The 922,746-nt window shown below is 53.6% G+C and carries 854 protein-coding genes, 21 tRNA genes, 13 rRNA genes, 1 other RNA gene, 17 pseudogenes, 2 riboswitches and 1 other annotated feature (2 of these 909 cut by a window edge); of the genes and pseudogenes, 467 read left to right on the top strand and 439 right to left on the bottom strand.

All coding sequences use genetic code 11. The annotated features are described in order from the left end of the window. A protein-coding gene (yigI, locus tag HV318_RS14665) for an acyl-CoA thioesterase YigI (protein ID WP_182273324.1) crosses the window boundary here: on the top strand, positions 1–442 show its 3' portion. The gene continues 26 nt to the left of window position 1, outside the view; 442 of the gene's 468 nt are visible here — the last part of the coding sequence; its start codon lies off the left edge, out of view; the stop codon is at positions 440–442. A gap of 51 nt (positions 443–493) precedes the next feature. Then, positions 494–1,390, top strand: coding sequence for an EamA family transporter RarD (gene rarD / locus HV318_RS14660; RefSeq protein ID WP_182273323.1), 897 nt, complete (start codon positions 494–496; stop codon positions 1,388–1,390). Positions 1,391–1,433: 43 nt separating this feature from the next. On the opposite strand, the gene corA is transcribed toward rarD, so the two are convergent. From corA to lptM, 8 genes are all read right to left on the bottom strand, one after another. Beyond that, positions 1,434–2,384: a magnesium/cobalt transporter CorA gene (gene corA / locus HV318_RS14655; RefSeq protein ID WP_008501540.1), complete on the bottom strand. Its 951-nt coding sequence runs from the start codon at positions 2,382–2,384 to the stop codon at positions 1,434–1,436. A gap of 151 nt (positions 2,385–2,535) precedes the next feature. After that, the gene (gene ysgD / locus HV318_RS24105) at positions 2,536–2,592 is read right to left on the bottom strand and encodes a YsgD/CorL family protein (protein WP_212743980.1); all 57 of its coding nucleotides are present in this window, start codon (positions 2,590–2,592) and stop codon (positions 2,536–2,538) included. A 149-nt stretch (positions 2,593–2,741) separates the two neighbouring features. Continuing rightward, complete coding sequence (uvrD, locus tag HV318_RS14650; protein WP_182273322.1) at positions 2,742–4,904, bottom strand: DNA helicase II; 2,163 nt, start codon at positions 4,902–4,904, stop codon at positions 2,742–2,744. A gap of 79 nt (positions 4,905–4,983) precedes the next feature. Then, positions 4,984–5,700 carry a 5-amino-6-(5-phospho-D-ribitylamino)uracil phosphatase YigB gene (gene yigB / locus HV318_RS14645; RefSeq protein ID WP_182273321.1) on the bottom strand — a complete coding sequence of 239 codons (717 nt, stop codon included), beginning with the start codon at positions 5,698–5,700 and terminating at the stop codon, positions 4,984–4,986. Continuing rightward, a complete protein-coding gene (xerC, locus tag HV318_RS14640) occupies positions 5,700–6,602 on the bottom strand; it encodes a tyrosine recombinase XerC (protein ID WP_182273320.1) in 903 nt (300 codons plus the stop codon). The genes yigB and xerC overlap by 1 nt, the downstream gene beginning before the upstream one ends. Beyond that, the gene (locus tag HV318_RS14635; RefSeq protein ID WP_182273319.1) at positions 6,599–7,306 is read right to left on the bottom strand and encodes a DUF484 domain-containing protein; all 708 of its coding nucleotides are present in this window, start codon (positions 7,304–7,306) and stop codon (positions 6,599–6,601) included. Before HV318_RS14635 ends, xerC begins: the two co-directional genes overlap by 4 nt. Continuing rightward, positions 7,303–8,127, bottom strand: coding sequence for a diaminopimelate epimerase (dapF, locus tag HV318_RS14630; RefSeq protein ID WP_182274606.1), 825 nt, complete (start codon positions 8,125–8,127; stop codon positions 7,303–7,305). The genes HV318_RS14635 and dapF overlap by 4 nt, the downstream gene beginning before the upstream one ends. A 35-nt stretch (positions 8,128–8,162) precedes the next feature. Next, positions 8,163–8,366 carry an LPS translocon maturation chaperone LptM gene (gene lptM, locus HV318_RS14625; protein ID WP_182273318.1) on the bottom strand — a complete coding sequence of 68 codons (204 nt, stop codon included), beginning with the start codon at positions 8,364–8,366 and terminating at the stop codon, positions 8,163–8,165. A gap of 136 nt (positions 8,367–8,502) precedes the next feature. Between lptM and cyaY the strand changes: the two genes are divergently transcribed. Next, on the top strand, positions 8,503–8,823 hold the full coding sequence (gene cyaY, locus HV318_RS14620; protein WP_182273317.1) for an iron donor protein CyaY: 321 nt from the start codon (positions 8,503–8,505) through the stop codon (positions 8,821–8,823). Positions 8,824–8,862: 39 nt separating this feature from the next. Here cyaY and cyaA read toward each other — a convergent pair whose 3' ends face one another. Then, positions 8,863–11,409, bottom strand: a complete 2,547-nt coding sequence (gene cyaA, locus HV318_RS14615; RefSeq protein WP_182273316.1) for a class I adenylate cyclase — start codon at positions 11,407–11,409, stop codon at positions 8,863–8,865. Positions 11,410–11,757: 348 nt separating this feature from the next. On the opposite strand from cyaA, the gene hemC reads away from it, so the two are divergent. Genes hemC through hemY form a run of 4 tightly spaced genes read left to right on the top strand, consistent with a single transcriptional unit; the run spans position 11,758 to position 15,871 of the window. Beyond that, positions 11,758–12,699 carry a hydroxymethylbilane synthase gene (gene hemC, locus HV318_RS14610; protein ID WP_182273315.1) on the top strand — a complete coding sequence of 314 codons (942 nt, stop codon included), beginning with the start codon at positions 11,758–11,760 and terminating at the stop codon, positions 12,697–12,699. Further along, on the top strand, positions 12,696–13,436 hold the full coding sequence (gene hemD, locus HV318_RS14605) for a uroporphyrinogen-III synthase (RefSeq protein WP_182273314.1): 741 nt from the start codon (positions 12,696–12,698) through the stop codon (positions 13,434–13,436). The genes hemC and hemD overlap by 4 nt, the downstream gene beginning before the upstream one ends. A gap of 21 nt (positions 13,437–13,457) precedes the next feature. Next, positions 13,458–14,669, top strand: a complete 1,212-nt coding sequence (hemX, locus tag HV318_RS14600; RefSeq protein ID WP_182273313.1) for a uroporphyrinogen-III C-methyltransferase — start codon at positions 13,458–13,460, stop codon at positions 14,667–14,669. Between the two features lie 2 nt (positions 14,670–14,671). Then, positions 14,672–15,871, top strand: a complete 1,200-nt coding sequence (gene hemY / locus HV318_RS14595) for a protoheme IX biogenesis protein HemY (protein ID WP_182273312.1) — start codon at positions 14,672–14,674, stop codon at positions 15,869–15,871. A gap of 654 nt (positions 15,872–16,525) precedes the next feature. Here hemY and HV318_RS14590 read toward each other — a convergent pair. The 17 genes from HV318_RS14590 to trxA form a co-directional block, all read right to left on the bottom strand. Further along, positions 16,526–16,602, bottom strand: a tRNA-Pro gene (locus HV318_RS14590). 46 nt (positions 16,603–16,648) lie between these two features. Beyond that, positions 16,649–16,734: transfer RNA gene (locus HV318_RS14585), tRNA-Leu, on the bottom strand. Positions 16,735–16,756: 22 nt separating this feature from the next. After that, a tRNA-His gene (locus HV318_RS14580) sits at positions 16,757–16,832 on the bottom strand. A gap of 67 nt (positions 16,833–16,899) precedes the next feature. Then, a tRNA-Arg gene (locus HV318_RS14575) sits at positions 16,900–16,976 on the bottom strand. Positions 16,977–17,078: 102 nt separating this feature from the next. After that, positions 17,079–18,464, bottom strand: a complete 1,386-nt coding sequence (thrP, locus tag HV318_RS14570) for a bifunctional threonine/serine APC transporter ThrP (RefSeq protein WP_182273311.1) — start codon at positions 18,462–18,464, stop codon at positions 17,079–17,081. A gap of 196 nt (positions 18,465–18,660) precedes the next feature. Next, positions 18,661–19,401: a lipopolysaccharide N-acetylmannosaminouronosyltransferase gene (gene wecG, locus HV318_RS14565; protein WP_182273310.1), complete on the bottom strand. Its 741-nt coding sequence runs from the start codon at positions 19,399–19,401 to the stop codon at positions 18,661–18,663. A gap of 12 nt (positions 19,402–19,413) precedes the next feature. Further along, entirely contained in the window at positions 19,414–20,766 is a 1,353-nt protein-coding gene (gene wzyE, locus HV318_RS14560) for an ECA oligosaccharide polymerase (RefSeq protein WP_182273309.1), read from the bottom strand. Beyond that, positions 20,763–21,842 (bottom strand): TDP-N-acetylfucosamine:lipid II N-acetylfucosaminyltransferase, encoded by a 1,080-nt coding sequence (locus HV318_RS14555; RefSeq protein ID WP_182273308.1) that lies wholly within the window; start codon positions 21,840–21,842, stop codon positions 20,763–20,765. The genes wzyE and HV318_RS14555 overlap by 4 nt, the downstream gene beginning before the upstream one ends. After that, positions 21,839–23,089, bottom strand: a complete 1,251-nt coding sequence (gene wzxE, locus HV318_RS14550) for a lipid III flippase WzxE (RefSeq protein ID WP_182273307.1) — start codon at positions 23,087–23,089, stop codon at positions 21,839–21,841. The genes HV318_RS14555 and wzxE overlap by 4 nt, the downstream gene beginning before the upstream one ends. 1 nt (position 23,090) lies before the next feature. Further along, positions 23,091–24,221: a dTDP-4-amino-4,6-dideoxygalactose transaminase gene (gene rffA, locus HV318_RS14545; protein ID WP_182273306.1), complete on the bottom strand. Its 1,131-nt coding sequence runs from the start codon at positions 24,219–24,221 to the stop codon at positions 23,091–23,093. A 4-nt stretch (positions 24,222–24,225) separates the two neighbouring features. After that, on the bottom strand, positions 24,226–24,903 hold the full coding sequence (gene rffC, locus HV318_RS14540) for a dTDP-4-amino-4,6-dideoxy-D-galactose acyltransferase (protein WP_182273305.1): 678 nt from the start codon (positions 24,901–24,903) through the stop codon (positions 24,226–24,228). Then, positions 24,900–26,162, bottom strand: a complete 1,263-nt coding sequence (wecC, locus tag HV318_RS14535; RefSeq protein ID WP_182273304.1) for a UDP-N-acetyl-D-mannosamine dehydrogenase — start codon at positions 26,160–26,162, stop codon at positions 24,900–24,902. Before wecC ends, rffC begins: the two co-directional genes overlap by 4 nt. Beyond that, the gene (wecB, locus tag HV318_RS14530) at positions 26,159–27,289 is read right to left on the bottom strand and encodes a non-hydrolyzing UDP-N-acetylglucosamine 2-epimerase (RefSeq protein WP_182273303.1); all 1,131 of its coding nucleotides are present in this window, start codon (positions 27,287–27,289) and stop codon (positions 26,159–26,161) included. The genes wecC and wecB overlap by 4 nt, the downstream gene beginning before the upstream one ends. A gap of 56 nt (positions 27,290–27,345) precedes the next feature. Further along, entirely contained in the window at positions 27,346–28,392 is a 1,047-nt protein-coding gene (wzzE, locus tag HV318_RS14525; RefSeq protein WP_182274605.1) for an ECA polysaccharide chain length modulation protein, read from the bottom strand. A gap of 13 nt (positions 28,393–28,405) precedes the next feature. Beyond that, positions 28,406–29,509: a UDP-N-acetylglucosamine--undecaprenyl-phosphate N-acetylglucosaminephosphotransferase gene (gene wecA / locus HV318_RS14520; protein ID WP_182273302.1), complete on the bottom strand. Its 1,104-nt coding sequence runs from the start codon at positions 29,507–29,509 to the stop codon at positions 28,406–28,408. Between the two features lie 242 nt (positions 29,510–29,751). Continuing rightward, the gene (gene rho, locus HV318_RS14515) at positions 29,752–31,011 is read right to left on the bottom strand and encodes a transcription termination factor Rho (RefSeq protein ID WP_001054528.1); all 1,260 of its coding nucleotides are present in this window, start codon (positions 31,009–31,011) and stop codon (positions 29,752–29,754) included. Positions 31,012–31,352: 341 nt separating this feature from the next. After that, positions 31,353–31,682 carry a thioredoxin TrxA gene (trxA, locus tag HV318_RS14510; protein ID WP_006179218.1) on the bottom strand — a complete coding sequence of 110 codons (330 nt, stop codon included), beginning with the start codon at positions 31,680–31,682 and terminating at the stop codon, positions 31,353–31,355. Between the two features lie 144 nt (positions 31,683–31,826). On the opposite strand from trxA, the gene rhlB reads away from it, so the two are divergent. Together rhlB and gppA are read left to right on the top strand one after the other, a co-directional pair. Then, positions 31,827–33,092 (top strand): ATP-dependent RNA helicase RhlB, encoded by a 1,266-nt coding sequence (rhlB, locus tag HV318_RS14505; protein ID WP_182273301.1) that lies wholly within the window; start codon positions 31,827–31,829, stop codon positions 33,090–33,092. 11 nt (positions 33,093–33,103) lie between these two features. Continuing rightward, positions 33,104–34,588: pseudogene (gene gppA / locus HV318_RS14500) on the top strand (guanosine-5'-triphosphate,3'-diphosphate diphosphatase). 48 nt (positions 34,589–34,636) lie between these two features. Here the strand turns inward: gppA and rep are convergent. Continuing rightward, on the bottom strand, positions 34,637–36,661 hold the full coding sequence (gene rep / locus HV318_RS14495) for a DNA helicase Rep (RefSeq protein WP_182273300.1): 2,025 nt from the start codon (positions 36,659–36,661) through the stop codon (positions 34,637–34,639). Positions 36,662–36,773: 112 nt separating this feature from the next. Between rep and ppiC (HV318_RS14490) the strand changes: the two genes are divergently transcribed. Both ppiC (HV318_RS14490) and ppiC (HV318_RS14485) read left to right on the top strand, forming a co-directional pair. Beyond that, positions 36,774–37,055 carry a peptidylprolyl isomerase PpiC gene (gene ppiC / locus HV318_RS14490; protein WP_046886622.1) on the top strand — a complete coding sequence of 94 codons (282 nt, stop codon included), beginning with the start codon at positions 36,774–36,776 and terminating at the stop codon, positions 37,053–37,055. A gap of 50 nt (positions 37,056–37,105) precedes the next feature. Beyond that, entirely contained in the window at positions 37,106–37,387 is a 282-nt protein-coding gene (gene ppiC / locus HV318_RS14485) for a peptidylprolyl isomerase PpiC (RefSeq protein ID WP_023309650.1), read from the top strand. Positions 37,388–37,473: 86 nt separating this feature from the next. Here the strand turns inward: ppiC (HV318_RS14485) and ilvC are convergent, their stop codons facing one another. After that, entirely contained in the window at positions 37,474–38,949 is a 1,476-nt protein-coding gene (gene ilvC, locus HV318_RS14480; protein ID WP_182273299.1) for a ketol-acid reductoisomerase, read from the bottom strand. A 155-nt stretch (positions 38,950–39,104) separates the two neighbouring features. Here ilvC and ilvY point away from each other — a divergent pair, with 155 nt between their 5' ends. Next, complete coding sequence (ilvY, locus tag HV318_RS14475; RefSeq protein WP_182273298.1) at positions 39,105–39,995, top strand: HTH-type transcriptional activator IlvY; 891 nt, start codon at positions 39,105–39,107, stop codon at positions 39,993–39,995. Here the strand turns inward: ilvY and ilvA are convergent. The 7 genes from ilvA to ilvL all read right to left on the bottom strand — a co-directional run bounded on the left by ilvA (position 39,992) and on the right by ilvL (position 46,543). Beyond that, positions 39,992–41,536: a threonine ammonia-lyase, biosynthetic gene (ilvA, locus tag HV318_RS14470; protein ID WP_182274604.1), complete on the bottom strand. Its 1,545-nt coding sequence runs from the start codon at positions 41,534–41,536 to the stop codon at positions 39,992–39,994. The genes ilvY and ilvA overlap by 4 nt on opposite strands. Positions 41,537–41,538: 2 nt before the next feature. Next, positions 41,539–43,389, bottom strand: coding sequence for a dihydroxy-acid dehydratase (gene ilvD, locus HV318_RS14465; RefSeq protein ID WP_182273297.1), 1,851 nt, complete (start codon positions 43,387–43,389; stop codon positions 41,539–41,541). 61 nt (positions 43,390–43,450) lie between these two features. Then, entirely contained in the window at positions 43,451–44,380 is a 930-nt protein-coding gene (gene ilvE, locus HV318_RS14460; protein WP_182273296.1) for a branched-chain-amino-acid transaminase, read from the bottom strand. A gap of 18 nt (positions 44,381–44,398) precedes the next feature. After that, positions 44,399–44,662, bottom strand: coding sequence for an acetolactate synthase 2 small subunit (ilvM, locus tag HV318_RS14455; RefSeq protein ID WP_182273295.1), 264 nt, complete (start codon positions 44,660–44,662; stop codon positions 44,399–44,401). Beyond that, complete coding sequence (gene ilvG / locus HV318_RS14450; RefSeq protein WP_182273294.1) at positions 44,659–46,305, bottom strand: acetolactate synthase 2 catalytic subunit; 1,647 nt, start codon at positions 46,303–46,305, stop codon at positions 44,659–44,661. Before ilvG ends, ilvM begins: the two co-directional genes overlap by 4 nt. A 2-nt stretch (positions 46,306–46,307) precedes the next feature. Further along, positions 46,308–46,358: a peptide IlvX gene (gene ilvX, locus HV318_RS24530; protein ID WP_201405605.1), complete on the bottom strand. Its 51-nt coding sequence runs from the start codon at positions 46,356–46,358 to the stop codon at positions 46,308–46,310. An 86-nt stretch (positions 46,359–46,444) separates the two neighbouring features. Then, positions 46,445–46,543 (bottom strand): ilv operon leader peptide, encoded by a 99-nt coding sequence (ilvL, locus tag HV318_RS14445; RefSeq protein WP_001311244.1) that lies wholly within the window; start codon positions 46,541–46,543, stop codon positions 46,445–46,447. 342 nt (positions 46,544–46,885) lie between these two features. Here ilvL and HV318_RS14440 point away from each other — a divergent pair, with 342 nt between their 5' ends. Further along, positions 46,886–48,406 (top strand): YifB family Mg chelatase-like AAA ATPase, encoded by a 1,521-nt coding sequence (locus HV318_RS14440; protein WP_182273293.1) that lies wholly within the window; start codon positions 46,886–46,888, stop codon positions 48,404–48,406. A 31-nt stretch (positions 48,407–48,437) separates the two neighbouring features. Here the strand turns inward: HV318_RS14440 and maoP are convergent, their stop codons facing one another. Then, positions 48,438–48,776 (bottom strand): MaoP family protein, encoded by a 339-nt coding sequence (gene maoP / locus HV318_RS14435; protein ID WP_182273292.1) that lies wholly within the window; start codon positions 48,774–48,776, stop codon positions 48,438–48,440. Between the two features lie 118 nt (positions 48,777–48,894). On the opposite strand from maoP, the gene hdfR reads away from it, so the two are divergent. Next, positions 48,895–49,716: an HTH-type transcriptional regulator HdfR gene (gene hdfR / locus HV318_RS14430; protein WP_182273291.1), complete on the top strand. Its 822-nt coding sequence runs from the start codon at positions 48,895–48,897 to the stop codon at positions 49,714–49,716. A gap of 98 nt (positions 49,717–49,814) precedes the next feature. Here the strand turns inward: hdfR and HV318_RS14425 are convergent. From HV318_RS14425 to btuB, 9 genes are all read right to left on the bottom strand, one after another. Continuing rightward, positions 49,815–49,890: transfer RNA gene (locus HV318_RS14425), tRNA-Trp, on the bottom strand. A gap of 54 nt (positions 49,891–49,944) precedes the next feature. Further along, positions 49,945–50,021: transfer RNA gene (locus HV318_RS14420), tRNA-Asp, on the bottom strand. 55 nt (positions 50,022–50,076) lie between these two features. Next, positions 50,077–50,192 (bottom strand): 5S ribosomal RNA (gene rrf / locus HV318_RS14415). 69 nt (positions 50,193–50,261) lie between these two features. Beyond that, positions 50,262–53,167: ribosomal RNA gene (locus HV318_RS14410) — 23S ribosomal RNA — on the bottom strand. Between the two features lie 181 nt (positions 53,168–53,348). Beyond that, a tRNA-Ala gene (locus HV318_RS14405) sits at positions 53,349–53,424 on the bottom strand. 108 nt (positions 53,425–53,532) lie between these two features. Beyond that, positions 53,533–53,609, bottom strand: a tRNA-Ile gene (locus tag HV318_RS14400). Between the two features lie 69 nt (positions 53,610–53,678). Next, positions 53,679–55,218: ribosomal RNA gene (locus tag HV318_RS14395) — 16S ribosomal RNA — on the bottom strand. A 386-nt stretch (positions 55,219–55,604) separates the two neighbouring features. After that, a complete protein-coding gene (gene murI / locus HV318_RS14390; protein ID WP_182273290.1) occupies positions 55,605–56,456 on the bottom strand; it encodes a glutamate racemase in 852 nt (283 codons plus the stop codon). Beyond that, entirely contained in the window at positions 56,401–58,254 is a 1,854-nt protein-coding gene (gene btuB, locus HV318_RS14385; protein WP_182273289.1) for a TonB-dependent vitamin B12 receptor BtuB, read from the bottom strand. Before btuB ends, murI begins: the two co-directional genes overlap by 56 nt. 66 nt (positions 58,255–58,320) lie before the next feature. Continuing rightward, positions 58,321–58,551, bottom strand: a riboswitch (cobalamin riboswitch). 104 nt (positions 58,552–58,655) lie between these two features. Between btuB and trmA the strand changes: the two genes are divergently transcribed. Further along, positions 58,656–59,756, top strand: a complete 1,101-nt coding sequence (gene trmA / locus HV318_RS14380) for a tRNA (uridine(54)-C5)-methyltransferase TrmA (RefSeq protein WP_182273288.1) — start codon at positions 58,656–58,658, stop codon at positions 59,754–59,756. Positions 59,757–59,813: 57 nt separating this feature from the next. On the opposite strand, the gene HV318_RS14375 is transcribed toward trmA, so the two are convergent. Both HV318_RS14375 and fabR read right to left on the bottom strand, forming a co-directional pair. After that, positions 59,814–60,173 carry a YijD family membrane protein gene (locus tag HV318_RS14375; RefSeq protein WP_182273287.1) on the bottom strand — a complete coding sequence of 120 codons (360 nt, stop codon included), beginning with the start codon at positions 60,171–60,173 and terminating at the stop codon, positions 59,814–59,816. A 9-nt stretch (positions 60,174–60,182) separates the two neighbouring features. Then, positions 60,183–60,821, bottom strand: coding sequence for an HTH-type transcriptional repressor FabR (gene fabR / locus HV318_RS14370; protein WP_014072319.1), 639 nt, complete (start codon positions 60,819–60,821; stop codon positions 60,183–60,185). Positions 60,822–61,017: 196 nt separating this feature from the next. Between fabR and sthA the strand changes: the two genes are divergently transcribed. Further along, on the top strand, positions 61,018–62,418 hold the full coding sequence (sthA, locus tag HV318_RS14365) for a Si-specific NAD(P)(+) transhydrogenase (protein ID WP_182273286.1): 1,401 nt from the start codon (positions 61,018–61,020) through the stop codon (positions 62,416–62,418). On the opposite strand, the gene oxyR is transcribed toward sthA, so the two are convergent. From oxyR to argC, 4 genes are all read right to left on the bottom strand, one after another. Continuing rightward, the gene (oxyR, locus tag HV318_RS14360; protein WP_182273285.1) at positions 62,392–63,318 is read right to left on the bottom strand and encodes a DNA-binding transcriptional regulator OxyR; all 927 of its coding nucleotides are present in this window, start codon (positions 63,316–63,318) and stop codon (positions 62,392–62,394) included. The two genes, sthA and oxyR, sit on opposite strands and share 27 nt — an antisense overlap. A gap of 332 nt (positions 63,319–63,650) precedes the next feature. Continuing rightward, positions 63,651–65,024, bottom strand: a complete 1,374-nt coding sequence (argH, locus tag HV318_RS14355) for an argininosuccinate lyase (RefSeq protein ID WP_182273284.1) — start codon at positions 65,022–65,024, stop codon at positions 63,651–63,653. A 74-nt stretch (positions 65,025–65,098) separates the two neighbouring features. Beyond that, positions 65,099–65,875: an acetylglutamate kinase gene (argB, locus tag HV318_RS14350; RefSeq protein ID WP_098946274.1), complete on the bottom strand. Its 777-nt coding sequence runs from the start codon at positions 65,873–65,875 to the stop codon at positions 65,099–65,101. 6 nt (positions 65,876–65,881) lie between these two features. After that, positions 65,882–66,886, bottom strand: coding sequence for an N-acetyl-gamma-glutamyl-phosphate reductase (gene argC, locus HV318_RS14345; protein WP_182273283.1), 1,005 nt, complete (start codon positions 66,884–66,886; stop codon positions 65,882–65,884). An 88-nt stretch (positions 66,887–66,974) separates the two neighbouring features. Here argC and argE point away from each other — a divergent pair, with 88 nt between their 5' ends. From argE to gldA, 5 genes are all read left to right on the top strand, one after another. Beyond that, the gene (gene argE / locus HV318_RS14340; RefSeq protein WP_182273282.1) at positions 66,975–68,126 is read left to right on the top strand and encodes an acetylornithine deacetylase; all 1,152 of its coding nucleotides are present in this window, start codon (positions 66,975–66,977) and stop codon (positions 68,124–68,126) included. Positions 68,127–68,372: 246 nt separating this feature from the next. Then, entirely contained in the window at positions 68,373–71,024 is a 2,652-nt protein-coding gene (gene ppc, locus HV318_RS14335) for a phosphoenolpyruvate carboxylase (RefSeq protein WP_182273281.1), read from the top strand. 52 nt (positions 71,025–71,076) lie between these two features. Continuing rightward, positions 71,077–71,841, top strand: coding sequence for a helix-turn-helix transcriptional regulator (locus HV318_RS14330; RefSeq protein WP_182273280.1), 765 nt, complete (start codon positions 71,077–71,079; stop codon positions 71,839–71,841). A 128-nt stretch (positions 71,842–71,969) separates the two neighbouring features. Beyond that, complete coding sequence (gene fsa, locus HV318_RS14325; protein WP_182273279.1) at positions 71,970–72,632, top strand: fructose-6-phosphate aldolase; 663 nt, start codon at positions 71,970–71,972, stop codon at positions 72,630–72,632. Positions 72,633–72,644: 12 nt separating this feature from the next. Then, positions 72,645–73,748, top strand: a complete 1,104-nt coding sequence (gldA, locus tag HV318_RS14320; protein ID WP_182273278.1) for a bifunctional L-1,2-propanediol dehydrogenase/glycerol dehydrogenase — start codon at positions 72,645–72,647, stop codon at positions 73,746–73,748. Between the two features lie 64 nt (positions 73,749–73,812). On the opposite strand, the gene katG is transcribed toward gldA, so the two are convergent. From katG to metB, 4 genes are all read right to left on the bottom strand, one after another. Then, complete coding sequence (gene katG, locus HV318_RS14315; RefSeq protein ID WP_182273277.1) at positions 73,813–75,993, bottom strand: catalase/peroxidase HPI; 2,181 nt, start codon at positions 75,991–75,993, stop codon at positions 73,813–73,815. Between the two features lie 210 nt (positions 75,994–76,203). Next, the gene (gene metF / locus HV318_RS14310; protein ID WP_182273276.1) at positions 76,204–77,094 is read right to left on the bottom strand and encodes a methylenetetrahydrofolate reductase; all 891 of its coding nucleotides are present in this window, start codon (positions 77,092–77,094) and stop codon (positions 76,204–76,206) included. Between the two features lie 203 nt (positions 77,095–77,297). Further along, entirely contained in the window at positions 77,298–79,730 is a 2,433-nt protein-coding gene (gene metL / locus HV318_RS14305; RefSeq protein WP_182273275.1) for a bifunctional aspartate kinase/homoserine dehydrogenase II, read from the bottom strand. 2 nt (positions 79,731–79,732) lie between these two features. Further along, positions 79,733–80,893, bottom strand: a complete 1,161-nt coding sequence (gene metB, locus HV318_RS14300) for a cystathionine gamma-synthase (RefSeq protein ID WP_182273274.1) — start codon at positions 80,891–80,893, stop codon at positions 79,733–79,735. Between the two features lie 276 nt (positions 80,894–81,169). Between metB and metJ the strand changes: the two genes are divergently transcribed. Continuing rightward, entirely contained in the window at positions 81,170–81,487 is a 318-nt protein-coding gene (gene metJ, locus HV318_RS14295) for a met regulon transcriptional regulator MetJ (protein ID WP_006179183.1), read from the top strand. Positions 81,488–81,535: 48 nt separating this feature from the next. On the opposite strand, the gene rpmE is transcribed toward metJ, so the two are convergent. Then, entirely contained in the window at positions 81,536–81,748 is a 213-nt protein-coding gene (gene rpmE / locus HV318_RS14290) for a 50S ribosomal protein L31 (protein ID WP_003862040.1), read from the bottom strand. Between the two features lie 205 nt (positions 81,749–81,953). Here rpmE and priA point away from each other — a divergent pair, with 205 nt between their 5' ends. The 7 genes from priA to rraA all read left to right on the top strand — a co-directional run bounded on the left by priA (position 81,954) and on the right by rraA (position 89,917). Next, positions 81,954–84,149, top strand: a complete 2,196-nt coding sequence (priA, locus tag HV318_RS14285) for a primosomal protein N' (RefSeq protein WP_182273273.1) — start codon at positions 81,954–81,956, stop codon at positions 84,147–84,149. Positions 84,150–84,269: 120 nt separating this feature from the next. Continuing rightward, a complete protein-coding gene (gene cytR, locus HV318_RS14280; protein WP_182273272.1) occupies positions 84,270–85,295 on the top strand; it encodes a DNA-binding transcriptional regulator CytR in 1,026 nt (341 codons plus the stop codon). A 93-nt stretch (positions 85,296–85,388) separates the two neighbouring features. Further along, on the top strand, positions 85,389–86,384 hold the full coding sequence (gene ftsN, locus HV318_RS14275) for a cell division protein FtsN (RefSeq protein WP_182273271.1): 996 nt from the start codon (positions 85,389–85,391) through the stop codon (positions 86,382–86,384). Between the two features lie 94 nt (positions 86,385–86,478). Next, positions 86,479–87,009, top strand: a complete 531-nt coding sequence (hslV, locus tag HV318_RS14270) for an ATP-dependent protease subunit HslV (protein ID WP_182273270.1) — start codon at positions 86,479–86,481, stop codon at positions 87,007–87,009. A 9-nt stretch (positions 87,010–87,018) separates the two neighbouring features. Next, positions 87,019–88,350: an ATP-dependent protease ATPase subunit HslU gene (gene hslU, locus HV318_RS14265; protein WP_182273269.1), complete on the top strand. Its 1,332-nt coding sequence runs from the start codon at positions 87,019–87,021 to the stop codon at positions 88,348–88,350. A gap of 62 nt (positions 88,351–88,412) precedes the next feature. Then, positions 88,413–89,339: a 1,4-dihydroxy-2-naphthoate polyprenyltransferase gene (menA, locus tag HV318_RS14260; RefSeq protein WP_182274603.1), complete on the top strand. Its 927-nt coding sequence runs from the start codon at positions 88,413–88,415 to the stop codon at positions 89,337–89,339. A 92-nt stretch (positions 89,340–89,431) separates the two neighbouring features. Continuing rightward, complete coding sequence (gene rraA, locus HV318_RS14255; protein ID WP_182273268.1) at positions 89,432–89,917, top strand: ribonuclease E activity regulator RraA; 486 nt, start codon at positions 89,432–89,434, stop codon at positions 89,915–89,917. 97 nt (positions 89,918–90,014) lie between these two features. Here the strand turns inward: rraA and zapB are convergent, their stop codons facing one another. Beyond that, positions 90,015–90,254 (bottom strand): septal ring assembly protein ZapB, encoded by a 240-nt coding sequence (zapB, locus tag HV318_RS14250; protein ID WP_182273267.1) that lies wholly within the window; start codon positions 90,252–90,254, stop codon positions 90,015–90,017. Positions 90,255–90,652: 398 nt separating this feature from the next. Here zapB and HV318_RS14245 point away from each other — a divergent pair, with 398 nt between their 5' ends. From HV318_RS14245 to fpr, 4 genes are all read left to right on the top strand, one after another. Next, on the top strand, positions 90,653–91,498 hold the full coding sequence (locus tag HV318_RS14245) for an MIP/aquaporin family protein (RefSeq protein WP_182273266.1): 846 nt from the start codon (positions 90,653–90,655) through the stop codon (positions 91,496–91,498). Positions 91,499–91,519: 21 nt separating this feature from the next. Beyond that, complete coding sequence (gene glpK / locus HV318_RS14240; RefSeq protein WP_182273265.1) at positions 91,520–93,028, top strand: glycerol kinase GlpK; 1,509 nt, start codon at positions 91,520–91,522, stop codon at positions 93,026–93,028. Between the two features lie 109 nt (positions 93,029–93,137). Beyond that, positions 93,138–94,148, top strand: coding sequence for a class II fructose-bisphosphatase (gene glpX, locus HV318_RS14235; protein WP_182273264.1), 1,011 nt, complete (start codon positions 93,138–93,140; stop codon positions 94,146–94,148). Positions 94,149–94,244: 96 nt separating this feature from the next. Continuing rightward, positions 94,245–94,991 carry a ferredoxin--NADP(+) reductase gene (gene fpr / locus HV318_RS14230; RefSeq protein ID WP_182273263.1) on the top strand — a complete coding sequence of 249 codons (747 nt, stop codon included), beginning with the start codon at positions 94,245–94,247 and terminating at the stop codon, positions 94,989–94,991. Here the strand turns inward: fpr and HV318_RS14225 are convergent, their stop codons facing one another. Next, the gene (locus HV318_RS14225) at positions 94,992–95,411 is read right to left on the bottom strand and encodes a DUF805 domain-containing protein (RefSeq protein WP_182273262.1); all 420 of its coding nucleotides are present in this window, start codon (positions 95,409–95,411) and stop codon (positions 94,992–94,994) included. A 112-nt stretch (positions 95,412–95,523) separates the two neighbouring features. On the opposite strand from HV318_RS14225, the gene HV318_RS14220 reads away from it, so the two are divergent. Together HV318_RS14220 and tpiA are read left to right on the top strand one after the other, a co-directional pair. Next, entirely contained in the window at positions 95,524–96,120 is a 597-nt protein-coding gene (locus tag HV318_RS14220; RefSeq protein WP_182273261.1) for a DUF1454 family protein, read from the top strand. Positions 96,121–96,231: 111 nt separating this feature from the next. Beyond that, complete coding sequence (gene tpiA / locus HV318_RS14215; RefSeq protein ID WP_010436926.1) at positions 96,232–96,999, top strand: triose-phosphate isomerase; 768 nt, start codon at positions 96,232–96,234, stop codon at positions 96,997–96,999. 82 nt (positions 97,000–97,081) lie between these two features. Here the strand turns inward: tpiA and HV318_RS14210 are convergent, their stop codons facing one another. The 6 genes from HV318_RS14210 to cpxP all read right to left on the bottom strand — a co-directional run bounded on the left by HV318_RS14210 (position 97,082) and on the right by cpxP (position 103,125). Next, on the bottom strand, positions 97,082–98,386 hold the full coding sequence (locus HV318_RS14210) for an SLC13 family permease (RefSeq protein ID WP_182273260.1): 1,305 nt from the start codon (positions 98,384–98,386) through the stop codon (positions 97,082–97,084). Between the two features lie 73 nt (positions 98,387–98,459). Continuing rightward, positions 98,460–99,203: a CDP-diacylglycerol diphosphatase gene (locus HV318_RS14205; RefSeq protein WP_182273259.1), complete on the bottom strand. Its 744-nt coding sequence runs from the start codon at positions 99,201–99,203 to the stop codon at positions 98,460–98,462. 111 nt (positions 99,204–99,314) lie between these two features. After that, a complete protein-coding gene (locus HV318_RS14200; RefSeq protein ID WP_182273258.1) occupies positions 99,315–100,304 on the bottom strand; it encodes a sulfate ABC transporter substrate-binding protein in 990 nt (329 codons plus the stop codon). Positions 100,305–100,438: 134 nt separating this feature from the next. Beyond that, positions 100,439–101,401, bottom strand: coding sequence for a 6-phosphofructokinase (gene pfkA / locus HV318_RS14195; RefSeq protein ID WP_182273257.1), 963 nt, complete (start codon positions 101,399–101,401; stop codon positions 100,439–100,441). 174 nt (positions 101,402–101,575) lie between these two features. Then, on the bottom strand, positions 101,576–102,469 hold the full coding sequence (gene fieF, locus HV318_RS14190; protein ID WP_182273256.1) for a CDF family cation-efflux transporter FieF: 894 nt from the start codon (positions 102,467–102,469) through the stop codon (positions 101,576–101,578). Between the two features lie 149 nt (positions 102,470–102,618). Further along, positions 102,619–103,125 (bottom strand): cell-envelope stress modulator CpxP, encoded by a 507-nt coding sequence (gene cpxP, locus HV318_RS14185; RefSeq protein WP_182273255.1) that lies wholly within the window; start codon positions 103,123–103,125, stop codon positions 102,619–102,621. A gap of 149 nt (positions 103,126–103,274) precedes the next feature. On the opposite strand from cpxP, the gene cpxR reads away from it, so the two are divergent. Beyond that, entirely contained in the window at positions 103,275–103,973 is a 699-nt protein-coding gene (cpxR, locus tag HV318_RS14180) for an envelope stress response regulator transcription factor CpxR (protein ID WP_003862004.1), read from the top strand. Continuing rightward, positions 103,970–105,343 (top strand): envelope stress sensor histidine kinase CpxA, encoded by a 1,374-nt coding sequence (gene cpxA, locus HV318_RS14175; protein ID WP_182273254.1) that lies wholly within the window; start codon positions 103,970–103,972, stop codon positions 105,341–105,343. The genes cpxR and cpxA overlap by 4 nt, the downstream gene beginning before the upstream one ends. A 44-nt stretch (positions 105,344–105,387) precedes the next feature. On the opposite strand, the gene HV318_RS14170 is transcribed toward cpxA, so the two are convergent. The 6 genes from HV318_RS14170 to HV318_RS14145 form a co-directional block, all read right to left on the bottom strand. Then, positions 105,388–106,638, bottom strand: coding sequence for an MFS transporter (locus HV318_RS14170; protein WP_182274602.1), 1,251 nt, complete (start codon positions 106,636–106,638; stop codon positions 105,388–105,390). 115 nt (positions 106,639–106,753) lie between these two features. Continuing rightward, positions 106,754–107,719, bottom strand: coding sequence for a sugar phosphate isomerase/epimerase family protein (locus tag HV318_RS14165; protein ID WP_182273253.1), 966 nt, complete (start codon positions 107,717–107,719; stop codon positions 106,754–106,756). Between the two features lie 8 nt (positions 107,720–107,727). Then, positions 107,728–108,432: a UTRA domain-containing protein gene (locus tag HV318_RS14160; protein WP_182273252.1), complete on the bottom strand. Its 705-nt coding sequence runs from the start codon at positions 108,430–108,432 to the stop codon at positions 107,728–107,730. Between the two features lie 181 nt (positions 108,433–108,613). Continuing rightward, positions 108,614–109,291, bottom strand: a complete 678-nt coding sequence (yiiM, locus tag HV318_RS14155) for a 6-hydroxyaminopurine reductase (RefSeq protein WP_182273251.1) — start codon at positions 109,289–109,291, stop codon at positions 108,614–108,616. A 195-nt stretch (positions 109,292–109,486) separates the two neighbouring features. Continuing rightward, a complete protein-coding gene (gene sodA, locus HV318_RS14150) occupies positions 109,487–110,107 on the bottom strand; it encodes a superoxide dismutase [Mn] (RefSeq protein ID WP_182273250.1) in 621 nt (206 codons plus the stop codon). 177 nt (positions 110,108–110,284) lie between these two features. Next, a complete protein-coding gene (locus tag HV318_RS14145; protein ID WP_182273249.1) occupies positions 110,285–110,833 on the bottom strand; it encodes a helix-turn-helix domain-containing protein in 549 nt (182 codons plus the stop codon). 102 nt (positions 110,834–110,935) lie between these two features. Between HV318_RS14145 and HV318_RS14140 the strand changes: the two genes are divergently transcribed. Both HV318_RS14140 and HV318_RS14135 read left to right on the top strand, forming a co-directional pair. Continuing rightward, on the top strand, positions 110,936–111,595 hold the full coding sequence (locus HV318_RS14140; RefSeq protein ID WP_182273248.1) for an AzlC family ABC transporter permease: 660 nt from the start codon (positions 110,936–110,938) through the stop codon (positions 111,593–111,595). Next, complete coding sequence (locus HV318_RS14135; protein WP_182273247.1) at positions 111,595–111,918, top strand: branched-chain amino acid transport AzlD family protein; 324 nt, start codon at positions 111,595–111,597, stop codon at positions 111,916–111,918. The genes HV318_RS14140 and HV318_RS14135 overlap by 1 nt, the downstream gene beginning before the upstream one ends. 39 nt (positions 111,919–111,957) lie before the next feature. Here the strand turns inward: HV318_RS14135 and HV318_RS14130 are convergent, their stop codons facing one another. Together HV318_RS14130 and fdhD are read right to left on the bottom strand one after the other, a co-directional pair. Further along, positions 111,958–112,170, bottom strand: coding sequence for a YdgH/BhsA/McbA family protein (locus HV318_RS14130; RefSeq protein ID WP_182273246.1), 213 nt, complete (start codon positions 112,168–112,170; stop codon positions 111,958–111,960). A gap of 114 nt (positions 112,171–112,284) precedes the next feature. Further along, entirely contained in the window at positions 112,285–113,121 is an 837-nt protein-coding gene (gene fdhD, locus HV318_RS14125) for a formate dehydrogenase accessory sulfurtransferase FdhD (RefSeq protein WP_182273245.1), read from the bottom strand. 383 nt (positions 113,122–113,504) lie between these two features. Here fdhD and fdnG point away from each other — a divergent pair, with 383 nt between their 5' ends. From fdnG to fdhE, 4 genes are read left to right on the top strand one after another with little or no spacing between them, the layout of a single operon-like run. Beyond that, the gene (gene fdnG, locus HV318_RS14120; RefSeq protein ID WP_182273244.1) at positions 113,505–116,555 is read left to right on the top strand and encodes a formate dehydrogenase-N subunit alpha; all 3,051 of its coding nucleotides are present in this window, start codon (positions 113,505–113,507) and stop codon (positions 116,553–116,555) included. A 12-nt stretch (positions 116,556–116,567) separates the two neighbouring features. Next, positions 116,568–117,470: a formate dehydrogenase subunit beta gene (gene fdxH / locus HV318_RS14115; RefSeq protein ID WP_182273243.1), complete on the top strand. Its 903-nt coding sequence runs from the start codon at positions 116,568–116,570 to the stop codon at positions 117,468–117,470. Continuing rightward, complete coding sequence (gene fdoI, locus HV318_RS14110; protein ID WP_182273242.1) at positions 117,467–118,102, top strand: formate dehydrogenase cytochrome b556 subunit; 636 nt, start codon at positions 117,467–117,469, stop codon at positions 118,100–118,102. The genes fdxH and fdoI overlap by 4 nt, the downstream gene beginning before the upstream one ends. Beyond that, positions 118,099–119,028 (top strand): formate dehydrogenase accessory protein FdhE, encoded by a 930-nt coding sequence (fdhE, locus tag HV318_RS14105; protein WP_182273241.1) that lies wholly within the window; start codon positions 118,099–118,101, stop codon positions 119,026–119,028. The genes fdoI and fdhE overlap by 4 nt, the downstream gene beginning before the upstream one ends. A gap of 39 nt (positions 119,029–119,067) precedes the next feature. Here the strand turns inward: fdhE and HV318_RS14100 are convergent. Further along, positions 119,068–119,308, bottom strand: a pseudogene (locus HV318_RS14100) (PIN domain-containing protein); the annotation flags it as partial. Between the two features lie 149 nt (positions 119,309–119,457). Between HV318_RS14100 and HV318_RS14095 the strand changes: the two are divergent. Next, positions 119,458–120,375, top strand: a complete 918-nt coding sequence (locus tag HV318_RS14095) for an alpha/beta hydrolase (protein WP_182273240.1) — start codon at positions 119,458–119,460, stop codon at positions 120,373–120,375. A 13-nt stretch (positions 120,376–120,388) separates the two neighbouring features. Here HV318_RS14095 and fabY read toward each other — a convergent pair whose 3' ends face one another. The 5 genes from fabY to typA form a co-directional block, all read right to left on the bottom strand. Beyond that, positions 120,389–121,330 carry a fatty acid biosynthesis protein FabY gene (gene fabY, locus HV318_RS14090; RefSeq protein WP_182273239.1) on the bottom strand — a complete coding sequence of 314 codons (942 nt, stop codon included), beginning with the start codon at positions 121,328–121,330 and terminating at the stop codon, positions 120,389–120,391. 44 nt (positions 121,331–121,374) lie between these two features. After that, positions 121,375–121,812 (bottom strand): D-aminoacyl-tRNA deacylase, encoded by a 438-nt coding sequence (gene dtd / locus HV318_RS14085; RefSeq protein ID WP_182273238.1) that lies wholly within the window; start codon positions 121,810–121,812, stop codon positions 121,375–121,377. Then, the gene (locus tag HV318_RS14080) at positions 121,809–122,690 is read right to left on the bottom strand and encodes a virulence factor BrkB family protein (protein WP_182273237.1); all 882 of its coding nucleotides are present in this window, start codon (positions 122,688–122,690) and stop codon (positions 121,809–121,811) included. The genes dtd and HV318_RS14080 overlap by 4 nt, the downstream gene beginning before the upstream one ends. Next, on the bottom strand, positions 122,684–123,283 hold the full coding sequence (gene yihX, locus HV318_RS14075; protein WP_182273236.1) for a glucose-1-phosphatase: 600 nt from the start codon (positions 123,281–123,283) through the stop codon (positions 122,684–122,686). The genes HV318_RS14080 and yihX overlap by 7 nt, the downstream gene beginning before the upstream one ends. A 133-nt stretch (positions 123,284–123,416) precedes the next feature. Further along, positions 123,417–125,240: a ribosome-dependent GTPase TypA gene (gene typA / locus HV318_RS14070; protein WP_182273235.1), complete on the bottom strand. Its 1,824-nt coding sequence runs from the start codon at positions 125,238–125,240 to the stop codon at positions 123,417–123,419. A gap of 378 nt (positions 125,241–125,618) precedes the next feature. Here typA and glnA point away from each other — a divergent pair, with 378 nt between their 5' ends. The 4 genes from glnA to HV318_RS14050 all read left to right on the top strand — a co-directional run bounded on the left by glnA (position 125,619) and on the right by HV318_RS14050 (position 130,008). After that, positions 125,619–127,028: a glutamate--ammonia ligase gene (glnA, locus tag HV318_RS14065; RefSeq protein WP_182273234.1), complete on the top strand. Its 1,410-nt coding sequence runs from the start codon at positions 125,619–125,621 to the stop codon at positions 127,026–127,028. Between the two features lie 286 nt (positions 127,029–127,314). Then, on the top strand, positions 127,315–128,364 hold the full coding sequence (gene glnL, locus HV318_RS14060) for a nitrogen regulation protein NR(II) (RefSeq protein ID WP_182273233.1): 1,050 nt from the start codon (positions 127,315–127,317) through the stop codon (positions 128,362–128,364). An 11-nt stretch (positions 128,365–128,375) separates the two neighbouring features. Then, positions 128,376–129,788, top strand: a complete 1,413-nt coding sequence (gene glnG / locus HV318_RS14055) for a nitrogen regulation protein NR(I) (protein WP_182273232.1) — start codon at positions 128,376–128,378, stop codon at positions 129,786–129,788. A 109-nt stretch (positions 129,789–129,897) separates the two neighbouring features. After that, a complete protein-coding gene (locus HV318_RS14050; RefSeq protein ID WP_148422545.1) occupies positions 129,898–130,008 on the top strand; it encodes a YshB family small membrane protein in 111 nt (36 codons plus the stop codon). A 99-nt stretch (positions 130,009–130,107) separates the two neighbouring features. On the opposite strand, the gene hemN is transcribed toward HV318_RS14050, so the two are convergent. Together hemN and yihI are read right to left on the bottom strand one after the other, a co-directional pair. Next, complete coding sequence (gene hemN, locus HV318_RS14045) at positions 130,108–131,481, bottom strand: oxygen-independent coproporphyrinogen III oxidase (RefSeq protein ID WP_182273231.1); 1,374 nt, start codon at positions 131,479–131,481, stop codon at positions 130,108–130,110. A gap of 188 nt (positions 131,482–131,669) precedes the next feature. Further along, positions 131,670–132,185 carry a Der GTPase-activating protein YihI gene (gene yihI, locus HV318_RS14040; RefSeq protein WP_182273230.1) on the bottom strand — a complete coding sequence of 172 codons (516 nt, stop codon included), beginning with the start codon at positions 132,183–132,185 and terminating at the stop codon, positions 131,670–131,672. A 580-nt stretch (positions 132,186–132,765) separates the two neighbouring features. Here yihI and yihA point away from each other — a divergent pair. Beyond that, the gene (gene yihA, locus HV318_RS14035) at positions 132,766–133,395 is read left to right on the top strand and encodes a ribosome biogenesis GTP-binding protein YihA/YsxC (protein WP_182273229.1); all 630 of its coding nucleotides are present in this window, start codon (positions 132,766–132,768) and stop codon (positions 133,393–133,395) included. Between the two features lie 98 nt (positions 133,396–133,493). Here the strand turns inward: yihA and spfP are convergent, their stop codons facing one another. Then, complete coding sequence (gene spfP / locus HV318_RS24525; RefSeq protein ID WP_465254595.1) at positions 133,494–133,541, bottom strand: small protein SpfP; 48 nt, start codon at positions 133,539–133,541, stop codon at positions 133,494–133,496. Positions 133,542–133,707: 166 nt separating this feature from the next. After that, entirely contained in the window at positions 133,708–136,500 is a 2,793-nt protein-coding gene (polA, locus tag HV318_RS14030) for a DNA polymerase I (protein ID WP_182273228.1), read from the bottom strand. Positions 136,501–136,938: 438 nt separating this feature from the next. Between polA and yihG the strand changes: the two genes are divergently transcribed. Beyond that, positions 136,939–137,847, top strand: a complete 909-nt coding sequence (yihG, locus tag HV318_RS14025) for a 1-acylglycerol-3-phosphate O-acyltransferase, YihG family (RefSeq protein WP_182273227.1) — start codon at positions 136,939–136,941, stop codon at positions 137,845–137,847. 23 nt (positions 137,848–137,870) lie between these two features. Here the strand turns inward: yihG and dsbA are convergent, their stop codons facing one another. From dsbA to HV318_RS14010, 3 genes are all read right to left on the bottom strand, one after another. Further along, the gene (dsbA, locus tag HV318_RS14020) at positions 137,871–138,494 is read right to left on the bottom strand and encodes a thiol:disulfide interchange protein DsbA (RefSeq protein ID WP_182273226.1); all 624 of its coding nucleotides are present in this window, start codon (positions 138,492–138,494) and stop codon (positions 137,871–137,873) included. 27 nt (positions 138,495–138,521) lie between these two features. Then, complete coding sequence (locus HV318_RS14015) at positions 138,522–139,508, bottom strand: serine/threonine protein kinase (RefSeq protein ID WP_182273225.1); 987 nt, start codon at positions 139,506–139,508, stop codon at positions 138,522–138,524. A 75-nt stretch (positions 139,509–139,583) separates the two neighbouring features. Further along, positions 139,584–139,853: a YihD family protein gene (locus HV318_RS14010; protein WP_010436801.1), complete on the bottom strand. Its 270-nt coding sequence runs from the start codon at positions 139,851–139,853 to the stop codon at positions 139,584–139,586. Between the two features lie 68 nt (positions 139,854–139,921). Between HV318_RS14010 and mobA the strand changes: the two genes are divergently transcribed. Both mobA and mobB read left to right on the top strand, forming a co-directional pair. Continuing rightward, the gene (gene mobA, locus HV318_RS14005) at positions 139,922–140,506 is read left to right on the top strand and encodes a molybdenum cofactor guanylyltransferase MobA (protein WP_182273224.1); all 585 of its coding nucleotides are present in this window, start codon (positions 139,922–139,924) and stop codon (positions 140,504–140,506) included. Beyond that, positions 140,503–141,006: a molybdopterin-guanine dinucleotide biosynthesis protein MobB gene (gene mobB, locus HV318_RS14000; protein WP_182273223.1), complete on the top strand. Its 504-nt coding sequence runs from the start codon at positions 140,503–140,505 to the stop codon at positions 141,004–141,006. The genes mobA and mobB overlap by 4 nt, the downstream gene beginning before the upstream one ends. Positions 141,007–141,100: 94 nt before the next feature. On the opposite strand, the gene rrf (HV318_RS13995) is transcribed toward mobB, so the two are convergent. The 4 genes from rrf (HV318_RS13995) to HV318_RS13980 form a co-directional block, all read right to left on the bottom strand. Further along, a 5S ribosomal RNA gene (rrf, locus tag HV318_RS13995) occupies positions 141,101–141,216 on the bottom strand. A gap of 69 nt (positions 141,217–141,285) precedes the next feature. Further along, a 23S ribosomal RNA gene (locus HV318_RS13990) occupies positions 141,286–144,191 on the bottom strand. A gap of 193 nt (positions 144,192–144,384) precedes the next feature. Then, positions 144,385–144,460: transfer RNA gene (locus tag HV318_RS13985), tRNA-Glu, on the bottom strand. Positions 144,461–144,545: 85 nt separating this feature from the next. Continuing rightward, positions 144,546–146,085 (bottom strand): 16S ribosomal RNA (locus HV318_RS13980). Positions 146,086–146,564: 479 nt separating this feature from the next. On the opposite strand from HV318_RS13980, the gene HV318_RS13975 reads away from it, so the two are divergent. Next, positions 146,565–147,272 carry a FadR/GntR family transcriptional regulator gene (locus tag HV318_RS13975; protein ID WP_182273222.1) on the top strand — a complete coding sequence of 236 codons (708 nt, stop codon included), beginning with the start codon at positions 146,565–146,567 and terminating at the stop codon, positions 147,270–147,272. Then, the gene (locus tag HV318_RS13970) at positions 147,269–148,702 is read left to right on the top strand and encodes a multidrug transporter subunit MdtD (RefSeq protein ID WP_182273221.1); all 1,434 of its coding nucleotides are present in this window, start codon (positions 147,269–147,271) and stop codon (positions 148,700–148,702) included. Before HV318_RS13975 ends, HV318_RS13970 begins: the two co-directional genes overlap by 4 nt. Here the strand turns inward: HV318_RS13970 and rbsR are convergent. The 7 genes and pseudogenes from rbsR to kup all read right to left on the bottom strand — a co-directional run bounded on the left by rbsR (position 148,668) and on the right by kup (position 156,618). Next, positions 148,668–149,660 (bottom strand): ribose operon transcriptional repressor RbsR, encoded by a 993-nt coding sequence (gene rbsR, locus HV318_RS13965; RefSeq protein WP_182273220.1) that lies wholly within the window; start codon positions 149,658–149,660, stop codon positions 148,668–148,670. The two genes, HV318_RS13970 and rbsR, sit on opposite strands and share 35 nt — an antisense overlap. A 3-nt stretch (positions 149,661–149,663) precedes the next feature. Beyond that, positions 149,664–150,593 carry a ribokinase gene (rbsK, locus tag HV318_RS13960; RefSeq protein ID WP_182274601.1) on the bottom strand — a complete coding sequence of 310 codons (930 nt, stop codon included), beginning with the start codon at positions 150,591–150,593 and terminating at the stop codon, positions 149,664–149,666. 108 nt (positions 150,594–150,701) lie between these two features. After that, on the bottom strand, positions 150,702–151,592 hold the full coding sequence (gene rbsB / locus HV318_RS13955; protein WP_182273219.1) for a ribose ABC transporter substrate-binding protein RbsB: 891 nt from the start codon (positions 151,590–151,592) through the stop codon (positions 150,702–150,704). 27 nt (positions 151,593–151,619) lie between these two features. Continuing rightward, positions 151,620–152,585 carry a ribose ABC transporter permease gene (gene rbsC, locus HV318_RS13950; RefSeq protein WP_182273218.1) on the bottom strand — a complete coding sequence of 322 codons (966 nt, stop codon included), beginning with the start codon at positions 152,583–152,585 and terminating at the stop codon, positions 151,620–151,622. 4 nt (positions 152,586–152,589) lie between these two features. Further along, positions 152,590–154,095, bottom strand: a pseudogene (gene rbsA / locus HV318_RS13945) (ribose ABC transporter ATP-binding protein RbsA). Between the two features lie 7 nt (positions 154,096–154,102). Then, positions 154,103–154,522 (bottom strand): D-ribose pyranase, encoded by a 420-nt coding sequence (gene rbsD / locus HV318_RS13940; RefSeq protein ID WP_182273217.1) that lies wholly within the window; start codon positions 154,520–154,522, stop codon positions 154,103–154,105. A gap of 227 nt (positions 154,523–154,749) precedes the next feature. Next, entirely contained in the window at positions 154,750–156,618 is a 1,869-nt protein-coding gene (gene kup / locus HV318_RS13935) for a low affinity potassium transporter Kup (protein WP_182273216.1), read from the bottom strand. A 222-nt stretch (positions 156,619–156,840) separates the two neighbouring features. On the opposite strand from kup, the gene ravA reads away from it, so the two are divergent. After that, positions 156,841–158,337, top strand: a complete 1,497-nt coding sequence (gene ravA / locus HV318_RS13930; RefSeq protein WP_182273215.1) for an ATPase RavA — start codon at positions 156,841–156,843, stop codon at positions 158,335–158,337. Continuing rightward, the gene (gene viaA / locus HV318_RS13925; RefSeq protein ID WP_182273214.1) at positions 158,331–159,782 is read left to right on the top strand and encodes an ATPase RavA stimulator ViaA; all 1,452 of its coding nucleotides are present in this window, start codon (positions 158,331–158,333) and stop codon (positions 159,780–159,782) included. Before ravA ends, viaA begins: the two co-directional genes overlap by 7 nt. On the opposite strand, the gene asnA is transcribed toward viaA, so the two are convergent. Further along, entirely contained in the window at positions 159,783–160,775 is a 993-nt protein-coding gene (gene asnA, locus HV318_RS13920; protein WP_182273213.1) for an aspartate--ammonia ligase, read from the bottom strand. It abuts the gene before it with no gap. 151 nt (positions 160,776–160,926) lie between these two features. Here asnA and asnC point away from each other — a divergent pair, with 151 nt between their 5' ends. The 20 genes from asnC (at position 160,927) to phoU (ending at position 181,039) form a co-directional block, all read left to right on the top strand. Next, the gene (asnC, locus tag HV318_RS13915) at positions 160,927–161,385 is read left to right on the top strand and encodes a transcriptional regulator AsnC (protein ID WP_182273212.1); all 459 of its coding nucleotides are present in this window, start codon (positions 160,927–160,929) and stop codon (positions 161,383–161,385) included. 90 nt (positions 161,386–161,475) lie between these two features. Further along, positions 161,476–161,925, top strand: coding sequence for an FMN-binding protein MioC (mioC, locus tag HV318_RS13910; RefSeq protein ID WP_182273211.1), 450 nt, complete (start codon positions 161,476–161,478; stop codon positions 161,923–161,925). A 374-nt stretch (positions 161,926–162,299) separates the two neighbouring features. Beyond that, positions 162,300–164,189 (top strand): tRNA uridine-5-carboxymethylaminomethyl(34) synthesis enzyme MnmG, encoded by a 1,890-nt coding sequence (gene mnmG, locus HV318_RS13905; protein WP_023333918.1) that lies wholly within the window; start codon positions 162,300–162,302, stop codon positions 164,187–164,189. Positions 164,190–164,297: 108 nt separating this feature from the next. After that, on the top strand, positions 164,298–164,921 hold the full coding sequence (rsmG, locus tag HV318_RS13900; RefSeq protein ID WP_182273210.1) for a 16S rRNA (guanine(527)-N(7))-methyltransferase RsmG: 624 nt from the start codon (positions 164,298–164,300) through the stop codon (positions 164,919–164,921). 605 nt (positions 164,922–165,526) lie between these two features. Continuing rightward, positions 165,527–165,907 carry a F0F1 ATP synthase subunit I gene (atpI, locus tag HV318_RS13895; RefSeq protein ID WP_182273209.1) on the top strand — a complete coding sequence of 127 codons (381 nt, stop codon included), beginning with the start codon at positions 165,527–165,529 and terminating at the stop codon, positions 165,905–165,907. Positions 165,908–165,915: 8 nt separating this feature from the next. Next, positions 165,916–166,731 (top strand): F0F1 ATP synthase subunit A, encoded by an 816-nt coding sequence (gene atpB / locus HV318_RS13890; protein WP_182273208.1) that lies wholly within the window; start codon positions 165,916–165,918, stop codon positions 166,729–166,731. A 49-nt stretch (positions 166,732–166,780) separates the two neighbouring features. Next, a complete protein-coding gene (gene atpE, locus HV318_RS13885; RefSeq protein ID WP_000429386.1) occupies positions 166,781–167,020 on the top strand; it encodes a F0F1 ATP synthase subunit C in 240 nt (79 codons plus the stop codon). A 48-nt stretch (positions 167,021–167,068) separates the two neighbouring features. Beyond that, positions 167,069–167,539 (top strand): F0F1 ATP synthase subunit B, encoded by a 471-nt coding sequence (gene atpF, locus HV318_RS13880; protein ID WP_182273207.1) that lies wholly within the window; start codon positions 167,069–167,071, stop codon positions 167,537–167,539. Between the two features lie 14 nt (positions 167,540–167,553). Next, positions 167,554–168,087 carry a F0F1 ATP synthase subunit delta gene (atpH, locus tag HV318_RS13875; RefSeq protein ID WP_182273206.1) on the top strand — a complete coding sequence of 178 codons (534 nt, stop codon included), beginning with the start codon at positions 167,554–167,556 and terminating at the stop codon, positions 168,085–168,087. A gap of 12 nt (positions 168,088–168,099) precedes the next feature. Beyond that, positions 168,100–169,641: a F0F1 ATP synthase subunit alpha gene (atpA, locus tag HV318_RS13870; RefSeq protein WP_006808751.1), complete on the top strand. Its 1,542-nt coding sequence runs from the start codon at positions 168,100–168,102 to the stop codon at positions 169,639–169,641. Positions 169,642–169,692: 51 nt separating this feature from the next. After that, positions 169,693–170,556: a F0F1 ATP synthase subunit gamma gene (atpG, locus tag HV318_RS13865; protein WP_182273205.1), complete on the top strand. Its 864-nt coding sequence runs from the start codon at positions 169,693–169,695 to the stop codon at positions 170,554–170,556. Positions 170,557–170,587: 31 nt separating this feature from the next. Next, entirely contained in the window at positions 170,588–171,970 is a 1,383-nt protein-coding gene (atpD, locus tag HV318_RS13860; RefSeq protein WP_014072438.1) for a F0F1 ATP synthase subunit beta, read from the top strand. 20 nt (positions 171,971–171,990) lie between these two features. After that, a complete protein-coding gene (locus HV318_RS13855) occupies positions 171,991–172,410 on the top strand; it encodes a F0F1 ATP synthase subunit epsilon (RefSeq protein WP_182273204.1) in 420 nt (139 codons plus the stop codon). Between the two features lie 290 nt (positions 172,411–172,700). Continuing rightward, positions 172,701–174,071, top strand: coding sequence for a bifunctional UDP-N-acetylglucosamine diphosphorylase/glucosamine-1-phosphate N-acetyltransferase GlmU (gene glmU / locus HV318_RS13850; RefSeq protein WP_182273203.1), 1,371 nt, complete (start codon positions 172,701–172,703; stop codon positions 174,069–174,071). Positions 174,072–174,308: 237 nt separating this feature from the next. After that, entirely contained in the window at positions 174,309–176,138 is a 1,830-nt protein-coding gene (glmS, locus tag HV318_RS13845) for a glutamine--fructose-6-phosphate transaminase (isomerizing) (protein WP_182273202.1), read from the top strand. A 321-nt stretch (positions 176,139–176,459) separates the two neighbouring features. Then, positions 176,460–177,500, top strand: coding sequence for a phosphate ABC transporter substrate-binding protein PstS (pstS, locus tag HV318_RS13840; RefSeq protein WP_182273201.1), 1,041 nt, complete (start codon positions 176,460–176,462; stop codon positions 177,498–177,500). A gap of 128 nt (positions 177,501–177,628) precedes the next feature. Next, on the top strand, positions 177,629–178,588 hold the full coding sequence (gene pstC, locus HV318_RS13835) for a phosphate ABC transporter permease PstC (RefSeq protein WP_182273200.1): 960 nt from the start codon (positions 177,629–177,631) through the stop codon (positions 178,586–178,588). After that, the gene (gene pstA, locus HV318_RS13830) at positions 178,588–179,478 is read left to right on the top strand and encodes a phosphate ABC transporter permease PstA (RefSeq protein ID WP_182273199.1); all 891 of its coding nucleotides are present in this window, start codon (positions 178,588–178,590) and stop codon (positions 179,476–179,478) included. Before pstC ends, pstA begins: the two co-directional genes overlap by 1 nt. Before the next feature lie 47 nt (positions 179,479–179,525). Next, positions 179,526–180,299, top strand: coding sequence for a phosphate ABC transporter ATP-binding protein PstB (gene pstB, locus HV318_RS13825; RefSeq protein WP_182273198.1), 774 nt, complete (start codon positions 179,526–179,528; stop codon positions 180,297–180,299). A 14-nt stretch (positions 180,300–180,313) separates the two neighbouring features. After that, positions 180,314–181,039 (top strand): phosphate signaling complex protein PhoU, encoded by a 726-nt coding sequence (gene phoU, locus HV318_RS13820; protein WP_182273197.1) that lies wholly within the window; start codon positions 180,314–180,316, stop codon positions 181,037–181,039. An 87-nt stretch (positions 181,040–181,126) separates the two neighbouring features. Here phoU and yieH read toward each other — a convergent pair whose 3' ends face one another. Continuing rightward, positions 181,127–181,792, bottom strand: a complete 666-nt coding sequence (yieH, locus tag HV318_RS13815) for a 6-phosphogluconate phosphatase (RefSeq protein WP_182273196.1) — start codon at positions 181,790–181,792, stop codon at positions 181,127–181,129. 166 nt (positions 181,793–181,958) lie between these two features. On the opposite strand from yieH, the gene adeP reads away from it, so the two are divergent. Then, the gene (gene adeP, locus HV318_RS13810; RefSeq protein WP_182274600.1) at positions 181,959–183,296 is read left to right on the top strand and encodes an adenine permease AdeP; all 1,338 of its coding nucleotides are present in this window, start codon (positions 181,959–181,961) and stop codon (positions 183,294–183,296) included. 91 nt (positions 183,297–183,387) lie between these two features. Here the strand turns inward: adeP and HV318_RS13805 are convergent, their stop codons facing one another. The 9 genes from HV318_RS13805 to rpmH form a co-directional block, all read right to left on the bottom strand. Beyond that, complete coding sequence (locus HV318_RS13805) at positions 183,388–183,954, bottom strand: NADPH-dependent FMN reductase (protein ID WP_182273195.1); 567 nt, start codon at positions 183,952–183,954, stop codon at positions 183,388–183,390. Between the two features lie 36 nt (positions 183,955–183,990). Next, complete coding sequence (locus HV318_RS13800; RefSeq protein ID WP_182273194.1) at positions 183,991–184,737, bottom strand: 4'-phosphopantetheinyl transferase family protein; 747 nt, start codon at positions 184,735–184,737, stop codon at positions 183,991–183,993. 142 nt (positions 184,738–184,879) lie between these two features. Then, a complete protein-coding gene (gene yidZ / locus HV318_RS13795) occupies positions 184,880–185,842 on the bottom strand; it encodes an HTH-type transcriptional regulator YidZ (protein ID WP_182273193.1) in 963 nt (320 codons plus the stop codon). Continuing rightward, entirely contained in the window at positions 185,811–186,986 is a 1,176-nt protein-coding gene (locus tag HV318_RS13790; protein ID WP_182273192.1) for an MFS transporter, read from the bottom strand. Before HV318_RS13790 ends, yidZ begins: the two co-directional genes overlap by 32 nt. A gap of 111 nt (positions 186,987–187,097) precedes the next feature. Then, the gene (gene mnmE / locus HV318_RS13785) at positions 187,098–188,462 is read right to left on the bottom strand and encodes a tRNA uridine-5-carboxymethylaminomethyl(34) synthesis GTPase MnmE (protein WP_182273191.1); all 1,365 of its coding nucleotides are present in this window, start codon (positions 188,460–188,462) and stop codon (positions 187,098–187,100) included. A 74-nt stretch (positions 188,463–188,536) separates the two neighbouring features. Then, positions 188,537–190,180: a membrane protein insertase YidC gene (gene yidC, locus HV318_RS13780; RefSeq protein ID WP_182273190.1), complete on the bottom strand. Its 1,644-nt coding sequence runs from the start codon at positions 190,178–190,180 to the stop codon at positions 188,537–188,539. Positions 190,181–190,182: 2 nt separating this feature from the next. Continuing rightward, entirely contained in the window at positions 190,183–190,440 is a 258-nt protein-coding gene (gene yidD, locus HV318_RS13775; RefSeq protein ID WP_182273189.1) for a membrane protein insertion efficiency factor YidD, read from the bottom strand. Beyond that, positions 190,404–190,763 (bottom strand): ribonuclease P protein component, encoded by a 360-nt coding sequence (rnpA, locus tag HV318_RS13770; protein WP_182273188.1) that lies wholly within the window; start codon positions 190,761–190,763, stop codon positions 190,404–190,406. Before rnpA ends, yidD begins: the two co-directional genes overlap by 37 nt. A gap of 16 nt (positions 190,764–190,779) precedes the next feature. Next, entirely contained in the window at positions 190,780–190,920 is a 141-nt protein-coding gene (rpmH, locus tag HV318_RS13765; RefSeq protein ID WP_000831330.1) for a 50S ribosomal protein L34, read from the bottom strand. 601 nt (positions 190,921–191,521) lie between these two features. Between rpmH and dnaA the strand changes: the two genes are divergently transcribed. The 6 genes from dnaA to HV318_RS13735 all read left to right on the top strand — a co-directional run bounded on the left by dnaA (position 191,522) and on the right by HV318_RS13735 (position 199,973). Then, positions 191,522–192,919 (top strand): chromosomal replication initiator protein DnaA, encoded by a 1,398-nt coding sequence (gene dnaA, locus HV318_RS13760; RefSeq protein WP_182273187.1) that lies wholly within the window; start codon positions 191,522–191,524, stop codon positions 192,917–192,919. A 4-nt stretch (positions 192,920–192,923) separates the two neighbouring features. Next, the gene (gene dnaN, locus HV318_RS13755) at positions 192,924–194,024 is read left to right on the top strand and encodes a DNA polymerase III subunit beta (RefSeq protein ID WP_182273186.1); all 1,101 of its coding nucleotides are present in this window, start codon (positions 192,924–192,926) and stop codon (positions 194,022–194,024) included. Positions 194,025–194,171: 147 nt separating this feature from the next. After that, positions 194,172–195,245: a DNA replication/repair protein RecF gene (gene recF / locus HV318_RS13750; protein ID WP_182273185.1), complete on the top strand. Its 1,074-nt coding sequence runs from the start codon at positions 194,172–194,174 to the stop codon at positions 195,243–195,245. 28 nt (positions 195,246–195,273) lie between these two features. Beyond that, positions 195,274–197,685: a DNA topoisomerase (ATP-hydrolyzing) subunit B gene (gyrB, locus tag HV318_RS13745; RefSeq protein WP_182273184.1), complete on the top strand. Its 2,412-nt coding sequence runs from the start codon at positions 195,274–195,276 to the stop codon at positions 197,683–197,685. A gap of 195 nt (positions 197,686–197,880) precedes the next feature. After that, positions 197,881–198,693 carry a sugar-phosphatase gene (gene yidA, locus HV318_RS13740; protein WP_182273183.1) on the top strand — a complete coding sequence of 271 codons (813 nt, stop codon included), beginning with the start codon at positions 197,881–197,883 and terminating at the stop codon, positions 198,691–198,693. Between the two features lie 50 nt (positions 198,694–198,743). Next, the gene (locus HV318_RS13735) at positions 198,744–199,973 is read left to right on the top strand and encodes a YidR family protein (RefSeq protein ID WP_182273182.1); all 1,230 of its coding nucleotides are present in this window, start codon (positions 198,744–198,746) and stop codon (positions 199,971–199,973) included. On the opposite strand, the gene HV318_RS13730 is transcribed toward HV318_RS13735, so the two are convergent. Further along, complete coding sequence (locus HV318_RS13730; protein ID WP_182273181.1) at positions 199,970–200,302, bottom strand: YceK/YidQ family lipoprotein; 333 nt, start codon at positions 200,300–200,302, stop codon at positions 199,970–199,972. The genes HV318_RS13735 and HV318_RS13730 overlap by 4 nt on opposite strands. 248 nt (positions 200,303–200,550) lie before the next feature. Then, positions 200,551–200,623 (top strand) — a sequence feature (ROSE (Repression Of Heat Shock gene Expression) occurs in the 5'-region of heat shock genes and acts as an RNA thermometer to modulate expression.). Between HV318_RS13730 and ibpA the strand changes: the two genes are divergently transcribed. The 3 genes from ibpA (at position 200,617) to HV318_RS13715 (ending at position 203,443) form a co-directional block, all read left to right on the top strand. Continuing rightward, positions 200,617–201,027 carry a small heat shock chaperone IbpA gene (gene ibpA / locus HV318_RS13725; RefSeq protein WP_182273180.1) on the top strand — a complete coding sequence of 137 codons (411 nt, stop codon included), beginning with the start codon at positions 200,617–200,619 and terminating at the stop codon, positions 201,025–201,027. Its footprint overlaps the feature before it by 7 nt. Positions 201,028–201,162: 135 nt before the next feature. Continuing rightward, entirely contained in the window at positions 201,163–201,591 is a 429-nt protein-coding gene (gene ibpB, locus HV318_RS13720; RefSeq protein WP_182273179.1) for a small heat shock chaperone IbpB, read from the top strand. A 190-nt stretch (positions 201,592–201,781) separates the two neighbouring features. After that, a complete protein-coding gene (locus tag HV318_RS13715) occupies positions 201,782–203,443 on the top strand; it encodes a putative transporter (RefSeq protein ID WP_182273178.1) in 1,662 nt (553 codons plus the stop codon). Here HV318_RS13715 and HV318_RS13710 read toward each other — a convergent pair. After that, complete coding sequence (locus tag HV318_RS13710) at positions 203,411–204,157, bottom strand: GntR family transcriptional regulator (protein ID WP_182273177.1); 747 nt, start codon at positions 204,155–204,157, stop codon at positions 203,411–203,413. The two genes, HV318_RS13715 and HV318_RS13710, sit on opposite strands and share 33 nt — an antisense overlap. 222 nt (positions 204,158–204,379) lie before the next feature. Here HV318_RS13710 and HV318_RS13705 point away from each other — a divergent pair, with 222 nt between their 5' ends. The 4 genes from HV318_RS13705 to HV318_RS13690 all read left to right on the top strand — a co-directional run bounded on the left by HV318_RS13705 (position 204,380) and on the right by HV318_RS13690 (position 208,097). Continuing rightward, positions 204,380–206,002, top strand: a complete 1,623-nt coding sequence (locus tag HV318_RS13705; RefSeq protein WP_182273176.1) for an alpha-glucoside-specific PTS transporter subunit IIBC — start codon at positions 204,380–204,382, stop codon at positions 206,000–206,002. Continuing rightward, positions 205,999–207,321: a 6-phospho-alpha-glucosidase gene (locus HV318_RS13700; protein WP_182273175.1), complete on the top strand. Its 1,323-nt coding sequence runs from the start codon at positions 205,999–206,001 to the stop codon at positions 207,319–207,321. The genes HV318_RS13705 and HV318_RS13700 overlap by 4 nt, the downstream gene beginning before the upstream one ends. 91 nt (positions 207,322–207,412) lie before the next feature. After that, entirely contained in the window at positions 207,413–207,757 is a 345-nt protein-coding gene (locus HV318_RS13695) for a YidH family protein (protein WP_182273174.1), read from the top strand. After that, a complete protein-coding gene (locus tag HV318_RS13690) occupies positions 207,750–208,097 on the top strand; it encodes a DUF202 domain-containing protein (RefSeq protein WP_182273173.1) in 348 nt (115 codons plus the stop codon). Before HV318_RS13695 ends, HV318_RS13690 begins: the two co-directional genes overlap by 8 nt. 25 nt (positions 208,098–208,122) lie before the next feature. On the opposite strand, the gene dsdA is transcribed toward HV318_RS13690, so the two are convergent. Continuing rightward, entirely contained in the window at positions 208,123–209,412 is a 1,290-nt protein-coding gene (gene dsdA, locus HV318_RS13685) for a D-serine ammonia-lyase (RefSeq protein ID WP_182273172.1), read from the bottom strand. Positions 209,413–209,429: 17 nt separating this feature from the next. Next, the gene (dsdX, locus tag HV318_RS13680; protein ID WP_182273171.1) at positions 209,430–210,770 is read right to left on the bottom strand and encodes a D-serine transporter DsdX; all 1,341 of its coding nucleotides are present in this window, start codon (positions 210,768–210,770) and stop codon (positions 209,430–209,432) included. 204 nt (positions 210,771–210,974) lie between these two features. On the opposite strand from dsdX, the gene dsdC reads away from it, so the two are divergent. Continuing rightward, positions 210,975–211,901 carry a DNA-binding transcriptional regulator DsdC gene (gene dsdC / locus HV318_RS13675; protein ID WP_182273170.1) on the top strand — a complete coding sequence of 309 codons (927 nt, stop codon included), beginning with the start codon at positions 210,975–210,977 and terminating at the stop codon, positions 211,899–211,901. 86 nt (positions 211,902–211,987) lie between these two features. Next, positions 211,988–213,076 (top strand): cellulase family glycosylhydrolase, encoded by a 1,089-nt coding sequence (locus tag HV318_RS13670; RefSeq protein ID WP_182273169.1) that lies wholly within the window; start codon positions 211,988–211,990, stop codon positions 213,074–213,076. On the opposite strand, the gene emrD is transcribed toward HV318_RS13670, so the two are convergent. Together emrD and tisB are read right to left on the bottom strand one after the other, a co-directional pair. Further along, a complete protein-coding gene (gene emrD, locus HV318_RS13665) occupies positions 212,979–214,163 on the bottom strand; it encodes a multidrug efflux MFS transporter EmrD (protein WP_182273168.1) in 1,185 nt (394 codons plus the stop codon). The two genes, HV318_RS13670 and emrD, sit on opposite strands and share 98 nt — an antisense overlap. Positions 214,164–214,418: 255 nt before the next feature. Continuing rightward, positions 214,419–214,508, bottom strand: a complete 90-nt coding sequence (tisB, locus tag HV318_RS13660; RefSeq protein ID WP_182273167.1) for a type I toxin-antitoxin system toxin TisB — start codon at positions 214,506–214,508, stop codon at positions 214,419–214,421. A 522-nt stretch (positions 214,509–215,030) separates the two neighbouring features. On the opposite strand from tisB, the gene ivbL reads away from it, so the two are divergent. The 7 genes from ivbL (at position 215,031) to uhpT (ending at position 222,246) form a co-directional block, all read left to right on the top strand. Then, positions 215,031–215,129, top strand: a complete 99-nt coding sequence (gene ivbL, locus HV318_RS13655; RefSeq protein WP_182273166.1) for an ilvB operon leader peptide IvbL — start codon at positions 215,031–215,033, stop codon at positions 215,127–215,129. A gap of 105 nt (positions 215,130–215,234) precedes the next feature. Then, positions 215,235–216,923 (top strand): acetolactate synthase large subunit, encoded by a 1,689-nt coding sequence (gene ilvB, locus HV318_RS13650; protein ID WP_182273165.1) that lies wholly within the window; start codon positions 215,235–215,237, stop codon positions 216,921–216,923. A 3-nt stretch (positions 216,924–216,926) separates the two neighbouring features. Then, a complete protein-coding gene (ilvN, locus tag HV318_RS13645; protein WP_182273164.1) occupies positions 216,927–217,214 on the top strand; it encodes an acetolactate synthase small subunit in 288 nt (95 codons plus the stop codon). A gap of 73 nt (positions 217,215–217,287) precedes the next feature. Next, positions 217,288–217,881 (top strand): response regulator transcription factor UhpA, encoded by a 594-nt coding sequence (gene uhpA / locus HV318_RS13640; RefSeq protein ID WP_182273163.1) that lies wholly within the window; start codon positions 217,288–217,290, stop codon positions 217,879–217,881. Continuing rightward, positions 217,878–219,377 carry a signal transduction histidine-protein kinase/phosphatase UhpB gene (gene uhpB / locus HV318_RS13635; protein WP_182273162.1) on the top strand — a complete coding sequence of 500 codons (1,500 nt, stop codon included), beginning with the start codon at positions 217,878–217,880 and terminating at the stop codon, positions 219,375–219,377. Before uhpA ends, uhpB begins: the two co-directional genes overlap by 4 nt. 9 nt (positions 219,378–219,386) lie before the next feature. Further along, positions 219,387–220,706 (top strand): MFS transporter, encoded by a 1,320-nt coding sequence (locus HV318_RS13630; protein WP_182273161.1) that lies wholly within the window; start codon positions 219,387–219,389, stop codon positions 220,704–220,706. A 142-nt stretch (positions 220,707–220,848) separates the two neighbouring features. After that, positions 220,849–222,246 carry a hexose-6-phosphate:phosphate antiporter UhpT gene (uhpT, locus tag HV318_RS13625; RefSeq protein ID WP_182273160.1) on the top strand — a complete coding sequence of 466 codons (1,398 nt, stop codon included), beginning with the start codon at positions 220,849–220,851 and terminating at the stop codon, positions 222,244–222,246. A gap of 63 nt (positions 222,247–222,309) precedes the next feature. Here uhpT and HV318_RS13620 read toward each other — a convergent pair whose 3' ends face one another. After that, positions 222,310–223,110: an MBL fold metallo-hydrolase gene (locus tag HV318_RS13620; protein WP_182273159.1), complete on the bottom strand. Its 801-nt coding sequence runs from the start codon at positions 223,108–223,110 to the stop codon at positions 222,310–222,312. A gap of 149 nt (positions 223,111–223,259) precedes the next feature. Further along, positions 223,260–224,162, bottom strand: a complete 903-nt coding sequence (locus HV318_RS13615; RefSeq protein ID WP_182273158.1) for a LysR family transcriptional regulator — start codon at positions 224,160–224,162, stop codon at positions 223,260–223,262. A gap of 99 nt (positions 224,163–224,261) precedes the next feature. On the opposite strand from HV318_RS13615, the gene HV318_RS13610 reads away from it, so the two are divergent. From HV318_RS13610 to HV318_RS13590, 5 genes are all read left to right on the top strand, one after another. Then, positions 224,262–224,714, top strand: coding sequence for a DUF1198 domain-containing protein (locus HV318_RS13610; RefSeq protein ID WP_182273157.1), 453 nt, complete (start codon positions 224,262–224,264; stop codon positions 224,712–224,714). Between the two features lie 97 nt (positions 224,715–224,811). Next, on the top strand, positions 224,812–225,339 hold the full coding sequence (locus HV318_RS13605) for an SRPBCC family protein (protein ID WP_182273156.1): 528 nt from the start codon (positions 224,812–224,814) through the stop codon (positions 225,337–225,339). Between the two features lie 65 nt (positions 225,340–225,404). Then, the gene (gene nepI, locus HV318_RS13600; protein WP_182273155.1) at positions 225,405–226,595 is read left to right on the top strand and encodes a purine ribonucleoside efflux pump NepI; all 1,191 of its coding nucleotides are present in this window, start codon (positions 225,405–225,407) and stop codon (positions 226,593–226,595) included. 80 nt (positions 226,596–226,675) lie between these two features. Next, a complete protein-coding gene (locus HV318_RS13595) occupies positions 226,676–226,948 on the top strand; it encodes a type II toxin-antitoxin system Phd/YefM family antitoxin (protein WP_182273154.1) in 273 nt (90 codons plus the stop codon). Continuing rightward, positions 226,923–227,189 (top strand): Txe/YoeB family addiction module toxin, encoded by a 267-nt coding sequence (locus tag HV318_RS13590; RefSeq protein WP_020686436.1) that lies wholly within the window; start codon positions 226,923–226,925, stop codon positions 227,187–227,189. The genes HV318_RS13595 and HV318_RS13590 overlap by 26 nt, the downstream gene beginning before the upstream one ends. Here HV318_RS13590 and HV318_RS13585 read toward each other — a convergent pair whose 3' ends face one another. Next, positions 227,190–228,095 (bottom strand): DMT family transporter, encoded by a 906-nt coding sequence (locus tag HV318_RS13585; protein ID WP_182273153.1) that lies wholly within the window; start codon positions 228,093–228,095, stop codon positions 227,190–227,192. Positions 228,096–228,202: 107 nt separating this feature from the next. Continuing rightward, complete coding sequence (locus HV318_RS13580) at positions 228,203–228,499, bottom strand: YicS family protein (RefSeq protein ID WP_182273152.1); 297 nt, start codon at positions 228,497–228,499, stop codon at positions 228,203–228,205. Between the two features lie 183 nt (positions 228,500–228,682). Here HV318_RS13580 and HV318_RS13575 point away from each other — a divergent pair, with 183 nt between their 5' ends. The 4 genes from HV318_RS13575 (at position 228,683) to HV318_RS13560 (ending at position 231,915) form a co-directional block, all read left to right on the top strand. Continuing rightward, complete coding sequence (locus HV318_RS13575) at positions 228,683–229,102, top strand: GNAT family N-acetyltransferase (protein WP_182273151.1); 420 nt, start codon at positions 228,683–228,685, stop codon at positions 229,100–229,102. A gap of 128 nt (positions 229,103–229,230) precedes the next feature. After that, on the top strand, positions 229,231–230,031 hold the full coding sequence (nlpA, locus tag HV318_RS13570) for a lipoprotein NlpA (protein WP_524537206.1): 801 nt from the start codon (positions 229,231–229,233) through the stop codon (positions 230,029–230,031). 124 nt (positions 230,032–230,155) lie between these two features. Beyond that, positions 230,156–230,935, top strand: coding sequence for an MBL fold metallo-hydrolase (locus HV318_RS13565; protein WP_182273150.1), 780 nt, complete (start codon positions 230,156–230,158; stop codon positions 230,933–230,935). A 26-nt stretch (positions 230,936–230,961) separates the two neighbouring features. Then, positions 230,962–231,915, top strand: a complete 954-nt coding sequence (locus HV318_RS13560; RefSeq protein WP_182273149.1) for a GlxA family transcriptional regulator — start codon at positions 230,962–230,964, stop codon at positions 231,913–231,915. Between the two features lie 28 nt (positions 231,916–231,943). On the opposite strand, the gene HV318_RS13555 is transcribed toward HV318_RS13560, so the two are convergent. Continuing rightward, positions 231,944–233,032: an AAA family ATPase gene (locus HV318_RS13555; RefSeq protein WP_182273148.1), complete on the bottom strand. Its 1,089-nt coding sequence runs from the start codon at positions 233,030–233,032 to the stop codon at positions 231,944–231,946. 35 nt (positions 233,033–233,067) lie between these two features. Further along, positions 233,068–234,051: a LysR family transcriptional regulator gene (locus HV318_RS13550; protein ID WP_182273147.1), complete on the bottom strand. Its 984-nt coding sequence runs from the start codon at positions 234,049–234,051 to the stop codon at positions 233,068–233,070. 115 nt (positions 234,052–234,166) lie between these two features. Here HV318_RS13550 and HV318_RS13545 point away from each other — a divergent pair, with 115 nt between their 5' ends. Both HV318_RS13545 and HV318_RS13540 read left to right on the top strand, forming a co-directional pair. Further along, positions 234,167–234,481 carry a DUF1330 domain-containing protein gene (locus HV318_RS13545; RefSeq protein WP_182273146.1) on the top strand — a complete coding sequence of 105 codons (315 nt, stop codon included), beginning with the start codon at positions 234,167–234,169 and terminating at the stop codon, positions 234,479–234,481. An 11-nt stretch (positions 234,482–234,492) separates the two neighbouring features. Continuing rightward, positions 234,493–235,020: an NAD(P)H-dependent oxidoreductase gene (locus tag HV318_RS13540; RefSeq protein ID WP_182273145.1), complete on the top strand. Its 528-nt coding sequence runs from the start codon at positions 234,493–234,495 to the stop codon at positions 235,018–235,020. Between the two features lie 55 nt (positions 235,021–235,075). On the opposite strand, the gene HV318_RS13535 is transcribed toward HV318_RS13540, so the two are convergent. Beyond that, positions 235,076–236,035, bottom strand: coding sequence for a YbgA family protein (locus HV318_RS13535; RefSeq protein WP_182273144.1), 960 nt, complete (start codon positions 236,033–236,035; stop codon positions 235,076–235,078). A gap of 161 nt (positions 236,036–236,196) precedes the next feature. Here HV318_RS13535 and HV318_RS13530 point away from each other — a divergent pair, with 161 nt between their 5' ends. Further along, entirely contained in the window at positions 236,197–237,195 is a 999-nt protein-coding gene (locus HV318_RS13530) for a class I SAM-dependent methyltransferase (RefSeq protein ID WP_182273143.1), read from the top strand. Positions 237,196–237,288: 93 nt separating this feature from the next. Here the strand turns inward: HV318_RS13530 and HV318_RS13525 are convergent, their stop codons facing one another. Then, positions 237,289–238,431 (bottom strand): IS481 family transposase, encoded by a 1,143-nt coding sequence (locus HV318_RS13525; protein ID WP_419195714.1) that lies wholly within the window; start codon positions 238,429–238,431, stop codon positions 237,289–237,291. Between the two features lie 170 nt (positions 238,432–238,601). On the opposite strand from HV318_RS13525, the gene HV318_RS13520 reads away from it, so the two are divergent. After that, on the top strand, positions 238,602–239,057 hold the full coding sequence (locus HV318_RS13520; RefSeq protein ID WP_182273142.1) for a GNAT family N-acetyltransferase: 456 nt from the start codon (positions 238,602–238,604) through the stop codon (positions 239,055–239,057). Here HV318_RS13520 and HV318_RS13515 read toward each other — a convergent pair. Then, positions 239,047–240,075, bottom strand: a complete 1,029-nt coding sequence (locus HV318_RS13515; protein ID WP_182273141.1) for a virulence RhuM family protein — start codon at positions 240,073–240,075, stop codon at positions 239,047–239,049. The two genes, HV318_RS13520 and HV318_RS13515, sit on opposite strands and share 11 nt — an antisense overlap. A 58-nt stretch (positions 240,076–240,133) precedes the next feature. Beyond that, positions 240,134–240,475 carry a SymE family type I addiction module toxin gene (locus HV318_RS13510; protein ID WP_182273140.1) on the bottom strand — a complete coding sequence of 114 codons (342 nt, stop codon included), beginning with the start codon at positions 240,473–240,475 and terminating at the stop codon, positions 240,134–240,136. A gap of 128 nt (positions 240,476–240,603) precedes the next feature. On the opposite strand from HV318_RS13510, the gene HV318_RS13505 reads away from it, so the two are divergent. After that, the gene (locus tag HV318_RS13505) at positions 240,604–240,777 is read left to right on the top strand and encodes a YlcI/YnfO family protein (protein WP_182273139.1); all 174 of its coding nucleotides are present in this window, start codon (positions 240,604–240,606) and stop codon (positions 240,775–240,777) included. Positions 240,778–240,814: 37 nt separating this feature from the next. On the opposite strand, the gene HV318_RS13500 is transcribed toward HV318_RS13505, so the two are convergent. After that, a complete protein-coding gene (locus HV318_RS13500) occupies positions 240,815–241,702 on the bottom strand; it encodes a hypothetical protein (RefSeq protein ID WP_182273138.1) in 888 nt (295 codons plus the stop codon). A 75-nt stretch (positions 241,703–241,777) separates the two neighbouring features. Between HV318_RS13500 and HV318_RS13495 the strand changes: the two genes are divergently transcribed. Next, a complete protein-coding gene (locus HV318_RS13495) occupies positions 241,778–242,809 on the top strand; it encodes an IS630-like element ISEc33 family transposase (RefSeq protein ID WP_001395480.1) in 1,032 nt (343 codons plus the stop codon). A gap of 15 nt (positions 242,810–242,824) precedes the next feature. Here HV318_RS13495 and HV318_RS13490 read toward each other — a convergent pair whose 3' ends face one another. From HV318_RS13490 to HV318_RS13425, 14 genes are all read right to left on the bottom strand, one after another. Further along, positions 242,825–243,262, bottom strand: a complete 438-nt coding sequence (locus tag HV318_RS13490; protein WP_182273137.1) for a hypothetical protein — start codon at positions 243,260–243,262, stop codon at positions 242,825–242,827. Positions 243,263–243,701: 439 nt separating this feature from the next. Further along, complete coding sequence (locus tag HV318_RS13485; protein WP_099530882.1) at positions 243,702–244,535, bottom strand: DUF4942 domain-containing protein; 834 nt, start codon at positions 244,533–244,535, stop codon at positions 243,702–243,704. Positions 244,536–244,648: 113 nt separating this feature from the next. Continuing rightward, a complete protein-coding gene (locus HV318_RS13480) occupies positions 244,649–244,990 on the bottom strand; it encodes a TA system toxin CbtA family protein (protein ID WP_108168483.1) in 342 nt (113 codons plus the stop codon). Between the two features lie 20 nt (positions 244,991–245,010). Beyond that, the gene (locus HV318_RS13475) at positions 245,011–245,331 is read right to left on the bottom strand and encodes a type IV toxin-antitoxin system YeeU family antitoxin (RefSeq protein WP_108168484.1); all 321 of its coding nucleotides are present in this window, start codon (positions 245,329–245,331) and stop codon (positions 245,011–245,013) included. A gap of 18 nt (positions 245,332–245,349) precedes the next feature. Further along, positions 245,350–245,571 (bottom strand): DUF987 domain-containing protein, encoded by a 222-nt coding sequence (locus tag HV318_RS13470; protein ID WP_108168485.1) that lies wholly within the window; start codon positions 245,569–245,571, stop codon positions 245,350–245,352. 9 nt (positions 245,572–245,580) lie between these two features. Continuing rightward, on the bottom strand, positions 245,581–246,057 hold the full coding sequence (locus HV318_RS13465; RefSeq protein WP_108168486.1) for a JAB domain-containing protein: 477 nt from the start codon (positions 246,055–246,057) through the stop codon (positions 245,581–245,583). Between the two features lie 15 nt (positions 246,058–246,072). Next, positions 246,073–246,531, bottom strand: coding sequence for an antirestriction protein (locus HV318_RS13460; RefSeq protein ID WP_108168487.1), 459 nt, complete (start codon positions 246,529–246,531; stop codon positions 246,073–246,075). A gap of 80 nt (positions 246,532–246,611) precedes the next feature. Beyond that, positions 246,612–246,848, bottom strand: a complete 237-nt coding sequence (locus HV318_RS13455) for a DUF905 domain-containing protein (protein ID WP_108168488.1) — start codon at positions 246,846–246,848, stop codon at positions 246,612–246,614. 77 nt (positions 246,849–246,925) lie between these two features. Further along, positions 246,926–247,336, bottom strand: coding sequence for a hypothetical protein (locus tag HV318_RS13450; protein ID WP_043082399.1), 411 nt, complete (start codon positions 247,334–247,336; stop codon positions 246,926–246,928). 85 nt (positions 247,337–247,421) lie between these two features. Beyond that, on the bottom strand, positions 247,422–248,036 hold the full coding sequence (locus tag HV318_RS13445) for a hypothetical protein (protein ID WP_108168489.1): 615 nt from the start codon (positions 248,034–248,036) through the stop codon (positions 247,422–247,424). Further along, on the bottom strand, positions 248,033–248,737 hold the full coding sequence (locus HV318_RS13440; RefSeq protein ID WP_108168490.1) for a WYL domain-containing protein: 705 nt from the start codon (positions 248,735–248,737) through the stop codon (positions 248,033–248,035). The genes HV318_RS13445 and HV318_RS13440 overlap by 4 nt, the downstream gene beginning before the upstream one ends. A gap of 200 nt (positions 248,738–248,937) precedes the next feature. After that, complete coding sequence (locus tag HV318_RS13435) at positions 248,938–249,771, bottom strand: DUF932 domain-containing protein (RefSeq protein WP_108168491.1); 834 nt, start codon at positions 249,769–249,771, stop codon at positions 248,938–248,940. A 94-nt stretch (positions 249,772–249,865) separates the two neighbouring features. Further along, positions 249,866–250,729 carry a GTPase family protein gene (locus tag HV318_RS13430; protein ID WP_108168492.1) on the bottom strand — a complete coding sequence of 288 codons (864 nt, stop codon included), beginning with the start codon at positions 250,727–250,729 and terminating at the stop codon, positions 249,866–249,868. 99 nt (positions 250,730–250,828) lie between these two features. Further along, positions 250,829–251,758, bottom strand: a complete 930-nt coding sequence (locus tag HV318_RS13425) for a hypothetical protein (protein ID WP_073528237.1) — start codon at positions 251,756–251,758, stop codon at positions 250,829–250,831. A 580-nt stretch (positions 251,759–252,338) separates the two neighbouring features. Between HV318_RS13425 and HV318_RS13420 the strand changes: the two genes are divergently transcribed. From HV318_RS13420 to brxL, 15 genes and pseudogenes are all read left to right on the top strand, one after another. Continuing rightward, positions 252,339–252,920 carry a rolling circle replication-associated protein gene (locus tag HV318_RS13420; RefSeq protein ID WP_039026316.1) on the top strand — a complete coding sequence of 194 codons (582 nt, stop codon included), beginning with the start codon at positions 252,339–252,341 and terminating at the stop codon, positions 252,918–252,920. An 89-nt stretch (positions 252,921–253,009) separates the two neighbouring features. Then, entirely contained in the window at positions 253,010–253,216 is a 207-nt protein-coding gene (locus HV318_RS13415) for a helix-turn-helix transcriptional regulator (RefSeq protein ID WP_108168494.1), read from the top strand. Positions 253,217–253,319: 103 nt separating this feature from the next. Beyond that, a complete protein-coding gene (locus tag HV318_RS13410; protein ID WP_038879447.1) occupies positions 253,320–253,919 on the top strand; it encodes a hypothetical protein in 600 nt (199 codons plus the stop codon). Positions 253,920–254,135: 216 nt separating this feature from the next. Then, a complete protein-coding gene (locus tag HV318_RS13405) occupies positions 254,136–254,708 on the top strand; it encodes an inovirus-type Gp2 protein (protein WP_038879444.1) in 573 nt (190 codons plus the stop codon). A 148-nt stretch (positions 254,709–254,856) separates the two neighbouring features. Beyond that, positions 254,857–254,940, top strand: a pseudogene (locus HV318_RS24520) (putative zinc ribbon protein); the annotation flags it as partial. Between the two features lie 157 nt (positions 254,941–255,097). Next, a complete protein-coding gene (locus HV318_RS13400; protein ID WP_108168496.1) occupies positions 255,098–255,697 on the top strand; it encodes a DUF1819 family protein in 600 nt (199 codons plus the stop codon). Further along, on the top strand, positions 255,694–256,308 hold the full coding sequence (locus HV318_RS13395; protein WP_001201808.1) for a DUF1788 domain-containing protein: 615 nt from the start codon (positions 255,694–255,696) through the stop codon (positions 256,306–256,308). Before HV318_RS13400 ends, HV318_RS13395 begins: the two co-directional genes overlap by 4 nt. A 101-nt stretch (positions 256,309–256,409) precedes the next feature. Further along, a complete protein-coding gene (brxC, locus tag HV318_RS13390; protein WP_223374968.1) occupies positions 256,410–260,132 on the top strand; it encodes a BREX system P-loop protein BrxC in 3,723 nt (1,240 codons plus the stop codon). Between the two features lie 101 nt (positions 260,133–260,233). Continuing rightward, positions 260,234–261,988, top strand: a complete 1,755-nt coding sequence (locus tag HV318_RS13385; protein ID WP_079805578.1) for a DUF262 domain-containing protein — start codon at positions 260,234–260,236, stop codon at positions 261,986–261,988. 86 nt (positions 261,989–262,074) lie between these two features. Then, complete coding sequence (gene pglX / locus HV318_RS13380) at positions 262,075–264,009, top strand: BREX-1 system adenine-specific DNA-methyltransferase PglX (protein ID WP_023280806.1); 1,935 nt, start codon at positions 262,075–262,077, stop codon at positions 264,007–264,009. A gap of 22 nt (positions 264,010–264,031) precedes the next feature. Next, positions 264,032–264,496: a hypothetical protein gene (locus HV318_RS13375; protein WP_137675670.1), complete on the top strand. Its 465-nt coding sequence runs from the start codon at positions 264,032–264,034 to the stop codon at positions 264,494–264,496. A gap of 16 nt (positions 264,497–264,512) precedes the next feature. Further along, positions 264,513–267,515 (top strand): reverse transcriptase domain-containing protein, encoded by a 3,003-nt coding sequence (locus HV318_RS13370; protein WP_099433764.1) that lies wholly within the window; start codon positions 264,513–264,515, stop codon positions 267,513–267,515. Continuing rightward, positions 267,515–269,299: a BREX-1 system adenine-specific DNA-methyltransferase PglX gene (gene pglX, locus HV318_RS13365; RefSeq protein WP_099433765.1), complete on the top strand. Its 1,785-nt coding sequence runs from the start codon at positions 267,515–267,517 to the stop codon at positions 269,297–269,299. The genes HV318_RS13370 and pglX (HV318_RS13365) overlap by 1 nt, the downstream gene beginning before the upstream one ends. A 217-nt stretch (positions 269,300–269,516) precedes the next feature. Further along, entirely contained in the window at positions 269,517–272,120 is a 2,604-nt protein-coding gene (gene pglZ / locus HV318_RS13360; protein ID WP_080892562.1) for a BREX-1 system phosphatase PglZ type A, read from the top strand. Positions 272,121–272,377: 257 nt separating this feature from the next. Beyond that, positions 272,378–274,438 carry a protease Lon-related BREX system protein BrxL gene (gene brxL / locus HV318_RS13355; protein ID WP_108168775.1) on the top strand — a complete coding sequence of 687 codons (2,061 nt, stop codon included), beginning with the start codon at positions 272,378–272,380 and terminating at the stop codon, positions 274,436–274,438. A gap of 334 nt (positions 274,439–274,772) precedes the next feature. On the opposite strand, the gene HV318_RS13350 is transcribed toward brxL, so the two are convergent. The 4 genes from HV318_RS13350 to HV318_RS13335 form a co-directional block, all read right to left on the bottom strand. Then, positions 274,773–275,138 carry a hypothetical protein gene (locus HV318_RS13350; protein ID WP_232051961.1) on the bottom strand — a complete coding sequence of 122 codons (366 nt, stop codon included), beginning with the start codon at positions 275,136–275,138 and terminating at the stop codon, positions 274,773–274,775. After that, positions 275,119–275,658 (bottom strand): recombinase family protein, encoded by a 540-nt coding sequence (locus tag HV318_RS13345; RefSeq protein ID WP_131380329.1) that lies wholly within the window; start codon positions 275,656–275,658, stop codon positions 275,119–275,121. The genes HV318_RS13350 and HV318_RS13345 overlap by 20 nt, the downstream gene beginning before the upstream one ends. Positions 275,659–275,872: 214 nt before the next feature. Beyond that, entirely contained in the window at positions 275,873–276,373 is a 501-nt protein-coding gene (locus HV318_RS13340) for a hypothetical protein (RefSeq protein ID WP_182273136.1), read from the bottom strand. Positions 276,374–277,697: 1,324 nt separating this feature from the next. Then, positions 277,698–278,309, bottom strand: coding sequence for a hypothetical protein (locus tag HV318_RS13335; protein ID WP_182273135.1), 612 nt, complete (start codon positions 278,307–278,309; stop codon positions 277,698–277,700). A 101-nt stretch (positions 278,310–278,410) separates the two neighbouring features. Between HV318_RS13335 and HV318_RS13330 the strand changes: the two genes are divergently transcribed. Beyond that, positions 278,411–278,716: an NIPSNAP family protein gene (locus HV318_RS13330; protein WP_071934064.1), complete on the top strand. Its 306-nt coding sequence runs from the start codon at positions 278,411–278,413 to the stop codon at positions 278,714–278,716. Positions 278,717–278,787: 71 nt separating this feature from the next. Further along, on the top strand, positions 278,788–279,450 hold the full coding sequence (locus HV318_RS13325) for a restriction endonuclease subunit S (protein ID WP_108168504.1): 663 nt from the start codon (positions 278,788–278,790) through the stop codon (positions 279,448–279,450). Here the strand turns inward: HV318_RS13325 and HV318_RS13320 are convergent. Continuing rightward, complete coding sequence (locus HV318_RS13320; RefSeq protein WP_223374964.1) at positions 279,398–279,907, bottom strand: SIR2 family protein; 510 nt, start codon at positions 279,905–279,907, stop codon at positions 279,398–279,400. The genes HV318_RS13325 and HV318_RS13320 overlap by 53 nt on opposite strands. A gap of 220 nt (positions 279,908–280,127) precedes the next feature. Here HV318_RS13320 and HV318_RS13315 point away from each other — a divergent pair, with 220 nt between their 5' ends. Further along, a complete protein-coding gene (locus HV318_RS13315) occupies positions 280,128–281,093 on the top strand; it encodes a 5'-nucleotidase (RefSeq protein WP_108168505.1) in 966 nt (321 codons plus the stop codon). A 48-nt stretch (positions 281,094–281,141) separates the two neighbouring features. Here HV318_RS13315 and HV318_RS13310 read toward each other — a convergent pair whose 3' ends face one another. Together HV318_RS13310 and HV318_RS13305 are read right to left on the bottom strand one after the other, a co-directional pair. Next, positions 281,142–282,356 carry a tyrosine-type recombinase/integrase gene (locus tag HV318_RS13310; protein ID WP_039026320.1) on the bottom strand — a complete coding sequence of 405 codons (1,215 nt, stop codon included), beginning with the start codon at positions 282,354–282,356 and terminating at the stop codon, positions 281,142–281,144. 295 nt (positions 282,357–282,651) lie between these two features. Then, positions 282,652–282,746: transfer RNA gene (locus HV318_RS13305), tRNA-Sec, on the bottom strand. Between the two features lie 288 nt (positions 282,747–283,034). Between HV318_RS13305 and HV318_RS13300 the strand changes: the two genes are divergently transcribed. Both HV318_RS13300 and yicI read left to right on the top strand, forming a co-directional pair. Beyond that, complete coding sequence (locus HV318_RS13300; protein ID WP_182273134.1) at positions 283,035–284,426, top strand: glycoside-pentoside-hexuronide family transporter; 1,392 nt, start codon at positions 283,035–283,037, stop codon at positions 284,424–284,426. 12 nt (positions 284,427–284,438) lie between these two features. Next, positions 284,439–286,757, top strand: a complete 2,319-nt coding sequence (yicI, locus tag HV318_RS13295; protein WP_182273133.1) for an alpha-xylosidase — start codon at positions 284,439–284,441, stop codon at positions 286,755–286,757. A 54-nt stretch (positions 286,758–286,811) separates the two neighbouring features. Here the strand turns inward: yicI and HV318_RS13290 are convergent, their stop codons facing one another. Further along, positions 286,812–288,527, bottom strand: a complete 1,716-nt coding sequence (locus tag HV318_RS13290; RefSeq protein ID WP_182273132.1) for an AsmA family protein — start codon at positions 288,525–288,527, stop codon at positions 286,812–286,814. A gap of 119 nt (positions 288,528–288,646) precedes the next feature. Next, the gene (gene xanP, locus HV318_RS13285) at positions 288,647–290,038 is read right to left on the bottom strand and encodes a xanthine/proton symporter XanP (RefSeq protein ID WP_182273131.1); all 1,392 of its coding nucleotides are present in this window, start codon (positions 290,036–290,038) and stop codon (positions 288,647–288,649) included. A 224-nt stretch (positions 290,039–290,262) separates the two neighbouring features. On the opposite strand from xanP, the pseudogene gltS reads away from it, so the two are divergent. Further along, positions 290,263–291,464 (top strand): annotated as a pseudogene (gene gltS / locus HV318_RS13280) (sodium/glutamate symporter). Between the two features lie 2 nt (positions 291,465–291,466). Here the strand turns inward: gltS and recG are convergent. The 5 genes from recG to gmk are packed head-to-tail and all read right to left on the bottom strand — an operon-like array spanning position 291,467 to position 297,333. Then, positions 291,467–293,548 carry an ATP-dependent DNA helicase RecG gene (recG, locus tag HV318_RS13275; RefSeq protein WP_182273130.1) on the bottom strand — a complete coding sequence of 694 codons (2,082 nt, stop codon included), beginning with the start codon at positions 293,546–293,548 and terminating at the stop codon, positions 291,467–291,469. Positions 293,549–293,551: 3 nt separating this feature from the next. After that, complete coding sequence (gene trmH / locus HV318_RS13270; RefSeq protein WP_182273129.1) at positions 293,552–294,241, bottom strand: tRNA (guanosine(18)-2'-O)-methyltransferase TrmH; 690 nt, start codon at positions 294,239–294,241, stop codon at positions 293,552–293,554. Between the two features lie 4 nt (positions 294,242–294,245). Continuing rightward, positions 294,246–296,360, bottom strand: a complete 2,115-nt coding sequence (gene spoT, locus HV318_RS13265) for a bifunctional GTP diphosphokinase/guanosine-3',5'-bis pyrophosphate 3'-pyrophosphohydrolase (protein WP_182273128.1) — start codon at positions 296,358–296,360, stop codon at positions 294,246–294,248. 19 nt (positions 296,361–296,379) lie between these two features. After that, positions 296,380–296,655 (bottom strand): DNA-directed RNA polymerase subunit omega, encoded by a 276-nt coding sequence (gene rpoZ, locus HV318_RS13260; protein ID WP_000135058.1) that lies wholly within the window; start codon positions 296,653–296,655, stop codon positions 296,380–296,382. A 54-nt stretch (positions 296,656–296,709) separates the two neighbouring features. Beyond that, positions 296,710–297,333: a guanylate kinase gene (gene gmk, locus HV318_RS13255; protein WP_182273127.1), complete on the bottom strand. Its 624-nt coding sequence runs from the start codon at positions 297,331–297,333 to the stop codon at positions 296,710–296,712. A 251-nt stretch (positions 297,334–297,584) separates the two neighbouring features. Here gmk and ligB point away from each other — a divergent pair, with 251 nt between their 5' ends. Further along, positions 297,585–299,255, top strand: coding sequence for an NAD-dependent DNA ligase LigB (gene ligB / locus HV318_RS13250; protein ID WP_182273126.1), 1,671 nt, complete (start codon positions 297,585–297,587; stop codon positions 299,253–299,255). A 2-nt stretch (positions 299,256–299,257) separates the two neighbouring features. Here ligB and HV318_RS13245 read toward each other — a convergent pair whose 3' ends face one another. Both HV318_RS13245 and HV318_RS13240 read right to left on the bottom strand, forming a co-directional pair. Further along, positions 299,258–299,875 (bottom strand): trimeric intracellular cation channel family protein, encoded by a 618-nt coding sequence (locus HV318_RS13245; RefSeq protein ID WP_182273125.1) that lies wholly within the window; start codon positions 299,873–299,875, stop codon positions 299,258–299,260. 204 nt (positions 299,876–300,079) lie between these two features. After that, entirely contained in the window at positions 300,080–300,988 is a 909-nt protein-coding gene (locus HV318_RS13240; protein WP_182273124.1) for a LysR family transcriptional regulator, read from the bottom strand. Between the two features lie 102 nt (positions 300,989–301,090). On the opposite strand from HV318_RS13240, the gene HV318_RS13235 reads away from it, so the two are divergent. Then, positions 301,091–302,095 (top strand): zinc-dependent alcohol dehydrogenase family protein, encoded by a 1,005-nt coding sequence (locus tag HV318_RS13235; protein WP_249421805.1) that lies wholly within the window; start codon positions 301,091–301,093, stop codon positions 302,093–302,095. 145 nt (positions 302,096–302,240) lie between these two features. Here HV318_RS13235 and dinD read toward each other — a convergent pair whose 3' ends face one another. Further along, positions 302,241–303,065, bottom strand: a complete 825-nt coding sequence (gene dinD, locus HV318_RS13230) for a DNA damage-inducible protein D (protein WP_047721498.1) — start codon at positions 303,063–303,065, stop codon at positions 302,241–302,243. Between the two features lie 134 nt (positions 303,066–303,199). On the opposite strand from dinD, the gene HV318_RS13225 reads away from it, so the two are divergent. After that, entirely contained in the window at positions 303,200–303,559 is a 360-nt protein-coding gene (locus tag HV318_RS13225) for a hypothetical protein (RefSeq protein ID WP_182273123.1), read from the top strand. Here the strand turns inward: HV318_RS13225 and HV318_RS13220 are convergent. The 16 genes from HV318_RS13220 to HV318_RS13150 all read right to left on the bottom strand — a co-directional run bounded on the left by HV318_RS13220 (position 303,552) and on the right by HV318_RS13150 (position 315,961). Beyond that, a complete protein-coding gene (locus HV318_RS13220) occupies positions 303,552–304,094 on the bottom strand; it encodes a plasmid pRiA4b ORF-3 family protein (protein WP_182273122.1) in 543 nt (180 codons plus the stop codon). The two genes, HV318_RS13225 and HV318_RS13220, sit on opposite strands and share 8 nt — an antisense overlap. Before the next feature lie 120 nt (positions 304,095–304,214). After that, positions 304,215–304,400 carry a hypothetical protein gene (locus HV318_RS24205; RefSeq protein WP_072059368.1) on the bottom strand — a complete coding sequence of 62 codons (186 nt, stop codon included), beginning with the start codon at positions 304,398–304,400 and terminating at the stop codon, positions 304,215–304,217. Positions 304,401–304,631: 231 nt separating this feature from the next. After that, a complete protein-coding gene (locus tag HV318_RS13215) occupies positions 304,632–305,243 on the bottom strand; it encodes a hypothetical protein (RefSeq protein ID WP_047721952.1) in 612 nt (203 codons plus the stop codon). A 748-nt stretch (positions 305,244–305,991) separates the two neighbouring features. Continuing rightward, positions 305,992–306,315, bottom strand: a complete 324-nt coding sequence (locus HV318_RS13210) for a hypothetical protein (protein WP_182273121.1) — start codon at positions 306,313–306,315, stop codon at positions 305,992–305,994. Next, positions 306,315–306,482 carry a hypothetical protein gene (locus HV318_RS13205; RefSeq protein WP_182273120.1) on the bottom strand — a complete coding sequence of 56 codons (168 nt, stop codon included), beginning with the start codon at positions 306,480–306,482 and terminating at the stop codon, positions 306,315–306,317. Before HV318_RS13205 ends, HV318_RS13210 begins: the two co-directional genes overlap by 1 nt. Positions 306,483–306,651: 169 nt before the next feature. Next, the gene (locus tag HV318_RS13200) at positions 306,652–309,411 is read right to left on the bottom strand and encodes a TOPRIM and DUF927 domain-containing protein (protein WP_182273119.1); all 2,760 of its coding nucleotides are present in this window, start codon (positions 309,409–309,411) and stop codon (positions 306,652–306,654) included. After that, the gene (locus tag HV318_RS13195) at positions 309,404–309,751 is read right to left on the bottom strand and encodes a hypothetical protein (protein ID WP_182273118.1); all 348 of its coding nucleotides are present in this window, start codon (positions 309,749–309,751) and stop codon (positions 309,404–309,406) included. Before HV318_RS13195 ends, HV318_RS13200 begins: the two co-directional genes overlap by 8 nt. 9 nt (positions 309,752–309,760) lie before the next feature. Next, a complete protein-coding gene (locus tag HV318_RS13190; RefSeq protein WP_155020673.1) occupies positions 309,761–310,378 on the bottom strand; it encodes a hypothetical protein in 618 nt (205 codons plus the stop codon). Beyond that, positions 310,375–310,587: a hypothetical protein gene (locus HV318_RS13185; RefSeq protein ID WP_155020672.1), complete on the bottom strand. Its 213-nt coding sequence runs from the start codon at positions 310,585–310,587 to the stop codon at positions 310,375–310,377. Before HV318_RS13185 ends, HV318_RS13190 begins: the two co-directional genes overlap by 4 nt. Continuing rightward, a complete protein-coding gene (locus HV318_RS13180; protein WP_249421804.1) occupies positions 310,584–311,336 on the bottom strand; it encodes a host cell division inhibitor Icd-like protein in 753 nt (250 codons plus the stop codon). The genes HV318_RS13185 and HV318_RS13180 overlap by 4 nt, the downstream gene beginning before the upstream one ends. Further along, positions 311,297–311,884 carry a BRO-N domain-containing protein gene (locus HV318_RS13175; RefSeq protein ID WP_182273117.1) on the bottom strand — a complete coding sequence of 196 codons (588 nt, stop codon included), beginning with the start codon at positions 311,882–311,884 and terminating at the stop codon, positions 311,297–311,299. Before HV318_RS13175 ends, HV318_RS13180 begins: the two co-directional genes overlap by 40 nt. Positions 311,885–311,897: 13 nt before the next feature. Beyond that, on the bottom strand, positions 311,898–312,332 hold the full coding sequence (locus HV318_RS13170) for a PM1773 family protein (protein ID WP_045620578.1): 435 nt from the start codon (positions 312,330–312,332) through the stop codon (positions 311,898–311,900). After that, complete coding sequence (locus HV318_RS13165; RefSeq protein WP_047026876.1) at positions 312,332–312,550, bottom strand: helix-turn-helix transcriptional regulator; 219 nt, start codon at positions 312,548–312,550, stop codon at positions 312,332–312,334. Before HV318_RS13165 ends, HV318_RS13170 begins: the two co-directional genes overlap by 1 nt. Positions 312,551–312,651: 101 nt before the next feature. Beyond that, a complete protein-coding gene (locus tag HV318_RS13160) occupies positions 312,652–313,548 on the bottom strand; it encodes a hypothetical protein (RefSeq protein ID WP_182273116.1) in 897 nt (298 codons plus the stop codon). 91 nt (positions 313,549–313,639) lie between these two features. Further along, positions 313,640–314,908 carry a tyrosine-type recombinase/integrase gene (locus HV318_RS13155; protein WP_079796044.1) on the bottom strand — a complete coding sequence of 423 codons (1,269 nt, stop codon included), beginning with the start codon at positions 314,906–314,908 and terminating at the stop codon, positions 313,640–313,642. Positions 314,909–315,097: 189 nt separating this feature from the next. Beyond that, positions 315,098–315,961: a YicC/YloC family endoribonuclease gene (locus HV318_RS13150; protein ID WP_182273115.1), complete on the bottom strand. Its 864-nt coding sequence runs from the start codon at positions 315,959–315,961 to the stop codon at positions 315,098–315,100. A gap of 125 nt (positions 315,962–316,086) precedes the next feature. On the opposite strand from HV318_RS13150, the gene rph reads away from it, so the two are divergent. Both rph and pyrE read left to right on the top strand, forming a co-directional pair. Further along, the gene (gene rph / locus HV318_RS13145) at positions 316,087–316,803 is read left to right on the top strand and encodes a ribonuclease PH (RefSeq protein ID WP_182273114.1); all 717 of its coding nucleotides are present in this window, start codon (positions 316,087–316,089) and stop codon (positions 316,801–316,803) included. Positions 316,804–316,871: 68 nt separating this feature from the next. Further along, on the top strand, positions 316,872–317,513 hold the full coding sequence (gene pyrE / locus HV318_RS13140) for an orotate phosphoribosyltransferase (RefSeq protein WP_152082717.1): 642 nt from the start codon (positions 316,872–316,874) through the stop codon (positions 317,511–317,513). 81 nt (positions 317,514–317,594) lie between these two features. On the opposite strand, the gene slmA is transcribed toward pyrE, so the two are convergent. The 3 genes from slmA to coaBC form a co-directional block, all read right to left on the bottom strand. Beyond that, positions 317,595–318,191, bottom strand: a complete 597-nt coding sequence (gene slmA / locus HV318_RS13135) for a nucleoid occlusion factor SlmA (protein ID WP_182273113.1) — start codon at positions 318,189–318,191, stop codon at positions 317,595–317,597. 119 nt (positions 318,192–318,310) lie between these two features. Next, positions 318,311–318,769, bottom strand: a complete 459-nt coding sequence (gene dut / locus HV318_RS13130) for a dUTP diphosphatase (RefSeq protein WP_182273112.1) — start codon at positions 318,767–318,769, stop codon at positions 318,311–318,313. Continuing rightward, positions 318,747–319,958 carry a bifunctional phosphopantothenoylcysteine decarboxylase/phosphopantothenate--cysteine ligase CoaBC gene (gene coaBC, locus HV318_RS13125; RefSeq protein WP_182274596.1) on the bottom strand — a complete coding sequence of 404 codons (1,212 nt, stop codon included), beginning with the start codon at positions 319,956–319,958 and terminating at the stop codon, positions 318,747–318,749. The genes dut and coaBC overlap by 23 nt, the downstream gene beginning before the upstream one ends. Before the next feature lie 173 nt (positions 319,959–320,131). Here coaBC and radC point away from each other — a divergent pair, with 173 nt between their 5' ends. From radC to mutM, 4 genes are all read left to right on the top strand, one after another. Further along, on the top strand, positions 320,132–320,797 hold the full coding sequence (gene radC / locus HV318_RS13120) for a RadC family protein (RefSeq protein WP_182273111.1): 666 nt from the start codon (positions 320,132–320,134) through the stop codon (positions 320,795–320,797). 218 nt (positions 320,798–321,015) lie between these two features. After that, entirely contained in the window at positions 321,016–321,252 is a 237-nt protein-coding gene (gene rpmB / locus HV318_RS13115; protein ID WP_002436699.1) for a 50S ribosomal protein L28, read from the top strand. Between the two features lie 22 nt (positions 321,253–321,274). Beyond that, entirely contained in the window at positions 321,275–321,442 is a 168-nt protein-coding gene (gene rpmG / locus HV318_RS13110) for a 50S ribosomal protein L33 (RefSeq protein ID WP_003024094.1), read from the top strand. 74 nt (positions 321,443–321,516) lie between these two features. Continuing rightward, entirely contained in the window at positions 321,517–322,326 is an 810-nt protein-coding gene (mutM, locus tag HV318_RS13105) for a bifunctional DNA-formamidopyrimidine glycosylase/DNA-(apurinic or apyrimidinic site) lyase (protein WP_182273110.1), read from the top strand. A 40-nt stretch (positions 322,327–322,366) separates the two neighbouring features. On the opposite strand, the gene coaD is transcribed toward mutM, so the two are convergent. The 4 genes from coaD to HV318_RS13085 all read right to left on the bottom strand — a co-directional run bounded on the left by coaD (position 322,367) and on the right by HV318_RS13085 (position 325,945). Further along, complete coding sequence (coaD, locus tag HV318_RS13100) at positions 322,367–322,846, bottom strand: pantetheine-phosphate adenylyltransferase (RefSeq protein ID WP_182273109.1); 480 nt, start codon at positions 322,844–322,846, stop codon at positions 322,367–322,369. Positions 322,847–322,849: 3 nt separating this feature from the next. Continuing rightward, positions 322,850–323,620, bottom strand: a complete 771-nt coding sequence (locus HV318_RS13095) for a glycosyltransferase family 2 protein (protein ID WP_182273108.1) — start codon at positions 323,618–323,620, stop codon at positions 322,850–322,852. Then, complete coding sequence (gene waaA / locus HV318_RS13090) at positions 323,620–324,894, bottom strand: lipid IV(A) 3-deoxy-D-manno-octulosonic acid transferase (protein WP_182273107.1); 1,275 nt, start codon at positions 324,892–324,894, stop codon at positions 323,620–323,622. The genes HV318_RS13095 and waaA overlap by 1 nt, the downstream gene beginning before the upstream one ends. 67 nt (positions 324,895–324,961) lie before the next feature. Beyond that, positions 324,962–325,945 carry a glycosyltransferase gene (locus tag HV318_RS13085; RefSeq protein ID WP_182273106.1) on the bottom strand — a complete coding sequence of 328 codons (984 nt, stop codon included), beginning with the start codon at positions 325,943–325,945 and terminating at the stop codon, positions 324,962–324,964. 157 nt (positions 325,946–326,102) lie between these two features. On the opposite strand from HV318_RS13085, the gene HV318_RS13080 reads away from it, so the two are divergent. Beyond that, positions 326,103–327,206: a glycosyltransferase family 4 protein gene (locus HV318_RS13080; RefSeq protein ID WP_182273105.1), complete on the top strand. Its 1,104-nt coding sequence runs from the start codon at positions 326,103–326,105 to the stop codon at positions 327,204–327,206. Here the strand turns inward: HV318_RS13080 and HV318_RS13075 are convergent. From HV318_RS13075 to rfaD, 5 genes are read right to left on the bottom strand one after another with little or no spacing between them, the layout of a single operon-like run. Then, positions 327,185–328,294: a glycosyltransferase family 4 protein gene (locus HV318_RS13075; protein WP_182273104.1), complete on the bottom strand. Its 1,110-nt coding sequence runs from the start codon at positions 328,292–328,294 to the stop codon at positions 327,185–327,187. The two genes, HV318_RS13080 and HV318_RS13075, sit on opposite strands and share 22 nt — an antisense overlap. Next, positions 328,291–329,394: a putative lipopolysaccharide heptosyltransferase III gene (gene rfaQ / locus HV318_RS13070; RefSeq protein ID WP_182273103.1), complete on the bottom strand. Its 1,104-nt coding sequence runs from the start codon at positions 329,392–329,394 to the stop codon at positions 328,291–328,293. Before rfaQ ends, HV318_RS13075 begins: the two co-directional genes overlap by 4 nt. Continuing rightward, positions 329,387–330,373, bottom strand: a complete 987-nt coding sequence (gene rfaC / locus HV318_RS13065) for a lipopolysaccharide heptosyltransferase RfaC (RefSeq protein WP_182273102.1) — start codon at positions 330,371–330,373, stop codon at positions 329,387–329,389. The genes rfaQ and rfaC overlap by 8 nt, the downstream gene beginning before the upstream one ends. A 3-nt stretch (positions 330,374–330,376) precedes the next feature. Continuing rightward, positions 330,377–331,423, bottom strand: coding sequence for an ADP-heptose--LPS heptosyltransferase RfaF (gene rfaF / locus HV318_RS13060; protein ID WP_182273101.1), 1,047 nt, complete (start codon positions 331,421–331,423; stop codon positions 330,377–330,379). A gap of 12 nt (positions 331,424–331,435) precedes the next feature. Beyond that, entirely contained in the window at positions 331,436–332,368 is a 933-nt protein-coding gene (gene rfaD / locus HV318_RS13055; RefSeq protein WP_182273100.1) for an ADP-glyceromanno-heptose 6-epimerase, read from the bottom strand. 340 nt (positions 332,369–332,708) lie between these two features. Between rfaD and kbl the strand changes: the two genes are divergently transcribed. The 6 genes from kbl (at position 332,709) to HV318_RS13025 (ending at position 339,877) form a co-directional block, all read left to right on the top strand. Continuing rightward, positions 332,709–333,905, top strand: a complete 1,197-nt coding sequence (kbl, locus tag HV318_RS13050) for a glycine C-acetyltransferase (RefSeq protein ID WP_182273099.1) — start codon at positions 332,709–332,711, stop codon at positions 333,903–333,905. A 9-nt stretch (positions 333,906–333,914) separates the two neighbouring features. Then, entirely contained in the window at positions 333,915–334,940 is a 1,026-nt protein-coding gene (tdh, locus tag HV318_RS13045) for an L-threonine 3-dehydrogenase, zinc-binding type (protein WP_182273098.1), read from the top strand. Between the two features lie 178 nt (positions 334,941–335,118). Then, positions 335,119–336,699 carry a phosphoethanolamine transferase gene (locus HV318_RS13040; RefSeq protein ID WP_182273097.1) on the top strand — a complete coding sequence of 527 codons (1,581 nt, stop codon included), beginning with the start codon at positions 335,119–335,121 and terminating at the stop codon, positions 336,697–336,699. A gap of 65 nt (positions 336,700–336,764) precedes the next feature. After that, a complete protein-coding gene (locus HV318_RS13035; RefSeq protein WP_346010706.1) occupies positions 336,765–338,027 on the top strand; it encodes an O-antigen ligase family protein in 1,263 nt (420 codons plus the stop codon). Positions 338,028–338,098: 71 nt separating this feature from the next. Continuing rightward, positions 338,099–338,947, top strand: a complete 849-nt coding sequence (locus tag HV318_RS13030; RefSeq protein ID WP_182273096.1) for a glycosyltransferase — start codon at positions 338,099–338,101, stop codon at positions 338,945–338,947. Positions 338,948–338,962: 15 nt separating this feature from the next. Then, the gene (locus tag HV318_RS13025) at positions 338,963–339,877 is read left to right on the top strand and encodes a capsular polysaccharide synthesis protein (RefSeq protein ID WP_230857836.1); all 915 of its coding nucleotides are present in this window, start codon (positions 338,963–338,965) and stop codon (positions 339,875–339,877) included. A gap of 33 nt (positions 339,878–339,910) precedes the next feature. Here the strand turns inward: HV318_RS13025 and HV318_RS13020 are convergent, their stop codons facing one another. Genes HV318_RS13020 through gpmM form a run of 3 tightly spaced genes read right to left on the bottom strand, consistent with a single transcriptional unit; the run spans position 339,911 to position 343,684 of the window. Beyond that, complete coding sequence (locus HV318_RS13020; RefSeq protein WP_182273095.1) at positions 339,911–340,843, bottom strand: divergent polysaccharide deacetylase family protein; 933 nt, start codon at positions 340,841–340,843, stop codon at positions 339,911–339,913. A 3-nt stretch (positions 340,844–340,846) separates the two neighbouring features. Further along, on the bottom strand, positions 340,847–342,106 hold the full coding sequence (envC, locus tag HV318_RS13015; RefSeq protein WP_230857881.1) for a murein hydrolase activator EnvC: 1,260 nt from the start codon (positions 342,104–342,106) through the stop codon (positions 340,847–340,849). Between the two features lie 33 nt (positions 342,107–342,139). Further along, complete coding sequence (gene gpmM / locus HV318_RS13010; protein WP_182273093.1) at positions 342,140–343,684, bottom strand: 2,3-bisphosphoglycerate-independent phosphoglycerate mutase; 1,545 nt, start codon at positions 343,682–343,684, stop codon at positions 342,140–342,142. 248 nt (positions 343,685–343,932) lie between these two features. On the opposite strand from gpmM, the gene HV318_RS13005 reads away from it, so the two are divergent. The 5 genes from HV318_RS13005 (at position 343,933) to cysE (ending at position 347,046) form a co-directional block, all read left to right on the top strand. After that, positions 343,933–344,364, top strand: coding sequence for a rhodanese-like domain-containing protein (locus HV318_RS13005; RefSeq protein ID WP_182273092.1), 432 nt, complete (start codon positions 343,933–343,935; stop codon positions 344,362–344,364). Positions 344,365–344,375: 11 nt separating this feature from the next. Continuing rightward, the gene (gene grxC, locus HV318_RS13000; protein ID WP_014068373.1) at positions 344,376–344,627 is read left to right on the top strand and encodes a glutaredoxin 3; all 252 of its coding nucleotides are present in this window, start codon (positions 344,376–344,378) and stop codon (positions 344,625–344,627) included. Positions 344,628–344,659: 32 nt separating this feature from the next. Then, positions 344,660–345,127, top strand: coding sequence for a protein-export chaperone SecB (gene secB, locus HV318_RS12995; RefSeq protein ID WP_003860835.1), 468 nt, complete (start codon positions 344,660–344,662; stop codon positions 345,125–345,127). Then, a complete protein-coding gene (gpsA, locus tag HV318_RS12990; RefSeq protein WP_182273091.1) occupies positions 345,127–346,146 on the top strand; it encodes an NAD(P)H-dependent glycerol-3-phosphate dehydrogenase in 1,020 nt (339 codons plus the stop codon). Before secB ends, gpsA begins: the two co-directional genes overlap by 1 nt. Positions 346,147–346,224: 78 nt before the next feature. Beyond that, positions 346,225–347,046 carry a serine O-acetyltransferase gene (gene cysE / locus HV318_RS12985; RefSeq protein ID WP_182273090.1) on the top strand — a complete coding sequence of 274 codons (822 nt, stop codon included), beginning with the start codon at positions 346,225–346,227 and terminating at the stop codon, positions 347,044–347,046. Positions 347,047–347,100: 54 nt separating this feature from the next. Here cysE and trmL read toward each other — a convergent pair whose 3' ends face one another. The 8 genes and pseudogenes from trmL to HV318_RS12945 form a co-directional block, all read right to left on the bottom strand. Then, positions 347,101–347,574 (bottom strand): tRNA (uridine(34)/cytosine(34)/5-carboxymethylaminomethyluridine(34)-2'-O)-methyltransferase TrmL, encoded by a 474-nt coding sequence (trmL, locus tag HV318_RS12980; protein ID WP_182273089.1) that lies wholly within the window; start codon positions 347,572–347,574, stop codon positions 347,101–347,103. Between the two features lie 38 nt (positions 347,575–347,612). Beyond that, positions 347,613–348,800, bottom strand: coding sequence for an FMN-dependent L-lactate dehydrogenase LldD (gene lldD / locus HV318_RS12975; protein WP_182273088.1), 1,188 nt, complete (start codon positions 348,798–348,800; stop codon positions 347,613–347,615). Continuing rightward, entirely contained in the window at positions 348,797–349,570 is a 774-nt protein-coding gene (gene lldR / locus HV318_RS12970; protein ID WP_182273087.1) for a transcriptional regulator LldR, read from the bottom strand. The genes lldD and lldR overlap by 4 nt, the downstream gene beginning before the upstream one ends. Beyond that, positions 349,567–351,221: pseudogene (lldP, locus tag HV318_RS12965) on the bottom strand (L-lactate permease). Before lldP ends, lldR begins: the two are co-directional and overlap by 4 nt. A 313-nt stretch (positions 351,222–351,534) precedes the next feature. After that, on the bottom strand, positions 351,535–351,897 hold the full coding sequence (locus HV318_RS12960; protein WP_182273086.1) for a YibL family ribosome-associated protein: 363 nt from the start codon (positions 351,895–351,897) through the stop codon (positions 351,535–351,537). Positions 351,898–351,955: 58 nt separating this feature from the next. Beyond that, the gene (gene mtlR / locus HV318_RS12955) at positions 351,956–352,546 is read right to left on the bottom strand and encodes a mannitol operon repressor MtlR (protein WP_182273085.1); all 591 of its coding nucleotides are present in this window, start codon (positions 352,544–352,546) and stop codon (positions 351,956–351,958) included. Then, positions 352,543–353,691 (bottom strand): mannitol-1-phosphate 5-dehydrogenase, encoded by a 1,149-nt coding sequence (mtlD, locus tag HV318_RS12950; RefSeq protein WP_524537205.1) that lies wholly within the window; start codon positions 353,689–353,691, stop codon positions 352,543–352,545. Before mtlD ends, mtlR begins: the two co-directional genes overlap by 4 nt. A gap of 97 nt (positions 353,692–353,788) precedes the next feature. Continuing rightward, entirely contained in the window at positions 353,789–355,696 is a 1,908-nt protein-coding gene (locus tag HV318_RS12945) for a PTS mannitol transporter subunit IICBA (RefSeq protein WP_182273083.1), read from the bottom strand. Positions 355,697–356,356: 660 nt separating this feature from the next. Between HV318_RS12945 and HV318_RS12940 the strand changes: the two genes are divergently transcribed. After that, on the top strand, positions 356,357–356,713 hold the full coding sequence (locus HV318_RS12940) for a DUF3302 domain-containing protein (protein ID WP_182273082.1): 357 nt from the start codon (positions 356,357–356,359) through the stop codon (positions 356,711–356,713). Between the two features lie 2 nt (positions 356,714–356,715). Next, positions 356,716–356,865, top strand: a pseudogene (locus HV318_RS12935) (hypothetical protein); the annotation flags it as partial. Between the two features lie 15 nt (positions 356,866–356,880). On the opposite strand, the gene HV318_RS12930 reads toward HV318_RS12935, so the two are convergent. Further along, a protein-coding gene (locus HV318_RS12930; protein ID WP_095033700.1) for an IS1-like element IS1B family transposase occupies positions 356,881–357,578 on the bottom strand; the annotation gives its coding sequence in 2 pieces (ribosomal slippage) (positions 356,881–357,329 and positions 357,329–357,578; 699 coding nt in all). Between the two features lie 49 nt (positions 357,579–357,627). On the opposite strand from HV318_RS12930, the pseudogene HV318_RS12925 reads away from it, so the two are divergent. The 6 genes and pseudogenes from HV318_RS12925 to aldB form a co-directional block, all read left to right on the top strand. Continuing rightward, positions 357,628–358,629 (top strand): annotated as a pseudogene (locus HV318_RS12925) (HlyD family secretion protein); the annotation flags it as partial. Positions 358,630–358,719: 90 nt separating this feature from the next. After that, positions 358,720–359,328 (top strand): glutathione S-transferase, encoded by a 609-nt coding sequence (locus tag HV318_RS12920; protein ID WP_182273081.1) that lies wholly within the window; start codon positions 358,720–358,722, stop codon positions 359,326–359,328. Between the two features lie 103 nt (positions 359,329–359,431). Continuing rightward, a complete protein-coding gene (gene selA, locus HV318_RS12915; protein ID WP_182273080.1) occupies positions 359,432–360,817 on the top strand; it encodes an L-seryl-tRNA(Sec) selenium transferase in 1,386 nt (461 codons plus the stop codon). Then, positions 360,814–362,670, top strand: a complete 1,857-nt coding sequence (gene selB / locus HV318_RS12910) for a selenocysteine-specific translation elongation factor (RefSeq protein ID WP_182273079.1) — start codon at positions 360,814–360,816, stop codon at positions 362,668–362,670. Before selA ends, selB begins: the two co-directional genes overlap by 4 nt. A gap of 167 nt (positions 362,671–362,837) precedes the next feature. Next, entirely contained in the window at positions 362,838–363,989 is a 1,152-nt protein-coding gene (gene yiaY / locus HV318_RS12905; RefSeq protein ID WP_182273078.1) for an L-threonine dehydrogenase, read from the top strand. Positions 363,990–364,074: 85 nt separating this feature from the next. Beyond that, positions 364,075–365,613 carry an aldehyde dehydrogenase AldB gene (aldB, locus tag HV318_RS12900; protein WP_182273077.1) on the top strand — a complete coding sequence of 513 codons (1,539 nt, stop codon included), beginning with the start codon at positions 364,075–364,077 and terminating at the stop codon, positions 365,611–365,613. Here the strand turns inward: aldB and HV318_RS12895 are convergent. Continuing rightward, positions 365,610–366,575 (bottom strand): LysR family transcriptional regulator, encoded by a 966-nt coding sequence (locus HV318_RS12895; protein ID WP_182273076.1) that lies wholly within the window; start codon positions 366,573–366,575, stop codon positions 365,610–365,612. The genes aldB and HV318_RS12895 overlap by 4 nt on opposite strands. 121 nt (positions 366,576–366,696) lie before the next feature. On the opposite strand from HV318_RS12895, the gene HV318_RS12890 reads away from it, so the two are divergent. Beyond that, positions 366,697–367,437, top strand: a complete 741-nt coding sequence (locus tag HV318_RS12890; RefSeq protein ID WP_182273075.1) for a MipA/OmpV family protein — start codon at positions 366,697–366,699, stop codon at positions 367,435–367,437. A gap of 136 nt (positions 367,438–367,573) precedes the next feature. Here the strand turns inward: HV318_RS12890 and HV318_RS12885 are convergent, their stop codons facing one another. Both HV318_RS12885 and HV318_RS12880 read right to left on the bottom strand, forming a co-directional pair. Then, a complete protein-coding gene (locus HV318_RS12885) occupies positions 367,574–369,520 on the bottom strand; it encodes a glycoside hydrolase family 127 protein (protein ID WP_182273074.1) in 1,947 nt (648 codons plus the stop codon). A 19-nt stretch (positions 369,521–369,539) separates the two neighbouring features. Continuing rightward, positions 369,540–370,940 (bottom strand): MFS transporter, encoded by a 1,401-nt coding sequence (locus HV318_RS12880; protein WP_182273073.1) that lies wholly within the window; start codon positions 370,938–370,940, stop codon positions 369,540–369,542. Between the two features lie 224 nt (positions 370,941–371,164). Here HV318_RS12880 and HV318_RS12875 point away from each other — a divergent pair, with 224 nt between their 5' ends. Then, complete coding sequence (locus HV318_RS12875) at positions 371,165–371,983, top strand: helix-turn-helix domain-containing protein (protein WP_182273072.1); 819 nt, start codon at positions 371,165–371,167, stop codon at positions 371,981–371,983. Here HV318_RS12875 and araD read toward each other — a convergent pair whose 3' ends face one another. From araD to yiaK, 8 genes and pseudogenes are all read right to left on the bottom strand, one after another. Further along, entirely contained in the window at positions 371,984–372,679 is a 696-nt protein-coding gene (araD, locus tag HV318_RS12870; RefSeq protein ID WP_182273071.1) for an L-ribulose-5-phosphate 4-epimerase, read from the bottom strand. Then, positions 372,673–373,533: an L-ribulose-5-phosphate 3-epimerase gene (locus HV318_RS12865; RefSeq protein ID WP_182273070.1), complete on the bottom strand. Its 861-nt coding sequence runs from the start codon at positions 373,531–373,533 to the stop codon at positions 372,673–372,675. Before HV318_RS12865 ends, araD begins: the two co-directional genes overlap by 7 nt. A 2-nt stretch (positions 373,534–373,535) precedes the next feature. Beyond that, positions 373,536–374,189 carry a 3-keto-L-gulonate-6-phosphate decarboxylase UlaD gene (ulaD, locus tag HV318_RS12860; protein ID WP_182273069.1) on the bottom strand — a complete coding sequence of 218 codons (654 nt, stop codon included), beginning with the start codon at positions 374,187–374,189 and terminating at the stop codon, positions 373,536–373,538. After that, a complete protein-coding gene (locus HV318_RS12855) occupies positions 374,186–375,691 on the bottom strand; it encodes an FGGY-family carbohydrate kinase (protein WP_182273068.1) in 1,506 nt (501 codons plus the stop codon). Before HV318_RS12855 ends, ulaD begins: the two co-directional genes overlap by 4 nt. A gap of 56 nt (positions 375,692–375,747) precedes the next feature. Beyond that, positions 375,748–377,067 carry an MFS transporter gene (locus HV318_RS12850; RefSeq protein ID WP_182273067.1) on the bottom strand — a complete coding sequence of 440 codons (1,320 nt, stop codon included), beginning with the start codon at positions 377,065–377,067 and terminating at the stop codon, positions 375,748–375,750. Between the two features lie 47 nt (positions 377,068–377,114). Beyond that, the gene (locus HV318_RS12845) at positions 377,115–378,041 is read right to left on the bottom strand and encodes a DUF4862 family protein (protein WP_182273066.1); all 927 of its coding nucleotides are present in this window, start codon (positions 378,039–378,041) and stop codon (positions 377,115–377,117) included. A gap of 26 nt (positions 378,042–378,067) precedes the next feature. Next, positions 378,068–378,534, bottom strand: a pseudogene (locus tag HV318_RS12840) (YhcH/YjgK/YiaL family protein). A 10-nt stretch (positions 378,535–378,544) separates the two neighbouring features. Continuing rightward, positions 378,545–379,543: a 3-dehydro-L-gulonate 2-dehydrogenase gene (yiaK, locus tag HV318_RS12835; protein WP_182273065.1), complete on the bottom strand. Its 999-nt coding sequence runs from the start codon at positions 379,541–379,543 to the stop codon at positions 378,545–378,547. Positions 379,544–379,768: 225 nt separating this feature from the next. Here yiaK and yiaJ point away from each other — a divergent pair, with 225 nt between their 5' ends. Both yiaJ and HV318_RS12825 read left to right on the top strand, forming a co-directional pair. After that, the gene (yiaJ, locus tag HV318_RS12830) at positions 379,769–380,587 is read left to right on the top strand and encodes an IclR family transcriptional regulator YiaJ (RefSeq protein WP_182273064.1); all 819 of its coding nucleotides are present in this window, start codon (positions 379,769–379,771) and stop codon (positions 380,585–380,587) included. Between the two features lie 3 nt (positions 380,588–380,590). Further along, complete coding sequence (locus tag HV318_RS12825) at positions 380,591–381,046, top strand: 4Fe-4S dicluster domain-containing protein (RefSeq protein WP_182273063.1); 456 nt, start codon at positions 380,591–380,593, stop codon at positions 381,044–381,046. 4 nt (positions 381,047–381,050) lie between these two features. Here HV318_RS12825 and avtA read toward each other — a convergent pair whose 3' ends face one another. Further along, on the bottom strand, positions 381,051–382,307 hold the full coding sequence (avtA, locus tag HV318_RS12820; protein ID WP_182273062.1) for a valine--pyruvate transaminase: 1,257 nt from the start codon (positions 382,305–382,307) through the stop codon (positions 381,051–381,053). A gap of 230 nt (positions 382,308–382,537) precedes the next feature. Continuing rightward, positions 382,538–384,568, bottom strand: a complete 2,031-nt coding sequence (locus HV318_RS12815) for an alpha-amylase (protein WP_182273061.1) — start codon at positions 384,566–384,568, stop codon at positions 382,538–382,540. Between the two features lie 315 nt (positions 384,569–384,883). Between HV318_RS12815 and HV318_RS12810 the strand changes: the two genes are divergently transcribed. Further along, complete coding sequence (locus tag HV318_RS12810; RefSeq protein WP_182273060.1) at positions 384,884–385,708, top strand: protein bax; 825 nt, start codon at positions 384,884–384,886, stop codon at positions 385,706–385,708. 39 nt (positions 385,709–385,747) lie between these two features. Here HV318_RS12810 and xylR read toward each other — a convergent pair whose 3' ends face one another. The 4 genes from xylR to xylF all read right to left on the bottom strand — a co-directional run bounded on the left by xylR (position 385,748) and on the right by xylF (position 390,724). Continuing rightward, complete coding sequence (gene xylR / locus HV318_RS12805) at positions 385,748–386,926, bottom strand: D-xylose utilization transcriptional activator XylR (protein ID WP_182273059.1); 1,179 nt, start codon at positions 386,924–386,926, stop codon at positions 385,748–385,750. A gap of 32 nt (positions 386,927–386,958) precedes the next feature. Next, entirely contained in the window at positions 386,959–388,140 is a 1,182-nt protein-coding gene (xylH, locus tag HV318_RS12800; protein ID WP_182273058.1) for a xylose ABC transporter permease XylH, read from the bottom strand. Continuing rightward, positions 388,118–389,659, bottom strand: coding sequence for a xylose ABC transporter ATP-binding protein (locus HV318_RS12795; RefSeq protein WP_182273057.1), 1,542 nt, complete (start codon positions 389,657–389,659; stop codon positions 388,118–388,120). Before HV318_RS12795 ends, xylH begins: the two co-directional genes overlap by 23 nt. Before the next feature lie 72 nt (positions 389,660–389,731). Continuing rightward, positions 389,732–390,724, bottom strand: a complete 993-nt coding sequence (gene xylF, locus HV318_RS12790) for a D-xylose ABC transporter substrate-binding protein (RefSeq protein WP_182273056.1) — start codon at positions 390,722–390,724, stop codon at positions 389,732–389,734. A 371-nt stretch (positions 390,725–391,095) separates the two neighbouring features. Between xylF and xylA the strand changes: the two genes are divergently transcribed. Both xylA and xylB read left to right on the top strand, forming a co-directional pair. Next, on the top strand, positions 391,096–392,418 hold the full coding sequence (xylA, locus tag HV318_RS12785) for a xylose isomerase (protein ID WP_182273055.1): 1,323 nt from the start codon (positions 391,096–391,098) through the stop codon (positions 392,416–392,418). Between the two features lie 72 nt (positions 392,419–392,490). Then, positions 392,491–393,945, top strand: coding sequence for a xylulokinase (gene xylB, locus HV318_RS12780; RefSeq protein WP_182273054.1), 1,455 nt, complete (start codon positions 392,491–392,493; stop codon positions 393,943–393,945). Positions 393,946–393,992: 47 nt separating this feature from the next. Here the strand turns inward: xylB and HV318_RS12775 are convergent, their stop codons facing one another. Beyond that, complete coding sequence (locus tag HV318_RS12775; protein ID WP_182273053.1) at positions 393,993–394,988, bottom strand: acyltransferase; 996 nt, start codon at positions 394,986–394,988, stop codon at positions 393,993–393,995. A gap of 182 nt (positions 394,989–395,170) precedes the next feature. On the opposite strand from HV318_RS12775, the gene HV318_RS12770 reads away from it, so the two are divergent. The 3 genes from HV318_RS12770 to glyS all read left to right on the top strand — a co-directional run bounded on the left by HV318_RS12770 (position 395,171) and on the right by glyS (position 398,628). Beyond that, entirely contained in the window at positions 395,171–395,476 is a 306-nt protein-coding gene (locus HV318_RS12770) for a YsaB family lipoprotein (RefSeq protein ID WP_182273052.1), read from the top strand. A gap of 161 nt (positions 395,477–395,637) precedes the next feature. Further along, positions 395,638–396,549, top strand: a complete 912-nt coding sequence (gene glyQ, locus HV318_RS12765; RefSeq protein ID WP_003860141.1) for a glycine--tRNA ligase subunit alpha — start codon at positions 395,638–395,640, stop codon at positions 396,547–396,549. A gap of 9 nt (positions 396,550–396,558) precedes the next feature. Continuing rightward, positions 396,559–398,628, top strand: coding sequence for a glycine--tRNA ligase subunit beta (gene glyS / locus HV318_RS12760; protein ID WP_182273051.1), 2,070 nt, complete (start codon positions 396,559–396,561; stop codon positions 398,626–398,628). 93 nt (positions 398,629–398,721) lie between these two features. Here the strand turns inward: glyS and HV318_RS12755 are convergent, their stop codons facing one another. Further along, positions 398,722–399,159 (bottom strand): hypothetical protein, encoded by a 438-nt coding sequence (locus HV318_RS12755; RefSeq protein ID WP_182273050.1) that lies wholly within the window; start codon positions 399,157–399,159, stop codon positions 398,722–398,724. Positions 399,160–400,069: 910 nt separating this feature from the next. Here HV318_RS12755 and HV318_RS12750 point away from each other — a divergent pair. Beyond that, complete coding sequence (locus HV318_RS12750) at positions 400,070–401,689, top strand: ABC-F family ATP-binding cassette domain-containing protein (protein WP_182273049.1); 1,620 nt, start codon at positions 400,070–400,072, stop codon at positions 401,687–401,689. A 42-nt stretch (positions 401,690–401,731) separates the two neighbouring features. Here the strand turns inward: HV318_RS12750 and HV318_RS12745 are convergent, their stop codons facing one another. Then, positions 401,732–402,019 carry an HTH-type transcriptional regulator gene (locus HV318_RS12745; RefSeq protein WP_182273048.1) on the bottom strand — a complete coding sequence of 96 codons (288 nt, stop codon included), beginning with the start codon at positions 402,017–402,019 and terminating at the stop codon, positions 401,732–401,734. A gap of 330 nt (positions 402,020–402,349) precedes the next feature. Here HV318_RS12745 and HV318_RS12740 point away from each other — a divergent pair, with 330 nt between their 5' ends. After that, a complete protein-coding gene (locus HV318_RS12740; protein ID WP_182273047.1) occupies positions 402,350–403,060 on the top strand; it encodes a DUF3053 domain-containing protein in 711 nt (236 codons plus the stop codon). Between the two features lie 246 nt (positions 403,061–403,306). Further along, positions 403,307–403,519: a transcription antiterminator/RNA stability regulator CspE gene (gene cspE, locus HV318_RS12735; protein ID WP_003860775.1), complete on the top strand. Its 213-nt coding sequence runs from the start codon at positions 403,307–403,309 to the stop codon at positions 403,517–403,519. Positions 403,520–403,578: 59 nt separating this feature from the next. On the opposite strand, the gene ghrB is transcribed toward cspE, so the two are convergent. The 6 genes from ghrB to HV318_RS12705 form a co-directional block, all read right to left on the bottom strand. Next, entirely contained in the window at positions 403,579–404,556 is a 978-nt protein-coding gene (gene ghrB, locus HV318_RS12730) for a glyoxylate/hydroxypyruvate reductase GhrB (RefSeq protein ID WP_182273046.1), read from the bottom strand. A gap of 26 nt (positions 404,557–404,582) precedes the next feature. Next, on the bottom strand, positions 404,583–405,863 hold the full coding sequence (locus tag HV318_RS12725) for an MFS transporter (RefSeq protein ID WP_182273045.1): 1,281 nt from the start codon (positions 405,861–405,863) through the stop codon (positions 404,583–404,585). A 119-nt stretch (positions 405,864–405,982) separates the two neighbouring features. Then, the gene (locus tag HV318_RS12720; RefSeq protein ID WP_182273044.1) at positions 405,983–406,921 is read right to left on the bottom strand and encodes a sugar kinase; all 939 of its coding nucleotides are present in this window, start codon (positions 406,919–406,921) and stop codon (positions 405,983–405,985) included. A 3-nt stretch (positions 406,922–406,924) separates the two neighbouring features. Continuing rightward, the gene (locus tag HV318_RS12715) at positions 406,925–407,671 is read right to left on the bottom strand and encodes a sugar phosphate isomerase/epimerase family protein (RefSeq protein WP_182273043.1); all 747 of its coding nucleotides are present in this window, start codon (positions 407,669–407,671) and stop codon (positions 406,925–406,927) included. 104 nt (positions 407,672–407,775) lie between these two features. Continuing rightward, positions 407,776–408,792 carry a LacI family DNA-binding transcriptional regulator gene (locus HV318_RS12710; protein ID WP_182273042.1) on the bottom strand — a complete coding sequence of 339 codons (1,017 nt, stop codon included), beginning with the start codon at positions 408,790–408,792 and terminating at the stop codon, positions 407,776–407,778. 163 nt (positions 408,793–408,955) lie between these two features. Beyond that, positions 408,956–409,618: an OmpA family lipoprotein gene (locus tag HV318_RS12705; protein ID WP_182273041.1), complete on the bottom strand. Its 663-nt coding sequence runs from the start codon at positions 409,616–409,618 to the stop codon at positions 408,956–408,958. A gap of 165 nt (positions 409,619–409,783) precedes the next feature. Here HV318_RS12705 and HV318_RS12700 point away from each other — a divergent pair, with 165 nt between their 5' ends. After that, positions 409,784–412,111, top strand: coding sequence for a molybdopterin guanine dinucleotide-containing S/N-oxide reductase (locus HV318_RS12700; RefSeq protein WP_182273040.1), 2,328 nt, complete (start codon positions 409,784–409,786; stop codon positions 412,109–412,111). Here HV318_RS12700 and HV318_RS12695 read toward each other — a convergent pair. Next, positions 412,074–412,520 carry an N-acetyltransferase gene (locus HV318_RS12695; RefSeq protein ID WP_182273039.1) on the bottom strand — a complete coding sequence of 149 codons (447 nt, stop codon included), beginning with the start codon at positions 412,518–412,520 and terminating at the stop codon, positions 412,074–412,076. The two genes, HV318_RS12700 and HV318_RS12695, sit on opposite strands and share 38 nt — an antisense overlap. Then, positions 412,498–413,079: a DNA-3-methyladenine glycosylase I gene (tag, locus tag HV318_RS12690; RefSeq protein ID WP_182273038.1), complete on the bottom strand. Its 582-nt coding sequence runs from the start codon at positions 413,077–413,079 to the stop codon at positions 412,498–412,500. Before tag ends, HV318_RS12695 begins: the two co-directional genes overlap by 23 nt. Positions 413,080–413,239: 160 nt before the next feature. On the opposite strand from tag, the gene HV318_RS12685 reads away from it, so the two are divergent. The 9 genes from HV318_RS12685 (at position 413,240) to dppF (ending at position 423,866) form a co-directional block, all read left to right on the top strand. Then, positions 413,240–413,938 carry an autotransporter domain-containing protein gene (locus HV318_RS12685; RefSeq protein WP_182273037.1) on the top strand — a complete coding sequence of 233 codons (699 nt, stop codon included), beginning with the start codon at positions 413,240–413,242 and terminating at the stop codon, positions 413,936–413,938. A 238-nt stretch (positions 413,939–414,176) separates the two neighbouring features. Continuing rightward, positions 414,177–415,379 carry an L-lactate MFS transporter gene (locus HV318_RS12680; protein ID WP_182273036.1) on the top strand — a complete coding sequence of 401 codons (1,203 nt, stop codon included), beginning with the start codon at positions 414,177–414,179 and terminating at the stop codon, positions 415,377–415,379. 264 nt (positions 415,380–415,643) lie between these two features. Then, on the top strand, positions 415,644–417,335 hold the full coding sequence (eptB, locus tag HV318_RS12675; protein WP_182273035.1) for a kdo(2)-lipid A phosphoethanolamine 7''-transferase: 1,692 nt from the start codon (positions 415,644–415,646) through the stop codon (positions 417,333–417,335). A 91-nt stretch (positions 417,336–417,426) separates the two neighbouring features. Continuing rightward, positions 417,427–417,503 (top strand) — tRNA-Pro (locus tag HV318_RS12670). 655 nt (positions 417,504–418,158) lie between these two features. Further along, on the top strand, positions 418,159–419,766 hold the full coding sequence (gene dppA, locus HV318_RS12665) for a dipeptide ABC transporter periplasmic-binding protein DppA (RefSeq protein WP_182273034.1): 1,608 nt from the start codon (positions 418,159–418,161) through the stop codon (positions 419,764–419,766). Between the two features lie 164 nt (positions 419,767–419,930). Continuing rightward, positions 419,931–420,950 (top strand): dipeptide ABC transporter permease DppB, encoded by a 1,020-nt coding sequence (gene dppB, locus HV318_RS12660; protein ID WP_182273033.1) that lies wholly within the window; start codon positions 419,931–419,933, stop codon positions 420,948–420,950. Positions 420,951–420,959: 9 nt separating this feature from the next. Beyond that, positions 420,960–421,862: a dipeptide ABC transporter permease DppC gene (gene dppC / locus HV318_RS12655; protein WP_182273032.1), complete on the top strand. Its 903-nt coding sequence runs from the start codon at positions 420,960–420,962 to the stop codon at positions 421,860–421,862. Between the two features lie 10 nt (positions 421,863–421,872). After that, entirely contained in the window at positions 421,873–422,856 is a 984-nt protein-coding gene (dppD, locus tag HV318_RS12650; protein ID WP_182273031.1) for a dipeptide ABC transporter ATP-binding protein, read from the top strand. After that, positions 422,853–423,866, top strand: coding sequence for a dipeptide ABC transporter ATP-binding subunit DppF (gene dppF, locus HV318_RS12645; RefSeq protein WP_182273030.1), 1,014 nt, complete (start codon positions 422,853–422,855; stop codon positions 423,864–423,866). Before dppD ends, dppF begins: the two co-directional genes overlap by 4 nt. Positions 423,867–423,911: 45 nt before the next feature. Here the strand turns inward: dppF and coaA are convergent, their stop codons facing one another. Then, positions 423,912–424,862, bottom strand: a complete 951-nt coding sequence (gene coaA, locus HV318_RS12640) for a type I pantothenate kinase (RefSeq protein WP_220471157.1) — start codon at positions 424,860–424,862, stop codon at positions 423,912–423,914. A 317-nt stretch (positions 424,863–425,179) separates the two neighbouring features. Between coaA and HV318_RS12635 the strand changes: the two genes are divergently transcribed. From HV318_RS12635 to rpoC, 13 genes are all read left to right on the top strand, one after another. Further along, positions 425,180–425,255, top strand: a tRNA-Thr gene (locus tag HV318_RS12635). A gap of 8 nt (positions 425,256–425,263) precedes the next feature. Beyond that, a tRNA-Tyr gene (locus HV318_RS12630) sits at positions 425,264–425,348 on the top strand. 117 nt (positions 425,349–425,465) lie between these two features. Further along, positions 425,466–425,540: transfer RNA gene (locus HV318_RS12625), tRNA-Gly, on the top strand. Positions 425,541–425,546: 6 nt separating this feature from the next. Next, positions 425,547–425,622, top strand: a tRNA-Thr gene (locus tag HV318_RS12620). A 118-nt stretch (positions 425,623–425,740) separates the two neighbouring features. After that, positions 425,741–426,925, top strand: coding sequence for an elongation factor Tu (tuf, locus tag HV318_RS12615; protein WP_023326212.1), 1,185 nt, complete (start codon positions 425,741–425,743; stop codon positions 426,923–426,925). A gap of 229 nt (positions 426,926–427,154) precedes the next feature. Continuing rightward, the gene (gene secE / locus HV318_RS12610; protein WP_032644497.1) at positions 427,155–427,538 is read left to right on the top strand and encodes a preprotein translocase subunit SecE; all 384 of its coding nucleotides are present in this window, start codon (positions 427,155–427,157) and stop codon (positions 427,536–427,538) included. Between the two features lies 1 nt (position 427,539). Then, positions 427,540–428,085, top strand: a complete 546-nt coding sequence (gene nusG / locus HV318_RS12605) for a transcription termination/antitermination protein NusG (RefSeq protein WP_003862341.1) — start codon at positions 427,540–427,542, stop codon at positions 428,083–428,085. 155 nt (positions 428,086–428,240) lie between these two features. Next, on the top strand, positions 428,241–428,669 hold the full coding sequence (gene rplK / locus HV318_RS12600; protein WP_008503452.1) for a 50S ribosomal protein L11: 429 nt from the start codon (positions 428,241–428,243) through the stop codon (positions 428,667–428,669). Positions 428,670–428,672: 3 nt separating this feature from the next. Next, positions 428,673–429,377, top strand: coding sequence for a 50S ribosomal protein L1 (rplA, locus tag HV318_RS12595; RefSeq protein WP_182273028.1), 705 nt, complete (start codon positions 428,673–428,675; stop codon positions 429,375–429,377). 291 nt (positions 429,378–429,668) lie between these two features. Then, positions 429,669–430,166, top strand: a complete 498-nt coding sequence (rplJ, locus tag HV318_RS12590) for a 50S ribosomal protein L10 (protein WP_182273027.1) — start codon at positions 429,669–429,671, stop codon at positions 430,164–430,166. A gap of 66 nt (positions 430,167–430,232) precedes the next feature. After that, positions 430,233–430,601 (top strand): 50S ribosomal protein L7/L12, encoded by a 369-nt coding sequence (gene rplL / locus HV318_RS12585; protein ID WP_014882064.1) that lies wholly within the window; start codon positions 430,233–430,235, stop codon positions 430,599–430,601. Between the two features lie 319 nt (positions 430,602–430,920). Next, complete coding sequence (rpoB, locus tag HV318_RS12580; protein ID WP_182273026.1) at positions 430,921–434,949, top strand: DNA-directed RNA polymerase subunit beta; 4,029 nt, start codon at positions 430,921–430,923, stop codon at positions 434,947–434,949. Positions 434,950–435,025: 76 nt separating this feature from the next. Next, a complete protein-coding gene (rpoC, locus tag HV318_RS12575) occupies positions 435,026–439,249 on the top strand; it encodes a DNA-directed RNA polymerase subunit beta' (RefSeq protein ID WP_182273025.1) in 4,224 nt (1,407 codons plus the stop codon). A gap of 84 nt (positions 439,250–439,333) precedes the next feature. Here the strand turns inward: rpoC and HV318_RS12570 are convergent, their stop codons facing one another. The 9 genes from HV318_RS12570 to rsd all read right to left on the bottom strand — a co-directional run bounded on the left by HV318_RS12570 (position 439,334) and on the right by rsd (position 446,469). Further along, positions 439,334–439,651, bottom strand: a complete 318-nt coding sequence (locus HV318_RS12570; RefSeq protein ID WP_182273024.1) for a PTS lactose/cellobiose transporter subunit IIA — start codon at positions 439,649–439,651, stop codon at positions 439,334–439,336. A gap of 3 nt (positions 439,652–439,654) precedes the next feature. Beyond that, positions 439,655–439,960: a PTS sugar transporter subunit IIB gene (locus HV318_RS12565; RefSeq protein ID WP_182273023.1), complete on the bottom strand. Its 306-nt coding sequence runs from the start codon at positions 439,958–439,960 to the stop codon at positions 439,655–439,657. 405 nt (positions 439,961–440,365) lie between these two features. After that, the gene (thiH, locus tag HV318_RS12560; RefSeq protein ID WP_182273022.1) at positions 440,366–441,499 is read right to left on the bottom strand and encodes a 2-iminoacetate synthase ThiH; all 1,134 of its coding nucleotides are present in this window, start codon (positions 441,497–441,499) and stop codon (positions 440,366–440,368) included. Then, on the bottom strand, positions 441,496–442,266 hold the full coding sequence (gene thiG / locus HV318_RS12555; protein ID WP_182273021.1) for a thiazole synthase: 771 nt from the start codon (positions 442,264–442,266) through the stop codon (positions 441,496–441,498). The genes thiH and thiG overlap by 4 nt, the downstream gene beginning before the upstream one ends. A gap of 1 nt (position 442,267) precedes the next feature. Further along, positions 442,268–442,468, bottom strand: a complete 201-nt coding sequence (gene thiS / locus HV318_RS12550; protein ID WP_182273020.1) for a sulfur carrier protein ThiS — start codon at positions 442,466–442,468, stop codon at positions 442,268–442,270. Beyond that, complete coding sequence (locus tag HV318_RS12545; RefSeq protein WP_182273019.1) at positions 442,452–443,207, bottom strand: HesA/MoeB/ThiF family protein; 756 nt, start codon at positions 443,205–443,207, stop codon at positions 442,452–442,454. The genes thiS and HV318_RS12545 overlap by 17 nt, the downstream gene beginning before the upstream one ends. Next, positions 443,200–443,835 carry a thiamine phosphate synthase gene (gene thiE, locus HV318_RS12540; protein WP_182273018.1) on the bottom strand — a complete coding sequence of 212 codons (636 nt, stop codon included), beginning with the start codon at positions 443,833–443,835 and terminating at the stop codon, positions 443,200–443,202. Before thiE ends, HV318_RS12545 begins: the two co-directional genes overlap by 8 nt. Next, the gene (thiC, locus tag HV318_RS12535) at positions 443,835–445,730 is read right to left on the bottom strand and encodes a phosphomethylpyrimidine synthase ThiC (RefSeq protein ID WP_182273017.1); all 1,896 of its coding nucleotides are present in this window, start codon (positions 445,728–445,730) and stop codon (positions 443,835–443,837) included. The genes thiE and thiC overlap by 1 nt, the downstream gene beginning before the upstream one ends. A 78-nt stretch (positions 445,731–445,808) precedes the next feature. Beyond that, positions 445,809–445,917: riboswitch (TPP riboswitch) on the bottom strand. A gap of 54 nt (positions 445,918–445,971) precedes the next feature. Then, positions 445,972–446,469 (bottom strand): sigma D regulator, encoded by a 498-nt coding sequence (rsd, locus tag HV318_RS12530; RefSeq protein WP_182273016.1) that lies wholly within the window; start codon positions 446,467–446,469, stop codon positions 445,972–445,974. 95 nt (positions 446,470–446,564) lie between these two features. On the opposite strand from rsd, the gene nudC reads away from it, so the two are divergent. From nudC to HV318_RS12500, 6 genes are all read left to right on the top strand, one after another. Beyond that, positions 446,565–447,338: an NAD(+) diphosphatase gene (gene nudC / locus HV318_RS12525; RefSeq protein WP_182273015.1), complete on the top strand. Its 774-nt coding sequence runs from the start codon at positions 446,565–446,567 to the stop codon at positions 447,336–447,338. A 40-nt stretch (positions 447,339–447,378) separates the two neighbouring features. After that, positions 447,379–448,443, top strand: coding sequence for a uroporphyrinogen decarboxylase (gene hemE / locus HV318_RS12520; protein WP_182273014.1), 1,065 nt, complete (start codon positions 447,379–447,381; stop codon positions 448,441–448,443). 9 nt (positions 448,444–448,452) lie between these two features. Next, complete coding sequence (gene nfi, locus HV318_RS12515; protein ID WP_182273013.1) at positions 448,453–449,124, top strand: deoxyribonuclease V; 672 nt, start codon at positions 448,453–448,455, stop codon at positions 449,122–449,124. Between the two features lie 41 nt (positions 449,125–449,165). Further along, positions 449,166–449,756: a YjaG family protein gene (locus HV318_RS12510; protein ID WP_182273012.1), complete on the top strand. Its 591-nt coding sequence runs from the start codon at positions 449,166–449,168 to the stop codon at positions 449,754–449,756. Between the two features lie 186 nt (positions 449,757–449,942). Next, entirely contained in the window at positions 449,943–450,215 is a 273-nt protein-coding gene (gene hupA, locus HV318_RS12505; protein WP_002445246.1) for a nucleoid-associated protein HU-alpha, read from the top strand. Between the two features lie 11 nt (positions 450,216–450,226). Then, positions 450,227–450,919, top strand: a complete 693-nt coding sequence (locus HV318_RS12500; RefSeq protein WP_182273011.1) for a DUF1481 domain-containing protein — start codon at positions 450,227–450,229, stop codon at positions 450,917–450,919. Between the two features lie 60 nt (positions 450,920–450,979). Here the strand turns inward: HV318_RS12500 and purD are convergent, their stop codons facing one another. Both purD and purH read right to left on the bottom strand, forming a co-directional pair. Further along, positions 450,980–452,272, bottom strand: a complete 1,293-nt coding sequence (gene purD, locus HV318_RS12495) for a phosphoribosylamine--glycine ligase (RefSeq protein ID WP_182273010.1) — start codon at positions 452,270–452,272, stop codon at positions 450,980–450,982. Between the two features lie 15 nt (positions 452,273–452,287). Then, the gene (gene purH, locus HV318_RS12490; protein ID WP_182273009.1) at positions 452,288–453,877 is read right to left on the bottom strand and encodes a bifunctional phosphoribosylaminoimidazolecarboxamide formyltransferase/IMP cyclohydrolase; all 1,590 of its coding nucleotides are present in this window, start codon (positions 453,875–453,877) and stop codon (positions 452,288–452,290) included. A 564-nt stretch (positions 453,878–454,441) separates the two neighbouring features. Between purH and HV318_RS12485 the strand changes: the two genes are divergently transcribed. The 7 genes from HV318_RS12485 to HV318_RS12455 all read left to right on the top strand — a co-directional run bounded on the left by HV318_RS12485 (position 454,442) and on the right by HV318_RS12455 (position 462,594). Then, positions 454,442–455,981: ribosomal RNA gene (locus HV318_RS12485) — 16S ribosomal RNA — on the top strand. An 85-nt stretch (positions 455,982–456,066) separates the two neighbouring features. Beyond that, positions 456,067–456,142: transfer RNA gene (locus tag HV318_RS12480), tRNA-Glu, on the top strand. A gap of 193 nt (positions 456,143–456,335) precedes the next feature. Next, positions 456,336–459,241: ribosomal RNA gene (locus tag HV318_RS12475) — 23S ribosomal RNA — on the top strand. A gap of 69 nt (positions 459,242–459,310) precedes the next feature. Further along, a 5S ribosomal RNA gene (gene rrf / locus HV318_RS12470) occupies positions 459,311–459,426 on the top strand. Between the two features lie 174 nt (positions 459,427–459,600). After that, on the top strand, positions 459,601–460,629 hold the full coding sequence (gene murB / locus HV318_RS12465; protein ID WP_182273008.1) for a UDP-N-acetylmuramate dehydrogenase: 1,029 nt from the start codon (positions 459,601–459,603) through the stop codon (positions 460,627–460,629). Beyond that, positions 460,626–461,585, top strand: coding sequence for a bifunctional biotin--[acetyl-CoA-carboxylase] ligase/biotin operon repressor BirA (gene birA / locus HV318_RS12460; protein ID WP_182273007.1), 960 nt, complete (start codon positions 460,626–460,628; stop codon positions 461,583–461,585). The genes murB and birA overlap by 4 nt, the downstream gene beginning before the upstream one ends. Before the next feature lie 16 nt (positions 461,586–461,601). Beyond that, positions 461,602–462,594, top strand: a complete 993-nt coding sequence (locus HV318_RS12455; protein ID WP_182273006.1) for a family 8 glycosyl hydrolase — start codon at positions 461,602–461,604, stop codon at positions 462,592–462,594. A 47-nt stretch (positions 462,595–462,641) separates the two neighbouring features. On the opposite strand, the gene bcsG is transcribed toward HV318_RS12455, so the two are convergent. From bcsG to bcsE, 3 genes are read right to left on the bottom strand one after another with little or no spacing between them, the layout of a single operon-like run. After that, a complete protein-coding gene (bcsG, locus tag HV318_RS12450; protein WP_182273005.1) occupies positions 462,642–464,321 on the bottom strand; it encodes a cellulose biosynthesis protein BcsG in 1,680 nt (559 codons plus the stop codon). Further along, on the bottom strand, positions 464,314–464,508 hold the full coding sequence (bcsF, locus tag HV318_RS12445) for a cellulose biosynthesis protein BcsF (protein WP_182273004.1): 195 nt from the start codon (positions 464,506–464,508) through the stop codon (positions 464,314–464,316). Before bcsF ends, bcsG begins: the two co-directional genes overlap by 8 nt. Continuing rightward, entirely contained in the window at positions 464,505–466,067 is a 1,563-nt protein-coding gene (gene bcsE / locus HV318_RS12440; RefSeq protein WP_182273003.1) for a cellulose biosynthesis c-di-GMP-binding protein BcsE, read from the bottom strand. The genes bcsF and bcsE overlap by 4 nt, the downstream gene beginning before the upstream one ends. Positions 466,068–466,240: 173 nt before the next feature. Between bcsE and bcsR the strand changes: the two genes are divergently transcribed. The 9 genes from bcsR (at position 466,241) to HV318_RS12395 (ending at position 482,090) form a co-directional block, all read left to right on the top strand. Beyond that, entirely contained in the window at positions 466,241–466,429 is a 189-nt protein-coding gene (bcsR, locus tag HV318_RS12435) for a cellulose biosynthesis protein BcsR (protein WP_182273002.1), read from the top strand. A gap of 11 nt (positions 466,430–466,440) precedes the next feature. Then, positions 466,441–467,193, top strand: coding sequence for a cellulose biosynthesis protein BcsQ (gene bcsQ, locus HV318_RS12430; protein ID WP_182273001.1), 753 nt, complete (start codon positions 466,441–466,443; stop codon positions 467,191–467,193). Continuing rightward, complete coding sequence (bcsA, locus tag HV318_RS12425; RefSeq protein WP_182273000.1) at positions 467,190–469,805, top strand: UDP-forming cellulose synthase catalytic subunit; 2,616 nt, start codon at positions 467,190–467,192, stop codon at positions 469,803–469,805. Before bcsQ ends, bcsA begins: the two co-directional genes overlap by 4 nt. 10 nt (positions 469,806–469,815) lie before the next feature. After that, positions 469,816–472,221, top strand: a complete 2,406-nt coding sequence (gene bcsB, locus HV318_RS12420; RefSeq protein ID WP_182272999.1) for a cellulose biosynthesis cyclic di-GMP-binding regulatory protein BcsB — start codon at positions 469,816–469,818, stop codon at positions 472,219–472,221. Positions 472,222–472,227: 6 nt separating this feature from the next. After that, positions 472,228–473,334: a cellulose synthase complex periplasmic endoglucanase BcsZ gene (gene bcsZ, locus HV318_RS12415; RefSeq protein ID WP_182274592.1), complete on the top strand. Its 1,107-nt coding sequence runs from the start codon at positions 472,228–472,230 to the stop codon at positions 473,332–473,334. Further along, positions 473,316–476,798 carry a cellulose synthase complex outer membrane protein BcsC gene (gene bcsC / locus HV318_RS12410; protein WP_182272998.1) on the top strand — a complete coding sequence of 1,161 codons (3,483 nt, stop codon included), beginning with the start codon at positions 473,316–473,318 and terminating at the stop codon, positions 476,796–476,798. The genes bcsZ and bcsC overlap by 19 nt, the downstream gene beginning before the upstream one ends. A 119-nt stretch (positions 476,799–476,917) precedes the next feature. Further along, the gene (hmsP, locus tag HV318_RS12405) at positions 476,918–478,924 is read left to right on the top strand and encodes a biofilm formation regulator HmsP (RefSeq protein ID WP_220471156.1); all 2,007 of its coding nucleotides are present in this window, start codon (positions 476,918–476,920) and stop codon (positions 478,922–478,924) included. A 159-nt stretch (positions 478,925–479,083) separates the two neighbouring features. After that, positions 479,084–480,370 (top strand): dicarboxylate/amino acid:cation symporter, encoded by a 1,287-nt coding sequence (locus HV318_RS12400; RefSeq protein ID WP_182272997.1) that lies wholly within the window; start codon positions 479,084–479,086, stop codon positions 480,368–480,370. Between the two features lie 226 nt (positions 480,371–480,596). After that, entirely contained in the window at positions 480,597–482,090 is a 1,494-nt protein-coding gene (locus tag HV318_RS12395) for a M16 family metallopeptidase (protein ID WP_182272996.1), read from the top strand. Positions 482,091–482,152: 62 nt separating this feature from the next. Here HV318_RS12395 and kdgK read toward each other — a convergent pair whose 3' ends face one another. Then, entirely contained in the window at positions 482,153–483,082 is a 930-nt protein-coding gene (gene kdgK, locus HV318_RS12390) for a 2-dehydro-3-deoxygluconokinase (RefSeq protein ID WP_182272995.1), read from the bottom strand. A gap of 229 nt (positions 483,083–483,311) precedes the next feature. On the opposite strand from kdgK, the gene pdeH reads away from it, so the two are divergent. Continuing rightward, entirely contained in the window at positions 483,312–484,085 is a 774-nt protein-coding gene (gene pdeH / locus HV318_RS12385; protein ID WP_182272994.1) for a cyclic-guanylate-specific phosphodiesterase, read from the top strand. Positions 484,086–484,211: 126 nt separating this feature from the next. Here the strand turns inward: pdeH and HV318_RS12380 are convergent, their stop codons facing one another. From HV318_RS12380 to HV318_RS12370, 3 genes are all read right to left on the bottom strand, one after another. Then, positions 484,212–485,534 carry an MFS transporter gene (locus HV318_RS12380; RefSeq protein WP_182272993.1) on the bottom strand — a complete coding sequence of 441 codons (1,323 nt, stop codon included), beginning with the start codon at positions 485,532–485,534 and terminating at the stop codon, positions 484,212–484,214. A gap of 261 nt (positions 485,535–485,795) precedes the next feature. Continuing rightward, on the bottom strand, positions 485,796–486,773 hold the full coding sequence (gene yhjD / locus HV318_RS12375; RefSeq protein ID WP_269475511.1) for an inner membrane protein YhjD: 978 nt from the start codon (positions 486,771–486,773) through the stop codon (positions 485,796–485,798). A gap of 51 nt (positions 486,774–486,824) precedes the next feature. Beyond that, complete coding sequence (locus tag HV318_RS12370; protein WP_182272991.1) at positions 486,825–487,724, bottom strand: LysR family transcriptional regulator; 900 nt, start codon at positions 487,722–487,724, stop codon at positions 486,825–486,827. Positions 487,725–487,843: 119 nt separating this feature from the next. Here HV318_RS12370 and HV318_RS12365 point away from each other — a divergent pair, with 119 nt between their 5' ends. Both HV318_RS12365 and HV318_RS12360 read left to right on the top strand, forming a co-directional pair. Then, positions 487,844–488,602, top strand: coding sequence for an SDR family NAD(P)-dependent oxidoreductase (locus HV318_RS12365; protein WP_182272990.1), 759 nt, complete (start codon positions 487,844–487,846; stop codon positions 488,600–488,602). Between the two features lie 169 nt (positions 488,603–488,771). Then, positions 488,772–489,377, top strand: a complete 606-nt coding sequence (locus HV318_RS12360) for a response regulator transcription factor (protein ID WP_182272989.1) — start codon at positions 488,772–488,774, stop codon at positions 489,375–489,377. Here the strand turns inward: HV318_RS12360 and HV318_RS12355 are convergent. Together HV318_RS12355 and HV318_RS12350 are read right to left on the bottom strand one after the other, a co-directional pair. Then, complete coding sequence (locus HV318_RS12355) at positions 489,356–489,694, bottom strand: lysozyme (RefSeq protein WP_182272988.1); 339 nt, start codon at positions 489,692–489,694, stop codon at positions 489,356–489,358. The genes HV318_RS12360 and HV318_RS12355 overlap by 22 nt on opposite strands. Positions 489,695–489,765: 71 nt before the next feature. Continuing rightward, complete coding sequence (locus HV318_RS12350) at positions 489,766–490,305, bottom strand: GNAT family N-acetyltransferase (RefSeq protein ID WP_182272987.1); 540 nt, start codon at positions 490,303–490,305, stop codon at positions 489,766–489,768. A gap of 147 nt (positions 490,306–490,452) precedes the next feature. Between HV318_RS12350 and HV318_RS12345 the strand changes: the two genes are divergently transcribed. Then, on the top strand, positions 490,453–492,045 hold the full coding sequence (locus HV318_RS12345) for an STY4199 family HEPN domain-containing protein (RefSeq protein ID WP_182272986.1): 1,593 nt from the start codon (positions 490,453–490,455) through the stop codon (positions 492,043–492,045). Between the two features lie 44 nt (positions 492,046–492,089). Here the strand turns inward: HV318_RS12345 and treF are convergent, their stop codons facing one another. The 4 genes from treF to HV318_RS12325 form a co-directional block, all read right to left on the bottom strand. Then, complete coding sequence (gene treF / locus HV318_RS12340; RefSeq protein ID WP_182274590.1) at positions 492,090–493,739, bottom strand: alpha,alpha-trehalase; 1,650 nt, start codon at positions 493,737–493,739, stop codon at positions 492,090–492,092. Between the two features lie 279 nt (positions 493,740–494,018). Next, positions 494,019–495,200, bottom strand: a complete 1,182-nt coding sequence (locus HV318_RS12335) for a glycoside hydrolase family 5 protein (protein ID WP_182272985.1) — start codon at positions 495,198–495,200, stop codon at positions 494,019–494,021. A 140-nt stretch (positions 495,201–495,340) separates the two neighbouring features. After that, positions 495,341–496,693: a glutathione-disulfide reductase gene (gene gorA / locus HV318_RS12330; protein WP_182272984.1), complete on the bottom strand. Its 1,353-nt coding sequence runs from the start codon at positions 496,691–496,693 to the stop codon at positions 495,341–495,343. A 71-nt stretch (positions 496,694–496,764) separates the two neighbouring features. Further along, complete coding sequence (locus tag HV318_RS12325; protein WP_182272983.1) at positions 496,765–497,607, bottom strand: 23S rRNA (adenine(2030)-N(6))-methyltransferase RlmJ; 843 nt, start codon at positions 497,605–497,607, stop codon at positions 496,765–496,767. A 207-nt stretch (positions 497,608–497,814) separates the two neighbouring features. Between HV318_RS12325 and prlC the strand changes: the two genes are divergently transcribed. Next, positions 497,815–499,857: an oligopeptidase A gene (prlC, locus tag HV318_RS12320; RefSeq protein ID WP_182272982.1), complete on the top strand. Its 2,043-nt coding sequence runs from the start codon at positions 497,815–497,817 to the stop codon at positions 499,855–499,857. A gap of 7 nt (positions 499,858–499,864) precedes the next feature. Then, positions 499,865–500,617, top strand: a complete 753-nt coding sequence (rsmJ, locus tag HV318_RS12315) for a 16S rRNA (guanine(1516)-N(2))-methyltransferase RsmJ (RefSeq protein WP_182272981.1) — start codon at positions 499,865–499,867, stop codon at positions 500,615–500,617. A gap of 80 nt (positions 500,618–500,697) precedes the next feature. Here rsmJ and uspA read toward each other — a convergent pair whose 3' ends face one another. Continuing rightward, complete coding sequence (gene uspA, locus HV318_RS12310) at positions 500,698–501,135, bottom strand: universal stress protein UspA (RefSeq protein ID WP_003861223.1); 438 nt, start codon at positions 501,133–501,135, stop codon at positions 500,698–500,700. A 282-nt stretch (positions 501,136–501,417) separates the two neighbouring features. Between uspA and uspB the strand changes: the two genes are divergently transcribed. Beyond that, positions 501,418–501,753 (top strand): universal stress protein UspB, encoded by a 336-nt coding sequence (uspB, locus tag HV318_RS12305; protein WP_003861224.1) that lies wholly within the window; start codon positions 501,418–501,420, stop codon positions 501,751–501,753. A gap of 56 nt (positions 501,754–501,809) precedes the next feature. Here the strand turns inward: uspB and pitA are convergent, their stop codons facing one another. Further along, positions 501,810–503,309, bottom strand: a complete 1,500-nt coding sequence (pitA, locus tag HV318_RS12300) for an inorganic phosphate transporter PitA (RefSeq protein ID WP_182272980.1) — start codon at positions 503,307–503,309, stop codon at positions 501,810–501,812. Positions 503,310–503,538: 229 nt separating this feature from the next. Here pitA and HV318_RS12295 point away from each other — a divergent pair, with 229 nt between their 5' ends. The 3 genes from HV318_RS12295 to HV318_RS12285 all read left to right on the top strand — a co-directional run bounded on the left by HV318_RS12295 (position 503,539) and on the right by HV318_RS12285 (position 506,449). Beyond that, a complete protein-coding gene (locus HV318_RS12295) occupies positions 503,539–504,732 on the top strand; it encodes a BaiN/RdsA family NAD(P)/FAD-dependent oxidoreductase (protein WP_182272979.1) in 1,194 nt (397 codons plus the stop codon). A 125-nt stretch (positions 504,733–504,857) separates the two neighbouring features. Then, positions 504,858–505,256 carry a potassium channel family protein gene (locus HV318_RS12290; RefSeq protein WP_182272978.1) on the top strand — a complete coding sequence of 133 codons (399 nt, stop codon included), beginning with the start codon at positions 504,858–504,860 and terminating at the stop codon, positions 505,254–505,256. Between the two features lie 167 nt (positions 505,257–505,423). Continuing rightward, positions 505,424–506,449: a TerC/Alx family metal homeostasis membrane protein gene (locus tag HV318_RS12285; RefSeq protein WP_182272977.1), complete on the top strand. Its 1,026-nt coding sequence runs from the start codon at positions 505,424–505,426 to the stop codon at positions 506,447–506,449. 47 nt (positions 506,450–506,496) lie between these two features. Here the strand turns inward: HV318_RS12285 and HV318_RS12280 are convergent, their stop codons facing one another. Then, positions 506,497–507,159, bottom strand: coding sequence for an HAD family hydrolase (locus HV318_RS12280; protein ID WP_182272976.1), 663 nt, complete (start codon positions 507,157–507,159; stop codon positions 506,497–506,499). A 237-nt stretch (positions 507,160–507,396) separates the two neighbouring features. Here HV318_RS12280 and HV318_RS12275 point away from each other — a divergent pair, with 237 nt between their 5' ends. The 9 genes and pseudogenes from HV318_RS12275 (at position 507,397) to arnF (ending at position 515,859) form a co-directional block, all read left to right on the top strand. Next, a complete protein-coding gene (locus HV318_RS12275; protein WP_182272975.1) occupies positions 507,397–507,924 on the top strand; it encodes an NlpC/P60 family protein in 528 nt (175 codons plus the stop codon). Continuing rightward, positions 507,924–508,055, top strand: a pseudogene (locus HV318_RS12270) (phenolic acid decarboxylase); the annotation flags it as partial. The gene HV318_RS12275 and the pseudogene HV318_RS12270, both read left to right, overlap by 1 nt. Positions 508,056–508,477: 422 nt before the next feature. Then, complete coding sequence (arnB, locus tag HV318_RS12265) at positions 508,478–509,617, top strand: UDP-4-amino-4-deoxy-L-arabinose aminotransferase (RefSeq protein ID WP_182272974.1); 1,140 nt, start codon at positions 508,478–508,480, stop codon at positions 509,615–509,617. Between the two features lies 1 nt (position 509,618). Beyond that, positions 509,619–510,602: an undecaprenyl-phosphate 4-deoxy-4-formamido-L-arabinose transferase gene (arnC, locus tag HV318_RS12260; protein WP_182274588.1), complete on the top strand. Its 984-nt coding sequence runs from the start codon at positions 509,619–509,621 to the stop codon at positions 510,600–510,602. Then, the gene (arnA, locus tag HV318_RS12255) at positions 510,599–512,581 is read left to right on the top strand and encodes a bifunctional UDP-4-amino-4-deoxy-L-arabinose formyltransferase/UDP-glucuronic acid oxidase ArnA (RefSeq protein WP_182272973.1); all 1,983 of its coding nucleotides are present in this window, start codon (positions 510,599–510,601) and stop codon (positions 512,579–512,581) included. Before arnC ends, arnA begins: the two co-directional genes overlap by 4 nt. Next, positions 512,578–513,480 carry a 4-deoxy-4-formamido-L-arabinose-phosphoundecaprenol deformylase gene (gene arnD / locus HV318_RS12250; protein ID WP_182272972.1) on the top strand — a complete coding sequence of 301 codons (903 nt, stop codon included), beginning with the start codon at positions 512,578–512,580 and terminating at the stop codon, positions 513,478–513,480. The genes arnA and arnD overlap by 4 nt, the downstream gene beginning before the upstream one ends. Beyond that, positions 513,477–515,135 carry a lipid IV(A) 4-amino-4-deoxy-L-arabinosyltransferase gene (gene arnT, locus HV318_RS12245; RefSeq protein ID WP_182272971.1) on the top strand — a complete coding sequence of 553 codons (1,659 nt, stop codon included), beginning with the start codon at positions 513,477–513,479 and terminating at the stop codon, positions 515,133–515,135. Before arnD ends, arnT begins: the two co-directional genes overlap by 4 nt. After that, a complete protein-coding gene (gene arnE / locus HV318_RS12240; RefSeq protein ID WP_182272970.1) occupies positions 515,135–515,470 on the top strand; it encodes a 4-amino-4-deoxy-L-arabinose-phosphoundecaprenol flippase subunit ArnE in 336 nt (111 codons plus the stop codon). Before arnT ends, arnE begins: the two co-directional genes overlap by 1 nt. Then, complete coding sequence (gene arnF / locus HV318_RS12235; RefSeq protein WP_182272969.1) at positions 515,467–515,859, top strand: 4-amino-4-deoxy-L-arabinose-phosphoundecaprenol flippase subunit ArnF; 393 nt, start codon at positions 515,467–515,469, stop codon at positions 515,857–515,859. The genes arnE and arnF overlap by 4 nt, the downstream gene beginning before the upstream one ends. Here the strand turns inward: arnF and acpT are convergent. The 21 genes and pseudogenes from acpT to HV318_RS12130 all read right to left on the bottom strand — a co-directional run bounded on the left by acpT (position 515,828) and on the right by HV318_RS12130 (position 533,212). Beyond that, entirely contained in the window at positions 515,828–516,421 is a 594-nt protein-coding gene (acpT, locus tag HV318_RS12230) for a 4'-phosphopantetheinyl transferase AcpT (protein ID WP_182272968.1), read from the bottom strand. The two genes, arnF and acpT, sit on opposite strands and share 32 nt — an antisense overlap. A 2-nt stretch (positions 516,422–516,423) precedes the next feature. Continuing rightward, positions 516,424–517,653, bottom strand: coding sequence for a beta-ketoacyl-ACP synthase (locus HV318_RS12225; RefSeq protein WP_182272967.1), 1,230 nt, complete (start codon positions 517,651–517,653; stop codon positions 516,424–516,426). Beyond that, on the bottom strand, positions 517,650–518,381 hold the full coding sequence (locus tag HV318_RS12220; RefSeq protein ID WP_182272966.1) for a 3-ketoacyl-ACP reductase FabG2: 732 nt from the start codon (positions 518,379–518,381) through the stop codon (positions 517,650–517,652). Before HV318_RS12220 ends, HV318_RS12225 begins: the two co-directional genes overlap by 4 nt. After that, positions 518,378–518,851 (bottom strand): hotdog family protein, encoded by a 474-nt coding sequence (locus HV318_RS12215; RefSeq protein WP_182272965.1) that lies wholly within the window; start codon positions 518,849–518,851, stop codon positions 518,378–518,380. The genes HV318_RS12220 and HV318_RS12215 overlap by 4 nt, the downstream gene beginning before the upstream one ends. Continuing rightward, the gene (locus tag HV318_RS12210) at positions 518,848–520,017 is read right to left on the bottom strand and encodes a beta-ketoacyl-[acyl-carrier-protein] synthase family protein (protein WP_182272964.1); all 1,170 of its coding nucleotides are present in this window, start codon (positions 520,015–520,017) and stop codon (positions 518,848–518,850) included. Before HV318_RS12210 ends, HV318_RS12215 begins: the two co-directional genes overlap by 4 nt. Position 520,018: 1 nt before the next feature. Continuing rightward, positions 520,019–520,597 carry an ApeN family LolB-like membrane protein gene (gene apeN, locus HV318_RS12205; protein ID WP_182272963.1) on the bottom strand — a complete coding sequence of 193 codons (579 nt, stop codon included), beginning with the start codon at positions 520,595–520,597 and terminating at the stop codon, positions 520,019–520,021. After that, entirely contained in the window at positions 520,594–522,918 is a 2,325-nt protein-coding gene (gene apeM / locus HV318_RS12200; RefSeq protein ID WP_182272962.1) for an ApeM family transporter, read from the bottom strand. Before apeM ends, apeN begins: the two co-directional genes overlap by 4 nt. After that, positions 522,887–523,492: an ApeL family LolA-like protein gene (gene apeL / locus HV318_RS12195; protein WP_182272961.1), complete on the bottom strand. Its 606-nt coding sequence runs from the start codon at positions 523,490–523,492 to the stop codon at positions 522,887–522,889. The genes apeM and apeL overlap by 32 nt, the downstream gene beginning before the upstream one ends. Beyond that, positions 523,489–523,911 (bottom strand): acyl-CoA thioesterase, encoded by a 423-nt coding sequence (locus HV318_RS12190; protein WP_182272960.1) that lies wholly within the window; start codon positions 523,909–523,911, stop codon positions 523,489–523,491. Before HV318_RS12190 ends, apeL begins: the two co-directional genes overlap by 4 nt. 3 nt (positions 523,912–523,914) lie before the next feature. After that, on the bottom strand, positions 523,915–525,606 hold the full coding sequence (locus tag HV318_RS12185; RefSeq protein WP_182272959.1) for a glycosyltransferase family 2 protein: 1,692 nt from the start codon (positions 525,604–525,606) through the stop codon (positions 523,915–523,917). Then, the gene (locus HV318_RS12180; protein ID WP_182272958.1) at positions 525,597–525,950 is read right to left on the bottom strand and encodes an ApeI family dehydratase; all 354 of its coding nucleotides are present in this window, start codon (positions 525,948–525,950) and stop codon (positions 525,597–525,599) included. Before HV318_RS12180 ends, HV318_RS12185 begins: the two co-directional genes overlap by 10 nt. Next, positions 525,937–527,287: pseudogene (locus HV318_RS12175) on the bottom strand (class I adenylate-forming enzyme family protein). Before HV318_RS12175 ends, HV318_RS12180 begins: the two are co-directional and overlap by 14 nt. Then, the gene (locus HV318_RS12170; protein WP_395122199.1) at positions 527,284–527,820 is read right to left on the bottom strand and encodes a COG4648 family protein; all 537 of its coding nucleotides are present in this window, start codon (positions 527,818–527,820) and stop codon (positions 527,284–527,286) included. The pseudogene HV318_RS12175 and the gene HV318_RS12170 overlap by 4 nt, the downstream one beginning before the upstream one ends. Before the next feature lie 54 nt (positions 527,821–527,874). Continuing rightward, the gene (locus tag HV318_RS12165; protein WP_182272956.1) at positions 527,875–528,126 is read right to left on the bottom strand and encodes an acyl carrier protein; all 252 of its coding nucleotides are present in this window, start codon (positions 528,124–528,126) and stop codon (positions 527,875–527,877) included. Positions 528,127–528,139: 13 nt separating this feature from the next. Beyond that, positions 528,140–528,397: an ApeE family acyl carrier protein gene (gene apeE, locus HV318_RS12160; RefSeq protein WP_182274587.1), complete on the bottom strand. Its 258-nt coding sequence runs from the start codon at positions 528,395–528,397 to the stop codon at positions 528,140–528,142. Next, positions 528,378–529,193, bottom strand: a complete 816-nt coding sequence (locus HV318_RS12155; protein WP_182272955.1) for a lysophospholipid acyltransferase family protein — start codon at positions 529,191–529,193, stop codon at positions 528,378–528,380. The genes apeE and HV318_RS12155 overlap by 20 nt, the downstream gene beginning before the upstream one ends. Next, positions 529,190–529,912: a beta-ketoacyl synthase chain length factor gene (locus HV318_RS12150; protein WP_182272954.1), complete on the bottom strand. Its 723-nt coding sequence runs from the start codon at positions 529,910–529,912 to the stop codon at positions 529,190–529,192. The genes HV318_RS12155 and HV318_RS12150 overlap by 4 nt, the downstream gene beginning before the upstream one ends. A gap of 62 nt (positions 529,913–529,974) precedes the next feature. Further along, positions 529,975–531,039, bottom strand: coding sequence for a class I SAM-dependent methyltransferase (locus tag HV318_RS12145; protein WP_182272953.1), 1,065 nt, complete (start codon positions 531,037–531,039; stop codon positions 529,975–529,977). Positions 531,040–531,109: 70 nt separating this feature from the next. Next, positions 531,110–531,499 (bottom strand): ApeA family protein, encoded by a 390-nt coding sequence (gene apeA / locus HV318_RS12140; RefSeq protein WP_182272952.1) that lies wholly within the window; start codon positions 531,497–531,499, stop codon positions 531,110–531,112. 417 nt (positions 531,500–531,916) lie between these two features. Further along, complete coding sequence (locus HV318_RS12135; RefSeq protein ID WP_182272951.1) at positions 531,917–532,474, bottom strand: DcrB family lipoprotein; 558 nt, start codon at positions 532,472–532,474, stop codon at positions 531,917–531,919. 72 nt (positions 532,475–532,546) lie between these two features. Further along, complete coding sequence (locus HV318_RS12130) at positions 532,547–533,212, bottom strand: 7-cyano-7-deazaguanine/7-aminomethyl-7-deazaguanine transporter (RefSeq protein ID WP_182272950.1); 666 nt, start codon at positions 533,210–533,212, stop codon at positions 532,547–532,549. 169 nt (positions 533,213–533,381) lie between these two features. On the opposite strand from HV318_RS12130, the gene tusA reads away from it, so the two are divergent. Next, positions 533,382–533,627 (top strand): sulfurtransferase TusA, encoded by a 246-nt coding sequence (gene tusA / locus HV318_RS12125; protein ID WP_182272949.1) that lies wholly within the window; start codon positions 533,382–533,384, stop codon positions 533,625–533,627. Positions 533,628–533,713: 86 nt separating this feature from the next. Here tusA and HV318_RS12120 read toward each other — a convergent pair whose 3' ends face one another. The 3 genes from HV318_RS12120 to HV318_RS12110 all read right to left on the bottom strand — a co-directional run bounded on the left by HV318_RS12120 (position 533,714) and on the right by HV318_RS12110 (position 537,890). Further along, positions 533,714–534,856: an IS481 family transposase gene (locus tag HV318_RS12120; protein WP_419195714.1), complete on the bottom strand. Its 1,143-nt coding sequence runs from the start codon at positions 534,854–534,856 to the stop codon at positions 533,714–533,716. Between the two features lie 144 nt (positions 534,857–535,000). Beyond that, positions 535,001–537,187, bottom strand: coding sequence for a Zn(II)/Cd(II)/Pb(II) translocating P-type ATPase ZntA (zntA, locus tag HV318_RS12115; RefSeq protein WP_182272948.1), 2,187 nt, complete (start codon positions 537,185–537,187; stop codon positions 535,001–535,003). 76 nt (positions 537,188–537,263) lie between these two features. Then, positions 537,264–537,890: a lysoplasmalogenase gene (locus HV318_RS12110; RefSeq protein WP_182272947.1), complete on the bottom strand. Its 627-nt coding sequence runs from the start codon at positions 537,888–537,890 to the stop codon at positions 537,264–537,266. Positions 537,891–538,019: 129 nt separating this feature from the next. Here HV318_RS12110 and HV318_RS12105 point away from each other — a divergent pair, with 129 nt between their 5' ends. Further along, positions 538,020–538,379: a DUF2500 domain-containing protein gene (locus tag HV318_RS12105; protein ID WP_182272946.1), complete on the top strand. Its 360-nt coding sequence runs from the start codon at positions 538,020–538,022 to the stop codon at positions 538,377–538,379. 76 nt (positions 538,380–538,455) lie between these two features. On the opposite strand, the gene HV318_RS12100 is transcribed toward HV318_RS12105, so the two are convergent. The 3 genes from HV318_RS12100 to rsmD all read right to left on the bottom strand — a co-directional run bounded on the left by HV318_RS12100 (position 538,456) and on the right by rsmD (position 540,584). Continuing rightward, on the bottom strand, positions 538,456–539,598 hold the full coding sequence (locus tag HV318_RS12100; protein ID WP_419195714.1) for an IS481 family transposase: 1,143 nt from the start codon (positions 539,596–539,598) through the stop codon (positions 538,456–538,458). Between the two features lie 118 nt (positions 539,599–539,716). Further along, positions 539,717–539,998 carry a DUF1145 family protein gene (locus HV318_RS12095; protein WP_182272945.1) on the bottom strand — a complete coding sequence of 94 codons (282 nt, stop codon included), beginning with the start codon at positions 539,996–539,998 and terminating at the stop codon, positions 539,717–539,719. Beyond that, positions 539,982–540,584 carry a 16S rRNA (guanine(966)-N(2))-methyltransferase gene (rsmD, locus tag HV318_RS12090; RefSeq protein ID WP_182272944.1) on the bottom strand — a complete coding sequence of 201 codons (603 nt, stop codon included), beginning with the start codon at positions 540,582–540,584 and terminating at the stop codon, positions 539,982–539,984. The genes HV318_RS12095 and rsmD overlap by 17 nt, the downstream gene beginning before the upstream one ends. 127 nt (positions 540,585–540,711) lie before the next feature. Between rsmD and ftsY the strand changes: the two genes are divergently transcribed. The 6 genes from ftsY to livJ all read left to right on the top strand — a co-directional run bounded on the left by ftsY (position 540,712) and on the right by livJ (position 547,693). Beyond that, positions 540,712–542,166: a signal recognition particle-docking protein FtsY gene (gene ftsY, locus HV318_RS12085; RefSeq protein ID WP_182272943.1), complete on the top strand. Its 1,455-nt coding sequence runs from the start codon at positions 540,712–540,714 to the stop codon at positions 542,164–542,166. A gap of 2 nt (positions 542,167–542,168) precedes the next feature. Next, entirely contained in the window at positions 542,169–542,834 is a 666-nt protein-coding gene (ftsE, locus tag HV318_RS12080; protein WP_182272942.1) for a cell division ATP-binding protein FtsE, read from the top strand. Further along, complete coding sequence (gene ftsX / locus HV318_RS12075; RefSeq protein ID WP_182272941.1) at positions 542,827–543,882, top strand: permease-like cell division protein FtsX; 1,056 nt, start codon at positions 542,827–542,829, stop codon at positions 543,880–543,882. Before ftsE ends, ftsX begins: the two co-directional genes overlap by 8 nt. Before the next feature lie 254 nt (positions 543,883–544,136). Next, positions 544,137–544,994: an RNA polymerase sigma factor RpoH gene (rpoH, locus tag HV318_RS12070; protein WP_182272940.1), complete on the top strand. Its 858-nt coding sequence runs from the start codon at positions 544,137–544,139 to the stop codon at positions 544,992–544,994. Positions 544,995–545,129: 135 nt separating this feature from the next. Next, complete coding sequence (locus HV318_RS12065) at positions 545,130–546,395, top strand: 4-aminobutyrate--2-oxoglutarate transaminase (RefSeq protein WP_182272939.1); 1,266 nt, start codon at positions 545,130–545,132, stop codon at positions 546,393–546,395. A gap of 197 nt (positions 546,396–546,592) precedes the next feature. Next, the gene (livJ, locus tag HV318_RS12060; protein ID WP_182272938.1) at positions 546,593–547,693 is read left to right on the top strand and encodes a branched chain amino acid ABC transporter substrate-binding protein LivJ; all 1,101 of its coding nucleotides are present in this window, start codon (positions 546,593–546,595) and stop codon (positions 547,691–547,693) included. A gap of 96 nt (positions 547,694–547,789) precedes the next feature. Here livJ and panM read toward each other — a convergent pair whose 3' ends face one another. Then, a complete protein-coding gene (gene panM / locus HV318_RS12055) occupies positions 547,790–548,173 on the bottom strand; it encodes an aspartate 1-decarboxylase autocleavage activator PanM (RefSeq protein WP_182272937.1) in 384 nt (127 codons plus the stop codon). 424 nt (positions 548,174–548,597) lie between these two features. Between panM and livK the strand changes: the two genes are divergently transcribed. The 11 genes from livK (at position 548,598) to ugpQ (ending at position 560,026) form a co-directional block, all read left to right on the top strand. Further along, the gene (gene livK / locus HV318_RS12050; protein WP_182272936.1) at positions 548,598–549,707 is read left to right on the top strand and encodes a high-affinity branched-chain amino acid ABC transporter substrate-binding protein LivK; all 1,110 of its coding nucleotides are present in this window, start codon (positions 548,598–548,600) and stop codon (positions 549,705–549,707) included. Positions 549,708–549,753: 46 nt separating this feature from the next. Next, complete coding sequence (gene livH / locus HV318_RS12045) at positions 549,754–550,680, top strand: high-affinity branched-chain amino acid ABC transporter permease LivH (protein WP_182272935.1); 927 nt, start codon at positions 549,754–549,756, stop codon at positions 550,678–550,680. Further along, positions 550,677–551,954, top strand: coding sequence for a branched chain amino acid ABC transporter permease LivM (gene livM, locus HV318_RS12040; protein ID WP_182272934.1), 1,278 nt, complete (start codon positions 550,677–550,679; stop codon positions 551,952–551,954). The genes livH and livM overlap by 4 nt, the downstream gene beginning before the upstream one ends. Beyond that, positions 551,951–552,718 carry a high-affinity branched-chain amino acid ABC transporter ATP-binding protein LivG gene (livG, locus tag HV318_RS12035; protein ID WP_182272933.1) on the top strand — a complete coding sequence of 256 codons (768 nt, stop codon included), beginning with the start codon at positions 551,951–551,953 and terminating at the stop codon, positions 552,716–552,718. The genes livM and livG overlap by 4 nt, the downstream gene beginning before the upstream one ends. A gap of 1 nt (position 552,719) precedes the next feature. Continuing rightward, on the top strand, positions 552,720–553,433 hold the full coding sequence (gene livF / locus HV318_RS12030; protein WP_182272932.1) for a high-affinity branched-chain amino acid ABC transporter ATP-binding protein LivF: 714 nt from the start codon (positions 552,720–552,722) through the stop codon (positions 553,431–553,433). 242 nt (positions 553,434–553,675) lie between these two features. Beyond that, positions 553,676–554,818, top strand: coding sequence for an IS481 family transposase (locus tag HV318_RS12025; RefSeq protein ID WP_419195714.1), 1,143 nt, complete (start codon positions 553,676–553,678; stop codon positions 554,816–554,818). A gap of 241 nt (positions 554,819–555,059) precedes the next feature. Next, complete coding sequence (ugpB, locus tag HV318_RS12020) at positions 555,060–556,376, top strand: sn-glycerol-3-phosphate ABC transporter substrate-binding protein UgpB (RefSeq protein WP_182272931.1); 1,317 nt, start codon at positions 555,060–555,062, stop codon at positions 556,374–556,376. Between the two features lie 105 nt (positions 556,377–556,481). Continuing rightward, the gene (gene ugpA / locus HV318_RS12015) at positions 556,482–557,369 is read left to right on the top strand and encodes a sn-glycerol-3-phosphate ABC transporter permease UgpA (protein WP_182272930.1); all 888 of its coding nucleotides are present in this window, start codon (positions 556,482–556,484) and stop codon (positions 557,367–557,369) included. Next, positions 557,366–558,211, top strand: coding sequence for a sn-glycerol-3-phosphate ABC transporter permease UgpE (ugpE, locus tag HV318_RS12010; RefSeq protein ID WP_182272929.1), 846 nt, complete (start codon positions 557,366–557,368; stop codon positions 558,209–558,211). The genes ugpA and ugpE overlap by 4 nt, the downstream gene beginning before the upstream one ends. A gap of 1 nt (position 558,212) precedes the next feature. Beyond that, positions 558,213–559,283 (top strand): sn-glycerol-3-phosphate import ATP-binding protein UgpC, encoded by a 1,071-nt coding sequence (locus HV318_RS12005; protein ID WP_182272928.1) that lies wholly within the window; start codon positions 558,213–558,215, stop codon positions 559,281–559,283. Further along, positions 559,280–560,026 carry a glycerophosphodiester phosphodiesterase gene (gene ugpQ, locus HV318_RS12000; RefSeq protein ID WP_182272927.1) on the top strand — a complete coding sequence of 249 codons (747 nt, stop codon included), beginning with the start codon at positions 559,280–559,282 and terminating at the stop codon, positions 560,024–560,026. Before HV318_RS12005 ends, ugpQ begins: the two co-directional genes overlap by 4 nt. On the opposite strand, the gene HV318_RS11995 is transcribed toward ugpQ, so the two are convergent. Continuing rightward, a complete protein-coding gene (locus tag HV318_RS11995; protein ID WP_182272926.1) occupies positions 560,010–560,387 on the bottom strand; it encodes a DUF2756 family protein in 378 nt (125 codons plus the stop codon). The two genes, ugpQ and HV318_RS11995, sit on opposite strands and share 17 nt — an antisense overlap. A gap of 123 nt (positions 560,388–560,510) precedes the next feature. On the opposite strand from HV318_RS11995, the gene ggt reads away from it, so the two are divergent. Further along, complete coding sequence (gene ggt, locus HV318_RS11990) at positions 560,511–562,256, top strand: gamma-glutamyltransferase (protein WP_182272925.1); 1,746 nt, start codon at positions 560,511–560,513, stop codon at positions 562,254–562,256. A gap of 37 nt (positions 562,257–562,293) precedes the next feature. On the opposite strand, the gene yhhY is transcribed toward ggt, so the two are convergent. Beyond that, positions 562,294–562,782 carry an N-acetyltransferase gene (gene yhhY / locus HV318_RS11985; RefSeq protein ID WP_182272924.1) on the bottom strand — a complete coding sequence of 163 codons (489 nt, stop codon included), beginning with the start codon at positions 562,780–562,782 and terminating at the stop codon, positions 562,294–562,296. Between the two features lie 309 nt (positions 562,783–563,091). Between yhhY and HV318_RS11980 the strand changes: the two genes are divergently transcribed. The 5 genes from HV318_RS11980 to gntU all read left to right on the top strand — a co-directional run bounded on the left by HV318_RS11980 (position 563,092) and on the right by gntU (position 568,032). Beyond that, a complete protein-coding gene (locus HV318_RS11980) occupies positions 563,092–564,129 on the top strand; it encodes an oxidoreductase (protein WP_182272923.1) in 1,038 nt (345 codons plus the stop codon). Positions 564,130–564,252: 123 nt separating this feature from the next. Then, positions 564,253–564,948, top strand: a complete 696-nt coding sequence (locus HV318_RS11975) for a pirin family protein (RefSeq protein WP_182272922.1) — start codon at positions 564,253–564,255, stop codon at positions 564,946–564,948. Between the two features lie 90 nt (positions 564,949–565,038). Then, a complete protein-coding gene (gene gntR, locus HV318_RS11970; RefSeq protein ID WP_152082572.1) occupies positions 565,039–566,034 on the top strand; it encodes a gluconate operon transcriptional repressor GntR in 996 nt (331 codons plus the stop codon). Between the two features lie 126 nt (positions 566,035–566,160). Then, the gene (gene gntK, locus HV318_RS11965) at positions 566,161–566,688 is read left to right on the top strand and encodes a gluconokinase (RefSeq protein WP_182272921.1); all 528 of its coding nucleotides are present in this window, start codon (positions 566,161–566,163) and stop codon (positions 566,686–566,688) included. A 3-nt stretch (positions 566,689–566,691) separates the two neighbouring features. After that, complete coding sequence (gene gntU, locus HV318_RS11960; RefSeq protein WP_182272920.1) at positions 566,692–568,032, top strand: gluconate transporter; 1,341 nt, start codon at positions 566,692–566,694, stop codon at positions 568,030–568,032. 110 nt (positions 568,033–568,142) lie between these two features. Here the strand turns inward: gntU and HV318_RS11955 are convergent, their stop codons facing one another. Both HV318_RS11955 and yhgN read right to left on the bottom strand, forming a co-directional pair. Beyond that, positions 568,143–568,589 carry a hypothetical protein gene (locus tag HV318_RS11955; protein WP_182272919.1) on the bottom strand — a complete coding sequence of 149 codons (447 nt, stop codon included), beginning with the start codon at positions 568,587–568,589 and terminating at the stop codon, positions 568,143–568,145. 401 nt (positions 568,590–568,990) lie between these two features. Next, on the bottom strand, positions 568,991–569,584 hold the full coding sequence (gene yhgN, locus HV318_RS11950) for an NAAT family transporter YhgN (protein WP_014833576.1): 594 nt from the start codon (positions 569,582–569,584) through the stop codon (positions 568,991–568,993). A 177-nt stretch (positions 569,585–569,761) separates the two neighbouring features. Here yhgN and asd point away from each other — a divergent pair, with 177 nt between their 5' ends. The 6 genes from asd (at position 569,762) to glgP (ending at position 580,470) form a co-directional block, all read left to right on the top strand. Then, complete coding sequence (gene asd, locus HV318_RS11945; RefSeq protein ID WP_182272918.1) at positions 569,762–570,865, top strand: aspartate-semialdehyde dehydrogenase; 1,104 nt, start codon at positions 569,762–569,764, stop codon at positions 570,863–570,865. A 236-nt stretch (positions 570,866–571,101) separates the two neighbouring features. Next, positions 571,102–573,288 carry a 1,4-alpha-glucan branching enzyme gene (gene glgB, locus HV318_RS11940; protein ID WP_182272917.1) on the top strand — a complete coding sequence of 729 codons (2,187 nt, stop codon included), beginning with the start codon at positions 571,102–571,104 and terminating at the stop codon, positions 573,286–573,288. Then, the gene (gene glgX, locus HV318_RS11935; protein ID WP_182272916.1) at positions 573,285–575,258 is read left to right on the top strand and encodes a glycogen debranching protein GlgX; all 1,974 of its coding nucleotides are present in this window, start codon (positions 573,285–573,287) and stop codon (positions 575,256–575,258) included. Before glgB ends, glgX begins: the two co-directional genes overlap by 4 nt. Before the next feature lie 17 nt (positions 575,259–575,275). Continuing rightward, positions 575,276–576,571, top strand: a complete 1,296-nt coding sequence (glgC, locus tag HV318_RS11930) for a glucose-1-phosphate adenylyltransferase (RefSeq protein ID WP_182272915.1) — start codon at positions 575,276–575,278, stop codon at positions 576,569–576,571. Continuing rightward, positions 576,571–578,004, top strand: coding sequence for a glycogen synthase GlgA (glgA, locus tag HV318_RS11925; RefSeq protein WP_182272914.1), 1,434 nt, complete (start codon positions 576,571–576,573; stop codon positions 578,002–578,004). The genes glgC and glgA overlap by 1 nt, the downstream gene beginning before the upstream one ends. A gap of 18 nt (positions 578,005–578,022) precedes the next feature. Beyond that, a complete protein-coding gene (glgP, locus tag HV318_RS11920; protein WP_182272913.1) occupies positions 578,023–580,470 on the top strand; it encodes a glycogen phosphorylase in 2,448 nt (815 codons plus the stop codon). 795 nt (positions 580,471–581,265) lie between these two features. Here the strand turns inward: glgP and glpD are convergent. Then, entirely contained in the window at positions 581,266–582,774 is a 1,509-nt protein-coding gene (gene glpD / locus HV318_RS11915) for a glycerol-3-phosphate dehydrogenase (RefSeq protein WP_182272912.1), read from the bottom strand. A gap of 188 nt (positions 582,775–582,962) precedes the next feature. On the opposite strand from glpD, the gene glpE reads away from it, so the two are divergent. The 4 genes from glpE (at position 582,963) to HV318_RS11895 (ending at position 586,212) form a co-directional block, all read left to right on the top strand. Next, the gene (gene glpE, locus HV318_RS11910; protein ID WP_182272911.1) at positions 582,963–583,295 is read left to right on the top strand and encodes a thiosulfate sulfurtransferase GlpE; all 333 of its coding nucleotides are present in this window, start codon (positions 582,963–582,965) and stop codon (positions 583,293–583,295) included. Positions 583,296–583,348: 53 nt separating this feature from the next. Continuing rightward, positions 583,349–584,179, top strand: coding sequence for a rhomboid family intramembrane serine protease GlpG (gene glpG / locus HV318_RS11905; protein ID WP_182272910.1), 831 nt, complete (start codon positions 583,349–583,351; stop codon positions 584,177–584,179). 16 nt (positions 584,180–584,195) lie between these two features. Continuing rightward, the gene (locus HV318_RS11900) at positions 584,196–584,954 is read left to right on the top strand and encodes a DeoR/GlpR family transcriptional regulator (RefSeq protein ID WP_182272909.1); all 759 of its coding nucleotides are present in this window, start codon (positions 584,196–584,198) and stop codon (positions 584,952–584,954) included. Positions 584,955–585,069: 115 nt separating this feature from the next. Continuing rightward, entirely contained in the window at positions 585,070–586,212 is a 1,143-nt protein-coding gene (locus HV318_RS11895; protein WP_419195714.1) for an IS481 family transposase, read from the top strand. A gap of 94 nt (positions 586,213–586,306) precedes the next feature. Here the strand turns inward: HV318_RS11895 and malT are convergent, their stop codons facing one another. Then, the gene (malT, locus tag HV318_RS11890) at positions 586,307–589,012 is read right to left on the bottom strand and encodes an HTH-type transcriptional regulator MalT (RefSeq protein WP_182272908.1); all 2,706 of its coding nucleotides are present in this window, start codon (positions 589,010–589,012) and stop codon (positions 586,307–586,309) included. Positions 589,013–589,596: 584 nt separating this feature from the next. On the opposite strand from malT, the gene malP reads away from it, so the two are divergent. Together malP and malQ are read left to right on the top strand one after the other, a co-directional pair. Then, positions 589,597–591,990, top strand: a complete 2,394-nt coding sequence (gene malP / locus HV318_RS11885) for a maltodextrin phosphorylase (protein WP_182272907.1) — start codon at positions 589,597–589,599, stop codon at positions 591,988–591,990. A 9-nt stretch (positions 591,991–591,999) separates the two neighbouring features. Beyond that, complete coding sequence (gene malQ, locus HV318_RS11880) at positions 592,000–594,081, top strand: 4-alpha-glucanotransferase (protein WP_182272906.1); 2,082 nt, start codon at positions 592,000–592,002, stop codon at positions 594,079–594,081. Between the two features lie 36 nt (positions 594,082–594,117). On the opposite strand, the gene gntT is transcribed toward malQ, so the two are convergent. From gntT to gntX, 3 genes are all read right to left on the bottom strand, one after another. Then, positions 594,118–595,434: a gluconate transporter gene (gene gntT, locus HV318_RS11875; RefSeq protein ID WP_182272905.1), complete on the bottom strand. Its 1,317-nt coding sequence runs from the start codon at positions 595,432–595,434 to the stop codon at positions 594,118–594,120. A gap of 361 nt (positions 595,435–595,795) precedes the next feature. Continuing rightward, the gene (gene nfuA, locus HV318_RS11870) at positions 595,796–596,371 is read right to left on the bottom strand and encodes a Fe-S biogenesis protein NfuA (protein WP_014072124.1); all 576 of its coding nucleotides are present in this window, start codon (positions 596,369–596,371) and stop codon (positions 595,796–595,798) included. Between the two features lie 61 nt (positions 596,372–596,432). Beyond that, positions 596,433–597,116, bottom strand: a complete 684-nt coding sequence (gntX, locus tag HV318_RS11865; protein ID WP_182272904.1) for a DNA utilization protein GntX — start codon at positions 597,114–597,116, stop codon at positions 596,433–596,435. Between the two features lie 36 nt (positions 597,117–597,152). Between gntX and bioH the strand changes: the two genes are divergently transcribed. Together bioH and HV318_RS11855 are read left to right on the top strand one after the other, a co-directional pair. Further along, positions 597,153–597,926, top strand: a complete 774-nt coding sequence (gene bioH, locus HV318_RS11860) for a pimeloyl-ACP methyl ester esterase BioH (protein ID WP_182272903.1) — start codon at positions 597,153–597,155, stop codon at positions 597,924–597,926. Between the two features lie 111 nt (positions 597,927–598,037). Then, positions 598,038–598,307, top strand: a complete 270-nt coding sequence (locus tag HV318_RS11855) for a YdgH/BhsA/McbA-like domain containing protein (RefSeq protein ID WP_182272902.1) — start codon at positions 598,038–598,040, stop codon at positions 598,305–598,307. Positions 598,308–598,340: 33 nt separating this feature from the next. Here the strand turns inward: HV318_RS11855 and feoC are convergent, their stop codons facing one another. From feoC to greB, 5 genes are all read right to left on the bottom strand, one after another. Beyond that, positions 598,341–598,577, bottom strand: a complete 237-nt coding sequence (gene feoC, locus HV318_RS11850) for a [Fe-S]-dependent transcriptional repressor FeoC (protein ID WP_182272901.1) — start codon at positions 598,575–598,577, stop codon at positions 598,341–598,343. Positions 598,578–598,588: 11 nt separating this feature from the next. Next, positions 598,589–600,907 (bottom strand): Fe(2+) transporter permease subunit FeoB, encoded by a 2,319-nt coding sequence (gene feoB / locus HV318_RS11845; protein WP_182272900.1) that lies wholly within the window; start codon positions 600,905–600,907, stop codon positions 598,589–598,591. A 30-nt stretch (positions 600,908–600,937) separates the two neighbouring features. Continuing rightward, positions 600,938–601,165: a ferrous iron transporter A gene (gene feoA, locus HV318_RS11840; RefSeq protein ID WP_008503050.1), complete on the bottom strand. Its 228-nt coding sequence runs from the start codon at positions 601,163–601,165 to the stop codon at positions 600,938–600,940. Positions 601,166–601,459: 294 nt separating this feature from the next. Next, positions 601,460–603,790, bottom strand: coding sequence for a Tex family protein (locus HV318_RS11835; protein WP_182272899.1), 2,331 nt, complete (start codon positions 603,788–603,790; stop codon positions 601,460–601,462). Positions 603,791–603,877: 87 nt separating this feature from the next. Then, positions 603,878–604,351 carry a transcription elongation factor GreB gene (gene greB / locus HV318_RS11830; protein ID WP_182272898.1) on the bottom strand — a complete coding sequence of 158 codons (474 nt, stop codon included), beginning with the start codon at positions 604,349–604,351 and terminating at the stop codon, positions 603,878–603,880. 232 nt (positions 604,352–604,583) lie between these two features. On the opposite strand from greB, the gene ompR reads away from it, so the two are divergent. Both ompR and envZ read left to right on the top strand, forming a co-directional pair. Then, positions 604,584–605,303, top strand: a complete 720-nt coding sequence (ompR, locus tag HV318_RS11825; protein ID WP_001157751.1) for an osmolarity response regulator transcription factor OmpR — start codon at positions 604,584–604,586, stop codon at positions 605,301–605,303. After that, positions 605,300–606,646: a two-component system sensor histidine kinase EnvZ gene (gene envZ / locus HV318_RS11820; protein WP_182272897.1), complete on the top strand. Its 1,347-nt coding sequence runs from the start codon at positions 605,300–605,302 to the stop codon at positions 606,644–606,646. Before ompR ends, envZ begins: the two co-directional genes overlap by 4 nt. A 95-nt stretch (positions 606,647–606,741) precedes the next feature. Here the strand turns inward: envZ and pckA are convergent, their stop codons facing one another. The 5 genes from pckA to HV318_RS11795 all read right to left on the bottom strand — a co-directional run bounded on the left by pckA (position 606,742) and on the right by HV318_RS11795 (position 612,906). After that, on the bottom strand, positions 606,742–608,358 hold the full coding sequence (pckA, locus tag HV318_RS11815; RefSeq protein WP_182272896.1) for a phosphoenolpyruvate carboxykinase (ATP): 1,617 nt from the start codon (positions 608,356–608,358) through the stop codon (positions 606,742–606,744). Positions 608,359–608,716: 358 nt separating this feature from the next. After that, positions 608,717–609,595, bottom strand: a complete 879-nt coding sequence (gene hslO, locus HV318_RS11810) for an Hsp33 family molecular chaperone HslO (protein WP_023309492.1) — start codon at positions 609,593–609,595, stop codon at positions 608,717–608,719. A gap of 25 nt (positions 609,596–609,620) precedes the next feature. Further along, positions 609,621–610,022 carry a ribosome-associated heat shock protein Hsp15 gene (gene hslR, locus HV318_RS11805; RefSeq protein WP_182272895.1) on the bottom strand — a complete coding sequence of 134 codons (402 nt, stop codon included), beginning with the start codon at positions 610,020–610,022 and terminating at the stop codon, positions 609,621–609,623. Continuing rightward, positions 610,019–610,702: a GMP/IMP nucleotidase gene (gene yrfG, locus HV318_RS11800; protein ID WP_182272894.1), complete on the bottom strand. Its 684-nt coding sequence runs from the start codon at positions 610,700–610,702 to the stop codon at positions 610,019–610,021. The genes hslR and yrfG overlap by 4 nt, the downstream gene beginning before the upstream one ends. 65 nt (positions 610,703–610,767) lie before the next feature. Then, positions 610,768–612,906: an intracellular growth attenuator family protein gene (locus tag HV318_RS11795; protein ID WP_182272893.1), complete on the bottom strand. Its 2,139-nt coding sequence runs from the start codon at positions 612,904–612,906 to the stop codon at positions 610,768–610,770. A gap of 517 nt (positions 612,907–613,423) precedes the next feature. Here HV318_RS11795 and nudE point away from each other — a divergent pair. Next, positions 613,424–613,984 carry an ADP compounds hydrolase NudE gene (nudE, locus tag HV318_RS11790; protein WP_182272892.1) on the top strand — a complete coding sequence of 187 codons (561 nt, stop codon included), beginning with the start codon at positions 613,424–613,426 and terminating at the stop codon, positions 613,982–613,984. On the opposite strand, the gene HV318_RS11785 is transcribed toward nudE, so the two are convergent. The 4 genes from HV318_RS11785 to mrcA all read right to left on the bottom strand — a co-directional run bounded on the left by HV318_RS11785 (position 613,914) and on the right by mrcA (position 618,113). After that, a complete protein-coding gene (locus HV318_RS11785) occupies positions 613,914–614,399 on the bottom strand; it encodes a hypothetical protein (RefSeq protein ID WP_182272891.1) in 486 nt (161 codons plus the stop codon). The two genes, nudE and HV318_RS11785, sit on opposite strands and share 71 nt — an antisense overlap. Before the next feature lie 54 nt (positions 614,400–614,453). Next, positions 614,454–614,774, bottom strand: coding sequence for a hypothetical protein (locus HV318_RS11780; protein ID WP_249421802.1), 321 nt, complete (start codon positions 614,772–614,774; stop codon positions 614,454–614,456). A gap of 12 nt (positions 614,775–614,786) precedes the next feature. Next, complete coding sequence (locus HV318_RS11775; protein ID WP_182272890.1) at positions 614,787–615,431, bottom strand: hypothetical protein; 645 nt, start codon at positions 615,429–615,431, stop codon at positions 614,787–614,789. A 129-nt stretch (positions 615,432–615,560) separates the two neighbouring features. After that, on the bottom strand, positions 615,561–618,113 hold the full coding sequence (gene mrcA, locus HV318_RS11770; protein WP_182272889.1) for a peptidoglycan glycosyltransferase/peptidoglycan DD-transpeptidase MrcA: 2,553 nt from the start codon (positions 618,111–618,113) through the stop codon (positions 615,561–615,563). Between the two features lie 120 nt (positions 618,114–618,233). Between mrcA and HV318_RS11765 the strand changes: the two genes are divergently transcribed. The 12 genes and pseudogenes from HV318_RS11765 to trpS all read left to right on the top strand — a co-directional run bounded on the left by HV318_RS11765 (position 618,234) and on the right by trpS (position 628,214). Further along, positions 618,234–619,010, top strand: a complete 777-nt coding sequence (locus HV318_RS11765; protein WP_182272888.1) for a type IV pilus biogenesis protein PilM — start codon at positions 618,234–618,236, stop codon at positions 619,008–619,010. Next, a complete protein-coding gene (locus tag HV318_RS11760) occupies positions 619,007–619,501 on the top strand; it encodes a PilN domain-containing protein (RefSeq protein ID WP_182272887.1) in 495 nt (164 codons plus the stop codon). Before HV318_RS11765 ends, HV318_RS11760 begins: the two co-directional genes overlap by 4 nt. Positions 619,502–619,504: 3 nt before the next feature. Then, the gene (locus HV318_RS11755) at positions 619,505–619,966 is read left to right on the top strand and encodes a HofO family protein (RefSeq protein ID WP_182272886.1); all 462 of its coding nucleotides are present in this window, start codon (positions 619,505–619,507) and stop codon (positions 619,964–619,966) included. Beyond that, entirely contained in the window at positions 619,956–620,312 is a 357-nt protein-coding gene (locus tag HV318_RS11750; RefSeq protein WP_182272885.1) for a HofP DNA utilization family protein, read from the top strand. The genes HV318_RS11755 and HV318_RS11750 overlap by 11 nt, the downstream gene beginning before the upstream one ends. Next, positions 620,272–621,506 (top strand): annotated as a pseudogene (hofQ, locus tag HV318_RS11745) (DNA uptake porin HofQ). Before HV318_RS11750 ends, hofQ begins: the two are co-directional and overlap by 41 nt. A 287-nt stretch (positions 621,507–621,793) precedes the next feature. Further along, positions 621,794–622,315, top strand: a complete 522-nt coding sequence (gene aroK, locus HV318_RS11740; RefSeq protein ID WP_010436374.1) for a shikimate kinase AroK — start codon at positions 621,794–621,796, stop codon at positions 622,313–622,315. A gap of 57 nt (positions 622,316–622,372) precedes the next feature. Then, positions 622,373–623,461, top strand: coding sequence for a 3-dehydroquinate synthase (aroB, locus tag HV318_RS11735; RefSeq protein WP_182272884.1), 1,089 nt, complete (start codon positions 622,373–622,375; stop codon positions 623,459–623,461). A gap of 92 nt (positions 623,462–623,553) precedes the next feature. After that, positions 623,554–624,864: a cell division protein DamX gene (gene damX / locus HV318_RS11730; protein ID WP_182272883.1), complete on the top strand. Its 1,311-nt coding sequence runs from the start codon at positions 623,554–623,556 to the stop codon at positions 624,862–624,864. A gap of 67 nt (positions 624,865–624,931) precedes the next feature. Further along, the gene (gene dam, locus HV318_RS11725) at positions 624,932–625,744 is read left to right on the top strand and encodes an adenine-specific DNA-methyltransferase (protein ID WP_182272882.1); all 813 of its coding nucleotides are present in this window, start codon (positions 624,932–624,934) and stop codon (positions 625,742–625,744) included. Between the two features lie 41 nt (positions 625,745–625,785). After that, complete coding sequence (gene rpe / locus HV318_RS11720) at positions 625,786–626,463, top strand: ribulose-phosphate 3-epimerase (protein ID WP_003861634.1); 678 nt, start codon at positions 625,786–625,788, stop codon at positions 626,461–626,463. Continuing rightward, positions 626,456–627,217 carry a phosphoglycolate phosphatase gene (gene gph, locus HV318_RS11715; RefSeq protein ID WP_182272881.1) on the top strand — a complete coding sequence of 254 codons (762 nt, stop codon included), beginning with the start codon at positions 626,456–626,458 and terminating at the stop codon, positions 627,215–627,217. The genes rpe and gph overlap by 8 nt, the downstream gene beginning before the upstream one ends. Beyond that, positions 627,210–628,214, top strand: a complete 1,005-nt coding sequence (gene trpS / locus HV318_RS11710; protein ID WP_182272880.1) for a tryptophan--tRNA ligase — start codon at positions 627,210–627,212, stop codon at positions 628,212–628,214. The genes gph and trpS overlap by 8 nt, the downstream gene beginning before the upstream one ends. A gap of 113 nt (positions 628,215–628,327) precedes the next feature. On the opposite strand, the gene HV318_RS11705 is transcribed toward trpS, so the two are convergent. The 5 genes from HV318_RS11705 to nirB all read right to left on the bottom strand — a co-directional run bounded on the left by HV318_RS11705 (position 628,328) and on the right by nirB (position 633,774). Then, complete coding sequence (locus HV318_RS11705) at positions 628,328–628,498, bottom strand: YhfL family protein (RefSeq protein ID WP_182272879.1); 171 nt, start codon at positions 628,496–628,498, stop codon at positions 628,328–628,330. A gap of 145 nt (positions 628,499–628,643) precedes the next feature. Continuing rightward, complete coding sequence (gene cysG / locus HV318_RS11700) at positions 628,644–630,017, bottom strand: siroheme synthase CysG (RefSeq protein ID WP_182272878.1); 1,374 nt, start codon at positions 630,015–630,017, stop codon at positions 628,644–628,646. 11 nt (positions 630,018–630,028) lie between these two features. Further along, on the bottom strand, positions 630,029–630,838 hold the full coding sequence (nirC, locus tag HV318_RS11695; RefSeq protein WP_182272877.1) for a nitrite transporter NirC: 810 nt from the start codon (positions 630,836–630,838) through the stop codon (positions 630,029–630,031). 69 nt (positions 630,839–630,907) lie between these two features. After that, entirely contained in the window at positions 630,908–631,234 is a 327-nt protein-coding gene (gene nirD, locus HV318_RS11690) for a nitrite reductase small subunit NirD (RefSeq protein WP_182272876.1), read from the bottom strand. After that, positions 631,231–633,774 (bottom strand): nitrite reductase large subunit NirB, encoded by a 2,544-nt coding sequence (gene nirB, locus HV318_RS11685; RefSeq protein ID WP_182272875.1) that lies wholly within the window; start codon positions 633,772–633,774, stop codon positions 631,231–631,233. Before nirB ends, nirD begins: the two co-directional genes overlap by 4 nt. 240 nt (positions 633,775–634,014) lie before the next feature. On the opposite strand from nirB, the gene HV318_RS11680 reads away from it, so the two are divergent. After that, complete coding sequence (locus tag HV318_RS11680; RefSeq protein ID WP_182272874.1) at positions 634,015–635,340, top strand: cytosine deaminase; 1,326 nt, start codon at positions 634,015–634,017, stop codon at positions 635,338–635,340. Here the strand turns inward: HV318_RS11680 and tsgA are convergent. Then, entirely contained in the window at positions 635,337–636,521 is a 1,185-nt protein-coding gene (gene tsgA / locus HV318_RS11675; RefSeq protein ID WP_182272873.1) for an MFS transporter TsgA, read from the bottom strand. The two genes, HV318_RS11680 and tsgA, sit on opposite strands and share 4 nt — an antisense overlap. Before the next feature lie 278 nt (positions 636,522–636,799). Between tsgA and ppiA the strand changes: the two genes are divergently transcribed. From ppiA to argD, 4 genes are all read left to right on the top strand, one after another. Continuing rightward, positions 636,800–637,372 carry a peptidylprolyl isomerase A gene (ppiA, locus tag HV318_RS11670; RefSeq protein ID WP_023309471.1) on the top strand — a complete coding sequence of 191 codons (573 nt, stop codon included), beginning with the start codon at positions 636,800–636,802 and terminating at the stop codon, positions 637,370–637,372. 107 nt (positions 637,373–637,479) lie between these two features. Beyond that, on the top strand, positions 637,480–638,064 hold the full coding sequence (locus HV318_RS11665) for a putative adenosine monophosphate-protein transferase Fic (protein WP_182272872.1): 585 nt from the start codon (positions 637,480–637,482) through the stop codon (positions 638,062–638,064). Positions 638,065–638,095: 31 nt separating this feature from the next. Continuing rightward, a complete protein-coding gene (gene pabA, locus HV318_RS11660; RefSeq protein WP_182272871.1) occupies positions 638,096–638,659 on the top strand; it encodes an aminodeoxychorismate synthase component 2 in 564 nt (187 codons plus the stop codon). 86 nt (positions 638,660–638,745) lie between these two features. Beyond that, positions 638,746–639,966, top strand: coding sequence for a bifunctional acetylornithine/succinyldiaminopimelate transaminase (argD, locus tag HV318_RS11655; RefSeq protein ID WP_182272870.1), 1,221 nt, complete (start codon positions 638,746–638,748; stop codon positions 639,964–639,966). An 18-nt stretch (positions 639,967–639,984) separates the two neighbouring features. Here argD and HV318_RS11650 read toward each other — a convergent pair whose 3' ends face one another. After that, on the bottom strand, positions 639,985–642,072 hold the full coding sequence (locus tag HV318_RS11650) for a YccS/YhfK family putative transporter (RefSeq protein ID WP_182274586.1): 2,088 nt from the start codon (positions 642,070–642,072) through the stop codon (positions 639,985–639,987). 58 nt (positions 642,073–642,130) lie between these two features. Beyond that, positions 642,131–642,763 carry a cAMP-activated global transcriptional regulator CRP gene (gene crp, locus HV318_RS11645; protein ID WP_000242758.1) on the bottom strand — a complete coding sequence of 211 codons (633 nt, stop codon included), beginning with the start codon at positions 642,761–642,763 and terminating at the stop codon, positions 642,131–642,133. 312 nt (positions 642,764–643,075) lie between these two features. Between crp and HV318_RS11640 the strand changes: the two genes are divergently transcribed. Beyond that, positions 643,076–643,480, top strand: a complete 405-nt coding sequence (locus HV318_RS11640; RefSeq protein WP_182272869.1) for an OsmC family protein — start codon at positions 643,076–643,078, stop codon at positions 643,478–643,480. A 501-nt stretch (positions 643,481–643,981) separates the two neighbouring features. Here HV318_RS11640 and HV318_RS11635 read toward each other — a convergent pair. From HV318_RS11635 to HV318_RS11620, 4 genes are read right to left on the bottom strand one after another with little or no spacing between them, the layout of a single operon-like run. Next, on the bottom strand, positions 643,982–644,851 hold the full coding sequence (locus tag HV318_RS11635; RefSeq protein WP_182272868.1) for a phosphoribulokinase: 870 nt from the start codon (positions 644,849–644,851) through the stop codon (positions 643,982–643,984). Between the two features lie 30 nt (positions 644,852–644,881). After that, a complete protein-coding gene (locus HV318_RS11630) occupies positions 644,882–645,100 on the bottom strand; it encodes a YheU family protein (protein WP_006177849.1) in 219 nt (72 codons plus the stop codon). Then, positions 645,097–646,119 (bottom strand): hydrolase, encoded by a 1,023-nt coding sequence (locus tag HV318_RS11625; RefSeq protein ID WP_182272867.1) that lies wholly within the window; start codon positions 646,117–646,119, stop codon positions 645,097–645,099. The genes HV318_RS11630 and HV318_RS11625 overlap by 4 nt, the downstream gene beginning before the upstream one ends. 22 nt (positions 646,120–646,141) lie before the next feature. After that, a complete protein-coding gene (locus tag HV318_RS11620; RefSeq protein ID WP_182272866.1) occupies positions 646,142–648,046 on the bottom strand; it encodes an ABC transporter ATP-binding protein in 1,905 nt (634 codons plus the stop codon). A gap of 138 nt (positions 648,047–648,184) precedes the next feature. Between HV318_RS11620 and kefG the strand changes: the two genes are divergently transcribed. The 4 genes from kefG (at position 648,185) to slyD (ending at position 651,440) form a co-directional block, all read left to right on the top strand. Beyond that, entirely contained in the window at positions 648,185–648,736 is a 552-nt protein-coding gene (gene kefG, locus HV318_RS11615) for a glutathione-regulated potassium-efflux system ancillary protein KefG (protein ID WP_182272865.1), read from the top strand. Next, positions 648,736–650,541: a glutathione-regulated potassium-efflux system protein KefB gene (kefB, locus tag HV318_RS11610; protein WP_182272864.1), complete on the top strand. Its 1,806-nt coding sequence runs from the start codon at positions 648,736–648,738 to the stop codon at positions 650,539–650,541. Before kefG ends, kefB begins: the two co-directional genes overlap by 1 nt. A 13-nt stretch (positions 650,542–650,554) precedes the next feature. Beyond that, positions 650,555–650,755 carry a YheV family putative zinc ribbon protein gene (locus tag HV318_RS11605; protein ID WP_010436300.1) on the top strand — a complete coding sequence of 67 codons (201 nt, stop codon included), beginning with the start codon at positions 650,555–650,557 and terminating at the stop codon, positions 650,753–650,755. Positions 650,756–650,849: 94 nt separating this feature from the next. Next, positions 650,850–651,440, top strand: a complete 591-nt coding sequence (gene slyD / locus HV318_RS11600; protein WP_182272863.1) for a peptidylprolyl isomerase — start codon at positions 650,850–650,852, stop codon at positions 651,438–651,440. Positions 651,441–651,632: 192 nt separating this feature from the next. Here slyD and HV318_RS11595 read toward each other — a convergent pair whose 3' ends face one another. Next, on the bottom strand, positions 651,633–651,851 hold the full coding sequence (locus HV318_RS11595; protein ID WP_182274585.1) for a protein SlyX: 219 nt from the start codon (positions 651,849–651,851) through the stop codon (positions 651,633–651,635). Between the two features lie 238 nt (positions 651,852–652,089). On the opposite strand from HV318_RS11595, the gene fkpA reads away from it, so the two are divergent. From fkpA to bfr, 11 genes are all read left to right on the top strand, one after another. Next, positions 652,090–652,911 carry an FKBP-type peptidyl-prolyl cis-trans isomerase gene (gene fkpA, locus HV318_RS11590; protein WP_182272862.1) on the top strand — a complete coding sequence of 274 codons (822 nt, stop codon included), beginning with the start codon at positions 652,090–652,092 and terminating at the stop codon, positions 652,909–652,911. A gap of 166 nt (positions 652,912–653,077) precedes the next feature. After that, positions 653,078–653,800, top strand: coding sequence for a helix-turn-helix transcriptional regulator (locus tag HV318_RS11585; protein WP_182272861.1), 723 nt, complete (start codon positions 653,078–653,080; stop codon positions 653,798–653,800). Further along, a complete protein-coding gene (tusD, locus tag HV318_RS11580) occupies positions 653,800–654,186 on the top strand; it encodes a sulfurtransferase complex subunit TusD (protein WP_182272860.1) in 387 nt (128 codons plus the stop codon). Before HV318_RS11585 ends, tusD begins: the two co-directional genes overlap by 1 nt. Continuing rightward, positions 654,186–654,545 carry a sulfurtransferase complex subunit TusC gene (gene tusC, locus HV318_RS11575; RefSeq protein ID WP_182272859.1) on the top strand — a complete coding sequence of 120 codons (360 nt, stop codon included), beginning with the start codon at positions 654,186–654,188 and terminating at the stop codon, positions 654,543–654,545. The genes tusD and tusC overlap by 1 nt, the downstream gene beginning before the upstream one ends. A gap of 7 nt (positions 654,546–654,552) precedes the next feature. Further along, on the top strand, positions 654,553–654,840 hold the full coding sequence (gene tusB, locus HV318_RS11570; RefSeq protein ID WP_182272858.1) for a sulfurtransferase complex subunit TusB: 288 nt from the start codon (positions 654,553–654,555) through the stop codon (positions 654,838–654,840). Between the two features lie 124 nt (positions 654,841–654,964). Beyond that, a complete protein-coding gene (gene rpsL / locus HV318_RS11565; RefSeq protein WP_000246815.1) occupies positions 654,965–655,339 on the top strand; it encodes a 30S ribosomal protein S12 in 375 nt (124 codons plus the stop codon). 96 nt (positions 655,340–655,435) lie between these two features. Beyond that, positions 655,436–655,906 (top strand): 30S ribosomal protein S7, encoded by a 471-nt coding sequence (gene rpsG / locus HV318_RS11560; protein WP_004106370.1) that lies wholly within the window; start codon positions 655,436–655,438, stop codon positions 655,904–655,906. A gap of 96 nt (positions 655,907–656,002) precedes the next feature. Continuing rightward, entirely contained in the window at positions 656,003–658,117 is a 2,115-nt protein-coding gene (gene fusA / locus HV318_RS11555; protein ID WP_182272857.1) for an elongation factor G, read from the top strand. Between the two features lie 69 nt (positions 658,118–658,186). Beyond that, a complete protein-coding gene (gene tuf, locus HV318_RS11550; protein ID WP_023326212.1) occupies positions 658,187–659,371 on the top strand; it encodes an elongation factor Tu in 1,185 nt (394 codons plus the stop codon). Positions 659,372–659,548: 177 nt separating this feature from the next. Continuing rightward, complete coding sequence (bfd, locus tag HV318_RS11545) at positions 659,549–659,743, top strand: bacterioferritin-associated ferredoxin (protein WP_003863268.1); 195 nt, start codon at positions 659,549–659,551, stop codon at positions 659,741–659,743. Between the two features lie 72 nt (positions 659,744–659,815). Continuing rightward, positions 659,816–660,292, top strand: a complete 477-nt coding sequence (gene bfr / locus HV318_RS11540) for a bacterioferritin (protein WP_182272856.1) — start codon at positions 659,816–659,818, stop codon at positions 660,290–660,292. Here bfr and HV318_RS11535 read toward each other — a convergent pair. Next, a complete protein-coding gene (locus HV318_RS11535) occupies positions 660,276–660,749 on the bottom strand; it encodes a prepilin peptidase (RefSeq protein ID WP_182272855.1) in 474 nt (157 codons plus the stop codon). The two genes, bfr and HV318_RS11535, sit on opposite strands and share 17 nt — an antisense overlap. A gap of 382 nt (positions 660,750–661,131) precedes the next feature. Here HV318_RS11535 and rpsJ point away from each other — a divergent pair, with 382 nt between their 5' ends. The 31 genes from rpsJ to HV318_RS11380 all read left to right on the top strand — a co-directional run bounded on the left by rpsJ (position 661,132) and on the right by HV318_RS11380 (position 675,959). Continuing rightward, the gene (gene rpsJ / locus HV318_RS11530; RefSeq protein WP_001181005.1) at positions 661,132–661,443 is read left to right on the top strand and encodes a 30S ribosomal protein S10; all 312 of its coding nucleotides are present in this window, start codon (positions 661,132–661,134) and stop codon (positions 661,441–661,443) included. 32 nt (positions 661,444–661,475) lie between these two features. Continuing rightward, the gene (gene rplC, locus HV318_RS11525) at positions 661,476–662,105 is read left to right on the top strand and encodes a 50S ribosomal protein L3 (protein ID WP_006178923.1); all 630 of its coding nucleotides are present in this window, start codon (positions 661,476–661,478) and stop codon (positions 662,103–662,105) included. A gap of 10 nt (positions 662,106–662,115) precedes the next feature. Next, a complete protein-coding gene (gene rplD / locus HV318_RS11520) occupies positions 662,116–662,721 on the top strand; it encodes a 50S ribosomal protein L4 (RefSeq protein ID WP_000424395.1) in 606 nt (201 codons plus the stop codon). Continuing rightward, positions 662,718–663,020: a 50S ribosomal protein L23 gene (rplW, locus tag HV318_RS11515; protein ID WP_000617546.1), complete on the top strand. Its 303-nt coding sequence runs from the start codon at positions 662,718–662,720 to the stop codon at positions 663,018–663,020. The genes rplD and rplW overlap by 4 nt, the downstream gene beginning before the upstream one ends. A 17-nt stretch (positions 663,021–663,037) precedes the next feature. Then, positions 663,038–663,859: a 50S ribosomal protein L2 gene (rplB, locus tag HV318_RS11510; protein WP_000301859.1), complete on the top strand. Its 822-nt coding sequence runs from the start codon at positions 663,038–663,040 to the stop codon at positions 663,857–663,859. Positions 663,860–663,875: 16 nt separating this feature from the next. Further along, a complete protein-coding gene (gene rpsS / locus HV318_RS11505; RefSeq protein ID WP_001138117.1) occupies positions 663,876–664,154 on the top strand; it encodes a 30S ribosomal protein S19 in 279 nt (92 codons plus the stop codon). Positions 664,155–664,168: 14 nt separating this feature from the next. Then, positions 664,169–664,501, top strand: coding sequence for a 50S ribosomal protein L22 (gene rplV / locus HV318_RS11500; protein WP_002919773.1), 333 nt, complete (start codon positions 664,169–664,171; stop codon positions 664,499–664,501). A 17-nt stretch (positions 664,502–664,518) separates the two neighbouring features. Continuing rightward, positions 664,519–665,217: a 30S ribosomal protein S3 gene (rpsC, locus tag HV318_RS11495; RefSeq protein WP_006817277.1), complete on the top strand. Its 699-nt coding sequence runs from the start codon at positions 664,519–664,521 to the stop codon at positions 665,215–665,217. Positions 665,218–665,229: 12 nt separating this feature from the next. Beyond that, positions 665,230–665,640, top strand: a complete 411-nt coding sequence (gene rplP, locus HV318_RS11490; RefSeq protein ID WP_002919759.1) for a 50S ribosomal protein L16 — start codon at positions 665,230–665,232, stop codon at positions 665,638–665,640. After that, positions 665,640–665,831, top strand: coding sequence for a 50S ribosomal protein L29 (gene rpmC, locus HV318_RS11485; protein WP_003863282.1), 192 nt, complete (start codon positions 665,640–665,642; stop codon positions 665,829–665,831). The genes rplP and rpmC overlap by 1 nt, the downstream gene beginning before the upstream one ends. Next, positions 665,831–666,085, top strand: a complete 255-nt coding sequence (gene rpsQ, locus HV318_RS11480; protein ID WP_008503489.1) for a 30S ribosomal protein S17 — start codon at positions 665,831–665,833, stop codon at positions 666,083–666,085. Before rpmC ends, rpsQ begins: the two co-directional genes overlap by 1 nt. A gap of 166 nt (positions 666,086–666,251) precedes the next feature. Next, positions 666,252–666,623, top strand: a complete 372-nt coding sequence (gene rplN / locus HV318_RS11475; protein WP_000613954.1) for a 50S ribosomal protein L14 — start codon at positions 666,252–666,254, stop codon at positions 666,621–666,623. A gap of 10 nt (positions 666,624–666,633) precedes the next feature. Beyond that, entirely contained in the window at positions 666,634–666,948 is a 315-nt protein-coding gene (rplX, locus tag HV318_RS11470; protein WP_003863287.1) for a 50S ribosomal protein L24, read from the top strand. 14 nt (positions 666,949–666,962) lie between these two features. Continuing rightward, the gene (gene rplE, locus HV318_RS11465) at positions 666,963–667,502 is read left to right on the top strand and encodes a 50S ribosomal protein L5 (protein WP_001096206.1); all 540 of its coding nucleotides are present in this window, start codon (positions 666,963–666,965) and stop codon (positions 667,500–667,502) included. A gap of 14 nt (positions 667,503–667,516) precedes the next feature. After that, positions 667,517–667,822 carry a 30S ribosomal protein S14 gene (gene rpsN, locus HV318_RS11460; protein WP_003863291.1) on the top strand — a complete coding sequence of 102 codons (306 nt, stop codon included), beginning with the start codon at positions 667,517–667,519 and terminating at the stop codon, positions 667,820–667,822. Between the two features lie 30 nt (positions 667,823–667,852). Further along, the gene (gene rpsH / locus HV318_RS11455) at positions 667,853–668,245 is read left to right on the top strand and encodes a 30S ribosomal protein S8 (protein ID WP_006178918.1); all 393 of its coding nucleotides are present in this window, start codon (positions 667,853–667,855) and stop codon (positions 668,243–668,245) included. A gap of 12 nt (positions 668,246–668,257) precedes the next feature. Next, entirely contained in the window at positions 668,258–668,791 is a 534-nt protein-coding gene (gene rplF / locus HV318_RS11450) for a 50S ribosomal protein L6 (protein WP_006178917.1), read from the top strand. A gap of 9 nt (positions 668,792–668,800) precedes the next feature. Beyond that, the gene (rplR, locus tag HV318_RS11445) at positions 668,801–669,154 is read left to right on the top strand and encodes a 50S ribosomal protein L18 (protein WP_013099023.1); all 354 of its coding nucleotides are present in this window, start codon (positions 668,801–668,803) and stop codon (positions 669,152–669,154) included. 14 nt (positions 669,155–669,168) lie between these two features. Further along, positions 669,169–669,669, top strand: coding sequence for a 30S ribosomal protein S5 (gene rpsE, locus HV318_RS11440; protein ID WP_003863299.1), 501 nt, complete (start codon positions 669,169–669,171; stop codon positions 669,667–669,669). A gap of 6 nt (positions 669,670–669,675) precedes the next feature. Continuing rightward, the gene (gene rpmD / locus HV318_RS11435; RefSeq protein WP_003863301.1) at positions 669,676–669,855 is read left to right on the top strand and encodes a 50S ribosomal protein L30; all 180 of its coding nucleotides are present in this window, start codon (positions 669,676–669,678) and stop codon (positions 669,853–669,855) included. Between the two features lie 3 nt (positions 669,856–669,858). Further along, positions 669,859–670,293 (top strand): 50S ribosomal protein L15, encoded by a 435-nt coding sequence (gene rplO, locus HV318_RS11430; RefSeq protein WP_003863304.1) that lies wholly within the window; start codon positions 669,859–669,861, stop codon positions 670,291–670,293. A 7-nt stretch (positions 670,294–670,300) separates the two neighbouring features. Next, positions 670,301–671,632 (top strand): preprotein translocase subunit SecY, encoded by a 1,332-nt coding sequence (secY, locus tag HV318_RS11425; protein WP_014171896.1) that lies wholly within the window; start codon positions 670,301–670,303, stop codon positions 671,630–671,632. Positions 671,633–671,663: 31 nt separating this feature from the next. Continuing rightward, positions 671,664–671,780, top strand: coding sequence for a 50S ribosomal protein L36 (rpmJ, locus tag HV318_RS11420; protein ID WP_000868187.1), 117 nt, complete (start codon positions 671,664–671,666; stop codon positions 671,778–671,780). Between the two features lie 146 nt (positions 671,781–671,926). Next, complete coding sequence (rpsM, locus tag HV318_RS11415) at positions 671,927–672,283, top strand: 30S ribosomal protein S13 (RefSeq protein ID WP_003863308.1); 357 nt, start codon at positions 671,927–671,929, stop codon at positions 672,281–672,283. Between the two features lie 16 nt (positions 672,284–672,299). Then, positions 672,300–672,689 carry a 30S ribosomal protein S11 gene (gene rpsK, locus HV318_RS11410; protein WP_003863312.1) on the top strand — a complete coding sequence of 130 codons (390 nt, stop codon included), beginning with the start codon at positions 672,300–672,302 and terminating at the stop codon, positions 672,687–672,689. 33 nt (positions 672,690–672,722) lie between these two features. Further along, entirely contained in the window at positions 672,723–673,343 is a 621-nt protein-coding gene (gene rpsD, locus HV318_RS11405) for a 30S ribosomal protein S4 (RefSeq protein WP_004868345.1), read from the top strand. A gap of 25 nt (positions 673,344–673,368) precedes the next feature. Then, positions 673,369–674,358, top strand: a complete 990-nt coding sequence (locus HV318_RS11400; RefSeq protein WP_002919219.1) for a DNA-directed RNA polymerase subunit alpha — start codon at positions 673,369–673,371, stop codon at positions 674,356–674,358. A gap of 40 nt (positions 674,359–674,398) precedes the next feature. After that, positions 674,399–674,782: a 50S ribosomal protein L17 gene (rplQ, locus tag HV318_RS11395; protein WP_001216368.1), complete on the top strand. Its 384-nt coding sequence runs from the start codon at positions 674,399–674,401 to the stop codon at positions 674,780–674,782. A 107-nt stretch (positions 674,783–674,889) separates the two neighbouring features. Then, positions 674,890–675,258, top strand: a complete 369-nt coding sequence (locus HV318_RS11390; RefSeq protein ID WP_182274584.1) for a DnaJ family domain-containing protein — start codon at positions 674,890–674,892, stop codon at positions 675,256–675,258. Positions 675,259–675,260: 2 nt separating this feature from the next. After that, on the top strand, positions 675,261–675,686 hold the full coding sequence (gene zntR / locus HV318_RS11385) for a Zn(2+)-responsive transcriptional regulator (protein WP_182272854.1): 426 nt from the start codon (positions 675,261–675,263) through the stop codon (positions 675,684–675,686). Positions 675,687–675,743: 57 nt separating this feature from the next. Beyond that, positions 675,744–675,959, top strand: a complete 216-nt coding sequence (locus HV318_RS11380) for an alternative ribosome-rescue factor A (RefSeq protein WP_182274583.1) — start codon at positions 675,744–675,746, stop codon at positions 675,957–675,959. On the opposite strand, the gene mscL is transcribed toward HV318_RS11380, so the two are convergent. The 5 genes from mscL to def all read right to left on the bottom strand — a co-directional run bounded on the left by mscL (position 675,960) and on the right by def (position 680,731). Continuing rightward, positions 675,960–676,370, bottom strand: coding sequence for a large-conductance mechanosensitive channel protein MscL (mscL, locus tag HV318_RS11375; protein WP_182272853.1), 411 nt, complete (start codon positions 676,368–676,370; stop codon positions 675,960–675,962). 146 nt (positions 676,371–676,516) lie between these two features. Beyond that, on the bottom strand, positions 676,517–677,893 hold the full coding sequence (trkA, locus tag HV318_RS11370) for a Trk system potassium transporter TrkA (RefSeq protein WP_089600737.1): 1,377 nt from the start codon (positions 677,891–677,893) through the stop codon (positions 676,517–676,519). Positions 677,894–677,915: 22 nt separating this feature from the next. Then, a complete protein-coding gene (gene rsmB / locus HV318_RS11365) occupies positions 677,916–679,202 on the bottom strand; it encodes a 16S rRNA (cytosine(967)-C(5))-methyltransferase RsmB (RefSeq protein WP_182272852.1) in 1,287 nt (428 codons plus the stop codon). Positions 679,203–679,248: 46 nt separating this feature from the next. Continuing rightward, positions 679,249–680,196: a methionyl-tRNA formyltransferase gene (gene fmt / locus HV318_RS11360; protein WP_182272851.1), complete on the bottom strand. Its 948-nt coding sequence runs from the start codon at positions 680,194–680,196 to the stop codon at positions 679,249–679,251. 25 nt (positions 680,197–680,221) lie between these two features. Beyond that, positions 680,222–680,731, bottom strand: a complete 510-nt coding sequence (gene def, locus HV318_RS11355) for a peptide deformylase (protein WP_182272850.1) — start codon at positions 680,729–680,731, stop codon at positions 680,222–680,224. 127 nt (positions 680,732–680,858) lie between these two features. Here def and dprA point away from each other — a divergent pair, with 127 nt between their 5' ends. Genes dprA through HV318_RS11325 form a run of 6 tightly spaced genes read left to right on the top strand, consistent with a single transcriptional unit; the run spans position 680,859 to position 684,642 of the window. Beyond that, on the top strand, positions 680,859–681,983 hold the full coding sequence (gene dprA, locus HV318_RS11350; protein ID WP_182272849.1) for a DNA-protecting protein DprA: 1,125 nt from the start codon (positions 680,859–680,861) through the stop codon (positions 681,981–681,983). After that, complete coding sequence (gene smg / locus HV318_RS11345) at positions 681,955–682,428, top strand: DUF494 family protein Smg (protein WP_014072048.1); 474 nt, start codon at positions 681,955–681,957, stop codon at positions 682,426–682,428. The genes dprA and smg overlap by 29 nt, the downstream gene beginning before the upstream one ends. Before the next feature lie 26 nt (positions 682,429–682,454). After that, complete coding sequence (locus HV318_RS11340) at positions 682,455–683,009, top strand: DNA topoisomerase family protein (RefSeq protein ID WP_182272848.1); 555 nt, start codon at positions 682,455–682,457, stop codon at positions 683,007–683,009. Beyond that, positions 683,002–683,574 (top strand): L-threonylcarbamoyladenylate synthase type 1 TsaC, encoded by a 573-nt coding sequence (gene tsaC, locus HV318_RS11335; protein ID WP_182272847.1) that lies wholly within the window; start codon positions 683,002–683,004, stop codon positions 683,572–683,574. Before HV318_RS11340 ends, tsaC begins: the two co-directional genes overlap by 8 nt. Positions 683,575–683,578: 4 nt before the next feature. After that, positions 683,579–684,397 (top strand): shikimate dehydrogenase, encoded by an 819-nt coding sequence (aroE, locus tag HV318_RS11330; protein WP_182274582.1) that lies wholly within the window; start codon positions 683,579–683,581, stop codon positions 684,395–684,397. Continuing rightward, the gene (locus HV318_RS11325; RefSeq protein ID WP_182272846.1) at positions 684,394–684,642 is read left to right on the top strand and encodes a DUF1488 family protein; all 249 of its coding nucleotides are present in this window, start codon (positions 684,394–684,396) and stop codon (positions 684,640–684,642) included. The genes aroE and HV318_RS11325 overlap by 4 nt, the downstream gene beginning before the upstream one ends. Here HV318_RS11325 and HV318_RS11320 read toward each other — a convergent pair. After that, the gene (locus HV318_RS11320) at positions 684,618–685,172 is read right to left on the bottom strand and encodes a gamma carbonic anhydrase family protein (protein ID WP_182272845.1); all 555 of its coding nucleotides are present in this window, start codon (positions 685,170–685,172) and stop codon (positions 684,618–684,620) included. The two genes, HV318_RS11325 and HV318_RS11320, sit on opposite strands and share 25 nt — an antisense overlap. A 476-nt stretch (positions 685,173–685,648) precedes the next feature. Between HV318_RS11320 and HV318_RS11315 the strand changes: the two genes are divergently transcribed. The 6 genes from HV318_RS11315 to rrf (HV318_RS11290) all read left to right on the top strand — a co-directional run bounded on the left by HV318_RS11315 (position 685,649) and on the right by rrf (HV318_RS11290) (position 690,881). Beyond that, positions 685,649–687,188, top strand: a 16S ribosomal RNA gene (locus tag HV318_RS11315). A gap of 85 nt (positions 687,189–687,273) precedes the next feature. Next, positions 687,274–687,349, top strand: a tRNA-Glu gene (locus tag HV318_RS11310). A gap of 193 nt (positions 687,350–687,542) precedes the next feature. After that, positions 687,543–690,448 (top strand): 23S ribosomal RNA (locus HV318_RS11305). A gap of 68 nt (positions 690,449–690,516) precedes the next feature. After that, positions 690,517–690,632: ribosomal RNA gene (gene rrf, locus HV318_RS11300) — 5S ribosomal RNA — on the top strand. 14 nt (positions 690,633–690,646) lie between these two features. Next, positions 690,647–690,722 (top strand) — tRNA-Thr (locus HV318_RS11295). Positions 690,723–690,765: 43 nt separating this feature from the next. Continuing rightward, a 5S ribosomal RNA gene (gene rrf, locus HV318_RS11290) occupies positions 690,766–690,881 on the top strand. 104 nt (positions 690,882–690,985) lie between these two features. Here the strand turns inward: rrf (HV318_RS11290) and HV318_RS11285 are convergent. From HV318_RS11285 to HV318_RS11255, 7 genes are all read right to left on the bottom strand, one after another. Next, the gene (locus HV318_RS11285) at positions 690,986–691,744 is read right to left on the bottom strand and encodes an amino acid ABC transporter ATP-binding protein (RefSeq protein WP_014072042.1); all 759 of its coding nucleotides are present in this window, start codon (positions 691,742–691,744) and stop codon (positions 690,986–690,988) included. Between the two features lie 7 nt (positions 691,745–691,751). Further along, positions 691,752–692,855 (bottom strand): amino acid ABC transporter permease, encoded by a 1,104-nt coding sequence (locus tag HV318_RS11280; RefSeq protein WP_182272844.1) that lies wholly within the window; start codon positions 692,853–692,855, stop codon positions 691,752–691,754. A gap of 9 nt (positions 692,856–692,864) precedes the next feature. Next, positions 692,865–694,046: an amino acid ABC transporter permease gene (locus tag HV318_RS11275; protein WP_182272843.1), complete on the bottom strand. Its 1,182-nt coding sequence runs from the start codon at positions 694,044–694,046 to the stop codon at positions 692,865–692,867. A gap of 67 nt (positions 694,047–694,113) precedes the next feature. Next, entirely contained in the window at positions 694,114–695,139 is a 1,026-nt protein-coding gene (locus HV318_RS11270) for an amino acid ABC transporter substrate-binding protein (RefSeq protein ID WP_182272842.1), read from the bottom strand. Positions 695,140–695,626: 487 nt separating this feature from the next. Next, the gene (locus HV318_RS11265; protein ID WP_008502867.1) at positions 695,627–695,848 is read right to left on the bottom strand and encodes a lipoprotein; all 222 of its coding nucleotides are present in this window, start codon (positions 695,846–695,848) and stop codon (positions 695,627–695,629) included. A 293-nt stretch (positions 695,849–696,141) separates the two neighbouring features. Continuing rightward, positions 696,142–699,255 carry an efflux RND transporter permease subunit gene (locus tag HV318_RS11260; RefSeq protein ID WP_182272841.1) on the bottom strand — a complete coding sequence of 1,038 codons (3,114 nt, stop codon included), beginning with the start codon at positions 699,253–699,255 and terminating at the stop codon, positions 696,142–696,144. Between the two features lie 11 nt (positions 699,256–699,266). After that, positions 699,267–700,406, bottom strand: coding sequence for an efflux RND transporter periplasmic adaptor subunit (locus tag HV318_RS11255; RefSeq protein WP_182272840.1), 1,140 nt, complete (start codon positions 700,404–700,406; stop codon positions 699,267–699,269). Between the two features lie 400 nt (positions 700,407–700,806). Between HV318_RS11255 and envR the strand changes: the two genes are divergently transcribed. Beyond that, entirely contained in the window at positions 700,807–701,526 is a 720-nt protein-coding gene (envR, locus tag HV318_RS11250) for an acrEF/envCD operon transcriptional regulator (RefSeq protein ID WP_182272839.1), read from the top strand. Here the strand turns inward: envR and HV318_RS11245 are convergent. From HV318_RS11245 to acuI, 14 genes and pseudogenes are all read right to left on the bottom strand, one after another. Continuing rightward, positions 701,442–703,523 (bottom strand): putative bifunctional diguanylate cyclase/phosphodiesterase, encoded by a 2,082-nt coding sequence (locus HV318_RS11245; protein ID WP_182272838.1) that lies wholly within the window; start codon positions 703,521–703,523, stop codon positions 701,442–701,444. The two genes, envR and HV318_RS11245, sit on opposite strands and share 85 nt — an antisense overlap. A gap of 141 nt (positions 703,524–703,664) precedes the next feature. Beyond that, entirely contained in the window at positions 703,665–703,829 is a 165-nt protein-coding gene (locus HV318_RS11240; RefSeq protein ID WP_114978886.1) for a DUF2556 family protein, read from the bottom strand. 179 nt (positions 703,830–704,008) lie between these two features. Continuing rightward, the gene (fis, locus tag HV318_RS11235) at positions 704,009–704,305 is read right to left on the bottom strand and encodes a DNA-binding transcriptional regulator Fis (RefSeq protein ID WP_000462905.1); all 297 of its coding nucleotides are present in this window, start codon (positions 704,303–704,305) and stop codon (positions 704,009–704,011) included. Positions 704,306–704,328: 23 nt separating this feature from the next. Next, complete coding sequence (dusB, locus tag HV318_RS11230) at positions 704,329–705,294, bottom strand: tRNA dihydrouridine synthase DusB (protein ID WP_182272837.1); 966 nt, start codon at positions 705,292–705,294, stop codon at positions 704,329–704,331. A gap of 330 nt (positions 705,295–705,624) precedes the next feature. Continuing rightward, positions 705,625–705,780 (bottom strand): annotated as a pseudogene (locus HV318_RS24200) (carbonic anhydrase); the annotation flags it as partial. Positions 705,781–705,785: 5 nt separating this feature from the next. Continuing rightward, a complete protein-coding gene (gene prmA / locus HV318_RS11225; RefSeq protein ID WP_182272836.1) occupies positions 705,786–706,667 on the bottom strand; it encodes a 50S ribosomal protein L11 methyltransferase in 882 nt (293 codons plus the stop codon). An 11-nt stretch (positions 706,668–706,678) separates the two neighbouring features. Beyond that, positions 706,679–708,130, bottom strand: a complete 1,452-nt coding sequence (gene panF / locus HV318_RS11220) for a sodium/pantothenate symporter (protein ID WP_182274581.1) — start codon at positions 708,128–708,130, stop codon at positions 706,679–706,681. After that, on the bottom strand, positions 708,120–708,362 hold the full coding sequence (locus tag HV318_RS11215; RefSeq protein ID WP_182272835.1) for a YhdT family protein: 243 nt from the start codon (positions 708,360–708,362) through the stop codon (positions 708,120–708,122). Before HV318_RS11215 ends, panF begins: the two co-directional genes overlap by 11 nt. A 108-nt stretch (positions 708,363–708,470) precedes the next feature. Next, positions 708,471–709,820 (bottom strand): acetyl-CoA carboxylase biotin carboxylase subunit, encoded by a 1,350-nt coding sequence (gene accC / locus HV318_RS11210; RefSeq protein ID WP_182272834.1) that lies wholly within the window; start codon positions 709,818–709,820, stop codon positions 708,471–708,473. Between the two features lie 10 nt (positions 709,821–709,830). Beyond that, positions 709,831–710,292, bottom strand: coding sequence for an acetyl-CoA carboxylase biotin carboxyl carrier protein (gene accB / locus HV318_RS11205; protein WP_182272833.1), 462 nt, complete (start codon positions 710,290–710,292; stop codon positions 709,831–709,833). Between the two features lie 21 nt (positions 710,293–710,313). Further along, entirely contained in the window at positions 710,314–710,766 is a 453-nt protein-coding gene (aroQ, locus tag HV318_RS11200; RefSeq protein ID WP_025756653.1) for a type II 3-dehydroquinate dehydratase, read from the bottom strand. Between the two features lie 234 nt (positions 710,767–711,000). After that, positions 711,001–711,600 (bottom strand): protein-methionine-sulfoxide reductase heme-binding subunit MsrQ, encoded by a 600-nt coding sequence (gene msrQ, locus HV318_RS11195; protein WP_182272832.1) that lies wholly within the window; start codon positions 711,598–711,600, stop codon positions 711,001–711,003. After that, the gene (gene msrP, locus HV318_RS11190) at positions 711,601–712,602 is read right to left on the bottom strand and encodes a protein-methionine-sulfoxide reductase catalytic subunit MsrP (RefSeq protein WP_182272831.1); all 1,002 of its coding nucleotides are present in this window, start codon (positions 712,600–712,602) and stop codon (positions 711,601–711,603) included. Between the two features lie 77 nt (positions 712,603–712,679). Further along, on the bottom strand, positions 712,680–713,654 hold the full coding sequence (gene acuI / locus HV318_RS11185) for an acrylyl-CoA reductase (NADPH) (RefSeq protein WP_182272830.1): 975 nt from the start codon (positions 713,652–713,654) through the stop codon (positions 712,680–712,682). 181 nt (positions 713,655–713,835) lie between these two features. Here acuI and csrD point away from each other — a divergent pair, with 181 nt between their 5' ends. The 8 genes and pseudogenes from csrD (at position 713,836) to tldD (ending at position 726,101) form a co-directional block, all read left to right on the top strand. Further along, a complete protein-coding gene (gene csrD / locus HV318_RS11180; protein WP_182272829.1) occupies positions 713,836–715,776 on the top strand; it encodes an RNase E specificity factor CsrD in 1,941 nt (646 codons plus the stop codon). Positions 715,777–716,055: 279 nt separating this feature from the next. Next, on the top strand, positions 716,056–717,099 hold the full coding sequence (mreB, locus tag HV318_RS11175; protein WP_000913396.1) for a rod shape-determining protein MreB: 1,044 nt from the start codon (positions 716,056–716,058) through the stop codon (positions 717,097–717,099). A gap of 61 nt (positions 717,100–717,160) precedes the next feature. Continuing rightward, positions 717,161–718,177 carry a rod shape-determining protein MreC gene (mreC, locus tag HV318_RS11170; protein WP_182272828.1) on the top strand — a complete coding sequence of 339 codons (1,017 nt, stop codon included), beginning with the start codon at positions 717,161–717,163 and terminating at the stop codon, positions 718,175–718,177. Next, positions 718,177–718,665: a rod shape-determining protein MreD gene (gene mreD / locus HV318_RS11165; protein WP_182272827.1), complete on the top strand. Its 489-nt coding sequence runs from the start codon at positions 718,177–718,179 to the stop codon at positions 718,663–718,665. The genes mreC and mreD overlap by 1 nt, the downstream gene beginning before the upstream one ends. A gap of 9 nt (positions 718,666–718,674) precedes the next feature. After that, complete coding sequence (locus HV318_RS11160; RefSeq protein ID WP_182272826.1) at positions 718,675–719,268, top strand: Maf family protein; 594 nt, start codon at positions 718,675–718,677, stop codon at positions 719,266–719,268. Then, positions 719,258–720,727, top strand: a complete 1,470-nt coding sequence (gene rng / locus HV318_RS11155; RefSeq protein WP_112013115.1) for a ribonuclease G — start codon at positions 719,258–719,260, stop codon at positions 720,725–720,727. Before HV318_RS11160 ends, rng begins: the two co-directional genes overlap by 11 nt. Positions 720,728–720,770: 43 nt before the next feature. After that, positions 720,771–724,571, top strand: a pseudogene (gene yhdP, locus HV318_RS11150) (AsmA2 domain-containing protein YhdP). An 84-nt stretch (positions 724,572–724,655) separates the two neighbouring features. Further along, a complete protein-coding gene (tldD, locus tag HV318_RS11145) occupies positions 724,656–726,101 on the top strand; it encodes a metalloprotease TldD (RefSeq protein WP_182272825.1) in 1,446 nt (481 codons plus the stop codon). A 50-nt stretch (positions 726,102–726,151) separates the two neighbouring features. On the opposite strand, the gene HV318_RS11140 is transcribed toward tldD, so the two are convergent. Next, positions 726,152–726,766, bottom strand: coding sequence for a YagU family protein (locus HV318_RS11140; protein ID WP_182272824.1), 615 nt, complete (start codon positions 726,764–726,766; stop codon positions 726,152–726,154). Positions 726,767–726,985: 219 nt separating this feature from the next. Next, complete coding sequence (gene aaeR / locus HV318_RS11135; RefSeq protein WP_182272823.1) at positions 726,986–727,912, bottom strand: HTH-type transcriptional activator AaeR; 927 nt, start codon at positions 727,910–727,912, stop codon at positions 726,986–726,988. A gap of 179 nt (positions 727,913–728,091) precedes the next feature. On the opposite strand from aaeR, the gene aaeX reads away from it, so the two are divergent. From aaeX to HV318_RS11110, 5 genes are all read left to right on the top strand, one after another. Then, positions 728,092–728,295, top strand: a complete 204-nt coding sequence (aaeX, locus tag HV318_RS11130; RefSeq protein WP_000051841.1) for a p-hydroxybenzoic acid efflux pump operon protein AaeX — start codon at positions 728,092–728,094, stop codon at positions 728,293–728,295. Between the two features lie 7 nt (positions 728,296–728,302). Further along, the gene (aaeA, locus tag HV318_RS11125) at positions 728,303–729,235 is read left to right on the top strand and encodes a p-hydroxybenzoic acid efflux pump subunit AaeA (RefSeq protein ID WP_182272822.1); all 933 of its coding nucleotides are present in this window, start codon (positions 728,303–728,305) and stop codon (positions 729,233–729,235) included. Between the two features lie 5 nt (positions 729,236–729,240). After that, positions 729,241–731,208 carry a p-hydroxybenzoic acid efflux pump subunit AaeB gene (aaeB, locus tag HV318_RS11120; protein WP_182272821.1) on the top strand — a complete coding sequence of 656 codons (1,968 nt, stop codon included), beginning with the start codon at positions 729,241–729,243 and terminating at the stop codon, positions 731,206–731,208. Positions 731,209–731,295: 87 nt separating this feature from the next. Further along, positions 731,296–732,750: an NAD-dependent succinate-semialdehyde dehydrogenase gene (locus tag HV318_RS11115; RefSeq protein ID WP_182272820.1), complete on the top strand. Its 1,455-nt coding sequence runs from the start codon at positions 731,296–731,298 to the stop codon at positions 732,748–732,750. Between the two features lie 45 nt (positions 732,751–732,795). Next, a complete protein-coding gene (locus tag HV318_RS11110; protein WP_182272819.1) occupies positions 732,796–733,068 on the top strand; it encodes a barstar family protein in 273 nt (90 codons plus the stop codon). Between the two features lie 69 nt (positions 733,069–733,137). Here HV318_RS11110 and yhcN (HV318_RS11105) read toward each other — a convergent pair whose 3' ends face one another. From yhcN (HV318_RS11105) to argR, 3 genes are all read right to left on the bottom strand, one after another. Then, the gene (yhcN, locus tag HV318_RS11105; RefSeq protein ID WP_182272818.1) at positions 733,138–733,404 is read right to left on the bottom strand and encodes a peroxide/acid stress response protein YhcN; all 267 of its coding nucleotides are present in this window, start codon (positions 733,402–733,404) and stop codon (positions 733,138–733,140) included. A gap of 108 nt (positions 733,405–733,512) precedes the next feature. Beyond that, entirely contained in the window at positions 733,513–733,776 is a 264-nt protein-coding gene (yhcN, locus tag HV318_RS11100) for a peroxide/acid stress response protein YhcN (protein WP_182272817.1), read from the bottom strand. 376 nt (positions 733,777–734,152) lie between these two features. Beyond that, complete coding sequence (gene argR, locus HV318_RS11095; protein ID WP_182272816.1) at positions 734,153–734,623, bottom strand: transcriptional regulator ArgR; 471 nt, start codon at positions 734,621–734,623, stop codon at positions 734,153–734,155. A 397-nt stretch (positions 734,624–735,020) separates the two neighbouring features. Here argR and mdh point away from each other — a divergent pair, with 397 nt between their 5' ends. After that, entirely contained in the window at positions 735,021–735,959 is a 939-nt protein-coding gene (gene mdh / locus HV318_RS11090; protein WP_182272815.1) for a malate dehydrogenase, read from the top strand. 85 nt (positions 735,960–736,044) lie between these two features. Here mdh and degS read toward each other — a convergent pair whose 3' ends face one another. The 3 genes from degS to zapG form a co-directional block, all read right to left on the bottom strand. Beyond that, positions 736,045–737,112 carry an outer membrane-stress sensor serine endopeptidase DegS gene (gene degS, locus HV318_RS11085; protein WP_182272814.1) on the bottom strand — a complete coding sequence of 356 codons (1,068 nt, stop codon included), beginning with the start codon at positions 737,110–737,112 and terminating at the stop codon, positions 736,045–736,047. Between the two features lie 91 nt (positions 737,113–737,203). Then, entirely contained in the window at positions 737,204–738,571 is a 1,368-nt protein-coding gene (gene degQ, locus HV318_RS11080) for a serine endoprotease DegQ (protein WP_182272813.1), read from the bottom strand. Positions 738,572–738,742: 171 nt separating this feature from the next. Further along, positions 738,743–739,141 (bottom strand): Z-ring associated protein ZapG, encoded by a 399-nt coding sequence (gene zapG / locus HV318_RS11075; RefSeq protein WP_006178827.1) that lies wholly within the window; start codon positions 739,139–739,141, stop codon positions 738,743–738,745. 189 nt (positions 739,142–739,330) lie between these two features. Between zapG and zapE the strand changes: the two genes are divergently transcribed. From zapE to HV318_RS11045, 6 genes are all read left to right on the top strand, one after another. Further along, the gene (gene zapE, locus HV318_RS11070) at positions 739,331–740,455 is read left to right on the top strand and encodes a cell division protein ZapE (RefSeq protein WP_182272812.1); all 1,125 of its coding nucleotides are present in this window, start codon (positions 739,331–739,333) and stop codon (positions 740,453–740,455) included. 293 nt (positions 740,456–740,748) lie between these two features. After that, a complete protein-coding gene (gene rplM, locus HV318_RS11065) occupies positions 740,749–741,177 on the top strand; it encodes a 50S ribosomal protein L13 (RefSeq protein WP_131635278.1) in 429 nt (142 codons plus the stop codon). Between the two features lie 15 nt (positions 741,178–741,192). Then, a complete protein-coding gene (gene rpsI, locus HV318_RS11060; RefSeq protein WP_000829818.1) occupies positions 741,193–741,585 on the top strand; it encodes a 30S ribosomal protein S9 in 393 nt (130 codons plus the stop codon). Between the two features lie 310 nt (positions 741,586–741,895). After that, positions 741,896–742,534 (top strand): stringent starvation protein SspA, encoded by a 639-nt coding sequence (gene sspA / locus HV318_RS11055; RefSeq protein ID WP_003860438.1) that lies wholly within the window; start codon positions 741,896–741,898, stop codon positions 742,532–742,534. 5 nt (positions 742,535–742,539) lie between these two features. Beyond that, positions 742,540–743,031: a ClpXP protease specificity-enhancing factor gene (gene sspB / locus HV318_RS11050; RefSeq protein ID WP_182272811.1), complete on the top strand. Its 492-nt coding sequence runs from the start codon at positions 742,540–742,542 to the stop codon at positions 743,029–743,031. A gap of 582 nt (positions 743,032–743,613) precedes the next feature. Continuing rightward, positions 743,614–748,356, top strand: coding sequence for an autotransporter outer membrane beta-barrel domain-containing protein (locus HV318_RS11045; protein WP_182272810.1), 4,743 nt, complete (start codon positions 743,614–743,616; stop codon positions 748,354–748,356). A 157-nt stretch (positions 748,357–748,513) separates the two neighbouring features. Here the strand turns inward: HV318_RS11045 and gltD are convergent, their stop codons facing one another. Beyond that, positions 748,514–749,932 (bottom strand): glutamate synthase subunit GltD, encoded by a 1,419-nt coding sequence (gene gltD, locus HV318_RS11040; protein ID WP_182272809.1) that lies wholly within the window; start codon positions 749,930–749,932, stop codon positions 748,514–748,516. 9 nt (positions 749,933–749,941) lie between these two features. Beyond that, positions 749,942–754,402 (bottom strand): glutamate synthase large subunit, encoded by a 4,461-nt coding sequence (gene gltB / locus HV318_RS11035; RefSeq protein ID WP_182274580.1) that lies wholly within the window; start codon positions 754,400–754,402, stop codon positions 749,942–749,944. 682 nt (positions 754,403–755,084) lie between these two features. Between gltB and mnmL the strand changes: the two genes are divergently transcribed. Continuing rightward, positions 755,085–756,026, top strand: coding sequence for a tRNA modification radical SAM protein MnmL/YtqA (mnmL, locus tag HV318_RS11030; protein WP_182274579.1), 942 nt, complete (start codon positions 755,085–755,087; stop codon positions 756,024–756,026). Here the strand turns inward: mnmL and HV318_RS11025 are convergent. Beyond that, positions 756,006–757,508, bottom strand: coding sequence for a helicase HerA-like C-terminal domain-containing protein (locus HV318_RS11025; RefSeq protein WP_182272808.1), 1,503 nt, complete (start codon positions 757,506–757,508; stop codon positions 756,006–756,008). The two genes, mnmL and HV318_RS11025, sit on opposite strands and share 21 nt — an antisense overlap. A 137-nt stretch (positions 757,509–757,645) precedes the next feature. Here HV318_RS11025 and HV318_RS11020 point away from each other — a divergent pair, with 137 nt between their 5' ends. Continuing rightward, complete coding sequence (locus HV318_RS11020) at positions 757,646–759,292, top strand: dihydroxyacetone kinase subunit DhaK (RefSeq protein ID WP_182272807.1); 1,647 nt, start codon at positions 757,646–757,648, stop codon at positions 759,290–759,292. 151 nt (positions 759,293–759,443) lie between these two features. Here the strand turns inward: HV318_RS11020 and HV318_RS11015 are convergent, their stop codons facing one another. From HV318_RS11015 to HV318_RS11005, 3 genes are all read right to left on the bottom strand, one after another. After that, positions 759,444–760,586, bottom strand: a complete 1,143-nt coding sequence (locus HV318_RS11015) for an IS481 family transposase (protein WP_419195714.1) — start codon at positions 760,584–760,586, stop codon at positions 759,444–759,446. Between the two features lie 524 nt (positions 760,587–761,110). After that, positions 761,111–762,130: an NADPH-dependent aldehyde reductase Ahr gene (ahr, locus tag HV318_RS11010; protein ID WP_182272806.1), complete on the bottom strand. Its 1,020-nt coding sequence runs from the start codon at positions 762,128–762,130 to the stop codon at positions 761,111–761,113. A gap of 84 nt (positions 762,131–762,214) precedes the next feature. Next, positions 762,215–762,715, bottom strand: coding sequence for a GNAT family N-acetyltransferase (locus HV318_RS11005; RefSeq protein WP_182272805.1), 501 nt, complete (start codon positions 762,713–762,715; stop codon positions 762,215–762,217). A gap of 222 nt (positions 762,716–762,937) precedes the next feature. Here HV318_RS11005 and HV318_RS11000 point away from each other — a divergent pair, with 222 nt between their 5' ends. Both HV318_RS11000 and HV318_RS10995 read left to right on the top strand, forming a co-directional pair. Next, the gene (locus HV318_RS11000) at positions 762,938–763,765 is read left to right on the top strand and encodes a DUF3289 family protein (protein WP_249421801.1); all 828 of its coding nucleotides are present in this window, start codon (positions 762,938–762,940) and stop codon (positions 763,763–763,765) included. After that, positions 763,762–764,280 carry a DUF943 family protein gene (locus tag HV318_RS10995; protein WP_182272803.1) on the top strand — a complete coding sequence of 173 codons (519 nt, stop codon included), beginning with the start codon at positions 763,762–763,764 and terminating at the stop codon, positions 764,278–764,280. Before HV318_RS11000 ends, HV318_RS10995 begins: the two co-directional genes overlap by 4 nt. Positions 764,281–764,319: 39 nt before the next feature. On the opposite strand, the gene HV318_RS10990 is transcribed toward HV318_RS10995, so the two are convergent. The 3 genes from HV318_RS10990 to pepA form a co-directional block, all read right to left on the bottom strand. Then, positions 764,320–767,175, bottom strand: coding sequence for a valine--tRNA ligase (locus tag HV318_RS10990; RefSeq protein WP_182272802.1), 2,856 nt, complete (start codon positions 767,173–767,175; stop codon positions 764,320–764,322). Continuing rightward, on the bottom strand, positions 767,175–767,618 hold the full coding sequence (gene holC / locus HV318_RS10985; protein WP_182272801.1) for a DNA polymerase III subunit chi: 444 nt from the start codon (positions 767,616–767,618) through the stop codon (positions 767,175–767,177). The genes HV318_RS10990 and holC overlap by 1 nt, the downstream gene beginning before the upstream one ends. 73 nt (positions 767,619–767,691) lie before the next feature. Further along, positions 767,692–769,203, bottom strand: coding sequence for a leucyl aminopeptidase (gene pepA, locus HV318_RS10980; protein ID WP_182272800.1), 1,512 nt, complete (start codon positions 769,201–769,203; stop codon positions 767,692–767,694). A gap of 266 nt (positions 769,204–769,469) precedes the next feature. Here pepA and lptF point away from each other — a divergent pair, with 266 nt between their 5' ends. The 5 genes from lptF (at position 769,470) to mtgA (ending at position 775,733) form a co-directional block, all read left to right on the top strand. Next, complete coding sequence (gene lptF / locus HV318_RS10975) at positions 769,470–770,570, top strand: LPS export ABC transporter permease LptF (protein ID WP_182272799.1); 1,101 nt, start codon at positions 769,470–769,472, stop codon at positions 770,568–770,570. After that, the gene (gene lptG / locus HV318_RS10970) at positions 770,570–771,652 is read left to right on the top strand and encodes an LPS export ABC transporter permease LptG (RefSeq protein ID WP_182272798.1); all 1,083 of its coding nucleotides are present in this window, start codon (positions 770,570–770,572) and stop codon (positions 771,650–771,652) included. The genes lptF and lptG overlap by 1 nt, the downstream gene beginning before the upstream one ends. A 135-nt stretch (positions 771,653–771,787) precedes the next feature. Continuing rightward, positions 771,788–774,121, top strand: coding sequence for an aerobic respiration two-component sensor histidine kinase ArcB (gene arcB, locus HV318_RS10965; protein WP_182272797.1), 2,334 nt, complete (start codon positions 771,788–771,790; stop codon positions 774,119–774,121). Between the two features lie 236 nt (positions 774,122–774,357). Continuing rightward, complete coding sequence (gene elbB / locus HV318_RS10960) at positions 774,358–775,011, top strand: isoprenoid biosynthesis glyoxalase ElbB (RefSeq protein WP_182274578.1); 654 nt, start codon at positions 774,358–774,360, stop codon at positions 775,009–775,011. Beyond that, positions 775,008–775,733, top strand: a complete 726-nt coding sequence (gene mtgA, locus HV318_RS10955) for a monofunctional biosynthetic peptidoglycan transglycosylase (RefSeq protein WP_182272796.1) — start codon at positions 775,008–775,010, stop codon at positions 775,731–775,733. The genes elbB and mtgA overlap by 4 nt, the downstream gene beginning before the upstream one ends. Before the next feature lie 39 nt (positions 775,734–775,772). On the opposite strand, the gene npr is transcribed toward mtgA, so the two are convergent. From npr to HV318_RS10900, 11 genes are all read right to left on the bottom strand, one after another. Then, positions 775,773–776,045 carry a PTS phosphocarrier protein NPr gene (gene npr, locus HV318_RS10950; RefSeq protein ID WP_182272795.1) on the bottom strand — a complete coding sequence of 91 codons (273 nt, stop codon included), beginning with the start codon at positions 776,043–776,045 and terminating at the stop codon, positions 775,773–775,775. Further along, entirely contained in the window at positions 776,042–776,896 is an 855-nt protein-coding gene (rapZ, locus tag HV318_RS10945; RefSeq protein ID WP_182272794.1) for an RNase adapter RapZ, read from the bottom strand. Before rapZ ends, npr begins: the two co-directional genes overlap by 4 nt. A gap of 45 nt (positions 776,897–776,941) precedes the next feature. Then, positions 776,942–777,433 (bottom strand): PTS IIA-like nitrogen regulatory protein PtsN, encoded by a 492-nt coding sequence (gene ptsN, locus HV318_RS10940; protein WP_182272793.1) that lies wholly within the window; start codon positions 777,431–777,433, stop codon positions 776,942–776,944. Between the two features lie 82 nt (positions 777,434–777,515). Then, complete coding sequence (gene hpf / locus HV318_RS10935; RefSeq protein WP_014071954.1) at positions 777,516–777,803, bottom strand: ribosome hibernation promoting factor; 288 nt, start codon at positions 777,801–777,803, stop codon at positions 777,516–777,518. 22 nt (positions 777,804–777,825) lie between these two features. Beyond that, on the bottom strand, positions 777,826–779,259 hold the full coding sequence (gene rpoN / locus HV318_RS10930; protein ID WP_182272792.1) for an RNA polymerase factor sigma-54: 1,434 nt from the start codon (positions 779,257–779,259) through the stop codon (positions 777,826–777,828). Between the two features lie 47 nt (positions 779,260–779,306). Next, positions 779,307–780,032 (bottom strand): LPS export ABC transporter ATP-binding protein, encoded by a 726-nt coding sequence (gene lptB, locus HV318_RS10925; protein ID WP_182272791.1) that lies wholly within the window; start codon positions 780,030–780,032, stop codon positions 779,307–779,309. Positions 780,033–780,038: 6 nt separating this feature from the next. After that, positions 780,039–780,593: a lipopolysaccharide ABC transporter substrate-binding protein LptA gene (gene lptA / locus HV318_RS10920; protein ID WP_182272790.1), complete on the bottom strand. Its 555-nt coding sequence runs from the start codon at positions 780,591–780,593 to the stop codon at positions 780,039–780,041. Next, complete coding sequence (gene lptC / locus HV318_RS10915; RefSeq protein ID WP_182272789.1) at positions 780,562–781,137, bottom strand: LPS export ABC transporter periplasmic protein LptC; 576 nt, start codon at positions 781,135–781,137, stop codon at positions 780,562–780,564. Before lptC ends, lptA begins: the two co-directional genes overlap by 32 nt. Further along, a complete protein-coding gene (gene kdsC / locus HV318_RS10910) occupies positions 781,134–781,700 on the bottom strand; it encodes a 3-deoxy-manno-octulosonate-8-phosphatase KdsC (protein WP_182274577.1) in 567 nt (188 codons plus the stop codon). Before kdsC ends, lptC begins: the two co-directional genes overlap by 4 nt. Positions 781,701–781,714: 14 nt before the next feature. After that, positions 781,715–782,701, bottom strand: a complete 987-nt coding sequence (gene kdsD, locus HV318_RS10905) for an arabinose-5-phosphate isomerase KdsD (RefSeq protein WP_182272788.1) — start codon at positions 782,699–782,701, stop codon at positions 781,715–781,717. A gap of 14 nt (positions 782,702–782,715) precedes the next feature. After that, positions 782,716–783,693 (bottom strand): calcium/sodium antiporter, encoded by a 978-nt coding sequence (locus HV318_RS10900; RefSeq protein WP_182272787.1) that lies wholly within the window; start codon positions 783,691–783,693, stop codon positions 782,716–782,718. A 228-nt stretch (positions 783,694–783,921) separates the two neighbouring features. Between HV318_RS10900 and mlaF the strand changes: the two genes are divergently transcribed. From mlaF to murA, 7 genes are all read left to right on the top strand, one after another. Further along, the gene (gene mlaF, locus HV318_RS10895; protein WP_182272786.1) at positions 783,922–784,734 is read left to right on the top strand and encodes a phospholipid ABC transporter ATP-binding protein MlaF; all 813 of its coding nucleotides are present in this window, start codon (positions 783,922–783,924) and stop codon (positions 784,732–784,734) included. A gap of 7 nt (positions 784,735–784,741) precedes the next feature. Then, positions 784,742–785,524 (top strand): lipid asymmetry maintenance ABC transporter permease subunit MlaE, encoded by a 783-nt coding sequence (gene mlaE, locus HV318_RS10890; protein WP_182272785.1) that lies wholly within the window; start codon positions 784,742–784,744, stop codon positions 785,522–785,524. Between the two features lie 4 nt (positions 785,525–785,528). Further along, positions 785,529–786,077 carry an outer membrane lipid asymmetry maintenance protein MlaD gene (mlaD, locus tag HV318_RS10885; RefSeq protein WP_182272784.1) on the top strand — a complete coding sequence of 183 codons (549 nt, stop codon included), beginning with the start codon at positions 785,529–785,531 and terminating at the stop codon, positions 786,075–786,077. An 18-nt stretch (positions 786,078–786,095) separates the two neighbouring features. Continuing rightward, positions 786,096–786,731, top strand: a complete 636-nt coding sequence (gene mlaC, locus HV318_RS10880) for a phospholipid-binding protein MlaC (RefSeq protein ID WP_182272783.1) — start codon at positions 786,096–786,098, stop codon at positions 786,729–786,731. Beyond that, entirely contained in the window at positions 786,731–787,024 is a 294-nt protein-coding gene (gene mlaB, locus HV318_RS10875) for a lipid asymmetry maintenance protein MlaB (RefSeq protein WP_182272782.1), read from the top strand. Before mlaC ends, mlaB begins: the two co-directional genes overlap by 1 nt. 126 nt (positions 787,025–787,150) lie before the next feature. Then, positions 787,151–787,405 carry a BolA family iron metabolism protein IbaG gene (ibaG, locus tag HV318_RS10870; protein ID WP_008501458.1) on the top strand — a complete coding sequence of 85 codons (255 nt, stop codon included), beginning with the start codon at positions 787,151–787,153 and terminating at the stop codon, positions 787,403–787,405. Positions 787,406–787,456: 51 nt separating this feature from the next. Beyond that, positions 787,457–788,716: a UDP-N-acetylglucosamine 1-carboxyvinyltransferase gene (gene murA, locus HV318_RS10865; protein ID WP_182272781.1), complete on the top strand. Its 1,260-nt coding sequence runs from the start codon at positions 787,457–787,459 to the stop codon at positions 788,714–788,716. A gap of 63 nt (positions 788,717–788,779) precedes the next feature. Here the strand turns inward: murA and sfsB are convergent, their stop codons facing one another. After that, on the bottom strand, positions 788,780–789,067 hold the full coding sequence (sfsB, locus tag HV318_RS10860; protein ID WP_182272780.1) for a DNA-binding transcriptional regulator SfsB: 288 nt from the start codon (positions 789,065–789,067) through the stop codon (positions 788,780–788,782). Positions 789,068–789,296: 229 nt separating this feature from the next. Continuing rightward, positions 789,297–790,268, bottom strand: a complete 972-nt coding sequence (ispB, locus tag HV318_RS10855; protein ID WP_182272779.1) for an octaprenyl diphosphate synthase — start codon at positions 790,266–790,268, stop codon at positions 789,297–789,299. A gap of 257 nt (positions 790,269–790,525) precedes the next feature. Here ispB and rplU point away from each other — a divergent pair, with 257 nt between their 5' ends. The 4 genes and pseudogenes from rplU to cgtA all read left to right on the top strand — a co-directional run bounded on the left by rplU (position 790,526) and on the right by cgtA (position 793,365). Beyond that, the gene (gene rplU, locus HV318_RS10850; protein WP_003025032.1) at positions 790,526–790,837 is read left to right on the top strand and encodes a 50S ribosomal protein L21; all 312 of its coding nucleotides are present in this window, start codon (positions 790,526–790,528) and stop codon (positions 790,835–790,837) included. 19 nt (positions 790,838–790,856) lie between these two features. Next, on the top strand, positions 790,857–791,114 hold the full coding sequence (gene rpmA, locus HV318_RS10845; protein ID WP_004385076.1) for a 50S ribosomal protein L27: 258 nt from the start codon (positions 790,857–790,859) through the stop codon (positions 791,112–791,114). Positions 791,115–791,209: 95 nt separating this feature from the next. Continuing rightward, positions 791,210–792,177: pseudogene (locus HV318_RS10840) on the top strand (EamA family transporter). A gap of 15 nt (positions 792,178–792,192) precedes the next feature. After that, entirely contained in the window at positions 792,193–793,365 is a 1,173-nt protein-coding gene (gene cgtA, locus HV318_RS10835; RefSeq protein ID WP_182272777.1) for an Obg family GTPase CgtA, read from the top strand. 36 nt (positions 793,366–793,401) lie between these two features. On the opposite strand, the gene pmrB is transcribed toward cgtA, so the two are convergent. The 3 genes from pmrB to dacB are packed head-to-tail and all read right to left on the bottom strand — an operon-like array spanning position 793,402 to position 796,540. Then, positions 793,402–794,445, bottom strand: a complete 1,044-nt coding sequence (gene pmrB / locus HV318_RS10830) for a two-component system sensor histidine kinase PmrB (protein ID WP_182272776.1) — start codon at positions 794,443–794,445, stop codon at positions 793,402–793,404. Further along, positions 794,442–795,104: a two-component system response regulator PmrA gene (gene pmrA, locus HV318_RS10825; protein WP_182272775.1), complete on the bottom strand. Its 663-nt coding sequence runs from the start codon at positions 795,102–795,104 to the stop codon at positions 794,442–794,444. Before pmrA ends, pmrB begins: the two co-directional genes overlap by 4 nt. A 2-nt stretch (positions 795,105–795,106) precedes the next feature. Then, the gene (gene dacB, locus HV318_RS10820) at positions 795,107–796,540 is read right to left on the bottom strand and encodes a serine-type D-Ala-D-Ala carboxypeptidase (RefSeq protein WP_182272774.1); all 1,434 of its coding nucleotides are present in this window, start codon (positions 796,538–796,540) and stop codon (positions 795,107–795,109) included. 247 nt (positions 796,541–796,787) lie between these two features. Here dacB and greA point away from each other — a divergent pair, with 247 nt between their 5' ends. Next, positions 796,788–797,264 carry a transcription elongation factor GreA gene (greA, locus tag HV318_RS10815; RefSeq protein WP_182272773.1) on the top strand — a complete coding sequence of 159 codons (477 nt, stop codon included), beginning with the start codon at positions 796,788–796,790 and terminating at the stop codon, positions 797,262–797,264. 151 nt (positions 797,265–797,415) lie between these two features. On the opposite strand, the gene yhbY is transcribed toward greA, so the two are convergent. Next, positions 797,416–797,709, bottom strand: coding sequence for a ribosome assembly RNA-binding protein YhbY (yhbY, locus tag HV318_RS10810; RefSeq protein ID WP_003861814.1), 294 nt, complete (start codon positions 797,707–797,709; stop codon positions 797,416–797,418). Positions 797,710–797,836: 127 nt separating this feature from the next. Here yhbY and rlmE point away from each other — a divergent pair, with 127 nt between their 5' ends. The 6 genes from rlmE to HV318_RS10780 all read left to right on the top strand — a co-directional run bounded on the left by rlmE (position 797,837) and on the right by HV318_RS10780 (position 803,429). Next, positions 797,837–798,463: a 23S rRNA (uridine(2552)-2'-O)-methyltransferase RlmE gene (rlmE, locus tag HV318_RS10805; RefSeq protein ID WP_182272772.1), complete on the top strand. Its 627-nt coding sequence runs from the start codon at positions 797,837–797,839 to the stop codon at positions 798,461–798,463. A 102-nt stretch (positions 798,464–798,565) separates the two neighbouring features. Continuing rightward, positions 798,566–800,500, top strand: a complete 1,935-nt coding sequence (gene ftsH / locus HV318_RS10800; RefSeq protein WP_182272771.1) for an ATP-dependent zinc metalloprotease FtsH — start codon at positions 798,566–798,568, stop codon at positions 800,498–800,500. Between the two features lie 98 nt (positions 800,501–800,598). After that, entirely contained in the window at positions 800,599–801,447 is an 849-nt protein-coding gene (gene folP / locus HV318_RS10795) for a dihydropteroate synthase (protein ID WP_182272770.1), read from the top strand. After that, positions 801,440–802,777 carry a phosphoglucosamine mutase gene (gene glmM, locus HV318_RS10790; RefSeq protein WP_182272769.1) on the top strand — a complete coding sequence of 446 codons (1,338 nt, stop codon included), beginning with the start codon at positions 801,440–801,442 and terminating at the stop codon, positions 802,775–802,777. Before folP ends, glmM begins: the two co-directional genes overlap by 8 nt. A 223-nt stretch (positions 802,778–803,000) precedes the next feature. After that, entirely contained in the window at positions 803,001–803,333 is a 333-nt protein-coding gene (gene secG, locus HV318_RS10785; protein ID WP_182272768.1) for a preprotein translocase subunit SecG, read from the top strand. A gap of 9 nt (positions 803,334–803,342) precedes the next feature. Then, a tRNA-Leu gene (locus HV318_RS10780) sits at positions 803,343–803,429 on the top strand. A 209-nt stretch (positions 803,430–803,638) separates the two neighbouring features. On the opposite strand, the gene argG is transcribed toward HV318_RS10780, so the two are convergent. Next, a complete protein-coding gene (argG, locus tag HV318_RS10775) occupies positions 803,639–804,985 on the bottom strand; it encodes an argininosuccinate synthase (protein ID WP_182272767.1) in 1,347 nt (448 codons plus the stop codon). A 286-nt stretch (positions 804,986–805,271) separates the two neighbouring features. Between argG and HV318_RS10770 the strand changes: the two genes are divergently transcribed. The 12 genes from HV318_RS10770 to mtr all read left to right on the top strand — a co-directional run bounded on the left by HV318_RS10770 (position 805,272) and on the right by mtr (position 818,968). Further along, positions 805,272–805,348: transfer RNA gene (locus tag HV318_RS10770), tRNA-Met, on the top strand. Positions 805,349–805,555: 207 nt separating this feature from the next. Continuing rightward, the gene (gene rimP, locus HV318_RS10765; RefSeq protein ID WP_152082405.1) at positions 805,556–806,008 is read left to right on the top strand and encodes a ribosome maturation factor RimP; all 453 of its coding nucleotides are present in this window, start codon (positions 805,556–805,558) and stop codon (positions 806,006–806,008) included. A gap of 28 nt (positions 806,009–806,036) precedes the next feature. Beyond that, the gene (gene nusA, locus HV318_RS10760) at positions 806,037–807,539 is read left to right on the top strand and encodes a transcription termination factor NusA (RefSeq protein ID WP_028017046.1); all 1,503 of its coding nucleotides are present in this window, start codon (positions 806,037–806,039) and stop codon (positions 807,537–807,539) included. A 24-nt stretch (positions 807,540–807,563) separates the two neighbouring features. Then, the gene (gene infB / locus HV318_RS10755; RefSeq protein WP_182272766.1) at positions 807,564–810,254 is read left to right on the top strand and encodes a translation initiation factor IF-2; all 2,691 of its coding nucleotides are present in this window, start codon (positions 807,564–807,566) and stop codon (positions 810,252–810,254) included. 102 nt (positions 810,255–810,356) lie between these two features. After that, positions 810,357–810,761: a 30S ribosome-binding factor RbfA gene (rbfA, locus tag HV318_RS10750; RefSeq protein ID WP_006687890.1), complete on the top strand. Its 405-nt coding sequence runs from the start codon at positions 810,357–810,359 to the stop codon at positions 810,759–810,761. Next, positions 810,761–811,711: a tRNA pseudouridine(55) synthase TruB gene (gene truB / locus HV318_RS10745; protein WP_182272765.1), complete on the top strand. Its 951-nt coding sequence runs from the start codon at positions 810,761–810,763 to the stop codon at positions 811,709–811,711. The genes rbfA and truB overlap by 1 nt, the downstream gene beginning before the upstream one ends. Positions 811,712–811,866: 155 nt before the next feature. Continuing rightward, entirely contained in the window at positions 811,867–812,136 is a 270-nt protein-coding gene (gene rpsO, locus HV318_RS10740; RefSeq protein WP_154158916.1) for a 30S ribosomal protein S15, read from the top strand. 242 nt (positions 812,137–812,378) lie between these two features. Beyond that, positions 812,379–814,517 (top strand): polyribonucleotide nucleotidyltransferase, encoded by a 2,139-nt coding sequence (pnp, locus tag HV318_RS10735; RefSeq protein WP_182272764.1) that lies wholly within the window; start codon positions 812,379–812,381, stop codon positions 814,515–814,517. 109 nt (positions 814,518–814,626) lie between these two features. Continuing rightward, positions 814,627–815,511 carry a lipoprotein NlpI gene (gene nlpI / locus HV318_RS10730; RefSeq protein ID WP_182272763.1) on the top strand — a complete coding sequence of 295 codons (885 nt, stop codon included), beginning with the start codon at positions 814,627–814,629 and terminating at the stop codon, positions 815,509–815,511. Between the two features lie 107 nt (positions 815,512–815,618). After that, positions 815,619–815,699: a protein YrbN gene (yrbN, locus tag HV318_RS10725; protein ID WP_097533792.1), complete on the top strand. Its 81-nt coding sequence runs from the start codon at positions 815,619–815,621 to the stop codon at positions 815,697–815,699. Further along, positions 815,692–817,581 carry a DEAD/DEAH family ATP-dependent RNA helicase gene (locus tag HV318_RS10720; RefSeq protein WP_182272762.1) on the top strand — a complete coding sequence of 630 codons (1,890 nt, stop codon included), beginning with the start codon at positions 815,692–815,694 and terminating at the stop codon, positions 817,579–817,581. The genes yrbN and HV318_RS10720 overlap by 8 nt, the downstream gene beginning before the upstream one ends. A gap of 142 nt (positions 817,582–817,723) precedes the next feature. Further along, positions 817,724–818,968, top strand: coding sequence for a tryptophan permease (gene mtr / locus HV318_RS10715; protein WP_182272761.1), 1,245 nt, complete (start codon positions 817,724–817,726; stop codon positions 818,966–818,968). Between the two features lie 50 nt (positions 818,969–819,018). On the opposite strand, the gene HV318_RS10710 is transcribed toward mtr, so the two are convergent. From HV318_RS10710 to ubiU, 3 genes are all read right to left on the bottom strand, one after another. After that, positions 819,019–820,020 carry a luciferase-like monooxygenase gene (locus HV318_RS10710; RefSeq protein WP_182272760.1) on the bottom strand — a complete coding sequence of 334 codons (1,002 nt, stop codon included), beginning with the start codon at positions 820,018–820,020 and terminating at the stop codon, positions 819,019–819,021. Between the two features lie 203 nt (positions 820,021–820,223). Continuing rightward, positions 820,224–821,102, bottom strand: a complete 879-nt coding sequence (locus HV318_RS10705) for a U32 family peptidase (protein WP_182272759.1) — start codon at positions 821,100–821,102, stop codon at positions 820,224–820,226. A 7-nt stretch (positions 821,103–821,109) separates the two neighbouring features. Beyond that, positions 821,110–822,105, bottom strand: coding sequence for a ubiquinone anaerobic biosynthesis protein UbiU (ubiU, locus tag HV318_RS10700; RefSeq protein WP_182272758.1), 996 nt, complete (start codon positions 822,103–822,105; stop codon positions 821,110–821,112). A gap of 221 nt (positions 822,106–822,326) precedes the next feature. Between ubiU and ubiT the strand changes: the two genes are divergently transcribed. Together ubiT and HV318_RS10690 are read left to right on the top strand one after the other, a co-directional pair. Continuing rightward, complete coding sequence (gene ubiT, locus HV318_RS10695; RefSeq protein ID WP_182272757.1) at positions 822,327–822,851, top strand: ubiquinone anaerobic biosynthesis accessory factor UbiT; 525 nt, start codon at positions 822,327–822,329, stop codon at positions 822,849–822,851. Further along, a complete protein-coding gene (locus HV318_RS10690; RefSeq protein WP_182272756.1) occupies positions 822,845–823,348 on the top strand; it encodes a GNAT family N-acetyltransferase in 504 nt (167 codons plus the stop codon). The genes ubiT and HV318_RS10690 overlap by 7 nt, the downstream gene beginning before the upstream one ends. Here HV318_RS10690 and HV318_RS10685 read toward each other — a convergent pair. Beyond that, complete coding sequence (locus tag HV318_RS10685) at positions 823,335–823,664, bottom strand: GIY-YIG nuclease family protein (RefSeq protein ID WP_182272755.1); 330 nt, start codon at positions 823,662–823,664, stop codon at positions 823,335–823,337. The two genes, HV318_RS10690 and HV318_RS10685, sit on opposite strands and share 14 nt — an antisense overlap. A 14-nt stretch (positions 823,665–823,678) precedes the next feature. Between HV318_RS10685 and HV318_RS10680 the strand changes: the two genes are divergently transcribed. The 3 genes from HV318_RS10680 to HV318_RS10670 are packed head-to-tail and all read left to right on the top strand — an operon-like array spanning position 823,679 to position 825,831. Next, the gene (locus HV318_RS10680) at positions 823,679–824,107 is read left to right on the top strand and encodes a YhbP family protein (protein ID WP_182272754.1); all 429 of its coding nucleotides are present in this window, start codon (positions 823,679–823,681) and stop codon (positions 824,105–824,107) included. 3 nt (positions 824,108–824,110) lie between these two features. Then, positions 824,111–824,755, top strand: coding sequence for an NAD(P)H-binding protein (locus tag HV318_RS10675; protein ID WP_182272753.1), 645 nt, complete (start codon positions 824,111–824,113; stop codon positions 824,753–824,755). A 38-nt stretch (positions 824,756–824,793) separates the two neighbouring features. Then, entirely contained in the window at positions 824,794–825,831 is a 1,038-nt protein-coding gene (locus tag HV318_RS10670) for a permease (protein ID WP_182272752.1), read from the top strand. A gap of 53 nt (positions 825,832–825,884) precedes the next feature. Here HV318_RS10670 and dolP read toward each other — a convergent pair whose 3' ends face one another. Genes dolP through HV318_RS10650 form a run of 4 tightly spaced genes read right to left on the bottom strand, consistent with a single transcriptional unit; the run spans position 825,885 to position 829,614 of the window. Next, positions 825,885–826,460: a division/outer membrane stress-associated lipid-binding lipoprotein gene (dolP, locus tag HV318_RS10665; RefSeq protein WP_182272751.1), complete on the bottom strand. Its 576-nt coding sequence runs from the start codon at positions 826,458–826,460 to the stop codon at positions 825,885–825,887. Positions 826,461–826,469: 9 nt separating this feature from the next. Next, the gene (gene diaA / locus HV318_RS10660) at positions 826,470–827,060 is read right to left on the bottom strand and encodes a DnaA initiator-associating protein DiaA (RefSeq protein WP_003861754.1); all 591 of its coding nucleotides are present in this window, start codon (positions 827,058–827,060) and stop codon (positions 826,470–826,472) included. Positions 827,061–827,080: 20 nt separating this feature from the next. Then, positions 827,081–827,476 carry a YraN family protein gene (locus HV318_RS10655; RefSeq protein ID WP_182272750.1) on the bottom strand — a complete coding sequence of 132 codons (396 nt, stop codon included), beginning with the start codon at positions 827,474–827,476 and terminating at the stop codon, positions 827,081–827,083. Then, complete coding sequence (locus tag HV318_RS10650; protein WP_182272749.1) at positions 827,434–829,614, bottom strand: penicillin-binding protein activator; 2,181 nt, start codon at positions 829,612–829,614, stop codon at positions 827,434–827,436. Before HV318_RS10650 ends, HV318_RS10655 begins: the two co-directional genes overlap by 43 nt. Before the next feature lie 60 nt (positions 829,615–829,674). On the opposite strand from HV318_RS10650, the gene rsmI reads away from it, so the two are divergent. Continuing rightward, positions 829,675–830,538, top strand: a complete 864-nt coding sequence (gene rsmI / locus HV318_RS10645; RefSeq protein ID WP_182272748.1) for a 16S rRNA (cytidine(1402)-2'-O)-methyltransferase — start codon at positions 829,675–829,677, stop codon at positions 830,536–830,538. 114 nt (positions 830,539–830,652) lie between these two features. On the opposite strand, the gene HV318_RS10640 is transcribed toward rsmI, so the two are convergent. From HV318_RS10640 to kbaZ, 12 genes are all read right to left on the bottom strand, one after another. Continuing rightward, entirely contained in the window at positions 830,653–831,363 is a 711-nt protein-coding gene (locus HV318_RS10640) for a galactosamine-6-phosphate isomerase (protein WP_182272747.1), read from the bottom strand. After that, the gene (gene agaD / locus HV318_RS10635; RefSeq protein WP_182272746.1) at positions 831,364–832,155 is read right to left on the bottom strand and encodes a PTS galactosamine transporter subunit IID; all 792 of its coding nucleotides are present in this window, start codon (positions 832,153–832,155) and stop codon (positions 831,364–831,366) included. Next, the gene (gene agaC / locus HV318_RS10630) at positions 832,145–832,948 is read right to left on the bottom strand and encodes a PTS galactosamine transporter subunit IIC (RefSeq protein WP_182272745.1); all 804 of its coding nucleotides are present in this window, start codon (positions 832,946–832,948) and stop codon (positions 832,145–832,147) included. Before agaC ends, agaD begins: the two co-directional genes overlap by 11 nt. A gap of 51 nt (positions 832,949–832,999) precedes the next feature. Further along, complete coding sequence (agaB, locus tag HV318_RS10625; protein ID WP_182272744.1) at positions 833,000–833,476, bottom strand: PTS galactosamine transporter subunit IIB; 477 nt, start codon at positions 833,474–833,476, stop codon at positions 833,000–833,002. A gap of 38 nt (positions 833,477–833,514) precedes the next feature. Further along, on the bottom strand, positions 833,515–834,390 hold the full coding sequence (kbaY, locus tag HV318_RS10620; RefSeq protein WP_182272743.1) for a tagatose-bisphosphate aldolase subunit KbaY: 876 nt from the start codon (positions 834,388–834,390) through the stop codon (positions 833,515–833,517). 12 nt (positions 834,391–834,402) lie between these two features. Continuing rightward, the gene (locus HV318_RS10615; protein WP_182272742.1) at positions 834,403–835,551 is read right to left on the bottom strand and encodes an SIS domain-containing protein; all 1,149 of its coding nucleotides are present in this window, start codon (positions 835,549–835,551) and stop codon (positions 834,403–834,405) included. A gap of 245 nt (positions 835,552–835,796) precedes the next feature. Continuing rightward, complete coding sequence (nagA, locus tag HV318_RS10610) at positions 835,797–836,930, bottom strand: N-acetylglucosamine-6-phosphate deacetylase (RefSeq protein ID WP_182272741.1); 1,134 nt, start codon at positions 836,928–836,930, stop codon at positions 835,797–835,799. Next, positions 836,927–837,361 carry a PTS galactosamine/N-acetylgalactosamine transporter subunit IIA gene (gene agaF, locus HV318_RS10605; protein WP_182272740.1) on the bottom strand — a complete coding sequence of 145 codons (435 nt, stop codon included), beginning with the start codon at positions 837,359–837,361 and terminating at the stop codon, positions 836,927–836,929. The genes nagA and agaF overlap by 4 nt, the downstream gene beginning before the upstream one ends. Before the next feature lie 16 nt (positions 837,362–837,377). Further along, positions 837,378–838,256 carry a PTS N-acetylgalactosamine transporter subunit IID gene (gene agaE, locus HV318_RS10600; RefSeq protein WP_182272739.1) on the bottom strand — a complete coding sequence of 293 codons (879 nt, stop codon included), beginning with the start codon at positions 838,254–838,256 and terminating at the stop codon, positions 837,378–837,380. Continuing rightward, on the bottom strand, positions 838,246–839,025 hold the full coding sequence (agaW, locus tag HV318_RS10595) for a PTS N-acetylgalactosamine transporter subunit IIC (protein WP_182272738.1): 780 nt from the start codon (positions 839,023–839,025) through the stop codon (positions 838,246–838,248). Before agaW ends, agaE begins: the two co-directional genes overlap by 11 nt. Before the next feature lie 10 nt (positions 839,026–839,035). Beyond that, on the bottom strand, positions 839,036–839,509 hold the full coding sequence (gene agaV, locus HV318_RS10590; RefSeq protein WP_182272737.1) for a PTS N-acetylgalactosamine transporter subunit IIB: 474 nt from the start codon (positions 839,507–839,509) through the stop codon (positions 839,036–839,038). A 20-nt stretch (positions 839,510–839,529) separates the two neighbouring features. Continuing rightward, positions 839,530–840,837, bottom strand: a complete 1,308-nt coding sequence (gene kbaZ / locus HV318_RS10585) for a tagatose-bisphosphate aldolase subunit KbaZ (protein ID WP_182272736.1) — start codon at positions 840,835–840,837, stop codon at positions 839,530–839,532. Positions 840,838–841,076: 239 nt separating this feature from the next. On the opposite strand from kbaZ, the gene HV318_RS10580 reads away from it, so the two are divergent. From HV318_RS10580 to HV318_RS10525, 12 genes are all read left to right on the top strand, one after another. Further along, positions 841,077–841,886: a DeoR family transcriptional regulator gene (locus HV318_RS10580; RefSeq protein ID WP_182272735.1), complete on the top strand. Its 810-nt coding sequence runs from the start codon at positions 841,077–841,079 to the stop codon at positions 841,884–841,886. Positions 841,887–842,013: 127 nt separating this feature from the next. After that, positions 842,014–842,392, top strand: an RNA gene (gene rnpB / locus HV318_RS10575) — RNase P RNA component class A. Positions 842,393–842,670: 278 nt separating this feature from the next. After that, a complete protein-coding gene (locus HV318_RS10570) occupies positions 842,671–843,306 on the top strand; it encodes a hypothetical protein (RefSeq protein WP_182272734.1) in 636 nt (211 codons plus the stop codon). A 50-nt stretch (positions 843,307–843,356) separates the two neighbouring features. Next, a protein-coding gene (locus HV318_RS10565; RefSeq protein ID WP_095033700.1) for an IS1-like element IS1B family transposase occupies positions 843,357–844,054 on the top strand; the annotation gives its coding sequence in 2 pieces (ribosomal slippage) (positions 843,357–843,606 and positions 843,606–844,054; 699 coding nt in all). Between the two features lie 418 nt (positions 844,055–844,472). After that, positions 844,473–845,393, top strand: a complete 921-nt coding sequence (gene tdcA, locus HV318_RS10560; RefSeq protein ID WP_182272733.1) for a transcriptional regulator TdcA — start codon at positions 844,473–844,475, stop codon at positions 845,391–845,393. A 116-nt stretch (positions 845,394–845,509) separates the two neighbouring features. Further along, entirely contained in the window at positions 845,510–846,499 is a 990-nt protein-coding gene (gene tdcB / locus HV318_RS10555; protein WP_182272732.1) for a bifunctional threonine ammonia-lyase/L-serine ammonia-lyase TdcB, read from the top strand. A 9-nt stretch (positions 846,500–846,508) separates the two neighbouring features. Beyond that, positions 846,509–847,840: a threonine/serine transporter TdcC gene (tdcC, locus tag HV318_RS10550; RefSeq protein ID WP_182272731.1), complete on the top strand. Its 1,332-nt coding sequence runs from the start codon at positions 846,509–846,511 to the stop codon at positions 847,838–847,840. Between the two features lie 30 nt (positions 847,841–847,870). Continuing rightward, the gene (gene tdcD, locus HV318_RS10545; RefSeq protein WP_182272730.1) at positions 847,871–849,079 is read left to right on the top strand and encodes a propionate kinase; all 1,209 of its coding nucleotides are present in this window, start codon (positions 847,871–847,873) and stop codon (positions 849,077–849,079) included. Positions 849,080–849,094: 15 nt separating this feature from the next. Beyond that, on the top strand, positions 849,095–851,389 hold the full coding sequence (gene pflB, locus HV318_RS10540; RefSeq protein WP_182272729.1) for a formate C-acetyltransferase: 2,295 nt from the start codon (positions 849,095–849,097) through the stop codon (positions 851,387–851,389). Between the two features lie 153 nt (positions 851,390–851,542). Further along, positions 851,543–851,953 carry a Spy/CpxP family protein refolding chaperone gene (locus HV318_RS10535; protein ID WP_182272728.1) on the top strand — a complete coding sequence of 137 codons (411 nt, stop codon included), beginning with the start codon at positions 851,543–851,545 and terminating at the stop codon, positions 851,951–851,953. Positions 851,954–852,216: 263 nt separating this feature from the next. Then, on the top strand, positions 852,217–853,548 hold the full coding sequence (locus HV318_RS10530; protein WP_182272727.1) for an SLC5/6 family protein: 1,332 nt from the start codon (positions 852,217–852,219) through the stop codon (positions 853,546–853,548). Between the two features lie 21 nt (positions 853,549–853,569). After that, entirely contained in the window at positions 853,570–854,871 is a 1,302-nt protein-coding gene (locus HV318_RS10525) for an L-cysteine desulfidase family protein (RefSeq protein WP_182272726.1), read from the top strand. A gap of 55 nt (positions 854,872–854,926) precedes the next feature. Here HV318_RS10525 and HV318_RS10520 read toward each other — a convergent pair whose 3' ends face one another. Beyond that, the gene (locus HV318_RS10520) at positions 854,927–855,628 is read right to left on the bottom strand and encodes a pirin family protein (protein ID WP_182272725.1); all 702 of its coding nucleotides are present in this window, start codon (positions 855,626–855,628) and stop codon (positions 854,927–854,929) included. Positions 855,629–855,732: 104 nt separating this feature from the next. Here HV318_RS10520 and HV318_RS10515 point away from each other — a divergent pair, with 104 nt between their 5' ends. Then, complete coding sequence (locus HV318_RS10515; RefSeq protein WP_014171734.1) at positions 855,733–856,635, top strand: LysR family transcriptional regulator; 903 nt, start codon at positions 855,733–855,735, stop codon at positions 856,633–856,635. 41 nt (positions 856,636–856,676) lie between these two features. Here HV318_RS10515 and HV318_RS10510 read toward each other — a convergent pair whose 3' ends face one another. From HV318_RS10510 to HV318_RS10455, 12 genes are all read right to left on the bottom strand, one after another. Further along, complete coding sequence (locus HV318_RS10510; RefSeq protein ID WP_182272724.1) at positions 856,677–857,042, bottom strand: DUF805 domain-containing protein; 366 nt, start codon at positions 857,040–857,042, stop codon at positions 856,677–856,679. Positions 857,043–857,148: 106 nt separating this feature from the next. Then, positions 857,149–858,135 (bottom strand): glutathione S-transferase family protein, encoded by a 987-nt coding sequence (locus HV318_RS10505; protein WP_182272723.1) that lies wholly within the window; start codon positions 858,133–858,135, stop codon positions 857,149–857,151. 71 nt (positions 858,136–858,206) lie between these two features. Continuing rightward, positions 858,207–858,599 (bottom strand): DoxX family protein, encoded by a 393-nt coding sequence (locus tag HV318_RS10500; protein WP_182272722.1) that lies wholly within the window; start codon positions 858,597–858,599, stop codon positions 858,207–858,209. Positions 858,600–858,909: 310 nt separating this feature from the next. After that, complete coding sequence (locus HV318_RS10495; protein WP_419195714.1) at positions 858,910–860,052, bottom strand: IS481 family transposase; 1,143 nt, start codon at positions 860,050–860,052, stop codon at positions 858,910–858,912. A gap of 525 nt (positions 860,053–860,577) precedes the next feature. Continuing rightward, entirely contained in the window at positions 860,578–860,874 is a 297-nt protein-coding gene (locus HV318_RS10490; RefSeq protein ID WP_182272721.1) for a YqjK-like family protein, read from the bottom strand. After that, on the bottom strand, positions 860,871–861,269 hold the full coding sequence (locus HV318_RS10485) for a phage holin family protein (protein ID WP_182272720.1): 399 nt from the start codon (positions 861,267–861,269) through the stop codon (positions 860,871–860,873). The genes HV318_RS10490 and HV318_RS10485 overlap by 4 nt, the downstream gene beginning before the upstream one ends. A 1-nt stretch (position 861,270) precedes the next feature. Further along, on the bottom strand, positions 861,271–861,576 hold the full coding sequence (locus HV318_RS10480) for an ElaB/YgaM/YqjD family protein (protein WP_182272719.1): 306 nt from the start codon (positions 861,574–861,576) through the stop codon (positions 861,271–861,273). Between the two features lie 29 nt (positions 861,577–861,605). Further along, positions 861,606–861,974, bottom strand: a complete 369-nt coding sequence (locus HV318_RS10475) for a DUF1090 domain-containing protein (protein WP_182272718.1) — start codon at positions 861,972–861,974, stop codon at positions 861,606–861,608. A gap of 143 nt (positions 861,975–862,117) precedes the next feature. Continuing rightward, positions 862,118–862,501, bottom strand: coding sequence for an EnvZ/OmpR regulon moderator MzrA (mzrA, locus tag HV318_RS10470; RefSeq protein ID WP_182272717.1), 384 nt, complete (start codon positions 862,499–862,501; stop codon positions 862,118–862,120). Positions 862,502–862,503: 2 nt separating this feature from the next. Then, the gene (gene yqjA, locus HV318_RS10465) at positions 862,504–863,166 is read right to left on the bottom strand and encodes a DedA family general envelope maintenance protein YqjA (RefSeq protein ID WP_182272716.1); all 663 of its coding nucleotides are present in this window, start codon (positions 863,164–863,166) and stop codon (positions 862,504–862,506) included. 344 nt (positions 863,167–863,510) lie between these two features. Next, positions 863,511–864,287, bottom strand: coding sequence for a transcriptional regulator ExuR (gene exuR / locus HV318_RS10460; protein ID WP_182272715.1), 777 nt, complete (start codon positions 864,285–864,287; stop codon positions 863,511–863,513). Positions 864,288–864,410: 123 nt separating this feature from the next. Next, positions 864,411–865,709: an MFS transporter gene (locus tag HV318_RS10455; RefSeq protein ID WP_182272714.1), complete on the bottom strand. Its 1,299-nt coding sequence runs from the start codon at positions 865,707–865,709 to the stop codon at positions 864,411–864,413. Between the two features lie 474 nt (positions 865,710–866,183). Between HV318_RS10455 and uxaC the strand changes: the two genes are divergently transcribed. Then, entirely contained in the window at positions 866,184–867,596 is a 1,413-nt protein-coding gene (uxaC, locus tag HV318_RS10450; protein WP_182272713.1) for a glucuronate isomerase, read from the top strand. Between the two features lie 17 nt (positions 867,597–867,613). Next, positions 867,614–869,101: a UxaA family hydrolase gene (locus HV318_RS10445; protein WP_182272712.1), complete on the top strand. Its 1,488-nt coding sequence runs from the start codon at positions 867,614–867,616 to the stop codon at positions 869,099–869,101. A 90-nt stretch (positions 869,102–869,191) separates the two neighbouring features. Here HV318_RS10445 and sstT read toward each other — a convergent pair whose 3' ends face one another. The 4 genes from sstT to HV318_RS10425 all read right to left on the bottom strand — a co-directional run bounded on the left by sstT (position 869,192) and on the right by HV318_RS10425 (position 873,444). Then, positions 869,192–870,433, bottom strand: coding sequence for a serine/threonine transporter SstT (gene sstT, locus HV318_RS10440; RefSeq protein WP_182272711.1), 1,242 nt, complete (start codon positions 870,431–870,433; stop codon positions 869,192–869,194). Between the two features lie 213 nt (positions 870,434–870,646). Continuing rightward, positions 870,647–871,615: a TerC family protein gene (locus tag HV318_RS10435; protein ID WP_182272710.1), complete on the bottom strand. Its 969-nt coding sequence runs from the start codon at positions 871,613–871,615 to the stop codon at positions 870,647–870,649. 262 nt (positions 871,616–871,877) lie between these two features. Next, positions 871,878–872,870 (bottom strand): Gfo/Idh/MocA family protein, encoded by a 993-nt coding sequence (locus HV318_RS10430; RefSeq protein ID WP_182272709.1) that lies wholly within the window; start codon positions 872,868–872,870, stop codon positions 871,878–871,880. A gap of 70 nt (positions 872,871–872,940) precedes the next feature. Beyond that, on the bottom strand, positions 872,941–873,444 hold the full coding sequence (locus tag HV318_RS10425) for a YgjP-like metallopeptidase domain-containing protein (protein ID WP_182272708.1): 504 nt from the start codon (positions 873,442–873,444) through the stop codon (positions 872,941–872,943). A gap of 85 nt (positions 873,445–873,529) precedes the next feature. Between HV318_RS10425 and rlmG the strand changes: the two genes are divergently transcribed. Further along, positions 873,530–874,666, top strand: a complete 1,137-nt coding sequence (gene rlmG / locus HV318_RS10420) for a 23S rRNA (guanine(1835)-N(2))-methyltransferase RlmG (RefSeq protein WP_182272707.1) — start codon at positions 873,530–873,532, stop codon at positions 874,664–874,666. Here rlmG and HV318_RS10415 read toward each other — a convergent pair. Beyond that, entirely contained in the window at positions 874,663–876,684 is a 2,022-nt protein-coding gene (locus HV318_RS10415) for an NADPH-dependent 2,4-dienoyl-CoA reductase (RefSeq protein WP_182272706.1), read from the bottom strand. The two genes, rlmG and HV318_RS10415, sit on opposite strands and share 4 nt — an antisense overlap. A gap of 252 nt (positions 876,685–876,936) precedes the next feature. On the opposite strand from HV318_RS10415, the pseudogene HV318_RS10410 reads away from it, so the two are divergent. The 4 genes and pseudogenes from HV318_RS10410 to HV318_RS10395 form a co-directional block, all read left to right on the top strand. Then, positions 876,937–877,670, top strand: a pseudogene (locus tag HV318_RS10410) (YPO3983 family protein); the annotation flags it as partial. Positions 877,671–877,772: 102 nt separating this feature from the next. Next, positions 877,773–878,267, top strand: a complete 495-nt coding sequence (locus HV318_RS10405; RefSeq protein WP_182272705.1) for a DUF943 family protein — start codon at positions 877,773–877,775, stop codon at positions 878,265–878,267. A gap of 195 nt (positions 878,268–878,462) precedes the next feature. Next, the gene (locus HV318_RS10400) at positions 878,463–879,287 is read left to right on the top strand and encodes a YPO3983 family protein (protein WP_182274576.1); all 825 of its coding nucleotides are present in this window, start codon (positions 878,463–878,465) and stop codon (positions 879,285–879,287) included. Then, positions 879,284–879,757, top strand: a complete 474-nt coding sequence (locus HV318_RS10395; protein ID WP_182272704.1) for a DUF943 family protein — start codon at positions 879,284–879,286, stop codon at positions 879,755–879,757. The genes HV318_RS10400 and HV318_RS10395 overlap by 4 nt, the downstream gene beginning before the upstream one ends. A 76-nt stretch (positions 879,758–879,833) precedes the next feature. On the opposite strand, the gene lsrK is transcribed toward HV318_RS10395, so the two are convergent. Beyond that, positions 879,834–881,423 (bottom strand): autoinducer-2 kinase, encoded by a 1,590-nt coding sequence (lsrK, locus tag HV318_RS10390; protein ID WP_182272703.1) that lies wholly within the window; start codon positions 881,421–881,423, stop codon positions 879,834–879,836. A 37-nt stretch (positions 881,424–881,460) separates the two neighbouring features. Then, positions 881,461–882,432 carry a transcriptional regulator LsrR gene (gene lsrR, locus HV318_RS10385; protein ID WP_182272702.1) on the bottom strand — a complete coding sequence of 324 codons (972 nt, stop codon included), beginning with the start codon at positions 882,430–882,432 and terminating at the stop codon, positions 881,461–881,463. Between the two features lie 215 nt (positions 882,433–882,647). Between lsrR and lsrA the strand changes: the two genes are divergently transcribed. Genes lsrA through lsrG form a run of 6 tightly spaced genes read left to right on the top strand, consistent with a single transcriptional unit; the run spans position 882,648 to position 888,340 of the window. Then, positions 882,648–884,135 carry an autoinducer 2 ABC transporter ATP-binding protein LsrA gene (lsrA, locus tag HV318_RS10380; protein ID WP_182274575.1) on the top strand — a complete coding sequence of 496 codons (1,488 nt, stop codon included), beginning with the start codon at positions 882,648–882,650 and terminating at the stop codon, positions 884,133–884,135. Continuing rightward, entirely contained in the window at positions 884,132–885,163 is a 1,032-nt protein-coding gene (gene lsrC, locus HV318_RS10375; protein ID WP_182272701.1) for an autoinducer 2 ABC transporter permease LsrC, read from the top strand. Before lsrA ends, lsrC begins: the two co-directional genes overlap by 4 nt. Next, positions 885,164–886,147, top strand: coding sequence for an autoinducer 2 ABC transporter permease LsrD (lsrD, locus tag HV318_RS10370; protein ID WP_182272700.1), 984 nt, complete (start codon positions 885,164–885,166; stop codon positions 886,145–886,147). It abuts the gene before it with no gap. After that, positions 886,144–887,151: an autoinducer 2 ABC transporter substrate-binding protein LsrB gene (gene lsrB / locus HV318_RS10365; RefSeq protein WP_182272699.1), complete on the top strand. Its 1,008-nt coding sequence runs from the start codon at positions 886,144–886,146 to the stop codon at positions 887,149–887,151. Before lsrD ends, lsrB begins: the two co-directional genes overlap by 4 nt. An 11-nt stretch (positions 887,152–887,162) precedes the next feature. Further along, entirely contained in the window at positions 887,163–888,050 is an 888-nt protein-coding gene (lsrF, locus tag HV318_RS10360; protein WP_182272698.1) for a 3-hydroxy-5-phosphonooxypentane-2,4-dione thiolase, read from the top strand. Next, positions 888,047–888,340, top strand: coding sequence for a (4S)-4-hydroxy-5-phosphonooxypentane-2,3-dione isomerase (lsrG, locus tag HV318_RS10355; RefSeq protein WP_182272697.1), 294 nt, complete (start codon positions 888,047–888,049; stop codon positions 888,338–888,340). The genes lsrF and lsrG overlap by 4 nt, the downstream gene beginning before the upstream one ends. Before the next feature lie 186 nt (positions 888,341–888,526). Here the strand turns inward: lsrG and HV318_RS10350 are convergent, their stop codons facing one another. Further along, positions 888,527–889,213: a B3/B4 domain-containing protein gene (locus HV318_RS10350; RefSeq protein WP_182272696.1), complete on the bottom strand. Its 687-nt coding sequence runs from the start codon at positions 889,211–889,213 to the stop codon at positions 888,527–888,529. A 42-nt stretch (positions 889,214–889,255) separates the two neighbouring features. Between HV318_RS10350 and HV318_RS10345 the strand changes: the two genes are divergently transcribed. Further along, complete coding sequence (locus HV318_RS10345) at positions 889,256–889,858, top strand: helix-turn-helix domain-containing protein (protein ID WP_182272695.1); 603 nt, start codon at positions 889,256–889,258, stop codon at positions 889,856–889,858. Positions 889,859–889,891: 33 nt separating this feature from the next. Here the strand turns inward: HV318_RS10345 and ygjG are convergent, their stop codons facing one another. After that, entirely contained in the window at positions 889,892–891,271 is a 1,380-nt protein-coding gene (gene ygjG / locus HV318_RS10340; RefSeq protein ID WP_182272694.1) for a putrescine aminotransferase, read from the bottom strand. A 436-nt stretch (positions 891,272–891,707) separates the two neighbouring features. Here ygjG and HV318_RS10335 point away from each other — a divergent pair, with 436 nt between their 5' ends. Together HV318_RS10335 and HV318_RS10330 are read left to right on the top strand one after the other, a co-directional pair. Beyond that, positions 891,708–893,228, top strand: a complete 1,521-nt coding sequence (locus HV318_RS10335) for a methyl-accepting chemotaxis protein (protein WP_182272693.1) — start codon at positions 891,708–891,710, stop codon at positions 893,226–893,228. Between the two features lie 339 nt (positions 893,229–893,567). Beyond that, positions 893,568–895,127 (top strand): methyl-accepting chemotaxis protein, encoded by a 1,560-nt coding sequence (locus HV318_RS10330; protein WP_182272692.1) that lies wholly within the window; start codon positions 893,568–893,570, stop codon positions 895,125–895,127. On the opposite strand, the gene HV318_RS10325 is transcribed toward HV318_RS10330, so the two are convergent. Then, the gene (locus tag HV318_RS10325) at positions 895,124–895,618 is read right to left on the bottom strand and encodes a PadR family transcriptional regulator (RefSeq protein ID WP_182272691.1); all 495 of its coding nucleotides are present in this window, start codon (positions 895,616–895,618) and stop codon (positions 895,124–895,126) included. The genes HV318_RS10330 and HV318_RS10325 overlap by 4 nt on opposite strands. Positions 895,619–895,764: 146 nt before the next feature. On the opposite strand from HV318_RS10325, the gene HV318_RS10320 reads away from it, so the two are divergent. Continuing rightward, a complete protein-coding gene (locus HV318_RS10320) occupies positions 895,765–896,529 on the top strand; it encodes a siderophore-interacting protein (RefSeq protein ID WP_182272690.1) in 765 nt (254 codons plus the stop codon). Here HV318_RS10320 and HV318_RS10315 read toward each other — a convergent pair whose 3' ends face one another. After that, the gene (locus HV318_RS10315; protein WP_182272689.1) at positions 896,530–897,699 is read right to left on the bottom strand and encodes a coiled-coil domain-containing protein; all 1,170 of its coding nucleotides are present in this window, start codon (positions 897,697–897,699) and stop codon (positions 896,530–896,532) included. 393 nt (positions 897,700–898,092) lie between these two features. On the opposite strand from HV318_RS10315, the gene HV318_RS10310 reads away from it, so the two are divergent. From HV318_RS10310 to HV318_RS10290, 5 genes are all read left to right on the top strand, one after another. Then, entirely contained in the window at positions 898,093–898,392 is a 300-nt protein-coding gene (locus HV318_RS10310; protein WP_182272688.1) for a hypothetical protein, read from the top strand. A gap of 946 nt (positions 898,393–899,338) precedes the next feature. Beyond that, complete coding sequence (locus tag HV318_RS10305; RefSeq protein WP_182272687.1) at positions 899,339–899,986, top strand: hypothetical protein; 648 nt, start codon at positions 899,339–899,341, stop codon at positions 899,984–899,986. A gap of 647 nt (positions 899,987–900,633) precedes the next feature. After that, the gene (locus tag HV318_RS10300) at positions 900,634–901,119 is read left to right on the top strand and encodes a hypothetical protein (RefSeq protein WP_182272686.1); all 486 of its coding nucleotides are present in this window, start codon (positions 900,634–900,636) and stop codon (positions 901,117–901,119) included. Positions 901,120–901,122: 3 nt separating this feature from the next. Beyond that, positions 901,123–902,769, top strand: coding sequence for an S-type pyocin domain-containing protein (locus HV318_RS10295; protein WP_182272685.1), 1,647 nt, complete (start codon positions 901,123–901,125; stop codon positions 902,767–902,769). Then, entirely contained in the window at positions 902,766–903,233 is a 468-nt protein-coding gene (locus HV318_RS10290) for a DUF6392 family protein (protein ID WP_182272684.1), read from the top strand. The genes HV318_RS10295 and HV318_RS10290 overlap by 4 nt, the downstream gene beginning before the upstream one ends. Positions 903,234–903,515: 282 nt before the next feature. Here HV318_RS10290 and HV318_RS24515 read toward each other — a convergent pair whose 3' ends face one another. After that, positions 903,516–903,881, bottom strand: a complete 366-nt coding sequence (locus HV318_RS24515; RefSeq protein ID WP_182272683.1) for a hypothetical protein — start codon at positions 903,879–903,881, stop codon at positions 903,516–903,518. On the opposite strand from HV318_RS24515, the pseudogene HV318_RS10280 reads away from it, so the two are divergent. Together HV318_RS10280 and HV318_RS10275 are read left to right on the top strand one after the other, a co-directional pair. Then, positions 903,807–905,018, top strand: a pseudogene (locus HV318_RS10280) (hypothetical protein); the annotation flags it as partial. The gene HV318_RS24515 and the pseudogene HV318_RS10280 overlap by 75 nt on opposite strands. 106 nt (positions 905,019–905,124) lie before the next feature. Beyond that, positions 905,125–905,412 (top strand): hypothetical protein, encoded by a 288-nt coding sequence (locus tag HV318_RS10275; RefSeq protein WP_182274658.1) that lies wholly within the window; start codon positions 905,125–905,127, stop codon positions 905,410–905,412. A gap of 345 nt (positions 905,413–905,757) precedes the next feature. On the opposite strand, the gene HV318_RS24095 is transcribed toward HV318_RS10275, so the two are convergent. Then, positions 905,758–906,147 (bottom strand): DUF6338 family protein, encoded by a 390-nt coding sequence (locus HV318_RS24095; RefSeq protein ID WP_220471155.1) that lies wholly within the window; start codon positions 906,145–906,147, stop codon positions 905,758–905,760. A gap of 52 nt (positions 906,148–906,199) precedes the next feature. Here HV318_RS24095 and HV318_RS10270 point away from each other — a divergent pair. Beyond that, positions 906,200–907,311, top strand: a protein-coding gene (locus tag HV318_RS10270) for an IS3 family transposase (RefSeq protein WP_524537203.1) whose coding sequence is annotated in 2 segments (ribosomal slippage) — positions 906,200–906,461 and positions 906,461–907,311 — 1,113 coding nt in all. Because the reading frame shifts where the segments join, the coding sequence is not laid out codon by codon here. An 11-nt stretch (positions 907,312–907,322) separates the two neighbouring features. Here HV318_RS10270 and HV318_RS24090 read toward each other — a convergent pair. Both HV318_RS24090 and HV318_RS10265 read right to left on the bottom strand, forming a co-directional pair. Further along, the gene (locus HV318_RS24090; RefSeq protein ID WP_249421824.1) at positions 907,323–907,529 is read right to left on the bottom strand and encodes a hypothetical protein; all 207 of its coding nucleotides are present in this window, start codon (positions 907,527–907,529) and stop codon (positions 907,323–907,325) included. A gap of 381 nt (positions 907,530–907,910) precedes the next feature. After that, positions 907,911–907,986, bottom strand: a tRNA-Ile gene (locus HV318_RS10265). A gap of 125 nt (positions 907,987–908,111) precedes the next feature. On the opposite strand from HV318_RS10265, the gene mug reads away from it, so the two are divergent. Beyond that, the gene (gene mug, locus HV318_RS10260; protein WP_182272682.1) at positions 908,112–908,618 is read left to right on the top strand and encodes a G/U mismatch-specific DNA glycosylase; all 507 of its coding nucleotides are present in this window, start codon (positions 908,112–908,114) and stop codon (positions 908,616–908,618) included. A 103-nt stretch (positions 908,619–908,721) separates the two neighbouring features. On the opposite strand, the gene rpoD is transcribed toward mug, so the two are convergent. The 3 genes from rpoD to rpsU all read right to left on the bottom strand — a co-directional run bounded on the left by rpoD (position 908,722) and on the right by rpsU (position 912,932). After that, positions 908,722–910,569: an RNA polymerase sigma factor RpoD gene (rpoD, locus tag HV318_RS10255; RefSeq protein ID WP_182272681.1), complete on the bottom strand. Its 1,848-nt coding sequence runs from the start codon at positions 910,567–910,569 to the stop codon at positions 908,722–908,724. Between the two features lie 164 nt (positions 910,570–910,733). Continuing rightward, the gene (gene dnaG / locus HV318_RS10250) at positions 910,734–912,479 is read right to left on the bottom strand and encodes a DNA primase (RefSeq protein ID WP_182272680.1); all 1,746 of its coding nucleotides are present in this window, start codon (positions 912,477–912,479) and stop codon (positions 910,734–910,736) included. Positions 912,480–912,716: 237 nt separating this feature from the next. Beyond that, the gene (gene rpsU / locus HV318_RS10245; protein WP_001144069.1) at positions 912,717–912,932 is read right to left on the bottom strand and encodes a 30S ribosomal protein S21; all 216 of its coding nucleotides are present in this window, start codon (positions 912,930–912,932) and stop codon (positions 912,717–912,719) included. Between the two features lie 237 nt (positions 912,933–913,169). Here rpsU and tsaD point away from each other — a divergent pair, with 237 nt between their 5' ends. Continuing rightward, complete coding sequence (tsaD, locus tag HV318_RS10240) at positions 913,170–914,183, top strand: tRNA (adenosine(37)-N6)-threonylcarbamoyltransferase complex transferase subunit TsaD (protein WP_182272679.1); 1,014 nt, start codon at positions 913,170–913,172, stop codon at positions 914,181–914,183. A gap of 47 nt (positions 914,184–914,230) precedes the next feature. Here the strand turns inward: tsaD and ureG are convergent, their stop codons facing one another. From ureG to plsY, 9 genes are all read right to left on the bottom strand, one after another. Next, positions 914,231–914,848 carry an urease accessory protein UreG gene (gene ureG / locus HV318_RS10235; protein WP_182272678.1) on the bottom strand — a complete coding sequence of 206 codons (618 nt, stop codon included), beginning with the start codon at positions 914,846–914,848 and terminating at the stop codon, positions 914,231–914,233. 9 nt (positions 914,849–914,857) lie between these two features. Then, positions 914,858–915,532 (bottom strand): urease accessory protein UreF, encoded by a 675-nt coding sequence (locus tag HV318_RS10230; RefSeq protein WP_182272677.1) that lies wholly within the window; start codon positions 915,530–915,532, stop codon positions 914,858–914,860. Next, a complete protein-coding gene (locus HV318_RS10225; RefSeq protein WP_182272676.1) occupies positions 915,532–916,071 on the bottom strand; it encodes a HupE/UreJ family protein in 540 nt (179 codons plus the stop codon). Before HV318_RS10225 ends, HV318_RS10230 begins: the two co-directional genes overlap by 1 nt. Before the next feature lie 10 nt (positions 916,072–916,081). Beyond that, a complete protein-coding gene (gene ureE / locus HV318_RS10220) occupies positions 916,082–916,546 on the bottom strand; it encodes an urease accessory protein UreE (RefSeq protein WP_182272675.1) in 465 nt (154 codons plus the stop codon). 9 nt (positions 916,547–916,555) lie between these two features. Next, positions 916,556–918,259: an urease subunit alpha gene (gene ureC, locus HV318_RS10215; protein ID WP_182272674.1), complete on the bottom strand. Its 1,704-nt coding sequence runs from the start codon at positions 918,257–918,259 to the stop codon at positions 916,556–916,558. Then, complete coding sequence (locus HV318_RS10210) at positions 918,252–918,566, bottom strand: urease subunit beta (protein ID WP_182272673.1); 315 nt, start codon at positions 918,564–918,566, stop codon at positions 918,252–918,254. Before HV318_RS10210 ends, ureC begins: the two co-directional genes overlap by 8 nt. A 10-nt stretch (positions 918,567–918,576) precedes the next feature. Then, positions 918,577–918,879 (bottom strand): urease subunit gamma, encoded by a 303-nt coding sequence (locus HV318_RS10205; protein ID WP_182272672.1) that lies wholly within the window; start codon positions 918,877–918,879, stop codon positions 918,577–918,579. A gap of 10 nt (positions 918,880–918,889) precedes the next feature. Further along, positions 918,890–919,717 carry an urease accessory protein UreD gene (locus HV318_RS10200; protein ID WP_182272671.1) on the bottom strand — a complete coding sequence of 276 codons (828 nt, stop codon included), beginning with the start codon at positions 919,715–919,717 and terminating at the stop codon, positions 918,890–918,892. A 148-nt stretch (positions 919,718–919,865) separates the two neighbouring features. Next, entirely contained in the window at positions 919,866–920,480 is a 615-nt protein-coding gene (gene plsY, locus HV318_RS10195; protein ID WP_182272670.1) for a glycerol-3-phosphate 1-O-acyltransferase PlsY, read from the bottom strand. A 107-nt stretch (positions 920,481–920,587) separates the two neighbouring features. On the opposite strand from plsY, the gene folB reads away from it, so the two are divergent. Both folB and bacA read left to right on the top strand, forming a co-directional pair. Further along, complete coding sequence (gene folB, locus HV318_RS10190; RefSeq protein WP_182272669.1) at positions 920,588–920,971, top strand: bifunctional dihydroneopterin aldolase/7,8-dihydroneopterin epimerase; 384 nt, start codon at positions 920,588–920,590, stop codon at positions 920,969–920,971. Between the two features lie 93 nt (positions 920,972–921,064). Next, the gene (gene bacA / locus HV318_RS10185; RefSeq protein ID WP_182272668.1) at positions 921,065–921,886 is read left to right on the top strand and encodes an undecaprenyl-diphosphate phosphatase; all 822 of its coding nucleotides are present in this window, start codon (positions 921,065–921,067) and stop codon (positions 921,884–921,886) included. A 10-nt stretch (positions 921,887–921,896) separates the two neighbouring features. Here bacA and HV318_RS10180 read toward each other — a convergent pair whose 3' ends face one another. Then, positions 921,897–922,746: the 3' portion of a multifunctional CCA addition/repair protein gene (locus tag HV318_RS10180; protein WP_182272667.1), read on the bottom strand. The gene runs 392 nt beyond the window's last position; the window shows 850 of its 1,242 coding nt (coding positions 393–1,242); its start codon lies beyond the right edge, outside the window; its stop codon occupies positions 921,897–921,899.

Below are 922,746 nucleotides of genomic sequence, written 5' to 3'. Positions count from 1 at the left end.
AACGTTAAAACTCGTGGGCGAGATTTTTGTTTACCATATGCCCTTTAACCGCGCGCTAGGGCTGGAACTGGAGCGGTACGAGAAAGAGTTTGCCCAGCTTAGCTTTAACAACCAGCCAATGATGGTGGGCAACTGGGCGCAAAGCATCTTGCATGGCGGTGTGATTGCCTCGGCGCTGGATGTCGCGGCAGGGCTGGTCTGTGTTGGTAGCACACTGACACGCCACGACACCATCAATGAAGATGAGCTACGTCAGCGCCTGTCGCGCATGGGAACCATCGACTTACGCGTCGACTACCTGCGCCCCGGGCGTGGAAACCGCTTTACCTGCACCAGTAGCCTGCTGCGCGCGGGTAATAAAGTCGCCGTTGCCCGCGTTGAGTTACATAACGAAGAACAGGTTTATATCGCCAGCGCAACCGCCACTTATATGGTGGGTTGAGTGGGTAAAATCAGTTAAAGTGAATGCACTTTCTTGTAACGGATTTTCCCGATGGATGCTAAACAGACGCGGCAGGGCGTTTTACTCGCCCTTGCCGCTTATTTTATTTGGGGTATCGCTCCGGCGTACTTCAAATTTATCGCTTACGTACCGGCTGATGAGATCCTCACTCACCGCGTGATCTGGTCATTTTTCTTTATGATTGCGCTGATGAGCATCAGTCGTCAGTGGTCAGGCGTAAAAACATTGCTGCAAACACCGAAAAAGGTGTTTCTGCTGGCGCTCTCTGCGGTGCTGATTGGCGGTAACTGGCTGCTGTTTATCTGGGCGGTGAATAACCATCACATGCTCGAAGCCAGCCTGGGGTATTTTATTAACCCACTGGTGAATATTGTGCTGGGGATGATTTTCCTCGGTGAGCGCTTCCGCCGTATGCAGTGGCTGGCGGTGATCCTCGCCTTCTGCGGCGTACTGGTTCAGCTGTGGACGTTCGGTTCACTGCCGATCATCGCGCTGGGACTGGCATTCAGCTTTGCATTCTACGGGCTGGTGCGTAAGAAAATCGCCGTGGAAGCACAAACCGGGATGCTGTTCGAAACCCTGTGGCTACTGCCAGTAGCCGCAGTCTACCTGTTTGGCATTGCCGACAGCTCCACCAGCCATATGGGCAATAACCCGTGGTCGCTGAATATGCTGTTGATGGCGGCAGGCGTGGTGACAACCATCCCACTGCTGTGCTTCACCGGTGCGGCGACGCGCCTGCGCCTCTCCACGCTGGGCTTCTTCCAGTACATCGGCCCGACGCTGATGTTCCTGCTGGCAGTGGTGTTTTACGGTGAAGTGCCGGGTGCGGATAAAATGGTGACGTTCGCCTTTATCTGGGTCGCGCTGGCGATTTTTGTCGCCGATGCAATTTATACCCAGCGCAGGACGCGTAAAGGTCAATAGGGACGTTATAGGGCGGGCTGGCACAACGCCACCCGCCAGATTCCTACAGCCAGTTGCGGCGCTTAAAGTACAGATACGGCGCAAGCCCGGCGAGGATCATAAAGATAATCGCGCCCGGGTAACCAAAGCTCCACTTCAGCTCCGGCATAAACTCAAAGTTCATCCCATAGCTTGATGCCACCAGCGTAGGCGGCAGGAACACCACGGATACCACCGAGAAGATCTTGATGATGCGGTTCTGCTCAATGTTGATAAAACCCATCGCCGCCTGCATCAGGAAGTTAACCTTCTGGAACAGGGATTCGTTGTGCGGCAGCAGGGATTCGATATCGCGCAGGATCTCACGCGCCTGCTCCAGCTGACCACCCGGCAAGCGTGCCTTACGCACCAGGAAGTTCAACGCACGCTGGGTATCCATCAGACACAAACGCACCTTCCAGCCGATATCTTCCAGCTCTGCCAGCGTCGAGAGCGCTTCGTCATATTCATCGCCCTGATGACCTTCCATGATGACGCGGCTCAGCTTTTCCAGGTCGCTGTAAATGTTTTCTATCTCATCCGCCAGCTGTTCGATTTTGGTTTCAAACAGGTCGAGCAACAGCTCATACGCGTTGCCGTCCACCATCGCCTGGCTACGGGCGCGCATACGGTAGAGACGAAATGCAGGCAGTTCGCGCTCGCGCAGGGTAAACAGGCGGCCATCGCGAATGGTAAACGCCACGGTGGAGTTACCCGCGTGGTCTTCCGCATCTTCAAAGAAGAAGAAGGAGTGAATGTGCAGACCGTCTTCGTCTTCAAAAAAACGTGCCGATGCTTCGATGTCTTCCAGTTCCGGACGGGTTGCCAGGCTTTGCCCCAGCTCAGATTGTACGCGAAGGCGTTCATCGTCGTCCGGCTCGACCAGATCCACCCATACGGCATCAATGAGGGGCTGTGACTCTTCGGCTTCAAGCCGAGTCAGTCGGTTATTTTCGAGTTGAAATGCGCTCAACATGACCGGGACTCCCAATGCAAAAAATATCGGACAGTTCGGTGGGCACACAGAAACAAATTGGGTTTCAGACCATTAAACAGCCTGACTCAGCGCGACGGGAATAATACAGGTCGCTGACAACCACTAAGGCCATCAGCAAGAGGAGATAGCCTTAGGAGTTGTTCCTGGATGACAGGGAATTGAGCCAGTATCTACTGGGTGTGTCCAAGGCGAATGTCCTCTTAGCGTAATCGTGCGCGCATGTTACGCCAGCAGTAACTGTGGCGTCAACACGCAACGGAACGCTGAAAGGCATTAATTGACCTTCAACGTATAAGGCTAGCAGATTATTACAAAATAATGATAATTTTCTGAATGTTACACTGTTTCCAGTCTGGCGTAAGCCGCCACCAGCCATTTGATCCCCTGCCCCTGGAACGCCACCTGCAGGCGGCTGTGCTCACCGCTGCCTTCCAGGTTTACGATGGTGCCTTCACCAAACTTAGAATGGCGCACGCGCTGGCCCAGCTTGTAACCGGTGTCGGTTTCAGAAATCGGTGAGCCCAGGCGCTGATGGCTGACCGGACGGCTGATGCTGGCGCGTAAACGAACTTCTTCCACGCATTCTTCTGGCAGTTCGCCAATAAAGCGCGACGGACGGTGATACACCTCTTTGCCATACAGACGACGAGTTTCGGCGTAGGTTAGCGTCAGCTTTTGCATAGCGCGGGTCACGCCCACATAGGCGAGACGGCGTTCTTCTTCCAGACGCCCACCTTCATCCAGCGACATCTGGCTCGGGAACATCCCCTCTTCCATGCCAACAATAAACACTTGCGGGAACTCCAGACCTTTGGCGGAGTGCAGGGTCATCAGCTGAACCGCATCCTGCCAGGTATCCGCCTGCCCTTCGCCCGCTTCCAGTGCGGCGTGGGAGAGGAACGCCTGCAGCGGCATCAGGTCTTCGTCTTCTTCGTTGTAGCTGAACTGGCGCGTTGCCGTGACCAGTTCCTCTAAGTTCTCAATACGGGTCTGGCCCTTTTCACCTTTCTCCTGCTCGTACATGGTTCGCAGGCCAGAGTCTTTAATCACCCGGTCGGTCTGCACGTGCAGCGGCATATCTGCCGTCTCCTGAGCCAGAGCATCAATCAGCTCCAGGAAGCGCTGCAGCGCGCTGGCGGCACGTCCGGCGAGGGCTTTCTCCTGTAACAGCTCACGGCACGCCTGCCACAGCGTAAGCTGACGGTCGCGGGACGCCTGACGCACCACGTCCAGCGTACGATCACCAATGCCACGCGTCGGCGTATTCACCACGCGCTCAAACGCCGCATCGTCGTTACGGTTAGCAATCAGACGCAGATAGGAGAGCGCATCTTTGATTTCCTGACGCTCGAAGAAGCGCATCCCGCCGTAAATGCGGTACGGCATACTCACCTGCAGCAGCGCCTCTTCCAGCACGCGCGACTGGGCGTTGCTGCGATAGAGAATGGCGCACTGCTCCAGCGCACCGCCGTTGTCCTGCCAGGTTTTAATGCGATTAACCACGAAGCGCGCTTCATCGAGTTCGTTAAACGCACAGTAGATAGAGATCGGCTCACCGTCGACGCCATCAGTCCACAGCTTTTTACCCAGACGCCCGTTGTTGTTTTCAATCAGGGCGTTGGCGGCGCTCAGGATGTTGCTGGTCGAACGGTAGTTCTGTTCCAGGCGAATAGTTTCCGCGCCCGGGAAATCCTTGAGGAAGCGCTGGATGTTTTCCACCTGCGCTCCACGCCAGCCGTAGATTGACTGGTCGTCATCGCCGACGATCATCACCTTGCCGGTATCACCCGCCAGCAGGCGGATCCACGCGTACTGAATGTTGTTGGTATCCTGGAATTCGTCCACCAGGATATTGGTGAAACGTTCGCGATAGTGCTGCAGGATATGCGGCTTGTTGAGCCACAGCTCGTGGGCACGCAGCAGCAGCTCGGCGAAATCGACCAGACCGGCGCGATCGCACGCTTCCTGATAAGCCTTGTAGACGTTTTGCCAGGTCTGCTCAACCGGATTACCGAAGCTCTGAATATGGTGCGGACGCAGCCCTTCGTCTTTTTGACCGTTGATGTACCACATCGCCTGACGCGGCGGCCACTGCTTCTCGTCGAGGTTCATTGCCTTGATCAGGCGCTTCAGCAGACGCAGCTGATCTTCGCTGTCGAGGATCTGGAAATCCTGCGGCAAGTTGGCGTCCATATGGTGCGCGCGCAGCAGGCGGTGCGCCAGGCCGTGGAAAGTGCCGACCCACATACCGCCCTGGCTGGTGCCCATCAGTTGTGCGATACGGTGGCGCATCTCTGCCGCCGCCTTGTTGGTGAACGTCACCGCCATAATGGAGTACGGCGAGCAGTGTTCCACGCTCTGCAGCCAGGCGATACGGTGAACCAGCACGCGCGTCTTACCACTGCCCGCCCCAGCCAGCACCAGCATGTTAGTGCGCGAGGCAGCTACGGCTTCACGCTGTTTGTCATTAAGGCTGTCGAGCAGGTAAGAAACGTCCATTGGCACCGTCACGTCATGTCGGGCAGGCGAATGTTATCATTCGCCAAAACCCTGTTAATTTATACAGAACAATTGATGATTATATCAGCGTCGTGAGGGATGCCAACCGCGAAATTTCCACGTGCGGCAGCAGACGGCTGTCCAGCGTTGTCATCAGATCGGCATTTTCCGGTTTGATCCAGCAGGCCTGCATGCCGCAGCGGATCGCCCCGGCCACGTCCGTGGTCAGGTCATCCCCGACGTGCAGGATCTGACCGGGCGGCAGGCGCAGTTTTTGCGCCGCCAGATGGTACATATCGTTAAAGGGTTTCGAGCGTCCGTGCGGACCCGCACGCAGCACAAATTCAAAATAGTCGCCCAGACCAAACAACTCCGGCTGGGCATTGCCGTTGGTGATCGCCACCAGCGGCCACTTTTCGGCCAGTTTTGCCAGCGTATCATGTGTTTCCTGCGGCACATCAATGCGGCTGCGCCACCTGGCGAAGTTCTCCATTGAGGCTTCTGCCCCAATGGCCGCATCACGCGCGCTCATTCCTGCGTTCAGCATTGCCTGCTCAACCGCGCGGCGACGCCATTCCGTCACGTCATGATAAATCTCCGGCTCGGTCTCCCGCAGGGCCTGGCGCAGTCGCTGAAAGTCTTTACTCTGCATTGCCTTCAGCGCCGGATGGTAGTTTTGCACAAACGCCAGCGACTCCTGCTCGGTTCGCAGGATCACCTCACGGTTGTCGTAAAGGGTGTCATCAAGGTCAAATGTGATTGCGGAAATCTGACCGAGTGGGCGGTAAAAACGCATTATTTCCCCCGTTTGGCGCGTGGATGCGCCGCGTCATACACCGAGGCAAGGTGCTGAAAGTCTAAGTGGGTGTAGATTTGAGTGGTCGACAGATTCGCGTGGCCGAGAAGCTCCTGCACGCCGCGCAGATCGCCGCTCGATTCAAGCATATGGGTGGCAAACGAGTGGCGCAGCTTGTGCGGGTGAACATGGCTGTTCAGCCCCTGTTTGATGCCCCACTCAGCAAAGCGCTTCTGCACGTTACGCGCCGAGATCCGCTTCCCGAGTTTTGACAGGAATAGCGCATCTTCTTCTGCGCCAAACAGCCCGCGCAGATCCAGCCAGTGTTCAATCCAGGAGACGGCGTTGCGACCCATCGGCAGGCGGCGCTCTTTGCTGCCCTTACCCATGACCCACACTTCGCCGGACTCGAGATCAAGGTGTTTTAAATCAAGGTTCACCAGCTCAGACAAACGCAGCCCTGCGCCATACATCACCTCCAGCATCGCGCGGTCGCGTACGGCCAGCGGATCGTTAAGATCGATATCCAGCAGGCGGTTCACATCGTCGACGTCGATATTTTTGGGCAGATGGCGCGGCGCTTTTGGCGTGGTGATCCCTTTAGCCGGGTTGGCTGTTAACCCCCCCTGGCTGACCAGCCAGTCGAAGAAACTGCGCAGGGCTGAGAGCCGGAGTGCCAGACTCGCCGGGCCTAGCCCTTTTTTGCGGCTACGCACGACAACCCCGCGTACCGTCGCAGCGTCACATTGTTGCCAGCTTTTCAGGCCGATCTCGTCGGCAATCTGCATGATGGCATCAAGCTGACGCTGATAGTTCAGCAGCGTAATGGGGCTAAGCTGACGTTCAACGCCCAGGTAGCGCAGAAATCGCGTGACGTCAGGGCCGAGCAGTCCGTCGGTCATACGCGCTCAATCCAGCGCTCCAGCAGCTCCGGCAGCATCAGGGCAATCTCCTGCAACAGATGCGTGCCTTGCCCCTGCTCATAGTGGTGTGCATCGCGGCTGGTAAATATCATCACCCCCAGATCGCCATCGCGCCCCATCAGTGACATCGCCACCGAGCCAATGGCTTTGGCCTCTGGTAACAGCAGCAGCAACTCTGGTCCGTTCAGCGGCCCCAGATAGTGGTGTTCATGGCCCAGACGCTGAATACGCAGCGGTTCAAACGCCTGACGGCTCAGCGCCAGATGGGTGAAGCCAGACGGTGCACCAATGCGCCAGCGGTCAGGGAAAAGACGAAGGGTTGCGCCAGCCAGCCCCAGCTCACGTGCCCAACGGTGGAAACGGCTGAGGAACTCTTCAAGGCTATGCGCCGACGCCAGACGTGCCTGCAGATGCAGCAGACGATAAAACAGGCTTTCGTTATTACTCGCCTGTTCCATCAGCAGCGTCATGTTCTCTTCGAGCTGATTGATATGGTTGCGTGAGCGCGCCATATGCCATTCGACCAGCGACACGGTTTCACGTACCGGATGCGGCACGCGCATCTGTTCGACGACGCGTGCATTGCGGATAAAAAACTCAGGATTGCGCAGCAGATAATCAACAACAGCTCTGTCGTCCAGTTCCGTCACCGTTTCCTGCAGTTCTTCCCCTGGTTGTTTCATAGATGGATAAACCCGTCATAGACATGTGCCGCCGGGCCAGTCATATACAGTGGATGACCCGGGCCTTTCCAGGCGATATCAAGACGACCGCCTGGTAATTCCACGCGAACCTCTTCTGCCAGTAATCCCTGAGAGATGCCGACTGCCACAGCAGCGCAGGCACCGCTTCCGCAGGCCTGGGTTTCACCCGCGCCGCGTTCGTAGACACGCAGGCGGATGTGCTCACGCTTCACCACCTGCATAAAACCGATATTCGCCCGCTCCGGGAAGCGTTCGTGGCTTTCCAGCACCGGGCCGAGGGTTTCGACCGCCGCGGTTTCCACATCATCAACCTGAATCACGCAGTGAGGGTTACCCATTGAGACGACGCCGCACAATACTGTCTGTTCGGCCGCACGCATAATATAGGTCTTTTCCGCTTTGTTCGCGCGAAACGGCACGGCGGAAGGTTCAAAGTTCGGCTCGCCCATGTTCACACGCACCAGCTCGTCATCGGTGACACTGAGCACCATGCGGCCATTAGCCGTGCTGACGCGAATATCGCGCTTGTTGGTCAGCCCTTTCAGGCGAACAAAGCGGGCAAAACAGCGTGCGCCATTGCCGCACTGGGAAACTTCGCTGCCGTCTGCGTTAAAAATACGGTAGTGGAAATCGAGATCGGGATCGTACGGCGGCTCAACCACCAAAAGCTGATCGAACCCCACACCCAGATGCCGATCCGCCAGACGGCGGATCAGTTCCGGGGAGAAAAAGACATTCTGCGTTACCGCGTCGACGACCATAAAATCGTTGCCAAGGCCATGCATTTTAGAGAACTGCATCATTTGCTCCATTGCGCGGGTACAGAACGTAATCGTCAGAGATTGACCTGAGTCGGACCGCCATTGTCGCCACGATCGTTCGTGGTTGGCGTCGTGGACTCAATACCGCTTTGCACTGGTTTCGTCGGCGGCGGCGCGCTTTTATCTGCAGGCGGGAAGTACAGCGGCCCTTTCAGACCACAGCCTGTCAGGCTAAACAGCGTGATGAGAACGGCAAGCGTTCGGAAAACGTTTTTCATTATTCAAGTTGCCCGTAAGTTCAAATCTGTTTCTATCATCGCAGGAGAAGACACAAAAGCAAGAGTTTGCCGCTTTCCTGCAACGGGAATTATTTAGCGTTATACTGCCGACATCACGAAAAACAGGAACAAAACCATGAACGACAGTGAATTCCATCGCCTTGCCGACACCCTGTGGATGACCATTGAAGAGTGTCTGGACGACTGGGACGGCGACAACGATATCGATTGTGAAATCAACGGTGGCGTGTTGACCCTCAGCTTCGAAAACGGTAGCAAAATTATTATTAACCGCCAGGAGCCACTTCACCAGGTATGGCTGGCAACCCGTCAGGGTGGCTACCATTTCGATCTGAAAGAGGGCGAGTGGGTTTGCGACCGTAGCGGCGAAACGTTCTGGAACCTGCTGGAGCAGGCGGCGACCGCGCAGGCGGGTGAAAAGGTTAGCTTCCGGTAAGCGTTACACGGGTGGCGCTACGCCACCCGGTACAACGTCTCAGGAAAAATACTGCTGCAACAACGGAGCAGTCGCATCCTGGCTGGCAGGTACCGCAGGTGCCACAGCCTGGGTACGGAACGGGATGACCTGTGCACGACCGTCCACGTCCACAATCTGATAGAACTGCGGCAGGTTGAAGTTGATAAAGCTTGAGCCGTAGGTGAAACGGTCGTGTGACGACGAGTAGAAGCGGCTGACGTCGCGTACCAGCTCCTCTTTGCTGCCTTCACAGTGGTGATACACCTCAGCGCGGTTGGTTTCATCCAGGATGTAGATGTTAAAACCGGCGTCGTCACCCGACTCTTCAAAGAAGAACTGAATAATCCCTTCACTGGCAAAACCATCCACCACCTGCGGCAGTTTCACGTGGTTGGTTTCCACCTGTACTGACAGACCATGCAGCTTGTTGTGCGAAATTGCGCCGTAGAACTCGATGGCGTTTTCCAGCTTTTGCACCGACACGTTCAGGCGCTCGAAGAACAGGCCCCAGGTCTGGCCGGAGACGCGCAGCGCTTTAAAGCGCCCGGTTTCCTGACGGGTACTGGAAAGACGCAGTTCAATGCACTCAGACACCAGTTGCTGCACGCGGGTGCGGATCAAACCGCGCAGATGCTGGCTGTAGCAGAACACCTCAACGCTGTCCGGCGGTGCGGCATCCTGGTGCATCTTACCGAGAATGGTTTTCAGCGCCTCGATCATCGCCTGCTCGCCGTTGAAGTGCAGGGTACGCACTTCGTTCCACGAGTTGCGGTACAGCAGGTCTACACTGCCGACCAGGCAGTTTTGCTGCTCGCCAAAGCTAAAGACGTCCAGCTTGCGGAAGTCAAAATGAACCACCTGATTGCGGAACGCCGCCGTCGGGTCATATTCCAGATTGACGATAATCGCCAGATGGCGAATTTCACACGGGCTATAGAGCGCTTTTGGCGTCGGAGCCGGCAGACGCAGCGGGAAGTGGTGCGACACATCCGCCACCATTTCCTGCAGTTTGGCTAAATCGACCCCTTCGTTGCCTTTAATAAACAGGCGGGTACGGGAGGTCAACAGGCCATTGAACCAGGCCCAGGCCACCAGCTTGTTCAGGTAGCGGTTATATTCCAGCGGCTGATGGCTGATGATCGAGTCCATGCTTGGCGCACGGTTGTACAGATACCACCCGGTGCGGTTCGCACGGCCCGGAGGAACATAGATAAAGGTCAGGTTCGGTTCTGACAAATCAGGTGAAATCTGCGGGTTCACCAGCGTCACTTTGCCCGGCAGCGCTTCAAACGCGGCGTACAGTTTACGGGTCAGTACCCCAATATCCTGCGGGCTGGCGGAAACGCTGAGATTATTACGGCGCGCAAAGCGGATCAGGTTACGGTAGCTTTGCATCATCGCATCGAGCAGTTCGTTGTGCGCTTCACGCACCTGATCGATTTTCCAGTTAGCGCGGTTGTCGAGCATGGACAGGCGCTCTTCGTCCCATCCCCACTCTTTGACTAACTGACTGACCACTTCACGACGCCAGCCCACGCATGCGCGTTCGCGGCTCAGTTTTTCACAAACTTTGAGATAAAAACACCGACGCACCAGGTCAAGACGCGTGGTGTCATCTATGGCTTTCAGGTATTCGGTGACGCGTTCCAGCATCATGCAGTAGGCATCAAGCCCAAAGGAGACAATCTCCCCGTCGTGCAGACGCTGCTTGATATCTTTCGCCAGCAGGCGCGGTGTGGGGTATTCCCAGGAATAGGCTTCGAGCAGCAGCGTTTTCAGCACCGCTTTATACGGTGAGTCGATACTTTTATAGAGCTGCCAGAGGCTCGCACCAAAGTACTCTTCGGCAGACAGGGAGCTAAGGCCACCCAGATCCAGCCATTCGTTTGGCGTCAGTACGCCCTGCGCATACAGCGACATGACGTAATCATCGTAATGCTCTTCTTCTTCGCACGGCACCATATTCCACAGAATACGCTTACCGGCCAGGCGAACGGCAGTACGGTAAAACTCATCCAGCAACAGGATGTGCTGCGTTGAGCCGCAGTCTTCACCACCCAGACTGCCGCTTTCGTTATGGCGGAAACGGTTTTCATCAATCAGGAAGAAACTTACTTCCACACCGAGCGATGCCGCCCAGCTTTCCAGCAGGCTGCATTTACGCTGCAACAGCTGACGCTCGTCGTTATCGAGCCAGGATTGATGGCAGACCCAGATATCCAGGTCAGATGAACAGCTTTGCCCTACCGATGAGGTACTCCCCATAGAGTAAACGCCAGTGATTGGCAGCTCGCCTTTCGGGGATTCCTGTGGCGGCATGCCACGATAGAGTTCCAGCTCGTTCAGATAATGCTGTTGGGTTTCATCAGGCGTGAAAACGCAGATGCCACGGGGAACGTTACCATCGAGGTAACCCGGCATCAGCGGGTGGTGATAGTGCAATAATGTCGGCAGCAGACTGTAAACCTGCTGGAAAGCAGGTCCCATAGCAGCAAGCGCGCGATCCACACGCAGTTGATTTATGGCATCCAGTCTCTGTTTCAGAGTCTCAATATAGAGGTACAAGACGTATCGCCTGATGTTTCCGGTGTCGCAAGCTATTCCAGAATCGAATAACGGCGAGCCCGCAGTATTTCAAAAAGATAACCGTTACCCTTTTTCGCCCTTATCTTTAATGGTGGTACCGACGAAAAAATGGTCTAAAACGTGATCAATTTAACACCTTGCCGATTGACCGTAAAGAAAGTTGCGCTACATACAAGTGTAGCACCGTTCTGTACGTGTAAATTCCTGAATACGGCGATGGCTGACGAGAACGCCGCCTTGTCCCTCTTTATCTTCATAAACCGAAAACTGCCATCCCAGAGTCAACAATGTTAGGATGGTTAGCGATTGATAATGACGGTAACAAGCATGTTAGACAATGTTTTGAGAATTGCCACACGCCAAAGCCCTCTTGCGCTCTGGCAGGCACATTATGTTAAGCAGCGCCTTGAAGCCTGCCACTCCGGATTGCGCGTCGAGCTGGTGCCAATGGTCACGCGCGGTGATGTGATTCTTGATACGCCTCTGGCGAAAGTCGGCGGAAAGGGCTTGTTTGTTAAAGAGCTGGAACTGGCATTGCTTGAGAACCGCGCCGATATCGCCGTTCACTCAATGAAAGATGTCCCCGTTGAGTTTCCGGAAGGGCTGGGGCTGGTGACCATCTGTGAGCGCGAAGATCCGCGCGATGCCTTTGTCTCCAACCACTATGATTCGCTGGATGCATTGCCAGAGGGCAGCGTGGTTGGCACGTCAAGTTTACGCCGCCAGTGTCAGCTGGCTGAACGCCGCCCGGATCTGGTCATTCGCTCGCTGCGCGGTAACGTTGGGACACGCCTTAGCAAGCTGGATAACGGTGACTATGACGCAATTATCCTCGCCGTGGCGGGCCTGAAGCGCCTGGGGCTGGAGTCACGCGTTCGTGTCGCGCTGCCGCCAGAACTGTCGCTGCCCGCCGTGGGCCAGGGTGCCGTCGGTATTGAGTGCCGCCTGATTGATGCGCGTACCCGTGAGCTGCTTGCACCGCTCAACCATGACGAGACCGCCATCCGGGTGAAAGCCGAGCGGGCAATGAACACCCGCCTCGAAGGAGGCTGTCAGGTGCCCATTGGCAGCTATGCTGAATTAATCGACGGTGAACTGTGGCTGCGTGCGCTGGTTGGCGCACCGGATGGTTCGCAGATGGTACGTGGTGAACGTCGCGGCCAGCCACAAGACGCCGAACAGCTTGGCGTATCGCTGGCGGAAGAGCTGCTCAATAACGGCGCTCGTGAGATTCTGACCGAGGTTTATAACGGAGAACCCCCTGCATGAGTATTCTTGTCACCCGCCCTTCTCCCGCAGGAGAGCAATTAGTGAGCCGTCTGCGCGCACTGGGGCAGGTGGCCTGGAGTTTTCCGCTGATTGAATTCTCCCCTGGTCGGGAGCTGTCTGCGCTCACCGACCGTATGAATACCCTGCAGGCAGGCGATCTGCTCTTTGCCCTGTCGCAACATGCCGTGGAATTTGCCCAGGCGCAATTGCAGCAGGAAGGACAACGCTGGCCAACGGCCCCCCGCTACTTTGCTATTGGTCGCTCCACCGCACTGGCTTTGCATACCGTAAGCGGAATTGACGTTCGTTATCCGTTAGATCGGGAAATCAGCGAAGTCTTGCTACAATTACCTGAATTACAAACCATTGACGGAAAACGGGCGCTGATTTTACGCGGCAACGGCGGGCGCGAATTGCTGGGTGAAGCGCTGCGGGAACGTGGTGCCAACGTCACGTTCTGCGAATGCTACCAGCGCTGTGCAAAAAATTATGATGGTGCGGAAGAGGCAATGCGCTGGCATATGCGCGGCATCAACACCCTGGTGGTCACCAGTGGTGAAATGCTGCAGCAACTTTGGTCGCTGATTCCACAATGGTATCGTGAAAACTGGTTACTCCGCTGTCGGCTTCTGGTCGTCAGTGAGCGTCTGGCGAACCATGCCCGGGAACTGGGCTGGCAAGATATTCGGATCGCTGATAACGCCGACAACGATGCGCTGCTGCGCGCATTACAATAACTCTCATAATGGGAAGCCATAATGACGGAACACGAAAAATCCTCCGCCGTGGTTGAAGAGACCAGGGAGACTGTGGACACCACGTCACAGCCAGAGACGACTAAAAAGGCCGCTGAGAAGAAAAACGGCAGCAATAAAACCAGCCTTGCACTCAGCGCGATTGCCATTGCCATTGCGCTGGCCGCAGGCGTTGGTCTGTATGGTCTTGTTAAGCAACAAAGCACAAACCAGACCGCCACCAGCGACGCGCTGGTCAACCAGCTCACAGCCCTGCAAAAAGCGCAGGAGACGCAAAAAACCGAGCTGGAAAGCGTTATCAAACAGCAAGCGACTGCGCTGGCCGAAGCCAACAGCAAGCAGGAAGAGCTGACCAAACAGCTGGGTGAAGTGCAGCAAAAAGTCGCCACCATTTCCGGTACTGATGCCAAAACCTGGCTGCTCTCACAGGCCGATTTCCTGGTGAAACTGGCCGGACGTAAGCTCTGGAGCGATCAGGACGTCACCACCGCTGCCACGCTGCTGAAAAGCGCCGATGCCAGCCTGGCTGACATGAACGACCCAAGCCTGATCACCGCACGTCGTGCCATTACCGCCGATATCGCCAGTCTCTCCGCCGTTTCGCAGGTGGATTACGATGGCATTATCCTCAAGGTAAACCAGCTCTCGAACCAGATTGATAACCTGCAGCTGGCGGATAACAACGACGATGACTCCCCGATGGATTCCGACGGCACCGAGCTTTCCAGCTCACTGAGCGAATGGCGTGTGAACCTGCAAAAAAGCTGGCAGAACTTTATGGACAGCTTCATTACAATTCGTCGCCGCGACGAAACCGCCGTACCGCTGCTGGCTCCTAATCAGGATATTTACCTGCGCGAAAACATTCGTTCCCGCCTGCTGGTTGCCGCACAGGCCGTACCACGCCATCAGGAAGAGACCTATAAACAGGCGCTGGATAATGTCTCTACGTGGGTACGTGCTTACTACAATACCGATGATGAGACGACCACCGCATTCCTCGAAGATATTGATAAGCTGAGCCAGCAGAACATCACCATGAATGTGCCGGATAAGCTGGAAAGCCAGCCTATTCTGGAGAAACTGATGCAGACGCGTGTGCGTAACCTGCTGGCACAGCCGGGCGTTCCGGCGGAACAGGCCGGTGTTGCCCCTGCTGTCGTACCCGCGCCCGCCCCCGTGCCTGCACCTGAAAACACGCCACAAGGAGAGTAATCATGTTGAAAGTGCTTTTACTCTTCTTATTGCTGATCGCCGGGATCGTTCTGGGACCAATGCTTGCCGGTCATCAGGGCTATGTGTTGATCCAGACCGATAACTACAACATCGAAACCAGCGTAACGGGACTGGTGATCATTCTGATCCTTGCCGTCGTGGTACTGTTTGCCGTGGAATGGCTCCTGCGCCGCATTTTCCGCACCGGGGCGCATACCCGCGGCTGGTTCGTGGGTCGTAAGCGTCGTCGTGCCCGTAAGCAAACCGAACAGGCACTGCTGAAGCTCGCCGAAGGGGACTATCAGCAGGTTGAAAAGCTGATGTCGAAAAATGCCGACCACGCCGAGCAGCCGGTGGTGAACTACCTGCTGGCCGCTGAAGCAGCGCAGCAGCGTGGTGATGAAGCCCGCGCCAATCAGCATCTGGAGCGCGCATCAGAGCTGGCCTCCAGTGACCAGATCCCGGTAGAAATTACCCGTGTTCGCCTGCAGCTGGTACGTAATGAAAACCACGCAGCGAGACACGGCGTAGACCGTCTGCTGGAAATTACCCCACGTCACCCTGAAGTGTTGCGTCTTGCCGAGCAGGCTTACATTCGTACTGGCGCGTGGGGCTCATTGCTGGACATCATTCCTTCAATGGCGAAAGCGGATGTGGGTGACGATGAGCATCGTGATGCGCTGCAGCGTCAGGCGTGGATTGGGCTGATGGATCAGGCTCGTGCCGATCTGGGCAGCAATGGTCTGAAAGACTGGTGGAAGAATCAGAGCCGTAAAACACGCCAGCAGATCCCACTGCAGGTCGCGATGGCAGAACATCTGATTGAATGTGACGATCATGACACAGCTCAGGAGATCCTCCTTGATGGCCTGAAGCGTCAGTATGACGATCGCCTGGTGATGGTGATCCCGCGCCTGAAAACCAATAATCCGGAACAGCTTGAGAAATTGTTGCGCCAGCAGATCAAAACCGTGGGTGACCGCCCGCTGTTGTGGAGCACGCTGGGCCAGTCGCTGATGAAGCACGGTGAATGGCAGGAGGCAAGCCTCGCCTTCCGTGCGGCACTGAAACAGCGTCCGGATGCGTTTGACTACGCGTGGCTGGCCGATACGCTGGACAAGCAGCATAAGCCGGAAGAAGCTGCCGCTATGCGGCGCGACGGGTTGTTGTTGACGTTGCAGAATAACAACACCCAGCAGTAAACATGAAGGAGGCCAGCTGGCCTCCTTTTTTATCGCCCTTCCCCTGCTACATTCCTTACACCTTCATCAGGAAACGAACCCGCCGGTTGTAACAAGGAAATCTTCATGAATGATGCTCACCTGTAGTCATGAGCCGTTGCCAGGAATAAGGCATAAAAAAACGCCTGCTATAAAAGCAGGCGTTAAAACAGGTCTTTAAGACAACATATTTGGTGCTTCACTCAACGTTGTGTCCATGGTGTTTGATGAGGCCGAAGCGACATCTGTCAGTGGACGATAAGCACCGTAAACGGCTCTGCGTCATTCCTGAGTATATGAGGCACTAAGGCGAACATAAGAGATGGAATGAGCATCTACACGCATATTATTGCACGTAACATGCCAACGTTACACGCAGAACTTTTACATCGCGCAACATTTTAAGATAAAAGGAATTTCTGCTGTTAAGACCCGTCTGAACCCACACAACGTACCGCTAAGCATGTCGATGTGTCGCCAGAAAGAGACAACAATGCCACTATCAGATAATTTATTTATTTTTTATGTAGTTAGGTGTCGCTAAATGGCGACATTAAGAAACGGCATTGTCGGGGAGTGGCTACAGGGCGATAAATCGCAGAAAACAAAAAACCCCGCCGAAGCGGGGTTCAAAATTGGTCGGCGAGAGAGGATTCGAACCTCCGACCCACTGGTCCCAAACCAGTTGCGCTACCAAGCTGCGCTACTCGCCGATGTACTGCTTTTTTGAATTTTTAGTTCAATTCATTTAAAAAGTCGTGGTGCGAGGGGGGGGACTCGAACCCCCACATCCTAAGGACACTAACACCTGAAGCTAGCGCGTCTACCAATTCCGCCACCTTCGCAATTCACAACTCTTTCAAATAATGGGGTGGCTAATGGGATTCGAACCCACGACAACTGGAATCACAATCCAGGGCTCTACCAACTGAGCTATAGCCACCACTGTATTCTTTCACGCGGTACTGACTACTTCTCAGACCACCGCAGCTCTAGCGCCGGGACTAAAATGGCGCGCCCGACAGGATTCGAACCTGAGACCTCTGCCTCCGGAGGGCAGCGCTCTATCCAGCTGAGCTACGGGCGCTTAGCGCCGTTGCGGGGCTGGATATTACGTACCTCCGTCCCCGCTGTCTAGTGCTTTTTTTAAAAAAATGCGCGTTTGGTTATGGTTTGCACATTTTGCCGCTTATTCCTCCACTTTCTGCGTGGTGGCGCGGCGACCCAGACCAAATAGCTTATATCCCGCCGTGACGGCAGCCAGGAAGATCATCCCGACAAACAGCGACATGCGGGTATCTTCATTAAAGTACATCCCGATTAATACGCAAATCAGGAACGCCATCGTCAGGTAGTTCGCATACGGGAACAGAATGGAACGGAACGGATGGCTGGCAATCGCCTTTTTATGCGCATGACGGAAACGCAGCTGGCTAATCAGGATAACAAACCACGGAATCATCCCCGGCAGCACGCTGGCGCTATAGACATACACAAAGACGCGCTGCGGATTAGGAATGATGTAGTTCAGACATGAACCGACCAGCAGAATCACAATCGATACCGCCACGCCCGCCACCGGAATACCAGAACGCGACACTTTGCCCATTGCTGCAGGCAGCTGGTTGTTTCTGGAAAGTGCGTAAAGCATGCGGCCACAGCTGTACATTCCGCTGTTACAGCCGGAAAGTGCCGCCGTCAGCACCACAAAGTTAATGATACCTGCCGCCGCCGTGATACCAATCTTCGCAAAGGTTAAGACAAACGGGCTGCCTGTCGTGCCGATTTCATTCCACGGGAAGATGGTCACAATAACGAAGATCGCACCCACGTAGAAAATCAGGATACGCCACAGCACTTTACCTACTGCGCTACGCAGTGTGACCTGCGGGTTTTTCGCTTCACCAGCGGTAATACCGATAAGTTCCACACCCTGATACGAGGCCACAACGATACACAGCGCCGTCAGGAAGCCTTTCCAGCCCCCCGCGAAGAAGCCTCCGTGTTCGGTCAGGTTACCGAAACCAATGGCGTGTCCACCGTTACCAAAGCCGAAGAAGATAACGCCCAGACCAACCACAATCATCACGATAATGGTGGTGACCTTGATCATCGCAAACCAGAACTCAATCTCACCGTACAGGCGCACCGCGGCAAGGTTTGCCAGCGCCACCAGCCCCACGGCTATCAGCGCCGGTATCCACTGAACCATGTCAGGGAACCAGAACTGCACGTAGACCCCTATCGCGGTGATTTCCGAGATACCCACTGCCATCCACATAAACCAGTACGACCAAGCCGTGAGATAGCCAAAGAACGGGCTCATATAACGGTGCGCGTAAACGGCGAAAGAACCAGTCACCGGTTCCAGGAACAACATTTCGCCCATTGAACGCATGATGAAGAAAACAAACAGCCCGGCGATGATATACGCCAGTAATACAGAAGGGCCTGCCCATTTGAGCGTACTTGCGGAGCCCATAAACAGGCCCACGCCGATAGTGCCGCCCAGCGCTATCAATTCAATATGTCGAGCTTCCAGCCCACGCTGAAGCTCTGGTTTTTTCTCTGCCATAAATCCTCGGTTGTGTTTGCTGTTTCCCGGCTTTTTGCCGGTTATTGTTTTTTGGGGTACTGAAATACGGAGCGAATGGTTTCTTAAAATCGGGCAAATGGCAAACGATGCATAAAAAAAATGAATGCATTGCACAGAATCGCAGCAGTTTTGCAGGAGAGTTGCAGCGCGAACAGCATATCGCGCTACATTTTGATTACATTTTCCCGGTGTAGTGCCAGGTGAGATAACGCAGCAGACGGATCTGCCGTTTGATACGCGTCGGTTGCGATAACAGACGGTACAGCCATTCCAGCCCCAGGTTTTGCCATACCTTTGGCGCGCGTTTAACGTGACCGGTAAAGACGTCGTAGGTGCCACCAACGCCCATATAGAGGGCATTCGGGCAGACCTGACGGCAATCGCGCATCAGGATTTCCTGACGCGGGGAGCCCATCGCTACGGTGACAATCTTCGCCCCGCTGTCACGTATGCGTTCAAACAGAGCCTGTCGATCTTCCGCTTTGAAGTAGCCATCCTGACTGCCCACAATGTTAACATTCCACTGACTACGCAGCTTCTGTTCGGTTTGTGCCAACACATCCGGCTTACCACCAATCAGGAACACGGGTGTGCTCTCTGCGCCTGCGCGCGCCATCAACGCTTCCCAGAGATCGGCTCCCGCCACACGTGAAACATTAGCATCGGGATACTTTTTGCGGATAGAACGCACCACGCTAATACCGTCAGCGTATTTAAACTCGGCGGCTTCTATCAGGCTTTTCACTTCAGCATTATCTTCTACCGCCAGCATCTTTTCCGCGTTGATGGCCACCAGAGTACCGGATTTCATCTGGTCATCAGCGAACAGAAAATCCAGCGCGTGTTGCATATCACGCCAGCCAATAAGCTGCAGACCGCGCAACGCATAACGCGGCGCGGAAGTTGTATCAGTCATGACAATCCCTACTCAGACTTGCGACAGTGGCGTGCTGCCCCGGGGCTCGCGTTTATGCACAAGCCCTGCACTGTCGAACAACCAGTACAACAGTTTGGCCAGCAGCAGGCAGACGCCGAAAACGACCATAAAGAACACGACACGCGAGACAAATGAATCCAGCCCTTCACGCGCAAGGACGATCATATTGAAAATGGCACCAAAACAGAAACTGTGCAAAATCGCCGCCTTATAGCGGTTCGTCTCTTCGTTACCGCGCTGATAAAGCCAGTCAAACCACTTAATAATTAACCCTACAGCCACCGCACCAGGCAGGATAAACCACGCGCCACCCATCACCACCAGCGAGCCAATCAGCGTGGGCGAGATAGCCAGGCCGGAATGGTTATTCAGGACTTCCCAGGTAAAGTAGTTCGCTGTGTTCAGGACGATACCCGGGCGGTCGGGCCATAGCCATGTCGGGATAAAGACATAGAAATCACGCACAATCGGCGCTAAGCCCTGAAAATCAATTTTGTCGTAGTTTTGCAACAGCAGGGCCAGGTTTTCCCACGGCGAGAAGGTATCGCGCGTGAGGTACAGGAAGGTGTAAAACGCTTCATCACCGGCCACGTTGAGCCCGTAGCGCTTCAGCGCCAGCCAGAACATCCCCACAATACCAAACACCCCTGCCGCCACCAGCATCCACAGGGAGATCCACCCGCGAATAATGCCGATAAACAGGAAGATCGCGAAAGCGATAATGATGTTAGCGCGCGTCCCGCCCACTATCATGTAGGTCAGGAAGCCGAAGGCAACGGTACTGACCAGGAAAAATAGCCACGCTTTGCTGTCCTGACGCAGGAAAAAGACCACCAGCATCGCCGGAATGAAGAAATAGAAGAAACGCTTGAGCGCAACGCCGGAGACTTCAGCAGAAAAAATCTGGCTGTAGGACTGCAGCTTAAACAGCAGGAAGCCGTTATGCATGAAGAAGATACCGACACTTACCAGAGCGATGGTCATCAGCATCACCCATGTCAGGTGCGTTTCCACCCGGTTCATGGTGAACAGAGCCCGGCGTGGCGCAGTCTGTTGTACTGAACGCAGACGCGTTTTATACGTGACGTAGTACACGGCATAGAAACAGGCTGCCGACAGAAGCGCCTGAAGCAGAATCTCTGGCGGTGCAACGCTCACATCAAAGCGGAAGACCAGAATACTGGTCAGCGGAAAACCGAAAAAGAAGGTCAGAAGAAACAGTAACGAGAAGAAGACGTTAAAGTTAAAGCGCACACGGCGGAATTCAAACCAGGTGAGCGTGGCGATAAATAATGTGCTCAGTAGCCAAACCACCAACAAGCCGCTGAATTGCAACTGGCTCATGCTTTGTCTCCTGAAGCGATACGCAGCGCACGGTGCCACGGGGTGAGGTAATTTGGACTAAAGAACTCGATGGTGCTTTTGTCCACCAGCGCCAGCTGCCGCTGTGCTTCCCGTACCACATTCTCATTAAGCGCATCTGTTGTGAACAACACCGGAAGATGCTGCTCAGCCATATCCTGCCAGAACGGGTTTTTACGGTTAAGCACGCAAGGTACCCCAGCCTGAATCAGCAGGCACAGCGTACCAATCCCCTGCTGGCGGGCAAAGATGAAATAGCCCAGGTCACACTTGCGCAACAGCGCGAGGTAGTCATCAAATTCCAGCTTATCACGGAGAATATGTAAATTCGCCGCACTAAACAGCGTAAGCCCCTGCTGGCGAACCTCATCAATATACGCATCGTTATTTGCCGGATATCCCATCGGCACAACCACATTGACCGTATCGCCAAACTGCTGATGTACCGCCCGAAGCGCCTCAATATGCTCATTGCTGCGATCCCCGGAATTCCCCACCAGCACCGTTAGCTTGCCCTCACGCGGCGTATCGTTCGCCATATTATTCAGCGCCGGGTTCATACGGGTTGGAAAATAGAGTAGCTCACCGCGTACGCCAGGGTGCTGTTTCTCAAAGTAGCTAAGATCGCCACGGGTAGCAAAAACGCAACCCACGCGTCCCTGTGCCATACGGCGCAGTGGATAGAAAAGGCGGAATTTCCAGCCACGGGAGACTTCATAAAGATCGGCTCCCCAGATATGCCAGCTGCACTGAGCAGGTTTGATCCCACCGCTCAACAGCGCCAGCCACAGGCCGGTATTAAACTGGCCGTGAAAGAAGAAGCGTTGCTCCCGATCCGCTTTAGCTTTGGCGACAACCACCTTCGCCAGCGCGGCCTTATCCGGCCAGAAGGTGATGTTCAGCGCCGGGCACGCCGTACTCAAACCATTATCCTGACCTGCAACCATAAACTCGCGAGCCTCAGGCGTGCCCGATGCCAGCTCATCATTGAAGAACCGCAAAACGGTCTGGTTATGGTGTGGGATATCCGATCCCAGGATGTGAATCAGTGCAGTCATGCGCGTTTACGCCAAAGTAAAAATACACCGCAACAGGCGGCGAAATAAACGATATAGGTTGCCATATAGGCCTGAGCCGCCCCCAGCGCACCGTGCGCGGGGATCAGCCAGTGTGAGAACGCGGTCAGTAACGTAAACTGGCTAATTTCTGCCAGGATATACAACCGCAGTGACGCTTTCGCAATGACCAGATAGCCGAAAACGTAAGCGCCGACTTTCAATACATCCCCCACCAGCTGCCAGGCAAAGAGATCGCGCATCGCGGTAAACTTTGCGGAGAAAAGCAGCCAGATGGCGACATCGCGCAACAACCAGACGGTAAAACTGGCTGCCGCCACGGCGGGAAGCACAAAACGCAGGGAACGGAGAATCTCGCGAGTTATATCCGACCTGGAATTCAGGCGCGATAAGGTTGGCAGCAAATAAACGGTAAAGGAAGCCGTAATAAACTGGAGGTAGGCATCGGAAATACTGCTGACACCCTGCCAGATCCCCACTTCGTCCCAGCTGTAATGCGCCGCCAGCAGGTTTCGCATCATCACGTAGGCCACCGGAAGCGTGACGGAGGTAATCAGCGCCATCAGGGTAAATTTCCCTAATTGCCCTGCCAGGGTCTTATCCCACTGCGGTTTGAGATAGCGCAGTGGGATAAGGCCTCTGCGCATCAGCATAATTGATGCCGGAACGACCACCAGCGCAGGCACCAGCGCCAGCCCCAGCAGCGCACCCTCATAGCCACCCAGGCGATAGCAGAAGTAGTAGGCAATAACGCCAATGATACTGCCCAGGATCAGCGCAAGCGCATTCCCGGCCGCATCACGAAAGCCTTTCATCAGCGCCAGCAACAGGTTAGCCCAGGCAATCCCCATCTGAACCAGCGCGACAAGACGTACCAGCCCCTGATAGTGCGTATGTCCAAACAGCCCCTGACTAACCGGCGCTGCCGCCAGCAAAAACACGGCGGCCAGCAGCGTTGAGAAACCCAACACCATCGCCGATGACGTGCCGACTACCCTGCGCAGTTGTGCTGCATCATCATGGTACTGGGCAACATATTTGGTTACGCCGTTGAAGATCCCCGCACCTGCCAGTACCCCAAGTACGGTAACCAGCTGGCGAAAATTACCCGCCAGGCCAACGCCTGAGGGGCCAAATGAGACGGCCAACAGCTTGACGACCAGTAACCCAGCGCCAATTTTTACAAGTGTGGACGCAGCGGTCCACACCGAAGCTTTTGCCAGAGACATATCAGCCGAAATAACTCAGAAGGGTATTGATCACCGTACGCTGGTTAACAGGCGCGAGGTTGTAGAACAGTGGCAGGCGAAGCAAACGCTCACTTTCCTTAGTGGTGTAACGGTCTTCACCCACGAACACCCCAAACGCTTCCCCGGCCGGGCTGGAGTGCAGCGGGATATAATGGAACACCGCCATGATCTCGGCCTCTTTCAGCCAGGCAATCAGATTGCTGCGATCGTCGTTATCACGCAGCTTGATGTAGAACATATGGGCATTATGGACGCAATCTGCCGGAATGGTCGGCAGCTCAATCCGGCCAGCTTTTGCCAGCGGCTCCAGCGCATCGTAGTAGGTTTGCCACAGGGTCAGACGCTGCAGGTTGATTCGCTCTGCCGCCTCCAGTTGCGCCCAGAGATAGGCCGCCTGCAGATCGGCCATCAGGTAGCTTGAGCCAATATCACGCCAGGTGTATTTATCTACCTGACCACGGAAGAACTGGCTGCGGTTAGTGCCTTTTTCGCGGATCACTTCCGCACGCTCTACCAGGGCACGGTCGTTAATCAGCGTCGCGCCACCTTCACCACCCGCGGTGTAGTTCTTGGTTTCGTGGAAGCTAAAGCAGCCAATATGACCAATCGTACCCAGCGCGCGTCCTTTGTAGGTGGACATCACCCCCTGAGCGGCATCTTCCACCACGAACAGGTTGTGCTTTTTAGCGATCGCCATAATGGTGTCCATTTCGCAGGCGACACCTGCGTAGTGAACCGGCACAATCGCACGCGTTTTTTCCGTGATCGCCGCTTCAATCAGCGTTTCATCAATATTCATGGTATCCGGGCGAATATCCACAAAGACGATTTTCGCCCCACGCAGAACAAACGCGTTCGCCGTGGAGACGAAGGTGTAGCTCGGCATGATCACTTCATCGCCAGGCTGGATATCCAGCAACAGCGCCGCCATTTCCAGCGAGGCGGTACAGGACGGGGTCAACAGCACTTTGGCGCTGCGAAAACGCTGTTCCATCCACTGCTGGCAGCGACGAGTGTACCCGCCGTCACCGCAGAGCTTGCCGCTGCCCATAGCAGATTGCATGTAATCGAGTTCGGTTCCCACGACGGGTGGTGCGTTAAATGGAATCATCTTGTCACCTGTATAACCAGTACGCAGTGGCATCGATGTTGGCACCACTCGCAATATAACGTTTAAGCGCGGCGGTGTTGCCCAGTTGGGTCGCCACCCTCAGAGTTGAAAGCTGTTGCTGCTGCGTCCAGTAGAGCGCCGCCTGCATGAGTTTCTCGCCCATACCGCGCCCGGCTAATAAGCCGATACGCGCCTCGTGCTCATTGAGCTTACGAAGCGAGACAAAACCCTGAATATGTTCATCTGCGGCGCGGAAAACCAGACAGACGTGGTCGAACGTCCCTTTTACCGCGTTTTCTGCCCACTGGGCATAGAAACGTCCGCTATCTTCAGGCGCGTACCAGGGCGCACGAAAGCGGCTCTGAGCAAATGCCTGCGCTGCCATCTGACGCAGCACCGGTATATCCTGCTCCGTTGCCATTTCCGCGCCGGGCGAATCGTGGTGGGTCACCGTAATGGAAAGATCAACCTCACCTTCGACCAGGCAAAAACCATGCTCCTGAAGCACATCCAGCAAATCGGCACGCCCTGCCGGGATTTTGGCCTGCACGCGTGGCCAGGCAGCAAAGTCGGTTTCTGTCAGGGCATGGGCATCGTCGCGCAGACGCACGATTGCCGAAGGAAGACCAAAGAAGGTACTTTCCCACGGGAGGGATTCAAGCACCCCTTTCAGTTCACTCAACGCCACACGCCTTTGGTATCAACAACATATTGTTGATGTACAGAATCACCAGGGATTGCTTTAAACGCTTTATGATCCACCAGCAGTACCAGCACATCCGCTGTAGCCAGCGCATCATTCAGCGCAGTAAGCGTGCAATGCCCCATCAGTTTTGTTGGCAGTTCGTGGATGTTAGGCTCTACAACCAGCGTTTCACCGCTGTGCCAGTCAGCAATCATTCCGGCAATTTCCATCGCCGGGCTTTCGCGCAGATCGTCAATGTTCGGTTTGAATGCCAGGCCAAAGCAGGCAACTTTCAGCTCGCTGGCGCGCTTACCGCTGTCCGCCAGACAATCCGCGACCGTGGCTTTCACCTGGTTAAGAACCCAGTGTGGTTTGCTGTCGTTCACTTCACGCGCGGTACGGATCAGACGCGCCTGATCCGGGTTTTGCGCCACGATAAACCACGGGTCAACGGCGATACAGTGACCACCCACACCCGGGCCTGGCTGGAGAATGTTGACGCGCGGATGGCGATTCGCAAGGCTAATCAGTTCCCAGACGTTAATCCCCTGATCGGCGCAAATCAGCGACAGTTCGTTCGCAAAAGCGATATTAACGTCACGGAAGCTGTTTTCCGTCAGCTTGCACATTTCGGCAGTGCGGGAGTTGGTCACCACACATTCACCTTCGAGGAAAATCTTGTACAGCGCGCTGGCACGCGCGGAACAGACGGGAGTCATACCACCAATCACGCGATCGTTTTTAATCAGTTCAACCATCACCTGGCCCGGCAACACGCGCTCCGGGCAGTAAGCGATATTGATATCCGCCTGTTCACCTGCCTGCTGCGGGAAACTTAAATCAGGGCGGGCTTCTGCAAGCCACTGCGCCATCTGTTCCGTTGCCCCAACCGGGGAGGTCGACTCCAGGATCACCAGCGCCCCTTTCTTCAGAACGGGCGCAATGGATTTCGCCGCCGCCTCGACGTAGCGCATATCGGGTTCATGATCGCCTTTAAACGGCGTTGGAACAGCAATCAGATACGCATCGGCTGTCACTGGCGTCGTGCTGGCGCTCAGGAATCCCCCCTCAACGGCCGCTTTCACCACACGATCGAGATCGGGCTCCACAATATGAATTTCGCCACGATTGATGGTTTCCACCGCACGCGCGTTGATATCCACACCCACAACCTGCTGTTGACGAGAGGCAAAGGCTGCCGCAGTCGGCAACCCAATGTAGCCAAGACCAATGACAGAGATGGTAGTAAAACTCATAGCGATACCCGATTGTGTTTAAGTGCGTGCAAAATGCGGCCACAAGCCTGCCCATCACCATACGGGTTATGGGCCCGGCTCATCGCCTGATACTCTTCATCGTCGTGCAGCAGTCGCGTGACCTCTTCGACGATACGCTGCGTGTCCGTTCCCACCAGACGTACCGTGCCCGCTTTTACTGCTTCCGGGCGTTCGGTGGTTTCACGCATGACCAGCACCGGCTTGCCGAGGGAAGGAGCCTCTTCCTGAATCCCGCCGGAATCGGTAAGGATCAGCCAGGCATGGTTCATCAGCCAGACAAACGGCATATAGTCCTGCGGCTCAATCAGTAAGACGTTGTCGACATGACCCAGAATGCGATTTACCGGCTCGCTGACGTTAGGGTTGAGGTGCACCGGATAGACAATCTGCACGTCTTCGTTTTGCGCGGCAATTTCAGCCAGCGCGTGGCAGATTTGCTCAAAACCGCGACCAAAACTTTCGCGACGGTGGCCGGTGACCAGAATGGTCTTTTTACCGTTATTCAAAAACGGATAGCGTGCCGTGAGTTCAGACTGGAGTTCACGGTTTGCCAGCACGCGGTCACGTACCCAAATCAGCGCATCAATGACCGTATTTCCGGTTACAAAGATTTTGTTGTCGACGATATTTTCTCGCAGCAGATTCTGGCGCGAGTTTTCCGTTGGTGCGAAATGGTACATCGCCAGATGTCCGGTGAGCGTTCGGTTAGCTTCTTCCGGCCACGGTGAATAAAGATTGCCGGTACGCAGACCTGCCTCAACATGGCCGACGGGGATACGTTGATAAAACGCGGCCAGGCTTGTCGCCACTGTCGTGGTGGTGTCACCATGAACCAGTACCACATCAGGCTTAAAGGATTCCAGAATGGGCTTGAGTTCTTGCAAAATACGGCAGGTGATCTCCGTCAGCCCTTGTCCCGGTTTCATAATATTGAGATCGTAATCCGGAACGATAGAAAAGAGCGTTAAGACCTGATCGAGCATCTCCCGATGCTGGGCAGTGACGCACACTCTCGCGTCAAAATCAGGATCCCTGGCCAGCGCATGCACCAGAGGAGCCATCTTAATGGCCTCCGGCCTGGTGCCAAATACGGTAAGTACTTTCACATCGATTCTCTTCGATTAGACGATGAAGGCAGTAACCTTCATCGTAGACGCCGTTCTTATTTCGTGCGACGGCGAGTTAATGCCACGCCTGCTCCAGTCAGTGCGCCCACAATCCCCCACATAATCATCAGGAATGCGCGACGCGGACTATCGCGTTTTACAGGTTCTTCAGGCGTTCTTAAATAACGATACGTCTGAAAACGTGGATCCTGTGCTGGCCCTACATTCAGGGTATTGAGCATCGCAAGGTTTTGGTCATAGTCGAGGTCAAAATCTGGACCGACTGCCTGAAGATTTTCCAGACGCGCCTGCAGCATTGGACGACCAAGGAGGAACATTTCGGAATCTGGCAGTTCATCAGCCGGAACATTAGTTTCGCTGCGAGAAATATTGCGTTGTTCCGCTATTTTCAGAGCCTGCTCAATATTGTGGACGCGACGAGTAAAAATCGCTCTCGCCACTTCTTCCTGTCGCTTCACCTGAGCCTTCATCTGGATAGTGCGCGCAGACCAGGCACCTCTCAGCTCATCATTGAGATGGCTCGCCGCACGCTGGCTGGCAAACGCAACGTACTGACGCAGCAGGTTATTAGCATCTGGCGCGGTTTCCGCAACCAGCTTCACGCTATCGTTGATGTTGCGTGCTGCATCACCCGGCATAAACTGGATATTGTTGATCAGGTCATCCAGCAGAGCAGCATCGACTTTGCTGTTTCCGACCATGCGTTGCTTGTAATAATCCGTCTGAGACCAGAAATCACGACGCGTATCCCATGAAGCCAGCTGCATCAGAAACTCTTTATAAGTCTCATCCATCACTGACGCCTGATCGGGCGCGGCAAGATTGGCTTTAATATCCAGATTACGCAGGAATTGCTGCTGGGAATAGTACCCACCCAGCATGTTAACCGTTGGCCGGTCGGTGATCGCCGTGGTGCTCCACTCTTGTTTTGCAAAGAAGGTATAGACCAGTGCTAACAGGGCGAATCCCAGCGCAATCCCCGCAATCCACAGCTTGCCTCCCCATAACACGCGAAACAAACCACGAATATCCAGCTCATTTTCAGTTACCACTGATTTCGCTCCCGCCAACGGTTGAGTCATCATAATCCCGGCTTTACTTAGTTAATGTTGTGTTTTTGCCACTGTTACGACGCATCCTGCGTTTTACACGTTTAATGAATCGCGCAACTTTCCATGCGCGCTTAATGCAGTAACCGTACAGGAAGAATGCTAGCAAGAATAATACCAACATTGCCCATTCAGGAATAAAATGAGCATATTCTGCGGCAACACCAACCCCGGCCAGAATAGCCGCTGCCAGGGTAATCAGGACGAATGCCTGACGAGAAGTAAAACCGGCACGCATAATCAGATGATGGATATGCTGACGATCCGGAGAGAAAGGACTCATGCCTTTACGCAGACGGCGATACATAATCGCCACCATGTCCATCAGCGGAATAGCAATAATCCACAGTGCGGTAACCGGGCTGATTGGGTGAGTTTTACCCTGCGTGGTTTCCAGCAAAATCCAGATAACGGTAAAACCGATTAATGTACTGCCTGCGTCACCCATAAAGACTTTGTAGCGACGACCCAGGACACCGAGGTTCAACAGGATATAAGGCAGGATGGCGGCAATCATGGCAAAGCACCACATTGACAGGCTGTACTGTCCATCAAACCACAGAATGATGCCGATAGCGGCGAACGAGACGGACGATAACCCACCGAGCAGGCCGTCAATACCATCAACCATGTTGAAGGCATTAATCGCCGCCCAGACGGCAAACAGTGTCAGGAAGAAACCGAATGGACCAAGCACTAACTCCCAGGGACCGAAAACATAGCCGAGACTTCTCAGGTAAAGGCCGCCGACTACCATCATAATGACGCCAATGGCCGCCTGTACGGTAGCACGGAACTTCACACTGATATCAAACCGGTCATCAAGTGCCCCGACTAACACCAGCACACCCGCACATGCCAGGTAGAGTGCAGCGTGCGGGATGTAGTAATCCGCAATACCGAATGTGAAACAGATACCAGCGTAAACAGAGATGCCCCCCACAAGTGGGATCAACCCTTGATGACGTTTACGAAAATTGGGTTTATCCACCAACCCGACTCTTTTGGCCACCTTGCGTGCGATGAACAAAAAACAGGTTGTGAATAAGAAAATACTAATTAACTCAGTAACTGCAGTGAGTAGATTCACAATGGATTGCTCTCAACAAATGTTAGTCCCGGAAGTATAACTATGAAGCCCCTGCCCCAGAAAGAATAAAGCGGGCTTCCTACAACTCCCTTTGTATGTTTTTCAATCAATTATTTCTTTGACTATACAAACCGTCTTATTGTCGCACCGTTCAGTCAAAATTGGGAGTCTGTGGTAACAGCGTATAAGCCATAAAAGAAAAACGCCACGTAAAAACGTGGCGTTTGCTGGATTCATTTCCGTTACGAGCGCTTCATCATATCGAAGAAGTCGTCGTTAGTTTTGGTCATCGCCAGCTTATTAATGAGGAATTCCATCGCGTCAATTTCACCCATTGGATGGATGATTTTGCGCAGGATCCACATTTTCTGCAGCTCTTCCTGCGTGGTGAGCAACTCTTCTTTACGCGTACCGGAACGGTTGTAGTCAATAGCCGGGAAGACACGTTTTTCAGCGATCTTACGGGAGAGGTGCAGTTCCATGTTACCTGTACCTTTAAACTCTTCGTAGATAACCTCATCCATCTTAGAACCGGTGTCGATAAGCGCGGTTGCAATGATGGTCAGGCTGCCGCCCTCTTCCACGTTACGTGCCGCACCGAAGAAGCGTTTAGGACGGTGCAGGGCGTTGGCATCCACACCACCGGTTAACACTTTGCCGGAAGCCGGTACCACGGTGTTGTACGCACGTGCCAGACGGGTGATGGAGTCGAGCAGAATGATAACGTCTTTCTTGTGTTCAACCAGACGTTTGGCCTTCTCGATAACCATTTCAGCAACCTGAACGTGGCGAGATGCTGGTTCGTCGAAGGTAGAAGCAACAACTTCACCTTTCACCAGACGCTGCATCTCGGTCACTTCTTCCGGACGTTCGTCAATCAGCAGCACCATCAGCACACAGTCAGGGTGGTTGTAGGCGATGCTCTGCGCGATGTTCTGCAGCAGCATGGTTTTACCCGCTTTTGGCGGAGCCACAATCAGACCACGTTGACCACGACCAATTGGAGAAGCCAGATCCAGAACACGCGCGGTTAAGTCTTCGGTTGAACCGTTACCACGCTCCATGCGCAGGCGAGAGTTCGCGTGCAGCGGCGTTAAGTTCTCAAACAGGATCTTATTGCGCGAGTTTTCTGGTTTGTCGTAGTTAACTTCGTTAACTTTCAACAGCGCAAAGTAGCGTTCACCCTCTTTAGGAGGACGAATCTTACCTGAAATGGTGTCACCAGTGCGGAGGTTGAAACGGCGGATTTGGCTAGGGGATACGTAGATGTCGTCAGGGCCGGCGAGGTAGGAGCTGTCTGCAGAGCGGAGGAAACCAAATCCGTCTTGCAATATCTCCAGCACACCGTCGCCAAAGATATCTTCGCCACTCTTAGCGTGCTGCTTCAGGATGGCGAAAATGATGTCCTGCTTGCGCATACGAGCCTGGTTTTCCAGCCCCATATTTTCGCCGAGAGTGATCAGCTCAGAAACCGGCGTATTCTTTAATTCGGTAAGATTCATAATGGTGTGGGTTCTTAAACTCGGGGTGATTCTCGAACTTAATGTTGTGAATGGTATGGCAGGGTCATCCATGCCTGTTTAGCGGCCATCAACTCATGTCTGTTCGCTGTCTGGTCACAGGGAAAGAACGCAGAACTGAAACGACAAGACGGATTGAGTGACAAGCCCGGAATTTAGCAACTTCACGCACTGTTTATGGCAACAACGGGAAGTATCGGGTAAAACAAGATTCAAACAACAAGATATGTTTAAAACGAAGTCATAGCTAACTTAGCACGACTAAAGCCGGGCGTCCAGAGATCCACACAATTTAAGCGCTCTGGACGCTCAGCCGAGAAACCTTACGCCAGGTTGGCGTCCAGGAACTCTTTCAGCTGACCTTTGGACAGTGCGCCCACTTTGGTCGCCGCCACTTCACCGTTTTTGAACAGCAGCAGGGTCGGAATGCCACGGATGCCGTATTTCGGCGCGGTGCCCGGGTTCTGGTCGATGTTCAGCTTGGCAACGGTCAGTTTGCCCTGATATTCGTCAGCGATCTCATCCAGAATCGGGGCGATCATTTTGCAAGGACCACACCATTCAGCCCAGAAATCGACGAGGATCAGCCCGTCAGCCTTAAGTACGTCCGTGTCAAAACTGTCGTCAGTCAGGTGAATAATTTTATCGCTCATATATAACTCCACAGGAATAAGCCTGGTACGTTGGTTTTGTCTCCACCAACGACGTGTTGATGTCGCATTAACCAACTAAAGGTTGACTTTATTTCACCGGATACGCTTTCGTAAAGCAATAGTAAGCTGATATTCTACCACACTATGAGCAAAACACATTTAACAGAACAGAAGTTTTCCGACTTCGCCCTGCACCCAAAAGTGATTGAAGTCCTTGAAAATAAAGGGTTTCATAACTGCACGCCCATTCAGGCCCTCGCCCTGCCGCTGACGCTGGCTGGTCGCGATGTTGCAGGGCAGGCGCAAACCGGTACTGGCAAAACGATGGCGTTTTTAACGTCAACGTTTCATTATTTACTTTCTCATCCAGCGATTGCAGACCGCAAAGTTAACCAGCCGCGCGCGCTAATTATGGCCCCGACGCGAGAACTGGCGGTACAGATCCACGCAGACGCGGAACCCCTGGCGCAGGCTACTGGCCTGAAGCTGGGCCTGGCCTATGGCGGCGACGGCTACGATAAACAGCTGAAAGTGCTGGAAAGCGGCGTAGATATCCTGATCGGTACCACTGGCCGTCTTATCGACTACGCAAAACAGAATCACATTAACCTCGGTGCCATTCAGGTTGTCGTGCTGGATGAAGCTGACCGTATGTACGATCTGGGCTTCATTAAAGACATCCGCTGGCTGTTCCGCCGCATGCCTCCGGCGAACCAACGCCTGAACATGCTGTTCTCCGCAACCCTTTCTTATCGCGTCCGCGAGCTGGCGTTCGAGCAGATGAACAACGCCGAATATGTGGAAGTGGAACCGGAACAGAAAACAGGGCACCGCATTAAAGAAGAACTCTTCTACCCTTCTAATGAAGAGAAAATGCGTCTGCTGCAAACCCTGATCGAAGAAGAGTGGCCAGATCGCGCCATCATCTTCGCGAATACCAAACACCGCTGTGAAGATATCTGGGGCCATCTGGCTGCCGACGGTCACCGTGTTGGTCTGCTGACTGGCGACGTTGCGCAGAAAAAACGCCTGCGTATTCTCGACGAATTCACCCGTGGTGACCTGGATATTCTGGTCGCAACCGACGTTGCGGCTCGCGGCCTGCATATTCCTGCCGTCACGCACGTCTTCAACTATGACCTGCCGGATGACTGCGAAGACTACGTACACCGTATCGGTCGTACCGGTCGTGCTGGTGCAAGCGGTCACTCTATTAGCCTTGCGTGTGAAGAGTATGCGCTGAATCTTCCAGCGATTGAGACCTACATCGGTCACTCTATTCCGCAGAGCAAATACAATCCGGAAGCACTGTTAAGCGAACTGCCGCCGCCTAAGCGCCTAACCCGCGCCCGCTCCGGCAACGGCCCGCGTCGTTCCGGCGCGCCGCGTAATCGTCGTCGTTCAGGTTAAGAAAGGTCACTATGCTCTCCAGCTCCTCGCTCTACGCGGCCATTGATCTCGGTTCCAATAGTTTTCATATGCTGGTTGTTCGCGAGGTGGCGGGAAGTATACAAACGCTGACGCGCATTAAGCGCAAGGTCCGCCTCGCAGCGGGCCTGAGCAGCAGCAATCACCTCTCTCCTGAAGCGATGGAACGTGGCTGGCAGTGCCTGCGCCTCTTTGCCGAACGTTTGCAGGATATCCCGCATAATCAGATTCGCGTTGTCGCCACCGCGACACTCCGCCTGGCGGTGAACGCCGGAGAATTTATTGCCAAAGCGCAGGACATTCTCGGTTGCCCGGTTCAGGTCATCAGCGGTGAAGAAGAAGCCCGCCTGATTTATCAGGGCGTTGCCCACACCACCGGGGGTGACGATCGTCGTCTGGTGGTGGATATCGGCGGAGCCAGTACCGAACTGGTGACCGGCACGGGTGCACAGGCGACATCGTTATTCAGCCTGTCGATGGGCTGCGTGACCTGGCTTGAGCGCTACTTTACCGATCGTAATCTCGCGAAAGAGAACTTCGACGAGGCGGAAAATGCCGCGCGTGAGGTGTTGCGCCCGGTGATGGATGAGTTGCGCTACCACGGCTGGAAAGTCTGCGTGGGTGCTTCGGGTACCGTGCAGGCATTGCAGGAAATCATGATGGCGCAGGGGATGGACGAGCGGATCACGCTCGCCAAACTCCAGCAGCTAAAACAGCGTGCCATCCAGTGTGGTCGTCTGGAAGAGCTGGAAATTGAAGGTCTGACACTCGAACGTGCGCTGGTTTTCCCAAGCGGGCTTGCCATTCTGATCGCCATTTTCACCGAGCTGAACATTCAGTGTATGACTCTGGCTGGCGGCGCACTGCGCGAAGGTCTGGTCTACGGGATGCTTCACTTGTCGGTTGATCAGGACATCCGCAGCCGTACCTTGCGCAACGTTCAGCGCCGCTTTATCGTTGATACCGATCAGGCGCAGCGAGTCGGGCAACTGGCGTCGTTGTTCGCCGATCAGGTTAGCAAAAGCTGGGATATTGAACCTTTAAGCCGCGATCTGCTGCTAAGTGCGTGTGCGCTGCATGAAATTGGTCTGAGCGTTGAGTACAAGCAAGCACCGTTGCATGCAGCCTGGCTGGTACGTAATCTCGATTTACCGGGCTACACCCCCGCACAGAAAAAGTTGCTGGCTACCCTGCTGCTAAACCAGACCAACACCGTTGACCTCTCCTCTTTACATCAGCAAAACGCCGTACCGCCGCGCGTTGCCGAGCATCTGTGCCGGCTGCTGCGACTGGCCATCCTGTTTGCCAGCCGTCGCCGCGATGATTTACTGCCTGCAATTAACCTGGTGGCGTAAAATGAGAAACTTTCACTGACGCTTCCGGAAAAATGGCTTGAGGATCACCCGCTTGGTGCAGAACTTGTCGAGCAGGAGTGCCAGTGGCAAAGCTATGTGCACTGGGTGCTGGACGTTAAGTAATACAGCGAAACATGCCGGGTGGTGCTGCGCTTACCCGGCCTTCAAAAGTTATCCCTTCTCTTTGGCTTTTGCCAGCATGGCACGAATGTTTGCCACGTTAGCCTGACCTTTATGCATCCGTTCTTCGGCCGTAATCACTTTGCGCTCCTGTTCCCATGTCAGATCGTCCTGCGGTAACTCCAGCAGGAAGCGACTCGGTTCCGGGCGTACCAGCTCGCCATACTGTCGACGTTCTTTACACAGCGTAAAGACAAGCTCTTTACGGGCGCGGGTGATCCCCACGTAGGCGAGGCGGCGCTCTTCATCGACATTATCTTCATCGATGCTGCTCTGATGCGGCAGCAACCCCTCTTCCATGCCCACCAGATAGACATACGGGAACTCCAGCCCTTTCGACGCATGCAGCGTCATCAGCTGAACCTGATCGGCCTCTTCTTCGCTCTCACCGCGCTCCATCATATCGCGCAGCGTAAAACGGGTGACTACCTGGGTCAGGGTCATCGGCTCGTCTATCTCAGAGCCTTCCAGCATTTCGGTCATCCAGCTAAACAGCTGGTTAACGTTTTTCATCCGCATCTCTGCCGCTTTCGGGCTGGCAGAGGTTTCGTATAACCAGGATTCGTAATCAATACCGTGGATCAAATCACGCACCGCCGCCACAGGCTCGCGTTCCGCCAGGCGCTGTACCTCGCCAAGCCAGTGGGTGAAGCGGGTTAAGTTATCATAGCCGCGCCCGGTCAGCGTCTGGCTCAGCCCCATATCAAAGCTGGCGGTGAACAAGCTTTTGTTGCGGGTCATCGCCCATTCACCCAGTTTTTGCAGCGTCGCGGGGCCAATCTCACGTTTCGGCGTATTCACGATGCGCAGAAATGCGCTGTCATCATCCGGGTTGGTGAGGACGCGCAGATACGCCAGCAGGTCTTTGATTTCAGGACGCGAGAAGAACGACGTGCCGCCCGAAATTTTGTACGGGATGCGGTTCTGCATCAGCATCTTTTCAAAGACGCGTGACTGGTGGTTACCGCGATAGAGGATCGCGTAATCCTTGTATTCGGTTTTGTTAACGAAGTGGTGAGCAATGAGTTCACCCGTGACGCGTTCCGCCTCGTGTTCTTCATTGTTGGCGCTGAGCACTTTCAGTTCGGCACCGTAGCCAAGTTCAGAGAACAGACGCTTTTCAAACACGTGCGGGTTATTGGCGATCAGGATATTCGCCGCCTTCAGGATGCGTCCGGACGAACGGTAGTTCTGCTCCAGCTTAATCACCTGCAGCGCCGGGAAATCTTTGCTTAACAACACCAGGTTTTGTGGACGTGCACCGCGCCAGGAGTAGATCGACTGATCGTCATCACCGACCACGGTAAAGCGGGCGCGCTGCCCGACCAGCAACTTCACCAGTTCATACTGGCTGGTGTTGGTGTCCTGGTATTCATCCACCAGCAGATAGCGGATCTTGTTCTGCCAGCGCTCGCGCACTTCTTCATTACGCTGCAGCAGCAGCGTGGGCAGCAGGATCAGATCGTCGAAATCCAGCACGTTGCACGCTTTCATATGCGCATCGTACAGGCCATAGCAATGAGCAAAGATCCTATCCCGTTCACCTTTGGCGCTCGCCGCCGCCTGGGCAGGCGTCATCAGATCGTTTTTCCAGTTGGAGATCGTCGAGATCAATTGTTGCAGCAAGACTTTGTCGTCTTCAATCAACCCTTCGGTGAGCTCTTTAAGCAACGCGACCTGGTCGGTGTCATCAAAGAGCGAAAAGTTGGACTTCATCCCCAACGCCGCATACTCGCGTTTGATGATATCCAGTCCCAGCGTGTGGAACGTGGAGATCATCAGCCCGCGCGCCTCTTTGCGTCCCAGCGTCTGACCGACGCGCTCTTTCATCTCGCGCGCCGCTTTATTGGTAAAGGTGACCGCCGCGATATGGCGTGCCTGATACCCGCAGCCACGGATCAAGTGGGCGATTTTGTTGGTGATCACGCGGGTTTTACCGGAACCTGCCCCTGCCAGCACCAGGCATGGTCCAGTAACGAATTCGACCGCTTGTTGTTGTCCAGGGTTTAAACGCATGGGAATATTGCTCAATCTTCGAACGGGGGATGGATTGTAGCAGAAAGCCGGGCGCAGATTTACCGGCTAATGATAAAGTGAAGAAAACGCGATTAATCCCGAGAGCAGAATTATGGTAAAGACCGCAGCAGCCCTGCACATTCTGGTAAAAGAAGAAAAGCTGGCCCAGGAGATCCTCGCTAAGCTTGAACGTGGCATCAGCTTTGATCATCTGGCAAAGCGTTACTCTAAGTGCCCGTCCGGGCGCAACGGCGGTGATTTAGGGGAGTTTAAGCAGGGGGCGATGGTCGGGCCATTCGATCAGGCGGTCTTTAGCTGTCCGCTCCTGAAGCCCTTCGGCCCGGTTAAAACCAGGTTTGGCTACCATATCATTAAGGTGCTGTATCGCCGCTAACGCGTGGTATATTGCGCCCCGATTTATCTCAACCCATTCAAGGCACGATCATGGCAAAAACAGCAGCAGCAGTGCATATCCTTGTTAAAGAAGAGAAACTGGCTTTAGATCTTCTGGAACAGATTAAAAACGGTGCCGACTTCGGCAAGCTGGCGAAGAAGCACTCCATTTGCCCGTCAGGCAAACGCGGCGGTGACTTAGGTGAATTCCGTCAGGGTCAGATGGTTCCGGCGTTTGATAAAGTCGTGTTCTCTTGCCCAGTGCTGGAGCCAACTGGCCCACTGCACACGCAGTTTGGTTACCACATTATTAAGGTTCTGTACCGCAAATAAAAAAACCGGGTGACGGCTGCGCCTTACCCGGCCTACATCTTACGGTTTTGTAGGTCGGGTAAGCGAAGCGCCACCCGACAAGGTTGTTAACCCGCTACTGCAATACGCTTCATGTCGGTCATGTAGCCACGCAATTTCTGGCCTACTTTCTCGATTTCGTGACCGCGAATCGCTTCATTCACATCGCGCAGCTGCGCGTTATCTACTGCACCTTCGGCAATGGCTTTGCCCAGATCACCCGCCTGCAGGGTGGTCATGAACTCTTTCAGCAGCGGTACGCAAGCGTAAGAGAACAGGTAGTTACCGTACTCAGCGGTATCAGAGATAACCACGTTCATTTCGTACAGACGCTTACGGGCGATGGTGTTCGCAATCAGCGGCAGTTCGTGCAGTGATTCGTAGTAAGCAGACTCTTCAATGATGCCGGAATCCACCATCGTTTCGAACGCCAGTTCGACGCCCGCTTTCACCATTGCGATCATCAGTACGCCTTTATCGAAGTACTCCTGCTCGCTGATTTTACCGTCAAACTGTGGTGCGGTTTCGAACGCGGTTTTACCGGTCTCTTCACGCCAGGTCAGCAGTTTCTTATCGTCGTTCGCCCAGTCAGCCATCATGCCGGAAGAGAACGCACCGGAGATGATGTCATCCATATGTTTCTGGAACAGCGGAGCCATGATGGTTTTCAGCTGTTCGGACAGCGCATAAGCACGCAGTTTCGCCGGGTTGGACAGGCGATCCATCATCAGCGTGATACCGCCCTGCTTCAGCGCTTCAGTGATGGTTTCCCAGCCGAACTGAATCAGTTTTTCGGCGTATGCCGGGTCGGTACCTTCTTCCACCAGCTTGTCGAAGCACAGCAGAGAACCGGCCTGCAGCATCCCGCACAGAATAGTCTGCTCGCCCATCAGGTCAGATTTCACTTCTGCAACGAAGGAAGATTCCAGAACGCCCGCACGGTGTCCGCCAGTTGCCGCTGCCCATGCTTTAGCAATCGCCATACCTTCGCCTTTCGGATCGTTTTCCGGGTGAACCGCGATAAGCGTTGGAACGCCGAAGCCACGTTTGTACTCTTCACGCACTTCCGTACCTGGACATTTTGGTGCAACCATCACAACGGTGATGTCTTTACGGATCTGCTCGCCCACTTCAACAATGTTGAAGCCGTGGGAGTAACCCAGTGCCGCACCATCTTTCATCAGCGGCTGCACGGAACGTACAACATCAGAGTGCTGTTTGTCTGGCGTCAGGTTAACCACCAGATCCGCCTGCGGGATCAGCTCTTCGTAAGAACCCACTTTGAAGCCGTTTTCGGTCGCTTTGCGCCAGGAAGCACGCTTCTCAGCAATGGCTTCTTTACGCAGGGCGTAGGCGATATCCAGACCAGAGTCACGCATGTTCAGACCCTGGTTGAGGCCCTGTGCGCCACAGCCGACGATGACCACTTTTTTACCCTGAAGGTAGCTCGCGCCATCAGCAAATTCGTCGCGCGCCATAAAGCGGCATTTGCCCAGCTGCGCCAGCTGCTGGCGCAAGTTCAGTGTATTAAAGTAGTTAGCCATGTTGGACTCCGTGATGTTGTGTTGTGGTGCTTATTGTTCGGTTCGCCGTTCAGCGAGAATGTACCCACATTACAACAGGAAATTTATTGCGGAAATTGATATATTCACAACGTCACGTTGCAATATCTGCAATGTAAAAAGGGGGAGTGGAATCGGTGGATTTACGCGATCTGAAAATGTTCCTGCATCTGGCGGAAAGCCGTCATTTTGGCCGCAGCGCACGCGCGATGCACGTCAGCCCCTCCACGCTTTCGCGCCAGATCCAGCGTCTTGAGGAAGACCTCGGCCAGCCGCTGTTTGTGCGCGATAACCGTACCGTCACCCTCACGGAAGCCGGGGAAGAGCTGCGCGTTTTTGCCCAGCAAACGCTGTTGCAGTATCAGCAACTGCGCCACACCATCGACCAGCAAGGACCGTCGCTGTCCGGCGAGCTGCATATTTTCTGTTCCGTCACCGCCGCCTATAGCCACCTTCCGCCTATCCTCGACCGCTTCCGCGCCGAACATCCGTCGGTAGAGATTAAACTCACCACCGGTGATGCCGCCGACGCGATGGAAAAAGTGGTGACGGGTGAAGCGGATCTCGCCATCGCAGGGAAACCAGAAACATTGCCGGGTGCGGTGGCTTTCTCAATGCTGGAAAATCTGGCCGTGGTGCTGATTGCCCCGGCACTGCCCTGCCCGGTGCGTAACCAGGTATCGGTGGAAAAGCCCGACTGGTCAACGGTACCGTTTATCATGGCCGATCAGGGGCCAGTACGCCGCCGCATTGAGCTGTGGTTCCGCCGCCAGAAGATCAGCAACCCGTCAATTTACGCGACAGTTGGCGGCCATGAGGCGATGGTGTCAATGGTGGCCCTGGGCTGTGGCGTGGCATTGCTGCCAGAAGTGGTGCTGGAAAACAGCCCGGAACCGGTGCGCAACCGCGTGATGATTTTAGAACGCAGCGATGAAAAAACACCGTTCGAGCTTGGCGTGTGCGCACAAAAAAAGCGGCTGCATGAGCCGCTTATTGACGCGTTCTGGCAGATTTTGCCGAACCACTAGCCTGCCAGGAAGAACCGGAACGCCGGGTTATGGGTTTCGTCATGGCACTCATAGCCCAGCTCGTTCAGCCGCGTTTCGAAATCAGGTTCATGCTCGCCCAGTTCGAACGCCGCCAGCACGCGACCATAGTCGGTGCCGTGGCTGCGATAGTGGAACAGGGTAATGTTCCAGTAGGTGCCCAGCGTATGCAGGAACTTCAGCAACGCACCAGGTGATTCCGGGAACTCGAAGCTGAACAGACGCTCCTGGAGTGGCTTCGACGGACGCCCCCCCACCATGTAACGCACGTGCAGCTTCGCCATTTCGTCGTCGGAAAGATCCACCACGCTGTAGCCGCCTTCGTGCAACAGGTTAAGGATCTCTTTGCGCTCTTCCAGCCCACGGCTCAGGCGCACACCGACAAAAATGCAGGCATCTTTGGCATCGGCAAAACGGTAGTTGAACTCTGTCACCGAACGACCACCCAGCAACTGGCAGAACTTCAGGAAACTGCCCTTCTCTTCCGGAATAGTTACCGCCAGTAACGCTTCACGTTGTTCACCCAGCTCGCAGCGTTCGGACACGTAGCGCAGGCCGTGGAAGTTCACGTTGGCACCAGAAAGTACATGTGCCAGACGCTCGCCGCGAATGTTGTGCTGCGCGATATACTTTTTCATTCCCGCCAGCGCCAGCGCGCCGGAAGGTTCCGCCACCGCGCGAACATCTTCGAACAGATCTTTCATCGCCGCACAGATAGCATCGCTATCAACGGTGATAATGTCGTCGAGATATTCCTGACACAAACGGAAGGTTTCATCGCCAATACGTTTGACCGCTACGCCCTCGGCAAACAGCCCGACGCGCGGTAAGTCCACCGGATGACCCGCATCCAGCGCTGCTTTCAGACAGGCAGAGTCTTCTGCTTCAACAGCAATGACTTTGATTTGCGGCATCAACTGTTTGATCAGCACCGCCACGCCTGCCGCGAGGCCACCACCGCCAACCGGCACAAAGACACGGTCGAGATGCGCATCCTGTTGCAGCAGCTCCAGCGCCAGTGTGCCTTGTCCGGCAATCACCATCGGATGATCGAACGGCGGCACCCAGGTGAACCCCTGCTGCTGCGCCAGCTCAATCGCTTTGGCTTTCGCTTCGTCAAAATTGGCACCGTGGAGCAACACTTCGCCACCGAAACCGCGTACCGCATCGACTTTGATATCTGCGGTTGCAACGGGCATTACGATCAGCGCTTTCAGCCCCAGACGTGCAGACGAGAACGCAACGCCCTGCGCGTGGTTGCCCGCAGAAGCCGTGATCACGCCACGTGCTTTTTGTTCATCGGTTAACCCGGCCATCATCGCGTAGGCACCACGCAGCTTGAAGCTGTGTACCGGCTGCCGGTCTTCACGCTTCACCAGGATCACGTTGTCGAGGCGCGAGGAGAGTTTTTCCATTTTCTGCAGTGGCGTAACCTGCACGGCTTCATAGACCGGCGCACGTAGCACCGCTCTGAGGTATTCCGCCCCCTCAGGGGCGGCGGATAAGGGTTGTGACTCAGCCATCATTAACCCCCAAGTTTCGATTTATCGCGCACCGCGCCTTTATCTGCACTGGTGGCAAGGCTCGCATAAGCACGCAGAGCGAAGGAAACTTCGCGCTGGCGATCTTTTGGCGTCCACGCTTTGTCGCCGCGCGCTTCTTGCGCTTCACGGCGGGCGGCAATGTCCTGGTCACTCAGCTTCAGCTGGATACCACGGTTCGGAATGTCGATTTCAATCAGATCGCCATCTTCGATGATTGCGATGTTGCCGCCGCTTGCCGCTTCCGGTGAAACGTGGCCGATGGATAATCCAGATGTACCGCCAGAGAAACGACCATCTGTGATCAACGCACAAGCTTTACCGAGACCCATCGATTTCAGGAAGGTCGTTGGGTAGAGCATCTCCTGCATCCCTGGCCCGCCTTTTGGCCCTTCGTAGCGGATCACAACTACATCGCCTTCCACCACTTTGCCACCGAGAATGGCTTCTACCGCATCGTCCTGGCTTTCGTACACTTTAGCCGGGCCGGTGAATTTCAGGATGCTGTCGTCCACACCTGCGGTTTTAACGATACAGCCATTTTCCGCGAAGTTACCGTACAGAACAGCCAGACCACCGTCTTTGCTGTAAGCGTGTTCCAGAGAACGGATACAGCCTTCGGCGCGATCGTCATCCAGGGTATCCCAGCGACAATCCTGTGAGAAAGCCTGAGTGGTGCGAATACCTGCCGGGCCTGCGCGGAACATGTTTTTGACCGCTTCGTCTTTGGTCAGCATCACGTCGTATTTGTCCAGAGACTGCGGTAACGTCAGACCGAGAACGTTCTTCACATCACGGTTCAGCAGACCGGCCCTGTCCAGCTCGCCGAGAATACCGATAACGCCACCGGCGCGGTGTACATCTTCCATGTGGTACTTCTGAGTACTCGGTGCGACTTTACACAGCTGTGGCACTTTACGGGACAACTTGTCGATATCACTCATGGTGAAGTCAATTTCCGCTTCCTGGGCTGCAGCCAGCAGGTGCAGAACGGTGTTGGTGGAGCCACCCATCGCGATGTCCAGGGTCATGGCATTTTCAAACGCGGCTTTACTGGCAATGTTACGCGGCAGCGCGCTTGCATCGTCCTGCTCGTAGTAACGTTTGGTCAGCTCAACGATACGTTTACCGGCGTTGAGGAACAGCTGTTTACGATCGGCATGCGTCGCCAGCAGCGAGCCGTTACCCGGTTGAGACAGGCCCAGCGCTTCGGTCAGGCAGTTCATGGAGTTCGCAGTGAACATTCCGGAACAGGAACCGCAGGTCGGACACGCGGAGCGTTCCACCTGATTGCTCTGCTCGTCGGAGACTTTCGGATCGGCCCCCTGAATCATCGCATCGACCAGGTCGAGCTTGATGATTTTGTCGGAAAGCTTGGTTTTACCTGCTTCCATCGGGCCGCCGGAAACGAAGATCACCGGAATGTTCAGACGCAGGGAAGCCATCAGCATCCCCGGGGTAATTTTGTCGCAGTTGGAGATACAGACCATTGCATCAGCGCAGTGGGCGTTCACCATGTACTCCACCGAGTCAGCGATCAGCTCGCGCGACGGCAGTGAATAGAGCATGCCCCCGTGTCCCATCGCGATACCATCATCCACCGCAATGGTGTTGAACTCTTTCGCCACACCGCCAGAGGCTTCAATCTGCTCGGCAACCAGTTTACCGAGATCGCGCAGGTGTACGTGGCCCGGCACAAACTGGGTAAAGGAGTTAACCACCGCGATAATTGGCTTGCCAAAATCGGCGTCGGTCATCCCGGTGGCGCGCCACAGCGCGCGGGCCCCCGCCATGTTACGGCCGTGGGTGGTGGTGGCGGAACGATACTTAGGCATGCTTTATTTACTCCCGTCTGACTATTTAACTGGGGCGGTGCGTGCCACCCCATATTTATACTTATTGATTAACCTGATCCAACCAGCCGTATTTATCTTCCGTTTCACCGGTGAAGAGGCCAAAGAATGCCTGCTGAATACGTTTAGTTACCGGGCCACAGCGGCCTTCGCCTACCTGAATACCGTCTACGCTACGCACCGGTGTGATCTCAGCGGCGGTACCGGACATGAATACTTCGTCGGCCAGATACAGGGATTCACGAGACAGCACCTGCTCACGCACTTCGATACCCAGATCTTTCGCCAGCTTAATGATGGCATCACGGGTAATACCCGGCAGCGCGGAAGAGGTGAATGGCGGAGTGAACAGAATGCCATCTTTCACTTCAAACAGGTTTTCGCCTGCGCCTTCAGAGATATAGCCATTCACATCCAGCGCGATACCTTCCTGGTAGCCATGACGGCGTGCTTCGCTGCCGACCAGCAGTGAGGAGAGGTAGTTACCGCCCGCTTTAGCCGCCGTCGGAATGGTGTTAGGTGCCGCACGGTTCCAGGAAGAAACCATTGCATCGATCCCCTGATCCAGTGCTTCCGCACCCAGGTACGCACCCCACGGGAACGCAGCAATGATCACATCGGTGGTATAACCGGCTGGCGGGTTAACACCCATCCCCACATCACCCACGAACACCAGTGGGCGAATGTAGGCACTTTTCAGGTTGTTCTTACGCAGCACTTCGCGGCAAGCTTCCATCAGTTCATCAACGCTCTGAGAAACCGGGAAACGATAGATTTTGGCTGAATCACGCAGGCGCTGCATATGTTCGCGATGACGGAACACCACTGGCCCTTTGTGGGAATCGTAGCAACGGATACCTTCAAACACTGACGTACCATAGTGAAGCGCGTGGGACATCACGTGAACTTTCGCGTCCTCCCAACGAACCATCTCACCATTGAACCAAATGTAATCCGCTTTTTTCGTCGTCATTTTCTCTTCCTGCCGCGCTTAAGCACGGATTTGTTGTGATGTGGTTGTGCTTTGGCAGATAGCGACATGGGCAACATCTACCAGTTTATTTAACTGACTAAACAGTAAGTCGACCGACCGCGGACTGGCAACGGTTAATTCGATATTGATGTTCCGGGCGTCAGTGGCCGTTTCCATATTCATAGAGCAAATTTGAAAACCACGATGACGAACCACACGCAAAACACGTTCTAACGTTTCGGGATTGAAGCGAGCCTGCACGGCGACCTGATGTTGCATCATGATAATTTCTCCAGCATTTGTGAGTTACTGGCACCTGGCGGTACCAACGGCCAGACGTTCTCAAGCTCGTCGATTGAGACATGAAGCAGGTACGGCCCTTCGCTTGACAGCATGGTGTCGAGTGCCGCTTCAACCTGGTCTTTACGGGTGATGTGCTGGCCAGGGATGCCAAAGGCGCTGGCCAGAGTGAGGAAATCGGGGTTATCGGTCAGGGTGGTTTCGCTGTAACGCTCCTGGAAGAACAGCTGTTGCCACTGGCGAACCATCCCTAAACGCTGGTTATCGAGCAATACGATTTTCAGCGGTAACTGCTTACGCTTAACGGTGCCCAACTCCTGAACGTTCATCATGAAGGAGCCGTCACCGGAGATACAGATAACCGTATCGTTCGGGCGGGCAACCTGCGCCCCCACCGCTGCGGGCAGACCGAAGCCCATTGTCCCTAACCCGCTGGAGGTGATGAAGTTTTCCGGACGGGTGTAAGTCATATGCTGTGCAGACCACATCTGATGCTGACCGACATCGGTCGTCACCACACTGTCTGTTGGTTTACGGTCGGACAACTGTTTTAACAGCAGAGGGGCATAGATTGCTTCGCCAGGGTGATCGTAACGCCAGGCGTGTTCAGCACGCATATCTGCCGTGTGTTGACGCCATTCATTGATGTTCAACGGCTGCTGTAAAGCCGGCAACAATGCGTTGAGATCGCCCTGAAGTGCCACATGCACCTGACGCAGCTTATTCATTTCAGCAGGGTCGATGTCCATGTGGATGACTTTGGCATTCGGTGCGAAGGTATTCAGCTTACCCGTTACGCGGTCATCGAAACGCGCGCCTACCGCGATGAGCAAATCACATTCCTGCACCGCCAGGTTTGCCGCTTTGGTGCCGTGCATCCCCAGCATGCCCAGATAGTATGGGTAGTCAGCCTCAACCGCACCCAGACCTTTCAATGTGCAAGTGGCTGGCATTTGGGTTGCTGCGATAAATTCGCGCAGGGCCGGAACTGCCTGAGCCATACCCACGCCACCACCGACATACAGCATTGGTTGTTTCGCCTGAGCCAGCATCTGGCGCGCCTCTTCCACTTCTTCATGTGGGAAAGCATCATCATTTTCTACAGTGGAGAAGTGTGGATCCAGATCGCCAGAGGCAACCTGAATGTCTTTCGGGATATCAACCAGAACCGGGCCAGGGCGGCCAGAGTTGGCCACTTCAAACGCTTCTGCCATCACGCGCGGCAGCTCTTCCAGGGACTGAACAAGGAAGCTATGTTTGGTGCAGGCCAGCGACAAACCGAGTACATCTACCTCCTGGAAGGCATCGGTACCGATGAACGAGGAAGCCACCTGGCCGGTGATCGCCACCACAGGAACAGAATCAAGCAGTGCATCCGCCAGACCGGTGATCAGGTTGGTTGCGCCCGGGCCTGATGTTGCCATGCAGACGCCTGTTTTACCGGTAGCACGCGCATAGCCAATAGCGGCCATCGCTGCACCCTGCTCGTGTCGGCACAACAGGTGTTCCACGCCGCCGTCATACAATGCATCGTAAATCGGCATAATTGCGCCCCCCGGATAACCGAAGACAGTCTCGACTCCCTGTGCACGCAACGCATGTACTACCCACTGTGCCCCATTCATAGTTAGTTCCCCGTCATAAATCGTGAGAAACAGAATTTTATGCTAGTCGTCATTCTCTGCTCCTCGTTTACGTTTTTTAGTCATAAAAAAACCCCCGGACCTTTCGGTGCGGGGGTCTTAGTTCGTTAAGGCTTGATTTTTAAGCCTTTCCTCGTCCAAGTGCAGCCCCGCACGGTGGGATAATAATCACCACCACGCTAATCACGACCAGGCTAATCACTCGTAGAAGGGCTGTCATTTTCAGTTCTTTTTTCATCTTGTTCGAAGGAATGCCTAAAGAGTTATCACAGTTTTAAAATCAAACACAAGATTTATTTATGGCTGATTTTGTTAACCCGCAAACAGAATTTCTAAAAACCTTTGTTTTATATGAATAAATTAGAAAATGAATATTTTTCATTTTTTGGGTTATCTGTCCCTCGCCAAAACGGTGAATATTCAATCGCTGCGAGGAGGGTTCCATTTCCCTGAAACAATTACAACTTGCAGCGAAAAAGCAGGAACATGCGCCGTAAATAAGCAAATTAACGATAAAAGTGAAAAGCCTCCACTGGCATAGTTACGCCAGAAGGAGGTATTTATGTCACTGTCGGTTGTTTATACCCGAGCCGCTATTGGAGTGAAGGCCCCACTCATTTCTGTTGAGGTTCATTTGAGTAATGGGCTGCCCGGGCTGACGCTCGTCGGCTTACCAGAAACCACGGTTAAAGAGGCCAGAGATCGGGTACGTAGCGCGATTATCAATAGTGGTTATACCTTTCCCGCAAAGAAGATCACGATCAATCTCGCCCCTGCTGATCTGCCCAAAGAGGGAGGGCGATATGATTTACCTATCGCTATTGCGCTTCTCGCAGCCTCTGAGCAGCTTAATACGACAAGGCTAAGCTCGTATGAGTTCATCGGTGAACTGGCGCTTACAGGCTCGCTCAGAGGCGTTCCTGGTGCTATCTCCGGGGCTCTGGAAGCCATACAAGCCGGTCGACAAATTATTGTGGCGAATGAGAATGCTTCAGAAGTGAGCCTTATTGCAGAGAAAGGATGCCTGATAGCCGGGCATTTGCAGGAGGTATGCGCGTATCTGGAAGGTCGCCATGAACTGGCCGAACCGGAAGAGAGTGACGATATCCTGCCGGATGCGCCTGAAGATCTTAGCGATATCATGGGCCAGGAGCAGGGAAAGCGAGCATTAGAGATCACCGCCGCAGGCGGGCATAATCTTTTGCTGATAGGCCCTCCCGGTACGGGTAAGACCATGCTGGCCAGTCGGTTGAGCGGCTTGCTTCCTCCCCTTGATAACCACGAGGCACTCGAAAGTGCCGCAATCTTTAGCCTGGTAAGTTCAACATCACTGCAAAAACAGTGGCGACGTCGCCCGTTTCGTTCCCCGCACCATAGCGCCTCTCTTGCCGCGATGGTCGGTGGCGGGTCTATCCCCGCGCCTGGTGAAATTTCATTGGCGCATAACGGTATTCTGTTTCTGGATGAGCTGCCTGAGTTTGAACGCCGCGTCCTGGATGCGCTGCGAGAACCCATCGAATCAGGTGAGATTCATATCTCACGCACACGCGCTAAAATCAGCTATCCCGCGCAGTTTCAACTTGTTGCCGCAATGAACCCTAGTCCTACGGGACATTACCAGGGCAACCATAACCGCTGTACGCCTGAACAGACGCTTCGCTATTTGGGCAAATTATCCGGCCCTTTTCTCGATCGATTTGATTTATCGCTGGAGATCCCACTGCCGCCGCCAGGCCTGCTTCGGCAGACAAACATGAAAGGAGAAAGTACGGTAAAAGTACGCGACAGAGTTATTGCCGCTCAGGCACGGCAGCATGCGCGTCAGAACAGACTGAATGCACGGCTGGACAACACCGGAATTCGTCAGTATTGCCCTCTGTCGCCTGAGGATGCAGTCTGGCTGGAGGAAACACTGTCGCGGTTTGGTCTTTCCATCCGGGCATGGCAACGTTTATTGAAAGTGGCCCGAACCATTGCCGACATCGAAGGTGACCCTGACATTGAAAGGCGACACCTGCAGGAGGCGTTAAGCTATCGCGCGATCGATCGCTTGTTGTTACATCTGCAAAAGATGCTGGCGTAAAAAAGGGGCCGTAGCCCCTTTTCACATCAGATTAGTCTTCAGACTCGGTGTAGTCTTCAGCACCTTCCATCTGCGGCTTACCGCCTGACAGCGTATGGAAACGCTTTGGACGCTTAATGCGAGCCATATACTTGATCCATACACGTTCTACTTCAGACTGCGGTTCACGCTCACCCCGGCAAACAGCAACGAACTGTTTTTCGTCTTCGGTTACTGGTTCACGCTTACCCAGATCCAGCTCGTTGAAGGCATAACCATGACGCTCAAGTAACTGCGCCTCTTTGATGGTGAAATCGCCGTGACGAGAGAACCCGCGTGGATAATTTTTATTGTCGAAAAAACGATTAGTCGTCGTAAAGCTTTCCGCCATCCTACACGCTCCTAATTCTTTGGCCGAGCTATTTATGGCGCGGAGTATTAGTTACGCTTGACAGAGTGTAAAACAAAACATTTAAATCATAACGACAAATAATTTTGTGGAGAAAGATGTGGATACGGAATTGCTAAAAACTTTCCTTGAAGTGAGCAGAACGCGCCACTTTGGGCGAGCAGCTGAAGCCCTCTACCTGACGCAGTCAGCGGTCAGTTTTCGTATTCGACAGCTGGAAAATCAACTGGGTGTAAATCTTTTTACCCGTCACCGCAACAACATCCGCTTAACGCCAGCCGGTGAAAAACTTCTCCCGTATGCAGAAACGTTGATGAACACCTGGCAGGCGGCTCGTAAAGAGGTTGCACATACCTCAAGGCACAATGAGTTCTCTATTGGTGCCAGCGCCTCCCTGTGGGAATGCATGCTGAGTCAGTGGCTTACCCGGTTGTACCACTCTCATAGCCATCTGCAATTTGAGGCCAGAATTGCGCAACGCCAGTCGCTTGTTAAGCAACTTCATGAGCGTCAGCTTGATCTTCTAATCACGACCGAAGCCCCCAAGATGGACGAATTTAGCAGCCAGATTGTTGGGCAATTTGGCCTGGCGCTTTATGCTTCTGAGCCTTCTATGATGAAGGCAGATCTCAGTTATTTGCGTCTGGAATGGGGCCCGGATTTTCAACAACATGAAGCAGGATTAATTGCCAGCGACGATGTTCCGCAGCTCACCACAAGCTCTGCAGAGATCGCCTGTCAGCAACTTGCTTTGCTGAAGAGTTGTACCTGGTTACCTACCCGCTGGGCAGACAACAAAGCTGGACTGCATGCTGTCACAGATTCCACAACGCTTTCCAGGCCGCTATATGCGATCTGGCTGCAAAACAGTGACAAACAATCACAGATAAAAGATCTGCTAAAAATCAACATAATGGATTAATGCATAAGCCTGCAGGGATGCAGGCAGCACATTCAGAAGGCGGGTTTTCGCTGTTTTACAGGCAAAAAAAATCCTTTGCCTAAGCAAAGGATTATATATGGCAGGGGCGGAGAGACTCGAACTCGCGACACCCGGTTTTGGAGACCGGTGCTCTACCAACTGAGCTACGCCCCTAAATTTTCTTGCCATTAAGCCTGCCAGGAAAGGCAGGCTTAATGTCTTAATAAGTGGCGGAACGGACGGGACTCGAACCCGCGACCCCCTGCGTGACAGGCAGGTATTCTAACCGACTGAACTACCGCTCCACCGAAGACTGCTGTAACCACCGGATTTATGCACCGGCTTACTACTTAATTTGATGCCTGGCAGTTCCCTACTCTCACATGGGGAGACCCCACACTACCATCGGCGCTACGGCGTTTCACTTCTGAGTTCGGCATGGGGTCAGGTGGGACCACCGCGCTAAAGCCGCCAGGCAAATTCTGTTAAATCTGTATCAAAGCTGAAAATATTCTGTCTCTTCGCCGAAACAGCTTCGGCGTTGTAAGGTTAAGCCTCACGGTTCATTAGTATCGGTTAGCTCAACGTATCGCTACGCTTACACACCCGACCTATCAACGTCGTCGTCTTCAACGTTCCTTCAGGAGACTTAAAGTCTCAGGGAGAACTCATCTCGGGGCAAGTTTCGTGCTTAGATGCTTTCAGCACTTATCTCTTCCGCATTTAGCTACCGGGCAATGCCATTGGCATGACAACCCGAACACCAGTGATGCGTCCACTCCGGTCCTCTCGTACTAGGAGCAGCCCCCCTCAATTCTCCAGCGCCCACGGCAGATAGGGACCGAACTGTCTCACGACGTTCTAAACCCAGCTCGCGTACCACTTTAAATGGCGAACAGCCATACCCTTGGGACCTACTTCAGCCCCAGGATGTGATGAGCCGACATCGAGGTGCCAAACACCGCCGTCGATATGAACTCTTGGGCGGTATCAGCCTGTTATCCCCGGAGTACCTTTTATCCGTTGAGCGATGGCCCTTCCATTCAGAACCACCGGATCACTATGACCTGCTTTCGCACCTGCTCGAGCCGTCACTCTCGCAGTCAAGCTAGCTTATGCCATTGCACTAACCTCCTGATGTCCGACCAGGATTAGCTAACCTTCGTGCTCCTCCGTTACTCTTTGGGAGGAGACCGCCCCAGTCAAACTACCCACCAGACACTGTCCGCAACCCGGATTACGGGTCTACGTTAGAACACCAGCCATTAAAGGGTGGTATTTCAAGGTCGGCTCCACGCAGACTGGCGTCCACGCTTCAAAGCCTCCCACCTATCCTACACATCAAGGACCAGTGTTCAGTGTCAAGCTATAGTAAAGGTTCACGGGGTCTTTCCGTCTTGCCGCGGGTACACTGCATCTTCACAGCGAGTTCAATTTCACTGAGTCTCGGGTGGAGACAGCCTGGCCATCATTACGCCATTCGTGCAGGTCGGAACTTACCCGACAAGGAATTTCGCTACCTTAGGACCGTTATAGTTACGGCCGCCGTTTACCGGGGCTTCGATCAAGAGCTTCGCGTTGCCGCTAACCCCATCAATTAACCTTCCGGCACCGGGCAGGCGTCACACCGTATACGTCCACTTTCGTGTTTGCACAGTGCTGTGTTTTTAATAAACAGTTGCAGCCAGCTGGTATCTTCGACTGATTTCAGCTCCACCCGCAGGGGCTTCACCTACATATCAGCGTGCCTTCTCCCGAAGTTACGGCACCATTTTGCCTAGTTCCTTCACCCGAGTTCTCTCAAGCGCCTTGGTATTCTCTACCTGACCACCTGTGTCGGTTTGGGGTACGATTTGATGTTACCTGATGCTTAGAGGCTTTTCCTGGAAGCAGGGCATTTGTTACTTCAGCACCGTAGTGCCTCGTCATCACACCTCAGCGTTAAAAAACGACCGGATTTACCTAATCGTTCCGCCTACATGCTTAAACCGGGACAACCGTCGCCCGGCTAACATAGCCTTCTCCGTCCCCCCTTCGCAGTAACACCAAGTACAGGAATATTAACCTGTTTCCCATCGACTACGCCTTTCGGCCTCGCCTTAGGGGTCGACTCACCCTGCCCCGATTAACGTTGGACAGGAACCCTTGGTCTTCCGGCGAGCGGGCTTTTCACCCGCTTTATCGTTACTTATGTCAGCATTCGCACTTCTGATACCTCCAGCATGCCTCACAGCACACCTTCAACGGCTTACAGAACGCTCCCCTACCCAACAACGCATAAGCGTCGCTGCCGCAGCTTCGGTGCATGGTTTAGCCCCGTTACATCTTCCGCGCAGGCCGACTCGACCAGTGAGCTATTACGCTTTCTTTAAATGATGGCTGCTTCTAAGCCAACATCCTGGCTGTCTGTGCCTTCCCACATCGTTTCCCACTTAACCATGACTTTGGGACCTTAGCTGGCGGTCTGGGTTGTTTCCCTCTTCACGACGGACGTTAGCACCCGCCGTGTGTCTCCCGTGATAACATTCTTCGGTATTCGTAGTTTGCATCGGGTTGGTAAGCCGGGATGGCCCCCTAGCCGAAACAGTGCTCTACCCCCGAAGATGAGTTCACGAGGCGCTACCTAAATAGCTTTCGGGGAGAACCAGCTATCTCCCGGTTTGATTGGCCTTTCACCCCCAGCCACAAGTCATCCGCTAATTTTTCAACATTAGTCGGTTCGGTCCTCCAGTTAGTGTTACCCAACCTTCAACCTGCCCATGGCTAGATCACCGGGTTTCGGGTCTATACCCTGCAACTTAACGCCCAGTTAAGACTCGGTTTCCCTTCGGCTCCCCTATACGGTTAACCTTGCTACAGAATATAAGTCGCTGACCCATTATACAAAAGGTACGCAGTCACACCACGAAGGTGCTCCCACTGCTTGTACGTACACGGTTTCAGGTTCTTTTTCACTCCCCTCGCCGGGGTTCTTTTCGCCTTTCCCTCACGGTACTGGTTCACTATCGGTCAGTCAGGAGTATTTAGCCTTGGAGGATGGTCCCCCCATATTCAGACAGGATACCACGTGTCCCGCCCTACTCTTCGAGTTCACAACCTGTGCATTTTCGTGTACGGGGCTGTCACCCTGTATCGCCGGACTTTCCAGACCGTTCCACTAACACACAAGCTGATTCAGACTCTGGGCTGCTCCCCGTTCGCTCGCCGCTACTGGGGGAATCTCGGTTGATTTCTTTTCCTCGGGGTACTTAGATGTTTCAGTTCCCCCGGTTCGCCTCGTTAACCTATGTATTCAGTTAACGATAGTGTGACGAATCACACTGGGTTTCCCCATTCGGACATCGCCGGGTCAAAGGTTCATATCACCTCGCCGGCGCTTTTCGCAGATTAGCACGTCCTTCATCGCCTCTGACTGCCAGGGCATCCACCGTGTACGCTTAGTCGCTTAACCTCACAACCCGAAGATGTTTCTTTCGATTCATCACCGACTTGCGAAAATTTGAGAGACTCGAACACACCATTTAAGATGTGTCGTTTCAATTTTCAGCTTGATCCAGATTTTTAAAGAGCAAAACTTCGCAGTGCACCTTTTCAGGTTCACTCTGAAGTTTTCTTGTGTTCGCAGTAAAAGATGGTGGAGCTATGCGGGATCGAACCGCAGACCTCCTGCGTGCAAAGCAGGCGCTCTCCCAGCTGAGCTATAGCCCCATCGTTTTGCCAACCTCTGTACCGGTAATTTTTGTTGAGGCAAGGCGTGGTGACACAAAGCATACTTAAGTATGTGAGTTTCGCCGCAACGCAGCATCAGCAAAAATTTGGTAGGCCTGAGTGGACTTGAACCACCGACCTCACCCTTATCAGGGGTGCGCTCTAACCACCTGAGCTACAAGCCTGCAGAGATTTTTACTGCTGTATTTCATCAGACAATCTGTGTGAGCACTGCAAAGGCAGGTTCTTTAAGGTAAGGAGGTGATCCAACCGCAGGTTCCCCTACGGTTACCTTGTTACGACTTCACCCCAGTCATGAATCACAAAGTGGTAAGCGCCCTCCCGAAGGTTAAGCTACCTACTTCTTTTGCAACCCACTCCCATGGTGTGACGGGCGGTGTGTACAAGGCCCGGGAACGTATTCACCGTAGCATTCTGATCTACGATTACTAGCGATTCCGACTTCATGGAGTCGAGTTGCAGACTCCAATCCGGACTACGACGCACTTTATGAGGTCCGCTTGCTCTCGCGAGGTCGCTTCTCTTTGTATGCGCCATTGTAGCACGTGTGTAGCCCTACTCGTAAGGGCCATGATGACTTGACGTCATCCCCACCTTCCTCCAGTTTATCACTGGCAGTCTCCTTTGAGTTCCCGGCCGGACCGCTGGCAACAAAGGATAAGGGTTGCGCTCGTTGCGGGACTTAACCCAACATTTCACAACACGAGCTGACGACAGCCATGCAGCACCTGTCTCAGAGTTCCCGAAGGCACCAAAGCATCTCTGCTAAGTTCTCTGGATGTCAAGAGTAGGTAAGGTTCTTCGCGTTGCATCGAATTAAACCACATGCTCCACCGCTTGTGCGGGCCCCCGTCAATTCATTTGAGTTTTAACCTTGCGGCCGTACTCCCCAGGCGGTCGACTTAACGCGTTAGCTCCGGAAGCCACGCCTCAAGGGCACAACCTCCAAGTCGACATCGTTTACGGCGTGGACTACCAGGGTATCTAATCCTGTTTGCTCCCCACGCTTTCGCACCTGAGCGTCAGTCTTTGTCCAGGGGGCCGCCTTCGCCACCGGTATTCCTCCAGATCTCTACGCATTTCACCGCTACACCTGGAATTCTACCCCCCTCTACAAGACTCTAGCCTGCCAGTTTCGAATGCAGTTCCCAGGTTGAGCCCGGGGATTTCACATCCGACTTGACAGACCGCCTGCGTGCGCTTTACGCCCAGTAATTCCGATTAACGCTTGCACCCTCCGTATTACCGCGGCTGCTGGCACGGAGTTAGCCGGTGCTTCTTCTGCGGGTAACGTCAATTGCTGTGGTTATTAACCACAACACCTTCCTCCCCGCTGAAAGTACTTTACAACCCGAAGGCCTTCTTCATACACGCGGCATGGCTGCATCAGGCTTGCGCCCATTGTGCAATATTCCCCACTGCTGCCTCCCGTAGGAGTCTGGACCGTGTCTCAGTTCCAGTGTGGCTGGTCATCCTCTCAGACCAGCTAGGGATCGTCGCCTAGGTGAGCCGTTACCCCACCTACTAGCTAATCCCATCTGGGCACATCTGATGGCAAGAGGCCCGAAGGTCCCCCTCTTTGGTCTTGCGACGTTATGCGGTATTAGCTACCGTTTCCAGTAGTTATCCCCCTCCATCAGGCAGTTTCCCAGACGTTACTCACCCGTCCGCCGCTCGTCACCCAGGAGCAAGCTCCCTGTGTTACCGCCCGACTTGCATGTGTTAGGCCTGCCGCCAGCGTTCAATCTGAGCCATGATCAAACTCTTCAATTTAAAAGTTTGATGCTCAATGAATTAAACTTCGTAATGAATTACGTGTTCACTCGTTGAGACTTGGTATTCATTTATCGTCCGAGGACGTTAAGAATCCATGTCACTTTGAGTGCCCACACAGATTGTCTGATAAATTGTTAAAGAGCAGTTGCAACGCGGCTTTCAGCTCACCGTTGCGAGGTCACGTATATTACGTTTTCCTCATTCAGAGTCAAGCGATTATTTTCACTTTTCTCTGCTGGCGTTCATCTCTGAACCCCGCCAACCCGGCGGCCTGTAAGCCGTTGTTCCGTGTCAGTGGAGGCGCATTATAGGGAGTTCTCAGACGTTGACAACCCCTCTTTTAAAAAAAACGTTCAACCGTCTCTTTTTTGCTCAAAACCGTGCTACAGCGCCAGTTTTTCGAGCGTTTCAAACCCATAACGGCGTAAAACGGGTAAAAGTTGTTCAGTCTCTTTTGTTATCGCCATACAAAAAGCGATATTCGCATCAGCAGATTTTGCATCTGGCGCTTCATGTTCCAGCAGCCAGGCCGTGCGACGTGCAATAGCGGCACCGGAATCCACCAGGCGCGTACCTTCTGGCAGAACCTTTAACAACTCTTCCTGTAATAGTGGGAAGTGAGTGCAGCCCAGCACTACCGTATCCGGTGGCTCCGGCATACGCAGCCACGGACGAAGGATCCGACGCAGCTCTTCAAGCGATACCGCCTCGCCGTGCAGCTTCGCTTCCGCCATCTCCACCAGTTCCGCCGAACCCAACATCGCAATCTGGCACTCATTAGCAAAACGGTCGATAAGCTCACGCGTATAAGGACGCTTCACTGTGCCACGCGTTGCCAGTAAACCGACGATGCCGTTCGCCGTCAGACGCGCAGCAGGCTTTATCGCGGGGACGACGCCCACAACCGGGAACTGGAATTTTTCACGCAATGCAGGAAGAGAGACCGTACTTGCCGTGTTACAGGCGATGACCGCCAGCGCCAGGGGATAGCGTTTTTGCACAGCGGTGACGATTTCAACCACACGCTCAACAATAAACTCCTCACTTTTTTCCCCATAAGGGAAAGCGACGTTATCGAAGGCGTAAATGTAATGGAGATCCGGCAAAAGATGCCGAATCTCATCATAGACCGAAAGCCCACCGACGCCGGAATCAAACACCAGCACGGTGGGACGCGGATTAGAAGGTGTAGCTGCCAGACAAGGTGTATTCCCGTCCTGCAGTTTGGTAGCCATAAACTGTCTCGTAATCTTTATCGAACAGGTTAGCTATTTTACCACGAACTGTCAGATGTGAGGTGACAGGATATGAAACTGCGACATCCCACAGACTTACACCGCCCATTTTCACGCGTTCTGATGCATAAGTGTTTGGATCAAACGCGACATCATAGCGGGTACCCAGATAACGGTAGGCCAGGTTCCAGTCGAGATCCCACACTTGCCAGTCCAGCTGATACTTAACCTGCTGCTTAGAACGACGAGCCAATACTTCATTCGTTTTGGCATTACGCGGGTCGACATAATCATAGGAAATCTGATGCCCTACCGGGCCAGTATCGAACTGCGCCGTTGCTTCTACGCCTTTAATACGAGCTTCATCAACGTTGTAATAGCGATAAGTATGCGGATCGCTGCTAATCAGGTTATCAATGTCATTACGATAGCCTGTCACGCGCCAGTTTACCGGCCCCGTCAGACCTTCAAAGCCACCTTCCCACTGCTTACTCTCTTCTGGCTTAAGATCCGGGTTGCCGTAACTCGCACTGTGGATCTGGCTCATGGTTGGTGCTTTATAAGCCGTACCGTAAGAACCGATGAGGCGATACCCATCGATGAACTCCCACGCAGCGCTGGTTTGCCATGTTCCGTGGTTGCCAAAGTTGGAGTTATCGTCATTACGCGCCGCCGCTTCCAGCGTCACGCTGTTGAACTGCTGCATTGCTGAAAGGAACACGCCGGTATTACGTTGCTCGTAACCTTTATCCAGGTAACCCGTTCCGGCCTGTGTCTTCTGCTTCTGCCAGTCCAGACCCGCCCCGATGTTGCCGTGACCCACTTCAACGGTGTTCAGCCACTGGGTGGTGTATTGCTTCACATCATCCGTTGTTGCGGAATCAGCGTAGCGTCCTTTTTTCGGATCATAGTTCTGATCTTTGCTGCGGCCGTAACCCGCCACCAGCTGCGACTTGAAAATGCCCTGGTTGTAACGCAGACCCGTGTCCCAGTTCTGGCTGTAGAGCTGACGAGTATCCGGCCGCCCATCAACCATAAAGCTTGCATCATAGTGATCGTAACCGTCATACGCAGTGCGGTTGTCGTAACCAAAGCCACGGAAGAAACCACTCACACTGTCGGTAATCTGCTGTTCCACAGAGCCGTACAGCGACTTACTCATAAAGCCATCGCGGTCAGGCTGACGTGGCGCATCCAGCGCGGCGATATCAAAACCACGGGTGTAGGTGTAGTTACCCGCCATCGTAACTTTGGTTTTATCAAACACCTGCTGGAAGGAGCCATCATAGGTTTGGTAACCCTTAGAACCTACGCCCGCAGAGATTTCTGCCCCCGGCTTATCGCGACCGGTGATGATGTTGATCACGCCGCCAATCGCGTCGGAGCCATATAAGGCCGAACGCGGGCCACGAATGTACTCGATGCGCTGGATCAGCGAGGTCGGAATTTGACTCAGATCGGGAACGTTGCTGATCCCGGCGCTGTTCAGAGGAACACCATCAATCAGCACCAGTACATGGCGGGATTCAGTACCGCGAATAAAGGTAGATGAAGTTGCTCCCAGTCCACCGCTTTGTGCGATATCTACACCCGGCAGGCGCGACATGATTTCAACAACGCTCTTTGCCTGCCAGCGTTCAATATCTTCACGCGTCACAACAGACGTTGGTGCCAGAACGGTATTAACAGGTTGCTCAAAACGGTTTGCAGTCACCACCAGCGAGTCTGAGCTATCCTGCGCCCAGCCCGAAAATGCCGTGACGGACAATGCCGTACACAGCGATACTTTTTTAATCATTGTTAAAGCATCCACAATATAAGAAGGATGCCGCAGGCCTCATCTATAGCACGCGATGATGAAACCAAATGCGACGTGATCCCGGCAGGTCTTCGGGCTAGGTGGCGTGTTGTGGATGAAGACTTCCCGCCCATTTCATCCTTCAGGCTACCTCTGCGTGAGCTACCTGAAGGACTTTGTGTATATAAAGCAGTGTCTACAACTCTCATCCCGCCAGTCTTTACCGCTGCGCGTCAGCTCCAGATTTACACTGGATTCCCTTTTCACTCTCAGGAGACCGGAAACAGAATGCTACAATTAGACACGTATAGATGTCCAGACAGCCATGCGCCATTAAATCTGGACATCCCCTGAACAATGCCTACAATCCCCGCGTAATTCTTTATCACTCAGGACGCATCATGACCCCCGAACACCTCCCGACAGAACAGTACGACGCGCAGCTGGCAGAGAAAGTTGTCCGCCTGCAAAGTATGATGACGCCTTTCAACGCGCCCGTTCCCGAGGTGTTCCGTTCGCCTGTCAGCCATTACCGTATGCGTGCAGAGTTCCGCATCTGGCACGATGGTGACGACCTGTACCACATTATTTTCGATCAGCAGACGAAATCCCGTATCCGCGTGGACAGCTTCCCGGCGGCGAGCGAACTCATTAACCAGCTCATGACGCTGATGATCGACGGCGTGCGCAGCAACCCCGTGCTGCGCCACAAGCTGTTCCAGATTGACTACCTGACCACCCAAAGCAACCAGGCCATTGTCTCTTTGCTCTATCACAAGGCGCTGAACGACGAGTGGCGCGAGCAGGCCGAAGCTCTGCGCGATGTGCTGCGGGCGCAGAACATCAATGTCCATCTGATTGGCCGTGCGACGAAAACCAAAATCATGCTGGATCAGGATTACATCGACGAGCGTCTGCCGGTGGCGGGTAAAGAGATGATTTATCGCCAGGTGGAGAACAGCTTCACCCAGCCGAATGCCGCGATGAACGTGCAAATGCTGGAGTGGGCGCTGAATGCAACGGAAGGCTCAACGGGCGACCTGCTTGAACTGTACTGCGGTAACGGCAACTTCTCGCTGACGCTGGCACGTAACTTCGAGCGTGTTCTGGCCACCGAAATCGCCAAACCGTCTGTCGCCGCCGCACAGTACAACATCGCCGCTAACCATATCGATAATGTACAAATTATCCGTATGGCGGCTGAAGAGTTTACGCAGGCCATGAACGGTGTGCGTGAGTTTAATCGCCTGCAGGGAATCGATCTCAGGAGCTACCAGTGCGAGACAATTTTTGTCGATCCACCGCGCAGTGGCCTGGACAGTGAAACCGAGAAGATGGTGCAGGCGTACCCGCGTATTTTGTACATTTCCTGCAACCCGGAAACCCTGTGCAAGAATCTGGAAACATTAAGCCAGACGCACAAGGTTGAACGTCTGGCGCTGTTCGATCAGTTCCCGTATACGCACCATATGGAGTGCGGTGTGCTGCTTACCGCGAAGTAATGAAGTTCCCGTAGGGCAGGTAAGCGAAGCGCCACCTGCCTACAACACCCCATTCACTTACTCCGGCAGCTCGTGCTTACGGCTACGCATGCGCGAGCCAATCCAGAACACCAGCGCCACAGACAGCACGGCAGGCAGGAAGTTAGAGCCGATATCCGGGTACTCTGCGCGCACCACGGTGCTATACAGCAGCACGCCCAGAATAAAGCAGGCGGCGGCCAGCCCCGGTAACCCCACCGGCATGGTGCGGTTCTGATAACGCTGGTGTAGACAGTAAACCGTCAGAACCAGCGCGATTAGCGGGAAAATCGAGAACGGCACAATCGAGCTGAAAACAGCCGCAAACGTGCCATTAATTGATAAGCCAGCGATCAATGCCAGCAACAACGTACCCTTATCCTGACCTGACTGTTTCATTACTCACCTTCACTCATCGGTTTGATGTGCTAACTTCTCTTGTTCACGGCGATACCAGTAATATGCGCCTTTGGAAATCATCCGCAGTTGCAATACCAGCCGCTCTTCGAGCTGCTTGCGTTGCTCCACGCTCACATCCAGCGCTTCGGCACCCGCACTGAAGACAATTGTCACCATCGCTTCGGCCTGTGCTTCTGTGAATGCACGCGGCATATGGTTTTCGAGTTCAAGATAGTCGGCAAGTTCCGCGATGAAATGCTGAATTTCACGCGCAACAGCGGCACGAAATGCGGCCGACGTCCCGGAACGCTCCCGCAACAGCAGGCGGAACGCGTTGGGGTTATTGCCGATAAATTCCATAAAGGTCGACACGGAGGTGCGGATCACGCTGCCGCCTTTCGCGATACGCTGACGCGCCTGGCGCATTAGCTGACGCAGCATCAGGCCGCTTTCATCCACCATAGTCAGGCCCAGTTCATCCACATCACGGAAATGACGATAGAAGGACGTTGGCGCAATCCCGGCCTCGCGTGCGACTTCACGCAGACTCAAACTGGCAAAACTCCGCTCGGCACTCAGTTGACTGAATGCGGCTTCCACCAGCGAACGCCGGGTTTTCTCTTTTTGTTGTGCTCTTACGCCCATCACGATAGCTGAATCCTTCCAAAGGTCTGATGGCACTATACCAGAGAATAAAATTAATCTGTTTGCCTGGCTTTGTGAATGATTGTTTACGCGCGGTTTGTGCTCCACTGCCCGAAAAAAGCACAACGATAATTGGGTTACTCAGGCAATGATGTTATGATCCTGTTGCTTTTATGTATAAGAACAGGTAAGCCTTACCATGCCACATTCCTACGATTACGACGCAATAGTTATTGGTTCCGGCCCCGGCGGCGAAGGCGCTGCTATGGGACTGGTGAAACAGGGAGCCAGAGTAGCGGTCATTGAGCGCTACCATAACGTTGGCGGCGGTTGCACCCACTGGGGCACCATCCCTTCCAAAGCCCTCCGCCACGCCGTCAGCCGCATTATTGAATTCAACCAGAACCCTCTTTACAGCGACCACTCCCGACTTCTTCGTTCCTCCTTTGCCGACATCCTGAATCACGCGGATACCGTCATTAACCAGCAAACGCGGATGCGTCAGGGGTTTTATGAGCGTAACCACTGCGAAATTTTGCAGGGCAACGCGCACTTTGTAGATGAACACACCCTGGCACTCGAATGCCACGACGGTTCGGTTGAAACCATCACCGCCGAAAAATTTGTGATTGCCTGCGGTTCACGCCCATACCATCCGGCCGACGTGGACTTCTCGCACCCGCGCATCTACGACAGCGACTCCATCCTTAGCCTGCACCACGAACCACGTCATGTGATTATCTATGGCGCGGGCGTAATTGGCTGCGAATATGCGTCGATTTTCCGTGGAATGGAGGTCAAAGTTGATCTCATCAACACCCGTGACCGCCTGCTGGCGTTCCTCGATCAGGAAATGTCAGATTCTCTCTCCTACCACTTCTGGAACAGCGGTGTGGTGATTCGCCACAACGAAGAGTACGAGAAAATCGAAGGCTGCGATGACGGTGTGATCATGCATCTGAAATCCGGTAAGAAGCTGAAGGCGGACTGCCTGCTGTATGCCAATGGCCGTACCGGTAACACGGATTCGCTGGCGCTGGAAAACATCGGACTTGAAACCGACAGCCGTGGTCAGTTGAAGGTCAACAGCATGTACCAGACTGCACTGCCGCATATTTACGCGGTGGGCGACGTGATTGGATACCCAAGCCTGGCGTCAGCGGCTTACGACCAGGGGCGCATTGCGGCACAGGCACTGGTGAAAGGTGAAGCCACAGCGCACCTGATCGAAGATATTCCGACGGGTATCTATACCATCCCGGAAATCAGTTCTGTGGGTAAAACCGAACAGCAACTGACGGCAATGAAAGTGCCTTACGAGGTGGGTCGTGCGCAGTTTAAACATCTGGCGCGGGCGCAAATCGTGGGGATGAGCGTGGGTACGCTGAAGATCCTGTTCCATCGCGAGACGAAAGAGATCCTCGGTATTCACTGCTTTGGAGAACGCGCGGCGGAAATCATTCATATCGGCCAGGCGATAATGGAGCAAAAAGGTGGTGGTAACACCATCGAATACTTCGTTAACACCACCTTTAACTACCCGACCATGGCGGAAGCCTACCGGGTTGCGGCACTAAACGGTCTGAACCGCCTGTTTTAACGCGCTGTCAAAATGGCCATCCATTGAACTACGGATGGCCTCTGCCAGCTGCTCATAGCGGTTGCGCAGCGGTGAACCCGGGCGATAAACCAGACCAATAGTACGACGCGGCTCTGGCTTAATACACGGCAGATACACCACACCATCACGTTTACGCTCGCGCGGTACCGCCAGTGCAGGCAGCAGCGTAATGCCACTTCCGGCTGCCACCATATTACGCAGCGTTTCCAGGCTGGTTGCGCGGAAATGGGTATCTTCATCCGCACCCGCTTCAAAGCAGAAACCCATCGCCTGATCGCGCAGGCAGTGGCCATCTTCCAGCATCAGCAGTTTTTCACCGGCCAGATCGGCCATCGGCACGCGATCGCGGTTAGCCCACGGGTGATCTTCATAGATCGCCAGCATCATCGGCTCATCAAACAGCGGCACTTCGATAAAGGCTTCACTCTCTTTGACCAGCGCCAGAATCGCGCAGTCGAGCTTGCCGCTATCTAACTGCGCCAGCAGCTGATGGGTTTGCGCTTCATGCAGGTACATTTCGAGTTTCGGGAACGTCTGGTGCAGCATTGGAATGATGTGCGGCAACAGGTACGGGCCAACGGTTGGGATCAGGCCAATATGCAGTGGGCCGGACATCGTCTCCCCCTGCTGGCTTGCCATTTCCTTGAGCACTTTGACCTCGCGCAGCACGGTGCGCGCCTGATCCACCAGCAGAAGACCTGCCTGGGTGAACAGTACCTTACGACTGGTGCGCTCCAGCAGCATTACGCCCAGCTCATCTTCCAGCTTGCGGATCTGACCGCTCAGCGTGGGCTGGCTGACGTGGCAGGAATCTGCCGCGCGGCGAAAATGACGGTGCTCGGCTAACGCTACCAAGTATTCAAGATCACGAATATTCATTATTCATCCTCCGTCGCCACGATAGTTCATGGCGATAGATAGCATAGCAACGAACGATTATCCCTATCAAGCATTCTGTTGAATAATACATCACATAGACGAGACAGAACGTGTTTGACCCTTGACGTTCCCGCACCGTCAAACGAGTTTCTCTCAAACTCGAATAACTAAAGCCAACGTGAACTTTTGCGGACCCCGTGGTCCGCATTTTTTTTGCGTAAAAAAAGCCCGGGGATAAAAGCAAAATGGCAACCGAAGTTGCCATTTTTAGTGTTTGCTCCCTCTCCCCGTGGGAGTGTACGGTCCGGGGTGAGGGCATCAGCCCGCACAAATTAAACTAGCCGGTTTTTCGCATCCGCAATCGCCTGCGCGACTTGTTTAGGCGACACGCCACCTTTGGCAGCACGCTTATCCAGGCAGGATTGCAGCGCCAGAATCGGATACACATCGTCACCGATAACCGCACTGAATTTCTGCAGGTCGGCAAGCGCCAGCGCTTCCAGCGCTTTGCCCTGACGAATAGCTTCCACTACCGCTTCACCCACAATATGGTGCGCTTCACGGAACGGCACGCCTTTGGCGACCAGATAATCCGCCAGTTCAGTAGAGTTAGCATAACCCTGCTGCGCGGCTTCCTGACAACGTGGACGTTTCACCTGAATGCCGTCCAGCACCAGCGCGCCCATGTGCAGACAGTCCAGCCAGGTGTCGAGCGCATCGAACAACCCCTCTTTGTCTTCCTGCATATCTTTGTTGTACGCCAGCGGTAACCCTTTCAGGGTCATCATCATGCCGGTCAGCGCGCCCTGCACACGGCCACACTTGCCGCGGATCAGCTCCAGCGCATCCGGGTTTTTCTTCTGCGGCATCAGAGAAGAGCCGGAAGTCACGCGGTCAGACAGCTCAACAAAGCCAGCTTCACCGGAGTTGAAGAAGATCAGATCTTCAGCGAAACGCGACAGGTGAACCATCCCGATAGAGGCGTTGGAAAGCAGCTCCAGCACGTGGTCACGGTCAGACACGCTGTCCAGGCTGTTACGGGTAGCTGAAGCAAAGCCCAGCCAGCCCGCCAGCTGCTCACGGTCAATTTCGTATGCTGTACCCGCCAATGCACCACTGCCCAGCGGGCTTACGTCCAGGCGCTTCAGGGTATCCTGCAGGCGGCTTTCATCACGCGCCAGCATCTCAACATAGGCCAGACACCAGTGAGCAAAGGTCACCGGCTGCGCGCGCTGCAGGTGGGTATAACCCGGCATCACCGCGTCCTGGTTGTTCTGCGCAGTTTCCACCAGCGCGCTCTGCAACTGGCGGTTAGCCACCAGCAGTTCGCCAACGGTCTCTTTACACCACAGCTTCAGATCGGTCGCGACCTGGTCATTACGGCTACGCCCGGTGTGCAGCTTTTTACCCAACTGCCCCACTTTATCGATAAGCTTGCCTTCCACCCAGCTGTGAATATCTTCGGCATCGCTTTGCAGGATCTGCTGCGGATCCAGACGCACCTCTTCCAGCAGATTATTCAGCGCCTCTTCCAGTTGCAGCTGTTCGTCTGCGGTCAGTACGCCAACCGTCACCAGCGCTTTGGACCAGGCCACAGAGCCGACGATATCCTGTTCGGCCAGGCGGTAGTCGAAGCGCAAAGAGTCGTTGAACTGTTTGAACCGTTGATCCGCTGCCTGTGTAAAACGCCCACCCCAAAGTGCCATAACATCGTTCCTTTATTCGTTAGTTCTGCCGGGTGGCGCTACGCTTACCCGGCCTACAGTAAATCAATAAATGCTTATGCCAGAATACGTGTGCCAATCGGTGTGCCGTTAAACAGCGCCGGAAGTTGCTCCGCATGACGCCAGGAGGCAATGTCCACCGGGCGACCGAGCGTACGCGCGGCATCCAGTGCAGCGTTCACTTTAACAATCATGCCATCGGTGATAATGCCCTGGGCAATCAGTTGCTCTGCTTTCGCCGCCGTCATTTCCGCAATGCGCTGGCCTTTGCCATCCAGAATCCCGCTCACGTCAGAGAGCAGGATCAGGTCTGCACCCAGCGTCGCCGCCAGCGCGGTTGCCGCCTGGTCAGCATTCACGTTCATCAGCTCACCCTCTTCAGTCACACCGATAGAACTCACCACTGGCAGGAAACCACCTTCCAGCAGCGTGTTAATCAGCTTAGGCGAACCAGGCTGCGCCAGTCCAACATGACCGAGCTCTTCATCGAGCTGGGTCACTTTTACGCTATCACCATCACCCAGATAGAGACCAACAGAGGCAATATGGTGTTTCTTCGCCCACGCCAGCAGCGTTTTGTTCGCTGTCCCCGCCAACGCACCGGTAATGATGTCAATCTGATCGGCAGGCGTCACACGCAGGCCATTTTTCTTTTTCACCGGCAGGTTAAGCCCTTTCATCAGCTCATCCACCACACAGCCGCCGCCGTGAACAATCACCAGCGGACGTTGGTGTGATTCGCGATAGTTAACCAGCGCGGTAAAAAGACGCTCCAGCGCTTCTTCGCTGTCCAGCAGTACACCACCGAGTTTGATAATTAATGGGTTCATCATCACACCTTAAATAAGAGACTGTGTTTCAGGGAAGCCGAAACGAATATTTGCACACTGCATTGCCTGTGCGGCAGCACCTTTGAGTAAGTTATCTTCCGTAGCCACCACAATCAGGTGCTCGTCCTGCACGGCAAAGCCAATATCACAGAACGGCAGGCCGACTACGTTTTTCAGCGCCGGAACACCTTTTTCATACAGGCGCACCAGCGGTTTATCCGCATACGCCTGAGTAAAGACCTCGCCCACCTGTTCTTTGGTCACACCCGGTTTCAGGCGGCAGGTGATGGTTTCGAGGATCCCGCGCGGGAAGCTACCCAGATGCGGGGTAAAGATGACGTTCGCCCCCAGATGGGTAGTGATCTCAGGGTGATGACGGTGGTTAAACACGCCATACGGCTGAAGGCTCACTTCGCAGAAGCTATTAGAAATCGCTGCCTTGCGCCCTGCACCGCTCACACCACTGGTGGCGTTGATCACCGGCCACTGGTTCAGATCCAGCAGACCTGCGTCGATCAACGGTTTCAGGGAGAGCTGCGCCGCCGTCGGGTAGCAACCCGGTACGGCAATCAGATCCGCGTCTTTTAGTTTGTCTGCGCTCCACTCCGCCAGTCCGTACACCGCTTTCTCAAGTAAGTCCGGGTGCTGATGGGTGAAACCGTAATATTTTTCGTAGAACGCGCTATCGTTAACACGAAACGCGCCGGAAAGGTCGAATACCACACAACCCGCCGCCAGGAATTGCGGAGCCAGGCCGTGGCTGACTTCGTGCGCGGTGGCTAAAAACACCACGTCTACACCGTCGGTAAACTCGCTGATGTCGGACATCGGCTGTAACGGCAGATCAACAATGCCTTTCAGCTGCGGATGCAAATCAGAGATTAACTTTCCGGCATCATTGCTTTGCGCTGACACGGTCAAAGCGGTTATGGTCATATGTGGGTGGCGATTCACGTAGCTTACAAGCTCTGCGCCCGCATAACCGCTAGCGCCTACAATCAGCGTATTCAACATCGGGTTCCTTTATGCTCAACGTTAATGTATTTTTATTCACATTTATTGCATGAATATTGATACTATCACGACCTAAGGTGTGTCAACAATGAAAATGAACTTACCGCCATTTATCGAGATCTACCGCGCCCTGATTGCCACACCCTCCATCAGCGCGACCGAAGAAGCACTGGATCAGAGTAATGAGTCTTTAATCAATCTGCTGGCGGGTTGGTTTAGCGATCTTGGGTTTAACGTTGAGGTTCAGCCCGTTCCCGGAACACGCCACAAATTTAACCTGCTCGCCAGCACCGGACACGGCGCAGGTGGACTGTTACTGGCCGGTCATACCGATACCGTTCCGTTTGACGATGGCCGCTGGACGCGCGACCCGTTCACCCTGACCGAGCATGACAACAAGCTCTACGGTCTGGGTACGGCCGACATGAAAGGCTTCTTCGCCTTTATCCTCGACGCGCTGCGTGACGTCGACGTGACAAAACTGAAAAAGCCGCTCTATATCCTGGCGACTGCTGATGAAGAAACCAGCATGGCGGGCGCGCGCTATTTCTCTGAAAACACCTCAATTCGCCCTGATTGCGCGATTATCGGTGAGCCGACTTCCCTGCAGCCAATTCGCGCCCACAAAGGCCATATCTCTACGGCAGTGCGTGTGCTGGGCCAGTCCGGTCATTCCAGCGATCCGGCGCGTGGCGTGAACGCCATTGAGTTGATGCACGACGCCATTGGTCACATCATGCAGCTGCGTGACTCGCTGAAAGAGCGTTACCACCACGATGCGTTCACCGTACCTTACCCAACGCTGAACCTCGGTAGCCTGCACGGCGGTGATGCCTCCAACCGCATCTGCGCCTGCTGTGAACTGCATATGGATATCCGTCCGCTGCCGGGCATGACGCTGAACGACCTGAATGGCTTACTGAGCGAAGCGCTGGCTCCGGTGAGCGAGCGCTGGCCAGGCCGTCTGACGGTTTCTGAGCTACACCCGCCGATCCCGGGATATGAGTGCCCGCCGGATCACCAGCTGGTTGAAGTGGTGGAAAAACTGCTCGGTGAGAAAACCGACGTGGTGAACTACTGCACCGAAGCGCCGTTTATTCAGACGCTTTGCCCGACGCTGGTGCTTGGCCCTGGCTCCATCAACCAGGCCCACCAGCCGGATGAATACCTGGAAACCCGCTTTATCAAACCCACCCGTGAACTGATTACCCAGGTTGTACATCACTTCTGCTGGCATTAATGACGCTTCCCCTCTCTGAAGAGAGGGGAAAATCTCGCGATCCCCGTCACATTCTCATAAGCATCTCTTATTTGATGCAAAGCGAATTAAATTTCGTAAATTGCCCACATTTATTCGTTTGCTGAACCGTTTTCGCAGCAATTGACGACGGGGGTTTTACGTGGCTTTATAAAGGGAGATGACAAAATATTGTCCAACAGATTTTCGACTGGGCATAAACAAAAATGATGGGGTGACTGGGTTTTTATGAACGAACAATATTCCGCGTTGCGTAGTAATGTCAGTATGCTCGGCAAAGTGCTTGGAGATACCATCAAAGATGCGCTGGGGGAGAACATCCTCGACCGCGTTGAAACCATCCGCAAGCTATCCAAATCTTCCCGTGCTGGAAACGAAGCCAATCGTCAGGAGCTGCTTACCACCTTGCAGAACCTGTCCAACGATGAGCTGTTGCCTGTTGCACGTGCGTTCAGCCAGTTCCTGAACCTGGCAAACACCGCTGAGCAATACCACAGCATTTCTCCAAACGGCGAAGCAGCCAGCAACCCGGAAGTCATTGCCCGTACGCTGCGTAAACTCAAAGAACAGCCAGGCCTCAACGAAGCCACCATCCAAAAAGCGGTGGAGTCTCTTTCGCTTGAGCTGGTGTTGACCGCGCACCCCACCGAGATCACCCGTCGTACACTGATCCACAAAATGGTGGAAGTAAATAACTGCCTGAAGCAATTAGATCACAAAGACATTGCCGACTACGAACGTAACCAGCTGATGCGCCGTCTGCGCCAGCTGATTGCCCAGTCCTGGCACACCGACGAAATTCGTAAGAACCGCCCAAGCCCGGTTGATGAAGCCAAGTGGGGCTTTGCAGTGGTTGAAAACAGCCTGTGGGAAGGTGTACCAAACTACCTGCGCGAGCTGAACGAACAGCTGGAAGAGAACCTGGGCTACCGCCTGCCTGTTGATTTTGTCCCGGTACGTTTCACCTCCTGGATGGGCGGTGACCGCGACGGCAACCCGAACGTAACGGCTGAAATCACCCGTCACGTATTGCTGCTGAGCCGCTGGAAAGCCACCGACCTGTTCCTGAAAGATATTCAGGTGCTGATCTCCGAACTGTCGATGGTGGAAGCCACCCCGGAACTGCGCGAGCTGGCCGGTGAAGAGGGTGCCAGCGAACCGTATCGTTATCTGATGAAAAAGCTGCGTAGCCAGTTAATGGCCACCCAGGCCTGGCTGGAAGCGCGTCTGAAAGGACAACGCCTGCCGAAACCGGAAGGACTGTTGAGCCAGAACGAGCAGCTCTGGGAGCCACTGTACGCCTGTTATAAATCACTTCAGGCTTGTGGCATGGGCATCATCGCCAACGGTGAACTGCTCGACACCCTGCGTCGCGTGAAGTGTTTTGGCGTCCCGCTGGTGCGTATTGATGTGCGTCAGGAAAGTACCCGCCATACCGAAGCGCTGGGTGAACTGACCCGCTATCTCGGCATCGGCGACTACGAAAGCTGGTCAGAAGCCGACAAACAGGCCTTCCTGATCCGTGAACTGAACTCCAAACGCCCTCTGCTGCCGCGCAACTGGGAGCCAAGCAACGACACCCGTGAAGTGCTCAACACCTGTAAAGCGATCGTTGATGCGCCGAAAGGCTCGGTGGCAGCCTACGTGATCTCGATGGCGAAAACGCCGTCCGACGTGCTGGCCGTTCACCTGCTGCTCAAAGAAGCCGGTATCGACTATGCCCTGCCGGTTGCCCCGCTATTTGAAACCCTTGATGACCTGAACAATGCCAACGACGTGATGACCCAGTTGCTGAACATCGACTGGTATCGCGGCTTTATCCAGGGCAAACAGATGGTGATGATTGGCTATTCCGACTCCGCAAAAGACGCGGGTGTTATGGCCGCATCCTGGGCGCAGTACCAGGCACAGGACGCGCTGATCAAAACCTGCGAAAAAGCCGGTATTGAACTGACGCTGTTCCACGGCCGTGGTGGCTCAATTGGCCGTGGCGGTGCGCCAGCACACGCGGCACTGCTCTCGCAACCGCCGGGAAGCCTGAAAGGTGGCCTGCGCGTAACCGAGCAGGGCGAGATGATCCGCTTCAAGTATGGTCTCCCGGAAGTGACCATCAGCAGCCTGTCGCTCTACACCAGTGCTATCCTGGAAGCGAACCTGCTGCCACCACCGGAGCCGAAAGCCTCCTGGTGTCATATCATGGACGAGCTGTCGGATATCTCCTGTGATTTGTACCGTGGCTACGTACGTGAAAACAAAGACTTCGTGCCTTACTTCCGCTCAGCAACACCTGAGCAGGAGCTGGGTAAACTGCCGCTGGGTTCACGTCCGGCGAAACGCCGCCCGACCGGTGGCGTCGAGTCTCTGCGTGCCATCCCGTGGATCTTCGCCTGGACGCAAAACCGTCTGATGCTGCCAGCCTGGCTGGGTGCCGGTGCAGCGCTGCAGAAAGTGGTGGAAGATGGCAAACAGAGCGAACTGGAAGCGATGTGCCGCGACTGGCCGTTCTTCTCTACCCGTCTGGGGATGCTGGAGATGGTCTTCTCGAAAGCCGACCTGTGGCTGGCGGAATACTACGATCAGCGTCTGGTGAAACCAGAACTGTGGGCACTGGGTAAAGAGCTGCGCGAACTGCTGCAAGGCGACATCAAAGTGGTGCTGGATATCGCCAACGACTCACATCTGATGGCTGACCTGCCGTGGATTGCCGAGTCTATCCAGTTGCGTAATATCTACACCGACCCGCTGAACGTTCTGCAGGCCGAACTGCTGCACCGTTCCCGTCAGGCGGAAGAGGAAGGTAAAGCGCCAGATCCACGCGTTGAACAAGCGCTGATGGTGACGATTGCAGGCGTTGCGGCAGGTATGCGTAACACTGGCTAATGTTTTATGCCGGGCGGCATGGCGCTGCCCGGCAAATTTTGGTTGTCTCACCATGCAACATGACATCTCCCCAATTCTGAACGATCTGATAACCGGTGCATTACCGCTGGGTCAGGTGCATTTTTTCTCACCAACCGAACAACGCCCCCGCACGTCACCCCTGCTCGTAATTACCCTTGATAACCCATGCGAGGCATTATTTTCTTCATCAGGCATTGTTCAACAACATCCCGCCAGTTCGCTCAGCCTAAGCTTCGATAAACAACACCTGGCTCTCGAGCTCCATCGCGACAACTCTCTGTTGCAGCAGTTACAAATTCCCCGACGTGGCCCGCGAACAGGCGCTTTTCTTCTCCAGACGCTAACCGAGTTACAGATGCAGCCAGATGAACAGGATACCGCAAGACTGGTGGTATTAAGCCTGCTCAGCCACTGCCGGGATCTGCTTGGCAGCGATATCCACACCGCCAGCCGCAGCCGTGCCCTGTTTGACGCCGTTCGCCGCTTCATCGAAGAACATCACGCTTCGGTATTAACTCGCGAATCCGTGGCGCAGGCGTTCTACATCTCACCAAACTACCTTTCCCACCTCTTTCAGAAGATTGGTAACGTAGGGTTCAACGAATACCTGACACAAACGCGTCTGGAACACGCGCGCCAGCTGCTGAAAGGCTACGATCTTAAAATCAAAGATATCGCCGTAAGTTGCGGATTTACGGACAGCAACTACTTCTGCCGTCTCTTTCGCAAGCACACCGAACGCTCCCCCTCCGAATATCGTCGCCAGTATCACAGCCAGCTGATCGCCAAAAAATAGCATTGTGATCGCTCTCTCACTTCGCTAAGGACATTACATTTGTCCAGTATTTGGCAAAATTGACCTGTATCCGCCGCGCCTGGCCGAGCTTTATCCTTTATTCAACCTTTCTGACTTAAGGAAAAATAATGGAACTGTATCTGGATACCGCCAACGTGGCGGAAGTTGAACGCCTGGCGCGTATTTTTCCAATTGCGGGTGTCACCACCAACCCAAGCATTGTAGCCGCCAGCCGTGAATCCCTCTGGGAGGTGTTGCCACGTCTGCAAAAGGCCATCGGGCCAGAAAGTACGCTGTTTGCCCAAACCATGAGCCGCGACGCAGAAGGCATGGTAGCGGAGGCCAAACGCCTGAGTAACACCATCCCGGACATCGTGGTGAAAATCCCGGTGACGGCTCAGGGGCTTATCGCGATCAAGGCGCTGAAAAAAGAGGGCATAACCACGCTGGGCACTGCCGTTTACAGCGCCTCGCAGGGATTGCTCGCCGCGCTGGCGGGGGCGAAATATGTCGCGCCGTATGTCAACCGCGTCGACGCTCAGGGCGGCGACGGCATTCGCATGGTGCAGGAGCTGCAATCCCTGCTGGAACTTCACGCACCGGGGAGCATGGTGCTGGCCGCCAGTTTTAAAACGCCACGTCAGGCGCTGGACTGCCTTCTCGCCGGATGTGAGGCAATCACACTTCCTTTAGATGTAGCGCAACAAATGCTCGGCTCCCCGGCGGTAGAGTCAGCCATAGAGAAGTTCGAGCAAGACTGGAAAAACGCGTTTGGTAACCTCAACCTCTAAGGGAGAACTGTTATGGACCGTATCATTCAATCGCCGGGTAAATATGTCCAGGGCGCTGATGTGCTTACCCGTCTCGGCGACTATCTGAAACCACTGGCACATCGCTGGCTGGTTGTCGGCGATAAATTTGTGCTGGGTTTTGCTGAAGAAACACTGCGTCAGAGCTTCAAACAAGCAGAGCTCCACGTCGAAATCGCACCATTTGGTGGCGAATGTTCACAAAATGAAATCGATCGTTTAAGAAAACTGGCCGATAGCGCCAACTGTATGGCAGTGCTGGGGATCGGTGGCGGTAAAACGCTGGATACCGCCAAAGCGCTGGCACACTTTATGGACGTGCCGGTCGCTATTGCCCCCACCATCGCCTCCACCGATGCGCCGTGCAGTGCGCTTTCCGTCATTTACACCGACAGCGGCGAGTTCGATCGCTACCTGATGCTGCCACATAACCCGAACATGGTGATCGTGGATACCAGGGTAGTGGCGGGCGCTCCGGCACGTCTCCTTGCCGCCGGGATTGGCGATGCGCTGGCAACCTGGTTTGAAGCACGCGCCTGCTCGCGCAGCGGCGCGACCACCATGGCGGGCGGGAAATGCACGCAGGCTGCGTTAGCACTTGCCGAGCTGTGCTACAACACGCTGATTGAAGAAGGTGAGAAAGCGATGCTGGCAGCGGAACAGCACGTGGTGACGCCTGCTCTTGAACGTATTATCGAAGCCAACACCTATCTGAGCGGCGTAGGCTTTGAAAGCGGTGGACTGGCGGCGGCACACGCCATTCACAATGGCATGACGGCAGTGCCGGATGCGCATCACTTCTATCACGGTGAAAAAGTGGCGTTTGGTACGCTCACGCAGCTGGTGCTGGAAAACGCGCCGGTGGAAGAAATAGAAACCGTCGCGGCGCTATGCCATAGCGTTGGGTTACCGATCACGCTGGCACAGCTGAACATAAAAGAGGATATTCCGGCCAAAATGCGTCTGATAGCGGAAGCATCTTGTGCAGAAGGTGAAACTATTCACAACATGCCTGGTGGCGCGACGCCGGATCAGGTTTACGCGGCGCTGCTGGTTGCCGACCAGTACGGGCAGCGGTTCTTGCAGGAGTGGGAGTAATCATGTTGCCGGATGAGGCATAGCGCCCCATGCAAAAAAATCCCCGCCGAAGCGGGGATTTTTATTACTGCAGGTCAAACCGATCCAAATCCATCACTTTCGCCCATGCGGCGATAAAGTCGCGGACGAACTTCTCGCTGGCATCGCTGCTGGCGTAAACCTCGGCCAACGCACGCAGAACGGCGTTAGATCCAAAGACCAGGTCGGCACGGGTTGCAGTGTATTTCTCGTCACCACTGGCACGATCGCTACCGGTAAACAGCTCGTTTGATGCATCGGTCGCTTTCCACTGGGTGTTCATGTCCAGCAGGTTCACGAAGAAATCGTTGCTCAGCACGCCCTCACGGTCGGTGAACACCCCATTCTTGCTGCCATCAAAGTTTGCCCCCAACACGCGCAGACCACCCACCAGCACCGTCAGCTCTGGCGCGGTCAGCGTCAGCTGCTGGGCTTTATCAATCAGCAGGGACTCAGTCGTCGACGTATCAACCTGCGCACGGTAGTTACGGAAACCATCGGCAATCGGCGCAAGCAGGTTGAACATCTCGATATCCGTTTGATCCTGACGCGCATCCACGCGGCCTGGCGTAAACGGTACAGTGATATAAACACCTGCGGCTTTCGCTGCTTTCTCGATACCAACCCCACCAGCCAGCACGATGATATCGGCCAGTGATGCTTTGTTGGTGGTACGCTGGATAGCCTCCAGAGCCGGTAATGCGCGAACGGCGGCAGCGTTAACGTCCCAGTCGCGCTGTGGAGCCAGCGCCAGACGCGCACCGTTAGCACCGCCACGCTTATCGCCACCACGGAAGGTCGATGCAGATGCCCACGCAACAGAAACCAGTTCGCTGACGGAGAGACCAGAGGCCGCGATTTCCGCTTTCAGGCGCTCAATATCTTCTTTCGATGGGGCGAACACTGGCTGCGGCAGCGGATCCTGCCAAATCAGATCTTCTTTCGGCACTTCCGGGCCAATGTAACGCGCTTTTGGCCCCATATCGCGGTGGGTCAGCTTGAACCATGCGCGAGCAAAAGCTTCGTTGAAGGCCTGCGGATCGTTCAGGAAGCGACGGGAGATTTTCTCGAATTCCGGGTCGAAACGCAGTGTCAGGTCGGTCACCAGCATGGTGGGTTTGCGTTTTTTCGACGGGTCGAACGGGTCAGGCATAATGTCTGGCGCATTCACGGCTTCAAACTGAATAGCACCTGCCGGGCTGCGGGTCTGCACCCACTCGTATTTGAACAGGTTCTCGAAGAAATAGTTGCTCCACTGGGTCGGGGTTTGCGACCAGATCACCTCCAGCCCGGAGGTGATGGCATCTGCGCCAGCGCCGGTACCGAGTGTGCTGGCCCAGCCCAGGCCCTGCGCTTCAATCGGCGCGGCTTCCGGATCGGCACCGACATGGGTCGCCTCACCTGCACCGTGGGTTTTACCGAGCGTATGGCCGCCCGCAATCAGCGCAACGGTTTCTTCGTCGTCCATGCCCATGTTGCCGAAGGTGGCGCGAATAGCCGCCGCCGCTGACAGCGGTTCACCGCTGGCATTAGGCCCTTCCGGGTTAACGTAAATCAGCCCCATTTCGGTGGCGGCCAGAGGACGCTTCGCCAGCGCTTCCGGGTCACGGTGGGTCAGCCAGGCTTTTTCGTCACCCCAGTTTACGTCCATATCCGGTTCCCAGACGTCTTCACGCCCGGCACCAAAACCAAAGGTGCGGAAGCCAGAGTTTTCCAGCGCTACGTTACCCGCGAGGATAAACAGGTCAGCCCAGGAGATTTTTTGTCCGTATTTTTGCTTGATAGGCCACAGCAGACGGCGGGCTTTATCCAGGCTTACGTTATCAGGCCAGGAGTTCAGCGGCGCAAAGCGCTGTTGACCGCGTCCGGCACCACCACGTCCGTCAACGGAGCGATAGGTACCTGCACCGTGCCAGGCCATACGGATAAACAGGCCAGCATAGCTGCCCCAGTCGGCAGGCCACCACGGTTGAGAGTCGGTTAAGAGTGCTTTGAGATCGCCCTTCAGGGCAGCGTAATCAAGTTTGCTGAAGGCTTTGCGGTAATCGAAGTCTTCACCCAGTGGGTTCGAACGGTTGGAGTGTTGGTTAAGAAGATCTACGCGGAGTTGTTTTGGCCACCAGTCGCGGCTTGAGGTTCCTGCCCCCGCGCTCTGGTCATGGCCGCCCTGATGGAACGGGCATTTGCCGATAGATGCCGCTTTATTGGTATCGTCTGACGTGCTCATCGCTATGCTCCCTTTTACAGTGTTACCGTTACGATATACGCCCTTATTGATAAGGTATAGTTGGGATGACCCACAGATTCGATAGATAATTCCGTTCAATTAACCATGTAAAAAACATGGGCTTTGTACGTCAAAGGCAGAATTGCTAATATGGCGGGAAAATAAAACCCTTAGAAATCAAAAAACCCTCCGGAGAGGGCTTTTGCTTGCTTACACGCCAGGTCGAACACCGAGCGTGTGGCAAATCGCGTAACTCATTTCCGCGCGGTTTAGCGTATAGAAGTGGAAATCCTTCACCCCTTCACGACTTAAAATTTTCACCATGTCCATCGCGATATTTGCGCCCACCAGCTTACGTGTTTCCGGGTCATCGTCCAGCCCCTCGTACATTTTAGACATCCAGAGCGGAATGCGCACGTTGGTCATGTCAGCAAATTTCTTCGCCTGCCTGAAGTTAGACACCGGCAGAATGCCCGGAATAATTTCGACGTCGATGCCCGCAGAGACGCAGCGGTCGCGAAAACGCAGATAGCTTTCCACATCAAAGAAAAATTGCGTGATGGCACGGTTGGCACCGGCATCCACTTTACGCTTCAGGTTGAGCAGATCCGCCTGAGCGCTTTTCGCCTCTGGGTGAACTTCAGGGTAAGCGGCAACGGAGATATCGAAGTCCGCCACGTCTTTCAGCAGTGTCACCAGGTCAGCAGCATACATTTCCGGCTTACCGCTGCCCGGCGGCAGGTCACCGCGCAGGGCGACAATATGACGAATACCGTTGTTCCAGTAGTCCTGGGCAATGGCACGCAGTTCATCGCGGGTAGCGTCGATGCAGGTCAGGTGCGGAGCCGCTTCCAGACCGGTACGCTCTTTAATGCCTTTAATAATACTGTGCGTACGGTCGCGCTCACCGGAGTTGGCACCGTAGGTCACGGAGACAAACTTGGGTTTCAGGCTGCTCAGGCGATCGATAGAGCTCCACAGGGTTTGCTCCATTTCACTGGTGCGCGGCGGGAAAAATTCAAAAGAGACGTTAATCTGGCCGTTTACTTCGGCCAGGCTCTGATTCAGGGCTTCCCGCTGGTTGGCGTGAAAAAAGCTCATACCTTACCTCATCAATCGCGTGTCGTTGTGTGTTGTATTGCGAACTTCTATACGTTTAGACGTCCAGATGTAAAAATGACGGAAAAGCGGAGTGGCGTCAACAGAAATAATCACCAGGAATGGTGAGGAATGTTCAGGGAAGATGAGGGAAATTCATGATGGTGAGACATTCCCTCTCCCACAGGGAGAGGGAACAAGTGATATTACAGCAGCTTAGCCAGACGATTGATGTCGGACTGGATCGCTCCGGCGGTGACATCGCGCCCCGCTCCCGGGCCACGGATCACCAGCGGGTTATCACGGTACCAACGGCTTTCAATCGCAAAGACGTTATCACACGGCAGAAGTGCGGCCAGCGGGTGTTCTGGACGAACCGCCTCCACACCCACGCGCGCTTTGCCGTTTGCCTCAAAACGCGCCACATAGCGCAGCACCAGACCCATCTCACGTGCGGCTTCCAGACGCTGCACCATCTGGTCGTTCAGCTCATCACCATTCTCGAAGAAGTGATCGACAGATCCTTCCTCGCAGCCCGCAGGCACCAGCGACTCCATGCGAACAGCACCAGGCTCAATGTCATAGCCCGCTTCACGCGCGAGGATCACCAGCTTACGCATCACGTCTTTACCGGACAGGTCAACGCGTGGGTCGGGTTCGGTTAAACCTTGCTGCCACGCCTGATCCACCAGGTCGGTGAACGGGACGGTGCCATCGAACTGCAGGAACAGCCAGGAGAGCGTACCGGAGAAGATGCCGCTCAGCGCCAGAATGCTGTCACCGCTTTCAATCAAATCACGCACGGTATGGTTAACCGGCAGACCCGCACCCACCGTGGCGTTATAGAGCCAGTGACGACCGGTTTTTTCAAACGCATCGTGGATCTGACGGTATTTATCCGTGCTGCTTGCACCCGCCAGCTTATTCGCGCTGATCACGTGGAACCCGTGGCTGGCGAAATCAAGGTACTGATCGGCAAGCTGTTCACTCGCCGTAACATCCAGCACGACCAGGTCGTCGTACGGGTGCGCGCGCATCCACAGGAACAGCGACTCTTCATCCTGCTCAACGGCTTCATCATTAAAGAATGCAAGCGCACGGCTGGCATCCAGACCTTCATAGTTCAGCAGGCTGCGACGACTGTCCACCACGCCCGCCAGCACAAACTCAAACCCGGTACGCGCCGAAAGCGTAATTTGCTCGCGCGCAAACAGCTCCAGCCAGCGGGAACCAATGTTACCTTTACCGAACAGCACCAGGCCGATACGTTTTTCCGCCCGGAACAGGGAAGTATGTAGCCCCTGGATCAGGCTCTCGGTTGGCCCTTTACGCAGAACGGCCACCAGGCTGATGCCCTCTTCCGACTGCCAGGTAAATTCAACTGGCTGGCCTTTCAGTTGCTGCCAGAAACGGTGGCAGTGCAGCGGGTTACGGGTGACGCCTGCGCCCACCATCGCTATCAGTGCCAGCCCCTGACGCAGACGAAGCTCGCCAGGCAAGCCCGCTTCATCAAGAATTTTCAGCGCGCTGTCCGCCACTTCAGCGGTGTAGCAGAACTGCAGCAGCTGGCGGTCATTGTGTACGCCAACGGCCAGCGGACGCACCTGCGCACGCTTCAGGATCAGGTCGATGTCTTTGTGCGCCAGCTTGAAGTCCTGGCCGGCAGGCACCTGGAACTCAATCAGGCAGATGTCGTCGTGGCTGGTGACGATACGCGCCCCGGTACCAGAAGCCAGCACGCGTTCAATGCGTGTGGAACCCTGATCCGGGGTGTAGCTACAGCGAAGCTGCAGGTCGATGTCACTACCGGATACCGGCTGCAGCGTACGGGCGTGCAGAACCGGTGCCGCCAGACGCGCCAGCTCACTGGCTTCGTCGAGACGCAGCAGCGGCAGCAGGCAGGCATCTTTCACTTTACGCGGGTCAGCGCTGTAAACACCGGCCACGTCGCTCCAGATGGTGACGCGGGAAACCCCCGCCAGCGCACCGATTTGCGTCGCAGAGTAGTCAGAACCGTTACGCCCAAGCAGCACGGTTTCGCCTGCATTGCTGCGGCTGATAAACCCTGTCACCACAATGCGTTTGCCGGGGTGTTGCACCAGCAGCTGTTGCAGTAGCGGATAAGACAGCCCCTCATCTACCTGCGGCTGCGCGGCACGTTCGGCACGCAAGAAGTCACGCGCATCGAGCCAGGCGGCGTCCACACCAAGGTGTTGCAGCACGGCAGCCATCAGACGCGCAGACCACACTTCACCGTGGCCGACCACTTCAGCATACACCGCATCGGTAATGCCGCTGTCCAGCAGTGCAGCCAGACGCTCAAGGTCATGAGTAAAGGCGCTAATCAGCCCGTCCGCCACGTCCGCTGGCAGCAAGCCGGCAATCAGCTCGCTCTGGTAACGGCGTAGTGACTGTTGCACCTGATGCGCAGAAAGGCGATCGGTCTGGCTCAATTTCAGCCAGCTAATCAACTGATTGGTGGTGCTGCCAGCCGCGGAGACAACCATCATGTCACCCGGCTGTGAATACTCTGTCATGATCCCTGCGACACGCAGGTAACACTTCACATCAGCAAGACTACTACCACCAAACTTGTGCAGTTGACGACCCTTCGCCCCTGCCTGCGCTATCACACTCATGATTACCCCTTGGCTGCGATCCGGAAGCCATTTTCCAGATCGGCAATTAAATCTTCAGAATCTTCAATACCGGTAGAGATACGCAGCAGCGTCTCAGAAATACCGGCGGCGGCACGTGCTTCTGGTGCCATACCTGCGTGCGTCATGGTCGCGGCGTGGGAGATTAAGCTTTCCACCCCACCTAAGGATTCCGCCAGCGTAAACAATGACAACCCGCTCAGGAAGCGACGCAGCGTTTGCTCGTCGCCATCCAGTTCAAAACTTAACATCGCACCAAATCCCTTCTGTTGGCGCGCGGCAATCTCATGTCCCTGATTTTCAGGCAACGACGGGTGATAAAGCTTCTTCACCAGCGGCTGCGTTTTCAGGAAATCGACAATTGCCTGAGCATTACGCTGCGCCGCTTCCATGCGCGGCGACAACGTACGAATACCGCGTAACAACAAATAGCTGTCGAAGGCACTTGCGGTGACGCCGATGTTATTGGCCCACCATGCCAGTTCGGTGACAACGTCGGGATCTTTGGCAATCACCACGCCCGCTACCACGTCAGAATGGCCGTTCAGATATTTAGTGCATGAATGCAATACCAGATCTGCACCCAGTGCAAGTGGGTTCTGAAGGGCCGGACTGAGGAAGGTATTATCCACTACACTTATCGCTCCTGCATCCCTTGCGAGCTGACAAATTTTCGCAATATCGACAACACGCAACAATGGATTGCTTGGACTTTCCACCAGCACCAGCTTCGGCTGCTCTGTCAGCGCCTGTTTCAGCGCCTGTTCGTCGTTTTGATCGACAAACAGCACGCGATAGCAGCCACGTTTTGCCAGGCTATCAAACAGACGATAGCTGCCGCCGTAGCAGTCATGCGGGGCAACCAGCAGGTCACCCGGTTTCAGGAACACCGTCGTCACCAGGTGAATGGCAGACATCCCCGTATTGGTTAACACTGCCCCTGCACCGCCTTCCAGCTCAGCCAGCGCGCGCTGGGTAACATCACGCGTAGGGTTACCACGACGCGAGTAGTCATGCGCACGGGGTTCATTAAATCCGGTGAAATTGTAAGTACTGGAAAGATGAATCGGCGGGACAACACAGCCGTACTGCTCGTCATCATTCAATCCGCTACGCACTGCGATGGTGGCCTGTTTACGCGTCATGGTGAAGGCTTCCTGGCTAATTAGGTGAAAAGTCAGGCACCAGAGTAAACACTGAAAGTATGGACGTCAATACATCTGGACATCTAAACTTCTTTGCGTATAGATTGAGCAATGCGCAAATAGCCGTTAAAATTATACGCTTTAGTGCACGCTACAGCGGCAATATCCGTGCCACGGTATCGTCTCTACGGTAAACTACGCAAGATTACGGTTCAAAACGGACGGTTACAGGTTTTGCACCTTTAGATTAATGACTGAGAGGATTAAAGGTATCTCATGGCTGAATGGAGCGGCGAATATATCAGCCCATACGCTGAGCACGGTAAGAAGAGTGAACAAGTAAAAAAAATTACGGTTTCCATTCCTCTGAAGGTGTTGAAGATCCTCACCGATGAACGCACGCGTCGTCAGGTGAACAACCTGCGTCACGCGACCAACAGCGAACTGCTGTGCGAAGCGTTTCTGCATGCATTTACCGGCCAACCGTTGCCGAACGATGACGATCTGCGCAAAGAGCGTAGTGATGAAATCCCGGAAGAGGCAAAGGTGATCATGCGTGAACTGGGTATCGACCCGGATACGTGGGAATACTGAGAAGCAGATACAAAAAAGGCACCTTGCGGTGCCTTTTTTTCGGGAAACTTATTTCGCGCCCGGGATGCTGAAACGCTTGTTGAAGCGGTCAACACGGCCACCGGTTGCAACATCACGCTGCTTACCAGTGTAGAACGGGTGGCATTTGCCGCACACGTCCAGGTTCAGATCGTGACCCACGGTGGAGCGGATCTGGATAGAGTTACCGCAAGAGCAGTTTGCAGTAATCATTTCGTATTTAGGGTGAATATCTTTTTTCATGGGAGAACCTCAGTTAAGGCCGCGTCGCTCTTCCAGCCCTAACGCCAGACACCACGCGATGTTAATAGTATAGGTTTTGACGCTGCATAAAGCGCATCAAAGGCGGCGAATCATACAGAATTTGACCACCGTATGCAAACTGATCCGCACGCTGCTTTCACTAATGTGTATACTAACGCGCCACTTTTCAAGTCAGGAAGATTCGATGCCCGTCGCTCACGTTGCCCTGCCCGTTCCGCTTCCCCGCACCTTTGACTATCTGCTGCCCGACAGCATGAGCGCCAAAGCGGGCTGTCGCGTGACCGTGCCGTTTGGCAAACAACAGCGCGTGGGGATTGTGGTTTCCGTCAGCGACAAGAGTGAGTTACCGCTTAATGAACTGAAGACAGTTGTTGAGATGCTGGACAGCGAGCCGGTTTTCTCCACCAGTACCTGGCGACTGCTGCTGTGGGCAGCGGATTACTATCACCATCCGATTGGCGATGTCCTGTTCCATGCGCTGCCCATTTTGCTGCGCCAGGGTAAGAGCGCCAGCCATGCACCAATGTGGTACTGGTTTGCCACCGAGCAGGGGCAGGCCGTGGACATCAACAGCCTGAAGCGCTCGCAGAAACAACGGCAGGCGCTGGCAGCGCTGCGCCAGGGGAAAATCTGGCGGCATCAGGTCAACGAGCTTGAAGTCAGTGAAACCGCGCTGCAGGCATTAAGGAAGAAAGGGCTGAGTGAACTGGGTAGCGAAGCCCCCGCCCTTTACGACTGGCGAAACAACTTTTCTGTATCCGGTGACCGTCTGCGCCTGAATACCGAGCAGGCCACCGCCGTGGGAGCCATTCACAGCGCCTCCGATCATTTCTCCGCCTGGCTGCTCGCCGGCGTCACCGGCTCCGGTAAAACCGAAGTTTACCTGAGCGTGCTGGAAAATGTGCTCGCCCAGGGCAAACAGGCGCTGGTGATGGTGCCGGAGATCGGCCTGACGCCACAAACCATCGCCCGCTTCCGCGAACGTTTCAATGCCCCCGTTGAAGTTCTGCACTCTGGTCTGAACGACAGCGAGCGTCTCAGCGCCTGGTTGAAAGCCAAAAACGGCGAAGCGGCGATTGTGATTGGCACCCGTTCGTCACTGTTTACGCCATTTAAAAACCTCGGCGTCATCGTGATAGATGAAGAACACGACAGTTCCTATAAACAGCAGGAGGGCTGGCGCTATCATGCCCGCGATCTGGCTGTGTATCGCGCCCATAGTGAGCAAATCCCTATTATTCTGGGTTCCGCCACCCCGGCACTTGAAACATTGCACAATGTTCGTCAGCGCAAATACCATATGCTGCGCCTGACGCGTCGCGCGGGGAATGCGCGCCCGGCCATTCAGCATGTTCTGGATCTGAAAGGCCAGCAGGTTCAGGCGGGGTTAGCACCTGCGCTAATCACCCGCATGCGCCAGCATTTACAGGCGGGCAACCAGGTCATTTTATTTCTTAACCGCCGCGGATTTGCCCCGGCACTGCTCTGCCACGACTGCGGCTGGATAGCAGAATGCCCGCGCTGTGACCACTACTACACCTTCCATCAGGCCCAGCGGCATTTGCGTTGCCATCACTGCGACAGCCAGCGCCCGGTACCGCACCAGTGTCCGTCGTGCGGTTCAACGCATATTGTGCCGGTCGGTCTGGGGACGGAGCAGCTGGAACAGGCGCTTACGCCCTTCTTTCCTGACGTTCCCATTTCGCGTATCGACCGGGACACCACCAGCCGCAAAGGTGCGCTGGAACAACAGTTAGCCGAAGTGCATCGCGGTGGCGCGCGCATCCTCATTGGTACCCAGATGCTGGCCAAAGGGCACCACTTCCCGGACGTCACGCTGGTCGCCCTGCTGGACGTGGACGGAGCACTGTTCTCCGCAGATTTCCGTTCAGCCGAACGCTTTGCCCAGCTTTATACCCAGGTTGCCGGACGTGCCGGACGCGCCGGAAAGCAAGGCGAAGTGGTACTGCAAACGCACCATCCCGAGCATCCGCTACTGCAGACCTTACTGCATAAAGGTTATGACGCATTCGCTGAACAGGCACTTGCTGAACGCCAGACGATGCAGCTTCCCCCGTGGACCAGCCACGTCATCATCCGGGCTGAAGACCATAACAACCAGCAGGCTCCTCTTTTCCTGCAGCAATTGAGAAATCTCCTGCAGGCCAGCCCGCTGGTGGATAATCAGCTGTGGATTTTAGGCCCGGTTCCTGCACTGGCTCCTAAACGCGGCGGACGTTTTCGCTGGCAGATTTTGCTCCAGCACCCTTCACGTATCCGCTTACAACATATCGTCAGCGGCACGCTGGCACTGATCAACACACTGCCGGAAGCACGGAAAGTGAAGTGGGTTCTCGACGTCGATCCGATTGAAAGCTGAAGACGGATCGAAAAAATTTAATACTCCTCACACTTTTTATGAAAATTCTGTAACCGATTCCATTAACAATCTGTAAAAATGGAGACGTCAGAAGTTCGGTGTTCAGGCGAGGAGAAGACGTTGAAGTCCAGGAAAGAGGTTGCTACTGCGACCATGAAAGACGTTGCCCAAAAAGCGAAAGTCTCTACGGCAACAGTGTCCCGCGCATTAATGAACCCGGACAAAGTCTCCCAGGCAACCCGCAACCGGGTGGAACAGGCGGCGCTGGAAGTGGGGTATTTCCCGCAGGCAATGGGGCGTAACGTTAAGCGCAATGAATCGCGCACCATTCTGGTGATTGTGCCAGACATTTGCGATCCCTTCTTCAGCGAGATTATTCGCGGTATCGAAGTGACGGCGGCTGAGCAAGGTTATCTGGTGCTGATTGGCGACTGTGCCCACCAGAACCAGCAGGAAAAAACCTTTATCGACCTCATCATCACCAAACAGATCGACGGCATGCTACTGCTCGGCTCTCGTTTGCCGTTTGATGCCAGTATTGAAGAACAGCGTAATTTACCGCCGATGGTGATGGCCAACGAATTCGCGCCAGAGCTGGAACTGCCGACCGTTCATATCGATAACCTGACCGCCGCATTCAACGCCGTGAACTATCTCCAGGAGCTGGGGCATAAGCGTATTGGCTGCATTGCCGGGCCGGAAGAGATGCCGCTGTGTCACTACCGCCTGCAGGGCTACGTTCAGGCGCTACGCCGCACGGGCGTCACTGTCGATCCACACTACATCGCGCGTGGCGATTTCACCTTTGAAGCCGGTGGACAAGCGCTGGAAAAACTTCTGGCACTGCCTGAACCGCCTACTGCCGTGTTCTGTCACAGTGACGTGATGGCACTGGGTGCATTATCGTATGCCAAACGTCGCGGCCTGCGCATACCAAAAGATTTATCGATTATTGGTTTCGATAATATTTCGCTTTCAGAATTTTGCGATCCACCGCTCTCAACCGTCTCGCAGCCACGCTATGACATTGGTCGTGAAGCTATGCTTCTTTTGCTGGATCAACTGCATGGTCAGGCAGTTAGCAGCGGCTCACGGTTGCTGGACTGCGAACTGATTGTTCGTGGCACGACTCAGGCATTGACTTAAAGTAAATGCCTTTAGGACACCCTTATCTGGTCAAAGCCCCGCCGCTTAAGTAACATGGCGGGCTGACGAACGAATAAATACAGCGAAACGATAGTGGCACAACGAGATTATGTACGTCGCGGCCAGCCGGCACCTTCGCGACGCAAAAAGAGTAGCTCAAGGAACAAGCAACGTAACCTGCCTGCTGTCTCGCCAGCAATGGTCGCTATTGCTGCGGCTGTACTGGTGGCCTTTATTGGCGGTCTGTACTTTATTACTCACCATAAAAAAGAAGAGTCTGAGGCCCTTCAGGGCAACAAGGTTGCCGGGAATGGTCTGCCGCCAAAACCGGAAGAGCGCTGGCGTTATATTAAAGAGCTGGAAAGCCGCCAGCCAGGCGTTCGCGCACCGACTGAACCGTCCGCCGGTGGTGAAGTGGTGAACCCCAACCAGCTCACCGACGAACAGCGTCAACTGTTGGCACAAATGCAGGCCGATATGCGCCAGCAGCCTACGCAGTTGAACGAAGTGCCGTGGAACGAACAAACGCCGGAGCAGCGTCAGCAAACGCTGCAGCGACGTCAGGCCCAGCAACAGATTCAACAACAGCAGTTGGCGCAAACTCAGCCAGTACAGCAGCCTCGTACGCAGCCGCGAGTGACGGAACAACCGTACCAGCAGCCGCAACAACAGACGCGTACGGTGCAGTCGCAGCCTGTTCAACAGCAGCCAAAGACTCAGCCGCAAAAGCAAACGGCTCAGCCTTATCAGGATCTGTTGCAAACACCTGCGCATACCACCGCGCAACAGCCGAAAACGCAGCAGGCCGCACCGGTCACCAAAGAGACCGAAGCGCCGAAGCAAACGGCTGAGAAGAAAGACGAACGTCGCTGGATGGTTCAGTGTGGCTCGTTTAAAGGTGCAGAACAGGCCGAAACGGTACGAGCTCAGCTGGCGTTTGAAGGCTTTGATTCCCGCATAACCACCAACAATGGCTGGAATCGCGTGGTGATTGGCCCGGTCAAAGGCAAAGAAAATGCGGATGGCACGATCTCTCGTCTGAAGATGGCAGGTCACACAAACTGCATTCGACTCGCCTCCGGGGGTTGAAACCCCCAAAATCCCCCCCATCTATCATTCTATTCAGCCCTGAGCACTGGCTCAGGGCTTCTGTTTCCCGATTCTGTAACCAGGGGGTCTGCTCGTGACAACAATTGTAAGTGTACGCCGTAACGGCCAGGTGGTGATTGCCGGTGATGGCCAGGCCACGCTGGGTAATACCGTCATGAAAGGCAACGTGAAAAAAGTCCGTCGTTTATATAACGACAAAGTGATCGCCGGTTTTGCGGGCGGCACGGCTGATGCCTTCACGCTGTTTGAACTGTTTGAACGTAAACTGGAAATGCACCAGGGTCATCTGGTGAAAGCCGCCGTTGAGCTGGCGAAAGACTGGCGTACCGATCGTATGCTGCGCAAGCTCGAAGCGCTGCTGGCCGTGGCCGATGAAACTGCCTCACTGATTATCACCGGTAACGGTGACGTTATTCAGCCGGAAAACGACCTGATTGCCATCGGCTCTGGCGGCCCTTATGCCCAGGCTGCGGCCCGTGCGCTGTTGGAAAATACCGACATGAACGCGCGTGATATCGCAGTGAAAGCGTTGGATATTGCAGGAGATATCTGCATCTATACCAACCACAACCACACCATCGAAGAATTACCGTCTAAAGCGTAAGGATCTCCCATGTCTGAAATGACCCCACGCGAAATTGTCAGCGAACTGAACAAACACATTATTGGCCAGGATAACGCTAAGCGTTCTGTGGCCATCGCCCTGCGTAACCGCTGGCGTCGTATGCAGCTTGATGAAGAGCTGCGCCACGAAGTCACACCGAAAAACATTCTGATGATCGGCCCGACCGGTGTCGGTAAAACCGAAATCGCCCGTCGTCTGGCGAAACTGGCTAACGCACCCTTCATCAAAGTTGAAGCCACCAAGTTCACCGAAGTGGGCTATGTGGGTAAAGAAGTGGACTCCATCATCCGCGATCTGACCGATTCCGCGATCAAGATGGTGCGTGTCCAGGCTATCGAGAAAAACCGCTTCCGCGCCGAAGAGATGGCCGAAGAGCGTATTCTCGACGTGCTGATCCCGCCAGCAAAAAACAACTGGGGCCAGGCTGAACAGCAGTCTGAACCTTCGGCGGCGCGTCAGGCTTTCCGCAAAAAACTGCGTGAAGGTCAGCTGGACGACAAAGAGATTGAGATCGATCTCGCTGCTGCGCCAATGGGTGTGGAAATCATGGCTCCTCCGGGCATGGAAGAGATGACCAGCCAGCTGCAGTCCATGTTCCAGAACCTGGGTGGCCAGAAGCAGAAAGCGCGTAAGCTGAAAATCAAAGAAGCGATGAAGCTGCTGATTGAAGAAGAAGCGGCGAAGCTGGTGAACCCGGAAGAGCTGAAGCAAGATGCTATCGATGCGGTTGAGCAGCACGGTATCGTGTTTATCGACGAAATCGACAAGATCTGTAAGCGCGGCAACGCGTCCGGCCCGGACGTCTCCCGCGAAGGCGTACAGCGCGACCTGCTGCCGCTGGTTGAAGGCTGCACCGTCTCCACCAAGCACGGTATGGTAAAAACGGACCACATCCTGTTTATCGCTTCCGGTGCGTTCCAGATTGCCAGCCCGTCTGACCTGATCCCGGAACTGCAGGGTCGTCTGCCGATCCGCGTTGAACTGCAGGCGCTGACCACCGAAGATTTCGAACGTATCCTGACCGAGCCAAACGCGTCGGTGACCGTACAGTACAAAGCACTGATGGCCACCGAAGGCGTGAATATCGACTTTACCGAGGACGGTATCAAACGTATCGCCCAGGCCGCATGGCAGGTCAACGAAACCACCGAGAACATTGGTGCGCGTCGTCTGCACACGGTGCTGGAACGCCTGATGGAAGATATCTCTTATGATGCGAGCGACCTTAACGGTCAAAGCATTACCATTGACGCAGAGTATGTGGGTAAACACCTGGATGCGTTAGTGGCAGATGAAGATCTGAGCCGTTTTATCCTATAATCGCGGTTACTGCATTCTCATCACTGTTAATGGGGCTGAAAAGCCCCATTTTTATTGGCTAAATAACTATGACTGATATCAGCCGTACTCAGGCGTGGCTCGAAAGTCTGCGCCCTAAAACCCTTCCTCTGGCCTTTGCCGCAATCATTGTCGGCACTGCCCTTGCCTGGTGGCAGGGCCATTTCGATCCGCTGGTTGCCTTGCTTGCACTTGTTACTGCTGGTTTGCTGCAAATTCTCTCTAATCTCGCCAACGACTATGGTGATGCAGAGAAAGGCAGCGATAAACCCGACCGTATCGGGCCGCTGCGCGGAATGCAGAAAGGGGTGATTACCCAGCCGCAGATGAAACGTGCGCTGATTATCACCGTCGTGCTGATTTGCCTGTCCGGTCTGGCGCTGGTGTCTGTTGCCTGTAAAACAACGGCTGATTTCATTGGCTTTATGGTGCTGGGTTTGCTCGCGATTATCGCGGCCATTACCTACACCGTCGGTACGCGCCCTTACGGTTATATCGGCCTGGGTGATATCTCTGTGCTGGTATTCTTCGGCTGGCTGAGCGTGATGGGCAGCGGGTACTTACAGGCACATATGCTCATCCCTGCCCTGTTCCTGCCGGCGACCGCCTGCGGTCTGCTGGCTACTGCGGTACTCAACATCAACAACCTGCGCGATATCGACAGCGACCGCGAGAACGGCAAAAACACGCTGGCAGTCCGTCTGGGGCCGGTTAACGCCCGCCGTTATCATGCGTGTCTGTTGATTGGCGCGCTGGTCTGCCTGGCCCTGTTTAACCTGATCTCCCTGCACAGCCTGTGGGGCTGGCTGTTCGTGCTCGCTGCGCCGATGCTGGTGAAACAGGCTCGCTTTGTGATGCGGGAACTTAGCCCGACGGCAATGCCCCCCATGCTGGAACGCACGGTAAAAGGTGCATTGCTGACTAACCTGTTGTTCGTGCTAGGGATTGTTTTAAGCCAGATACTGAGTTAACTGACAAATATCAATTAACAATTGATGATTTTGCCAACAACGCGTTTCGCACGATATACTGAACACATTCGCAGCAACAGAGCGGTAACCCTATGAAATACGATACCTCCGAGCTTTGTGACATCTACCAGGAAGATGTCAACGTCGTTGAACCGCTGTTCTCCAACTTTGGTGGGCGGTCGTCGTTTGGCGGGCAAATCATCACGGTGAAATGTTTCGAGGATAACGGGTTGCTGTACGATCTGCTCGAACAGAATGGCCGTGGCCGTATCCTGCTGGTCGATGGCGGCGGTTCCGTGCGCCGGGCCCTCATCGACGCCGATCTTGCCCGTCTTGCCATGCAAAACGAGTGGGAAGGCATTGTGGTTTACGGTGCAGTACGCCAGGTCGATGACCTGGAAGAGCTGGATCTCGGCATTCAGGCCATCGCAGCCATACCGGTAGGTGCGGCAGGTGAAGGCATCGGCGAAAGCGACGTGCGCGTGAATTTCGGCGGCGTGACCTTCTTCTCCGGCGACCACCTCTATGCCGATAACACCGGCATTATCCTTTCGGAAGATCCGCTGGATATTGAGTAATACCGTTGTTTTACCGCGATTTTGCGTGAACCATAAAAAAGCCGGGTGGCGTCAACGCTTTACCCGGCTTATTTTCATCTGTATTTCCCGAGAGAAATTAGACTTCTTCCATACGCCCAAGCAGCGCCTGCAGGCGATCCTGCCAGCTGTTCTGCTGTTCACGCAGCTGGTTGTTTTCGCGCTCCAGCTCTTCGCGACCGTGCTGAGCGGTCTGAACTTCCTGCGCCAGGCTGTTGTTCTTCTCTTTCAGCTCTTCAATTTCCATTTGCAGCAGCGTGATGGTGTCAATCGCCTGCTGTACTTTCGATTCCAGTTTCTCAAACACTTCTAAAGACATGATGCTACCTCTCCTGAATTGCAAGGCGACGCTTTAACGTAAACGCGCACGACATATACCAACGATTGTATGGAGCACGGCGCTCTGTGTCCAGCAACACACCGCGCAGATCGCGGTTTGCAACACTTTTCGGCCTCGTCCTGGTGCGTTCGCGTCATATACCCCTAAATTGTTAAGCCTTTCGTTAATGAAATGATTCAGCTCACATTCCGTACTGATGCAAAAACGCGCTTTATGGCGCGAAAACGCTCATTTTATTGACGCAGACCACACATTTTAATTTCGATATTTCTCGTTTTTGCTCGTTAACGATAAATTAACACTATGTCTACAGGACATCGTGGCTGTCACGGGCGGCCATGCTAACAATAAACATCAATTTCTTCAGGATTCCGATTATGAGTCAGACATCAACCTTAAAAGGCCAGTGCATCGCCGAGTTCCTTGGTACCGGGTTGTTGATATTCTTCGGAGTGGGCTGTGTCGCTGCACTGAAAGTGGCGGGTGCCAGTTTTGGTCAGTGGGAAATCAGTATCATCTGGGGTCTGGGTGTGGCAATGGCCATTTACCTGACCGCAGGCGTTTCTGGTGCACATCTTAACCCGGCGGTAACCATCGCACTGTGGCTGTTCGCGTGCTTTGACGGACGCAAAGTTGTTCCGTTCATCATTTCTCAATTTGCCGGCGCGTTTTGTGCAGCGGCGTTAGTTTACGGGCTTTATTACAATCTTTTCATCGACTTCGAGCAAGCACATCATATGGTGCGCGGCAGTGTCGAAAGTATTGATCTCGCAGGTATCTTCTCAACGTATCCAAACCCGCATATCAATTTTGTGCAGGCGTTCGCAGTTGAAACAGTGATTACCGCTATCCTGATGGGCGTTATCCTGGCGCTGACTGACGATGGTAACGGCATTCCGCGTGGCCCGCTGGCTCCGCTGCTGATTGGCCTGCTGATTGCCGTGATTGGCGCATCAATGGGCCCACTGACCGGTTTCGCCATGAACCCGGCGCGTGATATCGGGCCAAAAGCCTTCGCCTTTATCGCAGGCTGGGGCGACGTAGCCTTCACCGGTGGCAAAGACATTCCTTACTTCCTGGTACCGCTGTTTGCGCCGGTTGTCGGGGCTGCGCTGGGTGCGTTTAGCTACCGCAAATTAATTGGTCGCCACTTACCGTGCGACACCTGTGTGGAAGAGGAGAAGGAAACAACTTCTGCCGCACAACAAAAAGCTTCGCTGTAATCTGACTACGGGACACATACCATGACCGAAAAAAAATATATCGTTGCGCTCGACCAGGGCACTACCAGCTCCCGCGCTGTCGTAATGGATCATGACGCGAATATCGTCAGCGTGTCACAGCGCGAATTTGAGCAAATTTATCCTCGCCCAGGCTGGGTAGAACACGACCCAATGGAGATCTGGGCGTCACAAAGCTCTACGCTGGTCGAAGTGCTGGCAAAAGCCGATATCAGTTCCGACGAGATTGCCGCCATTGGTATTACCAACCAGCGTGAAACAACCGTGGTCTGGGAACGTGAAACTGGTAAGCCTATTTACAATGCTATCGTCTGGCAGTGCCGTCGTACTGCGGAAATTTGTGAGCAGCTAAAACGCGACGGCATGGAAGAGTACGTGCGTAGCGCAACCGGTCTGGTGGTTGACCCGTATTTCTCCGGCACCAAAGTGAAGTGGATCCTCGACCACGTGGAAGGTTCACGCGAACGAGCAAAACGCGGCGAGCTGCTGTTCGGTACCGTCGATACCTGGCTTATCTGGAAGATGACCCAGGGACGCGTCCACGTGACCGACTACACCAACGCCTCGCGTACCATGCTTTTCAACATCAATACCCTTGAGTGGGATGACAAGATGCTGGACGCGCTGGACATTCCACGCGCCATGCTGCCAGAAGTGCGTAAGTCTTCTGAAGTGTACGGTCAGACCAACATCGGTGGTAAAGGCGGTACCCGTATTCCTATCGCCGGTATCGCCGGTGACCAGCAGGCGGCGCTGTTCGGCCAGCTGTGCGTCAAGGAAGGGATGGCGAAAAACACCTACGGCACAGGCTGCTTCATGCTGATGAACACCGGCGAGAAAGCGGTGAAATCAGAGAACGGTCTGCTGACCACCATCGCCTGCGGCCCACGCGGTGAAGTGAACTACGCTCTGGAAGGTGCGGTGTTCATGGCGGGTGCATCCATTCAGTGGCTGCGTGACGAGATGAAGCTTATCAGCGATGCATTCGACTCTGAATACTTCGCCACCAAAGTGAAAGATACCAACGGTGTATACGTGGTACCTGCGTTCACGGGTCTGGGCGCACCTTACTGGGATCCGTATGCTCGCGGCGCGATTTTCGGCCTGACGCGTGGTGTGAACTCTAACCACATCATCCGCGCCACGCTGGAATCCATTGCCTACCAGACACGTGATGTACTGGAAGCCATGCAGGCTGACTCCGGTATCCGTCTGCACGCTCTGCGCGTGGATGGCGGTGCGGTAGCCAACAACTTCCTGATGCAGTTCCAGGCCGACATTCTGGGTACCCGCGTAGAGCGCCCGGAAGTACGCGAAGTTACCGCGCTGGGTGCGGCTTACCTTGCCGGTCTGGCCGTGGGCTTCTGGCAGAACCTGGACGAGCTGCAGGAAAAAGCGGTAATCGAACGCGAATTCCGCCCTGGCATCGAAACCACCGAGCGTAACGTTCGCTATAACGGCTGGAAGAAAGCGGTGAAACGCGCCCTGGCGTGGGAAGATCACGAAGAGTAATTTACCCCCACCTAACCTTCTCCCCACAGGGGAGAGGGTTACCCAAACCGCACCCAACGCCACTCTGTGATAAACTTCGTGCAATTCCTTTTGACTGCACGAGTACCTCATGAAACGTGAACTTGCTATCGAATTTTCCCGCGTGACCGAAGCGGCCGCGCTGGCGGGCTATAAATGGCTGGGTCGTGGCGACAAAAACACCGCTGACGGCGCGGCTGTCCATGCCATGCGCATTGTGCTTAACCAGGTCAACATCGACGGCACCATCGTGATTGGCGAGGGCGAGATCGACGAAGCGCCCATGCTCTACATCGATGAAAAAGTTGGTACGGGCAAAGGTGATGCCGTGGATATCGCCGTCGACCCGATCGAAGGGACCCGCATGACGGCAATGGGCCAGGCCAACGCGCTGGCGGTACTGGCGGTGGGTGACAAAGGCTGTTTCCTCAACGCACCCGATATGTACATGGAAAAGCTGATTGTCGGCCCTGGCGCGAAAGGCGCTATCGACCTCAGCCTGCCGCTGGAAGAGAACCTGCGCAATATAGCCAAAGCGCTGGGTAAACCACTTAGCGAGTTGACCGTAACGATTCTGGCGAAACCGCGCCATGACGCGACCATTGCGCAGATGCAAAAGCTTGGCGTGCGCGTATTTGCCATCCCGGACGGTGACGTGGCCGCCTCTATTCTGACCTGTATGCCAGACAGCGAAGTGGACGTGCTTTACGGTATCGGCGGTGCACCGGAAGGTGTGGTTTCTGCTGCGGTGATCCGCGCGCTGGACGGCGATATGCAGGCGCGACTGCTGCCGCGTCATGAAGTCAAAGGCGACAGCGCAGAGAACCGCCGTATCGGCGAAGACGAGCTGGCACGCTGTGAAGCAATGGGCATCGAAGCCAATAAAGTCCTCGCTCTGGACGAAATGGCGCGCAGCGATAACGTTATTTTCTCCGCCACCGGTATCACCAAAGGCGATCTGCTGGACGGTATCACCCGCAAGGGCAACATGGCGACCACCGAAACGCTGCTGATCCGCGGTAAGTCGCGCACCATTCGCCGTATACAGTCTATCCACTATCTCGATCGCAAAGACCCGGACGTACAGACCCACATTCTGTAAAACCGTTTGATCGATAGAGCTTTCCGGCCCATATGGGCTGGAAATCTTCACCACAAGTACGGAAGATAGAACAGAGATACAGCACAGGAGAAGATCATGGCGGACTGGGTAACAGGTAAAATCACAAAGATACAATTCTGGACCGATGCGCTATTTAGTCTCACCGTGCATGCTCCCGTCCACCCGTTTACCGCCGGACAATTCGCAAAGCTGGGGCTGGATGTCGACGGCGAGCGCGTGCAACGCGCCTACTCTTACGTCAACGCACCCGACAATCCAGATCTCGAGTTTTATCTTGTCACCGTCCCGGACGGTAAGCTCAGCCCGCGCCTGGCGGCACTTAAACCCGGCGATGATGTGCAGATTGTGAGTGAAGCGGCAGGTTTCTTTGTGCTGGATGAAATCCCGGACTGCGATACCCTCTGGATGCTGGCAACCGGCACCGCTATCGGCCCTTACCTTTCTATCCTGCAGTATGGCAAAGACCTTGAGCGCTTCAAAAACATCGTGCTGGTTCACGCCGCGCGCTATGCTGCCGACCTAAGCTATCTGCCACAGATGCAGGCGCTGGAACAACAGTATGGCGGGAAATTGAAAATTCAGACCGTCGTCAGCCGGGAAACCGCAGCAGGTTCGCTGACGGGTCGTGTACCGGCGTTGATTGAGAGTGGTGCACTGGAAGCGGCGGTGGGCTTGCCGATGAATACCGAAACCAGCCACGTCATGCTGTGCGGTAACCCGCAGATGGTTCGGGACACGCAGCAGCTCCTGAAAGAGACCCGGCAGATGACAAAACATCTTCGCCGTCGACCGGGCCATATGACCGCCGAACACTACTGGTGATCAGCGGTACTTCACCTCAAGGGTATCTTTACCGTATTTATTCTCGCTCTGGGTGCCGATAAACGCGCCCAGATCGACAACCATCATCACAAAGATAATGGTCGGCAGTAGCCTGCCCACCACCCAGGGGAGGATGGACGGAAGCATCGACCAGTTCCCCGCCACCAGCATCCACGCCACAATAATCAGAAATGCCCACGCACCGGAACGACCGCGATCGTGCAGGCGTTTCACCACCACAGCGGCTGTTGGCCACAACAGGCACACCAACGCAAATGCCGCCGTCTGCGTACTCAGCCACGCGTTATAGGCAATGAAAAAAAGGAGCAACATGGCGACAATCCACGTCACCATCCAGATCCAGAAATCACGGCGTCCAATACGCCCTTTGAATGAAAACAACCACTGCTGTATGGTCATGTAAGGTTCCTTATTATCGTATGGTGCGCATTTTACCCTGGAGTTGTGACCTTTTGACAAGCCGACCAGATATCGATTTAATCATGAGCCATTACGGCCAGGGGCAATATTGATGAAAAGTTCGGTACATTCTCTTTTGCTGTGTTTCGCCATGCTGAGCGCTGGCTTTTCCCTGCATGCTGCCGAAACATCTGCCCCAACGACTGCGCCCTACCTGTTGGCAGGAGCACCGTCATTTGATCAATCCATCAGCCAGTTTCGCGAAGCCTTTAATCAGGCCAACCCAAAGCTGCCACTGGATGAATTTCGCTCTATTGATAGCGCCCGCGATACCCCCACTCTGACTCGTGCTGCCAGCAAGATTAACGAGAATTTATACGCGTCTACTGCGCTGGAGCGCGGGACGCTAAAAATCAAAAGCATGCAGATAACCTGGTTACCGATTCAGGGGCCGGAGCAAAAAGCCGCGAAGGCGAAAGCACTCGAGTACATGAGCGCGGTTTTGCAGGTCTTTACGCCCGCGCTAACGAAAGCACAAAGTCAGCAAAAGCTGCAAAAACTCCTGACCGCCGGTAAAAACAAGCGCTACTACACCGATACCGAAGGTGCTATTCGCTATGTTGTGGCAGATAACGGCGAAAAGGGACTGACCTTCGCAGTTGAACCGATTAAGCTGGCACTATCAGACTCACTCGGAGGGGCGAATTAATGACAAAAAGCAAAGCCTTTCAGGGGAAAATCTCTATACTGATTCACAGACCATGCTGCCCGTCAGGGTGGCCATATTCCTTAATTCGCTTATTTAGCGTGGAGAATTGAAATGCGACATCCTTTAGTGATGGGTAACTGGAAACTGAACGGCAGCCGCCACATGGTAAACGAACTGGTTGCGAACCTGCGTAAAGAGCTGGCTGGCGTGACGGGCTGTGCGGTTGCCATCGCTCCGCCGGATATGTACCTGGATCTGGCTAAACACGCCGCTGACGGCAGCCACATCGTTCTGGGTGCTCAGAACGTTGATGTTAACCTGTCTGGTGCGTTCACCGGTGAAACCTCCGCTGAAATGCTGAAAGATATCGGTGCGAAATACATCATCATCGGCCACTCTGAGCGTCGCACCTATCACAAAGAATCCGACGAATTCATCGCGAAGAAATTCGCTGTGCTGAAAGAACAGGGTTTGATCCCGGTTCTGTGCATCGGTGAAACCGAAGCAGAAAACGAAGCCGGTAAAACGGAAGAAGTTTGTGCACGTCAGATCGACGCCGTGCTGAAAACTCAGGGCGCGGCAGCGTTCGAAGGCGCAGTTATCGCTTACGAACCAGTCTGGGCTATCGGTACCGGCAAATCAGCAACCCCAGCGCAGGCTCAGGCGGTTCACAAATTCATCCGTGACCACATCGCTAAAGCAGACGCAAAAGTGGCTGAGCAGGTTATCATCCAGTACGGCGGTTCTGTAAACGCAGCTAACGCTGCTGAGCTGTTCACCCAGCCAGACATCGACGGCGCACTGGTTGGCGGCGCATCCCTGAAAGCTGACGCTTTCGCGGTGATCGTTAAAGCGGCAGAAGCGGCTAAACAGGCTTAATCGCCTTTGCGGCGGGTGGCGCTTCGCTAACCCGCCCTACAGGATCGCAGGCCCGGTAAGCGTTAGCGCCACCGGGCTTTTTTTATAAACGTCCCAGCACGCTAAACCACAGATAATCCAGCGGCAACAGTACCAGATACGTTGCGATCGCCAGCGCCAGACAGAGCGACATCCCCGCCCTGGCAGGCACCTTTCCTAACCCCATAGCCACCACAATTGGCGATGCCTGATATGGCAACAGCGGCGTGGAATAACCCAACACCTGAATCATGATCACCGAGAGCAGCGGGAATCCGGTGGCGTCAGAGAAACTCTGTGCCAGTGTGGTATACAGCGCCGGAACGCCGTTGGCGGTCATAATAAAGTTGAGCGCCGTGGTGATCCCGGTCAGTGCCAGGAAGCTGGTGAACGGCCTGTCGGCATCCAGCGGCATAATATGCAGCAATTCCTCACCTACCGCCGAACCGATGCCGGTTTGCGTCACCACAATCGCCAGCCCAAGAATCCCCGCTACGTAAATGCAGGTGCGCATATTCACACCCGCCGCGAACTCTTCACCCGTGATAAAACCAATGCGTGGCAGCAGCACAATGACCGATGCCACCAACCCGGTCCACGCAGGCCCGATACCGTGCCAGCTCTCCGTCACCCACATCACCAGTACCACCGCCAGCAGCCAGGCGAGACGTTTTTCGTCACGCCCCATCGGTTCAGACGGAGCCAGGTCGTGCGGGGGTTTTGGGCTGCCGGGGAAAAGCCAGCAGATCAGGCCAATCAAAATCACCCCTTTGAGAATACCGAGTACGGGGGTGTGGAGTAGCAGATAGGACACATAGTTGAGATGAATACCGTACGAACCTTCCGCCGCACCACTCATCACCAGGTTGGGTACGTTAGCGGGCAGGATAGTTGCCGAAAGCTGGAAAGTACCGAACCCGACGGCCAGTGCCAGACCAAACCAGGCGCGCGAGCCGTCAGCGATGCTGGCCCGTTTTGCCATCGCCGCAACGATTGGCATCAGCAGCGCAATACGCCCCATGTTCGACGGCATCACAAACGCCAGTGCATAACTCAGCAACACCACGCTTGCCACCATCTGCACCCAGGAATCGGTGAGCTTTGCCGACAGCGCCCGCGCGGCTCTGTCCGCCAGACCGGTTTTGCGGATCGCCACGCCAAGCACAAAACCGCTAAACACCAGCCAGAATGCGGACGAGGCAAAACCGCCAAAGATCACCTCCGGTGGGGCGATTTTGGCGGTCATTGCCGCAGCAAAAAACAACAGTGCGGTGATAAATTCCGGTAACAGTGACGTCGCCCACAGCACGATGGTGACGCCAACAATCAATGAGGGTAGTAGCAGAGGGTAACTTAACCAGAGCGACATGCCTGTCTCCTGTCGTTTTTTTCAGCAAGTCTACGGTGACAGGCAGGACGAGTAAACGCTATTTATAGTGGGGTCACTTCAGAATATTGCATTGATGATCCTGCAATTCCTCTGCCGAGGCCCGGTTAAGCATCAGCACGTTACGCTCGGTCGCCAGCAACACAAATGAGCCGTCCGACTGCTGCGCCATCGCCAGCGCAAAGCGTCCCATGTGATCGCGTGCTTCTGGCAGTTCTTCCGCCAGCATCATAAACGGGCTGCGTTGCACCAGCTCATTTTCCGTCACCCGACGGGCAAGATACTCATGCCCTTCCAGTCCACCGGGAAGCGGCAGCCACTGGGTGCTGATTTGCCCCTGGCTGGCATCGAGCTTCGCGCGCACGTCTGGCCGCAGGCAGGAGATGTGAATATGGAAATGGTTCTGCGTGCGCCCGGTTGGGGAATTGATGGTCAGTGAAATGGCGCTGTCGGGCACGTCAGAACCACGTTTAAGGCGCATAAAACTACGTGACTGCCACGCCAGCCAGAAGAAGTTCGGTGTGTGGGGCTCGGTCAGGAGCGGGCTTTCTGTGCCGTTGATGCGGTACGTCGGCATCAGCAGATATTGCAGCGGCCCGTTACGGTCTTTGAACACGACATAGCCCGCGTCAGGTTTCACCTGCGCGCACGGTGCCGGGTTACGATGCTGCAGCTGATTAGGCAAACACTGGTCAAGAACGATATGCCGCAACGCGTTCGGGTTACCCGATGTCATCCAGAACCAGCCACCCACGGCAAGTGCGATGGCAACCAGAACCAGTACAATTATTTTTTTCACAACGCGTTCCCCGTATCCATTTGAAGTGGAAGAGTAACGCAAAATGATGACCAAATAAAAAACCCGGCGGATTTCTCACACCGGGTCACCGTGTCGTTCTTTGCAAAACACCTAGCGCTGGCTGATCTGGTCGAACGTTCCGCCGTTGGAGAAGTGTTCTTTCTGCGCTTTTGTCCAGCCACCAAACGTCTCATCAATCGTGAAGAGTTTCAGTTTCGGGAATGCGTTTTCGTATTTCTTCGCAACCGCCGGATCGCGTGGGCGATAGAAGTTCTTCGCCGCAATGTCCTGGCCTTCTGGCGAGTAGAGATACTTCAGGTACGCTTCAGCCACCACTTTGGTGTCTTTCTTCTCAACCACTTTGTCGACCACGGAGACGGTCGGCTCGGCGAGAATCGATTCACTCGGGGTGACGATTTCGAATTTGTCTTTGCCCAGCGCATGAGTCGCCAGCAGGGCTTCGTTTTCCCAGGCAATCAGCACATCACCAATACCGCGTTCAACGAAGGTATTGGTTGCGCCACGCGCGCCGGAATCCAGTACTTCGACGTTTTTATACAGCGCTTTCACGAACTCCTGAGCCTTCGCCTGGTCACCATTATTGTGGTGCAGGGCGTAACCCCAGGCCGCCAGGTAGTTCCAGCGTGCACCGCCAGAGCTTTTCGGGTTCGGGGTGATGACAGACACGCCCGGCTTAATCAGGTCGTTCCAGTCATGAATTTGTTTCGGGTTGCCTTTACGCACCAGGAAAACGATGGTCGAGGTATAGGGTGCGGAGTTGTCCGGCAGACGTTTGATCCAGTTTTTATCAATACGGCCACGCCCGGCAATCGCGTCCACGTCGTAGGCCAGCGCCAGCGTGACCACGTCGGCCTCAATACCGTTGATAACCGAAGTCGCCTGCTTACCAGAACCGCCGTGTGACTGGCGAATCACGACGTTATCACCGGTTTCTTGCTTCCAGTGTGCCGCGAAGGCTTTGTTGTACTGCTCATAAAGTTCACGCGTCGGGTCGTACGACACGTTCAGTAACTGGATATCCTTAGCCAGAAGGCTGGTCGATGCCAGCAATAATGTTAAACCCACGCCCCATTTATTCATCGCCCAGCTCTCTTGTGCAGTATTTGGATGAATGCAGCGTGCCAGAAAGCTAACCAATGATTAAAGAATAAAAAAAGATTGGCTATAACATAGAGGAATAATGGCCCTCTTCAGAGAGAAGAGGGCCAGAAGGATCAGTACAGTTTTTTCGCGCAGTCTAACCAGTCACCTTTGAACGGACGCTTCATGTTTTCAATAGCGTCAATGATGTCATGGTGAACCAGTTTTTCGTTCTGAATACCCACGCAACGGCCGCCGTAACCCTGCAGCAGCAGTTCGATAGCGTACGCACCCATGCGGGACGCCAGAATACGGTCATATGGGCCTGGAGAACCGCCACGCTGGATGTGACCCAGTACAGTGGCACGGGTTTCGCGTTTGGTTTCGGTTTCGATGTACTTCGCCAGCTCGTCAACATCACAGATATGCTCGGTGATTGCCACGATAGCGTGTTTCTTACCTTTCGCGATACCGGCTTTGATTTCGTTAACCAGGTCTTCGCGGCTGAATTCCACTTCCGGTACCACCACAAACTCACAGCCACCAGCGATAGCCGCAGCCAGCGTCAGGTCACCACAGTAGCGGCCCATCACTTCCACGATGGAGATACGCTGGTGGGAAGAAGAGGTGTCACGCAGGCGGTCAATCGCTTCAACGACGGTACCCAGCGCGGTGAAATAACCGATGGTGTAGTCAGTACCTTTGATGTCGTTGTCGATAGTGCCTGGCAGACCGATGCACGGGAAGCCCATCTCAGTCAGACGTTTTGCACCCATATAGGAGCCGTCACCACCGATAACCACCAGGGCGTCCAGGCCACGTTTTTTCATGTTCTCGATAGCCACTTCACGGACGTGTTCATCGCGGAATTCCGGGAAGCGTGCAGAGCCGAGGAAGGTACCGCCACGGTTAATCATGTCCGACACGCTGTAACGGTCGAGCTGCACCATGCGATCTTCATACAGACCCAGATAACCGTCATAGATACCAAAAACTTCCAGACCTTCCGTCAGCGCTGAACGGACAACCCCACGAATTGCCGCGTTCATGCCCGGCGCATCACCGCCGCTTGTCAACACACCGATTTTCTTAATCATGACTACCTCTGAACTTAGGAATGCAAAATTGAAATCTTTTGCCGGAAGAAACTGTTCGACCAACGAATACTGCAAATAGTATATCAATCACTTCCAGCTGAATTGATTCAGGTCAGACCAAATGGCGGTAATTTATACACAAAATGCTGGCCTGGCTCACTTTTTTACAACGAATTACGAAAGCCCAACGTACCCGGGTACAACCGAGCAGGGATCCTGGTGAATGATGACGTCTGAACCAGGAAAACGCTGCAAAATCGCCTGCTCTACCTGTTCAGCTATGACGTGAGCCTGAACCAGCGGCAGGTTGTCTTCCATTTCAATATGAATCTGAATAAAGCGGGTCGGCCCTGACTGCCGCGTACGGAGATCGTGCGCTCCACTGACGCCAGGCCAGCTCGTCACGATTTCAATGATTTCTTGTCGCTCAGCATCGGGAAGCGCACGGTCGAGAAGCGACTGTACCGCCTCATAACCCATCCGTAAGGCACTATATAAAATATAGATCCCAATCCCTAATGCGAATAATGCATCGGCGCGATGCCATCCATACCAGGCAAGACCGAGCGCAATAAGAATAGCGCCATTCATCATAACATCAGACTGATAATGAAGCATATCCGCCCTTACAGCCTGGCTTTGCGTTTTACGTACCACCCAACGCTGGAACGTAACAAGAACCAGTGTGCATATAAGTGCAACAACTGTCACCACCACGCCCACGCCAGGATCGTTCATCGGCGACGGTGAAACCAGGTGCTGAATACCGGTCAAAAACAGGAATAGCGCCGAACCGGAGATAAACATACTCTGCGCCAGGGCGGCCAGCGATTCAGCCTTCCCATGCCCGAACGTGTGCTCTTCATCTGCCGGTTGTAGCGAGTAGCGCACCACCAGCAGGTTCGTCAGCGAGGCGGCGATATCCATCAGAGAGTCCACCAGTGCTGCCAGAATACTGACCGAACCGGTATACCACCAGGCAAAGATTTTAATCAGCAGCAGGCAGGAAGCCATGACGGTCGCCGCAATTGCTGCCCGGCTTACCAGCCGTCCATAGGATTGATTCATAAAAACTCCTGTCATGTCATGCCGCTAGTATAACGGAAGCTTGAGGAGTCAACGGATGAATAAACGGTTAACAAGTTTGAAGGGCAAAAAAAACCCCCACATCATGTGGGGGAAGACAGGGATGGTGTCTATGGCAAGGAAAACAGGGTTTACTGGTTACTACGGGTACTGCTATTGCTACTGAAAAACGTCGTTTCTGAGCTTCGCTGCATCCGTGCAACCTTACGCAACTGATCCATTCGTTGCTGATGTTTCTCGTTCAAAACCGCTTGCTGCTCGGGCGATAGCAGATGGAACATCTGGTTGCGAACCCTGGCCATTTCAACCTGGCGGGCAACCTGTATCTGTGCCATTTTTTCTGCCTGAGCGCGCACAGCGCTTTCGTCAAAATTATCGGCGGTGACAAGGCGATGCATTGTCTCCATTTCGCTAACATTAACAGGGGGCTGGTCTTGTCTTGCCCTCTGCATCAGATCTCGCATCTGTTGACGCTGATGTTCGGTTAAACTTATGCCGTCAAACATATGGCTTTGGCTACTGTGCTGCGCTGTCCCCTCTTCGGGAAGCCCGTTGTCGCTGGTGATAGCTACAGCAGCCTGGCTAAACGCACTGAACGCCAGCGTTGAGGCCATGACGGCAGCGGTAACTTTGCGCATCACTTGCTCCCAAAATCTTTCGTGTCGCGATTCAACGAGAGACAGTCTACGATTCAGGCTGCAAACATGCGTCAGGGGGTGTAAAACAACGTAAAGTCATGGATTAGACAGCCTTGATGTCGTAATTTCTGCCTCGGAGGTATTAAACAATGAATAAAATCCTGTTAGTTGATGATGACCGAGAGCTCACATCCCTTTTAAAGGAGTTGCTCGACATGGAAGGTTTCAACGTTCTGGTCGCCCATGATGGCGAGCAGGCGCTGAGTCTCCTTGATGACAGCATCGATTTACTTTTGCTCGACGTCATGATGCCGAAGAAAAACGGCATTGATACGCTGAAAGAGCTTCGCCAGACACACCAGACCCCTGTCATTATGCTGACCGCGCGCGGCAGTGAACTTGACCGCGTACTCGGCCTTGAGCTGGGTGCGGATGACTATTTACCTAAACCATTCAACGACCGTGAACTGGTTGCCCGTATTCGCGCTATCCTGCGTCGTTCCCACTGGAGCGAACAGCAGCAGAATACCGACAACAGCTCACCAACGCTGGAAGTGGACTCCCTGAGCCTGAACCCGGGTCGCCAGGAAGCAAGCTTCGACGGCGAGACGCTGGAACTGACCGGCACGGAGTTCACCCTGCTTTATCTGCTGGCGCAGCATCTCGGCCAGGTGGTATCGCGTGAACACTTAAGCCAGGAAGTGCTGGGTAAACGCCTCACGCCGTTTGACCGTGCCATTGATATGCATATCTCGAACCTGCGCCGTAAGCTGCCGGAGCGTAAAGACGGTCACCCGTGGTTTAAAACCCTGCGTGGTCGTGGTTATCTGATGGTTTCCGCTTCATGATAGGAAGTTTAACCGCCCGCATTTTCGCCATCTTCTGGCTGACGCTGGCACTGGTTTTAATGCTCGTTTTGATGTTGCCAAAACTCGACTCACGCCAGATGACGGAGCTTCTCGACAGCGAGCAACGTCAGGGCGTGATGATCGAGCAGCACGTCGAAGCCGAGCTGGCAAACGATCCGCCGAACGATTTAATGTGGTGGCGCAGGCTGTTTCGCGCTATCGATAAGTGGGCACCGCCAGGACAGCGCCTGTTGCTGGTCACCAGCGAAGGTCGCGTCATTGGGGCCGATCGCAATGAAATGCAGATCATCCGCAACTTCATTGGCCAGGCAGATAACGCCGATCACCCACAGAAAAAGAAATATGGCCGTGTCGAAATGGTTGGCCCTTTCTCCGTCAGGGATGGGGAAGACAACTACCAGCTCTACCTGATTCGCCCTGCGAGCAATTCCCAGTCTGATTTCATCAACCTGCTGTTTGACCGTCCGCTCCTGCTGCTGATTGTCACGATGCTGGTCAGTTCACCGCTGCTGTTATGGCTGGCGTGGAGCCTGGCGAAACCGGCGCGTAAGCTGAAAAACGCGGCTGACGAAGTGGCACAGGGTAACCTGCGCCAGCACCCTGAACTGGAAGCCGGGCCACAGGAATTCCTGGCCGCCGGAGCCAGCTTCAACCAGATGATCACCGCGCTTGAGCGCATGATGACCGCGCAGCAACGCCTGCTCTCGGATATCTCACACGAACTGCGCACGCCGCTCACGCGACTGCAGCTTGGTACCGCGCTGCTGCGTCGCCGCAGCGGCGAAAGCAAAGAGCTGGAGCGCATCGAAACGGAAGCGCACCGTCTGGACAGCATGATCAACGACCTGCTGGTGATGTCACGCAATCAGCAAAAAAATGCGCTGGTCAGTGAAACGGTGAAAGCCAATCACCTGTGGCATGAAGTGCTGGACAACGCCGCATTCGAAGCGGAGCAGATGGGCAAATCGTTCACCGTCAACTTCCCGCCAGGGCCGTGGCCGCTGTACGGTAACCCCAACACGCTGGAAAGCGCGCTGGAGAATATTGTGCGTAACGCCCTGCGCTACTCACATACGAAGATTGAAGTGGCGTTTTCGGTGGATAAAGACGGGATCACCATCACTGTGGATGACGATGGTCCAGGCGTGAGCCCGGAAGATCGTGAACAGATTTTCCGGCCGTTCTACCGTACTGACGAAGCACGTGACCGTGAATCTGGCGGTACCGGGCTGGGTCTGGCGATTGTGGAAACCGCCATGCAGCAACACCGTGGCTGGGTGAAAGCCGATGACAGCCCGCTGGGTGGATTGCGGTTAACGCTGTGGCTACCGCTGTATAAACGTTCCTGATCACACGTCCCCCGATACGGTGTCGGGGGACGCGATTCATGATGTTATGCCTCCGCACTGACTGGCATAACTTTCTGTTTCTTGATGCGTTTCACCAGCAATGTTGAACACGCAAATCCTAAGAGACTAAAGCCAATCATCACGCTGAACACGTAGTTGTAGCCGGTAATCCCTTTAAAGTTATCCAGAATCCAGCCATAGAGGGTATACGCAAACATCGCAGGCATATAACCGATAATACAACCAAATGCCATTGCCGAACCGGCATACTGCCGTGGCGTTCCAATTTCATCCATCGGGGCAAAGAAAATAGCTCGCTGCGAGAAGATGATGGCACCAAACCCTAATGTTGCAATCATCCCGATGTAAACGTTCATCGACTGATGAGGGAGTTGCATAAACAACATCATCGCAATGGCAGAAATCAAGAACGTCCATTTCAGGTAGACCGTAGGGGACTTAGCCACTTTATCCGCCAGGAAACCGCCCACCGGCCCACCCACCATTTTGAGGGCATACTGGTTAATGATCCCGTACGCCCCCACCAGCGCAACCGGAAGCATGTAGATGTCTTTCAGGAACGGAATGAAATAGGTTAAACCGCAGTAAGCTGCATACACGAAGAAAATGCCAAATGACGCTAACCAGACGTTCGGGCAAGTCAGAACATGTTTAATGCCTCTCAGGGTTTCAATGTTTGTGCTGCTTCCTTCACCGCTTTTGACGTGGTCATCATCAACGATGAAGTAGGTTATCACCCCGGCCATAAGAGTGATAACCGTGTAGTAGAGCAAGCCTGCCTGCATCCCTGCCTTCCCTTCACCAAAGTGAACGAAGACAAACAGCGCACCTGATGCGACAATAACATCCACCACACCGCGCCCTGCCTCCAGAAGCCCGAACAACCGCCCCTGTTCTTCTTTTGTTCCTAACAGGCGTACAGCTTTTAATAACACAGGCCAGTACACCACATCAGCAAAGAAGGCCATCGCCGCAAAGCAAATAAGATAGCCAGTGAACGATGGAAGCGTGGATAAATATAGCCCACACAGTCCCACACCAATTAACCCGAAGGGCAGAAGGATCTTCTTAGAATAGCGATCAGCAATGTATAAAGAAAGGAAAAGCCCTGTGGTTTGTACAATGGTATATACCGTAAAACTGAGTCCTATCTGTGTGTTTGTCAGCCCCCAGTCATTTTGCATTGGCACATAAAAAACATCCTTCATGCTGGAAAGCTTAAATATCGTTCCACCACCCAAAACCAAAAAGCACAGACGAGCCCATTTATTCATGAACATATTCGACACCCTCACTGAAATTTAGAGAGAAAACCGTTCAGCAATATAAAAAGCAGGCTATTCCTGAAAAAAGGAAGCCATAAGATGCATCAAGACACAGTTAAATAAATTAAGCAGGTTGTTTTATATTTATAAACTTCGCACACAGGTTACGAATAAAATCGATCTGAGAAATAGCATTATCTTTCTCCTGTGCCAGACGAGCATCAACCAGGTCATTATCAGGAAGCGGAGTGAAACTTGCGTCACGCCACGGTATCCAGGGATTATCGCCTTCGTCATCAAAACGAAATGCTGGCGCGTAATAATCAACCTCTTCTTCCAGACCGAAAGAAGTGACCTGCGGCTGGTCTTCACCCAACAGTAAAAGTTCACGCAGCATCATCTCGACAGGGAGATCGCCGAGCCCCGTACTGCAGGCTTCATGTGCCCATCCCTTACCCTCTTTTATCACTCTGGCATCCTTGATATGAACCTGAGTGATGTAAGGTGACATTGTCCGTAGCGCTGTCATGGGTTGTTCATTGGCATTTATCATATTGCCAAAATCAAAGAGTATGGAGAGATTTTTCATACCACTGTTTTTTACCAGTGTAACCAGTTCATGTCCTTTGAGATCTTCGTGTTGTTCAATCGTAAACTGGATACCACTATTATCAAACTGCGCCAGATAAGCTATATCCCGGGAGATTTTTTCCAGCACCGAATTTAAATAGCCTTCATAACGCGGATAAAATCTGACGGAGGTAGCACCTGTGCCCTGCGCGATATAAATAGCTTCATCCAGCGTCTTTTTATCTGATGCACTGGTTTCAATATGAATATCGAGCCCGTACAGTTCGGCTTTCTTTTTAAACGAAGCCAACTGCTCTGGCCGCATATTTTTCAGTGAAAAGGATTCCCCATCTTCAACATGTACTTTCACACCCGTTAAATGATACTGATGTGCAATATCCAGTAAATCTTCAGGAAGAATTCTTTCGTAACGCATATTTAAATGAAAGGCATATGCATGCAAATAAAGGCGGATGTTTCTTGCGCGCTCAGCCAGTTTTTCTCTGATAATGTTTTCCATAATCTTTCTCACTCATCACGAATAACCAGTTCGACGGATTCAAGTCTCCAGTACTCCAGATCAACCTGAACCACTTTTTTTTCAGACGTGGCACGATGCTTCTCTACCAAAATACCGTACGTATTAGGTGCTACGCCCAACTCTTTGCAGGCAAGCTCCGGCATATTGACGGGTTTGAAAATCATCTCTTTGATGGTCAAGGTAAGCCCAAAACTCTCTTCCCAGACTTTAGAAAATGCGTGATTTTCCAGCTTATCCATAAAACCCGGGGCGGCATCGGCGTCAATCCAGGACTCATGGTAAAAAACTTTATGATCATCCAGCCCACACCAGCCGGTTATCAGGTAGGGAGCCCTGGACGAAGAAAATGCTTTCTCAATATGGCGGGGTGCGGTATCGACAACGTCTTTAGTCAAATAACCCCAGGACGGTTTTCGTCCCTGCGCACGCGCCTCCGCATTAAAGCTGGAGAGCGATTTTGGGTTGTAGATGAATCGACGAGGAGAGATGAACCACCCGCTGCGGTTCTTGCGAAAAATACGCGCCGCGACCTCAAGCTCAATTAACACCTGCCTTAAGGTCATGCGTTTCGCATCCAGCAATTCGCACAATTCGCGCTCAGAGGGAAGTCGGGAACCCGGCGGAAAATCATTAGCCGCTAGCCAGTTTTCGAAGCGGTCTCTCAGGAGATCAACATAGTTTTTTTCTTTCATGTCTCACAATCTGGTTTAAACCAATTTGAAGACACAATATTTGAGCAGGGAAAATTCTCAAGCTTTTTCGGCAGGCTGACGCCATTTTTGTGGGCCAGGTAGCAAGTTCATCGTTAGCGAGGACACCACCAGAATGGCGATGCCCTCCAGATTCAGGCGGGCACTCTTGTTCTTGCAATAATTACTGTTTCCCCCACAATCTCCGCGAATTATCCTCGATCTGCCCGCTAATACGTCGCCTCTGCATCGTTCTTGTCCAGCTGGTCGATAGCCCCGCAGCCGACAACAGACGATGATACTGTTCGTCATCAAACGGCATATGCCAGGCAATTGCGCAGGCGTCGTACACAGAGACATCACTCAGGCGTGACGCCAGCTCCAGCGGTGCATCCGCCGAAACCTGCCCAGCCAGCACCACGCGGTACAGCCAGCCGGTTTTGCCCACGCTTTGCAGCTGAGCTGACATATCACTAATGCCGAAATGGAAGTTAAGCTTGAAGCACGGTGAGCGCGGCTGCGTGACCTGAATCAGCGCCTCACCCCAGCGAAAGATATCGCCAATAAAGACGTTCTTTTCGGTCAGCCCTTCGGTCGAGAGGTTCTCACCGAACGCGGGTGCGACAAACAAATCCGCCTGCTCGGGGAATTCGGCTATCCAGTGACGATAATGTTCGCGAGGATAGTGGCACAGCGCGCGCTCAGGCCCGCCGTGGATTTTCGCTTCGGCCTGCTCGTCACCCGCAAGCCCAAGGTCGGTTAACGTCAGCTCACCATCGACCTGAATTTTGGCGATGGCGCTTGGGCGGCTACCGTCGTAATCCCTGACCTTGCCTGTAAACACATTCACCGGGTAATGCATCGCGACTCCTTTATATACCCTAAATAATTCGAGTTGTAGGAAGGCGGCAAGAGAGTGAATCCCCAGGAGCTGACTCCAGTAAGTGACTGGGGTGAGCGAGCGCAGCCAACGCACCTACAACTTGAAGTATGACGGGTATACAGATACAAAAAAAGCGAGTCATCAGACTCGCTTCTCAGAGGTGGCAATGCAACCTTATTTTTTCGCGGCAAAACGCGCTGCGGCTTCGTCCCAGTTCACCACGTCCCAGAAGGCTTTGATGTAGTCCGGGCGGCGGTTCTGGAATTTCAGGTAGTAAGCGTGTTCCCACACGTCCAGACCCACGATTGGGAAACCGGATGCGCCAGAGATCGCTTCCCCCATCAACGGGGAATCCTGGTTAGCGGTAGAAACAATCGCCAGTTTGTCACCTTTCAGTACCAGCCACGCCCAGCCAGAGCCGAAACGGGTTGCAGCAGCTTTTTCGAATTCCGCTTTGAAGTTATCAACGGAACCGAAGTCGCGTTCAATAGCCGCTTTCAGGTCGCCCTGCAGGGTGGTACCGGTTTTCAGGCCTTTCCAGAAAAGACTGTGGTTAGCGTGGCCGCCAGCGTTATTACGCAGAACGGTTTTCTTGTCCGCTGGCAGCTGATCCAGTTTAGCGATCAGCTCTTCAGCAGACAGGTTAGCGAACTCTGGCAGGCTTTCCAGCGCGGCATTCGCGTTGTTTACATAGGCCTGGTGGTGTTTAGTGTGATGGATTTCCATCGTCTGCTTGTCAAAATGCGGTTCCAGTGCGTCGTAGGCATACGGCAGGGATGGCAGTGTATAACTCATAATCCTCTCCATTAGTGTCGGGCGGCACAACTGTTAATGCCGCGTAAGCAGTTGGTTCATTATAGTTAATTAAATGGTATTGAAAATGATTATCAATGCCGTAATTTCTATAAGGTTATCGCGCTTTGACAAATGGATTAATTATTAAATTTATCATGCAGTTAATGCGTTATTTCGTTAATTTTGTTCCGCGACCAGCAAAGCACAGGTGTCCGGCTCCAGCGCCTTAAAGATATGCAACTGGTCGGCGGGATAGCTTATGTAATCCCCTTCTCCCAGCTCTTCCGGTGCGTCAAGCGGGCCCACTATCGCCCGCCCCTGTGTGACGATAATATGCTCAACTGAACCTGGAGAATGTGGCTGGGAAATACGGTCTGCACCCGGCTGGGTCTGCAACAGATAGATATCACGGCGGGCACCCGGTGGGCACGCTGCCAGCAAAATGGCCTCATAGTTGGCCTGCCCGGCGACCACCTTCGTTCCTTCCCCCCGGCGGATCACCTGAGTGGTTGGCTGCTGCGGCTCAAGCAAGCGGGCGAAAGGAATGTCCAGCGCCACACAAAGCGACCAGAGCGTCTCCAGGCTAGGGTTACCATTGCCGGACTCCAGCTGGGAGAGCGTTGATTTGGCGATCCCGGCACGGCGGGCAATTTCCGCCAGTGAAAGCCCGGTTCGCAGACGTTCTCGCACCAGACTGCTGGCGATCACGCAAATTGGCTGCGTCATAAAACGGCCTCATGTTCTTTATATCGAACGAATCGTTCATCTTGTAAAACACTTCTGATGCGTTCATTATAATGGAAATACGTTCGATATGGCTAAAACTGTATGAAGCACCACCTCTCCTGCCTTAAAAGCGACACCATAAAAGCAATCATCCTTGTTTGTCTGGCGGTTGGCGTTGTCGGAATGTCCTACGGCTCGCTGGCGATGGCATACGGTTTCCCGCTCTGGGTACCGTTTGTGCTTTCCCTCACCGTGCTGGCAGGGGCTTCAGAATTTATGTTTATCGGTATTGTGGCTAGCGGTGGTAACCCGCTGGCGGCAGCGGCTGCCGGGTTACTGGTTAACGCACGCCATGTGCCGTTTGGCGTCACGGTGCGTGAGCTGGTCGGCAAACGCGGTGCGAGCCTTCTGGGATGCCACATCATGAACGACGAAAGCGTGGTGTTTGGCCTGTCGCAAAAAACGCCCGAACAGCGTAAAGCAGCCTACTGGCTGTGCGGTTTAGGCATCGCGGTCATCTGGCCGTTGGGTGCGCTACTGGGCGCAATGGTCGGCAAACTGCTGCCCGCCCCGGAAACCATCGGGCTGGATGCCGTATTCCCGGCCATTTTGCTGGCGCTGGTCGTTCCCGCGTTTAAAAACCGAACCACGCTGATCCGCGCCTGCAGCGGCGCAGTCTTGTCGCTGGCCGCCGTGCCATTTACCCCGGCGGGTTTACCGGTTCTGCTCGCTTTACTGGGCCTTGCCGCGAGGAAAAAATAATGGAAAACATAACGGTCTTTATTCTCGGTATCGCCATTTTGTCTGCGGGGACGTATCTGATGCGTCTTGGCGGGGCAAAAATCGGCAGCCGACTGGCATTGTCAGAGCGCTCCCAGGCGCTGCTTTCTGATGCGGCAACGGTATTACTGTTTTCCGTCGCGCTGGCGACAACGTTTTATGAAGGGGAACACTTTGCCGGGATGGCGCGGGTGCTGGGCGTGGCGTTTGCGGTATTCCTGGCCTGGCGCAAGATGCCGTTAATTGTGGTGATCGTTGCGGCGGCGGTGGTCACTGCGCTATTGCGTCTGGCGGGCATAAACTAAAAAAGCGCCCGGGGGCGCTCTTTCGACGGTGTGACAGGCTTATTTGTTCAGTTCAGCGGTCATGTGTACACGGTTACCGGAAAACGCCTGGGTAATTTTGTAGGACGACGCGCCCGCTTCCTGAGCCTGAGCGGCGATTTTTGCTTCTGCACCATCAATGGTAGAGGCAGTTGCCGTGACCGTCTGAGCAGCGAAAGAACCAAAAGAAGCAGACAGAGCGATTACAGCGACAAAAGTTTTGATGCTTTTCATGATATAAACCCTTTCAATTAGTTGTTTGGATAAGGCGTGTCGCCTTGATTAGATAAATACTAGACCTCATCACCGACAACTAAAAGCGGAAGGATTTGCCAAAATTATTCAAAATTACTGATCAACAATCAATCGTTGAGGATGAGTATAAATCGTCGCCCTTCCCGGTTTACAGAACCCCACCAGCGTCAGGTTGCAGCGCTCAGCCACCTCCACTGCCAGCGTCGTTGCTGCCGACACCGCAAACAGAATTTCAACGCCGCACATCGCGGATTTTTGCACCATTTCATAGCTGGCACGGCTGGATACTAATGCTGCTCCCTGCTGCCAGATTTCACTTTCACGCGCACGGCGACCAAGCAGCTTATCCAGCGCCACATGGCGGCCAACGTCCTCATGCCCCCCGACAATATCCCCCGACGGCAACACCCACGCCGCCGCGTGCGTACAACCGCTCAACTGGCCGATGGGTTGAACATCATTAAGGTGCTCAAGCGCTTTATTGAGGTTCGCAAGGTTGAAGGTCTGGGTAAACGGCAGAGGCACAACAGGTTTGCCGATATCGTTGAGCTGTTCTACACCACACACTCCGCAGCCAGTACGCCCGGCCAGCGCCCGACGGCGCTCTTTCAGCCCCATAAAGCGGCGGCTGGAAAGTTCGATTTGTACTTCCAGTCCATTGCAGGCCTGAACCACGTCCATGCCGTAGATCTCCTGAGGGTGCTCAATTATCCCTTCGGAGAGGGAAAACCCAATGGCGAACAGATCGAGATCTTTCGGAGAGGCCATCATTACAACGTGGGAAATACCGTTGTAGACCAGTGCAACCGGGACTTCCTCCGCCAGAAAATCAGGCGTGGCATGGGTAATGTGGGGGGGTCTGTGTACCGGCAGTTCCACAATACCAGCGGGTAGTGGCGACGAGTGGGGAGCACGATTTTGTTTAGACACAACGGTATTCCTGAACAACCACGGAGGTGAGCCTGCTATTGCATCACAAAGTGCAGACCTTACGCATAGTATGGATCAACTTTTAAGCGCCCATCCCCATCAAGTTTACCTACTCATTTGGGAGAGGTGCAACGAAGACCATGATACACCCCTTTAACATGCAGGGTTAATAACGTGACTAATATCACATTTTATAATCAGCAGGGTGATAATACGTTCACTTTGTATTAACGCCATTGGAACAGGCTTACCGACATTGTGGTATTCTGATGATATCCCTCGTGGGATTGAGGGATTAGAACAAATTTTCTTCTTTGTGGTTGAAAAAACAACCGTGAAGTTAAAACTACATATGTAAGCAATGTCGAAACAAGGAGTGACCCATGCAGGTCAGCAGAAGGCAGTTCTTTAAGATCTGCGCTGGCGGTATGGCAGGCACCACGGCAGCGGCGCTGGGCTTTGCCCCCGGCGTAGCGCTGGCGGAGACGCGGCAGTACAAACTGCTGCGCACCCGCGAAACCCGTAATACCTGTACATACTGCTCTGTCGGTTGCGGGCTGTTGATGTATAGCCTCGGCGACGGTGCGAAAAACGCCAAAGCGTCTATCTTCCACATCGAAGGTGACCCGGATCATCCGGTCAATCGCGGGGCGTTATGCCCGAAAGGGGCCGGTCTGGTGGACTTTATTCACTCAGAAAGCCGCCTGAAATTCCCTGAATACCGCGCCCCAGGTTCCGACAAATGGCAGCAAATCAGCTGGGATGATGCATTTGACCGCATCGCAAAACTGATTAAAGAAGACCGCGATGCCAACTTTATTGCCCAGAACGCCAATGGCGTCACGGTCAACCGCTGGCTCTCCACCGGGATGCTGTGTGCTTCCGCTTCCAGTAACGAAACCGGCTACTTAACCCAGAAATTTACGCGTGCACTCGGTATGCTCGCAGTCGACAACCAGGCGCGTGTCTGACACGGACCAACGGTAGCAAGTCTTGCTCCAACATTTGGTCGCGGTGCGATGACCAACCACTGGGTCGACATCAAGAACGCCAACCTTATTGTGGTGATGGGCGGTAACGCCGCTGAAGCGCACCCTGTCGGGTTCCGCTGGGCGATGGAAGCCAAAATCCACAACGGTGCGAAACTGATTGTGATCGATCCCCGCTTTACGCGTACTGCGTCAGTGGCGGATTTCTACACCCCTATTCGTTCAGGTACTGACATCACTTTCCTGTCAGGCGTATTGCTGTACCTGATGACCAACGAAAAATATAACCGCGAATACACTGAGGCGTATACCAACGCCAGCCTGATCGTGCGTGAGGATTATCACTTCGAAGATGGCCTGTTCAGCGGTTATGACGCCGAAAAACGCAAGTACGACAAAACCAGCTGGAACTACGAGCTGGATGAAAACGGCTTTGCGAAACGCGACACCACCCTGCAACACCCGCGTTGTGTATGGAACCTGCTGAAAGAGCACGTTTCACGCTATACACCGGACGTTGTCGAAAACATCTGTGGTACGCCGAAGGCTGACTTCCTGAAAGTGTGTGAGCTTATCGCCGAAACCAGTGCGAAAGATAAAACCGCATCGTTCCTGTACGCCCTCGGCTGGACACAGCACTCTATCGGTGCGCAGAACATCCGTACGATGGCGATGGTTCAGCTGCTGCTCGGCAACATGGGCATGGCAGGCGGCGGCGTAAATGCCCTGCGCGGTCACTCCAATATTCAGGGTCTGACTGACCTCGGCCTGCTGTCACAAAGCCTGACCGGCTACATGACGCTGCCAAACGAAAAACAGACTGATCTGCAAACCTACCTGACAGCCAGCACGCCAAAACCGCTGCTCCAGGGCCAGGTGAACTACTGGGGCAACTATCCGAAGTTCTTCGTCTCCATGATGAAGGCATTCTTCGGTGACAAAGCGACAGCTGAAAACAGCTGGGGCTACGACTGGCTGCCGAAGTGGGACAAAGGTTACGACGTTCTTCAGTACTTCGAGATGATGAACCAGGGCAAGGTCAACGGCTATCTGTGCCAGGGCTTTAACCCGGTGGCGTCATTCCCGAACAAGAACAAGGTTGTGGCCTCTCTGTCAAAACTGAAGTTCCTGGTAACGATTGACCCACTCAATACCGAAACCTCGACCTTCTGGCAGAACCACGGTGAATCGAACGATGTCGACCCATCGAAGATTCAGACCGAAGTGTTCCGCCTGCCATCCACCTGCTTCGCGGAAGAGAACGGTTCTATCGTCAACTCCGGCCGCTGGCTGCAGTGGCACTGGAAAGGTGCGGACGCCCCGGGCATTGCCATGAACGACGGCGAGATCCTGGCCGGCATCTTCCTGCGCCTGCGTAAGATGTACGCGGCAGAAGGCGGTGCGAACCCTGAACCGGTTCTGAACATGACCTGGAACTACTCGACACCGGAAAACCCATCACCGGAAGAAGTGGCGATGGAGAGCAACGGTAAGGCACTGGCGGATGTTATCGACCCGGCCACCGGTGCAGTCCTGGCGAAGAAAGGCGAACAGCTCAGCACCTTCGCGCACCTGCGTGATGACGGTACTACCTCCAGCGGCTGCTGGATCTTTGCCGGTAGCTGGACGCCGAAAGGTAACCAGATGGCCAACCGCGATAACGCCGACCCGTCGGGCCTTGGTAATACGCTGGGCTGGGCATGGGCGTGGCCGCTGAACCGTCGCATTCTCTATAACCGTGCCTCCGCAGATCCGCAGGGTAACCCGTGGGATCCGAAGCGTCAGCTTCTGAAATGGGATGGCGCGAAATGGGGTGGCGTGGATGTTCCGGACTACAGCACTGCCGCACCAGGCAGCGATGTCGGGCCGTTTATCATGCAGCCTGAAGGGATGGGGCGTCTGTTTGCTATTGATAAAATGGCTGAAGGCCCGTTCCCGGAACACTACGAGCCGTTTGAGACGCCGCTGGGCACCAACCCGCTGCACCCGAACGTGGTCTCTAACCCGGCAGCCCGTATCTTTAAGGGCGATTTTGAAGCGCTGGGTAAAAAAGACAAGTTCCCGTACGTGGGCACCACTTATCGCCTGACCGAACACTTCCACTACTGGACCAAGCACGCGCTGCTTAATGCTATCGCGCAGCCGGAACAGTTTGTGGAGATCGGTGAGAAGCTGGCGAACAAGCTCGGCATCGCACATGGTGATACCGTGAAGGTCTCTTCTAACCGTGGCTATATCAAGGCCAAGGCCGTAGTGACCAAGCGTATTCGTACGCTGAACGTTCACGGTCAGCAGGTGGATACCATCGGCATCCCGATCCACTGGGGTTATGAGGGCGTGGCGAAAAAAGGGTTTATTGCGAACACCCTGACGCCGTTCGTCGGTGATGCGAACACGCAGACGCCGGAGTTTAAGGCCTTCCTCGTGAACGTGGAAAAGGTGTAACGGAGACGACTTATGGCTTATCAATCTCAAGACATTATCCGTCGTTCCGCGACTAACGGTTTCACACCCGCGCCACAGGCGCGGGACCACCAGCAGGAAGTGGCGAAACTTATCGACGTGACCACCTGTATCGGCTGTAAAGCCTGTCAGGTGGCCTGTTCAGAGTGGAACGATATCCGTGACGAAGTGGGTCATAACGTTGGGGTGTACGACAACCCTGCGGATTTGACCGCGAAGTCCTGGACGGTGATGCGTTTCTCGGAAGTGGAGCAGAACGACAAACTGGAATGGCTGATCCGCAAAGACGGCTGTATGCACTGTGCGGATCCGGGTTGCCTGAAGGCGTGTCCGTCGGAAGGGGCTATCATTCAGTATGCTAATGGCATCGTCGACTTCCAGTCCGAGCAGTGCATTGGCTGTGGCTACTGCATCGCGGGCTGCCCGTTCAACGTGCCACGACTGAACCCGGAAGACAACCGCGTCTACAAATGTACGCTGTGTGTTGACCGCGTCAACGTCGGTCAGGAACCCGCCTGTGTGAAGACCTGCCCAACCGGTGCTATCCACTTTGGCTCTAAAGAGGATATGAAAACGCTGGCGGCTGAGCGCGTAGGCGAGCTGAAAACCCGTGGTTACGATAACGCAGGCCTGTACGATCCGGCCGGTGTTGGCGGAACGCACGTCATGTACGTACTGCATCACGCCGACAAGCCGAATCTGTATCACGGCCTGCCGGAGAACCCGGAAATCAGCGCCACCGTTAAGTTCTGGAAAGGCATCTGGAAACCGCTGGCAGCGGTCGGTTTTGCTGCCACCTTCGCAGCAAGTATCTTCCACTACGTCGGTGTCGGCCCGAACCGCGCGGAAGAGGAAGACGACGACAAGCATGAAGAGAAAGACGAGGTGCGCAAATGAGAAAACGTGACACCATCGTGCGCTACTCCGCGCCGGAACGCATCAACCACTGGGTCACCGCCTTCTGTTTCATGCTGGCGGCGATAAGCGGGCTAGGGTTCTTCTTCCCGTCCTTCAACTGGCTGATGCAGATCATGGGGACACCACAGCTGGCGCGTATACTGCACCCGTTTGTTGGCGTCATCATGTTCGCGTCGTTCATCATCATGTTTTTCCGATACTGGCACCATAACCTAATCAATCGGGATGATATCTTTTGGGCGAAGAATATTCGTAAGATCGTCGTCAACGAGGAAGTGGGTGATACCGGGCGTTATAACTTCGGCCAGAAATGCGTATTCTGGGCGGCGATTATCTTCCTGGTCCTGTTGCTGGTAAGCGGTGTGATCATCTGGCGTCCGTACTTTGCGCCTGCTTTCTCAATCCCGGTGATCCGATTCGCGCTGATGCTGCATTCATTTGCCGCAGTGGCGTTAATTGTGGTTATCATGGTGCATATTTACGCCGCCCTTTGGGTGAAAGGCACCATTACCGCGATGGTGGAAGGCTGGGTAACCAGTACGTGGGCGAAGAAACATCACCCGCGCTGGTACCGTGAAGTCCGCCAGAAACAGGAAAAGTCATCTGAATGAGTATTCGCATAATCCCGCAAGATGAGCTGGGTTCGAGCGAGAAACGCACGGCGGAATATATTCCGCCGTTGTTATTCCCCAGACTCAAGAACCTCTATAACCGCCGCGCAGAGCGTCTGCGCGAGCTGGCAGAGAACAACCCTCTGGGCGATTTTCTGCGTTTTGCCGCGCTCATTGCCCACGCGCAGGAAGTGGTGCTGTACGACCATCCGCTGCAAATGGATCTGACCGCGCGCATTAAAGAAGCCAGCGAGCAAGGTAAACCGCCGCTGGATATTCACGTACTGCCGCGCGATAAGCACTGGCACACACTGCTGCATTCGCTGATTGCTGAGCTAAAACCGGAGATGAGCGGTACCGCGCTGGCGGTTATTGAGAATCTGGAAAAAGCCTCCGATATGGAACTGGAAGAGATGGCGAGCGCGCTGTTTGCTTCTGATTTCTCGCTGGTCAGCAGTGATAAAGCACCGTTTATCTGGGCTGCGTTGTCGCTCTACTGGGCGCAAATGGCAAGCCTCATCCCAGGCAAGGCCCGTGCCGAATATGGTGAAGCGCGCCAGTTCTGCCCGGTGTGTGGCTCGATGCCGGTTTCCAGCATGGTGCAAATTGGTACCACCCAGGGGCTACGCTACCTGCACTGCAACCTGTGTGAAACCGAGTGGCATGTGGTGCGCGTGAAGTGCAGCAACTGCGAGCAGACCCGCGATCTCAACTACTGGTCGCTGGAAAACGAAGACGCAGCGGTGAAAGCCGAAAGCTGCGGCGACTGTGGTACCTACCTGAAAATTCTGTATCAGGAAAAAGACCCGAAAGTCGAAGCCGTGGCCGACGATCTCGCCTCGCTGATTCTGGACGCCAAAATGGAGCAAGAGGGCTTTGCCCGCAGCTCTATCAACCCGTTCCTGTTCCCGGGTGAAGGGGAGTAATCCCTTGTGACAGCGCCGGGCGGCGCAAGCTTGCCCGGCTTACAGTTGATAAGGGGAAATGACCCCAGCAATACCCGCAAAGTCTTTGGTATTTCGTGAAATCAGCGGGCAGTTTCTGCTCTGAGCAGTCGCCAGGATGATGGCGTCTGGAAGCTTCATCCCATATTTCTCACGCAGTAAGACTGCTTCTTTCAGCAATATCCCGCGAGACATCGATCATTTCAAACGCGCCCATTATCGCTGCTGTTTTCGTCTCATGACCATGTTTACAAGCGCCTACCTTTTTGTAGGGTCAAAGCAGATAACAAAAATAGCTCTCGCATTTGCGAGCCGCTTTCCAGATCTCTGGTTTCACCAAATATCTTTGTTTTCATCAGCAATAAACCAGGCTATAAAACTGTATATTCATACAGTCAAAGAGACTCTGTCATGGCACTGGAAAAAGGGATTGAACAACTGGTTCAGGAATTTATCGCTGCAGGCCGGCCCTCATCACGTCATCAGAATATTAATGCCCGACGAGCGGGGTATGTTGCCAGTACGGGACTTGCCGGAGAGGTAGAAACTCGCATACACGTTGAAACGCATGTTCTTGAGGGCCTTATTATTCGTGTATTTTCGCCCCCCAACGCGCCTGAAACATTACCTGCTACCATCTACTATCACGGTGGGTGCTTTATCAGCGGCGGCTTTGATACGCATGATAACCAACTCCGTCAGCTAGCCTGGTACGGCAATTGCCGGGTGATTGCGGTTCAGTACAGACTGGCACCAGAGCATACCTTCCCCACCGCGCATGACGACGCAGAAAGAGGTGCGATACTGGTCTGGCAATATGCGAACACGTTGGGTGTAGATAAAAACCGGATCACGCTTTGCGGGGACAGTGCGGGAGGGCATCTGGCGCTGGTGACGGCGCTACGGCTAAAGGCCAAAGGTCTCTGGCAACCTGCGCAGCTCATACTTATCTATCCCATGCTCGACGCCACGGCGAGTTTTGAAAGTTACACCCTCAATGGCACAGATTATATTATCACCCGCGATACCCTGCTCAGCGGATATGAAATGTATCTGGCAGACACCGATCGTCAGCATCCAGAAGCCAGCCCACTGTGGCGGGATGATTTTAACGGTCTTCCGCCAGTACACATTATTACCGCCGAGTATGATCCGCTATGTGATGAGGGGGAGATGCTTTATCAGTATCTGACAGAGCAGGGGGTGGTATGTACCGCTCAGCGCTGGCTGGGAGTCATCCATGGCTTCTTTCAGCTCGGCGGAATCAGCCATTCGGCGCAAGACGTAATGAGGGATATCGCCTGGCGGATTGAAAACGCCAGGCGATAACAGCGGGAGGAGATTACTCCTCCTCGTTCCCACCCTCTTCATACGCACCAAACGGCTTCGCAGGGAGAACGATGTAAGTTCCTTCAAATATCGCGCCCGACGTTTCATCACCGAACAGCTCTACCTGCATCTGCACCCGAGCTTTGCGTCCACGTGCCAGACGGTCGAGATCGCCTCCCAGCGAACCGAGATCGGCAACGGCGCTCGGCTTGCCGCTAATTGGCGCGCTGTAGCGAATGTGGGCATCTGCCAGAATGATGGTGCCACCAAGATGACGTTCGCGCAGCATCAACCAGATAAGCCCCCAACCGGTGAGCGTAGCCAGTGAGAACAGACTGCCAGCAAACAGCGTGTGGTGTGGGTTCTGATTGCCGGTTTCCGGCATCGTGGTCATAAATTTTTGCCCGGTGTACTGCTGAATGCGTACCCCCATCTTTTCACTCAGGGGGATGTGTTGATACCAGGCCTGCTGTAACTGACCGCACCAGTCGGCACGGTGCAGAATATCATCCAGCGTGGCGACGGGTTTAATCATCAGAAAGTGGCGCACCGGTGTGGTTTGCGGTGTGGTGATTTCACCCTGGTTAACAAAACCGAGCTTGGCGAAGAACTCCACGGCATCCTCGCGGGCACTACAGGTTACGCGCTTAACGCCTTCCTGACGGGCAACTGACTCCAGGGTCATCGCCATCAGTGTCCCCAGACCTTTGTCCTGCACAGAGGGGTGGACAGCCATAAAGCGAATAGACGCTTCGTTATCCGCGTTGATATACAGACGCCCGACGGCGACAAGGTTACCCTCTTCATCCACCACCATCTGGTGATGCGCCATTGCGTCCCAGGCGTCGCGTTCAGATCCTTTCGGTTGATGTAATGGCTTGCGCAGCATTTCCCAGCGGAACTGGTAATACACCTCTAACTCTTCTTCCGTTTGCGGTACTCGAAGGTGATACATAGCTGTACTCTCTCTTGTTACCCGCGGCCACGCCGCCAACTGGCTCATATCTGGAGCCAGAATGTGACGGGGCCATCGTTCACCAGCGAGACCTGCATATCTGCAGCGAATCGTCCGGTTTGCGTATTCATTTCCTGCTGGCGACAACGCTCAACAAAATACTCATAAAGTGCTTCTGCACGATCCGGGGCAGCCCCCCTGGAGAAGCCAGGACGCATGCCGCGCTCGGTATCTGCGGCCAGCGTAAACTGGGAAACAACCAGCACACTGCCACCCGCCTGCTGGACGTTCAGGTTCATCTTGCCTTCCGCATCACTGAAAATGCGGTAACCCAGCACACGCTCACACAAGCGGTTAGCTTTTTGTTCGTCGTCATCCTTTTCGACACCTAACAACACCAAAAGTCCTGGGCCAATTTCACCCGTCACCTCATCCTCCACGGTGACGCTGGCACGGGTTACGCGCTGTATCAATGCAATCATGGTTGGTTTTCTTCTTGTTGTTTTTCAGCTTCAGCTGCTTTTTTGAGTTCGCGATATATGCCGAGAGTGACAGTTATTTCGGCACCAAGCAAGACGATACACCAGGTCCAGTAAACCCAGACAAACAAAATGGGGATCACCGCCAGCACGCCGTAAATCAGCTGATAAGAAGGGAACATGGTGATGTAGAGGGCAAAGCCTTTTTTGCCCAGTTCAAAGAACGCCGCCGCCACTAGCGCCCCGACGATAGCGTCGCGGTTAGGCACGCGAGTGGTCGGTACCACACTGTAGAGCAGCCAGAAAGAGAACCACGATAAAATCAGCGGGAAGATTCGCAGAACATTATCAATAACGCCGTTTAAGTCACTGGCCCAGCGCAACGAAAGAAGATACGAGCTGATAGCCAGGCTCGCACCCGCTAACAACGGGCCGAGCGTTAAAATCATCCAGTACACGGCAAAAGAGTACACTTTCGGGCGCACTTTTTTACTGTGCCAGATGGTGTTAAGCGCATTATCAATGGCATACATCAGAAGCAGCGACGTCACGATCAGGCCGCACGCCCCCACTGCCGTCATCTTGCTGGAGTTGGCAACGAACTGCTCAATATAGTTCTGTATAACATCGCCAGTGGCAGGAATGAAGTTCGCAAAGACAAAATGACGAAGCTGCAGGCTGACATCTGCAAACATCGGAAAAGCAGAAAAAAGCGCAAAGACGACGGCCACCAGCGGCACCAGTGAGAGTAACGACACATACGCGAGGTTCCCCGCCAGCGTCGTCATGTTGTCCTCGTCAATGCGGTGCCAGAGGAGTTTTAGCCACGCACGCAACGGGCGGGTATGGTGAGTGGCTTTTTGCTGAACGGTTTTTAGCATAGCTGCTTCGCAAAGTAGTTCGGTATCGTCTCTTTTCCGGTCACCAGAATTGACGTGATACCTAACTGGTTAGCTCCCTCTATATTATCGGCGTTGTCGTCGAAAAAGACCGCATCGGCCGCAGAGAATCCCTCCGCCTGGAGAACAGCCTGATAAATTCGCGCTTCGGGTTTGCGCATGCCCATCTCCTGGGAGAGATAGATTTTATCTGCCGCCGCACGCACTTCAGGGTATTCATCTGGCCAGAACGTGGTGTGCAGACGGTTGGTATTTGACAGAACCACTACCCGATGCCCCTGCTCACGCAGTTTTTTCATGGTGACGATGACGTCCGGGCGGATCGCAACAAACACCGCCTGCCAGCCGTGGGAGAACTGCTCATAGCTTAACGGCAGCTCCATTTCATGACAGAAACGTTCAGCGAATTCTTCGTCGCTGATCTCGCCGCGCTCGTGCTGATGGAAAGTCTCCCCCATCGCGAAACTCTGTTTTAACGTCGCCAGTGGAACACGGCTGAAATCACTCCATGTACCCAGCACACGATTAAAATCGATATCGACGATTACATTTCCTAAGTCAAAGATATAAAGCATGTTTATCTCCTGCTCGCCGTGGAAAAGTAACTGTAGCGGGAAAGATAAGGTTTGGCTATGCGCCAGAACCCAGGTCAGAAAAAGAAAAACCCCGCCACAAGGACGGGGTTTTGCAGACTAAAAGAGGAGTGAATTACTCTTCTTTCGCACCGCGCATTGCACGTTTACGGTCGTTCTCAGTCAGGTGACGTTTACGGATACGGATAGACTGTGGAGTCACTTCTACCAGTTCGTCGTCATCGATGAATTCCAGAGCTTGCTCCAGGGTCATCTTGATCGGTGGAACCAGAACCGTTGCTTCGTCAGTACCGGACGCACGCATGTTGGTCAGTTTCTTACCGGTCAGGCAGTTTACAGTCAGGTCGTTAGAACGGCTGTGAATACCGATGATCTGGCCTTCGTAAACTTCAGCACCGTGACCCAGGAACAGCTTACCGCGGTCCTGCAGGCTGAACAGTGCGAATGCAACCGCTTTACCCTGACCGTTGGAGATCAGAACGCCGTTGTTACGCTGGCCCACGTCGCCTGGACGAACGTCGTCGTAGTGGCTGAAGGTGGAGTACAGCAGACCGGTACCAGAAGTCATGGTCATGAACTCTGAACGGAAGCCGATCAGGCCACGGCTTGGGATCACGTAGTCGAGACGTACGCGGCCTTTGCCATCTGGATTCATGTTTTTCAGGTCGCCTTTACGCTCACCCAGAGCCTGCATGACAGAACCCTGGTGCTGCTCTTCAACGTCCAGCGTTACGTTTTCGAACGGCTCTTGTTTACGGCCATCGATTTCGCGGAAGATAACTTTCGGACGGGAAACCGCCATCTCGAAACCTTCACGACGCATGTTTTCGATAAGAACAGACAGGTGCAGCTCACCACGACCGGAAACGCGGAATGCGTCAGCGTCTGGTGTTTCTTCAACGCGCAGTGCAACGTTGTGCACCAGCTCTTTGTTCAGGCGGTCAAGGATCTGACGAGAGGTAACGAACTTACCTTCTTTACCACAGAACGGAGAGGTGTTGACGTTGAAGAACATGGATACGGTTGGTTCATCAACGGACAGGGCTGGCAGCGCTTCAACATTCTGCGGGTCGCAGATGGTGTCGGAGATGTTCAGCTCACCCAGACCGGTGATCGCGATGATGTCGCCTGCTTCAGCCACGTCGCTATCGATACGCTCCAGACCCAGGTGAGTCAGCACTTTACCGACTTTACCGTTACGGGTTTTGCCTTCGCTATCGATGATAGTAACCTGCTGGTTAGGCTTAACTTTACCGCGCTTGATACGACCAATGCCGATAACACCAACGTAATTGTTGTAGTCGAGCTGAGAGATCTGCATCTGCAGGGTGCCGTCGAGATCAACGTTTGGTGCAGGAACACGGTCAACAATCGCCTGGTACAGCGGGGTCATGTCTTCAGCCATGTTCTCGTGATCCAGACCTGCGATACCGTTCAGCGCAGAAGCATAAACGATAGGGAAGTCCAGCTGCTCGTCAGTCGCGTCGAGGTTAACGAACAGGTCGAATACCTGGTCAACAACCCAGTCAGGACGCGCGCCAGGACGGTCAACTTTGTTGATAACTACGATTGGCTTCAGACCGTGGGCAAATGCTTTTTTGGTCACGAAGCGCGTCTGTGGCATTGGGCCATCCATTGCGTCAACGACCAGCAGAACGGAGTCTACCATGGACATTACACGTTCAACTTCACCACCGAAGTCGGCGTGCCCTGGGGTATCAACGATGTTGATACGGTAGTCATTCCATTTAATCGCGGTGTTTTTCGCGAGGATGGTAATCCCACGCTCTTTCTCCAAATCGTTGGAGTCCATCACGCGTTCTTGGGTTTCGGCACGCGCATCAAACGTACCGGATTGCTGCAGCAGCTTATCAACCAGGGTAGTTTTACCATGGTCAACGTGCGCGATGATGGCGATGTTACGCAAATTTTCGATCACAACTTTGCCTCAGGCATTTAGAAATAGCGCGTTATTGTACACGGATTAATCGCACTACAAAACAGGATCACAAACATCCCCCGCAAACAAGTATTGCAGAGATGCTTTGTGATCGCTTTCACGGAGCGGTAAAAGGGCACTTTCACGTAAATTGCACCAATATGGTGCTCAATGTTCACATTGAAGCACTATAGTGGTGCAAGATGACCATCATGGTGCAGCCCTTTTGCACTATGGTGCGCATGATAACGCCTTTTGGGGGTGTTTTAAAAGTTGGCACAGATTTCGCTTTATAAAAATACATGGCACACGGCCAGTACAAACAGAAATTGAAGACCTCGTTACCACGACGACAATGACCAATCTGGAGAGTTAAGTATGTCCGCTGAACACGTTTTGACGATGCTGAACGAACATGAAGTGAAGTTTGTTGATCTGCGCTTCACCGATACCAAAGGTAAAGAACAGCACGTCACTATTCCTGCTCATCAGGTGAACGCCGAGTTCTTTGAAGAAGGCAAAATGTTTGACGGCTCCTCCATTGGCGGCTGGAAAGGCATTAACGAATCCGACATGGTTCTGATGCCGGACGCGACGACTGCGCTCATTGACCCGTTCTTCGAAGAGCCAACGCTGATCATCCGCTGTGATATCCTCGAGCCAGGCACGCTGCAGGGTTACGATCGCGACCCACGCTCCATCGCTAAACGTGCTGAAGAGTACCTGCGTTCTACCGGCATCGCAGACACCGTTCTGTTCGGGCCAGAACCAGAATTCTTCCTGTTTGACGACATTCGTTTCGGCGCTTCAATTTCTGGTTCCCACGTTGCTATCGATGATATCGAAGGCGCATGGAACTCTTCCACCAAATACGAAGGTGGTAACAAAGGTCACCGTCCTGGCGTGAAAGGCGGTTACTTCCCGGTTCCTCCGGTCGATTCTTCACAGGACATTCGTTCTACCATGTGTCTGGTGATGGAAGAGATGGGCCTGGTGGTTGAAGCACACCACCACGAAGTCGCAACTGCTGGCCAGAACGAAATCGCAACCCGCTTCAACACCATGACCAAAAAAGCGGATGAGATTCAGATCTACAAATACGTTGTGCACAACGTTGCGCACCGTTTCGGTAAGACCGCAACCTTCATGCCAAAACCAATGTTCGGCGATAACGGTTCCGGTATGCACTGCCACATGTCCCTGTCCAAGAACGGCACCAACCTGTTCTCTGGCGATAAGTATGCAGGTCTGTCTGAGCAGGCACTGTTCTACATTGGCGGCGTAATCAAACACGCTAAGGCAATCAACGCCCTGGCGAACCCAACCACCAACTCTTACAAGCGTCTGGTTCCGGGCTACGAAGCACCAGTGATGCTGGCATACTCTGCACGTAACCGTTCTGCTTCTATCCGTATCCCGGTGGTGGCTTCTCCGAAAGCGCGTCGTATCGAAGTTCGCTTCCCGGATCCAGCGGCTAACCCATACCTGTGCTTCGCAGCACTGCTGATGGCCGGTCTGGACGGTATCAAGAACAAGATCCACCCAGGCGAAGCAATGGACAAAAACCTGTATGACCTGCCGCCAGAAGAAGCGAAAGAGATCCCACAGGTTGCCGGTTCTCTGGAAGAAGCACTGAACGCGCTGGACGCTGACCGCGAGTTCCTGACTGCTGGTGGTGTGTTCACTGACGACGCTATCGATGCTTACATCGCTCTGCGTATTGAAGAGAACGACCGTGTGCGTATGACTCCGCACCCAGTTGAATTCGAACTGTACTACAGCGTTTAAGTCAGAATTAAAGAAAGAAATTAATACTCGGCGGATTTCTTGTCGCAGCAAGGCGGCAACTGAGTGAATCCCCGGGAGCATAGATAGCTATGTGACCGGGGTGAACGAAGGCAGCCAACGCGGCTGCGGCGAGAAAGACGCGAGAGGATTTTTTGTTGCCGTGGAAACTTTCAGCCCATCTTCGGATGGGCTTTTTTCTCCACCAACAAACTGATCTCACGCGCTTTTTGCAACGAAAAAGCTATACTGCACTAAATTAGTGCAACCAACTCCAGGAGACTGCTGAATGGCAACTGGCACGCTGCCCGATGCTGGGCAGATCCTCAATTCTTTAATTAACAGTATTTTGCTGGTCGACGACGAGCTGGCTGTACATTACGCCAACCCGGCGGCGCAGCAACTGCTCGCACAAAGCGCACGCAAACTGTTTGGTACCCCACTTCCGGAATTGTTGAGCTATTTTTCGCTGAATATTGGCCTGATGCAGGAAAGTTTGCAGTCCGGTCAGGGGTTCACCGATAACGAAGTGACGCTGGTGATCGACGGACGCTCACATATTCTTTCGCTAACGGCGCAGCGTCTGCCTGAAGGGTTCATCCTGCTTGAAATGGCACCGATGGACAACCAGCGCCGCCTCAGCCAGGAACAGCTCCAGCATGCGCAGCAAATTGCCGCCCGTGACCTGGTACGGGGGCTGGCTCATGAAATCAAAAACCCGCTGGGAGGGTTACGCGGTGCAGCACAGCTGTTAACCAAAGCACTGCCCGACCCAACACTTGCGGAGTACACCAACGTCATCATTGAGCAGGCCGATCGCCTGCGCAATCTGGTCGACCGTCTGCTGGGGCCGCAACAGCCGGGTATGCATGTTTCAGAAAGCATTCATAAAGTGGCTGAACGGGTAGTGAAGCTCGTCTCGATGGAACTGCCGGAGAACGTCACGCTGGTGCGTGATTACGACCCAAGCCTGCCGGAACTGGCGCACGATCCTGACCAGATTGAACAGGTTCTGCTGAATATTGTGCGCAATGCGTTGCAGGCTCTGGGACCGGAAGGGGGCGAAATCATTCTGCGCACCCGCACCGCATTCCAGCTGACGCTGCACGGCGTGCGCTATCGCCTGACAGCACGCATCGACGTTGAGGATAACGGGCCGGGCATTCCGTCACATTTACAGGACACGTTGTTCTACCCGATGGTGAGCGGTCGCGAAGGCGGCACTGGTCTGGGGTTATCCATTGCCCGCAATTTGATCGACCAACACTCTGGCAAAATTGAATTTACCAGTTGGCCGGGACATACCGAGTTTTCGGTTTTCCTGCCGATTAAAAAATAAAGGTGACGTTTATGCAACGAGGGATAGTCTGGGTAGTCGATGACGATAGCTCCATCCGTTGGGTGCTGGAACGCGCACTCACCGGAGCAGGATTAAGCTGCACGACGTTTGAGAACGGCAGCGAAGTGCTCGATGCGCTCACCACCAAAACCCCGGATGTTCTGCTTTCGGATATTCGCATGCCGGGAATGGACGGGCTGGCGCTCTTAAAGCAGATCAAACAACGCCATCCTATGCTTCCGGTCATCATAATGACGGCGCACTCCGATCTGGATGCAGCCGTCAGCGCTTATCAGCAAGGGGCATTCGACTACCTGCCCAAACCGTTTGATATTGACGAAGCTGTCGCTCTGGTTGAACGCGCCATTAGCCACTACCAGGAGCAGCAGCAGCCCCGTCATACCCCCGATTTTGGCCCAACAACGGACATCATCGGCGAAGCGCCAGCCATGCAGGATGTATTTCGTATCATTGGTCGTTTGTCGCGTTCGTCCATCAGCGTATTGATTAACGGTGAATCGGGTACCGGCAAAGAGCTGGTTGCCCACGCCTTGCACCGCCACAGCCCGCGGGCAAAAGCGCCGTTTATCGCCCTGAATATGGCGGCGATCCCGAAGGATTTGATTGAATCCGAACTGTTCGGCCACGAAAAAGGGGCGTTTACCGGCGCAAATACCATTCGCCAGGGGCGCTTCGAACAGGCCGATGGAGGCACTCTCTTCCTGGATGAAATCGGCGATATGCCGCTGGATGTTCAGACCCGCCTGCTGCGCGTACTGGCCGACGGACAGTTTTATCGCGTGGGCGGCTATGCGCCAGTAAAAGTGGACGTCCGTATTATTGCCGCAACGCACCAGAACCTGGAGCTGCGCGTGCAGGAAGGGAAATTCCGCGAGGACTTATTCCACCGCCTGAACGTGATCCGTGTACATCTTCCGCCACTGCGCGAGCGTCGTGAAGACATTCCTCGCCTGGCACGCCATTTTCTGCAGGTGGCCGCCCGTGAGCTGGGTGTGGAAGCCAAGCAGCTACACCCGGAAACTGACGCCGCACTTACCCGTCTGGCCTGGCCGGGCAACGTGCGTCAGCTGGAAAACACCTGCCGCTGGTTAACCGTCATGGCCGCCGGGCAGGAAGTTCTGATTCAGGATTTACCCGCTGAACTGTTTGAAGCAACCGCGCCAGAAAGCAGTACCGGACACGCACTACCGGACAGCTGGGCGACGCTGCTGGCACAGTGGGCCGATCGCGCGCTGCGTTCCGGTCATCAAAATTTACTCTCTGAGGCTCAGCCTGAGATGGAGCGCACGCTGTTAACCACCGCGCTTCGTCATACGCAGGGCCATAAACAGGAAGCCGCTCGCTTACTGGGATGGGGACGCAATACCCTGACACGTAAGCTGAAAGAGCTGGGCATGGAGTGATTTTTACCGCTGTGTAAAGATGATTAATTGAGCGCAAATTGCTGTTATTTTGCGCTTTACTGTATCGGTGAAATTTGTATGATCGTGCCCGGAAATGGGGGGAACCATCATGCTGGAATCATTAGTGAGTTTGCTCTCTAGCGGAGCAGCCGAAAGCCACACACCGCAAACTGCCGTTGCAGCGGTATTGTGTGCGGCACTGGTTGGGTTGTTTAGCTAGCGGGTAGCCAATGAAAAGCCGGGTGGCGGCTTCGCCTTACCCGGCCTACTAAACGCGAAATGCAGGCCGGGTAAACGAAACGCCACCCGGCAGTGCATCTTAAATCACCCGTGAGAACTGCTGCAGACGTGCCTTTTGACGCAGGTAAGCGTCGAAGCACATACAGATATTACGAATCAACAGACGCCCTTTTGGCGTAACCTCAATGGCGCTCTCCGAAACATCCACCAGCCCATCTTTCGCCAGCGGTGCAAGCAGCTTCAGGTCTTCCGCGAAATAATCGCTAAACTGCAGATCCCATTGTGCTTCTACGTCACTAAAACCGAGACGGAAGTTACAGATCAGCGCCTTAATCACATCACGACGAATGCAGTCGTCACGCGTTAACGCGATACCGCGCCACAGGGCATTGCCGGTTTCATCTACCTGCTGATAATAAAGCTTCAGCTCTTTCTGGTTTTGCGCGTAGCAGTCGCCGATCATACTGATGGCGGAGACGCCCATCCCCAGCAAGTCGGTATCACCCTGGGTGGTATACCCCTGGAAGTTACGGTGCAGAACCCCTTCACGCTGAGCAATCGCCAGTTCGTCATCCGGACGGGCAAAGTGATCCATGCCGATAAACTGATAGCCGGTTTCGGTCAGCGAGGTGATGGTTTCCTGCAAAATATCCAGCTTCTGTTGAGCAGAAGGCAGATCGGCATCTTTGATTTTCCGCTGGGCGGCGAAAAGCGTCGGCAGATGCGCATAGTTAAAGACGCTCAAACGGTCAGGATTGAGTTCTGCCACACGTTTCAGCGTGAAGGCGAAACTCTCTGGCGTTTGCTTTGGCAGGCCGTAAATCAGGTCGATATTGGTCGAGGTAAACCCGATTTCACGCGCGTGGTTAAGTAAGGCAAAGATAAATTCTTCATCCTGCTCGCGATTCACCAGGCGCTGCACTTCTTTGTTGAAATCCTGGACGCCCATGCTCAGGCGGTTGAACCCTTCGGCGCGTAAGTGATCCAGTACATCCAGCTCGATTTCGCGCGGATCAACCTCGATCGATATTTCAGCATCGTCATTAAAATTGAAGTTGCCGCGCAGCAGTGTCATCAAACGGCTGATCTGCGCTTTATTCAGGTAGGTTGGCGTACCGCCACCCCAGTGAAGCTGGCTAACATGGCGTCGGGTAAACAGTGGCGCACGATGCAGAATTTCTTGTTCGAGCACATCCAGATACTGATCGGCTTTGTGCTGCTGACGGGTAACGATTTTATTGCAGCCGCAGAAGTAGCAGAGCTTGTGGCAGAACGGAATATGGACGTAGAGCGACAGCGGGCGCTCAGGGTAGCGCGCGACAGCCTGCTGAAAATCCGCTTCGCCGAAAGCATCGGAGAACTCCAGCGCAGTTGGGTATGACGTATAACGCGGCCCGGAATAGTTATATTTCTGGATTAGGGCCAAATCCCAGTCGATAGATGGTACAGACATGCTCACTCCTTCCGTTGGTGTCGCGTTCGTATACGGCGGCCCGTTCTGGCCCCACTGCGGGCCATCATCCGGGTGCGCAGCCACTTCTGTCGCCGCGACAACCGCCGTAGTTTAACGAATAACCACACCAGATAACATATAACCGGAAGGGTTATAAGCAGGACTATCGTGCCTGCCAGGTGCAAATGTTAGTTTCCACCCTTCAGAAGACGCATCATATCTTCCTGCTTTTCGTCTTCTTCTTCATCTTCGTCATCGTCGTAAGACAGGCCCAGCTTCTGCATCAGTTCATCAATGCGATCCAGTTTGGCATCAACCCATGACTGCTCTTCAGCGGTCAGGGTTTCTCCCTCTTCAAGACGTTCCAGCAGCGCGTCCAGGCGCTCATCATTCTCCAGCAAATCCAGCTCAGCCTGCGGTGAAAGCATAGGTTTCTCGCTCTTTGGTTTGTGCTGCTTAGTGACCGGGGTGTCTGTCACGCCCAGTGGAATGGGAGTTTTACTGCCAATACGTGGATCTTTCTGCTGCTTGCCTTTTGCAGAAGCACCCGTGGCATCGCTACCGCCCGCACGGCTACCCGCAGCATGACCACGATGCTTTTTCTCGCGTTTGCGATCGCGCGCTTCCTGGTTCAGTTCTTCGCGCGTTTTGCGGCGTGCTTTTGCAGGGCGTTTAGCGCCCGCTGTGGAGGTCGGTTTTTTCATGATGTTTTATCTTTAAGTCGTTTTCTTCAGTATAGAATTGCGGCGAAATCTAGCAGAAAGCAAGCAAAGAAAAAAGGCGACAGAGCAATCTGTCGCCTTTTTTCCTGACTCACAACCCTTAGTGGGTCAGACATTCCGTGTTTGCCTACAACAAGCCCTGTTTATCCCTTGGCGGATATACCGTCCGTGTACGGTTCCATTTCCTGTTTAAACGCCTCCAGGCGCTTATCATCCTGACAATCCTGAGTCTTCGCCTCCTGGCGCTCCTGACCCTTATCCTTAAGTCGTTATCCTGTTGGCATCCTCGCCCTGGCACACACTTTACCCTGTTCGCTTAAACTAACAAGCAATGAGAGGGTACAAAAAAGGATTTTCGGATAATTACTCAAGCACAACAATCTGATTTTAAACAGTTTGTGTTTTTTAACGCCTGCGATTTCTCTTAAATCTCCTATAGCATCTATGGCAAATCTCCTACAGCCGCCAGGGTGTTCGCCTACAGGCAGAGTGCGATGAGAAAAGCCTTTTGTCTGCATTCGGGTATAATCCCCCACAGATTACGATTTTTGGAGACGACCACGTGACTACCTGGAACTACCAACAGACGCATTTTGTCACCAGTGCGCCTGATATTCGCCACTTACCTTCTGATACGGGTATTGAAGTGGCATTTGCTGGCCGCTCCAATGCGGGAAAATCCAGCGCCCTGAATACGCTGACCAATCAGAAGAGCCTGGCGCGTACCTCAAAAACGCCTGGCCGTACTCAGCTGATCAACCTGTTTGAAGTGGCAGAAGGCAAACGTCTTGTCGATTTACCGGGCTACGGCTATGCGCAGGTACCGGAAGAGATGAAGATCAAGTGGCAACGTGCGCTGGGTGAATATCTGGAAAAGCGCCAGTGCCTGAAAGGCCTGGTGGTGCTGATGGATATTCGCCACCCGCTGAAAGATCTCGATCAGCAGATGATCGACTGGGCCGTGGCAAGCGATATTGCTGTGCTGGTGCTGCTGACAAAAGCCGATAAGCTGGCAAGCGGTGCGCGTAAAGCACAGGTGAATATGGTTCGCGAAGCGGTACTGGCATTCAACGGTGATGTGCAGGTTGAAGCGTTCTCCTCGCTGAAAAAGCAGGGCGTGGACAAGCTGCGTCAGAAGCTCGATAGCTGGTTTAACGAGCTGGAGCCCGCGACAGAAGCGGAAGAAGAGTAATAGCGAGCGCGGCAATGTCCGCGCTTTTTTTTGCCTGAAATTTTCTTTACCGCAATAAAAAACGCCCCAGTCATTACTGACTGGGGCGGCTAAAATATTCAGCCAAATCCGATTACGTGAAGTAAAAGGTCTGAAAGATAGAGCATCTTACCTCTGTACCCTACGTCGTTAACTCTACCCCTTTTTTATCTGTAGACAAAGCACTTTTTGTAGTTTTTTTTCACTCTTTACATAGGGAATTCTAATGATCGTCACAAAACGCACGTCGTTATGTTGCTAACTTACATAAAACGCGCGTTATTCTCCTGACTCTTAGTGAGCCTGATCCCAGTTTTCACCACTCCCCACTTCCACCAGCAATGGCACGTCCAGTGTCATGCTGCTTTCCATCAGTTCGTGGATCTTTTTCGATACGGTTTCAAGCTCGTCTTTGTGCACTTCGAACACCAGTTCATCGTGTACCTGCATGATCATGCGCACGCGTGGCTTCTCTTTTTCCAGCCACGCATCCACGGCGATCATCGCGCGTTTAATGATGTCAGCAGCTGTCCCCTGCATTGGGGCGTTGATCGCAGCACGCTCTGCGCCAGCGCGACGCGCCGCGTTACTGGATTTGATGTCCGGCAGGTAGAGACGACGACCGTCCAGCGTTTCAACATAGCCTTTCTCTTTCGCCTGCTCTCGGGTGCGTTCCATGTACTCCAGTACGCCCGGATAACGCTCAAAGTAGAGATCCATATACTTCTGCGATTCTTTGCGAGGAATGTTGAGCTGGCGGGAAAGGCCAAAAGCGCTCATCCCGTAAATCAGACCGAAGTTGATCGCTTTCGCGCTGCGTCGCTGTTCGTTTGTCACACTGTCCAGCGGCAGACCAAACACTTCGGCAGCCGTCGCCCGGTGGATATCCTTCCCTTCAGCAAACGCCGTCAGCAAACCTTTATCACGCGACAGATGCGCCATAATACGCAGTTCGATTTGCGAGTAGTCCGCAGAGACAATCAGGTAATCCTCTGGTGCGATAAAGGCCTGACGAATGCGGCGACCTTCCTCATTACGTACCGGAATGTTCTGCAGGTTTGGATCGGTCGATGAGAGTCGCCCGGTTGCCGCCACCGCCTGATGGTAAGAAGTATGTACGCGGCCCGTTTTCGGGTTGATCATCAGCGGCAGTTTATCGGTATAGGTCGATTTCAGCTTCGCCAGACCACGATACTCCAGAATCACTTTTGGCAGCGGGTAATCGAGCGCCAGCTCTTCCAGCACCTCTTCAGAGGTTGATGGCGCGCCACCAGGGGTTTTCTTCAGCGGCTTGATGCCCTGCTTTTCAAACAGAATAGTTTGCAGCTGTTTAGGAGATGAGAGGTTAAACGGCTCACCTGCAAGCTCATGGGCTTTTTGCTCAAGCTCGGTCAGACGCTGTGCAAGCTCGCCAGAGTGGTTATGCAGTACCGTTGGGTCGATTTTTACGCCGTTGCGTTCGATGCGGGAGAGTACTGGCACCAGTGGCATCTCGATATGCCGAAACACATTCAGCGGGCCTTCTTCTTTCTGCAGTTTTGGCCACATCTTCAGGTGCAGCTGCAGCGTCACGTCGGCATCTTCTGCCGCATAGCGACCCGCCTCTTCCAGAGCAATCTGGTTAAAGGTCAGCTGATTTTTGCCTTTACCGGCAATCTCTTCAAAGGTGATTGTTTTATGCTTCAACCAGCGATCAGATAAGGAATCCATATCATGACGGCCTGCTACGCTGTCCAGAATGTAGGATTCCAGCATGGTATCAAAAGCGATACCACGCAGCTCAATGCCGTAGTTTTGCAGAATACCGCGATCGTATTTCAGGTTTTGCCCGACCTTCAGCGCCTTGTCATCTTCAAGAATCGGTTTCATCAGCTCAAGCACACGGTCGCGCGAGATTTGATCCGGCGCGTCCAGGTAGTCGTGTGCAACAGGGACATAGGCCGCGATACCAGGCTCTGTCGCAAACGACAGGCCAACCATATTGGCAGAGATGTTATCGAGGCTATCGGTTTCCGTATCGAAGGCAAATACTGGCGCTTTTTTCAGTTTCTCGATCCAGGCGACCAGTTGCGACTCTTCGAGAATGGTTTCATAGTTGTCGAAGGAGAGGGTTACGGCTTCTTCTTCTGCCTGCTCTTCTGCAACTACAACAACCGTCTCTTTCGGCTTCGCTGTGGGCTTAGCCCCTTTGGCCTGCAGCCACTTGCCGCTTTCTACGTCGGTGATCCAACGCTTGAATTCATATTGCTTAAACAGGTTCAGCAGATCGTCAGCTGAAGGTTGCTGCACTTCAAGTTGTTCACAGCCCAGCTCAAGCTCAACGTCAGTTTTGATCGTCGCCAGCTGATAGGAGAGATAAGCCACCTCTTTATTATCTTCCAGCTTCGTGGCCATCGTTTTCGCACCACGGAAGGTGAGACCCGCTATTTTGTCAGACTCGGCGTACAGCGTATCCAGGCCACCCAATCCCTGCAGAAGGGCCTGTGCAGTTTTTTCACCCACCCCCGGCACGCCAGGGATGTTATCCGAAGAGTCACCCATTAATGCAAGGAAGTCGATAATCAGCTCCGGTGGCACACCATATTTTGCAACCACCTCTTCTGGGCCCAGAATGGTGTTCGTCATGGTGTTAATCAGGGTGATCCCGGGTGTCACCAGCTGCGCCATATCTTTATCACCGGTACTGATCAGTACCGGACGGCCCACTTTTTCAGCTTCACGCGCCAGCGTACCAATCACGTCATCGGCTTCAACACCTGAAACGGCCAGCAGCGGCAGACCCATCGCTTTTACCATCGTATGCAGTGGCTCAATTTGCGCACGCAGATCGTCAGGCATTGGTGGACGGTGAGATTTGTAATGCTCAAACAACTCGTCGCGGAAGGTTTTTCCTTTCGCATCAAAAACGACTGCCGCATGGGTTGGCTGATACTGAAGGATCAGGCTGCGCAGCATGTTCAGGACGCCGTACATTGCGCCGGTCGGTTCCCCTGCGCTATTGGTCAGAGGAGGAAACGCATGATACGCCCGATACAGGTAAGAAGAGCCGTCGACGAGAATAAGAGGGTTTTCTGGGATCTGAACCATAATGTCCGTGCCTTTAATCAATTTATGGGTAAAGGATGCCACAGAAGGATGAAAACATCAGTTATTAGCGCCTGATACAGGAAAAGATTTTGCGATCGTGAGGATCGTTCGCAAAAATAAAACTGTGGATAAGTTTGTGCATACTTTCAATTCAGATGAATAACTGCCGTTATCATTGTATGCGGCAGTATATTTTCCTGTTTTAAATCAATTCGTTATATATTACCCATCATTGGCATACCTGTCTGATGACTATTTAGTCTATGTGGATATAAGACCCGTTAACAGCTCAAACATGGATAAATTCGCTGCTGAGCAGGAAAAGCCACAAACTCGCAGCGTGAAAGCGCCATTCTTTTGTCTAATTTCTGGTAAAATCAGCGCCCAGCGCCGGATAACCGTCGCCTCCTTACAGCTAACTATCTGAAAAAGCTCATCATGTCGAGATTGCTCGCTGCAATAACATTACTGTTAAGCATCATTTTAACTATTCTTGTGACTATCGCCTGTTCTGTGCCGATCATTGTCGCCGGAATAATTAAACTGCTGTTACCTCTCCCCTCGGTGTGGCGGGCTGTGTCTGCGTTTTGTAATTTCATGATGTATTGCTGGTGCGAAGGGTTGGCCATCTTGCTGTACCTGAACCCTCACCTGAAGTGGGATGTTGAAGGTCTGGAAAGGCTCAACAAAAAGAACTGGTATCTGCTGATCTGCAACCACCACAGCTGGGCTGATATCGTGGTTTTATGCGTGTTGTTCCGCAAGCATATCCCGATGAACAAATACTTCCTGAAACAACAACTGGCCTGGGTACCCTTTATCGGTCTGGCCTGTTGGGCGCTGGATATGCCGTTTATGAAACGCTATTCACGCAGTTATTTAATTCGTCATCCTGAGCGTCGCGGTAAAGATGTGGAAACCACACGTCGCTCCTGTGAGAAGTTTCGCGCGCATCCTACGACGATTGTTAACTTTGTTGAAGGCTCCCGCTTTACTGAAGAGAAGCGCCAACAGACTCGCTCCCCATATCAAAACTTGCTGCCCCCTAAGGCTGCGGGCATTGCGATGGCGCTGAACGTGCTGGGTGAGCAGTTCGATAAATTACTGAACGTCACGCTCTGCTACCCGGAGAACGACACAACGCCGTTCTTCGACATGCTCAGCGGCAAACTGACACGTATTGTTGTTCGTGTTGATCTGGTACCGATTGAAGCGGAACTGCATGGCGATTACGTTAATGATAAGAATTTCAAACGTCGTTTCCAGCTCTGGCTTAACACACTCTGGAAAGAGAAAGACGAGCAGATAGACAACATTAAATCTTCATGCAAAAACGCCGGTCAGTGACCGGCGTTTTTACATCAACAATCTTACTTCTTCCCAACCAGGTATTTCACGGTGTCTGCATACTGCTGTACGAAGATATCCATGCTGCTGGTATCCATACCCTGCATGTTCAGCTGATATTTGCCATTAACAAACATCGCCGGAACACCCTGCAACTGCAGGTCAGCAGCCGCTTTTTCCTGCTGGGCAACCAGAGATTTCACCACAAAACTGTTCCATGCCGCGTCGTAGTCTTCACCTTTCACACCGGCATCCACGAACACTTTACGAATATCCGCAGTGGTCTGAACGGTCTGGGTTTTATGTACGGCTTCAAACATTGGAGCGGTGATTTTATCTTCCACGCCCAGCGCCATCGCAACCGCCCACGCCTGAGTCAGGTCTTTACCCAATGGGCCCAGGAATTCAACGTGGTACTTGGTCATTTTGGTACCTTCCGGCAGCTTTTTCTTCACATTGTCAGAAACATGCAGCACCTCTTCAAATTGATAGCAGTGCGGGCAGTAGAATGAGAAGAACTCCAGAACTTGTGGTTCGCCGGCCACTGGCTTATCCAGCGTGATGTACTGCTTACCGTCGGTAAACTGTGCAGCAGAAGCGCTAAATGCCAGAATCATACCTGCCAGCGCCAGCCAAATTTTTTTCATGATTAACTCTCTCCTGGGTGTGTCCAATTAATACATCGGCGTTAATTGCAGAGGGGGTTCCTGAAGAACCTTAACCTGCTCAGTAAATGTGGATATCTGGTTGCGCCAGTAATCCTCCCCGGTAAGCCACGGGAAATTTCGGGGGAATGCGGGGTCATCCCAACGCCTGATTAACCAGGCAAGATAATAAACAAAACGCATCGCGCGTAAAGGTTCTATCAGGGCAATTTCGTCTGAATTAAAAGGGCTAAATTCTTCATACGCTTCAATAATAGTTTCAAGCTGCATGCGTTGCTCAGTTTTGTCGCCATTGAGCAACATCCACAGATCCTGAACAGCGGGTCCCATACGCGCATCATCGAGATCGACAAACAGTGGGCCATCACGCCAGAGAATATTGCCTGCATGACAATCACCATGAAGACGCAGCGTTGGAATATCATCACGCCAGCAGGCTTTAACCGCATCAATAAGTTTATCCGTCGCGTTGAGGAAATTATCCTTTAATGCGCCAGGGATGAGTGCCGAGGTTTCAAATACCTGGCGGGGTTCGATGAGATATTCCTGAATACCGATAGTCGGGCGGGCAATAAACGGTTTTTTACGTCCCGTTTGATGAATGCGTCCCAGGTAACGGGCAACCCATTCCATTTGATCAATATTATCAGCTTCAAACTGACGGCCGCCCAGACTGGGGAATACGGCGTAGTAAAACCCTTCGTGCGTCAGCAACGTTTGGTTATTAAATTTCAGGGGTGCAGCAACGGGAACATCGTCATCCAGCAAATCGTGGGCAAACTGATGCTCTTCCTGAATTTGTTCTGCAGACCAGCGCTTAGGACGATAGAACTTTACGACGAAGCGCTGACGATCCTCATCCTGAAATTGGTAGACGCGGTTTTCGTAGCTATTTAAAGGGGTTAGCCCGGAATCCACCCGGATGCCCTGCTCGAACAGCGCATCCATAATGGTATCCGGGTGTAATGTCTGGAAAGTAAAAGCCTGGTCGTTCATCCGATCATCCGGAAATTATACGAATGATTCAGGATATCATCTTGTGGCGATTTCGGTGTCGCCGCTTACAAGCTTTTACTCTTTAATTACGCCACGCGCACGCAGTAATGCGGTTTTAAAATCTTCCTCATAATCTTTCTGAATACCAGGAATGACAGCATCTTTGGCGGAATCGCGCATTTTGAGGTGGTAGATCAGGATGTCGTCAGAAAGGTCCGTCAGTTCACCGTCAAAACCTGACTCTTTCGCCAGTTTCTGTAAAAATTGCATCAGATTCAGCTCAGGCTCTTTTTGCCAGGCCGGCTGGAGGAGTTCAATGACTTCATTAAGACGTTTACATTTCATGGTGGTGCTCCTTTCATTTAGAGAGACACGTTAGCAGGGTCAATCCCACAATAAAAGAGGCGATATTAGTGAATCAGTGCCAGGAAATTATCGGAGTCGTGTTGGCCGGTGGCAGAGCAACGCGCATGGGCGGAAAAGATAAAGGTCTTCAGCTCCTCAACGGTAAGCCATTATGGCGACATGTCGCTGATACGCTTGCAAATCAGGTGTCGGCAATCGCTATCAGTGCTAATCGCCATATCGATATTTACCAACGCAGCGGGTTCCCTGTGTATCAGGATAACCTGGCGGATTACCCTGGGCCGCTGGCTGGGATGCTCTCGGTTATGCAACAGTCAAAGGGTGAGTGGTTTCTCTTTTGTTCGTGTGATACGCCGTTTATCCCGGCCTGTCTGGTTGAACGTCTGGTGCAGCAGCGTGGTGATTTCCCTGTTGTCTGGGTGCATGACGGCGAGCGCGATCATCCTGCTATCGCATTGATTAACAGATCGTTAGTACCTGACCTGCAAAATTATCTGGCGACAGGAGAGCGAAGGGTGATGGTGTTTATGCGTCAGTCAGGCGGCCATCCGATTGATTTTAGCGATCTGAAATCTGCGTTTGTGAATGTGAATACGACCGAAGATTTGCAGACCATGCAGGAGAATAAATGATCCCCGTATTAGCGATTTCTGCCTGGAGCGGAACAGGTAAAACCACGCTGCTGAAGAAACTGATACCTGCACTTTGTGCTAAAGGTATTCGTCCCGGATTGATTAAGCACACACACCACAATATGGATGTCGATAAACCCGGCAAAGACAGCTATGAGTTGCGTAAGGCAGGAGCAGCACAAACGATGGTGGCGAGTCATCAGCGCTGGGCGTTGATGACTGAAACACCGGATGAAGCACCGCTGGATCTCGCTTACCTGGTCAGTCGGATGGATCATTCCACTCTGGATCTGGTGTTGGTAGAGGGATTTAAGCATGAGGCAGTGCCTAAAATCCTGTTATTCAGAAGTGATGCTGGGCATGACGTTAGCGAGTTGACGCTGGATGAGCATGTGGTTGCAGTAGCCAGTGACGTTGCCTTACCCCTGGAGGTACCGGTGCTGAATTTGAATGATGTGGATGGGATTACGGAATTTATTTTGAGGTGGCGTGCGGTCTGACTTACCGGGCGGCGGCTTTGCCTGGCCTGCAGGTTTTTACTGTGCATAAACGCAAAAAGGCCATCCTTCCGGATGGCCTCTTCACTTATTTGATGCCTGGCAGTTCCCTACTCTCACATGGGGAGACCCCACACTACCATCGGCGCTACGGCGTTTCACTTCTGAGTTCGGCATGGGGTCAGGTGGGACCACCGCGCTAAAGCCGCCAGGCAAATTCTGTTAAATCTGTATCAAAGCTGAAAATATTCTGTCTCTTCGCCGAAACAGCTTCGGCGTTGTAAGGTTAAGCCTCACGGTTCATTAGTATCGGTTAGCTCAACGTATCGCTACGCTTACACACCCGACCTATCAACGTCGTCGTCTTCAACGTTCCTTCAGGAGACTTAAAGTCTCAGGGAGAACTCATCTCGGGGCAAGTTTCGTGCTTAGATGCTTTCAGCACTTATCTCTTCCGCATTTAGCTACCGGGCAATGCCATTGGCATGACAACCCGAACACCAGTGATGCGTCCACTCCGGTCCTCTCGTACTAGGAGCAGCCCCCCTCAATTCTCCAGCGCCCACGGCAGATAGGGACCGAACTGTCTCACGACGTTCTAAACCCAGCTCGCGTACCACTTTAAATGGCGAACAGCCATACCCTTGGGACCTACTTCAGCCCCAGGATGTGATGAGCCGACATCGAGGTGCCAAACACCGCCGTCGATATGAACTCTTGGGCGGTATCAGCCTGTTATCCCCGGAGTACCTTTTATCCGTTGAGCGATGGCCCTTCCATTCAGAACCACCGGATCACTATGACCTGCTTTCGCACCTGCTCGAGCCGTCACTCTCGCAGTCAAGCTAGCTTATGCCATTGCACTAACCTCCTGATGTCCGACCAGGATTAGCTAACCTTCGTGCTCCTCCGTTACTCTTTGGGAGGAGACCGCCCCAGTCAAACTACCCACCAGACACTGTCCGCAACCCGGATTACGGGTCTACGTTAGAACACCAGCCATTAAAGGGTGGTATTTCAAGGTCGGCTCCACGCAGACTGGCGTCCACGCTTCAAAGCCTCCCACCTATCCTACACATCAAGGACCAGTGTTCAGTGTCAAGCTATAGTAAAGGTTCACGGGGTCTTTCCGTCTTGCCGCGGGTACACTGCATCTTCACAGCGAGTTCAATTTCACTGAGTCTCGGGTGGAGACAGCCTGGCCATCATTACGCCATTCGTGCAGGTCGGAACTTACCCGACAAGGAATTTCGCTACCTTAGGACCGTTATAGTTACGGCCGCCGTTTACCGGGGCTTCGATCAAGAGCTTCGCGTTGCCGCTAACCCCATCAATTAACCTTCCGGCACCGGGCAGGCGTCACACCGTATACGTCCACTTTCGTGTTTGCACAGTGCTGTGTTTTTAATAAACAGTTGCAGCCAGCTGGTATCTTCGACTGATTTCAGCTCCACCCGCAGGGGCTTCACCTACATATCAGCGTGCCTTCTCCCGAAGTTACGGCACCATTTTGCCTAGTTCCTTCACCCGAGTTCTCTCAAGCGCCTTGGTATTCTCTACCTGACCACCTGTGTCGGTTTGGGGTACGATTTGATGTTACCTGATGCTTAGAGGCTTTTCCTGGAAGCAGGGCATTTGTTACTTCAGCACCGTAGTGCCTCGTCATCACACCTCAGCGTTAAAAAACGACCGGATTTACCTAATCGTTCCGCCTACATGCTTAAACCGGGACAACCGTCGCCCGGCTAACATAGCCTTCTCCGTCCCCCCTTCGCAGTAACACCAAGTACAGGAATATTAACCTGTTTCCCATCGACTACGCCTTTCGGCCTCGCCTTAGGGGTCGACTCACCCTGCCCCGATTAACGTTGGACAGGAACCCTTGGTCTTCCGGCGAGCGGGCTTTTCACCCGCTTTATCGTTACTTATGTCAGCATTCGCACTTCTGATACCTCCAGCATGCCTCACAGCACACCTTCAACGGCTTACAGAACGCTCCCCTACCCAACAACGCATAAGCGTCGCTGCCGCAGCTTCGGTGCATGGTTTAGCCCCGTTACATCTTCCGCGCAGGCCGACTCGACCAGTGAGCTATTACGCTTTCTTTAAATGATGGCTGCTTCTAAGCCAACATCCTGGCTGTCTGTGCCTTCCCACATCGTTTCCCACTTAACCATGACTTTGGGACCTTAGCTGGCGGTCTGGGTTGTTTCCCTCTTCACGACGGACGTTAGCACCCGCCGTGTGTCTCCCGTGATAACATTCTTCGGTATTCGTAGTTTGCATCGGGTTGGTAAGCCGGGATGGCCCCCTAGCCGAAACAGTGCTCTACCCCCGAAGATGAGTTCACGAGGCGCTACCTAAATAGCTTTCGGGGAGAACCAGCTATCTCCCGGTTTGATTGGCCTTTCACCCCCAGCCACAAGTCATCCGCTAATTTTTCAACATTAGTCGGTTCGGTCCTCCAGTTAGTGTTACCCAACCTTCAACCTGCCCATGGCTAGATCACCGGGTTTCGGGTCTATACCCTGCAACTTAACGCCCAGTTAAGACTCGGTTTCCCTTCGGCTCCCCTATACGGTTAACCTTGCTACAGAATATAAGTCGCTGACCCATTATACAAAAGGTACGCAGTCACACCACGAAGGTGCTCCCACTGCTTGTACGTACACGGTTTCAGGTTCTTTTTCACTCCCCTCGCCGGGGTTCTTTTCGCCTTTCCCTCACGGTACTGGTTCACTATCGGTCAGTCAGGAGTATTTAGCCTTGGAGGATGGTCCCCCCATATTCAGACAGGATACCACGTGTCCCGCCCTACTCTTCGAGTTCACAACCTGTGCATTTTCGTGTACGGGGCTGTCACCCTGTATCGCCGGACTTTCCAGACCGTTCCACTAACACACAAGCTGATTCAGACTCTGGGCTGCTCCCCGTTCGCTCGCCGCTACTGGGGGAATCTCGGTTGATTTCTTTTCCTCGGGGTACTTAGATGTTTCAGTTCCCCCGGTTCGCCTCGTTAACCTATGTATTCAGTTAACGATAGTGTGACGAATCACACTGGGTTTCCCCATTCGGACATCGCCGGGTCAAAGGTTCATATCACCTCGCCGGCGCTTTTCGCAGATTAGCACGTCCTTCATCGCCTCTGACTGCCAGGGCATCCACCGTGTACGCTTAGTCGCTTAACCTCACAACCCGAAGATGTTTCTTTCGATTCATCACCGACTTGCGAAAATTTGAGAGACTCGAACACACCATTTAAGATGTGTCGTTTCAATTTTCAGCTTGATCCAGATTTTTAAAGAGCAAATATCTCAAACAAGACTCGTGAGTCTGTTTTGAGATACGGTGGTCGGCGACTTTCACTCACAAACCAGCAAGTGGCGTCCCCTAGGGGATTCGAACCCCTGTTACCGCCGTGAAAGGGCGGTGTCCTGGGCCTCTAGACGAAGGGGACACTGAAGTCTCAATCGCAAGACGCCTTGCTATTTACTTTTCATCAGACAATCTGTGTGAGCACTGCAAAGGCAGGTTCTTTAAGGTAAGGAGGTGATCCAACCGCAGGTTCCCCTACGGTTACCTTGTTACGACTTCACCCCAGTCATGAATCACAAAGTGGTAAGCGCCCTCCCGAAGGTTAAGCTACCTACTTCTTTTGCAACCCACTCCCATGGTGTGACGGGCGGTGTGTACAAGGCCCGGGAACGTATTCACCGTAGCATTCTGATCTACGATTACTAGCGATTCCGACTTCATGGAGTCGAGTTGCAGACTCCAATCCGGACTACGACGCACTTTATGAGGTCCGCTTGCTCTCGCGAGGTCGCTTCTCTTTGTATGCGCCATTGTAGCACGTGTGTAGCCCTACTCGTAAGGGCCATGATGACTTGACGTCATCCCCACCTTCCTCCAGTTTATCACTGGCAGTCTCCTTTGAGTTCCCGGCCGGACCGCTGGCAACAAAGGATAAGGGTTGCGCTCGTTGCGGGACTTAACCCAACATTTCACAACACGAGCTGACGACAGCCATGCAGCACCTGTCTCAGAGTTCCCGAAGGCACCAAAGCATCTCTGCTAAGTTCTCTGGATGTCAAGAGTAGGTAAGGTTCTTCGCGTTGCATCGAATTAAACCACATGCTCCACCGCTTGTGCGGGCCCCCGTCAATTCATTTGAGTTTTAACCTTGCGGCCGTACTCCCCAGGCGGTCGACTTAACGCGTTAGCTCCGGAAGCCACGCCTCAAGGGCACAACCTCCAAGTCGACATCGTTTACGGCGTGGACTACCAGGGTATCTAATCCTGTTTGCTCCCCACGCTTTCGCACCTGAGCGTCAGTCTTTGTCCAGGGGGCCGCCTTCGCCACCGGTATTCCTCCAGATCTCTACGCATTTCACCGCTACACCTGGAATTCTACCCCCCTCTACAAGACTCTAGCCTGCCAGTTTCGAATGCAGTTCCCAGGTTGAGCCCGGGGATTTCACATCCGACTTGACAGACCGCCTGCGTGCGCTTTACGCCCAGTAATTCCGATTAACGCTTGCACCCTCCGTATTACCGCGGCTGCTGGCACGGAGTTAGCCGGTGCTTCTTCTGCGGGTAACGTCAATTGCTGTGGTTATTAACCACAACACCTTCCTCCCCGCTGAAAGTACTTTACAACCCGAAGGCCTTCTTCATACACGCGGCATGGCTGCATCAGGCTTGCGCCCATTGTGCAATATTCCCCACTGCTGCCTCCCGTAGGAGTCTGGACCGTGTCTCAGTTCCAGTGTGGCTGGTCATCCTCTCAGACCAGCTAGGGATCGTCGCCTAGGTGAGCCGTTACCCCACCTACTAGCTAATCCCATCTGGGCACATCTGATGGCAAGAGGCCCGAAGGTCCCCCTCTTTGGTCTTGCGACGTTATGCGGTATTAGCTACCGTTTCCAGTAGTTATCCCCCTCCATCAGGCAGTTTCCCAGACATTACTCACCCGTCCGCCGCTCGTCACCCGGGAGCAAGCTCCCCGTGTTACCGCCCGACTTGCATGTGTTAGGCCTGCCGCCAGCGTTCAATCTGAGCCATGATCAAACTCTTCAATTTAAAAGTTTGATGCTCAATGAATTAAACTTCGTAATGAATTACGTGTTCACTCGTTGAGACTTGGTATTCATTTATCGTCCGAGGACGTTAAGAATCCATGTCACTTTGAGTGCCCACACAGATTGTCTGATAAATTGTTAAAGAGCAGTGCCGCTTCGTTTTCGCTGCGGCGCGGGGTGTGCATACTACGCTTTCCCGCCACAGAGTCAAGCATTTTATTTTGCTTTTCTCTGCTGGTGTTCATCTCTGAACCCCGCTAACCCGGCGGCCTGTAAGCCGTTGTTCCGTGTCAGTGGAGGCGCATTATAGGGAGTTATTCTGAAGTGGCAAGAGGAAATTTAAAAAAAGTTTCTATCCGTGTTTTTTTTCACCAACAGCAATGAAATCAAGCTACAAATTGTTCTAATTGATGTATCTGCAACCAAAATCACACTTGAAGTGGCATACTTATCAGCATGAATCATTAAGGAATAAGAGCGATGCCCTTAAGCGCACAACAGCTGGCAGCACAAAAAAACCTATCCTATGTGCTGGCAGAAAAGCTGGCTCAACGGATCTTAGCGGGTAAATATGCCCCGGGTAGCATCCTGCCAGGAGAAATAGAGCTGGGTGAGCTGTTTGGGGTAAGCCGTACCGCCGTTCGCGAAGCAGTGAAAACATTAACAGCAAAAGGAATGGTGCTCCCGCGTCCTCGCATTGGCACCCGCGTTATGCCTCAGGCCAACTGGAACTTCCTCGATCAGGAGTTACTCTCCTGGTGGATGACCGAAGACAACTTCCATCAGGTTGTCGATCATTTCCTGGTAATGCGCAGCAGCCTCGAACCCCAGGCATGCCTACTTGCCGCCACGCTCGGTACCGCAGAACAAAAAGCACAGCTCAATACCTTGATGGAAGAGATGATGTTCCTGAAAAAGCACTTCAACCGTGAGCGCTGGATTGAGGTAGATATGGCCTGGCATGAACATATCTATACGATGAGCGCGAATCCTTTCCTGACGTCTTTTGCCTCTTTATTCCATTCGGTGTACCACACCTACTTTACTTCTATTACACAAGATGAAGTGGTGAAACTGGATCTGCATCAGGCGATTGTTGATGCCATTCAGGAGAGTGACGGGCAGCGTGCCCTGAGTGCGTGCCAGGCATTGCTGGCCGCGCCAACCCACCAGCAGGTAAATAAATGACAGAGAAAAAAGCGCGCAGCATGGCTGGACTACCGTGGATTGCAGCTATGGCGTTCTTTATGCAGGCACTGGATGCCACCATCCTTAACACCGCCCTCCCTGCAATAGCACAAAGCCTCAACCGCTCCCCGCTGGCAATGCAGTCTGCCATCATCAGTTACACCCTGACGGTCGCGATGCTGATCCCGGTGAGCGGCTGGCTGGCCGATCGCTTCGGCACCCGTAAAGTGTTTATGCTGGCGGTGACGCTCTTCACACTCGGTTCACTGGCCTGCGCGCTATCCACCTCCTTAACGGAGCTGGTTATCTTCCGCGTACTCCAGGGGGTCGGCGGGGCGATGATGATGCCCGTAGCGCGTCTGGCGTTACTGCGTGCTTATCCGCGCAGCGAACTGCTCCCCATCCTTAACTTTGTCACCATGCCTGGGTTAGTCGGCCCAATACTTGGCCCGGTACTCGGAGGGGTATTTGTGACCTGGGTAAGCTGGCACTGGATCTTCCTGATTAATATACCGATTGGTATGGTGGGGTTGCTGTATGCCCGCAGGTATATGCCGGACTTCACCACGCCAGGACGTAATTTCGACATGGGCGGGTTTCTTCTGTTTGGCCTGAGTCTGGTGCTTTTCTCCAGCGGGATGGAGCTATTCGGCGAAAAAATTGTGGCGACAGAGATTGCACTGTCCGTCATCTTCAGCGGTATTCTGTTGTTCCTTCTTTATATACGTCATGCGCGCCGTCACCCGACCCCGCTGATCCCCCTGTCTCTCTTTAATACCCGAACCTTCTCCGTCGGGATCGCAGGCAATATTGCATCACGCCTGGGAACAGGTTGCGTACCGTTTCTGATGCCATTGATGCTGCAGGTCGGCTTCGGCTACCCGGCATTGATTGCCGGCTGCATGATGGCTCCCGCGGCAATGGGGTCGATTCTGGCAAAATCGACCGTCACGCAGGTGCTGCGCTGGTGTGGGTATCGTAAAACGCTGGTTGGCGTGACCGTCTTTATCGGGCTGATGATTACCCAGTTCTCGTTGCAGTCCGCAGCCCTGCCAGTCTGGATGTTAATCCTGCCGCTCTTTGTTCTGGGAATGGCTATGTCAACGCAGTTCACATCGATGAACACCATCACGCTTGCCGATCTTACTGACGAGAATGCCAGTAGCGGCAACAGCGTACTGGCAGTGACTCAACAGTTGTCGATCAGTCTGGGGGTTGCCGTGAGTGCGGCGGTACTGCGGTTTTATGAAGGTTTTGATAGCTCGAATACCGTCGAGCAGTTCCACTATACCTTTATCACTATGGGCGCACTCACCGTCGTTTCAGCCTGGGTCTTTATCCTGTTAAAACCGAAGGATGGCCGAAACCTGATTAAAGAGCGCCACAAAGAGAAGGTTAAACCGACCCCCGTTCCATCAGAACAGGAGTAAGTTGCAGACGTTGCTGTTGCAGCGTGGGCTGCGCCATCCGGTGGATCAGCACATCAATGGCCAGCTCACCCAGCTCATCTTTCGGCTGATGAATAGTGGTCAGCGGCGGCGTCATATAGCTGGCCAGTTCGATATCATCGTAGCCAATCACCGCCATATCCTGCGGGATCTTTATCCCTGCCTGATACAGCGCCTGGTACGCACCAAATGCCATCGCATCGTTGCCAATAAAAACGGCCTGCGGACGGTGCTCTTGCGCCAGCAGTTTCTGCATCGCCTCGAAGCCGCCGTTAAATTCGAAATCACCGGTAATCTGGTAGCCATCAGGAATGGCAAGCCCCGCACGCTCCATGGCGCAGAGGTATCCTTCCTGACGCAAACGCGCCGGCGTTTTATCCAGCGGGCCGGTAATGCAGGCTATGCGGGTATAGCCTTTATCGATCAGATACTGGGTCGCCATATCACCCCCCAGCAGAGAATTGTCCTGAATCAGATCGCTGGTACCATCGAACGGTGCCCAGTCCATCATCACCGTCGGTACCGACGGGTAGCGTTGCATAATTTCTTTCGACGGCTGATGAGTCTCGGTACACAGCAACAGTAACCCGTCGACGCGTTTTTGCATCAGCGTCTCCAGATTACGGTTCATGCGCTGTTCATCCCCTTCGGTATTGCACAGCACCAGGCTGTAGCCACGCTCGAAACAACTGCGTTCCACACCGCGCACAAGTTCAGAATAAAAAGGGTTGGTACTGGCCGTGATAAGCATGCCAATAGTGCGCGTCTGGTTGAGCTTGAGGCTGCGCGCCAGCGCCGACGGTGCATAGTTGAGATCTTTGACTGCCGCTTCGACTTTTTCCCGAATCGCCTCACTGACAAAACGATCGTTATTAATGACGTGAGAAACCGTCGAAGTAGAAACGCCCGCCATGCGGGCGACATCTTTCATTGTGGCCAAGCGTTACCCCTGCTGACTTAAGAATTCATCGATCTCTTTACGCCACGGAACGGAAGGCTGAGCACCTTTACGCGTAACCGCGATGGCCGCGGCAGCATGTGCGAAGCGAATGGCATCATCCATTCGCGCACCTTCCAGCAGCGCTGTCACCAGCGCACCGTTAAAGGTATCACCCGCCGCGATAGTATCAATCGCTTTCACCTTAAAGCCCGGCACGCGACGGCCTTCGCCATTCACGCTTGCCCACACACCACGGCTACCGAGCGTGATGATAACGGTTCCGATGCCTTTTTCATGCAGTGCATTCGCCGCACGCGCAGCATCGTCATCATTTTCAACACGAATCCCCGTCAGTTTTTCCGCTTCGGTTTCATTCGGGGTAATGATGTCCACCAGCGCCAGCAGCTCATCTGATAATACACGGGCAGGAGCCGGATTAAGTACGACAGTGGTATGATTTTCATGCGCAATTTTTGCGGCAGCCAGAACGCTTTCGACTGGCGATTCCAGCTGCATCAGCAATGCTTCCGCATTCGCAATAATCTCACGCTGCACTTCAACACGTTCAGTCGTCAACGCGGCGTTAGCGCCAGCATGAATACCGATGACATTCTCACCTTCTGCGTTGACGAAAATCAGCGCCACGCCGGTAGATTCCCCCGCCACCACGCTCACCGGCGCAATATCAATATTATCGCTGGCCAGCTGTTTACGTACGCGCTCACCGGTATCGTCATCACCCGTGCAGGCAATAAACGCGATATGCGCCCCGCTGCGTCCGGCGGCAACCGCCTGGTTTGCGCCTTTACCGCCGAAGGCCACCTGATATTGATTGCCGGTGACGGTTTCGCCCGGTGTCGGGAAAGATTCAAGGTTAAGAATGTGATCGGCATTGATGCTGCCAAGGACGACGAGGTTGCCTGCGGTTTTCATGGTAGAGGAGTCCATCTGAGAGCGCCACCGGTGTTACCCGGTGGCGTATGCCACACTTTTCTTTATAGGGTGTCCCTCAGGCAGCCAGCGACTGCCTGAATCGCCTTTTTACTGCTTGATGACCAGTTTCAGGTCAACTGGATATTTGGCCTGAACTTTTTCGCCCTTCAGCACTTTATCCGCAGTCTGGACGCCAGTTGCGCCAATCTGCTCAGGCAGCTGAGCGATGGTCGCAGCCAGTTTGCCATCATTTACTGCTTTTTCACCATCTGGCGTACCGTCAAATCCGACAACCATCACATCAGATTTACCCGCAGTCTGCAGAGCACGCAGTGCGCCCAGCGCCATTTCATCGTTCTGTGCAAATACTGCCTGCACGTCAGGGTGTGCGGTCAGCAGGTTCTGCATAACGTTCAGACCTTTAGTACGGTCGAAGTCAGCAGGCTGGCTGGCCAGCACGTTAAATTTGTGCGCAGCAACAGCCTGCTGGAAGCCTTCGCCACGTTCACGGGCTGCAGACGTCCCTGCAATACCCTGCAGTTCGATAACCTTCGCGCCTTCACCTGCTTTCTTCGCGATATAGTCACCCGCAATTTTACCGCCCAGCACGTTATCAGACGCGATATGGCTGACGACGTCGCCTTTAGAGGCCTGACGGTCCAGGGTGATCACCGGGATTTTTGCCTGGTTTGCCATCTTAACGGCGTTACCCACTGCGTCAGAATCGGTTGGGTTGATCAGCAGGATTTTGGTGCCACGAACGGTTAAGTCCTGAACGTTAGCCAGCTCTTTCGCCGGGTTGTTCTGGGAATCCAGCACCACCAGGTTGTAACCCAGCTTGTCCGCCTCTTTCTGTGCACCATCCTTCAGGGAGACGAAGAACGGGTTGTTCAGGGTAGAGATGACCAGCGCGATGGTGTCTTTTGCCATTGCGTTAGCACTTACGGTTGCGCTCAGCGCGACAGCAGAAACCAGGGTAGCCAGTTTTTTCATGTTCATATCTAAGATGTCCTGTAGTGTCGTCAGTTACTGTTTTTTGTTGTCTACCAGTACCGCCAGCAAAATCACCACCGCTTTAACGATCATCTGGTAATAGGAGGAAACACCTAACAAATTCAAACCATTATTCAGGAAACCGAGGATCAGTGCGCCGATCAAAGTCCCAACAATGCGACCTTTACCGCCCGCCAGACTCGTACCGCCCAGAACCACTGCCGCAATGGCATCCAGCTCATACCCCGTACCCGCCGTTGGCTGCGCAGAAGAGAGGCGCGCCACTTCGATGATGCCCGCCAGAGACGCCAGCAGGCCGCACAGGGAGTAAACGATAATTTTGACTTTATTAACGCTGATACCAGACAGACGCGTTGCCGCTTCGTTACCACCCAGCGCATAGATATAACGGCCCAGACGGGTGTGGTGCAGCATGTACCACGCCGCCAGGAACACGATAGCCATGATCCAGACCGGCGTCGGAATACCCAGCGGGCGACCGATACCGAACCAGCCAAACAGATCGGCGTTATCCGTAAACCCGGTATTCACCGGGCTACCGTTGGTATAGACCATCGTCACACCGCGCAGCAACAGCATCATCACCAGCGTGGCAATGAACGCCTGAACACGACCTTTCGCCACAATCACACCGGTAACGGCACCAATAGCCGCGCCAGTTGCCAACGCAGCGGCAACAGCGACCAGCGCGTTGACTTCAATCCCTACAATTGAAGCGGCGATTGCACCGGTGAGCGCCAGCAGGGAACCGACGGACAGATCGATACCCGACGTCAAAATCACCAGCGTCATCCCGACCGCCATAATGGCGTTCACGGAGGTCTGCTGAAGAATGTTGAACAGGTTATTCACGGTAAAAAAGTTCGGGCTCATAGTCGAGACAATCGCGATCAGCACCAGCAGGGCAATCAGCGATTTTTGTTCCAGTAGCCATGCCTTGGTGAAATAACGGCGACCAGAAACAGCCTGGGTAGTCATCTTCTTACTCCTGATTCACGCGATTAAGCTTGCCCACAGCGGCAGCCATCAGAACTTCCTGGGTGGCCTGCTCGCGAGTGAATTCACCGCCGAGATGCCCTTCATGCATGACGATAATACGATCGCTCATGCCTAATACTTCTGGCATCTCGGAAGAGACCAGAATGATGCTCAGACCGTCGGCCTTGAACTGGTTAATCAGCTGATAGATCTCTTTCTTCGCCCCCACGTCCACGCCGCGAGTTGGCTCATCAAGGATCAGCACTTTCGGACGCGTCATCAGCCCGCGAGCAATCGCGACTTTCTGCTAATTACCGCCGGACAACAGGCCAATCGCCTGCTCCATCGACGGAGTTTTGACGTTAAAGAGACGAATAAAATCACTGACCGCCTGCTGTTCGTCTTTGTGCTTCAGGCTGCCGCCACTGTGGCTGAAATAGCGCAGTGCAGTAAGCGACATATTCTCTTTCACTGACATGCCCAGCACTAAGCCATCACGCTTGCGGTCTTCGGAAATATAGACGATGCCGTTTGCCAGACCATCTTGCGGAGAACGGGTAACCACTTCACGGCCATCGAGCGTCACATAACCGCTGGTGCGCGGCAGTGCGCCATACAGCACTTTCATCAGCTCGGTACGCCCCGCGCCCATCAGGCCCGCCACGCCCAGAATTTCCCCCTGACGTAGCGTAAAGGTTACGTCGTTCACTCCCGGACCGCAGAGGTTGTCCACCTTCAGGCGGATCTCGCCAGGCTGCTTGTCCAGATGCGGGTACTGATCTTCGAGCTTACGTCCCACCATCATTTCGATAAGCGTATCTTCGGTCAACGTTGCCACTTCTCGCTCGGCAATAAATTGCCCGTCGCGGAAGACGGTCACGTCGTCGCAGATCTCGAAAATCTCTTTCATACGGTGAGAAATATAGACAATCCCACGTCCCTGCGCTTTCAGCTCGCGGATGACGCGGAAAAGGGATTCGGTTTCGGTATCGGTGAGCGCATCGGTTGGTTCATCCATGATGATGACCTTCGACTCGAAGCTCAGCACCTTGGCGATTTCCACCATTTGCTGATCGCCAATGGAAAGCTCGCCCACCAGACGGTCGCTCTTAAAGCGCAGGTTCAGCTTCACCAGCAATTTGTCGGCTTCGGCATACATCGTTTTCCAGTCGATTTTACCAAACCGGTTAACGAACTCGCGGCCGAGGAAGATGTTCTCCGCAATGGTGAGTTGCGGGATCAGGTTCAGTTCCTGGTGGATAATGCCGATACCCGCTTCCTGAGAGGATTTCGGGCCAGTGAACGTGGTCTCTTTACCCAACCACAGCAGTGAACCTGCGTCGCGCTGGTAGATACCGGTCAGCACTTTCATCATGGTGGATTTGCCCGCGCCGTTCTCACCCACCAGCGCCATAACGCGTCCTGGGTAAACGTTCAGCGCTGCACCGGAGAGGGCTTTTACGCCTGGGAACGATTTATCGATCCCTTTAAGTTGCAGTAATGCGTCCATGATGGCCTCAGAAGGTGACGCCAGCACAGAGAATAATATTCGCATACGGGGAACACTCCCCGCTGCGAATCACCGCCTGACTGTCTGCGGTTTGTTGTTTGAACTGCTCGTGCGTTGTGTAACGAATTTCTATGGTGTTTCCCTGGTGTTGTTGCAGTTGCTCAATGTGGCTGAGCAACGTTTCGTGGAGTTGCGGATTATGTTGTTTGATTTCCGCCGCGAGAATGGCCGCCTCAACCTGCATCTCCGCAGTCACCACATCCAGTACCTGCATGAACGAGGGTACGCCCTGCGTTAACGCCATATCAATACGGGTTGTGCTGTGCGGAACCGGTAAGCCTGCATCGCAAACTACCAGCGTATCGGTATGCCCAAGACGGGAAATAACCGATGAGATTTCTGAGTTGAGTACAGTGCCTTTCTTCATTTTCTTGCTCCACTAGCGAAACGTTTCGCTAAAATCAGTTTAGTCTCAAGAGTGTTCAGAAAACCACCGTGACGTAACAGATTTGTGATCAGCGTCGAAACGTTTCGCTAAGTGAAATGTTGAGGGAGATAAATGCAAAACGGTAACCCTCTGGTTACCGTTTTTTATGTTTGCGCCCTCTCCTTGCGGGAGAGGGTTAGGGTGAGGGCACCAGACCGCAGAGGAGATTAAATCTCGACCTGCGTCCCCAGCTCAATCACACGGTTAGGCGGGATCTCAAACTGGTCAGGTGCGCGCAGGGCGTTACGCTGCAGAATAAGGTATAGCTTGCCACGCAGACGCAGATACCACGGACGCTTGCCCATAATCAGCGACTCGTGTGACATGAAGAACGATGTCTCCATCATGCGACAGCTCAGCCCTTCCAGACCACAGCGATGGAACACCTCTTCCACGTTTGGTGTTTCACGCCAGCCGTAGCTTGCCACCACGCGCCAGAAGGTCGGTGACAGTTGCTCAATCTGTACGCGGCGTACGTTGTGAACATACGGGGCATCTTCAGTGCGCAGCGTCAGCAGGATCACGCGTTCGTGCAGCACCTTATTGTGCTTGAGGTTATGCATCAGCGCGAACGGGATCACGTTCAGCGCACGAGACATATACACCGCGGTACCCGGTACACGAACTGGCGGGGATTTCTCCAGCGAAGCAATCATCGCATCCAGAGAATTACCGTGTTCATGTATGCGACGCAACAGGCGGAAACGCTCGCTCTTCCATGTCGTCATCACAATGAACATCACCAGACCCAGCGTGAGCGGCAGCCAGCCACCGGAGACAATCTTGTCGAGGTTCGCAGAGAACAGCGGCACGTCGATACACAGGAAACCTGTCAGAATCACCCCCACAAGGAGTTTATTCCAGTGCCAGTTTCGGTGTGCCACTGTGGCAGAGAGAATCGACGTCAGCACCATCGTACCGGTTACAGCAATACCGTAGGCTGCAGCCAGATTACTGGAGTGCTCAAAGCTAACGATAACGATAACAACCGAAAAATAGAGCAACCAGTTAATGAACGGGATGTAAATCTGACCCGACTCCATTTCCGATGTATGGATGATGCGCATTGGGGAGAGATAACCCAAACGCACGGCCTGACGCGTCAGGGAGAACACGCCAGAAATCACCGCCTGAGAGGCAATCACTGTCGCCAGGGTGGCGAGGATCAACATAGGTACCAGCGCCCAGTCCGGGGCCAGCAGGAAGAACGGGTTCTTAATCGCTTCCGGATTATCGAGCAGCAGTGCGCCCTGGCCGAAGTAGTTCAGCACCAGCGACGGCAACACCACAACAAACCATGCCACACGGATAGGCAGTTTCCCGAAGTGCCCCATATCAGCATACAGCGCTTCAACACCGGTGATGGACAGCACGACCGCCCCCAGCGCCACAAAGGAAACCACTTTGTATTCCAGGAAGAAATGCACCGCCCAGTACGGGTTCAGCGCCTGCAGCACTTCCGGGTTGGCAATAATGCTGCGCAAGCCCAGCGCCGCGAGAACCAGGAACCAGGCAAACATAATCGGGGCGAACAGTTTCCCTACCAGCCCGGTACCGTGTTTCTGGATTATAAACAGCAACGTCAGAACAATGATGGCCAGCGGGACAACCCACGTATCGAGCTGCGGCGCGATAATCTCAAGCCCCTCTATCGCCGAGAGAACCGAGATCGCGGGCGTGATCACCACTTCCCCATAGAAGAAACTGCCGCCAATCAGGCCGATGATAACCAGTACCGACGTCATTCTGGCGGACGTATTGCGCCCGGCAAGCGACATCAGCGTCAGTATCCCCCCTTCACCCGCGTTATCTGCACGCATCACGAAGGACAGGTATTTTACAGACACGACCAGGACCAACAGCCAGAAGATGAGTGACAGGAAGCCAAACACGGCATCACGTTCAACACCAAAGCCAAACTGACCGGACAGACATTCACGAAGCGTATAAAGCGGGCTGGTGCCGATATCACCGTAGACAACCCCGATCGCCGCAAGCGTTATTGCGGGTAATGATTGTTTATTATCAGTGCTCATAGACTAGTCTTTTCGTGTAAATAACAAATGTGTGCTTAGTCCCTTGGCCCACAAAAAGCGCACAGTATGCACGATTCAGTGCAAAATCGTACCCCTAAATGCAACCACATTAATGTAGCGCAAAGAAAATTGCGCCGCACTTCAGTCTATTACCAGCCCTGACTGAAACGTCTATACTCGCTTCAATTGGCCGCCACGACGGCGAAAGGATGCAAAACTATTATGGCTCACTCACATTTATTAGCAGAAAGAATTTCCCGTCTCAGCGGGGCGCTGGAGAAAGGTCTTTTCGAGCGTAGCCACGCCATTCGCCTTTGTTTACTGGCGGCACTGAGCGGTGAAAGCGTATTTTTACTTGGTCCCCCAGGTATTGCTAAAAGCCTGATTGCCCGTCGGCTGAAGTTTGCTTTTCAGAATGCACGCGCCTTCGAATACCTGATGACCCGTTTTTCCACCCCCGAAGAAGTTTTCGGCCCGCTTTCCATACAGGCGCTGAAAGATGAGGGACGTTATCAACGTCTGACAGAAGGGTATCTCCCGGAAGCGGAAATCGTTTTTCTTGATGAGATCTGGAAAGCTGGCCCGGCCATACTGAACACGCTGCTCACGGCAATTAACGAACGTCGGTTCCGCAATGGCGCAAGCGAAGAGAAAATCCCGATGCGCCTGTTGGTGGCGGCATCAAACGAACTGCCTGAAGCCGACAGCAGCCTGGAAGCACTGTATGACCGTATGCTGATCCGCCTGTGGTTAGACAAAGTGCAGGACAAAGCAAACTTCCGCTCCATGCTGGTAAGCCAGCAAGATGAGAATGAAAACCCGGTATCCGCTTCACTACAGGTGACAGATGAGGAGTATCACCAATGGCAGCAGGATATTGGCAAAATCAAACTGCCTGATGCCGTTTTTGAGCTGATTTTCATGCTGCGACAGCAGCTTGATTTACTGCCCTCTGCACCGTATGTCTCCGACCGTCGCTGGAAAAAAGCGATCCGCCTGTTGCAGGCAAGCGCCTTATTCAGCGGGCGTGATGCAGTTGCACCTATAGATCTGATCCTGCTAAAAGATTGTCTCTGGCACGATGCAGAAGGTATGAATCTGATGCAGCAGCAGCTTGAAATATTGATGACCGGACACGCCTGGGGCCAGCAGTCGATGCTCAACCAGCTCGGAGCGATTGCCCAACGACGCATCCAGCTTCAGCAACAGCAAAGTGATAAAACGGCGCTGAAAGTGAACCGTCTTGGCGGTATGTTTGCCCGTAAACCGCACTATGAGCTACCTGCCGGGCTGACGAGCACGACGCTTACGCTATTGCTCCAGCAACCGCTTAAACTTCATGACATGCAGGTGGTTCACGTTACGATTGAGCGCGAGGCGCTGGCGCAATGGCTCGATAAGAGCGGTGAGATCCGTGGCAAGCTTAACGGCATCGGTTTTGCACAGCCGCTCAATATGGAAGTGGATAGCAGCCAGCATCTGGTGATCCGCGATGTGAGCCTGCAGGGATCGCGTCTTGCTTTACCCGGAACAACCTCCGATAGCGTACCAGAAGAGATCAAACAGCACCTGGAAGCGCTGGATACCGAATGGCACCAGCAGCACACGCGCTTCAGTGAACAGCAAAAATGCCTCTTTATTCATAGCGACTGGTTAGGTCGTATCGAATCCAGCCTGCAGGATGTCAGCGCGCAGATCAAACAGGCGCGTCAATGCTAACGCTGGACACACTTAACGTCATGCTGGCGGTCAGTGAAGAAGGGCTGATCGAAGAGGTCGTGATTACGCTGCTGGCTTCGCCACAGCTGGCGGCCTTTTTTGAAAAATTTCCAAAGCTCAAAAAGGCGATGACCGACGATCTCCCGCGCTGGCGCGATAATCTGCGGCAGCGATTCAAAGAGACCGAAGTCCCGCCGGAGCTGACGGAAGAGGTCGCTTGCTATCAACAGTGCCAGCGGCTTTCGACGCCGCAGTTTATCGTCCAGCTTCCCCAAACGCTGACGTTGCTCGATAAAGTACACTCTCCCTTTGCCAGCCAGGCCCGGACGCTGGTCACGGATAACGCCACCTTTACCCCGGCACTGCATACCCTGTTTTTACAGCGCTGGCGACTCAGCCTGGTCGTTCAGGCCACCACCCTCAACCAGCAGCTACTGGATGAAGAACGCGAGCAACTGCTCAGCGAAGTACAGGAACGGATGACGCTGAGTGGTCAGCTGGAACAGGTGCTGGTGGAAAATGAAAACGCTGCCGGACGTCTCTGGGATATGAGCGCCGGGCAGTTACGGCGCGGTGACTACCAGCTGATCGTGAAGTACGGTGACTTTCTGGCACAGCAGCCGGAACTCATGAAACTTGCGGAGCAGCTTGGTCGTTCAAGGGAGGCAAAGTCCGTTCCAAAGAAAGATGCCCCAATGGAAACCTTCCGCACCCTGGTTCGTGAGCCAGCAACCGTACCGGAACAGGTAGATGGCTTACAGCAAAGTAATGACATTTTACGTCTGTTGCCCACCGAACTGAGCACGCTGGGGATGACCGAGCTGGAATATGAATTTTACCGTCGGCTGGTAGAAAAACAGCTCCTGACCTATCGTCTGCACGGTGAAGCCTGGCGCGAGAAGCTCAGCCAACGTCCTGTCATCCATCAGGATTTTGATGAACAGCCTCGCGGGCCTTTTATTGTTTGCGTGGATACATCCGGTTCGATGGGCGGTTTTAATGAACAATGTGCAAAAGCATTCTGCCTGGCTCTGATGCGCGTGGCGCTCGCAGACCGACGTCGATGCTTCATCATGCTGTTCTCCAGCGAAGTGGTGAGCTACGAACTGACGAGCCAGCAGGGCATCGAGCAGGCAATCCGCTTTTTAAGCCAGCGTTTTCGTGGCGGTACCGATCTGGCCAGCTGTTTTCGTAGCATTGTCGAACGTATGCAGGGCGGAGAGTGGTACGACGCTGACGCGGTGGTGATTTCCGATTTTATTGCTCAGCGACTGCCGGATGACGTGGTCAATAAAGTGAAGGAGTTACAGCGGGTGCATCATCACCGTTTTCATGCCGTGGCGATGTCAGCACATGGAAAACCCGGCATCATGCGCATCTTCGATCATATCTGGCGCTTTGATACCGGGTTGCGTAGCCGCCTGCTCAGACGCTGGCGGCATTAATTAAAGAAGGGAACCGACGCTTTCACGTACCTGCTGTGGCCAGACACCACACTGTACCTGACCAATATGAGAGAGTTGCAGCAATAACATGGTCAGACGGGACTGACCAATACCGCCGCCAATGGTCTGAGGCATTTCACCGCGCAACAGCGCCTGGTGCCACTCCAGCTGCAGACGCTCTTCATCACCGGTGACCGCCAGCTGACGTTTCAGCGCGTCAGCATCCACGCGGATCCCCATAGAAGAAAGTTCAAACGCATCTTCCAGCACCGGGTTCCAGACCAGAATATCACCGTTCAGACCCTCGAATTCACTTTCGCCCACCGTGCTCCAGTCATCATAATCCGGCGCGCGAACATCGTGATGTTTACCGTCAGAGAGCTTGCCGCCAATCCCTATCAGGAACACAGCACCCAGCTCTTTGGCTATCGCCCGTTCACGACCTTTGGCATCCAGATCCGGGAAGCGGGTCAGCAGATCCTGACTGTGAACAAAGTGGATCGATTCCGGCAGGAACGGTGCCAGGCCAAACTCTTTGCTCACTGCGGCTTCGGTGGCTTTGATCCCGGCGTAGATCGCCTCAACGGTAGATTTCAAGGTACCTACGTGGCGCTCGCCATCCCCCATCACGCGCTCCCAGTCCCACTGGTCAACGTAGACAGAATGAATCGCTGACAGGCGGTCTTCATCGGGGCGAAGGGCTTTCATGTGCGTGTACAACCCTTCGCCTGCGCTGAAGTCGTGTTGCCCCAGGGTTTGACGCTTCCATTTCGCCAGTGAATGAACCACTTCGAACTGAGCATCTGGCAGTGTTTTCACTTTCACCTGTACCGCTTTTTCGCATCCGGACAAGTTATCCTGCGTCCCGTCCCCCACTCGGCTAAGAATCGGAGCCTGAACTTCAATCAGGCCAAGCTTATCTTCCAGCTGGCGGGAAAAATGGGATTTAACGAAACTGATCTGGCGTTGTTTTGCGATGTAAGCGGTTTTCATTATTTATACTCCTGCGTCCTGTTGGTATTGATTAAGCAACAAAAATGGCACTCAATTCAATAATCAAACAACAAAAAGCCACCTTCACTTTTGATTCATTAAAATGTAGCGCTAGAATAGAGAGATTCATTAATCTTCATAAGAAAAACATATGGAAAATTATCAGATCGACAATCTGGACCGCGGCATCCTGGAAGTCTTAATGGCTAATGCGCGCACCGCCTACGCCGAACTGGCGAAACAGTTTGGTGTCAGCCCGGGGACAATTCACGTTCGCGTAGAGAAAATGAAACAGGCGGGGATCATTACCGGCGCACGTATTGATGTCAGCCCCAGGCAGCTGGGTTATGACGTGTGCTGCTTCATTGGCATAATTCTCAAAAGCGCCAAAGACTACCCTTCCGCTCTGGCAAAGCTGAACGCCCTTGATGAGGTCACCGAGGCGTACTACACCACCGGACACTACAGCATCTTTATAAAAGTGATGTGCCGATCCATTGATGCCCTCCAGCAGGTACTTATCAACAAGATCCAAACAATCGATGAAATTCAGTCCACCGAGACACTGATCTCCCTGCAAAACCCGATCATGCGTACAATTCGCCCATGATCGGGCAAATTCATTCCCACATTTTCCACAGGTAGATCCCAGCTCGTTCACAGCGTACAATGACCGCCTCTTTATCTGAGCGAGCGATCAATGGCGGACATTACTCTTATCAGCGGCAGCACCCTGGGTGGCGCGGAATATGTTGCGGAACATCTGGCTGAAAAGCTGGAAGATGCGGGCTTTTCCACAGAAACCCTGCACGGGCCATTGCTTGAAGATCTCCCGACAGATGGGATCTGGCTGCTGATCACCTCCACGCACGGCGCAGGCGATCTCCCGGATAACCTGCAACCTTTATATGACGAGCTGCAGGAACAACAGCCTGACCTGTCCAGCGTCCGCTTTGGCGCAGTCGGCATTGGCAGCCGCGAATATGACACCTTCTGCGGTGCAATAGAGAAAGTTGAAGCTGCCATCGTCGCTTGTGGGGCAAAACAACTGGGCGAAACGTTGAAGATCAACATCCTCGATCATGATATTCCGGAAGATCCAGCGGAAGTCTGGCTGGGTGAATGGAAAAATTTACTCAAAAACGGTTAAAGATCGCGCGAACAGATGTGGATAACTCTGGTTAAAAGCTCGTATTAAGCAGTAGTTATCCAAAGAATAACGTAGAGGCCGTTTTTGCCCTGTGTATAAAGTCGCGATCTGATCCCAGCTTATACTGGCCAGGATCACCGATCATTCACAGCAAACGATCCTTTCTAACTACATGATCTTCTTTGCGAGATCGGACTTATCCACAAAGGTTCGCGATCCTAATAAGAGATCACAATAGAACAGATCTCTAAATAAAAAGATCTTCTTTTTAATAGCCCAGGATCCCAATGCTTTCTCGAAAGACTAAAGTTGAGTAGAATCCACGGCCCGGGCTTCAATCCATTTTCATACCGCTTTACGCGAGGCAGACCACCATGTTTTATCAGGATCCTTTTGACGTCATTATCATTGGCGGGGGTCATGCAGGCACTGAGGCCGCAATGGCCGCAGCGCGAATGGGTCAGCAGACCCTGCTTTTGACACACAATATCGACACGCTGGGACAAATGTCCTGTAACCCGGCGATTGGCGGCATTGGGAAAGGACACCTGGTAAAAGAAGTGGATGCACTTGGCGGCCTGATGGCGAAAGCTATCGATCAGGCGGGCATCCAGTTTAGGATACTAAACGCGAGTAAAGGCCCTGCGGTCCGTGCAACCCGAGCTCAGGCTGACCGTGTGCTTTACCGTCAGGCTGTACGCACTGCGCTGGAGAACCAGCCAAATCTGATGATCTTCCAGCAGGCAGTGGAAGATCTTATCGTTGAGAACGATCGCGTCGTTGGTGCTGTTACCCAGATGGGGCTTAAGTTCCGCGCTAAAGCCGTTGTGCTGACCGTCGGGACATTCCTGGATGGTAAAATTCATATCGGCCTGGATAACTACAGCGGTGGCCGTGCTGGCGATCCGCCGTCTATTCCCCTTTCACGCCGTTTGCGTGAACTGCCGCTGCGCGTCAGCCGCCTGAAAACCGGGACGCCGCCGCGTATTGATGCTCGTACCATAGATTTTAGCGTGCTGGCGCAACAGCATGGCGATAACCCAATGCCGGTGTTCTCGTTCATGGGAAATGCTGCTCAGCATCCACAGCAGGTACCGTGTTACATCACGCATACCAACGAAAAAACACATGACGTGATCCGCAATAATCTCGATCGTAGCCCAATGTACGCGGGTGTGATCGAAGGGATCGGCCCGCGTTACTGCCCGTCGATCGAAGACAAGGTGATGCGCTTTGCCGATCGTAACCAGCACCAGATCTTCCTGGAGCCGGAAGGACTGACATCTAACGAAATTTACCCGAACGGTATCTCCACCAGCCTGCCGTTTGACGTTCAGATGCAAATTGTTCGCTCAATGCAAGGTATGGAGAACGCTAAAATTGTTCGTCCAGGCTACGCTATTGAGTACGATTTCTTCGATCCGCGTGACCTGAAGCCAACTCTGGAGAGCAAGTTCATCCACGGCCTGTTCTTCGCGGGTCAGATCAACGGCACTACCGGTTACGAAGAAGCTGCCGCACAGGGTCTGCTTGCAGGTCTGAACGCTGCACGCTTCTCCGCTGAGAAAGAGGGCTGGGCACCGGGACGTTCTCAGGCTTACCTGGGTGTTCTGGTCGACGATCTCTGCACCCTGGGTACCAAAGAACCGTACCGTATGTTTACCTCTCGTGCAGAATATCGCCTGATGCTGCGCGAAGATAATGCCGACCTGCGTCTGACCGAAATGGGTCGTGAGCTGGGTCTGGTGGATGACGAACGCTGGGCGCGTTTCAACGAGAAACTGGAACGCATCGAACAGGAACGTCAGCGCCTGAAGACAACGTGGGTCAACCCGCAGGCGGAAACTGCTGCCGAAGTGAACGCTCACTTGACTGCGCCGCTCTCTCGCGAAGCCAGTGGTGAAGACTTGCTGCGTCGTCCGGAAGTGACCTATGAGAACCTGGTTAAACTGACAGCGTTCGCTCCAGGCCTTGAAGACGCTGAAGCGGCTGAGCAGGTTGAAATCCAGGTAAAATACGAAGGTTATATCGCGCGTCAGCAGGATGAGATCGAAAAACAGCAGCGCAACGAAAACACGCTGCTGCCGGAAATGCTGGACTATCGTCAGGTGACTGGCCTTTCCAATGAAGTGATCGCCAAGCTGAACGATCACAAACCTGTGTCTATCGGCCAGGCATCCCGTATCTCCGGCGTCACACCTGCCGCGATTTCAATTCTGCTGGTGTGGTTGAAAAAGCAAGGTATGCTGCGTCGTAGCGCGTAATCACTTTTGTTTTTTGGCGGGCGGCGTTTTGCTGACCCGCTCTACAGCTTTGCAGGCCCGGTAAGCGTTAGCGCCACCGGGCAAATTATTTCTAAACAGGTATTCACTGTGCTCAATAAACTCTCTCGTCTGCTGGATCAGGCAGGTATTTCGCTCACCGATCACCAGAAAAACCAGCTGGTGGCTTATGTCGATATGCTGAACAAATGGAACAAAGCGTACAATCTGACGTCTGTGCGCGACCCCAACGAGATGCTGATTCGCCATATCCTCGACAGTATCGTGGTGGCTCCATATCTGAGCGGTGAGCGCTTTATCGACGTTGGGACGGGGCCGGGGCTACCGGGTATCCCGTTGTCGATTGTCCGTCCTGAGAGCCATTTCACTCTGCTGGACAGCCTGGGCAAGCGCGTGCGCTTTTTACGCCAGGTGCAGCATGAGCTGAAGCTTGAAAACATTACGCCTGTGCAGAGCAGGGTAGAGGAGTTCCCGGCTGAGCCGCCGTTTGATGGTGTTATCAGCCGTGCATTTGCCTCACTGAACGACATGGTGAGCTGGTGCAAGCATCTGCCTGCTGAGAATGGTCGTTTCTATGCGCTGAAAGGGCAGCTTCCAGGCGAAGAAATTGAGCAGCTTCCGGACGGTTATTCTGTCGAATCCATTGAGAAATTACAGATTCCTCAGCTCGACGGTGAGCGCCATCTGGTGATAATTAAGGCAAACATTTTTTAAAAAATTAATAAAAAATGTGGAATTTGTGCTGTTCTCAATGTGTTAAAAAACAGCACAACTAAAGAGATTTAGCTGAAGTTAATTTAACCTTATTTTTACTAAGGATTTTCTTACGGTTAACTTCACAGGTATTGTTCACCATGAAGATAATCAACAGTGAAAATATCAGTCTGCTAAAAGTGGGACGTCGCAACAAGAACGTGATGTTAAATATTTATTAAGAATGTCAATGAAAGGTTTTTGTTGTATACAGGGCTGTTTTGAAAATAGTGACTATATTTTATCTTTAATTTCATAAAGATGAAATTAACCGTGATAAATGCAGCCTTATCGGAAATGTGTATTTTGTGATCCCGTGCACGCTTTGTCATCAACGTTTTCGCGCTGTTTGCAGTTTTGTCCGAAGGTCGATGCTTTAGTCAAAAGTTAAAAAATAGCGACGGGGAAAAATATTTAAACATTTATTCACCTTTTCGCTACTTAATGTTTGAAATCACGGGTGCGCACCGTATAATTTGTCCGCTTTTTGATGCTTGACTCCGAGCCTTAAAGGACGTTTTATACGACACGCGACATACCTCGAAGGGAGCAGGAGTAAAAACGTGATGTCTGTGTCGCTCTTGAGTAGAAACGTTGCTCGTAAGCTTCTGTTCATTCAGTTTCTGGCTGTGATAGCAAGTGGACTGCTGTTTAGCCTCAAAGACCCCTTCTGGGGCATCTCCGCCGTGTGCGGGGGTTTGGCGGTTGTTCTGCCAAACGTATTGTTTATGATTTTTGCCTGGCGTCATCAGGCGCATACACCCGCCAAAGGCCGCGTGGCCTGGTCCTTCGCTCTGGGCGAAGTGTGTAAGGTGTTGCTGACCTTTGCTCTACTGGTGATGGCGCTGGCGGTTTTGAAAGTGGTATTAATGCCGCTGATAGCAACGTGGGTTTTGGTGCTGGTGGTACAAGTTCTGGCTCCAGCTGTAATCAACAACAAAGGGTAAAAGGCATCATGGCTTCAGAAAATATGACGCCGCAGGATTACATAGGTCACCATCTGAATAACCTTCAGCTGGACCTGCGTACATTCTCGCTGGTGGATCCGCATAACCCCCCGGCCACCTTCTGGACGATCAACATCGACTCCATGTTCTTCTCGGTGGTGTTGGGTCTTCTGTTCCTGGCCATGTTCCGCGGTGTTGCTAAAAGGGCGACCAGCGGTGTTCCAGGGAAATTCCAGACGTTCGTCGAGATGATCATCGGCTTCGTGCATGGTAGCGTCAAAGACATGTACCATGGCAAGAGCAAGCTGATTGCTCCACTGGCCCTGACCGTGTTCGTTTGGGTGTTCCTGATGAACCTGATGGACCTTCTGCCTATCGATTTTATTCCGTGGATCGGCGAGCATGTTCTCGGTCTGCCAGCGCTGCGCGTGGTTCCGTCTGCTGACGTGAACATCACCCTGTCGATGGCGCTCGGCGTATTTATCCTGATTCTTTTCTACAGCATCAAAATGAAAGGCGTAAGCGGCTTTGTGAAAGAGCTTACCTTGCAGCCGTTCAACCACTGGGCGTTCATTCCGGTCAACCTGATCCTGGAAGGCGTTAGCCTGCTGTCCAAGCCTGTATCACTGGGTCTGCGACTGTTCGGCAACATGTATGCGGGTGAGCTGATTTTCATTCTGATCGCGGGTCTTCTGCCGTGGTGGTCACAGTGGATTCTTAATGTGCCGTGGGCCATTTTCCACATCCTGATCATTACGCTGCAAGCCTTTATCTTCATGGTTCTGACGATTGTCTATCTGTCGATGGCATCTGAAGAGCACTGATTCTTTACCAACACTACTACGTTTTAATTGAAACAAACTGGAGACTGTCATGGAAAACCTGAATATGGATCTGCTGTACATGGCTGCCGCTGTGATGATGGGTCTGGCGGCTATCGGTGCTGCGATCGGTATCGGCATCCTCGGGGGTAAATTCCTGGAAGGCGCAGCGCGTCAACCGGATCTGATTCCTCTGCTGCGTACTCAGTTCTTTATCGTTATGGGTCTGGTGGATGCTATCCCAATGATCGCTGTAGGTCTGGGTCTGTACGTGATGTTTGCTGTCGCGTAGTAGCTGTTTTAAAACCCTAAGCCACAGAAATTTAAGAGGTATTGTGCTGTGAACATGAACGCAACAATCCTCGGCCAGGCCATCGCGTTTATTCTCTTTGTCTGGTTCTGCATGAAGTATGTATGGCCGCCTTTAATGGCTGCCATCGAAAAACGTCAGAAAGAAATTGCTGACGGTCTGGCTTCTGCAGAACGCGCTAAGAAAGATTTGGACCTTGCACAGGCCAACGCGACAGACCAGCTGAAAAAAGCGAAAGCGGAAGCTCAGGTAATCATCGAACAGGCTAACAAACGCCGTGCTCAGATCCTGGACGAAGCCAAAGCTGAAGCAGAACAGGAACGTACTAAGATCGTGTCACAAGCTCAGGCTGAAATTGATGCTGAGCGTAAACGTGCTCGTGAAGAACTGCGTAAGCAGGTTGCGATTCTGGCTGTTGCTGGCGCCGAGAAGATCATCGAACGTTCCGTGGATGAAGCTGCTAACAGCGACATCGTGGACAAACTTGTCGCTGAACTGTAAGGAGGGAGGGGCTGATGTCTGAATTTGTTACGGTAGCTCGCCCCTACGCCAAAGCAGCTTTTGACTTTGCTGTCGAACACCAAAATGTCGATCGCTGGCAGGATATGCTGGCGTTTGCCGCTGAGGTGACGAAAAACGAACAAATGGCTGAGTTGCTTTCCGGTGCATTAGCGCCTGAAACTCTCGCCGCGTCGTTTATCGCCGTGTGCGGAGAGCAACTGGATGCCAGCGGCCAGAACCTGATTAAGGTGATGGCTGAAAACGGTCGTCTGCGCGTGCTTCCGGATGTTCTTGAGCAGTTCGAGCACTTACGTGCCCTTAGTGAAGCTACCGCTGAAGTTGAAGTGACTTCTGCGAATGAACTGAGTAACGAACAGCTTTCGAAGATTACTTCCGCGATGGAAAAACGTCTGTCACGCAAAGTTAAGCTGAATTGCAAAATCGATAAGTCTGTAATGGCAGGCGTAATCATCCGTTCGGGTGATATGGTCATTGATGGCAGCGTACGCGGCCGTCTTGAGCGCCTTGCAGACGTCTTGCAGTCTTAAGGGGACTGGAGCATGCAACTGAATTCCACCGAAATCAGCGAACTGATCAAGCAGCGCATTGCTCAGTTCAGTGTTGTGAGTGAAGCTCACAACGAAGGTACTATTGTTTCTGTAAGCGACGGTGTTATCCGCATCCACGGCCTGGCCGATTGTATGCAGGGTGAAATGATCTCCCTGCCGGGTAACCGTTACGCTATCGCACTGAACCTGGAGCGCGACTCCGTAGGTGCAGTTGTGATGGGCCCATACGCTGACCTCGCCGAAGGCATGAAGGTTAAGTGTACTGGCCGTATTCTGGAAGTACCGGTTGGCCGTGGCCTGCTGGGTCGTGTAGTTAACACCCTGGGTGCGCCAATCGACGGTAAAGGTCCGGTTGAGCACGATGGCTTCTCTCCAATCGAAGTTATCGCACCGGGCGTTATCGACCGTCAGTCCGTTGATCAGCCAGTACAGACTGGTTATAAATCCGTTGATGCCATGATCCCAATCGGTCGTGGTCAGCGTGAACTGATCATCGGTGACCGTCAGACCGGTAAAACCGCGATGGCTATCGACGCCATCATCAACCAGCGTGACTCCGGCATCAAATGTGTGTACGTGGCTATCGGCCAGAAAGCGTCCACCATTTCCAACGTGGTTCGTAAACTGGAAGAGCACGGCGCACTGTCTAACACCATCGTTGTTGTGGCGACTGCGTCTGAATCTGCTGCACTGCAATACCTGGCACCATATGCTGGTTGCGCAATGGGCGAATACTTCCGTGACCGCGGTGAAGATGCACTGATCGTATACGATGACCTGTCTAAACAGGCTGTTGCTTATCGTCAGGTTTCCCTGCTGCTCCGTCGTCCACCAGGACGTGAAGCGTTCCCTGGCGACGTATTCTACCTCCACTCTCGTCTGCTGGAGCGTGCTTCCCGCGTTAACGCGGAATACGTCGAGAACTTCACCAAAGGTGAAGTGAAGGGTAAAACGGGCTCTCTGACCGCTCTGCCGATCATTGAAACCCAGGCGGGTGACGTTTCTGCGTTCGTTCCGACCAACGTAATCTCCATTACCGATGGTCAGATCTTCCTGGAAACCAACCTGTTTAACTCCGGTATTCGTCCGGCGGTTAACCCGGGTATCTCCGTATCCCGTGTTGGTGGTGCTGCTCAGACCAAGATCATCAAGAAACTGTCCGGTGGTATCCGTACCGCGCTGGCACAGTATCGTGAACTGGCTGCGTTCTCTCAGTTCGCATCCGATCTGGACGAAGCAACCCGTAAACAGCTGAGCCACGGTCAGAAAGTGACCGAGCTGCTGAAGCAGAAACAGTACGCTCCAATGTCTGTTGCTCAGCAGGGCCTGGTACTGTTCGCGGCTGAACGCGGTTACCTCGAAGATGTGGAACTGGCGAAAATCGGTAGCTTCGAAGCCGCTCTGTTGGCTTACGTTGACCGTGATCACGCTCCGCTGATGCAAGAGATCAACCAGACCGGTGGCTATAACGACGAAATCGAAGGCAAGCTGAAAGCTATCCTCGATTCCTTCAAAGCAACCCAATCCTGGTAATCGTCCGGCGGCTTGTCTCAGGACAAGCCGCCTGGCATTGAGGAGAAGCTCATGGCCGGCGCAAAAGAGATACGTAGTAAGATCGCAAGCGTCCAGAACACGCAGAAGATCACTAAAGCGATGGAAATGGTCGCCGCTTCCAAAATGCGTAAATCGCAGGATCGCATGGCGGCCAGCCGTCCTTATGCAGATACCATGCGCAAAGTGATTGGTCACCTTGCGAACGGTAATCTGGAATATAAGCACCCTTACCTGGAAGAACGCGACGTTAAGCGCGTGGGCTACCTGGTGGTGTCGACCGACCGTGGTCTGTGTGGCGGCTTGAACATTAACCTGTTCAAAAAACTACTGGCGGATATGAAAGCCTGGTCCGAAAAAGGCGTTCAGTGCGATATCGCAATGATCGGCTCTAAGGGCGTTTCTTTCTTTAACTCCGTTGGTGGCAACATTGTCGCTCAGGTGACCGGTATGGGTGATAACCCATCCCTGTCCGAACTGATCGGCCCGGTTAAAGTGATGTTGCAGGCCTATGATGAAGGCCGTCTGGACAGACTGTACGTTGTCAGCAACAAATTTATTAACACCATGTCTCAGGTTCCAACGCTCACTCAGATGCTGCCTTTACCGGCATCAGAAGATGAAGCGCTGAAGCAAAAATCCTGGGATTACCTGTATGAACCCGATCCGAAACCGCTGTTGGATACTCTGCTGCGTCGTTACGTTGAATCTCAGGTTTATCAGGGCGTTGTAGAAAACCTGGCCAGCGAGCAGGCCGCACGAATGGTGGCGATGAAAGCCGCGACCGATAATGGCGGCAGCCTGATTAAAGAGCTGCAGTTGGTTTACAACAAAGCTCGTCAGGCCAGCATTACTCAGGAACTCACCGAGATCGTCTCGGGGGCCGCCGCGGTTTAACCAGGTTTACGAATTACGTAGAGGATTCAAGATGGCTACTGGAAAGATTGTCCAGGTAATCGGCGCCGTGGTGGACGTCGAGTTCCCTCAGGACGCCGTACCGCGCGTGTACGATGCGCTTGAGGTACAGAATGGTAACGAGAGCCTGGTGCTGGAAGTTCAGCAGCAGCTCGGCGGCGGTATCGTGCGTACCATCGCGATGGGTTCTTCCGACGGTCTGCGTCGTGGTCTGGAAGTTAAAGACCTTGAACACCCGATCGAAGTCCCGGTAGGTAAAGCAACACTGGGTCGTATCATGAACGTATTGGGTCACCCAATCGACATGAAAGGCGACATCGGTGAAGAAGAGCGTTGGGCTATCCACCGCGCAGCACCTTCCTACGAAGAGCTGTCCAGCTCTCAGGAACTGCTGGAAACCGGTATCAAAGTTATCGACCTGATGTGTCCGTTTGCGAAGGGCGGTAAAGTTGGTCTGTTCGGTGGTGCGGGTGTAGGTAAAACCGTAAACATGATGGAGCTGATCCGTAACATCGCGATCGAGCACTCCGGTTACTCCGTATTTGCGGGCGTAGGTGAACGTACTCGTGAGGGTAACGACTTCTACCACGAAATGACCGACTCCAACGTTCTGGACAAAGTATCCCTGGTTTACGGCCAGATGAACGAGCCACCAGGAAACCGTCTGCGCGTTGCGCTGACCGGTCTGACTATGGCTGAGAAGTTCCGTGACGAAGGTCGTGACGTTCTGCTGTTCGTCGATAACATCTACCGTTACACCCTGGCCGGTACGGAAGTATCTGCACTGCTGGGTCGTATGCCTTCAGCGGTAGGTTACCAGCCTACGCTTGCGGAAGAGATGGGTGTTCTTCAGGAACGTATCACCTCTACCAAAACCGGTTCTATCACCTCCGTTCAGGCGGTATACGTACCTGCGGATGACTTGACTGACCCATCACCAGCCACCACCTTTGCTCACTTAGATGCAACCGTGGTACTGAGCCGTCAGATCGCGTCTCTGGGTATCTACCCGGCCGTTGACCCGCTGGACTCCACCAGCCGTCAGCTGGATCCACTGGTTGTTGGTCAGGAACACTACGACACCGCGCGTGGCGTACAGTCCCTGCTGCAGCGTTACCAGGAACTGAAAGACATCATCGCCATCCTGGGTATGGATGAACTGTCTGAAGAAGACAAACTGGTGGTAGCACGTGCGCGTAAGATCCAGCGCTTCCTGTCCCAGCCGTTCTTCGTTGCGGAAGTATTCACCGGTTCTCCGGGTAAATACGTTTCCCTGAAAGACACCATCCGTGGCTTTAAAGGCATCATGGAAGGCGAATACGATCACCTGCCAGAGCAGGCGTTCTACATGGTTGGTTCCATCGACGAAGCCGTGGAAAAAGCCAAAAAACTTTAACGCCTTAATCGGAGGGTGATATGGCAATGACTTACCACCTGGACGTCGTCAGCGCAGAGCAACAAATGTTCTCTGGTCTGGTCGAGAAAATCCAGGTAACGGGTAGTGAAGGTGAACTGGGCATTTACCCAGGCCACGCACCGCTGCTCACCGCCATTAAGCCTGGTATGATCCGCATCGTTAAACAGTTCGGTCACGAAGAGTTTATCTATCTGTCCGGCGGCATTCTTGAAGTGCAGCCTGGTAGTGTGACCGTTCTGGCCGATACCGCTATTCGTGGCCAGGATCTCGACGAAGCGCGAGCCCTGGAATCGAAGCGTAAGGCTGAAGAGCACATTAGCAGCTCTCATGGTGACGTGGATTACGCTCAGGCGTCTGCGGAACTGGCCAAAGCGATCGCGAAACTGCGCGTTATCGAGTTGACCAAAAAAGCGATGTAACACCGGCTTGAAAAGCACAAAAGCCAGTCTGGTTTCCAGACTGGCTTTTTTTATGGATCTTTATTCCCGGTGCGAAAAATGGTTAAGCCATTGTGAGAACTGGTGACTTACTGCAAGAAAGCTATTTCTCAGAGAAAAAGTGATTTACTCTGCCCTAAAAAGTATCTTCAAATAGCCCGTAATGCCCGGTGTTGAGCGTTTTAACGCCATTCCATTTTATGGCGAAAAATATGTAGAATTTTCAACGTCGAAGGGTTTTACTTCTCACTCAAATTACAGTCAGGACGCGTATGTTGAACAATACGATGAGCGTGGTCATCCTTGCCGCTGGTAAAGGTACCCGCATGTATTCCGATCTTCCGAAGGTACTGCACACCCTGGCAGGAAAGCCAATGGTGCAGCATGTCATTGATGCCGCGAATGAACTTGGTGCTCGCCAGGTGCATTTGGTTTACGGACACGGTGGCGATCTGCTGAAAGAAACGTTGGATGATAACGCGCTCAACTGGGTACTTCAGGCAGAACAGTTGGGTACTGGCCATGCGATGCAGCAGGCAGCCCCCTTCTTTGCTGATGACGAAGACATCCTGATGCTTTACGGTGACGTCCCGCTGATCTCTGTTGAAACGCTGGCTCGCCTGCGTGAAGCCAAACCTCAGGGCGGCATCGGCCTGTTAACCGTCGTGCTGGACGATCCAAGTGGCTATGGCCGCATTACCCGTGAAAACGGCAACGTAACGGGTATCGTTGAGCACAAAGATGCCAGCGACGTTCAGCGTCAGATTCAGGAAATCAACACCGGCATCCTGATTGCCAATGGCGCGGATCTGAAGCGCTGGCTGTCAAAACTCAACAACAACAATGCCCAGGGTGAATATTACATCACCGACATCATTGCGATGGCGTATCAGGAAGGGCATGAGATTGCTGCGGTACATCCTGCACGTATCAGTGAAACGGAAGGGGTAAATAACCGTCTGCAGCTTTCCCGTCTGGAACGCGTTTATCAATCCGAACAGGTGGAAAAACTGCTGCTGGCGGGGGTTATGCTGCGCGATCCGGCGCGTTTTGATCTGCGCGGAACCTTGTCGCACGGGCGCGACGTTGAGATTGATACTAACGTTATTGTTGAAGGTCACGTTCAGCTTGGCAATCGCGTTAAAATTGGCAGCGGCTGTGTTATCAAAAACAGCATCATCGGTGACGACTGCGAAATTAGCCCCTACAGTGTGGTGGAAGATGCCCGTCTGGATGCGGCATGTACCATTGGCCCGTTTGCACGTCTGCGTCCGGGTGCTGAGCTGCTGGAAGGCGCTCATGTGGGTAACTTCGTTGAGATGAAAAAAGCGCGTCTGGGTAAAGGCTCCAAAGCCGGTCACTTGACCTATCTGGGCGACGCGGAAATTGGCGATAACGTGAACATTGGTGCAGGGACGATCACCTGTAACTATGACGGTGCCAATAAGTTTAAAACTATCATTGGTGATGACGTGTTTGTCGGTTCCGACACGCAGCTGGTGGCACCTGTCACCGTAGGCAACGGCGTGACCATTGCTGCCGGGACGACCGTAACGCGAGACGTGGCGGATAACGAGCTGGTGTTAAGCCGTGTACCGCAGGTGCACAAACAGGGCTGGAAACGCCCGGTGAAGAAGAAGTAACAGATTCACTCCTCACCCTAACCCTCTCCCCAAAGGGAGAAGGGAACGTTCGGTGCGGTGTTTTTCTCCCTCACCCCTTTGGGGAGAGGGTCGGGATGAGGGGATAATATAATCCTCCACCCAATAGCAGTACTTATAAAAATAGCCCCACTCTCTACAAGGCTCGGGGTGCCCGGAAAGGGTAAATACAGGTCAGCGACAACGCAGGCGTTATGCCTAAATTCGGAATCTAAAACTATGTGTGGAATTGTTGGCGCAGTTGCGCAGCGTGATATTGCTGAAATCCTTCTCGAAGGTTTACGTCGTCTGGAATACCGTGGCTACGACTCTGCCGGTCTGGCTGTCGTAGATGAAGAGGGTCATATGACCCGTCTGCGCCGCCTCGGTAAAGTGCAGATGCTGGCTCAGGCCGCGGAAGAACATCCGCTGCACGGTGGTACGGGTATTGCGCATACCCGCTGGGCGACTCACGGCGAACCGTCTGAAGGCAACGCGCACCCGCATGTGTCTGAACACATCGTGGTGGTGCATAACGGTATTATTGAAAACCACGAACCGCTGCGCGAAGAGCTGAAAGCGCGTGGCTATACCTTCGTCTCTGAAACTGACACCGAAGTGATTGCTCACCTGGTTCACTGGGAGCTGAAGCAGGGCGGCACACTGCGTGATGCCGTGCTGCGTGCTATCCCACAGCTGCGTGGTGCGTACGGTACGGTGATCATGGATTCCCGCGACCCGTCCACCCTGCTGGCAGCGCGTTCCGGTAGCCCGATGGTTATCGGTCTGGGTATGGGTGAAAACTTTATCGCTTCCGATCAGCTGGCTCTGCTGCCAGTTACCCGTCGCTTTGTCTTCCTGGAAGAAGGCGATATTGCGGAAGTGACGCGCCGTAGCGTGACCGTATTCGATACCAAAGGCGCGCCTGTGAAGCGTCAGGAGATCGAATCTAACCTGCAGTACGACGCGGGCGACAAAGGCGCTTACCGTCACTACATGCAGAAAGAGATTTACGAGCAGCCAAACGCCATCAAAAACACGCTGACCGGGCGTATCAGCCACGGTGAGGTGGATCTGAGCGAGTTGGGTGCGAGTGCTAACGAACTGCTCGGTAAGGTTGAGCATATTCAGATCGTGGCCTGCGGTACGTCTTACAACTCCGGTATGGTGTCGCGTTACTGGTTTGAAGCGCTGGCTGGCGTACCATGCGATGTCGAAATCGCTTCTGAATTCCGCTACCGCAAATCCGCTGTGCGTCGTAACAGTCTGATGATCACCCTTTCCCAGTCTGGCGAAACGGCGGACACCCTGGCGGCGCTGCGTCTCTCCAAAGAGCTGGGTTACCTGGGTTCTCTGGCGATTTGTAACGTGCCTGGCTCTTCGCTGGTGCGTGAGTCCGATCTGGCGCTGATGACCAAAGCGGGTACTGAAATCGGCGTAGCGTCTACCAAAGCGTTTACTACCCAGCTGACCGTTCTGCTGATGCTGGTGGCAAAACTGGCGCGTCTGAAAGGTCTGGATGCTTCTGTCGAGCATGATATCGTTCATGGTCTGCAGGCACTGCCAAGCCGCATTGAACAGATGCTGTCGCAGGATAAACGCATTGAAGAGCTGGCTGAAGATTTCTCCGACAAACACCACGCGCTGTTCCTGGGTCGTGGCGATCAGTATCCGATTGCGCTGGAAGGCGCACTGAAGCTGAAAGAGATCTCCTATATCCACGCTGAAGCCTACGCGGCAGGCGAGCTGAAACATGGCCCGCTGGCGCTGATTGACGCGGATATGCCTGTTATTGTTGTGGCACCTAACAACGAACTGCTGGAAAAACTGAAATCTAACATCGAAGAAGTGCGCGCTCGTGGTGGTGTACTTTATGTCTTCGCTGATAAGGATGCCGGTTTCACCAGCAGCGATAACATGCACATCATTGATATGCCGCATGTGGAAGAGGTCATTGCCCCGATCTTCTACACCGTTCCGCTGCAACTGCTGGCTTACCACGTGGCGCTGATCAAAGGCACCGACGTAGACCAGCCGCGTAACCTGGCGAAATCTGTAACTGTAGAGTAATCCCTTCAGGCTCCACCTTCGGGTGGAGCTTTTTTACCCCTCCTGGTTTGTTTTTAATCAACGCTTTCGTGTTTTTATTTATGACAATCTGTCATCTTCAGCTATTTTTTTCAGTGTCACATAAAGAAAATATTTCTGAAAACACACTGTCATCTTAGTGGCTAACACAATGATAAATAAAGAATGTTTCGTTGCTTTTTAAGTGAAATTTTCGTTGTCATAAAACTGTCATAATTCGTACATTTATCTGTCACCTGTTTGTCCTATTTTGCTCATCGTAGCCACTAAACAACGATTTACGAAAATCTTGCAGGAGACATTATGAAAGTTATGCGTACCACTGTCGCAACTGTTGTCGCCGCGACCTTATCTCTGAGTGCTTTCTCTGTATTCGCAGAAGCAAGCCTGACTGGCGCTGGTGCAACCTTCCCTGCGCCGGTGTATGCCAAATGGGCGGATACCTACCAGAAAGAAACCGGTAACAAGGTTAACTACCAGGGTATCGGCTCCTCCGGTGGCGTGAAACAAATTACCGCTAACACCGTTGATTTCGGTGCATCAGATGCTCCACTGACTGATGAAAAACTGGCTCAGGAAGGCCTGTTCCAGTTCCCAACCGTTATCGGTGGTGTGGTTCTGGCGGTCAACCTGCCAGGTGTGAAATCTGGTGAGCTGGTGCTGGACGGTAAAACCCTGGGTGACATCTACCTGGGTAAAATCAAAAAATGGGATGACGAAGCAATTGCTAAACTCAACCCAGGCCTGAAACTGCCTTCTCAGAACATCGCTGTGGTTCGCCGTGCGGATGGTTCTGGTACCTCTTTCGTGTTCACCAGCTACCTGGCAAAAGTGAACGAAGAGTGGAAATCTAAAGTCGGTTCTGGCTCTACCGTTAACTGGCCAACCGGTCTGGGCGGTAAAGGTAACGACGGTATCGCCGCGTTCGTACAGCGTCTGCCTGGTTCTATCGGTTACGTAGAGTATGCGTACGCGAAACAGAACAACCTGTCTTACACCAAACTGCTGTCTGCAGATGGTAAGCCAGTGAGTCCAACCGAAGAGAACTTTGCTAATGCCGCCAAAGGCGCTGACTGGAGCAAATCCTTCGCACAGGATCTGACTAACCAGAAAGGCGAAGGTGCATGGCCAATCACCTCTACCACGTTCATTCTGGTTCACAAAGAGCAGAAGAAACCTGAGCAGGGTACTGAAGTGCTGAAATTCTTCGACTGGGCATACAAAAACGGCAATAAACAGGCTAACGACCTGGATTACGCTAGCCTGCCAGACAGCGTGGTTGAGCAGATTCGTGCTGCATGGAAAACCAACGTGAAAGACAGTAGCGGTAAAGCGCTGTACTAACAGGATATTTTTGACGAAGATGGCGGGTGGCGCTAACGCTAACCCGCCCTACGGTTCAAGCTGTAGGCCCGGTTAGCGTTAGCGCCACCGGGCATATTCGTAAGACGTTTTTAACAGAAGAGTGATTTATGGCTGCAACCAAGCCTGCATTTAACCCTCCGGGTAAAAAAGGTGACATGATTTTCAGCGCGCTGGTCAGACTGGCTGCGCTGATTGTGCTATTGCTGCTGGGCGGCATTATCGTGTCTCTGATTTTCTCCTCCTGGCCGAGCATCCAGAAATTCGGTTTCTCCTTCCTGTGGAGTAAAGAGTGGGATGCGCCGAACGATATCTACGGTGCGCTGGTCCCCATTTACGGCACGCTGGTGACCTCATTCATTGCCCTGCTGATTGCCGTTCCGGTGAGCTTCGGTATTGCCCTGTTCCTGACAGAGCTGGCACCAGGCTGGTTGCGACGTCCACTGGGTATCGCCATTGAACTGTTGGCTGCTATTCCCAGTATCGTTTACGGCATGTGGGGGCTGTTTATCTTTGCTCCGCTGTTCGCAACGTACTTCCAGGAGCCGGTAGGTAATATCCTCTCTGCAATTCCGTTTGTGGGCGCGCTGTTCTCAGGCCCGGCATTCGGCATCGGTATTCTGGCTGCAGGTGTGATCCTGGCCATCATGATTATTCCGTACATTGCGGCTGTTATGCGCGATGTCTTCGAACAAACCCCGGTGATGATGAAAGAGTCGGCCTACGGTATCGGCTGCACCACCTGGGAAGTTATCTGGCGCATCGTCCTGCCGTTCACCAAAAATGGGGTGATAGGCGGCGTGATGCTGGGTCTGGGTCGTGCTCTGGGTGAAACGATGGCAGTCACCTTTATTATCGGTAACACCTACCAGCTCGACAGCGCCTCGCTCTACATGCCAGGTAACAGTATTACGTCTGCACTGGCGAACGAATTTGCCGAAGCGGAATCCGGGCTGCACGTTGCTGCGCTGATGGAACTGGGCCTGATCCTGTTTGTTATCACCTTCATTGTCCTGGCGATTTCCAAGCTGATGATTATGCGCCTGGCTAAAAATGAGGGGGCACGCTAATGGCGACTCTCGAAATGCAAAGCACCGCTGAACTGGCGGAATCCCGCCGCAAGATGCAGGCCAAGCGCCGCATCAAGAACCGTATTGCACTGACGCTCTCTATGGCGACGATGGCATTCGGTCTGTTCTGGCTGGTCTGGATCCTCTTCTCTACCGTTGTTCGCGGTATTGATGGCATGTCGCTGGCAATGTTTACCGAAATGACCCCGCCGCCAAATACTGCAGGTGGTGGTCTGGCGAACGCCCTGGCGGGTAGCGGCCTGTTGATCCTGTGGGCAACGATCTTCGGTACCCCACTGGGCATCATGGCGGGTATCTACCTGGCAGAATATGGCCGTAAATCCTGGCTGGCGGAAGTTATTCGCTTCATCAACGACATTCTGCTTTCTGCCCCGTCTATCGTGGTCGGTCTGTTCGTCTACACCATCGTTGTGGCACAGATGGAGCACTTCTCCGGTTGGGCTGGTGTGATTGCACTGGCGCTGTTACAGGTACCGATTGTCATCCGCACCACCGAGAACATGCTGAAGCTGGTGCCAGACAGTCTGCGTGAAGCGGCTTACGCACTGGGAACACCGAAATGGAAAATGATCTCCGCCATTACGCTGAAAGCGTCAATCTCCGGGATCATGACCGGTGTTCTGCTGGCAGTTGCGCGTATTGCGGGTGAAACGGCACCTCTGCTGTTCACGTCGCTCTCCAACCAGTTCTGGAGCACGGATATGATGCAGCCAATCGCCAACCTGCCGGTGACAATCTTTAAATTTGCGATGAGCCCATTCGCGGAGTGGCAGCAACTGGCCTGGGCCGGGGTGCTGATCATTACCCTTTGTGTACTGTTGCTGAATATTCTGGCGCGCGTCATTTTCGCGAAGAAGAAACACGGTTAATTTTTTACGGCGCGGCACCTCGCGGCGTCGAATGAGGAAATGAGTCAATGAGTATGGTTGATACTGCCCCGGGTAAGATTCAGGTTCGTGATTTGAACTTCTACTACGGCAAATTCCATGCCCTGAAGAATATCAACCTGGATATCGCGAAGAACCAGGTCACGGCATTCATCGGTCCGTCTGGCTGTGGTAAATCCACCCTGCTGCGTACCTTTAACAAGATGTATTCGCTCTATCCGGAGCAGCGTGCCGAAGGCGAAATCATCCTGGACGGTGACAACATTCTGACCAATACCCAGGATATCGCCCTGCTGCGTGCGAAAGTGGGTATGGTGTTCCAGAAACCCACGCCGTTCCCGATGTCGATTTATGACAACATCGCGTTTGGTGTGCGTCTGTTTGAAAAGCTGTCTCGTACCGATATGGACGAGCGCGTGCAGTGGGCTTTGACCAAGGCCGCATTATGGAACGAAACCAAAGATAAGTTACACCAGAGCGGTTACTCTCTCTCCGGTGGTCAGCAACAGCGTCTGTGCATTGCGCGTGGTATCGCTATTCGCCCGGAAGTGTTGCTGCTTGATGAGCCGTGTTCAGCACTGGATCCGATCTCAACCGGGCGTATCGAAGAGCTGATCACCGAGCTGAAGCAGGATTACACCGTGGTGATTGTGACCCACAACATGCAGCAGGCGGCACGTTGTTCAGACCACACGGCGTTTATGTACCTGGGCGAGTTGATTGAGTTCAGTAACACGGACGATCTGTTCACCAAGCCCGCGAAAAAGCAAACAGAAGACTACATCACCGGTCGCTACGGTTGATTCAGGAGTGCGCTATGGACAATCTCAATCTTAACAAACACATTTCCGGCCAGTTTAACGCCGAGCTGGAAAGCATCCGCACTCAGGTGATGACCATGGGCGGCATGGTGGAGCAGCAGCTTTCTGATGCGATCACCGCGATGCACAATCAGGATAGCGAGCTGGCGAAGCGCGTTATCGAAGGCGACAAAAACGTCAACATGATGGAAGTGGCCATCGACGAGGCTTGCGTGCGCATTATTGCCAAGCGCCAGCCAACGGCGAGCGACCTGCGTCTGGTGATGGCGATCATCAAAACTATCGCCGAGCTGGAACGCATTGGTGACGTTGCGGATAAAATCTGCCGTACCGCACTGGAGAAATTCTCGCAGCAGCACCAGCCGCTGTTGGTTAGCCTGGAGTCGCTGGGTCGCCACACCGTGCAGATGCTGCACGACGTGCTGGATGCCTTTGCGCGTATGGATCTGGACGAAGCGGTGCGTATTTACCGTGAAGACAAGAAAGTTGACCAGGAGTATGAAGGCATCGTGCGTCAGCTGATGACCTACATGATGGAAGATTCACGTACGATCCCAAGCGTACTGACCGCCCTGTTCTGTGCGCGCTCAATTGAGCGTATCGGCGACCGCTGCCAGAACATTTGCGAATACATCTTCTACTTCGTGAAAGGTCAGGACTTCCGTCATGTGGGCGGCGACGAGCTGGATAAGCTGCTGGCAGATAAAGATCAGAAGGCGTGAGGTTTGTGGCGGGTGGCGCTAACGCTTACCCGCCCTACGTATGCCATGCAGGCCGGATGGGTGTTAGCACCATCCGGCTTTGTTTTTTCAGCGTGTGATATTCCACCCGCGTGCCTTCCACAGTTCTGGCAGCTGTGCCAGATCGGTAAACGTCGTCACTTTTGGATGATCGATCGGTTTGTTGTGCGGATCGGCACAGAAGTAAAACACCTCCATTCCCGCATCAATCCCCGACTGCGCACCCGCCATAGAGTCGTCCACCAGAATACAGTTTTCTACGTTGACGCTCATCGCCTTCGCCGCATGGAACATCAGTGCCGGGTCTGGCTTCCAGCGCTGAATATCGTAACCACTGAACAGTTTTTCCGGGAAGTGGTGCAACATATCCAGTTTACCCAGCGAGTGCTGCATTTTGCTGACCGGGCCATTAGAGACCACGCAGATTGGCACCGTCATCGCATCCAGTAACCTGTTTGCACCAGTAATGACGTCAAGTTCAGCGTCGAACAGACGTGCGACTTCGGCACGGTATACCGGCTCCAGATCCGCTTTCACCAAATCCACATCGTGTTCTTCGTTAATGATGTCGATGATCTCGTAGAGCTTCACGCCCTTAAAGCGCCTGAACACCTCTTTGAGCTCGAGCGTGATGCCAAATTCCTGGAACATGGTGACATACGCGCGGGAACAAATGACTTCACTGTCGACCAGCGTACCGTCGCAGTCGAAAAATACCGCTTCAATTCCGGACATGCCTTTCCCTTTTAACAAGTTTAACGTTTACGTACTGCAGTTTTACGAGACGCAATCGTTGCCGTATAAGCAAAACCAATGAAAAAAAGTATCCCGCAACTGCCCTTATTGTCGCATTTTGGTATAGGATAGCGACGAATTTTCCCTCCTTGTTCGGAAATTGATGATGAGTCAACAACACACTACCCAGACATCTGGTCAGGGGCTGCTTGAGCGCGTGTTTAAACTGCGCGAGCATGGCACAACGGCACGCACCGAAGTGATCGCCGGTTTCACCACCTTCCTGACGATGGTCTATATCGTTTTTGTTAACCCACAAATTCTGGGCGTTGCTGGCATGGATACCAGCGCCGTCTTCGTGACCACCTGTCTGATCGCTGCGCTGGGCAGCATTCTGATGGGGGTATTTGCCAACCTGCCTGTTGCTCTGGCTCCGGCGATGGGTCTGAATGCGTTCTTCGCGTTCGTGGTCGTTCAGGCTATGGGTCTGCCGTGGCAAGTGGGGATGGGGGCTATCTTCTGGGGTGCTATGGGTCTGCTGCTGCTGACCATTTTCCGCGTGCGTTACTGGATGATTGCCAATATTCCGGTGAGCCTGCGTGTAGGTATTACCAGCGGTATCGGCCTGTTCATCGGTATGATGGGGCTGAAAAATGCGGGTGTTATCGTGGCTAACCCGGATACGCTGGTCAGCATTGGTCACCTGACATCCCATAACGTGCTGCTGGGTGTGCTGGGCTTCTTTATCATCGCGATTCTGGCCTCCCGTAACATTCATGCGGCGGTACTGGTTTCCATCGTGATCACCACGCTGCTGGGCTGGATGCTGGGCGACGTTCACTACAACGGTATCGTCTCCGCTCCGCCGAGTGTTTCTACGGTTATTGGTCACGTTGACCTGGCCGGTTCTTTGAACCTGGGTCTGGCGGGCGTGATTTTCTCCTTCATGCTGGTGAACCTGTTTGACTCCTCCGGTACGCTGATTGGCGTGACTGACAAAGCGGGTCTGGCCGATGAAAAAGGCAAATTCCCGCGCATGAAGCAGGCGCTGTTTGTCGACAGTATCTCCTCCGTTGTTGGTTCCTTTATCGGTACCTCTTCCGTTACCGCGTATATTGAATCCTCTTCTGGTGTGTCCGTTGGCGGTCGTACCGGTCTGACGGCGGTTGTGGTCGGTATTCTGTTCCTGCTGGTGATTTTCCTTTCCCCGCTGGCCGGGATGGTTCCACCGTATGCGGCAGCCGGTGCGCTGATTTACGTGGGCGTACTGATGACCTCAAGCCTGGCTCGCGTGAAGTGGGAAGACTTGACCGAAGCGGTTCCTGCCTTTATTACCGCGGTGATGATGCCGTTCAGCTTCTCTATCACTGAAGGTATCGCGCTGGGCTTCATCTCTTATTGCGTGATGAAGATCGGTACCGGTCGTTTCCGCGACCTCAGCCCATGCGTGATCATTGTGGCGCTGCTGTTTGTGCTGAAGATTGTGTTCATCGACGCGAAATAAACAGCAAGCTCTTTTCTTCGAAAAGGGCTTTAGTGTTTGCACCCTCTCCCGTGGGAGAGGGCTGAGGTGAGGGCATCAGCCCGCACCTCTTTTACGCTTTGACCCGCTTAATATAATCCCCAAACGCGGTCAGTTGGCCAGAGAGATGGTCACGCGTGCTCTGATCCACCACATCACCCGTCTGCGGGTCGACCTTGTTTTGAATCACTCCGCCCATAAATTCCGGCTTGTTCATTACCATTGCATCCAGGAATACCAGGATCTGGCGCAGGTGATACTGACAGCGAGCACCGCCAATGGCACCCATTGAACTGGTTTGGATCAACACTGGTTTACCCGAGAGCGGCTGCTCCGGCAAACGTGATAGCCAGTCGATGGCATTCTTCAGACCGCCTGGAACCGAGTAGTTATACTCCGGCGTCACAATAACCACGCCATCAGCCTGACGAATTTGCGCTGCCAGGGCTTCCACGCTCTGCGGGAAGCCTTCTTCCTGCTGTACATCCGCATCATAAAGCGGAATATCGCCAATGGACGGCAGGGCGTTAATCTCCATTCCTGCTGGTGCCAGCTGTGGCAACGTGCGGGCAACCATCCCGTTAAATGAACCTTTGCGCAGGCTTCCCAGTAACGTAACAACTTTCAACGTATCAGACATGATTACTCCTGTTTCATCATGATGACCCTGAATGGATCAGCTAAGGGTAAATGCTTTTTCTGCCGGTAAACTGGTTAATCTCATCAGGCGTGCAGCGGGCTCGTTGGCGCGTTCGGGCACATCCGGAAGGCTACGCCATCCGCGCGTGCTGTCAAATTCCCAAATTTTCAGCCGCTCAATAGCAGGGGTGACGGCAATAGACCAGATTAAGACATCCTCTGCGTCGCTGAGCGCTTCTACCAGTGCGGTTTTGGTGGCTCGCAGGCGTCCGGAGCCGGGAAGTAACTGCACCAGGCTGGCATCGTCTGATGCGCAGCCGCAGAGCTTACGAATGCTCTGGCGCAAGGTGATGAGCTGAGCCCTGGCCTCGATGGGATCGTTTTGGTTACGTACCCACAGCTGCTCATTGCTGGAAAGTGGGTAATCGTCGTGCGGGTTCGCGCTGTGAAAACCTCGGGTGGCGCGCTGAAGTTCCATATCCAGCCCGCAGTCACCCTCGGTGGTGAGCGCTATACCAATAATGTTGCCCGTGTAAGCAATGGAAAAACGGGGCAGCTCCGGGTCGGCAAAGACCGGACGACCTTCCGGTTGGGTGATGATGTCTGGCAGTTCACTGGTGCCGTACAGCATAAACAGCAGTTCAGCGAGAAGTGCCCGGGAAGCTAAAAAACGCGTCCGGCGGTGCTCAGGAAGTGTGCGTGCCTCGCTGTGGCACGCTGAAGAAATTCTGGCTGATACGAGATGCCCTTCTGTCAGTATCCCTCTTGCAAAGTGCGTAGCCATTTTTCGCTCCTTGATAATGGTTGTAGTCAGGTTAAACGATTACATCATTATCGCTTAACTTAGCTTCTGTTTTAATCAGTAAATGGGAGTAAGAGAAGCCTGAGGACCGAACTTTACATTTTCTTAGGCAAAAATTGGATCGCTAGCGCAGTGGCGCACCATACAGCGCTTTGATTGTTTCCCGCAGCCAGAGGATTTTTGGATTATGGCTGTTCCGTTTATGCCAGATCAGCGTGAAGGGCACGGTAAGCTTTTCAGCCTGCGTTTCATCGATAGGTATGGGAAGGGTGATCAGCTTGCGCTGGTGGAGCTGATTATAGTGGTGGCAGTAGTGCGGCGCGGTGGCAATGTAGTTGTGGCCGGGTTGCGCTGCCATAAACATCGACTGCTCAAAGCCGGGTAAGCTCATGGCGATATTGCGTTCGCGCCCCATCTCTTTCAGCACCTCATCAAGCGCCCAGGTGTCGCTGCGTTCCCAGAAGATGCTGATATGCGGGTAGCGCAGGAACGTCTCCAGGTTCCACTCTTCCTGCAGTGCAGGGTGATCTTCGCGCAGATAAACACACGGACGGTCACTAAACAGGATCTCGTAGTCGATAAACCACGGTAACAGCTTCAGCAGCTCGCGAGATCGCGGGTGCGTTTCGCGGCCTGTGAAGCCAAGATCCACTTCCCCGCGGGTAATGGCATCCAGCGAGTCGTAATCCCAGTTGCGCATTTTCACCGTAGCCTGCGGATAGCGCTGATTTACCTGCTCCAGCAAGGCATTGAAGCGGATCAGCATCAGCGGGGTTTCCGCTGCCAGCACAAACTTCAGGCCGCCGGGGGAGTCATGGTGGAATTTGTCGAGGATCTGATTACCAATCTGCATCCAGTCGGCCAGATCCTGCTCCAGGCTCACCGTCAGCGGTGTCGGTAACAACCCCAGCGGCGTTTTCACAAACAGCGGGTCTTCAAACCAGTCGCGCAGCTTCGCCAGTGATTTACTCACCGCAGACGGTGTGACGTTCATCCGTTTCGCGGCTTTGGTGACGCTGCGCTCCTGCAGCAAAAGCTGCAGGCATAGCAATAAGTTAAGATCGAGACTGCTGATGGGTTTCTTCATAATGCGCCACAGGCTGGATGACGATAAGCAAGGTGATGCAGAGCATGCTACAGCCAATCAGTATCCCGATCAGCATATTCAGCGCATTAAGGCCGATAACTGCCGCCAGCCAAATCCACAGTGATGAACCACAGACCTGCGCGATACCCAGCACTGAGCTTGCCACGCCAGCTCGCAGCGAAAATGGACCCAGTGCCTGGCTCATCGCGACACCAAAACCGACGGAGAATCCGGCGCAAATCAGGGTGATACCCGCAAGCATAATCGCGTGCGAGCTGGTGGTCGCCAGAATCACACCTGCAGCCAGGAACAACGCCTGTGAGGTCAGCATCAGCGTGCGCTGGCTGAAGACATTCAGTGCAAACGGCGTGGAGAATGACACGGCCATACTGACCATTGCGGTTAACGCCATCACTGTTGAATATTCCCCGCGATCAAAACCCATCGTTTCCATCAGTAACACCGGGGAAACGTTTACATAGGTCAGGATCACCGCCACGCTTAGCGTGGTGACCAACAACCGGCTAATGAAAAAGCGATTGAGGAGTTTCTCCGCCGGGTGAATCGTTGCGGTATGTCCCGTATTTTGCGCGCCAGGGTGCGTTTCTTTCAGCACCGCGATCGACAAAATAAAGACCAGTGCCCCCATTGCCGACATTGTCCAGAAAAGGCTCTGCCACGGGAATTTCAGCATGATGAGATATCCCACGACAGGTGCCAGTACCGGGATAATACAGGTGATGCCGTTTAGCATGGAGAGCACTTTGGCACGGCGCTGAGCGCTTAAGGTGTCGCGCAAAATCGCGAAGGCCACAACGTAACAACTGCCAGCGCCAATTCCCTGGACAAAGCGCCCCGCCAGGAACAATGTGCTGTCCTGTGCCAGTGAGCAGAGTACGGAAGCCAGCGCAAAAATCACCGCGCCTGTGATGGCAACAGGTTGACGACCTGCCTTGTCCGCAATCTTTCCGGCAAACACCATCGACGACGCCATACCTGCGAGGTAGGCCGAAAACGCAATATGCAGCTGCGCTTCGCTGGCACCGAGGTCGCTGGCGATATGTGGTAACCCCACCAGATACATATCAATGCCTGATGGATAAAGCAGAACCAGTGCAAAACTACAAAACAGAAAACGAGCCATAAACCCCCCATAGAGACAGGCAAGCAGAATAGGGGGATAAAGGGGAAGATGCGAGTTGCCATTTGGACAATGGTGATTTCCTGAGAGGAAATCACCATGTGTTAGCGGAAATTACTTACCAATACAGAAGCTCGAGAAGATCCTTCCCAGCAAATCATCCGACGTAAACTCCCCGGTGATCTCACTCAGATTTTGCTGCGCCAGGCGCAGCTCTTCCGCCAGCAGTTCACCCGCCCATGCGCCAATCAACTGTGCTTTACCCTGAACAAGGTGGTTTGCTGCCTCTTCCAGCGCCTGCAGATGACGACGACGCGCCAGGAAGCCGCCTTCCATGCTGGTGTCAAAGCCCATGCTCTGCTTAAGGTGGTTACGCAGGTCATCCACGCCTTCGCCAGTACGTGCCGACAGGCGGATCAGTGAGTGACCATTCACATCGCTGATGCCCAGCGTTTCGCCAGTGACGTCGGCTTTGTTACGCACCACGGTGATTGGCAGTTTGGCTGGCAGACGGGCGATAAAGTCTGGCCAGATGTCCGCCGGGTCAACCGCGCTGGTGGTTGTGCCATCCACCATAAACAACACGCGGTCGGCCTGCTCAATTTCCTGCCAGGCGCGCTCGATACCAATGCGCTCTACTTCATCGCTGGCATCGCGCAGACCCGCAGTATCAATAATGTGCAGCGGCATCCCGTCGATGTGAATATGCTCGCGCAGTACGTCACGGGTGGTGCCGGCAATGTCAGTGACGATCGCCGCTTCACGGCCTGCCAGCGCGTTCAGGAGGCTCGATTTTCCGGCGTTAGGACGACCGGCAATCACCACCTTCATCCCTTCACGCAGCAGGCTGCCCTGACGCGCTTCGGCACGGACCGCATCGAGATCGGCCATCACGCTGTTGAGCTGGGCTTCAATTTTGCCGTCAGAGAGGAAGTCGATCTCCTCATCCGGGAAGTCGATGGCCGCTTCGACGTAGATCCGCAGGTGAGTAAGTGCTTCCACAAGATGATTCACGCGGGCAGAAAATGCTCCCTGCAGCGAGTTCAGCGCGGAGCGGGCCGCTTGTTCAGAGCTGGCGTCGATCAGGTCGGCAATTGCCTCGGCCTGTGCCAGGTCGAGTTTGTCGTTCAGGAAAGCACGCTCGGAGAACTCACCCGGCTTCGCAATGCGCAGGCCAGGCAGGGTCAGAATGCGTTTTAACAGCAGGTCGAGGATCACCGGGCCGCCGTGACCCTGCAGCTCCAGCACATCTTCGCCGGTAAAGGAGTTCGGGCCAGGGAACCACAGCGCAATGCCCTGATCCAGCGAGGTGCCGTCGGTATCTTTAAATGGCAGATAATCAGCGTAACGCGGCTTTGGCAGTTTACCCAGCACCGCTTCAGCCACCTCGCGCGCCTTCAGGCCGGAGATACGCAGAATGCCAACACCACCGCGTCCCGGTGGGGTTGCCTGGGCGACGATAGTGTCGTTATGGCTCATGGTTTGTCTCTACAGTGTTGCAATAAAAAAAGGCGGTCAATCGACCGCCCTTATTTTAGCGTTAACTTACCTGATCAGGATTTTTTCTTTTCGCGGCTATGCAGGCCACGTTTTTCCAGACCACGGTAAATCAGCTGCTGCTGGATGATGGTCACCAGGTTGCTGACGATATAGTACAGCACCAGACCTGACGGGAACCACAGGAAGAACATGGTGAAGATGACCGGCATAAAGGTCATGATCTTCTGCTGCATCGGGTCGGTCACGGTAGTCGGAGACATCTTCTGGATGAAGAACATCGTCACACCCATCAGGATCGGCAGGATGTAGTACGGGTCCTGTGCAGACAGGTCATGGATCCACAGTGCGAACGGCGCGTGGCGCAGCTCAACGGAACCCATCAGCATGTAGTACAGCGCAAGGAAGATTGGCATCTGGATAATCAGAGGGAAGCAACCACCCAGTGGGTTCACTTTCTCTGCTTTATACAGGGCCATCATTTCCTGGCTCTGACGCTGTTTGTCATCGCCCAGACGCTCACGCATTGCCGCAATCTTCGGCTGCAGCATACGCATCTTCGCCATGGAGGTGTACTGCGCTTTAGTCAGCGGGTACATGATGCCACGAACGATGAAGGTGATAACGATGATGGAGAAGCCCCAGTTACCCAGGAAGTTGTGGATGAACTTCAGCAGCTTAAACAGCGGCTGAGAGATGAACCACAACCAGCCGTAATCCACGGTCAGATCCAGATGCGGCGCAACGGCAGCCATTTTGTCCTGGATTTCCGGGCCAACCCACAGGGTGCTGGTCAGCTTACCGGTTTGACCCGGCTGAACCAGAACCGGCTGCGATTTGTAGCCGATGGCTGCAATACCGTTACCGAGATTCGCGGTGTAGAAGTTGTTGGTACCGTCGTTGTTTGGCACCCACGCTGTGGCGAAATACTGTTGCAGCATTGCCACCCAACCGTCTTTAGCGCTGACGTTCAGGTTTTCGTTATCGGCAATGGTGTCGAATTTGTATTTCTCGTACTTCGCGTCAGGCGTGGAGTACGCCGCGCCACGGAAGGTATGCAGCGCAAAGTTGCTGCTTCCGGTGTCACGGTGAGTCGGCAAATTGATGGATTGCTTCAGCTGGCCAAAGGTCGACAGTTCCAGCGGTTTTGCACCGGTGTTCTGTACGTTGTAGCCCACGCTCACCGCATACTCACCGCGTTTCAGGGTGAAGGTTTTGGTGAAGGTGTTGCCTGCCGCATCGGTGTAGGTCATCGGGATAGCGATTTCGTTCTGACCATCAGCCAGCACGAACGCGTCTTTCTCGACGTTATACAGCGGACGCGCACCGTTAGCCGGGTTATCCGGGCCATCACGACCGGTCAGGCCGCTCTGAGCCTGGTAGATAAACTCAGGCGTGGTTTCCAGTAACTGGAACGGTTCGGTAGACTTCAGCTCTTTCGGGTAGGTCAACAGCAGCGCCTGCTCAACATCACCACCACGGGTGTTGATAGTCAGCTCAAGCACATCGGTCTTAACCGTAATCTGTTTCCCCTGGCCACTGGCCGGTACGCCCTGGTCGGCGGCGCTACCCGCTGCGGTGGTCGTGGTCTGCGTGGTCTGCTGCTGGGGTTGAGGATTTTTATCCTGCTCCCATGCCTGCCAGATCATGAAAGACACGAACAACAAAGCGATGATAAGAAGATTGCGTTGCGAATCCATCGTTAGTGTTCTCTGGTATCAAAGGGTCCTGGGGGGACGGGGTCGTCTCCACCTGGGTGTAAAGGGTGGCATTTTAATACGCGTTTCACTGTCAACCAACTGCCTTTTATCACTCCAAACCTGCGCAATGCCTCAATTCCGTAGCTTGAGCATGTTGGGGTGAAACGGCAGTGTGGCCCGAGTAGCGGACTAATCAGGCGTTGATAGACCCGAATGAGGGCTATCAGGACCCGCGAGCCAGGCGACAGTGACGGAGCCATAATTTCTCCAACGCTTCCGTGAGAGCACGGTTATCGAGGTCGGCAACCCCCTTTTTAGCCACCACCACGAAATCCATAGAAGGCAGTTCGTGCTGACGTAAACGGAAGCTTTCACGCGTCAGACGTTTAATCCGGTTGCGTTCATGCGCACGCTTAACGTTTTTCTTGGCGACAGTAAGACCGATGCGGGGATGCCCCAGCGAATTCAGGCGGCCGAGGATGGTGATTTGCGGCGTGCCAGCCCGTTGTGGCTGCTGGAAGACGAAAGTGAAATGAGTGGGAGTTAACAAACGTAACTCCCTGGGAAATGCTAGCTTAACCACTCAGGGGTTAGCTTTATTACTTGGAAACGGTCAGACGAGCGCGGCCTTTAGCACGACGACGTGCCAGAACCTGACGACCATTTTTAGTAGCCATACGAGCACGGAAGCCGTGAGAACGGTTGCGCTTCAGTACAGACGGTTGAAAAGTGCGTTTCATGGCGATTTCTACCTAAACTTGAATAAATTCACTGACTTTTGCGTATACCCGAACGAGTTTCGAACGACTAACGCCTCAGCGTGGGTGATTAAAGAGGCCGGATTGTAATAATTGTACACTCCGGAGTCAATTCTCTTTCCTTATTTCCCGCGTAATTCCGCACGTTTTCGCGTGGAAAATGAACAACGGACGACGCAGGAAGATGAGCATCACGCGCCGGGTCGAGGATTATACGGCCTCCCCAACAAAGCGCAAGGATCGTCCTGGATCTTCGTTAGATCATTTAAGTAAAAAATTGTCTGTGCTCATTAATTTTTCCAATATGCGGGCTAAATCGTGGGGCACTCTCCTCAGGATCGATTACACTTACCCGGTTTCGGATCTTCCTGTGGATAAATCGGGAAGAATCTGTGAGAAACAGAAGATCTCTGACTCAGTTTAGGCTATGATCCGCGGTCCCGATCGGGATCCCAGGATCCGGGTCAGGATAAAATTGCAGATAGCAATTCGCACATCCCCCTTTTGCACAGGGTCATGTCGATGTGCGCCAACAATCATGAATATTCAATAGTTTTCTTTTATTGTTCGAGTGGAGTCCGCCGTGTCACTTTCGCTTTGGCAGCAGTGTCTTGCCCGATTGCAGGATGAGTTACCAGCCACAGAATTCAGTATGTGGATCCGCCCATTGCAGGCGGAACTGAGCGATAACACGCTGGCTTTGTATGCGCCAAACCGTTTTGTGCTCGATTGGGTCAGGGATAAATACCTAAATAATATCAACGGATTGTTAAATGATTTCTGCGGATCAGATGTTCCGCAACTGCGCTTTGAGGTGGGAACAAAGCCGGTTACGCAAACCGTTCGTGAAACGGTAAATGTGACCGCACCTGCCCAGGCTGCACCCGCTCCGGCTCCTCGCGTTGCACCGGCTGCCCGTCCGGGCTGGGACAACGTTCCTGCACCCGCAGAGCCAACCTACCGCTCTAACGTTAACGTTAAACACACGTTCGATAACTTCGTTGAAGGTAAATCGAACCAGCTGGCGCGCGCGGCGGCTCGCCAGGTTGCAGATAACCCCGGTGGTGCTTACAACCCGCTGTTCCTTTATGGCGGCACGGGTCTGGGTAAAACGCACCTTCTGCATGCGGTGGGTAACGGCATTATGGCGCGTAAGCCTAATGCGAAAGTGGTGTATATGCACTCCGAGCGCTTCGTTCAGGACATGGTAAAAGCCCTGCAAAACAATGCGATCGAAGAGTTTAAACGCTATTATCGTTCTGTTGACGCACTGCTGATCGATGACATCCAGTTCTTCGCGAATAAAGAGCGTTCGCAGGAAGAGTTTTTCCACACCTTTAATGCGCTGCTGGAAGGCAATCAGCAGATCATTTTGACCTCGGATCGTTATCCAAAAGAGATCAACGGTGTTGAAGATCGCCTGAAATCCCGTTTTGGCTGGGGCCTGACCGTGGCGATCGAGCCACCGGAGCTGGAAACCCGCGTGGCGATCCTGATGAAAAAAGCCGATGAGAACGACATTCGCCTGCCGGGTGAAGTGGCGTTCTTCATTGCCAAGCGTCTGCGCTCCAACGTGCGTGAGCTGGAAGGGGCACTGAACCGCGTTATCGCCAATGCCAACTTCACCGGTCGTGCGATCACCATCGATTTTGTGCGTGAAGCGCTGCGTGATTTACTGGCATTGCAGGAAAAACTGGTCACCATCGACAATATTCAAAAGACGGTGGCCGAGTACTACAAAATCAAAGTGGCAGATTTGCTGTCTAAACGTCGTTCCCGCTCGGTGGCGCGCCCGCGTCAGATGGCGATGGCGCTGGCAAAGGAGTTAACCAACCACAGTTTGCCGGAGATCGGCGATGCGTTTGGTGGCCGTGACCATACGACCGTGCTGCACGCTTGTCGTAAGATTGAGCAGTTACGCGAAGAAAGCCACGACATAAAAGAAGATTTTTCCAATTTAATCAGAACATTATCATCGTGACGCTATGAAATTTACCGTTGAACGTGAACATTTATTAAAACCGCTGCAACAGGTGAGTGGCCCATTAGGTGGCCGCCCAACGCTGCCTATTCTCGGAAACCTGCTGCTTCAGGTCGCGGACGGTACGCTGTCGCTGACCGGCACAGACCTGGAAATGGAAATGATCGCGCGCGTTACGCTGTCTCAGCCGCATAATGCGGGCGCGACCACTGTTCCGGCACGTAAATTCTTTGATATCTGCCGTGGGTTGCCGGAAGGCGCTGAAATCGCCGTGCAGCTGGAGGGCGACCGCATGCTGGTGCGCTCTGGCCGCAGCCGTTTCTCCCTCTCTACGTTGCCTGCAGCAGACTTCCCGAACCTGGATGACTGGCAGAGTGAAGTTGAATTCACCCTGCCGCAGGCGACGATGAAGCGTCTGATTGAAGCCACGCAGTTCTCAATGGCGCACCAGGACGTTCGTTACTACTTAAACGGCATGCTGTTTGAAACCGAAGGTGAAGAGCTGCGTACCGTGGCAACAGACGGCCACCGTCTGGCGGTCTGTTCTATGCCAATTGGCGACTCACTGCCAAACCATTCGGTGATCGTACCGCGTAAAGGTGTGATTGAGCTGATGCGTATGCTCGACGGCGGAGACACTCCGCTGCGCGTGCAGATTGGCAGCAACAACATCCGCGCACACGTGGGTGATTTTGTCTTCACATCGAAGCTGGTTGACGGTCGCTTCCCGGATTATCGCCGCGTATTGCCGAAGAACCCGGACAAAACGCTGGAAGCGGGCTGCGATAGCCTCAAGCAGGCTTTTGCCCGTGCAGCGATCCTCTCCAATGAGAAATTCCGCGGCGTGCGTCTGTATGTGAGCGAAAACCAGATCAAAATCACCGCCAACAACCCGGAGCAGGAAGAGGCAGAAGAGATTCTGGACGTCACCTACGCCGGGGCTGAGATGGAAATTGGCTTTAACGTCAGCTACGTGCTGGACGTGCTGAATGCACTGAAATGCGAAAATGTGCGCATTCTGCTGACCGACTCCGTATCGAGCGTACAGATTGAAGATGCAGCCAGCCAAAGCGCGGCGTATGTTGTCATGCCAATGAGACTGTAGTGAAAAATATCGGGCTATCTTACTTGCCATTTTCAACCTGGGCTGTGCTCGCCCCTGTCACGTACTTCGTGTACGCTCCAGGGTCTGTGCGCAGTCCGCGTTGAAACTGGCTGCGCCGATTACGCCCTGGCCCGAAGAAACCCAGATATGTCACTGACGCGCCTTTTAATTAAAGATTTCCGCAACATTGAAAGCGCGGATCTCGCTTTATCCCCTGGCTTTAACTTCCTGGTTGGCGCGAACGGCAGCGGCAAAACCAGCGTACTGGAAGCCATCTATACGCTCGGCCACGGCCGGGCTTTTCGTAGTTTGCAGATTGGTCGCGTGATTCGCCACGAGCAGGAATCCTTTGTTCTGCACGGACGTTTGCAGGGAGAAGAGCGGGAAACCGCCATCGGCCTGACCAAAGACAAGCTGGGTGACAGCAAGGTGCGCATCGACGGTACCGACGGCCACAAAGTGGCGGAGCTGGCGCTGTTAATGCCCATGCAACTGATTACGCCGGAGGGGTTTACTTTACTCAACGGCGGCCCCAAATACAGAAGAGCGTTCCTCGACTGGGGATGCTTTCACAACGAAGCCGGTTTCTTTAACGCCTGGAACAACCTGAAGCGTCTGCTTAAGCAGCGTAACGCCGCGTTGCGCCAGGTGACGCGTTACGCCCAGCTGCGTCCGTGGGATATGGAGTTAATCCCGCTTGCGGAACAAATCAGCCGCTGGCGTGCCGAATACAGCGCAGGTATCGCCGAAGATATGGCCGACACCTGCAAACAGTTTTTACCTGAATTTTCTCTCACCTTCTCCTTCCAGCGCGGCTGGGAGAAAGAGACGGATTACGCAGAAGTGTTAGAGAGAAACTTCGAGCGCGACCGCATGTTGACCTACACCGCGCATGGCCCGCACAAGGCCGATTTTCGCATTCGTGCTGACGGCGCACCGGTCGAAGATACCTTGTCGCGCGGGCAGCTCAAGCTCCTGATGTGCGCGCTGCGCCTGGCGCAGGGGGAGTTTTTAACCCGCGAAAGCGGGCGACGCTGCCTGTATCTGATAGATGATTTTGCCTCGGAACTTGACGACGCGCGGCGTGGGCTGCTTGCCAGTCGCTTAAAAGCCACGCAGTCGCAGGTTTTCGTCAGCGCCATTAGCGCTGAACACGTTATAGACATGTCGGACGAAAATTCGAAGATGTTTACCGTGGAAAAGGGTAAAATAACGGATTAACCCAAGATTAAATGAGCGAGAAACGTTGATGTCGAATTCTTATGACTCCTCCAGTATCAAAGTCCTGAAAGGGCTGGATGCGGTGCGTAAGCGCCCGGGTATGTATATCGGCGATACGGATGACGGCACCGGTCTGCACCACATGGTATTCGAGGTGGTAGATAACGCTATCGACGAAGCGCTCGCGGGTCACTGTAAAGACATCGTGGTCACGATCCATGCGGACAACTCTGTCTCTGTCACCGATGATGGCCGTGGTATCCCAACCGGTATTCACCCGGAAGAGGGCGTGTCTGCGGCGGAAGTGATCATGACCGTTCTGCACGCAGGCGGTAAGTTCGACGATAACTCCTATAAAGTTTCTGGTGGTCTGCACGGCGTAGGCGTGTCCGTGGTTAACGCCCTGTCGCAGAAGCTGGAGCTGGTTATCCAGCGTGAAGGGAAAACTCACCGTCAGCTTTATACACACGGTGTGCCGCAGGCACCGCTGGCTGTGACTGGCGACACCGACAAAACCGGTACGATGGTGCGTTTCTGGCCGAGCCTCGAAACCTTCACCAACGTCACTGAATTTGAGTACGACATCCTGGCGAAACGCCTGCGTGAACTGTCGTTCCTGAACTCTGGCGTCTCTATTCGTCTGAAAGACAAGCGTGACGGCAAAGAAGACCACTTCCATTACGAAGGTGGTATCAAGGCGTTCGTTGAGTATCTGAACAAGAACAAAACGCCAATTCACCCGAATATTTTCTACTTCTCCACCGAAAAAGACGGTATCGGCGTGGAAGTGGCACTGCAGTGGAACGATGGTTTCCAGGAAAACATCTACTGCTTCACCAACAACATTCCACAGCGTGATGGCGGTACTCACCTGGCGGGCTTCCGCGCAGCGATGACCCGTACCCTGAACGCCTACATGGACAAAGAAGGCTACAGCAAGAAAGCGAAAGTCAGCGCCACCGGTGACGATGCCCGTGAAGGCCTGATTGCGGTTGTCTCTGTGAAGGTGCCGGATCCGAAGTTCTCCTCTCAGACCAAAGACAAGCTGGTTTCTTCTGAGGTGAAATCTGCGGTTGAACAGCAGATGAACGAACTGCTGAGCGAATACCTGCTGGAAAACCCGTCTGACGCGAAAATCGTTGTTGGCAAAATTATCGACGCGGCACGTGCCCGTGAAGCGGCGCGTAAAGCCCGTGAAATGACTCGCCGTAAAGGTGCGCTGGACTTAGCAGGTCTGCCAGGCAAACTGGCTGACTGCCAGGAACGCGACCCGGCGCTGTCTGAACTGTACCTTGTGGAAGGGGACTCCGCGGGCGGTTCTGCGAAGCAGGGCCGTAACCGTAAGAACCAGGCTATCCTGCCGCTGAAGGGTAAAATCCTCAACGTAGAGAAAGCCCGTTTCGACAAGATGCTCTCTTCTCAGGAAGTGGCGACGCTGATCACCGCGCTGGGCTGCGGCATTGGCCGTGACGAATACAACCCGGACAAACTGCGTTATCACAGCATCATCATCATGACCGATGCGGACGTCGACGGCTCGCACATCCGTACGTTGCTGTTGACCTTCTTCTACCGTCAGATGCCAGAAATCGTTGAACGTGGTCACGTCTACATTGCACAGCCGCCGCTGTACAAAGTGAAGAAAGGCAAACAGGAACAGTACATTAAAGATGACGACGCGATGGATCAGTACCAAATCGCGATCGCCCTTGATGGTGCAACCCTGCATGCGAACTCTCACGCGCCTGCACTGGCCGGGGAGCCGCTGGAACGTCTGGTTTCCGAGTTCAACGCCACGCAGAAAATGATTGGTCGTATGGAGCGTCGCTATCCGAAAGCGCTGCTCAAAGAGCTGGTCTATCAGCCAACCCTGACCGAAGCCGATCTGAGCAGTGAGCAGACCGTGTCCCGCTGGGTGAACACGCTGGTGAGCGAGCTTAACGAGAAAGAGCAGCACGGTAGCCAGTGGAAATGTGATATTCAGCAGAATGCCGATCAGCAGTTTGAGCCGGTTATCCGCGTGCGTACCCACGGCGTCGATACTGACTATCCGCTGGAGCACGAGTTTGTGACCGGCCCGGAATACCACCGCATCTGCACTCTCGGTGAGAAGCTGCGTGGTCTGATCGAAGATGATGCCTTCATCGAACGTGGTGAACGTCGTCAGCCGGTTGCCAGCTTCGAGCAGGCGCTGGAATGGCTGGTGAAAGAGTCTCGTCGCGGTCTGGCGATTCAGCGTTATAAAGGTCTGGGTGAAATGAACCCGGATCAGCTGTGGGAAACGACTATGGATCCGGAAAGCCGCCGCATGCTGCGTGTTACCGTGAAAGACGCTATTGCTGCGGATCAGCTGTTCACCACCCTGATGGGTGATGCCGTTGAACCACGCCGTGCCTTTATCGAAGAGAATGCGCTGAAAGCGGCGAATATCGACATTTAAGCCGTTTTTCCCCTCACCTTAACGACACTTTTCGCCCTCGCCCCTTTGGGGAGAGGGCAGGGTGAGGGGAAATAATTCAGTGCAAAAGAGGAATCCCCTCCTCAAATCCCATCCCCCTTTATCCCCGACTCTTTTACTGTTTTTTGAGCGGAATCGCGTTAGCATGAGCCCAGACTTATTCAATCCGGGGATCTCATGGCCATCAAACTCATTGCAATCGATATGGACGGCACGCTGTTGCTACCAAACCACACCATCTCTCCTGCCGTTAAAAACGCGATTGCCGCTGCACGCGCAAAAGGTGTCAATGTGGTGCTGACTACTGGTCGTCCGTATGCGGGCGTGCACAGTTATCTGAAAGAGCTGCACATGAATAAGCCGGGTGATTACTGCATTACCTACAACGGTGCGCTGGTGCAGAAGGCGGCTGATGGCAGCACAGTGGCGCAAACCGCGCTGAGTTATGACGATTACCTGTTCCTGGAAAAACTGTCCCGCGAAGTGGGTTCTCACTTCCACGCGCTCGACCGCAATACCCTTTATACCGCTAACCGCGATATCAGCTACTACACCGTGCATGAGTCTTTTGTCGCGACCATTCCGCTGGTGTTCTGCGAAGCCGAAAAAATGGACCCGGATACGCAGTTCCTGAAGGTGATGATGATTGACGAGCCTGAGATCCTGGATAAAGCCATTGCCCGAATTCCGGCAGACGTGAAAGAGAAGTACACCGTGCTGAAAAGTGCGCCGTACTTCCTCGAAATCCTCGATAAACGCGTCAATAAAGGCACGGGTGTGAAATCGCTGGCCGATGCGTTGGGTATCAAACCCGATGAGATCATGGCGCTGGGCGATCAGGAAAACGATATTGCGATGATCGAATATGCAGGCATGGGCGTAGCGATGGATAACGCCATCTCGTCGGTGAAAGAAGCGGCCAATTTTGTCACCAAATCCAACCTGGAAGACGGCGTTGCTTACGCGATTGAGAAGTTTGTGCTGAACTAATACCTCGCTTGCTATACCCTGATGCGATAACCGCGTATCAGGGTATCCTCATGAAACAAATCACCTTCGCTTCCCGCCATCACCAGCTCACCAATACCAATACCTGGACACCTGACAGCCTCTGGCTTGCCTATGACGTCCGTCCATCCGGGGCGTCGTTCACCGGTGAAACGATTGAGCGAGTCAATGTCAGTACGGGCGAGGTTGAGGTGATCTACCGTGCTACTCACGGTGCGCATGTTGGCGTGGTGACCGTTCATCCCGAGGAAGACAAATACGTCTTTATCCACGGCCCGGAAAACCCCGATGCTGAATGGCAGTACGATTTTCACCATCGTCAGGGGGTGATTGCACAACACGGCCAGGCCACGAATCTGGACGCAATGGATATCACCGCACCTTACACTGCGGGGGCGCTGCGCGGCGGCAGCCATGTTCACGTCTTTAGCCCGAACGGGCGGTTCGTTAGCTTCACGTATAACGACCATGTGCTGCATGAGTGCGATCCAAAACGTGATTTACGCAACGTTGGTGTGGCGGCTCCATACGGTCCGGTAACGCCGCAGGGGGGGCATCCTCGTGAATATGCAGGCACTTTCTGGAGCGTGCTGGTGAGCCGTACAACGCCGGTTCCACAGCCGGGCAGCGATGAAATCAACCGTGCTTACGAAGAGGGGTGGGTGGGTAACACCCGGCTGGCGTTTATTGGTGATACTTTGTCGACGCAGGGTGAAAAAGTGCCTGAGCTGTTTATTGTTGGGTTGCCGACAGATGAGCAGGGCTGGAAATGTGCAGGTGATGCGCCGTTACAGGGAACGCCGGAGACGATGCCTGCACCGCCAGCGGGCGTCATGCAACGTCGCTTAACCTTTACCCATCAGAACCGCTATCCGGGGCTGGTGAACGTACCGCGCCACTGGGTGCGCAGTAATCCACAAGGAACACAGCTGGCGTTTCTGATGCGCGATGATAACGGCATTGTGCAGTTGTGGCTCATCTCACCTGAAGGGGGTGAGCCGCGTCAGTTGACCCGTCACGATAGCGGTATTCAGTCGGCGTTTAACTGGCACCCATCCGGGAACATGCTGGGATTTGTGCTGGAAAACCGAATTGCCTGCTGTGATGCCGAAACCGGAGAGGTGACGTTTTTGACGTCCGATCACGGCAACCCACCGTCTGCCGACGCGGTGGTGTTTTCTCCGGATGGGCGCTTTATTGCTTGGATGGAAGAAACAGACGGTTTCCGCCAGCTGTGGCTAACGGAAACCGCGCAGAATTAGCGTGGAGGCATCTCAGCTGGTGGGATAACGGAGTTAGTGGCCAGATTATCCTTCTCGCTTTTCTCTACGCGCGAGCGCACGGAGTTATCCGTGCGGAACATGTCCCACGGCAGAAGCAGAGTATCTGCTACTGCTGTGAATGGCATATCCAGGATGACCAGAGATTTGGTTCCCCAGTTTGTATCGTCATCGGAAATCATTGCCGCACTGGCACGGGTCCCCGGATATGTTCCTTCTTTACCGCCGGTGTGAGACATCACGCTCGAACACCCGCAAAGTAAAACCACCCCGCTGAACATCGTCAGCTTTATCAGAACATTTTTCATCATCACTCAGTCATCGTTAATGGCACTGCATAGACCTGCAACTCAGGGTTATAGCGAGCCTTATCCAAAATGGATAGCGCGAAAACCCCGCACTGTGGCAGCCATCGCAATTTAACCCTTTGTGCTGTTGTCCCAGTCTATGCGACAACCGGCAAAGTGCAAAAAAATCTCGCACAGATACGCTTGAAATACCCGGATCCAGACCCATTTTAATAAGGTAACCCGATAACGAACACGCCTGATGGGTGTTCGGGGGCGCAATGGCCTGTCCATGATGGAAGGCTACAATTTCTCGCTGATTTCAGGAGTTTTAATTTATGCGTAATTTCGATCTTTCCCCGTTATACCGTTCTGCAATTGGTTTTGACCGCCTGTTTAACCATTTAGAAAATAACCAAAGCCAGAGCAACGGCTACCCTCCATACAATGTTGAGCTGGTTGACGAAAATCACTACCGCATCGCGATTGCTGTCGCCGGTTTTGCAGAAGGCGAACTGGAGATCACCGCGCAGGACAACCTGCTGGTGGTGAAAGGTTCCCATACGGCTGAGCAGAAAGAACGTACCTACCTTTACCAGGGCATTGCCGAGCGCAACTTTGAACGCAAGTTCCAGTTAGCCGAGAACATTCATGTTAAAGGCGCAAACCTGGTTAACGGCCTGCTGTTTATCGAGCTGGAACGCGTGATCCCGGAAGAGAAAAAACCGCGCCGTATCGAAATTAACTGATTACGCGGGTCGCCGTCGCGGCTCACCCAGAATTGCTTGCCGAACCGGGAGCATATGCGAATCCATGAGGATTTGCAGGAACAACTGCGCACAAAAATAACCTGCGCTTACTCGCTTCTTAGAAGGAGAATTACCATGCGTCATAATGACTTATCCCCTCTTCTGCGTCAGTGGATTGGCTTTGATAAGCTGGCTAACGCCCTGCAAAGCACCACCGAGCAACAGACATTTCCGCCGTACAACATTGAAAAAAGCGATGACAACCACTACCGCATCACGCTGGCGCTGGCCGGGTTCCGTCAGGAAGAGCTGGACATTCAGCTCGACGGTACGCGTCTGACCGTGAAAGGGATGCCGGAAAAACAAGAAACCGGGACAAAATGGCTGCATCAGGGGCTGGTTATTCAGCCGTTTAGCCTGAGCTTTACCCTCGCAGATAATATGGAAGTCTCCGGCGCGACGTTTACCAACGGGCTGCTGCATATCGACCTGACCCGCAACGTACCGGACGCCATCGCTCCGCAGCGTATCGCCATTAGCGAGCGCCAGGCATTGAACAGCTAAACGTGTGCGGGCTGGTGCCCTCACCCCCGGCCCTCTCCCACTGTGAGAGGGTGTACACACTAAAAACGGTCACCTTCGGGTGACCGTTTTGCTTTTACCTTCGGTTTTTTTGTGCGCCATCGCCCATACAACCGCTTCCGGCTCTGAGAGAATCCTGAGTATAACTAAGGTTATGCACAGGAAGTGGATCATGAGTGATATCGCGTTAACTGTTAGCGTGTTGGCCCTGGTCGCGGTGGTCGGACTGTGGATTGGCAATATCAAAATCCGTGGCGTCGGGTTTGGGATTGGCGGGGTACTGTTCGGCGGAATTTTTGTCGGTCATTTCGCTGATCAGCTTGGGCTGGTGCTCAGTACCGAAATGCTGCACTTTGTCCAGGAGTTCGGCCTGATCCTCTTCGTGTATACCATCGGTATTCAGGTGGGGCCGGGTTTTTTCGCTTCTCTTCGGGTCTCAGGGTTACGGCTGAATCTGTTTGCCCTCGGCATTGTGGTGATGGGGGGGCTGGTCACCGCTATCCTGCATAAACTTTTCAATATTCCGCTTCCTGTGGTACTGGGGATCTTCTCCGGCGCGGTCACCAATACGCCAGCGCTTGGTGCGGGCCAGCAAATTCTGCGCGATTTGGGTATCTCTCCCGACGTCGTCGACCAGATGGGGATGAGCTATGCGATGGCCTACCCGTTCGGTATTTGCGGCATTCTGCTCTCAATGTGGCTGGTACGCGTGCTGTTTCGTATCAACGTTGAGAAAGAAGCGAAAGATCATGAAACCACACTGACCAACGGCCATGCGCTGATCAAAACCATTAATATTCGGGTGGATAACCCCAACCTGAACAATATGGCGATTCAGGACGTCCCGATCCTGAACAGTGCCAATATCATCTGCTCTCGCCTTAAACGTGACGAAATACTGATGGTGCCCGCACCTGGCACCATTATTCAGCTGGGTGATTTACTGCATCTGGTCGGGCAGCCGATGGATTTGCACAACGCGCAGCTGGTGATTGGCCAGGAGGTTGATACCTCACTCTCGACGCGCGGAACCGACATGCGCGTCGAGCGCGTTGTGGTCACCAATGAGCAGGTTCTTGGCAAAAAAATACGCGATCTGCAGGTAAAAGAGCGTTATGACGTCGTGATCTCCCGCCTTAACCGCGCGGGCGTCGAGCTGGTTGCCAGCCCGGAAGCCAGCCTGCAGTTTGGTGATATTCTCAATCTGGTTGGGCGGCCTTCCTCGATAGATGCTGTGGCGGATATGGTGGGCAACGCCCAGCAAAAACTCCAGCAGGTGCAGATGCTGCCAGTGTTTATCGGTATCGGGCTTGGTGTATTGCTCGGTTCGATTCCGCTGTATGTGCCGGGGTTCCCGGTGGCGCTCAAGCTGGGGCTGGCGGGCGGGCCGCTGATTATGGCGCTGATCCTCGGGCGTATCGGCTGTATCGGTAAGCTCTACTGGTTTATGCCACCCAGCGCGAACCTGGCACTGCGCGAGCTGGGCATTGTGCTGTTCCTTGCGGTCGTCGGGCTTAAGTCAGGTGGTGATTTTGTTAACACGTTGGTTCAGGGCGAAGGGATGAGCTGGGTTGGCTACGGGATATTTATTACCGCCATTCCACTGCTCACGGTGGGCATTCTGGCGCGGATGTTCGCCAAAATGAACTACCTGACGCTCTGCGGCATGCTGGCTGGCTCCATGACCGACCCGCCAGCGCTCGCTTTTGCCAATAACCTGCACGCCACCAGCGGCGCGGCGGCGCTGTCTTACGCCACGGTCTATCCGCTGGTGATGTTCCTGCGCATTATCACCCCACAGCTACTGGCGGTGCTGTTCTGGGGGATGAGTTAGCAAATCTTCCGGGTGGATACGCCGCAGATGGTAGTCCACCTGGTAATCACTGGTATTACGGAACATCACGGAATAATTGAGAAACTCGCCGCTGTCGCTGTAGGAAAGAGAGGTGATCCGCAGCAGCGGCGTTTGTTCCGGCAGGTTCAAATAACGAGCCAGTTGTTTATCCGCCAGCACCGGCGTCAGGCTCTCATAGTTGCCGCTGATGGTGATCCCGCACTCCTTCTCAATGTAATCAAACTTTGACCCTTCAAGATGTGCCAGCGAGAGGTTGCGAAACAGCTTCACGGGCATAAAACTGTCCTCCAGCATCAGCGGTTTTCCCTCCACGTAACGTACCCGCCGCGAAAAGTAGATCCGTTCATCCACCTGAATCCGCAGCTGGCTGGCAATAGCAGGTGGCGCGGGCATCACCTCGAACTGTAATACCTTGCTCTGCACCTCTTTCCCCTGCTGGCGCAGCACCTCCACCAGCCCGGTCAGATTGGTGGTTTCATGGTGGACGTCCTTGCGCGACACAAACGTTCCGCTGCCGTGTCGGCGCTCAACCAGCCCCCAGCTCACCAGCAGATCCAGTGCCTTGCGAATGGTCATCCGCGCCACGCCGAACTCCAGCGCCAGTGCTTTCTCTCCAGGCAGTGGACTGCCGACGTTATAGTCTGATGAATTCAGCCGGAGCCGCAACCGGTCGGCAATAGATTTGTAGATCACAAGTAGACCTCTGTGCGCTTATTGGGGCGTGGGTTGCGTCTTAACATGTCCACATTTACATCAAAAAGTAGACCTTACTGACCAAATTAAAACCATGAATGTGATCACGAATCGCAGCGGCACGTCATGTTTGCTCTGCAGTAAATTCTTATGCTCACGTCAGGCCAGCAAAAAACCATAAAGGCCTCTACCCCCTACAGGTTGTTACGTGAGGATTTAAAGATGCTCAGTCAAATACAACGTTTTGGCGGTGCCATGTTTACCCCGGTGTTGCTGTTTCCGTTTGCCGGGATCGTGGTGGGAATCGCCATCATGCTTCGCAACCCGCTTTTTGTGGGTGAAGCCTTAACTGCCCCTGATAATCTGTTCGCGCAAATCGTTCACATCATTGAAGAGGGCGGCTGGGCGGTGTTTCGCAATATGCCGCTGATTTTTGCCGTCGGCTTACCGATTGGCCTGGCGAAGCAGGCGCAGGGCCGCGCCTGTCTCGCCGTGCTGATTAGCTTTCTGACCTGGAACTACTTTATCAACGCGATGGGGATGACCTGGGGTCATTTCTTTGGCGTCGACTTCTCGGTGGAACCCACTGCCGGAAGCGGTCTGGCGATGATCGCCGGTATCAAAACGCTCGATACGAGCATTATCGGTGCCATTATTATTTCGGGCATCGTTACCGCTATCCACAACCGCTATTTCGACAAACCGCTGCCGGTATTCCTCGGCATTTTCCAGGGCACGTCGTTTGTCGTCATCCTCGCATTCTTTGTGATGCTCCCCTGTGCCTGGCTCACATTGCTGGGCTGGCCAAAAGTGCAGATGGGCATTGAGTCCCTGCAGGCCTTTTTACGTTCTGCCGGGGCGCTCGGCGTGTGGGTGTATACCTTCCTGGAACGTATTCTGATCCCTACCGGGCTGCACCACTTTGTCTACGGCCCGTTTATCTTCGGCCCGGCGGCAGTGGAAGGCGGTATCCAGGTTTACTGGGCGCAGCACCTGCAGGAATTTAGCCAGAGCACGCTGCCGCTGAAAACCCTGTTCCCGGAGGGCGGATTCGCGCTGCACGGCAACTCCAAAGTATTTGGCTCCGTCGGGATTGCGCTGGCGCTGTGGTACACCGCATCGCCGGAAAATCGTGTCAAAGTGGCGGGTCTGCTGATCCCGGCGACGCTTACCGCCATGCTGGTGGGCATCACCGAGCCGCTTGAATTTACCTTCCTGTTTATTTCGCCGCTCCTGTTTGCCGTACACGCCGTGCTGGCGGCCACGATGGCAACGGCGATGTATGTCTTTGGTGTCGTGGGCAATATGGGGGGCGGGCTACTGGATCAGTTCCTGCCGCAAAACTGGATCCCGATGTTCCATAACCACGCCTCGATGATGTTCACCCAGATTGGCATTGGCGTCTGCTTCACCGGCATCTACTTCGTGGTCTTCAAAACGCTGATCGAACGGCTGAACCTCAAAACCCCAGGCCGTGAAGAGAGCGAAATCAAACTCTACAGCAAGGCGGATTATCAGGCTGCGCGTGGGCAAACCACTGCTCCGGCCGCCGCCAGCCAGCAGGTTGGGCAAGCCGCTGGCTTCTTACAGGCGCTCGGCGGGGCTGCCAACATCGAAAGCATCAACAACTGCGCCACCCGGTTACGTATCGCACTGGTCGATATGGCGCAAACCCAAAGCGACGACGTTTTTAAAGCCCTGGGCGCACACGGCGTGGTGCGACGTGGTAACGGCATTCAGGTGATTGTCGGTCTGCACGTTCCCCAGGTGCGTGACCAGCTTGAATCGCTGATGAAAACCCCTTTAACGAACGAACAAACTACCCTGACAGAGGCTATATCATGAAAAAATTCTCAGTTGTCATTGCAGGCGGCGGTAGCACCTTTACACCTGGTATCGTCCTGATGCTGTTAGCCAACCGTGACCGTTTCCCGCTGCGCGCGCTGAAGTTCTATGACAACGACGGTGCGCGTCAGGAAACAATCGCCGAGGCGTGCAAAATCATCCTCAGGGAACAGGCTCCGGAAATTGAATTTAGCTACACCACCGACCCAAAAGCGGCTTTTACTGATGTGGATTTCGTGATGGCGCATATCCGCGTGGGCAAATACCCGATGCGTGAAAAAGACGAGAAAATTCCGCTGCGCCACGGTGTGCTGGGCCAGGAAACCTGCGGCCCGGGTGGGATCTCTTACGGGATGCGCTCTATCGGTGGCGTGCTGGAACTGGTGGATTACATGGAGCAGTACTCGCCGAATGCGTGGATGCTGAACTACTCCAACCCGGCGGCCATTGTCGCGGAAGCAACCCGTCGTCTGCGTCCGAACGCTAAAATCCTCAACATCTGCGATATGCCAATCGGTATTGAAGGGCGTATGGCGCAGATTGTCGGCCTGAAAGACCGCAAAGAGATGCGCGTGCGCTACTACGGGCTGAATCACTTCGGCTGGTGGACATCTATCGAAGATCTGAACGGTAACGATCTGATGCCAAAACTGCGCGAATATGTGGCGAAAAATGGTTATGTTCCACCATCTGACAATGTTCACACCGAAGCAAGCTGGAACGATACTTTCGCTAAGGCGAAAGATGTGCAGGCGCTGGATCCGGACACCATGCCGAACACCTACCTGAAATATTACCTCTTCCCGGACTACGTGGTGGCGCACTCCAACCCGGAACGAACCCGCGCTAACGAAGTGATGGATCACCGCGAGAAGCATGTGTTCAGTTCCTGCCGGGCGATTATCGAAGCAGGGAAATCCTCTGCGGGTGAGCTGGAAATTGACGAACATGCATCGTACATCGTCGATCTGGCCACCGCGATTGCCTTCAACACCCAGGAACGCATGCTGCTGATTGTGCCAAACAACGGCGCTATCCATAACTTTGATGCCGACGCCATGGTGGAAATTCCGTGCCTGGTGGGACATAACGGCCCAGAACCGCTCACCGTGGGCGATATTCCGCACTTCCAGAAAGGGCTGATGAGCCAGCAGGTGGCGGTCGAAAAACTGGTAGTGGATGCCTGGGAACAGCGCTCATACCAGAAACTGTGGCAGGCGATCACCCTGTCCAAAACCGTGCCGAGCGCCTCAGTCGCCAAAGCGATTCTTGACGATCTGATTGAAGCCAACAAAGCGTACTGGCCGGAACTGCATTAATCTGCCTGACCGGCATCATCTGATGCCGGTCTCCTTGTCTTTGTCGATTTACGCTATGCTGAAACCTGCTTGCTGACGACAAGGAACCTTCATGAAAATTTCTCGCCTCGGCGAAGCGCCGGACTACCGCTTCTCTCTGGCTAACGAACGTACATTTTTAGCATGGATCCGCACCGCGCTGGGTTTTCTGGCCGCGGGTGTGGCGCTTGATCAACTGGCTCCTGATTTTGCCACCCCCCTGATTCGCGAAGTGCTGGCTTTGCTGCTCTGTCTGTTTGCGGGCGTGCTGGCTATCTATGGTTATCTGCGCTGGTTACGCAATGAGAAAGCAATGCGTCTGAAGCAGGATCTGCCCTATACGCGCGGGTTGTTTATCATTAGCGTGATTTTGCTGGCGGTGGCTGTTGTCGTGATGGTGCTGGTGTTCTATGGCTGATAGCCGTAAAGCGCGACGTGAAGCCGATCCCGGTCTGCAGCCGGAGCGTACATCACTTGCCTGGCTGCGTACCACGCTGGGATATGGCGCATTGATTGCGCTGGCGATTAAGCATAACTGGCATCGCACGGGCGTACCGTTCTGGATATCCATTGTGATACTGGCGCTGGTGGCCGTGATTTTATGGCGTTACACCCGTAGCCGTAACCTGATGGATGTGGCCAGGGACGATTTTGTGCAACCGAAAGCAATGTGGGACAAATTCCTGATCGCGCTTGCGGTGCTGTCGCTGTCACTGCTATTTGCGGTGACGCATATTCAGCAAATCCTGAATCTGTAATTGCACAAAATCGCCCGGTGGTGGCTTATCTTTTCCCTTTCGCTAAATATTTCGCCATCTCGTCTTCCGGCACCATGCCGCCGCCAGTCGCCCACACCAGATGGGTGGCGTTAGCACTCGCGCTCACGCGTACCGGCCCGGCCATTCCTGCCAGCGCTGATGGCTCCAGACGAATACCTTCCTCCTGCGCCAGCCAGCCGAGCATGTCGTACATGCTCTGGTCGGAAAGCGTGTAGAACCCGTCAAGCAGGCGCTCCATCGCACGCCCCACGAAGCCGGATGCGCGTCCAACGGCCAGCCCGTCTGCCGCCGTGATGTTGTCGATACCCAGATCCTGTACGGCAATCTTATCGTGCAGGCCGGTGTAGACGCCCAGCAGCATACAAGGAGAGTGCGTTGGCTCGGCGAAGAAGCAGTGGACGTTATCGCCAAAGGCCAGCTTCAGGCCAAACGCTACCCCGCCAGGGCCACCGCCGACGCCGCACGGCAGGTAGACATACAGCGGATGTTCCGCATCCACCACGCGCCCCTGCGCAGCAAATTGCGCCTTCAGACGCTCGCCCGCCACCGCATAGCCTAAAAACAGCGTGCGGGAGTTTTCATCGTCGATGAAGAAGCAGTTCGGGTCGCTTTCCGCGGCTTTTCGTCCTTGCTCCACAGCCACGCCATAATCCTGCTCATATTCCACGACGATCACACCGTGGCTACGCAGTTTGGCTTTCTTCCACTCGCGGGCATCGGCGGACATATGTACCGTCACCTTAAAGCCGATGCGCGCACTCATAATGCCGATGGACATCCCCAGATTGCCCGTCGAGCCTACGGCAATGCTGTACTGGCTAAAGAAGTCTTTAAAGCGCGGCTCCAGCAGAATGCTGTAATCGTCTTCAACGCTGAGCAGCCCGGCTGCCAGCGCCAGTTTCTCGGCGTGGGTCAGCACCTCATAGATACCGCCGCGCGCCTTGATGGAGCCTGAGATCGGCAGGTGGCTGTCTTTTTTCAGCAGCAGCGTGCCGGGAATGGCCGTGGCAAATTCCTTCTCCAGCCGTTTTTGCATCGCCGGAATGGCGACCAGTTCAGACTCAATAATGCCGTGGGTGGCAGCCGTTTCCGGGAACGCTTTTGCCAGATACGGCGCAAAACGGTTCAGCCGAGCATGTGCGTCGTCCACATCAGCTTTGGTCAACCCGACATACGGTAACCCTTCCGCCAGCGTGGTGGTGCGTGGGTTAAACCATGTGGTTTCTTTCAGGGCGATCAGATCCTCAATCAGAGGAAACTGGGCGGTTAACGTGGTGATAGTTGCATTTTCCATAATACGTCTCTTCGCGTTCAGATAATGAAAGAAAGCAGGAATGTGCCGCCAAGTGCAAGCACCGAGGCGATAAACGTCGCTGTCGTATAGTATTTGAAGGTCTCATTCAGGGTGGCACCGCAGTATTGCTTCACCAGCCAGAAGAGCGAATCGGTCACGATCGTGCAGCCAATGGCACCGGAACCGATGGCAATGGTGATGATCTCCGGGCTCACGTTCGGGTAGAGCGGCAGCATAGGGGCCACAATGGCCGTGGCTCCCATCATGGCGACCGTCGCAGAACCGACAGCAGCGTGCAGAACCAGCGCCACCAGCCAGGCCAGCAGGATCGGGTGCATGTGCAGGTTAGAGAGAATATGTGCCAGCACATCCGCCAGGCCGCTGGTTTTGAGAATAGCGTTAAACGCTCCGCCAGCACCGATGATCAGCAAAATGTTCGCAATAGAGCCGAAACCGTGTTCGGTATGAGTCAGCATCGTCGCCATGCCCATATGCTGGCGAATTCCCAGCAGGTAATAGGCGACAAACACAGCGATAAACATCGCGGTGATCGGGTTGCCGATAAATTCCAGCAGCGTATACAGCGTGCCCGTTTTGTCGGCCATGTTCAGCTCGGCGACGGTTTTCACCAGCATCAGGGCGATCGGCAACAGTACCGTGAACAGCGTTGCGCCCAGTGACGGCAGGGTGTGCTCTTCACGCACTTTCAGGTCTGAAAACGCTGCCGGAACAGGTTTAAACGGCAGACGGTTACCGAGCAGTTTCAGGAACAGCGGGCCGCCGACCAGAGAGGCCGTCAGGCCAACCAGCAGGCCGTAGACAATAACGGTTCCCACGTCTGCCCCCAGTTTGTTCGTGACAAACAGCGCTGCCGGGTGCGGAGGTACTACGCAATGCACCGCCATCAGTGCAGTACAGAGTGGAATAGCCAGTTTCAGCAGTGAAGTATGCGTCTTTTTGGCAATGGAGAACGCCAGCGGGATCAGTAATACCACGCCCACTTCCACAAACAGTGTAATACCGCAGATAAGCCCCACCAGCACCATAATCACATCGGCCGACAGCCAGCGGCAGCGCTGGAGCGTGATGCCGATGCGTTCCGCTGCACCGGAGACTTCCATCATCTTGCCGAGAATAGTGCCAAGACCAATCACCGCCGCCAGGAAGCCCAGCGTGCCGCCAATGCCGCTCTCAATGGCATTCACCATATCCAGCGGGCTCATTCCCATCATCGCGCCGACGAAGAAGCTCGCCAGCAGCAGTGCCAGGAACGGGTGAAACTTCAGTTTTACGATAGTTAATACAATCAACACGATGCTGATAAGCAGCGTCGCCACAACCCAGACCTGAGATCCCATATTTCACCTCACCCTTAAGTAATCTGCGGGTATTGGACGAAAAAACAGCGTGGGTTGACAAACGATATAAATTGCCGTTCAGATGAGCCAGATTGGATCAAGTGAGTGACTAAACTCTAAAAAGCGCACTAAATTCGTATTTGGTTCACATAAATTCATCTCTGAAAGGTATTCTGAGCGCAGAATAAACGAGTGGAAACCGTGATGAGTGATGTAAATGAAGCCAGAAACCGCCTGTTAAACGGCTGGCAGCTGTCAAAAATGTACACCTTTGAAGTGGCCGCCCGGCATGAGTCCTTTGCGCTGGCGGCTGAAGAGCTGTCGCTCAGCCCCAGCGCAATAAGCCACCGTATCAACCTCCTGGAAGAGGAGCTGGGTATTCAGCTGTTTGTGCGCTCCCACCGTAAAGTGGAGCTGACGCCGGAGGGAAAACGCGTCTGGTGGACGCTCAAGTCGTCGCTGGACACCCTGAACCAGGAGATCCTGGATATTAAAAATCAGGCGCTTTCCGGCACGCTGACGGTTTACTCCCGTCCGTCGATTGCCCAGTGCTGGCTGGTACCGATGCTGGGTGACTTTACCCGCCGCTACCCGTCAATTTCACTTACCATTCTGACGGGTAATGATTACGTCAATATGCAGCGAACGGGTGTCGATCTGGCGCTCTATTTCGACGATACACCGCCAAACCATCTGTCTCACCATTTTCTGATGGATGAAGCGATCCTGCCGGTCTGCTCGCCAGAATATGCCCACCAACATGCGCTGCTACAGAATCCCGACAACCTGCGTCACTGCACGCTGCTGCATGACCGTCAGGCCTGGAGCAATGATTCCGGTACGGATGAGTGGTGTAGCTGGGCGCAAAATTTTGCGGTGAGCATGCCGCCATCATCGGGTATTGGTTTCGATCGTTCCGATTTGGCGATTATTGCAGCAATAAACCATGTCGGGGTGGCGATGGGGCGTAAACGGCTGGTGCAAAAGCGGCTCGAACGCGGTGAGCTTATCGCGCCTTTCGGTGAAAAGACCCTGAAATGCCATCAGCATTACTACATCTCAACGCTTTCCGACCGGCAGTGGCCGAAAATTGACGCCTTTATCGGCTGGCTGCAAGAACTGGCGAGATGAAGAATTATTACGCTTTGGCTCTACACCAAATGTGAAAAAGCGTGCTAAATACAGGTTATTGCTTTTGATTTCTTGCAAGGTACACCGTGTTAAAGCCTTTCATTGCTACAGCGTTACTGATCGCGTCCGGCTGGGCCTGTGCCGCAGAGCCGCCTCTGACGGCTGCCCGCTATGCACAACAGCTGGGTGTTGGCATGGATGTAGACTGGGCGCGCACTGAGCGCGGTATCCGGGAGTTCGACCCGCTGGAGGTGCGTGATTTTCGCGCTAAAGGGATAAGCCATGTGCGTATCCGCGTGGCCGATGAACCGACGGAAGCCCGGCTGATCCATCTGCGTAAACTGGTGGAAGCCTGCGAGCAATATGGTGTTATCCCAATCATCTCTTATCAGGCCGATGTCTATAAAAACGACCCGAAAGCCGATAACGAGAAAGAGGTGATCAACTGGTGGATTGCCGTGGCACACTATTTTGGCCAAAGCTCGCCGTTACTGGGCTTTGACCTGATCTACGAGCCCGCGGACAAACTTAACCACAATATCGCTTCGCTTAACCGGGTGTATGAAAAAACCATCAAGATTATCCACAGCATCGATGCTGACCGCATGATCTTCATCGCCCCCCGCCTGCGTGCTGCACCGGAAGATCTCTTCAGCCTGAAACTGCCTGCGCACAGCCAAAACTACGTGCTGGCGGAGTGGCATATTTTTCCGTGGGGACCGCTGAAAAATAACGGTAAATACCCGTGGACATCCGGCACGGCGGCGGAGAAAGCAGCCATCAACAACCATATTAATACGGCGCTGCACTGGCAACAGAAAACCGGACACGTCAGCTGGGTCGGGGGCTGGGGAGTGGGTGAGTCAAACAGGTTCACACCCACGGCGTCGCAAATGGCATTTGCTTCGTTTATGGCCTGCGAGCTGCAAAAGGCGAAAATCCCCTACGCGATTAACGCCGATTTTCAGTTTTACGACGGGGAAGAGGGAGCCTGGCGTCCTGCACCGGAGCCACTGCTGCAGACCATGATTGCGCCCGTTTGTGAAACGCCCGGCGATAAGCCGGGCCATCATGCGGTTAAACCGGTTGCTCGTGACGCGGAACACGCGACGCCAGCGGCAGCCAGCACAGTAAAATCAGCAGACCCATCAGCGTCATCAGCAAACCCAAACTAGCCTGACCGGTTTGCGGCAGCATGGCGGAGAGCCAGGCCAGCGCGCCAGAACCGATATTCTGCAAACCGCCTACCAGTGCGCCTGCCGTACCTGCGAGGAACGGGAACGGCTCCATCGCGCCGCTGGTGGCGAGCGGGAACAGCATGCCCGCGCCGAAGAAGAACAGCGCCGCCGGGATCAGTAGCGTCCAGACGGTCATCACGCCAAACAGCCCCGGGATCCACATCATCAGGCCCGCCAGCAGACAGCTAATGACCGATTGCCACATCAGCGTGGAGAAACGCTTGTTCGGGCGTCCGGCGAACCATGCGCCGAAAAACGCCGCCGGGATCGGCAGAATAAACAGGATGCTCACGACCATGCTGCTCAGACCAAGCCCAGCGCCTAACAGCACGCCGGAGCAGGCTTCAAACACGGCAATACCCGCCAGGCCACCAACCAGCATCAGCAGGTAGCAGTTAAACGCACCGCTGCCGAACAGCGTTTTGTAGCTGGTGACCAGTCTGGTGCGCGGTGCGCCCGTCGGACGCGTCTCCGGCATCCAGCGCGCCATGCTGAAGGTCACAATCACGCACAGCACCAGCAGGAAGGCGTAGCAGGCGCGCCAGGACCACATTGTGTCCAGCAGACCACCAATCAGCGGGGCCAGCAGCGGGCTCACCAGAATGCCCATATTGAGCAAACTGTTGGCGTGGCGAAGCTGGGTACCTTCATACAGATCGCGCGGTAACGTTCGCGCCATGACCCCGCCAACGCCAGTTCCGACACCCTGCAGGGCGCTGGCGGCAATCAATACGGTCAGGTTATGGGTCGTGATGGCAATGACCGTCGCAACCATGAAAATGCACATACCCACTAAAATCACCGGGCGACGCCCGATGCGATCGGACAGCGGCCCGTAGAACAGTTGCGAAACGCCATAGGTCAACAGGTAAGCGGCCATCACGCTCTGTACCACGCCCTCACGGACGTTCAATTCCTTTGCCATGTCGGCAATCGCCGGAATGTAGATGGTTTGTGCCATCTGACCGACGGCCACCAGTAACACCAGCATCAACAATAAGTTAACGTTCCTTTGTTTTTTCATGTCGCTGAATACTTTTGCCAAAAGAGAAAAATAAAGAATAAGTGACTGCGCATTCCCATAAATGCGCGAGGAATCTACCACAGGAAGATGACAAATTAAGCATTGTTGTGATGAATGGAAAAACCGGGAAAGGCAGGATTTGTAAACAACATCGGCAACTTATGTTGCCATTGATTTACGCCAGGTGTTGCAGGCTCAACATTTTATTAAAGAGGGGCGGTTGCCCGCCCCTCTCAGGTGCGACCTGAACCTGAATTACCGAAGGTATTTCAGGACGGCATCAAGCAGTTGCAGTGCTGCAACAATGAGTTTGAGGATCAGTACAACCATATCCACGACGCTCATACGCGTCTCCTTTTGGTTAAAAGGAGCACGATGCTGGCGTACCTTTCCGCCGCCTGTTGCCAGCACCTGGATTGACATAACACAGTGTGCTCACTTCAGGGGTTCAGGCACTGACGGCACCACCCGTTTCAGCCAGGACTTCGTTGCGCCGGTAAACTGCGGCCCCCTCGCACACTGCGAACACCCTCAGTATAGATAAATACTGTATGCATGAACAGTATTTTATGGACAAAATTCGCCGCGTGATCCATACTCAAAAACGTCAAAATCCGTGCCTGAAATTGCGCGTTCGTCCCCGATCGCGTATACTTCTTGCGTTGACGTAACACAGTGTGTTCTGCGGTTACCAGCCGCAAACCCTGAAAAAAAACCTCGCTTTGGCGAGGTTTTTTTGTTTGCACCACGTAACAAACGAAACGTGATCGTTGACGCATTTTTATGCAGATGAAAATATTTCCATTGTCACGCTGAAAAACCTGTGGTTGTATAAATTCTATCAATGATTCCAAACACAGGTTCCTAATGACTCCATCTATGTTCACCTCGACCCTACTAAAAACTGCGCAACCAGCCGCAGTGGTCGTCGTGCGTGTGGTGGTGGTCGTCGGCAATGCGCCGTAGGGACTGGAACAACACACGATTCCAAAACCCCGCCGGCGCAAACCGGGCGGGGTTTTTCGTTTAAGAACCTCCCCGGAAGGTCGGCCCAGAAGAAAGGACTGGAGCATGGCAAGTTCGGGCACAACATCCATCAGGACGCGTTTTACGGGCGCGCAGTTAATCGTTCATTTACTGGAACGACAGGGCATCACCACGGTTGCGGGTATCCCTGGCGGGACAGTGCTGCCGCTGTATGATGCGTTAAGCCAAAGCACGCAGATCCGTCACGTACTGGCTCGCCACGAGCAGGGCGCAGGTTTTATTGCGCAGGGTATGGCGCGTACCCAGGGCAAACCGGCGGTGTGCATGGCCTGTAGTGGCCCGGGCGCGACCAACCTGGTGACCGCTATCGCCGACGCGCGCCTCGACTCAATTCCGCTCATCTGCATTACCGGCCAGGTACCGTCCTCAATGATTGGCACCGATGCGTTCCAGGAAGTGGACACCTACGGCATTTCTATCCCCATCACCAAACATAACTATTTAGTTCGCGATATCAGCGAGTTGCCACAGGTTATCAGCGATGCCTTCCGCATTGCGCAGTCCGGCCGTCCAGGCCCGGTGTGGATAGACATTCCTAAGGATGTCCAGACCGCAGAGATCGACATCGACGTCCTGCCTGAACCGGGCGAGCGTGCCCCCGCTCCGGAATTCAGTGCCGAGAGCGTACGCGATGCTGCCGCGATGATTAATGCCGCCAAACGCCCGGTGCTCTACCTGGGGGGCGGGGCGATTAATGCCTCTGAACACATTCGCCAGTTTGCGGAAAAAGCCAGCCTGCCGACCACCATGACGTTGATGGCGCTGGGCATGTTGCCAAAAGCGCACCCGCTGTCACTGGGCATGCTGGGGATGCACGGCGCGCGCAGCACCAACTACATCCTGCAAGAGGCGGATTTGCTGATTGTAATGGGCGCACGTTTTGATGACCGGGCGATTGGCAAAACGGAGCAGTTTTGCCCGAACGCGAAAATTATTCACGTAGATATCGACCGCGCCGAGCTGGGCAAAATCAAGCAGCCGCACGTGGCGATTCAGGGTGACGTTGCCGAGGTGCTGGCGCAGTTGATCCCGCAAACGGACACCACCAGGCGTGAAGAGTGGCGTCAGCTGGTTGCCGGGCTGCAACAGGAATTTCCGGGGGCGATCCCAACCGAGGGCGATCCACTGAGCCACTACGGGCTGATTAACGCCGTGGCTGCCTGCGTGGATGACAACGCGATCATCACCACTGACGTGGGCCAGCATCAGATGTGGACGGCCCAGGCCTACCCGCTGAACCGTCCGCGTCAGTGGCTGACCTCTGGCGGGCTGGGGACGATGGGCTTTGGCCTGCCTGCGGCGGTGGGGGCTGCGCTCGCCAACCCTGATCGCAAGGTTATCTGCTTCTCCGGCGACGGTAGCCTGATGATGAATATTCAGGAAATGGCGACGGCGGCCGAAAACCAGTTAGACGTGAAAATCATTCTGATGAACAACGAAGCACTGGGGCTGGTGCATCAGCAGCAGAGCCTGTTCTACAAGCAGGGCGTGTTTGCGGCGACCTACCCGGGTATGATCAACTTTATGCAGATTGCCGCCGGTTTTGGCCTGCACACCTGCGATCTGAATGCCGAGGAAGATGCGCACGCGGCGCTGCAGGAGGCGATTTCTCGTCCAGGTCCGGCGCTGATCCACGTACGTATCGACCCGGAACAAAAAGTGTATCCGATGGTGCCGCCGGGTGCGGCAAATACTGAGATGGTGGGGGAATAAGCCATGCAGAAACAACATGATAATGTCATTCTGGAACTCACCGTCCGCAACCACCCAGGTGTCATGACACACGTCTGTGGGCTATTTGCCCGCCGTGCGTTTAACGTGGAAGGTATTCTCTGCTTGCCGATTCAGGGCAGCGAGCACAGCCGCATCTGGTTACTGGTCAACGACGACCAGCGTCTGGAGCAGATGATCGCGCAAATCGATAAACTGGAAGATGTTACCAATGTGGCACGTAACCAGTCCGATCCCGCCATGTTTAACAAAATTGCAGTGTTCTTCGAATAAATCGCTCATAGCTTGAACACCCACGCGCTTATCGTTAAGGTAAGCGCGTTTTTTTATCCGCCAGGAACGCGTTATGACCACCATCGCCCTTATCGACGATCACCTGATTGTCCGCTCCGGATTTGCTCAGCTTCTCAGCCTTGAACCTGATTTTCAGGTGGTGGCGGAGTTTGGCTCTGGCCGCGAGGCGCTTTCTGGTCTGCCCGGGCGCGGGGTGCAGGTCTGTATCTGCGATATCTCGATGCCGGATCTCTCCGGCCTGGAACTACTAAGCCAGCTGCCGAAAGGAATGGCGACGATTATGCTCTCGGTTCACGACAGCCCGGCGCTGGTGGAGCAGGCGCTCAATGCGGGCGCGCGCGGGTTCCTCTCCAAGCGCTGTAGCCCGGACGAGCTGATTGCCGCCGTGCGCACCGTCTCGACCGGTGGCTGCTACCTGACGCCGGATATTGCCATCAAGCTGGCGGCAGGACGTCAGGATCCACTGACGAAACGCGAGCGGCAGGTGGCAGAAAAACTCGCGCAGGGAATGTCGGTAAAAGAGATTGCTGCTGAGCTGGCGCTGTCGCCAAAAACCGTACATGTTCACCGCGCCAACCTGATGGAAAAACTCAACGTCAGCAACGATGTCGAGCTGGCACGCCGTATGTTTGATAGCTGGCAATGAACTCTGTGTTTTCACGGCTGATCGCCGTCGTTGCCAGCTTTTTCATCTTCTCTGCCGCATGGTTTTGCCTGTGGAGCATCAGCCTGCATCTGGTCGAACGCCCGGAGCTGGCGGTGCTGCTGTTCCCGTTTGGTCTGCGTCTGGGGCTGATGTTGCAATGCCCGCGCGGCTACTGGCCGGTACTGCTGGGTGCGGAGTGGCTGATGCTGGTCTGGCTGGCGCAGGAAGTGGCGCTGGCGCATCTGCCATTATTGATGACCGGAAGCGTGCTGACGCTGCTTCCCGTGGCGCTTACCTCCCGCTATAGATACCAGCGGGACTGGCGAACCCTGCTGCGTCAGGGAGCGGCGCTGATGGCCGCCGCGCTGCTGCAATCCCTGCCGTGGATTGGTGAGAAGCAGATGCTCAATGCGCTTCTGCTCACCCTCACGGGTGGCCTGACGCTCGCGCCGACCTGCCTGGTTATCTGGCACTATCTCACCAGCACCGTCTGGCAGCCGCTGGGACCGGCGCTGGTTTCGCAACCGGTGAACTGGCGAGCCCGGCATCTCATCTGGTATCTGCTGCTGTTTGTGGTGAGTCTGTGGCTTCAGCTTGGCCTGCCCGCTGAACTTTCACGCTTTACGCCGTTTTGCCTGGCGCTGCCAATCATCGCCCTTGCCTGGCACTACGGCTGGCAGGGGGCACTCATCGCCACGCTGATGAACGCCATCGCGCTGATTGCCAGCCAGACCTGGCACGATCACCCCGTTGATTTACTGCTCTCGCTGCTGGCGCAGAGCCTGACCGGGCTGCTGCTCGGAGCGGGTATTCAACGTCTGCGTGAGCTGAACCAGTCCCTGCAAACCGAGCTGGCGCGTAATCGTCGTCTGGCGGAGCGCCTGCTGGAAACTGAGGAGATTGTCCGGCAGGAGGTGGCGCGCGAGCTGCATGACGATATCGGCCAGACCATCACCGCCATTCGTACTCAGGCGGGTATTGTTCAGCGTCTGGCGGCGGAAAATACGGGCGTGAAGCAGGGTGGCGCACATATCGAACAGCTTTCGCTTGGAGTGTATGACTCGGTGCGTCGTTTGCTCGGAAGACTGCGCCCGCGCCAGCTGGATGACCTGTCGCTTGAGCAGGCGGTGCGTTCCCTGATGCGTGAGATGGAGCTGGAAAGCCGCGGTATCGTCAGCCATCTCGACTGGCATATTGATGAACGGGCGCTGAGCGAAGGCCAGCGCGTGACGCTGTTCCGCGTCTGCCAGGAGGGGCTGAACAATATCGTTAAACACGCCAGTGCCAGCGCGGTGACGCTGCAGGGCTGGCAACAGGACGAACGCCTGATGCTGGTGATTGAAGACGATGGCTGCGGCTTACCGCCGGGTTCCGGCCAGCAGGGGTTTGGCCTGGCGGGGATGCGCGAGCGCGTCACGGCGCTGGGCGGTACGCTGATGATTTCCTGCACTCACGGCACGCGCGTCAGCGTCAGTTTGCCGCTGCGTTATGCATAAGGACTGAGCATGTTTAAAATGCCTGCCAATGCGGCTCCGATAAGTGATAAAGCCGAAATTGATGCCCGCTATCGCTACTGGCGACGCCATATTCTGGCAACCATCTGGCTCGGCTATGCGCTGTTTTACTTCACCCGCAAAAGCTTTAACGCCGCCGCGCCGGAAATCCTCGCCAGCGGCGTGATGGCTCGTACCGATATCGGCCTGCTGGCGACGCTGTTTTACATCACCTACGGCTTGTCGAAGTTTTTCTCCGGTATCGTCAGCGACCGCTCCAACGCCCGCTATTTTATGGGCGTTGGGCTGATTGCCACCGGCGTAGTAAATATCCTGTTCGGCTTTTCCACCTCGCTGTGGGCGTTTGCGCTGCTGTGGGCGCTAAACGCCTTTTTCCAGGGCTGGGGCGCGCCGGTCTGCGCGCGTTTACTTACCGCCTGGTACTCGCGCAACGAGCGCGGCGGCTGGTGGGCAATATGGAACACGGCGCATAACGTTGGTGGGGCGCTGATCCCGATGGTGGTGGGCGCGGCGGCGTTGCACTATGGCTGGCGCGTGGGGATGATGATTGCCGGTGGTCTGGCAATTATCGCCGGGTTGTTCCTCTGCTGGCGCTTGCGCGACAGGCCGCAAACTGTGGGGTTGCCTGCGGTGGGGGACTGGCGGCACGACGAGCTGGAAGTCGCCCAGCAACAAGAAGGTGCGGGGCTGACCCGTAAAGAGATCCTCACCAAATATGTGTTGTTGAATCCATACATCTGGCTGCTGTCGCTGTGTTACGTGCTGGTTTACGTGGTACGTGCGGCGATCAACGACTGGGGCAACCTGTACATGTCCGAGACGCTCGGCGTGGATCTGGTGACCGCCAACTCGGCGGTGACAATGTTCGAGCTGGGCGGGTTTATCGGTGCGCTGGTGGCGGGCTGGGGCTCAGACAAGCTGTTTAACGGTAACCGTGGCCCGATGAACCTGATCTTCGCCGCCGGGATTTTGCTCTCTGTTGGCTCGCTGTGGCTGATGCCGTTTGCCAGCTACGTGATGCAGGCGGCATGCTTCTTCACCACCGGTTTCTTTGTGTTTGGCCCGCAGATGCTGATCGGCATGGCGGCGGCGGAGTGCTCGCACAAAGAGGCAGCGGGTGCGGCAACGGGTTTTGTTGGGCTGTTTGCCTACCTCGGTGCATCGCTCTCCGGCTGGCCGCTGGCGCGGGTGATCGACACCTGGCACTGGAGCGGATTTTTCGCCGTGATTGCCATCGCCGCCGGGATTTCGGCGCTGTTGCTGCTACCGTTTTTGAATGCCCAGTCGCCACGCGGAGCCAGTGAAGCGTGATGTGCCTCACCTTTTCGTCCCGAATGGCGCAAAACTAAGATATTTTCCCGGTTTCACCTGGACGGTGTCTCAGGCGTCGCTCCCGGCTGATTTTTACAATGCCTGCCATTCGCAGGTATAAAAATCAGCTCAGGAGATACCCATGCTGGCCTTTCTGAACCAGGTGCGTAAGCCGACCCTGGATCTGCCGCTCGATGTGCGGCGCAAAATGTGGTTCAAACCGTTCATGCAGTCCTATCTGGTGGTCTTTATCGGCTACCTGACCATGTACCTGATCCGCAAAAACTTTAACATCGCGCAGAATGACATGATCTCCACCTACGGGCTGAGCATGACGCAGCTGGGGATGATTGGTCTGGGCTTCTCCATCACCTACGGCGTGGGTAAAACGCTGGTTTCCTACTACGCAGACGGTAAAAACACCAAGCAGTTCCTGCCGTTTATGCTGATCCTCTCCGCCATCTGTATGCTCGGCTTTAGCGCCAGCATGGGCGCGGGCTCTGTCAGCCTGTTCCTGATGATCGCCTTCTATGCCCTGAGCGGTTTTTTCCAGAGCACCGGCGGCTCGTGCAGTTACTCCACCATCACCAAATGGACGCCGCGTCGTAAACGTGGCTCTTACCTCGGGATGTGGAACATCTCCCACAACCTCGGTGGTGCGGGTGCGGCAGGCGTGGCGCTGTTTGGGGCGAACGTCCTGTTCGACGGCCACGTGATCGGCATGTTTATCTTCCCGTCGATTATCGCCCTGATCGTTGGTTTTATCGGTCTGCGCTTCGGCAGTGATTCCCCTGAATCTTACGGCCTCGGCAAAGCCGAAGAGCTGTTCGGCGAGGAGGTCAGCGAAGAGGACAAAGAGACCGAAGAAAACGAGATGACCAAATGGCAGATCTTTGTTGAGTACGTGCTGAAAAACAAAGTGATCTGGCTGCTGTGCTTCTCCAACATCTTCCTGTACGTGGTGCGTATCGGTATCGACCAGTGGTCGACCGTGTATGCCTTCCAGGAGCTGAAGCTCTCCAAAGAAGTCGCGATCCAGGGCTTTACCCTGTTTGAAGTGGGCGCGCTGGTCGGCACGCTGCTGTGGGGCTGGCTCTCAGACCTTGCCAACGGCCGTCGTGCGCTGGTGGCCTGCGTCGCGCTGGCATTGATTATTGCCACTCTGGGCGTTTATCAACACGCCAGTAACCAGTACGTCTACCTGGCGTCCCTGTTCGCGCTTGGCTTCCTGGTGTTTGGCCCGCAGTTGCTGATCGGCGTAGCGGCCGTTGGCTTCGTACCGAAAAAAGCGATCGGCGCTGCCGATGGGATTAAGGGCACCTTCGCTTACCTGATCGGCGACAGCTTTGCCAAGCTCGGTCTGGGGATGATCGCCGACGGCACGCCAATCTTCGGCCTCACCGGCTGGGCGGGCACCTTCGCGGCGCTGGATGCTGCAGCCATCGGCTGTATCGTTCTGATGGCAATGGTTGCCGTGCTCGAAGAACGTAAGATCCGCCGTGAAAATCGTGCGCAGAAGCAGAAATTGAAAGCGGCCTGAGTGTGCAGGTGACTTCTTTGCCCGGTGTGTGATGCCGGGCTTTTTTATTCGCGTATTCACGTCCTAACCCAGAACATAAACATCCCCTGTCGACGGGGAGACGACTTCCGGTAACCACAAATTGCCCCATTTACCCGTACAATGGCAGCCCATTATGTTGTCTGGTTTTAGGTTGTGCAGAAACTGCCTGACTGCCCAGAGCTTATGTGGCGACGCACAGCGTAGATGGAAACCACCGAAAAGCGCATGAACGTGATTTATGCCGGTTATTCTCTGGCAGTGACGCACAATATCAATCAGCCCCCGATGCCCACAACCGATAAAAATGACCAGACCACGGTCGGATTTATAGATCAAAACCCCTTCATCGTTTACATAATCCACTTTCGTATTCTTGCTACCGATAACACCGTAGGCGTGCGGTTTGGCGACAGGGATCTCTCCTGACCACATAAAGCGTTCCCCAATATGGAGTGGGGTACTGCTGTATTCCATGCCATAACGTGAATAATCATTATTCAGCGACAATTTTTTTATTCTGGCGGTATAGCCTGAAAACCTTACTGCCGCATAGCGCTCACTGGCTACCTGGGGATGGCATATGATCCGGCATTTTTCAGGTAACCACGGAACACCACCACAATGGTCATAGTGGCCGTGCGAGAGCACAGTTGCGGTTAGACTGGTCAAATCGATGCCCATCAGGCCTGCATTGTGCAGAAAGCTATCATCAGGTCCGGTATCAAACAGAATTGAATCTCTTTCATCCTGTATCAACAGACTGAGCCCTGCTTTAGCCCGTAGTAAATTTTTAGCGTTGGGGTTCGGTCGGTTTTCCAGCAGAACGCTGATTTTTATGGACATGTTCGCTCTTCCCTGGCGTCAATATTCGTTATCGGCGGGTATGATTTTTATCGACAATACACCATTGATATACTGCTTTACTCCATGCGCCTCAAACTTCTGAAACATGAATAATCCCGGGCATTTCCATGTGGTACTGGTGGAGGGGGTTACGCTCTCTGACTGGTCTCCAGCAACACCCGCCTCAGCCACGCCTGCGCCGGGTTTCGGTGTGTGCGACCATGCCAGGCCATGCTCTTGGTAAACCCCTGCACCGCAACAGGCGTATCACACACAAATATCCCCGTCCGGTTTTCCGCCATTCGCTCCGGCACCACGGCGATCATGTCGCTGATGGCCAGCACATCCGGCAGCACCAAAAAGCTGCTCACCGATAACCCGACGTGGCGTTTTCGGCCCATCTTCGCCAGCGCGTCATCGGTCACACCGTGAAAGCCCTCACCTTCATAAGAGACCAGCACATGCTCCAACGCACAAAAACGGTCTGGCGTCAGTGGTTTTCCGGCATCAGGGTGATCGGCACGCATCATACAAACGTACCGTTCATCATAAAGCGCGCGGCTGTGGAGTTCGTCCGGCGTCGTGTGCGGTGTGAGCAGGGCGAGGTCGATTTTTCCCTGCTCAAGTTGAGCAACCAGGCGGTCTGGCTCAACCGGGACGACGCGCACGCGGATAGAAGGGGCCTGTACTTTAAGGGCGGCGATAAATGGCACGACTACCGCGCGCAGGGCGTAGTCGGTCGCGGCAAGGGTGAAAGTCAGGTTGGCGGTGATCGGGTCAAAAGAGACGGGCTGCAACAACACGTCGATGTCCGCCAGGATACGTTTTACGGGAGCAGCAAGCTCTTCCGCACGTGTAGTCGGCACAATGCCGTGCGGGGCGCGGACAAACAGCGGGTCGTCGAAGTAATCCCGCAAACGGTTGAGCATGCCGCTTACTGCGGGTTGAGTAAGCGCAAGACGTGCCGCCGTGCGCGTGACGCTGCGTTCGTCCAGCAGGGCATCCAGCGTTTTCAGCAGGTTAAGATCCAGCGTGCGCAGATCCGCTTTCATGGCGACTTTCCACCTCTTTTCAGTTCACTATTATGGCGCTGCCTGCTGTCGACGCGCTGCGTTTCTCGCTATGATGAGCGACTATTCTAAGGAGAACGCATGGTCTGGATAATGCTGGCAACGCTTGCCGTGGTGTTTGTGGTCGGATTTCGGATCCTGACCTCTGATTCACGCCGCGCAATCAAACGCTTAAGCGAGCGTCTGGGGATCACGCTGGTTCCACTCGAATCGATGATCGACCAGTTTGGTAAAACGCCTGGCAACGAGTTTATCCGCTACCTTGAGCGTCCGGATGAGGCCCATCTGCAAAATGCTGCGCAGGTGCTGCTGATCTGGCAGGTCTGCATTGTCGACGGCAGTGAAGAGAACTTGCATACCTGGCATCGACTGCTGCGTAAAGCCCGTCTGGCTTCGCCCATTACTGATGCGCAAATCCGTCTCACGCTCGGCTTTATGCGTGAAATGGAGCCAGATCCGCAGGAGCTAAACGCTTTCCAGCTACGCTATAACGCGCTGTTCCTGCCGGAAGCTGGCGTTTTTTACCTGCACTGATATCACAAATTGTGATGAAGAGTATAAAGTATCGTCATTAGATTTATACCACTCACGGGCGCACCATCACCTCATCAACGACACGATGAGGTGAACCATGAAACAATCCGCGATTATCTGGCCGAACGACTACCTGCCAGGCACTACCGATAACTTTGCATCCAACGAAATCATCGCCGCCGGGCTGAGTGCGAAAGAAATTTGGGCGCAGCTCAACGACACGACCCTGTGGCCGGGCTACTACAGCAACGCCGACGATATTCGTTTCCACGACGGTAGCGGCCCGGAACTGAGTGCTAACGCCCGCTTTCGTTTCACCACCTTCGGCTTCCCGGTTGAAGCGCTGGTGACGGAATATGTGCCTCCTGTCGAGGGTGAAGCAGCACGTATTGCCTGGCACGGTTGGGTGGAAGGCGATGCGAACGCTCGTCTCGATGTGATCCACGCCTGGCTGTTTGAAGACTTGCCCGGCAACCGCGTGCGCATTCTGACTCAGGAGTCTCAGAAAGGTGTTCCGGCGCAGGAATTAGCGCGCACCGTACCTAACCCGATGATTAACGGGCATCAGGAGTGGATCGTCGGGCTGGCGAATGCCGCGATGCAAGAAAAGTTGTCAAAACGTTAAATTCGTCACATTTTTGATGATAAACTGCGCGACTTTCCCGCACGTTTTACTCTTCAGGTGATGCCATGACAGAACATATCCAGCCCACGACCCGACCGCAGACCAAAGAGGTATCACGCCCCAACTGGTCGGCGGTTTTCTCTGTGGCGTTCTGCGTTGCCTGTCTGATTACCGTTGAGTTTTTACCGGTCAGCCTGCTGACGCCAATGGCGCAGGATCTGGGCATTTCCGAAGGTGTGGCGGGGCAGTCCGTTACGGTGACCGCCTTTGTGGCGATGTTCTCCAGCCTGTTTATCACCCAGGTGATTGGCACTATTGATCGTCGCAAAGTGGTCATCCTCTTCAGCGTGTTGCTGACGGCTTCCTGTCTGCTGGTTTCGTTTGCCAATAACTTCACCCTGCTGCTGCTTGGCCGCGCCTGTCTGGGGCTGGGGTTGGGTGGCTTCTGGGCAATGTCCGCCTCGCTCACCATGCGTCTGGTACCTGCGCGTACGGTACCTAAAGCGCTGTCCGTGATTTTCGGCGCAGTTTCCATTGCGCTGGTGATTGCTGCGCCGCTGGGCAGTTTTCTCGGCGGGATCATCGGCTGGCGTAACGTGTTTAACGCGGCTGCGGTGATGGGTGTCCTCTGCATTCTGTGGGTGTGGAAAGCGCTGCCATCCCTGCCGGGTGAGGCGGCGCATCACAAGCAGAACATGTTCAGCCTGCTCAAGCGTCCGGGGGTGCTGGCGGGGATGAGCGCCATCTTTATGTCTTTTGCCGGGCAGTTTGCCTTTTTCACCTACATCCGTCCCGTTTATATGACGATGGCCGGTTTTGACGTCGACGGTCTGACGCTGGTGCTGCTGAGCTTCGGTATCGCCAGTTTTGTCGGCACCTCGCTGTCGTCCCAGTTCCTGAAGCGCTCGCTGAAAGTGGCGCTGGCGGGTGCGCCGCTGGTGCTGGCCATCAGCGCGACTGTGCTGGTGCTGTGGGGCAGTGATAAGTGGGTCGCGTCGGCGATTGCGATTATCTGGGGCTTTGCGTTTGCGCTGATACCGGTCGGCTGGTCGACGTGGATCACCCGCTCACTGGCCGATCAGGCGGAAAAAGCCGGGTCGATTCAGGTGGCGGTGATCCAGCTGGCTAACACCTGCGGCGCGGCCGTGGGTGGCATCGCTCTGGACCATTTGGGGCTGACGTCACCGCTGGTGCTTTCTGGCACGCTGATGCTGCTGACTGCGCTGCTGGTGGCGGGGAAGGTTAAGGCGAAGTAATGGGGTAGGGTACGTGTATATTGGTTGATAAATAGCCATCTTCTCAATATACTTGTACCGTAAGTTGTACAGGAGGAAGTATGCAGGTTGTGACTTTTACCGAGGCACGTAGCCGACTCAAAGATGTGCTGGATGACGTGAATGAGAATGTCGAAACGACCATCATTAGCCGCCGCAACGGTGGAGATGCGGTTGTCATGTCTCTCCAGCATTACAACTCGATGATGGAGACTATCCATCTGATGAATTCCCCAGCCAACGCCAGCCGACTGATGGAATCAATCGCTCAGGCAAACAGTGGAAAAACAACACAGAGGGATCTGATAGATGACCAGGCTACTGATTTGGACTGATAACGGCTGGGATGATTACCTGTGGTGGCAGGAACAAGACAAGAAGACGCTTCGTAGAATCAATAAGCTGATTGAGGATGCGAAGCGTCAACCGTTTGACGGACTGGGTAAGCCTGAACCGCTCAAAGGCAACCTTTCAGGATACTGGTCACGGCGGATCAACGATACTGACCGTCTGGTTTATGGTGTGACGGATAGCGCACTCACCATTTTAATGTGTCGCTATCACTATTATTCGTAATCACACCGATGTCTGAACCCGCCTTCTCGAATCCATCGAAATCAGCACGACTGACGACACGATCAGCAGCGTCCCCAGCCAGTCTGGCAGGGTGAACGCCACGCCAAGCAGCACAACCGACAACAACGCACTGCTCAGCGGCTCAGCGCAGCTCAGAATGCTCGCCTTCGGCCCGCCAATCATCTGCGCGCCTTTCAGATACAGGCTGAATGTCAGCGCCGTGCCGATCACCACCAGATAGAAGAATGCCAGCAGCAGGCTGCCGTCGATCACAAACGTGGTGCCGCGCCCGGCGTAGAACGGCGTCAGCATTAACCCGGCAATCAACATGCTCCAGCCGACAATCGGCAGCGTGCCGTAGCGGGCGATCAGCGTCGAGGGGTAAGTTGTATAGAACGCGGCGGCAAACGCCGAGGCGATACCGAAGAACAGCGCGGCAGGCGAGATCGAGAGCGACGTCGGATCGCCGTGGGTAACCAGCAGGAAAGTGCCGATAAGCGAGGTCATGATCGCCGACAAGACAAACACGCCCGGGCGCTTTTTCCGCGCCAGTGCAAACCACGCCACAATAATGGTCGGCGACAGGAACTGCAGTACGGTGGCCGTGGCGGCGTTGGATTTTTCAATCGTCAGCAGGAAGGTGAGCTGCACGGTGAGCGCGCCAACCAGCGAGAAAATCAGCAGGCTGATGGCGTCTTTGCGGTTTTTGATGACCTGGAAAATCTTGTCACCGTGAACGAAGGAGAGCGTTAACAGGATCACGCCAGTGAACAGCAGGCGGATCATGGTCAGATACGGGGAGGAAATCTGGCTTTTCTCCATGATGTACTGCGCGCAAACGCCTGAACTTCCCCATAAAACAGCAGCGATCAGGACGTTCAGCATCCCTTTACGTGTGGAACCCATGCTCTCCCCTGTGATGATGATTTTTTTCTAGCATAACATGGGAGCTTTGTACGACGGTGTGTATCGTGAACGTTCTGAAAAAACAGCGTGAAGCCAGGGCTTCACGCTTAATAATCTTCCATACAATCCACCTGACCCACTGCCGCCCAGTAGTTGTCCAGGTTGTCACGTTTTACGGCGGTGATGGCATTTTTGATCAGCAGCCGGTTGGCCTCAGACGACAAAATCATGTCCTGCCATTCTTTATCACTTTGCTTTTTCTGTGGCGTGCAGGTTTTCTTAATATCCTTAAGGACTTGTTGTTCTATTTGTTTATCTTTCGCCGGGTCGTCCTTCTCCTGAGCGTGGACAAACGCGGCAAACAGCAGGCAGACGAGCAGGCAAACAAGGTGTGCAGATTTCATTGAAACCTCCGGTAATAGTCACATGCTTCTTCTGAAATATATAGTTACATTCACGCGGGCGATTCAAGTCGAAAGTATGAATTTGCGTGTTCCTGCGTATGAGCACCCACCCAATACCAGGGAGATATTTATTGCGTCAGGACTATGTAATATTAGGAATGCACAGAAAATAAGGAGAACAATATGCACCTGAGCATTACCGATAATGTGACACAGCAGGATAAAAACGAACTGTTAACGGGGCTGAGAGCCTACAACGGGCAGTTTTTGGATCTGACGACCTTTAGCGGGGATATCGGCGTTTACATACGAGACGAAAAAGGTGTGATGCTTGGCGGGTTAATCGGCGTGCGTAAAGGTGAGTGGTTAAATATCGATTTTCTCTGGGTCAGCGAAGGCGCGCGTGGCTCCGGGGTCGGTAGCCAGTTGATCAAATCTGCCGAGGTCGAGGCAAAGCATAAAGGCTGTCGACATGCGCTGGTGGATACGGCCAGTTTCCAGGCGCGTCCGTTTTATGAAAAACAGGGTTATCAGCTGCAGATGTCTTTGCCGGATTATCCGTACCCGGGTATGCAGAGACACTATCTGACCAAACTTCTTTAACCAGCACCCTGGAATGGCGGTGTTACCCGGCATATAACTTATCCTTCTTATTGATTCTTTTTCATTTTTTAGCGTACCGCGTCGTTGTCGATATAGTCATTGAAACGTTCATCAAAAGGATATGCCTCGTGAAATTTCAATTGAGTGCCCTGGTGCTTGCAGGCCTGCTGCTGGCGGGCTGCGATCAAGGTGGCAGCAATGCCAAACACATCAAAGTTGGCGTGATTAACGGCGCGGAACAGGATGTGGCGGAAGTCGCCAAAAAGGTGGCAAAAGAGAAATACGGCCTGGACGTGGAGCTGGTGGGCTTTAGCGGCTCACTGTTGCCCAACGATGCCACCAACCAGGGCGAGCTGGATGCCAACGTCTTCCAGCACCGTCCGTTCCTGGCGGAAGATAACAAGGCGCATAATTACAAGCTGGTGGCCGTGGCGAATACCTTCGTCTTCCCGATGGCCGGTTATTCCCGCAAAATTACATCCGTGTCTGAGCTGAAAAACGGCGCGACCATTGCCATCCCCAATGACCCGACAAACCTTGGCCGCGCGCTGTTGCTGCTGCAAAAAGAGAAGCTGATTACCCTCAAGCCGGACGTGGGCCTGCTGCCAACGGCGCTGGATATCACGGCAAATCCGAAGGATCTGAAAATCATGGAGCTGGAAGGTGCGCAGCTGCCGCGCGTGCTGGATGACCCGAAAGTCGATGTCGCCATCATCAGCACCACCTACATCCAGCAAACCGGGCTTTCTCCGGTACATAACAGCGTCTTTATCGAAGACAAAAACTCGCCCTACGTGAACATCGTGGTGACGCGTGAAGACAACAAAGACGCGGAAAACGTGAAGGAATTTATTCAGTCGTATCAGTCACCTGAAGTGGCGAAAGCGGCGGAGACTCTCTTTAACGGCGGCGCGGTACCGGGCTGGTAAGGCGTCTGGCGGGGAAACCCGCCTTTTCACGTTGACCCGATTCCATCGATCATCGCCCTTTAGCCCACATCGCAATGCGCAGTGTCTGGCTATTCTCCTTATCACACCCACCGGAGGATAGCCCATGAACATCACTCAAATTCGCAATGCCACACAACTGATCACCTACGCCGGCAAACGCTTTTTAATTGACCCGATGCTGGCTCCGAAAGGCGCTTATCCCGGTTTTCCCGGTACGGCGCGCGCGGATATTCGCAACCCGATGGTGGAATTACCTGTGGACGTCAACACACTGCTGGATGCTGATGCAGTGGTTGTCACCCACACCCACAACGATCACTGGGATCAAACCGCGATTGAGCTGATCGCCAAAGACAAGCCGGTTTATGTGCAAAACGATCAGGATGCCGCGCTGTTGCGCAGCCAGGGGTTTACCAACCTGACGGTGATGGATGAAGAGACCGCGTTTGGCGATATCCTGATTGCGAAAACCCACGGCGGCCAGCACGGTACCGACCGCGCTTACGCGGTACCGGAACTGGCAGAACGTCTGGGTGAAGCCTGTGGCGTGGTCTTCCGTCATCCTGATGAGAAGACGCTCTACATCGCAGGGGATACTATCTGGCGTGAGGAAGTGGCAGCCGATCTGCAACAACACCAGCCGGATGTGGTGGTCGTTAACGCCGGTTACGCGCATGTGATTGGCTTCGGGCCGATCATTATGGGGGAGCAGGATGTGCTTAACGTGCATTTCCTGCTGCCGCAGGCGCAGATTGTGGCGGCTCATATGGAAGCCATCAACCACTGTCTGCTGACCCGAAGCGCACTGCGCGAGTACGCAGAAGCTAACCAGTTTAGTGATGCGCTGAGCATTCCACAGGACGGTGAAACCGTTATATTCTGAGCCTCACTAAGGGAAAGGAGAGACAGATGCCGCTTATCAACGTCGCGATTGTTGCGGTGGACGGGTTTAGCCCGTTCCACTACTCCGTTCCCTGTATTTTATTTGGTGATAGCGTATCCGGTGAAAAGCGCTTTACTGTCACGATCTGCGCTGAAAAACCGGGGATTCTGACCTCGAAAGATGGTTTCGCGCTCAATGCGACGCAGGATTTTTCAGCCATCGGGCGAGCCGATATCGTCGTGGTGCCTTACTGGCAACATGTGCTGGAACGCCCACCGCAGACGCTGCTTGATAACCTGGTTCAGGCAAGAGACCGCGGTGCGGAAATCGTCGGGCTGTGTCTCGGGTCGTTTGTGCTGGGTTATGCAGGCATTCTTGACGGCAAACGTGCCGCCACCCACTGGGAGTTCGAACGCCAGTTCCAGTCGCTTTTCCCGAACGTACAGCTGGATATCAATGCGCTTTACGTTGATGACGACAACATCATCACCTCTGCGGGTACCGCAGCCGCGCTTGATTGCTGCCTGTATATCATCCGTCAACGTTTTGGCAGCGTGGTGGCCAACCAGATTGCCCGCCGGATGATTGTGCCGCCGCACCGCGAAGGCGGGCAGGCGCAGTTTATTGCGCAGCCTGTGCCAAAAGATACCCGCGACGCGCGGATTAACTGCCTGATTGACTACCTCCAGCAGCATATTACCGAACCGCATAACCTGGATTCGCTCGCCGATGTTGTTTCAATGAGCCGCCGCACGCTGACCCGCCATTTTATTAAGGCCACGGGCATGAGCGTGGCCGACTGGCTCACCGCCGAGCGCCTGCGGCGCAGCCAGACCTTACTGGAAGCCGGAAATATGCCGGTTGAAAGCGTGGCCGAGCTGGTAGGGTTTAACTCTGCGGTGACCTGGCGTCAGCAGTTTAAGGCACGCTTTGGGGTCAGCCCGGCGGAGTGGCGCAAGACGTTCCGGACTCGTCTGTAGACCAGGTAAGCGTAGCGCCACCTGGCAATTATCCCAGCTTCTCCATCCTTGTCTCCCCTTCCACCATCGACAGCTGATACAGCGAAAACGAACGGTGTTTTTCAATCAAATTCGCCAGCTGCGGCGAGTGGCTGGTGAGCCAGATCTGCGAGTAGCGGCTGGCTTCGGCAATTAAGCTCGCCAGCGCAGGCAGCATTTGCGGATGCAGGCTGTTTTCCGGTTCATTGAGGGCGATAAACGCAGGCGGGCGTGGGCTTAACAACGCCACCGTCAGGCACAGAAAACGCAGTGTGCCGTCGGAGAACTCTGCCGGTTCCAGCGGCCTGCTTAACCCTTCGCGCTGCATCATCATCCGGAAGCGTCCACCTGAGTTGTCGCTGTAAAACACGCAGCCGGGGAAGGCCTGGTCGAGGATGCGCATCAGCAGCAGCTCGTCGCCAATCTCGACAATGGTCTGAAACGCTGCCGCCAGGTTCGCGCCGTCTCCGGCCAGCACCGGGGAGCGGAAACCGACCTGCGGCGCACGGATAGCCGAACCGGATGAGACGGAAAATTCGTGATAAAAACGCCAGTTACGCAGGGACTCGCGCATCTGCGACACTTCCGGGTAGAGGTGCGGTTCGCCGAGTTGCCCGAACACCGATTCGTTCTCATACAGCGTGCCGCTGTGGGTCACTTTTTCGTGATGCACATTATTCAGGAACACGGCCTGATTCTTACGTTTCATCAACTGTGATGACGGTCGGCGATGCTGGCCGCTCAGCCAGATGGACTCTTCTTTGATCACCGGGTCGAGCTGAAACTGCGAGGCATACGGCAGCCTCTCAACAAAGCCCACCTGCAATTCGTATTCGTAGGTTTCTGTTTCCACTGCCAGATTCATGCGCCGAAGCTGGTCGCTGCGGGTTTTGCCTGCCCAGAACACCTTCAGAATTCCGCCTTCGTTCGCCAGCGCCTGGGAAAACTGCCCCTGAGCCGCGCTGTGTATCAGGTGGATCGCCTTGTAGATATTTGATTTTCCGGTGCCGTTCGGGCCGAAGACGATGTTGAGCTGCTCCAGTTCCAGCGACATGTCGCGAATCGAGCGGTAGTTTTCAATGTGCAGGGTGTTGATCATCGGTGAAGGGCTCCTGTGTCCGTACGAGCCATAGTCTATTTTCCTGATGCGGGTGACGGCAAGGGAGAGGCGGTATAATCCGCCAGCCTGTCGACAGGGAAATGCAGGGAAGCATTCTGGTGAAAGGCCTCCAGTAGATATTCCACCGTAGCTTTCACGCGTGGCGCGACCAGCGCACGGTGAGGATACTGGATAACCATCTCGTAATTCCCCGGATCGTGCTGGCCAACCAGCACGGTTTTCAGCGCGCCGGACTGCAAATGCACCAGCGCATGATGTACGCCCACCTGAGCAATCCCTAATCCTAAAAGCGCAGCCTGCGTTTGAGCTTCTGGTGCGGAGAGGGTCACAGCCGCTGCGTCTGGTTCCAGCGTCGTCAGGCTGCCGTCCTGCTCCCTGAACCCCCAGGGGGAAACGCGCCCACTTAAGAAGCGTCGGGCAATCAGATGGTGATGCGCAAGGTCGTCGGGCGTTGTGGGTACACCGCAGCGCTCAAGATAGCCCGGCGAGGCAACCAGCACGGTTTTCAGCTGGCAGACCGGGCGCGAAACCAGCGACGAATCGACAATATGTCCGCCGCGAATGGCGAGGTCATAGCCGTCGGCAATGAGATCCGTCACCCTGTCGTCAAAATCCACTTCTACCGAAATACCCGGGTAGCGCGCCCGCAGCCCCGGCAACACCGGGAGTAACTGCTCGCACCCAAAGGCGGCGCTGGTGGAAATACGAACGTGCCCGCGGGTCTCCATTTTGCGTGCAACAACAGCATCCATCGCCGTATCCAGCGCACCAATGGCAATCCGCGCCTGTTGCAAAAAGACGCGTCCTTCTTCCGTCAGGCTCAGTGTGCGTGTGGTGCGGTTCATCAGCCTGACCCCGAGCGCCTGCTCCAGCCCGGCGATGTTCTTACTGACCGCGGCGGGGCTGATCCCCTGGCTGCGCGCTGCTGCGGCAAAGCTGCCCGCGTCGGCGGCTTCCACGAACGACACAATCGCCCTGACTCGCTGGGATAACTCCATCCGTCTTTCCCCTCATTCACAACCTGGAGTTGATTATCTATCAACCATACCCCCAATTCTCGTTACGAGTAAACGGGCACATACTCTCGCCATCAACCCCCTGCGAGGAACCCATATGAAACCGTCTGAGCCTGCATATTTCATTTTTGATGTTGTGATCCACGATGCGGCAGCGATGCAGCCCTACCGCGAAAACGTTGAAACCAGCTACAAAGCCTTTGGTGGTAAGCGGCTGGTGATGGGTGGCCAGTGCGACACCGTGGAGGGCAACGGCCCGCAAGGGATGCTGGTGATGCTGCAGTTCGACAGCGTCGGGCAGGCGCACGCCTGGCACGACTCTCCGGCGTATCAGGACATCATTCATTACCGTCACGCCGCCGCCAGCACCAACGCATGGCTGGTAAAAGGCGTGATACCAGAACAACAATAAAGGAGCGGTTTATGAAAACCTTAGCGATTGTTTCCCATCCGTATGCTTCACAGTCTCGTATCATCAATGCGTTACAGCAGACAGCGAGCGAAGCGGATAACGTCATCGTGCGTAATCTGGAAACGCTCTACGGCAACGACGTAAACGCCATTGATGTGGTGGCCGAACAAGCGGCCTACCACGGCGTCGACCGCGTGGTGTTTATCTACCCGACACACTGGTTCAACCTGACCCCGATGCTGAAAGGCTATCTCAACGAAGTGTGGCAGTATGGCTGGGCGTTTGGTGCGGGTGGCGATGCGCTAAAAGGCAAAGATCTCATGGTGGTGACGTCCGCTGGCGCGAGCCCGTTTACCTACTCCCGTGAAGGGCTGATCCAAAGCTCAATGGATGAGGTGCTCAGCCCAATGAAGGCCAGCGCGCTGTATGTGGGCATGAACTGGCTGCCACCCCTGGCGTTTTACGAAGTGGCGGCGGCGAACCGGGATAAGGTGCCAGAGTTCCAGCAAGCGCTGGCTCAGGCGTTGCACGTGGCGTAAAAAAGACGACCATGAGGCCTCAACAGGGCGCTGCTTTGGGACTCTGTGGTGACCCTCAGGTTACAGCCAGACGCAGGGCCAAATCATCGGGATAGGGATCAAAGTAGTTTTGCGTCATCAGATACGGGTCAGGATATTCGGCCAGATAATGCTTCAGCAGCGTGAGCGGTGCGAGGATGGGCAGCAGCCCGTTGCGGTAATGCAGGATCACATCCCGTAGCTCTCCGCGCTGGCGGTTGTTCAGCTGGTTGCGGAAATAACCCTGAATATGCATCAGCACATTGGTGTGGTTCTTCCGTGACGCGGGTTTCTTCAGGATCGCCATCAGCTTTTCGCGGTACACCACGAAGAACGCGTCCAGATCGTCCCACTGGTGCAGTGAGGCGACGAACGGGCCAATCTCGCGGTAGCCTGCCTGATGGTGTGCCAGCAACTGCAGTTTGTAACGGCTATGGAAGTCCAGCAACGCGTGGCGCGTCAGGCCGTTGGCGCGCAGTGTGTTCAGTGCGTGAAGCGCGAAAATGCGCTCAACAAAGTTTTCCCGCAGTATGGGGTCGTGCAGGCGACCATCTTCCTCTACGGGTAGCCACGGCCAGGTTTCAAGAAGCGCGGCAGTGAACAGCCCCACGCCCTCTTTGCGGCCCCGGTTGCCGTTTTCATCGTACAACCGCACGCGCTCCATGCCACAGCTGGGGGATTTCGCACAGACGATAAAACCGGCGAGATCGCCGATTTTTGGCAAATAACCAGCGGCAAAGTCGACCATTTTTTGCGTGACGTCATCGTGAGGGGCATGGCTAAAACGCATCCGGGTTTCGCCGCTGACGGTCTGAATCAGACGCAGTGCCGGACGAGGTGTCGGCAGACCGATTGCCATTTCAGGGCAAACGGGTTTGAAACTGACCCACTGCGCCAGTTCGTCCATGACGAAGCCCATACGCTTATGTCCGCCGTCGAAGCGAACGGCGGAGCCGGTCAGACATCCGCTAATTCCCAGCACAGGTTTTGTTGTCATGGTGTGTACCTCCGGAGCATATAGTTAAAACTTACACAGCATGATTGATTTGTCCATGCCCGGGTCTCCGCGCGCTGTAGTGAAGATCGTGCTTTCTTCGTAGGGTATTACTGGCCAGCCTGGATAGACTTCCGTTAAAAGCTCAACGGGGGGATAGTGAAATGAACTGGCAGCCTTTTCGTGGCAACGCACCGGAAAACATGGCGATTTACAGCGCCTCATTTCCGGATGTCAGCGATCAGTGGCCAATGAAAGATGAGACAGCCCGGGAGATCAACACGCTCGACCAGGCGCTGAAAGCCGATCCGGCGCTCCAGCCTCCACTTATTGAATACGAAGAGGGGGGACAGGCGGTGCTTATCCCTCAGAACCGTTATTCCGAGCAGGCGTATCGCAACCGTCCTGCCCTTACCGCGTGGCGCACGCGGCTGGTTCCCTCTGCGCTGGCGCTGTTTGTGGTGCAAAACCCACTGGAAGGCCGCCTCCCGGAAGGGACGAAAATGGACAGCGACAGCCGCCAGTGGTTTATCCATGCGAACGACGCCATTGGCGTGCGTTCCCGCGCACGGGTGCTGGGCGCGTTAGTGGAAAAATATATCCACAACGAGGGTGAGAACAACTGGGTGAGCCTGGCAAGCGGCGCGGCTATCCCGGTGCTGGAAGCGTTGCGCAATGCAAAACTCGACGGCCAGCAGGTGTACCTGACGCTGGTGGATAAAGACCCGGTCGCCCTGAGCTGGGCAGAAACTCTGGCCGCGCAGGAAGGACTCATCGTGGGCGAACAGCTGACGTTGCTCAGGCGCAACCTGGTGAATACGCTGGTGCGCAACGAAGATTTACTGCTGGAGCTGGGCGAGCACCAGGCTGAGCTGGTGGACGCGCTGGGGATTTTTGAATACTTCAACGATGCCGATGCGGCGATATTTTTGCAGCGTGTGCTACGGCTGGTGAAGCCCGGTGGGGGGGTGATAGTGTCGAATATGCTGACCAGCAGCCCGCAGATTGACTTTACCCTGCGCTGTATTGGCTGGGAGCCTATCTTCCCGCGTACGCTGCAACAGCTGCAGGACATCCACATTGCGGCGGGTGTGCCGGTGGAGAATGTGACCGTGGTAGTGCCGAAGGATGGGGTGTATGCGGTGATGGAGATTAAAGCTTAGCGCGATCGGTTCCCTCTCCCTTGAGGTGCAGGTTGGCACAGAATACCTCCTCTCCCTTGAGGGTGTACGGTCCGGGGACATGGTGAACACTTTTTAACATCCTTTACCTATGGTGATCGACTTTTTCTTCAGGTCGATCACCCCCACTTTCGTGCTGTACCACCACACGTCATAACAGCCGTCTTCCTGTGTTTCCCTCAGCCCTACCCGTTCCCCCCTGAACGCCTTGCCTGCGCTCAGACTGACTCCTTTCACGCTCAGCTTCCCGCTGATATCGACTTTCCTGACCATCACCCCCTCATCGTATTCCGGTGGGATTGTGTTGCCGTTGTACTGTCGTGCGGACGGCTGATACCGGGAGGCCGGAACGTTCATACCCAGCGCCTCGTGCGGTCGTTCAAGGTTATAGACGGTGCGCCAGTGTTCAAATGCACGCTGCAGTTCACCGCTGTCCGCGAACCACTTCCCCTGCAACACTTCCGCCTTCAGGCTGCGGTGAAAACGCTCCAGCTTGCCCTGTGTCTGCGGATGATATGGCCGGGAGTGCCCCACCCGGATACCCAGGCGCATCAGCCACAGCTCCAGTGCCGTCCAGATGCCGGTGGTGTCGCCCCACGGCGCTCCGTTATCCATCGTCATCCTGTCCGGCAGACCGTAGCGTTCAAACACGCTGACCAGCTGCTGCTGTACGGTCTCACGCCGTTCATCGGTGCAGTGTGCCAGGCACAGGGAAAAGCGGGAGTGGTCATCCAGCAGGGTGAGCGGATGACAGCGGCCACCACCAAAGGGAAAGTGTCCCTTAAAATCCATCTGCCAGAGGCGATTGGGCGCATCATGTTCGAACCGCCCTGAGGCCGGAATGCCCGGTGAAACGCCCGGCAGCAGACCGTGGCGGGCCATCAGGTTATGGACGGTGCTGAAAGCGGGCATGCAGTGCCCCAGGTCTTCCAGCCAGCGCTTAATCTTGCGTGCGCCCCAGCGTTCATGACGGTCATGTGCCATGCGCAGAAGAGCTGTGATGTCATCAGATGAGCGGTTCGGGGAATGATGAGGTATACGGGGCCGGTCCAGAAGGCCGGATGCGCCTTCCTGAGCCCAGCGCTGAAGCCACTTATAGCCAGTGGCAGGCGAAATGCCGTAGTGACGGCACAGGGAACGGATGTTCGCCCCGTCCTGCGAGGCGAACAAAACAAACTCGGTACGTAATGACATGGTATCTCTCGCATCCCAGGGCATAAGTGACTCCATAAACGGGTTCTTATGCCTTAGTTGTAAGTGTCTACCATGTCCCCGAACAAGTGTTCACTATGTCCCCGGACTGTACAGAGGGAGAGGGCTGGGGTGAGGGGGAACAGATAACCGGGATAGACTTGAATTAACGTGGTTATCCGCACATGATCCCCCTCATGAAAATAGAAACCGCACTTCCCTCACACTTCGAACGTCTGGTCGCAATCTGGGGATCTTCCGTTCGTGCCACGCACCACTTTTTACAGGAAAGCGATATTGCGGCACTGCGTCCGTTATTGCTCAACGTGTATCTGCCAAACCTCAACGTCGCCATTGCCCGCGATGAAACCGGCGTTATTCATGGCTTTTTGGGCGTTGATGAAAACCGCATTGAAATGCTGTTTGTCGACGACGTAAGCCGGGGTAAGGGCGTCGGCAAATTACTGCTGAAATACGCCATCGCAGAGTTCAGTGCGAATGAAGTGGATGTGAACGAGCAAAACCCGCAGGGCGTGGCGTTTTATCGTCATATGGGGTTTGAGCAGGTTGGACGATCGGCGCTGGACGGGCAGGGTAATCCGTTTCCGTTGCTGCATATGCGGTTGAGTGGAAATACCGAGGTTAGCGCTTAGCCTGCTTATCCCATTTTAATAAGCCGACGATATCTTTTTCTCCTTCGGCTTCTTTAAGCAGGCGCTGTTTTTTTTCAAACTGACTGTATTCCGAACACGCCTTTTCATCAGCCGCTTTCTTGCTGATTTTACCTGCCCCGTCTAAAACGTCCCGGTCGTTAAATTGCAGGAACTGATCGAGTCTGGTTTGCCAGTCTCGTAAAAATACCTGCTGGCGACGTCTGGCCTGATCTTCGGCAAAATCCAGCCACATATTAACGACGCGATTAAGCTCGTTCACTTCATCCTGGGACAGATAATTTTTGGCGGTGGTGACATCGCTTTTACGGACTTCTTCGCCTTTATAGTGGGTCAGCCCCATATGCGGTTGACTGGCGTCTGCGCGTTGGTGAATCAACTCCGCAGCGGTGTGGCCTGTGCAGGCAAAATGCAGTTTATTCTGGATGGTCTGGAAGAATTGCGTGGTTTCTTTAAGCGAGGGCTGATAGTCAGCCGCTAATGCAAAAATCTCCCTGACCCGTAGATAAACCCGGCGTTTGCTGGCCCGAATGTCGCGAATGCGTTCCAGCATGTCATCGAAATAATCGGGTACGGCGGAGGAACCAACGGGCGGATTCCTCAGCCGCTCATCGTCCATGACGAAGCCTTTTACCAGGTATTCCTGCAGCGTCTGGGTGGCCCACTGGCGGAACTGTGTGCCTCGCGTGGAGCGGACACGGTAGCCGATGGCGAGAATGACGGGCAGGCTAAGGTATTGAACATTGTAGGTTTTACCATCGCTGGCAGTTGTTCGGTAAAACCGAACAACTGAATTTTCGACCAGTTCTCCCTCATCAAAGATATTCTTGATATGCCCGCTGATCGTTGCTTTGGCCTTGCCGTATAAGTCGCAGATCATGGCCTGTGAAAGCCACAAAGTATCGCTTTCAAATCGGCATTCGATACGTACTTTTCCATCCCCGCTGGCAAACATGACAAATTCACCTGCTGGCGAATTTATTAATTCTTCATATGTCATGCTGCCTCCGCGTTTTAAGGTGTATGTCTTTACGTTCGTAGTATGCCAGAAATAGCCGCTAAGCCCGGGGAGTTGTTACTGATTTTGCGAGGAGCTTTCCAGGAAGTTGAGTTTGAATCGCTGCAAGCGCTTCTTCTATCTGAATGAGCTTTGCCTTCGTCCGTTTGTATTCGTCCAGCAACCTCTGCTCATTCTCGCTATACGCCACCAGAACGATGCACCCTTTCATCACCTTCACCGTCACCTGATGTCCGGTATCAAACCCCGCCGCGCGTAACCACTTGCCGGAAAGAATAATATTGGGCGTGGATTTGTCGAAAACATTCGGGCGGTATCCCACAATTAACGAACGCTCGGTTCCGGATTGGTCGGTGTCTGGGGTAGAATGCGAATCAGCCATAATCAACTCCTTGATAGTTGGTGAGGTTAGACGCCCTTTAGTGCTCCAACACTGCTGGGCGTTGTTAGAATTCATAATCCATGTGGTAGGTACCACATGCAGATAAATTAACTGAAGTGGTACCTACCATGCAAGAGAAAAAGAAACCAAATTTTGACCGCACTAAAAGCACGATGAAGAACATTCGGTTCGAGGATGAGCTTTTGGAGCAGATTGAGAAGGCGGCGGGGAAAGGGAATTTTAGTCGCTGGGTAAAAGATGCATGTAAGTTATACTTAGCTAAATCGAATAATAAAGATTAGATAATTAATGGCCTAATAATATATTAGGCCATTACAATTACGCACTCTCTTTATCAGCTAAGTTTCCGTTGTTTGCTGTTTGTGTATTTTTCATATTTGCAAATGTTGTAATAGATTCTGTTGCGGTGTTTTTTATCTTTTCAACAAACCCAGGGACTGTTTTTAATGCTTCTTTTACAGTTTCAGATGAAAGAAGTTCATGAAATGGACTTCCATGATTTTCTGCCTCTACGAGGCGAAGAGGTAATTCATCAATTCTATTTAAAGCAGATTCAAGCAATTTCACTTCTAGTTTTTTATCGATTCTTGAAGCTTCGCTTCGATAACCTTCATAGGCTCTGGATACTGAGGCTTTGAAAGCATAGTCTTCAGATAATTTAAATCTATGTCCAATTTGTTTAGTTGCTAACCAAGAGAACCACACTGGTGCCCCTATAGATAGTACTGATAAAATAAGATTTGTAGTTATTAGTGTGATAGATGGGGCTGGGGATGATGTTGCCTGTAATAACTCATGTAGGCGATTAGCACCAAAATAACTCCCAGTACCCAAGGAAATTATGAGCCCAATAACCCATACCCACATTGATTTAGAGAGCGATTTAGAACGCTCAATGAAGGCAGCTGCTAAACCGACAGTAGTTGCTGCAGAATAAGCTGATTCGCAACGTTCTAGGATGCTTTCTGCTGTATTTTTCTTTGTTCCTAAGTCATTCTCAATATTAGCACTTTTCTCTAGCAATATATTGATTTGTGCATGCTCAGTTGTGGCATTTTGAAGGATTTCTTTAATTTTGTTACGAGCTTCGCTAAGAGATTCTAAATCTGTTGGAAGTTGATCGGCAGCATTATAGGCTTCTTCTATACGCGAAACCATTGTTTTTAAACTATTCGTTCTAAATAGCTGCGCGGAATAGTAGATCACTGAAAGGGAACTCAGCCCGGATTGTGCGATCTGATCAATCGCCAAACCAACCAAAATCACCAACCGGACTGAGCGATGCCGATCATAGTACCAATACCCCGTGGCGAACGACGCCTGATGCAGAAAGCTATTCATAAAACGCGTGATAAAAATCATGCCCGCAGACTCACGGCCATGCTAATGCTTCATCGGGGTGAACGGGTCAGCGATGTTGCCAGAACTCTCTGTTGTGCCCGTTCATCCGTTGGTCGCTGGATTAACTGGTTTACGCACTCAGGTATTGAAGGCCTGAAATCCTTACCCGCAGGGCGCTCCCGACGCTGGCCTTTTGAACATATCTGCACCCTGTTACGTGAGCTGATAAAGCATTCTCCCGGCGATTTTGGTTATCAACGTTCACGCTGGAGCACCGAATTACTGGCAATAAAAATCAATGAGATAACCGGTTGCCAGTTACATGCAGGAACCGTTCGCCGCTGGTTGCCATCTGCGGGGCTTGTATGGCGCAGGGCCGCGCCAACTCTGCGTATCCGTGACCCACATAAAGATGAAAAGATGGCGGTAATCCACAAAGCGCTGGATGAATGCAGCGCAGAGCATCCGGTATTTTATGAAGATGAAGTGGATATCCACCTTAATCCTAAAATCGGTGCGGACTGGCAGTTGCGCGGACAGCAGAAACGGGTAGTGACGCCGGGGCAGAACGAAAAATACTATCTGGCCGGCGCACTGCACAGTGGCACGGGTAAAGTCAGCTACGTGGGCGGCAACAGCAAAAGTTCAGCGCTGTTTATCGCTCTGCTAAAGCACCTGAAAGCCACTTACCGGCGGGCGAAAACAATCACGCTGATCGTTGATAACTACATTATCCATAAAAGCCGCGAAACACAGCGCTGGTTGAAAGCAAATCCCAAGTTCAGGGTAATTTACCAGCCGGTTTACTCGCCGTGGGTGAATCATGTGGAACGGCTATGGCAGGCACTTCATGACACGATAACCCGTAATCATCAGTGCCGCTCAATGTGGCAGTTACTGAAAAAGGTCCGCCATTTTATGGAAACCGCCAGCCCATTCCCCGGAGGAAAACATGGTCAGGCAAAAGTGTAGCGGTATTAGGCGCAGCTATTTAGGTTCAAGGTCTTTTATTCTTGCTTCTAATGTTCTGACCTTTTTTAATAAGTCTCGCATAGCTGCGCTATGGTTTTTATTTAATGCAGTTGTAAGTGATTTAGAAAGGTAGTTAATCGTAATCTGGAACGCAGGGATGGCTTGATTTCCATTGCTCCAAATATTTGGTATAGTAAGTGCATTTAATTTTTGAAGTCTTGGTAAATAGTCTGTAAGTAATTCTGTATAACTCTCATCTATCTCACATTCTTTGTTTGCATCAATAATGTCAATGAGTTCTTGAGTTTGATTTATGAGTTCTTGTTTAGAAACACCTGGAAAACTCCAATTATTATGAGCAATATTTAGAGCTTGTGTGCTGGGTATTTTTGAGTCAAGTTCTTGTAAGGTTATTTCAAGCTCATTACGTATATTATTTATTATATCATTCATTTTTAATCCTGTAGATTGGCAAATGTGATTAGCAACAGAAGTAATGAAGAAATGGAATAGATAAATTAGAAACATTTTTGGCGGAGATCACAGGAGTCGTATTTGATACTTAACTCATTGATTTAAAATTGATATTTTGTGTTGGATAAATGAGTAACCCCCATAAGCACCCCCAAATGATTTTGCTTGTGGAGAGCAGAGGCATCCAGAGCTACTTTTTGGCCTGTAGTAAAGTGGCAATATCCTTTTCGCCTCCGGCTTCTGTTTAACGCCGAGTTGTTTGGTAAAACCGAACAACTGAAGTTTCGCATATTCAGTTTGCCAGCGTCTGGCGATGCTCTCCCTGCTGAACTTGTAAATTAGACTTACAGGTTACGTAGTAGCCTGTTGAGAGTTCTTGGCCGCAATGATTATGCCAGAAACCCATAATCTACTCAGGTTATCTTGCAGGTAGCGCTCCAGGAAAATGTTTTGCCACGATATCATTCATCCTCTCCACCAGATCAAGGCGTTTAAATGTGATATGTCCGCTGCCTTTCTGAAAATAACGAATGCTAAAGAAATCATCCTCGAAGACCTGTTGATGTGGATTATCGCGAACAAAATCCATGAACCGAATGGAGATATCGTGCCGGTTATCAGGGATGGTTTTACCATCCAGCAAATACAGCATACGTTCCAGATCGGCTAACTGATCGCGCCGCCAGCCCCAGTTCAGGCTGTAGCCCCATCGGTCATGCTTCACCAGATTGTTGACGATAATCTTCTTGCCAAAACAGCAAGGATTGTTGGTTTTGTAGTCCCAGCTTAGCCCTTTAAATACGTTGATAATTCCACGTTCGAAAACATCCTGTTTATTGTGGTGGAGTTGTTCAAAGGTGCTCAGGATGTTGGCTTCACTGATTGCCGGGAGATCACCCTCTTCGAGGTTCTTCGCCCACTGACTACGCGCCTCTGCGTCCATTAACGTCAGCATCCCGGACTTCAACATTAGATCGCGCCAGATGCTGCGATCGATATTGTGGGCGATCACCGGCATTGCCCTGTCTACAGGTTGTACCAGCCAACAGTCAAAGGAATGCCCTTGTCTCATTGCCCAGTGATCTGCCACGTCACCGCCAATGCTGGAGGTCAATCGGGAAATATCATCAAGCTGGCGGATTAGCGCCTCTATTTGTTTTAGCGCAGCATCACGTCCTGTGACGATACGTTCAATACTGGTCGAGCAAATTAGCTCATTATGATCGGTTAAAACTTCAGCTTCAGTTTGCATTATTTTTGTCCGTATAAAAGCAAACGCGCCTGCCGGGAATGGCAGGCGCATTATGCAATGAGTGAATAAGGAATAAAGATCGGGAATGTAAATCGGGAGGTTGTACGCAATATTCACCGTACTGCGTTGTTACGGCTTTGTCGCAACAGGCCAGTTGCCTGTCTTGCCCGTAAAATATCTACAGCCCGAAGATAAGGCGATTGTTCCTGCCAGCTAAATCCCTTCCTGTCGATACGCACCAGTTCGTATTTCTCCACCAGAAAATTCACAGCATCGGCCAGCATGATCCCGGCATCAATGTGTTCCTGAATAACGGTTTCATCACTAAATGGCGTGTCGTTCAGTGTCAGGCCATAGTGCTGCTCCAGCAGGCGTGTCAGTAGCATTTGCCACACCGCCACTGGCGACAGATATAGCTCAGCCGCCCGCGAAGTTGTTGCAGGTTGAGGTTTCATGTTTGCTCTCGTGAAATTAGTTAGCGTTGAGTGGAATAGACGACTACATATACGTAGGCGCAACTGCCAAGGGTATCGGCTTCGCAGGTGAAACCGTTGTGGTAAATGGTGATGCAGTGGGCATGACGGGGATTCAATTCACCAGTGGTCAGCATAGACTCGATCCGGCTGATAAAATGTGGAAATACCACATCCAGCTTAAGACATTCGTCGTCACTAAACTTACCGGTGATACTGGCCCGGTCAGCCAGATAGTGCAGCCGGTTACCCTCCTGCACCAGACGTGCTCCCATGCACGGCGTGATATCCCGCTGCAGGCCCCATGTGATGTTACTTCTCATCAGGCTTCTCCTTTATCGTCATTTCAGGGTAATACTCATCAGGCAGGCATAGGGCCCGTTGCGGTCCTGGCGGCGTTCGGCGTATACCGCCAGCACGCCGGGAATGTCAGGAACTACCTTACCGGTGTAATGACAGACGCTACCGTGCCACTGATATTTGCCGGTGCAGTAGCGAAAGATTCGGGACTCAGGATGCTGGCGGTATATCGTCATTGCCCGGCGTTTACTGATAATTTTCATGTCAATGCCTCACAGCAGACCGTGTTCTGCGAACGAATAGATTTGCCTGCCGCCGACAATCAGATGGTCAGGTACGCGGATATCCACCAGTTGAAGTACCTGAACCAGCCGCTGCGTGAGGGCTTTATCAGCCTGGCTGGGCGTCGTCTCGCCGGAAGGATGGTTATGCGCCAGTATCACCGCCGCCGCATTGAAATACAGAGCACGTTTGACTACTTCCCGGGGATGGACCTCGGTGCGGTTAATCGTGCCGCTAAAGAGCGTCTCATGGGCAATAAGCTGATTCTGGTTGTCCAGATACAACACCCGGAACTCTTCCCGCTCAAGTGCGGCCATATGCAGTCGTAACCATTCCCGAACGGCATGAGTGGAGGTGAAGGCTACCCCGGGCTCATGCAGATGCCGGTCCAGAATCCTGAGGGCACGCTGGATGAGACGCCGGTCCTGTGGCGTTATCTCGCCGGGCAAAAAGGAAAGCTGTTTCATTCGTTGTACCTCCGGTCAGTCGATGATGCGCAGAATGGCGTGAGCTTCAGGATGCTGCAGGGCATAGTCCCGCAGGCGATAATAGTGTGCGGTCATAGCGTCACATTCTGTACGACAGGCGTGATGGCTGTATTCAATAAGGCAGACAGCGATACCTGCAGCTTTTGCGCTCATTTCCGCACCATTGCCGTTCATGCCGTTGAGCAGATGCCATTTATCGTCACCGTCTGCATCAGGGGCCATAAACGCGCCGCCATTGCTGAGCGTGTAAAAGGACCAGATACCACCGCTGTACTCATCACAGAAGCGGTCCATCCAGGCGAAAATACGGGGTTCCAGCGATATCCACTGCGGGATAGCGCCAAAGTACAGCGGCCAGAAATCGAGACGCTGTTCGTCAGGTACGGGTGTTGCAGTAAGGTCAAATTGAGGTTCATTAGCGGACATCAATTCGCATTGCGTTTGTGTCGTCATGGATATTCTCCGTGAATAAAAACGCCAGCGACGATGGCTGGCGTATGGGAAGGACATACAGGGATGATGAATGGGTGTAGTCAGCAGGAGGATGCTCTGAGGATGCCTGACTTGCGGATATAGCGGTTAAGTCCTTCACCGGCATCCGTTTCAAAGCTCCATGCCCGCCAGACCATTCGACCTTCGGAGTCACAAACTACCAGGCGAAAGTGACTGCACTGGTCATCTTCTATAGCGACGTTTTGATACCGGCTGGTAATAGCGTCGGCCTGCTGTCGGGTGAAAGGGTCCGACGGCAGTAATTGAGATTCAGGCATTCGGTGCACCTTAAAAGCAAAAACCCCTGACGCAGATGCGTCAGGGGTTTTGAGAGAGTGTTGTTATGCGGATTCAGTCAGAACCCCGTCTGTACCTTATACAGGCGCAAAGTTTTGCTGCCCCGGACAATCTTCACATACAGGGCATTATCTTTTGTGCCACGCACAAATCCGGCCTTTACATCTCCCTTGCAGTCACCACCGTCATAAGAGATGTTAAGTCCAGTGTTAAATACCAGGTCAATAACCCCGAAGCTTAAATCTTCACAGGCTGGACCAGGCAGGTCCTGAATCAGGGCAAACTTACGGTCATCGCTGACATCGGTCAACGAGCAGATGGTAGTGTTGATGTCGTTCCCCTGGCACCAGTATTCCTGGCCGGGGTTGTCTTTGTCCATCAGACTTTCCGGAAGCTGCGCGGCACTGGCACTGAAGGCAGTAAGTGAGAGAATGAAAGCAGGGATAACAGCGATTATTATTTTTAGCATGATCTTCCTAATAAATGGGAACTGGATTGCGCCAGATATGCATGTAAACCATCTGGCGTGGTTTAAAACATCTGTAATCAGATCCTCAACAGTTACCGGTTCGGCGGCAGAGTTCAGCCATACTCTGCTTTGCCACCCATTGCTGCAGCTCCCTGTCTTTTTGAGAACGCTTAGCCTCCAGCGCGGCCTGTTGTTTGGGATTGACGCAGTTATCAGGCACGACCATCAGGGTGTTTGGTTTAAATTTTATCCGGGCTACTCGCACTGTCTCTGCCGGGTCATCAGTTCCACTCGCTCGCTGCTGTGCCTCGTCAAGCAATGCCGCCTGCGTATCAATCAGAACGAAACCACATGCCTTTCCCTCACCCTGGTAGACAGATGTCAAATCTGAGGAAGAACCACTGGCTGTTTTAAGCGACAGTTTGCGTACCGTTTTAGTATTTTTATCGGCTATAAAATAACCTCCATTGTATCCCTGACGTAGCAGGAATTGCCGAGTCCAGGGATAATTATCGATCACTCTGGCACCATACAGCGCATTGCTAAGGGTATGGTTGTCCAGACCATCAGCTGATTTCCAGCCGTCTGCCTGCATGTATTGCCAGGCCTTAACAGTACCCACAACATTTTCAGCGGCTACTGGCAAAATTGTTCCGACGCACAGACTGAGCGCCAGTGTGGTTGCAGTGAGTAATTTCATCTTTGCTCCTTATAGGGTGAAAAACCGTCGTCGCCGACAACGAGAAGTGAATGGAAAGTTTGAAAGTGAGGTAAAACCCGAAGAAAATCGGGATGTGACAACAGATTACGTACCTGTGTATCCGGGACAAAAAGCGCAGGATTGAATGTCACCGTGTGAATATCACCCAGTGTGAAAACCGATATATGTCCTTCATGTTCACCGGTCAGGTACCAGCAGCCGTCGCTGCACACCAGTCGATAGGGGGCCAGACCTGTGCAACGATGACCTTCTGCCAGTAGCGTAACCCGACGGTGTTCAGTGATGGCGCGGATAAGTCGCGTAAAAACTTCAGTCCGTGCCTGTGTTCTGGAGTTGGTGCTGTGCCAGATAAGGCAGGGAGACTCGCTGGCACTCAATAGTGAGTTGATCAGTTGGTTGTCAATATCCGGAAAAAGAGCCTCCACACCGGACTGACGGACAAAGGTCTGCACCGTCAGCTCCCTCTGACGGCTGCCGGACAGTAGACGACATTGCCCGTTACGGAACTCCAGGTCGAGATAGGCCAGACGCTCGCGAAAATCCCGACGCAATGTGCGCACTGACACGCCAAATTCGACGGCCAGTGTCTGTATGGCCAGCGTTTCCCCCGCCACAAGACGGCTGATAATCAGCGACAGGCGAACCGCAAGGCGCTCATGGCGGCGCTCAGACTGAGACATGAGAGGCGTTCCCCACTCTGTTAATGGACTGAAAATTAAGTGATTAGTGTAACGAGAGGGCCGGACAGGATACGGACAGCTGAAGCGGTATTTTTTCTGCAGGATGAATGCAATCAGAATGCGGCTTCATAGTCTTTTGAGGAAAAGCTGCCTGGAAATTAATCAGCAAACGGACAGGAGGTGTCCGCATACTGCCGGAGTTAACATCTGTTTGCCTCAAATCCGGAGAGCATCGCTTCCGCCATCACCCACAGTGCACGGTTAAGCTTCACATCACCGTCAATACCGCGCACCGAACGGGTATGCGTTCCTCCGCCTTTCGCACTCCTTCCACTGAGCCCGCCCTTAATCAGGTTCTCCTGAATACGTTGGTATGTGGTCCACAGATCATTGCTCTCATCCTGCCAGCGGCGTGGGGAGAGTATCTGAGGTGCTGTCACCGGCTGGTGGTCCTCACCGAAACGGTACGTCAGTGCAGCCTGTGCCAGAGCCTGTTGTGCAGGTGGCGGCAAAATCAGCGACTGCATGGCATCCCGTTTCTCTTCCACACGGTCAAAAATCCCCAGCACTTCATACGCCCCCTCTATCACCTGAGTCACCACATCTCCTTTGTGCGGCACCCGCACCTCGCCAAACGACTCACCGCAGACGAGTCCGTTCTGGCATACGGCACGGAATAATCCCGGCAACATCTGATACGAGCTGGAGCCATCATGAGAGTTGAGCAGAATAATTTCCGGGACCTGTTTGCCGGTAATTTGCCCCTCCCTACGCAGGCGCAGCATGTGCTTTGTATGCTCGCGACGCCCAGGGTCACGAACACGGGTCTGGCAGGCAAAGAAAGGCTGAAAGCCCTCACGCTGCAGATTTTCAAGAACGGTAATGGTTGGTATCCAGGTATACCGAGCGCTGCGTGACGCATGCTTCTCCTCACTGAAAACGCTGGGTACCACACGAAACAGCTCTTCGCGGGTTAACGGACGGTCACGACGAATAAGGTTTGCTGCGCCAAAGCGCGAAGCCAGACGGGTCATAAGAGACTCCTCATGATGGAAAAAGAAAGACAAAAAAGCCCTGACGCACAATCGCGACACGGCTCAGAGAACAACGATGTAAGGGGCTAAATATTCAGAAGAAGAAATTCCAGACGGCACGGGCGACAGATACCACGGTGTCGCGTGCAACCTGAATGATTGCCCGTATTGGGGGCGGTATCAGTGGCATGGAACTTATTGTGTCCAGTACCGAGCCTACCGTTTCACCAAAATCATCACGGGCTTTTTTATTAACGGTATCGGTACGAAGCGGCGTACTGAGATGTACCGCCACCGGGCTACTAGCCTCACGCGGAAGGCAACGAATCATCCGTTCAGCCATCACCCGCAGCCCCCACTGCAAACGTACCGATACCGCACAGACAGGGTTTACCGGCTGGAACAGTTCATGTAACAGGCAGATTTTGCGGCTGATATTCTGTTTCTGCTCTGTAGACAGCTTTTCACCACCGCTGGTGGGTTCGGCCTTATCCGACTGACTGATAACAAACAACACCTTATGCCGGTATGCCTCACCAATCACCTCCCGGTAAAAATGTTCATCCACTGCCAGCGCCCGGTCATCGGCCTTAATCAACCACAGCACCAGGTCCAGCCGGGGAAGCTGTTCGCTGTAAAGCGCAGCATATTCTTCATCGTGCCTTTCACTTTCACCGACACCGGGCAGATCCACGATGGTCATAAAGTGCTCACCCACCTGAAAACGGAAGCGTAGCGGTTTACGGGTACAGGCTGCAACATCACTGACCGGCGAAACGTTCCCGGCAAAAAGCGCATTACACAGGCTGGATTTTCCGGCTCCGGTCTTACCCATAATGCCGATCACTGGCTCATAATCCGCAAGCCTGCTAATATTCGAAAGTATTTGTTTTCTAATAAAATCAGGAAGAACAGCCACAGACTGCGTGATATCTTGCAAACCTTCATGTATCTTCATCAAATAACCTCAGACAAATAAAAGAAACTCGCCTTAATGTCTATAATTCAGGCGAGCTTTCGGGGATGATCATTGTGATAATATCTGTCTGAAATATTTTTAAATGCTTCTGATATTCTTCGGAAGTTTTAAATATGCAGAATTAATGCATAACTCTAACATCTCTTGCCGGGTCATTTCACTGGCTTGTGATAAATCAGACAATTTTTTTTGTAATTCAGGCGTCAAAATGGCAAGAACCGTATTCTTGACTTTGTCTTTTTTATTTTTCCCAGATAATTTGAAATTCCTCTGAGCATATGCATTCTTTATCTTTTTACTAAAATTAATAATGGTTTCATCAAGTAAAACAGTGGAAGTACACCATATATCAAATGCTGCATTGACAGCCAGATAAACGTCATGTGGGTTATCCATTATGGGCGTAATGTATTCACCAATCATTTTTCTTTCACTAAGATAATTCCATGCCCACAGACAATCATCTTTTTTCTTGGGCGACAGAAATGATAGTGCGTTTTTTTTACAAGTAATCTGTCTGTAAGAATTTCTCATTTCATTTAAAAATCTACGTTTGCCTTGAGGGTTAATCCATCGATCAAAAAAATTCACAATATTAAAGAATCGTGCCCTGCTATTTCCAGGGAGGGGATCACAGCCCAAAAAAATATAAGGAGTTACGCCTGGTTTCTTAATAGGTGGTGAAAAAAAGAGCGCAGGCATTGTGTAAATGTTACACCACATCCAGTAACAAGCCCGGTCACTGTCCTCAATCCAAGAGAAATCACTGAATTTATATACATTTTCTAATGCGGAACTAACTATGTTATCCAGTAATAATTTTGTTTGTTCAACATCAATGTCGGTATTAATTTCGGGTATTTCTTTATGTAGAAACCTTATCCAATTGTCCACCCCTGATTTCATTAAATGGCTCGTGAATGTAATGGACTGGCTTTTCAACGCCTGACTGATGTAGCCGCATAAGCGACTATCGTAATCTGAATCTGAGCTAAATCGTCCTTTCATCGTACCTTCTACACACTCATCATTGAAGTAATTAAAGGATAATAAAACAGTAACCAAATGATAATCAATAGGTAATAAAATGGTAATGAAAAAATCCAGGAAAGGCTTGTCCGTAGCTGTTAAAAAATCCTATCACATGCTTACAGTTTAAGAAATTGATGAATCATGTACCCTGCATCATCGTCTGCACATACCAGTGGCTATCTACACCCAATCGATTTAGAGTTACAGGACGATGACCAGCCCGCGAGTCCCCAGGAGCATAGATAACTATGTGACTGGAGCGGGTGGGCGCAACCAACGCACCTGTATAGTTATTATCGGAATGGTCCAGTAGGTTACCTCTTATTATACAAGGGAGAATAGAGTACGGAGGATGATAAAAAGTCTTAATAGCCAAGAGTAAGTTCATAAAATTAATAATTAAGGTTAATTGGTATTATAGAGAGTAGATCCCAATTGATAGACATCTAACATCCCAACCTCGGGATGATACATATCCGTCATAAGTGATTGAACCCTGCTTGACAGAAAAAACAGATGCACTAGTTCCTTTGAATTCATCCAAAGGAACAGAGCAATGCAAAGACATTACCCACATTTAAAGAAAATCATCCCTAACGACTTCCTGCTGAATTTGATTAATCACCATCTCAATCAGATCCTGGCATGTCACGCCAAGATACTGGCGTTTCGAATGGATTTTGATTATCAGCGTGGTACGAATCGATTCATTCGTAACTCCTCGATAGAAATACAAGATGACCTCAGAGAGCTTACTCAGGCAATGATCAGCCTTCCTGGCGTTATCGGTAGCTTCTGGGTACTGGAATGGACATCAGAAGGGGCAGTTCATGCCCATGCTATTTTTTATCTTAATGGCCGGGAACATCAGAAATCATTCCCATTCATTTCACAGGCAGGAGAACTGTGGCATCAAATTACTTATGGCGAGGGAAAATACCAGCGATGCAAACCAAAGGAATATCATCAGGACAACATTAACAATGTTGTTGAATATCACAATAACGAAGCCATAAACAGTCTCAGACGTATAGCCAGTTATCTAACAAAAGAAGACCAAAAATATGGTTATCTAATTTGGGGATGTAATGAGGTTCCCTCGCCTGCAAGGCAGGGTAGACCAAGAAAGTTTTGTTAGTTTTTAACAGCAGCACCGGTTGCTATGCCGGAGCGGGCAGCAGAATAACCCCGACTTCGGTTTCCATTTAGCTACCGGAGAATCAAATCATGACAGTTAAACCAACCCTACTTGAAGATCGCTTTGTTGATATGGCTTTTATCACACGTCTGACCGGGTTAACCGATAAGTGGTTTTACAAGCTCATCAAAGACGGTGAGTTTCCTAAACCGATCAAACTTGGGCGAAGCTCACGATGGCTACAGAGTGAGGTGGAAGCCTGGCTTCAGGAACGTATTAACCAGTCCCGTATGTAATTCACCCTACCCGCGTTAACTAAACCGACAGCATAAAAATGATTATCCGGTTGCTCCGGAGGTTTTCTGCTGTCTGCAATTTAAGCCAGAAGAAATATGGACCATGAAAGATTACAAACCTCGTTACAAAGAGCTTTATAAGTATTACCAGGTCTGGTTGACCGATTTTACGAAGCTGACGGTAAGATCGGGTATGTGCCACCAGAATATCTACCACCATCATACCCTGACGGTTGGCAGCCTTAAGTTTCCGGGAGAGGAAGAGGTTATTGCTATTGTCCCCCAGTGCCTGCACCGGATTATTTATGGCAGAGCAGCAGCATCGCTGGCGGTCAATGATGATCTGAGCGTCAGCTTATTTACCCAGGAACATCTGCTGGCTCACCATCCCATGCTGGAAGGTATTCTGCTGTCTGAGTGCGTGCGTTTAAAACAGCGTCCTCTGGCAAACAGGCTCATCAGTTTGTTCCGCCAGTTCAGCGGTAGCGAGCTGCGTCTGAAGCTGGTCTGGCTGTGCTGGTACGATTTGATGCTTGGTAATTGCCTTGATGACTGGACCGACAATCTCAGGTTCAAAAAAGACAAAGAGATGGATAGCTGGGTCAATGACCGACAGGCAGAAAACCCTGTACTGACCAGTCTGATGGACGAGTACGTCTGCTTTGCATGGCGGACGACTGCCGAACCACTGAATCAGGTCTGATGCCTTGCCCTGCAAGGGTTCTGAAGGCAATAGTGAGTGTGAATATTAATATCGGTTATTAGTATTATTAATAGGCATTCCTTCTTAATCCTTCACCCTGATTAATCCCACCATTACCAAATCTTTCAAAAGCCCTGTCAGTAACTGCGTCATGCCTTCCCCTACGGAGGCTTCCTCACATCTGCTGATCTTTGTCAGCACGAAGGAATCTGTTCTATGCAAAATAAACCGCAATGGGAGCCAGACTGGTATCTGGAATCTCTCCTTAACATCCATATTTGCGAAATGGTTGATCGCTATGCCTGCCTGCGGGCACTCCGAGTCGACTTGTTCTATCAGCATCACACCGCTAAGTACTACCTGCAAAGTCACCATCATCTTGAGAGGGATCTCCGGTTACTCATGGATCACATGATGCAAATAGGCGCAGTCGTGGGTTATTTCTGGGTTATCGAATGGACAGAAGACCATCACTACCATGCGCACGTAGTCTTCTGGGTAGATGGCAACCGTAGTCGGAATGTTTATCCCTGGGCTGAGAAAGCCCGTGAGTTCTGGACGTTAATTACCGAAGGTGAAGGGGGCTTACATCGCAGTGAATACAAAAAACATTACAGAGCCAATATCAATATCCCGGTGCGTTACAGCGAACCAGACAGTATCGACAACATCCGACAGGTGTTGGCGTATATGACCAAAATTCAGCAGAAACATGGCCTGCTGCTGTTCGGCTGCAACGATGTCCCTGAACGACCAGCAACCGGGCGACCACGCAAGACTGACTTCTGAGTAAGGCAGTTTTTTACGCCAGCAATTCATAGTGTGACTACCACACCGTTATTTACCTCGCAACACCTTTAAACCTTCCAACCGCATGGCTTCTGTCTGCCCTTCAGGGACGGCTTATGCCTGCGTGTTGGCTGGCTGGATCTAGAATATGTTTGCCAAATCCTTTCTCGCTCTCGAAGGTAACGGTGGTCTGAGCGATGCCCTTACAGCCCCTTATGATCGCTACACCTGCAAGTGTGCAGCAATATCCGTGGTAATTTATATTGCGCCTCTGAAGCGGAAAAATCACGCTGGTCGATAGCAAAGGCAAAATGTGTTTTGTCATAAGGCCATATGTTCCAATTTCGCGTATCATAACGGAGTTTTTAAACCCTGACCGTGGAGCCATTATGACCGCCAAAGAATATCTGGGTGACATCATTGGTGGCAGCCTGATGTTGCGTGAGAGCAGAGTCATCGCGGAGCTGCTGATATCCTCACCAAATGATGATCAATGGCTTAATGCTATTGTAAATGACAATGTGCTGCAGAAGACCTCAGTGCACAGTGTTAAACGCATGGCTTCAACCCTGCGTAAAAGAATTCAACCGATGGGTGAGGCATTCTGGACTGAGCTACTAAAGGCCCCTGATGATGCAGCCAGACAAATGTTGCTAATGGCGACAATGTGCCAATCCCCAGTGCTGACCGATTTCATGGCAACGACACTGTCTGATGCCCGACAGATGTTTCGTGAATCATTGCGCAGCGAAGACTGGCAGGAATTTATTCTATCCCGCCAGCGTGCCATTGTCGGCTTGGATCAATATTCCGAAAGCTCAATCCAGAAAATGGGCAACAATGTATTTAAAATCCTCGCAGATAGCGGGTATCTGGAATCAGGCCGCAGTAAAAAGCTGAAAAATGTCTTCCTACTACCCCAGATAAGAGAGTGGGCAAACAGTCTCGACTGCCAAAAAGTCTACGATGTGATGGAGTCAGTCAGATGAGAGCGAAACTGGACAGTAAGCCGCAATTGTCAGCTCGTCTGGAACAAATCGAAGACCGGCTTAAAAGTGAAGGCTTCCTGAAGAACCAAGAGCTCGGTGGTGAGATCGGTTTTTATATCTTTGATTACCCACCTCAATTTGAACTTACCGTACGGGAATATCTGAGATTGACTCTGCCTCGCCTAGCTCGGCAGGGGCTGAATTTCGCTCATCTCAATCTGTTCGAAGAGGTACTGGCAATTTTGCAAGAGCGTAAATTGTTAGATAAAGCTTTTGATCTGGAACGCAAAAAAGGTACCGATGAGCTAGCCAAAGCACTTAAAGGACCTCTTGAACAAGGTCGAATTGCTAAGCATCTGATAGATAAAGTGCTTCCGGCCTCGCCTCAATTTGTATTGTTATCAGGTCTTGGCCAATGCTGGCCATTGCTACGTGGTCATAGTTTGCTTAATGCATTACATGCCCATATGGGGGCGATACCATTGGTATTGTTTTATCCGGGCAGTTACAACGGCCTCGAACTTTATCCTTTTGATCTGGACAGCGCAGAAGTGGCAACAGCCAACTACTACCGAGCTTTCCAACTGGTGCCTCACGCATCTAAGTACTGAAATTTAAACTGCTGCCGAAGCTTGTTTTTTGAGAGAATTCAAACCACTAACTTGGCCGCGAAAGAGTCATCACGTTATAGCGAGCAGAAGCGTCTCGCTGTATGATAGAGACGGAATTTTTAATGCAGATAAGAGAGCTGTTTACCAAACAACTGGATCGCCCAATCAATGGTGTGGTGAAAGCCGAGCAGCTGGATGAGCAAATCATCTGGACTGAGCTTGACGAGTATGTGGTGACCCGTGAACTTGACCGCCACCTTCGTCACTTTTTTGAGACCTACCTGCCTGGTGTCAGCCATCCAGATGATCCTAGTGTGGCGGGTAAAATTGGGATTTGGGTATCGGGTTATTTCGGTTCCGGTAAATCTCACTTTATAAAGATCCTCTCTTACCTGCTCGGTAACAAGAAAGCTGTTAACAATGGCCAAACAAAAGCTGCCATCGAGTTTTTCAAAGAGAAAATCAGCGATCCCCTTCTTTACGGTGATATCCACGCTGCAGTTAACCGCAATACTGAAGTAATTCTCTTTAATATCGACAGCCGCGCAGATACTGAAGACAAAGAAGATGCCATTCTCAAAGTTTTCTTGCGCGTCTTCAATGAGCGCCTGGGATATTGCGCTGACCATCCTCATATCGCACATCTGGAACGTGAGTTAGATTCCCGTGGCCAATACGAGCCATTCAAAGCAAAATTTGCTGAACTCACGGGCTCAAGCTGGGAAGAACAGCGTGATGCCTATGGTTTCTGTCGTGATGAAATGGCAAAAGCCTGGGCCTATGCTACCGGCCAGTCAGATGCCTCATCGGTGCAGAGTATGGAAAATCTCGAATCCATGTTTACTCTCGACATTGCCAACTTCTGTAAATGGGTGCGGGAGTATCTCGATCGTAGCGATCCATCTGGTGACAGTAAACGCATGGTCTTTCTGGTAGATGAGGTCGGACAGTTTATCGGCAACAACACCCAGATGATGCTCAAACTGCAGACGATAACAGAAAATATCGGTACCGCTTGTGGAGGCAGAGCTTGGGTAATCGTCACTTCACAAGAAGATATCGATGCCGTACTAGGAGATCTTAGCGCTAAAAAAGGCCAGGACTTCTCCAAGATCCAAGGGCGTTTTCACACAAGGATTTCCCTCTCCTCGTCCAATACCAATGAGGTAATACAGAAACGTCTGCTCGAAAAAAGTGAAGACGCTAAAAACTGCCTGGCAGAATTGTTCAGTCAAAAAGGCGACATTCTTCGCAACCAGTTGACCTTTGATACCAGCACTACAGCTGAGCTTGCTAACTACAGTGATAATGTTGAGTTTGTTGATCACTACCCTTTCATTCCCTATCAGTATCTGCTGGTACAAAAGGTCTTCGAAGCAATCCGCAAAGTGGGGGCTACCGGTAAACATCTCTCCCGTGGTGAACGTTCTCTGCTGGATGCATTCCAGAATGCCGCACGCCAGCAGATGAACAAAGATATCGGTGTATTGGTGCCTTTCCATGCCTTTTATCCGGCAATCGAATCTTTCCTCGATACCAACGTTAAACGCATCTTCGAACAAGCGGCTGAGAAAGCAAGCCTCGATCCTTACGACATTAATATTCTTAAATCGCTGTTTTTAATCCGCTATGTCGATCTGATCAAATCCACCATTGATAATCTGGTCACACTCTCTATTGAAGAAATAGATACCGATAAAGTGGCACTGAAAAGCCGAATCGAAGCCAGTCTACAGCGTCTTGAAAACCAGCTATTGATTGTCAGAAATGGCGATGAATACGTATTCCTGACTAACGAAGAAAAAGAAGTCGAGCAGGAGATCAAACACACTCAGGTTGAAGCAACTGAAGAGAACCGGCAACTGGCCCGGTTGGTGTTTGAAGAGGTAATGGGCAATCGCCGTCAGTATCGCTATCCGGTAAACAAGCAGGATTACCCTCTGACTCGCTTTTGTAACGGTCACTCTATAGACGGCAGCCAACAAACAGATCTGGTGCTCAAAGTCATTTCCCCACTGGATGCCAATTTTGACAGTTATAACGAACAATCCTACAAGGCACTGAGCCAAGAAGGGAATGGTTGTATTCTGGTACGCCTGTCGAGTGAGAAGCGGATCTGGGCTGAATTTGATACTTGGTTGAAAACCGAGAAGTTCCTGGCAGGGATACGAGGTAAACGACCTGAGCAAGAGAAATTGCTGGCAGAAAAAGCACTCGAAAACACCCAGCGTCGCAGCCGTCTGAAATTACTATTCGATGATCTGGTGAAACAAGCACAGATATTCGCACTAGGTAATGAGCTGCAAAGTAAATCGGCTAGTGTCAGCAATATGCTTGATGAAGCTTGTGCCTACGTAATCGAAAACTCATTCCAAAAGCTCTCTTTACTACAAAGCTGTGGTAACAACCCGGTGCAAGAGCTGAAGTCGGTGATCATGGCCGATGACATGGCACAGCTAAATATAAATCTCGGTGAACAAGACCCCAATGCTGCTGCAAAAAAGGAGATTGAACTCTTTTTAAATGTCGCAGATGAAAAAAATCAGCCGGTCTACCTTAAAGAATTGTTAGAGCGATTCAGTGCTCGTCCCTTCGGCTGGAACCGTGACGAAGTAATGCTACAGGTGACTCATCTGGTCTTGCTTGGTAAGGCTGCGCTATCTACACCGAATGGTGATTTGCCCCTCAAACGCAGCTACGAACATTTTACCTCGGTACGTAGCCACAGCACACTGCGTATTCGTCGAGTACGTCAGCATACAGAACAGCAAGTAGCTAAAGCGGCTAAACTGGCGAAAGATATTTTTAATAAACCCTTCGAGAGCAGCGAAAAAGAGCTGGCGAATAAGCTTCTTGACGTACTAGGCGAGTGGCAGCGATTAATTAAAGAATTTGATTTTAAAGCTAAAGATGGGAATTGCCCTGGCAAAAGCACCCTGCTTACCGGCAGTCGATTGATCGCCAGCCTGCTTGAGCTGGGCAACAACAGTTATGCCCTAATCGATGGACTCTGCCAGCAGAGCAACGAATGGCAGGATTTTGCCGAAGATTTTGAAGAAGTCGAGGAGTTTTTCACTCGTCAGTTTGATATCTGGCAACAGTTGCGTCGAGCCCTCAACGATCAATTCAAATCCAATCGCCATGCACTGGAGCAAAACCCAGAAGCGGCTAAAGCATTATCTGCACTGCAGGCTATCTACGATGATAAATCCCCGTATAGCAAACTGCGCCAGGTGGGATCGTTAATTGATCAACTCATCGCCATTAACCTGCAACTGGTAGAACAGAAACGTGCCGCGGCTTTGGAAGCGATCAATGCAACCCAGCAAGGTGTTGCACCGCTGGTTACTGACTTACCAGCTGAGTTACAAAACCAGGCAATGCGTCCCTTTAATCTGTTAAAAGAACGGGTCAGTAACAGCTTATCCTTACATGAGATTGTTAGCCTGCAACAAGAGGCTGATGATGAAGAAGATAAGGTCTTAGAACTGATCAACCGCTACAGCGCCGAACTTCAAGCTCGTCTGGAAGCGGAGCAAGCCGCAGCACGGAAAAAAGCGGCTGAACCGCCTAATAGCGATGCGGGTACTTTGCGAGAACCGGATCCATCAGGCTCGCCAACTACTATTGCGAATAACTCTGCTGCGACAGTGGTTAGCCACAAACCAATACCTAAACCTATCGAACTGGTTTCACCCGCAGAATTACTCGGTGCCAGCCATATCTTTATAGAAACGGAGCAGGATATCGACACCTATCTCGCGACACTTCGCAGCCGTTTACAACAGGCAATAGGTCAGGGTAAAAGAGTGCGGATCAAATAGTGTTGCGCCCAAAAGCAAGGATGTAAAACGCTCGGCCCCTTTTCTCATCAAAAGGGGCGTAAAGAGTGCTTCGAACACAACCATACGGGAAGAGATAAAACATGTACCAAACCGGTGGCACCATCGAAACGCTGCTGAACAAAGTTGAACAGCATGAATATATTTTGCCTGCAATCCAGAGAGAATTTGTCTGGCGGCCAGATCAAATCTGCCAGCTGTTTGACTCTCTACTACAAGGCTACCCGTTTGGTACCTTCCTGTTTTGGAAAATTAAAACTGAGAATCTGCGTCAGTATCAATTTTATGATTTTATGCGTGACTACCACCAGCGTGATCAAGTCCACTGTAAAAAACTAGATATCATCGGTGAAAATGATCGCATCGCGGTTCTAGATGGCCAGCAGCGAATGACAGCACTAAACATCGGGTTACGCGGTTCCTATAGTTGGAAAACTCAGGGTAAATGGTGGTCCAGTGCAGACGCCTTTATCGAACGTCGCCTCTATCTCAATCTTTTTGAATGCACAGACCCTGACAGCGGAACTCGTTATGAGTTCGAGTTCTTGAATGAGGATGAGGCAAGCCACAACGATGAACAACACCATTGGTTTTTAGTCTCCCGTATTCTCGGTATGAATGCCTATGACGTAATGATGTCAGTCATGGAAATGAAAATGCCAGATGAACGCAAACCAGCAGCAGGTAAAGTGATTTCCCGTTTTCATGACATCATTCACAATAAACCTTTGATCAGTTACTACCTGGAAGAAGGTCAGGAGCTATCCAAGGTTCTCAATATCTTTATCCGTATGAATAGTGGCGGAACAACACTCTCCTATTCAGATCTACTGCTCTCCATCGCCGTAACGCAATGGAGCACGCTGGATGCGCGTGATGAGATTCACAAGCTAGTAGATGAAATGAACCAAATAGGTAATGGTTTTTCCTTTAGCAAGGACCTGGTGCTCAAAGCAGGTCTGATGCTGAGTGATATCGGCAGCGTTGGGTTTAAAGTCGAGAACTTTAGCAAAGAGAACATGCGCAAGCTGGAAGATAATTGGGAATGCATCCGTAAAGCTTTACTTCTTGCAGTCAATTTACTCAGCAGTTTCGGCTTCAACAGTTACAATCTGGGAGCAGACAGTGCCCTACTCCCCATAGCCTATTACCTCTACCATCGAGATCTGGATAACCGCTACCTATCCCGTAGCGAGTATGCTGCTGATAGGCAGGGGATCAGAGGTTGGCTAATTCGCTCTATCCTTAAACAATCCGGTATTTGGGGAAGTGGTCTTGATACGCTTCTGGCTAGCTTGCGAAGCAAGATCAAGGAACATGGTCAGCAAGAGTTTCCTTTGATAGAAATATCGATTGCAATGACAGAACGTGGCAAGAGCTTACGCTTTGATGAAGAAGAGCTACAGTCGTTGGTTGAACTCGACTATGGTAACCGTCGAACTTTTGCCTTGCTATCTCTGCTCTTTCCGGGACATGACTTCTCCCATCACTTCCATGTTGATCACATATTCCCTAGAGCCCGCTTTACCAAAAGCCAACTGAAAAAGATAGGGATGACCGATGAAACACAGATTGAAGAGTGGATGATCATGGCTAACCGGCTACCTAACCTACAGTTGTTAGAAGGGGGCCAGAACAATGAAAAACGTGAGAAGTTACCGCATGAATGGTACGAAGTGATGTGGCCGGAGCCAGCTGCCCGTGCCAATCATCTTCACTTACAGGCAATCGACTCACTTCCAGAGACTTTGGCTGGATTTGAGGCGTTCTATCATAAGCGTCGTGAAATATTATTGGCGCGTTTACGTCACCTTCTTAGTGAACCTCTTACGGCATAATTTCTTTTTCAGGTGAGTTACAACTCATCCAACATTGTATTCTGAATGGTGGGATACCGCCCGGATAAACTAATTTGTGAGCCTTAATGAACACTGCCAATTTAAAAAAAATAGCCCCTCGGGCTCGTACAGCATTTATCACAGCGATCAAAGCACGCGCTGCTGAATTTGGAATCACTGCCAAGGGCCATATTGAGCCGGTAATTAGCGGTGAAGTTTTGCAAGTTGCTGGATTTACCCATCCAGCCAGTTGTGCCTCTGCCCTTAAGCGCCTGCAACAACAGCTTGCAAACGATAGCTATGAGACTTTAATAGAGCATGTCGCATACACTTGGTTTAACCGCTTCTGTGCCATCCGCTTTATGGAGCTGAAAAGCGAAGAGGGATATTTAGAACACGGTGTACGTCTGCTATCACACCCTTCTCAGCCACAGGGTTTTGAAGTGTTGGATCGCGCCCCTGAGGTGATCGATTCCCTGATAACAGAAGGTGTGGCTTTGGATAAGCCCGCTCTGTTGGACTTGTTACTGGCAGGTAATGAGCAGGAGACTCTCTTCCGTGAGCTACTTCTCGGCCAATGTCACCGACTGCATCAGGCAATGCCATTTTTGTTTGAAGCCATTGATGATGAAACAGAACTCCTGTTGCCTACAGGCCTTACCCGCACTGATGCCTTCTGGCGCGAACTGGTAGATGAGATCCCAGAACTTGACTGGCAGCAAGTAGAGGTTATCGGCTGGCTTTACCAATTTTACATTAGTGAGAAAAAAGAGCAGGTCATTGGTAAGGTGGTCAAATCCGCAGATATTCCTGCCGCTACTCAGCTGTTCACGCCTAACTGGATAGTACAATATCTGGTGCAAAACTCGGTGGGACGTTACTGGCTGCAAACCTATCCTGAGTCCACACTCAAAAGCACGATGCCCTACTATATCGACCAAGGCGAGCAGGCTTCCGAGGTAGTGGCACAACTGGCTGAACTTACAACCGCCAGCATCGAACCTGAATCAATACGCGTACTCGATCCAGCCTGTGGGTCCGGCCATATTCTGGTGGAAGCCTATAATGTGCTCTATCGAATTTATGAAGAACGCGGTTATCGGAGCCGCGAGATCCCAGTGCTAATACTTAAGAATAACCTCTTTGGACTCGATATCGACGACCGCGCTGCACAGCTGGCGGGTTTTGCTTTGCTAATGCGTGCCCGTCAGGATGATCGTCGTCTGTTTTCTCGTAACAATGGTTGTGATATAGACCTGAATATTTACGCCCTACAGGAAAGTCGACACCTCAACATTCAGAAACTTTGGCAAGCACTTAATCTCAATGCTGATGCGCAGCATGGCCAGACTCAAGATCTACTTACAGTAGCCCAAGCTACAGATGACCCCCGTCTGACGCTTCTAAAAGACCTGCATCAGCGTTTTCTTAATGCCAAAACACTGGGTTCCTTAATTAGTATATCTACTGAACAAGCCTCAGCTATTGAGGAGCTCTATTCCACGATTCAGGAACTCAGCAAAAATGGCGATAATATGCAACGACCTGAATCTAAAAAACTATTACCGCTGCTAGCACAAGCTCGCCTACTAGCTAAACGCTATGATGCGGTGATTGCAAATCCACCGTACATGGGCAGTAAGGGGATGAATGCGGATCTGAAAGAGTTCGCTAAGAAGCAGTTCCCTAATAGCAAGTCAGACCTGTTTGCCATTTTTATCGAACGAAATCTGGATTTAACCAAAGAGTCAGGTGTGGTAGCGATGATCACCATGCAAAGCTGGATGTTCCTTTCTTCATACGAGTCATTGCGTACCCGAATTTTGAATCAACACACTATCCTGAGTATGACCCATCTTGGGGCAAGAGGATTTGATAGTATTGGTGGAGAAGTCGTCTCAACTACTGCATTCGTATTAGGAAATTTTCACCTTTCAAGCTATCAGGGCACTTATCTCCGTTTAGTGGATGGAAACTCTGAAGCAGAAAAAGCAGCCATGTTTAAAGCAGCTATTGCTTAAAGAAATAGGGCTTAAGCAGATAATGTCAAACTCTAACCTCCACAAATTGACTCGCGCCGAGTTAGCCGACATCTATGAAAAATTGGTGCTCTATTACGAGCAGCACCAGGGGCTAACATCTGAACTGTTATCAACCCAGGTTAAAGGATATCGCAAGTTAAAGAGTGGACTTAGTCTACAAATCCAGCCTTTCTCGACTGAAAAAGAGCTGGCGACATCAACCCTACCTACTGCAGATAACAAGCAAAATCTGATCTGGTTCCATAACGCGAAGAGTAACATTTTAAAGAGTATTTTTTACCATCTGCGAAATGCAGCTGCTCATGCCGATATTGAACGAGTTGCAGGAAATCCAATCTGGTATCACATTGAACATCGTTATAAAGGCCAGCTAAAACTCTTCTGTCAAATGAAAAAGACTGACTTCTGGTGCTTTGTTGATACAGCTAAAAATCTGAAAAAAAAAGCAGTAGCAAAACGAAAATAGGGAAAGGAGACACGATATGGGTTTTACATTAGAAGATTTAGGGCTCGCTTATCGTAAGGCTAAAGTAGACCTCTATTACTCGACAACTCCGTCGCTATTTGCCATTGCTGACTACGAGGATAAGCTGCAGGTTAACCTCACTGATTTGCAAGAACGAATCAATGGAGAAGATCAAGATTGGATACACAACCCAGATTTTCTAGGGGGTTGGTCTCTGGTCCCAAAAGCCATTAAAACGGAGAAAACAGATGACAGCACAGGACTAATTTTCGCGTCACCTGATGATGAATGGCAGAAGATAATAGAAGCTGGAAAAGAAATCACAGCAGAATTTCGTTTGATGGCCTGCTGCAGTTTGGACTTCCATGTCCTTTCAGCTCTTTGGATGCTCAAGGTGGGTTCGCTTTTTGATAAAAAACTCAGTAGCAATGTTTATGGCAGCCGATTACGCCGTAATCGCCATGGTCAAATTAACGAACTAGCACTGGGATCATTTACTCCTTACCTCAAACCTTTTCGCGACTGGCGTGATGGCGGCATTAACGCTATGCGTTCAGCACTGCAAGATAAAAAAGAGGTCTTAGCTCTTACAGCTGATGTGAGCAGTTTTTTCCATGAACTAAATCCCGGTTTTATGCAAGATCCGGCCTTTATAAAACTGATCGGCGTCGAATTGGATCAGAGTCAGACGAGAGTGCACCAATTGTTTATTACTGCACTGGAAGCCTGGGCAAAACTAACACCACTCGGAAAAGGCTTACCCGTTGGTTTGCCAGCCTCTGCTGTTGTTGCCAATGCAGCACTCTTTAAGCTCGATCAGTTTATCGAACAGCAGGTTGTTCCACTCTACTATGGTCGCTATGTGGATGACATCCTGTTAGTGATGGAAAATACCAGTAAGATAAAAAATACGTATCAGTTCTGGGATTGGATCTTCAATCGGGATGGGGGCAAAGAGTTATTTAAGTGGGAACATATGGATAACCCAAAAGAACAGGCTATCCTTTTCAAGCCTGATTACCTTGAAACATGTTCCAGCCGTATCGTGTTTACAAACAACAAAAATAAATTATTCGTTCTGTCTGGCGCGGCTGGTATTGCTTTGGTCAATGCTATCTCTGAGCAGATTAATCAACGTGCAAGCGAATGGCGCTCTTTACCAAACCTTCCTGATTCAGCCGAATCAGTGGCAACCGATCTGCTTAAAGCAACCAGTCATATTGGTGAACAAGCCGATAATCTGCGTAAAACTGATGCTTTAACCCTGCATCGAGCTAGCTTCGCTCTCAATCTGCGTGACTATGAAGCTTACGAGCGCGACCTTCCGCCTGATGCCTGGAAAGAACACCGCCATGCTTTTTTTGATGCGGTAACAGGTCATTTGCTTACGCCGATAAAATTCTTCGAACTGGCTCAATACCTGCCACGTATCATTCGAATGGCAGTCGCTTGTGAAGATTTTAGCTATCTTGATAAAATGATTAAGGCTCTTAATAAGCTAACGGAAAAGGTCAAAGATCATTGCACTATATCGATTAAGGCTCTGCAGTCTTCCTTGCAATATCAACAACATGATTGGTGGAACACACTTTACGATGCTGTTGCTGAAAGCATTATTTCGTCTTTTCCACACAAGCTATGTGGTGAAGGAAAGGTTGCCTGGGAGGAATTCCGTAATACCTTACAGTTTAAAAAGCACTTAGAGTCTAGTCTGTTTAAACTTCTCGGCAGCAATGTCTTACAGGGAGCTCATGCTCGGCTATTCAGTTACGATCTAGCGCATATTCCACTTCGCTTCATCGGCCTGCCCAAAGAGATTGTGAGCCAGCGAGGCATCATTGCACGTAATAAATTAATCACCTCAGATGCACATGAGTTACTTCCTTGCAATATAACGGAAGGTATCCGTATTCTCGTGGATTGGCTCAAATTTAAAAGAGGGATCCCGGCAGGTCTAAATTTCGCTACTCGCCCTTTTAGCCTCAATGAGTTGTATTTGATAGCACCAGATCCGTTTAATTCGCTTCACTGCGCTAAGCTGAGCCAGGTGATGCAGGCTTTACGTGGTTTTGAGCTGACCAAGCACAAAATGCCGCATTGGAATAACGGTAAGAAAATACTTCAGATCCCTGATGGCGAACCTAAGTCCAAGCATACAATCGCGGTATCTAGCTGGGAAACTAGTGGGTCGAGTTTTGTCGCAGCGGTGATGAACAAACCCGATCCTGATAGTCGTCGCCGTTATCAGCGACTCAGTCGTCTAATCAATGAACTGATCTCCAGACCTGATAATAGTGGATATCTCATTTTACCGGAGCTGGCTTTACCACCGCAGTGGTTTATTCGCATAGCCCACAAACTTAAGGGGCGTGGTATTTCATTTATCAGTGGTGTGGAATATCTGCATGCTCCGAAAAAGCGCGTACGTAATCAGGTATGGGCCTCGCTGAGTCATGATGGTCTGGGCTTCCCATCTCTGATGCTCTACCGACAAGATAAGCAGCGACCTGCATTACATGAAGAACAGGAACTCTTCCGCCTTGCAGGTCTTGAATTAAGCCCTGCCACACAATGGACACAACCCCCGATTGTGCAACATGGAGATTTTCGTTTTGCATTGATGATCTGCAGCGAATTGACCAATATTCGTTATCGGGCAGATCTGCGCGGTAAAATCGATGCGTTATTTGTACCAGAATGGAACCCTGATACCGACACGTTTAATGCATTGGTAGAATCCGCTGCACTTGATATCCATGCCTACATCATCCAGTGTAATAATCGCCTTTATGGCGATAGCCGTATTCGTGCACCTTACAAAGAACGCTACCAACGCGACTTAATGCGCGTGAAAGGTGGGAATCACGATTACTGCATCACCGGTGAAATTGATGTAACGACCTTACGCCAATTCCAGTCCAACCACCGTTCACCAGGAAAACCCTTTAAGCCCGTTCCGGATGGATTTGCTCAGGATATGGCACATAACAGAAAAGAATTGCCAAAAGGAGACTCATAATGGTCCAGCAAGAAAATAACAACATGGACAAACACTTTTATCGAGCTTCAGCCAAGGATTTTGAAAAAATTCCGGGAAGCCCAATTGCATATTGGGTTAACGACATGGTTATTTCCAGCTTCAAATTTGAAAAGCTACGTGAAGTTGCTGATGCAAAACAAGGCATGGCCACCTCTGATAATGGCCGCTTCTTACGTTTCTGGCATGAAGTAAGCGCGGATAAATCATGTTTTGACTGCAAAAGTGCCGAAGAATCTGAAAGCAGACCTGAGAAATGGTACGCCTACAATAAAGGTGGAGAGTTTCGTCGTTGGTTTGGAAATAACGAATATTTGGTTAACTGGGAAAAAAATGGAGTAGAACTTAAAGAGTTTGTTGAAGAAATTAACAAGCTTAGACCTGGAGGACGCCTAAAAAATCAAGAATACTATTTTCGTGAGAACATAACTTATTCATCGTTAAGCTCTGGCTTATTCTCTGCAAGATATAATCCTACAGGCTTTCTTTTCGATACCAAGGGATCTTGTATATTTCCTATATCTGTAGATAAACATGGGCTACTTGGTCTGTTGAATAGCAAGGTTGCTCAAACTTTTCTGAATATTCTTTGTCCGACACTTGACTACAGTTCAATAGGGATAAATGCGATACCGGTTAAATTACCAGAAAAAAAATTCTTGACCGAGACCCTCATTGAACTGTCAAAAAGTGATTGGGACTCTAATGAGCTTTCTTGGGCATTCAATAGATTACCTCTACTCCCACCAGTTTTCAGTGAGTTATTGTTGGATAACTGCTACCAAAAACTGCGTACATCTATGCACAATAAATCTCAGGAAATGCAACGCCTCGAAGAGGAGAATAACAGTCTTTTTATCGACACCTATGGCTTGCAAAATGAGCTGACGCCTGACGTACCACTAAGTGAAATAACCCTCACCTGTAACCCGCATTATCGCTATGGCGGTAATCTGACCGACAAAGAGCGAGAAGACAGACTGCAATCGGATACCGTCGTAGAACTGATTTCCTATTCGCTCGGCTGTATGATGGGGCGCTATTCACTAGATCGTGAGGGACTGGTTTATGCCCATGCCGGTAACAAAGGTTTTAAAACACTAGTTGAAGGAGGTGCTTATATCAGTTTCCCGGCTGATAGCGATGGTATTCTACCTCTGGCCTCAGAGACTTGGTTTGAGGATGATATTGCTGTTCGTTTTGTAGAGTTTATCCGCACTGTATGGGGGAATATTCATCTGGAAGAGAACTTGCAATTTATTGCCGATAGCCTGTGCTTAGCTGCGATCAAGCCAGTGAAAAAAGGAGGAGAAACCTCACGCGAGACGATTCGCCGCTATCTCTCGACCCAATTCTTTAAAGATCACTTGAAGACCTACAAAAAACGCCCGATCTACTGGCTATTCAGTTCAGGTAAAGAGAAAGCCTTTGAATGCTTGGTCTATTTACATCGCTACAATGAAACAACTCTCCCGCGCATGCGCACTGAGTATGTCACGCCCCTGCTCGGCCAAATGGATAGCCGTATTGAGCGCCTGCGCCTGCAGCAGAATGAAGCAGAAACAGCCGAAGCCAAACTCATCGGTAAAGAGATCGATAGCCTGACCAAACAGCTTACCGAGCTGCGTTCTTTTGGCGACCAACTCAAACACTATGCTGATATGAAGATCCAGCTCGATCTCGACGATGGTGTTAAGATCAATTACGGCAAGTTCGGTACTTTATTAGCTGAAGTGAAAGCTATTACTGGTGATAAAGCCGAGTAAGTTCAAAAAGATAAAGCGGAGACACTAGTGTCTCCGCTTTATAACTTTGTTCTCACTGTCCCCTTGTACAAATCAGTTAGATTAGCTATCGAATCTTTAGCATGTGGGATTCGGTCACTCATCAACGTTCAGAGTTGGTATAATCATCTTCAACATTACACACTACCGCCGATTCACAGCCATGGTGCTGATGGCTTAATTATTCCGAGACGTACTGATGGATATCACTCAGCTTCAAACCGGGCTTAACAACAAATTCACCGCAGATCGGATTGTTTTCTGGCACGACCCAGAACAGAGCTTTACTGCACAGCTAACAGAACTCGCCATACTGTGGAACGGGTTGCCAGTAATAGTGCTCAATATGGCAGAGCAGTCACAGCTTCAGACGCGCAAACGCATTGAAATCGATGAACCCACGCAGGGGTTCCTTCTCTACTGGCCCAGTTCAGAACCATCACCAGCTAAAGACTGGTTGCTCGATATACGTCGTTATAGCACCACGTTTTATGCTGATGCAGCCTCAATTCTGCTTAATGACCTCGGCCTCGCCAATATGGCGCTGCGCGACCACATCGCGTCACGTAAAAGCTTTTTCGCCAACAAAGAGCGTATTGCAGCCTTTAAACGTCGCCTGGACGGTCGTGGCGGCATAGAAGATCCGCTATCACTTGATATGAAGATGATAAGTGTCGTGCTGGCCTGTCATGCTCAGATTGCCGAAATAATGAAAAGCATTGGCGATCGGTTACTTGAGAATGCTGAAACCGCTCTTGCTCCGCTAGAACAGCATGGATTGCTGCCTGGATTTTGGCATTTAATGAACCGTGAATATGGATACCATATACCTGAAGGGACAGAACCGTCACTACGCGAACTGATTCGTAAGTTACTGGTGAGTGAATGCTACGAACAGCTTGATACCAAAGAGCGCCCTGTCTGGCTACAGTCACAACTATTAGCCACTCCCACCGGACGTGCGAATGCTATGGCTCTGCTATCTGGATGGCGTGATTCTAACCAGTACAGCAGCAATTTTGCCGACATCTCTGCACAGGTAGCGGATCAGCTCGAACTTGCTTCACGCCTGACAGCGCAAGATATCTGGCTCTGGGGAGAAGTCGAAGGCTTTGAAGCGGTCGAACAAGGTTTGATCCGTGAGCTGATATCTGGATTAAACAACGGTGACTTGAAACTGAATCGAGTAGAGTTTGCCCAACTAATCTCTCGTCGTCGACATGGATTCTGGGCCAGAACTGTACCTAAATATGCATATATTTACCAGGCGCTGCAACAAGCTGAATTGTTGCTAGAACTACGCCGTTCGAAACCGGATGGTTTTCATTACACTTCAGCACAAGAAATGTATCTTGCCTATGAAGCTGAATTGTTCCAGTTTGATGCAGCCTATCGCCTGTTTAATGAAGCACTATTGCACCTGCAAGGACAGTCGGTAGAAGTGCTGGCTGTACTGGCCAGTAAAATCGAAGATCTGTATGTGAACTGGTATCTGTACCAACTGGGACTGACATGGGATGGCTTGCTAGTTAAAGAGCAGTTGCTTGATAACTGGCAACTTGGCCTCCCCTCTCAGCATCGCTTCTATGATACGGTCATCAAAAAACGCTTCGCCCAAAGCGGCGTCAAGCGCCAGTTTGTTATTATCAGTGATGCCTTGCGCTATGAAGTTGCTCATGAGCTCCAGGGACAGATAAATGAAGCCAAGCGCTTCACTGCGCAGCTCAAGAGCCAGCTCGGGGTACTACCTAGCTACACGCAACTTGGCATGGCCGCCTTACTCCCACATCAGCAACTGGACTATGCCGCTACCAACTCAACAGTATTAGTAGATGGACAGAGCAGCGCGGGTTTAGAAAATCGCAGCACTATTCTAAGTAAGGTAGGTGGTATAGCGATTTCGGCCAAAAGTCTGCTGAGCTGGACCCGGGCAGAAGCTAACGAGGCGGTTGGTGACGCAAAGGTAATCTACGTCTATCACGATGTGATCGATGCTCAGAGTGAATCTCAGAAAAGTGAGCTTAAGACATTCATTCATGCCCGCCAGGCTATAGACGAACTGAATGGACTCATCAACAAAATTATCAATGGGTTTGGCGTTACTCGCGTAGTGATCACAGCCGATCATGGATTCTTATTCCAACAGGCCTCAGTTGAAAACGGGGTAAAATCGCCTCTGAAACACGAACCATCTGGAACTCTGGAAGCTTCAAAACGCTATCTCCTTGGTCGCAATTTACCAACAAACGAAGATGTCTGGCATGGGCAATTGCGTAATGTTGTTGGTGGTAACTCTGATGTGGAATTCTGGCTTCCGAAAGGAGTGAGCCGTTTCCATTTTGTTGGTGGAGCCCGCTTCGTCCATGGTGGTGCAATGTTGCAAGAGGTCTGTGTTCCAATACTTGAAGTACAAGAGCTGCGTGGCAAGAAACAAACTCTGTATGAAAAAACCAAAGTCGGCATAGTTCCGGCATACCAACCCATTAAGCTGGTAAATGTGATCGATAAAATCCGCTTTCTGCAGACCGATGCCGTCGATGAACGTCATAAATCAAGAATGGTTCGTTTCTCGGTGGTAGATAGTTCAGAACAAACCGTATCAGCTATTGAGAAGCTACTCTTTGAAGCGACCTCAAGTAATCTGGATCAACGCCAGCAAGACGTGCGTTTAAAACTGACCGGTGCTCAATTTGACCGCAAGGCGCAGTATCAATTGCTGCTCGTTGATGATGAGGATGGTATTGAAATGGCACGCTATCCAGTCACTATTGATTTGGCAATCCAGGATGAATTCGGTTTTTAATGGCTCGCAAAATAGCGATCCTGCGGATGTGAAAAGTAAATTCTAATGTTGGGTACCAGCTAATCAGTACCCGGGAGCAATACCAGATGCCACATGATGAGATAAATCCTACTGAAGGTGAGTTTGTAGGAAAGGAAACCGCGCAAGAGCCAGCGGTGAATGTCACACATATCACGAACAATGTAGTCATCCAGCAGATGGACGTTTACACGGAGAAGCTTGCCCAGCCGAGCGGAACTACTGTTGATGAGGCTTCTATGCTCAGCATTGACGATGAGTTATCTCAGCATGCCAGCATGGATCTTGATGCCCGTCTGAATCGTTACTTTAAGGGTAAAGTTGTCCGTAAGGATTTGACCAAACAGCTAAAAGAAGGGGCTAATGTCCCTGTCTATGTACTGGAATATCTGCTCGGTATGTACTGTGCTTCAGACGATGATGAAGTGGTACGCGAAGGTCTGGAAAACGTCAAAAAAATCCTCGCTGAGAACTATGTTCGCCCGGATGAGGCTGAGAAAGTAAAATCTCTGATTCGTGAGCGTGGTAGCTTTAAAGTGATCGATAAGATCGGAGTAAAACTCAACCAGAAGAAAGATGTCTACGAGGCTCAGCTTTCGAACCTCGGTATCAAAGATGCCGTGATCCCCGCCAACATTGTTAAAGCTAACGAGAAGCTGCTCACCGGGGGGATCTGGTGTATTGTTACTCTTAACTATTTTTATGAAGAAGGGCAAAGAATTTCGCCCTTCTCAATTTTCAACCTTAAACCTATCCAGATGCCCTCTATGGATATGGAAGAGCTTTTTGCCGCCCGGGCTAATTTCTCAACAGAGCAATGGCTGGATACCCTGATCCGCTCTATCGGCATGGAGCCAACCAATCTGAAGCAACGGGTGAAATGGCACCTGTTGACGCGGATGATCCCCTTCGTTGAGAACAACTATAACGTCTGCGAACTCGGCCCACGTGGTACCGGTAAAAGCCACGTCTATAAAGAGTGCTCGCCTAATTCATTACTAGTCTCAGGTGGCCAGACGACAGTCGCCAATCTGTTTTACAACATGAGTTCCCGGCAGGTTGGGCTGGTAGGCATGTGGGATGTGGTAGCTTTTGACGAAGTGGCTGGTATTACCTTCAAGGATAAAGATGGCGTCCAGATCATGAAGGATTACATGGCATCGGGCTCTTTCTCCCGTGGTCGTGATTCTATCGAAGCCAAAGCTTCTATGGTGTTTGTCGGCAACATCAACCAAAGCGTCGAAACGTTAGTCAAAACCAGCCACCTGCTGGCTCCTTTCCCAGAAGCGATGATCGATACCGCCTTCTTTGACCGCTTTCATGCCTATATCCCAGGCTGGGATATTCCGAAGATGCGACCTGAGTTTTTTACCAATAGCTACGGTCTGATTACCGACTACCTGGCCGAGTATATGCGTGAAATGCGCAAGCGTAGTTTCTCTGATGCTATTGACCGCTTCTTCAAACTCGGGAACAACCTCAACCAGCGTGATGTGATCGCAGTACGTCGCACCGTGTCTGGGTTGCTCAAGCTGCTCTACCCTCATGGTGTGTTTGGTAAAGAGGAGGTGCGCCCTTGCCTTACCTACGCACTGGAACTTCGCCGTCGAATCAAAGAGCAGTTGAAAAAACTGGGTGGTATGGAGTTTTTCGATGTGCATTTCAGCTACCTCGACAACGAAACTCTGGAAGAGTTTTTCGTCAATGTACCAGAGCAAGGCGGAAGCCAGTTAATCCCTGAAGGTCTGGGTAAACCAGGAGTTGTACATATGGTTACCAAGGGTGGAACTGGCCAACTGGGCTTGTATCGCTTCGAGACTCAGATGACACCCGGTAATGGTAAACACTCGACATCTGGCCTGGGCTCCAATACACCAGCCAAAGAAGCCATCCGCGTAGGTTTTGATTACTTCAAAGGTAATCTGAACCGTATCAGTGCTACCGCCAAATTTTCCGAGCATGAATACCATCTGCATGCCGTTGAGTTGCATAACTCCGGACCTAGTACTAAAACTAGCATGGCAGCCCTGATAGCGTTCTGTTCCATTTTGATGGGTAAGTCAGTGCAGGAACAGATGGTAGTATTAGGAGATATGACACTGGGAGGTGTAGTGAATCCAGTTGAAGATCTGGCGGGAAGCTTGCAGTTAGCAATGGACAGTGGTGGTAAACGTGTATTGCTACCGATGGCATCTGCTTCTGACATTCCGACTGTACCGGCAGAGATTTTCTCTAAGTTCCAGATCAGCTTCTATGCCGATCCCGTGGATGCGGTTTATAAGGCATTGGGTGTTCACTAACGAACTGAAAATCATATGTATTAGCTCAGATTCGAGCTGACACTGTTACGGCGCTGGGCAAATCTGACAAGGCAGATCGGTGTCAGGAGCGGACGTAGCTAAAACTAGTCTGGGGGCTGATCAGGGGGAATTGCGGGTAATACCGCTACATTTTTCCGAGCCCCCTCATGGCATGTCGGTCACATTGGTCGGTATCTAGTATGGGTAAGAATGCGGAGAACATTGAATATAAGGGTTACTATTCAGAAAAATAACAGTGGTGAGTCCGCTGACCATCAATAAAAAGCCGCCAGAGACTGCCCTGAGCGGCTCTAAGCATGAGCAGTTTTCCTGTTCACACCAGACGGAGGGAGGCCCTTGAACGTGAGGTTCCGCTACTGCCGCCGCTGATTGGTGCCACACCGTAAAGCAGACTACTCAATTCATCAAGTGGCACGTTAAGCTCTTCACTCATCTGAGTCAGATTAATACCGTTGCCCGCCAGAGCAGCCATCATTTTTTCAATAATGAGCGATCTTTCACGTTCAATTCCTCCAGGCTCACCGGTCCGATAACCCTTTGCAGTCGCATCGCGCATCAGGCTGTTATACTGCCATTCCGTCAACACGTTCAGATTGCGCATTCTGACAATCAGAGCCATCGCCGAGACTTTCCAGAGCGATTTCAACTGCACAATTTTATCAAACGTCGGAAACGCCATATTCACGCGCTAAGGCACTGACACTGGTTCCATTATTCTTTTTCTCGATAATCGCTCTACGGGCTTCTGGGGCGATTTTCGACGGTCTTCCCAGCTTCTTACCTTCAGCTTTTGCCCGCGACAAACCCGCCTGCGTCCGCTCAATCAGTAGATCACGTTCCATCTCCGCAACCGCTGCCAGCATCGACAACAGAAGCTTACCCGCTGCGGAGGTGAGATCAGTCGTGCCAAGCTGGTGGACAATAACCTTGATATTACGGTCAGCCAGCGCCCTTACCGTTTGCAGGACGTCAATCGCATCACGCCCCAGACGGTCTAGTTTTGCAACTACCAACGTTTCACCATCGCGGATTTTATTGAGCATTTCAGAAAATGCTTTACGTTGCATTGCCGGAACCTTCCCGCTAACAACATCGGTAAACCAGTAATCAATTTGCCACCCAGCCTGCCCAAGCTCCAGCCGTTGGTTCTCAGTATCCTGCTGCGATGTCGAAACACGTCCGTAGCCAAAAATCGCCATAGTCATCTCCTCATCCGGCCCCCGCCAGAAAACGAGGCCAACATTAGGATGGCCTGCCAGAAAAGCCAAGGCTATTTTTCCAACAGTGTGAAAGCGTGCGATTGGGAGGTGTCAGAAAACGGTCGTTTGTTGGCAGCAACTTTTTGAAGAATCGAAAATACTTAGCCTGAATGCGAGATAATGGCGGTATCATTAATAAACCCAAGCGCCTGAACTACTTGTCGTCAGAGTATTTATCCTGCCATTCCGATAGCCAAATAGTGCGTTCTCTCATCCAGCTAAACAGTCTCATACAAACAAATACCCCGCACAATCCGCCTACAACTAACGCAGCGCCATTGATGGTGTAGTAAAGTAATGGTGAAGTGAAAAAATATGGATTGAATGATTCAACAACTGAAACAAACAAAAGTGCGAACATAACGGGGAAAATCCATCCCTTCTCCCTGACAAATAAAGTCAAAGAATACTTAAACCTTACTGGTCTACGTTTTTTGTCGTTTCGATATAATTCCGGGAAAGCGTTCATATGTGCACCAATACCAAAAAGCAAGGAGGCAATTCCAAGAACACCAAACATCAGGAATCCCGATATCTGCAAAAGAAAGCAAGAAAATGAATGCTCCCACGCCCTATCAACCCAGTCCAAAAACTCACAGCGGGCCCTATAGAACTTCTTATGTGTTTGGATGCTTATCCAGCGTTTATGGTTCATACGCCCCCTCAATGCCTGCCTGATCATTATGTCGCTATACTGGTGAAGAATACGCGGCGAAGTATGCTCATTTCGACAGATCTCTCCAGACTCATTGAGATAGTGCCACAAATTTCGAGCCAGTAAATCCACTACCCCTGATAAAAAACACGCCACAGGGCTTCCCAGCGCGTTGAATGCGCATGTCACCGCATTTGCAACACTATGTGCTTTACCTTGAAAGTTACAGGGGAATCGAAGCACACCCTTTCCATGTAAAAATCACCTTGTTTTTATATACTTACCATGCACATAGCGACTGCGTTCAGAATACGAACGCAGTTATCTGATATATAACTTTTCTTGAAAAAAACGGTGTGTTAGCTTGTCTCCCGACACCTACCACATACGGTAAACCGGTCCGGGTTGGTGGAGCTTTACCGCGCATCTGCGGATAACGTTAGGACGGGAACTCTGCAAAACGTTGATTGTGGTAGGTAGGGCGCGAAAGCGTTTGATGCAGCCAAGCAGAGGGTGAAAGTAGCTATCGGCGGATTCTTGAGTAGCTACTTTTGCGCATAATGCATCTTTCAAGAAAGGTCGTCACACCACGAGGAAGACTTGATCTTCATCTGGCAAGGGGAACCGAGCAAACCTACAGGCTATCTTCTCAGATGGCCTTAGGGTTCATATGTCCGGCTTCCCCCCCCGAGGAAGGGTTAAACATATAAAAACAAGTTGTGTTTTAACATCTTTAAAAATTGTGGTTTTCTATGCTTTAAACCTTTCCCTTCAAAAGTAAACATGTCTCTTCTATCTCACCTTCGAGACAAACAAATCCGAACCGAACGTTGTTAACGCACAAAGTGCTCGCGGTGTAAATGCAGCCGGATAAGTTGGGCGCGGGAAAGTCGATCTCCTAGATCGGCAAGCGTCCCTCTATGGCGTTGCGTTCAAAAACTTCGGCAGAGGCAGAATCATCCTTATAGAGGCAAACAGCCTCCAAAGTTGAGTTGCGCGGCAAAGCTAAAGCTCGCCCAGATTTCTCATTGATTGCTCGATCTCCGCAACCCATTTATCAGGGCAAGGATAAACCCGGCTTTCGATGCTGATCCGATTAGGTGATACGCGACGGGTTAGCCCATGCAATGACTTAACATGCGCTATCCAGCATGTTTTGACTGTTCTCCCTGTTCGGGATTTAACATCATCAGCAATCTGCCGGTAAGTCGCCATAAACGTCCGTGCTCCTTTGGTTGATATCTTTTCTACACGATAGCAAGTGGCTATATGCTAAAAGTTACTTTTAGTGTATTGTTCAATATAGGTGTTAAACATATCCACCTTACTGTTTATCAAGATTATACAACTCACATTGTGCATCAACGGCTTGCTGTAATGCTTTAATTGTTTCGCTCGATAAATTCGGAGATAAAGCCAATGTGTTTATTGCAACCTTTTCTCCATACTCTTGGCATTGAAGAACAAAAGAATCCCCAAAACTAATCCCAGAATTCGTAATCGTAGACGTAATCAAAGGGAGATCTTCTGTCGATACATCTGGCGCACTCTTTAAAAACTGCAACGCCTGTTGCTTGCGGTTAATGGCATCAATACGTAAAGAAGCATAGGCCTGAGACTGTTGTATATCCAGTTCGCTGGGTTTTGTTATATAGCTAACTAGCTTGGCACTACCATAAATTGCAACCATCACGACCAGAATTACCAAGGAATTTCTGATAACACTTTTACGACTTTTTTCTTTTTCCCTATCCTTTTCATCCATTGCGATCGATAGATCTAGGTAGCGATCCGAAAGATAAATAAAGAAATCATTATGTGAGAAACGAACATGTTCAATGTTAACCTCAATCAATTTATATACTTCAATAACTTCATCGTCGGTCAGCGATTTTCCATCCTCAACCGAAAATTTAAGAACCTTCTCCAATTCCACTTTATCCTCCACAACATTAAGTTTATTTATTTTCAATAAACATCTGACAGACGGTTATTGTCAGCTTATAGCAGAACAACATAAACCATCAATTACTCAATATCGTTTTACTTCAAAAACCTCCTCACTTATATTACAGATCCAAGTGGAATGAAAGAGTAATACACCAGCGCCACGGGATCGACATTGTTTCGTTTGGCAACTCGCTTCATGACCCGGATTGCTACTACCCGATTCGCGGCTTTGATAGCGCCGAAAGCATGGCAATGGTTCTCGGTTCTTTCTACGCAAGCGCCGACTGGCGCAACGGCCCACGCCAAGACATCGTTGGCAGCATAGAAACCAGCATGAAAACAGTGATCAGCCTACCATCAGAAAGCGTGGAAGGGCTGCGAGTGCAATCATAGGTCATATGGCTTCACCAGACGCGTTTTGAGCGTCTCCAAATGATGAAACTTTTTTATTAAATGGTTGGGAGTTGAAAGATTTAAAAGACATAGCATTTATCCAAACTGGACCATTTGGAACCCAGCTTCATAAGGAAGATTATGTTGAAAATGGTATACCACTAATTAACCCTACAAATATTAAAAATGGTATTATCATTCCCAACTTTAAACTATGCGTAGATCGCCACAAATATGACAAACTAAAAGAATATCATTTAAAAAAAGGTGACATTATAATGGGCCGAAGAGGAGAAATGGGTCGTTGTGCACTGATTAATGATAAAGAGGATGGATGGTTTTGCGGCACAGGAAGCCTTTTTATTAGATTAAAAACGCCAAATGAAATACTTTCTTTTTATTTGAACGAATATTTATCTAGCGATTCGATTAAGAACTTTTTACAGAAAGAGTCTCGTGGGGTTACGATGGCGAACCTGAATAAAGATATAGTTGGGAAGATTAAAATAAACATCCCCCCAGAAAACGTACTGACTTCTTTTATGAAGATAAAATTAAAAGTCGATAGCATTAAGAAAAAAATAAACCATAACGATTTGGAAGAATTACTGTCATCATTAAGGAAGGTGCGAATAAGTACCCTCCGCAACGAAAATGAAACTTTTAGTCAATTAAATTCAATCACTTACATAGGCGTTTTTTTGCGTTTGGTGACTTATTCGCACCTTCCTTAGGGAAAAGGCTTTCTAGAAAAACATCCCAGTTTGTGGTAATAACCCCATCAATATTTGCTTTCGCAAAAAGAGAAATTTCGTGTTTTAACTCATCATTTTCTATAATATTTTTATGTGCACTCTCAATATATTTAGATATTGACAACTTCAAAGGAGACTGTTCGTTAATGAAAATTTTCTCCTGTTCTTTTTCACTTAATGCTAATTGTCCTTCTTTAGTATCCCACCATTTCTCAGCGTATGCCGACACTAATAATTGTGCATATTCGGGTAAGTCACCATTAGATTTTGTTTTTAATTTTATATGATTTTCCCCAATCGCCTCAGCAAAATGCTTCAAAAGGTCTTGCCAACATGGCACACCAAGGTAACGACGAGACACTCCGGAGCCAACAAATAACACAGGGGATGCCTCAAACTGCTTAAAATGCTCTTCGAGTTTTTTCTTGAAATTCATATTGGTATTCCCTATCAAAAATCCTCAACTGAGACAACGGTAAGACATTGCGGTTGCCATCTCCAGTGCATGATTAAAAAATTTTGCACCTTTAAAATTCATTTATCTGTTCTGGCAATTTGGCCCATTATCTATAGATCTGTGGCCAGTATCCGCTACACAGTGCCTGCGTTATGATACGGTGGTGCAGTAATCTTGCCCCTTTACTTCAGGATAAACAATGCCTTTAGATTTAAGTAACACCTTAGTTATTGGCATCAGTGCAACTGCGCTTTTTGACATGAGTGAATGCGATCGCATGTTTCGGGAAACCTATGCGACCGATCCTGATAGCGCCATTGAAAAGTATCGCGCCTACATGCTGGAACACGAAAACCAACCTTTGCAGCCTGGTACAGGTTACCCCTTGGTCAAAGCGCTTCTGGGTCTGAACCAGTATCGTCAACCGGATGATCAATCACCGTTGGTTGAAGTCGTTGTTATGTCGCGTAACAGTCCTGATACAGGTATCCGTGTTCTAAATACCATTCGCCATGACAAACTCGATATTACACGTTCAGCTTTTACCGCAGGCGAAACCGTTGCCGATTACCTTGATGCCTTTGATGTGGATCTGTTTTTAACAACTAACGTTGAAGATGCGCAAAAGGTGATTGATTCCCGATTCTGCGCCGCTGCAATCCTCAAAGATCCTCCCTCCGACGCCTCAAATATCCCGGAAGGGCAGGTCCGCATTGCGTTTGACGGTGATGCCGTGCTTTTCTCTGATGAAAGTGAGTTAGTTTATAAGACTCAAGGCATGGCTGCTTTTCATGCGCTGGAGGATGCACAACAAGATATCCCAATGGCTGAGGGTCCATATGCCACTTTGCTAAAAAAAGTAGCCAGGCTTCAGGAGCGACTACCGACAAGAGTTGAGTATTCCCCTGTCCGTATTGCACTGGTGACCGCCAGAAACAGCCCATCGGAAATGCGCGTCATTAAAACACTGAGAAGCTGGGGGGTGTATGTCGATGAAGCTTTTTTTCTTGGCGGTGTAGAGAAAACAAAAGTTTTGAAGGCATTTAAACCGCACATTTTCTTTGACGATCAGGATGTGCATTTGAATACTGCTGCAAAGGTGGTTCCTTCCGGGAAAGTACCTTACGCCAGCAATTCAGAGCTTTTTGAAAACAAAGCGTCATGAAACCTTAAATAAATAGCCATCTTTACTGCTAGAAGGCTATTTATTAATTTATGCCGTCTTCCCAAACATCCCTTCTACCACGGCCCCAGCTCTCCCTAACTCATCGATATAATCCGCATACCACTGCATCATTTCCCTACGCCCATCAAGATACTGAGCATGGTTATACGTCCCGCGAATCGCGTTCTTATCGACGTGTGCAAGCTGCGTTTCAATCCACGCGGAGTTAAACCCCTGCTCATGCAGAATGGTGCTCATCGTGTGGCGGAAACCGTGCCCCGTCAGCCTGCCTTTATATCCCAGCAATTCTATAACCTGATTAATGCTTTCCTTGCTGATCGGCTTGCGAGGATCATTCCTGCCGATAAAAACCAGCGGGTGATGCCTTGAGATCGGTTCAAGCTGTGCAAACAGCGCAATGACCTGCTCTGAGAGCGGCACAATATGAGGCCGTTTCATCTTCATCACTTCTGCCGGGATTTCCCACAATTTCTTCTCAAAATCGATATCTTCCCAGCGAGCGAAACGCAGCTCTTGTGTACGCACGCCGGTTAACATGATGATCTGTGTGGCTGTTTTGGTGATAATACTACCGGTGTATCCGGCCAGATCTTTAAGGAAGTGTGGTAACTCTTCGACTGTGAGGAACGGGAAATGTGTTTTCTTAGGCGTTGCCAGCGCTGTAGCAAGATCTGACACGGGATTATATTCAGCTCTCCCGGTAACGATAGCGTAACGGTAGACTTCATTACAACGCTGGCGGACTTTGCGCATTTTCTCTAAAGCGCCGCGCTTTTCAAGGCGACGAAGGATCTCAAGCCAGTCCATCGGCTTAATATCGACGATAGGGCGTCTTCCCGTATGAGGGAAGATATCCTTCTCGAAGGTGTCGATGATTTCATCGCGGTAGCGTAATGACCAGCGATCGGCTTTCGTCTGATGCCATTCGCGGGCAATGGCCTCGAACGTATTCTTTTGGCTCATTTGCTGGGCGATTTTTTCTTCTTTCTTTACTTCACCCGGATCTCCTCCAGCGGAGAGAATTTTTCTGGCCTCACTGCGCTTTTCGCGTGCGTCAGCCAGGGAAACATCAGGGTATACGCCAATGGAAAGCATCTTTTCTTTACCGGCGAAGCGGTACTTCATACGCCAGTATTTGGAACCATTAGCGTTAATCAGTAGATACATGCCGCCGCCATCGGTCAGCTTATAGGGCTTTTCTTTTGGCTTTGCGGTTTTCACTTTTACATCGGTTAGCGCCATTACATCCTCCGGCTTTTGATGAATCCATCCTCTAGGGGACTTCCGCTAATGATTAACCTGATACCCCCATGTACCCCTTATATAACAAAGATGTCTTTGAAACCTGTTGTTATATATCACATTTTTACCATTATGGGGGTGCTGATATTTTAAAGGAAAATAACACCCCCTAATGTACCCCCAAAAAGGACTTGATGCCGATTACCTTCAGGCGACAATGGTGGGGTTATTTCTCTTGTTTTATCAGGTATTACAGGGGTTTTGTTGACTTCGAGGGAGTTCAGGAGAGGCAAATTGGCGGAAGATCACAGGAGTCGAACCTGCCCGGGAACGCTGGCGTCCCCAACTGGATTTGAAGTCCAGCCACCTCACCGGAGATGACGATCTTCCGCGCCTGCATTGCTACATGGAGGCGGGGCGCATTATAGCTACTTTCAGGCATTTACCACATACCAAAACACACTTTTTTCACCTCTCTTTTGACCTGCACACGGTCATTTCAGTTAATTCCTAAGAAAATCCTCAAGTTAGCCATTCGTGCTGGGTGACTTTTACCGCGATCACAAAAAACAAGAAACGTAATCGGCTAACCAGAAAACGCAATACCCGCTCCTGAAACAATGGTTTAAAAACGAGAAACCGGTTTCAGCGCCTCCTACAGCGTGAGGGATAAAAAAGATGAGCGACGTATTGTCCGTAAAAGAGAAGATTGGCTACGGTATGGGTGATGCCGCCAGCCACATCATTTTTGATAACGTCATGTTGTACATGATGTTTTTCTATACTGATATCTTCGGCATTCCCGCCGGATTTGTCGGTACCATGTTCCTGCTGGTGCGTGCGCTGGATGCCATTTCCGACCCGTGCATGGGTCTGATTGCCGACCGCACCCGCAGCCGCTGGGGCAAGTTCCGCCCGTGGATTTTGTTCGGGGCCATCCCGTTCGGCATCGTCTGCGTGCTGGCGTACACCACGCCAGACCTCAGCCACAACGGCAAACTGATTTATGCCGCGGTGACCTACACGCTGCTGACCCTGCTTTATACCGTGGTCAACATCCCTTACTGCGCGCTGGGTGGCGTCATTACCAACGACCCGACGCAGCGTATCTCCCTGCAGTCCTGGCGCTTTGTGCTGGCAACGGCAGGCGGCATGCTCTCCACGGTGCTGATGATGCCGCTGGTGAACCTGATTGGCGGCGAAGATAAAGCCTTTGGCTTCCAGGGCGGGATCGCCGTGCTGTCGGTGGTGGCGTTCCTGATGCTGGCTTTCTGCTTCTTCACGACTAAAGAGCGTATCCAGGTGCCGCCGAGCACCACCTCCATGCGGGAAGATCTGCGCGACATCTGGCGCAACGACCAGTGGCGCATCGTGGGTGTGCTCACCATCCTCAATATCCTCGCCGTCTGCGTGCGCGGCGGGGCGATGATGTACTACTGCACCTGGATCATGGGCTCGCCGGAAATCTTCGTCGCGTTCCTTACCACCTACTGTGTCGGCAACCTGATCGGCTCCGCGCTGGCAAAACCGCTTACCGACTGGAAATGCAAAGTCAGCATCTTCTGGTGGACTAATGCCGCTCTGGCAGTGGTCAGCGTGGCGATGTTCTTCGTGCCAATGCATGCCAGCGTGGTGATGTTCGCCTTTATCTTCGTCATTGGCGTGCTGCACCAGCTGGTGACGCCAATTCAGTGGGTGATGATGTCCGACACCGTCGATTACGGCGAATGGACCAACGGCAAACGCCTGACCGGCATCAGCTTTGCAGGCACCTTGTTCGTGCTGAAGCTGGGCCTGGCACTGGGCGGCGCGTTGATTGGCTGGATGCTGGCAGGTGGCGGTTATGACGCCGCAGCCAAAACCCAGAACAGTGCCACCATCAGCATCATTGTTGGCCTGTTCACGCTGGTTCCGGCGGCCTGCTACGTGCTGAGCGCCATCATCGCCAAACGTTATTACACGCTGAAAACCCCCTTCCTGACCAGAATCATGGGCGAGCTGGCGCAGGGCGCGCACCGCAATCAGCAGGAATTTGAAAACCTGTCGATCAGCAAAGAATTACAGAACTAAGAGGATGAGAGCATGAAAATCAGTGATGGAAACTGGCTTATTCAACCGGGTCTGGAGGTGACCTGCCCGGTGCAGGTGTTCGACGTGGAGCAACAGGGCAATGACCTGGTGGTCTGGGTTGCACCGCGAGACGTGCGCGAACGGACCTGGCAGCTCGATACATTGATGTTCACGGTCCGTCTGTTTGCCCCGCAGGAAGGGATTGTTGGGGTGCGCATTGAGCACTTCCAGGGCGCACTGAATAACGGCCCACACTATCCACTGAATGTCCTGAAAGACGTGAAGGTTGAGATTGAAAATAGCGCGGAATTTGCCGAGCTGAAAAGTGGCAATATCAGCGTGCGCGTCACCAAAGGTGAGTTCTGGGCGCTGGATTTCCTGCGCGATGGCCAGCGCCTGACCGGCAGCCAGCTGAAAAACAACGGCTACGTGCAGGACGGCAACACCGATCGTAACTATATGTTTGAGCGTCTGGATCTGGGCGTGGGTGAAACGGTCTACGGCCTGGGCGAACGCTTTACCGCGCTGGTGCGCAACGGCCAGACGGTCGAAACCTGGAACCGTGATGGTGGTACCAGTACCGAACAGTCGTACAAAAACATCCCGTTCTACCTCACCAACCGTGGCTACGGCGTGCTGGTCAACCACCCGGAAAATGTGTCGTTTGAAATCGGCTCCGAGAAAGTCTCCAAAGTGCAGTTCAGCGTGGAAGGCGAGTATCTCGAATATTTCGTGATCGACGGCCCGACGCCAAAAGCGGTGCTGAACCGCTATACGCAGTTCACCGGGCGTCCGGCGCTGCCGCCCGCGTGGTCGTTCGGCCTGTGGCTGACCACCTCGTTCACCACCAACTACGACGAAGCCACGGTGAACAGCTTTATCGACGGCATGGCCGCGCGCAACCTGCCGTTGCACGTCTTCCACTTCGACTGCTTCTGGATGAAGGCGTTCCAGTGGTGCGATTTTGAATGGGATCCGGTGACCTTCCCGGATCCGGCAGGCATGATCCGCCGCCTGAAAGAGAAAGGGCTGAAGGTCTGCGTGTGGATCAACCCGTACATCGGCCAGAAATCGCCAATATTTAAGGCGCTGAAAGAGAAGGGCTACCTGCTCAAGCGCCCGGACGGCTCCCTGTGGCAGTGGGATAAGTGGCAGCCGGGGCTGGCGATCTATGACTTCACCAACCCGGAAGCGTGCCAGTGGTATGCCAGCAAGCTGAAAGGCCTGGTGGATATCGGTGTCGACTGCTTCAAGACCGATTTCGGTGAGCGCATCCCGACGGATGTCCAGTGGTTTGACGGCGCTGACCCGCAGAAGATGCACAACCACTACGCCTACATCTATAACGCGCTGGTGTGGAACGTGCTGAAAGAGACGGTGGGCGAAGATGAAGCGGTGCTGTTTGCCCGCTCGGCGTCCGTCGGGGCGCAACAGTTCCCGGTGCACTGGGGCGGCGACTGCTACGCCAACTACGAATCAATGGCTGAAAGCCTGCGCGGCGGGCTGTCGATTGGTCTGTCCGGTTTTGGTTTCTGGAGCCACGATATCGGCGGGTTTGAAAACACTGCCCCGGCGCACGTTTACAAACGCTGGTGTGCGTTCGGGCTGCTCTCCAGCCACAGCCGCCTGCACGGCAGCAAATCCTACCGTGTGCCGTGGGCGTATGATGACGAGTCCTGCGACGTCGTACGTCACTTCACCCAGCTGAAATGCCAGATGATGCCGTACCTGTACCGTCAGGCGGCGCTGGCGCGTGAGTGCGGCACACCGATGCTGCGTGCGATGATGCTGGAGTTCCCGGACGACCCAGCGTGCGATTACCTCGACCGCCAGTACATGCTGGGGGATTCAGTGCTGGTTGCGCCGGTGTTCTCTGAGGCGGGAGACGTGCAGTTCTACCTGCCGGAAGGGCGCTGGACGCACCTGTGGCACAACGATGAAATCCAGGGCAGCCGCTGGCATAAACAGCAGCATGGTTTCCAGAGCCTGCCGGTCTACGTGCGTGACAACACCCTGCTGGCGCTGGGCAATAATAACCAGAAGCCGGACTATGCGTGGAACGAGGGTACGGCCTTCCAGCTGTTTAACCTGAGCGATGGCGCAACGGCAATCAGCGAAGTGCCTGCGGCGGACGGTTCGGTGGTATTTACGCTGAAAGCGACACGCCAGGGCGACACGGTGATCATCCGGAGCGAAGGCGAGGCGCAAAGCTGGTCGGTCTGTTTGCGTAACGTGCAGCAGGTCAGCGAAGTGAAAGGTGGTTCCCATGCCGGTAGCGAGTGGGGCGTGGTGGTGAAAGCGCAGGGGAATGAGATTGTGATCCATCTCTGAGCCCCCTCATCTTCTCCCCAAAGGGGCGAGGGAATGGTTTACTCCCTCTCCCTGTTAGGGAGAGGGCTGGGGTGAGGGCGGAGCCGCCGGAACGGTTGTCACCACGCCACCGGTCATCACCTGCTGCACCTGCTGTTTATCCATATTCGCCGCGTTCAGCTTGCCGTTCACCGTTGGCTTCAGTGGTGCGTTTGCCTGCACGCTGCCAGTCGCGGTCAGTTGAATATTGCCATCTCCCGTAACAGGCAATGCTGGCCAGCCCCACTGGTTAATGATATTCAGCGGCACACCGCGCCCGTTCAGGCTCACGGTGGTTTGTCGTTGTGGCAGTTGCGAAACCGTCGCGGTAGCTTCCAGGATCCCTTTCTCGGTAAAAGCGCTGAGCTCGGTAATATTGACCGTCGACGCGTTGGCATTCAACGACAGCGACGGGCGACGCACGTCCACGCGGTTAAACGTCGCCGCCGCGCCGTTCAATGTGGCGTTGCCACCCCAAACGCCCCACTGCCGGTCTTTTACCACCTGCAGGTTCGCGCCGTAACCATCAAGAGAGGTAATTTGCCACGGGAAGGCCGGGTCGATATCAATCACCAGGTTACGACTCAGGCCGAATTTTTTCAGCGTCACGCTGTTTAGCCATTCGGGTAGCGGATCCATCCACAGCGTTTTCCAGTTCTGTGGCAGGGTGTATTCCAGACCCGCGATGGCGGCATCGTCCAGTTCCAGCGCTTTACCGTCGCGCAGCCAGTTGCCGGAGGTGCGCACCATACCGCCTTCCCAGCGTGAGGTGAACTGGCGCAGCGCCACGCCCTGCGGGGAGAATTCCGCATTCAGGATCGGGTCGAAAAGATGCACTGAGCCATAGATAAATTCGCTGGCATTCATGGACAAACGTCCCTCCTGACTCTGCCAGTCGCCTTTGCTCAGCGTCATGTTACGCAGGCTTAAATCGAGGTCGGTAACCGCCCAGTCCGGCCCCTGGAGGCTGGCATCGGTGACTTCCAGCCGCCCAATCTGCAGGGAGGGCAGTGTGGTAATGGGAGTGAAGAAATCCATCAGCGACTTATCGCTCTGCAGGCGGGTCTCATTCAGGCGCAGGGTGTCGATGATCCAGCTACCATCCGCGTTGCGCAGGGCAGAGCCCGTGAGCGAGCCGCGCGCCATATCGGCCCCGATGGTATTCAGCACCACCTCTTTGCCGTTGATCTGGCCCTGAATCAGCACATTACTGGCCGGAACACCGTTGAGGGTGAGTGAGCCTGCGCTCATCTGGATTTGTGCGTTTTGACCCAGCACGTTACCTGCTTCAGGCTGCCACGGGCTGACGCCACCCGTGACTTTTTGGGCGCTTAAATCCCACTCTGTATTGGGGCTGTTAAAGGCCATGTTGTCCAGTTGCAGACGGTCTGCCTGGAAGGGCAGCGGTGCGGTTTGCGGAGAGAGGTTCAGCGTGCCATCAGACAGGGTGATGGTGTCCATATGCAGCGGGTCGGTAAACTGGCGGCTGCTTAAACCAATATCGACCTTTTTCGCAACCAGCGTGGCGGGTTTGCCATCACGGCCAAAGGTGACGTTTTCCAGAATGATGTGGGAAGGCGATGAAAAGCGGTGATCCATCAGGTCAAAATTGAGTTCGTAATCGGTATTCACCGTTACCCAACTGCTGACCTGTGACGCGCCCCAGCGGGTCTGGAGCAGGATATAGAGCGCCAGCACCACAATGAGCAGGGCTACCAGAAGATAGACGAGTAGCTTTCCAATAAATTTCATGGTCTTCCATCCCGCAAAACGCACATAAAGGAGTTATGCACGATTTATGCGCAATCCTCAAGGCGGGAATGGCGTAATAAGATGTCACGGCAGGCATTGACAGCCTGCCGTGATGACGATCAATTTTTTTCAGGCGGGAAAACGAGGTTCAGTACGATAGCGGTGATACCCCCTGCCGCGATGCCGGAAGAGAGCAGGTTTTTCACCCAGTCCGGAGCAAACTGCAGGATCAGCGGTTGCTGGGAAACGCCCAGACCAACGGCCAGTGACAGCGCAATAATCATAATTGCGCGACGGTTCAGCGGCTCGCGGGAGACGATACGCACGCCTGAGGCCGCAATCGTCCCGAACATCACCAGCGTCGCGCCGCCCAGTACCGGTTCAGGGATGTGCTGGACAAAGCCGCTCACCGCCGGGAACAGGCCGAGGACGATCAGCATCAGCGCAACCACAAAACCGACGTAACGGCTGGCAACGCCGGTCAACTGGATCACCCCGTTGTTCTGGCCGAAGCAGGAGTTCGGGAAGGTGTTGAAGACCGCAGAGACAAACGAGTTCAGCCCGTTCGCCAGCACGCCGCCCTTCAGGCGCTTCATGTATAGCGGGCCGGAAACCGGCTGCTCAGAAACGTCAGAGGTGGCCGTGATATCCCCGATGGTTTCAAGCGAGGTGATCATAAAGACCAGCATCAGTGGCAGCAGCAGACCCCAGTCAATGCCCAGGCCGTAGTAGAGCGGAGTGGGGACGGTGATCAGTGCCGTGTTTGTGGATGCCGTGTGTTCCGGCAGCATACCCAGTGCCCATGCCAGCAGATAACCGGCCGCCATTGCGATCACCAGCGAGGCCACGCGCAGGTAAGGGTTACGCTGACGGTTAAGCAGAATAATGATAGCCAGCACCACACCCGCCAGCAGCAGATTTTTCGGTGCGCCGAACGTGTGGTCGCTCATGGCCGCATAACCCCCGCCGATGGAGGTCAGGCCGACCTGAATCAGCGACAGGCCGATAATCATCACCACCACGCCGGATACCAGCGGGGTGATCACGCGGCGTGCCAGGTGAAGAACGCGGGAGATAACCATTTCCGTGCAGCTTGCCAGCATCAGCGTGCCAAAGAGCGCAGCCATCATGGTCGGGACATCCGCACCACCGGTTTTCAGTGCCGTACCGCCCATGATCAGCGGTGCCACAAAGTTAAAACTGGTGCCCTGAATTGATAACAATCCAGATCCCACCGGGCCCCACGCTTTAATTTGAATAATCGAGGCCACGCCGGAGGCAAAGAGAGACATGCTGATGATGTGCTGTGTGTCCTGAGCCGGTAAACCGAGTGCCTGGCAAATCAGCAGCGCGGGGGTGATTACCGCAACGAACATAGCCAGAAGGTGCTGGCAGGCGGCGAATAGCGTCTGCGGCAGCGGTGGTCGATCTTCAAGGCGGTAAATCAGTTCGCTATTTTGCTTCTGCGCAATCGGTTGCGCATCAGGAGACTCTATGGTGTTAACGGACATCGACGACAATTCCACGGTGGAAAAGCGGGCATTTTATCTGACCATCTGGTAAAAGCAAACGATTGCCAACAAAAAATGACAAGAAAATCTGCTACTGCGGACAGCTTTTCTACAACCCATGAGGAAAAAAAATTACACTTTTTCCGCCGGTGGCTCATGACGAGCGCAAACCGGCCAGGATAACGCCGCGTGTGTAAGGAACACGCGCACAAAAGGAGCCTTTTATGATTCATCTTGATACGTTGTCGACCCTTGTTGCCGCAACGCTGGTTTTACTGCTTGGTCGCAAGCTGGTACACAGCGTTTCCCTTCTCAAGAAGTACACTATTCCTGAACCCGTCGCCGGTGGATTGCTGGTGGCACTGGCTCTGCTGGTGCTGAAAAAAAGCATGGGCTGGGAAATCGATTTTGATATGTCCCTGAAAGACCCGCTGATGCTGGCCTTCTTTGCCACCATCGGCCTTAATGCTAACCTGGCGAGCCTGCGTGCGGGCGGTAAAGTGCTCGGCGTGTTTTTGATTGTGGTGGTCGGGTTGCTGCTGATGCAAAACGCCATTGGTATCGGCATGGCGACGCTACTGGGGCTGGATCCGCTAATGGGCCTGCTGGCTGGGTCAATTACTCTGTCCGGTGGACACGGTACCGGAGCGGCGTGGAGTAAGCTGTTTATCGAGCGTTATGGTTTTGAAAACGCAACGGAAGTGGCGATGGCCTGCGCAACCTTCGGCCTGGTGCTGGGCGGGTTGATTGGCGGCCCGGTGGCGCGTTATCTGGTGAAGCATTCTGCTACGCCAGACGGCAGACCAGACGATGAACTGGTCCCCACGGCGTTTGAAAAGCCGGATGTCGGGCGCAATATCACGTCGCTGGTGTTGATTGAAACCATCGCCATGATTGCCATCTGCCTGACCGTGGGCAAAGTGGTTGCGCAATGGCTGGCGGGCTCCATGTTTGAACTGCCAACGTTTGTTTGTGTGCTGTTTATCGGGGTGATCCTCAGTAACGGTCTGGCGGTGATGGGCTTCTACCGCGTGTTTGAACGCGCCGTGTCGGTGCTTGGCAACGTTTGCCTGTCGCTGTTCCTGGCGATGGCGCTGATGGCCTCAAACTCTGGGAGCTGGCGTCCCTGGCGCTGCCAATGGTGGCGATTCTGGCGGTTCAGGCTCTGTTTATGGCGTTGTATGCCATATTCGTGACCTGGCGCATGATGGGTAAAAACTACGATGCGGCGGTACTGGCGGCAGGGCACTGCGGGTTTGGCCTGGGGGCAACGCCAACGGCTATCGCGAACATGCAGGCGATCACCGAGCGGTTTGGGCCATCTCATATGGCGTTTCTGGTGGTACCGATGGTCGGTGCGTTCTTCATTGATATCGTCAACGCACTGGTGATCAAACTTTACCTGATGCTACCGATGTTTGCCTGACATCAGGCGTTGGAATAGCGCTCGGTTTCCGGCATCCAGCGCTCAATTAACGCTGCCGCCTGTTCGGGGTAGCGTTCATGAATATGGCGTGCGAGGCGCTGAACTTCGGGGATCATGGCCTGATCGCGCAGTAAGTCTGCCACTTTGAATTCGGCGTTACCCGTCTGGCGCGTGCCCAGCAGTTCACCCGGGCCACGGATCTCCAGGTCTTTTTGCGCAATCACGAAGCCGTCGTTGCTGTCGCGTAACACCTGCAGGCGCATTTGCGCGGTTTTAGAGAGTGGGGCTTTGTAGAGCAGCACACAGTGCGATGCCACCGCGCCACGTCCCACGCGGCCACGGAGCTGGTGGAGTTGTGCAAGCCCCAGACGCTCCGGGTTTTCAATGATCATCAGGCTGGCGTTCGGCACGTCCACGCCCACTTCGATAACCGTTGTGGCAACCAGCAGATGAAGCTCACCCTGTTTGAATGACTGCATCACCGCCTGTTTTTCGGCGGGCTTCATGCGTCCGTGAACCAGCCCAACGTTCAGCTCTGGCAGCGCCAGCTTTAACTCTTCCCACGTTGCTTCTGCAGCCTGTGCTTCCAGCAGTTCAGACTCTTCAATCAGCGTACAAACCCAGTACGCCTGACGCCCTTCGTGTGTGCAGGCATTGCGCACGCGGTCAATGATATCGCTGCGCCGCGTGTCCGGAATGGCGACGGTCGTGACTGGCGTACGGCCTGGCGGCAGTTCGTCGATGGTGGAGGTATCCAGATCGGCATAGGCGGTCATCGCCAGGGTGCGTGGAATTGGCGTGGCGGTCATGATCAGCTGATGCGGATGAAAGCCCTGCTGCAGACCTTTTTCCCACAACGCCAGACGCTGGTGCACACCGAAACGGTGCTGTTCGTCGATAATCACCAGCGCAAGGCCGTTAAACTGCACCTGTTCCTGGAAAATAGCATGCGTGCCGACAATCATCTGCACATCACCGCGGGCGATGGCATCCTGTTGCGCAAGGCGCGCTTTGCCCTTTTGCTTACCGGCGAGCCAGCCCACTTCCACGCCAAGCGGGGCGAACCAGTTGCGGAAATTGTTTGCGTGCTGTTCGGCCAGCAGTTCGGTCGGTGCCATCAGTGCCACCTGCTTACCGTGAGCAATCGCGCGCAGGGCGGCCAGGGCGGCAACCAGTGTTTTACCGGAGCCTACATCACCCTGTACCAGGCGCATCATCGGCACATCAAGCGCCATATCACGTTCAATCTCAGCGGTCACACGTGCCTGTGCGCCGGTCGGCTTAAACGGCAGCGAGGCCAGCAGCTTATCTTTGAGCTCATCACGCTGGCTGAGCGGCTGGGCATGAAAACGCTGCGCGCCCGCGCGAAGTGCCAGCATGCTCAGGTTATGAGCCAGTAATTCCTCAAGGATAAGACGCCGTTGGGCGGGGTGTTTACCGCTTTCTAAATCGCTAAGCTGCAGTGACGGTGGTGGGCGGTGCAGGGTGCGCATCGCTTCCGGCAGGCTCATCATCCCCTGTGCCAGCTCAGGCGGTAACAGTTCGGTAATGGCGCAGGTATCGAGCAGCTCCAGTGCCTGGTCAGTGAGCTTACGCAGTGTCGCCTGCTTGATCCCTTCGGTCGTCGGGTAGACCGGGGTGAGCGTCTCCTGCAACTCTGGCGTGCTGAGATCGCCCTGCACGCGGTACTCCGGGTGGATCATCTCTGCGCCATATTTGCCGCGTTTGGCTTCGCCATAAGCCAGTACCCTGCGGCCCGTGGCGAGGCTGTTTTTCATCGCCGCGCTGAAGTTGAAAAAGCGCATGGTGAGAATGCCGGTGCCGTCGCTGATCTGGCAGGTCATCATCCGGCGTCCGCCGAAGGTGATGTTGCAGTTCAGCACTTCGCCTTCAACGGTGGCGTAGAGTGCAGGAAGGAGATCGCCAATCTTATACAGCTGGGTGCGGTCTTCGTAACGCAGGGGGAGGTGAAGCAGGAGATCCTGTAGGGTGTGCAGGCCAATTTTGGCCAGTTTACTGCTTTGCGCCGCACCCACGCCCGTCAGCGTATTGAGCGGTATGGCATCCAGCAGGCGGCCTTTCATGTTTTATCCTGCGTACTGCATGGTAGACCACCACTCTGCATCGGCTTCGATTTCGCCCTGCGCATTGACGTGGGGGTAAGGTAATTTTTTCTGCTTCGCGACGCGAGCCAGTACGGGATAACCGCCTTCAAACAGCAGGCGCTGTTGTTCGTCTTCCGGCAGCATACTGTTGCTGCGCTCGTACATCCCGGCGTTCTGACGCTGGCGCTGCGCTTCATACAAGATGAGCGCAGAGGCGACGGATACGTTCAGGGATTGCACCATACCGATCATCGGGATGATGATGTCCTGATCTGCCAGCTCCAGCGCTTCCTGAGTGATCCCGGTTTTTTCCTGACCCATCAAAATGCAGGTCGGGCGGGTATAGTCGATCTCACGGAAATCCACGGCTTTGTCGGAAAGGTGGGTTGCAAGAACCTGCATACCGCGATCTTTCAGATGTGATACCGCTTCACCGATGGTTTGATGGCTTTTGACAGAAACCCAGCTGTTACTGCCCGCAGCGGCGGACACCATCGTACGCATGCGAGTGCCCGTCCAGACGGCGTGGACTTCATGCACGCCGACGGCGTCTGCGGTACGGACAATAGCAGAGACGTTATGAGGTTTATGGACCTGCTCCATGCAGACTGTCAGGTCAGGCTGACGCCTGGCGAGCATTTCGCAGATCCGCTCGTAACGTTTTGAATTCATTAATCTAGTTTCGGTTTCGGGTGACTTTGATAACATCCGGCATGACGCGGATCTTGCGCATAATGTTCGCCAGATGCACGCGGTCACGGGCGGTCAGACGAATAAAGGCGCTGTACACGCGGCCATCTTTTTCTTCCGTGTTCAGGCTCTGAATATTGGAAGACGCCGTATTGATTGCCGCCGTCAGGTTCGCCAGCGCACCCTGGTGGTTGAACATATCCACCTTAATTTCGGCGATAAATTCCTGCGCTGTCTCTTTATCCCACTCGACCGCCATAAACTTCTCAGGCTCTTTCTGGTAGCCACGGATGTTACGACAGGACTCGTGGTGAATAACCAGACCTTTGCCTGGGCTGACGTGCGCAATAATTGGGTCACCAGGAATTGGACGGCAACATTTTGCGAAGGTGATAAGCACCCCGTCCGCGCCTTTTATCGGCAGGTGGCCGTGGCCTGGTGTTGTTGCCGGAACCGCAGAGGTATCGCCCTGTTGCAGGTTCTTCGCCACCACCACGCTCATGGCGTTGCCGAGGCCAATCTCTGCCAGCAGATCATCAAGCGAAGCGAGCTTCATACGCTCCAGCTCACGCTGGATGTTTTCTTTCGGGATTTCAGCCAGCTTACGGCTACCACCCAACGCGTGGTTGAGCAGGCGGCGTCCCAGGCTGACGGAGTCATCACGCTTGAGGTTTTTCAGCAACTGACGGATTTTAGCGCGCGCTTTGGAGCTCACGACAAAGTTCAGCCAGGCCGCGTTCGGACGTGCGCCCGGTGCGGTAATAATTTCCACCGTCTGACCGCTGGAGAGCGGCTGAGACAACGGATAAGGCTGTCTGTCGACGCGCGCACCCACGCAGGCATGGCCGATATCGGTATGCACGGCGTAAGCGAAGTCGACCGGTGTAGCACCCGCAGGCAGTTCGACAATGCGCCCTTCTGGGGTGAAAACGTAAATCTCATCCGGGAAGAGATCGGATTTAACGCTCTCGATAAATTCAAACGAGCTACCCGCACTCTGCTGCAGCTCCAGCAGGCTTTGCATCCAGCGCTGGGCGCGGATTTGTGCAGTAGTGCTGCTTTCGCTACCGTGCTCTTTATAAGCCCAGTGCGCTGCGACACCCATCTCTGCCATCTGGTCCATGTCTTCGGTGCGGATTTGCACCTCAACAGGTACGCCGTGTGGCCCGATCATCGAGGTATGCAAAGATTGATAGCCGTTCGCTTTTGGAATGGCGATGTAATCTTTAACGCGCCCCGGACGCGGTTTATACAGGCTGTGCATCTGGCCCAACACGCGATAACAGGTATCGGCGTCATGAACAACCACGCGGAATGCGTAGATATCCATAATCGAATGGAAACGCTGCTCTTTGAGCACCATTTTGCAGTAGATGGAGTACAGATGTTTTTCGCGACCGCTGACGCGGCACGGAATTCCCGCTTCCTGTAAACGCCCTTCGATTTCAGAGAGGATCTTTTGAATCATCTCTTTGCGGTTACCACGTGCGGCTTTCACCACCTCTTTAATCACGCGATAGCGGTTCGGGTACAACGCTTCAAAACCCAGCTCTTCCAGCTCGGTTTTAATGTGATGGATACCTAAACGGTGCGCCAGCGGACTGTAGATTTCGAGGGTTTCACGGGCAATGCGGCGACGTTTATCCGGGCGAAGTGAGCCCAGCGTGCGCATGTTGTGGGTACGGTCAGCGAGTTTGATGAGAATGACGCGGATATCCTGCACCATCGCCATAATCATCTTGCGGAAGTTTTCGGCTTGCGCCTCTTTCTTGTCGCGGAAATTCAGCTTATCAAGCTTAGAGACCCCTTCCACCAGTTCGGCAACGCTTTTGCCAAACAGCTGTTCCATGTCCTGATAGGTGGCGGGGGTATCTTCAATCACGTCATGCAGCAGGGCAGCCATCAGCGTTTCGTAGTCGAGTTTCATCTCGGCCAGAATACAGGCCACCGCTACCGGGTGCGTGATATAGGGTTCACCGCTTGAACGTGTCTGGCCCTCGTGAGCGTCACGTGCAACGAGATACGCCTGCTGGAGACGCTTAATCTGGTCTTCCGGCAGGTAGTGTTGAATCAGTTGATTCAGGCTTTCAAACAGATACAAGGGCGACCCGCAGGTTTAATTAACGACGACCTTCAGCAATGGCGGTTACGGCCTGCAGTTCTGCGGCTTCCTGCTCTTGCTGCTCCTGGCGCTCACGCACGTCGAGGATCTGGTTGTTGATCAGACCTTCTTCGATTTCGCGAAGTGCAATAACGGTGGTTTTATCGTTTTCTTCCGGTACCAGCGGATCTTTACCGCCTACCTGCATCTGACGAGCGCGACGCGCGGCGACCAGCACCAGGTCAAAACGGTTACCAATTTTCTCTACAGCGTCCTGAACAGTTACGCGTGCCATACTTAAAATGCTCCACAGGTGAAGAAATGACTGGGCATGATACTGAAAGTGGGTTCAGTCTGCCAACAGTTTGGTGATTAATGCGTCATGTCGCTGCTTCTGGCGGCTCATACGCAGGCGTTCTGCGCGAAGAATGGTTTTGAGATCGCTCAGCGCGGCATCAAAATCATCATTCACAATAAGGTAATCATATTCCGCGTAATGGCTCATTTCTGCAACTGCCTGTTCCATACGCTTCGCGATCACTTCTTCGCTGTCCTGGCCACGGCCACGCAGACGGCGATCCAGCTCGTCTTTCGATGGCGGTAAAATAAAGATACTGCGCGAATCAGGCATTTTCTTGCGAATCTGCTGTGCGCCCTGCCAGTCGATATCCAGGAACACATTCACGCCTGTTGCCAGAACCTGCTCAATGGTTTCACGCGAGGTACCGTAGTAGTTACCGAAAACTTCCGCGTGTTCAAGAAACGCATCTCTGCTAATCATCGCCCTGAATTCGTCGTGATTCACAAAGAAATAGTGTTCACCGTGCACTTCACCCGGACGCGGCTGACGCGTGGTGTGAGAAACAGAAACCTGTGTGTCGTACAACGGTTGGGTTTTTAACAGTGCCTGAATAAGGCTGGATTTACCCGCGCCACTAGGGGCAGAAACAATATAAAGCGTGCCTTGAGCCATGAGAGTCTTTTGTATGTGTTAGCGAAGAAGTCCTACATACGGGCTTATTATACACGTCACCGCTGTGTGACGTAGCCTTTGTCACACTTTTTCCCCTGGATTATTGAATTTTGCGTGCCGTTTTCAGGTTTTACCTGCGCTTTGCAGCAACAAAAATAAACCCTGGATAGCGTCTCGCAGAATGAAATGTTGCCGTTAGCGTTGTTTCGGACGTCGGGGTATACCTCCTGCAACGTAAAGGAGGGGTAGCAATGTGGCGATGGATAAGCGGGTTACTGCTGTTGTGGTGTGGCTATGGTGTGGCGGTGTGCCCGGTGTGGTCACAGGCAAAAGCAGAGAAAGAAATTTCGGCGTTAAGCGCGCAAATCAAACGCTGGGATGATGTCTACTGGAAACAGGGCGTGAGCGAGGTTAATGACGAGGTTTATGATCAGCTTAACGCACGGTTAAAACAATGGCAGCACTGTTTTGGCAGTGAGCTTTCCGGGGAAACACTTCCCGCACTGGCGGGAAGCGTAAAACATCCTGTCGCCCATACGGGGGTGCATAAAGTGGCGAGTAAAGATGAGCTTCGCCAGTGGATGCATACCCGGCGCAACCTCTGGATGCAGCCCAAAGTGGATGGCGTGGCAGTGACGCTGGTGTACCGCAACGGAAAGCTCATCCAGGCCATCAGTCGTGGTGATGGGCTAAAAGGTGAAGACTGGACGGCGCAGGTTCATTTAATACCTTCAATACCACAAACCCTGGCCGGAACGCTGGCGAATAGCGTGCTTCAGGGCGAGCTTTTTTGGTTGCGCGACAACCACATCCAGCGCCAGATGGGCGGGATGAATGCACGCGCAAAAGTGGCGGGTGCGATGATGCGGCAAACGGATAATTCGCTTCTGAGCCAGATCGGCGTGTTTATCTGGGCCTGGCCGGATGGGCCGAAAGAGATGCAGAACGCGCTGGCTGAGTTAGCAAAAGCAGGATTTACCCTGACGGCACGTTATACCCAACCTGTAGTGTCTGTTGATGCTGTGGAGATGCAGCGTTTAGCGTGGCAAACCACCGCGTTACCCTTTGCCACGGATGGCATTGTGGTGCGTTCTACTGATGAACCACCGGGTGAAGGCTGGTTACCCGGGGAGGGAGGCTGGGTCGTTGCGTGGAAATATTCACCTGTCGCACAGGTGGCTGAGGTGAAAGGGATCCAGTTTACTGTGGGGCGAACGGGAAAGGTGTCCGTTGTGGCAACGCTGGAACCGGTGCAACTGGATGATAAGCATGTGCAGCGGGTGAGTCTGGGGTCGGTGGGGCGTTGGCAACAGCTGGATATTGCTCCTGGCGATCAGGTGCTGGTGAGCCTGGCCGGACAGGGGATTCCCCGGTTTGACAAGGTGGTCTGGCGTGGGTCGGACAGACAAAAACCGCAGCCTCCGGCCTCTGATTATCATTCGCTGACCTGCTTTTATGCCTCGCCGGACTGTATGGCGCAGTTCTTTGCCCGGCTGACGTGGCTCAGTTCAAAACAAGGGCTGGGTATTGAAGGGTTGGGGGAGTCAGGCTGGCGGACACTTCACCAGGTACATCATTTTGAGCATATCTTTTCATGGTTGTTATTAACGCAGGCGCAGCTTCAGGCCACGCCGGGTTTTTCTGCCGCACGCGGGTTAGCGCTCTGGCATCGTTTTAATCTGGTGCGTGAGCAGCCCTTTATCCGCTGGATCACGGCGATGGGGGTTCCGCTAACCAAAGCGACGCTGAATGCTGCAGGAGGGCTGTCGTGGCAAGCGATGAGTCAGCGAAATGCCGCTGACTGGCGTGCTTTACCGGGAACGGGAGAGGAGAAGGCGCGGCAAATCGTGAACTGGATCCACGCGCCCCAGGTTGATGTGCTGGCTAAGTGGCTGGCTGAACAGCACATCAACGGGTTCTGACATCAGTGCGCGCTGTGTTTGTAGTGAAAAACGGGCAGCCCGAGCTTCAGGCGCAGCGCCAGCATACGGGCCGTAAAGCCGAACAGCAGCGTGGAGATGACCACCACATCGTGGTTAGAAACATAATGCTGCAGGGCGATATAGAGCACGGCAGCGGCAAAGGAGATACCAGCATACAGTTCCTTCTGGAAAACCAGTGGAATACGTTTGCAGAACATATCGCGCAGCACGCCGCCAAACACCCCCGTTACCACCGCTGCAATAGTGGCGATAACCGGGCCTTCACCCATATCGAGCGCGATTTGTGCGCCAATAATAGAAAAGACAATAAGACCAAGTGCATCAAGCACCAGGAACAGACGACGCAGGTGTGGCATAACGGGAGCAACAATGGTGGTTAATACAGCGGCAGTTGCCACGATAATGACGTATTCAGGGTTTTTAACCCAACCGAGCGGGTAATGACCAAGCAGGATATCGCGCACGGAACCGCCGCCCAGTGCGGTCGCTGTGGCAATAATAATCACGCCGAAGGTGTCCATACGGCGACGTCCGGCTGCGAGTGCGCCGGTCATGGCTTCTGCGGTGATACCAATGAGATAAAGAATGTGAAGCAGCATATAACCTCCGGTGTGAAGGCGTTGAGGTTAGCGATTTGTGCGCACGATCACGATTGAGTTTTTCTAAGGTAAACGATTAAGGATTAATATTTATAATGTGTTTGTTTTGTTTTTATTTGTCTTATTTCTATGTTTTATAAAGATTAAATGACATTAAATAATGTCATTTCGACAAGTGTTTGTTTTGAGTTTTACTTATAAAAACTAATCTTTTAATGCAATGCGTTGTGGGAGTTGCTCACGTAAGCGATCGACAGCCATGCGAACCTTCAGCGGCAGCCAGCGCGTTTTTGGCCAGACGGCATGAATAGGAAGCCGGACACCGGCGGTGTCAGGAAGGATCTGAACTAAGCGTCCACTGTGCAGGCGTTCGTTAATGAGCCAGTAAGGAAGCCAGGCAATGCCGTCCCCGGCTTCTGCGGCGTCGGCAATGGCGTCCAGATCGTCCATGTAGAGCCGCCCTTCAGGTTTGAAACGTTCGATTTGACCATTGATGGTGAGCTGCCATTCCAGCGGTCTGGTTTTGTTCAGGTAAAAAATAGCCTGATGCTGCATAAGTTCATCTGGTGAAGCCGGGGTGCCATATCGGGCGAGATATGACGGTGCTGCACACAGGCGCATGTCGTGCCAGGAAAGTGGGCGGGCAATGAGGTCGGTGCTGTCTTCCAGCTGGCCGTTACGCACCGCGAAATCAAACCCTTCATCCACCAGATTAATCACGCGATCGCTGAAAGAAAGCTCCAGTACCAGCTCGGGGTGCTCTCGTGCCAGTTCCAGTAAAACCGGGGCGACGCAGCGACGTCCGAACAGTACGGGCAAGGAGACGCGTAATTTACCGCGCAGGATCTGTTTGCCGCTTTCCAGAAGTGCTTGTGCTGCCTCCATTTCGCTGTGCGCGCGGTGGGCATGTTCAAGCAATAGCGAGCCTTCAGCCGTTAGCGTCTGGCTGCGTGTGGTGCGCAGGAATAACCTGACACCCAGCCTGCTTTCAAGCCGCGCGATGCTCTTACCTACGGCAGAACGCGACAGGTGTAGTCGCTCCGCTGCCCGGGCAAAACTACCGCTTTCAACAACTTGCAGGAAAAGGTCAATACCATCAAACCGGTTAAGCATTGTCGCTCCTGAGGCACCAATATGAGGAAAAAGTATCAGCACTGGTGAGTAAATTGCAACGCTATCCTTGTGTCATCTGTCAGACGACACAGGAAGAAAAAGATGAAGTACTGGACAATGCAGTCAGCCGGGCGCGACAACCTTATTCTGGATACACAAGCTCAGCCAGAACCGGGGCCGTTTGACGTCCGGGTTCGTGTTAACGCGGTTGCACTGAACTACCGTGATAAGTTGATTGTTGAGGGGGCAATGCCTGCCGTTTTTCCGCTAACGCCTGCGTCAGATATGGCTGGTGTTGTTGAGGCTGTTGGTGAACAGGTGAGCCGCTTTCAGCCTGGCGACAGGGTCATTTCCTCTTTTTCGCCCGACTGGATAGACGGTAAACGTCCCGGCAGCGCAGTCGAACCCCACGGGGCTGCGCTCGGTGGTGCCTATCCTGGTATGCTGGCTCAGCAAATTGTGGTGAACGAAAACTGGCTGGTGGCTTCCCCGGAGAGTCTCAGCGATATCGAGGCCAGTACGCTGCCCTGCGCAGGATTAACCGCCTGGTTTGCCCTGGTTGAACAGGGGCAGTTAAAAGCCGGAGATTCCGTTCTGGTTCAGGGGACAGGCGGTGTGGCTCTGTTCGCCCTGCAAATTGCCAAAGCGCAGGGGGCAACGGTTTATGTCACCTCTTCCAGTGACGCTAAACTGGACCGCGCGAAAGCGCTGGGGGCTGATTTCGTCATAAATCGTCATCAGGGTGACTGGGTGGAACAGGCGTTATCGCTGAGCCGTGGTCGGGGCATCGATCATGTTGTGGATACGGTTGGTGGCGGTAACGTTGCACACTCTGTCGCCGCCGTTGCTCCCGGAGGAAGGGTTTCGTTGATTGGAGTGTTAGAAGGAACAGAGATTGGTGTTCCTGCCGTACCGATGTTAATGAAATCTGCCGTGATTCAGGGCATTGGTGTTGGGCATCGCCGGGCATTAACCGATCTCGTCCGGGCGGTAGATGCGACACATCTGAAGCCTGTTATCGACAGTACCTGGACGCTGGAACAGCTACCCGAAGCGCTGGCTCACCTGGAGAGTGGCCCATTCGGTAAGACTGTGATTACGCTATAAAAAAGCCCCGTCAGGGGCTTTCAGAGTGGATCTGTTTGTTGAGTAGGCGGTTTAAAGCCGCTTAGTTGCTGGTTTTTTGGTAATGCGTTTTTTCATTAGGTACACCCTTGTGTACACCGTAAAGTGATGTGCTTAAAGGCTGCGTCTATTTTTTATCCAGCTTCTTGGCGGCAGATTCTAATTGTTTGATGCTTTTTTCCGGTGCGGGTAGATTCTCTGGCATTGTCCCGCCTAGCTCCTGGATTGTTTGCCTAACTTTCCTGCCGACCTCGAAGTGAGTTTCATTAGCTTTTTGCTTCGATTTAACATTATCTCTGCGGAGCTTTTCTTCTGCCTGAGTCGCTCGGAACAGGTTGGCAGCCAATTCGGTAGAACCCATGTGATCGAGTATCTTTTGGCTCTTTTTAAGCCCTTTTCGCTGATGGATAGCCTTTTGGTCTAACCCGCCATAAAGCCCCTTGTATCCGTGATTCTGGAAGATTGCAAAGTCCAGTGTTGTTTCAACACCAGCTTGTTGTGCTGCCTCGACCAATTGTTTATTGTGCTCTTTTAGTTCGTTCCTGAGAAAAAGGCGTTTCTCATCTTCGCGGAGTCGCTTGAACGTCTCATCGTCAGCCAGTTCCTGCCGTCTGGTCTGTATTGCAAAGTACGTTTGTCCCGCTGCTATAACGGGTTTGGTGGGGTCTCCGTTTTGAACGACTAAGTAGCAAGCGTACCGGGACAGTCTTATATCCTTTAGCTCCCTTTGCGCACCTGAACCAATTTTGACCATACCGAGGACATCCTCGAAATGGTCGTCAACATTGTGCCCACTGTTAAGGCACGCTTCTTTTGCTCGTTCTAAAACAGGAGTGAAATGACGATACTCTGAGTAATCCAGCAACTTTGCTAGCTCTCGTGCTGACCAATATTCCGATCCTTCGTCATCAACCTGCTTGATCTCTTCGAAAGGCTGGTGGTGCTCGTTCATTGCTCACTCCATGTATTAGCTTGATGTTTAAGGATGGCGGCTATCATTGCCGCTAATGGTAACGGCAAGACTCAATATCTCACATCCTGATTAATGTATGATAGAGGTATCCCACAATAAGGAACCTGCCAGCCATGAGAATGACCAGCCGCAAAAAAGAGATACTCAGTTACTTTGAGCCGGATAACCTCGAGTGGATATCGGGTGAGATCGGCGCTCCGCCACTCGATGTGTCGGGCGTGGCCTACCTGCTTCACGGCATGGGATCGTTCGATAAACGACACCAGCTCGAATCAACCCGCCGCACGCTCGAAAGCATGGTTGCCGGTGGACTGCTTGAGCGAATGACAGTGTATGAATCGCGGCAGGTACGGCGCGGCGGTGAAACCAACGCAACGGTCGTGCGTTACGGTTTACCCGGTCAGTGCGCTGTTATGCGCGATACTGGCGGCGCTGATAACGCAATATCAGACGAATATATGCGGGTCAGTTAAGAGCCTGCAATCTGTCGTTGATGCTGCTCAGGTCGTAAACCCGGCGCTCAATATCCAGCATCAGGAAATTGTGGATCTCGGCCTGTTGAGGATTATCAGAATCTCTGGCCTGTAAGAGCAATTCATTGTATCCATGCAAACCACCTGAGTTTTTCGCCGGGGTGGTGCCTTTCCCGCGCAGACAGCCAATGGGCTGCTTACTAGTATCGTGTGTTTGCTTCTCCAGCACAACGAGGCAATCCCACCAGTCGCCAAAGTCATACGTGTAAACCAGCCTGTCACCCTCATTCTGGAGCGCCGCCCATAGTGGCGTGATTGCCGCGTTACCCATGCTTTCATCCTCACCCCATACGCGATACTCGCTACCGGGATCACCTTTACGACCTTTCTCGAACATATACAGATGTTCGTCATTCCAGCCAAAAGCCAACTGGATCACCGCGTGAAGTTCACTAAAGGGGATTTGCTCTGGAACCAGCACACGCCGCCATATTGGTGGTTTGCTGTCTCGGATGGTTATCTTTAGCTGGTACATGCAAATCCTGAATAAATGCGAATCGGAAGGATAACGATACTGACGCACTCACAATTCTGTAAAGGTGAATAAAGGTAATTTGCTTAATACGCATAAGTTACATGCGGAATAATCCCGTATCTACCTGCGCGGCGCTGGCTTCCTCCATTGGTAGGCGGGTGATCGCATCATTTCGCGGAATTTGTCACGCCGGGCTATATTGGCATTAACTGAGCGTTCTATCTCCCGTTGATCTGCCGGGGTTAGCTGGTGGCCTTCGTGCTCCAGTTTGGCGGTGGTCAATAAAGCTATTTCGCGTGGTGTCATACGTCATACCCTCTGGAAGGATGAAACACGCCCGGATTAAATTTTATTTTTCGCGGGTATAAACATTCGATGAGGCGGGCAGTCCGTAAGGCTCAGGGTTGCAGAGATTTGGCCTCCCCCTCCCGGTGATAGTTTATTGCTTGATGTGGACGGCTTGCTATATTGGCGGCGAATGCAAATTGTCGCAGAAGTCTATCCCGTTCCCTGACGCCCCGTGCGGGCGTTTTGCTTTTACAAAGTCAGGCCAATGCCTCTGGCTGCTTTCCCCGTCTTACGCTCAATCACGCCCGTGATTCTATCTACTACCGGACTGAATGCCTGCCAGTAAGCCATCTCCATTGCTGACAACTCTGCCCGCTTCCTGTCAAACGTAGCCCAGCGCATCCCCTTTGGTTTCGGGAACATGCGAATGTCATTAAACAGATTATTGGTAAGGTCATTGTTGCCCCAAATCGCGTATCGCTGCTGGCGTATCTTCATGCGCATCCTGTCCAGTCTGTCGGCACTCTGGCTTTTATAGTGAAGTTTCCAGCACGCCCGGCAGCCAATGTCTTTCTTGCCGATATACAGCTTTGCAGCCCGTTTCATACAGTGGGGACAAATGTACCATTCCCGCACGCCATACCCGGCTTGTGTGGTCGTGGTTCTGATTGCCCGTGTAACGCCGTTGATTGTCATGGCGTAGCTGTCGGCTTGCCGGAAGGTATACAACGTTCCGCTTTCGGTCTGGGTATAAAGCTGCGTACCCGGTTCAGCATCCGCCAGCCTGCTACGCATGTTCGCAAGGAATGGCAACCCTATACGGGGCAGGTCGGTGGTATAGCTGCGCGTTCTGTCTCTCACTGGCTGGCCTCCTGCGAATTACTGCGCATTAACTGCGAACGGTGCGCAAATTGAATACGAAATAATATGCGTATTTTGCTGTAAATTGCGCACCAATTTTGCAATTTCACATCAATAAAGCCAGTAACCGCGCGGGGTTGAGGATGGTTTGCGCATTGGTATCCGTTTCGTTTTGCGCAGATTTTTTGTGAACTGCGCAATTCGCAATTTACTGCGCCCAAAACCTTATCAAAACTTAGCATATCCGTGGCGCTACCAACTGCGAATGGACTAACCTGCGCCAGTAATATCAGTCCTCTCCGCTATTTTGCGAATTCGCATTTCGTTGTGCGCAATTTACTACGCATTCGCAATGCCGCCGTTAGAATTCGTCAGATGGTACGCACGCTGAATGCGCAGTTTTGCTGCGTACCAGGCTGCGTACTGCGAACCAGTGGCGCGAACCAGAATATTTTGGACGACCTAAATCGCATTATGACTTCCAGCCCGCGACTGGCGCGGGTTTAGCGCTACGAGGGTTTAAAATCCGTCAAGAACAGTCCAAAATTTACAGCCGTTTTGGTGCGAACTTTACTGCGAACCATCACCTCCTGCTGGTGGCCTGCCATTGTCTCTTACCACCATTGATCCGGAAGGCGTTACCATTCGTTGTGGTATGGGGCTGGGGATCTGCCACAAGCCGCCCGTATGCAGAAATCTGTGCTGTCACGTTTAGTCCTCTTGCTAAAACATCTCGGTCTCGGTGTTTTTACTTAATAAGCGTTCTAATTATTTGAGTAATCGAATAAATAACCAAAAGCTCAGCAGATACCAGAACATATGCAACATAACCTCGCCTTGCCCAACTGGAATGAAAGAAATCTCTGGCATGATGCTGAATGCGGCTCACGATCCAAGTTCCAACACCACATAGTGCCGGAGCTATAAACAACGTGAGGAGCCATATACCTATATCCAGACCATTCCTGACGATGTAAGCCAGCGGAACAGCAAAAAGAAAAGTTAATCCCGTATTTCCTAACAGTATGTCTTTAAGTGTGTTTTCAACTAATTTCTGTACATTTTCGTTCATTACATCCCCTGGTCGTCAATTTGGTATACATAACAGAAATATTGTTGGTTCAGTTGGTTCAGTTGGTTCAGTTGGTTCACTGACCGCCAGCCCGCACCAGCACTGGTTTTTGCTGAACCAACATTGGCGATTTGGTGTTGGTTCAGCGGAGCTTTCTGTTGGTTCACTTCCTGCCAGAGTGAATGCCCTTATCAAAACATGTTGGTTCAAAACGGGCATTTGTTGGTTCAGCGTTGGTTCAAAATGAAAATAAAAGCTCTTATAAAACAAAAAGATTTATATATTGAACCAACTGAACTAACTGAACCAACACCATTTTTACACATGTGAGAAATGCTATTCCTCTGGCTCGTCGTAATCCTCAGGTCGGAAGGTCAGGACATAAACGTTAATCTGTCGCCCGTCGATACGCGGTGATTTACGCTGATAACCACGTCCGCTGGCTGGCGGTTTCAGCATCCCGGCATTTTTCAGAACTTCGGCGAACTGTGTCGGGTTAAAGTTCTGCGCGATCTCCTTTTCGAATGCGCCGCGAAAGGTGTAGAAGATTACAGGGTCACTGTCGTGGTTCCCCTTCTGACGATACCCCGCCAGATCCTTAACGGGCATGTCGGCAGAGCTGTAGGGGAACGGCGCGAAACGGCTGAACCCATACGCATTAAGAAACGCCTCCGTCTGCTCAATAATCTGCTGGTGCTCTTTGTTCCCCGTCCCGAACTCACGCAACCATGCATTGTAGCTGTGTTGAATGGCATCACGGCACGTCTGAGCATCCCATCCGGTGACAACGCCGCCCAGCAGTAACGCTGCCTCCAGAATGGCAAAACGTGCGGCCACGCGGTGAACCTGCTCGCCATAGTCGGCAGGAATAAGACTGCGCCAGCGGGCTTCACACTCACGAACAGTATCAATTGCCTGCTGTTGGTGGTCTGCCAGCCACTTGATCCACTCCCGCCCTGCAGCGCCGTGATTGTGCTGGTAAGCGTCTTTTAGCGCGTCGGCGTGTTGTTTGCCGTTCTGGTGGTCATGGAAGCGTACCGCCTTACTCAGCGGGATATTCAGCAGGCGCACCAGTTGCCCGGCTTTGGTCTTGCGTCCGGTGGTGGCAATGAAGGTTTCCAGGTCCATTTCCCCGGTACTGATCGCCACGGTGCGCCAGCGTTTTAAATCCCGGTTGCCGCCTTCCTTCGCCCCCTGCAATTTCCCCACGCCGTTAAACAGCGCATAGGCAGACTGTGACACGCTTACCGGGTCTGCTCCCTGTCCGACTTCATCCAGGGGCATCAGCCCGTCATTGTGTGCTGCGGCTTCGTTTGCCAGCCCCAGCGCCGTGCCGTACCACGTCAGGCGCAATAAGTCCGGGTTGCCGTACAGACTGCTGGCGACGTTCGCTGTGGTGGTCTTACCCGCGCTCGACTGTTCATAGAAGTGAATCCCGAACCCATCAGCACCCGCCAGCCCGATTAACGGGGCTGCCAGTGCGGCGGCAATGCCTGTCATCATCGCGTAGTTACCGTATGCCAGCCGCGCAACACTGTTACGCCAGCTCTCTGAGGTTCCCGCCACGGTGTACCCGGCAGCGGCAGAACTGCGGCCACTGAATAAAACGGGTTGCGCAGGTGCGCCGATTATCTCCCCGTCCGGCATGATGTATGCCCCGCACTGCCAGCCAGTAGCGTGAGCAACACGCCACAATTCACGGGAGCCGCTACGCTGTAGCCAGTCGGCCAGAATCGCCCGTAAGCTGCTTTTCGTTGTGACATTAACCCCGCCCGCTTTCAGGGTACGCCAGCCTTCGCGCTCCCCGATATCAGCTAGGGGGATAGCCGCTGTTGTCGGTATGCCTGCGCCAAAGGCCAGCCAGCGCAATATCAGATACTGATCCTTGTCGTCCCGCCCGGTGCCGATAACGTCCATCGGTGAGGCCAGCCAGCTTTCATTGTTGATAATCTCGCCGCTTTCCTTGTCCACTTTAGGCGTGATCCAGTAAACGCCATCTTTGCGGCTCTCAATGCGGGGTTTTAGCGGGTCTTTCTCTGGCTGGTCAGTTTTACCGCCCTCAATGGCCTGTAGTCTTGGTTTCACGTATTCCCCCTGCGGCTGGTACATCGAATCGTTAAACGCAGCCGTAGCGATTTCCAGCCCGTGTTGCTGGTGGTAGTCGTTCCAGTCGGCTTTATAGTCTGTTGGCGGTACAGCAACCCAGCCCGTGACGTCAAGCGCAGCCTTTTCTGCGGCATCCATTCCGGTATTGGGTTTGTCGTCCAGTCGGTCGTTATCCGCCGCAATGATGATTTGCGCCTGTGGGTGCTGCTGGCGCATCTGTATTGCGACGGGTAGCAGGTTGCCAGCGTCTATGGCACACACTGCCAGCGCATCAGGGCGCATCAGGTAAGCGGATAAAGTCGTTGCCAGCCCTTCGGCAATGATCACCTCCTGCGGCTGTTTCGGTGTGTTTACGGCATGGTATGCCCCGCGCTTTGCTGAACCTGTCAGGAGGCGCTTTTCTCCCTGTGGGGTGATGGTCTGTGCGGCTGCCACTGCGCCGGAATCACCCACCAGCTCAAGCAGGATTGAACCATCAGGCAATAGCGGGAAAGTGAACCCGTCCAGCCCCTTAGCAATCAGGTATTCAGATTCGCCATGCGTGACGCTCTGGCGCATTCCGGCATATAGACGGGCAAACGTAGCCCGGCGCTGCTCTGCGTCCTCTGCTGCCCGCTGCTGGCGCTCCTGCTCACGTTGCTGGCGTTCGGCTTCCATCTGCTCCCTTCTCTGGCTGGCTACTTTCTGGTCTGTTTCTGCTGCCCGGTAATCAATACCCAGCACATCAGCGGCGAGCTGCGCCGCCTCCGTGGTTTCGCAGTGGTTAACCAGCTTAATCAGGTCTAAGCCGTCGCCCGCGCCACACTGGTTGCAGATAAAACTACCGCGCCCGTTATCATCGAACCGGAAGCGGTCTTTGCCGCCACATGCCGGGCAGGGGGCGTGCTTACGTGGCGAATCGGGAACGTCGATATTCAGGCCAGCCAGCACATGAGGCCAGTTGTTCGCGGCGGCGCTGGTGACTTCGCGGATAAGGTCGATATTACGCATTCTTACCCCCTGCGACGGTCGCACCCATGTCGGCGGTCATATCGCCCCACGCCTCTAATCCCGCATCAGTCAGCCCGCCAGCATCAACGCATCGTGACAGGTACGCTATCCCGATACTTTCCCACTGAGCCGACTGATAATGCTCTTTGATTGCTTCCAGCGCGTAGCCATCCACAAGGTCGCGCATTCCCTTTACGCCGCCCAGAATGTTCACGCGGACGGACTCGCCGTCCGCATCAATCACGAAATACTCGCCGCCGCTGGTGGCGGTGATATGGTCATACAATGCCGCTGCGTACTGGTTAGCCAGCGCATTCAGTCGGAAGTTTTTGGTAATCATGTCGCCCCCTCAGTGCGCCGCTGGCATTTCAGGCCAGCCGTTTTCATCCAGATCAGCAATGAAGTGATCGTGTAGCTCTGCCAGCGTTTCACGTCCGAACGGAGTCAGCTCGCCGCGCTCCGCATCCAGCATGGCGCGGTAGAACACAATCGCGTTCTCTGTTCCCTGCTCAATGCCGTAGCGCTCAATCATTGCGCCCTCGATGTTGTTCGCCATCGCCAGCCGTTCAGCAAACGGGTAAACCACAATGCCCGCTGTGCCATTGGAGTAAATCGCCACCTGCGATAATGTGCCGTCAGCCTCAGTAACCGTGGTGGTGCCGTTCTCGCGCTTCATCTCAGAAACGAACGTCGCAGCAATCAACCAGCGCCACATAGTGACGTTATGCTGCGCGGTGAAGTCGAACCAGCCACGCGCCCCGCCGTCAGCCACTGCAAAATGCAGGGTAAATCCTTCATCGGGGATTTCGTCATACCTGCCGCTATCGAGATGAGTTACCGCGTCTGAATAGGGAACAAGGCAAACATGCTCATACATTCCGGCATCATTGCGGGTCATGATATTGACGCCGTGTGGTGTGGCTTCGGCATGGAATAAGTCGGGATTAAAGGTCAGTACGTTGCTCATGCTTTATCCATCGCTTTTAAGTCCATGCCAGCCAATTCATCCTCTGCTGAATCCATCAATTCGGGGATACCATCCAGAAGGGAAATGATTGCGCCAATTAAGTTAGCCGTGCCGCTATCGTTTTTATTCGTCGCTTCAAGCCAGAGAGATAGGACTTCCTGCGCCTGTTGGATACGGCAGGTTGAATCGGCTAGGGATACTTTGCTCATGCTGCCACCTCCAGACGGATACGGCCTGCAAAGAAACAGACGTGATCCCGCGCCAGAGTGCGGCGGGCTTCGCGCTCAGTTTCAGCAGCAATGTGATGGATTTTGGCGGTAATTGTCGGCATATCGCGGCGAACAGCAGCGATTATCCAGATAAATTGCGGATTTTGGGTAGGGGTAGTAGCCAGCATAGCGGCAGCCTCCATTCGATTTGGGATTAACCCACCACCGAAGAGACCAATCTTGCTGGTGGTGGACTGCGCAGAGTTGGTCTTACCGGCTCGAATGGTCACCGGCGCTTCCGAAGAAGCCCCCACGCAGCCCACCATAATTTTGCGAGCGACACGGATGATACCCGTACCGCTGAAAAAGAGGCGTACTGAGCTAACGACACAAAAAAAGACGCTAGGCGCGTCGTATGTCGCCATTCGATTTACCGGGAGACCAATCCCGGCACCAGATTTCGCTGGTGCGCTATAACCATAAACCGGGTTGGCGATAGTCGGCAAGCCCTTTTTTATGGACTCCAGAAACTCACCTTCGCGCACGCGCGTACTGGTCTCGAAACTCTCCTCGTCACCACGACGAGAAAATGAGGAGCTGGCATTAGCTGGCACTGTTATGCCAGCTTTACCCTCATGCGCGTACGCGATCCCGCGCAAGGCATACATCAGGCCAGCCAGGGGAAAGGCTCTTTTCTGGACGGCGGGCATTAGTGAACCTCCGGCAATTGAGGCTGATATTTGCGCCATAACTCAGCTTCTTCGGCGATAAGGCGGGATTTCTCACCTTTGCAGGCTTGCAGGTCTTTACCGCGCTTGCTGGCCTTCTTGTCGTAAGCTGCTTTGCGTTTGCTGTGGTCGTTCAGGAAGGCGAACGGCACACCATAGGAGCCAGTTTTACGAATAGACGGGATAACCTCGCGGAATACCCAGTTAGTGAAACGATGTGCGAACGTTCCGGCGGTGCTGGCCTTCCGGCTGCGGGCGATCAATTTGTAAAAGCCCGATTCGCAGACGGTACGCATATCCTGCAATCCACCGGGGGTGGGTGTTAAACACTCCCCCTTTTCATCGGCATCTAATCGCCGTAATGCGACTTTGTGATCGGCTATTTCTAGTGCCTCACAAACGTCTTTGGCAATAAACCACGGATCGCCGTCCATATTGACGATGCGAACTTTGATGCCCTCAAACCGAATAACGGAAATATCTCCCTCGACTGCATGAGGAATAATTTTCTGGGTAACGCAGGATTGTGGGGCGGCCTCCGAATTGAATCGGCTTTTTTCGATAGTCATATTTTCGGCTCCGTTATGCGGCGTTAAACGCGTCCGGGTAGAGGTTCAGAATGTCGGTAATATCCTGCTGAGATAGCCCGTGATGTTCATTAATGGCGGCATTATGGTTCACAAGTTGGATCACCTTGAGAACGTCGCCACGGCAGGAAAAGCGGTAGCGCAGGTGTGCGCCGATACCATCCGGGTTTTTCTCGTCGATACGCTCTAGTTGAATATCAAGCTGGCGCTCCAGTTCAGACGCATAATTACGCCCGGATGAAAGACGGCAGTAGCGCAGGATGTCATTTTCTGTCCATCCCTCTACGCCAGTGCGCAGCATATAGACGCGGGCGCGGTGTTTCTTTGGGGTACGCTTAGGTACTTGTACCGGGCTGGTGGTCGGCGTAATATCAGACGTGCGAATATCTGAGTTAGCCGCCTGCTGTACGGGGCGGTTTTTCTTTTTCATTACGCCACCTTTCCCCGGCGCTCAGCCAGCCAGTTATTAATCTCTACCGCATCAAAGGCGGTCACATTATCGGTGAGTTTCACTGGGCGCGGCAGCGTTCCGTTCTTAACCCAGCGGTCAATGGTTGGCATGGAAACACCCAGAAGTTCCGGCATACGAAAACGGCGGATGTATCCAGTAGTGGGAAATGCTGATTGCGCTGCGTGGTGTACTGTCATATGTCCCGTAACTCCTGTGATAGCTGTTGTTACGGTATGAGGTTAGCGGCTAAAAAATGAGAGCATAAGGTACAGTAAGCGCACTGTACCCTTACACTAAATTAACTCTTCCCCTTCCCGTTGACTGAGGCTCTTAGATGTTTAAGGATCACATCACCATTGGTAATCATTAATGGTGGAATTTCATCTTTGTGTTTAAGTAAGCAGTCCCGCCATTTTTCAGGACTGACTTCTTTTCTTTCCCCTCGGCAGTCGTCAGGATATTTACTTAGGATATAAATAGCAGCTTTCAATAACCCCTCTCTATTGGAAGCATGTCTCTCAGCTTTTTTATTAACTGGTAGTGGTGAGGTGGATAAAATATTGGGGCTATTTCTTGTTGCAAGATTGGTTTCTGATGTGATTTCCTTGCCGCCATTGCATAGCAATTCAAGCTCATAACTGGTTATATACATATCCTTACTATGAACAGTATACCAGTCATCGAAATAAAATCGTCCAGCAACGTAGCCATCTCTAAATGTTGCATTTTCGCATCTGGGCACATCAAGAGTATCGATAGTTATATCCCAATCATCCCAGTAATCAGATAAATACCTCTCCTCTGCTTCGATAAACTCTTGAGGGATCGCCAGAAAACCACTCCATTTTTCAATGGATTTATTCCCTGAGTTCATATCATATTGCTCTGTAACAGAGAAATAATCTGACTTATAGCTAAATCTTAGGCAGTGTAGATCAGCATTAGGTTCAGGCTTAATATCATATTTTTCTTTTAAGTAATCGACAGGCAAAATACTATCAGACTCAACATTAATTAACTTTACTTCCTCGTTCTCATTTTTTGGCGAGCTATCGAATAGAAATTCAATGTGAGGCATCTTAATACAAAACTGTAATAAGCCTATTGAAGCAAAATGTATTAAATCAGACACTTCGCACTTAGTGATTTTGGCTACTTTTTCAAGCGAATAATATCTATGCTTTGGTAAGATCATCACGCTACCTTTCACGCTTTGCCTTTCACTTGATTGAGCCAGGCGGTAAGGCTTCCGCTTTTCATCCCGTCGGACTAGGCTCAATCTATTCTTACGATAGCTTATGCGTCTTTATAATAGGCGTCACGTTGTAATCTTCGCCACTCTCTAATGCCACCAGCAAATCACACCACAACGTAAGTGCGGCTTTGCGTTCCTCAAAATATTGGTAGCGGTTATAAATCCCTTCAACCCCCTTAATTCGGTGGTTAAGGCAGCGTTCGGCCACCACTGGATCAACGCCCAGCGCAGCAAGGTGGGTGCGGGCAGTACGCCGGAAATCATGAATGGTGTAGTTGGGTACATTGGGCATTTCAGCACGAACCTTTGCCAGCGCAACGGGCAGGGTGCTTTCCTGAATATGTGGGATCATGCGGTTTTGCATCTTTCTGGCAGGTAATACCCATTTGCTATTGCACGAAAAGGTGCGCAGTTCTCGCAGCCACTCTACTGCTGGTGACGGCAACGGTATGTCGATGGCATCGCCGTTTTTACTTCGTTCTTCTGGCAGATGCCAGATTGCCCCCTCAAGGTCGAATTCTTCCCAGCGGGCGGCACATAGCTCCATTTTACGTACGCATAAGGTTAGCAGTAGCTTAAATGTAAGTTCATTCTGGCGGCTAAACCCTTTAGCCTGTCGCATGGCTTGAAACAGTCTGATCAACTCGTCACGGGTAAGCCATCGTTCACGGGCAACCTCTTTCCCGCCAGCGTCCGAAACCTCAAAGGCTGAGCACGGATTTATCTCCAGCGCGTGCCGTTTAATTCCGTAATCAAATATGCGGCGCGTCCAGCGTAGAACGTCCGTCGCTATGGTTGGCGCTCCACGGTCAACAATGCCTTTTAGCATGTCGTCAATGTGGCGTGGTTTCACGTCCTCCACCCTCATTTGACCAATGCAGGGGTTTATATCTTTGTCGATGCGGCGACGGAGAATGTCTGGGTGCTTCCAGCGTGGCAGGATCTGACGCTCGAAATATTCTGCGGCAAGCTGAGAAACACGCATGGCGTTTTTGTCATCTTCAATTTTTGCCAGTGCTTTGGCTTTGCGTTCCTGTTTCTCCCCGGCAACGTCATAGCCTAAAGATACGCGGGCGGATAGCTCTTTGGCGGTTTCTCTGGCTTTGGCTAGTGACAGTTCAGCATAAGAGCCAATTAGCATCGCTCGTGACTTCCCGGCAAGCTTATATCTGAACCTCCACGTGGGGGTCTTATCAGCTTCACGGTAGCGGAGATATAACCCGTTCCCGTCAGCCCGTCCCTCGAATCGCTCCCCGGCCTTAATCCATGCGCGGATCTGCATATCAGTTAGTTTTGGCATTTTGCGAATATCCAAACTTTGAATAGAGGGTGTACCCAAAATGATGTACACAAACCACAATGGGTACACCATTGTGTACACCCTAATCATGCGCTCTGTTGCGTTGTCATGATAGCCCATGATAACAAAAAAGCCCGCAATTTCGCGGGCTTCTTAGTTTTTTGATGCTTGGTGCGAGCTGCTGATAGCTTACTCGATATTCTGGATCTGCTCGCGCATCTGCTCAATAAGCACCTTCAGCTCAATGGCGGAATTGGTGACGTCGGCATTGATCGATTTCGAGGCCAGGGTGTTCGACTCCCGGTTGAACTCCTGCATCATAAAGTCGAGGCGACGGCCTACCGCTTCTTTCTTCTTCAGAATGTTGTAGGTCTCTTTAACGTGCGCTTCCAGACGATCCAGCTCTTCGGCCACGTCCACACGCTGCGCCATCAGTACCAGTTCTTGTTCCAGACGGTTGTTTTCCAGCTGAACTTCAGCTTCTTCCAGTTTCGCGACCAGGCGTTCGCGCTGCCATTGCAGCACTTCTGGCATATGGGTGCGAACTTTAGCCACTTCGGTGCTAACGCCTTCAAGACGCTGCTCAATCAGCGCTTTCAGCGCCTGACCTTCGGTTTCGCGGGCAACAATAAAGTCATCCAGCGTGCCGTCGAGAGCTGCAAGAATTTCCGCAGTAATTGCATCCAGATCCTGCTCGCCAGCGGCCATCACGCCAGGCCAGCGCAGAATATCAACCGGGTTGATTTCACCTTCATCGCTCTGCATTTTGACCCAGTTCGCGGCATTGACGAGCTGCTTCGCCAGTTTTTCGTTGAGGATCAGCTCACCCTGTGCGCTGGCATCCGGCTCAAAGCGCAGGTTACATTCCACTTTACCGCGTGTCAGACGAGTACGGATACGCTCACGCACCACAGGCTCAAGACTGCGGAACTGCTCCGGCATACGGAAATACGTTTCCAGATAGCGCTGGTTTACCGAGCGCATTTCCCAGGTAGCGCTACCCCAGCTACCCTTGATTTCACGCCGGGCGTAGGCGGTCATACTGCGGATCATAGACATTCCCGTTTTTAAAGGAGAGATGGGGGGATTATAGCTTTCAGGGGCTTCTCAGGATAGGAATAAGCGTCCTTTATCCGTATAATGCGCAGCCACATTCGTTTCAAGCCGGAGAATTCATCATGCGTCCAGCAGGTCGTAGCGCCAATCAGGTGCGTCCCGTCACCCTGACCCGTAACTATACAAAACACGCTGAAGGCTCCGTGCTGGTTGAGTTTGGTGACACCAGGGTACTGTGTACTGCCTCTATCGAAGAAGGCGTTCCTCGCTTCCTGAAAGGCCAGGGCCAGGGCTGGATCACTGCGGAATATGGCATGCTGCCACGTGCAACCCATACCCGTAACGCCCGCGAAGCGGCAAAGGGTAAACAGGGTGGCCGTACTATGGAGATCCAGCGTCTGATCGCGCGTGCACTGCGTGCAGCCGTTGATCTGAAAACCCTGGGCGAATTCACCATTACTCTGGACTGTGATGTGATCCAGGCTGATGGCGGCACGCGTACGGCGTCGATTACCGGCGCATGTGTGGCGCTGGCCGATGCACTGAACAAACTGGTTGCTGCCGGTAAGCTGAAAACGAACCCAATGAAAGGGATGGTTGCGGCGGTTTCCGTCGGTATCGTTAACGGTGAAGCGCTGTGCGATCTGGAATACGTTGAAGATTCCGCAGCCGAGACCGACATGAACGTGGTAATGACCGAAGACGGTCGCATTATTGAAGTGCAGGGCACAGCGGAAGGCGAGCCGTTTACCCACGAAGAGCTTCTCACCTTGCTGGCGCTGGCCCGAGGGGGAATCGAATCCATTGTAACGACGCAGAAAGCGGCGTTAGAAAATTGATTTTAAAGGCGACCAGTGAGTCGCCTTTTTTTTGCCTGTAAGACAGAAAAAACCAAAGGAGCGAATCCATGAAATCGTATCAGCGCCAGTTTATTGAGTTTGCGCTTAACAAGCAGGTACTTAAGTTTGGCGAATTTACGCTGAAATCCGGGCGTAAAAGTCCCTATTTCTTCAACGCCGGGCTGTTTAATACCGGGCGCGATCTGGCATTGTTAGGCCGTTTCTATGCCGAAGCGCTGGTGGATTCCGGGATCGATTTCGACCTGCTGTTTGGCCCGGCTTATAAAGGCATTCCGATTGCGACCACTACGGCGGTGGCGCTGGCGGAGCACCACGATCGCGATGTGCCATACTGCTTTAACCGTAAAGAAGCCAAAACCCACGGCGAAGGCGGCAATCTGGTGGGCAGTGCGCTGCAGGGCCGCGTTATGCTGGTGGACGATGTGATCACCGCAGGCACTGCTATTCGTGAATCGATGGAGATTATCCAGGCTAACGGCGCTACGCTTGCAGGTGTACTGATTTCTCTGGATCGCCAGGAGCGTGGTCGCGGCGAAATTTCTGCAATTCAGGAAGTGGAACGTGATTACGGCTGCAAAGTGACGTCGATTATCACACTGAAAGATTTGATCGCGTACCTGGAAGAGAAGCCAGAGATGGCAGACCATCTGGCAGCAGTGCGTAAATATCGGGAAGAGTTTGGCGTGTAATGTACTGCCCGGTGGCGCTGCGCTTACCGGGCCTACATAACCGTAGGCCGGATAAGGCGAAGACGCCATCCGGCAACAGTGTTACTGCAACTGGGCAGCCACTAACGGCCAGCGGGCGTCAAAATCGTCCGTTGGTCGGTATTTGAATTCACTGCGCACAAAGCGGGAGAGCATCCCTTCGCAAAACGCCAGCAGCTGGCCCGCCAGCAGCGTTTCATCGGTGTTGTAACCTTCACCTTCACGCATTTTCTTCTCGCGCAGTACCTGTCGCAGCTGGGCTTCAATACGCTCAAAAAGCTGGTTAATGCGACCCTGCAGCCTGTCTTGTTCGAACATCAGCGCGTGGCCGGTCAGGATACGGGTTAAACCGGGATTACGTTCGCCAAAGCCCAGAATCAACAGCACAATCAGACGCAGACGCGCGCTGGTGTCTTTTTCATCTTTCAGAATCAGGTTGATGCGTGTGATCAGGCTGTCTTCGATAAACTCGATCAGGCTGTCGAACATCCGGGTTTTGCTCGGAAAATGGCGATACAGTGCCGCTTCCGACACGCCTACAGAGGCCGCCAGTTTTGCGGTGGTGATGCGTTGACTGCCATCGCTGGATTCAAGCATCAGAGCCAGAGACTGAAGTATTTCTTCGCGACGGTTCCTTTTCGCGGTTTGTTTTTCTGCCATGTTACAAAATACCCCTGAAAATAAGCACTGCCAGGCTGGCATCCACACAGCGACCGCAAACTACGGTTTGCGGTTTGTTATTGCATTATGGCGCTGTGAGATGCGTAACTGTCGGGCGATTATTTACGCCCGGAATGGCCGAAGCCGCCTTCGCCACGGTCGGTAGCGTCAAAATCTGCCACCAGATTAAATTCGGCCTGCACCACCGGTACGAATACCATCTGTGCGATGCGCTCACCGGGTTCGACGGTGAAGCTGTCCTGACCGCGGTTCCAGACGGAAACCATCAGTTGACCCTGATAGTCAGAGTCGATCAGGCCGACCAGGTTACCCAGCACGACGCCATGTTTATGACCCAGGCCAGAACGTGGCAGGATCACCGCTGCGAGTGATGGGTCAGCAATGTGAATCGCCAGACCGGTCGGGATCAGGGTGGTTGCACCCGGAGCCAGTTCTACGGCGTCATCGAGACAGGCGCGCAGGTCAAGACCGGCGGAGCCGGAGGTGGCATAGGTTGGCAGCGGGAATTGCTCGCCAACACGCGGGTCCAGAATCTTAACGTCGATTTTTTTCATCATAACGGGTAACGATCTCGTCCAGTAATTGTTGGCCCAGGAGTTCCTTGCGCTCAAGCGGTAAGACTTTATCTCCATCCTGCCAGAAAAGGTGCAGTGCGTTGCTGTCGCTGTTAAATCCTTGTGTGGCCAGCGATACGTCGTTCGCGCAAATCAAATCGAGGTTTTTGCGGGTACGTTTTTGCCGGGCATATTCTTCCACATTATTCGTTTCTGCGGCAAACCCAACAACGTAAGGACGATGGCTTTTCAGTGCGGCAACGCCGGCAACGATATCCGGGTTTTTCACCATTTTTAGTGTTAATTCATCGCCTTGCTTTTTAATTTTGGCATCAGAAATTGTCTCGGCGCGGTAATCGGCGACGGCGGCACAGCCGATAAAAATCTGCTGATTTTGCGCATGTGCCTGTACAGCGGCTTCCATTTCCAGTGCGGTAGTGACATCAATGCGCTGCACAAATGGAGGGGTAGGCAACAAGACCGGGCCGCTCACCAGCGTGACGTTCGCACCGCGTTTTGCCGCTGCGGCAGCAATGGCAAAGCCCATCTTACCGGAGCTATGGTTAGTAATGTAACGCACCGGGTCCAGCGGCTCACGCGTTGGGCCCGCGGTAATCATGATGTTGAGATGTTGCAGATCGTTGACAGGCGAAAAATGAGCGGCGGCCATATCGACGATAGCCAGTGGGTCAAGCATGCGCCCTGGGCCAATATCGCCACAGGCCTGGCTGCCGCTGTCCGGCCCCCAGATCAACAAGCCGCGAGAGGACAGCGTCTCCAGATTGTGCTGGGTGGCGGCATTGCGGTACATCTGCTGGTTCATGGCGGGCACGACGGCGACAGGGGCAGGCGTCGCCAGGCAAATAGTCGAGACCAGATCGTTCGCCATACCCGCGGCTACACGGGCGATTAAATCTGCCGTGGCGGGGGCAAGGATAACCAGGTCTGCCCATTTCCCCAGCTCGATATGACCCATCGCGGCTTCCGCGGCTGGATCAAGCAGGCTGTCAGATACCGGGTACCCTGAAACGGCCTGCAGGCTCAGAGGAGTGATAAAGGCTTTGCCGCCTTCAGTTATCGCGACCCGCACGTCGGCCCCGCGTTCGCGCAGACGACGCACCAGATCCGGCGCTTTATAGGCAGCAATACCGCCGCTCACGCCAAGAACGATTTTTTTACCGGCCAGGCTCATCATGATTCTTTCCTGTTGGGTTTCACCAGAGAGCGGGCATTTTATCACAATCCAAAAATCGGGGTGCTTTTGTCCTTCAGTCACTTTGCGAGGCGTTACGCAAGAACGAAACATGGCCGTCGAGCACCGGATGTACCTGTGGCAGCATAATGGCAAACATAAGGAGACAGCACATGGAAGAGACTGAACTGCTGCTACCGCGTGAAAAACTGCTGCGCTATGGCGTCACGTTGTTAAAAGATGACGAACTGCTGGCACTCTTTTTGCGCACCGGGACGCAGGGGAAGACGGTGTTTACGCTGGCAAACGATTTGATAGACCACTTTGGCTCACTGTACGGTTTGCTGACGGCTGAACTGGAGGCGTTCCGACACGTTGAGGGGATTGGGGTCGCGAAGTACGCTCAGTTAAGAGGCATTGCCGAACTGGCACGGCGTTTTTACAATGTCCGTCTGGAAGAAGAAGATCCGGTTCTGACGCCAGAAGGCGCGCGTGAATTCCTGCAGAGCCAACTGGCGGATGCGGAGCGCGAGATCTTTATGGTGATCTTTCTCGATAACAGGAACCGGATACTGAAACATAGTCACCTGTTTTCGGGAACATTGAGCCATGTTGAGGTTCATCCGCGTGAAATTGTGCGGGAAGCGATAAAAGTGAATGCAGCCGGCGTGATCCTCGCGCATAATCACCCCTCTGGCTGTGCACAACCGAGCAGAGCTGACAAAGAAATCACCGAACGCATTATCAAATGCTGTCAATTCATGGACATTCGTGTACTGGACCATCTGATAATTGGCCGCGGAGAGTACATTTCTTTTGCAGAACATGGTTGGATTTAGACCATTTCACGCGATCCATCGGGATCTTTGTCTGTTCGGGACTTGAGCACACCGCCGAGTCAGCGTATACTACGCCACCTTTGAGAATCTCGGGTTTGGCATTTGGGCCTGGCAATCGAGAGTTCACTTAGAACTATGCGATGACCGGGCTGTAAAGCCTGACGAGGCGCCGATACCCCATACGAAGCTCGAGCTAATTTGATTTTTGGAGAATAGACATGTCCCGAGTCTGCCAAGTTACTGGCAAGCGTCCGGTGACCGGTAACAACCGTTCCCACGCACTGAACGCGACTAAACGCCGTTTCCTGCCGAACCTGCACTCTCACCGTTTCTGGGTTGAGAGCGAGAAGCGTTTTGTCACCCTGCGCGTATCTGCTAAAGGTATGCGTGTAATTGATAAGAAAGGCATCGATACAGTTCTGTCCGAACTGCGTGCCCGTGGCGAAAAGTACTAAGTACTTAAAGAGGAAATAAATCATGGCTAAAGGTATTCGCGAGAAAATCAAGCTGGTTTCTTCTGCTGGTACAGGTCACTTCTACACCACCACGAAGAACAAACGTACTAAGCCGGAAAAACTGGAACTGAAAAAATTCGATCCAGTTGTACGCCAGCACGTACTGTACAAAGAAGCTAAAATTAAATAATTTTAGTCTCCTTGTATTGAAAAACCCCGCAACTGCGGGGTTTTTTGCATTCTGCATCTCTCAACGGAGGAACCATGCCTGAATTACCTGAGGTAGAGACCAGCCGTCGCGGTATTGAGCCCCATCTGGTCGGCGCGACCATTCTTCATGCTGTTATCCGAAATGGTCGTCTCCGCTGGCCGGTTTCCGATGAGATCCATGCCCTGAGCGACAAACCCGTTCTCAGCGTCCAGCGCCGTGCCAAGTATCTGCTGCTGGAGCTGCCAGATGGCTGGATCATCATCCATCTGGGGATGTCCGGGAGCCTGCGCATCCTTACTGAAGAACTGCCTGCGGAAAAGCACGACCACGTCGATCTGGTGATGAGTAACGGTAAAGTGCTGCGTTATACCGACCCACGACGCTTTGGCGCGTGGCTATGGACCAAAGAGCTTGAAGGACATAGCGTGCTGGCACACCTGGGGCCAGAGCCGCTCTCAGAGGCCTTTAACGCGGAATACCTGAAAGCGAAGTGTGCGAAGAAGAAAACCCCGATCAAACCCTGGCTGATGGATAACAAGCTGGTGGTCGGCGTGGGGAATATTTATGCCAGTGAATCGCTGTTTGCTGCCGGGATCCATCCCGATCGGCTGGCCTCTTCGCTGTCGGCACAGGAGTGCGAACTGCTGGTCAGGGTGATTAAAGCGGTGCTGCTGCGTTCAATTGAGCAGGGAGGGACGACGCTGAAGGACTTCCTGCAGAGCGACGGTAAGCCGGGGTATTTTGCGCAGGAGTTGCAGGTGTATGGCCGTAAAGGCGAGTCGTGCAGAGTCTGCGGAACGCCAATTATTGCAACGAAACACGCCCAGCGTGCCACGTTCTACTGCCGTCAGTGCCAGAAGTAAGCGTAGGCCCGGCAAGCACAGCGACACCGGGCAAAAAGATTTACTTCAGTTTCTCCATCAATGCCTGATGGACATTCACTGGCAGGAAATGGGTCACATCGCCGTGATGACGAGCCACCTCTTTCACCAGCGTGGAGGAGATAAACGACCACTCTTTGGATGGCATCAGAAACACACTTTCCAGCTCCGGCATCAGGTGGCGGTTCATGTGCGCCAGCTGCATCTCATACTCGAAGTCAGCCACCGCGCGTAAACCACGGATCAGGATATTGGCCTGTTGGGTGCGGGCGAAATTGGCCATCAGGTCGCTGAACCCTACCACTTCAACGTTCGGCAGGTGCGAGATCGCCGCGGTAGCCAGCGCAACGCGCTCGTTAAGGTTGAACATCGGCTTTTTGCTGGGGCTGGCGGCAATCGCCAGAATCACCTTGTCGAACATGCTCGTCGCACGGGTGATGATATCAAGATGACCGTTGGTGATCGGATCGAAGGTACCCGGATAAATCGCTTTTGTGCTCATGGCTCACGTTTTCTCTGAGTAGCCGCGGCAGAGCGCCCACAGCTCGGTGTATTTGTTAAAAGTATACTGGGCATTCACCACCGCCAGTAGCCAGCCCTGTTTTCCGTCCAGCACCCCACCGCGCAGCAGCAGCGTTTTCAGAAACGCGCCCAGCGTGTGGGTAAAAATACCGGTCAGCGTGGCCTTCTTGCCGCGCTGGTGGCGTTCCTGTGCCCATGCGGTGGCGTAGTTGAGCTGTTTACGCTGGAAACTGGCGAAATCCCGGCAGGTCAGGTGGAGCAGATCGCCCGTCAGGGGGATCACCTGAGCGTTGTCACAGGCCAGGGATTCGTGCACCAGATTATTGTTGTACTGATACTGCTCGCGCTCATACAGGCGCATCACGCGGTCAGGATACCAGCCGCTGTGGCGCATAAAACGACCGAGGAAGTAGTTACGACGCGCAATGCTATATACCGCGCCAGGATGAGGTGCGGCGAGCACGGTCTGAATGGCTTGCTGCAATTCCGGCGTGATGCGCTCGTCGGTGTCGAGCATCAGCACGTAATCACCGGTGGCGTACTCCTGCGCGCGCTGGCGCTGGATGCCATAACCCTGCCAGTCGGTGTTGGTATACACTTTTGCACCCGCTGCGCGGGCGACCTCCACCGTGTTGTCCGTACTACCGGAATCGAGCAGGACCATTTCGTCAGCCCAGGCGACAGAAGCCAGGCAGTCCGGAAGCAGGTCGGCGGCGTTTTTGGCGATCATCACGACCGACAGACGCGTTGACATTAGTGGCTCCGCTGAGGCAGATAAGGTTGCAGAAGTTGCAGCAGACGGGTCAGTGCGCCCTGGTTCTGATGCAGCACTTCGACGGCATGACGACCATACCACAGGCGGTAATCTTCGTCGGTCAGAAGGGTCGAAACCTCCTTCACCACCGAATCCGCGTCGGTTACGGTAATTAAACCATCGGCTTGCTGCAATTTAGCGCAGATATCTTTGAAGTTAAACGTGTGTGGCCCCATCAGCACCGGAATGGCATGCGCGGCAGGCTCCAGCGGGTTATGACCACCGCGCTCGACCAGACTGCCACCGACAAAAGCGAGGTCAGCAATGCCGTACAGCAGCATCAGTTCGCCCATCGTATCGCCAATCACCACCTGGGTGCTGCCGGACGGGATCTCACCGCTGCTGCGCAGGGTGAAGCTGAAACCGCCTTTTTGCACCATTTCACGGGCATCTTTAAAACGCTCCGGATGGCGAGGAACCAGGATCAGCAATAAATCAGGGAATTTTTCCAGCAGCGTACGGTGAGCTTGCAGGATGACCGCTTCTTCACCGTCGTGGGTACTGGTGGCAATCCAGACCTGACGACGCGGTGCCCACTGGCGGCGCAGCGTCACCGCACGGGCGGCGAGTTCAGGCGTGACGGAAATATCGAACTTCAGGCTGCCCGTCACCGCAAGCTGGTTGCGTTTCAGGCCCAGAGAGAGAAAGCGCGCTGCGTCTTCTTCGTTCTGCGCAGCAATCAGCGTGATCTTACTGAGCAGGCGACGCATAAATTTACCCAGCTTGCCGTAGCCTTTCGCCGACCGCTCTGAGAGACGGGCGTTGGCAATCACCAGCGGGATTTTACGGGCATGCAGGGCGGAAATCATATTTGGCCACAGTTCAGTTTCCATCACGATCACAAGCTTCGGGCGAACGGTGTCCAGGAAACGGCTCATGGCGCAGGGCAGATCGTAAGGCAGATAGACGTGATGAACGTCTTTACCGAATGCGGACATCACGCGCTCAGAGCCGGTCGGCGTCATGGTGGTGACGGTGATAGGCAGTGACGGATAGCGGTGGCGCAGGGCGCGAACCAGCGGGATCGCCGCCAGCGTTTCGCCAACAGAAACGGAATGCAGCAAAATACCGTCCGGGGCGACTTTATTGCGGCAGTAACCATAGCGTTCAGCCCAGCGTTTACGATACGCAGGCGCTTTACGGCTACGAAGCAACAGTCGCAGCCACACCAGTGGCTGAATGATGTAGAGCAGGGCGGTATACAACAATTCCAAGCGATTATCCGTTTTTTTTAGTTTCGGCGGGCAAATTCTAAGCATTTAAGCCAGGTAAAGCTATCTCTTATGCCAGATACCGTTTTAAACGGAAATAACGGCGGCCCAGTCGCCAGTGCTGGCGCAGCCCACGGGCGTTTTTCCAGATCAGTGCCCAGATCCCCCGGTCGAACAGTTCGCGGATGATTTCGCGTTTTTTGCTGGGATCGCCAATGTTGTTAATGGCGTGGAGAATGCCCAGCCCCTCTTTCGCGATTTGCCACTGGCAAGCCGGAACCCGGCGCACGGTATCCGGGTAGCGCTGGTTGATAACATCCAGCATCTCAAGGATCTTCATGTAGTGGCGTGCGTTACGCATACGCGAGTCATCCGTACCCGGCGTGTGTGACACCGAAGCGGAGTGAATAAGGTAGTCGTAGAAGGTTTCGTCGGTGTACTGCACGCGTCTGGCGGTCAGCAGCACTTCGGTCGTCCACGGAATATCCTGATGACGCAGGCCATGTTCAAAGGTGAAGCCCTGCTCCTTAATGAACGCGTGGCGATAAATATTCAGCCAGGTGACGTGCAGGAATTTACGTGATGCCAGCGCGCGCTGTAGCCACGTTGGGCCGTCCAGCACGTCGGTAGATTGCAGTTTGTCTGACGGGAAGATTTTCTTTGACGGTCTTCCGTCATCGTAAATATAGGTGCCGTTGCAGGTCGCGACATCGAGATCGTTCTTTTTAGCCATCTCAAGCAGGCGCGGATACATGCCCGGATAGATCACATCGTCGATGTCCGGGAATGCAACATACTCGCCCGTCGCTTCTGCCAGGCCGGTATTGCGGGCTGCGGATACGCCCTGGTTGGCCTGGTCAATCACCTTGTAGAACGGGAATTCACTGGCGTATTGCGCAATGATGGCCGCAGAGTTGTCATTTGACCCGTCGTTCACAACGACCAGCTCCAGACTGTCCAGATGTTGAGCTTTGATGCTGTCGAAAAATGCACTCAGGAATTTTTCACCGTTATAGACGGCGACCACAAGGCTCAATAAAGGTTTGTCGGACATGCTTTCTCCGTTGTGTTCAGGGCAGGCCACCCATATTGGTGATACCATTCGTGCTGTATTATATCTGGTGGATACTAAAAACATATGCCTGGAGGGACAAAGATCCCGTCAGGCGGCAAATTAGCGTCACGCTGGCGAGATTCTTAACAGGAAATGTATGCATATTGTTCACACTGAAGCAGACGGCGGCAAAGGCGGACAGCCTCTGCGCATTATTAACGAATCGCTAGGGATGATTCAGCGTGGCCATCAGGTGACCATTCTTTGTCCGGAAACCGCGCCGCTGCATGCGCTGGCGCGTGATGCCGGGTTAACGGTTGTCACCATGCCGTTAAAGCGTAAGAACCTTAAAAACCTGCAGTTGCTGCGCCGCTGGCTGAAGGCTAACCGTCAGTCCATTGATGTCATCAATAGCCATAACTCTGCCGATACCTGGCTGGTGGCACTGGCGAACCTGACGCTCGCAAACCCGGTGCCGCTGGTGCGTACCCGCCATGCCTCAGGCGTGCCGCGTAATAACTGGACCACCCGCTGGCTGTTTCGCACCGCCTGCGCGCATATCGTAACGACTGGCGAAGCGCTGCGTCACCAGGTGGCGAATATTGGCGTACCGATGTCCCAGAGCACGTCGGTGCCAAGCGGCGTGGATACGCAGCGTTTCCGTCCGGGGGATAAGCACGAGGCGCATGCGCACTGTGGGCTATCGCAGGATGACTTCTGGCTTGGCGTGGTATCGCACCTGCGTCCGAACAAAGGACACAGCGTTTTGCTGCGCGCGCTGGCGAAGATCGACAACCCGCACCTCAAACTGGCGATTGTCGGTGAAGGGCCGCATAAAGCGACGCTGGAGCAGGAGATTGTGGGTCTGGGGTTGCAGCAGCGCGTGGTGATGGCGGGGCATCGTAGCGACCCTGAACGCTGGTTCCCGGCCTTTGATATTGCGCTCAGCCCGTCTCACGATATGGAAGGTGTGCCGCAGGGCGTGCTGCAATCATTAGCCTCCCGCATTGCCACTATTGCCACTGACGCAGGTGGTACGGGAGATGCGGTGATTAATGGTCAGACGGGGATTTTGATCGCACAGCGCGATGAAAACGCGCTGTGCGATGCAATTGTGAAGCTCTGTGACGATGCCACCCTCCGCGAGACGCTGGCGCAGCAGGGGTATGATTACCTGAGCACCCACTTTACCCGCGAATGTATGCTGGACGCGATGGAGAAGGTTTTCTCCGATGCGGCTCAGCGCAGTAAATCGCGATAAAGCGCCTGCAGCTCTTTGGCCATTCTGTCCAGGGTATACGGTTCCGCTGTTGCGCGTGCGGCAGCGGAATAATCGACACCCTGATTGCGGCCTTTTAGCCATTGAGTGATGGCCTGCTGGTAGCCTTCGCTATCCAGCGCGTCGCATACCCAGCCGTTTTTGCCCTCTTCAATCCACTCTGCAGCACCACAGCCGTGGCTGGTAAGCAGCGGCAGACCGCAGGCCAGCGCTTCCACGCAGACATTCGGGAACGGGTCGTAGAGCGTCGGCAGGATCAGGGCATCAGCCGTGCCGTAGACCTCACGGACATCTGCCACCGGGCCGAGGAAACGCACCCGTGACGCCACGCCCAGCGTTCGGGCGAGCTTTTCAAACTTACGCGCATGCTTATCGCGTCCGGCAACCAGCAGCCAGACGTCAGGATGAGGCACGATGGCGCGTAGCGCAGTGGCCACACCTTTACGGCTAAATCCGGAGCCGACATACGCCAGAACCGGCGCATGCTGCGGGATACCGAGCGTATCGCGCTGCGACAGCGCGCGGACATCCGGGCTGAAATGCGCAGTATCCACGCCGTTGTATATCACCGTCAGCTTGTCATCCGACAGGGCAAAACGACGGGCGATATCATCGCGCACCATTTTCGAATTACAGATCACCTTGCGCAGCTGCGGATGGGTAAACATCTGTGCTTCCGCCTGCAAAATATAGCGGTGATAGCGGCTCAGCGACTGCGCCCAGCGCGCCAGTGGCGACAGAATGCGGCCATACTGCTCAAGCCAGGTGGCGTGAACGCCATCGCCTGCGCGGAAGATGGTTGCTCCCGGGATGCGCTCGTGGCTTTGCACAATATCGAACTGTGCGAAATGCGCGGCGGCTTCGGCGGCAAAACCAGATTCCCGCGCGATGCGGTTACGAAACGGTGGGTTCACCGTCAGCGTTTTCCAGCCGGAAGCATCTTCCCACTGGCGGGCGATCAGCGTGACGTCGAGCGACGTGTCCTGTGCCAGCACGTTCAGCGCACGGGAGACAAAACGCTCCGCACCACCGTTGGGGTTGTAAGTCTGTCGGACTATCGCCAGCTTCATGCAGGATTTTCCAGGAGCATTGTGTCGATGGCGCTCAGCACCTGCTGCGGCGTGATGGCCGTGATGCAGTCAGAGACACCGCCGTCGCCGCAACCCGCTTTACCGCACGGCTGGCAGGTAAACCCGGCAACGATCACGCGATAATTAACGCCCCACGGTGCCCATTTAATGGCTCCGGTTGGGCCGAAGATGGCAACGGTCGGCGTACCGACGGCACTCGCGAGGTGCATTGGCATGGAGTCCACGCCGAAGTAAACCCGCGCGTGTTTCATCAGTGCGCCCAGCTCTTTGAGGTTCAGCTGACCGCTTAAATCAAACACCGGCTGGGTGAGTGCGGCACGCAACTCATCCATGTAGGCCTTCTCGTCTTTTGACGGTGCAGCGGAGAGGATAATCGGCAGGCCGCGAGCCGCCAGGTTATCGATGGTGGCCGCCAGCTTTTTGATATCCCAGGCCTTAAACATCCAGCGCGACGTTGGATGCACCAGAATATAGGATTTACTCTGGAGCCCGAATCCGGCCAGTTTTTCGGCGACAGACGCTTCCGCCGCGTCGCCCGGTACAAACAGGGTGTGCTTATCTTCATCGGACTGGGGGTGAATGCCGATCCGGCGCAGGGCATCCAGGTTCACCTCGACCATATGGCGGCTGTTGTCCTGAATCGCCGGGTAGAGCGTGGTGAAGGATTTCACCCAGCGACGGCGTGCCAGGCCACCGCGTTTATCAGGCCGAAAGCCCACGGAGACGCGCGGTTTCAGGCGACGCGCCAGACGTGCGCCGTGCCAGTGTTCGGTCAGGTTAATCAGTACATCGTACTGACGGCCTTTCAGGGTACTCAGCAGCGCACGGTAGAGACGGAATTGTTCAAACCAGCCCTTTTTACGCCAGTTGCGCCCAATGGTATGCACCTGGTCGATATGCGGGTGGCTGGTCAGCATCGCCTGCGTGTCGTCATAGACCAGCGCGTCAACTTCCACGTCCGGCCAGTTCTTTTTCAGCACGGTAAACACCGGCGAGGTAAGCAGAACGTCACCGTGGTGACGCAATTTAATGATCAGCACGCGCTTTGGTGGGCGCTCCGCTGAGAAAAAATCAGACATAGGCTCTCTCTGCTGCCAGCAAAGGCTCTAATTGCGCAAATACCGCAGCGGCACTGAGGTCGCTCAGCTGCGATGAATGTTCCGGGCGGCAGACATATTGATTTTTTCCGTAGCCGCCGATAAGACCCGGGTCCGTTGGGCCGTAAAGCGTAATATTAGGTCTGTCCAGCGCGGCCGTCAGGTGGCTTAAGCCCGTATCGACGGAAACCACTGCCGCGGCACCTGCCAGCTCTTGTGCCACGCCATCCAGCTTCATGCGCGGCAGAACGTCCACGTAATCAAACCCGTCTGCCAGGCGTCTGGCTCGTGCCTCTTCGTGCGGTGCACCCCACGGCAGTTTGATGCGCAGTCCCGCGTTGCCAAGCAGGCCAATCAGTTCGCGCCAGTGTGCTTCCGGCCAGTGTTTATCGTCCCGGGTGGTCGCGTGGAGAAAAATCAGATACGGCGCGTTGTCAGGCAGCGAACCGTGAAGAAAATGCTGAGAAATGGCGTAATCGCCCTGCATGTGTGGTTTCGCATAGCCGAGGCTTTTGGCAAACAGCTCGCGGGTGCGTTCCACGGCGTGCTGCTGTTTAGCAATATGGTGCCGACGGTTATAGAACAGGCTCGCCAGCGGCTCGCGGGCGGTTTGCCAGTCCATGCCGTGCTTTACGCCGTGCGCCAGACGCGTCACCAGCGCGGCGCTTTTGACCAGCCCCTGCGCGTCAATGATGGCATCGTAATGCTGAGCCTGTACCGCATCGCGGAAGGCTTTACGTTCAGCTTTAATCGGTGCGGAGAACCACGCTTTGCGCCAGCGGCGGATAGCCACCGGGATCACACGGTCGACCGCTTCATGCCAGGTGGGGATCTGCGCGAAGCCTTCTTCCACCACCCAGTCAAAACGAATGCCGGGAATGGCCTGCATGGCATCCGTCAGCGAGGGCAGCGTATGCAGCACATCACCCATCGAAGAGGTTTTAACGATCAATACCCGCATTCGTTATCCTTCTTCGCTCAACAGCAGGTCGTTGAGTTCTTCCAGAACGCGTTGCGGCGTAATGTCGATCAGACTCTGGTGATAACCTTCAGCTGCATCGCCTTTACGCACTTTATGGTAGCCAGTGATCAGGCGAATGACGCGTGCTTTATTCGACAGCGGCGGCGTAAAGTCCGGGCTACTTGGGCCGTACAGCGCAACCAGCGGGCGGTTTAGCGCGGCGGCAACGTGCATCAGGCCGGAGTCGTTGGTGACCACGGCTTTACAGGCGGCAATCAGGATCACCGCTTGCTCCAGCTGGGTTTCCCCCGCCAGATTGCGGCACCAGGCTTGTTGTTCGGTACTGAGTGCGGCAAGGATTTCGTTGCCCGCCTCGTGGTCTTTCGCCGAACCGAACAGCACAATCTGGTAGCCTTCGTCGATCAGCTGCTTCGCCAGTTCGGCGTAGTGATAGTGCGGCCAGCGTTTTGCCGGGCCGAACTCTGCGCCAGGGCAGAAACCGATCATTGGGCGTTCAGACGAAATGCCAAATGCATTACAGGTCTGGGATTTCTCACCCTCGTGAACCTGTAGCTGCGGCCACAGAAGCGGCTGCGGCAGGTCTTTCGCGCTGCGCATCACGCCTTTGTCGTAGGCCAGCGCCACGTAGCGTTCCACCATCAGTGGCCAGGTGGCTTTATCCAGCACGCGCGCGTCGTTCAGCAGGCCGTAACGCATTTCACCGCGCCAGCCAGTGCGATGTGGTACGCCGGCAAAGAAGGGCACTAAGGCCGATTTGAAGGAGTTAGGCAGCACGTAAGCGCGGTCGTAGCGCTTGTCACGCAGGCTATGGCCGAGCTTGCGGCGTTCGCCGATTTCCAGCGCCCCGTGGCCGAGCGGCATCGGGATCGCCTCATTCACTTCCGGCATCCGCGATAAAAGCGGACGGCACCATGCGGGTGCCATCACGTCGATTATCGCCTGGGGATAGCGCGCCTTGAGCGTGCGATAGAGACTTTGCGACATCATCATGTCGCCCACCCAGGACGGGCCAACCACCAGTATTCTCATCGGTTGCTTGCCTTACGCGTTGCGGTTCAGCCAGGCCATATATTCCGTTACGCCTTCGGCAACGGTCTTGAACGGCTTGTCGTAGCCCGCAGCACGCAGGTTGGTCAGATCGGCCTGCGTGAATGCCTGGTAGCGGCCTTTCAGTTTATCCGGGAATGGAATGTACTCAATGCTGCCTTTCTTGTGGTATGCCAGCGTTGCGTCAGCCACCGCCTGGAAGGATTCCGCGCGGCCTGTGCCCAGGTTGAAGATGCCGGAGACGCCGTTTTCCCAGAACCACAGGTTCACGGCGGCAACGTCACCGACGTAGACGAAGTCACGCTTAAAGCTGTCGCTGCCTTCGAACAGTTTCGGACTTTCGCCATTATTCAGCTGGGTGTTCAGGTGGAATGCCACGCTTGCCATGCTGCCTTTGTGACCTTCACGCGGCCCGTAAACGTTGAAGTAACGGAAGCCGACAATCTGGGAGTTCGCTTCTGGCAGCACCTGACGCACGTACTCGTCGAACAGGAATTTAGAGTAACCGTAGACGTTCAGCGGTTGTTCATATTCGCGGGATTCGATGAAGTCAGAGGTACGACCGCCATAAGTTGCCGCAGAAGAGGCGTACAGGAACGGAATTTCACGCTCCAGGCAGTAGTGCAGGATCTCTTTGGAGTACTGATAGTTGTTGTCCATCATGTACTTGCCATCCCACTCGGTGGTGGAAGAGCATGCACCTTCATGGAAGATAGCTTCGATCTCGCCGAACTCTTCACCTGCCATAATCTGGATAAGGAAGTCTTCTTTATCCATGTAGTCAGCAATGTTCAGATCCACCAGGTTTACAAATTTGGTGCCGTCTTTCAGGTTGTCCACCACCAGGATGTCGGTGATGCCTTTGTCATTGAGAGCCTTAACAATATTGCTGCCGATAAAGCCCGCGCCGCCGGTAACGATAATCATAACTGTAACCTTTGAAGTGTGGAGTCCGGGGACAATCCCGGACGCTAATGTTTCTATCATATCATTAGTATGGCGACCCTACAGCCATTCACCGACATACACTTCATCCTTCACGCCGCCTCGGCGTTGGCTGCGTTCAGAAACCCCGGTCACATAGTTATCTATGCTCCCGGGGATTTCTTCTCTTGCCGCCTTGATGCAACGTGAATGATTTTGTGTATGTGTAAAAAGACTACACGTGATTTATGCTGCAAAAACGAGAAGAGATAATGTGTCATCTCGTCATGAACTATAGGTTTGGGTAATATGTGCCGAAATTTGCCGAGTCTGGAGAATTGCAATGCGTGGTGATTTTTACAAACAGTTAAACAACGACCTGGACACCGCACGTGCGGAAGGGTTGTTCAAGGAAGAGCGGATTATCACGTCTGCTCAGCAGGCGGACATCACTGTTGCCGATGGCAGCCATGTGATCAACTTTTGTGCGAACAACTACTTAGGTCTTGCGAATCACCCTGAGCTGATTGCCGCTGCAAAAAACGGTATGGACACCCACGGTTTTGGTATGGCCTCCGTGCGCTTTATTTGCGGTACGCAGGACAGCCACAAGCAGCTTGAGAAAAAGCTGGCGAATTTCTTAGGTATGGAAGATGCCATTCTGTACTCCTCCTGCTTCGACGCCAACGGCGGTCTGTTTGAGACCCTGCTCGGCGCAGAAGATGCGATTATCTCCGACGCCCTGAACCACGCCTCCATCATCGACGGCGTGCGTCTGTGTAAAGCGAAGCGCTTCCGCTATGCCAACAACGATATGGCTGAGCTGGAAGCACGTCTGAAAGAAGCGCGTGAAGCCGGTGCTCGTCATGTTCTGATTGCCACCGACGGCGTGTTCTCGATGGACGGCGTGATTGCCAACCTGAAAGGCGTATGCGATCTGGCCGATAAATACGATGCGCTGGTGATGGTCGATGATTCTCACGCTGTGGGCTTTGTTGGCGAAAATGGCCGTGGTTCCCACGAATACTGTGACGTGATGGGCCGTGTGGACATCATCACCGGTACGTTGGGCAAAGCGCTCGGCGGCGCGTCTGGTGGCTATACCGCCGCGCGCAAAGAGGTAGTTGAGTGGCTGCGCCAGCGCTCCCGTCCGTACCTGTTCTCCAACTCCCTGGCTCCGGCCATCGTTTCCGCCTCCATCAAAGTGCTGGAGATGGTGGAGTCAGGCGCTGAGCTGCGCGACCGTCTGTGGTCAAACGCGCGTCTGTTCCGTGAAAAAATGAGCGCCGCAGGTTTTACCCTGGCCGGTGCTGACCACGCGATCATTCCGGTGATGCTGGGCGATGCAGTGGTAGCGCAGAACTTTGCCCGCGAGCTGCAGAAAGAAGGGATTTACGTTACCGGGTTCTTCTTCCCGGTGGTACCAAAAGGTCAGGCGCGTATCCGCACCCAGATGTCTGCGGCGCATTCGCCTGAACAAATTGAACGTGCGGTGGAAGCCTTTACCCGCATCGGCAAACAGCTGGGCGTAATTGCCTGAGGACGTGTGATGAAAGCGTTATCCAAACTGAAAGCGGAAGAAGGGATTTGGATGACCGACGTGCCGGAGCCGGAAGTCGGTCATAACGATCTGCTGATCAAAATTCGTAAAACCGCCATTTGCGGCACTGACGTTCATATCTACAACTGGGATCAGTGGTCACAGAAAACCATTCCGGTACCCATGGTGGTTGGTCACGAATATGTCGGCGAAGTGGTCGGTATTGGCCAGGAAGTGAAAGGTTTTAAAATTGGCGACCGCGTCTCCGGTGAAGGCCATATTACCTGCGGCCACTGCCGTAACTGCCGTGGCGGACGCACGCACCTGTGCCGTAACACCATCGGCGTGGGCGTCAACCGTCCTGGCTGCTTCGCGGAATATCTGGTGATCCCGGCATTCAACGCGTTCAAAATCCCGGACAACATTTCTGACGATCTGGCGTCCATCTTTGACCCGTTTGGTAACGCGGTACACACGGCTCTCTCCTTCGATCTGGTCGGCGAAGACGTGCTGGTTTCCGGCGCAGGCCCAATTGGTATTATGGCAGCAGCGGTCGCGAAGCACGTGGGCGCGCGTAATGTTGTGATTACTGATGTGAATGAATACCGTCTGTCCCTGGCGCGCAAAATGGGCGTAACCCGCGCGGTCGATGTCTCCAGAGAAAGCCTGAGCGATGTAATGGAAGAGTTGGGCATGACCGAAGGTTTTGACGTTGGTCTGGAGATGTCCGGTGCGCCACCGGCGTTCCGCACCATGCTCGATACCATGAACCACGGCGGCCGTATTGCGATGCTGGGTATCCCACCGTCAGATATGTCCATCGACTGGAATAAAGTCATCTTTAAGGGGCTGTTCATCAAAGGTATCTATGGTCGTGAGATGTTCGAAACCTGGTACAAGATGGCCGCGCTGATCCAGTCTGGCCTGGATCTGTCGCCGATTATTACTCATCGTTTCTCCATCGATGAGTTCCAGAAAGGCTTTGACGCGATGCGTTCCGGTCAGTCCGGGAAAGTTATCCTTAACTGGGATTAAACCTGCCTCCAGGCACCCGCGCCGACGGGTGCCTTTACGCTTTTTAGCGGTTTGACTTTCCAGGGGTTACTTGTTAACTTCTGGCGAATTTTTCTCCATTTTGTCTTCTCCGCACGTTCATTCTTGCAGTCATAATGATTACGTCAGGAAAGATTTTTGTCAGTCTAATCAGGTCATTATGTCCACACTGTTTTCGCAAAAGTTGGTTGATACCCCTTCAAGGCTTGCCGCTTTTTTTACTGTGGTAATTTCCCTGCTAATAATCATTGGTGTTAATATTATTAATGCCAAATATAATGCGGTGATTAACCGAACGCTGGTATTTCTGCTGATATTACTGACGCTCAAATGTCTTAATAACAAATTAATCAGAAATATACTGGCGGCTGTTTTACTCATTCCGATCGCAGCGGATATTACGCTGCAGTTATATGCATGGAATAATTTCGACTCAGCGTTTAGTTATGGATTTGCGTTAAGTGTGCTCAATACCACGCCGGGTGAAGCCAGTTCGATGCTCGGGTTGTACTGGCGTGACTGCCTGACGTTTGTCGCGCTGTCCGCGCTGTTTATTTATACCGCGAATACAGGAATGTGGCCTGTTGCACCCCGTTTTCGTCGCTGGCCTGCTATTGCGCTGGCCGTGACGTTGCTTGCTTTTTATGGCCAGGCGCTGCAGCACCAACTCAGGAAAAGCAGCGTTGAGAGTCTGGCGCAGCGTGTAATTCAGGCGACGCCTGTCAGCACGGCAAAAGTCTTTATGCAGGCGATTGAAGATAACGCGGTGGTGGCCAATATCGGCAACAATATTCCTGATTACAAACTCACCCTGTCGGATACCGGTATCGACAACTATGTGCTGATCATCGGTGAGTCCGAGCGTACGGCAAATATGGGTATCTATGGTTATCAACGCGATACCACACCTGAGCTGGTGAAATACCAGTCGCAGCTTTTACTGTTCCGCAATGCCGTAACGCCTGCCCCTGTCACGATCATGGCGGTGCCATTAGCCATGACGGCGGATACGGTAGGTGCGCGCGATCCCCGTAATTATGGCGATAACGTCATTAATATCGCCAATAAAGCAGGGTATGACACCTACTGGTTTAGCCGTCAGGGCAAAGGCGGTGCGCATAATAACGTTATCACCGGTATTGCCATGAATACCAAACAGCATGAGTGGGTGGAAGGGGGATACGATGAAGGCCTGCTGCCCTTGCTGAGCGATGCACTGAAGAAACCGGGCAAAAAAATCATCGTATTGCATTTGAATGGTAGCCATGAACCGGCCTGCCGACGTTTCCCGGCTAATCAGGCGGTGTTAACCGGAGGGAGCGAGGCTGATGATTGCTATGACAACTCCGTGCGGTACACGGATACGGTGATGGGCAAAGTGTTTAACATGCTGGAAAGCTCACGTTCATCGGTAATGTATTTCTCCGATCATGGCCTGATTCGCGACCCGCAGCGTGCAGTGGTTTACTCCCACGGGAATGTCAATCCGCCGAGAGAGGCTCTGCATATTCCTGTGTTTATCTGGTATGGGCATCAGGTTGATTCTGCTCATAAATATACCGGAGACTACAATACCGTCTGGTCGGCTGATGATGTTAATACCCTCGCGGAACTGTGGCTTGGGATCCATCGCCAGGGAGAGCCTGTTCACACTGTACAGTCCTGGCTTGCCGGTTATGATAAAAATGTGTCCGTGCTGGACACGACAGGTAAGTCCTATGAGTGGCGCAATATTCGTTAACACAGACGCGATAAACTTGTTTTTAGCGGTGTGTTAGCCTGCGATGTCTTCTGGTAAATGGAATCATGATGATTAGTGTAAAACGAGATAAGGTCCAGTTTGCGTTATTGCAATTACTCTTTGGACTGTGCGTGATAGCTTTCGGCTGTGTTGTCGTTTCTCCCAATCTTTCTGCCAAAATTTTGGGTGTGGCAGGTATTACTGCGCTAGTGATTTTCCTGCTGGATCTCAGGAACTTCAAAAAGAATGATGCATTTTGGCTCTGTCTTGTGCTGCTGGTCATCGGCATCTGCGATCTGGTGTGGTATCGGATGTATAAGGTGGATAACAGCACGGCGATAAACTCATATCGGGCATACCTTGAAGTGGGGAAAATATTGCTGTTTGGTGCGTTCTCTATCTTCGTCTTTGTGAACAGACACCAGATAAAAATAGGCAACAATACAATTCATATGTTGCTGGCCATTGCCTTACAGATAATGATTGTTATCTATGCAGGTTATCAGTACCTCTTCCTTAAAGACGCAAGAGTGGCGCTGTCTCTGACTGGAGGGGCTGATGCGACAGGGGCCGCCTATACAATTGCTTTCATCTCCTTCTATACCATACTGGTTCTGCAGCACAGCTCATCCAGATGGAAAGAGTTTTTCATCCTGGGCCATTTTTTCGTGACCTTCCTGGTGTTAGTCGCGACAGAAACACGGGCCGCTATTTTGACCTATCCCATTATTTTCTTTGGTCTGCTGGTGGTTAAACTCTATAAGGAAAAGCATATTCCCTGGAAAGGTGTCGCTGTTTTTCTGATCGCATTACTGGCGGGTGCGTTTATGATGAAAAATAGTTTGCAACAACGATATAACGACCTCAACAGCGATATCGTGGCCTATGATAAGAACAACAGCGTAACGTCTGTAGGGGCGCGTTTTGCCATGTGGAAAACAGGGCTTGCAGCTGCTAAAGATAACTACCTGTGGCAGTCAACTGATGAACGTAATGCAAAAATAGTGGCTGAAGTAAAACGTGATCCGAGCCTGAGTGGTGCGCTGGATCATATGCAAGGCCATCTACATAATGAAGTGGTAGAAACACTTTCCTTAAAAGGCCCGTCAGGATTAATTCTGTATATTCTGTTTGTGATATCGCTCGGCTGGTACGCATTGCGGAAACAAAAAAGTATTATTCTTTTCGCGTTCCTGGTCTCGATAATTATGTTTGGGCTGAGCGGTGTGATGCTTTATTCAAAAACAACACCTGTTGCCTGGATGCTTACACTGATAATGTCGATTGTTTTCCTGGAGCAGAACAAACACCGTACGGTCATTAAGTAACCGTTTTGATTCTCCACCGGGAAAAAGGTATTCTCCTGGTGGAGAAATGTCATTTACCAGACGAGCACGCCATGAACGAACTGATTTCAGTAATCATCACCACTTACAACAGAGAGGACTTACTGGAACGTGCCATTCGTTCAGTTATTGCTCAGACGTACTCTGCGGTAGAATTGGTTATTGTTGATGATTGTTCTGACGAAAAAACTGCGCAGCTCATCGAGCAGATGAGAGCGGAGTGTGACGCGCGTTTTGTCCATTTCACCTATGAACGTAATGAAAAGAACAGCGGTTCTAACTTCAGCCGGAACCGGGGTTATGCGCTCTCGCACGGGGTGTTTGTTACGGGGCTGGATGATGACGACTATTTCCTGCCAGAACGCCTGACAAAGCTCGCCGAGCGCTACGATGACAAGTATGCCTTCGTGACGGATACCCCTGCCAGACTGGACAAAACCCACCGTACCTACCCGGACACAGATGATAAAAGAATCATCGAGTTACAGGATATTCTGTGTGAAAACGTGGTGGGTAATCAGGTACTGACGACCAAAGAAAAGCTGTTAGGTGTGGGCGGGTTTTCCCCTGAGATCAAACAGCAACAGGATCGTGATGTCTGGATTAAATTGATCCTTAAATATGGCCCTGGTATTAAATACAGTTTCAGTACGGCAATGGTGGATGCTGAACACGGCAGTAACCGAATTACGTCGCAAATTAAAAAGTATAATGCGTACCGTAAGCTCTATTTTAAATATCGTCAGCATATGTCTGAAGTTACGCGCAGTAATAACCTTTTTCAGCTCATGTCGTTCCGGGGGTTTAAATCGACGCGCATGAACTGCTTATTACGCGGGCATAAAAAAGACGCCAAGTTAAAAATGAAACTGTTTCGCCGTACGTTAAAAGAGCTGTTCTGAGTTTGATAAGGTGAAATGATGAATCTCAATGTAACGAATAAGCTCATCAAGAAAACCCGTCGCTGGCACAAAAAAACGGGTTTTTCTCTTTTTCAGCGTGCGGCCAGCCATTTTGAGCAGAAGAAAAAAGAGACGATTTTTAGCGTTATTGACGATCTGAAGGTCCAGCCTGATGCTGCAGACGCAGCGGAACCGGCGCAATCGCGTATTATCTGGATCTGTTGGTTCCAGGGGCTTGATAGCGCACCCGGGCTGGTGAAGCGTTGCATTGCTTCCGTGCAGCGTAATGCGCCAGAAGCGCAGGTCATTATCCTGACGGATGAGAACATCCCTGACTATCTCACCCTCCCGGAACATATCAAAAGCAAATACCAGGCCGGGCTTATCAGTAAGGCGCAATATTCCGATATTGTTCGTTGTTCATTACTGTATCAGTACGGGGGGATCTGGATGGATGCCACCGTATTTATGACGAAGCCGGTACCGGAGTCGTTCTATGAAAATGCCTTCTCATCACTGCGTTTTGATTCACCTGAAAATGCGCTGAGTCAGGGTTACTGGACGGCCTATTTTCTTGCTGCCCGGAAGGGGAATTCGCTGGTGAAGCTGGTTCGGGATATCCTGTATCGCTACTGGCAGCACCACAATTCTCTGATTGAATACTTCCTCATTGATTACAGCTTCTTGTATGCACGTGAGAGGTATCCGCAGCTTCGCCAGGTGATGGATCGACAGCCGGTCACCGGGAATAACCGCTTTTTGATCCGCCAGTACATCTCGGCTAAACCCGACAGGGCGGCAATGGTGGTGCTGAATAATGATCCTGTAGGCATTTATAAGCTTTCGCACAAAGAACAATACCGCACTTCGGACAACGGTCAGCCAACGGTTTATAGCCAGATCCTGGACGGTTCCTTCCATCCTGAGTGACAAAAAAGCCACCTTAACGGTGGCTTGTTGCTATCAGGGTTTTTTACCCCATCCCTGCCATTGATGCTGGACGTATTTCACCAGCGTGCTTTCACTGATGCTTTCGCCAATAACGGAGAAGAAACGGGTCGCGTAGACTGGTTCAGGCGGTTTTTTCGGCAAGCAGCTCTTCACACCACGGAACGGGTTACGTGGTGCTGTGGGGACGGGTTGCCCCAGATTCGGCGTCGACGTATCAACCTGCGGTTCATTCAGCAGATCGCCCGGACGCACCAGGGTGATATCGGACGGCAGGGTTGGCAACATTTGTTGCAGAACGCGAACGGTAGACGGATGCGGGTGGCCGATGGCAATTGCCGAGCCATTGCGCCGGGCCAGTTGCACGGCACGATTGAACTGCATGCGGATGTCCGCTTCGTTCTGGGTATCATCCAGGAACACCTTGCGCTTAATCACCTTCACGCCTGTCCCCTGCGCGGCACGCATGGCCTGGCTGTTGCCGATGGTCATACTGTCCAGGAAATAGAGGTTATAGCGCTCCAGCGCCTGCATCACTTTCAACATGCCAAACAGGCTGGATGTCATCGCGCTGCCCATGTGGTTGTTCAGGCCCACGGCATACGGAACTTTATTGTAAGCGTCGCGGATGATGCGATCGATTTCATCGCTGCTCATCTCCGGGCGCAGGGTGTCTTTTTCCAGCGGTTGTTTGCTGAGCGGAGCCATTGGCAGATGGATAAGCACCTGATGGCCGCTGTTGTGGGCTTTGGTCGCCATCTCACGCGCATGTGGTGCATTAGGGAGAACGGCGACAGAGATGGCTGGCGGCATCGCCAGCACCTGGTTTTCTGTTTGCGGACGATAACCGAAGTCATCAATCACAATGGCGAGTTTACCCGCGTATACCGGTGCAGCCAGCGCCAGTGCGCTGGCGACGGAGAGCATAATTCGACGAAATTGAAGCAAAGCTTATCTTCCCAACCACGGTTGTGGATTGACCGCCTGACCCTGACGACGAATTTCGAAATAGAGTGACGGGCGGCCCTGACCGCCACTGCTGCCTACAAGGGCGATGGGTTGGCCGGCGCGTACCTGAGTGCCCACGCTGACCAGTGCGCTCTGGTTGTAACCGTAAAGACTCATATCACCTTTACCGTGCTCAACCACCACCACAAGCCCGTAGCCCTGCAGCCAGTCGGCCAGGATCACGCGGCCATCGGCGATGGCTTTCACTTCGCTACCTTCAGACGCACCGATAACTATCCCTTTCCAACGTAGTTCACCCTGCAGCTGTTCGCCATAACGATGCAGAATAGAACCGCGAACGGGCCAGAAAGCCTGACCATTAGGTGAACCCAGGCCGCCGGTACGCGACATCAGGGAACGTTCGCTTTCACTTGGTTTGTAGGTGGTCCCTTTGCGGGAGGCTTCCTGCTGTTTGTCGCGAACAGCCTGTGCATCACGGGCTTCTTTTTCGGCGCGCGCTTTGGCCGCCGCTTCCGCACGCGCAATGCTGTTGCGCAGCCTGGATTCGTTGGCGCGCATTTCGCTTAACTGGCTCTGGCCTTCCTGAATGGAGGACTCCAGGCCGGAAAGCGTTTTCTTACGCTCGTTACGTGCCTGCTCAAGCTTCGCCTGCTGCGCCTGTTGATCGTAGAGCAGCGTCTGCTGCTGGCTCTGCTTCTCTTCCAGCTCGGCTTTTTGGGTGGTGACTTCTTCGCGGGTCTGTTTCAGCTGCGCGATCGTCTCTTGACGCGCCTGGTTCAGATAACCAAAGTAAGCCTGCAAACGCTGGCCGCGCTGGCTCTCTTCGCCGCTCAGGATTAACTGCAGACCGGTGTGTTCACCCTGGCGGAAAGCGGCATCAAGCTGCGCGGCAAGATTGCGTTCCTGCGCATCACGCTGGCGTTCCAGTTTGGCAATCGACGCGTTCATATCGTCGATCTGTTTATTCAACTGGGCGAGCGTGTTCTGCGTTTCACGGAGCTTACGCGCGGCGGCGGAGATGGCCTCTTCCTGCTGCTTAAGCTGCGCAAGGAGTGAGGAGCGCTGCTGCTGCTGCTGGCGTACCGCCCGCTCTTTGGCGGCGATATCGGCCTGAATGGATTTTAGCTGGTCGCGATCGTCCGCGTGGGCGGATGCGGCGCACAGCAATACGCCAGCGCTGAGTGCGCTGGCGTAAAGCAAAGGCCTGACTGATAACCTAAGCGGCTTCACGGCCCATGTGATTGAAAAAATCGCCTTTCCCCTCATGGGGATCGATTATTTCACGATGAACAGCGGCTTGCCAGTCATCTCTTCAGGGATTTCCATACCCATCAGCGTCAACATGGTTGGCGCGATGTCGGAAAGCTTGCCGCCTTCCACCGCTTTCAGGGCTTTATCACCCACATAAATCAGCGGAACAGGCAGGTTGGTATGGGCAGTGTGTGCCTGACCGGTTGCCGGGTCGCGCATCTGTTCGGCGTTACCGTGGTCAGCGGTGATCAGCAGCTGGCCGCCAACGGATTCAACCGCTTTTGCTACCTGCTCAACACAGTGATCCAGCGCTTCAACGGCTTTAACTGCGGCTTCCATCACGCCGGTATGACCAACCATATCGCCATTCGGATAGTTACAGATGATGGTGTCATACTTGCCGCTTTCGATTGCCGCCACCAGTTTTTCGGTCAGCTCGGCAGAGCTCATTTCTGGCTGCAGATCGTAGGTCGCCACTTTTGGAGAGTTAATCAGAATGCGATCTTCGCCTTTGAACGGCTCTTCTACACCGCCGTTAAAGAAGAAGGTGACGTGCGCGTATTTCTCGGTTTCGGAAATACGCAGCTGCGTTTTATCGTTCTTCGCCATCCATTCGCCGAAGGTGTTTGCCAGCGACGCGGGTGGGTAAGCGCACGGAGCTTTAATGTCTGCTGCGTATTCAGTCAGCTGGATGAAGTCGAGTTTCACCACTTTTTTACGGGTGAAACCGTCGAAATCGCTATTTACGAATGCGCGGGTGATTTCACGCGCGCGGTCAGCACGGAAGTTCATGAAGATCAGCGCATCGCCATCTTCCATTGCGGCATCGGCCTGACCTTCAGCACGAATAACGGTCGCTTTCACGAATTCGTCGTTTTCATCACGTGCGTAAGCCGCTTCCAGACCTGCAACGGCAGTCGCAAACTGGAATTCACCTTTTGCCAGCGTCATCAGGTCATAGGCCTGTTCAACGCGATCCCAGCGGTTGTCGCGATCCATTGCGTAGTAGCGGCCAATGATGGACGCCACACGGCCTTTACCCAGTGCAGCAAACTTATCTTCAAAGGCTTTCAGTGAACCTTCTGCGCTACGTGGTGGCGTATCGCGGCCATCCAGGAATGCATGCAAATAGATTTTTTCAGCACCGCGTTCTGCTGCCAGCTCAACCATTGCCATGATGTGATCTTCGTGGCTGTGAACGCCGCCAGCGGAGAGCAAGCCCATGATGTGTACAGCTTTACCCGCAGTAACGGCTTTATCCACTGCACCAGACAGCACCGGGTTGGCGAAGAACGCTCGTTCTTTGATTTCAACGTCCAGACGGGTCAGATCCTGATAGACGATACGACCTGCGCCCAGGTTAACGTGACCGACTTCGGAGTTACCCATCTGGCGATCCGGCAGACCCACTTCCAGGCCCGACGCATCAATCAGGGTATGGGGACGTTTTGCCCACAGTGCATCCATGACCGGGGTTTTGGCGTTGAAAATGGCGTTATCCTGCTGATCTTCGCGGTAGCCATAGCCATCCAGAATCACCAGTACCATAGGTTTTTTAGAAACCGACATTGCGACAACCTCATGCTCAAGAGACAAAAAATTTGCGTAATTTTACTACAGCTGAATCGATAAAATAGCCGCAGAAGATCAAAGAATGCGTAGGGGCAAGGCAGTTCCCCGGTTATTTTGAGGCTTTTTTTTCGTGGCATGCCGCAGAAAATGGATTAGCTTATTGTCGCTGGCTGTATTTGCCACAACGCACAGGTATACTCCTGTCCTGGTTTTTTTAATCACTTAGTCGGGAGTTGTTACCCCCCATGCAAGAAATTATGCAATTTGTTAGCCGCCACCCGGTTCTGAGCATCGCGTGGATTGGCCTGCTGGCCGCTGTCCTGTTCACCACCTTTAAGGGGCTGACGTCTAAAATTAAGGTGATCACCCGTGGTGAAGCGACGCGTCTGATCAACAAAGAAGAGGCGGTGATTGTCGATCTGCGTCAGCGTGACGATTTCCGTAAAGGTCACATTGCAGGTGCTATCAACCTGCTGCCTGCTGAAATCAAAGCGAACAACATCGGTGAGCTGGATAAGCATAAAGCCCAGCCAATTATCGTTGTGGACGGTACCGGCATGCAGGCGCAGGAATCTGCCAGCGCGCTCCATAAAGCAGGCTTCGAAAACGTCTCTGTACTGAAAGAAGGCATTTCCGGCTGGAGCGGGGAAAACCTTCCTCTGGTTCGCGGTAAATAAGGAGTTCAGTGATGGCCAATATTGAGATCTACACCAAAGCGACCTGCCCGTTCTGCCACCGTGCGAAAGCACTGCTGAACAGCAAAGGCGTAACGTTCCAGGAATTGCCGATCGATGGTGACGCAACAAAACGCGAAGAGATGATTCAACGTAGTGGTCGCACGACGGTTCCGCAGATTTTTATTGATGCGCAGCACATTGGCGGCTGTGATGACTTGTATGCGCTCGACGCGCGTGGTGGACTCGATCCCCTGCTGCGCTAAGAGACTTTAGGACAATTAAAAAGGGTTTTTCCATGTCAGAACAAAACAACACCGAAATGACTTTCCAGATCCAGCGCATCTACACCAAGGATGTCTCTTTCGAAGCGCCAAATGCGCCACACGTTTTCCAGAAAGATTGGCAGCCAGAGGTTAAACTTGATCTTGATACCGCATCCACTCAGCTGGCGGATGATGTGTACGAAGTCGTACTGCGTGTGACCGTTACTGCTTCTCTGGGCGAAGAAACTGCATTCCTGTGCGAAGTACAACAGGGTGGCATCTTCTCCATCGGCGGCATCGAAGGTAACCAGATGGCGCATTGCCTGGGTGCATACTGCCCGAACATCCTGTTCCCGTATGCGCGTGAATGCATCACCAGCCTGGTTTCTCGCGGTACTTTCCCGCAACTGAACCTGGCACCTGTAAACTTTGATGCGCTGTTCATGAACTATCTGCAGCAGCAGGCTGGCGAAGGTGCTGAACAACATCAGGATGCCTGATGAGCACTGTTAATGCGTCAATGACTGTGATCGGTGCCGGTTCATACGGCACCGCTCTTGCCATCACGCTGGCAAGAAATGGTCACGACGTGGTCCTGTGGGGCCACGACCCTAAACATGTCGCGACGTTGCAACACGACCGCTGCAACGTGGCGTTTCTCCCGGACGTTCCGTTCCCTGACTCTCTGCACCTGGAAAGCGACCTTGCGACCGCGCTGGCGGCCAGTCGCAATATTCTGATTGTGGTGCCGAGCCATGTGTTTGGCGAAGTCCTGCGTCAGATTAAGCCGCTGATGCGCCCGGATGCGCGCATTGTGTGGGCGACGAAAGGGCTGGAAGCCGAAACGGGACGCCTGTTGCAGGACGTTGCTCGTGAAGCGCTGGGCGATGCCATTCCGCTGGCCGTTATTTCCGGACCGACGTTTGCTAAAGAGCTGGCTGCCGGCCTGCCGACGGCAATCTCGCTGGCATCAACCGACCCGACTTTCTCTGACGATCTTCAGCATCTGCTGCACTGCGGCAAGAGCTTCCGTGTCTACAGCAACCCCGATTTTATCGGTGTGCAGCTGGGCGGTGCGGTGAAGAACGTGATTGCTATTGGTGCCGGGATGTCAGACGGTATTGGTTTTGGCGCGAATGCACGTACGGCGCTGATCACCCGTGGGTTGACCGAGATGTCCCGTCTTGGTGCGGCGCTGGGCGCTGACCCGGCCACCTTTATGGGGATGGCTGGTCTGGGCGATTTGGTGCTGACCTGTACCGACAACCAGTCGCGTAACCGCCGTTTTGGCATGATGCTCGGACAGGGCATGGATGTGAAAGGCGCGCAGGAGAAGATTGGTCAGGTGGTTGAAGGCTACCGCAATACCAAAGAAGTCCGCGAATTGGCACACCGTTTTGGTGTCGAAATGCCAATAACCGAGGAAATTTATCAGGTATTGTATTGCGGAAAAAATGCGCGCGAGGCAGCATTGACCTTATTAGGTCGTGCGCGCAAGGACGAGCGCAGCAGCAACTAGTCGCAGGGATCCTTGTTAGCTATATGACCCAGCCAGCGCAGAACTGGCTGGTCATTAACATATCGTCTGGAGTATGCAATGCCGTGTGAAGAACTGGATATCGTCTGGAACAATATTAAAGCCGAAGCCCGGGCTTTGGCCGACTGCGAGCCTATGCTGGCCAGCTTCTATCACGCGACGCTACTCAAGCACGAAAACCTCGGCAGCGCCCTGAGCTATATGCTCGCCAACAAACTGGCTTCCTCCATCATGCCTGCTATCGCTATTCGTGAAGTGGTGGAAGAGGCCTACGCCGCAGACCCTGAAATGATCGCCTCCGCTGCCTGCGATATCCAGGCCGTGCGCACGCGTGACCCGGCAGTGGATAAATACTCCACGCCGCTGCTGTATCTGAAAGGTTTCCACGCCTTACAGGCTTATCGCATCGGCCACTGGCTGTGGAACGAAGGCCGCCGCGCGCTGGCTATCTTCCTGCAAAACCAGGTTTCCGTCACCTTCCAGGTGGATATTCACCCTGCAGCGAAAATTGGCCGTGGGATCATGCTCGACCACGCCACCGGTATTGTGGTCGGTGAAACGGCGGTGATTGAAGATGACGTCTCAATTCTGCAGTCGGTCACGTTGGGCGGTACCGGTAAAACCAGCGGCGATCGTCATCCGAAAATTCGTGAAGGGGTGATGATTGGTGCAGGGGCGAAAATCCTCGGCAATATCGAAGTCGGACGCGGCGCGAAGATCGGCGCGGGTTCCGTGGTACTGCAGCCCGTTCCACCGCACACGACTGTCGCGGGTGTACCGGCGCGTATTGTCGGCAAGCCAGACAGCGATAAACCGTCGATGGATATGGATCAGCACTTCAATGGTATTCGCCATACCTTTGAATACGGCGACGGTATTTGAGAACACGCCTGAGGCGCTGCAATCGTATCGATTAACGCAGCGCCACCCGAGAAATTAGCTGCGTAGTACCGCGCCAGGGTAACCCAACTGACGCCATGCTTCATACACGACGACCGACACCGCATTTGACAGGTTCATACTGCGGCTGTCCGGCATCATCGGGATCCGGATTTTTTGTTCCGCGGGCAAGGCGTCCAGAATGGTTGCTGGCAGACCACGGGTTTCCGGGCCAAACATCAGATAATCACCGTCCTGATAGCTTACGGCGCTGTGTGCTGGCGTGCCTTTAGTGGTCAGGGCGAACATGCGCTGCGGTTTCTCTGCTTCCAGAAATGCGGCGTAATCGTGATGACGAACCACGGCAGTAAATTCATGATAATCCAGCCCCGCGCGGCGCAGACGTTTGTCGTCCCACGCAAACCCCATCGGCTCGATGATATGCAGGCGAAACCCGGTGTTGGCGCACAGGCGAATGATATTGCCGGTGTTCGGTGGAATTTCTGGTTCGAATAAAACGATGTTAAGCATGCTGCCCCCTTAATTGCGCGGGCAGCATAGCACTTTCATTACGCTGCGTCCCCCTGAGCAAGCGCTGCCAGCGATGCAGGTAATTTACTCAGCTCCTGTACCAGTGAATCCTGGCTGATTTCACCGATCGTTTTCGTGCCGGTCAGCGTCATCGCCACCTTCATCTCTTTCTCGATCAGGTTCAGCAGGTTTGCCACGCCAGCCTGGCCGTGGGTGGCCAGCGCATAGAGGTACGCGCGCCCCAGCAATACGCTGTCTGCACCGAGCGCTATCATGCGCACCACGTCCAGCCCGCTGCGGATACCGCTGTCGGCCAGAATGGCGATATCGCCTTTCACTGCGTCAGCAATGGCCGGCAGCGCGCGCGCAGAAGAGAGCACCCCATCAAGCTGACGTCCGCCATGGTTTGACACCACAATACCGTCCGCACCAAAGCGCACGGCGTCGCGGGCATCGTCCGGATCGAGGATCCCCTTGATCACCATCGGGCCGTCCCAGAATTCGCGGATCCACTCCAGGTCTTTCCAGGAGATTGACGGATCGAAGTTATTCGCCAGCCAGCCGATGTAATCTTCCAGCCCGGTCGGTTTACCCAGATAGGCTGAAATATTACCCAGGTCGTGCGGACGCCCGTTCAGGCCAACATCCCACGCCCACTGCGGGTGAGTCACAGCCTGCCAGTAGCGGCGCAGGGCGGCATTCGGGCCGCTCATACCGGAGTGGGCATCACGATAGCGTGCGCCTGGTGTTGGCATATCGACGGTAAAGACCAGCGTTGAGCACCCTGCTGCTTTGGCGCGCTCCAGTGCGTTACGCATAAAGCCGCGATCGCGCAGGACATACAGCTGGAACCACATCGGGCGCTTAATGGTGGGGGCGACTTCTTCAATCGGGCAGACGGAAACGGTGGAGAGGGTAAAGGGGATCCCTTTGGCATCTGCCGCTGCTGCCGCCTGCACTTCACCACGACGGGCGTACATGCCGCACAAACCGACGGGGGCGAGGGCCACCGGCATGGAGAGCGTTTCATTAAACAGCGTTGTCTCCAGGCTCAGATCGGACATATTCTTCAGCACGCGCTGGCGCAGGGCCACGTCTGACAGATCTTCCACATTGCGGCGCAGGGTATGTTCGGCATACGCACCGCCGTCGATATAGTGGAACAGGAATGGCGGCAAAATGCGCTGCGCCGCGGCGCGATAGTCACTGGCTGCGGAAATAATCATGCTTTGTTCTCCCTGGAAATATCGTTGTCGCCAGGCAGACGGGTAATACGCGCCTGTCGGGCCTGATCTTCATCGAAGCGTTTAATGGTGGTGTGGACGAAGCCCAGATGCGCCATCATCGCTTTGCGCGCGGCGTCGGCATCACCGGCCAGAATGGCGTTGAGTACCGCCTCATGCTGCTCGGTCAGCCGGGCAAAAACGGGCGGAACCAGATACATACGCTGACGGCTCTGCTTCACGGAAGATTGCAGCAGGTCGAAGAAACCGCGCATGGTTTGCAGCAGAACGACGTTGTGCGACGCCTCGGCAATCGCCAGATGAAAGCGCACGTCCGCCTGGGAGGCGATGTCCGGGTCGCTGCTTTGGGTCGCTTCGAAGCAGGCTTTGAGCTTCTCTTTGTCGGCCTCAGTTGCCCGCATGGCCGCATGCCAGGCGGTGCTGGTTTCGATGGCGTGGCGTGCTTCGAGGATGTCAAAGCTGTAGTCCGGGTCGTTTTCCATCAGCGTTTTCAGCGGCTGGACGATGTTTTGCTCGGACCAGTCATCATGCTGCCAGCGGACAAATGTGCCACCGCCGCGACGGCTCAGCAACACGCCTTCACTAACCAGCGTGGCCAGCGCTTCGCGCAGTGAATTGCGCGACACACCAAGCTGAGCGGCAAGCTGGCGCTCGGCGGGCAACTTCATGCCCGCCTCCAGCTGTTGTTCTTCAATCAGCGCCCGCACGCGAGAGGCAATCTCGTCGGACAGGCGTCTGGGCATCACTATCATGGGATCATCCAGGTTAAGACATAGGCCTGCAGCGTGGTGATTACCCCGACCATGCAGGTAAATATCAGGCTGTGTTTAACGGTAAAGCGGAACAGATCCGACTCTTTACCCACCAGTCCCACCGCGGCACAGGCAATGGCGATGGACTGCGGAGAAATCATCTTGCCGGTGACGCCGCCAGTGGTATTGGCCGCAACCAGCAGTACGTCTGAGACGCCGATCTGCTGAGCGGCTGTCGATTGTAGTGCGGCAAACAGGGCGTTAGATGAGGTGTCTGAACCGGTCAGGAATACCCCCAGCCAGCCGAGGAATGGCGAGAAGAAGGTAAAGGCATGGCTGGTATGAGCCAGCGCCAGTGCCAGCGTGGAGGAGAGGCCGGAGTAGTTCGAAATAAATGCGAACGCCAGCACCATGCCGATGGAGTAAATCGGCAGCATCAGTTCTTTAATGGTTGCCGCAAAGGTCTGAATGGCGGCGGCAGGTTTCATGCGCAGCCATACCACTGAAAGAATAGCGGCAAACAGGATGGCCGTACCGGTTGCGGAGAACCAGTCAAATTTATACACCGCAGCATACGGCGTGGCCGCGTGTACCACGGGTGGCATGCGGGCAACCATCTTGTCGAGGAACGGCACGGAGATGTTAATCACCATGTCGTACAGCGCACCGCCAGGGGCGAACAGGGCTTTAAACGGTGGAATGCTCCACAGCGTAACGGTTGCGGTCAGGAACAGGAACGGTGACCATGCGCGGACAATCTGCCCCGGGGTGTAGCCTGTGCGTGCCAGTGTGTTATCGACCTGCGCAGCACCCATATCGGCAAAACGAAAATACGCACCGGCTGCCAGCGCTTCAGGAACAACGTCAGACAGACCAGTGAGACCAGCGAGGAGATAATGTCCGGCAGTTCCGGGCCGAGGAAGTTTGAGCTGAGGAACTGGGCAATAGCGAACGAACCACCCGCCACCATCACTGCAGGCCAGGTCTCTTTCACACCGCGCCAGCCGTCCATAATCGCCATGATCCAGAACAGCACAATGATGGTCAGGAACGGCAACTGGCGGCCAACCATCTGGCCAATTTCGAAGCTGTTCAGCCCGGTAACCTGTCCGGCCACCAGAATCGGAATCCCCATTGCACCAAATGCCACCGGTGCGGTGTTCACAATCAGGCAAAGACCTGCGGCATACAGTGGGTTAAAGCCCAGGCCTACCAGTAATGCGGCGGTGATAGCTACAGGCGCACCAAACCCTGCCGCACCCTCAAGAAATGCGCCGAAGGAGAAGCCGACAATCAGCATCTGTAAGCGCTGGTCAGGTGTGATGGAGAGGATCGACGAGCGGATTATGTCGAACTGCCCGGTTTTCACCGAGATTTTATAGACAAACACCGCAGCAATGATGATCCACGCAATCGGCCACAGGCCGTAGAAGAAGCCATACACGACGGAAGCCAGGGCGCGGTCGACCGGCATTTTATAGAAAAACAGCGCCACCAGAAGGGCGATGGTGACGGTGTACGTGGCGGCAAGATAGCCCTTCAGCTTGAGCTTAATCAGCGCAAAGAAGAAGAACAGGATCGGAAGCGATGCGATCAGACTCGACAGCCAGATATTCCCGGCTGGATCGTAGTTTTGTTGCCAGAGGCTCATGCAGGTCTCCTGGGGACCATACAGTCTGCACTTCGGGTGAGTCTCCGCTCATCTCCGTGTCACAGTTTGTGTAAAAGTGGTCCTGCCAATGTTGTTGTGTAGGGTGAATGACAATGAATGGTTAACTGAATGTTATAGATAGGCAATGATTTTGTGAGCAGAAATGATGGAAATGTGAACCGGGGGAGGATTGGTTATGGGATTGGTTGGGCCAATTTGAAGTGGGATGGGACCTGATACCCTCACCCCGGCAAACTGCGCCGTACAGTCCCCTCGCCCCTTTGGGGAGAGGGTTAGGGTGAGGGGAAAATGATCAGAACGCCGTCTTACAAAAACCCGTCATCTCTTTCAGGCCCATTTCACGGCCAAGTTCGGTCATCGGGTGCACCACCACCAGGCCACGGACGCTTTTCTTCAGCTTGCCCATGTCAGCCTGCTCTTTTTTGGTGATCGCGCGGCGGTGCGGCATGTTCATCAGCTTCTGGGCTTCTTTGCTCAGCTTCTGGCCTTTAACTTCGCGCAGACGTTCGATTTCTGTTTCGAGCGTGGCTGTCTCTTTTTCGAGCTCAGCGTACTTTTCAGCGGAATCGATAAGTGACAGACCAGCCATCTGGTGGCGGATCAGATCCAGGCGGTCGCTCAGGCGTTTAATTTCGTTCTTTTCGACTTCTTTCATGACAAATGACTCTAAAAACGGGGGAATTTACAGGAAGGATACACCAATGTGCGCAGGCTTACTTCTGAAACGCTTTTTTTAAGCTGATTCGGGAAATCAGCTCTGTCAGGGAAAGCACCATAGTGGATCTGACAACCTGTTGATAACGAAGCTTTTGCATCGCGTACAGTTCAGGATCGCTGTTATCAAAATGCGGTGCAGGAGGCAGTGCGGAGACGCAGTGTAGCTCGCCGAGAGGTCCCAGAATTTCATCATCGGTGAAGGCGTACTCATTCCCGTCATGATTTAACTCTTCGCGCAGCGCCATTAACAGCTCAGCGTCTTCATACTCTGGCCTGCTCAGCACGCCAAGACCATAAATCAGCTTCAGGCGAACCGATAAATCGCCCAGCGGTCCGTCTCCGTCCAGTAACGGTTCTACAGCATATTTTACCGCGTAGTCGTCTTTGCGAAACACCTGAAGTACCAGAATGTTCACCGCCTCTGTCAGTAATTCGACGGCGGCAATCAGGAAACTTCGTACGGTTTTGCCAGCATTCAGACGCTCAAGCACACGATTTTCAAAGGCCTGGGTTTGTTCCATTATTGCCTGCATATCTGACAATCTGTAATTTGGGCGCAGGTTAACCTGCGCCGCATTCTGCATCATTTGGTTGCGTTGTATGCGTTAACCGCCTCCACAACCACGTTGCTGTTGGCATCCAGACCAGAAATCTGCGCCAGTGCAGCCTGTGGGCCTTCATCGCCGATCAACTGAGCCAGCTCCTGTGCCTGTGGATCCTGCTCGCTGCGGTAATGCATCGCGGCAGCAATCCCTTTCACCAGGCTGGCATGCGGCAGGCTGTATTCCAGCGTACCCAGCAGGGGCTTAATCAGGCGGTCACCTGCGCTCAGTTTACGCAATGGCTGACGGCCAACGCGCTCAACGTCATCTTTCAGATACGGGTTTTCAAAACGACCGAGGATTTTCTGGATGTATGCTGCGTGTTTGTCAGCATCAAAACCGTAACGTTTGATCAGCACCGCGCCGCTCTCTTCCATTGCCCCTTTCACCACCGCGCGGATGTTCTCATCGAGGATCGCATCACGAATGGTCTGATGACCGGCCAATTTTCCGAGGTACGCGGTTATAGCATGCCCGGTGTTCAGCGTGAAGAGTTTACGTTCGACAAATGCCATCAGGTTATCAGTTAATTCCATTCCCGGGATGGTCGGCAGCGTACCTTTAAACTGCGTTTTATCGACGATCCACTCGCTGAAGGTTTCTACCGTCACTTCCAGCGGGTCGTGGGTGGCGGATTCAGACGGCGGTACGATACGGTCAACGGCGGAATCCACAAAGCCAACGTGCGCTTCAACCCAGGCTTTGTCTTCGTCGGCGACGGCTGCCAGAACGTGGCCTTTCAGCTGCGTGGTACCGCGTACCATGTTTTCGCAGGCGATGATGTTCAGTGGGGTTTCGATACCCTGCGCTTTACGTTTTGCCAGACCTTTTGCTACCGCAGGAGCGATGCGTTCAAGCACGACCGGGCCAACGGCCGTCGTGACCAGGTCAACGCTTGCGATCAGGTCGATCACGTCGTCACCAATGCTGCTTACTGCATTTACGCCAGATACCGTCTCAACCTGCTCGTTTTCTCCCACCACGTGTACCTGGTAGCTATGACGGGCATTCAGGGCGTCGAGTACTACCTGATTCACATCGGCGAATGTCAGCGTAATGCCCGCGTCTGCCAGCAGTTTGCCGATAAAACCACGACCGATATTACCTGCGCCAAAATGTAATGCTTTCATAGTGTTAACCTTCATCAATGTTTTTACCCGAGAGGGCTGGGGTGAGGCTTATCCCTCACCCTAACCCTCTCCCAAAGGGAGAGGGAATAGTTCGGACTTACTTGTTTAAGAGAGCCAGTACTTCTTCTACGCTGGTGGTGCTGGCCAGGCGCTCAATGACAGACTCGTCATCCAGGGCGTTGGTCAGGCTGGTAATCACCTGAATGTGCTCGTTGTTACGTGCAGCGATACCAATCACCAGGCGGGCGATGTCGTCTTCTTCTTCACCGAAGCGCACACCCTGTGGATACTGACAGAACACGACGCCGGTTTTCAGCACGCGGTCTTTCGCTTCAACCGTACCGTGTGGAACCGCAATGGATTCTCCCAGGTAGGTTGGGGTCAGTTTTTCACGTTCCAGCATCGCATCAACATATTCAGGCTGAACGTAACCGCCTTTCACCAGCTGCTCACCGGCAAAGCGAATCGCTTCTTCTTTGTTGGAAGCAGTACGGCCCAGGAAGATGTTCTCCGCGCCCAGTTTGAACAGGTGGCTATCGTTTGCATCGAAACTGTCCTGCAGGCTGCTACGCACTTTGACTTCATTGTCTTCATGACGCTGCGCTGCAACCAGACGTTTGGTCAGGCTGGTGTACAGACCGCTGTCCAGGAAGTTGGTCAGCGAAATGTGCTGGGCCTGTGGTACCTGACGCATGGCGCGTTCGGTCAGATCGCGGTGCGTAATAACCAGATCAACATCCGGTGGCAGGCTGTTGATGGCGCTGTTGGTGACGGAGATGTGGGTCAGACCCGCATCCTGTACTTTCTTACGCAGCACGCCTGCACCCATTGCGCTGGAACCCATACCGGCGTCGCAGGCAACGATGATTTTACGTACGTGGCTCAGGTCGTTAGAGACATCACCAGCCGCCAGCGGGGTTGCGCCTTTGGATTCTGCTTTCATGTCGTGCATACGACGGGTAGCCGCTTCGATGTCGTCCTCTTCTTTTACTTTGCTGGTCTTCAGCAGGATAGAGGAAACGACGAAGGAAACCGCCATTGCCGCACAGATAGCTGCGATGTTAGCGAAGTAAGCGCCTTTTGGCGTCATCGCCAGGACTGCCAGGATAGACCCCGGAGATGCCGGAGAAACCAGACCACCACCCAGCACGCTCAGAGTGAACACGCCAGTCATACCGCCGAGGATAACGGCCAGGATCAGACGTGGGTTCATCAGCACGTACGGGAAGTAAATTTCGTGGATACCACCCAGGAAGTGGATGATAGCCGCACCGCCAGCAGACTGTTTTGCGCTACCGCGACCGAAGAAGATGTACGCCAGCAGAACACCCATACCCGGGCCTGGGTTTGCTTCAATCAGGAAGAAGATAGACTTGCCAAGCTCATGGGACTGCTGAATACCCAGCGGTGAGAAGATACCGTGGTTGATGGCGTTGTTGAGGAACAGAATTTTCGCCGGTTCAACAAAGATGGACGCCAGCGGCAGCATGTCATGCACAACCATGAAGTTAACGCCCGCTGACAGAACCTTGGACAGCACTTCAACTGCCGGGCCAATGCCGAGGAATGCCAGCAGTGCCAGGATCATACCGATGATACCGGCAGAGAAGTTGTTCACCAGCATTTCGAAGCCAGAGCGGATCTTACCATCAACCCAGGCGTCGAAATGTTTGATCGCCCAGCCGCCCAACGGCCCGGCAATCATTGCCCCGAGGAACATCGGCATATCCGCACCGACGATAACACCCATCGTGGTAATAGCACCGACCACACCACCACGGTCACCGCCGACCAGACGACCACCGGTGAAACCGATGAGCAGAGGCAGCAGATAGGTAATCATTGGGCCAACAAGTTTCGCCAGCGTTTCGTTAGGCAACCACCCTGTCGGAATGAACAATGCAGTGATGATACCCCACGCGATAAACGCGCCGATATTTGGCATCACCATGTTGCTGAGGAAGCGACCAAAGCTTTGAACTTTGATCTTGAAATCGGATGACATAAAACACCCCTTCTTCTGTTTACGCTAAGGCTTGCGGCCCGAGGTTTATCGTTAATGTGCGGCGGTAGAGGTAGCCGGGCTCTGTTCTGATGTTGTGAAATCTGGCACTGAATCGTTCAACTGTCCAGACGGTGAAAATTTGTGTGATCTAAATCACGCAAATGTAGGGTAAGAGGATATTAATGAAGTGATGCTGATCACAAAAATGACGCATAAAAAAAATACAACGGGCATAAAAAGAGCAAAATGCCCCATTATTTGTGATAAATGTCACATTGACTGGTCGCGTGTTTGTTTATGAATTGTGATTTCATTCACAAAAAATTTTTATGCCGATTTCTACAGATGTGATCGACGGCAAGCTCTGCTTTTCCGCCAGGCACCAGGATGTTTGCAGGTAACATTTAAAGCTAAAAAACCACTTTTTAAATGTGGTATGGCGAAAAGCAAAAACCTGGATTACGCTGATATTGTAAGGTTAAGTCTATTATTATTCATGATATATTTTGACACGCTTATAAACTTGCGTGGAGATATTGTATAAAACGATACTCACCGGCTTTGAAATAGTAAGCGCGCTATCTGTGTTTAAAATAAACTAATTGGTTTGTGTACTATTTTATCAATTTAATGAGTTGACGTTGTTTAAGTGAGGAGAATATGTTTCTCAACTATTTTGCGCTGGGCGTATTGATTTTTGTGTTCCTGGTTCTGTTTTATGGAATCATTGCCATCCATGATATCCCTTATAATATGGCCAAAAAGCGGAACCATCCCCATGCCGATGCTATTCATACAGCGGGCTGGATTAGTCTGTTTACACTGCATGCTATCTGGCCATTCCTGTGGATCTGGGCAACCCTCTACCAGCCAGAACGTGGCTGGGGAATGCAAAACCACATTTCGCCGTCAGGGGGAAGCCCTGACGTCGATGCGCTTGCAAAACGTGTAGCCGATTTGGAGCAAAAACTGGCCGCGGTGCAACCCACTGCTGATAAGAACACGCTGGAGCGCTAATCATGGATTTGTTGATTATTCTGACCTATGTGGCATTTGCCTGGGCCATTTTTAAAATATTCCGTATTCCGGTAAACCAGTGGACGCTCGCCACCGCCACCTTAGGTGGGGTATTTATTGTCGCGGGCCTCATCTTATTAATGAACTATAACGGTAATGACTCCAACTTATTGATAGTGTTTTATGTTCAGATAATGCCCGATGACTTTGTCATGCAGCTCCACCGATTTTGAGAACGACAGCGACTTCCGTCCCAGCCGTGCCAGGTGCTGCCTCAGATTCAGGTTATGCCGCTCAATTCGCTGCGTATATCGCTTGCTGATTACGTGCAGCTTTCCCTTCAGGCGGGATTCATACAGCGGCCAGCCATCCGTCATCCATATCACCACGTCAAAGGGTGACAGCAGGCTCATAAGACGCCCCAGCGTCGCCATAGTGCGTTCACCGAATACGTGCGCAACAACCGTCTTCCGGAGCCTGTCATACGCGTAAAACAGCCAGCGCTGGCGCGATTTAGCCCCGACGTATCCCCACTGTTCGTCCATTTCCGCGCAGACGATGACGTCACTGCCCGGCTGTATGCGCGAGGTTACCGACTGCGGCCTGAGTTTTTTAAATGGCGGAAAATCGTGTTGAGGCCAACGCCCATAATGCGGGCGGTTGCCCGGCATCCAACGCCATTCATGGCCATATCAATGATTTTCTGGTGCGTACCGGGTTGAGAAGCGGTGTAAGTGAACTGCAGTTGCCATGTTTTACGGCAGTGAGAGCAGAGATAGCGCTGATGTCCGGCAGTGCTTTTGCCGTTACGCACCACCCCGTCAGTAGCTGAACAGGAGGGACAGCTGATAGAAACAGAAGCCACTGGAGCACCTCAAAAACACCATCATACACTAAATCAGTAAGTTGGCAGCATCACCAACTATAACCATCCGTATACTTTTACGGCGCAAAAAGCGGTTATTTCGATTCCGATTACGCCGCAGGTTACAGGGATTGTCAGTGAAGTCACCGATAAAAATAACCAGCTCATTAAAAAAGGTGACGTGTTATTTAAACTCGATCCAGGCCGCTATCAGGCGCGCGTCGACAGGCTGCAGGCAGACCTGGTGACCGCCACGCATAATATCGACAATCTGAAAGCACAGCTTTCGGAAGCGGTAGCCAATACCACCCGTGTGTCTGCTGAACGTGACCGTCTGTATAAAGATTATCAGCGTTATTTGAAAGGCAGCCAGGCAAAGGTTAACCCGTTCTCTGAAAGCGATATCGACAACGCGCGTCAGAACTATCTGGCACAGGATGCACTGGTAAAAGGCTCCGTTGCCGAGCAGACGCAGATCCAGACTCAATTAGACAGTATGGTTAACGGTGAACAATCCCAGGTTGCTTCTCTGCGCGCCCAGCTTGCTGAGGCGACATACAATCTGGAACAGACTGTGGTGCGTGCACCGAGCAATGGCTATATCACCCAGGTGCTGATCCGTCCGGGAACCTATGCAGCGGCACTACCTCTGCGTCCGGTGATGGTCTTTATTCCGGAACAAAAACGGCAGATTATTGCTCAGTTCCGTCAGAACTCGTTACTGCGTCTGAAACCGGGTGATGAAGCGGAAGTCGTGTTCAACGCGCTGCCGGGTCAGGTGTTCTCCGGTAAGCTCACCAGCATTCTGCCGGTAGTGCCTGGCGGTTCGTATCAGGCTCAGGGAGCGTTGCAGTCTCTGACGGTGGCACCGGGGATGGACGGCGTAATTGGTACCATCGAACTGGATCCGAATGCTGATGTTGATGCATTGCCAGATGGTATCTATGCCCAGGTGGCGGTCTATTCCGACCACTTCGCACATGTTTCCGTGATGCGTAAAGTGCTGTTGCGTATGACCAGCTGGATGCACTACCTCTACCTCGACCATTAATCCTTCCAGGGGCAGGAATGCGATACGCATACCTGCCTTTTTTCATTGCTTGATCCATACTGGTTCTTTTCCGGCATCAAGGATCAGGCAATGAAACTCATCGGCAGCTACACCAGTCCCTTCGTGCGCAAAATTTCGGTTCTCCTGCTGGAGAAAGGGATTGAATTTGAATTTGTAAATGAACAGCCTTATCACGCCGAAAATGGCGTCGCGCAGTACAACCCGTTGGGAAAAGTCCCGGCGCTGGTGACGGATGAGGGGGAATACTGGTTTGATTCTCCGGTTATTGCGGAGTATATCGAACTGCTCGATGTCGCCCCGGCGATGCTGCCGCGTGAGCCAAAAGCAGCGCTGATGATGAAGCAAATTGAAGCCCTGGCCGATGGCATTATGGATGCCGCGCTCGCCTCTGTACGCGAGCAGGCAAGACCTGCCGCGCAGCAATCGGAAGCGGAGCTATTGCGGCAGCGTGAAAAAATCAACCGCAGCCTGGATATGTGCGAGCAGCTCATCCGGGAGGGTAAAATTCAACGTGATAGCCTGGATCTGGCAACGATTGCTATCGCCTGCGCCATCGGCTATCTCAACTTTCGTCGCGTTTCCCCTGGCTGGTGCGTCGAGCGTCCATTACTGGTGAAACTTGCTCAAACGCTCTTCCTGCGTGAAAGCTTTGCCCGTACCGAACCGCCAAAGGCTTGATGCGGGTTATAACACTTCACTGCCAGAGGCGGTACAATCCCTCTACATGTTAACTCCCTCTCCCGTCGGGAGGGGGGATGATATTTACTCGCCAGGCGCTTTCATGACTACTCATCATTCTCTCTACAGCCAGATCCCTGCTACCGATCGTCTGCTTCGTGAGCCTCACGTCCTTGCCGCACTGGAGCGGTTCGGCCATACCGCGACGGTAGACATGTTACGCCTGCTTCAGGGCGAAGCCCGCAGCCATATTCAGGCAGAAAACACATTGCCGGACTGGTGCGCTGCGTGGGGGCAGGAGGCCGGGAAAAGGCTGATTGAGAAAGCGCAAAGCGCGTTGCGTCCGGTCATTAACCTGACGGGAACCGTTTTGCATACCAACCTGGGGCGTGCGCAACAGGCAGAAGCGGCGGTAGATGCCGTGACGCAGGTCATGCGTTCGCCCGTCACGCTGGAGTACGATCTGGACGGAGCCGGTCGCGGACACCGTGACCGTGCCCTGGCAGATCTTCTCTGCCAGCTTACCGGCGCGGAAGATGCCTGCATTGTGAATAACAATGCGGCGGCGGTGCTGTTGATGCTGGCGGCCACCGCGAGCGGTAAAGAGGTGGTCGTATCCCGCGGTGAACTGGTGGAGATTGGCGGTGCGTTTCGTATTCCGGATGTGATGCGCCAGGCGGGCTGCACTCTGCATGAAGTGGGAACCACTAACCGCACCCATGCGAAAGATTATCGCGCTGCGGTGAATGAAAATACTGCGCTGCTGATGAAGGTGCATACCAGTAATTACCATATTGAAGGTTTTACCAAAACCGTCGATGAAGCGGAGCTGGCGGCGCTCGGGCACGAGCTGAATGTGCCGGTCATTGCCGATCTCGGCAGCGGCTCGCTGGTGGATCTGAGTCAGTACGGTTTACCAAAAGAACCTATGCCACAGGAGATGATTGCGGCAGGGGTAAGCCTCGTGAGTTTTTCCGGCGACAAACTGCTGGGCGGGCCGCAGGCGGGGATTATCGTTGGTAAGCGCGAGCTGATTGCTAAGCTGCAGCAACACCCGCTCAAGCGCGCCCTTCGGGCGGATAAAATGACGCTCGCCGCGCTGGACGCGACGCTGCGACTCTATCTCCACCCGGAGAAACTGGGCGACCGACTGCCAACACTGCGTCTGCTGACGCGTGATGCTGCCTCAATTCGTGCTCAGGGCGAGCTGCTGTTGTCAAACGTCGTGCCGCACTACCCTGGTTTTGATGTGCGCCTCGAATCCTGTCAGTCGCAGATTGGCAGCGGCTCTCTGCCCGTGGACAGACTGCCCAGTGCGGCGCTCACGTTCACACCCCGTGACGGACGCGGCAGCCAGCTTGATGCGCTGTCGGCTCGCTGGCGCGCATTGCCGACACCCATTATCGGGCGCATATACGATGGCCGAATGTGGCTGGATTTACGCTGTCTTGAAGATGAAGAGCGATTTCTGGAGATGCTGTTGAAATGATTATTGCCACCGCCGGTCACGTTGACCACGGAAAAACCACCTTATTGCAGGCTATCACGGGCGTAAATGCCGATCGTCTGCCGGAAGAGAAAAAGCGCGGCATGACCATCGATCTGGGTTATGCCTACTGGCCGCAGCCCGATGGCCGCGTGCTGGGGTTTATTGATGTACCTGGGCACGAAAAATTTCTTTCCAATATGCTGGCGGGCGTGGGGGGCATTGACCATGCGCTACTGGTGGTGGCATGTGATGATGGCATCATGGCGCAGACGCGTGAGCACCTGGCAATCCTGCAACTGACGGGCAACCCGCAGCTGACCGTTGCCCTGACCAAAGCTGACCGCGTGGATGAGGCTCGCATTGACGAGGTGCGCGAAACGGTGCAGGCCGCACTGCGTGAATACGGTTTTGCCGATGCGCCGCTGTTTGTCACCGTGGCGACGGAGGGGCGCGGCATTGATGCCCTGCGCAACCATCTACAGCAACTTACACCACGTGAGCACGTCAGCGATCACCGCTTCCGTCTGGCGATCGACAGGGCGTTTACCGTTAAAGGGGCGGGTCTGGTGGTCACCGGTACGGCACTGAGCGGCGAAGTGAACGTGGGAGATACCCTGTGGCTAACGGGCGTTAACAAACCGATGCGCGTACGGGGTTTGCATGCGCAAAACCAGCCTGCTGAGCGTGCCCATGCCGGGCAGCGAATCGCACTGAATATTGCCGGAGATGCGGAAAAAGAGCAGCTTAACCGTGGTGACTGGCTGCTGGCCGATGCACCACCTGAACCGTCTGAGCGGGTGATCGTCTCCCTGCAGACGCATATACCGCTTACCCAGTGGCAACCGTTGCACATTCATCATGCGGCCAGCCATATTACCGGGCGTGTGTCGCTGCTGGAAAATGACCTCGCTGAACTGGTTTTCGACGCTCCACTGTGGCTTGCCGATAATGACCGCCTGGTGCTGCGGGACATTTCGGCGCGGGAAACGCTGGCCGGGGCGCGCGTGGTAACGCTCAATCCCCCCCGTCGTGGTAAACGTAAGCCCGAGTATCTTCAGTGGCTGGCAGCGCTGGCGCAGGCGCAGGATGATAAGGCTGCATTGCTGGTTCATCTGGAGCGCGGTGCTGTCAATCTTGTTGATTTCGCGTGGGCTCGCCAGCTCAGCGGCGAGGGGTTGCACCAGCTGACACAAGAGCCAGGTTTTATTCAGGCCGGTTATAGTCTGCTGAACGCGCCAGTTGCGGCATGCTGGCAGCGTAAAGTGTTGAACACGCTGGCGACATACCATGAACAGCATCAGGATGAACCCGGGCCGGGGCGCGAACGTCTGCGACGCATGGCGTTGCCGATGGAAGACGATGCGCTGGTGTTGCTGCTGATTGAAAATATGCGTGAAAGTGGCGTGATTAAAAGCCACCACGGCTGGTTGCATCTGCCGGATCACAAAGCCGGGTTTACTGCAGAACAAGAGGCGATATGGCAAAAAGTGGTGTCGCTGTTTGGCGATGAGCCGTGGTGGGTTCGCGATCTCGCACGTGAAACGAATACTGATGAGCAGGTGATGCGCCAGGTGTTACGCCATGCCGCACAACAGGGGCTGATAGTGGCGATCGTTAAAGATCGTTATTACCGTAACGATCGGATTGTGGCGTTTGCTAACCTGATCCGCGAGCTGGATCAGGCGCGAGGCTCTACCTGTGCGGCAGATTTCCGCGATCGTCTCAATGTGGGTCGCAAGCTGGCTATTCAAATCCTGGAATATTTTAACCGAATTGGCTTTACCCGCCGCCGTGGTAACGATCATGTATTACGTGATTCATTATTATTTCCTGAAACACAATCAAGGCATTAATACATAATTTGAATAGATCGAAATAGATATATATATTGATTAACACCTTCGCAGGTTTAAATTTATTAACCTTGCGAAGGTGTACGCAAAAACAAGTTTTTGATCATGTTTTTTAAATAATCTTTTCCGTATGCTGCCGACAGTTTTTATCTCTTTGAGGAAATATCATGGCTGCATCCGTATTTTATATTCCATCTGTGAATATTATTGGTTCTGATTCATTATCGTGCGCAATGGATACCATGCGTGATTATGGCTGGCGTCGCGCGCTGATTGTTACCGATGCTATGCTGAACAAACTGGGGATGGCTGCTGATATTCAAAACGCACTGAAAGAACGCAATATTAACAGTGTAGTTTATGATGGAACGCACCCTAACCCAACAACAGCAAACGTGGCTGCTGGCCTGGAAATATTAAAAGCCAATCAGTGCGATTGCGTTATTTCTCTTGGCGGTGGCTCACCACACGATTGTGCAAAAGGTATTGCGCTGGTGGCTGCAAACGGCGGCGATATTCGTGATTATGAAGGCGTTGATCGTTCGGCAAAACCGCAATTACCGATGATCGCCATTAATACCACCGCTGGTACTGCATCTGAAATGACGCGCTTCTGTATTATTACCGATGAGGCGCGCCATATTAAAATGGCCATTGTGGATAAACACGTCACGCCAGTGCTGTCGGTTAACGACGCGTCGCTGATGAGCGGCATGCCAAAATCGCTGACGGCAGCAACCGGCATGGATGCTCTGACACACGCGATTGAAGCTTATGTTTCCGTGGCGGCCACACCGATTACCGATGCCTGTGCACTGAAAGCGGTAACGATGATTAGCGAAAACCTGGTGCAGGCTGTCGAAGATGGCAGTAACGCTCAGGCGCGTGAGGCGATGGCGTATGCGCAGTTCCTTGCCGGGATGGCCTTTAACAATGCCTCTTTAGGCTATGTGCATGCAATGGCGCATCAGCTGGGTGGCTTCTACGACCTGCCGCATGGTGTGTGTAACGCAGTACTGCTGCCGCATGTTCAGGTGTTCAACAGCAAAGTGGCGGCGGCGCGCTTGAGTGACTGTGCAAAAGCAATGGGGGTGGATGTCAGCAAGATTACGGATGAGCAGGGTGCTCAGGCCTGCATTGTTGAAATTCGTACTCTGGCGCGCAAGGTAAATATCCCGGCGGGTCTGCGTGAGCTGAATGTCAAAGAGGAAGATATTCCGGTTCTGGCAACCAATGCGCTGAAGGACGCCTGCGGGTTCACTAACCCTGTGCAGGCAACCCACGAAGAGATCATGGCGATTTACCGCGCCGCGATGTGACATCCGTCGTAAACCCGTCACCGACTGGCGAGAAAACCGCCAGTCGGAACTACCCTTGTTGTACATCAACAGTAAGGAGACGGTCATGACAAACAATCCTCCCTCATCGCGCATTCAGCCTGGCGAGTATGGTTTCCCCCTCAAGCTAAAACCGCGTTATGACAACTTTATTGGCGGCGACTGGGTGGCACCCGTCGACGGTGAATACTATTCCAACCTGACGCCTGTCACTGGCCAGCCGCTGTGTGAAATCGCCAGTTCAGGTAAGCGTGATATCGACCTGGCGCTGGATGCTGCGCATAAAGTCAAAGATACATGGGGGCATACCTCCGTTCAGGACAGGGCAGCTATCTTGTTCAAAATCGCCGATCGGATGGAGCAGAATCTGGAGCTGCTGGCGACAGCGGAAACCTGGGACAATGGCAAACCGATACGGGAAACGATGGCGGCGGATGTGCCGCTGGCGATTGACCACTTCCGCTATTTTGCCTCCTGTATTCGCGCGCAGGAGGGCGGGATCAGTGAAGTAGACAGCGACACCGTGGCGTATCACTTCCACGAACCGTTGGGCGTGGTGGGGCAAATTATTCCGTGGAACTTCCCGTTGCTGATGGCGAGCTGGAAAATGGCTCCTGCACTGGCGGCAGGGAACTGCGTTGTGCTGAAACCGGCGCGCTTAACCCCGCTGTCGGTACTGCTGTTGATGGAGGTCATCGGTGACTTGCTGCCGCCTGGCGTGATTAACGTCGTTAACGGGGCCGGGGGCGAGATCGGCGAATATCTGGCTACCTCAAAACGCATTGCCAAAGTGGCGTTTACCGGGTCGACGGAAGTGGGCCAGCAGATCATGCAGTACGCGACTCAGAACATCATACCGGTCACTCTGGAATTGGGGGGGAAATCCCCGAACATCTTCTTTGCTGATGTGATGGACGAAGAAGATGCCTTCTTCGACAAAGCGCTGGAAGGGTTTGCGCTGTTTGCCTTCAACCAGGGGGAAGTCTGTACCTGTCCAAGCCGGGCGCTGGTGCAGGAGTCCATTTATGAACGCTTTATGGAACGGGCAATCCGCCGCGTGGAGTCGATCCGCAGCGGTAACCCGCTTGATAGCGTCACACAGATGGGGGCACAGGTGTCACATGGGCAGCTGGAAACCATCCTCAACTACATTGATATCGGCAAAAAAGAAGGGGCGGATGTGCTGACCGGGGGCCGACGTAAGGTTCTGGGGGGCGATCTGCAGGAGGGCTATTATCTTGAGCCGACGATCCTGTTTGGTCAGAACAACATGCGTGTCTTCCAGGAAGAGATTTTTGGCCCGGTACTGGCCGTGACGACCTTCAAAACGATGGAGGAGGCGCTGGAAATTGCCAACGATACGCAGTATGGCTTAGGTGCTGGCGTCTGGAGCCGCAACGGTAATCTGGCCTATAAGATGGGACGGGGCATTCAGGCCGGGCGAGTGTGGACTAACTGCTACCACGCTTATCCGGCACATGCTGCGTTTGGGGGTTACAAGCAGTCGGGTATTGGGCGTGAAACCCATAAGATGATGCTGGAGCATTATCAGCAAACGAAATGTCTGCTGGTCAGCTATTCTGATAAACCACTGGGGCTGTTTTAATTCTCCAGTTCAGGCCGTCCCTGGGCGGCCTGAGCTATTTGCTGACGCAAGCAGTTCAGTACGCCGTCCAGCACATATTGTACGCGCCAGGGTTGATATTCGCGCTTGCGGAATATCGCGGTCAGATCGAGCCACCATTCTTCCTGATGGGGGAAGCAGGGGACAAGCATACCGTGCGTTAGCTCTTTTTTCAGGCTCTCTTTCGGGGCGAAAACAATCCCAAGATTATTTCTGGCCAGTTCCAGCGCCGTCAGCGTATTATCGCAAATATAGTTACCGGTCACTTTGTAATCATGAACGAACTCACTACCATGAGCACGAAAACGCCAGATATTAGCATCATCAACCAGCATTGAATCTATTAATATACAAGAGTGGTTAATTAAATCATCCGGGCCAGAGATGGGGTGGTTAATTAAATATTCTTTTGTCGCAAACGCTGTTACGGAATATTTTGTCAGTACGCTTGCCACTAAATTTTCATCTTTCGGCTGCGCGTAGGTCAGTAAAATGTCGCAATCATCAGGGAATGAAACACCCTCAGAAAATTCATTACTGTCAAGATTGTATGTTTTCAGTGAAAGGTGAATATCACCAATCTCTTCAATTTTGTGGATAACATGGCGCGCCAGATAGGTCACGATACCCGTTGGGGCGTAAATCGTCACTTTCCCGCGTTTTTCATGCTTATAATCGGCAATAAAATTAATTAGTTGGCTATTTTTATCCAGCGAGGCGTTAACGTAGGGTAGCAGAGCCTCGCCAAACTGGGTGAGCGCCAGCTGGCGGGTGGTGCGCTCAAAAACCTTGAGGCCTACGCGCGTCTCAAAGTCAGAGAGATATTTACTCACGTTGGCCTGTGCCATTCCCAACAGGGCGGCGGCATCACCGATGCTGCGGGTTGCGGCAATGACAGAAATAATTTTTAACTCACGTGGCTTCAGTTGTAGTTTATTCATCATGCGCACCGCATCTATATGATTTTATATATAGTATTATATAAACTGTATCGTTGCATGGGTAAATTTGTAACCATTATTATTATTCGCCTCGCTTGTCTGGCGTTTAAATGGATTGCATGGAATGAATATCAAAAAGAATTTACTCATCGCTGCCACGCTATTTGCCGCATCATCCGCAATGGCCAGTGATTTTTCACTTGGGGTAGGTGCTGTATTTAATGAGTCGCCTTACAAAGGGTATAACGAAAATACTACCGCAGTACCGTTAATTAGCTATGAAGGCGATCGTTTTTACGTACGCCAGACTACAGGGGGATGGATCCTGTGGAAAGATGCTAAAAATGAGTTAAGCCTCACTGCGTCGTGGATGCCTCTGAGCTTTGACCCTGATGACAATGACGACGATCAGATGAAACACCTTGATGAGCGTAAAGCGTCTGCATTCCTGGGTGGGGCATACTATCGCCACGAAAGCTGGGGCTCCCTGAAGTTTGCCGTCTCCGGCGATGCGATGGATGAAAGCGGTGGCATGGTGGGTGAATTGTCATACTTCCACCCTATCCGGATGGAGCGTCTGACCCTGACGCCATCTGCAGGCGTTTTCTACAGTGACGAAAGCTATAACGATTACTACTACGGTGTGTCCAGTAGCGAATCTCGCCGCTCTGGTCTGAAGGAATACACTGCAGGTGACAGCTGGACGCCATACGTTGGCCTGGCGGCGAAATATCAGCTGACCCAGAAGCTGTTCCTGAACGCCAGCGCGGTGTACACCGTGTTGCCTGATGACGTGAAAAACAGCCCGATGATCGACCGCGACGACAGCTTTGCGCTGATGACCGGCATGACCTGGCGTTTCTGATGGTTTAAAACTGTCCCCACGGATGGGGACAGCCTTTTTACTTTACCGGACGGTGGTCTTGTTTTTATCTGGCCTGCGAGCCTTACTCCCTCTCCCGTGGGAGAGGGTTGGTGTGAGGGTATCAGGCCGCAGATAATCACACCTCATCCACCCAAATCCGCATCTCCCCTTCGCCACGGTTCGCCCAGCTAAACCACGGGATAAAGGTCAGCGTCTGGGGCTGACGCTGCACCGGTGAGCGATCGTACTGCCAGAGAGCACCAGACCCTGTGTCCGTTGTGCGATGAGCCACCCCTTCCGCCTGAATCAGCATCTTGTGTGCGAAAATACCTTTTCCTTCAAAGACCCGGAATTCGCTGTCTGCAGGCAGAGAGAGATTGTGCAGGTTTGTGCCGTTGTCGGCCTCTTCCAGGCAGTAGACCAGCGGGCCGCGCTGTAGCGCGACGTTACCCGCCTGCTGGCGTACCTGCGGGTTGCCATACACCCGGCGAACCGGCATGGGGAGCGTCAGTGTTAATACATCACCTTCCTGCCAGCTGCGCATGAGATAGAGATAGCCGCGTGATACTTCGCCAGTAACCTTTTCACCATTCAGCGTCACGTCAGGCTTCGCGCACCAGTCTGGGAGCCGCAGAGCAAGAGTATGAGTGACAGGAACAGGAGACGTGATCTCGATTTTTACCTGTTCATGCCACGGATAATTACCGCTGATACGCAGCTGTAACGCCTGCTCACCTACCGGTATTGCAACGTCGTTTCCCACGTACAGGTTGATAAACAATGCATCCGGGCGAACGGTATAGATGTAATGGCCCAGTGAGGTCAGCACGCGAGCGATATTTGGCGGGCAACAGGCACAGCCGAACCAGCGCTGGCGTACCGGTTTTACGTGATCATAAATGTGGTTAAATGCCAGCGTCTTAGGATGGACTTCCAGTGGGTTCACATAAAAGAAATGTTTACCATCCAGCGCCATACCACCCAACACCGTGTTGTATAACGCACGTTCCATCACATCGGCATACTGGCTGTCCGCCTCCATCTCCAGCATCCGGCGGGCAAACATCATCAGGCCAATCGAGGCACAGCTTTCAGCATAAACCGTATCATTGGGCAGATCGTAATCACTGCTGAAGGCTTCACCACTGCTTTGCGAGCCGATCCCCCCCGTAATGTACAGCTGGCGTTGCGCCATATTTTCCCACAGCCGTAAACAGTCCTGACGTTTGCCCTCGTCATTGCTCAGGCGAGCCAGATGGGCCATGCCCGTCATCAGGTAGACAAAGCGGACGGCATGACCGATGGCTGTTTGTTGTTCAGCAAGCGGTTGCAGTGCCTGGCTATAGGCTTTGTCTTTGACCATCCACGCCGGGCCATAGTTGTGCCAGTGTGATGTCCTGCCACGTTTCTGGTATTCGATGTCGTAGAAGTGGGGTTGTGCGCCACGCTCCTCAATGAAGTATTTCACCAGGTTCAGGTAACGCGGCTCCTGAGTGACGTCGTAAAGCCGCATCAGCGCCAGCTCAATTTCCGGGTGACCCGGGTAACCGTGTAGCTGGTTCTCTCCGGGGCCAAACACGCTGTCGATATGATCTGCCAGCCTGCATACGACCTCAAGCAGATGGCGCTTTCCGGTTCCCTGGAAATACGCCACGCCGGCTTCAATCATATGCCCGGCGCAGTACAGCTCGTGGCACTCGGCCAGGTTCGTCCAGCGCTCGCCGGGAGCCTTCACTGTGAAGTAGGTGTTGAGATAACCATCCTCACACTGCGCCGCTGCCACCAGCGCAATCACCTCATCGGCGGTCTTTTCCAGTTCCGCATCGGGCTTCTGGCACAGAGACCATGCCACTGCTTCCAGCCATTTCGCCACGTCACTGTCCTGAAACACCATGCCGTAGAATTCACCCTGTTCCAGACCTGCCGCAATGCGGAAGTTGGTGATGGCATGGCTGGGTTCGGCTTCCGTCACGCGATCGTTAAGCGCATCCCACTGGTAGGGGATCACCACATCACGCACCAGCCGTTGATACTGGCCGAGAAACGGGTCGTTGATTTTCAGTTGGTGCAGGTCGGCTTCCATTATGGACCTATCATTCTCCTCAGGACAGTACGTGACGCTGGCGCAGGTCGGTGGCAATGCGCGACATCATGGGATTGTTGAGTCTGCACCAGCGAATAGCGACGGCCAGTAGCAGATGGAAAAGGGCGGGGAGCAGCGTTTCCATTGCGGTGATGCCCTGCAACGATGCAGGCGTCTGGTTGCCCACGCCCGGCTGATAGGCCACGGCGATAAACACCAGACTGATGATCCCGGCGCTGGAGGCCCACGCGAGCTTGATGAAAAACAGGTTGAAGGCGAAATTCATGCCCGATGAACGCACACCGGTTTTCCACTCACCGTAGTCGTCGGCGAAGGCCATCAGCGAAAAGTGCAGTGGTAGCGTAAAGCCCAGGATCACGCCATTGCTCAGAATGATAACCAGCCAGAGCGTCTGGTAAGCCGGACCATTAGGCAGGAACCACATACCTGCGGCGAGCCCGGCCAGTAACAGGTTGGTGTAGTAGTAGAGTTTGACGGTATCGAAACGTCGGGACAGGGGATTCACAATGACCGCCCCGAGGATGGCCGCAAAGGTCACCATCGTGAAAAACAGCGAGGTATATGCGGTACTCCCCTGGAGCACGTAGGTGATGAAGTACATATATCCGCCGCCACGGATGTTGAAGACGTTAATCAGCAGGAATGACATCACCAGCATCAGCAGCAACTGGTCGTTTTTACGCAGCCCGGCAAGATGCTCGCGTAAGGTGAATTTGCCCATCAGCGCCAGTGGAACACGCTCGCGCACCCAGAAGAAACAGCACAGAAACATCACCACGGCGATAGCGCAAAGTACGCCAACGCCAAGCTGATAGCCCCGTGCGGCATTGCCCTGGCCCAATTCCGCGACCAGCCACGGCAGGCCAACGGAGACTAAAAAACCGGCAACGCCGCACAGCACAAAGCGCCAGGACTGGCAGGAAATAACCTCGTTATGGCGGGTGGTCATGGTGTTAATCAGCGCGCAATAAGGTACGTTGATGGCGGTGTAACCCACTGACAGCATTAAATACGTCCCGAATGCCCAGGCGATTTTCACCCCCATGCTGGCATCAGGAACGGTGAAGGTCAGTACGCCGATGATCCCGATGGGGAACGCCACCCACAGCTGCCAGGGACGAAAACGCCCCCAGCGGCTCTGCGTGCGGTCAGCAATAATGCCCATCACCGGGTCGGAGATGGCGTCAAATACGCGCAGGGCAATAAACAGCGTGCCCACGAGAGCGGGCGTCAGGCCAAAGATATCGGTATAGAAAAAGGTAAGGAAGTTCATGATCAGGCAAGTGATCACGGTGCCGCCTGCATCGCCCAGGCCATAGCCTATTTTTTCGCGAACGGACAAACGATCATCTCTCGCCCGTTGTGCAACGTCAGATTCGGTAATCGGGGTGGAAGTCATGAGGTAACTCCTCGGTAAGCGATTTATTATCGTATTTGTGCAAGGTACCCATTTATTCTGCACCGAACGGTAAGGCCAACAAGGGAAGGGATAAGTATAAAAAGGTGACGATTCCGACCTGATGATAAAAATGTGAATTTGATCGGGAAGACATTCATCTATTTATTAATAATCAAAGGGTAAGTCCAATAATTGCGACAATAAAAGCGGAATAGTGAATACCGATGCTTGAATTATCCATAGCGCTTCCGATTAAAGTACAAAATGGCGGGTTATTTATTTCCCGGGGAGTGGGCCGTCATCCGGCGCGTAAATTAACATCGTGGGAAATTATCTTTGTCGAAAAGGGGACATTATCGATCCAGGAGGAAAACACACTTTTTGAGGTGAAGGCGGGGGAAAGTTTACTGCTCTGGCCGGATCGCCGGCACGTGGGAACCGAAGATTTTCCGGCTGACCTTCGGTTTTACTGGCTGCATTTTGAGGTTGAGCGTATGCCGCCACTTTTGCCAAATGCTTCTCCTCTGACAATAGAACAACACTGCTGTGTGAGAGATGCACAATATGTGATTGCCCTTTTTCGGCAATTCCTGAGTGAGCAGGAGAAATTGCAGCGAAGCGTAGCGCTGGAAATGATTTTATTGCTGATTTTACAGCAAGTGTCGATCTCTTCGGGATATGAAGACAATGCCGATGAAGCCGGTGCAGCATTAGCGTGGAAGGCAAAACAACGTATTCGCACGCAGTTTCATTTACCGTTATCCACCTCGCAGCTGGCAAAAGAGCTGCACTGTAATGCAGATTACCTGGGGCGCGTATTTCGCCGGACATTTCATTTAACCCTGACGGAGGCGATTCATCGCCAGCGCGTCAGGGCGGCAGAAAAGTTGCTGCTGAATGATGCGGCATCATTAACCGAAGTGGCAACCCGCTGCGGCTTTAATGATGTCGGGTATTTCCGGCAGATATTTTCGAAGTACACGGGGTTAACCCCCGCCGTCTGGAAACGGCGGTACTGCAAGGAACGCATCAATTCCGGGTGATCACTGCCCGTAATACGCATTCACCCCGTGTTTACGCAGATAATGCTTGTCCAGCAATGCCTGCTGCATAACCGGTAATTGTGGTGCAAGCTGGCGCGAGAACAGGCCCATATATGCGCATTCTTCCAGCACCACAGCGTTGTGTACGGCATCGGCGGCATCTTTACCCCAGGTAAACGGGCCGTGGGAATGCACCAGCACCGCCGGGATCTGCATCGGGCTTAAATCGCGTTCCTCGAAGGTTTTAATGATCACTTCCCCCGTCTGGTATTCGTACTCCCCTGCAATTTCAGCCGTGGTCATCAGCCGTGTACAGGGGATTGCCCCGTAGAAGTAGTCGGCGTGGGTGGTGCCCCAGGCCGGTAAATCTTGCCCCGCCTGCGACCAGATAGTCGCGTGGCGGGAGTGAGTATGAACAATACCGCCAATCTCCGGGTAACGCCGGTACAGCGCAAGGTGGGTTGGCGTGTCGGAGGAGGGTTTTTTGCTGCCCTCGACCACGTTACCTGTGGCGATATTTACCACCACCATATCTTCCGCGGTCATTACGTCATACTCCACGCCGGAAGGTTTGATCACCATCAGGCCGCTTTCGCGATCAACCGCGCTGACGTTGCCCCAGGTAAACGTCACCAGCTGGTGGGCGGGCAGCGCCAGGTTTGCCGCCAGCACGTCGGCTTTGAGTTGTTCTAACATGTCATGCCTCCTTCCTGCATACGGGCTTCAATCCAGCGGCGTGCCTGGATGATTTCCAGCACCGGCTCTTTCGCTTTTTCGGTCCACATTTCAATCAGAAATGCGCCGCGATAGTTCAGCTGATTGAGCGTGTTAAACACGCCCACAAAATCGACGCAGCCCTCACCAAACGGCACGTCGCGGAATTGTCCGGGGCTTTGTGCCGTCACGGGTTGGGTATCTTTCAGGTGGATCGCGGCGATACGGTCAATACCCAGCGTCAGCTCGGCGGTGACATCGTTGCCCCACGCGCTCAGGTTGCCGACGTCCGGGTAAACGCTGAACCACGGTGATGCGAGCATCTCATCCCATTTTTTCCACTTGCTGATGGAATTCATAAACGCGGTGTCCATGATCTCCACCGCCAGCATCACCTGCGCGGCGGCAGCTTGCTCGACGGCCCACGCCAGCCCTTCGGCGAAGCGTTGCTGAGTGCCCTCATCGTGTTCTTCGTAGTAGACGTCATAACCCGCAAGCTGGATGGTGCGGATCCCTAAATCGCGCGCCAGTTTGATGGCTTTGGTCATGATCTCGCGGGCGCGTTCGCGCACGGTTTCATCCCGGCTGCCAAACGGAAAACGGCGGTGAGCGGACAAACACATCGAGGGGATCGACACGCCGGTTTCCAGCATCGCTTCAACCAGCGAGGCGCGCTGCGTGGTGCTCCATTCGAGGCGCGATAACCGTTCGTCAGTCTCATCGACCGACATTTCGACAAAATCAAACCCGCAGCTTTTTGCCAGAACCAGACGCTCCGGCCAGGTGAGTGTTTTCGGCAACGCTTTTTCGTAGATACCTAACGGATGCTGACGCATGGCTACTCTCCCCAGATGTCGCGGATTTGTGAATGGAAGGCATGTGCCACCTGCTGCGGATGGATCGCCCCTGCCAGCGCACGCCCGGCAATGAACGCTTTGACGTTAATCTGTTTAAACAGCGGCAGGTCAGCGGGGGTAATGCCGCCGGTGATCGAGAGCTGTAAACCAATATCAGAGAGCGCTTTCATTCTGGTGAGATCCGCTTCGCCCCACTGCTGACCGCTGGCCTGCGCGTCACGCCCACGGTGGTAGATTGCCTGCTTCACGCCGACGCGGTGCCAGGCGCGGGCGTCGTCCAGCGTCCAGTTGCCAAACAGCTCCATCTGAATTTCACCGCCGCAGCGCAGTGCCACCTCATGACCTTTTTCGACGGTTGCCAGCGGCGCGGCGCAGATGATGGTCATCCAGTTCGCCCCCGCGCCAAACGCCTGCTCAGCCAGTGTTTCTCCGGCATCGGCCACTTTCCAGTCCGCCACGATAATCTTTTCCGGGCACTGCTCGCGCAGTGCCTTCACGGCGTTCAGCCCTTCAGTCAGACACAAAATGGTGCCTGCTTCGACGATATCGACGTGGTCTGAAAGCAAAGCGACATCGCGCTGAGCGGCCTGAAGTGAGGTATGGTCGAGCGCCAGCTGCAGTAATGGTCGGCTCATAGGTCGTACTCCTTAACGCGGGCGTGATAGCCCTGTAGTGCTGAAATCAGTAACTGGTAACGGTGGTATTTGTGCTGATAGGCCGCATGGGCGTGCATATCGGGTTCAATGATCCGAATGTCATGTCTGAGGGCGTGCTGCGCTGTGTGGAAATCGGGATACATACCGGTGCCGACCAGTGCAGCCAGTGCCGCACCGGAGCAACCCGTCTCTTCCACCTGAGGCAGTTCAATCGCCAGACCACTGACGTCAGCGAGCATTTGCATCCATACATCCGAATGGGTTGGGCCGCCCGTAACGCGCAGCGTCTGCACGTGGGTAAAGCGTTCGAGCATGCGGTTGAGATGGGTCATATGGCTGAATACCACGCCCTCGTAAACCGCCTGCAGCAGATGCGCGCGGGTGTGCAGCGCCTGCATGCCGTAAAAACCGCTGGTCATCTCCAGGCCAGCGTTGCTGCCATAAAGAAAGGGCAGGAAGAACACATCGCTTTCAGCCTTCGGCAGGCTGGAAACAGCCTGGTTGATTTCACTGAACGACATATCGCCCCACTGTGCGGTCAGCCACTCCAGGTTGCCGGAAGAGGTGGGGCTGGCTTCGTGAACAATGTATTGCAGCGGATGCACATAGCGGCCATAGACATAAGGGAACGGTTCGTTGTCGCGGATGCCGTTGGCAATTCCGCTGGTGACGGCCCAGGTACCCATCACGGCGTTTAGCGTATGTTCGTCGTGCAGTCCGGCGCAGATCGCGGTAGAAACCACATCAAACAGACCACCCACGACGGGCGTTCCCGCCGTAAGACCGGTCAGAGCGGCTGCCTGAGCGGTGATTCCTCCGCAAATGTCTGCTGAACCGACAACCGGTGGCAGTGCGCCATCGATTTCACTAATGCCAAGCCAGCGCGTGAGTTGTGGGTCATAGTGACCGGTGTTCATGTTGTAGAGGTTGGACTCTGAAATGTTGCTCTCTTCGCAACCTTTCACGCCCGTGAGGCACCAGCGCAGATAGTCGTGCGCCATCATCACGCAGCCGATCTGTTGGTAGCGCTGCGGCTCGTTCTCTTTGACCCAGCGCAGGAGCGAGGCCGGGTGCCCTGTCCATAATGTCTGACGCGTATGCGGATAGAGTTTTTCGGGAATGCCGTCCTGCTGCCAGCGCTGAACAATCTCCAGTGCCCGGCGGTCAGAGGAGAGCATGGCATTTCCCAGCGGTTGGTCATTTTTATCGAGAAGAAACAGCCCCTTACCCTGAGCGGAGATACCCAAACCCTTGATTTGTTCGCCAGAAACATTGGCATTTTTGAGCAGTGTGGCGACGGTAGTATGGCAATGCTGCCATAGCTGGTGCATATCCCGTTCGGCGTAGCCAGGGCGCGGGCTGAGCGTGGCAACCGAACGGCGTTCAATACAGATTTCTTTGCCCTGGCTGTTGTATAAACCGGCTTTCAGATAAGTACCGCCACAATCGATACCCAGCCAGAAGGGCTCTTTTTCACTCATCTTTTGATTCTCTTGTCTTGCACCCTCTCCGCGTGGGAGAGGGTTGGGTGAGGGCATCAGGCCGCATGTTTATGCGGGTTCACCGTGGGGGTCGTTTCTGAGCCGGTATCGCATTTCGCTGGTAACAGCAGGGCCAGCAGTGAGGCCAGTGCCAGGGACACCGCCAGGCAATAAACCCCCGCATCTTTGCTGTACAGGGTGATCAACACGCCCACCGCATAAGGGCCACAAAACCCGCCGAGGTTGCCCAGCGCGTTGATGACGCCGCGCGCACCGCCTGCCATTTCCGCACTGAACAAACGCGCCGGAATGGTCCAGAACACACCCGCTGCCGACTGCAGGAAGAACCCGCAACCCACCAGCGCGGCATAAGCCAGCCAGGTGTTTTCTTTCAGCGCCACGGAGAGGAACATGCAGAGCGCAAAGCCAATCAGCGGCAGAGAGACAAACAGCTTGCGCTTGCCGGTACGGTCAGAGAGCGAGGAGAACAGGAACATGCCCGCAATGGCACCGATGTAAGGCAGAATGGCGAGCATCCCCACCTGGCCGATGCTGGTGTGCGTAAGCTCTTTCAGGATGGTCGGCAGCCAGAGGGTGTAGCCGTAAATCCCGGTCTGGTAGAAGAAGTTCAGGGCGATCAGCTGCCACATGGTTTTGTCGGACAGTACCGCACCCAATGAGGCATTTTTTACCTCTTTACCGGCAATCGCTTTCTGCTCTGCCGCCAGCGTTTGCATCAGGTAGTTCTTCTCGGCCTCTGAGATCCAGCGTGCTTCCTGCGGACGGTCGTAGACGGTGAAGGCCCACAGCACCAGCACAACAACAGACATCAACCCTTCAATGATGAACAGCCAGCGCCAGTCGAGCGCGGTGATGATCCAGCCTGATAGCGGGGCGGTGATGATCCCGGCGATAGGTACGAACATGATCACAATCGCATTGGCACGACCGCGTTCGGCGTCAGGGAACCAGTTACTGATCATGGTGAGTACGACGGGCAGCATCCCACCTTCCGCCACACCGAGTAAGAAACGCAGCACCAGCAACTGATACTGGCTGGTGACGATACCAGTTAGCACCGAGATCACCGCCCAGGCGACCAGCGACCAGCCGATAAATTTCTTACCGCTGCCATGAACGGCAATCTTCCCGCCGGGAACCTGCAGGAACAGATAACCGATAAAGAAGATCCCACCCGCCAGACCCGCCATCGTGGCGGAAATACCTAACTCTTCATCCATACCGCCGGGCATTGCAAAAGCGATATTCACACGGTCCATATATGAAATAATGCAGGCGATAAGAATAGGGGGAATGATCCTTAGCCAGCGCTGGTGCGGAATATCCGCATGTAGAGCATTAGAGGAAGTGTTCATATTTAATGTCTCAGTCAATGTAACCGATATAGGGATATTTGTTATTGTTATTGTTTCGCTTTATTCATAGCGCTAATGCCGTCGCGTAAAATGGCGATGCGATGGCTGACGTCAGCATTAGCATTTATTTCCAGTAATTTAATACCGGAGAATTTCAATGTTGCGGCACTCGCCGCAGTAAAGAGTGCTTTTGCCTGTTCAGTGGACAATAAACTGTCGGCGCAGAGCGAAGAAAATGGTGCATGAAGATCCTGCCATTCGCCATACTCCCCGTGAGTGCTGGTGCCGGAGAACATCAGCGCGCCCAGTTTTCCCGCCCTGAGTGCGGCCTGCACATGGTCCACCGGAAGAGTCGTGTTACGCCCTTCAATGGCCGACCGCGCCCAGTTAATGCAGACGCTAATGTCTGTGCCTTTCACGACGTCCAGTACCTGCTCCAGGGGTAAGAACCCCTTGCGTGGTGCGGGACCTGTCATGGCATCACAGTGCTCAAGTACCAGATCGCATGACCAGTCCCACGCGGCTATTTCGCGAACCGAGCGGGAAAATGCCTCGGTAGCCTGATCGACAGATGGATTCCCCGCTTGTGGCGCGGCCTGCATCTCAAGCGCTTTCACTTTCCCGGGAAAGCGGGAATTCACGGCATCAATCTTTTGATGCAGGTGACGATAAAAATCGACGCTGGCTTTACGTTGCTCTTCATCGGCAGAGGCCAGGCCAAAGGCACCGTTGGTACCACGACGGCGCATGGTTTCCATGACTGCCGTCACCACGATTTGCCAGTCGCCCGGCGTGTGGCGAAATAGCCATTCGTCTCCAAACGGATGGAGGCTTTCAAGGCAAGGTTGTTCCAGCCCGCGAATGTACGGTGTGTCGGAAAGTTCCCGCCAGAAGGCCAGCTCTTCTTGTTCCCCTTTCTGGTGAAACGAGGGTGCGCAGGGGTACGCACCAATAATAAAACCGGTGTTGGTCATTTCGCTTTCCTGTATTTATCAGAAAATTACTGTAATTCGCTGATTGCCACTTTCACCACAATTTTACGAATTGTGGTTTCCTTGTTTTTAATACAGGCAGGACGGTGAACATCCTGCGGAAAAATATGGCGTAGTTGCCTGGGGTCATTTCGATAAACGATTCATTTTCACTGTTGTGATAAAAAATAATATCCCGTTGGTCCAGTAATGATTCGCTTATTTCGTTATTCCCGGTATCAATAGCGATACCGATTTTTTCTTCACCCGATGCCAGAAACTGAATATCCAGATAACGGCGGTGGACTTCGGGGCGATTCTCGTGTGGTTCCCTGGTGGTGAGGTCGAGCACCTGGGCAAAAATATTGCGACCATCAATTTCCACCACGCCCGGCTCCAGCGCGGAAAAATCGGTCGAGCGCAGAAAATTGAGCGCTGTTTCAATCGCCTGCGGCAGGCGGCACGGATTTGGCTGCGAAATATGTCCGAATATCATGGCCCACTCCTTACAGAGACTGGATTTTCGCCCACACGCTGTCATCCACCGTAATGCCGTTGCGGCGGTTCTCTTCCTGCAGGCGCGTGAATTCATGTCCCGGCAGACGGATAGCGAGGTTTTCATCAGACCGTTCGGCGGTCGTGATGAAATCCATGATGCGCTGCAGTTTGGCATCGCGGGTTGGCCCGTCGATCAGGCGATCCACTTCGATGGCGATAAAGATCTGCGATACACCATATTCATCACTGTTGTCCTGGGTCACTTCCGCGACGGAGGAGCCGTTAGAGAGCAGGGTGGCGATCATATCCAGCACGACAGACAGGCCAGAACCTTTCCAGTAGCCCATTGGCAGAATGCGGCGGTTTTTCTCAATGACGCCCGGCTCTCTGGTCAGGTTGCCCTCATCGTCAAAACCACCATCCACCGGTAGCTCGCGTCCGGCCAGGCGGTTCACTTCCAGCATGCCGTAGGAGAACATCGACATCGACATATCGACCATCGTGATGGGGCTGGAGGGAATCGCAACGATCAACGGGTTCGTACCGATGCAGCACTCTTTTGAGCCCCACGCGGGCATGACGGCAATGGAGTTGGTCCAGCAAATTCCAATATAACCTTTCTCCGCCGCCTGCCAGCCGTAGCTGCCGCCGCGCATCCAGTGGTTGGCGTTACGCAGTGCCACCAGGCCGATGCCGTGATCGGATGCCAGTTCGGTGGCGCGATCCATCATCTTTTTCGCTGTCAGGTTGCCGATGGAACGCTGGGCATCCCACTGTTCGATGGCACCTAATGTGGTCACCCGCTTTGGCTGGGCGTCAGGAAGGATATCGCCTGCATCAAGCTGCTGGATAAAACGCGGGAAGCGGTTCACGCCGTGCGAATAGACGCCGGATTCTGTCGTTCGGGCAAACATCTCAGCGCATGCGTCTGCGGTGTCTGCTTTCACACCGCGATCGAGCAGAACCCGGTTGAACGCCGCTTTTAACTCTTCAAAGGTCACTTTCATCCCTGTTCTCCTGTTTTTTTAGGGGCAAGTGCGGGTGCTTTTTTATCGCTTAATTTCACTATGCGAAATCTGATTTCAAATATAGCGATCAAATTTTGCCACATCAACGGCATTCATGATTTTCAAAATCGATTAAAATCAACTGGTTGTGTTTTTTCTGTTGAGATCGTGAACTGAGCCACACTTTGCGCTACCATCAGGGCGCGATAAAAAAGGAGCCATGTGATGAGCATGAAAGAGAGCGAAATGACGCAAGAAAAAGAGAGGCCAGCGGGTAGCCAGAGCTTGTTTCGCGGCCTGATGCTGATTGAGATCCTCAGTAACTATCCGAACGGGTGTCCGCTTGCACACTTATCGGAACTGGCGGGGTTGAATAAGAGCACCGTGCACCGGTTGCTGCAGGGGCTGCAGTCGTGCGGGTACGTTACCCCGGCTCCTGCTGCGGGGAGTTATCGACTGACCACCAAATTTATCGCCGTCGGGCAGAAGGCGCTGTCCTCGCTGAACATTATCCACGTGGCGGCACCACACCTTGAGGCGCTGAACATTGCAACCGGCGAGACGGTGAACTTCTCCAGCCGTGAAGACGATCACGCCATCCTGATTTACAAGCTGGAGCCGACAACCGGCATGTTGCGTACGCGCGCGTATATCGGCCAGCATATGCCGCTTTACTGCTCTGCAATGGGTAAGATCTACATGGCGTTTGGTCACCAGGACTATGTGGCGAGCTACTGGGAAAGCCATCAGGAGCAGATCCAGCCGTTGACCCGCAACACCATCACTGAACTGAGCGCCATGTACGACGAGCTGGCAGATATCCGTGAACACAGCCTGGCGATGGACAAAGAAGAGAACGAGCTGGGTGTGTCCTGTATTGCCGTGCCGGTGTTTGATATTCATGGCCGTGTGCCGTATGCGATCTCCATTTCGCTGTCGACCTCCCGCATGAAGCAGGTGGGTGAGAAGAACTTGCTCAAACCACTGCGTGAAACGGCAGAGGCTATCTCAAAAGAACTGGGTTTTAACGTGCGCGAGGCGTAACAGATGAACCGATTTATCGTGGCGGACTCAACCAGATGCATAGGATGTCGCACCTGTGAAGTGGCTTGCGCGGTGGCGCATCAGGGCTCCGTCTCTGCAAACGCCTTTACGCCCCGCATTCGGGTTGTCAAAGGCGGTTCGTACACCACGGCGGTTGGCTGTCATCAGTGCGAAGATGCTCCCTGTGCCAATGTCTGCCCGACACAGGCGATCCGCCGCAATGCGGGAGTCTGGCATGTCGAGCAGGCGCGCTGTATTGGGTGCAAAAGCTGTATGGTGGCGTGCCCGTTTGGGGCGATGCAGGTTCAGCAGGTGGGAAATGACGTTCAGGCGTTGAAATGTGATTTATGCGCGCATCGCGAGAGCGGACCTGCCTGTGTGGAGGCGTGTCCAACCCACGCGCTGAGCTGTGTCGATCCCGCCAGATTACGCACGGAACGGCTGCGTAACCTGGCGTAAGGTGCTACAGGCCGTTTTCGTGCCAGGCGTTTTCAATCTCTTCGGCGAGAATTTTCACGCCCGCTTCGATTTTTTCCGGGTCGGGAACGTAGTTCATGCGCATGCACTGGTGCGTGTGCGGCCACGGTTTATCCAGCCCCGGGAAGAAGTAATCACCCGGCACCATCAGTACGCCGCGTTTTTTCAGGCGCTGATAGAGCAGCTCTGTCGTAATCGGCAGATCCTTAAACCACAGCCACAGGAAAATCGCTCCCTCTGGTTTATGGATCAGGCAGCGTTCTTCAGGTAAATAACGGCGAAGTATCGCGATCGTCTCCTGAACGCGCTGGTAATAGAACGGTTTAATCACGTCATTCGACAGACGCAGCAGGTCGTTGCGTTTGATCATTTCACACATCATCGCCGGGCCAATGCCGCCCGGAGAAAGGCTGATAATGCCGTTCATATTGGTAATGGCGGTGATGATTTTTTCATTGGCGATGATGATGCCGCAGCGGCTGCCTGGCAGGCCCAGCTTGGAGAGGCTCATGCACAGTACGATGTTCGGGTTCCACAGCGGACGTGCTTCGCTGAAGATAATGCCCGGGAACGGTACGCCATAGGCGTTATCGATCACCAACGGGATGCCGTGCTGATTAGCCAGCGCATCCAGCTTCATCAGCTCGTCATCAGTGATGACGTTACCCGTCGGGTTGGTGGGACGCGATACGCAGATCATGCCCGTCTCTTCGCCCACATGCAGGTGTTCAAAATCGACGTGGTATTTGAACTGGCCTTCCGGGAGCAGCTCAATATTCGGGCGCGCTGAGACGAACAGGTCTTCTTCCAGGCCGGAATCGGCATAGCCGATATACTCCGGAGCCAACGGGAACAGTACCTTTTTGGTGGTGCCGTCGGCGCGACGTCCTGCGAACAGATTGAACAAGTAGAAAAACGCGCTCTGGCTGCCGTTTGTTAGTGCAATATTCTGTGGTTCGATATCCCAACCCAGCTCTTCACGCAGCATATCGGCGAGGAGTGTCAGCAGTTCAGTTTTACCCTGAGGGCCGTCGTAATTGCACAGTGCCTCAGTCGCTTTGCCATTTTCCAGCATCTGAGCCAGCAGCGTCTGGAAATACTCATTCATCTCCGGGATTTGAGCCGGGTTTCCGCCGCCGAGCATGATTGCGCCCGGTGTGCGCAGCCCGTCGTTGAGATCCTCCATCAGGCGGGTAATGCCTGAATGGCGGGTAAATTTGTCGCCGAAAAGTGAAAACGTCATAGCAGGTGATCTGTCGAGCTTATTATGAAAGTGGGTAACCATAACGCTAGCATCGTGTGGGTGCAAATCGAGAGGTGAGAGAGGGTTTGTGGTTTTGTAGGGAGAATTGATATTTATTCAGTGAATTGTTCTGGTGGTTTTTTATCCCCTCTCCCCAAAGGGGCGAGGGGGAAAGACGGCTCCGTGCGGTTCCCTCTCCCTTCGGGGAGAGGGGTAGCGTGAGGGGTTGTTTATTGATTACCCGCCCACACTATCATCGCTTTATCGCCATTATGCTCACGCACAAAACCATATCCTTCTTTCAGTGAAAGCGTGGTTTGTTTGCCTTCACCAATGGCCGGATGGCGGGCGCGGAACTGCCCCAGTATCTGCCAGTGGGCAACGGTGACAGCTTCCTTGCCCGTGACGTCCTGCCAGTTCATATCAGAGCGCGTTCCCTGTAGCGGGTCGGAACCTGTTGGGCCGAATGGACGCTCAGATTCATCCCCGTAGTAGATTTGTACACTGCCCGGTGCCAGCAACAGCAGTTCAGCGGCGCGCTGGCCCCCTTCGCGGAACAGGCGCGTATCGTGCGAAGAGAGGTAGCTCAGAACATTGAAGCTTTGCAGTTTTTCCGCCATCTGCTGCCAGGTCATATCCATGTCGGCCAGGCAATCCACCGCTTTTGCCGCCTGCTCCTGGTAATCGAAGTTGATCATCGCATCGAAACCGTGGCGGTAGTAATCGCTCTGCATGACGCCGTGGCCCCAGGATTCCCCGGTCATCCAGAATGGCGCGTTGTCGGGTTTTTTGTCCGGGTTTGCGGCTTTCCACGCGGCCAGCGCCTGGCTTGCCTGGTCTTTCAGCTGTTGCCAGGCTGCAAGCTCAACGTGTTTTGCGGTATCAACACGGAAACCGTCGATACCGTAGTCGCGCACCCACTGACTGAGCCAGTGAGTCAGGTAGTCACGCGGGGTGTAGCCAGAGATGGCTTTCGCATGGGTATCGGGCTTGTGTTGATAGAAGTTTGGCAAGCCGGAAGGTGTCGTGGATTCCGTTTTCAGATCCGGTAAAAATGCCAGCGACATGGTCAAATCGTCAAAGCCGGGGTTGTCATAATCGCCGATGTCGGTGCGGATCCATTTTTTACCCCACCATTTTTCCCATGCGGCTTTGTCGCTGAAGTTAATGTAATCATTGAAGCTGTGCCAGCTTTGACCGGCACCCGGCTTCCAGTCCGTCCAGTGTTCACCCAGCGTTTTTTTCAGCTCATCACCCTGCAGATACAGCGCACCAAACTGGTACGTCTGCATGTCTGCAAGGGTGGCGTAGCCCGTGTGGTTCATGACGATGTCGAACAGGATACGGATACCACGTTTGTGCGCTTCGTCGACCAGATGGCGTAAATCATCTTCGGTGCCCATGTTGGCATCGAGCTTCGTCCAGTCCTGCGTGTAGTAGCCGTGATAGGCGTAGTGCGGGAAGTCGCCTTTGGTGCCACCACCCACCCAGCCGTGGATCTGCTCCAGCGGGGAGCTGATCCAGAGCGCATTCACGCCCAGTTGCTGCAAATAATCGAGCTTTCCGGTAAGCCCTTTAAGATCGCCACCGTGGAAGGTACCAATCTCCTGCATGCCATCTTTGTGGCGGCCATAGCTGTTGTCGTTGGTGGGATCGCCATTAACAAAGCGATCGGTCAGCACGAAATAGACGGTGGCGTTTTGCCAGCTAAACTGCGCGGGTTTGTCTGTTTCGGCGCGCTCAAGCAACAGCAGGCCGTTGCTGTTGGCGGCAGGCTGAAGGGTGATTTTTCCATTCTGCACCGTTGCCGTTTGCTTACTGTAGAAATCCCGCACCACGGAGCCTTCCGGGAAGGTGCTGCTGACTTCAAGCGTCAACGGTTTACCGTCCCATTTCGGACACTGGCGGATGACGTTCGCGACAGGTTGTTCCGCTGCGCTCTGGATGGTCAGCATCAGGGTGGGTGTGCCGGAGCGAGTATCGATACGCATCTGGTACTCACCGTCGCGGAACAGACGCCACTGCGGTGGCGTGCCCTCACAGGGTTTTAGCGACAGCATCTCATTAAGTTTTATTGCACCCGTTGGCTGCCAGCACGTGTTGTCAAAACTCACAGTGAGAGGACGAGTACCCTTCGTCAGCTTTGTCTGGCTGGTGAACACGCCAGTGCCTTCGGCATTAAACGTGGTAAACCCCGGCGATGACCAGCCCGCGTGTGCCAGTGCGGGTAACATCAGAAAAGCTAATGCGGTGCGTTTCATTCCATTTTCCTGTCGCGGCATTTTTAGCCAGTGTGCCATCTGACGCTGATGAAAAACTCATCCCCCTGGTGCTTTCTCCCGGGAGTATGCGAAAGGATGAGTGATCCCGCGCAAAATTAGAGAGTTATCTGCGATATCAAACACAATTTCTCAGGAATGATGCTTTAGTGAGCAGTTTTTTGGTGACATAGTTTCGGAATTGGACTATTTCTTTAGATGCTCTTGAAGTCTATTTTTGTTATAATTTGAGATTCCGCTCTCAAATTTGTGAAAAAAATAAGGTGTTGGAATGTTTATATCCGACCAGGAGACCTAATGATGTCGACCCCCATTCGACGATTTGGGGCTACGTTACTCGTGTTACTCACTGTGGCATTTTCAGGTGAGGTGCTTGCGAAAACGCACACGGATACAACGAGTAAAAAGGCCCACGTCATAAAGACGACAAGTAGTAAGGTTAGCAGTAAACAAGAGTATTCTCGCAATAGTGCAAAGAGTAGTTCACTTCCTGATTTGCGAAAATACCCTTCCGGGACACCAAGGAAAAAAGCGTTTCTCCGGACGGTAATGCCTTACATTACGAGTCAAAATGCCGCGATTACTGCGGATCGTAACTGGATGATCTCAAAACAGTACGATAGCCGCTGGTCGCCTGCTGAACGCACGCGTCTGAAAGATATCGCGAAGCGCTACAAGGTGAGCTGGAACGGTAACACACGTCACGTGCCGTGGAACTCTCTCTTAGAGCGTGTGGATATCATCCCAGGCAGCATGGTTGCGACGATGGCTGCCGCCGAAAGTGGCTGGGGGACGTCGAAGCTGGCACGCAGCAACAACAACCTCTTCGGCATGAAATGCGTCAAAGGCCGTTGTAACGATGCTCCAGGTAAAGTGAAAGGCTATTCACAGTTTGAATCGGTTAAAGATTCCGTGAATGCTTATGTGGTGAACCTGAACACGCACCCCGCTTACTCTTCGTTCCGTAAGTCACGCGCTCAGCTGCGTAAAGCGGATCAGGAATTGACGGCCAGCACGATGATCCACAAGCTGAAAGGGTATTCCACCCAGGGACAGAGCTATAACAACTATCTGTTTGCTATGTTCCAGGACAATCAGCGTCTTATCGCCGCACATATGTAATCCCAAAAAAACGCCTTCCGATGGAAGGCGTTTTCTTTTCTACAGCAGCACCTCACTGTAACGCTCCCGATACTCCTTTGGCGTGGTGTCATACTCTTTCCTGAACACCGAGTAGAAATACTGCAACGACGGGTAGCCACACATCTGCGAGATTTCGTTGATAGACAGCGACGTGGAGATCAGCAGACTGCGTGCTTTCTCCAGTTTTTCCGCATGAATGACAGCATGAATGGTTTCGCCCACTTCCTCTTTAAAGCGTTTTTCCAGATTCGAACGAGAAATACCGACCGAATCCAGCACCTGATCGACCTTGATACCTTTGCAGGCATGGTTGCGGATGTAGTGCATGGCCTGAATGACGGCCGGATCGTTTAAGGAGCGATAATCCGTTGAGCGGCGTTCTACCACGCGCACAGGGGGAACCAGCAAACGCTGGAGCGGCAGGGATTCGTTATCCAGCAGGCGATGAAGTAACTTTGCGGCCTGATAACCCATCTGACGGGTTCCCTGCGCCACGGAGGAGAGTGCCACGCGCGAAAGGTAACGCGTAAGCTCTTCGTTATCGATGCCAATCACGCACAGCTTTTCGGGTACCGGAATATGCAAATGTTCACAGACCTGTAGCACGTGGCGGGCACGGGCGTCCGTTACTGCAATAATTCCGGTTTGCGGCGGCAGTGTTTGCAGCCAGTCTGCCAGTCGGTTTTGCGCGTGCTGCCAGTTTTCGGGGGCGGTTTCCAGCCCCTGATAGACCACCCCACGATACTTCTCCTGCGCAACCAGCTGGCAAAATGCATACTCACGCTCCATTGCCCAGCGCTTTCCGCTTGAGACGGGTAAACCGTAAAAGGCGAAGCGGTGCACGCCTTTCTCTTTTAAATGGAGAAACGCGCTCTCTACCAGCGCGTGGTTATCGGTAGCGATATAGTGAACCGGCGGGTAGTGCTCGGGTGAGTGGTAAGAGCCGCCGACGCCCACAATGGGGACGTCGACGTCAGCCAGCAGTTGTTCAATTACCGGATCGTCATAGTCGGCGATGACGCCATCGCCCAGCCAGTCTTTGATGTTCTCGAGGCGAGTGCGGAAATCTTCCTCAATGAAAATATCCCACTCGGATTGCGACGCCTGCAAATATTCCCCAACTCCTTCAACCACCTGGCGGTCGTAGGCTTTGTTGGCATTGAATAACAACGTAATGCGGTGACGCTTTTCAAACATGGCTTACTATCCCATAAGTAACAATACTGTTCTCAGGCTCGCCGCTTGGTTGCCGAGTCCATCCAGACTGCCAGCAAAAGAATGGCACCTTTCACGATATACTGCCAAAACGTCGGGACGTCCATCATACTCATTCCGTTATCCAGCGAAGCCATAATAAATGCCCCCATCACGGCACCTGCCACACTGCCAACACCACCTGCGAGACTGGTTCCGCCAATGACGCAGGCGGCGATGGCATCCAGCTCTGCGATGTTACCGGCAGACGGTGAACCGGCCCCCAGACGCGAGCTAAGGATCAGCCCCGCAATAGCCACCATCAGGCCGTTGATGGCAAAGACGGCAAGTTTGGTGCGTTCCACGTTAATACCCGAAAGACGCGCGGCTTCAAGGTTGCCACCGATGGCATAAATACGTCGACCAAATGCGGTGCGCGTGGCCATAAACATTCCGCCCAGCAGTAAAAGTGCCAGCAGCAGTACCGGGGTCGGGACGCCGCGATAGTCATTCAAAAGCCAGATGGCACCCAGCACAATTACAGCGGTAAGGGCCTGACGCCCCACAACGGATGTGGACGCTGGCGAAGCCAGACCCAACGACTGACGGCGCATACGCCCACGCCATTGCCACGCAACAAATGCCAGCAGGCCCATGACACCGATCGTAAAGCCCACGCCATCAGAGAGGTAGCTCTGACCAATCTGCGACATAGCCGCGCTGGTGGGGGAGACGGTGGTGCCGTTGGTGATACCAATCAATATCCCGCGGAAGGCCAGCATCCCCGCCAGGGTAACGATGAACGACGGGACTTTCCGGTATGCAACCCACCAGCCGTTCCAGGTCCCAAGCAATAACCCCAGTACCAGCGTAACCGCGACGGTCAGCGGCAGCGGCCAGCCGAGCCAGACGTCAAAAATCGCCGCGACACCGCCGAGCAGACCCATCATCGACCCCACCGACAGATCGATTTCCGCTGAGATAATCACAAACACCATTCCCACGGCCAGAATGCCGGTGATGGCAGTCTGGCGTAGCAGGTTAGAGACATTACGTGCGCTGAGGTAAGAGCCATCAGTCATCCAGGTAAAGAACAACATGATGGCGATAATCGCTGCAATCATCACAAAAACCTGCAGGTTCAGCGCTTTTAGCCCCGCGAATGCGCCGGGTGTCGGCACTGCGACTTTGATATCAGACGGATTGCTTTTCGACATGACGTTCGCTCCTTAAGGCGGCTTCCATGACCTGCTCCTGCGTCAGGTTCTGGTTAATCAGGTTGGCTTTCAGTTTCCCCTCGTGCATGACCAACACGCGGTCGCTCAGGCCCAGCACTTCAGGGAGTTCAGACGAGATGACAATGACGGCAATCCCTTGCTGCACAAGCTGATTAATCAGTTTGTAGATTTCATATTTCGCACCGATATCAATCCCGCGAGTGGGTTCATCCAGGATTAATATTCGCGGGTTGAGGAGCAGGCAGCGCGCCAGAATGGCCTTCTGCTGGTTACCACCGCTCAACCGGCCAATGGCCAGTTCCGGAGAGGATGTTTTCACCTTGAGTCTGGCGAGTGACTGGAGAATGCACTGTTGTTCTGCGGCATCATCCAGGCTGCTCAGCGCACCGGAAAACTGATTGAGTGCCGCAAGCGTGATGTTTTTACCAACGGCCATGACCGGTACGATGCCGTCTTTTTTGCGGTCTTCAGGCACCATTGCAATACCGTGGGCAATCGCCTGCTGGCAGTTGTTGATGCGTACCTGTTCCCCGTCGATATAAATCGAGCCTTCCCAGCGACCCGGCCAAACGCCGAAAAGACACTGCACGGCTTCGGTACGCCCGGCCCCGACCAGACCTGCGATGCCGAGGATTTCGCCACGGTGGAGGGAGAAGGCGATATTGTTCACGCGCTTGATATGACGGTTAACGGGGTGCCAGGCGGTCAGGTTCTCCACGCGCAACACCTCTTCACCCACGGTGTGGGGTTCATTCGGGTAGAGCGCAGTAAGCTCGCGCCCTACCATCATGGTAATGATGTCATCTTCACTCATGCCTGCCGCTTCACGCGTACCGATGTGTTGCCCGTCGCGGATCACGCAGATGGTGTCGGAAATGGCTTTCACCTCATTGAGCTTGTGCGAAATGTAGATGCAGGCAATGCCGTGGTTTTGCAGGTCGCGAATGATATTGAGCAGGACGGCCGTTTCCTGTTCGGTAAGTGAGGCGGTTGGCTCATCAAGGATCAGCAGACGCACCTGTTTGTTCAGTGCCTTCGCGATCTCAACCAACTGCTGTTGCCCCAGCCCCAAATCACCCACGCGCGTGTCTGGTGAAATCGCGAGGCTCACCTGGGCCAGCAATTTTTCACAACGCAGCGTCATGGTGTCGTAATCCAGTACGCCGTGGTGCGAAATTTCGGCTCCCAGGAAAATGTTCTCCAGCACGGTGAGATGTTTCACCAGCGCCAGCTCCTGGTGAATAATGGCGATGCCTTTACGTTCGGTATCGCGAATGTGTGTGGCCTGAATAACCTCTCCGGCAAAGACGATTTCGCCCTCGTAGCTGCCGTGCGGGTAGATCCCGCACAACACTTTCATCAGTGTTGATTTGCCTGAGCCGTTTTCGCCGCACAGTGACACCACTTCACCGGGGTTCAACCGCAGGCTCACGTTGTCGACCGCTTTCACCGCACCAAAGCGTTTGGTGATGCTTTTCATTTCTAATAAATAAGGCATAACTGCTCCACATGACCCGAAGGAAGAACAGCACAAGTCGATGCGCCCCCGCAGGGCAGGGGCAGCGCTGGATTACAGTTCACTCTTTTTGTGGAAACCGTCTTTGATGACGGTGGCGTCAATATTCTCTTTATTGACTTCGATTGGTGTGAGCAGGCGAGCCGGAACATCTTTGAGTCCGTTGTTCAGAGTGGCGTCTGCTTTGGGTTGCTGACCATTACCCAGCTCCACGGCAATTTCAGCTGCCGTATTCGCCAGCTCGGTGATGGGTTTATAAACCGTCATGGTTTGCGTACCCGCCATGATGCGTTTTACACCGGCGAGATCGGCATCCTGACCAGAAATGGCGACTTTCCCGGCAAGACCCTGGGCGCTAAGTGCCTGAATGGCACCGCCTGCGGTGGCATCGTTGGATGCCACTACCGCATCAATTTTGTTGTTGTTGGCCGTTAACGCGTTTTCCATAATTTTCAGCGCGTTTTCTGGAAGCCAGCCGTCAGCCCATTGATCGCCCACCACTTTAATCTTACCGTCATCAATATACGGCTTAAGGACTTTCATTTGACCCTGGCGGAACAGTTTGGCGTTGTTATCAACAGGAGAGCCGCCCATCAGGAAATAATTTCCCTGAGGCACTTTATCGATCAGGCTTTTGGCTTGTAATTCGCCCACTTTCTCGTTGTCGAACGAAATATAATAATCAATGTCCGCATTATTAATCATGCGGTCATATGCCAGCACTTTTATGCCTTCTTGTTTGGCTTCTTTCACTACGTTACTTAATACCTGGCCGTTATACGGGATAATGACCAGCACATCGACGCCACGGTTAATCATATTCTCAATTTGCGACATTTGCGTTTCTTCGTTGCCGTTAGCCGACTGAACAAACACGCTTGCACCGAGTGATTCGGCTTTTTTCACAAAAATATCGCGATCTTTTTGCCAGCGCTCCAGACGGAGGTCATCAATCGCCATGCCAATTTTGACCTCTTTTGCATGCCCGGCAAAGCTGGCAAGCAGCAGAGTAGTGCAGAGAGTAAGGGACAGGTTCTTTATCTTCATAATTATAGGGCCTTTTTGTAGGGGTATGTTGCTGCTGAGATAAAAGAAACATTCACTGCTTAGACGCAGCAAATTTTTAACGTGGAAAGGCGGGCTGGCAATTACAGATTTTTATCTTCTCATTATGATATTTGGTTTATTTCTGAATTTATGACCGCGATCGGATTTTAAAATGCGTAACCTATTAATTACATTTGATTCTGGAATATGCGCCGGAAAATAGGTTGCCTGCTCATATTTTGCGAGCCAGCGCACAGTTGTGCATTCTCTCAATAGCAGTGTGAAATAACGTAATTGAGCAAGCTGGAATGTGTATTCACTATTACTGACGTCACAATACTTCGCCGCATACCCTGATTATGGAGCTCAATATGCAAGCTTATTTCGACCAACTCGATCGCGTTCGTTACGAAGGCCCGAAAACGACCAATCCTTTAGCATTTCGTCACTACAACCCGGATGAGCTGGTACTGGGTAAGCGCATGGAAGATCATCTGCGCTTTGCCGCCTGTTACTGGCATACCTTCTGCTGGAATGGAGCCGATATGTTCGGCGTGGGCGCGTTCGACCGCCCGTGGCAACAGCCGGGTGAAGCCATTGAGCTGGCAAAACGTAAAGCGGACGTCGCTTTTGAATTTTTCCACAAGCTGAACGTACCGTACTACTGCTTCCATGATGTGGATGTCTCGCCAGAAGGCGCATCGCTGAAAGAGTATCTGAACAACTTCGCGCAGATGGTGGATGTGCTGGCAGCAAAACAGCAACAAAGCGGCGTGAAGCTGCTCTGGGGCACAGCAAACTGCTTCACCAACCCACGTTATGGTGCCGGTGCGGCCACGAATCCAGACCCGGAAGTGTTTAGCTGGGCGGCAACGCAGGTTGTGACTGCGATGAACGCCACGCACCAACTGGGTGGTGAGAACTATGTACTGTGGGGTGGCCGTGAAGGTTATGAAACCTTGCTGAACACCGACCTGCGTCAGGAGCGTGAGCAGATTGGCCGCTTCATGCAGATGGTTGTTGAGCATAAGCACAAAATCGGCTTCCGCGGCACGCTGTTGATTGAGCCGAAGCCACAAGAGCCAACCAAGCATCAGTACGATTACGACGTTGCCACCGTGTACGGCTTCCTGAAGCAATTCGGTCTGGAAAAAGAGATCAAAGTAAACATTGAGGCCAACCACGCAACGCTTGCGGGTCACTCCTTCCACCATGAAATTGCCTCTGCCATTGCACTGGGTATCTTCGGCTCTGTGGATGCTAACCGTGGTGATGCACAGCTGGGCTGGGATACCGATCAGTTCCCGAACAGCGTGGAAGAGAATGCGCTGGTGATGTACGAAATCATCAAGGCGGGGGGCTTCTCCACCGGTGGCCTCAACTTCGACGCCAAAGTGCGCCGCCAGAGTACCGATAAATACGATCTGTTCTATGGTCATATTGGCGCGATGGATACGATGGCGCTGGCGCTGAAAGTCGCGGCTCGTATGATTGAAGACGGTGAGCTGGATAAACGCGTTGCGAAGCGTTATAGCGGCTGGAACAGTGAGCTGGGCCAGCAAATTTTGAAAGGTCAGTTATCGCTTGCGGATATCGCGAAGTACGCTGAACAGCATCATTTGGCACCGCAGCATCAGAGCGGGCATCAGGAACTGCTGGAAAACCTGGTCAATCACTATCTGTTCGATAAGTAACAGGCAGTCGAGGAAAACGTCGGCCCGGTAAGCACAGCGCCACCGGGCATTTTCAGTTAAGGGATCCACTATATGTATATCGGGATTGATCTTGGCACATCGGGTGTGAAAGCCATTCTGTTAAGTGAGCAGGGCGACGTGTTAGCAACGCAGACAGAAAAACTGCAGGTGTCACGTCCGCATCCGCTATGGTCGGAGCAAGACCCGGAGCAGTGGTGGCAGGCGACAGATAGCGCCATTAAAGCCTTAGGTGAGCGACATAGCTTGCGTGAGGTAAAAGCGATTGGTATCGCCGGGCAAATGCATGGTGCAACGCTGCTGGATGCGCAGCATCGCGTGTTACGCCCGGCTATTCTCTGGAACGACGGCCGCTGCGCGGAAGAGTGCGCAATGCTCGAAGGCCGTGTGCCCACGTCTCGTGAGATCACCGGTAACCTGATGATGCCCGGTTTTACCGCGCCAAAATTACTGTGGGTGCAGCGCCACGAACCGGAAATTTTCCGTCAGGTGGCAAAAGTATTACTGCCAAAAGATTATCTGCGTTTTCGCATGACGGGTGATTTTGCCAGCGATATGTCCGACGCCGCTGGCACGATGTGGCTTGATGTGGCGAAACGTGACTGGAGCGAGGCGATGCTTGATGCCTGCCATCTGACGCGTGAACATATGCCTGCGCTCTTTGAAGGCTGCGAGATCACGGGGACGTTAGATCCCTCCATTGCGAAACGCTGGAATATCCCTGCCGTGCCGGTTGTTGCCGGAGGCGGTGATAACGCGGCGGGTGCCGTGGGTGTCGGGATGGTTGAGTCGGGACAGGCTATGCTGTCGCTTGGCACGTCTGGTGTCTATTTTGCCGTCAGCGACGGTTATCGCAGCAACCCTGAAAGTGCCGTTCACAGTTTCTGCCATGCGCTTCCTGGAAAATGGCACCTGATGTCGGTGATGTTGAGTGCCGCATCCTGTCTGGACTGGGCGGTGAAACTCACCGGGATGAGCGATGTTCCGGCGTTGATATCCGCAGCGCAACAGGCGGATGAGAGCGCAGGTGCTGTCTGGTTTTTACCTTATCTTTCCGGTGAACGTACGCCACACAACAACCCGGAAGCGAAAGGGGTGTTCTTTGGCTTAACCCATCAACATGGCCCGGCAGAGCTGGCCCGGGCAGTGCTGGAAGGGGTTGGATACGCGCTGGCGGATGGCATGGACGTGGTACATGACTGCGGTCTGAAGCCATCAGGTATTACGCTGATTGGCGGCGGGGCACGCAGCAGTTACTGGCGGCAGATGCTGTCTGATATCAGCGGGCTGCAGCTGGATTACCGTACCGGAGGCGATGTTGGGCCTGCACTCGGTGCGGCGCGACTGGCGCAGATTGCGGTGGAGCCTGGGACACCATTGTCTCAACTTTTACCACAGTTGCCGCTTGAACAGCGTCATCTGCCTGACGCGAAAAAACACGCACTTTACGCAGAACGGCGTGATGTGTTCCGCCGGATTTATCAGCAGCTTTTACCGCTGATGTCGTAAACACCCACCCGGCGCTGCGCTTGCACGGTAAGCGCAGCGCCGCCGGGCTAGCTCACAAATTTGCGCGTGTCTATTTTTTGCAACAGCATGGACAGGAACAAACTCACTACCAGCGTGGCGGTGAAAATCCAGATAATATCCAGCAGCGGCCAGCTTTTGAGTTCAACGCCGCGCGTTCGCAGCGCGTGGATCACCAGTGCGTGAAAACCGTAAATTCCCAGCGAGTGCCGGGAAATAAACCCCAGCACGGGGAGGGGGCGCGCATTCAGCGTGTTTTTGACGAGCGTCAGCAGGGACATCGCGCAGATAAAGACCATCGGGCCGCAGTACAGATACCAGGTGTCGGCAAAGTTACCGCGCCATTGCAGCTCGTACAGTGTCCCGCGCGAAATGACCATCACGCCGAGGATAAATAACGCCCCACACAGCCAGTTCAGCCCGCGTCTTTGGGTATCCATCATGCCGATAGCACGCCCCAGCATGCCGTACAGCACGTAGTAAAAGGTATCGCCGTTGATATAGAGGTTGACCGGCAGCCATTCAACGCCGTCATTTTTTTGCGAGAGCGTATTCGGGTTTGCCACCACGCCAATCACCACCATCAGCGCCAGCAGCATCTTACCGCTGACGTTTTTCACCTGAATCAGCGGTGAAACCAGATAAATAACGATGATGGCGAAGAAAAACCACAGATGATAGAACACCGGTTTTTGCAGCAGGTATTTCAGCGATATCACGGGGTTAATTGAAGTGAACAGCGTGATGTACAGCAGCGCGACGGCACTGTAGAACCCCAGGCACGAGGCTATACGTATGAAGTGCCTCGGCTGCGCGCTACGCTCGCCAAAAAAAAGGAAGCCGGAAATCATAAAGAACAGTGGCACGCTCACGCGCGACGCGGAATTGAGAATATTGGCGATATCCCAGTTAACGTGGCTGATACTGTGCGCATTGGTGACATACCAGGTCGTGGTGTGGATCATCACTACCATCAGGCACGCTATTCCTCGCAGGTTATCAATCCAGTTAATTTTCGACTGCATCAGTTCCTCTGTTTTCCTGGTAAAAAGAGTGTGACTGCCATTGTGTAAAAATCTTCCCTTAGAAAATTCTGAGTTTTATGGCGCTGGCTTGTATGCAGGCCGCGAGATTCGCAGAATGCCAGACCTTAATCTATAAATCCTGATACTAAAAATAACAGCCACTGACCAGGGCGGTAATAAAAATGATGATGACGCGCGTGGTATCACTCTTTCTGCTGCTTACGCTTGCGGGATGCAGTGCTCCACAAGATGCTCCCGTGCAGCGAGCGCAGCAGGGCAAAATTGGCCCGGAACATTCCCTGAACATGGAACAACTCTGTAAAGATCAGGCCGCCCACCGCTATAATTCTGATGTTCAGAACATTGAGGTCACCGGGTTTGAGCATTTTCAGGGAAGCTATGAGCTGCGGGGCCATACCTCTCGTAAAGAGGGCTTTGTCTGTTCGTTTGACGCGGACGGTCAGTTTTTACACCTCTCAATGCGCTAACGTGCTCGCATAATCAGCAGCCAGACGCCTTCGGAGTTCTGGCTGAAAGGCTTATTTCCCCAATTTTCCCTAAACAAACCCGTTTCATACTGTATATCTTGCAGGCAGCGGGTATACTGAACCCTTCCATTTAAAACCACACGTATCCAGCACGAAATACTATGCAAAAGTTTGATACCAAGACCTTCCAGGGCCTGATCCTGACCTTACAGGATTACTGGGCTCGTCAGGGCTGCACCATTGTTCAACCTTTGGACATGGAAGTCGGCGCAGGCACTTCACACCCGATGACCAGCTTACGCGCGTTGGGGCCAGAGCCAATGGCGACTGCCTATGTGCAGCCATCTCGTCGTCCAACTGATGGCCGTTACGGCGAAAACCCGAACCGTCTGCAGCACTACTATCAGTTCCAGGTGGTGATTAAGCCATCGCCAGACAATATTCAGGAACTGTATCTCGGGTCGCTGAAAGAGCTGGGTATGGATCCGACCATCCACGACATTCGTTTCGTGGAAGATAACTGGGAAAACCCAACGCTGGGTGCCTGGGGTCTGGGTTGGGAAGTGTGGCTGAACGGTATGGAAGTGACGCAGTTTACTTACTTCCAGCAGGTTGGCGGTCTGGAATGTAAACCGATTACCGGTGAAATCACCTACGGTCTGGAACGTCTGGCCATGTACATTCAGGGCGTAGACAGCGTTTACGACCTGGTCTGGAGCGACGGCCCGCTGGGTAAAACTACCTACGGCGACGTGTTCCATCAGAACGAAGTGGAGCAATCCACCTATAACTTCGAATACGCGGATGTGGACTTCCTGTTCACCTGCTTCGAGCAGTACGAGAAAGAAGCACAGCAACTGCTGGCGCTGGAAACTCCGCTGCCGCTGCCTGCTTACGAGCGTATTCTGAAGGCCGCCCACAGCTTCAACCTGCTGGACGCCCGCAAAGCCATCTCCGTGACTGAACGTCAGCGCTACATTCTGCGTATTCGTACCCTGACCAAAGCCGTTGCTGAAGCTTACTACGCGTCCCGTGAAGCCCTTGGCTTCCCGATGTGCAACCGAAACAAATAAGAGGCGGCCATGTCTGAGAAAACTTTCCTGGTGGAAATCGGCACCGAAGAGCTGCCACCAAAAGCCCTGCGCAGCCTGGCTGAATCTTTTGCTGCGAACGTGACTGCTGAGCTGGATAACGCTGGCCTGGCGCACGGTAAAATTGAATGGTTTGCTGCACCGCGTCGTCTGGCGCTGAAAGTGGCAAATCTGGCGGCGTCTCAGCCGGATCGTGAAGTCGAGAAACGTGGCCCGGCGATTGCACAGGCGTTTGACGCTGAAGGCAAACCGAGCAAAGCGGCAGAAGGCTGGGCGCGTGGTTGCGGTATCACCGTTGACCAGGCCGAGCGTCTGAGCACCGATAAAGGTGAATGGCTGCTGTACCGTGCTCACGTGAAAGGCGAGAGTGCAGAAGCGCTGCTGCCAGATATGGTGGCGACGTCACTGGCGAAACTGCCGATTCCAAAACTGATGCGCTGGGGTGCAAGCGACGTACACTTCGTGCGTCCGGTTCACACCGTGACCCTGCTGCTGGGCGATGCTGTTATCCCGGGTACCATTCTGGGCGTGGCGTCCGATCGCGTGATCCGCGGCCACCGCTTTATGGGTGAGCCAGAGTTCACCATCGACAACGCCGATCAGTATCCAGAGATCCTGCTGGAGCGCGGTAAAGTCATTGCTGACTACGAACTGCGTAAAGCAAAAATCAAAGCGGACGCAGAAGAAGCGGCGCGCAAAATTGGCGGCAACGCTGATTTGAGCGAAAGCCTGCTGGAAGAAGTGACCTCTCTGGTTGAATGGCCGGTGGTGCTGACCGCGAAGTTCGAAGAGAAATTCCTCGCCGTTCCGGCTGAAGCACTGGTGTACACCATGAAGGGTGACCAGAAGTACTTCCCGGTCTATGCCAACGACGGCAAGCTGCTGCCAAACTTCATCTTCGTGGCGAACATCGAATCCAAAGATCCGATCCAGATTATTTCTGGTAACGAGAAAGTGGTTCGTCCGCGTCTGGCAGATGCCGAGTTCTTCTTCAATACCGACCGCAAAAAGCGTCTGGAAGATCATCTGCCGCGTCTGCAGACCGTGCTGTTCCAGCAACAGCTGGGTACGCTGCGCGACAAAACCGACCGTATCGCAGAGCTGTCCGGCTGGATCGCCCGTGAAATCGGGGCTGACGTGAACCACGCGACCCGTGCTGGTTTGCTGTCCAAGTGCGACCTGATGACCAACATGGTGTTCGAATTTACCGACACCCAGGGCGTAATGGGGATGCACTACGCGCGTCACGATGGTGAAGCGGAAGACGTGGCTGTCGCCCTGAACGAGCAGTACCAGCCGCGCTTCGCGGGTGATGACCTGCCGTCTAACCCGGTTGCCTGTGCGGTGGCGATTGCCGACAAGATGGACACCCTGGCGGGTATCTTCGGTATCGGCCAGCATCCGAAAGGCGACAAAGACCCGTTTGCACTGCGTCGTGCCGCGCTGGGTGTGCTGCGTATCATCGTTGAGAAGAACCTGAACCTGGATCTGCAGACCCTGACGGAAGAAGCGGTGCGTCTGTACGGCGACAAGCTGACCAATACCAACGTTGTGGATGACGTGATCGACTTTATGCTCGGCCGTTTCCGTGCGTGGTATCAGGACGAAGGTTATACCGTCGACACTATTCAGGCGGTACTGGCGCGTCGTCCGACCCGTCCGGCAGATTTCGATGCGCGTATGAAGGCGGTTTCCCACTTCCGTACCCTGGAAGCGGCATCTGCGCTGGCTGCGGCTAACAAGCGTGTATCCAACATCCTCGCGAAGTCCGACGAAACGCTGAACGAGCGCGTGAACGCCGCGACGCTGAAAGAGCCGGAAGAGATCGCTCTGGCGATGCAGGTTGTGGTACTGCGCGACAAGCTGGAGCCGTTCTTCGCGGAAGGCCGCTACCAGGAAGCACTGGTTGAACTGGCTGAGCTGCGTGAAGTGATCGACGCCTTCTTCGAGAAAGTGATGGTGAACGTAGAAGATAAAGATCTGCGTATTAACCGTCTCTCTATGCTCGAAAAACTGCGCGAGCTGTTCCTGCGCGTGGCGGATATTTCGCTGCTGCAGTAAGGTGCCCGTTGTTACAAATGCTAAAAACCCGCTTCGGCGGGTTTTTTTATGGGTCTTTTGTAGGGCGGATACGCGTAGCGTCATCCGGCAGGTTTAGCCGATCGCGACTGTGCCTTCGTCCGTCTGCAGCCAGCGTGGTGCCTTCAGCGTATCGGCAAAGTAGCTGACCAGTTCGCACAGCAAATCTTCCATCACGATTTCAGATTGTCGCGGCAGTGAACCGTTCATCAGCAACTGCGTAATCTCCTGACAGTAGCGCCCCAGCTGATCGCATTCAGGTTCGAAAACCGGAACGCGTGAAGGAAGTTCTTCCACGGTCAGGCTGGCTTTTAAATATTCGGGGACAGGTTCCAGAAGCGTGGGTTGCAGCAGATTCAGGCAAGCGGACAGTCTGCCGTAGAGCGCCATTTTTTGGGTGGGTTCTTCGCAATCAATCAGGATGTCGGTGAAGCGTTCACAGTTATCCGCCAGTTCGGTGAAGGCGGTGGTGTGGTTGAAGGGAAGGGTGATTAAAGAGTCAGCCATAGTCATAACAATAACCTCAGTGAGTGGTATATCTTCCGCCACTGGAGGTTCCAGGCTCGCTGGTGGCGGAACCGAACAGGGTTGGAACGACTGGCCTCACTGACACCAGCGCGCTTTACAGCGCCCCCGTCCGGCTCGCCATTGAAATGTAGCAGGCCGTACGACACAGAGCCTGTGTCGCCAGTGAAGTGAGTCAGGGTTCCAATCCCGGCACCTGATTTTGCAGGTGCGAAGAGAACTTACTGCTCATCAAAACAGGCGGCAACAGTTTTGAGCTATGTTGCTGAGGATATTACCATTTCTGGAAAGAGGCTCGCAAAATTACCGCAATGAGAAATATGCTGCAGGCAGAGGTCTTACCGCGATGCCCTGGTCCGGCTGTAAATCGCTGAGGCGTTTCCTGCAGGCCGGGGCGAGGCGCATGGATGCGCTGAGAGGGCGGGCTTTACAGGGATGTTACCTCCGCCCGTCCCCGATAAGCCGGAAGGAATAAGCCGAAGGTACCGCGTAGCGGCGATTTACCGCCGGGAGCCCGGGTTGCCAGGGTGGTGGCGACTGAGCCACCCTGGCACGTTCACCGGTTATGGAGTTACAGAGTAGCAAGGAACATAAAGTGAACGGAATGACCACTACAGCCGTATGTTCCCCCCTCACCCCAGCCCTCTCCCTCAAGGGAGACGGGGTCGTCTGTGCAGGTATTATTTTGTGGAGATCCCTCAGCCCAAAGGGAGAGGGAGTATAAATCGCCCACAATTTAACCTTGAAATGGTCAACAAATTACCGTTATCCTTATCCCCGTTAAATTTCTCCCCCTGGAGCGCCCCCCAAAAATGAACAAACACGACTGATGAATTTCGATCCTTGCTAAACGCTACCGCGTCGGCAGGGGATGTTTTGATTTCATTCAGGAGTGCTTATGGCTCATTTTGCGCAGTCCCCTTCTTTTATTTTGCATCAGGTCACCTGTCAGTTTGCGACGGGCGATACCCTTTTTGGCCCGTTGGATCTGTCGCTGGAGCCGTCTCTGTGCGCACTGGTGGGCCGCAACGGTAGCGGGAAAACACGTCTGCTACGCCTGCTGGCCGGGCTGGATAAACCGGCAAACGGTCATATTGAACGCTTTGGAACATATGTCTATGTGGCACAGCAGCATGATATTTCCCCGCAGACTACGCTTGCGGAACTGCTCGGTTATGACACGATTTTTACGGCGCGTCAGCGTATCGACAGCGGTGATTATCAGCCTGAGGATCTGGATGCGCTCGACGGATACTGGGATTTAGCAGAACGTCTGAGCGACGCGTTTAACAACGCGAAACTCCCGCCGTTTGATCCTGATAAACCCGCTGTAACACTCAGCGGGGGCGAGCGCATTCGCGCATTGCTGTGCGGTGCGTTTACCGCCGGAGCTGACCATCTGTTGCTGGATGAACCCACCAACCACCTCGACAGGGAAGGCCGGGAGTGGTTCTACGACCTGCTTGCCCGCTATCAGGGTGGCGTGCTGGTGGCCTCTCACGACCGTGAGGTACTGACACTGGTGCCGCGCATCCTTGAACTGAGCGTTTCCGGTCTGCGAAGCTATGGCGGGAATTACACGGATTATCAGCGTCAGCGTGAGGCCGAACAGCAGTCTGCCCGCGCGGCGCTGGAACATGCGGCTACAGAGCGCAAGCGCACTCGCGCCCGTATGCAAAAGGAGCATGACGACAGCCAGCGGCGTTCGGCAAAAACGCTGCGTACGGTTGATACACTGAATATCGCCTCGTTTGAGCGCATTAAATACAAAATGGCGGCGAAAGAGCGCATTGGCTCCTGGAAAAAACAGCATAACGATCAAAACGATGCGCTGAATGCGGCGGTGAACAGGGCGCGTGAACGGGTTGAAGAGGACAACCCGGTGATGTTCACCCTGCCAGGAAGCCAGATTGCAGAGGGGAAACAGGTGCTGGTGCTGGAAGATCTGGTGCTGCCACATGTGAATATCCCACCGACCAGCTGGCGTATGGCCGGGCCGATGCGTGTAGCGCTAAGAGGGCCGAACGGCTGCGGAAAATCGACGCTGTTAAGAGTCATCCTCGGAGAGATTGCCCCCCGTTCGGGAACCTGCAGGGTGTCGGTGACGTGTGCTTATCTCGATCAACACCTGTCGCAGCTGGATCTTTCGCTATCGGTGATGTCGCACCTGAATCTGGGCAATACGCCGCTGGAAGCGGGGATGCTGCGTACCCGTTTAGCTCAGCTGCAGCTTGGTGCGGATAAGGTCACGCTTCCGCTGGCGGCGTTGAGTGGCGGTGAGCGTTTGAAAGCGGCACTGGCCTGTGTGTTGTGGCGGGAAGAGGCCACGCAGCTACTGCTTCTGGATGAACCGACTAACCACCTGGATCTGGCATCCGTTCAGGCGATTGAGGCCGCGCTGGTTGGTTTCCCGGGCGCGCTGCTGGTGGTGTCACACGATGAGGCTTTCCTGAAAGGATTAACATTAACGCATGAGCTGGTGTGGGAAGAGGCCGGGTGGCGTTGCGACAGCCTTTAAAACACAAGCCCCCGCAGGTGCGGGGGCGGTAACAATCTTAGACTATGCTATCTGTTTGCTGAGTGCCGGATTGGCCTGAATCAGACGCATCAGTTTTAACTCGGTGGCGGAGGGTTTGACACGTTTTGACTCCCACTCCAGCACCATCGCCACGCTGACACCCATTTCTCGGGCGAATTCATCTGTTTTCAGTCCCGTCCCTTTGCGCAATTGTTCAAATTCTGTAAAGGGGTTGGATTTTTGTTGTAGGGTAAATGCCTGCGGTACGTCTTTAAAAACAATCTGTTCCAGACTACTCAACAGCTCAAACTCAGGATCTTTGTATTCCATTGAGAACTCCTCTTAAATCACACTGCGGGATCGTGAACATCAGAGAGCCAATTAAGAATAGTCGGTAAAAAGGGGGAGGATCGCTGTGGTTGTGATTAATCGTGCGGTTGCCATGACGACATGCGTTTCAGCAGAAGGGGTGTTCAGCCTAATTGACTGATTATTCAGAAACCGGCCTGCAGCATATTTTTTTTGTAAATTGACAGTATTAAAACGGCAATAGCCGTTTTGCATGAAAAGAGTATCTTGCAAGGCTGACCTGGACTATCCTTGTCAACGTCGGGCACGCGTGTGCCGGTGTGCGCTTTTTTGGGTGAAAGGAGTAATAAAATGGCGACAGGAAAGTCCTGCTCTCGCTGGTTTGCGCCTGTTGCGGCGTTGTTGATGGTTGTTAGCCTGAGTGGGTGTTTCGATAAGGAAGGCGATCAGCGCAAAGCGTTTATCGATTTTCTGCAGAATACGGTGATGCGCAGCGGCGAGCGTTTACCAACGCTGACTGCGGATCAGAAAAAACAGTTTGGCCCCTTCGTGTCCGATTACGCCATTCTGTATGGTTATTCACAGCAGGTGAGCCAGGCGATGGATTCAGGTCTTCGCCCGGTGCTGGATAGCGTTAATGCCATCCGTGTACCACAGGATTATGTGACCCAGCGTGAACCGCTGCGCCAGTCCAACGGTGCGCTCGGCGTGCTGAGCCAGCAGCTGCAGAATGCGAAAATGCAGGCGGATGCTTCGCGTTCAGCGCTGAAGCAGGGCGACGATCTCAAGCCGGTCTTCGACAAGGTGTATGAGAAAGTGGTCACTAAACCTTCTGACGCCATGCAACCGCTGATCCCGGCCGCGCAGATCTTCACACAACAGCTGGTTCAGGTTGGGGATTACATTTCCCAGCAGGGAACTCAGGTGAGCTTTGTTGCGAACGGTATTCAGTTCCCGACCTCACAGCAGGCAAGTCAGTACAATACGCTGATTGGGCCGCTGGCTTCTCAGCACCAGGCGTTTAGCCAGGCGTGGAGTACAGCGGTGACGGCCACCGAATAAACCAAAAAAACCCCGCCTGGTGCGGGGTTTTTTATACGTGTCTAAAATAACGCTTGTCATTCATCTACCACATCGGTATAACAGTGCCTGTCGGTTTGTTACACAGACCTAAAGCAGTTTAGTAAAGCAGTCCAGATTGTTATCCATAGATACCCTTCGTAGTGACCCTTCCTTCATCGCTTAAAAATCTGTAACGCAACCCATCAAGCCGGAAGGCACAATATATTTGTTAATAAGGTAATTTCTATGTCTGCTAAAATGACTGGTCTGGTAAAATGGTTCAACGCTGATAAAGGTTTCGGCTTCATCACTCCTGACGATGGCTCTAAAGACGTGTTCGTACACTTCTCTGCTATCCAGAACGATGGCTACAAATCTCTGGACGAAGGTCAGAAAGTTTCCTTCACCATCGAAAGCGGCGCTAAAGGCCCAGCAGCTGGTAACGTTGTAAGCCTGTAAGCTTCCAACCCAGTAGCAAATGAATTTAAAAACCCGCCTTCTGGCGGGTTTTTTCGTTTCTACTGTTGAACCTGTGGGTTGACGCAGTTTCTCTCAACTTTTCCTCCGCCAAGTGCGGCGATGAGGTTGTCTACCGCAGTGGCTGCCATGTTATAGCGCGTCTCATGGGTCGCCGAGCCGATGTGGGGCAATGCTACCACGTTGGGGAGTGTCAGTAGCGGGGAGTCCAGCGGAAGAGGCTCTTGTTCAAACACGTCCAGACCGGCGGCGTGGATCTCACCGTTTTGCAGTGCTTCGATCAGCGCCTTTTCGTCCACCACCGGGCCACGACCCGCATTGATGAAAATGGCCGACTTCTTCATCTTTTCAAACGCGGCTTTGCCAATCAGATGATGAGTTTCATCTGTCAGTGGCAGGATCAGGCAGACGTAATCCGCCTCCTGTAAAAGGGTATCCAGTTCGCAGTAACGGGCGTTGAAACGTTCTTCCGCTTCGTTGTGGCGACGACGCGCGTTGTACAGAATCGGCATGTTAAAACCGAAATGCGCGCGCTGCGCCAGTGCCAGACCGATACGACCCATCCCGACAATCCCCAGCGTTTTGCCGTGGACATCCACGCCGAACCAGTCCGGACCAATGCTCTTTGTCCATTCACCGGCTTTGACGCGTTCGGCCACTTCCACCACACGACGGGCAGTGCTGAGCACCAGCGCCATCAGCGTGTCGGCCACGGTTTCCGTCAGGGCATGTGGCGTGTGCATCAGCAGGATTTTGCGGGCGTTAAGTGCGTCTACGTCGAAGTTGTCATACCCCACGGAAACCGTTGAAGCAGCATGAAGCTTCGGCATTTTCTTAAGCAAAGCGACATCCACTTTCTCACTGGAACCCAGCAGACCTGCGGCGCTGGCGAACACATCAGCGTGCTGCGCCACGGTGTCCGGGCTAAGATCCTTCACCCGGGTCACGGTGAAGTGGTCTTCCAGGCGTTTTTGCAGATTTTCAGGCAGTGCTTTATACAAAATGACGGACGGCTTCATGCTAATCTCCGTTGATTTTTAAGGGGTCAGGCGTGACGTGCGCCGACAGGGAGTTGTTGATTATTAGCAGGCTTTACAATCAGAGTTAGCCACACTGAGGTGAAAAGCGCTACCCCCATAAAGATGTACGAGGCTGACGGGCTGCCGGTTGCGCCGTTCAGATAGCCCACAAACCAGGAGCCACAGAACGAACCCAGCGCACCCATACTGTTGATCAGTGCCATCGCACCACCTGCCACGTTACGCGGCAGCATCTCCGGGATGATGGCAAAGAATGGGCCATACGGGGCGTACATTGCTGCACCGGCAATGACCAGCAGGGTGTAAGAGATCCAGAAGTGGTTAGCCCCCACGGCCCAGGAGCCAATGAAAGCGAAGGCAGCGATCAGCAGCAGCGGCCAGACAAACAGCTTACGGTTCTGCAGCTTGTCTGACGCCCATGACGCGACAATCATTGCGATGGTGGCTGCCAGGTAAGGTACGGACGACAGCCAGCCCACTTCTACCATACCAAGGTTTTCGCCGCCGCTGCGGATAATGGATGGCAGCCACAGCACGAAGCCGTACACGCCAATGCTCCAGGTGAAATACTGCATGCACAGCAGCACCACGTTGCGGGAACGGAAGGCCTCACCGTAGTTACGCACCGCTTTCAGACCTTGCTGCTCTTTATCCAGCTGCGCCTGCAACGCGGCTTTTTCATCTTCAGAGAGCCATTTTGCCTGGGCAGGCTTATCTTTGACCAGCGCCCACCAGCAGAATGCCCAGATAACCGCCGGGATCCCTTCGATGATAAACATTTCGCGCCAGCCAAAGGACTGGATCAGGTAGCCAGAAACGACAGACATCCACAGTACGGTGACCGGGTTACCGAGGATCAGGAACGTGTTCGCACGTGAACGCTCGGATTTAGTAAACCAGTTGCTGATGTAGATGAGCATTGCGGGCATCACCGCCGCCTCAACCACCCCGAGGATAAAGCGAATGGCAGCCAGCGCCGGAATATTATTCACCACGCCAGTGAGTGACGCACAGACGCCCCACAGGATCAGACAGATGAAGATCAGTTTGCGTACGCTGCGGCGTTCCGCGTAGATAGCGCCAGGGATCTGGAAGAAGAAGTAGCCCAGGAAGAAAAGGGCACCCAGGAGTGATGAAACACCTTTGGTGATCCCGAGGTCTTCGGTGATCCCTGCGGCGGAAGCGAAACTGAAATTGGCACGATCAAGGTACGCCAGGCTGTACGTGATGAACACGATGGGCATGATGTACCACCAGCGTTTTACTGCATTGGTCGAACTGTTCATAGGCTTGCCTCTGTTGTTGAGGTTGGTACCGCCGTTGTATGTAGGGTACACGGTGGTTTAATGTTATTTGGTGCGGGTTATTGCCCTCACCCTGACCCTCTCCCACAGGGAGAGGGAACTTAAGATTCGAGTTGTGCTCGTGTTGGTAATCCTTCGCTGTCGCCCTGCACCTGGATCGCCAGCGAGCCAATTTTGTTCCCCCGTGCCACGGCCTGATGCAGTGGTTTGCCTTCCAGCAGGGCACTGATCACTCCCACGGCAAAGCCATCGCCCGCACCCACGGTATCGACCACGTTCTCAACTTTTACCGCCGCGACCGCACCTTGCTCACCGTCGGCCGTTTTAAACCATGCGCCATCGGCTCCGGTTTTCAGCACCACGGTTTTTACCCCGTTGTTCAGGTAAAAATCGGCAATTCCTTCAGGGGTATTTTCACCCGTGAGGATCATCCCTTCTTTTACACCAGGCAGAACCCAGTCCGCCTGGAATGCCAGACGGTTCAGCTTTTCGACCATTTCCGCTTCACTTTTCCACAGCACCGGACGCAGGTTCGGATCGAAAGAGATCGTTTTGCCCTGCGCTTTCATTGTCGTTGCCGCGTGATCGAGCAATTCATACGAGCTGGCAGACAGTGCCGCAGCAACGCCGCTCAGGTGCAAATGGCGCGCGCTGGCGAAATAGTGGGCATGGTAATCTTCCACAGAAAGGTGGCTTGCCGCCGATCCTTTACGGAAATACTCCACGATGGGATCGGTTCCATTTTCAACCTTAGATTTCAGCTGAAAACCGGTCGCGAAGCGTCCGTCGAGCGTAACGCCTGTGGCATCAATACCCTCTTTTTTCAACGAGTTCAGGACGAAACGACCAAAGCTGTCATCACCCACCCGACTCACCCAGCCAACGTCCAGACCGAGGCGTGCCAGGCCGGTTGCCACATTCAGCTCTGCACCCGCCACGCGTTTAATAAAGTGTTCTACCGTGCTCAGTTCGCCCGTTTCGGTGGCGACAAACATGGTCATGGCCTCGCCGATGGTGATCACATCCAGCGTCTTGTGCATGGTTTACTCCTCACGCAGCAGGTTTACGTAATGGCGGGTAACCGCGGTTAAATCCGCCCCTTCCAGCGGGAACTCGATACCACGCGGGGCATCGGCAGGCAGCTGATTGAGCAAATCCAGCCAGCGTGCGTCGGCGCGATCGGGCGCAACGGCACGGAACTGTGTCTTATGCGGCACGGCGGCTTTAACGTGGATATAGCTCACGGCGGGGGCCAGATGGTGTGCGGCTTCTTCCGGCGAGTCGCCGACCCACAGCCAGTTGCCCATATCGAACGTCAGCGTGACGGGCAATGCCATCTCCCGGCAGGCGGTCTGGAAGCGCTGCATGGGAGCAAGCTGGCCGCAGTCGGTCTGATCGTTTTCGACCACCAGTGCCATACCGCTTTCATTGAGCAGCGTGCGCAACGCTTCAGGGGGGTTGCCGCTGAAATGACCCAGCGAAACCTTGAGCCACAGGGCGTTCAGCGTGCTGGCTTCGGAGAGATAACGCGGCAGATCCGGGTTGAGCGTGCCGTCGGGCATAAACAGGGCGGCGGGCGCGGAATAACACGCGAGCAGTCCCAGCAGTTCAATTGATTCACCCAGCGCAGGCAGAGCCAGTAACTCCTCACTGTTGAACAGCTCGCGACGGATCTCTACGCCGTCGGCACCCGCACCGGCAATGACGGGAAGCATTGCCCGTTGACCGCCAGCCTGTCGCACCTGTTCCGCGCCATACGCGGCGGTGACTACCATTATTTTCCTGCTCATTACCCGACTCCATCACAACGCATCGATAGTATTACGCTAGATGGAACCGGTTCCAAAGAAAAGCTCAGGATGTTGAATTTATGATCGGCATCACGAAGGGGAATTTAACGGGCAGTTGAGCCGCGAACGATCAGCTCGCCGGAGAAGACCTGCTCACGCACGGCGTCGCTGGCACCTTCAATGCGACGAACGACTTGTTCAACAGCGGCATAGCCGATCTGCCAGGTGGGCTGTTTGAGGGTGGTGATCCCCACTCCCGCCAGTTCCGCCCATTCGAGTTCATCAAACCCCAGCAGACCAATATCACTGCCCCAGTGCAGGCCAATGCGTTTCAGCGAGCGGGCGACCTGCAGCGTCAGCGCGCCGTTGGCGGAGATCACCGCTTTACGCATACCGCGATGTCGGGTGTGGAACTGACGAAGGGTATTGTCGAGCCGGTCGGCTTCGTGCAGAGGAATTTCAGCATTTTCAGCGATTACACCGGGAAAACGCGCTAACGTGGCACGAAATGCGGCAAGACGCTCACGACGGGTATTGACCATGCCCAGCGGTTCGCTCAGGAACAGGATCGCTTCGAAGCCCTGCTCGATAAGATGCTCGGTGGCGGTGGTGGCGGCCTGGGTGTTATCCAGCCCGACCACATCGCAGGCGAATTCCGGGATTTTACGGTCGATAAGCACCATTGGCAGGGAAGATTGCTGCAGTCTGTTCAGCCCCTCTTCGCGCATGCCCACGGCATTTACCACGATACCCTCCACCTGGTAACTGCGCAGCAGATCCAGGTAATGCAGCTCCTGGTCGACTTCGTTGTTGGTGTTACAGACCAGTGGCGTGAACCCTTTTTCCCGGCAGGCAGCTTCGATACCGCTCAGCACGTTAACGGAATAGGGGTTGGTAATGTCGGCGATGATAAGCCCGATAAGGCGGGTACGACCACGCTTAAGGCCACGGGCCATAAGGCTGGGGCGGTAGTCGAGATCGGCAATGGCTTGTTCAATACGTGCCAGTAGCGCATCGGAAAGCAGGTGTTTCTCGCCATTGAGATAGCGCGAAATGCTGGTTTTACCGGTTTTTGCGGCTTTCGCCACGTCGCTGATGGTGGCCCGTGCTGATTTGCTCATCGCTGATGTCCTTGTAGTGAGTGAGAACACCTTAGCGGGAAAATCAATGATGGCAAGTGGTTCATGTCGGAAGGTGCGGCTTGGTGCCCTCACCCCGACCCTCTCCCACGGGAGAGGGCGCAAACACTAAAAACGGCAACGAATGTTGCCGTTTTGCTTCCACCTACTGAACCGGGCTTAAGGTGATCTCTACGCGGCGGTTCTGCGCTTTACCTTCCGCCGTGCTGTTGCTGGCGATTGGGTTAGCCGGGCCCATACCGCGGGTGCGGATACGGTTCGCTTCAACACCCTGGGTGATGAGAGAGCTGGCCACGGAATCGGCACGCTGCTGGGACAGACGCATGTTCAGATCCTGGCTGCCAGTGCTGTCAGTGTAACCCATCACGTTTACGGCAGTCTTGTTGTACTCTTTCAGTACCATCGCCACGCCGGTCAGGGTGTTTGCGCCCGCAGGTTTCAGCGTTGCACTGCTGCTGTCGAAGGTCACGTTGTTTGGCATGTTCAGGATGATGTTATCGCCACTACGCGTCACACTCACACCGGTTCCCTGCATTTTTTCGCGCAGTTTCGCTTCCTGCACATCCATGTAATAACCTACGCCGCCGCCCAGTGCTGCACCTGCCGCTGCGCCAATCAGCGCGCCTTTACCGCGATCTTTCTTGGAGGAGGAAAGCGCGCCAACGCCAGCCCCTACCAGCGAGCCAATACCCGCGCCGATGCCGGATTTACCCGCTTCACGTTCGCCAGTGTAAGGGTTTGTTGTGCAGCCAGAAACAGCCAGGGCACCGCTCACCAGAGCGGCAATAACGAGTACGCGTTTTTTCATCTTATTTCCTTAATCCTTTTTATTCTTTGCCACGACGAGCGCGGCAGTTGATTATGACGTCCCGATACGGAAAAAATTCCGGGTATAACTCTGAAATTTGTGTCAAACCATAAACGCAGCCTCAATAAGAAGGCCGTAAACCTGCACGTAATCAGGAGCGCACGCTTGAGCACATCAACAAAAACGATTCTGACCGCCGCCCACTGGGGACCGATGCTGGTCGAAACGGATGGCGAGAATGTTCTGTCATCCCGTGGAGCATTACCCGGGCAATATCCCAACTCGTTACAGACTGTTGTGCGTGAGCAGGTGCATAGCAAAACCCGCGTGCGCTGGCCGATGGTACGTAAAGGATTTCTGGCATCGCCGGATAAGCCACAGGGTATTCGTGGCCAGGATGAGTTTGTCCGCGTGAGCTGGGATGATGCCCTTTCGCTGATCCATGCTCAGCATAAGCGTATCCGCGACAGCTACGGCCCGTCGTCCATTTTTGCCGGATCTTACGGCTGGCGTTCCAACGGCGTGCTGCATAAGGCCTCGACCCTGCTTCAGCGCTACATGAGCCTGGCCGGAGGTTATACCGGTCATCTGGGCGACTACTCTACCGGTGCGGTGCAGGCGATCATGCCGTATGTCGTGGGCGGGAATGAGGTTTACCAACAGCAGACCAGCTGGCCGCTGGTGCTGGAGTACACCGATGTGGTGGTGCTGTGGAGTGCCAACCCGCTTAATACGCTGAAAATTGCCTGGAATGCCACCGACGAGCAGGGCATCCCGTATTTTGACGCGCTGCGCAAAAGCGGTAAGCGCATCATTTGCATCGATCCGATGCGTTCCGAAACGATGGATTTCTTCGGCGATCGCGCCGAGTGGATTGCCCCACATATGGGCACCGACGTCGCACTGATGCTGGGGATCGCCCATACGCTGGTTGAGAATGGCTGGCTGGACGACGATTTCCTCGCGCGCTGTACCACCGGCTTTGACAAATTTGCCGATTACCTGACGGGCAACACCGACGGTGTGGTCAAAACGGCAGAGTGGGCGGCAGCAATTTGTGGCGTAGATGCCGCTAAAATTCGCGAACTGGCAGAATTGTTCCATAACAATACCACCATGCTGATGTCCGGCTGGGGGATGCAGCGCCAGCAGTTTGGCGAGCAGAAACACTGGATGCTGGTGACGCTGGCCGCAATGCTTGGACAGATTGGTACCCCGGGCGGTGGTTTTGGGCTCTCTTATCACTTTGCTAATGGCGGTAACCCAACGCGTAAAGCGGCAGTGCTGGCCTCCATGCAGGGGGCGTTACAGGGTGGTGTGGACGCGGTTGATAAAATCCCGGTGGCACGTATTGTTGAAGCCCTGGAAAACCCGGGTGGGTTTTATCAGCACAACGGTCTGGATCGCCACTTCCCGGATATCCGCTTTGTCTGGTGGGCAGGCGGCGCGAACTTTACCCACCATCAGGATACTAACCGCCTGATCCGAGCCTGGCAGAAGCCGGAGCTGGTGGTGATCTCCGAATGCTTCTGGACTGCGTCGGCCAGACATGCCGATATTGTTTTGCCTGCCACCACCTCATTCGAACGTAACGATCTCACCATGACCGGCGATTACAGCAACCAGCACATGGTGCCGATGAAGCGTGTTGTGGCTCCACGGGATGACGCGCGTGATGATTTTGATGTCTTTGCCGACCTGAGCGAACGCTGGGAAGCCGGCGGGCGCGAGCGTTTTACGGAGGGCAAAACGGAGCTGGAATGGCTGGAGACGTTCTACCAGATCGCCAGCCAGCGTGGTGCTTCTCAGGGGGTGACGTTACCGCCGTTTGCTGAGTTCTGGGAAGCGAACGACATCTTCGAAATGCCGGAGAGCGAGCAGAACGCGCAATTTGTGCGCTTCGCCGATTTCCGCCGCGACCCGCAGACCCATCCGCTGAAAACTGAGAGCGGGAAAATCGTGCTTTACAGCCAGCGTATCGCCAGCTTTGGCTATGCTGACTGTCCGCCGCATCCCACATGGCTGGAGCCGGACGAGTGGCACGGCAACGCTCAGACGGAGCAGCTCCAGGTGTTGTCTGCCCATCCGGCGCATCGCCTGCATAGCCAGCTTAACTATACGTCGCTGCGCGAGCAGTACGCGGTTGCCGGGCGTGAGCCCGTCACCCTGCATACCGATGATGCCAAAGCGCGCGGGATTGCCGACGGCGACGTGGTGCGCGTCTGGAACTCGCGTGGACAGGTTCTGGCGGGGGCGGTAGTGAACGACGGGATTAAACCTGGTGTTATCTGTATTCACCAGGGGGCGTGGCCGGATCTGGCGTTGAGCGAAGGTGGCATTTGTAAAAACGGGGCGGTTAACGTGCTGACCAAAGATCTCCCCAGCTCGAAGCTGGGGAACGGGTGTGCGGGAAATACGGCACTGGCCTGGGTTGAGAAATACCAGGGGCCAGCGCTTACGTTAACGGCGTTTGATCCGCCTGCCAGCTCATGATCCACGTCGGGTGTTGGGTATCATCCTGCCAGGCGCTGTCTTCGATGCGAAAACCCTGAGCATGATAGAAATTTACCGCCCGGACATTTTTCTGGTACACCTCCAGGCTTAAATACGGGAAGCGCTGTTGAACATGGTTCAGCAGCGCCTGCCCAATCCCTTTCCCGATGAACGGCGTGGAGACAAACAGCGCACCCACAAATTGCGACTGCATGACGCTGATAAATCCGCGCGGTATACCGTCTTCCTCCCAGACCCAGGTTTCGGCGGCGGGCAGGTAAACATCCCGCACCATGCTTTCATTCTCTTTCCAGTAGTTTGCATTGATAAACGGATGCGCCTCCGTGGTGCTTTCAAGCCACAGACGCAGAAGCGGATCGGCATTATCACTTTGCCATTTGCGGATCATAGTGGCCCTCAGGATGACAGAAGCAGCCCGTAATGTGGTCGTTGACCAGCCCACAGGCCTGCATAAAGGAGTAACAGATGGTGGTGCCCACGAATTTAAAGCCGCGTTTTTTCAGCGCTTTAGAAAGGGCATCGGACGCGGGTGTGGAGGTTGGGATCTCCGCAAGCGTGGCAGCCTGTGTGATTTTTGGATCGTTATTCACAAATGACCAGACAAATTCCGAAAATGGCTCGCCGTTTTGCTCCATCGCAAGATATGCACGTGCGTTGCCGATAATGGCCTGGATCTTACCGCGATGGCGGATAATTCCAGCATCCAGCACCAGCCGCTCCACATCCTCGTCGGTCATCGCGGCGACCGTAGTGGGATCGAACTGGTGGAAGGCATTGCGGTAATTTTCCCGTTTTTTCAGTACCGTAATCCATGACAAACCCGCCTGCTGTCCCTCCAGGCAGATCATCTCAAAGAGCTTTTTACCGTCAGTTTCTGGCACGCCCCATTCCCGATCGTGATAGTCGATATAGAGCTGATCCTGGCTTACCCAACCGCAACGTTGCATAAGTTATCTCCCTTATTGATACTGAAATCGCAAATTTCAATCTGTCAGGCTTGACGTGTCTGCTAAAAAGACAATAGTTAATACAAGGCTATATGCCTTCAAACCTCTTCCTAAACAATGACAAATATCGCCGAATTCGGCTCTTTCTGGAGTCGCTTTGATGATGATAAAAAAAATCAGTGGCTGCCATGCTGTCTCTGGCCTGGTGGGGATCTCTGCCTGTTTGTTTTTTTGTAATACAGCGTCTGCCTGGCAACAGGAATATATCGTTTCAGACGCACAAAGTAATACGGCGGAACGCTATACATGGGATGCGGATCACCAACCGCGTTACGAGGAGATCCTCGCTGAGCGAATGAAGTCGTCGCAAAACATGCCCGGGTTTGCCCTGAACCTCCCTTCTGGTTCCTCTGCAGAGGACGGGATGAGCGTGGGCTGGAATTTCCCGGTGTCTGGCCATGTGACGACCGGCCCGGTGATGGGATGGCGTTATGACGGCTCCGCCCCCATGATGATTAATGAGTTTGGTGATGGTGTGACAACGCAGGCTTCCACCGATCCGCTCTGGCATGCCAGCGTGAGCACGCTTGGCTGGCGTGTGGATACGCAATATGGCGACCTTCACCCCTGGGCGCAGATTAGCGTTAACCAGCAGTTTGGTGTAAACCAGTGGAAATCCCAGTTTGGGATGCCGCAGACGCCCGCGCCCGCACAAAACGGGAGTTGGGTGGATGTGACGGTCGGAACGGATATCCCGTTGAACACGCATATGGCGGCCTATGCATCCTTAGCTCAGGGGGAAGGTACCGCGACGGGTGAGCAGTTTATGTATTCCCTGGGTGTGAGTGCTAATTTTTAGCGTTATCACTTTTTTCAACCTTACGATAACATCTTGAATACAATAACGGCGGGGATTGCAGCGATAGCGGTCACTAACACGCGATCGCTTCATTCCCCGGCAAGGTCATTCATTCCTGATTCCAGGCATTTCATTCCGTCTCTCCTGCATTTCATGCCGTTTTCCCCCAGTTGTTTTAAGGTTTTGTTTATCGTTGTCCTCAGCGAATTCCCTTAATTTCTCTTGCAGGACAACGGCCATGAACACATCAACTTATAACCGTACGCGTTGGCTGACGCTTTTTGGCACTATCGTCACCCAGTTTGCACTGGGGTCGGTCTATACCTGGAGCCTGTTTAATAGCGCGCTTTCCGATAAGATCGGTGCGCCGGTTAGCCAGGTCGCGTTCTCCTTCGGCTTGCTGAGCCTGGGGCTGGCACTTTCCTCTTCCATCGCAGGTAAACTGCAGGAGCGTTTCGGCGTTAAGCGTGTCACGATGGCTTCCGGGATCCTGTTGGGGGTGGGCTTTTTCCTCACGGCACATTCAAACAACCTGATGATGCTGTGGCTGAGCGCCGGGGTGCTGGTTGGGTTGGCGGACGGTGCGGGTTACCTGCTGACGCTGTCTAACTGCGTGAAGTGGTTCCCGGAGCGTAAAGGTTTAATCTCTGCGTTTGCTATCGGTTCTTATGGCCTGGGTAGCCTCGGGTTCAAATTTATCGACTCCCATCTTCTGGCCACCGTGGGCCTCGAAAAGACCTTCATGATCTGGGGCGTGATTGTGCTGGTGATGATTCTGTTCGGCGCAATGCTGATGAAAGATGCGCCTCAACAGGCAGTGAAAACCGTTAACGGCGTGGTGGAGAATGACTTCACGCTGGCTCAGTCCATGCGTAAGCCTCAATACTGGATGCTGGCGGTGATGTTCCTGACGGCGTGCATGAGCGGTCTGTATGTGATTGGTGTGGCAAAAGATATCGCTCAGGGGATGGTCAAACTGGATGCCGCGACGGCGGCCAATGCGGTGACCGTTATCTCCATCGCCAACCTTTCTGGTCGTCTGGTGCTGGGGATCCTGTCTGATAAGATTGCCCGTATCCGCGTTATTACGCTGGGGCAGGTGGTGTCACTGGTGGGCATGGCGGCTCTGTTGTTTGCACCCCTGAATGAAGCCACCTTCTTTGCGGCGATTGCCTGTGTGGCCTTTAACTTTGGCGGCACGATTACGGTCTTCCCGTCGCTGGTGAGCGAATTCTTTGGTCTGAATAACCTGGCGAAAAACTACGGTGTCATATACTTAGGCTTCGGTATCGGCAGTATTTGCGGTTCGCTTATTGCTTCGCTGTTCGGTGGGTTCTATGTGACGTTCTGCGTGATATTCGCCTTGTTAATTATTTCTCTGGCGCTGTCGACAACCATTCGCCAGCCGCAGCGCGAAATATTTAAAGAAGCGCATGCGTAATTTATGTATCGAAAAGGCCGGGGTTCCGGCCTTTTTTTTGTCTCTGAAAACGAAAGGGTTGAGCACCACGTTCGGTTACGGATTTTCTTTTTTGTAAAAAACTGTCGCGATCACACACTCTGCTGCCACTTTTTCTTTCCCCTGTGGTCTACTTACCACGCTTGTAGACGTTTGCTGATAACGATCCCTGAAGCGAATATTTAAGCTGTTCACTTTTACTACAAAGGTGGATGGCGTTACTGTCCCTTTTTCCGGGTTGCTTGCATGAAATACATTAAATCGATGGCACAACAAAAGCTGAGTTTTTTGCTGGCGTTGTACATCGGCCTGTTTATGAATGGCGCAGTTTTCTTCCGTCGATTTGATGGATACGCGCAAGATTTTACCGTCTGGAAAGGAATTGCAGCGGTCGTCGAATTAGTCGCTGCGGTATTGGCTACATTCTGTTTGCTTCGTGTGCTTTCACTGTTTGGTCGACGCCTGTGGCGCGTACTGGCCTCATTTGTCGTGTTGTGCTCGGCGGGAGCCAGCTATTACATGACCTTTATGAACGTGGTGATTGGCTACGGCATTATTGCCTCGGTCATGACCACGGATATCGACTTGTCGAAAGAGGTGGTTGGCCTGCATTTTGTCCTCTGGGTGATTGCTGTCAGCGCCTTACCGTTGCTGCTTATCTGGAGTAACCGCTGCCGGTATACGCTGGTGCATCAACTTCGTACGCCCGGACAACGCATCCGAAGCGTTGCGCTGGTGCTGCTGGCCGGGCTGATGGTCTGGGGGCCGATTCGCCTGCTGGAAGTGAAGCAAAAATATGACGAGCGTACCTCTGGCGTTGATATGCCAAGCTATGGCGGTGTGGTCGCAAACTCTTATCTGCCGTCTAACTGGATCTCCGCGCTGGGGTTATACGCGTGGGCACAGGTGGATGAGTCTTCTGATAATAAATCGCTGATGAACCCGGCGAAGAAGTTTACCTATGAAGCGCCAAAAGATATCGATGACACCTACGTCGTCTTTATCATCGGTGAAACCACCCGCTGGGATCACATGGGGATCCTTGGTTACAACCGGGATACCACGCCGAAACTGGCGCAGGAGAAGAACCTGGTTGCCTATCGCGGCTATTCCTGCGACACCGCGACGAAGCTCTCCTTACGCTGCATGTTCGTGCGCGAGGGCGGGGCCAGTGATAACCCACAGCGTACGCTGAAAGAACAGAACGTCTTCTCCGTGCTGCGCCAGCTTGGGTTTACCTCTGATTTATACGCAATGCAAAGCGAGATGTGGTTCTACAGCAATACGATGGCACAGAACATTGCCTATCGTGAGCAAATCGGTGCTGAGCCGCGTAACCGCGGTAAGAACGTCGATGACATGCTGCTGATCGATGAGATGAAACTCTCCCTGAACGGTAACCCGAAGGGTAAGCATATGATTATCCTGCATACCAAAGGGTCGCACTTTAACTACACGCAGCGCTATCCACGCAGCTTTGCGAAATGGACGCCGGAGTGTGTCGGTGTGGATAAAGACTGCACCAAAGCGCAGCTGATCAACTCCTACGATAACTCGGTGACCTATGTTGACCACTTTATCGATACGGTGATTGACCAGGTTCGCGATAAGAAAGCAATTGTGTTCTATGCTGCAGACCACGGTGAATCCATTAATGAGTACGAGCACCTGCACGGTACGCCGCGCAAAATGGCACCGCCAGAGCAGTTCCGTGTACCGATGATGGTGTGGATGTCGGATAAGTATCTGGAAGACCCGGAGAAGGCGAAGATGTTTGCGCAGCTGAAGAAAGAAGCGGATATGAAGGTGCCACGTCGTCACGTTGAGCTGTACGACACCATTTTAGGCTGTCTGGGTTATACCTCCCCGAACGGCGGTATTAACGAAAATAATAACTGGTGCAAACTCCCCGGGAGCACCACGAAAGCCGCGCAATAGCGTGCCTGGCGAGTTTATCGCCAGTTGAATGGCTTTTTTAAATTAAGGGATTGACGGGGGTGCACCAGAGCAGTAAGATGCGCTCCGCATTCGGCGAGTAGCGCAGCTTGGTAGCGCAACTGGTTTGGGACCAGTGGGTCGGAGGTTCGAATCCTCTCTCGCCGACCACATTCGAAACCCTGCTCTTAGAGCAGGGTTTTTTGCTTTTAAAAAAGGGCTAACCGTAAGGTTGGCTCTTTTTACATTAGAGCGTTACTCATCCTGACTTGCCAAAACATCCCTTATCCCTGCGTCTCCCTGCCTGTTAACGATTTTGTGACATAATCCATTGTATTTTTTTATATATAGATTGATCTTTTTTCGCGTTGCTTATGGATAACCTCAGCATTTTTCGCTGTGCGTTTTAACGTTCGCGGAATTTAGTGCTCAGATAATCACCATTCCGCAAGAAAGTTTACTCAATCTGCATAAAAGTTAATCACTGGATGTTGCGAAATATGAAGATATTTGTGCTGCAACATGGCGAGTAGCATAAATTTCCCTGCTGAAAACGGGTGTCCAAAGTTTTTTTAATCTTTGTTTGCTGTTTCTCACACTCCGCGTAAATCCTGGTCACCTGTATTGACGTTTTCACATTCTGTTGACAGATTGTAGGGCACGAGGGGCATTTCAGGGAGGATCTGCGCTGCAACTCAAACGCACTTCTGAAAGGATTCTCCATCCCTTTAACGCCTTCGGGCACCACCGACCAGACCGGGTAAAAAATAAATAAAGGTCAGGCGGCGTAACACAACAAAGCAAAACATCACATTGGAGCAGAATAATGAGTATTTCCTTGAAGAAGTCAGGGATGCTGAAGCTTGGTCTGAGCCTGGTGGCCATGACCGTCGCAGCAAGCGTACAGGCAAAAACCCTGGTTTACTGTTCTGAAGGCTCGCCGGAAGGCTTTAACCCACAGCTGTTTACCTCTGGCACCACGTACGATGCCAGCTCCGTACCGATCTATAACCGTCTGGTTGAATTCAAAACCGGTACCACGGAAGTGATCCCAGGTCTGGCTGAGAAGTGGGATGTTAGCGCAGACGGTAAAACCTATACCTTCCACCTGCGCCAGGGCGTGAAGTGGCAGGACAGCAAAGAATTCAAACCAACCCGCGACTTTAACGCCGACGACGTTGTGTTCTCCTTCGACCGTCAGAAAAACGCGCAAAACCCGTACCACAAAGTGTCTGGCGGCAGCTATGAATACTTCGAAGGGATGGGTCTGCCAGATCTGATCTCTGAAGTGAAAAAAGTGGACGATAAAACCGTTCAGTTCGTGCTGACTCGCCCGGAAGCCCCATTCCTGGCTGACCTGGCAATGGACTTCGCCTCTATTCTGTCTAAAGAGTACGCGGACAACATGCTGAAAGCCGGTACGCCGGAAAAAGTGGACCTGGATCCAATCGGCACTGGCCCGTTCCAGCTGCTGCAGTACCAGAAAGACTCCCGTATTCTGTATAAAGCCTTCCCGGGTTACTGGGGCACTAAGCCGAAGATTGACCGTCTGGTCTTCTCCATTACGCCTGATGCGTCTGTACGTTACGCAAAACTGCAGAAAAACGAATGCCAGGTTATGCCATACCCGAACCCGGCAGATATCGCTCGCATGAAGCAGGATAAAAATATCAACCTGCTGGAGCAGGCTGGCCTGAACGTGGGTTATCTCTCCTTCAACACCGAGAAAAAACCGTTTGATGACGTGAAAGTGCGTCAGGCGCTGACCTACGCGGTCAACAAAGAAGCGATCATCAAGGCGGTTTATCAGGGCGCGGGCGTTGCGGCTAAAAACCTGATCCCGCCAACCATGTGGGGCTATAACAACGACGTTAAAGACTACAGCTACGATCCTGAGAAAGCGAAAGCGCTGCTGAAAGAAGCAGGCCAGGATAAAGGCTTTACCGTTGAACTGTGGGCGATGCCGGTACAGCGTCCGTACAACCCGAACGCACGCCGTATGGCTGAAATGGTGCAGGCTGACTGGGCTAAGATCGGTGTTCAGGCCAAGATTGTGACCTACGAGTGGGGCGAGTATCTGAAACGTGCCAAAGCGGGTGAGCATCAGGCGGTAATGATGGGCTGGACCGGTGATAACGGGGATCCAGATAACTTCTTCGCCACCCTGTTCAGCTGTGCGGCTGCGAAAGACGGTTCTAACTACTCTCGCTGGTGCTACAAGCCGTTTGAAGACCTGATCCAGCCGGCGCGTGCGACCGACGATCACAACAAACGTATTGAACTGTACAAGCAGGCTCAGGTTGTTATGCACGACCAGGCTCCGGCGCTGATTGTGGCTCACTCCACCGTGTACGAACCAGTGCGTAAAGAAGTCAAAGGCTACGTGGTTGATCCACTGGGCAAACACCACTTCGAAAACGTATCTGTTGAATAATAAGTAGGGTGTTCTCCCTCTCCTTTTGGGAGAGGACAGGGGTGAGGGGCGTGCATGCATCCCTTCACCCTAACCCTCTCCTCCTACAGGGAGAGGGAATTTACATTTGTGAGCAATACAGACGTCACGCCATTGGTCGTGCGTTATCAGAGAGAATCCGGGTTATGTTGCAGTTCATCCTCCGACGTCTGGGACTTGTTATCCCCACGTTTATCGGTATCACCCTTCTCACTTTTGCCTTCGTCCATATGATCCCCGGCGACCCGGTAATGATTATGGCGGGTGAGCGTGGTATTTCCCCTGAACGCCATGCACAGCTGCTGGCCGAGCTTGGCCTGAACAAGCCGCTGTGGCAGCAATACCTCAACTATATCTGGGGTGTGTTGCACGGTGATTTAGGCATTTCCCTGAAAAGCCGCCTTCCGGTGTGGGACGAGTTTGTGCCGCGTTTTAAAGCGACGCTGGAACTCGGCGTCTGCGCCATGATTTTTGCCACCGCAGTAGGCATTCCTGTTGGGGTATTAGCCGCTGTTAAGCGTGGCTCGATCTTCGACCATACTGCGGTGGGTCTGGCGTTGACCGGTTACTCCATGCCTATCTTCTGGTGGGGCATGATGCTGATTATGCTGGTCTCGGTGCAGCTTAACCTGACACCGGTGTCCGGGCGCGTCAGCGATATGGTCTTCCTTGATGACTCCAACCCGCTGACCGGTTTTATGCTGATTGATACGGCTATCTGGGGTGAAGAGGGTAACTTCATTGATGCGCTGGCGCACATGATCCTGCCTGCGATGGTGCTGGGCACCATTCCTCTGGCGGTGATCGTGCGTATGACCCGTTCATCGATGCTGGAAGTGCTGGGCGAAGATTATATCCGTACCGCGCGCGCCAAAGGCCTGACCCGTATGCGTGTCATTATCGTCCACGCGCTGCGTAACGCCATGCTGCCGGTGGTGACCGTTATCGGTTTGCAGGTAGGGACGTTGCTGGCAGGGGCGATCCTGACGGAAACCATCTTCTCCTGGCCGGGCCTCGGACGCTGGCTGATTGACGCACTGCAACGCCGTGACTATCCGGTTGTGCAGGGCGGTGTATTGCTGGTCGCGACGATGATTATCCTCGTCAACCTGCTGGTCGATTTGCTGTACGGCGTGGTGAACCCGCGTATTCGTCATAAGAAGTAAGGGGCCATCATGTCACTCGTTACTGAAAACAAAGTTGTTGCTGCACCGGTGCCAATGACGCCGCTGCAGGAGTTCTGGCACTACTTCAAGCGTAATAAAGGCGCGGTAGTAGGGCTGGTGTATGTCACCATCATGATCCTGATTGCGGTGTTTGCTAACGTGCTCGCACCCTATAACCCGGCGGATCAGTTCCGTGACGCGCTGCTGTCACCTCCGGCCTGGCAGGAGGGTGGTAGCCTGACGCACCTGCTGGGTACTGACGACGTAGGTCGTGATGTGTTGTCGCGTCTGATGTACGGCGCGCGTCTGTCGCTGCTGGTCGGTTGTCTGGTGGTGGTACTGTCGCTGGTCATGGGCATTGTGCTCGGTCTGGTTGCCGGTTACTTCGGCGGTATCGTTGATAACATCATCATGCGTATCGTCGACATCATGCTGGCACTGCCAAGCCTGCTGCTGGCGCTGGTGCTGGTGGCGATATTCGGCCCGTCTATTGGTAACGCCGCGCTTGCGCTGACCTTTGTGGCACTTCCTCACTACGTGCGTTTAACCCGTGCGGCGGTGCTGGTGGAAGTACACCGAGACTACGTGACGGCATCTCGCGTGGCGGGTGCGGGGGCGATGCGTCAGATGTTCGTTAACATTTTCCCGAACTGCCTTGCGCCGCTGATCGTTCAGGCATCGCTCGGTTTCTCTAACGCCATTCTTGATATGGCCGCTCTTGGCTTCCTGGGCATGGGTGCGCAGCCGCCAACACCGGAGTGGGGCACCATGCTCTCCGATGTGTTGCAGTTCGCACAAAGCGCCTGGTGGGTTGTCACCTTCCCGGGTCTGGCGATCCTGCTGACGGTGCTGGCATTTAACCTGATGGGTGATGGTCTGCGTGATGCACTTGATCCCAAACTGAAGCAGTAAGAGGCACGAGATGGCGTTATTAAATGTAGATAAATTATCGGTGCACTTCGGCGACGAAGGCACACCGTTTCGCGCCGTGGACCGCATCAGCTACAGCGTAAATCAGGGCGAAGTGGTCGGTATTGTTGGGGAGTCGGGTTCCGGTAAATCTGTCAGTTCGCAGGCGATTATGGGGCTGATTGATTATCCCGGTCGCGTGATGGCCGAAAGTCTGGAGTTTAACGGTCAGGATCTGAAGCGCATTTCTGAAAAACAACGCCGCCAGCTGGTGGGCGCAGAAGTGGCGATGATCTTCCAGGACCCGATGACCAGCCTGAATCCGTGCTACACCGTCGGTTTCCAGATTATGGAAGCCATTAAGGTGCATCAGGGCGGTAACAAGAAAACCCGTCGTCAGCGCGCTATCGATCTGCTGACGCAGGTCGGTATTCCTGACCCGGCATCGCGTCTGGATGTATACCCGCATCAGCTGTCCGGCGGGATGAGCCAGCGCGTGATGATTGCCATGGCGATCGCCTGTCGGCCAAAACTGCTGATTGCGGATGAACCGACAACTGCGCTGGACGTCACCATTCAGGCGCAAATTATCGAGCTGCTGCTGGAACTGCAGCAGAAAGAGAATATGGCGCTGGTGCTGATTACGCACGATCTGGCGCTGGTGGCTGAAGCGGCACACAAAATCATCGTGATGTATGCCGGCCAGGTGGTCGAGACCGGGAGTTCGCACGATATCTTCCGCGCGCCGCGTCATCCGTATACCCAGGCACTTTTACGCGCGCTGCCGGAGTTTGCCCAGGACAAAGCGCGTCTGGCCTCGCTGCCGGGTGTGGTGCCGGGTAAATATGACCGTCCACAGGGCTGTCTGCTTAACCCGCGCTGCCCGTATGCGACGGACAAATGTCGTGCGCAAGAGCCAGAGCTGAACCTGTTGGCTGACGGTCGTCAGTCGAAATGCCACTACCCACTCGATGATGCCGGGAGGCCAACACTATGAGTACGCAACAGGCCACCACGCAACAACCGCTGTTGCAGGCTATCGACCTGAAAAAACACTACCCGGTGAAGAAGGGGCTATTTGCCCCTGAGCGCCTGGTGAAAGCGCTGGATGGCGTCTCCTTTACCCTTGAGCGCGGTAAAACGCTGGCGGTGGTTGGGGAGTCCGGCTGTGGGAAATCCACGCTGGGCCGTCTGTTGACGATGATTGAAACGCCAACCGGCGGTGAGCTTTACTATCAGGGACAGGATCTGCTTAAGCACGATCCGCAGGCACAGAAGCTGCGTCGTCAGAAAATCCAGATTGTGTTCCAGAACCCGTACGGTTCCCTGAACCCGCGTAAAAAAGTGGGTCAAATCCTGGAAGAGCCGTTGCAGATAAACACCAGCCTGAGCAAAGAGCAGCGTCGTGAAAAAGCGCTGGCGATGATGGCGAAAGTCGGCCTTAAAACCGAACATTACGATCGCTACCCGCATATGTTCTCCGGCGGCCAGCGTCAGCGTATCGCTATCGCCCGTGGTCTGATGCTCGACCCGGATGTGGTGATTGCTGATGAACCGGTTTCCGCGCTCGACGTCTCCGTGCGTGCGCAGGTACTGAACCTGATGATGGATCTGCAGCAAGAACTGGGCCTGTCGTACGTGTTCATTTCGCACGACCTGTCGGTTGTTGAGCACATTGCTGACGAAGTGATGGTGATGTACTTAGGGCGCTGCGTGGAGAAGGGGACGAAAGACCAGATCTTTAATAACCCTCGTCATCCGTATACTCAGGCGCTGCTGTCTGCGACTCCGCGCCTGAATCCGGACGATCGTCGTGAGCGAATTAAGCTGACGGGTGAATTACCAAGCCCGCTGAATCCGCCTCCGGGATGTGCATTCAACGCCCGTTGCCGCCGTCGTTTTGGCCCCTGCACACAGTTGCAGCCACAGCTGAAGGATTATGGCGGTCAACTGGTGGCGTGCTTTGCCGTTGATCAGGACGAAAATGGCGAAAAGCCGCATGCCTGAAGTAAAAAACCGGCGTTAAGCGCCGGTTTTTTTATGTCTGCTTTATTATTTCCGCAAACGAATCTGGTCGACAGCATGTTTCTCACTTTTGGTGAGGATCAGGCTGGCGCGCTCGCGCGTCGGCAGGATGTTCTCTTTCAGGTTCACGTAGTTGATCTCATTCCATAACCCTGTTGCCACATTGATGGCCTCTTCTTTAGAGAGCTGGGCGTAGTTGTGGAAATAAGAGTCGGGATCGGTAAACGCCCCTTCGCGGAACTTCAGGAAGCGGTTTATATACCAGTTTTGCAGTAAATCTTCCGGCGCATCGACATAAATAGAGAAGTCGACAAAATCGGAGACAAAGACATGATGCGGATCGTGAGGATAATCCATTCCGCTCTGCAGCACGTTTAACCCTTCCAGAATCAGGATATCCGGCTGGGCCACCGTTTTGTCGCCGTCAGGGATGCGGTCATAAATCAGGTGCGAGTAGACCGGCGCGGTCACGCTCGGCACGCCTGATTTCAGATCAGAAACGAATTTCACCAGGCGGTGCATATCATAAGAGAGCGGGAAGCCCTTCTTCTTCATCAGGCCGCGTTCTTTTAACACTTCGTTCGGGTGCAGGAAGCCGTCGGTGGTGATCAGCTCCACGCTGCGGTGTTCTGGCCAGCGGCTCAGCAACGCCTGTAGCACGCGCGCGGTGGTACTTTTTCCTACGGCAACGCTGCCCGCAATACTGATGATATAAGGAATGCGTTGCCCGTTTGTTCCGAGGAACTGCTCAAGTACCGCCTGGCGACGCAGGTTAGAGCTGATATAGAAGTTAAGCAAACGAGATAATGGTAAATAGATTTCTGCCACTTCTTCCAGGGACAGATCTTCATTTATCCCTTTTAACCGTGCGATTTCGCCTTCCGTCAGCGTCATAGGGACGGAATCACGCAGGGCAGCCCACTGGCTGCGGTTAAAGTGAAGATAAGGTGTCATTAACGGTTGCTCTTTTTTGCTCATAAGCATGCTTCGGTGAACCATCACAAAACATCCGGGCGATAGCTCATCACATAGTTAATTTTGGACAATGGGCAGGAGGTTAACACCAGATGACAGGAATAATAAGAAAAAATATGGGAAGCGGTGCGTTACGCGGGAGCCATCACGCTACGGTATATACGGTGTAAATCGGGCTTTGATGTTGAATTTTTGACCGCGAGTGAGTGAATTTACAGCGCTTAACCCTTCTTTCGCATAAAATGTGAGCGAAAGAACGTTTTATGCGATTTTTTAGTTGCATGACTGCGCATGTCTCCATAGAATGCGCGCTACTTGATGCCGACTTAGCTCAGTAGGTAGAGCAACTGACTTGTAATCAGTAGGTCACCAGTTCGATTCCGGTAGTCGGCACCATCAAGTCCGGTGGGGTTCCCGAGCGGCCAAAGGGAGCAGACTGTAAATCTGCCGTCACAGACTTCGAAGGTTCGAATCCTTCCCCCACCACCACTTTCTGGCAGCGTAAATGCCGCCGGAGCTGGTTTAAAAAATGAATCAGCTCGAACATGAAAAGAGAGAAATCTCTTTTTTTGTTACAGAAAGAACTGGGTAGCCGAGTTTCAGGATGCGGGCATCGTATAATGGCTATTACCTCAGCCTTCCAAGCTGATGATGCGGGTTCGATTCCCGCTGCCCGCTCCAATACGTGCTGATATGGCTCAGTTGGTAGAGCGCACCCTTGGTAAGGGTGAGGTCCCCAGTTCGACTCTGGGTATCAGCACCACTTCACTTCTCCCTCCCGTTTCTCTCTGTTTCAATGTAAATGTATTCAACAGTTCAGGCATTTCGCCTGGTTGATGTGGTGATATCACCGATTTATCCGTGTCTTAGAGGGACAATCGATGTCTAAAGAAAAGTTTGAACGTACAAAACCGCACGTTAACGTCGGTACTATCGGCCACGTTGACCATGGTAAAACAACGCTGACCGCTGCAATCACTACCGTTCTGGCAAAAACCTACGGTGGTTCTGCTCGTGCATTCGACCAGATCGATAACGCACCAGAAGAAAAAGCTCGTGGTATCACCATCAACACTTCCCACGTTGAATATGACACCCCGACTCGCCACTACGCACACGTAGACTGCCCAGGCCACGCCGACTATGTTAAAAACATGATCACCGGTGCTGCGCAGATGGACGGCGCGATCCTGGTTGTTGCTGCGACTGACGGCCCTATGCCTCAGACTCGTGAGCACATCCTGCTGGGTCGTCAGGTAGGCGTTCCTTACATCATCGTGTTCCTGAACAAGTGTGACATGGTTGATGACGAAGAACTGCTGGAACTGGTAGAGATGGAAGTTCGTGAACTGCTGTCTCAGTACGATTTCCCAGGCGACGATACTCCAATCGTTCGTGGTTCTGCTCTGAAAGCGCTGGAAGGCGAAGCAGAGTGGGAAGCGAAAATCATCGAACTGGCTGGCTTCCTGGATTCTTACATCCCAGAACCAGAGCGTGCGATTGACAAGCCATTCCTGCTGCCAATTGAAGACGTATTCTCCATCTCCGGTCGTGGTACCGTTGTTACCGGTCGTGTAGAGCGCGGTATCATCAAAGTTGGCGAAGAAGTTGAAATCGTTGGTATCAAAGAGACTGCGAAGTCTACCTGTACTGGCGTTGAAATGTTCCGCAAACTGCTGGACGAAGGCCGTGCTGGTGAGAACGTTGGTGTTCTGCTGCGTGGTATCAAACGTGAAGAAATCGAACGTGGTCAGGTACTGGCGAAGCCAGGCTCAATCAAGCCACACACCAAGTTCGAATCTGAAGTGTACATTCTGTCCAAAGACGAAGGCGGCCGTCATACTCCGTTCTTCAAAGGCTACCGTCCACAGTTCTACTTCCGTACAACTGACGTGACCGGTACCATCGAACTGCCAGAAGGCGTAGAGATGGTAATGCCAGGCGACAACATCAAGATGGTTGTGACGCTGATCCACCCAATCGCGATGGACGACGGTCTGCGTTTCGCAATCCGTGAAGGCGGTCGTACCGTTGGCGCGGGCGTGGTTGCTAAAGTTCTCGGCTAATCGCTGATAACATTTGACGCAATGCGCATGAAAAGGGCATCATTTGATGCCCTTTTTGCACGCTTTCACATCAGAACCTGGCTCATCAGTGATTATTTTTGTCATAATCATTGCTGAGACAGGCTCTGCAGAGAGCGTATAATCTCTAAAGGGATTAAGCGTTTCGATTTGGCTCGCCTCGCAATCGCGGGGTGAAATTATTTGTAGAATTCTTCTGACAGGTTGGTTTATGAGTGCGAATACCGAAGCTCAAGGGAGCGGGCGCGGCCTGGAAGCGATGAAGTGGATCGCTGTTGCCGTGCTGCTGATTGTGGCAATCGTTGGCAACTATCTTTATCGTGACATGATGCTGCCGCTGCGTGCGCTGGCAGTGGTGATTCTGATTGCTGCAGCGGGCGGTGTCGCGCTGTTAACTACTAAAGGTAAAGCAACCGTTGCTTTCGCGCGCGAAGCACGTACCGAAGTCCGCAAGGTCATTTGGCCAACCCGCCAGGAAACATTGCATACCACTCTGATTGTGGCTGCAGTAACTGCGGTAATGTCACTGATCCTGTGGGGACTGGATGGTATTCTGGTTCGCCTGGTATCCTTTATCACTGGCCTGAGGTTCTAAGATGTCTGAAGCCCCTAAAAAGCGTTGGTACGTCGTTCAGGCGTTTTCCGGTTTTGAAGGCCGCGTAGCAACATCGCTGCGTGAGCATATCAAATTACACAATATGGAAGAGTTATTTGGCGAAGTGATGGTTCCGACCGAAGAAGTGGTCGAGATCCGTGGCGGCCAGCGTCGCAAAAGCGAGCGTAAATTCTTCCCGGGTTACGTGCTGGTTCAGATGGTTATGAACGATGCGAGCTGGCACCTGGTGCGCAGCGTACCGCGCGTAATGGGCTTTATCGGCGGCACGTCTGACCGTCCGGCTCCAATCAGCGACAAAGAAGTTGATGCGATTATGAACCGCCTGCAGCAGGTGGGTGATAAGCCGCGTCCGAAAACGCTGTTTGAACCGGGTGAAATGGTTCGTGTTAATGACGGTCCGTTTGCTGACTTTAATGGCGTGGTTGAAGAAGTGGACTACGAGAAGTCCCGCCTGAAAGTTTCTGTTTCTATCTTCGGTCGTGCGACCCCGGTAGAACTGGACTTTGCCCAGGTAGAAAAAGCCTAAGTAGCGATCAAAAAAGCGGCGATTTAATCGTTGCACAGGGCGCGAGATTGGAATACAATTTCGCGCCTTTTGTTTTTATGGGCTAAGCCCGTAAAACGATTTTTTATCACGGGGAGCCTCCCTGAGGCGTTATCACCCAATCAGAGGATTTTAGAATGGCTAAGAAAGTACAAGCCTACGTCAAGCTGCAGGTTGCAGCTGGTATGGCGAACCCAAGTCCACCAGTTGGTCCAGCTCTGGGTCAGCAGGGTGTGAACATCATGGAATTCTGTAAAGCGTTCAACGCCAAAACCGAATCCCTGGAAAAAGGTCTGCCAATCCCAGTCGTAATCACTGTTTACGCTGACCGTTCTTTCACTTTCGTTACCAAAACCCCTCCAGCAGCAGTTCTGCTGAAGAAAGCGGCTGGTATCAAGTCTGGTTCCGGTAAACCGAACAAAGACAAAGTGGGTAAAATTTCCCGCGCTCAGCTGCAGGAAATCGCGCAGACCAAAGCTGCCGACATGACTGGTGCCGACATTGAAGCGATGACTCGCTCAATCGAAGGTACTGCACGTTCCATGGGCCTGGTAGTGGAGGACTAAGAAATGGCTAAACTGACCAAGCGCATGTCCGTGATCCGTGACAAAGTTGATGCGACCAAACAGTACGACATCAACGAAGCTATCGCTCTGCTGAAAGAACTGGCTACTGCTAAGTTCGTTGAAAGCGTTGACGTTGCTGTTAACCTGGGCATCGATGCTCGTAAATCTGATCAGAACGTTCGTGGTGCAACTGTACTGCCACACGGTACTGGCCGTTCCGTTCGCGTAGCTGTATTTACTCAGGGTGCAAACGCAGAAGCTGCTAAAGCTGCTGGTGCTGAACTGGTAGGTATGGAAGATCTGGCAGACCAGATCAAGAAAGGCGAAATGAACTTTGACGTTGTTATTGCATCTCCAGATGCAATGCGCGTTGTTGGTCAGCTGGGCCAGGTTCTGGGTCCACGCGGCCTGATGCCAAACCCGAAAGTGGGTACCGTTACTCCTAACGTTGCTGAAGCGGTTAAGAACGCTAAAGCAGGTCAGGTTCGTTATCGTAACGACAAAAACGGCATCATCCACACCACCATCGGTAAAGTGGACTTTGACGCTGACAAACTGAAAGAAAACCTGGAATCTCTGCTGGTTGCGCTGAAAAAAGCGAAACCAACTCAGGCTAAAGGCGTGTACATCAAGAAAGTTAGCATCTCCACCACTATGGGTGCAGGTGTTGCAGTTGACCAGGCTGGCCTGAGCGCTGCTGCAAACTAATGCCTTTACGTGGGCGGTGATTTTGTCTACAATCTTACCCCCACGTTTGCTAACGAAAGTTAGCGGCTAAAAGATTTGTTCGTTGGAGCCTGGCCTATCCAGGCCTCCGTCGAAGACCGCAGGTGTTTCGCAAGAGACTTAATCCCCTGCGTAGACGGTGACAGAACGCTAAGATTATTTTTTGAATACTCTGGCTTGTTTCTGCTCACCGTATTAAGACGCTCTCTCCGTTTGGAGGAGTGAAGTGAGTTCCGGAACTTGAGTTCCGGCAAACATCCAGGAGCAAAGCTAATGGCTTTAAATCTTCAAGACAAACAAGCGATTGTTGCTGAAGTCAGCGAAGTAGCCAAAGGCGCGCTGTCTGCAGTAGTTGCGGATTCCCGTGGCGTTACTGTAGACAAAATGACTGAACTGCGTAAAGCAGGTCGTGAAGCTGGCGTATACATGCGTGTTGTTCGTAACACCCTGCTGCGCCGCGTAGTTGAAGGTACTCCATTCGAGTGCCTGAAAGACACGTTTGTTGGTCCGACCCTGATTGCATACTCTATGGAACATCCGGGCGCTGCTGCTCGTCTGTTCAAAGAGTTCGCGAAAGCGAATGCAAAATTTGAGGTCAAAGCTGCAGCCTTTGAAGGTGAGTTGATCACGGCATCGCAAATCGATCGCCTGGCAACCCTGCCGACCTACGAAGAAGCAATTGCACGCCTGATGGCAACCATGAAAGAAGCTTCGGCTGGCAAACTGGTTCGCACTCTGGCTGCTGTTCGCGATGCGAAAGAAGCTGCTTAATAGCAGTTATCTTTATAAAGCATTTGCTTACGTATAAACTTATTCTGATTTTCAGGAACAATTTAAATGTCTATCACTAAAGATCAAATCATTGAAGCAGTTGCAGCTATGTCCGTAATGGACGTTGTAGAACTGATCTCTGCAATGGAAGAAAAATTCGGTGTTTCTGCTGCTGCCGCTGTAGCTGTTGCTGCTGGCCCAGCTGCTGACGCTGCTGAAGAAAAAACTGAATTCGACGTAATTCTGAAAGCTGCTGGCGCTAACAAAGTTGCTGTTATCAAAGCAGTACGTGGCGCAACTGGCCTGGGTCTGAAAGAAGCTAAAGACCTGGTAGAATCTGCTCCAGCTGCGCTGAAAGAAGGCGTGAGCAAAGACGACGCAGAAGCACTGAAAAAATCTCTGGAAGAAGCTGGCGCTGAAGTTGAAGTTAAATAAGCCAACTTTTCTGGTTGCAGCCTAATTACTTAGGCTGATGGCTGGTGACTTTTTAGTCACCAGCCTTTTTGCGCTGTAAGGCATCAGTAGCATTTCACACTGTTTGACTGCTGGTTGTCCTGACAATGCTTGTTTCTATCGACGACTTAATATATTGCGACAGGGTGCTCGCTCTGTGTAAATCGCGACGAAATGATTTAAGCGTGATAGCAACAGGTATTGCGGAAAGTATTCAATTTTCCGGTCCACAAAATGGTGTTGCACAAACTGTCCCTTCGTCGGACAGATGGGTCGACTTGTCAGCGAGCTGAGGAACCCTATGGTTTACTCCTATACCGAGAAAAAACGTATTCGTAAGGATTTTGGTAAACGTCCACAAGTTCTGGACATTCCATATCTCCTTTCTATCCAGCTTGACTCGTTCCAGAAGTTTATCGAGCAAGATCCTGAAGGGCAGTACGGCCTGGAAGCAGCCTTCCGTTCCGTGTTCCCGATTCAGAGCTACAGCGGTAACTCCGAGCTGCAGTACGTCAGCTACCGCCTTGGCGAACCGGTGTTTGACGTTCAGGAATGTCAGATCCGTGGCGTGACCTATTCCGCACCGCTGCGCGTAAAACTGCGTCTGGTGATCTACGAGCGCGAAGCGCCGGAAGGCACCGTTAAAGACATTAAAGAACAAGAAGTCTACATGGGTGAAATTCCACTCATGACAGACAACGGTACTTTCGTAATCAACGGTACTGAGCGTGTTATCGTTTCCCAGCTGCATCGTAGCCCGGGCGTCTTCTTCGACAGCGATAAAGGTAAAACACACTCTTCCGGTAAAGTACTGTATAACGCGCGCATCATTCCTTACCGTGGTTCATGGCTGGACTTCGAGTTCGATCCAAAAGACAACCTGTTTGTCCGTATCGACCGTCGTCGTAAGCTGCCTGCGACCATCATTCTGCGTGCGCTGCAATACACCACTGAGCAGATCCTGGACCTGTTCTTTGAGAAAGTGATCTTTGAAATCCGCGACAACAAGCTGCAGATGGAGCTGGTGCCGGAACGTCTGCGTGGTGAGACCGCGTCGTTCGACATTGAAGCCGACGGCAAAGTGTATGTGGAAAAAGGTCGCCGTATCACTGCGCGCCATATCCGCCAGCTGGAAAAAGATGATATCAAACACATCGAAGTTCCGGTTGAGTACATTGCAGGAAAAGTGTCCGCGAAAGATTACGTTGATGAATCAACTGGCGAGCTGATCTGCCCGGCGAACATGGAGCTGAGCCTGGATCTGCTGGCTAAGCTGAGCCAGTCTGGTCACAAACGTATCGAAACGCTGTTCACCAACGATCTGGACCACGGCGCGTATATGTCTGAGACTATTCGCGTCGACCCAACCACCGATCGTCTGAGCGCGCTGGTAGAAATCTACCGCATGATGCGTCCTGGTGAGCCACCAACTCGCGAAGCGGCTGAAAGCCTGTTCGAGAACCTGTTCTTCTCCGAAGACCGCTACGATCTGTCCGCGGTTGGTCGTATGAAGTTCAACCGTTCTCTGCTGCGCGACGAAATCGAAGGTTCCGGTATCCTGAGCAAAGACGACATCATCGAAGTGATGAAGAAGCTCATCGATATCCGTAACGGTAAAGGCGAAGTGGACGATATCGACCACCTCGGCAACCGTCGTATCCGTTCCGTAGGCGAAATGGCGGAAAACCAGTTCCGCGTTGGCCTGGTACGTGTAGAGCGTGCGGTGAAAGAGCGTCTGTCTCTGGGCGATCTGGATACCCTGATGCCTCAGGATATGATCAACGCCAAGCCGATTTCTGCAGCAGTGAAAGAGTTCTTCGGTTCCAGCCAGCTGTCTCAGTTCATGGACCAGAACAACCCGCTGTCTGAGATTACGCACAAACGTCGTATCTCTGCACTCGGCCCAGGCGGTCTGACCCGTGAACGTGCAGGCTTCGAAGTTCGAGACGTACACCCGACTCACTACGGTCGCGTATGTCCAATCGAAACGCCTGAAGGTCCAAACATCGGTCTGATCAACTCCCTGTCCGTGTACGCACAGACTAACGAATACGGTTTCCTTGAGACGCCGTACCGTAAAGTGACCGACGGTGTTGTTACCGACGAAATTCATTACCTGTCTGCTATTGAAGAAGGTAACTACGTTATCGCTCAGGCGAACTCCAACCTGGATGACGAAGGCCACTTTGAAGAAGACCTGGTAACCTGCCGTAGCAAAGGCGAATCCAGCTTGTTCAGCCGCGACCAGGTTGACTACATGGACGTATCCACCCAGCAGGTGGTTTCCGTCGGTGCGTCCCTGATCCCGTTCCTGGAACACGATGACGCCAACCGTGCATTGATGGGTGCGAACATGCAACGTCAGGCCGTTCCAACTCTGCGCGCTGATAAGCCGCTGGTTGGTACCGGTATGGAACGTGCTGTTGCCGTTGACTCCGGTGTTACTGCAGTTGCTAAACGTGGCGGTACCGTCCAGTACGTTGATGCATCCCGTATCGTTATCAAAGTTAACGAAGATGAGATGTATCCGGGCGAAGCGGGTATCGACATCTACAACCTGACCAAATACACCCGTTCTAACCAGAACACCTGTATCAACCAGATGCCTTGTGTATCTCTGGGTGAGCCAGTTGAGCGCGGCGACGTGCTGGCAGACGGTCCGTCCACCGACCTCGGTGAACTGGCGCTCGGTCAGAACATGCGCGTAGCGTTCATGCCGTGGAACGGTTACAACTTCGAAGACTCCATCCTCGTCTCCGAGCGTGTGGTTCAGGAAGATCGTTTCACCACCATCCACATTCAGGAACTGGCATGTGTATCCCGTGACACCAAGCTGGGGCCAGAAGAGATCACTGCTGATATCCCTAACGTGGGTGAAGCTGCGCTCTCCAAACTGGATGAATCCGGTATCGTTTACATCGGTGCAGAAGTGACCGGTGGCGACATTCTGGTTGGTAAGGTCACGCCGAAAGGTGAAACCCAGCTGACGCCAGAAGAGAAGCTGCTGCGTGCAATCTTCGGTGAGAAAGCGTCTGACGTTAAAGACTCTTCTCTGCGTGTGCCAAACGGTGTTTCCGGTACGGTTATCGACGTTCAGGTCTTCACCCGTGACGGCGTTGAGAAAGATAAACGTGCGCTGGAAATCGAAGAGATGCAGCTCAAACAGGCTAAGAAAGACCTGTCTGAAGAACTGCAAATCCTCGAAGCGGGTCTGTTCAGCCGTATCTATGCGGTGCTGGTTGCCGGTGGTGTTGAAGCTGAGAAGCTCGACAAACTGCCACGCGATCGCTGGCTGGAACTGGGTCTGACCGACGAAGAGAAACAAAATCAGCTGGAACAACTGGCTGAGCAGTATGACGAACTGAAACACGAGTTCGAGAAAAAACTCGAAGCGAAACGCCGTAAAATCACTCAGGGCGACGATCTGGCACCAGGCGTGCTGAAGATTGTTAAGGTCTATCTGGCTGTTAAACGTCAGATCCAGCCTGGTGATAAGATGGCAGGTCGTCACGGTAACAAGGGTGTTATCTCTAAGATCAACCCGATCGAAGATATGCCGCACGATGCTAACGGTACGCCGGTAGATATCGTACTGAACCCGCTGGGCGTACCGTCTCGTATGAACATCGGTCAGATCCTGGAAACTCACCTGGGTATGGCTGCGAAAGGTATTGGCGACAAGATTAACGCCATGCTGAAACAGCAGCAGGAAGTCGCGAAACTGCGCGAATTCATCCAGCGTGCCTACGATCTGGGTACCGACGTTCGTCAGAAAGTCGACCTGAACACCTTCAGCGATGAAGAAGTGCTGCGTCTGGCAGAGAACCTGCGTAAAGGTATGCCAATTGCAACGCCGGTATTCGACGGTGCAAAAGAAGCTGAAATTAAAGAGCTGCTGCAACTGGGTGGTCTGCCATCTTCTGGTCAGATTACGCTGTTTGACGGCCGTACCGGCGAGCAGTTTGAGCGTCAGGTAACCGTAGGTTACATGTACATGCTGAAACTGAACCACCTGGTCGACGACAAGATGCACGCTCGTTCTACCGGTTCTTACAGCCTGGTTACTCAGCAGCCGCTGGGTGGTAAGGCGCAGTTCGGTGGTCAGCGCTTCGGGGAGATGGAAGTGTGGGCGCTGGAAGCATACGGCGCAGCATACACCCTGCAGGAAATGCTCACCGTTAAGTCTGATGACGTGAACGGTCGTACCAAGATGTATAAGAACATCGTGGACGGCAACCATCAGATGGAACCGGGCATGCCAGAATCCTTCAACGTACTGTTGAAAGAGATTCGTTCGCTGGGTATCAACATCGAACTGGAAGACGAGTAATTCTCGCTCAAACAGGTCACTGGTGTCGGGTTAACCCCCGACACCGGATTGTGCTAACTCCGACGGGAGCAAATCCGTGAAAGATTTATTAAAGTTTCTGAAAGCGCAGACTAAAACCGAAGAGTTTGATGCGATCAAAATTGCTCTGGCTTCGCCAGACATGATCCGTTCATGGTCTTTCGGTGAAGTTAAAAAGCCGGAAACCATTAACTACCGTACGTTCAAACCTGAGCGTGACGGCCTTTTCTGTGCACGTATCTTCGGGCCAGTAAAAGATTACGAGTGCCTGTGCGGTAAGTACAAGCGCCTGAAACACCGTGGTGTGATCTGTGAGAAGTGCGGCGTTGAAGTGACCCAGACCAAAGTGCGCCGTGAGCGCATGGGCCACATCGAGCTGGCGTCTCCAACTGCCCACATCTGGTTCCTGAAATCCCTGCCGTCCCGTATCGGTCTGCTGCTGGATATGCCACTGCGTGATATCGAACGTGTTCTGTACTTCGAATCTTATGTGGTTATCGAAGGCGGGATGACGAACCTGGAACGTCACCAGATCCTGACTGAAGAGCAGTATCTGGACGCGCTGGAAGAGTTCGGTGACGAATTCGACGCGAAGATGGGTGCGGAAGCTATTCAGGCCCTGCTGAAGAGCATGGATCTGGAGCAAGAGTGCGAGCAGCTGCGTGAAGAGCTGAACGAAACCAACTCCGAAACCAAGCGTAAAAAGCTGACCAAGCGTATCAAACTGCTGGAAGCGTTCGTTCAGTCTGGTAACAAACCAGAGTGGATGATCCTGACCGTTCTGCCGGTTCTGCCGCCAGATCTGCGTCCGCTGGTTCCGCTGGATGGTGGTCGTTTCGCAACGTCTGACCTGAACGATCTGTATCGTCGCGTCATTAACCGTAACAACCGTCTGAAACGTCTGCTGGATCTGGCTGCGCCGGACATCATCGTACGCAACGAAAAACGTATGCTGCAGGAAGCGGTTGACGCCCTGCTGGATAACGGTCGTCGCGGTCGTGCGATCACCGGTTCTAACAAACGTCCTCTGAAATCTTTGGCCGACATGATCAAAGGTAAACAGGGTCGTTTCCGTCAGAACCTGCTCGGTAAGCGTGTTGACTACTCCGGTCGTTCTGTAATCACCGTAGGTCCATACCTGCGTCTGCATCAGTGCGGTCTGCCGAAGAAAATGGCACTGGAGCTGTTCAAACCATTCATCTACGGCAAACTGGAGCTGCGTGGCCTCGCCACCACCATCAAAGCCGCTAAGAAAATGGTTGAGCGTGAAGAAGCTGTCGTTTGGGATATCCTGGACGAAGTTATCCGCGAACACCCGGTACTGCTGAACCGTGCACCAACACTGCACCGTCTGGGTATCCAGGCATTTGAACCGGTACTGATCGAAGGTAAAGCTATCCAGCTGCACCCGCTGGTTTGTGCGGCATATAACGCCGACTTCGATGGTGACCAGATGGCTGTTCACGTACCGCTGACGCTGGAAGCCCAGCTGGAAGCGCGTGCGCTGATGATGTCTACCAACAACATCCTGTCCCCAGCGAACGGTGAACCAATCATCGTTCCTTCTCAGGACGTTGTATTGGGTCTGTACTACATGACCCGTGACTGTGTTAACGCCAAAGGCGAAGGCATGGTGCTGACTGGCCCTAAAGAAGCTGAGCGTATTTATCGCGCTGGCCTGGCCTCTCTGCATGCGCGCGTTAAAGTGCGTATCACCGAATACGAAAAAGATGAAAACGGCGAATTCGTTGCGAAGACCAGCCTGAAAGACACGACCGTTGGCCGTGCCATTCTGTGGATGATCGTACCGAAAGGTCTGCCTTTCTCCATCGTCAACCAGGCGCTGGGCAAGAAAGCAATCTCCAAAATGCTGAACACCTGTTACCGCATTCTGGGCCTGAAGCCGACCGTTATCTTCGCTGACCAGACCATGTACACCGGCTTTGCTTACGCTGCGCGCTCAGGTGCGTCCGTAGGTATCGACGACATGGTTATCCCAGAGAAGAAACACGAGATCATCTCTGAAGCGGAAGCTGAAGTTGCTGAGATCCAGGAGCAGTTCCAGTCTGGTCTGGTAACCGCAGGCGAACGCTATAACAAAGTTATCGATATCTGGGCTGCGGCGAACGATCGTGTATCCAAAGCGATGATGGATAACCTGCAAACCGAAACCGTGATTAACCGTGACGGCGTAGAAGAGCAGCAGGTTTCCTTCAACAGCATCTACATGATGGCCGACTCCGGTGCGCGTGGTTCTGCAGCACAGATTCGTCAGCTGGCAGGTATGCGTGGTCTGATGGCGAAGCCAGATGGCTCCATTATCGAAACGCCAATCACCGCGAACTTCCGTGAAGGTCTGAACGTACTCCAGTACTTCATCTCCACGCACGGTGCGCGTAAAGGTCTGGCGGATACCGCACTGAAAACGGCGAACTCCGGTTATCTGACGCGTCGTCTGGTTGACGTTGCGCAGGATCTGGTTGTGACCGAAGACGATTGTGGCACCCTCGAAGGTATCACCATGACCCCGGTTATCGAGGGTGGTGATGTTAAAGAGCCACTGCGCGATCGCGTACTGGGTCGTGTCGCTGCGGAAGACATTCTGAAGCCGGGTACTGCAGACATTCTGGTTCCACGTAACACGCTGCTGCACGAACAGTGGTGTGACCTGCTGGAAGCGAACTCTGTTGACTCAGTGAAAGTCCGTTCTGTTGTATCTTGTGACACCGACTTTGGTGTATGTGCGCACTGCTATGGTCGTGACCTGGCGCGTGGCCACATCATCAACAAAGGTGAAGCAATCGGTGTTATCGCGGCACAGTCCATCGGTGAACCGGGTACACAGCTGACGATGCGTACGTTCCACATCGGTGGTGCGGCATCTCGTGCGGCTGCTGAATCCAGCATCCAGGTGAAAAACAAAGGTAGCATCAAGCTCAGCAACGCGAAGTCTGTTGTTAACTCCGCTGGCAAGCTGGTTGTGACCTCTCGTAACACCGAGCTGAAACTGATCGACGAATTCGGTCGTACCAAAGAGAGCTATAAAGTGCCTTACGGTGCTGTTATGGCGAAAGGTGATGGCGAGCAGGTTGCTGGCGGTGAAACCGTTGCAAACTGGGATCCACACACCATGCCGGTTATCACCGAAGTAAGTGGTTTCATCCGCTTCACTGACATGATCGACGGCCAGACCATTACTCGTCAGACCGACGAGCTGACCGGTCTGTCTTCTCTGGTGGTTCTGGATTCTGCTGAACGTACTACCGGTGGTAAAGATCTGCGTCCTGCACTGAAAATCGTTGATGCTCAGGGTAACGACGTTCTGATCCCTGGTACCGATATGCCTGCGCAGTACTTCCTGCCGGGTAAAGCGATCGTTCAGCTGGAAGATGGCATTCAGATTGGTGCGGGTGATGCTCTGGCGCGTATTCCTCAGGAATCCAGCGGTACCAAGGACATCACCGGTGGTCTGCCACGCGTTGCGGATCTGTTCGAAGCACGTCGTCCGAAAGAGCCGGCAATCCTGGCTGAAATCAGCGGTATCATTTCCTTCGGTAAAGAGACCAAAGGTAAACGCCGTCTGGTGATCACCCCGGTTGATGGTAGCGAGCCGTACGAAGAGATGATTCCTAAGTGGCGTCAGCTCAACGTGTTCGAAGGTGAACGTGTAGAACGTGGTGACGTGGTTTCCGACGGTCCAGAAGCGCCGCACGACATTCTGCGTCTTCGTGGCGTACACGCGGTAACGCGTTACATCACCAACGAAGTACAGGACGTTTACCGTCTGCAAGGCGTTAAGATTAACGATAAACACATCGAAGTTATCGTTCGTCAGATGCTGCGTAAAGCAACCATCGAAAACGCAGGCAGCTCTGAGTTCCTGGAAGGCGAACAGGTTGAATACTCACGCGTTAAGATCGCTAACCGCGATCTGGAAGCGAACGGCAAAATCGGTGCGACCTTCGCACGCGATCTGCTGGGTATCACCAAAGCGTCTCTGGCAACCGAGTCCTTCATCTCTGCAGCATCGTTCCAGGAAACGACTCGTGTCCTGACCGAAGCGGCTGTTGCGGGTAAACGTGATGAACTGCGTGGTCTGAAAGAGAACGTTATCGTGGGTCGTCTGATCCCGGCTGGTACCGGTTATGCGTACCATCAGGATCGTATGCGTCGTCGTGCAGCGGGCGAACTGCCAGCAGCACCGCAGGTGACTGCAGAAGATGCATCCGCGAGCCTGGCAGAACTGCTGAACGCAGGTCTGGGCGGTTCCGACAACGAGTAATCGTTGATTCAGCTAATAAAAAACCCGCTTCGGCGGGTTTTTTTATGGCGTTTTGTCGGTCAGCGTAGCACTACCGGGCTTTTATCAGTTAATCAGCGGCAGTCGACGATAAAGCTCAATCATATCGCCTGCCAGATCCTGGATGACCATCGCGTTCATCAGGTGATCCTGAGAGTGGACGGTGATCAGGTTAACCGGCAGCTTCCCGGTACCTTCATCAAGCCCAATGAGCTGCGTCTGGATCGTGTGCGCATGCTTCACATATTCGCGCGACTCTTCCATCGCCTTTTCGGCTTCCTCAAAGTCACCTTTGCGTGCCATCTGCAATGCCGTCAGGGCAGCACTGCGCGCTGCACCTGCGTTGACCAGCAGTTCCATGATTGTTGTTTCTAAATCTTCCACGGGTCACTCCAGTAGTTTGAGCGCTTTTTCCAGTACGACATCACCTTTCATCATGCCGTAATCCATCATGTCGATGACTGCGACCTTTTTACCCAACGGGTCGGCTTGAGCCTGAAGTTTTGCCTGCTCGTATTTAACCTGTGGCCCCAGTAATACGATGTCGGCCGCCGCGATGTTGTCTTTAAACTCCGCGACCGGAACGGCTTTAATGGTGACTTCAACCCCTTTTTTCTGCGCGGCATCTTTCATACGTTGCACCAGCATGCTGGTTGACATTCCCGCTGCACAGCATAAAACGATGTTCTTCATAATCAGCCTCGATCTACATGTGTTTATTGATAATTATCTCGTGCAGACCGCTTCAACAACCGCTTTACCGCGATTGTGTGTCAGGCATCACAAAGAAATGGGTGATTTTCTGAAACCGGTTACAATTTTACAGCGAAGAGTCATATGGCCGGTAAAATGGGTACGCTGAAAGGTGGAGGATGAACTGCTGGACGTTCGGATAATGTCGTTTTTCGCGGCTGTTTCGCGGTATCGGTAAGCATTGCGTGATGTCAGAGGCAGGGCGAAACGAGGAAGAGGTTTTTCGCCCTGGCCAGCATCCGTTGCTGACGGAATAAGAATAAAAAAACCGGGTGATATATGACAATCCCCCGGTTCTGACATCACGAGCTGACTCGTAATCTTTCAGCGCGCTTGCATGGTGTTTCAACGCAATTGCGAGGCTCTTCCCAGCCAACTGTCCCAGTCTTTCCAGACAGGCTGTAACCCTTGCGCGGCCAGGGCTTCTGCTACCGCTTCCGGGCGTCGTCCGTCATGTGGGGTAAACTGTTCCAGCTCTGGATGATCGTCGGCATAGCCCCCAGGCTGCGTTTTGGAAAACGCGCTGACGTTGTTAATCGCCAGCGGGATCACGCGGTCACGAAACGCCGGTGATTCGCGCGTTGAGAGGGATAATTCGACCTCCGGGGCGAGCAGGCGAAACGCGCAGATGGTTTGCACCAACTGGCGTTCATCCATCAGCGAGGCCGGTTCAATCCCTCCCGTACATGGGCGTAAGCGGGGGAAAGAGACGGAGTAACGGCTTTGCCAGTAGTGTTGCTGTAGCCACAGCAGATGCTCTGCCACCATATAACAGTCCACCCGCCAGCTGTCAGACAGCCCGGTCAGCGCGCCAAGACCGATTTTGTCGATCCCGGCGCGTCCCAGCCTGTCCGGCGTCTCCAGCCGGAAGAAGAAATCCTGTTTCTTCCCCTTCAGGTGATGCCGGGCGTATGTCGCCTCATGGTAGGTTTCCTGATAAACCATCACACCGTCCAGCCCGAGGGTTTTGAGCTCCGCGTATTCATCCTGTGACAGAGGCTGCACTTCCATTTGTAACGATGCGAACTCCCGGCGAATGGCCGGAAGATGCTGACGGAAATAGTCCATCCCAACTTTGCCCTGATGTTCACCGGTGACCAGCAACAGATGCTCAAAACCCATTTCGCGGATGGCCGCACATTCGCGCGCAATTTCGCTCTCATCGAGCGTTTTACGCTTGATGTGGTTGCTCATGGAAAAACCACAGTAGGTACAGTCATTGGCGCACAGGTTAGAGAGATAGAGCGGCACGTAAAAGCTTACCGTATTGCCAAAACGCTGCCGGGTGAGCCGCTGGGCACGCTGTGCCATCGGTTCAAGGTATGCGCTGGCTGCCGGAGAAAGCAGTGCCATCATGTCCTCACGGGTCAGATGGCGGGCATTTAACGCGCGCTCTACATCAGCATGCGTTTTGCTGTTGATGCGCAGGGCAATGTCGTCCCAGTCAAGCTGCCGCCAGCGCTCGGTAAAGGTGGTCATGAGAGCGCCTCCAGAAAACCGGTCAGCGGGCTGGTGGCTTGCGCCTGAAAACTGCGCGAGCCGGGGCCAGACTGTCTTGCCAGAAGACCGGCCTCCACCGCCATGCGGAATGCGCGTGCCATCATGACCGGATCGTCAGCCACGGCAATCGCCGTATTCACCAGTACGGCATCGGCACCCATTTCCAGCGCCTGCGTTGCATGGCTTGGCACACCAATGCCTGCATCAACGACGACGGGCACGGTGGCTTGTTCAATGATGATCTCCAGCATTGCGCGGGTTTCCAGCCCCTGGTTGGAACCGATAGGTGCGCCCAGCGGCATGACGGCAGCACAGCCGACGTCTTCCAGACGCTTGCACAGCACCGGATCGGCTCCGCAGTAGGGCAGGACGGTAAACCCAAGTTGAACCAGTTTTTCAGCCGCTTTCAGGGTTTCGATAGGGTCGGGCAACAACCAGCGGGCATCCGGGTGAATTTCCAGCTTCAGCCAGTGTGTGCCGAGTGCTTCACGTGCCAGCTGGGCGGCAAATATTGCCTCCTCAGCCGTTTTCGCGCCGGAGGTGTTTGGCAAGAGCGTAACGCCCGCCTCCAGTAACGGTGCCAGAATGGCGTCACTGCGATGGCGCAGATCCACACGCTTCAGCGCCAGCGTGACCAGCTGGCTGCCGCTTTCACGGATGGCATCAACCATCAGCTGCGGAGAGGCGAATTTTCCGGTTCCGGTAAACAGATGTGAATCAAAGGTTTTATCGGCAATACGTAACATTTCATCCCCCTGCGATAACCTGAAACAGCAGGATTTGATCGCCTTCGCTCACCTGCTGATGTTCCCACTGCTCGCGCGGCAGGATCTGTTGATTGAGCGCCAGCGCCGTTCCCGGTTTAAGCTGACACAGCTTGTCGAGCAGCACGGAGACGGTCAGACCCTCATCGCACTTCATTGGCTCATCGTTAAACAGAATGCGCATCGTGGCCCCCACATACCGGACAGTGGCTGGCGCGATGGAGTGCCAGGTGCCGCCAGCCGCTGGAGCGGGCGTCAAACAGCCGCAGCGTATTGCGTTCCGTCTCCATGCCGCTGAGCAGCTTGATGGTTTCCAGCGCCTGCAAGGTGCCCATCATGCCCACCACGGGGCCAAGAATACCGGCCGTGCGGCAGTTGCGCTCGGGTTCGGCATCATCCGGCCACAGACAGCGATAGCACCCCTGTGTCCACGGTGGTGTCAGCACCATCATCTGCCCGCCGAATCCAACCGCGCTGGCAGTAACAAGCGGCGTGTTCTGCGCCACGCAGGCCGCATTGATGGCCTGACGCGTTGCCATATTGTCAGTACAGTCCAGCACCACGTCGGCAAGGGCGACTTCACGCCGCAGGTTTTCACCGCTAAGCCGCTCCTGTAACGCAATCAGTGTGATATCCGGGTTCAACTGGTTCAGCCGCTGCAGGGTGATACGCGCTTTGGGTTGGTTGATGTCCTCGGTGGTAAAGAGGATTTGCCGCTGCAGATTACTGATATGCACATCATCGTCATCGGCCAGCACCAGTGTGCCGACGCCTGCACCTGCCAGATAAAGTGCGGCAGGTGCGCCTAATCCACCGAGGCCGACAATCAGCACCCGGCTGGCGAGCAGCTTTTGCTGCCCGTCAATGGCGATATCCTCCAGCAGGATCTGGCGGCTGTAGCGCATAAAGTCGTGGTCATTCATCGCCTGCTCCTGCCAGCTGTAAAAGCTGGGCGGTGGCGGCCTGCCAGTCTGTTGCCTGAGTGATGGCGCTGACGACGGCAATACTGCCGACGCCCGTGTCCAGCACGGCAGGGGCGCGCTCAAGGCTAATCCCGCCGATAGCGACAGTCGGGTGATCCGCAAGGCGTTTTACGTGTGCTGCCAGCTGTGCCAATCCTTGTGGCGCGGAAGGCATCTGCTTGGTTTGTGTCGGGAAGACGTGCCCAAGCGCAATGTAGGAAGGACGAGCCGCCAGCGCGATGTCGATCTCCATATCGTCATGCGTTGATACGCCCAGACGCAGACCCGCTTCGCGGATCGCGTTGAGGTCAGTCGTCTCCAGATCTTCCTGACCCAGATGCACGCCATAAGCCTGGTGCTTAATTGCCAGACGCCAGTAATCGTTGATAAACAGGCGGGCGTCATATTGACGCCCCAGCACGATGGCTGCGGCTACATCAGTCTCCACCTCTTCATCGCGCTTATCTTTGATACGCAGCTGAATCGTGCGAACACCTGCCTCCAGCAGGCGTGCGATCCACTCCACGCTATCCACCACCGGGTAAAGTCCTAAGCGGAAGGGGACGGGCGGGAAATCGGGCTGGTACATTATGCTTCCTCTTTTTTGAGGTAGATTTCACCGCCTTTGGCGCGGAAGTTTTCCGACATGTCCGCCATGCCGACTTCAATCGCCTGCGTAGCAGCATAATCACGGACTTCCTGGCTGATCTTCATCGAGCAGAATTTTGGCCCGCACATGGAGCAGAAGTGCGCCACTTTACCGGACTCCTGCGGCAGGGTTTCGTCGTGATAGGCGCGGGCAGTGAACGGGTCGAGCGCCAGGTTGAACTGGTCTTCCCAGCGGAATTCAAAACGCGCCTTCGACATGGCATTGTCGCGGATTTGCGCACCCGGGTGACCTTTAGCCAGGTCAGCGGCGTGGGCAGCGATTTTGTAGGTGATCAGCCCCTGTTTCACGTCCTCTTTGTTGGGCAGACCCAGGTGCTCTTTTGGCGTCACGTAGCAGAGCATGGCGCAGCCGAACCAGCCGATCATTGCGGCACCAATCCCGGAGGTAAAGTGGTCGTAGCCCGGCGCGATATCGGTCGTCAGTGGCCCGAGGGTGTAGAACGGTGCTTCGTGGCAGTGCTCCAGCTCTTCGGTCATGTTGCGGCGGATCATCTGCATCGGCACATGCCCCGGGCCTTCAATCATCACCTGTACGTCATACTCCCAGGCGATTTTGGTCAGCTCGCCCAGCGTGTGCAGTTCGGCAAACTGTGCTTCATCGTTCGCATCACGAATGGAGCCCGGACGCAGACCATCGCCCAGAGAGAGTGAAACGTCATAGGCGGCACAGATTTCGCAGATTTCGCGGAAGTGTTCGTAGAGGAAATTTTCCTGATGGTGCGACAGGCACCACTTCGCCATGATTGAGCCGCCGCGAGAAACAATACCCGTCAGGCGTTTGGCGGTCATTGGCACGTAGCGCAGCAGTACGCCTGCGTGAATGGTGAAGTAGTCCACACCCTGTTCCGCCTGTTCCAGCAGGGTATCGCGGAAGGCTTCCCAGGTGAGGTTTTCCGCGATGCCATTGACCTTCTCCAGCGCCTGATAGACTGGAACCGTACCAATGGGTACCGGGCTGTTACGCAGGATCCACTCACGCGTTTCGTGGATATAACGCCCGGTGGAGAGATCCATAACGGTGTCCGCGCCCCAGCGTGTTGACCAGACCAGTTTTTCCACCTCTTCTTCAATGGAGGAGGTGACCGCAGAGTTACCGATGTTGGCGTTGACCTTCACCAGGAAGTTACGACCGATGATCATCGGTTCCGATTCCGGGTGGTTAATGTTGGCGGGAATAATCGCACGGCCAGCGGCCACTTCGTCACGCACAAATTCTGGCGTGATGTTTTCTGGCAGGCGAGCACCAAAGCCTTCGCCAGGATGCTGGTGGCGCAACACTTCGCTGCGGATGCGCTCGCGACCCATGTTTTCACGAATGGCGATGAACTCCATCTCCGGGGTGACGATACCCTGGCGCGCGTAGTGCAGCTGGGTCACGCATTTGCCCGCTTTGGCGCGTTTTGGCGTCAACAGGCCGGTAAAACGTAGCTCGTCCAGACCATCGTCAGCCAGGCGTTCTTGGGTGTAGTGAGAGCTACGGATGGTCAGTTCTTCACTGTCGTGACGGGCGTCAATCCACGGCTGGCGTAGCTTCGCCAGACCCTGCTGAACGTTAATAGCAACATCAGGGTCGCCGTACGGACCGGAGGTGTCGTACACCGGTACGGCTTCGTTGTCCTCAAACTGCGGGTTTTCTTTGCTCCCACCGATGAGGGTAGGACTGAGCTGAATTTCGCGCATTGGGACACGGATATCCGCCTGCGAGCCGGTGATGTAAATACGGTTCGAGTTCGGGAAAGCACTGCCTTCCAGGGTGTCGATAAAGTGTTGTGCTTGTGCGCGCTGCTCGCGGCGGGTCAGTTTAGTTGCAGACATAGCTCATTCCAAAAGTGAAGGACATGGCTTGTCAGACGACGGATGAAGCAAGAGGAGATCGCCCTGAGGCGATACAACAGCAGTTTGACTCTTGTTCCCTTCGCAGGTATTAGCCTGATCAGGTTCCGCGGATCCCGAATTAACGGTCTCAGCCCGGCTTTCGCTCTGGGCACTCCGACAAGAAAAATCCCCCTCCGAAGAGGGGTGAATGAATGTAAATTACTCGTTAACGACGAAGAACTCAAGCAGGTCGCGCGATGTTCTCTTCGTTGCTGGCCTTCAGATCGTTATCAAGCACAAGGGCGATAAGTTTGTCTTCCAGCGTGAAGCGCTCTTCCAGCGCCTCTCCGAGATCGGACAGCACCTTCTGGAACTCAAGATAGTTATCGTGATTGATAGCATTCCCGAGCGTGGAATCATAGTAATCCATAATCTGCTGGGTATTGGCTTCCAGCAGCGGATAGAGTTTGCTTGCCGCTAAAAATGGGCTGGTACCTTCCATTTCACGGATAATACGTTCATAAATATTGAAATGGCCGTCGGACAGGTAGTCGACCAGGCTCTGACAAAAATCGTCCAGCGCTTTTTCATTCAGCCGCATCCAGGATTCTTTGCCAGGCTTAATACCGACCAGATTGTAATAAACCACGAGTAGATGCTTGCGCACATGTAGCCAGCGATCCACCAGTTTGTTATTTCCTCTAACGCGCTCAGTCAGACTTTCTAGCTGGTTTAACATGTTCGACCCCACAAGGTTTAAAATTGAATCTGCTTACCCAAAATGTAACCACAATGCTAACAACATGTCAGTGAAGCAAAGGTAGTGCAATAGATATGGATCGTATTATTGAAAAATCAGATCTCGGTTGGTGGTTAGTCTGCCACGAACAAAAATTATGGCTGCCTGCCGGGGAAATACCCTACGGCGCGGCGGAAAAGTTCGATCTTGTGGGCTACTCCGCACTAATGATCGGCGAGTGGCAGGGCGATTCTGTGTGGTTGATCCAGCGGTCTCGTCGTCAGGAGATGGGATCCGTTCGTCAGGTGCTCGATCTTGAGGTCGGGTTATTCCAGCTGGCGGGGCGGGGTGTGCAACTGGCGGAGTTTTATCGCTCACACAAATACTGTGGCTACTGCGGCCATACCATGCATCCGAGCAAAACCGAGTGGGCGATGCTCTGCAGTCACTGCCGTGAACGCTACTACCCGCAGATTGCACCGTGCATTATCGTCGCAATTCGTCGTGATGACACCATCCTGCTGGCGCAACATACCCGACATCGCAACGGCGTGCATACCGTACTGGCCGGGTTCGTCGAAGTGGGTGAAACGCTGGAACAGGCAGTGGCGCGTGAAGTGATGGAGGAGAGTGGTATTAAGGTCAAAAATCTGCGTTACGTGACGTCACAACCGTGGCCGTTCCCGCAGTCGCTGATGACGGCGTTTATGGCGGAATACGACAGCGGTGAGATTGTTATCGACCAAAAAGAACTGCTGGAAGCGAACTGGTATCGTTACGATGATTTACCGCTGCTACCGCCACCGGGTACCGTGGCACGTCGGCTAATAGAAGATACCGTAGCAATGTGTCGGGCTGATGATGAGTGACATGATACACTGAGGCCATGACGCTTAAGGAACTGCAAAAATGACCGAACTGAAGAACGATCGTTATCTGCGTGCGCTGCTGCGCCAGCCCGTTGATGTCACCCCGGTGTGGATGATGCGCCAGGCGGGACGCTATCTGCCAGAGTACAAAGCCACGCGTGCGCAGGCCGGCGATTTTATGTCGCTGTGCAAAAATGCCGAGCTGGCCTGTGAGGTGACGCTTCAGCCGCTGCGCCGCTTCCCTCTGGATGCTGCCATTCTCTTTTCGGACATTCTGACCATTCCGGATGCAATGGGTCTGGGCCTGTACTTCGAAACGGGTGAAGGCCCACGTTTCACCTCCCCGATTAAGAGCAAAGCCGATGTTGATAAGCTGCCCGTTCCGGATCCCGAGCAGGAACTGGGCTATGTGATGAACGCGGTACGCACTATTCGCCGCGAGCTGAAGGGTGAAGTGCCGCTGATTGGCTTCTCCGGCAGCCCGTGGACGCTGGCAACCTATATGGTTGAAGGCGGTAGCAGTAAAGCCTTTACCGTGATTAAAAAGATGATGTATGCCGAGCCTTCGGCTCTGCATGCGCTGCTCGATAAGCTGGCGAAAAGCGTCACCCTTTATCTCAACGCGCAGATTAAAGCGGGTGCGCAATCGGTGATGATTTTTGACACCTGGGGCGGCGTGCTGACCGGGCGTGATTATCAGCAGTTCTCGCTCTACTACATGCATAAAATTGTCGATGGCCTGTTGCGTGAAAACGAAGGCCGACGCGTACCTGTCACACTGTTCACCAAAGGTGGCGGCCAGTGGCTGGAAGCAATGGCCGCAACCGGCTGCGATGCACTGGGACTCGACTGGAGCACCGATATTGCCGATGCGCGTCGTCGTGTAGGTGACAAAGTGGCGCTGCAGGGCAATATGGATCCGTCCATGCTTTATGCACCGCCCGCCCGTATTGAAGAAGAGGTGGCCACTATTCTGGCGGGCTTTGGTCAGGGTGAAGGTCACGTGTTCAACCTTGGTCACGGCATTCATCAGGATGTGCCGCCAGAGCATGCTGGCGCGTTTGTGGAGGCGGTACACCGGCTTTCTGCGCAATACCACCAGTAAGGAGTGGTTATGGATCTCGCGTCATTACGCGCTCAACAGGTAGAACTGGCTTCATCAGTTTGCCGCGAGGATCGTCTGGATAAGGATCCCCCGCAGTATATTGGCGGTGCCGATGTGGGGTTTGAGCAGGGTGGAGAAGTGACGCGAGCGGCGATGGTGCTGCTGAAGTATCCCTCGCTTGAGCTGGTGGAGTACCAGGTGGCGCGTATCGCCACCACCATGCCCTACATTCCTGGCTTTCTCTCCTTTCGCGAATATCCTGCGCTGCTTGCCGCGTGGGAACAACTCTCGCAAAAGCCCGACCTGCTGTTTGTCGATGGGCACGGTATCTCCCACCCGCGCCGTTTAGGTGTTGCCAGCCATTTCGGTCTGCTGGCGGGTGTGCCCACGATTGGCGTGGCGAAGAAACGCCTGTGTGGCGCGTTTGAGCCGCTTTCCGCCGAACCTGGTGCTCTGGCAGCGCTCACGGATAAAGGCGAACAGCTGGCGTGGGTCTGGCGCAGCAAAGCACGCTGTAATCCGTTATTTATTTCCACCGGTCACCGGGTGAGTATGGATAGCGCTCTGGCATGGGTACAGCGCTGTACAAAAGGCTACCGGTTACCGGAGCCGACGCGCTGGGCTGATGCTGTTGCCTCCTCGCGTCCGGCATTTGTTCGTTGGCAGGAAATTCAGTCATGATTCAGGTAAACTGCCGCTAATTTTCGATTCGAGACATCATCATGTTACAAAACCCGATTCATCTGCGCCTTGAGAAGCTGGAAAGCTGGCAACACGTCACCTTTATGGCTTGCCTGTGCGAGCGCATGTATCCCAACTATGCCGCGTTCTGCAAGCAGACGGGCTTTGGTGATGGCCATATCTATCGTCGTATTCTGGATCTGATCTGGGAAACGCTAACGGTGAAAGATGCGAAGGTGAACTTCGACTCTCAGCTTGAAAAGCTGGAAGAAGCTATCCCTGCGGCTGATGATTTCGACCTGTATGGTGTTTATCCGGCAATAGATGCCTGCGTGGCGTTAAGCGAGCTGATCCACTCCCGTCTGAGTGGTGAAACCCTGGAACATGCCATTGAAGTCAGTAAGGCATCTATTACTAGCGTAGCGATGCTGGAAATGACTCAGGAAGGCCGCGAGATGACGGAGGAAGAGCTGCGCGCTAACCCGGCGGTAGAACAGGAATGGGACATCCAGTGGGAAATTTTCCGCCTGCTGGCAGAGTGTGAAGAACGCGATATTGAGCTGATAAAAGGGCTACGCGCGGACTTACGTGAGGCCGGCGAAAGTAATATTGGTATAATTTTTAACCAATGAGACAACAAAACGTGATTTAACGCCTGTTTTGTCGCTCCTCGACTCTTCCCTTTCGCCCCCCGTCTGGTCTACATTTGGGGGGCGAAAAAAAGTGGCTATCGGTGCGTGTATGCAGGAGAGTGCTTTTTTGGCATTTTCGTCGCACTCGATGCTTAGCAAGCGATAAACACATTGAAAGGATAACTTATGAACAAGACTCAACTGATTGATGTAATTGCGGACAAGGCTGATCTGTCTAAAGTGCAGGCTAAAGCTGCTCTGGAATCTACCCTGGCTGCTATTACTGAGTCTCTGAAAGAAGGCGATGCTGTACAACTGGTTGGTTTCGGTACCTTCAAAGTGAACCACCGCGCTGAGCGTACTGGCCGCAACCCGCAGACCGGTAAAGAAATCAAAATCGCCGCTGCTAACGTTCCGGCATTTGTTTCTGGTAAAGCACTGAAAGACGCTGTTAAGTAAGACGCGTGGCAGTGAACAGTTTTAACGAAGGGGCGGGAACGCCCCTTTTGTCTTTCTGGCGTGGAACGCTCGCGCTGGCAGGCATGCTGTTGCTGTCAGCCTGTAGCCACGACTCCTCCCTCCCACCGTTTACCGCCAGCGGTTACGTTGACAACCACGGGGCGGTCAGGATCTGGCGCAAAGATTCCGGCGGTGAAGTTCATCTGCTTTCCGCTTTCAGTCCGTGGCATAACGGCAATACGTCGACCGCAGAGTACCGCTGGCAGGGGGATGACCTGTCACTGATTGAGCTGAATGTCTACGGCAAGACCCCTGAGCACGTAAAAGTGCGTTTTGATGACCACGGTGAACTGAGTTTTATGCAGCGTGAAGTCAGCGGTCAAAAACAGCAACTCTCCAGCGATCAAATCGCCCTCTACCGTTACCGTGCTGAACAAATCCGTCAGACCAGCGATGCGCTGCGTCAGGGACGCGTTGTGTTGCAGCAGGGGCGCTGGCATGCCGATGGTACAGTAACCACCTGCGAAGGGCAGACGATGAAGCCTGAGTTCGAATCCTGGGCAACCGCGCACATCCAGCGTCGTCAGAGTCATTCATCAATGGAAGTGAGTTTGGCGTGGCTTGAAGCGCCGGAAGGTTCGCAGCTGTTGCTGGTGGCGAATGAAGACTTCTGCACCTGGCAGCCGAAAGAAAAAAGTTTTTGACGTAATACCCCTCTCCCGCACGGGGAGAGGGGTAGCGTGGGGGGGAAGCTGACCGCTCCCTTACTCGCCTTGCTCACGCGCAATCGCGCGATAGCCAATGTCCTGGCGGCTAAAGCTGCCGTTCCAGTGAATATCTGCCATCAGCGCATAGGCACGCTTCTGTGCTTCTGCAACGGTATGACCCAGCGCGGTAGCACACAGTACGCGGCCACCGTTAGTCAGTACGCGATCGTCGTCAGACAGCGTAGTGCCCGCATGGAACACCTTCGCACCTTCAGCTTCTTCCAGTGGTAAACCGTGGATCTCATCGCCGGTGTTGTAGTTACCCGGATAACCACCCGCAGCAATCACCACGCCCAGAGAAGCACGTTCGTCCCACTCGGAGGTTCTCTCGTCCAGCTTGCCTTCGCAGGCTGCCAGGCAGAGATCCACCAGATCGGATTTCATGCGCAGCATAATGGGTTGTGTTTCCGGATCGCCAAAGCGGCAGTTGAATTCGATCACCTTCGGGTTGCCCTGCTTGTCGATCATCAGACCTGCATAAAGGAAACCGGTGTAGGTATTACCTTCCGCCGCCATGCCTTTTACAGTAGGCCAGATGATGCGATCCATCGTGCGCTGATGCACTTCATCAGTGACCACCGGAGCAGGAGAGTATGCGCCCATACCACCGGTATTCGGGCCGGTGTCTGCATTGCCAACGCGCTTATGATCCTGGCTGGTGGCCATCGGCAGAACGTGTTCGCCATCGACCATCACGATAAAGCTCGCCTCTTCGCCGTCGAGGAACTCTTCAATCACGATGCGGTGGCCTGCATCACCAAAGGCGTTGCCTGCCAGCATATCCTGAACCGCAGCTTCCGCTTCTTCGAGGGTCATCGCGACGATAACGCCTTTACCGGCAGCCAGGCCGTCGGCCTTGATGACAATCGGGGCACCTTTTTCACGTAAGTAAGCGAGGGCAGGCTCCACTTCGGTGAAGTTCTGATATTCCGCTGTCGGGATGTTGTGGCGCGCGAGGAAATCCTTGGTAAAGGCTTTAGAGCCTTCCAGCTGCGCGGCACCTTCCGTCGGGCCGAAGATTTTCAGGCCTGCAGCGCGGAACGCATCCACAACTCCAATTACCAGCGGAGCTTCCGGGCCGACGATGGTCAGATCGACTTTTTCGTTCTGGGCAAAGCTCAGCAGCGCCGGGATGTCGGTCACGCCGATGGCAACGTTCTGCAGAGCGGGTTCCAGCGCAGTGCCGGCGTTACCTGGTGCCACAAATACAGTTTTCACCAGCGGTGACTGTGCCGCCTTCCACGCCAGGGCGTGCTCGCGCCCGCCGTTACCAATCACTAATACTTTCATTTTCTGCTCCGTGGATTAATGGCGGAAGTGGCGCATGTCGGTGAAGATCATCGCAATGCCGTGTTCGTCGGCGGCGGCAATCACTTCGTCATCGCGGATAGAACCGCCAGGCTGGATCACACAGGTGATGCCTACAGCCGCAGCTGCGTCGATACCATCACGGAACGGGAAGAAGGCGTCAGAGGCCATTGCGGAACCTTTCACTTCCAGGCCTTCGTCACCGGCTTTAATACCCGCGATTTTTGCAGAGTAGACGCGGCTCATCTGGCCTGCGCCTATCCCGATGGTCATATTCTCTTTCGCGTAGACAATGGCGTTGGATTTGACGAACTTCGCCACTTTCCAGCAGAACAGCGCATCACGCAGCTCTTGTTCGGTCGGCTGACGTTTGGTCACCACGCGCAGGTCGGCTCCAGACACCATACCCAGATCGCGATCCTGAACCAGCAGACCGCCGTTTACGCGTTTGAAATCCAGACCTGAAACACGCTCCGCCCACTGACCACAAACCAGCACGCGCACGTTCTGTTTAGCGGCCGTGATTTTCAGGGCTTCTTCTGATGCGGATGGCGCGATGATCACTTCAACAAACTGGCGAGAAATAATGGCCTGCGCGGTTTCGGCATCCAGCTCGCGGTTGAAGGCGATAATGCCGCCGAACGCAGAGGTTGGGTCGGTTTTGTACGCGCGATCGTAGGCATCCAGAATTGAGGTGCTTACCGCTACGCCGCAAGGGTTCGCGTGCTTCACGATAACGCAGGCTGGCTCGCTGAACTCTTTCACGCACTCGAGTGCGGCGTCGGTATCAGCAATGTTGTTATAGGAGAGCGCCTTGCCCTGAACTTGCTGAGCAGTGGCAACAGAGGCTTCTTTTACCTCTTCTTCTATATAGAAGGCAGCCTGCTGATGGCTGTTCTCGCCGTAACGCATATCCTGCTTCTTAATGAAGTTCAGGTTCAGGGTACGTGGGAAGCGGCCAGAGGGTTCGTTGCTTTCGCCATGGTAAGCCGGGACCAGGCTACCGAAGTAGTTAGCGATCATGCTGTCGTAGGCGGCGGTGTGCTCAAATGCTTTAATGGCGAGGTCGAAACGGGTATCCAGAGTCAGGGACCCTTCGTTAGCATCCATCTCGTTAATAATGGTGTTGTAGTCGCTGCTCTTCACCACAATAGCCACATCTTTATGGTTCTTGGCTGCGGAGCGAACCATCGTTGGGCCGCCGATATCGATATTCTCAACGGCATCTTCCAGAGAGCAGCCTTTGCGGGCAACGGTCTGAGCGAACGGGTACAGGTTAACGACGACCATGTCGATTGGCGCGATATTGTGTTTTTCCATAATACCGTCGTCCTGACCGCGACGGCCAAGAATACCGCCATGCACTTTCGGGTGCAGAGTCTTGACGCGTCCATCCATCATTTCCGGGAAACCGGTGTAATCGGACACTTCGGTTACCGGCAGACCTTTATCTGCTAACAGGCGAGCGGTACCACCTGTAGAAAGCAGCTCCACACCACGTGCAGAAAGTGCCTGAGCGAATTCGACGATACCGGCTTTATCAGAAACACTGAGCAGAGCACGGCGGACTGGACGACGTTGTTGCATGGTAAATCCCCTGGATTTCACGATTACAGAGAGCGTTAGATGAATTTTCCATCGGAAAACTCATCTAACACACCTGACAGGGCATCCTTGTTCAGCGCGGGCATTTTAACGAAAACGTTTGCGCAACGCTCGCACATTTTCACTTTTTCGTATCATTGTGGATAAGTCTGTGTGTAAAAGGGTATAAGGCGGGGTTTTGCTGGGGAATGCAGCAGTCAGTCATTTTTCTGTCATTTAGCAGTTGCAGCGGCACGAGAACTCCCTATAATGCGCCTCCATCGACACGGCGGATGTGAATCACTTCACAAACAACCCGGTCGGTTGAAGAGAAAAATTCTGAAATAACGGGTTGACTCTGAAAGAGGAAAGCGTAATATACGCCACCTCGCAACGGTGAGCTGAAAGCCGCGTTGCAACTGCTCTTTAACAATTTATCAGACAATCTGTGTGGGCACTCAAAGTGACATGGATTCTTAACGTCCTCGGACGATAAATGAATACCAAGTCTCAACGAGTGAACACGTAATTCATTACGAAGTTTAATTCATTGAGCATCAAACTTTTAAATTGAAGAGTTTGATCATGGCTCAGATTGAACGCTGGCGGCAGGCCTAACACATGCAAGTCGGGCGGTAACACGGGGAGCTTGCTCCCGGGTGACGAGCGGCGGACGGGTGAGTAATGTCTGGGAAACTGCCTGATGGAGGGGGATAACTACTGGAAACGGTAGCTAATACCGCATAACGTCGCAAGACCAAAGAGGGGGACCTTCGGGCCTCTTGCCATCAGATGTGCCCAGATGGGATTAGCTAGTAGGTGGGGTAACGGCTCACCTAGGCGACGATCCCTAGCTGGTCTGAGAGGATGACCAGCCACACTGGAACTGAGACACGGTCCAGACTCCTACGGGAGGCAGCAGTGGGGAATATTGCACAATGGGCGCAAGCCTGATGCAGCCATGCCGCGTGTATGAAGAAGGCCTTCGGGTTGTAAAGTACTTTCAGCGGGGAGGAAGGTGTTGTGGTTAATAACCACAGCAATTGACGTTACCCGCAGAAGAAGCACCGGCTAACTCCGTGCCAGCAGCCGCGGTAATACGGAGGGTGCAAGCGTTAATCGGAATTACTGGGCGTAAAGCGCACGCAGGCGGTCTGTCAAGTCGGATGTGAAATCCCCGGGCTCAACCTGGGAACTGCATTCGAAACTGGCAGGCTAGAGTCTTGTAGAGGGGGGTAGAATTCCAGGTGTAGCGGTGAAATGCGTAGAGATCTGGAGGAATACCGGTGGCGAAGGCGGCCCCCTGGACAAAGACTGACGCTCAGGTGCGAAAGCGTGGGGAGCAAACAGGATTAGATACCCTGGTAGTCCACGCCGTAAACGATGTCGACTTGGAGGTTGTGCCCTTGAGGCGTGGCTTCCGGAGCTAACGCGTTAAGTCGACCGCCTGGGGAGTACGGCCGCAAGGTTAAAACTCAAATGAATTGACGGGGGCCCGCACAAGCGGTGGAGCATGTGGTTTAATTCGATGCAACGCGAAGAACCTTACCTACTCTTGACATCCAGAGAACTTAGCAGAGATGCTTTGGTGCCTTCGGGAACTCTGAGACAGGTGCTGCATGGCTGTCGTCAGCTCGTGTTGTGAAATGTTGGGTTAAGTCCCGCAACGAGCGCAACCCTTATCCTTTGTTGCCAGCGGTCCGGCCGGGAACTCAAAGGAGACTGCCAGTGATAAACTGGAGGAAGGTGGGGATGACGTCAAGTCATCATGGCCCTTACGAGTAGGGCTACACACGTGCTACAATGGCGCATACAAAGAGAAGCGACCTCGCGAGAGCAAGCGGACCTCATAAAGTGCGTCGTAGTCCGGATTGGAGTCTGCAACTCGACTCCATGAAGTCGGAATCGCTAGTAATCGTAGATCAGAATGCTACGGTGAATACGTTCCCGGGCCTTGTACACACCGCCCGTCACACCATGGGAGTGGGTTGCAAAAGAAGTAGGTAGCTTAACCTTCGGGAGGGCGCTTACCACTTTGTGATTCATGACTGGGGTGAAGTCGTAACAAGGTAACCGTAGGGGAACCTGCGGTTGGATCACCTCCTTACCTTAAAGAACCTGCCTTTGCAGTGCTCACACAGATTGTCTGATGAAAAGTAAATAGCAAGGCGTCTTGCGATTGAGACTTCAGTGTCCCCTTCGTCTAGAGGCCCAGGACACCGCCCTTTCACGGCGGTAACAGGGGTTCGAATCCCCTAGGGGACGCCACTTGCTGGTTTGTGAGTGAAAGTCGCCGACCACCGTATCTCAAAACAGACTCACGAGTCTTGTTTGAGATATTTGCTCTTTAAAAATCTGGATCAAGCTGAAAATTGAAACGACACATCTTAAATGGTGTGTTCGAGTCTCTCAAATTTTCGCAAGTCGGTGATGAATCGAAAGAAACATCTTCGGGTTGTGAGGTTAAGCGACTAAGCGTACACGGTGGATGCCCTGGCAGTCAGAGGCGATGAAGGACGTGCTAATCTGCGAAAAGCGCCGGCGAGGTGATATGAACCTTTGACCCGGCGATGTCCGAATGGGGAAACCCAGTGTGATTCGTCACACTATCGTTAACTGAATACATAGGTTAACGAGGCGAACCGGGGGAACTGAAACATCTAAGTACCCCGAGGAAAAGAAATCAACCGAGATTCCCCCAGTAGCGGCGAGCGAACGGGGAGCAGCCCAGAGTCTGAATCAGCTTGTGTGTTAGTGGAACGGTCTGGAAAGTCCGGCGATACAGGGTGACAGCCCCGTACACGAAAATGCACAGGTTGTGAACTCGAAGAGTAGGGCGGGACACGTGGTATCCTGTCTGAATATGGGGGGACCATCCTCCAAGGCTAAATACTCCTGACTGACCGATAGTGAACCAGTACCGTGAGGGAAAGGCGAAAAGAACCCCGGCGAGGGGAGTGAAAAAGAACCTGAAACCGTGTACGTACAAGCAGTGGGAGCACCTTCGTGGTGTGACTGCGTACCTTTTGTATAATGGGTCAGCGACTTATATTCTGTAGCAAGGTTAACCGTATAGGGGAGCCGAAGGGAAACCGAGTCTTAACTGGGCGTTAAGTTGCAGGGTATAGACCCGAAACCCGGTGATCTAGCCATGGGCAGGTTGAAGGTTGGGTAACACTAACTGGAGGACCGAACCGACTAATGTTGAAAAATTAGCGGATGACTTGTGGCTGGGGGTGAAAGGCCAATCAAACCGGGAGATAGCTGGTTCTCCCCGAAAGCTATTTAGGTAGCGCCTCGTGAACTCATCTTCGGGGGTAGAGCACTGTTTCGGCTAGGGGGCCATCCCGGCTTACCAACCCGATGCAAACTACGAATACCGAAGAATGTTATCACGGGAGACACACGGCGGGTGCTAACGTCCGTCGTGAAGAGGGAAACAACCCAGACCGCCAGCTAAGGTCCCAAAGTCATGGTTAAGTGGGAAACGATGTGGGAAGGCACAGACAGCCAGGATGTTGGCTTAGAAGCAGCCATCATTTAAAGAAAGCGTAATAGCTCACTGGTCGAGTCGGCCTGCGCGGAAGATGTAACGGGGCTAAACCATGCACCGAAGCTGCGGCAGCGACGCTTATGCGTTGTTGGGTAGGGGAGCGTTCTGTAAGCCGTTGAAGGTGTGCTGTGAGGCATGCTGGAGGTATCAGAAGTGCGAATGCTGACATAAGTAACGATAAAGCGGGTGAAAAGCCCGCTCGCCGGAAGACCAAGGGTTCCTGTCCAACGTTAATCGGGGCAGGGTGAGTCGACCCCTAAGGCGAGGCCGAAAGGCGTAGTCGATGGGAAACAGGTTAATATTCCTGTACTTGGTGTTACTGCGAAGGGGGGACGGAGAAGGCTATGTTAGCCGGGCGACGGTTGTCCCGGTTTAAGCATGTAGGCGGAACGATTAGGTAAATCCGGTCGTTTTTTAACGCTGAGGTGTGATGACGAGGCACTACGGTGCTGAAGTAACAAATGCCCTGCTTCCAGGAAAAGCCTCTAAGCATCAGGTAACATCAAATCGTACCCCAAACCGACACAGGTGGTCAGGTAGAGAATACCAAGGCGCTTGAGAGAACTCGGGTGAAGGAACTAGGCAAAATGGTGCCGTAACTTCGGGAGAAGGCACGCTGATATGTAGGTGAAGCCCCTGCGGGTGGAGCTGAAATCAGTCGAAGATACCAGCTGGCTGCAACTGTTTATTAAAAACACAGCACTGTGCAAACACGAAAGTGGACGTATACGGTGTGACGCCTGCCCGGTGCCGGAAGGTTAATTGATGGGGTTAGCGGCAACGCGAAGCTCTTGATCGAAGCCCCGGTAAACGGCGGCCGTAACTATAACGGTCCTAAGGTAGCGAAATTCCTTGTCGGGTAAGTTCCGACCTGCACGAATGGCGTAATGATGGCCAGGCTGTCTCCACCCGAGACTCAGTGAAATTGAACTCGCTGTGAAGATGCAGTGTACCCGCGGCAAGACGGAAAGACCCCGTGAACCTTTACTATAGCTTGACACTGAACACTGGTCCTTGATGTGTAGGATAGGTGGGAGGCTTTGAAGCGTGGACGCCAGTCTGCGTGGAGCCGACCTTGAAATACCACCCTTTAATGGCTGGTGTTCTAACGTAGACCCGTAATCCGGGTTGCGGACAGTGTCTGGTGGGTAGTTTGACTGGGGCGGTCTCCTCCCAAAGAGTAACGGAGGAGCACGAAGGTTAGCTAATCCTGGTCGGACATCAGGAGGTTAGTGCAATGGCATAAGCTAGCTTGACTGCGAGAGTGACGGCTCGAGCAGGTGCGAAAGCAGGTCATAGTGATCCGGTGGTTCTGAATGGAAGGGCCATCGCTCAACGGATAAAAGGTACTCCGGGGATAACAGGCTGATACCGCCCAAGAGTTCATATCGACGGCGGTGTTTGGCACCTCGATGTCGGCTCATCACATCCTGGGGCTGAAGTAGGTCCCAAGGGTATGGCTGTTCGCCATTTAAAGTGGTACGCGAGCTGGGTTTAGAACGTCGTGAGACAGTTCGGTCCCTATCTGCCGTGGGCGCTGGAGAATTGAGGGGGGCTGCTCCTAGTACGAGAGGACCGGAGTGGACGCATCACTGGTGTTCGGGTTGTCATGCCAATGGCATTGCCCGGTAGCTAAATGCGGAAGAGATAAGTGCTGAAAGCATCTAAGCACGAAACTTGCCCCGAGATGAGTTCTCCCTGAGACTTTAAGTCTCCTGAAGGAACGTTGAAGACGACGACGTTGATAGGTCGGGTGTGTAAGCGTAGCGATACGTTGAGCTAACCGATACTAATGAACCGTGAGGCTTAACCTTACAACGCCGAAGCTGTTTCGGCGAAGAGACAGAATATTTTCAGCTTTGATACAGATTTAACAGAATTTGCCTGGCGGCTTTAGCGCGGTGGTCCCACCTGACCCCATGCCGAACTCAGAAGTGAAACGCCGTAGCGCCGATGGTAGTGTGGGGTCTCCCCATGTGAGAGTAGGGAACTGCCAGGCATCAATTAAGAAGAACCCCGTACCGGAAGGTGCGGGGTTTTTTGCTTTGCGTGTTTTAAAATGCCCGATGGCGGTTGCACCTGACCCAGGCTACAGAATACCCCCACAAACTAATCACCCCAACTTCCTGCTTATACGGTAAACTAACTGCGTTTTTGCATCAGGATAGCGTCTATGAACCACTCCCTTAAGCCCTGGAATACCTTTGGTATTCAACGGAATGCTAATCAAATTGTACGTGCCGATACTGCTCAGCAACTGCTGAATGCATGGCAAAGCGCAACAGAAAACGACGAACCCGTACTGATTCTGGGCGAAGGAAGTAATGTCCTGTTTCTTGATGATTTTGCGGGGACGGTGATCGTTAACCGCATCATGGGAATTGATGTTGAAGAGAGTGCCGATAGTTGGCATCTGCGCGTGGGTGCCGGAGAAAACTGGCACAATCTGGTGCAATATACCCTCGAAAAAGGAATGCCGGGCCTGGAAAACCTTGCCCTCATTCCGGGCTGCGCTGGATCATCACCTATTCAAAATATCGGTGCTTATGGCATCGAACTAAAACACGTCTGTGAATATGTCGACTGTATTGAGCTGGCGACCGGAACAGCTCTGCGCTTAACGGCAGAACAGTGTCGTTTCGGCTACCGTGACAGTATTTTCAAACATGAGTATCAGGATCGCTACGTGATTGTGGCCGTGGGTTTATGTCTGTCAAAAAGCTGGAAACCTGTTCTGACCTACGGCGATTTAACGCGCTTTGATCCGACAACAGTTACTGCCCGTGAGGTTTTTGACTCGGTTTGCCATATGCGAATGACTAAACTTCCTGATCCGAAAGTGAACGGAAATGCAGGAAGTTTCTTCAAAAACCCGGTGATCAGCAGCGAAAATGCGGAAAAACTTCTCGCAGGTTGGCCAACAGCACCTCATTACCCTCAGGCCGATGGCAGCGTGAAGCTGGCCGCAGGCTGGCTTATCGATCAATGCCAGTTAAAAGGTACCTCAGTAGGTGGTGCAGCCGTTCATCGTCAGCAGGCACTGGTGCTGATTAACCAAAGCAATGCAACCAGCGATGATGTGGTACAGCTGGCACATCACGTGCGTCAGCGCGTGGGCGAAAAATTTAACGTATGGCTGGAGCCAGAAGTCCGCTTTATTGGCCGTACGGGTGAAGTTAATGCCGTGGAGACCATCGCGTGAAGGACAATACCATCCCCTTAACCCTGATCGGTATCCTGGCTGATGGTGAGTTTCACTCTGGTGAACAGCTGGGTGAGCAACTGGGCATGAGCCGTGCCGCCATCAATAAGCATATTCATACTCTCCGCGACTGGGGGGTTGATGTATTCACGGTTCCCGGAAAAGGCTACAGCCTGCCGGAGCCGATTCAGTTACTGAACGAAGAGGTGATCCGCCGTCAGGTAGGAGGAAACGTTGCCGTACTGCCAGTGATTGACTCGACGAACCAGTATCTTCTGGATCGACTGAGTGATCTGGTGTCGGGCGATGCCTGCGTTGCCGAGTATCAACAGGCCGGGCGTGGTCGTCGTGGCCGCAAGTGGTTCTCGCCGTTTGGTGCCAACCTCTATCTTTCCATGTTCTGGCGTCTTGAGCAGGGGCCAGCTGCCGCCATTGGCCTGAGCCTGGTGATCGGCATTGTGATGGCGGAAGTCCTGCATGACCTGGGGGCTGATAACGTACGCGTGAAATGGCCAAACGATCTGTATCTGAACGACCGTAAGCTTGCCGGTATTCTCGTCGAACTGACAGGAAAAACAGGCGATGCTGCGCAGATCGTAATTGGTGCTGGCCTTAATATGGTTATGCGTAATGTACAGAACGACGTCGTGAATCTGGCCTGGACTAACCTGCAGGAAGCGGGGATCACCATCGATCGTAATACCCTTGCCGTGCGTATGATTAAAGAACTACGCAGCTCTCTGTCTCTCTTTGAACAGGAAGGGCTGGCACCGTTCCTGTCGCGTTGGGAAAGGCTGGACAACTTTATCAACCGGCCGGTGAAATTACTGATTGGTGATAAAGAAATCTACGGTACCTCCCGTGGCATTGATGCACAGGGTGCATTGCTCCTGGAGCAGGATGGCGTGATCAAGCCGTGGGTAGGTGGTGAAATTTCACTGCGAAGTGCTGAATAACCGGATTGAGTTAATTATGCGAAAACCCATATGTGCCACGCTGGCTGTGATGATGAGTTTGCTGTTCTCTCCTCTCTCTCAGGCGGGTCAGGCCTGGGAAAGTTATAAAACACGCTTTTTCAAACCGGAAGGCCGGATTGTCGATACCGGCAATGGTGACGTTTCGCATACGGAAGGTCAGGGGTTCGCCATGCTGATGGCGGTGGCAAACAACGATAAAGCCACGTTCGATAAGCTCTGGCAGTGGACTGATAGCACGCTGAAGAACAAAGAGAACGGTCTGTTTTACTGGCGTTATAACCCCGGAGAGTCGAACCCGGTTGCCGACAAAAACAACGCTTCTGACGGCGATGTGTTGATTGCATGGGCGCTGTTAAAAGCGGATACACGCTGGCATGACAAGCGCTACAGTACTGCATCGGATGCCATCACGAAATCGTTGATTGCTCACAATATGATCCGCTATGCGGGTTACCGTGTGATGCTACCCGGTGTGCAGGGATTTAACCTGGACAGCGAAGTGGTGCTTAACCCTTCCTATTTCGTGTTCCCGGCCTGGCAGGCATTTGCAGACCGTAGCCATCAGAAGGTCTGGCGCGAATTGATTCGGGATGGGCAACGGCTGCTGGGGAAAATGGGTTCGGGTAAAGCTAACCTGCCGACCGACTGGGTCTCTCTGGAAGCGGGTGGCAAGCTGGAACCCGCCAAAACCTGGCCACCGCGCATGAGCTACGATGCCATTAGAATCCCGCTGTATGTCGCCTGGTCGGATAAACACAGTCAGCTGTTAACCCCATGGCGTACCTGGTTTAATCAATTTTCCCGGGAGCAAACCCCGGCATGGGTCAATGTCACAACGAATGAGTATGCCCCTTACATGATGGAAGGGGGGCTGCTGGCAGTACGTGATTTAACGATGGGGCAGTCATCCGGAGAACCCGAAATCACCGCCAAAGATGACTATTACTCCGCGAGTCTTAAGATGCTTGTCTGGCTCGCAGAGCAATAATACTGGCACCCGTTATACCCTCTCCCCTATGGGAGAGGGTAAGTGAGTTACTGCGGATACGGTACCCAGTCTCCACCATTCAGACGAACATACGGTTTGTTCTGGTACTGAATCACCACTGCGTTGGCGTTCTCTGAAACCTCTGCGGTTTCCGGCAGGCCACTGGTGAGCTGATTCCAGTTCACGTTATCTTCCACAAACAACTTACCGTCTACCGCTCGGGCAACCAGCTCTGAAATCGCCAGGTAGCTACCTGGTTTAGTGATCTCAATTGGCGCGCCCTGATGCGGAGCCTTCATGCCAAAGAATTTAACCCCGGCAGGTACGTTGGTGATGGACGGGCTTGGGATGTCACGCAGGCCAGAAACCTGCATTCTGTCACCTTTCAGCGCGCCACCGTGTTCCGGCACCACAATCACCATCACTTTACGGCCTGATTTTTCCAGCTCAGTGAAGAATGCATCCAGCTCATCAAAGAACTTCTGCGCACGAATCTTGTAATCGGCCGTTTTGCTCACGCCAGGATAATGGTTACCGTCGTGAAGTAGCAGAGTGTTATAGAACGTCGCGCTGCGCGGATTGCTGTCTTTTTCAATGGTCTGCAACCAGCGTTGCAGCACGGCGGTATCGTCATAAACTGGCGAACCGTCGAAGCCCAGCAGCGCCACCGGCAGACCGGTTTGATCCATCAGCGGTGCTTGCATTCCACCTTCTGCACGTACTTCTTTCAGGAAGTCACCGAACTGGCCGTTATGACCCAGCATCAGGTGCTGCGTGAAGCCCAGTCTGGACAGGTTATCAAAGAGATAACACTGGTTGCCGGCTGGCTGATACAGGTTCTTATGCGATGGCTGGCCGCAGCTGGCGCGCATCAGACGGATCGCCGCCGGGCCGCTGTACGACGTGGCGGAGTTGAAATCTTTAAACTGAATATCGAAGCGTGACCACAGTGGGTGCGACATTAAACCGGCGGCATCCACGTCTGCCCATGAGAGAGAACAGATGTTGATCACCAGCAGTTCAAACGGCTGGGCATCTGCAGGCAGCGCATCCGGGAACTTGGTCTGGCGCTTATCTTCTGCGGTATAGAAGCTGGAGAGCCAGGCGTTCAGGTTGGCAGAGGTGGGTGGGGCGGTCTGCGTTGGGATATCTCCCACCACAGGTGTATCACCTGCTGTCGCAATGGTTGCTGCCGCAGCGCCACCCGTGGCGGCGACCGTCGTGGTCGGCTGGCCAACGGGCCACAGGGAGAAGCTCGACCCTGCCAGCGTCAGCACGTTAAGCCAGACCATAATGGCGACGACAAACACCGTGACGCGAAGCCACTGCGCCAGGAACAGCCAGGCAACCAGCAGCACAAACACCGCGCCAATCATCTGCCAGTTAATGAAACGCTCGGTCAGGTCGACGATATAGCCGGAACTAAAGCTCGCAACCTGTGAGCCCTGGCTCATGATGCTGTCCGGCCCCGGTAGCCAGGTGTCATGCCAGAACAACGCAAAGCCCACCGGGATGGCAACCCAGTGGCGCAGGCGATGCAGCCTGATATTTGGCAGAGGCATCAGCAGGAAGGCCATAAACACCAGGTTGAGCAGCGGATGGAAGTTCAGGTACCCTGCCCACAGCAGGCCAAACTTCACCAGAAAGTAGAAGTTCCAGCCGGAAAGGCCGCGCCAGTATTGCCAGAGCGGCGAAGGTGCCGAAGCGGTATAGGTAGAATTAGTCATGTTTTCGATTTGCCCTGGAGTGTGAATTCCGTGTCAGTGTACCGGCTGGTTTAACGTAGCGTGGTCTTACAAACAGCACTCTGGCCGTATTACAAATACGGTGCAGTGAATGGCGCGCATAGTAACCAAGCGGGAAAAAGATCAGCGCACAAAATACGACCAGTTGAATGATATCGCTGATATTCATGATGATGCGTTCTCCCCGTTCTCTGGTAATAAGCGAAGTGGTTCTGGCACCCGACGCCAGACATGTCCGTCATGCTTAGCATTGAGAACCGGTTTGAAATTGCTGGTCATAGGGAGCGGTTTAACCCAGTGCTCAGGTTCGAGGGTGCGCATCTGCACAAGCTCTGCAGCGATCAGGTTATCTTCGAACCAGGTCATACGGTTCGAGAATATATCTCCGGTTGGCAGAGGGAAGATATGATTCAGCGCGGTGTCGAGATCGTTGATTCGACAGAATGACAAAAACAGAACCAGACGGTTGCCGCCAATCGTCATGATATCCCCGGTGCGGTTCGGGCGGCACAAGGTCAGTGCCTGCTCAACGCGGATACCCGGTACCGGACGAAGAGCCACCATTACCCCTTTCCCGTCTGCCGGAAGCAACGTGTTGTTCATCATGTTGCCGACGGCATCGCAGAAGGTATCCCACTTCTGGTATCCGCGCAGTTTCATCGGTTGGGTCATAGAGAGCAACGTGGAGATGTCTTCCGGCACATGGCGGTTAAACTGCTGACCCTGAATACTTTCGAGAAGCGTCAGGCAGCGTGACAGCGGGGCATTCCACGGTATGACCATATTCGCACCGCAGCCCAGCAGCAGGCGCTCGTCTGTGGCACGCAGGCTGGTATTATTTTCGCGCACCACAATTTTTAGCGCACTGCCGCGCTGGCGGCGTAAGGTGTGAATTTGTCTTGCCAGTGTTTCTATCTGGTTATTCTGCGTTAATGAGAAAACAATGGTTGCTGCCTGGGTGGTACGGGCTTCATGAAACAGGGCTTCGTTGGTTTCAAACAGTGACCAGTTTTCAGAAAGCGCGGGTGCGACTTCTAATACTGCAAGATGGCTCAGAATGCGTTTTTCATCGCTGCGCGGTTGAACCACGGTTTCTTCAAGGCGTGCGAGATGCCACTCGCCCTCAATCAGTTTGAGCGTCAGTTGCTGTCTGGCACTCACCCCTTTTTCATTACACCAGAATGCAACGTCGTAGAGATAACTGTCCGCCTGGTCATGGATACTTGCCAGCCCGGAGAGGGAGCGATATTGACTCATTAAAAGCGAGACGAGCTTGTCGTTATTACTGCCAGGGTTGATGACCAATAGTGTGCAATTTTGAAATTTTGCCCATTTATTGATTTTTTCCAGCCAGTGCAGCAGTTTTTCAACAGGGATATTTTGCAGAGCGTTATTAGAACATTTGAGGATAAGTAGATAGTGATCAGGGTCAATAGAGCACTGGACGTCGCGAGTCATAAAGTATAGACCATCGGTTTTCGCGGGCATGGTAAATAATTTTACGGCCTGCGGTCCACGATCGCTTTCAAGCTCGATGATGTTTTTAGGCTCTTCGCCCATGCTAATGACTGCCACGCGAGCATCCTTGTCCTGTGCAGCAATTGTCTGGTTTACCAGACGGATAGCATCTTCATTGCGATCCGTATTCACCCACCAGACTCCTCCGACTGGCATGTGGCGCAATTCGTCCCATAATGACTGGATGCCAATAGAAAATATGGAGTTCACGGTGTCCCTCTTTTCGTTTAATTTATCTGTATCTCAGTTTACTAGCGAAAGCGTAGAAATAAACCTAACATTGAAATTAAAGAACATCAGATTTAGCATGTAAACGAAAATTCATAGGGCAGGAAGCCTCGCGACATCTGATCTTGCGGCTTTACTCAAAGGGATGAAAAAAAATGCATAATAACGAACCTGGAACACCCGTTGACTCAAGTCTGGGTTACACATTCCAAAATGATTTTCTGGCGCTGACGCAGGCTTTTTCATTGCCTGAAATAGATTACACCGATATTTCCCAGCGGGAACAGTTGGCCGCGGCTATTAAACGCTGGCCGTTATTAGCTGAATTAGCCCAACAACAATAAGGGAGCCATTGATGGCCATACTCGGATTACAGGGCGTCCGTGGGGGAGTGGGTACAACATCCATTACCGCGGCGCTGGCGTGGTCATTACAGCTGTTAGGCGAGTCGGTGCTGGTTATTGATGCCTGCCCGAATAATTTGCTGCGTATGTCTTTCAACGTTGACTTCGCTCATCAGGGAGGCTGGGCACGTGCGTTGCTGGATGGTAAAGACTGGCGAGATGCCGGGTTGCGCTATACCTCTCAGCTCGACTTGCTGCCTTTCGGGCAACTGACCATCGATGAGCGTGAGAATTACTACGCAAACCAGCCCACACTGGAGGAATTTATCCACGCCCTGCAGCGCCTTAAAGAAAAAGGCCATTACCAGTGGATTTTACTGGATCTGCCGCATGGCTACGCTCCGCTCACGCGTCAGCTTATCGCGCAATGTGACCATATCCTGTCCATTGTGAACGTTGATGCAAATTGCCATATCCGTTTGCACCAGCAAGTGCTGCCCAAAAACCCCCATCTGCTGATTAACGATTTACGCGTTGGCAGCCAGGTGCAGGACGACCTGTACCAGGTTTGGCTGCAAAGCCAGCGCCACCTGCTGCCGATGGTGATTCACCGTGATGAGGGGATGGCCGAATGCCTCGCTTCCAAACAGCCACTCGGCGAATACCGTAGCGATTCACTGGCGGCAGAAGAAGTTCTGACGCTGGCGAACTGGTGTCTGCTGCACTTCGCCACCGGGGCGGAGCCAGCCGGGAGTTCCGTATGAGCCGTCTGTCCACCTGGTTACTCATCCCGCCGGTCAGTTCGCGTTTAAGCGAACGCTACCGGCATTACCGTCGGCATGGTGCTTCATGGTTTAGCGCCACGCTCGGCTGTTTCTGGATGATCCTGGCCTGGATGTTCATTCCGCTCGAACACCCTCGCTGGCAGCGTATTCGTGCGCGGCACAGTGAGCTTTATCCGCATATTAACCCTGACAGACCGCGGCCATTAGATCCGGCGCGTTATCTTATTCAGGCTATCTGGCTGGTGGCGACCACGCCCCAGTCGGACAACAAGTCCACACGCTGGCGCAGCTTCGAACGTGCCCATCAATTACGTGAACGCTACCACCAGTGGCTGGATAAATTGCCCGACCGTGTCGGCGATCGCACCAGTCACCTGGATAACCACAAAGAACTCGGGCACCTGCATCCGGGATTGCGGCGTTTTATCCTCGGCGTGATCGTGGTGTTCTCGCTCATTCTGGCTCTGGTCTGTATTACTCAGCCCTTTAACCCTCTGGCGCAGTTCACCTTCCTGATCCTGCTGTGGGGTGTGGCGCTGCTGGTGCGACGTATCCCGGGGCGCTTCTCTGCTCTGATGCTGATCGTGCTGTCGCTGACCGTCTCCTGTCGCTACATCTGGTGGCGTTATACCTCGACGCTGAACTGGGATGATCCGGTAAGCCTGGTGTGTGGTTTGGTGCTGTTGTTTGCAGAAACCTACGCCTGGATTGTACTGGTGCTGGGCTATTTCCAGGTGGTCTGGCCGCTCAATCGCCAGCCTGTGCCGTTGCCAAAAGATACGTCGCTGTGGCCGACTGTCGATCTCTTTGTGCCGACCTACAACGAAGACTTGACCGTCGTGAAGAACACGATTTACGCGGCGTTGGGCATCGACTGGCCGAAGGATAAACTCAAAATCTGGGTGCTTGATGACGGTGGCCGTGAAGAGTTCCGCCAGTTTGCGGAAGAGGTGGGCGTGGAGTATGTCGCCCGAACCACCCACGAACACGCGAAAGCCGGGAACATCAACAACGCGCTGAAATATGCCACAGGGGAGTTTGTCGCCATCTTTGACTGCGACCACGTGCCGACGCGCTCGTTCCTGCAAATGACGATGGGCTGGTTCCTCAAAGAGAAACCGCTGGCGATGATGCAGACACCACACCATTTCTTCTCGCCGGATCCGTTTGAACGTAACCTTGGCCGTTTCCGTAAAACACCAAACGAAGGCACGCTGTTCTACGGTCTGGTACAGGACGGGAACGACATGTGGGATGCGACCTTCTTCTGTGGTTCGTGTGCCGTCATTCGCCGCAAACCGCTGGATGAAATTGGTGGCATTGCCGTCGAAACCGTCACCGAAGATGCCCACACTTCACTGCGTCTGCACCGTCGCGGTTATACCTCTGCCTACATGCGGATCCCGCAGGCAGCAGGTCTGGCAACGGAGTCACTTTCGGCGCATATCGGCCAGCGTATTCGCTGGGCTCGCGGGATGGTACAGATTTTCCGTCTCGATAACCCGCTGCTTGGGAAAGGGTTAAAGCTGGCGCAGCGGCTGTGCTACGTCAACGCCATGTTCCACTTCTTATCCGGTATTCCGCGGCTGATCTTCCTGACCGCGCCGCTGGCGTTCCTGCTTCTTCATGCTTACATCATCTACGCGCCTGCGCTGATGATTGCGCTGTTTGTCTTGCCGCACATGATCCACGCGAGCCTGACGAACTCGAAGATTCAGGGCAAATATCGCCACTCGTTCTGGAGTGAAATCTACGAAACAGTGCTGGCCTGGTATATCGCACCGCCAACGATGGTGGCGCTGATTAATCCACATAAAGGCAAATTCAACGTCACCGCGAAAGGTGGCCTGGTGAAAGAAGAGTATGTCGACTGGGTGATCTCCCGTCCGTACATCTTCCTCGTACTGCTCAATATCGTTGGCGTCATTGCCGGCGTCTGGCGTTACTTCTACGGCCCTGAAAACGAGATCCTGACGGTATTCGTGAGTATGGCATGGGTGTTCTACAACCTGATTATCCTCGGCGGTGCGGTGGCGGTGTCGGTGGAAAGCAAACAGGTACGTCGCGCGCATCGTGTTGAAATCAGCATGCCTGCGGCGATAGCCCGTGAAGATGGCCATCTCTTCTCCTGTACCGTGCATGACTTCTCGGACGGTGGTCTGGGTATCAAAATCAACGGTCAGGCGAAGGTGCTGGAGGGGCAGAAAGTTAACCTGCTGCTCAAGCGTGGTCAGCAAGAGTATGTCTTCCCGACGCAGGTTGTGCGTGTGTTAGGCAATGAAGTCGGTCTGCAGCTGATGCCGCTGACCAAGAAGCAACATATTGATTTTGTGCAGTGTACGTTTGCCCGCGCGGACACGTGGGCTCTCTGGCAGGACAGCTTCCCGGAAGATAAACCTCTGGAAAGCCTGCTGGATATTCTGAAGCTGGGGTTCCGTGGCTATCGTCACCTTGCAGAATTTGCCCCGTCATCGGTGAAATTAATTTTCCGGACACTTACTTCGCTGGTTTCCTGGGTCGTGTCGTTCATTCCTCGTCGTCCTGAGCGGGATGAGGCGAAGCAGGCGGACCCGGTTATGGCTCAACAATGATGATAACGCGATGAAAACAAAACTTTCCTGGTTATGTGCAGTGGCAATGGGGATGAGTGCGCTCCCCGCAACAATGGCTAACGCAGCGCCTGAAAACGCAGCAGCCACGGCTGCCTCAACGGTTCCTGTGGTTGCGGTCACAGCAGCATCCGGTCAAACGGAGAACGTTGCTGCAAACTTGTCTGCGGAGGGGAACACGCTGTCGGCAGACCAGAGCGTCGTCGGGCAGGTTATGCCGGGAGTCCGTGGTGCTAACGCGCCCGTTGTCGCGGAAAATGCCCCGTCGCGGGACGTGAAGCTGACCTTTGCCCAGATTGCCCCACCTCCGGGCAGCATGGTGCTGCGTGGCATCAACCCTGATGGTGGCATTGAGTTTGGCATGCGCAGCGATGAAGTCGTATCGAAGGCGATGCTGAATCTCGAGTACACGCCATCTCCGGCGCTTCTGCCAGTACAATCGCAGCTCAAGGTTTACCTGAATGACGAGCTGATGGACGTACTGCCTGTCACGAAAGAACAGCTGGGTAAAAAAACGCTGGCACAGGTGCCAATCAACCCGCTGTTTATCACCGACTTTAACCGCGTCCGGCTGGAGTTCGTGGGTCACTACCGTGACGTGTGTGAAAACCCGGCCAGCAGCACGCTGTGGGTGGACGTGGGTCGTAACTCATCGTTGCAGATGACCTACCAGTCGCTGTCGCTGAAAAACGATCTCTCGTCGTTCCCGATCCCGTTCTTTGATCCTCGCGATAACCGTCAGTTAACGCTGCCGGTGGTGTTCGCGGCATCCCCGGACGTGACCCAACAGCTGGCGGCCACCATTGTGGCATCCTGGTTTGGCTCCCGTTCCGCCTGGCGCGGACAGAACTTCCCGGTGATGTTCGATCAACTGCCGGATCGTAATGCCGTGGTCTTTGCGACCAATGACAAACGTCCATCTTTCCTGCGTGATCATCCGGACGTGAAAGCCCCTACGGTTGAAATCATGAGCCACCCTGACAACCCGTACGTAAAACTGCTGGTGGTGTTTGGTCGTGATGATAAAGATCTGGTGCAGGCAGCAAAAGGGATTGCGCAGGGTAATGTCCTGTTCCGTGGTACCAGCGTGGTTGTCGATGATGTGAAGCCACTGCTGGCGCGTAAACCTTACGATGCGCCAAATTGGGTGCGTACCGATCGTGCCATTACCTTTGGTGAGCTGAAAACCTATGAAGAACAACTTCAGTCGACGGGGCTTGAGCCTGCACCTGTCAACCTGTCACTGAATCTACCGCCCGATCTGTATCTGCTGCACACGAACGGGATCGATATCAATCTGAAGTACCGCTATACCGCGCCAGCCACCAAAGATAGCTCGCGTATGGATATCAGCCTGAACAACCAGTTCCTGCAATCCTTCAGTCTGATCAGTACTCAGGACAACAACCAGCTGATGCTGCGTCTGCCGGTGCTGCAGGGGCTGCTGGATGGTAAAACCGATGTCTCTATTCCGGCACTGAAACTGGGGGCGGTGAACCAGCTGCGCTTTGACTTCCAGTACATGAACCCGATGCCTGGTGGTTCGGCGGACAACTGCATCACCTTCCAGCCGGTGCAGAACCATGTCGTGATTGGTGACGAGTCGACCATCGACTTCTCGAAGTTCTATCACTTCCTTGCGATGCCGGATCTGCGTGCGTTTGCCAATGCCAGCTTCCCGTTCAGCCGTATGGCTGACCTGTCTGAATCCATTGTTGTGATACCAAAAGCGCCAAACGAAGCTCAGGTTACCACCCTGCTGGACACAATGGCGTCGATGGGGGCGCAAACGGGCTTACCGGCGATTAACGTCACGTTGACCGACGATGGCAGCCAGATCCAGAACAAAGATGCCGACATCATGCTGATCGGGAGCATCCCGGATAAGCTGAAGGATGAAAAACGCGTCGACTTGCTGGTGAAGGCGACCCAGTCCTGGGTTAATACGCCGCTGCGTCAGACTGAATTCCCGAGCATTATGCCGGATTCCAACGATCGTCAGGCCAGCGTACAAACGACGGTAACCTCTCAGGGGGCGATGGCTGCGGTTGTTGGCTTCCAGTCACCTTACAACGACCAGCGTAGCGTGGTAGCTCTGCTGGCGGATAGCCCACGCGGTTATACGTTGCTTAACAATGCAATGAATGACAGTGGTAAGCGTGCGTCTATGTTTGGTTCGGTCGCGATCATTCGTGAATCGGGGGTCAACAGCCTGCGCGTAGGCGATGTCTACTATGTGGGTCATCTGCCGTGGTTCGAGCGTCTGTGGTATGCCCTGGCTAACCATCCGGTGCTGCTGGCTATTCTGGCTGCAGTGAGCGTGGTGTTGCTGGCATGGGTGCTGTGGCGTCTGCTGCGAATCATCAGTCGTCGTCGCCTGAACCCGGATCGTGAGTAAGATGTGATGAAAGCCTTTCACTGGTGTGTGTTAGCCGCGTTGATGCTGGCGACGACGAGTCTTCGCGCCGCCTGCACCTGGCCTGCCTGGGAGCAGTTTAAACAGGACTACATCAGTGAAAGCGGGCGTGTCATTGATCCCAGTGACACGCGCAAAATTAGTACATCTGAAGGGCAAAGCTATGCGCTGTTCTTTGCGCTGGCAGCGAATGACCGTAAGACGTTTGACCTGCTGTTGACATGGACGCGCGACAATCTTGCCCAGGGGAATTTACACGACCATCTGCCGGCCTGGTTATGGGGGCAGAAAGACAAAGAAAACTGGGCGATTATTGATACAAACTCCGCGTCGGATGCTGATATCTGGATTGCCTGGTCACTGCTCGAAGCGGGTCGGTTATGGAAACATCCGGACTACACCCGCACAGGCAAGGCATTACTTAAACGCATTGTCAGCGAGGAAGTGGTGAAAGTGCCAGGGCTTGGCTCGATGCTGCTGCCGGGTAAAGTCGGCTTTGCCGAGGCACATGTCTGGCGCTTTAACCCCAGCTATCTTCCCCCTCAGCTGGCGAGCTATTTCACGCGTTTTGGTGCCCCGTGGACCACGCTTCGTGAAACGAACCTGCGCTTACTGCTGGAGACTGCGCCGAAAGGTTTTTCCCCGGACTGGGTGCAATATCAGAAAAACAGAGGCTGGCAGTTAAAGCAGAATAAATCGCTGGTGGGCAGCTACGACGCCATCCGTGTCTACCTCTGGGTGGGCATGATGAGCGATCAGGACCCACAGAAGGCCAGGTTGCTGGCGCGTTTCCAGCCGATGGCCGCAATGACAACGAAACAAGGTGTGCCGCCGGAGAAAGTGGATGTGGCAAGCGGGAAACATACGGGCAAAGGCCCGGTTGGTTTTTCCGCCTCACTGCTACCTTTTTTACAAAAGCGTGACGCGCAGGCGGCACAACGCCAGCGTGTTGCAGACCATTTTCCCGATAAAAATGCCTATTACAGCTACGTGCTGACCCTCTTTGGACAAGGATGGGATCAGCATCGTTTTCGCTTCACCGCAAAAGGTGAATTAATACCGGATTGGGGCCAGGAATGCGCAAGTTCACATTAAATCTACTCAGTTTATCGCTTGGCCTGGCTTTGATGCCGTTGGCTCAGGCCGCGAATTCCCCGCAACAGCAACAGCTGCTGGAACAGGTACGTCTGGGAGAATCGACGCAGCGCGAGGATTTGGTTCGTCAGTCGCTCTATCGTCTTGAACTGATTGACCCGAACAACCCTGACGTCATTGCCGCACGCTTCCGTTACCTGCTGCGTCAGGGGGATACTGCCGGTGCGCAAAAAGAGCTGGATCGTCTGAAAGGGATTGCGCCGAGCTCCGGTGCCTACCAGTCGTCGCGGAATACGATGCTGCTTTCCACCCCTGATGGTCGTCAGGCGCTACAGCAGGCGCGTTTACTGGCCACGACAGGTCACACCCAGGAAGCGATTGCCGCGTATGACAAGCTCTTTGCCGGAAACCCGCCTGGCGGCGATCTGGCGACAGAATACTGGAACGTGGTGGCGAAAGACCCGGCTCGCCGCAGTTCGGCCATTAACCAGCTGAAGAAAATCAATGCCAGTAGCCCCGGCAATACGCAGCTGCAGGCGACGCTGGCGCAACTACTGTTCCAGAGCGGACGCAGTGATGAAGGCTTTGCTGTGCTGCGGGAGATGGCTAAATCCAACGGTGGCCGTAGCCAGGCGTCTGATATGTGGTATCAGCAGATCAAAGACCAGCCAGCCAGCAGCGCCAGCGTTAGCGCGTTGCAAAAATACCTGAGCGTGTTTAGTGACGGTGATAGCGTGGCGGCGGCGCGTTCACAGCTTGAAGCGCAGCAAAAACAGCTCGCCGATCCAGCGTTCCGTGCAAAAGCGGAAGGATTAGCAGCCGTCGATGCCGGGCAGGGCGGTAAGGCGGTGGCAGAGCTGCAAAAAGCGGTCAGCGCGAATCATGCCGACAGTGAAGCCGTTGGCGCGCTGGGCCAGGCGTATTCGCAGAAAGGCGATCGTGCCCGCGCGGTCACTCAGTTTGAAAAGGCGATCGCCCTCGATCCGCAGAGTGATAACCGGGGTAAATGGGATAGTCTGCTGAAGGTTAACCGCTACTGGCTGCTTATCCAGCAGGGTGACGCCGCGCTCAAGGCGAATAACCCTGCACAGGCGGAGCGTGACTATCAGCAGGCGCGTAACATCGACAATACCGACAGCTACGCGGTGCTGGGGTTGGGCGATGTCGCGGTGGCGCGCAAAGATAATGCGGCTGCCGAGCGCTATTATCGTCAGGCGTTGCGTATGGACAGCGGTAACAGCAATGCGGTACGCGGCCTTGCCAATATCTATCGCGCGCAGTCCCCGGAGAAAGCCTCACAGTTTATTCAGTCGCTGTCTGCCAGCCAGCGTCGCAGTATTGATGATATTGAACGTAGTCTGACCAACGAGCAGCTCTCTTCCCAGGCAGAACAGCTGGAAAACCAGGGAAAATACGCTCAGGCCGCAGAAATTCAGCGCCGTCGTCTGGCGCTCTCTCCCGGAGATGTGTGGATAACCTACCGTCTGTCGCGCGATCTCTATAGCGCAGGCCAGCGCAGCCAGGCGGATAACCTGATGCGTCAGCTTGCCAGCCAAAAACCGTCCGACCCGGATCAGGTCTATGCAAACGGGCTTTACCTGTCGGGTAACGATCAGGACAGAGCCGCGCTCGCACATCTGGACAAGCTGCCGCGTAGCCAGTGGAACAGCAATATTCAGGAGTTGGCCGATCGCCTGCAAAGTAATCAGGTGCTGGAAACGGCGAACCGTCTGCGGGATAGCGGTAAGGAGCAGGAGGCGGAGAATATGCTCCGTCAGCAACCGGCTTCCACCCGTATTGATTTAACGCTTGCGGACTGGGCACAGCAGCGTGGCGATCGCGAGGCCGCGAAAACCGCCTACGGCACCGTTTTACAGCGTGAGCCGCAAAACGAAGATGCGATCCTCGGTCTGACCGAAGTGTATATTGCTGAAGGCAATAAAGACGCTGCGCGTGCAGAGCTGGCGAAACTGCCTGCCGCACAGCATGGCCAGCCGTTGTCACTCAACATGCAGCGCCGGGTGGCGATGGCGCAGGCGGGTCTTGGCGATTCTGCCGCCGCAGAACAAACGTTCAGCAAAATCATCCCTCAGGCCAAATCGCAGCCCGCTTCTATGGAAAATGCGCTGGTGTTACGTGATGCGGCGCGTTTCCAGGCGCAAAACGGCCAGCCTCAACAGGCGCTGGAAACGTATAAAGATGCGATGGTGTCGTCCGGTATCACAACCACGCGTCCGGTTGACAATGACAGCTTTACCCGCCTGACACGAAATGATGAGAAAGATGACTGGCTGAAGCGCGGCGTACGCAGCGATGCCGGTGATCTGTACCGTCAGCAGGATGTTAACGTCACGCTGCAACACGATTACTGGGGTTCAAGCGGCACGGGCGGATATTCCGACCTCAAAGCGCATACCACTATGCTGCAGGCAGATGCACCGCTGGCGGATGGGCGTATGTTCTTCCGCAGTGACCTGGTCAATATGGATGCCGGTTCGTTTGCCACCAAAAACGGGGAATACGATCCTAAATGGGGTACCTGTGCGGAAACGCCTTGTCATGGCAATACTAATCAGTCGGCAAATGGCGCGAGCATCGCCGTAGGCTGGAAGAACAAAACCTGGGCGATGGACATCGGTACGACGCCGATGGGCTTTGATGTGGTGGATGTTGTTGGCAGCCTGAGCTATAGCAATGACCTGGGCCCAATTGGCTATACCGTTAATGCCCATCGTCGCCCAATTTCCAGCTCCGTGCTGGCTTTTGCCGGTCAGCATGACTCCAATACGGACACCACATGGGGCGGCGTACGTGCAACCGGTGGTGGCGTGAGCATAAGCTATGACAAAGGTGAGGCGAATGGTATCTGGTCAAGCCTGAGCGCGGACAGCCTGACGGGTAAAAATGTGGAAGATAACTGGCGCGTCCGCTGGATGACCGGTTACTACTACAAGATCATTAATCAAAATAATGAGCGCCTGACAGCCGGCCTGACTAACATGCTCTGGCATTATGACAAAGATCTGAGCGGCTATACCCTGGGACAGGGCGGCTATTATAGCCCGCAGGAGTATGTCTCCTTTGCATTACCGGTGACCTGGCGGAAACGCACTGAGAACTGGTCGTGGGAACTGGGTGGCTCCGTGTCGTGGTCGCATTCAAAAACTGACGATGTGCTGCGCTATCCGCTTCAGGGGCTGATCCCAACCGATGAGCCTGGTCGTTACACCGACAGGGGTGTGATGGAAACGGGCAGCAGTTCTTCAGGAACCGGTTATACCGCAAGAGCCATCATTGAACGCCGTGTGACCTCCAACTGGTTTGTCGGTCTCGGTGTTGATATTCAGGAAGCGAAAGATTACACCCCGAGCCATGCGCTGCTCTATGTGCGTTATTCCGCAGCGGGCTGGCAGGGCGATATGGACTTACCGCCGCAACCGCTCATACCGTACGCAGACTGGTAATCAGATTTAGCTTAATCCATGTGTAAGGCTCTCTAAAAAGTGTAGCAATCGGGTATACTCAGGCGCACCAGGTTTACCCCCTGGTGCGCCTTGCGCTTCGAGTTTTGTGGAGAGTCATTTTGCGTGTCAGCCGTTCTTTAACGATCAAACAGATGGCGATGGTTTCTGCCGTCACGATGCTGTTTGTATTCCTCTTCTGCGTTATTTTGCTGTTTCATTCCGTACAGCAGAATCGCTATAACACGGCTTCGCAATTAGAAAGTATTGCGCGCTCGGTGCGCGGCCCACTCTCAGCTTCTATCCTGAAAGGGGATATCCCCGAAGCGGAAAGTATTTTAAAACGCATTCAGCCTGCCGGTATTGTCAGCCGGGCGGATGTGGTGTTACCTAACCAGTTCCAGGCACTGCGGATGAGTTTTATCCCTGAACGGCCCGTCCCAATGATGGTTATGCGCCTGTTTGAGCTGCCGGTACAAATCTCGCTACCCGTTTATTCGCTCGAACGACCAGCCAACCCCCAGCCGTTAGCTTATCTGGTGCTGCAGGCGGACTCATACCGCATGTATAAGTTCGTGATGAACTGGGTGGCTACGTTAGTAACTACTTACTTACTTTTGACGCTCATTCTGAGCGTGGCGCTCACCTGGTGTATTAACCGGTTGATTGTTCACCCCTTGCGTCACATCGCCAGGGAGCTGAATAACCTTTCACCACAGAACCAGGTGGGACACCAGCTTGAGCTGCCACGCCTTCATCATGACGATGAGATAGGCATGCTGGTGCGCAGCTACAATATCAACCAACAGCGCATCCTGCGTCAGCAGGACGAGTTAAACAGCAGTGCCACGCGATTTCCGGTGTCGGAGTTACCCAACAAAGCGTTTCTGATGGCGCTACTGGAGCAGACTGTTGCCCGCCAGCAGACAACGGCGCTGATGGTGGTTGCCTGTGAAACCCTGCAGGATACGGCGGGTGTGCTTAAAGAGAGCCAGCGCGAAGTGTTGTTGCTGACGCTGGTGGAAAAAGTGAAATCCGTCCTGGCACCGCGCATGGTACTGACCCAGGTGAGTGGTTATGATCTGGTGATTATTGCTCATGGTGTGAAAGAGCCGTGGCATGCCGTCACATTAGGTCAGCAAGTGCTCACTGTCATTAATGAGCGGCTGCCGGTTCAGGGTATCCAGCTTCGTCCGAGCGCCAGCATCGGGATTGCGATGTTTTACGGCGACCTGACGGCAGAACAGCTTTACCGTCGCGCGTTCTCGGCGGCCCAGACTGCCCGCCGCAAAGGGAAAAACCAGATCCAGTTCTTCGACCCGGAGCAAATGGAAAATGCGCAGCAGCGCCTGACCGAAGAGAGCGATATTCTCACCGCGCTGGATAACCACCAGTTTGCCATCTGGATGCAGCCGCAGGTGAATTTGCTGACGGGCGAGGTCAAAAGTGCCGAAGCGTTGCTGCGTATGCAGCAGCCGGATGGCTCGTGGGAGCTACCTGAAGGGTTTATCGAGCGTATCGAGTCCTGCGGCCTGATGGTTACCGTAGGCTACTGGGTGCTTGAGGAGTCGTGCCGCCAGCTTGCCGCCTGGCAGGCGCGTGGCGTGACCCTGCCGCTGTCGGTGAATCTGTCAGCCCTGCAGCTTATGCACCCGACGATGGTTTCTGAGATGCTGGAGTTGATTCATCGTTACCGGATCCAGCCCGATACGCTGATTCTGGAAGTGACGGAAAGCCGTCGCATTGACGATCCGAATGAGGCGGTCGCGATCCTGAAACCGCTGCGAAATGCCGGTATTCGTATTGCGCTGGACGATTTTGGCATGGGCTACGCCGGGTTGCGTCAGCTCCAGCACATGAAAACACTGCCGGTGGATGTCCTGAAAATTGACAAAGCCTTTGTTGACGGGCTGCCGGATGACAGCAGCCTGGTGCAGGCCATTATCCATATGGCACGCAGTCTCAACTTGCATGTGATTGCAGAGGGCATCGAGACGGAAGCTCAGCGCGACTGGCTGGCTGAAGCGGGTGTGGAAAGTGGACAAGGCTTTTTGTTTGCTCGCGCCGTCCCGTCGGATGTCTTTGAGCAACGGTATCTTTCCAGCGCTGGCAATAACGCAAAAGTGTAATTTTGTTGCTGGCTTGTGCGAGTCAGCTCAAAGTTTTTAACATTTGTGTTTCAAAGTTGATGTTGGTTTATTTCTGTCATGTTTTACGGGTGTTATTTTAAAGCCGCAGGCTAACCATAACTTTATAAAGCCTGTGGTTTTTCTTCCCAAGGACACCCTATGAAAACCTCTCTCTTCAAAAGCCTTTACTTTCAGGTCCTGACAGCCATCGCAATCGGTATTCTGCTTGGCCACTACTACCCTGAACTGGGCGCACAAATGAAACCGCTTGGCGACGCGTTCGTTAAGCTCATCAAAATGGTTATCGCTCCGGTGATCTTCTGTACGGTGGTGACCGGCATCGCTGGCATGGAAAGCATGAAAGCGGTGGGTCGTACCGGTGCAGTCGCGCTTCTTTATTTCGAAGTGGTCAGTACCATTGCCCTGATTATTGGTCTGATTATCGTTAACGTGGTGCAGCCAGGTGCGGGCATGAACGTTGACCCGTCGACGCTGGACGCCAAAGCGGTCGCGGTTTATGCCGACCAGGCGAAGGATCAGGGCGTTGTGGCCTTCCTGCTGGACATTATTCCGGGTAGCGTCATCGGCGCATTCGCCAGCGGAAACATCCTGCAGGTGCTGATGTTTGCCGTGCTGTTTGGCTTTGCTCTGCACCGTCTGGGCAGCAAAGGCCAGCTCATCTTTAACGTGATTGAAAGCTTCTCGCAGGTCATCTTCGGCATCATCAATATGATCATGCGTCTGGCTCCGATTGGTGCCTTCGGTGCAATGGCGTTCACCATCGGTAAATACGGTGTGGGTACGCTGGTGCAGCTGGGTCAGCTGATTATCTGCTTCTATATCACCTGTATTCTGTTCGTGGTGGTGGTGCTGGGGTCAATTGCCCGCGCGGCGGGTTTCAGCATTTTCAAATTTATCCGCTACATCCGCGAAGAGTTGCTGATTGTTCTGGGCACGTCGTCCTCTGAATCTGCACTGCCGCGTATGCTCGATAAGATGGAAAAACTGGGCTGTCGTAAGTCGGTGGTGGGGCTGGTTATTCCAACGGGCTACTCATTTAACCTGGATGGCACGTCGATCTACCTGACGATGGCCGCGGTGTTTATCGCTCAGGCAACAAACAGCCATATGGATATTTTCCATCAGGTTACCCTGCTGGTGGTGCTCCTGCTCTCATCTAAAGGGGCGGCAGGTGTAACAGGCAGTGGCTTTATCGTGCTGGCGGCGACCATTTCGGCGGTGGGGCACCTGCCGGTGGCCGGCCTGGCGTTAATTCTCGGTATTGACCGCTTTATGTCTGAAGCCCGTGCGTTAACCAACCTGGTCGGTAACGGTGTGGCAACGGTGGTGGTGGCGAAATGGGTGAAAGAGCTGGATCACAAAAAGCTCAATGACACGTTAAATAATCGTCCGGCTGACGGCAAAACCACAGGTTTATCCTCTTAATCTCCTGATAAATGCCCGTATTCCCTTGTCGGGATGCGGGCTCCTGCGCATAATAACTGCTCATACCTGTCATAATTCGACAAGATTTTTTTTGGGTATATTTCACTTCTGACCGTGACGTTTTGTCGAACACGCGGTCTAATCGACGTGTTTTCATCGTCATCTTTTAGAGTGAAGCGCGTCGCGAGACACTCTTTTTAACCAGGAATGTTGATCAGGGGTTCACATGCAGGGCACAAAAATTCGACTCTTAACCGGCGGTTTGCTGATGATGGTAGCAGCCAGTTATGTGCAGGCAGATGCGCTCCAGCCAGACCCGGCCTGGCAACAAGGAACTCTGGCAAATGGTTTTCAGTGGCAGGTGTTAGCCACTCCCCAGCGTCCCAGTGACCGTATTGAAATCCGTCTGTCTGTGAATACGGGCTCCCTCACCGAAAGCTCTCTGCAGACCGGTTTTAGCCATTTTATTCCTCGGCTGGCGCTCACCCAAAGCGGCAGTTTGCAGGCAGTTCAGGTGCGTTCATTATGGCAACAGGCCATAGACCCAAAGCGCCCGCTGCCACCGGCGGTGGTCTCGTATGACTACACCATGTTTAACCTGAGCCTGCCGAATAACCGTAACGATCTGCTAAAAGAAGCACTGACGTATCTCTCTGATGCGACTGGCAATCTGGCGATTACGCCGGAAAGTATCAGCTATGCGCTGAGCAACAGCGACATGGTTGCAACCTGGCCTGTGGACACAAAAGAAGGCTGGTGGCGCTACCGCCTGAAAGGCTCAACGCTGCTCGGTCATGACCCGGCAGAACCGCTGAAACAGCCGGTCGATAGTGAACAGGTAAAAGCCTTCCACCAGAAATGGTACACCCCGGACGCGATGACCCTGATTGTGGTCGGAAATGTTGATAGTCGTGCGGTGGTTGAGCAGATCAACAAAGCGTTTGGCGATCTGAAAGGGAAACGTGAAACGCCTGCCCCTGTGCCGACGCTCTCTCCGCTGCGTGCAGAGCCTGTCAGTATCATGACAGATACCGTGCGCCAGGATCGTCTCTCCGTGATGTGGGACTCGGCCTGGCAACCTATCCGCGAGTCAGCCGCACTGTTGCGCTACTGGCGTGCCGACCTGGCACGTGAAGCGTTGTTCTGGCATGTTCAACAGACACTCAGTAAGAACAACGTGAAGAACATCGGTCTGGGCTTTGACTGCCGCGTGCTGTTCCAGCGTGCACAGTGCGCCATTAACGTCGAATCGCCAGGCGATAAGCTGAATGCAAATCTGGGCGTGGTGGCCAAAGAACTGGCAAAAGTGCATAAAGAGGGTCTGTCTGAAGACGAGTTCAACGCGCTGGTGGCGCAGAAAAAACTGGAGCTGCAGAAGCTGTTTGCAACCTATGCCCGTGCCGATACCGACATTCTGATCAGCCAGCGCATTCGCTCATTGCAAAATCAGGTTGTGGACATTGCGCCAGAGCAGTATCAGAAGCTGCGTCAGGACTTCCTGAACGGTTTGACCGTCGATATGTTGAATCAGGATTTACGCCAGCAGTTGTCGCAGGATATGGCGTTGATTCTGCTGCAGCCGAAAGGCGAGCCGGAATATGACATGAAGGAATTGCAGTCAACCTGGGATGGGATTATGACACCGCTATTGAAGGCAACACAGCCTGCCGCGGTGGATGATTTACACCCGGATGCGACGGATATTCCACAGGGGCAGTAATGTCCTTCTAACCCTCTCCCTGTGGGAGAGGGAAAGAGTGCGGGCATCAGCCCGCACCTTCGTTAAGCAGGCATCGCCTCACGCGGAATAATCGCCCCGCGATACTGAATCACCGTACTGGCCGTCAGGTGTCCACGCTGTGCCGCCGCCTCGGGCGTGCCACCCGTCAGGCGTACCGCCAGGTAACCCGCGCTGAATGAATCCCCCGCTGCGGTGGTATCAACCACTTTTTCTTTGGCCAGTTTCACCGCCGGAACCTCAATCACAGCATCACCCGCAATGGCGACCAGGCACGAATTCGCGCCGCGCTTAATCACCACTTCACTGACGCCCGCTGCCTGAGTCCGTGCGATAACGTCATCAACCGGTTTCTCGCCCCACAGGGCATCTTCATCATCGAGCGTTAAGAACGCGATATCAGTGCACTGCAGCATCTGCTGATAAACCTGCTGTGTCTCTTCGCGACTCGCCCACAGGCGCGGACGGTAGTTATTATCGAAAATCACCTTACCACCATTGGCGCGGCATTGACGCAGTAACGACAACAGCTTTTCGCGGCTGGCCGGGCTGAGGATGGCCAGGCTAATCCCGCTCAGATAGAGATAGTCAAAGGTCGCCAGCTCTTCGCAGATGGCGGCTGCGGCGTCGCTCTCCAGCCAGTATTTGGCCGCTGCTTCGTTACGCCAGTAGTAGAACGTGCGCTCACCGGTGCTGTCGGTTTCAATGTAGTACAGACCCGGCAGACGGTTTTCCATGCGCTGAATCAGCGAGGTCTGAACATTTTCACTCTGCCATGATCCCAGCATCTGCTGGCTGAAACTGTCCGTTCCCAGCGCGGTAACGTAGTTCACGCTCAGTGCATCGGGGTTAACCTGACGGGCAATATAAACGGAGGTGTTTAAGGTATCGCCACCAAAACCGCGGCTGACTTCCGTGCCCTTTTGGGACAGCTCAATCATACATTCGCCAATCACGGCAATTTTTTTAGACATAATCGTGAACCTGAACAGAGTAATTCGCAGTAGTCTGCGCTGAGTGAATTATGTGGTCAACTATATTAAAACAACGTTCCATTATTTTTTTTGAGCCAGCGCGTGTTCCAGGTCATTTCTGTCATCTTAATTTCGTTTTCCCGGTGAATTGAACATAAAGTTCTCAATTATCGCGCCGATAACCCAGTGACGAGTCCAGAAAGGCTATCCCAACAACAGGACATCTGAAATGAAGTCAGAGCAGGTTATCCAGCGGCTGAGCACTACGCCTGAGGCAAGTATTGAGAACTTGCAGGAGCATCGCTACTGGCTGCAATGTGAGCGAACGTACACCTATCAGCCGATCTACCGCACAGACGGTCGACTGATGGCGATTGAAATTCTGACGGTCGTTACGCACCCTTCGAACCCTTCGCAGCGTATCGCGCCAGATCGCTATTTTGCCGAAGTTGCCGTTCGCCAGCGTCTGGATGTGCTGGAAGAGCAGTTACGCATGCTGCTGACGAAACAAGCCTTTTTCGAGCGACACGATATCCTTGCCTCGGTGAACGTGGATGGCCCGACCCTGATGGCATTACGCCAGAATGCGAAATTACAGGAACTGATCGCCACCCTGCCGTGGATGCGTTTTGAGCTGGTGGAGCATGTCCGCCTGCCGCAGGATTCGTCGTTTGCCTCGATGTGTGAATTTGGCCCGCTGTGGCTGGATGATTTTGGCACCGGCATGGCGAACTTCTCTGCCCTCAGCGAAGTGCGTTACAACTACATCAAGGTGGCCCGCGATCTGTTTATCATGCTGCGCCAGACCCCGGAAGGACGAAATCTGTTCATGCTGTTATTACAGTTGATGAACCGCTATTGTCAGGGCGTCATTGTAGAAGGTGTTGAAACGCTGGAAGAGTGGCGTGATGTGCAAAACTCGCCCGCAGCCGCTGCGCAAGGCTATTTCCTCTCGCGTCCGGTTCCAATGGATACCCTGGATAGCGTGACCGTCATGTTGTAAAACAAGCTGTTTCCCATAATAGTTCGTGGTTTCTACGCGCTATTACCGGACACAGCGCCTCGTTTACCTGAATCACGGGTAATCCGGGAAGAAAAAAACGGCAACTCAGAAGTTGCCGTTTTGCGTTTATAACGACTGATGCCGTGTTTCATGTGTCAGAAGCAGAGCAATCAACGTCAGCGCGGCCATTGCTGCCAGATACACACCCACGTAGAACAGACCGTAGTTCGCCTGTAACCAGGTCGCGATGTAGGGCGCAACGGATGCACCCAGAATAGAAGAGACGTTATACGAGAAAGAGGCACCGGTATAACGTACTTCAGTCGGGAACAGCTCCGGCAGCAGCGCGCCCATTGGGCCAAAAGTCAGGCCCATCAGGCTCAGACCAATCAGCAGATATGCCATCACCAGCGCAGGGCTACCTGAGCCCAGCAGCGGCGGGAAGACGAACAGGGCGAACAGAATGATGAGCGTGGTGATCACAATCATGCTTGAGCGACGGCCAAATTTATCCGCCAGCAGGCCGGCAATCGGCACCATCACACCAAAACCGACAACCGCCATCATCAGCATCCACAGTACTTCGTTACGCGGCAGACCCAGCCCAACTGGCGCAGCGGCGGTACTGAACGTCATTGAGTAGACGGTCATGATGTAGAACAGCGTATAGGTTGCCAGCATGATAAACGTGCCCAGCACGGTCACGCGGACGTGTTGGGTCAGCAGAGTACCCAGCGGCACTTTTACCTGTTTCTTCGCCGCAGCCACTTTGGCGAAAACCGGCGTTTCGTGCAGAGAAACACGCACATACAGACCAATCAGTACCAGAACGGCAGAGAAAATAAACGGAATACGCCAGCCCCAGTTCATGAACTGTTCATCCGTCAGCAGCCAGGAGAGCAGCAGGAAAGTCCCGTTCGCAAAGAAGAAGCCAATCGGCGCACCCAACTGCGGGAATGAACCGTAAAGCGCACGTTTGCGCGCTGGGGCGTTCTCGGTTGCCAGCAGCGCTGCACCACCCCATTCACCGCCCAGTCCCAGCCCCTGACCAAAACGCGCCAGCGCCAGCAGTACGGGAGCCAGAATGCCGATGGCTTCGTAGGTTGGCAGCAGGCCGATCGCTACGGTGGAGATCCCCATCGTCAGCAGCGACGCCACCAGAGTGACTTTACGCCCAATGCGATCGCCAAAGTGACCAAACAGCGCAGAGCCAATGGGACGTGCAACAAAAGCGATAGCAAAGGTTGCCAGAGACTGTAGCGTGGCCGCCGTCGGATCGCCCTGCGGGAAGAAGATATGCGGGAAGACGATGACCGCTGCGGTGGCATAAATGTAAAAGTCGAAGAACTCAATGGCGGTGCCAATCAGCGATGCGACGACGACTTTATTGCGCGAGTTTACCGGAACGTGTTCCGCTCCGGCGTCGAGTGTGGTGGCTGTTGCTTGCATAATATTTTCTTATTTTTTGACGAACGAAAGCCATATTACGCACAGCAAAAGCGACATTTCAATCTGTAACAAAGTCGTGAATTGACGATAAAAGCAACAAAAAGCGGATAATGTTCAGGTCAGCAAAAACACTTCCATGAAATGCTTCACGATTTTTAAATATTAGATAGTAAAACTGGTTTTTGGTTAAATAAAAGTTACGGGCTGGATTTATATGCTGAAATAGCGAATTGGGCTGAAGTTTTCAGCCCAGTGGCCCCATTACCGGTGCGTTTTTCCCGGCATACGAGGGTCATTTTTGTACTGTGCTGTCGCAATCCATGCTGCACAGAACAGCGTCAGGCGGGCGAAGAAGTAGAAGAATGCCATTAGCCCCAGCACCGAGCCAAAGGCTGCACCGGAAGGGGATTTAATCAGCAATGGCAGGGTATAGGTCATCACGATTTTAATGACTTCAAAACCGATTGCTGCAATTAACGTTCCGCGGATCAGGGCCTTCCTGTGCGGGCGATGGTGGGGCAAACGCCAGAAGATCCAGAAGAACAGAAGGTAGTTAGCGAAGATGGAAATCGCCAGTCCAATACCGTGCCAGGCAGGCTTCAGCCATTTGATGTCATCGAGCCAGAGCGCGGAGATAATCAACTGTTGTGCAGCGCCGGCGACAGAGGTAATCGAAAGCGTCACGATCAACGCGATGAGCAGACCAATCAGCGAAACAAAGTCGCGAAAATATTTAACCCAAATTTTCTCCTGATCCTGCGGCGTACGCTCCCACACATCGCGCGACTGGGCGCGAATGGCCTCGCGCAGGTTGCCCATCCAGTTAATACCGGAATAGAGCGCAATCAGCAGCCCCACCAGGCCAACGGTGGTGCGTTGTTGAATGGCGGTATTGATGGTGCTTTTGAGCGTGCCGGCGAGCGTTGGATCGCTGACGCTCATCAGGATTTTATCGAAGATGTCCTGAAGCAGCGTCGGGTGCCAGGCGAGAATAAAACCGGCGGCTGCAAATGACACCATCAGGATGGGGATCATGGAGAGAAATGAAAAGTAGGTGATAGCGGCTCCAAACTGATTACCCATGCGGTCGTTAAAACGTTCCGTCGCGCGTATCAGATGCGCAATCATGGGACGACGCTGAATTTTCTGCGCCGTACGGGTGACCGTTTTAAGCGCTTTTCCGGCTTTACCTGGGGCCATTTCCTGAGGGGGACGTTGCTGGTTGTTTTCCGACGTCACACGCGTTTCCTTATTCATCTGGTGAGGACTTTTTGAAATTATAACCTGCACCTAATCAACATAGGCTTTCATTAACACCGTTAGCCACTCCATAAACAGATGCACGCGGCGGGAGAGGTTACGACGATGGGGATAAATTAGCGAGACGGGCATCGGCTCTGCGCGATATTGCGGCAAGATCTCCTGTAGTTTTTTTGCCCGCAGGGAATCACGCACGCCAACGCGCGGTACCTGGATAATGCCCAGCCCGGCGATGCAGGCTGCGTGGTACGTTTCCGTGCTGTTGACCGTCAATACCCCGCCGGTTTTAATCCACTGCGTTGAGCTGCCATTATAATATTCAAAGCCTTGCGGGCGGGTACCCAGCGTGGCGGCGTAATGGATGACAGCGTGTGAACCGAGATCGCCCAGCGTTTCAGGATAACCAAAACGCGTCAGATAATCCGGGCTGGCGCAGTTAATCACCGACAGTTTACCCAGCGGGCGGGCGATAAGCCCCGAATCCTTCAGCGTACCCACGCGCACCACGCAGTCAAAACCTTCGCGAATGACATCCACCAGACGATCGCTGCTGCTGAGTTCCAGTTCAATCCCGGGATACTGCTGTAAAAACGCAGGCAGTTTTGGGATGACTAAATTTCGCGCAACGCCGACGGGCATATCAACGCGTAACCGTCCGCTGATGCTGGAGGGATCATGCTGGAACATACCGTCCAGTTCGTCGAGGTTTGCCAGAAGATCTTTTGCCCGTTCGTAATAGACCATACCATCCTGCGTCAGGCTGACACGGCGCGTGGTGCGGTGCAAGAGCTGGGTGCCCAGCCGGTTTTCCAGCGCCTGAACCTGACGTGACACACTCCCTTTTGGCAGGCTCAGCGTCTCCGCCGCACGGGAAAAACTCTCCAGTTCCGCGACCCGAACAAACAACTGCATTGCGTGAATTTTATCCATAGGAAAAGCTCATTGTTGTTCAAGATGAAACAGTGAAGCGTTTATGGCTATCTTTATTGATTTTCTATCACCTAATAAGCTCTTTCTCAATCTCCATAACAGCCAAATTGAGGTTTCTTATGACTGAACGTATTGCATTAGTGACAGGTGGTAGCCGTGGTCTGGGTAAAAATGCGGCCTTAAAGCTGGCGGCGGACGGCACGGGAATTATCCTGACGTATAACAATAGTCAGCAGGAAGCGCTGGATGTTGTGCATGAAATTCAGGGAAAAGGTGTTAAAGCTGCGGCATTGCAACTTAACGTCGGTGATATTTCATGTTTCGATGTTTTCGCCCAACAGGTACAGGACACCCTGAAGGCCCTGTGGCAGCGTGATACGTTTGATTATTTATTGAACAATGCAGGAACGGGTTTATACGCGCCATATACCGGAACAACGGAAGCCCAGTTTGATGACGCGCTGAACATCCATTTCAAAGGACCATTTTTCCTGACGCAGTGTCTGTTGCCGCTGTTGCGCGACGGTGGACGGATCATGAACGTTTCCAGCGGTCTGACCCGCTTTACTCAGCCAGGCTCTGGTACCTATGCGGCGATGAAAGGGGCGATGGAAGTGCTGACCCGCTATCAGGCAAAAGAGCTGGGTGCGCGCGGGATCGCCGTCAATATTATTGCCCCTGGGGCGATTGAAACCGATTTTGGCGGTGGACGCGTGCGTGACAATGCGGATCTCAACCAGCTTCTGGCCTCACAAACGGCTCTGGGCCGTGTGGGGTTGCCGGACGACATTGGTGATGCCATTGCCGCGCTGCTCAGCGATAAACTGGGCTGGATGAATGCACAACGTATTGAAGTGTCAGGCGGCATGTTCCTGTGATATCGGGTCTGAAGGGGAGGGAGCCTCTTCAGAATATACTCAAATCAGGTATGTCGAAATCCTTCCAGATTTAAATAACACCCGGTTAATTGTAACGTACCCATTCTTTGAGTTTTTTCTTAAATAGTACCTCTGTAGAATTTTCTCGCTATTCTCAGAGGAAAGAACCATGCGAGTAATCATGTTTGACAGGCAGTCAATATTTATTCATGGAACGATCGGTAGCCTTCAAAAATGTATTCCGGAAATAAATATTACGGGCACAAGTCAGACTGAAGAATTGTGGGAGCAGCTATCCGCATCGCCTTCCGCTATCGTCATGATTGACGGACGCTTTATTCAGGATGACGGCATGGCTCTGCTGGAAGCGCTCCTGTATCGCTTTCCGGCCACGCGCGTGGTGATGATGCTGGTGAAAAAAGAGGTCAGATGGGTAGAGCAGCTCATGCAGCGTAACGTGAGGGCAATCGTCCACCGCAACGCGGTTCCGGAGATGTTCTCCGCCGTGTTGGGCTCTGTATCAAAGGGGATGGTCTGTTTCCCCTGCGAATGGTTAAGTGTGTCTCAGCCATATCAGCATGAACTCTCCTTGTTGAGCGATCGCCAGCGTGAGGTACTGAAGTTACTGGCGGCTGGGGAGTCGAATAAAGAGATCGGGCGCATTCTGAACATCAGTGCCGCAACGGTAAAAGCGCACCTGGAAGCCCTTTTCCGCCGCCTGGATGTTAAGAACAGAACGCAGGCCGCGATGTACTATACCCGGGCGATGGCCTGAAGAAGCTCTGGTGGCAGACGGGAGGTGCCGCCAAAGCTGAATATCGTCGACACCAGTGAGTCATATTGCTGTTGGGTGAGGGGTTGCGGAAAATTTTCACCGATCAGCGCCTCACATAATTGAATATCGTCGTGCAACAAGTGTTCAGCCTGGGCAGGTGTGATAAGCCCACGAAAAATTTCCCCCTCGCGGATGACATGGCCGTATCCGATTACCCATACCCCCCGTTCATCACGATATTTTTCCTGGGAGAGTCCTTGTTGTTTTTTAATTAATGCAATGGCAGCAGAAGATATCTTCAGCATATGACCAGTCATATTCATTTCCTCTTAATAACGTTACTGTAGAGGAAACGAAGTCTGAGAAATATCCGCCAAATGGCCGTTGATCAGCGAATATTTATCCGGTATTCGTGCTTCAACAAACCAAACAGCCAGTCATTATGCCAGCGCCCGGCAAGGTAATAGTTTTCCCGCAGCTCGCCTTCAGGTTGAAAACCCGCTTTTTCCAGCAACCGTCTGGAGGCGATATTGCCTGCCGTTACGGTGGCGGTCAGCCGTCGGATGTTGCCTTGAGTGAATGCGAAATCACATAGTGCCTGGAGCGATTCAAAACCATAACCTTTCCCCTGTGCTACCGGGGCGAAGAGGAAACCGACTTCAGCGCAGTCCTGTTCCCGGTGAATATAGCCGGTTACACCTAGCGGCGTCTGGCTCGCCGTATCACGTACCACCAGGCAGAGCCAGTGCGCGCAGCCTGGTGTCCACGGCATCAGACGAGAATCGAACGCTTCACGGATTTCGGCCAGGGGGCGGTCTTGTGCGACAAAGCGCATAACGTCCGGGTCTTGCTGTAAGGCCAGAAAAAAGGGCCAGTCTTGTTCCTGCAGCGGTGAGCAGGTGAGGCGTGTGGTCGTGAAGGCAGGCATTCAGATTCTCCTGAGACATTTTCAATGATTATAGAGCTGTCACTTTATTTCAACAGAAAGTCAGGTATGTTTAACTGCGTATAAATAAAAGAAAAACGGCTGCTGCGTGCCGGGCCCGGATGTCTTCGTTGTCTCTGAAGGAAAATAATGACTCTCAGCGCATCACATCATATTCGCGAACAGTTCGAACACTGTCTGGCCGTCATTCGCCAGGCGTCTGTAGAGATACTGCTTCTTCTGAATGTACATGCTTCTGAAGGAAAAGATCCACGCTGGTTTCTGGAACAGCTGGACAGTGCCCGTCTGGGGCTGGGCGGATGGACTGCCGTTGCGAAGCAACTTAACCTGAATGATGCTGAGATGTCGGAGTTTACCCTGCAGTTACGCCTGTTGCAGCAGCGGGTTCCTCAGTATGAAAGCGGGCAGGATGTCAGTGAAAATCAGCTCATTGCGGCGATGCGCTTTGTGAACGCACTGGAACACCTGCGTTTGCAGCAACCCCTCCTGACCTACAGCACCGAACTGGCTCCCGGTAATGAGATCCAACAACAGCAGGCACATAAGCAGGTGCGTGCGATTGAACTGATGATCAAAGGGCTTATCCAGCAGGCATGGCCCGATCAGGTGCGGCTGAATAACCATCTCAAGACTTTGTTTAACGCTGACCGCGTACGTCGCTGGCTTAAGCTTGGCGAAATCAACGATGTCCTGAGCGGCATGATGTTCAGTGAGCTGGCGCAGATGCTGGTGGATAAAAAGGAGTTTAGCCGGTATTACGCCTCACTGTTTAGCGACCCGTCAATGCTGACATTACTGGTTGAACCGCGTAAGACATTGCAAACGTTCCTTGATGATATCCGGCAAATCCGCAACAGTATTACCGTACAGCAGGCGTTAAGTTCGGCGCAGATCCTGCTGCTGGATAACTACTATGCACAGATCACCCGCCCCGTGCAGCGCGCTTTTGAAGAGGGGAGAACGCGCATTAACCCGGCGGGATTAATGGCGGTGGATGCCAGCGAGCTGCATGCTTTCTGGGAAAAGGCGCAGAAGATGGACCGGGTTACCGGCGGCGATCTGTTTGAAGTCCGCGACACGATTGAAAAGCCAACCCAGCGCGCGCCCCGAACGCCTGAACAACGTGAGCAGCTTATTTCCGGCATGTTATGGGGAGCAGTTGGGGTGATGATCATCGCGATTGCCGTGGGGGGATTCTGGCTGGTGACCGGCAGCAGTAAACCTCAGCCAGCGCTCGTGAATGCGGCAGAAACCTCTCAGCCTCAGGAGATGCGCGAAACACCTTCCTCGCGTGAGACGCTGACGCGCATGGGGGTGACCTGGGACGAGAATAATTTCCGTTCAGCCATCAACCGCAACGATACCCGCATAACGCAGCTATTTTTACAGGGCGGGATGGACTGGAAGCTGTCCTGGACAGAAGAGGCGATGTCGGCAGAGCATGACGACGTGCTTGAACTGATGCTGCACTATCGGCAAAACATGGTGGAGGAAAAGCCGTGCCGTCGCTTTATCAATACGCTTGGCCACGCCATGTCTGATGGTGAATCTCTGACTGCAATACGTAAAGAGTATCTGAAAGCGTTTTGTACCGTGCCTGCCGTGGTGAAGCGCCAGCAGCATGATGCCGATATGGCAACGCGCCGTGCGCAGTCACAACCGGATGCCACCACGAAAAAATGGCAGTCCATTCAGACTGCCATTTATGAGGTGATTCGCTAATATTCCCCTCTCCCCGGTTCTGACCCTCTGGGAGAGGGTCAGGGTCAAGGCTCCCCGTACAACCCAATCAACCGTCGAACCACACCATTGGTCCAGCCGAAACCATCCTGTAGCGGATACTCACCCCCACCGCCTTCACGTGGTGTACTGCTGGCGATGTGGTACTTCTCAATCAGCTTGTGGTGCGTTTTATAGAAGAGGTTCACCGTCTGGAGCCAGCTCCAGGCGATCTCATCACCCAGTGCGTCGTTGCCATACTGTTTGAACCCCTGAATCGCCATCCACTGCAGCGGTGCCCAGCCATTGGGTTTATCCCACTGTTCGCCGGTTTCGTACTCGGTTGCCATAATACCGCCTGGTGTCAGCAGACGCGCTTTAACGGCATCAGATAGCCGTTCTGCCTGCTCATGCGTGGCCATACCGACATACAGTGTCACAATGCTGGCCGCAGAGAATAACGCCATCTCTTCGCGTCGCCAGTCGTAATCACGGTAGCAGCCATGCTCCTCATCCCACAGATAGCGGTTCACCGCCGCACGTCGATCGGCTGCTTTCTGGCGGAACTGTTCAGCGGTCTCTTTATCCCCTTTTGACGCCGAAATATTGGCGATCGCGCTTTCCAGCTTGAACAGGAATGCATTCAAATCAATGGGGATAAACTGCGTCGTGCGGATGCTGGCAAGCCGACCGGGATCGCGCAGCCAGCGGGAAGAGTAATCCCAGCCGGAAGCCGCGCCAGCTCGCAGATCGCGGTAGACCTCATTCGGTGGACGACCGGAATGGCGGGCCGTCTCTACGTCCTCAATCCAGGATTCATCGCGCGGTGTGTCACGATCATCCCAGTAGCGGTTGAGCATTGAGCCGTCTGGCATACGTACCACATGGCGATAGGCCTGGTTCAGCAGCAGCGACTCCGCGCCATCCATCCAGAAGGCGTACTCCATTTTCAGGTGTTCCAGATAGCGTTTCGCGCCACGCACGCCGTCCTCCTCGAACAGCTCGACCATCAGGGCAAAGACCGGGGGCTGAGAACGGCTGAGATAATAGGTTCGGTTACCGTTGGGGATGTGTCCGTAGCGCTCAATCATCCACGCGAAGTTATCCGCCATACACTTCAGCAGATCGTCCCGACCACTTTCCGCCAGCCCCAGCATGGTGAAGTAGGAGTCCCAGTAGTAGGTTTCGCTGAAGCGCCCGCCGGGGACGATATAGGACTGTGGCAGCGGTAGCAGGGATGACCAGGGAATATGATCCTGCGGCTCACGCGTCAGTACCGGCCACAGGCTATCAATATGCTCCCTGAGCGACAGCCCTGGGTCAGAGACATATTCGGTCGAGAGTGATTCCGGCATCCAGAAGTGGTTCTCCACGAACTGGCGCAGGTCAAAATCCCGGTGGCGTTTCACCTTGCGGTAGCGGATCAGGATATCCAGAGGATCCTTCTTCGGTGCACAGTCGGGGAAGGTTTTGCTATCCGTAAAAAGCCGCGAGGACTGCACATGTTCGAACAGCTCAAGATAGCGATCGGCAGGGGTCAGGGCATCCGAGGCGGGCAACCCCTCAATCATTTCGGGTTCCGGCTCCGCCTCAATCATTTCATCCAGTTTCAACTCGCAGGGATCGGTTTCGTAACGCAGCTCTTCTGCAACCCCGAATTCGATGTTTTCGGCAGCGTGGAGTTTCTGGCTGAACATAGTGATAAAGACCTCCGGTTGTGTGTTCGTATAGACAGGTTGTTCCGGGTGTCTGTTAAGCGTAGACATTCGCTTCGGTGTCTGGGGAGTGAAACGTGCGCTTGATCACATTTCGCTGTGGCGGCGTGGTGAACGTTATTTTTTATAGTTCATTGATATGCAAAAACAAACGGGAATTGAGGCTCACTATCCGGGAGAAAAAATTCAGACCATTCGTTTTGCAACGAGTGATGTATGTTCACGATGCTTTCCGGTACAGCGGCATCGTGAACATCGCGTCTAAAGGCTTTGTTTTAGACGCCTGCTGATAGGTTCAAACTCCTCAGTGGAGTGGCGTTCAAGCGTATCAGGGGTGTTATCGTCGATGGCTTTCCAGTAGGACCACGGAACCGATTTTTTGCCTAGCTCATAGTCCATCGCATCCCAGGCATCTTCCCTGAAGGAATAAAAAGCCCAGTGCGCATTATGCTTGTCGAGAACGGTCAGGACATCGCTCAGCCACTGCTTACAGCCCTGCAACGTGCGTACGCAGCCAAACTCACCGGCGACAACCCGGTTTGCCGGAACGCCGTGTTGTTTAGCCCAGACGAAGGGGGCGCTCATCCAGCGATCTATTGCTGCCGCATCCCATTTCACCTGTTTGCCACCAAATGTGACCATGCCGGGGTACTCATACGGCACTTTGCGGCGCGCATTCGGGGCGCTGGTAAATTCATACGGCTCATACATGTGGAAGCTGTACAGAACCCGTTTGTCATTAAGCGCTGCAGGCCAGCCAGAAAAGCCGCGTGCGGAGCCGTACCAGCCTCCGTCGACCATGATCGGCGTGGTCGCGTCGACCTGACGGATGGCGGCAATAATCTGATTGTAGAGTTCAGGAAGGTTGCGCGCCGTGTTTGCCTGCTGTTGATACCAGGTTTTCAGCGCCTCCGCGGAGGCTTGCTCGCTAATTTTGCCTTGCTTTTCCGGTGCGGGTTCATTGACCAGGTTCCAGGCGACAATGCCGGGTTCGTCCTTCAGCGCCAGCGCTAAATCGCGCCAGAACAGTGCCGCCTCCTGCCAGTATTTTTTGTCCTGCCAGATGCGGTCATCGAACTGGTTATGATTATTTTGCGACCAGCGCATACCGGGTAAGGAAAGCGGGGCAATGACGACCTTGAGCCCGGCGGCATGCGCCCGCCTGATGGACGCTTTCAGGGTGGCGAGATCGGCGGCTTGCAGCGTGCGGTAGCCGTCTGCATTGCCCATGAGAAAATCACGATCGGCTGGCTTCCATTTGTCGTAGGACAGACGAACCCATGTCGCGCCGTAGCCGCGCAGCGCCTCATAATACGCCTGTGTCGGTGGCAGGCGGTTAAAACTGTTTCCACCGTGCTGGGGGGTATCCCAGAAGGTGATGTCATTGGATGATGAGGCTGAAAAAGTGAAAAGAAGCAGGGTGATACCGATAAGCGCTTTCATCTCAATCCCTTTTAAGCGTGGCGATAATTTTATATTCATCAGAATGATGAAGTGTTGTATTTAAATTATCGAGTCCTATAAAAAAACTGGCCTGTTACGGCCAGTTTTTTTTGAGTGAAGCGCCAGACAACGAAAAGCGGTTAACGCATGGTCACAAACTCTTCCGCCGCAGTCGGGTGGATCGCCACGGTGTTGTCGAAATCTTTCTTGGTTGCGCCCATCTTCAGTGCTACGGCAAAGCCCTGCAGGATCTCGTCCATGCCGAAGCCAATACCGTGGATGCCGACAATCTTCTCTTCTGGCCCAACGCACACCAGCTTCATGCGGCATGGCTGACGGTGAGAGGTGACGGCGGTATACATCGCGGTGAACGCTGATTTGTACACTTTCACCTGGTCGTCGCCATACTGTTCGCGCGCCTGCGGTTCGGTTAAGCCGACAGTGCCGATGGGCGGATGACTGAAGACCACGGTCGGGATATTGCTGTAGTCCAGATGCTCGTTTGGCTTGTTGTTAAACAGGCGTTCAGAAAGACGACGGCCCGCTGCCACGGCAACCGGGGTCAGTTCAACGGCACCGGTGTTATCACCTACCGCGTAAATGCCCGGTACGCTGGTGTTCTGGAACTTATCGACAACGATATAGCCTTTGTCATTGGTTTTCACGCCCGTGACGGCCAGGTTGAAGTTGTCGTTGGCAGGCTCGCGACCAATCGCCCAGATCAGGCAATCGACGGTCTGACTACGGCCATCTTCCAGCTCCAGGGTCAGGCTACCGTCTGCATTTTTCACGACCGCTTTTGGCACGGCGTGAGTGTGCAGGGTTGGGCCTTCGGCATTCATCACTTCGACCAGCGTGTCGACGATCAGCGGGTCGAAACTGCGTAGTGGGGCGTGTTTACGTACGAACAGGTGCGCTTCTGCACCCAGACCGTTAATCACACCGGCCAGCTCCACGGCAATGTAACCCGCGCCAACCACGGCAACGCGTTTTGGTAGGGCAGGCAGCTCGAAGAAACCATCGGAGTCGATACCGTATTCCACGCCCGGAATATTCGGGTGGCTCGGACGGCCACCGGTAGCGATCAGTATGTGATCGGCGGTGATCGTCTCACCGTTCACTTCGACAGTCTTCGCGTCAACGAAACGGGCAAAGCCACGGATCACATCCACGTTATTTTTGCCCAGCACGTTGTCGTACGAGGTGTGAATACGGTCGATATAGGCGGTACGGCTGGCGATCAGCTTGTCCCAGTCGAAGTTATTGATGGTGGTGTCAAAGCCATAATCCGGGCCATACATATGAATAGCTTCACGGATTTGCGCGGCATGCCACATCACTTTTTTCGGTACACAACCCACGTTCACGCAGGTGCCGCCCAGCTCTTTGGCTTCAATCAGCGCACATTTCTGGCCATACATGGCCGCACGGTTGATGGAGGCGATGCCGCCGCTGCCGCCGCCGATTGCGATGTAGTCATAATGCTTAGTCATAGCTTTTATCCTTAATCGTGAATTGCCGCGATTGTATACCTGAAATCAATAGTTTCCACCGATGGCTGTGATTACTCTGGCACGATCCAACTGACGGTGGCATGACCGATACCCGTTGGTACCAGTTTTTTGTGCAGCCACGGCAGTACGCTGTTCATCTGCGCTTCAAGCTTCCACGGTGGGTTGATGACAATCATGCCGGAGGCGGTCATGCCGCGCTGGTCGCTGTCCGGGCGCACGGCCAGCTCAATCTGCAGAATTTTGCGGATGCCGGTTGCTTCCAGGTCTTTGATCATGCGTTTGATTTGCGCGCGCAGCACGACCGGATACCACAGAGCATAGGTCCCGGTGGCAAAGCGTTTATAGCCTTCGTTGATGCCAGTCACGACGGCCTGATAGTCAGTTTTGATTTCGTACGGCGGGTCGATCAGCACCAGACCGCGACGGGAAACCGGCGGCAGCTTGGCTTTCAGCTGCTGGTAACCGTCGGCTTTGTCCACCCGGGCACGGCTGTCTTTCTGGAACTCAGAACGCAACAGTGGGAAATCACTCGGGTGCAGTTCGGTCAGTTGCAGGCTGTCCTGCTCGCGCAGCAGCTGGCGCGCAATCAGTGGGGAACCTGGGTAGTAGCGCAACTGGCCGCTGCGGTTGAAGTGTTCCACTACGCCGATATACGGTTCCAGCTCGGCTGGCAGGTCATCCTGTTGCCAGATACGGGCGATCCCTTCGAGATACTCACCGGTACGCTCGGCATGCTCGCCGCTCAGCTGATAACGACCCGCGCCCGCGTGGGTGTCCAGATAGAGAAAAGGTTTATCTTTCTCTTTGAGCGCTTCAATGATCAGGCTCTGAACGGTGTGTTTGAGGACGTCGGCGTGGTTGCCTGCGTGAAAGCTGTGGCGATAACTGAGCATGGGTAATGATATTCCGCTGAAATGACGATTTGCCACAGTTTACAGCAGAACGGCACAGATTACCCGTAGGCCCGGTAAGCGCAGCGCCACCGGGCGCATTTCCGCCACGCTTAGCATTGAAATTCACTACACTTAACCCCATTCTAGAATCAATATGCCCAGCGCCGGATGCGCGCTTCATTCATCTTATTCAACAGGACTGCGTTTATGACCAATCCATTACTGACGCCTTTTTCGTTGCCGCCGTTTTCTAAAATCCTTCCTGAACATGTTGTCCCGGCCGTGACGCAATCGCTGGCCAGCTGTCGTGCGGCGGTAGAAAGCGTGGTGGAGCAGGGGGCTCCGTACACCTGGGAAAATCTGTGTCAGCCGCTGGCAGAAGTGGATGATGTGCTGGGGCGTATTTTCTCCCCGGTGAGCCACCTGAATTCGGTGAAAAATAGCCCGGAACTGCGCGAAGCCTACGAACAAACTCTGCCGCTGCTCTCTGAGTACAGCACCTGGGTCGGTCAACACGAAGGGTTATACAAAGCTTACCGCGACCTGCGCGATGGCGATCACTATGCATCGCTGAATACTGCGCAGAAAAAATCAGTTGATAATGCCCTGCGTGATTTTGAGCTGTCCGGGATTGGCCTGCCAAAAGAGAAGCAGGTCCGCTACGGTGAAATCGCGGCGCGCCTGTCTGAGCTGGGCAACCAGTACAGCAACAACGTGCTGGATGCCACGATGGGCTGGACGAAACTGATTACCGACGAAGCTGAGCTGGCCGGTATGCCGGAAAGTGCGCTGGCGGCGGCGAAAGCCCAGGCCGAGGCCAAAGAGCAGGAAGGTTTCCTGCTGACCCTGGATATCCCAAGCTATCTGCCGGTGATGACCTACTGCGACAACCAGGCGCTTCGCGAAGAGATGTACCGCGCCTACAGCACGCGTGCGTCAGATCAGGGGCCGAATGCGGGCAAATGGGACAACAGCCCGGTGATGGCAGAAATCCTCGCGCTGCGTCACGAGCTGGCACAACTGCTGGGCTTTGAAAGCTATGCCTTCAAATCCCTCGCCACCAAAATGGCCGAGAACCCACAACAGGTGCTCGATTTCTTAACCGACCTTGCCAAACGTGCCCGTCCGCAGGGTGAAAAAGAGCTGGCCCAGCTGCGTGCCTTCGCGAAAGCGGAGTGCGGTGTGGATGAGCTGCAGCCGTGGGATATCGCGTACTACAGCGAAAAACAGAAACAACACCTTTACAGCATCAGCGACGAGCAGCTGCGCCCGTACTTCCCGGAAAATAAAGCCGTTAACGGCCTGTTTGAAGTCGTGAAACGTATCTACGGCATCACGGCTAAAGAACGTACTGATATCGACGTCTGGCATCCGGATGTGCGTTTCTTCGAGTTATATGACGAGAAAAACGAGCTGCGTGGCAGCTTCTATCTGGATCTTTATGCGCGTGAGAACAAGCGCGGCGGAGCGTGGATGGATGACTGTGTCGGCCAGATGCGTAAAGCCGACGGTTCATTGCAAAAGCCGGTTGCTTACCTGACCTGTAACTTCAACCGCCCGGTGAATGGCAAACCGGCACTGTTCACCCACGATGAAGTGATCACCCTGTTCCACGAGTTCGGTCACGGTCTGCACCATATGCTGACCCGTATCGAAACCGCAGGCGTGGCGGGTATCAGCGGTGTACCGTGGGATGCGGTCGAGCTGCCAAGCCAGTTTATGGAAAACTGGTGCTGGGAGCCGGACGCGCTGGCGTTCATCTCTGGCCACTATGAGACTGGCGAACCGCTGCCGAAAGCACTGCTGGATAAAATGCTGGAGGCGAAAAACTACCAGGCGGCGATGTTCATCCTGCGTCAACTGGAGTTCGGCCTGTTTGACTTCCGCCTGCATGCCGAGTTTAGCCCGGAGCAGGGGGCGAAAATCCTCGAAACCCTGGCTGAGATTAAAAAGCAGGTTGCTGTTATTCCAGGGCCAACCTGGGGCCGTTTCCCGCATGCATTCAGCCATATCTTTGCAGGTGGCTATGCGGCGGGTTATTACAGTTACCTGTGGGCCGACGTGCTGGCGGCGGATGCCTTCTCTCGCTTCGAAGAAGAAGGGATTTTCAACCGCGAAACCGGTCAGTCGTTCCTCGACAACATCCTGACTCGCGGTGGTTCTGAAGAGCCTATGGTGCTGTTCAAACGCTTCCGTGGCCGTGAGCCACAGCTGGACGCGATGCTGGAGCATTACGGAATTAAAGGCTAATTGCTACGTGAAGATCTGCTTAGTCGATGAAACAGGCACCGGAGACGGTGCCTTATCTGTTCTGGCCACCCGCTGGGGACTGGAACATGATGAAGAAAACCTGATGGCGCTGGTGATGACACCGGAGCATCTGGAATTACGTAAACGCGATGAACCGAAGCTTGGCGGGATTTTTGTCGATTTTGTTGGCGGGGCAATGGCGCACCGGCGCAAATTCGGCGGTGGCCGCGGCGAAGCGGTCGCTAAAGCGGTTGGTATCAAGGGGAGCTATCTGCCGGACGTGGTCGATGCGACGGCGGGACTGGGGCGTGATGCGTTTGTGCTGGCGTCGGTGGGCTGCCGCGTGCGGATGCTGGAGCGCAATCCGGTGGTCGCGGCGCTGCTCGACGATGGGCTGACGCGTGGCTACGCTGACCCGGAAATCGGCTCCTGGCTACAGGAGCGTTTACAGTTGATCCACGCCTCCAGCCTGACGGCGCTGACGGATATCACCCCGCGCCCGCAGGTGGTCTACCTTGACCCGATGTTCCCGCATAAGCAGAAAAGCGCGCTGGTGAAGAAAGAGATGCGTGTGTTTCAGTCGCTGGTGGGGCCGGATTTGGACGCGGATGGTTTGCTGGAGCCTGCCTGCCGGTTAGCAACAAAGCGGGTCGTCGTGAAACGCCCTGACTATGCGCCACCGCTGGCGGACGTCGCCACGACGAATGCGGTGGTGACCAAAGGGCACCGGTTCGATATTTATTCCGGTACGCCGGAATAAAAAAAGCCGGGTGGCGGCTTCGCCTTACCCGGCTTACGTCTTCAAACATGCCCTCTCCCTGGGGAGAGGGCATGTTTGACTTACTCGTCTTCTTCGTCACGCAGTGGAACAATCAGCATATCTACGTGAACGGTGTTGATCAGCTGACGCGCTGAGGACATCAGTTTGCTCCAGAAGTCCTGATGATGACCGCAAACCACCAGATCCATATCGTACTTCTTAATCGCATCAACCAGTACCTGGCCCAGGTCACCGCTGCCGCTTAAGGTTTCGGTGATAGGGTAGCCTGCGTTGGTGGACAACTCGCTCAGTGCGTGGTGTGTCTCTTCGGAGATGCGTTTTTGCATATCGCCAAGATTGACATCGATCAGACCGGTATAGAGGTCGGAGTAATTCACATCAACGTGAATAAGAGAAACTTTCGCGTTGTATGGGCGTGCCATGGATACTGCTTTATCAACCAGCACTTTGCTCTCTGGGGAGAGGTCTACCGCGATGAGAATGTGTTTGTAAGCCATAGTGTTACTCCTTCCTTAAGTTATCGATGACTAAAAGGGAAAGCCGTCGTCTGATGCTTAATTACGGCTCAGTTAAACAAAATTTTCAAGCTTTGGTGTTGATAACGATTAACCTTGTGGCAAAAAAATTAACGGATCTCCTACACTATTTAATGAGCCGTTCGGATATTAAAACGCGAACCGGATCGACTTTTGAGTCATTCTTTCACTGAACTGTCTGTCAGGGCATTGGGTGCGGTAGCTCAGAAGCCTTGCTTCGTGGGCGGACGCCGGGGAGGATGTATGATTAGCACCGTCGCATTGTTTTGGGCACTGTGCGTGGTTTGCATAGTGAATATGGCGCGCTACTTCTCATCGTTACGTGCGCTGTTAGTGGTACTTCGTGGTTGCGATCCGTTGCTTTATCAGTATGTGGACGGTGGAGGTTTCTTCACCTCGCATGGACAGCCCAGCAAACAGATGCGTCTGGTGGGGTATATCTATTACCAGCGCTACCGCGACCATCACGATGAAGAGTTTATCCGTCGTTGTGAGCGCTTGCGTCGTCAGTTCATTCTGACCAGTGCGCTGTGTGGCCTGGTCGTGGTCAGTATGATTGCATTGATGATTTGGCACTGAGCACAAAAAAAAAGCGGGTCAGTTTCCTGACCCGCTTTTTTGTCGCCTTCAGCCGATTAAATCAGCTTCAGTGCAATCCAGTACAACCCGCCAGACAGCAGGATGGAGGCCGGAAGGGTAAACACCCAGGCCATCAGGATATTGGTCACGGTTTTGCGCTGCAGACCGCCGCCGTCGACAATCATCGTACCCGCTACCGAAGAGGAGAGTACGTGGGTCGTGGAAACAGGCATACCGGTGTAGCTCGCCAGACCGATAGAGACCGCCGCCGTCATCTGCGCGGACATACCCTGCGCATAGGTCATGCCTTTCTTACCAATCTTCTCGCCGATGGTGGTCGCCACACGACGCCAGCCAATCATCGTACCGATACCCAGTGCCAGTGCGACAGCCATGATGATCCAGATTGGCGCGTACTCAATGGTATTGAGCATATCGCTTTTCAGTTTCTTCAGCAGTCGCTGGTCGTCTGCATTGACTTCCGGCAGCTTCGCGACTTTATCCGTTACATCAGAGATGCAAAGCATAATACGACGCAGCTGACCGCGCTGTTCAACGGAAAGTTTGTCATAACTTTCGATATCACCCAGTATGCCTTTCGCACGTTCCAGCGCGTTAATTGCATTCGCCGGGTGGCAGTGGAACTCCGTCGGTGTGGTCGTTGCGCCCGCGTCAGGAGACGGGATCAACTGGTCAACGCCGGTCGCTTTCTTCAACAGCTCAGGGTGCTGCTGGAAGTAAATTTCGACGTTGTTCACCGCATCACGCGTACGGGTGATTTCGTAACCGGAGGCATTCATGTTGACCACGAACCCCGCCGGAGCGACACCAATCAGCACCAGCATGACCAGACCAATGCCTTTCTGACCGTCGTTCGCGCCGTGTGAGAACGACACGCCGATAGCGGAAAGGATCAGAGCAATCCGTGTCCAGAAAGGTGGCTTTTTCTTGCCATCTTTCTTTTCACGCTCAGCCGGCGTCAGGTGAATACGGGAGCGTTTTTTAGTATTGCTCCAGTAACGACGCAGAATGAAAATCAATCCACCTGCAACCACCAGACCCACGATAGGGGAAACGATGAGTGAGGCAAAGATCCCCAACACTTTCGGGATGTTTAACGCATCAACAACCGATGTACCGGTCATCAGGGCATTGGTTAACCCGATACCGATAATCGCGCCGATGAGGGTGTGAGAACTGGATGCAGGCAGGCCGAAATACCAGGTACCGAGGTTCCAGATAATTGCAGCAAGCAGCATTGAGAACACCATAGCAAGGCCATGGCCAGAACTAACGTTAAGTAGCAGATCCGTTGGCAGCATATGCACGATGGCATAAGCAACGCTCAGTCCGCCCAGGAGGACACCAAAAAAGTTAAATACCGCCGCCATAACGACCGCGACTTGCGATCGCATTGCGCGAGTGTAAATAACTGTTGCAACTGCGTTTGCAGTGTCGTGGAAGCCGTTGATCGCTTCGTAAAACAATACAAAAATCAGAGCAAGCAAGAGTAAAAGCCCGGTATGTAAATCCAGGCCAGCAAACAAATGTAGCATAGGACGTTACGCCATTTTGAGGACATGAACGCGGCGCATTATCCAGGACAAACGGGTAACGGGCAAAGTGAAATCTAGCTTTTTTTTGATATTCCTTCGGCTTTGTCAGGGGAAGGTAAAGAAATATATTTTATTTTTCAATAAAATGACTGAAATCCGGGTTATTTACGCTGGTGCGACCACAGAGGAAACTTTACAATCCGCGGCAACTAACAAAGAGGGTTTTGACGTGGAAAGGTTTGATGCCGTTGTAATAGGTGCCGGTGCGGCGGGTATGTTTTGTGCGGCGATGGCCGGGCAAGCGGGCCGTCGTGTGCTGTTGCTGGATAATGGTAAAAAACCGGGCCGCAAGATCCTGATGTCGGGCGGCGGGCGTTGCAACTTCACTAACCTTTATGTCGAACCCGCGGCCTATTTGAGCCAAAACCGTCATTTTTGCAAATCTGCGCTGGCGCGTTATACCCAGTGGGATTTTATCGACCTGGTGGGTAAGCACGGCATCGCATGGCATGAAAAGACGCTGGGTCAGCTGTTTTGTGACGACTCCGCGCAGCAGATTGTCGACATGCTGGTGGCCGAGTGTGAAAAGGGCGGTGTGGTAATGCGTCTGCGTACGGAAGTGCTGGACGTGACCCGCGACGATCAGGGTTACACGCTGCACCTGAACGGTGAAAGCGTCAGCGCCGATAACCTGGTGATTGCCAGTGGCGGTCTTTCCATGCCTGGGCTGGGTGCCTCGCCATTTGGTTACAAAATTGCTGAGCAGTTTGGTCTGAAGGTACTGCCAACACGCGCGGGTCTGGTGCCGTTCACGCTGCATAAACCGCTTCTGGAACAGCTCCAGACGCTTTCTGGCGTCTCGGTTCCGTCGGTGATTACCGCGGAAGACGGTACGGTGTTCCGTGAAAATCTTCTCTTCACTCATCGTGGCCTCTCTGGCCCTGCGGTGCTGCAAATCTCAAGCTACTGGCAGCCGGGTGAGTTTGTTGCGGTTAACCTGTTACCCGATTGCGATCTGGATGCATTCCTCAACGAGCAACGTACCGTACACCCGAATCAAAGCCTGAAAAACACCCTGGCGATGCAGTTACCGAAACGGCTGGTGGAGTGTTTGCAGGTTTTGGGGCAGATCCCGGATGTCTCGCTCAAACAGCTCAATAGCCGTGAACAGCAGAGCCTGGTCGAAACGCTGACCCACTGGCGCGTCCAGCCAAACGGTACTGAAGGCTATCGCACAGCAGAAGTGACGCTCGGCGGGGTCGACACGCATGAGCTTTCTTCGCGCACGATGGAGGCCCGCAACTTGCCAGGTCTCTATTTCATTGGTGAAGTGATGGACGTCACCGGCTGGCTCGGTGGGTATAACTTCCAGTGGGCATGGGCAAGTGCCTGGGCGTGTGCGCAGGCGCTGGCAGAAAAATAATAACCTTGAGCAATTATTGCACCAACTTTATCCCCCGGTTCCACTAAGCTTCGACTCAGCGAAACAATTTCAGATGCCCCGATGCGTTCGCGGGGCAATCCTCTTTTCCGGTCAGAGCACTCCCCATGATATTACTCAGCATCACTATTTTGCTTACCCTTACCGTGGTTATCCATTCGCTGTGGATGTTTTGTGTTTTAAAATTCATCAACCTGGAGGTGGGTTCTGCCATACGCGTTGTATTACGCAATGTCGGCATTGTCATTTCAATGATCTTCGCCCATCTTCTTGAAGCCGGGCTTTTCGCCGCGTTTTACTTTGTGGTTGAGGCATTTAACGACTGGAACACCAGCTTCTATTTTTCTCTGGTGAGCTATGCGACGGTAGGATATGGCGATGTCACCTTACCCTTGCACTGGCGGGTTATTGGTGGCCTGGAAGGGCTGGTGGGAGCGTTGATGGTGGGATGGTCTGTGGCGGTGCTGGTCGGGGTCCTTCAGCGTTTACGTGGGATGAGTACCTAAACGACAGATGCGCTACCCCCGGGTAGTAAGGTAAAGTACATCTCCTTGCGCAGCCGATATGGCTGCGGATTTGAGGGTGAAGAGGCTGATAAACAGCCCGCCCTTTTCAATTACTGGCGTATGCCAGTCTGCATGGTGTTGTGTTTTGTCTTCCAAAAGGGTTGTGTATGTCAGCTGCTCATCTCGGTTTCCCGACTGAAACCGTTGTTGTCTTTGTTGTGATGGCCGTTGGGGCGATGTTTATCGACCTCTTCATGCATCGTCATGACAAACCTGTCTCACTGAAAAGCGCCGCGATGTGGTCCATTTTTTGGTTCACGATGGCAATGGCGTTTGCCGGGTTCCTGTATGTTCACCACGGTGCAGAGATGGCAAGCCTGTTCCTCACCGGTTACGCGCTGGAGGAAGTGCTCTCCGTCGATAACCTGTTTGTGATGATGGCGATTTTTGCCTGGTTTGGTGTGCCGGATAAATACCGTCACCGCGTCCTCTACTGGGGCGTTCTGGGGGCGATTGTCTTCCGCGGTATCTTTGTTGCCATTGGCACCAGTCTGTTGAGCCTGGGCCCTTACGTTGAGGTGGTTTTCGCGCTGATCGTTGGCTGGACGGCCGTGATGATGCTCAAACGCAATGAAGAGAGTGATGAAGTTGAAGATTACTCCGGTCATCTGGCCTATCGGCTGGTGAAGCGCTTCTATCCTGTCTGGCCGAAAATCAGCAGTCATGCCTTTATTCTGACCCAGAAAGAGGTTGATGCGGAGCTTGAAAAGCCAGAGAACCAGGATGTGATGGTCGGGCGCATGAAGAAGGCGAAGCGCTACGCAACGCCGCTGTTGCTCTGTGTGGCAGTAGTGGAACTGTCTGACGTGATGTTTGCGTTTGACTCAGTACCGGCCATTATTGCCGTCAGCCGTGAACCGCTCATTATCTATAGTGCAATGATGTTCGCCATTCTTGGCCTGCGAACCCTCTACTTCGTGCTGGAAGCGCTGAAGCAGTATCTGGTGCATCTGGAGAAAGCGGTGGTGGCGCTGTTGTTCTTCGTGGCCTTCAAGCTGGGACTCAATGCGACCGATCACTTCTGGCATCACGGTTACAGCATTGATGCCACGGCAAGCCTGTTTGTGGTACTTGGCGTGCTGGCACTGGGAATTATTGCGAGTGTCATGTTCCCGGGAAGGGAAGAGGCCTAAGGTAAGTTGCCCTCTCCCCGTGGGAGAGGGCAGCAGACCGCACTGGATTAACCCTTGAGCGGCGAATTCTTGCGCTTGCGCGGAGGGTGGAAATGCCGCCAGTGTGGATCCTGTGCGGCCGCCAGCAGTTCGTGGTCGCCACGGGTATCCCCCCAGGCGCGCAGGTGGTAATCGTTCAGATTGCCGTACACCTTTTCCAGCCTGGCCACCTTCTGAGCACAGCGGCAGTTGTTACCCGTGATACGCCCGGTCAGCTTACCGTTTTTGACTTCCAGCTGTGTCCCAATCAACTTAATACCAAGCTTATCGGCCCACGGCTGGAGCACTAGCGCCGGGGAAGCGGAACAGATAGTCACTTCCGCACCGGAATTAACTTCCGCTGCAACGGCCAGCACGCCCGCAGGGCGCATCAGCTTATCCCAGTATTTTTCGCAAAACGCTTCAGCCTGCTGACGTAACCAGTGTTCATCCACGCCCGTCAGGAACGTTTTAATCAGCACTTCTTTCAGCTCATCGCGCGTCAGTTTGCGGCGTACACAATGGAGCGTCGGTAACGCCATGCGCACCAGTCGGCCCGCGAAGTAACGTTTACCAAAGGCAAAGCGCAGGAAAGGGATAAAGCTGTCGTGGTGCGTCAATGTGCCATCAAAGTCGAAGACAGAGAGCACGTTGGACTTCGCTACTGCCTCGTCGGCAATCATATTGGTCATAAATACGTCTTAGCTGAAATACACATTCTGCTTAATAGTTTACCTGTTTTACCCCGACAGTCCTTCGATCACGTGCATTTTTTTATCAATCTTGCGACCCCGGAATGAGTCCAGTTTTGGTCTCGATAAAGATTGGGTGAAAAATGAGCTGCCCATATTATAACCACATCGAAAGATATTTCGGGGGAACATTGGCCTCCACAGGTAAGGAAAAATTCACTCACTGTTTCTTTTGTTATGACTTTCAGACTTCTTATTTCAGTACTTTCGTTAAGTTTTGCATCGTTTTCTGCATTGAGTTTTCAACTGCCTGTGTCGATGTTATCAATGAACAGCGACCTGGCGATCTCTCCAGCGAAGGCCGCGCTGGTTCATCAGGGATCTGGCCCGCTTCGCTCGCGTTTGTTGGATCAATACCAGAAATGGAAAGGCACTCACTACCAGTGGGGGGGCACTACACGTCACGGTGTGGACTGCTCCGCGCTGATGCAGCATTTGTTCAGCGATGCGGCACATATTGATTTGCCGCGCACGACGAGCGAACAGATCCACCGCGGTGTACAGGTGGCGCAATACCGCCTGAAGGCCGGAGATCTGGTGTTCTTCCAGACTGGCCCGAACCGTAAACATGTGGGCGTCTATATTGGCGACAGCCAGTTTATTCACGCGTCGAGCAGCCAGGGGGTAACGGTTTCAACCCTGACCGATAACTACTGGCAAGAGCGTTATATTACTGCTCGCCGGGTGGCAGGCAGTGCAGCCTGACGGAACTCATTGATGAATATACGACAATCACTTTTGTACGCGGCTGCGGTGCGAACAATGACAGCATTATCGCCTGCTCAGCCGGTGAACGGCCTGATAATTTTTCTGCTAATCTTAACGAAACGCGATAATTCACATTAATAAAAATTCCCGGGGTGACTTCTTTTAGTCAAAAACCTTCGGGATTTTTATATTGGTTGAGCATTCATTTACTTTTCTGGTTTTTCACGTAAACGGATTGAAATGTAAGCGTATTTGCCGTGAGCATATTCACAAAAAAATCAAAACATAGCGATTTGACCTATCCTGGTGTTGCTAAATGATTTTTTATCCTTCCTCTCATGTTAACCTCATTACACTTCAAGCATGTCTTAATTCTTTCCTAAGAAAAGGACGCTACTTTGCCTTAGTTGATGGTTTGTTGACATAAATGAAGCGGCGACTAAATTCTATTTGGTATTTATTTAATAACCATCTTGCAAGATCCCATTGAGCTGCCCATGACGACAGCGCAGTAAAAGATGATGCTTTTAATACAGCAAGGAAATGAATAATGAGTGATTTTCTGCCTTTTTCGCGACCGTCGATGGGCGCTGAGGAAATTGCGGCGCTTCAGGACGTTTTGATGTCAGGCTGGATCACCACTGGGCCGAAAAATCAGGAGCTTGAAGAGGCATTCTGTCAACTTACGGGAAATCATCATGCGATTGCCGTCAGCTCTGCAACCGCGGGGATGCATGTCACGCTGATGGCGATGGGCATTGGCCCTGGCGATGAAGTGATCACGCCATCCCTGACCTGGGTGTCGACGCTGAATATGATCGTTCTGCTGGGCGCAACGCCAGTGATGATCGATGTAGACAGAGATACGCTGATGGTCACTCCGGAAGCCGTCGAAGCTGCCATCACACCGCGTACCAAAGCGATTATACCTGTTCACTATGCAGGGGCTCCGTGTGATATCGACGCCATCCGTGCTATCGGTGAACGTCATGGTATTCCCGTCATTGAAGATGCAGCGCATGCAGCGGGAACGTACTACAAAGACCACCATGTGGGCTGGCAAGGCACCGCGATTTTCTCTTTCCACGCCATTAAAAATATGACCTGCGCCGAAGGCGGGTTAGTGGTGACGGATGATGCGCAACTGGCGCAGCGGATCCGCAGCCTGAAATTCCACGGACTGGGTGTGGATGCCTATGACCGCCAGACGCACGGTCGTGCGCCGCAGGCAGAGGTTATCTCCCCTGGCTTCAAATACAACCTGGCGGACATTAACGCTGCTCTGGCACTGGTGCAGTTAGGCAAACTGAAGAATGCCAACAAACGTCGTCAGGAAATTGCCGAACGCTACCTGCTGGAACTTGCAGATACGCCGTTCCAGCCACTGAGTATCCCGGCCTGGCCACATGTACACGCCTGGCATCTTTTTATCATTCGTGTTGATGAAGCCCGGTGTGGGATCTCACGCGATAACCTGATGGCTGCGCTGAAAGAGAAAGGCATTGGTACTGGCCTGCATTTCCGCGCCGCCCACACGCAAAAATACTACCGCGAGCGTTTTCCGGATGTATCGCTCCCGAACTCTGAATGGAATAGCGCGCGTATTTGTTCTCTCCCTCTTTTCCCGGATATGACTCATGACGACACCACCCGTGTCATTACCGCACTCCATCAGCTCGCAGGAAATTGATATGTTCAGTACACCGCCGGTACAAAAAGTTTCCGTGGTGATCCCGGTTTATAACGAGCAGGAGAGCCTGCCCGAACTGATCCGCCGCACGACGGCCGCCTGTGACACGATGGGCAAAGCTTACGAAATTCTGCTGGTGGATGACGGCAGTAGCGACAATTCCGCGCTGATGCTGACCGAAGCCGCACAGGTTGAAGGTAGCCACATTGTGGCCGTACTGCTTAACCGTAACTACGGCCAGCACTCGGCGATTATGGCCGGGTTCAGCCACGTGACGGGCGATCTGATCATCACCCTGGATGCCGATCTGCAAAACCCACCGGAAGAGATCCCGCGCCTGGTCGCCAAAGCCGATGAAGGCTATGACGTGGTGGGCACGGTGCGGCAAAACCGTCAGGACAGCCTGTTCCGCAAGCTGGCTTCTCGCACTATCAACCGTCTGATCCAGCGCACCACCGGTAAAGCGATGGGGGATTACGGCTGCATGCTGCGTGCCTATCGTCGCCACATTGTGGATGCCATGCTGCACTGCCACGAACGCAGTACGTTTATCCCTATTCTGGCGAATACCTTTGCCCGTAAAGCGACGGAAATCCCGGTGCTGCATGCCGAGCGTGAGCATGGGGAGTCAAAGTACAGCTTTATGCGTCTCATCAACCTGATGTATGACCTGATCACCTGCCTGACCACGACGCCGCTGCGTCTGCTGAGCGTTTTCGGCAGCATCATCGCAGTGGCCGGGTTTGCGATTTCCGTTCTGTTGGTCGCCTTGCGACTGATCTTTGGCCCACAGTGGGCGGCGGAAGGGGTCTTTATGCTGTTTGCCGTTCTGTTCATGTTCATCGGTGCCCAGTTTGTTGGTATGGGCTTACTCGGTGAATACATCGGCCGTATCTATAACGATGTTCGCGCACGTCCGCGCTACTTTATTCAACGTGTTGTCCGTCAGGAACACAAAGCGTCTCAAGAGGAAATTCACCCATGAAAGCTGTTGTATTTGCCTATCACGATATGGGGTGCACGGGCACACTGGCCCTGCTGGAAGCGGGCTATGATATTGCTGCAATCTTTACCCATCCGGACGTTGCGGGAGAAAACAATTTCTTCGGTTCCGTGGCACGCATTGCTGCAGAGCGCGGCATTCCGGTTTACGCCCCGGACGATGTGAACCACCCGCTGTGGGTTGACCGCATTCAGAAGCTTTCTCCTGACGTGATCTTCTCTTTCTACTACCGCAATCTGATCTGCGACGACATCTTAAACGTGGCTGCCAAAGGTGCGTTTAACCTCCACGGCTCTCTGCTGCCAGCTTACCGTGGCCGCGCACCGCTGAACTGGGTGCTGGTTAACGGTGAAACCGAAACCGGTGTAACCCTGCACCGCATGGTGCATCGTGCCGATGCGGGCGCTATCGTGGCGCAGCATAAAGTGGCTATCGATGCTGATGAAACGGCGCTGCAACTTCATCACAAACTCTGCGCGACGGCGCAAACCTTGCTACGCGATGCGCTGCCAGCCATTCAGAATGGCTCTTTCAGCGAAACCGCCCAGGATGAGAGCAAAGCAAGCTGCTTTGGCCGCCGTAAGCCAGAAGATGGTCGTCTGGACTGGAACAAACCTGCTCGCCAGCTGCACAACCTGGTGCGTGCCGTTACCGATCCGTGGCCAGGCGCATACAGCTTTGCCGGGGTTAGCAAGTTTATCGTCTGGAAATCCCGCGTGCGTGACGACATTCCAGCGGCAAAACCGGGTACGGTTGTCTCTGTTTCTCCACTGGTTGTGAGCTGTGGCGAACAGGCGCTGGAGATCGTTACCGGACAAACCGACAACGGTCTGTACGTTCAGGGCACACAGCTGGCGCAGTCTCTGGGTCTGGTCACCGGGGCACTGATCACCAGCGCACCGGTTGTTGCCATCAAACGCCGCACACGCGTGCTGATCCTCGGTGTGAACGGCTTTATCGGTAACCACCTGACTGAGCGTCTGCTGAAGGACGATAACTACGAAATCTATGGCCTGGATATCGGCTCTGATGCCATCAGCCGCTTCCTGGACAACCCGCGCTTCCACTTCGTTGAAGGGGATATCAGCATCCATTCCGAATGGATTGAATATCACATTAAAAAATGTGACGTGGTGCTGCCGCTGGTTGCCATTGCCACACCAATTGAATATACCCGTAACCCGCTGCGCGTGTTCGAGCTGGACTTCGAAGAGAACCTGAAGATTATCCGCGACTGCGTGAAATACGATAAGCGCATCATCTTCCCGTCCACCTCTGAAGTGTACGGCATGTGTACCGACAAAAACTTCGACGAAGACACCTCTAACCTGGTGGTCGGGCCGATCAACAAACAGCGCTGGATTTACTCCGTCTCCAAACAGCTGCTGGATCGCGTGATTTGGGCATATGGCGAGAAAGAAGGCCTGCGCTTTACTCTGTTCCGTCCGTTTAACTGGATGGGTCCACGTCTGGATAACCTGAACGCAGCGCGTATCGGCAGCTCCCGTGCGATCACCCAGCTGATCCTGAACCTGGTGGAAGGTTCCCCGATCAAGCTTATCGAAGGCGGCAAACAAAAACGCTGCTTTACCGATATCAGCGACGGTATTGAAGCGCTGTTCCGCATCATCGAAAACAAAGATGGTCGTTGCAACGGTGAAATCATCAACATCGGTAACCCGGATAACGAAGCGAGCATTCGTGAACTGGCTGAGATGCTGCTGGCAAGCTTTGAACGCCACCCACTGCGCGATAAATTCCCACCGTTTGCGGGCTTCCGTGAAGTGGAAAGCAGCAGCTACTACGGTAAAGGCTATCAGGATGTTGAGCACCGTAAGCCAAGCATTCGCAATGCGAAGCGCTGCCTGAACTGGGCACCGGGCGTTAAGATGGAACAAACCATTGATGAAACGCTCGACTTCTTCCTGCGCACTGTGGAGCTGTCGGAACAGACATCATGAAGAAGGTCGGTTTACGCATTGATGTCGACACCTTCAGGGGTACGCGTGACGGCGTACCCAAACTTCTGGAGTTGCTGAGCAAACACGATGTGCGGGCCAGTATTTTCTTCAGCGTAGGGCCTGACAACATGGGACGCCATTTATGGCGTCTGATTAAACCGGCATTCCTGTTCAAAATGCTGCGCTCGCGCGCAGCATCCCTGTACGGCTGGGATATTTTACTGGCCGGAACCGCATGGCCTGGCAGGCGTATTGGCGCGGGTAATGAAGACATTATTCGCGAAGCAGCGCAGCGTCATGAGGTGGGTTTACATGCCTGGGATCACCATGCCTGGCAAGCCTGGGCTGGTGTCTGGGACATTTCGCGCCTGACGCGTGAAGTCGAGCGCGGCGTGATGGAGCTGGAAGCCATTATCTGCCAGCCTGTGCGTTGTTCCGCCGTCGCGGGATGGCGTGCGGATCAGCGCGTGGTGAAAGCCAAAGAACCCTTCGCGTTTCGCTACAATAGCGATTGTCGCGGTACTGGCCCGTTTTTACCGCAGTTAGGGGAAAACAAGGTGGGTACTGTGCAAATCCCGGTCACGCTTCCCACCTGGGATGAAGTGGTTGGGCGCGAGGTGAGCGCCGAGGGGTTTAACCGCTATATTCTGGACTGCATTCATCGCGACAACGGTACGCCGGTCTATACGATCCACGCTGAAGTGGAAGGGATCGCGTATCAGCATGATTTCGATGCACTGTTGACGATGGCCGCTCAGGAGGGCATTCAGTTCTGCCCGTTGAGCGAAATGCTGCCAGACGATCTCAGCACGTTGCCTGGTGGCAAAATTGTGCGTAATGAAATGGCTGGCCGGGAAGGCTGGCTTGGCTATCAACAAACCGTGAGTCCGGTACCATGAAAGCAGCCCGTTATGGCTTAGCGCTTCTCGCACTGTTTATCGTTTACTACCTCATTCCGGTCGATATCCGCCTGTTATGGCAACCTGATGAAACACGTTATGCGGAAATCAGCCGCGAAATGTTGGCATCAGGAGACTGGGTTGTACCGCATTTTCTGGGTCTGCGTTATTTTGAAAAGCCTATTGCCGGCTACTGGATTAACAGTATCGGGCAACTGCTGTTTGGTCACACTAACTTTGCCGTGCGCGCGGGCGTCATATTCTCGACCGGGTTAACGGTATTGCTGGTGATCTGGATGGCCTGGTATCTCTGGCGGGATAAGCGCGTTGCGCTTTTCTCCGGTCTTATCTTCTTAACCCTGTTCCTGGTGTATGGCATCGGCACGTATGCGGTGCTGGATCCCATCATTACCTTGTGGCTGGTGGCGGCGATGTGCAGCTTCTGGCTGGCTTCGCAGGCAAAAACGGTTACCGGAAAAGCGGGCGGCTACGTGCTGCTGGGGCTTGCCTGCGGCATGGGGGTCATGACCAAAGGCTTCCTGGCGCTGGCGGTACCGGTGATTGGCGTGTTGCCGTGGGTGATTGCCCAGAAGCGCTGGAAAGAGGTGCTGATTTTTGGTGGGCTGGCGATCCTGAGCTGCGTGCTAATCGTCCTCCCCTGGGGGCTGGCGATTGCCCATCGTGAACCTGATTTCTGGCGTTACTTCTTCTGGGTTGAACATATTCAGCGTTTTGCCCAGAGCGATGCGCAGCACAAGGCTCCATTCTGGTATTACCTGCCATTCCTGATTGCAGGAAGCCTGCCGTGGCTGGCACTGCTGCCTGGCGCACTGCGTCTGGGCTGGAGTGAAAGACAGCTGAATGCAGGCGGTGGGCTTTATCTGCTCGGATGGGTGGTGATGCCGCTGCTGTTCTTCAGCATTGCCAAAGGCAAACTGCCAACCTATATCCTGCCGTGTTTTGCCCCGCTGGCGATCCTGATGGCGCGCTATGCCTGCATCGCGGCGGAAAAAGGGGCCAAAGCGTTACGCATTAACGGTGGCATCAACCTCGCGTTTGGCGTCATCGGCGTGCTGGCGGCGCTGGTGGTTTCTCCGTGGGGATTGTCGAAGCACCCGGTCTGGACGTCTGTCGAGCTGTATAAGGTCTTCTGTGCGGTGGTGGCTTTCCTCATCTGGGCTGTCGTGGGCTGGTTTACCCTCAGACAGAGCCAACAGCGCTGGTGGCTGGCGGCGCTGTGTCCTGCCGGTATTGCATTGCTGATTGGCTTTGCCATCCCTAACCTGGTGGTCGATTCAAAGCAGCCGCAGTCGCTGGTGGATACCGTGCGTGACCCGCTTCAGGACAGCACCTTCGTCCTGGCCAACAACGTCGGGGTGGCTTCCGGACTGGCGTGGGAGCTGAAGCGTAATGACATCATTCTGTTTGGTCAGAGTGGCGAACTGCGATACGGCCTGGACTTCCCGGATGTGAAAGATCGTTTTGTGGGTCGTGAGGATTTCGCACAATGGCTGGCGGAGCATCGCCAGAAGGGGAAAATCTCGCTGGTGATCCTGATGTCGAAAAATGACGACCTCAAGCGGGTTAACCTGCCAAAACCGGACAGTCTGTACATTCAGGGCCGTCTGGCCTACCTGCAGTATCTGCCACAGTGATGACCTGGTTCTGGCTGATACTGGCAAGCCTGTTAAGCTGCGCAGGACAACTTTGCCAGAAACAAGCAACCCGTCCGGCGAAAGCCGGGCGGCGTGGCCTGCATATCATGCTGTGGATTGGGCTGGCTCTGCTGGCGCTGGGCACGGGTATGCTGGTCTGGCTGGTGGTGTTGCAGCGTCTTCCTGTCGGGATTGCCTACCCCATGCTGAGCCTTAATTTTGTCTGGGTAACGCTGGCGGCGAAGGTATTCTGGCATGAAAAGGTGGCTATGAATCACTGGCTGGGCGTCGGGTTCATTATTGTCGGGATTGTTTTACTGGGAGGAAGCCTGTGAAAGGTGCGTTCTGGGCTTTATGCAGCGTGGTGTTAGTCAGTGCGGCGCAGCTTTTACTGCGTCATGCCATGCTGGCGCTGCCGCCTGTCAGTGATATTTTCGCGTTTATCTCTGCCCTCTGGCATTTCTCATCTGGTACGGGCGCGCTGATGCTGGGGCTGATGGGTTATGTGGCGTCGATGGGCTGCTGGTATCTGGCCCTGCATCGCATGGCGCTCAGCAAAGCGTATGCCCTGCTGAGCCTCAGCTATATTCTGGTGTGGGGAGCGGCAATCTTACTGCCCGGCAGGGAGGAACAATTCTCCTGGCAAGGTCTGATGGGCGTCGGATTTATTATTCTGGGTGTGCTGGTGATTTTTATGCCTCAGACATGCCGTGGTGAAAAATAGACCCGGCAGTAAGGGTATAAGGGGTCGCCGTGCAGACGGCAAGGCTCAACGAACCAAACTGTAACTGACTGACCGAATGTGCCTGAGAGGTGCTGTCGATACTGACAATCTGCCAGGCACTACCACCTCGCTGTTTCACAATCGCCTCTTTACGCGTCCAGATCCCCCAGAAAGCAGAGAGCTTAGCCTCCGGATCCTCGCGCTCCAGTTCTGCATGTTCCGCCACACTGAAGACGGCATTCGCCAGCGCCTGCCAGTTTTCACGCGGGCGTATCACTTCAATATCGCAGCCCACTTCACCTTCATCGCTCAGCAGCAACGCAATATCGTCACCACTATGGCTCAAATTAAACCAGAGCGGGTGTGCGTCCACGAAGGCCGGTTTCCCCTGCTCACCGTAGACGATTTCGGGTAGTGGGGAAGGGGATAATGTTCTGGCGAGCAGCGTCCTGCCCGCCAGCCAGGAGGCATTTCGCGCACCCTGAGGTGCCATGTCTGCGAGCGTTGACGCCAGCGGGTCCGCGCAAAGGGTGGAGATTTTTCCCAGTACAAACTGGTACATAGTTACGCCCAGCGTTTGATGATTATCGAGGTATTGATTCCGCCGAATGCGAAGTTATTGCTTTGCAGATACTCGCAATCAATCTGACGGGCTTCCCCCATAATATAATCTAAAGCGCCACATTGCTCATCTGGTTGTCTTAAATTGAGTGTCGGGATAAACCAGCCTTCACGCATCATCTGCAGGCTTAGCCAGGCTTCCATTGCCCCACAGGCCCCCAGCGTGTGGCCAAAATAGCTCTTCAGCGATGAGATAGGTACGTTGTCGCCGTAAATCGCGGCGGTGGCCAGACTCTCGGCGATGTCACCGCGATCGGTCGCGGTACCGTGGGCAGAAATGTACCCCATGTCCAGCGCGCTTAAACCGGCCATCGCCAGTGATTGCTCCATGCAAATCTGCATTGTTTCGCGCTGTGGCTGGGTGATATGGGCCGCATCGCAGTTAGTGGCGAAGCCCACAATCTCGCCATAAATAGTGGCACCGCGCGCTTTGGCGTGCTCCAGCTCTTCCAGAACGAGGGTACTTGCGCCTTCGCCAATCACCAGGCCATCGCGCTGAGTATCAAATGGTGACGGCGTGGTTTTAGGCGTATCGTTGCGCTGGCTGGTGGCAAACAGGGTATCGAAAACCGCCGCTTCAGAAGGGCAAAGTTCTTCCGCTCCGCCGGCGACCATGACGGTTTGATAACCATGACGAATCGCTTCCCAGGCGTAGCCAATCGCCTGACTGCCGGACGTACAGGCGCTTGATGTCGGGATAACACGACCACGCAGGCCAAAGAACAGGCCCGTGTTCACGGCGGTGGTGTGTGGCATCATCTGCACGTAGGTGGTGCCGGTGATGTTATTGGTGTGCTTTTCGGTGAGCATGGTCGCAAACTCGCTGACCGGCCCGGTACTGCCAGTGGAAGAACCATAGGCGATACCGGTTTGGCCGTTAGTGAGCACGGCTTCGCCAATCAAGCCCGCTTGTTCCAGAGCTAACTCAGTGGCGCGGGTCGACATCAACGACACGCGACCCATGGCACGGATACGCTTGCGGGTATAGTGTTCCGGTAGGGTAAAATCATCAATCGGCGCGCCCAGTAGGGTGTGCAGGCCATCATAAATCTGCCACTCTGGCATGGTGCGTACCGCATTTTCATACGCCAGCAGTCTGCTGGAAACGGATTGCCAGTTTTCGCCAAAGGCAGTGACCCCACCCATCCCTGTAATCACCACGCGACGCGTCATAGCATTCCTCCGTTAATGGAAATGACCTGGCGGGTGACGTAGCCCGCAATATCTGACATCAGATAACTGGCCAGCCCTGCGACTTCCTCGGCCTGGCCCATACGTTTCATTGGGATGATGGACATCGCTTCTTTTAGTGCGGCTTCTTCCATCTCGATCATCCCGGTATTGATTAGCCCGGGCGCAATGCAGTTCACCGTGATTTTTCGTTTAGCCAGCTCAATTGCCAGTGCTTTGGTGGCTCCGATGATGCCCGCTTTTGCCGCGCTGTAGTTCACCTGGCCACGGTTGCCCATTACGCCGGACACCGACGATAAGGTGATAATACGCCCCCCCTGACGGGTGCCGATCATCGGCATAATGCAAGGGTGAATGACATTATAAAAACTGTCGAGGTTAGTGTGGATCACGCTATCCCAGTCGTCTTCGCTGAGCGCTGGAAACGCACCGTCACGTGTGATCCCGGCGTTACTGACCACGCCATACCATGCCCCGTGGGTGTCGATGTTCTGCTCAATCACCTCACGACATTGCTCGCGGTTACCCACATCGAAGGAGAGTAAACGACCCTTGCCGCCAGCCAGGGTGATGGCATCCAGTGTCTCCTGCGCGCCTGTGGCGTCACGATGGTAATGCACACCTACGGTGAACCCGTCAGCGGCAAGCTGGCGGGCGATGGCACGACCAATGCCTTTGCTGGCCCCGGTGACCAGTACGGAACGACTCATGCGTTTAATCCCTGATTAAAAAGCGATGTTAATTCTTCTGCACTCGGCTGGAAAGTGTTTACGCGGCCGGTGGCCAGTACCTTATCACCGGCAGTAATGGCGCATTCGAAACTGCCGAAACGCTCGTCCTGCATCAGCAGTTTGACGGTGATCTCCAGCGTCGCCCCCGCAGTAAAATAACCGCTGGCGCACACCAGCTCGCGCGCACCGAGCACCATACCCAGAGCAATATGATCCTGTCCTTGCTGCTGACGATGCCAGCCAGACCAAACGCCAACGGTCTGCGCCATGAGTTCGAGCGCATACCAGCCCGGCAGGTCACCCTCCGCATTCAGAAACGGTGCCAGTACGCTTTGCCTGTTGACCGCTACGCGGCACACGGCGGTGTCGTCAGTGACACGTTCAACGGACTCCAGCAACAGCATCGGCGCATCGTGTGGCAGATAGGTAACAGGTGGTAAGTAGCTCATGACACTCTCCCCAGCAGGATGCTGGCGTTGTTACCGCCAAATGCGAATGAGTTAGACAAAATGACCGGTTTTTTCAGGGCGATGCTCCTGTGCAACACTCCGCACGGTGGCAGCGTGTCGTCCGGCGCATAGCGGGTGAAATCCTGTGGCGGTAACGGCAGATTGTGCGTCAGGATAAGCCAGCTCAGCGCTGCTTCTGTGATACCGGCAGCCCCCAGCGTGTGGCCGGTAAGATGTTTGGTGGAACTGCAGGGCACGTTTTCCCCAAAGAGATCGTGTACCACCTGCGATTCAATTTGGTCGTTGAGTGGCGTGGCGGTGCCATGCAGGTTGATATAGCCGATATCACCAGCGTGTAGGCCCGCTTCGTTCAGCGCCTGGGTAATGGCGTGAATGGCTCCCTGGCCTTGCGGGTGCGGGGCGGAAATATGGTAAGCATCGCTTGATTCCCCTGTCCCCAGCAGTGCCACTTCCGCAGGCTCTCGGGTCAGCACCATTAACGCTGCGGCTTCACCAATGGTGATACCCCGACGGTCACGGCCAAATGGCTCGCAGAGCGTCGGGGAAAGTGATTCGAGGCTGTTAAAACCGTTCACTGGCATTCGGCTAAGCGTGTCTGCGCCGCCAACAATGGCGATATCAACCAGTCCGGCGTCGATCAGGCGACGACCACTGATGATCGCCCGGGCGCTGGAAGAGCAGGCTGTCGAGATGGTATATGCCGGGCCTTCCAGCTGCAGCCAGTTGGCCAGGAAGCGGGACGGATCGCCCAGCTCCTGTTGTGGATACTGCCATTGGCTGCTGGCTTCACCGTTGAGGCTGCGACGCACATGCACATCACCTTCATCCAGCCCGGAGGTACTGGTGCCAAGCACAACCGCCACGCGGTCACGGCCAACGCGGGTGATCGCCTCATCAACGGTGGACTGAATTTGTGCCAGTGCGGCCAGTAATAACTGGTTATTGCGGGTACGGTGTGCGGACAAGGCTTCCGGGATGGGCGGCAGTTCACCTTCCACGCCACCCAGGACGGCCTCGGGTTGATCCTGCAGCCAGCCCGTTCGGCAGTGCATACCCGGAGCGATGCCCGCCGTCAGGTTAGCGGCAATCTCATCCAGCGAGTTGCCCAGCGCGTTGACCATGCCAACAGCGGAAATGTAGATCATCTCAGTCACCCAGATATTGAATGGTGATGTGGTATTTAAAAACGTGTTGCTCGATGCTGATCGGCTCGCGTTTGCCTTTACGTTGCAGGTAGACAATCTCGGTGATTAGCTTGCCGCTGGTATTACGCAACTCGCGCCGATCGCCATGATCTTTCAGCGTCCAGCCCTTCGGTAACTGTGGCTGCCAGGCGCTGAGCGGCCAGTGGCTGAGCATGACATCGGCCAGCACCTGGCTGGCCGGAGGCAATTGCGGCACGACGATCGACTGTTCGGTGTGGATACCGGTTTCATCATACGTCGCCAGGAACAGACGAATACCGACAGAAGAAAGCCCGGCAAGCGTCACTTTGTGCGCATCTGCGTTGAGCATCACCAGCAAAGACTGCGTTTGCCCGTTAAAGCTGCCGGTCAGCAACTGTTGCGAACTGACCGCGGGGGTAATGCCCGGCGGTGGCAGCGTCACTTTGGTGCCCGGCTGGAGCCAGGCCTGCGGACGCGATCCTTCAGTATTGGTCGAATGGCTACAGCCCGCCAGCAGCAGCGTCGCAGCCAGCGCGGCGGCGCGGTAAAAAGCGTTCATTTGCGTTTTCTCTCTTTCTTAACAGGCATCGCCAGCGGGGCCAGCAGGAAGGCGGTAAAAATGCCGCTCACCAGCACGATACCAAAGCTGCTGATGGCCTGCGTGGCGCTGAACACCAGCATGCCCAGCGTCAACAAGGTGGTCATCATCGCCAGGGTAATGGCCAGCATCGACGTCAGGGGCGTACCGCGCGGGTTGCTGAAAAACAGCGTGTAGTTGATGCCAATACCGAGCACCAGTACCAGCGCCAGTAGCGAAAACAGATTGACCGGATGGCCCGTCACGGCCAGGGCAGCCAGCCCACAGCTGAGCGACAGTACGGAAGGCACCAGACTGATAAGCCCTTTGCGCCAGCCGAGACGGACCATCGCCCCGCAGGCAATCACTGCCAGCGCCACAAACAGTAATCCTGTTAGTAGCGTGCGATAGAGGGCAAACAGGCTATCGAAACTGGCTTTGCGATCGACCCAGACGACACCCTCATGGCTGGCGGCCAGTTTACTGAGCGCAGCGCTGCTTTTCGCGCCGTCCACCGGGACCAGAACACCACTTTCACCGTCAGGCAGAGTCAGCCACAGCAGACGCCAGCCTTCGCTGGCCGGGCTTTTGAACCATGCATCCACGCTGACAGGCATCGCGTCCAGATTAGGCGATACGGTAGTCAGCCCTGCGCTTTGCAGCACTTTTGTGACCGCCGGGGCGGCGTTTCGCAGCAGGGTGAGATCGCTGTTTTGCCGGGCCATCGAGTTCAGCGGCAGGGTGCGCCAGCGGGTAATTTCACCCGCTTTTTGTGCCTGAGCCAGCGCCGGAGTGAAGGCTTCCAGCCGCTCCAGCGTTTGCTGGGACGATGCGCCATACACCACAAACCATTTCTGATCGACGCTCTGTCCGGTCAGGGCGGTAATGGTTTTCTCCTGCGCCAGGATATCCTGCGGCAGCGCCTGCAACTGGGCGATATCGTCGTCCACTTTCAGGGTGGCGATCCCGGCAGCCGAAACCAGTGCCAGCAGGACAGGCAGACCCACGGAAAGCTTTTTATTGCGTCGCCAGGCCGCCAGCCAGCGTAACATCAACACCATCGCCGGAACCGGGCGCACCGGCAAACCCCGGCACAGCCACGGGTGCCAGAAAATAACCGTCAGGCAGGAGGCACTCAGGCCCACGGCGGCAAACACCGCCATCTGGCGGATCCCCGGGAAGGGGGCCAGCATCATGATCAGGTATGCTGCGACGGTTGTCAGTAGCGCCAGCAGCAGAGCGTTTCGCACCCTGGCCAGGCTTTGCCACGGTGAATGTTCTGCGCCGTGGACCATCCGTTCAGTCAGGTAGTAGAGCGTGTAATCTGCCGAAATGCCGATGATGCTCATGCTCATCACCAGCGTCATCAGATGCAGTTCGCCAAACAGCAGCAGCGTAACCACCGTACCCGCCAGCGCGCCGATAGCGATGGAGATCAAGCACAGCAGCAGCGGGCGCAGAGAGCGGAATACCGCCACAATCAACAGGATCACCCCCAGAATGGTGGCGATACCCAGCGTGGAGACATCCCGCTTCGCCTGCTGACTGGCGTAATCACTGTAGAACACGGTGCCGCGTGAAAGCAGCTGCGCCTGCGGGTAGTGCGCCTTCAGAGTCTTCTGCAGGGCGTTAAGGGTAGTGACCAGCTGGTGGGTTTGCTGCATATCGAAGGATGACCCCGACAGCTCGCCGTGCAGCAGATACCAATAGTTTCCGGCCTCATCCTGAGTGACCAGCCAACCGTCCATCAGCCGCAACTTCTGGCTGTTTTGCGCCAGCGCCAGCTGCGAGCCGCGCATCAGCATCAGCGGATCGTTTTGCAGCTCTTTGCCGCTTACGCCAGAAAAAGCGGAATAAAGCTGGGATAAAATCCACTGCGCCTGCGCTTCACCGCCGTTTTGCAGACGGGCGCGGGTGGCGGCGTCGATCAGGCCGTTGCGGTGCTGCCAGAAGAACTCACCCCAGGCTTTTTGCCCGTCGGCATCCATCGGGCCTTTTACGTCGTTGAGCGAACCGCTGCTTTGCAGTAGCGTCAGCCAGTACTTCGCCACGCGCGGATCGGGATCCTTACCGGGGCTGACCAGCCAGACCAGTTGACGATCGAGACGCTGCATAAACCCGTCGTTGAGCGCCGGCGGGATCGCCCCAAGCGCCTGTTTCGGCAACATGGCCAGCACGCTGCTGTTCAGGCGTGCGCCAGGCAGCAGCGACAGCAGCACGCCCAGCAGGATCAGGCATACCGTGGCCCACAGCAGTGCCGGGCGCAGGGATTTACGGTGCGGTAAAGCGTTGTCGTTCGTCATCGGTCAGGCTGGCGGGCGTCAGTTGGTGGCGGGAAAGGGCAATATCCGTGCGATCGCCCTGTTTGTCGTTCAGACGGATCGACTCCAGATAGGTTGCGCCGCCCAGGTCGAGGGTGGCGAAAATCTTGTCCAGCGGTGTGGTTGTTGGCGTTAACACCAGCGACCAGCGGCCTTCACCCAGGTCTTTAAAATCGATGCGGAAGTTCTCTTCCAGCACTTTACGGTCGGCCTGGAACAGCGCCCGCAGAAGGTGGTTGAACTGAAACATCTGCGGATTGTTTTCGGCAGTAATGGTCTGCGGCGGCTGGCCGTTGATCGTCTGCACCATCCGTTTGTCATCCAGCAGCAACGTCATCGGGAAAGGGGCCTTTTGATCCCACAGCAGGCCGTCATCGCGGGCGATCATCATCTCGCCCTGCGAGCGCAGCGGCTGCGGCATATCCTTGATGGTACGCACTTGCTCGAAGTGGGCGCGCACAACGGGCTGCCCGATAAACCGCTGCTGCAGTTCATCCAGGGTTACGGCGCTGACCAGCGGGCTTAGCATCAGCATCAGCAAAGGCAACCATTTCATGGTGTTACTCCCATACGTTCAAACAAGATAGCCGGGCTGACAAAACACATTTCGCGAGTGGCTTCTTCTACTGCCACCTGGATGGTGTAACCGGTGGTGGTGCGTTTACCGCTTTGCGCATCGAAAATTTGATAGGCGATACGCAGACGGTTTTCATACTCTTCAATATGCGCCCGCACGCGGATACGCTGCTCGAAGGTCACCGCATCACGGTATTTCACCCGGGTATCGACCACTGGCCAGACGTAGCCGGAGGCTTTCATCTGGCGGTAGCCATAATCAAACTGGTTGAGCAGCGCCTCGCGGGCGATCTCAAAGTAGCGGAAATAGTTGCCGTGCCAGACCACGCCCATCATATCGACGTCGTGGAACGGCACGGTGATCTCTACTTCCGTCGTAAAGCGGGGATCGGTCAGCACCCTTTACTCCTTCTCTTTGGCATCCGGCAGATGCCAGAAATCGAAAAAATTAAACCAGTCGAGCGGCGACATTAATGCGTAATGCTCAAGCCGCTGTGCATAGTGATCGATAGTTTGTTGTAGCGCCTGCTGACGCTCACCGCGTGGCAGCAGCAGCGGGTCGGCAAAGGGTTCGCAGTGGATGGTGAGTCGGTCCTGCTGACACAGGGCATAAATCAACATCACCGGGCAGCGCAGAATGGAGGCCAGGATGAAGGGCCCCTGTGGGAACGGCGCGGGCTGACCCATAAACTGGCTCCAGATCACGCGCCAGTCACCGCCGCGTTGTGGAGTGACGGCAATGCGGTCACCCACAATCGCGACCCATTCACCGCGCTCCAGCTTCTCTTTGATAGCGATAGCCGTGTCCGGTCCGATGTCGGTCACCGGCATCAAATTCACGCCAGCCTGGGGAGCCATCTCGGTCATTATCTGCTTAAAGCGTTGGGCGTTATCGCTGAATACCAGGGCATTGATAACTTTACTGCCTTCAAGCTGGGCCAGCGCCCGACAGGCTTCAACATCGCCAAGATGCGAGGCCAGCAGCAGTTTGCCCTGCGGCGCATCCATATTGAGCGCTTCGCGCGCGCCAGCGGCAAAAACCACGTCGCGATTAAGCTTCAGCTCACCGCGCCAACTGGCAACTTTGTTCAGCATGGCATTGCCGAAGCGCATAAAGTGGAAAAAGCTGTTGAGGCGAGGCGGAACCGGCAGGTTTCGTTGCGCCAGCGTCGTTTTCACTCTCTTTATCCACTGCTGCGAGGCCTGCCTCGCCGGGTGGGCGGTAAGCCAGTACATGCCGATAACCGGCCACAGCAGCAGAGTAAATGCCCGTCGACCAAACAACTGCCAGACGCGCAACATCAGGCGCATTCCCCACAGCCCTTTGACCTCATTCTGCCGCGCCCAGTGTCGGGCGCGACGACGCAGCAGCAGCGCGGGAATGCGCGGCAGCATGCCGAAGAACAGACGGGTATGCATCAGGGAGATCCGCACGTTATCTTTCAGCGCATCGAAATGGGATAAACCGTCGAGCGGGTAGGTAACGCGGGTCGGCAGAAAATAGCTGGTATTGCCCTGCCAGTAGAGCCGGACCATCACCTCGGTGTCAAAGTCCATCCGCTTGCCGAGCGGGGTGCGTGCCGCCAGCTGCAGCGTGGGTGACACCGGGTAGACCCGAAAGCCGCACATGCTGTCTTTGAGCTGCAGGGACAGGGTTTCAATCCATACCCAGACGTGCGTTATCCAGCGTCCGTAGAGGCGCGAACGTGGAATGGAGTCATCGTAAATGGGCTGACCGGAAATCAGCGCCTCCGGATGGCGTTCAGCCAGCGCCAGCAACCTGGGGATATCTTCAATTGCATGCTGGCCGTCGGCATCTACCTGAACGGCGTGGGTATATCCCGCGCGGGCAGACTCTTCCAGGCCTCTTATCACCGCTGCACCTTTGCCAGCGTTTTCCGCCAGACGTATCAGCGTGATCTGCGGTTGTTCTGCCGCCAGACGTTCCAGCTCCAGGCGCGTGCTCTCCTCGCTGCCGTCATCGACGACCAGGCAGGGCAGGCCAAACGGGGCCAGACGCGACAGCACATTTGCCATCATCGCGCCGTGGTTGTAACACGGGATCAGCACGCACGGATGAAAGGTTACTGACATAGGCGAATTTTCCCGCTGCTGGCGGTATGGCGCTCGGCACCGGCATGGCGCTGATAGCTAAACGTCAGCATCTGGCGTTCGGCATTCCATTCAAGGGTCAGCGTTACGGTGGCCTCTGGCAGCAGAGGGGCCTGGAATTTCACATTTTGAATGCTGTGAAAACGGTAGCCCGGTGCCAGTAGCGTCGTGGCGTAGTGCATCACCCAGTCAAGCTGCGCCACACCCGGCAACAAAGGCTGCACAGCAAAATGACCCTGGAACCAGAACAGGGAAGGATCAAGATGCAGGATGACTTCCAGTTTTTGCGGCTGTACCTGGTGGTGCTCAATTTCAGGAATCTTCATGAAATAACTCCTGTAGCTGCGCATAGACACGTTTATTCATACTGTTCACCGGTATTTCATCGATAATACGCCAGTAGCGGGGGATGGCGACGGGCTCAAGCCAGGGGCGCAGGGCACGACGCCAGGCAAATTCCTGCGCTTTTTTGCCCTGATGCTGCCAGCGCTGACGGGCATCATCATCAAGTACAAGCAGTACACCAATACCATGACGTCCCCCGCGTGCGACCGGTAAGGCAGCGGCTTCACAAATACCCTCCAGTTCCAGCAGACGACGTTCGACCTCGTTAAGTGAAATGCGTTTCTCTTCAATTTTAACGACCCGACCGCGACGCCCGACGATACTAAACAGCCCCTCTTTGTCGAAGTGCAGGATATCGTCAAGCTGTAGCCCTTCAGCCTCGTGAATGAGTGGTGATGTTACACGAGAGGTTTCACTTTCGTGATGGAACACGACGCCGGGGAATGATCGCCAGGGAACGCTGTCCTCCTGACGATGACGCCATGCGAGGATCCCGGTTTCAGTACTACCATAAATTTCATCCGGCCAGATATTCAGCCAGCCGTGGGTGGTGGATACATCACACCAGGGCAACATTCCACCCGCGGAGATCAGCATCCTGACGGGAGGTGCGGTGAGCGCGGTATCCAGTCTCTTCAGGAAAGCCGGGCTGCTGATAAAAAGGGTGGGGGAGCGCTGCCAGTTGTTCTGCGTAATAGAGCATCGCGGCATGCAGCGGCAGGCCCATTGCCATTGGCAACACGATGCGAAACGTCAGGCCATACAGATGTTGTGGCACGACCGAGGCCACAACGCTGCAGCCTGTCAGGCACTGACCAAAACGGTCAGCCAGCAGACTGGCTTCGCGATCCAGGCTGGCGATAGGTTTAATCACCCGGCGTGGGGTGCCTGTAGAGCCGGAGGTAAAGAGTTCGACAACGCGGGTGTCGTCAATTGTAGGCAGTGGTGCCCAGCTGTTTGCTGCCTGATGGGATGAGACCACCACAATCAGCTTCCCGTGGAAGCTGAGCGTTTGATCGCTAAGGACACCGCTGAACAGCGACTGCTGTTCTTCAAGCAACGAGACGCGGCTATGACCAGGAATGACGGGCGTTTTACCCGCATGCAGTGATGCCAGCAATGCCACAATAAACAGGTAGCTGTTTTCAAAACATAGCGCCCAGCGCTCACCTTCCTGTTGACGTAATACCTGTACCAGTAATGTGACGTCGTGGCGCAACTGACCAAGCGTCCAGGTACGATCTTCAAGCCAGGCTACTGGCGTGTCATCAGGGCGTGGAGCATTTAACCACTGGTTCAGAGGAAGGGGTTTATTCATTGTGCTTCTATTTTTTTTATCACCCATTGACGTACCAGCCACTCTACCGCCATCAGTGTCCCCATCAGGATGTAGGCCACCATCCCGTTCCACAGCGTCCACAGATGCATGTCGCCGTGGATCACGGTAAACAGGGCCATCGCACCATTGCCGATGAAGAATCCGCACCATACTTTGGTCACCTTGCGGGTATAGCGCACACCGGTGGGGGGCAAATTCGGCTCACGCAGACGTGCCAGCCGTTCGACCAGCGGCATCGCTGTCCACAGCGAACCGCCGAACACGGCCAGCATCACGAGATTGACCACCACAGGATAGAGCAGCAGCCACTGGTGGGCTTTCAGCAGATAGCTTGCAGCGCAAAGCGCTATCCCTGCCAGCGCAACGCACTGCACCACATAACGCATTGGACCCGCGTTTTGCCGGGCCTGATGCAGGCGAAGCAGCAACAGCAGCACCATCAGCGGTAACAGCCAGTGCAGGCTGTTATGCGTTAGCCCAAATCCAATCAGGAAGGGCCATGCCAGCAGCATTAACCCCGTCAGCAGTGGGATTGCCGGAAACGTCCGTCCACCACGCACGGTGTCTTACTCTTCGTGCAGCAGCTGAGCGACGGCGTCTACCACATCCTGAACGGTACGGACCGATTTGAAGGTTTCCGGTTTGATTTTCTTACCCGTTTTCTTCTGCAGGTGAACAACCATGTCTACCGCATCGATGCTGTCCAGCTCCAGATCCTCATACAGGCGAGCCTCAGGGGTAATCTCCTGCGGGTCGATTTCAAACAGTTTGGCCAGAAGCCCGGAGACTTCCTGATAAATCGTTTCTTGTTCTGTCATAACGGATCACGTCTCAGGCGCGTTGGGTGTTGATAAAGGAAGCCAGCGTGGCGACGGAAAAGAAGTGCTGACGCATCTCTTCGCTTTCAGCAGAAAGCACCACGCCGTACTGGTTTTTCACGGCCAGGCCAAGTTCGAGAGCGTCGATGGAGTCGAGACCCAGACCATCGCCAAACAGCGCGGCATCGGTATCGATGTCCTCGGGGGTAAGCTCGTCCAGATTCAGCGTAGAGATGATGAGATTCTTAATTTCAAGATAAAGCGCTTGCATCATTAATTCCTGACAAAGATTGAAGGCCTGATGTTAATCGATGCTGCAGATGCCGGTTTAACTGCCTTGCCGCCAGTGCCGGTTCTTGTTGATTTGCATCGTAAAAATCGTTGATGTTCACGCGTTCGCGGACATCAACGGTGAAAACAGGTTTGTTTGCGGGTACGTCGTACCAGCGGCTTTTTTTATCCAGCAGATGTTCGCTGCAGTGGATCAGCACCACCCGCAGATCGCTGTTACAGCGCACAGCAATATTTGCCGCACCGCGCTGCAGGGAGATAGCCTCTCCGAATTGTGTACGTGTACCTTCCGGGAAGATTAACAGCGTGTCGCCCTGTGCCAGGCGCTGCTGGCTGGCGTTGAGCAACGTCCCGGCTTCGCTATTAATCAGGTAATCCGCTGCACGAATGACACCACTGACAAAGGGATTGTGCAACAACGCACTTTTCACCAGACAGTCAGTTTCGGGCATGACGGACGCCAGGATCACGTAATCAATCAGCGTGGGATGGTTGGCAATCACCAGACAGCCGCGATCGTTACGCAGGGCATCAAGATTGTTAATGCGATAGTCCAGCACCCCTGTGCCACGGGCGATAGCTAAGAAGAAACGGAAGCTGGCGGCAATGCTGCGACGTGCCAGACGGCGGCGCTTGGCGCGGTCACGCTGGACAATCAGCAAAAGGTTGAACCACACCAGCGATAGCAGCAGTCCCCCCACGCCAAACAGCACGAAGCAGCAGCCGGTCATCATCAGACGCCATAACCAGTTGATACGGGCAGTCAGGCGGTTCATTCGCGTGTCCATTGCCACTGCAAACGTTCTCCAGAAACCACAAACTGCCGTTCATCGCTAAGGTAACGTTGCAGGAATATCAGGCTTTGCGGCAGTGCAGGTTCTTCACCCGTGCTGCCGCTGCGGGTTTCGCAGCTCAGTGCGCTACCGGCTTCAATAACCAGTGCCAGCGCGTACGGCCAGGTCGGCATCTGCAACGGGAGACCTGGATGGTAAAAGTCGGGGAGTGCGCCATCAAAATCGACCAGCAAAACACGGGAATAGCCAGCGTGGAGTAGACTCAGCACTTCACATAACGCCTGCTGGAAGGTGTCCAGACCGGCAGAAACAGAGGAAGAGACTATCGGTTGACGTGCAGAGATCGTGAGATTACCCACTGCCGAGTTGTGCACAGACATGGCGAAATCGGTCGGCGAGACGGACTGCCCAGTCGCCAGGGCATGCAGAATACGGTAGTTACGCTCCAGTTCGCCATGACGGCTGGAATAGACAACGGCATCGACGGCGTGATGGCGAAGTATCGCAAGACCAATATCTACCGCCAGTTTGCTACCTGAGTTGAGGCGGCGTGCTGTCATCATCGGCAGTTCGACCAGCTTAGCCAGCGGTGCTGCCGGGTCGATGGTAAGTTGCTGGCGTGACCACGCCTGCCACTCAGCGGCATCACTTAGGCCTGGCGCTCTTGCCTGCCAGTCAATAATGTTCAGTGAAAATTTCATTTACGCGCGTCCGCGGAAAAACCGTAATCAAATAGCTAGCCTGTCCAGGCAGTTACGCTGATCTATTGTTCAATTTTTTGACAAACCAATAAGGTATGGCCAACCCCAAGGTTGTCCAGCCGCTTCTCTATGCGGAAACCGGCCATCTCCAGGTAGTGAGAAAACTTCTCTACGCTGTAAAATCGACTATTGCCGTTCGCCATACAGGTGAAATAAAGCGAGGTGGCATTCAGACTGAAAGATGCAGCCTCAAATTTCTGGGCGTCCCAGAACAACTCCATAATGCATAGCTGAGCACCTGGCTTCATTGCCTGTGCAACGCGAGTCAACATGGCGACAATCTGCTCCGGAGAGAAACAGTCCAGAAACTGGCTCATCCACCAGACGTCAGCATCACCCGGCAATGTCGAGTGACTAAGCATATCAACAGTGTGGAACCCAATGCGATGAGATAAACCTGCTTTTGCAATGTTATCTTGCGCCAGCGCTATCTGCTGCGGCAGGTCAAGGATCGTTACGGCAACTTTGTCGTCATAACGGCAGCAGCGTAACGCCCATTTACCCGTATTTCCGCCCACATCGTACAATTTTGTTGGCGAGCTTGCGAATATATATGGCAGAGCGGCGTCAAAAGCCGCGTCAGAATAGTAATGATCAAAGGCAAACCAGCTCTCTTTTGCCTGCTCTGGTAATTGCGATAATGCCGGATAGATTGTCGGCCAGTTACCAAACACGGATAACCCGGCTGGTTTTTCTTTTTGTAGAGCGTCAGCCAGGTAAAATAAGCCCTGGTAACAAACGTCCTGGGTGAAATCCATATTTATACGGGTCATTGGATCGTGCAGTAAAAAATGTCCCACTTTTGCCAGATAATAACGCCCTTCTTTGCAGGTAACGATCCGTCCACTTAACCCCATATCCAACAGTACGCTGACTCCATAGGCATTCAGGGGGCAGTTTTCGGTAATTTCCTCAAGGCTGGCACCTTGTGTGCTTTGTTTATCGAGCCAGGCCAGTACACCCAGGTTACGCAGACAAAGCGCGGTTTGAAACAGCATCGGAGCAAAAGCGATACGTTGTGCTTCGGTAATGGCATCCAGCGCGCCGAGAGTGTCCTTTTCGTACATTATTCCGTAACCTTTCTGGGGCGAGAAAAACAGGTTATCGGGCCATTTACGGCCCGACTTGAGAAAAATATTACAGTGCTGCGCCTGCCGCGAGATTCAGCTGAATATCATGGTCGAGGTTATGAACCCAGCGGTTGTAGTTCTTGTGGATTTTACCGCCGGATGCTTTCAGGTTCAGGCTGCTTTCGTAGTTAATTGAATAACTTGTTGCAGAGTAAGGAATGCGCACTTCGGCAGAGTGGTCACGTGCCTGCAGACGACCCTTAATAACGCCCGGGCCTGCTTCAGTCATGATCCATTCGCGTTTTTGACCTGCTTTCAGAATCGCGGTTTTCACCTGCTCAGCAGTATGGCCTGCACTTACAATAGAGTGAACCTGATCGACTGGAGCGGTACGGGCACAGCCTGCCAGTGCACCGGCAATTGCAAAAGCAGCAAACCATTTAACGATCTTTTTCATCAACAACTCCGTATCAATAATAACAATTAAAGACAGTGTTTTTTACAAATTATATTTCCACTCAGCCTGTTATCGGCACTGAATATATTTTTTTTAGATATTAATGTTGGCATTTATTTAACGTGGAGGGGTATATATGCCATGTGGGTCAGGGGTAATAATGGCGTGGCGAAAATTTGCGTTAAATAAGCGTTAACGTTTTTGTTATCTCTTGCGGAAAATATAATCTATGGGAAATATACATTAACGCAAATGAAAAAATGCACGTATTTACGGTGGCGATAAGATGTCGCATATTATACAGGGATTAAACCTACATATATTAGTAGGTCAGTTATCCCGGTAAATGTGCTCTGCCACGGCTAAAAAAATGGCCCCCGGTTGCAAGCACCGGAGGCCACGTCATCATCGTGAGGATTACTGGATCACGATGGTGTTAATGATGTTTTCAGCGGCAGCCTGCGCTTTCTGCTGGTCTTCAGCTGGCAGGGTGATCTGCAGGGTCAGCAGTTTGTTATCAACCTTACCAAGCACCACAGAAGAGTAAGCGGTCTGGCCTTTTGCTGAGATGATGCTGTCGAGCTGTTGCAGCGTGTGGCCTTTCAGGTCGATGCTCTTATTGGTTACCACCTGCAGCTGCGGGTCGCGGCTACGCTGCTGATCTTCCAGACGTTTGGACAGTACGCTCAAATCTTCGCTGGTAGCGTCGCCCACAATCACAATGACCGCTTTCTGCCCGGTTGCGTCGGAATAGACGTGCATATTGTTCGCCTGAGTCCCCAGCTTACCGCTCTGGTCAGTCATATCGGCTGGCAGAGAGAAACTGAGTTTACCATCCAGCAGGTTTACCGGTTGCCCGGCCGCGTTGCTCTCTGCGGACGCGCCCTGAGCAGGCGTTTTCGTGTCGCTGTTATCACAGGCTGCAAGGCCTACAACCAGCAGGCCAATCCCGACATATTTAACCAGATTGCGCATTGACTTCTTCCTTTCGATAAACGGCCATAACGGCTCATTCGCCCATCTTATCACAACTGATAAAGCGAACCCTTAACCAGCCTGCAATGCCGTGATTTCAGATTTATCTGCCAGCCTTTTCAGCAGCATATTCAACAGTACGCCGTACATTGGCAGGAAGAACACGATACTGATTAACACCTTGAAGCAGTAGTCCACCAGCGCGATTTCCATCCAGTGTTCGGCCATAAACGCGTCCGGGCTGCGCCAGAAGGCGATGAAGAAGAACGCCAGCGTGTCGCTCACGTTGCCGAACAGCGTGGAGGCAGTCGGTGCCATCCACCAGCGATGATTCTGACGCAGGCGGTTAAACACATGAACATCAAGGATCTGCCCCAGCGCGTAGGCCATAAAGCTGGCGGTAGCGATACGGGCGACAAACAGGTTGAAGTGCGTGAGCGCCTCAAAGCCCTGCCAGCTTCCCATATAGAACAGGGAAGAGATCACGTACGAAATGAACAGTGCCGGGAGCATCACGGCAAAAATAATGCGACGAGCCAGCGGTGCACCAAAGATACGCACGGTCAAATCGGTGGCGAGGAAAATAAATGGAAAACTGAACGCGCCCCAGGTGGTGTGAAAACCAAAAATGGCGATCGGGAGCTGCACCAGATAGTTACTGGAAGTGATCACCAGCAGGTGGAAAAGCGAAAGCCAGAACAACGCTTTTACGCGCTGGGTTTGTGTAAAGGAGTTCATATTGTACCTTTTTGATGAACATTTGGGGTGAGGGAACCCAATAAAACCGCCGCATCATACTGCTTTGACTGGACTTTGCAATGGTTAATTTTCACGCAATCGTTAACCTGGTTTGCATTGATGACAGTGCGGCGTAAACTACTGCCGTTTTTACCTGAATGAGAAGAACATGACCGACCTGTTTTCCAACCCAGACCACACTCTTGATGCCCAGGGCCTCCGCTGCCCGGAGCCGGTAATGATGGTGCGCAAAACCGTGCGCAATATGCAGGCGGGTGAAACGCTGCTGATTATCGCCGACGACCCGGCCACCACCCGCGATATCCCCGGTTTTTGTACCTTTATGGAACATGAGCTGGTGGCGCAGCAGACTGAGGCGCTGCCGTACCGGTATTTGATCCGAAAAGGTTCATAGCAGCCTGATGCCCTCACTCCGGCCCTCTCCCACTGTACGGTCCGGGGACATGGTAGACAGGTGTTCGGGGACATGGTGAACACTTTTTAACATCCTTTACCTATGGTGATCGACTTTTTCTTCAGGTCGATCACCCCCACTTTCGTGCTGTACCACCACACGTCATAACAGCCGTCTTCCTGTGTTTCCCTCAGCCCTACCCGTTCCCCCCTGAACGCCTTGCCTGCGCTCAGACTGACTCCTTTCACGCTCAGCTTCCCGCTGATATCGACTTTCCTGACCATCACCCCCTCATCGTATTCCGGTGGGATTGTGTTGCCGTTGTACTGCCGTGCGGACGGCTGATACCGGGAGGCCGGAACGTTCATACCCAGCGCCTCGTGCGGTCGTTCAAGGTTATAGACGGTGCGCCAGTGTTCAAATGCACGCTGCAGTTCACCGCTGTCCGCGAACCACTTCCCCTGCAACACTTCCGCCTTCAGGCTGCGGTGAAAACGCTCCAGCTTGCCCTGTGTCTGCGGATGATATGGCCGGGAGTGCCCCACCCGGATACCCAGGCGCATCAGCCACAGCTCCAGTGCCGTCCAGATGCCGGTGGTGTCGCCCCACGGCGCTCCGTTATCCATCGTCATCCTGTCCGGCAGACCGTAGCGTTCAAACACGCTGACCAGCTGCTGCTGTACGGTCTCACGCCGTTCATCGGTGCAGTGTGCCAGGCACAGGGAAAAGCGGGAGTGGTCATCCAGCAGGGTGAGCGGATGACAGCGGCCACCACCAAAGGGAAAGTGTCCCTTAAAATCCATCTGCCAGAGGCGATTGGGCGCATCATGTTCGAACCGCCCTGAGGCCGGAATGCCCGGTGAAACGCCCGGCAGCAGACCGTGGCGGGCCATCAGGTTATGGACGGTGCTGAAAGCGGGCATGCAGTGCCCCAGGTCTTCCAGCCAGCGCTTAATCTTGCGTGCGCCCCAGCGTTCATGACGGTCATGTGCCATGCGCAGAAGAGCTGTGATGTCATCAGATGAGCGGTTCGGGGAATGATGAGGTATACGGGGCCGGTCCAGAAGGCCGGATGCGCCTTCCTGAGCCCAGCGCTGAAGCCACTTATAGCCGGTGGCAGGCGAAATGCCGTAGTGACGGCACAGGGAACGGATGTTCGCCCCGTCCTGCGAGGCGAACAAAACAAACTCGGTACGTAATGACATGGTATCTCTCGCATCCCAGGGCATAAGTGACTCCATAAACGGGTTCTTATGCCTTAGTTGTAAGTGTCTACCATGTCCCCGAACAAGTGTTCACTATGTCCCCGGACTGTACACCCACGGGGAGAGGGAGCAAACACTAAAAAAGCAACTTGCGTTACCTTTTTGCTTTTACCTCCGGCGCAACAGCCTCAGCGCATTCGCCGTCACCAGTACCGTCGCCCCGGTATCCGCCAGCACCGCCAGCCACAGTCCGGTCATGCCGAGCAGTGTGGTCACCAGGAATATCCCCTTCAGGCCCAGTGCAATGGTGATGTTCTGGCGAATATTGGCACGTGTGGCACGTGCCAGACCGATCATTTGCGCCAGCCCGGTCAGGCGGTTATGCGTTAGCGCGGCGTCCGCAGTTTCCAGCGCCACGTCGGTGCCGCTTCCCATTGCAATGCCAATGGTTGAGGCTTTCATTGCCGGAGCATCGTTGATGCCGTCCCCCACCATCGCCAGCGGAGCATGACCGTTCAGTTCTGTTACGGCACTGACCTTATCCGCAGGCAATAATCCGGCTTTAAACTCCAGCCCCAGTTCACCGGCAATCGCTGCCGCCGCGCGTGGGTTGTCACCGGTCAGGATCACACCCTGAACACCCAGCTGATGCAGCGCCGCTACGGCCTCTTTGGCATCGTCGCGCAAGGTATCACGCAGGGTCAGTATACCTTTCGTGATGCCGTCCTGCACAACGACCACGACCGTTTGCCCGGCCTGCTCCAGCATCTGGATCTGCTGGCTCAACTCTGCGGCAGGGGATTTATCCGCTGCGACGATCAGCACTTTTTTGCCTTCGACGTCGGCCTCAATGCCGGACCCGACCAGCGCACGCTGGGCGGTTGCCTCAGGGATGACCAGCTCGCGCGCCTGCGCTTCACGAACAATGGCTATCGCCAGCGGGTGGGTTGAACCCTGCTCTACAGCGGCGGCCAGCATAAGAAGCGCGTTTTCTCTCATCTCCTGCGGATAAATACCGGTAACCTGCGGTTTACCTACGGTCAGCGTACCGGTTTTATCGAAGGCAATATGCTGAACCTGGCTCAGCTGTTCCAGCGCCGCACCGCCTTTAATCAATGCCCCGCGTCGTGCAGCAGCCGCCAGGCCAGACGTAATGGCCGCAGGAGTAGAGATCACCAGCGCACACGGACAGCCAATCAGCAGCAGCGTCAGACCTTTATAAATCCAGCCCTCCCACGGCGCAGCAAAGAACAACGGCGGGACGATAGTCACCAGCAGGGCGACCAGCATGATGGCGGGGGTGTAAATCCGGCTAAAGCGATCGATAAAACGTTCAACCGGTGCCCGGCGCTCTTCGGCTTCTTCAATCAGCTTCAGGATACGGTCAATAGCGCTGTCACCCGGTTCGGAAAGCACCGTCAGTTGTACCAGACGATCGACGCTGGTGGCTCCGGCAGGCACTTTTTCGCCTGCTGCCCGCTCAACAGGAATGGATTCCCCGGTCAGGGCGCTTTCGTCAAAACTTGCCGTGGCGGCGAGCAATGCGCCATCGGCTGGCAGACGTCCGCCCGCCGCGACTTCAATTACGTCGCCGGGGCGTAGCGTGTTGATCGCCACGGTCTCGCGGTTACCGTTCACTACCCGCGTGGCGGTTTCCGGTTTCAGCGCCATCAGCGCGCTGACCCCTTTACGTGCCCGGCTTGCCGCCCAGCCCTCAAGACGTTCGCCGATTAAGAACAGCAACAGCACCATTGCGGCTTCCGCTGTGGCACCAATGAACAACGCACCAATGGCCGCTACGCTCATCAGGGTTTCGATGGCAAACCAGCTACCTGTTTTCATCAGGCGCAACGCCTGACGGGCAATCGGGAAAAGACCAACCAGCGTGGTGGCGATAAACGCCAGATTGCCGAACGGATGGTTAATCTGTTCCAGGCTCCAGCTGAGGGCCATCATGATGATGAGTGTGATAAGTGGCAGATTTTCCCGCAATGGGGAGGTCTTCTCAACAGGAGCGCTTTCGCTACGCAGGGAGTAACCGGCCTTGCTGACGGCGGCTTCAACCTGTTTGCTCACATCATTATCCGCGCTGATCAGCAGCTTTTCGGTAGCAAACAGCACCTGAACATGGCTGACCCCAGGCACCTGTTTGACTGCATTTTCAACTTTACGGGCGCAGGCTGCGCAGTCCATGCCGTTGATTATCCAACTGTAGCGGCTCCCGCTTTCAGGCAGTGGCTGCACGTTTTGCGTTTCGCATGCGCCATCGCAGCAGCAGTCGTCTTTCGGCGGAGCCGGGCTCAGCTTAAGTGCCGAGAACTGGGGAACTTTTTTCGGTGTTTCTGGAGTCGACATGGCAGTCTCCGGTAATGATAATTTTCTCATTAACCGCAGCATACACTCTGGAGTCGACTCCAGAGTCAAGCGTTATTTAAATATACAGCGAACGGACAATCAGGAAATGCCCGGCAAAATAGCAAGCGGCGGCAATGGCGTTATCCGCACGGAAACGGCAGCGATAATGGCTGACCAGCCAGACGACATTACCGGCTAACAGCAGTGCTGCGCCGAAGAACGCGGACATCGCCGGAGACGTGGGACGGAAGAACCACAGCTCACCCGCCAGCCACACCATCACCAGCGTCATGGCGATGAACGTACAGACCGGCCAGCGCATCTCTTCCAGACGAGACCAAATCACCGCAACCAGCAGCGCGCCAATCACCAGCAGCACCAGCGGGAGCGGCCAGAAGAATGACAGCGTCATCTGGCTGGCAAAGTAGATGGTATAAAGCAGATGCGACAGGAAGAACGCACCCACGGCATACAGCAGACGCTGGCGCGGCAGCAGGGTTAAGGCATCGCCAATGAGAGAGGCGCACAATCCGGCGAGCACCAGATAACTGACGGCGTTAAACACCGGCGCTTGCCAGGCCAGTAGCAGAAGCAGCAACAGCGTGACGGGTTTAAATAACCAGCGCTGCCAGGCCGGGCCGCGATACGACGCATCGACGTAAAGCCATGCGGAAAAACAGACAGCGATAAATGACCAAAGCATATTAACTCCCTGTATCTGTTGAGGCTGAATAATCAGTTTCTGATCCAGTGTAGTGACGCGGACAGGCGTTTGGCAATGGTGGGGCAGGCAAGGTATCCTGAATTCCGCATAATCTGATGGGATTTTTGAATGAGCAAGATGCCGCTGTTTTTCATTATCGTGCTGGCGATTATCGTCATTGCCGCTTCGTTTCGTTTCGTGCAGCAGCGCCGTGAGAAAGCAGATAACGATGCCGCGCCGCTGATGCAAAAACGCGTGGTGGTGAGCAACAAACGCGAGAAAGCCCTTAATGACCGACGCTCGCGTCAGCAGCAGGTGACACCTGCGGGCGCGACCATGCGCTATGAAGCGAGTTTTAAGCCGGAAACCGGTGGGCTGGAGATGACCTTTCGCCTGGAGGCGCGGCAGTACCATCAACTGACGGTGGGTGAGAAAGGGACACTGAGTTATAAAGGGTCGCGGTTTGAAGGGTTTACGCCGGAGCCGTGATGTATTCCCTCTCCCCAATGGGGTGTACGGTCCGGGGACATGGTAGACAGGTGTTCGGGGACATGGTGAACACTTTTTAACATCCTTTACCTATGGTGATCGACTTTTTCTTCAGGTCGATCACCCCCACTTTCGTGCTGTACCACCACACGTCATAACAGCCGTCTTCCTGTGTTTCCCTCAGCCCTACCCGTTCCCCCCTGAACGCCTTGCCTGCGCTCAGACTGACTCCTTTCACGCTCAGCTTCCCGCTGATATCGACTTTCCTGACCATCACCCCCTCATCGTATTCCGGTGGGATTGTGTTGCCGTTGTACTGCCGTGCGGACGGCTGATACCGGGAGGCCGGAACGTTCATACCCAGCGCCTCGTGCGGTCGTTCAAGGTTATAGACGGTGCGCCAGTGTTCAAATGCACGCTGCAGTTCACCGCTGTCCGCGAACCACTTCCCCTGCAACACTTCCGCCTTCAGGCTGCGGTGAAAACGCTCCAGCTTGCCCTGTGTCTGCGGATGATATGGCCGGGAGTGCCCCACCCGGATACCCAGGCGCATCAGCCACAGCTCCAGTGCCGTCCAGATGCCGGTGGTGTCGCCCCACGGCGCTCCGTTATCCATCGTCATCCTGTCCGGCAGACCGTAGCGTTCAAACACGCTGACCAGCTGCTGCTGTACGGTCTCACGCCGTTCATCGGTGCAGTGTGCCAGGCACAGGGAAAAGCGGGAGTGGTCATCCAGCAGGGTGAGCGGATGACAGCGGCCACCACCAAAGGGAAAGTGTCCCTTAAAATCCATCTGCCAGAGGCGATTGGGCGCATCATGTTCGAACCGCCCTGAGGCCGGAATGCCCGGTGAAACGCCCGGCAGCAGACCGTGGCGGGCCATCAGGTTATGGACGGTGCTGAAAGCGGGCATGCAGTGCCCCAGGTCTTCCAGCCAGCGCTTAATCTTGCGTGCGCCCCAGCGTTCATGACGGTCATGTGCCATGCGCAGCAGAGCAGTGATGTCATCAGATGAGCGGTTCGGGGAATGATGAGGTATACGGGGCCGGTCCAGAAGGCCGGATGCACCTTCCTGAGCCCAGCGCTGAAGCCACTTATAGCCAGTGGCAGGCGAAATGCCGTAGTGACGGCACAGGGAACGGATGTTCGCCCCGTCCTGCGAGGCGAACAAAACAAACTCGGTACGTAATGACATGGTATCTCTCGCATCCCAGGGCATAAGTGACTCCATAAACGGGTTCTTATGCCTTAGTTGTAAGTGTCTACCATGTCCCCGAACAAGTGTTCACTATGTCCCCGGACCGTACATGGGGAGAGGGTGAGGGGCATCAGGGATCTTACTTCTTCACCTGCACCTTAAATTTCTTCATCCACACCAGCAATTCAAACACGCCAAAAATAAACACGCGCAGTTGCTGCCAGCCGGTCATCTGTGGGCCATCCTTCGGCAGACCGTTTTTCAGCATTACCATCTGCAGGGCGTGCATAAAGGTGGTAAAGACAAACGCCACGTTCACGAAGATATTCATCGGGCGCGGGAACGGGTGCACCAGATTGAGGATCAAAAACGCCCAGACGCACAGCATCAGCAAACGTCCCATATTAATCAGTACTGGCATCGGATTCTCCTTGAGCCTGACGGTGATACAGACGATAAGCCACCTGACCTGCCACTTTTTCGCGGTGCAGATCCCAGTGAACGGGCACCGGCGGTAAACCGTTTTCCACTTCACTTTCTACATAAATCAGCGCGTCATCCGCCAGCCAGCCGTTGTTCTCCAGCAGGGATAACGTCTCTTCCAGCAACCCCTTACGGAACGGCGGGTCAACAAACACCACATTGTGCGGCGTGCCCTGTTGCGCGAGGAAACTCAGGGTGTTGGTGTTGACCACTTTGGCGTTGGTCGCTTTCAGCGTTGCCAGATTTTGCTGTAGCGTCTGCGCGACACCGCGCTCCATCTCCAGCAGCGTGGCGCTGGCAGCATAGCGCGACAATGCTTCCAGCCCTAATGCGCCGCTACCGGCGAAGCAGTCGAGGCAATGGGCATCCACCATAGAGGGGGCCAGCCAGTTGAACAGCGTCTCGCGAACGCGGTCGGTGGTGGGACGTAAACCGGGGCTATCCGGCACCGGTAATTTCCGGCCTCGCCACTGGCCGCCGATAATACGAATTTGACCGGCTGGGGCGCGGTTGGGTTTCTTCATCTCAGGAAAGCTCTGTTAACAATTGGCCTGCGATTGCGGGCGGTGATGTCAATTAAGTAAAGTGTTAGACTATTTCATCATTTTTTTAGCTTCCATGTATATAGCGCCGCGAGGAGTGTAGTCGCAGATGGCAAAACAAAAAAAACGTGGCTTCTTTTCCTGGCTGGGCTTCGGTGAAAAAGAGCAAGAAACAGAACAGAAAACCGAAGAGCAACAAGCTGTTGAAGAGCAGTCGCAGCCTGAAACACCGGTAGAAACCGCTGCGGTTGTCGAAGCGGAAGAGCATGCGCACAGCAAAGAAGAGACTGAAGCCTTTGCTGAAGAAGTGGTTGACGTCACCGAACAGGTTCAGGAGAGTGAAAAACCAGAACCTGTTGTGGTTGAAGACGTTGCAGAGGTTATTGCAACGCCTCAGGCGGTCATTGAGCACGAAGAGTTGCCGCTGCCGGAAGAGGTGAAAGCCGAAGACGTTTCTGCCGAAGAGTGGCAGGCTGAAGCGGAAACCGTTGAAATTGTTGAGGCGGTGGAAGAGGAAGCGCAAAACGAACCAGAGCTGACTGACGAAGAGCTGGAAGCCCAGGCGCTGGCGGCACAAGCGACTGAAGACGACGTTACCGAACAGGCCGAAGAGAACGTCGTTCAGGAGCAGGAAAAACCGACCAAAGAAGGTTTCTTCGCCCGCCTGAAACGTAGCCTGCTTAAAACCAAAGAAAACTTAGGTTCCGGATTTATCAGTCTGTTCCGCGGCAAAAAGATCGACGACGATCTGTTTGAAGAGCTGGAAGAGCAACTGCTGATCGCCGATGTCGGCGTGGAAACCACCCGTAAGATCATCGCGAACCTGACGGAAGGGGCGAGTCGCAAACAGCTGCGCGACGCCGAAGCGCTGTACGGTCTGCTGAAAGACGAGATGGGTGAAATTCTCGCAAAAGTTGACGAACCGCTTAATATTGAAGGCAAAACACCATTTGTTATTCTGATGGTTGGCGTGAACGGTGTGGGTAAAACCACCACTATCGGCAAGCTGGCACGTCAGTTCGAGCAGCAGGGTAAATCGGTGATGCTGGCGGCGGGCGATACCTTCCGTGCAGCGGCGGTTGAGCAGCTGCAGGTCTGGGGCCAGCGCAACAACATTCCGGTGATTGCCCAGCATACAGGCGCAGATTCCGCGTCCGTTATTTTCGATGCTATCCAGGCGGCGAAGGCGCGTAATGTCGATGTGCTGATTGCCGATACCGCAGGGCGTTTGCAGAACAAATCGCACCTGATGGAAGAGTTGAAGAAAATCGTTCGCGTCATGAAGAAGCTGGACGAAGAAGCACCGCATGAAATTATGCTGACCATCGATGCCAGCACCGGGCAGAACGCCATTAGTCAGGCGAAACTGTTCCATGAAGCGGTAGGACTGACGGGGATCACGCTGACCAAGCTTGACGGTACCGCCAAAGGCGGGGTGATCTTCTCCGTGGCCGATCAGTTCGGCATTCCTATCCGTTACATCGGTGTGGGCGAGCGTATTGAGGATTTACGTCCGTTTAAAGCGGACGACTTTATTGAGGCATTATTTGCCCGAGAGGACTAACAATGATTCGCTTTGAACACGTCAGCAAGGCCTATCTCGGTGGGAGACAAGCGTTGCAGGGGGTGACATTCCACCTGCAGCCAGGCGAGATGGCATTCCTGACCGGCCATTCAGGCGCGGGGAAAAGTACCCTGCTCAAGCTTATCTGTGGGATCGAACGGCCCAGTGCCGGGAACATCTTTTTCAGCGGCCATGACATCAGCCGCCTGAAAAACCGTGAAGTGCCGTTCCTGCGTCGTCAGATCGGCATGATTTTCCAGGATCACCACCTGCTGATGGATCGCACGGTTTTCGATAACGTGGCGATCCCGCTGATCATTGCCGGTGCCAGCTATGATGATATCCGCCGTCGCGTGTCTGCGGCGCTGGATAAAGTCGGGCTACTGGACAAAGCGAAGAACTTCCCGATCCAGCTTTCCGGCGGTGAGCAACAACGTGTGGGTATTGCCCGTGCGGTGGTGAACAAGCCTGCGGTATTGCTGGCGGATGAACCGACCGGTAACCTGGACGATGCCCTGTCCGAAGGGATTTTGCGTCTGTTTGAGGAATTTAACCGCGTTGGGGTAACGGTCTTGATGGCGACGCACGACATCAATCTTATCTCTCGTCGTTCGTACCGCATGCTGACCCTGAGCGACGGTCATTTGCACGGAGGCCACGGTGAATAAGCGTGATGCAATAAACCAGATTCGACAGTTCGGGAACCGGTTTGACCGTTTCCGTAAGTCGCAGGGCGGCGGTGACGGCAATCGTAATACACCCAAGCGCGCGAAAGCCGCACCGAAGCCGAACTCCCGCAAAACCAACGTCTTCAATGAGCAGGTGCGCTATGCCTTCCACGGCGCATTACAGGATCTGAAAAGCAAGCCGCTGGCCACGTTCCTGACGGTGATGGTAATTGCCATCTCCCTGACTCTGCCAAGTGTCTGCTACATGGTGTATAAGAACGTCAACCAGGCGGCGTCACAGTATTATCCGTCGCCGCAGATCACGGTCTATCTGGATAAAGCGCTCGACGATAACGCGGCGGCGCAGGTGGTCGGGCAGATCCAGGCCGAACAGGGCGTTGAGAAGGTCAACTATCTCTCGCGTGATGAAGCGCTGGGTGAGTTCCGCAACTGGTCAGGGTTTGGTGGCGCGCTGGACATGCTCGAAGAAAACCCGCTGCCTGCCGTGGCAGTGGTGATCCCGAAGCTTGATTTTCAGGGCACGAATGCACTCAACACCCTGCGTGACCGCATCACCGGCATTAAAGGCATTGATGAAGTGCGTATGGATGACAGCTGGTTCGCGCGTCTCTCTGCCCTGACCGGGCTGGTAGGGCGTGTGGCGGCGATGATTGGTGTGCTGATGGTGGCAGCGGTATTCCTTGTCATCGGTAACAGCGTGCGTCTGAGCATCTTCGCCCGCCGTGATACCATCAACGTGCAAAAACTGATTGGTGCGACGGATGGTTTCATCCTCCGGCCATTCCTCTACGGCGGCGCATTGCTCGGTTTTTCCGGCGCATTTCTTTCATTAATATTGTCAGAAATTTTGGTGATGCGGCTCTCCTCTGCCGTCACCGAAGTGGCGCAGGTTTTCGGAACTAAGTTTGATATCAGTGGCTTAGGGTTCGATGAGTGTCTGTTGCTACTGCTGGTCTGCTCGATGATCGGCTGGGTGGCCGCATGGCTGGCGACGGTTCAACATTTACGTCACTTTACTCCCGATTAAGAAAAGCGTGATATAATCTTTCCCTGCACCGAGGTGTTCGCTCTGCAGGGAAAGAGTCCCTGTTGTCTCTTCCCCGTATTATCATCTCCATGTCACATTTTGTGCGTAATTTATTCACCGTTGCACCTGGAACTTGTGGATAAAATCACTGTCTGATAAAAGAGTGAATGCTAATCTCGTTGCTCAAACGCTTTGGCATGGTTGTTGCCTGACGGGGATAACCAGGGTCAGAAGAGAAACATTGAGAGGAATGAATGACCAAAGAAATGCAAACTTTAGCTTTAGCCCCTGTTGGTAACCTGGAGTCTTACATCCGGGCTGCGAACACCTGGCCGATGTTAACGGCCGAGGAAGAAAAGGAGCTTGCTGAAAAGCTGCATTACCAGGGCTGCCTGGAATCAGCTAAGAAGCTGATCCTGTCTCACCTGCGCTTTGTTGTTCACGTTGCTCGTAATTATGCGGGCTACGGCCTGCCGCAGGCAGACTTGATTCAGGAAGGTAACATCGGTCTGATGAAGGCTGTACGTCGCTTTAACCCGGAAGTGGGTGTGCGACTGGTCTCCTTCGCCGTACACTGGATCAAAGCTGAAATTCACGAATACGTTCTGCGTAACTGGCGTATCGTGAAGGTCGCCACGACAAAAGCGCAACGCAAACTGTTCTTCAATCTGCGTAAAACCAAGCAGCGTCTGGGCTGGTTCAATCAGGATGAAGTTGAAATGGTGGCGCGCGAGCTGGGCGTGTCCAGCAAAGACGTGCGTGAGATGGAATCCCGTATGGCCGCGCAGGACATGACGTTTGACATGTCTTCCGACGATGATGCCTCTGACAGCCAGCCGATGGCACCGGTTCTGTATCTGCAGGATAAGACCTCTAACTTTGCCGACGGCATTGAAGAGGACAACTGGGAAGATCAGGCCGCGAACAAGCTGAGCTATGCGATGGAAGGCCTCGACGAACGTAGTCAGGATATTATCCGTGCCCGTTGGCTGGACGAAGACAACAAGTCCACGCTGCAGGAACTGGCCGACCGCTACGGCGTGTCCGCTGAACGTGTGCGTCAGCTTGAAAAGAACGCCATGAAAAAACTTCGCGCCGCTATCGAAGCGTAATTCCCGCGAAGTCCCCGATGACCCTCGAATGCAAATTCGGGGGTTTTGTTTTTTTATCTCCCGCTCTGGCGAATTCCGCCCCCCTGGCAAACACTTACAGATGCGCTAAGCAGGCAACTTTCTCAGGGGGACAGGGTGAAAAATAACGAACTGAATGACCGGCGTTTGCAGGCGACGCCGCGCGGTATTGGGGTGATGTGTAACTTCTATGCCGAAAAAGCCGAAAATGCCACGGTGTGGGACGTTGAAGGCAATGAGTACATTGATTTCGCCGCCGGGATCGCCGTGCTGAATACCGGGCACCGGCATCCAAAAGTTATCTCCGCTATCGAAAAACAACTCCACGCATTTACCCATACGGCATACCAGATTGTGCCGTACGAAGGCTATGTAGCCCTTGCCGAGCGTCTTAACGAACGTATGCCCATTGACGGCCCGGCCAAAACGGCCTTCTTCTCGACGGGCGCAGAAGCCGTCGAAAACGCGGTGAAAATTGCCCGCGCGTATACCCGACGTCCCGGTCTTATCACTTTCGGCGGTGGCTTCCACGGCCGTACTTTTATGACAATGGCACTGACGGGGAAAGTCGCGCCGTACAAGCTGGGCTTTGGCCCGTTCCCTGGCTCGGTTTACCACGCGCAATACCCGAACGCGCTGCACGGCGTCAGTACGGCGGAGTCGCTGAAAAGCCTGGAGCGTATCTTTAAAGCAGATATCGCCCCGGATCAGGTGGCGGCCATTATCCTTGAGCCTGTTCAGGGTGAGGGGGGGTTCAACGTCGCCCCTGCTGATTTCATGCAGGCACTGCGTGCCCTGTGCGATACCCACGGTATTTTGCTGATTGCTGACGAAGTACAAACCGGCTTCGCGCGTACCGGCAAGCTCTTCTCGATGGAACATCACTGCGTGAAGGCTGACTTGATCACGATGGCGAAAAGCCTGGCGGGTGGAATGCCGCTCTCTGCGGTATCGGGCCGGGCAGAGGTGATGGATGCACCCGCACCAGGCGGGCTGGGCGGCACCTATGCGGGCAACCCGCTGGCGATTGCGGCGGCCCACGCCGTACTGGACGTGATTGAAGAAGAGGAACTCTGCACGCGGGCGGCGCATCTCGGCCACCATCTGGTGGAGGTGCTGAATAAAGCGAAAGCGGGCTGTCCGTTTATCGCCGACATTCGCGCGCAAGGTTCAATGGTAGCGGTAGAGTTTAACGACCCGCAGAGCGGGCATCCGTCACCGGAATTCACCCGTCTGGTGCAGGAGCGTGCGCTGAAGGAAGGTCTGCTGCTTCTGAGCTGTGGCGTGTATGGCAACGTCATCCGCTTCCTGTACCCGCTCACCATCCCCGAAGTGCAGTTCCGTAAAGCGCTGGATATTATTTCCGCGTCGCTGACACGTTAAAGCCACAAGCCCGGCTGAAATGACTGCCGGGCTTATCATATATTCATTTCAAATTAGCTATTCCAAAATCATAAAAATGGGGTATGTTTTAGCAGAGTATGCTGAAAAAGCGCGAGTGGTATACCTATAACTGAAATAAAGCGCTACGCAACAACATCACAACAATCGTAATAACCATAATAATGGGGAATCTCAGGATGAATATGAAGGGTAAAGCGTTACTGGCAGGATGTATCGCGTTGGCATTCAGCACGATGGCTCAGGCAGACATTAAAGTCGCCGTCGTTGGTGCGATGTCCGGTCCGGTAGCTCAGTATGGTGACCAGGAGTTTACTGGCGCAGAACAGGCTGTTGCAGACATTAATGCTAAGGGCGGAATCAAAGGCGAAAAACTGCAGATCGTAAAATATGATGATGCCTGTGATCCGAAACAAGCGGTAGCCGTAGCGAACAAAGTGGTGAACGACGGGATCAAATACGTTATCGGCCACCTGTGCTCCTCCTCTACACAGCCAGCGTCTGACATCTACGAAGACGAAGGTATTCTGATGATCACCCCGGCCGCGACTGCACCAGAGCTGACCGCACGTGGTTATAAGCTGACTCTGCGTACCACTGGCCTGGACTCCGATCAGGGCCCAACTGCCGCCAAATACATTGTTGAAAAAGTGAAACCGAAACGCATTGCGATCGTTCACGACAAACAGCAATACGGTGAAGGCCTGGCGCGCTCAGTGCAGGATAACCTTAAGAAAGCGAATGCCGACGTGGTGTTCTTCGACGGTATTACTGCCGGTGAAAAAGACTTCTCCACCCTGGTGGCGCGTCTGAAGAAAGAGAATATCGATTTCGTTTACTACGGCGGCTATCACCCGGAGATGGGTCAGATCCTGCGTCAGGCGCGTGCTGCGGGCCTGAAAACCCAGTTCATGGGGCCAGAAGGTGTGGCGAACGTGTCGCTGTCTAACATTGCCGGTGAATCTGCTGAAGGCTTGCTGGTCACCAAGCCGAAGAACTACGATCAGGTACCTGCGAACAAACCGATTGTAGATGCCATCAAGGCGAAGAAACAGGATCCAAGCGGTGCGTTCGTGTGGACGACTTACGCTGCGCTGCAGACCCTGCAGGCAGGTCTGAACCAGTCAACCGATCCGGCTAAGATTGCCACCTGGCTGAAAGCGAACTCCGTAGATACCGTTATGGGCCCGCTTTCCTGGGATGCGAAGGGCGACCTGAAGGGCTTTGAGTTCGGCGTGTTTAACTGGCATGCCAACGGTACGGCGACCGACGCCAAATAAACGCAAAAAGGCAACGTAAGTTGCCTTTTTTAATGTTTTCTCCCTCTCCCTGTGGGAGAGGGCCGGGGTGAGGGCATCAGGCCGCACAGAACAAAACTAGCGCTTCTCCCACCCATTTGCCTGCGCCGTAAACCCTAATGCCTGCATAAATGCCGCCATCACGCTGCGGTCTTCCACGCCCACGTCGGCCATCCACCAGGAGGTCACACTCGGGTTTTCGCGGATAACCTCTTCAACCAGATACTGCCCTACACCGCGACGGCGGGTTACGTCACGCACGCGAAGTGAGTCCAGCGCCCCTTCCGTACCGCTCAGTGTGACGCGCACAGCCGCCAGCAGACGCTCGTTAAAACGCGCGGCATAAATGCGATGAGTCTCGTCGACGGTCAGCGACGAAGGGGAATATTCCGGCCAGATTTTGCCCAGGTCGATATGATCCTGGTCGCTAAAGGTCACCAGACGAACGATAGTCAGTTTCATTAGCTACTTGTCCAAATCAAATAGAGTGGGGGCAGTGTACTCAATTTATTCACTCAGCGGCTTCTTCTTTTTATTCCCATTAACCAGGTGATTAGTTTTTTGGCAACGCATTGTGCAGTTCGAAAACATATGGATCGAAAAATAAGCAGAATTTTAACCTAAATGGCAGTGATTTATTCGGCGCTTTATGCCGTTATTTTATGCTGCAAACTGCGCTTTTATTTGTTTATCTCTGTCTGATTTCAGAATATTATCTTTGCTTAATCACCTGAAAAATAGAGATATTAGTCTGGTTTTTGTGAAAAAACTGCGCTAAACCATTAAAGGCACTGGTAAAAATAGCGTTGTTCATTAAAAGTACAGAATGCTTTTTAACCATAATAAAACAAAATATATACACAACATCACGAATGGGGATTCAGAGATGAAAAGGAACGCGAAGACGTTAATCGCGGGGATGGTCGCACTGGCGATTTCGCATGCAGCTATGGCGGAAGAGATTAAAGTTGCTGTCGTCGGTGCGATGTCCGGCCCTGTCGCCCAGTGGGGAGATATGGAGTTCAACGGCGCGCGCCAGGCAATCAAAGACATCAACGCCAAAGGCGGTATCAAAGGTGACAAGCTGGTAGGTGTGGAGTACGACGACGCCTGCGATCCAAAACAGGCCGTGGCAGTCGCCAACAAAATTGTGAACGATGGCATCCAGTACGTGATCGGCCACCTGTGCTCATCGTCCACTCAGCCTGCGTCTGATATCTACGAAGACGAAGGCATTCTGATGATTACCCCTGGTGCGACTAACCCGGAGCTGACCCAGCGCGGTTATCAGCACATCATGCGTACTGCCGGTCTGGACTCCTCTCAGGGGCCAACTGCCGCCAAATATATCCTCGAAAACGTCAAGCCGCAGCGTATCGCCATTATTCATGACAAGCAGCAGTATGGCGAAGGTCTGGCGCGTTCCGTTCAGGATGGCCTGAAAAAAGGCGGTGCGAATGTTGTCTTCTTCGACGGTATTACCGCGGGTGAGAAAGACTTCTCCGCGCTGATTGCCCGTCTGCAAAAAGAAAACATCGATTTCGTTTACTACGGTGGCTACTACCCGGAAATGGGCCAGATGCTGCGCCAGGCACGTTCAGTCGGTCTGAAAACCCAGTTTATGGGGCCGGAAGGTGTGGGCAATGCCTCACTGTCTAACATTGCGGGCGACGCTGCCGAAGGCATGCTGGTGACGATGCCAAAACGCTATGACCAGGATCCGGCGAACAAAACTATCGTTGATGCGCTCAAGGCGCAGAAGAAAGATCCGAGTGGTCCATACGTGTGGATCACTTACGCAGCGGTGCAGTCTCTGGCAACCGCACTGGATCGTAGCGGCAGCAAAGAACCGCTGGCGCTGGTGAAAGATTTAAAAGCACACGGGGCGAACACCGTGATTGGGCCGCTGAACTGGGATGAGAAAGGCGATCTGAAGGGATTTGAGTTTGGTGTCTTTAAGTGGCACACCGATGGTTCGTCCTCGGTCGCCAAATAATTATCCCACCGCCCGAACCACCGGGCGGGTATAAAAAGGTTTGCATATGTCCGAGCAGTTTCTCTATTTCTTGCAGCAGATGTTTAACGGCGTCACGCTGGGAAGCACCTACGCGCTGATCGCCATCGGTTATACGATGGTTTACGGCATTATCGGCATGATCAACTTCGCCCACGGCGAGGTGTACATGATCGGTAGCTATGTCTCCTTTATGATCATTGCCGCCCTGATGATGATGGGTATCGACAGCAGCTGGTTGCTGGTTGCCGCCGGATTTGTCGGCGCGATTGTGATTGCCAGTGCCTACGGCTGGAGCATTGAGCGCGTGGCCTACCGGCCGGTGCGCAGCTCCAAGCGCCTGATTGCACTCATCTCCGCCATCGGGATGTCTATCTTCCTGCAAAACTACGTCAGCCTGACGGAAGGTTCACGCGATGTGGCGTTGCCAAGCCTGTTTAACGGCCAGTGGATTGTAGGAGCCAGCGACAACTTCTCTGCCTCTATCACCACCATGCAGCTGGTTATCTGGATTGTGACCTTCATTGCGATGCTCGCCCTGACGCTGTTCATCCGTTACTCCCGCATGGGACGCGCCTGCCGCGCCTGTGCAGAAGATCTGAAGATGGCGAGCCTGCTCGGCATCAACACCGACCGCGTGATTGCGCTTACCTTCGTGATTGGCGCAGCGATGGCGGCGGTGGCGGGCGTATTGCTCGGTCAGTTCTACGGCGTAATCAACCCGTACATCGGCTTTATGGCCGGGATGAAAGCTTTCACTGCGGCGGTGCTGGGCGGTATCGGCAGTATTCCTGGCGCGATGATTGGTGGCCTGATCCTGGGCGTGGCTGAAGCGCTCTCTTCGGCGTATCTGAGTACCGAATATAAAGATGTGGTGTCGTTTGCCCTGCTGATTCTGGTTCTGCTGGTGATGCCTACCGGTATTCTGGGTCGTCCGGAGGTAGAGAAAGTATGAAACCGATGCATTTTGCAATGGCGTTGCTCTCTGCTGCCATGTTCTTCGTGCTGGCGGGCGTCTTTATGGGCGTTCAGTTAGAGCTGGATGGCACTAAGCTGGTGGTCGATACCGCCGCCGACATCCGCTGGCAGTGGGTGTTTATTGGCACTGCGGTCGTGTTCCTGTTCCAACTGCTGCGTCCGCTGTTCCAGAAGACGCTGAAAAACGTCTCTGGCCCGAAATTTGTGCTGCCCGCTATCGACGGTTCTACCGTTAAGCAGAAGCTGTTCCTCGTGGCGCTGCTGGTGGCGGCTGTTGCGTGGCCGTTTGTGGTATCGCGCGGTACGGTGGATATCGCGACGCTGACCATGATCTACGTGATCCTCGGTCTCGGCCTCAACGTGGTGGTGGGCTTGTCCGGCCTGCTGGTGCTGGGCTACGGCGGCTTTTACGCCATCGGTGCCTACACCTTTGCGCTGCTGAACCACTATTACGGCCTCGGATTCTGGACGTGTCTGCCGCTGGCTGGGTTGGTTTCTGCCGCGGCGGGCTTCCTGCTGGGCTTCCCGGTGCTGCGTCTGCGTGGTGACTATTTAGCGATTGTGACCTTAGGCTTCGGTGAAATCGTCCGTATCCTGCTGCTCAACAATACCGAAGTGACCGGTGGCCCGAACGGTATCAGCCAGATCCCGAAACCGACCTTCTTCGGTCTGGAGTTCAGCCGTACCGCCCGCGAAGGTGGCTGGGATACTTTCAGCAACTTCTTTGGTATGAGGTATGACCCATCCGACCGCGTTATCTGGCTTTACCTGGTCGCGCTGCTGCTGGTGGTGATTACGCTGTTCGTGATTAACCGTCTGCTGCGTATGCCGCTGGGCCGCGCCTGGGAAGCACTGCGTGAAGATGAGATTGCCTGTCGCTCGCTGGGCCTGAACCCAACCCGTATCAAGCTGACCGCGTTCACCATCAGTGCCGCATTTGCCGGTTTCGCCGGAACGCTGTTTGCCGCACGTCAGGGCTTCGTCAGCCCGGAATCGTTCACCTTTGCCGAATCCGCCTTTGTGCTGGCGATTGTGGTGCTCGGCGGGATGGGCTCGCAGTTCGCCGTTATTCTGGCGGCCATCCTGCTGGTGGTATCGCGTGAACTGATGCGTGACTTTAACGAATACAGCATGCTGATGCTGGGTGGTTTGATGGTGCTGATGATGATCTGGCGTCCGCAGGGCTTGCTGCCGATGACGCGTCCACAGCTGAAGCTGAAGAACGGACAAGCGAAAGGAGAGCAGGCATGAGTCAGCCATTATTATCCGTTAACGGCCTGATGATGCGTTTTGGCGGCCTGCTGGCGGTCAACAACGTCTCTCTGGATCTGCACAAGAAAGAGATTGTCTCCCTGATTGGCCCGAACGGCGCGGGGAAAACAACAGTGTTTAACTGCCTGACCGGTTTTTACAAGCCAACGGGCGGTACCATTATGCTGCGCGACCAACATCTGGAAGGATTGCCGGGCCAGCAAATTGCCCGTATGGGCGTGGTGCGTACCTTCCAGCACGTGCGTCTGTTCCGCGAGATGACGGTGATTGAGAACCTGCTGGTGGCACAACATCAGCAGCTCAAAACGGGCATCTTCTCTGGCCTGCTGAAAACCCCAGCTTTCCGTCGTGCGCAGAGCGAAGCGTTAGATCGCGCTGCGACCTGGCTCGACCGTATTGGTCTGCTCCAGCACGCTAACCGTCAGGCGAGCAACCTGGCCTACGGTGATCAGCGTCGCCTTGAGATTGTGCGCTGCATGGTGACCCAGCCGGAAATCCTGATGCTCGACGAACCGGCTGCGGGCCTCAACCCGAAAGAGACCAAAGAGCTGGACGAGTTGATTGCTGAGCTGCGCGATCATCACGACACCACTATTCTGTTGATTGAACATGATATGAAGCTGGTGATGGGCATCTCTGACCGTATCTACGTGGTGAACCAGGGTACACCGCTGGCGAATGGTACGCCGGATGAGATCCGCAACAACCCGGACGTGATCCGTGCTTACCTGGGTGAGGCATAAGATGGAAAAAGCGATGTTAACGTTTGATAAAGTAAATGCCCACTACGGTAAGATCCAGGCGTTGCATGACGTCAGCCTGCATATCAATCAGGGTGAAATCGTCACCTTGATCGGGGCCAACGGCGCGGGTAAAACCACGCTGCTGGGTACCCTGTGCGGTGATCCGCGTGCCACCAGCGGGCGGATTGTGTTTGATGGCAAAGACATTACCGACTGGCAGACCGCCAAAATCATGCGTGAAGCGGTGGCGATTGTCCCGGAAGGGCGTCGCGTGTTTTCTCGTATGACGGTGGAAGAGAATCTGGCAATGGGGGGCTTCTTTGCCGATCGTGACCAGTATCAGACCCGTATCAAGCGTGTGTATGAACTCTTCCCGCGGTTGTGGGAACGCCGCATTCAGCGTGCGGGCACCATGTCTGGCGGTGAACAGCAGATGCTGGCGATTGGCCGTGCGCTGATGAGCCAGCCGCGCCTGTTACTGCTTGATGAACCGTCGCTCGGTCTTGCGCCGATCATCATCCAGCAGATTTTCGACACCATCGAGCAACTGCGTAAGGAGGGGATGACCATCTTCCTCGTCGAGCAGAACGCCAACCAGGCGCTGAAGCTGGCTGACCGTGGTTACGTGCTGGAGAATGGCCGCGTGGTGCTGGAAGACACCGGTGACGCGCTGCTGGCGAACGAAGCAGTGCGGAGTGCGTATTTAGGCGGTTAGGTAAAAGCAAAAAGGCAACGCACGTTGCCTTTTTTAGTGTTTGTACCCTCTCCCGTGGGAGAGGGCCAGGGTGAGGGCACCAGACCGCACGAGGTAAAAGCAAAAAGGCAACGTACGATGCCTTTTTTAGTGTTTGTACCCTCTCCCTGTGGGTGTACAGTCCGGGGACATAGTGAACACTTGTTCGGGGACATGGTAGACACTTACAACTAAGGCATAAGAACCCGTTTATGGAGTCACTTATGCCCTGGGATGCGAGAGATACCATGTCATTACGTACCGAGTTTGTTTTGTTCGCCTCGCAGGACGGGGCGAACATCCGTTCCCTGTGCCGTCACTACGGCATTTCGCCTGCCACCGGCTATAAGTGGCTTCAGCGCTGGGCTCAGGAAGGCGCATCCGGCCTTCTGGACCGGCCCCGTATACCTCATCATTCCCCGAACCGCTCATCTGATGACATCACAGCTCTTCTGCGCATGGCACATGACCGTCATGAACGCTGGGGCGCACGCAAGATTAAGCGCTGGCTGGAAGACCTGGGGCACTGCATGCCCGCTTTCAGCACCGTCCATAACCTGATGGCCCGCCACGGTCTGCTGCCGGGCGTTTCACCGGGCATTCCGGCCTCAGGGCGGTTCGAACATGATGCGCCCAATCGCCTCTGGCAGATGGATTTTAAGGGACACTTTCCCTTTGGTGGTGGCCGCTGTCATCCGCTCACCCTGCTGGATGACCACTCCCGCTTTTCCCTGTGCCTGGCACACTGCACCGATGAACGGCGTGAGACCGTACAGCAGCAGCTGGTCAGCGTGTTTGAACGCTACGGTCTGCCGGACAGGATGACGATGGATAACGGAGCGCCGTGGGGCGACACCACCGGCATCTGGACGGCACTGGAGCTGTGGCTGATGCGCCTGGGTATCCGGGTGGGGCACTCCCGGCCATATCATCCGCAGACACAGGGCAAGCTGGAGCGTTTTCACCGCAGCCTGAAGGCGGAAGTGTTGCAGGGGAAGTGGTTCGCGGACAGCGGTGAACTGCAGCGTGCATTTGAACACTGGCGCACCGTCTATAACCTTGAACGACCGCACGAGGCGCTGGGTATGAACGTTCCGGCCTCCCGGTATCAGCCGTCCGCACGGCAGTACAACGGCAACACAATCCCACCGGAATACGATGAGGGGGTGATGGTCAGGAAAGTCGATATCAGCGGGAAGCTGAGCGTGAAAGGAGTCAGTCTGAGCGCAGGCAAGGCGTTCAGGGGGGAACGGGTAGGGCTGAGGGAAACACAGGAAGACGGCTGTTATGACGTGTGGTGGTACAGCACGAAAGTGGGGGTGATCGACCTGAAGAAAAAGTCGATCACCATAGGTAAAGGATGTTAAAAAGTGTTCACCATGTCCCCGAACACCTGTCTACCATGTCCCCGGACCGTACAGTGGGAGAGGGCCGGGGTGAGGGCACCAGACCACACCCAACGCCTTCACATAACCATCATCCCCCTGACGCTTTGCTGTCACTTATCTGTAAACAAACAGTTATTTTTCTGTCATTCGAGCATGTCATGTTACCTCGCGAGCATAAAACGCGTGATATCGCGCATCCGGCACAATAAGAGAGATGACAATGACATCGTTACGACACACAGCTTTGGGTCTGGCACTGGGTCTGGCTTTTGCGACGAACGCAATGGCTGTCACCACCATTCCGTTCTGGCATTCTATGGAAGGGGAGTTGGGTAAAGAAGTCGACTCCCTGGCGCAACGCTTCAACGACACCCACCCGGATTACAAAATTGTGCCGGTGTACAAAGGTAACTACGAGCAGAGCCTGAGCGCGGGCATTGCCGCTTTCCGTACCGGTAACGCGCCTGCGTTGTTACAGGTTTATGAAGTGGGTACCGCCACCATGATGGCCTCTAAAGCCATCAAACCCGTGTACGAAGTCTTTAAAGATGCAGGCATCAACTTCGACGAATCTCAGTTCGTGCCGACGGTGGCGGGTTACTACACAGATTCTAAAACCGGTCACCTGCTGTCTCAGCCATTCAACAGCTCCACACCGGTGCTGTACTACAACAAAGACGCCTTTAAGAAAGCCGGTTTAGACCCGGAGCAGCCACCAAAAACCTGGCAGGATCTGGCCGAGTACACCGCGAAGCTGAAAGCGGCGGGTATGAAGTGCGGTTACGCCAGCGGCTGGCAGGGCTGGATCCAGATTGAAAACTTCAGCGCCTGGCACGGTCTGCCAGTTGCCACCAAAAACAACGGTTTTGACGGCACTGACGCGGTACTGGAGTTCAACAAGACAGAGCAGGTGAAACACATTGCACTGCTGGAGGCACTTAACAAGAAGGGCGATTTCAGCTACTTCGGTCGTAAAGACGAATCTACGGAGAAGTTCTACAACGGTGACTGTGCCATTACCACCGCGTCTTCTGGTTCGCTGGCGGATATCCGTCACTACGCCAAATTCAACTACGGCGTGGGCATGATGCCTTACGACGCTGATGTGAAAGGCGCGCCGCAGAACGCCATCATCGGCGGAGCGAGCCTGTGGGTGATGCAGGGTAAAGACAAAGGCACTTATAAAGGCGTGGCCGAGTTCCTCGACTTCCTGGCAAAGCCTGAGATTGCCGCCGAGTGGCACCAGAAAACGGGCTACCTGCCAATCACCAAAGCCGCGTATGACCTGACCCGCGAGCAGGGCTTCTATGACAAGAACCCAGGGGCGGATATCGCCACGCGTCAGATGCTGAACAAGCCACCGTTGCCATTCACCAAAGGTCTGCGTCTGGGCAACATGCCGCAGATCCGCACCATCGTTGATGAAGAGCTGGAAAGCGTGTGGACCGGTAAGAAAACCCCACAGCAGGCGCTGGACTCTGCGGTAGAGCGCGGAAATCAGCTGCTGCGCCGCTTTGAGCAGTCGACAAAGTCTTAATCCTTTTACCCTCACCCTCGCCCTCTCCCAAAGGGAGAGGGAACTCATACACCCTCTCCCTTTGGGAGAGGGCTGGGGTGAGGGGAAATCAACCTGAGCTAATTTATGTCCTCATCCCGTCCCGTGTTTCGTTCGCGCTGGCTGCCGTATTTGCTGGTCGCGCCGCAACTGGTCATCACCGTTATCTTCTTTATCTGGCCTGCGGGCGAAGCGCTGTGGTACTCGGTACAAAGTGTCGATCCGTTCGGGCTTTCCAGCCAGTTTGTCGGCCTGGATAACTTCGCGGCCCTGTGGCACGACAGCTACTACATCGACGCCTTCTGGACGACGATCAAATTCAGCACGCTGGTTACCGTGAGCGGCCTTATCGCCTCGCTGTTTTTTGCCGCGCTGGTGGATTATGTGGTGCGCGGCAGCCGTCTCTATCAGACGCTGATGCTGTTACCTTACGCTGTGGCCCCTGCGGTTGCTGCCGTGCTGTGGATCTTCCTGTTTAACCCAGGGCGCGGGTTGATTACCCACTTCCTCGCGGAATTTGGTGTTGAGTGGAACCACGCACAGAACAGCGGTCAGGCCATGTTCCTGGTGGTGTTTGCCTCAGTATGGAAGCAGATCAGCTACAACTTCCTGTTCTTCTTTGCCGCGCTGCAATCCATTCCGCGTTCGCTGGTAGAAGCTGCGGCGATTGATGGTGCAGGCCCGGTTCGCCGCTTCTTCAGACTGTCGTTGCCGCTGATCGCCCCGGTGAGTTTCTTCCTGCTGGTGGTTAACCTTGTGTACGCCTTCTTCGATACCTTCCCGGTGATCGACGCTGCGACCGCTGGCGGCCCGGTACAGGCGACGACCACGCTGATCTACAAGATCTACCGCGAAGGTTTTGCCGGTCTGGATCTCTCAGCCTCCGCCGCGCAGTCGGTCGTGCTGATGTTCCTCGTCATCATCCTTACGGTGGTGCAGTTCCGTTATGTTGAAAGTAAGGTGCGCTACCAATGATTGAGAACCGTCGCGGGCTGACGATTTTCAGCCATACCATGCTGATTCTGGGCATTATCGTCATCCTGTTCCCGCTTTATGTGGCCTTTGTGGCCGCCACGCTGGACACCAAAGCGGTGTTTGATACGCCGATGACGCTGATCCCGGGCGGACATCTGTTCGAGAACATGGAAACCATCTGGACGCAGGGCGTGGGTGCCAACAGCGCACCATTCTGGCTGATGATGCTCAACAGCTTCATCATGGCGTTCGGTATTACGGTGGGCAAAATTACGGTGTCGATGCTGTCTGCTTTTGCCATCGTCTGGTTCCGTTTTCCCCTGCGTAACCTGTTCTTCTGGATGATTTTCATCACCCTGATGCTGCCAGTGGAAGTCCGTATCTTCCCGACGGTGGAAGTGATTGCCAACCTGAATATGCTGGACAGCTACGCGGGCTTAACCCTGCCGCTGATGGCCTCGGCGACCGCTACTTTCCTGTTCCGTCAGTTCTTTATGACCCTGCCGGACGAACTGATTGAAGCGGCGCGTATCGACGGTGCTTCGCCGATGCGCTTCTTCCGCGACATCGTGTTGCCGCTGTCGAAAACCAACCTCGCGGCGCTGTTTGTGATCACCTTTATCTACGGCTGGAACCAGTACCTGTGGCCGCTGCTGATTATCCAGGACGTCAACCTCGGCACCGCCGTGGCTGGCATCAAAGGCATGATCGCCACCGGTGAAGGCACCACCCTCTGGAACCAGGTCATGGCGGCGATGCTGCTCACCCTTATCCCCCCGGTCGTAATCGTTTTAGCCATGCAGCGTGCGTTTGTGCGTGGTTTAGTGGACAGTGAGAAATAAGATGGCAGGACTGAAACTTCAGGCAGTAACCAAAAGCTGGGACGGCAAAACCCAGGTCATTCAGCCGCTCACGCTCGATGTGGCGGACGGAGAGTTCATTGTGATGGTCGGCCCGTCTGGCTGTGGCAAATCGACGCTGTTGCGTATGGTGGCCGGGCTGGAACGCGTGACCTCCGGCGATATCTGGATTGACCGCCAGCGCGTCACCGAGATGGAGCCGAAAGACAGGGGCATCGCGATGGTGTTCCAGAACTATGCCCTTTACCCGCACATGAGCGTGGAAGAGAACATGGCCTGGGGGCTGAAAATTCGCGGTATGGGCAAAAGCCATATCGACGAGCGGGTGAAAGAAGCGGCACGCATTCTGGAGCTGGACGGTTTGCTGAAGCGCCGCCCACGTGAGCTTTCCGGCGGCCAGCGTCAGCGCGTGGCGATGGGACGTGCCATCGTGCGCGACCCGGCGGTATTCCTGTTCGACGAACCGCTCTCCAACCTGGATGCCAAACTGCGCGTGCAGATGCGCCTTGAGCTGCAACAATTGCATCGCCGTCTGAAAACAACATCCCTGTACGTGACCCACGATCAGGTGGAGGCCATGACCCTCGCCCAGCGGGTGATGGTGATGAACAAAGGCATCGCCGAGCAGATTGGCACTCCGGTGGAAGTGTATGAGAAACCGGCCACCCGCTTTGTGGCGAGCTTTATCGGCAGCCCGGCGATGAACCTGCTGGAAGGCCATATCAGCAACGCGGGCACGCACTTTGAGCTGGAAAGCGGGATGGCCATCCCGATCAACTGGTACTATCGTGGCTACGCCGGGCGTAAAATGACGCTCGGTATCCGCCCGGAGCATATCGGTTTAACTTCTCAGGCGGAAGGCGGCGTGCCGTTGGTGATGGACACGCTGGAGATGCTGGGGGCAGATAACCTGGCGCACGGACGGTGGGGCGAGCAAAAACTGGTGGTGCGTCTGGCACACCAGGAACGCCCTAAAGCAGGCAGCACGCTGTGGCTGCATCTGCCGGAAAATCACCTGCACTTCTTTGACGGTGAAACAGGACAACGAGTATGAGCAACTGGCCTTATCCCCACATCGTCGCCCACCGTGGCGGCGGTAAACTGGCACCGGAAAATACCCTGGCGGCGATCGACATGGGGGCGCGTTACGGTCATACGATGATCGAGTTCGATGCCAAACTGTCGAAAGACGGCGAAATTTTCCTGCTGCACGATGACAACCTCGAACGCACCAGCAACGGCTGGGGCGTAGCAGGGGAGTTGCCGTGGCGTGACCTGCTGAACGTGGATGCCGGAAGCTGGTACAGCGGCGAATTCAAGGGCGAACCGCTGCCGCTGTTGGCGAACGTAGCAGACCGCTGTCGTCAACACGGGATGATGGCTAACATCGAAATCAAACCGACCACGGGCACTGGGCCACTGACGGGCAAAGTGGTTGCGCTGGCTGCTCGTGAGCTGTGGGAAGGAATGACCGCGCCGCTGCTGTCGTCGTTTGAAATTGATGCACTGGAAGCGGCGCAGGCTGCTGTGCCGGAGCTGCCGCGCGGGCTGCTGCTGGATGAATGGCGTGAAGACTGGCGCGAGCTGACGTCCCGCTTAGCCTGTGTGTCTATCCACCTGAACCACTCGCTGCTGGATGAAGCACGGGTGAAGATGTTGAAAGCGGCGGGTCTGCATATTCTGGTTTACACCGTCAACAAACCCCAGCGTGCGGCTGAGCTGCTGCGCTGGGGAGTGGACTGCATCTGTACCGATGCAATTGATCTGATTGGCCCGAATTTTAGTTCTGTGGATTAAGCATACTGCCATTCGACTGCGGCGGCAGCATATGCTGCTGACCGCTACTTTGGGTTGTTCCCCCGCCTAACATGCCGCCGTTATGGTTTGGCAACGGCTGCTCACGTACCTGGCCCTGCTGAATGCGCTGGGTATTGGCATCCATCTGGTTTTGCAGGCCCTGCTGCTGCATCTGGGTCTGCATTTTCAGCTGCTGGTTCAGCATCCCTTTTTGCTGCTGCTGTTGGCTCATCATCTCCGTTTGCATACGCTGCTGGCTGGGAATGACATAACCCTGCTGGTTCGGGTTATTCAGGGTATTCAGGGGCTGTGCGAGCGCGGTAAAGGGTATCAGTGCTGCAATGATCAAAAGCTGTTTCACGGTTGTCTCCTCCTTCTGAGGCTTTTCTTAAGTTTACCCTGAATCCGGCATAACGATGATTTTTTAGGAGTTGTGAACCAGGCTTAACCGGGGAATATGGATCCCTTCACCTGGAGAACAATAATGATGAAACCAACGTTTTTGCGCTGGGTAGCGATCGCCGCACTGACGGCAGGCGGCACATTTAGCGTGGCGGCCAACCCGCCTGCGGCTCCACCAGTGTCCTACGGCGTGGAAGAAGATGTTTTTCATCCCGTGCGGGCGACACATGGCATGGTGGCGTCGGTGGACGCGCTGGCAACGAAAGTCGGTGTCGATATTCTTAAGCAGGGGGGTAACGCGGTAGATGCCGCCGTTGCGGTGGGATATGCGCTGGCGGTAACACACCCGCAGGCGGGTAACCTGGGCGGTGGTGGTTTTATGATGCTGCGCACCAAAGACGGGAAAACCGCGGCTATCGATTTCCGTGAAATGGCACCTAATCAGGCCTCCCGGGATATGTTCCTTGACGCTCAGGGCAACCCGGACAGTAAAAAATCCCTGACCTCGCATCTTGCCTCCGGTACGCCGGGCACCGTTGCGGGCTTCTCGCTGGCGCTGGAAAAATACGGCACGATGCCGCTGAACAAAGTGGTACAGCCTGCAATTAAGCTGGCGCGCGACGGTTTTGTGGTGAATGACGCGCTGGCGGACGATCTCAAAACCTACGGCAGCGAAGTCATCCCTCAGCATGAAAACAGTAAAGCGATCTTCTGGAAAAACGGCGAGCCGCTGAAGAAGGGTGACCAACTGGTGCAAAAGAACCTCGCGAAAAGCCTTGAGCTGATAGCGGAGCACGGCCCGGATGCTTTCTACAAAGGGGCGATTGCCGACCAGATTGCCGACGAAATGAAAAAGAACGGCGGGCTTATCACCAAAGTGGATCTGGCGGAGTACAAGGCGGTAGAGCGCCCCCCCATCAGCGGGGAGTATCGCGGGTACCAGGTTTACTCCATGCCGCCACCGTCCTCCGGGGGCATTCACATCGTGCAGATCCTCAACATCCTTGAAAACTTCGATATGCACAAGTTTGGCTTCGGCAGTGCGGATGCCATGCAGGTGATGGCGGAGGCGGAAAAGCATGCCTACGCTGACCGCTCGGAATACCTCGGTGACCCGGACTTTGTGAAGGTACCGTGGCAGGCGTTAACCAATAAAGCCTACGCCAAATCCATTGCTGATCAGATCGACATCAACAAGGCTAAACCGTCCGGTGAGATCCGCCCAGGCAAGCTGGCCCCGTACGAAAGCAACCAGACCACCCACTTCTCGGTGGTGGATAAAGACGGTAATGCGGTAGCGGTGACCTACACGCTCAACACCACCTTTGGTACCGGGATTGTGGCGGGCAACAGCGGCATTCTGATGAACAACGAGATGGACGACTTCTCCGCCAAACCGGGCGTGCCAAACGTCTACGGGCTGGTAGGCGGTGATGCTAACGCCGTCGGGCCGAAGAAACGGCCGCTGTCGTCGATGTCGCCAACCATCGTGGTGAAAGACGGTAAAACCTGGCTGGTGACCGGCAGCCCTGGCGGTAGCCGTATCATTACCACCGTGCTGCAGATGGTGGTGAACAGCATTGATTTTGGGATGAACGTCGCCGAAGCGACCAATGCTCCACGCTTCCACCATCAGTGGCTGCCGGATGAACTGCGCGTCGAGAAAGGCTTTAGCCCGGACACGATCAAACTGCTGGAGCAGCGCGGACAGAAAGTGGCAGTGAAAGAGGCGATGGGTAGTACCCAGAGCATTATGGTCGGGCCGGACGGTGCGCTGTTTGGCGCGTCTGACCCGCGTTCGGTGGATGATTTGACGGCGGGGTACTGATTGTTCCCCTCTCCCCATAGGGGAGAGGGGAAATGAACTACTTCATTCTCGCCATATAATACGCGTCCACATACTCGCCGTTGCGCAGCCCGTAGCGCTTGCCAGTGCCTTCAATCTCAAACCCGTGTTTCTTGTAGACCGCAATCGCCGGTTCGTTATCCACAAACACCGTCAGCTCAATACGGTCGACGCGCAGCCAGTTGTCGCACATATCAATCATGGTGCGTATCAGTGCGCTGGCGACGCCACGGTTTTGCCACTGTGCATCAACGCAGATACCGAAATCGGCGACGTGGCTACGGCGTGGGCGCTGGGCGACATCAATAGTGAGATGCCCGACCACGATATCGTCAATGCAGGCAACCAGCTGCTTAATACCCGGCTGGTCGCCTAGCCGCATTTGCCACATTTCCATTGAAGGATGAGGAACCTGTAGCGTGTTGTGGTACACCTCCGGCTGGGAATGGATCTGACGAATGGCATCGTAATCTTTTGGTTCAGCGTGGCGTATCACTATCTCACTCATTCCTTCATCCTCAGTCAGTTAAACGTCCCTTCCAACATCAATGACTTTAAAAATTGCGTCAACTGCTATTTTTTGCAAAAAAGATTGGACAAGTGCGAATGAGAATGATTATTATTGCTTCGCGTTCAGGAAGACCTCTACGGGAACCTGAAAGCACGACATTGCTCACATTGCTTCCAGTATTACTTTAGCCAGCTTCTAGCTGGCTTTTTTTTGCCTGTTTTTCTCCCTCTCCCTGTGGGAGAGGGGTGGGGTGAGGGCAAAACTTGCGCTACTGTATCTCACAGTAACCTTAAAAAGGACTGAGCCATGACCCTGAACTGTGCATTTATCGGATTTGGTAAAAGCACCATGCGTTACCATCTTCCGTATGTTCTCCACCGTAAAGACCGCTGGCACGTTGCCCACATTTACCGGCGCAGCGCGAAGCCAGAAGAGCAATCTCCGCAGTACTCTCATATTCATTTCACCAGCGATCTTGATGAGGTTTTAAACGATCCACAGGTACAGCTGATGATCGTTTGTACCCACGCCGACAGCCATTTTGACTACGCCAAACGTGCGCTCGAAGCAGGCAAAAACGTGCTGGTGGAAAAACCGTTTACCCCAACGCTTGCCGAAGCGAAAACCCTGTTTGCGCTGGCGAAAAGCAAAGGGCTGACCGTTACGCCATACCAGAATCGCCGTTTTGACAGCTGCTTCCTGACGGCGAAAAAGGCCATTGAGAGCGGTAAGCTCGGCGATATCGTTGAGATTGAAAGCCATTTCGATTACTTCCGCCCGGTGGCGGAAACCAAACCCGGCCTGCCGCAGGACGGTGCATTTTATGGTCTGGGTGTACACACCATGGATCAAATTATCTCTCTGTTTGGTCGCCCGGACCATGTGGCGTATGACATCCGCAGCCTGCGCGATAACGCTAACCCGGACGATACCTTTGAAGCACAGCTGTTTTACGGCGACCTGAAAGCTATCGTTAAAACCAGCCATCTGGTGAAAATCGACTACCCGAAATTTATCGTTCACGGTACCAGAGGCTCGTTTATCAGGTACGGCATCGACCAGCAGGAAACCAGCCTGAAGGCCAATATTATGCCAGGTGAACCGGGCTTTGCGGCGGATGATTCGGTGGGCGTGCTGGAGTATGTGAATGACGCAGGCGTGACGGTCAGGGAAGAGTTGAAACCTGAAACGGGTGACTATGGTCGCGTCTATGATGCACTGTTTGAGACGATCAGCAACGGTGCGCCGAATTACGTCAAGGAATCTGACGTTCTGACTAACCTCGAAATCCTTGAACGGGCCTTTGCTCAGGCTTCTCCTGCCACGGTAACCCTCGCAAAATAAGCAAATATAGCTCCTCTGTACTTGTTCACAATTTTTGAACAGAGGAGTCAATTTTCACCCTCTATGATCCCAGGCGGTTTGCGTCCACACTTAGTCCATCGAAACGAACTGAGGGTGAAAACAATGATCTACTTACGCAAAGCAAACGAACGTGGTCACGCGAATCATGGCTGGCTGGACTCATGGCATTCATTCTCGTTTGCTGACTATTATGACCCGAACTTCATGGGCTTCTCTGCACTGCGCGTGATTAACGACGACGTGATTGATGCAGGCCAGGGCTTCGGTACCCACCCGCACAAAGACATGGAAATCCTGACCTATGTGCTGGAAGGGGCGGTTGAGCACCAGGACAGCATGGGCAACAAAGAGCAGGTTCCGGCGGGTGAGTTCCAGATTATGAGCGCAGGTACCGGGGTGCGTCACTCTGAGTACAACCCAAGCAAAACTGACCGTCTGCGTCTGTATCAAATCTGGATCATTCCGGAAGAAACCGGCATCACGCCGCGCTACGAACAGCGTCGCTTCGACGCCGAGCAGGGTAAACAGCTGGTACTGTCCCCGGATGCGCGTGAAGGCTCCCTGAAAGTGCATCAGGATATGGAGCTGTATCGCTGGGCACTGGCGAAAGATGAACAGTCTGTGCATCAGATTGCCGCCAACCGCCGCGTGTGGATCCAGGTGGTGAAAGGCGAAGTGACCATTAATGGTACCAAAGCCACCACCAGCGATGGTCTGGCTATCTGGGATGAGCAGGCACTGTCTGTACATGCCGACAGCGAAAGCGAAATTCTGCTGTTTGATTTACCTCCGGTATAAATAATTGCTCAACCTTCCCTTTAAACGGGGAAGGTTGAGCTTTGTCCGTGATAAACTGAGCAAATCTCTCACTCAAGATTTCTCAGGACGATGAAAAAGAAACGCCCCGTACTTCAGGATGTCGCTGATCGCGTTGGTGTGACCAAAATGACGGTCAGCCGTTTTTTACGTAACCCGGAACAGGTTTCCGTGGCGTTGCGTGGCAAGATTGCTGCAGCCCTTGATGAACTGGGTTATATCCCCAACCGCGCACCCGATATACTCTCCAATGCGACCAGCCGTGCGGTGGGCGTCCTCCTGCCTTCCTTAACCAACCAGGTTTTCGCCGAAGTGTTACGCGGTATTGAAAGCGTGACGGATGCCTTTGGTTACCAGACCATGCTCGCTCACTACGGGTACAAGCCGGAACTGGAAGAAGAACGTCTTGAATCGATGCTTTCCTGGAACATCGACGGCCTGATTTTAACCGAACGTACTCACACCCCACGCACGCTGAAGATGATTGAAGTGGCAGGGATCCCGGTGGTGGAGCTGATGGACAGCCAGTCGCCGTGCCTCGATATTGCCGTTGGCTTTGATAACTTCGAAGCGGCGCGCCAGATGACGGCAGCGATCATCGCGCGCGGCCATCGCCATGTGGCTTACCTGGGGGCGCGTCTGGATGAGCGTACTATCATCAAACAGAAAGGATACGAGCAGGCGATGCTCGACGCGAATTTAACCCCGTACAGCGTAATGGTGGAGCAATCGTCCTCCTATACGTCGGGGATTGAACTGATGCGCCAGGCACGACGTGAGTACCCGCAACTGGACGGTATTTTCTGTACCAACGATGACCTTGCGGTTGGTGCGGCGTTCGAATGCCAGCGTCTGGGGCTGAAGATCCCGGACGATATGGCGATTGCCGGTTTCCACGGTCATGACATCGGCCAGGTGATGGAACCGCGTCTGGCGAGCGTCCTGACACCGCGTGAACGCATGGGTCGCATTGGTGCAGAACGCCTGCTGGCGCGCATTCGTGGTGAGGTGGTTACCCCCAAAATGTTAGATTTAGGTTTCACCTTGTCACCGGGTGGATCTATTTGAGCTGACAAATTTGAAGTAGCTCACAGTTATTCACTTCACGCACGTTTGGATATTGCTTCTCTTTTGCCCCGGCAGGACAATGTTACCGATAACTGTTACCCGTAACAATTGACTGAGGGACACCCTTTGAGCACGACTAATCATGATCACCACGTTTACGTCCTGATGGGCGTTTCCGGTAGCGGTAAATCTGCCGTAGCAAGCGAAGTGGCGCATCAACTCCATGCCGCGTTTCTTGATGGCGACTTCCTCCATCCACGCAGCAACATCATGAAAATGGCCGCAGGCGAGCCGCTGAACGACGACGACCGCAAACCGTGGTTGCAGGCGCTGAACGATGCTGCCTTTGCGATGCAGCGCACCAACGAAGTCTCTTTGATTGTGTGTTCCGCGCTGAAAAAAACCTACCGCGACCTGCTGCGTGACGGTAATCCGAACCTCTCTTTCATCTACCTGAAAGGGGATTTCGGGGTGATTGAAAGCCGCCTGAAGGCGCGTAAAGGGCACTTCTTCAAAACCCAGATGCTGGTGACGCAGTTCGACGCGCTGCAGGAGCCGGGTGCGGATGAGAAAGATGTTTTAGTGGTTGATATCGATCAGTCACTGGAAGGTGTTGTTGCCAGCACCATCGGGGTTATTACTAAAAGGCAGTAAGTTGTGAGTACATTAACGCTTGTTTTAACAGCAGTGGGTTCTGTGTTGCTGCTGCTGTTTTTAGTGATGAAGGCGCGTATGCATGCTTTCGTTGCTTTGATGGTGGTTTCTATTGGTGCAGGTCTCTTTTCCGGTATGCCGCTCGATAAAATCGCAGCGACGATGGAAAAAGGGATGGGCGGCACGCTGGGTTTCCTGGCGATTGTGGTCGCGCTGGGCGCGATGTTTGGCAAGATTTTGCATGAGACGGGCGCAGTCGATCAGATTGCCGTCAGGATGTTGAAATCGTTCGGGCACAGCCGCGCACACTACGCGATTGGCCTGGCCGGTCTGATTTGTGCGTTACCGCTGTTCTTTGAGGTGGCGGTGGTGCTGCTGATTAGCGTGGCGTTCTCAATGGCACGTCATACCGGTACCAACCTGGTGAAGCTGGTCATTCCGCTGTTTGCGGGTGTGGCCGCTGCCGCAGCGTTCCTGCTGCCGGGGCCTGCCCCGATGCTGCTGGCGTCGCAGATGCACGCTGACTTTGGCTGGATGATCCTGATTGGCCTGTGTGCGGCGATCCCGGGCATGATTATTGCCGGTCCGCTGTGGGGCAATTTTATCAGCCGCTACGTTGAGCTGCACATTCCGGATGACGTTACTGAGCCGCATCTGGGCGAAGGTAAAATGCCGTCCTTCGGTTTCAGCCTGTCGTTGATCCTGCTGCCGCTGGTGCTGGTGGGTCTGAAAACCATCGCCGCGCGTTTCGTGCCGGTAGGGTCTACCGCGTATGAATGGTTTGAGTTTATCGGCCATCCATTCACTGCGATCCTGGTGGCGTGTCTGGTCGCCATTTATGGCCTGGCGATGCGTCAGGGTATGCCGAAAGACAGGGTGATGGAGATCTGCGGTCACGCGCTGCAGCCTGCGGGCATCATTCTGCTGGTGATCGGTGCGGGTGGTGTGTTCAAGCAGGTGCTGGTGGATTCTGGCGTGGGCCCGGCTCTGGGCGAAGCGCTGACAGGTATGGGCCTGCCGATTGCAGTGACCTGCTTCGTGCTGGCGGCCGCGGTGCGTATCATTCAGGGTTCCGCAACCGTAGCCTGTTTAACCGCCGTGGGTCTGGTGATGCCGGTGATTGAACAGCTGAACTACTCCGGTGCGCAGATGGCGGCGCTGTCTATCTGTATTGCAGGTGGCTCGATTGTGGTGTCCCACGTGAACGACGCTGGTTTCTGGCTGTTCGGTAAATTTACCGGAGCCACCGAAGCGCAAACCCTGAAAACCTGGACGCTGATGGAAACCATCCTCGGCACTACGGGTGCGATTGTCGGGATGATTGCGTTTACGCTGCTGAGCTAACTACAGGGTAAAAGTAAAACGACAATCTTAGATTGTCGTTTTTAGTGTTTGCTCCCTCTCCCTGTGGGTGTACGGTCCGGGGTGAGGGCATCAGACCGCAGAGGTTGGATTTACAACTGCACGACACCCTCATTAGTTCGCAGCCAGCGTGGCGCTTTCAGCGTACCGCTGTAAAACGCCACAAGATCCTGCAATAAATCTCCCGCAATTCTCTCATCACGCGCCGACAAAGTACGGCTCAGCAGCAGCTGCGTTAACAGCTGGCAATATTGCCCAAGCTGATCGCTTTCCGGCTCGAAGAGTGGCACGTCAAGCGGCAGGTCATCCACCGTCAGGCTTGCTTTTACATGTTCAGGAACAGGCTCAAGCAGCGTTGGCTGGAGCAGGGCGAGGCAGGCGGAAAGCCGTCCGCATAGCGCCATCTTTTGTGCCGGATCTTCACATTCAACCAGCACGTCTACGAATCGCTCGCAGTTGTCCGCCAGTTCGGTGAAATCGGTAGTGTGATCGAATGGGGTAGTGAATAAAGAGTGAGAAAAGCCAGGGGTAGTAGTCATATGACCACCTCCAAAGAGTAGTTTTTATCCACCACTGGAGAGGCTAATCTCGCTGGTGGCGGAACCGAGCAGGGTTAGCCTTACCGGCCTCTTCGGATACCGGTGCGTCTTGCGACGCCCCCGCTCGGCCCACCCTTGGAGTGTAGCTAAGCGCGCGACACAAAAATACTTGTGTCACCGAAGAAGTCTGGCAGGAGGCTAATCCTGACGCCTGATTTTGCAGGCGCGGCAAGAAGATACTGCTTTGCCGATCGGGTGGCAAGAGAGGCTCTGGAAGGCGGCTCGCAAAACGAAGGATTATTTTTGAGGAGTGCGGCCTGATTGCCCTCACCCCGGCCCTCTCCCACGGGGAGAGGGAGCAAACATTAAAAATGGTCACGCAGTGGCCATTTTGCTTTTACCTAGCCCTTCATCCACGCCCGAATGCCATCCAGGAACATCTGCGTTGCCATCATCACCAGAATCAACCCCATCAGGCGCTCCAGCGCGTTCACCCCTTTCTCACCCAGCAGACGCAGGAACAAAGACGACTGCAGCAGAATGATAAACGTCCCGCCCCAGGCGATCAGTAACGCAATCACCAGATGGCTCATCTGATTCGGGTATTGATGTGAAAGCAGCATCAGCGTCGCCAGGATCGTCGGCCCGGCCACCAGTGGGATTGCCAGCGGTACGATGAACGGCTCTTCACCCGCAGGCAGACCGCTACTGCCCCCTTCGGCACTCGGGAAAATCATCTTGATGGCAATCAGGAACAGAATAATCCCGCCGGAAATTGAAACCGTTTCAGCGCGCAAATTCAGGAATGCGAGGATTTTTTCGCCCGCAAACAGGAAGATAAACATCACCAGCAGAGCGATGAGCAGCTCGCGGATCATGATCGCCCGACGGCGCTTCGGCTCGGTGTGCTTCAGCACGGACATGAAGATAGGCAGGTTTCCGAGTGGATCCATAATCAGGATCAACAAAACCGCGGCGGAAATGATTTCACTCATCTTTAAATTATCCCTGATACTTAGTAGTGTTATTCCGATGATTAGCTCTTTTTCTGATTGCCGGGCAATCATCGATTAATTTTGCTTGCAGCTTTGGCAGCATTTTGTAATGTGAAGCATATCCCAGTTCAATACTGGCTTGCACAACAGCACACACCCTCTGCAGGAAAAAATGCTATGAAAAACGTTGGTTTTATCGGCTGGCGCGGTATGGTCGGCTCTGTACTCATGCAACGCATGGTTGAAGAGCGCGATTTCGACGCCATCCGCCCGGTCTTCTTCTCCACTTCCCAGCTTGGCCAGGCTGCGCCTTCCTTTGGCGGCACCACTGGTACGTTGCAGGATGCTTTCGATCTGGAAGCGCTGAAGGCACTCGACATTATTGTCACTTGCCAGGGCGGCGATTATACCAACGAAATCTATCCAAAGCTGCGTGAAAGCGGCTGGCAGGGTTACTGGATTGACGCAGCCTCTTCGCTGCGCATGAAAGACGATGCCATCATCATTCTCGACCCGGTTAACCAGGACGTGATCACCGACGGCCTGAACAAAGGGGTGAAAACCTTTGTTGGTGGTAACTGCACCGTCAGCCTGATGCTGATGTCTCTGGGCGGCCTGTTCGCGCAGGATCTGGTGGAGTGGGTGTCCGTGGCGACGTACCAGGCGGCTTCCGGTGGCGGTGCGCGCCATATGCGTGAGCTGCTGACCCAGATGGGCCAGTTGCACGACAGCGTCGCACACGAGCTGGCAAACCCGGCGTCCGCTATTCTCGATATCGAACGTAAAGTCACTCAACTGACCCGTAGCGGTGAGCTGCCAGTCGACAACTTCGGCGTACCGCTGGCCGGTGGTCTGATCCCGTGGATCGACAAACAGCTGGATAACGGCCAGACCCGCGAAGAGTGGAAGGGCCAGGCCGAGACCAACAAAATCCTCGCCACCGCGAACACCATTCCGGTTGACGGACTGTGCGTACGTATCGGTGCGCTGCGCTGCCACAGCCAGGCGTTCACCATCAAACTGAAAAAAGATGTGTCTATCCCGACCGTGGAAGAGCTGCTGGCTGCACACAACCCGTGGGCGAAAGTGGTACCAAACGATCGCGATATCACCATGCGTGAACTGACCCCGGCTGCCGTGACCGGCACGTTGACCACGCCGGTTGGTCGTCTGCGTAAGTTGAATATGGGGCCGGAGTTCTTGTCCGCCTTCACCGTTGGCGACCAGCTCTTGTGGGGTGCAGCCGAACCGTTGCGCCGCATGCTGCGCCAGCTGGCGTAATAATGTGTTAACTACCGGGGGTGATTTTCACCCCCTTTTTTTGCGTACTACATGGAGTAAAGCGTAGATGTCTTATTTTTTATCTGGAGGAGTAACGTCGTTGGCTATGCTTTAAGGAAGATTGATTTCTCACCTGAGGGTAGGGCGGAGCAGAGAGGATAGGCTGCACCGTTCAGGTCACATTAAAAGTCGTCCGGCGCGCTTAAAAAGGGCGACATAAAAACAGGATAAATACCATGTCTGATCGTGTGGATAGAGACGTGATTAATGCGCTTATTGCGGGTCATTTTGCCGACCCCTTTTCTGTGCTTGGGATGCACCGTACAGAGGTGGGACTGGAGGTTCGGGCACTGTTACCGGATGCTACAGAAGTCTGGGTGATTGAACCCAAAACCGGACGTAAAGTGGGCAACCTGGAGTGTATTGACTCGCGAGGCTTCTTTTCTGGCGTAATGCCCCGTCGTAAAAACCCATTTCGTTATCAGCTCGCCGTTATCTGGCACGGCCAGCAAAATCTGATTGATGATCCCTACAGCTTTGGCCCTCTCTTACAGGAGATGGACGCCTGGCTGTTGTCTGAAGGTACCCATCTGCGACCTTATGAAACGCTGGGTGCTCATGCTGATACGATGGATGGCATCACCGGCACGCGTTTTTCCGTGTGGGCCCCCAACGCCCGTCGCGTCTCCGTTGTCGGGCAGTTCAACTACTGGGATGGTCGTCGTCACCCGATGCGCCTGCGCCGCGAAACCGGCATCTGGGAACTGTTTATCCCCGGCGCACATAACGGCCAGCTCTATAAATTCGAGATGATTGACGCGCACGGCAAGCTGCGGATTAAAGCCGACCCTTACGCCTTCGAAGCGCAGATGCGCCCGGATACGGCCTCGCTGATTTGCGGGCTGCCGGAAAAGATTATCCAGAGCGAAGAGCGCAAGCAGGCCAACCGCTTTGATGCGCCAATCTCCGTCTATGAAGTGCATCTTGGTTCCTGGCGTCGCCACACCGATAACAACTTCTGGCTGAGCTACCGTGAACTGGCCGATCAGCTGGTGCCTTACGCTAAATGGATGGGCTTTACCCACCTGGAACTGTTGCCAGTTAACGAACACCCGTTCGACGGGAGCTGGGGCTATCAGCCTACCGGGCTGTATGCGCCGACACGCCGCTTCGGCACGCGCGATGACTTCCGCTACTTCATCAATGCTGCACATGCCGCCGGGCTGAATGTGATCCTCGACTGGGTGCCTGGCCATTTCCCGTCTGACGATTTTGGTCTGTCTGAGTTTGATGGCACCCGACTGTACGAACACAGCGACCCGCGTGAAGGTTATCACCAGGACTGGAACACGCTGATTTACAACTACGGTCGCCGCGAAGTGGCGAACTACCTCGTCGGGAATGCGCTGTACTGGATTGAGCGTTTTGGCATTGATGCCCTGCGCGTCGATGCGGTGGCGTCGATGATCTACCGCGACTACAGCCGTAAACAAGGGGAGTGGATCCCGAACGAGTTTGGTGGCCGTGAAAACCTGGAGGCGATTGAGTTTCTGCGCAACACGAACCGCATTATTGGTGAGCAGGTTGATGGTGCGGTGACGATGGCGGAAGAGTCGACGGACTTCGCCGGGGTATCCCGACCCGCGTCAATGGGCGGGCTGGGGTTCTGGTACAAATGGAACATGGGCTGGATGCACGACACGCTCGACTATATGAAGCTCGACCCGGTTCACCGTAAGTACCATCACGAGAAGCTCACCTTCGGGATGCTCTACAACTACACCGAAAACTTCATGCTGCCGCTGTCACACGACGAAGTCGTCCACGGCAAAAAATCCATTCTCGACCGCATGCCGGGCGATGCATGGCAGAAATTCGCCAACCTGCGCGCTTACTACGGCTGGATGTTTGCCTTCCCGGGCAAAAAGCTGCTGTTTATGGGCAATGAATTTGCTCAGGGACGCGAATGGAACCATGACGCCAGCCTCGACTGGCATCTGCTGGAAGGCGGAGACAACTGGCACCACGGTGTGCAGCGCCTGGTACGCGACCTGAACCTGACCTACCGTCATCATAAAGCGCTGCATGAACTCGACTTCGATCCCTACGGCTTTGAATGGCTGGTGGTGGACGATCACGAGCGCTCGGTATTTGTCTTCGTGCGCCGTGATAAAGCGGGCAATGAAATTATTGTCGCCAGCAACTTCACGCCGGTTACGCGCGAACATTACCGCTTCGGCGTTAACCAGACCGGTAAATGGCGCGAAATCGTGAATACGGATTCCATGCACTACCACGGCAGCAACGCGGGTAATGGTGGTCTGGTGCAGAGTGATGCCATTGAAAGCCACGGACGCCCGAACTCGATTAGCCTCACGCTGCCGCCGCTGAGTACTATCTGGCTGGTTCGGGAGGGGGAATGACACAACTTACGGCAGGTCAACCCGAACCGCTCGGGGCGCATTTTGATGGAAAGGGTGTGAACTTCACCCTCTTTTCTGCTCATGCGGAGCGGGTTGAACTTTGTGTGTTTGACGGCGAAGGCAACGAGCACCGTTACGACCTGCCGTCGCGTACCGGGGAGACCTGGCACGGCTACCTGGCCGGTGGACGGCCAGGGATGCATTACGGTTTTCGCGTTCACGGTCCGTGGGAGCCTTCACAGGGACACTGGTTTAACCCGGCGAAGTTGCTGCTCGATCCGTGCGCCCAACGTGTGGATGGTCATCTGATCGACGATCCAGTGTTACACATTGGCTACGGTGAACCCGATCACCGGGACAGCGCACCCCTCGCACCAAAAAGTGTGGTGGTCAATGAACTGTACGACTGGGAAGGAGATGAGCCTCCCCGAACGCCGTGGGGCCGCACTGTCATTTATGAAGCTCATGTTAAAGGACTGACGAATCTTCACCCGTCGATCCCCAAAGAGATCCGCGGGACCTATAAGGCGCTCGCGCATCCGGTGATGATCGCTTACTTAAAGCATCTGGGGATCACCGCGCTGGAGCTGCTGCCCGTGGCACATTTTGTCAGTGAACCCCGCCTGCAACGACTTGGGCTGAGCAACTACTGGGGCTACAACCCGCTGGCGATGTTCGCACTTGAACCGCGCTATGCAGTGCATCCTGATAAGGCGCGGGATGAGTTTCGTGATGCGGTGAAAGCGCTGCATGAAGCGGGTATTGAGGTCATTCTGGATGTGGTGTTGAACCACAGCGCGGAAAGCGATCTTGATGGCCCCACGCTCTCCCTGCGCGGAATTGATAACCGTAGCTATTATTGGATCAGAGAAGATGGCAATTACTACAACTGGACCGGTTGCGGTAATACGCTGAATCTCAGCCACCCGGCGGTGACGCATTATGCGTATGAATGCCTGAAATATTGGGTAGAAACGTTCCACATCGACGGCTTTCGTTTCGATTTAGCCTCAGTCATGGGACGTACACCCGCCTTCAGCCAGCAGGCACCGCTGTTTGAGGCGATAAAAAACTGTCCGGTGCTCTCACAGGTGAAGCTGATTGCCGAGCCGTGGGACATTGGCGAAGGTGGTTATCAGGTGGGGAATTTCCCGCCGATGTTTGCCGAATGGAACGATCACTATCGCGATGCCTCGCGCCGCTTCTGGCTGGAGCGAAATTTACCGCTGGGTGAATTCGCCGGGCGCTTTGCCGCATCCAGTGACCTGTTTAAACGCGACGGTAAATTACCCTCCGCCACCATCAATCTGGTGACGGCGCACGATGGCTTCACGCTTCGCGACTGCGTTTGTTTCAATCAGAAACACAATGAGGCGAACGGTGAGGAGAATCGCGATGGCACTAACAATAACCATAGCTTTAATCATGGTATAGAAGGATTAGGTGGAAGCCTCGACGTCATTGAGCGACGGCGCGACAGCGTGCATGCACTGCTGACGACATTGTTGCTGTCGCAAGGTACGCCGATGCTACTGGCGGGCGATGAACACGGCCACAGTCAGCATGGTAACAACAATGCCTATTGTCAGGACAACAGCCTGACCTGGCTTGAATGGGAGCAGGCAAACAGCGGCCTGGTGCATTTTACGGCGGCGTTGATCCGCCTTCGTCAGTCCATTCCCGCATTGACGGCAAACCAGTGGTGGGAAGAGGGCGATGGCAGTGTTGTCTGGTTGAACAAAGAGGCTCAGCCGTTGAGCGCACAAGAGTGGCAAAGCGGCATGCCCTGTCTACAAATCCTGCTTTCGGAACGCTGGCTTATCACGTTAAACGCCACGCAGGATGTGGTTAATTTTGTATTACCTGGTGGGGCATGGCATGCCATCCCTCCATTTGCCGGAGAGGATAATCCGGTCGTCATGGCAGTCTGGCATGGGCCTGCGCACGGAGTTTGCGTATTCCAGAGATGATAAAAAAGGAGTTAGTCATGGTTAGATTAGATAAGAACGATCCGTTAATGTTGGCGCGCCAGCTACCATTAAAATCTGTTGCCCTCATACTTGCGGGTGGTCGCGGCACGCGTTTGAAAGATTTAACAATTAAGCGAGCCAAACCTGCCGTCCACTTCGGCGGTAAATTCCGTATTATCGATTTTGCACTGTCAAACTGTCTGAACTCGGGTATCCGCCGTATCGGTGTGATCACGCAGTATCAATCCCACACGCTGGTGCAACACATTCAACGTGGCTGGTCTTTCTTTAGCGAACAGATGAACGAGTTTGTCGATCTGCTCCCCGCGCAACAGCGTGTACACTGTGAAAACTGGTATCGCGGGACCGCGGATGCGGTGACACAAAACCTCGACATCATTCGCCGTTATCATGCGGAATACATCGTGATCCTGGCGGGGGACCATATCTATAAGCAGGACTACTCCCGCATGTTGATTGACCATGTCGAAAAAGGAGCGCGTTGCACCGTGGCCTGCATGCCTGTGCCTGTTGAGGAGGCAAAAGCGTTTGGCGTGATGGCGGTGGACGAGAACGATAAAATTATTGAGTTCGTTGAAAAACCCGCTAACCCACCGTCAATGCCGGGTGATGCCACCAAATCGCTTGCCAGTATGGGTATCTATGTCTTTGATGCCGATTACCTTTATGAATTGCTGGAAGCCGACGACGTGGACGAAAATTCCAGCCATGACTTCGGTAAGGATATCATCCCGAAAATCACCAAAGCTGGCATGGCATATGCACATCCTTTCCCGCTGTCCTGTGTGCAGTCCGATCCGAGTTCAGAACCGTACTGGCGCGATGTTGGAACGCTGGAAGCCTACTGGAAAGCGAACCTGGACCTGGCCTCCGTCACGCCTGAGCTGGATATGTACGACCAGGACTGGCCGATCCGCACGCATATGGAATCGTTGCCTCCGGCGAAGTTCGTCCAGGACCGCTCCGGTAGCCATGGCATGACGCTGAACTCGCTGGTTTCTGGCGGGTGCATTATCTCTGGCTCGGTGGTGGTGCAGTCCGTGCTATTCCCCCGCGTGCGTGTTAACTCATTTTGTAATATCGACTCGGCAGTATTGTTGCCGGATGTCTGGGTAGGGCGTTCATGTCGCCTGCGTCGTTGCGTTATTGACCGTGCCTGCGTCATTCCTGAAGGCATGGTGATTGGCGAAAACGCGGAAGAGGATGCACGTCGTTTCTACCGCTCAGAAGAGGGGATCGTGTTGGTGACACGAGAAATGCTGCGGAAACTGCAGGTCAAACAGGAGCGATAATGCAGGTTTTACATGTGTGCTCAGAGATGTTCCCGTTGTTAAAAACGGGCGGTCTGGCGGATGTCATCGGTGCGTTACCGGCGGCGCAAATTGCTGCCGGTATTGATGCTCGTGTGGTGTTACCCGCTTTTCCTGATATCCGACGTGGCATTCCTGATGCGCAGGTTGTTACCCGCCGCGAGACGTTCGCCGGGCGTATCACCCTGCTGTTTGGACATTACAATGGCGTAGGAATTTACCTGATTGACGCGCCGCACCTGTATGAGCGCCCAGGGAGTCCGTACCACGATACTAACCTGTTTGCTTACCCGGATAACGTGCTGCGCTTTGCGCTGCTCGGCTGGGTGGGCGCAGAAATGGCCAGCGGTCTGGATCCTTTCTGGCGTCCCGATGTGGTACACGCCCACGACTGGCACGCCGGGCTTGCTCCGGCGTATCTGGCGGCGCGCGGCCACCCGGCCAAATCGGTGTTCACGGTACACAACCTGGCGTATCAGGGCATGTATTATGCCCATCATATGAATGACATCGAATTGCCCTGGTCGTTCTATAACATACACGGGCTGGAGTTTAAGGGACAAATTTCCTTCCTGAAAGCGGGGTTGTACTACGCCGATCACATTACGGCGGTCAGTCCAACCTATGCCCGTGAAATCACGGAGGCGCAGTTTGGTTATGGTCTTGAAGGGCTGCTGAGCCAGCGACACCGTGAAGGACGCCTGTCAGGGATCCTGAACGGCGTCGATGAAAAAATCTGGAACCCGGAAACCGATCTTCTGCTGGCTTCACGCTATGGCCGTGATTCGGTCGAAGACAAAGCCGAAAACAAACGCCAGTTGCAAATTGCAATGGGCCTGAAGGTGAACGACAAAGTACCGTTGTTCGCCGTGGTCAGCCGCCTGACCAGCCAGAAAGGGCTGGATCTGGTGCTGGAAGCCCTGCCGGGGTTACTGGAGCAGGGAGGGCAACTCGCGCTGCTCGGTGCGGGTGACCCGGTGTTGCAGGAAGGTTTCCTTGCCGCCGCAGCGGAATATCCTGGGCAGGTTGGGGTACAGATTGGCTATCACGAAGCGTTTTCGCACCGCATTATGGGTGGCGCAGACGTCATTCTGGTGCCAAGCCGCTTTGAACCTTGTGGCCTGACGCAGCTGTACGGTCTGAAATACGGCACGCTGCCGCTGGTTCGACGTACAGGGGGGCTGGCGGATACGGTTTCCGACAGTTCTCTGGAAAACCTGGCGGATGGTATCGCCAGTGGGTTTGTTTTTGAAGACAGTAATGCCTGGTCGTTGCTACGAGCGATTCGGCGTGCTTTCGTATTATGGTCCCGCCCTTCCTTATGGCGTTACGTTCAACGTCAGGCGATGGGCATGGACTTTAGCTGGCACGTTGCGGCGCAGTCATACCGCGATCTTTATCAACGCTTGATGTAACGAGGCGGAGTCACTGATATGAATGCACCTTTTAGCTACTCTTCACCAACACTCAGCGTTGAGGCGTTAAAGCACTCCATCGCCTACAAGCTGATGTTCACCATCGGGAAAGATCCGGTCATTGCTAACAAACATGAGTGGCTGAACGCCACTCTGTTTGCGGTGCGTGACCGTTTAGTCGAACGCTGGTTGCGCTCAAACCGCGCCCAGCTCTCACAAGAAACGCGTCAGGTTTATTACCTGTCGATGGAGTTTTTGATTGGCCGCACCCTTTCCAACGCGCTGTTGTCGCTCGGTATTTATGACGACGTGAAAAACGCGCTGGAAGAGATGGGGCTGGATTTAGAAGAACTGATTGACGAAGAAAACGACCCGGGCCTCGGTAACGGTGGTCTGGGGCGTCTTGCGGCCTGTTTCCTGGACTCGCTGGCGACGCTGGCGCTGCCGGGGCGTGGCTACGGTATTCGCTATGACTACGGGATGTTCAAACAGAACATCGTTGATGGACGTCAGAAAGAGTCTCCGGACTACTGGCTGGAGTACGGCAACCCGTGGGAGTTCAAACGCCACAACACGCGCTACAAAGTACGCTTTGGTGGGCGTATTCAACAGGAAGGGAAAAAGTCCCGCTGGGTTGAAACCGAAGAGATCCTGGCGGTGGCTTATGACCAGATCATTCCAGGCTACGACACCGATGCCACCAACACGTTGCGCCTGTGGAGCGCACAGGCCAGTAGCGAGATCAACCTCGGTAAGTTTAACCAGGGCGACTATTTCGCGGCGGTGGAAGATAAAAACCACTCCGAGAACGTTTCCCGTGTGCTTTACCCGGACGACTCGACCTACTCCGGGCGTGAGCTGCGTCTGCGTCAGGAGTATTTCCTTGTCTCCTCGACGGTACAGGACATCCTTAACCGTCACTACCAGCTGCACAAAACCTACAAAAATCTGGCGGAGAAAACCGCTATTCACCTTAACGACACCCATCCGGTGTTGTCGATCCCTGAGTTGATGCGTCTGTTGATTGATGAGCATAAGTTCAGCTGGGATGACGCGTTTGACGTGACCTGTCAGGTTTTCTCGTACACCAACCACACGCTGATGAGCGAAGCGCTGGAAACCTGGCCGGTGGATATGCTCGGTAAAATTCTGCCGCGCCATCTGCAGATTATCTTTGAGATCAACGACTACTTCCTCAAGACGGTGCAGGAGCAGTATCCGAACGATACCGGCCTGCTGAGCCGTACCTCGATCATTGATGAGTCGAACGGCCGTCGTGTGCGTATGGCCTGGCTGGCGGTGGTGATCAGCCACAAGGTGAACGGGGTGTCTGAGCTGCACTCGAACCTGATGGTGCAGTCGCTGTTTGCCGATTTCGCGAAAATCTTCCCGACGCGTTTTTGCAACGTGACCAACGGCGTTACGCCGCGCCGCTGGCTGGCGCTGGCAAACCAGCCGTTGTCTGAGGTGCTGGATGCCAACATTGGTCGTACCTGGCGGACGGATTTAGGTCAACTGGGCGAGCTTGAACAGCACATTGATTTCCCGACGGTGAACAAAGCCGTGCGTGAAGCCAAGCTGTTAAACAAAAAGCGGCTGTCGGTCTGGCTTGCGCTGCACCTGAATGTGGTGGCTAACCCAAAAGCGCTGTTCGATGTGCAGATCAAGCGTATCCACGAGTACAAACGCCAGTTGATGAACGTGCTGCATGTGATCACTCACTACAACCGTATCAAGGCCGATCCGACGCTGGACTGGGTACCACGCGTGAAAATCTTTGCCGGTAAGGCGGCTTCTGCCTATTACATGGCGAAACACATAATTCACCTCATCAACGATGTCGCGAAGGTGGTGAACAACGATCCTGAGATTGGCGATAAGCTGAAAGTGGTGTTTATCCCGAACTACAGCGTGAGCCTGGCGCAGCTGATCATTCCGGCGGCGGATCTCTCTGAGCAGATCTCAACGGCCGGTACGGAAGCGTCCGGAACCAGTAACATGAAGTTTGCCCTCAACGGCGCGCTGACCATCGGCACGCTGGACGGTGCTAACGTCGAGATGCTGGAGCATGTGGGAGCGGATAACATCTTTATCTTCGGTAATACAACGGAAGAGGTGGAGGAACTGCGCAAGCAGGGCTACAAGCCGCGTGAGTGTTACGAGCAGGACGATGAGTTGCGCCAGGTGCTGACGCAGATCGCCACCGGATTGTTCAACCCAGAAGAGCCGGGCCGCTACCGTGACCTGGTGGATTCGCTGATTAACTTTGGCGATCACTATCAGGTGCTGGCGGATTATCGCAGTTATGTGGATTGCCAGGACAAGGTGGACGAACTGTACCGTCACCAGGAGAAGTGGACCAGTGCCGCGATGCACAACATCGCCAATATGGGGTACTTCTCGTCGGACAGAACCATCAAGGAGTATGCCGAGACTATCTGGCATATTGATCCGGTACGGTTGTAAAAACAAAACGGCAACACAAGTTGTAATGCTGGTCAGTTAAGCACTGTGGATAATTCCGTTCACCTTAATATCTGCAGAAAATAATACGCTCACAACCTGTGAACGGGATAAGGGGGCCACCGCGGCCCCCTTATCAATCCCCGCGGCCCCGCAGAGAAATCGGTGCTTCGCACTGCGCTCACCTCCCGACCCGCTGCCTGCGGTCGGCTCGACTCAAGATTACTCGTCCCATCCCTGGGACTCGCCCCTTCGGGGCCAACGCAAGCGTTGTTCAAAATTGCTCCCGGCAATTTTGTCCTGTCTCGTTTCGCCTCTGGCCGCCATCCCTGGCGTCCAGCCTTTGTCATCCGGTCTCTGGTTCGCCGATTTCAGCGGGGACTCAACATCCGTGCCACATTCAGGCGATGAAGAAGGTTGAGGGGGCGTGAGTCCGGCTGAAAATCGCCGAAGCGTTTCCTGGAGGCCGGGGCGACGCGCAGGGATGCGCGGCGAGGGCGGCTTTACAGGGAGGTTACCTCCGCCCGTCCCCGAAAAGCCGGAAGGAATAAGCTGAGGGTACCGCGAAGCGGCGATTTTCTTTGCCGGGAGACGGGATTGTTAAGGGGGCGCGATAGCCCCCTTAACACGTTCACCGTAGCGGATTATGCAGGTAGCAGGAATGTCTGAGTGAACGGAACGATACCACTGAAATAACAAAGTGCCCTGGTGTCGCTTAACTGTCTGGCATTACAACCGAGGTTGCCGTTTTTACTGTTTGCGGCCATCTTCTGGTGGGAGAGGCCGCACTAATTTACATCACGACGCCAACGACAACTCACGCTTCCCCGCGTTTTGCAGCAGCCACTGTGCAACGCGAGACTGTTGTTCGGCATCCAGCCACATCCCTTCTTTGGTACGACGCCAGATGGCATCATCCAGGCGGCGAACCCATTCATGTTCGACCAGATAACGCAGCTCGGCTTCATACAGCTCGTGGCCAAAATGTTCGCCCAGGTCGGCAATCTCTTTCGCTTCCCCGAGGATCCATTCGGTATTGCTGCCGTAGGTGCGGGCGTAATGGCGCGCCATTGATTCAGTAATGAAGGGGTAGCGACGACGCAGTTTCGCGGCATAATCATCGCGGTTGCCACCGATATCACCACCAGGCAGTACCGCGCCTTTCGTCCATGCCGGGCCAATACCTTTGTAGTACGGCACCAGTTTTTCCAGCGCGTGTTCGGCCAGTTTACGGTAAGTGGTGAGTTTGCCACCAAACACCGACAGCAGTGGTGCCTGACCGTCTACGTCATGAATATCGAGCGTATAGTCGCGGGTGATAGCCTGCGGTGAGTCAGATTCGTCATCACACAGCGGACGCACACCGGAATAAGTCCAGACCACGTCATTACGTGCCAGCTGTTTCTTAAAGTGCGCGTTATACACTTTCAGCAGGTAGTTCACTTCGCTCTCGTCAATCTCGACGTTTTTCGGGTCGCCTTTGTACTCCACGTCGGTGGTGCCGATGATGGAAAACTCGTCCATCCACGGGATCACAAACACAATGCGCTTATCTTCGTTCTGCAGAATGTAGGCCTGTTTCTGGGTATGCACGCGAGGCACAACAATGTGGCTGCCTTTGATCAGACGGATACCATAAGGTGAAGGCAGGTGCATTCCCTCGTCAAAGAACTGTTTCACCCACGGACCGGTGGCGTTCACCAGGCCGCGCGCTTTCCAGCTGAACTTCTCGCCAGTGTCCACGTCTTCCGCTTCGACAATCCACAAGCCGTTTTCACGACGGGCAGCGGTGGCGCGGGTACGGGTTTTCACTTCGCCACCTTTCCTCTCTACCATCTGCGCATTGGCCAGGACCAGGCGCGCATCGTCCACCCAGCAGTCGGAATATTCGAATCCGCGTACGATTTCAGGCTTAAGTACCGATTCTGAGCCAAAACGCAAACCATTCGAACCTGGCAGGCTGGTACGTTTACCCAGGTGATCGTACATAAACAGACCAATTCGGATCATCCATGCCGGACGCAGGTGTGGACGGTGTGGCAGGCGGAAGCGCATTGGGATCGCCAGGTGCGGAGCCATCTTCAGCAGCACTTCACGTTCGGCCAGTGCTTCACTGACCAGGCGGAATTCGTAGTGTTCCAGGTAGCGCAGGCCACCATGGATCAGTTTTGAGCTGGCGGACGATGTCGCACAGGCGAGATCGTTAGCTTCCAGCATCAGTACGGATAATCCGCGTCCTGCGGCATCGACCGCAATCCCGGCACCGTTGATGCCACCGCCTATCACAATCAGATCTTTGGTTTCCATGTCACCCTCACGCACTTTCGTTAAAGCTCAAAAATGTTCGATATCGCTCATAATAGCAAAGGAACGCGCTTTTGGTAACATCAAAAAAACAATTTAGAGTGATATGGATAACATAATGGCGTTTACCTGCCGCCAGGACGTACACTACGGGGTAAAATAGTGCCGTTGACCAATGTAAAGAGAACACCATGGATCACTTTGAATGTATTAACGTAGAAGAAGCCCATCAGAAGATGCACCAGGGAACGGCGGTGCTGGTGGATATCCGTGATCCGCAGAGTTTTGCGATGGGCCACACGCCGGGCGCGTTCCACCTCACCAACGACACGCTGGGTGCGTTTATGCGTGATAACGACTTCGACACGCCGGTAATGGTGATGTGCTACCACGGCAACAGCAGTAAAGGGGCGGCGCAGTATCTGCTCCAGCAGGGCTACGACGCGGTGTACAGTGTCGATGGTGGTTTCGATGCCTGGCATCGTCATTTCCCGGCAGAAGTTGAGCACGCGTTTGGCGGCTAAAACCATTCGCTCTATACTGTTCCCCTTTGTGTGGAAATAAGCGACCGCTGCTCATGTTGATGATCACCTCTTTTACCAACCCGCGCGTCGCCCAGGCGTTTGTCGATTATATGGCGACGCAGGGCGTCATCCTGACCATTCAACAACATACTCAGACCGACGTCTGGCTGGCGGACGAGAGTCAGGCCGTACGAGTGAATGCAGAGCTGGCGCGTTTCCTGGAGAACCCTGGCGATCCGCGCTATCTGGCGGCAAGCTGGCAGTCCGGCCAGACCGGCAGCGGGTTGCACTACCGTCGTTTTCCTTTCCTTGCCACCATTCGCGAGCGCGCAGGCCCGTTTACGCTGCTACTGATGGCCGCCTGCATTATCGTCTTCATTATTATGAATGTGGTGGGCGACCAGAGCGTGATGATCGCCCTGGCGTGGCCGTATGATCCCTCGCTGGAATTTGATGTCTGGCGCTATTTTACCCATGCGCTGATGCACTTCTCGGTGATGCATATTCTCTTCAACCTGCTGTGGTGGTGGTATCTCGGCGGTGCCGTGGAGAAGCGTCTGGGCAGTGGCAAACTGATTGTTATTACAATTATCAGTGCCTTGTTAAGCGGCTATGTGCAGCACAAATTCAGCGGCCCGTGGTTTGGCGGTTTATCTGGTGTGGTATATGCCCTGATGGGCTACGTCTGGCTCAGAGGCGAGCGCGATCCTGCCAGCGGTATCTATTTGCAACGCGGGTTGATAACCTTTGCATTAATATGGTTAATTGCCGGATGGTTTGATTTGTTTGGCATGTCTATCGCCAACGGTGCGCACGTTACCGGGCTGGCCGTCGGGCTGGCGATGGCCTTTGCCGATACGCTTCATGCGCGAAAACGAACATAATTTCCAGGGATATTTGATGAAACAAACACAACGTCATGACGCCATTATCGAACTGGTAAAAAAGCAGGGATACGTCAGTACCGAAGAGCTGGTGGAACAGTTTGCCGTCAGCCCACAAACCATCCGTCGTGACCTGAACGACCTGGCCGATCAAAACCGTATTCTGCGCCACCACGGCGGCGCGGCGCTGCCGTCCAGCTCGGTTAACACCTCCTGGCATGACCGCAAAGCAACGCAAACGGCAGAGAAGGAGCGCATTGCCCGTAAAGTGGCAAGCCAGATCCCGAACGGTGCGACGCTGTTTATTGATATCGGCACCACGCCGGAAGCAGTCGCCCATGCGCTGCTGGAACACGAGAACCTGCGCGTGGTCACCAACAACCTGAACGTGGCGAATACCCTGATGCAGAAAGATGATTTCCGCATCATCCTCGCGGGCGGCGAATTGCGCAGCCGTGACGGCGGTATTATTGGTGAAGCGACGCTCGATTTTATCTCTCAGTTCCGCCTCGATTTCGGCATCCTGGGGATCAGCGGTATCGACAGCGACGGCTCGTTGCTGGAGTTTGATTATCACGAAGTGCGCACCAAGCGGGCCATTATTGAAAACTCACGTCATGTCATGCTGGTGGTGGATCACTCCAAGTTTGGTCGTAACGCGATGGTGAATATGGGCAGTATCAGTATGGTCGATGCGGTCTATACCGACGTGATGCCGCCAGCAGGTGTGATGCAGGTGATTAAGGATAATAATCTGCAGTTAGAGTTGTGTTGAAAAGCCTTTCTCCCTCTCCCTGTGGGTGTACAGTCCGGGGACATAGTGAACACTTGTTCGGGGACATGGTAGACACTTACAACTAAGGCATAAGAACCCGTTTATGGAGTCACTTATGCCCTGGGATGCGAGAGATACCATGTCATTACGTACCGAGTTTGTTTTGTTCGCCTCGCAGGACGGGGCGAACATCCGTTCCCTGTGCCGTCACTACGGCATTTCGCCTGCCACCGGCTATAAGTGGCTTCAGCGCTGGGCTCAGGAAGGCGCATCCGGCCTTCTGGACCGGCCCCGTATACCTCATCATTCCCCGAACCGCTCATCTGATGACATCACAGCTCTTCTGCGCATGGCACATGACCGTCATGAACGCTGGGGCGCACGCAAGATTAAGCGCTGGCTGGAAGACCTGGGGCACTGCATGCCCGCTTTCAGCACCGTCCATAACCTGATGGCCCGCCACGGTCTGCTGCCGGGCGTTTCACCGGGCATTCCGGCCTCAGGGCGGTTCGAACATGATGCGCCCAATCGCCTCTGGCAGATGGATTTTAAGGGACACTTTCCCTTTGGTGGTGGCCGCTGTCATCCGCTCACCCTGCTGGATGACCACTCCCGCTTTTCCCTGTGCCTGGCACACTGCACCGATGAACGGCGTGAGACCGTACAGCAGCAGCTGGTCAGCGTGTTTGAACGCTACGGTCTGCCGGACAGGATGACGATGGATAACGGAGCGCCGTGGGGCGACACCACCGGCATCTGGACGGCACTGGAGCTGTGGCTGATGCGCCTGGGTATCCGGGTGGGGCACTCCCGGCCATATCATCCGCAGACACAGGGCAAGCTGGAGCGTTTTCACCGCAGCCTGAAGGCGGAAGTGTTGCAGGGGAAGTGGTTCGCGGACAGCGGTGAACTGCAGCGTGCATTTGAACACTGGCGCACCGTCTATAACCTTGAACGACCGCACGAGGCGCTGGGTATGAACGTTCCGGCCTCCCGGTATCAGCCGTCCGCACGGCAGTACAACGGCAACACAATCCCACCGGAATACGATGAGGGGGTGATGGTCAGGAAAGTCGATATCAGCGGGAAGCTGAGCGTGAAAGGAGTCAGTCTGAGCGCAGGCAAGGCGTTCAGGGGGGAACGGGTAGGGCTGAGGGAAACACAGGAAGACGGCTGTTATGACGTGTGGTGGTACAGCACGAAAGTGGGGGTGATCGACCTGAAGAAAAAGTCGATCACCATAGGTAAAGGATGTTAAAAAGTGTTCACCATGTCCCCGAACACCTGTCTACCATGTCCCCGGACCGTACAGTGGGAGAGGGCCGGGGTGAGGGCATCAGGCCGAACAGACCTTAAACCCCGTACCCCATCATCTTCAGCAATTGCTGCGCATGTTGTACGGCATCCTGACGATGTGCCACACCCAACTTCTGGTACAAATTGCGGATATGCGTTTTGATGGTGGTTGCCGCCACCGCCAGCTCACCGGCAATCTGCTCATTGCTGTAGCCTGAATAGATTAGCCCCAGAACCTGCCATTCACGCTGGGTGAGTGGGCTGGTGCGGATAAGTTCCGGCACTTCAGGGTGATTCAGCAGGCGTTCAACAAAGTTCTCATCAAAGTGCGCAAACTTGTGGCGATGATGCTGGTTAATTTCACGCAGAATACGCTGTGCGCGATGCTGATCCAGCTCTGGCAGCGTATTGAGCTGAATAAGCTGACGCAGTTGTTGCGCCATCACTTCGCCTTCAATCACAAAGTGGCTGATAAACCCGGTGCGGTTAGCCAGCTGCAATGCTTCCAGCAACACTCGCTGGGCATCATTTTTACGCCCAGCCTGCCAGTAGAGCTGGTTAAGCAACAGCAGGTTACGGTTTAGATCGCTCATCAGACGCAGGCTGCGGGCATTTTCATTCAGCTCTTCCAGCACAATCTCGGCTGGTTCAAAATCACCGAGCAGGATCTGCACGCGGGCAATGTTCCGCCACTGGCTTTGCAGGAAGTGGTTGTTAGCGAATGCCGGTTTAGGCGTCTGGCGTAGCCAGTTGGCGGCAGATTTTTTGTCGCCGGTCATTTGCCAGTAAATGACCCGTACCTTATCGGCGTTCGAAACCCAGTCGCAATGGTACTGGCCGTTACCGAGCAGGTTTTCCAGGCGGTTAAGGTGGTTGCGGGCGTTATCCAAATCCCCGCGTGCCAGCGAGCACTGCACCAACAGCGCGAGACATTGTAACTGCTGCTGTGGCTGGAAACCTGAGAGCACGTCAACACCCTGGCGGGCGCAGCTTTCTGCCTCATCCAGACGCGACCACGCCCACAGCAGCTGAGCGCGAATACGTAACAGGAACTCGTGCATTGGCAGCTGTTCCAGATGTTGTTCACGAACGAGCTGGAATGCTTTTTCCTGATTTTCCCAGGCGGCTTGCAGGAACCCCTGAGCAAATAAAATTTCACTTTGCTGGATCAGGCTCCATAACGCGTAGTGCCAGACATCATGGCGACGTGCCATCTGTTCGGTTTGTTGCATCAGCGACAGGGAACGCGTCAGGTCACCTTTGCAGTGCAGGACTTCACCGTGTACTGAGGTGGCAACGATGCGGCTGTAGAAGTTTGCCAGCGGCAGCTCATCAAGAGCAACCATCGCCAGGCGCTCCGCCTCTTCCGGGTCACCCGCGTTAATTGCCACCTGTGCGCGCAGCGCGTTAAATTCACCGTGCAGCGTGATATCCATTTCACTTTCCATCTCCTGCTCGGCGCGTGCCAGCAGGGTATTCACTTCGCTGTAGCGATGCTGGCTTTGCATCAGCCAGGCCTGCAGGAGCACAAGACGTGGGTTCTCCAGCAGGCTTTCCCACGGCAGGGCTTTTAATGACTCTTCAAGCAGCGTCAGTTCGCTGTGGTTAAATAAGCCCCATGCATGGTTGAGCAGGATATCGCGTAGCATGCTGGCATCACCGGCAGCCAGCGCGTGGTGGATTGCCTCGCTCGGGAAACCTTGCGCCATCCAGCTTTCGGCGGCAGCGCGGTGGATCTCCGGCAACTCGACGGCAAGCTCCCACTGACAACGCTGGCGCAGGAAGCTGCCAAACAGCGGGTGATAGCTAAACCATTCGCCAGGATCGTCCATGCGCGTCAGGAACAGGCCCTGACGTTCAATCTCTTCAAGCTGGAGCTGGCCGTTCTCGCTGCCGGTCACGCGCACAATCAGCGCGTCGTTCATGGAACGCAGCAGGGAACTTTTTAGCAGGAAATTACGGGTAGAAGGATCGACGCTGTCCAGTACCTCATCCACCAGATAATCGGACAGATGGCTGGCGTTAATACCCGCCAGGCGACGCGCAGACTGATGCGTCGGGCTTTTGTTTTGCCGGGCAGACAGGGCAATCAGCTGCAGCGCTGTGGCCCAGCCTGCAACATCATCGCACAGGCGGCTGCTTTCGGAGGCCTCAATGGGTGAGGTCAGACGGCAGTCAAAGAACTGTTTGGCTTCCTGGTGGGTAAAGGCCAACTGCTGGCTACCCACTTCCAGTAGCTGATCGCGTACGCGCAGGTTGGCAATACCCAGCTGCGGCAGGTTACGCGACAGTACGACCAGGGTCAGGTTTTCCGGCTGATGGCGCAGGAAGAAACGCATCGACTCGTGGATAACCGGGTTGGTGATCAGATGATAATCATCAATCACCACATACAGCGGACGATGCCATTCGGCCAGTTCAATAAACAGCTGTGAAAAAAGCGAGGACAGACTGGCGTACTGGCGCTTTTGCACCATTACCTCACTGGTCGTGCAGTGTCCATTGGTTGCCTGTTGAATGGCGGCAACCAGATAGCTGGCAAAACGCTTTTGCTGGTTATCGCCCTCGTCGAGGGAGTACCAGCCAAGATCGCTCTTACCTGCGGCCCATTGCGAAATGAGCGTTGTTTTTCCATAACCTGCAGGGCTCGTAACCAGCGCCAGTCGGAAATTATGCGCGCCGGAAAGTTTAGCCAACAGACGTTCGCGGACCACTGTATGGTCAAGACGAACCGGGCGACTTAATTTTGACGGAATCAACATAGTTTTCACTTCACTGTGGGGAACGAGGGAATCTATTTTTTTTGCGCTTCGTAATTAATAGCTATAAGGTCGGCCAGAAAGAGAACTATTGCAAGTTATGTCTGGGTTTTGTGGCTGTGAATTTGCACTCTGTCACAAAACATTCCACCTGGAACCGGAACTTTTTAGAATGGCCCGAATGCCGCGTGGATGCTGGATTACGTACATTCAGTGCGGGTACGCTGAAACTGGTTTCATAAAGGTATAATGACGCCAAAGTTAATAAAGTTTCGGTAAAGTTGAGAGGGATTAATAGTGTTCTGAGAGAGGCCCCAATGGCAGAAATATTATTCTGCGTAAGTAATCATTTCCACGCGTATTAATTTTTTACGAAACCGCATTTCATTTTTTTGACACTCTCCCCGGTTATCTTTTTCCCTTCAGGGCACACTCAAACTATGCTCTCAGAGTGGCCTTGATCACACTTTTATGCTCATCCCCGCTACTCCTCCCTGCCTAATCCCCCGCAGGAGGAGGAAGTGGCGAAGTGAGCCAGGCACACTAGCGCCAACATGTGTTTTCTCTCTACAGGATGCCGATTCCCTATGTCACAGCCTACCTTCAACAAAGCTCAATTTCAGGCTGCCCTGACGCGTCAGTGGCAGCGTTTTGGTCTTCATGCTGCAAACGAGATGACGCCTCACCAGTGGTGGCAGGCGGTGAGCGGTGCGCTCGCAGAGCAGCTGGATGCTCAACCGGTAGCAAAGCCTGTTAAAGGCCAGCGCCATGTGAACTATATTTCGATGGAATTCCTGATTGGCCGTCTGACCGGCAACAACCTGCTGAACCTCGGCTGGTATCAGGAGGTGGGCGACGTGTTGAAAGAGCACGACGTGAACCTGACCGACCTGCTGGAAGAAGAGATTGACCCGGCACTGGGTAACGGTGGTTTGGGGCGTCTGGCGGCCTGTTTCCTTGATTCAATGGCAACGGTAGGTCAGTCGGCAATTGGCTATGGCCTGAACTACCAGTACGGTCTGTTCCGCCAGTCGTTTGCTGAAGGTCATCAGATGGAAGCACCGGATGACTGGCACCGCAATACGTACCCGTGGTTCCGCCACAATGCGCAGCTTGATGTGCAGGTGGGCATTGGCGGTAAGGTATCAAAACAAGGGGTCTGGGAACCTGCCTTTACGCTTACCGGTGAAGCCTGGGATCTGCCGGTGCTGGGCTACCGTAACAGTGTGGCACAACCTCTGCGCCTGTGGCAGGCGAAGCATGCTCATCCGTTTAACCTGACCAAATTCAACGACGGTGATTTCCTGCGTGCCGAACAACAGGGTATCGACGCTGAGAAACTGACGAAAGTGCTCTACCCGAATGACAACCATCTGGCGGGCAAGAAACTGCGTCTGATGCAGCAATACTTCCAGTGTGCCTGTTCCGTAGCGGATATTCTGCGTCGTCATCATCTGGCAGGTCGCAAGCTGGCACAGCTGCCAGACTTTGAAGTGATTCAGCTTAACGACACCCACCCGACCATTGCGATCCCTGAACTGCTGCGTGTGCTGATTGATGAACATCAGCTGAGCTGGGATGACGCCTGGGCAATCACCAGCCGTACGTTTGCCTACACCAACCATACGCTGATGCCAGAGGCGCTGGAGTGCTGGGATGAGAAGCTGGTGAAGGCGCTGCTGCCGCGCCACATGCAGTTAATCAATGAGATTAACGACCGCTTTAAAGTGCTGGTGAAAAAGACCTGGCCGGGTAATAAAGAGGTGTGGGCGAAGCTGGCTGTGGTTCACGACAAACAGGTGCGCATGGCGAACATGTGTGTGGTGAGCGGTTTTGCGGTCAACGGTGTGGCGGCGCTGCACTCGGATCTGGTGGTGAAAGATCTGTTCCCGGAATACCACCACCTGTGGCCGACCAAATTCCACAACGTGACCAACGGTATCACGCCACGTCGCTGGATCAAGCAGTGCAACCCGCTGCTGGCCGACCTGCTGGATAAAACCCTGAAGAAAGAGTGGGCCAACGATCTGGATCAGCTCATCAATCTGGAAAAATACGCCGACGACGCGAAATTCCGTGAACAGTACCGCGCCATCAAGCTGGAGAACAAAGTGCGTCTGGCGGCGTTTGTAAAAGCGCGTACCGGGATTGAGATCAACCCACAGGCCATTTTCGACATCCAGATTAAACGTCTGCATGAGTACAAACGCCAGCACCTGAACCTGCTGCACATTCTGGCACTGTATAAAGAGATCCGCGAGAACCCGAAAGCCAACCGAGTTCCACGCGTGTTCCTGTTCGGCGCAAAAGCGGCACCGGGTTACTACCTGGCGAAAAACATTATCCTCGCCATCAACAAAGTGGCAGAAGCGATCAACAACGATCCGAAAGTGGGCGACAAGCTGAAGGTGGTGTTCCTGCCGGATTACTGTGTCTCCGCAGCAGAGATGTTGATCCCGGCGGCGGATATCTCCGAGCAGATCTCCACGGCGGGTAAAGAAGCCTCCGGTACCGGCAACATGAAGCTGGCGCTGAACGGCGCGCTCACCGTCGGTACGCTTGACGGTGCGAACGTTGAAATTGCTGAGAAGGTCGGGGAAGAGAACATCTTTATCTTCGGACATACCGTTGAAGAAGTGAAAGCCATCAAGGCCAAAGGTTACGACCCGGTGAAATGGCGTAAGAAGGACAAAGTGCTTGATGCTGTCCTGAAAGAACTGGAAAGCGGTAAATACAGCGATGGCGACAAGCACACGTTTGACCAGATGCTGCACAGCATGAACAAACACGGCGGCGACCCGTATCTGGTGATGGCGGACTTCGCGGCGTACGTGGAAGCACAAAAACAGGTCGACGTGCTGTATCGCGACCAGGAAGCCTGGACCCGGGCGTGCATCCTGAACACTGCCCGCTGCGGTATGTTCAGCTCTGACCGCTCAATCCGTGATTATCAGGCTCGTATCTGGCAGGCAAAACGCTAAGGAAGCGCGATGGAGAGTAAACGTCTGGATAGTGCCGCGCAGGCGGCGGGGATCAGCCTCAGTTACATTAATGCTCACGGCAAACCACAGTCTATTGGCGCTGACACCAAAAGACGTTTGCTGGATGCCATGCACAAAGCCGACGCGAAAGCGTCGGTTGCTCCGGTACCGAACGTGAAGGTCTTTACTGCGGGCAAAAAGATGCCGCTGACGGTGGAGGGGCGAGGCGAGTTTAGCTGGCTGCTCACCACTGAAGAGGGTCATCAGCACAAAGGCCATGCCACTGGAGGCAAGGCTCTTAACCTTCCGGCAAAACTGCCGGAGGGCTACCACACATTAACGCTCACCCAGGACGACCAGCGTTTTCACTGCCGGCTGATTGTTGCGCCAAAACGCTGCTATGAGCCACAGGCATTGCTCGAAGGCAAAAAGTTGTGGGGTGCATGCGTGCAGCTCTACACGCTGCGCTCCGACAGCAACTGGGGCATCGGTGATTTTGGCGACCTGAAAAAGATGCTGACGGACGTCGGCGAACGCGGCGGTGCGTTTATCGGCCTCAACCCGATCCACGCGCTCTATCCGGCGAACCCGGAAAGTGCCAGCCCGTATAGCCCGTCATCTCGCCGCTGGCTGAACGTGATTTATATCGACGTTAACGCGTTAGAGGATTTCAAAAACAGCAAAGAGGCGCAGTCGTGGTGGAAACTCGCGACGACGCAGCACATGCTGAAAGAGGCCCGCGATGCGGAGTGGGTCGATTACTCTACCGTCACCTCCCTGAAGATGGCCGCGCTGCGTCTGGCGTGGAAAGGCTTTGCGAAGCGTGATGATGAACAAATGGCGGCTTTCCGTCAGTTTGTGACGCAGGAAGGTGAGAGCCTTTACTGGCAGGCGGCGTTCGATGCGCTGCATGCGTATCAGGTGAAAGAGGATGAAATGCGCTGGGGCTGGCCGGTATGGCCGCAGGCATATCAATCCGTAGACACCCCTGAAGTGAAAGCATTTTGTCAAAAGCATGCCGATGAGGTGGACTTCTACCTGTGGCTGCAATGGCTGGCGTACAGCCAGTTTGCGGCCTGCTGGCAGGTGAGCCAGGGTTATAAAATGCCGATCGGCCTGTATCGTGACCTGGCCGTCGGTGTGGCAGAAGGGGGGGCGGAAACCTGGTGTGATCGCGAGCTTTACTGCCTGAAAGCCTCTGTTGGTGCACCGCCGGATATTCTTGGCCCGCTCGGTCAGAACTGGGGCTTACCGCCGATGGATCCACACGTGATGGCGGCGCGCGCATATGAGCCGTTTATCGACCTGTTGCGCGCCAACATGCAAAACTGCGGGGCGCTGCGTATTGACCACGTGATGTCCGTGCTGCGCCTGTGGTGGATCCCTTATGGTGAAACGGCGGATCACGGGGCTTACGTGCAGTATCCGGTTGACGATCTACTGTCGATCCTGGCGCTGGAAAGTAAACGCCATCAGTGCATGGTGATCGGTGAAGATCTCGGTACCGTACCGGTGGAGATCGTCAGCAAGCTCCGCGATAGCGGCGTGTATTCCTACAAAGTGCTCTATTTTGAAAACAACCATGAGAAAACCTTCCGCGCGCCAAAAGCGTATCCGGAACAGTCAATGGCAGTCGCGACGACGCATGATCTTCCTACGCTGCGTGGCTATTGGGAAAGCGGCGATCTGACGCTTGGTAAAACGCTGGGTCTTTATCCTGATGAAGAGGTGCTATGCGGTCTGTATCAGGATCGCGAGCTGGCGAAGCAGGGGCTGCTGGATGCGCTGCATAAGCATGGCTGTCTGCCGAAACGTGCCGGGCATAAGGCTTCGCTGATGTCGATGACTCCCACGCTTAACCGGGGGTTACAACGCTACATCGCTGACAGTAACAGTGCCTTGCTGGGTCTGCAGCCGGAAGACTGGATTGATATGGCCGGGCCGGTGAACATTCCGGGAACCAGCTATCAGTACAAGAACTGGCGTCGTAAGTTGTCCGTGAGTCTTGAGAAGATGTTTGCCGATGAGGGGGTGAACAAGCTGATTAAGGATTTGGATAAGCGCAGAAAAGCTGTAGTGAAGAAGAAATAAAAAAGAACCCGCCTGTTGGCGGGTTCTTTTTTTACATCAGAGTGCCATATTCAGCAACAGAACCCCGACCAGGCCACACACCGAAATAATGGTTTCCAGCATTGACCAGGACTTGATGGTTTCACCGATCGTCAGGTTGAAGTACTCCTTGAACAGCCAGAAGCCCGGATCGTTTACGTGAGAGAAAATCACGCTACCGGAACCGACCGCGATAACCATCAGCTCAGGGCTGACGCCGGTGGTCGCAATCAGCGGCGCAACGATACCACCCGCAGTAATTGCCGCAACGGTTGCAGAGCCAAGCGCAATACGCAGAACCGCAGCAATAGACCAGGCCATAAAGAGTGGTGACACGTTGGTTTCATGCATTATGGAGGCGATGTATTTATCCACGCCACTGTCGACCAGAACCTGTTTGAACGCACCGCCACCGCCGATGATCAGGAGCATCATGGCAATGATTTTGATGGAAGAGATCAGCGTGTCGTTGATCTGATCCATTGAACGACCACGGTTCAGACCGAAGGTAAACATCGCGATCAGTACCGCAATCAGTGTTGCCATGACCGGGTCACCCAGGAATTCCGCAACGGCCAGGAAGGCGTGATCTTTTGGCAGGATCATCTCTGCTATAGCACGCATGGCCATCAGGATCACCGGTACCAGAGATGTCCAGACGCTGACGCCAAAGCCAGGCATCTCTTCTTCAGTGAAGGTTTTCGCGCTGTACAGACCTTCCGGGATAGGCTTATCAATACCTTTCAGGAAACGCGCGTATACCGGACCTGCCAGAATGACGGTTGGGATCGCCAGAATTGTACCGAACAGCAGGGTTTTACCCATATCGGCGTGGAAAATAGTTGCAATAGCGGTTGGGCCAGGGTGTGGCGGCAGGAAGCCGTGCGTCACGGACAGCGCCGCCGCCATTGGCACACCTACATACAGCAGTGGGATATTTGCCGCAGCCGCAATGGTGAACACCAGTGGCAGCATCAGCACAAAGCCCACTTCATAGAACAGCGCAAAACCGACGGTAAAACCGGTTAATACCACCGCCCACTGGATATTCTTCTTACCGAATTTGGCGATAAGTGTGGTTGCGATGCGCTGCGCACCACCGCAGTCTGCCAGCATTTTGCCGAGCATGGCACCAAAGCCCATGATCAACGCCAGGCCGCCGAGCGTACCGCCTACACCTGCTTTAATCGAGCTAATAACTTTAACCAGCGGCATCCCTTGCATCAGACCGACTGCAAGTGCCACCAGAACCAGAGCGATAAATCCGTTCATTTTGAAACGGATCATCAAGAGCAGTAATAACACAACACCGATAGCGACGATGACTAATGGCATGATTTACCTGGCCTTTGAATTGTTATGGGTAACGTCATTGTGTCAATGACGATTTCCGCTCGTCCCAACTGGGAACAGAGTGTGAACGGCACTAACACGGATACCTGTGAAACTATTAAATGTAGTTAGCTGTTATAAGAGTGCTTAGTGCCCACTTGAATGATACGGGTAACATGGCGTGATTGAGAATCACCCTGAGCGGCAAAATTTAAATTATGAGACGCAGGTCAACATATACAGAGGGGAGAGGCGGGCAAACAAAAGCCGGGCGGCGGCTTCGCCTTACCCGGCTTACGAATCAAGATGTGTAGCGTCGCTGTAGGACCGGTAAGCGCAGCGCCACCGGGCAAAGGCAGACGGCTTAGTAGTAAGAGTGCTCGCCGCGCTGGTGTTCGGTCAGATCGCGCACGCCTTTCAGCTCAGGGAATTCGTTCAGCAGCTGCTTCTCGATCCCTTCTTTCAGCGTGACGTCGACCATTGAACAGCCGTTACAGCCGCCGCCGAATTGCAGGATCGCCAGGCCATCTTCAGTGATTTCCATCAGTGAGACACGGCCGCCGTGACCTGCCAGCTGTGGGTTGATCTGGGATTGCAGCAGGTACTCAACGCGCTCCATCAGCGGGGCATCGTCAGACACTTTACGCATTTTTGCGTTGGGTGCTTTCAGGGTCAGCTGAGAACCCAGCTGATCGGTGACGAAGTCAATTTCCGCATCGTCAAGATACGGTGCGCTGAGCTCATCAACGTAAGCGGTGAGCTGTTCAAATTTAAGGGCTGTGTCGGTTGCTTCCACCGCGTCCGGAGGGCAATAAGAGACACCACATTCTGCATTCGGAGTGCCTGGATTGATCACAAACACGCGGATCTGCGTCCCTTCTTCCTGATTTGCCAGCAGTTTGGCAAAGTGCGCTTGTGCAGAATCGGAAATACGGATCATAGCTTTGGCCTAATAGTTGACTAAATTACTTGGGTATAATAATACGCCCAATGAAGAAGGGCTACAAGGTACGGCACAGACACCATACCTGAACCGACGCGGCACCGCTTTGCAAAAGCAGTCGGGAAAGTTCAGCAACGGTACTGCCCGTGGTGACGACATCATCCACAATCGCGATATGGAGACCTTCGACCGGTAATTCAAGGCGAAAGGCATTTTTCAGGTTTCTTTTGCGAAGCCGGGCATTGAGCTGATGTTGTACCGCGGTGGCATGGACGCGTTTAAGCGCTGAAACCGCATACCGACATCCCAGCCAGCGCGCGAGAGGCTGGCAGAGCAGGTCACTCTGGTTATAGCCACGCTGCCAGTGACGACGTGGGTGCAGCGGCACATTCATTACCATGTCGACTTTCGGCAGGGCGCGGGTGCGTCGGGCCTGCAAAATCGCCAACAGCAACAGGCGAGCCAGAGGGTGTGCCAGCGTTGTCTGGCCGGAAAACTTCAGCTTGTGGATAAGCCCGCTCAGCGGTGGGACATAATCATCAACCGCCACCAGGGCGCTCCACGGTGGTGATTTTTTCAGGCAGCGGCCACAGGGAAATACCCGGCTCATGGCCGGTAAACCACACTGTGGACACCCCGTGATACGGCCTTCCAGTGAGCGCGTGCAGACAGAACAGACACCCCAGTGACTCAGCGCAAGTGGCATTCGACATAGCCAGCACAAGCCAGGCACTGTTAGCATGTACAACCTCCATGTAAAAAAAGAGAACAGTAACTGATGAAGACTCTGTGGTGGCAGACCGTAGGGACGGGAAATTGCCATCTTGTGCTGCTGCACGGATGGGGACTGAATGCTGAAGTGTGGCATTGCATAAACGAGGAACTTGCCTCGCATTTTACCCTGCACCTGGTGGATTTACCGGGTTTTGGCCGTAGCCACGGCTTTGGTGCGATGTCGCTCGATGAGATGGCGCAGCACGTTCTGGATGCCGCGCCGCAAAATGCCATCTGGCTGGGCTGGAGCCTGGGTGGGCTGGTCGCAAGCAGGATTGCACTGGCAAACCCTGAACGCGTGCAGGCACTGGTGACGGTAGCCTCGTCACCGTGCTTCAGTGCGCAGGACGCATGGCCGGGTATCAAACCCGAGGTACTGGCCGGGTTCCAGCAGCAGCTGAGCGAAGACTTCCAGCGGACGGTTGAGCGTTTCCTGGCATTGCAGACGATGGGAACCGAAACTGCACGTCAGGATGCCCGTATGCTGAAACAGACGGTGCTCTCTCTGCCGATGCCGGACGTAGAGGTGCTTAACGGGGGACTGGAAATACTGAAAACCGTCGATTTGCGTGAATCGCTGACATTGCTTGCCATGCCACACCTGCGTATCTATGGCAACCTTGACGGCCTTGTGCCGCGCAAAGTGGTCCCATTACTGGATGTACTGTGGCCAGAAAGCGAATCGCTGGTTGTGCCCAAAGCCGCACATGCGCCGTTTATCTCTCATCCCGCGGAGTTTTGTTCAGCGCTTGTTGCTTTAAGTCAACGTTTAGACTGATTATTTTCTATCCATCCTGGAAAAAGTCACCTACCGCAACCATACTCCAGATGTCGTTGCGGTTGTTCTGCTTTCGATAATCAAAACAACAATCCTATGGAGAATCAGGTTATGAAACTTGTTACAGGTATTGTCACTTCTCTGGTTATTGGGTCACTGTCATTTGGCGTGTTTGCGGCGCAAGAGCTGGAAAAAGACAAGGTGAAAGGGATGCATCTGACCAAGATTGGTCAGATTTCCACGTCTGACACCACCGCGCCAATGGACGCGAGAAAAGAGCTGTCGAAGAAAGCGGATAAACTGGGTGGCAAATATTTCGTGGTCACCAGCGCATCGAAAGATACCAAAAACGTACGTGCAACAGCAGACGTTTATAAGTAATACACTAAAGCCGGGCAGCATTGCCCGGCTTTATTAACGCAGCGCCCACCACACCCTGAGGCAGGCTTTTCCTTCCGGGCAGCTTTTGCAACTGCCAGAGAGACAACCATCCGCATCTTCCTGAATGCGCACGGCTTTTCCCATCGCTTCCAGTCGCTCCAGCATGGCATCAATCATTGGTTGTGGTGTATGCAGGCTGAGGCTCAGCTGTTTCGCGTCCATTCGCCCCTGTAACGCCAGTAAATCACGAACCTGTATCAATGATGCCATTGTCATTCTCCTTAGTGACAGTCGCCAGCCGGGCTGTTGCAGCAGGACGCCGCGGTTTTGCGGTTCGCCAGCAGGTTGATGTCAACGCGACTGCGCGCCCGACGTAGCAGGCCGAGAACGATCACGTTGAACAGCAGAACTGCCAGGATGCAGACCAGGCTGTACCGTGGGTGCTGGCTAAAGTTAACGGTCTGGTAAAAGAGCGTCGCCAGCGAGTAGGCAATGTTTAGCCCCCACAGGATAGAGAAGCCCATCCAGCCGCGGCTGGACTCGCGGGCAATGGCCCCCATGACGGAGATGCATGGAATATAGAGCAACACGAAGATCAGGTAGCTATAGGCCGCAGACGCGCTGCCAAATTTCTCGCTCATCACACCCATTGCGCCGGTGGCCATTTCGCCATCGCCTTTACTGGCTTCAATAGGGTTCGCCAGCACGCTCAGGCTAAAGGTGTCTTTCAGGCTCTGCCAGGTCTCTTCTGCGGCAGCCAGCAGTTCACCACCGAGGTTAAATTCTGCCGGGTTGAAGGCCTGTTCCTGAATGTTTTCTGCGGTAAAGAGGGTGTTCAGCGTACCAACAACCACCTCTTTTGCCATCGCTCCCGTGAACAGGCCAACGGTCGCCTGCCAGTTGTCCTCATGTACACCGATGGGTTTGAAGACCGGTGTGATGACACGGCTGACGGAGGCGAGGGCGGAGTCGTTGATGTTATCTGCCGCTTGTCCGCTCAGGGTGAAGCTGTTCAGTGCGCTCAGGAAGATGCTTACGATGACAATCACTTTACCGGCGCGCAGAACAAACCCTTTCAGGCGCTGCCAGGTCTGGATCACCAGGCTTTTAAGGTGTGGCACGTGATACACCGGAAGCTCCATCACGAACGGTGACGCTTCGCCACGCATGATGGTGTGTTTCAGCATCAGCCCCGTCAGGATCGCCATGACGATGCCGAGTACATACAGTGAGAACACCGCCAGAGCCCCTTGCTGACCAAAGAAGGCCGCTGCAAAGACCGCAAAGATAGCCAGGCGTGCGCCGCAGGACATAAACGGTGCCATCATGATGGTCATCAGACGTTCGCGCGGTGCATCCAGCGTACGTGCGCCCATCACCGACGGCACGTTACAACCGAAACCGACAATCAGTGGGACGAAGGATTTACCCGGCAGACCCAGCGCCTGCATCAGACGATCCATCACGAAGGCCGCGCGCGCCATGTAACCGGAATCCTCAAGGAAGGAGAGGAACAAGTACATCATGCCGATTTGCGGTACCAGCGGCAGAACGGTGTTGATACCACCACCGATCCCCTGGGCGAGGAAAATAGTCAGCCATTCCGGGAAGTGCAGGGTATAACCCACCCACTGAATACCGTGCACGAATATCGCGACGGAACCCGCATCGAAAATCGGCTGGAGTGCGCCGCCGATGTTAATGGCGAGCAGGAACATCAGGTACATCACCAGTAAAAAGATCGGCAAACCAAGGAAGCGGTTGAGCACCACTTTATCCGCGGCGGCGGTAAAGCGGCTTGGCTCAGCCGTCAGAGCGTTACTGACCACATCGCAAATGGCCGCAATGGTCTGGTAGCGTGCGTCGGCGATGTGTAACGCAGGGTCATCCAGCTCGCCACTCAGACGTGCCAGTGCAACATCCAGCTTATCTGCCGCATCGCCTGCATAGGCGCGACTGTAGATATCGCCTTCCAGCATCTGCAACCCGAGCCACAGACGCTGTTTTTCCGGCATGCTTTTGTCCATCTCTTGCGCCAGCTGGCCGGCTTCGCGCAGCAGCGGCTGCGCATAATGCACCAGCTCAACATCCTGATTGCTCACGTGACGGTCGATGGTCATCTTCAGGGCATCAATACCCCGTGCGCGGGTGGAAACCAGCGGGACAACCGGGCAGCCCAGGCGCGTGGCGAGGGCATCGACATCTATGCGCAGCTTTTGCTTTTCCGCGATGTCGAGCATGTTGAGCGCCACAATGCAGGGAATACCCAGCTCCAGCAGTTGCAGCGTCAGATACAGGTTGCGCTCCAGATTCGAGGCATCCACGACGTTAATGAGCAAATCGGCGTCGCCGCTCAGAATATAGTGACAGGCAATCTGCTCATCGAGAGACGTTTGTGACGAGATGGTGGTTAACGAATACGTGCCTGGCAGGTCAACCAGCGTGACCTGATTGTCTGTTGTCGCGAACAGGCCTTCTTTACGCTCAACCGTCACGCCCGCCCAGTTACCGACGCGCTGGCGCGCACCCGTCAGCTGGTTAAATAGCGTGGTCTTGCCGGAATTAGGATTGCCAATTAAGCCAATAGTTAATTTTTTCATTATCGTAAACTCACTGAAACCGCTGGCTTGTTATCGGGATAAGGCTTCGACTTCTATTAATGCGAGGTCTTTTTTACGCAGAACCAGATTCACACGTCGGGTTTCGATATGAACAGGATCTCCTAACGGGGCAACGCGCACGACCTGGAATGATGAGCCGGGTAGCATGCCCAGCGACAGCAGCTTTTGCCGATAGGCTGGGCTAATTTCACGGGTAAAACCGGTGATTTTCCATGCACTGTCTGGAGTGAATTGCATAATGCCTGATTCCACGAGAGGTTAAATTATCTACTCTGTGATGATAATGAGAATAGTTTTTATCATCAATCATAAAACTGTGACGGAATGTAGTTTTGGGTATGAATTTACGGCCTGTTTGACCTTGCTCAATATTTTATGAAATGCGGAAAAAAGTAAAACGCGGGAGTTTGTTAACGGAAGGATAATTAGTGGTTTAAATATGGATATGCAATCGGTTTCATATTTGATGAGTAACGTTGGGTCAGCGAGTTAATTAAATACCCCTCTCCCCATTGGGGAGAGGGTGAAGGGTTAGCGCTTCTTACCCATCGCCGCCGCCAGCGCATCCATCATCGCGCTGTTACCCGCAGGCTGGGCGTCACGCCCACGCGGCTTCGCTGCTTTGGCTGCAGGACGCTGCTGCTCGCGGGCTCCACCATTGCCGCCACGGCGTGCGTTGGTTTCACCGGGCTGCTCGTCCAGGCGCATAGTCAGGGCGATACGTTTGCGCTGCAGATCCACTTCCAGCACTTTCACCTTCACGATATCGCCCGCTTTGACCACGGTATGCGGGTCTTCAACGAACTTATCGGCCAGCGATGAAATGTGAACCAGACCATCCTGATGCACGCCGATATCCACAAACGCACCAAAGTTGGTGACGTTAGTGACCGCACCTTCCAGCACCATACCTGGTAGCAGGTCGTTCATGGTCTCGACACCGTCGGCAAAGGTCGCCGTCTTAAAGTCAGGACGCGGATCGCGGCCCGGTTTTTCCAGCTCCTTGATGATGTCGGTAACGGTTGGCACGCCGAACTGTTCGTCGGTGAAATCAGAGGCTTTCAGGTTGCGCAGCGCGCTGTTATCGCCCATCAGATCTTTTAGCGCCTGCTGTGTGGCCGCCAGAATGCGCTCGACAACGGGGTAGGCTTCCGGGTGAACGGTTGACGCATCCAGAGGGTTATCGCCGTGGTTGATGCGCAGGAAGCCCGCGCATTGCTCAAAGGCTTTTGGCCCCAGACGGCTTACCTTCAACAACTGCTGGCGGTTCTGGAACTGACCATTCTCATCACGCCAGGTGACGATGTTCTGTGCCATCATGCGGGTTAAGCCCGCCACGCGGGTCAGCAGGGGGACGGAGGCGGTGTTCAGGTCTACGCCGACGGCGTTTACGCAGTCTTCCACTACCGCATCCAGCTTACGTGCCAGCTGAGTCTGGCTCACGTCGTGCTGATACTGGCCGACACCAATAGATTTCGGGTCGATCTTCACCAGCTCCGCCAGCGGATCCTGCAGACGGCGAGCGATTGAAACGGCACCACGCAGGGAAACGTCCAGATCCGGGAATTCCAGCGCTGCCAGTTCAGAGGCGGAATAGACCGATGCACCCGCTTCACTGACGATCACTTTCTGCGCCGTGACTTTCGGGAACTGTTTCTGAACGTCGAGGTAGAAACGCTCGGTTTCGCGAGATGCAGTACCGTTACCGATGGCAACCAGCTCAACGTTGTGTTTTTCGCACAGCGCCGCAACCGCTACAGCCGCTTTTGCTGCCTGCCCGGTATGCGGATAAATGGTGTCGGTGGCCACCAGTTTACCGGTGCCATCAACCACCGCCACTTTTACGCCGGTACGCAGGCCTGGATCGAGGCCCATCGTCGCGCGCAGGCCTGCAGGGGCGGCCATCAGCAGGTCATGCAGGTTACGGGCGAAGACGTTAATCGCTTCGTCTTCGGCGCGCTCGCGCACGGTGCCCATCAGTTCGGTTTCGAGGTGCATCAGCACCTTGATACGCCACGTCCAGCTCACCACGCCTTTACGCCAGCTGTCCGCCGGGGCGTTGTTGAGGCGCAGGCCGAGGTGGTCGGTAATGATCTGCTCGCAGTGGCTCTCTTTCGGCGGCTCATCAAACTGCGGGTCGGCGTTCAGGGAGAGTTGCAGCACGCCTTCGTTGCGGCCACGGAACATCGCCAGCGCGCGGTGAGACGGGGCGGTAGCGATCGGTTCGTGGTGGTCGAAATAGTCGCGGAATTTCGCGCCTTCTTCCTCTTTACCTGCCACCACCGCAGAGACAATGTGCGCATTCTTCCACAGATAATCACGCACTCTGGAAAGCAGAGTGGCATCTTCGGAGAAACGCTCCATCAGAATGTAACGTGCGCCATCGAGCGCCGCTTTGGTGTCCGCCACGCCTTTGTCGGCATCGATAAATTTGGCGGCTTCGGTTTCCGGGTCGTGGGACGGCTCGTTCCACAGCAGATCGGCCAGCGGCTCCAGGCCTGCTTCAATCGCAATCTGCCCGCGCGTGCGGCGCTTCGGTTTGTACGGCAGATAGAGATCTTCCAGTTCGGTTTTGCTCAGGGTACCGTTAATGGCCTTTTCCAGATCGCTGGTCAGTTTGTCCTGTTCGCCGATGGATTTGAGGATTGCCTGACGTCGGTCTTCCAGCTCGCGCAGGTAACCCAGACGGGTCTCCAGGTTACGTAGCTGCGTGTCATCCAGACCGCCGGTGACTTCCTTACGATAACGTGCAATAAACGGCACGGTGTTCCCTTCATCAAGCAGGCGAACGGCAGCTTCTACCTGTTCGGCTCTGGCCTGAAGTTCACCCGCAATAATGCGGCAGAGCGAATCTTTCATCATGGCTTTATCATCTGTTGAGTCGAAAAATCAGGGGATAGTTATACGGGCTGGCACGGCAAAATGCCAGCCGTGGGGGGCGCTCTCGGACTATTTAACGTACGCGATCTCGTTCACGTACCAGCTGGCTTCACCTGCAGGGGTCTGCACGATGGCTAAATCGCCCACTTCCTTTTTCAGCAACGCGCGGGCCATTGGCGAGTCGATGGAGATGTAATCCTTACGACCAAAAATTTCATCATAGCCGACAATGCGAAAGCGCAGGGTATTGCCGTCATCATTTTCGATTTCCACCCATGCGCCAAAGAACACTTTGCCTTCCTGTTGCGGCGAGTAATCGACGATTTTGAGATTCTCGAGGCATTTGGTCAGGTAGCGCACCCGACGGTCGATTTCGCGCAGCCGTTTCTTGTTGTACTGGTAGTCGGCGTTCTCACTGCGATCGCCCAGGCTTGCTGCCCAGGTGACTTTTTTGGTCACTTCCGGACGCTCTTCGCGCCACAGGTAATCCATCTCTTTTTTGAGCTTTTCGTACCCTTCGCGGGTGATCAGGGGCGTTTTCATGCGGTGACCTTCAGACCTGGCTTCATTGCAAACCTTGCGCACATTACGTATCAAATAGTCTAACAGACAGTATTAATAATGATTTATGTGATGAAATGTGCAGATAAGCTGCTGTTAAATATGCTTTGTAACAATTTCGACTAGAATTTATACCAGAATTAGCTGGTCGAACACGTGCACTTTTTTAGAATACGCTGTTATTAGACTATCCGAACCTTTGGGAGTACATACAATGCAAGAGAACTACAAAATTCTGGTCGTGGATGACGACATGCGCCTGCGCGCGCTGCTTGAGCGTTATCTGACCGAGCAGGGCTTCCAGGTTCGTAGCGTGGCGAACGCTGAGCAGATGGATCGTCTGCTGACCCGTGAATCTTTCCACCTGATGGTGCTTGATCTGATGCTGCCTGGCGAAGACGGGCTTTCTATCTGCCGCCGTCTGCGTAGCCAGAGTAACCCAATGCCGATCATCATGGTGACGGCGAAGGGCGAAGAGGTTGACCGTATTGTGGGCCTCGAAATCGGCGCGGACGACTACATTCCAAAACCATTTAACCCGCGTGAGCTGCTGGCGCGTATTCGTGCCGTTCTTCGTCGTCAGGCGAATGAGCTGCCGGGCGCACCGTCGCAGGAAGAAGCGGTGATTGCGTTTGGTAAGTTCAAGCTTAACCTCGGTACGCGTGAAATGTTCCGCGAAGATGAGCCAATGCCACTCACCAGCGGCGAGTTTGCGGTACTGAAAGCGCTGGTCAGCCACCCGCGTGAACCGCTTTCCCGTGACAAGCTGATGAACCTGGCGCGTGGTCGTGAATACTCCGCAATGGAACGTTCCATCGACGTGCAGATCTCCCGTCTGCGCCGCATGGTGGAAGAAGATCCGGCGCATCCTCGTTATATTCAGACCGTGTGGGGTCTGGGCTACGTGTTCGTCCCGGACGGTTCTAAAGCATGAGGCGAATGCGCTTCTCACCGCGAAGCTCGTTTGCCCGCACTCTGTTACTGATCGTCACCCTGCTGTTCGTCAGCCTGGTGACGACCTACCTGGTGGTGCTGAACTTTGCGATCCTGCCGAGCCTCCAGCAGTTCAATAAGGTTCTGGCGTACGAAGTCCGTATGCTGATGACTGATAAACTGCAGCTGGAGGACGGCACGCAGTTAGTGGTTCCCCCGGCGTTTCGTCGTGAAATCTACCGTGAGCTGGGCATTTCGCTCTATTCAAATGAAGCGGCAGAAGATGCGGGCCTGCGCTGGGCGCAGCACTATGAATTTCTTAGCCAGCAGATGGCACAGCAGCTTGGCGGCCCAACGGAAGTCCGCGTTGAGGTTAACAAAAGCTCTCCGGTCGTCTGGCTGAAAACCTGGCTGTCACCCAACATCTGGGTGCGCGTCCCGTTGACCGAAATCCATCAGGGAGACTTCTCGCCGCTGTTCCGTTACACCCTTGCCATCATGCTGTTGGCGATAGGGGGGGCGTGGCTGTTTATCCGTATACAAAACCGACCGCTGGTCGACCTGGAGCACGCTGCGCTGCAGGTCGGTAAAGGGATTATTCCACCACCGCTACGTGAATACGGCGCATCGGAAGTCCGTTCGGTAACGCGTGCCTTCAACCATATGGCGGCAGGCGTGAAGCAACTGGCGGACGACCGCACGTTGCTGATGGCAGGCGTCAGCCATGACCTGCGTACCCCGCTGACGCGTATCCGCCTGGCGACGGAGATGATGAGCGAAGACGATGGTTATCTCGCCGAGTCCATTAACAAGGATATCGAAGAGTGTAATGCCATTATTGAGCAGTTCATTGACTACCTGCGCACCGGGCAGGAGATGCCAATGGAGATGGCTGACCTGAATGCGGTATTAGGTGAAGTGGTCGCGGCGGAAAGTGGCTACGAGCGTGAGATTGATACCGATCTTCAGGCGGGCGACATTCAGGTACGCATGCATCCGCTCTCCATTAAACGTGCGGTGGCCAACATGGTGGTGAACGCGGCTCGCTACGGTAACGGCTGGATTAAAGTCAGTAGCGGCTCTGAGCTCAACCGTGCCTGGTTCCAGGTGGAAGACGATGGCCCGGGTATTAAACCTGAACAACGCAAGCATCTGTTCCAGCCGTTTGTGCGTGGCGATAGCGCGCGCAGTACCAGCGGAACGGGTTTAGGTCTGGCGATTGTGCAGCGTATTGTTGATAACCATAACGGGTTGCTGGAGATCGGTACCAGCGAGCGGGGTGGTTTGAGCATTCGCGCATGGTTACCGGTGCCGGTTACGCGTGGGCAGGTGAAAGAGAGTTAAACAGTAAAGGTGCGGTCTGATGCCCTCACCCGACCCTCTCCCACCGGGAGAGGGCGAAAACATTAAAAAAGGCAACTTGCGTTGCCTTTTTACCTTTACCTTGGCCCTGCACTCACCAGCGCTTCACCCGCTGGTGTATCGGTATACTTCTCGAAGTTATCAATAAACAGTTTCGCCAGCGATTCCGCTTTTTCACGCCACTGCTCAGGTGAGCCGTAGGTGTTGCGTGGGTCGAGGATATGCGTATCCACGCCCGGCAGTTGCGTTGGGATCGCCAGGTTAAACATTGGCAGGGTAAAGGTTTCGGCGTTATCCAGAGAACCATCCAGAATGGCGTCGATAATGGCGCGGGTATCTTTAATGGAGATACGCTTGCCTGTACCGTTCCAGCCGGTGTTGACCAGATACGCCTGTGCGCCAGAAGCCTGCATGCGTTTCACCAGTACTTCAGCGTACTGCGTCGGGTGCAGCGACAGGAACGCTGCGCCGAAGCAGGCGGAGAAGGTTGGCGTTGGCTCGGTCACGCCGCGCTCGGTCCCCGCCAGTTTGGCGGTAAAACCAGAGAGGAAGTGATACTGCGTCTGGCTGGCGGTCAGGCGAGAAACTGGCGGTAACACGCCGAATGCATCAGCCGTCAGGAAAATCACCTTCGTGGCATGACCCGCTTTCGACACCGGTTTCACGATATTGTCGATGTGGTAGATAGGGTAAGAAACACGGGTATTTTCGGTTTTTGATGCGTCATCGAAGTCGATAGAGCCATCGGCACGCACGGTGACGTTTTCCAGCAGTGCATCGCGACGGATGGCATGGAAGATATCCGGCTCTGCTTCTTCAGACAGGCGAATGGTCTTCGCATAGCAGCCACCTTCGAAGTTAAACACACCGTCGTCATCCCAGCCGTGTTCGTCATCGCCAATCAGGCGGCGTTTCGGATCGGTGGAGAGGGTGGTTTTACCGGTGCCGGACAGGCCAAAGAACACGGCCACATCGCCTTTTTCACCCACGTTCGCTGAACAGTGCATGGAGGCGATACCGCGCAGCGGCAGCAGGTAGTTCATCACCGAGAACATCCCTTTCTTCATCTCTCCGCCGTACCAGGTTCCGCCAATCAGCTGGATACGCTCGGTGAGGTTGAAGGCAATGAAGTTCTCAGAGTTCAGACCCTGCTCTTTCCACTGTGGGTTAGTGCATTTCGCACCGTTCATCACGATGAAGTCAGGCGTGAAATTCTTCAGCTCTTCGTCGGTTGGACGAATAAACATGTTTTTCACAAAATGCGCCTGCCAGGCCACTTCGGTGATAAAACGCACGGAAAGTCGGGTGTCGGCGTTAGCGCCGCAGAAAGCATCGATAATAAACAGACGCTTGTTAGAGAGTTGGTGAGTGACGAGCCCTTTCAGATGCTGCCAGGTTTCCGGGGAGAGCGGTTTGTTATCGTTCTTCCCTTTGCCTTTATCTGCCCACCACAGTGTGTCGCGGGTGGTTTCGTCTCGGACGATATACTTATCTTTCGGCGAACGACCGGTAAAGATACCGGTATCGACGGCGATAGCACCAAGGTTCGTCAACACACCTCGCTCGTATCCTTCCAGTGCTGGATTGAGCTCTTCCTGATACAGCGTATCGTAGTCGGGGTTGTAGACCACTTCCTGGACGTCGTGAATACCATAAGCCTTGAGATCTTGCGGGGTTAAACCAGTAACACGCATATCACTGCTCCTTAGCCAATATGTACTGCCTGAAATTGTAGGGTTTTTCTGAGGTTGTTAACCGCGACGGGGCTCATAGATTTACGTATCTGGACAAAACCCTTACTAACGGAAAACGCTGCGACTCCAGTCACAGGGCGGGCAGATTATCGCAGGAATCGCTTTTTGGTTGGGGAAAATGTTCTTAAAAGGTTAAAGACTGGTGATTTTATCGGAAGGAATGTGAATGTAATCGCATACATGTTGGAAAATTACGTAAGAGTTACAGTATGAAATGCGATTCAGCTTGGGCGGGAGATTTTACCCCTCATCCTGACCCTCTCCGCAACGGGGAGAGGGCAGGGTGAGGAGCACAGTTTTAGTGAACCTGAGGATCCGCCGGTGAGGCGTTATTGCGGATCTCGGCGATATCCATCGAATTGAATACGTAGTGCGTACCGCAGTAGTCACAGTGCATATCAATTTCACCGTCTTCCGCCATGATGCTGTCGATCTCTTCATCTGGCAGGGTTTTCAGTGCGCCAGCGCAGCGCTCACGGGAACAGGTGCATTTAAATTCCACAGACTGCGGATCGTAAACGGTCACTTCTTCTTCGTGGTACAGACGCCACAGCACATCGGTCGCAGACAGGTTGAACAGCTCTTCCGCTTTGATGGTTTCTGTCAGCGTTGCCAGGTGCTCGAAGTCGTTGGTCTGCGCGTCCTGCGCAGGCAGAACCTGCAGCAGCATCCCGCCCGCAGCAGGCTGACCGTCCACTTCACCGGTGCGGATGAACAGGCGGGTTGGCAGCTGTTCAGAACGCATGAAGTAATCTTCCAGACAGGCGGCCAGGGTATCACCTTCCAGACCGACAACACCCTGATAGCGCTCACCTTCTTCTGGGGAGATGGTGATCACCAGGTAGCCATTACCGACCAGCGTCTTCAGATCCGCATTCTCAGGAACATCACCCTGAACGCGTGCGACACCACGCATTTGCTGCTGGTTGTTGCCATTGATCACGGCCAACGTCATTGGACCGTCACCCTGCAGCTGCACGGTGATATCACCGGCAAATTTCAGCGTCGCGGTCAGCAGGCTGGTGGCAACCAGCAGTTCGCCCAACAGGGTTTTCACCGGCAGCGGGTAGTTGTGGTTTTCCAGAATCTGTTTCCAGGTTTCGGATACGGTGACCAGCTCGCCGCGCACGGCGAATTGTTCAAACAGATAACGGTGTAATTGGTCGTGTTGGGCCATAATAGTCTCTCGTGCAGGTGAGGGGTTACTCGGTCTCACCGTGTTTAAATTTCATCAGATCGCGGCGCTCTTTTTTATCCGGTCGCCGGTCCGGGTGTGGCATTGTCAGTGCGTTCATTTTGCGCGCCAGCGCGGTCTTCTCGCGCTTTTCAATGCTTTCAGCCGTCTCTTCATACAGCAGCACGGCTTCCGTTGCAGGCCGCCGTTGTTCGGTAATGGCTTTAATCACCACCGTTCGGTCATCGTTGCCCTGACGCAGTGTTAAGGTGGCATTCAGTTCAACCAGCTTGCCCGGCTTGCTGCGCTGACCGTTGTAATGCACTTTTCCGCCGTCGACCATTTCACGGGCAAGGGCGCGCGTTTTATAAAAACGGGCAGCCCACAGCCATTTATCCAGTCTTACCCCATCAGTGGGTTTTTCTTTCATGGCGTCTCCTTCACGGTCAGTGAGGGGATCATCCGGCGATAGTCGTTCAGCCCCGGATGGCGCAGATAGCTTTTTTCCGCCAGGCCAGAATCAGGGTTGGTGACGCCCAGACAGTAGCGAATACCAAACGTTGCCGCGGAATCCAGAATCGGCTCACTGTCATCGATGAACAACGTGCGCTCGGGCTGTAGACCGGTCTCTTCCGCCACCGCATGCCACAACCGCTGATCCTCTTTCGGATAACCAAATGTGTGGGTGGAAAGTAATAAATCAAGGTGTGAAGCCAAACCCGTATGCTCCAGCTTCACGGCCAGATTATGTGGATGCGCGTTGGTCAGCAAAATACGGCGCTTGCCGCTTGCTTTCAGCGCGTCCAGGAAAGGTACGGTATCCTCACGCAGAACGGCACGCGGACCCTGGGCGGTGGTCATGGCACAAATATCCAGACCGAGGCGTTCACTCCAGTAGTCCTGACAGTACCAGTTTAGCGTATGCTGCACCGCGCTATATTGTGAACGAATGAACGCCTGCGCTTCTGCCGGGGAGATCCCCTGTTGTTCGCCATAGGTTTCAGGTACCAGCGTTTGCCAGAAATAGTTATCAAAGGCGAGATCGAGCAGTGTGCCGTCCATATCCAGCAGGACGGTATCGACCTCCTGCCAGGCGATATCAAGATGCATAAAGGGGGAACTCCAGCCAGAAGAAACGTGCGCGACAGGGTAGCACAACTTGTCGCGCAGTGACGTTATCCGATCAGGCTCTCAGGGGCGGGGATCAGTTTAGGATTGAGGCAATTTTCGTAGTATTGCTGGATGTCGGCCAGCCGCGTGCGTGAACGCTGATAGCGGCGCAGTGCCATAAAACCGTTCCAGAAAATACACACCAGCATGGCAATCATCAGCAGGGATGTGCCGACATAACGCCACAAACCGGCGCTGTCTGGCATCCGGTGCAGGTTGACATGGCGCGTGCCGTTGGCGTCGGTGAAGAGGCTTGTCACAATCCCTTCCGCACTGAACGGGGTTTGCATTAGCATCTGTGCCAGACGCTGAAACTCACCCCATTGTTCCTGGGCAGGGTAATCATAAAGCGCGACCTGTGGATAAGGCTGATCGACCAGGTCGCTACCTTCATCGCTGACAATCACAAACCCGCCCGGTGCCGGGCTGTTCAGCGCCTGGGCTGCACGGGTTGTTTCACGCATCACGAACGGCGCGGTGGAGGTGGCCACCAGGTTATCCAGCGATTCGGCACTGACCGGACGCAGCAGCACGTTTACGCCGTCCAGTCGTCCTGTTTCGGCGCGCTTTACCAGAGAATCCCAGTCTTTGCTGTTACCGAGGTTCACGAGGGCGTTTTTAAGGCGTACACATTCACTCTGAGAAGAACATAAATCCTGTGTTTTCAGTACGATTTCGCCAAAGTCGTCCAGCAGCACCATACCCGATTTCTGAATAGCCGAGCGCAGGGCAGGGCTGACGCGCGAATCATCATCCGGTTTCGGGTGTAACTGGCGGTTGACCGTCTGGGTGAGCGCTGTCGCTTTATTGACGACTTCGGACTCCGGCAACGGCAGCGGTGGCGCATCGTTCCAGATAATTTGCGAGCAATCAAACGGCATGAACGGAGAGTTCTGCCGCGTGTTCCAGGTACCTGGCGTATGGATATTACACATCCCGGTTCCCTTAAGACGCAGCGTATCACCCACCCGCACGCCTGCTTCTTCCAGCTTATTGACGCTGGTGGCTTCGACGGTTTGCGCGCCTTTAATCCACGACAGGGTGAATTTGATGGGCATATCCAGCGGCACAAAGAGTAGCAGCAGGGCAAAGACCAGCGCCGCCCCGCCAGCAATAATCGCACTGCGCAGCCAGTGCTGAAGCGGGAAGTTTTTCACTTCGTCATGCAGGGACAGATAGCGCCCCTGACGCACAACGTGGCGGTCAAGGTAGATATCAATATCCGTTTTTTGCCCTAAATCCTGGGCAATCCACGGCTGCCAGTGGCGCGGGTAGATGAGATCGATAATACCGAGCGAGATATTGTTGATATGCTCCTGATCGTTCTCACCGAACAGACCCCAGCGTTTAGGCGTTCCGCGCAGGCAGTGAATTTCTCGTAACGATGTTTTTGCTGGTGGGGCAAATAACCCCCACAGCCCGGCCGCCAGAAGCAGAACGCCACTGCCCGCCAGCCACGGGACAAACACATCTGGTGTCAGCAGGCAGATGAAAAAGAGCAGGAAAGCCGTAACGATCAGTATCGCTTCACGAATGCCATCCGTGCGGTTCAGGGTGTACTCTTCACGCGTCTCCTGGCGGATGTTCAACAGCTCAATCTGCTCTGTCTCTTCGCCGCGAATGGAAGCCTGGGTCGCACTTGCCCGTTCCAGTGCAAAGCGTGGTGCTTCCTGAACATATTCACTCAGGGTATGGCCGTTAAGCGAGATAACCAGCGGTAACGAGTCGGTATGGATCAGCTCAACGTTGTTTTCGTCGGTAATGTACTGTTCCCAGAAGGGGGGAAGATGCACTTCAACGGAATCAAGATAGTAGAGCCATTTGTTGGGATCGTCGGTGGTGATGCCATAGCGGGTGATTGAACGCGTCACGCAAAGCACGGTGTTACTTTGTGCGTTCAGAGTGAGTGATACCGGAGCAGAACTGGCTCCCGTTGGCCCAGGCGTTAGCTGAGAACGGTTCAGTGTCTCGAGATAATTTTCAACGGTAGCACGCTCTTCTGGCGTGAGTTTGCGCGTCGTCGCACCAGCAAAGGCATTTAAAAAAGGTAGCCGGTATCGTCGCTGTACGCGACGCCTGTACGCCCACCCTGCAATCAACACGCCGACCAGCATAGCAGCGAGAACAATCAAAATGGTGCTCATGCTTTCCCCATCTTACTTATCTTCTTACAGGTGTTTACCCGTCATACTTCAGGTTGCCTGTGCGTTGGCTTGACTCGGCCTGTGGTCTCGCCCCTTCGGGGCCAGCGCAAGCGCTGTTCAAACTGGCAAAGCCAGTTTGTCCTCGCTCACCCCAGTTATATACTTATGTATGTTTCCGGGGAGTCGCCGCGTCGCCGCCTTCATGCAACTCGAATTATTTTTGGTAAAATCAATTGCACCTTTAACAATGAATGAGAGTCTGTGGTTGGCTATCGGCAAGTATGGAGTCGACTTGAGCATTTTGAAGCACATCCCAGTAGCCGATGATGATAGCAAAGCCTGTCAAGGCGCGATATCAGCAAATTCCTGGAAACATTTCAACCTCTTGACTTTTGTTTTGAATTGAGGATTGATTCTTGTTACGTTGCACAAATGTAAATAAAGAACAATTGACATTGCCGAAACCGTGCGGCATATCGCACAATAAAGCCAGTTCACACACTAAAGACCCATCAAGATGAGCAAACCACTACAAAAACCCACCATTCTGAATGTTGAAACAGTCGCCAAATCACGCCTGTTTAATGTTGAAAGTGTGGATCTGGAGTTCAGCAACGGTGTGCGTCGCGTTTATGAACGTATGCGCCCCTCTTCGCGTGAAGCGGTGATGATTATTCCTATCGTCGATAACCATCTGATTTTGATCCGCGAATATGCAGTGGGCACGGAATCTTACGAACTCGGGTTCTCGAAAGGGCTTATTGACCCGGGTGAAACGGTGTTTGAAGCGGCAAACCGCGAGCTGAAAGAAGAGGTCGGCTTTGGTGCGAATGAGCTGTCGTTCCTGAAAAAACTGAGCATGGCCCCGTCCTATTTCTCCAGCTCAATGAATATTGTGGTTGCTGAAGATCTCTATCCTGAATCGCTGGAAGGGGATGAGCCGGAGCCATTGCCGCAGGTGCGCTGGCCGCTGGCACATCTGATGGATTTGCTGGAAGATCCTGATTTTAACGAAGCCCGCAACGTGAGTGCGCTGTTCCTGGTTCGGGAGTGGTTGAAGGGACAGGGGCGCTTGTAGCGGATGCTATGACGCATCTGTACTTCTTAATCATTAACTTAATCGCTATCACAACAATACTGCCTGCCCCGCCGAGGATTGCACCACAGATTGCCCCTGAAATTGCACTAAAAATATAGTCCTTCAGCGGCAGGTAGTAGAATGAGACATACAGAGTGGCTCCCGTTGCTGTTGCCAGTGCCCCATGTAAAACCGTGAGCCAGGCTTTTCTTTCAATGAAACTTGCCATCAGACATCCACATAGAAAGGTAGTGGTGTAAACCAAACCATTCACAAAATACACCCAACCCATACCTGGTGATGGGCCATAAAAAAGATGGTTGGTAAAAATCTGAATGATATGGCGGGCGAATATATAGATGTTAATACTCAGGAGGTAAGCGATTAAAGTTCTTTTTGTTTGTATTTTTTTCATGTTTTTCTATTCCAGAATATGATTTTTACTCATGCGTAAAATAAAGCGTGAGAATTATGCTTTCATTAAGGTAGTAATAATCTGAACGATTCCCACATCAACTTTCCCTGTGGAATGTATATAATTTCGAACATCATTACCCATTAGTGTATCAGGGTCGAGGAACGTGAGTTTCACCAGATTTGATAACTGCTCTGTAGTTAGTTTTCTTTTCAGCCACCAATGGAATGCACCGTTTCTGTAATGCTCTGAACCCTCTTCATCACCCGGTTGATATAAATGTAATTGGGAATTAAAAAGTTCGTCAGGATACATTCCGTATTCCATCCATTCTTTTGGGAAGCCCATAGAGGCTAAGAATTCATTTTTTTTCATTATGAATCGTTATTATTTATTCAGCGCTCTTTGCTTTTTGGCAAAGTCTATCGCCGCGTCTAACTCTACAGCGGTTTCTTCGGTAGCGATGGGTAACCAAATCCAGGTGTCGCTATGAGCTATGCAGAGTACATAAATACCCTCTACAAGAAAAAAATCTGACGTGGCATTCCATGGGATGAAGGATGATACCTGTTTTGAATTGGTAACTGTCAGCCCTTTTTCATCAATAGTTATATTACGACTCTGACGAACAAAAATATTGTGATAGGCCTGACGATAAACTCTATGAGCACAACGGAGAATGCAAAGTCTGGAAAATAACATGCCCGCAGCCAGAGTCCACAGCATGATAGCTAATGCTTCACCATCGTAAAAATAGAAGATATTCTCATCACCACTTATATTCCAGGTTCCGATGATAAAGTTCACATCGAAAAAATTGAATATTTTTTCAAACTGGAACCCTGACATCACTATCAAAGCGATGACAGCGAAAACCAACATCTTACGCCAGAGAGGCTTAGCCGGAAAGTAGTGAGCACGAGTGACGGTGTTGCATATTGAACGATACTGCTTAAACGTCAAGCTCTGTTCTGGTAGGTGGAAGCTGAATTTATTCTGGTGCTGCGCACTATCTGGAATAGTATCGTTCATTTGATATCATCCATGAAGGAAAATGCAATGATATCGCCCCGTTTTATTGCATAACGAGTTAGTTTTTCTAAATATTTATTTAACTCAGAAGAAAGGCACCGAAGTGCCTTTTTCATGTGTAAAGAGAGATCAGAACAGTTCGTGCGTTTCGCCGTTATCAATAATCTCTGTACCCACCTCATGCACCGCCTGCGTGGTTGGCTGTGTACCCTCGATGAAATACTCTTCACGGCTGTTACCACCATTGGCTAACTGCCCGGTGCTACGGTCGATATTGACCGTGACGACGCCCGGTGGTGGGGTCAGCGGCTGTTCCGGAACACCTTCCAGAACTGCTTTCATATACGCATCCCAGGCCGGTTGCGCACTCTTCGCCCCGCCTTCGTAACCGGAAATCTGATCTTTAATCGCGCCAGAGGCCGTGGTGCGGCCTAAATCACGGCGATGATCGTCAAAGCCGATCCACACCGAGGTCACGACGCCAGGGCCGTAACCGGAGAACCATGCATCTTTCGAACTGTTGGTTGTCCCCGTTTTACCGCCGATGTCATGGCGCTGTAAATCGCGCCCTGCACGCCAGCCGGTACCCTGCCAGCCTGGTTCACCGAAGATATTGGTGTTCAGCGCGCTCTTGATCAGGAATGACAACGGCGTGTTGATCACGTGAGGGGCATATTCCTGAGCGCTGCTCTGTGCAACCAGCGCCTGGTTAGCCTGTTCCAGCTGAGGCTGAGGCACGACGGTGTTCTGCTGCTCCTGAGACACGGCAACATCTTCCATGTCCTTGTTCTCAAGCACGTTGGATTTCGGTGTATCACCGTAAATCACCGGAATGTCGCATTCAGCACAGGCAATTTTCGGCTTCGCTTCGAACAGCACACCACCCTGGTCGTTCTCGATTTTGCTGATGTAGTACGGGTCAATCAGGAACCCGCCGTTGGCCATCACCGAGTACCCACGAGCGACCTGAAGCGGCGTGAAGGATGCGGAGCCGAGTGCCAGCGATTCGGTATGGACAATGTTCTGTGCCGGGAAACCGAAACGTTGCAGGTACTGTGCCGCATAGTCAACGCCCATCGCACGCATCGCACGAACCATCACCACGTTTTTCGACTGCCCCAGACCCTGACGAAGACGGATTGGGCCGGCATATTCCGCCGGGGAGTTCTTCGGCTGCCAGTCAGAACCGGCACCTGCATCCCAGCGCGAGATAGGTACGTCATTAAGCATACTGGCAAGGGTCAACCCTTTGTCCATCGCGGCGGTGTACAGGAATGGCTTGATATTGGAGCCGACCTGACGCAGTGCCTGGGTTGCGCGGTTAAATTTGCTCTGGTTGAAATCAAACCCACCGACCAGCGCCATCACGGCACCGTTCTGCGGATTAATGGAAACCAGCGCGGAGTTTACGTCTGGCACCTGCGCCAGCCACCAGGCATCGCCAACCTGACGTACCCAGATTTGCTGTCCGGTCTGTACGGCATCGGTCACTTTGCGCGGCGTCGGGCCTTGCAGGGTGTCAGAACGATAAGGCCGTGCCCAGCGGATCCCGTCCATACGCAGGGATACCGACGTTCCATCGGCGATCATCGCGACCGCTTCCTGTGGATCGGCCTGAGTCACCACCGCAGGCAACAGCGGGCCATAGGTTGGTAACGCTTTCAGTGAATGGGTGATTTTTTTGCTGTCCCATGCGCTTTCGCCCACTTTCCACAGCACGTTTGACGGGCCGCGATAACCGTGACGCATGTCGTAGTCCATCACGTTATTGCGCACCGCCTCCTGCGCTGCCTGCTGCACCTTACGGGTGATCGTGGTGTAAACACGATAACCATCTTCATAGGCGCTTTCACCATAGCGGTTCACCATGTCCTGGCGAACCATCTCCGTGAGATACGGTGACGCAAAGGCAATTTCAGGCGCATGGTAGTTTGCATCGATGACATCGTTGCGCGCCTGGTTGTATTCGGTCTGGCTGATGTAGCCTTCGCTCAACATGCGTGACAAGACAACGTTACGACGCGCGGTGGCGCGATCGAGCGAGTAGAGCGGGTTAAACGTGGATGGTGCTTTAGGCAGACCCGCGATGGTCGCCATTTCGCTAAGCGTCAACTGCTCTACAGGTTTACCGAAATAGACCTGCGCGGCAGCCCCCACGCCATAGGCGCGGTAACCCAGATAGATCTTGTTGAGGTAAAGCTCAAGGATCTCGTCCTTGCTCAGCAACTGCTCAATGCGGATCGCGAGGAACACCTCTTTGATCTTACGCATCAGCGTCTTTTCAGGGCTGAGGAAGAAGTTACGCGCCAGCTGCTGTGTAATCGTACTTGCCCCCTGAGAGGCATGGCCTGAGAACAGCGCAACGCTTGCGGCACGGAAAATCCCCACCGGGTCGACACCGTGGTGCTCGTAGAAACGGCTGTCCTCGGTGGCGATAAACGCTTTCACCATTGTGGGTGGAATTTGTTTTAAGGTCAGTGGAATACGGCGCTTTTCGCCATATTGCGCCATCAACTCACCGTCGGCGCTATAGACCTGCATAGGGATCTGGAGCCGCACATCACGAAGCGTGGCGACATCAGGTAGCTGTGGCTCAATATATTTGTACAAACCATAAATCGAGCCTGCTCCCAGCAGAATGCAACAGACTGCAAGGATTAATAAATACTTTACGAACTTCACCGGAGATTTCCCATTTGGTTTCACTTGGGCAGTTTCTAAACAATCGCGCGGTAGTATAAAGGCAAGCCTGATTCATTGATATAGCCGTCAACCTGGCGGGCGATAAGGAGATCGTGAAGCATGGCTTTTAAAACATGGCAAACAGGCGTTCATATTCAACAGGATAAGGTGCTGGCTGTGGCGCTGACCCGGGAGAGGTCTGGCTGGAGATTGCGCCGCTGGTGGGCGGTTCCCCTGGCCGAAGGGATTATCCTGGATGGGAAAATTTGTCAGCCAGAACAACTGGTTGACGCTTTACGCGACTGGCGGCGGATGTTGCCGCATTACCACCGTGTCTTTCTCTCGTTCCCTGCGGCACGTACCCTGCAAAAATCGCTGCCTCGTCCGGCTATCGCGCTACGTGACAGCGAGCAGCTCTCCTGGTTAGGGGCGGCGCTCTCGCGTGAGCTGGAAATGCCCGCAGATGCGCTGTGCTTCGATTACGCCCAGGACACGTTCAGCAACACATTTCATGTGACTGCCGCACAAAACAAAGAGGTTGAAACGCTTTTGTCGCTGGCGAAAACGCTACGTTTGCGACTGGTGACGATTACCCCGGATGCAGGCGCGCTGGCTAATCTTCTCCCGGCAGTCGCCCCCGCGCAGTGCGTCGCCTGGCGTGATAAGCACCAGTGGCTGTGGGCAATGCGCCACCAGTGGGGGCGTCGTTTTACCACAGAAGCGGAAAATGTGACTGAGCTGGCGGCGCTGCTGGCGCTCACCTCTGAAGACATCGCGCTGTTTGATGCTGTTCGCAATCCGTGGGAAACGCTGGTCCGTTGCCAGCCGCCGTTACCTAAGTGTGGGGCCGACTACACCATCGCTCTGGCGCTGGCTATGAGCGAGGTTCCTGAATGAACATGACAAACTTCATGCCGTGGCGACAGCAACGACGCGTGCGATGCCTGCGTTTCTGGGCTGTAGCTTTTGCGGCAACGTTACTGCTGGTCCTGATGGTGTTTTTCAGTTTGAGGATGAACAACGTTGTGAAACTGCGAGTCCTGCAAAGTGAACTGATGGGAACGCAATCCGTCCAGCATGCACTTGCGTCTCGTCAGAGACAGACCACCGCAGGGCCGATACCCGCGATCCGGCCCCAGCGCCTGACGTGGCAACCGGTGCTGGAATCACTCTCCGACGTGATCCCACCCGAGGTCTGGCTCACAGAGCTTCGTTACCAGCCCCCTTCGCTGATGCTCATCGGGTATGCCACCTCGCTCCCGGCGCTTTCTGTACTGCGCGATGCGCTCAGGCAAATAGCGGGTTTTACTTCAGGGCCTGCAGGTGAACTACAGCAGGATCGCCAGGGGCGCTGGATGTTCACTTTTCAGCTCAAGAGCCAGGGGTAGCGTGTGAACATCCTGCTTGAACGCTGGTGCGAAAGCCGCCCCGGGTGTCGGGTGCTCGGTTGGTGTCTGGGAACCGTTTTTCTGGGGGCGGCTGCATGGGGAATGCTGCTCAGGCCGGTACATTTGCAGTGTGTTGCACTCCGGTTACAGGTGGCTGATGCCGTACGAACTAACGTGTCGCTGTGGCCTGCCGCCAGCAAGGTACCGTACCAGACTGAAACGGTTGAAGCCCGGGTGGTGCAACCTTTTTCGCCGTTAGATTTTCAGGTTGATGGCACCAGGCTGGTTCACTGGAAACCGCTGCAGAGCGGAGGGGAACTGACGCTGGATGCTGACTGGCAGGTGATACCGGCTGTCTTTTCCCGCCTGATGAAGCGGGATGTGCAGGTTTCTGCTTTCGCCATTTCTCCACATGATGTGGGGCTACGTTTGCACATGCAGCTGGAGCAAGAACATGCGGAATAGTGCGCGATACCTGCTCGTCTGTTCTGCGCTGTTACTGACCGGGATGCGCGACCCTTTTCATCCGCCGGACGATCCCTGCGCCATTGGGGAGCTTGCACAGTGGCACTATCACGGAATGGTGAGGGGGAGTATGGATGTGGGCATTTTGCAGGACGGGCAAAAGCGCTGGCATCGCCTGAAAACAGAAGAACGCTTATCTGTGGGCTGGCGGGTGATGGCGATGAATGAAACGGAACTGGTCGTGGATGTGGGGGCAGCATGCGAACCGGAACAATGGACGTGGCAACGAGAAGGAACGAAAAAGCATGAAAATAAGGATAGCGCTATTGTTGCTGGTGTTCAGTAACTCGCTGGTAGCAGCACCGAAACCGGTCACGCTCGTGGTGGATGATATCCTGTCGTTCAGGTACTACAGGCACTCGTTATGCAGGAAAACCGTAATCTGGTGGTATCGCCTGATGTGAGCGGCTCACTGTCGCTCAACCTGACGCGTGTCCCGTGGCGACAGGCACTTCAGACGGTCGTTACCAGTGCCGGGCTTGTTCTGCATGAAGATAAGGGCATTTTTTATGTGTATACCGCGGCCTGGCAGCGAGAACAGCAAACGCGTAAGGAGCAAGAACAGGCGCGTCGACAGCTCGATGCGCCGCTGGTAGCACAGAGCATTTCCTTTTCTTACGCTGATGCCGAAGCGCTGCAAAAAGCAGCGGAAAAACTCCTGAGTCCAAAGGGGAGTTTATCTGTCGACAAACGCACCAACCGCCTGCTGGTTCGGGATAACCAGGTGGTACTGGATACGCTACAGCACTGGGCGACCCAGATGGACATTCCTGTCGCGCAGGTAGAGCTGGCGGCACATATCGTGACAATCAACGAAAAAAGCCTGCGCGAGCTGGGTGTGAAATGGAATCTTGCGGAGGCTACGGAAGCGGGCAAAGTGGGGCAGATCACCACGTTGGGTTCCGACTTATCCGTTGCCAGCGCCACGACTCATGTCGGTTTTAACATTGGACGCATTAACGGCAGGTTACTGGATCTGGAACTGTCGGCGCTGGAGCAAAAACAGCAGGTCGATATTATCGCCAGTCCGCGATTGTTGGCCTCACATATGCAGCCAGCCAGCATCAAGCAGGGTAGCGAAATTCCTTACCAGGTCTCCAGCGGAGACAGTGGGGCAACGTCTGTGGAATTTAAAGAGGCGGTGCTGGGGATGGAGGTCACACCCATTGTCCTGCCTGGGGGCCGCGTGCGCCTGAAGCTGCACATCAGTGAAAACATGCCGGGGCAGGTGTTGCAGCAGGCCAATGGCGAAACGCTGGCAATTGATAAGCAAGAGATAGAAACGCAGGTAGAGGTAAAAAGTGGAGAAACGCTGGCACTGGGCGGTATTTTCTCACAAAAGAATAAAACCGGGAGTGATAGCGTGCCGGGGCTTGGGAAAATCCCCTGGCTTGGGCAGCTTTTTCGCCACGACGGAAAAGACAACGAACGACGAGAGTTAGTGGTGTTTATTACCCCGCGCCTGGTCGGCATTCACTGATGGGTAACGATCCCCGCAATGATTTTGCATTCAGTTTGTTGCAGATGTTTGACGTGGGGCATGAATTAGCATACAAGGAGTACCGATTTGAGTTGGACTTACGGTCTTGTTGCCTTATGCGTCTGGTGCGGTGATTTAATCAGTTGCCAAACAAGCCGGAGTATTGAGATAATTTTTAGTCTGACTCTCGCTCTATTGCATATGAGGTTTCAGTTCATGTCCTGCTACGCCGGATGTTTGCGCAGCGGGGATTACCATTAACGAATAGTCTTAGTAGTACCGAAAAAATGGCAGAGAAACGCAATATCTTTCTGGTTGGGCCTATGGGTGCCGGCAAAAGCACTATTGGGCGTCAGTTAGCTCAACAACTCAATATGGAATTTTACGATTCTGATCAAGAGATTGAGAAACGAACCGGAGCTGATGTGGGCTGGGTCTTCGATGTAGAAGGCGAAGAAGGTTTCCGTGACCGAGAAGAAAAAGTGATCAACGAACTCACGGAAAAACAGGGCATTGTGCTGGCAACTGGCGGCGGCTCTGTGAAATCTCGCGAAACCCGCAACCGTCTCTCCGCCCGTGGCGTAGTGGTCTATCTTGAGACGACCATTGAAAAACAGCTGGCACGTACGCAGCGCGATAAAAAGCGCCCGTTGCTGCAGGTTGAAACGCCGCCACGCGAAGTTCTGGAAGCCCTGGCCGGTGAACGCAATCCTCTGTACGAAGAGATTGCTGATGTGACCATTCGTACTGACGATCAGAGCGCTAAAGTGGTTGCAAACCAGATTATTCATATGCTGGAAAGCAACTGATTCTGGCTTTATATACACTCGCCTGCGGGTAAAAGCATTAAAGGTGGATGTCGCGTCATGGAGAGGATTACAGTTACTCTCGGGGAACGTAGTTACCCTATCACCATCGCGGCTGGTTTGTTTAACGACCCAGCTTCCTTCTTACCACTGAAAGCGGGTGATCAGGCGATGCTGGTCACCAATGAGACACTGGCTCCGCTTTATCTCGACCGTGTTCGCCAGCTGCTTGAGCAGGCGGGCGTAAAAGTCGACAGTGTGATTCTGCCCGATGGCGAGCAGTATAAAAGCCTGGCGGTGCTGGACACCGTCTTTACCGCATTACTGCAAAAACCGCACGGTCGCGATACGACACTGCTTGCCCTGGGCGGCGGTGTTGTGGGTGATCTGACGGGGTTTGCGGCTGCAAGCTATCAACGTGGTGTGCGCTTTATTCAGATCCCAACCACGCTGTTGTCTCAGGTCGACTCTTCCGTTGGTGGCAAAACGGCAGTCAACCATCCGCTTGGTAAAAACATGATTGGCGCGTTCTACCAGCCTGCATCGGTGGTGGTGGATCTCGACTGTCTGAAAACCTTGCCAAAACGCGAGCTGGCTTCTGGCCTTGCTGAAGTGATCAAATACGGCATTATTCTTGATGGCGAGTTCTTCATCTGGCTGGAAGAGAATATGGATGCATTGTTGCACCTGGATGAGGCTGCACTGGCATACTGCATTCGTCGTTGCTGTGAACTGAAAGCGGAAGTTGTTGCGGCAGACGAGCGTGAAACGGGCTTACGTGCTTTACTGAATCTGGGGCATACGTTTGGCCACGCGATTGAAGCTGAAATGGGCTACGGCAACTGGCTTCACGGTGAGGCGGTTGCTGCCGGTATGGTCATGGCAGCACGCACCTCTGAACGCCTGGGTCAGTTCAAACCGGAAGAGACGGCGCGCATCATCACACTGCTTGAGCGTGCTGGCCTGCCGGTCACCGGACCTCAGGTGATGTCTGCACAAGCGTATTTACCCCACATGATGCGCGATAAAAAAGTATTGGCAGGTGAGATGCGTCTTGTACTCCCACTTGCAATAGGGAAGAGTGAAGTGCGCGGCGGAGTGCCGCACGAAGTCGTTCTTGGCGCTATTGCTGATTGTCAGCAGTCGTAACAACTAGAAAGGTCAGGCCACGGTAACAGGTGGTCGTTTAGCTTCAGGTGAAATGCAAAGTCGTTGGCATAAGCCTTTGAGTGGGGTGTTAAATGGATGAATTCAAACCAGAAGACGAGCTGAAACCCGATCCCAGCGATCGTCGTACTGGTCGTTCTCGTCAATCTTCAGAACGTGATAACGAGCCGCAGATCAACTTTGACGATGTTGAGCTGGATGCAGACGATCGTCGCTCTTCGCGTAGCCGCAATGCGCGTGATGAGCGAGAAGAAGAGGGTTATGAGTCCGAAGAAGATTCAATGGACGAAGAGCCTGTAGAGCGTCGCCCGCGTAAACGTAAAAAAGCGGCAGCGCCGAAACCGGCGTCCCGCCAGTACATCATGATGGGGCTTGGCGTTCTGGTGCTTGTGCTGCTGATTGTCGGTATTGGCTCCGCGCTGAAAGCACCGTCAACGAACTCAAGTGAGCAAACGGCTTCCTCTGAGAAAAGCATCAACCTTTCTGGTAATGATGCGGGCACTCAGGCGAACGGCACACAGCCAGCGCCAGGTGCCGCTTCTACGGAGCAGACTGCCGCTAACAACACCACGACGCCGCAGGATGTTTCTCTGCCGCCAGTTTCTTCTACCCCGGCTCAGGGTCAGGCACCTGCTACGCCAGAAGGCCAGCAGCGTGTAGAAGTTCAGGGTGACCTGAACAATGCGCTGACGCAGCCGCAAAACCAGGAACAGGTGAACAACGTAGTGGCTAACTCTACGCTGCCAACTGAACCTGCAACCGTCGCACCGATTCGTGGTGGTAGCGCTCAGCCGCAAACCGCCGCTACGGAAACCAAACCGCACCAGACACAAACTGCACCGCGTCCGGAACGTAAGCAGGCGGTGATTGAGCCTAAGCGTGAAATCAAACCTCAGGCCGTGGTAAAAGCACCTGAAGTAAAAGCACCTGCTCAGACGAAACCTGTTGTTAGTGAGCCGGTGAAAGCACCAGCCACAACGGCTGCACCGAAAGCGACGGTAACGACAACAGCGCCGGCTGCTACTGCCACTACCGCACCGACTACAGCCACTACCGCACCAGCTGCAACCGCATCCAGCGACGCTGCAGGTAAAACGGCGGGCAACGTAGGTTCTCTGAAGTCTGCGCCATCCAGCAACTACACGCTGCAGCTGAGCAGTTCGTCTAACTATGACAACCTCAACGGTTGGGCGAAGAAATCGAATCTGAAAAACTATGTGGTTTATCAGACGACCCGTAACGGGCAGCCGTGGTATGTGCTGGTAACCGGCGTTTATGCTTCCAAAGACGAAGCGAAACGGGCTGTTGCGACACTGCCAGCCGATGTTCAGGCGAAGAACCCGTGGGCGAAGCCGATTCATCAGGTGCAGGCCGATCTGAAGTAATGTTTAAAGCGCAGGATGCTGTCGGAGCTTTCTCCACAGCCGGAGAAGGTGTAATCAGTTAGTCAGCATGAAAAAAAATCGCGCTTTTCTGAAATGGGCAGGGGGGAAATACCCCCTGCTCGATGATATTAAAAAGCACCTGCCACAAGGCGAGTGTCTTATCGAGCCCTTCGTGGGGGCGGGATCGGTGTTCCTGAATACCGATTTTTCTCGTTATATCCTGGCGGATATCAACAGCGACCTTATCAGCCTCTATAACATCGTCAAACGACGTACTGATGAGTACGTGGAAGAGGCGCGTAAGCTGTTTACGCCAGAGAACAACCACCCGGACATCTACTATCAGTTTCGCGCGGAGTTTAACCAGAGCAAGGATCCCTTCCGCCGTGCGCTGTTGTTCCTCTATCTGAACCGTCATGGCTACAATGGCCTGTGCCGGTATAATCTGCGTGGTGAATTTAACGTGCCGTTTGGCCGCTATAAGCGCCCGTATTTTCCGCAGACCGAGTTGTATCACTTTGCTGAAAAAGCGCAGAATGCTGAATTCCACTGCCTCTCGTATGAAGAGTGTATGGATCGTGCAGACGCAAATTCGGTGGTCTATTGTGACCCGCCTTATGCGCCGCTGTCTGCAACGGCGAACTTCACCGCCTATCACACTAACAGCTTCAGCCCGGCCGAGCAGGCCCGTCTGGCGGAGATGGCGGAAAAGCTGGTCAGCAAAAGAATTCCGGTGTTAATTTCGAATCACGATACCCCTGATACGCGCGAATGGTACAAAGCCGCGAAGCATTTTCAGGTCAAGGTGCGGCGTAGCATTAGCAGCAACGGCGGCACACGTAAAAAGGTGGACGAACTCCTGGCTCTTTATCGCCCCTGAGCCGTTTTGCCCGCCAGTAAACACACTTCAAGGAGATGCGGATGAAACAGTTTTTGATTGCTCCCTCAATTCTGTCGGCCGATTTTGCCCGCCTGGGTGAAGACACTGCCAAAGCACTTGCGGCTGGGGCGGATGTCGTCCATTTCGACGTTATGGATAATCACTACGTTCCCAATCTGACTATCGGCCCGATGGTACTCAAGGCGCTGCGTAATTACGGCATCACCGCACCGATTGACGTGCACCTGATGGTGAAACCTGTCGACCGTATCGTGCCTGATTTTGCCGCGGCGGGGGCGAGTATCATTACCTTCCATCCGGAAGCCTCTGAACATGTGGATCGCACGCTGCAGCTGATCAAAGAGAACGGCTGTAAAGCCGGTCTGGTCTTTAACCCGGCAACGCCGCTGAGCTATCTCGACTACGTGATGGATAAGCTGGACGTGATTTTGCTGATGTCCGTTAACCCGGGCTTTGGCGGTCAGTCGTTTATCCCTCAGACCCTCGATAAACTGCGTGAAGTGCGCCGCCGTATTGATGAGTCTGGCTACGATATCCGTCTGGAAGTGGACGGTGGTGTGAAGGTGAATAACATTGGTGAGATTGCGGCTGCGGGCGCAGATATGTTCGTTGCAGGCTCAGCCATCTTCGACCAACCGGATTACAAAAAAGTCATTGATGAAATGCGCCGTGAACTGGCAAAGGTAAGTCATGGATAAATTGCAGGCAACCCGGGGTGTAGCATTTGACCTCGACGGCACGCTGGTTGACAGCGCGCCAGGCTTAAGCAGCGCCGTCGACCAGGCGCTGTATGCTCTCGAATTACCCGTTGCGGGCGAAGATCGCGTCGTGACGTGGATTGGTAACGGTGCCGATGTGTTGATGGAGCGCGCGTTGACCTGGGCCCGCCAGGAGCGTGCGTCGCAACGTTCTGCACAGGGAAAACCGAGCGTCGATCACGCCGACATTCCGCAGGAAGAACAGCAGCGTGTTCTGCGTAAACTGTTCGATCGTTTCTATGAAGAAACCGTGGAAGAGGGTAGTTTCCTGTTCCCGGATGTTGCCGAAACGCTGAGTGCGCTTCACGCCAAAGGTATCCCGCTGGGGCTGGTGACTAACAAACCGACGCCGTTTGTTGCGCCACTGCTTGAAGCACTGGATATCGCGAAGTATTTCTCCGTGATTGTGGGCGGCGATGACGTGAAGAACAAAAAGCCGCATCCGGAACCGCTTCTGCTGGTGGCAGGAAAATTATCCTTAGCCCCTGCGGAGCTGCTCTTTGTTGGCGATTCACGCAATGATATTCTGGCTGCCAGAGCAGCGGGTTGTCCTTCCGTTGGATTAACCTATGGCTACAACTACGGTGAAGCCATTACGCTGAGTGAACCGGACGTAGTGTTCGACCACTTCAAAGATTTGTTGCCCGCACTCGGGCTTTCGCACAGTGAACATCAGGAATTGAAAAATGACTAAGCCCATCGTTTTTAGTGGCGCACAGCCGTCAGGTGAATTGACCATTGGTAACTACATGGGTGCGTTGCGTCAGTGGGTAAGCATGCAGGATGACTACCATTGCATTTACTGCATCGTGGATCTCCATGCGATCACTGCGCGTCAGGATCCTGAGAAACTGCGTAAAGCCACGCTGGATACGCTGGCGCTGTATCTGGCCTGCGGTATCGATCCGGAAAAAAGCACGATCTTTGTTCAGTCTCACGTACCGGAGCATGCCCAGTTAGGCTGGGCGCTGAACTGCTACACCTATTTCGGTGAGCTGAGCCGCATGACCCAGTTCAAGGATAAATCCGCGCGTTACTCTGAAAACATCAACGCCGGTCTGTTCGACTACCCGGTACTGATGGCGGCAGATATTCTGCTGTACCAGACCAACCAGGTTCCGGTGGGTGAAGACCAGAAGCAGCATCTGGAACTGAGCCGCGATATTGCTCAGCGCTTCAACGCCATTTACGGTGATGTGTTCAAAGTACCAGAGCCGTTTATTCCGAAGTCCGGTGCGCGCGTGATGTCACTGCTGGAGCCGACTAAGAAGATGTCCAAGTCTGACGATAACCGCAACAACGTTATCGGTCTGCTGGAAGACCCGAAATCAGTGGTCAAAAAGCTTAAGCGTGCGGTAACCGATTCTGATGAGCCGCCAGTCGTGCGTTACGACGTGCAGAACAAAGCGGGTGTTTCTAACCTGCTGGACATTCTCTCCGGGGTCACTGGGCAGAGCATTCCTGAGCTGGAACAGCATTTTGAAGGCAAGATGTATGGCCACCTGAAAGGTGAAGTAGCAGATGCCGTTTCCGGTATGCTGACTGAGCTGCAGGCGCGTTACAATCTTTACCGCAACGACGAAGCATTCCTGCAGAAGGTGATGAAAGAGGGCGCGGAAAAAGCCAGCGCACGCGCATCTGAAACCCTGAAAGCCGTGTACGAAGCGATTGGGTTTGTCGCAAAACCATAATGCTCTTTTTCCTCTCCCGCTGGGAGAGGGCAAGGGCATCAGGCCGCACAACCCCTGCACTTCACCAAACAAAAAAACCGGGTAATCCCGGTTTTTTTACGCCTGAAAAACGCTTACTGCTGTGCCGCTGGCCCGCAACCACCAATGATCTTCGAAATGGAGATCGCCGGATGTAGCAGATAATCATAGCTGCAGTTATTTTTGGTGTTTTCAACGTGACCGGTGCAGGCGGTAAGGGTCGATAACAAGCCCACCAGAACGGCAGCTTTTGCCAGTTTGAACATACACATTCCTTGTCTTAAACAACGTTATTTGGATGCAATTCGAGGGAATAAATGGAAAAGTTCCATTTTGCGAGCGGTATGTTAACGGTGCAGGTAAGAGGGGGGTAGTCCGTTTAAAGACTACCCCGGGAAGGGAAAATATGAGTTAGTGGTTAGAGAACCAGTTCAGTTTTTCGCGCAGTTCGACGACACGGCCCACAACAATCAGCGCCGGGCTTTCAACTTGTTGTGCCAGGTCACTTAACTGCGTCAGCGCTCCCTTCACCACACGCTGCTTAATGGATGTGCCGTTTTCCACCAGTGCGACGGGCATATCTTCATCCATGCCATGTTCCAGTAGTTTCGCCTGAATCGTAGCGGCCTGGTTCAGTCCCATGTAGAACACCAGTGTCTGTTTTTCAGCGGCCAGGTTGTGCCAGTCCAGCTCGCTGCCGGTTTTCAGGTGGCCCGTCACCAGACGTACGCTCTGGGCGTAGTCACGGTGGGTCAATGGAATGCCGGAATAGGCCGAACAGCCGGACGCCGCCGTAATACCGGGTACCACGGAGAACGGAATGCCCGCGTTGCACAGGGTTTCCAGCTCTTCACCGCCACGCCCAAAGATAAACGGATCGCCACCTTTCAGGCGTACCACGCGTTTTCCTTTTTGCGCTTCCCGCAGCAGGATCTGGTTAATTTCTTCCTGTGGTACACAGTGATAGCCTGCGCGTTTGCCCACAAATACGCGGTCGGCATCCCGGCGCACCAGGTTCATAATGTCATCGGAGACCAGGCGGTCGTAGACCACGATATCCGCCTGTTGGATCTGCTGTAGCCCTTTCAGCGTCAGCAAGCCAGCATCGCCAGGCCCCGCGCCCACCAGTACCACTTCTCCGCGATGATCCAGTGGTTCGGTGAGAAGTTGTTCTGTCGTCTCTTCAACGGCTTTCTGATCCTGATTTGCCAGCGACTGCGCCAGCCTGTCGTTCACAAAGAATTTTTCCCAGAAACGGCGACGCTCGCCGACGGTGGAGAACGTTTTCTTCACGCGGGAACGCAGCTGGCCGGCATAGTGCGCCACCTGGCCGAGATGCTGGGGCAGAACCGCTTCCAGCTTTTCACGCAGCAGGCGAGCCAGCACCGGAGACGTTCCGCCGGACGATACCGCCACCATCAGCGGAGAACGGTCGATAATCGACGGCATAATAAAGCTGGCTTCTTTGGGGGCGTCCACTACGTTACAGAAGATACGGCGGGATTCGCAGGCGTTGCTGACGCGCTGGTTCACTTCATCGTCGTCTGTGGCAGCGATGGTCAGCCAGCAGGTATCGAGCAGGGACTCGTCGAACTCTCCCTGCGCCAGGGTCAGCATTCCAGCTTTCGCCCAGGCGTCAAACTGCGGAGCGAAGGAGAGTGCGTTTACGGTAAGCCGGGCACCTGCCTCTAACAGCAGACGTGCTTTACGTTCAGCCACATCGCCGCCGCCCACAAGCAGGCAGTCGCGATGGCGTAATTGACAGAAAATAGGCAGGTGATCCACGACATTACCTCTTAAGAATGGGCTTTCGCCTGAGCCGTTGCGATGTTTGCCGGAGTCGGACGCTCCGCTTTAGGGGTAGCATACCAGTAACCTAACCCCATAAACACTGCACCTGAAAGAGTATTGCCCAGTGTTACCCACAACAGGTTATGGCCGATACCCGAAAGGGTGAAGGCATCGCTGTGATGGCCGAACCAGGAAAGGGCAAACAACGTCATGTTGGCAACGGAGTGCTCGTAGCCGGAAGCGATAAACGCCAGCAGACACCACCAGATAGCGATGAACTTCGCCGCACCTTCGGTACGGATTGCCATCCAGATAGCAAGGCAGACCAGCCAGTTACACAGCGCGCCCTTAAAGAACAGCACCATCGCAGGCTGTGTGGTTTTTGCCAGCGCGACGGTGTGTACGATGCTGTTATCAACCGGCAGTAAACTCCCACCTCCCCAGCTGTACAGCAGTGCTACAAATATGGAACCCAGCAGGTTACCCACCCAGGTCTGAGGCAGAATTGCCCACATCTGTCCGTGGCTGATAGTGCCCGCTTTCACGCCCAGCGTCAGGAACATCGTGTGGCCGGTGAAAAGCTCAGAACCGGCGATGATCACCAGGGTTAAAGCAATACCAAAGGTTGCGCCCATGACCAGTGGACGCACGGAAGGGTCGAGCAGATTACCGAGAGTGAAAATTAAAATAATCCCCAGACCCACATAGGCACCCGCCATTGCGGAGCTGACCCAGAAGCCGAGTGGATTATTTTGGCTGAGCCGTGCAATGCGCGCAGCGTTAGCCGCACACTTATTAATAGTGTCTGTAAACATGGTTTGATTATCCTGAAAAATAAAAGAAATAGTTTAAAAAAGGGAGGCATTGCGCCTCCCTCAAAATCGTTAACTGCGTAACTGTACTTTGCCATCCTTCACCCGGATGTCGTAATGCTTCACCGAGTGGCTCTCATCTTCCATGCAGTGCCCGTCGCTTAAGCGGAAGCGCTGCTTTTTCAATGGGCTGGCGACCCATAACTCGCCCTGATGCTCTGCAATCAACCCACGGGAGAGCACGCTGGCGTCGAAGAACGGGTCGATATTGCTGATGGCAAAAACCTGTTCATCGTGGCGAGGGCGGAAAATCGCGACCTGCTCTTTACCCAGCAGCGCACAGACGCCGGTTGCTGGCAGGATGTCGTTAATGTTGCAAATGTTTACCCACTGGCTCATGCGTTTTCCTCCACCAGCGTGACCGGAATGCGTTCATAAGGCGTCGCCGGGCGATGCTGTGCGCGCTCAGGCACAACCTGCACGTTCGGGTCGCGCTGGGTGCTGTTGATAAAGTGTTTGAAGCGAGTCTGCGCCGCCGGGGTGTTGACGGTTTCAGTCCACTCGCAAATCACCGCCTCGCGCAGTCGGGCCATCCCGGATTCCAGCTGTTCATTCAGGCCCAGTTTGTCGTCGATGATGACCGATTTCAGGTAGTCGATGCCGCCATCCAGGTTATCCAGCCAGGAGGCGGTACGGGTCAGCTTGTCGGCGGTACGGATGTAGAACATCATGAAGCGGTCGAGATACTGGATCAGCGTATCGTGGTCGAGGTCTGCCGCCAGCAGGTCTGCATGGCGTGGTTTCATCCCACCGTTGCCGCACACGTACAGGTTCCAGCCTTTCTCGGTGGCGATAATACCCACGTCTTTACCCTGTGCTTCCGCACATTCACGGGTACATCCGGAGACACCGAACTTCATTTTGTGCGGCGTACGGATGCCTTTGTAGCGGTTTTCCAGCTCAACGCCGAAGCCTACGCTGTCGCCCACGCCGTAGCGGCACCAGGTGCTGCCCACGCAGGTTTTTGCCATACGCAGCGCTTTGGCATACGCGTGGCCGGTTTCGAAGCCTGCTTCAATCAGCTGCCGCCAGATTTCTGGCAGGTCATCTTTCTGGGCACCAAACAGACCGATACGCTGGGAACCGGTGATTTTGGTGTACAGATTAAATTCACGTGCAATACGGCCTACGGTCACCAGCCCTTCCGGAGTGATTTCGCCACCGGCAGAACGTGGGATCACGGAGTAGGTACCGTCTTTCTGGATGTTTGCCAGGAAGTTGTCGTTGGTGTCCTGCAGAGGTGTGTGTTCTGGTTTGAGCACATACTCGTTCCAACAGGAGGCCAGCAGGGAACCAACCGTTGGTTTACACACTTCACAGCCGTAACCCTGGCCGTGTTTTGCCAGCAGTTCGTCGAAGGTTTTGATACCTTCCACGCGGATCAGATGGTACAGCTCCTGGCGAGAGTAAGAGAAGTGCTCGCACAGGTTGTTGTTTACTTCGATGCCCTGTTTCGCCAGCTCGGCGTTCAGTACCTGAGTGACCAGTGGGATACAGCCGCCGCAGCCGGTACCGGCTTTGGTTTCCGCTTTCAGGGCCGCAACGGTGTGGCAGCCTTTGTTGATGGCAGAAATCAACATGCCTTTGGTGACATCGAAGCAGGAGCAAATCTGCGCGCTGTCTGGCAGTTTATCTACGCCGATAGACGGCTTACCGCTGGAGGCGTGAGCCGGGAGGATCAGCGCGTCCGGGTTTTCCGGCAGTTCAATGGCGTTCAGCACCAGCTGTAGCAGGTTACCGAAGTCGCTGGTATCCCCGACCAGTACCGCACCGAGCAGGGTTTTGTTGTCCTGGCTTACGATCAGACGCTTATAGACTTCTTTGCTCTCATCGAGATAAACATAGCTGCGGGAGTTCGGAGTGCGACCATGCGCATCGCCAATACCGCCTACGTCCACGCCCAGCAGCTTCAGCTTGGCGCTCATGTCTGCGCCGGTGAAGGCGTTTTCGCTGCCGAGGATATGGTCAACGGCGACCTGCGCCATCTTGTACCCCGGAGCCACCAGACCGTATACGCGGTTATTCCAGCTGGCACATTCGCCGATTGCGTAGATATCCGGGTCGGAGGTCTGGCAGGAATCATTAATCATGATCCCGCCGCGCTGCGCCACGGCCAGACCGCACTGGGTGGCCATTTTGTCGCGCGGGCGAATACCCGTAGAGAAGACAATAAAGTCCACTTCCAGCTCGCTGCCGTCGGCAAAGCGCATCGTTTTACGCGCTTCAGTACCTTCCTGAACGATCTCTTTGGTGTTCTTGCTGGTGTGAACTTTCACACCCATACTTTCGATTTTACGCTTAAGCTGATCACCACCCATGTGGTCCAGCTGTTCAGCCATCAGCATCGGGGCAAATTCGATGACGTGGGTTTCAACGCCGAGGTTTTTCAGCGCGCCAGCCGCTTCCAGACCCAGCAGTCCGCCACCGACGACGGCACCGCGTTTACTGCGGCGGGCACAGTTTTCGATTGCCTTCAGGTCTTCAATGGTACGGTAAACGAAGCAATCCTGGGTTTCCGAGCCTTTAATTGGCGGGATCCACGGATATGAGCCAGTCGCCATGATCAGTTTGTCGTAGAAAACCGTGCGTCCGGCGCTGGAGTGGATCACTTTTTCCTGACGGTTGATGGTGATAGCGCGTTCGCCTACCAGCACTTTTACGCCATGCTTCTCGTAAAACCCTTCACGTACCAAAGAAAGCTCTTCAGCGGTATGGTGGGCGAAGTAGGAAGATAAGTGCACACGGTCGTACGCTTTACGGGGTTCTTCACAAAATACGGTAATATCGAACCGGGCTGCGTCAGCTTTATCGAGAAGATCCTCAATAAAGCGGTGGCCGACCATACCGTTACCGATGATAGCGAGTCTGACTTTGCTCATTTTTGCCTCGATTTCTTTTCTATTACTGCCTACCTTAACGATTCAGCAGAGGCGCTTATTGATGCAAATCAAATACGCCTTCACCTACTACTTAGGTGGTAGATGGCTGATTTGTCAGGATTTTTATAAGTTATAGAAATCACAGGCTTTTCGTTGTCGTCGATTTTGTGTACCAATCAGGGTGCTAATTTTTAAAAATGGGTACTCCTAAATTTCAGCCGCATTTTTCGGGGGAAAGGTATGTCTACAACACCGCTTTGGCTGGTTCAGAATGTTCGTTTACCGGGTCGTGATGGGCTGTGGCAACTTGCCATTGAGAACGGTCGTTTTGGTGATATCACGCCAATGGACGATACCCGCGCCGAAAGTTACGAGATCTTAAATGCCCGTGGAGGGCTCGCGATCCCGCCGTTTATTGAGCCGCATATTCACCTCGATACCACCCAGACGGCGGGTGAGCCGAACTGGAATCAGTCCGGCACGCTCTTTGAAGGCATTGAGCGCTGGGCCGAGCGCAAGGCGCTGCTCAGCCACGAAGATGTGAAGGCGCGTGCCTGGAAGACGCTGAAGTGGCAAATTGCTAACGGTATCCAGTTCGTCCGTACTCACGTGGATGTTTCTGACCCGACGCTCACCGCGCTGAAGGCGATGCTGGAGGTGAAGCAGGAGGCCGCGCCGTGGGTCACGCTGCAAATCGTGGCGTTTCCGCAGGAAGGTATCCTCTCCTACCCGAACGGCGCGGCGTTGCTGGAAGAGGCGTTAAAGCTGGGGGCGGATGTGGTGGGAGCAATCCCGCATTTTGAGTTCACCCGTGAGTATGGCGTGCAGTCGCTGCACATCGCCTTTGCGCTGGCAAAGAAATATGACCGTCCGCTGGATATTCACTGCGATGAAATCGACGATGAACAGTCCCGATTCGTGGAGACGGTGGCGACGCTGGCGTATGAGGCGGGTATCGGCCCGCGTGTGACCGCCAGCCACACTACCGCCATGCACTCCTATAACGGCGCTTACACTTCGCGGCTGTTTCGTCTGCTGAAAATGTCGGGTATTAACTTTGTGGCGAACCCGCTGGTGAACATTCACCTTCAGGGTCGCTTTGACGACTATCCGAAACGCCGGGGCATTACCCGCGTGAAAGAGCTTCAGGAGGCGGGGATTAACGTCTGCTTCGGTCATGATGATGTCTTTGATCCGTGGTACCCGCTTGGCACCGGCAATATGCTGCAGGTGCTGCATATGGGGTTACACGTGTGTCAGATGATGGGCTATCCGCAAATCGACAGCGGCCTGAATCTGATTACCCATAACAGTGCCCGAACCTTTGGTCTGAGCGATTACGGTATCGGGACGGGGAACCCGGCAAACCTGGTTATTCTGCCTGCGGAGAGTGGGTTTGAAGCGGTGCGTTGTCAGGTTCCGGTACGCTGGTCGATTCGTCAGGGGCGCATTATCGCCACCACGCAGCTGGCGCAGACCTGGATCCAGATGGATAGCGGGGGAGAAGAGGTGAGCTTTGCCAGAAACAGCCCCTCTGCTGAGAGCAAAGGGGCGTCGGAGGATTAGTGAGAAGCCGCTGCCGCGCCGTGCTGGCGGTGGCGGGTCACAAAACCGAGAACGAAGCACATAATGAACACCACAGCGTAAAGGCCGTTAGCCGTGTGCAGTGCAGCCAGCGGGCCGCTGTGGGCCACAATCGGGCCGGTGACCACGAAGGTCAGCATGGTGCCGATGGTGCCACAGATCAGCACGAAGTTAACCAGTTTTGGCGAGGCCACTTTGGTTTGCAAAGAGCCCAGGGTGATGATCGAGGTGTAAATCGCGCTGGAGAAGAAGCCCAGGGTCAGAATGAACCACGGCATGTGTTCCGGGGAACCGTTGATGAACAGATACATCAGTACGGTTGCCATCCCTGCCAGCACGGTCAGAATGCGCTGCAGGTCGAAGAAGCGCAGGATGAAGCTAAACGCCCACATGCCGAACATGTAAGACATCCAGAAATCGCTTACCAGTTTGCCTGCGTCATTCAGGCTCATGCCCAGACCTTTGGCGTATTCCGGTACCCAGGAGATAAAGCCCAACTGGCCCAGGATGTAGCACAGGGCGGCGATGGAGAGGAACAAGACGCCGATGCCCCACTTTTCTTTCGCGACAGGTTCAGCCGTGGTCTGTGCTTTTTTGCCCAGAACCGGGAATTCGCAACCGAAGGTCAGAATAAAGATCGCCACGTAGACCAGGCCGATGCAGGCATACACCCAGTACCATTCAATGCTGCGCGCCAGCAGAACGGCAGCGACCATCGGGAAGATCATCCCGGCCATGCTGAAGAAGGAGTCGGTAAACAGCAGACGCGCGCCGCGCTGACGGCCTTCATACATGTGGGTGATGAGGAACGTCCCGATAGACATCGTGATCCCACTCACCAGGCCAAGTACGAACATGGCGGCAGAGAACAGGGCGATGCTGTGGCTTAACATCAGGCCTGCCACGGCGGCGAGCATGAGCACAAAACCAAAACGCAGCTGCGTTTTCAGTGGCACGATTTCCATCAGCCAGGCGTTCAGGAAGATGGAGATCAGGATCCCCGCGTTGAGGAAGGTGAAGGTGTTACTCATGCTGGAAACGGGCAGCTGGAAGTAGTCTGCGATATTTCCCATCACCATCCCGGTGACGATCACCAACGCGCCAGTCAGGGCGTAGGAGAAGAAGCTGATCCATGTGAGCTTGATGCGATTGCTGTTAGTCATGTCTGGCCTGTTCAAAGTAAAATAAAACGCATCGACTGCGTTTGAGCGGGCAGATTTTAGTCGCGAAAGTGATCTATTTAAATCTTTTCCAGAAAATTAGATCTTCGTTACAATATTTTATGTGATGCGAATCACATCTTTTACTGGTGTGTTCAATCGTTTGCGTGGTTACAACTGTTTCAATTTCGTAAAATTAGGTAAAAGGCTGGCCTCGGTTCATACTGCTCTTTAGAATCAGACCATTCGCTTTCTATACTGCGCTTTGTTAAGGAATTCTCATGCTCAAATCAACACTGGCGGCTGTCGCAGCTGTGTTTGCTCTTTCTGCCGTTTCCCCTGCTGCGCTGGCAGCAAAAGGAGACCCTCACGTCCTGCTGACGACCTCTGCCGGGAATATTGAGCTGGAACTGAATAGCCAGAAAGCTCCTGTTTCTGTGAAAAACTTCCTCGACTACGTGAACAGTGGTTTCTACAACAACACCACGTTCCACCGTGTGATCCCAGGCTTTATGGTGCAGGGCGGTGGCTTTAACGAGCAAATGCAGCAAAAACAGCCGAATCCACCCATTAAGAACGAAGCGGACAACGGCCTGCTGAACAAACGTGGCACCATCTCTATGGCGCGTACTGCAGATAAAGACAGCGCCACCAGCCAGTTCTTCCTGAACGTTGCAGACAACGCCTTCCTCGACCACGGTCAGCGTGACTTCGGTTATGCGGTCTTCGGTAAAATTGTGAAAGGAATGGATGTCGCCGATAAGATCTCTCAGGTACCTACCCACGACGTTGGCCCATACCAGAACGTGCCGTCAAAACCGGTGGTTATCCTCTCAGCCAAAGTTCTGCCATAACTGTCTTTGACACGGGCACGCTTCGCCCGTGTTATTTAGCCCTCCCTGCGAAAGCGCGTTTTGCTGCTTATACTTGTGGCAAACGGACACATTCAGGGAGGCGTTAAGTGAAAAAACTCACCGACAAGCAAAAATCCCGTCTCTGGGAACAGCAACGTACTGTGAATTTTCAGGCCAGCTGCCGCCTTGAAGAGGGTAATGGTCCTTCTGCCTCTCTCATCGGGACGCTGCCGCTTGGGCCACATGCGCCCGGGTTGCCCCATCTGTGCGCCATTCACTACCATCTCTATCACGGACTCGTGGAGAATGCAGGCAAGTACCGTCGCGTCGATATTTCTAAGGGCGATATCCTGTTTTGCCACTTTGACTACATCGAGAAAGCCGGTAACGAATTGATGGAAAAACTGGAAAATGAAGGTTATCTGGTGGGATGTGGAAAAGAGGCGTTTATTGCCAGGATCAGCCACTACTATTGTGAAATTAACATGCTGCATCCTTTTATGAGCGGTAATGGTATTACACAGCGCATTTTCTTTGAACAACTGGCTATCCACGCCAGTTACTTGCTGGACTGGCGCGATATCGATCCGGCCCACTGGAAGCGTGCCAATCAGAACGGAGCAATGGGGGATTTGACGGCCCTGAGCGCGATCTTTCGCAAAGTGGTGAGCGAAGCGCGGGAAACTGAGTAGAATAGAGCGGCCTTTTTGTTCTGGAGCCGCCATGATCCTGCTGATTGATAACTACGATTCCTTCACCTGGAACCTTTACCAGTATTTCTGCGAACTGGGTGCAGAGGTCGTTGTTCGCCGTAATGACGACATCAGCCTGGCAGAGATTGAAACGCTGGCCCCGCAGAAAATTGTCATCTCGCCAGGGCCGTGTACCCCGTCGGAGTCCGGTATCTCTCTGGACGTTATCCGCCACTATGCGGGTAAGCTACCGATCCTGGGCGTCTGCCTGGGTCATCAGGCCATTGCTCAGGTCTTTGGTGCGATCATCGTTCGCGCGGCCACAGTGATGCACGGCAAAACGGCACCGGTTACCCACACGGGTACTGGCGTGTTCACGGGATTAAATAATCCGTTAACCGTCACCCGCTACCATTCTCTGGTCATTGATCCGCCAACCCTGCCCGCCTGTTTTGACGTGACTGCCTGGAGTGAAACACAGGAGATCATGGGGATTCGCCACCGTGAATGGGATCTTGAAGGGGTGCAGTTCCACCCGGAGAGTATTCTGAGTGAACAGGGCCACCAGCTGCTGGCGAATTTCCTTAATTGCTGAATATCTATTGCCTTGTTGTGATTTTTTATGCATATTTTGTGATTATATTTTCACAATCAATGTGACATAAAATGGATGGTCATGACATGGCAACTGAACAACCAGCAATCACCCGCGCAACATTTGATGAAGTCATTCTGCCAATTTATGCACCGGCTGAGTTTATCCCGGTGAAAGGAAAAGGCAGTCGCGTCTGGGATCAGCAGGGTAAAGAGTACGTAGATTTCGCCGGTGGGATTGCGGTGACGGCGCTGGGTCATTGTCATCCTGCGCTGGTGGAGGCGCTGAAAACTCAGGGAGAAACCCTGTGGCACACCAGCAACGTCTTTACCAACGAACCAGCTTTGCGCCTGGGGCGTAAGATAATCGATGCGACGTTTGCTGAGCGTGTGCTGTTTATGAACTCTGGCACTGAAGCCAACGAAACCGCATTCAAACTGGCACGTTACTACGCCTCAACGCGTCACAGCCCGTACAAAACCAAAATCATTGCCTTCCATAACGCATTCCACGGACGCTCACTGTTTACCGTTTCCGTTGGCGGCCAGCCGAAGTACTCCGACGGCTTTGGTCCCAAACCGGCCGACATTATCCACGTGCCGTTTAACGATCTGCACGCGGTGAAAGCGGTCATGGACGATCACACCTGCGCGGTGGTTGTGGAGCCAATTCAGGGTGAAGGTGGCGTCACGGCTGCAACCCCGGAATTTCTGAAGGGGCTGCGCGAGCTGTGCGATGCGCATCAGGCGTTGCTGGTGTTTGACGAAGTACAGAGCGGGATGGGCCGTACCGGCGATTTGTTCGCCTACATGCATTACGGCGTAACCCCCGATATTCTGACCAGCGCTAAAGCGCTCGGCGGTGGCTTCCCGGTCAGTGCGGTGCTCACCACCCAGGATATCGCCTCTGCGTTCCACGTGGGGTCCCACGGTTCGACCTACGGCGGAAACCCGCTGGCCTGCGCTGTTGCGGGTGCCGCGTTCGATATCATCAACACACCTGAAGTGCTTGATGGCGTAAGTGCGAAGCGCGAGCTGTTTGTGAAGCATCTGCAACAGATTGACGACCAGTATGACGTGTTCAGCGAGATCCGCGGTATGGGGTTGTTGATTGGTGCCGAGCTGAAGCCGCAATACAAAGGCCGTGCGCGCGATTTCCTGCATGCCGCAGCCCACGAAGGGGTGATGGTGCTTAATGCCGGGCCTGACGTGATGCGCTTTGCGCCGTCGCTGGTGGTGGCAGAGAAAGATATTGAAGAGGGGTTAAACCGCTTTGCCGCAGCGGTCGGGAAGATAGTCCGGGGATAACCTCATTGCCCGACGCAATCAATATGGCGTCCGCTTTAACACACGCGTTAGCCATATGCCGTGATGCGGACGCTGACGCCATGCCACCGACGAAATGGTGTGCATGGTGTTCAAATGCCCCAGAATGCGCTGCAAATGCTGCTCCAGGGTGCTCATCGGTCCGTGGGTCAGCGTTTCCGGCGCTTCCAGAATGTTTGCATCTCCCGTTTCTCCCGGCGCGTCATACTCCAGACGCTGCTGACAGCGCTGCAGGGCAATTTCACACGACTGCAAATAGCGTTGTGCCAGATCCGGCGTCAGCATCGTATGCTCGCGTGCGAGCGTGGTCATGGCGTTGATATGCTCGACGATAAACTGGCTGTGGGTCACCCACAGCTTCATGTCTGCCAGATAATTCGAGTTAAAGCCCGGTTCCAGCATGGCCTGGTTAAGGGAGTTAAACAGGGCATTATGTGCCTGATTAACCCTCATTCGCTGGTACGCCAGCGGGGAGGGTTGCGGGTCGTCGCTCAGTATTAAGCGGATCGCCTGCTGGTCTGCTTCCAGTGCATCATGGGCGTTCTGCCTGAGTAACCCGCTTTGCCATTGCGGCCACAGCCAGACCATGCCGCCAAAAGCAATCAGACAGCCAATCAGCGTATCCACCAGCCTGGCAATAATAAACTGTTCGCCGTTCAGCGTGAGTAGCTGCAGGGTATACACCGCAGTTACGGTAAAGCCCACCATCGCCCAGCCGTAGTTCTTGCGGATGATCAGATAGCTCACCAGCGTTATCGCCAGCATGCCCACCAGCGTATACCCTTCCGGGACGTGAAAGTGTAGCGTCACGCCTGCAATAATCAGCCCCGCCATTGTACCGCCCGCCCGGTGCAGAATACGCACCCGCGTTGCGCCATAACCGTTCTGCGTGACAAACAGTATGGTCATTAAGATCCAGTACGGTTTCGGCAGATGCAGCGCCACACCCATCAGGCTGGCGATGCTGAGCATGACGCTGATCCGCGCGGCGTTGCGCAGGGCGGCGGATTTCAGGGATAAATAGCTTCTGAGGGCAGGCAGTAGCGGCAGACGCTTTTGTTTATCGGCCATCAGGTCGCGTGGATAGAGTGGCCGCTGGGTGCGTAGCACGCGCGCGATGCGGCTGAAATGCCATGCGGCAAACTGCCCGACCGGGTTATCCGCATGCTGACGGGCAATTTTTTCCAGCGCACCGAGCTGTTTGTCCATGTTGAAGCGCGTCGGGTAGCGGTGATACAGAATATCGTCCGCCAGCACGCGAAGGCGCGCGGCAACGGTTTGCGCGTTCCAGCGGATCACCGCTTCTGCGTGGCTGCGCTCGACCAGCTTCTGCACCTCCTGCGGCTGATGCAGGCTTACCGAGATATGCTCCTGCAGATCCAGCCCCACCTGGAATACGCGCAGCAGCCGTTTGTACTCATGATTTTTATTGGCGGCGAGCATATGTAGCTGTTGGTAACACTGGCTGATGAGATCCACCACTTTCTGCTGGCGTGCCAGCAGCGGCGGCAGTGATTTTTCCGGATCGGTGTGCTGGGTGAGCAGGGTGTACTTTGCTTCACAGTAATCCGCCAGCAGGATATAGAGCAGGCTCAGGGATTCGCGCAGCGGCTGTTCCCGCCACATCCAGAACCAGAACCAGTTAAACAACCCGTACCATAGCGTGCCGAGAGCGTAGATCAGCAGCGGCTCCCACACCGGCATATTACCCGCGAGGCTAAGGGTAAAGATGGCCGCAATCAGCGAGGCAGGCAGCAGGCGGGCATGCAGTGAGCTGATTTCAGCCGTTACTCCCAGCGTCATCGCCAGCACGGTTAAAATCAGCGGCAGCGGGATATCGCGGGTCAGCAGGAGTTGCACGGCGAGGCTACAGCCAGCAAACAGGCAGCCACCAATAATCAGACGTTTGAAAAATCGCTTATGGGGCGTGTCCAGACCGGCGATGTTGCAGCAGGCGGGAACGAGAGAAAACAGCAGACCCTGTTGAAGGTGTCCGAGGATCAAACCCACGGCCACAGGAAGGCACAACACCAGCGTTTGTCGCAGTGCATAGTTAACTTCCGGGTGGTAGATCAGCCTGCGCCACATGGGGGAATAGAGACAAAAACGGCGTGACACCTTGCGATGACACGCCGTTTGGCCGGAATTAACGGGTTCCGTAAACCACGATGGTTTTACCGTGCGCGGAGATCAGATTCTGGTCTTCCAGCATTTTCAGGATACGACCCACTGTTTCACGAGAGCAACCGACGATCTGACCAATTTCCTGACGGGTGATTTTAATTTGCATACCGTCCGGGTGGGTCATGGCATCTGGTTGTTTCGCCAGGTTCAGCAGCGTCTGCGCGATACGACCGGTCACGTCGAGGAAGGCAAGGTTGCCCACTTTCTCAGACGTAACCTGCAGACGGCGAGCCATCTGGGAAGAAAGACGCATCAGGATGTCCGGGTTAACCTGGATCAACTGACGGAATTTCTTGTAGGAAATTTCAGCCACTTCACATGCTGTTTTTGCACGAACCCAGGCACTACGTTCCTGGCCTTCTTCAAACAGGCCCAGTTCGCCGATGAAATCGCCCTGGTTCAGATAAGAAAGGATCATCTCTTTCCCTTCTTCATCTTTGATCAGCACTGCCACCGAGCCTTTGACGATGTAATACAACGTTTCCGCTTTTTCACCCTGGTGAATCAGCGTGCTCTTCGATGGGTACTTATGAATGTGGCAATGAGACAAGAACCATTCGAGAGTCGGGTCTGTTTGCGGTTTGCCAAGCACCATGCGCTGTTATCCTCTGTTATAAGCTGTCTCCAGAGTCATAAATCGCATCCTGACTCTGGGGTTGCAATCGAATTCTTACCCATACCTGGGAAGTCGGCTGTCGTAACGTTTCGCAGCCAGTAAAGTTTGATGTCCTCTGCATACATGTGTAACGTCAATGTATTACTGTAGCATCCTGAGTGTTTTAGCATAGCTTTCGCCGCGTGTCTCCTGGTGTCTCGCTTCAGCATGACGCAGGTCGCCTTCCATTGCGAGAAATGTAACGCGCGCGTAATCTGTCACCAAAAATGCAACGTTGGAGTTAAGGAATATATGCAAGCGCGTGTGAAATGGGTTGAAGGTTTAACGTTCCTGGGCGAATCCGCTTCCGGGCACCAGATTTTGATGGATGGTAACTCCGGCGATAAAGCGCCAAGTCCAATGGAGATGGTGCTGATGGCCGCTGGTGGATGCAGTGCCATCGACGTGGTGTCGATTTTGCAAAAAGGCCGTCACGACGTGACCGGCTGCGAAGTCAAGCTCACGTCCGAACGTCGCGAAGAGGCACCGCGCCTGTTTACGCACATCAACCTGCATTTTGTTGTTACTGGCACAGCGCTGAAGGACGCGGCGGTATCACGCGCGGTCGATCTTTCGGCTGAAAAATACTGCTCTGTGGCGTTAATGCTGGAGAAAGCGGTAAAAATCACGCATTCGTATGAAGTGATTGAGGCGTGAAGTCGGGGGCATCGTGCGTGTAGATGCCCTCACCGTAACCCTCTCCCACGGGGCTGAGGGTTCCCCAGTAATTTTGTTCTTCTTAAGCAATTAAACTATTTCATTGAAATATAAGACTTATAGCGACTCCATGGTCCGGCTGAAAATCGCCGAAGCATTTCCGTAAGGCCGGGGCGAGGCGCAGGGATGCGCCGAGAGGGCATTGCCTGCAGGGATGCAGGCTAATGCCCGACCCGAAGCCTGAAGGAATAAGCTGAGGGTACCGCGCAGCGGCGATTTTCCTGCCGGGAGCCCGGGTTGCCAGGGCGGTGGCGGTGAACCGCCCTGGCACGTTCACCTGTATCGTCGTTACAGAGTAGCAATCAACATAAAGTGAACGGAATAACCACTACTGCTTTATGTTCCCCCTCACCCCAGCCCTCTCCCTCAAGGGAGAGGGGGTATTCTGTGACAACCTGTAATTTGTGGGGATCCCTCAACCCACGGGGAGAGGGGACATGATTACGCGATCTGCTTCCCTTCCATCAGCCGCTGCACCAGTGGTGTCATGATTAACTCCATCGCCAGCCCCATTTTTCCACCGGGTACCACCAATGTATTCATGTGCGAAATAAACGAGCCTTGCAGCATCGCCAGCAGCCACGGGTAATCAATGCCTTCGAGATTGCGGAAATGGATAACCACAAAGCTCTCATCCAGCGACGGAATGCTTTTGGCGGCGAACGGGTTGGAGGTATCCACCGTCGGCACACGCTGGAAGTTAATATGGGTACGGGAAAACTGTGGCGTCAGGAAGTTGATGTAATCTTCCATTGAGCGTACCACCGAATCCATCACCGCCTCACGCGAATGACCGCGCTCGCTGATGTCACGCGTCAGTTTCTGTATCCACTCCAGGTTAACGATCGGTACCACCCCGACCAACAGATCCACATGACGTGCGACGTCGTGCTGCGGCGTGACCACGCCACCGTGCAGCCCTTCGTAAAACAGCACGTCGGTAGGTTCCGGCAGCGGTTGCCAGGGGGTAAAGGTTCCCGGCACCTGGTTCCAGGGAACGGCTTCGTCGTAGGTATGCAGATATTTGCGGGATTGCCCTTTGCCGGTCTGGCCATATTCAAGAAAGGTTTGCTCCAGCAGACCGAAATCGTTGGCCTCCGGGCCGAAATAACTGATGTGTTTGCCGAGATCGCGCGCCTTGCGGATGGCCATGTCCATCTCCGGGCGCGTGTAGCGGTGAAAGCTGTCGCCTTCAACTTCTGCCGCCCGTAAATTCAGCTGAGCGAAAATTTTGCGAAAGGCGAGGCTGGTGGTGGTGGTGCCCGCACCACTCGAACCCGTTACGGCAATAACCGGATGTCTGGCAGACATAGCAACTCCCTGACTGGAAAGGTTTAAAGGTCAGCCGTGAAACGCGTTGCGGGGCATGATATTGACCGTTTCATGCAGTTCAGACCATACCAGCACCACGTCGCCGCTTTTGAGCTGGCGCTTTACATCGCTGACCTTTTGTTCAAGCGAACGTTCATGTTCACCATAATCGGTGCCTTCACGCAATACAAAGCTTTCAATCAGATTATCGAGCGTTTCGGGAGACAGATCCTGCCAGGGGATGATCATTTTGCACCGTCCAGATAAGCGGTTAACCAGTCAGGAATGCGCGCCTCCAGCCACATTTTCGGGCGACGTAACGTGCCGCCGACAAACCCCACGTGACCGCCATGTTCGGTCAACTGATAGTGAACGTTGTCAGGCAAAAATTCCTGCGCCGGTATTGAGTGATGATCCATGAACGGGTCATCTTTGGCATGAATGATGAGCGTCGGCTGAGTGATTTTGCTCAGCAACGGCATCGCGCTGCACTGGCGATAGTAGTCAATTGCGTCGGCAAAGCCATGAATTTTGGCGGTGATCAGGTCGTCGAACTCGCGAATACGGCGCACCTTTTTGAGCTGACGCAAGCTGACCGGCAAGGTATCCGGATAGGCCTTCAGTTTACGCGCTGCATTGGCTTTCAGCAGATTGAGCAGATAACGCTGATACACCCGGGAAAACCCTTTTTCCATATGGTAGCTGCACTGTTCCAGCATGAAGGGGGCAGAGACAATTACGGCTGCGTCCAGCGGGACCGTTTCACCCTCTTTTGCCAGCAGGCAGGCCAGCATATTTCCGCCCAGCGAATACCCTACGGCCGCCGTTGGCACCGTACCAAAGTTCTCTCTCAGCCAGTGTAAAAACCAGGTGCCGTCTTCCGTTTCACCCGAGTGGTAGATACGCTTCTGGCGATTTGGCTCGCCGCTGCATCCGCGAAAATGCATGACCACGCCGAGCCAGCCACGGTCTTTCGCGGCCTGGATTAATCCGTGCGCGTAAGGACTGTACAGACTGCCTTCCAGACCATGAAACACCACCAGGCGGGGTTTATGTCTGGCCTGCTCCGGTTCTTCGCTCCAGGCGAGATCCAAAAAGTCGCCGTCCGGCAAATCCAGGCGTTGCCAGTATGGGGTGAACTGCACCTTGCGGCGGATCAGGCGCGGCAGCATGGTCTGCAGGTGGCGATTCGCCACGCCGCGCATGGGCACAAACTCTGCGCTCTCTTCAACGGCGAGGTCGAAGTCTGATGGAATGATTTGGGTCATAACGATGCGATGCTAATTCTTGTCAGTTATTTACTATAATCGCTTCCAGTTGTTCCTGCGCATCCAGCCATGCCATCTCACACTCTTCGAGGCTGGACCTGGTTTTCGCCTGGGTTTGCAGGCAGTCAGTCAGCTCGGCTTTGCGGCTCTGATCGTACAGTCCGCTGTCGCCCAGCTTCTCTTCAACGGTGGCGAGCGTCGCATTGAGTTTTTCCATCTCTTTTTCGAGACGGGCGATCTCTTTACGCAGCGGCTGTGTCTGGGTGCGAAGTTCCGCTTCACGGCGCTTCTGGTCTTTACGTGCCTGTGCGCTGTTGGCGTTATCCTTCGCGGACTCTTCCGGCTGATTTTCCTGCTTTTGCACGTCCGTCAGCCACTGTTGGTAGTCTTCCAGGTCGCCGTCAAACGGTTCGACTTTACCGTCGTGGACTAAGTAGAGATCGTCGGTGGTGGAGCGGATCAGGTGGCGATCGTGCGAGACGACAACCAGTGCGCCTTCGAACTCAATCAACGCTTCGGTCAGCGCCTGACGCATGTCGAGGTCCAGATGGTTCGTTGGTTCATCGAGCAGCAGCAGGTTCGGGCGTTGCCAGACAATCAGCGCCAGTACCAGGCGGGCTTTTTCACCGCCGGAGAAGCGCTCGGTGTTTTCGGTGACCTTATCACCCTGGAAGCCAAAACCACCGAGATAGTCACGCAGTTTCTGCTCCATCTCCTGTGGGGCCAGTCGCGCCAGGTGTTGAATCGGGGATTCATCCGCGCGTAAAAATTCCAGCTGATGCTGGGCGAAGTAGCCAAGCTTGATGCCTTTCGCCAGGCCGATTTCACCGCTTACCGGATTAAGCTCACCCGCCAGCAGTTTGATCAGCGTCGATTTACCGGCACCGTTACGCCCCAGCAGACCGATACGTGAACCCGGCACCAGGTTGAGCTTGATGGAGTCGAGGATGATGCGATCCCCATAGCCAGCGCTGACCTTTTCCATCTTCAGCAATGGGTTGGGCAGGCTCTCCGGCTCGCGGAAATTAAAGTGGAACGGGTTATCCACGTGCGCCGGGGCAATCATCTCCATGCGTTCCAGCATCTTGATGCGGCTCTGCGCCTGTTTGGCCTTCGATGCTTTGGCCTTGAAGCGGTCAACAAAGCTTTGCAGATGTGCCACGCGCTGCTGCTGGCTTTCATACATGGACTGCTGCTGAGCAAGGCGTGTTGCGCGCTGGCGCTCGAAGGAACTGTAGTTACCGGTGTACTCGAACATCGTTTGCTGTTCGATATGAATGATTTTGTCCACCACCGGGTCGAGGAAGTCGCGGTCGTGGGAGATCAGGATCAGCGTGCCATGATAGCTTTTCAGCCACTTCTCCAGCCAAATAACCGCATCGAGATCGAGGTGGTTAGTCGGTTCATCGAGCAGCAACAGGTCTGAACGGCAGATCAGTGCCTGCGCCAGGTTAAGGCGCATACGCCAGCCGCCCGAGAAATCGCTAACCGGGCGTTCGAGCTGCTCGTTGCTAAAGCCCAGACCGTGCAGCAGGCTGGAGGCGCGGGAGCGGATAGTCCAGGCATCGATGGCATCCAGCTTGCCGTGAACGGTGGCAATCGCGTGACCGTCGTTACGCTCGTTGGCAGCATTGAGTTCCGCTTCCAGCTTACGGTATTCACGGTCGCCGTCGATAACATAGTCGAGTGCCGGTTCACTCAGCGCAGGCGTCTCCTGGTTGACCCATGCAAGCTGCCAGTTCCCGGGGAAGGTAAAGTTACCGCCATCGGCACTTATCTCGTTTTTCAGCAGCGCCAGCAGGGTGGATTTACCGCAGCCGTTTTTGCCAACCAGGCCCACTTTCTGACCCGGGTTGATGGTGGCTGTGGCGTTGTCCAGCAGGACGCGCACGCCGCGACGAATTTGTAACGAGGAAAAAACAATCATAGAAGCGCCGTATGTTCCGACTATGTTAATTTGTCATTATGATAATGTAAGGTGTGGATCATTTTCCCCACCGGGCCGTCATGGTAGCCCAAAACGACAACGATACACAAAAACAGAAACAGAACCGGGAGGGGAGTGATGTCTCAGACAGCAAAAGTGCTGCTGCTGTATGCCCATCCGGAATCTCAGGACTCGGTGGCGAACCGGGTGCTGCTTAAGCCGGCGACTCAGCTCAGCAATGTGACGGTGCACGATCTCTACGCGCACTATCCTGATTTCTTTATCGATATTCCCCATGAACAGGAACTGCTGCGCCAGCATGACGTGATTGTGTTCCAGCATCCGCTCTATACCTACAGCTGTCCGGCATTGCTGAAAGAGTGGCTGGACCGCGTGTTAAGCCGGGGTTTCTCCAGCGGAGTGGGGGGCAACCAGCTGGCGGGAAAGTACTGGCGTAGCGTCATTACCACCGGTGAGCCAGAGAGCGCTTACCGCTATGACGGGCTGAACCGTTATCCGATGAGCGATATCCTGCGGCCATTCGAACTGACGGCGGCGATGTGCCGTATGCACTGGATGAGCCCGATTATTATCTACTGGGCGCGACGTCAGGATCCAAAGGAGCTGGCAAGTCATGCCCGGGCCTATGGCGAATGGCTGGCATCGCCGATCCCGACAGGAGGTCGCTGATGGAAGGATCGAACCTGCTGCTGGCGGGCGTGCTCTTTTTATTTGCCGCCGTGGTGGCCGTACCGCTGGCGTCGCGTATTGGCATCGGTGCGGTGCTCGGGTATTTGCTGGCGGGGATTGCGATTGGCCCCTGGGGGCTTGGGTTTATCAGTGATGTGGATGAAATTCTCCACTTCTCCGAGCTGGGCGTGGTGTTCCTGATGTTCATCATCGGCCTTGAGCTGAATCCGTCTAAATTGTGGCAGCTCCGGCGTTCCATTTTTGGTGTGGGTGCGGCACAGGTGCTGTTCAGTGCCACCATTCTGGCTGGTCTGTTGATGCTGACTGATTTCGCCTGGCAGGCGGCGGTGATTGGTGGGATAGGTCTCGCAATGTCCTCGACGGCGATGGCACTGCAGCTGATGCGTAACAAAGGGATGAACCGCAGTGAGGCGGGTCAGTTGGGTTTTTCGGTACTGCTGTTCCAGGATCTGGCGGTGATCCCGGCGCTGGCGCTGGTACCACTGCTGGCGGGTTCAGGCGGCGATCATTTCGACTGGGTGAAAGTCTCCATGAAGGTGCTGGCCTTTGCCGGGATGCTGATTGGCGGACGTTTTTTACTGCGCCCGGTGTTCCGTTTTATTGCTGCGTCCGGCGTGCGCGAGGTGTTTACCGCCGCGACGTTGCTGCTGGTGCTCGGTTCGGCGCTGTTTATGGATGCGCTGGGGCTGTCGATGGCGCTCGGTACGTTCATCGCTGGGGTGTTGCTTGCCGAGAGTGAATATCGTCATGAGCTAGAGATTGCCATTGATCCGTTTAAAGGGCTGCTGTTAGGACTGTTCTTTATTTCGGTGGGCATGGCGCTCAATCTCGGCGTGCTCTATACCCATCTGCTGTGGGTGGCCGTGAGCGTTGCGGTGCTGATGGCGGTTAAAACACTGGTGTTGTATGTACTGGCACGCATTTACGGGCTGCGTAGCTCAGAGAGAATGCAGTTTGCCAGCGTGTTAAGCCAGGGGGGAGAATTTGCGTTCGTGCTGTTCTCCACGGCATCGTCCCAGAAGCTGTTCAAAGATGACCAGATGGCGCTGCTGCTGGTGACGGTCACGCTGTCGATGATGGCCACGCCGCTGTTGATGAAGCTGGTGGATAAACTGCTGTCGCGGCGGTTTAACCCGGCAGAAGACGAAGATGAAACCCCGTGGGTGGAAGATGATAAGCCTCAGGTGATTGTCGTGGGTTTTGGCCGCTTCGGACAGGTGATTGGGCGTTTATTGATGGCGAACAAAATGCGTATCACGGTGCTGGAACGTGATATCAGCGCGGTAAACCTGATGCGAAAATATGGCTACAAGGTTTACTACGGTGATGCGACGCAACTTGAACTGTTGCGTTCCGCCGGGGCTGAAGCGGCAGAATCCATCGTCATTACCTGTAATGATCCAGAAGATACGATGAAGCTGGTGGAGTTGTGTCAGCAGCATTTCCCGCACCTGCATATTCTGGCGCGCGCACGGGGACGTGTGGAAGCTCACGAACTTTTGCAGGCGGGTGTGAAACACTTCTCCCGCGAGACGTTTTCCAGTGCGCTGGAACTGGGGCGCAAGGCGCTGATTTCGCTGGGCATGCATCCCCATCAGGCCCAGCGTGCGCAGATGCATTTTCGCAGGCTCGATATGCGGATGTTGCGTGAACTGATGCCGGTGCATACCGACACGGCGCAGATTTCTCGTGTGCGGGAAGCGCGTCGTGAGCTGGAAGAGATTTTCCAGCGCGAGATGCAACAGGAACGACGCCAGCTGGATGGCTGGGATGAATTTGAATAAAGGGTAACGAAAGATGGCTGTACGTAAACGCTTTATCGCGGGTGCAAAGTGCCCGACCTGCCAGGCGCAAGACACGCTGGCCATGTGGCGTGAAAATAATATTGATGTTGTTGAGTGTGTTAAGTGTGGTCACCAGATGCGTGAAGCCGACAAGGAAGCTCGCGATCACGTTCGCAAAGAAGAGCAAGTGATCGGCATTTTTCATCCGGACTAGCGATATGCCCTGAGTTTTTTTAAGCTAAAGGGTACACAGGTGCAGATTTCCGCTACAATCTGCGCCAGCAATTTTCCCACGCTCAGGAGATATCATGAAAGTAGCAAAAGACCTGGTGGTCAGCCTGGCCTATCAGGTACGTACAGAAGACGGTGTGTTGGTTGATGAGTCTCCGGTGAGTGCGCCGCTGGACTACCTGCATGGTCACGGTTCCCTGATTTCCGGCCTGGAAACCGCGCTGGAAGGTCATGAAGTTGGCGACAAATTTGACGTTGCTGTAGGCGCGAACGACGCTTACGGTCAGTACGACGACAACCTGGTTCAGCGCGTTCCTAAAGACGTGTTCATGGGCGTTGACGAACTGCAGGTTGGCATGCGTTTCCTGGCTGAAACTGACCAGGGTCCTGTGCCGGTTGAAATCACAGAAGTTGAAGACGACCACGTTGTGGTTGACGGCAACCACATGCTGGCTGGCCAGAACCTGAAGTTCAACGTAGAAGTTGTGGCTATCCGTGAAGCAACCGAAGAAGAACTGGCTCATGGCCACGTTCACGGTGCGCACGGTCACGATCATGACCACGATCACGGCCACGATGGCTGCTGCGGTGGTCACGGCCACGATCACGACCATGCTCACGAGCACGGTAAAGGTGGTTGCGGTAACGGCGGCTGCGGTTGCCACTAATACCCGTCGTCTTTCAAGCCGCAGGTGTGTTGGCTGCGCTTTCAAACCCCGGTCACATAGTTATCTATGCTCCCGGGGATTTTCAAGCTTGCCGCCTTCCAGCGACTCGAAATCCATAGGGTATTTGTAGGTCCGGTAAGCTTCGCGCCACCGGGCACAAAAAAAGCGGGATAATCCCGCTTTTTTTACGCCTCAGTAATGAGGTGGTGGCGTCTCTTCTGACTGAGAGGCAATGTTAGAGGGCTGCGTAGCCTTCAGCTTTTCGGTTAACAAACGCATGTGATCCCGCAGTTTTGCCATTTCAAGCTCGTGCGCGGTCACGGTCTGGTTAAGCTCTTCGATGGTGATGTCCTGAAAAGCCAGGCGGCTTTCCAGCTCAGCCAGTCTCGCTTCGATCAATGTGTCCTTCATCATTCACCTCGTCTATTTCTGATTCGCCATAATGGGCCAGCGGCGGCGAAGTTTAACTGAGTTTATCCTGAAGTACAGTATCCATCCCATTGGCAAGAAACTTATTTAAACAAAAATAGTCTTAAAAGTGGCGATAATCGGGGGTGTCTGTCTGTAGATTTCTTCCGCAACGTTTTATAGTACGTAACTCATTTACGTTTAATGCTGGGGTGAGAGTCCCCAGGCCCTGGAGATATGGATGAAATCACTGTTTAAAGTAACGCTGCTGGCGACGACGATGGCTGTTGCGCTGAATGCGCCGCTGTCTTTCGCAGCTGACACTGCTGCGAAGCCTGCTGCGACTGCAGACAGCAAAGCGGCGTTCAAAAATGACGACCAGAAATCCGCCTATGCACTTGGCGCATCTCTGGGACGTTACATGGAAAACTCTCTGAAAGAACAAGAGAAACTGGGCATCAAACTGGATAAAGCTCAGCTGATCGCGGGTGTTCAGGATGCGTTTGCTGATAAGAGCAAACTGTCTGACCAGGACATCGAGCAGACTCTGCAGGCGTTTGAAGCGCGCGTGAAAGGTGCTGCCCAGACCAAGATGGAAGCCGATGCAAAAGACAACGAAGCAAAAGGCAAAGCCTACCGCGATACTTTTGCTAAAGAGAAGGGCGTAAAAACCTCCTCTACTGGCCTGGTGTATAAAGTCGAGAAAGAAGGTACCGGTGACGCACCAAAAGACAGCGATACGGTTGTGGTTAACTACAAAGGTACGCTGATCGACGGTAAAGAGTTCGATAACTCTTACACCCGTGGTGAACCTCTTTCCTTCCGTCTGGACGGTGTTATCCCGGGCTGGACTGAAGGTCTGAAGAACATCAAGAAAGGCGGTAAGATCAAGCTGGTCATCCCACCAGATCTGGCTTATGGCAAAACCGGCGTTCCGGGTATCCCTGCAAACTCTACGCTGGTCTTCGACGTAGAACTGCTGGACATCAAGCCAGCGCCAAAAGCGGATGCTAAAGCAGAAGCGCCTGCAGACGAGAAAGCTGCAGCAGACACCAAGAAGTAATGTCGTGAAAACCGCCGCCTTAAAGGCGGCGGTTTTTTTTATTGTGGGGCAGATATAATTAACACTGGAAAGCGTTACACACGCTGTATTAATTTAGTTGTCCGTGTAGATAATGAGCCTGCCCTGAAAACGTAACGACAGGCTCCTGAAAAGGAGTGTTTTTTTCATGTCCAGGTCGCTTTTAACCAACGAAACCAGTGAACTTGATTTGCTGGATCAACGTCCTTTCGACCAGACCGATTTCGATATTCTGAAATCCTACGAAGCGGTGGTGGACGGGTTAGCGATGCTCATTGGGTCCCACTGCGAAATCGTATTGCACTCCCTGCAGGATCTGAAGTGTTCCGCCATCCGCATTGCTAATGGTGAGCATACTGGCCGTAAAATTGGTTCGCCAATCACCGACCTTGCATTGCGTATGTTGCATGACATGACTGGCGCGGACAGCAGCGTCTCCAAATGTTATTTCACCCGCGCCAAAAGCGGCGTGCTGATGAAATCCGAAACTATCGCGATTCGAAACCGCGAACACCGTGTGATTGGGCTGCTGTGCATCAACATAAACCTTGATGTGCCATTCTCGCAAATCATGAGTACCTTTATTCCACCAGAAACGCCGGACGTCGGATCTTCTGTTAACTTTGCGTCCTCCGTGGAAGATCTCGTGACCCAGACGCTCGAGTTCACCATTGAAGAAGTGAATGCCGATCGCAACGTCTCGAACAACGCCAAAAATCGTCAGATCGTGCTGAACCTCTACGAGAAAGGCATTTTCGACATTAAAGATGCCATCAACCAGGTGGCCGATCGTCTGAATATCTCCAAGCATACGGTCTACCTCTACATTCGCCAGTTCAAAAGTGGTGATTTCCTGGGGCAAGACAAGTAATGCGTTTTGCGTTAATGGTGACAGGCCCGGCGTATGGCACTCAGCAGGCCAGCAGCGCGCTGCAGTTTGCTCATGCGCTCCTGGAGGCTGGACACGAACTGGTGAGCGTCTTCTTCTATCGGGAAGGGGTGTATAACGCGAACCAGTTTACGTCACCGGCGAGCGATGAGTTTGACCTCGTGCGTGCGTGGCAGGCATTAAACGAAAAGCAGGGCGTTGAGCTGCATATCTGCGTGGCGGCGGCATTGCGTCGCGGCGTGACGGATACGACAGAGGCTGCCCGTCTCGGCCTGTCCGGGGCCAATTTACAGCCTGGCTTTTCATTAAGTGGTCTGGGGGCGCTGGCGCAGGCTGCGCTAACCTGCGACAGAGTGGTGCAATTCTGATGAAGCGTGTAGCGTTTGTTTTTACCTCTGCTCCGCACGGTAGTGCGTCGGGCAGAGAAGGGCTGGATGCACTGCTCGCGACTTCTGCATTAACCGAAGATATCGGCGTTTTCTTTTTAGGAGACGGGGTGTTTCAGCTTTTGGCAGGACAACAGCCTCAGGCAATCCTTGCTCGTGATTACATCGCGACGTTTAAAGTGCTTCCGCTTTACGATATCGAAAACATCTACCTGTGTGCCGACTCTCTGGCTGCGCGCGGGTTAAAAGATAATACGCCTTTCGTTCTGGACGTGACGATCCTGGCGTCTGACGCACTGCGTGAACAACTTTCTCACTACGACACTGTTCTGACTTTCTGAGGCTGCCATGCTCCACACCCTGAGCCGTTCTCCGTGGCAATGTGATATCGACGCATTACTGGGCATGTTGTGCGAAGGTGATGACCTGCTGCTGATTCAGGATGGCGTTCTTGCTGCACTCGAAGGCAGCCGTTTCGTTGAAATCCTCATTAATGCCCCCATAACGGTCTCTGCGCTGAAAGACGATCTTGATGCGCGGGGGCTGGCTGGTCAAATTTCAGCCAAAATTGACGTGGTTGGCTATACTGATTTCGTCAATCTTACTGTGACGCACGCCAGTCAAATGAACTGGTGATTTGAGATCGCTGTATATTTCTTGACACCTTTTCGACGTAGCCCTAAAATTTCGCGTCCTCATATTGTATGAGGTCGTTTTATTACGTGTTTACGAAGCAAAAGCTAAAACCAGGAGCTATTTAATGGCAACAGTTAACCAGCTGGTACGCAAACCACGTGCACGCAAAGTTGCAAAAAGCAACGTGCCTGCACTGGAAGCCTGCCCGCAGAAACGTGGCGTATGTACTCGTGTATATACCACCACTCCTAAAAAACCAAACTCCGCACTGCGTAAAGTATGCCGTGTGCGTTTGACTAACGGTTTCGAAGTGACTTCCTACATCGGTGGTGAAGGTCACAACCTGCAGGAACACTCCGTGATCCTGATCCGTGGCGGTCGTGTTAAAGACCTTCCGGGTGTTCGTTACCACACCGTTCGTGGTGCGCTGGACTGCTCAGGTGTTAAAGACCGTAAGCAGGCTCGCTCCAAGTACGGCGTGAAGCGTCCTAAGGCTTAATGGTTCTCCGTTAAGTAAGGCCAAACTGATTTATCTTAATGTCACACTAAACTCTTTGAGTTTTGGACAATCCTGAATTAACAACGGAGTATTCCCATGCCACGTCGTCGCGTCATTGGTCAGCGTAAAATTCTTCCAGATCCGAAATTCGGATCAGAACTGCTGGCAAAATTTGTAAATATCCTGATGGTAGATGGTAAAAAATCTACTGCAGAAGCAATCGTATACAGCGCGCTTGAGACCCTGGCTCAGCGTTCTGGTAAAAATGAACTGGAAGCTTTCGAAGTCGCTCTCGACAACGTTCGCCCAACTGTAGAAGTTAAGTCCCGCCGCGTTGGTGGTTCTACTTATCAGGTTCCAGTTGAAGTTCGTCCGGTTCGTCGTAATGCCCTGGCAATGCGTTGGATCGTTGAAGCTGCTCGTAAACGCGGTGATAAATCCATGGCTCTGCGTCTGGCGAACGAACTTTCTGATGCTGCAGACAACAAAGGTACTGCAGTTAAGAAACGTGAAGACGTTCACCGTATGGCAGAAGCCAACAAGGCGTTCGCACACTACCGTTGGTAATCCCTTCGGAGTATTAGTCACCAGGCGGGCGCTTCAGAGAAGCCGCCCGCTCTGGGTAACTTAACTGAACGCCTAAAGATATAAACGAGGAATCAAATGGCTCGTACAACACCCATCGCACGCTACCGTAACATCGGTATCAGTGCGCACATCGACGCCGGTAAGACCACTACTACCGAACGTATTCTGTTCTACACCGGTGTAAACCACAAAATCGGTGAAGTTCATGACGGCGCAGCCACCATGGACTGGATGGAACAGGAGCAGGAGCGTGGTATTACTATCACCTCCGCAGCGACTACTGCATTCTGGTCAGGTATGGCTAAGCAGTACGAACCGCACCGCGTAAACATCATCGACACCCCGGGCCACGTTGACTTCACCATCGAAGTAGAACGTTCCATGCGTGTTCTTGACGGTGCGGTAATGGTTTACTGCGCAGTTGGTGGTGTTCAGCCACAGTCTGAAACCGTATGGCGTCAGGCGAACAAATATAAAGTTCCACGCATCGCGTTCGTTAACAAAATGGACCGTATGGGTGCTAACTTCCTGAAAGTTGTTGGTCAGATCAAAACCCGTCTGGGCGCGAACCCTGTTCCGCTGCAGCTGGCGATTGGTGCTGAAGAAGGCTTCACCGGCGTTATCGACCTGGTGAAAATGAAAGCCATCAACTGGAACGATGCAGATCAGGGCGTTACCTTCGAATACGAAGATATCCCAGCTGCAATGCAGGATCTGGCTGACGAATGGCACCAGAACCTGATCGAATCCGCAGCTGAAGCTTCTGAAGAGCTGATGGAAAAATACCTGGGTGGCGAAGAACTGACTGAAGAAGAGATCAAAAAAGCTCTGCGTCAGCGTGTTCTGAACAACGAAATCATCCTGGTAACCTGTGGTTCTGCGTTCAAGAACAAAGGTGTTCAGGCGATGCTGGATGCGGTAGTTGACTACCTGCCATCCCCGGTTGACGTTCCTGCGATCAACGGCATCCTGGACGACGGTAAAGATACTCCGGCTGAGCGTCACGCAAGTGATGAAGAGCCGTTCTCTGCGCTGGCGTTCAAAATTGCTACCGACCCATTCGTGGGTAACCTGACCTTCTTCCGCGTTTACTCTGGTGTGGTTAACTCCGGTGACACCATCCTGAACTCCGTGAAAGCGGCGCGTGAACGTTTTGGCCGTATCGTACAGATGCACGCTAACAAACGTGAAGAGATCAAAGAAGTTCGTGCGGGCGACATCGCTGCAGCTATCGGTCTGAAAGACGTGACTACTGGTGACACCCTGTGTGACCAGGATCACCCGATCATTCTGGAGCGTATGGAATTCCCTGAGCCGGTAATCTCCATCGCGGTTGAACCAAAAACCAAAGCTGACCAGGAAAAAATGGGTCTGGCTCTGGGCCGTCTGGCAAAAGAAGACCCATCATTCCGCGTATGGACTGATGAAGAATCTAACCAGACCATCATCGCAGGTATGGGTGAACTGCACCTGGACATCATCGTTGACCGTATGAAGCGTGAATTCAACGTTGAAGCTAACGTGGGTAAACCTCAGGTTGCTTACCGCGAAGCGATTCGTGCGAAAGTTACCGATGTTGAAGGTAAACACGCTAAGCAGTCTGGTGGTCGCGGTCAGTACGGTCACGTTGTGATCGACATGTACCCACTGGAGCCGGGCTCTAACCCGAAAGGTTACGAGTTCATCAACGACATCAAAGGTGGTGTAATTCCTGGCGAATACATCCCAGCCGTTGATAAAGGCATCCAGGAACAGCTGAAAGCGGGCCCTCTGGCTGGCTATCCAGTTGTTGACATGGGTGTTCGTCTGCACTTCGGTTCTTACCACGACGTTGACTCCTCTGAACTGGCGTTTAAACTGGCTGCGTCTATTGCCTTTAAAGAAGGCTTTAAGAAAGCAAAACCAGTTCTGCTTGAGCCAATCATGAAGGTTGAAGTAGAAACTCCTGAAGAGAACACCGGTGACGTTATCGGTGACTTGAGCCGTCGTCGCGGTATGCTGCGTGGTCAGGAATCTGAAGTAACTGGCGTTAAGATCCACGCTGAAGTTCCACTGTCTGAAATGTTCGGATATGCAACTCAGCTGCGTTCTCTGACCAAAGGTCGTGCATCATACACTATGGAATTCCTGAAGTATGATGATGCGCCTAACAACGTTGCTCAGGCCGTTATTGAAGCCCGTGGTAAGTAATCCACAGGATTAAAACCTAAGTCCCGTGCTCTCTCCAAAGGGGAGAGCACTATAGTAAGGAATATAGCCGTGTCTAAAGAAAAATTTGAACGTACAAAACCGCACGTCAACGTTGGTACTATCGGCCACGTTGACCATGGTAAAACTACCCTGACCGCTGCAATCACTACCGTTCTGGCAAAAACCTACGGTGGTTCTGCTCGTGCATTCGACCAGATCGATAACGCACCAGAAGAAAAAGCTCGTGGTATCACCATCAACACTTCCCACGTTGAATATGACACCCCGACTCGCCACTACGCACACGTAGACTGCCCAGGCCACGCCGACTATGTTAAAAACATGATCACCGGTGCTGCGCAGATGGACGGCGCGATCCTGGTTGTTGCTGCGACTGACGGCCCTATGCCTCAGACTCGTGAGCACATCCTGCTGGGTCGTCAGGTAGGCGTTCCTTACATCATCGTGTTCCTGAACAAGTGCGACATGGTTGATGACGAAGAGCTGCTGGAACTGGTAGAGATGGAAGTTCGTGAACTGCTGTCTCAGTACGATTTCCCAGGCGACGATACTCCAATCGTTCGTGGTTCTGCTCTGAAAGCGCTGGAAGGCGAAGCAGAGTGGGAAGCGAAAATCATCGAACTGGCTGGCTTCCTGGATTCTTACATCCCAGAACCAGAGCGTGCGATTGACAAGCCATTCCTGCTGCCAATCGAAGACGTATTCTCCATCTCCGGTCGTGGTACCGTTGTTACCGGTCGTGTAGAGCGCGGTATCATCAAAGTTGGCGAAGAAGTTGAAATCGTTGGTATCAAAGAGACTGCGAAGTCTACCTGTACTGGCGTTGAAATGTTCCGCAAACTGCTGGACGAAGGCCGTGCTGGTGAGAACGTTGGTGTTCTGCTGCGTGGTATCAAACGTGAAGAAATCGAACGTGGTCAGGTTCTGGCGAAGCCAGGCTCAATCAAGCCACACACCAAGTTCGAATCTGAAGTGTACATCCTGTCCAAAGACGAAGGCGGCCGTCATACTCCGTTCTTCAAAGGCTACCGTCCACAGTTCTACTTCCGTACAACTGACGTGACCGGTACCATCGAACTGCCAGAAGGCGTAGAGATGGTAATGCCAGGCGACAACATCAAGATGGTTGTGACGCTGATCCACCCAATCGCGATGGACGACGGTCTGCGTTTCGCAATCCGTGAAGGCGGTCGTACCGTTGGCGCGGGCGTTGTTGCTAAAGTTCTGGGCTAATTAATTATCCCTGAATAAAAAAGGACGCTTCGGCGTCCTTTTTGTTTTCTGCAGTTCTGTACCTGTCACAAGTTTTCGCATTTTTTGTCCGCCCCCGCCCCGTATCCTGTCGTTTGTGCTATTGTAATCATAACCATTCTCACTTACAATTTGCGCATATTTTGAACGGGAGTGTTTATGTACGTTTGTTTATGTAATGGTGTAAGTGACAAAAAAATACGTCAGGCCGTTCGCCAGTTCCAGCCTCAGTCGTTCCAGCAACTTCGCAAATTTGTTCCAGTGGGAAATCAATGCGGTAAGTGCGTTCGCGCAGCGCGTGAGATCATGCAGGACGAATTGATGCAGATCCCGGAGTTCAAAGAGATCGCATAACCCTCCATCTTTTTTTTGACATCCCTGTAGCCCGATCTACGCTTCAATGAGTGGAAGCGGAGGGACTATATAATGAAAGGTGATGTTAAAATCATAAGTTATCTCAATAAATTATTGGGAAATGAGCTTGTCGCAATCAACCAGTATTTTCTCCATGCAAGAATGTTCAAAAACTGGGGGCTGACTCGCCTCAACGATGTTGAATACCATGAATCCATTGATGAGATGAAACACGCCGATAAATATATTGAGCGTATTTTATTCCTTGAAGGCCTTCCCAATCTGCAGGATCTCGGCAAGCTTGGCATCGGTGAAGATGTGGAAGAGATGCTGCGTTCCGACCTTGCGCTGGAACTTGATGGCGCAAAAGATCTTCGTGAAGCCATTGCCTATGCGGATAGTGTTCATGACTACGTTAGCCGCGATATGATGATCCAGATCCTGATCGATGAGGAAGGCCACATCGACTGGCTAGAAACTGAGTTGGATCTCATCGGCAAAATTGGTTTGCAGAACTACCTTCAGTCGCAAATTAAAGTGGAAGAGTAATCAGGTTCTGCCAGCCGATACATAAACCCGCTGCCGCCAGAAATGGCCCGAAAGGCAGTGGGTTTTTTAATATCTGTTTCTCAGGCTTTAACAAAGAGAGAACAAGAAGGTACAGAAGTGCCATGAGTGCGGCAACGAGTGCCAGTACCGGCAAAATACTCCATCCATGCCATGCTCCTAATGTCGCCAGGTATTTTACATCACCGTAGCCCATCCCTTCCCGGCGGCACATAAGCCGATAACCCCAGTAGAGAACTGCAAACCCGATGTACCCCGCCATCGCCCCGACCACTGCGCTCGGGAGAAAATCAGGATGGATGCAAAGTTGATAGGCCAGGCCGGCCCATAACAGTGGGCAGAGAAATTTATCAGGGAGAGTACCGGAGCGAATATCTTCACGCACCAGTAAACCTGAAAGCGAAAAATAGGTCAGCAGAAAGGGGAGGGTAGCAAGCATGATGTAAACCTCAATTAACGTTTCAGGGCATGCTCTCCGTATTGCGAATGCCCGGCAATGTGTAAACAGAGGAATTGCGTAGTCGTTTCAGAAGAAGAGGCTACGGACGATACATTACTTAAAATGTTGCGAAGTCCTACGCACAGAGAGCCTTTGGCGCTTAATTTCTAAACGGTACTTGCGTCTTGCCCAGATTTACGTATAATGCGCGGGCTTGTCGTAATTGACGGCGGGTTCAATCTGAACCGGAGTAACAGAATTTTGTTGCTCAACAATGCTCCCAATTGGGGAGCTACGTAAGAACGGTTACACTCTCCCATCAATCGTAATGGGTTTGAGGAGTAATCATTTTCGTTTATAAAATAATTGGAGCTCTGGTCTCATGCAGAACCAAAGAATCCGTATCCGCCTTAAAGCGTTTGATCATCGTCTGATCGATCAATCAACCGCGGAAATCGTCGAGACTGCTAAGCGCACTGGTGCGCAAGTCCGTGGTCCGATCCCGCTGCCGACCCGCAAAGAGCGCTTCACCGTTCTGATCTCTCCGCACGTTAACAAAGACGCGCGTGATCAGTACGAAATCCGCACTCACAAGCGTCTGGTTGACATCGTTGAGCCAACCGAGAAAACCGTTGATGCTCTGATGCGTCTGGATCTGGCTGCCGGTGTAGACGTGCAGATCAGCCTGGGTTAATCAGGTCATCGAGCGATTGAGAGGTTGAAACAATGATTGGTTTAGTCGGTAAAAAAGTGGGTATGACCCGCATCTTCACTGAAGATGGCGTTTCTATCCCAGTAACCGTAATCGAAGTTGAAGCAAACCGCGTTACTCAGGTTAAAGATCTGGCTAACGATGGCTACCGCGCTGTTCAGGTGACCACTGGTGCTAAAAAAGCTAACCGTGTAACCAAACCAGAAGCGGGTCACTTCGCTAAAGCTGGCGTTGAAGCTGGCCGTGGTCTGTGGGAATTCCGTCTTGCTGAAGGCGAAGAGTTCACCGTAGGTCAGGACATTAGCGTTGAGCTGTTTGCTGACGTTAAAAAAGTTGACGTAACCGGTACCTCTAAAGGTAAAGGTTTTGCTGGTACCGTTAAGCGCTGGAACTTCCGTACCCAGGACGCTACTCACGGTAACTCCTTGTCTCACCGCGTTCCGGGTTCTATCGGTCAGAACCAGACTCCGGGCAAAGTGTTCAAAGGCAAGAAAATGGCAGGTCAGCTGGGTAACGAACGTGTAACCGTTCAGAGCCTGGACGTAGTACGTGTTGACGCTGAGCGCAACCTGCTGCTGGTTAAAGGTGCGGTTCCGGGTGCAACCGGTAGCGACCTGATCGTTAAACCAGCTGTGAAGGCGTAAGGGGATAGCAATGGAATTAGTATTGAAAGACGCGCAGAGCGCGCTGACTGTTTCCGAAACTACCTTCGGTCGTGATTTCAACGAAGCGCTGGTTCACCAGGTTGTTGTTGCTTATGCAGCTGGTGCTCGTCAGGGTACTCGTGCTCAGAAGACTCGTGCTGAAGTAACTGGTTCCGGCAAAAAGCCGTGGCGCCAGAAAGGTACCGGCCGTGCGCGTTCAGGTTCTATCAAGAGCCCGATCTGGCGTTCAGGTGGCGTGACCTTCGCTGCGCGTCCGCAGGACCACAGTCAAAAAGTTAACAAAAAGATGTACCGCGGCGCGCTGAAAAGCATCCTGTCCGAGCTGGTACGTCAGGATCGTCTGATCGTTGTCGAGAAGTTCTCTGTAGAAGCGCCTAAAACTAAGCTGCTGGCTCAGAAACTGAAAGACATGGCTCTGGAAGATGTGCTGATCATCACCGGTGAGCTGGACGAGAACCTGTTCCTGGCCGCACGTAACCTGCACAAGGTTGACGTACGTGACGCGACTGGTATCGACCCGGTTAGCCTGATCGCCTTCGACAAAGTCGTAATGACTGCTGATGCTGTTAAGCAAGTTGAGGAGATGCTGGCATGATTCGTGAAGAACGTCTGCTGAAGGTGCTGCGTGCACCGCACGTTTCTGAAAAAGCGTCTACTGCGATGGAAAAAACTAACACCATCGTTCTCAAAGTTGCTAAAGACGCGACCAAAGCAGAGATCAAAGCTGCTGTGCAGAAACTGTTTGAAGTCGAAGTCGAAGTCGTTAACACCCTGGTAGTTAAAGGGAAAGTTAAACGTCACGGACAGCGTATCGGTCGTCGTAGCGACTGGAAAAAAGCTTACGTCACCCTGAAAGAAGGCCAGAATCTGGACTTCGTTGGCGGCGCTGAGTAAGTCGGAGGAGTAATACAATGGCAGTTGTTAAATGTAAACCGACATCTCCGGGTCGTCGCCACGTAGTTAAAGTGGTTAACCCTGAGCTGCACAAGGGCAAACCTTTTGCTCCGTTGCTGGAAAAAAACAGCAAATCCGGTGGTCGTAACAACAATGGCCGTATCACCACTCGTCACATCGGTGGTGGCCACAAGCAGGCTTATCGTATTGTTGACTTCAAACGCAACAAAGACGGTATCCCAGCAGTTGTTGAGCGTCTTGAGTACGATCCGAACCGTTCCGCGAACATCGCGCTGGTTCTGTACAAAGACGGCGAACGCCGTTACATCCTGGCCCCTAAAGGCCTGAAAGCTGGCGACCAGATTCAGTCTGGCGTTGATGCTGCAATCAAAGCAGGCAACACCCTGCCGATGCGCAATATCCCGGTTGGTTCTACCGTTCATAACGTAGAAATGAAACCAGGTAAAGGCGGTCAGCTGGCGCGTTCCGCTGGTACTTACGTTCAGATCGTTGCACGTGATGGTGCTTATGTCACCCTGCGTCTGCGTTCTGGTGAAATGCGTAAAGTCGAAGCAGACTGCCGCGCTACTCTGGGCGAAGTTGGCAATGCTGAGCATATGCTGCGCGTTCTGGGTAAAGCTGGTGCTGCACGCTGGCGTGGTGTTCGTCCTACCGTTCGCGGTACTGCGATGAACCCAGTAGACCACCCACATGGTGGTGGTGAAGGTCGTAACTTTGGTAAGCACCCGGTAACTCCGTGGGGCGTTCAGACCAAAGGTAAGAAGACCCGCAGCAACAAGCGTACTGATAAATTTATCGTACGTCGCCGTAGCAAATAATTTTAGAGGATAAGCCATGCCACGTTCTCTCAAGAAAGGTCCTTTTATTGACCTGCACTTGCTGAAGAAGGTAGAGAAAGCGGTGGAAAGCGGAGACAAGAAGCCCCTGCGCACTTGGTCCCGTCGTTCAACGATCTTTCCTAACATGATCGGTTTGACCATCGCTGTCCATAATGGTCGTCAGCACGTTCCAGTCTTTGTTACCGACGAAATGGTTGGTCACAAACTGGGTGAATTCGCACCGACTCGTACTTATCGCGGCCATGCTGCTGATAAAAAAGCGAAGAAGAAATAAGGTAGGAGGAAGAGATGGAAACTTTAGCTCAACATCGCCATGCTCGTTCTTCTGCACAGAAGGTTCGCCTTGTTGCTGACCTGATTCGCGGTAAGAAAGTGTCGCAGGCCCTGGACATCCTGACCTATACCAACAAGAAAGCTGCGGTATTGGTCAAGAAAGTACTGGAATCTGCCATTGCTAACGCTGAACACAACGATGGCGCTGACATCGACGATCTGAAAGTCGCGAAAATTTTCGTAGATGAAGGCCCAAGCATGAAGCGCATTATGCCGCGTGCGAAAGGTCGTGCAGATCGCATCCTGAAGCGCACCAGCCACATTACTGTGGTTGTGTCCGATCGCTGAGACTCTGGAGACTAGCAATGGGTCAGAAAGTACATCCTAATGGTATTCGCCTGGGTATTGTAAAACCATGGAACTCTACCTGGTTTGCGAACACCAAAGAATTCGCTGACAACCTGGACAGCGATTTTAAAGTACGTCAGTACCTGACTAAGGAACTGGCTAAAGCGTCCGTATCTCGTATCGTTATCGAGCGTCCGGCTAAGAGCATTCGTGTAACCATCCACACTGCTCGTCCTGGCATCGTGATCGGTAAGAAAGGCGAAGACGTAGAAAAACTGCGCAAGGTCGTAGCGGATATCGCTGGCGTTCCTGCACAGATCAATATCGCTGAAGTTCGTAAGCCTGAACTGGACGCTAAATTGGTTGCTGACAGCATCACTTCTCAGCTGGAACGTCGTGTTATGTTCCGTCGTGCTATGAAGCGTGCTGTACAGAACGCAATGCGTCTGGGCGCTAAAGGTATCAAAGTTGAAGTTAGCGGCCGTCTGGGCGGCGCGGAAATCGCACGTACCGAATGGTACCGTGAAGGTCGCGTACCGCTGCACACTCTGCGTGCTGACATCGACTACAACACCTCTGAAGCGCACACCACTTACGGTGTAATCGGCGTTAAGGTATGGATCTTCAAAGGTGAGATCCTGGGTGGTATGGCTGCTGTTGAACAACCGGAACCGGCTGCTCAACCTAAAAAGCAGCAGCGTAAAGGCCGTAAATAAGGAGCGTCGCTGATGTTACAACCAAAGCGTACAAAATTCCGTAAAGTGCACAAAGGCCGCAACCGTGGTCTGGCGCAGGGTACGGATGTTAGCTTCGGCACTTTCGGTCTGAAAGCTGTTGGCCGTGGTCGTCTGACTGCACGTCAGATCGAAGCAGCACGTCGTGCAATGACCCGTGCAGTTAAGCGTCAAGGTAAGATCTGGATCCGTGTGTTCCCGGACAAACCGATCACCGAGAAGCCGCTGGAAGTTCGTATGGGTAAAGGTAAAGGTAACGTGGAGTACTGGGTTGCCTTGATTCAGCCGGGTAAAGTCCTGTATGAAATGGACGGTGTTCCGGAAGAGCTGGCCCGTGAAGCCTTCGGCCTGGCAGCAGCGAAACTGCCTATCAAAACCACCTTTGTAACTAAGACGGTGATGTAATGAAAGCAAAAGAGCTGCGTGAAAAAAGCGTTGAAGAGCTGAACGCTGAGCTGCTGAACCTGCTGCGTGAGCAGTTCAACCTGCGTATGCAGGCTGCAAGTGGCCAGCTGCAACAGACTCACCTGCTGAAGCAAGTGCGTCGCAATGTTGCGCGCGTTAAGACTTTACTGACTCAGAAGGCGGGTGCGTAATGACCGATAAAATCCGTACTCTGCAAGGTCGTGTTGTTAGCGACAAAATGGAGAAATCCATCGTTGTTGCTATCGAACGTATTGTGAAACACCCGATCTACGGTAAATTCATCAAGCGTACGACCAAACTGCACGTACATGACGAGAACAACGAATGTGGTATCGGCGACAAGGTTGAAATCCGTGAATGCCGTCCACTGTCCAAGACTAAGTCCTGGACGCTGGTTCGCGTTGTAGAGAAAGCGGTTCTGTAATACAGTACGCATTCTCAATACGAATAAACGGCTCAGCGATGAGCCGTTTATTTTTTCTACCCATATTGTAGAAGCGGTGTTATAATGCCGCGCCCTCGATATGGGGCTTTTTAACGGCTCTGATTTTAGAGTCTCAGGTAGTAGTTGACATTAGCGGAGCACTAAAATGATCCAAGAACAGACTATGCTGAACGTCGCCGACAACTCCGGTGCACGTCGCGTAATGTGTATCAAGGTTCTGGGTGGCTCGCACCGTCGCTACGCAGGCGTAGGCGACATCATCAAGATCACCATCAAGGAAGCAATTCCACGTGGTAAGGTCAAAAAAGGTGATGTGCTGAAGGCGGTAGTGGTGCGCACCAAGAAGGGTGTTCGTCGCCCTGACGGTTCTGTCATTCGCTTCGATGGTAATGCATGCGTTATTCTGAACAATAACAGCGAGCAGCCAATCGGCACGCGTATCTTTGGGCCGGTAACTCGTGAACTTCGTAATGAAAAGTTCATGAAAATTATCTCTCTGGCACCAGAAGTACTCTAAGGAGCGAATCATGGCAGCGAAAATCCGTCGTGATGACGAAGTTATCGTGTTAACCGGTAAAGATAAAGGTAAACGCGGTAAAGTAAAAAATGTTCTGTCTTCCGGCAAACTTGTCGTTGAAGGTATCAACCTGGTTAAGAAACATCAGAAGCCGGTTCCGGCCCTGAACCAACCAGGCGGCATCGTTGAAAAAGAAGCTGCTATTCAGGTTTCTAACGTTGCAATCTTCAATGCGGCTACCGGCAAGGCTGACCGTGTAGGCTTTAGATTCGAAGACGGCAAAAAAGTCCGTTTCTTCAAGTCTAACAGCGAAACTATCAAGTAATTTGGAGTAGTACGATGGCGAAACTGCATGATTACTACAAAGACGAAGTAGTTAACAAACTCATGACTGAGTTTAACTACAATTCTGTCATGCAAGTCCCTCGGGTCGAGAAGATCACCCTGAACATGGGTGTTGGTGAAGCGATCGCTGACAAGAAACTGCTGGATAACGCAGCAGCTGACCTGACAGCAATCTCCGGTCAAAAGCCGTTGATCACCAAAGCACGCAAATCAGTTGCAGGCTTCAAAATCCGTCAGGGCTATCCGATCGGCTGTAAAGTAACTCTGCGTGGCGAACGCATGTGGGAGTTCTTTGAGCGTCTGATCACTATTGCTGTTCCACGTATCCGTGACTTCCGTGGCTTGTCCGCTAAGTCTTTCGACGGTCGTGGTAACTACAGCATGGGTGTCCGTGAGCAGATCATCTTCCCAGAAATCGACTACGATAAAGTCGACCGCGTGCGTGGTTTGGATATTACCATTACCACTACTGCGAAATCTGACGAAGAAGGCCGTGCTCTGCTGGCTGCCTTTGACTTCCCGTTCCGCAAGTAAGGTAGGGTTACTGAATGGCTAAGCAATCAATGAAAGCACGCGAAGTAAAGCGCGTAGCTTTAGCTGATAAATTCTTCGCTAAACGCGCTGAACTGAAAGCGATCATTTCTGATGTGAACGCTTCCGACGAAGATCGTTGGAATGCTGTTCTCAAGCTGCAGTCTCTGCCGCGTGATTCCAGCCCGTCTCGTCAGCGTAACCGCTGTCGTCAAACAGGTCGTCCACATGGTTATGTGGGCAAGTTTGGGTTGAGCCGTATCAAACTGCGTGAAGCCGCCATGCGCGGTGAAGTACCAGGCTTGAAAAAGGCTAGCTGGTAATTACCAATTGAATCACGGGAGTAAAGACAGATGAGCATGCAAGATCCGATCGCGGATATGCTGACCCGTATCCGTAACGGTCAGGCCGCGAACAAAGTTGCGGTCACCATGCCTTCCGCCAAGCTGAAAGTGGCAATTGCCAACGTGCTGAAGGAAGAAGGTTTTATCGAAGATTTTAAAGTTGAAGGCGACACCAAGCCGGAACTGGAACTTACTCTTAAGTATTTCCAGGGTAAAGCTGTTGTAGAAAGCATTCAGCGTGTCAGCCGCCCAGGCCTGCGCATCTATAAGAAAAAAGATGAGCTGCCTAAAGTTATGGCTGGTCTGGGTATCGCAGTTGTTTCTACCTCTAAAGGTGTTATGACTGATCGTGCAGCGCGCCAGGCTGGTCTTGGTGGCGAAATTATCTGCTACGTAGCCTAATCGGAGGAAAAAATGTCTCGTGTTGCTAAAGCACCGGTCGTTATTCCTGCCGGCGTTGATGTAAAAATCGACGGTCAGGTTATTACGATCAAAGGTAAAAACGGCGAGCTGACTCGTACCCTCAACAATGCTGTTGAAGTTAAACATGCAGATAACGCTCTGACCTTCGGTCCACGTGATGGTTTCGTGGATGGATGGGCTCAGGCTGGTACCGCGCGTGCCCTGCTGAACTCAATGGTTGTTGGTGTTACCGAAGGCTTCACTAAAAAGCTTCAGCTGGTTGGTGTAGGTTATCGTGCAGCTATCAAAGGGAATGCAGTAGGCCTGTCTCTGGGCTTCTCACATCCTGTTGAGCATCCGCTGCCGGCCGGTATCACTGCAGAATGCCCGACTCAGACTGAAATCGTGCTGAAAGGCGCTGATAAACAGCTGATCGGTCAGGTTGCAGCAGATCTGCGCGCCTACCGTCGTCCTGAGCCTTACAAAGGCAAGGGTGTTCGTTACGCCGACGAAGTCGTGCGTACCAAAGAGGCTAAGAAGAAGTAAGGTAACACTATGGATAAGAAATCTGCTCGTATCCGTCGTGCGACCCGCGCACGCCGCAAGCTCAAAGAGCTGGGTGCAACTCGCCTGGTGGTACATCGTACCCCGCGTCATATTTACGCACAGGTAATTGCACCGAACGGTTCTGAAGTTCTGGTAGCTGCTTCTACTGTAGAAAAAGCTATCGCAGAACAATTGAAGTACACCGGTAACAAAGACGCTGCTGCAGCTGTAGGTAAAGCTGTTGCTGAACGCGCTCTGGAAAAAGGCATCAGCAATGTATCCTTTGACCGTTCCGGGTTCCAATATCATGGTCGTGTCCAGGCACTGGCAGATGCTGCCCGTGAAGCTGGCCTTCAGTTCTAAGGTAGAGGTGTAAGATGGCTCACATCGAAAAACAAGCTGGCGAACTGCAGGAAAAGCTGATCGCGGTAAACCGCGTATCTAAAACCGTTAAAGGTGGTCGTATTTTCTCCTTCACAGCTCTGACTGTAGTAGGCGATGGTAACGGTCGCGTTGGTTTTGGTTACGGTAAAGCGCGTGAAGTTCCAGCAGCGATCCAGAAAGCGATGGAAAAAGCCCGTCGCAATATGATTAACGTCGCGCTGAACAACGGCACCCTGCAGCACCCAGTTAAAGGTGTTCACACGGGTTCTCGTGTATTCATGCAGCCAGCTTCAGAAGGTACCGGTATCATCGCCGGTGGTGCAATGCGCGCCGTTCTGGAAGTTGCTGGAGTTCATAACGTTCTGGCTAAAGCCTATGGTTCCACCAACCCGATCAACGTGGTTCGTGCAACTATTGATGGCCTGGAAAATATGAATTCTCCAGAAATGGTCGCTGCCAAGCGTGGTAAATCCGTTGAAGAAATTCTGGGGTAATTGACCATGGCAAAGACTATTAAAATCACTCAAACCCGCAGTGCAATCGGTCGTCTGCCGAAACACAAGGCAACGCTGCTTGGCCTGGGTCTGCGTCGTATTGGTCATACCGTTGAGCGCGAGGATACTCCTGCTGTTCGCGGTATGGTCAACGCGGTTTACTTCATGGTTAAAGTTGAGGAGTAAGAGATGCGTTTAAATACTCTGTCTCCGGCCGAAGGCTCTAAAAAGGCGGGTAAACGCCTGGGTCGTGGTATCGGTTCTGGCCTCGGTAAAACCGGTGGTCGTGGTCACAAAGGTCAGAACTCTCGTTCTGGCGGTGGCGTACGTCGCGGTTTCGAGGGTGGTCAGATGCCACTGTACCGTCGTCTGCCGAAGTTCGGCTTCACCTCTCGCAAAGCAGCGATCACAGCGGAAATCCGTCTGTCTGACCTGGCGAAAGTTGAAGGCGGCGTTGTAGACCTGAACACGCTGAAAGCGGCTAACATTATCGGTATCCAGATCGAGTTCGCGAAAGTGATCCTGGCTGGTGAAGTATCTACTCCGGTAACTGTTCGTGGCCTGCGTGTTACTAAAGGTGCTCGTGCTGCTATCGAAGCTGCTGGCGGTAAAATTGAGGAATAAGTAGCAGATGGCTAAGCAACCGGGATTAGATTTTCAAAGTGCCAAAGGTGGATTTGGCGAGCTGAAACGCAGACTGCTGTTTGTTATCGGCGCGCTGATTGTGTTCCGTGTTGGCTCTTTTATTCCGATCCCTGGTATCGATGCCGCTGTACTTGCCAAACTGCTTGAGCAACAGCGAGGCACCATCATTGAAATGTTTAACATGTTCTCTGGTGGTGCTCTCAGCCGTGCTTCTATCTTCGCTCTGGGTATTATGCCGTACATTTCGGCATCCATTATTATCCAGCTGCTGACGGTCGTTCATCCGGCCCTGGCAGAACTGAAGAAAGAAGGGGAGTCTGGACGTCGTAAGATTAGTCAGTACACCCGTTACGGTACTCTGGTGCTGGCAATATTCCAGTCGATCGGTATTGCTACCGGTCTGCCGAATATGCCTGGTATGCAGGGCCTGGTTTTAAACCCAGGCTTTGCATTCTACTTCACCGCTGTTGTAAGTCTGGTCACAGGGACGATGTTCCTGATGTGGCTCGGCGAACAGATTACTGAGCGTGGTATCGGTAACGGTATCTCAATCATTATCTTCGCCGGTATTGTCGCGGGTCTCCCGCCAGCCATCGCCCATACTATCGAGCAAGCGCGTCAAGGCGACCTGCACTTCCTCCTGTTGCTGTTGGTTGCAGTATTAGTATTTGCAGTGACGTTCTTTGTTGTCTTCGTAGAACGTGGTCAACGCCGCATTGTGGTGAACTACGCTAAACGTCAGCAAGGTCGTCGTGTCTATGCTGCACAGAGCACACATTTACCGCTGAAAGTGAATATGGCGGGGGTAATCCCGGCGATCTTCGCTTCCAGTATTATTCTGTTCCCGGCAACCATCGCGTCATGGTTCGGGGGCGGTACTGGTTGGAACTGGCTGACAACAATTTCGCTGTATTTGCAGCCTGGGCAACCACTTTATGTGTTACTCTATGCGTCTGCGATCATCTTCTTCTGTTTCTTCTACACGGCGTTGGTCTTCAACCCGCGTGAAACAGCAGATAACCTGAAGAAGTCCGGTGCATTTGTACCAGGAATTCGTCCGGGAGAGCAAACGGCGAAGTATATCGATAAAGTAATGACTCGCCTGACTTTGGTTGGTGCGCTTTATATTACTTTTATCTGCCTGATCCCGGAGTTCATGCGTGATGCAATGAAAGTGCCGTTCTACTTCGGTGGGACCTCGCTGCTTATCGTTGTTGTCGTGATTATGGACTTTATGGCTCAAGTGCAAACTCTGATGATGTCCAGTCAGTATGAGTCTGCATTGAAGAAGGCGAACCTGAAAGGCTACGGCCGCTAACTGGTCGCCTGAGAAGTTACGGAGAGTAAAAATGAAAGTTCGTGCTTCCGTCAAGAAATTATGCCGTAACTGCAAAATCGTTAAGCGTGATGGCGTCATCCGTGTGATTTGCAGTGCCGAGCCGAAGCATAAACAGCGCCAAGGCTGATTATTTCGCATATTTTTCTTGCAAAGTTGGGTTGAGCTGGCTAGATTAGCCAGCCAATCTTTTGTATGTCTGTACGTTTCCATTTGAGTATCCTGAAAACGGGCTTTTCAGCATGGTACGTACATATTAAATAGTAGGAGTGCATAGTGGCCCGTATAGCAGGCATTAACATTCCTGATCAGAAACATGCTGTGATCGCATTAACTTCGATCTACGGCGTCGGCAAGACCCGTTCTAAAGCCATTCTGGCTGCAGCGGGTATCGCTGAAGATGTTAAGATCAGTGAGCTGTCTGAAGAACAAATCGACACGCTGCGTGACGAAGTTGCCAAATTTGTCGTTGAAGGTGATCTGCGCCGTGAAATCAGCATGAGCATCAAGCGCCTGATGGATCTTGGTTGCTATCGCGGTTTGCGTCATCGTCGTGGTCTGCCAGTGCGCGGTCAGCGTACTAAGACCAACGCACGTACCCGTAAGGGTCCGCGCAAACCGATCAAGAAATAATCGGGGTGATTGAATAATGGCAAAGGCACCAGTTCGTGCACGTAAACGTGTAAGAAAACAAGTCTCTGACGGCGTGGCTCATATCCATGCTTCTTTCAACAACACCATCGTTACTATTACTGATCGTCAGGGTAACGCATTGGGTTGGGCAACAGCCGGTGGTTCCGGTTTCCGTGGTTCTCGCAAATCCACTCCGTTTGCAGCTCAGGTTGCAGCAGAGCGTTGCGCAGAAGCCGTAAAAGAATACGGCATCAAGAATCTGGAAGTTATGGTTAAAGGTCCGGGTCCGGGTCGTGAATCTACTGTTCGCGCTCTGAACGCCGCTGGTTTCCGCATCACTAATATTACTGATGTGACTCCGATCCCTCATAACGGTTGTCGTCCGCCGAAAAAACGTCGCGTATAACGCTCCGTTTTTTAGGTTAGTTGGAGATAGAAAATGGCAAGATATTTGGGTCCTAAGCTCAAGCTGAGCCGTCGTGAGGGCACCGACTTATTCCTTAAGTCTGGCGTTCGCGCGATCGATACCAAGTGTAAAATTGAACAAGCTCCTGGCCAGCACGGTGCGCGTAAACCGCGTCTGTCTGACTATGGTGTGCAGTTGCGTGAAAAGCAAAAAGTTCGCCGTATGTACGGTGTGCTGGAGCGTCAGTTCCGTAACTACTATAAAGAAGCAGCACGTCTGAAAGGCAACACAGGTGAAAACCTGCTGGCTCTGCTGGAAGGTCGTCTGGACAACGTTGTATACCGTATGGGCTTCGGCGCTACTCGTGCTGAATCACGCCAGCTGGTTAGCCACAAAGCAATCATGGTAAACGGTCGTGTTGTTAACATCGCTTCTTATCAGGTTAAAGCGAATGACGTTGTTAGCATTCGTGAGAAAGCGAAAAAGCAATCTCGCGTGAAAGCCGCTCTGGAGCTGGCTGAGCAGCGTGAAAAGCCAACCTGGCTGGAAGTTGATGCTGGCAAGATGGAAGGTACGTTCAAGCGTCAGCCAGAACGTTCTGATCTGTCTGCGGACATTAACGAACACCTGATCGTCGAGCTTTACTCCAAGTAAAGCTTAGTACCAAAGAGAGGACACAATGCAGGGTTCTGTGACAGAGTTTCTAAAACCGCGCCTGGTAGATATCGAGCAAGTGAGTTCGACGCACGCCAAGGTGACCCTTGAGCCTTTAGAGCGTGGCTTTGGCCATACTCTGGGTAACGCACTGCGCCGTATTCTGCTCTCATCGATGCCGGGTTGCGCGGTGACCGAGGTTGAGATTGATGGTGTACTTCATGAGTACAGCACCAAAGAAGGCGTTCAGGAAGATATCCTTGAAATCCTGCTCAACCTGAAAGGGCTGGCGGTGAGAGTTCAGGGTAAAGATGAAGTTATTCTTACTCTGAATAAATCTGGCATTGGCCCTGTGACTGCAGCCGACATCACCCACGACGGTGATGTTGAAATCGTCAAGCCGCAGCACGTGATCTGCCACCTGACCGATGAGAACGCAGCTATTAGCATGCGTATCAAAGTTCAGCGCGGTCGTGGTTATGTGCCGGCTTCTGCCCGAATTCATTCGGAAGAAGATGAGCGCCCAATCGGCCGTCTGCTGGTCGACGCATGCTACAGCCCTGTAGAGCGTATTGCCTACAATGTTGAAGCAGCGCGTGTAGAACAGCGTACCGACCTGGACAAGCTGGTCATCGAAATGGAAACCAACGGCACAATCGATCCTGAAGAGGCGATTCGTCGTGCGGCAACCATCCTGGCAGAACAACTGGAAGCTTTCGTTGACTTACGTGATGTACGTCAGCCGGAAGTGAAAGAAGAGAAACCAGAATTCGATCCGATCCTGCTGCGCCCTGTTGACGATCTCGAATTGACTGTCCGCTCTGCTAACTGCCTCAAGGCAGAAGCTATCCACTATATCGGTGATCTGGTACAGCGTACCGAGGTTGAGTTGCTGAAAACGCCGAACCTGGGTAAAAAATCTCTTACCGAGATTAAAGACGTGCTGGCTTCACGTGGTCTGTCTCTGGGCATGCGCCTGGAAAACTGGCCGCCGGCAAGCATTGCTGACGAGTAACCGGATCACAGGTTAAGGTTTTACTGAGAAGGATAAGGTCATGCGCCATCGTAAGAGTGGTCGTCAACTGAACCGCAACAGCAGCCATCGCCAGGCTATGTTCCGCAACATGGCAGGTTCACTGGTTCGTCATGAAATCATCAAGACGACCCTGCCTAAAGCGAAAGAGCTGCGTCGCGTAGTTGAGCCGCTGATTACTCTTGCCAAGACTGACAGCGTTGCTAATCGTCGTCTGGCATTCGCCCGTACTCGTGATAACGAGATCGTGGCAAAACTGTTTAACGAACTGGGCCCGCGTTTCGCGAGCCGTGCCGGTGGTTACACTCGTATTCTGAAGTGTGGCTTCCGTGCAGGCGACAACGCGCCGATGGCTTACATCGAGCTGGTTGATCGTTCAGAGAAAGCAGAAGCTGCTGCAGAGTAATCTGCAGTAACGTAAAAAAACCCGCTCCGGCGGGTTTTTTTATATCCGCAGGATCCCCACTTATCTACAATGGCTGTATCTTTTCTGTTCATCCCCTGGAGCTCATGATGTGGTTGCTCGACCAGTGGGCAGAACGCCATATCAGCGATGCCCAAAGAAAAGGTGAATTCGATAATCTTCCTGGAAGCGGCGAGCCGCTAGTTCTGGACGATGATTCGCACATTGCACCCGAATTACGGGCTGGATACCGGTTACTTAAAAATGCAGGCTGTTTGCCACCTGAACTTGAACAGCGCAGAGAGGCCGTTGAGCTTACTGATTTACTTAAAGGTATTCGTAAGGATGACCCCAGGCATAGCGAACTTAGCCGACGCCTGGCGCTGATTGAGCTTAAGCTCCGCCAGTCTGGCATGAATACTGACTTTTTGCATGGCGAGTATTGCGAAAGGTTGATGCAGAGAATAAACGAGGAGTAGTTATGTATCGTATTGGTGAGCTTGCAAAACTTGCTAACGTAACGCCGGATACAATCCGATACTATGAGAAACAGCAGATGATTGATCATGAGGTACGGACAGAAGGTGGATTCCGTCTCTATACCGACAATGATTTGCAACGTCTGCGGTTTATCCGTTACGCACGGCAGCTTGGCTTCACGCTGGAATCGATCCGTGAGTTATTATCGATCCGCATCGATCCTGAACATCATACCTGCCAGGAATCTAAAAGCATCGTGCAAGCCAGGCTTGATGAAGTTGAAGCACGTATTCAGGAACTTCAGACGATGCAGCGTTCACTGCAGCGATTAAATGACGCCTGTTGCGGTACTGCTCACAGCAGTATTTATTGCTCAATTCTGGAAGCTCTTGAACAGGGAGCCAGTGGAGAAAATCAGCATTGTTGATTTTTAGAACGCCCGGGTCTAGACTTCCGACGACTTAAACCAAACTCAGGAGAAATGATGAGTCACTATCAGCATACGAAGGGGCAAATTAAGGATAACGCCATTGAAGCTTTACTTCACGACCCGCTTTTCAGACAGCGTGTTGAGAAAAGTAAAAAAGGGAAAGGAAGTTATCTGCGTAAAAACAAACATGCAAAACGGGGTAACTGGGAGGCCAGTGGCAAGCAAGCGAATCGCTTATTTACCACTGGCCTTCCTGCTTTTAGCTACTGATTAAGAGCGGCTATTTTGCTCTTTTAACAGGTCGCGAATTTCAGTCAGCAAGACTTCTTCTTTCGTTGGTGCTGGCGCTGCAGCCGGTTCTTCTTTTTTACGGTTAAGCTTGTTGATGAGCTTGATGGCCATAAAAATGGCGAACGCCACGATCACGAAATCAAATATGTTCTGAATAAACACGCCGTAATGCATTACAACCGCCGGGACATCCCCCTGCGCATCCCTGAGCGTGACGGCGAATTGTTTGAAATCAATCCCCCCGATCAGCAATCCTAAAGGTGGCATGATAATGTCGGCCACTAATGATGAAACGATCTTACCGAACGCTGCACCAATAATGACACCCACAGCCAGATCCACCACATTCCCGCGCATCGCAAATTCGCGAAATTCTTTAATAAAACTCATTATGTTCTCCTTGTGCCAGCTGACGGTTATAAGTTTAACAAATGATTAGCCAATTTCCATTGGAGATAAATAAACCTTATGAAAAATAAAAGGCATATAAATTAAATGGTTAATGTGCGGATGCTCTTTTACAGGCACCCGAATCATTAAAGGAAGAATGGACTTGGCTGGAATAAACGTTCGACGTCGGTAATAAACTTTTTGTCGGTAAGGAACATAATGACGTGGTCACCTTGCTCGATACGTAAATTATCATTGGCGATCATGACATCATTTCCACGTACTACGGCACCAATGATCGTACCTGGCGGCAATTTAATTTCATCTATGGAGCGACCCACTACGCGTGACGTGGTTTCATCCCCGTGCGCGACCGCTTCAATGGCTTCAGCGACACCACGGCGAAGTGATGAAACACCGACAATATCTGCTTTACGGACATGACTGAGCAATGCGGAAATTGTGGCTTGCTGCGGTGAAATGGCGATATCAATCACGCTTCCCTGAACAAGGTCGACGTAGGCACGGCGCTGGATAAGCACCATGACCTTTTTTGCCCCCATACGTTTGGCGAGCATAGCGGACATAATATTCGCTTCGTCGTCGTTGGTGACGGCAATGAAGAGATCAACTTGATCAATATGTTCTTCGGCCAGTAATTCCTGATCCGATGCGTCACCATAAAACACGATCGTGTTCTGTAACTTTTCCGCCAGTTCAGATGCGCGTTGCTGATCGCGTTCGATCAACTTCACGCTGTAATCTTTCTCAAGTCGACGAGCCAGGCCCGCGCCGATATTGCCCCCGCCGACCAGCATAATACGCTTGTACGGCTTTTCGAGACGCTGAAGCTCACTCATCACGGCACGGATATGCTGCGACGCGGCAATAAAGAAGACCTCATCGCCAGCTTCCACAATGGTGGAGCCTTGCGGGCGGATAGGTCTGTCATGGCGGAAAATGGCCGCGACGCGGGTGTCGATATGCGGCATGTGCTCGCGCATGGTAGACAGTGCGTTACCGATCAATGGTCCACCGTAATAGGCTTTAACCACGGCCAGGCTCACTTTCCCTTCGGCAAAGTTAACAACCTGCAAAGCACCCGGGTACTCGATCAGGCGGTATATATTGTCGATAACCAGTTGTTCTGGCGCAATCAGATGGTCGATAGGTACGGCTTCTGAATTAAACAGTTTTTCTGCGTCCCGGACATAGTCCGGGGAGCGAATACGAGCAATCCTGTTCGGCGTGTTGAACAGTGAATAGGCCACCTGGCACGCGACCATATTGGTTTCGTCCGAACTGGTTACTGCAACCAGCATGTCGGCATCATCGGCTCCGGCCTCGCGAAGCACGCGTGGGTGTGAACCGTGGCCCTGTACAACGCGGAGGTCAAATTTGTCCTGCAAAACGCGTAGCCGATCGCCATTCGTATCGACGATCGTGATATCGTTGTTTTCGCCGACAAGATTTTCCGCCAGCGTCCCGCCAACCTGTCCTGCGCCCAGAATGATAATTTTCATCTCTCGTGACCTGTTCTCAACATCACTCTTTGATTAGCTTAGCGTAAAAGAAGCCATCACCTTCTTCTGCGCCAGGCAGGTTTTGCTGACCAGGACGCTCTGGCGTCCCTGTGTCATGCAGTGCAGCATCAGGGGTACGTTTAAGGAAGGCTGCAATTTGCTGGCTGTTTTCTTCCGGAAGTATGGAACATGTTGCATAGACCAGCGTCCCGCCTGATTTCAGATGCGGCCAGATGGCGTCGAGAATTTCAGATTGCAGCTGAGCAAGCTCTGGAATATCACGATCGCGACGTAGCCACTTGATATCAGGATGACGACGAATCACGCCGGTTGCGGAGCAGGGGGCATCCAGCAAAATACGGTCGAACTGCGTCTCACCACACCATTCTGCAGGTTTACGCCCATCGCCCTGTTTGACCTGCGCTTTCATCCCCAGACGCTTCAGGTTGTCATAGACGCGTGACAGACGCTGTTCATCGACATCTACTGCCATCACGTTAGCTTGCGGAGCGACTTCCAGAATATGGGTTGTTTTGCCGCCAGGTGCGGCGCAAAGATCGAGGATCTGCTCACCGTTTTTCGGTTCAAGCCATGTCATGCAGCCCTGTGCCGAGGCGTCCTGTACGGTCACCCAACCCTCTTCAAAACCGGGTAGTACATGTACTGGCGCTGGGGAGGCTAAACGAACGGCGTCAGGGTAGGCCTCATGGGGGAATCCACTCATCCCGGCTTCTTCCAGTAAAGCCAGCCATGCGTCTCGGGTATGGTGGTTACGGTTGACGCGCAGCCACATCGGTGGACGTTGGTTATTGGCGTCAGCAATGTTCTGCCACTGTTGTGGATACGCTTTCTTAAGACGCTTCAGAAGCCAGTCAGGGTGCAGGAAACGCGTTTCGCTTTGAGCAAATTCAGCCAGAAGCTCTTCCTGCTGTCGCTGGAACTGGCGTAATACCCCGTTGATCAATCCTTTCAGTTGCGGGCGTTTAATCGCAACGGCACCTTCCACCGTTTCAGCAAGCGCAGCATGAGGCGGGATACGGGTATGAAGAAGCTGATAGAAGCCAACCATGATCAAGTAATGCACGGTACGTTGCTTACCCGTCATTGGGCGTGACATCAGCTTATTAATCAACCACTCAAGCTGAGAAAGGGTGCGCAGGACGCCAAAACACAGCTCCTGAAGCAGTGCTTTGTCTTTATCGGACACTTTTTGTTGTAGTGGAGGCAGGACATTGCTCAGTGACTGACCCTGCTCGACAACTTGCTCAACGGCCTGTGCCGCCAGACTGCGTAGATTTTGTTTTTTCATAACCGTAAAAATGCCCGGAAACTCCGGGCCTTAAGAAGAAATTTGCTCAGGCAAGACGATTGCCAGGGATAAACCACTCGCGACGAGAATTTAATAGATCCTGAGCGCTCATCGCTTTCTTACCCGCAGGTTGCAGCGACTCAAGATTCAAAATACCTTCTGAGGTCGCGACCTGGATGCCTTGCTTGTTCGCTTCGACGATCGTTCCTGGAGCCGCAGACACACTGCTGTCAATCACAGAGGCCTTCCAGACTTTTACCGGTTGGTCATCAATCATCATCCAGCTCATTGGCCACGGATTAAAGGCGCGAATGCAACGTTCAAGCTGAGCAGCAGGTAGTGACCAGTCAATCTGAGCCTCTTCTTTGCTCAGTTTTTCTGCATAGGTCACCAGCGCTTCATCCTGAACTTCAGGTTTTGCAGTGTTATCAGCAAGCTGCTGCAAGGTTTCGATAAGACCCTGCGGACCAAGATCTGCCAGTTTGTCGTATAGCGTGGCACTGGTATCGTCTGCAGTGATTGGACAGGCCAGTTTATACAGCATGTCGCCCGTGTCTAAACCTACGTCCATCTTCATGATTGTGACGCCAGTTTCAGCATCGCCTGCCCACAGAGAGCGTTGAATAGGTGCCGCCCCGCGCCAGCGAGGGAGCAGAGAACCATGAACGTTGATACAACCCAGGTGCGGCATATCAAGCACGCTTTTTGGCAGAATTAAGCCGTAAGCGACTACCACCATCACGTCAGCGTTCAGGTCAGCGACTAACTGTTGATTTTCCTGAGGGCGTAAGGATGCAGGCTGAAAAACAGGTAATCCATGTTCTTCGGCCAATACCTTTACCGGGCTCGGCATCAGCTTTTTACCGCGACCAGCAGGGCGGTCCGGTTGAGTAAAGACACCCACAACCTGGTGGCCAGAAGATAGCAGTGCGTCAAGATGACGCGCTGCAAAATCAGGGGTACCCGCGAAGATAATACGTAGTGTTTTAGACACGTTATTCCTTGTATCCGGGGGGACGTTATGCGCGAGAGCGCAAACGATCCAGTTTCTCTACTTTCTGACGAATACGCTGCTGTTTCAGCGGAGAGAGATAATCGATAAACAGTTTACCGACCAGGTGATCCATCTCATGCTGAATACAAATTGCGAGCAGGTCGTCTGCTTCCAGTTCGAACGGGTTACCGTCACGATCCAGGGCGCGAATTTTGATTTTCTCGGCACGCGGCACTAAAGCGCGCTGTTCTGGAATGGACAGACAACCTTCCTCAATACCTGTTTCGCCACTCTTCTCGAGCAACTCAGGGTTGATAAGCACCAGTCGACCGTCGCGATTCTCTGATACATCAATCACGATAATTCGTTTGTGAATGTCTACCTGCGTTGCCGCAAGGCCAATACCTTCTTCGGTATACATGGTATCGAACATATCATCGACGATACGCTGAATTTCTGCATTCACTTCTTTAACCGGTTCAGCGACGATGCGAAGGCGCTCGTCCGGAATATGTAACACTTGCAAAACTGCCATAAATTTCCAGAGTCGTGTTCAGGAGTTGATAAGAATATTACCTCTATTCTAGACAAATCCCCCATCGATTGACAGCATCAGTGACCAATCGCAAAGATTGCTGAGGCTGCTTATGGCAGGGAAAAGGATGACATCCACAGAGATATGGTTACGGTTAATCAACATAGGTTCACTATGTGGTGATGCGATGCTGGAAGCGGCATCATGGCTGCTTAAGCAGTCAACGATCGATGGTGCAGCTATCAGAGAGGCCGGGTTGTCGGTAACACAGGCAAAGCGGTTTTTTGCGCTCGGTGAACATGAGCTTGAGTGCAGCCTGGTGTGGCTTGAACAGCCTGGAAACCATCTGCTGACTGCAAATCATCCTCTTTATCCCCCTTTACTTCGCACTTTTCCTGATTATCCCGGGGCGCTATTCGTTAAAGGTAATCTTACCGCCCTCAGCGCTGTTCAACTGGCCGTGGTTGGAAGCCGTACGCCTTCCTGGTATGGCGAGCGCTGGGGGAAGATCCTGTGTGAGCAGCTTTCACAATCCGGTTTCACCATTACCAGCGGGCTGGCATGCGGAATTGACGGCGTAGCTCACAACGCGGCGTTGTCAGTAAACGGACGCAGTGTGGCAGTGTTGGGTAACGGGCTTTTTAGCATTTATCCGCGCAGGCATCAGCCCCTGGCTGAGCGTCTTATAGCATCCGAAGGGGCGATAGTGTCCGAGTTCTCACTGTCAACGCAGCCCAGGCCTGGTCATTTCCCACGCCGTAACCGAATTATCAGCGGACTAAGCCTGGGAGTGCTGGTGGTTGAAGCGGCATTACGAAGCGGTTCACTTGTGACGGCAAGGTGTGCGCTTGAACAGGGGAGAGAAGTGTTTGCCTTACCTGGTCCAATAGGTAACCCCGGATGCGAAGGACCACACTGGCTAATAAAACAAGGTGCCACGCCAGTGACTGGTGTAGAGGACATTCTTGATAATTTGCAATATGGGCTGCATTGGTTGCCGGACGATCCCGAAAAGCAACATTATTCATCAGATCAGGAGAAGGTGGCATTGCCATTTCCTAAGCTCCTGGCTAACGTAGGAGATGAGGTAACACCTGTTGACGTTGTCGCTGAACGTGCCGGCCAACCTGTGCCAGTAACGGTAGCACAGCTACTCGAACTGGAGTTAGCAGGGTGGATCGCAGCTGTACCCGGCGGCTATGTCCGATTAAGGAGGGCATGCCATGTTCGACGTACTGATGTATTTGTTTGAAACTTACATCCATAACGAAGCAGAAATGCGAGTGGATCAGGACAAATTGACACGGGATCTTACCGATGCGGGATTTGAGCGGGAAGATATTTATAATGCGTTGATGTGGCTGGAGAAACTGGCTGATTATCAGGAAGGCCTCGCCGAACCGATGCAGCTTGCCTCTGACCCATTGTCAGTGCGCATCTATACAGCTGAAGAGTGTGAAAGACTGGACGCCAGCTGCCGGGGATTCATCTTATTCCTTGAGCAGATTCAGGTGCTAAACCTCGAAACGAGAGAAATGGTGATAGAGCGCGTCATGGCGCTGGATACGGCAGAGTTCGAACTGGAAGACCTGAAATGGGTGATCCTGATGGTTCTGTTTAATATTCCGGGCTGTGAAAATGCCTATCAGCAAATGGAAGAATTACTCTTTGAAGTGAATGAAGGTATGCTGCACTAATTCAATGTGCAGCACCAAGAGTTGTTATGGCCAAATCCGCACTATTCACGGTGCATAAAAACGAGCCCTGCCCACAGTGTGGGGCTGAACTTGTCATTCGGTCCGGGAAACACGGTCCGTTTCTCGGTTGTTCACACTATCCGGAATGTGATTATGTCCGTCCCCTGAAAAGCCAGGCGGATGGACATATCGTTAAAATTCTGGAGGGGCAGCTTTGCCCTCTCTGCGGCGGTGAGTTAGCGTTACGGCAAGGCCGTTTCGGGATGTTCATTGGGTGTAGCCGTTACCCCGAATGTGAACATACAGAGCAAATTGATAAGCCAGATGAAACGGCCATTGCGTGTCCTCAGTGTCAGCGCGGGCAACTGGTACAGCGACGCTCCCGTTTTGGTAAGACCTTCCATTCTTGCGATCGCTATCCTGAATGCCAGTTCGTTATCAATTTCAAACCGGTAGCGGGGATCTGCTCCCATTGCAATTATCCGCTACTTATAGAGAAGAAAACGGCGCAAGGCATGAAACGCTTCTGCGCCAGTAAACAATGTGGAAAGCCGGTTTCGGCGGATCAAAACAGTGAATAATAACCTGCCATCGGGCTCCATCGCGCATGCGGTGGATGTTCTGAAAAATGAAGAAGTCATCGCTTATCCAACAGAAGCTGTCTTTGGAGTCGGTTGCGATCCTGACAGCGAAACGGCTGTGAGCCGCTTACTTGCATTAAAACAAAGACCTGTCGAAAAAGGGCTGATTTTGATTGCTGCCAGTTACGAGCAGCTTAAACCTTATATTGATGATTCCATGCTGACTCCGGCGCAGCGTGAGACCATCTTCTCCGTATGGCCCGGGCCAGTGACCTTTGTTTTCCCGGCGAAGCCGACCACGCCGCGTTGGTTAACCGGGCGCTTTGATTCCCTCGCCGTGCGTGTAACGGATCATCCGCTGGTGGTGGCGCTATGTCTGGCGTTTGGCAAACCACTGGTCTCAACCAGCGCTAACCTGACCGGGCTGCCTCCTTGCCGAACCACTGAAGAAGTACTGGCGCAGTTCGGGAATGATTTTCCGGTCGCCGTCGGTGAAACTGGGGGTCGCCTGAATCCGTCAGAAATTCGTGACGCCTTGACCGGCGAACGCTTTCGCCAGGGGTAATATGATGGAAACTTATGCTGTTTTTGGTAATCCGATTGCACACAGTAAGTCGCCTTTGATCCATCAGCAGTTTGCTGAACAACTGCAGATAGATCATCCCTATGGCCGCGTGCTGGCACCCGTTGATGCATTTGTTACTACACTGGATGCCTTTTTTGAGGCGGGCGGTAAAGGTGCAAATGTGACGGTACCCTTTAAGGAAGAAGCTTTCGAACGTGCGGATGAGCTGACCGAGCGCGCTTCTCTTGCTGGTGCGGTGAATACGCTTAAGCGACTTGAGGATGGCCGCCTCCTGGGTGACAACACTGACGGGATTGGTTTACTTAGCGATCTGGAAAGACTGTCATTTATCAAACCCGGTTTTCGGGTTTTGTTGATCGGTGCTGGCGGGGCATCGCGGGGCGTGCTGTTGCCGCTCCTTTCACTGGATTGTGCGGTGACCATTACCAACCGAACTTTCTCCCGAGCAGAAGAGTTAGCGGCGGTGTTCGCACATACTGGCAGTGTGAGCGCAGTCGCGCTTGATGATCTTGCCGATGGCGAATTCGATCTTGTCATTAATGCCACTTCCAGCGGTATTGCTGGAGAAGTGCCAGCGATCCCTGCGTCGCTGGTAAATGCCCACATGTATTTTTACGATATGTTTTATCAGAAAGGTAAAACGCCTTTCCTGATGTGGTGTGAACAACACGGCGCGAAACATCTGGCTGACGGTCTGGGTATGCTGGTGGGACAGGCAGCACATGCGGTATTGCTCTGGCACGGCGTGTTACCTGCGGTGGAACCGGTGATTGAAAAGCTGAAACAGGAGCTCACGGCGTGAATCAGGCGATCCACTTTCCTGACCGGGAAAACTGGGATGAGAGTAAACAAGCGGTCTGCTTCCCGGTGCTGGTACATGGAATGCAACTTACTTGTGCTATCAGTGGAGAAGTGCTGCTGAGTCGCTTTGGTGGTTCAAACCCGCTAGAGGTATTTTGCGAAAATCGCTGGGATCTTGAAGAAGAAGCCAGCGATTTAATCCGCGATCAGCAGGAAGACGATCAGGGCTGGGTCTGGTTGTCCTGAGCCAGATACTCATCTTTCCATTTCACGTAGTTATTCGCTGAATATTTCAATCCTTCGATCTCCGCCTCTTTTAAGGGGCGGATCTGTTTTACCGGGCTGCCTAAATAGAGATAGCCACTTTCCAGGCGTTTGTTTTGCGGGACAAGACTCCCGGCACCAATCATCACGTCATCTTCTACTATGACGTCATCCAGCAGGATTGATCCCATACCAACAAGCACCCGATTCCCGATAGTGCAGCCGTGGAGCATCACTTTATGGCCAACGGTAACATCCTCTCCGATGATGAGGGGATTGCCTTCCGGGTTATATGAGGATCTGTGGGTCACATGCAGAACGCTACCGTCCTGAATATTGGTGCGTGCGCCAATTGCCACATAGTTAACATCCCCCCTGATCGCAACGAGAGGCCAGATGCTGACGTCATCGGCGATTCGGACATCGCCAATGACGACACTACTGGCATCGATCATCACACGATCGCCTTTTTGGGGGAACAGATCTTTATAAGGACGTAATACTGCAGACATATCTACCTCGACGAGATGGGCGCTATACAGAAGACTTTGATCATATTATTGGATCGAGGCAAGGCAAAATGCGTCAATATTTAAGCAGATCGGGCGGGATTCCAGCGAAAAGAACGGAAAATCGACAGTCAGAAAAAAAGATCTAAAAAATGCTTGTGCTAAAAAATGGGATCCCTATAATGCGCCTCCATCGACACGGCGGATGTGAATCACTTCACAAACAACCCGGTCGGTTGAAGAGAAAAATTCTGAAATAACGGGTTGACTCTGAAAGAGGAAAGCGTAATATACGCCACCTCGCAACGGTGAGCTGAAAGCCGCGTTGCAACTGCTCTTTAACAATTTATCAGACAATCTGTGTGGGCACTCAAAGTGACATGGATTCTTAACGTCCTCGGACGATAAATGAATACCAAGTCTCAACGAGTGAACACGTAATTCATTACGAAGTTTAATTCATTGAGCATCAAACTTTTAAATTGAAGAGTTTGATCATGGCTCAGATTGAACGCTGGCGGCAGGCCTAACACATGCAAGTCGGGCGGTAACACAGGGAGCTTGCTCCCGGGTGACGAGCGGCGGACGGGTGAGTAATGTCTGGGAAACTGCCTGATGGAGGGGGATAACTACTGGAAACGGTAGCTAATACCGCATAACGTCGCAAGACCAAAGAGGGGGACCTTCGGGCCTCTTGCCATCAGATGTGCCCAGATGGGATTAGCTAGTAGGTGGGGTAACGGCTCACCTAGGCGACGATCCCTAGCTGGTCTGAGAGGATGACCAGCCACACTGGAACTGAGACACGGTCCAGACTCCTACGGGAGGCAGCAGTGGGGAATATTGCACAATGGGCGCAAGCCTGATGCAGCCATGCCGCGTGTATGAAGAAGGCCTTCGGGTTGTAAAGTACTTTCAGCGGGGAGGAAGGTGTTGTGGTTAATAACCACAGCAATTGACGTTACCCGCAGAAGAAGCACCGGCTAACTCCGTGCCAGCAGCCGCGGTAATACGGAGGGTGCAAGCGTTAATCGGAATTACTGGGCGTAAAGCGCACGCAGGCGGTCTGTCAAGTCGGATGTGAAATCCCCGGGCTCAACCTGGGAACTGCATTCGAAACTGGCAGGCTAGAGTCTTGTAGAGGGGGGTAGAATTCCAGGTGTAGCGGTGAAATGCGTAGAGATCTGGAGGAATACCGGTGGCGAAGGCGGCCCCCTGGACAAAGACTGACGCTCAGGTGCGAAAGCGTGGGGAGCAAACAGGATTAGATACCCTGGTAGTCCACGCCGTAAACGATGTCGACTTGGAGGTTGTGCCCTTGAGGCGTGGCTTCCGGAGCTAACGCGTTAAGTCGACCGCCTGGGGAGTACGGCCGCAAGGTTAAAACTCAAATGAATTGACGGGGGCCCGCACAAGCGGTGGAGCATGTGGTTTAATTCGATGCAACGCGAAGAACCTTACCTACTCTTGACATCCAGAGAACTTAGCAGAGATGCTTTGGTGCCTTCGGGAACTCTGAGACAGGTGCTGCATGGCTGTCGTCAGCTCGTGTTGTGAAATGTTGGGTTAAGTCCCGCAACGAGCGCAACCCTTATCCTTTGTTGCCAGCGGTCCGGCCGGGAACTCAAAGGAGACTGCCAGTGATAAACTGGAGGAAGGTGGGGATGACGTCAAGTCATCATGGCCCTTACGAGTAGGGCTACACACGTGCTACAATGGCGCATACAAAGAGAAGCGACCTCGCGAGAGCAAGCGGACCTCATAAAGTGCGTCGTAGTCCGGATTGGAGTCTGCAACTCGACTCCATGAAGTCGGAATCGCTAGTAATCGTAGATCAGAATGCTACGGTGAATACGTTCCCGGGCCTTGTACACACCGCCCGTCACACCATGGGAGTGGGTTGCAAAAGAAGTAGGTAGCTTAACCTTCGGGAGGGCGCTTACCACTTTGTGATTCATGACTGGGGTGAAGTCGTAACAAGGTAACCGTAGGGGAACCTGCGGTTGGATCACCTCCTTACCTTAAAGAACCTGCCTTTGCAGTGCTCACACAGATTGTCTGATGAAAAGTAAATAGCAAGGCGTCTTGCGATTGAGACTTCAGTGTCCCCTTCGTCTAGAGGCCCAGGACACCGCCCTTTCACGGCGGTAACAGGGGTTCGAATCCCCTAGGGGACGCCACTTGCTGGTTTGTGAGTGAAAGTCGCCGACCACCGTATCTCAAAACAGACTCACGAGTCTTGTTTGAGATATTTGCTCTTTAAAAATCTGGATCAAGCTGAAAATTGAAACGACACATCTTAAATGGTGTGTTCGAGTCTCTCAAATTTTCGCAAGTCGGTGATGAATCGAAAGAAACATCTTCGGGTTGTGAGGTTAAGCGACTAAGCGTACACGGTGGATGCCCTGGCAGTCAGAGGCGATGAAGGACGTGCTAATCTGCGAAAAGCGCCGGCGAGGTGATATGAACCTTTGACCCGGCGATGTCCGAATGGGGAAACCCAGTGTGATTCGTCACACTATCGTTAACTGAATACATAGGTTAACGAGGCGAACCGGGGGAACTGAAACATCTAAGTACCCCGAGGAAAAGAAATCAACCGAGATTCCCCCAGTAGCGGCGAGCGAACGGGGAGCAGCCCAGAGTCTGAATCAGCTTGTGTGTTAGTGGAACGGTCTGGAAAGTCCGGCGATACAGGGTGACAGCCCCGTACACGAAAATGCACAGGTTGTGAACTCGAAGAGTAGGGCGGGACACGTGGTATCCTGTCTGAATATGGGGGGACCATCCTCCAAGGCTAAATACTCCTGACTGACCGATAGTGAACCAGTACCGTGAGGGAAAGGCGAAAAGAACCCCGGCGAGGGGAGTGAAAAAGAACCTGAAACCGTGTACGTACAAGCAGTGGGAGCACCTTCGTGGTGTGACTGCGTACCTTTTGTATAATGGGTCAGCGACTTATATTCTGTAGCAAGGTTAACCGTATAGGGGAGCCGAAGGGAAACCGAGTCTTAACTGGGCGTTAAGTTGCAGGGTATAGACCCGAAACCCGGTGATCTAGCCATGGGCAGGTTGAAGGTTGGGTAACACTAACTGGAGGACCGAACCGACTAATGTTGAAAAATTAGCGGATGACTTGTGGCTGGGGGTGAAAGGCCAATCAAACCGGGAGATAGCTGGTTCTCCCCGAAAGCTATTTAGGTAGCGCCTCGTGAACTCATCTTCGGGGGTAGAGCACTGTTTCGGCTAGGGGGCCATCCCGGCTTACCAACCCGATGCAAACTACGAATACCGAAGAATGTTATCACGGGAGACACACGGCGGGTGCTAACGTCCGTCGTGAAGAGGGAAACAACCCAGACCGCCAGCTAAGGTCCCAAAGTCATGGTTAAGTGGGAAACGATGTGGGAAGGCACAGACAGCCAGGATGTTGGCTTAGAAGCAGCCATCATTTAAAGAAAGCGTAATAGCTCACTGGTCGAGTCGGCCTGCGCGGAAGATGTAACGGGGCTAAACCATGCACCGAAGCTGCGGCAGCGACGCTTATGCGTTGTTGGGTAGGGGAGCGTTCTGTAAGCCGTTGAAGGTGTGCTGTGAGGCATGCTGGAGGTATCAGAAGTGCGAATGCTGACATAAGTAACGATAAAGCGGGTGAAAAGCCCGCTCGCCGGAAGACCAAGGGTTCCTGTCCAACGTTAATCGGGGCAGGGTGAGTCGACCCCTAAGGCGAGGCCGAAAGGCGTAGTCGATGGGAAACAGGTTAATATTCCTGTACTTGGTGTTACTGCGAAGGGGGGACGGAGAAGGCTATGTTAGCCGGGCGACGGTTGTCCCGGTTTAAGCATGTAGGCGGAACGATTAGGTAAATCCGGTCGTTTTTTAACGCTGAGGTGTGATGACGAGGCACTACGGTGCTGAAGTAACAAATGCCCTGCTTCCAGGAAAAGCCTCTAAGCATCAGGTAACATCAAATCGTACCCCAAACCGACACAGGTGGTCAGGTAGAGAATACCAAGGCGCTTGAGAGAACTCGGGTGAAGGAACTAGGCAAAATGGTGCCGTAACTTCGGGAGAAGGCACGCTGATATGTAGGTGAAGCCCCTGCGGGTGGAGCTGAAATCAGTCGAAGATACCAGCTGGCTGCAACTGTTTATTAAAAACACAGCACTGTGCAAACACGAAAGTGGACGTATACGGTGTGACGCCTGCCCGGTGCCGGAAGGTTAATTGATGGGGTTAGCGGCAACGCGAAGCTCTTGATCGAAGCCCCGGTAAACGGCGGCCGTAACTATAACGGTCCTAAGGTAGCGAAATTCCTTGTCGGGTAAGTTCCGACCTGCACGAATGGCGTAATGATGGCCAGGCTGTCTCCACCCGAGACTCAGTGAAATTGAACTCGCTGTGAAGATGCAGTGTACCCGCGGCAAGACGGAAAGACCCCGTGAACCTTTACTATAGCTTGACACTGAACACTGGTCCTTGATGTGTAGGATAGGTGGGAGGCTTTGAAGCGTGGACGCCAGTCTGCGTGGAGCCGACCTTGAAATACCACCCTTTAATGGCTGGTGTTCTAACGTAGACCCGTAATCCGGGTTGCGGACAGTGTCTGGTGGGTAGTTTGACTGGGGCGGTCTCCTCCCAAAGAGTAACGGAGGAGCACGAAGGTTAGCTAATCCTGGTCGGACATCAGGAGGTTAGTGCAATGGCATAAGCTAGCTTGACTGCGAGAGTGACGGCTCGAGCAGGTGCGAAAGCAGGTCATAGTGATCCGGTGGTTCTGAATGGAAGGGCCATCGCTCAACGGATAAAAGGTACTCCGGGGATAACAGGCTGATACCGCCCAAGAGTTCATATCGACGGCGGTGTTTGGCACCTCGATGTCGGCTCATCACATCCTGGGGCTGAAGTAGGTCCCAAGGGTATGGCTGTTCGCCATTTAAAGTGGTACGCGAGCTGGGTTTAGAACGTCGTGAGACAGTTCGGTCCCTATCTGCCGTGGGCGCTGGAGAATTGAGGGGGGCTGCTCCTAGTACGAGAGGACCGGAGTGGACGCATCACTGGTGTTCGGGTTGTCATGCCAATGGCATTGCCCGGTAGCTAAATGCGGAAGAGATAAGTGCTGAAAGCATCTAAGCACGAAACTTGCCCCGAGATGAGTTCTCCCTGAGACTTTAAGTCTCCTGAAGGAACGTTGAAGACGACGACGTTGATAGGTCGGGTGTGTAAGCGTAGCGATACGTTGAGCTAACCGATACTAATGAACCGTGAGGCTTAACCTTACAACGCCGAAGCTGTTTCGGCGAAGAGACAGAATATTTTCAGCTTTGATACAGATTAACAGAATTTGCCTGGCGGCTTTAGCGCGGTGGTCCCACCTGACCCCATGCCGAACTCAGAAGTGAAACGCCGTAGCGCCGATGGTAGTGTGGGGTCTCCCCATGTGAGAGTAGGGAACTGCCAGGCATCAAATTTAGCGTGCTGATATGGCTCAGTTGGTAGAGCGCACCCTTGGTAAGGGTGAGGTCCCCAGTTCGACTCTGGGTATCAGCACCACTTTATACTTAGGTTAAAGTTCGGCAAGAAGTAAAAGAATTTGTCTGGCGGCTTTAGCGCGGTGGTCCCACCTGACCCCATGCCGAACTCAGAAGTGAAACGCCGTAGCGCCGATGGTAGTGTGGGGTCTCCCCATGTGAGAGTAGGGAACTGCCAGACATCAAACAAGTGAAAAGGCCATCCGTAAGGATGGCCTTTTTGCGTTATATTTTCCGTAAACCAGTCAACCCGGTAAGCGTAGCGTCACCGGGCAGATCAAACGGTTAGTGAATCACCTGTGACAAAAATGCCCGGGTACGTTCGGACTTCGGATGCGCAAAGAATTCATCCGGTGGTGCCTGCTCAACAATCTCTCCACGATCCATAAAGATCACCCGGTCGGCCACAGTTCTGGCAAACCCCATTTCATGTGTTACGCACAACATGGTCATCCCGGATTGGGCCAACCCAATCATGGTATCCAGCACCTCTTTCACCATTTCTGGATCCAGCGCGGATGTTGGCTCATCGAACAGCATAATTTTGGGTTTCATGCACAGTGAACGGGCGATAGCCACACGCTGTTGTTGACCACCTGATATCTGCCCAGGGAATTTATTGGCGTGCTCTGCAATACGCACGCGTTCCAGATAGTGCATCGCCAGCGCCTCGGCTTCCTTTTTCGGCATCTTTTGCACCCAAATCGGTGCCAGCGTGCAGTTCTGCAAAACGGTCAGGTGGGGGAACAGATTAAAGTGCTGAAACACCATCCCCACTTCCTGACGCACGCGTTCGATGTTGCGGATGTCTTCATTCAGCTCAATGCCATCAACAACAATGCGACCCTGCTGATGTTCCTCAAGGTGGTTAATACAGCGAATGGTCGTTGATTTCCCTGAACCTGAAGGGCCGCAAAGTACGATTCGTTCACCCTGCTTTACCTTAAGATTAATGTCTTTCAGGACGTGAAACTGTCCGTACCATTTATTGACGTTTTCCAGCGTAATCATCGCGTCGGCGGGTGTCATAGTAATCTGGCTCATAATTTCCTCAGTGCGGTGTACGCCCGGTGTTAAAGCGCTTTTCCAGATGCTGGCTATAGCGCGACATGCTAAAACAGAAGATCCAGTAGATCAGAGCAGCAAAGACATATCCCTCGGTGGACATGCCCAGCCAGACAGGGTCAACGGTGGCTTGTTGCACACTGCTGAAGAGATCGAACAGTCCGATGATGATCACCAGACTGGTATCTTTAAAGAGCGCAATGATCGTGTTGACCAGACCAGGAATAACCAGCTTGAGTGCCTGCGGGAGTATCACCAGCCCCTGCGTTTTCCAGTAACCCAATGCCAGTGATTCCGCTGCTTCGTACTGACCCTTAGGTAATGCCTGCAGACCACCGCGTACTACCTCAGCGACATAGGCCGACTGGAACAGAATTACCCCAACGAGGGCCCGGATCAGTTTGTCGATCGTCGTGCCTTCTGCCATAAACAACGGCAACATCACCGAAGACATAAACAGAACGGTGATAAGCGGCACACCACGCCAGAACTCAATGAAAATGACGGAGAGCACACGTACGACCGGCATTTTTGAACGCCGTCCAAGTGCGAGTAAAATTCCCCACGGCAGTGCGCCGGCTATCCCGACGGAGGCGATGATCAACGTTAGCGTCAGGCCGCCCCACTGGCGAGTTTCAACACGATCCAGCCCCAGAACGCTGCCATACAACAGCACCCATACAATAATGGGATAGGCAACTGCCCAGCAGGCAATGTAGCGGCCACGGTGAGGCAGTTTTTTCCAGAACATCACGGCGATAGAGAGCAAACCGATAACAAGCGCCAGGTTAATCCGCCAGCGTTGTTCGTGCGGGTACAATCCATACATGAACTGGCCAAAACGCTCGTGGATAAATACCCAGCATGCGCCTGCTTTCGTGCAGTCAGCGCGAGTTGAACCCACCCAGTTCGCCTGCAAAAAGACCCAGTTCAGCAATGGTGGGATTAATTCCCACATGAGCCACAGGCAGACAACTGTCAGCAGGCTATTGCTCCAACTGGAAAACAGGTTCTTACGTGCCCAGAGAATAACGCGCCCACCTGTCGAGCGGGCAGGACGCGAGGAGTGCGACAATATTGCTTTAGTCATCAGAATTCCTTAGCGCTCAACCAGGGCGATACGGCGGTTATAAAGGTTCATCAGCAACGAGATCGCCAGGCTGATGATCAGATAGACAGACATGGTAATGGCGATGGTTTCAATGGCTTGCCCGGTCTGGTTAAGTACGGTTCCGGCGAACAGTGACACCATATCGGGGTAGCCAATGGCTGCTGCCAGGGACGAGTTTTTGACAATATTGAGGTACTGGCTGGTCAGTGGCGGGATGATGACCCGTAAAGCCTGCGGAATAATGACCTGACGAAGCGTCACCGTATTCGGTAATCCCAGAGAGCGTGCAGCTTCATGCTGCCCATATGGCACGGCCTGGATCCCCGCGCGAATGATTTCAGCAATAAATGCAGAGGTATAAATCGAAAGCGCCAGCGTCAGGGATGCCAGTTCAGGGATTAATACCATCCCACCCTGGAAGTTAAAACCACGAAGATGCGGAATATCCCAGTGCAACGCGGCACCAAACAGCCAGTGTGTCAGTAACGGCAGACCGATGATAAGGGCAACCGCAGTTGGCCATGTCTTACGAAGCTGACCCGTTTTGATTTGGTGTTTACGGTTATAGCGGAATAGCCCTGCAGAGATCACAAGAGCAAGCACAATGGCGGCGATAAAAGCATACAACCCTTCCGCAACCTGTGGTGAGGGAATGTAAAGTCCACGGTTACTCAGGAAAAGCAGGCCGAATGCATCGACAGCCTGGCGTGGACCTGGAAGGTTACGCAGTACGGCGAAATACCAGAAAAAGATCTGCAACAGTGGCGGGATATTGCGAAACGTCTCAATATAAATTGTCGACAGTTTTCGCAGCAGCCAGTTTTCTGACAATCTGGCCAGGCCAATAAAGAATCCCAGTATGGAGGCGAAAACAATACAGAGTGCTGAAACCAGCAGCGTATTCAGTAAGCCGACCACAAACACGCGTCCGTACGTATCTCCTTCCTGATAATCAATAAGATGCTGAACAATACCAAAACCCGCGCTGCGATCCAGAAATGCAAAGCCGGAGGTGATACCGCGATTATTCAGGTTGGTAACCGTGTTATGAATTAAATAAACGACGATGACCACAACCGCGATGATAGCAATAATCTGGAATAGCCAGGCGCGGACCGCGGGATGAGAAAAGGATAACGATCCTTTTACGATTGGGCGGTGATGGGACATAAAGAAACCTCGGTAACCATGACTCTGGACTGGGCACTGCGTGCGCAGTGCCCGTTACAGCAAATGCTTAACGAACTGGCGGTGCGTACTGAATGCCGCCGTTATTCCAGAGATTGTTCTGGCCACGTTTGATCTTCAGCGGGCTTTCCGATCCCACATTGCGTTCAAAGATCTCAGAGTAGTTACCAACCTGTTTGATGATGTTGTAGGCCCACTTGTTATCCAGCTTCAGGTCTTTGCCGAAATCACCCTCTTTACCCAGCAAATGTGCCATATCCGGGTTGGAAGGGTTGGCTGCTTTTTCATCAACGTTCTTCGAGTTGATGCCCATCTCTTCTGCGTTCAGCATGGCGAACAATGTCCAGCGAACGATAGAGAACCAGTCTTCATCGCCACGGCGGACAACCGGCCCAAGAGGCTCTTTGGAGATAACTTCAGGCAGGACAATCCACTCCGCAGGGTTGCTGAGCTTAATACGCAAGGCATACAGCTGCGACTGATCGGATGCCAGCGTATCGCAACGACCGGACTCCAGTGCTTTGGCTGATTCGTCAGAACGATCGAAGGTCACTGGGGTGTACTTCATGTTATTCGCTTTGAAATAATCAGCGACATTAAGCTCGGTATCGGTACCAGCCTGAATACAAACGGTCGCACCGTCCAGTTCTTTGGCGCTTTTCAGGCCCGCTTTATTATGGGTAAGGAAACCAATGCCGTCGTAATAGGTGACCCCAGTAAATGACATTCCCATTCCCGCGTCACGGGAGGAAGTCCAGGTGGTATTACGGGAGAGCATATCAACTTCGCCAGACTGAAGCGCCGTGAAACGTTCTTTCGCCGTCAGCGGGGTATATTTGACTTTGCTGTCATCGCCGAAAACGGCAGCGGCTACGCCACGGCAGACATCAACATCAATACCCGTAAATTTGCCGTTCGCATCGGCATAAGAGAAGCCAGGCAAACCGTCACTGATACCGCATTGTACAAACCCTTTCTTTTTCACGGCGTCCAGTGTCGTACCCGCATGGGCCTGACCCGCTACAGCAAACAACACGCCCGCGGCGGCCAGGCTGGCTATCATCGTCTTTTTCATAATGCATCCTGTGTGGCGAAATTTATCGTTATAGAGGCGTTTTAAACGCTTTGACCTGTCTGTGGCATTGGCCAACGTTTATAAAGCAAACGTAATGCCAGGTTTTGCGCTCAACAAAATAAGAGACAAGTGAACGCATAATGCTGAGTGTAGACAGGGTTAAATAAATCGAATGCCCCGAAACGGTGCGAAATTACAACCTGCGCCACAAATCAGAGCAAAAGTTTGATTATCTGTTAGCTAAAAACATCAGATAGTTGCTGGCGTGAATATTGGCAGGGTATTAAATGTAATTAATATGTGAAAATCATCACGATGGAATATGAAATTTAAATAGATACACGAAAAAGATGTGACTGGCTTCAGGCTAAAATTAATCTGTAGAGAAATGGTGGGGCTATTTTTTTACTTATCTGAAAATACTGCACTATTTAAAAGCAAAAAGCGCGGACAGAGCCGCGCTTTCAAAGAGTGATGCCCCTGGGGGTTACTTAGTCAGGGCAACGATACCCAGCGTCAAACCAGCCACTGCAGCAGCACCACCAGCGATAGCACCCGCGGTTTCCCAGTTATCCTGGGTCGTACCCTTCATACAGGTATTGGTATGAACCAGTCGGCCCTGATCGTCGTATACCGGCACACATGGTGAGTCGTGCGCGCACCCAGCAAGCAGCGCAGCGAGTAGTGCAACGGAAATGAATCTTTTCATGATGTTACCTCAGTATTATTTCTCATCCGCTATAAAGCCAGGAGGGCTATTAACGAACTGGAGGCTATTTTACCACTGTGATAAGCCCACGTTGCATGGGGAATAATCTCAAATTATGTTGATTGTAAAAATCGTGGAGAAAGGTGATATACCCGGATGGATTAATGGCGAAAGTAGGGTGTTGTAAGGGGGGCATTTTTACTTAATGCAAATAACGCTGTGATTATAAGACACCTAATTCACTGTTTCAGTTAAAAATAAAAAAGGCACCGGGGGTGCCTTTCAGGTATTCATTAATCTTTATGGCCTGTAAACCGTCGCCGGACAACAACGAAGAAAACAGGTACGAAGAAGATAGCCAGGAGCGTTGCAGAAAGCATGCCTCCCATGACCCCTGTCCCGACGGCATTTTGTGCGCCACTCCCGGCTCCACGGCTAATCACCAGTGGCAAAACGCCAAGAATAAAGGCAAGCGAAGTCATCAGGATAGGGCGAAGACGCATCCTTGAGGCTTCCAGCGTTGCCTCAATAGTGCCTTTACCCTCTTTCTCCATCAGGTCTTTGGCAAACTCAACGATCAAAATGGCATTTTTGGCCGATAAGCCAATCGTTGTCAGGAGGCCAACCTGGAAGTAAACGTCATTGTTCAACCCGCGCAGAGACGCCGCCAGAAGCGCACCAATGACCCCCAGCGGTACAACCAGCATGACGGAGAAAGGAATGGACCAGCTTTCATAAAGGGCAGCCAGGCACAGGAACACCACAATCAGTGATATGGCGTACAGCGCAGGAGCCTGGTTACCTGAAAGCCGTTCCTGATATGACATTCCCGTCCAGTCATAGCCGATACCGGAAGGCAGTTTCGCTGCGAGGCTCTCCATCATGACCATCGCTTCACCGGTACTTTTACCCGGTGCGGATTCGCCGAGGATCTCCATAGACGGCATCCCGTTGTAGCGTTCCAGACGAGGTGAGCCGTACACCCAGTGAGAACTGCTAAAGGCGGAGAAAGGTACCATCTCGCCATTTGCGCTGCGCACATAGAGGTTGTTGATATCCCCTGGCAGCATGCGGAAATGAGCATCGGCCTGCACGTAAACTTTCTTCACGCGTCCATGATCGATAAAGTCATTTACATAGGTTCCCCCTAAGGCCGTCGAGATCGTCTGATTGACGTCAGAGAGACTGACGCCCAGCGCCTGTGCTTTCTCTTGATCGACATCCAGCTTGAACTGAGGGGTATCTTCCAGTCCGTTAGGACGTACGCGTACCAGCAGGTCTGGGTGCTCTTTAACCATGCCAAGCAGCTTATTACGTGCCTGAGTTAGCTGTGTATGGCCCAGGTTTGCCTGATCAATCAGCTCAAAGTCGAAGCCCGTTGCGGTACCAAGCTCGATGATTGCTGGCAGGTTAAATGGAAATACGAGGCCATCTTTTATCTGACTGAATGCTTTCGTTGCACGGCTAACGATCGCTTCAACGCTATTTTCCGCACCAGGCCGATCTTCCCAGGGTTTCAGGCTCACAAAGGCGATACCGGAGTTCTGACCCTGGCCGCTAAAGCTAAAACCGTTAACGGTAAAGACGGATTCAACATTGGCCTTCTCTTTGTTCAGGTAATAATCATTAACCTGATCGAGCACTTGCTGAGTTCGCGTTTGTGTCGCGCCAGCGGGGAGCTGAACCATCGTCATAAACACCCCCTGATCCTCTTCAGGCAGGAATGAGGTGGGTAAGCGCAGGAACAGTACCGCCATGCCGCCAACGATGATCACATACACCACCAGATAGCGCCCGGTCTTACGTAAAATACCGCTCACGCTGTTGCTGTAATGTTCCACACTCTTATCAAAGAGCGCATTGAACCAGCCAAAGAAGCCACCTTTCTTCTCGTGATGTTCACTGGAGACGGGTTTAAGTAATGTTGCACATAGCGCTGGCGTTAAGATCAGCGCGACCAGCACGGACAGCGCCATTGCCGAAACAATCGTTAGCGAGAACTGACGATAGATGGCCCCCGTCGATCCGCCAAAAAAGGCCATTGGAATAAAGACTGCCGAGAGCACCATTGCAATGCCCACCAGTGCGCCCTGGATCTGCTCCATCGACTTCTGCGTTGCCTCTTTTGGCGGCAGCTTGTCCTCAACCATGACACGTTCGACGTTCTCGACCACCACAATGGCGTCATCGACCAACAGACCTATCGCCAGCACCATCCCAAACATCGTCAGGGTGTTGATGGAGAACCCGAACGCCGCCAGAACCGCGAAGGTACCCAGCAGGACGACCGGAACCGCGATCGTGGGGATGAGCGTCGCCCGCAGGTTTTGCAGGAACAGATACATGACCAGGAAGACGAGAATAATCGCCTCAAACAGTGTCTTCACCACTTCATGGATAGAGATTTTCACAAAAGGCGTGGTGTCATAAGGGTAGACCACCTTTAGCCCTTGCGGGAAGAACTGTTGCAGTTGTGCCAGTTTGCTTTTGATGGCTGCAGCTGTATCCAGTGCGTTTGCACCGGTTGCGAGCTTAATCCCCAGACCGGTTGCCGCCTGTCCGTTGATCCTGGTGACCATATTGTAGTTCTCGCCACCCAGTTCAATGCGCGCCACATCCTTCAGATGAACCATAGAACCGTCCTGGTTCACCTTCAGCGTCACGCGGCCAAACTCTTCCGGTGATTTAAGGCGGGTTTGCGCAATGATGGAGGCGTTCAGTTGCTGGCCCGGAACAGACGGGGTTCCGCCTAACTGGCCCGCTGCAATCTGGTCATTCTGTGTTTTCAACTGGTTGATAACATCCAGCGGCGTCAGCTGGTATTTATTCATCGCATTGCTGTCGAGCCAGATGCGCATCGCGTACTGGGCACCAAACAGCTGAACATCACCTACCCCCGTGGTTCGACTAATCGCATCTTTGACGTTAGAAGCGACATAGTCAGAGATATCATCCTGGGTGAGATTTTTATTGTCTGAAACAAAGCCAGCAACCAGCAGGAAGCTGCTACTGGACTTCTCGACGCCAATCCCTTGTTGCTGTACGTCTTGCGGCAGCAACGGCATGGCGAGCTGAAGTTTGTTCTGAACCTGAACCTGCGCAATGTCCGGGTCTGTTCCTGACTCGAAGGTTAGCGTGATAGTGACGCTACCTGCGGAATCGCTGGTGGAGGACATGTACATCAGGTTATCGATACCGTTCATGTTCTGTTCGATAACCTGGGTCACGGTATCCTGCACCGTCTGGGCGTCAGCACCCGGGTAGGTTGCTGTTATGGCAACGGCGGGTGGTGCAATGGTTGGATACTGTGCAACAGGAAGTTTGAGAATAGCCAGCCCGCCCGCAATCATCAGAATGATGGCGAGTACCCAGGCGAAAACCGGCCTTTGTATAAAGAAATTAGCCATGTTGTCGTCCCTTAACTGGCAGGATTATCAGCGGTGTCGGGTGTGGCGACGACGGTGGTGCCTGGTCTGGCTTTTTGTAAGCCGCTGACAATAACACGATCACCGTTTTTCAGCCCTTCCGTCACCAGCCAGCGATCGCCAATCGCCTGTGGGGCAACGACCGTACGTGACTCAACCTGGTTTTTATCGTTAACAACCAGTACGGTTGCGTCACCACGTGGTGTACGTGTCACCCCTTGCTGTGGAATCAGAATGGCATCCGGCTGCGTACCTTCATCAATGCGCGCGCGGACAAACATGCCCGGTAACAGCAGGTGTTGAGGATTTGGGAAAATGGCGCGCAGGGTAATCGAGCCGGTACTTTCATCGACCGTGACATCTGAGAACTGCAACGTACCTTTCAGCGGATAAGGTTGACCGTTTTCCATCAGCAATTCGACGCTGCTGGTGGTATCCCCTTTTTGCAGACTCGTCTGCTTGAGTTGCATAAAATCATTGCTGGACTGTGTGACGTCGACATAAATCGGATCAAGCTGTTGTACCGTTGCCAGTGCGGTCGCCTGCCCGTTGGTGACGAGCGCCCCCTCAGTCACGCTGGATTTACCGATACGGCCATTGATAGGGGACGTGACTTTGGTGTAGGCAAGATTGATACGCGCACTTTCGACGCCTGCCTGTGCGGCCACAACGCTGGCATCAGCTTGTTGAGCCGTCGCCACCGCCTGGTCGTACTCCTGTTTACTCACGTACTGCGTGCCGACCAGCGGGAGATAACGTTTCACCGTCAGGTGGGCAATATTCGCTGCCGCCTGTGCTTTTACCAGCTCCCCTTTGGCGTTGTCATACGCCGCCTGATACGTTGCGGGATCAATCTGATAAAGCGAGTCGCCCGCTTGCACATCGCTACCTTCCGTAAAGTTGCGACGCAGGATGATGCCGTTAACCTGGGGACGAACCTCCGCGACGCGGAAAGCGTCCGTTCTGCCAGGAAGTTCAGTTGTCACTGCCAGTGGTGCGCTTTTCACAATATGAACGCTGACCTGAGGCGCTTGCGGATGTTGTGGCTGGTTTTCCTGCCCATCACATCCGGTGAGCAGTGCGGCGCAGACAATAAAACCGGATAAAGGTAAGAGTCTGAAGTGATTCGTCATTACTGTTCCTTTAAATACCCATTAACCGATATTCGTTCGTGGATCGGCGATCGGGGCAGGGGAGACAAAACAAAATGTAGCTGTATATAATAATGAGGGTATTTAGTGTTTTTTAATTTATAAGTGCGAATAAATGGGCGGCGATACAAAAATCAGAATCGGACCCGGTAAATTCAACAGTATGTTTCTGATAAGTTTATCGGATAAATGAGATTTTAAGAGTTTAATGCATCTGCATTGTGAATTTAATTGTCGTTATACATTCATATAAATTATAAATTCATTGAATTGACTTTTTTTGTGCAAAACTAAAATGAATTTTAGGGAATACTTTTGCTTACAAAACCCAGCCTGTATTTTCAAACAATGCATCAACCATGTGAGTAATGAGTAGAGGTCTATGGCACGTAAAAAGAAAGAAGAGGCTCAAAAAACCCGACAGCAACTGCTTGAAGCGGCTATCACGCAGTTTGCCACGCGTGGTGTAGCCAACACGACGCTGACGGATATCGCTGATGCTGCAAAGGTTACACGCGGGGCGGTTTACTGGCATTTCACCAGTAAATCAGAAATATTTAATGCTATCTGGGAGCAGCAATTACCGTTTCGTGAAATTATTCACGACCGGTTATCTCTTTCCGAAAATGATGATCCGTTGTTAGTCATTCGTGAAAAATTCATCACTGCATTGCAATATATTGCGCATGAACCCCGCCAGTGTGCACTTTTACAGATCCTGTATCATAAATGTGAATTTAATAGCGATATGATTTCAGAGTGTGAAATCAGAAGACGTATTGGCTTTAACTATGAATCTCTGCGTGTTTCGCTGGAAAAATGCATTTCGCAGAAACTCATTTCACCACAGGTGAATGTTGAACTGACGTTGATCGTTTTTCATGGTTTTTTTAGCGGAATAATTAAAAACTGGTTAATGAATAAAGACAGTTTTAATCTTTATCAACAAGCTCCTGCGCTGGTTGATAACATTCTGGCGACACTGCATGTTACGCGAGTACCGCCTTATGATGATATTTACGGTTCAGCGTCAGGTAACATTTCTCCGTGCTCGCAAAGTGCTTCAATATCCAGCGCACTAACCGGTTTACCTAACAGATAGCCCTGAAGGGTGTTACAGCCCAGCTCCGTCAAAAACGTTTGCTGCTCTTCAGTTTCCACACCTTCAGCCACGACTTTCAGGTTCAGCGTTTTTGCCAGAGCGACTATTGCCGAAACAATTGTCGCATCATCGCTTTCGCCACTTAACTCTTTCACAAAAGCACGATCGATTTTCAACTCACAGGCAGGTAAGCGTTTGAGATACAACAGGCTCGAATACCCTGTACCAAAGTCATCAATCGACGCTTTCACGCCCGCATCTGTTAGCTCTGTCAGCACCCGAACGCTCTCCTCCGGGTTGCTCATTGCCGTTGTTTCAGTGACTTCAAGGATCAGCATTTCCGGCGGCACGTTGTGACGCGCCAGGCAGCCGAGAACCGTCTTAACCAGCGAAGGTTGTTCAAACTGCAGTGTCGACAGATTCACGGCCATCGACCAGCTCTGATGCCCCTGAAGGTGCCATTCACGCAGCTGACGACAAGCTTCGTTGATCACCCAGTTGCCAATAGGAATGATCAGGCCTGTTTTTTCTGCCAGCGGCAGGAACAGCTCTGGCGTCAGTAACCCCTGCTTTGGGTGTTGCCAGCGCAGCAGCGCCTCAAAACCGAGGATTGGTCCTGCCGGGGCATGGAATTTGGGCTGGTAGAGCAGGCGTAACTCAGCACGCTCGACGGCCAGCCACAGATCGTTCATCAGCTGGAGATGGGACTGCGCCAGGGTGTTCATGGAGGGCTGGAAAAAGTGATAACCGTTACGGCCCATATGCTTCGTGTGGTACATCGCCGCATCCGCGTTAAACATCAGTTCACGATCGGTTTTGCCGTCGTGAGGGTAAAGTGCAATACCAATGCTGAGGGTTACCACCAGTTCATAAGGATCCAGATTAAACGGGTTATCAATGGCACGAACCAGTGAACTTCCCAGAGACGCCGCATCATCCGGGCCTTCCGCCTCGGTCAGCAGGACAAACTCATCACCCCCGATACGTGCCAGAGTGAACTGGCCTTTCAGGGGGAGCAGCAAACGCTGCGTAACGGCGACCAGCAGCTTATCGCCGACATCATGGCCATAGGCATCATTGATGGCTTTGAAACCGTCGAGATCCATGAACATCAAGGCAAAATGTATCCCTTCGCGGTCCGCTTTGCTGATGGCCTGATCGAGACGGTCTTCCAGCAGGATGCGATTAGGCAGACGCGTCAGCGTGTCGTGCAGCGCCAACTGGGCCAGTTCCCGGTTAGCTTCTGCAAGGGAAGAGGCCAGCAAAGAGGTGCGCGCCTGAAGGCGGGCGTCCAGCATGGATACGAGTAATGTGATCCCCAGAATGGAGAGCGCAACCACGCTCACCAGAACCGCCAGCCAGCTGCCGTTAATCCCGTGGTGGTGTGCCATCGTCGACATCGGAAACTGTGCGGCTTTCATACCGGCATAGTGCATACCGGCGATGGCAATCCCCATCGTGATGGCGGCCCCCAGGCGCATCAGGGCAACCTGTGCGGCTTCGTGACGCAGGCGGAAGGTCAGCCACAATGCGGCGAGTGAAGCGGCAAGCGCGATGACGACCGAAATGGCCACCCATGTTTTATCCCAGATAATACCGGGAGTGATCTCCAGCGCTGCCATGCCGGTGTAATGCATGGCGACAATACCTGCGCCCATCACTAGCGCGCCGGGCAACAGGCGGCGCAAACGTAACTTCTCGCAACTGACGAGCCACAGCGCAAACATTGACGAGCCAATGGCGATGACCATCGAGAGCACCGTCAACGTGGCGTTGTAACTCATGCTCATGGAGAGATCCATCGCCAGCATGCCAATAAAGTGCATAGCCCATACGCCAATGCCCATTGCAATACCGCCACCGGCCAGCCAGATACGGGCTGCGGCTCCCTGGCTTCCGGCGACGCGCGCGGCCATATTTAGCGCGGTATAGGCAGCAAGGATAGCGACAACAAAGGAGGTGAAGACGAGGAATTGGTTGTATTGGCTAACCAGCATGGTCTGTTCTACTCGTTGAGAGGCGTTACGCTAGAGTGGTTCGGAAGGGCTGAGACATTATCACCGTCAGATAACGACTAAAAGTGATTTAAAGCCCTTAATTTTATGTGTGATAACAAAGTTATAGGTGATGTCAGGAGGTTAGTCGAGCTCAGAACAGTTGACGAGTTTGAGTGGATTCACGGAATTCATATTACGACACTTATCGGTTTCGGTGCTCATCAGTTCAATCCATTGCATCAGCAACGCATCGAAAATGAAAACGGAGATAGCAAAGACCACGAGCCACCAGTATTTACGAATCATTGTGTCATTCCGGGAGAAGAGAACCTGTAAGGTGGTGGAAATATACACGAAACGCGGCGGTTTAAAAGCGAGAAAAGAGAAGGTTTACAAAGCGTTGACGGTCGTGAATGCGGGCAATAAAAAAGGCGCTTCCCCATGCCGAAGAGCGCCTTTTTAAACAAGCAATTAGCTAATCGAAATTAGTTCATGCCGTATTTTTTCAGTTTCTTACGCAGAGTACCACGGTTGATACCCATCATCAGCGCAGCGCGGGTTTGGTTACCGCGGGTGTATTGCATCACCATGTCCAACAGTGGCTGTTCAACTTCAGCCAGTACCAGCTCATACAGGTCATTAACATCCTGACCATTCAGTTGAGCAAAATAGTTCTTCAGTGCCTGTTTAACCGAGTCACGCAGGGGCTTTTGAGTTACCTGATCCTGAGAGTTAACGGTGGAAACGGTCAGTACGTCAGAATTTACGCGTTGTTCGAACATAGTTCTGTCAGCTCTTTATTTCATTACGCAAGATTTTCGAAGTATGCCTCCAACGCCTCCAGCTGTTCGCTGGCATCCTCTATGGCGTTGAATGTGCGCCGAAACTGGTCATCTGGAGCGTGCTCCTGGAGATACCAGGAGACGTGTTTACGCGCAATTCGGTACCCTTTTGCCTGACCATAAAAGTCATGCAATTCCCGAACATGCGAACAAAGCAAGCGCTTAACCTCTGCCAGCGGCAGTGGAGCAAGCAGCTCCCCAGTGTCCAGATAATGCTGGATTTCCCGAAAGATCCAGGGTCTTCCCTGAGCGGCACGTCCTATCATCAGAGCATCAGCTCCCGTATAGTCGAGCACAGCTCTGGCTTTAAGCGGGTCAGTAATGTCACCATTCGCGATAATCGGAATGGAAACTTTCTGCTTAACTGCCCGAATGCTGTCGTATTCAGCGTCACCATTGAACAAACAGGCGCGGGTGCGTCCATGAATGGTCAGGGCCTGAATGCCACAGTCTTCGGCCAGTTGGGCAATATCTACACAGTTACGGTGTTCCGGCGACCAACCCGTGCGAATCTTCAACGTAACAGGGACGTCCACTGCGCTGACAACCGCCGTCAGGATTGACTTCACCTGGTCGGGGTATTGCAGAAGGGCTGAACCTGCAAGCTTGCGATTCACTTTCTTGGCCGGGCAACCCATATTGATATCAATAATCTGGGCACCACTTTCCACGTTGATACGCGCGGCATCTGCCATTTCTTCAGGTACGCTTCCGGCAATTTGCACGGTGCGAATACCGGGTTCATCAATGTGCACCATCCGAAGGCGGGACTTATCGCTTTCCCACACCTGCGGGTTAGACGACATCATCTCGGATACGGTTAAACCTGCTCCCATCTCATAGCACAGCGTCCTGAACGGCCGGTCGGTAATACCTGCCATAGGGGCTGCGATCAGGCGATTTCTGAGCTGGTGGTGTCCGATGCGCATGAGTTAAGAAATGACCATACTGTGACTGCAAGGCGGCGTATATTACGCATTTTTTGCACGAGATGAAAGGCCAAACTTTGAACAATCCTCTGTTGTAGATCAAGGAACCGCCGCTCAGCCGTTCTGGTGAGAATTATTCATTATTTAAATCATTATGTTATGTTGATTAGGTTATTTTATGGTCGCTTACAATTTCCCGTAACTTCTCATCATTTCTGAATAAATGAATCACTTGATCGGGATAATCTGCTGTTTTTAGCAGCAGATTATCCCGCATCTTTGCGATCTGCATCGCATTTTAGAACATGATCTCAGTGCGAAAAATGTACGTTATTCAACAATGACGCGGCCATGAAGCGGCTGCACCGGGCGGTTGTTGTCATGCTGCATCGTATGGGTGAATTTCGCCAGTTGCTCCGCAGAGAGGGTCAGGAGCGGGGGAAATATACAGGCAGAGGTGGGCGTGGTCAGATGACCACGCCAGAAGAAGATTATTTTTTACGACCAGTAATACGGCACCACTCTTCTTTCTCAACCACCGGGTCGAGCGCGAACAGATCGGCATAGGCTTCGCAAACGCTGTCTGCCTGGCTTGCCAGGATACCAGAAAGCCCCAGCAGACCGCCTTCAACGGGCAGCACGCTGATTAACGGTGCCAGTTCACGCAATGGGCCTGCCAGAATGTTAGCGACCACGACATCGGCTTTCATGGCCTCTGGCTGTGCGTCCGGCAGATAGAGTTCCAGACGGTCGGATACACCATTACGCTCTGCGTTATCGCGGCTGGCCTGAATTGCCTGCGGATCGATATCGATCCCGATGGCTTTCGCCGCACCCAGTTTCAGTGCCGCAATGGCGAGGATCCCGGATCCACAGCCGAAGTCGATCACCGTCTTGCCGTCCAGATCCAGGCCATCCAGCCACTGCAGGCACAGGGACGTTGTTGGGTGAGTGCCGGTACCAAATGCCAGACCTGGATCAAGCATCACGTTGACCGCACTGGCATCGGGAACTTCACGCCAGCTCGGACAGATCCACAGGCGCTTGCCGAACTGCATCGGGTGGAAGTTATCCATCCACTCGCGTTCCCAGTCTTTGTCTTCCAGTTGCTCAATTTTATGCACGAAGCCCACGCCCAGCAGCGGGTGGTTTTCCAGAATGGCGACAACCTCTTTCATATCGGTTTCTGCATCGAACAGGCCAATAACGTCGGTATCGCCCCACAGGCGCGTCTCGCCCGGCAGCGGCTCAAAGACTGGCGTATCATGCGTGTCCTGGAAGGTGATAGAGACCGAACCGGCCTCCATCAGCGCATCGCTCAGCTCTTCGGCGTTAGCACCGGTTGTATTCAGTTTTAGTTGGATCCACGGCATGGCAAAACTCTTTATTTATCAGTAGAAATCATAGCGGGCTGTGGGACGGGTTGACCGAAACGGTTCCCCACCACAAACGCCAGTAAACTTAACAGTAACGCAGGCACAATGGGATGGAAGCCCAGATACTGAATTTTAAACGTTGCGAGGGCGGCATAGAGCACGCCGCCGACAATCATTCCGCTCAGCGCTCCGGCAGCATTTGCGCGCTCCCAGTAGAGGCCAAGCACCAGTGGCCAGAGGAAGACAGCTTCCAGCCCGCCGAAGGCCAGCAGGTTCAGCCAGATAATCATCTCTGGCGGACGCCATGCGGCTAACATCATCAGGATGCCGAGCACTAACGTTGTCCAGGTGGAGATGCGTTTCAGCTTATGCTCATTATGCATTTTAGCCGGACGCGCGCTGAGCCACAGATCTTTGATAATTGTGGCTGAAGCCTGCAACAGATGTGCGTTCACATTGGACATGATTGCCGCCATTGGCGCGGCGAGGAACAGCCCGGCGGCCCACGGTGGAAGAACCTCGACCATCAGCGTTGGGATCACCTGATCCGGCACGCTCAGGTGCGGTAATACAGCACGTCCCAGCGCGCCAGCCAGATGCATCCCCAGCATCAGCAATGCCACGACAATGGTACCAATCACAATGCCACGATGAACGGCTTTGCTGTCTTTATAGGAGATACAGCGTACGGCTGTGTGCGGCAGGCCAATGACACCGAAGCAGACCAGAACCCAGAAGGATGTCATAAAGGCAGGCGTCAGAATATCGTCAGCACCGTGTGGGCTCACCAGTTTAGGGTCAATCTGCTCAAGCGTTTGTACTGCATTGTGTAAACCGCCTGCCGCATAGATCACCCCAACCAGCAGTACCAGGGTACCAATCAGCATGACCATGCCTTGCATCGTGTCGTTTAGCACGCTGGCGCGGAAGCCGCCAAACGCGGTATACAGCGCGATGGTGATCCCGAAGATGAGCAACCCGGTTTCGTACTTAATTCCGGCGGCGGTTTCCAGTAAACGCGCACCACCGATGAACTGGACGGCAATTGCACCCACAAAGGCGACAATCAGGCTGATACTGGCAATCCAGACCACTGCACGGCTCTGGTAACGTGCCTGCAGCATGTCGTTAAGCGTAATGGCGTTGTAGCGACGGGCGAGAATGGCAAATTTTTTGCCCAGAATCCCCAGCGACAGCCAGATGGTCGGTACCTGAATCATCGCCAACAATACCCAGCCCAGCCCGTACTTGTAAGCGGCACCCGGCCCACCGATAAACGAACTGGCGCTCACATAGGTGGCGGTCAGCGTCATGGCCAGCACGAATCCGCCCATCGAACGGCTGCCGAGGAAATATTCGCTCAGGAACGACCCGGTGCTGCGCTTGCGCATGGCGTAGAAAGAGAGACCAATCACCACAATTAAATAGATAACCAGCACGGTGATGATTTCAGTTTGCATCATTATCCTCCAGCGAAAAATCACGGAAGATAAAGCGCACCATCAGCCAGCTGAGCAGAACAAAAATCAACGGTACCAGCAGACACGCCATTTCAAACCAGTGCGGTAGGCCGGTAATACCAACAGCTGAATCTGGTAAGTAAGCAGTTACTAACCAAGCGGCAAGATAGAGAAGGGTCAGCCACAGCGCCCAGCGCGCTTCTTTATGGGCCTGAACAAAACGCTTGTCCATTTTTTGTCCCTTGTGGATGAAGAAAGCGGGGATTGTACATGATGGGGCTTTGCAATCCCCAGAAATAAAAAAGGCCGGATAATCCGGCCTTTTAGCGTTGCAGCAGTCTTACTTCTCGTACATACCGAGTTTCTTCTCAAGATAGTGGATGTTAGTCCCACCATTCTGGAAGTGCTCATCGCTCATGATGCGCATCTGCAGGTCAATATTGGTTTTGATACCGTCGATGATCAACTCCTGCAGGGCGTTCTTCATGCGGGCAATTGCCACATCACGGTTTTCGCCGTAGCAGATAAGTTTACCGATCATTGAGTCATAGTACGGCGGTACGGTGTAACCGGCGTAGATATGAGACTCCCAACGTACACCAAAGCCACCCGGCGCGTGGAAACGCGTGATTTTCCCCGGGCTTGGCAGGAAGGTATTCGGGTCTTCGGCGTTGATACGGCATTCTACCGCATGGCCTTTAACCACAACTTCTTCCTGTTTGATGGACAGAGGCTGACCCGCTGCAATACGCAGCTGTTCCTTGATCAGGTCAACGCCGGTGATCATTTCGGTAACCGGGTGTTCAACCTGAATACGGGTGTTCATCTCAATGAAGTAGAACTCGCCGTTTTCGAACAGGAACTCAAAGGTACCCGCGCCGCGATAGCCGATATCGACACACGCTTTGGAGCAACGCTCGCCGATGTAGCGACGCAGTTCCGGGGTAATGCCCGGTGCTGGTGCTTCTTCGACCACTTTCTGGTGACGACGCTGCATGGAGCAGTCACGTTCTGCCAGATAGATAGCGTTACCCTGACCGTCAGCCAGCACCTGAATTTCGATGTGGCGTGGGTTTTCCAGGTATTTTTCCATGTACACCATGTCATTGCTGAAAGCAGCTTTCGCTTCAGCTTTGGTCATGGAGATGGACTGAGCCAGTTCAGCATCGCTGCGCACAACGCGCATACCGCGACCGCCGCCACCGCCAGACGCTTTGATGATAACCGGGTAGCCAATGCGTTTAGCATGAGCACGGTTAGCATCCATATCGTCGGTCAGAGGGCCGTCAGAGCCGGGTACGGTTGGTACACCGGCTTTCTTCATGGCGGTGATTGCAGACACTTTGTCGCCCATCAGGCGGATAGTGTCAGCTTTCGGGCCGATGAAGATGAAGCCTGAGCGTTCAACCTGCTCAGCAAAGTTGGCGTTCTCAGAGAGGAAGCCATAACCCGGATGGATTGCCACCGCGCCAGTGATTTCAGCGGCGCTGATGATAGCCGGGATATTCAGATAGCTTTTTACGGACGGAGCCGGGCCAATACAGACCGTCTCATCCGCGAGCAATACGTGTTTTAAATCGCGATCCGCGCTTGAGTGCACAGCGACAGTCTTAATACCCAGCTCTTTGCAGGCACGAAGAATACGCAGTGCGATCTCGCCGCGGTTGGCGATAACAATTTTATCCAGCATGTTCGCCTCGTTACTCGATGACGACCAGCGGCTCGTCAAATTCTACCGGCTGACCACTTTCGACCAGAATCGCTTTCACAGTACCTGATTTGTCTGCTTCGATCTGGTTCATCATTTTCATGGCTTCAACGATGCACAGGGTATCGCCTACATTGACTTTCTGACCCACTTCGATGAACGCTTTCGCGTCCGGGCTTGGGGTGCGGTAGAAAGTACCAACCATTGGGGAACGTACGATGTGACCACTGATTTCTGCAGCGGCTGCAGGCGCGGCTTCTGCTGCTGGCGCAACGGCTGCGGAGAGCATAGGCTGCTGCACTGGCGCAGCGTAAGCTTGCTGCATTACCGGGAAGCTAACGGCTGGCGCTGCACGGCTGATGCGTACAGACTCTTCGCCTTCAGAAATTTCCAGTTCGGAGATACCTGATTCTTCAACCAGCTCGATCAGTTTTTTAATCTTACGAATATCCATGAGTGGGTTCCGTACTCTTGTTTAGTGTGATTGTGACAAACGTTTTACCGCTGTCTGTAAAGCGTATGAATAACCGTCAGCGCCCAGCCCGCAGATAACGCCAGCGGCGATATCCGAAAGGTAGGAATGATGGCGGAACGGCTCTCGGGCGTGCACGTTACTCAGGTGGATCTCGATAAACGGGATACTTACCGCGAGCAGTGCGTCGCGAATAGCAACACTGGTGTGCGTAAACGCGGCCGGATTGATCAGGATATAGTCCACGTTGTCTTTAGCCTGATGAATACGGTCGATGAGTGCGTACTCCGCGTTTGACTGAAAATGGTCCAAATCTACATTCAGTGAGGCTGCTTCCGTGCCAAGACGGTTAACAATTTCACTCAATGTCAGCGTGCCATACTTCTCTGGCTCACGGGTACCGAGCATGTTCAGGTTCGGTCCGTTCAAAACTAAGATCTGGAATTTATCAGCCATTATGCCGCTATCTCCTGTGATTTTCCGGTAAAAAACAAAATATACCTTCAAAGCACGATTGTCATCTTTTCAGAGGCCTAAAACCCCCGTTCGGAAAACCGAAGTCGCACATTATAACGATTTCGTAGCATTTGGCAGCTAAATACTGGTCTTATCAGGGAAGATTATCAACCGCTATCCGAAAAAGATTCGCGGTTGATAAGCAATCTGCGGGAAAACGCACAGTTTCGCGAACTATCGCAACCACTGGCGGAACTTCTTATAACGCCACGCTAAAAGCGCCAGAGCCAGCAGCGCATAGAGGATCGGCTGCGGGGAGAGGATCTTCACCGACCACAGGTAATGGATGGGGGCGAGGATCGCGACAAGATAGACGAAGTTGTGCAGCAGTTGCCAGCGCCTGCCCAGTTTTCGCTGCGCAAACTGTGTTGATGTCAGCGCTAATGCCAGTAAAACCAGCCAGCTGACGATACCTAACGTCAGATAAGGACGCGTCACCAGTTCGCGACCCAGCAGTGCCAGGTTGTTAATCCCTAACTCCAGCAGCGCGTAACTGGTCAGATGCAGCGTGGCCCAGGCAAAGCACCATAGCCCCAAAAGCCGACGGGTTCGTATCAATAATGGCTGCTTAGCGTAGCGCGCTAGCGGTGATACCAGCAAGGTTGCCAGTAAAAATTTCAGAGCCATCCTACCGGTGAAGTGCTGAATATCTTTTGCCGGGTCAGCACTAAAGAGGCCGTGGCTGGTGGCCCAGAATAGCCAGATAAAAGGAAGCAATCCTGCTAAATGTAAGATGACTTTCAGCCAGGTTATCTGCTTTGCGGTTAAACGCACTTAGAAGTTCTCCCGTAAATTCAGTCCACGATAGAGGGAGGCCACTTCATCCGCATAGCCGTTAAACAGCAGCGTGGGCTGACGCGTCACATCCAGCGCGCCGCCCGAGCCGATAAAACGCTCGGTGGCCTGCGACCAGCGTGGGTGATCCACATGCGGGTTGACGTTGGCGAAAAAGCCGTATTCGTCTGGCGCGGCCAGGTTCCAGGTGGTCGGTGGACGTTCGCGGGTCAGCTTAATGCTGACGATGGATTTGATCCCTTTAAAGCCATATTTCCACGGCACGGTTAAGCGGATGGGTGCGCCGTTTTGCGGCGGGAGCGCTTTACCGTAAACACCCACGGTTAGCAGCGTAAGGGGATGCATTGCTTCGTCGAGACGTAATCCCTCTACGTAAGGATACTCAAGCCCGCCCCCGATAAACCTGTCCTTTTGTCCCGGCATCTCGTCCGGGGCATAGCGCGTCTGGAAGGAAACATATTTCGCGTTGCTGGTGGGTTCAACCAGCGCCAACAGTTTATGCAGCGGGAAACCTACCCAGGGCACGACCATTGACCATGCCTCCACGCAGCGCATGCGGTAAATACGCTCTTCCAGTGGAAAACGGGTGGTGAGATCGTGATGATCCAGCGTCAGCGGTTTTGCCACTTCGCCATCAATTTTCAGCGTCCACGGATCGGTTTTCATTCCCCCCGCGTTGGCGGCAGGATCGGCCTTATCAAGGCCAAATTCGTAGAAGTTGTTATAGCCGGTGACTTTGTCTTCCGGCGTCAGCGTGAGTGCGTTTTGCCACTGGGCGGGTTTCGTAAAGGTGAGCGGCGCGCCGGAAGGGGCTTTCGGACGATCGTTGCCTTTAAACCAGTCGAGAAGGTCGGCATGCGCTGCAGGGGTAAGCGTCAGGGCGGTGGCGCTAATGCCAAGCATTTTCAGGATCTGGCGGCGCTGTAACATAAAGACAGATTCCGCCGTTACGTCGGCTTCCGTCAGTTTTCGGTTTTTCATGGCATCCTCCGTCATGCGTTTTTCTAAGCATGACGGAGGAGAGGGCTTATCGCGAATATGTCACGAAAATTTGAAGATTAGACAATTTTCACCAGCGCGCGACCGTGGAACTGGTTGTCCATAATCTTACTGGCATACTCAGGAGCCTGGCTGAGGGTGATTTCGGTTGCACTTTGGGCATAGAACGATTCCGGCAGGTCATGCACCAGACGCTCCCAGGACTCTGCACGGCGCACCGCTGGCGTCATGACGGAGTCCACCCCCTGCAGACGCACATTACGCAGAATAAATGGCATCACTGTCGTTGGCAGGGCAAATCCTCCCGCCAGACCGCAGGCCGCTACGCAACCGCCATAGTTCATCTGCGCCAGCACCTTCGCAAGGACTTTATCGCCAACGGTATCTACCGCACCTGCCCAGATCTGTTTCTCCAGCGGACGGGTTTCGGCAAACTCTTCGCGGCCGAGGATGCGGCTTGCACCGAGCTGACGCAGATAGTCATGCGTGCTTTCGCGGCCAGATACCGCAGCAACCTGATACCCAAGTTTATGCAGCAGCGCTACCGCAGTGCTGCCGACCCCCCCGCTGGCACCGGTCACCACAATCTCACCGGACTCAGGACGGATACCGGCATCTTCCAGCGCCATCACGCACAACATGGCGGTAAAGCCTGCAGTGCCGATGATCATCGCTTTGCGGCCATCCAGACCTTTCGGCATCGGCACCAGCCAGTCGCCCTTAACACGCGCCTGCGTTGCCAGACCACCCCAGTGATTCTCGCCTACGCCCCAACCGGTGAGCAGCACCTGTTGTCCTGCATGGAAGCGGGGATCTTCGCTTGTATGCACGCGGCCCGCAAAATCGATGCCTGGCACCATCGGGAAATTGCGGATGATTTTACCTTTGCCTGTGATGGCCAGGGCATCTTTATAGTTCAGACTGGACCAGTCGATGTCGACGGTTACTTCACCTTCCGGCAGGCGGCTCTCCTCAACGGTTTGCACCGAGGCAAGGGTTTTGCCGTCCTGTTGTTCTAAGATCAAAGCCTGCATACAGGATCCTCGTTACTATGGTGACAGGAAAATAATTTCTGAGACTATACTCGCTCATTGAAATGCAATGCCGATGTAACGCAATAAATTGCCAGATACATTTGGTTTGATAGTATGTCGCATCTGAAATGCAAGTTAGTACTTACTCGCTACCACATCAACCCACGGAGTAATCTCAAGGATGCGATTAACGACGAAATTCTCAGCTTTTATCACGCTGCTAACGGGGCTTACCATTTTTGTCACCCTGATTGGCTGCTCCCTGAGCTTTTATAACGCAATTCAGGACAAGCTGGTTGATCGGGTTCAGTCGGTTGCATCGGTTATTGATACTCGCCTGATCACCACCTCATTCCCGGCGCTGTCGCTTGAGTTGGATGAGTTGATGGTGCCTGTTGATATTGTCCAGGTCGACATCACACAGGGAAAGCTGACGGTTTTCAGCCATGCCCGACAGGGAAGCTATCGTCCAGCCGGTACCGTAAGTCAGTATCGGGAAGTAACGGTACATTCGCTTAAACATCCTGGCATGGCTATCCGTATGGTCTATCTGGACCCGATGGCTAATTACTTCCATTCATTAATGACCACCGCACCGCTGACGCTCTCTGTGGCCTTTATTGTGCTGCTGATTTTCCTCGCGGTTCGCTGGCTGCGTCGTCAGCTCTCCGGCCAGGAGTTACTGGAGACCCGTTCAGTGCGGATACTGAACGGTGAACGCGGCCCGCAGGTGCGCGGCTCGGTCTATGAATGGCCGTCACACACCAGCAGTGCGCTGGATGTACTGCTTTCCGAAATCCAGTTTGCCAGCGATCAGCGTAGCCGGATGGATACGCTGATCCGATCCTATGCTGCGCAGGATAATAAAACGGGTCTGAACAACCGCCTGTTCTTTGATAACCAACTGGCTACATTGCTGGACGATCCGGAAAAAGTGGGGACACACGGGGTGGTCATGATGATCCGTCTGCCCGATTTCGATCTGCTTCGCGATACCTGGGGAAGGAATGTGGCGGAAGAAAATCTCTTTACGCTTATCAACCTGCTCTCCACTTTTATTATGCGCTACCCTGGGTCGCTGCTGGCTCGTTATCACCGCAGCGACTTTGCCGTACTGTTACCTCACCGCACGCTGAAGGAGTCGGAAAGCATTGCCAGCCAGCTGCTGAAGGCCGTGGATGCGCTGCCACAGAGCAAAATGCTCGACAGAGACGACATGGTGCATATAGGGATTTGTGCCTGGCGCGGGGGGCAGTCGACAGAACAGGTGATGGAACATGCAGAATCGGCAACCCGCAACGCCGTGTTGCAGGGGGCGAATGGCTGGGCGGTTTATGACGACTCGCTACCGGAAAAAGGGCGCGGTAATGTGCGCTGGCGAACGCTGATTGAGCAAATGCTGAGTCGCGGTGGGCCACGTATCTACCAAAAACCGGCGGTCATGAAAAACGGCAATGTCCATCACCGCGAATTACTGTGTCGTATATTTGACGGTACGGAAGAGGTTATCTCTGCGGAATACCTGCCCATAGTGCTGCAATTTGGTCTTTCCGAAGAATATGACCGCCAGCAAATTACCCGGCTGATTCCGTTTTTGTCATTCTGGCCTGAAGAGACCCTTGCGCTACAGGTTACCGTGGAGTCGTTAATTCGCCCGCGTTTTCAACGCTGGTTGCGCGATACATTAATGCAATGCGAAAAATCGCAACGCAAACACATTATTTTTGAACTTGCAGAGGCAGATGTAGGTCAACACATCAGCCGGTTACGCCCGGTGGTACGTTTGATCAATGCACTCGGTGCGCGTGTGGCAGTCACGCAGGCGGGTCTGACGCTGGTCAGCACCAACTGGATCAAGGAGCTGGATGTTGAATTATTGAAACTGCATCCAGGGCTGGTAAGGAATATCGAAAAGCGTACAGAAAACCAGCTGCTGGTGCAGAGCCTGGTGGAAGCGTGCAAAGGAACGCAAACGCAGGTATTTGCCACGGGTGTGCGTTCGAGAAGCGAATGGCAGATGTTGACAGAGCGCGGTGTGACGGGAGGTCAGGGGGATTTTTTTGCTACCTCTCAGCCGCTTGACACCAATGTGAAAAAATATTTGCAAAGATACTCTGTTTGACCTGCCGTTTAATTTGTTTTCACGTAGAATATCGCGCCTGTAGCTTTGAGTATGACGAGCAAAAAGCCAGTGAACGACCTTAAAGAGTTACAAATGAAAGTGAGGGACGCACTGTTTACTCAGCCCTGAGGGACTCAGGGGATTAATTTGTAACAAAGGAAACGTACTGCACTAATTTTCACCGTAGCAGATGATTTTTGCGCCTTGTCGCTGCTGCGTGTGGTTGGTAAAGTAAGCGGATTTTGTTTTCCGCCCCAGCTTTCAGGATTATCCCTTAGTATGTTGAAAAAATTTCGTGGCATGTTTTCCAATGACCTGTCCATTGACCTGGGTACCGCGAATACCCTTATCTATGTAAAAGGACAAGGCATCGTATTGAATGAGCCTTCCGTTGTGGCCATTCGTCAGGATCGTGCAGGCTCGCCAAAAAGCGTGGCCGCAGTGGGTCATGACGCGAAGCAGATGCTGGGCCGTACCCCAGGCAACATCGCCGCAATCCGCCCAATGAAAGACGGCGTTATCGCTGACTTCTTCGTGACTGAAAAAATGCTTCAGCACTTCATCAAGCAGGTTCACAGCAACAGCTTCATGCGTCCAAGCCCGCGTGTTCTGGTGTGTGTGCCGGTTGGCGCAACACAGGTAGAACGTCGCGCAATCCGTGAATCCGCTCAGGGTGCGGGTGCGCGTGAAGTGTTCCTGATTGAAGAGCCAATGGCTGCAGCCATTGGTGCGGGTCTGCCTGTCTCTGAAGCGACCGGTTCTATGGTGGTTGATATCGGTGGTGGTACCACTGAAGTGGCCGTTATCTCCCTGAACGGTGTGGTGTACTCCTCTTCCGTGCGTATCGGTGGTGACCGTTTCGACGAAGCCATTATTAATTATGTTCGCCGTAACTACGGCTCTCTGATCGGTGAAGCCACCGCAGAGCGTATCAAGCATGAAATCGGTTCTGCTTATCCTGGCGATGAAGTTCGTGAAATCGAAGTTCGTGGCCGTAACCTGGCTGAAGGTGTTCCACGCGGCTTCACTCTGAACTCCAACGAAATCCTGGAAGCGCTGCAAGAGCCGCTGACCGGTATCGTGAGCGCGGTGATGGTTGCCCTGGAACAGTGCCCACCAGAACTGGCGTCCGATATCTCCGAGCGCGGTATGGTGCTGACCGGTGGTGGTGCGCTGCTGCGTAACCTCGACCGCCTGTTAATGGAAGAGACAGGTATTCCTGTCGTAGTTGCAGAAGATCCACTGACTTGCGTCGCCCGCGGTGGTGGCAAGGCGCTGGAAATGATCGACATGCACGGCGGCGACTTGTTCAGCGAAGAGTAGTCATTGTGAAAGGGTAGCGCATCGCTACCCTTTCTCTCTGACGCGAGAATACGCATAGCCTATGAAGCCAATTTTTAGCCGTGGCCCATCGCTACAGTTTCGCCTCATCCTGGCGGTTCTGGTTGCGCTTGGGGTCATTATTGCCGATAGCCGCCTCGGTACGTTCAGCCAGATCAGAACGTACATGGATACCGCCGTCAGTCCTTTCTACTTTGTATCAAATGGTCCCCGTGAATTACTCGACTCCGTTTCTCAAACGCTGTCTTCGCGTGACCAACTCGAACTCGAAAACCGGGCATTACGCCAGGAACTGCTGCTGAAAAACAGCGAGCTGCTGATGCTGGGGCAATACAAGCAGGAAAACGCGCGTCTGCGTGAACTGCTTGGCTCACCGCTGCGTCAGGATGAGCAGAAAATGGTTACGCAGGTGATCTCCACCGTCAACGATCCTTACAGCGATCAGGTGGTGATCGACAAGGGTAGCGCCAACGGTGTGTATGAAGGTCAGCCTGTTATCAGTGATAAAGGCGTTGTGGGCCAGGTGGTTGCTGTTGCCAAACTAACCAGCCGCGTTCTGCTGATTTGTGATGCCACGCATGCGTTACCGATTCAGGTGCTGCGCAACGACATCCGCGTCATTGCGGCCGGTAACGGCTGTACGGACGATCTGCAGCTGGAACACCTGCCTGCCAACACGGATATCCGTGTGGGTGACGTACTGGTGACCTCCGGTCTGGGTGGTCGTTTCCCTGAAGGGTATCCGGTTGCGGTTGTCTCTTCCGTGAAGCTTGATACACAGCGTGCTTACACCGTGATTCAGGCGCGTCCAACGGCGGGTTTACAGCGTCTGCGCTACCTGCTGCTGCTGTGGGGTGCCGATCGTAACGGGACTAACCCAATGACGCCGGAAGATGTGCATCGTGTAGCGAATGAGCGCCTGATGCAGATGATGCCGCAGGTTCTCCCTCCGGTAGACTCAATGGGGCCTCCAGCACCAGTACCTGCACCTGCGACGGGGTTAACGCAGCCGCCTCTGGATGCGCCGCCACCACCGCAACTCCCTGTGGGAGGGCAGTAGTGGCAAGTTATCGTAGCCAGGGACGCTGGGTTATCTGGCTCTCGTTTCTCATTGCGTTGTTACTGCAGATCATGCCCTGGCCGGACAACATTCTCGTTTTCCGGCCAAACTGGGTTTTGCTCATTTTGCTCTACTGGATCCTTGCCCTGCCGCACCGGGTAAATGTCGGCACGGGTTTTGTGATGGGTGCCATACTGGATCTCATTAGTGGCTCGACGCTGGGCGTACGTGCCTTATCCATGAGCATTATTGCGTATCTCGTCGCACTCAAATTCCAGCTCTTTCGTAACCTCGCGCTCTGGCAACAGGCTCTGGTGGTGATGTTGTTATCGCTTGCTGCGGATATCGTTGTTTTCTGGGCAGAGTTTTTAGTGATAAACGTCTCTTTCCGACCGGAAGTGTTCTGGAGTAGTGTAGTAAACGGTGTGCTCTGGCCGTGGCTGTTTTTGCTGATGCGTAAAATTCGCCAGCAGTTTGCTGTGCAGTAAAAGGTTGCTATGACGTCTATATATCTTGCCTCTGGTTCTCCGCGCCGCCAGGAACTGCTCACTCAACTGGGGGTTTCCTTTGAGCGCATCGTGACTGGCATCGAAGAAAAACGTGCTGAGGGCGAAAGTGCTCAGCAGTACGTTTCTCGTCTGGCACGAGAGAAAGCGCAGGCCGGTGTAGCACAAACACCGCGTGACTTACCGGTCCTGGGGGCAGATACCATCGTTATCCTTAACGGTGAGGTGCTTGAGAAACCGCACGATGCAGAGCATGCGGCGCGCATGCTACGCAAAATGTCCGGGCAAACGCATCAGGTGATGACGGCCGTGGCGCTGGCGGACAGCCAGAACGTGCTGGATTGCCTGGTGGTGACGGACGTCACGTTCAGAGTGCTTACCGACGACGAGATCGCCGCTTATATTGCCAGCGGTGAACCTATGGATAAAGCAGGTGCATACGGTATTCAAGGGCTGGGTGGCTGTTTTGTCAGGAAGATTAATGGCAGCTATCACGCCGTAGTCGGCTTACCGCTGGTGGAAACGTATGAGTTGCTGAGCAATTTTAACTCACTGCGTGAGGGAAGGGATGATTATGACGGCTGAATTGTTGGTAAACGTAACGCCATCGGAAACCCGTGTGGCCTACATTGATGGTGGCATTCTTCAGGAAATTCATATTGAGCGTGAAGCGCGGCGCGGAATAGTAGGCAATATCTACAAAGGTCGTGTCAGTCGTGTACTGCCGGGGATGCAGGCGGCTTTTGTAGATATTGGACTGGATAAGGCGGCATTTTTACATGCCTCCGACATCATGCCGCACACCGAGTGCGTGGCTGGCGAAGAGCAAAAGCAGTTCGCCGTGCGCGACATCTCCGAGCTGGTACGTCAGGGCCAGGATCTGATGGTGCAGGTGGTGAAAGATCCCCTCGGTACCAAAGGTGCCCGTCTGACTACTGACATCACGTTACCTTCCCGTTATCTGGTCTTTATGCCTGGCGCATCGCACGTGGGTGTTTCCCAGCGTATTGAGAGTGAAAGCGAGCGCGAGCGCCTGAAGAAAGTGGTCAGCGCTTACTGCGATGAACAGGGCGGGTTCATCATCCGCACTGCAGCGGAAGGGATCAGCGAAGAAGACCTGGCGTCCGATGCCGCCTATCTGAAGCGCGTCTGGACGAAAGTGATGGAGCGTAAAAAACGCAACCAGACCCGCTATCAGCTGTACGGTGAGCTGGCGCTTGCTCAGCGCGTCCTGCGTGATTTTGCCGATGCACAGCTCGACAGAATTCGCGTGGACTCCCGCCTGACGTATGAAGCGCTGCTGGAATTCACCGCAGAGTACATTCCGGAAATGCCAGGCCTGCTGGAGCATTACTCTGGCCGTCAGCCGATTTTCGATCTCTATGATGTCGAAAATGAGATCCAGCGTGCGCTGGAGCGCAAGGTTGAGCTGAAGTCTGGCGGTTATCTGATTATCGATCAGACCGAGGCGATGACCACCGTGGATATCAACACCGGGGCATTTGTTGGCCATCGCAACCTGGATGACACCATTTTCAATACCAATATTGAAGCGACGCAGGCCATTGCGCGCCAGCTTCGTTTGCGTAATCTGGGCGGCATTATCATCATCGACTTTATCGATATGAATAATGAAGACCACCGTCGCCGTGTGCTGCATTCGCTGGAGCAAGCGCTGAGTAAAGATCGCGTAAAAACCAGTATCAACGGCTTCTCGCAGCTGGGTCTGGTGGAAATGACGCGTAAGCGCACCCGCGAAAGTGTGGAGCATGTGCTGTGTAATGAATGCCCGACCTGTCACGGCCGTGGCACGGTAAAGACGGTGGAGACCGTTTGTTACGAAATCATGCGTGAAATCGTCCGCGTTCATCACGCCTACGACTCAGACCGTTTTCTGGTCTATGCTTCCCCTGCGGTGGCCGAGGCGCTGAAAGGCGAAGAGTCACACGCGCTGGCGGAAGTGGAAATCTTTGTCGGCAAGCAGGTAAAAGTGCAAATCGAGCCACTCTATAACCAGGAACAGTTTGACGTGGTGATGATGTAAAACGCAGTGCGCTGCGAGATCAAAGGCTGACAAGGAGAGATGCGTGAGGCGATTGCCGGGGATTTTACTGCTTACAGGGGCAACGCTTGTCGTGATTGTCGCGTTGCTCGTGAGCGGGCTGCGCCTCGTTTTGCCGCATCTGAACAGCTGGCGTCCGCAGGTGCTGGCGAAAATCGAATCGTCCACTGGTATACCGGTGGACGTGAGCCAGGTCAGTGCTAACTGGCAGAACTTTGGCCCGACGCTTGATGTCCGGGATATCAATGCCAGCCTGAAAGACGGTGGCTACCTGAAAATCAAACGCGTGACCCTGGCGCTGGATGTCTGGCAAAGTTTGCTGCATCTGCGCTGGCAGTTTCGCGATCTCACCTTTTATCAACTCCAGTTACTGACCAATACGCCGCTGAGCAGTGGCGACAGCGATCAGGGCCTTGAAACCAACCACATCAGCGATCTCTTCCTGCGTCAGTTCGATCATTTCGATCTGCGCGACAGCGAAGTGAGCTTTATTACCCTTTCGGGCCAGCGTGCTGAGCTGACGATCCCACAGCTGACCTGGCTCAACGGCAAAGATCGCCACCGTGCTGAAGGGCAGCTCAATCTCTCCAGTCTGAATGGTCAACATGGTGTCATGCAGGTGCGTATGGATCTGCGTGACGACAACGGTTTGTTGAACAACGGCAAGGTGTGGCTGCAGGCCGATGACGTAGATGTAAAGCCGTGGCTGGGAGACTGGTTACAGCAAAACATGCAGCTGGAAACGGCTCGCTTTAGCCTTGAAGGCTGGATGACCCTGACGAAAGGGGTGTTTGCCAGTGGTGATATCTGGCTAAAGCAGGGAGGGGCTAGCTGGAAAGGTGAAAACCAACAGCATCAGCTTTCCGTAGATAACCTCACCGCACACGTCACGCAGGAGAAAGGGGGCTGGCAGTTTGCTATCCCGGACACGCGTATCACGATGGACAGCAAGCCCTGGCCGCGCGGTGCGCTGACGCTGGCCTGGATGCCGGAACAGGATGTTGGCGGCGCGAACAGTAAACGCAGCGATGAGCTGCGCATCCGTGCCAGCAACCTGGATCTGGCGGCGGTAGAAGGGCTTCGCTCAATGGCAACAAAGCTCTCTCCGGATCTGGGGGCTATCTGGCTGGCGACACAGCCGAGCGGGAAAATAGACACCCTGGCGCTGGATATCCCGTTACAGGCAACGGAGAAAACCCGTTTTCAGTCCACGTGGAAAGATCTGGCCTGGAAGCAGTGGAAATTACTGCCGGGAGCAGAGCACTTTAGCGGCAAGCTGGAAGGGAGCGTTGAGAACGGCAGGCTGACAGCCGATATGCATGACGCCAAAATGCCTTACGAAACGGTTTTCCGCGCCCCGCTGGAAATTGAAAAAGGTAGCGCTATTCTCAACTGGCAGAATAATGATAAAGGTTTTCAACTGGATGGCCGCCATATTGATGTGAAAGCCAAAGGCGTACACGCGCGTGGTGATTTCCGCTATCTTCAGCCAACAGGTGAAGAGCCGTGGCTGGGTATTCTGGCGGGGATCAGTACGAACGACGGTTCACAGGCCTGGCGTTACTTCCCGGAAAACCTGATGGGTAAAGCGCTGGTGGATTACCTGAGTGGCGCGATCCAGGGGGGACAGGCGGATAACGCCACGCTGGTCTACGGCGGCAACCCGCATCTGTTCCCGTACAAACATAACGAAGGTCAGTTCCAGGTGCTGGTGCCTTTGCACAAGGCGACCTTTGCCTTCCAGCCGGACTGGCCTGCGCTTAAAAACCTCGATATTGAACTCAACTTTCTCAATGACGGGTTGTGGATGAAGTCGGACAACGTTGCGCTGGGCGGCGTGACGGCCAGCAATCTGACGGCAAATATCCCGGATTACTCAAAAGAGAAACTGCTCATTGATGCCGATATCAACGGCCCGGGCAAAGCGGTTGGCCCTTACTTTGAGGAGACTCCGCTTAAAGAGTCGCTGGGTGCCACGCTTCAACAGCTGCAGCTTGATGGCGATGTGAATGCTCGCTTACATCTCGATATCCCGCTGGATGGCAAGATGACCACGGCGAAAGGCGACGTCCGTCTCAATAACAACAGCCTGTATATCAAACCGCTTGAAAGTACCCTGAAAAACCTTAGCGGACAGTTCAGCTTTGTGAACGGTAACCTGAAAAGTGAGCCGGTTTAAGCCACCTGGTTTAACCAGCCGATCAATATTGATTTTTCGACCACTGAGGGTGAAAAAGCCTATCAGGTGGCCATCAACATGGATGCTCACTGGCAGCCGTCGCGTATGGATGTACTGCCACAAGCGATAGGTGAATCGCTTGATGGTGCGGCCTCCTGGAATGGCAAAGTGGCGATTGATCTGCCTTATCACGCCGGTGCGCATTATAAAGTCGACATCACGGGCGATCTGAAAAACCTGAGTAGCCAGTTACCTGTACCGCTGGATAAAAAAGCCGGACAGTCGTTACCGGTGAAGCTTAACGTTGATGGCAACCTGAACAGCTTCGAACTGACCGGCAGCGCGGGGGGGGCAAACCACTTCAACAGCCGCTGGCTACTTAACCGGAAACTCACGCTCGACAGAGCCATCTGGACGACGGACAGCCGAAGCACACCGCCATTGCCAGAACAGACGGGTGTTGAGCTGAATCTCCCGCCGATGGATGGCGCACAATGGCTGGCACTGTTCCGGCAAGGGGTTGGGCAAAACGTGGGTGATTCCGCCCAGTTCCCCCAGGCCATCACTATACGCACCCCTTCACTGACGCTGGGTGGGCAGCAGTGGAATAACCTGAGCATTGTCTCCAGGCCGACGGATAACGGCTCGAAAGTGGAGGCACAAGGCAGGGAAATTAACGCCACGCTGGCGATGCGTAAGAACGCGCCGTGGCAGGCGGCGATCCGCTATCTCTACTACAACCCGGCAACTGAGAACGGTAAAGACCCACTGGCAAATACGTCGCCTCTGAGTAACACGTCCCGCGTGGATTTCAGCGGCTGGCCCGATGTGCAATTGCGCTGTGCCGAGTGCTGGCTATGGGGACAAAAGTATGGCCGTATCGACGGGGATTTTGCCGTCCGGGGCAATACCATGAGCCTCTCCGGTGGGCTGGTGGATACCGGCTTTGGCCGTCTGACGGCCGAGGGCGAATGGGTGAATACTCCGGGCGAACAGCGTACCTCACTGAAAGGTAACATTAAGGGCAACAAGCTGGATGCGGCGACGGGTTTCTTTGGTGTCAGTACCCCGCTTCGCGGTTCGTCCTTCGATATGGATTACGACCTGCACTGGCGTGCGGCACCGTGGAAGCCTGACGAAGCTTCGCTTAACGGTATCCTGAAAACCCACATCGGTAAGGGCGAAATTGCTGACGTAAGTACCGGTCATGCCGGACAGATCCTGCGTCTGCTGAGCTTTGATGCGTTGTTGCGTAAGCTGCGTTTTGACTTTAGCGATACCTTCAGCGAAGGCTTCTATTATGACTCCATCCGCAGTACGGCGTGGATCAAGGACGGCGTGCTGCACACAGACGACACCCTGGTGGATGGCCTGGAAGCGGATATCGCGATGAAAGGGTCGGTGGATCTCGTGCGTCGCGAGCTGGATATGGAAGCTGTGGTGGCACCGGAAATTTCCGCCACCGTGGGTGTTGCGACGGCCTTTGTGGTGAACCCGATAATCGGGGCGGCAGTGTTCGCCGCCAGCAAGGTGCTGGGGCCGCTGTGGAGCAAAGTGTCTATTCTGCGCTACCGCATTACGGGGCCAGTGGATAAACCGCAGATTAATGAAGTGCTGCGCCAGCCTCGCAAAGATGCACAGCAATGATTTGACGTGGGCAGGTAATTGCCTCACTCTCAATAAATATGATCTTTATACCGCCCCGGGCGGCAACGAACGAGTAGCAATACGATGAGTCTGAACCTGGTAAGTGAACATTTGCTCGCAGCGAACGGCCTGAGCCATCAGAACCTGTTCTCCATTCTCGGTCAACTGACCGAACGCCGTCTCGACTACGGCGATCTCTATTTCCAGTCGAGCTATCACGAATCCTGGGTTTTAGAAGACAGCATCATCAAAGATGGCTCTTATAACATCGATCAGGGCGTCGGCGTGCGCGCCGTCAGCGGCGAGAAAACCGGTTTTGCCTATGCCGACCAGATTAGCCTGAATGCACTGGAGCAGAGTGCGCAGGCCGCGCGTACCATCGTGCGTGAAACCGGCGATGGTCGCGTGAAAACGCTGGGTGAAGTGCAGCACTCTGCACTCTATACCAGCATCGACCCGCTGCAGAGCATGAGCCGCGAGGAGAAGCTGGATATCCTGCGTCGCGTGGACAACGTCGCGCGCGCTGCGGATAAACGCGTGCAGGAAGTGTCTGCCAGCCTGAGCGGTGTATATGAACTGATTCTGGTAGCCGCAACCGACGGTACGCTGGCAGCAGATGTGCGCCCGCTGGTACGTCTTTCCATCAGTGTACAGGTGGAAGATGACGGCAAGCGTGAGCGCGGCTCAAGCGGCGGCGGCGGTCGTTTTGGTTATGACTGGTTCCTGGGCGATGTCGACGGTGAAGTGCGCGCGGACGCGTGGGCGAAAGAGGCCGTGCGTATGGCGCTGGTCAATCTCTCTGCGGTCGCTGCTCCGGCGGGCACATTGCCGGTGGTTCTGGGCGCGGGCTGGCCGGGGGTGCTGCTGCACGAAGCGGTGGGGCATGGCCTGGAAGGTGATTTTAACCGTCGCGGCACTTCTGTATTCAGCGGGCAGATGGGTCAGCTTGTCTCTTCTGAACTCTGTACCATCGTGGATGACGGTACGATGCGTGACCGTCGTGGCTCTGTGGCAATTGATGATGAAGGTACACCTGGCCAGTACAACGTGCTGATCGAAAACGGTGTGCTGAAAGGCTACATGCAGGACAAACTCAACGCACGCCTGATGGGCGTTGCGCCAACGGGCAACGGTCGTCGCGAATCTTACGCGCACCTGCCGATGCCGCGTATGACCAACACCTACATGCTGCCGGGCAAATCCACGCCGCAGGAGATTATCGAGTCCGTGGATTACGGTATCTTCGCGCCAAACTTTGGCGGCGGTCAGGTGGATATCACCTCCGGTAAGTTTGTCTTCTCCACTTCAGAGGCCTATCTGATTGAGAAGGGTAAAGTGACCAAAGCGGTAAAAGGCGCAACCCTGATTGGCTCCGGTATTGAAGCCATGCAGCAAATCTCTATGGTCGGTAACGACCTGAAGCTGGATAACGGTGTGGGCGTCTGCGGTAAAGAGGGCCAGAGCCTGCCAGTGGGCGTCGGTCAGCCAACGCTGAAAGTGGATAATCTGACGGTGGGCGGTACCGCCTGATCGGAAGCAGTATGAAAAAAAGGCGCTACTCAAAAAGTAGCGCCTTTTTTTTAACGTAAATGCTCTAACGGGATTTCAGGATCCGGCTCGTGAGTGATGCGGTTGCGCAGATCACGACGAATAATTTCAATTGACCAGAACCAGACCAGATGGCCTACGATTTCTGAAACGTGTTCGTACCATGGAAGATCAAAGAGCGGTGGGGTAAGCCCCATCAGCGGGAATGAGATCATGTGGACAAACAGCTGAGCTAATGCACCGGCCAGCAAGCCTTGCCAGAGTTTTATTTTCGGGAAGACTTCTGCAACTATGCAATAACCTACGGCAAAGACGATTGAGAAAATAATATGCGTCACGCCAACCCAGTTAAATATATGTCCGGCAAATGTATAAACGGCCGCGTTAGGATCAATAATCCCCAGCCAGTCGCGCAGAAATACATACGGTGGGTTTAAAAAATTGCGTGAGCAATCGATCTGACCTGCTGCTCTTATTAGTTGTTCTGGCCCGCATGCACTGGTGAATAAATCGATGGGACTACGTGGTGGAAGCGGGACTTCAGCCCCCCATTTTACAAATGCGGAGACAATCCCTGCAATCAGGCCAATGAATGCGGCGAGTCCGTAGCGCCTCCGTGAAGGCGGTGTCATTTCAAATAGATTCATTGTTATTCCTTGTTTAAAGTGATCCTGAGAAATATATTTTTATTGTTTATATGTATAACAAAAATATAACAGTCTGAATTTCAGACGACTACAAGATAAATGACGGGTGGCAAAAGTGTCAATTAACTATTCCTGATAGTCGGGAAGGGGAATTCCTGAATGACTGCTATAGCCATTCAGAGAATATTCATGCCAGATATTCGTTCAGGCGCTGTTGAATTACTCCTTCCTTCTCCCCCGCATTTCCTGGAACAGTTCCGCCACTTTCACAAAATACTCAGTCAGATAGTTAATGCAGACCTGTACTTTGAGCGGCAGCTTGTCTTTCTCTGTATACAGAGCGTAGACCGGGCGCGGATCGGACTGATAGCGCGGGAACAGGATCTCCAGCTCACCGCTGTTGATCTCGTTGATCACCCACATCAACGGTACGTAGGCGATCCCGGCACCGGCAACCAGCCAGCGGGAGAGGGTCATTGGATCGTTGGTCACGAACCGGCCTTCAGGGAGCAGTCTGGTAGAAAGTCCTTCCGGAGCAATCAGCTCAAATTCATTATCCGGACGCACGCTGTATCCCAGCCAGGAGTGGTTACTGAGGTCGGCGGGTTTTTCTGGTATGCCGTACTGCGCCAGATAGCTTTTCGAGGCGCAAACCACCATTGGCATACTGCCCAGCCGACGAGAGAAGAGGCTGGAGTCCTGCAATGCGCCTACGCGGATCACCACATCCAGACCATCGGCAATCAGATCCGGGGCCGGAATGCCCGTCACCAGATTGACGGTTAACCCCGGATACTCTTTAAGCATTTCTGCGGTCATGGCAGCGAGAACATTTTGTGCCATAGTTGAAGAACAACCAATGCGCAGGGTGCCGATAGGCGTGTTGTTAAAGGCGTAGAGCTGCTCGTGAACATCCTGCACTTCATGCAGCATGCGGCGACAGCCCTGATAGTAAATTTTACCCGCCTCCGTCAGCCCAATGCTGCGGGTACTGCGGTTGAGCAGCTTGACCTGAAGCTCATCTTCCAGTTTTGACACCGTCTGGCTGATGGAAGAGACGCTCATCTGAAGCTGCCGTGCTGCGGCGGTAAAAGAGCCAAGTTCAACCACTTTGGCAAAGACCGACATGCGTTTTAAACGTTCCATTATTCACTCTGGCTTAAAAGTGATTTAGATCACATATTATAGATAACAGCATAACAGTTACGTTAATATATTATTAATTACATAACGACTGCGCCACTCTCGCCCGGCGTTTCTTGCTCTTCTGCGGTGGCGTGCGCTAAAAAAATCTGTCGCCTGCACTCTCTCTTATCAAGGTCAACATGAGTCTGTTTCCCGTTATCGTGGTGTTCGGTTTGTCGTTCCCACCGATATTCTTTGAGCTTCTTTTATCACTGGCGATTTTCTGGCTGGTGCGCAGGGTGCTGGTCCCTACCGGGATCTACGATTTCGTCTGGCATCCTGCATTGTTCAATACCGCGCTGTATTGCTGCCTGTTTTACCTGATATCGCGCCTGTTTGTCTGAGGTTGATGTGAAAACGCTAACAAGAAAAATCTCCCGTACCGCCATCACAATGGCATTGGTTACCCTCGCGTTCATCGCTATCTTTCGCGCCTGGGTTTATTACACCGAATCACCGTGGACGCGCGATGCGCGTTTCAGCGCCGATGTGGTGGCGATTGCCCCTGATGTGGCCGGGCTTATCACCGCGGTGAACGTACACGACAACCAGCTGGTGAAAAAAGACCAGGTGCTGTTCACTATCGACCAGCCTCGTTATCAGAAAGCGCTGGAAGAATCAGAAGCAGACGTGGCCTATTACCAGGCGCTGGCCGCTGAAAAACGTCGTGAGGCCGGTCGTCGTAACCAGCTGGGCGTCCAGGCGATGTCCCGCGAAGAGATTGACCAGTCCAACAACGTGCTGCAAACCGTACTGCATCAGTTAGCGAAAGCCGAAGCGATGCGCGATCTGGCAAGGCTGGATCTGGAGCGTACGGTTATTCGCGCACCTTCGGATGGCTGGATAACCAACCTCAACGTCTATACCGGTGAATTTATTACCCGTGGCTCGACTGCCGTGGCGCTGGTGAAACAGAACTCCTTCTACGTGCTTGCCTATATGGAAGAAACCAAGCTTGAAGGGGTGCGTCCGGGCTATCGCGCGGAGATCACGCCGCTCGGCAGCAACCGCGTATTTAAAGGTACTGTGGATTGCGTTGCTGCCGGTGTCACGAACGCCAGCAGTACCAACGACAAGAAAGGGATGGCGACGGTAGATTCCAATCTGGAATGGGTACGTCTGGCACAGCGTGTGCCGGTGCGTATCCATCTGGATGAACAGCAGGGCAACCTGTGGCCTGCGGGTACTACGGCAACTGTGGTCATTACTGGTGCAAAGGATCGCGATGCCAGCCAGGATTCCATCTTCCGTAAAATAGCGCATCGCCTGCGTGAGTTTGGTTAATCGTTATGGGTATCTTTTCCATCGCCAGCCAGCACATCCGCTTCGCCGTGAAGCTGGCGTGTGCCATCGTGCTGGCGCTGTTTGTCGGCTTTCACTTCCAGCTGGAAACGCCACGCTGGGCGGTGCTGACGGCAGCGATTGTCGCGGCAGGCCCTGCATTTGCGGCGGGGGGAGAACCCTACTCCGGCGCGATTCGCTACCGTGGGATGTTGCGTATCGTCGGGACGTTTATCGGTTGTATTGCGGCACTCGCCATTATTATTCTGATGATCCGCACGCCGCTGTTGATGCTGATGGTGTGCTGTATCTGGGCGGGCTTCTGCACCTGGATCTCCTCCCTGGTAAAAGTGGAAAACTCCTATGCCTGGGGGCTCTCCGGCTATACCGCACTGATTATCATCATTACCATCCAGGCCAACCCGCTGCTCGCGCCACAGTTTGCCGTGGAGCGTTGTAGCGAAATTGTCATTGGTATCGTCTGCGCCATCGTGGCTGACCTGCTTTTCTCACCGCGCTCCATCAAGCAGGAAGTGGATCGCGAGCTGGATGCGTTAATTGTTTCCCAGTACCAACTGATGCAGCTGTGCATTGCGCATGGTGACAAAATTGAGGTCGATAAAGCCTGGGGTGGGCTGGTGCGCCGCACAACGGCCCTGGATGGGATGCGCAGTAACCTGAACATGGAGTCCTCTCGCTGGGCGCGTGCTAACCGCCGCCTTAAAGCGATCAATACCGTCGCCTTAACGCTGATTACACAGGCGTGTGAAACGTATCTGATTCAAAACACCCGCCCTGAAGCGATAACCGATACTTTCCGTGAGCTGTTTGCCGAGCCGGTAGAGACGGTGCAGGACGTGCATAAACAGCTCAAGCGTATGCGACGGGTGATCGCCTGGACCGGGGAGCGCGACACCCCGGTGACGATTTACACCTGGGTCGGCGCGGCGACGCGCTATCTGTTGCTTAAACGTGGCGTGATCGGCAATGCCAAAATCAGTGCCGCTGAAGAGGAAGTGTTACAGGGAGAAGTGGTGATCAAAGCAGAGTCGGCCGAGCGTCACCACGCAATGGTCAATTTCTGGCGCACCACGCTTGCCTGTATGCTCGGCACGTTGTTCTGGCTGTGGACGGGCTGGACGTCCGGTAGTGGGGCTATGGTGATGATTGCCGTTGTCACGTCGCTGGCAATGCGTCTGCCCAACCCGCGTATGGTTGCTATCGACTTTCTGTACGGCACAATCGCTGCGCTGCCGATAGGTGCGTTCTATTTCCTGGTGATTATCCCGTCGACTCAGCAAAGCATGTTGTTGCTCTGTATTAGCCTTGCGGTGCTGGCGTTCTTCATTGGCATCGAGGTTCAGAAACGCCGTATTGGCTCGCTGGGGGCGCTGGCAAGCACCATCAACATCATTGTGCTGGATAACCCGATGACGTTCCATTTCAGCCAGTTCCTTGACAGTGCATTAGGACAGCTGGTGGGGTGTTTTCTGGCAATGATGGTGATCCTGCTGGTGCGGGATAACTCTCAGGCGCGAACCGGCCGTGTGCTGTTGAATCAGTTCGTGTCGGCTGCCGTATCGTCTCTGACGACAAACACTGCGCGCCGAAAAGAGAACCACCTGCCCGCGCTTTATCAGCAACTGTTCTTATTGTTGAATAAATTCCCGGACGATATTGGCAAGTTCCGCCTGGCGTTAACGATGATCATCGCACATCAGCGCTTGCGTAATGCCCCCGTGCCGATCAACGACGATCTGTCTGCCTTTCACCGTCAGCTGCGCCGCACTGCCGACCACGTGCTCTCCGCATCCAGTGATGACAAACGCCGTCGCTACTTTAAGCAACTGCTTGAAGAGCTGGATATCTACCAGGAGAAACTGAAGGTCTGGGAAGCGCCACCTCAGGTGACGGAGCCGGTAGGGCGGCTGGTGTTTATGCTGCACCGTTACGAAAATGCGCTGACCGATAGCTGATTAAAGAAAAAACCGACGCCAAAAGCGTCGGTTTTTTTGTAGCTATACTTAGTTCTGCAGGCTCTTACATTCAGAAAGGGAGGACACATGACTACCCTGGCTCTTCAGGACAACATCCTTTTTCAGACCGGCTATCTGGTCAACGGCATCTGGAAAACGCTGGACACGACCTTTGATGTGCTCAACCCGGCCACCGGTGAAGTGATCGCAAAAGTGGCGAAAGCCGGTAAAACCGAAACCGAAGAGGCGATTGCCGCCGCAACTAAAGCTTTCCCTTCATGGCGCGCCAGAACCGCGAAAGAGCGTTCAACCATCCTCTATCGCTGGTATGAACTGATTATTGAGAATAAAAGCTGGCTCGGGCGGTTAATGACCACCGAACAGGGTAAGCCCCTGAAAGAAGCAGAAGGTGAAGTCGAGTATGCTGCCAGCTTTATCCAGTGGTTTGCCGAGCAGGCCAAACGCGCGAATGGTGAAATTATTCCACCCGTCAAACCCGGTTCCCGCATTCTGGCAACCCGTGAACCTGTCGGCGTGGTGGCGGCGATTACGCCGTGGAACTTCCCGATGGCAATGCTTACCCGCAAGTTAGGCCCGGCGCTGGCAGCAGGGTGTACGGGGGTGATCAAACCGGCAAACAACACTCCGCTCAGCGCCTTTGCATTACTCGCGCTGGCAAAACAGGCGGGTGTGCCGGATGGCGTGCTTAACGCGGTAGCGGGAAACACGCATGAAATCAGCGATGCGATCATGGCCAGCCACGACGTGCGTAAAATCACGTTTACCGGGTCGACCTCTGTGGGCAAAACGCTGGTGCGAAACGCCGCAGAGACAATGAAAAAAGTCTCAATGGAGCTGGGAGGAAATGCTCCCTATATCGTCTTTGAGGATGCGGACATTGATGCAGCTGTGAAAGGGGCGATTACCAACAAATTCCGTAATGCCGGGCAGGTCTGCGTCAGCGTTAACCGCTTCTATATTCAGGAAACCGTTTACGACAAGTTTGTTAATCAGCTTGCTGATGCGGTGAACGCGCTGAAGGTCGGAAATGGTCTGGAAGAAGGGGTCGTCGTCGGGCCGCTGATTGAACCTTCGGCGGTCAACAAAGTGCGGGAACACGTTGAAGATGCGATTGCCAACGGTGCGACTGTACTGGCAGGCGGCAAGGCACACCCACTTGGCGGTAATTTCTGGATGCCAACCGTGCTCGGAGACTGCCATGAAGGCATGAAGCTGGCAGGGGAAGAAACGTTTGGCCCTGTCGCGGCCTGCTTCCGTTTCACCTCAGAAGATGAAGTGATCCAGCGCGCCAATAACACACCATATGGCCTGGCGGCTTACTTCTATACCCAGAACCTGTCGCGGGTGTTCCGCGTCTCACAGGCCATCGAAAGCGGGATGATTGGCATCAACGAATGTGCCGTATCCACAGAGCTGGGACCTTTTGGTGGCGTAAAAGAGTCAGGTCTGGGGCGTGAGGGGTCTGTGTTGGGGCTGGAAGAGTATCTGGAAGTCAAAACCCTGCATATCGGGGGATTATAATAGACAGGGCGGCATTTGCCGCTCGCCTGGACTGGGTGGCTGGTAATGAAAATCTATACGTTTGATTTTGACGAGATTGACAGTCAGGAAGACTTCTATCGTGAATTTATCCAGGTGTTTGACCTTGAACAGGAAAGCGTCACGAATCTGGATACGCTGTGGGAAGTGGTCATCGACAGCCAGTTGCCGTTACCGCTGGAGATAGAGTTTATCCATCTGCCTGATAAGCTGCGCAGACGTTTTGGCGCGCTGGTTTTATTGTTTGATGAAGCAGAAGAAGAGCTGGAAGGACAGTTACGCTTTAACGTGCGCCACTGATTTAAGCGTTAAAAAAAGCCCCTGACCTTCTGGTCAGGGGCAAGTCGTATGATGAGATACGACGAGGGTTTATTTATACAGTTCCGCTGTAGCATGCCAGTGGTCACCCTGGTTCAGTTCGGTGACGCGATAGCTGCTGGCACCCGCTTTTTCAGCTTTTGCTGCCAGTTCCTGACGGATATCCATCGGAGAGCCGGTTACGGATGTGACAGAGATACTCCCCATCGACTGTAGAGTCTGTGCCTGGTCGGCATTGACCTGGTGAACGGCTGCGCTCGCGCCGAAAGAAAGTACAGATGCCAGGCCGAGGGTTGCGATGATTAATTGGGTTTTCATAGTCTTTACTCCTGAGCAGGGTGTACTCAACGGCGAGAAGGGTTGAACTGCTATTTTTATGCCAGGTGCCGTTGAGTGGAGAATGATGTTTTCGGGTATGACTAAAACTTATTTGTACAGCTCAGCGGTTGCGTGCCAGTGGTCGCCTGTACGCGCTTCAATGATGCGATAGGATGACGCACCCTGTTCTTCCGCTTTTTTGTTCAGCATGTCATGCATGTCCATCGGAGACGCACTGACCGCACCAACAGACACTGTGCCAATTGCCTGACGGGATTGCGCCTGATCGGCGTTGATGGAGTCAGCCGCAAAAGCACCGAATGACAGAACAGACAGGACGCTCAGCATCGCTACAGTAGTTTTGATTTTCATGATTCTTTACCTCGTCGAATTTTTTACTGGGGTCTTTGTTTCGTGACCCTCATCACAAAATCAAGTATACACTAATAACGATAAAAATTAATACCAGGCTAATTGTTTCAATGGTTATTAAGAGTTAATAAACGTGATTTTTATAACCAAAATGCATAGTGATGGTCATTTTTTCGTCACATCTTCTTGCTATGTCTAACTAAATCAGAGGGATACTGGCTTTTGATTTTTTGTGCGATTTATTGAGGTGATATTCACTGCGTGAATGTTAGTGGGTGGTAAAAAGCACTATTTGGCAAAGCAGGGAGGGGAGAAAACAGGGGGAAACGCAGCGGGAGCAGAACAATCCCCGCAGCCGTGCTACGGGGAGAGAGGATTACAGTTCCTGTTCGAACAGAACCAGAATCGCTTCGTAGAGATCTTTGACGGAGAAATTATTTGCCGGAGTGGTAAAGATGGTGTCGTCACCGGCGATGGTGCCGAGGATACCTTCTGCTTTACCTAAGGAGTCCAGCAGGCGGGCAATCAGCTGTGCGGCACCCGGGCTGGTGTGGATCACGACAACGGCATCGTTATAGTCGATATCCAGAACCAGATTCTTCAGTGGGCTGGAGGTTGTCGGCACGCCAAGTTCGGCAGGCAGACAATAGACCATTTCCATTTTGGCATTACGCGTACGCACCGCGCCAAATTTGGTCAGCATACGGGAGACTTTCGACTGATTGATATTATCGAAGCCTTGTTCCTGCAACGCCTGAACAATTTCTCCCTGAGAACTGAATTTCTCTTCTTTGAGTAGCGCTTTAAACGCCTTTATTAATTCTTCTTGCTTAGACGAGCTTCGCATAAGTCACCCGGAATATAACGGTATAAACAACATTATTATGCATGTGGATGAATTTTTATGCAAACAATCTGCCTGAACCCAGGCTGAAATAATGTTATGAAAGGGAGTGATTTTATCAGATTTCGTTATCAGAAAACATGCCTGGGTCACGCCACGCAAATAAGCTTAAAAGTAAATTAAATGTTATCAAATTGATGTTGTTTTGGTGGCGGGGCAGGGTGTATTGTAACCACCTCTTAAATCGTTGCCGTCTGTTGTCAGATAGCATTCTGACGATAGAGAAAGTCGAGTGACCTCAAATTCTTTAGCTACGAAAATTGTAATTATTTACCTGCTGAATTATGGTCGCCGCAACGGAGTTACAGATACTTAAGTTAACCATAATAAGGAGTTTAGGATGAAAGTCGCAGTCCTCGGCGCTGCTGGTGGTATCGGCCAGGCGCTTGCCCTACTACTGAAAACCCAACTGCCTTCAGGCTCAGAACTCTCCCTGTACGATATTGCTCCGGTAACCCCAGGTGTGGCGGTTGACCTGAGCCACATCCCGACAGCTGTGAAAATCAAAGGCTTTTCCGGTGAAGATGCACGTCCTGCGCTGCAGGGTGCTGACGTTGTGCTGATCTCCGCGGGTGTGGCACGTAAGCCCGGTATGGATCGCTCTGACCTGTTCAACGTCAATGCGGGTATCGTGAAAAACCTGGTACAGCAGATCGCTGAAATCTGCCCGAAAGCCTGTATCGGTATCATTACTAACCCAGTGAACACCACCGTTGCTATCGCGGCAGAAGTGCTGAAGAAAGCCGGTGTTTACGACAAGAACAAACTGTTTGGCGTGACCACGCTGGACATCATCCGTTCCAACACCTTCGTGGCTGAGCTGAAAGGCAAGCAGCCAACCGACGTTGAAGTACCGGTTATCGGTGGTCACTCTGGTGTGACTATTCTGCCTCTGCTGTCGCAGATCCCTGGCGTAAGCTTCACCGAGCAGGAAGTGGCTGACCTGACCAAACGTATCCAGAACGCGGGCACCGAAGTGGTGGAAGCGAAGGCGGGTGGCGGTTCTGCAACTCTGTCTATGGGCCAGGCGGCTGCACGTTTCGGCCTGTCACTGGTTCGCGCCCTGCAGGGTGAGAAAGGTGTTGTTGAATGTGCTTATGTTGAAGGTGACGGCGCACACGCACGCTTCTTCTCTCAGCCACTGTTGCTGGGTAAAAACGGTATCGAAGAACATCAGTCAATTGGCAAGCTGAGCGCGTTCGAACAAAACGCGATGACAGGCATGCTGGACACGCTGAAGAAAGATATCACTCTGGGTGAAGAGTTCGTTAACAAGTAAAACGGACTTCCCCTTACAGGCCGGGTAAGCGTTCGCGCTACCCGGCAAAAAAAACGGAGCCAGTTGCTCCGTTTTTTTATGTCTGTCAGTTGGTGGCCGGGTATTCCTGAATCGTTACCTGAATCGTCAGCTTCTTATCGTTGCGCATGACTTCGACCGGAATGATAGAGCCAGGACGTATTTCTGCGACCTGATCCATCGTCTCCAGCGCCGATACCGCCGGACTGCCATTCACCGATATAATGACGTCATTGACCTGAATACCTGCGTTAGCCGCCGGACCGCCAGGGGAGACTTCATTGACCACAATGCCCTGGATCTGATCGATACCGCCACCTTGCGAGTGCATTGGCGCAATCTCACGCCCACCAATACCGATGTAGCCGCGGATCACCCGACCATCGCGGATGAGCTTATCCATAATTTTGGTGGCCAGCTGGAACGGAATGGCAAAGCCGATACCTTCCGGCGTCTCGCCATCGTTACTCTTATCGAACGAGAGGGTGTTGATGCCCATCAGCTCGCCCAGCGAGTTGACCAGCGCGCCGCCAGAGTTACCGTGGTTGATTGACGCATCGGTCTGCAGGAAGTTCTGCCGCCCGGAGGGGTTCAGGCCAATTCGACCGGTGGCGCTGATAATCCCCTGAGTGATGGTCTGACCCAGGTTGTACGGGTTACCAATCGCCAGCACTACGTCGCCAATGTGCGGCGTACGTTTGCGGTTAATCGGGATGACCGGCAGACCGCCCGTGGCGTTGATTTTCAGTACCGCCAGGTCGGTCAGGCTGTCAGAGCCGACGAGCAGAGCCTCAAACACGCGGCCATCCTGCAATGCGACGATAATCTGGTCGGCATCGTTGATCACGTGTTTGTTGGTAATGATGTAACCACGCTCGTCCATAATCACACCGGAACCGAGCGTGCGGATCTCCAGCTGATTATGGCTTGAGCTGTTAAGGCCACGGTTATAGACGTTAACCACGGCAGGTGCCGCACGGCGAACGGCCTGGTTGTAGGTGGCCGGTGTTTCATCCGTACTGTCAAACTGGGGGGCCGTCAGCTTGTTGAACTGACGTAAAGACGGCATAGCCACTAACAGCAGGCTAGCAACGATCAAACCGATGGCAATGGAACGAAAGAGCTTTAAAAGCATGATGCGCGTGTCGTTAAAAAAGGAACGATTTGCAGCATAACATGAGTTATCCGGACATCACACGAGGCCAGATGCCCGGAATCACACATGATTAGCGCAACAGAATATAGATAGACTCATTGCCACGCATAATCTGCAGGGCAATGACCGCTGGCTTACTCTCCAGCACCTTGCGCATCTCCGCGATAGATTGCACGCGGTTGCGGTTTACACCGATGATGACATCATCCTGGTGCAACCCCGCCTGTGCGGCTGGGCTGCTCTTCTCGACGGTATCAACGGTAATGCCTTTTGTGCCGTCTTTAAGCTGCCCGTCGCTTAGCGTTGCCCCTTGCAGCGCCGGGGCGATAAGCTCAGCACTGGCGGAAGAGGACGTACTCTTATCCAGCGTCACTTCAACGTCCAGCGGCTTGCCATCACGAATCAGACCTAACTTCACTTTGGCACCGGGTTCAGTCGTTGCAATGCGCGAACGCAGCTCAGCGAAACTGTTCAGCGGTTTATCATTGAGGCTGACGATCACATCCCCGGATTTCACGCCTGCTTTTGCCGAGCCGGAATTTGGCAGCACTTCACTGACAAATGCCCCGCGCTGAACGTTGATGTTGAACGCTTTAGCGATATCCGCGCTCATCTCCATCCCCTTAATGCCCAGCAAACCGCGTTTGACTTCGCCAAACTGAATCAGCTGTTGTGACAGGGTTTTGGCCATATTGCTGGGAATGGCGAAACCAATCCCGATGCTGCCGCCGCCCGGCGCAAGGATGGCGGTGTTGATGCCAATCAACTCACCGTTGAGGTTAAGCAGTGCTCCGCCGGAGTTGCCGCGGTTAATCGAGGCATCGGTCTGAATAAAGTTTTCCAGCCCTTCCAGATTCAGCCCGCTACGTCCCAGCGCGGAAACGATACCCGAAGTGACGGTTTGTCCTAAACCGAACGGGTTACCGACGGCGACGGCAAAATCACCAACACGCAGCTTATCGGAGTCCGCTATCGTAATTTGTGTCAGGTTACCCGGGTTTTGCATCTGCAATAGCGCAATGTCGCTCTGGTCATCGCCGCCGATCAGTTTGGCGTCAAATTCTCGCCCGTCATTCAGCTGAACGCTGATTTTATCCGCCTGGCTGATGACGTGGTTATTGGTCAGAATATAGCCTTTAGCCGCATCAATGATGACCCCAGAGCCAAGACCTTCAAAAGGCTGGGCTGACTGGTCGGGAGACTCATCACCGAAATACTTCTTCAGTTCTTCAGGTACGCGCTGGTTTTGCCGCGCTGTTCCTTCGACTCGCACGCTGACTACCGCAGGTAGCACTTTTTCCAGCATCGGCGCGAGGCTGGGAATGGCAGTTTGTCCCGGAACCTGCGCAGGCAGCGTGGCCGAAGCAGGGAAGGATGCCGAGAGAGATAACCCGACACTTAACGCTAAAGCGCTCAACAGCTGGTTTTTTTTGTTCATCGACGCTGACTCTCGTATCCTGGAATGAAAGAAGAACGGCCCCAAAAACATCCTGATGTTATTGAATTTTAAACCGCTGAACAATGAGGTAATTGACTAAATAATAGCTGGGGTCAGGGATAAAGGACGGGCGCAATCGCTGCGCCCGTAAAATAAATTCAGGTTGTGCGATTAATCGCGTTTTGCGCCACCGCGCAGCAGGCCGGACGCGCCATCAGAATAATCGCGTGGCATCTGAACCGGTGCCTGGTCGTTACCGGCTTCAGAGTCAGCCAGACGGTTGCGGAACGGGTTCGTCTCCGCCGTCATCTCTGGCAGCAGGCTGCTGGAGCTTTTCGCCATGTGTTGATACAGCTGACGATAGTCGGTTGCCATGTTATCCAGCAGCTCGGCGCTACGGGCAAAGTGGCTGACCAGCTCTTCGCGATACTCTTCCAGTTCAGCTTTGTTCTTTTCCAGTTCGTACTGCAGTGACTGTTGTTGACGCAATTTGCGATTACCGAAACGCATGGCCACAGCACCGATAATGATGCCGACGACTAAACCGATTAGCGCATATTCCCAGGTCATGAACTTCTCCCGTTGTCTTGTGGTTCCGTAGGGTGTTGGCTCGGCTCCTGCCTGTGCCTGATAACGCCACTATAACCGCTATTTCTGCAGAAGTGGAATCCTGACGTATCATCGCGTAGTGTAGAACGGCCTTTTTTTCATCAGCCATGCCTGCTGGTGAGGTTTAACCGAAGGAATAACAACAAGATTATGCAAAGTCTGTCCCCCTCATCGCGTTACCTTCATGCCCTGAATGAGGGCTCACATCAGCCGGACGATGTTCAGCGTGAAGCGGTCAACCGTCTGGATGTGATCTATCAGGAGCTCACGGCCAAACCCGCTGAAATCGTACAACACGGCGGGCTGAAGGCGGCATTCGGTCGGTTTCTTGGGAAAAAAGAGCCGCAGGCTAACGCCCCGGTGCGCGGCTTATATATGTGGGGAGGCGTCGGGCGCGGTAAAACCTGGCTGATGGATATGTTCTACCAGAGCCTGCCGGGGGGGCGTAAACAACGTCTGCACTTCCACCGTTTTATGCTGCGGGTTCACGAAGAGCTGACGGCGCTGCAGGGCAAAAGTGACCCACTGGAGATTATTGCCGATCGCTTCAAGGCTGAAACGGATGTGCTCTGCTTTGACGAATTTTTTGTTTCTGATATCACCGACGCCATGTTGTTAGGTGGCCTGATGAAAGCGCTGTTTGCGCGCGGGATTACGCTGGTTGCCACCTCGAATATCCCGCCGGATGAGCTATACCGCAACGGCCTGCAGCGGGCGCGTTTCCTGCCTGCCATTGATGCCATTAAGCAGCATTGCGATATCATGAACGTCGATGCCGGAGTGGATTACCGCCTGCGCACGCTGACGCAGGCGCATCTGTGGCTTTCCCCTTTAAACGATGAAACCACCAGTCAGATGAATAAACTGTGGCTGGCACTGGCGGGAGCGGCACGTGATAACGCCCCTGCGCTGGAGATTAACCATCGTCCGCTGCAAACGCAGGGGGTAGAGAACCAAACCCTGGCGGTCTCTTTTGCGACGCTTTGTGTGGATGCCCGCAGCCAACACGATTACATTGCGCTTTCGCGCCTGTTCCACACCGTGATGCTGCTGGATGTCCCGGTAATGACGCCGTTGATGGAGAATGAAGCGCGGCGCTTCATTGCACTGGTGGATGAGTTTTACGAACGTCACGTCAAGCTGGTGGTGAGTGCAGAGGTTCCTTTATATGAGGTATATCAGGGCGAGCGGTTGAAATTTGAATTCCAGCGCTGCCTGTCGCGCCTGCAGGAGATGCAGAGCGAGGAATACCTGAAGCTGGAGCATATGCCGTAATCCATGTTCCCCTCTCCCGGTGGGAGAGGAGCCGGAGGTGAGAGCACCAGAGCGCACAACATCCACCCCCCGAAAAACCCGTTTTGAATCACATTTAGGGGTCGATCTTTGACCTCAACTTCTCTATAATCTTGCGACCCCACGTTACGAGAAGGTTTTTTTCCCGAAACTTTCTATGTGTCGGCATTAGCTATTCGAAGGGGTAGGTTTGCCGGACTTTGTCGTGTGAACCTCAACTGACTAAACGTTTGGGTGTTCACCAACGTGTAACTTATTATTTGGGTAAGCTTTTAATGAAAACTTTTACAGCTAAACCAGAAACCGTACAGCGCGACTGGTATGTTGTTGACGCGACCGGTAAAACTCTGGGCCGTCTGGCTTCCGAACTGGCTCGTCGCCTGCGCGGTAAGCATAAAGCGGAATATACTCCGCACGTTGATACCGGTGATTACATCATCGTTCTGAACGCAGAAAAAGTTGCTGTAACCGGCAACAAGCGCGAAGACAAAATGTATTACCACCACACCGGCCACATCGGTGGTATCAAAGAAGCGACCTTTGAAGAGATGATTGCTCGCCGTCCTGAGCGTGTGATTGAAATCGCGGTTAAAGGCATGCTGCCAAAGGGCCCACTGGGTCGTGCTATGTTCCGTAAACTGAAAGTTTATGCAGGCAACGAGCACAACCACGCGGCACAGCAACCGCAAGTTCTTGACATCTAATCGGGATTATAGGCAATGGCTGAAAATCAATACTACGGCACTGGTCGCCGCAAAAGCTCCGCCGCTCGCGTGTTTATCAAACCGGGCAACGGTAAAATCGTAATCAACCAGCGTTCTCTGGAACAATACTTCGGTCGCGAAACTGCCCGCATGGTAGTTCGCCAGCCGCTGGAACTGGTTGACATGGTAGAAAAACTGGATCTGTACATCACCGTTAAAGGTGGTGGTATCTCCGGTCAGGCAGGTGCGATCCGTCACGGTATCACCCGCGCTCTGATGGAGTACGACGAATCCCTGCGTTCTGAACTGCGTAAAGCTGGCTTCGTTACTCGTGACGCTCGTCAGGTTGAACGTAAGAAAGTGGGTCTGCGTAAAGCACGTCGTCGTCCACAGTTCTCCAAACGTTAATCTGCTTTCTGCTTACGCAGAACGATTGGCGAAAAACCCGCTTCGGCGGGTTTTTTTATGGATAATGCTTAGGTTATCCACAAAATCAATGCATATATCTCCTCTTTTTCCGTATTTCCAGAATCCCCTCACCACAAAGGTCATAAAATCTGGTAAACTATCATCCAATTTTCTGCCCAAATATCGGTGAATACTCGATTTTTGTTCGATTCTTGAACAATGTGTTTTCCCTGGGATGGGCGATACAACATCTGGCTGGCCCTGTTGGGGCTGGTAGCAGTAAAAATTCTGAATATACCTGGAGGTTTTCATGGCTGTCGCTGCCAACAAACGTTCGGTAATGACGCTGTTTTCTGGTCCTACTGACATTTATAGCCATCAGGTTCGTATCGTGCTGGCCGAGAAGGGTGTCAGTTTTGAGATCGAGCATGTGGAAAAGGATAACCCACCTCAGGATCTGATCGATCTCAACCCGAGCCAAAGCGTACCGACGCTGGTAGATCGTGAGCTGACCCTGTGGGAATCCCGCATCATTATGGAATATCTTGATGAGCGTTTCCCGCATCCGCCACTGATGCCTGTTTACCCGGTTGCGCGTGGTGAAAGCCGCCTGTACATGCAACGTATCGAGAAAGACTGGTACTCGCTGATGAACGTTATCGTCAACGGTTCCTCCTCTGAAGCGGATGCTGCACGTAAACAACTGCGTGAAGAGCTGCTGGCGATTGCGCCCGTGTTTGGTCAGAAGCCTTTCTTCCTGAGCGATGAGTTCAGCCTGGTGGATTGCTACCTGGCTCCTCTGCTGTGGCGTCTGCCAACGCTGGGCGTTGAGTTCAGCGGCCCGGGTGCGAAAGAGCTGAAAGGCTATATGACTCGCGTATTTGAACGCGACTCTTTCCTGGCATCTTTAACTGAACCGGAACGTGAAATGCGTCTCGGCCGAGGCTAATGACTGTGGAAATGTCACAACTTTCTCCACGCCGTCCGTATCTGCTGCGCGCCTTCTATGAATGGCTGCTGGATAACCAGCTCACGCCGCACCTGGTGGTGGATGTGACGTTGCCGGGCGTGCAGGTTCCAATGGAATACGCGCGTGACGGGCAGATCGTGCTGAACATTGCGCCACGTGCGGTGGGTAACCTGGAGCTGGCAAATGACGAAGTGCGCTTTAATGCACGCTTTGGCGGCGTGCCACGCCAGGTTTCTGTCCCGCTGGCTGCTGTGCTGGCTATTTACGCACGTGAAAACGGCGCAGGTACCATGTTCGAGCCGGAAGCGGCATACGACGAGGATGTTGCCAGCCTGAATGACGACAGCGCTGAAGGTGAACCCGTGATGTCTGTCATTGATGGCAATAAGCCGGGAAGTGACGATGGCGATGATGGCGATGATACGCCTCCGTCGCCACCTCGTGGTGGACGCCCCGCGTTGCGAGTGGTGAAATAGATTACTTAAAAAGGCCCGAAAGGGCCTTTTTTGTGGGTGGTATTCCAAAATCCCCCAAACGGCATAAACGTTGTAACAGAGGTAACATTGCTATTATTTAGATAAAACTATTTATTTGGTGAATGCATTTTGCTTTGTTTTATTCTGTTTTATTTTTTGTTTTGAAAATAACATTGATAAGTTTTCTATTCCGGTCATCTTTATAAATTCTGAAAATCGTTATTACACTCTTATTTCTCAATAATAGATATTATTTCCCGATTATACTGGCAGCGGGCTCACCAAGGGATAATCATCATCCGTGAGCCAGGGGATATATGCAAACGAAACCACGGCTCGTGTAGACGGTTACGACGAGAGGGCAACTGGCATCAAACCGCTTGCCAGTGGCACCGGCAACGATCGGTTCGGTGTGAACCGTGAACTATAGCGGGTAACGTCAGCAGGCTAATACAGCTATTTTTTTACCGTAACCTATAACGCTTTCAGTATTCAATCCTCGTCGGTCTGATGAGCTATTAATTATCATTGCAAGGTGAATCATCATCCTGCAGTTAATATCAATGTTAATGGATGTAACATATGAATAAAATCTACAGTATTGTCTGGAGTGCCGTGCGGAATATGTACGTTGTTACTTCAGAGCTGGCGTGTGGTGACAGTAAACTTAAAACGCAGGCAGGCGTCAACAATATAAAAACCTCCCCGGATACACAACCTGAAGCACAGCCGGCGCTGAAAGCAAAACGCACTTTGCTGGCTCAGGCGCTGATCGCCGCGCTCGGTGTTTCCAGCCCGTTTGCCATGGCCGGGAATACGGAAGAGTATACCTCCGTTGGCGAGAACGCCATCACCAGCGCCACCATTGACTACTCATCAAAGGATCACGGCAGCGCGCTGTATGTTTCGGGCCTCGGCGTTTCCGCCAGTAACGAAGAAGGGAGTGCTATTACCATTACAACAAATGGTGGTGGCAGTGAGCAGGGTGGCAATTACGCGATCTCCCCCGCAATTGAAGTGAATAACGGTGCCCAGCTTACTCTTTACGACGCCACCGTGGAGGCTGACGGGGAATATACCTCAGCGCTCTACCTGGATATGGGCGGTCAGGCAGAACTTCATGGTGGCGAAGTGTCAGGTAATGGCAACTATCTATTGATTGCGCTGCAGACTCAGTCAAAGCTGACGCTGGACAGCGTCGACGTGACAGCAACAGCAGGCACCTACTCCGGGTACATACCCAACGCACAATCTATCTATGTGCAGCAGGGTAGTCACCTGATTATAGAGAACGGTAGCAACCTCCAGTTGGGGGCGAATCAGATAAGCGTGATCGAGGGCTCCACTCTGGATATGTCCGGCAGCACAGTCACCACCGCTTCCGCAACCACCATATTTGCTGGCGCGAGTACGGTCAATATTACCGATTCCACTGTAACATCTAACGGCATTGGCATTGTTGTTAAGGGATCAACGGCTAACATTACCGGTTCCGCCACGTCGAACATCACTGCCGATAATGATGCAATCCAGGTCACCGGGCAAAATAACACACTGAAAGTCCATGGTGCGACGGTCAACTCCAGTGCTGCCGCAGCGCTGCATGTTGTCAGCGGTGCCACCCTGACCAATAACGACGCCATCATAATAGACGGCAACAGTACGTTTACCGCGCCGACCGCCCTTCAACTGGACAGCGACGTGGCTATCAATGCTTCCGACTCTACATTTGATGGCAACATTGTCGCAGGCAAAACGGCATCCACCCTGGACTTCAACGGTTCCACGATAAAAAACGGCAGCGTCACGGCGTCGGGCAGTCGCCTCTCGCTTGATGACAGCAGTACGTGGACCATGGCTGACGACACCATCGCCGACACTCTCGGCTCGCTGGATAACGCTGGCACCATTACTATGGGTGGCAATACGCTGGCCATCACCAACGGTTTGACGTTGCAAAGCACCAGTGTGCTCAACATCGCCCAGACAGATGCCACCATTCCGCTGATCACCACCAAAGATGCCGCGCTTGACGGCACGCTGTATATCCATTCGACCCCGTCACCGCAGACCTACACCTCTGATACCGAACTGGGTGCGATGGCGATTATTATCGACGCGCAGAATGCGATTGTCGGTGATTTTGATAGCGTCACAATCGACGCCGCGGCAGCCACGCCGGACTATCTCACCTACAGCACAGGTATCAACCCCACTGACAACACCCAATATACGCTGAACATGGGCCTGACATGGTATGCAGACGGTACGCATAGCGCCTCCGGGGCCTCCGGCAACTTCACGCTGGATGCGGGCGACACTTTTACGGTCACGGGGACGCTGGCTAACCAGACGGGTAACGCAAACTGGGACGGTAAAACCCTGACCAAAGAGGGCGACGGCGCGCTGACCCTCGCCGGCAATAACACCTACACCGGCGGCACGACAATCAATGGCGGTACGCTGACGGCAGCCAGCGCCAATGCGCTGGGGACGGGGGCGGTGGCAAACCACGCTACCCTGGTGCTGGGCGCGGGCGATACTGTCAATGTCACTGGCGGTATCACCACCTATACCGGTGCGACGACGACGCTGGCAGCGGGGACAACGCTGGATCTTGGCAGCAGCGCGTTCACACAGCAGGACGGTAGCACGCTCAATATCGACCTGGGTGCCAGTGCCAGCAGCCCGATCATCACCGCTGGCAGCGCTAACCTGGACGGCTCACTGAACATCACCGGCATTGGTAATGTCACTGACCCGCTGCAAAATAACCCGAATACGTTCACCCTGATTGATGCTAACAGCGCCATCAGCGGCGATTTTGATAACCTGACCATTGCCGGAATTGACGCAAAAGAGGTCGACTTCCTGACCGTGGATGGTCGCATCAATGCCAGCGACAGCTCGCAGTATCAGCTGGCGGCTTCCCTCTCCTGGTACGCCGATCGTGACGGTGCGGCCACCGATGCCAACGGTACCTTTACGTTAAGCAACCCGGACGGCAGCTTTAACGTCGCCGCCGACCTGGCAGACGTTGACAGCTCACTTGACCCCAGCAGCACCACCGGTTGGGATGGCAAAACGCTCACCAAAGAGGGCGGCGGAGAATTAATCCTCTCAGGCAATAACAGCTATAGCGGCGGTACCGACATCAACGACGGCACGCTGACGGCAGCCAGCGTCAATGCGTTGGGGACGGGCGAGGTGACAAACCACGCCAGTCTGGTGCTGGACGCGGGCGATACGATCAACGCCACTGGCGGCATCACCACCGATACCGGTGCCACGACGACGCTGGCGGCGGGCACCTCGCTGGATCTTGGCAGCGGCACGCTGACACAGCAGAGCGGCAGTACGCTGGACGTCGAGCTTGGCAGCACATCGGCACAGCAGCCATTGATCATCGGTGATAGCGCCACACTGGATGGCACGCTACAGGTGGGTGGTGCTGGCATGAAGGACATCAGTTCCGATGCGCATCTGGAAACCATCACCCTGATGGATATGGACAACGCGATCGGCGGCGACTTTACCAGCCTGTCGATGGATCTTACGAACTCACCGGATTACCTGACCGTCAGTGGCATGATTAACCCTGACGATGATTCGCAATACCTGCTGACGCAAGCGTTAAGCTGGAATGCTACCACCACCTCGGCGACCCCGGCGCACGGCACTTTTACCCTGGATGCCGGTAAAACCTTTGAAGTGACCAGTGTACTGTCTGACCAGACGGGTAACGCAAACTGGGACGGCAAAACCCTGACCAAAGCAGGCAAGGGCACCCTCGTTCTGAGTGCGGAAAACACCTATAAAGGCGATACTCATGTCAATGACGGCACGTTGTGGCTTACCGATACCGGCGTGATTGGTGCGACGAGCAGCACCCAGAACGTGAACGTTGCCTCCGGCGCGACGTTCGGTGGCACGGGCACGGTCAACGGTAACGTCAATAACAGTGGCAGCATCGCCATGAGTCAGAACGGTGAAACGGGGCACACCCTGACCATCAACGGCGACTACAGGAGTACCGGCGGTAGCCTGTACATGAACACCTATATGGGTGATGACAATTCTACGACGGACAAACTCGTGATTTCCGGCGATGTTTCCGGTACCACGGCGGTGACATTTACCCCCACCAATTCCGGTGACACGGGTATGGCGACCACTAACGGCATTGAAGTGATTGACGTTGGCGGTACCAGCGTTGGCGGCAGCGGCAATGACGCCAGTTTCCAGATGCAGGGGCGCGTGATGATGAGCGCGTATGAATACCGCCTTTACCAGCATGACGACGGTAACTGGTATCTGAACTCGACAACGTTAACACCGACCCCATCGGATGACGGTGGTGATGGTGGCGACGTCACGCCACAGTACCGTGCCGACATTGGTGCTTACCTTGGCAACCAGTGGATGGTGCGTAACCTGCAAATGCAGACGCTCTACGACCGCGAAGGCAGCCAGTACCACAACGAAGACGGTAGCGTCTGGATGCGCTTTAAGGCCGGTACCTCGGACTCGCAGGCGGCGGACGGTAATGTTGATATCAACAATAACTACTCCCAGTTCCAGCTTGGCGGTGACGTCCTGACCTGGAGCAACGGTGAGCAGAGCCTGGCCGTTGGGGGGATGGGCAGCTATGTCAACGCCGACACCGACAGCACCGGTAACAAAGGCGCGGACGGCAGCCAGTTCTCCGCTAAAGGCCATACCGATGGCTATAACCTGGGTGTTTATGCCACCTGGTTTGCGGATGCGAAAAATCATAGCGGGATGTATGTGGATAGCTGGTATCAGTACGGCTTCTACAACAACAGTGTTGATAACGACGGTATTGGTTCGGAGGATTACGACTCCAGCGCCAGTGCCATCTCGCTGGAAACCGGCTACCGCTACGATACCGCGCTACAAAACGGCAACACCGTCAGCCTGACGCCACAAGCACAGGCAACGTGGCAACATTACAGCGCCGACAGCCTCACTGACCACAGCGGTACGCGCATCGACGACCAGGACAGCAACAGCTGGAACACGCGCCTCGGCCTGCGTGTCGACGGTAAACTGCACAACAGTAAAGGGTCAGTCATTCAGCCATTTATGGAAGCCAACTGGTTGTACACCAGCGATGACACCAGCGTGTCGTTCAACGACATGAGCGTGGATCAGGATATTCCAGCTAACCGCGCTGAGCTGAAAGTGGGCATTAAAGCCAACCTGAACAGCCAGTGGAGCGTGACAGGGCAGGTGATGGGTCAGAAAGGGAATAATGACTACAGCGATCTAAACGGCAGTCTAAACGTGCGCTATAACTGGTAACGCAAGTCGTGTAATACAGGTCGCCGGTGGGACAGGCGGCCTGGCTATCCAGACTTTCGGACCATCCTGCCGTGACAGAGGCGATATGAAAAGCGGGGGAGTAGAACAGACTCCCCATCCCTGAATGTGGCTCCAGGACTGGGGAGTCAGAAAGGTATTACACTTCCAGGAAGTTCATAATCCCGTCAGCGGCCTTGCGGCCTTCGGCAATTGCCGTCACCACCAGGTCAGAACCGCGAACGATATCACCACCGGCGAAGATTTTCGGGTTGCTGGTCTGGAACGCGTTGTCGCTGCCTTCCGGCGCAATCACGCGGCCCTGAGAATCCAGCTCAACGCTGTGCTTCGCCAGCCACTCCATGCTGTGAGGGCGGAAGCCGAACGCCATGACAACGGCATCAGCCGGGATCACATGCTCGGAACCGGCAACGATCTCCGCACGACGACGGCCTTTCGCATCTGGCGCACCCATTTCTGTGCGCGCCATCTTCACGCCGCTCACTTTGCCGTTGGCATTCACTTCAATACCCAGCGGCTGGATGTTGAACTGGAACTCCACGCCCTCTTCACGCGCGTTTTTCACTTCGCGTTTAGAGCCCGGCATGTTCTCTTCGTCACGACGATAGGCACAGATGACGTGCGTTGCATTCTGACGAATGGAGGTACGCACGCAGTCCATCGCGGTATCACCGCCACCCAGCACCACCACGCGTTTGCCTTCCATGCTGACGTAAGGCTCATCGGCGGTTTCGCCGTAGCCCATAATCTGCTTGGTGTTAGCAATCAGGAACGGCAGAGCGTCGTAAACACCTGGCGCATCTTCGTTTTCCAGACCACCGCGCATGGACTGATAGGTCCCTACGCCCAGGAACACGGCGTCGTAGTCCTTCAGCAGATCGTCGAGCTGCACATCGCGGCCCACTTCCACATTCAGTTTGAACTCAATGCCCATACCGGTGAAGATTTCACGGCGGCGAGTCATAACCTCTTTTTCCAGCTTGAAGGCCGGGATACCGAAGGTCAGCAGACCGCCGATTTCCGGGTGACGGTCAAAGACCACCGCCTTCACGCCGTTACGGGTCAGAACGTCTGCACAGGCCAGACCTGCCGGGCCCGCACCGATGATCGCCACGCGTTTGTCGGTTTGCTTCACGCCGGTCATATCCGGACGCCAGCCCATCTCGAACGCTTTATCGTTGATATAGCGCTCGATGTTACCGATAGTCACCGCGCCAAACTCGTCGTTCAGCGTACAGGAACCTTCACACAGACGATCCTGAGGACACACACGGCCGCACACTTCCGGCAGGGTGTTGGTCTGGTGAGACAGCTCGGCGGCTTCAAAAATACGTCCTTCGTTGGCGAGTTTCAGCCAGTTCGGGATGTAGTTGTGCACCGGGCATTTCCATTCACAGTAAGGGTTACCGCAGGACAGGCAGCGGTCTGCCTGTGCTTTGGCCTGGCCTTCTGAAAACGGCTCGTAGATTTCCACAAATTCAATTTTACGGATCTTCAGCGGTTTCTTTGGCGGATCAACACGCTGCAGGTCGATAAACTGGTATACGTTCTGACTCATTGCTACCCCTTACTGCGCCTGCACACGCAGCTCTGCTGCGCTACGACTACGGTGACCCAACAGTGCTTTAACATCGCTGGACTTCGGTTTAACCAGCGCGAATTTCGCAGAGAACGCTGGCCAGTTCGCCAGGATCTCTTCGCCGCGCGAAGAACCGGTATGCTGCACGTGTTCGGTAATCAAACCGCGCAGGTGTTCTTCGTGGATGGCAAGCGATTCAACATCCAGCACTTCCACCAGTTCCGGGTTCACGCGTTTGCGGAACTCACCGTCTTCATCCAGGACGTAAGCAAAACCGCCTGTCATGCCTGCGCCGAAGTTCACGCCGGTTTTACCCATTACGCAAACAATCCCGCCCGTCATATATTCACAGCCGTTATCGCCAATGCCTTCCACTACGGTGATGGCACCGGAGTTACGCACTGCAAAACGCTCACCCGCACGACCCGCTGCAAACAGACGACCGCCAGTCGCACCGTACAGACAGGTGTTACCAATGATGCTCGCCTCGTGGCTGCGGAAGGCAGAACCCACCGGAGGACGCACCGCCAGCAAACCACCCGCCATGCCTTTACCGACGTAGTCGTTGGCATCGCCAGTCAGGTACAGCTCAACGCCACCGGCGTTCCACACGCCGAAGCTCTGACCCGCGGTACCGCTGAAGTGTGCGGTAATCGGATCGGCTGCCAGACCCTGGTCGCCGTGCGTTTGCGCGATGTAACCGGAGAGCGATGCGCCAACAGAACGGTCGGTGTTGCGGATATCAAACCAGAACGTTTTGCTCTGTTTCTCATCCACGTACGATTTCGCCTGCTGCAGCAACTGCGCGTTCAGCACGCCGTTGTCGAACGGCGGGTTGTTCTCGGTGCAGTAGACCGCTTTGCCAGCATGCGGCTGTGCGGTTTCCAGCAACTTAGACAGCTCCAGCTTCTGCTGTTTGGCGGTGAAGCCTTCCAGCTCTTTCAGCAGGTCAGTACGGCCAATCAGATCCACCAGGCGTTTCACGCCCAGCTGCGCCATCAGCTCACGGGTTTCACGGGCGATGAAGTCAAAGTAGTTCGTCACTTTGAACGGCAGGCCGTGATAGTGATTCTTACGCAGCTTCTCGTCCTGGGTAGCAACACCGGTTGCGCAGTTGTTCAGGTGGCAAATACGCAGGTATTTACAGCCGAGCGCAACCATCGGGCCGGTACCGAAGCCAAAGCTTTCCGCACCCAGGATCGCCGCTTTGATGATGTCGAGGCCAGTTTTCAGGCCACCATCCACCTGCAGACGGATCTTGTGACGCAGACCGTTAGCGACCAGCGCCTGCTGGGTTTCCACCAGCCCCAGCTCCCACGGACAGCCCGCGTATTTCACGGAGGAGAGTGGGCTTGCCCCGGTACCACCGTCGTAACCGGCGATGGTGATCAGGTCAGCGTAGGCTTTCGCCACGCCGGTTGCGATGGTGCCGACACCCGGTTCGGAAACCAGCTTCACGGAGATCATCGCTTTCGGGTTGACCTGTTTCAGGTCGAAAATCAGCTGCGCCAAATCCTCGATAGAGTAAATATCGTGGTGCGGCGGCGGGGAGATCAACGTCACGCCCGGTACCGAGTAGCGCAGTTTGGCGATGTACGGGGTCACTTTGTCACCCGGTAACTGACCGCCTTCGCCCGGTTTTGCACCCTGAGCGACTTTAATCTGAATCACGTCGGCGTTGACCAGGTACGCTGGCGTCACGCCAAAGCGACCGGATGCCACCTGCTTAATACGGGACACTTTATTGGTGCCGTAACGGGCAGGATCTTCACCGCCTTCGCCGGAGTTCGAGTTACCGCCGATGCTGTTCATGGCTTCGGCCAGCGCTTCGTGGGCTTCCGGGCTCAGCGCGCCGATAGACATCGCTGCGGTGTCGAAACGCTTGAACAGATCGGACGCAGGTTCAACGTCGTCGATACTGACCGCATCATCACCCGGGTTCAGTGCCAGCAGATCGCGCAGGGTGGCTGCCGGACGGTTGTTGACCAGTTCAGCATACTGCTGATAATCACTGTACTCACCGCTCTGAACAGCCTGTTGCAGCGTGCGCACCACGTCCGGGTTATAGGCGTGGTATTCGCCACCGTGAACGTATTTCAGCAGACCGCCTTGATCCAGCGGCTTACGTGCCAGCCAGGCGCGTTTCGACAGATTCACCAGATCCTGCTGGAAGTCAGCAAAACCGGCACCGCCGATGCGGCTGATCACGCCCTGGAAGCAGAGGTTAGCAACATCGTCGTGCAGACCGACCGCTTCAAACAGCTTCGAACAGCGGTAAGATGCAATTGTCGAGATGCCCATTTTGGACATGATCTTGTACAGACCTTTGTTGATGCCGTTACGGTAGTTCAGCATCACAGCACGGTACTCTTTTTCAATCGCGCGGGTGTCGACCAGACGAGCCAGCGTTTCGTAAGCCAGGTACGGGTAGATCGCCGTTGCACCAAAGCCTAACAGCACGGCAAAGTGGTGCGGATCGCGGGCGCTTGCGGTTTCCACAATGATGTTGGCGTCGCAGCGCAGGCTCTTATCGACCAGACGCGTCTGAATCGCACCCACCGCCATTGGCGCAGGTACCGGGAGACGGTTTTTCGCGATATTACGGTCAGACAGCACCAGCAGAACGGTACCGTTACGCACCATCAGTTCAGCTTTGTCACACAGCGCACTCACCGTCTCTTCGAGAGTCGCTTCGGTCACGTCGAAAGTGATATCGAGCGTGTCAGCGCGGTAGTGCTCCTCTTTCATGGTGGTGAGCTGTTTGAAATCGGAGTACAGCAGGATCGGTGATTTAAAGGTCAGACGGTGTGCCTGGCCTTCCGCTTCACAGAAGACGTTCATCTCACGGCCAATGCTGGTCGCCAGCGACATCACGTGTGCTTCACGCAGCGGATCGATTGGCGGGTTGGTTACCTGCGCAAACTGCTGGCGGAAGTAGTCATAAATGATGCGAGGCTGGCTGGAGAGCACGGCAAACGGGGTGTCATCACCCATTGAGCCGACCGCTTCCTGGCCGTTTTCGCCGAGCACGCGGATAACCGAGTCCAGCTCTTCGGCGCTGTAGTTAAACTGTTTCTGGAAGCTCGCGAGGGTGTCATCGTCCATTTCGCGGCTGCCAACATCTTCATCCGACAAATCTTCGAACGGCACGAGGCGACGAACGTTTTTCTCCATCCACTCTTTGTACGGATGGCGGCTTTTCAGATCGTTATCGGTCTCAGCGGAGTGCAGAATGCGCCCGCCACGGGTGTCGATAACCATCAGTTCGCCAGGGCCGACGCGACCTTTTTCGACCACTTCGTCAGGCTGGTAATCCCAGATACCCACTTCGGAGGCACAGGTGATGAGCTTATCTTTGGTGATGACGTAGCGCGCCGGACGCAGACCGTTACGGTCCAGGTTACAGGCAGCAAAACGACCGTCGGACATCACGATGCCCGCCGGGCCGTCCCACGGCTCCATATGCATGGAGTTAAAGTCAAAGAACGCGCGCAGCTCTGGATCCATATCCGGGTTGTTCTGCCAGGCTGGTGGCACAAGCAGACGCATGGCGCGAACGATATCCATACCGCCTGCCAGCAGCAGTTCCAGCATGTTATCCATTGAGCTGGAGTCAGAGCCGGTTTCGTTGACGAACGGCGCTGCGTCGTGCAGGTCAGGGATCAGCGGTGTCTGGAACTTATAGGTACGGGCGCGTGCCCACTGGCGGTTACCTGTGATGGTGTTGATCTCGCCGTTGTGCGCCAGGTAGCGGAACGGCTGAGCCAGTGGCCAGCGTGGTACGGTGTTGGTGGAGAAGCGCTGGTGGAACAGGCAAATGGCCGATTCCAGACGCAGATCCGCCAGGTCCAGGTAGAAGCGCGGCAGGTCAGCCGGCATACACAGACCTTTATAGATGTTCACCAGGTTAGAGAGGCTACAGACGTAGAACTCTTTATCTTCCTGAAGACGCTTTTCAATGCGACGGCGGGCGATAAACAGACGGCGTTCCATATCACGTGGACGCCAGCCCGCAGGCGCGTTGACGAAAATCTGTTCAATACGAGGCAGCGAGGAGAGGGCGATTTCACCGAGCACCCCTTCGTTGGTTGGCACATCGCGCCAGCCGACAATAGACAGGGTTTCACGTTGAAGTTCTTCTTCGACGATGCGGCGTGAGGCGGTAGCTTTTTCAGGATCCTGGTTCAGGAACAGCATACCGACAGCGTAGTTTTTGGCTAAACGCCAGCCGCGCTCTTCCGCAACGATACGGAAGAAACGATCGGGTTTTTGCAGCAGCAGACCGCAACCGTCGCCGGTCTTACCATCGGCAAGGATGGCTCCACGGTGCTGCATACGGGCCAGTGCGTGAATGGCGGTACGCACTACCTTGTGGCTAGGTTCGCCTTCTATGTGGGCGATCAGGCCGAAACCACAGTTATCCTTCTCAAGGGATTTATCGTACAACATATCAGTGAACCTCCCCAGGCTCGTCGGGCTTCCCACTGAACCGTGGCGCACAGGCACAGAAAGAGCATGGCGACGGGGTTTGCGCTTCATACGCGTACCTCGCATTCGCCCTCTTTTTCATCCTTTCGCGCAGGTAAACAAGTTTGAGGACTTGCTTCAGAGGGAATCTCAATTACTGCATAAATATGATGAGCAGGCCGCTCATCCAGAAAGCTTCCAGCGGATTTCCAACTTATCGGGAATTGGTACACAGGTCAAATGGCAATCTTATTTATACAAAAATGTGCTAAAGAGTGGTTATGTTGTTGTATTTAAATGGCATTTAACTATTTTTACAACAACTAAACGCCCCGGCAAGGCATCGTGGAGTGTGATCTGACTCACTATATGAAAGCGGTATTAGCAATGTACCGTGCTGAATAACATTTTTTTAGCAGAATAATAATCTGGTACTGGTCGCAAACCCGCATAAAGACACTGTTTTTCAGTGTTGACGCTGCAAATGAAAAAAACCATCAGAACATAAGGAAAAGTAATCACGCCTGGCGTGAATGAAATTGCAGTAATCCTGATTATTTATTCAGATAGATAAAGGCAGCCCAGGGCGATTGATCCAGGTCATCGCCGACAGAGGCTAAAAATGGCAGGCTTGTCCCCTTTCTTCGGGACGGTCTATCAGATTATGCAGTTACAGAAATTAGTCAATATGTTTGGTGGGGATCTTTTGCAGCGCTATGGGCAAAAGGTTCACAAGCTGACGCTGCACGGTGGTTTTAGCTGCCCGAATCGCGATGGCACTATCGGGCGCGGTGGCTGCACATTCTGTAACGTCGCCTCGTTTGCTGATGAAGCACAGCAGCACAATTCCATTGCGGAACAGCTTGCTCATCAGGCAAGTCGGGTGAACCGTGCAAAGCAGTATCTGGCCTATTTCCAGGCCTACACCAGCACCTGGGCGGAAGTTCAGGTGCTCCGCTCGATGTATCAGCAGGCCGTCAGCCAGGCCAGTATTGTTGGCTTGTGTGTCGGTACTCGTCCGGACTGTGTCCCGGACGCGGTGCTGGATCTGCTCAGCGAATACAAAGAGCAGGGGTATGAGATCTGGCTGGAGCTGGGCTTGCAAACGGCGCACGACAAGACCCTGCACCGTATCAACCGTGGACATGATTTCGCCTGTTACCAGCGCACCACGCGCCTGGCGCGCGAGCGCGGTCTGAAAGTTTGTTCGCATCTGATTGTGGGGTTGCCCGGCGAAGGGCAACAGCACGGTCTGGAGACGCTGGAAAAGGTGGTTGAGACTGGCGTGGACGGGATCAAACTGCATCCGCTGCATATTGTGAAGGGCAGCATTATGGCCAAAGCCTGGGAAGCCGGGCGGTTAAACGGTATTGAACTTGACGAGTATACGGTGACGGCGGGGGAGATGATTCGCCATACGCCACCGGAGATTATTTACCACCGCATTTCCGCCAGCGCCCGCCGCCCAACGCTTCTGGCACCGCTCTGGTGCGAGAACCGCTGGACGGGGATGGTGGAAATTGACCGCTATCTGCACGAGCACGGCGTGCAGGGCTCGGCACTTGGTCGCCCGTGGGTTCCCCGCTTAGCGGCGGCGACCGCCTAACAGGCTCCCCAGCATGCCGCGTACAATCTGATTGGTCACCTGCCGCGCCGCGCTTTTCGCCATTGTCTGCACGACGCCATCACGCTTACCGCCGCGCGGCCCGGTGCTGCCAAACAGGATATCTTTCAGCCCACCCAGAATGCCGTCATCCACGCCAGCGGACTGGCCTTTGGCGGCGGGAGCATCCTGTGATTCCGTGGCCGTCTGTACCCCTTTTTGCAGCATCTCGAATGCGGATTCTCGATCCACTTCATCTTCGTATTTACCGTAAACGGGCGAGTGGTTAATCAGCCCGTTGCGTTCGTCGTCAGTCACTGGCCCCATCCGTGAGCAGGGCGCAATCACCATCGCGCGTTCCACCACGGACGGACTGCCCTTCGCATCCAGGAAGGAAATCAGCGCTTCACCGGTGCCTAACGCCTGGATGGCGGCTTCGGTATCAAACGCCGGATTGGCGCGCATGGTTTGTGCGGCGGCCTTAACGGCTTTCTGATCTTTTGGCGTAAAGGCGCGCAGGGCGTGCTGCACGCGGTTACCGAGCTGCCCCAGCACGTTATCCGGGATATCCGACGGATTCTGCGAAACAAACCAGACGCCGACGCCTTTGGAGCGGATCAGGCGGATAACCTGTTCAATTTTATCCAGCAGCACCTGGGGTGCATCGTTAAACAGCAGATGCGCTTCGTCAAAGAAGAACACCAGCTTTGGCTTCTCAAGATCGCCCGCTTCTGGCAATTGTTCGTAGAGCTCAGAGAGCATCCATAGCAGGCTTGCCGCATAGAGTTTTGGCATCTGGTAGAGCTTCTCTGAGCTCAGAATATTGATGATGCCTTTGCCGTTGCTGTCGGTACGCATCCAGTCTTTGATATCCAGCATCGGTTCACCGAAGAAATGTTCGGCACCTTGTTGCTCCAGCGTCAGTAAACCACGCTGGATAGCCCCCACTGAGGCGCTGCTGATATTGCCGTACTGGTTCTGGAAAGATTTGGCGTTGTCGCCGATGTATTGCGTAATGGCACGCAGATCTTTGAAATCGAGCAGCAGCAGTCCCTGGTCGTCGGCAATGCGGAAGATAATATTCAGCACACCCGACTGCACATCGTTGAGGTTGAGGAGACGAGCCAGCAACAGAGGGCCAAGGTCGGAGACAGTGGCACGCACCGGGTGGCCTTTTTCACCAAAGATATCCCATACCACCACCGGATTGTTATGTGGCGTCCAGTCCGTGATGCCAATGTTTTTCAGGCGCTCAAGCAGTTTTTCCGACGCAGTGCCTTCCTGAGCCACCCCGGTTAAATCGCCTTTTACATCGGCCATAAAAACCGGCACGCCAATCTCTGAAAGCGACTCAGCCAGCTTCTGTAGGGTGACGGTTTTCCCCGTCCCGGTGGCTCCGGTGATCAGGCCGTGGCGGTTTGCCATCGCCGGCAGTAAAAACAGCTCTTTTTCCAGCGTCCGGGCAATTAACAATGGTGTACTCATAATACGCGTCCTCTCTTAGTCCTGGGTGGAGTATAGGCAACCTGACGGCATTTTGGCTCAGTAAATTCCTGAGTTTGCGGCGTATTGCCCAGCGCGGACTATGCTTTTGCATACGGTTCACAACATCCAGGGAAACTATGTCCAGATTCTTTTTTAACGACCGCAAACAACTGGTCAACGATGCCATTGAAGGCATTCTGATTTCTGCCCCGCACGGGAATCTTGTCAAACTCGATATCGATCCGGCCATTCGTGTGGTGGCACGCAGCGACTGGGATAAAAGCCGCGTGGCGGTGATCTCCGGCGGTGGTTCCGGCCACGAACCAGCGCACGCCGGGTTTGTCGGTAAGGGAATGCTGACGGCGGCGGTGTGTGGCGATCTGTTCGCCTCGCCGAGTGTTGATGCCGTGCTCAATGCCATTGTGGCGGTGACGGGCGACCGTGGCTGCCTGCTGATTGTGAAAAACTACACCGGCGACCGGCTTAACTTTGGCCTGGCCGCTGAAAAGGCGAAACGTTACGGCCTGAAGGTGGAGATGGTGATTGTGGCGGACGACATCGCCCTGCCGGATAACAAGCAGCCGCGCGGTATTGCCGGTGCGGCGCTGGTGCATAAGATTGCAGGTTACGCGGCGGAGCACGGGAAATCGCTGAGTGAAGTACGGGACATTGCGCAACAGGCTTGCGATAACCTCTGGAGTCTGGGGGTTGCGATGCAAACCTGCAACCTGCCAGGCAGTGATGATGAGGAAGGACGCATCAGACAAGGCCACGTGGAGCTGGGGCTGGGTATTCACGGTGAGCCAGGGGCTTCCGTTGTAGATACGCAAAACAGCAGAGCCATTATCGACACGCTGGTGACACCACTTAAAGCACAGGCTGGTGAGGGGCGCTTTGCGGTGCTGATTAACAACCTCGGCGGCGTGTCGGCGCTTGAAATGGCGCTACTGACCAAAGAGCTGGCACATTCGGCACTGAAGGACACAATTGCGTATCTGATTGGCCCGGCACCGCTGGTCAGTGCGCTGGATATGAAGGGCTTTTCGCTGACGCTACTGAAGCTCAACGATCTGTTTGAAAAAGCGATCGCTGAGGAGGTGGAAACGCTGGGCTGGCAGAAACCCGTCGCTTTTGCGCCTTTGCGCACGATCCCGCACAGCGCGATCCACGATCGCGTGGAATATACCCCGTCGACCAATCAGCAGGTGGGCGAGTATGTGTTTTTGGTAACAAACACGTTGATTACGCTGGAAAACCGACTCAATGCGCTGGATGCCAAAGTGGGTGATGGCGATACGGGTTCGACCTTTGCGCAAGGGGCGCGGGATATTGCGCAGCGTCTGGAAGAGAACACGCTTCCACTTAATGACGTGTCGACGCTGCTGTTACTGGTAGGTGAACGGCTGGCAACGGTGATGGGGGGATCGAGCGGCGTATTAATGTCGATCTTCTTCACGGCGGCAGGACAAAAGCGGCATGACGGGCAGTCGTTGCCGCAGGCATTGCTGAGCGGGCTTGCGCAGGTGAAGCAGTATGGCGGGGCGGATCTCGGCGATCGCACCTTGATCGACGCGCTGCAACCGGCGCTGGAGGCACTGCAAAAGGGCGATCTTCAGGCGGCGGCGCGGGCCGCACAGCAGGGCGCGGATGCAACGGCGAAAATGGTGAAAGCTGGCGCGGGACGTTCGTCGTATGTGAACAAAGATAATCTGGACGGTGTGATGGATCCGGGGGCGGTTGCGGTTGCAGAGGTGTTTAAGGCAATGGCAGAAGCAAAACGGTAACACGCGTTACAGGTTTTAGTGCTTGCACCCTCTCCCTGTGGGCTGAGGGTTCCCCACAAATTACAGGTTGGCACAGAATACCCCCTCTCCCTTGAGGGTGTACGGTCCGGGGACATGGTAGACAGGTGTTCGGGGACATGGTGAACACTTTTTAACATCCTTTACCTATGGTGATCGATTTTTTCTTCAGGTCGATCACCCCCACTTTCGTGCTGTACCACCACACGTCATAACAGCCGTCTTCCTGTGTTTCCCTCAGCCCTACCCGTTCCCCCCTGAACGCCTTGCCTGCGCTCAGACTGACTCCTTTCACGCTCAGCTTCCCGCTGATATCGACTTTCCTGACCATCACCCCCTCATCGTATTCCGGTGGGATTGTGTTGCCGTTGTACTGTCGTGCGGACGGCTGATACCGGGAGGCCGGAACGTTCATACCCAGCGCCTCGTGCGGTCGTTCAAGGTTATAGACGGTGCGCCAGTGTTCAAATGCACGCTGCAGTTCACCGCTGTCCGCGAACCACTTCCCCTGCAACACTTCCGCCTTCAGGCTGCGGTGAAAACGCTCCAGCTTGCCCTGTGTCTGCGGATGATATGGCCGGGAGTGCCCCACCCGGATACCCAGGCGCATCAGCCACAGCTCCAGTGCCGTCCAGATGCCGGTGGTGTCGCCCCACGGCGCTCCGTTATCCATCGTCATCCTGTCCGGCAGACCGTAGCGTTCAAACACGCTGACCAGCTGCTGCTGTACGGTCTCACGCCGTTCATCGGTGCAGTGTGCCAGGCACAGGGAAAAGCGGGAGTGGTCATCCAGCAGGGTGAGCGGATGACAGCGGCCACCACCAAAGGGAAAGTGTCCCTTAAAATCCATCTGCCAGAGGCGATTGGGCGCATCATGTTCGAACCGCCCTGAGGCCGGAATGCCCGGTGAAACGCCCGGCAGCAGACCGTGGCGGGCCATCAGGTTATGGACGGTGCTGAAAGCGGGCATGCAGTGCCCCAGGTCTTCCAGCCAGCGCTTAATCTTGCGTGCGCCCCAGCGTTCATGACGGTCATGTGCCATGCGCAGCAGAGCTGTGATGTCATCAGATGAGCGGTTCGGGGAATGATGAGGTATACGGGGCCGGTCCAGAAGGCCGGATGCGCCTTCCTGAGCCCAGCGCTGAAGCCACTTATAGCCAGTGGCAGGCGAAATGCCGTAGTGACGGCACAGGGAACGGATGTTCGCCCCGTCCTGCGAGGCAAACAAAACAAACTCGGTACGTAATGACATGGTATCTCTCGCATCCCAGGGCATAAGTGACTCCATAAACGGGTTCTTATGCCTTAGTTGTAAGTGTCTACCATGTCCCCGAACAAGTGTTCACTATGTCCCCGGACTGTACAGAGGGAGAGGGCTGGGGTGAGGGGGAACATAAAGCAGTAGTGGTTATTCCGTTCACTTTATGTTGATTGCTACTCTGTAACGACGATACAGGTGAACGTGCCAGGGCGGTTCACCGCCACCGCCCTGGCAACCCGGGCTCCCGGCAGGAAAATCGCCGCTGCGCGGTACCCTCAGCTTATTCCTTCAGGCTTCGGGTCGGGCATTAGCCTGCATCCCTGCAGGCAATGCCCTCTCGGCGCATCCCTGCGCCTCGCCCCGGCCTTACGGAAACGCTTCGGCGATTTTCAGCCGGACCATGGAGTCGCTATAAGTCTTATATTTCAATGAAATAGTTTAATTGCTTAAGAAGAACAAAATTACTGGGGAACCCTCAGCCCTGTGGGAGAGGGCTGGGATGAGGGCATCAGGCCGCACATTTCCCCGGCAAATTCACATCAGAAATCCGCTTTTAATACCACGCGGTAACGGGCTTTACCGTCGCGCACATGCTGGATGGCTTCGTTGATTTTTGACATCGGGTACAGCTCGGTGGTTGGAGCCACTCTGGTGCGTCCGGCAAACTTCATCAGTTTGCGCAACTCGAATGGCGTACCGGTCGCAGAACCGGACACGCTGCGATCGCCGCCGATCAGCGTAAACGCCGGAACCGGAAGCGGCTTCATGACTGCACCGACGGTGTGGAAGTTACCACCGTAGGCCAGTGCTTCAAAGTATGGCTGCCAGTCGAGATCGACGTTCACGGTGTTGATGATCAGATCAAACTGACCTGCCAGCGCTTTCAGCGCATCCGGATCGCGGCTGTTGACGACCTTATCTGCACCCATCGCCAGCACTTCTTTCTCTTTCGACGGGTTAGAGCTGAACGCGGTGACTTCACAGCCCATCGCATGCAGCAGTTTGATGGCGATATGACCCAGACCGCCAATACCAATCACACCCACGCGGCTGGTGGCGGTGATATGGTGCATCAGCAGCGGTTTAAAGACGGTGATACCACCACACAGTAGTGGGCCTGCGGATTCAATATCAATGCTGTCCGGCAGTGGGATAACCCATTGCCAGTCGGCCCGCAGTTTATCGGCGAAACCGCCCTTGTTCAGAATAGTTGGTACTGCGCCCTCGAGGCAGTTTATCTGGTTGCCGCTGATACAGGCGTCGCAGTGACCACAGCTGCGCGCCGTCCAGCCGATCCCCACGCGCTGGCCTACCTTCAGGCCTTTATCCTGCGCGGCGCTACCGAGTGCGACGACACGGCCAATAACTTCGTGTCCGGCAACCAGAGGATACTGTGAAAAGCCCCATTCGTTGTCGATCATCGAAAGATCGGAGTGGCAGACCCCGCAGTAATCAACCTGAACTTCGACGTCTTCTGCTTTTAGTTCGCCCGCGTCGTATTCGTACAGTTCAAGTTCTGCACCCGCCTGCGGTGCGGCGTAGCTTTTTATCTTCGACATCGTGTTTCCCCTGTTATGGTGTGAACTGAAAAGTGTAGAGCATTCAGTTTAAGGCCGCTTAACAGAAGAGGGTGGGAACGAAATTTACAGACTTTTCAGCATCCTGACTTCGCAATCGACGTGGCCGGTGCAACCCAGCGGCGCATCAATATGCTCAAAGCCCAGATGTTCATACAGGCCAATGGCTTCCTTAAGGAAGGCGGTTGTTTCGAGATAACAGCGTTTAAAACCCTGTTCGCGCGCGTGATCGAGGGCGGTCAATGCCAGCTTTTTCGCCAGCCCCTTGCCACGTATGGCAGGTAAAAAATACATCTTTTGCAGCTCGCAAATATCCGGCTCGCTGCACGTCAGTGGCGCAACACCGCCGCCGCCCACCACCTGGCCATCATATTCAATCACCCAGTAGGCATGGCCTGGCTGGCTGTAAAGCTGAAACAGCTCGTCCAGATTCGGATCGGCAACGGTATAGCCTTTGTCGGCGGTCAGGCCGTATTCCGCAGAGACGGTACGGATAACGGCGGCAATAGCCGGGTTGTCGCTGGCGGATATCCGGCGGAGTGTAGGAAGGGACTGCGTGGAATTCATTTTGTTACTCAATCGAAAAACAATTCATCATAGTGATATTTGATACCACTCTCTTTTCCATCATGCAAGGTGGATATTACCACTGAGAATTTTTTTTCATCACTAATTGGTGTATTTCGTCGTGTGGCTCAATTTTTATTAATTTTATTTAGATTAATTTTTCCATCCGGGTTTTAAACTCCAATATATTATTTGTCAGAGTGATGAATTATGAATAGGGATATGTATTTATTTATGTCTCTGCCGTGTGAGATTTTTTCAACGTTCCATCGTTTCGAAAATTATTATATTGATGATATGCAGTGTGGCGATTTGAACGATTGGGATTTTCAGCGCCTGGGCCTGGAGGATATCTCTGTTCGGGTTGATCCGTTCAGGTGTTTGCAATTTGATATGATGACTACTTTTAACGGATTTGGACTTCAGCAAAAGCAGGGAGGGCCGATTAGTCGGCAGCACTGCGCAGATATTATGTTCGATGAGATGAAAGAGCTATCTACGCAATTTGCTAGCGGGTTGTATGCTCCTCTTATTGGTGAGCTAATTGACCATTTTCATTACGGCAACGGGCAACCATGGACGGGTGTCCGTTTGAACCACGCATATGAAGGGATCATCAAGGGTGTTGGAACAAATGATGTACTGAGGGAAATTTGGGATGCGATAGATAATCATTTATATTTGAAACGGCAAGCGAGTCTGGATTATCATTTTTTTACGGATTTGAAAGCAAAAATAAATCATTTGAGATTACCAAAATTCAATCGTTTTATTGATAGGTTTAATGGTTTGGGGGTAAGCATACATGATATTTATGCGCAACAAATCAAACTGGTGCGTTTCCAGCGCTATGCCATGTCATGGGAGGGATTACTTTCTTTTAAAGGGCAGGATCATTTCGGCCTCGGCAGAGAGGATATTGCTAGCGAGCTTTATAAAAATTTTCGCTTCTTCCGCATCTGGTTTTTCCTGCAACGACATAGTGATTATGCATTCAAGCCATTTATGACTAACTTTAGTGCGCATATTCCTGTTAAGGGTGGCGTATGAAATCGAAATCTGAAGTCGTTACCGGAAGTCTGGTGTTACTGATATTCAGCTATATGCTCTGGACACAACGACCTGTCACTGTTATTCGGGCAGGGAGTCAGGTTGAATACGACCCTACGTTTGTGCTAGAGCAGTTCGCGAGCAAAGATAGACGGTTCGAGTCGTACGATATAGTGGTGAATCACTTCCCATTAACCGAATGGGGTCGAATTCACTGGTACCTGGATCATAAAGAAGAACTGAAAAAAATATACAATATTCCTTCTGGCGACTCTTATACTATTACTTTTTGGGATATTGGCAGCGGATTTACTGATACTCAAACATCCAGCGATAGCGATCTGTATTGTTTTCCCCCGAAAAATGATACAGAGAAACATTGTATCGAAAAAAATATGCTTCTTGATGTAGAGTTCGACACGGCAACCTACGAAAGATTTTCTTTCAGCAACATAGAGTATTACTGGATAGCTATGCCAGACAGGAAGCTGGTACGAATAAAAAATGCCTTATAAAAGAAAACGCCGAAGAGGGTCTCCGGCGTTTTCATACTATTACAGCGCCGCAATAACCGCCTGCTGCTCGATCAGTTTGGTCCTGGCATCCGCGAAGGCAACCAGACGCTCACGCTCTTTCGCGATGACCGCTTCCGGCGCGCGGGCTACAAAGCCTTCGTTCGCCAGTTTGCTTTCGATTTTGCCAATTTCCACATCGACTTTCGCCACTTCTTTCGCCAGACGAGCCAGCTCTGCGTCTTTGTCGATAAGGCCTGCCATCGGGATCAGCAGCTCAGCACCGTCGATGATTTTAGTCACGGAAACCGGACCTTTATCATCAGCCGGCAGCACGGTGATGCTTTCCAGACGCGCCATCGTTTTCAGGAAGGTGTTGTTCTCGGTGACACGACGAACAACCGCGTCGCTGCAACCGCGCAGCAGCAGCTCAAGCGGTTTACCCGGAGCGATGTTCATTTCTGCGCGGATGTTACGTACCGCAACAATCGCCTGTTTCAGCCATTCGGTATCGGCAGCTGCAGCTTCATCAACACGGGCTGCATCGAATTCCGGGAATGGCTGGAGCATGATGGTATCTGCGTTGATACCCGCAATCACCTTCACACGCTGCCAGATGGTTTCGGTGATAAATGGAATCACCGGATGCGCCAGACGCAGCAGTCCTTCCAGAACGGTAATCAGCGTATTACGCGTGCCGCGCAGTTCTGCTTCAGACCCACCGTTCATAACCGGCTTCGCCAGCTCCAGGTACCAGTCACAGAACTGGTTCCAGGTGAATTCATACAGGATGCCCGCCGCGATATCAAAGCGGTAGCTGTCCAGCGCTTCACGGAACGCTTTCACCGTCTGGTTGAACTCGGCCAGGATCCAGCGATCCGCCAGAGACAGGGTCATTTCGCCGCCGTTGAAGCCGCAATCCTGATCTTCCGTGTTCATCAGCACGAAGCGGCTGGCGTTCCACAGCTTGTTACAGAAGTTACGGTAACCTTCCAGACGTTTCATGTCCCAGTTGATGTCGCGGCCCGTAGAGGCCAGCGCTGCCAGGGTGAAACGCAGGGCGTCGGTACCGTGAGACTCAATCCCGTTCGGGAACTGCTTCTCGGTACGCTTGCGGATTTTCTCTGCCAGCTGTGGCTGCATCATGTTGCCGGTGCGTTTCTCCAGCAGGTCTTCCAGGGAGATACCGTCAACCATATCCAGCGGGTCAATAACGTTGCCCTTGGATTTGGACATCTTCTGGCCTTCGTCATCACGGATCAGGCCAGTCATATAGACGGTATGGAACGGAACCTGCGGCTTGCCATCTTCATCTTTGATGAAGTGCATGGTCATCATGATCATGCGGGCAATCCAGAAGAAGATGATGTCGAAGCCGGAAACCATTACGCTGGTTGGGTGGAACTGACGCAGCGCATCGGTGTTTTCTGGCCAGCCGAGTGTGGAGAACGTCCACAGTGCGGAGGAGAACCAGGTGTCCAGCACGTCTTCGTCCTGACGCAGAGCAACGTCGGCGCTCAGGTTGTTTTCCTGACGCACTTCGTCTTCACTGCGGCCAACGTAGACGTTGCCTTCGTTGTCATACCACGCCGGAATACGGTGACCCCACCACAGCTGACGAGAGATACACCAGTCCTGAATATCACGCATCCAGGAGAAGTACATGTTTTCGTACTGCTTCGGTACAAACTGGATGCTCCCGTTCTCAACCGCTTCAACCGCCGGTTTTGCCAGCACGTCAGCACGCACATACCACTGGTCGGTCAGCATTGGCTCGATAACCACACCACCACGGTCGCCGTACGGCACGGTCAGATCGTGAGGTTTAATCTCTTCCAGCAGACCGAGTGCATCAACGGCAGCCACAACGGCTTTACGCGCAGCAAAACGCTCCAGCTTCTGGAACTCTGCCGGGATGTCGCTTGAGTAAACGTCAGATTCGTTGCCTTTGGTGTCATACACTTCTGCGCTTTCACGGATATCACCGTCGAAGGTCAGAATGTTGATCATCGGCAGGGCGTGACGACGACCCACTTCATAGTCGTTGAAGTCGTGCGCTGGCGTGATTTTCACGCAGCCGGTGCCTTTTTCCATGTCGGCGTGTTCGTCGCCCACAACAGGAATACGGCGGTTAACCAGCGGCAACACAACAAATTTACCGATCAGATCTTTATAACGCGGATCTTCCGGGTTAACAGCCACGCCGGTATCGCCCAGCAGGGTTTCCGGACGGGTGGTCGCCACGACCAGGTAATCTTTACCGTCTGCAGTTTTCGCGCCGTCGGCCAGTGGATAGCGGATGTGCCACATGGAGCCTTTAGACTCACGGTTTTCCACTTCCAGGTCAGAGATGGCGGTGCGCAGTTTCGGGTCCCAGTTGACCAGGCGTTTGCCGCGGTAAATCAGGTCTTCTTTGTACAGACGGACAAACACTTCTTTCACGGCGTTGGAAAGACCTTCATCCATAGTGAAGCGTTCGCGCTCCCAGTCTACGGAGTTGCCAAGACGGCGCATCTGACGGGTGATGGTGCCACCAGATTCGGCTTTCCACTGCCAGATTTTGTCGATGAAGGCATCACGACCGTAGTCGTGGCGGGTTTTACCTTCTTCAGCGGCAATTTTACGCTCAACCACCATCTGGGTCGCGATACCCGCGTGGTCAGTCCCCGCCTGCCATAGGGTGTTTTTACCCTGCATGCGCTGATAGCGGATCATGGTGTCCATGATGGTCTGCTGGAAGGCATGACCCATATGCAAACTGCCGGTGACGTTCGGCGGCGGGATCATGATGCAGAAAGACTCTTTGCTTTCATCGCCGTTAGGCTTGAAATAGCCCTGCTGTTCCCAGTGCTCGTAAAGCGGCTGTTCGATATCGCGTGGGTTATATGTTTTTTCCATTATGTCCAGGTTGCCGTATTCAGGTTAAAACCAGCCAGGCGGTACGCTTTATAGCGCTCGCGTGCCAGTTGTTTCAAAGATTCTTCGTAGGGGACAAAGTCTACCACTTCTGTGAAAGCGGTGGCAAAATCTGCAAAATCTATCCGCAGGCTAATCAGAATATCGCGCGCGCTGCTGTTGCGCTTTTGCGGCCAGGCAATTTCTACCGGTGCGCCGCCGCGTGGCCCTTCTCCGGACAAGTTATGCGGAACAAAACTCTCCGGCGGGCGTGCCCACAGCGCTTCGTCAAGGCGGATAGCCTGTTGTTCATCTTCACAGGCAATCAGAACGCGTTTACCTGCGCGCCAACGTTCTGCGGCAATTTCACACACCAGTTGTTCAACAGCGCTGAGGCCATCCTGGTGGGTGTCGTTGTCCAGAAGGTAGAACGTTGCATTCTTCATATATGGGGCTTCTTGTTGTGGATTTAAATGCAAAGCCGGGCGGCGCAGTGCCTACCCGGCCTACAAACGGCAATTACTCTTCGCCGTTAAATCCTGCGCGGTTAAGCAGGAACTGCGACAGCAACGCGACCGGACGACCGGTTGCACCTTTGGCTTTACCGGAGCGCCACGCGGTGCCCGCGATATCCAGGTGTGCCCAGTTGTACTTGCGGGTGAAGCGCGACAGGAAGCAGCCTGCGGTAATCGCACCGCCAGGGCGGCCGCCAATATTCGCCATATCTGCGAAGTTGGATTCCAGCTGTTCCTGGAATTCATCGCCCAGTGGCAGACGCCATGCACGGTCACCCGCCTGCTCGGACGCGCCGATAAGCTCGTGTGCCAGCGGGTTGTGGTTAGACATCAATCCGGTGATGTGGTGGCCCAGCGCAATCACGCAGGCACCGGTCAGCGTTGCGACGTCAATGACCGCTTCAGGTTCGAAACGCTCGACGTAGGTCAGCACATCACACAGCACCAGTCGACCTTCGGCATCGGTGTTCAGCACTTCAACGGTCTGGCCGGACATGGTGGTCAGTACGTCACCTGGACGGTACGCGCGACCGCCAGGCATGTTTTCACAGCCTGCCAGTATGCCGATAACGTTAATGGGCAGCTGAAGCTCAGCGACCATGCGCATCACACCATAAACAGCCGCAGCACCGCACATGTCGTACTTCATCTCATCCATGCCTTCGGCTGGTTTGATGGAGATACCGCCGGAGTCAAAGGTCAGGCCTTTACCGACCAGCACGACAGGGCGCGCGTCTTCGGACGGGTTGCCTTTGTACTCGATGACCGACATCAGGGATTCGTTCTGAGAACCGTTTCCGACCGCGAGATAAGAGTGCATGCCCAGCTCTTTCATCTGCTGTTCGCCGATGACGCGGGTGATGACATTCTTACTGTAAGAGTCCGCCAACTGGCGAGCCTGAGAGGCCAGGTACGCGGCATTACAGATGTTTGGTGGCATGTTGCCAAGATCTTTAGCTGCCTTGATACCGGAGGCAATCGCCAGACCGTGCTGGATAGCGCGCTCGCCGCTGGTCAGTTCGCGACGGGTTGGCACGTTAAAGACCATTTTACGCAGCGGACGACGCGGCTCGCTTTTGTTGGTCTTCAGTTGATCGAAACTGTACAGACTCTCTTTAGCGGTTTCGACTGCCTGGCGAACTTTCCAGTAGGTGTTGCGGCCTTTGACGTGCAGTTCAGTCAGGAAGCACACCGCTTCCATTGAACCGGTATCATTCAGCGTATTGATCGTTTTCTGAATAACTTGCTTGTACTGACGCTCATCCAGCTCGCGTTCTTTGCCGCAGCCAATCAGCAGAATACGTTCGGACAGTACGTTCGGAACATGGTGCAGTAACAGCGTCTGCCCAGGTTTACCTTCCAGTTCGCCACGGCGCAGCAGGGCGCTGATGTAGCCGTCACTAATTTTATCGAGTTGCTCGGCTATCGGGGAGAGTCGGCGTGGTTCAAAGACGCCCACAACGATGCAGGCACTCCGCTGTTTCTCCGGGCTACCGCTTTTTACACTGAACTCCATGCACTACGCTCCTGAATCTTAAAGACAACGGCGGCGGCTACAGATAGAATTGAAACCTTTCGTAACTCATGTCCGCTGTTGTGGTGACTTCGTGTTAATCTTACGTTACTACGGTTTCGACACGTCAGAAAAAGTCCTGAGGCGTGAATCCGCCGGATGTTTTAATCTTAGCGATGATTTCGACGACTCAAGAGAATAAATGACGTTTAAGCCATGAAACAAGCGATTTTCCAGCAAAGAGACGGGTTTTTACGGGCGTATTTAAAGTGATAATCATAAGATATCTGGTGCGGGAGACGCTCAAAAGCCAACTGGCGATCCTCTTCATCCTGCTGCTGATTTTTTTCTGTCAGAAGCTGGTTAAGATCCTCGGTGCGGCCGTTGACGGCGAAATTCCAACGAATCTGGTGCTTTCCCTGCTAGGTTTAGGGATCCCGGAAATGGCGCAGCTTATCCTGCCGCTAAGTCTTTTCCTTGGTCTGCTCATGACGTTGGGCAGGCTCTATACCGAAAGTGAAATTACGGTCATGCACGCCTGCGGCTTGAGTAAAGCCGTGCTGGTGAAAGCAGCCTTTGTTCTGGCGCTGTTCACCGGCATTGTTGCCGCCGTGAACGTGATGTGGGCCGGCCCCATGTCCTCTCGCCATCAGGATGAAGTGCTGGCTGAAGCCAAAGCGAACCCCGGCATGGCAGCGTTAGCGCAGGGACAGTTCCAGCAGGCGACTGACGGTAACTCTGTACTGTTTATTGAGAGCGTTGATGGCAGTAAATTCAACGACGTCTTCCTGGCGCAGCTACGGACGAAAGGTAATGCGCGTCCGTCGGTGGTGGTTGCAGATTCCGGTCAGCTGGCTCAGCGTAAAGATGGTTCCCAGATAGTGACGCTGAATAAAGGGACCCGTTTTGAAGGGACCGCGATGCTGCGTGATTTCCGTATTACGGACTTCATGAACTATCAGGCCATTATTGGCCATCAGGCAGTGGCACTGGATTCAAGTGACACCGAGCAGATGGATATGCGCACGCTATGGAATACGGACACCGACAGGGCGAAAGCGGAGTTCCACTGGCGTATTACTCTCGTCTTCACCGTGTTTATGATGGCATTTATTGTTGTCCCACTGAGCGTAGTGAACCCGCGTCAGGGACGCGTGCTCTCTATGCTGCCAGCGATGCTGCTTTACCTGGTGTATTTCCTGCTGCAAACCTCGATTCGCTCTAACGGTGCGAAAGGTAAGCTGGACCCGATGGTCTGGACGTGGGTCGTCAACAGCGTGTATATCCTGCTGGCGCTGGGATTAAACCTGTGGGATACGGTGCCGGTGCGCCGCATTCGTGCCCGATTCTCGCGTAAAGGAGCGTTGTAATGCAGGCGTTTGGCGTTCTCGATCGCTATATCGGTAAAACAATTTTCTCCACCATCATGATGACATTGTTCATGCTGGTGTCGCTCTCCGGCATCATCAAATTTGTCGATCAGCTGAAAAAAGCCGGGCAGGGGAGCTACGATGCAATGGGCGCGGGGATGTTTACCCTGCTCAGTGTGCCAAAAGATGTGCAGATCTTCTTCCCGATGGCGGCGCTGTTAGGCGCGCTGCTTGGGCTGGGGATGCTGGCGCAGCGTAGTGAGCTGGTGGTCATGCAAGCCTCCGGTTTTACCCGTATGCAGGTTGCCCTGTCAGTCATGAAAACGGCGATCCCGTTGGTACTGCTGACGATGGCGATTGGTGAGTGGGTGGCACCGCAGGGCGAGCAGACAGCGCGTAACTTCCGTGCTCAGGCGATGTACGGTGGTTCACTGCTCTCGACTCAGCAAGGTCTGTGGGCGAAAGATGGCAATAACTTTGTCTATATCGAACGTGTGAAAGGTGATGACGAACTGGGCGGCGTGAGTATTTATGCTTTCAATAATGAGCGTCGTTTACAGTCTGTTCGCTATGCCGCATCGGCCAAATTTGATACGGCTAACAAGCTGTGGCGTTTGTCGCAGGTTGATGAATCTGACCTGACAGACCCGAAACAGATCACCGGTTCTCAGACGGTTTCCGGCACGTGGAAGACTAAGCTCACTCCGGACAAACTGGGTGTCGTTGCGCTGGATCCTGATGCGCTCTCCATTAGCGGTTTGCACAACTATGTGAAATACCTGAAGTCGAGCGGGCAGGATGCCGGGCGTTATCAGCTCAATATGTGGAGCAAAATCTTCCAGCCGATGTCCGTGGCGGTAATGATGCTGATGGCCCTGTCGTTTATCTTCGGGCCGCTGCGTAGCGTGCCGATGGGGATTCGTGTTGTCACCGGTATCAGCTTCGGCTTTGTGTTCTACGTCCTCGACCAGATTTTCGGCCCGCTGACGCTGGTTTATGGCATTCCGCCGATTATCGGTGCGCTGCTGCCGAGTGCCAGCTTCTTCCTGATCAGCCTCTGGCTGCTTCTGAAACGTTCCTGATTGACCTCTCCTCGCTTCCGGTTTGCCGGGAGCGAGGCTAATCTCCTGTTTCACCCCGCACTTTTTCTCACAACCTTCAACGCCCCGTCGCGAATTTGAGTATTATTGAGCGATAAAGTCGTGAAGGGATCCTCTATGAAGCAAATTCGAATGCTTGCCCAGTACTACGTCGATCTGATGATGAAGCTCGGGCTGGTGCGTTTCTCCATGCTGCTGGCGCTGGCACTGGTTGTACTGGCCATTGTGGTGCAAATGGCGGTGACTATGGTTCTGCATGGTCAGGTCGAGAGTATCGACGTGATCCGCTCTATCTTCTTCGGTTTGCTGATTACGCCGTGGGCGGTCTATTTCCTCTCTGTGGTGGTTGAGCAACTCGAAGAGTCCCGTCAGCGCCTTACCCGGCTGGTTGAGAAACTGGAGGAGATGCGCGAGCGCGATCTCAAGCTCAACGTCCAGCTCAAGGACAACATTGCGCAGCTTAACCAGGAAATTTCAGAACGTGAGAAGGCTGAGGCCGAGCGTCAGACCACGCTGGAGCAGCTGAAAATCGAGATGAAAGAGCGTGAAGTGACGCAGATCCAGCTCGAACAGCAATCCTCTTTCCTGCGCTCCTTCCTTGATGCTTCACCGGATCTGGTTTTCTATCGTAATGAAGATAAAGAATTTTCCGGCTGTAACCGGGCGATGGAGCTGTTGACCGGCAAAAGCGAAAAGCAATTGATTAACCTGAAACCACAGGATGTCTACTCCGAAGAGGCTGCCGCTAAAGTGATGGAGACGGATGAAAAAGTCTTCCGTCACAACGTCTCGCTGACTTACGAGCAGTGGCTGGATTACCCGGACGGACGGAAAGCCTGTTTTGAGATCCGCAAGGTACCGTACTATGACCGCGTCGGGAAACGTCACGGCCTGATGGGCTTTGGCCGCGATATTACCGAGCGTAAGCGCTATCAGGATGCGCTTGAGCGTGCCAGCCGTGACAAAACCACATTCATCTCCACCATCAGTCACGAACTGCGCACACCGCTGAACGGGATTGTCGGGTTAAGTCGCATTTTGCTGGATACCGATCTGACCAGTGAACAGGAGAAATACCTTAAAACGATCCACGTCTCGGCGGTCACGTTGGGCAATATCTTCAATGATATTATCGATATGGATAAGATGGAGCGCCGTAAGGTCCAGCTTGATAATCAGCCGGTTGATTTCACCAGCTTCCTTGCCGATCTGGAGAACCTTTCCGGTTTGCAGGCGCAGCAAAAGGGGTTGAGCTTTGTCATGGAGCCAACGCTGCCGTTGCCGCATAAAGTGGTGACGGACGGTACGCGTCTGCGACAAATTCTGTGGAACCTGATCAGTAACGCCGTGAAGTTTACCCAGAAGGGGCGGGTTGCAGTGCGTATCCGCTATGACGACGGCGATATGCTGCACTTTGAGGTGGAAGACTCAGGGATTGGTATTCCGCAGGAAGAACAGGACAAAATCTTCGCCATGTATTATCAGGTGAAGGACAGCCACGGCGGTAAACCTGCAACGGGTACCGGTATTGGCCTGGCGGTGTCTAAACGTCTTGCGAAGAGTATGGGTGGGGATATCACGGTGGCCAGCCAGGCGGGCAAAGGCTCTACCTTTACCCTGACGGTGCATGCGCCAGCGGTGGCAGAAGAGGTTGAGGATACCTTTGAAAACGACGATATGCCGCTGCCAGCGCTGCACGTTCTGCTGGTGGAAGACATTGAGCTGAACGTGATTGTGGCTCGTTCAGTGCTGGAAAAACTGGGCAACAGTGTGGATGTGGCGATGACCGGGAAAGCCGCACTGGAGATGTTCACTCCGGGTGAATATGACCTCGTCCTGCTGGATATTCAGTTGCCGGATATGACCGGCCTGGATATCTCACGTGAACTGACGAGCAAGTATGCTGCCGACGATCTGCCGCCGCTGGTTGCGCTGACGGCAAATGTGCTGAAAGACAAAAAAGAGTACCTCGATGCCGGTATGGATGATGTGCTCAGCAAGCCGCTGGCGGTGCCTGCCCTGACCGCCATGATCAAGAAGTTCTGGGATACCTGTGATGAAGAGGAAAGCACCATGACGTCAGTTGATAGCGCAAAAGCACAAGCAATACTGGATACCGCCATGCTGGAGCAGTATATCGATCTGGTTGGCCCAAAACTGATTACCGACGGTCTGGCCGTGTTTGAAAAAATGATGCCGGGATACCTGAGCGTGCTGGAGTCTAACCTGACCGCGCGTGACCAGAAAGGTATCGTCGAAGAGGGGCATAAGATCAAAGGCGCGGCGGGTTCGGTCGGGCTACGCCACCTGCAACAACTGGGACAACAAATTCAGTCGCCTGATTTACCTGCCTGGGAAGATAACGTGGGTGATTGGGTTGAAGAGATGAAGCAGGAGTGGCAGAACGATGTGGCGGTACTGAAAGCCTGGGTGGATACCAGAAAAAAATGACCCCGGCTTAACCGGGGTGCGCGAATACTGCGCCAACACCAGGGAAATCGTGGCTGCGCCTGATATTTCTTTCGTGTTGTTTTTGCTTACGACGCAGCCTGAATATTTGGGCCGCACGCAGATAAGATAGCAAATCTTAAATGATTTGTTACATGAATCAGTGAAATGTGTGAAGCATAGCGTTTTAATCAGAATTATTAATGTGCTTCAGTGAGTTGCATAGAAGGAACGTCATGATGAAAAAGATTGGTGTCGTGCTGAGCGGATGCGGTGTTTACGATGGTTCGGAGATACATGAAGCCGTCATTACCCTCCTGGCATTGGCCCGGCATGGTGCTGAGGCGATCTGTTTCGCGCCGGATAAAAACCAGACGGATGTTGTCAATCATCTGACTGGTGAATCGATGGCAGAAACCCGTAACGTGCTGACTGAAGCCGCACGTATTGCGAGGGGGGAGATCCATCCCCTGATTCAGGCCGATGCCACGGAGCTGGACGCGTTAATTGTGCCTGGTGGGTTTGGCGCGGCCAAAAACCTCAGTACCTTTGCGGCCCAGGGTGCGGAATGTCATATCGATCCGGATTTAAAAGCGTTGTCACAGGCGATGCATGCGGCGGGTAAACCGCTGGGCTTTATCTGTATTGCCCCGGCGATGCTACCCAAAATTTTTGATTTCCCGCTGCGCCTGACTATCGGGACGGATATTGATACTGCAGAGGTCATTGAAGATATGGGGGGCGAACATGTGCCTTGTCCGGTCGATGACATTGTGGTTGATGAAGACAACAGGATCGTCACCACACCTGCATATATGCTGGCGCAAAATATCGCAGAGGCCGCCACGGGCATTGAAAAGCTGGTGGACAGAGTGCTGGTTCTGACTGAATGAGTCGCCAGTTTGCTGTGGGTACGTGGGTGAAACGTACCCTGTTACGCATTGCGCTCGTGCTGGCTGTTTTCTGGGGCGGCGGGATCGCTTTATTCAGCATTATGCCGGTACCGTTTTCGGCCGTGATGGTTGAGCGCCAGCTCGGCGCATGGCTCTCCGGTGATTTCAGCTATGTCGCTCACTCTGACTGGGTGAGCATGGATGAAATTTCCCCGTTCATGGGACTGGCTGTGATTGCCGCAGAAGATCAAAAATTCCCGGAGCACTGGGGTTTTGACGTGGCGGCCATTGAGAAGGCTCTGGCCCATAACGAACGCCACGAAAACCGCGTGCGCGGGGCCTCGACGTTGTCACAGCAGACGGCAAAAAATCTGTTTTTATGGGATGGTCGAAGCTGGGTACGAAAAGGGCTGGAAGCGGGTTTGACGCTGGGGATGGAAACGGTCTGGAGCAAGAAACGTATTCTGACCATCTACCTGAATATCGCCGAGTTTGGTGACGGCGTGTTTGGCGTTGAAGCGGCCGCACAGCGTTATTTCAATAAACCGGCCAGCCGGTTGAGCCTCTCTGAGGCTGCGTTGTTAGCGGCAGTATTACCGAATCCCGTTCGCTTTAAGGCCAGTGCGCCATCGGGTTATGTGCGCAGCCGTCAGGCATGGATTATGCGCCAGATGCGTCAGCTAGGTGGGGAAGGATTTATGGAGAGAAATAAGCTGATGTAGGGCGGGTAGGCGTAGCGCCACCCGCCTGAGAGACAGGGATCAGTCTTCGTCAAACCCGGCGTTAAACAGGGCAATCACCGCTGCCAGCGCTTCCACTTCCTGTGGGCCAGTGGCTTCTACTTCGATCTGGCGGCCTTTGGCCGAGTCCAGCATCAACAGTGCAATCACGCTGTTTGCTTCCGCCTCGGTACCTTCATCGTTACGCAGCAGAACCTCTGCATCGAAACCCTGCATCAGCTCAAACAGTTTCATTGCCGGGCGTGCATGCATGCCCAGCTTGTTGGTGATCTCAACGGTGTGTTTTACGGTCATGTTTTACGTTTTTCCAGCGTACGATGACGGGACTGAACGTTCTTCCCGCGCGAACGGAAGTAGTCGGCCAGCTGTTCGGCGATGTAAACCGAACGATGTTTACCGCCGGTACAACCAATCGCCACTGTCAGGTAGCTACGATTGTTTGTCTCCAGCATAGGTAACCATAGCTCAAGGTAGCTTCGCGTCTGGTAGATAAAATTGTGAACTTCTGTGTGCCTGTCGAGGAAGGCCGCCACGGGTTTATCCAGACCGGTCATAGGACGCAGTTTTGGATCCCAGTGCGGGTTCGGCAGGAAGCGCACGTCGAAAACATAATCCGCATCGATAGGAATACCGTGCTTAAAGCCGAAGGATTCGAACACCATCGTCAGTTCACGTTCGCGTTTGCCCAGCAGGCGGGTACGCAACATCTCTGCCAGCTCATGAACGGACATTTCGGAGGTGTCGACAATCAGATCGGCACGGGAGCGCAGCGGCTCCAGCAGATCGCTCTCTTCGTCGATAGCGCTTTCCAGAGAGAGATTTTTACTGGAAAGAGGATGCAAACGACGGGTATCGCTGTAGCGACGAATCAGGGTGTTGCGGTCAGCATCAAGGAACAGCAGCTGAGGTGAGAAAGACTCCGGCAGATTGCTCATTGCCTGCTCAAAGATTTCCGGTGATTCGGGCATGTTACGGACGTCGATACTGACGGCCGCCGAGATTTGCCTGTCGGCAAGCGTCCGCGCCAGATCGGGCAGTAACACGACCGGCAGGTTATCTACGCAGTAAAAACCCATATCTTCCAGCGCACGCAGGGCGACAGATTTTCCCGACCCTGAACGACCGCTGACGATCATCAGCACCATGTTCCGTTTCTCCTCAGGACAACAGATGTGAAGGCCATCTCCCGGTTATGCATCATCCTGATTGCCTTCTGCTTCAGTGATAATCTGATAGAGCTCTTCATCACTTTGGGCTGAACGCAGTCGACGGCAAATGGTTTTATCGGCCAGACGTTTAGCAACCAGCGAAAGCGTATGCAGATGCGTTTTCGTCAGGTCGGCAGGAACCAGCAGCGCGAAGAGGAGATCGACGGGCTGGTTATCAATGGCATCGAAGGCGATAGGCGTTTCCAGCTGCACAAATACACCGACGGCACGCAATGTGTCTTCTTCCAGTTTGCCGTGCGGGATCGCGATGCCGTTGCCGATGCCGGTACTGCCCATTTTTTCGCGGGTCAGAATCGCTTCGAACACCACCTGCGGCGGCAGGCCCAGCTGTTTTGCGGCCAGTTCACTGATGATCTCCAGCGCACGTTTTTTGCTCTGGCAGTGAACGCCACTGCGGGTACATTCCTGGTTAAGGACATTGCTCAGTTGAAGAGCGGAATCGTTGTTCATCATAATTTCACCTAAGCGCTAACTGCACAAATGGCCTGTTGTGTTTCACAACAGGCCTGTCTGCACCCGTTAACTGCCCGGACAATTAGTGTTGTTTCAGTTTATCTTTATGTTTATTTAGCTGCCGCGCAAGCTTGTCAATCAAGCCGTCGATAGCAGCGTACATGTCTTGCCCTTCCGCACTGGCATGGAGTTCACCCCCGTTCACGTGCAGGGTTGCATCCGAGATATGAGTCACTTTCTCCACTTTCAACACAATATAGACCTGATTGATCCTTTCGAAATACTGCTCGAGTTTCGCGAACTTAGCGTTCACAAAATCGCGCAAAGCGTCAGTGATTTCGACATTGTGTCCTGTGATGTTGAGCTGCATAGTGTCTTCCTTATCGGTTGTGTCAGACCAGTTGTTTACGCTGGTTAGACGGCGGAATGGATAAAGACTCTCGATACTTCGCAACAGTGCGGCGTGCCACCATAATACCCTGGTCGGACAGCATGGTGGTTAACTTACTGTCACTCAGTGGCTTCGCGGGATTCTCCGCGGCGATCAACTTCTTCACCAGTGCGCGGATCGCCGTTGACGAGGCTTCGCCACCGCCTTCGGTGTTCACATGGCTGGAGAAGAAATACTTAAGCTCAAAAATGCCTCGCGGACTGTGCAGATACTTCTGCGTGGTCACACGAGAAATGGTTGATTCGTGCATTTCGACGGCCTGGGCGATGTCCGCCAGTACCATCGGTTTCATATACTCTTCGCCCTGCTCGAAGAATGCCTGCTGCTGCTCGACAATACAGCGGCTCACGCGCAGTAGCGTATCATTTCTGCTCTCCAGACTTTTGATCAACCATCGTGCTTCCTGCAAATTGCTACGAATATATTGATTATCGGAGTCGTTGCGCACGCTGGTGCACATGGAGGCATACTGCTGGTTGATTTGCAGGCGAGGGATGCTGTCGGAATTCAGTTCAACGACCCAGCGGTCATTATGTTTTCTCACCAGTACGTCCGGAATGACATATTCCGGTTCGCTGGTCTGGATCGACTGTCCGGGTCGCGGATCGAGCGACTGAATCAGGTTAACCGCCTCTTTCAGCACTTCTTCTTTCAGACGCGTGACGCGCATGAGCGTGCGGAAATCATGGTTAGCCAGAAGATCCAGATGATCGCTGATGATTAAGCGGGCTTCTTCGATCCACGGCGTCTCTTTACTGAACTGCGACAGCTGGATCAAAAGGCAATCACGGAGATCTTTCGCCGCCACGCCAACCGGGTCGAAGCGCTGGATACGCTTCAAAACGGCTTCAATCTCTTCGGGCTCGATCTCTTCGTCACCGATACTTTCGAGGATTTCTTCCAGCGTGACGGTCAAATAGCCAGTGTCATCAACGGCATCGACGATAGAGGTCGCAATCGCGCGATCGGTATCAGAGAAAGGGGTGAGCTCTACTTGCCACATCAGATAATCCTGCAGCGACTGGGTAGTTTCACCCTGATAAACCGGTAGCTCATCGTCCTGGTAGTCTGCACGCGTCCCGGAAGGCGTTCCGGCGGTGTAGATTTCATCCCAGCTGGCATCCAGAGGAAGCTCGTCCGGCATCTCTTTTTGCTCGAGAGCATCAACGGTGTCGAGTGTTTCGGTGTCCTGCGACTGCTGGGTATCTACCTCGTCATGAAGATCGGCTTGCTCCAGTAACGGATTGCTGTCCAGCGCTTGCTGGAGCTCCTGCTGGAGTTCTAATGTAGACAGTTGCAGCAGGCGAATTGCCTGCTGTAACTGCGGCGTCATTGCCAGTTGTTGGCTGAGCCTTAATTGCAAACCTTGCTTCATGTTCAGAGCATTTTTCTCCGGTTCGGCGTTACGTTACCTCTACCCTATCAGAGTCTGAAGTCTTCCCCAAGATACACGCGCTTAACATGATCATCTTCGAGGATCTGCTGCGGCGTACCGTGGGCAATCAGATGGCCCTGGCTAACAATATAGGCGCGTTCACACACGGCCAGCGTTTCACGGACGTTGTGGTCAGTGATCAATACGCCAAGCCCGCTGTCGCGCAGGTGTTCAATAATGCGTTTAATGTCGATAACGGAGATTGGGTCAACGCCCGCAAACGGTTCATCCAGAAGGATAAATTTCGGGTTTGCAGCCAGCGCACGGGCAATCTCAACACGACGGCGTTCACCACCTGACAGCGCCTGACCCAGGCTGTCACGCAGGTGCTCAATGTGAAATTCTTCCATCAGTTCATTCGCGCGATCCTGACGCTGTTCGCTGGTCAGATCGTCGCGAATTTGCAGTACCGCCATCAGGTTATCGAAAACGCTCAGACGGCGGAAAATGGAGGCTTCCTGAGGCAGATAGCCGATACCGCGACGCGCGCGCGCATGCAGTGGCAGAAGGCTGATGTCTTCGTCATCAATGACAATGTTGCCAGCATCACGCGGCACAATGCCAACAACCATGTAGAAAGTCGTGGTTTTACCCGCACCGTTTGGGCCGAGCAGGCCAACGATTTCGCCGGAGTTGACGGTCAGACTGACATCTTCCACGACACGGCGGCCCTTATAGGCTTTCGCGAGATTTTTTGCAGTTAATGTTGCCATAACGAATTAGTTACTCTTCTTCTGTGCCGGGGCCTGGCCCTTACCTTTGTCCTGCAGCTGCGATGGAACAAGCACGGTGGTTACGCGTTTGCCTTTCTCGCTGGAAGCCTGCATTTTTTGCTCTTTCACCAGATAGGTGATCTGGTCACCGGTGATATTGCTGTCCAGCTGTTCCAGGTAGGCATTACCGGTCAGGATGACAAGATCCTTCGCCAGCTCATAGTGCATATGTGTGGCATGACCTTTTACCGGCTTACCGCTGTCCTGCATCTGATAGAAGGTGGCCGGGTTGCCATAGCCATCAATAATTTCTTTGCCTTGCTCACCGCCAGGACGGGTGACGACCACTTTGTCGGCGTTAATTTTGATGGTGCCCTGGGTCATTACGACGTTGCCCGTAAAGGTGACGACGTTACCCTGCATATCGAGCGACTGCGTGTCGGATTCGATATGGATAGGCTGTTCGGTATCGCCAGTCACAGCAAGCGCGGGAAGACTGGCTGCCAGCATCGCACTGGCGATAATTACTTTAAGGCTGAGTTTGTTTGTTTTGAATTTCATAGGAGGTTCTAACCTTTTCAATCAGCTCGGCATTTTTGCTGCGTAAGTTCCCGCGCATTCTCAGACCGCTGGAATTAAATGTTGTGCCATACAATGTGACCAGATCCTGCGAAGTCACGTCCTGGGTCACCAGGTTGATTTGGGCATTATCTGTCGTAATTTTGCGTAGTTGCGAGTCAGCGGTCAGGGCGTTGACTTCAACGTGGCCATACAGGTAAAGCATACGGTCATTTGTCAGTTTTGCCCGGTCTGACTTAATTGACCACGTCGGAACTTTGTCAGTATCAAACGTCGTCATGACTGGCTGGGTAAACCACGAAATACCGTCATTTGAAAAATATTCAACATGCTGGGCAATCAGGCGATAGTTCAGCGCACCTTCCGGGCTGTAGACCACGGTGTCGCTGTGATCGCTTTTATAGGTTGGATCGTTAGTATTGACCACTTCCGTTTGTGTATCGTCACGATCGGCAAGGTTCACGCCAATCAGTACCAGTGCGACAAGCGAAAGCAGAATGATAACCCAACGTCTGGTTTTACTCATATCGATTGCCCTTTGGCCTCATCAAGCTTGCCCTGCGCCAGCAGAAGCAGATCGCAGACTTCACGTACAGCACCCCGGCCACCGTTGATATGGGTGACGTAGTCAGCTCGCGGGATCAGCAGCGGATGCGCATCCGCAACCGCGATACTCAGGCCGACTTCAGCCATGACCGGCCAGTCAATCAGATCGTCCCCGACATAGGCCACGTTTTCCGGAGCAATAGCCAGTTTTCCCAGTAAGTCATTGAAGGCTGCCACCTTGTCGGATTGTCCCTGGTAAAGATGGGTAATGCCTAACGTTTCACAGCGGTCTTCTACAAGTTTAGCTTTCCGCCCGGTGATGATGGCAACTTCGATACCCGACGTCAGCGCACAGCGAATGCCGTAGCCGTCGCGAACGTTAAACGCTTTCAGCTCTTCACCATTATTGCCCATATAAATCAGACCGTCGGAGAGTACGCCATCCACATCGAGGATGAGCAGACGAATATTTTCTGCCTTCGCCATCATATGGGTACTGACCGGGCCATAACAGGTTGCAAGGGATGCACCCGCATTACTCATTGTCTTATCCTTCATTACACTACGCCTGCGCGCAGCAGATCATGCATATGTACCACACCCAGCAATTGGTCGCCATCGGCAACCATGACTGAGGTGATATGACGGGACTGCATCAGGTTCAGCACATCCACTGCCAGGGTGCCAGGTCGAACGCGGATGCCGCCTGGGGTCATGACATCGGCGATCCCGAGCGTGCGGACGTCGACACCCATATCGAACACGCGGCGTAAGTCGCCGTCGGTGAAAATTCCCTGAATTTTCATCAGGTCGTCGCACACCACCGTCATACCCAGATTTTTACGGGTGATTTCCAGCAGCGCGTCGCGCAGGGAGGCCGCTTTACTGACGTGAGGGATCTCATCGCCAGTATGCATAATGTCGTTAACCCGCAGCAGCAGCTTACGCCCCAGCGCACCGCCAGGATGGGAAAGCGCGAAATCTTCAGGGGTAAAACCACGCGCTTCCAGCAGTGCAACGGCAAGCGCATCACCCATGACCAGCGCCGCCGTGGTGCTGGACGTTGGCGCAAGGCCAAGCGGGCAGGCTTCTTTGGGAACTTTGACGCACAGATGAATATCTGCAGCGCGCGCCATGCTGCTTTCGGGGCGGCTGGTCATGCAAATCAGGGGAACCTGCAGGCGCTTCAGTACCGGGATCAGCGCCAGGATCTCATTGGATTCACCAGAGTTCGACAGCGCAATAACGACATCCTGTGGCGTTACCATGCCCAGGTCACCGTGCGCGGCTTCCCCCGGGTGAACAAAGAAGGAGGAGGTTCCCGTGCTGGCAAACGTCGCTGCCATTTTGCGTCCAATATGGCCGGACTTGCCCATTCCCATCACCACAACTTTACCGGCACAGTAGAACATCTTCTCACATGCCTGACTAAAGTCCTGGTTAATGTACTGATCTAACTGCGCCAGACCTTCACGTTCAATCTCCAGAACATCTTTGCCTGCTTTCTGAAAGTCAAAACCCGGCTGCAATTCTACTTGCGACATAATACGTTTCCGTTTTACCCAGAGAGAAGAGGCGAAAGCCAGTACAGCATCGCCATCCATACGATAAATCCACCTGTCAGCAGCGCACCTGCGCCTTTGCCGATCTGTCGTTGTCGCCGCCAGCAGAGCAGAGCAAAAATAACGCTGACCAGCAACATCACACCGTAATCGCGCGAGAAGGCCAGGGGGTTAAAGGGTCCTGGCGTTATCAGGGCTGGCAGGCCCATCACGATGGCGATGTTAAAAATGTTTGAACCAATGATATTGCCAATCGCGATATCGTCTTCACCTTTCCGTGCGCCAGCGATGGCCGTGGCCAACTCCGGCAGACTGGTTCCGATGGCAATGACGGTCAGACCGATGGTGAGTTCGCTCATGGCGAAATAGTTCGCCAGCACCGTCGCGTTATCTACCACCATGCGCGTAGCCATTGGCATAATGATCAGCGCGACACCAAGCCAGAGGAGTGCGACAGGCAGTGTACCTTCACGCGGGAGTTCGGCAATTTGCTCACGTGTCAGGCTGTCATGGCCTTGCTTTTCAGCCTGACGGGCGATTTTCACAATATAAAGCAACCATATGACGGCCAGCGCCAGCAAAAAAATGCCGTCACTGTAGCTCAGTACGCCATCATAAAATACGCAGCCTGCCAGCAGGCTTACGATTAACATTAGCGGCAATTCACGACGCAGAACATCAGAATGCACGCGAAATGGATGCAGCAGCGCCGCTAAGCCCAGAATAAGGAGAATGTTGACGATGTTGGAGCCAATCGCAGTGCCAATAGCCAGGTCTGCCTGACCATGCAGCGATGCTGTGACAGAAACGATAATTTCAGGATGTGATGTTCCGACACTGACAACGGTCATCCCAATGACAATAGGTGGCACGCCAATCAGTCGACACAGGATAGATGCAGCAAACACCAAACGGTCAGCACTGTAGACCACCAAAAGTAAACCAATTATTAACAGTGCTGTTGCTAAAAGCATCAAAAGTCCTTTCTTCAGGTATACTCGCCGGTCCACCGCGCAGGAATTGTTGGCGTTGCATAGCGTCTGAGGCGTAACGAATTCCTAATTTTGACTTTATGCGCCGGAAAAGTAAAACAAATGCCAGCTTTCGCTAACCTCAACGGCTAATATTCTGTAAAAATGCTGAGTTTAGGGCTGATTTAAGCTTCATGCTCAGCGTGGAGTCGGGCAAGAAAGGAACCATAAATGAGCCAAACGATGGCGAATTTAGTCGATGTACGTGGTGTGAGTTTTTCTCGTGCCAACCGATTGATATTTGATGATATTTCGCTGACGGTCCCGCGTGGTAAGATAACCGCTATCATGGGGCCATCAGGGATCGGTAAAACGACTTTGCTGCGTCTTATTGGCGGGCAAATTCCACCGGATAGCGGTGAAATTCTCTTCGACGGTGAAAACATCCCGGAGATGTCTCGCTCGCGTCTGTATACTGTCCGCAAGCGCATGAGTATGCTTTTTCAGTCGGGGGCACTGTTCACCGATATGAATGTCTTTGATAACGTGGCTTACCCACTGCGTGAGCATACCCATTTGCCGCCCGAGCTACTGAAAAGCACGGTGATGATGAAGCTTGAAGCTGTGGGGCTGCGGGGAGCCGCGAAGCTGATGCCATCAGAGCTTTCCGGTGGTATGGCGCGCCGCGCTGCGCTGGCACGAGCCATTGCATTAGAACCCGATTTAATCATGTTCGACGAGCCGTTTGTCGGACAGGATCCTATCACGATGGGCGTGCTGGTGAAGCTCATTTCTGAACTGAACAGCGCGCTCGGCGTTACCTGTATCGTGGTTTCTCACGATGTGCCGGAAGTGTTGAGTATTGCCGACTATGCCTACATTGTGGCAGACAAAAGGATCGTCGCGCATGGCAGCGCTCAGGCGTTGCAGGAAAATTGCGATCCGCAAGTGCGGCAGTTCCTGGACGGTATTGCGGATGGGCCTGTACCGTTCCGTTATCCCGCGGGTGACTATTGTGACGATTTATTGGGAATAGGGAGTTAAGCCACTCATGCTGTTAAATGCGTTGGCCGCTCTTGGACACCGTGGCATAAAAACCATCAGGACGTTCGGGCGTGCCGGATTGATGTTATTCAACGCGCTGGTCGGCAAGCCGGAATTTCGTAAGCACGCACCTTTACTGGTGCGACAGCTCTATAACGTCGGCGTGTTGTCGATGCTCATCATCATTGTTTCCGGTCTGTTTATCGGCATGGTGCTTGGGCTGCAGGGTTATCTTGTGCTGACGACCTACAGTGCAGAAACCAGTCTCGGGATGCTGGTGGCACTTTCGCTACTGCGTGAGCTGGGGCCGGTTGTTGCCGCATTGCTGTTTGCCGGGCGAGCAGGGTCGGCCTTAACCGCAGAAATTGGCCTGATGCGCGCGACCGAGCAGCTTTCCAGTATGGAGATGATGGCGGTCGATCCGCTGCGTCGCGTGATCTCGCCACGTTTCTGGGCCGGTGTTATCTCATTGCCGTTACTGACTGTCCTCTTTGTTGCCGTGGGGATCTGGGGCGGTTCGCTGGTTGGTGTGCACTGGAAAGGCATTGATGCCGGGTTCTTCTGGTCTGCCATGCAGGACGCCATCGACCTGAGAAAGGATCTGGTTAACTGTCTGATTAAGAGCGTGGTATTTGCCATTACGGTCACCTGGATTGCATTGTTTAATGGTTACGATGCTATTCCGACGTCGGCGGGCATTAGCCGTGCAACTACACGTACTGTCGTTCATTCGTCACTGGCCGTACTGGGTCTGGATTTTGTGCTCACCGCACTGATGTTTGGGAATTGAGTTCATGCAAACGAGAAAAAATGAAATTTGGGTCGGCGTGTTCCTGCTGCTGGCACTGCTGGCCGCTCTGTTTATCTGCCTGAGAGCAGCGGATATTACGTCTATCCGTACTGAGCCGACTTACCGTGTCTATGCCACTTTCGATAATATCGGTGGCCTGAAAGCACGCTCACCAGTACGCGTTGGCGGTGTGGTGATTGGCCGCGTTGCGGACATTACGCTTGATGAGAAAACCTATCTGCCGCGTGTCGCGATGGATATCGAAGAGCGCTATAACCATATCCCGGATACCAGCTCTCTTTCCATTCGTACTTCTGGTCTGTTGGGCGAGCAATATCTGGCTCTTAACATTGGTTTTGAAGATCCAGAACTGGGGACGACTATTCTTAAAGACGGTAGCGTGATCCAGGATACGAAGTCAGCGATGGTGCTGGAGGATATGATTGGTCAGTTCCTTTACAGCGGTAAAGGGGAAGATAAAACGTCTGATGCTACCCCTGCACAGGGGAAAGACCATACCAACGTCGAGCCGACCCCAGGCGCGACCAATTAATACCAGGAGAAGTGATTCATGTTTAAACGACTGTTAATGGTTGCCATGCTGGTCATTGCCCCTCTCACCGCAGTACATGCTGCGGATCAGAGCAACCCGTACAAACTGATGGACGAGGCCGCGAAGAAAACCTTCGATCGTCTTAAAAATGAACAACCTAAAATTCGTGCAAATCCTGACTATCTGCGTGATGTAGTCGATCAGGAATTGCTGCCATATGTGCAGATCAAATATGCAGGCGCACTGGTACTGGGCCGTTACTACAAAGACGCCACCCCTGCGCAGCGTGATGCCTACTTTGCTGCATTCCACGAATACCTGAAACAGGCATACGGCCAGGCACTGGCGATGTATCACGGTCAGACCTACCAGATTGCCCCGGAGCAACCGCTGGGTGGTGCGACCATTATTCCTATCCGCGTGACCATCCTGGATCCTAATGGCCGTCCACCGGTTCGCCTGGACTTCCAGTGGCGTAAAAACAGCCAGACCGGAAACTGGCAGGCGTATGACATGATTGCCGAAGGGGTGAGCATGATCACGACTAAGCAGAACGAGTGGAGCGACCTGCTGCGCACCAAAGGCATTGATGGCCTGACCGCACAGCTGCAGTCTATCTCTCGTCAGAAAATTTCTCTGGACGAGAAAAAGTAATGTCACAGCAACTTAGCTGGTCGCGTGAAGGCGAAGTGTTAACGCTGTCTGGTGAGCTTGACCAGGATCTGCTGAACCCTTTATGGGATAAGCGCCACGAAGCCATGCAGGGCGTTACACAGATTGATTTAAGCGACGTTACGCGGGTCGATACGGCAGGCATTGCGCTGCTCATCCATCTTGTTGCCGTGGGGAAAAAGCAGGGAGCCAACGTCACGTTGGCTGGCGCGAGCGATAATGTCGTGACCCTGGCACAGCTCTACAATTTATCTGAAGAGCTGTTACCTCACTAATTTTTTCAGTACGTTACTTCCGCAAGCCCTGGCAGTTTCACCGTCGGGGCTTTTTGCTTGTTTAAGACAACGCCACTTTGCTCTAAGATGTTTGGCTTGTTTTCACTATCAGATGATTAAGAGCCCATGGAAAATCATGAAATCCAGACAGTGCTGATGAATGCACTCTCCCTTCAGGAAGCCCACGTCACTGGCGATGGCAGTCACTTCCAGGTTATTGCTGTGGGTGAGATGTTCGACGGTATGAGCCGTGTGAAGAAGCAGCAGGCTGTTTACGCGCCGCTGATGGAATACATTGCAGATAACCGCATCCACGCCCTGTCGATCAAAGCGTTCACCCCACAAGAGTGGGCACGCGATCGCAAACTAAACGGTTTTTGAGCTGGGGGCGATGCGCCCGCAGCACGGTTGAATTTATAAGAGAGCAATTACATGGACAAATTTCGTGTACAGGGGCCTACTCGCCTCCAGGGCGAAGTCACAATTTCTGGCGCAAAAAATGCCGCACTGCCAATCCTCTTCGCTGCGTTGCTCGCGGAAGAGCCGGTAGAAATTCAGAACGTACCGAAGCTGAAAGATATCGACACGACCATGAAACTGCTTGGTCAACTGGGTACCAAAGTCGAGCGCAACGGTTCCGTCTGGATTGATGCCAGCAACGTTAACAACTTCTCTGCACCGTACGACCTGGTAAAAACCATGCGTGCATCCATCTGGGCGCTGGGCCCGCTGGTGGCGCGTTTTGGTCAGGGTCAGGTCTCTCTGCCGGGGGGCTGTGCTATCGGCGCGCGTCCGGTTGACCTGCATATCTTTGGCCTGGAAAAACTGGGCGCAGAGATCAAACTCGAAGAAGGTTACGTTAAAGCGTCCGTTAATGGCCGTCTGAAAGGCGCACACATTGTCATGGACAAAGTAAGCGTTGGCGCAACCGTCACCATCATGTCGGCGGCGACGCTGGCAGAAGGTACCACCATCATCGAGAACGCTGCTCGCGAGCCGGAAATTGTGGATACCGCCAACTTCCTTATCGCGCTGGGGGCGAAGATCTCTGGCCAGGGTACTGACCGTATCACCATCGAAGGCGTTGAGCGCCTGGGTGGCGGTGTGTACCGCGTTCTGCCAGACCGTATCGAAACCGGTACCTTCCTGGTGGCTGCAGCCATTTCTGGCGGCAAAATTGTGTGCCGTAATGCACAGCCTGACACTCTGGATGCCGTACTGGCAAAACTGCGTGAAGCCGGTGCAGATATTGAGACCGGAGAAGACTGGATCAGCCTGGACATGCACGGCAAACGCCCGAAAGCGGTTACCGTTCGCACGGCTCCACATCCGGCCTTCCCGACCGATATGCAGGCGCAGTTCACCCTGTTGAACCTGGTGGCTGAAGGTACTGGTGTGATCACGGAGACCATCTTCGAAAACCGCTTTATGCACGTACCGGAACTGATCCGTATGGGCGCGCATGCAGAAATCGAAAGCAACACCGTGATCTGCCACGGCGTAGAAAAACTGTCTGGCGCACAGGTGATGGCAACCGATCTGCGTGCGTCAGCAAGCCTTGTGCTGGCAGGCTGTATCGCGGAAGGGACGACGGTTGTTGATCGTATCTACCACATCGATCGTGGCTATGAGCGTATCGAAGACAAACTGCGCGCGCTGGGTGCGAATATCGAGCGTGTGAAGGGCGAGTAATCGTTCCGGCAGCCCCCTGCCAGAAATGACCGGGGGGTTGCTATTCCTGTCAAAAAAAGAGCATTACACCGGCTGCTCTCCTTTCGTTTTTTTCTGGCGAATCATGCGTGTTCTGTCAATAAATTCATGGGTAATGGGATCGTGGTAGCGCGACGGCCAGATTATCCACGGGTGTGTTTCCAGCGCCGTTGCAATAATCAATTCACCCTTGGGCCACGGACGGGTCAGCGCATTTGCCAGAGTGGAAGAGCTTAAGCCACTGCGGCGTGACTCTGCTGCAAGCGATGTTCCTTTTTTACGCAGTGCCGCAATGATATCTGCGGAATGCCAGTCGATAAATTTCGTATCCATAAAGCTGTCCTTATGTTCGTATTCACCCACGTCATTTCTCCTGAAACGACAGGGGTACTATACGCATTTCGAACATTGGTTCTAAAAAGTTCGCGTTACTGGAAGCAATATTCAGAATATGACATGGCTTTATTCATGCGGCATGTAAGCCGATGATTTAACATGAATATGGAATTTATTGACGTTTACTGGAATCTCCCCGTATTGGATACGGGGAGAAGAGGAGAGGTTAGCGATCGCGCTGGACGGCAATGTGGGCTAGCGCAATGAGAGCATCACGCCACGGGCTGTCTGGAATGACCTGAAGAGCCGAAATGGCTTTATCGGCCTCTTCTTCAGCACGCTGGCGTGTCCACTCCAGCGACCCGCAGATAGCCATTGTTTCCAGTACCGGTTCCAGAAGATGTCGACCATTTCCCTGCTCGATAGCCTCACGGATCATTTTGGCCTGTTCAGGTGAACCATTGCGCATTGCATGCAGCAGCGGCAGGGTTGGCTTACCTTCGTTCAGGTCATCACCCACGTTTTTACCGAGTGTTTCGCCATCGGCGCTGTAATCCAGTAAATCGTCAATCAACTGGAACGCGGTGCCAAGATAGCGGCCATAGTCCTGCAGCCCTTTTTCCTGTGCCTCTGTGCAACCTGCCAGAATACCGGAGCACTGGGCCGCCGCTTCAAACAAGCGCGCTGTCTTGCTGTAGATCACGCGCATGTAGTTCTCTTCGGTAATATCCGGATCGTTGACGTTCATCAGCTGCAGCACTTCGCCTTCGGCGATGACGTTAACGGCTTCAGACATCACTTCCAGCACCTTCAGCGAACCGAGGCTGGTCATCATCTGGAAGGCGCGGGTATAGATAAAATCCCCCACCAGGACGCTGGCTGCGTTGCCAAAGGCTGCATTTGCCGTGGCTTTGCCACGACGCATGTCGGATTCATCTACGACGTCGTCGTGAAGAAGCGTTGCGGTGTGGATAAATTCGATCAGTGCTGCAATAGTGACGTGCGCATTTCCCTGGTAGCCAACGGCTCTGGCAGCCAGAATGGCAATCATCGGGCGAATGCGTTTGCCGCCGCCGCTGACGATGTAATAGCCCAACTGGTTGATCAGCTGAACGTCAGAGTTGAGTTGCTCCAGGATTGCTGCATTTACACCCGCCATATCTTGCGCGGTTAACTCGTTGATTTTTTCTAAATTCATCGCAAAAGCCGGGCTTTTTATCCTGTTTATCCCATCTTCAATGGGGTAACAAAGGGTTTCGGTTTATCAATAGTATTGCTGATTGTACTGAAAAAACGGCTCAGATAAACGTTACCGTACGTGTTGTGTTTTTTTTCTTCATGTATTGACGGTAGCACTTGTCAAAGGCTCGCGTTTTGCGTAATATTCGCGCCCTATTGTGAATATTTATAGCGCACTCTGATTCATACGAGGATGTGCGCGGAAGCGGAGTTTATATGTACGCGGTTTTCCAAAGTGGTGGTAAACAACACCGAGTAAGCGAAGGTCAGACCGTTCGCCTGGAAAAGCTGGACATCGCAACTGGCGAATCTGTTGAGTTCGCTGAAGTTCTGATGATCGCAAACGGTGAAGAAGTCAAAATCGGCGTTCCTTTCGTTGATGGCGGCGTTATCAAAGCTGAAGTTGTTGCTCATGGTCGTGGCGAGAAAGTTAAAATCGTTAAGTTTCGTCGTCGTAAACACTACCGTAAGCAGCAGGGCCACCGTCAGTGGTTCACTGATGTGAAAATTACTGGCATCAGCGCCTAAGACCTGAGGAGAGATTTAAATGGCACATAAAAAGGCTGGCGGCTCCACACGTAACGGTCGCGATTCAGAAGCTAAACGCCTGGGCGTTAAGCGTTTCGGTGGCGAATCCGTTCTGGCGGGTAGCATCATCGTTCGTCAACGTGGTACCAAATTCCACGCTGGCAACAACGTAGGTTGCGGTCGTGACCACACTCTGTTTGCTAAAGCAGACGGTAAAGTGAAATTTGAAGTTAAAGGCCCGAACAACCGTAAATACATCAGCATCGTTGCTGAGTAAGGTTTTCTCGGTCCGGTAACGGATTAAAGCCCCGCAACGTGTTGCGGGGCTTTTTACATTGGAAACCCGGAAAATTTTCTGTAGGGAAAACGGGCATGAAGCAGCAGGCCGGCATTGGTATTCTTTTGGCGCTCACTACCGCAATGTGCTGGGGTGCGCTGCCAATTGCAATGAAGCAGGTACTGGAAGTGATGGAGCCGCCGACGGTGGTCTTTTATCGCTTTCTGATGGCAAGCATTGGCCTCGGTACGATCCTGGCTGTCAAAGGTAAGCTTCCACCCTTGCGGATCTTCCGTAAGCCACGCTGGCTGGTATTACTGGCCATCGCGACGGGAGGCCTTTTCGGCAACTTCATTCTCTTCAGTTCTTCCCTGCAATATCTCAGCCCCACGGCGTCGCAGGTGATTGGTCAGCTTTCACCGGTCGGCATGATGGTTGCCAGCGTCTTTATCCTGAAGGAGAAGATGCGAGGTACACAGGTTATCGGGGCGAGCATGCTGCTCTGTGGTCTGGTGATGTTCTTCAACACCAGCCTGATAGAGATTTTTACCCGCCTGACGGATTACACCTGGGGTGTGATTTTCGGTGTGGGAGCAGCAACGGTCTGGGTGAGTTACGGCGTTGCACAAAAGGTGTTATTGCGTCGTCTGGCTTCACAGCAGATCCTCTTTTTGCTGTACACTTTGTGTACAGTTGCATTGCTGCCTTTAGCGAAGCCGGGAGTCATTACCCAGCTCAGCGACTGGCAACTGGCGTGCCTTATTTTTTGTGGGCTGAATACGCTGGTCGGTTATGGTGCGCTGGCCGAAGCAATGGCGCGCTGGCAGGCAGCACAGGTGAGCGCATTAATCACGCTGACTCCGCTGTTTACGCTGTTATTTTCAGATTTGTTATCAATGGCCTGGCCCGATGTTTTCGTCAGACCGATGCTCAACCTGTTGGGTTATCTCGGTGCGTTTGTCGTGGTTGCGGGCGCGATGTATTCCGCCATTGGTCATCGTCTCTGGGGGCGTTGGCGCAAAAATGAAGCGGTAGTAATAGAGTCCCCCGCTCAGGCGAATGAGTTACGGAGAGTAAAATGAAGTTTGTTGATGAAGCAACGATCCTGGTCGTAGCAGGTGATGGCGGCAATGGTTGCGTAAGCTTCCGTCGTGAAAAATATATTCCTCGTGGCGGCCCTGATGGCGGCGACGGTGGTGATGGTGGTGACGTGTGGCTGGAGGCGGATGAGAACCTCAACACGCTGATCGACTACCGTTTTGAAAAATCCTTCCGTGCTGAACGTGGCCAGAACGGCCAGAGCCGTGACTGTACTGGTAAGCGTGGCAAAGACGTGACCATTAAGGTTCCGGTTGGAACACGTGTGATCGATCAGGGCACGGGCGAAACGATGGGTGACATGACCAAACACGGTCAGCGCCTGATGGTGGCTAAAGGTGGCTGGCACGGTCTGGGTAACAGCCGTTTCAAATCTTCCGTTAACCGTACCCCGCGTCAGAAAACGATGGGGACACCTGGCGATAAGCGTGACCTGCAGCTGGAGCTGATGCTGTTGGCTGACGTTGGTATGCTGGGCATGCCAAACGCGGGTAAATCGACGTTTATTCGTGCTGTTTCTGCAGCCAAACCAAAAGTGGCGGATTATCCGTTCACCACGCTGGTACCGAGCCTGGGCGTTGTCCGTATGGATAACGAGAAGAGCTTCGTGGTTGCCGATATCCCGGGCCTTATCGAAGGTGCAGCGGAAGGTGCCGGCCTGGGTATTCGCTTCCTGAAACACCTTGAGCGCTGCCGCGTACTGTTGCACCTCATTGATATCGATCCAATCGACGGTTCTGATCCGGTGGAAAACGCCCGCATTATCATCGGCGAGCTGGAGAAATACAGCGAAAAACTGGCGAACAAGCCGCGCTGGCTGGTCTTCAACAAGATTGACCTGATGGATAAAGCTGAAGCTGAGGCCAAAGCGAAAGCGATTGCTGAAGCGATGGGTTGGGAAGATAAATACTACCTGATCTCCGCAGCAAGCCAGGTTGGCGTGAAAGATCTCTGCTGGGATGTGATGACCTTCATCATCGAGAACCCAATTGTTCAGGCGGAAGAAGCGAAACAGCCTGAGAAAGTCGAATTCATGTGGGATGACTACCACCGTGAACAGCTCGAAGAGATGGAAGCGGAAGAAGACGAAGACTGGGATGATGACTGGGATGAAGACGACGAAGAAGGTGTCGAGTTCATCTACAAGCACTAATACCTGTGGAAGGCCCCCTGCGAAGGGGGCTTTTTTTTAACTTAATGTCGCGGGTAACCAGCAACTGGCGATTAAGCCACCTTCAATGCCGTTCTCAAGCGTCAATTTGCCGTGGTGAAGCTGAACGATGCGTTGCACAATACTCAGTCCCAGCCCGCTGCCACCGTAGCGCTGATCGAGACGACGGAATGGTTCAGTGATTGACTGTCGGTGTGCCTCATCAATGCCAGGCCCTTGATCGACAACGATGACCTGCGTACCGCCATCATGCTCCATTAATTTCACTTCAATGGTTGTGCCTGTCGGGCTATAGCGTGTGGCATTCTCCAGCAGATTGCGCAGCATCAGGCGCAGAAGTACCGTGTCACCCTGAACCGTCAGTGGGCTTTTGTCCGGCCATATCACCGTATGTTCTTTAGCTTCATGCTCAAGGCTGAGTGGAACAATGATGCTGTCTGTCCAGTTGACGGTTTCGTAGTGACCGCTTGCCAGCGCCTGCCCGGCACGTGCCAGCATCAGCAGTTGTTCAACGGTGTGCATCAACTGATCGATCCGGCTAATCAACGCATTGGCCTGCGGTGAGCCCGACTGAGCCATTAATTCCAGATGTAGCCTGATTCCGGCGAGAGGTGTTCGCAGCTCGTGAGCGGCGTCTGCCGTGAAGAGGCGCTCCTGCTGGATGGTGTTATCCAGTCTGGCGAGCAGCTGATTCAGCGACGTCGTCACCGCGCCAATCTCTTCCATATCGGAATACATCGGCAGCGGGGTAAGATTATCCGCCGAACGGTTAGCCAGGCTGGCACGCAGTTTATTCAGCGGCTGGGTTATCAGGGTGACGGCCCAGAATGAGAAGAACAGGGTAAAGCCCACCATCACCAGAGAAGGCACCAGAAGCGAGGCAATCGCTTCGCGGATCTCTTTCTCGACATGGTTGTTACGCGCTTTTGCCGATAACGTTTCGCTCACCAGAAAGCTAATCTGTTCGCGGCTTTCATGCCACAGCCAGACCACGCTTATCAGCTGGAAAAACAGTAAGATCACCGCCAGCAAAATCATCAATCGCCGACGCATGCTGTTCATTTCTGGCTCTCCAGACGGTAGCCAACGCCACGGACGGTTTTAATTCGATCTTTACCAAGCTTACGGCGCAGGTTGTGAATGTGAACTTCGAGGGTATTTGACCCCGGATCGTCCTGCCAGGAGTAGATATCCTGTTGCAGGGTTTCACGGTGTACCGTTTGCCCGCTACGCATGATCAGGCGTGTAAGCAGGGCGAACTCTTTTGGGGTGACTTCGACAGGCAGCGATTTGCGTAGCACCTGCTGGGTTTGCAGATTCAGCGTAATATCACCGTCGGTTAGTAAGTTATCACTATGTCCCTGGTAGCGGCGGATCAGTGCCCGCACGCGTGCCTGACGCTCTGCAAGGACGAAAGGTTTCACCAGATAATCATCCGCACCGGAATCAAGGCCGTTAATACGATCTTCGATGGAATCACGCGCCGTGAGGATCAACACTGGGTTGGCGATACCGCGGCGTCGCCACTGGTTCAGTAATGAGGCACCATCTTTATCGGGTAAACCTAAATCGAGGATCACCAGGCTATATTCACCGCTCTGAATCAGGGCATCTGCTTCTGCCGCCGTGGCGGCACAGTCGAGCGCATATCCTTCATTGGCCAGCGCCAGCGCCAGCCCTTCCTGTAATAACAGATCGTCTTCAACTATGAGTAGTTTCATCGCTAGTTATTCTGATAAATGTCCTTATAAAGCCTGCTTTCGAATCGTACCAACGGGATGCGTCGGTTGCGCTGGTCAGTCGGTTCGACGGCATAGCCGGAAAGATACTGCACGAATGCCATACGTTGCCCGCTGGCGGTGGTGATGAAGCCCGCAAGGTTGTAAACCCCCTGCAGTGAACCTGTTTTGGCTGAGACTTTGCCATCCACACCGGCGGCGTGAAGCCCGGCACGGTACTGAAGTGAACCATCGTGTCCGGCAAGTGGTAGCATTGAAATAAAGTTTAGCTCAGTGTCATGTTGTGCAATGTACTGAAGCACTTGCATCATGGTCGCCGGGGAAATCAAATTATGGCGTGATAACCCGGAACCATCGACGGCGATGGTGTTACCCAGATCGATCCCTGCCTGCTGACGCAGGATCTGCCGTACTGCGTCGGACCCTGCACGCCAGGTTCCCTGAACGCCGAAACGTGCGTGACCAATCATGCGGAACACCGTGTCGGCAATCATGTTATCCGACTTTTTCAGCATAATCTTGAGCAAATCGTGCAATGGCGCAGACTGGTTGCTGGCGATAACCGTGCCGGGTTGATTGACCTGCGTCTGGCGGAGCAGGGTACCGGACCAGGTGATCCCCGCCTGCTTCAGTTCATCCTTGAGAATGGCCCCGGCGTAACTTGCCCCATCCTGTATCGCAAAGGCCAGCGGCAGTGGATCGGCGCGCTGCGTCAGGCAACCGGTAAGCGTGAAGCGGTTAAGATCGCCTGGCACCACGTCCAGCTCACAATACTGTGCATCCGGTGAGCCTTTTGCCAGCGTACGTACCTGGCTAAACATCGTCACCGGGTAGTAGGACGCCACGCGGATAAACGCTAAGTCATCCGGTTTTGGGGCGCTGTAAAGCGAAACGGAGAAGCAGTTACGGTCAATAATGGCAGCCGCTGGCGGTGCGCTAAAGCACTGCGTCATGTCGTTCCACGGCCAGCCAGGGGCTTTATCGTGGCTGGCAAAAATGGAGGTGTCGATCAACACATTACCGTCGATCTTCTGCACGCCAGATTTTTTCAATGCCGCCACCATGCTGCGGATATCCTGGCGCTTCAACGTCGGGTCACCCCCGAAGCGGGCGATAAGATCGCCTTTCAGTTCGCCATCCGTGACGTTACCTTTGGTTTCAAGGGTGGTGGTAAACCGGAAATCAGGCCCAAGCTGGAGCAGGGCGGCGAGTGCAGTGATCACCTTCTGAGTACTGGCAGGCAGCGCCATCTGTTGACTGTGGTAGTCAATCTCTGGCGTCTGCGCCCCGACCTTCTGCACCATCAGGGCAAGGTTAGCCCCTGCGGGCAGCTGATTAATGTACTCATCAACATTCGCGGCCTGAACACTGAACGTTATACTGGTAGTCAATCCGATGATAAATCTGGAAAATCGCATAATCTCGCGCTAACAACCCGAAAACAAACCGTCATACTACGGTGCATGGCACTGCAAAGTAAACGATGACCCATAGTGAACTTCGCGGTAAAATGCATATCAAATTGAAAATTGCTGCTGGCCTGGGGCGTTGCTTCCGGGTCGGTTTTCTTTTTGCTTCTGGCTTGCTCATGGTTTGATGTTCATGGGGACAGGAGCCGGAGCAGGTGACGCTGCTCCCAACAGGAATGTTTAAGAGGTATAACAAATGCAAGCTATTCCGATGACCTTACGTGGTGCCGAAAAACTGCGCGAAGAGCTGGATTTCCTGAAATCCGTTCGTCGCCCTGAAATCATCGCCGCTATCGCGGATGCGCGTGAGCATGGCGACCTGAAAGAAAATGCTGAATACCACGCCGCGCGCGAGCAGCAGGGCTTCTGTGAAGGGCGTATTAAAGATATCGAAGCAAAGCTGTCCAATGCGCAGGTTATCGATATCACCAAAATGCCAAATAATGGCCGGGTGATCTTTGGTTCCACCGTTAGCGTGCTGAACCTGGATAACGACGAAGAGCAGACTTACCGCATCGTCGGTGACGATGAAGCTGATTTCAAACAGAACCTGATTTCGGTGAACTCACCGATTGCTCGCGGCCTGATTGGCAAAGAGCAGGACGATGTTGTCATCATCCGCACCCCAGGCGGCGAAGTGGAATACGAAATTATCAAGGTCGAGTACCTGTAATTCGCTTCTCCACGAAGATGTTGATACATTGTAAAGAAAGGAAAAAGGCCGCATAGCGGCCTTTTATCAACTCAAGGAGCATGGCATTTTGCTCACCTGCTGACAGAAATCCCTCGTTTTACACAGAAAATGTGTTTAATTCAGGATATCCTTAGCGTGGCAGCGAGATTTTACGCTCTTTAGATGGGCGATAGAGCACCAGCGTTTTACCGATGACCTGTACATTACAGGCACCGGTTTCGCGCACGATGGCTTCCACGATCAAGTTCTTCGTGTCTCTGTCTTCAGAGGCAATTTTCACCTTGATCAGCTCGTGGTGTTCCAGCGCTTGTTCAATCTCGGCAAGCACCCCTTCGGTCAAACCATTGTTGCCAAGCATGACTACAGGCTTGAGCGGATGTGCCAGACCTTTAAGGTGCTGTTTTTGTTTAGTACTCAGATTCATCGTATATTTTTGCTTACGTTGGGATTGAAAACGGTTCATTCTACCGCCATCTCCCTTATATCGCCAAATAGCTGCGTAGAAATTTACGTCACAGGCAAGCAACGATGAACCAGGACGGAAATGTTAAATGACAGGTAAGAAGCGTTCTGCCAGCTCCAGCCGCTGGCTTCAGGAACACTTTAGCGATAAATATGTTCAACAGGCGCAGAAAAAGGGGTTACGTTCCCGTGCCTGGTTTAAACTTGATGAAATACAGCAAAGTGACAAACTTTTTAAGCCGGGGATGACGATTGTTGACCTCGGTGCCGCACCTGGGGGATGGTCCCAGTATGCGGTAACGCAAATCGGTGGAACGGGCCGAATCATCGCATGCGATCTTTTACCAATGGATCCCATCGTTGGTGTCGACTTCCTTCAGGGCGATTTTCGTGATGAATTAGTGCTGAAGGCGTTACTCGATCGCGTAGGTGACAGTAAAGTTCAGGTTGTCATGTCAGATATGGCACCAAATATGTGCGGAACACCGGCGGTGGATATCCCCCGTGCCATGTATCTGGTGGAACTGGCGTTAGAAATGTGTCGTGATGTACTAGCACCAGGTGGTAGTTTTGTTGTGAAGGTGTTTCAGGGCGAAGGTTTCGAGGAGTACCTTAAGGAAATTCGCTCCCTGTTTGCGAAGGTCAAAGTTCGTAAGCCGGACTCTTCCCGGGCGCGTTCCCGAGAAGTGTATATTGTAGCGACCGGGCGAAAATGATAACCGGTGGATTTCAGACGAAAGTTTGAATGAAACTGGATCTAGAGTATCCTGACGCTGTTTTTAACACAGTTGTAATATGAGGTTAATCCCTTGAGTGACATGGCGAAAAACCTAATACTCTGGCTGGTCATTGCCGTTGTGCTGATGTCAGTATTCCAGAGCTTTGGGCCCAGCGAGTCGAATGGCCGCAAGGTGGATTATTCTACCTTCCTGCAGGAGGTCAATCAGGACCAGGTTCGCGAAGCGCGTATCAACGGACGTGAGATCAACGTTACCAAGAAAGATAGTAACCGTTACACGACCTACATTCCGGTGAACGATCCTAAGCTGCTTGATAACCTTCTGACTAAAAACGTCAAGGTGGTAGGTGAGCCGCCAGAAGAGCCAAGCCTGTTGGCTTCTATCTTCATCTCCTGGTTCCCGATGCTGCTTCTTATTGGCGTCTGGATCTTCTTTATGCGTCAGATGCAGGGCGGTGGTGGCAAAGGTGCCATGTCGTTCGGTAAGAGCAAGGCGCGTATGCTGACGGAAGACCAGATCAAGACCACGTTCGCTGACGTTGCAGGTTGTGACGAAGCGAAAGAAGAGGTGGCTGAACTGGTAGAATACCTGCGTGAACCGAGCCGTTTCCAGAAACTGGGCGGTAAGATCCCGAAAGGCATTCTGATGGTCGGCCCTCCGGGTACCGGTAAAACCCTGCTGGCGAAAGCCATCGCGGGTGAAGCGAAGGTGCCGTTCTTTACTATTTCAGGTTCTGACTTCGTTGAAATGTTCGTGGGTGTCGGTGCATCTCGTGTGCGTGACATGTTCGAGCAGGCTAAGAAGGCAGCACCGTGCATTATCTTCATCGATGAAATCGACGCCGTCGGTCGCCAGCGTGGCGCTGGTCTGGGCGGTGGTCACGATGAACGTGAGCAGACGCTGAACCAGATGCTGGTTGAAATGGACGGCTTCGAAGGTAACGAAGGTATTATCGTTATCGCAGCAACCAACCGTCCGGACGTACTTGACCCAGCCCTGCTGCGTCCAGGCCGTTTTGACCGTCAGGTTGTGGTTGGTCTGCCGGATGTTCGTGGTCGTGAACAGATTCTGAAAGTACACATGCGTCGCGTACCGCTGGCTCCAGATATCGACGCGGCAATTATTGCGCGTGGTACCCCGGGCTTCTCCGGTGCGGATCTGGCTAACCTGGTCAACGAAGCTGCACTGTTTGCCGCTCGCGGTAACAAACGCGTCGTGTCTATGGTGGAATTCGAAAAAGCGAAAGACAAAATCATGATGGGTGCGGAACGTCGCTCTATGGTGATGACGGAAGCGCAGAAAGAGTCCACGGCATACCACGAAGCCGGCCACGCGATTATCGGTCGTCTGGTACCGGAACACGATCCGGTGCATAAAGTGACGATTATTCCGCGCGGTCGTGCGCTGGGCGTAACGTTCTTCCTGCCGGAAGGCGATGCCATCAGCGCCAGCCGTCAGAAGCTGGAAAGCCAGATTTCGACCCTGTATGGTGGTCGTCTGGCAGAAGAAATTATCTACGGTGTGGAACATGTTTCTACCGGTGCGTCCAACGACATTAAAGTGGCGACGAACCTGGCGCGTAACATGGTGACCCAATGGGGCTTCTCCGACAAACTCGGCCCACTGCTGTATGCAGAGGAAGAGGGCGAAGTGTTCCTGGGTCGTTCTGTGGCGAAAGCGAAACATATGTCTGATGAGACTGCTCGTATCATCGACCAGGAAGTGAAAGCGCTGATTGAACGTAACTACGGTCGCGCACGTCAGATCCTGAACGACAATATGGATATTCTGCATTCGATGAAAGATGCGCTCATGAAATATGAGACCATCGATGCACCACAGATTGACGACCTGATGGCTCGCCGCGAAGTGCGTCCGCCAGCAGGCTGGGAAGATCCAGGCGCTTCCAACAATTCTGACAACAATGGCACTCCGCGTGCACCGCGTACGGCTGATGAATCACATACGCCGAACCCGGGTAACAGCATGTCAGAACAGTTGGGCGACAAGTAAGTCACTGCTGTTGAAGAGTTAGTCTGTACTTCAAACCCTGGAGCTTGCTCCGGGGTTTTTCTTTTTCGTTAAATCATATTGATACCAGGGATTTCGCCATGAAACTATTCGCTCAGGACTCGCATCTCGATCTCTCACATCCGCATGTGATGGGTATCCTGAATGTTACGCCTGACTCCTTCTCTGACGGCGGCACGCATAACACACTTATCGATGCGGTTAAGCACGCAAATTTGATGATCAACGCGGGTGCCACCATCATTGATGTGGGGGGCGAATCGACGCGTCCTGGTGCGGCGGATGTTTCTGTGGAGGAGGAGCTGGCTCGCGTGGTTCCTGTGGTTGAAGCTATTGCCCAGCGTTTTGAAGTGTGGATCTCTGTTGATACGTCTAAGCCAGAAGTGATTCGTGAAGTAGCGAGAGTGGGTGCTCACATTATCAATGATATCCGATCGCTTACCGAGCCTGGTGCTATTGAGGCGGCAGCGGAAACCGGGTTACCAGTCTGTCTGATGCACATGCAGGGCCAGCCCAAAACAATGCAGGATGCACCTAAGTACAACGATATCTTTGCTGATGTGAATCGCTTCTTTATTGAACATATTGAACGTTGTGAGCGTGCTGGAATCGCAAAAGAGAAATTGCTGCTCGACCCGGGGTTCGGTTTCGGTAAAAATCTCTCTCACAACTATGAGCTACTTGCTCGCTTGTCAGAGTTTCACCACTTCGGCTTGCCGCTACTGGTTGGCATGTCGAGAAAATCGATGATTGGGCAGTTGCTGAACGTGGGCCCCAGCGAGCGTCTTAGCGGCAGCCTGGCCTGCGCGGTGATTGCGGCGATGCAGGGAGCGCACATTATTCGTGTCCATGACGTCAAAGAAACAGTAGAAGCCATGCGTGTGGTCGAAGCCACACTGGCAGCGAAGGAAAACAAACGCTATGAGTAATCGTAAATATTTTGGTACCGATGGTATCCGTGGCCGCGTAGGCGATGCGCCGATCACCCCTGATTTTGTTCTGAAGCTTGGCTGGGCGGCTGGTAAGGTTCTGGCACGTCATGGTTCCCGTAAAATTATTATTGGTAAAGACACCCGTATTTCAGGCTATATGCTGGAGTCTGCACTGGAGGCGGGTCTGGCGGCTGCGGGGCTTTCTGCCTCCTTTACTGGCCCAATGCCAACACCTGCTGTTGCGTATCTGACGCGTACCTTCCGTGCTGAAGCAGGTATTGTTATTTCGGCATCGCATAACCCGTTCTATGACAACGGTATTAAGTTCTTCTCCATCGACGGCACCAAACTGCCGGATGAAGTGGAAGAAGCGATTGAAGCCGAGATGGAAAAAGAGATCACCTGCGTCGACTCTGTTGAACTGGGTAAAGCGAACCGTATTGTTGATGCAGCGGGTCGCTACATTGAATTCTGCAAAGGCACTTTCCCGAACGAGTTGAGTCTGGGTCACCTGAAAATCGTGGTGGACTGTGCAAACGGCGCAACGTATCACATTGCCCCTAACGTCTTCCGTGAGCTGGGTGCGAAAGTGATTACTATCGGCTGCGAACCTGATGGTCTGAACATCAACGAAGAGGTGGGGGCGACAGACGTTCGCGCTCTGCAGGCACGTGTTCTGGCAGAAAAAGCTGACCTGGGTATCGCGCTGGACGGTGACGGTGACCGTGTGATCATGGTTGACCACGAAGGTAACAAGGTTGATGGCGATCAGATCCTTTATATCATTGCGCGTGAAGGTCTGCGTCAGGGTCAGCTGCGCGGCGGTGCCGTTGGTACGCTGATGAGCAACATGGGGCTGGAGCTGGCGCTGAAACAACTGGGGATCCCGTTTGTCCGTGCCAAAGTGGGTGACCGCTATGTACTGGAAAAACTGCAGGAGAAGGGCTGGCGTATTGGTGCAGAAAACTCAGGCCATGTGATCCTGCTGGACAAAACCACTACCGGAGACGGTATCGTGGCGGGCCTCCAGGTGGTGGCTGCGATGGCGCGTAACCATATGAGCCTGCACGACCTCTGCAGTGGCATGAAAATGTTCCCACAGATCCTGGTCAACGTACGCTTCACCGCTGGTAATGGCGATCCACTGGAAAGCGAAAATGTGAAAGCAGTAATGGCTGACGTTGAAGCCGCGCTCGGTAACCGTGGTCGCGTACTGCTGCGTAAGTCCGGTACCGAACCACTTATTCGAGTAATGGTGGAAGGTGAAGACGAAGCACAGGTGACTGAATTTGCGCACCGTATTGCTGATGCGGTAAAAGCGGCATAGCTGTTCATGCTAAACGCTTAAAAAGGCGGCATTTCCCGCCTTTGTTTTAAGCGATGAATGGCTTTTTGCTGTTTTTTTCCGCAGTTGATACAATGCGTCGAAAATGCCCTTGCGAAGGTCATTCGCTTTGGTTAGTATTCACACCCGCTTCAGTGGGAAACAAAAATCCTGCTAATTGGTCGAAGCATTGGTATGCGGCAAATCCGCAAGGAACAGGTTGATTATGTACGAAGCTCTTTTAGTTGTTTTCCTTATTGTAGCCATCGCTCTTGTAGCGCTGATCATGCTGCAGCAAGGTAAAGGCGCTGATATGGGAGCCTCCTTCGGAGCTGGCGCTTCCGGTACGCTGTTCGGTTCAAGTGGTTCTGCGAACTTCATGACCCGTACAACGGCGATTCTGGCTACGCTGTTCTTCATCATCAGTCTGGTGCTGGGCAATATCAACAGCAACAAGACCAATAAAGGAAGCGAGTGGGAAAATCTGAGTGCTCCGTCTAAAACTGAGCAAACTCAGCCAGCTGCACCGGCTAAGCCAACCAGCGATATCCCGCACTAAGTATTCTGTACCGAGGTGGTGGAATTGGTAGACACGCTACCTTGAGGTGGTAGTGCCCTAACGGGCTTGTGGGTTCGAGTCCCATCCTCGGTACCAATATTCCAGAAGAAAGACGTCGAAAGACGTCTTTTTTTTCGTCTGTAGATTGTGTGCCTCCTAACTTCTGGTGTGCCTCCGAACTTCTGTAGGCCCGGTAAGCGCAGCGTCACACGTCGTGTTGCCCGGTGGCGTTGCGCTTACCGGGCTTACCAAAGCCCAAATAAAAAAGGCGTCTATCAGACGCCTTTTACATTTCACATCAGCGATTACTTCTTATCGCTGTGTTCCAGGTTTTCAACCTGTGGCAGGCCATTACCGGAACTGGCAGAGAGCAGGCCATTCTCAACGTAGTTGAACAGCTTCGCACGGGTATCAGTGATGTCCAGGTTACGCATGGTCAGCTGACCAATACGGTCGTCCGGAGAAAACACGGATTCGCCTTTTTCCATTGTCAGACGCTCTGCTTTATAGGTCAGGTTGTCAGACACGGTGTTCAGGATGGAGTAATCATTACCGCGACGCAGTTCCAGAGTCACTTCACCGGTGATGGCGCTCGCCACCCAGCGTTGCAGAGCATCACGCAGCATCAGCGCCTGCGGATCGAACCAGCGACCCTGATACAGCAATTTACCCAACTGACGACCATGAGAGTGATACTGCTCAATGGTGTCCTCGTTGTGAATACCGGTCAGCAGACGTTCGTAAGCGATGTGCAGCAGTGCCATCCCCGGTGCTTCGTAGATGCCACGGCTTTTTGCTTCGATGATACGGTTTTCAATCTGATCGCTCATACCCAGACCATGACGGCCGCCGATGCGGTTTGCTTCCAGCATCAGTTCTACATCGTCAGAGAAGGTCTTGCCGTTCAGGGCAACCGGATGGCCGCGCTCGAAGCGGACAGTCACTTCTTCCGCCTGGATTTTGACGTTCTCGTCCCAGAACTTCACGCCCATGATTGGGTTCACGATCTTCACGCTGGAGTTAAGGAATTCCAGATCTTTTGCTTCGTGTGTCGCGCCCAGCATGTTGGAGTCGGTAGAGTAGGCTTTCTCAACAGACATCTTGTAGTCAAAGCCGCAGGCAATCATAAACTCGGACATTTCATGGCGGCCGCCCAGCTCGTCGATGAAGTCGGTATCCAGCCACGGTTTGTAAATCTGCAGCTCGGCGTTGGTCAACAGACCATAACGATAAAAACGTTCGATATCGTTACCTTTATAAGTGCTACCGTCGCCCCAGATGTTAACACCATCTTCTTTCATGGCGGCAACCAGCATGGTGCCAGTCACGGCACGGCCCAGTGGCGTCGTGTTGAAATAGGTCAGGCCGCCGGTGGTGTTATGGAAAGCGCCGCACTGAATAGCCGCGATACCTTCGGCAACCAGCTGTTTACGGCAATCAATCAGACGTGCATTCTCTGCACCATACTCTTTAGCGCGACGAGGGATTGCATCATAGTCGTCCTCATCCGGCTGACCCAGGTTCGCAGTATATGCATACGGAACCGCTCCCTTTTGGCGCATCCACAGCAGTGCAGCGCTGGTATCCAGGCCACCAGAAAAAGCGATGCCAATACGTTGTCCTACCGGAAGATGCTTGAGAATCGTCGTCATAAAATAAAACCCTGCTTGATTGACTGATTAGAGACCGCGTTCGCTCTCGATGCATGTTTATGCAAAATAAGTGAGTATTCATTTAATCATCTTTTGTCGAAGACCGAAAGAGACTCGTGCGTTTTTTGTAAAAATTTCCCTCAGTTTGACCTGGTGGAAACTGGGTTGACAGGCGGTGTTCACTATCAATATACTGAACGCCGATTTTACGTCCCGTCTTCGGTACCAAATCCCAGCATTATTTGCATTTTCTACCCAAAACGCGTAGAATTTGCCACGTTTCAGGCGCGGGGTGGAGCAGCCTGGTAGCTCGTCGGGCTCATAACCCGAAGGTCGTCGGTTCAAATCCGGCCCCCGCAACCATTTTCCCATAAAGTCATTTTTCAAATATACTGTGAAGACTTAGAGCCTTCGTAGCTGGATTTGAAAAAATTCTTTCGGAAAGTGCTCCAGGCCACCGTTGTGGCTATAGGGTTCAGTTATCTAAAGCCCCGATTTATCGGGGTTTTTTGTTATCTGACTACAGAATAACTGGGCTTTACGCCCTTTTTTTATGTCTTGGGGGTGGGCTTGTCCACATTAGAGCAAAAATTAACAGAGATGATTACTGCACCGGTCGAAGCACTGGGCTACGAACTGGTCGGCATCGAATTCGTTCGCGGCCGTACATCGACGCTGCGCATCTATATTGATAGTGAAGATGGCATCAATGTTGATGATTGTGCTGATGTTAGCCACCAGGTGAGCGCGGTTCTTGATGTTGAAGACCCAATTACCGTTGCGTACAACCTGGAAGTTTCCTCACCTGGCCTCGATCGTCCGATGTTCACGGCCGAGCACTATGTGCGCTTTACCGGTGAAGAAGTGGCTCTCGTTCTGCGTATGGCCGTACAGAACCGCCGTAAATGGCAGGGAATTATCAAAGCCGTTGATGGTGAAATGATCACGGTGGCAGTCGAAGGCAAAGATGAAGTGTTCGCGCTGAGTAATATCCAGAAGGCGAACCTGGTTCCCCACTTTTAACAGTCTGGATTGAGGTGAAAAGCCCGCGATGAACAAAGAAATTTTGGCTGTTGTTGAAGCCGTCTCCAACGAGAAATCACTGCCGCGTGAAAAGATTTTCGAAGCGCTGGAAAGTGCACTGGCTACAGCAACCAAGAAAAAATACGAACAAGAGATCGATGTTCGCGTAGAAATCGATCGTAAAAGCGGTGACTTCGATACATTCCGTCGTTGGGTAATTGTTGAAGAAGTGACCCAGCCGACTAAAGAGATCACGCTGGAAGCGGCACGTTTTGAAGACGAAAGCCTGAACGTGGGCGAGTACGTTGAAGACCAGATTGAATCTGTGACCTTCGACCGTATCACTACCCAGACCGCAAAACAGGTTATCGTGCAGAAAGTTCGCGAAGCCGAGCGCGCGCTGGTTGTTGACCAGTTCCGCGATCAGGAAGGCGAGATCATTACTGGCGTGGTGAAGAAAGTTAACCGCGACAACATCTCTCTGGAGATCAAATCCGAAGGGATGCCGGGTAATGCTGAAGCCGTGATCCTGCGTGAAGACATGCTGCCGCGTGAAAACTTCCGTCCAGGCGACCGTATCCGTGGTGTTCTGTACGCTGTGCGTCCAGAAGCGCGTGGTGCTCAGCTGTTCGTGACCCGTTCTAAACCAGAAATGCTGGTTGAACTGTTCCGTATCGAAGTACCGGAAATTGGCGAAGAAGTTATCGAAATCAAAGCCGCTGCTCGTGATCCGGGCTCCCGCGCGAAAATCGCAGTAAAAACCAACGACAAGCGTATCGACCCGGTCGGTGCTTGCGTCGGTATGCGCGGTGCGCGTGTTCAGGCGGTTTCGACCGAGCTGGGTGGCGAACGTATCGATATCGTTCTGTGGGATGATAACCCGGCACAGTTCGTGATCAACGCAATGGCTCCAGCGGATGTGGCATCTATCGTTGTTGACGAAGACAAACATACGATGGATATCGCGGTTGAAGCGGGCAACCTGGCGCAGGCAATCGGCCGTAACGGTCAGAACGTACGTCTGGCGTCACAGCTGAGTGGTTGGGAACTCAACGTGATGACCGTTGATGACCTGCAGGCTAAGCATCAGGCTGAAGCCCATGCGGCGATTGATACCTTCACCAAATATCTGGACATTGACGAAGATTTCGCCACCGTTCTGGTTGAAGAAGGTTTCTCAACGCTTGAAGAACTGGCCTATGTGCCAATGAAAGAGCTGCTGGAAATTGACGGTCTGGATGAACCAACCGTTGAAGCCCTGCGTGAACGCGCTAAAAACGCACTGACCACCCTGGCACTGGCTCAGGAAGAAAGCCTTGGCGATAAGAAGCCGGCTGATGACCTGCTGAATCTGGAAGGTCTTGATCGTGCGATTGCGTTCAAGCTGGCTGCCCGTGGTGTTTGTACGCTGGAAGATCTCGCTGAGCAAGGCGTTGATGACCTGGCTGATATCGAAGGTTTAACCGACGAGAAAGCCGGCGAACTCATCATGGCCGCACGTAATATTTGCTGGTTCGGCGACGAAGCGTAATAAACTGTAGCAGGAAGGAACAGCATGACTGATGTAACTGTAAAATCGCTGGCTGCCGAGATTCAGACCTCCGTGGACCGCCTGGTACAGCAATTTGCTGATGCAGGGATCCCGAAGTCCGCTGATGATTCGGTGACGGCGAACGAAAAACAAACCTTGTTAGCGCACCTGAACCGTGAACACGGCTCTACGCCTGACAAGCTGACGCTGCAGCGCAAAACGCGCAGCACGTTGAATATCCCTGGTACCGGTGGTAAAAGCAAATCGGTACAAATTGAAGTCCGCAAGACGCGCACCTTTGTAAAACGTGATCCGCAAGAGGCAGAACGCCTTGCCGCGGAAGAGCAGGCACAGCGTGAAGCGGAAGAACAAGCTCAGCGTGAGGCGGAAGCAACTGCCAAACGTGAGGCAGAATTAAAAGCTGAACGTGAGGCCGCAGAAAAAGCGAAACGCGACACCAGTGATAAAGTGAAGCGTGAAGCTGCGGAAAAAGACAAAGTGAGCAATCAACAGACAGACGAAATGACCAAAACCGCCCAGGCTGAAAAAGCCCGTCGTGAAAATGAAGCTGCTGAGCTGAAGCGTAAAGCGGAAGAAGAAGCACGTCGCAAGCTCGAAGAAGAAGCTCGCCGTGTGGCTGAAGAAGCACGCCGTATGGCAGAAGAAAACGAGAAGAACGGTGTTGATACCGCTGAGCAGTCTGAAGACACCAGCGATTACCACGTAACCACTTCTCAGCACGCGCGTCAGGCTGAAGATGACAACGACCGTGAAGTTGAAGGCGGCCGTGGCCGTGGTCGCAACGCGAAAGCAGCGCGTCCGGCGAAGAAAGGCAACAAACACGCCGAGTCTAAAGCTGACCGTGAAGAAGCTCGCGCAGCTGTTCGTGGCGGTAAAGGCGGCAAACAGCGTAAAGGTTCTTCTCTGCAACAGAGCTTCCAGAAGCCTGTTCAGGCGGTTAATCGTGACGTTGTGATTGGCGAAACCATCACCGTTGGCGATCTGGCGAACAAGATGGCGGTTAAAGGCTCTCAGGTCATCAAAGCGATGATGAAACTGGGCGCAATGGCGACCATCAACCAGGTTATCGACCAGGAAACCGCACAGCTGGTTGCCGAAGAGATGGGCCACAAAGTTATCCTGCGTCGTGAAAACGAGCTGGAAGAAGCAGTAATGAGCGACCGTGATACAGGTGCTGCGGCTGAACCGCGTGCACCGGTCGTGACCATCATGGGTCACGTTGACCACGGTAAAACCTCTCTGCTTGACTACATTCGTTCTACGAAAGTGGCTTCCGGTGAAGCGGGTGGTATTACCCAGCACATCGGTGCATACCACGTAGAAACCGATAACGGCATGATCACCTTCCTGGATACCCCAGGCCACGCCGCATTTACCTCAATGCGTGCTCGTGGTGCTCAGGCGACCGATATCGTGGTTCTGGTTGTTGCTGCCGACGATGGCGTAATGCCTCAGACCATCGAAGCTATCCAGCACGCGAAAGCGGCGGGTGTGCCGGTTGTGGTTGCAGTGAACAAGATCGATAAACCAGAAGCGGATCCAGATCGCGTTAAAAACGAGCTGTCCCAGTACGGCATCCTGCCAGAAGAGTGGGGCGGTGAAAGCCAGTTCGTACACGTGTCTGCGAAAGCAGGTACCGGTATTGATGACCTGCTGGACGCAATCCTGCTGCAGGCTGAAGTGCTGGAGCTGAAAGCGATTCGTAACGGTATGGCGAGCGGTGCGGTTATCGAGTCCTTCCTGGATAAAGGCCGTGGCCCGGTTGCAACCGTTCTGGTTCGCGAAGGTACGCTGCATAAAGGCGATATCGTACTGTGTGGCTTTGAATACGGCCGTGTTCGTGCAATGCGTAACGAACTGGGTCAGGAAGTACTGGAAGCTGGCCCGTCCATTCCAGTGGAAATCCTGGGTCTGTCCGGTGTTCCGGCTGCCGGGGACGAAGTGACCGTTGTACGTGACGAGAAGAAAGCGCGTGAAGTTGCACTGTACCGTCAGGGTAAATTCCGTGAAGTTAAACTGGCTCGTCAGCAGAAATCTAAACTCGAGAACATGTTCGCGAACATGGCTGAAGGCGAAGTTCACGAAGTGAACATCGTTCTGAAAGCAGACGTTCAGGGTTCTGTGGAAGCGATTTCCGACTCCTTGCTGAAACTGTCTACTGACGAAGTTAAAGTGAAGATCATCGGTTCTGGTGTAGGTGGTATCACCGAAACCGACGCGACCCTGGCTGCAGCGTCCAACGCTATCCTGGTTGGCTTCAACGTGCGTGCTGATGCATCTGCTCGCCGCGTGATTGAATCAGAAAGCCTGGATCTGCGTTACTACTCCGTCATCTATAACCTGATCGACGAAGTGAAAGCAGCGATGAGCGGTATGCTGTCTCCGGAACTGAAACAGCAGATCATCGGTCTGGCTGAAGTTCGTGACGTGTTCAAATCACCGAAATTCGGTGCGATCGCGGGCTGTATGGTTACCGAAGGTACCATCAAACGTCACAACCCAATCCGCGTACTGCGTGACAACGTGGTTATCTACGAAGGCGAGCTGGAATCCCTGCGCCGCTTCAAAGATGACGTTAACGAAGTCCGTAACGGTATGGAATGTGGTATCGGAGTGAAGAACTACAACGACGTTCGCGTTGGCGATATGATCGAAGTGTTCGAAATCATCGAGATCCAACGTAGCATCGACTAATCCAGCAAGGATCAGTCCATGTGTAGGCCGGGATCGCCTCGCGCCACCCGGCAATAATTTTAAAAAGGGGCTTTAGCCCCTTTTTTGTCTGGAGAATTTATTATGGCGAAAGAATTTGGTCGCCCACAGCGCGTAGCGCAGGAGATGCAGAAAGAGATCGCTCTCATCCTGCAACGCGAAATTAAAGATCCACGCGTGGGCATGATGACCACCGTGTCTGGCGTTGAAATGTCCCGTGACCTGGCGTATGCCAAAGTGTTCGTGACCTTCCTGAACGACCAGGACGAAGCTGCTGTGAAAAATGGCATTAAAGCGCTGCAGGAAGCATCTGGCTTCATCCGCTCTCTGCTCGGTAAAGCAATGCGCCTGCGTATCGTGCCTGAGCTGACCTTCTTCTACGACAACTCGCTGGTCGAAGGTATGCGTATGTCCAACCTGGTGACCAGCGTGGTGAAACACGACGACGAGCGTCGTGTTAACCCGACGGACGACAGCAAGGAGGACTGATGAGTCGTCCTCGTCGTCGTGGTCGCGACGTGCATGGTGTGCTGTTGCTGGATAAACCCCAGGGCGCATCCAGCAACGACGTGCTGCAAAAAGTTAAGCGTATTTTTAACGCCAACCGCGCAGGCCATACCGGTGCGCTGGATCCGCTGGCAACCGGTATGCTGCCGATCTGCCTGGGGGAAGCGACAAAGTTTTCCCAGTATCTGCTGGATTCCGACAAGCGTTATCGGGTGATCGCAAAACTCGGTCAGCGTACTGATACCTCTGATGCCGATGGTCAGGTAGTTGAAGAGCGCCCGGTCACTTTTAGCGCTGAGCAGCTGGATGCCGCGCTGGAGAGTTTCCGTGGCGACACGCTGCAGGTGCCGTCAATGTATTCGGCACTGAAGTATCAGGGTAAAAAACTCTACGAATATGCGCGCCAGGGCATTGAGGTTCCGCGTGAAGCCCGCCCGATTACCGTGTATGAACTGCTCTTTATTCGCCACGAAGGTGATGAACTGGAGCTGGAAGTCCACTGTTCGAAAGGCACCTATATTCGTACCATCATCGATGACCTGGGCGAGAAGCTGGGCTGCGGTGCGCATGTTATTTACCTGCGTCGTCTGGCCGTCAGTAAATACCCGGTTGAGCGAATGGTGACCCTTGAACACCTTCGCGCGCTGGCTGAACAGGCTGAAGAGCAGGGGATCTCCCCGGCTGATTTGCTTGACCCACTGCTGATGCCGATGGACAGTCCGGCAGCAGACTTCCCGATCGTTAATCTTCCTTTAACATCGTCCGTTTACTTTAAAAACGGAAACCCGGTTCGCACAACGGATGCGCCGCAGGACGGTCTGGTACGCGTGACTGAAGGTGATGACGGTAAGTTTATCGGCATGGGTGAAATGGATGGCGAAGGGCGCGTTGCGCCGCGTCGTCTGGTGGTGGAATATCCGGTCGAAGGCTAAAGGCGATAACGGCTCACCTTGCGATAAGCAGGGGAGACGAGTAGAATATCGCCGCTTAACGATCTGCAAATTGTTTAACAACCTGCGGGTCGTATACTGGGATTGCTGAATTAGAGATCGGCATCCTTACATTCTTTATATTCTGGAGTTTGAAAATGTCTCTAAGCGTTGAAGCTAAAGCTAAAATCGTTTCTGAGTTTGGTCGTGGTACTAACGACAGCGGTTCTACCGAAGTTCAGGTTGCACTGCTGACTGCACAGATTAACCACCTGCAGGGTCACTTTTCAGAGCACAAAAAAGATCACCACAGCCGTCGTGGTCTGCTGCGCATGGTTTCTCAGCGTCGTAAACTGCTCGACTACCTGAAACGTAAAGATGTTGCACGTTACACCGCGCTGATCGAGCGTCTGGGTCTGCGTCGCTAAGTCTTGCGAGTTTCAGAAAAGGGGGCCTGATGGCCCCTTTTTTCAACCAGACGGCAGCAATTCACTGGAAACTATTGTATTGTTGCTATAAATGATCTTCATTGCAGAGATTCGCGCGGCTAATGAGAGGCTTCACCCATGAGGGTGTCGGTTGTCATTAGTCGCGAGGATGCGAAGAAGATCGGGTTAAATCGTCAGCACACCGGTGGTGTGCTGTCAAACATTTGAGAAAGGACAGAATTTTGCTGAATCCGATCGTTCGTAAATTCCAGTATGGTCAGCATACCGTCACGCTGGAAACCGGCATGATGGCACGTCAGGCTACTGCTGCTGTTATGGTAAGCATGGATGACACTGCGGTATTCGTGACCGTAGTTGGCCAGAAAAAAGCAAAACCAGGTCAGGACTTCTTCCCTCTGACCGTGAACTACCAGGAGCGTACCTACGCTGCCGGTAAAATCCCGGGTGGCTTCTTCCGTCGTGAAGGCCGTCCAAGCGAAGGCGAAACCCTGATTGCGCGTCTGATTGACCGCCCGGTTCGCCCGCTGTTCCCGGAAGGCTTCGTCAACGAAGTGCAGGTTATCGCGACCGTTGTTTCCGTTAACCCACAGGTTAACCCGGACATCGTGGCGATGATCGGTGCGTCCGCTGCCCTGTCTCTGTCTGGTATTCCATTCAACGGCCCAATCGGTGCTGCGCGCGTCGGTTACATCAACGACCAGTACGTACTGAACCCAACGCAGGAAGAGCTGAAAGAAAGTAAGCTGGACCTGGTGGTTGCAGGTACTGAAGCGGCGGTTCTGATGGTTGAATCCGAAGCTGAACTGCTGAGCGAAGACCAGATGCTGGGTGCTGTGGTATTTGGCCACGACCAGCAGCAGGTTGTTATCCAGAACATCAACGAACTGGTGAAAGAAGCCGGTAAACCACGTTGGGACTGGCAGCCAGAAGCGGTTAACGACGTGCTGAATGCACGCGTTGCGGCACTGGCAGAATCTCGTCTGAGCGATGCTTACCGCATCACCGACAAACAGGAGCGTTATGCTCAGGTTGACGTGATCAAGTCTGAAACCATCGCGACGCTGGTTGCTGAAGACGAAGCGCTGGACGCTAACGAACTCGGTGAAATCCTGCACGCTATCGAGAAAAACGTTGTTCGTAGCCGCGTACTGGCAGGCGAGCCGCGTATCGATGGTCGCGAAAAAGACATGATCCGTGGTCTGGACGTTCGTACTGGCGTACTGCCACGTACACACGGTTCCGCACTGTTCACCCGTGGCGAAACTCAGGCGCTGGTTACCGCAACGCTGGGTACCGCACGTGACGCACAGATCATCGACGAACTGATGGGCGAGCGCACTGACAGCTTCCTGTTCCACTATAACTTCCCTCCGTATTCCGTAGGTGAAACCGGTATGGTGGGTTCACCGAAGCGTCGTGAAATTGGTCACGGTCGTCTGGCGAAGCGCGGCGTGCTGGCTGTGATGCCAGAAGCTGATAAATTCCCGTACACCGTTCGTGTGGTGTCTGAAATCACCGAATCCAACGGTTCTTCTTCAATGGCTTCCGTGTGTGGCGCATCTCTGGCGCTGATGGATGCAGGCGTGCCAATCAAAGCCGCTGTTGCGGGTATCGCAATGGGTCTGGTGAAAGAAGGCGACAACTTTGTTGTTCTGTCTGACATTCTGGGCGACGAAGACCACCTGGGCGATATGGACTTCAAAGTAGCGGGTTCCCGCGACGGTATCTCTGCGCTGCAGATGGATATCAAAATTGAAGGTATCACCAAAGAGATCATGCAGGTTGCTCTGAACCAGGCTAAAGGTGCGCGTCTGCACATCCTGGGTGTGATGGAACAGGCGATTAACGCGCCACGCGGCGACATTTCTCAGTTCGCTCCGCGTATCCACACCATCAAGATCAATCCAGACAAGATCAAAGATGTTATCGGTAAGGGCGGTTCCGTTATCCGTGCTCTGACCGAAGAGACTGGCACCACCATCGAAATCGAAGATGACGGTACTGTGAAGATCGCAGCAACCGACGGCGAGAAAGCGAAATTTGCTATTCGTCGCATCGAAGAAATTACTGCAGAAATCGAAGTGGGCCGCATCTACAATGGTAAAGTGACCCGTATCGTTGACTTTGGCGCATTCGTTGCCATCGGTGGCGGTAAAGAAGGTCTGGTACACATCTCTCAGATCGCTGACAAGCGCGTTGAGAAAGTGACCGATTACCTGCAGATGGGTCAGGAAGTACCGGTTAAGGTTCTGGAAGTTGACCGTCAGGGCCGTATCCGTCTGAGCATTAAAGAAGCAACCGAGCAGTCTCAGCCAGCTGCTGCGCCAGAAGCACAGGCCGCAGAACAGCAAGGCGAGTAAGGTTGCCATTTGCCCTCCGCATTGCGGAGGGCCTATTATCAGGCAGGACGCCTTGTTAAGCCGCCGGGGGACAGGACGTTCATCCAATTGTTGTCTTCGGGAGTGGGAAATGAAGCCTTTTTTGCGCTGGTGTTTCGTTGCGACAGCTTTAACGCTGGCAGGATGCAGCAACTCTGCCTGGCGTAAGAGCGAAGTCCTCGCAGTGCCATTGCAACCGACTTTGCAGCAGGAAGTGATTCTGGCACGCATGGAACAAATTCTTGCCAGTCGGGCTTTAACCGATGACGAACGCGCACAGCTTTTATATGAGCGCGGAGTGTTGTATGATAGTCTCGGTCTGAGGGCATTAGCGCGGAATGATTTCTCACAAGCGCTGGCTATCCGACCTGATATGCCTGAAGTATTCAACTACTTAGGCATTTATTTAACGCAGGCAGGCAATTTTGATGCTGCCTATGAAGCGTTTGATTCTGTACTTGAGCTTGATCCAACTTACAACTACGCGCACTTGAATCGCGGTATCGCATTGTATTACGGCGGTCGTGATAAGTTAGCGCAAGATGATCTGCTGGCGTTTTATCATGACGATCCTAATGATCCTTTCCGTAGCCTGTGGCTTTACATCGCTGAGCGAAAGCTTGATGAGAAGCAGGCCAAAGAAGCACTGAAACAGCGCTTCGATAAATCGGACAAGGAACAATGGGGATGGAACATTGTCGAGTTCTACCTGGGCAACATTAGCGAAGCAACGCTGATGGAACGCCTCAAGGCGGACGCAACGGATAACACCTCGCTCGCTGAGCATCTCAGTGAAACCAACTTCTATTTAGGTAAGTACTACCTAAGTCTGGGGGATAAGGACAGCGCTACGGCACTGTTCAAATTAGCGGTTGCTAACAACGTACACAACTTCGTTGAGCACCGTTATGCATTGTTGGAATTATCGCTCTTGGGCCAGGAGCACGACGACCTGGCAGAATCGGACCAGCAATAGCTGACGACATAAACATCAGCCCGTAATCTTTTGATTGCCATCACCTTAACTGGTGAGGGCGTTGTTGTTCGTCAATACATCTAATTTGAGCCGGTTCACACTTTTCAATGAAAATTGCAGATCATTTTCACGATGAGCTAAGTAGACTGGCCGCCATTGACATTGAGGCACTCGTACTACATGGCTGAATTCGAAACCACTTTTGCAGATCTGGGCCTGAAGGCTCCTATCCTTGAAGCCCTTAACGATCTGGGTTACGAAAAACCATCTCCGATCCAGGCAGAATGTATCCCACATCTGCTCTCTGGTCGTGACGTGCTGGGCATGGCCCAGACTGGTAGCGGTAAAACTGCGGCGTTCTCGCTGCCGCTGCTGAACAACATCGATCCCGATCTGCGTGCTCCGCAGATCCTCGTCCTGGCTCCAACCCGTGAACTGGCTGTTCAGGTTGCAGAAGCAATGACGGAATTCTCTAAACATATGCGCGGCGTAAACGTGGTAGCCCTGTACGGCGGCCAGCGTTATGACGTGCAGTTACGTGCCCTGCGCCAGGGTCCACAGATTGTTGTCGGTACGCCGGGCCGTCTGCTGGATCACCTGAAGCGCGGTACTCTGGATCTCTCTAAACTGAGCGGCCTGGTACTGGATGAAGCAGATGAAATGCTGCGTATGGGCTTCATCGAAGACGTAGAAACCATCATGGCGCAGATCCCGGAAGGTCATCAGACCGCTCTGTTCTCTGCAACCATGCCAGAAGCAATTCGTCGCATTACCCGCCGCTTCATGAAAGAGCCGCAGGAAGTGCGTATTCAGTCCAGCGTTACCACTCGCCCGGACATCAGCCAGAGCTACTGGTCTGTGTACGGCATGCGCAAGAACGAAGCGCTGGTACGTTTCCTGGAAGCAGAAGATTTTGATGCGGCGATCATCTTCGTTCGTACCAAAAACGCGACCCTGGAAGTGGCTGAAGCCCTGGAGCGTAGCGGCTACAACAGCGCAGCGCTGAACGGCGACATGAACCAGGCCCTGCGTGAGCAGACTCTGGAGCGTCTGAAAGACGGTCGTCTGGATATCCTGATTGCAACCGACGTGGCAGCACGTGGGCTGGACGTTGAACGTATCAGCCTGGTTGTGAACTACGACATCCCAATGGATTCCGAGTCTTACGTTCACCGTATCGGCCGTACAGGTCGTGCAGGTCGTGCTGGCCGTGCGCTGCTGTTCGTTGAGAACCGCGAGCGTCGTCTGCTGCGTAACATCGAACGTACTATGAAGCTGACCATTCCAGAAGCTGACCTGCCAAACGCAGATCTGCTGGGCAAACGCCGCCTGGAAAAATTCGCCGCCAAAGTCCAGCAGCAGCTGGAAAGCAGCGATCTGGATCAGTACCGTGCGCTGCTGTCGCAGATCCAGCCTGTTGCTGAAGGCGAAGAACTGGACATGGAAACCCTGGCTGCAGCACTGCTGAAAATGGCTCAGGGCGAACGTAGCCTGATCGTGCCACCAGATGCACCGATGCGTCCTAAGCGTGAATTCCGTGACCGTGACGATCGTTTCGAACGTCGTGGCGACCGTAATGACCGTGGCCCACGTGGTGACCGTCCAGAGCGTGGCGGTGAAGACCGTCCACGTCGTGAGCGTCGTGACGCTGGCGAAATGGAACTGTACCGCATTGAAGTTGGCCGTGATGATGGTGTTGAAGTTCGTCACATCGTTGGCGCGATCGCTAACGAAGGCGACATCAGCAGCCGTTACATTGGTAACATCAAGCTGTTCGGTTCTCACTCCACCATCGAGCTGCCAAAAGGTATGCCGGGCGAAGTACTGCAGCACTTTACTCGCACCCGTATCCTGAACAAGCCGATGAACATGCAGCTGCTGGGCGATGCACAGCCACGTCCTGACCGTGGTGGCGAACGTCGTGGCGGTGGTCGTGGTTTCGGTGGCGAACGTCGTGAAGGCGGTCGCAGCGAAGGTCGCGGTGGTGAAGGTCGTCGTTTCTCCGGCGAACGTCGCGAAAGCCGTGGCCCACGTCGTGACGAAGGCTCAAGCCGTCGCCGTGACGCGTAAGCCTTACGCAACTGACGTAAAGTAAAATATACAGCCCCGATAAACACTATCGGGGCTTTTTTTATTCCTTTTGTACTCCTGTACTGGTACAGTGCTGCACATTAAAATGCATCACCGCATTATTGACTGGAGAAATGGCTGTATGGCGACACTAACCACCACCCAAACGTCACCTTCGCTGCTTGGCGGTGTGGTGATCATCGGCGGAACCATCATTGGTGCCGGGATGTTTTCCCTGCCAGTGGTTATGTCCGGTGCGTGGTTCTTCTGGTCGCTGGCGGCGCTGGTCTTTACCTGGTTCTGCATGCTCCATTCCGGGTTGATGATCCTCGAAGCTAACCTGAACTACTGCATTGGTTCGAGCTTCGACACCATCACCAAAGACCTACTGGGCAAAGGCTGGAACCTGGTGAACGGCCTCTCCATTGCATTTGTGCTCTATATCCTCACCTACGCATACATTTCTGCGAGTGGTTCGATTCTGCACCATACCTTTGCGGAGATGTCGCTGAACGTCCCGGCCCGTCTGGCGGGGCTATGCTTCGCGCTGGGCGTGGCGTTTATTGTCTGGCTGAGTACCAAAGCGGTCAGTCGCATGACGGCAATCGTGCTGGGTGCGAAGGTCATTACCTTCTTCCTGACATTCGGCAGCCTGCTGGGGCACGTTACCCCGGCGACGCTGTTTAACGTGGCAGAAGCGAATACCACTTATACGCCGTACCTGTTGATGACCTTGCCGTTCTGTCTGGCGTCGTTTGGCTATCACGGTAACGTGCCGAGTCTGATGAAGTACTATGGCAAAGATCCGCGCACCATTGTGAAGTGTCTGGTCTACGGTACGCTGCTGGCGCTGGGACTGTATGTAATTTGGCTGCTGGGGACGATGGGCAACATTCCGCGCCCTGAATTTATCGGTATTGCACAGAAGGGCGGTAACATTGATGTGCTGGTTCAGGCACTGAGCGGGGTACTGAACAGCCGCAGCCTGGATCTGCTGTTGGTGGTGTTCTCCAACTTTGCCGTGGCGAGTTCCTTCCTCGGCGTAACCCTGGGTCTGTTTGATTATCTGGCGGATCTGTTTGGCTTTGATGATTCGGCAATGGGGCGTTTCAAAACCGCGCTGTTGACCTTCCTGCCGCCGGTTGTCGGTGGTCTGCTGTGGCCGAACGGTTTCCTGTACGCCATTGGCTATGCCGGGTTGGCTGCGACTATCTGGGCGGCAATTGTCCCGGCACTGCTGGCGCGTAAATCACGTAAACGCTTCGGTAGCCCGAAATTCCGCGTCTGGGGCGGCAAACCGATGATTGCGCTGATTCTGGTGTTCGGTGTTGGCAACGCGCTGGTTCACGTCCTGTCGAGTTTTAACCTGCTGCCTGTCTACCCGTAAAATCTCTTGTTGCCCTCTCCCACAAGGAGAGGGCAACAAACCGCACCACGCTACATTTCCTCTTTCACCTGCATTGCCAGCTCAAACGAGTGCAAACGCGCCTGGTGATCGAAAATCTGTCCGTTAACCATAATTTCATCTGCCTGCATCTCACGCAGCACCGCTTCCAGCCCGTGACGGATTTTTGTTTTATCCCCCACCAGAGACATACTCAGCGCCTGTTGCACACCATACTGTTCGGAAGCCGACCACAGCTGATGCATATTCTCCACCGGTGGCGGTAGCTGTCCCGTCTCGCCGCGCCGCAATTTCACAAACGCCTGCTGCATGGAGGTAAACAGGAATTCTGCGTCGCGGTTACTGTCGGCGGCAATGATATTGATACACACCATCGCGTACGGTTTTTCCAGACGTTCGGACGGTTTAAAGTTGGTGCGATAGATATGCAGCGCCTGGTGCAGCATATCCGGCGCGAAGTGCGAGGCAAACGCAAACGGTAGCCCCAGCTGTGCGGCGAGCTGTGCGCCATAAAGGCTTGAGCCTAACAGCCAAACCGGGATCTTCTCGCCGTAGCCTGGCACCGGGCGTACATGCGGATTCGGATCTCGCGCATCGAACCAGTCCACCAGTTCAGCAACATCACGCGGGAAATTGTCGATGTCGCCGCTCATATGGCGACGCAGGGCGCGCATGGTCGGCTGGTCACTGCCTGGCGCACGCCCCAGCCCTAAATCAATCCGGCCTGGATAAAGGGTATTCAGGGTACCAAACTGCTCGGCTATCACCAGTGGAGCGTGGTTCGGCAGCATCACACCGCCCGACCCCAGGTGGAGTGTGGTGGTATTGGCTGCCAGGTAACCAATCAGCACTGAGGTTGCGGCGCTGGCGATCCCCACCATATTGTGGTGCTCGGCCAGCCAGTAGCGGTGATAACCTCGTTTCTCGGCCAGACGGGCAAGATCCAGAGAGTGTGAAAAAGCAACTCCAGCCGAGGAACCTTGAGGGATCGGAGCCAGATCCAGCACCGAAAACGGAAGGGTTTTATCAGTCATAACAGCTCACTTTGTCGACGGTGAATCTTTTAATAGTGCATTAAAAATTACTAACCGTTGTTAACAAAGTGAGCTTTTACACTTCATCCTTCACGCTGTCTCTGTGTTGGCTGCGTCTGTTCACCCCAGTCACTTACTTGAGTAAGCTCCTGGGGATCCTCAGACTTGCCGCCTTGATGCAACTTGAATGATGTTGTGTAAATTTACGCCTGCAGCTCCAGCCCGGCGAGGCGTTTCCAGTAGCCATTACAGTCGCTGTTGGCCGTCAGCGCCAGGGGAGAGGCACCGTTTTCATTGGCGCGGAATGCGTCCAGCATCGCGAAGACTTCCGTATCCAGCGGTGACAGGCGTACCACGTCCACCAGCCCTTTCATCGATGCCAGCTCGTTGCCGAGGTTATAGACATAGCCACTCATGGTCTGAATACCGTTGAGGACAAATACCTGCTGATTTTCCTGCGACAGCATACTGCGTCCGTTTGGATATTTTATGCAGCAGGTTTCGCATTCGTCTTTCGGACGGTCTTCCGAACGGGCGGTAAAACAACGTGCGGAGTAGGCCAGCGGCAGATGCCCGTAGCTCAGCACTTCCACTTCAAACTGATTGCGGATCCCCAGCTCTTCGCACTGAGTCAGCAGGTTTGCCAGCCAGTCGCGGGAGAGTTCTACCGGCATACACCAGCGGGTCATACCCTGTTTCAGCAACAGGCGCAGTGTCACCGCGTTATAGCAGTTCAGCGCATGTCCGGCGACAAACGGCAGTTTGCGTTCGGCGCACATATTCACCACGCCTAAATCGCTGGCCTCCAGAAGGAACTCACCGTTTTCGACATAGCGCTTCAGCTCACCCAGTTCAGATGAGGCCTGAACCAGTGCCAGCGTCGACAACACAACCTGTTTGCCACTTCCCGCCAGGCTTTTGGCCATATCCAGCCAGTCACCCACTTTTGTTGCCCGGCGCTTGCTGCATACCGCTTCGCCGAGGTAAATCACATCTGCGCTGCTGGTCGCGGCCTGTTGATAAAAATCTTCCAGCGTCTCTTTTGGCCAGTAGTAGAGCACCGGCCCTAATGAATATTTCATGGTTATCTCACTGCCATTTACGGTGATACGCGCCAAGCGTGGTTTGTGTACCTTCAGACATCGCGCCGAGCGTCTCCATCCAGGCAGGTTGCGGGGCATAGTTCTGCGGATCGGCCATGCAACGGTCGATGGCCTGACGCCAGACTTTTGCCACCTGGCTCACGTAGGCCGGGCTGCGCTGGCGGCCTTCAATTTTCACAGAGGCAATATTGGCAGCCAGCAGTTCCGGCAGCAGCTCCAGCGTGTTGAGGCTGGTGGGCTCTTCCAGGGCGTGATAACGCTCGCCGTCGACCAGGTAGCGGCCTTTGCACAGCGTCGGGTAGCCAGCGTTTTCACCGTCCTGATAGCGGTCAATCAGCACTTCATTCAGGCGAGACTCCAGCCCCTGCGGCGTTTGCTGCCAGCGAACAAAGCGGGCAGGTGAGCAGGCTCCGACGGTATTCGGTGATTCACCGGTTAAATAGGAGGAAAGATAGCAACGCCCTTCGGCCATGATGCACAGACTGCCAAAGGCAAAAACTTCCAGCGGCACTGGCGTGACGCGTGCGAGTTGCTTAACCTGATGAATAGAGAGCACGCGCGGCAGCACGACGCGGGCAACGTCAAAATGACGATGGTAAAAACGCACGGCCTCTTCGTTGGTGGCGGATGCCTGAACGGAGACGTGGCGCTCAATATGTGGGTAGCGTTCTGCCGCATACTCAAGCATGGCGAGGTCGGCCAGAATCAACGCATCTGCACCCAATTGCGCCGCCATGTCCACCGCGCGCTGCCAGCGTGCGTAGCCATCAGGATGGGCAAACGTGTTGATGGCGATATGCAGCTTACGGCGGTGCTGGTGTACGAAGTTAACGGCTTCCTGAAGCTTTTTCTCCGTAAAGTTGAGGCCAGCAAAATGGCGGGCGTTAGTATCGTCTTTCAGCCCGATATAGACCGCATCGGCCCCATTTTCGATGGCCGCCTTAAGCGCCGGAAGGTTTCCGGCAGGGCAGAGCAGCTCCATAATTTATCCTGATGTAAGTCGATCACTGCGATCGCAAAATTGTTAACGAGCTGGGATTTTAATTAACCCATACGCGACAATTTTTGATTTAAGGCAGCTAATGGCGTATTGATGACACCAATAATGAGGTACACCGGACGACAGTTTGTTGATTTACGCCGCTATGTTGTCCTCCGGATATGGCAAAATAACCGGATTATTGCTATCAGGGAGTAAAGCTCGTGCTGGATAAACTGCGTTCACGTCTCGTACAATTTGGGCCATCAATGCTGAGCGTGCCGGTAAAACTGGCACCGTTCGCGCTTAAACGCCAGGTGCTGGAGCAGGTGCTGAGCTGGCAGTTTCGCCAGGCGCTGCAGGACGGCGAGCTGGAGTTTCTGGAAGGCCGCTGGCTAAGTATTGAAGTCCGTGATATCGGGCTGCGCTGGTTTACTTCGGTTGAGAATAACCAGCTGATCGTACGAGAGTCCGCCGAAGCGGATGTGAGCTTTAGCGCCAATGCCAGCGATCTGTTGATGATCGCCGCGCGTAAGCAGGATCCGGATACGCTCTTCTTCCAGCGCCGTCTGGTGATTGAAGGTGATACGGAACTCGGTCTGTACGTCAAAAATTTAATGGATGCCATTGAGCTGGAGCAGATGCCGAAAGCACTGCACGTGATGTTGATGCAAATGGCAGATTTCGTTGAGGCCGGGCTGAAAACCCCGCCGGAAAGTAAACACACTTCAGTAGGTGAGCCATGCTGATTCGAGTTGAAATTGGGATTGATGCACCGGGTATCGATGCGTTGTTACGCCGTTCTTTTGCGAGCGATGCAGAAGCCCAACTGGTCCACGATCTCCGCGAAGACGGCCTGATTACGCTGGGGCTGGTTGCCACCGATGACGAAGGGCAGGTGGTTGGCTATGTCGCCTTCAGCCCGGTGACAGTTCAGGGTGAAGAGCTACAGTGGGTAGGAATGGCACCGCTGGCGGTAGATGAGAACTACCGTGGTCAGGGGCTGGCGCGTCAGCTGGTTTATGAAGGGCTGGACTCGCTGAATGAGTTTGGCTACGCCGCCGTGGTGACGCTGGGCGAACCGGCACTCTATAGCCGTTTAGGTTTCGAGCAGGCGGCGCATTACGATCTGCGTTGCCGCTGGCCGGGCACTGAATCCGCCTTCCAGGTACACCGTCTGGCAGATGATGCGCTAAACGGCGTGAATGGCCTGGTAGAGTACCACGACCACTTCAATCGGTTTTAACCAGGCTCTCGCGTAGCGCCTCAAAGGAGCCGTCTCCGGTGACGAGGCGCTCTTTCTGGCGCTTCGTCAGCTGCTTAATGCGGTATTCCATTCTGAGCGCCAGCGATCTGTCTCCCACGGGCGCTGAAAAGGCGAGCTGTAATTCCCCTTTCCCCCGCAGTGCTTTTGCCCCTTTCCCCGTTTGATGTTGCAGGAAACGCCGCGCCACATCGGTGGTTATTCCGGTGTAGAGGGCATTATCAGCGGTTCGGACAAGATAGAGAAACCAGCACACGGTATACAGATTCAGTATGTTAAGGTGAGCGCACCATAGCATGAGAGAGAACGAAAATGGAAACACTGGCCGCCATTAACCGCTGGCTGGCGAAGCAGCATGTTGTTACCTGGTGTGTGTATGACGCAGGTGAAATGTGGTGTGCAAACGCGTTCTACTACTACGATCCCGTACGCGTGGCCTTTTATGTCCTGAGCGAAGATAAAACGCGTCATGCACAAATGACGGGGCCACAGGCGAAGGTGGCGGGTACGGTCAACGGCCAGCCGAAAACGGTCGCGCAGATCCGCGGGGTGCAGTTCAAAGGGGAGATCCGCCGTCTGGACGGGGAAGAAAGCGAGGTACAGCGTAAACACTACACTCGCCGTTTCCCGGTTGCGCTTGCGTTTAAAGCGCCGGTGTGGGAAATCCGCCTTGATGAGCTAAAATTCACAGATAACACACTGGGATTTGGTAAAAAAATCCACTGGCTACGTCAGGAGTAGCGTATGAGTCAGGTGCTAATTACAGGCGCAACCGGGCTGGTAGGCGGGTATTTGCTACGACTGCTGATTCAGGAGCGCAAGGTGAATTACATCGCCGCGCCGACGCGCCGCCCGCTTGCTGATACCTCCGGTGTGTTTAATCCTCATGATCCTAATCTGACCGATGCGCTGGCGCAGGTGCGTGATCCCATTGATATTGCGTTTTGCTGCCTGGGCACAACCCGGCGTGACGCGGGCAGTAAAGCAGCGTTTGTGCATGCCGATTATGCGCTGGTTATTGATACTGCGCTCAGAGCCAAAAAGCTGGGTGCCAGACATCTGGTGGTGGTCAGTTCGATGGGGGCAAATGCAAACTCTCCCTTTTTCTATAACAAGGTAAAAGGAAAGATGGAGAAGGCGCTGATCGCGCAGAAGTGGGAATACCTGACGATCGTCCGCCCCTCTATGCTGCTTGGGCACCGCGAAAAACGGCGTTTTAATGAATCTGTCTTCGCTCCGTTGTTTACGTTGCTGCCCGGTAACTGGAAATCTATTGAAGCGCGGGATGTGGCGCGCGCGATGCTGAAAGAAGCGCTGGCTCCGTCTCAGGAGGGGGTGAATATCATCCCTTCGGCAAAACTGCGTGAAATCGCTCAGGGCGAGGCGTAAACTCCCCCGGCTAATTCTAACACTCTCCGGGGAATGCTATGACTGGTCAGTCTTCATCTCAGGCGGCAACACCTGTTCAATGGTGGAAACCCGCACTCTTCTTTCTCGTGGTTATTGTCGGCCTCTGGTATGTGAAATGGCAGCCGTATTACGGTAAAGCTTTCACCGCCGCCGATACCCACAGCATAGGTAAATCCATTCTCACTCAGGCCGATTCCAGCCCGCTGCAGGCGGCGTGGGATTATGCGATGGTCTATTTCCTTGCGGTCTGGAAAGCTGCCGTATTAGGCGTGATCCTGGGGTCGCTGATTCAGGTTCTTATTCCGCGTCACTGGCTGGTGAAAACCCTGGGTCAACCACGTTTTCAGGGCACCCTGCTGGGGACGATTTTTGCCCTTCCGGGGATGATGTGTTCTTGCTGTGCTGCACCTGTCGCCGCCGGAATGCGTCGCCAGCGCGTATCAATGGGCGGTGCGCTCGCGTTCTGGATGGGCAACCCGCTGTTAAACCCGGCAACGCTGGTATTTATGGGCTTTGTGCTTGGCTGGCATTTTGCCGTTATCCGTCTGGTGGCTGGGCTTCTGACGGTGCTGGTGGTGGCGACGCTGGTACAAAACCTGGTGAAAGACAACGAACCTGAGCCAGCCCCTGTCGAGCTGGAGATGGGGGAGCCGCAGGGTGGTTTCTTTGCGCGCTGGGGGAGTGCGCTGTGGCAGCTTTTCTGGAGCACAATCCCGGTTTATATCTTGGCGGTGCTGGTTCTGGGGGCCGCGCGTGTCTGGCTCTTCCCGTATGCGGACGGGGCAATCGACAATACGCTGCTGTGGGTAGTGGCGATGGCGGTTGCAGGTTGCCTGTTTGTGATCCCAACCGCGGCGGAAATCCCCATTGTGCAAACCATGATGCTGGCCGGTATGGGAACCGCCCCGGCGCTGGCGCTACTCATCACACTGCCGGCGATCAGCCTGCCGTCACTTATCATGCTGAGAAAGTCATTCCCGGCGAAAGCGCTGTGGCTGACTGCGGGGCTGGTGGCGTTAAGCGGGGTGATTGTGGGGTGTATTGCGCTGATATAAAAAAGCCCGGTAGCGTTGATGACGCCTACCGGGCCTGCAGTTTTGCGTTCTGCTTACTTGATATAGGTAAACGCGGTGGTGACGTGTTTCACGCCGCTCACCCGGCTGGCGATATCGGCAGCCGCTTTCCCTTCACGATCGGTGACCAGACCCAGCAGGAACACTTCGCCATTTTCGGTCGTCACTTTCACGTTTGAGGATTTCACCTGGTCTGTACCCAACAGCTGGGAACGTACCTTGGTGGTGATCCAGGTATCGGAAGAGGCCGTTCCCAGGCCAATTGGCTGGCCCTGACGCACTTCATTAAACACTTCCGTGGTACCTTCTACACCCATCGCAATCTGTTTAGCACGTGAGGCGAGCTCCATATTCGGTGCCTGGCCTGCCAGCAGCACCTTGCCCTGATAAGCCGTCACGTTGATGCGCGCTTCTTTCTTAATTTGTTCATCTTTAGACAGCGCACTGTTGACGCGCAGCTCCAGCGTACCGTCATCTACCTGCGTACCCACAGAACGCGGGTCGGTTGCTGCCTTTGTACCTACAGCTGCGGTACCGACAACGGCCGCAGCAATACATCCCTGAAGTAACAGTGCAGACATAAGGACTGCGAGGGTCGATAAAGCCTTCATTAGTACTCCTTAATCATCCTGGTGAGGAAAAAGCGTGTTATCGATCAGGTCGCATAAGCAGTTTACCGTCAGCATATGCATTTCCTGAATACGCGCACTACGGTGAGAAGGGATGCGAATTTCCACATCCTGCGGCCCAAGCAGCCCCGCCAGTTCACCACCGTCATAGCCGGTTAATGCAACGATGGTCATGTCGCGAGTGACGGCGGCTTCAACGGCTTTGACGATATCCCGGCTGTTACCGCGCGTGGAGATCGCCAGTAGCACATCTCCGGCATGACCCAGGGCACGTACCTGCTTCGCATAAATCTCGTCATGCAGACGATCGTTAGCAATCGCTGTTAAGACCACATTATCGGTATTTAGTGCAATGGCCGGTAAACTGGGGCGTTCTGTTTCAAAACGGTTGATCATGCTGGCAGCAAAATGCTGTGCGTTGGCGGCCGAGGTGCCATTGCCACAACAGAGGATTTTGTTGCCGTTCAACAGAGACTGTACCAGCGTCATTGCTGCGCGGGAGATCGCGTCCGGGAGGGCTTCCGCCGCAGCAATCTGAGTCTGAATGCTTTCTGTGAAGCACACTTTAATTCTTTCGAGCACGTTATCCCTTTAAATCTTATTTATGCGCCTTCGCCAAACGCGTTTTTAAGCCATTCGATCTCACTTCCGGTGAAGGCTATCACATCGAAACGGCAATCCACAGTATCAAAACTCCCATTATGGCGGGCAAGCCACAAGTGGGCAGTCTGTAATAATTTATGTTGTTTGGCGAGCGTCACGCTGGCGGCAGCACCGCCAAAACGGGAAGACTGTCGGTAGCGTACTTCAACAAACACGATAATTTGACCGTCTTTCATGATCAGGTCGATTTCGCCGCCACGTCCGCGAACGTTAGCGGCGATAAAGCGCAGTCCTTTGCCTTCAAGCCAGCGACGCGCTTTTAACTCCCACGCGTCACCGGTCTCTTTGCGGCTTAACTGGCCGGGACGATTTGCCCCTGCTGGTATTTGAGCCATGATAACTTCCTGTTAATCACGCAGTCCTGAGTTGCTGTCAGATCGCCCGTGTTGCCGTTCAGCTCAAAGCCTGGCACCTGGCGCATCTGGGTAAAGTGGTTCGCCAGCGCCCACGCATCGACACCCATCGCATACAGCCGCGCCAGAGAGTAATCGTTATGCACGGTACTCAGCGCTTGCTGCATCAGTGCAGGATTGCTGCCTGCCAGCATAGGGATTTCGCTGTATTGCAGACCTTCCATTTCCAGACGGAAATCCGGGCCGGCAGTACCTTGTGCGCTGCGGGAGCTGGCGTAAAGCGTTGCGCCGCTCTGGCTACCGTTACGCATAGCAATCATCGGCTTGATGAAGGCAATTTCTTCCGGTGTGGCCACAATATAGGCCGCGTCCACTTTGCCGCCACCGCTGATTTGCGCGTCGGTTGGTGGGGCAGGAATGGTCAGGCCGCCGATAGTTACGCCTTGCTGTTGTGGCAGGCTGGCAGAGACCGGGCTGCCATTAAGGGCGATACCTGTGCCGCCGTTTACGCCCGCTCTCAGTTCAGAGGTCGAGCCAAATTTTTGCTGCAGCACAATACCGCCGCCCAGTTTCTGCCACTCTCCGGCAAACGCAGTGGCGACACGATCGCCCAGCGAACTACGTGGGATCAGCAACAGTGGAGCCTGTTTACCCTGCTCGTGAATATGACGTGCCGCATCGCGGGCTTCATCTTCCGGTGAAAGGGCGAAGTAGCAGATATTGGCACGGTTTTGAACCTGCTCTGGCTGGTTGAGCGCCAGCACGTTCAGCGTGGTATTGCTCTTCATCAGCGATTCCACGTTATTTTTCAGCAGTGGGCCAACAACGATGCTTGCACCGTCCTGCTGAACCTGCGCCAGAACCTGATCGAGCGGCTGAGAGCTGGTGTCGTAGATTTTCAGCTCAGTGCCCGGGTTGGCGCTGGTGGTTGCCACACTCTGGGGCTGTGCTGCCTGCTGCGGTGCAGATGCAGATGCAGATGCAGATGCAGGTTGAGTAGTCTGTGGTTGCGGTGCTACTGCGGTGCTGGTCGCTGGAGCAGCCGGTGTTGCCACCGGAGCTTGAGCCGCCGGGGCTGGTGTGACAGCAGGTGCAGCTGCAGGCGTGGCAGGCGCGGTGACCGGGTTCTGCATGGTGCCCTGAGCTGGCGTTTGTGCTGTCGTCAGGTCACTGGTCTCTGCGGTGGAAGGGCTGACCACCTCGTTCACGTTCGCGGCCTGGGCCGCCTGAGCAGGAACGGCACTGCCTGTTACCGCAGGAGTACCGTTTTTCGCCGCTTCAAAGCCTTGCTGAATGGTACGGCCAAACACCGCCGCCTGGCCATTCAACGGCAGGAGCAGGGCGATTTTGCTGGTGGATGCAGGTTTAAAGTTCTGCACGTTTACCAGCTGCGTTGGCAGCATTTTCGCACCTGGGTTTTGTGGGTAGCGGGTTTGCCAGTCGGTAATACCCGCTTTCAGCATCTTCGGATCGTTGCGGTTGTTGAACCACATTTGCTGTAAGTCCAGCCAGCCCTGCAACACGTTTTCGTCTGCATTGATGACCAGCGCCTGGGCCTGTTCCTGAGTCATGGAGGCGAGCGTCTGCCAGGTAGCATCAATATTTTTCTGCTTGTCCGTCCCACCGAGGAGGGGCTCCTGAGCGACCAGAGCACGCAGCAGCGTCAGGGAAGGATGGCCCTGCTCAGCGGCGATACCGGCCTGCCAGAAACGAGCCTGCTGGTTTTTATCAAGCGTGCTCACGTCGATATTACCGAGGATCTTTTTCGCAGCCGCGAAATCTTTCAATGCCACTTTCAGTTCGGCAGACTGCAGCTCCTGCTCACGACGCTGAGTGTCGTTAAGATCTTTCGGCAACTGGTTGAACAGTTCGGTAGCCTGCTGGGTTTTCCCCTCTTTCAGGAGTGCACGAATGGCGAGTAATTGCCAGTTGGTCTTGGTATCATTTGAACTCTGCGACATTTGTTGCAGATAAAAGCCAGAATCAGCCTGGGCTGAACCCTGCATATGGGCAGTGGTTTGATCGGGTGCCTGGGTGCCACAGCCTGCGAAGATCAGGGCTGCCAGCAGAAGCGGCACGCTGCGCGTGGCTTTTTTTCGAAGAAACGTTAACGGTACCATACTGTATCCAGTGATTTTTTACGCAATGCTCAATATTAAATCGGTAATACGGACTAAACAATGAAACAACACGAAACGGCAGATAATTCTCAAGGCCAGCTTTATATTGTACCTACTCCTATCGGGAATTTGTCTGATATTACCCAACGTGCGCTCACTGTGTTGCAAGCTGTTGATTTGATTGCAGCTGAAGATACCCGTCATACCGGTTTACTGCTGCAACACTTCGCGATCAACGCCCGTTTGTTTGCCCTGCACGATCACAATGAGCAACAAAAAGCGGAAACGCTGGTGGCGAAGCTGAAAGAAGGGCAGAACATTGCGCTGGTATCCGACGCGGGGACGCCGTTGATTAACGACCCTGGCTACCATCTGGTGCGTACCTGCCGCGAAGCGGGGATCCGAGTGGTGCCTCTGCCGGGGCCGTGTGCTGCCATTGCGGCATTAAGCGCGGCGGGTCTGCCGTCCGATCGCTTCTGCTATGAAGGCTTCCTGCCTGCCAAATCTAAAGGCCGTCGTGATGTATTAAAAGATCTGGAAGCGGAACCGCGTACGCTGATTTTCTACGAATCCACTCACCGCCTGCTGGAAAGCCTGGAAGATATGGTTACCGTCTGGGGTGAGGCCCGCTATGTGGTGCTGGCTCGTGAGCTGACGAAAACCTGGGAAACCATCCACGGCGCGCCAGTGGGTGAACTGCTGGCATGGGTGAAGGAAGATGAAAACCGCCGCAAAGGCGAAATGGTGCTGATTGTTGAGGGGCATAAAGCGGAAGAAGATGCGCTCCCTGCTGATGCGCTACGTACCCTGACGTTGCTGCAGGCGGAACTGCCGCTGAAGAAAGCTGCGGCGCTGGCGGCGGAGATCCACGGCGTGAAGAAGAATGCGCTGTATAAGTATGCGCTGGAGCAGCAGGGGGAGTAAAACCTGGCGCGTTTGTTTTACCGGGTGGTGGTTGCGCCTTATCCGGCAAATCAAAAACAGTCGGAAAAGAAAAGGCAGGCAGATCATGCTGACCTGCCTGATACTCTCTGCATCTTACATCGTGCAATAAAGACAAGACGTTTTCGGGTGTAGCCAAAGGAAGGACGCCGGTACTTTCGTTGACACTTTCCCTTCTTTCATTGCCGAAAACGCTTGTTGTTTACCTTCTCCGGCCACTAGCAACAAAACGTCCTTTGCTGCCAGCATATCCTGCAAGCCTAGCGTGATGCCTTGTTCTACCGATGTGCCTGCCGCTCTGAGCATATCATGCATCCGCGTACGTTCGTCGAGAGAGGTAATATGGCAACCTGGCTCCAGCCAGTCATCCGGTTCGTTTAGCCCCAGATGCCCGTTTTTGCCAATGCCTAACACGCAGAGATCCAGACCACCGCGCGCCGCGATGTCTCTGGTTACACGGTTACACTCATGTTGATCCGCTTTGTCAGAGGCAAATGCAATGTAGCGCTCAGGAGCAACGCCGAGTGGCTTAAGTAGATGTTGCTGCAGGAAGACCTCGCAGGTTGCAGGATTATCAGGTGCCAGTCCTACCCACTCATCCAGCTTCACAAAGGTCACTCCGCTGATATCGATCCCGTATGCTTTTACTTTGTCGACGAAACGTTGGTAGGTCAGCAGAGGGGTTGCTCCCGTTGCCACGCAAATCACCGCATCGGGCTTGCACTGAACCAGGGTCAGCAAATGCTCGCTGGCCGCTTCGCTCAGGCTTTCGTAGTCAGGATAGTCCTGAAAAGCGATCGCACTCATTTAAAGAACTCCGAAGGCAGAGCCGACAATGGCCAGCATAAAGGTAATTGCAATCAACAGCACAGGATGCGCTTTCTTCACGCGCAGCAGGTAATACATCAGCAGTGTGTACCCCATTGGCAAAATATTGGGGAACACTTTGTCGAAGAAATCCTGCTGGAGTGCAACATTATGGGTACTGTCGATGGCGAACGTCGTCACTACATTGATATGGACGTACGAGGCGATTAGCCCACCAATCACCGTAATCCCCAGTATGGTTGCCGAGCGGGCAATCATCTGCGAATTTTCCCGCACCTTATCGATCGCCTTGATCCCTACGGAATACCCTACGTGTGTCCAGCCGACGCGCAGGAAGAAAATCGCGAGATAAACAGCGAAGAAGAGGATCGGTCCCAGTAAATTTCCCTGGCTGGCGAAGGACGAGCAGATCCCGGCCATAATCGGCAGCAGCGTAAACCAAAAAATTGCATCCCCAATCCCGGCAATGGGCCCGAAGAGAGCCACTTTCAGCCCTTTGATCGTGCTGCGGTTTTCGCCTTTCTCTTCCATTGATATCAGCAAGCCCATCAAGAAGCCGACCAGGTTTGGGTGCGTGTTGATAAATTCCAGATGATCTTTCATCGCGGCACTCAGGCCGTCTTTATCGTCTTTATAGATCTTCTTAAGCACTGGCAGCATGGCCCAGGTAAACCCGCCTGCCTGCATACGTTCGTAGTTAAAGCTGGCCTGGAGCAAAGAGGAGCGGAATCCCAGGCGAGTGATGTCTTTTTTACTGATTTCAGATCCCATTGCTGTAGTCCTCTTCATCGTTTTTTACGCTCGAAGCGGGAGGCTGGGCGGCGCTTCTGGCTTTGGCGTTAAAGAATTCATACACCGCGAACCCGGCACCCAATACGGCGACAGGCAGCAAGTTGCTGACCTGGATGTAACAGACAAACAGAAAGCCAGCGATCAGATAAGGGATGTACTGTGCCTTAAACATCACGCGAAGCAGTAAGCCAAAGCCCACGGCAGGCAAAATACCCCCCGCGACTTCGAAGCCATGCGTGAGCCAGCCGGGCATCGCTTTTACCAGCGCCTGCATTGCACCCTGTGCCAGGTAGGTACAAAGAAAAGCGATAATGGCGTAAGTGCTGGCGACGATAAGCATTGTTGTCCAGTTGAGACGTGCAAATGCCGCAGTGTTAGCCTCTTCCGCACAGTTGTCCGCTTTGGACATAAACAGAGAAAATGCCGAGTAGAAGAACAGGATGACGTACTGCATCAGCAGGCTAAACGGCAGGCCAAGCCCGATGGCCGTTTTCGCATCAACCCCGGTTGACCAGGCGATAACGGTGGTCATCACCCCCGCCATAATGGGGTTAGGGGGCTGCACGCCACCGGCCGGTGTTAGCCCGGCAAACGCCAATTCGGTCAGCCCGCCGGTGATCAAGCCAATATGGATATCGCCCAGTATCGCTCCCGTAAGCGTACAGACGATGATAGGACGAAAAAGAAAAAGTGCTTCCAGCCAAAAATCGATTCCCAAAATGAAGACTAATGCTGCCAGAGATAAACCCTGAACTAATGTTATTTCATGCATTTTATTGCCTCGTAATCGTGACCCGCTTTTTAGAATGTCGAGACAGCGAAATTAGTCAGGAATGCCTTCTTTTGCATCACCAGGCACGTCCTGAATAAAGAGGTTTACGCCACTTCGTTTAATGAAACGAAGATTGCTCAGATCGTTATCGTCGACATAAACCTTGCTGCTGATCTGTTTCTTACCCTCAGAGAAATGCATATTTCCTACGTTGACGTCTTTCAGCGGCACGCCGCCTTCAATCAATTTCTTCACGGTTTCAGGTGTCCGGCATATCAGGAAAATTTTCTGATGCGGTGCGGCTTTCGCGATAATGGCTGTGGTTTTTTCAACAGAGAAAAACCGGATGCCAAACCCATAAGTCTCCGCCGTTATTCCCATTAACTTTTGCTGGATATCGTCTTTTGCCACCTCGTCATCAACGACTATCAACAAATTCGCGCCAATAGTGGATGTCCAGGTCACACCGACCTGGCCATGCACAAGGCGGTTGTCGATGCGGGTTAACAAAATGTTTGGTGTGCTCATATTTCTGCTCCTTAAGGCATTGTCTGGTGTTTACACATTTATACCGTCGCAGGGTTCAGCGTTAATTTATCTGCCGAGCCACAAACCATAATCTTGCTTCTGACCACCTCTTTCATGGCATCCATGCCGACCCGCATGTAGAAGCGCGGATCGTTGCCCTGTGGATTGTCGGCAAACCAGGCTTTAACCGCGTCTGAGAAGGCAATCTTCAGCTCGGTTGCCACGTTGACTTTGCAAACGCCCAGTTCGATAGTGCGGCGAACGTAGTCATCCGGCACATCGCTTGCGCCGTGCAGTACCAGCGGTACACTCACCACTTCACGGATCTCGGCCAGCCGCTGGAAGTCTATTTTCGGACGTTTGGTATAGAGACCGTGCGCGGTACCAATAGCAACGGCAAGGCTGTCGACGCCGGTCAGTCCAACGAAGCGTTTCGCTTCCTGCGGGTCGGTCAGAAAGGCGCTTTCCGCATCGACGCTCATGTCATCTTCCACACCCCCCAGACGGCCCAGTTCGGCCTCGACGCTACAGTCGTTGAGGTGGCAGAAATCGACCACCGATTTCACCAGCTTCACGTTTTGCTCAAACGGATAATGGCTGCCGTCAATCATTGCGCTGCGCACACCGGCGTGGACTTTGCGACGAATATCATCCAGCGATTCATGGTGATCGAGATGCAGCGCCAGCGGCATGTCGTAAGTGAGGGAGTAAGCGCTGCACAGGGCGTAAATCTCTTCCAGCGCAATGTGCTTAAAGGTGCCCGGCGTGCCCGCGAGGATCACCGGCGATCGCATTTCACTGCACACTTCGAGGATCGCCTGGATCGTCTCAGCGTTATGGATGTTGAATGCCGGAACGGCATAGCCTTTTGCCTGAGCGTCCTGCAGAAGGTATTTCGTTGAGATAATGCTCATGATGCGATCCTCTTAAAGCTGCCACGGATGAATAACCACGCCCTGCACAACACGGTTAACCGTGCCGCTCGCCGATGGTGTATCTGGCGTATTGCCTACGTTAAGCGACTGCGTGAGCGCAAAGACCTGGGCGTACATCAGGAAGCAGAACGCCTGCTCCATATCGATAAACGGGCGGGAAGGTGGCAACAGGATATGCGGGCCAGCTTCAATGACCGGATCATTTTCAGCAGCGATAGCCACCACGCGCATGGCCTGGCGGTCGCGGCGCAGTTCCGCCAGTAGATCGAGATCGTACTGACGCGTATACGGATGGCTGGAGACAAACACCACCACCAGCGTTTCGTTATCTACAAGTGATTTAGGCCCGTGACGGAAACCGGTAGGTGAGTCATAAAAGGCCGCCAGTTTGCCTGCGGTCAGTTCCAGCACTTTCAGCGCCGATTCACGCGCTGCACCCTGCAGACCACCACTTCCCAGATAAACGATCCGTTTCCAGGAGTCGTTGCCAAAGACGCCGTGGCTGAAATCACCGAGCGAGGACAGGATCGCCTGACAGCGATCGGCGACGTCGCGGAAGGTTTGGCTGTTGATTGTTTCTGGCGCGAATACCGCCAGGCAGCTCGCCATCATGGTGGTAATGCTGCTGGTCATGGCGAACCCGCGATCGTGGGTTTCGGCAGGCATCAGCAGGGCAAAAGCGTTATCGCTGTCGACCGCGTTCTGGTACAAACTTCCCGCCTCATTGCAGGTTATCGACAGGTGGTAGCACTCCGGCACAAACTGATTCGTCAGTTCAACGGCGGCCACGCTTTCCGGACTATTGCCGGAGCGAGCAAAAGAGACCAACAACAGAGGATGCGCGGCGCTGAGATAATCCATTGGATTAGTGACCAGGTCGGTTGTCGGTACGGCAGTGATGCTTTTCCCGGTGTGGCTGGCGAGCCAGGGAGCAATGATGTCACCGATAAACGCGGATGTGCCCGCGCCAGTCAGCACGATCTTAAGATCGTGCTTGCGCAGCAACGGCATCAGGAAATTGTCGATCGAGGAACGCAGGCTATCAATGTTATTGAGCGAGCGGATCCAGCAAGTGGGTTGTTGGCGGATCTCTTCTTCGGTCCATGTGCCGGTTGTAGCGGGGGTGTTTGTTTCTGGCATAACTCAGTCCTTAGTCATGTGAATTCCACATCAGACGCTGGCAAACGTGTCGCTATCTTTCGTTTCGTTTCACTTGTTCACTTAAGAAGTTAAATAAAATCTATAGAAAAGAAATCGAAACTTCAATGAAAGAAAAGAAATAAAACGAAAAGTGTGATCGACAAAGAAAAGGAAAGATTTAAGGAAAGGAAAAAAAGGCCTTACGATCGCACGTCGTAAGGCCAACAGGACATACAATGAAAGGGCTATAGGGGGAGAGCCTGGCCCTGGATCCAGATCTGCTGGAGGTGTAACCCAGCGTCCAGCGAGATAATATTTGCGTGTTTGCCCGGCGCTAACGATCCGAGCTGGTTATCAATACCCAGCAGGCGGGCAGGGTGCAGCGAAGCCATATGAATAGCGTCCTCTGCCGTTACCCGTGCATGCTCCACCATGTTACGCACTGCGGCATCCAGCGACAGCGTGCTGCCCGCCAGGCCACCGGAGGCGGTACGGACAACACCGCTTTGCATGGTGACCTCTTCACCACACAGCGTATAGCGCCCGTCCGGCATTCCTGCAGCCTGCATAGCATCGGTAATCAGTACCATACGATCCTTCGCGCAGCAGCTGCACAGCCGCATGGCACCCGGGTGGACGTGATGCCCGTCAGCAATCAGCTCCAGCCATGCCCGCGGGTCAGTCAGCCCTGCGCCCACCATGCCTGGTTCCCTGTGATGCAACCCCGTCATGCCGTTATAACAGTGCACCAGTCCATCTGCGCCCGCATCAAACGCAGAGAGGGTTTGATCGTAGGTGGCGGCACTGTGGCCCAGCATAACGCGTACACCCCGTTGTTTCAGGTGACGAATTGCCTCTAATGCGCCGGGTTTTTCTGGAGCAAGCGCCACCACGCTCAGGGTGTTTTGTGAGACAGCAATGAGCGCGTCCAGCTCAGCGATATCCAGCTCCCGGAACAGTTCCGGCGGATGCGCCCCTTTGTTCTGCGGCGTAAAGTACGGACCTTCCAGATAACTACCCAGAATTTGTGCCCCGGGGCCACCGTTTTGACAGCGCCGGGCGATTCGCCTGAGTGCCCCGTGGATAGCCTCAAGCGGCGCGGTGACGGTGGTGGGCAAAAATGCACCCACCCCTTCACGCGCTTTATGCAGGGCTAACGTATCCAGCACATCTGGTGCATCATCCATGACATCCACGCCCGCACCGCCATGCACGTGGGTATCAATATATGCCGGGCAAAGCAGTTCGGCATCACGAGCGGTAACGCCCGCTGGGATGGGGTCAATTGCCGTGATCACCCCGTGCGCCATGCAGAGCTGGTGGTCGTTCAACCAGCCCTGTTTTGTGAGAACACGGCGCGCGCGCAGCAGCTGGCTCATATCCCTTCCTCAGCCGGTGCTTCCTCGTGACAGCGTCCCAGTTCATCCACCAGGCTCGTCAGGCCACGATGCCCGCACTCCAGCGCCTGCAGTCGAAACGCTTCGCTGCTTAACCCATCGCGATCCAGTACCATCTCCAGCAATAACTGCAGGTTAGTACCGGTTATCACTTCACTGCCCGGTTTTTGCATCGCGAGCGTTGAAGCCACGCGGAACGGTGTGCCGCCCAGCAGATCGGTGAGAAACACAATATCGTGCTGCTCGTCCAGCTCGCTCATCGCCTGTTCGAGCTGGGCGGTCAACCGCGCGGTGGTGGACGTTTCCGGAAAATCGATGGCGATAAACTGCGGTTGTTCGCCGAGGATTTGCTTCATCGCCTGCTCAAGCCCACTGGCAAAACCGCCGTGACCCGTCAAAATAATGCCTAACATCGCAACCTCTTTGCTTTTACAGGAAGTGACAGAACTTACCCACAACACCCAGTACCACGGTGATGCCAATCAGGCGCAGCGGGCTCCAGCCACGGCGTACCAGCCAGAACATGGTCAGGGTATAGACCAGCGGCAGGAAGGCGGGCATGAGCTTGTCGATGACGTCGGTTTGCAGTTTAACGACCGCATCACCCGCCTTGATTTCGAGCGTAGTGTTCAGGCGTACATAAGTTGCCACCAGTGCGCCAATTACCGTCATCCCGACGATGGAGGCCGCATGACCGACCTTTTTGGTGTTGGCTTTGATCAGCGGAATCGCTGCTACGCCCATTCTGTAAGCGTAGTGCGCCAGGCCAAAACGCAGGCCGAGATGCACCACGTTAAACAGCACGATAAAGACCACCGCGCCAAGAATGGAGCCTTGCAATGCCAGACTGGCACCAATACCACCGCAAATGGGAAGTAAGGTCAGCCAGAACATCGCGTCACCGATACCACCGAGTGGTGCGCCTACGGCAATTTTGGTGCTCTGAATGCTGTTCACATCCTGCTTGGAGCGCTCCATTGCCAGAATGATGCCGATAACAAAGGTCACGAGGAATGGGTGGGTGTTGAAGAAGCCCATGTGACCTTTCATGGCGCGTGCCAGATCCCGCTTGTTGGTGTGGATCTTTTTCAGCGCAGGCAACAGACCATACAACCAGCCGGACGCCTGCATACGTTCGTAGTTGAACGATGCCTGCAGCAGCATAGAGCGCCAGGCGACGCGGTTAATATCTTTTTTCGTCAGCTCGGCACCGATGGTTTGGTCTTCGTAGACGTTTTCATTGACGCCGGTGAGCAGGGTCTCTTCGCTTTCAGAAATACCCGGCAGAGTGGTTTGATTAGATGCCATCTTCGAATTCCTCTTTCTGGGCTGAAGGAGCCGTCGGTTCAGGAGATTTACGCAGCAGGTCGATCAGGGCCATCGCCAGGGCAGCCGCCGCAATGGCCAGCACCGGAAGTTTGAGCCAGGCTGCAGCCACAAAACCGATAATGAAGTACGGGATGTAGACGTTTTTCATCATGATCTTCAGCAACACAGCAAAGCCGATAGCTGGCATGATGCCGCCCGCGACGCCGAGGCCGTCAATCAGACGTTCCGGCAGAACATCAATGGCGGTTTTCGCGTGTTCAGCACCAAAGTAGATCGGCAGGAAAGCGCACAGGAAATAGAAGACGCCGAGCGCCAGCAGTGCCAGATAGTTGACCCGTTCAATACCGCGAGTGTCGGCATTGGCCGCCATACGATCGCAGCGGGACATTACGCCGGACATCACCGAGAACAGGAAAGTGATCCCCATCTGAACGGCAACAGCAAACGGAACGGCGACGCCAACGGCAACATCTGGCTTCACTCCTGTGCTGATGGCAAACGCGGTACCCACGATGGTACCGATAATTACGTTTGGTGGTTGCGCGCCAGCCAGAGGAGCCAGTCCCATCCAGACCAGTTCTAACGTACCGCCAGTCAGAATACCGGTGTGCAGATCGCCCAGGATCAGGCCGACCAGTGGCCCAAGTACCACCGGGCGGTGCATATGTGTTAAGCCGTTAAACATATCCAGGCCGGCGATAAAGGCGAGAATGCCCAGCGCAAAGGCCTGCAACAGACTAATTTCCATTGTGAATCCCTCAGAGCAGTTTAAAGAGATCCAAAGCAGCCTCTGTCGGAACGCCCTGAACGAAGCATTCCACCCCGGCGGTTTTCAGGCCGTTGAACGCAGTGATATCGTTCGCGTCTACAGAGACCGTTTTGGCAATTTGTTGTTTGCCGTTGGCATAATGCATATTTCCTACGTTGATACGGGTGATGGGCACACCGCCCTCAACCAGCGTCAAAAAGTCTGTGGGCGATTTACAGACCAGCAGAATTTTCTGGCGATCGGCAGCGCGGTGAATGTTGTCGATCACTTTTTGTAACGACCAGAAGCGCACGGCGATCCCTTCCGCGAGCACCATTTCCATCAGGTTTTGTTGAACCGGATCTTCTGCAACCTCGTCATTCGCCACCAGAACCAGGTTCGCCCCGGCGAATCCAACCCACTGCACACCTACCTGACCGTGAATTAAACGTTCATCAATGCGGCATAAGACAATGTTTGGCATAGCGTTTTCCTCTTTTTTAATTATACGTGTTGAGTCGTTACGCCTTCGCAGGCGGTGTGGTACTGCTGGAGTATGTCCTGAATGTGGTCGATGATGAGTTCCCGCGGTGTTGACTTGAGAGCACCCTCGCGAACTTTGCTGTATTGCAGCGGGAGGTACTGGCTGATCAGCGGCAGCGGAACAGGGTCATCTGCCAGGTTGCGCACCAGTCGCTCGAAGGCATTGTCAATCTGGTTGTCTGGCCAGTAATAACGCACGCGGTCAGAGTAGCTATAGCCACGCGCCAGGCGTCGCGCATTACCGTCACCGTGATAGTGGCTCTGCCAGTATTCCGGGCGATCGAGCATCACGTTTTCCAGCACGTGACGCAGGCCAGAGCTGGCTTTAGCCGGCAACAGTTCCTCTTCAATAGCAGCCAGAGAGAACAGTGCTTCGCGCAGGGCGAAGGTGAGCGCCGGGCCAACTTTCAGGATCGCAAAGTGATCTTTCACCAGTTGGCGCAACGCCTGCGGCGTCTGGTAATCGGTGGAGTGCGCTTCAAACACCAGCGTGTCGTATGCTTCAACCATGTCACTCAGCGCGACGGCTTTGTGTGGCTGATAGTCGCAGATGTGTGCGTGGTCGAACTCCACGCCGGGCTGAACCACCAGGCCAATAATGCGCGGCCAGATGTCGTTTAAGCCTTCCTTTTCAAACGCGTGGCGGTGCGCCTCAAGTGTGGCACGCGCAGCTTCAGGTGTGGTGACGTCGAGTTCGGTCAGCGTCTCATGTGCGCCGCCCGGCACAGGAACCTCAGTGCCGATAACATAGACCAGGTCAGAGACACCAAACTGTTCGCGGCAGGTTGCTTCGGCAATTTTTGCCAGACGTGCTGCACGTTCGGCGACGATAGCGTCGGTTAAGGGAACCGGATCGTCCTCACAGGACATGCTGCAGTCGAGGTGGATCTTTTTGAATCCGGCTGCGACATAGCTTTTGATCAGATCGTCGGCATTTGCCATCGCCTGAAGCGCAGGCAGGTTTTGCCAGCGGTTTGGGCCAAGATGATCCCCGCCGAAGATCAGCTGTGATGTCGGGAAACTGAGTGACTCCGCCAGCTGGCAGACAAACCCATGGAAATCGGCGGGTGTCATGCCGGTATAACCCCCGAACTGATCCACCTGGTTAGAGGTGGCTTCAATCAACAGCGGCGTATGATGCGAATGGGCGTAACGAATTGCAGCTTCAAGTACCAACGGATGTGCGGAACAGACGGCATAAATCCCGTTTGAATTCCCCCGTTTATGTTGTTCCACCATTTCTGTCAGATGTTTCACTTTCCTCTCCATTTCGGATGGTGATGGTATTCATCTTTCGTTTTGTTTCATTTGATACTGCATTATGGTGTTGTAAAAATAAAACGAAAGATAATAGTTTTCCGATCTGTTTCACAAAAGAAACATAATGAAAGGTTTCAGCGCCGGGAGAAGCGGCTTATGATGGCCTGACAGGGCTTGCATTCCCGTAAAAGAAAGGCCTTAATAAGTAAAACGAAATGAAACGAAAGTTTATTGATTAAGGAACTCCTATGAGCAGCACCGATTCTTCCGCAGAAAAGCGCATCGTCGGCACCAGTGAAAGGCGAGAACAAATCATTCAGCGGTTGCGGGCGCAGGGAAGTGTACAGGTTAACGATCTTTCGCATTTATACGGCGTGTCGACGGTGACTATCCGCAATGACCTGGCGTTTCTTGAGAAACAAGGCATTGCCGTACGCGCTTATGGTGGCGCGCTGATTTGTGAAGGCAATGTGCCAGGTGCGGAGCCTTCCGTGGAAGACAAAAGCTCGCTGAATACGGCGGTAAAGCGCAGCATCGCGCAGGTGGCTGCCGGGCTGGTGAAGCCTGGGCATCGCATCATTCTGGACTCCGGCACCACGACGTTTGAAATCGCCCGTATGCTTCGTCAGCATACGGATGTGATTGCCATGACCAACGGGATGAACGTGGCGAACGCCTTGCTGGAAGCTGAAGGGGTTGAGTTGCTGATGACCGGCGGGCATTTGCGCCGCCAGTCGCAATCTTTCTATGGCGATCAGGCCGAGCAGTCATTACAGAATTACCACTTTGACCTGCTGTTCCTGGGTGTCGACGCTATCGATCTCGATCGTGGTGTGAGCACACACAATGAGGATGAAGCCCGGCTGAATCGCAAGATGTGCGAGGTAGCAGAGCGGATCATCGTCGTGACCGATTCCAGCAAATTTAACCGCTCCAGTCTGCATAAGATTATTGATACGCAACGGATTGATATGATTATTGTCGATGAAGGGATCCCGGCGGAGAGCCTGGAAGGATTGCGGAAAAGTGGCGTTGAGGTGGTGCTGGTGAAGGGATGATTTTTGGCTCGCCCCAGGAATCTGGTAAAGAAAGTCTTCCTGCCATCAGTGGCGCTCAGACGATAGTGAAGACAGGGATATACACGCAAAGGTGACAGCGGCGGCTAAACCCTCTATACTTCGCGCCGAAGCTGACCAGACAGTCGCCGCTTCGTCGTCGTCCCCTTTCGGGGGGAGACGGGCGGAGGGGAGGAAAGTCCGGGCTCCATAGGGCAGGGTGCCAGGTAACGCCTGGGGGGGAAACCCACGACCAGTGCAACAGAGAGCAAACCGCCGATGGCCTGCGCAAGCAGGATCAGGTAAGGGTGAAAGGGTGCGGTAAGAGCGCACCGCGCGGCTGGTAACAGTCCGTGGCACGGTAAACTCCACCCGGAGCAAGGCCAAATAGGGGTTCACATGGTACGGCCCGTACTGAACCCGGGTAGGCTGCTTGAGCCAGTGAGCGATTGCTGGCCTAGATGAATGACTGTCCACGACAGAACCCGGCTTATCGGTCAGCTTCAACTCATTCCAAAACAATACGTTGGTGTATCTCAGGCGCTCAGAAGCAGAAATGAGATACATAATGGGATACACCAACGATTGCACCATCCCCCATACACTCCGCCGCAACGACATTTACTATGTCTACTTTCGCTTTACTGAACGTCAGTTTTTTCGTTGTTCTTTGGGGACTGATAGCCCTCGCCGCTGCCGGTTTATCATTTCTCGCCTTAGCCCGTACATATCGCTCTTCAGACTTGGTAGGATAGGGCGCGGACAACTTCTCAAGATAATAAAAACGATGAAAAAACTAACGGCGCAGGACATTGATTTATTCGTAGCGGGTATGAACGCCGAGATCTTGCAGTATGTGGAAGATATTCCCGGCGAAGCACGTGCAGAACGATTAAACAATGAAGAACCTACGCCGATAGAGTTCAGAGAAGCGTGTTCCTCCTTCTTCCAGGAACATTTTCAGGATGCACTTTTCAGCGGTGATGAGTCAGGAGCGGAAAACTACTTTAGACGGGCGCTGTCATCGGAAAGTGACATCCAAGGGATGGAAAAAGAAATCGCGTCCGCCGCTGCAAATTACGCCGTGCTTTTGCATCAGTCCCAAGAAGCTCACTCTGCATTTTTACGAAAAGATCTTACTCGTTACTCACAGATTGTATCGAACATAAAACAAAATGCTCCTGTACCCAGATCCGTACAGATTGCCGTTTCTGAAAGTGTCAGTCAGAGCACATTAACATTAGCTGAGGCCTGGAAAGGGTTTCTTGAGTTTAAGTCAGACTGGGAACCTAAGATTCGACAGGGCAATGAAAAATATTTTGAAGTGATTGAGGCCGTTCTTGGTGCTGAAACTCAGGTTACGGCTATCACCCGGCGTGATATTAAAAATTTGCTTGAGGTGGTGGCGGGGCTTCCTAGGTGATGCTGCCAACTTACTGATTTAGTGTATGATGGTGTTTTTGAGGTGCTCCAGTGGCTTCTGTTTCTATCAGCTGTCCCTCCTGTTCAGCTACTGACGGGGTGGTGCGTAACGGCAAAAGCACTGCCGGACATCAGCGCTATCTCTGCTCTCACTGCCGTAAAACATGGCAACTGCAGTTCACTTACACCGCTTCTCAACCCGGTACGCACCAGAAAATCATTGATATGGCCATGAATGGCGTTGGATGCCGGGCAACCGCCCGCATTATGGGCGTTGGCCTCAACACGATTTTCCGCCATTTAAAAAACTCAGGCCGCAGTCGGTAACCTCGCGCATACAGCCGGGCAGTGACGTCATCGTCTGCGCGGAAATGGACGAACAGTGGGGATACGTCGGGGCTAAATCGCGCCAGCGCTGGCTGTTTTACGCGTATGACAGGCTCCGGAAGACGGTTGTTGCGCACGTATTCGGTGAACGCACTATGGCGACGCTGGGGCGTCTTATGAGCCTGCTGTCACCCTTTGACGTGGTGATATGGATGACGGATGGCTGGCCGCTGTATGAATCCCGCCTGAAGGGAAAGCTGCACGTAATCAGCAAGCGATATACGCAGCGAATTGAGCGGCATAACCTGAATCTGAGGCAGCACCTGGCACGGCTGGGACGGAAGTCGCTGTCGTTCTCAAAATCGGTGGAGCTGCATGACAAAGTCATCGGGCATTATCTGAACATAAAACACTATCAATAAGTTGGAGTCATTACCCAAAAACATTTCCCCAGTGAATGTGTGATGTATCCTACTATTTAGACCCGGTCAGTAAACGCGTTGTCAATTTATTTGATAAAACATAAAATTATTTTAATTGCGCGGTGATTATTTATTAGCCTTTAATTGCCTGAAAGATAGTCTTAATTGATATTTTAAAGTGTGAAAGATTCATCGTGGTTATCGCCATAAAATAAATTTATTACTGCTATTTTTGTTGATAAATGTCATCCAAACAATGTATTCGATAATGTTTATATTGTTGATTTTTATGTTTTTTATTGTGTTTTTTGACGATGGGTAATGATGCGAAAAGGCAAATTGTGAGTAACAGCACATACCCCCAGAAACAATATTGAGTAGAATCCACCCCGTCATAGGGAAATATACGCAGAATATTATGAACACTATTATTCTACCGAAAACACAGCACCTTGTTGTATTTCAGGAAGTCATTAAAAGTGGCTCCATAGGTTCTGCTGCAAGACAACTGGGGTTGACGCAACCCGCGGTCAGCAAAATTATCAGCGATATCGAATCTTACTTCGGCGTTGAAGTCATGGTGCGGAAAAACACCGGCGTAAAACTGACCGCGGCAGGCCAGGTTCTGCTGTCATACTCTGAGTCGATCACCCGTGAAATGAAAAACATGGTGAGCGAAATTAACAGCCTCAGTTTCAGCACCGTCATGGATGTCTCCTTTGGCTATCCGTCGCTGATTGGCTTCACTTTCCTGTCAGAAATGATCAAAAAATTCAAGGAAGTGTTCCCAAAAGCACGAGTTTCCATGTATGAAGCGCAGCTCTCTTCTTTCCTGCCCGCCATTCGTGATGGTCGACTGGATTTCGCCATTGGCACGCTGAGCGATGAAATGCTGCTGCAGGATCTCCACGTTGAGCCACTGTTTGAATCCGAGTTTGTACTGGTGGCAAGCAAATCACGAACGTGTACCGGATCGACTACATTGGCATCGCTCACGCATGAACAGTGGGTGATGCCGCAAACCGATATGGGCTACTACAAAGAACTTCTGACCACCCTGCAAGACAACCACATCAGCATTGAAAATATCGTCCAGACCGATTCCGTCGTCACCATTTATAACCTTGTCCTGAATGCCGATTACCTGACGGTCATTCCGCGCGACATGATTGCACCGTTCGGTTCTGACCAGTTTATTGTCATGCCAGTTGAAGATGAATTACCCGTAGCACGGTATGCCGCGGTGTGGTCAAAAAATTATCGTATTAAAAAATCGGCGTCAGTATTAGTTGAACTGGCAAAACAATATTCGTCACTCGACAGTGAAAGACGACGATGATTAATTAATTATCTGATTGACGTTAAATCTCTTAAAAAACACCCAGAGCTTATTTTACCGATGCTCTGATACCCTGACTTTGCCTGAAGAAAACGAATTATTATAACGAGGATATTATGCACATTACCTACGATCTCCCGGTGACAATTGAAGATATTCAGGATGCCAGAAAACGACTGGCGGGAAAAATATATAAAACAGGTATGCCGCGTTCAAATTATCTCAGCGAGCGTTGTAAGGGTGAGATATTCCTGAAATTTGAAAATATGCAGCGTACCGGCTCTTTTAAAATACGCGGTGCGTTTAATAAATTAAGCTCGCTGACCGATGCTGAAAAACGCAAAGGTGTGGTGGCCTGCTCGGCCGGGAACCACGCACAGGGCGTGTCGCTCTCCTGCGCGATGTTGGGTATCGACGGCAAAGTAGTGATGCCGATGGGTGCGCCGAAATCCAAAGTCGCGGCAACCCGTGACTACTCGGCAGAAGTAGTGTTACACGGCGAGAACTTCAATGACACCATCGCTAAAGTGAGCGAAATCGTTGAGATGGAAGGGCGCATTTTTATTCCACCCTATGATGATCCTAAAGTGATTGCAGGCCAGGGCACTATCGGTCTGGAAATTCTCGAAGACCTGTACGACGTTGATAACGTGATTGTGCCCATCGGTGGTGGCGGTTTAATTGCCGGGATTGCGACAGCCATTAAATCCATTAACCCAACCATCAATATTATCGGCGTGCAGTCTGAAAACGTTCACGGCATGGCGGCATCATATTATGCCGGGGAAATCATGACCCACCGTGTGACGGGAACATTAGCAGACGGTTGCGATGTTTCTCGCCCGGGTAATTTAACCTTCGAAATTGTTCGTGAATTGGTCGATGACATTGTGCTGGTCAGCGAAGACGATATTCGCAACAGCATGATTGCCCTCATTCAGCGAAATAAAGTGGTGACGGAAGGTGCTGGTGCGCTGGCCTGTGCCGCGTTATTAAGCGGCAAGCTCGACCACTATATTCAGGGGCGTAAAACCGTCAGCATTATTTCCGGCGGCAATATCGATCTCTCCCGTGTTTCCCAAATCACCGGCTTCGTTGACGCATAAGGATGACCTATGAGCAACACTGAAAGCATTATCGTTGGCCAGACAAAAACGTCGACCTGGCGTAAGTCTGATACCACCTGGACGCTCGGCCTGTTTGGTACCGCAATCGGTGCCGGTGTGCTGTTCTTCCCTATTCGTGCAGGCTTTGGCGGCTTGATCCCTATCCTGCTGATGCTGCTTCTCGCGTTCCCAATTGCGTTTTACTGCCACCGTGCGCTGGCCCGTCTGTGTCTGTCCGGGAGCAACGTCTCCGGAAATATCACCGAAACGGTGGAGGAGCACTTTGGTAAGACCGGTGGGGTGGTGATCACCTTCCTCTACTTCTTTGCGATTTGCCCGCTGCTGTGGATTTACGGTGTCACCATTACCAACACCTTCATGACCTTCTGGGAAAACCAGCTCCAGATGCCAGCGCTGAACCGTGGCTTTGTGGCACTGTTCCTGCTGCTGCTGATGGCCTTTGTCATCTGGTTCGGTAAAGACCTGATGGTGAAGGTGATGAGCTTCCTGGTGTTCCCGTTTATCGCCAGTCTGGTGCTGATTTCCCTGTCGCTGATCCCTTACTGGAACTCCGCAGTTATCGACCAGGTCAACCTGAGCGATATCACCTTCACCGGCCATGACGGCATTCTGGTGACGGTCTGGCTGGGGATTTCCATCATGGTCTTCTCCTTTAACTTCTCACCTATCGTCTCCTCATTTGTGGTCTCTAAACGTGAAGAGTACGAGCCGGAGTTTGGTAAAGAGTTCACCGAGCAGAAATGTTCCAAAATCATTGGTCGCGCCAGTATGCTGATGGTGGCGGTGGTGATGTTCTTCGCCTTTAGCTGCCTGTTTACGCTCTCTCCGCAGAACATGGCGGACGCCAAAGCGCAGAACATTCCGGTACTTTCTTACCTGGCGAACCACTTCGCATCGATGTCGGGTACCAAATCTACGTTCGCTACGATTCTGGAATATGGTGCATCCATTATCGCGCTGGTCGCTATCTTCAAATCTTTCTTCGGCCACTACCTGGGCACCCTGGAAGGGTTGAACGGCTTGATCCTCAAGTTTGGTTACAAGGGTGATAAGAAGAAAGTCTCCCTTCGCAAACTGAACACCATCAGCATGATTTTCATCATGGGTTCGACCTGGGTTGTGGCATATGCCAACCCGAACATTCTCGACCTTATCGAAGCTATGGGCGCACCAATTATCGCTTCTCTGCTGTGCCTGCTGCCGATGTATGCCATCCGTAAGGCTCCGGCGCTGGCGAAATACAAAGGCAGAACCGAGAACATCTTCGTCACGGTTGTCGGCCTGCTGACCATCCTGAATATCGTTTACAAACTGTTCTAAATCATTGCTCAGGAAGAGCGGAGTAACACCATGATTGAGTTTCCGGTTGTACTGGTTATTAACTGTGGATCGTCCTCTGTTAAGTTTTCGGTACTCGATGCCAGCAACTGTGATGCCCTGATGACGGGGATTGCAGACGGTATCAACACTGAAAAAGCCTTTATTTCCGTGAATGGGGGTGAGCCAGTCACGCTGGCTCACCATGACTACGAAGGGGCGCTGGCTGCCATCGCCCTGGAGTTGGAGAAACGCGACCTGATGAGCAGCGTGGCCTTAATTGGCCACCGCATTGCCCACGGAGGCGAACTTTTCAGCGAGTCGACCCTTATCACTGAACAGGTTATCGAACAGATCCGCCAGGTTTCCCCACTGGCTCCATTGCACAACTACGCCAACCTAAGCGGCGTGGAAGCCGCTGAGCGCCTGTTCCCGGGCATTCAGCAGGTGGCTGTGTTTGACACCAGCTTCCACCAGACGCTGCCGCCGCATGCCTGGCTGTACGGGTTGCCGTACCGCTATTTTGAAGAGCTTGGCGTGCGTCGCTACGGTTTCCACGGCACGTCTCACCGCTACGTTTCCGGGCAGGCACATTCGTTGCTTGGGCTTTCGCCTGAGGACAGCGGGCTGGTGATTGCTCACCTCGGCAACGGGGCGTCCATCTGCGCGGTGCGCAACGGCGAAAGCGTGGATACCTCAATGGGGATGACGCCGCTGGAAGGACTGGTGATGGGCACGCGTTGTGGCGATGTGGATTTTGGTGCGATGGCGTGGATTGCTCAGCAGACCGGCCAGTCGTTCGAGGATCTGGAACGCGTGGTCAACAAAGAGTCTGGCCTGCTTGGGATCTCCGGGCTTTCCTCTGATTTACGAACCCTGGAAAAAGCCTGGCATGAAGGTCATCAGCGCGCGCAGCTCGCAATCCGCACCTTTGTGCACCGTATTGCGCGGCATATTGCTGGTCACGCGGCATCGCTGCACCGTCTGGATGGTGTGGTGTTTACTGGCGGCATTGGTGAGAACTCAAAACTTATTCGCGGGCTAGTGGCTGAGCACCTGAAGGTCTTTGGTATCACCGTGGATGAAGCCAAAAACGCTCTGCCAGGCAGCGCGGGTGAGCGCGTGATTACCACCGATTCGTCCCGCGTGGCCTGCGCGGTGATCCCAACCAACGAAGAAAAAATGATCGCACTGGACGCCCTCCGTCTTGGGAAGGTCACACCGGCTGCGGCTTACGCCTGATAAAGCGAGAATGTCATGAAAGTAACTATTGATACAGGCGTCGCGCCTTATAGCGACGCATGGGCCGGGTTTCGCGGTGAAGAATGGAAAGACGCCGTTAACGTGCGCGATTTTATTCAGCGTAACTACACCCCTTATGAAGGCGATGAAGCTTTCCTCGCGCAGGCGACGCCTGCAACGACGGCGCTGTGGCAAAAGGTGATGGTTGGCATTCGCCAGGAGAATGCCACCCACGCCCCGGTGGATTTTGACACGAACGTTGCCACCACCATTACTGCCCACGGGCCCGGGTATATCGACGAAGGGCTGGAGACGATCGTCGGCCTGCAAACCGATAAACCGCTCAAGCGTGCCCTGCATCCGTACGGTGGGATCAACATGATCCGCAGCTCCTTCGAAGCCTATGGCCGTGAGATGGATCCGCAGTTTGAATACCTGTTCACTGACCTGCGTAAAACCCACAACCAGGGCGTGTTTGACGTCTACTCACCGGAGATGATGCGCTGTCGTAAATCGGGCATATTGACCGGCTTGCCGGACGGCTACGGACGAGGGCGTATCATCGGTGATTACCGCCGCGTGGCGTTGTATGGCATCAGCTATCTGGTACGCGAGCGTGAACTTCAGTTTGCCGATCTTCAGCCGAAGCTGGAGCGTGGTGAGGATCTGGAAGCCACGATCCGCCTGCGCGAAGAGCTGGCGGAACATAAGCGTGCGCTGCTGCAGATCCAGCAGATGGCATCGAACTATGGCTTTGATATTTCACGCCCGGCAATGAACGCCCAGGAGGCGGTGCAGTGGGTTTACTTTGCCTATCTTGCTGCCGTGAAATCACAAAACGGCGGGGCGATGTCACTGGGGCGTACTGCCTCCTTCCTTGATATCTACATTGAACGTGATATGCAGGCCGGACGCCTGAATGAGGCACAGGCGCAGGAACTGATCGACCACTTCATTATGAAGATCCGCATGGTGCGCTTCCTGCGTACGCCGGAGTTCGACACGCTCTTCTCCGGCGATCCGATCTGGGCAACGGAAGTGATTGGCGGTATGGGGCTGGATGGCCGCACGCTGGTGACGAAGAACAGTTTCCGTTATCTGCATACGTTACACACGATGGGGCCTGCACCGGAGCCCAACCTGACGATCCTCTGGTCCGAACAACTGCCTATCGCCTTCAAAAAATATGCTGCACAGATGTCTATCGTGACCTCGTCTCTGCAGTATGAGAACGACGATCTGATGCGTGTGGATTTCAACAGCGATGACTATGCCATTGCCTGCTGCGTCAGCCCGATGGTGATCGGCAAGCAAATGCAGTTCTTTGGTGCGCGAGCCAACCTCGCGAAAACGCTGCTGTACGCGATTAACGGCGGGGTGGATGAGAAGCTGAAGATCCAGGTCGGGCCGAAAACCGAGCCGTTGATGGACGATGTGCTGGATTACGACACTGTGATGGCAAGTCTCGATCACTTTATGGACTGGCTGGCGGTGCAGTACATCAGCGCGCTGAATCTCATTCACTATATGCATGATAAATACAGCTACGAAGCTTCATTAATGGCGCTGCACGACCGGGACGTTTACCGCACGATGGCCTGCGGTATCGCCGGGCTGTCAGTGGCGGCAGATTCGCTGTCGGCCATTAAATATGCGACGGTGAAGCCGGTGCGTGACCATACCGGTCTGGCGGTCGATTTCGTGATTGAAGGAGACTACCCGCAGTACGGTAACAACGATGACCGCGTGGACAGCATTGCCTGTGACCTGGTAGAGCGCTTTATGAAGAAAATTCAGGCGCTGCCAACCTACCGTAACGCAGTGCCGACCCAGTCGATCCTGACCATCACCTCGAACGTGGTCTACGGTCAGAAGACCGGGAACACACCGGATGGACGTCGGGGCGGCACACCGTTCGCGCCGGGGGCAAACCCGATGCACGGGCGTGACAGGAAAGGGGCAGTGGCCTCGTTAACCTCGGTCGCTAAGCTGCCGTTCACCTACGCGAAAGACGGTATCTCCTATACCTTCTCGATTGTGCCGCAGGCGCTGGGTAAAGATGAGATGGTACGTAAAGCCAACCTGGTGGGGCTGCTGGACGGTTACTTCCACCATGAAGCCGCCATCGAGGGTGGGCAGCACCTGAACGTCAACGTCATGAACCGGGAAATGCTGCTGGATGCCATTGAACATCCTGAAAATTATCCGAACCTGACCATTCGCGTTTCAGGGTATGCGGTACGGTTTAATGCGCTTACGCGCGAGCAGCAGCAGGACGTGATTTCGAGGACGTTTACCCAGTCGATCTGACGTAAGTCAGGCACCATGCCCCCTTCCAGTCTGGGGGCATTTTTTTGCCCGCTAAACATACAAAATTGTTTATATAATTACTCACACATATTCATCCGCTCTTGAAAAACAATACTCCTGCTTTTTCCTATAACAGAATGTAAGGACAGTAAGATGATGAAAATGACCCGTATTACTTTGGTTGCTGCGTCACTGGCGGTGTGCAGTTTTACAGCGCAGGCGGCTAATGTTGAAGCTGCCCCATCACCGTCGCAGGATCCGCTGGTACAACACCTGAAGCTGAGTAACGAGCAGGTGAAGAAAATCGAAGACCTGCATAAGACGCTGGAACAAAACGTCAGTAAGATCCCGATGACCGGTGTAAAAGATGGCGCGTTGATTGACATGTTCCAGGCCGGAAAATGGGATGAAAGTACGGTGAAAAACCAGCTTGCCGCCTTCAGCAAAATTGAAGAGCAGACCCGCTATTACCGTGTGAAATACTACTTCGACGTAAGCCAGGTGCTGACGCCGGAACAGCGCAAACAGGTGAAAACCGATATGGCTAACGCGCTGGCCGACTGATGTGATGCCCGCGCGTGGCGCGGGTTTTTATTTCTTGATCGTCATCACTTTTAGAAAAAATACGTCCTTTCCACTTATAAAGAAGTAAATTTTCCTCCCATAACAGAAAGTCCTTATAAAAATTGTGACTTTTTTCTCCCTCTCTCCGGATATGATCTTTTCACTCCAATAACAACTACCTGCAGCAACCTGGCTCACAATCGCTGGTGAACAGAACCTCATAAAAATAACGGTTTACCCTACACAAAATAAGCGAGTGCCTTATGGATACGGCAACAAACAGCAGTGTGATTGTGAATGATTCCCCCGCGGCAAGGCGGGCAGGGATGAGTGAAAGTGAATGGCTGGAAGCCATTAAATTCGACAGCACCGACACGGGCTGGGTCATCATGAGTATCGGGATGGCCATCGGCGCGGGGATTGTTTTTCTCCCGGTGCAGGTTGGCTTAATGGGGCTGTGGGTGTTTTTACTCTCGTCGATAATTGGTTATCCGGCCATGTACCTGTTCCAGCGCCTGTTTATTAATACGCTGGCGGAATCACCGGAATGCAAAGATTACCCGAGCGTTATTAGCGGCTATTTGGGTAAAAACTGGGGCATCTTATTAGGGGCGCTCTATTTCGTGATGCTGGTGATCTGGATGTTTGTCTATTCCACCGCCATCACTAACGACAGCGCCTCCTATTTGCACACCTTTGGCGTGACAGACGGTTTGCTTTCTGAAAACCCGTTCTACGGTCTATTCCTGATCTGTATTCTGGTGGCAATCTCTTCGCGTGGTGAAAAGCTGCTGTTTAAAGTTTCCAGCCTGATGGTGCTCACTAAGCTGTTTGTGGTGGCAGCACTGGGGTTATCGATGATTGGCCTCTGGCATTTAGCCAATGTGGGCATGCTGCCGCCGATGGGGCTGCTGGTGAAAAATGCCATTATTACGCTGCCTTTTACCTTAACCTCGATCCTCTTTATTCAGACATTAAGCCCGATGGTTATTTCCTATCGTTCACGGGAAAAATCCGTCGAGGTTGCAAGACATAAAGCCCTGCGGGCGATGAACATTGCCTTCGGCGTGCTGTTTGTGACGGTCTTCTTCTACGCGGTCTCCTTCACCCTGGCGATGGGCCATGACGAAGCGGTCAAAGCCTATGAGCAAAATATTTCGGCACTGGCGATCGCGGCACAGTTTATCAGTGGTGATGGTGCAGGTTGGGTCAAAATCGTCAGCGTGATCCTCAATATTTTCGCGGTGATGACCGCCTTCTTCGGTGTGTATCTTGGCTTCCGCGAGGCAACGCAGGGCATTGTGATGAACATCCTGCGCCGCAAAATGCCAGTAGAGAAAATCAATGAAGGTACCGTACAGCGCGGCATCATGTTGTTCGCCATCCTGCTGGCCTGGAGCGCGATTGTGTTAAACGCGCCAGTGCTGAGCTTTACCTCCATTTGTAGCCCTATTTTCGGGATGGTGGGTTGTTTAATTCCAGCGTGGTTGGTCTACAAAGTCCCTGCATTGCACAAATATAAAGGCGTGTCGCTGGTGATTATTGTTATTACCGGACTGCTGCTTTGTGTTTCTCCTTTCCTCGCATTTTCCTGAGGTGTAATTAAGGTCGTAACGATGTCTGAGCAAACTAATCCTTTATGGAACCATTTTATTCGCGCGGTGCAGGAAGAGGTAAAACCTGCTCTGGGGTGTACTGAGCCGATCTCTCTGGCGCTGGCATGTGCCACTGCTGCTGAGCTGCTGCCCGGTAAGGTGACGAAAATTGAGGCGTGGGTATCACCGAACCTCATGAAAAACGGGCTTGGCGTAACGGTACCGGGTACCGGCATGGTTGGGTTACCTATCGCGGCGGCACTGGGGGCAACGGGCGGTCATGCACAGGCTGGGCTGGAAGTGTTGAAAGGTGCCTCAACCGAGGCGCTGGCACAGGCTAAAGCTCTGCTGAACACGGGAAAGGTGCAGGTGAAACTGCAGGAGCCTTGCGATGAGATCCTCTATTCCCGCGCCTGTGTGTACGCCGGAGATGCCTCGGCAATGGTGACCATCGCCGGGGGACATACGCGGATTGTGGAGATCCTCTGCCAGGGCGAAACCCGCTTTATCCTTGATGAACAGCCGCAGAACGCTGACAGCGATCCCCTGGCGGTGCTCTCGCACGCCACGCTTTTACAGATCATCGAGTTTGTGGAGCAGGTTCCCTTTGAGGCTATCCGCTTTATTCTGCAGGCGGCACAGCTGAATGATGCCCTTTCCCGCGAAGGGTTAAGCGGAAACTGGGGGCTCCACATTGGTGCGACTCTGCATAAACAGCGCTCGCGTGGATGGGTGGCTCAGGATGTGGGTTCAGACATTGTCATCCGCACCAGTGCGGCTTCGGATGCCCGCATGGGCGGGGCGGTACTCCCGGCAATGAGTAACTCCGGTTCGGGTAATCAGGGGATCACGGCAACGCTGCCCGTGGTTGTCGTGGCTGAACATATTCAGGCCGATGACGAAAAACTGGCGCGGGCGCTGATGCTCTCCCATCTGTCGGCAATCTATATCCATTACCAGCTTCCGCGGTTGTCGGCGCTGTGTGCGGCCACTACCGCCGGGATGGGGTCTGCTGCAGGGATGGCGTGGCTGATGGGCGGGGGGTATCAGACAATCTCGATGGCGATTAGCAGTATGATCGGCGATGTCAGCGGGATGATCTGCGACGGTGCCTCCAACAGCTGTGCGATGAAGGTTTCTACCAGCGTTGCAAGTGCCTGGAAAGCGGTGATGATGGCGCTGGATGATACTGCGGTGACGGGCAACGAAGGGATTGTGGCACATAACGTGGAGCAGTCTATCGCCAACCTGTGTGCGCTGGCGTGCCGCTCGATGCAGGCTACGGATAAGCAGATAATTGAAATCATGGCGAGTAAGGTGTAGCGAGTTTCCCCTCGCCTTAACCCTCTCCCCAAAGGGGAGAGGGTTAAGGTTTTTATTAAACCGGCAAATCAATCAACAGCGCGCGCAGCGGTGTGTCGGCCACCAGGGTAATATTCGCTTCATCGCGAATAAATGCGCCATCACCGCAGGTCAGCGCTTCTTTCTCTTCCGTGTGCGTCACCGCATGCACTGTGCCGTGAATCGACTGCAAATAGGCTCGTGGGCCGTGAAGCTGGAAGCTGGCCTGCTCGCCTTCCTTCAGTTCGATATGGTGCAGCCACACCTGCTGACGCAGTTGCAAACTGCCTTTGCTGCCATCGGGTGATGCAATCAGCTGCTGTTTATCGTTCGTCAGATCTATCTTTTGCACTGGTGGGTTTTCCCGCTCAGGGCAGGCATCCAGCCACAGCTGCATACGGGTCAGTGTTTTCTCTTTGCTGAGGTTATGCTCGCTGTAGCTCATACCAGGCTGTGTGGAAATTAGTAATGCTTCGCCAGCCTTTGCCTGGACATGATTGCCCTCGCTATCGCGGTATTCTGCCTCGCCTTCCAGGATCAGGTTCAGGATATCGACTTTCGGGTACGTACGCGGCTGGAAGGCACTGCCCGGGGCGAGCACCTCCTGATTCAACACGCGCAATGAGGCGTAACCGAGGAGTTTCGGGTCAAAGTAATGTCCAAAGGAAAAGGTGTAGCGGGCCTGCAGCCAACCGAAATCGGCTTGTCCGCACTGTTTAGCTGTTCTTGTCGTAATCATAAACTTGACCTCTCTTTACACTAAAACAATGGTAAAGGTATGGACGCTTCATTGTTAGCCAGATATTCTGCCGGGTATGTTCAAATTTCCTGAATGAGAACGAGATGGCTAAAGAGAGAGCATTGACGCTTGAGGCGCTTCGCGTCATGGACGCAATTGACCGACGCGGCAGTTTTGCTGCGGCGGCAGATGAACTGGGGCGCGTTCCATCTGCGCTGAGCTACACGATGCAGAAGCTGGAGGAAGAGCTGGATGTGGTGCTCTTTGACCGCTCCGGTCATCGAACAAAATTCACCAACGTTGGCCGGATGCTGCTGGAGCGCGGTCGTGTGCTGCTGGAAGCGGCAGACAAACTGACTACCGACGCCGAAGCGCTGGCGCGCGGCTGGGAAACCCATCTGACGCTGGTTACCGAAGCACTGGTACCGACCGAGGCGCTGTTCCCACTGGTGAACCGGCTGGCAGATAAAGCCAACACCCAGTTGTCGATCATCACGGAAGTGCTGGCGGGAGCCTGGGAGCGCCTGGAGACGGGCAGGGCGGATATCGTTATTGCGCCGGACATGCACTTCCGTTCGTCGTCTGAAATTAACTCCCGCAAGCTCTACAGCGTGATGAACGTTTATGTTGCCGCACCAGATCACCCCATTCACCAGGAGCCCGAGCCGCTTTCAGAAGTCACGCGCGTGAAGTATCGCGGTGTGGCGGTGGCGGATACGGCCCGTGAGCGCCCGGTATTAACGGTACAGCTGCTGGATAAACAGCCGCGTCTGACGGTGACGTCCCTGGAAGATAAGCGCCAGGCGCTACTTGCCGGGCTGGGTGTGGCGACGATGCCTTACCCGTTTGTTGAAAAAGACATTGCTGAAGGGCGACTGCGTGTGGTGAGTCCGGAATACACCAGTGAAGTGGATATCATCATGGCGTGGCGGCGCGACAGTATGGGTGAAGCCAAGTCGTGGTGTCTGAGAGAAATACCGAAGCTCTTTGCGCATCACAACAAATAAGCGTGCAGGCCCGGTAAGCGTAAGCGCCACCGGGCATCATGCTATGCGCTGATCTTAGAGTCAGGCCCAAAGCGGTTTTCACCTGGCGTGCCGGACTGACAGTTGAAGATCAAAATGATGATCCAGCCCACAACCGGGATCAACACCAGCAGTAGCCACCAGGCCGAACGATCGGTGTCGTGTAGCCGTCGGAACAGTACCGCCCATGATGGCAGCAAAACCAGCAGACCATAAATGGTGGTGAGCACGCCTTCGCCTCCCGCCCGTTCCCAGCCGAGAATTTTATCGACGATACTCAGCACGACGATAAGGATGAAGTTCACCAGAACGAACATCCAGTACTCTTTGCGGCGGGCGCGGCCACCAAATCCAATGTAGTTGCGCAGTACTTTTAGATACCAGTCCATTTTCCTTGCCTCAATAGTCAGACAATCACTTGTTTTGTAAGCAATCAAAGTAAGGATAGATGGGGATTGTGAATTAAAAAAGGGCATCAATTGATGCCCTGAATATTTATCTAAAACGGACGTCCCGGCCGTGCGGTTCATCCAGATCCTGCCACGGGCCAATGGAGATAATGCCCGTCGGGTTAATGGTTTTATGGCTGCGGAAATAGTGGGTGCGGATATGGTCAAAATTGACCGTTTCGGCAATGCCCGGCATCTGGTAGATGTCACGCAGGAAACCATACAGGTTCATGTAATCACTGATGCGATGCTTATCGCACTTAAAGTGGGTGACATACACCGGATCAAAACGCACCAGCGTAGTCCACAGGCGGATGTCCGCTTCTGTCAGACGATCGCCCGTCAGATAGCGGTGCTGGCCGAGGATCTGCTCCAGACGACCCAGCGATTCAAACACTTTCCCGACCGCTTCGTCGTAGGCTTCCTGGCTGGTGGCAAAACCGGCTTTGTACACGCCATTGTTGACGTTGTCGTAGATCCAGCTGTTCAGCGAGTCAATCTTATCGCGTAGCTCAACCGGATAGTAATCCCCGGCGCGGGCACCGTGGGCATCAAATGCGGTGTTGAACATGCGGATGATTTCCGCTGACTCATTGCTGACGATGGTCTGATTTTTTTTGTCCCACAGAACCGGCACGGTAACGCGCCCGGTGTAGTGCGGGTCAGCGCGCAGATAGAGCTGGTAGAGAAAATCGTGGTGATAAAGGTCATCGCCCGTCGCGGCAGGGAAATCACTGTCAAACATCCAGCCGTTTTCCAGCATCAGCGGGTTCACGACGGAAACCGGAATTAAGGACTCCAGGCCTTTAAGCTTACGTATAATCAGGGTGCGGTGTGCCCACGGGCAGGCGAGGGAAACATAGAGGTGATAACGGTCTTTCTCAGCCGCAAAACCCCCTTCGCCACCTGGACCCGGGGCTCCATCAGCGGTCAGCCAGTTGCGGAAGACCGAAACAGAGCGTCTGAAGCGTCCGCCGGTGGATTTGGTGTCATACCAGACATCCTGCCAGACGCCGTCTACGAGTTGTCCCATTTTTCTTTCCTCCGTCAGATAAGCAAAAGCGAGGAGATGTCTCCTCGCTTTGTTCATTGATTATAGCGTGCTTACCATTTCTTATTCAGAACGCGGTCAATGCTGTATGCGCCTGGGCCCGTCACTGCCAGCAGCAGGAAACCGCCTGCGATGGTCAGGTTTTTCATGAACATCAGGGAGTTTACGCCTTCCGCAAAGTTGCTGTGGAAGAGGAACGCCGTCAGCACGGTGAAACCTGCAGTAAACAGTGCCGTGGTACGGGTCAGGAAGCCGAACAACACTGCCAGGCCGCCGCCGAACTCAAGCAGGATGGTCAGTGGCAGCAGGAACCCCGGCACGCCCATTGCTTCCATGTATTGTTGGGTACCTGCATAACCGGTGATTTTGCCCCAACCTGCAACGATGAACAGAATTGGCATCAGAATGCGTGCTACCAGTACACCAACATCTTCTAATTTTTTCATTTTACTCTCCAGGAAACCACATCAGCGGCTGAACTTCATTTGTGTGCAAATTCGGGTAGATACCGTGTCTTTGCTGTCGATGGAGAGAATCATAAACGTGACGAATGACAATTGTTAGCAAGGAAAACTGTCAATCTTTTTCAAAGATATTGAGTAAGGGAACGTGCGCGCGGGTGTCCTCACCCCAACCCTCCCACAGGGTTGAGGGATCCCCACAAATTACAGGTTGGTACAGAATACCCCCTCTCCCTTGAGGGTGTACGGTCCGGGGACATGGTAGACAGGTGTTCGGGGACATGGTGAACACTTTTTAACATCCTTTACCTATGGTGATCGACTTTTTCTTCAGGTCGATCACCCCCACTTTCGTGCTGTACCACCACACGTCATAACAGCCGTCTTCCTGTGTTTCCCTCAGCCCTACCCGTTCCCCCCTGAACGCCTTGCCTGCGCTCAGACTGACTCCTTTCACGCTCAGCTTCCCGCTGATATCGACTTTCCTGACCATCACCCCCTCATCGTATTCCGGTGGGATTGTGTTGCCGTTGTACTGCCGTGCGGACGGCTGATACCGGGAGGCCGGAACGTTCATACCCAGCGCCTCGTGCGGTCGTTCAAGGTTATAGACGGTGCGCCAGTGTTCAAATGCACGCTGCAGTTCACCGCTGTCCGCGAACCACTTCCCCTGCAACACTTCCGCCTTCAGGCTGCGGTGAAAACGCTCCAGCTTGCCCTGTGTCTGCGGATGATATGGCCGGGAGTGCCCCACCCGGATACCCAGGCGCATCAGCCACAGCTCCAGTGCCGTCCAGATGCCGGTGGTGTCGCCCCACGGCGCTCCGTTATCCATCGTCATCCTGTCCGGCAGACCGTAGCGTTCAAACACGCTGACCAGCTGCTGCTGTACGGTCTCACGCCGTTCATCGGTGCAGTGTGCCAGGCACAGGGAAAAGCGGGAGTGGTCATCCAGCAGGGTGAGCGGATGACAGCGGCCACCACCAAAGGGAAAGTGTCCCTTAAAATCCATCTGCCAGAGGCGATTGGGCGCATCATGTTCGAACCGCCCTGAGGCCGGAATGCCCGGTGAAACGCCCGGCAGCAGACCGTGGCGGGCCATCAGGTTATGGACGGTGCTGAAAGCGGGCATGCAGTGCCCCAGGTCTTCCAGCCAGCGCTTAATCTTGCGTGCGCCCCAGCGTTCATGACGGTCATGTGCCATGCGCAGCAGAGCAGTGATGTCATCAGATGAGCGGTTCGGGGAATGATGAGGTATACGGGGCCGGTCCAGAAGGCCGGATGCACCTTCCTGAGCCCAGCGCTGAAGCCACTTATAGCCAGTGGCAGGCGAAATGCCGTAGTGACGGCACAGGGAACGGATGTTCGCCCCGTCCTGCGAGGCGAACAAAACAAACTCGGTACGTAATGACATGGTATCTCTCGCATCCCAGGGCATAAGTGACTCCATAAACGGGTTCTTATGCCTTAGTTGTAAGTGTCTACCATGTCCCCGAACAAGTGTTCACTATGTCCCCGGACCGTACAGAGGGAGAGGGATGGGGTGAGGGGGAACATAAAGCAGTAGTGGTTATTCCGTTCACTTTATGTTGATTGCTGCTCTGTAACGACGACACAGGTGAACGTGCCAGGGCGGTTCACCGCCACCGCCCTGGCAACCCGGGCTCCCGGCAGGAAAATCGCCGCTGCGCGGTACCCTCAGCTTATTCCTTCAGGCTTCGGGTCGGGCATTAGCCTGCATCCCTGCAGGCAATGCCCTCTCGGCGCATCCCTGCGCCTCGCCCCGGCCTTACGGAAACGCTTCGGCGATTTTCAGCCGGACCATGGAGTCGCTATAAGTCTTATATTTCAATGAAATAGTTTAATTGCTTAAGAAGAACAAAATTACTGGGGAACCCTCAGCCCACAGGAAGGGGGCGCAAAAACAAAAAACGGTAACCTGGGTTACCGTTTTTTGTTTTTATCACCGCAGTTGTTGCTGACGAATAGCGGCTTTCACCAGACGCCAGGTACTCCAGATGCCAAAGCCGCGGCGAGTCCAGCGGATGAGCTTGCGCGGGTGACGAACGCCCCAGATAGCCATGATACTGGTACCGGCCAGCGTCCAGGTGCGCAGGTTCAGGAAGGTATTCCAGCCACGATCGAGCGGTCGCGTGGCGTCTATCCAGTCACGGCGACTGGCTGACAGATCCAGTCGCTGCTGTTGGATCTGTCTTAACAGCAGTGCTTTGCGTTTCTGGCGTTCGACGTTGTCGCTCACGGCTTGTCATCCTCCAGCAGGGTGCGATCGTTGGCCAGCTCCTGACGCGTGTGACGCAAGAGGGTCGATTTACGCGCCTTGCGTAGCGTCCAGATACCACCGATCAGTGCCGCTGTCAGCAAAACCACTGTCGTGGCAATCATCGCATTCAACCGATACTGAGGGTCGATGGCCCAGATGAGTAACACCATCAGGCTCATCAGACCAAACGCAGCAAAAAGCAGGGTCAGTCCGAGCATCAGCAGGATCTGGACGAGATTGGCTTTCTCCTCCTCCAGTTCAACCACTGCCAGCCGAATGCGCGTTTCAGCAATGCCGACCAGTGTTGTTAATATCCGCTGGCCGATGCCGAGGATATTTTTAGCAGGCCCTTGTGTGTGACGAGGATCTTCCATATCAGCGACGCGTGAGCAGGACACCCAGCACCACACCAATTGCGGCACCAATACCTACACCCGTCCACGGGTTATCGCGAACATATTCGTCTGCGCGTGCAGCGGCTTCACGGGTCTGTTTCGCCAGCGCATCACCTGTTTCACCCAGACGGTGGCGGCTTTCTTTCAGCGCCTGCTCTGCTTTGCTGCGCAGTTTACTGACCTCTTCTTTCGATTTATCGGTAGAGGAGTTCAGCACCTCTTCCAGAGTGTCCGCCAGGGATTTTAGTTCAGCGCGCAGATTTTCTGAGGTCGTATCTTTTGACATGATTCTCTCCTGTTGAGATTTCCGTTAACTCAATAATCGCGAGCTTCCAGCGCTTTCAGTTCGTCCTGCGCTTCTTTCAACTTCTTCTCGCGCTTAGCAATTTTTTCCGCATCCCCTTTCTCTTTCGCTTCCTGCAGGTCGTGGCGGCGCTCCGCTACCTCGTCCTTTTGTTCAGCGATTTTTTTCCGGTGGTCGGCACGCAATTGGTTGTCTGAGCAGTTGGTCTTCACTTCGCTCAACGCTTTTTTCAGACCTTCAACACGGTGCTGATTATTATGCTTTTCGGCATAACTGATTTCACGCTGTATATCCTGTTCTTTCTCCTGACAGAGAGAATTTGCGAAGGATGCCGTGCTTAAAGAAAAAAGGGCCAGAGCCAGAGTCATGCGGAATTTCATTATCGAAACCTTCCATTGTGTTACGGCGAGAGCCGTTATCCAGAATGATGCGGAGAACATTTGAGGGGTGCTCCGCGTACTTAAGCATAGTAAGTAAACGGGGTAATCACCAAAGTGAGTGAAAAGATTCGGGATCCTGGTAATTATCCAAACCGATGTGACGTGTCGCGCAACAGTGACAGCCAGGTCGTTGACTGGCTGTCATCATCCTGTTGGGCAATGATATACCCGTGCGGCAGCGTACGGTCGAGGACGATTTTCGCCGCGGCACTCTGCGCACTGGAGTCAAACTTGATCAGCAATACGTCGTCCTTTGGGGTGATGCTCTTAAAGCTGATCCCATTGGCATCCAGATGATGCCAGACAGAAAACCCGTCAGGTGCGCTGGTTCCCTGATTCACAGAGCGAATGGCCAGCGTAGACTCCTGATGTGAAAACGCAGCCCAGATCAGGAGCATGGCGCTGATCATCACCAGCACAATCATGGCAAAGGAAAAACGACGCAGGGAGAGACGGGAGATAACCATTGTTAACCCCTGGCTCCGTATTTCTTTTTCCACAGCACCACCAGCGAACCGATCAGACCAAAGACCAGCAGGACAACCGGCAGCAGCATCAGGCAGGACATCAGTTGGTCTTCATATTTCATGAATACCGGGGTTTTGCCGAGTGCGTAACCCAGCGTTGTCAGGATCACAACCCACAGTAGGCCGCTCATCCAGTTAAAGAACTGGAAACGGGTGCTGCTCAGCCCGGAAAGCCCCGCGATGGTTGGCAGCAAGGTTCGCACGAAAGCAATAAAGCGGCCAATCAACAGTGCAGAAAGCCCGTGCTTATGGAAAAGATGGTGCGCCCGCTGGTGATAGTGTGCAGGAAGATGGGAGAGCCAGTTTTGCACAATCCGCGTGTTGCCAAGCCATCGCCCCTGAATATAGCTCACCCAGCAGCCGAGACTTGCGGCGACGGTCAGTAAGAAAATGGTCTGCGGAAACGCCATCGCCCCTTTGGCACACAGCACGCCCACCAATACCAGCAAGCTGTCGCCGGGTAAAAAGGCAGCAGGAAGCAAGCCGTTCTCAAGGAACAGGATCATAAACAAGACGAAATAGAGCATGCCAATCATGGAAGGGTTGGCCAGCGTTTCGAAATCCTGAGCCCAGAGGGCATGCAGTAGTTGGGTCAAAAGTTCCATTCAGTGTTCCTGGAAATCGTTTAACGTCACGCCCGTTCTTCGGGAAAACAACACGGCGACATTGTTGTGATTTCATTATGGTCGCTCGCGGACACAATCGTGTGTGGCCAGAACTGTTCCCTGTAAAAATGGCGGGTAAGCAAGCACTAACTTATAAAAAAACAAATTGAATCTAATTGTAACAAAGCCCAACGTTCTGCGTCACAGATTTTGCATGGGGCGCAATGATTTTGGCTTAAGCCATGAAGGGGAGCGAGGGGATTTACAAAGGCTGACACTATATATGTTTGCTTACCCACCTGCACCGGAAGGCGCAACAATGCGCCTGCCAGCGAAGAAGGAAACTATTTTGCCAGACTGGATGCCGTATCGAGGTGAACGACAGGATTATCAGCAAAAAGGTAACGGTCAGCGTTGAATTCGAAGTCGTCACTGGTTTCGTTGAACAGCATCTGTTTGGTGTTTTCCAGGTGCTGCCACATGGCCAGTTTGGCGGCATGCGGATCTTTGCGAATCAGCGCTTTAAGGATCTGATCGTGGTCGTCACACCAGTTGTCGACAGTGCGTGAATCAATGTGATCGTGCAATTTCTTCCAGTACGGGTTGTGAACGCGCTGAGTCCACATTTTTTCGACAATTGCTGCCAGCGCCGTGTTTTGTGTAGCCAGAGCCACCTGTACGTGGAACTGGAGATCCCACTCTGAATCGCGGAAACATTTTTCCTTGCGTGCGTTCTCCTGGATCTCCATCAGCTTCATGATGTCCTGTTTGGTCACCTGGGTTGCCGCAAATTCCGCAATATTGCTTTCGATCAACTGGCGAGCCTGGAGCAACTCAAACGGACCATAGCTGGCGAATTCCAGACTTTCATCCGGTGCGAGGGAATATTTTGGCTGACTGGAAATCACATGAATGCCGGAACCTTTACGCACTTCAACGTAGCCTTCCACTTCCAGCATGATGATGGCTTCACGCACCACGGTACGGCTCACGCTCTTTTCATCGGCAATAAAGCGCTCAGCGGGGAGTTTATCACCGACAAGATAGACACCTTGCTCGATGCGATCTTTCAGCTCGGCAGCAAGTTGCTGATATAAACGACGTGATTCGGTGATTTCCATATGCGCTCCAGGCAGGGTACGACGGATGATTTGTTATACCACTTTTGCGTACCAGTCTCCATATTTTGCCATGAAAAAAGCCGCCTGGTGGCGGCTTTCGTGTTGTCGTTACCGGGGGAAACGCTAACTCTGCGTGAGCGGCTTTCCGACGGACTCTTCCTGCAACTCTTCAGCTGATTTGCTTTTCAGCACCGTCCAGATAACCACCGCACCTAACAGGTCGAAGACAGCCAGCACAGCGAACAGTGGGCTGAAGCCGATGGTATCTGCCAGCGCACCCACCACCAGAGCAAACAGGGTACTTGCTGTCCACGCGGCCATACCGGTCAGGCCGTTTGCCGTTGCCACTTCATTGCGGCCAAAGACGTCAGAAGAGAGTGTAATCAGCGCGCCGGACAGTGACTGGTGAGCGAAGCCACCGATACACAGCAGAGCGATAGCGATATAAGGGCTGGTGAACAGGCCGATCATGCCTGGGCCAATCATCAGCAACGCCCCCATCGTGACCACCATTTTACGGGAAACGATCAGGTTCACGCCAAACCAGCGCTGGAACAGCGGTGGCAGGTAACCCCCAACGATACAACCGAGGTCGGCGAACAGCATTGGCATCCAGGCGAACATGGCAATTTCTTTCAGGTTAAAGCCGTAAACTTTAAACATGAACAGTGGGATCCAGGCGTTAAACGTACCCCAGGCCGGTTCTGCCAGGAAACGTGGCAGCGCGATCCCCCAGAACTGACGGGTCCCCAGGATCTGCCGGACAGACATTTTTTTGCCGTTGTTGGTCTGATGCTGAGATTCCTGGCCACCAATGATGTAGTCACGTTCTTCAGGAGACAGTTTTTTCTGATCGCGTGGGTGCTTGTAGAAAACCAGCCACGCCATTGCCCATGCAAAGCTCAGGACGCCAGAGATGATGAATGCCATCTGCCAGCTGTGCATCACGATAGCCCATACCACCAGCGGCGGCGCAATCATCGCACCGATGGAAGAACCCACATTGAAATAACCGACGGCGATAGAACGTTCTTTTGCCGGGAACCACTCGGAACTGGCTTTCAGGCCAGCCGGGATCATTGCGGCTTCTGCTGCACCGACCGCACCACGTGCCAGCGCCAGGCCACCCCAGCTTCCTGCCATTGCGGTTGCACCGCAGAAAATCGCCCATGCTACGGCGAAGAAGGCATAGCCGATTTTGGTGCCCAGGATATCAAGGACATAGCCCGCAACAGGCTGCATAACTGTGTAAGCCGCGGAGTAAGCAGCAATAATGTAGGAGTATTGTTGCGTGGAGATATGTAATTCTTCCATCAACGTTGGCGCTGCTGCTGCTACGGTGTTACGTGTCAGGTAGCCCAGCACGGTACCTAAGGTCACCAGTGCGATCATGTACCAACGTAACCCTTTAATTTTACGCATGTAAAACCTCATCGTTATGTTATTTCCGCACCGGAGCACGGCAATCGCTCAACCATTTCCAGGGGCGACTGTTAACGGGAGGGGCGTAACCAGAAAAATACCGGCATAGCCCGAACCTTGGCATAAGTCATCGTGCATAAATTGGTATCCGTACCGTTAAGTCCGGTGTATCTGACACCGGGAATGCATTTCGTCGGCTTATATCTTGCGACGGCAAAAAGATAACTTGTCATACAACTTTAAAAGGTGAGTGACATCACAATTGCTGGAATATTTGTAGGGACATTCTGACGTGCAAGGGAAGCCAGTAATGGCGCGGCCTTCAGACGGGTTTGCCTCTTTAGGGGTAAATTATTTGTCGACGTTTATTGATCTGACTCACGAAAAAAACTACGGTCTCTGGAAATTGGTGTGATAACTTTGCAGCATCTGAACATTAAGCTTTCTGACGCTCTCGTTAAGAGGAAGACGATAATGACCCCGTTTATGACCGATGATTTCCTGTTAGATACCGAATTTGCTCGCCGCCTGTACCACGACTACGCAAAAGACCAGCCGATTTTCGACTACCACTGCCATTTACCGCCGCAGCAGGTTGCCGAAAATTATCGTTTTAAAAATCTGTATGACATCTGGCTGAAGGGTGACCACTACAAATGGCGCGCAATGCGTACCAACGGTGTGGCTGAGCGACTGTGTACTGGTGATGCCACCGACCGCGAGAAGTTTGATGCCTGGGCCGCAACCGTTCCACACACCATCGGCAATCCGCTATACCACTGGACGCACCTCGAACTGCGTCGTCCGTTCGGTATTACAGGCAAGCTGCTTTCGCCCGCGACAGCCGACGACATCTGGGCGCAATGCAACGAATTGTTGGCGCAAGACGCCTTCTCTGCGCGCGGCATCATGAAGCAGATGAACGTGAAAATGGTGGGCACGACTGACGATCCAATCGACTCACTGGAGCACCACGCGGTGGTCGCCAAAGACACCTCTTTTGATATCAAAGTGCTGCCGAGCTGGCGTCCGGATAAAGCCTTCAATATTGAGCAGGCCACCTTTAGCGACTACATGGCGAAGCTGGCGGACGTTTCTGATACCGATATTCGTCGTTTCGCAGACTTGCAGAGCGCGCTGATCAAACGTCTGGATCACTTTGCGGCGCACGGCTGTAAGGTGTCCGACCACGCGCTGGACGTGGTGCTGTTTGCGGAGTCAAACGAAGCCGAGCTGGACACTATCCTGGCGCGTCGTTTATCCGGTGAGTCCCTGAGCGAGCATGAAGTAGCGCAGTTCAAAACGGCGGTGCTGGTGTTCCTCGGCGGGGAATACGCGCGTCGCGGCTGGGTGCAGCAGTATCACATTGGTGCGCTGCGTAATAACAACCAGCGTCAGTTCAAACTGTTGGGCGCGGACGTGGGCTTCGACTCCATCAACGACCGTCCAATGGCGGAAGCACTCTCCAGGCTGCTGAGCAAACAGAACGAGCAAAACCTGCTGCCGAAAACCATCCTCTACTGCCTGAACCCGCGCGATAACGAAGTGCTGGGCACGATGATTGGTAACTTCCAGGGGGAAGGGATGCCGGGCAAGATGCAGTTCGGCTCTGGCTGGTGGTTCAACGATCAGAAAGACGGCATGGAGCGTCAGATGACGCAGCTGGCGCAGCTTGGCCTGCTCAGCCGTTTTGTCGGTATGCTGACCGACAGCCGCAGCTTCCTCTCTTATACGCGCCATGAATATTTCCGCCGCATTCTGTGCCAGACGATAGGCCGCTGGGTGGCTGCGGGTGAAGCCCCGGCGGATATCCAGCTGCTGGGCGAAATGGTGAGAAACATCTGCTTTAACAATGCGCGTGACTACTTCGCCATTGAACTGAACTAAGGTTGTCTGAGGTTGATATGCAATACATCAAAATCCATTCGCTGGATAACGTTGCCGTCGCGCTGGCCGATCTGACGGAAGGCGAAGTCGTGACCGTGGAGAACCAGACGGTCACGCTGCGTCAGGCAATTGCACGCGGGCATAAGTTTGCCGTGCTCCCCATTGCCAAAGGGGAAAACGTGGTGAAGTACGGTTTGCCCATTGGTCATGCGCTGGCGGAGATTGCGCCGGGTGAACATATTCATTCCCACAATACCCGCACCAATCTGAGCGATCTGGACGAGTATAGCTATCAACCTGACTTCCAGGTGGAAGCCGGACAGGCGGCGGATCGGGAGGTGCAGATCTACCGCCGTGACAATGGCGACGTGGGGATCCGCAACGAACTGTGGATCCTCCCGACGGTGGGCTGCGTCAATGGGATCGCACGTCAGATCCAGACGCGCTTCCTGAAAGAAACCAACGATGCTGAAGGTACCGACGGCGTGCATCTGTTCAGCCACACTTACGGCTGTTCCCAGCTCGGCGACGACCACATCAATACCCGTACTATGCTGCAAAACATGGTGCGTCACCCGAATGCGGGGGCGGTGCTGGTGATTGGTCTGGGCTGTGAAAACAACCAGGTGGATGCCTTCCGCGACACGCTGGGCGAGTTCGACCCCGAGCGCGTGCATTTTATGGTGTGCCAGCATCAGGATGATGAAGTGGAAGCGGGCATTGAGCAGCTTCACCAGTTGTATGAGGTGATGCGTCATGACCAGCGCGAGCCGGGTAAGCTGAGCGAGCTGAAGTTTGGTCTGGAGTGCGGCGGATCGGATGGTCTTTCAGGTATCACGGCTAACCCAATGCTGGGGCGTTTCTCGGACTACACGATCGCCAACGGAGGAACCTCCGTACTGACTGAAGTCCCGGAGATGTTTGGCGCAGAGCGTATTCTGATGAGCCACTGCCGTAATGAAGAGACGTTTGAGAAGACGGTCATGATGGTGAACGACTTCAAACAGTACTTCATCGCTCACAATCAGCCGATTTACGAAAACCCGTCTCCGGGGAACAAAGCGGGTGGGATCACCACGCTGGAAGAGAAATCCCTCGGCTGCACCCAGAAAGCGGGAGCCAGCCCGGTGGTGGACGTCCTGCGCTACGGTGAACGTCTGAAAACCCACGGCCTGAACCTGCTGAGCGCACCGGGTAACGATGCGGTAGCCACCAGCGCGCTGGCCGGAGCCGGATGCCACATGGTGCTGTTCAGTACCGGTCGCGGTACACCGTACGGCGGTTTCGTGCCGACGGTGAAAATTGCCACCAACAGCGAGCTGGCGGCGAAGAAAAAACACTGGATTGATTTCGATGCCGGTCAGTTGATCCATGGCAAAGCGATGCCGCAGTTGCTGACCGAATTCGTGGATATCATTGTGGAATTTGCTAACGGCAAGCAGACCTGTAACGAGAAGAACGACTTCCGCGAGCTGGCGATCTTTAAGAGTGGTGTGACGCTGTAGCCTGTGTGGGCTGATGCCCTCACCCTGGCCCTCTCCCACAGGGAGAGGGAGCAAACACTAAAAACGGCAACTTGCGTTGCCGTTTTGCTTTTATCCGCGCAGGGCATTCTTCGCTAAACGCACATCTTCCGCCTGGCAAGCCGCTGCGGTGAACAGCACGTCGGTTGACGAGTTCAGCGCCGTCTCGCAGGAGTCCTGCAGCACGCCGATAATGAAGCCCACCGCCACAACCTGCATGGCGATTTCATTCGGGATACCGAACATATTACAGGCCAGTGGGATCAGCAGCAGTGAACCGCCCGCCACGCCCGATGCACCGCATGCACAAAGCGATGCCACCACGCTCAGCAACAGCGCTGTCGGCAAGTCTACCGGGATACCCAGCGTATGCACCGCCGCCAGTGTCAGCACGGTAATGGTGATTGCCGCACCCGCCATATTCACGGTCGCACCCAGCGGGATAGAAACAGAATAAGTATCGCGATCCAGGTTCAGCTTCTCAGCCAGCGCCATGTTTACCGGAATGTTTGCTGCAGAGCTGCGGGTGAAGAAGGCATACACACCGCTTTCACGCAGGCACATCAGGACAAGTGGGTACGGGTTGCGACGGATCTGCCAGAACACCAACAGTGGGTTAATCACCAGTGCCACCAGCAGCATACAGCCAATCAGGACGATCAGCAGTTGCGCGTAACCCCACAGGGTTTCGAAGCCAGTGGTTGCCAGCGTAGAGGAGACCAGGCCGAAAATACCGATGGGTGCAAAACGAATGACGATTTTGACAATAAAGGTCACGGCGTTTGAGACATCGTTGACCAGGTTTTTCGTCGTTTCATTGCCGTGACGTAACGCGAAGCCCAGACCCACTGCCCAGACCAGAATGCCAATATAGTTGGCGTTCATCAGCGCGGTAATGGGGTTCGAAACCATGCTCATCAGCAAACCGCGCATCACTTCAATGATGCCGGAAGGGGGCGTGATTTCGCCCGCAGCGGTGGTCAGATGCAGGGTGGAAGGGAACAGGAAGCTGAACAGAACAGCCGTCAGCGCGGCAGAGAAAGTGCCCAGCAGGTATAAAAAGAGAATTGGGCGAATATTGGTTTTTTGTCCGTGTTGATGGTTGGCAATCGATGCCATCACCAGCATCAGAACCAGCACCGGTGCGACGGCTTTCAGCGCGCCAACGAACAGGGTACCGAGCAGTCCGGTGGCTTCAGCGGCAGGTTTTGACACCATTGCCAGCAGGATCCCCAGAACCAGCCCGACCAGAATTTGTTTAACGAGGCTACCCTGCGCCAGGCGCGCAAACAGGCCGTTTGATTGTGTACTCATACAAAATTCCTAAGTGAAATTGTGTTCCATCCCGGATGTGCTCTTAGTCACATTTATGTCCAGATGTAAATAAATGTTTGCCTGGTCGAGTATAAGGAAAGTGCATGTGGAGGGAAGCGTAAAATGCTGGATTTTACGTGTTGCGTCATATTTTTTAACTATTAAGTTACAAAAATGTGTTCACCCTCTCCAGGCGGGAGAGGGTGGGAGAGACTACTCTACCTGCTGTTTCTTATCGTGCTGGCGGTTAACCCAGGTATTGATAATCAGCGTGACGATCAGAATACCAAACACAATACCGAGCGAAATGGCGATCGGAATATGGTAGAAATCGACAATCAGCATTTTGATACCGATAAATACCAGAATCACCGACAGGCCATATTTCAGCATGGAGAAGCGTTCCGCCGCGCCCGCCAGCAGGAAGTACATCGCACGCAGACCGAGGATCGCGAACAGGTTAGAGGTCAGCACGATGAACGGGTCAGTGGTCACCGCGAAAATGGCCGGGATACTGTCTACCGCGAAAATCACATCGCTCAGCTCAACCAGAATCAGCACCAGCAGCAGCGGAGTGGCAAACAGCAGGCCGTTTTTACGCACGAAGAAATGTTCGCTCTCGATCTTGTCCGTCATGCGCAGATGGCCACGGATCCACTTCACCAGCGGGCGATCGCCAATGGCGGAGCCGTCTTCTTTTGCCAGCGCCATCTTGATACCGGTGAACAGCAGGAACGCACCGAAGACGTATAACAACCATTCGAACTGGGTAATCAGCCAGCTTCCGGCGAAGATCATAATGGTACGCAGGACAATCGCGCCCAGCACGCCGTAGACCAGCACGCGACGCTGCAGTGATGCCGGTACGGCGAAGTAGCTGAACAGCATCAGCCAGACGAAGACGTTATCCACCGCCAGGGCTTTTTCAATCAGATAGCCGGTGAGGAAGGCAAGTGCCTGAGGATCGGCAACGGCACGCCCCTCGGTTGAGGCCAGATACCACCAGAAGGCAGCGCAGAAGAGCAGGGAGAGGGTGACCCACACCAGCGACCAGGCGGCAGCCTGTTTCATGGTCATGCCCTGTGCGCCGCGACGTCCCTGCAAAAAGAGGTCGATCGCCAGCATGACAAGCACGACGACCGCGAATCCGCCCCATAACATTGGAGTGCCGACAGAATGCATACTTTTTTCCTTACACATAAAAAAACAAAAACGGCTATGGTCAGAAGACGATAGCCGTTAGCTTTTTATGCATAGACCTCGCCTTCCGGCAAGGTCTCACTTACAGCTGAAAAAACAGGTTTTCAACTGCCCGGCGACCGGATGCGGTTTTGCACGCATCGTAATGACGATCCACCGGCAAGGAAGTTACTCCCCTTTGCGGGTAACAAAATATGTCAGAGCATCGGTTTCGTCAATGGTCTGCGCATTTCATTACACAGTTTTACGCGATAGCGTCCACGCTGTCTGCAGGGAAGACCACCCCCGTCTGACGGCGGATCTCCGTTTGCAGCTTCGCCGTGGTGCGGCTTACCGCCAGGCCAGGGTGATTGACTTCGTTGCTTTCTACCAGACGGGCAAAGGCCTCTGCCTCATAGAGCATAGTGTTAATATGCTGAGGTTGCGTCAGCTCCTGCGCTTTACCGCCACGTGGCACGAAGCTCAGCTTCTGGCACTCGGAAATCTTCTCAATCACCAGCGATCCCGCTTCACCCTGAATTTCGCTTGGCAGGACGGAATCACTCACTTTGGAGTGCTGCAGCGTCACGCTGAAATCACCGTAGTCCAGTACCACTACCCCGTGTGCATCCACGCCGCTCTCCAGCAGACTGGCCGTTGCCGTTACGCCATGAGGTTCGCCCCACAGCGCTATGGCGGAGGCCAGGCAGTAGAAACCAATATCCATAATCGAGCCGTTGGAGAAGGCCGGGTTAAAGGTGTTCGGGTTCTCACCGTTCAGATAACGCTGGTAACGCGAAGAGTACTGACAGTAGTTGATAAAGGCTTTGCGCACTTTGCCAACCTTCGGTAAGGATTGCTGCAACAGCAGGAAGTTCGGCAGGCTGGCGGTTTTGAATGCTTCGAACAACACCACCTGGTTTTCGCGGGCAAGCTGAATGGCGGCTTCCACTTCCTGAATATTTGAGGCCAACGGCTTCTCGCAAATCACATGTTTTTTATGGCTCAGGAACAGCTTCGTTTGCGGGAAGTGCAGGGAGTTTGGGCTGGCAATATAGACCGCGTCAATGGCATCACTTTGCGCCATCGCATCGAGCGAGGTAAACAGATGTTCGACCAGATAGTCGTTTGCAAAACTCTGCGCCTGCTCAAGGCTGCGGGAATAGACTGCGGTGAGTTTATATTTGCCGGTTTCGTGGGCGGCGTCGACGAACTGGCGAGTGATCCAGTTCGTACCGATGACTGCGAAACGTATCATAAACGTTTACGTACTCCGTAGCTGGGAACCTTCAGCCACTGTAGCACGCCATCATGACAATTCGCGTGCGTTACTGCGCATTACTCTTTAACGATAAATGCGTAAGCCACAGACGGGTATCAAACTCCAGCTGGTGGTATTGCGGCTCCATGTGGCAGCACAGGGAGTAGAACGCTTTGTCGTGCTCTTTCTCTTTCAGATGCGCCAGCTCGTGAACCACTATCATCCGCAGGAAGGCTTCCGGTGCATTGCGAAACACGGTTGCGACGCGGATCTCCGCTTTCGCTTTTAGCTTGCCGCCCTGTACGCGGGAAATCGCCGTGTGCAGGCCGAGGGCATTTTTCAGTACGTGGATCTTGTTGTCGTACATGACCTTGTTGATAGGCGGTGCACTCTTCAGATACTGGTTTTTCAAATCCTGCGTATACTGCCAGAGCGCCTTATCGGTCGCGAAATCGTGCGTGCCCGGATAGCGTTTTTCCAGCACAGCGCCCAGCTTTTGCTCGGCAATTAAGCTGCGAACCTGGGAAAGTAAGTTCTCCGGGTAGCCCTGGAGATAAGTCAGCTGGTTCATCAAAACCCCAAAATAATTTGAAAACGGGTATACTCACGCACCCTTTTCAGGGATAACGCCGAAATTTTACCATTCAGGAGGGCCGATGAGCCACTTAGACAACGGTTTCCGTTCACTCAACCTTAAACGTTTCCCGGAAACGGACGACGTCAACCCGCTTATGGCGTGGGAAGCGGCGGATGAATATCTGCTGCAGCAGTTGGATGACACTGAGATCAGCGGCCCGGTTTTGATCCTGAATGACGCGTTCGGCGCGCTGGGCTGTGCTCTGGCCGAACATACACCCTACAGTATCGGCGACTCTTACTTAAGCGAGCTGGCGACGCGTGAAAATCTGCGCCACAACGACATCGAAGAATCCAGCGTTAAGTTTCTCGACAGCACCGCGGAATACCCGCAGGCACCGGGCGTGGTACTGATTAAAGTCCCTAAAACGATGGCATTGCTGGAGCAACAGTTGCGTGCGTTGCGCAAAGTCGTCACTCCGCAAACGCGTATTATTGCGGGCGCGAAGGCGCGCGATATCCACACCTCAACGCTGGAATTGTTCGAGAAGGTGCTTGGCCCAACCACCACGACGCTGGCGTGGAAAAAAGCGCGCCTGATCAACTGTACTTTCAGTTCACCGGGACTGGCTGACACGCCAGAGACCCTGAGCTGGAAGCTGGAAGGTACAGACTGGACCATCCACAACCACGCGAACGTTTTCTCCCGCACCGGTCTGGATATCGGGGCGCGTTTCTTTATTGAACATCTGCCGGAAAATCTGGAAGGTGAGATTGTCGACCTGGGCTGCGGTAATGGTGTGATTGGCCTGACGCTGCTGGCGAAGAACCCTGAAGCCAGCGTTGTCTTTAGCGATGAGTCACCGATGGCGGTTGCCTCCAGCCGTCTGAACGTGGAAACCAACATGCCAGAGGCGCTGGATCGCTGCGAGTTTATGATTAACAACGCACTTTCTGGCGTGGAGCCTTTCCGCTTCAATGCCGTACTGTGTAACCCTCCGTTCCACCAGAAGCACGCGCTGACGGATAACGTCGCCTGGGAAATGTTCCACCATGCGCGTCGCTGCCTGAAAATTAACGGCGAGCTGTACATCGTGGCAAACCGCCACCTGGACTATTTCCACAAGCTGAAGAAGATTTTCGGAAACTGCACCACGATTGCCACCAATAACAAGTTCGTGGTGCTGAAGTCCGTGAAGCTGGGTCGTCGTCGCTAAATGGTCAGCGCGAGCTGGGTGCCCTGCGCAATCGCACGGCGTGCATCCAGCTCCATTGCCACATCGCACCCACCAATCAAATGTACCGGTTTGCCCGCTTCACGCAGCGGATCGGCCAGATCTCGCTTCGGCTCCTGTCCGGCACATAAAATCACATGATCCACGCGCAACAGCTGAGACTCTCCGCCGATCAAAACATGTAGTCCGTCGTCATCGATCTTCTGATAACTCACCGCCGGGATCATCTTCACGCCGCGCGCGAGTAGGGTTGCACGGTGGATCCAGCCGGTGGTTTTACCCAGCCCTTCACCCGGTTTACTGCTTTTACGCTGTAGCATCACAATCTGACGCGGGCTTTTTGGCAGCTGTGGTCCTTCCGGACGCAGGCCGCCGGACGAGGTCAGGCTGGTATCGATCCCCCATTCCACGCAAAACCCGGCAATGTTCTGGCTGGTGGCTTCACCGGGCTGGCTTAAGTACATGGCAGTATCAAAACCGATCCCACCACAGCCGATGATTGCCACTTTCTTGCCGACCGGCATTTTGTCGCGCAAGACGTCCAGATAGCTCAGCACCTTCGGATGATCGATACCCTCGATCGCCGGCGTTCGCGGGGCGATCCCGCTGGCTAAGATCACCTCATCGAAATCGATCAGATCGGTTGGGGTGGCAAACTGGTTTAACCGCAGCACGACGCCCGTCAGGTCGATCATCCGACGGTAATAGCGCAGGGTTTCATGGAACTCCTCCTTGCCGGGGATCTGTTTGGCAATATTAAACTGCCCGCCAATCTCGCCTGCGGCGTCAAACAGCGTCACGCTGTGCCCGCGTGAGGCTGCATTCACCGCAAACGCCAGACCTGCCGGGCCTGCACCGACCACCGCCAGACGTTTTTTATTGACCGCCGGAACGACCGGCATTTTGGTTTCGTGGCAGGCACGCGGGTTCACCAGGCAGGAGGTGACTTTACCGACGAAGATCTGATCCAGACAGGCCTGGTTACAGCCGATGCAGGTGTTGATCTCATCCGCACGGCCACTTTGCGCTTTAGACAGCAGTTCGGCATCCGCAAGGAACGGGCGTGCCATCGACACCATATCGGCGTCGCCTCTGGAAATGACATCGTCTGCCACCTGAGGATCGTTAATGCGGTTGGTGGTCACCAGTGGGATCGACACGCTGCCCTTCAGCTTGCGCGTCACCCAGCTAAACGCCGCACGCGGTACTGGCGTGGCAATAGTCGGAATACGCGCTTCGTGCCAGCCGATCCCGGTGTTAATAATGGTTGCGCCTGCGGATTCAATCGCTTTTGCCAGCTGCACGGTTTCGTCGAACGTGCCACCGCCTTCTACCAGGTCGAGCATCGACAGACGGAAGACGATAATAAAATCGGCACCGGTGCGTTCGCGCACGGCGCGCACCACTTCCACGGCAAAGCGCATGCGATGGGCATAGTTGCCCCCCCATTCGTCGTCGCGCTGGTTGGTGCGGGCGGCGAGGAATTCGTTTATCAGATACCCTTCGGAGCCCATTACTTCGACGCCATCGTAGCCCGCTTCACGCGCCAGCGCCGCACAGCGGGCGAAATCGTCAATCAACGCCAGGATCTCGTCATGGCTGAGTGCGTGCGGCGTGAAACGGTTAATGGGAGCCTGAATGGCCGATGGCGCAACCAGATTCGGTTGATAGCTATAGCGCCCGGTATGCAGGATTTGCAGGGCAATTTTGCCACCTTCTTTGTGAACCGCATCGGTCACAATACGGTGATGCGGCAGCTGGCTGGCATCGTTCAGCACTGCGCCACCTTCCATCCCCACCCCTGAAGGGGCTGGGGCTACGCCGCCGGTGACGATCAGCGCCACCCCGTGTCGCGCACGCTCGGCGTAGAAGGCGGCCAGACGTTCGGCTCCATCCGGGTGCTCTTCCAGCCCGGTATGCATCGAGCCCATCAACACGCGGTTTTTGAGCGTGGTAAACCCCAGATCGAGAGGGGCGAATAACGACGGGTAGCAGCTCATAGTCTCTTCCAGTGTAAAATTATTGTTATGTGGTCGGATGAGTTACTAATTTAGCCAGCATGGAGTAAAAGGGAAAAGGGGAATGCGGTGATTGTGATGGGATTCAAAGATCTGATCCCTGCGAGATGCAATGGGGAATGTGAAATAAGGCCTGTTATACAGGGTTTTTGTTCTGGTGTTGTACATTCATCTCTTATAAATTATTGATTATTAAAAATATACTAAAAAATAGTTAATTCATTAAACTTATCAATGTTTCTCCCTTGCACGCTCTTCGAAACGGTGGCGAGGTTTGATGATTATCGTGCTGATGACATGCAGAGTGGCGACATGGAGGAGCATGAGCTGGCGCTTGGGTTCAGGGATGTATCTGCAAAGGTAGATCCTTACCAGCTTGTTCGTTATGACTTCTCTCAAACACATAATCTGGACGGCATATTTAGCGATACAGCCTCTGATACAAAAATAACTCACGAAAAATGCGTTGATATTTTATTCACTGAAATGAAAGAACTCTCATCGATGTTTTCGCTTTATGGCGATTATAAAGCGCTGATTGGGGAGATGATTGAACATTTTCGATATGGAAATGGTCGGGTATTTGTCAGCCAGAAATTGAATTCGGCCTTTCATTTGAGATTAAATAAAGCTAGCTCGAAGAACCCAGTTGCTATCATACGTAATATCCTTCAAAAGAAATTTCATAATAAATCAAAAGATGCTTATTTACCCTTTATTCTTCAGGAATTGAAAGTCGGTCTACTAGTGTCGTATTTGGTTAAATTTAATTTACCAGAAGATAAGATTAATGGTCTTGGAATTACTGTTCACGATATTTCAGTGCAAAAGATAAGATTCAAAGATATGCTCATGGGTGGAGTACAACGCTACATTTCGAAGCTCAAGATCATTTTGGTCTGGATGTCATAGATATCAGTAACAAGTTTTACAATGAATTCCGATTTTTTCGTATATGGCCTTTCTTGCAAAGGCATAGGGCTTTTTCTTTTAAACCATTTTCCACCAATTTTGGTACAGTTGTGAGAATGGATAAATATTGATGAGAGCTATTTTTTATTAAAAAACCGTTGGCAGTATTGTTTTTACTATTTGTAATTTATAATGTCTATACCTTGCGAAAAGTAAATGTTATTTTTTCTGAGAATGTATGGACAGGCGACTATGTTATTGCAGTTGACCACTTGCCCTTAACCGATCGGGATAAAATTAGCTGGTTTAACGATAACAAAAAATCACAAGATCATTATAATATTTCAATATCCGATTTTTACGAAATTATCATTATAGAAGCCGTTGGTGGCGGTAAAAATAGTAATGGTCGTTGGGTCGATGATTATTATTGTTTCAGAGATGCCAGGAGCGACAACCGCTGCGTAGATAAAAGCCTGCCAATGAGCATTATACATGGTGAGAATGATGCCCTGACGTTTGATACTCATGATTTCGGAGGAGAATATGTCCAGGGGACTGACGGCAATGTTCTGAAAAGCAATTATGAAAATTATTTCGCCGATCTGAGCCAAAGGTCCAACGAATGTCTGGAACGCTGGCTGTTTCGTTGACCGTCTGCCCGGCAGTAAAGCGGGGCAGACACTATTCTGCATTCGTCTGATTTCTTCGCCGAACCAGAATCGGAAGAGTGTGATGAAACACCTGTTCTTTGTGAGGTTTTTAATCTAACGTCTGATGCTGAAATGACATAACTTACTGATTATTAATAAGGTAAATAAGACGTGATTAATTCTTTCAACCCATCAATGTTTCTTCCCTGCACGCTTTTTGAAACGGTCACGCGTTTCTATGATACCGATGCTGATGATATGCAGTGTGGTGACATGGGGGAGCAGGAATTGCTGTCGCTTGGTCTTGGGGATGTATCCGAAAAAGTGGACCCTTATCGACTGGTGCGTTACGATTTTCCCGATAAGCACCATCTGGATGATTTTTTTGGTTCCTCTTCTGCCGGTACAAAAATATCGCATGAGGAATGTGTTGATATATTGTTTACTGAAATGAAAGAGCTTTCTCAGATTTTTTCATTTCAGGGAGAGTACAAAACGTTAATCGGAGAATTGATTGATCATTTCAGATATGGAAATGGGAGTGGATTTTACACCCAACGGTTGAATTCTGCTTTTCATGACAGGATAAATGGTTATTTCATAGGCAATCCACTTTTAATAATTAAAGGCAGCATTCAGACAGAACTAAGTTTAAATAATCGAAAAACATCTGTTCCAGAATTCTTAGGTAATATAAAGAGAAAATTACTAAAATCAACTCTTCCTAAATACAATAAAAAAATGGACAGAGTAAATGGCCTGGGAATTAGTGTGCATGATATTGCAGCTCAAAAGATAACACTATTAAATTTTCAACAGTACGCTATTGGCTGGAGCGCAACGGTTCATTTCCTGGCTCAGGACCACTTTGGACTGGATGTCACCGATATTAAAAGTGAGCTTTACAGTCAATTCCGATTTTTCCGGATATGGTTTTTCTTGCAGCGACACAGGAATTTCGCATTTAAGCCATTTTTTACTAATTTTCAATCGGTCTCAAGAGTTGAGATGTATCAATGAAAAAGAAATTCCCATTATTGTTATTAACTTTGTTTCTGGCAGGCGCATTTTATAACCTTTGGACGTTAAGGCCAGTTAAAGTATTACATGCTTCTTCAGATGGATATGGAGACGTTGAACTAGTGGTCACCCATATGCCCTGGACTGATATGGAAAAAATTTCCTGGTTCATTTTAAATAGAGAAGATATCAGGGCTAAATATCCACTATTTCCTGACGTTTGGCATCGTTATTATATAACAGATATTGGTGATGGATTTACTAATAATAAGATAAGCCCACATGAAGACTTGAGGTGTTTCTCAGAAATCCAAAATGACAAAAATTGTATTGTTAAAAATTACCTATTAGTCGTCGATGAATATCCCGATCGCTATCCACGATTCTCCCTTTCTGAAGGTAATTTTGAATACCAGTTAACACCGGAAAGTAAGATAGAGGCTGTACCTCCTCCCGAAGGCTGGAGATGAACATGCTAATAAAAGCTCTGCTCACCGGGGCGACGAAATCGTAAGTCAGATAAGCACAGCGCCACCCGGTGTTTTTTTACGGAACCACAGAACGTTCAGTGCGCACCAGCCCCGGTGCCTGCCACATCGACGTGGTCAGCCCGCTGTCCACCAGCCCAAGCTGGTCGGCGTACACCGCCTGCCATTTCTGCATCATGCCGTCATACAACTCGCGGTGTGCCGGGTTCGGCGTAAATTCGCGGCTCCATTTCACCAGCCGCTCGCCTGTCGACGCCATATCTGCAAACAATCCTGCCCCGGTACCTGCGGCAATCGCGCAGCCCAGCGCCGTCGCTTCTTTGACTTCAGGTACGCGCACCGGCAGCCCGGTGACATCGCTTAAAATCTGGCTCCACAATGCGCCTTTGGCTCCGCCACCGGCAAAGACCAGGCTTTCAAACGTCACGCCGGAGAAGCGGGAAATCTGTGCCAGGTTACAGGCGGAGACAATCGCGGCGTTTTCCTCCAGTGCGCGGAACAGCGTGGCTTTGTTGCACTTTTCCGGGTCGATGGAGAGGTTAATAAACGATGGCGCGGCGTGGTACCACTGCCTGAAATGCATGGCGTCGGAGAAGATGGGCATCACCCCGTAAGAGCCTGCCGGAACGCGGCTGGCCATCTCTTCCAGCAGGGAATAGGTGTCCATGCCCATCCGCCCGGCAATCAGCTTTTCCTCCGCGCAGAAGGCGTCGCGGAACCAGCGCATTGTTAATCCGGTGAAGAAACTGATGGATTCGGCTTGTGCCATGCCGGGGATCACGTGGGGGTTAACCCGGATATTCATATCGGGATCGGTACGCACCTGCGGTAAATTCACCACCTGCTGCCAGAAGGTACCGCCCAGCACTGCCGTTTGTCCGGGGCGAACGATGCCCAGCCCCAGACACCCGAGCTGCACGTCGCCACCGCCCATGACCACCGGCGTCCCTTCGCGAAGGCCGCTCTGCTGCGCGGCCGCTTTGGTAATGGCTCCAAGCAATGTGCCCGTCTCTTTCACCGGGGAGAGAATATCGGTGCGTAACCCGGCCATGTCCAGCAGGGCCGGACGCCAGTCGCGGGAAAAGAGATCTAACATGCCGGTGGTACCCGCATTCGACGGGTCCACCGCCAGCTCGCCGGAGAGTTTCGCCGCCAGCCAGTCGCTGATCATGGTAAGGGTAGCGGCTTTACGGTAGATATCCGGGCGATGGTGCGCAAGCCACAGCAGGCGCGGCATGGCGCTCAGCGCCAGGGTCTGGCCGGAGACGTCATATACCTCGGATTCAAAGTGGTAATCGTGGATCTCTTTGAGTTCAGCCACCTCGCGGCTGGCGCGGGCGTCAACATTGGCGCAGGCCCAGATGGCCTCGCCGTTGCGGTCATACAGCACTATCCCTTCGCGCATTGAACAGCAGGCGACGGACTGAATATCCGCCGCGCTCAGGTGCGCACGCTCCAGCGCCTGATGGATGCACTGGCAAGCCAGCCGCCAGTTGGTGTCGAGGTCAAACTCCATCGACCCCGGTACATTCTCTACGCTCAGGTGTTTCCACTCGGCCTGGCCGACGGCTATCTGGTTGCCCTGCAAATCGAAAATGACGGCGCGAACGCTGCCTGTCCCTGCATCTAACGCTAAAAGGTAACTCATGAGCATGCCTCGTTGTTAGCGCAGTCTGAACAGACTCTTAGTTTGCCAGAGCCAGCACCGCGCGGGCTGTCGTCTCTTCCGTCACCAGGCCATTGATACGGCGACCTTTCAGTGCGGCATAAATCGCATCGGCTTTCTCTTCCCCTCCGGCCACGCCAACGATGATGGGCAACTGTGCCAGTTCATCGAGCGTGACGCCGAGTAATTCACGGTGGATCTCCAGCTCCTCAACGCATTCCCCTTCGGCATTGAGGAAATAACCGAGGATGTCACCCACGGCCCCTTTGCGGGCGTACATCAGCTGCTCACCTTCACTGATATAGCCAGAGCGTAAAATGGTGGCATCCCGGCGCTGGTTTACAGAACCAATTCCCACCACCGCGACATCGGCGGCGGTTGCTGCGAGGATCACATCCCGTACGCTGGTTTCTTGTTTTAAGATCCCGGCAACAGAAGCGGATGAGACGCGCAGCGGGGCGGGGATCATGCTGACGCTACAGGCCGCATCCAGTTGACCAATACCGGTCATATACGGCCCCACGCCGCCGGAAAGCGTCACAAGGCGGATCTGCTGTGAGCTAATAAAGCCGCTTAAGTGCTGCAGGCTGCTCATGGTGGTTTCACCAAATCCCACGGCCAGGAGCTGACCGGGTTCCAGTACGCCCATCAGCGACTGTGCCGCACCAATGCCTAACCGCACGTTCATCGGCGGGGTGTTCAGCGCGGGCATCACGCGCACCAGCTTCAGGCCAAAGCGTTGTTGAAGCTCAGTTTCCAGCGCCAGACAACCCTCGTAGCGGGAGTTGATCTGCACGCGGATCACCCCGGACTGGCGTCCTTTCTCCAGCAGGCGGGAGATCTTCAGACGCGGCAGGCCGAGCCGCTCGCCAATGTCGTTCTGGGTCAGCCCATCGTGGTAGTAACACCACGCCACGCGGGCAACCAGCTCCTCTTCTGCCAGTGCCAGCCCGGCAAACCGACCGTCTTCCGCAGTGCGTTTATCGCTCATATGTGAACTCTTATAAAAATTTAGATCATATGTTCGTGATGGCGCGGGGGGAAAGTGTGAGCCACGCGACAAAACGGATCTTTTAGATTGTTCCAGGTTTATCTGAATCTTAATCGATAAAACTGTGATCCCTGCACGGTTGTAAATATAGTTCACCGTCTACGCTTTTGAACAATATTAAATCTAAAAATCATTTGTTCAATAGCGGAGCGATGATGACGCCACTTCTCGAAGCACGTGATATCTGCAAGCAGTTCTCTGGCGTGCCGGTCTTAAAAGGCATTGATTTCACGCTGCGTGCGGGTCAGGTGCATGCGCTGATGGGCGGTAACGGTGCGGGAAAATCGACGTTGATGAAGATAATCGCCGGCGTAGAGACCGCGGACAACGGTGAACTTTCGGTCGAAGGCCAGTCATTTGCGCGCCTCAGCCCGGGGCAGGCACACAAGCTGGGCATTTACCTGGTACCGCAGGAGCCGCTGTTGTTTCCCAACCTGACAGTGCGGGAAAACATTCTTTTCCGCCTGCCGCGTGAAAACGGGGTGGATAAACGGCTGGCGGAGAAACTCCAGCAGTTACAGTGCCAGATCGGTCTTGATGCTACCGCCAGCACCCTGGAAGTGGCGGATCAACAGATGGTGGAGATCCTGCGTGGGTTGATGCGCAATGCGAAGATCCTGATCCTTGACGAACCCACGGCGTCGCTCACGCCAGGCGAAACCGAAAGACTGTTTCGCCAGATCCGCGCCCTGCAGGAACTTGGCGTCGGCATTGTCTTTATCTCGCATAAGTTGCCGGAGATCCGCACGCTTTCGAGCCACGTCTCAGTGATGCGCGACGGAGCTGTGGTGCTCAGTGGTGAAACCGCGCAGTTTGACGATAGCGCCCTGATTGCCGCCATGACGCCGGTGAGCCGGGAAAAGGGGTTAAGCGACGCGCAAAAACTGTGGCTGTCGCTGCCGGGCAACCGCCGCACCCAGCCGCAGGATTTTCCGGTGCTGCGCGTGGAAGATCTGACCGGGGAAGGGTTTATCGATATTAATCTGGAAATCTATGCCGGGGAGATCGTTGGCCTTGCCGGGCTGGTGGGATCCGGGCGCACCGAGTTTGCTGAAACCCTCTACGGTTTGCGCCCGGTGCGCGGTGGACGGGTCTGGCTGGAGAATCAGGAGATCACCCATGCTCCCGTTTTTTTACGGCTGGATAAAGGACTGGTCTACCTGCCGGAAGACAGGCAGGTTTCTGGCTTGTTCCTGGACGCGCCTATCCGCTGGAACACCGTGGCGCTGAATGAACCGTCCATCTGGCAGCAGCGCAAACGGGAGTCTGCGGTGGTGGAGCGCTATCACCGGGCACTGGGGATCAAGCTCAACCATGCGGATCAAACCGTGCGCACGCTCTCCGGCGGTAACCAGCAAAAGGTGCTGCTGGCGCGCTGTCTGGAGGCCAATCCGCTGCTGTTGATCGTCGATGAACCGACGCGCGGCGTGGATGTGTCGGCGCGCGCTGATATCTATCAACTGATCAAAAGCGTGGCGGCGCAAAACGTAGCGGTACTGATGATCTCAAGCGATCTTGATGAGTTTCCTGGCCTGGCAGACCGTGTATTAGTGATGCATCAGGGCGTACTCAGCGGCGAACTGCCGCGCCACGCCGTCAGCCTTGATCGGATGATGGCGCTGGCGTTCGGAGGGCAATCATGAAGACCTTGCTGAAAAACCGCGAGCTGAGCGCCTTTCTGGCGATCCTCGCGCTGTTCGCCGTGCTGGTGGCGCTGAACCCGGCTTATTTCAGTCTGCAAACGCTGGGGATGATCTTTGCCAGCTCGCAAATCCTGATCCTGCTGGCGCTCGGTGCTGCGCTGGTGATGCTGACCCGCAATATTGATGTTTCCGTTGGTTCCACCGTTGGGCTGTCTGCCATTGCCGTCGGTGTGGCACTCAACAGTGGTTACAGCTTGCCGGTGGCAATGCTCTTTGCGTTATCTGTTGGCGCGCTGGCGGGGGCATTCAACGGTTTTCTGGTGGTAGGGCTGCGCATTCCGGCGATTGTCGCCACGCTCGGTACGCTGGGGCTGTACCGCGGGGTGATGCTGCTCTGGACAGGCGGGAAGTGGATTGAAGGGTTACCGTCGGGGCTGAAATCTCTCTCCGTTCCTGCCGTCGCCGGTATTTCGCCACTCGGTATGATGGTGTTGTTTTTAACCGCCGTCGGTGTGTGGATGCTGTCGCGAACCGCGTTCGGGCGGGATTTCTACGCCGTCGGGGATAACCTCACTGCCGCGCGACAGCTCGGCGTGGCGGTGAACCGTACGCGGATGATCGCATTTACGCTAAACGGCATGCTGGCGGCCTGCGCCGGGATTGTCTTTGCCTCGCAGATTGGCTTTGTGCCCAACCAGACCGGCAGCGGGCTGGAGATGAAAGCCATTGCCGCCTGCGTGCTGGGGGGGATCTCGCTGCTGGGCGGCACCGGCACGCTCGTCGGCGCGTTCCTCGGGGCGTTTTTCCTGACCCAAATCGATACCGTGCTGGTGCTGTTTAAACTCCCGGCCTGGTGGAATGACTTTATCGCCGGGCTGGTGTTACTGGGCGTGCTGGTGCTCGACGGACGCCTGCGTCAGGCCCTGGCACGGCATCAACGGGCACTGAAATACGGCCGCTTCCAGCCGGGTAACAAAGGGGGAAAGCACGTCACCCCGTTTCCCAAACGCAAAAAAGAGGTGGCGTAAATGAAGCTTAACTGGGAAAGCGCGCTGCTGGTGTTACTGGTGCTGGAGATCCTGCTTTTTGGAGCCATTAACCCGCGCATGCTCGACATCAACATGCTGCTGTTCAGTACCAGTGATTTTATCTGCATCGGCATTGTGGCGCTGCCGCTTACGCTTGTGATCATTAGCGGTGGGATAGACATATCCCTCGGCTCAACCATTGGCCTGTGTGCCATTGCACTGGGGGTGATGATGCAGGCGGGCTGGCCGATGGCGGTGGCGATTCCGCTGACGTTGCTGCTGGGCCTGCTGTGCGGGCTGGTTAACGCGGCGCTTATTCATTACACCGGCGTCAGCCCTCTGGTTATCACCCTTGGCACGCTCTACCTCTACGGCGGTGGAGCGCTGCTGCTCTCCGGCATGGCAGGGGCGACAGGCTATGAGGGCATTGGTGGCTTCCCGGACAGCTTTACCGCCTTCGCCAACCTCACCGTTTTTGGTCTGCCAGTCCCGCTGGTGCTGTTTGCGGTCATTACCGTCTTCTTCTGGCTGATAACCCACCGCGGGCGCTTTGGCCGCCACCTGTTTTTGATTGGACAAAACCCGCGTGCAGCTCGCTATGCGGCGCTGTCGGTGAACGGTATGCCTTATGTGCTGTATGGCCTGGTGGGTGTGGCTTCAGCGATAGCTGCACTGGTGATGGTCTCTTATTTCGGTTCGGCGCGTTCGGATTTGGGGCGCGATTTACTCATGCCTGCACTCACTGCCGCCGTGCTCGGCGGGGCGAATATCTACGGCGGTTCAGGTTCGGTTATGGGAACTGCACTGGCGGCGCTGCTGGTGGGGTACCTGCAACAGGGTTTACAGATGGTCGGCATCCCCAACCAGGTGTCGAGCGCGCTGTCAGGGGCGCTGTTGGTTGTGGTGGTGATGGGACGTTCGCTGAGTCTGCACCGTGAATGGGTGCGTAATTTCTTCCTCAAAACTACCCGGAGCGTAAGATGAAAACAAAACTGATAGTCCTGGCGATGGCGATGGCGCTCAGCTTCGCGTCGGCACAGGCGGCAGACCGCATTGCCTTTATCCCGAAGCTGGTGGGCGTGGGCTTCTTCACCAGCGGGGGAAACGGCGCGAAAGAGGCGGGTAAAACGTTGGGCGCAGACGTCACCTATGATGGCCCGACTGAGCCAAGCGTCTCCGGCCAGGTGCAGCTTATCAACAACTTCGTCAACCAGGGCTATAACGCCATTATCGTCTCCGCCGTGTCGCCGGATGGCCTCTGCCCGGCGCTCAAACGCGCGATGCAGCGTGGTGTGAAGGTGCTGACCTGGGACTCCGACACCAAACCGGAGTGCCGCAGTATTTACATCAACCAGGGCACCCCGGAACAGCTCGGCGGCCTGTTGGTTGATATGGCCGGAAAACAGGTCACCAAACCGAATGCCAAAGTCGCGTTCTTCTACTCAAGCCCCACCGTCACCGACCAGAACCAGTGGGTAAAAGAGGCGAAAGCCAAAATCGAGAAAGAGCATCCCCAGTGGCAAATTGTCACCACCCAGTTTGGCTATAACGATGCCACCAAATCCCTGCAAACTGCCGAAGGGATCTTAAAAGCGTACCCGGATCTGGATGCGATCATCGCCCCGGATGCCAACGCCCTGCCAGCGGCAGCGCAGGCGGCGGAAAACCTGAAGCGTGAAGGGGTGGCGATTGTCGGGTTCAGTACCCCTAACGTGATGCGTCCGTACGTAGAGCGCGGCACGGTGAAAGCCTTCGGCCTGTGGGATGTGGTGCAACAGGGCAAAATTGCGGTCAATGTCGCCGATCATTTATTGAAAAAAGGCGATCTTAACGTTGGCGACAGCGTGGAGGTCAACGATATCGGTACGCTGAAGGTCGAGCCGAACAGCGTGCAGGGCTACCAGTATGAGGCGAAGGGCAACGGCATTGTGCTGCTGCCAGAGCGCGTGGTGTTCACCAAAGAGAACATCAACCAATACGATTTCTGACGGGGGAGCAAATGGCTGATTTAGACGACATCAAAGACGGCAAAGATTTTGGCATCGGCACACCGCAGCAAAACGTGCCGTACACCCTGAAGGGCTGCGGCTCGCTGGACTGGGGCATGCAGTCCAGACTTTCGCGCATCTTCAACCCGAAAAGCAACCGCACGGTGATGCTGGCCTTTGACCACGGTTACTTTCAGGGGCCGACTACCGGCCTTGAGCGTATTGATCTCTCGATTGCCCCGCTGTTTGGCGAAACCGATGTGCTGATGTGTACCCGTGGCATTCTGCGAAGCACTGTGCCGGCTGCCACCAACAAACCGGTGGTGCTGCGCGCGTCCGGCGGTAACTCGATCTTAGGCGAACTGTCCAACGAGTGCGTGGCGGTGGCGATGGAAGATGCTCTGCGTCTGAACGTCTGTGCGGTGGCGGCGCAGGTGTACATCGGCAGTGAGTTCGAGCATCAGTCGATCAACAACATCATCAAGCTGGTGGACGCCGGGGCACGTTACGGTATGCCGACGCTGGCGGTCACAGGCGTGGGTAAAGAGATGGCGCGCGACGCACGGTATTTCTCGCTCGCCAGCCGTATCGCCGCCGAAATGGGGGCGCAGTTCGTCAAAACCTATTATGTGGACGAGGGCTTTGAAAAAGTCACCGCCAGCTGTCCGGTGCCGATTGTGATCGCCGGAGGCAAAAAACTACCGGAGCACGAGGCGCTGGAGATGTGCTTCCGTGCGATTGATCAAGGGGCATCTGGCGTGGATATGGGGCGCAATATCTTCCAGTCCAGCGCGCCACTCGCCATGCTAAAAGCGGTGAAAAAAGTGGTTCACGAGAACATGAGCGCGCGGGAAGCTTTCCAGTTCTGGCAGGAAGAAAAACAGGGAGAAGCAAAATGAATGTGACGTTAGTGGAGATCAACATCAAACCCGAACGGGTGGACGAGTTTCTGGAGGTGTTTCGCGCCAATCATGAAGGGGCGATCCAGGAGCCGGGAAACCTGCGTTTCGACGTGTTGCAGGACCCGCGCGTGAAAACCCGGTTCTTTATCTACGAAGCCTATAAAGACGAAGAGGCGGTGCTGGCACACAAGAAAACGCCGCACTATCTGGCGTGCGTGGATAAGCTTGAGCAGTTGATGTCGGAGCCGCGCAAAAAACGCAGTTTTGTGGGACTGTTGCCGGAGTAACGTTTTGCCCGGTGGCGCTGCGCTTACCGGGCCTACGGGCACGAGGTTATGTTGATTTTGTAGGCCGGGTAAGCGCAAGTGCCACCCGGCATTTTCAGGCCAGCTCCAGATCCGCGAGTATCATTTGCCGTCCTTCAGTGGCGTTAGCGGAAAGGCGCTTAACCCGTGAAACATCGTTTTGTCCTCTTACAGTTCCAGCAGTTGCACCTGAGCCGTTGCCCCTGGCATCAGCCGTTGCAGGTTGTTGACCAGCTCGGCACCTGCTTCTTCCAGCACTGCCAGTGGCATTGACGGCAGGCTTTCGAGAATAAACCACATGGATTGCGCCCGGCTGTCCAGACGCGTGCGTACCCCTTGTCGCCAGTTCCAGCGTCGGCAGGTGACGCCGATGTCGTCGCGCCAGATAACCTCCCCGGCGTCAGGGTATTCCACCATTGGCTGGCCTTCTTTCAGGGTATCAAAGGGCTCATTACCCTCAGCCAGGGTCAGGTACGGTGTGCCGGAATAGGCCGCGAGATTTTCTCCACCAACCGGAATGGCATAGCGGATGCTGATCGCGTTGTAGATATCCACCACCGGATCGAGCGGCTGCAATGAACCGTCTTTCAGCACCCGCTTGCGCAAAGCCGCGGCGGAGCAGGGGGTGCGTTTCGGTTTTGCACCGAAGGCCTTAAACACATTATCCCAGTCAGAGAGGTGCGCTTCAGCCCAGGGCACATCATCATTGAGCACTTGCTGGCAGGCCTGCGCCAGCGCCGCGCGGGCAACCTCTGGGTGGGTAATCGGCGCAGCTTCAACCAGAATACTCAACGCCCGAAAGCCAGGAACAAGCCTGGCAAGACGCGAGTCTATTGACGGCGTAACGAGAGACATAAATAATCCTGTATTGACTGTTTTATATCATGGTAGTGACTAATGACTGGTAAAGTCAATATATTGACCGATTCGGGTGCAGATATCGCCCAGGTAAGCCTGGCTGTGGCGAACCGTATTCGTAACTGGCGCAAAGAGAAAAAACTCTCGCTGGATGAGCTTTCCCGCCGCGCCAGCGTCAGCAAAGGCATGCTGGTGGAGATCGAAAAAGGGGCGGCGAATCCCAGCATTGCCATTCTTTGCAAACTTGCCGCTGCGCTTGGCGTCTCGGTGGCGGATATCGTCAACGTCTCCAGTGAGCCACTGGTGCACATTATTGAAGAAGAGGCGATCCCGGTTCTGTGGCAGGGCGCACAGGGTGGGCGCGCCAGACTGTTGGCAGGAACCGCGGGCCCGGACATGATTGAACTGTGGCAGTGGGAGATGCATCCCGGCGAGTGTTTTACCTCACCGGGGCACCCGGCGGGGACGTTTGAGCTGCTGCATGTTAACGAGGGCGTGTTGACCCTGACGGTGGATGATAAAATCACGCAGGTTAACGCTGGTGCGTCTGCGGTTGCGAAAACAGAGGCGGCGCATGGTTACGCTAATGAGGGAGAAAACCTTCTGCGGTTTACTATGACGGTGGCGGAGTTCCACCGCTAAGAAACTCCCCCTCGCATGGAGGGGGAGTGAATATTACGCTTCTTCCACGCTCACCCTTAGTGCTGCCAGCGCTTTACGCGCCGCTTTCAGCACCTGCTCACACTGCTCAATCGTCAGCGTCAGCGGTGGCTCAATACGAATGGTTTTTGAGTTGTTGAGCGTACCGGCGACCAGCACCCGCTGGCGGAACATCTCGCTCGCAAAGCTGTAGCCGATTTCGTTATCGACAAACTCAATCGCCATCAACATCCCTCTGCCGCGTGCGTCCTGGACCAGATCCGGGTATTCACGGCCCAACTGGCGGAAGCCATCCAGCAGCATGTCGCCTTTCTGCTCTGCCTGCGCAGGCAGGTTTTGCTCCAGCAGCACGTTGATGGTCGCCAGCGCAGCCGCACAGGCCAGCGGGTTACCGCCGAAGGTGGTGGTGTGCAGGAACGGGTTGTCAAACAGCACCGAGAACACCTCTTCGGTGGCGATCGTTGCGCCAATCGGCATCACGCCGCCGCCGAGCGCTTTCGCCAGGCACAGAATGTCTGGCTGGACGTTCTCATGCTCGCAGGCAAACATCTTGCCAGTGCGTCCCATCCCGGTCTGTACTTCATCCAGGATCAGCAGTACGCCAAACTCATCGCACAGCTGACGCACGGCAGGGAGATAGCCATGTGGCGGCAGGATCACGCCACCTTCACCCTGAATTGGCTCCAGCAGCACCGCCGCTACGTCGTCGCCGGTCTTACGGCATTCGCTCAGCATGGTACGCAGGGCGCTGATGTCGCCAAACGGCACGTGGCGGAAGCCCGGCAGCAGCGGCATAAACGGTTTGCGGAAAGCGGATTTGGCGGTAGCCGACAGTGCGCCCAACGATTTACCGTGGAACGCGCCGCTGGTGGCGATAAAGGTGAATTTCCCGCGCGGCGACTGGTACGCTTTGGCGAGTTTTATCGCCGCTTCGACCGATTCCGTGCCGCTGTTGCTAAAGAAGCTGTATTTCAGTTTGCCGGGCGTTAACGCCGCCAGCGTTTTCGCGAGCATGGCGCGAAGCGGGTCGAGCAGTTCCTGGCTATGAAGAGGTTGTTTCGCAAGTTGATTCTGTACGGCGGAAACCACAACTGGATTACGGTGCCCCACGTTGAAGATACCAAAACCACCCAGGCAATCGATAAATTCCTGTCCCTGGGTGTCGACAAGCGTATTCAGACTCCCCGCTTGCCACTCTACGGCTCCGTAATCCCCGCCGGCGGTAACAGATTTGCGATATTCCAAAAACCCTGGATTGACATGCTCTTTAAAGTAATCGATGACCTCTCGGTTAAGTTGTTTCATCTCCTCATGATCAAGCGTTCGCTTCTCAATGAGATTCAGTGCGTGCGCGGTACAGGCAAGAGCCGAGGCGCTGGAAGGTAACCTGTTCAAAATGTGCTCCCGGGGATCGCGTATCACATGATACTGGTTTAAGTATTGCAGGGATTACGCCACCTCATCTGACTTAACGAAAATCGGGATAAACGCCAGGTTAAAATTATGTTACGCAATATTTAATCATGCCGATGTAACCGAAACGGGATTAAGCGACAGAGGGAAGGGAGAAAGGTTTTGCGCCAGATTTCGTCAATTGCACTGGGGTGGTGCAAGGCATGCTTCTTAAGTGGGCGTAAACAGGTCATGCTTCATAGGTAATTTCTCTGTGAAAGTATTTGAAATCAATAGATTAAGAAAGCGTACAAAAAGTGCGGTTTAACTGAAATTTGCGACCTTCATCATATTTAACAACTAAAGATAAATTCGTTATCGCCGAAAAAACAATAAACCACAAAATTAACATTCGAATAACCTGCAAGGGATGCCCACAATGTCCTCTCCTTCTTATGTCACCCAGAATGAATATCCTCTGGATGATGACACCACCTTAATGTCCACCACCGACATCCACAGCTACATTACCCATGCCAACGACACCTTTGTGCAGGTGAGTGGCTATTCACTCAAGGAACTGCTCGGGCAGCCGCATAATCTGGTGCGTCATCCCGATATGCCAAAAGCGGCCTTTGCCGATATGTGGTACACGCTACAGAAGGGCGAGCCCTGGAGTGGGATTGTCAAAAACTGCCGTAAAAATGGCGATCACTACTGGGTGCGTGCGAACGCTGTGCCGATGGTACGCCACGGGCAGGTAACGGGTTATATGTCGATTCGCACGAAAGCGACGGCAGACGAGATTGCAACCGTAGAGCCGCTGTATAAAGCGCTGAATGAGGGGCGCTGTAAAAAACGCATTCATAAAGGGCTGGTGATCCGTAAAGGCTGGCTCGGTAAGTTACCGGCGATGCCGCTGCGCTGGCGGGTACGCAGCGTGATGGCGGTGCTCTTTGCGGCGCTCGCTGCCACGCTGGTGGCAGATGCTGCAGGCTGGGCACCGCTCGCGGCTTGTGCCGTGGTGATGTTGCTGGGCACTTTGCTGTTCGAACAGCAAATTGTCCGCCCGATAGAAAACGTGGCGCGTCAGGCGCTGAAGGTGGCGACGGGAGAGCGTAACAGCGTGCAGCACCTGAACCGCAGCGATGAGCTGGGGCTCACCCTGCGTGCGGTCGGGCAGTTAGGGCTGATGTGCCGCTGGTTAATCAATGATGTGTCAAGCCAGGTGGTGAGCGTGCGCGATGGCAGCGACAGGCTGGCGCAGGGCAACGAAGATCTTAACGACCGCACGCGTCAGACCGTCGCTAACGTGCAGCAGACCGTTGCGACGATGAACCAGATGGCCGCCTCGGTACAAAGTAACTCTGAAACTGCCGCCGAAGTGGACAAGCTCTCAATGGCCGCCAGCAGCGCGGCGACAAAGGGCGGGAATGCGATGCAAACCGTGGTGAAAACGATGGATGATATCGCCGACAGCACGCAGCGGATTGGCTCGATTACTTCGCTGATCAACGACATTGCTTTCCAGACCAACATTCTGGCGCTGAATGCAGCGGTTGAGGCGGCAAGGGCTGGTGAGCAGGGTAAAGGCTTTGCGGTGGTGGCAGGTGAAGTTCGCCATCTTGCCAGCCGTAGCGCCAGTGCGGCCAACGATATTCGTAAGCTGATTGATGCCAGCGCCAACAAGGTCCAGTCTGGCTCCGATCAGGTGTACGCGGCAGGCCGTACAATGGACGATATCGTTGAGCAGGTGAAAAACGTCACGCAGCTTATCGCGCAGATTAGTCACGCGACGTCCGAGCAGGCAACCGGGTTGTCGGAATTAACCCGTGCAGTGGCCGAGCTGGACAGTATCACGCAGAAAAATGCTGACCTGGTGGAGGAAAGCGCGCAGATCTCCGCGATGGTGAAGCACCGTGCCGGGCGTCTTGAGGATGCGGTAACCGTACTTTATTGAGTCAGTAATGTTCCAGAAAAGCCGCTTGTTCCATTCGGAATAAACGGCTTTATTATTTTGTGTGGTTGTAATTATTATTAATGTTCATTGTTAATGAATTATTAAATAACTAAAGAAATTAACTGAGTTATTTATTCCCGCCTAAGTCAGTTTTCCATGATGCAATTTCAGAAACACCCTGTCTGATGGTCACATAACGATCGATGCGCGTAAATTAATAGCCTTAACTTATCAATAAGAATGATTGTGAAATAAAAAAACGATCAAAGTCATAAAGTTAGGCTGTTAGTTACCGATAACGGAGATCGTCTTAGAAATAATCACATCGATGGAGTAAATATGTTCTTATCTAACGTAAAAATCGGCACGAAATTATTTCTGGCGTTTGGGTTCTTTATTGTCCTGATGGTGGTGAGTGCAAGTTTGTCCCTGTTCAGTTTGCACAGGGCAAACACCGGGATGCAATCCATCATTACCAGCGATTATCCGACTACGGTAAAAGCGAACCAGTTAATTGATAACTTCCAGGAATTTATTGGCACTCAGCAGCTCATGTTACTGGACGAGCAGGGTGCGTACACCGCGCAGTCACAGCAGCGTCTGAAAGAGATCAGCGAGCACATTACGGTCATCCTGGGCGAGCTGAACAACGCACTGCACGATGAAAAATCACAGCAGGTTCTGGCGGATATTCGTGGGGTGCGTCAGCAGTATCTTGATTCGCGCTACCGCATTTTGCAGGCGGTGCAGAACAATGATCGTGCAGGGGCCATCAGAGAGATGATGACCAATACCCTCAACCTGCAACAGGCCTATAAAGCGAAAGTGCAGGCGCTGATTGAGATTCAAAACAACGAGATGCAAAGCGCAGGTACGCAGGTGGACGGTGATTTCAGAACCAGCCGCCTGTTGCTGATCCTTATCACCCTCTTCAGCGTGGTGGCTGGCAGCCTGATTGGCTGGTTTATTGTGCGCGCGATTACCCGTCCGCTGGACCAGGCCGTGAATTTTGCACAGGCCATTGCCGATGGCGATCTGACCGGCAGCATGACGTCGCACGGTAAAGATGAAACGGGCCTTCTGCTGCATGCGCTGATGGAGATGAAAACTCGCCTTCTGGAGATTGTGCAACAGGTGCAAACCGGCTCGGAGAACATCTCAAGTGCCGCCGCACAGATTGTTGCGGGTAACCAGGATCTGGCTGCGCGCACGGAAGAGCAGGCAAGTTCTGTGGAACAGACCGCCGCTTCAATGGAACAGATCACCGCGACGGTGAAAAACACGGCATCCCATACCGGGGAAGCGACGCATCTCTCGGCAGATGCCGCCACTGTGGTGAAGAACAACGGTGAGATGATGAAGCAGGTGACCAGCAAAATGCGCCTGATTAATGAGACATCGAACCGAATGTCCGACATTATCGACCTGATCGATGCCATCGCCTTCCAGACCAACATTCTGGCGCTTAACGCGGCGGTAGAAGCAGCGCGTGCAGGTGAGCACGGCCGTGGTTTTGCGGTCGTGGCGGGTGAAGTTCGCCAGCTGGCGCAGAAGAGCGCCTCATCTGCCAGTGAAATCCGCCAGCTGATTGAGAACTCGACCAGCCAGACGCAGGACGGGATGAACCTGGTGGAGAAAGCCAGTGGCCTGATTAACGGAATGGTCGGTAACGTGGAAGAGATGGACGTTATCCTGCGTGAGATCCGCCAGGCGAGCCATGAGCAGACGGAAGGTATCTCGCAGATTAACAGCGCAATTGGCCTGATTGATGCTACCACTCAGCAGAACTCCGCCCTGGTGGAGGAGTCTGTTGCAGCGGCGGCATCACTGAACGAGCAGGCACTGCACCTGAAAGAGCTGGTACGTGTCTTCCGCGTGAGCGAACGCGTGCAGGCTTAATCCAGCTGGGAGATCTCCAGCGCCGCACGGTCGATCACGCCGATGATCTGCTTAAGCTGCGCGTCGCTGAGCTCTCCCTGATTGACCTTCAGGTCCAGCACCGCTTTGAAGTTATCCAGTGCCCGCTTCATCTGCGGGTTTTTACGCAACTGAAAGCCGACGCAGCGTGCTTTGATACGCACCTGAATGTGTTCCAGCTGTTCGTGGTTTTCATCCAGCCAGCGCTGCCCGGCGACGGTAATCGCAATTTTCTTGCGGCCGTTTTCTTCTTCCGTAATGGTGATAAACGTCTGATCCTGCAAGAAATCCAGGGTCGGGTAGATCACGCCAGGACTCGGGGTGTAATTCCCCTGAGTCATGTTCTCAATCTCTTTGATTAACTCGTAACCGTGGCTCGCATTACGGGTCAGGATATCCAGAATCACCAGACGCAGTTCGCCGTGGCCAAAAAAGCGCTGTCGGCGTCCGCCACCTTCGTGTTCGTGTCGCATGTTATTTCTCTTTAAATGATATATCTAAACTATATCTAAGATATATTTAGATGCAATCTAAAAATTCTTGCATTCTGTCTGGATAGCAATCATTATCATTTAAAATCTATTTCGATATATCGTATTCACCCGAAAAAGGTACACAAATGATATCAACCCGCTACCCACAACGTGTTCGTAATGACCTGCGCTTTCGCGAGCTGAATGTGCTCCGCGTTGAGCGCGTAAGTCCTGGTTTCCAGCGTATTGTTTTAGGTGGAGAAGCGCTGGAAGGCTTTAGCTCTCGCGGTTTTGACGACCACGTCAAAGTCTTTTTCCCGGCCCCAGGCACAACCTTTGTTCCACCCGTTGTCACCGATGACGGTATTGACTGGGGTGACGGCGTACGTCCGCAGACGCGCGACTATACGCCGCTGTACGACGAGGTGAATCAGGAGCTGGTGCTGGATTTCTTCGTTCATGATGGTGGGATCGCCAGCCACTGGGCCGTAGAGGCAAACGTGGGTGACAGGCTGACTATCGGGGGGCCGCGCGGTTCGCTGGTGGTACCGGAAGATTACGCCTGGCAGCTGTATGTGTGCGACGAGTCCGGCATGCCCGCGCTACGCCGCCGTTTAGAAAGCATGGCAAAACAGCCTGTGCGCCCGGAAATTCATGCGGTGGTGACTGTCGGCGACGGATCTTACAAGGACTATCTGGCGCATCTGAGCGACGTTAATATCACCTGGATTTTCGGCCACAGCGAGCAGTCGGTGTCTGACCATCTGGCGGTGCTGACTGTACCCGGGGAAGATTACTTTATCTGGCTTACCGGGGAAGGGAAGGTTGTGAAAAACCTGAGTCGTCGGTTTGAGAGCGATGCTATCGACCCGCAATTAGTGCGTGCCAGCGCATACTGGCACGCCAAATAATCAGGCTGCTGAATCCAGCTGCGCTTCGTTCACCTGGTGTTCGAGCGAGGCGCGGACGTCGTACAGCGCTTTCTCCTGCTGAGCAAAATAGGCTTCCATATTGCTCAGCGATGAAACCAGCAGCCAGGATTCCTCTTTCTCAAGTTCTGCCAGCTCATTCACCAGGATGTCGATTTGCTCGCGAACCTGCGCCATTTTTTTGCGGATACGCTCCAGATCGTTCAGCCTGTCGCTCGCCATCAGTGGCTCAAAGCCCTGCTGCAGACGTGCCACCAGTGAGCGGATAGCTTTCACATCTCCGCGCTGTTTCGCCTGGTTGAGCTGCACCATCATCGTGTTGGCTTCTTCTTTCAGATCGTCCGCAACCAGGTCCGGGTGGCACAGTTTGCTCGCCTGACGCCAGAGGCGTTTCAGCTCGTTCTGATCGTCTTCCGAAAGGTTCTTTCCTTTACGCAGACGAATTTCGGCGTCGTGGTGCTGCTCGCGGTATTTCTCGTACTCTTCGTTGGCATCGTCACGTGCCTGGCGTGCCGGCTCTTCTTCGCGCGTGAGCCCGCTTTCCAGCTCCAGCGCTTCGGCCAGCAGGTTGGCGATCAGATTGCTTTGTTGTTGCAGGTGCTTGCGTGCCTCAGCGGCTTGCACGGAGTCGGCAGGCAGGTCGCGCCAGCGTTGGGTGAGCGTTGCCAGTACTTCCACCGCCTGCGCCATATAGAGCTGGCAGCGACGGTAATCCTCTTCCCGGCGACGTGCCTCTGCCTGCTGACGACGCAGGTTTAGCTCGGCAAGCTGCTTACGCAGGGCGAGGATCTGCTGCATCAGCGGCCCGAGGCGGGAGAAATAGAGATCGTTGAACTCATCAAGCTGTTGTACCCGCGCATTGCGGCGGTCAATCAGATCGCGCAGACGCTCTTCCAGTGCTTTAAGCTCCAGTTTGCTGGCCGCCACCTGTGGGTCACGCCATTGTGTAATGGCGCGCTGGCTCTGTAGCCAGGCGGTGATGGCCGCAATGGCGGCGGTATAGTTTTTCTGCTCAAGCGCCACGACGATTGCCTGTAGCTCATCGTCAAACGCTTCATTTTTCAGCCGTGTCAGCTGGCTCTGGATGATGTCGTCATCTTCCAGTTCAATGGCATTTTTAATGATTTCTAGCCGTTTGATCGGTGTGCTCATGATGCCTTTCGCTTTGGCGCTTAAGTATTTGAGTTAAGGTTAGTTGTTGTAAAAGCTACAGGAAATAATACACACGGATGATGATCGGCGCGATGGGGGATTTCTTTAGTTTTTAGGGTTTGTGAAGATAAGAGAGGTTTGTCGCGATCCTTCTGGAAGGAGGTGTGTGGAACGACTATCGGGAGACTTACAGAGCTTTATCCGCTATTGACGGAGTTTAGCTCTTTTGAGTGCTCATTTTTTATTCTTAATTTGGCTTTTTCATTAATTTATTTTCGATAGGTTGGCTGTTTTTATTGTTTTTCAGATTTCGTTTGAAATTGGTCTACTGCATACCAACTTCATGATGAGAACTTTATTCAGGTGAATAAAGGCTTATCTCAGAGGCATGTCATGAAAATAAAAAACTTAAATAACACAACTGGTAAGGTATGTAGTTGCGATTCTTGGCTAAAACATTGGGAGAATATTTCCGGACAAGAAAGTTCATCTTGCGGCAACCAGGATTGCTTTAATATGGCTGAAGTTGGTGGACATGTGAAGAAATGTGATGAGGATGATAATTCACACTACATCGTGCCGTTGTGTAAAACCTGTAACAGCAGTAGCAATGTCGATGAATTTGAATTATGGAGCCGCTATACGTTGGTTTCAGCTGCCAGTACGTCGTGTGTGAAGCGTTCTGCTGCTTAGTTTTTATCCACCAGGTATTCACTTTATTAAATTTTGCCTGAAGGTAAGGTGAGGGTTAAAACCTGGCGCATATAGTTAAATGTTATCACTCTGAATTATTTGCCGGGATCCCCGGCTTTTTTTCGTCCTGGGACCGGGCAAACAGATCAATATCGATCATTCAGACTTTCCGCTGGAGGAAGCCGGATAAACCGCGTTCCTAAAAGATACGCGCAAACTCGCCATTTATCGCACCCTCTGCACCTTCCGTATCGCGCACCACTGAAACTGTACCCGACAAGCCGCAACAGACAACCGTTGCAGTAGTCTCACCAACGCATCAATCAAAACAGATCGCGCCTACAGCGAGGCGCTGGGCGCGTCACAGCATGACAAAAATAATCTTTCTCAGACAAAAATCGCACTACACCGCACCCGCCTGCGGTTTTTGGATCGTAGAAATTTTTCAGTTTTATTTTTCTTCAAACCAGACCGCCAGCCCGCACCATTACTGGGGGCTTTGCGGAAAACCAGAACTGAAAAGATTGAAAAGAATTTCAGTGATTTTCAGTTTTGAAAACCTTTGGAGGATCTGGCGAAATTCGTAACTAACAGATAATTAAGTGTTTTTTAGTTTTAACGTGAGTTTGGACGGATCAATTTACGTAAGATAAGCGAGAAATGACAAAGCTACGAATCCATAATTGGCGCGGGTTTGGACTGATATCAGTATTTTAAAAATACATGAAAAATGTATCAGTATTGTTCGAATAAAAATGGGTACAATTCACTAAGCAAAGCCTGATAATAATCAAGAAGCAAAACTAATTTTCATTACACGATAGTAAGCCACATCTTTATGAAATCGTATCCAGATTACATCCAGGTTGAGAATTGAATATTCTATTTCTAATTAGTACCTTATCGCTGTAAATTAATACAATGTTGGGAATTTTGGTTACAGTAAATGCAAAGTATTAAAAAATGGTGGGCAGTCCTGGCTGTAGTGGCATCTACCTTGTTCATGGTAGCAACTATGGATTCTAAGCAACTCATTGATAACTATCGTCTTGCTAAAGAGTGGGTTGTGTCTAGTCCAACGCTTGAAGGCTCATGGTCCTCCTCTTATCCAGAAGAAGATTTTGAAGGCTTGTCTGAAAATAAGTGGATTGAATCGCCAGAACAAACAGTTGTTGAAGTTTCTGTTAACGGAAGTGATGTTTCCGGAATCATATCAACGCCTCAGATTAGAGAGTTCATCGATAATACCCCTCAAATGGTAGATTACTTTATGTTTGAGGGGCATCGAATATTGTTCAGCCACTCCTTTGAAGCAAGAGTCTTTGAATACATTGGCGGTCACAAATATATTTTTGCCGAATTAAGTTTTACCCTTGAAGGTGGGCGGCTTTTGATGGCTGATCAAAGTCCCGGAAAGAGTAAATTCGTGCCCCCAGAAGCTGCGCTCCTAAAGCGGTCAGAAACATCATTTGACGAGCGCTTGCAACCTCATCTTGATGGCTATGCAGAGGAAAAGGGGAAAAAAATCATTCCTATGATTAAAAAGCTTCAGCAGGAAAATCAGAGGAATGGTGATGGAGGCGCTGATAAATGAGCTTGTTGCGGTATCTACTGCGACACTTTTGTGACACTTGTATATGCAAGAACAAAAAAACACTCTATCGAGTGGCTTAATTATATGATTTTAAATCTAAAATTTGGTGGTCCCTGCTGGGCTTGAACCAGCGACCAAGCGATTATGAGTTTTAGGTGATATACCTCACTATTTTCACCTTTCGTTGTAAAACAAGCAGTTGCAGTCACAGCAAACTCCCCATATTGACCTAAAATTACCCATTATTCCCCCTGTAAGGTATCCCCGAAGTATCCCCGGGATTTTAGGCCAAAAAATATGCGCTCTTTTAGGTTCACCAAATCATTGATTAATGAGCTGGAGATCCCCGTTCAGGGGAAAAGGTATGAATACGCCGATGCGTTGCTTCATGGATTGCGTATCCCCGGCCAGACTGATGGAGCACGCGCAGCGGCAGCAATATGCCGCAATAACTGCCAGAAGATGTTTTGTATAAAACGTGGTTCAGATAGTCTGGAACATTAAGCATTAATATTCACCCTGTATATTTTGGGGTTCAATTAATTAGTTAATTAAATATGATCAAAAAATGCTTATTTTATATTGGGAGTACATATCCGTAGTAGAATTATTTGATTTTTAATTAACTGGAATTAAATGGATTTTATATGAACCAGCAATACACCAATGAATTAACGCCAGAAATTAAAGCTCAGCTGGATACGTCACCATTCACAGCGGAAGAAATTGCCGCAATGGATGATGAAGCGCGCGCGATAATCGCAGAAGGCAGGGAACTGGAACGTAAGCACCCTGTGATTGCAATCTTGCGCATAGCAACGGAAGGAAGTGTTACCCGGCACGGGGGGATCGTTGCTCCTCTGGAACGTGAATCAAAGCTACTGCTTGATAATGGCAAATACGCCAGTATTGCCACAGCGGGTGACCTGGTGATTTATCAGGACGGAAGTACCGCCAGCATAAGAGCCAGTGCAGGCAGGGCCAGCATGTATAAAGGGATCTGCGTGGCGCTGGTGGGTAGCGTGCTTGATAACGACGATGAAATTATCAGTACCCCGCAGGGCCACACCTATCTGGTAACGCGTGAAGGGATTGCATCAGGGGATGATTTTCTGACAGTTACCGGAGAGTAACGTATGGGATACCGAACAAAAGTGATGGGGCGGGGTCTGGCACGTCACGGGGATAAAACTTCAACGGGAGCAACATGCATTGGTTCGCTGCCGAACGTCAATGAGCACGAACTCAGTGTCGTCCGGGTGGGAGACAAAACCACACCCTGTAAAATATGTGGTAAGGCGGGAACCGTTATTGATGGCATTGAAAATGTGACATTCCACGGTGCAGCCGCGGTAGTTGACCGGTCAAACGTTCAGTGTGGATGCCAGCCAGGTACAAATTACATTATTGCCCCGGCGGGTGAGTGGCTGGGCAGTGATGCATCGCCGGAACAGGAGGTGGCTGAAAAGTACGCCGCCATGCTGGCTGGCGGCCGGGACTGGAATGAAAGTCGCAGACAGCAAGAGGTGGTAGGCGACCGTGTATTTGCAAAATCCTGCCTGCGTGGTGTGGGGTGTACCGATGCAGGAGACCAGCGCGAACCGCACACCAACTTTGCGGATATGGCATTTTATCAGGTCATCCCCACCAGCGAGCCAGCAACCGATTCCGGTACCCCTCAGCACGCACAGACAGCCAGAAAGAAACCTGGAGCAGACCAGCAAAGAACAAATTACCAGACAGCCGTTGCCGCTATTACTGCCGTTGCACGCGCCCAGACGGTCGCAGAAGGGGAAAGCGCACTTGAATTGATAGCGGGCAGGGCGCTGACATATGGCACCTGGGCGGTGCGTGGTGTAGCCGGGCTGGGTGAGGTGGCCGCTGCTGGCGCTGGTGCATCCGTGGCCGGGCTGCTGGTGGGAATGTATCCAGGCCGCACGAACGACGGCGAACAGGACTTTATTGATCGCATGCGTCTAGAGCAGATGCGTGAAGCCCCAAGCCGTGTTCGTTATACGTGGGAGAACGACAGCCGGGGGAACCCGGTACCGCATGGATGGCACACGCCGCCTGGCCGGGATAGTGTGCGCGTCAGAAAAATGGAGTACGACAGCAGCGCGCAGGCGTACACCTTCACCACCGAGGAAGAACCGCGCATAACCATCGTCTGGACGCCTGACCGAACGGGTGAAGAAAAACCGTGGAATACCGGCAACCAGGTGCGGCCAGTGCTGCCGAACCCGGTGGTTGTTGACCCGCTACCGGATAACACCGGCATAACAGCCACCACCAGCCCGGTACCGGAGGAAAAGAGTTTCGCGGATTACATCCTGATCCTGCCGTTCCCTGACCTACCGCCGATATATATTTATCTGAGCAAGCCGCCGGTCGAGTTTCTGGAAGTCGAGCTATACAGTGACTTTAAACGCCGTTCGCGCCAGGGTAAATATGAGGCGGATCACATGCCGTCTGCTGCTGCTGTTAAAACCTATCTCCGCAGGGAATATCCACATTTGAAAGAAACGGAGATTCAGGAGCTTTCTTTACAGGTGGCGGCAATCGTCGTGCCTAAAGATGTACATCAAAAAATCAGTGAAACTTACGGCGGACGTAATACCGCGGCTCAAATTGAGCTAGATTCACAGAATTTACGGGCGGCAGCGAATCGTAATTTGGATGCTCTTAAGCCAGAATTAAAAAAACATGGTGCCACTGAAGCACAAATCGAAAAAGCCAGAACAAAAATGCACACGCTGAACAGCCAGCAAGGATTATACAAATGACAGTAAATATAGAAGCTCTTATACGTAATCTTGGTAGGAGCTACAAAGATTTAGTTCAGGAAGAAATAATCACCTACAAAAGTGATCTTAAGGGGGCTGCGGGAGACCCCGTGTTACTGTTGCCAATGGCGAAAGAGGGCGTTTTTTTAGCATTCATTCGAGAAGGAAGAATACTGAAAGAAATTACGTTGTCTATTCAGCGTCAAGATTCAGTGGGGTGGGTATTCCCGAATGAGCTCCCTTCACCGTTGCAGCCAATCATGTCACGCGTCTGGATTCATCACACATTTGGTGAGCCCGAAGGAACCGTTCCCCCCGGAATCATAATGAATCGCACTTACGGATGGGTTGAAAAGTACACTGTAGGAGGCTTTAACACAGCAATTACAATGCAGATAAATTACGATCCAGATGAGATGGTAAAAGATGTAGCTTTTATTCTGACATCAGAGCTTCGCTGGTAAATCCTACACAAGCCCCGGAAGGGGCTTTTTGTGCATTCACTTCACTGCAAGAATTACAGCCAGAATCCCCAATATACGATCTACAAATTCGCAGATAACCGCAAAAAAACGCAACAACATACTCGAGTTAACGCGATGGCCGGAACTGACTGGGAGGCGGAAAGAAAACCACTGGCGGGGATAAGCAGCAGGTGCAATAACAAGGCCACCTGCAACTAACAAACGCCCCGAACAGGAGCGCTTTCACCATTTGAACGGGTTTTTATCATGCTAATGAGCAAATTAATGAGCAAATCGGCTTACGCGAAACACAGAGGCGTAAGCCGTCAGACTGTTTACGACTGGATAGCCAAGGGTGAGATCGTAATGTCCGGGAGTAAAATCGATGTGGAGGCAACCGAGGGCCACCAGAACGCCAAACAGCAGACCGGACAGCAGAGTGATGGTGGTCTCGGCAGCTGGCCACACAGAACGCTTGAAATGACGTGGCGAGAAGCATGGGCGGCAGTGAAAGCTGCCAGCGGAAGGAACAGGCCACCAGCCACGGAAGAGGAGATAATGAGCGTTGTTTAGCTGCCCGATGGCGGGGTTTATGTCGGCGGTGCTGAAAAAGCCCTGTTTGCTGGCCGCCCGGTTGAGATCCCCCATGAATTTAGCCAGGGAACGGCAGGGGGGAATTCCATGACGCTGCCTCTGGTGCAGAGTTTACGCCCCGGTGTGGAGATGAACGGCGAAAGGGTGACAAAAGTCCACCTTCAAAGTGACACAATGACCGTGACCTGGACACCGCACAACCGTGCCACGGGTAAGGCACTGCAAAAATCACCAGCGCAGCGTCAGATTGAAAGCCATTATCCTGAGCTGGCATCCGGGCTGCACCTGCCGAAGTTTGCGCGTGTCATGAATCCTGTCGAGGCGGTAAAAAGTGGTAATTTTTCTGATCCGTTTCGTCCGCGGTATGCCGTTGACGTGCAGCTGCTTGACGCTGACGGTAACCCGGATAAAGACACGCCAGTTTATTCAGCGGTTCCACTGCCGGTTCCTATGGCGGGTAATGACTCAGGGATGTTCCAGTTTCCACCTGAAGGGACGCTGGTTGAGGTCGCTTTTACGGGAGGGCGGCCAGATAAGCCGTTTGTACGCCAGACTGTCCCGGAAGGAACCAGCCTCCCGGATATTCAGCCAGGGGAACAATTGCAACAGCAGCGTGCGGAAGTGTCGCAGCGTGTCACCCTGGCGGGTGACTGGGTAAGACAAACAGACCAGGCAATCAGTGAAATCTCTATGGCACGTGTGGTTAAGGCCGATACAGAACAGCGTGAGCTGATCAGCCGGGAAACGACTATTAAGGCCACGGATAAAGTCACGGTGCTGGGGACATCCATGCTGATGGCCGGAGCCATTCAGCAGGTATGTACGGGTGATTACAGCCAGGCGGCAAATAACCGCGTGGCCAGTGTCAGTGGCAATGATGAAACCGATATTGCCGGGAGCAAATCAGTTACAACAGGTAAAGACCTGATCGAGAAAATTGGCCAGATACGCAAAAGCGTGGCAGCTGCGCAGCAGCAGATTATTGCCCCGGTGGTCTGGATTGGCTCTGGTTCTATCAATGTGGCACAGCTGATGCTTGACACTCTCGACGTGGTGAAAGAGCTGGCAGAGCAGACGGCAAGCCACACACACAGCAATACAGGAGCGCCGACCAACGCAGGAGCCATCCGGAACACCGGAGCGAAAGCGGACACACTGAACGGGAAATACTCCCCAGTGATTGGCAAGTAAATAATCACAAATCAAAGCCCGCGCAAGCGGGTTTTTTTATGCCTTCTATCTCAGCCGGGTTCGATGCATGGATGGTTAATTTGCGTGGCTGCACCATACGACACCAGTGACGCTATACCGCGTTCACCATCTAAACGCATCAATCAAAACAGATCGCGCCTACAGCGAGGCGCTGGGCGCGTCACAGCATGACAAAAATAATCTTTCTCAGACAAAAATCGCACTACACCGCACCCGCCTGCGGTTTTTGGATCGCATAAAATTTTCAGTTTTATTTTTCTTCAAACCAGACCGCCAGACCGCGCCAGTGCTGGCGGTTTTACAGAACCCAAGAACTGAAAAGATTGAAAATAATTTCACTATTTTTCAGTTGTCGAGGATCTCAGGAGCATAAGCGAATATTTTAATTTACTGATAAATAAGAAATAATTTTTTTGTGATATGTGAAGATCTAACTGCGTGTAAGTAAAGGGTAACTTGAAAAGCCCGCTCAACCAGTTGGTCTGCGGGCTGTGCAGTATTGCCAAGTTCGTTGTTGACTGAAATTATTCAACTAACTAATGGCTAGCATTTAAATCAACGCTTTTTAGGTGGTGGAGCAACCTGTTGTGTCTGTTGAGTTTGGCTCGGAGGTTGATACCCGTTATTTTGCTGGTTTGGTCTACTAGTTGGTTGGTGACCCTTGTTCACTGGTTGCCAGCCGTCATTGGCAAACCCAGGTTTGTTGACTGGTTTTTCTTCAGACATTTTTCGTCTCTCTATTGCTGGTTGTAGGTTCTTGCAACTTAATAAACTCAACACTTTCGATTTCATTAGTCAATATTATAACCCCTAATGTATCGGTCAGTTCATGATCGAAGTCGCCATCGTTATCCAAAGCCCAGTGTTTTTCTAAGTAGAGTTGCTCTGGTTCAGGTCGGCTTGACGCAAAAGAGTTGTAGCTATATAAACCGCCATATTTTTTCCCATTTTTAAGTGTTACTAAAACCCAGCAACATTGGTTCGTTGAGAAAAAATAGTCCCACGCGCGCCCCATGGGATGAGGGAGTATCTGCCTAATTCGATTACTCTGTCGAATCTTCAGCAAGAGTATGGGTAGAAGTGTAAGTATCCCGGTAAAACGACCCATTCACTTTTAGAGATCTTCCGACATACTGATTATGTCCCCTGAGGAGGTCGCTATGCGCAAGATCCGATTCACTGAACACCAGATCATCGCCGTGCTGAAGTCCGTCGAAGCCGGACGAACCGTCAAAGATGTGTGCCGGGAGGCCGCGATATCCGAAGCCAGCTATTACAACTGGAAGGCGAAATATGGCGGGATGGAAGCGGCCGATATTAAAAAAATCAAAGATCTGGAAGATGAGAATCGAAGGCTTAAACAGATGTTTGCTGATCTTAGCCTTGAGTGCCGGGCACTTAAAGACGTCATCGAAAAAAAGCTTTAAAACCAGCGATAAAGCGTGAACTCGTCAGCTATCTGACGGCGCAATTTGCCATGAGTTTACGCCAGGCCTGCAGGACGTTATCGCTGAGCAGGACAGTGTATTTTTATCGGCCCGATACCCGGCGTGATGAACCGGTGATCCATGCACTGACTGAACTGGCTGAACGCTATCCGCGCTACGGTTTTAAGAAGCTGTTCCAGCTGCTGCGCAGGCAGGGCAATACCTGGAACCATAAGCGCGTTCACCGGATTTACTGCCTGCTGAAACTGAATTTTCGTCGCAAGGGAAAACAGCGGCTGCCAGTGCGTAATCCAGCACCACTGGCGACGCCGCAAGCGCTAAACCAGAGCTGGTCCATCGATTTTATGCATGACGCGCTGCTTTGCGGCAGACGCTTCCGGACCTTCAATGTGGTGGATGATTTTAACCGTGAAGCACTGGCGATAGAAATCGACCTGAATATCCCGGCTCAGCGAGTCATCCGGGTGTTGGACAGGATCGTAGCAAATCGCGGCTACCCGCTGAAGATGCGGATGGACAACGGGCCAGAACTGGTCTCACTGGCGCTGGCACAATGGGCCGAAGAACATGGCGTGCAGCTCGAATTTATCAAGCCGGGTAAACCAACACAGAATGCTTTTATCGAACGGTTCAACCGGACATACCGGACAGAAATTCTGGATTTTTACCTGTTCAGAACACTGAATGAAGCACGGGAAATTACCGAGCGCTGGCTGATGGAATATAACAACGAGCGGCCTCATGAATCCCTGAACAACCTTACTCCGGAAGAGTACCGGCTGATGGCTGAAAAACCGGAAATCTCAAAAAGTGCGTGGAACTAAAACAGGTGTGCTTACAGAAGAACAGGAATAATCACTAGAACTAAGAGATAAAAAAGATAATACAAAAAAGGATGTGAATCGAAAATCTTATTTGTTTCAATTAAATAAATGGGTATCAGCAAAAATGAATAGTTAATGCAACTGTATGAAACCACATCGATTAACATTTTTGAAGTGTCGTTATCTGCGGCTGGATGGAAAAGCCGATAAACTCTCATGCTGATAAAGCCTGGCATAATAAAAAGTACGAATAAAAGTAGTTTACCTTTTTCAAGTACGTCCACAGTCGTTCCTTCAGGGGGGAAAAATTTATTGAATGGATAAAAGTAAGGATTATAGCCTTCCTTCTGAAACTCTAACATCAACATTGTGCTTGTTTTTTAGACAATGCAAGCAGGTTTCTAAAGATGTTGAGACTTCTTTTTTTACATTCTTTGCACTTGATGAGGACCATGTAAATCACTTTTTGTGTATCTGAGCCGTGTGCCATTCCACAGTAAGGGGAAGTATGAGGGGACAAAAAGGGGACAATGGTCGTAAAAATAAAAAAGCCACTTAGTGGTTAAGTGGCTTAATCATATGATTTTAAATCTAAAATTTGGTGGCCCCTGCTGGACTTGAACCAGCGACCAAGCGATTATGAGTCGCCTGCTCTAACCACTGAGCTAAGGGGCCGTGGCGGTGAATTATAAAGTAACTCCCCGCAGCAATCCAGCCATTCACACCCGCTTGCTGTTTTTATAAACAACGCATTATCAATCCTTTATACTTCTCCGACGATGTATCGATCGGGAGTAAACATGATCAACGATATTCTTGTCCCTGGGCTGCGGGTGGTGTTCTGTGGCATCAACCCTGGCAAGTCCTCGGCGCATACCGGTTTTCACTTCGCCCATCCGGGAAACCGCTTCTGGAAGGTTATCTATCAGGCGGGGTTTACCGACAGGTTACTGAAGCCGGAAGAGGAACAGCATCTGCTGGATACGCGCTGTGGGATCACCATGCTGGTCGAGCGGCCAACGGTGCAGGCGAGTGAGGTGAACCTGCATGAGTTGCGCAGCGGCGGGCGGGAGCTGATTAAGAAAATGGAGGACTACCAGCCAACAGCGCTGGCGATTCTGGGGAAGCAGGCGTACGAACAAGCATTTGGCCAGCGCGGGACGAAATGGGGCAAGCAGAGCATCTCCATTGGCGTGACGCAGGTATGGGTGCTGCCGAACCCGAGTGGACTGAACAGGGCAACGCTGGATAATCTGGTCGAGGCCTATCGTGAGCTGGATGAGGCGCTGGCGGTGCGGGGGCTTTAGGGTCCTCTGCGGCCTGATGCCCTCACCCCAACCCTCTCCCACAGGGAGAGGGAATAAACAAAAAAAAAGCTCCCGATTGGGAGCTTTTTGCTGTTTACCTGGATTAATCGTCCAGGAAGCTACGCAGCACTTCAGAGCGGCTTGGATGACGCAGTTTACGCAGCGCCTTCGCTTCGATCTGACGGATACGTTCGCGGGTAACGTCGAACTGTTTACCCACTTCTTCCAGCGTGTGGTCGGTGTTCATGTCGATACCGAAACGCATACGCAGAACTTTCGCTTCACGAGCGGTCAGGCCAGCCAGTACGTCGTGCGTTGCAGCGCGCAGGCTCTCGGTGGTCGCAGAGTCCAGCGGCAGCTCGAGGGTGGTATCCTCGATGAAATCACCCAGATGCGAATCCTCATCATCACCGATTGGTGTTTCCATGGAGATTGGCTCTTTGGCGATCTTCAGCACTTTACGGATCTTGTCTTCCGGCATCAGCATGCGTTCAGCCAGCTCTTCCGGCGTCGGCTCGCGACCCATCTCTTGCAGCATCTGGCGGGAGATACGGTTGAGCTTGTTAATGGTCTCAATCATATGCACCGGAATACGGATGGTGCGCGCCTGGTCTGCGATAGAACGGGTGATCGCCTGACGGATCCACCAGGTTGCGTAGGTGGAGAACTTGTAACCACGACGGTATTCAAACTTATCTACCGCTTTCATCAGACCGATGTTGCCTTCCTGAATCAGATCCAGGAACTGCAGACCACGGTTGGTGTATTTTTTGGCGATAGAGATAACCAGACGCAAGTTCGCTTCAACCATCTCTTTCTTCGCACGGCGGGCTTTCGCTTCACCGATGGACATACGACGGTTGATGTCTTTTACCTGCTCGATGGTCAGGCCCGTTTCTTCTTCAATTTGCTGCAGTTTCTGCAGGCCGCGCTGAACATCTTCTGTCACGTCGTGCAGTTTTTCAGACCACGGCTTGTTCATCGCGATAGCCGCGTTGAACCAGGTTTCGCTGGTTTCGTTGCCGGTGAAGAGGGTGATGAAGTTCTTCTTCGGCATTTTGCACTGTTCAACGCACAGCTTCATGATGATGCGTTCCTGGGTACGTACGCGATCCATCATGACGCGCATGCTGTTCACCAGGTAATCGAACTGTTTTGGCACCAGGCGGAACTGTTTGAACACTTCAGACAGTTTCAGGATCTCTTCCTGAGCGGCTGCGTGGCTGCGGCCTTTCGCTTTGATGGTGTCACGGGTCACTTCGTACTGGGTACGCAGCTCACCAAACTTCTCACGTGCCAGTTCAGGGTCGATGCTGTTGTCGTCGTCGCTGCTGTCGTCGTCGCCGTCTTCTTCATCTTCGTCTTCGTCGTCATCCATCTCTTCCTGAGACAGTTCAGAGCCGACGTGAGTGGCGGTCGGAGCCATATCTTCTTCAGCATTCGGGTCGACAAAACCGGTGATCAGATCGGACAGACGCGCTTCTTCAGCTTCAACGCGATCGTACTGCTCAAGCAGATAGGTGATCGCTTCCGGGTATTCGGCAACAGAGCACTGAACCTGGTTGATCCCGTCTTCAATGCGTTTTGCAATGTCGATTTCGCCTTCGCGGGTCAACAGTTCAACGGTACCCATTTCGCGCATGTACATGCGAACCGGGTCAGTAGTACGCCCGATTTCAGATTCCACGCTGGACAGTACCTGTGCAGCAGCTTCTTCTGCATCTTCATCAGTGTTGTTGGAGGTTTCAGCCAGCAACAGATCATCGGCATCCGGTGCTTCTTCCATCACCTGAATGCCCATGTCATTGATCATTTGGATGATGTCTTCGATCTGATCTGAGTCGACGATATCTTCCGGCAGATGGTCATTGACCTCGGCATAGGTCAGATAGCCTTGCTCCTTACCGCGTTGGACAAGAAGTTTCAGCTGTGACTGCGGGTTTTGCTCCATAAGACGGTATCCACACTTAATTCGTTTGATTGGTGTCAGCGATGGTTTGCCAACCTTTAAAGCGAGGGCGTACTTATATTTGTGCCGCTGCCTCTCAGTGCGGCTGCCGGGGGCTTCCCGATCGATATTCGGCACTTAAGCCGTTGAATACTTTTGTCTTTAACTTATTTCTTCGCCAGTTCCTGGTTTAACATCCAGAGCTCCCGGCGTTCTTCGCTGCTTAAACCGTGTGTGCGCTCGCGAGCAATCAACTCTTCCTGGCGCAGTTCAAGCATCGAATCAAACATATGATTGAGTGAGTCGGTGAACGTTTTTTCCGCAATATCTTTATCTGCTATATCGTCCCACATCGACAATTTTTCAAGGGTTGCGGCCTCTTTTGTGCCGCGATAATGCTCTAAAAGTTGTCCGGTGGTCAGACCTGGCTGTGACAGACAAGTGTTGACCAATTCTGAAAATAAACCAAGTCCAGGCAACTTTTCGTGGTTCAAACCCGCCAGCGATGGCACTTGCGGAGCAAGTTCGGGGTTTTGTACCAGTAACCCTATCAGTATACGCATGGTTGTGCGTTTTAGCTGAGGTACGGGGCGAACCGCGCCGTTTTCAGCCTGTTTTGGCATTAAACGTTCAAGCTGGCTGTCATCGAGGATACCGAGCTTGTTGCCTAACTCCTGACGCAGATAGATGCGCAGCGTTTCACCGGGCACCTGACTGATTAACGGCAGTGCCAGCGTACTCAGCTGCGCGCGCCCGTCAGGGGTACTCAAATCCACCTGCGGCATCAGGCTGTTAAACAAAAACGTGGAGAGCGGCTGTGCCTGCTCCATCCGCGCTTCAAATGCCGCCTTGCCCTCTTTACGCACCAGCGTATCCGGGTCTTCACCGTCGGGCAGGAACATAAAGCGTAACTGACGCCCGTCGGTCATATAAGGGAGTGCCGTCTCCAGCGCACGCCAGGCGGCATCACGTCCTGCACGGTCACCGTCGTAACAGCAGATGACGTTGTTGGTCACCCTGAACAGCAACTGAATATGATCGGCGGTAGTGGACGTGCCTAAAGACGCAACGGCATAGTTAATGTCGTACTGCGCCAGGGCGACGACGTCCATATAGCCTTCGACGACCAGAAGACGCGGAGGTTCCGCATTATCTTGCTGCGCCTCATAAAGACCGTAAAGCTGGCGGCCTTTATGGAAAATATCGGTTTCCGGGGAGTTCAGGTACTTCGGCAGGGCATCACCCAGCACGCGACCACCAAAACCTATTACCCGGCCACGCTTGTCGCGGATCGGGAACATGACCCGTTCACGGAAGCGGTCGTAGCTTCGTCCCTGGTCGTTGGTGACCAGCATGCCTGCGTCGATCAGCGATTTACGATCTTCGCTATTGCCGCCAAAACGCTTTAACACGTTGTCCCAGCCGGGCGGGGCGTAACCAATAGCGAAACGCGCAATGACATCGTCGCTCAGTCCGCGCTTGTTCAGATACTGACGCGCAGGCTCAGCAGCAGCGTGCTTTAGAGACTGTTGGTAAAACGAATTCAGGCCATCCAGCAGTTGATAAAGCGTTTGCCGTTGATGGCGCTCTATCTGGCTTGGCCCACTGCCTGCTTCATACGGCACTTCAAGGTTGTGCATCGCCGCCAGTTCTTCGACGGTTTCAACAAACTCGAGCTTGTCGTAGTTCATTAAAAAATCGACGGCATTACCGTGTGCGCCACAGCCGAAGCAATGGTAGAACTGCTTCTCACCGTTTACGGTGAAAGAGGGGGTTTTTTCATTATGGAACGGACAGCACGCATGGTAGTTCTTGCCCTGCTTTTTTAGCTTTACCCGCGCGTCGATGAGATCGACGATGTCGGTTCTGGCAAGCAGATCATTGATAAATACGCGTGGGATTCTTCCGGCCATATGCCCCAAAAATTACACTTCATCCTTCAAACTGTCTCTGCGTTGGCTACGTTCGCTCATCCCTGTCACTTACCTAAGTAAGCTCCGGGGATTCACTCACTTGCCGCCTTGATACAGTGTGAATGATTTTGTATAAATGCTGATTTATAAACGAAAACAAGCCGCGCATTCCTTCCGGAAGCACGGCCTTACGACTATTACTCTGTCTGCTCACTGAGGGCTCTGGCCCTCAATGGATTAGTACAGACGAGTACGGCGTGCGTTTTCGCGAGCCAGTTTCTTCGCGTGACGTTTCACTGCAGAAGCTTTAGCGCGCTTACGTTCGGTCGTTGGTTTTTCATAGAACTCACGACGACGAACTTCAGCCAGAACACCTGCTTTCTCGCATGAACGTTTGAAGCGACGCAGTGCTACGTCGAACGGCTCGTTTTCACGTACTTTAATTACCGGCATGTAACTCTCACCTTTAATAAATTCGGTTTGCCGCTGGCATCAGCGCCAGCTTATTTCAAAATGGTGCGGAATTTTACTGCAAATGCTGCTGCTTTGTAAAGCACCGATGCGATTTTGAAATGGGACTTTTATAAGGAGGAGGAGTATACACGAGCCGATGTCCTGGGGCGAACAAAGTTTTACATCAACCCGCATTGGCCCTACACTGCGCGGTATTGAAACGAGGTAAAACAAGTCATGCGTGTACTGGGTATTGAAACGTCCTGCGATGAAACCGGCATCGCCATTTACGACGACGAAAAAGGGCTTATTGCCAACCAGCTGTATAGTCAGGTGAAATTGCATGCTGACTACGGTGGCGTTGTGCCTGAACTGGCTTCCCGTGACCATGTGCGTAAAACGGTTCCCCTGATTCAGGCGGCGCTGAAAGAAGCCGGGTTGTGTTCAGATGATATTGATGCGGTGGCGTATACCGCTGGCCCGGGCCTGGTCGGTGCGCTGCTGGTTGGTGCAACGGTTGGTCGTTCGTTGGCGTTTGCGTGGGATGTTCCGGCTATTCCGGTTCACCATATGGAAGGGCATCTTCTGGCACCGATGCTGGAAGAGAATCCGCCTGAGTTCCCGTTTGTGGCGCTGCTGGTTTCCGGCGGTCATACCCAGCTGATTAGCGTGACGGGCATCGGTAAATATGAACTGCTGGGTGAGTCAATCGACGACGCAGCCGGTGAAGCGTTCGACAAAACTGCCAAGCTGCTGGGGCTGGACTACCCAGGTGGCCCGATGCTGTCAAAAATGGCCGCGCAGGGCACGGAAGGGCGCTTTGTTTTCCCGCGCCCGATGACCGACCGCCCTGGGCTGGATTTTAGCTTCTCTGGCCTGAAAACCTTCGCGGCGAATACGATCCGCAATAACGACGATAGCGAGCAGACGCGTGCTGATATCGCCCGTGCGTTTGAAGATGCGGTGGTGGATACGCTGATGATCAAGTGCAAGCGTGCGCTGGATCAGACGGGCTTTAAGCGTCTGGTGATGGCCGGTGGCGTGAGTGCTAACCGCACTCTGCGTGCGAAACTGGCGGAGATGATGCAGAAGCGTCGCGGAGAAGTGTTCTATGCCCGCCCGGAATTTTGTACCGATAACGGGGCGATGATCGCCTACGCCGGGATGGTGCGCCTGAACGCCGGTGCAACCTCCGATCTGAGTGTGTCCGTGCGTCCGCGCTGGCCACTGGCGGAGCTGCCGGAGGCGTAACCCCCTCACTCTAACCCTCTCCCCACAGGGGAGAGGGAAATTTACGACTACACCCGCAGCATTCCTCTTTCTTCCAGAAACGCAATAATCGTCGCCAGACCATCGCCCACCTTCAGGTTGGTAAATGTCCACGGACGCTCACCGCGCATGCGGTTGGTGTCGCGTTCCATCACCTCCAGCGAAGCACCGACGTACGGCGCGAGGTCGGTTTTGTTGATCACCAGAAAATCCGATTTGGTGATCCCCGGCCCGCCTTTACGTGGGATTTTTTCTCCCTCAGCCACGTCAATCACGTAAATGGTCAGATCCGCCAGCTCCGGGCTGAAAGTCGCACTCAGGTTGTCGCCGCCGCTTTCAACGAAGATCAGATCCAGATTGCCAAACTTCTCGCTGAGCGCTTCGACTGCCGCGAGGTTCATCGATGCATCTTCACGGATGGCGGTATGCGGACAACCACCGGTCTCCACACCCACGATGCGCTCTGGTTCCAGCGCGCCCGCTTCGGTCAGGATCCGCTGATCCTCTTTGGTGTAGATATCATTGGTTACTACTGCGAGATGGTACGTGTCGCGCATTGCCTTGCAGAGTGCTTCCAGCAGGGCGGTTTTGCCCGACCCCACCGGGCCACCCACGCCAACGCGCAGGGGATGTTTGTCATCAGCCATGTTGACTCCTCAGGAACGGAATAATCGTGAATATTGTGTTTCGTGTCGCGCAGAGGCGATGGCCGAAAGTGGCGTGGCTGCGCCCAGCTCGTTATCGCTGCGTGACAGCGCCGCATCAAGCCCTTCAGCGAAATGGTCGCTCAGGGTAATAATCAGCTGTTGTGCGGCCTGTTGTCCGAACGGCACCAGCTTGACGCCTGCCATCACTGCGCTTTCAATCCAGCTATAGCCCAGGCTCAGTGCCAGCTCGCGAGCGCCAATGCCCCAGCGTACGCCGAGCCACGCCATGCCGCAGAGCTGGCTTTGCATAAACAACGGCTGCCACGCTGCCGGATAGTCCGGCTCCCAGCTTTTGACCAGGCGGGTAAATGCAGCACCGCGATTACGTTCTTCTTCGCGCAGTTCACGCGTTTCCCGGCAGGCGAGAAGGTATGCCGCCCAGCGTTTTGCTGCCGTCAGATCCTGCTGCTCGCAGGCCCGGTACAGACGCATAAACAGCGGCAGATCGACGCAGAAAAAGCTCTGCTCCATCTGCTGAATTTGCCAGTGTCTGAATGCCTCGACACTGGCTACCCAACCCGCTTCAACAGCCCACTCCAGCCCCTGCGACCAGGTAAACGACCCGACCGGCAGGCTGCTGCTGGAAAGCTGCATCAGGCGTAACCACTGGCGGCTGTGCTCCATTAGCTCATCAGCACCAGCAGGGCGGAGACAATCAGCCCGCCGCCGAAGGTTTTACGCAGACCGTCGTGACGGCGCAGCAGTAACCCTGCGGCGAAACTGGCGCATAGTACCGTGGCGCTGGCAAACATAAACCCGGTGGTGAAGAGCCAGAAGTTGTGACCAGACATCTCCACGCCGTGTGCCCAGCCGTGGAACATCGCCAGCGCAGGCACGACCAGCAGCAGACGGTTTTCGGTTTTAAACATCATCACGCCACACACCGCCAGCGAAGCGATAATCAGCATCTCCATGCCGCTAAAGCCGCCGAAAAGGTTGCCCGCAATGGCACCTGCCAGCATCATGCCGAGGGTGGCAAAAGGCAGTAACAGCTTGCGTCCGCTCAGGGCGGAAAGCACACCTGCACCGGTCAGCATCAGCAGGTGATCAAGGCCGGTTAGCGGGTGGAAAAACCCGGCCTGAAAGCTGTCGGCTCCATGTCCTGGGTGGGCGAGCGCCGGAAGGGAGAAGGCCAGCAATAACAGAGGTAAATATTTGCGCATGATGGGATCCTTAGTGTGAATGAGCGTGCGAATGGCTGTGGCTGTGGGCATCGCTGGTGTATGCACCCGCTTCCGGTTCAAACGGCAGCGTGGCGTATGTGACCTCCAGCCCGAACTGACGCAGCATGTCGTCGAGGACGTGATCGTGGTGATAGCGCAACTCACCGGGCATGATCTGCAGCGGGACGTGGCGGTTACCCAGGTGGTAGCAGGCGCGGGCGAGCAGGAAGGGATCTGAGCATTGCACGACTGATACCGACTCTGGTGCGGCGATCACTTCAATGACCTCGCTACCATCTTCGGTGGTGAGCAGGTCTCCGCCGCGCAGCAGCAAACCGCGTGGCAGCATCAGCCCGGCATCGCGGCCATCGTTCAGCGCGACACGGGCGCGGCTTTTCACCCGCACATCAATGGGGAGTGTGACGCTGGCGGTGATGCGGTGGGCGTGGTCAAGGCGTTGGGTCAGGTAGATCATCGTTCCTCCTCAAAACAGGAAATAGCGCTGGGCCATCGGCAGGATCTCTGCCGGCTCGCTGGTAATCAATTCACCGTCGACACGGACCTCATAGGTTTGCGAATCAACGGTGATGTTGGGCTGCAAACTGTTGTGGATCATGTCGGCCTTTTTCACCGTCCGGCAGCCTTTCACCACTGCGGTCGCGCTTTGCAGATTGAGCTGCTGCGGGATGCCATGGGTTGCGGCAGCCTGCGAGACAAACGTCAGGCGGGTGGCATACCGTGCCGCACCCAGTGCGCCAAACATCGGGCGGTAATGCACCGGCTGCGGCGTGGGGATAGATGCGTTGATATCGCCCATCGGCGCACAGGCGATCATTCCGCCTTTCACAATGGTGGCGGGTTTTACGCCAAAGAATGCGGGTGACCAGACCACCAGATCCGCCAGTTTTCCGGCTTCAATGGAACCGACTTCATGGGCGATACCGTGGGTCAGGGCCGGGTTGATGGTGTATTTTGCGACGTAGCGCTTCACGCGGAAGTTATCGTTATCGCCAGTTTCTTCCGGCAGCGCGCCACGCTGGACTTTCATGCGGTGTGCCACCTGCCAGGTGCGGATTATCACTTCGCCTACGCGTCCCATTGCCTGGGAGTCGGACGAGGTGAGCGAGAACGCGCCAATATCGTGCAGTACATCTTCGGCGGCGATGGTTTCCCGACGAATACGGGATTCGGCAAAAGCCACGTCTTCGGCGATATCCGGGTCGAGGTGGTGGCAAACCATCAGCATGTCGAGATGCTCGTCGATGGTGTTCACCGTGTAGGGCAGCGTCGGGTTGGTGGAGGAGGGCAGAATATTGGGATGCGCACAGGCGGTGATGATGTCCGGCGCATGTCCGCCACCCGCCCCTTCAGTATGGAACGTGTGGATGGTGCGCCCGCCAATGGCCGCCAGCGTGTCTTCAACAAAACCGGACTCGTTCAGCGTGTCGCTGTGCAGCGCCACCTGAATATCCATCTCTTCCGCCACCTCCAGCGAACAGTTGATCGCCGCAGGCGTTGCGCCCCAGTCCTCGTGGATCTTCAGCCCGATCGCGCCAGCTGTAATTTGCTCGCGCAGGGCATCAGGGTTTGAGCCGTTACCTTTGCCGAGCAAACCGATATTCACCGGCAGCGTGTCGGCGGCCTGCAGCATGCGGGCGATATACCACGGCCCTGGCGTGCAGGTGGTGGCGTGAGTGCCTGCCGCAGGCCCGGTACCGCCACCGATCATGGTGGTGACGCCGGAGACGAGCGCCTCTTCCGCCTGCTGCGGGCAGATCCAGTGGATGTGGGTGTCGATCCCGCCCGCGGTAACGATCTTCCCTTCGGCGGCGATCACCTCCGTCGCGGCACCAATCGGGATCGTCACGCCGGGCTGAATGTCCGGGTTACCGGCTTTGCCGACGGCGAAGATCCTGCCGTTCTTCACGCCGATATCGGCTTTTACGATCCCCCAGTGATCGACAATCAGCGCGTTGGTGAGCACCAGATCCACACAGTCATCAGCTGTCATCTGCCCCTGGCCCATACCGTCACGGATCACTTTCCCACCGCCGAATTTGACCTCTTCGCCGTAGACCGTGAGATCGTTTTCGACTTCGATCCACAGTTCACTGTCGGCCAGGCGCACTTTATCCCCGGTGGTTGGGCCGAACATGTCGGCGTAGGCCTGGCGTGAAATATCAGCCATTTTTCACCTCCCCCATGACTTCAGCGCGAAAACCGAAAATGCATTGCGCACCCGCAACCCGAACCAGTGTGACCTCGCGCTTCTGGCCGGGCTCGAAACGTACGGCAGTCCCCGCCGGGATGTTCAGCCGGTAGCCTTTGGTGGCTTCTCTGTCGAATTTCAGCGCCGGATTGACCTCATAAAAGTGGTAGTGCGATCCCACCTGGATCGGCCTGTCACCGTGGTTTTCGACGATCGCGCTCCGGGTTTCCCGTCCGACATTAAGCGCAATATTTCCTGGCTGGATCTGGTATTCACCTGGGATCATCGTCAGCTCCTTATACGATCGGGTTGTGAACGGTGACGAGCTTTGATCCGTCCGGGAAGGTGGCTTCCACCTGAATGTCGGGGATCATCTCCGGTACGCCCTCCATCACCTGTGTGCGCGTCAGGACGTGGCGACCCGCTTCCATTAACGAGGCGACGGTTTCACCATCGCGTGCGCCTTCCATAATAAAGGCGCTGATCAGCGCGACGGATTCCGGGTAATTGAGCTTTACCCCGCGCGCAAGGCGGCGTTCGGCAACCAGCGCAGCGGTAAATAACAACAGCTTGTCTTTTTCTCTGGGGGTCAGTTCCATAACGTTTCTCTTATGTCTGCCAGATACGGGGCGAACAGGCGGTTTTGGGGGTTAAGAGCGGGCGAAGCGACTGCCAGATATCGCGTATCACCCGCTGACAAATCAGGTTATCGTGGGAGAGAAACCGCACCGACAGCAGATCTTCGGTGAGTGTCGCGCCGGCAAAGGTATGCAGCGGCGCAAGCCGTTCGCGTACCACCTCAAGGTGATTTTCCGTGGCGGGATAGAACAACAGTGTGCCCACCCACGGCTGCCCGGCAACGGGGGCGAGATTGCCGTCGCTGAGATGTTGACGTTCAATTAAGCGCGGCTCACCGTCGACCCACACCTCAAGGCGGCTTTCGAGCGTACCGTGGCTGAAGGTTTCGTTAATCACCGGGCGACCCAGACAGTACAATTCCCAGGCCAACAGCGTGCTGGACGCCTCCAGGTGAAAAACGGAGCGTAAGGCTGCGTTCGCGCCGGGAAAGAGAATAGTGTCCTGCGGTAGCCACTCCAGCGTTGCCTCTTTGCCGAGGTAAAAGTGCTGGTTCAGACATGCCTGTGGGCCATTGCTGCGGTAAAACTTACTGGCACCGGGCATGGTGATAAGCGTATGGCTTTTGGCTTCCAGGTGAACGGAGATATCCAGCGTATCACCGCCGACAATCCCGCCGGGTGGGTGCAGGAGATAAAGATGGCAGGTATCACCTTCGGGATAAAACGGACGCTGGACGGTAAGAGGCCCGACGTGGTGAGCGGAGTGCAGGAGGGTTTTCTCAGGGGTATGACAAAATTGCAGGGTAAGCGATGCCTGCCAGCCTTTGTAAGAGTTATCAGTGACCTGAGTTGCTAACATGCTGCATCCATCTGCGCGCGTACGGGTTACGTTTCAGTATGCCCTGGCAGAAATGAAGGCTGTCATATGAGTCGCTTATGGATAAAATGCGAGGGAAAGACCGGCCCGCGCAAGGTCAGCGCAGCCGGGCATTGTGAGGGCGTGTGGGTTATTCAGGCTCTTTTTTCTTTCTCTTGAGCTTCGTCCAGATTTTGGTTTCCTGACGACGCCACAGGCGCTGAATATTATCGTGGTGACGCAGCAGGATCAGGCAGGAGAGCATCGACACAGGGAAGGTAAACTGGGGTTTGAACCACCAGACGTAAAACGGCGCAATCAGCGCGCTGACAATCGCGCCCAGCGAAGAATAGCCGCTCAGTAAAATGGTTAACAGCCAGGTGCCTGCCATAACGCCGGTGAGATCCCAGCCGATAGGTGCAATGGCACCAAATGCGGTGGCGACGCCTTTGCCGCCTTTAAAGCCGAAGAATACGGGCCAGATATGGCCAACACAGGCGGCGATAGCAATCAGCCCCAGCCAGAACGGTGTGACGCCCAGCGCATATGCGCCCCAGACGGGTAGCATCCCTTTCAGTACATCAAAAACCAAAACCGCTACGGCTGCTCCCTTGCCGCCAATTCGTAGTACATTGGTCGCTCCGGGGTTCCCGGAACCGTTTTCACGTGGGTCAGGTAACCCGGCGATACGGCAGACCAGAATGGCGCTGGAGATTGAGCCGCAAAGGTAAGCGAGGAAGATCATTCCAGGCGCGATTGCACTCATAACGCTGTTCCGTTTTGAAAATGTATCTGTATTTTCAGCATCTGTGGATAATACGCATAATTCGCCGGAAGTGGTATCCGGTTTAGCCAAAAAGCAGGCAGGTCGTGATGGATATAGTATTTATAGAGCAACTTTCGGTAATCACCACTATTGGTGTTTACGACTGGGAACAGACCATTGAACAGAAGCTCGTGTTCGATATCGAAATGGGCTGGGATAACCGCACGTCAGCGAAAAGCGATGACGTGAATGATTGTCTGAGCTATGCCGATATCAGCGAAACGGTGGTTAACCACGTTGAAGGACAGCGTTTTGCCCTGGTGGAGCGCGTGGCTGAGGAGGTGGCAGAGCTGCTGCTGAGCCGGTTCAATTCACCGTGGGTGCGTATCAAGCTGAGCAAACCGGGGGCCGTGGCGCGTGCGACTAACGTCGGCGTTATCATTGAGCGTGGCAAAAATCTGAAAGGGAATATCCAACGTCATAATAGCTAAACCATTTTCGGCTATATTGGTCTTAAGGCTTGTATCTTTCACGGTTGCCTTAGTGGTACACCGTTTTTTTTATATCTTTTTAGGGGTTTATAGATGAGCGATATACACTCGCTGCTGGTGGCGGCAATACTGGGTGTGGTCGAAGGATTGACGGAGTTTTTACCTGTCTCCAGCACGGGCCATATGATTATCGTTGGCCATCTTCTGGGCTTTGAAGGTGATACGGCAAAGACGTTTGAAGTCGTTATTCAGTTGGGGTCTATTCTGGCCGTGGTCGTGATGTTCTGGCGTCGTCTGTTTGGCCTGATTGGCATCCACTTTGGCCGTCCGCCAGAGCATGAAGGTTTGGGTAAAGGTCGCTTGTCGCTGATCCATATCCTGCTGGGGATGATCCCGGCGGTGGTGCTGGGGCTGGTTTTCCACGACACCATCAAATCGCTGTTTAACCCGATTAACGTGATGTATGCGCTGGTTGTCGGCGGCTTCCTGCTGATTGCGGCAGAAGTGCTGAAACCTAAAGTCCCTCGCGCAGAAGGCCTGGACGATATGACCTACCGTCAGGCATTCATCATTGGTTGCTTCCAGTGTCTGGCCCTGTGGCCGGGCTTCTCGCGCTCAGGAGCTACGATTTCTGGCGGGATGTTGATGGGCGTGAGCCGCTATGCCGCGTCGGAGTTTTCCTTCCTGCTGGCCGTGCCGATGATGATGGGCGCAACCGCACTCGACGTCTATAAAAGCATTGGCTTCCTGACGACGGGTGATATTCCGATGTTCGCCGTGGGCTTCATCACCGCGTTTATCGTGGCGCTGATTGCCATTAAAACCTTCCTGCAGTTGATCAAGCGTATCTCGTTTATTCCGTTTGCGATCTATCGCTTTATCGTGGCGGCTGCCGTTTACGTGGTCTTCTTCTGACCGGTTGCCCTCAGTCTTTTGGCTGAGGGCAACGCTGTTCTTTCCAGTCCGCTACTGCCTGAATCCGCCGTTTTGTCAGCTCTTCCCGAATCTCCGGCCCTTTGAACCCGGCTTCCACGACGTCTTTGGTTGGCACCGCTTTGGCGACGTTCCACGCCTCGCGCAGCAAACGACCTTGCGGATAATCACAGGCTTCAAACCCGGTTCGCCCACGAACGTCAGCCTCGCTGGTGAGTGCGATCTGCTCCACGCGCTGCGGTTTACGCCAGGCGTCGATGTTGTCGAACAATTTCACGATGGTGGCCGGTTTCAGGATCGGGAAGGTGTGGATCAGGTCATGGAATTCTGCCACCAGTTTTGCCAGGTCGCGGATCTCGTTAGGTACGCGCAGACGCTGGCAAAGACCTTCTACCAGCTTCACGCCAGCCGGGCCGTGACCGTGATGGCGCGGCCAGAATGCTTTTGGCGTTAACCCTTTGCCGAGATCGTGGCACAGGGTGGCAAAACGAACATCAACCTCCGGGCTGAGCATCGCGGCCATACTCAACGTCATCAGGGTATGAACGCCAGTATCAATTTCCGGGTGCCACTTTGCCGGAGCCGGGACGCCAAACAGATTATCGATTTCCGGGAAAAGAACCTTCAGTGCGCCACAGTCGCGAAGCACCTGGAAAAAGACCTGCGGGTTGCGGGTGGTCAGGGCATTTTCCGTCTCTTTCCAGACGCGTTCTGGCGTCAGGTGTTCCAGCTCGCCCGCATTGGTCATCGCAGTCATTAGCGCCATTGTTTCATCGGCGATGCGGAAGCTCAGATGGGCATAGCGTGCAGCAAAACGCGCCACGCGCAGCACGCGTAGCGGA

The organism is Enterobacter sp. RHBSTW-00901 (assembly GCF_014103115.1).
GTDB lineage: Bacteria > Pseudomonadota > Gammaproteobacteria > Enterobacterales > Enterobacteriaceae > Enterobacter > Enterobacter cloacae_P.
The sequence above is the reverse complement of the archived record's forward strand: the minus strand, read 5'-3'. Positions and strand labels throughout refer to the sequence as shown.

Bases quoted from the DNA above. Each gene is read 5' to 3' on its own strand.
- HV318_RS24205 (WP_072059368.1), bottom strand. From the start codon at position 304,400: ATGACACCACGCGAAATAGCTTTATTGACCACCGCCAAACTGGAGCAC.
- rpmD (WP_003863301.1), top strand. From the start codon at position 669,676: ATGGCAAAGACTATTAAAATCACTCAAACCCGCAGTGCAATCGGTCGT.
- glyS (WP_182273051.1), top strand. From the start codon at position 396,559: ATGTCTGAGAAAACTTTCCTGGTGGAAATCGGCACCGAAGAGCTGCCA.
- kbl (WP_182273099.1), top strand. From the start codon at position 332,709: ATGCGTGGTGATTTTTACAAACAGTTAAACAACGACCTGGACACCGCA.
- thiH (WP_182273022.1), bottom strand. From the start codon at position 441,499: ATGACCACCTTTACCGAGCGCTGGCGGCAGCTTGACTGGGACGACATT.
- cpxR (WP_003862004.1), top strand. From the start codon at position 103,275: ATGAATAAAATCCTGTTAGTTGATGATGACCGAGAGCTCACATCCCTT.
- yieH (WP_182273196.1), bottom strand. From the start codon at position 181,792: ATGTCCGGAATTGAAGCGGTATTTTTCGACTGCGACGGTACGCTGGTC.
- asnC (WP_182273212.1), top strand. From the start codon at position 160,927: ATGGAAAATTATCAGATCGACAATCTGGACCGCGGCATCCTGGAAGTC.
- glyQ (WP_003860141.1), top strand. From the start codon at position 395,638: ATGCAAAAGTTTGATACCAAGACCTTCCAGGGCCTGATCCTGACCTTA.
- ahr (WP_182272806.1), bottom strand. From the start codon at position 762,130: ATGTCGAAGATAAAAAGCTACGCCGCACCGCAGGCGGGTGCAGAACTT.
- HV318_RS13435 (WP_108168491.1), bottom strand. From the start codon at position 249,771: ATGACCCGTCTGGCTTCGCGCTTTGGCGCAGCAAACCTTATTCGTCGT.
- mtr (WP_182272761.1), top strand. From the start codon at position 817,724: ATGGCGACACTAACCACCACCCAAACGTCACCTTCGCTGCTTGGCGGT.
- pglZ (WP_080892562.1), top strand. From the start codon at position 269,517: ATGGATATCACTCAGCTTCAAACCGGGCTTAACAACAAATTCACCGCA.
- ravA (WP_182273215.1), top strand. From the start codon at position 156,841: ATGGCTCACTCACATTTATTAGCAGAAAGAATTTCCCGTCTCAGCGGG.
- envZ (WP_182272897.1), top strand. From the start codon at position 605,300: ATGAGGCGAATGCGCTTCTCACCGCGAAGCTCGTTTGCCCGCACTCTG.
- rph (WP_182273114.1), top strand. From the start codon at position 316,087: ATGCGTCCAGCAGGTCGTAGCGCCAATCAGGTGCGTCCCGTCACCCTG.
- HV318_RS24095 (WP_220471155.1), bottom strand. From the start codon at position 906,147: ATGGGTCGTTTTACCGGGATACTTACACTTCTACCCATACTCTTGCTG.
- pepA (WP_182272800.1), bottom strand. From the start codon at position 769,203: ATGGAGTTCAGTGTAAAAAGCGGTAGCCCGGAGAAACAGCGGAGTGCC.
- gntT (WP_182272905.1), bottom strand. From the start codon at position 595,434: ATGCCATTAGTCATCGTCGCTATCGGTGTTGTGTTATTACTGCTCTTG.
- HV318_RS12145 (WP_182272953.1), bottom strand. From the start codon at position 531,039: ATGTACGAAAAGGACACTCTCGGCGCGCTGGATGCCATTACCGAAGCA.
- rplB (WP_000301859.1), top strand. From the start codon at position 663,038: ATGGCAGTTGTTAAATGTAAACCGACATCTCCGGGTCGTCGCCACGTA.
- HV318_RS13705 (WP_182273176.1), top strand. From the start codon at position 204,380: ATGCTCAGTCAAATACAACGTTTTGGCGGTGCCATGTTTACCCCGGTG.
- HV318_RS10995 (WP_182272803.1), top strand. From the start codon at position 763,762: ATGAAATCGAAATCTGAAGTCGTTACCGGAAGTCTGGTGTTACTGATA.
- tsaD (WP_182272679.1), top strand. From the start codon at position 913,170: ATGCGTGTACTGGGTATTGAAACGTCCTGCGATGAAACCGGCATCGCC.
- xylB (WP_182273054.1), top strand. From the start codon at position 392,491: ATGTATATCGGGATTGATCTTGGCACATCGGGTGTGAAAGCCATTCTG.
- recG (WP_182273130.1), bottom strand. From the start codon at position 293,548: ATGAAAGGCCGCCTGCTGGATGCCATACCGCTCAATACGCTGACGGGC.
- HV318_RS13190 (WP_155020673.1), bottom strand. From the start codon at position 310,378: ATGAGCAACGTACTGACCTTTAATCCCGACTTATTCCATGCCGAAGCC.
- trkA (WP_089600737.1), bottom strand. From the start codon at position 677,893: ATGAAAATTATCATTCTGGGCGCAGGACAGGTTGGCGGGACGCTGGCG.
- atpE (WP_000429386.1), top strand. From the start codon at position 166,781: ATGGAAAACCTGAATATGGATCTGCTGTACATGGCTGCCGCTGTGATG.
- HV318_RS12890 (WP_182273075.1), top strand. From the start codon at position 366,697: ATGAATATCAAAAAGAATTTACTCATCGCTGCCACGCTATTTGCCGCA.
- lsrA (WP_182274575.1), top strand. From the start codon at position 882,648: ATGACGCCACTTCTCGAAGCACGTGATATCTGCAAGCAGTTCTCTGGC.
- bcsG (WP_182273005.1), bottom strand. From the start codon at position 464,321: ATGACTAATTCTACCTATACCGCTTCGGCACCTTCGCCGCTCTGGCAA.
- holC (WP_182272801.1), bottom strand. From the start codon at position 767,618: ATGAAGAATGCAACGTTCTACCTTCTGGACAACGACACCCACCAGGAT.
- brxC (WP_223374968.1), top strand. From the start codon at position 256,410: ATGATAGAGACGGAATTTTTAATGCAGATAAGAGAGCTGTTTACCAAA.
- HV318_RS10670 (WP_182272752.1), top strand. From the start codon at position 824,794: ATGACTGGTCAGTCTTCATCTCAGGCGGCAACACCTGTTCAATGGTGG.
- HV318_RS12105 (WP_182272946.1), top strand. From the start codon at position 538,020: ATGAGCAAGATGCCGCTGTTTTTCATTATCGTGCTGGCGATTATCGTC.
- ilvG (WP_182273294.1), bottom strand. From the start codon at position 46,305: ATGAATGGGGCACAGTGGGTAGTACATGCGTTGCGTGCACAGGGAGTC.
- HV318_RS24090 (WP_249421824.1), bottom strand. From the start codon at position 907,529: ATGAGAGTTTATCGGCTTTTCCATCCAGCCGCAGATAACGACACTTCA.
- degQ (WP_182272813.1), bottom strand. From the start codon at position 738,571: ATGAACAAAAAAAACCAGCTGTTGAGCGCTTTAGCGTTAAGTGTCGGG.
- pckA (WP_182272896.1), bottom strand. From the start codon at position 608,358: ATGCGTGTTACTGGTTTAACCCCGCAAGATCTCAAGGCTTATGGTATT.
- tdcC (WP_182272731.1), top strand. From the start codon at position 846,509: ATGAGCAACACTGAAAGCATTATCGTTGGCCAGACAAAAACGTCGACC.
- mscL (WP_182272853.1), bottom strand. From the start codon at position 676,370: ATGAGTTTTATTAAAGAATTTCGCGAATTTGCGATGCGCGGGAATGTG.
- pstS (WP_182273201.1), top strand. From the start codon at position 176,460: ATGAAAGTTATGCGTACCACTGTCGCAACTGTTGTCGCCGCGACCTTA.
- argE (WP_182273282.1), top strand. From the start codon at position 66,975: ATGAAAATGAACTTACCGCCATTTATCGAGATCTACCGCGCCCTGATT.
- atpH (WP_182273206.1), top strand. From the start codon at position 167,554: ATGTCTGAATTTGTTACGGTAGCTCGCCCCTACGCCAAAGCAGCTTTT.
- HV318_RS13545 (WP_182273146.1), top strand. From the start codon at position 234,167: ATGAAACCGTCTGAGCCTGCATATTTCATTTTTGATGTTGTGATCCAC.
- glgC (WP_182272915.1), top strand. From the start codon at position 575,276: ATGGTTAGATTAGATAAGAACGATCCGTTAATGTTGGCGCGCCAGCTA.
- malQ (WP_182272906.1), top strand. From the start codon at position 592,000: ATGGAGAGTAAACGTCTGGATAGTGCCGCGCAGGCGGCGGGGATCAGC.
- HV318_RS14555 (WP_182273308.1), bottom strand. From the start codon at position 21,842: ATGACTGCACTGATTCACATCCTGGGATCGGATATCCCACACCATAAC.
- exuR (WP_182272715.1), bottom strand. From the start codon at position 864,287: ATGGAAATCACCGAATCACGTCGTTTATATCAGCAACTTGCTGCCGAG.
- HV318_RS11240 (WP_114978886.1), bottom strand. From the start codon at position 703,829: ATGATTCGTAAATACTGGTGGCTCGTGGTCTTTGCTATCTCCGTTTTC.
- HV318_RS13075 (WP_182273104.1), bottom strand. From the start codon at position 328,294: ATGAAGCTGGCGATAGTCCGACAGACTTACAACCCCAACGGTGGTGCG.
- HV318_RS14170 (WP_182274602.1), bottom strand. From the start codon at position 106,638: ATGAATAAATGGGCTCGTCTGTGCTTTTTGGTTTTGGGTGGTGGAACG.
- HV318_RS14130 (WP_182273246.1), bottom strand. From the start codon at position 112,170: ATGAAAAGCATCAAAACTTTTGTCGCTGTAATCGCTCTGTCTGCTTCT.
- fsa (WP_182273279.1), top strand. From the start codon at position 71,970: ATGGAACTGTATCTGGATACCGCCAACGTGGCGGAAGTTGAACGCCTG.
- HV318_RS10290 (WP_182272684.1), top strand. From the start codon at position 902,766: ATGACAGTAAATATAGAAGCTCTTATACGTAATCTTGGTAGGAGCTAC.
- dacB (WP_182272774.1), bottom strand. From the start codon at position 796,540: ATGCGATTTTCCAGATTTATCATCGGATTGACTACCAGTATAACGTTC.
- eptB (WP_182273035.1), top strand. From the start codon at position 415,644: ATGAAATACATTAAATCGATGGCACAACAAAAGCTGAGTTTTTTGCTG.
- envR (WP_182272839.1), top strand. From the start codon at position 700,807: ATGGCACGTAAAAAGAAAGAAGAGGCTCAAAAAACCCGACAGCAACTG.
- HV318_RS10720 (WP_182272762.1), top strand. From the start codon at position 815,692: ATGGCTGAATTCGAAACCACTTTTGCAGATCTGGGCCTGAAGGCTCCT.
- HV318_RS13490 (WP_182273137.1), bottom strand. From the start codon at position 243,262: ATGAATGATATAATAAATAATATACGTAATGAGCTTGAAATAACCTTA.
- tdcA (WP_182272733.1), top strand. From the start codon at position 844,473: ATGAACACTATTATTCTACCGAAAACACAGCACCTTGTTGTATTTCAG.
- ilvA (WP_182274604.1), bottom strand. From the start codon at position 41,536: ATGGCTGAGTCACAACCCTTATCCGCCGCCCCTGAGGGGGCGGAATAC.
- dppA (WP_182273034.1), top strand. From the start codon at position 418,159: ATGAGTATTTCCTTGAAGAAGTCAGGGATGCTGAAGCTTGGTCTGAGC.
- xerC (WP_182273320.1), bottom strand. From the start codon at position 6,602: ATGACCGACGGACTGCTCGGCCCTGACGTCACGCGATTTCTGCGCTAC.
- rpsQ (WP_008503489.1), top strand. From the start codon at position 665,831: ATGACCGATAAAATCCGTACTCTGCAAGGTCGTGTTGTTAGCGACAAA.
- ilvL (WP_001311244.1), bottom strand. From the start codon at position 46,543: ATGACAGCCCTTCTACGAGTGATTAGCCTGGTCGTGATTAGCGTGGTG.
- ilvE (WP_182273296.1), bottom strand. From the start codon at position 44,380: ATGACGACGAAAAAAGCGGATTACATTTGGTTCAATGGTGAGATGGTT.
- rpoN (WP_182272792.1), bottom strand. From the start codon at position 779,259: ATGAAGCAAGGTTTGCAATTAAGGCTCAGCCAACAACTGGCAATGACG.
- bioH (WP_182272903.1), top strand. From the start codon at position 597,153: ATGAAGACTCTGTGGTGGCAGACCGTAGGGACGGGAAATTGCCATCTT.
- HV318_RS13580 (WP_182273152.1), bottom strand. From the start codon at position 228,499: ATGAAATCTGCACACCTTGTTTGCCTGCTCGTCTGCCTGCTGTTTGCC.
- HV318_RS10230 (WP_182272677.1), bottom strand. From the start codon at position 915,532: ATGGAGCACAGCCGCCAGTGGTTACGCCTGATGCAGCTTTCCAGCAGC.
- HV318_RS10495 (WP_419195714.1), bottom strand. From the start codon at position 860,052: ATGCCCTGGGATGCGAGAGATACCATGTCATTACGTACCGAGTTTGTT.
- thiE (WP_182273018.1), bottom strand. From the start codon at position 443,835: ATGTACCAGCCCGATTTCCCGCCCGTCCCCTTCCGCTTAGGACTTTAC.
- glnA (WP_182273234.1), top strand. From the start codon at position 125,619: ATGTCCGCTGAACACGTTTTGACGATGCTGAACGAACATGAAGTGAAG.
- HV318_RS11400 (WP_002919219.1), top strand. From the start codon at position 673,369: ATGCAGGGTTCTGTGACAGAGTTTCTAAAACCGCGCCTGGTAGATATC.
- yidZ (WP_182273193.1), bottom strand. From the start codon at position 185,842: ATGAAGAAACCCATCAGCAGTCTCGATCTTAACTTATTGCTATGCCTG.
- HV318_RS10655 (WP_182272750.1), bottom strand. From the start codon at position 827,476: ATGGCTCAAATACCAGCAGGGGCAAATCGTCCCGGCCAGTTAAGCCGC.
- HV318_RS10690 (WP_182272756.1), top strand. From the start codon at position 822,845: ATGCTGATTCGAGTTGAAATTGGGATTGATGCACCGGGTATCGATGCG.
- tisB (WP_182273167.1), bottom strand. From the start codon at position 214,508: ATGAGCGTCGTGGATATGGTTGTACTGATCCTCAAACTCATTGTTGCA.
- HV318_RS12345 (WP_182272986.1), top strand. From the start codon at position 490,453: ATGACTCTCAGCGCATCACATCATATTCGCGAACAGTTCGAACACTGT.
- yihG (WP_182273227.1), top strand. From the start codon at position 136,939: ATGTCGAGATTGCTCGCTGCAATAACATTACTGTTAAGCATCATTTTA.
- HV318_RS11015 (WP_419195714.1), bottom strand. From the start codon at position 760,586: ATGCCCTGGGATGCGAGAGATACCATGTCATTACGTACCGAGTTTGTT.
- metB (WP_182273274.1), bottom strand. From the start codon at position 80,893: ATGACGCGTAAACAGGCCACCATCGCAGTGCGTAGCGGATTGAATGAT.
- rhlB (WP_182273301.1), top strand. From the start codon at position 31,827: ATGAGCAAAACACATTTAACAGAACAGAAGTTTTCCGACTTCGCCCTG.
- rplX (WP_003863287.1), top strand. From the start codon at position 666,634: ATGGCAGCGAAAATCCGTCGTGATGACGAAGTTATCGTGTTAACCGGT.
- msrP (WP_182272831.1), bottom strand. From the start codon at position 712,602: ATGAAAAACCGAAAACTGACGGAAGCCGACGTAACGGCGGAATCTGTC.
- rapZ (WP_182272794.1), bottom strand. From the start codon at position 776,896: ATGGTGCTGATGATCGTCAGCGGTCGTTCAGGGTCGGGAAAATCTGTC.
- ggt (WP_182272925.1), top strand. From the start codon at position 560,511: ATGATGAAACCAACGTTTTTGCGCTGGGTAGCGATCGCCGCACTGACG.
- HV318_RS10350 (WP_182272696.1), bottom strand. From the start codon at position 889,213: ATGTCTCTCGTTACGCCGTCAATAGACTCGCGTCTTGCCAGGCTTGTT.
- HV318_RS13290 (WP_182273132.1), bottom strand. From the start codon at position 288,527: ATGAAATTTATTGGAAAGCTACTCGTCTATCTTCTGGTAGCCCTGCTC.
- slyD (WP_182272863.1), top strand. From the start codon at position 650,850: ATGAAAGTAGCAAAAGACCTGGTGGTCAGCCTGGCCTATCAGGTACGT.
- HV318_RS10615 (WP_182272742.1), bottom strand. From the start codon at position 835,551: ATGCCAGAAACAAACACCCCCGCTACAACCGGCACATGGACCGAAGAA.
- thiC (WP_182273017.1), bottom strand. From the start codon at position 445,730: ATGTCTGCAACTAAACTGACCCGCCGCGAGCAGCGCGCACAAGCACAA.
- ureE (WP_182272675.1), bottom strand. From the start codon at position 916,546: ATGATCTACCTGACCCAACGCCTTGACCACGCCCACCGCATCACCGCC.
- HV318_RS12130 (WP_182272950.1), bottom strand. From the start codon at position 533,212: ATGAACTCCTTTACACAAACCCAGCGCGTAAAAGCGTTGTTCTGGCTT.
- bcsQ (WP_182273001.1), top strand. From the start codon at position 466,441: ATGGCCATACTCGGATTACAGGGCGTCCGTGGGGGAGTGGGTACAACA.
- agaC (WP_182272745.1), bottom strand. From the start codon at position 832,948: ATGCATGAAATAACATTAGTTCAGGGTTTATCTCTGGCAGCATTAGTC.
- corA (WP_008501540.1), bottom strand. From the start codon at position 2,384: ATGTTGAGCGCATTTCAACTCGAAAATAACCGACTGACTCGGCTTGAA.
- dam (WP_182272882.1), top strand. From the start codon at position 624,932: ATGAAAAAAAATCGCGCTTTTCTGAAATGGGCAGGGGGGAAATACCCC.
- HV318_RS13025 (WP_230857836.1), top strand. From the start codon at position 338,963: ATGATGAATCTCAATGTAACGAATAAGCTCATCAAGAAAACCCGTCGC.
- mioC (WP_182273211.1), top strand. From the start codon at position 161,476: ATGGCGGACATTACTCTTATCAGCGGCAGCACCCTGGGTGGCGCGGAA.
- HV318_RS11255 (WP_182272840.1), bottom strand. From the start codon at position 700,406: ATGACGAATCACTTCAGACTCTTACCTTTATCCGGTTTTATTGTCTGC.
- HV318_RS13630 (WP_182273161.1), top strand. From the start codon at position 219,387: ATGTTTAAAATGCCTGCCAATGCGGCTCCGATAAGTGATAAAGCCGAA.
- HV318_RS11270 (WP_182272842.1), bottom strand. From the start codon at position 695,139: ATGAAAAAGACGATGATAGCCAGCCTGGCCGCCGCGGGCGTGTTGTTT.
- panF (WP_182274581.1), bottom strand. From the start codon at position 708,130: ATGCAAACTGAAATCATCACCGTGCTGGTTATCTATTTAATTGTGGTG.
- lldR (WP_182273087.1), bottom strand. From the start codon at position 349,570: ATGATAGTGATGCCCAGACGCCTGTCCGACGAGATTGCCTCTCGCGTG.
- viaA (WP_182273214.1), top strand. From the start codon at position 158,331: ATGCTAACGCTGGACACACTTAACGTCATGCTGGCGGTCAGTGAAGAA.
- thrP (WP_182273311.1), bottom strand. From the start codon at position 18,464: ATGGCAGAGAAAAAACCAGAGCTTCAGCGTGGGCTGGAAGCTCGACAT.
- lptM (WP_182273318.1), bottom strand. From the start codon at position 8,366: ATGAAAAACGTTTTCCGAACGCTTGCCGTTCTCATCACGCTGTTTAGC.
- HV318_RS10900 (WP_182272787.1), bottom strand. From the start codon at position 783,693: ATGCTTTTAGCAACAGCACTGTTAATAATTGGTTTACTTTTGGTGGTC.
- yicI (WP_182273133.1), top strand. From the start codon at position 284,439: ATGAAAATCAGTGATGGAAACTGGCTTATTCAACCGGGTCTGGAGGTG.
- rpmJ (WP_000868187.1), top strand. From the start codon at position 671,664: ATGAAAGTTCGTGCTTCCGTCAAGAAATTATGCCGTAACTGCAAAATC.
- HV318_RS12695 (WP_182273039.1), bottom strand. From the start codon at position 412,520: ATGATCCGCAAATGGCAAAGTGATAATGCCGATCCGCTTCTGCGTCTG.
- HV318_RS11785 (WP_182272891.1), bottom strand. From the start codon at position 614,399: ATGAAAAAAATACAAACAAAAAGAACTTTAATCGCTTACCTCCTGAGT.
- asnA (WP_182273213.1), bottom strand. From the start codon at position 160,775: ATGAAAACCGCTTACATCGCAAAACAACGCCAGATCAGTTTCGTTAAA.
- greB (WP_182272898.1), bottom strand. From the start codon at position 604,351: ATGAAAACGCCCCTGATCACCCGCGAAGGGTACGAAAAGCTCAAAAAA.
- cgtA (WP_182272777.1), top strand. From the start codon at position 792,193: ATGAAGTTTGTTGATGAAGCAACGATCCTGGTCGTAGCAGGTGATGGC.
- kefB (WP_182272864.1), top strand. From the start codon at position 648,736: ATGGAAGGATCGAACCTGCTGCTGGCGGGCGTGCTCTTTTTATTTGCC.
- metJ (WP_006179183.1), top strand. From the start codon at position 81,170: ATGGCTGAATGGAGCGGCGAATATATCAGCCCATACGCTGAGCACGGT.
- secY (WP_014171896.1), top strand. From the start codon at position 670,301: ATGGCTAAGCAACCGGGATTAGATTTTCAAAGTGCCAAAGGTGGATTT.
- ibpB (WP_182273179.1), top strand. From the start codon at position 201,163: ATGCGTCATAATGACTTATCCCCTCTTCTGCGTCAGTGGATTGGCTTT.
- glpG (WP_182272910.1), top strand. From the start codon at position 583,349: ATGTTGATGATCACCTCTTTTACCAACCCGCGCGTCGCCCAGGCGTTT.
- dtd (WP_182273238.1), bottom strand. From the start codon at position 121,812: ATGATTGCATTGATACAGCGCGTAACCCGTGCCAGCGTCACCGTGGAG.
- HV318_RS11630 (WP_006177849.1), bottom strand. From the start codon at position 645,100: ATGATCATCCCCTGGCAGGATCTGTCTCCCGAAACGCTCGATAATCTG.
- HV318_RS13530 (WP_182273143.1), top strand. From the start codon at position 236,197: ATGAACTGGCAGCCTTTTCGTGGCAACGCACCGGAAAACATGGCGATT.
- HV318_RS14165 (WP_182273253.1), bottom strand. From the start codon at position 107,719: ATGGAAAACATTATCAGAGAAAAACTGGCTGAGCGCGCAAGAAACATC.
- glgA (WP_182272914.1), top strand. From the start codon at position 576,571: ATGCAGGTTTTACATGTGTGCTCAGAGATGTTCCCGTTGTTAAAAACG.
- HV318_RS13495 (WP_001395480.1), top strand. From the start codon at position 241,778: ATGCCGATCATAGTACCAATACCCCGTGGCGAACGACGCCTGATGCAG.
- yhhY (WP_182272924.1), bottom strand. From the start codon at position 562,782: ATGAGTGAGATAGTGATACGCCACGCTGAACCAAAAGATTACGATGCC.
- HV318_RS10210 (WP_182272673.1), bottom strand. From the start codon at position 918,566: ATGATCCCAGGTGAATACCAGATCCAGCCAGGAAATATTGCGCTTAAT.
- ibpA (WP_182273180.1), top strand. From the start codon at position 200,617: ATGCGTAATTTCGATCTTTCCCCGTTATACCGTTCTGCAATTGGTTTT.
- HV318_RS10990 (WP_182272802.1), bottom strand. From the start codon at position 767,175: ATGGAAAAAACATATAACCCACGCGATATCGAACAGCCGCTTTACGAG.
- uhpT (WP_182273160.1), top strand. From the start codon at position 220,849: ATGCTGGCCTTTCTGAACCAGGTGCGTAAGCCGACCCTGGATCTGCCG.
- HV318_RS13465 (WP_108168486.1), bottom strand. From the start codon at position 246,057: ATGAAACAGCTTTCCTTTTTGCCCGGCGAGATAACGCCACAGGACCGG.
- HV318_RS12025 (WP_419195714.1), top strand. From the start codon at position 553,676: ATGCCCTGGGATGCGAGAGATACCATGTCATTACGTACCGAGTTTGTT.
- HV318_RS11045 (WP_182272810.1), top strand. From the start codon at position 743,614: ATGAATAAAATCTACAGTATTGTCTGGAGTGCCGTGCGGAATATGTAC.
- HV318_RS13405 (WP_038879444.1), top strand. From the start codon at position 254,136: ATGCAAAATAAACCGCAATGGGAGCCAGACTGGTATCTGGAATCTCTC.
- HV318_RS11760 (WP_182272887.1), top strand. From the start codon at position 619,007: ATGAACATGACAAACTTCATGCCGTGGCGACAGCAACGACGCGTGCGA.
- glmS (WP_182273202.1), top strand. From the start codon at position 174,309: ATGTGTGGAATTGTTGGCGCAGTTGCGCAGCGTGATATTGCTGAAATC.
- selB (WP_182273079.1), top strand. From the start codon at position 360,814: ATGATTATTGCCACCGCCGGTCACGTTGACCACGGAAAAACCACCTTA.
- HV318_RS12150 (WP_182272954.1), bottom strand. From the start codon at position 529,912: ATGAAATTTTCACTGAACATTATTGACTGGCAGGCAAGAGCGCCAGGC.
- livK (WP_182272936.1), top strand. From the start codon at position 548,598: ATGAAAAGGAACGCGAAGACGTTAATCGCGGGGATGGTCGCACTGGCG.
- zapG (WP_006178827.1), bottom strand. From the start codon at position 739,141: ATGACCTGGGAATATGCGCTAATCGGTTTAGTCGTCGGCATCATTATC.
- fis (WP_000462905.1), bottom strand. From the start codon at position 704,305: ATGTTCGAACAACGCGTAAATTCTGACGTACTGACCGTTTCCACCGTT.
- secB (WP_003860835.1), top strand. From the start codon at position 344,660: ATGTCAGAACAAAACAACACCGAAATGACTTTCCAGATCCAGCGCATC.
- rfaD (WP_182273100.1), bottom strand. From the start codon at position 332,368: ATGATTATCGTTACCGGCGGCGCGGGCTTTATCGGCAGCAATATTGTT.
- radC (WP_182273111.1), top strand. From the start codon at position 320,132: ATGGAAGAGACTGAACTGCTGCTACCGCGTGAAAAACTGCTGCGCTAT.
- wzyE (WP_182273309.1), bottom strand. From the start codon at position 20,766: ATGAGCCAGTTGCAATTCAGCGGCTTGTTGGTGGTTTGGCTACTGAGC.
- gph (WP_182272881.1), top strand. From the start codon at position 626,456: ATGGATAAATTGCAGGCAACCCGGGGTGTAGCATTTGACCTCGACGGC.
- priA (WP_182273273.1), top strand. From the start codon at position 81,954: ATGCCCGTCGCTCACGTTGCCCTGCCCGTTCCGCTTCCCCGCACCTTT.
- HV318_RS10480 (WP_182272719.1), bottom strand. From the start codon at position 861,576: ATGTCAAAAGATACGACCTCAGAAAATCTGCGCGCTGAACTAAAATCC.
- cyaY (WP_182273317.1), top strand. From the start codon at position 8,503: ATGAACGACAGTGAATTCCATCGCCTTGCCGACACCCTGTGGATGACC.
- dppB (WP_182273033.1), top strand. From the start codon at position 419,931: ATGTTGCAGTTCATCCTCCGACGTCTGGGACTTGTTATCCCCACGTTT.
- glmU (WP_182273203.1), top strand. From the start codon at position 172,701: ATGTTGAACAATACGATGAGCGTGGTCATCCTTGCCGCTGGTAAAGGT.
- HV318_RS10675 (WP_182272753.1), top strand. From the start codon at position 824,111: ATGAGTCAGGTGCTAATTACAGGCGCAACCGGGCTGGTAGGCGGGTAT.
- HV318_RS12215 (WP_182272965.1), bottom strand. From the start codon at position 518,851: ATGAGCTACTTACCACCTGTTACCTATCTGCCACACGATGCGCCGATG.
- yhgN (WP_014833576.1), bottom strand. From the start codon at position 569,584: ATGAGTGAAATCATTTCCGCCGCGGTTTTGTTGATCCTGATTATGGAT.
- HV318_RS12895 (WP_182273076.1), bottom strand. From the start codon at position 366,575: ATGATGAATAAACTACAACTGAAGCCACGTGAGTTAAAAATTATTTCT.
- HV318_RS12325 (WP_182272983.1), bottom strand. From the start codon at position 497,607: ATGCTCAGTTATCGCCACAGCTTTCACGCAGGCAACCACGCCGACGTC.
- HV318_RS11585 (WP_182272861.1), top strand. From the start codon at position 653,078: ATGTCCAGGTCGCTTTTAACCAACGAAACCAGTGAACTTGATTTGCTG.
- rplR (WP_013099023.1), top strand. From the start codon at position 668,801: ATGGATAAGAAATCTGCTCGTATCCGTCGTGCGACCCGCGCACGCCGC.
- rffA (WP_182273306.1), bottom strand. From the start codon at position 24,221: ATGATTCCATTTAACGCACCACCCGTCGTGGGAACCGAACTCGATTAC.
- tdcB (WP_182272732.1), top strand. From the start codon at position 845,510: ATGCACATTACCTACGATCTCCCGGTGACAATTGAAGATATTCAGGAT.
- atpB (WP_182273208.1), top strand. From the start codon at position 165,916: ATGGCTTCAGAAAATATGACGCCGCAGGATTACATAGGTCACCATCTG.
- rsmI (WP_182272748.1), top strand. From the start codon at position 829,675: ATGAAACAACACGAAACGGCAGATAATTCTCAAGGCCAGCTTTATATT.
- yrbN (WP_097533792.1), top strand. From the start codon at position 815,619: ATGAAAATTGCAGATCATTTTCACGATGAGCTAAGTAGACTGGCCGCC.
- HV318_RS12275 (WP_182272975.1), top strand. From the start codon at position 507,397: ATGACTTTCAGACTTCTTATTTCAGTACTTTCGTTAAGTTTTGCATCG.
- HV318_RS12880 (WP_182273073.1), bottom strand. From the start codon at position 370,940: ATGACTTCCACCCCGATTACCGAATCTGACGTTGCACAACGGGCGAGA.
- HV318_RS13095 (WP_182273108.1), bottom strand. From the start codon at position 323,620: ATGTCAACGCGTCTGTCGGTCGTGATGATCGCCAAAAACGCCGCCGAC.
- HV318_RS13520 (WP_182273142.1), top strand. From the start codon at position 238,602: ATGAAAATAGAAACCGCACTTCCCTCACACTTCGAACGTCTGGTCGCA.
- HV318_RS13200 (WP_182273119.1), bottom strand. From the start codon at position 309,411: ATGCGTAATATCGACCTTATCCGCGAAGTCACCAGCGCCGCCGCGAAC.
- dolP (WP_182272751.1), bottom strand. From the start codon at position 826,460: ATGAAGGCTTTATCGACCCTCGCAGTCCTTATGTCTGCACTGTTACTT.
- agaD (WP_182272746.1), bottom strand. From the start codon at position 832,155: ATGGGATCTGAAATCAGTAAAAAAGACATCACTCGCCTGGGATTCCGC.
- dinD (WP_047721498.1), bottom strand. From the start codon at position 303,065: ATGAACGAGCACCACCAGCCTTTCGAAGAGATCAAGCAGGTTGATGAC.
- cpxP (WP_182273255.1), bottom strand. From the start codon at position 103,125: ATGCGCAAAGTTACCGCTGCCGTCATGGCCTCAACGCTGGCGTTCAGT.
- tpiA (WP_010436926.1), top strand. From the start codon at position 96,232: ATGCGACATCCTTTAGTGATGGGTAACTGGAAACTGAACGGCAGCCGC.
- HV318_RS13030 (WP_182273096.1), top strand. From the start codon at position 338,099: ATGAACGAACTGATTTCAGTAATCATCACCACTTACAACAGAGAGGAC.
- aroQ (WP_025756653.1), bottom strand. From the start codon at position 710,766: ATGGCTGATAAATTCCAGATCTTAGTTTTGAACGGACCGAACCTGAAC.
- rpsG (WP_004106370.1), top strand. From the start codon at position 655,436: ATGCCACGTCGTCGCGTCATTGGTCAGCGTAAAATTCTTCCAGATCCG.
- HV318_RS13080 (WP_182273105.1), top strand. From the start codon at position 326,103: ATGCATATTGTTCACACTGAAGCAGACGGCGGCAAAGGCGGACAGCCT.
- rbfA (WP_006687890.1), top strand. From the start codon at position 810,357: ATGGCGAAAGAATTTGGTCGCCCACAGCGCGTAGCGCAGGAGATGCAG.
- hslU (WP_182273269.1), top strand. From the start codon at position 87,019: ATGTCTGAAATGACCCCACGCGAAATTGTCAGCGAACTGAACAAACAC.
- HV318_RS12715 (WP_182273043.1), bottom strand. From the start codon at position 407,671: ATGAGCAGGAAAATAATGGTAGTCACCGCCGCGTATGGCGCGGAACAG.
- kefG (WP_182272865.1), top strand. From the start codon at position 648,185: ATGTCTCAGACAGCAAAAGTGCTGCTGCTGTATGCCCATCCGGAATCT.
- rplJ (WP_182273027.1), top strand. From the start codon at position 429,669: ATGGCTTTAAATCTTCAAGACAAACAAGCGATTGTTGCTGAAGTCAGC.
- HV318_RS13450 (WP_043082399.1), bottom strand. From the start codon at position 247,336: ATGCTAAAAATAATAATCGCTGTTATCCCTGCTTTCATTCTCTCACTT.
- HV318_RS12285 (WP_182272977.1), top strand. From the start codon at position 505,424: ATGTCAGCTGCTCATCTCGGTTTCCCGACTGAAACCGTTGTTGTCTTT.
- feoB (WP_182272900.1), bottom strand. From the start codon at position 600,907: ATGAAAAAATTAACTATTGGCTTAATTGGCAATCCTAATTCCGGCAAG.
- HV318_RS11595 (WP_182274585.1), bottom strand. From the start codon at position 651,851: ATGAAGGACACATTGATCGAAGCGAGACTGGCTGAGCTGGAAAGCCGC.
- rpoH (WP_182272940.1), top strand. From the start codon at position 544,137: ATGACCAAAGAAATGCAAACTTTAGCTTTAGCCCCTGTTGGTAACCTG.
- HV318_RS10640 (WP_182272747.1), bottom strand. From the start codon at position 831,363: ATGAGTGCGATCGCTTTTCAGGACTATCCTGACTACGAAAGCCTGAGC.
- hemX (WP_182273313.1), top strand. From the start codon at position 13,458: ATGACGGAACACGAAAAATCCTCCGCCGTGGTTGAAGAGACCAGGGAG.
- kdgK (WP_182272995.1), bottom strand. From the start codon at position 483,082: ATGTCTAAAAAAATTGCCGTGATTGGCGAATGTATGATTGAGCTGTCC.
- HV318_RS11320 (WP_182272845.1), bottom strand. From the start codon at position 685,172: ATGTCTGCAGTATTACGTCCTTATAAAGATCTGTTCCCCCAAAAAGGC.
- uvrD (WP_182273322.1), bottom strand. From the start codon at position 4,904: ATGGACGTTTCTTACCTGCTCGACAGCCTTAATGACAAACAGCGTGAA.
- cpxA (WP_182273254.1), top strand. From the start codon at position 103,970: ATGATAGGAAGTTTAACCGCCCGCATTTTCGCCATCTTCTGGCTGACG.
- arnB (WP_182272974.1), top strand. From the start codon at position 508,478: ATGAGTGATTTTCTGCCTTTTTCGCGACCGTCGATGGGCGCTGAGGAA.
- HV318_RS10395 (WP_182272704.1), top strand. From the start codon at position 879,284: ATGAAAAAGAAATTCCCATTATTGTTATTAACTTTGTTTCTGGCAGGC.
- HV318_RS13605 (WP_182273156.1), top strand. From the start codon at position 224,812: ATGAAACAATCCGCGATTATCTGGCCGAACGACTACCTGCCAGGCACT.
- rplC (WP_006178923.1), top strand. From the start codon at position 661,476: ATGATTGGTTTAGTCGGTAAAAAAGTGGGTATGACCCGCATCTTCACT.
- rpsO (WP_154158916.1), top strand. From the start codon at position 811,867: ATGTCTCTAAGCGTTGAAGCTAAAGCTAAAATCGTTTCTGAGTTTGGT.
- dppF (WP_182273030.1), top strand. From the start codon at position 422,853: ATGAGTACGCAACAGGCCACCACGCAACAACCGCTGTTGCAGGCTATC.
- HV318_RS13735 (WP_182273182.1), top strand. From the start codon at position 198,744: ATGAAACAAATCACCTTCGCTTCCCGCCATCACCAGCTCACCAATACC.
- glnL (WP_182273233.1), top strand. From the start codon at position 127,315: ATGGCAACTGGCACGCTGCCCGATGCTGGGCAGATCCTCAATTCTTTA.
- trmH (WP_182273129.1), bottom strand. From the start codon at position 294,241: ATGAATTCAAAACGTTACGAGCGGATCTGCGAAATGCTCGCCAGGCGT.
- lptC (WP_182272789.1), bottom strand. From the start codon at position 781,137: ATGAGTAAAACCAGACGTTGGGTTATCATTCTGCTTTCGCTTGTCGCA.
- bfd (WP_003863268.1), top strand. From the start codon at position 659,549: ATGTACGTTTGTTTATGTAATGGTGTAAGTGACAAAAAAATACGTCAG.
- rfaF (WP_182273101.1), bottom strand. From the start codon at position 331,423: ATGAGAATACTGGTGGTTGGCCCGTCCTGGGTGGGCGACATGATGATG.
- pstA (WP_182273199.1), top strand. From the start codon at position 178,588: ATGGCGACTCTCGAAATGCAAAGCACCGCTGAACTGGCGGAATCCCGC.
- rpsK (WP_003863312.1), top strand. From the start codon at position 672,300: ATGGCAAAGGCACCAGTTCGTGCACGTAAACGTGTAAGAAAACAAGTC.
- rpsH (WP_006178918.1), top strand. From the start codon at position 667,853: ATGAGCATGCAAGATCCGATCGCGGATATGCTGACCCGTATCCGTAAC.
- truB (WP_182272765.1), top strand. From the start codon at position 810,761: ATGAGTCGTCCTCGTCGTCGTGGTCGCGACGTGCATGGTGTGCTGTTG.
- lsrD (WP_182272700.1), top strand. From the start codon at position 885,164: ATGAAGCTTAACTGGGAAAGCGCGCTGCTGGTGTTACTGGTGCTGGAG.
- HV318_RS12795 (WP_182273057.1), bottom strand. From the start codon at position 389,659: ATGCCTTATTTATTAGAAATGAAAAGCATCACCAAACGCTTTGGTGCG.
- HV318_RS12565 (WP_182273023.1), bottom strand. From the start codon at position 439,960: ATGAAGAACATCGTTTTATGCTGTGCAGCGGGAATGTCAACCAGCATG.
- agaW (WP_182272738.1), bottom strand. From the start codon at position 839,025: ATGGAAATTAGTCTGTTGCAGGCCTTTGCGCTGGGCATTCTCGCCTTT.
- ppiA (WP_023309471.1), top strand. From the start codon at position 636,800: ATGCTCAAATCAACACTGGCGGCTGTCGCAGCTGTGTTTGCTCTTTCT.
- HV318_RS12725 (WP_182273045.1), bottom strand. From the start codon at position 405,863: ATGAACAGTTCGACCAATGCAGTAAAACGCTGGTGGTACATCATGCCC.
- malP (WP_182272907.1), top strand. From the start codon at position 589,597: ATGTCACAGCCTACCTTCAACAAAGCTCAATTTCAGGCTGCCCTGACG.
- HV318_RS12940 (WP_182273082.1), top strand. From the start codon at position 356,357: ATGTTTCTCAACTATTTTGCGCTGGGCGTATTGATTTTTGTGTTCCTG.
- acpT (WP_182272968.1), bottom strand. From the start codon at position 516,421: ATGTACCAGTTTGTACTGGGAAAAATCTCCACCCTTTGCGCGGACCCG.
- tusA (WP_182272949.1), top strand. From the start codon at position 533,382: ATGACCGACCTGTTTTCCAACCCAGACCACACTCTTGATGCCCAGGGC.
- sstT (WP_182272711.1), bottom strand. From the start codon at position 870,433: ATGAGTACACAATCAAACGGCCTGTTTGCGCGCCTGGCGCAGGGTAGC.
- gyrB (WP_182273184.1), top strand. From the start codon at position 195,274: ATGTCGAATTCTTATGACTCCTCCAGTATCAAAGTCCTGAAAGGGCTG.
- dprA (WP_182272849.1), top strand. From the start codon at position 680,859: ATGACATCCACAGAGATATGGTTACGGTTAATCAACATAGGTTCACTA.
- HV318_RS10205 (WP_182272672.1), bottom strand. From the start codon at position 918,879: ATGGAACTGACCCCCAGAGAAAAAGACAAGCTGTTGTTATTTACCGCT.
- trmL (WP_182273089.1), bottom strand. From the start codon at position 347,574: ATGCTTAACATCGTTTTATTCGAACCAGAAATTCCACCGAACACCGGC.
- hemN (WP_182273231.1), bottom strand. From the start codon at position 131,481: ATGTCTGTACCATCTATCGACTGGGATTTGGCCCTAATCCAGAAATAT.
- HV318_RS11620 (WP_182272866.1), bottom strand. From the start codon at position 648,046: ATGATTGTTTTTTCCTCGTTACAAATTCGTCGCGGCGTGCGCGTCCTG.
- rbsC (WP_182273218.1), bottom strand. From the start codon at position 152,585: ATGACTACCCAGGCTGTTTCTGGTCGCCGTTATTTCACCAAGGCATGG.
- argG (WP_182272767.1), bottom strand. From the start codon at position 804,985: ATGACGACGATTCTCAAGCATCTTCCGGTAGGACAACGTATTGGCATC.
- HV318_RS14145 (WP_182273249.1), bottom strand. From the start codon at position 110,833: ATGACGCAGCCAATTTGCGTGATCGCCAGCAGTCTGGTGCGAGAACGT.
- HV318_RS12825 (WP_182273063.1), top strand. From the start codon at position 380,591: ATGAACCGATTTATCGTGGCGGACTCAACCAGATGCATAGGATGTCGC.
- pglX (WP_099433765.1), top strand. From the start codon at position 267,515: ATGGTCCAGCAAGAAAATAACAACATGGACAAACACTTTTATCGAGCT.
- rbsB (WP_182273219.1), bottom strand. From the start codon at position 151,592: ATGAACATGAAAAAACTGGCTACCCTGGTTTCTGCTGTCGCGCTGAGC.
- apeN (WP_182272963.1), bottom strand. From the start codon at position 520,597: ATGAACGCTTTTTACCGCGCCGCCGCGCTGGCTGCGACGCTGCTGCTG.
- rep (WP_182273300.1), bottom strand. From the start codon at position 36,661: ATGCGTTTAAACCCTGGACAACAACAAGCGGTCGAATTCGTTACTGGA.
- murI (WP_182273290.1), bottom strand. From the start codon at position 56,456: ATGGCTACCAAACTGCAGGACGGGAATACACCTTGTCTGGCAGCTACA.
- HV318_RS11340 (WP_182272848.1), top strand. From the start codon at position 682,455: ATGGCCAAATCCGCACTATTCACGGTGCATAAAAACGAGCCCTGCCCA.
- polA (WP_182273228.1), bottom strand. From the start codon at position 136,500: ATGGTTCAGATCCCAGAAAACCCTCTTATTCTCGTCGACGGCTCTTCT.
- phoU (WP_182273197.1), top strand. From the start codon at position 180,314: ATGGACAATCTCAATCTTAACAAACACATTTCCGGCCAGTTTAACGCC.
- ppc (WP_182273281.1), top strand. From the start codon at position 68,373: ATGAACGAACAATATTCCGCGTTGCGTAGTAATGTCAGTATGCTCGGC.
- HV318_RS11115 (WP_182272820.1), top strand. From the start codon at position 731,296: ATGACTACCCTGGCTCTTCAGGACAACATCCTTTTTCAGACCGGCTAT.
- HV318_RS10335 (WP_182272693.1), top strand. From the start codon at position 891,708: ATGTCCTCTCCTTCTTATGTCACCCAGAATGAATATCCTCTGGATGAT.
- nudE (WP_182272892.1), top strand. From the start codon at position 613,424: ATGAGCAAACCACTACAAAAACCCACCATTCTGAATGTTGAAACAGTC.
- tusD (WP_182272860.1), top strand. From the start codon at position 653,800: ATGCGTTTTGCGTTAATGGTGACAGGCCCGGCGTATGGCACTCAGCAG.
- HV318_RS13035 (WP_346010706.1), top strand. From the start codon at position 336,765: ATGATGATTAGTGTAAAACGAGATAAGGTCCAGTTTGCGTTATTGCAA.
- livJ (WP_182272938.1), top strand. From the start codon at position 546,593: ATGAATATGAAGGGTAAAGCGTTACTGGCAGGATGTATCGCGTTGGCA.
- HV318_RS10650 (WP_182272749.1), bottom strand. From the start codon at position 829,614: ATGGTACCGTTAACGTTTCTTCGAAAAAAAGCCACGCGCAGCGTGCCG.
- HV318_RS10300 (WP_182272686.1), top strand. From the start codon at position 900,634: ATGAACCAGCAATACACCAATGAATTAACGCCAGAAATTAAAGCTCAG.
- murA (WP_182272781.1), top strand. From the start codon at position 787,457: ATGGACAAATTTCGTGTACAGGGGCCTACTCGCCTCCAGGGCGAAGTC.
- HV318_RS10415 (WP_182272706.1), bottom strand. From the start codon at position 876,684: ATGAGCTGCTACCCGTCGTTATTCGCCCCTCTCGATCTGGGGTTTACC.
- HV318_RS13805 (WP_182273195.1), bottom strand. From the start codon at position 183,954: ATGTCTGATACGTTGAAAGTTGTTACGTTACTGGGAAGCCTGCGCAAA.
- HV318_RS13590 (WP_020686436.1), top strand. From the start codon at position 226,923: ATGACCAGGCTACTGATTTGGACTGATAACGGCTGGGATGATTACCTG.
- accB (WP_182272833.1), bottom strand. From the start codon at position 710,292: ATGGATATTCGTAAGATTAAAAAACTGATCGAGCTGGTTGAAGAATCA.
- HV318_RS10510 (WP_182272724.1), bottom strand. From the start codon at position 857,042: ATGGACTGGTATCTAAAAGTACTGCGCAACTACATTGGATTTGGTGGC.
- pstB (WP_182273198.1), top strand. From the start codon at position 179,526: ATGAGTATGGTTGATACTGCCCCGGGTAAGATTCAGGTTCGTGATTTG.
- HV318_RS11535 (WP_182272855.1), bottom strand. From the start codon at position 660,749: ATGCTTGCTACCCTCCCCTTTCTGCTGACCTATTTTTCGCTTTCAGGT.
- aroB (WP_182272884.1), top strand. From the start codon at position 622,373: ATGGAGAGGATTACAGTTACTCTCGGGGAACGTAGTTACCCTATCACC.
- HV318_RS10530 (WP_182272727.1), top strand. From the start codon at position 852,217: ATGGATACGGCAACAAACAGCAGTGTGATTGTGAATGATTCCCCCGCG.
- HV318_RS13320 (WP_223374964.1), bottom strand. From the start codon at position 279,907: ATGAATTTCAAGAAAAAACTCGAAGAGCATTTTAAGCAGTTTGAGGCA.
- coaBC (WP_182274596.1), bottom strand. From the start codon at position 319,958: ATGAGCCTGGCCGGTAAAAAAATCGTTCTTGGCGTGAGCGGCGGTATT.
- dsdX (WP_182273171.1), bottom strand. From the start codon at position 210,770: ATGGGATCTCAGGTCTGGGTTGTGGCGACGCTGCTTATCAGCATCGTG.
- hpf (WP_014071954.1), bottom strand. From the start codon at position 777,803: ATGCAGCTCAACATCACAGGACACAATGTCGAAATCACTGACGCTTTG.
- thiS (WP_182273020.1), bottom strand. From the start codon at position 442,468: ATGCGCATTCTGTTTAACGATGAGCCAATGAAGTGCGATGAGGGTCTG.
- HV318_RS13515 (WP_182273141.1), bottom strand. From the start codon at position 240,075: ATGACATATGAAGAATTAATAAATTCGCCAGCAGGTGAATTTGTCATG.
- dsdA (WP_182273172.1), bottom strand. From the start codon at position 209,412: ATGGAAAATGCAACTATCACCACGTTAACCGCCCAGTTTCCTCTGATT.
- HV318_RS24515 (WP_182272683.1), bottom strand. From the start codon at position 903,881: ATGGGGGATCTCAACCGGGCGGCCAGCAAACAGGGCTTTTTCAGCACC.
- rplV (WP_002919773.1), top strand. From the start codon at position 664,169: ATGGAAACTTTAGCTCAACATCGCCATGCTCGTTCTTCTGCACAGAAG.
- glgB (WP_182272917.1), top strand. From the start codon at position 571,102: ATGTCTGATCGTGTGGATAGAGACGTGATTAATGCGCTTATTGCGGGT.
- HV318_RS12845 (WP_182273066.1), bottom strand. From the start codon at position 378,041: ATGACCAACACCGGTTTTATTATTGGTGCGTACCCCTGCGCACCCTCG.
- hemY (WP_182273312.1), top strand. From the start codon at position 14,672: ATGTTGAAAGTGCTTTTACTCTTCTTATTGCTGATCGCCGGGATCGTT.
- ompR (WP_001157751.1), top strand. From the start codon at position 604,584: ATGCAAGAGAACTACAAAATTCTGGTCGTGGATGACGACATGCGCCTG.
- hupA (WP_002445246.1), top strand. From the start codon at position 449,943: ATGAACAAGACTCAACTGATTGATGTAATTGCGGACAAGGCTGATCTG.
- coaD (WP_182273109.1), bottom strand. From the start codon at position 322,846: ATGAGCACAAAAGCGATTTATCCGGGTACCTTCGATCCGATCACCAAC.
- HV318_RS11285 (WP_014072042.1), bottom strand. From the start codon at position 691,744: ATGAGCCAGATTACTATGACACCCGCCGACGCGATGATTACGCTGGAA.
- smg (WP_014072048.1), top strand. From the start codon at position 681,955: ATGTTCGACGTACTGATGTATTTGTTTGAAACTTACATCCATAACGAA.
- kbaY (WP_182272743.1), bottom strand. From the start codon at position 834,390: ATGAGCATTATCTCAACGAAATACCTTCTGCAGGACGCTCAGGCAAAA.
- dsbA (WP_182273226.1), bottom strand. From the start codon at position 138,494: ATGAAAAAAATTTGGCTGGCGCTGGCAGGTATGATTCTGGCATTTAGC.
- argB (WP_098946274.1), bottom strand. From the start codon at position 65,875: ATGATGAACCCATTAATTATCAAACTCGGTGGTGTACTGCTGGACAGC.
- HV318_RS11020 (WP_182272807.1), top strand. From the start codon at position 757,646: ATGTCCAGATTCTTTTTTAACGACCGCAAACAACTGGTCAACGATGCC.
- glgX (WP_182272916.1), top strand. From the start codon at position 573,285: ATGACACAACTTACGGCAGGTCAACCCGAACCGCTCGGGGCGCATTTT.
- ilvD (WP_182273297.1), bottom strand. From the start codon at position 43,389: ATGCCTAAGTATCGTTCCGCCACCACCACCCACGGCCGTAACATGGCG.
- atpI (WP_182273209.1), top strand. From the start codon at position 165,527: ATGTCTGTGTCGCTCTTGAGTAGAAACGTTGCTCGTAAGCTTCTGTTC.
- malT (WP_182272908.1), bottom strand. From the start codon at position 589,012: ATGTTGATTCCGTCAAAATTAAGTCGCCCGGTTCGTCTTGACCATACA.
- secG (WP_182272768.1), top strand. From the start codon at position 803,001: ATGTACGAAGCTCTTTTAGTTGTTTTCCTTATTGTAGCCATCGCTCTT.
- adeP (WP_182274600.1), top strand. From the start codon at position 181,959: ATGAGTCAACAACACACTACCCAGACATCTGGTCAGGGGCTGCTTGAG.
- dppC (WP_182273032.1), top strand. From the start codon at position 420,960: ATGTCACTCGTTACTGAAAACAAAGTTGTTGCTGCACCGGTGCCAATG.
- HV318_RS13350 (WP_232051961.1), bottom strand. From the start codon at position 275,138: ATGGCGTTTCCGACGTTTGATAAAATTGTGCAGTTGAAATCGCTCTGG.
- ftsE (WP_182272942.1), top strand. From the start codon at position 542,169: ATGATTCGCTTTGAACACGTCAGCAAGGCCTATCTCGGTGGGAGACAA.
- HV318_RS11140 (WP_182272824.1), bottom strand. From the start codon at position 726,766: ATGAATCTATTTGAAATGACACCGCCTTCACGGAGGCGCTACGGACTC.
- HV318_RS10225 (WP_182272676.1), bottom strand. From the start codon at position 916,071: ATGCGCAAATATTTACCTCTGTTATTGCTGGCCTTCTCCCTTCCGGCG.
- lsrC (WP_182272701.1), top strand. From the start codon at position 884,132: ATGAAGACCTTGCTGAAAAACCGCGAGCTGAGCGCCTTTCTGGCGATC.
- HV318_RS11980 (WP_182272923.1), top strand. From the start codon at position 563,092: ATGACCCTGAACTGTGCATTTATCGGATTTGGTAAAAGCACCATGCGT.
- HV318_RS10305 (WP_182272687.1), top strand. From the start codon at position 899,339: ATGCAAAGTATTAAAAAATGGTGGGCAGTCCTGGCTGTAGTGGCATCT.
- HV318_RS14375 (WP_182273287.1), bottom strand. From the start codon at position 60,173: ATGAAACAGTCAGGTCAGGATAAGGGTACGTTGTTGCTGGCATTGATC.
- dnaN (WP_182273186.1), top strand. From the start codon at position 192,924: ATGAAATTTACCGTTGAACGTGAACATTTATTAAAACCGCTGCAACAG.
- nirB (WP_182272875.1), bottom strand. From the start codon at position 633,774: ATGAGCAAAGTCAGACTCGCTATCATCGGTAACGGTATGGTCGGCCAC.
- HV318_RS11025 (WP_182272808.1), bottom strand. From the start codon at position 757,508: ATGAGTACACCATTGTTAATTGCCCGGACGCTGGAAAAAGAGCTGTTT.
- HV318_RS10445 (WP_182272712.1), top strand. From the start codon at position 867,614: ATGCAATACATCAAAATCCATTCGCTGGATAACGTTGCCGTCGCGCTG.
- rplP (WP_002919759.1), top strand. From the start codon at position 665,230: ATGTTACAACCAAAGCGTACAAAATTCCGTAAAGTGCACAAAGGCCGC.
- HV318_RS11110 (WP_182272819.1), top strand. From the start codon at position 732,796: ATGAAAATCTATACGTTTGATTTTGACGAGATTGACAGTCAGGAAGAC.
- HV318_RS10580 (WP_182272735.1), top strand. From the start codon at position 841,077: ATGAGCAGCACCGATTCTTCCGCAGAAAAGCGCATCGTCGGCACCAGT.
- HV318_RS12855 (WP_182273068.1), bottom strand. From the start codon at position 375,691: ATGAGTGAAAAAGAGCCCTTCTGGCTGGGTATCGATTGTGGCGGTACT.
- HV318_RS11605 (WP_010436300.1), top strand. From the start codon at position 650,555: ATGGCTGTACGTAAACGCTTTATCGCGGGTGCAAAGTGCCCGACCTGC.
- rsd (WP_182273016.1), bottom strand. From the start codon at position 446,469: ATGTTAAACCAGCTAGAAAGTCTGACTGAGCGCGTTAGAGGAAATAAC.
- HV318_RS12680 (WP_182273036.1), top strand. From the start codon at position 414,177: ATGAACACATCAACTTATAACCGTACGCGTTGGCTGACGCTTTTTGGC.
- HV318_RS13550 (WP_182273147.1), bottom strand. From the start codon at position 234,051: ATGGAGTTATCCCAGCGAGTCAGGGCGATTGTGTCGTTCGTGGAAGCC.
- folP (WP_182272770.1), top strand. From the start codon at position 800,599: ATGAAACTATTCGCTCAGGACTCGCATCTCGATCTCTCACATCCGCAT.
- ftsH (WP_182272771.1), top strand. From the start codon at position 798,566: ATGGCGAAAAACCTAATACTCTGGCTGGTCATTGCCGTTGTGCTGATG.
- aroK (WP_010436374.1), top strand. From the start codon at position 621,794: ATGGCAGAGAAACGCAATATCTTTCTGGTTGGGCCTATGGGTGCCGGC.
- HV318_RS12100 (WP_419195714.1), bottom strand. From the start codon at position 539,598: ATGCCCTGGGATGCGAGAGATACCATGTCATTACGTACCGAGTTTGTT.
- HV318_RS13615 (WP_182273158.1), bottom strand. From the start codon at position 224,162: ATGAAAGCGGATCTGCGCACGCTGGATCTTAACCTGCTGAAAACGCTG.
- rpsN (WP_003863291.1), top strand. From the start codon at position 667,517: ATGGCTAAGCAATCAATGAAAGCACGCGAAGTAAAGCGCGTAGCTTTA.
- HV318_RS13195 (WP_182273118.1), bottom strand. From the start codon at position 309,751: ATGATTACCAAAAACTTCCGACTGAATGCGCTGGCTAACCAGTACGCA.
- HV318_RS13480 (WP_108168483.1), bottom strand. From the start codon at position 244,990: ATGAAACCTCAACCTGCAACAACTTCGCGGGCGGCTGAGCTATATCTG.
- HV318_RS13220 (WP_182273122.1), bottom strand. From the start codon at position 304,094: ATGTACCAGCTAAAGATAACCATCCGAGACAGCAAACCACCAATATGG.
- prlC (WP_182272982.1), top strand. From the start codon at position 497,815: ATGACCAATCCATTACTGACGCCTTTTTCGTTGCCGCCGTTTTCTAAA.
- uhpA (WP_182273163.1), top strand. From the start codon at position 217,288: ATGACCACCATCGCCCTTATCGACGATCACCTGATTGTCCGCTCCGGA.
- HV318_RS12885 (WP_182273074.1), bottom strand. From the start codon at position 369,520: ATGGAAGCCGACCTGCACCAACTGAAAATCAACGACCCGTTTCTCGGC.
- HV318_RS13575 (WP_182273151.1), top strand. From the start codon at position 228,683: ATGCACCTGAGCATTACCGATAATGTGACACAGCAGGATAAAAACGAA.
- glnG (WP_182273232.1), top strand. From the start codon at position 128,376: ATGCAACGAGGGATAGTCTGGGTAGTCGATGACGATAGCTCCATCCGT.
- agaV (WP_182272737.1), bottom strand. From the start codon at position 839,509: ATGCCAAACATTGTCTTATGCCGCATTGATGAACGTTTAATTCACGGT.
- ibaG (WP_008501458.1), top strand. From the start codon at position 787,151: ATGGAAAATCATGAAATCCAGACAGTGCTGATGAATGCACTCTCCCTT.
- HV318_RS12185 (WP_182272959.1), bottom strand. From the start codon at position 525,606: ATGTCAGTAACCTTTCATCCGTGCGTGCTGATCCCGTGTTACAACCAC.
- glmM (WP_182272769.1), top strand. From the start codon at position 801,440: ATGAGTAATCGTAAATATTTTGGTACCGATGGTATCCGTGGCCGCGTA.
- HV318_RS13475 (WP_108168484.1), bottom strand. From the start codon at position 245,331: ATGAGAAGTAACATCACATGGGGCCTGCAGCGGGATATCACGCCGTGC.
- bcsC (WP_182272998.1), top strand. From the start codon at position 473,316: ATGCGCAAGTTCACATTAAATCTACTCAGTTTATCGCTTGGCCTGGCT.
- def (WP_182272850.1), bottom strand. From the start codon at position 680,731: ATGGCAGTTTTGCAAGTGTTACATATTCCGGACGAGCGCCTTCGCATC.
- rpsL (WP_000246815.1), top strand. From the start codon at position 654,965: ATGGCAACAGTTAACCAGCTGGTACGCAAACCACGTGCACGCAAAGTT.
- lsrG (WP_182272697.1), top strand. From the start codon at position 888,047: ATGAATGTGACGTTAGTGGAGATCAACATCAAACCCGAACGGGTGGAC.
- fpr (WP_182273263.1), top strand. From the start codon at position 94,245: ATGGCGGACTGGGTAACAGGTAAAATCACAAAGATACAATTCTGGACC.
- wecC (WP_182273304.1), bottom strand. From the start codon at position 26,162: ATGAGTTTTACTACCATCTCTGTCATTGGTCTTGGCTACATTGGGTTG.
- HV318_RS13410 (WP_038879447.1), top strand. From the start codon at position 253,320: ATGAAAGATTACAAACCTCGTTACAAAGAGCTTTATAAGTATTACCAG.
- ftsY (WP_182272943.1), top strand. From the start codon at position 540,712: ATGGCAAAACAAAAAAAACGTGGCTTCTTTTCCTGGCTGGGCTTCGGT.
- HV318_RS13485 (WP_099530882.1), bottom strand. From the start codon at position 244,535: ATGCAAACTGAAGCTGAAGTTTTAACCGATCATAATGAGCTAATTTGC.
- HV318_RS11390 (WP_182274584.1), top strand. From the start codon at position 674,890: ATGTGGTTGCTCGACCAGTGGGCAGAACGCCATATCAGCGATGCCCAA.
- HV318_RS12280 (WP_182272976.1), bottom strand. From the start codon at position 507,159: ATGACCAATATGATTGCCGACGAGGCAGTAGCGAAGTCCAACGTGCTC.
- ugpB (WP_182272931.1), top strand. From the start codon at position 555,060: ATGACATCGTTACGACACACAGCTTTGGGTCTGGCACTGGGTCTGGCT.
- livG (WP_182272933.1), top strand. From the start codon at position 551,951: ATGAGTCAGCCATTATTATCCGTTAACGGCCTGATGATGCGTTTTGGC.
- recF (WP_182273185.1), top strand. From the start codon at position 194,172: ATGTCACTGACGCGCCTTTTAATTAAAGATTTCCGCAACATTGAAAGC.
- HV318_RS11280 (WP_182272844.1), bottom strand. From the start codon at position 692,855: ATGACTAAAGCAATATTGTCGCACTCCTCGCGTCCTGCCCGCTCGACA.
- ureC (WP_182272674.1), bottom strand. From the start codon at position 918,259: ATGGCTGATATTTCACGCCAGGCCTACGCCGACATGTTCGGCCCAACC.
- HV318_RS10525 (WP_182272726.1), top strand. From the start codon at position 853,570: ATGTCTGAGCAAACTAATCCTTTATGGAACCATTTTATTCGCGCGGTG.
- HV318_RS13620 (WP_182273159.1), bottom strand. From the start codon at position 223,110: ATGTCCATAAAAATCAGCGTTCTGCTGGAAAACCGACCGAACCCCAAC.
- HV318_RS11005 (WP_182272805.1), bottom strand. From the start codon at position 762,715: ATGAATTCCACGCAGTCCCTTCCTACACTCCGCCGGATATCCGCCAGC.
- prmA (WP_182272836.1), bottom strand. From the start codon at position 706,667: ATGCCGTGGATCCAACTAAAACTGAATACAACCGGTGCTAACGCCGAA.
- acuI (WP_182272830.1), bottom strand. From the start codon at position 713,654: ATGCAGGCTTTGATCTTAGAACAACAGGACGGCAAAACCCTTGCCTCG.
- mug (WP_182272682.1), top strand. From the start codon at position 908,112: ATGATCAACGATATTCTTGTCCCTGGGCTGCGGGTGGTGTTCTGTGGC.
- rplO (WP_003863304.1), top strand. From the start codon at position 669,859: ATGCGTTTAAATACTCTGTCTCCGGCCGAAGGCTCTAAAAAGGCGGGT.
- HV318_RS13315 (WP_108168505.1), top strand. From the start codon at position 280,128: ATGCCTTTAGATTTAAGTAACACCTTAGTTATTGGCATCAGTGCAACT.
- HV318_RS13510 (WP_182273140.1), bottom strand. From the start codon at position 240,475: ATGGCTGATTCGCATTCTACCCCAGACACCGACCAATCCGGAACCGAG.
- murB (WP_182273008.1), top strand. From the start codon at position 459,601: ATGAACCACTCCCTTAAGCCCTGGAATACCTTTGGTATTCAACGGAAT.
- lsrR (WP_182272702.1), bottom strand. From the start codon at position 882,432: ATGAGCGATAAACGCACTGCGGAAGACGGTCGGTTTGCCGGGCTGGCA.
- bcsB (WP_182272999.1), top strand. From the start codon at position 469,816: ATGAAAACAAAACTTTCCTGGTTATGTGCAGTGGCAATGGGGATGAGT.
- glpE (WP_182272911.1), top strand. From the start codon at position 582,963: ATGGATCACTTTGAATGTATTAACGTAGAAGAAGCCCATCAGAAGATG.
- bcsR (WP_182273002.1), top strand. From the start codon at position 466,241: ATGCATAATAACGAACCTGGAACACCCGTTGACTCAAGTCTGGGTTAC.
- apeA (WP_182272952.1), bottom strand. From the start codon at position 531,499: ATGAAAAAGATCGTTAAATGGTTTGCTGCTTTTGCAATTGCCGGTGCA.
- rraA (WP_182273268.1), top strand. From the start codon at position 89,432: ATGAAATACGATACCTCCGAGCTTTGTGACATCTACCAGGAAGATGTC.
- secE (WP_032644497.1), top strand. From the start codon at position 427,155: ATGAGTGCGAATACCGAAGCTCAAGGGAGCGGGCGCGGCCTGGAAGCG.
- HV318_RS11855 (WP_182272902.1), top strand. From the start codon at position 598,038: ATGAAACTTGTTACAGGTATTGTCACTTCTCTGGTTATTGGGTCACTG.
- HV318_RS13235 (WP_249421805.1), top strand. From the start codon at position 301,091: ATGAAGTACTGGACAATGCAGTCAGCCGGGCGCGACAACCTTATTCTG.
- emrD (WP_182273168.1), bottom strand. From the start codon at position 214,163: ATGAAAAAACAAAGGAACGTTAACTTATTGTTGATGCTGGTGTTACTG.
- gorA (WP_182272984.1), bottom strand. From the start codon at position 496,693: ATGACTAAGCATTATGACTACATCGCAATCGGCGGCGGCAGCGGCGGC.
- tdcD (WP_182272730.1), top strand. From the start codon at position 847,871: ATGATTGAGTTTCCGGTTGTACTGGTTATTAACTGTGGATCGTCCTCT.
- nirC (WP_182272877.1), bottom strand. From the start codon at position 630,838: ATGTTTACAGACACTATTAATAAGTGTGCGGCTAACGCTGCGCGCATT.
- HV318_RS11245 (WP_182272838.1), bottom strand. From the start codon at position 703,523: ATGCTGGTTAGCCAATACAACCAATTCCTCGTCTTCACCTCCTTTGTT.
- HV318_RS14050 (WP_148422545.1), top strand. From the start codon at position 129,898: ATGCTGGAATCATTAGTGAGTTTGCTCTCTAGCGGAGCAGCCGAAAGC.
- HV318_RS11780 (WP_249421802.1), bottom strand. From the start codon at position 614,774: ATGAAAAAAAATGAATTCTTAGCCTCTATGGGCTTCCCAAAAGAATGG.
- agaB (WP_182272744.1), bottom strand. From the start codon at position 833,476: ATGAGCACACCAAACATTTTGTTAACCCGCATCGACAACCGCCTTGTG.
- rlmG (WP_182272707.1), top strand. From the start codon at position 873,530: ATGAGCCACTTAGACAACGGTTTCCGTTCACTCAACCTTAAACGTTTC.
- pdeH (WP_182272994.1), top strand. From the start codon at position 483,312: ATGAAGTCAGAGCAGGTTATCCAGCGGCTGAGCACTACGCCTGAGGCA.
- HV318_RS13790 (WP_182273192.1), bottom strand. From the start codon at position 186,986: ATGGCTCGTTTTCTGTTTTGTAGTTTTGCACTGGTTCTGCTTTATCCA.
- rplU (WP_003025032.1), top strand. From the start codon at position 790,526: ATGTACGCGGTTTTCCAAAGTGGTGGTAAACAACACCGAGTAAGCGAA.
- agaF (WP_182272740.1), bottom strand. From the start codon at position 837,361: ATGTTAGGCATTATTTTGACGGGTCACGGCGGTTTTGCCAGTGGGCTT.
- HV318_RS13715 (WP_182273178.1), top strand. From the start codon at position 201,782: ATGAGTGATATCGCGTTAACTGTTAGCGTGTTGGCCCTGGTCGCGGTG.
- HV318_RS10315 (WP_182272689.1), bottom strand. From the start codon at position 897,699: ATGAGCACACCGATCAAACGGCTAGAAATCATTAAAAATGCCATTGAA.
- glpX (WP_182273264.1), top strand. From the start codon at position 93,138: ATGAAACGTGAACTTGCTATCGAATTTTCCCGCGTGACCGAAGCGGCC.
- HV318_RS12335 (WP_182272985.1), bottom strand. From the start codon at position 495,200: ATGAAAGCGCTTATCGGTATCACCCTGCTTCTTTTCACTTTTTCAGCC.
- rpsE (WP_003863299.1), top strand. From the start codon at position 669,169: ATGGCTCACATCGAAAAACAAGCTGGCGAACTGCAGGAAAAGCTGATC.
- dsdC (WP_182273170.1), top strand. From the start codon at position 210,975: ATGAGTGATGTAAATGAAGCCAGAAACCGCCTGTTAAACGGCTGGCAG.
- HV318_RS12875 (WP_182273072.1), top strand. From the start codon at position 371,165: ATGCTTGAATTATCCATAGCGCTTCCGATTAAAGTACAAAATGGCGGG.
- rplM (WP_131635278.1), top strand. From the start codon at position 740,749: ATGAAAACTTTTACAGCTAAACCAGAAACCGTACAGCGCGACTGGTAT.
- HV318_RS11640 (WP_182272869.1), top strand. From the start codon at position 643,076: ATGCAAGCGCGTGTGAAATGGGTTGAAGGTTTAACGTTCCTGGGCGAA.
- mutM (WP_182273110.1), top strand. From the start codon at position 321,517: ATGCCTGAATTACCTGAGGTAGAGACCAGCCGTCGCGGTATTGAGCCC.
- rpmH (WP_000831330.1), bottom strand. From the start codon at position 190,920: ATGAAACGCACTTTTCAACCGTCTGTACTGAAGCGCAACCGTTCTCAC.
- HV318_RS10400 (WP_182274576.1), top strand. From the start codon at position 878,463: ATGTTTCTTCCCTGCACGCTTTTTGAAACGGTCACGCGTTTCTATGAT.
- rplK (WP_008503452.1), top strand. From the start codon at position 428,241: ATGGCTAAGAAAGTACAAGCCTACGTCAAGCTGCAGGTTGCAGCTGGT.
- zntR (WP_182272854.1), top strand. From the start codon at position 675,261: ATGTATCGTATTGGTGAGCTTGCAAAACTTGCTAACGTAACGCCGGAT.
- feoA (WP_008503050.1), bottom strand. From the start codon at position 601,165: ATGCAATTCACTCCAGACAGTGCATGGAAAATCACCGGTTTTACCCGT.
- HV318_RS12945 (WP_182273083.1), bottom strand. From the start codon at position 355,696: ATGTCATCCGATTTCAAGATCAAAGTTCAAAGCTTTGGTCGCTTCCTC.
- HV318_RS12510 (WP_182273012.1), top strand. From the start codon at position 449,166: ATGTTACAAAACCCGATTCATCTGCGCCTTGAGAAGCTGGAAAGCTGG.
- HV318_RS13170 (WP_045620578.1), bottom strand. From the start codon at position 312,332: ATGAAAAAGAAAAACCGCCCCGTACAGCAGGCGGCTAACTCAGATATT.
- HV318_RS10330 (WP_182272692.1), top strand. From the start codon at position 893,568: ATGTTCTTATCTAACGTAAAAATCGGCACGAAATTATTTCTGGCGTTT.
- ptsN (WP_182272793.1), bottom strand. From the start codon at position 777,433: ATGATGAACAACGATTCCGCTCTTCAACTGAGCAATGTCCTTAACCAG.
- aaeX (WP_000051841.1), top strand. From the start codon at position 728,092: ATGAGTCTGTTTCCCGTTATCGTGGTGTTCGGTTTGTCGTTCCCACCG.
- atpG (WP_182273205.1), top strand. From the start codon at position 169,693: ATGGCCGGCGCAAAAGAGATACGTAGTAAGATCGCAAGCGTCCAGAAC.
- lsrF (WP_182272698.1), top strand. From the start codon at position 887,163: ATGGCTGATTTAGACGACATCAAAGACGGCAAAGATTTTGGCATCGGC.
- HV318_RS10425 (WP_182272708.1), bottom strand. From the start codon at position 873,444: ATGAACCAGCTGACTTATCTCCAGGGCTACCCGGAGAACTTACTTTCC.
- HV318_RS13560 (WP_182273149.1), top strand. From the start codon at position 230,962: ATGCCGCTTATCAACGTCGCGATTGTTGCGGTGGACGGGTTTAGCCCG.
- apeE (WP_182274587.1), bottom strand. From the start codon at position 528,397: ATGCAAGCGCTTTATCTTGAAATTAAGAATCTCATCATCTCTACGCTG.
- sspA (WP_003860438.1), top strand. From the start codon at position 741,896: ATGGCTGTCGCTGCCAACAAACGTTCGGTAATGACGCTGTTTTCTGGT.
- HV318_RS13175 (WP_182273117.1), bottom strand. From the start codon at position 311,884: ATGACTATCGAAAAAAGCCGATTCAATTCGGAGGCCGCCCCACAATCC.
- maoP (WP_182273292.1), bottom strand. From the start codon at position 48,776: ATGGCGGAAAGCTTTACGACGACTAATCGTTTTTTCGACAATAAAAAT.
- HV318_RS12455 (WP_182273006.1), top strand. From the start codon at position 461,602: ATGCGAAAACCCATATGTGCCACGCTGGCTGTGATGATGAGTTTGCTG.
- ulaD (WP_182273069.1), bottom strand. From the start codon at position 374,189: ATGAGCCGACCATTACTGCAGCTGGCGCTCGACCATACCTCACTTCAG.
- ilvC (WP_182273299.1), bottom strand. From the start codon at position 38,949: ATGGCTAACTACTTTAATACACTGAACTTGCGCCAGCAGCTGGCGCAG.
- HV318_RS12850 (WP_182273067.1), bottom strand. From the start codon at position 377,067: ATGAACACTTCCTCTAATGCTCTACATGCGGATATTCCGCACCAGCGC.
- xylA (WP_182273055.1), top strand. From the start codon at position 391,096: ATGCAAGCTTATTTCGACCAACTCGATCGCGTTCGTTACGAAGGCCCG.
- ugpA (WP_182272930.1), top strand. From the start codon at position 556,482: ATGTCCTCATCCCGTCCCGTGTTTCGTTCGCGCTGGCTGCCGTATTTG.
- HV318_RS12220 (WP_182272966.1), bottom strand. From the start codon at position 518,381: ATGAGTCGTTCCGTACTGGTCACCGGGGCCAGCAAAGGCATTGGTCGT.
- HV318_RS14015 (WP_182273225.1), bottom strand. From the start codon at position 139,508: ATGAACGACCAGGCTTTTACTTTCCAGACATTACACCCGGATACCATT.
- pflB (WP_182272729.1), top strand. From the start codon at position 849,095: ATGAAAGTAACTATTGATACAGGCGTCGCGCCTTATAGCGACGCATGG.
- uxaC (WP_182272713.1), top strand. From the start codon at position 866,184: ATGACCCCGTTTATGACCGATGATTTCCTGTTAGATACCGAATTTGCT.
- metL (WP_182273275.1), bottom strand. From the start codon at position 79,730: ATGAGTGTGATAGCGCAGGCAGGGGCGAAGGGTCGTCAACTGCACAAG.
- csrD (WP_182272829.1), top strand. From the start codon at position 713,836: ATGCGATTAACGACGAAATTCTCAGCTTTTATCACGCTGCTAACGGGG.
- HV318_RS13085 (WP_182273106.1), bottom strand. From the start codon at position 325,945: ATGTCCGACAAACCTTTATTGAGCCTTGTGGTCGCCGTCTATAACGGT.
- HV318_RS13425 (WP_073528237.1), bottom strand. From the start codon at position 251,758: ATGAAAGGACGATTTAGCTCAGATTCAGATTACGATAGTCGCTTATGC.
- arnD (WP_182272972.1), top strand. From the start codon at position 512,578: ATGAAGAAGGTCGGTTTACGCATTGATGTCGACACCTTCAGGGGTACG.
- HV318_RS13585 (WP_182273153.1), bottom strand. From the start codon at position 228,095: ATGGGTTCCACACGTAAAGGGATGCTGAACGTCCTGATCGCTGCTGTT.
- HV318_RS12400 (WP_182272997.1), top strand. From the start codon at position 479,084: ATGAAAACCTCTCTCTTCAAAAGCCTTTACTTTCAGGTCCTGACAGCC.
- HV318_RS13975 (WP_182273222.1), top strand. From the start codon at position 146,565: ATGCCCTTAAGCGCACAACAGCTGGCAGCACAAAAAAACCTATCCTAT.
- degS (WP_182272814.1), bottom strand. From the start codon at position 737,112: ATGCTTTTAAAGCTCTTTCGTTCCATTGCCATCGGTTTGATCGTTGCT.
- HV318_RS12170 (WP_395122199.1), bottom strand. From the start codon at position 527,820: ATGCTGCTGGCATGGCCCTTCCTGATTGGATTTGGGCTAACGCATAAC.
- HV318_RS12395 (WP_182272996.1), top strand. From the start codon at position 480,597: ATGCAGGGCACAAAAATTCGACTCTTAACCGGCGGTTTGCTGATGATG.
- rpmC (WP_003863282.1), top strand. From the start codon at position 665,640: ATGAAAGCAAAAGAGCTGCGTGAAAAAAGCGTTGAAGAGCTGAACGCT.
- yihI (WP_182273230.1), bottom strand. From the start codon at position 132,185: ATGAAAAAACCGACCTCCACAGCGGGCGCTAAACGCCCTGCAAAAGCA.
- arnE (WP_182272970.1), top strand. From the start codon at position 515,135: ATGACCTGGTTCTGGCTGATACTGGCAAGCCTGTTAAGCTGCGCAGGA.
- nepI (WP_182273155.1), top strand. From the start codon at position 225,405: ATGACAGAACATATCCAGCCCACGACCCGACCGCAGACCAAAGAGGTA.
- zntA (WP_182272948.1), bottom strand. From the start codon at position 537,187: ATGTCGACTCCAGAAACACCGAAAAAAGTTCCCCAGTTCTCGGCACTT.
- trpS (WP_182272880.1), top strand. From the start codon at position 627,210: ATGACTAAGCCCATCGTTTTTAGTGGCGCACAGCCGTCAGGTGAATTG.
- HV318_RS13565 (WP_182273150.1), top strand. From the start codon at position 230,156: ATGAACATCACTCAAATTCGCAATGCCACACAACTGATCACCTACGCC.
- HV318_RS11265 (WP_008502867.1), bottom strand. From the start codon at position 695,848: ATGAAAAGATTCATTTCCGTTGCACTACTCGCTGCGCTGCTTGCTGGG.
- hslO (WP_023309492.1), bottom strand. From the start codon at position 609,595: ATGGCCCAACACGACCAATTACACCGTTATCTGTTTGAACAATTCGCC.
- rpsU (WP_001144069.1), bottom strand. From the start codon at position 912,932: ATGCCGGTAATTAAAGTACGTGAAAACGAGCCGTTCGACGTAGCACTG.
- mtlR (WP_182273085.1), bottom strand. From the start codon at position 352,546: ATGATGCAGAATGCGGCGCAGGTTAACCTGCGCCCAAATTACAGATTG.
- HV318_RS13440 (WP_108168490.1), bottom strand. From the start codon at position 248,737: ATGTCTCAGTCTGAGCGCCGCCATGAGCGCCTTGCGGTTCGCCTGTCG.
- uspA (WP_003861223.1), bottom strand. From the start codon at position 501,135: ATGGCTTACAAACACATTCTCATCGCGGTAGACCTCTCCCCAGAGAGC.
- HV318_RS11775 (WP_182272890.1), bottom strand. From the start codon at position 615,431: ATGAACGATACTATTCCAGATAGTGCGCAGCACCAGAATAAATTCAGC.
- gpmM (WP_182273093.1), bottom strand. From the start codon at position 343,684: ATGTCGGTTTCTAAAAAACCTATGGTACTGGTGATTCTGGATGGCTAT.
- argC (WP_182273283.1), bottom strand. From the start codon at position 66,886: ATGTTGAATACGCTGATTGTAGGCGCTAGCGGTTATGCGGGCGCAGAG.
- aroE (WP_182274582.1), top strand. From the start codon at position 683,579: ATGGAAACTTATGCTGTTTTTGGTAATCCGATTGCACACAGTAAGTCG.
- xanP (WP_182273131.1), bottom strand. From the start codon at position 290,038: ATGTCCGTTAACACCATAGAGTCTCCTGATGCGCAACCGATTGCGCAG.
- ghrB (WP_182273046.1), bottom strand. From the start codon at position 404,556: ATGAAGCCGTCCGTCATTTTGTATAAAGCACTGCCTGAAAATCTGCAA.
- atpA (WP_006808751.1), top strand. From the start codon at position 168,100: ATGCAACTGAATTCCACCGAAATCAGCGAACTGATCAAGCAGCGCATT.
- tusB (WP_182272858.1), top strand. From the start codon at position 654,553: ATGCTCCACACCCTGAGCCGTTCTCCGTGGCAATGTGATATCGACGCA.
- HV318_RS13210 (WP_182273121.1), bottom strand. From the start codon at position 306,315: ATGAACGAAAATGTACAGAAATTAGTTGAAAACACACTTAAAGACATA.
- nfi (WP_182273013.1), top strand. From the start codon at position 448,453: ATGGATCTCGCGTCATTACGCGCTCAACAGGTAGAACTGGCTTCATCA.
- brxL (WP_108168775.1), top strand. From the start codon at position 272,378: ATGCTCAGCATTGACGATGAGTTATCTCAGCATGCCAGCATGGATCTT.
- pglX (WP_023280806.1), top strand. From the start codon at position 262,075: ATGAACACTGCCAATTTAAAAAAAATAGCCCCTCGGGCTCGTACAGCA.
- plsY (WP_182272670.1), bottom strand. From the start codon at position 920,480: ATGAGTGCAATCGCGCCTGGAATGATCTTCCTCGCTTACCTTTGCGGC.
- bcsA (WP_182273000.1), top strand. From the start codon at position 467,190: ATGAGCCGTCTGTCCACCTGGTTACTCATCCCGCCGGTCAGTTCGCGT.
- apeM (WP_182272962.1), bottom strand. From the start codon at position 522,918: ATGACGAACGACAACGCTTTACCGCACCGTAAATCCCTGCGCCCGGCA.
- HV318_RS13470 (WP_108168485.1), bottom strand. From the start codon at position 245,571: ATGAAAATTATCAGTAAACGCCGGGCAATGACGATATACCGCCAGCAT.
- HV318_RS10320 (WP_182272690.1), top strand. From the start codon at position 895,765: ATGATATCAACCCGCTACCCACAACGTGTTCGTAATGACCTGCGCTTT.
- rsmB (WP_182272852.1), bottom strand. From the start codon at position 679,202: ATGAAAAAACAAAATCTACGCAGTCTGGCGGCACAGGCCGTTGAGCAA.
- asd (WP_182272918.1), top strand. From the start codon at position 569,762: ATGAAAAACGTTGGTTTTATCGGCTGGCGCGGTATGGTCGGCTCTGTA.
- argD (WP_182272870.1), top strand. From the start codon at position 638,746: ATGGCAACTGAACAACCAGCAATCACCCGCGCAACATTTGATGAAGTC.
- trxA (WP_006179218.1), bottom strand. From the start codon at position 31,682: ATGAGCGATAAAATTATTCACCTGACTGACGACAGTTTTGACACGGAC.
- mreB (WP_000913396.1), top strand. From the start codon at position 716,056: ATGTTGAAAAAATTTCGTGGCATGTTTTCCAATGACCTGTCCATTGAC.
- HV318_RS13460 (WP_108168487.1), bottom strand. From the start codon at position 246,531: ATGACGACACAAACGCAATGCGAATTGATGTCCGCTAATGAACCTCAA.
- mobB (WP_182273223.1), top strand. From the start codon at position 140,503: ATGATCCCCGTATTAGCGATTTCTGCCTGGAGCGGAACAGGTAAAACC.
- panM (WP_182272937.1), bottom strand. From the start codon at position 548,173: ATGAAACTGACTATCGTTCGTCTGGTGACCTTTAGCGACCAGGATCAT.
- sfsB (WP_182272780.1), bottom strand. From the start codon at position 789,067: ATGGATACGAAATTTATCGACTGGCATTCCGCAGATATCATTGCGGCA.
- gpsA (WP_182273091.1), top strand. From the start codon at position 345,127: ATGAGCACTGTTAATGCGTCAATGACTGTGATCGGTGCCGGTTCATAC.
- HV318_RS10710 (WP_182272760.1), bottom strand. From the start codon at position 820,020: ATGACTGATAAAACCCTTCCGTTTTCGGTGCTGGATCTGGCTCCGATC.
- HV318_RS11955 (WP_182272919.1), bottom strand. From the start codon at position 568,589: ATGACTACTACCCCTGGCTTTTCTCACTCTTTATTCACTACCCCATTC.
- HV318_RS13400 (WP_108168496.1), top strand. From the start codon at position 255,098: ATGACCGCCAAAGAATATCTGGGTGACATCATTGGTGGCAGCCTGATG.
- HV318_RS12745 (WP_182273048.1), bottom strand. From the start codon at position 402,019: ATGGAATACAAAGATCCTGAGTTTGAGCTGTTGAGTAGTCTGGAACAG.
- npr (WP_182272795.1), bottom strand. From the start codon at position 776,045: ATGACCGTAAAACACACCGTTGAGATCACCAACAAGCTGGGCATGCAT.
- HV318_RS10705 (WP_182272759.1), bottom strand. From the start codon at position 821,102: ATGAAATATTCATTAGGGCCGGTGCTCTACTACTGGCCAAAAGAGACG.
- HV318_RS14225 (WP_182273262.1), bottom strand. From the start codon at position 95,411: ATGACCATACAGCAGTGGTTGTTTTCATTCAAAGGGCGTATTGGACGC.
- rho (WP_001054528.1), bottom strand. From the start codon at position 31,011: ATGAATCTTACCGAATTAAAGAATACGCCGGTTTCTGAGCTGATCACT.
- nudC (WP_182273015.1), top strand. From the start codon at position 446,565: ATGGATCGTATTATTGAAAAATCAGATCTCGGTTGGTGGTTAGTCTGC.
- HV318_RS13540 (WP_182273145.1), top strand. From the start codon at position 234,493: ATGAAAACCTTAGCGATTGTTTCCCATCCGTATGCTTCACAGTCTCGT.
- HV318_RS11000 (WP_249421801.1), top strand. From the start codon at position 762,938: ATGTATTTATTTATGTCTCTGCCGTGTGAGATTTTTTCAACGTTCCAT.
- mnmE (WP_182273191.1), bottom strand. From the start codon at position 188,462: ATGAGCCATAACGACACTATCGTCGCCCAGGCAACCCCACCGGGACGC.
- rbsK (WP_182274601.1), bottom strand. From the start codon at position 150,593: ATGAAAACCGCAGGCAACCTCGTCGTCCTTGGCAGCATCAATGCCGAT.
- xylF (WP_182273056.1), bottom strand. From the start codon at position 390,724: ATGAAGATAAAGAACCTGTCCCTTACTCTCTGCACTACTCTGCTGCTT.
- HV318_RS10310 (WP_182272688.1), top strand. From the start codon at position 898,093: ATGAAAATAAAAAACTTAAATAACACAACTGGTAAGGTATGTAGTTGC.
- uspB (WP_003861224.1), top strand. From the start codon at position 501,418: ATGATTAGCACCGTCGCATTGTTTTGGGCACTGTGCGTGGTTTGCATA.
- oxyR (WP_182273285.1), bottom strand. From the start codon at position 63,318: ATGAATATTCGTGATCTTGAATACTTGGTAGCGTTAGCCGAGCACCGT.
- HV318_RS13160 (WP_182273116.1), bottom strand. From the start codon at position 313,548: ATGATCTTACCAAAGCATAGATATTATTCGCTTGAAAAAGTAGCCAAA.
- xylR (WP_182273059.1), bottom strand. From the start codon at position 386,926: ATGTTTGAAAAGCGTCACCGCATTACGTTGTTATTCAATGCCAACAAA.
- rpsI (WP_000829818.1), top strand. From the start codon at position 741,193: ATGGCTGAAAATCAATACTACGGCACTGGTCGCCGCAAAAGCTCCGCC.
- gltD (WP_182272809.1), bottom strand. From the start codon at position 749,932: ATGAGTCAGAACGTATACCAGTTTATCGACCTGCAGCGTGTTGATCCG.
- mdh (WP_182272815.1), top strand. From the start codon at position 735,021: ATGAAAGTCGCAGTCCTCGGCGCTGCTGGTGGTATCGGCCAGGCGCTT.
- HV318_RS13595 (WP_182273154.1), top strand. From the start codon at position 226,676: ATGCAGGTTGTGACTTTTACCGAGGCACGTAGCCGACTCAAAGATGTG.
- HV318_RS14220 (WP_182273261.1), top strand. From the start codon at position 95,524: ATGAAAAGTTCGGTACATTCTCTTTTGCTGTGTTTCGCCATGCTGAGC.
- HV318_RS14440 (WP_182273293.1), top strand. From the start codon at position 46,886: ATGTCACTGTCGGTTGTTTATACCCGAGCCGCTATTGGAGTGAAGGCC.
- livF (WP_182272932.1), top strand. From the start codon at position 552,720: ATGGAAAAAGCGATGTTAACGTTTGATAAAGTAAATGCCCACTACGGT.
- nlpI (WP_182272763.1), top strand. From the start codon at position 814,627: ATGAAGCCTTTTTTGCGCTGGTGTTTCGTTGCGACAGCTTTAACGCTG.
- HV318_RS12155 (WP_182272955.1), bottom strand. From the start codon at position 529,193: ATGAACCGCCTGACTGCCCGTATCAACTGGTTATGGCGTCTGATGATG.
- dut (WP_182273112.1), bottom strand. From the start codon at position 318,769: ATGATGAAAAAAATCGACGTTAAGATTCTGGACCCGCGTGTTGGCGAG.
- ppiC (WP_023309650.1), top strand. From the start codon at position 37,106: ATGGCAAAAACAGCAGCAGCAGTGCATATCCTTGTTAAAGAAGAGAAA.
- pmrA (WP_182272775.1), bottom strand. From the start codon at position 795,104: ATGAAACTACTCATAGTTGAAGACGATCTGTTATTACAGGAAGGGCTG.
- HV318_RS13970 (WP_182273221.1), top strand. From the start codon at position 147,269: ATGACAGAGAAAAAAGCGCGCAGCATGGCTGGACTACCGTGGATTGCA.
- rlmE (WP_182272772.1), top strand. From the start codon at position 797,837: ATGACAGGTAAGAAGCGTTCTGCCAGCTCCAGCCGCTGGCTTCAGGAA.
- yqjA (WP_182272716.1), bottom strand. From the start codon at position 863,166: ATGGAACTTTTGACCCAACTACTGCATGCCCTCTGGGCTCAGGATTTC.
- gldA (WP_182273278.1), top strand. From the start codon at position 72,645: ATGGACCGTATCATTCAATCGCCGGGTAAATATGTCCAGGGCGCTGAT.
- HV318_RS10570 (WP_182272734.1), top strand. From the start codon at position 842,671: ATGAAAAAACTAACGGCGCAGGACATTGATTTATTCGTAGCGGGTATG.
- lptG (WP_182272798.1), top strand. From the start codon at position 770,570: ATGCAGGCGTTTGGCGTTCTCGATCGCTATATCGGTAAAACAATTTTC.
- uhpB (WP_182273162.1), top strand. From the start codon at position 217,878: ATGAACTCTGTGTTTTCACGGCTGATCGCCGTCGTTGCCAGCTTTTTC.
- fusA (WP_182272857.1), top strand. From the start codon at position 656,003: ATGGCTCGTACAACACCCATCGCACGCTACCGTAACATCGGTATCAGT.
- rng (WP_112013115.1), top strand. From the start codon at position 719,258: ATGACGGCTGAATTGTTGGTAAACGTAACGCCATCGGAAACCCGTGTG.
- mreC (WP_182272828.1), top strand. From the start codon at position 717,161: ATGAAGCCAATTTTTAGCCGTGGCCCATCGCTACAGTTTCGCCTCATC.
- infB (WP_182272766.1), top strand. From the start codon at position 807,564: ATGACTGATGTAACTGTAAAATCGCTGGCTGCCGAGATTCAGACCTCC.
- ispB (WP_182272779.1), bottom strand. From the start codon at position 790,268: ATGAATTTAGAAAAAATCAACGAGTTAACCGCGCAAGATATGGCGGGT.
- feoC (WP_182272901.1), bottom strand. From the start codon at position 598,577: ATGGCATCATTGATACAGGTTCGTGATTTACTGGCGTTACAGGGGCGA.
- rpsS (WP_001138117.1), top strand. From the start codon at position 663,876: ATGCCACGTTCTCTCAAGAAAGGTCCTTTTATTGACCTGCACTTGCTG.
- HV318_RS13345 (WP_131380329.1), bottom strand. From the start codon at position 275,658: ATGGCGATTTTTGGCTACGGACGTGTTTCGACATCGCAGCAGGATACT.
- lptA (WP_182272790.1), bottom strand. From the start codon at position 780,593: ATGAAATTCAAAACAAACAAACTCAGCCTTAAAGTAATTATCGCCAGT.
- bcsZ (WP_182274592.1), top strand. From the start codon at position 472,228: ATGAAAGCCTTTCACTGGTGTGTGTTAGCCGCGTTGATGCTGGCGACG.
- HV318_RS14245 (WP_182273266.1), top strand. From the start codon at position 90,653: ATGAGTCAGACATCAACCTTAAAAGGCCAGTGCATCGCCGAGTTCCTT.
- metF (WP_182273276.1), bottom strand. From the start codon at position 77,094: ATGAGCTTTTTTCACGCCAACCAGCGGGAAGCCCTGAATCAGAGCCTG.
- HV318_RS12095 (WP_182272945.1), bottom strand. From the start codon at position 539,998: ATGCCAGTACTGATTAATATGGGACGTTTGCTGATGCTGTGCGTCTGG.
- HV318_RS12545 (WP_182273019.1), bottom strand. From the start codon at position 443,207: ATGAATGACCACGACTTTATGCGCTACAGCCGCCAGATCCTGCTGGAG.
- purD (WP_182273010.1), bottom strand. From the start codon at position 452,272: ATGAAAGTATTAGTGATTGGTAACGGCGGGCGCGAGCACGCCCTGGCG.
- yihX (WP_182273236.1), bottom strand. From the start codon at position 123,283: ATGCTTTATATCTTTGACTTAGGAAATGTAATCGTCGATATCGATTTT.
- rplD (WP_000424395.1), top strand. From the start codon at position 662,116: ATGGAATTAGTATTGAAAGACGCGCAGAGCGCGCTGACTGTTTCCGAA.
- rpsJ (WP_001181005.1), top strand. From the start codon at position 661,132: ATGCAGAACCAAAGAATCCGTATCCGCCTTAAAGCGTTTGATCATCGT.
- yiiM (WP_182273251.1), bottom strand. From the start codon at position 109,291: ATGCATTACCCGGTGAATGTGTTTACAGGCAAGGTCAGGGATTACGAC.
- rpoZ (WP_000135058.1), bottom strand. From the start codon at position 296,655: ATGGCACGCGTAACTGTTCAGGACGCTGTAGAGAAAATTGGTAACCGT.
- katG (WP_182273277.1), bottom strand. From the start codon at position 75,993: ATGAGCACGTCAGACGATACCAATAAAGCGGCATCTATCGGCAAATGC.
- rpoD (WP_182272681.1), bottom strand. From the start codon at position 910,569: ATGGAGCAAAACCCGCAGTCACAGCTGAAACTTCTTGTCCAACGCGGT.
- HV318_RS12370 (WP_182272991.1), bottom strand. From the start codon at position 487,724: ATGGATAAAATTCACGCAATGCAGTTGTTTGTTCGGGTCGCGGAACTG.
- greA (WP_182272773.1), top strand. From the start codon at position 796,788: ATGCAAGCTATTCCGATGACCTTACGTGGTGCCGAAAAACTGCGCGAA.
- rbsD (WP_182273217.1), bottom strand. From the start codon at position 154,522: ATGAAGAAAGGCACTGTACTCAACTCAGAAATCTCATCGGTTATTTCC.
- HV318_RS13610 (WP_182273157.1), top strand. From the start codon at position 224,262: ATGGTCTGGATAATGCTGGCAACGCTTGCCGTGGTGTTTGTGGTCGGA.
- HV318_RS13415 (WP_108168494.1), top strand. From the start codon at position 253,010: ATGACAGTTAAACCAACCCTACTTGAAGATCGCTTTGTTGATATGGCT.
- lldD (WP_182273088.1), bottom strand. From the start codon at position 348,800: ATGATTATTTCCGCAGCCAGTGACTATCGCGCCGCGGCGCAGCGCATT.
- HV318_RS13395 (WP_001201808.1), top strand. From the start codon at position 255,694: ATGAGAGCGAAACTGGACAGTAAGCCGCAATTGTCAGCTCGTCTGGAA.
- HV318_RS13310 (WP_039026320.1), bottom strand. From the start codon at position 282,356: ATGGCGCTAACCGATGTAAAAGTGAAAACCGCAAAGCCAAAAGAAAAG.
- selA (WP_182273080.1), top strand. From the start codon at position 359,432: ATGACTACTCATCATTCTCTCTACAGCCAGATCCCTGCTACCGATCGT.
- hemE (WP_182273014.1), top strand. From the start codon at position 447,379: ATGACCGAACTGAAGAACGATCGTTATCTGCGTGCGCTGCTGCGCCAG.
- nirD (WP_182272876.1), bottom strand. From the start codon at position 631,234: ATGAGCCAGTGGGTAAACATTTGCAACATTAACGACATCCTGCCAGCA.
- rfaQ (WP_182273103.1), bottom strand. From the start codon at position 329,394: ATGTCTGATTTTTTCTCAGCGGAGCGCCCACCAAAGCGCGTGCTGATC.
- pstC (WP_182273200.1), top strand. From the start codon at position 177,629: ATGGCTGCAACCAAGCCTGCATTTAACCCTCCGGGTAAAAAAGGTGAC.
- HV318_RS11680 (WP_182272874.1), top strand. From the start codon at position 634,015: ATGTCTACAACACCGCTTTGGCTGGTTCAGAATGTTCGTTTACCGGGT.
- sthA (WP_182273286.1), top strand. From the start codon at position 61,018: ATGCCACATTCCTACGATTACGACGCAATAGTTATTGGTTCCGGCCCC.
- HV318_RS12005 (WP_182272928.1), top strand. From the start codon at position 558,213: ATGGCAGGACTGAAACTTCAGGCAGTAACCAAAAGCTGGGACGGCAAA.
- HV318_RS10535 (WP_182272728.1), top strand. From the start codon at position 851,543: ATGATGAAAATGACCCGTATTACTTTGGTTGCTGCGTCACTGGCGGTG.
- mlaE (WP_182272785.1), top strand. From the start codon at position 784,742: ATGCTGTTAAATGCGTTGGCCGCTCTTGGACACCGTGGCATAAAAACC.
- HV318_RS13445 (WP_108168489.1), bottom strand. From the start codon at position 248,036: ATGAAATTACTCACTGCAACCACACTGGCGCTCAGTCTGTGCGTCGGA.
- HV318_RS13180 (WP_249421804.1), bottom strand. From the start codon at position 311,336: ATGGCGCAAATATCAGCCTCAATTGCCGGAGGTTCACTAATGCCCGCC.
- HV318_RS12960 (WP_182273086.1), bottom strand. From the start codon at position 351,897: ATGAAAGAAGTCGAAAAGAACGAAATTAAACGCCTGAGCGACCGCCTG.
- rplL (WP_014882064.1), top strand. From the start codon at position 430,233: ATGTCTATCACTAAAGATCAAATCATTGAAGCAGTTGCAGCTATGTCC.
- HV318_RS12685 (WP_182273037.1), top strand. From the start codon at position 413,240: ATGATGATAAAAAAAATCAGTGGCTGCCATGCTGTCTCTGGCCTGGTG.
- HV318_RS12360 (WP_182272989.1), top strand. From the start codon at position 488,772: ATGCGAGTAATCATGTTTGACAGGCAGTCAATATTTATTCATGGAACG.
- HV318_RS13690 (WP_182273173.1), top strand. From the start codon at position 207,750: ATGGCTGATAGCCGTAAAGCGCGACGTGAAGCCGATCCCGGTCTGCAG.
- HV318_RS10505 (WP_182272723.1), bottom strand. From the start codon at position 858,135: ATGGGACAACTCGTAGACGGCGTCTGGCAGGATGTCTGGTATGACACC.
- glgP (WP_182272913.1), top strand. From the start codon at position 578,023: ATGAATGCACCTTTTAGCTACTCTTCACCAACACTCAGCGTTGAGGCG.
- HV318_RS11275 (WP_182272843.1), bottom strand. From the start codon at position 694,046: ATGTCCCATCACCGCCCAATCGTAAAAGGATCGTTATCCTTTTCTCAT.
- nusA (WP_028017046.1), top strand. From the start codon at position 806,037: ATGAACAAAGAAATTTTGGCTGTTGTTGAAGCCGTCTCCAACGAGAAA.
- nfuA (WP_014072124.1), bottom strand. From the start codon at position 596,371: ATGATCCGTATTTCCGATTCTGCACAAGCGCACTTTGCCAAACTGCTG.
- HV318_RS13455 (WP_108168488.1), bottom strand. From the start codon at position 246,848: ATGCCTGAATCTCAATTACTGCCGTCGGACCCTTTCACCCGACAGCAG.
- dnaG (WP_182272680.1), bottom strand. From the start codon at position 912,479: ATGGCCGGAAGAATCCCACGCGTATTTATCAATGATCTGCTTGCCAGA.
- fabY (WP_182273239.1), bottom strand. From the start codon at position 121,330: ATGTATCACCTTCGAGTACCGCAAACGGAAGAAGAGTTAGAGGTGTAT.
- HV318_RS14160 (WP_182273252.1), bottom strand. From the start codon at position 108,432: ATGAAAGAAAAAAACTATGTTGATCTCCTGAGAGACCGCTTCGAAAAC.
- HV318_RS13420 (WP_039026316.1), top strand. From the start codon at position 252,339: ATGCAAAGACATTACCCACATTTAAAGAAAATCATCCCTAACGACTTC.
- HV318_RS12720 (WP_182273044.1), bottom strand. From the start codon at position 406,921: ATGCACAAGACGCTGGATGTGATCACCATCGGCGAGGCCATGACCATG.
- HV318_RS12815 (WP_182273061.1), bottom strand. From the start codon at position 384,568: ATGAAACGCACCGCATTAGCTTTTCTGATGTTACCCGCACTGGCACAC.
- glpD (WP_182272912.1), bottom strand. From the start codon at position 582,774: ATGGAAACCAAAGATCTGATTGTGATAGGCGGTGGCATCAACGGTGCC.
- bacA (WP_182272668.1), top strand. From the start codon at position 921,065: ATGAGCGATATACACTCGCTGCTGGTGGCGGCAATACTGGGTGTGGTC.
- HV318_RS13340 (WP_182273136.1), bottom strand. From the start codon at position 276,373: ATGAACCATAAACGCTGGATAAGCATCCAAACACATAAGAAGTTCTAT.
- wzzE (WP_182274605.1), bottom strand. From the start codon at position 28,392: ATGACTCAACCGTTGGCGGGAGCGAAATCAGTGGTAACTGAAAATGAG.
- HV318_RS14330 (WP_182273280.1), top strand. From the start codon at position 71,077: ATGCAACATGACATCTCCCCAATTCTGAACGATCTGATAACCGGTGCA.
- arnT (WP_182272971.1), top strand. From the start codon at position 513,477: ATGAAAGCAGCCCGTTATGGCTTAGCGCTTCTCGCACTGTTTATCGTT.
- ureG (WP_182272678.1), bottom strand. From the start codon at position 914,848: ATGGCTGATGACAAACATCCCCTGCGCGTTGGCGTGGGTGGCCCGGTG.
- HV318_RS12775 (WP_182273053.1), bottom strand. From the start codon at position 394,988: ATGCAGTCGAAAATTAACTGGATTGATAACCTGCGAGGAATAGCGTGC.
- HV318_RS12290 (WP_182272978.1), top strand. From the start codon at position 504,858: ATGATATTACTCAGCATCACTATTTTGCTTACCCTTACCGTGGTTATC.
- livH (WP_182272935.1), top strand. From the start codon at position 549,754: ATGTCCGAGCAGTTTCTCTATTTCTTGCAGCAGATGTTTAACGGCGTC.
- folB (WP_182272669.1), top strand. From the start codon at position 920,588: ATGGATATAGTATTTATAGAGCAACTTTCGGTAATCACCACTATTGGT.
- HV318_RS10500 (WP_182272722.1), bottom strand. From the start codon at position 858,599: ATGAAAAAATTAGAAGATGTTGGTGTACTGGTAGCACGCATTCTGATG.
- grxC (WP_014068373.1), top strand. From the start codon at position 344,376: ATGGCCAATATTGAGATCTACACCAAAGCGACCTGCCCGTTCTGCCAC.
- HV318_RS10485 (WP_182272720.1), bottom strand. From the start codon at position 861,269: ATGGAAGATCCTCGTCACACACAAGGGCCTGCTAAAAATATCCTCGGC.
- HV318_RS12750 (WP_182273049.1), top strand. From the start codon at position 400,070: ATGGCTCATTTTGCGCAGTCCCCTTCTTTTATTTTGCATCAGGTCACC.
- aaeB (WP_182272821.1), top strand. From the start codon at position 729,241: ATGGGTATCTTTTCCATCGCCAGCCAGCACATCCGCTTCGCCGTGAAG.
- HV318_RS11380 (WP_182274583.1), top strand. From the start codon at position 675,744: ATGAGTCACTATCAGCATACGAAGGGGCAAATTAAGGATAACGCCATT.
- HV318_RS12350 (WP_182272987.1), bottom strand. From the start codon at position 490,305: ATGCCTGCCTTCACGACCACACGCCTCACCTGCTCACCGCTGCAGGAA.
- kdsC (WP_182274577.1), bottom strand. From the start codon at position 781,700: ATGAGTAATGCGGGTGCATCCCTTGCAACCTGTTATGGCCCGGTCAGT.
- HV318_RS12755 (WP_182273050.1), bottom strand. From the start codon at position 399,159: ATGACTATGGCTGACTCTTTAATCACCCTTCCCTTCAACCACACCACC.
- HV318_RS13150 (WP_182273115.1), bottom strand. From the start codon at position 315,961: ATGATCCGCAGTATGACCGCCTACGCCCGGCGTGAAATCAAGGGTAGC.
- HV318_RS10515 (WP_014171734.1), top strand. From the start codon at position 855,733: ATGGCTAAAGAGAGAGCATTGACGCTTGAGGCGCTTCGCGTCATGGAC.
- HV318_RS13430 (WP_108168492.1), bottom strand. From the start codon at position 250,729: ATGAAGATACATGAAGGTTTGCAAGATATCACGCAGTCTGTGGCTGTT.
- elbB (WP_182274578.1), top strand. From the start codon at position 774,358: ATGAAAAAGATTGGTGTCGTGCTGAGCGGATGCGGTGTTTACGATGGT.
- argH (WP_182273284.1), bottom strand. From the start codon at position 65,024: ATGGCACTTTGGGGTGGGCGTTTTACACAGGCAGCGGATCAACGGTTC.
- rplQ (WP_001216368.1), top strand. From the start codon at position 674,399: ATGCGCCATCGTAAGAGTGGTCGTCAACTGAACCGCAACAGCAGCCAT.
- ilvM (WP_182273295.1), bottom strand. From the start codon at position 44,662: ATGATGCAACATCAGGTCGCCGTGCAGGCTCGCTTCAATCCCGAAACG.
- yhcN (WP_182272818.1), bottom strand. From the start codon at position 733,404: ATGAAAACCCAATTAATCATCGCAACCCTCGGCCTGGCATCTGTACTT.
- HV318_RS11160 (WP_182272826.1), top strand. From the start codon at position 718,675: ATGACGTCTATATATCTTGCCTCTGGTTCTCCGCGCCGCCAGGAACTG.
- crp (WP_000242758.1), bottom strand. From the start codon at position 642,763: ATGGTGCTTGGCAAACCGCAAACAGACCCGACTCTCGAATGGTTCTTG.
- HV318_RS10685 (WP_182272755.1), bottom strand. From the start codon at position 823,664: ATGCTATGGTGCGCTCACCTTAACATACTGAATCTGTATACCGTGTGC.
- HV318_RS10430 (WP_182272709.1), bottom strand. From the start codon at position 872,870: ATGATACGTTTCGCAGTCATCGGTACGAACTGGATCACTCGCCAGTTC.
- rpmA (WP_004385076.1), top strand. From the start codon at position 790,857: ATGGCACATAAAAAGGCTGGCGGCTCCACACGTAACGGTCGCGATTCA.
- kup (WP_182273216.1), bottom strand. From the start codon at position 156,618: ATGAGCACTGATAATAAACAATCATTACCCGCAATAACGCTTGCGGCG.
- HV318_RS10435 (WP_182272710.1), bottom strand. From the start codon at position 871,615: ATGCATTCTGTCGGCACTCCAATGTTATGGGGCGGATTCGCGGTCGTC.
- yidD (WP_182273189.1), bottom strand. From the start codon at position 190,440: ATGGCTCCGTCACTGTCGCCTGGCTCGCGGGTCCTGATAGCCCTCATT.
- rsmD (WP_182272944.1), bottom strand. From the start codon at position 540,584: ATGAAGAAACCCAACCGCGCCCCAGCCGGTCAAATTCGTATTATCGGC.
- HV318_RS11260 (WP_182272841.1), bottom strand. From the start codon at position 699,255: ATGGCTAATTTCTTTATACAAAGGCCGGTTTTCGCCTGGGTACTCGCC.
- rplF (WP_006178917.1), top strand. From the start codon at position 668,258: ATGTCTCGTGTTGCTAAAGCACCGGTCGTTATTCCTGCCGGCGTTGAT.
- mlaB (WP_182272782.1), top strand. From the start codon at position 786,731: ATGTCACAGCAACTTAGCTGGTCGCGTGAAGGCGAAGTGTTAACGCTG.
- HV318_RS14010 (WP_010436801.1), bottom strand. From the start codon at position 139,853: ATGAAATGTAAACGTCTTAATGAAGTCATTGAACTCCTCCAGCCGGCC.
- HV318_RS10295 (WP_182272685.1), top strand. From the start codon at position 901,123: ATGGGATACCGAACAAAAGTGATGGGGCGGGGTCTGGCACGTCACGGG.
- livM (WP_182272934.1), top strand. From the start codon at position 550,677: ATGAAACCGATGCATTTTGCAATGGCGTTGCTCTCTGCTGCCATGTTC.
- avtA (WP_182273062.1), bottom strand. From the start codon at position 382,307: ATGACGTTTTCACTTTTCGGCGACAAATTTACCCGCCATTCAGGCATT.
- ugpQ (WP_182272927.1), top strand. From the start codon at position 559,280: ATGAGCAACTGGCCTTATCCCCACATCGTCGCCCACCGTGGCGGCGGT.
- xylH (WP_182273058.1), bottom strand. From the start codon at position 388,140: ATGTCGAAAAGCAATCCGTCTGATATCAAAGTCGCAGTGCCGACACCC.
- ligB (WP_182273126.1), top strand. From the start codon at position 297,585: ATGTGGCGATGGATAAGCGGGTTACTGCTGTTGTGGTGTGGCTATGGT.
- trmA (WP_182273288.1), top strand. From the start codon at position 58,656: ATGACCCCCGAACACCTCCCGACAGAACAGTACGACGCGCAGCTGGCA.
- tag (WP_182273038.1), bottom strand. From the start codon at position 413,079: ATGCAACGTTGCGGTTGGGTAAGCCAGGATCAGCTCTATATCGACTAT.
- HV318_RS14210 (WP_182273260.1), bottom strand. From the start codon at position 98,386: ATGTCGCTCTGGTTAAGTTACCCTCTGCTACTACCCTCATTGATTGTT.
- wecG (WP_182273310.1), bottom strand. From the start codon at position 19,401: ATGACTGATACAACTTCCGCGCCGCGTTATGCGTTGCGCGGTCTGCAG.
- cspE (WP_003860775.1), top strand. From the start codon at position 403,307: ATGTCTGCTAAAATGACTGGTCTGGTAAAATGGTTCAACGCTGATAAA.
- fdxH (WP_182273243.1), top strand. From the start codon at position 116,568: ATGGCTTATCAATCTCAAGACATTATCCGTCGTTCCGCGACTAACGGT.
- HV318_RS10200 (WP_182272671.1), bottom strand. From the start codon at position 919,717: ATGTTAGCAACTCAGGTCACTGATAACTCTTACAAAGGCTGGCAGGCA.
- HV318_RS13185 (WP_155020672.1), bottom strand. From the start codon at position 310,587: ATGAGCAAAGTATCCCTAGCCGATTCAACCTGCCGTATCCAACAGGCG.
- btuB (WP_182273289.1), bottom strand. From the start codon at position 58,254: ATGATTAAAAAAGTATCGCTGTGTACGGCATTGTCCGTCACGGCATTT.
- HV318_RS13555 (WP_182273148.1), bottom strand. From the start codon at position 233,032: ATGATCAACACCCTGCACATTGAAAACTACCGCTCGATTCGCGACATG.
- HV318_RS13855 (WP_182273204.1), top strand. From the start codon at position 171,991: ATGGCAATGACTTACCACCTGGACGTCGTCAGCGCAGAGCAACAAATG.
- atpD (WP_014072438.1), top strand. From the start codon at position 170,588: ATGGCTACTGGAAAGATTGTCCAGGTAATCGGCGCCGTGGTGGACGTC.
- HV318_RS13700 (WP_182273175.1), top strand. From the start codon at position 205,999: ATGAAAAAATTCTCAGTTGTCATTGCAGGCGGCGGTAGCACCTTTACA.
- yrfG (WP_182272894.1), bottom strand. From the start codon at position 610,702: ATGCATCTTGATATCGCCTGGCAGGAGGTCGATACCGTCCTGCTGGAT.
- lsrK (WP_182272703.1), bottom strand. From the start codon at position 881,423: ATGAGTTACCTTTTAGCGTTAGATGCAGGGACAGGCAGCGTTCGCGCC.
- bcsF (WP_182273004.1), bottom strand. From the start codon at position 464,508: ATGAATATCAGCGATATCATTCAACTGGTCGTATTTTGTGCGCTGATC.
- HV318_RS14200 (WP_182273258.1), bottom strand. From the start codon at position 100,304: ATGAATAAATGGGGCGTGGGTTTAACATTATTGCTGGCATCGACCAGC.
- HV318_RS12380 (WP_182272993.1), bottom strand. From the start codon at position 485,534: ATGCAAGCAACAGCCACCACACTCGACGCCGGAGCGGAACACGTTCCG.
- argR (WP_182272816.1), bottom strand. From the start codon at position 734,623: ATGCGAAGCTCGTCTAAGCAAGAAGAATTAATAAAGGCGTTTAAAGCG.
- sodA (WP_182273250.1), bottom strand. From the start codon at position 110,107: ATGAGTTATACACTGCCATCCCTGCCGTATGCCTACGACGCACTGGAA.
- ilvB (WP_182273165.1), top strand. From the start codon at position 215,235: ATGGCAAGTTCGGGCACAACATCCATCAGGACGCGTTTTACGGGCGCG.
- HV318_RS11900 (WP_182272909.1), top strand. From the start codon at position 584,196: ATGAAACAAACACAACGTCATGACGCCATTATCGAACTGGTAAAAAAG.
- HV318_RS13730 (WP_182273181.1), bottom strand. From the start codon at position 200,302: ATGATGAAAAATGTTCTGATAAAGCTGACGATGTTCAGCGGGGTGGTT.
- arnC (WP_182274588.1), top strand. From the start codon at position 509,619: ATGTTCAGTACACCGCCGGTACAAAAAGTTTCCGTGGTGATCCCGGTT.
- ubiU (WP_182272758.1), bottom strand. From the start codon at position 822,105: ATGGAGCTGCTCTGCCCTGCCGGAAACCTTCCGGCGCTTAAGGCGGCC.
- thiG (WP_182273021.1), bottom strand. From the start codon at position 442,266: ATGTTACGTATTGCCGATAAAACCTTTGATTCACATCTGTTTACCGGA.
- rpsC (WP_006817277.1), top strand. From the start codon at position 664,519: ATGGGTCAGAAAGTACATCCTAATGGTATTCGCCTGGGTATTGTAAAA.
- HV318_RS12705 (WP_182273041.1), bottom strand. From the start codon at position 409,618: ATGAAAAAACGCGTACTCGTTATTGCCGCTCTGGTGAGCGGTGCCCTG.
- apeL (WP_182272961.1), bottom strand. From the start codon at position 523,492: ATGAAATGGTTGCCTTTGCTGATGCTGATGCTAAGCCCGCTGGTCAGC.
- HV318_RS14135 (WP_182273247.1), top strand. From the start codon at position 111,595: ATGGAAAACATAACGGTCTTTATTCTCGGTATCGCCATTTTGTCTGCG.
- HV318_RS10475 (WP_182272718.1), bottom strand. From the start codon at position 861,974: ATGAAATTCCGCATGACTCTGGCTCTGGCCCTTTTTTCTTTAAGCACG.
- aaeR (WP_182272823.1), bottom strand. From the start codon at position 727,912: ATGGAACGTTTAAAACGCATGTCGGTCTTTGCCAAAGTGGTTGAACTT.
- HV318_RS11765 (WP_182272888.1), top strand. From the start codon at position 618,234: ATGGCTTTTAAAACATGGCAAACAGGCGTTCATATTCAACAGGATAAG.
- yidC (WP_182273190.1), bottom strand. From the start codon at position 190,180: ATGGATTCGCAACGCAATCTTCTTATCATCGCTTTGTTGTTCGTGTCT.
- HV318_RS12740 (WP_182273047.1), top strand. From the start codon at position 402,350: ATGGCGACAGGAAAGTCCTGCTCTCGCTGGTTTGCGCCTGTTGCGGCG.
- mnmG (WP_023333918.1), top strand. From the start codon at position 162,300: ATGTTTTATCAGGATCCTTTTGACGTCATTATCATTGGCGGGGGTCAT.
- HV318_RS12120 (WP_419195714.1), bottom strand. From the start codon at position 534,856: ATGCCCTGGGATGCGAGAGATACCATGTCATTACGTACCGAGTTTGTT.
- bfr (WP_182272856.1), top strand. From the start codon at position 659,816: ATGAAAGGTGATGTTAAAATCATAAGTTATCTCAATAAATTATTGGGA.
- HV318_RS12165 (WP_182272956.1), bottom strand. From the start codon at position 528,126: ATGACAGAACAAGAAACGATTTATCAGGAAGTCTCCGGGCTTCTGGCC.
- nusG (WP_003862341.1), top strand. From the start codon at position 427,540: ATGTCTGAAGCCCCTAAAAAGCGTTGGTACGTCGTTCAGGCGTTTTCC.
- ilvN (WP_182273164.1), top strand. From the start codon at position 216,927: ATGCAGAAACAACATGATAATGTCATTCTGGAACTCACCGTCCGCAAC.
- araD (WP_182273071.1), bottom strand. From the start codon at position 372,679: ATGTTAGAACAACTCAAAGCCGACGTGCTGGCGGCAAACCTGGCGCTG.
- HV318_RS10680 (WP_182272754.1), top strand. From the start codon at position 823,679: ATGGAAACACTGGCCGCCATTAACCGCTGGCTGGCGAAGCAGCATGTT.
- HV318_RS12110 (WP_182272947.1), bottom strand. From the start codon at position 537,890: ATGCTTTGGTCATTTATCGCTGTCTGTTTTTCCGCATGGCTTTACGTC.
- rplN (WP_000613954.1), top strand. From the start codon at position 666,252: ATGATCCAAGAACAGACTATGCTGAACGTCGCCGACAACTCCGGTGCA.
- HV318_RS12210 (WP_182272964.1), bottom strand. From the start codon at position 520,017: ATGATCTACATTTCCGCTGTTGGCATGGTCAACGCGCTGGGCAACTCG.
- HV318_RS13300 (WP_182273134.1), top strand. From the start codon at position 283,035: ATGAGCGACGTATTGTCCGTAAAAGAGAAGATTGGCTACGGTATGGGT.
- HV318_RS12770 (WP_182273052.1), top strand. From the start codon at position 395,171: ATGATGATGACGCGCGTGGTATCACTCTTTCTGCTGCTTACGCTTGCG.
- fkpA (WP_182272862.1), top strand. From the start codon at position 652,090: ATGAAATCACTGTTTAAAGTAACGCTGCTGGCGACGACGATGGCTGTT.
- HV318_RS13245 (WP_182273125.1), bottom strand. From the start codon at position 299,875: ATGCTGCTTCACATTCTTTATCTCATTGGTATCACCGCAGAAGCCATG.
- pyrE (WP_152082717.1), top strand. From the start codon at position 316,872: ATGAAATCGTATCAGCGCCAGTTTATTGAGTTTGCGCTTAACAAGCAG.
- rfaC (WP_182273102.1), bottom strand. From the start codon at position 330,373: ATGCGGGTATTGATCGTTAAAACCTCTTCGATGGGTGATGTGCTGCAT.
- mlaD (WP_182272784.1), top strand. From the start codon at position 785,529: ATGCAAACGAGAAAAAATGAAATTTGGGTCGGCGTGTTCCTGCTGCTG.
- gntX (WP_182272904.1), bottom strand. From the start codon at position 597,116: ATGCTAACAGTGCCTGGCTTGTGCTGGCTATGTCGAATGCCACTTGCG.
- HV318_RS13225 (WP_182273123.1), top strand. From the start codon at position 303,200: ATGAGAATGACCAGCCGCAAAAAAGAGATACTCAGTTACTTTGAGCCG.
- ivbL (WP_182273166.1), top strand. From the start codon at position 215,031: ATGACTCCATCTATGTTCACCTCGACCCTACTAAAAACTGCGCAACCA.
- HV318_RS13240 (WP_182273124.1), bottom strand. From the start codon at position 300,988: ATGCTTAACCGGTTTGATGGTATTGACCTTTTCCTGCAAGTTGTTGAA.
- HV318_RS13800 (WP_182273194.1), bottom strand. From the start codon at position 184,737: ATGGCTACGCACTTTGCAAGAGGGATACTGACAGAAGGGCATCTCGTA.
- HV318_RS12355 (WP_182272988.1), bottom strand. From the start codon at position 489,694: ATGACTGGTCATATGCTGAAGATATCTTCTGCTGCCATTGCATTAATT.
- slmA (WP_182273113.1), bottom strand. From the start codon at position 318,191: ATGGCAGAAAAACAAACCGCGAAAAGGAACCGTCGCGAAGAAATACTT.
- HV318_RS13505 (WP_182273139.1), top strand. From the start codon at position 240,604: ATGCAAGAGAAAAAGAAACCAAATTTTGACCGCACTAAAAGCACGATG.
- cysE (WP_182273090.1), top strand. From the start codon at position 346,225: ATGCCGTGTGAAGAACTGGATATCGTCTGGAACAATATTAAAGCCGAA.
- HV318_RS11625 (WP_182272867.1), bottom strand. From the start codon at position 646,119: ATGACCCAAATCATTCCATCAGACTTCGACCTCGCCGTTGAAGAGAGC.
- pmrB (WP_182272776.1), bottom strand. From the start codon at position 794,445: ATGAACAGCATGCGTCGGCGATTGATGATTTTGCTGGCGGTGATCTTA.
- HV318_RS13535 (WP_182273144.1), bottom strand. From the start codon at position 236,035: ATGACAACAAAACCTGTGCTGGGAATTAGCGGATGTCTGACCGGCTCC.
- HV318_RS13040 (WP_182273097.1), top strand. From the start codon at position 335,119: ATGTCCACACTGTTTTCGCAAAAGTTGGTTGATACCCCTTCAAGGCTT.
- arnA (WP_182272973.1), top strand. From the start codon at position 510,599: ATGAAAGCTGTTGTATTTGCCTATCACGATATGGGGTGCACGGGCACA.
- kdsD (WP_182272788.1), bottom strand. From the start codon at position 782,701: ATGTCGCAAGTAGAATTGCAGCCGGGTTTTGACTTTCAGAAAGCAGGC.
- rpsD (WP_004868345.1), top strand. From the start codon at position 672,723: ATGGCAAGATATTTGGGTCCTAAGCTCAAGCTGAGCCGTCGTGAGGGC.
- HV318_RS13375 (WP_137675670.1), top strand. From the start codon at position 264,032: ATGTCAAACTCTAACCTCCACAAATTGACTCGCGCCGAGTTAGCCGAC.
- rplA (WP_182273028.1), top strand. From the start codon at position 428,673: ATGGCTAAACTGACCAAGCGCATGTCCGTGATCCGTGACAAAGTTGAT.
- pitA (WP_182272980.1), bottom strand. From the start codon at position 503,309: ATGCTACATTTGTTTGCTGGCCTGGATTTACATACCGGGCTTTTACTC.
- yiaY (WP_182273078.1), top strand. From the start codon at position 362,838: ATGGCTGCATCCGTATTTTATATTCCATCTGTGAATATTATTGGTTCT.
- zapB (WP_182273267.1), bottom strand. From the start codon at position 90,254: ATGTCTTTAGAAGTGTTTGAGAAACTGGAATCGAAAGTACAGCAGGCG.
- pabA (WP_182272871.1), top strand. From the start codon at position 638,096: ATGATCCTGCTGATTGATAACTACGATTCCTTCACCTGGAACCTTTAC.
- mlaF (WP_182272786.1), top strand. From the start codon at position 783,922: ATGAGCCAAACGATGGCGAATTTAGTCGATGTACGTGGTGTGAGTTTT.
- HV318_RS12225 (WP_182272967.1), bottom strand. From the start codon at position 517,653: ATGACGCGTCGCGTGGTGATTACAGGGATGGGTGGGGTCACTGCCTTT.
- purH (WP_182273009.1), bottom strand. From the start codon at position 453,877: ATGCAACAACGTCGTCCAGTCCGCCGTGCTCTGCTCAGTGTTTCTGAT.
- HV318_RS10325 (WP_182272691.1), bottom strand. From the start codon at position 895,618: ATGCGACACGAACACGAAGGTGGCGGACGCCGACAGCGCTTTTTTGGC.
- aldB (WP_182273077.1), top strand. From the start codon at position 364,075: ATGACAAACAATCCTCCCTCATCGCGCATTCAGCCTGGCGAGTATGGT.
- agaE (WP_182272739.1), bottom strand. From the start codon at position 838,256: ATGGCATCTAATCAAACCACTCTGCCGGGTATTTCTGAAAGCGAAGAG.
- yhcN (WP_182272817.1), bottom strand. From the start codon at position 733,776: ATGAAAATCAAAACTACTGTAGCGATGCTGAGCGTCCTGTCTGTTCTG.
- tdh (WP_182273098.1), top strand. From the start codon at position 333,915: ATGAAAGCGTTATCCAAACTGAAAGCGGAAGAAGGGATTTGGATGACC.
- HV318_RS12135 (WP_182272951.1), bottom strand. From the start codon at position 532,474: ATGCGCAATCTGGTTAAATATGTCGGGATTGGCCTGCTGGTTGTAGGC.
- rplE (WP_001096206.1), top strand. From the start codon at position 666,963: ATGGCGAAACTGCATGATTACTACAAAGACGAAGTAGTTAACAAACTC.
- pfkA (WP_182273257.1), bottom strand. From the start codon at position 101,401: ATGATTAAGAAAATCGGTGTGTTGACAAGCGGCGGTGATGCGCCGGGC.
- HV318_RS11215 (WP_182272835.1), bottom strand. From the start codon at position 708,362: ATGGACAAGCGTTTTGTTCAGGCCCATAAAGAAGCGCGCTGGGCGCTG.
- HV318_RS13370 (WP_099433764.1), top strand. From the start codon at position 264,513: ATGGGTTTTACATTAGAAGATTTAGGGCTCGCTTATCGTAAGGCTAAA.
- HV318_RS11750 (WP_182272885.1), top strand. From the start codon at position 619,956: ATGCGGAATAGTGCGCGATACCTGCTCGTCTGTTCTGCGCTGTTACTG.
- HV318_RS11705 (WP_182272879.1), bottom strand. From the start codon at position 628,498: ATGTTCAAACTGGCAAAAGCTGCCGTTCTGGTGGGCTTGTTATCGACC.
- HV318_RS14635 (WP_182273319.1), bottom strand. From the start codon at position 7,306: ATGAAACAACCAGGGGAAGAACTGCAGGAAACGGTGACGGAACTGGAC.
- HV318_RS12920 (WP_182273081.1), top strand. From the start codon at position 358,720: ATGAAACTCATCGGCAGCTACACCAGTCCCTTCGTGCGCAAAATTTCG.
- HV318_RS13005 (WP_182273092.1), top strand. From the start codon at position 343,933: ATGCAAGAAATTATGCAATTTGTTAGCCGCCACCCGGTTCTGAGCATC.
- mtgA (WP_182272796.1), top strand. From the start codon at position 775,008: ATGAGTCGCCAGTTTGCTGTGGGTACGTGGGTGAAACGTACCCTGTTA.
- lsrB (WP_182272699.1), top strand. From the start codon at position 886,144: ATGAAAACAAAACTGATAGTCCTGGCGATGGCGATGGCGCTCAGCTTC.
- kbaZ (WP_182272736.1), bottom strand. From the start codon at position 840,837: ATGGAGAGGAAAGTGAAACATCTGACAGAAATGGTGGAACAACATAAA.
- coaA (WP_220471157.1), bottom strand. From the start codon at position 424,862: ATGAGCAAAAAAGAGCAACCGTTAATGACACCTTATCTTCACTTTAAC.
- HV318_RS11975 (WP_182272922.1), top strand. From the start codon at position 564,253: ATGATCTACTTACGCAAAGCAAACGAACGTGGTCACGCGAATCATGGC.
- HV318_RS11835 (WP_182272899.1), bottom strand. From the start codon at position 603,790: ATGATGAAAGATTCGCTCTGCCGCATTATTGCGGGTGAACTTCAGGCC.
- mnmL (WP_182274579.1), top strand. From the start codon at position 755,085: ATGCAGTTACAGAAATTAGTCAATATGTTTGGTGGGGATCTTTTGCAG.
- wzxE (WP_182273307.1), bottom strand. From the start codon at position 23,089: ATGTCTCTGGCAAAAGCTTCGGTGTGGACCGCTGCGTCCACACTTGTA.
- rpe (WP_003861634.1), top strand. From the start codon at position 625,786: ATGAAACAGTTTTTGATTGCTCCCTCAATTCTGTCGGCCGATTTTGCC.
- dppD (WP_182273031.1), top strand. From the start codon at position 421,873: ATGGCGTTATTAAATGTAGATAAATTATCGGTGCACTTCGGCGACGAA.
- accC (WP_182272834.1), bottom strand. From the start codon at position 709,820: ATGCTGGATAAAATTGTTATCGCCAACCGCGGCGAGATCGCACTGCGT.
- arcB (WP_182272797.1), top strand. From the start codon at position 771,788: ATGAAGCAAATTCGAATGCTTGCCCAGTACTACGTCGATCTGATGATG.
- HV318_RS11795 (WP_182272893.1), bottom strand. From the start codon at position 612,906: ATGAGCACCATTTTGATTGTTCTCGCTGCTATGCTGGTCGGCGTGTTG.
- hslR (WP_182272895.1), bottom strand. From the start codon at position 610,022: ATGAAAGAAAAACCCACTGATGGGGTAAGACTGGATAAATGGCTGTGG.
- mtlD (WP_524537205.1), bottom strand. From the start codon at position 353,691: ATGAAAGCATTACATTTTGGCGCAGGTAATATCGGTCGTGGTTTTATC.
- rarD (WP_182273323.1), top strand. From the start codon at position 494: ATGGATGCTAAACAGACGCGGCAGGGCGTTTTACTCGCCCTTGCCGCT.
- HV318_RS12710 (WP_182273042.1), bottom strand. From the start codon at position 408,792: ATGAGCAAATCAGCACGGGCCACCATCAGCGACGTGGCGAAAGCCGCA.
- ppiC (WP_046886622.1), top strand. From the start codon at position 36,774: ATGGTAAAGACCGCAGCAGCCCTGCACATTCTGGTAAAAGAAGAAAAG.
- rpmG (WP_003024094.1), top strand. From the start codon at position 321,275: ATGGCTAAAGGTATTCGCGAGAAAATCAAGCTGGTTTCTTCTGCTGGT.
- rplW (WP_000617546.1), top strand. From the start codon at position 662,718: ATGATTCGTGAAGAACGTCTGCTGAAGGTGCTGCGTGCACCGCACGTT.
- fdoI (WP_182273242.1), top strand. From the start codon at position 117,467: ATGAGAAAACGTGACACCATCGTGCGCTACTCCGCGCCGGAACGCATC.
- hemD (WP_182273314.1), top strand. From the start codon at position 12,696: ATGAGTATTCTTGTCACCCGCCCTTCTCCCGCAGGAGAGCAATTAGTG.
- rpoB (WP_182273026.1), top strand. From the start codon at position 430,921: ATGGTTTACTCCTATACCGAGAAAAAACGTATTCGTAAGGATTTTGGT.
- ugpE (WP_182272929.1), top strand. From the start codon at position 557,366: ATGATTGAGAACCGTCGCGGGCTGACGATTTTCAGCCATACCATGCTG.
- HV318_RS11635 (WP_182272868.1), bottom strand. From the start codon at position 644,851: ATGTCTGCCAGACATCCGGTTATTGCCGTAACGGGTTCGAGTGGTGCG.
- tldD (WP_182272825.1), top strand. From the start codon at position 724,656: ATGAGTCTGAACCTGGTAAGTGAACATTTGCTCGCAGCGAACGGCCTG.
- HV318_RS12180 (WP_182272958.1), bottom strand. From the start codon at position 525,950: ATGAAGATTCCTGAAATTGAGCACCACCAGGTACAGCCGCAAAAACTG.
- dapF (WP_182274606.1), bottom strand. From the start codon at position 8,127: ATGCAGTTCTCTAAAATGCATGGCCTTGGCAACGATTTTATGGTCGTC.
- yigB (WP_182273321.1), bottom strand. From the start codon at position 5,700: ATGCGTTTTTACCGCCCACTCGGTCAGATTTCCGCAATCACATTTGAC.
- HV318_RS11895 (WP_419195714.1), top strand. From the start codon at position 585,070: ATGCCCTGGGATGCGAGAGATACCATGTCATTACGTACCGAGTTTGTT.
- gltB (WP_182274580.1), bottom strand. From the start codon at position 754,402: ATGTTGTACGATAAATCCCTTGAGAAGGATAACTGTGGTTTCGGCCTG.
- HV318_RS13155 (WP_079796044.1), bottom strand. From the start codon at position 314,908: ATGCCAAAACTAACTGATATGCAGATCCGCGCATGGATTAAGGCCGGG.
- fdhE (WP_182273241.1), top strand. From the start codon at position 118,099: ATGAGTATTCGCATAATCCCGCAAGATGAGCTGGGTTCGAGCGAGAAA.
- damX (WP_182272883.1), top strand. From the start codon at position 623,554: ATGGATGAATTCAAACCAGAAGACGAGCTGAAACCCGATCCCAGCGAT.
- yiaJ (WP_182273064.1), top strand. From the start codon at position 379,769: ATGAGCATGAAAGAGAGCGAAATGACGCAAGAAAAAGAGAGGCCAGCG.
- yiaK (WP_182273065.1), bottom strand. From the start codon at position 379,543: ATGAAAGTGACCTTTGAAGAGTTAAAAGCGGCGTTCAACCGGGTTCTG.
- fieF (WP_182273256.1), bottom strand. From the start codon at position 102,469: ATGAATCAATCCTATGGACGGCTGGTAAGCCGGGCAGCAATTGCGGCG.
- HV318_RS13385 (WP_079805578.1), top strand. From the start codon at position 260,234: ATGTACCAAACCGGTGGCACCATCGAAACGCTGCTGAACAAAGTTGAA.
- yhbY (WP_003861814.1), bottom strand. From the start codon at position 797,709: ATGAATCTGAGTACTAAACAAAAACAGCACCTTAAAGGTCTGGCACAT.
- mzrA (WP_182272717.1), bottom strand. From the start codon at position 862,501: ATGGTTATCTCCCGTCTCTCCCTGCGTCGTTTTTCCTTTGCCATGATT.
- HV318_RS10520 (WP_182272725.1), bottom strand. From the start codon at position 855,628: ATGATTACGACAAGAACAGCTAAACAGTGCGGACAAGCCGATTTCGGT.
- HV318_RS10345 (WP_182272695.1), top strand. From the start codon at position 889,256: ATGACTGGTAAAGTCAATATATTGACCGATTCGGGTGCAGATATCGCC.
- yidA (WP_182273183.1), top strand. From the start codon at position 197,881: ATGGCCATCAAACTCATTGCAATCGATATGGACGGCACGCTGTTGCTA.
- tuf (WP_023326212.1), top strand. From the start codon at position 425,741: ATGTCTAAAGAAAAGTTTGAACGTACAAAACCGCACGTTAACGTCGGT.
- HV318_RS12865 (WP_182273070.1), bottom strand. From the start codon at position 373,533: ATGCGTCAGCATCCGTTAGGTATCTACGAAAAAGCGTTGCCGAAAACA.
- HV318_RS14095 (WP_182273240.1), top strand. From the start codon at position 119,458: ATGGCACTGGAAAAAGGGATTGAACAACTGGTTCAGGAATTTATCGCT.
- gntR (WP_152082572.1), top strand. From the start codon at position 565,039: ATGAAAAAGAAACGCCCCGTACTTCAGGATGTCGCTGATCGCGTTGGT.
- rpmE (WP_003862040.1), bottom strand. From the start codon at position 81,748: ATGAAAAAAGATATTCACCCTAAATACGAAATGATTACTGCAAACTGC.
- treF (WP_182274590.1), bottom strand. From the start codon at position 493,739: ATGTTCAGCCAGAAACTCCACGCTGCCGAAAACATCGAATTCGGGGTT.
- HV318_RS13165 (WP_047026876.1), bottom strand. From the start codon at position 312,550: ATGACAGTACACCACGCAGCGCAATCAGCATTTCCCACTACTGGATAC.
- dusB (WP_182272837.1), bottom strand. From the start codon at position 705,294: ATGCGCATCGGACACCACCAGCTCAGAAATCGCCTGATCGCAGCCCCT.
- HV318_RS11650 (WP_182274586.1), bottom strand. From the start codon at position 642,072: ATGTGGCGCAGGCTGATCTACCACCCGGAAGTTAACTATGCACTGCGA.
- zapE (WP_182272812.1), top strand. From the start codon at position 739,331: ATGCAAAGTCTGTCCCCCTCATCGCGTTACCTTCATGCCCTGAATGAG.
- lptB (WP_182272791.1), bottom strand. From the start codon at position 780,032: ATGGCAACATTAACTGCAAAAAATCTCGCGAAAGCCTATAAGGGCCGC.
- HV318_RS14080 (WP_182273237.1), bottom strand. From the start codon at position 122,690: ATGCTAAAAACCGTTCAGCAAAAAGCCACTCACCATACCCGCCCGTTG.
- hemC (WP_182273315.1), top strand. From the start codon at position 11,758: ATGTTAGACAATGTTTTGAGAATTGCCACACGCCAAAGCCCTCTTGCG.
- HV318_RS13695 (WP_182273174.1), top strand. From the start codon at position 207,413: ATGAAAATTTCTCGCCTCGGCGAAGCGCCGGACTACCGCTTCTCTCTG.
- tusC (WP_182272859.1), top strand. From the start codon at position 654,186: ATGAAGCGTGTAGCGTTTGTTTTTACCTCTGCTCCGCACGGTAGTGCG.
- HV318_RS13525 (WP_419195714.1), bottom strand. From the start codon at position 238,431: ATGCCCTGGGATGCGAGAGATACCATGTCATTACGTACCGAGTTTGTT.
- rpmB (WP_002436699.1), top strand. From the start codon at position 321,016: ATGTCCCGAGTCTGCCAAGTTACTGGCAAGCGTCCGGTGACCGGTAAC.
- HV318_RS12365 (WP_182272990.1), top strand. From the start codon at position 487,844: ATGACTGAACGTATTGCATTAGTGACAGGTGGTAGCCGTGGTCTGGGT.
- HV318_RS10455 (WP_182272714.1), bottom strand. From the start codon at position 865,709: ATGCGTAAAATTAAAGGGTTACGTTGGTACATGATCGCACTGGTGACC.
- HV318_RS14140 (WP_182273248.1), top strand. From the start codon at position 110,936: ATGAAGCACCACCTCTCCTGCCTTAAAAGCGACACCATAAAAGCAATC.
- nagA (WP_182272741.1), bottom strand. From the start codon at position 836,930: ATGAGCCAGCTGCTGCGCGCGCGCCGTGTTCTCACAAAACAGGGCTGG.
- glpK (WP_182273265.1), top strand. From the start codon at position 91,520: ATGACCGAAAAAAAATATATCGTTGCGCTCGACCAGGGCACTACCAGC.
- tsgA (WP_182272873.1), bottom strand. From the start codon at position 636,521: ATGACTAACAGCAATCGCATCAAGCTCACATGGATCAGCTTCTTCTCC.
- mlaC (WP_182272783.1), top strand. From the start codon at position 786,096: ATGTTTAAACGACTGTTAATGGTTGCCATGCTGGTCATTGCCCCTCTC.
- gmk (WP_182273127.1), bottom strand. From the start codon at position 297,333: ATGGCTCAAGGCACGCTTTATATTGTTTCTGCCCCTAGTGGCGCGGGT.
- HV318_RS12810 (WP_182273060.1), top strand. From the start codon at position 384,884: ATGATGTCGACCCCCATTCGACGATTTGGGGCTACGTTACTCGTGTTA.